The sequence below is a fragment of the Clostridium sp. CS1-1 genome, from assembly GCF_056135525.1.
Genome location: NZ_CM148680.1, coordinates 2595217 through 3517962 on the forward strand (window position 1 = coordinate 2595217; position 922746 = coordinate 3517962).

The 922746-nt window shown below is 31.9% G+C and carries 839 protein-coding genes, 8 tRNA genes, 3 rRNA genes, 11 pseudogenes, 7 riboswitches and 5 other annotated features (2 of these 873 cut by a window edge); of the genes and pseudogenes, 188 read left to right on the forward strand and 673 right to left on the reverse strand.

Annotation, left to right across the window (positions count from 1 at the left end; all coding sequences use genetic code 11):
* The 4 genes and pseudogenes from AC0N0V_RS12270 to AC0N0V_RS12285 form a co-directional block, all read right to left on the reverse strand.
* Positions 1–743, reverse strand: partial view of an SGNH/GDSL hydrolase family protein gene (locus AC0N0V_RS12270; protein ID WP_474458166.1) — the 5' portion only. 493 nt of this gene lie to the left of the window's left edge; the window shows 743 of its 1236 coding nt (coding positions 1–743); its start codon is at positions 741–743; its stop codon lies beyond the left edge, outside the window.
* Positions 744–896: 153 nt separating this feature from the next.
* Entirely contained in the window at positions 897–1829 is a 933-nt protein-coding gene (locus AC0N0V_RS12275; RefSeq protein WP_474458168.1) for a metallophosphoesterase, read from the reverse strand.
* Between the two features lie 602 nt (positions 1830–2431).
* Positions 2432–3484, reverse strand: a complete 1053-nt coding sequence (corA, locus tag AC0N0V_RS12280; protein WP_474458170.1) for a magnesium/cobalt transporter CorA — start codon at positions 3482–3484, stop codon at positions 2432–2434.
* 324 nt (positions 3485–3808) lie between these two features.
* Positions 3809–4582 (reverse strand): annotated as a pseudogene (locus tag AC0N0V_RS12285) (class I SAM-dependent methyltransferase); the annotation flags it as partial.
* Positions 4583–4878: 296 nt separating this feature from the next.
* On the opposite strand from AC0N0V_RS12285, the gene AC0N0V_RS12290 reads away from it, so the two are divergent.
* The 4 genes from AC0N0V_RS12290 to AC0N0V_RS12305 all read left to right on the forward strand — a co-directional run bounded on the left by AC0N0V_RS12290 (position 4879) and on the right by AC0N0V_RS12305 (position 9092).
* Positions 4879–6279: a LysM peptidoglycan-binding domain-containing protein gene (locus AC0N0V_RS12290; RefSeq protein WP_474458172.1), complete on the forward strand. Its 1401-nt coding sequence runs from the start codon at positions 4879–4881 to the stop codon at positions 6277–6279.
* Between the two features lie 313 nt (positions 6280–6592).
* On the forward strand, positions 6593–7888 hold the full coding sequence (locus AC0N0V_RS12295; RefSeq protein ID WP_474458173.1) for an IS30 family transposase: 1296 nt from the start codon (positions 6593–6595) through the stop codon (positions 7886–7888).
* A gap of 408 nt (positions 7889–8296) precedes the next feature.
* Positions 8297–8779, forward strand: coding sequence for a DUF2975 domain-containing protein (locus tag AC0N0V_RS12300; RefSeq protein WP_474458175.1), 483 nt, complete (start codon positions 8297–8299; stop codon positions 8777–8779).
* A gap of 94 nt (positions 8780–8873) precedes the next feature.
* Positions 8874–9092 (forward strand): helix-turn-helix domain-containing protein, encoded by a 219-nt coding sequence (locus AC0N0V_RS12305; RefSeq protein WP_474458177.1) that lies wholly within the window; start codon positions 8874–8876, stop codon positions 9090–9092.
* A 98-nt stretch (positions 9093–9190) separates the two neighbouring features.
* Here the strand turns inward: AC0N0V_RS12305 and AC0N0V_RS12310 are convergent.
* A pseudogene (locus AC0N0V_RS12310) lies at positions 9191–9709 on the reverse strand (GxGYxYP domain-containing protein); the annotation flags it as partial.
* A gap of 464 nt (positions 9710–10173) precedes the next feature.
* On the opposite strand from AC0N0V_RS12310, the gene AC0N0V_RS12315 reads away from it, so the two are divergent.
* Positions 10174–10353 (forward strand): H-type small acid-soluble spore protein, encoded by a 180-nt coding sequence (locus AC0N0V_RS12315; RefSeq protein ID WP_474458179.1) that lies wholly within the window; start codon positions 10174–10176, stop codon positions 10351–10353.
* 160 nt (positions 10354–10513) lie between these two features.
* Here AC0N0V_RS12315 and AC0N0V_RS12320 read toward each other — a convergent pair whose 3' ends face one another.
* Entirely contained in the window at positions 10514–11584 is a 1071-nt protein-coding gene (locus AC0N0V_RS12320; protein WP_474458181.1) for a GerMN domain-containing protein, read from the reverse strand.
* A 229-nt stretch (positions 11585–11813) separates the two neighbouring features.
* On the opposite strand from AC0N0V_RS12320, the gene AC0N0V_RS12325 reads away from it, so the two are divergent.
* Positions 11814–13181: an MATE family efflux transporter gene (locus tag AC0N0V_RS12325; protein WP_474458182.1), complete on the forward strand. Its 1368-nt coding sequence runs from the start codon at positions 11814–11816 to the stop codon at positions 13179–13181.
* 84 nt (positions 13182–13265) lie between these two features.
* Here AC0N0V_RS12325 and AC0N0V_RS12330 read toward each other — a convergent pair whose 3' ends face one another.
* The 3 genes from AC0N0V_RS12330 to AC0N0V_RS12340 form a co-directional block, all read right to left on the reverse strand.
* Positions 13266–13763 carry an ATP-binding protein gene (locus AC0N0V_RS12330; RefSeq protein WP_474458184.1) on the reverse strand — a complete coding sequence of 166 codons (498 nt, stop codon included), beginning with the start codon at positions 13761–13763 and terminating at the stop codon, positions 13266–13268.
* A gap of 337 nt (positions 13764–14100) precedes the next feature.
* Positions 14101–14628: a DUF5662 family protein gene (locus tag AC0N0V_RS12335; RefSeq protein ID WP_474464522.1), complete on the reverse strand. Its 528-nt coding sequence runs from the start codon at positions 14626–14628 to the stop codon at positions 14101–14103.
* A 42-nt stretch (positions 14629–14670) separates the two neighbouring features.
* Complete coding sequence (locus AC0N0V_RS12340; RefSeq protein WP_474458185.1) at positions 14671–14796, reverse strand: hypothetical protein; 126 nt, start codon at positions 14794–14796, stop codon at positions 14671–14673.
* Positions 14797–15066: 270 nt separating this feature from the next.
* Here AC0N0V_RS12340 and AC0N0V_RS12345 point away from each other — a divergent pair, with 270 nt between their 5' ends.
* Positions 15067–15342, forward strand: a complete 276-nt coding sequence (locus AC0N0V_RS12345; RefSeq protein ID WP_474458186.1) for a hypothetical protein — start codon at positions 15067–15069, stop codon at positions 15340–15342.
* A 147-nt stretch (positions 15343–15489) separates the two neighbouring features.
* On the opposite strand, the gene AC0N0V_RS12350 is transcribed toward AC0N0V_RS12345, so the two are convergent.
* Both AC0N0V_RS12350 and AC0N0V_RS12355 read right to left on the reverse strand, forming a co-directional pair.
* Complete coding sequence (locus AC0N0V_RS12350; protein WP_474458188.1) at positions 15490–15945, reverse strand: FMN-binding protein; 456 nt, start codon at positions 15943–15945, stop codon at positions 15490–15492.
* 81 nt (positions 15946–16026) lie between these two features.
* A complete protein-coding gene (locus AC0N0V_RS12355) occupies positions 16027–16398 on the reverse strand; it encodes a pyridoxamine 5'-phosphate oxidase family protein (protein WP_474458189.1) in 372 nt (123 codons plus the stop codon).
* Positions 16399–16682: 284 nt separating this feature from the next.
* Between AC0N0V_RS12355 and pdxR (AC0N0V_RS12360) the strand changes: the two genes are divergently transcribed.
* Positions 16683–18095: a MocR-like pyridoxine biosynthesis transcription factor PdxR gene (pdxR, locus tag AC0N0V_RS12360; RefSeq protein WP_474458191.1), complete on the forward strand. Its 1413-nt coding sequence runs from the start codon at positions 16683–16685 to the stop codon at positions 18093–18095.
* Between the two features lie 263 nt (positions 18096–18358).
* Here pdxR (AC0N0V_RS12360) and AC0N0V_RS12365 read toward each other — a convergent pair whose 3' ends face one another.
* From AC0N0V_RS12365 to eutH, 16 genes are all read right to left on the reverse strand, one after another.
* Positions 18359–18925 carry a nitroreductase family protein gene (locus tag AC0N0V_RS12365; protein ID WP_474458192.1) on the reverse strand — a complete coding sequence of 189 codons (567 nt, stop codon included), beginning with the start codon at positions 18923–18925 and terminating at the stop codon, positions 18359–18361.
* Positions 18926–18945: 20 nt separating this feature from the next.
* Positions 18946–21183, reverse strand: a complete 2238-nt coding sequence (locus AC0N0V_RS12370; protein WP_474458193.1) for an ATP-binding cassette domain-containing protein — start codon at positions 21181–21183, stop codon at positions 18946–18948.
* Positions 21184–21560: 377 nt separating this feature from the next.
* Positions 21561–22229, reverse strand: a complete 669-nt coding sequence (locus tag AC0N0V_RS12375; RefSeq protein WP_474458195.1) for an HAD family hydrolase — start codon at positions 22227–22229, stop codon at positions 21561–21563.
* Between the two features lie 207 nt (positions 22230–22436).
* Positions 22437–23024 (reverse strand): acyl carrier protein phosphodiesterase, encoded by a 588-nt coding sequence (locus AC0N0V_RS12380; RefSeq protein ID WP_474458196.1) that lies wholly within the window; start codon positions 23022–23024, stop codon positions 22437–22439.
* A 226-nt stretch (positions 23025–23250) separates the two neighbouring features.
* Entirely contained in the window at positions 23251–23619 is a 369-nt protein-coding gene (locus AC0N0V_RS12385; protein WP_474458198.1) for a DUF3221 domain-containing protein, read from the reverse strand.
* 134 nt (positions 23620–23753) lie between these two features.
* Positions 23754–24170, reverse strand: coding sequence for a glycosyl-4,4'-diaponeurosporenoate acyltransferase CrtO family protein (locus AC0N0V_RS12390; protein ID WP_474458199.1), 417 nt, complete (start codon positions 24168–24170; stop codon positions 23754–23756).
* Between the two features lie 72 nt (positions 24171–24242).
* A complete protein-coding gene (locus AC0N0V_RS12395) occupies positions 24243–24482 on the reverse strand; it encodes a hypothetical protein (protein ID WP_474458201.1) in 240 nt (79 codons plus the stop codon).
* Between the two features lie 451 nt (positions 24483–24933).
* Positions 24934–25155 (reverse strand): DUF6485 family protein, encoded by a 222-nt coding sequence (locus tag AC0N0V_RS12400; RefSeq protein WP_474458202.1) that lies wholly within the window; start codon positions 25153–25155, stop codon positions 24934–24936.
* Positions 25156–25270: 115 nt separating this feature from the next.
* A complete protein-coding gene (locus tag AC0N0V_RS12405; RefSeq protein WP_474458204.1) occupies positions 25271–26659 on the reverse strand; it encodes a Na+/H+ antiporter NhaC family protein in 1389 nt (462 codons plus the stop codon).
* A gap of 42 nt (positions 26660–26701) precedes the next feature.
* On the reverse strand, positions 26702–27313 hold the full coding sequence (locus tag AC0N0V_RS12410) for a TetR/AcrR family transcriptional regulator (RefSeq protein ID WP_474458206.1): 612 nt from the start codon (positions 27311–27313) through the stop codon (positions 26702–26704).
* A 201-nt stretch (positions 27314–27514) separates the two neighbouring features.
* A complete protein-coding gene (locus tag AC0N0V_RS12415) occupies positions 27515–27916 on the reverse strand; it encodes a (2Fe-2S)-binding protein (protein WP_474458208.1) in 402 nt (133 codons plus the stop codon).
* Between the two features lie 88 nt (positions 27917–28004).
* A complete protein-coding gene (locus AC0N0V_RS12420; RefSeq protein WP_474458209.1) occupies positions 28005–28193 on the reverse strand; it encodes a DUF1858 domain-containing protein in 189 nt (62 codons plus the stop codon).
* A 50-nt stretch (positions 28194–28243) separates the two neighbouring features.
* Positions 28244–28675: a hypothetical protein gene (locus AC0N0V_RS12425; RefSeq protein WP_474458211.1), complete on the reverse strand. Its 432-nt coding sequence runs from the start codon at positions 28673–28675 to the stop codon at positions 28244–28246.
* An 84-nt stretch (positions 28676–28759) separates the two neighbouring features.
* A complete protein-coding gene (locus AC0N0V_RS12430) occupies positions 28760–29206 on the reverse strand; it encodes a MarR family winged helix-turn-helix transcriptional regulator (RefSeq protein WP_474458212.1) in 447 nt (148 codons plus the stop codon).
* A 291-nt stretch (positions 29207–29497) separates the two neighbouring features.
* Positions 29498–30712 carry an NAD(P)/FAD-dependent oxidoreductase gene (locus tag AC0N0V_RS12435; protein WP_474458213.1) on the reverse strand — a complete coding sequence of 405 codons (1215 nt, stop codon included), beginning with the start codon at positions 30710–30712 and terminating at the stop codon, positions 29498–29500.
* Positions 30713–30964: 252 nt separating this feature from the next.
* Entirely contained in the window at positions 30965–32068 is a 1104-nt protein-coding gene (eutH, locus tag AC0N0V_RS12440; protein ID WP_474458214.1) for an ethanolamine utilization protein EutH, read from the reverse strand.
* Between the two features lie 490 nt (positions 32069–32558).
* On the opposite strand from eutH, the gene AC0N0V_RS12445 reads away from it, so the two are divergent.
* The 3 genes from AC0N0V_RS12445 to AC0N0V_RS12455 all read left to right on the forward strand — a co-directional run bounded on the left by AC0N0V_RS12445 (position 32559) and on the right by AC0N0V_RS12455 (position 34743).
* On the forward strand, positions 32559–33176 hold the full coding sequence (locus AC0N0V_RS12445) for a HutD family protein (RefSeq protein ID WP_474458215.1): 618 nt from the start codon (positions 32559–32561) through the stop codon (positions 33174–33176).
* Positions 33177–33601: 425 nt separating this feature from the next.
* Entirely contained in the window at positions 33602–34162 is a 561-nt protein-coding gene (locus AC0N0V_RS12450) for a DUF3841 domain-containing protein (RefSeq protein WP_474458216.1), read from the forward strand.
* On the forward strand, positions 34138–34743 hold the full coding sequence (locus AC0N0V_RS12455; protein ID WP_474458217.1) for a DUF3841 domain-containing protein: 606 nt from the start codon (positions 34138–34140) through the stop codon (positions 34741–34743). Before AC0N0V_RS12450 ends, AC0N0V_RS12455 begins: the two co-directional genes overlap by 25 nt.
* Positions 34744–35085: 342 nt before the next feature.
* Here the strand turns inward: AC0N0V_RS12455 and AC0N0V_RS12460 are convergent, their stop codons facing one another.
* The 5 genes from AC0N0V_RS12460 to AC0N0V_RS12480 all read right to left on the reverse strand — a co-directional run bounded on the left by AC0N0V_RS12460 (position 35086) and on the right by AC0N0V_RS12480 (position 38171).
* A complete protein-coding gene (locus AC0N0V_RS12460; RefSeq protein ID WP_474458219.1) occupies positions 35086–35343 on the reverse strand; it encodes a hypothetical protein in 258 nt (85 codons plus the stop codon).
* A 76-nt stretch (positions 35344–35419) separates the two neighbouring features.
* Complete coding sequence (locus AC0N0V_RS12465; RefSeq protein ID WP_474458221.1) at positions 35420–35950, reverse strand: NUDIX hydrolase; 531 nt, start codon at positions 35948–35950, stop codon at positions 35420–35422.
* A gap of 269 nt (positions 35951–36219) precedes the next feature.
* Positions 36220–37023 carry a lipid II flippase Amj family protein gene (locus tag AC0N0V_RS12470; protein WP_474458223.1) on the reverse strand — a complete coding sequence of 268 codons (804 nt, stop codon included), beginning with the start codon at positions 37021–37023 and terminating at the stop codon, positions 36220–36222.
* Between the two features lie 132 nt (positions 37024–37155).
* Complete coding sequence (locus tag AC0N0V_RS12475; protein ID WP_474458224.1) at positions 37156–37848, reverse strand: permease prefix domain 1-containing protein; 693 nt, start codon at positions 37846–37848, stop codon at positions 37156–37158.
* Positions 37836–38171, reverse strand: a complete 336-nt coding sequence (locus AC0N0V_RS12480; RefSeq protein ID WP_474458226.1) for a PadR family transcriptional regulator — start codon at positions 38169–38171, stop codon at positions 37836–37838. Before AC0N0V_RS12480 ends, AC0N0V_RS12475 begins: the two co-directional genes overlap by 13 nt.
* Positions 38172–38252: 81 nt before the next feature.
* On the opposite strand from AC0N0V_RS12480, the gene AC0N0V_RS12485 reads away from it, so the two are divergent.
* On the forward strand, positions 38253–38612 hold the full coding sequence (locus AC0N0V_RS12485; protein ID WP_474464523.1) for a multicopper oxidase domain-containing protein: 360 nt from the start codon (positions 38253–38255) through the stop codon (positions 38610–38612).
* 41 nt (positions 38613–38653) lie between these two features.
* Here AC0N0V_RS12485 and AC0N0V_RS12490 read toward each other — a convergent pair whose 3' ends face one another.
* Positions 38654–39376: a YetF domain-containing protein gene (locus AC0N0V_RS12490; RefSeq protein ID WP_474458228.1), complete on the reverse strand. Its 723-nt coding sequence runs from the start codon at positions 39374–39376 to the stop codon at positions 38654–38656.
* Between the two features lie 417 nt (positions 39377–39793).
* Between AC0N0V_RS12490 and AC0N0V_RS12495 the strand changes: the two genes are divergently transcribed.
* On the forward strand, positions 39794–41110 hold the full coding sequence (locus tag AC0N0V_RS12495; RefSeq protein WP_474458229.1) for a pyridoxal phosphate-dependent aminotransferase: 1317 nt from the start codon (positions 39794–39796) through the stop codon (positions 41108–41110).
* A 217-nt stretch (positions 41111–41327) separates the two neighbouring features.
* On the opposite strand, the gene AC0N0V_RS12500 is transcribed toward AC0N0V_RS12495, so the two are convergent.
* Positions 41328–42296, reverse strand: a complete 969-nt coding sequence (locus tag AC0N0V_RS12500; protein WP_474458230.1) for a beta-ketoacyl-ACP synthase III — start codon at positions 42294–42296, stop codon at positions 41328–41330.
* A 645-nt stretch (positions 42297–42941) separates the two neighbouring features.
* Between AC0N0V_RS12500 and AC0N0V_RS12505 the strand changes: the two genes are divergently transcribed.
* The gene (locus AC0N0V_RS12505; RefSeq protein WP_474458232.1) at positions 42942–43100 is read left to right on the forward strand and encodes a hypothetical protein; all 159 of its coding nucleotides are present in this window, start codon (positions 42942–42944) and stop codon (positions 43098–43100) included.
* 119 nt (positions 43101–43219) lie between these two features.
* Positions 43220–44284 (forward strand): 16S rRNA (cytosine(1402)-N(4))-methyltransferase RsmH, encoded by a 1065-nt coding sequence (gene rsmH, locus AC0N0V_RS12510; protein ID WP_474458234.1) that lies wholly within the window; start codon positions 43220–43222, stop codon positions 44282–44284.
* 600 nt (positions 44285–44884) lie between these two features.
* Here the strand turns inward: rsmH and AC0N0V_RS12515 are convergent.
* The 3 genes from AC0N0V_RS12515 to AC0N0V_RS12525 all read right to left on the reverse strand — a co-directional run bounded on the left by AC0N0V_RS12515 (position 44885) and on the right by AC0N0V_RS12525 (position 50498).
* Positions 44885–46459 carry a DEAD/DEAH box helicase gene (locus tag AC0N0V_RS12515; protein WP_474458236.1) on the reverse strand — a complete coding sequence of 525 codons (1575 nt, stop codon included), beginning with the start codon at positions 46457–46459 and terminating at the stop codon, positions 44885–44887.
* Positions 46460–46612: 153 nt separating this feature from the next.
* Positions 46613–46804 (reverse strand): cold-shock protein, encoded by a 192-nt coding sequence (locus tag AC0N0V_RS12520; protein ID WP_474458238.1) that lies wholly within the window; start codon positions 46802–46804, stop codon positions 46613–46615.
* A gap of 694 nt (positions 46805–47498) precedes the next feature.
* A complete protein-coding gene (locus AC0N0V_RS12525; RefSeq protein WP_474458240.1) occupies positions 47499–50498 on the reverse strand; it encodes a helicase C-terminal domain-containing protein in 3000 nt (999 codons plus the stop codon).
* A 533-nt stretch (positions 50499–51031) separates the two neighbouring features.
* Between AC0N0V_RS12525 and AC0N0V_RS12530 the strand changes: the two genes are divergently transcribed.
* Together AC0N0V_RS12530 and AC0N0V_RS12535 are read left to right on the forward strand one after the other, a co-directional pair.
* Positions 51032–51523: a hypothetical protein gene (locus tag AC0N0V_RS12530; RefSeq protein WP_474458242.1), complete on the forward strand. Its 492-nt coding sequence runs from the start codon at positions 51032–51034 to the stop codon at positions 51521–51523.
* Positions 51524–51789: 266 nt separating this feature from the next.
* Complete coding sequence (locus tag AC0N0V_RS12535; protein WP_474458243.1) at positions 51790–53472, forward strand: alpha-keto acid decarboxylase family protein; 1683 nt, start codon at positions 51790–51792, stop codon at positions 53470–53472.
* A 283-nt stretch (positions 53473–53755) separates the two neighbouring features.
* Here AC0N0V_RS12535 and AC0N0V_RS12540 read toward each other — a convergent pair whose 3' ends face one another.
* The 9 genes from AC0N0V_RS12540 to helD all read right to left on the reverse strand — a co-directional run bounded on the left by AC0N0V_RS12540 (position 53756) and on the right by helD (position 67062).
* A complete protein-coding gene (locus AC0N0V_RS12540; protein WP_474458244.1) occupies positions 53756–54718 on the reverse strand; it encodes a tRNA dihydrouridine synthase in 963 nt (320 codons plus the stop codon).
* Between the two features lie 451 nt (positions 54719–55169).
* The gene (locus AC0N0V_RS12545) at positions 55170–55511 is read right to left on the reverse strand and encodes a PqqD family protein (protein ID WP_474458246.1); all 342 of its coding nucleotides are present in this window, start codon (positions 55509–55511) and stop codon (positions 55170–55172) included.
* Positions 55501–57420, reverse strand: a complete 1920-nt coding sequence (locus AC0N0V_RS12550) for an OPT family oligopeptide transporter (protein WP_474458248.1) — start codon at positions 57418–57420, stop codon at positions 55501–55503. Before AC0N0V_RS12550 ends, AC0N0V_RS12545 begins: the two co-directional genes overlap by 11 nt.
* Positions 57421–57617: 197 nt before the next feature.
* Positions 57618–59033, reverse strand: coding sequence for a glycoside hydrolase family 18 protein (locus AC0N0V_RS12555; protein ID WP_474458249.1), 1416 nt, complete (start codon positions 59031–59033; stop codon positions 57618–57620).
* Between the two features lie 146 nt (positions 59034–59179).
* Positions 59180–61288, reverse strand: a complete 2109-nt coding sequence (locus AC0N0V_RS12560; protein ID WP_474458251.1) for an AAA family ATPase — start codon at positions 61286–61288, stop codon at positions 59180–59182.
* Positions 61289–61395: 107 nt separating this feature from the next.
* Entirely contained in the window at positions 61396–62754 is a 1359-nt protein-coding gene (locus AC0N0V_RS12565; RefSeq protein WP_474458252.1) for a DUF6179 domain-containing protein, read from the reverse strand.
* A complete protein-coding gene (locus tag AC0N0V_RS12570; protein WP_474458254.1) occupies positions 62754–63257 on the reverse strand; it encodes a DUF6323 family protein in 504 nt (167 codons plus the stop codon). The genes AC0N0V_RS12565 and AC0N0V_RS12570 overlap by 1 nt, the downstream gene beginning before the upstream one ends.
* A gap of 249 nt (positions 63258–63506) precedes the next feature.
* Positions 63507–64496 (reverse strand): phosphotransferase, encoded by a 990-nt coding sequence (locus AC0N0V_RS12575; RefSeq protein ID WP_474458255.1) that lies wholly within the window; start codon positions 64494–64496, stop codon positions 63507–63509.
* Positions 64497–64797: 301 nt separating this feature from the next.
* Positions 64798–67062 carry an RNA polymerase recycling motor HelD gene (gene helD, locus AC0N0V_RS12580; protein WP_474458256.1) on the reverse strand — a complete coding sequence of 755 codons (2265 nt, stop codon included), beginning with the start codon at positions 67060–67062 and terminating at the stop codon, positions 64798–64800.
* Between the two features lie 435 nt (positions 67063–67497).
* On the opposite strand from helD, the gene AC0N0V_RS12585 reads away from it, so the two are divergent.
* The 4 genes from AC0N0V_RS12585 to AC0N0V_RS12600 all read left to right on the forward strand — a co-directional run bounded on the left by AC0N0V_RS12585 (position 67498) and on the right by AC0N0V_RS12600 (position 71136).
* Entirely contained in the window at positions 67498–68118 is a 621-nt protein-coding gene (locus AC0N0V_RS12585) for a hypothetical protein (protein ID WP_474458258.1), read from the forward strand.
* A gap of 49 nt (positions 68119–68167) precedes the next feature.
* Positions 68168–68908 carry a PHP domain-containing protein gene (locus AC0N0V_RS12590; protein ID WP_474458259.1) on the forward strand — a complete coding sequence of 247 codons (741 nt, stop codon included), beginning with the start codon at positions 68168–68170 and terminating at the stop codon, positions 68906–68908.
* Positions 68909–68930: 22 nt separating this feature from the next.
* Positions 68931–69776 (forward strand): metallophosphoesterase family protein, encoded by an 846-nt coding sequence (locus AC0N0V_RS12595; RefSeq protein ID WP_474458261.1) that lies wholly within the window; start codon positions 68931–68933, stop codon positions 69774–69776.
* Positions 69777–69909: 133 nt separating this feature from the next.
* On the forward strand, positions 69910–71136 hold the full coding sequence (locus AC0N0V_RS12600; protein WP_474464472.1) for an IS256 family transposase: 1227 nt from the start codon (positions 69910–69912) through the stop codon (positions 71134–71136).
* Positions 71137–71477: 341 nt separating this feature from the next.
* On the opposite strand, the gene AC0N0V_RS12605 is transcribed toward AC0N0V_RS12600, so the two are convergent.
* The 3 genes from AC0N0V_RS12605 to pdxR (AC0N0V_RS12615) all read right to left on the reverse strand — a co-directional run bounded on the left by AC0N0V_RS12605 (position 71478) and on the right by pdxR (AC0N0V_RS12615) (position 75112).
* The gene (locus AC0N0V_RS12605; RefSeq protein ID WP_474458262.1) at positions 71478–72950 is read right to left on the reverse strand and encodes an MDR family MFS transporter; all 1473 of its coding nucleotides are present in this window, start codon (positions 72948–72950) and stop codon (positions 71478–71480) included.
* A gap of 11 nt (positions 72951–72961) precedes the next feature.
* Positions 72962–73384: a MarR family winged helix-turn-helix transcriptional regulator gene (locus AC0N0V_RS12610; RefSeq protein WP_474458263.1), complete on the reverse strand. Its 423-nt coding sequence runs from the start codon at positions 73382–73384 to the stop codon at positions 72962–72964.
* 321 nt (positions 73385–73705) lie between these two features.
* Positions 73706–75112, reverse strand: a complete 1407-nt coding sequence (pdxR, locus tag AC0N0V_RS12615) for a MocR-like pyridoxine biosynthesis transcription factor PdxR (RefSeq protein WP_474458265.1) — start codon at positions 75110–75112, stop codon at positions 73706–73708.
* Between the two features lie 102 nt (positions 75113–75214).
* Here pdxR (AC0N0V_RS12615) and AC0N0V_RS12620 point away from each other — a divergent pair, with 102 nt between their 5' ends.
* Positions 75215–75628 carry a CGGC domain-containing protein gene (locus AC0N0V_RS12620; RefSeq protein WP_474458266.1) on the forward strand — a complete coding sequence of 138 codons (414 nt, stop codon included), beginning with the start codon at positions 75215–75217 and terminating at the stop codon, positions 75626–75628.
* A gap of 1037 nt (positions 75629–76665) precedes the next feature.
* Here the strand turns inward: AC0N0V_RS12620 and AC0N0V_RS12625 are convergent.
* The 7 genes and pseudogenes from AC0N0V_RS12625 to AC0N0V_RS12655 form a co-directional block, all read right to left on the reverse strand.
* Positions 76666–78084, reverse strand: coding sequence for a glycoside hydrolase family 1 protein (locus AC0N0V_RS12625; RefSeq protein ID WP_474458267.1), 1419 nt, complete (start codon positions 78082–78084; stop codon positions 76666–76668).
* A 76-nt stretch (positions 78085–78160) separates the two neighbouring features.
* Complete coding sequence (locus AC0N0V_RS12630; protein ID WP_474458269.1) at positions 78161–78787, reverse strand: class I SAM-dependent methyltransferase; 627 nt, start codon at positions 78785–78787, stop codon at positions 78161–78163.
* A 172-nt stretch (positions 78788–78959) separates the two neighbouring features.
* The gene (locus tag AC0N0V_RS12635; protein WP_474458271.1) at positions 78960–79376 is read right to left on the reverse strand and encodes an RrF2 family transcriptional regulator; all 417 of its coding nucleotides are present in this window, start codon (positions 79374–79376) and stop codon (positions 78960–78962) included.
* A gap of 209 nt (positions 79377–79585) precedes the next feature.
* Entirely contained in the window at positions 79586–80755 is a 1170-nt protein-coding gene (locus AC0N0V_RS12640; protein WP_474458272.1) for an iron-containing alcohol dehydrogenase, read from the reverse strand.
* Positions 80756–81025: 270 nt separating this feature from the next.
* A pseudogene (locus tag AC0N0V_RS12645) lies at positions 81026–81319 on the reverse strand (recombinase RecA); the annotation flags it as partial.
* Positions 81303–81698, reverse strand: coding sequence for a CarD family transcriptional regulator (locus AC0N0V_RS12650; RefSeq protein WP_474464525.1), 396 nt, complete (start codon positions 81696–81698; stop codon positions 81303–81305). The gene AC0N0V_RS12650 and the pseudogene AC0N0V_RS12645, both read right to left, overlap by 17 nt.
* A 186-nt stretch (positions 81699–81884) precedes the next feature.
* Complete coding sequence (locus AC0N0V_RS12655) at positions 81885–82130, reverse strand: hypothetical protein (RefSeq protein ID WP_474458273.1); 246 nt, start codon at positions 82128–82130, stop codon at positions 81885–81887.
* A gap of 438 nt (positions 82131–82568) precedes the next feature.
* Here AC0N0V_RS12655 and AC0N0V_RS12660 point away from each other — a divergent pair, with 438 nt between their 5' ends.
* Complete coding sequence (locus AC0N0V_RS12660; protein WP_474458275.1) at positions 82569–83831, forward strand: hypothetical protein; 1263 nt, start codon at positions 82569–82571, stop codon at positions 83829–83831.
* 49 nt (positions 83832–83880) lie between these two features.
* Positions 83881–84360, forward strand: a complete 480-nt coding sequence (locus tag AC0N0V_RS12665) for a CBO0543 family protein (protein WP_474458277.1) — start codon at positions 83881–83883, stop codon at positions 84358–84360.
* Between the two features lie 392 nt (positions 84361–84752).
* Here the strand turns inward: AC0N0V_RS12665 and AC0N0V_RS12670 are convergent, their stop codons facing one another.
* From AC0N0V_RS12670 to AC0N0V_RS12700, 7 genes are all read right to left on the reverse strand, one after another.
* Positions 84753–86231 (reverse strand): Lsa family ABC-F type ribosomal protection protein, encoded by a 1479-nt coding sequence (locus tag AC0N0V_RS12670; protein ID WP_474458278.1) that lies wholly within the window; start codon positions 86229–86231, stop codon positions 84753–84755.
* Between the two features lie 570 nt (positions 86232–86801).
* The gene (locus AC0N0V_RS12675) at positions 86802–87089 is read right to left on the reverse strand and encodes a YciI family protein (RefSeq protein WP_474458279.1); all 288 of its coding nucleotides are present in this window, start codon (positions 87087–87089) and stop codon (positions 86802–86804) included.
* A 292-nt stretch (positions 87090–87381) separates the two neighbouring features.
* The gene (locus AC0N0V_RS12680) at positions 87382–87828 is read right to left on the reverse strand and encodes a DUF3795 domain-containing protein (protein ID WP_474458280.1); all 447 of its coding nucleotides are present in this window, start codon (positions 87826–87828) and stop codon (positions 87382–87384) included.
* A gap of 94 nt (positions 87829–87922) precedes the next feature.
* Positions 87923–88708, reverse strand: a complete 786-nt coding sequence (locus AC0N0V_RS12685; protein ID WP_474458281.1) for an RNA polymerase sigma factor — start codon at positions 88706–88708, stop codon at positions 87923–87925.
* 531 nt (positions 88709–89239) lie between these two features.
* On the reverse strand, positions 89240–89782 hold the full coding sequence (locus AC0N0V_RS12690) for a GNAT family N-acetyltransferase (RefSeq protein WP_474458283.1): 543 nt from the start codon (positions 89780–89782) through the stop codon (positions 89240–89242).
* 776 nt (positions 89783–90558) lie between these two features.
* Positions 90559–91530: an HD domain-containing protein gene (locus AC0N0V_RS12695; protein WP_474458285.1), complete on the reverse strand. Its 972-nt coding sequence runs from the start codon at positions 91528–91530 to the stop codon at positions 90559–90561.
* Positions 91531–91928: 398 nt separating this feature from the next.
* A complete protein-coding gene (locus tag AC0N0V_RS12700; RefSeq protein ID WP_474458287.1) occupies positions 91929–92741 on the reverse strand; it encodes an alpha/beta fold hydrolase in 813 nt (270 codons plus the stop codon).
* A gap of 329 nt (positions 92742–93070) precedes the next feature.
* Here AC0N0V_RS12700 and AC0N0V_RS12705 point away from each other — a divergent pair, with 329 nt between their 5' ends.
* Together AC0N0V_RS12705 and AC0N0V_RS12710 are read left to right on the forward strand one after the other, a co-directional pair.
* Entirely contained in the window at positions 93071–94414 is a 1344-nt protein-coding gene (locus AC0N0V_RS12705) for a putative DNA modification/repair radical SAM protein (protein WP_474458288.1), read from the forward strand.
* Between the two features lie 13 nt (positions 94415–94427).
* A complete protein-coding gene (locus tag AC0N0V_RS12710; RefSeq protein WP_474458290.1) occupies positions 94428–95168 on the forward strand; it encodes a TIGR03915 family putative DNA repair protein in 741 nt (246 codons plus the stop codon).
* A gap of 106 nt (positions 95169–95274) precedes the next feature.
* Here AC0N0V_RS12710 and AC0N0V_RS12715 read toward each other — a convergent pair whose 3' ends face one another.
* The 4 genes from AC0N0V_RS12715 to AC0N0V_RS12730 all read right to left on the reverse strand — a co-directional run bounded on the left by AC0N0V_RS12715 (position 95275) and on the right by AC0N0V_RS12730 (position 98004).
* On the reverse strand, positions 95275–95724 hold the full coding sequence (locus AC0N0V_RS12715; RefSeq protein WP_474458292.1) for an NUDIX hydrolase: 450 nt from the start codon (positions 95722–95724) through the stop codon (positions 95275–95277).
* Between the two features lie 263 nt (positions 95725–95987).
* On the reverse strand, positions 95988–96437 hold the full coding sequence (locus AC0N0V_RS12720; protein ID WP_474458294.1) for a helix-turn-helix domain-containing protein: 450 nt from the start codon (positions 96435–96437) through the stop codon (positions 95988–95990).
* 366 nt (positions 96438–96803) lie between these two features.
* Positions 96804–97232 (reverse strand): OsmC family protein, encoded by a 429-nt coding sequence (locus AC0N0V_RS12725; RefSeq protein ID WP_474458296.1) that lies wholly within the window; start codon positions 97230–97232, stop codon positions 96804–96806.
* Positions 97233–97623: 391 nt separating this feature from the next.
* A complete protein-coding gene (locus AC0N0V_RS12730; RefSeq protein WP_474458297.1) occupies positions 97624–98004 on the reverse strand; it encodes a winged helix-turn-helix transcriptional regulator in 381 nt (126 codons plus the stop codon).
* Positions 98005–98184: 180 nt separating this feature from the next.
* Here AC0N0V_RS12730 and AC0N0V_RS12735 point away from each other — a divergent pair, with 180 nt between their 5' ends.
* Positions 98185–98475, forward strand: coding sequence for a hypothetical protein (locus AC0N0V_RS12735; RefSeq protein ID WP_474458299.1), 291 nt, complete (start codon positions 98185–98187; stop codon positions 98473–98475).
* Between the two features lie 179 nt (positions 98476–98654).
* On the opposite strand, the gene AC0N0V_RS12740 is transcribed toward AC0N0V_RS12735, so the two are convergent.
* The 5 genes from AC0N0V_RS12740 to AC0N0V_RS12760 form a co-directional block, all read right to left on the reverse strand.
* A complete protein-coding gene (locus AC0N0V_RS12740) occupies positions 98655–99119 on the reverse strand; it encodes an aminoacyl-tRNA deacylase (RefSeq protein WP_474458301.1) in 465 nt (154 codons plus the stop codon).
* Between the two features lie 880 nt (positions 99120–99999).
* Positions 100000–100200, reverse strand: coding sequence for a hypothetical protein (locus tag AC0N0V_RS12745; protein WP_474458303.1), 201 nt, complete (start codon positions 100198–100200; stop codon positions 100000–100002).
* Positions 100201–100215: 15 nt separating this feature from the next.
* Positions 100216–100476: a hypothetical protein gene (locus AC0N0V_RS12750; protein WP_474458305.1), complete on the reverse strand. Its 261-nt coding sequence runs from the start codon at positions 100474–100476 to the stop codon at positions 100216–100218.
* A gap of 183 nt (positions 100477–100659) precedes the next feature.
* The gene (locus tag AC0N0V_RS12755; protein WP_474458307.1) at positions 100660–101070 is read right to left on the reverse strand and encodes a peptide deformylase; all 411 of its coding nucleotides are present in this window, start codon (positions 101068–101070) and stop codon (positions 100660–100662) included.
* Between the two features lie 271 nt (positions 101071–101341).
* Complete coding sequence (locus AC0N0V_RS12760; RefSeq protein WP_474458309.1) at positions 101342–101512, reverse strand: hypothetical protein; 171 nt, start codon at positions 101510–101512, stop codon at positions 101342–101344.
* 500 nt (positions 101513–102012) lie between these two features.
* On the opposite strand from AC0N0V_RS12760, the gene AC0N0V_RS12765 reads away from it, so the two are divergent.
* A complete protein-coding gene (locus tag AC0N0V_RS12765) occupies positions 102013–102390 on the forward strand; it encodes a VOC family protein (protein WP_474458310.1) in 378 nt (125 codons plus the stop codon).
* A gap of 407 nt (positions 102391–102797) precedes the next feature.
* Here AC0N0V_RS12765 and AC0N0V_RS12770 read toward each other — a convergent pair whose 3' ends face one another.
* From AC0N0V_RS12770 to AC0N0V_RS12780, 3 genes are all read right to left on the reverse strand, one after another.
* A complete protein-coding gene (locus AC0N0V_RS12770; RefSeq protein ID WP_474458312.1) occupies positions 102798–102923 on the reverse strand; it encodes a hypothetical protein in 126 nt (41 codons plus the stop codon).
* Between the two features lie 148 nt (positions 102924–103071).
* On the reverse strand, positions 103072–103806 hold the full coding sequence (locus AC0N0V_RS12775; protein WP_474458314.1) for a hypothetical protein: 735 nt from the start codon (positions 103804–103806) through the stop codon (positions 103072–103074).
* Positions 103807–103911: 105 nt separating this feature from the next.
* Positions 103912–104040 carry a MarR family transcriptional regulator gene (locus tag AC0N0V_RS12780; protein WP_474458316.1) on the reverse strand — a complete coding sequence of 43 codons (129 nt, stop codon included), beginning with the start codon at positions 104038–104040 and terminating at the stop codon, positions 103912–103914.
* 247 nt (positions 104041–104287) lie between these two features.
* Here AC0N0V_RS12780 and AC0N0V_RS12785 point away from each other — a divergent pair, with 247 nt between their 5' ends.
* Positions 104288–104812 carry a VanZ family protein gene (locus AC0N0V_RS12785; protein WP_474464526.1) on the forward strand — a complete coding sequence of 175 codons (525 nt, stop codon included), beginning with the start codon at positions 104288–104290 and terminating at the stop codon, positions 104810–104812.
* A gap of 324 nt (positions 104813–105136) precedes the next feature.
* On the opposite strand, the gene AC0N0V_RS12790 is transcribed toward AC0N0V_RS12785, so the two are convergent.
* Positions 105137–106522, reverse strand: a complete 1386-nt coding sequence (locus AC0N0V_RS12790) for a tryptophanase (RefSeq protein WP_474458317.1) — start codon at positions 106520–106522, stop codon at positions 105137–105139.
* Positions 106523–106779: 257 nt separating this feature from the next.
* Here AC0N0V_RS12790 and AC0N0V_RS12795 point away from each other — a divergent pair, with 257 nt between their 5' ends.
* Positions 106780–107445, forward strand: a complete 666-nt coding sequence (locus AC0N0V_RS12795) for a helix-turn-helix transcriptional regulator (RefSeq protein ID WP_474458319.1) — start codon at positions 106780–106782, stop codon at positions 107443–107445.
* Positions 107446–107647: 202 nt separating this feature from the next.
* Here the strand turns inward: AC0N0V_RS12795 and AC0N0V_RS12800 are convergent, their stop codons facing one another.
* From AC0N0V_RS12800 to AC0N0V_RS12810, 3 genes are all read right to left on the reverse strand, one after another.
* Entirely contained in the window at positions 107648–108085 is a 438-nt protein-coding gene (locus AC0N0V_RS12800) for a GatB/YqeY domain-containing protein (protein ID WP_474458321.1), read from the reverse strand.
* Positions 108086–108178: 93 nt separating this feature from the next.
* A complete protein-coding gene (locus AC0N0V_RS12805; protein WP_474458323.1) occupies positions 108179–108781 on the reverse strand; it encodes a hypothetical protein in 603 nt (200 codons plus the stop codon).
* Positions 108782–109029: 248 nt separating this feature from the next.
* Positions 109030–110199 (reverse strand): SH3 domain-containing protein, encoded by a 1170-nt coding sequence (locus AC0N0V_RS12810; protein ID WP_474458324.1) that lies wholly within the window; start codon positions 110197–110199, stop codon positions 109030–109032.
* A 231-nt stretch (positions 110200–110430) separates the two neighbouring features.
* On the opposite strand from AC0N0V_RS12810, the gene AC0N0V_RS12815 reads away from it, so the two are divergent.
* Positions 110431–111336 (forward strand): metallophosphoesterase family protein, encoded by a 906-nt coding sequence (locus AC0N0V_RS12815; RefSeq protein WP_474458325.1) that lies wholly within the window; start codon positions 110431–110433, stop codon positions 111334–111336.
* 141 nt (positions 111337–111477) lie between these two features.
* Positions 111478–112820 (forward strand): IS3 family transposase gene (locus tag AC0N0V_RS12820; RefSeq protein WP_474464388.1). Its coding sequence is split into 2 segments (ribosomal slippage): positions 111478–111885 and positions 111888–112820, totalling 1341 coding nucleotides; the frame shifts between segments, so codons are not numbered across the junction.
* A gap of 90 nt (positions 112821–112910) precedes the next feature.
* Here the strand turns inward: AC0N0V_RS12820 and AC0N0V_RS12825 are convergent.
* Together AC0N0V_RS12825 and AC0N0V_RS12830 are read right to left on the reverse strand one after the other, a co-directional pair.
* A complete protein-coding gene (locus AC0N0V_RS12825; RefSeq protein ID WP_474458326.1) occupies positions 112911–114191 on the reverse strand; it encodes a VanW family protein in 1281 nt (426 codons plus the stop codon).
* Positions 114192–114437: 246 nt separating this feature from the next.
* Positions 114438–115229 (reverse strand): glycyl-radical enzyme activating protein, encoded by a 792-nt coding sequence (locus tag AC0N0V_RS12830; RefSeq protein ID WP_474458328.1) that lies wholly within the window; start codon positions 115227–115229, stop codon positions 114438–114440.
* 96 nt (positions 115230–115325) lie between these two features.
* Between AC0N0V_RS12830 and AC0N0V_RS12835 the strand changes: the two genes are divergently transcribed.
* Complete coding sequence (locus AC0N0V_RS12835) at positions 115326–115991, forward strand: cysteine hydrolase family protein (RefSeq protein ID WP_474458329.1); 666 nt, start codon at positions 115326–115328, stop codon at positions 115989–115991.
* Positions 115992–116021: 30 nt separating this feature from the next.
* On the opposite strand, the gene AC0N0V_RS12840 is transcribed toward AC0N0V_RS12835, so the two are convergent.
* Positions 116022–116357, reverse strand: coding sequence for a winged helix-turn-helix transcriptional regulator (locus tag AC0N0V_RS12840; RefSeq protein ID WP_474458331.1), 336 nt, complete (start codon positions 116355–116357; stop codon positions 116022–116024).
* A 191-nt stretch (positions 116358–116548) separates the two neighbouring features.
* Between AC0N0V_RS12840 and AC0N0V_RS12845 the strand changes: the two genes are divergently transcribed.
* Entirely contained in the window at positions 116549–117079 is a 531-nt protein-coding gene (locus tag AC0N0V_RS12845) for a GNAT family N-acetyltransferase (RefSeq protein ID WP_474458333.1), read from the forward strand.
* Positions 117080–117421: 342 nt separating this feature from the next.
* On the opposite strand, the gene AC0N0V_RS12850 is transcribed toward AC0N0V_RS12845, so the two are convergent.
* The 4 genes from AC0N0V_RS12850 to AC0N0V_RS12865 all read right to left on the reverse strand — a co-directional run bounded on the left by AC0N0V_RS12850 (position 117422) and on the right by AC0N0V_RS12865 (position 123872).
* Positions 117422–119149, reverse strand: coding sequence for a hypothetical protein (locus AC0N0V_RS12850; RefSeq protein WP_474458334.1), 1728 nt, complete (start codon positions 119147–119149; stop codon positions 117422–117424).
* 146 nt (positions 119150–119295) lie between these two features.
* Positions 119296–120552 (reverse strand): MFS transporter, encoded by a 1257-nt coding sequence (locus AC0N0V_RS12855; protein ID WP_474458336.1) that lies wholly within the window; start codon positions 120550–120552, stop codon positions 119296–119298.
* Between the two features lie 84 nt (positions 120553–120636).
* Positions 120637–123261, reverse strand: coding sequence for a phosphoenolpyruvate synthase (gene ppsA / locus AC0N0V_RS12860; protein ID WP_474458337.1), 2625 nt, complete (start codon positions 123259–123261; stop codon positions 120637–120639).
* Positions 123258–123872 (reverse strand): TetR/AcrR family transcriptional regulator, encoded by a 615-nt coding sequence (locus tag AC0N0V_RS12865; protein ID WP_474458338.1) that lies wholly within the window; start codon positions 123870–123872, stop codon positions 123258–123260. Before AC0N0V_RS12865 ends, ppsA begins: the two co-directional genes overlap by 4 nt.
* A 342-nt stretch (positions 123873–124214) precedes the next feature.
* Here AC0N0V_RS12865 and AC0N0V_RS12870 point away from each other — a divergent pair, with 342 nt between their 5' ends.
* Positions 124215–125210 carry a DUF3231 family protein gene (locus AC0N0V_RS12870; RefSeq protein ID WP_474458339.1) on the forward strand — a complete coding sequence of 332 codons (996 nt, stop codon included), beginning with the start codon at positions 124215–124217 and terminating at the stop codon, positions 125208–125210.
* 309 nt (positions 125211–125519) lie between these two features.
* Here AC0N0V_RS12870 and AC0N0V_RS12875 read toward each other — a convergent pair whose 3' ends face one another.
* From AC0N0V_RS12875 to rpsF, 11 genes are all read right to left on the reverse strand, one after another.
* Positions 125520–127772 (reverse strand): ABC transporter permease, encoded by a 2253-nt coding sequence (locus tag AC0N0V_RS12875; protein ID WP_474458341.1) that lies wholly within the window; start codon positions 127770–127772, stop codon positions 125520–125522.
* Complete coding sequence (locus AC0N0V_RS12880; protein ID WP_474458343.1) at positions 127766–128464, reverse strand: ABC transporter ATP-binding protein; 699 nt, start codon at positions 128462–128464, stop codon at positions 127766–127768. The genes AC0N0V_RS12875 and AC0N0V_RS12880 overlap by 7 nt, the downstream gene beginning before the upstream one ends.
* A 16-nt stretch (positions 128465–128480) precedes the next feature.
* The gene (locus AC0N0V_RS12885; RefSeq protein ID WP_474458345.1) at positions 128481–129152 is read right to left on the reverse strand and encodes a TetR/AcrR family transcriptional regulator; all 672 of its coding nucleotides are present in this window, start codon (positions 129150–129152) and stop codon (positions 128481–128483) included.
* Between the two features lie 582 nt (positions 129153–129734).
* Positions 129735–130484: an ABC transporter permease gene (locus tag AC0N0V_RS12890; protein WP_474458346.1), complete on the reverse strand. Its 750-nt coding sequence runs from the start codon at positions 130482–130484 to the stop codon at positions 129735–129737.
* Complete coding sequence (locus AC0N0V_RS12895) at positions 130477–131397, reverse strand: ATP-binding cassette domain-containing protein (protein WP_474458347.1); 921 nt, start codon at positions 131395–131397, stop codon at positions 130477–130479. Before AC0N0V_RS12895 ends, AC0N0V_RS12890 begins: the two co-directional genes overlap by 8 nt.
* A gap of 246 nt (positions 131398–131643) precedes the next feature.
* Entirely contained in the window at positions 131644–132573 is a 930-nt protein-coding gene (locus tag AC0N0V_RS12900; RefSeq protein WP_474458348.1) for a sensor histidine kinase, read from the reverse strand.
* Positions 132570–133268: a response regulator transcription factor gene (locus AC0N0V_RS12905; RefSeq protein WP_474458350.1), complete on the reverse strand. Its 699-nt coding sequence runs from the start codon at positions 133266–133268 to the stop codon at positions 132570–132572. The genes AC0N0V_RS12900 and AC0N0V_RS12905 overlap by 4 nt, the downstream gene beginning before the upstream one ends.
* A gap of 245 nt (positions 133269–133513) precedes the next feature.
* Positions 133514–135217 carry a methyl-accepting chemotaxis protein gene (locus AC0N0V_RS12910; protein WP_474458352.1) on the reverse strand — a complete coding sequence of 568 codons (1704 nt, stop codon included), beginning with the start codon at positions 135215–135217 and terminating at the stop codon, positions 133514–133516.
* A gap of 104 nt (positions 135218–135321) precedes the next feature.
* Positions 135322–135404, reverse strand: a riboswitch (cyclic di-GMP riboswitch).
* A 242-nt stretch (positions 135405–135646) separates the two neighbouring features.
* The gene (gene rpsR / locus AC0N0V_RS12915; protein ID WP_474458354.1) at positions 135647–135901 is read right to left on the reverse strand and encodes a 30S ribosomal protein S18; all 255 of its coding nucleotides are present in this window, start codon (positions 135899–135901) and stop codon (positions 135647–135649) included.
* 20 nt (positions 135902–135921) lie between these two features.
* Positions 135922–136356, reverse strand: a complete 435-nt coding sequence (locus AC0N0V_RS12920; RefSeq protein WP_474458355.1) for a single-stranded DNA-binding protein — start codon at positions 136354–136356, stop codon at positions 135922–135924.
* Positions 136357–136368: 12 nt separating this feature from the next.
* Positions 136369–136656, reverse strand: coding sequence for a 30S ribosomal protein S6 (gene rpsF / locus AC0N0V_RS12925; protein ID WP_474458357.1), 288 nt, complete (start codon positions 136654–136656; stop codon positions 136369–136371).
* Between the two features lie 308 nt (positions 136657–136964).
* Between rpsF and AC0N0V_RS12930 the strand changes: the two genes are divergently transcribed.
* Complete coding sequence (locus tag AC0N0V_RS12930; RefSeq protein ID WP_474458358.1) at positions 136965–137198, forward strand: hypothetical protein; 234 nt, start codon at positions 136965–136967, stop codon at positions 137196–137198.
* 196 nt (positions 137199–137394) lie between these two features.
* On the opposite strand, the gene AC0N0V_RS12935 is transcribed toward AC0N0V_RS12930, so the two are convergent.
* Positions 137395–138465: a DUF3810 domain-containing protein gene (locus AC0N0V_RS12935; protein ID WP_474458360.1), complete on the reverse strand. Its 1071-nt coding sequence runs from the start codon at positions 138463–138465 to the stop codon at positions 137395–137397.
* A 420-nt stretch (positions 138466–138885) separates the two neighbouring features.
* On the opposite strand from AC0N0V_RS12935, the gene AC0N0V_RS12940 reads away from it, so the two are divergent.
* Positions 138886–140274: an amino acid permease gene (locus AC0N0V_RS12940; RefSeq protein WP_474458362.1), complete on the forward strand. Its 1389-nt coding sequence runs from the start codon at positions 138886–138888 to the stop codon at positions 140272–140274.
* A gap of 201 nt (positions 140275–140475) precedes the next feature.
* Positions 140476–141702 (forward strand): IS256 family transposase, encoded by a 1227-nt coding sequence (locus AC0N0V_RS12945; protein WP_474464472.1) that lies wholly within the window; start codon positions 140476–140478, stop codon positions 141700–141702.
* A 234-nt stretch (positions 141703–141936) separates the two neighbouring features.
* On the opposite strand, the gene AC0N0V_RS12950 is transcribed toward AC0N0V_RS12945, so the two are convergent.
* From AC0N0V_RS12950 to dusA, 8 genes are all read right to left on the reverse strand, one after another.
* Positions 141937–144192, reverse strand: coding sequence for an MASE3 domain-containing protein (locus tag AC0N0V_RS12950; RefSeq protein ID WP_474458364.1), 2256 nt, complete (start codon positions 144190–144192; stop codon positions 141937–141939).
* A 331-nt stretch (positions 144193–144523) separates the two neighbouring features.
* Complete coding sequence (locus AC0N0V_RS12955) at positions 144524–145813, reverse strand: peptidoglycan-binding domain-containing protein (RefSeq protein WP_474458365.1); 1290 nt, start codon at positions 145811–145813, stop codon at positions 144524–144526.
* Positions 145814–145990: 177 nt separating this feature from the next.
* Positions 145991–146662 (reverse strand): response regulator, encoded by a 672-nt coding sequence (locus AC0N0V_RS12960; RefSeq protein WP_474458367.1) that lies wholly within the window; start codon positions 146660–146662, stop codon positions 145991–145993.
* Positions 146643–147827 (reverse strand): sensor histidine kinase, encoded by a 1185-nt coding sequence (locus tag AC0N0V_RS12965; RefSeq protein WP_474458368.1) that lies wholly within the window; start codon positions 147825–147827, stop codon positions 146643–146645. The genes AC0N0V_RS12960 and AC0N0V_RS12965 overlap by 20 nt, the downstream gene beginning before the upstream one ends.
* Positions 147828–148525: 698 nt before the next feature.
* Positions 148526–148675, reverse strand: a complete 150-nt coding sequence (locus AC0N0V_RS12970) for a hypothetical protein (protein ID WP_474458369.1) — start codon at positions 148673–148675, stop codon at positions 148526–148528.
* Positions 148676–149159: 484 nt separating this feature from the next.
* Positions 149160–150452 (reverse strand): hydroxylamine reductase, encoded by a 1293-nt coding sequence (hcp, locus tag AC0N0V_RS12975; RefSeq protein WP_474464528.1) that lies wholly within the window; start codon positions 150450–150452, stop codon positions 149160–149162.
* 482 nt (positions 150453–150934) lie between these two features.
* A complete protein-coding gene (locus tag AC0N0V_RS12980) occupies positions 150935–151564 on the reverse strand; it encodes an HAD family hydrolase (protein ID WP_474458371.1) in 630 nt (209 codons plus the stop codon).
* Positions 151565–151753: 189 nt separating this feature from the next.
* A complete protein-coding gene (dusA, locus tag AC0N0V_RS12985; RefSeq protein ID WP_474458372.1) occupies positions 151754–152794 on the reverse strand; it encodes a tRNA dihydrouridine(20/20a) synthase DusA in 1041 nt (346 codons plus the stop codon).
* A gap of 423 nt (positions 152795–153217) precedes the next feature.
* On the opposite strand from dusA, the gene AC0N0V_RS12990 reads away from it, so the two are divergent.
* Together AC0N0V_RS12990 and AC0N0V_RS12995 are read left to right on the forward strand one after the other, a co-directional pair.
* Entirely contained in the window at positions 153218–154417 is a 1200-nt protein-coding gene (locus tag AC0N0V_RS12990; protein ID WP_474458374.1) for a 5-bromo-4-chloroindolyl phosphate hydrolysis family protein, read from the forward strand.
* Positions 154418–154446: 29 nt separating this feature from the next.
* On the forward strand, positions 154447–155592 hold the full coding sequence (locus tag AC0N0V_RS12995; RefSeq protein ID WP_474458375.1) for a toxic anion resistance protein: 1146 nt from the start codon (positions 154447–154449) through the stop codon (positions 155590–155592).
* Positions 155593–156136: 544 nt separating this feature from the next.
* Positions 156137–156396, reverse strand: a binding site (T-box leader).
* Between the two features lie 210 nt (positions 156397–156606).
* Here AC0N0V_RS12995 and tyrS read toward each other — a convergent pair.
* The 5 genes from tyrS to AC0N0V_RS13020 form a co-directional block, all read right to left on the reverse strand.
* The gene (gene tyrS, locus AC0N0V_RS13000) at positions 156607–157812 is read right to left on the reverse strand and encodes a tyrosine--tRNA ligase (RefSeq protein ID WP_474458376.1); all 1206 of its coding nucleotides are present in this window, start codon (positions 157810–157812) and stop codon (positions 156607–156609) included.
* Between the two features lie 70 nt (positions 157813–157882).
* Positions 157883–158154: a binding site (T-box leader), on the reverse strand.
* A gap of 186 nt (positions 158155–158340) precedes the next feature.
* Positions 158341–160038 carry a methyl-accepting chemotaxis protein gene (locus AC0N0V_RS13005; protein WP_474458377.1) on the reverse strand — a complete coding sequence of 566 codons (1698 nt, stop codon included), beginning with the start codon at positions 160036–160038 and terminating at the stop codon, positions 158341–158343.
* A gap of 368 nt (positions 160039–160406) precedes the next feature.
* On the reverse strand, positions 160407–160853 hold the full coding sequence (locus AC0N0V_RS13010) for a GNAT family N-acetyltransferase (protein WP_474458378.1): 447 nt from the start codon (positions 160851–160853) through the stop codon (positions 160407–160409).
* A gap of 481 nt (positions 160854–161334) precedes the next feature.
* Positions 161335–162117 (reverse strand): glutamate racemase, encoded by a 783-nt coding sequence (gene murI / locus AC0N0V_RS13015; RefSeq protein ID WP_474458379.1) that lies wholly within the window; start codon positions 162115–162117, stop codon positions 161335–161337.
* 540 nt (positions 162118–162657) lie between these two features.
* Positions 162658–164133, reverse strand: coding sequence for a protein adenylyltransferase SelO (locus AC0N0V_RS13020; RefSeq protein WP_474464530.1), 1476 nt, complete (start codon positions 164131–164133; stop codon positions 162658–162660).
* A gap of 462 nt (positions 164134–164595) precedes the next feature.
* On the opposite strand from AC0N0V_RS13020, the gene AC0N0V_RS13025 reads away from it, so the two are divergent.
* Positions 164596–166152 carry an FAD-dependent oxidoreductase gene (locus AC0N0V_RS13025; RefSeq protein ID WP_474458381.1) on the forward strand — a complete coding sequence of 519 codons (1557 nt, stop codon included), beginning with the start codon at positions 164596–164598 and terminating at the stop codon, positions 166150–166152.
* A gap of 193 nt (positions 166153–166345) precedes the next feature.
* Here AC0N0V_RS13025 and AC0N0V_RS13030 read toward each other — a convergent pair whose 3' ends face one another.
* Positions 166346–166624, reverse strand: coding sequence for a YmaF family protein (locus AC0N0V_RS13030; RefSeq protein WP_474458382.1), 279 nt, complete (start codon positions 166622–166624; stop codon positions 166346–166348).
* A gap of 248 nt (positions 166625–166872) precedes the next feature.
* On the opposite strand from AC0N0V_RS13030, the gene AC0N0V_RS13035 reads away from it, so the two are divergent.
* Both AC0N0V_RS13035 and AC0N0V_RS13040 read left to right on the forward strand, forming a co-directional pair.
* The gene (locus AC0N0V_RS13035) at positions 166873–167679 is read left to right on the forward strand and encodes a DUF2935 domain-containing protein (RefSeq protein WP_474458383.1); all 807 of its coding nucleotides are present in this window, start codon (positions 166873–166875) and stop codon (positions 167677–167679) included.
* A gap of 413 nt (positions 167680–168092) precedes the next feature.
* Complete coding sequence (locus AC0N0V_RS13040) at positions 168093–169010, forward strand: DUF2935 domain-containing protein (RefSeq protein ID WP_474458385.1); 918 nt, start codon at positions 168093–168095, stop codon at positions 169008–169010.
* Positions 169011–169278: 268 nt separating this feature from the next.
* Here AC0N0V_RS13040 and AC0N0V_RS13045 read toward each other — a convergent pair whose 3' ends face one another.
* Positions 169279–170310, reverse strand: a complete 1032-nt coding sequence (locus AC0N0V_RS13045) for an epoxyqueuosine reductase (RefSeq protein ID WP_474458387.1) — start codon at positions 170308–170310, stop codon at positions 169279–169281.
* Between the two features lie 124 nt (positions 170311–170434).
* On the opposite strand from AC0N0V_RS13045, the gene AC0N0V_RS13050 reads away from it, so the two are divergent.
* Positions 170435–171325 (forward strand): LysR family transcriptional regulator, encoded by an 891-nt coding sequence (locus tag AC0N0V_RS13050; protein WP_474458388.1) that lies wholly within the window; start codon positions 170435–170437, stop codon positions 171323–171325.
* 143 nt (positions 171326–171468) lie between these two features.
* Here the strand turns inward: AC0N0V_RS13050 and AC0N0V_RS13055 are convergent, their stop codons facing one another.
* From AC0N0V_RS13055 to AC0N0V_RS13115, 13 genes are all read right to left on the reverse strand, one after another.
* On the reverse strand, positions 171469–171825 hold the full coding sequence (locus AC0N0V_RS13055; RefSeq protein WP_474458390.1) for a hypothetical protein: 357 nt from the start codon (positions 171823–171825) through the stop codon (positions 171469–171471).
* A gap of 323 nt (positions 171826–172148) precedes the next feature.
* Entirely contained in the window at positions 172149–172607 is a 459-nt protein-coding gene (locus AC0N0V_RS13060; protein WP_474458391.1) for a MarR family winged helix-turn-helix transcriptional regulator, read from the reverse strand.
* A gap of 412 nt (positions 172608–173019) precedes the next feature.
* Positions 173020–175263: a formate C-acetyltransferase gene (gene pflB, locus AC0N0V_RS13065; protein WP_474458393.1), complete on the reverse strand. Its 2244-nt coding sequence runs from the start codon at positions 175261–175263 to the stop codon at positions 173020–173022.
* Between the two features lie 116 nt (positions 175264–175379).
* Positions 175380–175461: riboswitch (ZMP/ZTP riboswitch) on the reverse strand.
* A gap of 275 nt (positions 175462–175736) precedes the next feature.
* Complete coding sequence (locus tag AC0N0V_RS13070; RefSeq protein ID WP_474458395.1) at positions 175737–176819, reverse strand: GerMN domain-containing protein; 1083 nt, start codon at positions 176817–176819, stop codon at positions 175737–175739.
* 37 nt (positions 176820–176856) lie between these two features.
* Positions 176857–177249: a hypothetical protein gene (locus AC0N0V_RS13075; RefSeq protein ID WP_474458397.1), complete on the reverse strand. Its 393-nt coding sequence runs from the start codon at positions 177247–177249 to the stop codon at positions 176857–176859.
* A gap of 251 nt (positions 177250–177500) precedes the next feature.
* Entirely contained in the window at positions 177501–178202 is a 702-nt protein-coding gene (locus AC0N0V_RS13080) for a LysE family translocator (RefSeq protein ID WP_474458398.1), read from the reverse strand.
* A 295-nt stretch (positions 178203–178497) separates the two neighbouring features.
* Positions 178498–180138, reverse strand: a complete 1641-nt coding sequence (abc-f, locus tag AC0N0V_RS13085; RefSeq protein ID WP_474458399.1) for a ribosomal protection-like ABC-F family protein — start codon at positions 180136–180138, stop codon at positions 178498–178500.
* Between the two features lie 559 nt (positions 180139–180697).
* Positions 180698–181273 carry a GNAT family N-acetyltransferase gene (locus AC0N0V_RS13090; RefSeq protein WP_474458401.1) on the reverse strand — a complete coding sequence of 192 codons (576 nt, stop codon included), beginning with the start codon at positions 181271–181273 and terminating at the stop codon, positions 180698–180700.
* A gap of 17 nt (positions 181274–181290) precedes the next feature.
* Complete coding sequence (locus tag AC0N0V_RS13095; RefSeq protein ID WP_474464532.1) at positions 181291–181440, reverse strand: VOC family protein; 150 nt, start codon at positions 181438–181440, stop codon at positions 181291–181293.
* A 9-nt stretch (positions 181441–181449) separates the two neighbouring features.
* Positions 181450–181953: a PaaI family thioesterase gene (locus AC0N0V_RS13100; protein WP_474458403.1), complete on the reverse strand. Its 504-nt coding sequence runs from the start codon at positions 181951–181953 to the stop codon at positions 181450–181452.
* Between the two features lie 78 nt (positions 181954–182031).
* Complete coding sequence (locus AC0N0V_RS13105; protein ID WP_474458405.1) at positions 182032–183195, reverse strand: class I SAM-dependent methyltransferase; 1164 nt, start codon at positions 183193–183195, stop codon at positions 182032–182034.
* 412 nt (positions 183196–183607) lie between these two features.
* Positions 183608–184960, reverse strand: a complete 1353-nt coding sequence (locus AC0N0V_RS13110; RefSeq protein ID WP_474458407.1) for an aspartate aminotransferase family protein — start codon at positions 184958–184960, stop codon at positions 183608–183610.
* A 385-nt stretch (positions 184961–185345) separates the two neighbouring features.
* The gene (locus tag AC0N0V_RS13115; protein WP_474458409.1) at positions 185346–185897 is read right to left on the reverse strand and encodes a helix-turn-helix domain-containing protein; all 552 of its coding nucleotides are present in this window, start codon (positions 185895–185897) and stop codon (positions 185346–185348) included.
* A gap of 462 nt (positions 185898–186359) precedes the next feature.
* Between AC0N0V_RS13115 and AC0N0V_RS13120 the strand changes: the two genes are divergently transcribed.
* Positions 186360–187250, forward strand: coding sequence for a sulfite exporter TauE/SafE family protein (locus tag AC0N0V_RS13120; protein ID WP_474458411.1), 891 nt, complete (start codon positions 186360–186362; stop codon positions 187248–187250).
* Positions 187251–187551: 301 nt separating this feature from the next.
* On the opposite strand, the gene AC0N0V_RS13125 is transcribed toward AC0N0V_RS13120, so the two are convergent.
* The 8 genes from AC0N0V_RS13125 to AC0N0V_RS13160 all read right to left on the reverse strand — a co-directional run bounded on the left by AC0N0V_RS13125 (position 187552) and on the right by AC0N0V_RS13160 (position 197336).
* Positions 187552–189720, reverse strand: coding sequence for a sensor histidine kinase (locus AC0N0V_RS13125; protein WP_474458412.1), 2169 nt, complete (start codon positions 189718–189720; stop codon positions 187552–187554).
* Positions 189695–190399, reverse strand: coding sequence for a response regulator transcription factor (locus AC0N0V_RS13130; RefSeq protein ID WP_474458414.1), 705 nt, complete (start codon positions 190397–190399; stop codon positions 189695–189697). The genes AC0N0V_RS13125 and AC0N0V_RS13130 overlap by 26 nt, the downstream gene beginning before the upstream one ends.
* A 354-nt stretch (positions 190400–190753) precedes the next feature.
* Positions 190754–191644, reverse strand: a complete 891-nt coding sequence (locus AC0N0V_RS13135; protein WP_474458415.1) for a methyltransferase domain-containing protein — start codon at positions 191642–191644, stop codon at positions 190754–190756.
* A 548-nt stretch (positions 191645–192192) separates the two neighbouring features.
* Complete coding sequence (locus AC0N0V_RS13140) at positions 192193–193500, reverse strand: sensor histidine kinase (protein WP_474458417.1); 1308 nt, start codon at positions 193498–193500, stop codon at positions 192193–192195.
* Positions 193490–194176, reverse strand: coding sequence for a response regulator transcription factor (locus AC0N0V_RS13145; RefSeq protein WP_474458419.1), 687 nt, complete (start codon positions 194174–194176; stop codon positions 193490–193492). Before AC0N0V_RS13145 ends, AC0N0V_RS13140 begins: the two co-directional genes overlap by 11 nt.
* A gap of 130 nt (positions 194177–194306) precedes the next feature.
* Complete coding sequence (locus AC0N0V_RS13150) at positions 194307–194999, reverse strand: sialidase family protein (protein WP_474458421.1); 693 nt, start codon at positions 194997–194999, stop codon at positions 194307–194309.
* 152 nt (positions 195000–195151) lie between these two features.
* A complete protein-coding gene (locus tag AC0N0V_RS13155) occupies positions 195152–196378 on the reverse strand; it encodes an MFS transporter (protein ID WP_474458423.1) in 1227 nt (408 codons plus the stop codon).
* Positions 196379–196766: 388 nt separating this feature from the next.
* A complete protein-coding gene (locus AC0N0V_RS13160; protein ID WP_474458425.1) occupies positions 196767–197336 on the reverse strand; it encodes a phosphatase PAP2 family protein in 570 nt (189 codons plus the stop codon).
* A gap of 535 nt (positions 197337–197871) precedes the next feature.
* Here AC0N0V_RS13160 and AC0N0V_RS13165 point away from each other — a divergent pair.
* Positions 197872–198330 carry a staygreen family protein gene (locus AC0N0V_RS13165; protein WP_474458426.1) on the forward strand — a complete coding sequence of 153 codons (459 nt, stop codon included), beginning with the start codon at positions 197872–197874 and terminating at the stop codon, positions 198328–198330.
* Between the two features lie 95 nt (positions 198331–198425).
* Here the strand turns inward: AC0N0V_RS13165 and AC0N0V_RS13170 are convergent, their stop codons facing one another.
* The 7 genes from AC0N0V_RS13170 to AC0N0V_RS13200 form a co-directional block, all read right to left on the reverse strand.
* On the reverse strand, positions 198426–199229 hold the full coding sequence (locus tag AC0N0V_RS13170) for a pseudouridine synthase (protein WP_474458428.1): 804 nt from the start codon (positions 199227–199229) through the stop codon (positions 198426–198428).
* A gap of 332 nt (positions 199230–199561) precedes the next feature.
* Positions 199562–200698 (reverse strand): phosphomevalonate kinase, encoded by a 1137-nt coding sequence (locus AC0N0V_RS13175; protein ID WP_474458429.1) that lies wholly within the window; start codon positions 200696–200698, stop codon positions 199562–199564.
* A gap of 40 nt (positions 200699–200738) precedes the next feature.
* Positions 200739–202097, reverse strand: coding sequence for a tripartite tricarboxylate transporter permease (locus tag AC0N0V_RS13180; protein ID WP_474458431.1), 1359 nt, complete (start codon positions 202095–202097; stop codon positions 200739–200741).
* Position 202098: 1 nt separating this feature from the next.
* The gene (locus AC0N0V_RS13185) at positions 202099–202371 is read right to left on the reverse strand and encodes a hypothetical protein (protein ID WP_474458432.1); all 273 of its coding nucleotides are present in this window, start codon (positions 202369–202371) and stop codon (positions 202099–202101) included.
* An 87-nt stretch (positions 202372–202458) separates the two neighbouring features.
* Positions 202459–203433 carry a diphosphomevalonate decarboxylase gene (mvaD, locus tag AC0N0V_RS13190; protein ID WP_474458433.1) on the reverse strand — a complete coding sequence of 325 codons (975 nt, stop codon included), beginning with the start codon at positions 203431–203433 and terminating at the stop codon, positions 202459–202461.
* Positions 203434–203448: 15 nt separating this feature from the next.
* Complete coding sequence (gene mvk, locus AC0N0V_RS13195) at positions 203449–204414, reverse strand: mevalonate kinase (RefSeq protein WP_474458434.1); 966 nt, start codon at positions 204412–204414, stop codon at positions 203449–203451.
* A 199-nt stretch (positions 204415–204613) separates the two neighbouring features.
* Positions 204614–204949 (reverse strand): winged helix-turn-helix transcriptional regulator, encoded by a 336-nt coding sequence (locus AC0N0V_RS13200; protein WP_474458436.1) that lies wholly within the window; start codon positions 204947–204949, stop codon positions 204614–204616.
* A 227-nt stretch (positions 204950–205176) separates the two neighbouring features.
* Here AC0N0V_RS13200 and AC0N0V_RS13205 point away from each other — a divergent pair, with 227 nt between their 5' ends.
* Both AC0N0V_RS13205 and AC0N0V_RS13210 read left to right on the forward strand, forming a co-directional pair.
* Positions 205177–205485, forward strand: a complete 309-nt coding sequence (locus AC0N0V_RS13205; RefSeq protein WP_474458437.1) for a cupin domain-containing protein — start codon at positions 205177–205179, stop codon at positions 205483–205485.
* A 105-nt stretch (positions 205486–205590) separates the two neighbouring features.
* Positions 205591–205998 carry a hypothetical protein gene (locus AC0N0V_RS13210; protein WP_474458439.1) on the forward strand — a complete coding sequence of 136 codons (408 nt, stop codon included), beginning with the start codon at positions 205591–205593 and terminating at the stop codon, positions 205996–205998.
* 209 nt (positions 205999–206207) lie between these two features.
* On the opposite strand, the gene AC0N0V_RS13215 is transcribed toward AC0N0V_RS13210, so the two are convergent.
* The 8 genes from AC0N0V_RS13215 to AC0N0V_RS13250 all read right to left on the reverse strand — a co-directional run bounded on the left by AC0N0V_RS13215 (position 206208) and on the right by AC0N0V_RS13250 (position 217211).
* Positions 206208–206966 carry a YoaP domain-containing protein gene (locus tag AC0N0V_RS13215; RefSeq protein ID WP_474458441.1) on the reverse strand — a complete coding sequence of 253 codons (759 nt, stop codon included), beginning with the start codon at positions 206964–206966 and terminating at the stop codon, positions 206208–206210.
* Positions 206967–207196: 230 nt separating this feature from the next.
* Positions 207197–207547 carry a DUF2200 domain-containing protein gene (locus AC0N0V_RS13220; RefSeq protein WP_474458443.1) on the reverse strand — a complete coding sequence of 117 codons (351 nt, stop codon included), beginning with the start codon at positions 207545–207547 and terminating at the stop codon, positions 207197–207199.
* Positions 207548–207913: 366 nt separating this feature from the next.
* Entirely contained in the window at positions 207914–212257 is a 4344-nt protein-coding gene (gene polC, locus AC0N0V_RS13225) for a DNA polymerase III subunit alpha (protein WP_474458444.1), read from the reverse strand.
* Between the two features lie 28 nt (positions 212258–212285).
* A complete protein-coding gene (locus AC0N0V_RS13230; RefSeq protein WP_474458446.1) occupies positions 212286–212669 on the reverse strand; it encodes a hypothetical protein in 384 nt (127 codons plus the stop codon).
* 166 nt (positions 212670–212835) lie between these two features.
* A complete protein-coding gene (locus AC0N0V_RS13235) occupies positions 212836–213888 on the reverse strand; it encodes an S-methyl-5-thioribose-1-phosphate isomerase (RefSeq protein ID WP_474458447.1) in 1053 nt (350 codons plus the stop codon).
* A 65-nt stretch (positions 213889–213953) separates the two neighbouring features.
* Positions 213954–215156, reverse strand: a complete 1203-nt coding sequence (gene mtnK, locus AC0N0V_RS13240) for an S-methyl-5-thioribose kinase (protein WP_474458448.1) — start codon at positions 215154–215156, stop codon at positions 213954–213956.
* Between the two features lies 1 nt (position 215157).
* On the reverse strand, positions 215158–216501 hold the full coding sequence (locus AC0N0V_RS13245) for a Na+/H+ antiporter NhaC family protein (protein ID WP_474458449.1): 1344 nt from the start codon (positions 216499–216501) through the stop codon (positions 215158–215160).
* A gap of 119 nt (positions 216502–216620) precedes the next feature.
* Positions 216621–217211 carry a class II aldolase/adducin family protein gene (locus AC0N0V_RS13250; RefSeq protein WP_474458451.1) on the reverse strand — a complete coding sequence of 197 codons (591 nt, stop codon included), beginning with the start codon at positions 217209–217211 and terminating at the stop codon, positions 216621–216623.
* A gap of 467 nt (positions 217212–217678) precedes the next feature.
* On the opposite strand from AC0N0V_RS13250, the gene AC0N0V_RS13255 reads away from it, so the two are divergent.
* Positions 217679–218449, forward strand: coding sequence for a DeoR/GlpR family DNA-binding transcription regulator (locus AC0N0V_RS13255; RefSeq protein ID WP_474458453.1), 771 nt, complete (start codon positions 217679–217681; stop codon positions 218447–218449).
* Between the two features lie 52 nt (positions 218450–218501).
* Positions 218502–219674 (forward strand): iron-containing alcohol dehydrogenase, encoded by a 1173-nt coding sequence (locus tag AC0N0V_RS13260; protein WP_474458455.1) that lies wholly within the window; start codon positions 218502–218504, stop codon positions 219672–219674.
* A gap of 327 nt (positions 219675–220001) precedes the next feature.
* On the opposite strand, the gene AC0N0V_RS13265 is transcribed toward AC0N0V_RS13260, so the two are convergent.
* The 6 genes from AC0N0V_RS13265 to AC0N0V_RS13290 form a co-directional block, all read right to left on the reverse strand.
* Positions 220002–220442 (reverse strand): SRPBCC family protein, encoded by a 441-nt coding sequence (locus AC0N0V_RS13265; protein ID WP_474458457.1) that lies wholly within the window; start codon positions 220440–220442, stop codon positions 220002–220004.
* Positions 220443–220899: 457 nt separating this feature from the next.
* Positions 220900–224508 (reverse strand): SIR2 family NAD-dependent protein deacylase, encoded by a 3609-nt coding sequence (locus AC0N0V_RS13270; RefSeq protein ID WP_474458459.1) that lies wholly within the window; start codon positions 224506–224508, stop codon positions 220900–220902.
* 406 nt (positions 224509–224914) lie between these two features.
* The gene (locus AC0N0V_RS13275; RefSeq protein WP_474458460.1) at positions 224915–225802 is read right to left on the reverse strand and encodes a 3'-5' exonuclease; all 888 of its coding nucleotides are present in this window, start codon (positions 225800–225802) and stop codon (positions 224915–224917) included.
* 368 nt (positions 225803–226170) lie between these two features.
* Complete coding sequence (locus tag AC0N0V_RS13280; RefSeq protein WP_474458461.1) at positions 226171–226749, reverse strand: dihydrofolate reductase family protein; 579 nt, start codon at positions 226747–226749, stop codon at positions 226171–226173.
* A 353-nt stretch (positions 226750–227102) separates the two neighbouring features.
* The gene (locus AC0N0V_RS13285) at positions 227103–227444 is read right to left on the reverse strand and encodes a zinc ribbon domain-containing protein YjdM (RefSeq protein ID WP_474458462.1); all 342 of its coding nucleotides are present in this window, start codon (positions 227442–227444) and stop codon (positions 227103–227105) included.
* Between the two features lie 309 nt (positions 227445–227753).
* A complete protein-coding gene (locus tag AC0N0V_RS13290; protein ID WP_474458464.1) occupies positions 227754–230021 on the reverse strand; it encodes an ATP-binding cassette domain-containing protein in 2268 nt (755 codons plus the stop codon).
* 273 nt (positions 230022–230294) lie between these two features.
* On the opposite strand from AC0N0V_RS13290, the gene AC0N0V_RS13295 reads away from it, so the two are divergent.
* A complete protein-coding gene (locus AC0N0V_RS13295; protein WP_474458466.1) occupies positions 230295–231227 on the forward strand; it encodes a helix-turn-helix transcriptional regulator in 933 nt (310 codons plus the stop codon).
* Between the two features lie 5 nt (positions 231228–231232).
* On the opposite strand, the pseudogene AC0N0V_RS13300 reads toward AC0N0V_RS13295, so the two are convergent.
* Positions 231233–231519, reverse strand: a pseudogene (locus AC0N0V_RS13300) (undecaprenyl-diphosphate phosphatase); the annotation flags it as partial.
* Between the two features lie 168 nt (positions 231520–231687).
* On the opposite strand from AC0N0V_RS13300, the gene AC0N0V_RS13305 reads away from it, so the two are divergent.
* Positions 231688–232560: an AraC family transcriptional regulator gene (locus tag AC0N0V_RS13305; RefSeq protein ID WP_474458468.1), complete on the forward strand. Its 873-nt coding sequence runs from the start codon at positions 231688–231690 to the stop codon at positions 232558–232560.
* A gap of 75 nt (positions 232561–232635) precedes the next feature.
* Here AC0N0V_RS13305 and AC0N0V_RS13310 read toward each other — a convergent pair whose 3' ends face one another.
* On the reverse strand, positions 232636–232791 hold the full coding sequence (locus AC0N0V_RS13310; protein WP_474458469.1) for a hypothetical protein: 156 nt from the start codon (positions 232789–232791) through the stop codon (positions 232636–232638).
* Between the two features lie 198 nt (positions 232792–232989).
* Here AC0N0V_RS13310 and AC0N0V_RS13315 point away from each other — a divergent pair, with 198 nt between their 5' ends.
* Positions 232990–234312 carry a glycosyl hydrolase family 18 protein gene (locus AC0N0V_RS13315; protein WP_474458470.1) on the forward strand — a complete coding sequence of 441 codons (1323 nt, stop codon included), beginning with the start codon at positions 232990–232992 and terminating at the stop codon, positions 234310–234312.
* 157 nt (positions 234313–234469) lie between these two features.
* Here AC0N0V_RS13315 and AC0N0V_RS13320 read toward each other — a convergent pair whose 3' ends face one another.
* Positions 234470–236452, reverse strand: a complete 1983-nt coding sequence (locus tag AC0N0V_RS13320) for a YgiQ family radical SAM protein (protein ID WP_474458472.1) — start codon at positions 236450–236452, stop codon at positions 234470–234472.
* A gap of 333 nt (positions 236453–236785) precedes the next feature.
* On the opposite strand from AC0N0V_RS13320, the gene AC0N0V_RS13325 reads away from it, so the two are divergent.
* Positions 236786–237514 (forward strand): EAL domain-containing protein, encoded by a 729-nt coding sequence (locus AC0N0V_RS13325; RefSeq protein WP_474458473.1) that lies wholly within the window; start codon positions 236786–236788, stop codon positions 237512–237514.
* A gap of 40 nt (positions 237515–237554) precedes the next feature.
* On the opposite strand, the gene AC0N0V_RS13330 is transcribed toward AC0N0V_RS13325, so the two are convergent.
* The gene (locus AC0N0V_RS13330; RefSeq protein WP_474458475.1) at positions 237555–238670 is read right to left on the reverse strand and encodes a M20/M25/M40 family metallo-hydrolase; all 1116 of its coding nucleotides are present in this window, start codon (positions 238668–238670) and stop codon (positions 237555–237557) included.
* A gap of 176 nt (positions 238671–238846) precedes the next feature.
* Positions 238847–239380 (reverse strand): phosphotransferase-like protein, encoded by a 534-nt coding sequence (locus AC0N0V_RS13335; protein ID WP_474458477.1) that lies wholly within the window; start codon positions 239378–239380, stop codon positions 238847–238849.
* A gap of 237 nt (positions 239381–239617) precedes the next feature.
* Between AC0N0V_RS13335 and AC0N0V_RS13340 the strand changes: the two genes are divergently transcribed.
* Complete coding sequence (locus AC0N0V_RS13340) at positions 239618–241303, forward strand: flavin monoamine oxidase family protein (RefSeq protein ID WP_474458479.1); 1686 nt, start codon at positions 239618–239620, stop codon at positions 241301–241303.
* A gap of 347 nt (positions 241304–241650) precedes the next feature.
* Here AC0N0V_RS13340 and AC0N0V_RS13345 read toward each other — a convergent pair whose 3' ends face one another.
* Complete coding sequence (locus AC0N0V_RS13345; protein WP_474458481.1) at positions 241651–242817, reverse strand: iron-containing alcohol dehydrogenase; 1167 nt, start codon at positions 242815–242817, stop codon at positions 241651–241653.
* 333 nt (positions 242818–243150) lie between these two features.
* On the opposite strand from AC0N0V_RS13345, the gene AC0N0V_RS13350 reads away from it, so the two are divergent.
* The 3 genes from AC0N0V_RS13350 to AC0N0V_RS13360 all read left to right on the forward strand — a co-directional run bounded on the left by AC0N0V_RS13350 (position 243151) and on the right by AC0N0V_RS13360 (position 245035).
* Positions 243151–243576, forward strand: coding sequence for a MarR family winged helix-turn-helix transcriptional regulator (locus AC0N0V_RS13350; RefSeq protein ID WP_474458483.1), 426 nt, complete (start codon positions 243151–243153; stop codon positions 243574–243576).
* A 92-nt stretch (positions 243577–243668) separates the two neighbouring features.
* Complete coding sequence (locus AC0N0V_RS13355; RefSeq protein WP_474458485.1) at positions 243669–244409, forward strand: DUF169 domain-containing protein; 741 nt, start codon at positions 243669–243671, stop codon at positions 244407–244409.
* Between the two features lie 245 nt (positions 244410–244654).
* The gene (locus AC0N0V_RS13360) at positions 244655–245035 is read left to right on the forward strand and encodes a L,D-transpeptidase (RefSeq protein WP_474458487.1); all 381 of its coding nucleotides are present in this window, start codon (positions 244655–244657) and stop codon (positions 245033–245035) included.
* Between the two features lie 105 nt (positions 245036–245140).
* On the opposite strand, the gene AC0N0V_RS13365 is transcribed toward AC0N0V_RS13360, so the two are convergent.
* Positions 245141–245470: a tRNA-binding protein gene (locus tag AC0N0V_RS13365; RefSeq protein WP_474458489.1), complete on the reverse strand. Its 330-nt coding sequence runs from the start codon at positions 245468–245470 to the stop codon at positions 245141–245143.
* Between the two features lie 429 nt (positions 245471–245899).
* Between AC0N0V_RS13365 and AC0N0V_RS13370 the strand changes: the two genes are divergently transcribed.
* Positions 245900–247009 (forward strand): DEAD/DEAH box helicase, encoded by a 1110-nt coding sequence (locus AC0N0V_RS13370; RefSeq protein WP_474458491.1) that lies wholly within the window; start codon positions 245900–245902, stop codon positions 247007–247009.
* 125 nt (positions 247010–247134) lie between these two features.
* On the opposite strand, the gene AC0N0V_RS13375 is transcribed toward AC0N0V_RS13370, so the two are convergent.
* A complete protein-coding gene (locus AC0N0V_RS13375) occupies positions 247135–247269 on the reverse strand; it encodes a hypothetical protein (RefSeq protein ID WP_474458493.1) in 135 nt (44 codons plus the stop codon).
* A gap of 328 nt (positions 247270–247597) precedes the next feature.
* Here AC0N0V_RS13375 and guaC point away from each other — a divergent pair, with 328 nt between their 5' ends.
* Positions 247598–248581 (forward strand): GMP reductase, encoded by a 984-nt coding sequence (guaC, locus tag AC0N0V_RS13380; RefSeq protein WP_474458495.1) that lies wholly within the window; start codon positions 247598–247600, stop codon positions 248579–248581.
* A 289-nt stretch (positions 248582–248870) separates the two neighbouring features.
* On the opposite strand, the gene AC0N0V_RS13385 is transcribed toward guaC, so the two are convergent.
* The 12 genes from AC0N0V_RS13385 to sstT all read right to left on the reverse strand — a co-directional run bounded on the left by AC0N0V_RS13385 (position 248871) and on the right by sstT (position 264796).
* A complete protein-coding gene (locus AC0N0V_RS13385) occupies positions 248871–250298 on the reverse strand; it encodes a collagen-like domain-containing protein (RefSeq protein ID WP_474458497.1) in 1428 nt (475 codons plus the stop codon).
* 742 nt (positions 250299–251040) lie between these two features.
* Complete coding sequence (locus tag AC0N0V_RS13390) at positions 251041–251601, reverse strand: hypothetical protein (RefSeq protein WP_474458499.1); 561 nt, start codon at positions 251599–251601, stop codon at positions 251041–251043.
* Between the two features lie 4 nt (positions 251602–251605).
* On the reverse strand, positions 251606–252427 hold the full coding sequence (locus tag AC0N0V_RS13395) for a hypothetical protein (RefSeq protein ID WP_474458501.1): 822 nt from the start codon (positions 252425–252427) through the stop codon (positions 251606–251608).
* 152 nt (positions 252428–252579) lie between these two features.
* Complete coding sequence (locus tag AC0N0V_RS13400) at positions 252580–253737, reverse strand: M20 family metallopeptidase (protein WP_474458503.1); 1158 nt, start codon at positions 253735–253737, stop codon at positions 252580–252582.
* A 34-nt stretch (positions 253738–253771) separates the two neighbouring features.
* Positions 253772–255004 carry an allantoate amidohydrolase gene (locus AC0N0V_RS13405; protein WP_474458504.1) on the reverse strand — a complete coding sequence of 411 codons (1233 nt, stop codon included), beginning with the start codon at positions 255002–255004 and terminating at the stop codon, positions 253772–253774.
* Positions 255005–255126: 122 nt separating this feature from the next.
* Positions 255127–256311 carry a hypothetical protein gene (locus AC0N0V_RS13410; protein WP_474458506.1) on the reverse strand — a complete coding sequence of 395 codons (1185 nt, stop codon included), beginning with the start codon at positions 256309–256311 and terminating at the stop codon, positions 255127–255129.
* 874 nt (positions 256312–257185) lie between these two features.
* Positions 257186–258295, reverse strand: a complete 1110-nt coding sequence (locus AC0N0V_RS13415) for a ribose-phosphate pyrophosphokinase (protein ID WP_474458508.1) — start codon at positions 258293–258295, stop codon at positions 257186–257188.
* Between the two features lie 257 nt (positions 258296–258552).
* Positions 258553–259239, reverse strand: coding sequence for a Crp/Fnr family transcriptional regulator (locus AC0N0V_RS13420; protein WP_474458510.1), 687 nt, complete (start codon positions 259237–259239; stop codon positions 258553–258555).
* 114 nt (positions 259240–259353) lie between these two features.
* Complete coding sequence (gene hpdA / locus AC0N0V_RS13425) at positions 259354–260292, reverse strand: 4-hydroxyphenylacetate decarboxylase activase (protein WP_474458512.1); 939 nt, start codon at positions 260290–260292, stop codon at positions 259354–259356.
* A gap of 4 nt (positions 260293–260296) precedes the next feature.
* Positions 260297–260563 (reverse strand): 4-hydroxyphenylacetate decarboxylase small subunit, encoded by a 267-nt coding sequence (gene hpdC / locus AC0N0V_RS13430; protein ID WP_474458513.1) that lies wholly within the window; start codon positions 260561–260563, stop codon positions 260297–260299.
* A gap of 4 nt (positions 260564–260567) precedes the next feature.
* Positions 260568–263279: a 4-hydroxyphenylacetate decarboxylase large subunit gene (hpdB, locus tag AC0N0V_RS13435; RefSeq protein ID WP_474458515.1), complete on the reverse strand. Its 2712-nt coding sequence runs from the start codon at positions 263277–263279 to the stop codon at positions 260568–260570.
* Positions 263280–263557: 278 nt separating this feature from the next.
* Positions 263558–264796, reverse strand: a complete 1239-nt coding sequence (sstT, locus tag AC0N0V_RS13440) for a serine/threonine transporter SstT (RefSeq protein WP_474458517.1) — start codon at positions 264794–264796, stop codon at positions 263558–263560.
* A 710-nt stretch (positions 264797–265506) separates the two neighbouring features.
* Between sstT and AC0N0V_RS13445 the strand changes: the two genes are divergently transcribed.
* A complete protein-coding gene (locus AC0N0V_RS13445; RefSeq protein WP_474458519.1) occupies positions 265507–267207 on the forward strand; it encodes a methyl-accepting chemotaxis protein in 1701 nt (566 codons plus the stop codon).
* A 76-nt stretch (positions 267208–267283) separates the two neighbouring features.
* Here AC0N0V_RS13445 and AC0N0V_RS13450 read toward each other — a convergent pair whose 3' ends face one another.
* Positions 267284–267754 (reverse strand): hypothetical protein, encoded by a 471-nt coding sequence (locus AC0N0V_RS13450; protein WP_474458521.1) that lies wholly within the window; start codon positions 267752–267754, stop codon positions 267284–267286.
* A gap of 784 nt (positions 267755–268538) precedes the next feature.
* Between AC0N0V_RS13450 and AC0N0V_RS13455 the strand changes: the two genes are divergently transcribed.
* On the forward strand, positions 268539–269972 hold the full coding sequence (locus AC0N0V_RS13455) for a pyridoxal phosphate-dependent decarboxylase family protein (protein WP_474458523.1): 1434 nt from the start codon (positions 268539–268541) through the stop codon (positions 269970–269972).
* 117 nt (positions 269973–270089) lie between these two features.
* Here AC0N0V_RS13455 and AC0N0V_RS13460 read toward each other — a convergent pair whose 3' ends face one another.
* From AC0N0V_RS13460 to AC0N0V_RS13480, 5 genes are all read right to left on the reverse strand, one after another.
* Entirely contained in the window at positions 270090–270452 is a 363-nt protein-coding gene (locus AC0N0V_RS13460; RefSeq protein WP_474458525.1) for a VOC family protein, read from the reverse strand.
* 15 nt (positions 270453–270467) lie between these two features.
* Entirely contained in the window at positions 270468–270797 is a 330-nt protein-coding gene (locus AC0N0V_RS13465) for an MGMT family protein (protein WP_474458527.1), read from the reverse strand.
* A 146-nt stretch (positions 270798–270943) separates the two neighbouring features.
* Positions 270944–271273 (reverse strand): hypothetical protein, encoded by a 330-nt coding sequence (locus AC0N0V_RS13470; RefSeq protein ID WP_474458529.1) that lies wholly within the window; start codon positions 271271–271273, stop codon positions 270944–270946.
* A gap of 621 nt (positions 271274–271894) precedes the next feature.
* Positions 271895–272077: a hypothetical protein gene (locus AC0N0V_RS13475; RefSeq protein ID WP_474458531.1), complete on the reverse strand. Its 183-nt coding sequence runs from the start codon at positions 272075–272077 to the stop codon at positions 271895–271897.
* Positions 272078–272224: 147 nt separating this feature from the next.
* Positions 272225–272944: a VCBS repeat-containing protein gene (locus AC0N0V_RS13480; RefSeq protein ID WP_474464534.1), complete on the reverse strand. Its 720-nt coding sequence runs from the start codon at positions 272942–272944 to the stop codon at positions 272225–272227.
* A gap of 202 nt (positions 272945–273146) precedes the next feature.
* Between AC0N0V_RS13480 and AC0N0V_RS13485 the strand changes: the two genes are divergently transcribed.
* Positions 273147–274457, forward strand: a complete 1311-nt coding sequence (locus AC0N0V_RS13485) for a PLL family lectin (protein ID WP_474458533.1) — start codon at positions 273147–273149, stop codon at positions 274455–274457.
* A 165-nt stretch (positions 274458–274622) separates the two neighbouring features.
* On the forward strand, positions 274623–276416 hold the full coding sequence (locus AC0N0V_RS13490) for a stage V sporulation protein D (protein ID WP_474458535.1): 1794 nt from the start codon (positions 274623–274625) through the stop codon (positions 276414–276416).
* 102 nt (positions 276417–276518) lie between these two features.
* On the opposite strand, the gene AC0N0V_RS13495 is transcribed toward AC0N0V_RS13490, so the two are convergent.
* From AC0N0V_RS13495 to murQ, 4 genes are all read right to left on the reverse strand, one after another.
* Positions 276519–277367, reverse strand: a complete 849-nt coding sequence (locus tag AC0N0V_RS13495; RefSeq protein WP_474458536.1) for a MurR/RpiR family transcriptional regulator — start codon at positions 277365–277367, stop codon at positions 276519–276521.
* A 101-nt stretch (positions 277368–277468) separates the two neighbouring features.
* Positions 277469–278545, reverse strand: coding sequence for a DUF871 domain-containing protein (locus AC0N0V_RS13500; protein ID WP_474458537.1), 1077 nt, complete (start codon positions 278543–278545; stop codon positions 277469–277471).
* Between the two features lie 226 nt (positions 278546–278771).
* Positions 278772–280118: a PTS transporter subunit EIIC gene (locus AC0N0V_RS13505; RefSeq protein ID WP_474458538.1), complete on the reverse strand. Its 1347-nt coding sequence runs from the start codon at positions 280116–280118 to the stop codon at positions 278772–278774.
* Positions 280119–281042, reverse strand: coding sequence for an N-acetylmuramic acid 6-phosphate etherase (gene murQ, locus AC0N0V_RS13510; protein ID WP_474458539.1), 924 nt, complete (start codon positions 281040–281042; stop codon positions 280119–280121).
* Positions 281043–281542: 500 nt separating this feature from the next.
* Here murQ and AC0N0V_RS13515 point away from each other — a divergent pair, with 500 nt between their 5' ends.
* A complete protein-coding gene (locus tag AC0N0V_RS13515; RefSeq protein WP_474458540.1) occupies positions 281543–281998 on the forward strand; it encodes a CBS domain-containing protein in 456 nt (151 codons plus the stop codon).
* An 80-nt stretch (positions 281999–282078) separates the two neighbouring features.
* On the opposite strand, the gene AC0N0V_RS13520 is transcribed toward AC0N0V_RS13515, so the two are convergent.
* From AC0N0V_RS13520 to AC0N0V_RS13545, 6 genes are all read right to left on the reverse strand, one after another.
* Positions 282079–282675 (reverse strand): hypothetical protein, encoded by a 597-nt coding sequence (locus tag AC0N0V_RS13520; protein WP_474458541.1) that lies wholly within the window; start codon positions 282673–282675, stop codon positions 282079–282081.
* A 358-nt stretch (positions 282676–283033) separates the two neighbouring features.
* A complete protein-coding gene (ppnP, locus tag AC0N0V_RS13525; protein ID WP_474458542.1) occupies positions 283034–283315 on the reverse strand; it encodes a pyrimidine/purine nucleoside phosphorylase in 282 nt (93 codons plus the stop codon).
* 39 nt (positions 283316–283354) lie between these two features.
* Positions 283355–284161, reverse strand: a complete 807-nt coding sequence (gene proC / locus AC0N0V_RS13530; RefSeq protein WP_474458543.1) for a pyrroline-5-carboxylate reductase — start codon at positions 284159–284161, stop codon at positions 283355–283357.
* Positions 284162–284177: 16 nt separating this feature from the next.
* The gene (hypD, locus tag AC0N0V_RS13535) at positions 284178–286553 is read right to left on the reverse strand and encodes a trans-4-hydroxy-L-proline dehydratase (protein WP_474458544.1); all 2376 of its coding nucleotides are present in this window, start codon (positions 286551–286553) and stop codon (positions 284178–284180) included.
* 6 nt (positions 286554–286559) lie between these two features.
* The gene (locus AC0N0V_RS13540; RefSeq protein WP_474458545.1) at positions 286560–287462 is read right to left on the reverse strand and encodes a trans-4-hydroxy-L-proline dehydratase activase; all 903 of its coding nucleotides are present in this window, start codon (positions 287460–287462) and stop codon (positions 286560–286562) included.
* A 162-nt stretch (positions 287463–287624) separates the two neighbouring features.
* Positions 287625–288206 (reverse strand): helix-turn-helix domain-containing protein, encoded by a 582-nt coding sequence (locus tag AC0N0V_RS13545; protein WP_474458546.1) that lies wholly within the window; start codon positions 288204–288206, stop codon positions 287625–287627.
* Between the two features lie 538 nt (positions 288207–288744).
* On the opposite strand from AC0N0V_RS13545, the gene AC0N0V_RS13550 reads away from it, so the two are divergent.
* Complete coding sequence (locus AC0N0V_RS13550; protein ID WP_474458547.1) at positions 288745–288939, forward strand: YwbE family protein; 195 nt, start codon at positions 288745–288747, stop codon at positions 288937–288939.
* A 100-nt stretch (positions 288940–289039) separates the two neighbouring features.
* Here the strand turns inward: AC0N0V_RS13550 and splB are convergent, their stop codons facing one another.
* The 10 genes from splB to AC0N0V_RS13600 all read right to left on the reverse strand — a co-directional run bounded on the left by splB (position 289040) and on the right by AC0N0V_RS13600 (position 301769).
* Positions 289040–290062 carry a spore photoproduct lyase gene (gene splB, locus AC0N0V_RS13555; protein WP_474458548.1) on the reverse strand — a complete coding sequence of 341 codons (1023 nt, stop codon included), beginning with the start codon at positions 290060–290062 and terminating at the stop codon, positions 289040–289042.
* A gap of 205 nt (positions 290063–290267) precedes the next feature.
* Positions 290268–290879 carry a YitT family protein gene (locus AC0N0V_RS13560; RefSeq protein WP_474458549.1) on the reverse strand — a complete coding sequence of 204 codons (612 nt, stop codon included), beginning with the start codon at positions 290877–290879 and terminating at the stop codon, positions 290268–290270.
* A 42-nt stretch (positions 290880–290921) separates the two neighbouring features.
* Positions 290922–292907: a sigma-54-dependent Fis family transcriptional regulator gene (locus AC0N0V_RS13565; protein ID WP_474458550.1), complete on the reverse strand. Its 1986-nt coding sequence runs from the start codon at positions 292905–292907 to the stop codon at positions 290922–290924.
* Positions 292908–293073: 166 nt separating this feature from the next.
* Complete coding sequence (locus tag AC0N0V_RS13570) at positions 293074–294147, reverse strand: 2,3-butanediol dehydrogenase (RefSeq protein ID WP_474458551.1); 1074 nt, start codon at positions 294145–294147, stop codon at positions 293074–293076.
* Between the two features lie 318 nt (positions 294148–294465).
* Positions 294466–296088 carry a nitrite/sulfite reductase gene (locus AC0N0V_RS13575; RefSeq protein WP_474458552.1) on the reverse strand — a complete coding sequence of 541 codons (1623 nt, stop codon included), beginning with the start codon at positions 296086–296088 and terminating at the stop codon, positions 294466–294468.
* 380 nt (positions 296089–296468) lie between these two features.
* The gene (locus tag AC0N0V_RS13580; protein ID WP_474458553.1) at positions 296469–297401 is read right to left on the reverse strand and encodes an ATP-grasp domain-containing protein; all 933 of its coding nucleotides are present in this window, start codon (positions 297399–297401) and stop codon (positions 296469–296471) included.
* 133 nt (positions 297402–297534) lie between these two features.
* Positions 297535–298869 (reverse strand): dicarboxylate/amino acid:cation symporter, encoded by a 1335-nt coding sequence (locus AC0N0V_RS13585; RefSeq protein ID WP_474458554.1) that lies wholly within the window; start codon positions 298867–298869, stop codon positions 297535–297537.
* Between the two features lie 208 nt (positions 298870–299077).
* Positions 299078–299317, reverse strand: a binding site (T-box leader).
* A 217-nt stretch (positions 299318–299534) separates the two neighbouring features.
* On the reverse strand, positions 299535–299963 hold the full coding sequence (locus AC0N0V_RS13590; RefSeq protein ID WP_474458555.1) for an N-acetyltransferase: 429 nt from the start codon (positions 299961–299963) through the stop codon (positions 299535–299537).
* A gap of 49 nt (positions 299964–300012) precedes the next feature.
* Positions 300013–300279: a CD3324 family protein gene (locus AC0N0V_RS13595; RefSeq protein WP_474458556.1), complete on the reverse strand. Its 267-nt coding sequence runs from the start codon at positions 300277–300279 to the stop codon at positions 300013–300015.
* 461 nt (positions 300280–300740) lie between these two features.
* Positions 300741–301769, reverse strand: a complete 1029-nt coding sequence (locus tag AC0N0V_RS13600; RefSeq protein ID WP_474458557.1) for a threonine aldolase family protein — start codon at positions 301767–301769, stop codon at positions 300741–300743.
* Between the two features lie 592 nt (positions 301770–302361).
* Here AC0N0V_RS13600 and AC0N0V_RS13605 point away from each other — a divergent pair.
* The 3 genes from AC0N0V_RS13605 (at position 302362) to AC0N0V_RS13615 (ending at position 305412) form a co-directional block, all read left to right on the forward strand.
* Positions 302362–303015 carry a hypothetical protein gene (locus tag AC0N0V_RS13605; RefSeq protein ID WP_474458558.1) on the forward strand — a complete coding sequence of 218 codons (654 nt, stop codon included), beginning with the start codon at positions 302362–302364 and terminating at the stop codon, positions 303013–303015.
* A 357-nt stretch (positions 303016–303372) separates the two neighbouring features.
* A complete protein-coding gene (locus tag AC0N0V_RS13610; RefSeq protein ID WP_474458559.1) occupies positions 303373–304554 on the forward strand; it encodes a sensor histidine kinase in 1182 nt (393 codons plus the stop codon).
* A 171-nt stretch (positions 304555–304725) separates the two neighbouring features.
* Positions 304726–305412: a response regulator transcription factor gene (locus AC0N0V_RS13615; protein ID WP_474458560.1), complete on the forward strand. Its 687-nt coding sequence runs from the start codon at positions 304726–304728 to the stop codon at positions 305410–305412.
* 215 nt (positions 305413–305627) lie between these two features.
* Here AC0N0V_RS13615 and modA read toward each other — a convergent pair whose 3' ends face one another.
* Positions 305628–306446, reverse strand: coding sequence for a molybdate ABC transporter substrate-binding protein (gene modA / locus AC0N0V_RS13620; RefSeq protein ID WP_474458561.1), 819 nt, complete (start codon positions 306444–306446; stop codon positions 305628–305630).
* A gap of 486 nt (positions 306447–306932) precedes the next feature.
* On the opposite strand from modA, the gene AC0N0V_RS13625 reads away from it, so the two are divergent.
* Complete coding sequence (locus tag AC0N0V_RS13625; protein ID WP_474458562.1) at positions 306933–307904, forward strand: substrate-binding domain-containing protein; 972 nt, start codon at positions 306933–306935, stop codon at positions 307902–307904.
* A 61-nt stretch (positions 307905–307965) separates the two neighbouring features.
* Here AC0N0V_RS13625 and AC0N0V_RS13630 read toward each other — a convergent pair whose 3' ends face one another.
* The 12 genes from AC0N0V_RS13630 to AC0N0V_RS13685 form a co-directional block, all read right to left on the reverse strand.
* Positions 307966–309837, reverse strand: a complete 1872-nt coding sequence (locus AC0N0V_RS13630; RefSeq protein ID WP_474458563.1) for a sigma-54-dependent Fis family transcriptional regulator — start codon at positions 309835–309837, stop codon at positions 307966–307968.
* A 13-nt stretch (positions 309838–309850) separates the two neighbouring features.
* Positions 309851–310444, reverse strand: coding sequence for an alpha-ribazole phosphatase (gene cobC / locus AC0N0V_RS13635; protein WP_474458564.1), 594 nt, complete (start codon positions 310442–310444; stop codon positions 309851–309853).
* The gene (locus AC0N0V_RS13640; RefSeq protein WP_474458565.1) at positions 310437–311537 is read right to left on the reverse strand and encodes a DVU_1551 family NTP transferase; all 1101 of its coding nucleotides are present in this window, start codon (positions 311535–311537) and stop codon (positions 310437–310439) included. Before AC0N0V_RS13640 ends, cobC begins: the two co-directional genes overlap by 8 nt.
* Positions 311537–312583 carry an XdhC family aldehyde oxidoreductase maturation factor gene (locus tag AC0N0V_RS13645; protein ID WP_474458566.1) on the reverse strand — a complete coding sequence of 349 codons (1047 nt, stop codon included), beginning with the start codon at positions 312581–312583 and terminating at the stop codon, positions 311537–311539. Before AC0N0V_RS13645 ends, AC0N0V_RS13640 begins: the two co-directional genes overlap by 1 nt.
* Positions 312584–312603: 20 nt before the next feature.
* The gene (locus tag AC0N0V_RS13650) at positions 312604–313899 is read right to left on the reverse strand and encodes a DVU_1553 family AMP-dependent CoA ligase (RefSeq protein WP_474458567.1); all 1296 of its coding nucleotides are present in this window, start codon (positions 313897–313899) and stop codon (positions 312604–312606) included.
* A gap of 167 nt (positions 313900–314066) precedes the next feature.
* The gene (trsS, locus tag AC0N0V_RS13655; RefSeq protein WP_474458568.1) at positions 314067–315416 is read right to left on the reverse strand and encodes a radical SAM (seleno)protein TrsS; all 1350 of its coding nucleotides are present in this window, start codon (positions 315414–315416) and stop codon (positions 314067–314069) included.
* Between the two features lie 2 nt (positions 315417–315418).
* Entirely contained in the window at positions 315419–315871 is a 453-nt protein-coding gene (locus tag AC0N0V_RS13660; protein WP_474458569.1) for a DVU_1555 family C-GCAxxG-C-C protein, read from the reverse strand.
* Positions 315864–316598 carry a DVU_1556 family methyltransferase gene (gene trsM, locus AC0N0V_RS13665; RefSeq protein ID WP_474458570.1) on the reverse strand — a complete coding sequence of 245 codons (735 nt, stop codon included), beginning with the start codon at positions 316596–316598 and terminating at the stop codon, positions 315864–315866. The genes AC0N0V_RS13660 and trsM overlap by 8 nt, the downstream gene beginning before the upstream one ends.
* Position 316599: 1 nt before the next feature.
* Positions 316600–316806 (reverse strand): DVU_1557 family redox protein, encoded by a 207-nt coding sequence (locus AC0N0V_RS13670; RefSeq protein WP_474458571.1) that lies wholly within the window; start codon positions 316804–316806, stop codon positions 316600–316602.
* A gap of 2 nt (positions 316807–316808) precedes the next feature.
* Entirely contained in the window at positions 316809–319085 is a 2277-nt protein-coding gene (locus tag AC0N0V_RS13675; RefSeq protein WP_474458572.1) for a pyridine nucleotide-disulfide oxidoreductase/dicluster-binding protein, read from the reverse strand.
* A 247-nt stretch (positions 319086–319332) separates the two neighbouring features.
* Positions 319333–322062, reverse strand: coding sequence for a molybdopterin-dependent aldehyde oxidoreductase (locus tag AC0N0V_RS13680; protein WP_474458573.1), 2730 nt, complete (start codon positions 322060–322062; stop codon positions 319333–319335).
* Between the two features lie 39 nt (positions 322063–322101).
* Positions 322102–323133, reverse strand: a complete 1032-nt coding sequence (locus tag AC0N0V_RS13685; RefSeq protein ID WP_474458574.1) for a molybdopterin-binding protein — start codon at positions 323131–323133, stop codon at positions 322102–322104.
* A 597-nt stretch (positions 323134–323730) separates the two neighbouring features.
* On the opposite strand from AC0N0V_RS13685, the gene AC0N0V_RS13690 reads away from it, so the two are divergent.
* Positions 323731–324600, forward strand: a complete 870-nt coding sequence (locus AC0N0V_RS13690) for an SDR family oxidoreductase (protein ID WP_474458575.1) — start codon at positions 323731–323733, stop codon at positions 324598–324600.
* A 257-nt stretch (positions 324601–324857) separates the two neighbouring features.
* Here AC0N0V_RS13690 and AC0N0V_RS13695 read toward each other — a convergent pair whose 3' ends face one another.
* The gene (locus tag AC0N0V_RS13695; protein ID WP_474458576.1) at positions 324858–325700 is read right to left on the reverse strand and encodes an MBL fold metallo-hydrolase; all 843 of its coding nucleotides are present in this window, start codon (positions 325698–325700) and stop codon (positions 324858–324860) included.
* A gap of 267 nt (positions 325701–325967) precedes the next feature.
* Here AC0N0V_RS13695 and AC0N0V_RS13700 point away from each other — a divergent pair, with 267 nt between their 5' ends.
* The 4 genes from AC0N0V_RS13700 to AC0N0V_RS13715 all read left to right on the forward strand — a co-directional run bounded on the left by AC0N0V_RS13700 (position 325968) and on the right by AC0N0V_RS13715 (position 329042).
* The gene (locus AC0N0V_RS13700) at positions 325968–326726 is read left to right on the forward strand and encodes a DeoR/GlpR family DNA-binding transcription regulator (protein WP_474458577.1); all 759 of its coding nucleotides are present in this window, start codon (positions 325968–325970) and stop codon (positions 326724–326726) included.
* 12 nt (positions 326727–326738) lie between these two features.
* Positions 326739–327623, forward strand: a complete 885-nt coding sequence (locus AC0N0V_RS13705; protein WP_474458578.1) for a Cof-type HAD-IIB family hydrolase — start codon at positions 326739–326741, stop codon at positions 327621–327623.
* 229 nt (positions 327624–327852) lie between these two features.
* Entirely contained in the window at positions 327853–328611 is a 759-nt protein-coding gene (locus AC0N0V_RS13710) for a threonine/serine exporter family protein (protein WP_474458579.1), read from the forward strand.
* Positions 328608–329042, forward strand: a complete 435-nt coding sequence (locus AC0N0V_RS13715) for a threonine/serine exporter family protein (RefSeq protein ID WP_474458581.1) — start codon at positions 328608–328610, stop codon at positions 329040–329042. Before AC0N0V_RS13710 ends, AC0N0V_RS13715 begins: the two co-directional genes overlap by 4 nt.
* A gap of 67 nt (positions 329043–329109) precedes the next feature.
* Here the strand turns inward: AC0N0V_RS13715 and AC0N0V_RS13720 are convergent, their stop codons facing one another.
* From AC0N0V_RS13720 to AC0N0V_RS13790, 15 genes are all read right to left on the reverse strand, one after another.
* A complete protein-coding gene (locus AC0N0V_RS13720) occupies positions 329110–329517 on the reverse strand; it encodes a ribosomal maturation YjgA family protein (RefSeq protein WP_474458582.1) in 408 nt (135 codons plus the stop codon).
* A 223-nt stretch (positions 329518–329740) separates the two neighbouring features.
* Entirely contained in the window at positions 329741–331816 is a 2076-nt protein-coding gene (locus AC0N0V_RS13725) for an MASE3 domain-containing sensor histidine kinase (protein WP_474458583.1), read from the reverse strand.
* A 420-nt stretch (positions 331817–332236) separates the two neighbouring features.
* The gene (locus tag AC0N0V_RS13730; RefSeq protein WP_474458584.1) at positions 332237–332872 is read right to left on the reverse strand and encodes a thiamine phosphate synthase; all 636 of its coding nucleotides are present in this window, start codon (positions 332870–332872) and stop codon (positions 332237–332239) included.
* A gap of 213 nt (positions 332873–333085) precedes the next feature.
* On the reverse strand, positions 333086–334201 hold the full coding sequence (thiH, locus tag AC0N0V_RS13735) for a 2-iminoacetate synthase ThiH (RefSeq protein ID WP_474458585.1): 1116 nt from the start codon (positions 334199–334201) through the stop codon (positions 333086–333088).
* Positions 334202–334213: 12 nt separating this feature from the next.
* A complete protein-coding gene (locus AC0N0V_RS13740; protein WP_474458586.1) occupies positions 334214–334978 on the reverse strand; it encodes a thiazole synthase in 765 nt (254 codons plus the stop codon).
* A gap of 119 nt (positions 334979–335097) precedes the next feature.
* A complete protein-coding gene (thiF, locus tag AC0N0V_RS13745) occupies positions 335098–335898 on the reverse strand; it encodes a sulfur carrier protein ThiS adenylyltransferase ThiF (RefSeq protein WP_474458587.1) in 801 nt (266 codons plus the stop codon).
* Position 335899: 1 nt separating this feature from the next.
* Positions 335900–336094, reverse strand: coding sequence for a sulfur carrier protein ThiS (gene thiS / locus AC0N0V_RS13750; RefSeq protein WP_474458588.1), 195 nt, complete (start codon positions 336092–336094; stop codon positions 335900–335902).
* 188 nt (positions 336095–336282) lie between these two features.
* Positions 336283–336391: riboswitch (TPP riboswitch) on the reverse strand.
* Positions 336392–336623: 232 nt separating this feature from the next.
* Positions 336624–338078, reverse strand: a complete 1455-nt coding sequence (gene gcvPB, locus AC0N0V_RS13755) for an aminomethyl-transferring glycine dehydrogenase subunit GcvPB (protein ID WP_474458589.1) — start codon at positions 338076–338078, stop codon at positions 336624–336626.
* Positions 338078–339421 (reverse strand): aminomethyl-transferring glycine dehydrogenase subunit GcvPA, encoded by a 1344-nt coding sequence (gene gcvPA, locus AC0N0V_RS13760; RefSeq protein WP_474458590.1) that lies wholly within the window; start codon positions 339419–339421, stop codon positions 338078–338080. The genes gcvPB and gcvPA overlap by 1 nt, the downstream gene beginning before the upstream one ends.
* Before the next feature lies 1 nt (position 339422).
* Positions 339423–339806 (reverse strand): glycine cleavage system protein GcvH, encoded by a 384-nt coding sequence (gene gcvH / locus AC0N0V_RS13765; protein ID WP_474458591.1) that lies wholly within the window; start codon positions 339804–339806, stop codon positions 339423–339425.
* Between the two features lie 18 nt (positions 339807–339824).
* Complete coding sequence (gene gcvT, locus AC0N0V_RS13770) at positions 339825–340931, reverse strand: glycine cleavage system aminomethyltransferase GcvT (protein WP_474458592.1); 1107 nt, start codon at positions 340929–340931, stop codon at positions 339825–339827.
* Positions 340932–341268: 337 nt separating this feature from the next.
* Positions 341269–341367, reverse strand: a riboswitch (glycine riboswitch).
* A gap of 597 nt (positions 341368–341964) precedes the next feature.
* On the reverse strand, positions 341965–344337 hold the full coding sequence (gene lon / locus AC0N0V_RS13775; protein ID WP_474458593.1) for an endopeptidase La: 2373 nt from the start codon (positions 344335–344337) through the stop codon (positions 341965–341967).
* A 115-nt stretch (positions 344338–344452) separates the two neighbouring features.
* Positions 344453–345016 (reverse strand): TetR/AcrR family transcriptional regulator, encoded by a 564-nt coding sequence (locus tag AC0N0V_RS13780; protein WP_474458594.1) that lies wholly within the window; start codon positions 345014–345016, stop codon positions 344453–344455.
* 60 nt (positions 345017–345076) lie between these two features.
* On the reverse strand, positions 345077–345949 hold the full coding sequence (locus AC0N0V_RS13785; RefSeq protein WP_474458595.1) for a RecT family recombinase: 873 nt from the start codon (positions 345947–345949) through the stop codon (positions 345077–345079).
* 448 nt (positions 345950–346397) lie between these two features.
* Positions 346398–347846, reverse strand: a complete 1449-nt coding sequence (locus tag AC0N0V_RS13790; protein ID WP_474458596.1) for an amino acid permease — start codon at positions 347844–347846, stop codon at positions 346398–346400.
* Between the two features lie 362 nt (positions 347847–348208).
* Here AC0N0V_RS13790 and AC0N0V_RS13795 point away from each other — a divergent pair, with 362 nt between their 5' ends.
* From AC0N0V_RS13795 to cydC, 4 genes are all read left to right on the forward strand, one after another.
* Complete coding sequence (locus tag AC0N0V_RS13795; RefSeq protein WP_474458597.1) at positions 348209–349342, forward strand: SLC13 family permease; 1134 nt, start codon at positions 348209–348211, stop codon at positions 349340–349342.
* 142 nt (positions 349343–349484) lie between these two features.
* The gene (locus tag AC0N0V_RS13800) at positions 349485–349649 is read left to right on the forward strand and encodes a cytochrome ubiquinol oxidase subunit I (protein WP_474458598.1); all 165 of its coding nucleotides are present in this window, start codon (positions 349485–349487) and stop codon (positions 349647–349649) included.
* Positions 349650–349770: 121 nt separating this feature from the next.
* Positions 349771–351492, forward strand: coding sequence for a thiol reductant ABC exporter subunit CydD (gene cydD / locus AC0N0V_RS13805; RefSeq protein WP_474458599.1), 1722 nt, complete (start codon positions 349771–349773; stop codon positions 351490–351492).
* On the forward strand, positions 351489–353234 hold the full coding sequence (cydC, locus tag AC0N0V_RS13810; protein ID WP_474458600.1) for a thiol reductant ABC exporter subunit CydC: 1746 nt from the start codon (positions 351489–351491) through the stop codon (positions 353232–353234). Before cydD ends, cydC begins: the two co-directional genes overlap by 4 nt.
* A 149-nt stretch (positions 353235–353383) precedes the next feature.
* Here cydC and AC0N0V_RS13815 read toward each other — a convergent pair whose 3' ends face one another.
* From AC0N0V_RS13815 to AC0N0V_RS13845, 7 genes are all read right to left on the reverse strand, one after another.
* A complete protein-coding gene (locus tag AC0N0V_RS13815) occupies positions 353384–354247 on the reverse strand; it encodes a methionyl aminopeptidase (protein WP_474458601.1) in 864 nt (287 codons plus the stop codon).
* 320 nt (positions 354248–354567) lie between these two features.
* Positions 354568–355521, reverse strand: coding sequence for a 4Fe-4S dicluster domain-containing protein (locus AC0N0V_RS13820; RefSeq protein WP_474458602.1), 954 nt, complete (start codon positions 355519–355521; stop codon positions 354568–354570).
* Positions 355522–355585: 64 nt separating this feature from the next.
* The gene (locus AC0N0V_RS13825; RefSeq protein ID WP_474458603.1) at positions 355586–357127 is read right to left on the reverse strand and encodes an HAL/PAL/TAL family ammonia-lyase; all 1542 of its coding nucleotides are present in this window, start codon (positions 357125–357127) and stop codon (positions 355586–355588) included.
* 22 nt (positions 357128–357149) lie between these two features.
* Positions 357150–357692 carry a hypothetical protein gene (locus AC0N0V_RS13830; RefSeq protein WP_474458604.1) on the reverse strand — a complete coding sequence of 181 codons (543 nt, stop codon included), beginning with the start codon at positions 357690–357692 and terminating at the stop codon, positions 357150–357152.
* Between the two features lie 22 nt (positions 357693–357714).
* Positions 357715–357963 (reverse strand): hypothetical protein, encoded by a 249-nt coding sequence (locus tag AC0N0V_RS13835; protein WP_474458605.1) that lies wholly within the window; start codon positions 357961–357963, stop codon positions 357715–357717.
* Positions 357963–359366 carry a sodium:solute symporter family protein gene (locus AC0N0V_RS13840; protein ID WP_474458606.1) on the reverse strand — a complete coding sequence of 468 codons (1404 nt, stop codon included), beginning with the start codon at positions 359364–359366 and terminating at the stop codon, positions 357963–357965. The genes AC0N0V_RS13835 and AC0N0V_RS13840 overlap by 1 nt, the downstream gene beginning before the upstream one ends.
* 432 nt (positions 359367–359798) lie before the next feature.
* Positions 359799–361442 (reverse strand): sigma-54 interaction domain-containing protein, encoded by a 1644-nt coding sequence (locus AC0N0V_RS13845; RefSeq protein WP_474458607.1) that lies wholly within the window; start codon positions 361440–361442, stop codon positions 359799–359801.
* Between the two features lie 194 nt (positions 361443–361636).
* Here AC0N0V_RS13845 and AC0N0V_RS13850 point away from each other — a divergent pair, with 194 nt between their 5' ends.
* Positions 361637–361972, forward strand: coding sequence for a hypothetical protein (locus AC0N0V_RS13850; protein WP_474458608.1), 336 nt, complete (start codon positions 361637–361639; stop codon positions 361970–361972).
* Between the two features lie 382 nt (positions 361973–362354).
* Here AC0N0V_RS13850 and AC0N0V_RS13855 read toward each other — a convergent pair whose 3' ends face one another.
* The 9 genes from AC0N0V_RS13855 to AC0N0V_RS13895 form a co-directional block, all read right to left on the reverse strand.
* On the reverse strand, positions 362355–362990 hold the full coding sequence (locus AC0N0V_RS13855) for a flavodoxin family protein (protein ID WP_474458609.1): 636 nt from the start codon (positions 362988–362990) through the stop codon (positions 362355–362357).
* A gap of 367 nt (positions 362991–363357) precedes the next feature.
* The gene (locus AC0N0V_RS13860) at positions 363358–364314 is read right to left on the reverse strand and encodes an aromatic acid exporter family protein (RefSeq protein WP_474458610.1); all 957 of its coding nucleotides are present in this window, start codon (positions 364312–364314) and stop codon (positions 363358–363360) included.
* Positions 364315–364525: 211 nt separating this feature from the next.
* Positions 364526–364705: a DUF1540 domain-containing protein gene (locus AC0N0V_RS13865; protein WP_474458611.1), complete on the reverse strand. Its 180-nt coding sequence runs from the start codon at positions 364703–364705 to the stop codon at positions 364526–364528.
* A 116-nt stretch (positions 364706–364821) separates the two neighbouring features.
* Entirely contained in the window at positions 364822–365055 is a 234-nt protein-coding gene (locus tag AC0N0V_RS13870; protein WP_474458612.1) for a TIGR04540 family protein, read from the reverse strand.
* A 79-nt stretch (positions 365056–365134) separates the two neighbouring features.
* Positions 365135–366544: a glycosyltransferase family 2 protein gene (locus AC0N0V_RS13875; RefSeq protein ID WP_474458613.1), complete on the reverse strand. Its 1410-nt coding sequence runs from the start codon at positions 366542–366544 to the stop codon at positions 365135–365137.
* A complete protein-coding gene (locus AC0N0V_RS13880; protein WP_474458614.1) occupies positions 366529–367701 on the reverse strand; it encodes a HEAT repeat domain-containing protein in 1173 nt (390 codons plus the stop codon). Before AC0N0V_RS13880 ends, AC0N0V_RS13875 begins: the two co-directional genes overlap by 16 nt.
* 119 nt (positions 367702–367820) lie before the next feature.
* Positions 367821–369959: a family 2 glycosyl transferase gene (locus tag AC0N0V_RS13885; RefSeq protein ID WP_474458615.1), complete on the reverse strand. Its 2139-nt coding sequence runs from the start codon at positions 369957–369959 to the stop codon at positions 367821–367823.
* Positions 369960–370127: 168 nt separating this feature from the next.
* The gene (gene clcA / locus AC0N0V_RS13890; RefSeq protein ID WP_474458616.1) at positions 370128–371717 is read right to left on the reverse strand and encodes a H(+)/Cl(-) exchange transporter ClcA; all 1590 of its coding nucleotides are present in this window, start codon (positions 371715–371717) and stop codon (positions 370128–370130) included.
* 188 nt (positions 371718–371905) lie between these two features.
* On the reverse strand, positions 371906–372730 hold the full coding sequence (locus tag AC0N0V_RS13895; protein WP_474458617.1) for a Cof-type HAD-IIB family hydrolase: 825 nt from the start codon (positions 372728–372730) through the stop codon (positions 371906–371908).
* Positions 372731–372905: 175 nt separating this feature from the next.
* Here AC0N0V_RS13895 and AC0N0V_RS13900 point away from each other — a divergent pair, with 175 nt between their 5' ends.
* On the forward strand, positions 372906–374987 hold the full coding sequence (locus tag AC0N0V_RS13900) for a methyl-accepting chemotaxis protein (RefSeq protein ID WP_474458618.1): 2082 nt from the start codon (positions 372906–372908) through the stop codon (positions 374985–374987).
* 50 nt (positions 374988–375037) lie between these two features.
* Here the strand turns inward: AC0N0V_RS13900 and AC0N0V_RS13905 are convergent, their stop codons facing one another.
* From AC0N0V_RS13905 to AC0N0V_RS13930, 6 genes are all read right to left on the reverse strand, one after another.
* Positions 375038–375268 (reverse strand): hypothetical protein, encoded by a 231-nt coding sequence (locus tag AC0N0V_RS13905; RefSeq protein ID WP_474458619.1) that lies wholly within the window; start codon positions 375266–375268, stop codon positions 375038–375040.
* A gap of 25 nt (positions 375269–375293) precedes the next feature.
* On the reverse strand, positions 375294–376625 hold the full coding sequence (locus AC0N0V_RS13910; protein ID WP_474458620.1) for a metallophosphoesterase: 1332 nt from the start codon (positions 376623–376625) through the stop codon (positions 375294–375296).
* Positions 376626–376842: 217 nt separating this feature from the next.
* Positions 376843–377070, reverse strand: a complete 228-nt coding sequence (locus tag AC0N0V_RS13915; RefSeq protein WP_474458622.1) for a hypothetical protein — start codon at positions 377068–377070, stop codon at positions 376843–376845.
* 295 nt (positions 377071–377365) lie between these two features.
* Positions 377366–377439 (reverse strand) — tRNA-Gly (locus AC0N0V_RS13920).
* A gap of 45 nt (positions 377440–377484) precedes the next feature.
* Positions 377485–377559 (reverse strand) — tRNA-Gly (locus AC0N0V_RS13925).
* Between the two features lie 211 nt (positions 377560–377770).
* Positions 377771–379021, reverse strand: a complete 1251-nt coding sequence (locus tag AC0N0V_RS13930; RefSeq protein WP_474458623.1) for an APC family permease — start codon at positions 379019–379021, stop codon at positions 377771–377773.
* A 137-nt stretch (positions 379022–379158) separates the two neighbouring features.
* Between AC0N0V_RS13930 and pdxR (AC0N0V_RS13935) the strand changes: the two genes are divergently transcribed.
* Positions 379159–380580: a MocR-like pyridoxine biosynthesis transcription factor PdxR gene (gene pdxR, locus AC0N0V_RS13935; protein WP_474458624.1), complete on the forward strand. Its 1422-nt coding sequence runs from the start codon at positions 379159–379161 to the stop codon at positions 380578–380580.
* Positions 380581–380802: 222 nt separating this feature from the next.
* Here pdxR (AC0N0V_RS13935) and AC0N0V_RS13940 read toward each other — a convergent pair whose 3' ends face one another.
* Together AC0N0V_RS13940 and AC0N0V_RS13945 are read right to left on the reverse strand one after the other, a co-directional pair.
* Entirely contained in the window at positions 380803–381567 is a 765-nt protein-coding gene (locus tag AC0N0V_RS13940; protein WP_474458625.1) for an SDR family NAD(P)-dependent oxidoreductase, read from the reverse strand.
* A gap of 45 nt (positions 381568–381612) precedes the next feature.
* Positions 381613–382725, reverse strand: a complete 1113-nt coding sequence (locus tag AC0N0V_RS13945; protein WP_474458626.1) for an HD-GYP domain-containing protein — start codon at positions 382723–382725, stop codon at positions 381613–381615.
* Between the two features lie 439 nt (positions 382726–383164).
* Here AC0N0V_RS13945 and AC0N0V_RS13950 point away from each other — a divergent pair, with 439 nt between their 5' ends.
* Both AC0N0V_RS13950 and AC0N0V_RS13955 read left to right on the forward strand, forming a co-directional pair.
* Positions 383165–384478 carry an aminotransferase class V-fold PLP-dependent enzyme gene (locus AC0N0V_RS13950; RefSeq protein ID WP_474458627.1) on the forward strand — a complete coding sequence of 438 codons (1314 nt, stop codon included), beginning with the start codon at positions 383165–383167 and terminating at the stop codon, positions 384476–384478.
* 311 nt (positions 384479–384789) lie between these two features.
* The gene (locus AC0N0V_RS13955) at positions 384790–385566 is read left to right on the forward strand and encodes an alpha/beta hydrolase (RefSeq protein WP_474458628.1); all 777 of its coding nucleotides are present in this window, start codon (positions 384790–384792) and stop codon (positions 385564–385566) included.
* 143 nt (positions 385567–385709) lie between these two features.
* Here AC0N0V_RS13955 and AC0N0V_RS13960 read toward each other — a convergent pair whose 3' ends face one another.
* Positions 385710–387071: a metallophosphoesterase gene (locus AC0N0V_RS13960; protein WP_474458629.1), complete on the reverse strand. Its 1362-nt coding sequence runs from the start codon at positions 387069–387071 to the stop codon at positions 385710–385712.
* Positions 387072–387492: 421 nt separating this feature from the next.
* On the opposite strand from AC0N0V_RS13960, the gene AC0N0V_RS13965 reads away from it, so the two are divergent.
* On the forward strand, positions 387493–389229 hold the full coding sequence (locus AC0N0V_RS13965) for an ABC transporter ATP-binding protein (protein ID WP_474458630.1): 1737 nt from the start codon (positions 387493–387495) through the stop codon (positions 389227–389229).
* Complete coding sequence (locus tag AC0N0V_RS13970) at positions 389229–391016, forward strand: ABC transporter ATP-binding protein (RefSeq protein WP_474458631.1); 1788 nt, start codon at positions 389229–389231, stop codon at positions 391014–391016. Before AC0N0V_RS13965 ends, AC0N0V_RS13970 begins: the two co-directional genes overlap by 1 nt.
* 43 nt (positions 391017–391059) lie before the next feature.
* On the opposite strand, the gene AC0N0V_RS13975 is transcribed toward AC0N0V_RS13970, so the two are convergent.
* From AC0N0V_RS13975 to AC0N0V_RS14055, 17 genes are all read right to left on the reverse strand, one after another.
* Complete coding sequence (locus AC0N0V_RS13975) at positions 391060–392439, reverse strand: diguanylate cyclase (protein ID WP_474458632.1); 1380 nt, start codon at positions 392437–392439, stop codon at positions 391060–391062.
* A gap of 50 nt (positions 392440–392489) precedes the next feature.
* On the reverse strand, positions 392490–393521 hold the full coding sequence (gene cheB / locus AC0N0V_RS13980) for a chemotaxis-specific protein-glutamate methyltransferase CheB (RefSeq protein ID WP_474458633.1): 1032 nt from the start codon (positions 393519–393521) through the stop codon (positions 392490–392492).
* A gap of 24 nt (positions 393522–393545) precedes the next feature.
* Positions 393546–395741, reverse strand: coding sequence for a hybrid sensor histidine kinase/response regulator (locus AC0N0V_RS13985; RefSeq protein WP_474458634.1), 2196 nt, complete (start codon positions 395739–395741; stop codon positions 393546–393548).
* Between the two features lie 17 nt (positions 395742–395758).
* A complete protein-coding gene (locus AC0N0V_RS13990) occupies positions 395759–397807 on the reverse strand; it encodes a methyl-accepting chemotaxis protein (RefSeq protein ID WP_474458635.1) in 2049 nt (682 codons plus the stop codon).
* A 26-nt stretch (positions 397808–397833) separates the two neighbouring features.
* Positions 397834–398319, reverse strand: coding sequence for a chemotaxis protein CheW (locus AC0N0V_RS13995; protein WP_474458637.1), 486 nt, complete (start codon positions 398317–398319; stop codon positions 397834–397836).
* A complete protein-coding gene (locus AC0N0V_RS14000) occupies positions 398309–399754 on the reverse strand; it encodes a CheR family methyltransferase (protein ID WP_474458638.1) in 1446 nt (481 codons plus the stop codon). Before AC0N0V_RS14000 ends, AC0N0V_RS13995 begins: the two co-directional genes overlap by 11 nt.
* Positions 399755–400564: 810 nt before the next feature.
* Positions 400565–401209 (reverse strand): peroxiredoxin, encoded by a 645-nt coding sequence (locus tag AC0N0V_RS14005; RefSeq protein WP_474458639.1) that lies wholly within the window; start codon positions 401207–401209, stop codon positions 400565–400567.
* Between the two features lie 234 nt (positions 401210–401443).
* Positions 401444–403546, reverse strand: coding sequence for a methyl-accepting chemotaxis protein (locus AC0N0V_RS14010; RefSeq protein ID WP_474458640.1), 2103 nt, complete (start codon positions 403544–403546; stop codon positions 401444–401446).
* Between the two features lie 347 nt (positions 403547–403893).
* Positions 403894–404091, reverse strand: coding sequence for a hypothetical protein (locus tag AC0N0V_RS14015; RefSeq protein ID WP_474458641.1), 198 nt, complete (start codon positions 404089–404091; stop codon positions 403894–403896).
* Positions 404092–404670: 579 nt separating this feature from the next.
* Complete coding sequence (locus AC0N0V_RS14020; RefSeq protein ID WP_474458642.1) at positions 404671–405291, reverse strand: lysostaphin resistance A-like protein; 621 nt, start codon at positions 405289–405291, stop codon at positions 404671–404673.
* Positions 405292–405314: 23 nt separating this feature from the next.
* On the reverse strand, positions 405315–406226 hold the full coding sequence (gene menA / locus AC0N0V_RS14025; protein ID WP_474458643.1) for a 1,4-dihydroxy-2-naphthoate octaprenyltransferase: 912 nt from the start codon (positions 406224–406226) through the stop codon (positions 405315–405317).
* Between the two features lie 35 nt (positions 406227–406261).
* Positions 406262–407365 (reverse strand): hypothetical protein, encoded by a 1104-nt coding sequence (locus AC0N0V_RS14030; RefSeq protein ID WP_474458645.1) that lies wholly within the window; start codon positions 407363–407365, stop codon positions 406262–406264.
* Between the two features lie 23 nt (positions 407366–407388).
* The gene (gene narI / locus AC0N0V_RS14035; protein ID WP_474458647.1) at positions 407389–408069 is read right to left on the reverse strand and encodes a respiratory nitrate reductase subunit gamma; all 681 of its coding nucleotides are present in this window, start codon (positions 408067–408069) and stop codon (positions 407389–407391) included.
* Complete coding sequence (narJ, locus tag AC0N0V_RS14040; RefSeq protein ID WP_474458648.1) at positions 408066–408647, reverse strand: nitrate reductase molybdenum cofactor assembly chaperone; 582 nt, start codon at positions 408645–408647, stop codon at positions 408066–408068. Before narJ ends, narI begins: the two co-directional genes overlap by 4 nt.
* Before the next feature lie 14 nt (positions 408648–408661).
* Positions 408662–410128 (reverse strand): nitrate reductase subunit beta, encoded by a 1467-nt coding sequence (narH, locus tag AC0N0V_RS14045; protein WP_474458649.1) that lies wholly within the window; start codon positions 410126–410128, stop codon positions 408662–408664.
* Positions 410118–413807, reverse strand: a complete 3690-nt coding sequence (locus AC0N0V_RS14050; RefSeq protein WP_474458650.1) for a nitrate reductase subunit alpha — start codon at positions 413805–413807, stop codon at positions 410118–410120. The genes narH and AC0N0V_RS14050 overlap by 11 nt, the downstream gene beginning before the upstream one ends.
* A 349-nt stretch (positions 413808–414156) precedes the next feature.
* Positions 414157–415104, reverse strand: a complete 948-nt coding sequence (locus AC0N0V_RS14055) for a polyprenyl synthetase family protein (RefSeq protein ID WP_474458652.1) — start codon at positions 415102–415104, stop codon at positions 414157–414159.
* A 301-nt stretch (positions 415105–415405) separates the two neighbouring features.
* Here AC0N0V_RS14055 and AC0N0V_RS14060 point away from each other — a divergent pair, with 301 nt between their 5' ends.
* The gene (locus AC0N0V_RS14060; RefSeq protein ID WP_474458653.1) at positions 415406–416551 is read left to right on the forward strand and encodes an NAD(P)/FAD-dependent oxidoreductase; all 1146 of its coding nucleotides are present in this window, start codon (positions 415406–415408) and stop codon (positions 416549–416551) included.
* A gap of 97 nt (positions 416552–416648) precedes the next feature.
* On the opposite strand, the gene AC0N0V_RS14065 is transcribed toward AC0N0V_RS14060, so the two are convergent.
* Together AC0N0V_RS14065 and AC0N0V_RS14070 are read right to left on the reverse strand one after the other, a co-directional pair.
* The gene (locus AC0N0V_RS14065) at positions 416649–416894 is read right to left on the reverse strand and encodes a DUF3243 family protein (protein ID WP_474458654.1); all 246 of its coding nucleotides are present in this window, start codon (positions 416892–416894) and stop codon (positions 416649–416651) included.
* 144 nt (positions 416895–417038) lie between these two features.
* Entirely contained in the window at positions 417039–417329 is a 291-nt protein-coding gene (locus AC0N0V_RS14070; RefSeq protein WP_474458655.1) for a hypothetical protein, read from the reverse strand.
* Between the two features lie 343 nt (positions 417330–417672).
* Between AC0N0V_RS14070 and AC0N0V_RS14075 the strand changes: the two genes are divergently transcribed.
* Together AC0N0V_RS14075 and AC0N0V_RS14080 are read left to right on the forward strand one after the other, a co-directional pair.
* Complete coding sequence (locus AC0N0V_RS14075) at positions 417673–418233, forward strand: nitroreductase family protein (RefSeq protein ID WP_474458656.1); 561 nt, start codon at positions 417673–417675, stop codon at positions 418231–418233.
* 122 nt (positions 418234–418355) lie between these two features.
* Positions 418356–418721: a hypothetical protein gene (locus AC0N0V_RS14080; protein ID WP_474458657.1), complete on the forward strand. Its 366-nt coding sequence runs from the start codon at positions 418356–418358 to the stop codon at positions 418719–418721.
* A 120-nt stretch (positions 418722–418841) separates the two neighbouring features.
* Here AC0N0V_RS14080 and AC0N0V_RS14085 read toward each other — a convergent pair whose 3' ends face one another.
* The 3 genes from AC0N0V_RS14085 to AC0N0V_RS14095 all read right to left on the reverse strand — a co-directional run bounded on the left by AC0N0V_RS14085 (position 418842) and on the right by AC0N0V_RS14095 (position 422216).
* The gene (locus AC0N0V_RS14085) at positions 418842–419783 is read right to left on the reverse strand and encodes an EamA family transporter (protein WP_474458658.1); all 942 of its coding nucleotides are present in this window, start codon (positions 419781–419783) and stop codon (positions 418842–418844) included.
* A 95-nt stretch (positions 419784–419878) separates the two neighbouring features.
* Positions 419879–420226: an arsenate reductase family protein gene (locus AC0N0V_RS14090; protein WP_474458659.1), complete on the reverse strand. Its 348-nt coding sequence runs from the start codon at positions 420224–420226 to the stop codon at positions 419879–419881.
* A gap of 37 nt (positions 420227–420263) precedes the next feature.
* Positions 420264–422216, reverse strand: a complete 1953-nt coding sequence (locus AC0N0V_RS14095) for a GTP-binding protein (protein WP_474458660.1) — start codon at positions 422214–422216, stop codon at positions 420264–420266.
* Positions 422217–422599: 383 nt separating this feature from the next.
* On the opposite strand from AC0N0V_RS14095, the gene AC0N0V_RS14100 reads away from it, so the two are divergent.
* Complete coding sequence (locus AC0N0V_RS14100; RefSeq protein WP_474458661.1) at positions 422600–423601, forward strand: YhdH/YhfP family quinone oxidoreductase; 1002 nt, start codon at positions 422600–422602, stop codon at positions 423599–423601.
* A 474-nt stretch (positions 423602–424075) separates the two neighbouring features.
* A complete protein-coding gene (locus AC0N0V_RS14105; protein ID WP_474458662.1) occupies positions 424076–425290 on the forward strand; it encodes an MFS transporter in 1215 nt (404 codons plus the stop codon).
* An 87-nt stretch (positions 425291–425377) separates the two neighbouring features.
* On the opposite strand, the gene AC0N0V_RS14110 is transcribed toward AC0N0V_RS14105, so the two are convergent.
* Positions 425378–426253, reverse strand: coding sequence for a DUF1002 domain-containing protein (locus AC0N0V_RS14110; RefSeq protein WP_474458663.1), 876 nt, complete (start codon positions 426251–426253; stop codon positions 425378–425380).
* A gap of 264 nt (positions 426254–426517) precedes the next feature.
* On the opposite strand from AC0N0V_RS14110, the gene AC0N0V_RS14115 reads away from it, so the two are divergent.
* Entirely contained in the window at positions 426518–427501 is a 984-nt protein-coding gene (locus AC0N0V_RS14115) for a 3D domain-containing protein (RefSeq protein ID WP_474458664.1), read from the forward strand.
* Positions 427502–427567: 66 nt separating this feature from the next.
* Here AC0N0V_RS14115 and fliY read toward each other — a convergent pair whose 3' ends face one another.
* The 14 genes from fliY to AC0N0V_RS14185 all read right to left on the reverse strand — a co-directional run bounded on the left by fliY (position 427568) and on the right by AC0N0V_RS14185 (position 438274).
* A complete protein-coding gene (gene fliY, locus AC0N0V_RS14120; protein ID WP_474458665.1) occupies positions 427568–428716 on the reverse strand; it encodes a flagellar motor switch phosphatase FliY in 1149 nt (382 codons plus the stop codon).
* Positions 428717–428718: 2 nt separating this feature from the next.
* Positions 428719–429669 (reverse strand): flagellar motor switch protein FliM, encoded by a 951-nt coding sequence (locus tag AC0N0V_RS14125; protein WP_474458666.1) that lies wholly within the window; start codon positions 429667–429669, stop codon positions 428719–428721.
* 163 nt (positions 429670–429832) lie between these two features.
* A complete protein-coding gene (locus AC0N0V_RS14130; protein ID WP_474458667.1) occupies positions 429833–430249 on the reverse strand; it encodes a hypothetical protein in 417 nt (138 codons plus the stop codon).
* A gap of 277 nt (positions 430250–430526) precedes the next feature.
* On the reverse strand, positions 430527–430754 hold the full coding sequence (locus tag AC0N0V_RS14135; protein WP_474458668.1) for a thioredoxin family protein: 228 nt from the start codon (positions 430752–430754) through the stop codon (positions 430527–430529).
* A gap of 19 nt (positions 430755–430773) precedes the next feature.
* Entirely contained in the window at positions 430774–431790 is a 1017-nt protein-coding gene (locus tag AC0N0V_RS14140) for a permease (protein WP_474458669.1), read from the reverse strand.
* Positions 431791–431882: 92 nt separating this feature from the next.
* Positions 431883–432224 (reverse strand): ArsR/SmtB family transcription factor, encoded by a 342-nt coding sequence (locus tag AC0N0V_RS14145; protein WP_474458670.1) that lies wholly within the window; start codon positions 432222–432224, stop codon positions 431883–431885.
* A 168-nt stretch (positions 432225–432392) separates the two neighbouring features.
* Complete coding sequence (locus AC0N0V_RS14150; protein WP_474458671.1) at positions 432393–432518, reverse strand: hypothetical protein; 126 nt, start codon at positions 432516–432518, stop codon at positions 432393–432395.
* 10 nt (positions 432519–432528) lie between these two features.
* Positions 432529–432939, reverse strand: a complete 411-nt coding sequence (locus AC0N0V_RS14155; protein ID WP_474458672.1) for an arsenate reductase ArsC — start codon at positions 432937–432939, stop codon at positions 432529–432531.
* Positions 432940–432972: 33 nt separating this feature from the next.
* A complete protein-coding gene (locus tag AC0N0V_RS14160) occupies positions 432973–433344 on the reverse strand; it encodes an ArsR/SmtB family transcription factor (RefSeq protein ID WP_474458673.1) in 372 nt (123 codons plus the stop codon).
* 160 nt (positions 433345–433504) lie between these two features.
* A complete protein-coding gene (locus AC0N0V_RS14165; RefSeq protein ID WP_474458674.1) occupies positions 433505–434005 on the reverse strand; it encodes an arsinothricin resistance N-acetyltransferase ArsN1 family A in 501 nt (166 codons plus the stop codon).
* Positions 434006–434008: 3 nt separating this feature from the next.
* Entirely contained in the window at positions 434009–434824 is an 816-nt protein-coding gene (gene arsM, locus AC0N0V_RS14170; RefSeq protein WP_474458675.1) for an arsenite methyltransferase, read from the reverse strand.
* A gap of 17 nt (positions 434825–434841) precedes the next feature.
* The gene (locus AC0N0V_RS14175; RefSeq protein WP_474458676.1) at positions 434842–435282 is read right to left on the reverse strand and encodes a MarR family winged helix-turn-helix transcriptional regulator; all 441 of its coding nucleotides are present in this window, start codon (positions 435280–435282) and stop codon (positions 434842–434844) included.
* Between the two features lie 460 nt (positions 435283–435742).
* A complete protein-coding gene (locus tag AC0N0V_RS14180; RefSeq protein WP_474458677.1) occupies positions 435743–437251 on the reverse strand; it encodes a DUF1846 domain-containing protein in 1509 nt (502 codons plus the stop codon).
* A 567-nt stretch (positions 437252–437818) separates the two neighbouring features.
* The gene (locus AC0N0V_RS14185) at positions 437819–438274 is read right to left on the reverse strand and encodes a peptidylprolyl isomerase (RefSeq protein ID WP_474464535.1); all 456 of its coding nucleotides are present in this window, start codon (positions 438272–438274) and stop codon (positions 437819–437821) included.
* Between the two features lie 538 nt (positions 438275–438812).
* Here AC0N0V_RS14185 and AC0N0V_RS14190 point away from each other — a divergent pair.
* Positions 438813–439709 carry a chemotaxis protein gene (locus AC0N0V_RS14190; RefSeq protein ID WP_474464536.1) on the forward strand — a complete coding sequence of 299 codons (897 nt, stop codon included), beginning with the start codon at positions 438813–438815 and terminating at the stop codon, positions 439707–439709.
* Between the two features lie 925 nt (positions 439710–440634).
* Here the strand turns inward: AC0N0V_RS14190 and AC0N0V_RS14195 are convergent.
* The 12 genes and pseudogenes from AC0N0V_RS14195 to AC0N0V_RS14250 all read right to left on the reverse strand — a co-directional run bounded on the left by AC0N0V_RS14195 (position 440635) and on the right by AC0N0V_RS14250 (position 448852).
* Positions 440635–441174 carry a hypothetical protein gene (locus tag AC0N0V_RS14195; RefSeq protein WP_474458678.1) on the reverse strand — a complete coding sequence of 180 codons (540 nt, stop codon included), beginning with the start codon at positions 441172–441174 and terminating at the stop codon, positions 440635–440637.
* Positions 441175–441379: 205 nt separating this feature from the next.
* Positions 441380–441551: pseudogene (locus tag AC0N0V_RS14200) on the reverse strand (IS91 family transposase); the annotation flags it as partial.
* Positions 441552–441585: 34 nt separating this feature from the next.
* A complete protein-coding gene (locus AC0N0V_RS14205; RefSeq protein ID WP_474458679.1) occupies positions 441586–442134 on the reverse strand; it encodes a nucleotidyltransferase in 549 nt (182 codons plus the stop codon).
* Positions 442135–443078: 944 nt separating this feature from the next.
* The gene (locus AC0N0V_RS14210) at positions 443079–443474 is read right to left on the reverse strand and encodes a hypothetical protein (protein WP_474458680.1); all 396 of its coding nucleotides are present in this window, start codon (positions 443472–443474) and stop codon (positions 443079–443081) included.
* A 63-nt stretch (positions 443475–443537) separates the two neighbouring features.
* On the reverse strand, positions 443538–443717 hold the full coding sequence (locus AC0N0V_RS14215; protein ID WP_474458681.1) for a DUF4083 family protein: 180 nt from the start codon (positions 443715–443717) through the stop codon (positions 443538–443540).
* Positions 443718–443961: 244 nt separating this feature from the next.
* Positions 443962–444417: a hypothetical protein gene (locus tag AC0N0V_RS14220; protein ID WP_474458682.1), complete on the reverse strand. Its 456-nt coding sequence runs from the start codon at positions 444415–444417 to the stop codon at positions 443962–443964.
* A gap of 96 nt (positions 444418–444513) precedes the next feature.
* Positions 444514–444657 carry a DUF5412 family protein gene (locus AC0N0V_RS14225; protein ID WP_474464538.1) on the reverse strand — a complete coding sequence of 48 codons (144 nt, stop codon included), beginning with the start codon at positions 444655–444657 and terminating at the stop codon, positions 444514–444516.
* A 24-nt stretch (positions 444658–444681) separates the two neighbouring features.
* Positions 444682–445086 carry a hypothetical protein gene (locus AC0N0V_RS14230; RefSeq protein WP_474458683.1) on the reverse strand — a complete coding sequence of 135 codons (405 nt, stop codon included), beginning with the start codon at positions 445084–445086 and terminating at the stop codon, positions 444682–444684.
* Positions 445087–445368: 282 nt separating this feature from the next.
* A complete protein-coding gene (locus AC0N0V_RS14235; RefSeq protein ID WP_474458684.1) occupies positions 445369–445626 on the reverse strand; it encodes a hypothetical protein in 258 nt (85 codons plus the stop codon).
* Positions 445627–446233: 607 nt separating this feature from the next.
* Positions 446234–446620 carry a VOC family protein gene (locus AC0N0V_RS14240; protein ID WP_474458685.1) on the reverse strand — a complete coding sequence of 129 codons (387 nt, stop codon included), beginning with the start codon at positions 446618–446620 and terminating at the stop codon, positions 446234–446236.
* Between the two features lie 291 nt (positions 446621–446911).
* Positions 446912–447619 carry a purine-nucleoside phosphorylase gene (gene deoD / locus AC0N0V_RS14245; RefSeq protein WP_474458686.1) on the reverse strand — a complete coding sequence of 236 codons (708 nt, stop codon included), beginning with the start codon at positions 447617–447619 and terminating at the stop codon, positions 446912–446914.
* A 21-nt stretch (positions 447620–447640) separates the two neighbouring features.
* Entirely contained in the window at positions 447641–448852 is a 1212-nt protein-coding gene (locus AC0N0V_RS14250) for an MFS transporter (protein WP_474458688.1), read from the reverse strand.
* A gap of 219 nt (positions 448853–449071) precedes the next feature.
* Between AC0N0V_RS14250 and AC0N0V_RS14255 the strand changes: the two genes are divergently transcribed.
* The 3 genes from AC0N0V_RS14255 (at position 449072) to AC0N0V_RS14265 (ending at position 453055) form a co-directional block, all read left to right on the forward strand.
* The gene (locus AC0N0V_RS14255) at positions 449072–450751 is read left to right on the forward strand and encodes a LytS/YhcK type 5TM receptor domain-containing protein (protein ID WP_474458689.1); all 1680 of its coding nucleotides are present in this window, start codon (positions 449072–449074) and stop codon (positions 450749–450751) included.
* A 12-nt stretch (positions 450752–450763) separates the two neighbouring features.
* Positions 450764–451471 (forward strand): LytR/AlgR family response regulator transcription factor, encoded by a 708-nt coding sequence (locus AC0N0V_RS14260; RefSeq protein ID WP_474458690.1) that lies wholly within the window; start codon positions 450764–450766, stop codon positions 451469–451471.
* Between the two features lie 135 nt (positions 451472–451606).
* Positions 451607–453055 carry a carbon starvation CstA family protein gene (locus AC0N0V_RS14265; protein WP_474458692.1) on the forward strand — a complete coding sequence of 483 codons (1449 nt, stop codon included), beginning with the start codon at positions 451607–451609 and terminating at the stop codon, positions 453053–453055.
* 159 nt (positions 453056–453214) lie between these two features.
* On the opposite strand, the gene AC0N0V_RS14270 is transcribed toward AC0N0V_RS14265, so the two are convergent.
* From AC0N0V_RS14270 to AC0N0V_RS14290, 5 genes are all read right to left on the reverse strand, one after another.
* Positions 453215–454417 (reverse strand): aconitase family protein, encoded by a 1203-nt coding sequence (locus AC0N0V_RS14270; RefSeq protein ID WP_474458694.1) that lies wholly within the window; start codon positions 454415–454417, stop codon positions 453215–453217.
* A gap of 61 nt (positions 454418–454478) precedes the next feature.
* Complete coding sequence (locus tag AC0N0V_RS14275; protein WP_474458695.1) at positions 454479–455873, reverse strand: GntP family permease; 1395 nt, start codon at positions 455871–455873, stop codon at positions 454479–454481.
* Positions 455874–455917: 44 nt separating this feature from the next.
* Positions 455918–457072, reverse strand: a complete 1155-nt coding sequence (locus tag AC0N0V_RS14280) for a pyridoxal-phosphate-dependent aminotransferase family protein (protein WP_474458697.1) — start codon at positions 457070–457072, stop codon at positions 455918–455920.
* A 13-nt stretch (positions 457073–457085) separates the two neighbouring features.
* A complete protein-coding gene (locus AC0N0V_RS14285) occupies positions 457086–458126 on the reverse strand; it encodes a threonine aldolase family protein (RefSeq protein ID WP_474458698.1) in 1041 nt (346 codons plus the stop codon).
* Positions 458127–458320: 194 nt separating this feature from the next.
* Positions 458321–460273, reverse strand: coding sequence for a sigma 54-interacting transcriptional regulator (locus AC0N0V_RS14290; protein ID WP_474458700.1), 1953 nt, complete (start codon positions 460271–460273; stop codon positions 458321–458323).
* Between the two features lie 181 nt (positions 460274–460454).
* Between AC0N0V_RS14290 and AC0N0V_RS14295 the strand changes: the two genes are divergently transcribed.
* Both AC0N0V_RS14295 and AC0N0V_RS14300 read left to right on the forward strand, forming a co-directional pair.
* Positions 460455–461468 carry a DUF3231 family protein gene (locus AC0N0V_RS14295; protein WP_474458702.1) on the forward strand — a complete coding sequence of 338 codons (1014 nt, stop codon included), beginning with the start codon at positions 460455–460457 and terminating at the stop codon, positions 461466–461468.
* A gap of 160 nt (positions 461469–461628) precedes the next feature.
* Positions 461629–462483: a CAP domain-containing protein gene (locus tag AC0N0V_RS14300; RefSeq protein ID WP_474458704.1), complete on the forward strand. Its 855-nt coding sequence runs from the start codon at positions 461629–461631 to the stop codon at positions 462481–462483.
* Positions 462484–462590: 107 nt separating this feature from the next.
* Here the strand turns inward: AC0N0V_RS14300 and AC0N0V_RS14305 are convergent, their stop codons facing one another.
* The 11 genes from AC0N0V_RS14305 to AC0N0V_RS14355 form a co-directional block, all read right to left on the reverse strand.
* Complete coding sequence (locus AC0N0V_RS14305) at positions 462591–463259, reverse strand: DUF1638 domain-containing protein (RefSeq protein ID WP_474458705.1); 669 nt, start codon at positions 463257–463259, stop codon at positions 462591–462593.
* A 21-nt stretch (positions 463260–463280) separates the two neighbouring features.
* Positions 463281–464441: an MFS transporter gene (locus AC0N0V_RS14310; RefSeq protein WP_474458706.1), complete on the reverse strand. Its 1161-nt coding sequence runs from the start codon at positions 464439–464441 to the stop codon at positions 463281–463283.
* A 138-nt stretch (positions 464442–464579) separates the two neighbouring features.
* Positions 464580–466448, reverse strand: coding sequence for an ASKHA domain-containing protein (locus AC0N0V_RS14315; RefSeq protein ID WP_474458707.1), 1869 nt, complete (start codon positions 466446–466448; stop codon positions 464580–464582).
* A gap of 37 nt (positions 466449–466485) precedes the next feature.
* Positions 466486–467184 (reverse strand): GntR family transcriptional regulator, encoded by a 699-nt coding sequence (locus AC0N0V_RS14320; RefSeq protein ID WP_474458708.1) that lies wholly within the window; start codon positions 467182–467184, stop codon positions 466486–466488.
* Positions 467162–467857: a cobalamin B12-binding domain-containing protein gene (locus AC0N0V_RS14325; RefSeq protein ID WP_474458709.1), complete on the reverse strand. Its 696-nt coding sequence runs from the start codon at positions 467855–467857 to the stop codon at positions 467162–467164. The genes AC0N0V_RS14320 and AC0N0V_RS14325 overlap by 23 nt, the downstream gene beginning before the upstream one ends.
* A 101-nt stretch (positions 467858–467958) precedes the next feature.
* On the reverse strand, positions 467959–468102 hold the full coding sequence (locus AC0N0V_RS14330) for a hypothetical protein (protein WP_474458710.1): 144 nt from the start codon (positions 468100–468102) through the stop codon (positions 467959–467961).
* Positions 468103–468116: 14 nt separating this feature from the next.
* Positions 468117–469274: a uroporphyrinogen decarboxylase gene (locus AC0N0V_RS14335; protein WP_474458711.1), complete on the reverse strand. Its 1158-nt coding sequence runs from the start codon at positions 469272–469274 to the stop codon at positions 468117–468119.
* Position 469275: 1 nt separating this feature from the next.
* Complete coding sequence (locus tag AC0N0V_RS14340; protein ID WP_474458713.1) at positions 469276–469914, reverse strand: cobalamin B12-binding domain-containing protein; 639 nt, start codon at positions 469912–469914, stop codon at positions 469276–469278.
* Positions 469915–470048: 134 nt separating this feature from the next.
* Positions 470049–470867, reverse strand: coding sequence for a methyltetrahydrofolate cobalamin methyltransferase (locus AC0N0V_RS14345; RefSeq protein WP_474458714.1), 819 nt, complete (start codon positions 470865–470867; stop codon positions 470049–470051).
* Positions 470868–471203: 336 nt separating this feature from the next.
* Positions 471204–471941, reverse strand: a complete 738-nt coding sequence (locus tag AC0N0V_RS14350; RefSeq protein ID WP_474458715.1) for an AIR synthase related protein — start codon at positions 471939–471941, stop codon at positions 471204–471206.
* A gap of 3 nt (positions 471942–471944) precedes the next feature.
* Complete coding sequence (locus AC0N0V_RS14355) at positions 471945–472445, reverse strand: ECF transporter S component (protein ID WP_474458716.1); 501 nt, start codon at positions 472443–472445, stop codon at positions 471945–471947.
* Between the two features lie 581 nt (positions 472446–473026).
* Between AC0N0V_RS14355 and AC0N0V_RS14360 the strand changes: the two genes are divergently transcribed.
* The gene (locus AC0N0V_RS14360) at positions 473027–473893 is read left to right on the forward strand and encodes a hypothetical protein (protein WP_474458717.1); all 867 of its coding nucleotides are present in this window, start codon (positions 473027–473029) and stop codon (positions 473891–473893) included.
* A gap of 127 nt (positions 473894–474020) precedes the next feature.
* Here the strand turns inward: AC0N0V_RS14360 and AC0N0V_RS14365 are convergent, their stop codons facing one another.
* The 5 genes from AC0N0V_RS14365 to AC0N0V_RS14385 all read right to left on the reverse strand — a co-directional run bounded on the left by AC0N0V_RS14365 (position 474021) and on the right by AC0N0V_RS14385 (position 478032).
* Positions 474021–474752: a VanW family protein gene (locus AC0N0V_RS14365; RefSeq protein WP_474458718.1), complete on the reverse strand. Its 732-nt coding sequence runs from the start codon at positions 474750–474752 to the stop codon at positions 474021–474023.
* An 85-nt stretch (positions 474753–474837) separates the two neighbouring features.
* Complete coding sequence (locus AC0N0V_RS14370; RefSeq protein ID WP_474458719.1) at positions 474838–475467, reverse strand: hypothetical protein; 630 nt, start codon at positions 475465–475467, stop codon at positions 474838–474840.
* 125 nt (positions 475468–475592) lie between these two features.
* Positions 475593–476300, reverse strand: a complete 708-nt coding sequence (locus AC0N0V_RS14375) for a lysophospholipid acyltransferase family protein (protein WP_474458720.1) — start codon at positions 476298–476300, stop codon at positions 475593–475595.
* Positions 476301–476561: 261 nt separating this feature from the next.
* The gene (locus AC0N0V_RS14380; RefSeq protein ID WP_474458721.1) at positions 476562–477446 is read right to left on the reverse strand and encodes a diacylglycerol/lipid kinase family protein; all 885 of its coding nucleotides are present in this window, start codon (positions 477444–477446) and stop codon (positions 476562–476564) included.
* 109 nt (positions 477447–477555) lie between these two features.
* Entirely contained in the window at positions 477556–478032 is a 477-nt protein-coding gene (locus tag AC0N0V_RS14385; protein ID WP_474458722.1) for a hypothetical protein, read from the reverse strand.
* Positions 478033–478093: 61 nt separating this feature from the next.
* On the opposite strand from AC0N0V_RS14385, the gene AC0N0V_RS14390 reads away from it, so the two are divergent.
* Complete coding sequence (locus AC0N0V_RS14390) at positions 478094–478390, forward strand: hypothetical protein (RefSeq protein ID WP_474458723.1); 297 nt, start codon at positions 478094–478096, stop codon at positions 478388–478390.
* Positions 478391–478448: 58 nt separating this feature from the next.
* Here the strand turns inward: AC0N0V_RS14390 and AC0N0V_RS14395 are convergent, their stop codons facing one another.
* The gene (locus tag AC0N0V_RS14395; RefSeq protein WP_474458724.1) at positions 478449–479021 is read right to left on the reverse strand and encodes an indolepyruvate oxidoreductase subunit beta; all 573 of its coding nucleotides are present in this window, start codon (positions 479019–479021) and stop codon (positions 478449–478451) included.
* The gene (locus AC0N0V_RS14400; RefSeq protein ID WP_474458725.1) at positions 479011–480837 is read right to left on the reverse strand and encodes a thiamine pyrophosphate-dependent enzyme; all 1827 of its coding nucleotides are present in this window, start codon (positions 480835–480837) and stop codon (positions 479011–479013) included. Before AC0N0V_RS14400 ends, AC0N0V_RS14395 begins: the two co-directional genes overlap by 11 nt.
* 325 nt (positions 480838–481162) lie before the next feature.
* Between AC0N0V_RS14400 and AC0N0V_RS14405 the strand changes: the two genes are divergently transcribed.
* Both AC0N0V_RS14405 and AC0N0V_RS14410 read left to right on the forward strand, forming a co-directional pair.
* A complete protein-coding gene (locus AC0N0V_RS14405; protein WP_474458726.1) occupies positions 481163–482398 on the forward strand; it encodes an MFS transporter in 1236 nt (411 codons plus the stop codon).
* Between the two features lie 150 nt (positions 482399–482548).
* Positions 482549–484348 carry a M3 family oligoendopeptidase gene (locus AC0N0V_RS14410; RefSeq protein ID WP_474458727.1) on the forward strand — a complete coding sequence of 600 codons (1800 nt, stop codon included), beginning with the start codon at positions 482549–482551 and terminating at the stop codon, positions 484346–484348.
* Positions 484349–484486: 138 nt separating this feature from the next.
* Here AC0N0V_RS14410 and AC0N0V_RS14415 read toward each other — a convergent pair whose 3' ends face one another.
* The 3 genes from AC0N0V_RS14415 to AC0N0V_RS14425 form a co-directional block, all read right to left on the reverse strand.
* The gene (locus tag AC0N0V_RS14415) at positions 484487–485005 is read right to left on the reverse strand and encodes a CBO0543 family protein (protein ID WP_474458728.1); all 519 of its coding nucleotides are present in this window, start codon (positions 485003–485005) and stop codon (positions 484487–484489) included.
* A 147-nt stretch (positions 485006–485152) separates the two neighbouring features.
* Positions 485153–485626 carry a PIN domain-containing protein gene (locus tag AC0N0V_RS14420; protein ID WP_474458730.1) on the reverse strand — a complete coding sequence of 158 codons (474 nt, stop codon included), beginning with the start codon at positions 485624–485626 and terminating at the stop codon, positions 485153–485155.
* 53 nt (positions 485627–485679) lie between these two features.
* Positions 485680–486465, reverse strand: coding sequence for a DUF2278 family protein (locus tag AC0N0V_RS14425; protein WP_474458732.1), 786 nt, complete (start codon positions 486463–486465; stop codon positions 485680–485682).
* 377 nt (positions 486466–486842) lie between these two features.
* On the opposite strand from AC0N0V_RS14425, the gene AC0N0V_RS14430 reads away from it, so the two are divergent.
* Positions 486843–488030 carry an anaerobic nitric oxide reductase flavorubredoxin gene (locus tag AC0N0V_RS14430; protein WP_474458734.1) on the forward strand — a complete coding sequence of 396 codons (1188 nt, stop codon included), beginning with the start codon at positions 486843–486845 and terminating at the stop codon, positions 488028–488030.
* Between the two features lie 235 nt (positions 488031–488265).
* On the opposite strand, the gene AC0N0V_RS14435 is transcribed toward AC0N0V_RS14430, so the two are convergent.
* The 6 genes from AC0N0V_RS14435 to AC0N0V_RS14460 form a co-directional block, all read right to left on the reverse strand.
* Positions 488266–489270, reverse strand: coding sequence for a WG repeat-containing protein (locus AC0N0V_RS14435; protein ID WP_474458735.1), 1005 nt, complete (start codon positions 489268–489270; stop codon positions 488266–488268).
* Between the two features lie 90 nt (positions 489271–489360).
* A complete protein-coding gene (locus AC0N0V_RS14440; RefSeq protein WP_474458737.1) occupies positions 489361–489513 on the reverse strand; it encodes a hypothetical protein in 153 nt (50 codons plus the stop codon).
* Positions 489514–489718: 205 nt separating this feature from the next.
* On the reverse strand, positions 489719–489886 hold the full coding sequence (locus AC0N0V_RS14445) for a zinc-ribbon domain-containing protein (RefSeq protein WP_474458738.1): 168 nt from the start codon (positions 489884–489886) through the stop codon (positions 489719–489721).
* A gap of 271 nt (positions 489887–490157) precedes the next feature.
* Positions 490158–491678, reverse strand: a complete 1521-nt coding sequence (locus tag AC0N0V_RS14450; RefSeq protein WP_474458740.1) for a CoA-acylating methylmalonate-semialdehyde dehydrogenase — start codon at positions 491676–491678, stop codon at positions 490158–490160.
* A gap of 40 nt (positions 491679–491718) precedes the next feature.
* Entirely contained in the window at positions 491719–492987 is a 1269-nt protein-coding gene (locus AC0N0V_RS14455) for a PucR family transcriptional regulator (protein ID WP_474458742.1), read from the reverse strand.
* Positions 492988–493070: 83 nt separating this feature from the next.
* Entirely contained in the window at positions 493071–494414 is a 1344-nt protein-coding gene (locus AC0N0V_RS14460; RefSeq protein ID WP_474458743.1) for an aminotransferase class III-fold pyridoxal phosphate-dependent enzyme, read from the reverse strand.
* A gap of 544 nt (positions 494415–494958) precedes the next feature.
* Between AC0N0V_RS14460 and AC0N0V_RS14465 the strand changes: the two genes are divergently transcribed.
* A complete protein-coding gene (locus AC0N0V_RS14465; protein WP_474458745.1) occupies positions 494959–495591 on the forward strand; it encodes a hypothetical protein in 633 nt (210 codons plus the stop codon).
* Positions 495592–495769: 178 nt separating this feature from the next.
* On the opposite strand, the gene AC0N0V_RS14470 is transcribed toward AC0N0V_RS14465, so the two are convergent.
* From AC0N0V_RS14470 to AC0N0V_RS14485, 4 genes and pseudogenes are all read right to left on the reverse strand, one after another.
* Positions 495770–496387, reverse strand: coding sequence for a lysozyme inhibitor LprI family protein (locus AC0N0V_RS14470; RefSeq protein ID WP_474458746.1), 618 nt, complete (start codon positions 496385–496387; stop codon positions 495770–495772).
* A gap of 401 nt (positions 496388–496788) precedes the next feature.
* Positions 496789–497652 (reverse strand): annotated as a pseudogene (locus tag AC0N0V_RS14475) (IS91 family transposase); the annotation flags it as partial.
* Positions 497653–497656: 4 nt separating this feature from the next.
* The gene (locus tag AC0N0V_RS14480; protein WP_474458748.1) at positions 497657–497929 is read right to left on the reverse strand and encodes a tyrosine-type recombinase/integrase; all 273 of its coding nucleotides are present in this window, start codon (positions 497927–497929) and stop codon (positions 497657–497659) included.
* Between the two features lie 86 nt (positions 497930–498015).
* The gene (locus AC0N0V_RS14485; RefSeq protein WP_474464541.1) at positions 498016–498138 is read right to left on the reverse strand and encodes a tyrosine-type recombinase/integrase; all 123 of its coding nucleotides are present in this window, start codon (positions 498136–498138) and stop codon (positions 498016–498018) included.
* Positions 498139–498784: 646 nt separating this feature from the next.
* Positions 498785–498868, forward strand: a riboswitch (cyclic di-GMP riboswitch).
* Between the two features lie 65 nt (positions 498869–498933).
* On the opposite strand from AC0N0V_RS14485, the gene AC0N0V_RS14490 reads away from it, so the two are divergent.
* Both AC0N0V_RS14490 and AC0N0V_RS14495 read left to right on the forward strand, forming a co-directional pair.
* Positions 498934–499191, forward strand: a complete 258-nt coding sequence (locus AC0N0V_RS14490) for a hypothetical protein (protein ID WP_474458750.1) — start codon at positions 498934–498936, stop codon at positions 499189–499191.
* Between the two features lie 306 nt (positions 499192–499497).
* A complete protein-coding gene (locus AC0N0V_RS14495; RefSeq protein ID WP_474458751.1) occupies positions 499498–499680 on the forward strand; it encodes a hypothetical protein in 183 nt (60 codons plus the stop codon).
* Positions 499681–499737: 57 nt separating this feature from the next.
* Here AC0N0V_RS14495 and AC0N0V_RS14500 read toward each other — a convergent pair whose 3' ends face one another.
* A complete protein-coding gene (locus AC0N0V_RS14500; RefSeq protein WP_474458753.1) occupies positions 499738–500103 on the reverse strand; it encodes a winged helix-turn-helix transcriptional regulator in 366 nt (121 codons plus the stop codon).
* A gap of 173 nt (positions 500104–500276) precedes the next feature.
* Between AC0N0V_RS14500 and AC0N0V_RS14505 the strand changes: the two genes are divergently transcribed.
* The 3 genes from AC0N0V_RS14505 to AC0N0V_RS14515 all read left to right on the forward strand — a co-directional run bounded on the left by AC0N0V_RS14505 (position 500277) and on the right by AC0N0V_RS14515 (position 503156).
* Positions 500277–500924: a flavodoxin family protein gene (locus tag AC0N0V_RS14505; protein WP_474458754.1), complete on the forward strand. Its 648-nt coding sequence runs from the start codon at positions 500277–500279 to the stop codon at positions 500922–500924.
* Positions 500925–501345: 421 nt separating this feature from the next.
* Entirely contained in the window at positions 501346–502860 is a 1515-nt protein-coding gene (locus tag AC0N0V_RS14510; protein WP_474458755.1) for an alpha/beta hydrolase family protein, read from the forward strand.
* Positions 502861–502922: 62 nt separating this feature from the next.
* Positions 502923–503156, forward strand: a complete 234-nt coding sequence (locus AC0N0V_RS14515; protein WP_474458757.1) for a hypothetical protein — start codon at positions 502923–502925, stop codon at positions 503154–503156.
* A gap of 131 nt (positions 503157–503287) precedes the next feature.
* Here AC0N0V_RS14515 and AC0N0V_RS14520 read toward each other — a convergent pair whose 3' ends face one another.
* The 7 genes from AC0N0V_RS14520 to AC0N0V_RS14550 form a co-directional block, all read right to left on the reverse strand.
* Positions 503288–504169 (reverse strand): cysteine ABC transporter substrate-binding protein, encoded by an 882-nt coding sequence (locus tag AC0N0V_RS14520; protein WP_474458758.1) that lies wholly within the window; start codon positions 504167–504169, stop codon positions 503288–503290.
* Positions 504170–504197: 28 nt separating this feature from the next.
* Entirely contained in the window at positions 504198–504947 is a 750-nt protein-coding gene (locus tag AC0N0V_RS14525; protein WP_474464542.1) for an amino acid ABC transporter ATP-binding protein, read from the reverse strand.
* Between the two features lie 12 nt (positions 504948–504959).
* Positions 504960–505640 carry an amino acid ABC transporter permease gene (locus AC0N0V_RS14530; protein ID WP_474458759.1) on the reverse strand — a complete coding sequence of 227 codons (681 nt, stop codon included), beginning with the start codon at positions 505638–505640 and terminating at the stop codon, positions 504960–504962.
* Complete coding sequence (locus AC0N0V_RS14535; protein WP_474464543.1) at positions 505621–506286, reverse strand: amino acid ABC transporter permease; 666 nt, start codon at positions 506284–506286, stop codon at positions 505621–505623. Before AC0N0V_RS14535 ends, AC0N0V_RS14530 begins: the two co-directional genes overlap by 20 nt.
* 508 nt (positions 506287–506794) lie before the next feature.
* Complete coding sequence (locus tag AC0N0V_RS14540) at positions 506795–507271, reverse strand: hypothetical protein (protein ID WP_474458760.1); 477 nt, start codon at positions 507269–507271, stop codon at positions 506795–506797.
* A 117-nt stretch (positions 507272–507388) separates the two neighbouring features.
* A tRNA-Gln gene (locus AC0N0V_RS14545) sits at positions 507389–507463 on the reverse strand.
* Between the two features lie 7 nt (positions 507464–507470).
* A tRNA-Glu gene (locus AC0N0V_RS14550) sits at positions 507471–507545 on the reverse strand.
* Positions 507546–507920: 375 nt separating this feature from the next.
* On the opposite strand from AC0N0V_RS14550, the gene AC0N0V_RS14555 reads away from it, so the two are divergent.
* A complete protein-coding gene (locus AC0N0V_RS14555; RefSeq protein WP_474458762.1) occupies positions 507921–508469 on the forward strand; it encodes a helix-turn-helix domain-containing protein in 549 nt (182 codons plus the stop codon).
* A gap of 15 nt (positions 508470–508484) precedes the next feature.
* The gene (locus AC0N0V_RS14560; RefSeq protein WP_474458763.1) at positions 508485–509138 is read left to right on the forward strand and encodes a YczE/YyaS/YitT family protein; all 654 of its coding nucleotides are present in this window, start codon (positions 508485–508487) and stop codon (positions 509136–509138) included.
* Between the two features lie 59 nt (positions 509139–509197).
* On the opposite strand, the gene AC0N0V_RS14565 is transcribed toward AC0N0V_RS14560, so the two are convergent.
* From AC0N0V_RS14565 to AC0N0V_RS14575, 3 genes are all read right to left on the reverse strand, one after another.
* Positions 509198–509386: a hypothetical protein gene (locus AC0N0V_RS14565; RefSeq protein WP_474458764.1), complete on the reverse strand. Its 189-nt coding sequence runs from the start codon at positions 509384–509386 to the stop codon at positions 509198–509200.
* Positions 509387–509553: 167 nt separating this feature from the next.
* Positions 509554–510303 carry a hypothetical protein gene (locus AC0N0V_RS14570; protein ID WP_474458765.1) on the reverse strand — a complete coding sequence of 250 codons (750 nt, stop codon included), beginning with the start codon at positions 510301–510303 and terminating at the stop codon, positions 509554–509556.
* Positions 510304–510989: 686 nt separating this feature from the next.
* Positions 510990–511604: a hypothetical protein gene (locus AC0N0V_RS14575; protein ID WP_474458766.1), complete on the reverse strand. Its 615-nt coding sequence runs from the start codon at positions 511602–511604 to the stop codon at positions 510990–510992.
* A 610-nt stretch (positions 511605–512214) separates the two neighbouring features.
* Between AC0N0V_RS14575 and AC0N0V_RS14580 the strand changes: the two genes are divergently transcribed.
* The gene (locus tag AC0N0V_RS14580) at positions 512215–514674 is read left to right on the forward strand and encodes a DUF5050 domain-containing protein (RefSeq protein ID WP_474458767.1); all 2460 of its coding nucleotides are present in this window, start codon (positions 512215–512217) and stop codon (positions 514672–514674) included.
* A gap of 65 nt (positions 514675–514739) precedes the next feature.
* On the opposite strand, the gene AC0N0V_RS14585 is transcribed toward AC0N0V_RS14580, so the two are convergent.
* The 9 genes from AC0N0V_RS14585 to AC0N0V_RS14625 all read right to left on the reverse strand — a co-directional run bounded on the left by AC0N0V_RS14585 (position 514740) and on the right by AC0N0V_RS14625 (position 522852).
* Positions 514740–514904 (reverse strand): YvrJ family protein, encoded by a 165-nt coding sequence (locus AC0N0V_RS14585; protein WP_474464545.1) that lies wholly within the window; start codon positions 514902–514904, stop codon positions 514740–514742.
* A 104-nt stretch (positions 514905–515008) separates the two neighbouring features.
* Positions 515009–515653, reverse strand: coding sequence for an ATP-binding protein (locus AC0N0V_RS14590; protein ID WP_474458768.1), 645 nt, complete (start codon positions 515651–515653; stop codon positions 515009–515011).
* Positions 515654–515708: 55 nt separating this feature from the next.
* Positions 515709–516710 (reverse strand): electron transfer flavoprotein subunit alpha/FixB family protein, encoded by a 1002-nt coding sequence (locus AC0N0V_RS14595; RefSeq protein ID WP_474458769.1) that lies wholly within the window; start codon positions 516708–516710, stop codon positions 515709–515711.
* Positions 516711–516728: 18 nt separating this feature from the next.
* A complete protein-coding gene (locus AC0N0V_RS14600) occupies positions 516729–517517 on the reverse strand; it encodes an electron transfer flavoprotein subunit beta (RefSeq protein WP_474458770.1) in 789 nt (262 codons plus the stop codon).
* A gap of 12 nt (positions 517518–517529) precedes the next feature.
* Positions 517530–518666, reverse strand: a complete 1137-nt coding sequence (locus tag AC0N0V_RS14605) for an acyl-CoA dehydrogenase (protein ID WP_474458772.1) — start codon at positions 518664–518666, stop codon at positions 517530–517532.
* A gap of 98 nt (positions 518667–518764) precedes the next feature.
* Positions 518765–519160 carry a hotdog fold domain-containing protein gene (locus AC0N0V_RS14610; RefSeq protein ID WP_474458773.1) on the reverse strand — a complete coding sequence of 132 codons (396 nt, stop codon included), beginning with the start codon at positions 519158–519160 and terminating at the stop codon, positions 518765–518767.
* A gap of 33 nt (positions 519161–519193) precedes the next feature.
* Complete coding sequence (locus AC0N0V_RS14615; protein ID WP_474458774.1) at positions 519194–519640, reverse strand: hotdog fold domain-containing protein; 447 nt, start codon at positions 519638–519640, stop codon at positions 519194–519196.
* A gap of 74 nt (positions 519641–519714) precedes the next feature.
* Positions 519715–520905: a CaiB/BaiF CoA transferase family protein gene (locus AC0N0V_RS14620; protein WP_474458775.1), complete on the reverse strand. Its 1191-nt coding sequence runs from the start codon at positions 520903–520905 to the stop codon at positions 519715–519717.
* A 417-nt stretch (positions 520906–521322) separates the two neighbouring features.
* A complete protein-coding gene (locus AC0N0V_RS14625; protein WP_474458776.1) occupies positions 521323–522852 on the reverse strand; it encodes an NCS1 family nucleobase:cation symporter-1 in 1530 nt (509 codons plus the stop codon).
* Positions 522853–523896: 1044 nt separating this feature from the next.
* On the opposite strand from AC0N0V_RS14625, the gene AC0N0V_RS14630 reads away from it, so the two are divergent.
* Entirely contained in the window at positions 523897–524352 is a 456-nt protein-coding gene (locus AC0N0V_RS14630) for a DMT family transporter (protein WP_474458777.1), read from the forward strand.
* Between the two features lie 295 nt (positions 524353–524647).
* On the opposite strand, the gene AC0N0V_RS14635 is transcribed toward AC0N0V_RS14630, so the two are convergent.
* The 4 genes from AC0N0V_RS14635 to AC0N0V_RS14650 form a co-directional block, all read right to left on the reverse strand.
* On the reverse strand, positions 524648–525859 hold the full coding sequence (locus AC0N0V_RS14635) for an ABC transporter permease (RefSeq protein ID WP_474458778.1): 1212 nt from the start codon (positions 525857–525859) through the stop codon (positions 524648–524650).
* A 27-nt stretch (positions 525860–525886) separates the two neighbouring features.
* Complete coding sequence (locus AC0N0V_RS14640) at positions 525887–526585, reverse strand: ABC transporter ATP-binding protein (RefSeq protein WP_474458779.1); 699 nt, start codon at positions 526583–526585, stop codon at positions 525887–525889.
* 12 nt (positions 526586–526597) lie between these two features.
* Positions 526598–527749, reverse strand: a complete 1152-nt coding sequence (locus AC0N0V_RS14645) for an efflux RND transporter periplasmic adaptor subunit (protein WP_474458780.1) — start codon at positions 527747–527749, stop codon at positions 526598–526600.
* A gap of 431 nt (positions 527750–528180) precedes the next feature.
* Positions 528181–528675, reverse strand: coding sequence for a hypothetical protein (locus AC0N0V_RS14650; RefSeq protein WP_474458781.1), 495 nt, complete (start codon positions 528673–528675; stop codon positions 528181–528183).
* A gap of 233 nt (positions 528676–528908) precedes the next feature.
* Between AC0N0V_RS14650 and AC0N0V_RS14655 the strand changes: the two genes are divergently transcribed.
* A complete protein-coding gene (locus tag AC0N0V_RS14655; protein ID WP_474458782.1) occupies positions 528909–529586 on the forward strand; it encodes a PHP-associated domain-containing protein in 678 nt (225 codons plus the stop codon).
* Between the two features lie 300 nt (positions 529587–529886).
* On the opposite strand, the gene AC0N0V_RS14660 is transcribed toward AC0N0V_RS14655, so the two are convergent.
* The 6 genes and pseudogenes from AC0N0V_RS14660 to AC0N0V_RS14685 form a co-directional block, all read right to left on the reverse strand.
* Positions 529887–531230, reverse strand: coding sequence for a glycosyltransferase family 4 protein (locus tag AC0N0V_RS14660; protein WP_474458783.1), 1344 nt, complete (start codon positions 531228–531230; stop codon positions 529887–529889).
* A 417-nt stretch (positions 531231–531647) separates the two neighbouring features.
* Positions 531648–531728 (reverse strand): annotated as a pseudogene (locus tag AC0N0V_RS14665) (hypothetical protein); the annotation flags it as partial.
* A 215-nt stretch (positions 531729–531943) separates the two neighbouring features.
* Positions 531944–532531: a cyclodeaminase/cyclohydrolase family protein gene (locus AC0N0V_RS14670; protein ID WP_474458784.1), complete on the reverse strand. Its 588-nt coding sequence runs from the start codon at positions 532529–532531 to the stop codon at positions 531944–531946.
* A 210-nt stretch (positions 532532–532741) separates the two neighbouring features.
* The gene (locus AC0N0V_RS14675) at positions 532742–533074 is read right to left on the reverse strand and encodes a hypothetical protein (protein WP_474458785.1); all 333 of its coding nucleotides are present in this window, start codon (positions 533072–533074) and stop codon (positions 532742–532744) included.
* A gap of 490 nt (positions 533075–533564) precedes the next feature.
* Entirely contained in the window at positions 533565–534161 is a 597-nt protein-coding gene (locus tag AC0N0V_RS14680) for an isochorismatase family protein (protein WP_474458786.1), read from the reverse strand.
* A gap of 28 nt (positions 534162–534189) precedes the next feature.
* The gene (locus AC0N0V_RS14685; RefSeq protein WP_474458787.1) at positions 534190–535392 is read right to left on the reverse strand and encodes a multidrug efflux MFS transporter; all 1203 of its coding nucleotides are present in this window, start codon (positions 535390–535392) and stop codon (positions 534190–534192) included.
* Between the two features lie 684 nt (positions 535393–536076).
* On the opposite strand from AC0N0V_RS14685, the gene AC0N0V_RS14690 reads away from it, so the two are divergent.
* Both AC0N0V_RS14690 and AC0N0V_RS14695 read left to right on the forward strand, forming a co-directional pair.
* Positions 536077–536406, forward strand: a complete 330-nt coding sequence (locus AC0N0V_RS14690; RefSeq protein ID WP_474458788.1) for a PadR family transcriptional regulator — start codon at positions 536077–536079, stop codon at positions 536404–536406.
* A gap of 76 nt (positions 536407–536482) precedes the next feature.
* Positions 536483–537175 (forward strand): permease prefix domain 1-containing protein, encoded by a 693-nt coding sequence (locus AC0N0V_RS14695; RefSeq protein ID WP_474464546.1) that lies wholly within the window; start codon positions 536483–536485, stop codon positions 537173–537175.
* A gap of 543 nt (positions 537176–537718) precedes the next feature.
* Here AC0N0V_RS14695 and AC0N0V_RS14700 read toward each other — a convergent pair.
* The 22 genes from AC0N0V_RS14700 to buk form a co-directional block, all read right to left on the reverse strand.
* On the reverse strand, positions 537719–537859 hold the full coding sequence (locus AC0N0V_RS14700; protein ID WP_474458789.1) for a hypothetical protein: 141 nt from the start codon (positions 537857–537859) through the stop codon (positions 537719–537721).
* A 132-nt stretch (positions 537860–537991) separates the two neighbouring features.
* The gene (locus tag AC0N0V_RS14705; RefSeq protein WP_474458790.1) at positions 537992–538900 is read right to left on the reverse strand and encodes an Mph(B) family macrolide 2'-phosphotransferase; all 909 of its coding nucleotides are present in this window, start codon (positions 538898–538900) and stop codon (positions 537992–537994) included.
* A 114-nt stretch (positions 538901–539014) separates the two neighbouring features.
* Positions 539015–539614 (reverse strand): TetR/AcrR family transcriptional regulator, encoded by a 600-nt coding sequence (locus AC0N0V_RS14710; protein WP_474458791.1) that lies wholly within the window; start codon positions 539612–539614, stop codon positions 539015–539017.
* Between the two features lie 360 nt (positions 539615–539974).
* Complete coding sequence (locus tag AC0N0V_RS14715; protein WP_474458792.1) at positions 539975–541963, reverse strand: ABC transporter ATP-binding protein; 1989 nt, start codon at positions 541961–541963, stop codon at positions 539975–539977.
* 13 nt (positions 541964–541976) lie between these two features.
* On the reverse strand, positions 541977–543710 hold the full coding sequence (locus tag AC0N0V_RS14720) for an ABC transporter ATP-binding protein (protein WP_474458793.1): 1734 nt from the start codon (positions 543708–543710) through the stop codon (positions 541977–541979).
* Positions 543711–543727: 17 nt separating this feature from the next.
* Positions 543728–544180 (reverse strand): MarR family winged helix-turn-helix transcriptional regulator, encoded by a 453-nt coding sequence (locus AC0N0V_RS14725; RefSeq protein WP_474458794.1) that lies wholly within the window; start codon positions 544178–544180, stop codon positions 543728–543730.
* A gap of 392 nt (positions 544181–544572) precedes the next feature.
* Complete coding sequence (locus AC0N0V_RS14730; RefSeq protein WP_474458795.1) at positions 544573–545004, reverse strand: MarR family winged helix-turn-helix transcriptional regulator; 432 nt, start codon at positions 545002–545004, stop codon at positions 544573–544575.
* Positions 545005–545141: 137 nt separating this feature from the next.
* Complete coding sequence (locus tag AC0N0V_RS14735; protein ID WP_474458796.1) at positions 545142–545687, reverse strand: glutathione peroxidase; 546 nt, start codon at positions 545685–545687, stop codon at positions 545142–545144.
* A 467-nt stretch (positions 545688–546154) separates the two neighbouring features.
* The gene (gene carB / locus AC0N0V_RS14740) at positions 546155–549361 is read right to left on the reverse strand and encodes a carbamoyl-phosphate synthase large subunit (protein WP_474458797.1); all 3207 of its coding nucleotides are present in this window, start codon (positions 549359–549361) and stop codon (positions 546155–546157) included.
* A 35-nt stretch (positions 549362–549396) separates the two neighbouring features.
* A complete protein-coding gene (locus tag AC0N0V_RS14745; protein WP_474458798.1) occupies positions 549397–550446 on the reverse strand; it encodes a carbamoyl phosphate synthase small subunit in 1050 nt (349 codons plus the stop codon).
* A gap of 421 nt (positions 550447–550867) precedes the next feature.
* Entirely contained in the window at positions 550868–552640 is a 1773-nt protein-coding gene (locus tag AC0N0V_RS14750) for a sensor histidine kinase (RefSeq protein WP_474458799.1), read from the reverse strand.
* Between the two features lie 122 nt (positions 552641–552762).
* A complete protein-coding gene (gene yjfF, locus AC0N0V_RS14755; protein WP_474458800.1) occupies positions 552763–553767 on the reverse strand; it encodes a galactofuranose ABC transporter, permease protein YjfF in 1005 nt (334 codons plus the stop codon).
* Positions 553751–554791 (reverse strand): ABC transporter permease, encoded by a 1041-nt coding sequence (locus tag AC0N0V_RS14760; protein WP_474458801.1) that lies wholly within the window; start codon positions 554789–554791, stop codon positions 553751–553753. Before AC0N0V_RS14760 ends, yjfF begins: the two co-directional genes overlap by 17 nt.
* Positions 554784–556313, reverse strand: coding sequence for a sugar ABC transporter ATP-binding protein (locus tag AC0N0V_RS14765; protein ID WP_474458802.1), 1530 nt, complete (start codon positions 556311–556313; stop codon positions 554784–554786). Before AC0N0V_RS14765 ends, AC0N0V_RS14760 begins: the two co-directional genes overlap by 8 nt.
* A gap of 208 nt (positions 556314–556521) precedes the next feature.
* A complete protein-coding gene (locus tag AC0N0V_RS14770; protein WP_474458803.1) occupies positions 556522–557535 on the reverse strand; it encodes an ABC transporter substrate-binding protein in 1014 nt (337 codons plus the stop codon).
* Positions 557536–557688: 153 nt separating this feature from the next.
* Entirely contained in the window at positions 557689–559548 is a 1860-nt protein-coding gene (locus tag AC0N0V_RS14775; protein WP_474458804.1) for a substrate-binding domain-containing protein, read from the reverse strand.
* A 45-nt stretch (positions 559549–559593) separates the two neighbouring features.
* Positions 559594–560808: a response regulator transcription factor gene (locus AC0N0V_RS14780; protein WP_474458805.1), complete on the reverse strand. Its 1215-nt coding sequence runs from the start codon at positions 560806–560808 to the stop codon at positions 559594–559596.
* Positions 560809–560928: 120 nt separating this feature from the next.
* A complete protein-coding gene (locus AC0N0V_RS14785; protein WP_474458806.1) occupies positions 560929–561504 on the reverse strand; it encodes an indolepyruvate oxidoreductase subunit beta in 576 nt (191 codons plus the stop codon).
* Between the two features lie 2 nt (positions 561505–561506).
* Positions 561507–563291, reverse strand: a complete 1785-nt coding sequence (gene iorA / locus AC0N0V_RS14790) for an indolepyruvate ferredoxin oxidoreductase subunit alpha (protein WP_474458807.1) — start codon at positions 563289–563291, stop codon at positions 561507–561509.
* 408 nt (positions 563292–563699) lie between these two features.
* Complete coding sequence (locus AC0N0V_RS14795; protein WP_474458808.1) at positions 563700–564386, reverse strand: hypothetical protein; 687 nt, start codon at positions 564384–564386, stop codon at positions 563700–563702.
* Between the two features lie 78 nt (positions 564387–564464).
* Positions 564465–565568, reverse strand: coding sequence for a histidinol-phosphate transaminase (gene hisC / locus AC0N0V_RS14800; RefSeq protein ID WP_474458809.1), 1104 nt, complete (start codon positions 565566–565568; stop codon positions 564465–564467).
* A 70-nt stretch (positions 565569–565638) separates the two neighbouring features.
* The gene (gene buk / locus AC0N0V_RS14805; RefSeq protein WP_474458810.1) at positions 565639–566700 is read right to left on the reverse strand and encodes a butyrate kinase; all 1062 of its coding nucleotides are present in this window, start codon (positions 566698–566700) and stop codon (positions 565639–565641) included.
* A gap of 502 nt (positions 566701–567202) precedes the next feature.
* On the opposite strand from buk, the gene AC0N0V_RS14810 reads away from it, so the two are divergent.
* Positions 567203–567970 (forward strand): 3'-5' exonuclease, encoded by a 768-nt coding sequence (locus AC0N0V_RS14810; protein ID WP_474458811.1) that lies wholly within the window; start codon positions 567203–567205, stop codon positions 567968–567970.
* Between the two features lie 37 nt (positions 567971–568007).
* Here the strand turns inward: AC0N0V_RS14810 and AC0N0V_RS14815 are convergent, their stop codons facing one another.
* From AC0N0V_RS14815 to AC0N0V_RS14840, 6 genes are all read right to left on the reverse strand, one after another.
* A complete protein-coding gene (locus tag AC0N0V_RS14815; protein ID WP_474458812.1) occupies positions 568008–570104 on the reverse strand; it encodes a sigma-54 interaction domain-containing protein in 2097 nt (698 codons plus the stop codon).
* Positions 570105–570544: 440 nt separating this feature from the next.
* Entirely contained in the window at positions 570545–572257 is a 1713-nt protein-coding gene (locus AC0N0V_RS14820) for a bifunctional diguanylate cyclase/phosphohydrolase (RefSeq protein WP_474458813.1), read from the reverse strand.
* Positions 572258–572320: 63 nt separating this feature from the next.
* Entirely contained in the window at positions 572321–572467 is a 147-nt protein-coding gene (locus AC0N0V_RS14825) for a cyclic lactone autoinducer peptide (protein ID WP_474458814.1), read from the reverse strand.
* Entirely contained in the window at positions 572467–573132 is a 666-nt protein-coding gene (locus AC0N0V_RS14830) for an accessory gene regulator ArgB-like protein (RefSeq protein WP_474458815.1), read from the reverse strand. The genes AC0N0V_RS14825 and AC0N0V_RS14830 overlap by 1 nt, the downstream gene beginning before the upstream one ends.
* The gene (locus tag AC0N0V_RS14835; protein WP_474458816.1) at positions 573104–573595 is read right to left on the reverse strand and encodes a hypothetical protein; all 492 of its coding nucleotides are present in this window, start codon (positions 573593–573595) and stop codon (positions 573104–573106) included. The genes AC0N0V_RS14830 and AC0N0V_RS14835 overlap by 29 nt, the downstream gene beginning before the upstream one ends.
* Before the next feature lie 276 nt (positions 573596–573871).
* Entirely contained in the window at positions 573872–574390 is a 519-nt protein-coding gene (locus tag AC0N0V_RS14840) for a nitroreductase family protein (RefSeq protein WP_474458817.1), read from the reverse strand.
* Between the two features lie 374 nt (positions 574391–574764).
* Between AC0N0V_RS14840 and AC0N0V_RS14845 the strand changes: the two genes are divergently transcribed.
* The 5 genes from AC0N0V_RS14845 to AC0N0V_RS14865 all read left to right on the forward strand — a co-directional run bounded on the left by AC0N0V_RS14845 (position 574765) and on the right by AC0N0V_RS14865 (position 578339).
* Positions 574765–575412 carry a hypothetical protein gene (locus AC0N0V_RS14845; RefSeq protein ID WP_474458818.1) on the forward strand — a complete coding sequence of 216 codons (648 nt, stop codon included), beginning with the start codon at positions 574765–574767 and terminating at the stop codon, positions 575410–575412.
* Between the two features lie 319 nt (positions 575413–575731).
* Entirely contained in the window at positions 575732–575962 is a 231-nt protein-coding gene (locus tag AC0N0V_RS14850) for a glutaredoxin family protein (RefSeq protein WP_474458819.1), read from the forward strand.
* A gap of 167 nt (positions 575963–576129) precedes the next feature.
* On the forward strand, positions 576130–576720 hold the full coding sequence (locus AC0N0V_RS14855) for a protein kinase (protein ID WP_474458820.1): 591 nt from the start codon (positions 576130–576132) through the stop codon (positions 576718–576720).
* A 15-nt stretch (positions 576721–576735) separates the two neighbouring features.
* Positions 576736–577725, forward strand: a complete 990-nt coding sequence (locus AC0N0V_RS14860; protein ID WP_474458821.1) for a TRM11 family SAM-dependent methyltransferase — start codon at positions 576736–576738, stop codon at positions 577723–577725.
* Positions 577726–577742: 17 nt separating this feature from the next.
* Complete coding sequence (locus tag AC0N0V_RS14865; RefSeq protein WP_474458822.1) at positions 577743–578339, forward strand: 3'-5' exonuclease; 597 nt, start codon at positions 577743–577745, stop codon at positions 578337–578339.
* 249 nt (positions 578340–578588) lie between these two features.
* On the opposite strand, the gene AC0N0V_RS14870 is transcribed toward AC0N0V_RS14865, so the two are convergent.
* The 25 genes from AC0N0V_RS14870 to AC0N0V_RS14990 form a co-directional block, all read right to left on the reverse strand.
* Positions 578589–579482: an aldose 1-epimerase family protein gene (locus AC0N0V_RS14870; RefSeq protein WP_474458823.1), complete on the reverse strand. Its 894-nt coding sequence runs from the start codon at positions 579480–579482 to the stop codon at positions 578589–578591.
* 50 nt (positions 579483–579532) lie between these two features.
* Positions 579533–583723, reverse strand: a complete 4191-nt coding sequence (locus tag AC0N0V_RS14875) for a DUF445 family protein (RefSeq protein WP_474458824.1) — start codon at positions 583721–583723, stop codon at positions 579533–579535.
* Positions 583724–583843: 120 nt separating this feature from the next.
* Positions 583844–584605, reverse strand: coding sequence for a SagB/ThcOx family dehydrogenase (locus tag AC0N0V_RS14880; protein WP_474458825.1), 762 nt, complete (start codon positions 584603–584605; stop codon positions 583844–583846).
* A gap of 198 nt (positions 584606–584803) precedes the next feature.
* A complete protein-coding gene (locus tag AC0N0V_RS14885) occupies positions 584804–585928 on the reverse strand; it encodes a Ger(x)C family spore germination protein (protein ID WP_474458826.1) in 1125 nt (374 codons plus the stop codon).
* Positions 585925–587013: a GerAB/ArcD/ProY family transporter gene (locus AC0N0V_RS14890; protein ID WP_474458827.1), complete on the reverse strand. Its 1089-nt coding sequence runs from the start codon at positions 587011–587013 to the stop codon at positions 585925–585927. The genes AC0N0V_RS14885 and AC0N0V_RS14890 overlap by 4 nt, the downstream gene beginning before the upstream one ends.
* Entirely contained in the window at positions 587000–588484 is a 1485-nt protein-coding gene (locus AC0N0V_RS14895) for a spore germination protein (RefSeq protein ID WP_474458828.1), read from the reverse strand. Before AC0N0V_RS14895 ends, AC0N0V_RS14890 begins: the two co-directional genes overlap by 14 nt.
* Positions 588485–588739: 255 nt before the next feature.
* Positions 588740–589105 carry a carboxymuconolactone decarboxylase family protein gene (locus AC0N0V_RS14900; protein WP_474458829.1) on the reverse strand — a complete coding sequence of 122 codons (366 nt, stop codon included), beginning with the start codon at positions 589103–589105 and terminating at the stop codon, positions 588740–588742.
* Positions 589106–589109: 4 nt separating this feature from the next.
* Positions 589110–590729 (reverse strand): thiamine pyrophosphate-binding protein, encoded by a 1620-nt coding sequence (locus AC0N0V_RS14905; protein WP_474458830.1) that lies wholly within the window; start codon positions 590727–590729, stop codon positions 589110–589112.
* 23 nt (positions 590730–590752) lie between these two features.
* Complete coding sequence (locus tag AC0N0V_RS14910; RefSeq protein ID WP_474458831.1) at positions 590753–593011, reverse strand: EAL domain-containing protein; 2259 nt, start codon at positions 593009–593011, stop codon at positions 590753–590755.
* Positions 593012–593431: 420 nt separating this feature from the next.
* Positions 593432–594640 carry a hypothetical protein gene (locus AC0N0V_RS14915; protein ID WP_474458832.1) on the reverse strand — a complete coding sequence of 403 codons (1209 nt, stop codon included), beginning with the start codon at positions 594638–594640 and terminating at the stop codon, positions 593432–593434.
* Between the two features lie 71 nt (positions 594641–594711).
* Positions 594712–595926, reverse strand: a complete 1215-nt coding sequence (locus AC0N0V_RS14920; RefSeq protein ID WP_474458833.1) for an MDR family MFS transporter — start codon at positions 595924–595926, stop codon at positions 594712–594714.
* Between the two features lie 439 nt (positions 595927–596365).
* A complete protein-coding gene (locus AC0N0V_RS14925; RefSeq protein ID WP_474458834.1) occupies positions 596366–597505 on the reverse strand; it encodes an ABC transporter permease subunit in 1140 nt (379 codons plus the stop codon).
* Positions 597480–598514: an ABC transporter permease subunit gene (locus AC0N0V_RS14930; RefSeq protein WP_474458835.1), complete on the reverse strand. Its 1035-nt coding sequence runs from the start codon at positions 598512–598514 to the stop codon at positions 597480–597482. The genes AC0N0V_RS14925 and AC0N0V_RS14930 overlap by 26 nt, the downstream gene beginning before the upstream one ends.
* Positions 598511–600133, reverse strand: coding sequence for a sugar ABC transporter ATP-binding protein (locus tag AC0N0V_RS14935; protein ID WP_474458836.1), 1623 nt, complete (start codon positions 600131–600133; stop codon positions 598511–598513). Before AC0N0V_RS14935 ends, AC0N0V_RS14930 begins: the two co-directional genes overlap by 4 nt.
* A 138-nt stretch (positions 600134–600271) precedes the next feature.
* On the reverse strand, positions 600272–601501 hold the full coding sequence (locus tag AC0N0V_RS14940) for a DUF3798 domain-containing protein (RefSeq protein ID WP_474458837.1): 1230 nt from the start codon (positions 601499–601501) through the stop codon (positions 600272–600274).
* A 469-nt stretch (positions 601502–601970) separates the two neighbouring features.
* Positions 601971–603824 carry a sensor histidine kinase gene (locus AC0N0V_RS14945; RefSeq protein ID WP_474458838.1) on the reverse strand — a complete coding sequence of 618 codons (1854 nt, stop codon included), beginning with the start codon at positions 603822–603824 and terminating at the stop codon, positions 601971–601973.
* A gap of 428 nt (positions 603825–604252) precedes the next feature.
* On the reverse strand, positions 604253–605101 hold the full coding sequence (locus tag AC0N0V_RS14950; protein ID WP_474458839.1) for an undecaprenyl-diphosphate phosphatase: 849 nt from the start codon (positions 605099–605101) through the stop codon (positions 604253–604255).
* 73 nt (positions 605102–605174) lie between these two features.
* Positions 605175–605774 (reverse strand): DedA family protein, encoded by a 600-nt coding sequence (locus tag AC0N0V_RS14955; RefSeq protein WP_474458840.1) that lies wholly within the window; start codon positions 605772–605774, stop codon positions 605175–605177.
* Positions 605775–605827: 53 nt separating this feature from the next.
* A complete protein-coding gene (locus AC0N0V_RS14960) occupies positions 605828–607780 on the reverse strand; it encodes an ABC transporter permease (RefSeq protein ID WP_474458841.1) in 1953 nt (650 codons plus the stop codon).
* The gene (locus AC0N0V_RS14965) at positions 607767–608579 is read right to left on the reverse strand and encodes an ABC transporter ATP-binding protein (protein WP_474458842.1); all 813 of its coding nucleotides are present in this window, start codon (positions 608577–608579) and stop codon (positions 607767–607769) included. Before AC0N0V_RS14965 ends, AC0N0V_RS14960 begins: the two co-directional genes overlap by 14 nt.
* A 114-nt stretch (positions 608580–608693) precedes the next feature.
* Positions 608694–609749 carry a sensor histidine kinase gene (locus AC0N0V_RS14970; RefSeq protein WP_474458843.1) on the reverse strand — a complete coding sequence of 352 codons (1056 nt, stop codon included), beginning with the start codon at positions 609747–609749 and terminating at the stop codon, positions 608694–608696.
* Between the two features lie 25 nt (positions 609750–609774).
* Positions 609775–610464, reverse strand: coding sequence for a response regulator transcription factor (locus AC0N0V_RS14975; protein WP_474458844.1), 690 nt, complete (start codon positions 610462–610464; stop codon positions 609775–609777).
* Between the two features lie 232 nt (positions 610465–610696).
* On the reverse strand, positions 610697–612394 hold the full coding sequence (locus AC0N0V_RS14980) for a methyl-accepting chemotaxis protein (protein WP_474458845.1): 1698 nt from the start codon (positions 612392–612394) through the stop codon (positions 610697–610699).
* A gap of 238 nt (positions 612395–612632) precedes the next feature.
* Positions 612633–613151: a GNAT family N-acetyltransferase gene (locus AC0N0V_RS14985; RefSeq protein ID WP_474458846.1), complete on the reverse strand. Its 519-nt coding sequence runs from the start codon at positions 613149–613151 to the stop codon at positions 612633–612635.
* Between the two features lie 85 nt (positions 613152–613236).
* Positions 613237–614211 carry a polysaccharide deacetylase family protein gene (locus tag AC0N0V_RS14990; RefSeq protein WP_474458847.1) on the reverse strand — a complete coding sequence of 325 codons (975 nt, stop codon included), beginning with the start codon at positions 614209–614211 and terminating at the stop codon, positions 613237–613239.
* Positions 614212–614639: 428 nt separating this feature from the next.
* Between AC0N0V_RS14990 and AC0N0V_RS14995 the strand changes: the two genes are divergently transcribed.
* The gene (locus AC0N0V_RS14995) at positions 614640–615332 is read left to right on the forward strand and encodes a hypothetical protein (protein ID WP_474458848.1); all 693 of its coding nucleotides are present in this window, start codon (positions 614640–614642) and stop codon (positions 615330–615332) included.
* 149 nt (positions 615333–615481) lie between these two features.
* On the opposite strand, the gene AC0N0V_RS15000 is transcribed toward AC0N0V_RS14995, so the two are convergent.
* Positions 615482–615961: a UPF0158 family protein gene (locus AC0N0V_RS15000; protein WP_474458849.1), complete on the reverse strand. Its 480-nt coding sequence runs from the start codon at positions 615959–615961 to the stop codon at positions 615482–615484.
* Positions 615962–616305: 344 nt separating this feature from the next.
* On the opposite strand from AC0N0V_RS15000, the gene AC0N0V_RS15005 reads away from it, so the two are divergent.
* The 5 genes from AC0N0V_RS15005 (at position 616306) to aspD (ending at position 622272) form a co-directional block, all read left to right on the forward strand.
* A complete protein-coding gene (locus AC0N0V_RS15005) occupies positions 616306–616791 on the forward strand; it encodes a MarR family winged helix-turn-helix transcriptional regulator (RefSeq protein WP_474458850.1) in 486 nt (161 codons plus the stop codon).
* 28 nt (positions 616792–616819) lie between these two features.
* The gene (locus tag AC0N0V_RS15010) at positions 616820–617878 is read left to right on the forward strand and encodes an HlyD family secretion protein (RefSeq protein WP_474458851.1); all 1059 of its coding nucleotides are present in this window, start codon (positions 616820–616822) and stop codon (positions 617876–617878) included.
* A 14-nt stretch (positions 617879–617892) separates the two neighbouring features.
* Positions 617893–619071, forward strand: coding sequence for an ABC transporter permease (locus AC0N0V_RS15015; protein ID WP_474458852.1), 1179 nt, complete (start codon positions 617893–617895; stop codon positions 619069–619071).
* Positions 619068–620327: an ABC transporter permease gene (locus tag AC0N0V_RS15020; RefSeq protein ID WP_474458853.1), complete on the forward strand. Its 1260-nt coding sequence runs from the start codon at positions 619068–619070 to the stop codon at positions 620325–620327. Before AC0N0V_RS15015 ends, AC0N0V_RS15020 begins: the two co-directional genes overlap by 4 nt.
* A 313-nt stretch (positions 620328–620640) precedes the next feature.
* A complete protein-coding gene (gene aspD / locus AC0N0V_RS15025) occupies positions 620641–622272 on the forward strand; it encodes an aspartate 4-decarboxylase (protein ID WP_474458854.1) in 1632 nt (543 codons plus the stop codon).
* 97 nt (positions 622273–622369) lie between these two features.
* Here aspD and AC0N0V_RS15030 read toward each other — a convergent pair whose 3' ends face one another.
* The 3 genes from AC0N0V_RS15030 to AC0N0V_RS15040 all read right to left on the reverse strand — a co-directional run bounded on the left by AC0N0V_RS15030 (position 622370) and on the right by AC0N0V_RS15040 (position 626785).
* Positions 622370–623908, reverse strand: a complete 1539-nt coding sequence (locus AC0N0V_RS15030; protein ID WP_474458855.1) for a glycine betaine uptake BCCT transporter — start codon at positions 623906–623908, stop codon at positions 622370–622372.
* 222 nt (positions 623909–624130) lie between these two features.
* Positions 624131–625444, reverse strand: coding sequence for a betaine reductase selenoprotein B (gene grdH, locus AC0N0V_RS15035; RefSeq protein ID WP_474458856.1), 1314 nt, complete (start codon positions 625442–625444; stop codon positions 624131–624133).
* 15 nt (positions 625445–625459) lie between these two features.
* Entirely contained in the window at positions 625460–626785 is a 1326-nt protein-coding gene (locus AC0N0V_RS15040) for a glycine/sarcosine/betaine reductase component B subunit (RefSeq protein WP_474458857.1), read from the reverse strand.
* A gap of 385 nt (positions 626786–627170) precedes the next feature.
* Here AC0N0V_RS15040 and AC0N0V_RS15045 point away from each other — a divergent pair, with 385 nt between their 5' ends.
* Complete coding sequence (locus AC0N0V_RS15045) at positions 627171–627824, forward strand: TetR/AcrR family transcriptional regulator (RefSeq protein ID WP_474458858.1); 654 nt, start codon at positions 627171–627173, stop codon at positions 627822–627824.
* Between the two features lie 157 nt (positions 627825–627981).
* Here AC0N0V_RS15045 and AC0N0V_RS15050 read toward each other — a convergent pair whose 3' ends face one another.
* The 4 genes from AC0N0V_RS15050 to AC0N0V_RS15065 form a co-directional block, all read right to left on the reverse strand.
* A complete protein-coding gene (locus AC0N0V_RS15050; RefSeq protein WP_474458859.1) occupies positions 627982–628638 on the reverse strand; it encodes a TetR/AcrR family transcriptional regulator in 657 nt (218 codons plus the stop codon).
* Between the two features lie 131 nt (positions 628639–628769).
* On the reverse strand, positions 628770–630005 hold the full coding sequence (locus tag AC0N0V_RS15055) for an efflux RND transporter periplasmic adaptor subunit (RefSeq protein ID WP_474458860.1): 1236 nt from the start codon (positions 630003–630005) through the stop codon (positions 628770–628772).
* Positions 630006–630177: 172 nt separating this feature from the next.
* Positions 630178–632541, reverse strand: a complete 2364-nt coding sequence (locus tag AC0N0V_RS15060; RefSeq protein ID WP_474458861.1) for an FtsX-like permease family protein — start codon at positions 632539–632541, stop codon at positions 630178–630180.
* Positions 632541–633248, reverse strand: coding sequence for an ABC transporter ATP-binding protein (locus AC0N0V_RS15065; RefSeq protein ID WP_474458862.1), 708 nt, complete (start codon positions 633246–633248; stop codon positions 632541–632543). The genes AC0N0V_RS15060 and AC0N0V_RS15065 overlap by 1 nt, the downstream gene beginning before the upstream one ends.
* A 187-nt stretch (positions 633249–633435) precedes the next feature.
* Between AC0N0V_RS15065 and AC0N0V_RS15070 the strand changes: the two genes are divergently transcribed.
* On the forward strand, positions 633436–634005 hold the full coding sequence (locus tag AC0N0V_RS15070; RefSeq protein WP_474458863.1) for a flavin reductase family protein: 570 nt from the start codon (positions 633436–633438) through the stop codon (positions 634003–634005).
* 167 nt (positions 634006–634172) lie between these two features.
* Here AC0N0V_RS15070 and AC0N0V_RS15075 read toward each other — a convergent pair whose 3' ends face one another.
* The 7 genes from AC0N0V_RS15075 to yeiL all read right to left on the reverse strand — a co-directional run bounded on the left by AC0N0V_RS15075 (position 634173) and on the right by yeiL (position 643839).
* On the reverse strand, positions 634173–635552 hold the full coding sequence (locus AC0N0V_RS15075) for an aldehyde dehydrogenase (protein WP_474464547.1): 1380 nt from the start codon (positions 635550–635552) through the stop codon (positions 634173–634175).
* Between the two features lie 37 nt (positions 635553–635589).
* On the reverse strand, positions 635590–635835 hold the full coding sequence (locus AC0N0V_RS15080; protein WP_474458864.1) for a hypothetical protein: 246 nt from the start codon (positions 635833–635835) through the stop codon (positions 635590–635592).
* Between the two features lie 147 nt (positions 635836–635982).
* Positions 635983–637248 (reverse strand): DEAD/DEAH box helicase, encoded by a 1266-nt coding sequence (locus AC0N0V_RS15085; RefSeq protein WP_474458865.1) that lies wholly within the window; start codon positions 637246–637248, stop codon positions 635983–635985.
* 134 nt (positions 637249–637382) lie between these two features.
* The gene (locus tag AC0N0V_RS15090) at positions 637383–640628 is read right to left on the reverse strand and encodes a DEAD/DEAH box helicase (RefSeq protein ID WP_474464550.1); all 3246 of its coding nucleotides are present in this window, start codon (positions 640626–640628) and stop codon (positions 637383–637385) included.
* Positions 640629–640860: 232 nt separating this feature from the next.
* A complete protein-coding gene (locus tag AC0N0V_RS15095; RefSeq protein WP_474458866.1) occupies positions 640861–642210 on the reverse strand; it encodes an MFS transporter in 1350 nt (449 codons plus the stop codon).
* Positions 642143–642907: a peroxide stress protein YaaA gene (yaaA, locus tag AC0N0V_RS15100; RefSeq protein WP_474458867.1), complete on the reverse strand. Its 765-nt coding sequence runs from the start codon at positions 642905–642907 to the stop codon at positions 642143–642145. The genes AC0N0V_RS15095 and yaaA overlap by 68 nt, the downstream gene beginning before the upstream one ends.
* Before the next feature lie 236 nt (positions 642908–643143).
* Positions 643144–643839: a transcriptional regulator YeiL gene (yeiL, locus tag AC0N0V_RS15105; protein WP_474458868.1), complete on the reverse strand. Its 696-nt coding sequence runs from the start codon at positions 643837–643839 to the stop codon at positions 643144–643146.
* A gap of 647 nt (positions 643840–644486) precedes the next feature.
* Here yeiL and AC0N0V_RS15110 point away from each other — a divergent pair.
* Both AC0N0V_RS15110 and AC0N0V_RS15115 read left to right on the forward strand, forming a co-directional pair.
* Complete coding sequence (locus AC0N0V_RS15110; RefSeq protein ID WP_474458869.1) at positions 644487–644909, forward strand: DMT family transporter; 423 nt, start codon at positions 644487–644489, stop codon at positions 644907–644909.
* Between the two features lie 13 nt (positions 644910–644922).
* A complete protein-coding gene (locus AC0N0V_RS15115; RefSeq protein ID WP_474458870.1) occupies positions 644923–645381 on the forward strand; it encodes a DMT family transporter in 459 nt (152 codons plus the stop codon).
* A gap of 101 nt (positions 645382–645482) precedes the next feature.
* Here the strand turns inward: AC0N0V_RS15115 and AC0N0V_RS15120 are convergent, their stop codons facing one another.
* On the reverse strand, positions 645483–646100 hold the full coding sequence (locus tag AC0N0V_RS15120; RefSeq protein WP_474458871.1) for a HutD/Ves family protein: 618 nt from the start codon (positions 646098–646100) through the stop codon (positions 645483–645485).
* Positions 646101–646526: 426 nt separating this feature from the next.
* Here AC0N0V_RS15120 and hutG point away from each other — a divergent pair, with 426 nt between their 5' ends.
* Positions 646527–647546, forward strand: a complete 1020-nt coding sequence (gene hutG, locus AC0N0V_RS15125) for a formimidoylglutamase (protein WP_474458872.1) — start codon at positions 646527–646529, stop codon at positions 647544–647546.
* A gap of 46 nt (positions 647547–647592) precedes the next feature.
* On the opposite strand, the gene AC0N0V_RS15130 is transcribed toward hutG, so the two are convergent.
* The 11 genes from AC0N0V_RS15130 to AC0N0V_RS15180 form a co-directional block, all read right to left on the reverse strand.
* Positions 647593–648816 carry an NAD(P)/FAD-dependent oxidoreductase gene (locus AC0N0V_RS15130; RefSeq protein ID WP_474458873.1) on the reverse strand — a complete coding sequence of 408 codons (1224 nt, stop codon included), beginning with the start codon at positions 648814–648816 and terminating at the stop codon, positions 647593–647595.
* A complete protein-coding gene (locus tag AC0N0V_RS15135; protein ID WP_474458874.1) occupies positions 648816–649229 on the reverse strand; it encodes a 4Fe-4S dicluster domain-containing protein in 414 nt (137 codons plus the stop codon). The genes AC0N0V_RS15130 and AC0N0V_RS15135 overlap by 1 nt, the downstream gene beginning before the upstream one ends.
* A 21-nt stretch (positions 649230–649250) precedes the next feature.
* Positions 649251–651323 carry a molybdopterin oxidoreductase family protein gene (locus AC0N0V_RS15140; protein ID WP_474458875.1) on the reverse strand — a complete coding sequence of 691 codons (2073 nt, stop codon included), beginning with the start codon at positions 651321–651323 and terminating at the stop codon, positions 649251–649253.
* 151 nt (positions 651324–651474) lie between these two features.
* On the reverse strand, positions 651475–652590 hold the full coding sequence (locus AC0N0V_RS15145) for an SLAC1 family transporter (RefSeq protein WP_474458876.1): 1116 nt from the start codon (positions 652588–652590) through the stop codon (positions 651475–651477).
* A 611-nt stretch (positions 652591–653201) separates the two neighbouring features.
* The gene (gene hutH, locus AC0N0V_RS15150; RefSeq protein ID WP_474458877.1) at positions 653202–654725 is read right to left on the reverse strand and encodes a histidine ammonia-lyase; all 1524 of its coding nucleotides are present in this window, start codon (positions 654723–654725) and stop codon (positions 653202–653204) included.
* Between the two features lie 28 nt (positions 654726–654753).
* Positions 654754–655392, reverse strand: coding sequence for a cyclodeaminase/cyclohydrolase family protein (locus tag AC0N0V_RS15155; protein WP_474458878.1), 639 nt, complete (start codon positions 655390–655392; stop codon positions 654754–654756).
* Between the two features lie 2 nt (positions 655393–655394).
* Positions 655395–656645, reverse strand: a complete 1251-nt coding sequence (gene hutI, locus AC0N0V_RS15160; protein WP_474458879.1) for an imidazolonepropionase — start codon at positions 656643–656645, stop codon at positions 655395–655397.
* A gap of 294 nt (positions 656646–656939) precedes the next feature.
* Complete coding sequence (locus tag AC0N0V_RS15165) at positions 656940–658964, reverse strand: urocanate hydratase (protein WP_474458880.1); 2025 nt, start codon at positions 658962–658964, stop codon at positions 656940–656942.
* Positions 658965–659088: 124 nt separating this feature from the next.
* Positions 659089–659985 carry a glutamate formimidoyltransferase gene (ftcD, locus tag AC0N0V_RS15170; protein WP_474458881.1) on the reverse strand — a complete coding sequence of 299 codons (897 nt, stop codon included), beginning with the start codon at positions 659983–659985 and terminating at the stop codon, positions 659089–659091.
* Between the two features lie 276 nt (positions 659986–660261).
* Positions 660262–661752 carry an amino acid permease gene (locus AC0N0V_RS15175; RefSeq protein ID WP_474458882.1) on the reverse strand — a complete coding sequence of 497 codons (1491 nt, stop codon included), beginning with the start codon at positions 661750–661752 and terminating at the stop codon, positions 660262–660264.
* A gap of 633 nt (positions 661753–662385) precedes the next feature.
* The gene (locus tag AC0N0V_RS15180) at positions 662386–665427 is read right to left on the reverse strand and encodes an AAA family ATPase (protein WP_474458883.1); all 3042 of its coding nucleotides are present in this window, start codon (positions 665425–665427) and stop codon (positions 662386–662388) included.
* Between the two features lie 299 nt (positions 665428–665726).
* On the opposite strand from AC0N0V_RS15180, the gene AC0N0V_RS15185 reads away from it, so the two are divergent.
* Complete coding sequence (locus AC0N0V_RS15185; RefSeq protein ID WP_474458884.1) at positions 665727–666317, forward strand: hypothetical protein; 591 nt, start codon at positions 665727–665729, stop codon at positions 666315–666317.
* A 197-nt stretch (positions 666318–666514) separates the two neighbouring features.
* Here AC0N0V_RS15185 and AC0N0V_RS15190 read toward each other — a convergent pair whose 3' ends face one another.
* From AC0N0V_RS15190 to ilvD, 9 genes are all read right to left on the reverse strand, one after another.
* The gene (locus AC0N0V_RS15190) at positions 666515–667561 is read right to left on the reverse strand and encodes an alpha/beta hydrolase (RefSeq protein ID WP_474458885.1); all 1047 of its coding nucleotides are present in this window, start codon (positions 667559–667561) and stop codon (positions 666515–666517) included.
* Between the two features lie 314 nt (positions 667562–667875).
* A complete protein-coding gene (def, locus tag AC0N0V_RS15195; protein WP_474458886.1) occupies positions 667876–668328 on the reverse strand; it encodes a peptide deformylase in 453 nt (150 codons plus the stop codon).
* A complete protein-coding gene (locus AC0N0V_RS15200; RefSeq protein WP_474458887.1) occupies positions 668329–668565 on the reverse strand; it encodes a helix-turn-helix transcriptional regulator in 237 nt (78 codons plus the stop codon).
* 170 nt (positions 668566–668735) lie between these two features.
* Complete coding sequence (locus tag AC0N0V_RS15205) at positions 668736–669506, reverse strand: YoaK family protein (protein WP_474458888.1); 771 nt, start codon at positions 669504–669506, stop codon at positions 668736–668738.
* A 314-nt stretch (positions 669507–669820) separates the two neighbouring features.
* Entirely contained in the window at positions 669821–670963 is a 1143-nt protein-coding gene (locus AC0N0V_RS15210; protein WP_474458889.1) for a tetratricopeptide repeat protein, read from the reverse strand.
* 617 nt (positions 670964–671580) lie between these two features.
* Positions 671581–673281, reverse strand: coding sequence for a methyl-accepting chemotaxis protein (locus AC0N0V_RS15215; protein WP_474458890.1), 1701 nt, complete (start codon positions 673279–673281; stop codon positions 671581–671583).
* 288 nt (positions 673282–673569) lie between these two features.
* Complete coding sequence (locus tag AC0N0V_RS15220; RefSeq protein WP_474458891.1) at positions 673570–675276, reverse strand: PocR ligand-binding domain-containing protein; 1707 nt, start codon at positions 675274–675276, stop codon at positions 673570–673572.
* A gap of 156 nt (positions 675277–675432) precedes the next feature.
* On the reverse strand, positions 675433–676404 hold the full coding sequence (locus tag AC0N0V_RS15225) for a bile acid:sodium symporter family protein (RefSeq protein ID WP_474458892.1): 972 nt from the start codon (positions 676402–676404) through the stop codon (positions 675433–675435).
* Positions 676405–676616: 212 nt separating this feature from the next.
* Positions 676617–678275, reverse strand: coding sequence for a dihydroxy-acid dehydratase (gene ilvD / locus AC0N0V_RS15230; RefSeq protein ID WP_474458893.1), 1659 nt, complete (start codon positions 678273–678275; stop codon positions 676617–676619).
* A gap of 302 nt (positions 678276–678577) precedes the next feature.
* Between ilvD and AC0N0V_RS15235 the strand changes: the two genes are divergently transcribed.
* Positions 678578–680317, forward strand: coding sequence for a DUF4153 domain-containing protein (locus AC0N0V_RS15235; protein WP_474458894.1), 1740 nt, complete (start codon positions 678578–678580; stop codon positions 680315–680317).
* A gap of 211 nt (positions 680318–680528) precedes the next feature.
* Here AC0N0V_RS15235 and AC0N0V_RS15240 read toward each other — a convergent pair whose 3' ends face one another.
* The 6 genes from AC0N0V_RS15240 to AC0N0V_RS15265 form a co-directional block, all read right to left on the reverse strand.
* A complete protein-coding gene (locus tag AC0N0V_RS15240) occupies positions 680529–681239 on the reverse strand; it encodes an ABC transporter ATP-binding protein (protein ID WP_474464552.1) in 711 nt (236 codons plus the stop codon).
* Positions 681240–681421: 182 nt separating this feature from the next.
* On the reverse strand, positions 681422–682444 hold the full coding sequence (locus AC0N0V_RS15245; RefSeq protein WP_474458895.1) for an ABC transporter substrate-binding protein: 1023 nt from the start codon (positions 682442–682444) through the stop codon (positions 681422–681424).
* 22 nt (positions 682445–682466) lie between these two features.
* Complete coding sequence (locus AC0N0V_RS15250; RefSeq protein WP_474458896.1) at positions 682467–683240, reverse strand: ABC transporter permease; 774 nt, start codon at positions 683238–683240, stop codon at positions 682467–682469.
* A 187-nt stretch (positions 683241–683427) separates the two neighbouring features.
* Positions 683428–683535: riboswitch (TPP riboswitch) on the reverse strand.
* Positions 683536–683768: 233 nt separating this feature from the next.
* Entirely contained in the window at positions 683769–684278 is a 510-nt protein-coding gene (locus AC0N0V_RS15255) for a gamma carbonic anhydrase family protein (protein WP_474458897.1), read from the reverse strand.
* A gap of 134 nt (positions 684279–684412) precedes the next feature.
* The gene (locus tag AC0N0V_RS15260; protein ID WP_474458898.1) at positions 684413–685192 is read right to left on the reverse strand and encodes a TatD family hydrolase; all 780 of its coding nucleotides are present in this window, start codon (positions 685190–685192) and stop codon (positions 684413–684415) included.
* Positions 685193–685256: 64 nt separating this feature from the next.
* Positions 685257–686054, reverse strand: coding sequence for a 4Fe-4S binding protein (locus tag AC0N0V_RS15265; RefSeq protein ID WP_474458899.1), 798 nt, complete (start codon positions 686052–686054; stop codon positions 685257–685259).
* 369 nt (positions 686055–686423) lie between these two features.
* Between AC0N0V_RS15265 and AC0N0V_RS15270 the strand changes: the two genes are divergently transcribed.
* Positions 686424–686558, forward strand: coding sequence for a hypothetical protein (locus AC0N0V_RS15270; RefSeq protein WP_474458900.1), 135 nt, complete (start codon positions 686424–686426; stop codon positions 686556–686558).
* Positions 686559–686785: 227 nt separating this feature from the next.
* A complete protein-coding gene (locus AC0N0V_RS15275; RefSeq protein ID WP_474458901.1) occupies positions 686786–687316 on the forward strand; it encodes a hypothetical protein in 531 nt (176 codons plus the stop codon).
* 615 nt (positions 687317–687931) lie between these two features.
* On the opposite strand, the gene cydB is transcribed toward AC0N0V_RS15275, so the two are convergent.
* From cydB to AC0N0V_RS15290, 3 genes are all read right to left on the reverse strand, one after another.
* Positions 687932–688936, reverse strand: a complete 1005-nt coding sequence (gene cydB / locus AC0N0V_RS15280) for a cytochrome d ubiquinol oxidase subunit II (RefSeq protein WP_474458902.1) — start codon at positions 688934–688936, stop codon at positions 687932–687934.
* A complete protein-coding gene (locus tag AC0N0V_RS15285; RefSeq protein ID WP_474458903.1) occupies positions 688927–690318 on the reverse strand; it encodes a cytochrome ubiquinol oxidase subunit I in 1392 nt (463 codons plus the stop codon). The genes cydB and AC0N0V_RS15285 overlap by 10 nt, the downstream gene beginning before the upstream one ends.
* 74 nt (positions 690319–690392) lie before the next feature.
* Positions 690393–691271 carry a UbiA family prenyltransferase gene (locus AC0N0V_RS15290; protein ID WP_474458904.1) on the reverse strand — a complete coding sequence of 293 codons (879 nt, stop codon included), beginning with the start codon at positions 691269–691271 and terminating at the stop codon, positions 690393–690395.
* A 213-nt stretch (positions 691272–691484) separates the two neighbouring features.
* Between AC0N0V_RS15290 and AC0N0V_RS15295 the strand changes: the two genes are divergently transcribed.
* Both AC0N0V_RS15295 and AC0N0V_RS15300 read left to right on the forward strand, forming a co-directional pair.
* Positions 691485–692435: a polyprenyl synthetase family protein gene (locus tag AC0N0V_RS15295; protein WP_474458905.1), complete on the forward strand. Its 951-nt coding sequence runs from the start codon at positions 691485–691487 to the stop codon at positions 692433–692435.
* 499 nt (positions 692436–692934) lie between these two features.
* Positions 692935–693978 (forward strand): cell wall-binding repeat-containing protein, encoded by a 1044-nt coding sequence (locus AC0N0V_RS15300; RefSeq protein WP_474458906.1) that lies wholly within the window; start codon positions 692935–692937, stop codon positions 693976–693978.
* Positions 693979–694145: 167 nt separating this feature from the next.
* On the opposite strand, the gene AC0N0V_RS15305 is transcribed toward AC0N0V_RS15300, so the two are convergent.
* From AC0N0V_RS15305 to AC0N0V_RS15320, 4 genes are all read right to left on the reverse strand, one after another.
* Positions 694146–694307 (reverse strand): hypothetical protein, encoded by a 162-nt coding sequence (locus AC0N0V_RS15305; RefSeq protein ID WP_474458907.1) that lies wholly within the window; start codon positions 694305–694307, stop codon positions 694146–694148.
* Positions 694308–694705: 398 nt separating this feature from the next.
* Positions 694706–695698: a hypothetical protein gene (locus AC0N0V_RS15310; RefSeq protein ID WP_474458908.1), complete on the reverse strand. Its 993-nt coding sequence runs from the start codon at positions 695696–695698 to the stop codon at positions 694706–694708.
* A 373-nt stretch (positions 695699–696071) separates the two neighbouring features.
* Positions 696072–696722: an Ntn hydrolase family protein gene (locus AC0N0V_RS15315; protein WP_474458909.1), complete on the reverse strand. Its 651-nt coding sequence runs from the start codon at positions 696720–696722 to the stop codon at positions 696072–696074.
* Positions 696723–697105: 383 nt separating this feature from the next.
* Positions 697106–697669 carry a flavodoxin family protein gene (locus AC0N0V_RS15320; RefSeq protein ID WP_474458911.1) on the reverse strand — a complete coding sequence of 188 codons (564 nt, stop codon included), beginning with the start codon at positions 697667–697669 and terminating at the stop codon, positions 697106–697108.
* 196 nt (positions 697670–697865) lie between these two features.
* Here AC0N0V_RS15320 and AC0N0V_RS15325 point away from each other — a divergent pair, with 196 nt between their 5' ends.
* Positions 697866–698237 carry a winged helix-turn-helix transcriptional regulator gene (locus AC0N0V_RS15325; protein WP_474458913.1) on the forward strand — a complete coding sequence of 124 codons (372 nt, stop codon included), beginning with the start codon at positions 697866–697868 and terminating at the stop codon, positions 698235–698237.
* 916 nt (positions 698238–699153) lie between these two features.
* Here AC0N0V_RS15325 and AC0N0V_RS15330 read toward each other — a convergent pair.
* Positions 699154–699459 (reverse strand): hypothetical protein, encoded by a 306-nt coding sequence (locus tag AC0N0V_RS15330; protein ID WP_474458915.1) that lies wholly within the window; start codon positions 699457–699459, stop codon positions 699154–699156.
* 298 nt (positions 699460–699757) lie between these two features.
* On the opposite strand from AC0N0V_RS15330, the gene AC0N0V_RS15335 reads away from it, so the two are divergent.
* Positions 699758–700306, forward strand: coding sequence for an MORN repeat-containing protein (locus AC0N0V_RS15335; RefSeq protein ID WP_474458916.1), 549 nt, complete (start codon positions 699758–699760; stop codon positions 700304–700306).
* Positions 700307–700543: 237 nt separating this feature from the next.
* Positions 700544–701770, forward strand: coding sequence for an IS256 family transposase (locus AC0N0V_RS15340; protein ID WP_474464472.1), 1227 nt, complete (start codon positions 700544–700546; stop codon positions 701768–701770).
* Positions 701771–702004: 234 nt separating this feature from the next.
* Here AC0N0V_RS15340 and mglC read toward each other — a convergent pair whose 3' ends face one another.
* The 4 genes from mglC to AC0N0V_RS15360 all read right to left on the reverse strand — a co-directional run bounded on the left by mglC (position 702005) and on the right by AC0N0V_RS15360 (position 708533).
* A complete protein-coding gene (gene mglC / locus AC0N0V_RS15345) occupies positions 702005–703009 on the reverse strand; it encodes a galactose/methyl galactoside ABC transporter permease MglC (RefSeq protein WP_474458917.1) in 1005 nt (334 codons plus the stop codon).
* Between the two features lie 16 nt (positions 703010–703025).
* On the reverse strand, positions 703026–704522 hold the full coding sequence (locus AC0N0V_RS15350) for a sugar ABC transporter ATP-binding protein (RefSeq protein WP_474464554.1): 1497 nt from the start codon (positions 704520–704522) through the stop codon (positions 703026–703028).
* Between the two features lie 194 nt (positions 704523–704716).
* On the reverse strand, positions 704717–705754 hold the full coding sequence (locus AC0N0V_RS15355) for a galactose ABC transporter substrate-binding protein (protein ID WP_474458919.1): 1038 nt from the start codon (positions 705752–705754) through the stop codon (positions 704717–704719).
* 304 nt (positions 705755–706058) lie between these two features.
* A complete protein-coding gene (locus AC0N0V_RS15360; protein ID WP_474458920.1) occupies positions 706059–708533 on the reverse strand; it encodes a WG repeat-containing protein in 2475 nt (824 codons plus the stop codon).
* 203 nt (positions 708534–708736) lie between these two features.
* Between AC0N0V_RS15360 and AC0N0V_RS15365 the strand changes: the two genes are divergently transcribed.
* Positions 708737–709273, forward strand: a complete 537-nt coding sequence (locus AC0N0V_RS15365) for a nitroreductase family protein (RefSeq protein WP_474458922.1) — start codon at positions 708737–708739, stop codon at positions 709271–709273.
* 204 nt (positions 709274–709477) lie between these two features.
* On the opposite strand, the gene AC0N0V_RS15370 is transcribed toward AC0N0V_RS15365, so the two are convergent.
* The 6 genes from AC0N0V_RS15370 to AC0N0V_RS15395 all read right to left on the reverse strand — a co-directional run bounded on the left by AC0N0V_RS15370 (position 709478) and on the right by AC0N0V_RS15395 (position 714988).
* On the reverse strand, positions 709478–710560 hold the full coding sequence (locus AC0N0V_RS15370) for a S1C family serine protease (RefSeq protein WP_474458924.1): 1083 nt from the start codon (positions 710558–710560) through the stop codon (positions 709478–709480).
* A gap of 252 nt (positions 710561–710812) precedes the next feature.
* Positions 710813–711103: a spore coat protein gene (locus tag AC0N0V_RS15375; protein WP_474458926.1), complete on the reverse strand. Its 291-nt coding sequence runs from the start codon at positions 711101–711103 to the stop codon at positions 710813–710815.
* A gap of 1 nt (position 711104) precedes the next feature.
* Positions 711105–711317: a hypothetical protein gene (locus tag AC0N0V_RS15380; protein WP_474458928.1), complete on the reverse strand. Its 213-nt coding sequence runs from the start codon at positions 711315–711317 to the stop codon at positions 711105–711107.
* A gap of 211 nt (positions 711318–711528) precedes the next feature.
* Positions 711529–712194 carry an Ntn hydrolase family protein gene (locus tag AC0N0V_RS15385; protein ID WP_474458930.1) on the reverse strand — a complete coding sequence of 222 codons (666 nt, stop codon included), beginning with the start codon at positions 712192–712194 and terminating at the stop codon, positions 711529–711531.
* Positions 712195–712365: 171 nt separating this feature from the next.
* Positions 712366–713715, reverse strand: a complete 1350-nt coding sequence (locus AC0N0V_RS15390) for a CCA tRNA nucleotidyltransferase (RefSeq protein ID WP_474458932.1) — start codon at positions 713713–713715, stop codon at positions 712366–712368.
* A 157-nt stretch (positions 713716–713872) separates the two neighbouring features.
* The gene (locus AC0N0V_RS15395; protein WP_474458934.1) at positions 713873–714988 is read right to left on the reverse strand and encodes an aminopeptidase; all 1116 of its coding nucleotides are present in this window, start codon (positions 714986–714988) and stop codon (positions 713873–713875) included.
* Between the two features lie 322 nt (positions 714989–715310).
* Here AC0N0V_RS15395 and AC0N0V_RS15400 point away from each other — a divergent pair, with 322 nt between their 5' ends.
* On the forward strand, positions 715311–716471 hold the full coding sequence (locus tag AC0N0V_RS15400) for a transglutaminase domain-containing protein (RefSeq protein ID WP_474458936.1): 1161 nt from the start codon (positions 715311–715313) through the stop codon (positions 716469–716471).
* 126 nt (positions 716472–716597) lie between these two features.
* Positions 716598–717215, forward strand: coding sequence for a SafA/ExsA family spore coat assembly protein (safA, locus tag AC0N0V_RS15405; protein ID WP_474458938.1), 618 nt, complete (start codon positions 716598–716600; stop codon positions 717213–717215).
* Positions 717216–717238: 23 nt separating this feature from the next.
* On the opposite strand, the gene AC0N0V_RS15410 is transcribed toward safA, so the two are convergent.
* From AC0N0V_RS15410 to AC0N0V_RS15425, 4 genes are all read right to left on the reverse strand, one after another.
* Positions 717239–718510: an L-cysteine desulfidase family protein gene (locus tag AC0N0V_RS15410; protein ID WP_474458940.1), complete on the reverse strand. Its 1272-nt coding sequence runs from the start codon at positions 718508–718510 to the stop codon at positions 717239–717241.
* Positions 718511–718918: 408 nt separating this feature from the next.
* The gene (locus tag AC0N0V_RS15415) at positions 718919–720685 is read right to left on the reverse strand and encodes a sigma-54-dependent Fis family transcriptional regulator (protein ID WP_474458942.1); all 1767 of its coding nucleotides are present in this window, start codon (positions 720683–720685) and stop codon (positions 718919–718921) included.
* A gap of 85 nt (positions 720686–720770) precedes the next feature.
* A complete protein-coding gene (locus AC0N0V_RS15420) occupies positions 720771–721109 on the reverse strand; it encodes a hypothetical protein (protein ID WP_474458944.1) in 339 nt (112 codons plus the stop codon).
* 49 nt (positions 721110–721158) lie between these two features.
* The gene (locus AC0N0V_RS15425; RefSeq protein WP_474458946.1) at positions 721159–721791 is read right to left on the reverse strand and encodes a winged helix-turn-helix domain-containing protein; all 633 of its coding nucleotides are present in this window, start codon (positions 721789–721791) and stop codon (positions 721159–721161) included.
* Between the two features lie 549 nt (positions 721792–722340).
* Here AC0N0V_RS15425 and AC0N0V_RS15430 point away from each other — a divergent pair.
* Together AC0N0V_RS15430 and AC0N0V_RS15435 are read left to right on the forward strand one after the other, a co-directional pair.
* Positions 722341–722469 carry a hypothetical protein gene (locus AC0N0V_RS15430; RefSeq protein ID WP_474458948.1) on the forward strand — a complete coding sequence of 43 codons (129 nt, stop codon included), beginning with the start codon at positions 722341–722343 and terminating at the stop codon, positions 722467–722469.
* 97 nt (positions 722470–722566) lie between these two features.
* Positions 722567–722815: a hypothetical protein gene (locus tag AC0N0V_RS15435; protein WP_474458949.1), complete on the forward strand. Its 249-nt coding sequence runs from the start codon at positions 722567–722569 to the stop codon at positions 722813–722815.
* Between the two features lie 696 nt (positions 722816–723511).
* Here AC0N0V_RS15435 and AC0N0V_RS15440 read toward each other — a convergent pair.
* The 6 genes from AC0N0V_RS15440 to hgcA all read right to left on the reverse strand — a co-directional run bounded on the left by AC0N0V_RS15440 (position 723512) and on the right by hgcA (position 728859).
* Positions 723512–724315: an ABC transporter substrate-binding protein gene (locus tag AC0N0V_RS15440; protein WP_474458951.1), complete on the reverse strand. Its 804-nt coding sequence runs from the start codon at positions 724313–724315 to the stop codon at positions 723512–723514.
* 62 nt (positions 724316–724377) lie between these two features.
* Positions 724378–725184 carry an ABC transporter substrate-binding protein gene (locus tag AC0N0V_RS15445; protein ID WP_474458953.1) on the reverse strand — a complete coding sequence of 269 codons (807 nt, stop codon included), beginning with the start codon at positions 725182–725184 and terminating at the stop codon, positions 724378–724380.
* 567 nt (positions 725185–725751) lie between these two features.
* A complete protein-coding gene (locus AC0N0V_RS15450; protein ID WP_474458955.1) occupies positions 725752–726015 on the reverse strand; it encodes a hypothetical protein in 264 nt (87 codons plus the stop codon).
* A gap of 163 nt (positions 726016–726178) precedes the next feature.
* A complete protein-coding gene (locus AC0N0V_RS15455) occupies positions 726179–727399 on the reverse strand; it encodes a metallophosphoesterase (RefSeq protein ID WP_474458957.1) in 1221 nt (406 codons plus the stop codon).
* Positions 727400–727508: 109 nt separating this feature from the next.
* The gene (hgcB, locus tag AC0N0V_RS15460) at positions 727509–727724 is read right to left on the reverse strand and encodes a mercury methylation ferredoxin HgcB (protein ID WP_474458959.1); all 216 of its coding nucleotides are present in this window, start codon (positions 727722–727724) and stop codon (positions 727509–727511) included.
* 31 nt (positions 727725–727755) lie between these two features.
* Entirely contained in the window at positions 727756–728859 is a 1104-nt protein-coding gene (hgcA, locus tag AC0N0V_RS15465; protein ID WP_474458961.1) for a mercury methylation corrinoid protein HgcA, read from the reverse strand.
* Positions 728860–729185: 326 nt separating this feature from the next.
* On the opposite strand from hgcA, the gene AC0N0V_RS15470 reads away from it, so the two are divergent.
* Positions 729186–729872 (forward strand): DUF554 domain-containing protein, encoded by a 687-nt coding sequence (locus tag AC0N0V_RS15470; protein ID WP_474458963.1) that lies wholly within the window; start codon positions 729186–729188, stop codon positions 729870–729872.
* A gap of 264 nt (positions 729873–730136) precedes the next feature.
* On the opposite strand, the gene AC0N0V_RS15475 is transcribed toward AC0N0V_RS15470, so the two are convergent.
* From AC0N0V_RS15475 to AC0N0V_RS15485, 3 genes are all read right to left on the reverse strand, one after another.
* Positions 730137–730802, reverse strand: a complete 666-nt coding sequence (locus AC0N0V_RS15475; RefSeq protein ID WP_474458965.1) for a glycine zipper family protein — start codon at positions 730800–730802, stop codon at positions 730137–730139.
* A gap of 276 nt (positions 730803–731078) precedes the next feature.
* On the reverse strand, positions 731079–731879 hold the full coding sequence (locus AC0N0V_RS15480) for a TIGR00266 family protein (protein ID WP_474458967.1): 801 nt from the start codon (positions 731877–731879) through the stop codon (positions 731079–731081).
* A complete protein-coding gene (locus tag AC0N0V_RS15485; RefSeq protein ID WP_474458969.1) occupies positions 731879–732049 on the reverse strand; it encodes a hypothetical protein in 171 nt (56 codons plus the stop codon). Before AC0N0V_RS15485 ends, AC0N0V_RS15480 begins: the two co-directional genes overlap by 1 nt.
* 713 nt (positions 732050–732762) lie before the next feature.
* On the opposite strand from AC0N0V_RS15485, the gene AC0N0V_RS15490 reads away from it, so the two are divergent.
* Entirely contained in the window at positions 732763–733608 is an 846-nt protein-coding gene (locus AC0N0V_RS15490; protein ID WP_474458971.1) for a DegV family protein, read from the forward strand.
* Between the two features lie 96 nt (positions 733609–733704).
* Here the strand turns inward: AC0N0V_RS15490 and AC0N0V_RS15495 are convergent, their stop codons facing one another.
* Positions 733705–734955, reverse strand: a complete 1251-nt coding sequence (locus AC0N0V_RS15495; RefSeq protein WP_474458973.1) for an Nramp family divalent metal transporter — start codon at positions 734953–734955, stop codon at positions 733705–733707.
* Between the two features lie 400 nt (positions 734956–735355).
* On the opposite strand from AC0N0V_RS15495, the gene AC0N0V_RS15500 reads away from it, so the two are divergent.
* Positions 735356–736372, forward strand: a complete 1017-nt coding sequence (locus AC0N0V_RS15500; RefSeq protein WP_474458975.1) for an AI-2E family transporter — start codon at positions 735356–735358, stop codon at positions 736370–736372.
* A gap of 103 nt (positions 736373–736475) precedes the next feature.
* On the opposite strand, the gene AC0N0V_RS15505 is transcribed toward AC0N0V_RS15500, so the two are convergent.
* The 3 genes from AC0N0V_RS15505 to AC0N0V_RS15515 all read right to left on the reverse strand — a co-directional run bounded on the left by AC0N0V_RS15505 (position 736476) and on the right by AC0N0V_RS15515 (position 738834).
* Positions 736476–737525, reverse strand: coding sequence for an HD-GYP domain-containing protein (locus AC0N0V_RS15505; RefSeq protein ID WP_474458977.1), 1050 nt, complete (start codon positions 737523–737525; stop codon positions 736476–736478).
* A gap of 192 nt (positions 737526–737717) precedes the next feature.
* Complete coding sequence (gene moaC, locus AC0N0V_RS15510; protein WP_474458979.1) at positions 737718–738212, reverse strand: cyclic pyranopterin monophosphate synthase MoaC; 495 nt, start codon at positions 738210–738212, stop codon at positions 737718–737720.
* Positions 738213–738342: 130 nt separating this feature from the next.
* Positions 738343–738834 (reverse strand): MogA/MoaB family molybdenum cofactor biosynthesis protein, encoded by a 492-nt coding sequence (locus tag AC0N0V_RS15515; protein WP_474458981.1) that lies wholly within the window; start codon positions 738832–738834, stop codon positions 738343–738345.
* A 333-nt stretch (positions 738835–739167) separates the two neighbouring features.
* Here AC0N0V_RS15515 and AC0N0V_RS15520 point away from each other — a divergent pair, with 333 nt between their 5' ends.
* Positions 739168–740085: an aldo/keto reductase gene (locus AC0N0V_RS15520; RefSeq protein ID WP_474458983.1), complete on the forward strand. Its 918-nt coding sequence runs from the start codon at positions 739168–739170 to the stop codon at positions 740083–740085.
* A gap of 360 nt (positions 740086–740445) precedes the next feature.
* On the opposite strand, the gene AC0N0V_RS15525 is transcribed toward AC0N0V_RS15520, so the two are convergent.
* The 7 genes from AC0N0V_RS15525 to AC0N0V_RS15555 form a co-directional block, all read right to left on the reverse strand.
* On the reverse strand, positions 740446–742839 hold the full coding sequence (locus AC0N0V_RS15525; protein ID WP_474458985.1) for a hypothetical protein: 2394 nt from the start codon (positions 742837–742839) through the stop codon (positions 740446–740448).
* On the reverse strand, positions 742830–743114 hold the full coding sequence (locus tag AC0N0V_RS15530; RefSeq protein WP_474458987.1) for a hypothetical protein: 285 nt from the start codon (positions 743112–743114) through the stop codon (positions 742830–742832). The genes AC0N0V_RS15525 and AC0N0V_RS15530 overlap by 10 nt, the downstream gene beginning before the upstream one ends.
* Positions 743115–743125: 11 nt before the next feature.
* On the reverse strand, positions 743126–743476 hold the full coding sequence (locus AC0N0V_RS15535) for a hypothetical protein (protein ID WP_474458989.1): 351 nt from the start codon (positions 743474–743476) through the stop codon (positions 743126–743128).
* Between the two features lie 345 nt (positions 743477–743821).
* The gene (locus AC0N0V_RS15540) at positions 743822–744019 is read right to left on the reverse strand and encodes a hypothetical protein (RefSeq protein WP_474458990.1); all 198 of its coding nucleotides are present in this window, start codon (positions 744017–744019) and stop codon (positions 743822–743824) included.
* Positions 744020–744130: 111 nt separating this feature from the next.
* Positions 744131–744280: a hypothetical protein gene (locus AC0N0V_RS15545; protein WP_474458992.1), complete on the reverse strand. Its 150-nt coding sequence runs from the start codon at positions 744278–744280 to the stop codon at positions 744131–744133.
* A 116-nt stretch (positions 744281–744396) separates the two neighbouring features.
* Complete coding sequence (locus AC0N0V_RS15550; protein ID WP_474458994.1) at positions 744397–744600, reverse strand: helix-turn-helix transcriptional regulator; 204 nt, start codon at positions 744598–744600, stop codon at positions 744397–744399.
* 125 nt (positions 744601–744725) lie between these two features.
* Positions 744726–745511, reverse strand: a complete 786-nt coding sequence (locus tag AC0N0V_RS15555; RefSeq protein ID WP_474458996.1) for a hypothetical protein — start codon at positions 745509–745511, stop codon at positions 744726–744728.
* Positions 745512–745661: 150 nt separating this feature from the next.
* On the opposite strand from AC0N0V_RS15555, the gene AC0N0V_RS15560 reads away from it, so the two are divergent.
* The 3 genes from AC0N0V_RS15560 (at position 745662) to AC0N0V_RS15570 (ending at position 746192) form a co-directional block, all read left to right on the forward strand.
* Positions 745662–745820 (forward strand): hypothetical protein, encoded by a 159-nt coding sequence (locus AC0N0V_RS15560; RefSeq protein ID WP_474458998.1) that lies wholly within the window; start codon positions 745662–745664, stop codon positions 745818–745820.
* A 15-nt stretch (positions 745821–745835) separates the two neighbouring features.
* On the forward strand, positions 745836–745970 hold the full coding sequence (locus tag AC0N0V_RS15565; protein ID WP_474459000.1) for a hypothetical protein: 135 nt from the start codon (positions 745836–745838) through the stop codon (positions 745968–745970).
* 96 nt (positions 745971–746066) lie between these two features.
* On the forward strand, positions 746067–746192 hold the full coding sequence (locus tag AC0N0V_RS15570; protein ID WP_474459002.1) for a hypothetical protein: 126 nt from the start codon (positions 746067–746069) through the stop codon (positions 746190–746192).
* 690 nt (positions 746193–746882) lie between these two features.
* On the opposite strand, the gene AC0N0V_RS15575 is transcribed toward AC0N0V_RS15570, so the two are convergent.
* From AC0N0V_RS15575 to AC0N0V_RS15920, 70 genes and pseudogenes are all read right to left on the reverse strand, one after another.
* Complete coding sequence (locus tag AC0N0V_RS15575) at positions 746883–747764, reverse strand: hypothetical protein (protein WP_474459004.1); 882 nt, start codon at positions 747762–747764, stop codon at positions 746883–746885.
* Between the two features lie 256 nt (positions 747765–748020).
* Positions 748021–748176, reverse strand: a complete 156-nt coding sequence (locus tag AC0N0V_RS15580) for a phage holin (RefSeq protein WP_474459006.1) — start codon at positions 748174–748176, stop codon at positions 748021–748023.
* 52 nt (positions 748177–748228) lie between these two features.
* Positions 748229–748894 carry an N-acetylmuramoyl-L-alanine amidase gene (locus AC0N0V_RS15585; protein WP_474459008.1) on the reverse strand — a complete coding sequence of 222 codons (666 nt, stop codon included), beginning with the start codon at positions 748892–748894 and terminating at the stop codon, positions 748229–748231.
* 3 nt (positions 748895–748897) lie between these two features.
* The gene (locus AC0N0V_RS15590) at positions 748898–749314 is read right to left on the reverse strand and encodes a phage holin family protein (RefSeq protein WP_474459010.1); all 417 of its coding nucleotides are present in this window, start codon (positions 749312–749314) and stop codon (positions 748898–748900) included.
* 91 nt (positions 749315–749405) lie between these two features.
* Complete coding sequence (locus tag AC0N0V_RS15595) at positions 749406–749555, reverse strand: hypothetical protein (protein ID WP_474459012.1); 150 nt, start codon at positions 749553–749555, stop codon at positions 749406–749408.
* A gap of 3 nt (positions 749556–749558) precedes the next feature.
* Positions 749559–749849 carry a hypothetical protein gene (locus tag AC0N0V_RS15600; RefSeq protein ID WP_474459014.1) on the reverse strand — a complete coding sequence of 97 codons (291 nt, stop codon included), beginning with the start codon at positions 749847–749849 and terminating at the stop codon, positions 749559–749561.
* Between the two features lie 18 nt (positions 749850–749867).
* Complete coding sequence (locus tag AC0N0V_RS15605) at positions 749868–751025, reverse strand: SBBP repeat-containing protein (protein ID WP_474459016.1); 1158 nt, start codon at positions 751023–751025, stop codon at positions 749868–749870.
* A 12-nt stretch (positions 751026–751037) separates the two neighbouring features.
* Entirely contained in the window at positions 751038–752369 is a 1332-nt protein-coding gene (locus AC0N0V_RS15610; RefSeq protein WP_474459017.1) for a phage tail protein, read from the reverse strand.
* On the reverse strand, positions 752369–753025 hold the full coding sequence (locus AC0N0V_RS15615) for a phage tail protein I (protein WP_474459019.1): 657 nt from the start codon (positions 753023–753025) through the stop codon (positions 752369–752371). The genes AC0N0V_RS15610 and AC0N0V_RS15615 overlap by 1 nt, the downstream gene beginning before the upstream one ends.
* Positions 753025–754203: a baseplate assembly protein gene (locus AC0N0V_RS15620; RefSeq protein ID WP_474459021.1), complete on the reverse strand. Its 1179-nt coding sequence runs from the start codon at positions 754201–754203 to the stop codon at positions 753025–753027. Before AC0N0V_RS15620 ends, AC0N0V_RS15615 begins: the two co-directional genes overlap by 1 nt.
* On the reverse strand, positions 754200–754505 hold the full coding sequence (locus AC0N0V_RS15625; RefSeq protein WP_474459023.1) for a hypothetical protein: 306 nt from the start codon (positions 754503–754505) through the stop codon (positions 754200–754202). The genes AC0N0V_RS15620 and AC0N0V_RS15625 overlap by 4 nt, the downstream gene beginning before the upstream one ends.
* 10 nt (positions 754506–754515) lie before the next feature.
* Complete coding sequence (locus AC0N0V_RS15630) at positions 754516–755022, reverse strand: phage tail protein (RefSeq protein ID WP_474459024.1); 507 nt, start codon at positions 755020–755022, stop codon at positions 754516–754518.
* Entirely contained in the window at positions 755013–755234 is a 222-nt protein-coding gene (locus AC0N0V_RS15635) for a hypothetical protein (protein ID WP_474459026.1), read from the reverse strand. The genes AC0N0V_RS15630 and AC0N0V_RS15635 overlap by 10 nt, the downstream gene beginning before the upstream one ends.
* Complete coding sequence (locus tag AC0N0V_RS15640; RefSeq protein ID WP_474459028.1) at positions 755234–756148, reverse strand: phage late control D family protein; 915 nt, start codon at positions 756146–756148, stop codon at positions 755234–755236. Before AC0N0V_RS15640 ends, AC0N0V_RS15635 begins: the two co-directional genes overlap by 1 nt.
* 4 nt (positions 756149–756152) lie before the next feature.
* Positions 756153–756365 carry a tail protein X gene (locus AC0N0V_RS15645; protein WP_474459030.1) on the reverse strand — a complete coding sequence of 71 codons (213 nt, stop codon included), beginning with the start codon at positions 756363–756365 and terminating at the stop codon, positions 756153–756155.
* Entirely contained in the window at positions 756358–758397 is a 2040-nt protein-coding gene (locus tag AC0N0V_RS15650) for a phage tail tape measure protein (protein ID WP_474459032.1), read from the reverse strand. The genes AC0N0V_RS15645 and AC0N0V_RS15650 overlap by 8 nt, the downstream gene beginning before the upstream one ends.
* 126 nt (positions 758398–758523) lie before the next feature.
* Entirely contained in the window at positions 758524–758862 is a 339-nt protein-coding gene (locus tag AC0N0V_RS15655) for a hypothetical protein (RefSeq protein ID WP_474459034.1), read from the reverse strand.
* A gap of 32 nt (positions 758863–758894) precedes the next feature.
* Positions 758895–759401, reverse strand: coding sequence for a phage major tail tube protein (locus AC0N0V_RS15660; protein ID WP_474459036.1), 507 nt, complete (start codon positions 759399–759401; stop codon positions 758895–758897).
* On the reverse strand, positions 759398–760849 hold the full coding sequence (locus AC0N0V_RS15665; protein WP_474459038.1) for a phage tail sheath protein: 1452 nt from the start codon (positions 760847–760849) through the stop codon (positions 759398–759400). Before AC0N0V_RS15665 ends, AC0N0V_RS15660 begins: the two co-directional genes overlap by 4 nt.
* A 15-nt stretch (positions 760850–760864) precedes the next feature.
* Entirely contained in the window at positions 760865–761389 is a 525-nt protein-coding gene (locus AC0N0V_RS15670) for a hypothetical protein (RefSeq protein ID WP_474459040.1), read from the reverse strand.
* Entirely contained in the window at positions 761389–762009 is a 621-nt protein-coding gene (locus tag AC0N0V_RS15675; RefSeq protein ID WP_474459042.1) for a phage tail protein, read from the reverse strand. The genes AC0N0V_RS15670 and AC0N0V_RS15675 overlap by 1 nt, the downstream gene beginning before the upstream one ends.
* A 1-nt stretch (position 762010) precedes the next feature.
* Positions 762011–762325 carry a hypothetical protein gene (locus AC0N0V_RS15680; RefSeq protein ID WP_474459044.1) on the reverse strand — a complete coding sequence of 105 codons (315 nt, stop codon included), beginning with the start codon at positions 762323–762325 and terminating at the stop codon, positions 762011–762013.
* A complete protein-coding gene (locus tag AC0N0V_RS15685; RefSeq protein ID WP_474459046.1) occupies positions 762326–762619 on the reverse strand; it encodes a hypothetical protein in 294 nt (97 codons plus the stop codon).
* 19 nt (positions 762620–762638) lie between these two features.
* The gene (locus AC0N0V_RS15690; RefSeq protein ID WP_474459048.1) at positions 762639–763682 is read right to left on the reverse strand and encodes a major capsid protein; all 1044 of its coding nucleotides are present in this window, start codon (positions 763680–763682) and stop codon (positions 762639–762641) included.
* Positions 763683–763700: 18 nt separating this feature from the next.
* Positions 763701–764078 carry a head decoration protein gene (locus tag AC0N0V_RS15695; RefSeq protein ID WP_474459050.1) on the reverse strand — a complete coding sequence of 126 codons (378 nt, stop codon included), beginning with the start codon at positions 764076–764078 and terminating at the stop codon, positions 763701–763703.
* Positions 764078–765289 (reverse strand): head maturation protease, ClpP-related, encoded by a 1212-nt coding sequence (locus AC0N0V_RS15700; protein ID WP_474459052.1) that lies wholly within the window; start codon positions 765287–765289, stop codon positions 764078–764080. The genes AC0N0V_RS15695 and AC0N0V_RS15700 overlap by 1 nt, the downstream gene beginning before the upstream one ends.
* Positions 765282–766922 carry a phage portal protein gene (locus tag AC0N0V_RS15705; protein WP_474459054.1) on the reverse strand — a complete coding sequence of 547 codons (1641 nt, stop codon included), beginning with the start codon at positions 766920–766922 and terminating at the stop codon, positions 765282–765284. The genes AC0N0V_RS15700 and AC0N0V_RS15705 overlap by 8 nt, the downstream gene beginning before the upstream one ends.
* Positions 766923–766937: 15 nt before the next feature.
* A complete protein-coding gene (locus tag AC0N0V_RS15710; RefSeq protein ID WP_474459056.1) occupies positions 766938–767174 on the reverse strand; it encodes a DUF6148 family protein in 237 nt (78 codons plus the stop codon).
* A gap of 13 nt (positions 767175–767187) precedes the next feature.
* Entirely contained in the window at positions 767188–769056 is a 1869-nt protein-coding gene (locus tag AC0N0V_RS15715; RefSeq protein ID WP_474459058.1) for a phage terminase large subunit family protein, read from the reverse strand.
* A complete protein-coding gene (locus AC0N0V_RS15720) occupies positions 769037–769579 on the reverse strand; it encodes a hypothetical protein (protein ID WP_474459060.1) in 543 nt (180 codons plus the stop codon). The genes AC0N0V_RS15715 and AC0N0V_RS15720 overlap by 20 nt, the downstream gene beginning before the upstream one ends.
* A 299-nt stretch (positions 769580–769878) precedes the next feature.
* A complete protein-coding gene (locus AC0N0V_RS15725; protein WP_474459062.1) occupies positions 769879–770028 on the reverse strand; it encodes a hypothetical protein in 150 nt (49 codons plus the stop codon).
* Positions 770029–770106: 78 nt separating this feature from the next.
* On the reverse strand, positions 770107–770559 hold the full coding sequence (locus AC0N0V_RS15730; RefSeq protein WP_474459064.1) for a hypothetical protein: 453 nt from the start codon (positions 770557–770559) through the stop codon (positions 770107–770109).
* A 66-nt stretch (positions 770560–770625) separates the two neighbouring features.
* Positions 770626–770796: a hypothetical protein gene (locus AC0N0V_RS15735; protein ID WP_474459066.1), complete on the reverse strand. Its 171-nt coding sequence runs from the start codon at positions 770794–770796 to the stop codon at positions 770626–770628.
* The gene (locus AC0N0V_RS15740) at positions 770793–771140 is read right to left on the reverse strand and encodes a hypothetical protein (protein ID WP_474459068.1); all 348 of its coding nucleotides are present in this window, start codon (positions 771138–771140) and stop codon (positions 770793–770795) included. Before AC0N0V_RS15740 ends, AC0N0V_RS15735 begins: the two co-directional genes overlap by 4 nt.
* 69 nt (positions 771141–771209) lie before the next feature.
* Positions 771210–771297 (reverse strand) — tRNA-Ser (locus AC0N0V_RS15745).
* A 141-nt stretch (positions 771298–771438) separates the two neighbouring features.
* Entirely contained in the window at positions 771439–771951 is a 513-nt protein-coding gene (locus AC0N0V_RS15750; protein WP_474459070.1) for a hypothetical protein, read from the reverse strand.
* A gap of 20 nt (positions 771952–771971) precedes the next feature.
* The gene (locus AC0N0V_RS15755) at positions 771972–772115 is read right to left on the reverse strand and encodes a hypothetical protein (RefSeq protein ID WP_474459072.1); all 144 of its coding nucleotides are present in this window, start codon (positions 772113–772115) and stop codon (positions 771972–771974) included.
* Positions 772116–772117: 2 nt separating this feature from the next.
* Positions 772118–772255, reverse strand: a complete 138-nt coding sequence (locus AC0N0V_RS15760) for a hypothetical protein (RefSeq protein ID WP_474459074.1) — start codon at positions 772253–772255, stop codon at positions 772118–772120.
* Positions 772249–772389, reverse strand: coding sequence for a hypothetical protein (locus tag AC0N0V_RS15765; protein WP_474459076.1), 141 nt, complete (start codon positions 772387–772389; stop codon positions 772249–772251). Before AC0N0V_RS15765 ends, AC0N0V_RS15760 begins: the two co-directional genes overlap by 7 nt.
* Before the next feature lie 85 nt (positions 772390–772474).
* Positions 772475–772687 (reverse strand): hypothetical protein, encoded by a 213-nt coding sequence (locus AC0N0V_RS15770; protein WP_474459078.1) that lies wholly within the window; start codon positions 772685–772687, stop codon positions 772475–772477.
* A 36-nt stretch (positions 772688–772723) separates the two neighbouring features.
* Entirely contained in the window at positions 772724–773350 is a 627-nt protein-coding gene (locus AC0N0V_RS15775) for an HNH endonuclease signature motif containing protein (protein WP_474459080.1), read from the reverse strand.
* A 1-nt stretch (position 773351) separates the two neighbouring features.
* Positions 773352–773588, reverse strand: a complete 237-nt coding sequence (locus AC0N0V_RS15780; protein WP_474459082.1) for a hypothetical protein — start codon at positions 773586–773588, stop codon at positions 773352–773354.
* 27 nt (positions 773589–773615) lie between these two features.
* The gene (locus tag AC0N0V_RS15785) at positions 773616–773960 is read right to left on the reverse strand and encodes a hypothetical protein (RefSeq protein WP_474459084.1); all 345 of its coding nucleotides are present in this window, start codon (positions 773958–773960) and stop codon (positions 773616–773618) included.
* Positions 773961–774046: 86 nt separating this feature from the next.
* The gene (locus AC0N0V_RS15790) at positions 774047–774802 is read right to left on the reverse strand and encodes a hypothetical protein (protein ID WP_474459086.1); all 756 of its coding nucleotides are present in this window, start codon (positions 774800–774802) and stop codon (positions 774047–774049) included.
* Entirely contained in the window at positions 774775–775275 is a 501-nt protein-coding gene (locus tag AC0N0V_RS15795; protein ID WP_474459088.1) for a Holliday junction resolvase RecU, read from the reverse strand. Before AC0N0V_RS15795 ends, AC0N0V_RS15790 begins: the two co-directional genes overlap by 28 nt.
* The gene (locus AC0N0V_RS15800) at positions 775275–775577 is read right to left on the reverse strand and encodes a hypothetical protein (RefSeq protein ID WP_474459090.1); all 303 of its coding nucleotides are present in this window, start codon (positions 775575–775577) and stop codon (positions 775275–775277) included. Before AC0N0V_RS15800 ends, AC0N0V_RS15795 begins: the two co-directional genes overlap by 1 nt.
* A 184-nt stretch (positions 775578–775761) precedes the next feature.
* Positions 775762–776277, reverse strand: coding sequence for a dUTP diphosphatase (locus tag AC0N0V_RS15805; protein WP_474459092.1), 516 nt, complete (start codon positions 776275–776277; stop codon positions 775762–775764).
* 116 nt (positions 776278–776393) lie between these two features.
* Positions 776394–776858, reverse strand: coding sequence for a hypothetical protein (locus AC0N0V_RS15810; RefSeq protein ID WP_474459094.1), 465 nt, complete (start codon positions 776856–776858; stop codon positions 776394–776396).
* A complete protein-coding gene (locus tag AC0N0V_RS15815; RefSeq protein WP_474459096.1) occupies positions 776833–777003 on the reverse strand; it encodes a hypothetical protein in 171 nt (56 codons plus the stop codon). Before AC0N0V_RS15815 ends, AC0N0V_RS15810 begins: the two co-directional genes overlap by 26 nt.
* Positions 777004–777014: 11 nt before the next feature.
* Complete coding sequence (locus tag AC0N0V_RS15820; protein WP_474459098.1) at positions 777015–777212, reverse strand: hypothetical protein; 198 nt, start codon at positions 777210–777212, stop codon at positions 777015–777017.
* Positions 777213–777248: 36 nt separating this feature from the next.
* Positions 777249–778244 (reverse strand): annotated as a pseudogene (gene xerA, locus AC0N0V_RS15825) (site-specific tyrosine recombinase/integron integrase).
* Positions 778245–778387: 143 nt separating this feature from the next.
* Positions 778388–778618: a hypothetical protein gene (locus AC0N0V_RS15830; RefSeq protein WP_474459100.1), complete on the reverse strand. Its 231-nt coding sequence runs from the start codon at positions 778616–778618 to the stop codon at positions 778388–778390.
* 37 nt (positions 778619–778655) lie between these two features.
* On the reverse strand, positions 778656–778808 hold the full coding sequence (locus AC0N0V_RS15835; RefSeq protein WP_474459102.1) for a hypothetical protein: 153 nt from the start codon (positions 778806–778808) through the stop codon (positions 778656–778658).
* Positions 778809–778864: 56 nt separating this feature from the next.
* Positions 778865–779068 (reverse strand): hypothetical protein, encoded by a 204-nt coding sequence (locus AC0N0V_RS15840; RefSeq protein WP_474459104.1) that lies wholly within the window; start codon positions 779066–779068, stop codon positions 778865–778867.
* Positions 779065–779319: a hypothetical protein gene (locus tag AC0N0V_RS15845; protein ID WP_474459106.1), complete on the reverse strand. Its 255-nt coding sequence runs from the start codon at positions 779317–779319 to the stop codon at positions 779065–779067. Before AC0N0V_RS15845 ends, AC0N0V_RS15840 begins: the two co-directional genes overlap by 4 nt.
* A 10-nt stretch (positions 779320–779329) precedes the next feature.
* On the reverse strand, positions 779330–779542 hold the full coding sequence (locus tag AC0N0V_RS15850; protein ID WP_474459108.1) for a hypothetical protein: 213 nt from the start codon (positions 779540–779542) through the stop codon (positions 779330–779332).
* Positions 779543–779608: 66 nt separating this feature from the next.
* On the reverse strand, positions 779609–780352 hold the full coding sequence (locus tag AC0N0V_RS15855) for a hypothetical protein (protein WP_474459110.1): 744 nt from the start codon (positions 780350–780352) through the stop codon (positions 779609–779611).
* Between the two features lie 34 nt (positions 780353–780386).
* Positions 780387–780662, reverse strand: coding sequence for a hypothetical protein (locus tag AC0N0V_RS15860; protein ID WP_474459112.1), 276 nt, complete (start codon positions 780660–780662; stop codon positions 780387–780389).
* A gap of 2 nt (positions 780663–780664) precedes the next feature.
* Positions 780665–781465 carry an ATP-binding protein gene (locus AC0N0V_RS15865; RefSeq protein WP_474459114.1) on the reverse strand — a complete coding sequence of 267 codons (801 nt, stop codon included), beginning with the start codon at positions 781463–781465 and terminating at the stop codon, positions 780665–780667.
* Positions 781434–782306 carry a phage replisome organizer N-terminal domain-containing protein gene (locus AC0N0V_RS15870; protein WP_474459116.1) on the reverse strand — a complete coding sequence of 291 codons (873 nt, stop codon included), beginning with the start codon at positions 782304–782306 and terminating at the stop codon, positions 781434–781436. The genes AC0N0V_RS15865 and AC0N0V_RS15870 overlap by 32 nt, the downstream gene beginning before the upstream one ends.
* Before the next feature lie 35 nt (positions 782307–782341).
* Positions 782342–782626 carry a LysM peptidoglycan-binding domain-containing protein gene (locus AC0N0V_RS15875; protein WP_474459118.1) on the reverse strand — a complete coding sequence of 95 codons (285 nt, stop codon included), beginning with the start codon at positions 782624–782626 and terminating at the stop codon, positions 782342–782344.
* Between the two features lie 117 nt (positions 782627–782743).
* Positions 782744–782899 (reverse strand): hypothetical protein, encoded by a 156-nt coding sequence (locus AC0N0V_RS15880; protein ID WP_474459120.1) that lies wholly within the window; start codon positions 782897–782899, stop codon positions 782744–782746.
* A 2-nt stretch (positions 782900–782901) separates the two neighbouring features.
* Positions 782902–783651: a hypothetical protein gene (locus AC0N0V_RS15885; protein ID WP_474459122.1), complete on the reverse strand. Its 750-nt coding sequence runs from the start codon at positions 783649–783651 to the stop codon at positions 782902–782904.
* Between the two features lie 11 nt (positions 783652–783662).
* Entirely contained in the window at positions 783663–783851 is a 189-nt protein-coding gene (locus AC0N0V_RS15890; RefSeq protein ID WP_474459124.1) for a hypothetical protein, read from the reverse strand.
* 12 nt (positions 783852–783863) lie between these two features.
* Positions 783864–784382: a host-nuclease inhibitor Gam family protein gene (locus AC0N0V_RS15895; RefSeq protein WP_474459126.1), complete on the reverse strand. Its 519-nt coding sequence runs from the start codon at positions 784380–784382 to the stop codon at positions 783864–783866.
* A gap of 12 nt (positions 784383–784394) precedes the next feature.
* Positions 784395–784523 (reverse strand): hypothetical protein, encoded by a 129-nt coding sequence (locus AC0N0V_RS15900; protein ID WP_474459128.1) that lies wholly within the window; start codon positions 784521–784523, stop codon positions 784395–784397.
* A 130-nt stretch (positions 784524–784653) separates the two neighbouring features.
* Positions 784654–785100, reverse strand: a complete 447-nt coding sequence (locus AC0N0V_RS15905) for a DUF5348 domain-containing protein (protein ID WP_474459130.1) — start codon at positions 785098–785100, stop codon at positions 784654–784656.
* A gap of 15 nt (positions 785101–785115) precedes the next feature.
* Positions 785116–785238, reverse strand: a complete 123-nt coding sequence (locus AC0N0V_RS15910; protein ID WP_474459132.1) for a hypothetical protein — start codon at positions 785236–785238, stop codon at positions 785116–785118.
* 12 nt (positions 785239–785250) lie between these two features.
* Positions 785251–786066, reverse strand: a complete 816-nt coding sequence (locus AC0N0V_RS15915) for an ORF6N domain-containing protein (RefSeq protein WP_474464556.1) — start codon at positions 786064–786066, stop codon at positions 785251–785253.
* Between the two features lie 226 nt (positions 786067–786292).
* On the reverse strand, positions 786293–786505 hold the full coding sequence (locus AC0N0V_RS15920; protein WP_474459134.1) for a helix-turn-helix transcriptional regulator: 213 nt from the start codon (positions 786503–786505) through the stop codon (positions 786293–786295).
* 200 nt (positions 786506–786705) lie between these two features.
* Here AC0N0V_RS15920 and AC0N0V_RS15925 point away from each other — a divergent pair, with 200 nt between their 5' ends.
* Positions 786706–787170: a helix-turn-helix domain-containing protein gene (locus AC0N0V_RS15925; protein ID WP_474459136.1), complete on the forward strand. Its 465-nt coding sequence runs from the start codon at positions 786706–786708 to the stop codon at positions 787168–787170.
* A 12-nt stretch (positions 787171–787182) separates the two neighbouring features.
* Here the strand turns inward: AC0N0V_RS15925 and AC0N0V_RS15930 are convergent, their stop codons facing one another.
* Positions 787183–787317: a hypothetical protein gene (locus AC0N0V_RS15930; protein WP_474459138.1), complete on the reverse strand. Its 135-nt coding sequence runs from the start codon at positions 787315–787317 to the stop codon at positions 787183–787185.
* A 993-nt stretch (positions 787318–788310) separates the two neighbouring features.
* Between AC0N0V_RS15930 and AC0N0V_RS15935 the strand changes: the two genes are divergently transcribed.
* Genes AC0N0V_RS15935 through AC0N0V_RS15945 form a run of 3 tightly spaced genes read left to right on the forward strand, consistent with a single transcriptional unit; the run spans position 788311 to position 790454 of the window.
* Positions 788311–788643 (forward strand): helix-turn-helix domain-containing protein, encoded by a 333-nt coding sequence (locus AC0N0V_RS15935; RefSeq protein ID WP_474459140.1) that lies wholly within the window; start codon positions 788311–788313, stop codon positions 788641–788643.
* Entirely contained in the window at positions 788621–790189 is a 1569-nt protein-coding gene (locus AC0N0V_RS15940; RefSeq protein WP_474459142.1) for a recombinase family protein, read from the forward strand. Before AC0N0V_RS15935 ends, AC0N0V_RS15940 begins: the two co-directional genes overlap by 23 nt.
* A gap of 19 nt (positions 790190–790208) precedes the next feature.
* On the forward strand, positions 790209–790454 hold the full coding sequence (locus AC0N0V_RS15945; protein ID WP_474464557.1) for a 4Fe-4S dicluster domain-containing protein: 246 nt from the start codon (positions 790209–790211) through the stop codon (positions 790452–790454).
* 121 nt (positions 790455–790575) lie between these two features.
* On the opposite strand, the gene AC0N0V_RS15950 is transcribed toward AC0N0V_RS15945, so the two are convergent.
* Positions 790576–790857: a hypothetical protein gene (locus AC0N0V_RS15950; protein WP_474459144.1), complete on the reverse strand. Its 282-nt coding sequence runs from the start codon at positions 790855–790857 to the stop codon at positions 790576–790578.
* A 518-nt stretch (positions 790858–791375) separates the two neighbouring features.
* Complete coding sequence (mntR, locus tag AC0N0V_RS15955; RefSeq protein WP_474459146.1) at positions 791376–791858, reverse strand: transcriptional regulator MntR; 483 nt, start codon at positions 791856–791858, stop codon at positions 791376–791378.
* A gap of 215 nt (positions 791859–792073) precedes the next feature.
* Between mntR and AC0N0V_RS15960 the strand changes: the two genes are divergently transcribed.
* Positions 792074–793351, forward strand: a complete 1278-nt coding sequence (locus AC0N0V_RS15960) for an Nramp family divalent metal transporter (RefSeq protein WP_474459148.1) — start codon at positions 792074–792076, stop codon at positions 793349–793351.
* Between the two features lie 70 nt (positions 793352–793421).
* On the opposite strand, the gene AC0N0V_RS15965 is transcribed toward AC0N0V_RS15960, so the two are convergent.
* Entirely contained in the window at positions 793422–794021 is a 600-nt protein-coding gene (locus AC0N0V_RS15965) for an FMN-dependent NADH-azoreductase (protein ID WP_474459150.1), read from the reverse strand.
* A gap of 331 nt (positions 794022–794352) precedes the next feature.
* On the opposite strand from AC0N0V_RS15965, the gene AC0N0V_RS15970 reads away from it, so the two are divergent.
* Together AC0N0V_RS15970 and AC0N0V_RS15975 are read left to right on the forward strand one after the other, a co-directional pair.
* Positions 794353–795225, forward strand: coding sequence for a fumarylacetoacetate hydrolase family protein (locus tag AC0N0V_RS15970; protein WP_474459152.1), 873 nt, complete (start codon positions 794353–794355; stop codon positions 795223–795225).
* A gap of 125 nt (positions 795226–795350) precedes the next feature.
* Positions 795351–796202: a methyl-accepting chemotaxis protein gene (locus tag AC0N0V_RS15975; RefSeq protein ID WP_474459154.1), complete on the forward strand. Its 852-nt coding sequence runs from the start codon at positions 795351–795353 to the stop codon at positions 796200–796202.
* 136 nt (positions 796203–796338) lie between these two features.
* Here the strand turns inward: AC0N0V_RS15975 and AC0N0V_RS15980 are convergent, their stop codons facing one another.
* Positions 796339–797463, reverse strand: a complete 1125-nt coding sequence (locus AC0N0V_RS15980; protein WP_474459156.1) for a DUF5667 domain-containing protein — start codon at positions 797461–797463, stop codon at positions 796339–796341.
* 337 nt (positions 797464–797800) lie between these two features.
* Between AC0N0V_RS15980 and sigI the strand changes: the two genes are divergently transcribed.
* Together sigI and AC0N0V_RS15990 are read left to right on the forward strand one after the other, a co-directional pair.
* Positions 797801–798484 (forward strand): RNA polymerase sigma-I factor, encoded by a 684-nt coding sequence (sigI, locus tag AC0N0V_RS15985; RefSeq protein ID WP_474459158.1) that lies wholly within the window; start codon positions 797801–797803, stop codon positions 798482–798484.
* Positions 798477–799448, forward strand: a complete 972-nt coding sequence (locus tag AC0N0V_RS15990; RefSeq protein ID WP_474459160.1) for an anti-sigma-I factor RsgI family protein — start codon at positions 798477–798479, stop codon at positions 799446–799448. The genes sigI and AC0N0V_RS15990 overlap by 8 nt, the downstream gene beginning before the upstream one ends.
* 69 nt (positions 799449–799517) lie before the next feature.
* On the opposite strand, the gene AC0N0V_RS15995 is transcribed toward AC0N0V_RS15990, so the two are convergent.
* The gene (locus AC0N0V_RS15995; RefSeq protein WP_474459162.1) at positions 799518–800144 is read right to left on the reverse strand and encodes a hypothetical protein; all 627 of its coding nucleotides are present in this window, start codon (positions 800142–800144) and stop codon (positions 799518–799520) included.
* Positions 800145–800323: 179 nt separating this feature from the next.
* On the opposite strand from AC0N0V_RS15995, the gene AC0N0V_RS16000 reads away from it, so the two are divergent.
* On the forward strand, positions 800324–800605 hold the full coding sequence (locus tag AC0N0V_RS16000) for a DUF503 domain-containing protein (protein WP_474459164.1): 282 nt from the start codon (positions 800324–800326) through the stop codon (positions 800603–800605).
* Between the two features lie 222 nt (positions 800606–800827).
* Positions 800828–802170 (forward strand): IS3 family transposase gene (locus AC0N0V_RS16005; protein WP_474464388.1). Its coding sequence is split into 2 segments (ribosomal slippage): positions 800828–801235 and positions 801238–802170, totalling 1341 coding nucleotides; the frame shifts between segments, so codons are not numbered across the junction.
* Between the two features lie 222 nt (positions 802171–802392).
* On the opposite strand, the gene AC0N0V_RS16010 is transcribed toward AC0N0V_RS16005, so the two are convergent.
* The 4 genes from AC0N0V_RS16010 to AC0N0V_RS16025 all read right to left on the reverse strand — a co-directional run bounded on the left by AC0N0V_RS16010 (position 802393) and on the right by AC0N0V_RS16025 (position 805505).
* Complete coding sequence (locus tag AC0N0V_RS16010) at positions 802393–802686, reverse strand: hypothetical protein (protein ID WP_474459166.1); 294 nt, start codon at positions 802684–802686, stop codon at positions 802393–802395.
* Between the two features lie 125 nt (positions 802687–802811).
* Entirely contained in the window at positions 802812–803537 is a 726-nt protein-coding gene (nagB, locus tag AC0N0V_RS16015; protein WP_474459168.1) for a glucosamine-6-phosphate deaminase, read from the reverse strand.
* A gap of 24 nt (positions 803538–803561) precedes the next feature.
* Positions 803562–804731 (reverse strand): N-acetylglucosamine-6-phosphate deacetylase, encoded by a 1170-nt coding sequence (nagA, locus tag AC0N0V_RS16020; RefSeq protein ID WP_474459170.1) that lies wholly within the window; start codon positions 804729–804731, stop codon positions 803562–803564.
* 42 nt (positions 804732–804773) lie between these two features.
* A complete protein-coding gene (locus AC0N0V_RS16025) occupies positions 804774–805505 on the reverse strand; it encodes a GntR family transcriptional regulator (RefSeq protein WP_474459172.1) in 732 nt (243 codons plus the stop codon).
* A 275-nt stretch (positions 805506–805780) separates the two neighbouring features.
* On the opposite strand from AC0N0V_RS16025, the gene glcT reads away from it, so the two are divergent.
* Positions 805781–806632, forward strand: a complete 852-nt coding sequence (glcT, locus tag AC0N0V_RS16030; protein WP_474459174.1) for a glucose PTS transporter transcription antiterminator GlcT — start codon at positions 805781–805783, stop codon at positions 806630–806632.
* Positions 806633–807017: 385 nt separating this feature from the next.
* On the opposite strand, the gene AC0N0V_RS16035 is transcribed toward glcT, so the two are convergent.
* Positions 807018–807497 (reverse strand): PTS sugar transporter subunit IIA, encoded by a 480-nt coding sequence (locus AC0N0V_RS16035; protein WP_474459176.1) that lies wholly within the window; start codon positions 807495–807497, stop codon positions 807018–807020.
* A 763-nt stretch (positions 807498–808260) separates the two neighbouring features.
* Here AC0N0V_RS16035 and nagE point away from each other — a divergent pair.
* Entirely contained in the window at positions 808261–809685 is a 1425-nt protein-coding gene (gene nagE, locus AC0N0V_RS16040; protein WP_474459178.1) for an N-acetylglucosamine-specific PTS transporter subunit IIBC, read from the forward strand.
* Between the two features lie 230 nt (positions 809686–809915).
* Here nagE and AC0N0V_RS16045 read toward each other — a convergent pair.
* The 27 genes from AC0N0V_RS16045 to AC0N0V_RS16175 all read right to left on the reverse strand — a co-directional run bounded on the left by AC0N0V_RS16045 (position 809916) and on the right by AC0N0V_RS16175 (position 834886).
* Positions 809916–809992: transfer RNA gene (locus AC0N0V_RS16045), tRNA-Ile, on the reverse strand.
* Positions 809993–809998: 6 nt separating this feature from the next.
* Positions 809999–810115 (reverse strand): 5S ribosomal RNA (rrf, locus tag AC0N0V_RS16050).
* A 179-nt stretch (positions 810116–810294) separates the two neighbouring features.
* Positions 810295–813198, reverse strand: a 23S ribosomal RNA gene (locus tag AC0N0V_RS16055).
* A 266-nt stretch (positions 813199–813464) separates the two neighbouring features.
* A tRNA-Ile gene (locus AC0N0V_RS16060) sits at positions 813465–813541 on the reverse strand.
* 5 nt (positions 813542–813546) lie between these two features.
* Positions 813547–813622: transfer RNA gene (locus AC0N0V_RS16065), tRNA-Ala, on the reverse strand.
* Positions 813623–813785: 163 nt separating this feature from the next.
* Positions 813786–815292 (reverse strand): 16S ribosomal RNA (locus AC0N0V_RS16070).
* The 16S, 23S and 5S rRNA genes sit together here with 3 tRNA genes alongside, the layout of an rRNA operon.
* Before the next feature lie 537 nt (positions 815293–815829).
* Positions 815830–816501: a DUF421 domain-containing protein gene (locus tag AC0N0V_RS16075; protein WP_474459180.1), complete on the reverse strand. Its 672-nt coding sequence runs from the start codon at positions 816499–816501 to the stop codon at positions 815830–815832.
* Positions 816502–816518: 17 nt separating this feature from the next.
* Positions 816519–816890 carry a DUF4363 family protein gene (locus AC0N0V_RS16080; RefSeq protein ID WP_474459182.1) on the reverse strand — a complete coding sequence of 124 codons (372 nt, stop codon included), beginning with the start codon at positions 816888–816890 and terminating at the stop codon, positions 816519–816521.
* A gap of 285 nt (positions 816891–817175) precedes the next feature.
* A complete protein-coding gene (locus tag AC0N0V_RS16085; protein WP_474459184.1) occupies positions 817176–819452 on the reverse strand; it encodes a type IA DNA topoisomerase in 2277 nt (758 codons plus the stop codon).
* Between the two features lie 225 nt (positions 819453–819677).
* Entirely contained in the window at positions 819678–820043 is a 366-nt protein-coding gene (locus AC0N0V_RS16090) for a DUF4363 family protein (RefSeq protein WP_474459186.1), read from the reverse strand.
* Between the two features lie 191 nt (positions 820044–820234).
* Positions 820235–820936: a DUF421 domain-containing protein gene (locus tag AC0N0V_RS16095; protein ID WP_474459188.1), complete on the reverse strand. Its 702-nt coding sequence runs from the start codon at positions 820934–820936 to the stop codon at positions 820235–820237.
* A gap of 176 nt (positions 820937–821112) precedes the next feature.
* Positions 821113–821316 carry a DUF1657 domain-containing protein gene (locus tag AC0N0V_RS16100; protein ID WP_474459190.1) on the reverse strand — a complete coding sequence of 68 codons (204 nt, stop codon included), beginning with the start codon at positions 821314–821316 and terminating at the stop codon, positions 821113–821115.
* Between the two features lie 34 nt (positions 821317–821350).
* Complete coding sequence (locus AC0N0V_RS16105) at positions 821351–821557, reverse strand: DUF1657 domain-containing protein (RefSeq protein WP_474459192.1); 207 nt, start codon at positions 821555–821557, stop codon at positions 821351–821353.
* Between the two features lie 89 nt (positions 821558–821646).
* Complete coding sequence (gene spoVAE, locus AC0N0V_RS16110) at positions 821647–822000, reverse strand: stage V sporulation protein AE (protein WP_474459194.1); 354 nt, start codon at positions 821998–822000, stop codon at positions 821647–821649.
* Between the two features lie 19 nt (positions 822001–822019).
* Positions 822020–823021, reverse strand: a complete 1002-nt coding sequence (gene spoVAD / locus AC0N0V_RS16115; protein WP_474459196.1) for a stage V sporulation protein AD — start codon at positions 823019–823021, stop codon at positions 822020–822022.
* On the reverse strand, positions 823022–823501 hold the full coding sequence (gene spoVAC / locus AC0N0V_RS16120) for a stage V sporulation protein AC (protein WP_474459198.1): 480 nt from the start codon (positions 823499–823501) through the stop codon (positions 823022–823024).
* A gap of 105 nt (positions 823502–823606) precedes the next feature.
* Positions 823607–824467 (reverse strand): DUF421 domain-containing protein, encoded by an 861-nt coding sequence (locus tag AC0N0V_RS16125; protein ID WP_474459200.1) that lies wholly within the window; start codon positions 824465–824467, stop codon positions 823607–823609.
* Between the two features lie 12 nt (positions 824468–824479).
* Positions 824480–824686 (reverse strand): DUF1657 domain-containing protein, encoded by a 207-nt coding sequence (locus AC0N0V_RS16130; protein WP_474459202.1) that lies wholly within the window; start codon positions 824684–824686, stop codon positions 824480–824482.
* 214 nt (positions 824687–824900) lie between these two features.
* Entirely contained in the window at positions 824901–826307 is a 1407-nt protein-coding gene (locus AC0N0V_RS16135) for an FAD-binding oxidoreductase (protein ID WP_474459204.1), read from the reverse strand.
* Between the two features lie 144 nt (positions 826308–826451).
* On the reverse strand, positions 826452–827651 hold the full coding sequence (locus tag AC0N0V_RS16140) for an electron transfer flavoprotein subunit alpha/FixB family protein (RefSeq protein WP_474459206.1): 1200 nt from the start codon (positions 827649–827651) through the stop codon (positions 826452–826454).
* A gap of 252 nt (positions 827652–827903) precedes the next feature.
* Positions 827904–828692 carry an electron transfer flavoprotein subunit beta/FixA family protein gene (locus AC0N0V_RS16145; RefSeq protein ID WP_474459208.1) on the reverse strand — a complete coding sequence of 263 codons (789 nt, stop codon included), beginning with the start codon at positions 828690–828692 and terminating at the stop codon, positions 827904–827906.
* A 144-nt stretch (positions 828693–828836) separates the two neighbouring features.
* Positions 828837–830111, reverse strand: coding sequence for a nickel-dependent lactate racemase (gene larA / locus AC0N0V_RS16150; RefSeq protein ID WP_474459210.1), 1275 nt, complete (start codon positions 830109–830111; stop codon positions 828837–828839).
* 32 nt (positions 830112–830143) lie between these two features.
* A complete protein-coding gene (locus AC0N0V_RS16155; protein ID WP_474459212.1) occupies positions 830144–831652 on the reverse strand; it encodes an L-lactate permease in 1509 nt (502 codons plus the stop codon).
* Positions 831653–831944: 292 nt separating this feature from the next.
* A complete protein-coding gene (locus AC0N0V_RS16160; protein ID WP_474459214.1) occupies positions 831945–832271 on the reverse strand; it encodes a hypothetical protein in 327 nt (108 codons plus the stop codon).
* A 252-nt stretch (positions 832272–832523) separates the two neighbouring features.
* Positions 832524–833216: a FadR/GntR family transcriptional regulator gene (locus AC0N0V_RS16165; protein ID WP_474459216.1), complete on the reverse strand. Its 693-nt coding sequence runs from the start codon at positions 833214–833216 to the stop codon at positions 832524–832526.
* A gap of 140 nt (positions 833217–833356) precedes the next feature.
* The gene (locus AC0N0V_RS16170) at positions 833357–834046 is read right to left on the reverse strand and encodes a ribonuclease H-like domain-containing protein (protein WP_474459218.1); all 690 of its coding nucleotides are present in this window, start codon (positions 834044–834046) and stop codon (positions 833357–833359) included.
* Between the two features lie 114 nt (positions 834047–834160).
* Complete coding sequence (locus AC0N0V_RS16175; RefSeq protein ID WP_474459220.1) at positions 834161–834886, reverse strand: HAD-IB family hydrolase; 726 nt, start codon at positions 834884–834886, stop codon at positions 834161–834163.
* Between the two features lie 398 nt (positions 834887–835284).
* Here AC0N0V_RS16175 and AC0N0V_RS16180 point away from each other — a divergent pair, with 398 nt between their 5' ends.
* From AC0N0V_RS16180 to AC0N0V_RS16190, 3 genes are all read left to right on the forward strand, one after another.
* The gene (locus AC0N0V_RS16180) at positions 835285–835509 is read left to right on the forward strand and encodes a FeoA family protein (protein ID WP_474459222.1); all 225 of its coding nucleotides are present in this window, start codon (positions 835285–835287) and stop codon (positions 835507–835509) included.
* Between the two features lie 114 nt (positions 835510–835623).
* Complete coding sequence (gene feoB / locus AC0N0V_RS16185) at positions 835624–837384, forward strand: ferrous iron transport protein B (RefSeq protein WP_474459224.1); 1761 nt, start codon at positions 835624–835626, stop codon at positions 837382–837384.
* Between the two features lie 19 nt (positions 837385–837403).
* Entirely contained in the window at positions 837404–837547 is a 144-nt protein-coding gene (locus tag AC0N0V_RS16190) for a FeoB-associated Cys-rich membrane protein (protein ID WP_474459226.1), read from the forward strand.
* Positions 837548–837604: 57 nt separating this feature from the next.
* On the opposite strand, the gene AC0N0V_RS16195 is transcribed toward AC0N0V_RS16190, so the two are convergent.
* The 6 genes from AC0N0V_RS16195 to AC0N0V_RS16220 form a co-directional block, all read right to left on the reverse strand.
* Complete coding sequence (locus AC0N0V_RS16195; RefSeq protein ID WP_474459228.1) at positions 837605–838402, reverse strand: ribonuclease H-like domain-containing protein; 798 nt, start codon at positions 838400–838402, stop codon at positions 837605–837607.
* A 303-nt stretch (positions 838403–838705) separates the two neighbouring features.
* Positions 838706–840397, reverse strand: a complete 1692-nt coding sequence (gene argS / locus AC0N0V_RS16200) for an arginine--tRNA ligase (protein ID WP_474459230.1) — start codon at positions 840395–840397, stop codon at positions 838706–838708.
* A 122-nt stretch (positions 840398–840519) separates the two neighbouring features.
* Positions 840520–840765, reverse strand: a binding site (T-box leader).
* 67 nt (positions 840766–840832) lie between these two features.
* Complete coding sequence (locus tag AC0N0V_RS16205; protein ID WP_474459232.1) at positions 840833–842857, reverse strand: methyl-accepting chemotaxis protein; 2025 nt, start codon at positions 842855–842857, stop codon at positions 840833–840835.
* 357 nt (positions 842858–843214) lie between these two features.
* Positions 843215–843670, reverse strand: a complete 456-nt coding sequence (locus AC0N0V_RS16210) for a hydrogenase maturation protease (RefSeq protein WP_474459234.1) — start codon at positions 843668–843670, stop codon at positions 843215–843217.
* 1 nt (position 843671) lies between these two features.
* Positions 843672–845057, reverse strand: coding sequence for a nickel-dependent hydrogenase large subunit (locus AC0N0V_RS16215; protein ID WP_474459236.1), 1386 nt, complete (start codon positions 845055–845057; stop codon positions 843672–843674).
* 17 nt (positions 845058–845074) lie between these two features.
* A complete protein-coding gene (locus AC0N0V_RS16220) occupies positions 845075–845947 on the reverse strand; it encodes a hydrogenase small subunit (RefSeq protein ID WP_474459238.1) in 873 nt (290 codons plus the stop codon).
* Between the two features lie 328 nt (positions 845948–846275).
* Between AC0N0V_RS16220 and AC0N0V_RS16225 the strand changes: the two genes are divergently transcribed.
* Positions 846276–846791, forward strand: coding sequence for an FMN-binding protein (locus AC0N0V_RS16225; protein WP_474459240.1), 516 nt, complete (start codon positions 846276–846278; stop codon positions 846789–846791).
* 169 nt (positions 846792–846960) lie between these two features.
* Here AC0N0V_RS16225 and AC0N0V_RS16230 read toward each other — a convergent pair whose 3' ends face one another.
* A complete protein-coding gene (locus AC0N0V_RS16230) occupies positions 846961–847749 on the reverse strand; it encodes an FMN-binding protein (RefSeq protein WP_474459242.1) in 789 nt (262 codons plus the stop codon).
* Positions 847750–847975: 226 nt separating this feature from the next.
* Here AC0N0V_RS16230 and AC0N0V_RS16235 point away from each other — a divergent pair, with 226 nt between their 5' ends.
* The gene (locus tag AC0N0V_RS16235; protein ID WP_474459244.1) at positions 847976–848761 is read left to right on the forward strand and encodes a Cof-type HAD-IIB family hydrolase; all 786 of its coding nucleotides are present in this window, start codon (positions 847976–847978) and stop codon (positions 848759–848761) included.
* A 151-nt stretch (positions 848762–848912) separates the two neighbouring features.
* Here AC0N0V_RS16235 and AC0N0V_RS16240 read toward each other — a convergent pair whose 3' ends face one another.
* From AC0N0V_RS16240 to AC0N0V_RS16300, 13 genes are all read right to left on the reverse strand, one after another.
* Positions 848913–849704, reverse strand: coding sequence for a methyl-accepting chemotaxis protein (locus AC0N0V_RS16240; protein ID WP_474459246.1), 792 nt, complete (start codon positions 849702–849704; stop codon positions 848913–848915).
* A gap of 235 nt (positions 849705–849939) precedes the next feature.
* Entirely contained in the window at positions 849940–850572 is a 633-nt protein-coding gene (locus AC0N0V_RS16245) for a cyclase family protein (RefSeq protein ID WP_474459248.1), read from the reverse strand.
* A gap of 26 nt (positions 850573–850598) precedes the next feature.
* Complete coding sequence (zwf, locus tag AC0N0V_RS16250; RefSeq protein WP_474459250.1) at positions 850599–852113, reverse strand: glucose-6-phosphate dehydrogenase; 1515 nt, start codon at positions 852111–852113, stop codon at positions 850599–850601.
* A gap of 37 nt (positions 852114–852150) precedes the next feature.
* Positions 852151–853047, reverse strand: a complete 897-nt coding sequence (gene gnd, locus AC0N0V_RS16255) for a phosphogluconate dehydrogenase (NAD(+)-dependent, decarboxylating) (protein WP_474459252.1) — start codon at positions 853045–853047, stop codon at positions 852151–852153.
* 380 nt (positions 853048–853427) lie between these two features.
* Complete coding sequence (locus tag AC0N0V_RS16260) at positions 853428–854108, reverse strand: deoxynucleoside kinase (RefSeq protein WP_474459254.1); 681 nt, start codon at positions 854106–854108, stop codon at positions 853428–853430.
* A gap of 210 nt (positions 854109–854318) precedes the next feature.
* Positions 854319–854474 carry a hypothetical protein gene (locus AC0N0V_RS16265; protein ID WP_474459256.1) on the reverse strand — a complete coding sequence of 52 codons (156 nt, stop codon included), beginning with the start codon at positions 854472–854474 and terminating at the stop codon, positions 854319–854321.
* 165 nt (positions 854475–854639) lie between these two features.
* The gene (locus AC0N0V_RS16270; protein WP_474459258.1) at positions 854640–856304 is read right to left on the reverse strand and encodes a putative ABC transporter permease subunit; all 1665 of its coding nucleotides are present in this window, start codon (positions 856302–856304) and stop codon (positions 854640–854642) included.
* Positions 856297–857022, reverse strand: coding sequence for an ABC transporter ATP-binding protein (locus tag AC0N0V_RS16275; protein ID WP_474459260.1), 726 nt, complete (start codon positions 857020–857022; stop codon positions 856297–856299). Before AC0N0V_RS16275 ends, AC0N0V_RS16270 begins: the two co-directional genes overlap by 8 nt.
* A 220-nt stretch (positions 857023–857242) precedes the next feature.
* Positions 857243–859684 (reverse strand): VIT and vWA domain-containing protein, encoded by a 2442-nt coding sequence (locus AC0N0V_RS16280; RefSeq protein WP_474459262.1) that lies wholly within the window; start codon positions 859682–859684, stop codon positions 857243–857245.
* A 137-nt stretch (positions 859685–859821) separates the two neighbouring features.
* Complete coding sequence (locus tag AC0N0V_RS16285; protein WP_474459264.1) at positions 859822–860418, reverse strand: superoxide dismutase; 597 nt, start codon at positions 860416–860418, stop codon at positions 859822–859824.
* Between the two features lie 82 nt (positions 860419–860500).
* A complete protein-coding gene (locus AC0N0V_RS16290) occupies positions 860501–861190 on the reverse strand; it encodes a DUF3786 domain-containing protein (RefSeq protein WP_474459266.1) in 690 nt (229 codons plus the stop codon).
* 309 nt (positions 861191–861499) lie between these two features.
* Complete coding sequence (locus tag AC0N0V_RS16295; RefSeq protein WP_474464558.1) at positions 861500–862588, reverse strand: amidase domain-containing protein; 1089 nt, start codon at positions 862586–862588, stop codon at positions 861500–861502.
* A 184-nt stretch (positions 862589–862772) separates the two neighbouring features.
* On the reverse strand, positions 862773–863507 hold the full coding sequence (locus tag AC0N0V_RS16300; protein WP_474459268.1) for a polysaccharide deacetylase family protein: 735 nt from the start codon (positions 863505–863507) through the stop codon (positions 862773–862775).
* Positions 863508–864025: 518 nt separating this feature from the next.
* Between AC0N0V_RS16300 and AC0N0V_RS16305 the strand changes: the two genes are divergently transcribed.
* Positions 864026–864883: a polysaccharide deacetylase family protein gene (locus AC0N0V_RS16305; RefSeq protein WP_474459270.1), complete on the forward strand. Its 858-nt coding sequence runs from the start codon at positions 864026–864028 to the stop codon at positions 864881–864883.
* Between the two features lie 68 nt (positions 864884–864951).
* Here the strand turns inward: AC0N0V_RS16305 and AC0N0V_RS16310 are convergent, their stop codons facing one another.
* The 3 genes from AC0N0V_RS16310 to recQ all read right to left on the reverse strand — a co-directional run bounded on the left by AC0N0V_RS16310 (position 864952) and on the right by recQ (position 870118).
* Entirely contained in the window at positions 864952–865761 is an 810-nt protein-coding gene (locus AC0N0V_RS16310; protein WP_474459272.1) for a DUF166 domain-containing protein, read from the reverse strand.
* 192 nt (positions 865762–865953) lie between these two features.
* On the reverse strand, positions 865954–867300 hold the full coding sequence (locus AC0N0V_RS16315) for an MATE family efflux transporter (protein ID WP_474459274.1): 1347 nt from the start codon (positions 867298–867300) through the stop codon (positions 865954–865956).
* 655 nt (positions 867301–867955) lie between these two features.
* Complete coding sequence (gene recQ / locus AC0N0V_RS16320; RefSeq protein ID WP_474459276.1) at positions 867956–870118, reverse strand: DNA helicase RecQ; 2163 nt, start codon at positions 870116–870118, stop codon at positions 867956–867958.
* A gap of 215 nt (positions 870119–870333) precedes the next feature.
* Between recQ and AC0N0V_RS16325 the strand changes: the two genes are divergently transcribed.
* A complete protein-coding gene (locus AC0N0V_RS16325; protein WP_474459278.1) occupies positions 870334–870822 on the forward strand; it encodes a hypothetical protein in 489 nt (162 codons plus the stop codon).
* Between the two features lie 75 nt (positions 870823–870897).
* Here the strand turns inward: AC0N0V_RS16325 and AC0N0V_RS16330 are convergent.
* Positions 870898–871083 (reverse strand): annotated as a pseudogene (locus AC0N0V_RS16330) (glutaredoxin domain-containing protein); the annotation flags it as partial.
* Positions 871084–871350: 267 nt separating this feature from the next.
* Positions 871351–871410, forward strand: a riboswitch (Fluoride riboswitch).
* Positions 871411–871489: 79 nt separating this feature from the next.
* Between AC0N0V_RS16330 and crcB (AC0N0V_RS16335) the strand changes: the two are divergent.
* From crcB (AC0N0V_RS16335) to AC0N0V_RS16350, 4 genes and pseudogenes are all read left to right on the forward strand, one after another.
* The gene (gene crcB, locus AC0N0V_RS16335; RefSeq protein ID WP_474459280.1) at positions 871490–871921 is read left to right on the forward strand and encodes a fluoride efflux transporter CrcB; all 432 of its coding nucleotides are present in this window, start codon (positions 871490–871492) and stop codon (positions 871919–871921) included.
* A gap of 132 nt (positions 871922–872053) precedes the next feature.
* Positions 872054–872416 (forward strand): fluoride efflux transporter CrcB, encoded by a 363-nt coding sequence (gene crcB / locus AC0N0V_RS16340; RefSeq protein ID WP_474459281.1) that lies wholly within the window; start codon positions 872054–872056, stop codon positions 872414–872416.
* 301 nt (positions 872417–872717) lie between these two features.
* Positions 872718–873593: a cation diffusion facilitator family transporter gene (locus AC0N0V_RS16345; RefSeq protein ID WP_474459283.1), complete on the forward strand. Its 876-nt coding sequence runs from the start codon at positions 872718–872720 to the stop codon at positions 873591–873593.
* Between the two features lie 118 nt (positions 873594–873711).
* A pseudogene (locus AC0N0V_RS16350) lies at positions 873712–873798 on the forward strand (DUF1259 domain-containing protein); the annotation flags it as partial.
* 71 nt (positions 873799–873869) lie between these two features.
* On the opposite strand, the gene mnmA reads toward AC0N0V_RS16350, so the two are convergent.
* The 3 genes from mnmA to AC0N0V_RS16365 all read right to left on the reverse strand — a co-directional run bounded on the left by mnmA (position 873870) and on the right by AC0N0V_RS16365 (position 877096).
* Positions 873870–874946 carry a tRNA 2-thiouridine(34) synthase MnmA gene (mnmA, locus tag AC0N0V_RS16355; protein ID WP_474459285.1) on the reverse strand — a complete coding sequence of 359 codons (1077 nt, stop codon included), beginning with the start codon at positions 874944–874946 and terminating at the stop codon, positions 873870–873872.
* A gap of 62 nt (positions 874947–875008) precedes the next feature.
* A complete protein-coding gene (gene nifS / locus AC0N0V_RS16360) occupies positions 875009–876163 on the reverse strand; it encodes a cysteine desulfurase NifS (RefSeq protein ID WP_474459287.1) in 1155 nt (384 codons plus the stop codon).
* A 309-nt stretch (positions 876164–876472) separates the two neighbouring features.
* Positions 876473–877096, reverse strand: coding sequence for an MtnX-like HAD-IB family phosphatase (locus AC0N0V_RS16365; protein WP_474459289.1), 624 nt, complete (start codon positions 877094–877096; stop codon positions 876473–876475).
* Positions 877097–877718: 622 nt separating this feature from the next.
* On the opposite strand from AC0N0V_RS16365, the gene AC0N0V_RS16370 reads away from it, so the two are divergent.
* From AC0N0V_RS16370 to AC0N0V_RS16385, 4 genes are all read left to right on the forward strand, one after another.
* A complete protein-coding gene (locus AC0N0V_RS16370) occupies positions 877719–878138 on the forward strand; it encodes a HutP family protein (RefSeq protein ID WP_474459291.1) in 420 nt (139 codons plus the stop codon).
* A 373-nt stretch (positions 878139–878511) separates the two neighbouring features.
* On the forward strand, positions 878512–879522 hold the full coding sequence (locus AC0N0V_RS16375) for an ABC transporter substrate-binding protein (protein WP_474459293.1): 1011 nt from the start codon (positions 878512–878514) through the stop codon (positions 879520–879522).
* Positions 879522–880433 carry an ABC transporter permease gene (locus AC0N0V_RS16380; RefSeq protein ID WP_474459295.1) on the forward strand — a complete coding sequence of 304 codons (912 nt, stop codon included), beginning with the start codon at positions 879522–879524 and terminating at the stop codon, positions 880431–880433. The genes AC0N0V_RS16375 and AC0N0V_RS16380 overlap by 1 nt, the downstream gene beginning before the upstream one ends.
* Positions 880399–881193 carry an ABC transporter ATP-binding protein gene (locus AC0N0V_RS16385; protein WP_474459297.1) on the forward strand — a complete coding sequence of 265 codons (795 nt, stop codon included), beginning with the start codon at positions 880399–880401 and terminating at the stop codon, positions 881191–881193. The genes AC0N0V_RS16380 and AC0N0V_RS16385 overlap by 35 nt, the downstream gene beginning before the upstream one ends.
* Before the next feature lie 160 nt (positions 881194–881353).
* Here AC0N0V_RS16385 and AC0N0V_RS16390 read toward each other — a convergent pair whose 3' ends face one another.
* Together AC0N0V_RS16390 and dapB are read right to left on the reverse strand one after the other, a co-directional pair.
* Positions 881354–881785, reverse strand: coding sequence for a hypothetical protein (locus AC0N0V_RS16390; protein WP_474459299.1), 432 nt, complete (start codon positions 881783–881785; stop codon positions 881354–881356).
* A 482-nt stretch (positions 881786–882267) separates the two neighbouring features.
* Positions 882268–883065, reverse strand: a complete 798-nt coding sequence (gene dapB, locus AC0N0V_RS16395) for a 4-hydroxy-tetrahydrodipicolinate reductase (RefSeq protein WP_474459301.1) — start codon at positions 883063–883065, stop codon at positions 882268–882270.
* Between the two features lie 297 nt (positions 883066–883362).
* On the opposite strand from dapB, the gene AC0N0V_RS16400 reads away from it, so the two are divergent.
* The 3 genes from AC0N0V_RS16400 to AC0N0V_RS16410 all read left to right on the forward strand — a co-directional run bounded on the left by AC0N0V_RS16400 (position 883363) and on the right by AC0N0V_RS16410 (position 886541).
* Positions 883363–884367, forward strand: a complete 1005-nt coding sequence (locus AC0N0V_RS16400) for a CsxC family protein (RefSeq protein ID WP_474459303.1) — start codon at positions 883363–883365, stop codon at positions 884365–884367.
* A gap of 115 nt (positions 884368–884482) precedes the next feature.
* Positions 884483–885094, forward strand: coding sequence for a DUF3298 and DUF4163 domain-containing protein (locus AC0N0V_RS16405; protein ID WP_474459305.1), 612 nt, complete (start codon positions 884483–884485; stop codon positions 885092–885094).
* A gap of 52 nt (positions 885095–885146) precedes the next feature.
* The gene (locus AC0N0V_RS16410; RefSeq protein ID WP_474459307.1) at positions 885147–886541 is read left to right on the forward strand and encodes a CsxC family protein; all 1395 of its coding nucleotides are present in this window, start codon (positions 885147–885149) and stop codon (positions 886539–886541) included.
* A 123-nt stretch (positions 886542–886664) separates the two neighbouring features.
* Here AC0N0V_RS16410 and ilvB read toward each other — a convergent pair whose 3' ends face one another.
* From ilvB to cooS, 6 genes are all read right to left on the reverse strand, one after another.
* Positions 886665–888335: a biosynthetic-type acetolactate synthase large subunit gene (gene ilvB / locus AC0N0V_RS16415; RefSeq protein WP_474459309.1), complete on the reverse strand. Its 1671-nt coding sequence runs from the start codon at positions 888333–888335 to the stop codon at positions 886665–886667.
* A 235-nt stretch (positions 888336–888570) separates the two neighbouring features.
* Complete coding sequence (ilvC, locus tag AC0N0V_RS16420) at positions 888571–889572, reverse strand: ketol-acid reductoisomerase (protein WP_474459311.1); 1002 nt, start codon at positions 889570–889572, stop codon at positions 888571–888573.
* A 261-nt stretch (positions 889573–889833) separates the two neighbouring features.
* A complete protein-coding gene (locus tag AC0N0V_RS16425; RefSeq protein ID WP_474459313.1) occupies positions 889834–890052 on the reverse strand; it encodes a hypothetical protein in 219 nt (72 codons plus the stop codon).
* A 214-nt stretch (positions 890053–890266) separates the two neighbouring features.
* Entirely contained in the window at positions 890267–891460 is a 1194-nt protein-coding gene (locus tag AC0N0V_RS16430) for an aminotransferase-like domain-containing protein (protein WP_474459315.1), read from the reverse strand.
* 132 nt (positions 891461–891592) lie between these two features.
* Positions 891593–891793: a binding site (T-box leader), on the reverse strand.
* Positions 891794–892392: 599 nt separating this feature from the next.
* On the reverse strand, positions 892393–894489 hold the full coding sequence (locus tag AC0N0V_RS16435) for a methyl-accepting chemotaxis protein (protein ID WP_474459318.1): 2097 nt from the start codon (positions 894487–894489) through the stop codon (positions 892393–892395).
* Positions 894490–894860: 371 nt separating this feature from the next.
* Positions 894861–896777: an anaerobic carbon-monoxide dehydrogenase catalytic subunit gene (gene cooS, locus AC0N0V_RS16440; protein WP_474459320.1), complete on the reverse strand. Its 1917-nt coding sequence runs from the start codon at positions 896775–896777 to the stop codon at positions 894861–894863.
* Between the two features lie 425 nt (positions 896778–897202).
* Between cooS and spoVB the strand changes: the two genes are divergently transcribed.
* On the forward strand, positions 897203–898708 hold the full coding sequence (gene spoVB / locus AC0N0V_RS16445; protein ID WP_474459322.1) for a stage V sporulation protein B: 1506 nt from the start codon (positions 897203–897205) through the stop codon (positions 898706–898708).
* A 375-nt stretch (positions 898709–899083) separates the two neighbouring features.
* On the opposite strand, the gene AC0N0V_RS16450 is transcribed toward spoVB, so the two are convergent.
* On the reverse strand, positions 899084–900136 hold the full coding sequence (locus AC0N0V_RS16450; protein ID WP_474459324.1) for a uroporphyrinogen decarboxylase family protein: 1053 nt from the start codon (positions 900134–900136) through the stop codon (positions 899084–899086).
* A 410-nt stretch (positions 900137–900546) separates the two neighbouring features.
* On the opposite strand from AC0N0V_RS16450, the gene AC0N0V_RS16455 reads away from it, so the two are divergent.
* Positions 900547–901437 (forward strand): TSUP family transporter, encoded by an 891-nt coding sequence (locus tag AC0N0V_RS16455; RefSeq protein WP_474459326.1) that lies wholly within the window; start codon positions 900547–900549, stop codon positions 901435–901437.
* Between the two features lie 65 nt (positions 901438–901502).
* Here the strand turns inward: AC0N0V_RS16455 and AC0N0V_RS16460 are convergent, their stop codons facing one another.
* The 19 genes and pseudogenes from AC0N0V_RS16460 to AC0N0V_RS16550 all read right to left on the reverse strand — a co-directional run bounded on the left by AC0N0V_RS16460 (position 901503) and on the right by AC0N0V_RS16550 (position 918156).
* On the reverse strand, positions 901503–902144 hold the full coding sequence (locus AC0N0V_RS16460; protein WP_474459328.1) for a YczE/YyaS/YitT family protein: 642 nt from the start codon (positions 902142–902144) through the stop codon (positions 901503–901505).
* 11 nt (positions 902145–902155) lie between these two features.
* Positions 902156–902563, reverse strand: coding sequence for a MarR family winged helix-turn-helix transcriptional regulator (locus AC0N0V_RS16465; RefSeq protein ID WP_474459331.1), 408 nt, complete (start codon positions 902561–902563; stop codon positions 902156–902158).
* 254 nt (positions 902564–902817) lie between these two features.
* The gene (locus tag AC0N0V_RS16470; RefSeq protein ID WP_474459333.1) at positions 902818–904821 is read right to left on the reverse strand and encodes a molybdopterin-dependent oxidoreductase; all 2004 of its coding nucleotides are present in this window, start codon (positions 904819–904821) and stop codon (positions 902818–902820) included.
* 781 nt (positions 904822–905602) lie between these two features.
* The gene (locus tag AC0N0V_RS16475) at positions 905603–905737 is read right to left on the reverse strand and encodes an alpha/beta fold hydrolase (protein ID WP_474459335.1); all 135 of its coding nucleotides are present in this window, start codon (positions 905735–905737) and stop codon (positions 905603–905605) included.
* A gap of 29 nt (positions 905738–905766) precedes the next feature.
* The gene (locus AC0N0V_RS16480) at positions 905767–906846 is read right to left on the reverse strand and encodes an alpha/beta fold hydrolase (RefSeq protein WP_474459337.1); all 1080 of its coding nucleotides are present in this window, start codon (positions 906844–906846) and stop codon (positions 905767–905769) included.
* Between the two features lie 53 nt (positions 906847–906899).
* Positions 906900–907211, reverse strand: coding sequence for a CoA transferase (locus AC0N0V_RS16485; protein ID WP_474459339.1), 312 nt, complete (start codon positions 907209–907211; stop codon positions 906900–906902).
* Between the two features lie 946 nt (positions 907212–908157).
* Positions 908158–908349, reverse strand: coding sequence for a hypothetical protein (locus AC0N0V_RS16490; protein ID WP_474459341.1), 192 nt, complete (start codon positions 908347–908349; stop codon positions 908158–908160).
* A 76-nt stretch (positions 908350–908425) separates the two neighbouring features.
* Positions 908426–909502, reverse strand: a complete 1077-nt coding sequence (locus tag AC0N0V_RS16495) for a uroporphyrinogen decarboxylase family protein (protein WP_474459343.1) — start codon at positions 909500–909502, stop codon at positions 908426–908428.
* Between the two features lie 51 nt (positions 909503–909553).
* Positions 909554–910213, reverse strand: coding sequence for a corrinoid protein (locus tag AC0N0V_RS16500; RefSeq protein WP_474459345.1), 660 nt, complete (start codon positions 910211–910213; stop codon positions 909554–909556).
* 45 nt (positions 910214–910258) lie between these two features.
* Positions 910259–911131: a uroporphyrinogen decarboxylase family protein gene (locus AC0N0V_RS16505; RefSeq protein WP_474459347.1), complete on the reverse strand. Its 873-nt coding sequence runs from the start codon at positions 911129–911131 to the stop codon at positions 910259–910261.
* Between the two features lie 21 nt (positions 911132–911152).
* Positions 911153–911341, reverse strand: coding sequence for a 2Fe-2S iron-sulfur cluster-binding protein (locus tag AC0N0V_RS16510; RefSeq protein ID WP_474464560.1), 189 nt, complete (start codon positions 911339–911341; stop codon positions 911153–911155).
* An 87-nt stretch (positions 911342–911428) separates the two neighbouring features.
* A pseudogene (locus AC0N0V_RS16515) lies at positions 911429–912557 on the reverse strand (double-cubane-cluster-containing anaerobic reductase).
* Between the two features lie 591 nt (positions 912558–913148).
* Positions 913149–913907: an ABC transporter permease gene (locus AC0N0V_RS16520; protein WP_474459349.1), complete on the reverse strand. Its 759-nt coding sequence runs from the start codon at positions 913905–913907 to the stop codon at positions 913149–913151.
* Between the two features lie 114 nt (positions 913908–914021).
* Positions 914022–915104, reverse strand: a complete 1083-nt coding sequence (locus AC0N0V_RS16525) for an ABC transporter substrate-binding protein (RefSeq protein ID WP_474459351.1) — start codon at positions 915102–915104, stop codon at positions 914022–914024.
* An 18-nt stretch (positions 915105–915122) separates the two neighbouring features.
* Positions 915123–915923, reverse strand: a complete 801-nt coding sequence (locus AC0N0V_RS16530) for an ABC transporter ATP-binding protein (protein ID WP_474459353.1) — start codon at positions 915921–915923, stop codon at positions 915123–915125.
* A 457-nt stretch (positions 915924–916380) separates the two neighbouring features.
* The gene (locus AC0N0V_RS16535) at positions 916381–916728 is read right to left on the reverse strand and encodes a hypothetical protein (RefSeq protein ID WP_474459355.1); all 348 of its coding nucleotides are present in this window, start codon (positions 916726–916728) and stop codon (positions 916381–916383) included.
* A gap of 21 nt (positions 916729–916749) precedes the next feature.
* Positions 916750–917148 (reverse strand): hypothetical protein, encoded by a 399-nt coding sequence (locus AC0N0V_RS16540; RefSeq protein ID WP_474459357.1) that lies wholly within the window; start codon positions 917146–917148, stop codon positions 916750–916752.
* A 214-nt stretch (positions 917149–917362) separates the two neighbouring features.
* Entirely contained in the window at positions 917363–917557 is a 195-nt protein-coding gene (locus AC0N0V_RS16545) for a hypothetical protein (RefSeq protein ID WP_474459359.1), read from the reverse strand.
* A 194-nt stretch (positions 917558–917751) separates the two neighbouring features.
* Positions 917752–918156 (reverse strand): pyridoxamine 5'-phosphate oxidase family protein, encoded by a 405-nt coding sequence (locus AC0N0V_RS16550; protein WP_474459361.1) that lies wholly within the window; start codon positions 918154–918156, stop codon positions 917752–917754.
* A gap of 375 nt (positions 918157–918531) precedes the next feature.
* Here AC0N0V_RS16550 and AC0N0V_RS16555 point away from each other — a divergent pair, with 375 nt between their 5' ends.
* Complete coding sequence (locus AC0N0V_RS16555; RefSeq protein ID WP_474459364.1) at positions 918532–920796, forward strand: hypothetical protein; 2265 nt, start codon at positions 918532–918534, stop codon at positions 920794–920796.
* Between the two features lie 728 nt (positions 920797–921524).
* Here AC0N0V_RS16555 and AC0N0V_RS16560 read toward each other — a convergent pair.
* The 3 genes from AC0N0V_RS16560 to AC0N0V_RS16570 all read right to left on the reverse strand — a co-directional run.
* The gene (locus AC0N0V_RS16560; RefSeq protein ID WP_474459366.1) at positions 921525–921746 is read right to left on the reverse strand and encodes a YdbC family protein; all 222 of its coding nucleotides are present in this window, start codon (positions 921744–921746) and stop codon (positions 921525–921527) included.
* A complete protein-coding gene (locus AC0N0V_RS16565; RefSeq protein ID WP_474459368.1) occupies positions 921727–921882 on the reverse strand; it encodes a hypothetical protein in 156 nt (51 codons plus the stop codon). Before AC0N0V_RS16565 ends, AC0N0V_RS16560 begins: the two co-directional genes overlap by 20 nt.
* Before the next feature lie 226 nt (positions 921883–922108).
* Positions 922109–922746, reverse strand: partial view of a hypothetical protein gene (locus tag AC0N0V_RS16570; RefSeq protein WP_474459370.1) — the 3' portion only. 385 nt of this gene lie beyond the right edge of the window; 638 of the gene's 1023 nt are visible here — the last part of the coding sequence; the start codon falls outside the window, past its right edge; its stop codon occupies positions 922109–922111.

Here is a 922746-nt window from a genome sequence, read left to right on the forward strand (position 1 = left end):
AAAATTCTGTTGCCACCAATTGCTTCTCTGATTACAGATAGATTTTTTATGTTAGCCTCATTCAATCTTTTAGCAAGATGGTCTGGCCATGAAAAAGTAGTTATTGAATCTCCAAAAGCAATAATTGATCCGTTTTTTTCAGAAGTGGTTACTTCTATTGATGTGAAAAAGGGAGATACTTTTGGAACTCCATTTGTACCTATAGGTTTAAAATCTTTTTTCGTATCAACAGATTCTACGAAATTTCCCTTCTGTGAAAAATAAGATTCTACACCTCCACAAGCACCAGTTATGTTTTTAGTTTCATTTGGTAGATAGATGCTTACAGCTATCTTATCTAACTCTTTTATATCAAACTCAAAAGGATCACTCCATACAACAGCCCCTGTTTCAATTGCTATATTCGATTTACCATTAAAAGTAAGTAACCTTTTTGAACTGTTATTTATAATCCCCTCTGAATTGACTACAGCAAAACTGGCAGCACCAATGTTCAAGGCTTCAGTTCCAAGTTCATTAGAAACTTTTATTCGCTCCTTTGAGCCTCCGAAGGTTGATGTTACAATTGTACGTATAGTTTGATCTTTATAGTTCAACTTAAATAGTGTGAAATCTGTCGCACTTCCATTCCACACACTAATCCAATGTGTTTCTGTAACAGTCTTATTGCAGCCAGTGGAAAAGCTTATAATCACAAAAATAAGGAATATTAAAAAGATTGATGCTCCTGATTTTTTATTCATTTTACTCCCCTAACATTTATGTTTTATTAAGTACTACCAGTATTTATATATTACGCCTTTCTATGTCAAATTACATACTTTTACAAAAACAATGCTATTCTTTTATAGTTATCATAAAATTTATAAAAGTCATCTGTGTATTCTGAAACTCTGTTAAGGAGTATGACGATTCACTAGGTTTCTTAAATCAAATGTTTCGATTGGTTCTGGCCCTCTTAATATTTTTCTTTTTATATGAAGATCACCAGGTGGATTATATCTGATCCTCCATTCAACCAACATTATTTTTCCATCTACTATTTCAATACCTTGTATTCCACTTGCTCGAACGCATGATCCGTCATTGAAGTAAGGCAATTCATTGACTTTAGGAAAATGCGGTCTATGCGTATGTCCACAGATAATCATAATTTTGTTTGTTTTAATCCAACCACTATAAATACGTTCAATTTTATGAATCTTTTCAGCACTTTTTACAGGGCTTGCAGGATTTATAAACCCTATTGAATGAAGATACCTCCAGAAATACCTTACTGTAAGCATATTGAAGCGCCATAATTTGTCATTCATTCTATCTCCTTGATGACCATGAACAGTTAGTATTTCCTGTCCTGTATTTTTATGTTTAAACACTACTGCCTCATGTATCGTAATCCCAGGGAATAATTCTATTTCTTCTTGGTTATAATCATCGTAGAATCTATAATAATTCTTTTCTACAAAATCTCTATTTTTTAAGCATATATTGTGATTGCCATATAACATAATCAATCTATCGGAATCAAAGAACTTTTTTAATTGATCATACACCTCATCATGTGCTAGTCTTAACTCTTTAAAATTAGAGTGTTCCCAAAGTTCATCTCCATCTCCAACCTCCACATAAGTATATCCATTATTAAAATAGAATTCTAATGCAAATAAAAAGATATTTTGATTTTTTGCAAATTCATCAGATGGTGTACTATCTCCTCTATGACAGTCACTGAAAAATATAAATTTAGAGTTATTATCAAAGTATTCAATTTTGGCATTATTGTAAGCTTCCGTTAATCTCTTTTCTGCTAACTTCTTTTCTGAAATCATAGCACACCTCTTTAGACCTAAAAATTAACTTTCGTATTATATAGTTAATCTACCCTTTTAAATAAGAATATATTTAAAGTAATATTTTAAAATTATGTAGTAATTTACAGTCGCCTATCTCCGGAGTCAAAATGAATCTTTTTATATTTCAATGGTATTGTCAATTATTGCAGCGGTGGAATCATTTTTACGGGGTAAGAAGTTTGTACCTATTCATTATAGATAAATCAACTGCATACTTGACTTATACATAGGGATATATTAGTGATTCTGAAGCACATTTAAATACTTTTTCATGAGTCTTAGCGAAGGATTTGAGAAAAGTTTAGAAGATTTGATTGTCTGAGCGTAAGCGAGTTATCAAATCTTCTTAGCTTTTCTCGAATTCGAGCTTTAGACGAATTAAAAGTATTTATGGTGCTGAAGAATTGCTAATATATCCCGGGGTGTAAGTCTAGCTTTGTGTTGATTTATCTATAGTTGAATGAATTGCGATATACGCAAAGTTAAAGAGTTAAGGACTGCCTTAACTCTTTTTACAAATTATATGTGAAATTTACCCCCTGGAGTCTTGAAAATATTAGCTTTGGAGCTAATAAAAATCACCACCACTTTTTCTTTTTAAAGTAAGTAAGCATTAAGGCTGCGATGGAAATCATGATTACCCATAATACTGGATACATCCATGGCCAATTATATTCTGGCATGCTTTTGAGATTCATTCCGTATAAACCAACAATAAATGATAACGGAATAAAAACAGTAGATATAATTGTTAAAACCTTCATTACTTCATTCATTTTGTTACTTACACTAGAAAGATACGTGTCGAGCATACTAGACAGTATATCTCTTAAAGTTTCAGTTGTATCCATTACTTGAATTACATGGTCATATAAATCCCTTATGTATATATTGATAGATTCTTTAATCAATGGTGTTTCACTTCGTGTTAATTGATTGACTACCTCCCGCAAGGGCCATACAGATTTATGCAGATATAACATTTGTCTTTTCAATTTATGAATGGTTTTCAATGTATCCTTGGAAGGATTTGATACTAACTCATCTTCTGTATCCTCGATCTTTTCACTTAATTCTTCTAGTACAACAAAGTAATTATCCACAATTGCATCAAGTAAAGTATAAATCAAGTAGTCTGAACCCATTTTTCTGAAGCGTCCTACTCCTTTTCTAATTCTTTCACGTATTGTATCATATATTTTTGATTTTCTTTCACTAAAGGTGAGTACATAGTTTTCACCCAGTATTAAACTTTCTTGTTCAATGATAAACTTGCCTAATTTATTATCAAAGAATAACATTTTTGCAACGATATAAGTATATCTATCATAATTCTCTAGCTTTGGACGCTGTTCAGTATTTAGAATATCTTCCATTACCAAGGAGTGAATATCAAAATGTCTTCCAATCTTTTCAATTGTGTTGATATCATGAATACCTTCTACGTTAATCCAATATATAGCAGACTTTTCTAAGCGCAGCTTACTTATATCATTTAAATCAATTGCTTTTTCCTCAAAGCAATCTTCAGTATAATTAACCAATCTTATGTGAACTGTTTCACTCTTTTTTTCTCCAATATGTACTAGACTTCCTGGAGGCAATCCAGATTTTATTGAACGTTTTTTCATTAATATCCTCTCCAAAACATTTTTCCTTAATGTAATTCAAATGAAAAGTTTAAATTACATAATAATCTTTTATTATAGAATATTACACAATTTATTACTAGACAGTATTTTACAATTATCTATAATAATATAATATTAGGATAGATGAGTTATACTGCTATTGTAGTTGATGCCTGTAAGTTTTGAAAAGTTATGAATAAAAAAATCACATAAGTTTCTACGCCCATGTGATTTATTATTACTTTGTTATTTTTATAGTTTTTAATCAAGTAATTCCGCTTCTTTAGGCTCAATTGCTGTCTCTGCCCCATCGTCTTTACTTGATTCCTTTCTTAAAATGTCTAATGTATGTCCACTTGCTCCGAGCAAATCCGGTCTTTCACAGGTGGAAAAATGATACTTAAGAAAAATTTCAAATGTATCTTCATCCATATCATTTATAACTTGTCTCATATAATTAGCTGGTCCATCCGCTGCAATTATTTTTATCCTCTGCAGTTCTGCCTCCTCATTTAATTTATTAATATCTTCAATTCTTACATAATCATATAAATCCTTTGGTTCCGATATAACATGAAAATCATCAGTAAGTTTCCCATTATCAATACACTCACGAATATTATTTTCCTTAAAGCCATAGGTTAATATACTATATTCATTCATACAATATGCTATTAAGATAACACCGCCAGGCTTGGTTACCCTTTTTGCCTCTTGAAGCACTTTTACTTTATCCTCAAATGTATATAAATGATACATTGGTCCAAACACCAAGGTCATGTCAAAAGTGTTTTCTGAAAATCTTGATAAATCTAATGCCGTTCCCTGATATGCTTTTACTGTGCTTCCTTTTGACTTTAAAATACCTAGATTGTGCTTCACAAGTTCAACTGCCGTAACATCATATCCTTCATTTGCTAATTCTACAGAATATCTGCCTGTCCCTGCACCAACATCTAAGATTTTTGCGTTCTTATTATTTTCTAAATACTTATGAATATACTTCATAGAAGTGAGATATTCAACTTGTCCATATTTTCTTGTTAATCTTTTATCCTCACAAAACTTATTATAGTATTTCTCCAATTCCATTGTCATATTTTTATCTTCCTCTTCTGTTATATTTTAAAAATTATTGAATACTAAAAGCTTTCTTTGTACAGTCCAACAGTATTATACCATATACTTCGGTTAAAATCTAAGGCAAGTGTTCGCTTCGTTCCCATTATTTAAGGGATTTTTATAGGAAGTATAGAATTAGTAAGAACTTCTATAATATTGCTAACAAAAATCAGATATACCAAAATTGTATTAATAGAATTTTTTTAAATTCACCAATTTTTGTAAAAGCCCATATCATAATATATGAATATTAATTATTTGGAGAGAAATATATGCAAATATTTTATACAGTTCGCTTAGGCGACACGCTTTATAATATAGCTAGGCGCTGGAATATCCCCTTGATTTCTCTTATAAACGCAAATAACCTTACAGTCCCATATACTATTTATATAGGCCAGCAGTTATCAATGCCTCCGGGTGTAACTACTTATGTTGTAAAACCTGGCGACTCCCTATTCCTTATATCCCAAATATATGGTTTGCCTATGAGTATAATATCACAGGCAAATGGCATTGACCCACCATATATCCTGATACCAGGTCAAGTTTTAATTATTCCTCAAGGAGTACCTTATTACATTGTGCGACCTGGGGATACCCTATATAATATTGCTGCAAGATATAATGTTACTCTAAAGGGGCAACCAAGGTATGACCTTATTTTAAATGCAAACCCGGGACTTACAACTTTCTTAATGCCAGGAATGACAATTGCTATTCCCTATCCACCTCCTGGAGGCACAGGAAGTTTAGCTGTAATATTAAACGACGAGCTTCAATCCTATTTGGGACTTTATGAACCTAATACTGGAAAGCTCAGTACTTTGCCAGTAAGTGAAGCAGGCCAAATGTCCCGCATATTTTGGTCTCCTGACCAAAATAAGATTGCTTATGTAGGAGATACAGGCATTATTTCTATCATAGACGTTATAACAATGAGAGTTTCAAAAATTGATCAGATTCCTGTACCAGGATTTATTGATTGGTCACCAGATAGTAAAAGAGTTGTTTATTCTAAAGACAGTGATATCAAAATATATAGTGTTTTAGATAATACTGAACAAACTATAAATCGTCAAGGAACCTCCTATGTTCAATGGTTGCCAAATGGTACTGAATTTTTATATGAAGCAAAGGATGAATCAAATATAAGTCAGCTTTACAAAAACAATATAAATGGAACCAATGAGAGAAAAATCACAAATAATACAGAAGGAAATTACAACCATGTAAGACTATCTCCAGATGGCAAGTTTGTTTTATATACCACACCTGGTGCTAGCATATCGGAAATTTATACAATAGAACTTGCCACAGGGAATGTATACAAAATACCTGGAGGCCCTGAAGCAAAAAACTACAATCCAACCTGGTCTCCAGACTCTACTAAAATAGCTTATAGTTCAACTCAATTTACAAATGGAAAATACTATTCATTAATCAGATTTTCTGGAGCAAAAGGTGAAGATGATTCTACCATTGCCATTTCCAGCTGTTATTCTACACCATTAACCTGGTCTCCTGACAGTAGAAAAGTTGTCTACTTGTCAGTTTGCAGAGAAGAATACTCTCCTGTTGAAGTTTGGAGCATAGATATAACAAAGCGGGTTCCTATCAATGTGTTAAGTGGATTTGGCTTCTACAGCCTTGATTGGTCACCTGTAAGATAATAATACTGTTACTGGGGTTGATTAACCATTTTCTTTCACTGTCTAAAGAGTTAAAAATTGTTAATCGCCCCCTTATTTTCTTAGTGAATTAAATCCTTTGGGTAGCTTTTACTTCTATTATTTTTTCCTTAATTGTAAATCGAAATGCGACTCTTCCGATACCAATTAGGTTGTATTAATAATAATAAATATTTATCCGCTAGGTGGTTGCATCTTAGCTTACAAAAGATTGGTTAATTACCAGTCTTTTTGTTTGCTAATTAGTTTTGGTTTATATATCCTATGATTGTTGACGGCAGAACAGAGGATATATATGTCTAAATTTTTTACTTATGAAGAAAGACTTGAATTGCAAAAATACTTAAAAGAGAGTCTTTCCTTTAAAGAAATTAGCCGCAGGCTGGGAAAAAATCCAACCACCATTTCCAGAGAAGTCCGAAAGTATAGTTCCCAAATTGCTACAGGTTACTCTGGATTTCCATTCAATGCTTGTAAGAATCGCATTAACTGTAGAAATAAAAACGTCTGTGGTAAAGAATGCACCAGAAAATCGGCTATCTACTGTAAGCTTTGTACTTCTTGTAATTCAAACTGTCTAGAATTTATTGAAGAAGTTTGCACTGCCAGTTTCAGAGTTCCTTATGTTTGTAACGGTTGTGGAAGCATTTGTAAATGTACACTTTTAAAAAATCTGTATGATGCAGAGCATGCCCACATCAAGGCACATGAATCTATATCACAATCACGAAGTGGCTTGTGTATATCTGAAGATGAAATCGCCAGATTGAATAAGATTATTTCGCCACTTGTTCAAAATGGCCAGTCTGTAAATCAGATTTACATTAATCATCAGGACGAACTTATGTGTAGTGAAAAGACGATTTATAATTACATCGATGCGTGTCTTTTTGATGTTAGGAACATTGATCTTCCAAGAAAAGTCAAGTTCCGTGAGCGTTATAAGAAGCCTGAATTCAAAGTAGATAAAGGCTGTCGCATTGGTCGAAATTATGAAGCTTTTTGTGCGTTTATTGAAAAGACCCCTGATACTGCAGTGGTACAAATGGATTCTGTGATTGGTAGCAAAGGTGGTAAATGCCTCTTGACCATTCACTTCGTGGATTGTAGTTTAATGTTGGCATTCTTAAGAGATGCAAACACCTCAAAGTCTGTAACTGACATTTTTGATCAGCTTGATAAAGGACTGACAAAAGACACTTTCAGTAGACTTTTTCCTGTTATCCTCACGGATAATGGGAGTGAGTTCTCAAATCCTAAAGCAATAGAATATCGGGAATCTGCACCATTTTGTCGTACTAATATATTTTACTGTGATGCAGGTAGCCCTTATCAAAAAGGAGCTATTGAAGTAAATCATGAACTAATACGAAGAGTACTTCCGAAAGGAACAAGTTTTAATAACCTTACCCAGGAAGATATCAACCTAATGATGAATCATATTAATTCATACAAAAGAAAAAAGCTGAATAATCGCAGTCCATACGAAACATTCAGCTTTTATCACGGAGAAGAGGTTTTGCATAAACTTGGATGCGCACCGGTTGCCGCCAGTGACATCATGTTAAAGTCTACTCTTCTAAAAAAATAATAAAAATACGTGCCGCCAACCACTAATCTATCAAGAAATTAAGGGGTGGATTTTCCGATTACAAAAAAATCGAGAGGGAGTCGATCTCCATTTAGCATGCTTATTTTTAATATAATACTTCAATAAATGTGAAAAACCAAACTGCATTTTGATTACAAAAGTTGCATCTCGTTTACAAAACATGCATTTCGAATACAAAAGTGGCGTTTCGTTTACAAATATTTACCTGTCAGTTACAAAGATTGCTTTTCAATTTACAAAGTGGCATCTTGTGTTACTATTGAGTTCTAAAATTAAAAGCATATAATAATAACAATAATAATATAAGGAGAAACGATATAAATTTATTGTAATACGATAAATAATATGTTAAAATCATTTTATCATCAAATTAGTGAGGTGCTTTAAATGAATGTTAAACAAGGTTCAACCACTTTCTTAAAGGTAATTATTTTTCTGATTGGAATTGCGGTACTTGCTTTGTGTATCTTTTGGTTACCTGTGATAGCCATTAATGATGCAAAAACACATCCAGGTGACTACTCGCTATATCCCTTTTTAGGATATGCGTATGGATGCTGTATTGCGTTTTCTGTTGCATTGTATCAAGTATTTAAACTATTAACCTATATCGAAAGAAATAATGCTCCCTCAGAGTTATCACTTAAATCTTTGAATGTTATAAAGAAATGTGGTTTAACAATCATCATCTTCTTCGTGTTAGGGATAGTAACCTTAAAGGTAATTGCTAAAGTCACAGGGGATGATCCAGCGGGTCCTATAGCATTAAGTCTAATAGGTATTTTAGCAACAAGTATCATCACAGTTATTGTGGACGTGCTTGAAAAACTATTAAAAAATCTTCTAGATACAAAACCAGAAAATAATTAACGTTTTGATAAAATTCAATTAGTGAGGTTCTTTTTATGAAACAAGTTACGACACACTTTTTAAAGCTAGCTGTTATTTTTATAGGAATCCTGATATGTCAATTATTATTAATATTGATGTGATGTTAGCAAAACGAAAAATGAGCGTAACGGAGCTTTCGGAGAGGGTTGGAATTACTATGGCGAATCTTTTCATTCTGAAAAATAGGAAAGCAAAAGCGGTTCGTTTTTCAACATTAGAAGCGATATGTAATACTTTGGATTGTCAGCCAGGTGATATTTTGGAGTACAAAAGCGACGAAGACACTCAATAAAAACAGACAACAAATTTATTTAACTCGCGGGAGTGGATAGGGAATTTAAGGGATAGCCATTAAGCTGTCCCTTCTTTACGTTTATTGATGTTAAAATCCTAGTGCTTAACATTATCCTTTATCAATTTCATAAAGATTTCAGGAGTAACTACTCTTACTTTAGGGTTTTGTTCTAACTTTCTTACAACTTCTTCTACATTACTAACACTTTTACTCCAAACATGAACATAAACAAAGGTATAAGCCTCGGGATTAGTAACATCTGTTTGTCCTGAGCTCACTCTATCATTAATTCTCTTTACTAATTCATCTTCATTTTGAATGCCGCTCCAAAGCAAATCTCTACAGGAAACTAAAGGTTTATTATTAGACCATAAAATTTTCCCATGATAGTTATCGTGCCTGTGGTAGTCAAGATAAAATAATCCTTGGATATTTGATTTTTCAGTAAACTTATCCCAAAGGTCAATATTATTAAAAGCTGAATCGTCTATAATTGCTGCATACTTTTCCTGCGCTTTTTCCATATAATCATTTAATGTATTAATATATGTGTTTAATTTATTACCGTTAAATTTACTTGGATACATATATCCATTTCCGGAAGGTGACACAATTTAAATTTAGGTCCTTTTTATCTTCTAGGACTTTTAAATTTGTAGTCTTTCGGAAGTTTTTGGGTAGTATGTCGTTGTAATTTATCGCATCTAATACAAGATTTACAGTGCTACCACTAGAATCTTCAGCTAGAACACCGTTATTTAATCCTAGTAAAGATGAGATAACGGTTAGTATCAGTGTTAACAAAATAGACCGTACTATTTTCGGTTTTTTATGCAATTTAATCCCTTCTTCCCTATAAAGTAATAATTAAGTTTTCTTAATTTAGTATAAGGTAACAAAATTATTTCTATACGGATTAACTTTCAGGTATTATTTTTAAGAAGCAATATACCAGATTAATATAATCAATTATCTTCATATAAGGCTCCACGTCTTTAAGTTTTATGTAATAAAGAATATTTCATTAATTTAATGTAAAAGATATACTTGATAAAAAACATTAAAGGAGATTGTTAATATGAATATAGAACGCGCAAATGAAATCGTTTCATCACCAGATATGGCTAATGTAACTTATGATGGAGCACCAATTTACCTCCAAAGCGTAAACGAAGACAAAAAAATGGCTTATGTATATCCTCTTAACCAACCTTATAAACTACAAGAGGTGCCTTTAGATTCTCTAGTAGAATACTAAAAAATAAGGCAATTATTTTTTTGCAAAAATAATTGCCTTATTTTAATCCTTAAGCATGCTCTTCCTAGTTTAGATTCATAACCTTAAAAATAACATCACTATCATTGGAAGGACTTACTTCATTAAATAATGTTTCATCCTGAATTTAAAGCTATCTAAATTAATTCAACGGTACTACATTTTCATAATTCACCTTAAATGCTTCTCCATCCTTCTTTATTATATGACCTGAAGCATAAGGCTTCCCATCAATTGTAATACACACTTTATCTACGTTATAATAGTTTCCTAAGGTGTCCGTAACAGAAGTTAGAATTGCCAGTTCTTTATAAGTGCCTCCATTCGTTTCAGAAGCAAATTCTTTTGAGAAATCAACATAAACCTTACTTTCAGCCTCATTTAAATAGAGCTCATTTATCTTGCTATTTGCAGTCATTAAAGGTGATGTAGATGAATTTGGAGCTTTCTTAAAGTTTTCTTCAAAAAACGCTTTCGTTTCATTATTAGTTTTAAAGTTTAGAGCTATTTTCTTTTCTCCGATTTTTCCATTTTGAGCAATAGGATAATAGAACTTAACAGTCTGTGTAACAGTTAAATCTTTATCCAATTTCTCTAAAGTAGTTGTAACAACTAATCCGCTCGATTGAAAAACAGTTTGTATTAGTCCAACTCCTAATCCATAATAATCTCTTGTAGTGGAGTCTTTTCCTTTTGTAGTGACTTCTATGGATTTAAACTTTCCTGCTGGAGTAGTTATAAGAACTCCAACATCTGTTATAGTTCTTTTGCTTCCATCAGCTAAAGTCCATGTGTTCCCTTTTACAATTGGCTCTTTAATTAAAATATCATTTATATTTGACTTTTCCTTTGTCAAGTCGTCTCTATAGTAAAATTCTCCCCTTGAGTATAGAGTTTTTAGCTCTCCATTTTTATTTTCAATTACCTGCCCTACTGTGGTTCCTCCAGTTATAATTCGCAACTGAATTTTGTTATCCCTTATATAATCAACATATACATCCTTTGATGCATATTCGTTTCCCGATCCAGCATATTTCATTCTGATGTTTTCCTTCATTGGAAAAAAATCATTTATTGTATATTGTTTTGATTCACTTACTGTTTTATTTTGGGTATCTACAGCTTTTGATTCTGTTGCTTGATTCGACGATTTATTGCATGCTGTTAATGTAGCTATAAATAAAGATACCATGATTACTATAAGCTTTTTCATAACATCACCTCACATAACATTTTATATATTATATAATATGTTATGTTTTTAGTAAACCATCTACACTATACTCTGAACTCCGGCCCCCATATACAGCCAATCTTTGACTAAATATAATTTCAAGCATATAATTACTATGTAAAGAAGACAATTCCACATAACTTAATTCCTACGGCAATTAATGTTCGTAAGGTGGATACGTAAAAAATATATAGAAAGAGGATACGTAATGGAAACCGTAAATATAATACCAGACAAAAAAATAATTAATAAACATGTTTTATCATTTATATTTCCTATCACTATAGATAGTGTCTTACAATTGTCTGCTTCACTAATTACAATGGCGATGATAGGCAGGATTGATGTAATTTCAATCAGCACTATAGGTATCAGTACAAGAGTTACCCAGATGGTTTGGGCTTTATTCAGAGGCCTTGGGACTGGGACAACTGTCTTTGTATCACAAAGTCTGGGAGCTGATAACATGGTAAAGCTTAAGAAGGTAATACATCAGTCCGTGATTTCTTCAATACTACTTTCAATATTTATAGCAATAATAATGTACTTCAATGCTGAGACTATTTTGTCAGCTTTTCATCCAGATAGTACACTTCTGATAAAAGCTTCAGATTATATAAGGATTGTTGCTGTGGGTATTCCTTTTATGTCTGTGATGCAGGTAATAGGCGGAGCATTCCAAGGTATTCGTAAACCTACAGTCTCCATGAATATGACACTATTTATGAATCTGGTAAATATTATAGCAGGATATGTGTTGATTTTTGGGAAGTTTGGATTTACACCTATGGGGCTAAAGGGAGCTGCTTATGCAACAGTTTTATCGCAGGTACTTGCATCACTTTTAGGATTTGTACTTCTTTTAAAAAAAGATGGAATACTTGTGGATTATTTAAATATAAACTTCTTTAAAATCAATATATCTCAGGTAAAAGAGCTTTACCGAGTAGGTCTGCCATCTTCTATGGAATTTGTTTTTTGGCAGCTTGCTACCGTAATTCTGACAAGATTCATGCTGACCTATGGAAACACTGCCTTTGCTGCATATCAGCTAGGTGTTCAGGCAGAAGCCATATCATATACACCAGCTGCAGGCTTTGGGATTGCAGCAACAGCATTTGTTGGGCAAGCTTTAGGGTCAGGAAACGCGGAACTTGCAAAGATATACCATAAGCAGATATTGAAAGGCTCCATCCTGATTACACTGCCTGCAGTATTTATACTTTTATTCTTGCCAAGGAATCTAATGTCGCTTCTTACGAATAATATGGACGTAATTAAACTTGGAGCTATCTATCTTATTTTAATGGGATTAATTGAAATTCCACAGAACATAACAGGAGTGATAACTGGATCAATGAAGGGGGCAGGCTATACAAAAATCCCAATGATTATTGCAGGAAGTGGACTTTGGGGAGTTAGAATACCTCTTGCTTTTTTGGTTGCTTATGTATTTAAATTATCTATTACAGCAATTTGGTCAGTAATGAGTATAGAAGTAGCATTGAGATTTGTCTTGTCCTTTATAATATACAAAAAAAGAAATATCTATAGCAATAATATAATATTGGAATAGATCTGTGATTAAACAGAAAGATTAGAAATAAAACTAAGAACAAAGTCTCAATTAGTACGGTTATGCACTATTGAGGCTTTATTTTTAGTTATATATATCTGAAAACTCCATTTCAACTTTGCTTTTATCTTTATGTTTAATACAATAGTCAACTGAGCTATCCGCTAGCTCTCTAACAGGCAACTGTATTATAAACTCACTTCCATGTCCAAAGGTGCTTTCTACTTTAACTGTACCACCATGCAATTCCACTAAGGATTTTACAAGTGATAATCCGATACCACTCCCCTCATGGTTTCTTGAAATAGATTTGTCCACTTGTCTAAATCTATCAAATATTTTTAATTCTTTATTGATAGCTTCAAGTTCTTTTGTCTTTATACGTACAAGCTTTTTTAAACTTCTATTCCAATAAAATATTGTAAAAACTGCTATAATTACGAAGCACAGAGCACAGCTAATAATTCGTATGTATCTATTTAAGGTAAATTTACTTTCTTGTATGGTTTCTCCATACCACTTACTATATATTTTGTCATATTCACCATTCATTTTTATGTCTTTAAGACCCCTATTTAGCAATTCAATTACCTCTTTATTTTCCTTTAAAGCTGCTGAAGCATAAATATATAGTTACACAAACCAATACTTTCGACAGCAATAATAGGTTCTGTATTGTAAATTTCGCAAAAAATATCTTTATGTAATTATATCACAATTATAATGTCGAAGTTAATCAAACTATGCAGTAAACAAATATTCAATACTGAACTATACTCTGAATCTCCGGCTTCCACTTAAGTCTCGTAGTTCTAACCTCACCAGTCCTATTCTTTGCTACAATACACTCCATAATCCCCTTACGCTCACTGTCCTTATGATAATATTCATCAACGTACTTATTTAAATCTATATATTACTACTTTAGAACTTCGTTTTTAATAAAATGTAAAGTGGCCTCTTCCCCTTCGTCTGCCAGTTTATTCAAAAGCAGCTTCAGCAGTTCTTCCGATTCTCTGTGCATAATACAATAATCCCTTCCCCTATTGTAATAATCGAGAGCATCCCTATCCGTATACTTTTCTTTTCTATAATTCTTTGAAGCACTCATTCTATCTACAAACATTTCCACCACATATTTAGTTGGCATTTTCATTCCAATTAATCCTTCAGTAGGCTTTAGGCTAAAATCAATCCAATATTCAAAGTGATGTTTGTTTCTTCCTTTATGGTGAAGCCATGCTTCAGAATATCCTTGTTCTATCTTTTGTACTGCATTAGGGCTAATATTCCCTTTATAGTATTTTATCCCTGCAGAAAACTCTGTCCATGAATATTTTGATAAATCATGGAGTAATCCTTGCTTGTACAGTCCAACTTTAAAACAATATTTCATAACTAACATTTTATGGTTTGTAATTGTTTTAAAATGATTAACCCCATTCATAATCTTTTTACTGTCCATTAATTTATCCCTTCTTTTTCTAAATTACTCAATCACTTCATAATTTGAGTTAATATAATTGGATTTATCCCTTATAAGCTTTTTGATTCCAGTATTTTTACTATGCTTAATTCCATCTAGACTACCTGTTACAGTTGTAGCTGCATACATTTCTCACCTTTCCTATAAAACTACAATAAAGCATACTACTCGAATATTACAATATGGAATATCATGGTATAATCATTTTTAGATGAAACCAATTGATGCTTACACAGTATATAATAAGGAATACTACTAATAATATCATCGTTTTTTCTATCTTCTGGTCTGAGACCCTTTGTTTTATGAATCGTAACAAATTGTTAACATCTGTTAGCTTACATTCTGCTATAGTGCTATAATAACATTATAGCTAACGTAAAGTGAGGAGATATAATCATGAATAAAACAATTATTGAATTGGAACTATTATATTCTGATACTAAAAAAGACCCTTTGCTAAGAAAAAAATTGCTCGAAACCCGTTGTGCAGTTGATCCTTTGGATGCCTTTTGTAAAATAGCTTGCGATTCGGGACATCCTATAACTGTTGGTGAACTTTTAGCAGTTGGACAAGAATTTAGCGATAATCAATGCAAAAGCACAAACGGCGGAAATCCCTACCCATATGACACATTTGAAGACACATACGAAACATTTCTAGTTTCCTTATAAATTCCACATTTAATTTTATAACATAATAAAAAAAATCACACAAGGTCTAAACCTCATGTGATTTTTTATTTTAAGCGGTTTTAATGTAATTAGCTAAGTATCATCCTCTCTTACATTAGATGGCGGTCGATGATTCAAGTAAATCAATTATTTAGCTTTAGCCAGAGCATCAGCAACTGCTGCCTTCCATCCTTTTGAGCTTTCGGTAGCACCACTTATAACATCTACATCTGCAGATTGTTTGTCAACCATTGCTTTTGCTAGATCCAACCTATATTGTTTTAGATTTGGATGTCCCCACTTGGTCCCATCCCATTCATTATAATTAACTTCCTTTTGCTTATTTTCCAATCTTTTTAGTTCGATATTTTGAATTTTACTATCCTTAATCGTTACTACGGCTTCTTCATAGCCACCTTTTGTACTTTTATGCTTCACATCGTATTCCCCATCCTTATAGCTTCCTTGCTTTCCTGTATTACTATTAGGGGTATTATTTGCAGTATTAGATGGAGTATTATTAGAAGTGTCATTTTTTGCACTGCATCCAGTAAACGTAAGAATAAATCCAATAACTAAAATATAAGTATTTAACTTTTTCATCGGTATCACACTCCTTCCCATATCTAGTGTAAATTCCTATACAACGATTGATTTTACTTATTCTATAAATTCAACTAAATTTTATAGTGTTTGCTTAGCGGAAATAATTGTTATTTCTAATACTCTGCTTAAAAAAGAAAATTTTCCTTTCATCATATCGTATTCTGAACCTGATTCAAGAAATCTAGCAGTTCCTTCTATTAAGAAACCTGCGCCTAATCCTCTAAATCCCATAACTTCATTACTTCCAACAGTCATCTTAATTTTATTATTTTCTTCTATATTGTTTTGTGTTTTACGCATACCAGCTGCTGGTATTAATAACCTACCATCTTCTGTTACATTAATATATGAATTCCATGTATTAACTACATGTGCTTCATTAGAGCTGCAAGTTGCTATGGCAGCTACTCCATACTTAGAAATAACCTCAAGTAATTTTTCATTTAACATATCTACTTCTCCTCTCAATTTCCATTAAGTTATTTATATAGTTCCTATTAATAGAACTTATATTCACCGATTTCCCTTCTTTTTTCTGACAGCCTACTTACATATGATCCTTCAGTTACATTACTAAAGCCTCTTTTTGAAATAATATCTTTTTGATTCTTTAAAAAGCTTTTAAATGCCCTCCTTGACTAACAAACAATGCAATTATACAATTAAAGTGTAATGCTTAAAAGAGCCAATTTTTTAAAAAATATAGGATACACTTTTAAAGTGAGGTTTTAAATATGATAACAATAAATGATGATTTAAGCACACCGATATATTTACAAATTTACCAGCAGTTAAAAGAACAAATAATTTCAGGACAGCTCCAAGAAGGTAATAAACTCCTCTCAACACGAGCGCTTTCAAGCACATTGAATGTAAGTAGAAATACTGTTGAAAAAGCATATCTACAGCTGTATTCGGAAGGGTATGTTACTAGTAAGATGGGAAGTGGTTTCATTGTACAAAAATTTGATGTTTTCTTATTTCCAGAAATAAAAAAAACTGATTCTGGAAGAATTGAAAAAGATCTTAGCATCGTAACAAATGAAAATTTTAATTATAAATACGATTTTAAATATGGAGGTTTAAGTTCAGGTGATTTTCCGATAAAACTTTGGAAGAAACTCTCTAACAAATGTTTAACTGCCCTTGGTTCCGAAGGCTTGACCTCATTTCAAGGTCGAAAGAGCGAATTAGACTTACAGATTGAAATAATGAAATATTTGAATAAGGCAAGAGGAGTTATTTGTAAACCCGAACAAATTATTATTTCTTCAGGTCTGGAATATTGCCTAAATATGTTATGCCAATTATTTAGAGAGGATTTTAATAAAATAGCAATAGAAGATCCTGGATATATTATAGCGAGAAATAATTTTATAAATAATGGGTATAAAGTTGTTCCAATTACTGTAGAGGAAGACGGTATAAATATTGAAGAATTGGAGAATAGTTCCGCAAAAATGGCTTATGTAACTCCCTCACATCAGTTTCCAACAGGCTCTGTACTTCCAATAGGTAAAAGATTAAAACTTCTGGATTGGGCTAAAAGAAGAAATGGAATAATAGTTGAAGATGATTATGATAGCGAACTGCGATATAATTCAAAGCCCATTCCTTCTATCCAAAGTATTGATAAGGACGGCTTAGTGGTTTATATAGGTACCTTTTCAAAATCATTATCACCTGTACTTAGAGTAAATTATATGGTGCTCCCTGAAGCCTTTCTTGAAAAATTCAATAAACTTTTCAATGGAACTCCAGTTTCAGTTTCAATAATTGAACAAAAAATAATTCAACAGTTTATGTATTTAGGACATTGGGAGACTCATTTAAGAAAATTATGCATTGCTCACAAAAAAAAGCATGATTTATTGATTCATACTATACAGGAAGTACTGGGGGATAAAGTTATAATTCATGGTAAAAATGCCGGATTGCATATTTTATTAGAGGTTAAAAATGGACTAAGTGAACAGGATTTAATAAAAATGGCTGAAGGATACAGTGTTTTCGTTTACCCAGTATCCCCATTTCGGATAAAAATAGATAAATGCTCTAATAATATGATTATGTTCGGCTATGGAGGAATGGCTGAGTGTGATATTGTTGATGGTATTAAGTTGCTCAAAAAAGCATGGTTCGAGTAACTTCCTGATACATTTTAATACCATAAGTTTCTATATGTTAAATTTATATCTTTATCCCAGTATAAAGAATATCTATATTATTTTAGAAGGACTAAATGAAAATCGGTTTTCTCATTTTAAAATACCGCATTATTCAGTAATGAATTTGCGGTATTCTTTTGCTCCTTTATATACAATATCTTGCAGTATTATACCACAATACTCCGTTTATTATAGACAGAAAAGAAAGAACTTTGAAGCGATATAAGTTCTCTGTAACAAAGTTATCTAATATATGTAACGAGGTTTGGCTTTCTGTCAGGCAAATAAATAGATGCATTCTTTTTATATCCAATTACAGCCGAATAATAAGGCTTATAACCCTCAGGTATTTTTAGTTCTTTTCGTAATTCATCGCCTTGCGCTGAATAAAATCCAAATAAGACGAAGTGAATCCAACATGACCCAAGTCCTATAGATTCTGCAGCAAGCAGCATGTTCTGTGTAGCAGATGCACAATCCGCTTCAAGAGGCATAGGAGCATGCTCATTCCCAGAGACTATAATAAGTGTTGGTGCATTATAAAAACAATTGAATTTTTCATCATTCCCTAGTTCTTTTATTCCTGGAATATTCATTTGCTTCACTGCTTCCTTAGCTGCAAGGTTAAGTCTATCTAGAAGTTCCTTGTTTTGAACTACCGTAAAATGCCAAGCCTGATCCCCGGCGTTAGGTGCGTACATACCAGCTTCCAGTACAGTTTGCAACTCTTCCTCCTTGATTTGCTCATTCTTAAAACTTCTTGTGCTCCTGCGCTGTTTAATAATATTTAGGGTTTCATTAATAATCATAAAAGTATCCCTCCAATTGTTTATAAGTATTTTGCAGTAATAGACTCCTTGCAGTTTCGGAGGTTACCAGGTGTTCCTTCAAAAATAATCTGTCCGCCTCTGCTGCCGCCTTCAACTCCTACATCGATAATCCAATCAGCATTACGAATTACATCAAGGTTGTGTTCTATGACAATAACTGTGTTGCCCTTGTCAACAAGACGATCAATAATGGTCAAAATGCTGGTAATATCGGACATATGCAAACCAGTTGTAGGTTCATCCATTATATAGATATTTCCCTTTTTACTTAATTCCTTGGCAAGCTTTAAGCGTTGACATTCTCCACCGGAAAGGGTGTCTAACGGCTGTCCCAGCGTCATATAATGCAGACCGACATCGACTAAGTGCTTTAGCTTGTTTTTGATTTCTTTTTGTATAAAAAAATCAACAGCTTCTGCGATTGTCATTTCAAGCACTTCAACAATGGACCTGCCATTATACTTATACTCCAAAACCTCATGCTTAAACCGTTTGCCTCCGCATTCCTCACAGATGGTTTCAACTGAATCCATAAAGGAAAGATCTGTTTCTATATAACCTCGCCCTTTACAGGCCTCACACGCACCCTCCGAATTATAACTAAACAATCCAGCGCTTACCTTGTTTTCATCAGCAAATAATTTACGTATTTTATCCATTATTCCAGTGAAGGTCGCTGGATTTGAACGTAAATTTGCGCTGACTGCGGACTGGTCGATAATGATGGCATCTTTATATTCCTTCGCAAAAACACCATTAACAAGGGTAGACTTGCCTGATCCTGCAACTCCTGTAACAACAGTGAATATACCTTTGGGTATTCTTAAACTGACATTTTTCAAATTGTGTAAACTACTCTTTTTCGTTTCATAGAAGTCACTGCTAATCCTTGCCTTACTCTTAATCGGCAGGCTCCTCCCAATGTATTCTCCTGTAAGTGTCTTGGCTTTCAGAAGGTCGCTATAGCTGCCCTCAAACGTGATCCTACCTCCGTTTGTGCCTGCCTTAGGCCCAACATCAACAACGTAATCGGCAACCTTTATGACATCCGGGTCATGCTCAACTACAATCACCGTATTGCCTTTATCACGTAACTTTATCAGCAGTTCGTTAAGTCTGTGCACATCTCTTGGATGTAATCCGATACTTGGCTCATCAAAGATATACATAGCATCCGTCAAGCTGCTTGTAAGGTGTTTGACCATTTTAACACGTTGCGATTCGCCGCCGGATAATGTAGACGTTTCCCTGTCCAGGCTGACATAATCTAGTCCTATATGAATTAAATCATTTAATCGCTCAGTTAGATTCTTGATAATCGGTTTTACGTTCTGATCATCAATTCTTCGTATTAATTCCAGAAGCTCATCCACCTGCATAGCCGTAAAATCCGCAATGGAATATCCCATGATTTTCGACGATAAAATACTTTCGTTATAACGTCTGCCTCCACAATCATCGCACTGCTTTTCGGTTGTAAAGGTCGCGATTTTCTTCTGTGACGCCTCCGATTTTTCATACTCGGTTTTAATGTTCTGTCTTATAAATCGCTCAACAAGACCTAAATAGGTGGTGTTAATTCCTTCCATGACGGCCGATTTGATTTTTTCCGGTTTATGATAAACAAGCTTGTCGTATTCCTCTTTTGAATAATCCTTAATCTTCTTATCACAATCAAAAAAACCTGTTTCGGCATACATTTTCCACATCCATGTGCCAGGTTTAAAGCCCGGCAACAAAATCGCTCCATCGTTTAACGACTTTTCTTTATCCAGGGCCTTGTCAAGATCAAGCGTAACAATTCTGCCGATACCTTCACAAGTCTTGCACATTCCATTTGGATCATTAAACGAAAAATAAGAGGAGGGACCTATATGTGGATGCCCGATTCTTGAAAACAGCAGTCTGAGTAATGGATTAATATCCGTTATTGTACCGAGAGTTGAACGTGAGTTGCCGCCTATCCTCTTTTGATCAACAATAATCGCTAATGATAGGTTTTCAATTGCATCAACATCCGGATGGCCATACTTAGGTAAATAAATTTGAATAAATTTGCTAAAGGTTTCATTCAATTGCCTGCCAGCTTCCTGGGCGATCGTATCAAATACAATCGATGACTTACCTGACCCTGATACTCCAGTAAAAATTGTTATTTTCTTTTTTGGAATCTTCAAACTGATGTTCTTTAAGTTATTCGCACGTGCACCTACTATTTCGATATAATCATGTTTCATATCTGTTCTCCTTATGTAGAATATTTTCAAAATTTAACAAGCTCATGATTAAGTAAAGACTTGGTGCTAGGAAACATTGCCGGTGGAAGTACTTTCTAAATAGGGCTGTGTTAGTTCGATAGCGAGTTTCCATGCCGACTCTACGTTTAATTACCAGATTTGAAAAACAAAACCTATTTTCAATGACTAAGTATTTACTTTTATTAGATTTTACATTTATTTAAGTTTTAATACCTACTAAACAAAGGACTTTTATTAATTATACTTTGTATATCTTAAGGAAGAAATATCAAATAGAAATACTGTCTAGAGTTCATGCAAATAACATCGTTAAATGGGTTAAAAATAAACCAAATGAAAAAACTTGCCTTGTAATGCTAGTTATCTTCCTTACACAATTTTAGCAGTTCTTTTATCCCATCTATAGCTAAATAATAGTTTTCAACACTGCCAAAACCATACTTAGCATACACAAAAGGAACTCCGGCAAATACCGTTGCTTCATAATCCCCCTGAGTATCCCCAACATATATTGCATCCTCTAAATTGTTTCTTTCTATAACAAGCTTAATATTTTCTCCCTTACTCTTACTGGTATCTCCAAAGCATTCATAGTCTGTAATATAATTTTCTACCCCTGTCTTTTTCATAAATAATTCAATATAACCAGACTGACAATTGCTAATAATAAACAAACGACATTTCTCAGAAAGTTTTATAAGAGTTTCTTTTACATCTGGGTACAGTAGATTGTCAGTATTTTCGCTCAAGTCATCATGTTCATACTTACAGCATAGCTGCATTAACAGTTCTCTTTTGCTCTCATTGGCATCAAAGAATAAATTATCTGCTATTACATCCATAGGCTTTCCAAACTCTTTTTTAAGTACAGAGGATGTTATGATTGCTTCTGTTCCACCAACTTCCAAAATTGCTTTGTTCCAAGATTTAGCTACTACTTCAGTAGTATCCCATAAGGTACCGTCAACATCAAATATTATATTCTTCATTGTAAAAAACCTACTTCCTATTTTAAATTTATCCATAGTCTACACAATAAAAACCTTCTCTAATTTTATTTGTTGTGTAATTTTACATGTGTATCCTCGTCTACTAATCACTATTAAAACACTCCAAAATTTTAACATAAACATACTTAATTTAGCAAACAGGCTTATTTAGTTATTGCTATATATTTAATTTATGTCAGGAGGTTTTCATCAAGTTTATCAGAAAAATGGCTAGCCTTCCCTTTAGTGAATACTTTTAAGCTTATTTGCACACTCAATTGCAATTGGAAAAAAGTTTTTAAAATCACTTTCCAAGCTTTTATAATTGTGGATCAACTCATCAATTGGATTCAATAAAGGATGCTTTGATTTAGAAAATCTCAAAGAAATCCTATCTAATGGTTTTTTAATACCATCTATATCTTTATAAGAAAGAAGCCAGTTTTCTTCTATCATATAAGGCATCCTTCTTACTAATTTATCTGGTAAGCAATAGGAAAATCTATTTAGTAAATTATAAAAGTTATCAGCATACTCTTCTAAGGATATGCTGGAATACTCAGACCAATTCTTAGCTAAAAAGTGATCATAAAACATATCAATTAATACGCCTGAAAAGCGCCTGTTCAAGCTTGAAATTCTTTTTTTGCTTTCTAGAAAAACCGAATTTGAGTCAGTAAAGCTATCAAGTTTTCTATGCATGAAAATACCATTTCTTATAGAATCCTTATAGTTATTTTCCAAGGATTTATTTACAAAATCACCTAGAAAGTTACCGAGTATACTTTCATCATTATTGTCTGCAAGGTATATATGAGCTAAATAATTCATTTTTTAATTCCTTCCTTCCTAGGCATTTCCTAGTATGTGGACTGTTAACACATCAGCGATTGCAGGTTACAATAAGTATTTTACTATAAAGTTACGATTTTTATAATTATGCTGTATTTAAAAACAGTATTGAATCCTGATATAACAAAGAGACTGTACTTTTTAGTACAGCCTTAGTTACGTAATATAAATCTATTGAAATTACGAAATTAAGTAAAGTGAGTAATTATTTCTTTTCAACTATAAATACAGTCCCTTTTACCTGGCTTGGTGCTGATTCCATTACTGGACCTCTCCAGTAAACCTTGACATTTGACCCTTGCTCAAACTGCATTTTTAGAAGTTCGTTTATCTTGGGTACACTGTAAACTGTACCTTGATATTGCTTAGACTTCTCGCTTAATATTGATATTATTTCATCTTTCGTCTTGCCTTCTGCTTCAGAGTCTTCTAAAGGTATTACCAAAACATATGAGCCATTGTTCACTGAAGAAACATAACCTTCACTTTTGTTTAAGGTTAAAAACCAAATAGTTGCCAACATTAAGATTAAGGCTAATAACACTAATAGTGCATATGTTTTATAGTGCTTCATTATTAACAACTCCTTTAGGATCTTGTTATATAAGTTTTAATTCGAAGTAAATTACAGTTCCATCACAACTTAATAATGTCATGAACTAAACTCATATTTCATTAAAACCGAATATAAATGCTGAAATCTTCAATTTATACCTTAACTTTGTTCAAGATTTTCTTTATTCTAATTCGATTATATCTTTGCAAAAAAATAGGATAAATATTTGTTATTATATTTACTATTGTAAAAAACAATAAAAATACAACATCAAAAACACTATTTATTAGAACACCTATTCTGACCATATAGACCAACATAACTACGGCTATAATTACATGGGATTTCTCGCTTTTTCTGGACATTTGCTCATATTTTTTTAATGAATCTATTGAGTATTCTTTTAGGAAATAGTTTTTAAAGGGCGTTTCACTTTTTCTATATTTGGCTATGTGCAATAATGCTTTTCTAAAACTCTTTACACCTAAATATTCATATATTCTTCCACTTTGTTCAAAGTGTTTGATTTCATAGTAATTTTCATTAAATACCTTATCCAATATTTTCAATATCCAACCCTCACATTAAACTAATCTATTACACATTTGATTACAATCTAAACTTCTGTGGCAATATTTTACCTATGCATACTTATCTGTTTCTTTAACGATTGTTTTAACAGAAGAATTTTCAACAATTGGCTTTCTCAAGTATTGCCCAGTCCTTGTATCCAATACAACTATATTTTTTTCATCAATTTTAATCATTTGGTATGTTCCATTTTCATTATTTTCACTAGCACTTATTATATATCTTCCAAGTATAATACTTGCACATACTATAAAAATTCCTATTATTAATGCTGATATTATTATATACATATCTAGTAATCCTCCCCCTAAAATTTCATCATAGTCTATTCTACAAATTTACGCTTATGATTAATATGTGATTTTTTACAGCTTCCGTTTAGCTTATACAAAATTATAACATATATTACATATTGTTACTTACGTAATTTTTACAAAGATATAAATGCATTTATTTTAACACTATATTATTCGCTTTCTAAAGATCATACTTGATGTTCTCATTTCCATTAATCACGCTTAGCTTTATAGTCATGTTAAGCGATTATTATATTTTTTATAATTAATACATATATTTGAAATGCGACGCAAAAACACCACATAATTCAACTCTGAATAATGCGGTATCTCTACAAATTGTTTGTTTTTTCAGTTGTTATGTTAAATAAGAAAATTATGAATTAATTTTTATGCAGGATTAATTATTTCAATCTTATAAACTGAAATTTTACTTTGTCCCAAATCATTTCATTTTTTCCTGGCCTCTTAATATTAGTTTTGCAAAATCTTCAAATGAATCCCCTTCTCTTGATTCTGCACCATCTACTAAATTAAAAAAACAATTCGGCATTTCTTTTAGTCTTAGATTTTTGTTGATGCAAGGCGCACATCCCTTATCATGCTTCGTAGGATGTAATGGACAATCTATATTTCTACATGTGCAAAACTTTCCTAAATTACTCATCTTCTTCCTCCATAAATTCTGATTTATTCTGTTAAGTAATTATGTTTACTATTACATATTTTATTGCAATTGTTCTTGCTGATTCTTTATTTTTATATAACGTAAGATAACCCATTTATATTTTGACTTGTATTTTCTTTGGCTGTTTTCTACTTTGGAACTTATAGAGATAGGCAAAGATAAATGTAATTATAGGCGACAGGTAGCATAACACAGTATATGGTGCATATGCTACAGTTGGAATTCCCGTTGTTGAAAAAATAAATAAGGAATTCACGTTCCATGGAATAAGTGGTGCAACAATTGTTCCAGTATCTGATATAGTTCTTGCTAAAGTAGTATTTTTAATTCCTAATTCTTTATATTTAGCACTTAAAAGTTTTCCAGGTATTATTATACCAACACTTTGGTCACTTATAGTTGTCAATATACCACTTATCAATCCTGTTTTGAAGATAAGCTCTTCCTTTGATTTAACTCCTAGTGTTATCCTTTTAACTATGGGTACTATAAGACCTGTTTCCTGAAATATACTACTTAGACTGATTGCACCTGCTATAATAAGTAATATTGATATCATAGATACAATGCCGCCACTAACCAATACTGTATTTAATTCAACAGAGTTTGTATTTATTTTATAACCATTAAATATTGCAACAATGATATAATTAAAGCTTGACTTCTGAAAACCAATAGAAACAATAATTCCTCCAATTAATGCTAAAGATACTGCTTTTAACATTCTCACTCCTAAAAATGACATGATTATGATGCTTAAAGGTAAAAATAATAATAATGGTGAAATAACAAAGTTTCTATTAATAGCTGAAACAAAGTTATCTATATTAGAATTTGAGAGAATTACACTATATTTTTTCCCAATAAAATAATATGTTAACCCTGATACAAAATAAGCTGGAAATAGCGTTTTTAACATGGACATTAGGGCTTCTTTATAACTTATTTTTACAGTTTCAAGTGTAAGATTAAAAAGACTAGATATTGGTGAACTTTTATCTGCTATAAAAGCTCCTGAAACTATGGCTCCTAAAAGGATATAATTAGGTAATCCAAATATCTTTGCTAATCCTAATAATGCAATTCCAACGCTACTTATAGTTCCAAATGCTGTACCCATAAATATTGAAACTATGGAAGTAAGAACAAAAGCAGCAAATAAAAAATTCGTGTTCTGCATATATTTTAGACCATAGTATAGTATAGTTGGCACGACTCCTGAAGACATCCATATAGAAATCATAGCCCCAATTAATATCATTAAGATAAACAGAGATTTGCATTCATAAAGACCCTTTTTTACCATATTTAAAAGTTCAATTCTAGAAAATCCACTTTTCATAAGTAAACATGAAGCGATAACTATACTTACAAGAAAACCGTAAAATAAAAATATTTTTAATATGACACAACTAATAATTAAGATAAGTGTAGGTATTAAAATAATATAAGCATATTTTTCGGAAATTTTACTTTCTTTCACATATATCCCCCCATAGCTATTAACAAATCAAATTTTTAAGACTTAGATTTTTAAAAATCCAGTCCAGTATATTTCCCAGGATGCTTCAAATTTTAGATTAAATCTCTCTATTCCCCCGTAAATCAGTGCAACTAATAACCCATCTAACATGGTCGTAAAGGCAAGTGTTGCATTGTTGGCTTTTACTGAGAGACCCGTTTCATTTAAAAATAACTTATTTAATAATTCTTCAAGTTCTAAGAAATATAAGTATAAGTTTTTAATAACTTCCTCTTTAAGATGGAGGGGTGGCATATAAGCCATACGTAGCATAAACTTAATATTATTTTCTTCATTTTGCATGTATCGGTTTTTTAATTTAAAAATAAAACTTTTTAAGTAGTCTTCTAAGTTAGAATTTTTCTCGGCAAAAAAGGTGTGTAAGAATTCCGTTTCTTCGCTAATAACTTGATTCATAACTGCAAGAAACAGTTCATCCTTATTTTTAAAATGAGAATAAATGGATTGCTTTTTTATGCCAACTGCCTGAGCAATATCGGAAAGGGATGTTCCTTCATACCCTTTCTCAGCAAAATTTAGCAAAGCGACATCTCTAATTTGAGTGATAGTCATAAAATCATCTCCCTTACGAACGTTCGTAAGTATATGATACACTAAATATTGGAAAAAGTAAAGTTTTTAGCACTTTTATTTCCTTAATATTACCCTCTTAAAATAAAAAACCACATACATAAAGATATATTTTTCTCTACATAAGTGGTCTTATTATATGATAGAAATTAATCTATTAAAAATAGCTCAACGGTATCTATTCATATGCTTATTTTCAATTTAATCTATATACCCTTTAAAGCATTATTCTGCTAATAACTGAGCAACTAATGCCTTATTACTTTCTACACAATTACCACAACCAGTACCAACCTTAGTAACTGCCTGAACCTCTTCAAATGACTTTGCTCCATTTTTAATAGCATTCACTATATCTTGCACAGTAACTTTAAAACATCCACATACTACTTGGTTTTCATCGATTTTCTTATTCAATAGTAACTCATCAACTAATATTTTGTTACTTCCTACGCATTTACCACAACCAGTACCTACCTTTGTAACAGCTTGTACTTCTTTAAATGACTTAGCACCACTGTTGACAGCATTTTTTAAATCTTGTTCAGTAACATTATAGCATCCACAAACTACCTTACTTTCCTCACTTCTATTTTTTGTAAACATTGAAATTATTGATTTTAGCATTTTTTATTCCTCCATTAGTTTTTATGTTTTTATATTTGCTATATGTGATATTTTTAAAGACTTATAATCTTTATTAGACCTTAACTTTTTAGATATTATTTAGACTTTGAAGTAAATTCTCTATATCTATTCCATGAACCGCAGCTGCTTGTTCTATGCTTTCATTTTGAGATGCAGGGCATCCAATACATCCCATGCCAAAACCCATAAGTATCTGTATTGCTTCTGGTCCTATCTTTACAATATCCTTTATCAGTGTTTCTTTTTCAATTATCATACATTTATCTCCTTATCTAATTAATTTATATATATTAAGTTAACTGAAAACTAACCTATGCTCATATATTCCTGTTTTATTAGTTCTGCTAATTCAGGTGCTTGTTTTGATACACTCATTAAATATAGAAGTACATTTCCTGGGTAAAAAATCCTACCTCTTAGCTGAGTATACTCCAACGCCCTCCTAATCAAGGATATGACGCAATCTTCACTATGGTTTTCATTACACTCTTTGCATAACTTACATATGCTTGCTATTCCACTAGCAATTATTTTCTTATCATAATATTTTAAATCAGTCTTTGGAATTAAACTTTCCCCATCAGCGATTGAATATGTAAAATTATCTTTGATATTGTCAACAACATATTTAGCAAATCCAATATTGCACTTTCTATAATTACATTGGTCTAATCCGTTGCAATGGCAGTCTTCACAGATTTCATTAATATTATTTTTAAGATTATCTAAATAATCCATTTTAATCTCCTTTCCCTCTAAATACTACTAATTAGTTTATAACTAATTAGTAGTATTTGTTTAAAAAATAAGGTGTACCATACTTTATACACCTGATAACTTCTTTAATAAACTTATTAACTCGTTCTTTTCCTCAGTAGTTAAAACACTAAAGATTTCATTTATATTTTCCAAGTGCTTGGGAAAAATATTGCTCACAAGTTCTCTTCCCTTTTCTGTAATGCTAATTAGGTTAACTCGTCTATCTTTTGGGTCTGTACATCTTCTTACAAGACCTTCCTTAGCGAGGTTATCTATAACTACGGTCATATTACCTCCTGTGGCCAAAATCTTCTCAAGTATTTCACAGATTCTTAAATCACCTTTATGGTATAAGATTTCAAGTACAGCAAACTGAGAAACTGTTAAACCTCCTTCTTTAATCGTCCTATGTTCCCTTTTATGAACACTCTGGGTGCTTCTGCTCAATGCTATTAACAACTTTAAATTTAAATCACTCAACTCACCATAATGTATTTTCTCATTACTCATATATAAAATATATTACTAATTAGTAATATTGTCAAGTATTTTATTACATTTGATATTTATAATGAAATGAAAATCCACACAAAATACATACACTTGAGTAAAAGTATTTTGCATGAATTTTACTTTCAAATCTTCCTTGACATAAATCATTACAGTTACAATATATGGAGCGTCATCAAATACTTTAATTCTGTTTTTATATCTTATAAAAAACTATAATAAATCTTTATGTTAATATAATAATTTACTTACTTTTATTAAGTTAACCTGTTAGAATAGTAAATTGTGATCTCATGAGTCAAATCTACCTACTTTAAAAAGATGTAGATCTTCATGGACTTCTCCTAAATATAATTTACTGAGCATCATCCCACCTAGTACAGCAAATAAAATACCATTTGCCCCATATCCTAAGCAGTACCATAACTTAGAATTATTCGGATCTTTCCCTAGGAAACCTAAGTTATCTTGAGTAGATGCAAAAGCCCCACAATATCTATACTCTATCTCCATATTTAGATTTGGAAATAAATTTTTCAGTCTTTGCTCTAACTTACCATAATTTTTATTACATAATTCTTCGTTAAATATATCTGGTAGAAAATTTATATCCTCTCCACCAATTATTATTCTATTATCACTAGTTGTTCTTAAGTAATTGTAAGGGTCTTCATTGTCTCTAACAATTACCCCTTTGTATATATCTTCTATATTATTTATTGGCCTAGTTGAAACATTAAAGGTAGTAGTTTTGGTTCCGAAGGCTCTTTTAGTAAAAAGACCTGTGTTATATCCAGTAGCCACAATAATAATTTTACCTTTAACTTTATGTCCATATGTAGTTTCTACAGTAACCCCATTTTCACTATACTTAACGTCTACAACTTCTGTATTTTCGTATACTCTCGATCCTTTTTCACAGCTTACCTTAAGCAAAGCATGAGTAAATCTATAAGGATCAAATTGAGCTCCTCCACCTTTGCTTAATACACCAGCCTTTACATCAAAAGAAAATGGATTATTGTCTTTATTAATAAATTCTACGGTTAATCCATTTTCCTTTCTAAACTTATACTCTTCTTCAATTTCCTTTTTTTCTATATCTTTAGCTGTATATAGAAAACTATCTACTCTTTTAAAATCACAGGTATTTCCATATTCATTTATAAACTCTTCAATTTCATCTAATGCCTTTATTCCGAGTTCATATGACCTTAAAATATTGCCCATGGATGTATATGACTTTAACTCCATGGCATTGCTATCAAGCTCATATTGAAGAAGTGAAGTTGTTATGCTAGTACTCCCATGAGCTATTCTTGACTTCTCTAAAATAACATTATTAATATTATTTTTAGTAAAATAATACCCTAAAATTGCTCCAGTTACTCCCCCTCCTACTATTATCACATCTGTATCTATATCCTCTGCTAAATACTCATACTGTTTAGTTAATTTATTAATTCTCGTAAAAATACAATCTCCTTGTACATACTGTATATTCATAATAATTACCTACTTTCTTATATCTCTGCCTTAATTTAATGCCTTCCATATTGATTTCTCCAATAGCCCATGGCATGGCAATTATATGTTTTTACAATTATTATTTGCTGAAGCTTATAGAGTATACACTAATAAAGATATACCCTCTAGATAATTCTAATAGTAATGACATTATGTTTTGTATAAGATAAGAAATAATAAAAGGAACCTGAGAACTTTTTCTCATACAAAGTTCTCAGGTTCCTACAAATTTTAAGCTACAGCTTTTGAAGTTTCAACATTATTATTTACTTCACGGTTATATATCCATAGAGCCACAGGTATACTACATATGCCCCCTATAAGTTTAGACAAAATAAATCCTTTTACCATTTGTGGAGCCACACCTGATACGAAGCCAAACTGCCCTCCAAACATAAATGCACCACTTACTCCATAAGCAGTACAGATAACTTTACCTTTTGGATCCATATCTTTGAATGTACAAAACACTAATAAATTACTTGCCAAATTGCCGAACAATCCTGTTACAGATACTCCGTTAATGCCTATTTTTTTACCAAGCTTATCAAAATAATTTTTAAAAACATAGTTTATAGCGGCAAGCATAGGATATGACCCACCTAAAACTAATGCCATTTTACCGATAAGATTAAGTCCTTCCGAAAAAGGAAGTAATCCAGAAAGAGTTTTTATATGAAATATAACCTCTATTCCTTGAAGAATTAATCCTATAACACTAATAGATATTATTGACTTCCCAAAAGCATTAAATACTTTCATTAAAGTATCTGGAACTCTTAAAAGTGCGGTACCAATAAGAAGTGAAAATAACATTACTGGAAAATTGCTCCATAGTAATTCTTTATAATTTAATCCCTGGCATACTCCCCCAACTATACAGGCTATAGGGATAGTTACCATACCGGCCATAATTCCCATAGAAAAATATTTTTCATCTTTTTTAGGAATCATCCCCATACCAAGCGGTATCGTAAAGCTTACAGTAGTACCTAAACTTGATGCTAAAATAATCCCTGAGAATAATCCAATATTACTATTTAAAGCTAAATCTCTTGCTACCTGATATCCGCCCATTTCTGTAGTCAATAAAGACCCTGCAAATATAGAAGGGTCAAAGTGAAGCATATTAAATATAGGAATAACGGCTGCACCTAACACTTTTGAAATCATTGGAGCTAGAGAATAAATTCCTATCATACTAAGGGCTAACACTCCCATTGACTTTACCCCTTCTTCAAATTTTTCTCCAAGCTTAAACTTATTTCCAAAAACATAATCAATTCCACTAATCACAAAAAAACTACCTATTATGTATAATATTATGTTACTCATTTTTTCCTCTACTCTTCCACATTAAAAATATTTTATCTGTTTGTCCTTTTTATAATCTTAAGTTCACAAACCCCACTTAGCCTAAATTTACCATAGGTTCAGTCTCACTATAATATTAAGTCAGGTTTTTGTCAATAAATTATGAGATATTTGGTATATTGTATTTTGGCGCAAATCTAGGGAATGTGTTATTTAAAGCCAATAATCCAAGTATATGACCTTTTCACTGTCATATTGCACATCATGTTTCCAACAACTTTACCGATGAAGCTGGTGGCATGTTCACCACTTTAGTTTACAAATCATAAAAAGCTCCAAAAAGATAGACAATTAAATTAGAGTTCTCTTAGAGACGCCAAAAGAACTAGACACAAGATCAGGTAAATTTTATGAATCTAATATCTCGAACGCTCGTTAACTTAATTGATTATATATATATCTTTTAATATAATGAACATAAAAGATATATAAGAAGAGGTGCAATTAATATATGAAATATAATGTAGAATTACTAAGGCAAGAAAATTATAAGCCAACATTTTGGTCTGGAGGCATGGCTACAGAATTGACAACATATCCGTTAAACTCTGATTATGCCAGTAAAAACTTTTTATGGAGGCTCGGAGTTGCTAAAATCGATATACCAGAATCTACTTTTAGCAGTCTACCAAAAGTTTCCCGTAAATTTATGGTTATAGAAGGAAAAATAACACTTGACCATGAAAGTAAATACAAGAAACAACTTAACGCCTTTGAGCAAGACGAATTTATGGGCGATTGGAAAACTAAAACTTATGGTAAAGCTTCTGTTTTTAATTTAATGACAAGGGAAAATTATAATGGTGAATTACTTCATCTTAATATCAGTCCTAGCAAACAGCTTAAATTCGAATATAAAACTCCATTATATAAAGATTTAGCGGCAATTTGTTTTTACACTGTAAATGGTGGGTTTAACTCTACTATTAATGATAGAGTTTTTGAAACCGTAAAAAATGATTTAGTTTTAATTAACTGTGTGGATTCAAGCCATACTCATGAGTTTATGCTTTCTAACAATACTTCAGAAATTACTAATATAATAGTAAGCATAATTTATCGTAATTAGCTTATCTAGCTCTAAATTACCTTTACATACCCCCCATCTTTTTATTCTATTTTGTTGGTTTTATCACTTACAATAATAAAACAGTCTATTAATTTAACATTTACCAATCATGGTTACTTTTAAAGCGCGATTGATAATTTAAATGAATTATGCTAATATTTAGGTAAATACCATTATTCAAACAACTTGCTTATCACTTGAAATATGATATACAATACTGAAATTTTAAATTAGGAAATTTCATGTCAATTCAAGGACATCGTTTTTTGTGATAAGCCAATCCATAAATAAGCAATCCCAACCGTTAATAAAAAAACAAACTTTAGATCTTTTGGTAGTGGAAATGTTGCGGTTAACTCAGCAATGGTCGCAGGAAAAAGGCCTCAAAAACTACCGACCAAATGTTAGAGTAAGAAGGAGGATCAATGAATAATAAAATAAGAGTATGGACTAGACAAGATGAAAATATTCTTCATGTATTAGAAAAGGACGGAAGATATATAGTAAAAAAAGAATATATTGAACAAAAAATGGAGGATTGTTCTAGATTTTATCTTGACATATACTCATGGTATACGGGAAAAGCTAAAGATATAGTAGTCAAACCCCCAGACGTACAGTATCCAATTTGGGTTTCATTAAGCAGTGATTATATGCTCCAGCAGGTTCCAGGTACTGTTATACTTGAACTTTTGGTTGACAAGGATTCGGTAATAATAGTAGATTCTGAAAAGTGGGATAGAATAGTTAATTACTGGTATGTACCTTTAACTAAAAAGGATGAAGAAGATTATGATAAAAAACTTAAGAACTATGGAATAACCAACAGCTCTAATGTATACTTAAGTAACTTTTATCCTCATCTAAAAAAAGAAGTAATTAAAAGTTGGGACAGGCTTTTTGATAATTCATATTCTTTATCAAGTTTATACCAAGGAACTATTTGGGAGGTGAAAAAGGAATGGGTACAGAAGGTGGTAAGGTAAGGCTTTACACATCACAAAGCACTGAGGTAGTTAACCTTTTGAAGAAACAAAATGTATGCTATGTAAGAAGAGAATACATTGTAAAAAAGTATCAAGGGGTTTCCGGTATATTTTTGGAGGCATACAATTGGTATATAAGTAGAGCACGGAATATTGTAAAAATACCTGAACATGCTGAGTATCCATTTTGGACATTTACTAAAGCAGATTATGCTGGGTTGTATCCGGGCAGCTACCTGCTTACTATTGAGGTACCTATTGAGGAAGTGATTTTTTTCAAAGTTGAAGATTGGAACAAAGTTTTAAATCTGAAATATTTGGATGTGGATAAAGAAGATGAAAAAAATCATAATGATATGTTAGCTAAACAGAATATTTCTATCGAGTCTGATATATTTACCAAGCCTTTTTATCCATATTTGAAATCAAAAGTGAAAAAAAGCTGGGATAACTTATTTAAATATGATGAGTTAATAAAATCAGGAGCTATGCAGAAATCAGATTTGCAAGCAGGTCTATGGGAACTTAGAAAAGAGTGGATTATTGATATTAAAGGAGATAATGAAGATATTTGTATATAGCCAATTGAAATTTAGCAGGTGGCAAAGTTAATTTTGCCGCCCGTTTGCCATTCATGTATAAGTTTTAAAAAACCGGTCAAGGTAGATCCACCCCTCTCAAACCGGCTTCAGTAGAGCTTTACTAATCATCATAACTATTAAAGGAAACATTCCAAAACATGTAAAAGAATTTACTGTAATGAAGTAAATCCTTTTTAAATGCTTATATATAAAAAATCTATGATATTTATTATAAGTTTCATCCTTGCTAACTGTATTTCCTTAATATAAATTAAGTCGTTTTAATTTACTATTATTTAGATATCGTAGATTTATGTTTGATAAACCTTATACGAATACTATTTACTTATTAATAAAATATCCAGTAAGAGAAGTAAGTAACCATATTAGTAAAACACACCACTCTATAATAGTCATTTTTTTGTCTTTTCCTTTAATATTTTTTTCTTTATTGCGATTAATGATATTAACAAGTAGTATCACGAAAAGGCCACCTCTCAATGCATCAATGGGCAATATATTAATCAAAACTAAAATATTAATAAAACTAGAAATTAAATATAGACTTAAATATGTATAACTCAATTTATTAGCATTCATAGTAACCACTCCCCATAAAACTATACTCAATTAAATTCGCAACTAATAACCACTACGTCTCTTAATAAATTTCTACTTACTTTGTCTTTTCTCTAACATATTTCTTTAAAGCATTAATATGCATAGGGTAAAATATACTTTCATCCTTTTCTAATAACATTTTTAAATCTTGCACTGAAATCCATCTAATATTCACTGATTCATCAGACTGCTTTAACAATTCACCTTTTGCCTTGCAAATAAACGTCTGCAACATAATAGAATAAACACCACTTAAATTTTGTGAAGAATAAAATGGATTAAAACTTACAACCGTATACCCATTACATTTACATGTCACAGTTTCTTTTTCTCCTTGTATTTCAGTTAACTCTAATCCTGTTTCTTCCCACACCTCTCTACGTAAACCATCAAAAATATTTTCATATTCTCTTATTTTCCCCGCAGGAATTTCAATAAGCCCATCTTCTTCAGCATCATTTGCTTTACATCTTTCTTGAATTAAAATATAATTAACACCTTCATTTACTTTCTCTATTATTGCACCAGCCGCTGGTCTAGCAAATATTTCTGTCACACTACCCACATCCTTTTCTATTTTTATCATTTATTAACTTCGCAACAACTTACTATTTTAACTCAACCAACGGTAACTATATCATATTTATCTAGTATTGTATGGTTATTTCTGTAACAAAAGTAAAATATCTTACATTTTTAACACTGTATTATTCAATTTTCAAAGAACATCGTTCGTATTTTAATTTTCAATGGTTCTGTCGCCTTATTTTCAAATCAAGTCATAAACTCTGTGTAAGATTGAAAATATTTTCCATGCTATAATTTAGATTTAACTACACAAATTCATATGCTCCTTTAAAGTAGCTTTGCAATAATTACTATTAGGTTTGAAGCAGGAATTAATATTAACTGTGCTAATATGCTCCCTATAATCAATCCACCGACGATAAAAATTATACAGCGATTAAATTCTAATTCTGTGCACTCTCCTCTTATTACATCATCTGTTATCATAGATAAATAAGGATCAATAAATATAACCATAAATATCGTTGAAATGCTATTAATTACTGCTGATAAAGTGCTGCATGTAGTTCTTAAATTTGGACTTAGGCATCCGGCATACAACGCAGATAAGATGCTTACACTTGATATAGAAAATGCAATCATATTAAGTAAAATTACTTTCCTAGGGGTTTTGCGAAAATTTCTTAGTTCAGACAAGTTTTCTTTTTTAGGAATTGAAATACTATTCTTAAATTGCTCAATCCCTGATTTTGAGAATGCATGCACTATTAGTTTAGGCAAAGATCGATAAACACTGAATGATATAACTAATCTAGTGAATACTTTTATAAAAGTTGGCATTAAAATTGCGCCTGTTATCGTAGCTAGTGTAATAGAAAAAAGTATCCATCTAAAAATATAGAGTAAATTATTAGATTGTCCTGTATTTATACCATTTTCAATAGTTTTTGCTAGTAGTGGCGATTGAATGGTATTAGCTGTTCTTTGTATCAATATAAAAACGTTAAATACAGCAAAAGACACCGCAATTCTGCCAGTTCTTACCCCTACAACTCTTGCACAATAGGCCAGTGTTCCTATTATATAAATAATAAAAGTTAAAATAAAAACCAAGTATATCTGAACTGTCATTTTTCTTACCACCTTATATATTCATTAGTTTCATATTTAAATTATTATAATTTTATTATCAACCTATAATAATGTCACGATGCAGACTTATCTATTTGTTTCTTATATCAAACAGATGAGTCTGCATCCTATTTAATTTCTTGATCTTTTAAACGATAGTAACATAAAGATTAAGCATAATGTTATTGACCAAATAGTAATGAATATATTTCTGTCAATCTGTATTTTATACATACCAGCTTCTTGTTGTATAATATTATTTAATGAAAAAGAATCTATTACATTAAATCCTAAAGAATTCATAATACTTAATATTAAGATGATGAACACCAATAATATTCTTTTAGAAATAAATAAATAGTTAAAAGTAGATTGAATTTTTAATAGCAACTCATACTTTGGTGTAAATAAAAAATATAAAAGTATTATTGAAATAATTACACTTATTATCAATCTTAAATATGGAACTCTGTTAATATAAGATGCATTTATACTATATATATAGTTTGTAAAAAATAAAGAACAAGTAAGTATTAATTGTTGAATAAAATAAATCAATATATATCCAGCAAGAAGCCACGCTACTCTTTTGAGATATATTGATTTTGTATTTATTTTGGTGAACTCACTACTAAGCAGTTCTACCGAGCCAAGTCTGCTAGTGGCAATATAAAAAGCTTCTTCTTCAGTTAAATCTTTCTCCTTTAAAATATCTATTTCCTCCAACAAATGACTTTCCAATTCCTCAATATCAGAATTTGTAAAGGAATTACTATTAGATAGTTTTTGTTTCCAAATTTCTATTGAACCTTTTAGTTGGAACATAAAGAATACCCCCAAATACTATTTAAAGTAGAATTAACTATTTTCCATTGTGATTTTTCAATTTCCAAAGCTTCTAAACCTAGCGCTGTTATTCTGTAATATTTTCTTTTTCTTCCATCGACAACCTTCCATTCACTCTCAACCAATCCACCCTCACATAACTTTTTTAATACAGGGTAAAGCGTACCATCTTTCCATATGATATTACTATCTGAAAGTTCCTGGATATTCTTTATAATTTCATAGCCGTAACTTTCTTTTTTAGATAATAATGAAAGTATAAGTGGTCTTGAGGATGCAGCTATTAAATCTTTAGAAATCAAAATAATACCTCCTTACATAGAACTTCTATGTAAGCATTATACATCGATGTTCTATGTATATCAAGTAAAATATGTAAATTTATACAATACAGACAAGGTGGATGGGTAAACATAAGAGTAGAAAATAAATTAGATAAGCCTACTACCTTACACGTACATGGTCTTTCAAAGCCGAATTCACAAGGCGAAGCACCCGATATATATCCAAGTACTCCTAAGATTACGTCAGGTGAAAGTTTCACTTACAAATTTTTAGCATGGCAGGAGAGAACTTTCTTCTACCATGCTACGATAGAACAGCAAGCAGCACAGGGACTTATAGGTGCTTTTGTAGTTTTGCCAAAAGAGAACAGTATTGTAGATAAGCGGATTCCGTATAAATACTATGTGTTATTATTGCAACGATGGGAAATACCTCAACTAGAGTCAGGAAAGGTTTGATAGAAACCCAAGTAAGACTAGTATATTAATCTGTTTCATTCCTACTCAATACCATATTTACCATGAGGTTCACTGTTATTTTTAGATTTTTTTGAGATATGTAACTTTTTCGTGTTATCTAAACCTGCATAAAATACCTCAGAAGCATCTTTGATATTTTGGCTATTAAGCTGTGTAGTAAGCCAATTCATATCTAATCCTACACTAGTTAGGTTTTCCTCCATTACAATTCCATCTATTATTATATCTCTTGTGAGACCTGAACTTGTTGTTTGAATATTCATATCCTTAGGTGTAAGCGGTTGTTTATCTGCTTTTGGCAACACAGATACTTCTCCATCTGTTTCCATTATTGCAAACTCCACATCAGCCAAGTTAAAAGTATTCTTTTCTCTTAACTTCATCATTAATTCATTAATTGTTAATTTTATATTCTTCATATTTTCCTCTACAATAATTCCATTTTCAACTAAAGTAACTGGTTCAGAGTTTATTAACTTTCTTAGTCTAAAGCTTTTAACGTGTAAATATCCTGATGTTACTGTTAGGATAGATAAGGTTACAAATGCTGTTGTAGCAGATATTGATGTAAACTGTTGCCCCACAACTGCATTTGCAACTATTGAACCCATTGATACTCCCATAATAAAATCAAAAAACGTCATTTGAGAAATAAGTTTCCTGCCCATAACTCTAGTCAAAAACAATGCTAAAATATAGACTAAAATACCTCTCATTAATGTGTCTAATAGAGCCTTTTCCATATATGTAATTCCTCCTTAAATCTTTTTAATAATCCACTTAAATGCCTTTATAGTTATTATCACCTACTATAAAGTTAATTATATTAAAAAATTCACTATTACATATATGCTAAAGTAATAACTAAACCAATGGATACTTTTTTAATTTTTATCATATAAATATTTGTAATACTCTATTTCTATAGTCCCCCTTAATACAGTTTTGTGGAAAGAGATATTTACTGTTTTCCGAAAATTAACTTACTCCTATTAGATAATATATCATCAGAAAATAACTTTTTTGTTAAAGTTAATAAAAAAAAGTGAAATTAACACCAATTGATGTTAAAATGATATTGGGGAACGAAAGTTATAGTGTAGCACATAAGTTAATGTGCTGAGAAAATCAAAAATACTTTATGAAAAGGGGTTTTAATAATGAATAAACCAATATTATCAGCTCACTTCGAATCAAGGATACCATCCGATGTTCGATTGGCACAAATGAAATATGAGGAGCGTGAAGTTAAGCCTGAAGCAGTAATCAATGTAGGTATCGGTAATGTTTCTCTTCCTACAAACCCTGCTATGCAGAAAAGAATGTTTGAACTTGGCGCACCTGAAAGCCCATTTGCAAAGGGTGTTGTAAGATATTCAACTACTGCTGGTTTTGAAGAGTGCCAAGATGCATTTAAGAACATCCTTAAGTGTGAAGGCTTTGATACAAGCAAATTGTTCGTTCAGGTAACTGACGGAGGATCTACTGCTATGGAATTGCTATTAATTGGTGTTTGTGGTGCTGCAGCAACTGGCGACAAGCCACTTATGGTAATCGACCCAGCCTACACTAATTATATTTCTTTTGCAGAAAGAATCGCACGTAAAATAGTTACAGTACAACGTAATTTAGGCGAGACCGGCACATTCAGTCTTCCAGAACTTGATAAAATTGAAGAGTCAATTAAAGCACATAATCCTGGAGCACTTCTTGTAATACCTTATGACAATCCTACAGGACAGTACTATGATTATGAAACACTTAAGCAACTAGCTGGATTGTGCGTGAAGTACAATATGTGGATGGTAAGTGATGAGGCTTATAGAGAGCTCTACTATGAAGAAGGCGGCGAACTTGTGAGCATCTGGGGAATCACTGATGCAGATGTACCTGGAATCGAAGGCAGAAGAATCAGTATCGAAACTGCATCAAAGGTATGGAATGCTTGTGGTTTAAGAATCGGTGCATTAATCACAGATAATGCTGAATTCAACAATCGTTCTATAGCAGAATATACTGCAAACCTTTGTGCAAACGTAATCGGTCAATATATATTCGGTGCATTAGCACATGAAAGCAAGGAACAAATTGCTGACTGGTGCCAGAATATTAGAGAATACTACAAAAAACAAATAATGACAGTATATAACGGTCTTAAAGAGCAGGAGCCTAAGTTAATCGTTTCCAGTCCTGCTGCATCAATTTACTCAGTAATTGATGTTAGAAATGTAGTAAAGCCTGGCTTTGATGCAATTGACTTTGTTCTATACTGTGCAGGTAAAGGATCCGTTAACATAGATGGAGTTGAAACTACACTTCTTGTAGCACCTATGAAGGGATTCTATAATGTTAAACAAGGTGAGCAAAATCCAGGAAGCACACAATTCCGTATTTCCTTTGTAGAAACTCCTGAAAAACTAGCAAAGGTTCCTGAGTTATTTGTTAAACTTTTAAGACAGTTTGAAGAGCAAAGATAGGAAACAGAACATATAGTTCCAATTTCAATCATGACCGCCGGTTATCCGGCGGTTTGTTTTTCCCCTGTTAGAATATGAAATTTCTTTTCACATTAGAAGAAGACGGCGTATTTTAAGGAACTGTGCCTTAAAATATGCCGTCTCTTTTATGATTGTTCAAATATCGTGGATTTACGATTAGTGAAACATTTAAAAGAAAACTTACGAATCTTTAACATTACCACTCAAGCAGAATAGCACCTGAAGAAAGTCCACCACCAAAAGCCACAAACAAAATCAAATCGCCTCGGTTAATAAGATTGTTTCTAACCATTTCATCAAGTGCAATTGGGATACTTGCTGATGTGGTATTACCGATTTTTTCTATATTAAGAAAGAATTTATTTATATCTATTTCCATAGTTTTAGCAGCCGAATCTATAATTCTTTTATTTGCCTGATGTGGCACAATAAACTTTATATCGTCCAATGAAATGTTAGCCTTTTGGGTCACAATTTCAACTGCATCAGTCAATGCTCTTACAGCAAAACGCATTACATTTTGACCTTTCATTTTAACTTTTGTATTCTCTTTTTGTTCATTATTATAAAAAGGTGTTTTATCCAATACATTCTTGCAGGATAAAGCCTCATCCTTATCTATTATATTATTGAGATAAGATGAAATTATTCCTCTTTTTTCAGTGTTTGATAGAACTACAGCACCTGCACCATCTCCAAAAACTACACAGGTAGACCTATCACTCCAATCTAATATCTGGCTGTTAACATCAGAACCAACAACTATTGCATTTTTATATCCACAATTTTTCATCATACTCTCAGCAATAGTTACTGCATATACGAAACCTGAACAATTACCATTCATATCAAATGCAACAGCACTTTCAATTTCTAATTCTTTTTGAATATTTGCAGCTACCATAGGTACAGAAGTATCTGGAGTAACAGTTGCACACACTATTAAATCAATATCGTTAGGTTCTAATCCACTATTTTTCAATGCAAGCTTTGCGGCTTTTGCTCCCATATAAGTAGTTGTTTCATATGTAGCTATATGCCTATTCTTAATTCCAGAACGAGATGCTATCCATTCGTCACTAGTATCCAAAAATTCAGTCATATCATCATTAGATACTATTAATTCTGGCAAATAACTACCTGTTGATATAATTTGTATTGACATATTCCGCTCCTTCCAGTTTAGATATATTCACGCCTTATCTAAACATTCATATAAATAATAACATTGCATAAACTCAATCTACTGTGCCGTTTTCTTAAAAAGTTCAATATTACACCATACAATTACAATGGTTTTAGGCAGGTTAAAATAAACAGACCTTCAAATTTGCAAAATCACATTTAATATTACCAGTATCATTATAATTGTTTCATAAACAGAATTCTTGGCATTAGATAAATTTTATTATATAATTATTCTTTTGTACTTAATGCATTTTATTCATTGATTTTAATTATCAACTGATTACTTTTATCAATTGTCTTATAGTTTTATAATACTCTTCTTCTCCTAAAAACACAAAACTGAAAACGTTTTATATTATGAACAATTGATTAATAATTAGTTAATGATGTGTGAACTTTGTGTAGATGTATTTGAACTGTTTACGAAAATATATAAATAACTTATGTATTTTCTGAATATATTAATCCTTTATCATTCAGAAAAGTATTTTCCTCAGCTAACCTTGGAAAGAGCCATAAGGTGTCTATTTACGCAGTCTATACAGTCTCATAATTATTTAAATGTCAGTATTAATACCAGTAGGTTCCGTTTCAGTGAAACAAGAAATTTGTGATAAGACCTATGGCAAACTTAAAAATGCTAAGGAAATATAAAATCTTATGTGGGTTTACAGCCAACAATTCTGCAGTGCTGAAATTTGAATCATCTCTAATTGTAAAAGAAGAAGATATAGATTACTTTATAGAAGTCTTAAACAAAGAAGATACTTTTGAATATTAAATAGACATTTAACCAGAAAATTAGACTCTAAATTGTTGGTATTGCTTCAATAAACTGCATCTGCTATTATATAATTTGTAACAAAAGTACAAAATATATTATAAAAACGAGGTAAGAAAATGAGCGCAGATAACACATTGGATGAGAAAGAGCCTAAACATCAGAGACGTACTCGATATAAAGGCACTCACCCTAAGAATTTCAAAGAAAAATACAAGGAACTGCAGCCTGAGAAATATTCTGATGATGTAGCAAAGATTATTCAGAAGGGCTGCACTCCTGCCGGTATGCATATTTCAATTTGCGTTAAAGAAATATTGGAATTTCTACAAATCACACCGGGCCAAACCGGTTTAGATGCAACACTAGGTTATGGCGGCCATACTTTAGAGATGCTTAAATGTTTAGATTCAAAGGGGCACTTGTATGCAATTGATGTAGATCCCATTGAATTACCACGCACTAAAGAACGTTTAGAACGTTTGGGTTATGGCTCCGAAGTTTTAGAGATTAAGCAATTGAATTTTTCCCAAATAGATCAAATCACTTCTGAATCAGAGTCATTTAATTTTGTATTGGCGGATTTGGGGGTTTCTTCCATGCAAATAGACAATCCTGAAAGAGGGTTTACATTTAAGGCTGAAGGGCCATTGGATTTAAGGCTTAATCCAAAAACGGGTACCTCTGCAGCAGATCTTTTAAAAGAAATGACATTATTCGAAATAGAAGATATGCTCATTGAGAATGCTGACGAGCCTCATTCTGCACCAATCGCTCGCGCCATTCTTTCCAGCATAAAAAAAGGTATTGATATATCCACAACAAAGCAGCTCCGAAATATCATCAAAGATGCTCTGAAATATGTGCCAAAAGTCAAAGAGGATGACATTAAAAAATCCTGTCAGCGAACCTTTCAAGCGCTGCGAATTAATGTCAATAAGGAGTTCGAAGTGTTAGATGAATTTTTAGAAAAACTTCCGAATGTTTTAGCGACCGGTGGGCGCGTTGCCATACTTACATTTCACTCAGGAGAAGACCGCCGCGTTAAAAAATCTTTTCAACACTTTTTCCGTGAAGGCGTTTACTCAGATATAGCACGTGAGCCAATTCGTCCATCAGCTGGAGAATGTCGTGCCAATAGTCGTGCAAGTTGTGCTAAATTGCGTTGGGCAATCAAAGCATAAGGTGTAATTGACCTTACTACATCTGTCTGAAAATCCCAATAAAAAATTGAATTTCGCAAGTACGGAATCCAGTTTTTTATTGGGATTTTTCATATCAATTGATGACCTTCTATCCTACATTTTAATTGAAAGAAAAGCCCTTTTATCTGAATCACTAGTTGAGGTAAAATATGTTTCAATAGGTTGTCTAATCTTTTCAATCATAGTTTTTCTCCTTTATATAACTTTTTTATTTTATTTCTCCCATATTGTGTACGTGGAATATTTTTAATAGTAACAGGTATAACCTGACCACACTACGTCATGTTTTATTCTCCTCTATTCAAAAATGAAAATATTGTTTAGAGGAAATGGTGAGAAGAATAACGCATACTTTCATTAGAAAATCACATAATATTATTAAGTTATGTGATTTATACTTTATATGTTACGAAATTTGAAAAGGACTGCACATAAGCAATCCTTTATGTCGGTTTATCTTACATTATTGACACTTTTGGCTATAGCATCAAGTATGTTTTATGTGAAATTTATTCTCTACTTAACCAATCTTCAGTCCATTTCAGTGAAGGTATATAGATAATAAAACTCTTGCTTAGGTTATCCCTTTGATTTTGTTGAAATTTCAATATTTAACCTTCTTCCAGCGAACCTCTTTCCACTGCAATGCTTTATTATAGATTCTGCTGCTGCCTCTGTTACATTTACAAAAGAAAATTTTTCAAGAATATCAATATCTCCAACATCTTCTTTGTTTACACTAGCAGTTTCATTAAAGAATTCCACTAACATCTTTGGATTAATTTTATCCATGCGTCCTACAGTTAAAAATAATCTCTTATTTTCTGACGCTGAACCTATTGCATTTTCAGTGTAGTCATAGCTCACCTCTTTACTGTATAGCATATGCATTAAAGCGGCTGCTACTTCCACAAGGCTAAACTCCTCATCAAGCTCTGTAGCCAGTGGAATAAATCTCTTATAGCTATCCTCCTCCAAGGTTTCTTTTATCCTCGATAACATATTTTTATACTTGGAAACAAATATTTCATCTACTGTTGGAATCTCTCTTCTTCTTATTTTACTCTTCGTGGCCTTTTCAATATGTTTAAGAGATGTATATTCCCTTGCAGTAACCAGTGTGTAGGCAACACCTTCCTTATTTGCTCTACCAGTTCTACCAATTCTATGAACATAAGATTCTACATCCTGAGGTAAATCGTAATTTATTACATGAGTTACATTTTCAACATCTATGCCTCTTGCAGCTACATCAGTAGCTATCAGAAACTCCGTAGCTCCCTCTTTAAACCTTCTCAAGGCATTTATTCTCTGGTTTTGGTTCATGTCACCATGCATTCCTTCAGCACCATAGCCTCTACTCTGTAAGCCTTCCACCAGCTCATCCACGCCTCTCTTAGTCTTGCAAAAGATAATAGCGGAGGAAGGTTCCTCTACATCGAGTATCCTGCAAAGTGATTCAAATCTCTCCCTGCTTTTAACTTCATAATAGTACTGGTCCACTGAGGATACCGTCATTGTACCTTTTGAAATAGCTATATGTTTCGCTTCGGGTTTCATATATCTTTTAGCAAGCTTTTTGATCTCTTCAGGCATTGTGGCTGAAAACAACATTGTCTGCCTGTCTTTGTTAGAATTTTTTATTATTTCTTCTATATCATCAATAAAACCCATGTTAAGCATTTCGTCCGCTTCATCCAATACAAGGAATCGAATAGCGCTTAAATCTAAGACCTTTCTTCTAATTAAGTCAAGCACTCTTCCTGGAGTACCTACCACTATATCTATGCCTCTACGCAAAGCAGAAATCTGCCTTTCAATAGGTTGCCCGCCATATACAGGAATTAGTTTAACTTTTGTAAATTTAGCTATACGATTGAGTTCGTCATTTACCTGAATAGCAAGTTCTCTTGTAGGAGTTAGTATGATACTATTTATCTTCCCCTCTGACCTGTCAAACATGCTCAAGATTGGCGCTGCAAATGCCAATGTCTTTCCAGTTCCAGTTTGCGCCTGCCCGATTACATCGTGCCCTTCTAAGAGAATCGGTATTACCTCAGCTTGAATCTTTGAGGGTTCCTCAAATCCCATTACATCTAAAGCTTTAAGAATATTCTCGTCAAGACCTAATTCGCTAAATCCTTTACTTTCCATAGTAACCCTTCTTTCTGTTTTTCTTTTTAGTATTTGTAATTTTAAAAATTTAATAAATTAATTTAACAAAAAACCACCTTGATAAAGGTGGTAAAATTAGTGATTATATATTTTGGTTATTATATACTATAAAACTATATCTCAAAGATATGTTTAAAGTTTTTCAACATTGGTTGCCTGAGGGCCTTTTGCACCTGTTTCAACATCAAATTGAACCTTATCTCCTTCTTGAAGGCTAAATCCACGAAGTGCTGAAGAATGAACAAAAACGTCTTTTTCTCCCTCAGTTTCAATAAAGCCGAATCCCTTTTCTGTGTTGAAAAATTTTACTGTACCTGTTTTCATAATTATCCTCCTTAGAAAAACACTATTTTTTTGATATATGAGATTTATATCACCTATATTTTTGTTTGAGATTATCAAGTAGAGCGCTATTATCAAAAACAAGTAATTTTTTTGTTTTTCTGCTCATCTTTGTCTCACTCATTATTTAGTATCTCTATTACTTCATCAAATAATGCACTTTAAAATTCATAATTTATATGAAAAGGCATACTTTATTTATTAGCATTAACTCACTTTTGCACATTTAATTAACCAAGATAGCCTAAATAGCACATCAATACTACACCAAAACATAAAACAATTACATAACAGCCAAAATAAAGAAATTTACTATTGTTTTTCTGTGACTTACATATTCAACTGGCTTTTTTGCCACAAAAGAATAAATAATACGCGAAACGAAGTAAGAGGAGTCTTTATCTTTCCAGAATCCTCTTCAAATTAAATATAAATATGCGTACTAAAAAACGGATAATACAATTTGCAACTTTATTATTGAAAACATTTGAAACATGTATTAGTTGGGTGTTGATTTTTGTATAAAGGTCTGCACAGAAACATTGATAAATATAATGGCGACACTTAGCAGTCCAAGAACTCCTACCAGTAAAGCAAAGAACCCAAAGCTGCCTCTTCTTAGTACAAATAAACTACGTGGAAACTTCCTTAGTATCATCAAAAATAATCGTCGTCTCTAAATAATATCCTTAAAATACTGGGTTATTTTTGTTCTATTTACTGCACCTAATTTTACTGATTCACCATTAATATAAATATTTACTCCGTTAACTAAATAGATATTTACATCATACTTCAGATTTCTTTTACTATACTCTAGAGACATAAATTCGTTTATAAACTCTTGAACTCTTTCAAGGTTTATATTCTTCTTGCACCTCTTTTCCTCTGAAATGGCTTTCTTTAAGGAATGTTTAACTTCTTTCATTATTTTATAAAGATTTATTTGTTTCCATCTTGTTACCCTCAGCTTTAAATCTCTAAAGATTTCATTCCCTTCTTTTCTAATAATAGGAACTCCATGAAGCTGATTTTCAAGTTTTTTTACTGTGGCGTTGTTACTATCAAATTTGCTCATAATAAATAGAGAACCATAGTCATACTCAGTTCTTATAATTCTTCCGTAAATTTGCTTTAAATCTATAGATACTATTGGGAAATTCACTTTTGCATAGGCCTGCCAATAGTTTTTTCCTCTTTCAATTTGATTTTCTATTAAAGACTTATAAAAGGGCTCCTTACTATTCACATTTGGTACTTTATCTAAAATCACTGTGGTCATGATATCCCCCGGAATATCTATCCCTTCAAAATATCCCTTTGACCCTAGTAGAATATATCTTTCATCTCTAGATTTCAATTTTTCTATATCCTTTTTCCCATCTACCACAGTTACGCCTAAAGTTTTCAAATTTTCTGAGGCCTCTTCTTTAAAAGCCTCAAGTCTTTTTCTACTGGTGAAAAGAATAATAACATTACCATCAACCTCAGATAAAAGTTCTATAACAAACTTCTTCATTTCTTCTGAAAATGTGCCGACATCATTAGGATCAATATTCTCTATAGCATAGACTGCACTCTTACCTTTATAGTCAAACACAGGTTTTATAGGGGGAACTTCTACTATCTCTTTATTCTGTGACTTTACAATATTTATTCCTAAGGTGTTTTTTAAACTATTGTATCCATTATCCGAACTTAAAGTCGCAGATACAAAAAGGCAGCTCTTAGCACCATTTAGAACTTTTTCGTAAAAAGCACCTGATACATCTAAAGGGATACTTGATATCTTCCACCACTTAAAGAATTTGTCTACTTCAAAGTAAAAACAATAGCCTTCCTCACTTTGAAGCACTACATCCTCTATGAGTCTATTATAGCTATTTATACCTTCCACTTTTTCTATTAATATTTTAAGACGTTTATCCTTTTCAAGAGTAGATATCGCCTTTAAAACAGATACGGCTTTCTCTAAATTTACATTTAAACTACTTAGATTCTCCTTAAGATATTCCAAATATCTTATTATACTTGCTATCTTAGGATTGTCTTTATTTAAATGCTCCTTGATATTGTAATCTTTGCTTATACCACTAGTAGAAATATAGTTTTCAAAGGCGGCTTTAATATTGTAAACCTGACGTACACACTGCTCTATCCATGATTCTATCTCGCTTAAAGGCAAAGCGTCCTTTTTAGTTCTTTTTGATAAATAATATAAGTATCCGCTTTTTTCTGTGCTATTATATATCTCTTTTAGATATCTTTCAAATTCATAAGAAACTAGAGAACTTTCAAAAGCATCATAGGCCTCCTGAGTGAGATTATGTGCTTCGTCTACCACAATATTTTCAAGAGGAAGGATACCTTTGTAGGGCCACTTTAATAATAAGGAATGATTTACAACAATAAGCTGAGACTCCTTTAAGGACTCCACCCTTGCTGCATAATAACACCGGTCCTTATACTTACAAACACCCACATCGCAAAGCTCTGAGTCGCAATTACACTCATTTATTAAGGAGTTTAAGTTTAATCTTTCTATTATGATAGGGTTTATTTCTTCTACCTCTCCAATTCCCTTTTCACTTATTAGTCTTTTCAAATAAACATAGCCAATAAGAGTTTTCATATCCTTTGGATATTCTATATCTCCAAATCTATCCAAACAGAGATAATTACTTTTCCCTTTTATCAAGGTATAGCTTACATCCCTCTTTAAATTTAAAGCTTCTAAAAGATTAGGAATATCCTTCTCTACCAACTGATTTTGCAGCCCTTTTGTGTTAGTAGATATAATAACTTTTTCTTCTTTAAGATATGTATATATTGAAGCTGGAAGCAAATAAGCCATGCTTTTTCCGAGGCCAGTTGGTGCTTCCATTATTGTAATTTTTCCTTCTTCTAGCCCTTCTCGTATAAATTTTGACGCATCTTTCTGCTGTGGTCTTAAGCTGTATCCTTTTCCATTTCTTCTCCAAATCTCTCCCTTTTCAAAAAGTTTTTCATAATCTTTCAGTGCAAAAACAGGATATGGTTCAGTGACTTTCTTTTCGAGTTCAGAAGGTTTATTTTCTATGAAGCCTTTTACATGCTCCATATTTACCTTTGTAAGATACTTATACCAACACCATACTTCAAGTTCTGTAAGGCTCATTGGTAGTGAATACCCATTTTCATAAAAAAAGCTGCTGATTGCATAATTAAGCATCATGATTATATCTTCTGCATAACTAAGGACTCTACTGTTTTCTTCCTTATAATTATGAATAAACTTCTTTAATAAATATTGGAGATTGAAGTCCGTAAGCTCTGGAAAAAGTATGGCCAGAAGCTCTATTGAATCCAAAAATTCATTGTCTACCTTAAGAAAATTCTCTTCAAAGACTTCATTATGATAAACTAACGGAAGGTCCTCTACAAAAAGTAATAATTTTTTTATAGCATCTTTTAACTGTGGTGCTCTATCTAGTTCTTTTTGAGTAATTCCTCTTAATAGTTCAGAAACACTTAATGCTACTAATTTATTTGGATTAACTAAAGTACTAAACTTTGTAACAACCTTATCTTTTATCTTGACAGCACATATCTTTATAATTTTATGGCTTTTATCATTAGCACCATTGGTTTCTATATCTAAAAATATTACGTTATTTAATATACTGTATGGTTTCATATCTTATCTTTAGCGAGAGAGTGTATAGCAAGTACCAAACTCTCATTAAAACTCACTTCCTTTCTTTTTATACTACTTTATGTGTATAACATATTAATAACTTTGTTGATAATTCGTCATATAAGACTTTCTAATTGTTTTTTAGTTTTACTCTACATAGTAATTTTAACTCTTAATTTGAATTTGTACCTATCTTACTGTTATGGCTTTGTAAAATATTAATATTCAGTTACCGTAGGTTTACGATTGATTAGTAAAATAAGAATATTACGGTTTAACTAACTATACATTATTCTTGGCAGTAAAAACTCATATAATCATCCTCTTGTTGTTAATTTTATATGTTCATGTTGTATATAAGGAACTTAATCTATCTTTAAATAGCTATATTTGTGCGTAGACTGGATATAATGCTTATTTTATACTATCCATAATTATCAGTAACATTTCAATAACTTAATCATATAATGCTATTAGTTTAGTAGGTCTGTACACCTATTAAATTAATAACAAAAGTTTAAGGAGATGTTGTTATGCCTAGAAATAAGCATACTCACCATAATAAGCAAACAACTCATACAACTGATAACACCACTAATAATACAACCCATACTACTAATAATATCACACGTAATCAAGAAGTTTTCGAAGAATTTGTATTTGATGAAGTTAGAGTAGCAAATATAACTCTCAGTAAAGTAAGAGAAACAAATTTGGCAGATCTTAAAATACGCGTTGATGCTGATGACTTTGTATTATTAACTGCAACTGTAGGCTGGAAACCAAATGCTGAAGATGTAACTGTTATATTTAGAATTCGCAGAGATGGAACTGAAATAGTTAGCACAAGAGACAGTGCTGAACAAGAGGACCCTCAAATACAAACTTTCAGAACCACAAGTTTTTCTTGGGTAGATAAACCAGGTTCAGGAAAGCATCACTATGTTTTAACTGCACAAGTTATTACAGGAGCTGCAACAGTTGTAGGACCAATAGTATTAACTGCAACTGAAATTGAAGGATAATATCTGATAAACATGGTATTCCCTACCTATTAGTTAGGGAATACCTACTATAGTTATTTCATTGAAACTAAAGAATTGATTTCCCATGTTCATCACAACATGAAGAGAATCAGTTGAACTACTTTCCACAGAATTAAGACTTATTCAAGCACTTTATCGTATAACTCAATGATTCTGGTAATAATAAATTAAGGTTCAAATTTATATTGACAGAATTATTGTGCAAAAGGCTAAAGAAACTATTTTAAAACTACGGAGGATAAAAAATGGCTGAGAATAGTAAAAATTCATCTAATTTAAAGCAGACTATTGGTTATTATTTATTTGATTATCTAAACAAGGAAGGCATTACAGAAATTTTTGGAGTTCCAGGCGATTATAACTTTTCACTTCTAGATATTCTTGAAAAGTATGAAGGTACAAATTTCATTAATTGTCATAATGAATTAAATGCTGGATACGCAGCTGATGCCTACGCAAGAGTTAAGGGAATAAGTGCCTTAATAACTACTTTTGGAGTAGGTGAATTAAGTGCTTGTAATGCTATTGCAGGCTCCTACGCAGAAAATGTGCCTGTTATTCATATAGTTGGAGGCCCCAAAACAAGGGATCAGCAAGAACATAAACAAATGCACCACACCTTATTAGATGGTGACTTTGATGTTTTTAGAAAAGTTTATGAACACTTGACTGAATACACAGCAACAATAACTCCTGAAAATGCAGCTTTTGAGATTAAGGCAGCTATTCAAAAAGCAAAGGAAACAAAAAAACCTGTATACCTGCTTATAGCAACTGATGTTGCCAATCAACCTATAATCAATAGAGATGTTAACCCTATGACTAAGCAGACAAATCAAAATTCCTTACAGGCCGCAATACAACATATAGGTACGGTAATAAACCAAGCACAAAGACCGGTTCTTATTTCTGGCATTAACGTATCAAGATATAACCTTCAGACTCAAGTTCAGCAGTTAGTAGATAAACTGAACCTGCCTGTGGCCACTATGCTGATGGGCAAAGGTTCATTTGATGAGAGTCATAAGAACTTTATTGGACTATATGCTGGAGATCTTGGAAGCAAAGAAGTTCAGAACATAGTTGAAGCTTCTGACTGTATTTTAGCTGTTGGTACTATGTGGTCGGACTACAATACTGGTTCCTTTACTGCAAAGTTAAATCCTTTAAATATTATAGAGATTCATTCTGATCATGTGAAGGTAGGTATGGCAGTATATGAAAATATATTAATACAAGATATGCTAAATGAACTTTTGACAAGGATTAATAAAAAAACAGACTATGTTAGAGCTGCAGCTTCACCTTATAATGATGACAATATATCATTAGATGAGGATGTTTCCTCAAAATATTATTATCCACGCTTTCAAAAAATGCTTAAAGAAAATGACATACTCATTGCAGATACTGGTACTCTTGAGTTTGGAATATCACAATTGAAACTACCAAAAGGCGCAACATATATAACTCAGGGTGGTTGGGGCAGTATAGGTTACGGAACCCCTGCAGCCTTTGGTGCCTGTTTAGCAGCAAAAAACAGACGTGTAATCCTGTTTGTGGGAGATGGCTCTAATCAAATGACTGTTCAAGAGTTTAGCTCTATGCTGAATAATAATTGTAAACCTATTATATTTTTGGTTAACAACAAAGAATACACCATCGAAAAATATCTTAATGTAGCTGAAAAAAACACTCATTATAATGATTTACCTTCCTGGGACTACTCAAAGCTAATAGAAGCCTTTGGAGGAGACTCATATACAGCAAAGGTTTATACAAATGGAGAACTTGACGAAGCAATTAAGCAGGCAGAAACTCAGTGTAATGAAAGATTGTGCTTAATTGAAATATTTGCTCCTAAAATGGATGCTCCACCTATGATTCATAAGATGACAAAGATGCTTGAAATTCAAAAAACATCATAAATAGAGTAGTGCGATAGAGTTGAACATTTCCCTATCGCACTTTTATTCTTTGATCCTTATTATTTTATTTAGTTAATCTCTTATCATAGTTTAAAGGATAATAAAATAAAAAAACCGTATTTCTTCAATACAGCCATATGTGTTCCTGGGTTGCATTATCTAGTAATTATAATTTTGGTACAATTTAGCGACTTTCTCAATTGAGTTAATGTTTTAATATCGCTAAATTGTAAAGAATTCTGTCAAAAGATGCACGCCGATTAAAAATTGAATGCTTTATTTGTCATATAGTCTTTGGATTTTCCTCAGTTCCTAAAATGTCCTGTTCCCTGAATAAACTTGAAACTGCAGCATCGTAATCGTATAATCTTTCTGATTTTCTAATTTTTTTTGCATATTTTTCATTATTAGAAAACATCGGAAGCATATAAAACCATAATTCCTTCATTTTAAATAAGACATTCCTATCTCCAAAAAGTATTTTTTTATAATCTTCATAAATTTTATCATGAAAGTCTTTTAGTAATTTTTTTTCGAGTTTACTATTATTTTCAATATCACTAATCATTCCAGGATTGGCTAATAACCCCCTGCCAATCATCAAAGTTTCTACACTACTGAAATCATTCGTAAACTCCTTGTAATCTTTGACTGTAAAAATATCACCATTATAGCAAACAGGATTCTTACTTAATGTCAAGGCGTCCTTAAAAACCTTGAGATTAGGCTTATTTTTATAAAAGTCTTTTTGAATCCTAGGATGAATGATAAGTTCTTCCATAGGATATTTGTTAAATATTTCAATCAAATTATAAAATTCTTCTGGTTGTTCTTTTCCTATTCTAGTTTTTACTGAAATTTTTGTTGTTGCTTGAGAAAAGATTTCCTCTAAAAACATATCAAGTTCTTCTGTTTTTGAAAGAAATCCAGATCCCCTATTTTTTGAAACTACAGTTCCAGAAGGACATCCCAAGTTTAGATTAATATGATTATATCCAAATTGCTTTATTTTCTTTGAAGTATGTATAAAATCTTTTGCATTATTGGTTAGCAATTGTGGAATCAAGACTAGACCTTGGTTGTTTTCAGGTAAAATATCATTTAATTCTCGTGTCTTAAAACTATTGCTTTGATTTGCTACAATAAAAGGTGAAAAGTATTTGTCTATTTTTTTGAAAAAGGCATTATGGGCATTTCTATAAATGTAACCAGTCAACCCTTCCATAGGTGCGAAATAAAAATTCATATATTTAAAAGCTCCTTTATTCAAGTAGTGTTATTTACCCATTATAATAAAGATTACTTACAAGTTCAAGCTTAAGGGCTTGCGTATTCTATATCTTCAGTACAATAGTATTTTAGGAAAAATCCAAAATTTTTTTCATATAGATATCAAAATTAGAAAGTAGACTTATTCGGAGAGAAATAATACCAATTTGAGGATAGATTTAAATATTTTTTAGTAGTCTTAGCGAAGGATTTATGAAAAACTTAGAATCTTAGATTGTCTGAGCGTTAGCGAGTTATCGAAGATTCTTAGTTTTTCGTAAATCCTGAGCTTTAGACTTCTTAAAAATATTTAACGTACCGAAAATTGGTATTATGTCTCGGAGGATAAGTCTACTTTCGGTGTTGCTTATCTATATAGATAAACAAGATGGCACCTATGATGCAGTGCCATCTTTTGTATTAGAAATTTATTTTTCTATGTAATGACAATTAACGTTGATATGGTTTAAGAATAACAATAATCTTTCATAAAGTGGGCGAGCCTTATCACCATACTTTGCTTCTAGATTTTCTCCAATATCTTTTACAGTTTTCTTGCCATCAATTTGTAAAAACACATAACTTCCATATTCATCTAGAGAAGTTTTTTTATATTCTGGAATCTTGAATTTAAGCTTTCTAAAGAACTTTTGGATCTTATGATCTTGTTTTTCAAGTATAGTTACAGTGTTACTCTTATCTACTTCATACTCTAAATTATCGGAGATTTTGAATATTATATTTAAAACCTCTTCGTTATTATTCGGCATTTTTCACTTTACCGTTCATTATAGGTATTGCAGTAGCTACAAATAAAGCTACTAATATTACAAATGCCATTCCATTAGAAGCAGTAAATCCACTTGGCTCAATACCTTTTATAACACCAGATACTTGAAGTATTATCCCAATAAGTCCTATTATAGAACCACCCGCAACAAGACCTGAAGATAAACTTATACCATTAGATACTTTAACTTCTTTTTCTTGTTCAGATTGAGAAGTTTTTTCTATAAACAAACGAACTAGTGCACCTATTAATATTATAGAAGTTGTAGCTATTGGTAAGTAGAAGCCTATAGCAATCGTCATTATAGGAAGATTTAATAAGAACAAAACAAATCCCATAACAACACCAACAATTATCATCCCCCAAGGTAAACTACCTGACATTATACCAGCAGTTAATGTTGACATTAAGTTAGCTTGAGGTAGCGCAAATGGAACATTGTCACCAGTCATTGCAAGCTGGTTAGAAAGTACTAATATAGTACCAACAACTATTATAACACCAACTACACTGGCTATAGCAAAATATTTTTGCATTTCATTCTTATTACCACCTATTATAAAAGTAACTTTTTGTGATTGACAATAACCACCAGCAATAGATATAGCAGTAACTATAAATGTACCAAATAAAAGTAATGATTTATTGTTTTCTTGATTTATCCATCCCATTACAACAAATAATAATGTTACAAGAACTAAAGAAGCTATAGTCATACCAGATACAGGAAGGTTTGAAGTTCCTATAGTACCAGTTAATCTACCAGAAACTATAACGAATAGTAATGATAAGAATAATGATAAAATAGAAGCAGCTATTGCCATTAATATATTACCACCAGATATCAAGAAACCTGCTATAAAACCTATTATTATACCACCTAATAATATTAAGCTTCCACCAGATGAACTATTCTCACTATTTGAAGACTTAGCACTAAGAGTTTCTTTTATAGAAGATATTATAGTAGGTATAAGCTTTATAGCACCTATTAAACCACCAGAAAGCATCATACCAGCGCCTATATATTTTACATAACTACCAGCTATATGTTTAACTTGCATAGCATTTATGGCAACACTAGGATTGTTCCATACAACTGAACCTTCTTTTCCAAGAGCAGAGAAGTAACCTATTAGAGGCAAAATAGCAAAGTTTGATAATATAGAACCAGCAAACATAGTTAAAGAAACGTCTAAACCAACTATGAATCCTATACCTAATAATAAAGGATTAACTTCAACTTCAAACTTCCACTTGTAGAAGGTTTCGTTCACGTAGCTTATAACGTTGTTAGCTACATTTAAAAACGAACTAGTTATAACAGTTATAATACCTCCTATTCCGAACCCAATTACCATGTACTTCATTGATTCCCCAGCACCTTCTGAAGCAACAAGTGTTTCAGATATGGCCATTGACTCAGGGTACATTAACTTACCATGTTCTTCAACTATTAAGTAATTGTAAACAATAGAAGCTATTCCTATACCGAATAGTACTCCACCTATACCAACTGCAAAACCTTCTAAGAATGAAACTTGAGAACCTATTAAAAGAACTGCTGGTAAAACGAATATTATACCACTTGCAACAGATTCTCCACCACTTGCCATTCCTTGAACTAAGTTTTTGCCAAGGATACCTTTTTGTTTAGCAAATGCAGCTATGAAGCCAGAACCTATTATAGAACCTGGTATACCAGCGGCAACTGTAAGCCCTGACTTCATACCTGAATAGGCAGTAGATGCTGCAAACAAAACAGCTAAAATAATACCAATTATTAATACAGCACCGTTTCCACCAGATCTAGAGCCACTGGAAATGTACGGAACATAGTCTTTTCCAGCTACACCACCATATGCATCTTTAGATAACTTTTTATCCATAAGTCATGCCTCCTTTATTCTTTATATATATATTGTTCTATTTTACAGGTATAATTATTACATAATTATTGTTAAAAAGGATCCTTTAAATAGTAATGAAAACCAGACAGCACAACTGCAAAGAAAAAAAGAGAGGACATCCTCTCTTTTTTATTTGCATTGGAAATTAACTAGCAAGCTTTAACCTTGATTTACTTTTACACTAGCTCTCTAATTGTGAAGTTATCTTCAAGTAATGCCCAATTTTGAGGAAATGGAAAACCTAAAGCCCAATAACTAATACCTCTTAAATTATAATCTTTAACAGTATCAAATTTTGCTTGAGCGCTTCGAGCATCTTCAAACCAAACCTCATGCATTCTTTCTTGCTCATCTTTATAGCGATAAAACGGAGTCTGACTTACTATATCATATTGTATAACAGCACCATATCTTAATGCTCGCTTTATGGCTTCTTGCATACTAAAGGTTTGAGCTTCTTGACCTTGAACATGAGGTAGTAGCCAATCTCTAGCATATAATTGAAAACCGAAAAAGATCTTTTCTCTTGGAATAACGGAAACAGCATAGTCAAGGACACGTTTGATTTCATTTAATGGGGAAATTGGCTGTGGTGGTCCCATTCGATATCCCCATTCATAGGTCATTAAAACAACAAAATCAAGAATTCTTCCATGAGCTTTATAATCATGTGCTGTATATAGTAAACCTTGTTGACTTTCACCTATTTTGGGCGCTAAGGCACTTGAAACAAAGAAGCCTTGCTCATGCAGACGATCCACAGCCCGTTGAAGGAATTGATTATAAAGTTCACGATCGTCTGGAAGTACATTCTCAAAGTCAATATTTATACCTTTATAGCCTTTCTCCTTCATTATACTGATAATATTTGTAAGTAGGCGCTGCTGAATTTCGGTATTTGATAAAACTACATGTGCAAGATTATGTCCAAGTTCCGTTGATGTAAAATTAGCAATAGCCATCACTGGAACTACATTGTAAGGCTTTGAAGCAGTAATAGCTGAGATATCCTCTATAGACTGAAGACTACCATCCTCCCTAATTCTATATGCAAAGGGGCTTATATAAGTTAAATATTTACCCTCTCTCGCTAAAATTGAAGTCGGCGATTCACCTGTAGGATAGATATATCCATTTACCTCCATGTTAGGTCTGCGCTTTCGAGGAATAACTAATATAGTACCAGGAATAACCAAACTTGGATTGACAATATCATTTACCTTTATTAAGGATTGAAGTGAAACATTATATTTTTGTGCAATTTGGTAAAGAGATTCTCCTAATTTAACTGTGTGCCTTGGAGCTCTAATATATAATGTAAGTCCAGGATAAATATTATTAGGATTTACAATAGAATTATCGTTAATGATAGCTTGAATGGTAGTTCCATAATCTTGTGCAATTTCCCATAAGTATTCTCCAGCTCTTACTTTATGAATAGCAACTTCTGTTGGAATAACTAATGATTGGCCAATAATTAGTTCATTTTGATCTAGCAATTCATTTGCAACTACTATCTTATTTATTGGCACACGATAATAATTTGAAATTTGCCATAGTGATTCTCCTGCTTTAACTACATGAATAAGCATAAAAAACCTCCAAATTTTTGCTTTATTATATAATTTATTCTTGGGATTTATGGACATGACAGATATATTGAAAGTTTTTGCTAGTTATTAAAAAATTCGCCATGGTTATTTGTAACTCAGGAGTAGAAATTAATACAATTATAGAATCACTTACTTTTAAATCCTATCAATTTATTTTTTTCCTTAGAATTATTAATTTTATTAAGTATATCTATATCCTCATGCAAAGCATCTATATCTTTTAATTTTATGGTAAGTAGATTTTCCTTTGAGAAGTTATTCTCTTCACATATTCGCATAGAATGTTTTACCTTTAGTCTCTCAGCAACATTCCTAGCAACTCTTCCATTAGAAAAATTTTTCCCGGCATTACTGCGAATCTTTAAGAATAGTTCATATATCTTATCATATACGCCGGTCTCTACCACATAGTCCTTTCCAAGAAGCTTGAAGAATATTTCAGTCAATTCTTTTCCATCGTAATCTTCAAATTCAATTTTATAAGGGACTCTTTCCATTAGTCCTGGGTTCATGTTCATGAAAGTTTCCATCTCCTTAGGATAACCAGCCATTATAACTATAAACTTATCTCGATTATCTTCCATTTCCTTTACTAAGGTTGACACCACCTCATGACCAAAATCCACTTTATCCTCTCCACCATAAATGCTATAAGCTTCATCTATAAAAAGAATTGAACCTAAAGCCTCTTTTACCTTTTCTCTAACTTTAGGTGCAGTCTGTCCTACAAATTTTCCTATCAGTCCCTCACGACTTACCTCATGTACTTCACCTTTCTCAAGTATGCCTATTTCCTTAAATATTCTCCCAAGAATTCTTGCTACCGTTGTCTTTCCTGTGCCCGGATTTCCTAAAAAGAACATATGGTAGCAGCTATTTTCCTCTATTACTCCTATTTCTCTTAATTTCCTTTTTACCCGTGTATCTGCTACTATTTCTTTTATTCTTTTCTTAACCTCGTGAAGTCCCACTATTTCATTTAATTCAACCCACATATCTTTTTTTATTACATCATTAGCATCTTCCACTACCTTAAAATCTTCTGCAGTTAAAATATCATAAGTCTCGTTCATATTCATCTCATCCAGCCTGAATAATTTTTCTACCCAGACCTCATCAATTATCTTCTGGATAGTTCTTATATTTGAAAAACTCCCTCTTTCCTTTTCAATATCAATCCTTCTTTGAAAATACTCCTTCGCCTGTATAGATAGCTGAAAACCTTGTATATCTAGAAGCCTGTCTGCAATTTCAAATAATTCTTTATTTGTATATGGTTTAAAATTTATATGATGACAGTTTACTTTGCTTTTTATTTTTTCTAAAAGAAGCCTTAACTTTAATTCGTCTCTACAACTGTTTATAAATACAAATAATACCTTGCCTCTGTACTCCCATAATATATCTCTAAATTTATTGAAATAAGCTTCTACATCATTAAAATCTAAGTTTACATGAATTGCTACTATTCCACAGTCTTTCACTCCTTTAAGATTTGCATTTTTAATTTCTTCATTTGTTCCGAATCCCTTGTATTCTATAACACTAGAGGAATTTATAATACCTAGTTTATTAAGATATTCTGCCATAAGCTTTAATATGGAGGTTATGCCCATTCCTTGATCAATAGTAAAAACATAATGATAAGGAAACATAACTTTTGTATTGATCTCCTTTTTTATTCTCTTGCTGTAATCAGCAAACCTAGCAATAGTTTTCATTTCATTTTTAAACTCATCTAAGCCTACAATGTTATTAAAAATTGAAAAAGCTTCATTAAGATTAAAGGTACTATTTTTATCTCCATTATAGGAGCTTCTTTCGGAATCCAGAAACTTATTGTAATCCTCAATGTTTAATAAAGGGCTTTTTATGTCACTTATCTCCTTTAACATATCTAAGCAAACTTCTCTTTCTATTCTAGTAATCATAAAGGTCTTTACCATTTTCTCTAGTTCTACATTCTCATTTATTTCAAACCATTCAAATCTATTATCACATAATAGTTCCTTAAACCTGTTTATAATTATTGTATTATCAGTATTCTTATTTACCCTTATAAAGCAGCTCAGTTTATTATTGTCAATATCATATGGAAATACACTGTTCTCACCCTTTTCTAAATTAAATATATGGGCACAATCTCCTATTTCGTTAACGTAATCATCTAGTTTAAAGTGACGAGCTACTGGTAACAAAGAAAACTCTAAAACCACCTCATAATATAGATACACTAACTAATACCCCCATCCACAAATTGCTTGGATTGTCAATTTCATAAACAGTTTACTATATATAAAGTATATTAGTTAATGCACCTAATTATTTGTGCATACCTTATTTATAACTCAATACCTCGAGATATACTAATTATCTCTTCTTTTTTTATGTCATCCAACCCCTCTAGATATATCTTAAGTTTTTCATGCCATTCTTTCTCACTCTCAGTACCATAATCACTTTCCCAAACCTCATCATTTGAAATACTCTTAATCAATAATGCTAGTTCAAAATCATCCAGAGCCTTGAAAACATCAAAAAACTCGTTACCAAATATACAATCAGCACTTAATACATCAACTAAATCCTTCAAGCTATGAAATTCTTCTCTAATAATTTCTATTTTCTCTTTAGCATTACTACAATCCCTAATTTCCTCAGTTATACTCCTAAACATGCTATTATCAACACTCTCGCCATCAACATATTTAATGATATTATTCTCTGACTTGGCTAAAGTAATAAATGTATTTTCCAAGGTATTAGTTTCAATGTTTCTTCTTATTTCTGGCGCAATCTTTAGGACTGTTTTATTTATATATTCAATAAAGTTTTTATCCTCAATAAAAAGCTCCTGACAGAGCTTTTCTACAGATTTCAAAAATAACGCCTCAAGCTCCATTTGAGATAAGTTTTCCATAATGCTTTTAAGATATGCCCTATCTCCATTAGTTATATCTAATGATATTCCCCTCTTTCCTATTAAAAGATTCCCTAAGTAGTTAGTGAGAATAAACTGAAATATATTTATTAGCATCTGATTGCAGTTCTTATTAAAGCTTTTTAATAAAGCTTCGATTTCTGCATTGTCAAAGTATGAACAAAATTTATTTTCAAGGACTAATTTATTTAAATAATTCTCTATATATTCAATTCCTACCTGATTCAGTTCATCAATAGCAAGTGGATAATCTATAGGCGCTGGAGTTTCATGGCTTGCAAACCTGACATCATAATCTTTTAAAAATGATGTAATTGCATAATCAATTGTATCTATATAAGCATAGTTTTCTGTTGCTAATCTGGTTTCTTTTACAATCTCAAGTAATCTCTGACATTCACCTATTTTCGATCTTAATATTTTTTCACCTTCTGCAAATAAATACTTTAGCTCTTTCTCTTTAATTAAATTTATATTTTCCTTTATGGTTGACTGGTTCTTTAAAAATAGTCCTATTGTATAATAAATAGATAACATAATTTGTTCTGCAATTTCTACCCTAACCGAAAAACTTTTATTCTTCGTATAGTAACCCACTGTTTCTGTTAGTATATTTACCATTTGTAGCTGAATACTCTCAATATCCCTCACATTTAATAAGTTATTAGAATGAAGCACCTGCAATAGAGATTGAAAGTAGAACTCCTTACTCAATAAATTCTTAAAGGTACCTTCTTTATTAATAATAAAATTATCCATTATTCTTCATCTCCATTCTCATCACTCTCTTCGTCACTATCTATGCATTCATCCATATTTAACAAATCAATCACTCCATATTTTACATTATGCGATACTTTATCTAAGTATTTATATCTAAGGAGATCCAAATCCCCTTGACATTTATTATTAAAATACTCTTTCATAAAATCAATTAATTCATCATCACTTATCTCTTCCATTGTTTCATTTTTGTAATAATAAAAAGTTTCTATAAGATCATTTATAGTTTCAGCATAGTTATATTGTGAAATATAAGGCGAATCACAAAAGTTTGAGATAATGTGTGTTATTATCCCTCCACCAAATTCAACTCTACCATTATTGCTTAAAGCTTCAGTCCTTGTTTCCATAATTGTTTTTATATCTTTCTCAGAAAGTTTTAAGCCATATTCTAAAGTTAGTTCATTAATCTGCTGAATTTCTGTAATAACTTGTTTAAGTATTATAGAATCTGGAATAGACACAATAATTTTTTTCATAAACTCCCCCCTATTTTTAAAAAACAATTGACTTTTTGAGTTATATATGATATAATTAAATGTAATGCATTATATTTAGATGTATAATTTTATCATTTTCTTTGTTTTAAGTCAATGATATTTCTCACATTCATAAAAAGTTGAACAAAAACCCTCGATATTGCTATCGAGGGTTTTATTGATGGAAATAAGTTATACCAATAACGACGCTTGAATTCCTCAAAATATTCAATTGATTTATTTCTAACTTCAGCTCATGTGATAATCAGAAATAATACTCAATGAATCTTCAAATCGTTTTGTCCTTACATTTTGCAAAAGTTGTTCCATATGAGCCCAAGCGTACTGTAGCTTTGCTTCATCGGCTGCCAAGCTGATTTCACCTGCCCACATACGGTCATGAAGTTCTCTGAAATCTGCTTTTTTTATATTTGGATCAATAGGTTTGCCTTTAGAGGCCAACAACATGAAAATTGCTATATAGAACATGTGAAGCATTTGACGCATTAGAAAAAATCGGGCATGCCTGTATTCATCAGCTGGTTCTCCGAAATAACTTTGAAGAAAACCTTCTTCTTCTTCGTCACTCATTACCACAAAATTTGCGACAACAGCTAGATCCACATATCGGTCATTTAAAAAAGATGCCTCCCAATCCACAAACCAAGCTCGCTCCCCGTCAAAAAGAATATTTTCAGGCTTAAGATCGTTGTGACACGAAACCCAATCCTCATCATTATGAGGATAAATAGCAGCAACACGTCTGTACTGCTTAAATAGTTCTTCCATCATACTCTCCGGAAGGATTTTAGCATCCTGAAATTTCCTAACAAAACCATCCATAGTATCTTGGTAATTCGAAGACTTAGGAAAAGGCGGAAGTGAATGCAAATGGCGAAGTAGCTCAGCCAGCTTAGTTCTTGCCTCACTCACCGGAAACTGTCGAGCTGCCACAAAATCTGTAATGGAAATTCTATCTTCTATGCTCATGTACCATACACTAGGAGCAAGTCCCGCATCAGCAGCGGTCTTCATGTTTGCAAACTGGTTCGTTGGATCACCCATTGCATCGGTACGAGTTATGATACGAAGCAAGTATGGCTTTCCCTTCACAACTATACACAAAACAATGGCAGATGAGAGTCCATCAGTCATTTCCCTGATATCCTCTAATTCGCTCACTCCAAAAGTTTCCTGTAAGGCATTTTTAACCGCATTTAATTTTGTTTCTGGAATCATATAATATCCTCCTTAATTATAGGCAAGCTACTTGACACACTGATGCCTGTGAAGCACCTTATATTTAACTTAAAATAGCTTAGTGTACCCTATTTATTTTTAGCAGTATTGCCAATTACTTTTTATCCGATGACTACCCGCTCTAATACTCCCTCGCACGGTGTGAAAGCGACTATCACCAAATCGGAGATTTGGGATATCTGCTTTTCTACAAGAGGGAGTAAAGAGCGGCTACGTCCCTGGATAACGATTTCTAAGCATCAGGTGGAGTTAAAACTCCATCTGATGCCAAGAACTCTGTTTATTTTGCATAACTAAATTTAACAGTTCCCTCCAGCAATGGTGTGCTATTGCCAGAATAGTATACACATAAAACATGAAGCGCTCTAGTACAGGCAGTATAAAACAGAAGTCTTTCCTCCTCACAACTGTAATTTTCATCTCCTGCATTATAAATAAGCACCACATCAAATTCTAATCCTTTAGCAAGATAGGCTGGGATCACCAAGGTATCACTTACATATTCATCATTATCCTTCATTATGGCTTTAACGGTCACCTTATCTTCTAAGAAACTATATACCTCTTTTGCTTCTTTTACAGTCCTTGTTATGATACCAATGGATTTGTAGCCTTTCTCCTTATATACTTTTATATCCTCAAGAAGTTTCCGTTTTATAGCTTCTTCATCTGAAAAGCCAAGGATTAAAGGCTCATCTCCACTTCTTTCTACACATTCAAAGTCAATCTCCTTATTAAGCAACCTTCCTGAAAACTTAGCAATTTCTATTGTTGATCTGTAGCTTTTAGTTAAATTTATTATGCAGGTATTATCTTTCGGGAATATACGAGAGATATTATTATAATCCCCTACATTCATAAATAGATTGATAGATTGATTCAAATCACCTAGTATGGTCATATCAGCCTGGTTAAAAAGCTGATAAAAAATTTCATACTGCAGCGGTGAATAGTCCTGTGCTTCATCAATAATAACATATTTAATTTCTGAGGTTTTTGGAAGGTCTCCCAGCGCGCCTTTTAGATATAAAAGTATCGGCTGATCCTCATAATTAAGTATTTTAGCCTTTAAATTTTCTAAAGTATATCTTTTAATTTCATCAATTTTCTTCTCATTGTATTGATCATTTGAACTACCCAAGAAAGACTCCAAGTTTTCAAAGAGCTTTTTATAAATATTCACCAAGTCAAAATCTGTCATTCTATTGATTTCATAATAAACATCTTTCAGTTCATCCTTTACCATAATTGTACTTCGTTCCATAATTTCTGATTTATCCATATAAGAGTCTAAACTCTTGAGTTTATCTGACACTTCTTTTATGTGATTTTTTTCATAAGGCTCTAAAAGGAATAAAATTCTCTCTCTTATCTTTTGAAGTCTCCTTTTGAGCGGAAGGTGTGCATAATCTTTAAAAAACAGTTCTTCTAAATCCTTTGAGGAGATTATTAAACTCCCTCTAAAAATGATATCCATAAAACTTCTATTCGTTTTCTCTAGGAAAGCCACATATAGCTTTAATATATCTATAAATTCCATGGAAGATTTAAATTTTATGTTTCTGATTCTTGTTTGATAAGTAGCCTCCTTTCTTGAGCCAAGTATATATTCCATCATTTCGTTGTAGTTTTCCTTCTTAAACTCATCTCCTAAGGCCTTATGCATATATTCCTTAAACGTAGTCTGGTACATATTATCTTCTCCGAGCTCAGGTAATACATTAGAAATATAATCATTAAAAACATCATTCGGAGAGAACACTACTATATTTTCAGGAGTTATTTTATCTCTGTGCTTATACAAGAGATAAGCGATTCTGTGAAGGGCAACAGAAGTTTTTCCACTTCCAGCAGGACCTTGAACAATTAAATTTTTATACTCCTCATTACGAATCGCTTTATTCTGCTCTCTTTGAATAGTTGTTATTATCGTCTTCATCTTGCTATCGGTACTTTTACTCAACATATCCTGCAGCACTTCATCATCTATCTTAAGATTACTGTCAAACATGTACTCAATTTTACCATTATTAATCTTGTACTGTCTTTTAAGTTTAAGTTTTCCATTTACCATTCCTTCAGGACATTTATAATTGGCTTCTCCAATTTCGTAATCGTAAAACATGCTAGAAATAGGCGCCCTCCAGTCATATACGAGAAAATCAAAATTATCATTAATAAGATTGGAGATTCCTATATAACACTTCTGAGCTTTCTCCTCTCCCTTTTCAATAAAATCCATCCTTGCAAAATAGGGAGATAAAAGCATTCTTTCATATTTTTCCTCAAGCTTTCTTGTAAATTCATGTCCTCTCTTTTGTATTTTCATAGTATTCATAAATTCCATGAACTCTGCAATCTGATCCAACCCGTTTGTTACGGACACGGAGCCTACGTCCTCCCAAAGCTGCTTTTGTGTTTCAAGAGCATCCTTTCTAAACTTTTCCTTGAAATTATGCTTTTCATCAAACTGCTTTTGAGCCTCTTTAAGCACCTCTACAAGCCATTCATTTTCAAATTTCCATTCAAGATTATTATTGTTCATGATATCTCCTCCTTATTAAAATAATTTAGTAAGATTATTTCTAAAACCAGTTGACATTGCTTTTTTAAAGGTGTATAATATAATTAGGGAGTTATAAATTGTTCAATGTTAAAAATGACATCGAACCTATTTTATCTCTTTTATTTCGTTATGTCAATACTAAAGACATTTATCGTTGGACAAATGTCTTTTTTTGATATCCTCCCTTAAATTAATTATCATACCTATACTTTTTTCCTGTTGGTATAGATTTATCTCACAAAGAGCTTTATTTTTTAACCACTTCTGTCTTAAACTTTTTATCTTACATTTCAATCAAGTGACCAGGATTTATATTTTCTTTAGACATCTATATTAGAATCTGAAAATTCCTACTTCCCTAAAAGCAAAATAAACAATTAAGCCGTAAGTTTGTCCTGAGCTTTTCTTTTTTAAATGACTAGAACAAAAATATACTCTCCCGAATATACTAAAATTGTGATTATTTTTAAACAGGTGAGTAATATTAAGCTTAGTAAGGATATAAATGTAAAAAATTTAGAGTTTGTAGGCAAAGGTACCCAAGGCAAGGTATACAGAATAGACTCCAAAAAGTGCATAAAAATTTTTAAAAGTAAGAAAGTGTGTAAAGATGAACTAATTACTTTATTAATGGCTAAAGCAGATAAGCATTTCCCTATGCTTTACCAATTTGGTGCAGACTATATCATAAGAGAATATGTTGATGGTATTGAATTAAATAAATACCTATCAAAGCAAAAACTTACGCCTCAAATCTCAAAAAAACTTATAGAACTGTATGATACCATGAATAAGCTTGGTTATTTGAGGCTAGATTCAGCAATATTTCATATCTTTGTAATGCCAACCGGTGAACTTAAGCTTATAGATACTTCAAAAGCAATGATAAAAAAATCTAAAATTCCAAATTTGATTATTAGCGGTCTAGAGGAGCTTGGATACAAAGATGATTTTTTTTACTTTGTAAAAAATGATAGGCCAGAATTATACAATCAATGGATAAATTACTCCAGGAAAAAATATAAAAAGAAATAGTGAACTCCTAATTTGTTTTAAACTTGCAAAGAGTAAAGGAGTTGGTAATATGCTTATGAGAGGTGATCTTCATATTCATTCAACAGCATCTGATGGCTATCTTAGTCCACGACAGATTATAGAACTCGCAAAAAGTCGCGGCATAGATACTATTGCTATTTCTGATCACAATTCAATTGATGGGATAGCTGAAGCCTCTGAAGCAGGCAAACAGCATGGTGTTTCGGTAATTCCTGCAGTTGAGCTATCCACGAGTTTTAACGGCGAAAGTATTCATATTTTAGGATACTTTAGAAATAGACAATTTGATAGTGTTGATTTTAGACAAATCCTAAAATTAGTAAAAAACCATAGAGCTCAAAAATTTAGAGAAATGTTTTGGCAATACAGGAAACGTCGAAACTCTAATAATTATTTATCTAGTTCTGAAGGAATTTACCTCCTAAAATCATTTGAAGCTGCAGTGGTGCTAGCCCATCCTGTTCGTATATCTAAGAAAAATCTTCCCAGTCTTTTAAATATGCCTTTTGATGGTATAGAAGCAAAATACTGTCGCAGTAATAATTATAATACAAAATATTTTACCAACATAGCAACCAAAGGATTTTCTTTTTATACAGCAGGCTCAGACTTCCATACAAATAAAGTTGGAGAGAATAAACATTCACTTATTGGAGAACCATGCCTTAACTCAACTGAACTACAAAGATTTCTTAAAAATTCTAGAGCATTAATCTTAGGAGCAAGTGTCAATCGCAGTATTTTATATAATTACATCAACTATTTATAGTTGTCTTGGTGGTGGTATAAACATGAGATTTGTAATCTTAAGCGACTCTAAGGGAAAAGAAAATGGTATTAATGAAAAAGTACTAATAAAGCTTTTGGAGAAAACTTGTAAACTTCAGCCTAAGCCTGATCTTATTGTATTATGCGGAGATAACGTCGCAGGCAGCAGCGAGGAAGTGGTATTAGCTTACCAACTTGACAATCTAAGAAGCTTAATAGAGAAATATCATTACGGAAAGCCTTTAATTCCTGTAGTAGGTAATCATGAAGTTAATAACACTCCCGAAGATGATAGATATGAAAGAATCTTCAGCAGGATATATGATGATATGCTTCCTGATACGTGTCTTAATGGTTATAACAGGACCGTATTTTATACAGACTACAAAGATACCAGATTTATAGTACTTAACGCCTTTCATTTTGGGGAAAAAAACAAAATTGTAAATAAACAGCTTTCATGGTTTGAAAAAATAGCTTCTGCAAAAATAAAAAATAAAATTGTTTTTGTTCACTCTCCTGCTTTTCCAACAGGAGCCCATTTGGGGCATTGCCTAGACTTATATCCCGATGATAGAGATGCTTTCTGGAAAATTGTTCAGAAATGCAATATAGATATAGTCTTCTCGGGTCACGAACATAATTATTCGAGACGAAAGATAGAGTATGAAAAAGATATCTATCAAGTTATTACAGGCGGCAGTGGAGAAAAACTTAAAGATAAGTTTAAAGATAAAAAAGGAGTAATAATATCCCCTATAGCCAAATTTCATTTCGTCATGGTTGATGTGGATTCAGATGGTATTAAAGTTTCTGTTATTAGTTCTAAAGGGAAACTTCTAGATAAATTCGAAATAGAGAAATTCTAAACAAAAATCCTATCCACTAAAGGGAGCATACATAGATTTGTGTAAATCAAATCTATGTATGCTTTTTTTATGTATGTATAGCTGGTATTTATGGGAATAATAACCACAATGATTTATGAAGGGAGAAAAAGAAATGAAACAATTACAAATACCAGATATAGATTTAAATAAAGAACTAAATAAATGTAAGAGTATGGAGGATTTAGTTGGAAAGAATGGGCTAATGCAACGGTTATTTGGCAACATAATTCAGCAATTCTTAGAGGCTGAGATGGAAGAACATCTCGGTAGAGAGAAGTATGAGAGAGAGAACAATGATAATAAGAACTACAGAAATGGCTATAGTAAGAAGAATATTAGAACCAGCTTCGGAGAAGTTGATGTAAGTGTGCCAAGAGACCGAAAATCAGAATTTGAGCCTAGGATTGTGAAGAAATATGAAACAGTTTGTAATGAGCTTGATAAAAAGGTTATAGGTCTATATGCAAGAGGCATGTCTGTGGACGATATTAAATCAGAAATTGATGAACTTTATGGAGTTGATATATCTCCTACGATGATTTCAAAAATAACAGATAAGGTTATCGAAACGGCTATCGCCTGGCAAAATAGGTCGTTAGACCTTGTATACCCTATAGTTTATATGGATGCTATTCATTTTAAGGTTAAAGAAGAACATAGGATTGTAAGTAAGGCTGCATACATTTGTATGGCTTTAGATACTAAGGGTTATAAGGATATACTTGGTATTTGGATTGGAGAACAGGAAGGAGCTAAGTTCTGGTTATCAGTTTGTAACGACCTTAAAAATAGAGGGGTAAGGGATATACTAATTGCCTGTATGGATGGTCTTAAAGGTTTGCCTGATGCTATAAAAGCTGTGTTCCCTAATGTAAGTATACAAAACTGCATAATACACCAGATTAGAAATTCTATAAGATATGTAGCTTCAAAGGACAGTAAGGCTTTTATGAAGGATTTAAAATCTGTATATCAAGCAACAAGTGAGCAAATAGCTCTAAATTCCCTTCAAACTTTGGAAGACACTTGGGGAGAAAAGTATTCAATAGTTATACAGTCTTGGAAGAATAACTGGGAGAACTTATCTACATATTTTGCTTTTCCACCAGAGATTAGAAGAATAATATATACTACAAATGCTTTAGAGGGATTCAACAGGCAGCTAAGAAAATTTACTAAGATTAGAACATCATTCCCTACGGATGATTCATTGATGAAAGCTCTATATTTAGCTACAGAGCAGATTATGAGAAAATGGACTTCGCCGAGTCAGAACTGGTTCTTAACATTAGCTCAACTTAGTATAATGTTTGAAGATAGGCTTGAACAATATATCTAAAAAGCTACGCTTGTACTTTTTTGAATAAAAGAGAATAATAATGAAAAAATTACAAACAATACTAACAGATAAAAGCTATACTACGACATTATCTAGTATTACCACAAAAAGTAAAAATTACTACAGGAATTTTTTCCTATAGTAATTTCCAATTAAGTTAGACCTCATCTATATAATTTTACACAAACCTATGAACGTTCTCCCACTAAACTATAAATTTTATAGTTTACAACTTATTATGTTGTATTAAAGGGAACTCCTAACCTTTAATAATTAGGAAGTTCCCTTTGACTCGTAGTAAGAATATGCAAATATTTATAAGACAAGGTAAAAATATTTGTCTACACCTCATTTTTTATAAGCATTGAATTATGTTTATGCTCTTTAGTTTCTCTTTTAAGAAAAAAACTAATTGGTAGTGTAATTAAAATAATAATAAAACTTATAAAATACACATCATTTACAGCCATTACAAATCCTTTGCTTTCAGTTAACACAGTAGGTAATTTATTATTTGAAGCTGCAACTAGTTCATTAGCATGATTTATAGCGCGAGATGTTAGTATAGACGTAAATACACCCATGGATAAAGAAGATATCGCCCTACTTGTCCAATTATTTATTGAAGAGCCATGTCCAGACATTATTTTAGGGAGAACTGCCATTCCACAATAAGTAACAGGCAGTGTACTAAAAGACATTCCAATATTACGAACTATCATCCAAATTATAATATAACTATGAGGTGTATAAATGGTTAAATGCGCCATTTTCCATGAACCAACTGCCATAAATAAAATACCAATCATTATTAATATACTTGGGTCTATATGTTTATATAACTTACCTACAACAGGCATTAATAATGCCATAACAAGAGTCGCTGGTAATAAAATAATTCCTGTATTTAATACCGAAATATGTTGAATATTTTGTAGGAAAAGCGGAGTCAAAAGAATACCTGCATATGTGATAATCATAATACTACAATATACTATAATGCTTAAAGAATACTTTTGATATTTAAACACACGAATATTAAGAATCGGTAAGTCTATGCTTAGTTCTCTCCAAATAAATAACCCTAAAGCCACAAATCCCACAATAATCAAACTTATTATTTTCCATGAGCTCCAACCCAAGTTCGCACCCTCACTAAAAGCGATTAACAAAAACAAACTACCTATTAAAACAAATAAAAACCCCGAAAAATCAAAATATTTCGGACTATCAAATTTGAAATATGGCATAGATTTAGCACCTAATATAAAAATAATAAGTCCAATTGGAATATTTATTAAAAATATAGATTGCCAATTAAAGTACTGAATTAAAAATCCACTTAAGGTCGGTCCAACAGCAGGAGCAAGCATTGTTGCAGTACTCCAAATACTTATTGCAGTTACCTGATCTTCTTTTGGAATAACTTGATAAATTATAGCCATAGTAGCAGGCATAACAAATCCACAAAATACCCCCTGTAAAATACGAAAGGTTATCAATGAAATTATATTCCACGATAATGCACATAGAATTGATGACAAAGTAAATCCAACAATTGAAACTAAGTATACACGTTTATAACTAAACCTTTCCCCCAAACATGCAGACAATGGAGTTACTGTTCCCATAGATAATAAATATCCTGTAAGTGTCCACTTCGCCATATCTAAACTTGTATTAAAATTCTTCATAAAAAATGGAATTGCTAAATTTATAGTACTGCTACTTAGCATCACTATAAATGCCCCAAGAAAAACTGTTGCCATCATTAATTTGAATGAAACTTTTTGTTCACTTTTAATATTATCCATCTTTTAATTCCTTATAGTAAACCTTTCATTAATTTTTGTAGCAACCCACTTAACATAGAATTTTCTTCCTCACTAAGTACAGAGGTTATTTTCGTTCTTACCTCAAGGACAATTGGTAACAATTTTTCTACTAGTTCACGCCCATTACTTGTAAGCGTTATTAAAAATTCTCTTCTATCATTTGGTGATTTTTCTCTTTTTACAAATTCTCTTTTTTCAAGAATATCCAAGCTTCTTGTTAAAGCTGCTCTATCTTTAAAACATTTCTTAGCTAACTCCTTTTGATTAATCCTTTCATTATTATAAAGTTCAATTAAAATAGACCACTGCTCAGCAGTAATATCATAATCATGTAATTCCTTTTGTAAAATATTTCTAAGAATTATATTTGACTGATGTATTAATACGTTTAGCGGCTTTTCAAAATTATCCATCGTAAAACATCCTTTCGTATATGGTATATTAATAGTCTACATCTAATTAATTGATACGTCAACTATTTCCCTTTATACTATTGATATATCAACTAACTGTTTAAAATTAATATTAAGTGCAATTTATTCAATAGCTTTAAAGCTTTATAAATCTAAGATGTTAAATCAAACGTAAGTAAACACCACAAAACTCACTTTGAATAATGTGGTGTTCTAAATTAATTATTTATTTTCTCTAAATTTGTTATTTGTTAATTTGATCTATAACACTATGCTCCGTTAATTCAGAAAGTTTTTCAATCCGTTCATTTTTACCATTTATTAAATAAACCATGCCTTTTCCAATACCTGAATACCTTCTTCAATCTGCAATGGCGTTAAACCACCAAAGCCCAGTAGAATCATGGGAAATTCACTGGTTACAGATTCATTATAACAAATTGAGGTTGGATAGATTTTTATTTTCATATCGTGGGCAGATTGAATCAATTCTTCCTCTGTCATTCCATTTTTAACTTTCAACAAAATATGCAGTCCAGAATTCGCCCCTATTACTTCAATTTTTTCTTTCATATGTTTATCAATTGCGGCAAGTAATATTTCACGCTTTTTACGATATAATGTCCTCATCTTATTTATGTGGCTTGACAGATATCCTTCTTTCATAAATCTATAGAGTGTATCTTGATGAAGTCGGGATACTGTCTGCTTATATGTTTCAAAATATTTTTCATATTCCTTAGCTAATTTTGGCGGTAAAACTAGATAACTCATTCTAATCGAAGGGATTAAAGATTTTGAAAATGTCCCCATATAAATAACCTTGCCATTTCTATCTAACCCTTGTAAAGAAGGAATTGGCTTTCCCTCATATCTAAATTCACTATCATAGTCATCTTCAATTATATAACCATCTCTTTCTTCACTCCATTTTAATAACTCCAATCTTCGAGAAACGGGCATAATCATTCCACAGGGAAACTGGTGAGAAGGTGTAACATAGACAACCCTAGCAGAACTTTTTCTTAAATCTTCTACACAAATACCATCTTCATCTATAGAAATATGTCGGACATCCACTCCTTGGTCTGTAAAAACATTTCTTGCTTTATTATATCCGGGATTTTCAATTGCGTACGTGTAGTCTTTACCTAGTAGCATACATAATAATATCATTAGATATTGCATACCTGCTCCGATAATAACTTGTTCCGGAACACATCTCACGCTTCTTGATTCAAAAAGATATTTAGATATCTCTTTACGTAGACATTCCTCTCCTTGAGATTCACCTACTAATAAGAGATCACCTTGTTCTGAATATAAGCATTGGGTTGTCAATTTCCTCCATATACGGTATGGAAAATAGTCCAAATCAACATTCCCAGAACTAAAGTTAATTAAGTATTTAAAGTCATCCTTTAATTTTACATTTTCACCTGGCTCATTAGTAGATGGTAGACTACATAATATGCTATCTTCTAGTCTTGTTACAAATATCCCTACACGAGGTTTACTTTCTACATATCCTTCTGCACATAATTGTTCATAAGCAGTTTGAATAGTATTCTGGCTAATTCCTAGATAACTTGCTAATTTTCTTTTTGATGGCAATTTCGTTTGTGGTTTAATTGTCCCAATTTGTATTTCATGTTTGATATATTCGTATAATTGCATATAAAGCGGAGTGTTTTTTGAGTAATCCCAAATAGGCATAATTTCAATCATTCTTTATATCCTCCAATAACTGATACCATAAAATATATTAAAACTGATACTTTTGATGATACCATATCAGAATTATAATTTAAATATAAGGAGGGGGAATTTATGGATACTAAATACGTTATTATCATTCAATGCGATATTGCACATAGAAGGTGCAGTGGATTTGCATGTACAAATGCTTTTTATAATAAGGATGAGGTTTTTAAAGATTATGATGATACTACAAGATATATTTCTTTTACTTGTGGTGGATGCTGCGGAAAAGGAGTTGCTTCCAAACTAGAACACTTTTTCAAGAAAGCGCGTAAAAATAATAACATTACCAAAGATGAGGTGGCAGTTCATTTATCATCTTGTATGGTAACAGATAATCACCATTATGATAGATGTCCTCATGTAGATTATATAAAGAGCATAGTCACAAAGAAAGGTTATAAAAATATGATTGAGGGATCTTATATAAGTAATACTGCAAAGAGGAAAAGAGAAGAAGGAATATACAATTGCTATGAGTAAAATGAGTTTTTAAAGACTCAACTTGCTACATTGTAATATATAAATTTCTTATGGTTCGGCTTAACCCAAGTTTTGGAGGCTGTTATAAGGTTAGATTTATAGTGTTTCATCAGCCCTCACTTCGAGGACAGAATCTAATACTAAATCACATTTAAAAGCTCCAATTATTTTTAATGTTTTCTTTTAGAAAACTGTAAAAATAATTGAGAGCTTTTAAGTGCTTTAGTATAAGATTCTGTAAACTCTCGTTCGAAGCTGATTCCACACCATAAACCTAACCTTATAACAGTTGTAAATTATAGTTTTAAACCTAACCTTTTTTGTTGCATAATCATAAAAACTCATCTTAAAGGTATGCTAATGCCTCATACCGACAGGCTTAGTAAACATATTTTTAGAGATTAGACTAATATGATAAAATATAACAAAATAATTATCCGAAGGACTCTAATACAATCTTGTTTACAGATTTAGTTAAAACTTACGAATAGTAATTTTTTAATTATAGAGACTGATTTAATATTTTAGATTTTCAAGTAAAATCCACCTAATAAGTGCTCATTCTATAAAATAATTATAGTTAATATTTTAGTCCTAACGGACAATATTTTTTAAATTTATTGAACTGTTCTAAATTATAAAAGAATACTTCTCAAAATCTACGACATCAGGCATTGCCATGCCTTTAAGATGGCTAAAATAACAATTACATTATTAAAGAGGTTAGAGTAATAGTCTAAATTTTTATATGTTTGAAGGTTAGGTTTACAGTGTGGAATCGGCTTTGAGCAAAAGATTACAGAATCTTATACTAATGAACTTAAAAACCCTCAATTATTTTCACAGTTTTCTGTAAGAAAACATTGAAAATAATTGGGGTTTTTAAATGTGAATTAGTATTAGATTCTGTTCTTGAAGCGAAGGCTGATGAAACACTGTAAGCCTAATCTTCAAACAGTTCCCAAACTTAGATTAAGTCACAACATCCCTACATTGTAACTCTTCGGAAGAAACTAATGTGGCTTTGGGAAAATACACTAACCTTCCACTAGGCTTTTTCCATTTGTTGAAATTACTTCTTTATACCAGTAAAAGCTCTTCTTCTTATATCTTTCTAAAGTCCCGCTCCCATCATCATTGCGGTCTACATATATGAAACCATAACGCTTTTTAAGTTCTGAAGTTGACATACTAACAAGATCAATACATCCCCATGTAGTATATCCCATTACCTCTACACCATCTTCTATTGCTTCAGCTACCTGAACTAAATGGTCATTTAGATATTTAATTCTATAATCATCAATTACTGTTTTATTTCCATTTTCATCTGTTACTAATTCATCAACAGCACCTAAACCATTTTCCACAATGAATAAAGGTTTTTGATATCTATCATATAATAAGTTTAAGATGTATCGTAGTCCTTCTGGATCTATTTGCCATCCCCAATCAGACGCTCTTAGATGTGGATTTGGAACTCCACCAATAAGATTCCCTGATCCCTTTATGTTCTTTTCTGGATCTGCAGTTGCACAAGCACTCATATAGTAACTAAAGGAAATAAAATCTACTGTATTTTTCAATATTTCTTTATCACCAGGCTCCATTTTAATTTCTATGTCATTTTCTTTAAAAAATCTATTCATATATTTTGGATATTCTCCCCTTGCATGAATATCTGCAAAAAAGAGATTTTGCCTATCTTGTTCCATAGCTTTAAGTACATCACTCGGCTTCGATGTTAATGGATAATTTGGTACGCCAAGAATCATACATCCAATTTTAAAATCTGAATTTATTTCATGACCAACTTTTACTGCGAGTGAACTTGCCACTAACTCATGATGCATAGCTTGATATAAGTCTTGTTTACTTAAGTCTTCCTTTGGTGTCCATACTCCAGCGCTTGTATAAGGAAAATGTGTTGCTGAGTTTATTTCGTTAAAAGTTAACCAATATTTCACTTTACCTTTATATCTTGTAAATATTGTTCTTACATAGTTTTCAAAAAATCCTATGAGCTTTCTATTTACCCATCCATTATAATTTTTAGCAAGTGCTAGTGGAGTCTCATAGTGTGAAATTGTAATAAGTGGCTCAATTCCGTATTTTGAACATTCATCAAATAAGTCATCATAAAATTGTAATCCCTTCTCATTTGGCTCTACATCATCGCCATTTGGGAATATTCTAGACCATGCAATAGAGGTTCTAAATGTTTTAAAACCCATCTCAGCAAATAATTTAATATCTTCTTTATACTTGTGATAAAAATCAATACCAATCAATTTCATATTATCTTCTGTTGGTTCCTCTGTAACTGGCCCCATGATACCTCTTGGTGCTATATCCTGTGTTGATAACCCTTTACCATCTTCATTGTATGCTCCTTCACATTGGTTAGCTGCTACTGCACCTCCCCATAAAAAACCTTCTGGAAAATTCCTTGCCATTTTACTTCCTCCTTTTAAAGATGAACTAATTACTTTGTAAATCTAATTAGTTCATCTTTATTTATTTCCTAACTTATCATTCTTTTTTACATTTTACAATTATAAAGTTCAACGGAGGTTTATTTTCTACATTTTTACTCGGCTCATCAATTTCTGAAATTTCTATTAGTCCATATTTTCCAAATTCTTGTTTTACTGAATCAGAATCATAAAAAAACATTTTTACGCCTTCTATTCTCTCGAATCGATCTTTACCCAGTTGTTTCCCCTTTCCAAACATTGGGGTCTTTTTTGAAACAGCTGTAAAAATCATATATCCATTTGGCTTTAGCTGACTATAGCAATCTCTAATTAATTTTTCTCTTTCATGTTCATCCAATAAATGAATAAGCGCAAAGCAAAATATACCGTCATAAAGTTTGTTATCAAAAGGCATCTCAGTTACTGAACCATGATGGATTCTAATATCAAGTCCGTTTTGTCTTGCCAAATCGATGGCTGTTTTTGATATCTCAATACCTGTTACATTAATTCCATTGTCTAAAAAAATCTTCGCATTTCTACCGTATCCGATACCCGGGATTAATATGTCCTTAACTTTCTTCTCAAGGAAAAAGTCCTTTGCCAAGATTGCTGAGTCTGTAGGTTCATGCCCCCACATCATTTGTTTTTCTATAAAACTTTCTTCCCAAAATTCTGTCATATACCTCTCTCCTTTGTGTTTTATTTTAATATGATATTGTGCTGATAACACCTATAGTTACTTTATCTGTAGATATCTGTTTTTATACCCTTCTAACATATATATTGCAGGCATTTAATATCTGTAATTAAAATATAAAAAATCGCATAATGTGACTGAGTAGGTAAAAAAATTATTCTTTACCTATTTCATTAGTCATTCTATTTTGCACTAGTTCATAGATCTTTTTATTCTGCAGATACGTCTCCATTACACTTTCTGCTTCTTCCATTACTTTGAGAATACGACACTCGCCTTCCTCCTCATGTAATTCACAATTAAATAATGATCCAGTTCCTTCAGTTGCCTTAATAACATCCATAAATGAAATATCCTCTTTCTTTTTACGCAAAACATAACCACCATTCGCACCAGGAGTTGACTGAATTAAGTCAGCCTTTACTAACTGCGTTAAAATCTTTGAAAGATAGGTAGCAGATATATTAAAGTGCCTTGCTAGTGTTTGTAAACTTAAATTATCAGTCTTACCATGTGAAATCATATACGCAACGGTATGTAATGCATAATTTGTCGCTTTAGTATATTTCAAAGTATCTCCTCCTTAAAAGGTATTACAGACTCTATTTGTCTATAATTATACGGATAACAATTACTTTTGTCAATCTTTTCAAAAGATAAGATAGTGGAATCACACATTATCATTTTGATTTTACTCCACGTCAAGAGTTTTTTTAAAAATTTCTGGCGACGCATTTTTTCGAATACACCGCCAGATTTTATAGTTTAATAAATTAATTTTTACTTATAGGATGCTTTGTAAATTGCTACACAATCTTCTATGCTCAGTTCACATCTGTCAGCTAAGAACAACCCAACCATTGCATCCTTTGCATTATATGCAAACGTTTCAAATTCCTCAGGCTTAATTCCATAATCGGACATCTTTAAATCTGCAACGTTGCATTCTTCCTGTAATTTTGAAAGCATTGCAATGAAATCCATAGGTTCCTTCGCGTCCTCCATACCCATTGCTTTCGCCACACGTATAAAACGTTCATCACAAACATGTTTATTAATGAAATGAGTAAAATATGCCTTACTAAGCATAATCAAACCTGCTCCGTGAGGTAAATTCTGATGATATGCAGACATGGCATGTTCCAATGAATGCTGACTAGATAATGTACCAACACACATTACTACACCGGACAAATTATTACCAAAAGCAACTCTTTCTCTTGCCTCCATATCGTTTCCGTCTTTTACTGCTCCTGCAAGATATCGACTGATATTTTCAATTGCAGTGATGGCATACATATCACTCATTAAATTCACTTTGTTATTGATATACCCTTCCATACTGTGTGATAAAGCGTCCCATCCTTGGAAAGCTGTGAACTTAGGAGGTACTGACTTCATAAGTTCCGGATCTACAATAGCTAAAACGGGGAAAAACGCAGGGTCTTTAATGCCGATTTTTTCGTGTGTCTCTTCATTTGTTATAACTGCACCCATGTCTGTTTCAGAACCTGTCCCTGCCGTTGTTGTAATTGCTACTATAGGAAGCGGTTTGTTCTCAATTGTTTTTCTTTTTCCGGTTCCTGACTGAACATAGTCCCATAAATCTCCCGAATTTGTTGCCATCATTGCAATTGCTTTTGATGCATCCATAGGGCTTCCACCACCTAGTGCCACGATAAAATCACAACCATTTTCACGGGCAAATTCACCACCTAGCATAACTGTTGATTTCAATGGGTTAGGCTCTACTTTATCGAATACAACTGTTTCAACACCTGCAAGTTTTAGCTGTTCTTCCACTCTAGCAAGATAACCGTTTTCCCTAGTAGATCTTCCATTAGAAATCACAATCATTGCCTTTTTACCTGGCATAGCCTGATCTTTTAGATTGCTTAACTGACCTGCTCCAAATAAAGTCCTTGTTGGTATATACATATTAAAGCTCATATTTAATCCTCCAATTTCTGAAATTTACTGTCTCTGAAGCAATTATACTCCTTCGACTCAACTCCAAGTCAATTATTTTTTTATAGTGCTTTTAACTTTAACTGCTCTCTTATTCGAAAAGATGATCTGTGTCTAATTAATAAATTACTATTGTTCATATATCGTATATTTAGGATTAATAAATCCCATAAGAAATATATGATGCTTCTATTACATAAAGCACTATAAAGTTTTAGGAATCTAAAAATATAATAAAATATTTTGGTACGTTTACATACTTTCATCCATAACTGAATGCTTTATTAATGGTAGATTATATTTTTCCCTAATTAGATTTTCTATTTCATGAGCCAGGTCAGGATTATTTTTCAAATACAACTTAGAATTTTCTCTATCCTGGCCTAGTCTTACATCTCTATATGAAAACCATGCTCCACTTTTTTCAACTAATTCTTCATTAACTGCTATATCTATTAAGTTACCTTCCACTGAAATACCTTCATTGTACATTATATCGAATTCTGCTTGTTTAAAAGGCGGCGCAACCTTATTTTTTGTTAACTCTTTCATGAAATTTTCGTCCATCCTTTTCCACTTTAATCTTTTCCTTCATCAAAGTATTAACTATCATAGCAATTTCTTTACGATTTCCTTTTTTTACAGTATTAGAATATATTTGAGTTCGTTGACTCTCCATTTCTATCCAAGCAATACCTGGCAGATTAAAAGATTCTAGAATTTCTTCTGCATCCTCCCTACTTACAAGTTCTAACATTATCACCTTATCATTATCCACAGGAGTACTTATACTTAATCTGCAATCCCCCACTGGATGTAAACTATAATACTGTTTTGTAATACCCAAATATGTCTTTTCGCATATATCATCTATACGACGAATCCCCTGTGCTGAATATATTATTAAATCTCCAACATTAAACATTTCACTTGCTCCTTCACTATGAATTTTCAACGTAATTGACTAAATTTATATTATTTCGGATATGATCCTAATATATAACGCAATTATTTAGTAAACGTTTACATATGTTCTTTCATAAATTTATATATAACATCCCTTAAAAGAATATTAATCTTATATTTTATTTTTAAATTTCTTAAGAAGCTGTTATTCCCTCCACGGCATATAACCACCATAATACTTTTGGGCAATATGACTTTGTATTGATCTTCCAAGACTGGCTAAACGCTGATATGCGCACTGAAGTGAATTAAATTCTTCTTTGTATGTTCGTTTAAAAGTACACTCTTTCCCCTGACACTTATAAACAGTTAGTCTTGTGCACCTTCCAGTTTCAGATAGTGCAATGCAATCAGGAAACCTAGACAAATCCGATAGTCTATGTATCGACATATTCCCCCCTTTCTAGCAAACAAAAATATAGGAGTACTTTTAGTATTTTAGCACATAAAAACTGGTTGATGTAAGTAAAACTTTTTAGATATAACATACTTTTTTGCAATATTATAATGTTTATGAGTGTAGTATTATTTAATTTTGCTATTTAGCATCATAAATTTAATTATCTATAAACATTTACCCTGTAACTGTTTATGTAGAAGATATGGACGATATTCTTTGATGATTTAATAATGTGGTATTAAAAATTAAAGGTCTTTTACACTTATTATAAAATTCAATAGTTTGAAACTATAGAATCAATGTATAGTTAACATTAGTTAAAACAAAACAGTAAGATATTTCTTAACTAAAATCTTCCTCCGAAGGCTTTGGTTTAATAATTGAAAACATGTCAATAATCTAAGAGAATATATAATTAGAGGAGCTAAAATGAGCAGTTTAAAATATGGTGAATCTTTTGCAAGAAGGGGCGTAGCCTATCTTAGTTTATTGGGAACAACCCAACTACATTTACGGAATCCACTTGTGGTTGCTGCTTGGTCAGTGGCATTTCCGGGCATGGGACATTTGTTATTATCAAAGTATTTACGAGGATTCCTTTTGTTTATATGGGAAGTAATTGTAAATTATAATGCACATATTAATTTGTTGATTCTTTACTCTTTTATAGGAGATTTTGAAAGGGCTAAGCAAGTTGTAGATATTAAGTGGATGTCTTTCTATATACCTGCATACTTATTCTCCATTTGGGATAGTTATAGGACAACAATTGATTTAAACCATGCATATATGTTGGCTGCTAGAGAAGATGCAGAAATTAAGCCTTTTAAAATAAATGCAATAGAAATAAATTATTTAGATAAAAGAAATCCATGGATTTCAACAATTTGGTCATTGTTGATTCCGGGTGCAGGTCAACTATATATTCATAGGCTTATTACAGCATTCTTTCTTGTTACTTGGTGGATAATTCTATGTTTAAATGCTAATTTCCTTCCAGCAATGCATTATACTTTTTTAGGAGATTTTCAACAATCAAAATCTACCTTAAATATGCAGTGGCTTTTAAATGTCCCGTCAGTGTACTTTTTCGCTATGTATGATGCTTATGCAAATACAGTTGAAAATAACAAACTATTTGATTGGGAGCAGTCAAAGTTTTTAGAAAGAGACTACCAAAATCCAAACTTTGTAATACCATTAAAAAAGAACATACGAGGTGATAATATGTACATTATTTCTACCTTTGAGCATTCAATATATTTAGAGTTAGCCATTACAGCAATTCAGATGAAAGGAGTTAAGAAAGAGAATATTATGGCTGTTTCTATGGATAAAAAAGGTGAACAAAGAGTGCTATTTGATTCTATTCATAGCTCTGACGGACTAAGTTTGTTTGATTTACCTGCTATTCTTGCTGTTATAGGCGGAATATTTGGAGGAATATATGGTTTCGTCTTAAAATGGGGGCCTTTACTATGGGGGCTAATTGCTATATCTATAGGTTTTGCTTTGGGTCTAATTATTAAGTTAATCATAACTAAAAGGTATAGTGATAGACAAAATGATAGAAGGGGAACAGAGGTAGTTATCATAATACAGTGTATAGAGAGTCAGTTGGAGATGGTCAAGGATATCCTCTGGTCTCACAAGGCTCTTGGTGTTAGAAAATTAGATGTAGATAATTCTTAATTTGGCTATGAATTTATTATGAAATATGAATAATCAAAAGGAGGCTGTTTTGAACAAGGAGTATGCAATCTATATTATTGAGGGGATTTTAATAACTATATTATTATTTCGATTCATTCCTAGAGATGAAATTCGTGAAGCACATGTGGCTTATTTATTTAAACTAATAATAACATGTTCAGTAGGTTTAGCAGTTGTAGAATATAGACTCATTGAATACCCTGTTAGATTTTTCCCATATGCAACTAAAGCAAGTTTTTTATTTGAGTTCTTTTTATATCCTGCTATTTGTTCCATATTTGTAATTAATTATCCTGAAAAGAAAAGTGTTCCTGCTAAATTTATGTACTACTTTTATTACTGTACTATTCTAACAATTATTGAGGTAATTGAAGAAAGATACACTGATATTCTTACATATATACATTGGAGTTGGTTTATAACTTGGATTACTTTCTTTATTACATTCTATCTAGCACAAAAATATAATCAGTGGTTTTTCAAAAAAGTCAAGATAGTCAGTGAATAATATTCTAAATCTTTTAAAATATAAAAATTGCTATTGCTTCATTTGCTACTGTAAGTAATGAAGGTTCGAAAACTTTAAATTATAAGATTATACTATTAGAAAGGTAATGCAAATTAAATAAACTAGAGGGCCATATAATTACGGCTCCCTAGTCTATATTGAATTTTAATACTCCTAAGGGTTATACATAGATTACTTGTCTAACTTTAAAACCCTTTAATTTTGTATTAATATGAGAAGTATAATATTGTACCAATAAGCTTTTGCTCTTTATAATATCTTTCTTGCTATTATATTTTGGAGAACGCGTATATAAAAACTTAATCATTCTTTATCCGACTTTGCCAGCATTTCTTTATATAAATCATATGTGTTTTTAATTATAATTTTCATTACAATTTTATCGTTTTTGTTGCGACATTCTCACAAAATGCAGAATCATGCTCAACAAATAAAATTGTCGGTTGATATTCAAGTAACAGTTTCTCAATCTGCATACGAGAAATAACATCAATAAAATTCAATGGTTCATCCCAAATATACAAATGTGCCTTTTCACACAAACTTCTTGCAATCAATACCTTTTTCTTCTGTCCTCCGCTAAAATCCTCCATATTCTTTTCAAACTGCTCTCTTGAAAAATCAAGCTTTCTAAGAATAGATTTAAATAAACTTTCATCAATACAGTATTTATATGCATATTCAGATAAACTGCCATATAAATCTGATGTATCCTGCGAAACGTACGAAATTCTTAACTGATTATTTTTTATCACTATTCCGCTATGAGTAATATCTTCTCCGCAAATCAATTTTAATATACTTGATTTTCCACTACCATTCTTTCCTTGGATAGCAATTCTTTCACCCTGCTTTACGGTAAAGCTTACTCCTTCACAAGCAATTCTATCATCATAACAAATTGAAACATCTGTTAGTTCCACAAGCTTATTATCATGAAAAGAAAGTGGCGCTATTTTTAATCTTTCATTAGATTCAATATTTTTAAGAAGTTTTGATTTTTCTTCAATCATATTTTGTTGTCTGGATTCTATATTTTTAGCTCGCTTCATCATTTTTGCCGCTTTGTGTCCAACATAGCCTTTATCTAATTTACTTCCAGAATTAGTAGTTCCATACTTGCTGCTTTCCACACTATCTGACCATGCAGATGTACGTTTTGCTGAACTTGAAAGTCGGTTGATATCCTTTTTCAATTTTTCATTTTCTGCTAGTTCAAAACCATCTTGTAATTCTTTGTTTCTCCACCATGAAGAAAAATTTCCTTTCTGTATTTCAATATTAGTTTTATTAATAGCCAATATATGATCGACACAATTGTCCAAAAAATACCTATCATGTGAAATCAGAATAAATCCTTTCTTTTTCGCCAAGTAATTACTAAGTTTTTTTCTAGCTTCAGCATCCAAATGATTTGTAGGCTCATCAATAAGTAAGAATGAGTTCTCCTTCAAAAACATAGCAGCGAGCAATGCTTTGGTCTGCTCTCCTTTTGATAGTGACTGAAACTGTCTGTATAAAACATCATCGTCTATATCCAACAAGGATAATTCTTTCATTATTTCCCAATCCATTGAATTCGGACTGATTTCCCTTATGATATCTATTGTGAAATTTTCTTGTTCCTGCACTTCATAAGGAAAATATTCAAAAGTTACATTGGCTGATATACTTCCAGTATATTCGTATTTGCCTAATAGAAGATTCAAAAAGGTAGTTTTTCCCCTTCCATTTCTTCCGGTAAAACCCAATTTCCAATCAGTATCAATTTGAAAGCTTACATTTTCAAAAATAGTATCATAACTGCCTTCATAAGCGAAGGTCAGATTTGTAACATTTATCAAAGACATATTTTTGTCCTCCTTTGTAATTAAATTAATAGTACAAATAACAAAGTCGGAACATTAGGCGACCTGGTATTACTTCATATAAATCTCGCCTACAGTGTCCGGCCCTATATGAAGATCATCATGTGTTAGCATAGTGTCTTTAGTATCCATAATATTATTCATCCTCCTAATTCTAATTATTTATAAAAAAATAAGAGCTGCAAGAAATTATTATTCTTACAGCTCGTAAATATACGCAGTTAAGCTAATCATCATAGCGTAACACAAGTGTATACATTAAGAGAAAAAAGAACAACTTTCTTGCATAAGTACAACAAAACAAACAGAACACATCTGCTTATCTTTTTATCATATTGTACTTTAAAAATTAGCAAGAAAATTTAATCATCTTTTCACCTCAAATCTCAAATTATTTTCATTGTACTATTATGAGTCTAAAAAGTCAATGGCGAGAGAGTTAAGAAAGTTACTTTTTTTGACTCTAGTACAAACTCCTTATTTTTCAAAATCACACAATGAATTTCCATACTAAAACTTATTTTTGCAACATAAACGAAATAAGTAATACATCTAATTGTTATCTGATAATATAAGTAAATCCCATTCATATAACTCAACTCTATAAAGACCTCTTTCAATTATCGGATCTTTTTGAGCAATTATTTTTGCCTCCTCTAAATCTTTAGCCTTAAATATAATCATCCCGCCTTTAGTATTAGCGAATCCACCTCCAACAAAATATCTTTCAGCAGCAACTCCTTTTAGATACTCCACGTGGTCTTGAAAATCTTTTGGTGTAGGCTCTAATTCATTATTTTTATAATCAATTCTTACAAATACCTTATCACCTTTTTTCATATTATTTACTCCTCCTTTTTCTCATCGCCCATGCTAAACTTTGTGCAAGTCCAATAATATATGATTTTCCTTTTTCATCTTTTATAATATCTCCATTATGCACTCCAACCCAATGTTCCAATATCCAAAACTAGATATAAGCATCTCATTTACAAGATAAAAATCAATTAAGCAATTTATAGTTGTTAACTGCCCATTTTCTCCTTAAATGGCATTTGGACCTTCCAGCTTTTTTGACAATAGCTGGTTATTGTTATAAGAAACCTACACCAATTGACAATTTTATGCAAATCTAATACCTTGGCTCCCCTTTCTGATCAATATAGAAGTTATCAACACCGCTATTTTTCATGGCATCATTATTCTTCTGCCACAGCTTAGAAATAGCTTCATTGTATGTTGTGGGGTTACAAGGGTATTTTGTACATTCAAAACAAAAGTTTACCTTTTCTTCTTTATGGCATGTATTTATACTGCATTGGCATTTAGTCTTATGACTAGAACGACATCCTGAACAGCTGCCCTTTGAAAAATGATTTAAAATAGATAAAAATTGCTCGTAGTAATTAAATATAGGCTTAAAGTCTTTTATTTTTTTAGCCATATATTCAAAGTTTTCTAAGTTCTCATTAAGCTCTTTGCTTAACAGTACTATTTTGCTATTCTTATAACTTGCACACCTTGAGCAGTCATTTCCACAAGGAGCTAACTCCTTTACAGCTTGTTGGTAGTTATTCATTACACTTCCTCCTCTAATAAAACAAAAATATTTTCTTTCACTTATATAGATGCAACAAAAAGAGGAGAGTCACGTTTTCAACAAAAAACTCAAATTATTTTTTATCAATATACATTTCATTTATTATATTAGTAACTTCTTCATACCATTCCTCAGAAGGTTTTCTATCCGGCATATTTTTATATAAGAAGTTTATTTTCCTCCGCACTTCACTGTTAAAAGTATAATTTGATTCTGTATAATCTAGCTTTGTGATCAATTTATGTTTATGAGAGTTCTTTTGTAAATTATCTCTTGTTTTAGAGAACTCAATCCAAGCTTTACAGCAGCAAGGATTATTTAAATCTAAAAGACTACAGTGGTTACTAAAGAATGAATCTAAATTTAGGTGAGCTCGATAAAGAAGTCCCTTAGTTGCACTTTTGGATATACCAATTATTTCTGAAACTTCGTCCAAGGACAATCCAAACATGTCTATTAATGAAAATGCCATCCGTTGATGTAATGTGAGTCGCCTTACCATTGCTAGAAAACAGCCATTTTGTAGATCGCGAATACACTCCTCTACAATAACCTCATCTTCGGGTTTTGGAGGATTGTCAACATATAAGCTGGCTTCTCTTTCGAGAAGATTAATATCCTCAACAAGTAGTTCACTATAACCATTATTCTTCCTTTGTTTCATTAGAAAATTATTAAAGCATATTTTTCTCAACCAAGCCTTAATTGCCTGGGGGTTCTCTAAGGTTTCGTTCTTTCTCCATGCATTAATAAATGTTTCTTGTGTTAAATCCTCTGCAAGAGATGGATCACACGCTAATTTTAAAGCATAGTTGAAAATATAGTTTCCATATGTATTTATTATAAATTCGATATCCATAAATTCACTTCATTTCTTTTTTGTCAATTAATTCAGGAGTAATTAATTCTCTAGAATTAGTGCTTCCTGATTCTAAAGCAGGACTAAACTTAAGTAAACCTAGTTTGGTCCTATTCAAAAGATATAGCAACTAGTTAAAATTAATTTTCTGACATGTTTACAAGGATCTAAATCAAATACTTTTATAACCTATTTAGATTATGGTACAATAAATACATTTTATCTACATTAAATATCTACATTCTATGATTATTTGCATCAATCATTTCCTCTATTTTATGTAAACATAATATTTGAATTGCGTCGTAAAAACACTGTAAAATTCTAATTTGAATAATACAGTGCTTTTATAAATTGTTTGTTTTTTCACTTTTTACGTTAAATTAGAATATTCCCAAGTAACTACAATAATTATTCTTAATAATACCTATAACTTGAAAACTACACAATACTCTTTAATTTTTTAATAAAATCAAGTTGTGTTTCATTTTAGTATTGCAAAGCCTCAACATATAAACAAACTTACATTTCTTATTTAGCTTGAATTTTGCCAAAAAGTAATGAATCATAATATTTATCTTCTATAAAATAGTGGTCTTTTAATCTTCCCTCTAACTTATACCCGTTCTTTTCTAATATACGAGCAGAGCCAATATTGGCATCCGTTACACTAGCATGGAGTTTGTGAAGGTTAAGTGATTCAAATGCGAAATCACTTACCAAAGCAAGACTCTCTGATCCATACCCCTTGCCCCAGTGGTCTTTATGAAAAACATAGCCAACTTCAGCTTGATTGGCTTGTTTGTCAAAATTGAAAATCATAACTGTCCCTATAACTTCTTGAGTTGATTTTAAAGCAACAGAAGCGTATAAATGAGTACCTGCTAACTCACGGTTTATCATTAATTCAACGAACTCAGTAGTTTCATTTAAGGTCTTCATTAAGTTCCATCCAATAAAACGTTTAACGTCCTTATCTGACGCATAATCATGTATAGCTTGAGCATCACTTGTACTTAGTGCTTTAAAATAGATATTTTTACCTTCCAATGAATGAAATAAATCTTTGTCCATTTTTTACTCTCCTCTAACTATTAATTTCTATTGTCATATGATTACGAAACAATTTGAGTTCTGAAGATTATTTTACGTATCTAAAAGAAACTTAATACAATATTAATTTCTACAATTTCAGTACAACAATATGTTCATACCTTTCACTTGACAAGTGGAAATTTATCCACTCCTTGTTTACTTAACAAATTTGTGAACTTAATATAAACAGTTCTTCTAAATAGGAAAACAACTTCTCTCATTGAGATACTGATAGTTTTCAAATATCTCAAAACAAGGAGTTGACATTTATGACAATGCCAACTTGAAATCGTATACATTGATTAATTATAGTATATCTTTAATAATATGTCAATTTTCAACATTCATTTAAACATAACCTTATAATAATAGGTTCTATTTAAGAATAGTGTTGATATTATAAAATTGCTGAAGGAAACTCTAGGATTCCTTTTAACGTAAAAATTTATAGTTTCGGCTTAAATTATAACACATATTGCATATTATTACTTATATGCTGTTTACAAAAATATAAGTGTCTTTATTTTAATACCGTCTACGATAAAGGAACAAGTGCTTTTTTAATCACCACACTATTTCATTTTCAAAAAACATCTATATATTTGGATTTAAAGATTGATACATATAATAATTAAGAATAGGCTCTGTCATATTTTAATAGTAGAGTCTTACTATTTTTGAATTGCGAACTAAAAAATACCGTATATTCTTTTGAATAATACGGTATTTTAAATATATACTGCTTAATAATAATTTTATCCTATTTTAATAAATACACCTTCCTCAGACTTTTTTAATGCCTTCTCATTTAATATTTTCACAACACTTGACTTTTCTGAAGTTTTATAGCGTTTCCCACCAATATTTATAGTTGGGTCAATTAGCCTTATCTTATTTTTTTGAAATATGTCATATTTATCTTTATTTTCTATTAATCTTACTTGACTATTTATTGATTCAATTAAGTTTATTACTTCTTCTGAACTAGAATTCCTTAGTAAACTATATACGTACCCATCTTCTTTTAATAAATCTTCTAAAGTAATTTCATGTAATTTAATTGCTATTTCTAATGCTTTAGATAATCTATCATAAGCATATACATTCAATGGGTTCATAAAAAATCCTATAACCTCTTTATAATATACATCTACAAACCATTCAGAAATTTCCACAGAATTAACTACTATCTCTCCTTCAACTACAGATAAATTACTTAAAAATGTCTTAATTTCATCTTTTGATATAAACCCATAATGATACATATCTCTTAATGTATAATCTATTCTATCTGCACATAATTTAGGTGCTCTCTTTTCAAGTATTGTCCACTTAGACTCATTTAAAAGTATATCCTTATAATCATATCCATTAGTTGATAGTATTTTAGGGATATTAGAAGATTGAATAATTTCATCATATATTTTTTCATGATAATCTTCATTACTATTTTTAAAAACAAAGTCAATAACGTGTGAAAATGCAGTGTGAGAAATATCATGTAATAAACCTGCTATCTGTTCCTCAATACTCCCCCCCATTATTCTTATAAACAACATTGTACCAATAGAATGTTCATATCTAGTAACATTCCATTCAGAATTAATCAAATAACTTGCTCCACCCTGATGAATCCCTTTTAATCGTTGTACCTCTTTTATTTTTATAAGTTCTTCTAAAATTGTTTCAACCTCAAACTCACCATAGATACTATCTGTAATTTTCATAATTTCTCCTCCGTATTTTATTACAACTATATTATGGTTTTTATAAACAACTCCTAATTATCTACTAATTTAATAAATAGATAATTATACATTAATATAAATATAAACTAAAAGTACTATAATTTACATATATATTGTAAATACCGTACTATTCAATTTTCAAAGATCAATTTTTCTTAGTTAGTTCGCAATATGCTCAATATTAGACTCTATTATATTTTTATAGCAGAGCCTTATTGCTTTTTAAGTGCGACGCAAAATACCGTAAAATTCACACATCCGAATAATACGGTATTTTGCTTATATAGTTCAATTGATTTATTAATTGGCATCTCTTTACAAGTTATAAATATTTTTAAGTTCTACTACCATAGATAAATAAGAAGCTACAAAAAACTTTATTCCTCTATAAATTTAGTCAATTCTTCGTTGAATTTATCTTTTTGATCATAGAACACTCCATGGCCACTAAATTCAAATGGTACAAGCGTGGAATTTTTAATGCCTTGTCTTTGTGCTTCAGCTAATGGGAAAAGACAGACTTTGTCATGGATTCCATGAAGAATTAAAGTTGGAACGTTTATTTTTCCAAGATCATAAAATAGTACTTCATTTAACCAAGTTTTTGCAATTTCTGCAGTAGCCCAACCTGCTGCCTTAAGTCCCAATTGAAAAAACCAATCTGAGAATGGCTCAGTTATATGCTGGAAGAAAAACATTTCTCCAAAGTTCCTCAACATATTTGGCCGGTCATTGTATGTTCCTTCAATGATTTCATTTATAGCTTCTCTTTTTTGTCCATAAGGAAAATATGGAAGCTGGACAAGGCTTGGCGCAGCAGCAGCAAAAAGAGCAAGTTTAGATACCCCATATCCATTATGTCTCACCATGTATCTAATAGCAATCGCTCCTCCTGTGGAGTGCCCCGCTAAGGTAATATTTTTTAATTTAAGTGCTTCAATTACGCATCTCACATCGTCCGATAATCGATTGTAATCATAACCACTCCAAGGTTTATCTGAATTCCCGAATCCTCTGGTATCTATTCCAATGCATCTGTATCCCATCTTTGGAAGCTTGTCAAATTGATATTCAAACAAATTGTGATCTCCTGGCCAACCGTGTAAGAACAAGATTGTTTTCTTGCCTTCTGGATTAAGATCCTCTACATAAATTTTTACATTGGGCTCTACTCCAATATAATATCCCACACGAATACCTCCATTAATAAAATTTCACCATTAATAGAGTATTCACCTACACATAAATACGTGCATTGCTTTTCAGTTTTTTTATACCATATTTTTAATTGTTGCATCGTAAAATTATCATAGTATAATGTGTATTTTCTTTTCTGAGTTATATTATATACTGCAAATCCGTATTAATTTAATATATAATTCGTTCGTCGAAATGTAAGTTATTGTCTTCTTCATTTATATATCATCATTGTAAATCTAATTTTTACCACAGAACACTTGTTCTTTTGAAGGTAATGAGTTATACTTAATTTATAAAAATACAAAGATTGGTGATAAAAATGGAAATAAAAGAAAAACTAAGAATTTTAGCTGGTGCAGCTAAATATGATGTATCTTGTTCATCTTCCGGCTCAAACAGAAGTTCAAAACAAGGAAACATTGGTTCAGTTGCTCCAAGTGGTATATGTCACAGCTTTACTCCAGACGGAAGATGTATATCCCTACTTAAAATACTTTTAACAAATTATTGCATATATGATTGTTCATACTGTATTAATAGGAGATCTAATGATATCGAGAGGGCTTCTTTTACTGCTGATGAAGTTGTTAATATAACTATGAATTTTTATCGACGTAATTACATAGAAGGTTTATTCTTAAGCTCTTCAATTATTAAAAGTGCTAATTTCACCATGGAACTCCTTACAACAGTTGTTCACAAATTAAGAAATGAACATAATTTTAGGGGTTATATTCATCTAAAAGCAATCCCGGGAGCTGATGAAGGACTTATAAAAAAAGCTGGTTCCCTTGTAGATAGAATGAGTGTAAATATAGAACTACCTTCATCAAAATCTCTTAAATTATTAGCACCTGAAAAAAATAAACATGATGTTTTAAAGCCTATGGGTGATATTAAAAATAATATTATTATAAACAAATATGAACGTAAGAAATATAAAAATTCACCTATATTTGTACCCGGTGGCCAAAGTACTCAGCTTATTGTTGGAGCTACAAAAGAAAGTGATTTAAACATCCTAAACCTAACAGAAAGCTTATATAACAAATTTGAGTTAAGAAGAGTTTATTACTCAGCATATGTTCCTGTTAATAGTGGTACGAATCTTCCTGAAGTTAAAAATCCGCCTACTCTTAGAGAGCATAGATTATATCAAGGCGATTGGTTATTAAGAGTTTATGGCTTTAAAGCAGATGAATTACTAAATGAAAAGAATCCTAATTTTGATATTAACTTTGATCCTAAAACAACATATGCTTTAAATAATATTCATCTATTTCCTGTTGAAATAAATAGAGCTCCCTATAACACTCTTATAAGAATCCCTGGCATTGGAATACGTAGTGCACAAAAAATAGTAAGTTCACGTAGAATTAATTTGTTGAACTTTTTTGATCTAAAAAAGCTTGGTGTTGTTATGAAAAGAGCTCAATATTTTATTACTTGTAAAGGTAAATATTATGGAGCAGTAGCCTTCGATGATATGCGTATTAGAAACGCTCTTACTCCCAAATTTAACTTAAATTCAATAGATCAAAATGCTGAGCAATTAAGCTTTTTTGATAATAAAACAAGTAATCTAGGCATTGCTAAAGAGTCCTTAAACGACAAATTGCTTTTATTAAATGATAAATCTACTTCAATTACAGGTGAACTCTAAGGAGGATTTTATTTTGAAAGAATACATATACGATAATACTTTTGAAGGCTTACTTACTGCTATTTTTTATACTTATAGCTGCAAAGGAGATTGTATTATAACGAAGTCTAGAGATTATGTTGCCTCATTTATTAATGAAGTTTCAAACATTTCAACAGAGTACGATAAATTTGATAGAGTTTATAAAAGCATTGTAGAAAAGCTTAATGAAGAAGTTTTAACAAATGTCTACTATTTATATCTTAGTGACATCCCAGATTCTGATTCTCTTGCTTTGAAATATCTTAAACTTTGCTATAAATATGGTGCAAATATTAATTTAGCTAAGAATAATGATATTATAATTTTAGTTGATAAATATGCTAGAAAAGTTACTAATGAAGCTCACAGATTAACTGGTTTTGTAAGGTTTAAAGAAGTGGCACCATTAACTTTTTATGCATCTATAGAACCTGATCATAATATTTTACCTTTAATACTCGATCATTTTACTGTAAGATTTTCTGATCAAAACTTTGTAATTCATGATTTAAAAAGGGAGCTTGCAATTGTATATAACAAAGAATCCGCTATTATAACTGAATTTAAAAAAGAAGATTCCAAAGTTCTTACCAACTCCGTCGGAGATAATGAATTCGAAGTCCTTTGGAAAACTTTTTATACCTCTGTTAATATAAAAGAACGTAAGAACCATAGATTGCGTAATCGTCATATGCCTAAGAGATATTGGACTCATCTCACAGAACTTTCATAATTATTTTATATTCAAAGACATACTATTATATGTGATATTATATCTTACCGGCGTTAGATATAATATCACATCATAGGCTTCCATTTTGACCTTCTCTCTATAGTTATCAACTATTATAATATTTATCAAGCATTATTCTATGACTATCGGGTATATCTTCAGGTAATTCTTCATAATCAAAAAATTTCAATTCCTTAGTTTCTAAGTTATCTATCTGCAATACACCACTGTAACTTTTAGTAAAATATCCAACAGTTATAAAGTATGCTTTATCACCATTTGGGAACTCTATATAACACTTTTTTCCTGATGTAGTTCCTAGTAAGTTTAATTTGCTAATATTTAATCCAGTCTCTTCCCTCGCTTCTCTAATAGCAGCTTCCTCAAGAGATTCCCCTAATTCCGTAATTCCCCCAACTAATCCCCATTTATACGGAAATGTTCCCCTCCTCTGAAGTAAAACTTGATTATTTTTATTTATTATTAATACATTTACGCCTGTTAGGTTTATTTCATCATGACCGACTCTATCACGTATGTATTTCACATAATCCATTTTCTAGGTTCTGCCTCCTTTTATGTGTTCTAATCCAACTGTTTGTTATAGAAATATTGCCTCGTAAAATATAACTCAATATAAAAGCCATAACTATTTTCAATGCTTAGTATTAGGAAGAAATTATATAAATATTATATTGGAATTGCGAACAAAAACACCCCAAAATTCAAATTTGAATAATGTGGTGTTCAGAAAATGTTTTGTTTTTCACTTATTATACTGAATTGTAACATTACGAATAGCTAAGGGTTCTGTCTAGTTTACTTGGTTTTCTTTTTTGACATTTTAAACTTTTGATAAAGAATATCTTTCAAAACCAAAACAGCATCTTCATCATTAAAATTAAATTCCTTTTTACAATCATCATACAACTTAAATATCTGCTCACAATAAGAATTTATTCCTTGTATACCGTTGTAGGATGCTAAAATCGGGTACTTTTTACTCCATGCACTAGTCCAATCAATTTCATCAACTATCATTTCGATACTTGTAACATCACCACTAAGATGAGGGCTTTCACTAATAAGATAATCATAACTTACATTATACAATTCACTCAATGGTTTTACTTTAGCTAGTTCTGGAATTGTTTGACCAGTTTCCCACTTACTAACTGCCTGTCTAGATACGCCTAATTTATCAGCAACCTCTTCTTGTGATAAACCTGCTTTTTTACGTAAATCAAATAATTTTTCACCTAATGTCATATTAATCACCAACCTTTTCTTCTTTAAAATTACCTAGCAAAAACAGTATACTTGAAATAAAAACTGCTTTCTACCAAGTAAGGATGGAAATTTGTCAACTAAACTTAACATCTTAATGCATATAAGTTTATGGTAATAGTCTTTACTTAATAGTTAACTATCTTTTTAACTCATATATTTGAGCTACCGCCATAAGTGGGCATCCTGTCCAGAATAATTAATATTATATAAAGAGCTTTTAATATGAAGTTCACTCTCAATATTAGATGTGTCTAGCATTTTTGGGGCACTTTATTTCTGCTCTTGATGCTAAACAATATAAGAAAAAAAGAATTACTCTTTATTAAGATAGTATTCTTTCTATTCTTATCGATATGTTATCTTGTATTCACTGCTAATATCAACATTATTTTTTACCATGTTCCAAATAGGACATAGAGATTCCTCCGACAGTTTTAAAGCCCTTTCAATATCCTTAGACTGTACATCCTTTGATGCGAGTTCAAAGCTTAATTGTATACTTTTAAAGTATGTCGGATAAGTTTCTCTTCTTTCACCTGAAGCAATTACTTTTAATTCAGATACATCCTTGTTCATCTTCCTAAGCAATAAAGCCAAGGTCATTCCACTGCAAGTTGCCAGACTTACAAGAAACAGCTCAAGTGGAGTATACCCCTCTCCATCACCTATAGGATGCACATAATCTATAATTATCTCATGATTATCACGTGATCCCCCTGAAAATTTTACCTTGTCATTTATCAAATCTGCTGTTACTGTTAAATTGTTGCTCATAATAAATCCTCCTAAAATTCAGTTAATATCATTTGAAAATGTTTCATAATTCGAATATTAAGTATCTTTAGATATTTAAAGCAGTTCATTGTTTGCAGTTATGTATAGCATTTCGAAATCAAATTGGAGTTTACACAGACAATTATACACTCTCCCTTTTTTGTCTATTATAGCTATCTACTACTCTACCCAACTAATGGTAATTATATCATAATTGCCAAAATAAAGGGTAAACACACTGCCAATAAATTGAAAAAACTCTACTTCTTAACACCATATTATTCAATTCTCAAAGAACATTGTTCGTATTTTCGATTTTAATAGTTGCGTCACATTATAATCATGTTAATCGGTTATTATATTTTTTAAATAGCTAGTACATCTATTTGTTTTATTCATTGTTATAATCACATTTCTGGCATTGAGCCATTATATGTTCACTTTCATTTTTATGATAAGCTCCAGACCACTTACAAATACTTTGCAAAATAGGCACAACGGATTTACCTTTATCCGTTAATGAATACTCTACTTTAGGCGGAATTTCATTATATTGTTCCCGCCTTACTATGCTATCTGAAATTAAATTTTTCAAAGTTGTCGCTAATACCGCATCTGTTATATCAGTCATTTCCTTACGAATTTCACTATAACGCAAGATATGCTTTTCAGCCAGCACACATATAATGCGTGAATTCCACTTGCCACCGAATATATCCAATCCGTATTCTAAAGGGCACCTAATTTCTTTTTCTAATTTCGGTTTATACATCTGCCATTCCCCCAATACTTTTGATATACAAATTATAACCTATTGCTATTAATTTACAAGTTGCTATGGAATTTATTAGTTACTCATAAATTTGCTTATATCTTTAACTCACGTAGTTTTTTCAATATACTTTGATTATGCAATAAGCAACTATAACAATATTTAAGGAGGAATTTTACTGTGGAAGTAAAAGCTTATCTTGAAATCACAATGAAAATCAGCGACGCAAACAGAGCCGCTGCAGCAAAGGTTTATTCGGATTACCGCACTCCATTTTTGAGTAGCGTATCCGGTGCACTTACTAAAAATCTTTTAATCCGCGATGATGATGTTCAAGTACTTCACGGATTCGACAATGTAGATCATGCAAAATCATATTTAGATAGTGAGTTATTCAAAAACGATGTTTTTGTAGGACTTAAACCATTGTGGGATGATGCCCCTGATGTGAAGATATACGGTGTGGTATAATATTAAATTATGCATTAAAAGCCGTACAACTAACAGATTGTACGGTTTTTGCATATTTCAATTTTGTCTACTTATTCAGTGATAACTTGTCATTTGTCTACAGGTTATATAAATAATCTTTGCTCGAAGTTATTTACAATTGTAATTTGATTATTATGAAAATTATCTCATGATATTAATTATTTTCTTATTCTAACTATTTTGCCTTTGTTTAGCTGCTGTAATACTTTTGTTGAAATTTTTGTTAACGAATAAGGTGAGCCGCCACCAGTATAAACAAGTTCATTTTCCATAACTTTTGGATCAATTAAAAATATCGCTTCATAGCCAAATGAGGGTACTCCGCCACATATGTATCCAGTTTTATCGAGTACTTCTTCAGGAGTTGCAATTTGGGGAATTTCTATATTTAATGCTTTTGCTACCCTTGATGTACTTACCCTATCTTTCCCTCTAACAACAGCAACAATAAGATTACCATCGTTATCCATTAGACATATGCTTTTTACAATATCTTCTGGAGATACATTAGCGGCAGATGCGGCCTCTTCTACAGTGTGGCAGGCATTCTTATAAACATATTGTTCTGCATCTATTTTGCTCTCCATCATATACTTTTTCAGTTTTTCTTCAAACTCCTTCAATTTTATCACTCCATTTCGATTTTAAATAGATTTACAGAGATATTTCGGAATATATTACAATACTAATTCAAATCTTAACTAAATACAACCACATTTACCATAACTCTTTATAAATGTATAAAAAATACAATATTTTTAAACACTGTATTATTTAATTTTCAAAGATACTTGTTCGTATTTTTTATTTCAATAGTTACGTCGTAAAATAAGAAAGTTGCGAACTATTTACTTAATAATTTTGTTAATTGTCATATTATAAATATAAAACAAAAAAACACTACCCATTACCACTAAACTAACCGTTATAAGTATTTTTTGCTTATCGCTCAAATCAGTTCCATTACCTAGTATTTTTCTATTTATAAAAGAAATAAGTGGTATAATTATTAAAATAAAATAGGTAGCATTATAGGTATATAAATATATAATTAATAATAGAGTAATCAAATAAAGTAATATTGCAGATATTACTCGGTTTTTATAAATTATTGATTTCATAATATTAGCCCCCTTATTAAATTTACAATATATCACAATTTCAACCTAAATATATATAAATAATATGACATTTGTAATATTATTACACATCAATTTGCAATAAAGGAATAAGTTATTCTTTTTTCAAACATCACATTATTCTATTTTCTAAGAACATCTGTATATTTAGATTCATAGATTAACGCATATAATTTTCAAGAGTAGACTCTACCATATCTTCATAGTAGAGTTTTACTATATTTGTAATGCGACGTAAAAACACTGTAAAATTCTAACTTGAATAATACAGTGTTTTAATAAATCATTCGTCTTTTCAGTTGTTACGTTAAATAAGAACATTGTTAATTTAATCTGCTCGATAAATTGGAATTTGTCTTTAAATTTATGCAAAAATTTCAGAATTTCTTTTTGTTATTGCTTCAATATTATTATTTCTATACGTGTCGCTAGACTTTCTAACTGGAAATAAGTTTCCTTCCAGTGTAATCACACCGTAGTTATTATCAACAAAACTATTTCTTAATTTAAAAAAATCACAAAAATTCTTAAAATCCAATCTTATTTTACCAGTAACATACTTCATCCCCAATACGTCTATCTATTCAGCATCAAAATCAATAAAGTAATTTCTCTCTGATGTATGTATCGTGAGGGTTGCTAAATTAATATTGTCATCTAAAATATCCACTCTGTATTCGAACATGATATCATCATTTTGCTTCTTCATGAATAAGTAACTTCCTTCTTCTTGATCCTCGGCCTCATCACTTATTTCAGCGTAGATTTCTTTGCCACTGACTTCTCCAGGATATCCTGACTTTCTTATCTTTTCCTCTATTGCTTTAAAAAACTTTTCCATTTTTTCACTCTCTTTCTTTTTTTTAATACCTATTTCTCTTCAAATAAAGTATATACTATGTTTCTAAATAACAGTATCCCTAATCATTATTAATTAATAATCAGAGGAAAATCTCACTTATCAAACTCACATGGTTCTCAATGACCTCTAGGCTAATAATTACTTCATATTTTAATTATTCAATTAGATTATTATACCTTCAAAGTGATCCATTTCATGTTGAATTATTTGTGCAATAAATCCAGTAAATACTTGCTTTTGCTTCTTAAAATTTCTATCAAGATACTCCACTTCTATCTTTTCATATCTCTTTGTTTTTCTAAAGCCACTTAAAGATAAACAACTCTCTTCAGTTTCATAAATCTTTTCTTTATTTAATACAACTGGATTTATCATAGGCACAATAAGGTTGCCTACAGTAAATACTAATATACGCTTTTTTACTCCAATCATATTACCAGCCAATCCAACACAATTCCCAAAGTTTGCTCTTAATGTATCTATTAAATCATCAATTACTACTATATCATTTTTAGTTGCATCTTCTGATTTTTGTCCTAAAAACAGTATATCTTTTATAATTGGTTTTATCATAATTTATACCTCTTTTTCAGTTATATTTTTTATAAATCATACTATATCATATATAAAATTAGCACATCTAGCCCAACACCCAGTTTGCACATCAATGACACTGATCGAGTTGCGTTTTTGGGATTTCTTACAAATTATTTGTGATGATACATTGCACTGTAAGAAATATATGTTTAACTCAATGACAAATTACTATTTATCTGACTCGTAATATCTCACAATTGTTCAACAATAGATTACCACTGTAACACTGTTTAAGAAATTTACATGACTACAGTTTATTATTTGTCTTTTCATTTATGTAAATATCAAATGCCTTAATACCTTTTTTAGCAAATTTAACAAATAGGACAAACCCATAAATGTAGCTACCTAATATACCTATAATAATTATTAGATTGACTAAACTGAATATACTAAATATAGCCATTCCATTTTCCATAATTCCCTCCTAATACAATGAAAATATTTTATAGTTCCGTCATAACTAATTACTATTTTAACTTAACTAATGTTAATTATATCATATCTAAACAGTCTTATATGGTTATCTTTGTAACAAAAGTAAAATCTCTTACCTTCTTAACACTGTATTATTCAATTTTCAAAGATCATCATTCGTATTTTCATTTTTAATGCTTCTGTCGCACTTTTCTCAAAAGTAGACTCTATCATATTTTCATAGTACAGTCTTACTATTTTTGTTATCCATACTTTAATGCATAAATATAGCCTAAATTTATAACTCCAACGTTGTTGATATATAAACAATAAGAAGCTTTTAATAGAAAATTTTTGTTCCAAAGTATGGAATCAAGTGGTAATATTGTATAGTAAGGCTAATTCAACTTAGTCGTAAACTAGATGGTGATGATAATAGTCTTCCCGAAGAAATAAAGAACCTTGGTATCATTTATAAAACATGAAAGAGAGGATAATGGAATGTTAGGATTAAAAACAGTTGTTTTAGAATGCAAAGATATCTTTCAATTACTGGATTTTTATAGCCAGCTGTTAAAATGGCCAGTTGTATACAGGGAAGATACCTTTGTACGAATTCAGTCAAAAGATACAGGTATGTGTATAGCCTTTCAATATGACGAGGATTATATTCCACCGGTATGGCCTTCGCAAGTTGGAAAACAACAAATGATGAGCCATTTGGATTTTGGAGTAGCAGATAAAAATGAATTGGAAGCAGCGACTAAAAAAGCAATACAATTAGGGGCCAAAGTTACAGATGAGCAATATGGTGATGGCGAATGGATTACTTTGATTGATCCGGCGGGTCATCCTTTCTGTTTTGTGCTTTGGGACTAATATAATTCCAGCTTGTTGAGGAGATTATAAGCGTATAACGTACAGCATTTTACATTTCCTATTATTTTTATACTGTACAATATTCTTATAAAGCGAACTTCTTTAGTTCTATACTGGATACTAGTATCCATTTTTAGCTACATAGGTAAACTATATAGTATCATATAGTTTACCTCTTAAAATCATTAGTTGTTCCTTCAAAAACTTTGTGTTAGTACAATATTGTAGACACAAAAAGCCAAACACTTTGTAATAAAGAAAAGATAAGGAAGTGTTACAATGGTAAGACTTGAGGAAGAAAATGAAATACTGAAAAAAGCTATGGGCATATTCGCAAGGAAGTAACATCAGTATTTGAATTTATCACAGCCAACAAATAGTCTTGTACTTCACAGTGATTTAGGCTGTCAATATACAAGCTCCGCTTTTAAAGAATATATAGAAAGTACTAATTTAATCACTCTCTCCTTTACTTCTAAGGGATGACCATATGATACTGCTTGTATATTATCTTCATCATCTCTTACACACACAAGTTTGCTAACATAATAAGCCCTGCTTTAACTTGAGGTTTTATTGATACTATATCCTCTTCATTTTTTGAAATAAGAACTACACCAGAATTTCCTGCTTCGTATGAATAACCATATAATGCTTAGTAGTATCTCGATAACTACACAATTACATTAATACTACAAGACGAGTTACTATAGGAACAAATTCATCCTTGTCCCACTCCAAAATGGATTCCACATAACCTAATGTATCTGAATTATAAATTCCTATAATCCTTTGAGATGCTAAGAGTTTAAAAACATCAGACCCCTCCAAACTTAAAGGAGAAAGATTAGAAAGAGATAGCACCCCCGCTACTGTAGGTTCCTTAAGTGTTCCGTTAGGATTATAAACTTCATTAAGATATTCTTTATCCCTTATTCTAGTAAGGTCTATTACTCCTTTTAAGTTACTATTTTCTGATTTTATGCTTACCTTATAATGATCCTCATAAACAGCATCATATACATTTTCGTCATTAAATTTATCATAGTCAAAAATAAGCTTTGCCACATTATTTTTAAATGAATAGATGTAATTAAAGTAAATTTCTTTATTACCCTGTAAAGCTATAGATAATAAAACATCCGGTATTTCACTTTCTTCATTGAATCTTCCAATAAATAGTTTAGGGTCAAACCCTTCATCTTTTTTTGGTTTAACTTTTATATTTAGTCCTGTCTTTTCATTTTTTATAGTGAGAGTTATATCTTCAATAAACCCACTTTCTCCGTAGGGCTTTTTCCCTGTAATTATTAAAGTCTCAGCTAACCCATCCCCATTTACGTCTGCAAACTTTTTATCAATAACATAGGCTTTATTTATATTTTGTTCCAACCCTTGTGGTACTCTAAAGAACATACCCATACCCCTTTCATTTATTAATACAATATTATTCTATTAATAGGGAAATACTAATTATTCTTACCTTGCTTTATTTTCAATTGAATTTTTTCATAGTTATCTTTAGAAGTCCGCACGTTTATCCTTGACATCAGGTACTTTAATCAAATAACCATCAAGTTCTAAATCATGAATGATGTTTGTTAGCTGTTGTTTTGCTATATCTAAACCGGCACTAATTTCTTCGTTCATTATCAATACCTCTTTATCTAATATAGTAAATATATATTTACCTATTTCGTATTGTATCGTATTCTTTTCTATTTAATTATAACGATATAATCTATTTTTCTTAATACTTATTCGTTTCATTACATTTGTAGATACTAAAAAGTTAGTTTATAATATAGATAGACAATAGTATATAAGTGCGAACTGAAGATTATTTATAAACTAAACGTCAGAGAATAAGTAGGATGAAATGAAAAATGGAGGTATTATGTATAAACGAGATAGAATTAAAACAGTCTTTTTATATGGTGTTTTCATTTGTTACATACTTTTGTTAATTAAAATATTGTTCTTATCAAGAGTTTCGCATTTGGAGCATAGGTCAATTAATCTCATTCCTTTTTATAGTATAAAGGGATATATATTTAGCAACTCTGCCACTATAAAAAAATTCGCTTTTGGTAATGTGGTTGGCAATATAGTTATCTTTATTCCCCTTGGTGCATATGTGTCATTATTCAAAAATGATAAAAGAGTAATAGCCAATCTGCTATCTATATTCATAGTGAGTTTGTTTGTTGAAATCGTTCAGGGGCTTTTGGGCATTGGGGCATCAGACATTGATGATATAATTCTAAATTGTTTGGGTGGATTGATTGGTATTTTAGGGTATAAGTTTTTATTGTTTATATTACGAGATGAGAAAAAAGTACATACTTCAATCACAATACTATCTGCTATCGGATTACCTGGTATATTATATTATTTATTCATGGTGAGAATGAGATTCTAAATATCTTTATTGTATATTCAATAAGATACCCTACACAAAAGGAACGTAAAAATCAAGTATAATCTACAGCAAACTTAATGAACAATATTCTTATATTGTTCAGCAATGACGAATTAAATAAAAAAACCTATGCTAAAACTAAAGTTAAAGCATAGGTTTTTTGTTATAAATTTTCTTGTAAAAATAACTACAATTGTTTGTTTTGCACCCTTAAAGTAAACCTGTTAGAAATTTGAAGGGGCTTTTTATTTTTATATCCTTAAGGTAATCGTTGTTACCCTACTATCATAACTTCCTTCAACGGAAAGCTTGTAACTATTCTTTTTATTTATCAATTGGTGCAAGGCTTGCTTGGAAATGACGTAGTACTGGTGGTTCCCAAGTGATCTTGTAGCCTTTAACACTGCTTGCTCTTTCTTTAATAGCTATCAAAGCATCAGCCATTACATCAATGTGAGCTTGTGTGTATACACGTCTTGGAATTGCAAGTCTTGTAAATTCAAACTCCGCTTGTAATTGCTCTCCTGTATCTGGATCATTTCCTAGCATATAAGATCCTATATCACAAGTACGAATTCCAGCTTCTTTATAGAGTTCAATAGCAAGTGCTTGTGCTGGGAATTCATTGTAAGGGATATGTGGGAACATAGCCTTAGCATCAACAAATACACCGTGACCGCCAACTGGTGATTGGTAAGCAATTCCTGCCTCATCCAAACGTCCTGCTAGATATTCCATTTGACCAATACGATATCTTAAATAATTTTCATCTAACCCTTCGTAAAGACCAATTGCAAGCGCCTCAAGGTCACGTCCTGAAAGACCACCATAAGTAACAAATCCCTCAAAACAGATTGTACGACCTTTAACTTCTTGATATAAATTACCATCGTCTTTAATACCTAGTAATCCTCCCATATTTACAATAGTGTCTTTCTTAGCACTCATTGTAAACATGTCAGCATAACTAAACATCTCTTTAATGATTTCCTTAATAGATTTATTTTCATAACCAGCTTCACGTTGTTTTACAAAGTAAGCATTCTCTGCATAACGAGCTGCATCGATACATAATTTAATACCATACTTCTTACAAATATTAGCTGTTTCTCTAACATTTTCAACAGATACAGGTTGTCCACCTGCTGAGTTATTAGTAACTGTCATAATAACAAGACCAATTTTTTCTGCTCCATACTCATTAATAGTCTTTTCAAGCTTTTCAATGTCCATATTACCCTTAAATGGAGCTCTTAATGAAGGATCTCCAGCTTCTGCAACTACACAGTCAATAGCTCTTGCACCTGCCAATTCAACATGTGCTCTTGTAGTGTCAAAATGCATGTTGGATATAGAATACTTTCCTTCTCCCATAAGTAAACCAAAAAGAACCTTCTCTGCTGCACGGCCTTGATGAACCGGTTGTATATACTGGTAACCAAAAATGTCTTGTGCTGCCTCTACAAGTTTAAAGTAGCTATTTGCACCTGCGTAAGCTTCGTCTCCCCTCATAACACCAGCCCATTGTTCTTGGCTCATAGCGTTTGTCCCACTATCTGTTAAAAGATCTATGTAACAATCTTCACCTCTAAGGTTAAATAGATTGTATTTTGCTTCTGCTATTTTTTGTTCTCTTTCCTCAGGAGTTAACATCTTAATAGTTTCAACCATCTTAATTCTAAAAGGTTCTGGAATGTACTTAATAGCCATAATAAACCCTCCTATATTCTCACTATTTTTTATTTTCTGACTCTTTAAGAAAATATTATCATTTTTCAAATTATTTGTCAACGATTTTAATAAATTTTTCTCATTTTGCATTAATTTAACTCCATTTAACCTATTTTTGAGAATATTTTATCAGTCAACCCTGATAAAATGTTATCATCAGGATGATATAATTGCATTATAAAGAATTTTATTGTATATTTATATAATGAAATAGGAAAATTCTTCTGGAGGTTACTATGAGTGATAAACGTCTTGCTCCTTATATAAATTTAATCGAATTTCTAGGTAAAGTGTTAGGACCTGACTATGAAATTGTTCTTCAAGATCCAAAACAAAAAGAACACGCTATTATAGCAATAGTAAATGGCCACATAAGTGGTAGAAGTGTCGGCGGTCCGCTTACAGACTTGAGTTTAAAACAAATTGCAAATAAGGAGTACGAATACACTGATTATAGTGTCAATTACAACGGACTTTCTAAGGATAACAAAATTATGAGATCATCTACCTTTTTCATTAAAGATAACAAGGAATTGATAGGTATACTATGTATTAATTTTGACAGCAGTAGATATCTAGATTTAAGCAAACAAATTTTATATCTTTGTCATCCAAACCATTTAGTAGATGAAAACTATAATTTTAGTCCAACAAACCACTTACTTGATATATCTGAAAACCTTACAGGCTCCATCCCTGAGTTGATTGACGCCATTCTTGAAAATTCATTTTTAAGTAAAAATATAGCTCTTGACCGTTTAAATAGAGAGGAAAAATTACATATTGTTGATATACTTAATAAAAAAGGTGTGTTTCTCATGAAAGGGGCTGTAAGTCAAGTAGCAGAACAATTACATTGCTCCGAAGCAAGTATATATCGTTATCTAAATACACTAAAGTAAGAAAACACTATGTTTAGTATTAACGCTAAACGTGTAAGTTATCAATCACAATTATAAACAGAGTTCTTGGCATCAGATGGAGCTTTAGAGCAGGTAGTCATCGAATAAAGGGAAAATGCGTTGGTTTAAGAAGCTCATTCTTATCTACCAACGCATTTTTATACTAGGAACCACTTCACTTATCGTCTAACTGACAATTATACTAGCCTAGTAAATTTTTTACCATAGGATTAATTTTTGATCTGTCAAATTTACCACTAACCTTAGGCATAATTTCTTTCATTATTTTGCCCATATCTGCTGCTGTATAACTTCCATTAGCTATAATTTCCTTTAACATAGCCTCTACTTCAGCTTCATCTAATTGTTTTGGAAGATATGGAGTTAAGACTTCAAGAGCAAAATTTCCTTCTGCTATTTTTTCTTCGTTGTTTGATTGTCTAGCATATTCCAATGTCTCTTTTATTTGCTTTATGTTCTTTTCTATTATCTTTATAACCCCTTCATCAGAAATATCTTCTCTTTCATTAACTTCAAATCCCTTAATATCAGCATTTATTAATCTTAAAACACTTACCCTTGCCTTATCCCTTGCCTTCATTGCTGCTATTTCATCTTTTTTTATCAATTCTTTTAACATAATCTTTAGTTAGTAAACTTTGCGTACTAACTAGTCACCTCTTTTCTCTAGAATATTTTACATATTTAAATTATACTATTATTTCAAATAAAATCAAAATTCATTTTTGTTTTTTTGCTTTTTACTTATAAATTCATATGTGAAGTTGACATTGGATTTCAAAATACGGTGTATTTCTTGGATTTCATTGTTAATATCCTTAGATTTAAAAAAGAGCATACTTATGGCTTCCCATAAGAAAATCCATCCCCCTATATTTACTCCTTCTAAGATTGTATTAAATAATATACTTCTATTAAATTTAGTTTCTAAATCAAAGCCTATGGTAAGCAGCAGGATTGATATTAGTACATATATAACTGTATCTATATGAGAAGACTTTAAATCAGATTTCTTATAATTGAGTTTCTTTAAGCAGTACCTTCGCAAAGCAGAAATTACTAATTCTTCCTTTAATTTATCCTTCTCTTCTCCTGTAATATGAAAACTTATATCTATATCGCATTTACGTGGAGTATTAGTAAAGCAGTCTTGTAAATACAATTGTATGTTCTTATTAATGCTTCTTTCATTTAAAGGAGAGTTATCCAATTTATCAAAAATATCATTATATTTTTGTACCTTAAGATTAACTATATAATGCAGTGTACTTTTGTTAATATCATTTACTCTATTTAAATAATTTTCCACTCTCATTATTATAACAACTTCCTCTAATTTAAAATTAAAATATCTCTATATCTTATATGATAGTAACTCCTTTTTTATGTTCATGTGACTTTAAGACAAAATGAATATTTTATTCAATTCTTAAATAAATCAACGATCAAAAGATTAAAGGGATACTTAATCTAAATAATTTTTCAGAGAAATAAAAAAATCACATAAGGTTTAATCCCATGTGATTTCTTAAAGTCCTCGCCAGTCTTTCTTTATAGGTCATTTTATTGAATAAAGCTTAAATATTTCGCACTAGACCATCCTTGAACTCCATTAATGCTAACTTTATACCAACTTCCATCTGCTGTTTGGTCTAATTTTTGTGCATATTGTCCTTGTGCTAATACTCCAACTATTTGTGCTGTACTAGATGGGCTAATTCTTATGTTTAACTGATATACATTGCTCACAGTAACAAATTGTCCTGATGGAACTGCCCCAAACAATATTCCAGACATCCAACCAGTTTGACCATTATAACTTACTTTATACCATCCATTTGAAAAGTCCACTAAGTTAAGGATAGTTCCTTTAGGAACAGTAGTTAGAATAGCAGAATTTGTTGTAGGATTAGCTCTTAAGTTTCCATAGCTTGTTACATTTGATAGCTGTGCATAGCCTCCTATCTTAAATTGTGGAGTTATTGTAGGTGGTACTGAAGGAGTTATAGAATCATCCACAACATTTATATACCTAGCAGGTATATATCCTCTATTTATAGTATTCATACTTATGAAATATCTCTTAGTCCCTTGAATTCCACCATAAGTCTGATCTGTAGTTGCTTCATAGGTAAATGCACCTTGAACTCCGTTTAGTGTTCCCCATTTATCAAAAATGGCCACATGATCACCAGGTCTGTCAAGAATGTCCATATGTTTAATATCGCTTAAATTTATAGGTACAAAATATTTATTTAGTAAAGAGCTAGTTGACTGTTTATAATCCTGAATATTATACGCAGCTTGTACAAAACCTGAACAATCTAATCCTGCTGTTCCTTGTACATAACCAAATCCAGCTGAAGAATTGACATTCCCTGTGAAAGCACCTTTATTTACAGCCTCTAAGAAGCTTGTCCACGGTGCGTTGTAGGAATGAGAATCTATTCCATCAAATCCACCCCAGTCATAAGGTATTCCAGTCACTTGTGCGGTCGTTACTCCTTGAAACTGTTTGGGTTGTGTAACATAAGTACTATTTTTTGAATCTACAATACCATTCTTGTCTGAGTTATAAGTCCACATTAAATCTATCATACTTTGAGCCCGCTGTTCAACTTGACTTCTTGTTATAGTAGTAACAGTACCAGCTTTTGCTTTTTGAGTTGGTGCTGCCAATATAGCTACAACTGCGAGTAGAGAAACAATACCTCTTATACAATTCCTTTTCAATATTATCCACCTCTCTTTGAATGATTTATTTTTGCAAACGTTACTGTAGTGTAATTATAATAGGAAAAACTGGTACAAGCAATCATCAAATAGTGGTAATACATGTTATTAATCTCTTTAAATTAATCCAAAAAACAAGAGAATCAATTAACGTAAAATTTTATAATCCCGTATCCACTCAATCATGCTTCTCATATAATGTACTATCTTAATAGAGGAGGTTAATTAACGGTGCTTCCACTTAATTTCGATATAAATGGAAACTTTAAAATTGTTCAATTTACAGATTTGCACGAAGGTCCAAATATTGATAAAACTATAGACCTTATGAACAGAATCTTAGAATATGAGAAACCTAATTTAGTGGTACTTACTGGTGATATCATTGATGGTAAGTGTAAAACAGTGGATGATATAAAAAAGACTATAGCTTATGTAGCTGGACCTATGGAATCAAGGTGCATTCCCTGGGCTATATTATTTGGTAATCATGACGATGAACATGGAATCATGACTAAAGAAGAAATGATGAAGTTCTATATGACTTTTAAATACAACATTAGTGAGATTGGTTATAAAACCTTTGATAGAATAGGTAACTATACTCTCCTCGTGAACAGTTCAAAAGATGGTGTACCAGCATTTAATATTTATATGCTAGATTCTGGAAAATACTTTCTTCCTTTAATTAGTACATTTAATTGGATAAAATGTACTCAAATTTACTGGTATAAGAAAACTGCATTAGATTTAAAACGAAGATATAATAAAATTATACCTTCACTTATGTTTTTTCACATACCACTTCCAGAGTTTAGGAAGGCCTGGAGTAGTAGTTTAATAAATGGACAAAGGAATGAAATAGAATGTTGCCCTAAAATAAATACGGGCCTTTTCAATATTATTGTTAAAACTGGTGATGTAAAAGGAGTGTTCACTGGGCATGATCATTTAAATAACTACTATGCTGTTCTTAATGGAATTGGAGTTGGTTATGGTGGTTGCACAGGATATGGCGGCTATGGAGGTGATAACCTCAAGCGAGGCGCAAGAGTATTTCTTATTAATGAATCAGCTCCAACTGATTTTAAAACATGGTTAATACTAGAAGGAGGTAAAGAATTAAACACCTTTTAGATATAATATGTTTACTTTCGCTATCGTACAGAAGGATAAACTGTACCCTGTAAGATAGACACAGAAAAGAGGCTGTGCTATCTTACAGGGTATTTTTGTATTTAACAATTTAGTATAATGAAGAAAAAAGGGGAGAGTTCTATGGGCAAGTCAAGAAACAGAGACTTCATACAAGCTGAAATAGATATTTTGTCCAAAAATATGCATGTTAAAAATGTTACTCCAAAACAAATTACGTATACAGATGCCTTTAAAGAATTATTTATCGCTGAACATAATGAGGGGATGCTTCCTAGAGATATTTTTATAGAGAATGGATTTGATCCTGAGATGATAGGACAAAATCGAATCGATCGTTGTAGTGTAAGATGGCGTTCAAAAGCAAATCGCCCCGAAGGGGTTAGAGACATACGAAAAGGTAACTCTGGAACAACCAGAGGTTTAGAAGGCGAAATAAGTATTGAAGAGGAGTTAACGCGTTTAAAACAACAAAATCAATATCTAAAGCAAGAAAATTCATTTCTGCGGGAACTACGAAGATTGGAAAGGCAGGTGATGCCCAATTCAAAATTAAACCAGATGAAAAGTACAAAATAATTAGAAGATTGTCAGAAAAAAGTAAATGTTGTCTTGACATAAAATATATGTGCGAAATGGCTGGTGTCTCACGGTCGGGCTATTATTCATGGTTGCAAAGAGAAGATCACCGAATCAAAAAGGAAGAGCAAGACAGGAATGACTTTGAGCTTATTTTAAATGCGTTTCAGTTCAAAAACAGAAATAAAGGTGCAAGAAGCATAAAAATGTTCTTATTCAGGAAACTTGGTATCAATATGAATCTTAAAAAAATTCGTAGGCTAATGGCTAAGTATGGGGTACGTTGCCCTATAAGGAAACCTAATCCATATAAAAAGATTGGTAAAGCTATAAAAAGCCACGCTGTAGGGAATAAAGTAAATAGAGAGTTTTGTGTGGGTAAGCCTGGTAAAGTTCTACTGACAGATATAACTTACATATACTATGGTTCTGGAAAATGCGCATATCTATCAACTGTCAAAGATGGATGCACACGTCAAATACCATCTTATGTATTAAGTGAATCGCTTGAACTTCCTATTGCAACAGATACGATTAATTTTCTGATGGATAATAAAGCATACGTTATATCAAAAGATGCTTACTTGCATTCAGATCAAGGTATCCATTATACAAGCAGAAAGTTTCAAAACTTGATAAAGTCAAAAGGATTTATACAATCTATGTCAAGAAAAGGAAATTGTTGGGACAATGCTCCTCAAGAATCATTTTATGGTCATATGAAAGATGAGCTCAATCTTAGTCAATGTGAAACCTTTGAACAACTTAAATCAGAGATTGATGAATACATAGAGTATTACAATAATGAACGTTACCAGTGGGATCTTATGAAAATGACTCCCAATGAATACTATAGTTATTTGACTACAGGTATTATACCATATTAAAAATTTCACCTAGAAATTAATTTCTAGGTGAACAGCCTGTTTTATTGTGTACTTGACAAAGGGTACAGTTTACCCCTTTTTATATAGAACTTATCCCTCATTTTGTTCAATTTTATCTGTATAAAGCAAATCTTTAGAAACTAGCAGTCCCTCTTCATATGTAACCTTAAATACATTCACCTTATCTCCATCTATTTCATTTACAACGTCATATTGTCTATTAGTAAGACTTGAATTGGAATAAATATTAAAAGTAATATTTTTATTTTCAATTACAGACTCAATATATATAGGAAAAGTCAGTGTATTTTTGAACTTATAATCAAGAAGCCCATATGCAACCGTTGCATCCAGCCCAAGCCCTACATATGTAGATGGAATTGAATGATGTATTCTTTCAGTAGACGGTATATTTGCTCTCAGGACAGCATTATAAAGCGTAGTAGATACCTGACATATTCCCCCTCCAATATCATCAGTAAATTTATTATCAATAATTACTTTAGCAGTTTTATATCCTCTTTCAACAGACCTTTCCCCCACCACGTCATTAAAACTAAATTCATCGCCTGGCATAATTATTTTACCATTTATTGCATTAGCAGCTATGTCTATATTAGTTGAACGATTATCATTAGAGGCTTGAAAATTAGTAGTGAAGCTAGATATCATAGAATTTATACCTTTTAAATCCTCTGCTTTAATCTTTGGTGCAACTTCATTTAATTCAACCTTAATAACCAAGTCCTTTTCTTCTTCTATATTAGTTATCTTCTTTCTTATATCTTGTCTTAACTTTTCAACATCAACCATATATCCAAATTTTTCTTTATTTATTATAAATTCATTGGATATTCCCTTTGACAAGGAGGCATTAACAGCCGTTATGTTATTTTCTTTTTCTATATTCTTTATAATAGAATCCAAAGAATCATAGTTATATGTATGGTTTAATTGAAAAACCTTCCTGTTGGGAAATTTTATAGAAATATACTTTGTTAATATATTTCCTTGTCTACCGCTATCAAATGCTTTATCAATAGCTTCACTATAATCATATTGCATACTAAGTTTAGATGTATCTATGATATATTTTCTATCATTAACTTCTATAATAAATTCTTTTTCTTTAATTATATTATTATGTTCTTCAATAATAGCTTTCTGAGCTTCTTCTTTAGTTTTTCCTCCTACATTTACATCTTCTATCCATAACCCTGGATATAGTCTTGAATTATATTTTGATACAGTTGAGTACATTGTAATACCTTGAACACATATCATTGACCCTATTACCACAACAGCTATATATATTGACCTTAGTGAGGATTTTTTCTGTTTTAGGGCTTGTACCTCTAAATTTGAGCTCATACCTCTCCTCCTTTTACCAAAAATTCATTATGATATATGAATAATAATAAACCTTTTGGTACTATTTTACAATACTTGGGCAATCAATTTTATAATCTTCCCTCTCATTAATTATCAATTTAGAACCTTTAAACATTTATCACAAAAAGTAAAAGTGTATTGACCTATTCTTTCAATACACTTTCCTATTTGCCTTAACGTTAAGATGTAATTTTTTTATTCTCATAGTTAAAATACATCTAAAATTCACTTATAGCTGACTACCCGAACGCCTTCACTTTCAACTATTTTGCATAATTCTCTTATGTATTCCTTTGATTGAGTTCTAAACTGTCTTGATGGCTTTTCTATGCCCAAGGCTTCATATTTACTATCCCCAAATGAATGATATGGTAGCAGTTCTAATTTAGGTATATCTATATTATCTTTAACAAATTTAGCTGTTTTTCTTATATTATCTATATCAGAATTTACCTCCTCAATTACTGGTATACGAACTACCACAGGTACCTTCAACTCATTAAGTCTTGATATATTTTTTAATATCTTTTCATTGCTAATTCCGGTGTAAAATCTGTGTTTGCTATCATCTATATGTTTTATGTCTATAAATATTAAGTTCATTTTTTTTAATATGTCTTTTACATCCTCAAAGTCAAAGTAACCAGATGTTTCAATAGCTAGATCTATGGCTTGATCGTAAAGTTTATATACAAGTTCTCTCAGGACATCTACTTGCAGGGTTGCCTCCCCTCCAGAAAAGGTAACACCGCCGCCTGAGTACCTATAAAATATTTTTTGCTTTTCGATCATTTTTAATATTTCTTCGCTACTATAATTATAAATTAAACTTTTCCTGCTCTTTGTCGGGCATGCCTCTACACAAATCCCACAGCCTTTGCACACTTCTTGTTGTCGCTTAGTATTCAAATTTATATTTACTCCATGTGGACATATCTGGGCACACCTTCCACATTTTATACATGTTTTTTCGTAATGCGTAACCTTGTTAGAACTTGTATAAAGTTCTTGAATCATACAATGATAACACCCATTTGATTTCAGATTTGAAGTACCCTTCTTCTATCAGTTGCATAATATATAAAGGTATATAAACATCTTAGGAGGATTAATGTGATATATTTTTGTCCTATACATGGTAAATCCTTTGAATGCTTTAGTGATGATGCTCTTAATTATAATGCATACTGCCCTTTTGGGAACATACGAGCAGGGGAAACAGATCAAACAATCATCGATGAATGGAATACCATCTCCGCTCCTCCCTCACCTAAATTGAAATCAGTAGCAATTGATTCTAAAACCAGCGCGCTTTTAATATTAGATATAGAGACTTTAATATGTAAAAGTCCTCGCTGTATAGCTTCTATCCCCAATATTAGCAATCTATTGACTAAAGCCCGTAAAAATAACATGCTGGTCGTCTATAGTCTTATACCTTTAGGAAATCCTTCTGATATCGCTAGACAGGTAGCTCCTTTACCAGGTGATCCTATTGTGAAATCAAGCGTAGATAAGTTCTATAAAACCAATTTAGATGAAATATTACAAAGAAAAGGTATTAAAACCGTTGTAGTTACTGGTTACGCTGCCAATGGTGCAGTCCTTCACACAGCTACTGCCTCAGCTTTTCGCGGTTACAATGTTATTGTTCCCGTTGATTGCATGTCTGCTGATAATCCTTATGCTGAACAATACACAGCATGGCATATGCTTAATAGTCCTGGAACTAGAAATCGTGCAACCCTAACGAAGGTGGATTTAATTAACTTTCAATAAGAATAAATAGCCACCAGCTAACGCTAGTGGTTATTTATTTTTCATCTGCTTACCCCATTTTGCTAATGATTCCAGTGCTGGTATCAAGTCTTTACCTGCCTCACTCAATGAATATTCTACTCTTGGTGGAATCTCCATAAACTGCTTACGATTAACAAGTCCATAGGCTTCCATTTCTTTTAAGGATTGGGATAGCATCATATTTGTTATTCCATCGACTTTTCTTTTTAATTCGTTATAACGCAAAGTATTGTTTTGTCTCAAAGCCCATATAATAGGAAGTCGCCATTTCCCTCCAATTAAATCTAGGGCATAGGTTAATGGACAAGTTCTTATATCCTTATTTTCAGTATCTTTACCATTCATTGAATAACTCCTTTAATCAGTTTTTACTTACTTAGTCATTAAATACTGCATACTTGTACTTAATTTGTTATGTATTATAATTATAACATAATTAATCAATTGGTTTAATATTAGTGGGATTATAATTACTCTTTATAGATAGAAATTCCGGGATTTATTTATAAAATGGTAAATAAAAAGGAGTGAAATACATGAATATAAGATACGAGATTATACCTAATGAAAAACTTGAATACTGTAGAAATCTATGCAATGAGCTAATGGCATTTCAAAAGTCAAAAGCAGAAATTAAACCGGAATTATTTGACAACATGAATTTTGATACACGAATGATTCCCTCTATGAATAGTGCAATATACAATTACATTGTAGTTGTTAAAGACGATGATAAAATAGTTGGTTATGTATATTCTAACATCTCCCTCAAAGAAACATACGCAAATGACTTTGCCACTTTTTTTGATCTTTCTTCCGTCAGTGGCAATAATGTTGGCTGTTTATCTCAGTTTTATATTAAAGAAGAGTATAGAAAAAAAGGGATTGGTTCCGTACTTTTTGATATGTCAATGAACTGGTTAAATCAATTTGATGATGTTGAGGATTATTTTATCTTTGTTTCAAATGGCAATAATGACGCTTTGGAGTTTTACAAGCGAAAAGGGTTTCTTTTTAGTCATAAAATATTGGAAGGTTTTATAACTGTTTTACGAAATAAATTGTAGTTAAAACAATTAGTTATCTATCCTTATTTTGAGCTTTCTACTATGTCTTTCAATGGTTAGTTGATTAGACTCCAATGTAAAGCTGCATTGTATTCTCGTTAAGATAGACTAAGAACAATTAAATTGCAAGATAGTAAGAAACTGCAGCAAATCTTAAGATTTACTACAGTTTCTTATAACTCAATTTCTAGAGATCACACCATAAACTATTCATTCGAGTATTCATTCTTTCTTCAGTCAAGTCTCCATTTTCCAGTGATGAACGAAAAAATATGGATGATAAATTTTCAAGTTTTATATTTGTCTAATACTCAATAATCTAAATTGTATTTCTGTAAATCACTACTGAAGTTTTAATGTAAATCCTGTTACCGGAATAATTCTTTGATTCTCAATGCTTACATATTCGAGATTTATACTATCTCCATCTCTTGCAAGTACTATGTCTGTATTTATATTTTTATCAACCATGAATATATTATTTGGTTCACTATCTATCTTTAAGTAGAATACTGTTTTACCACTTTCTACAATTTGATTAATTCTTATTATCTTACCATCCTTTATAACCTTTTTTAGTTGAGCATCATTTTTTACCTTTGCATCAGAATTTTGATTTATTGACCCATCTACAATGGCCTTTTTAAATGCTTCAAGCAAATCTGCCTTATTATCTGCAAGAACTGAATATTTACTTTGTGCTGTGACAAGGCCAAGTTTTACAAAGGAACCGTCAGTTTTATTAACTATAGGTACAATCCACGTATCTATTCCATAAAGATTATATAATATTGGTTGTGATGTTGCCCAGTTTGATTTATTAGCTCCTAAAAGTTTCTCAACAGAATTCATTGCACCTTCTCCGTTTAGAAATCCTGGTGTTTTATAATAAGTCATTTCACCAGTTCTTGTGTTCATTAAGGTATATCCAGTCATAGTAGTAGATGTGCTTGAAGTATTAGTATGGTCTGTGAAGAAATAAAAATTCCCATTATCACCTACAACACCAACAACTTGATTCGATTCTAGTTCTAATCCCTTCAAGTTAACACTGGAAGCCCACTCAGTTGGTATATGGACACCCTTTTGCCCAATTTTTGAATTAATTAAACCATTTTGGTATCTTCCAAAGTAATTATTATAAGTTTCTGCTACCTGTGAGGTATAAACCTGATCAACCCAAGCTGGAACTTTATCCTTTGAAAAAGCTTCTACTTTTCCATTCTTAGCATCATAAAGAAGAACTCCATCCACTGTGATTCCATTTCTTCCATACTTATAGTGACCATAGGTGCCTACATAATATGCATTTAAATTATCATCTAATTCTACATTAGCATTTAATAGTATTTTATCCGGTGCATATTCTCTAAGCTTTCTATAAATATTATGATTTAATACTAAGGATTCTCCATATTTATAGGGAGCATTCAGTATCTTAGCATCTTCTAATCTTTCAGCTGAAACGTAAACAACACCAGGTAATTCTTTATTTAAGAAAGCTTTTAAACCTCCCTCTATATCTATAGGGGCTACATAGTATGCACCCTTTTCTGTTTTTGTAATCGTAACCTGTCCTATCTTATAAAGGCTTGGATTTGGCAAAGAACCTATTAGTGTTTGCATTTGATAATAGGCTGTTTCTGGCGGTATAATTATAATGTTTTCTGTGTCAATTTTAGGCGATTGTTTATCGCTTTCCTTTACATTAGTCATTGTATATAAATTTTTTGTTCCTCCACTTATATAAGGAATTGTAGAATATACCATACTAACTACTAAAATAATTAGAAATACACCATTGAATTTATTTATTACGAGACCTTTGCCTTCTCGCAAACTTCTCTTATTCATTACGCCTGCAGAATTAAATATTAATTGAAATATTGCAATCCACTTTAAGTTTGCTATCGTAAATGATATACTCCTGTCCATATTTCTAATATAAAATACTACAAATGCATAAACAAAACCTATTAAATATCTTGCTATTTGCTCACCCTTAGAGCACTTCTTAAAATTATAATTCAAGAATAATATTGGAAATAAGAAATACCATAAAATAGACATATTTTCCTCCCCTAACTTATAATGCGATATCAAATACCTCTTAATGCAATTTATTATACACTTTTCTTTTTAATAATTCAATAGTTTTAAGATGTAAAAATATCACCACATGTTTAAGTGTTCTTTTAAGAAAAATACATCTTTTATTAAAGTTCATGATTCTTCAATATTGGGACTAGAAACACCACTAAAGCTAACACCATTAACAAAGCAGCTGTCATTACCGTCCATTGCACAGTAGCCCTATTAAGAATGATTCCATAGACCAAAGCACCTAAGGGCATGCCACCCTTTGTAATCATTCCAACAATAGAAAACATTCGAGACATGTATTCGTTTGGGGTTGCTTTTTGTATAAAGGTCTGCACAGGAACGTTTATGAACATAATAGCGACACTTAACAGTCCAAGAACTCCAGCCAGTAATCCAAAGTACAAAATACTTCCTCTTCCTAATACAAACAAACTACGTGGAAACAATAGGAGTGAAAACACCAGCATTGTAAACATTAGCAAACTGCTGCCACTTACAAGTGATTTTGTCATCTCCTTCTCTTTACTAAATAGCAGATTTACCAAAATGCTTCCTAGCAGCGCTCCTAATATAATTATCATCTGTAGATAACCGTATTGTGTGTCGGAATATTCTAACTGGGTTCTAAAAAACAAAGGTAATATAACTGAAAATATTGGCTGGATAACGGCGTATATTACCAGAAAAAAGACACATAGTTTAAGGATTACTCGGTTAGCGAGAATGAATTTAATGCCATCAGAGAAATCTGCTCTAAATCCTGGCATACTAGTGTCTGACTTTCGTTTTGCGTGCTTGTACCTGATTAGTAGCGAGCTGCCCGCCGACATCAAAAATGAGATTCCATTGATAAAGAATACCGCTGTAATTCCCACTTTTGCATATAATGTTGCACCGATTACTGGACCTAATAGGCCACCTAGGATTCTAAGCGTTGCAAGATTAGAGTTAGCCTTGGTTAGTTCATCCTCAGCTACCAATTGAGGCAGCATTCCTTTAGTAGCTGGATCAAATAAGCCATACAGCAAAGATACTACTACCTGCATCGATAGCAGCAAAGTCAGGCTCATCCTGCCCGAATATGCACTAAAGGCCAAACTCATTATTGCCGCTGCACTTGCTAAGTCAGTTGCAACTGTGATCATCTTTCGATTAAGCCTGTCTGCAAATACTCCAGCAAAGGGGTAGATTAGGAGAGCTGGCACTAAACATAGGAAAGAGAACAACCCGATAGTAGCTGAGGACCCTCCCGAATCGATAATGTATAAGGGCATAATCACCATTTGAATTCCAGTTCCCGTATCAGATATCATCCTTCCAAACATAAGCAATATAAAATTCATATTCAAAGCTTTCTTATCCCTTTTCATAGCCTATTGCCTCCAGTCTTTTTAACATTATAGAGCGACTCGGTTGAGTCGCTCTTTTATAATTGTATATTTCAAACTTGTCCATTACAGGATTTCAACGTATCCTTCTTTTCCATTGATCCTTATTCTCTGTCCATCTTTAATCAATTTTGTAGCATTCTCAACACTTACTACTGCAGGCAGACCATATTCTCTTGCAACAACGGCTCCATGGGTCATCATCCCTCCTACTTCAGTAACCAAACCTTTAATTGATACAAAGAGCGGAGTCCAACTAGGATCAGTAAATGTTGTAACTAAGATATCTCCTTCTTCTATATTCGCATCCTCCATTTTCAAAACAATCCTTGCACGTCCTTCAACAACACCTGATGAAACCGGTACTCCTGCTAATGCGCCCTCAGGTATCTTATCAGTATTGTACTCACCAGTTATAATCTCTCCCTCAGATGTTATCACTCGAGGTGGTGTAAGCTTTTCGAAGACTTCATAGTCTTCTTTTCTCTTAGTTATGATATTGTAATCTAATCGATTTGTCTTAACTACATTTCTAAGTTCATCAAAAGTTAGATAGTAAATATCCTCTCTATCACGTATTGTGCCTTTCTGAACCAAGACATCAGCTTCTCTCATAAATGCCTGTTTTATGATCCAGTCAAACCATATTAAAATATACTTATTAAATTCACGATAACCAGCATAGTTACGTAAAACACTAATCGCTTTCTTTGCCTTCTTGGCTTTTCTTTTTCCACCTGACAATTTCTCAAGACGACTGAGGATTTCTTGCTCCTTCTCTCTTGCATCCTTAAGTCCCTGCTTAAATTTTACACTGTGTGCATTTGGCCCAAAAGCTTTTATATTGCTTAGAATTGCTGGAACAAGTATGGTTGGATTTTCATTCCATCTTGTCCTAGTTATATCAATTTCTGCTGAACAACGCATACCATACTTCTTAAGAAATGCTTTAATTGAATCAATAACAGCTAATCCTCCTTCTATCTTAGCCAAATCATCAAAAAAAGTTTCTTCCTTTGGATTCTGAAAATATTCAACTATTTTCGGATACTGCCTTACCACATCTGCAACATCTAGAAGTTCAAGTCCCATTTCTGATGTGACATTATTAGATACAGATTGAGCAAGGGTATCTGCTACATTCTTTTCACCTAGCCATTTCTCAATATTTTTATTTATCCAGTAAGAGGCATAGGCTCCCGCAAAAACCACTCCATAGCTATCAAAAATAGAATTCTTGATTTGCGTCATACTCTTTAGAATAAAATCAAACAACTCATCTCCCGAAACTTTAGTACTACTTTGCTCCAATTCAAGTAGTAGAGCCTTATTGTCATTCATCAGACTTTCAACTATGGCTGGGTCATTTGCCCTATAGTCCTTTATGGTAAGCTTTAACCATTTCAACAACAATGATTTTGGCACCATGTCTTTCTTTCCTCTATGCAGAGTTTTGATAAAATCCTTTCGTTTCGCCAGATTAATAAGCGCATTCTTCATTAGAACATCCACCGTATCGAGACCTTTGATAAAAGTCTTCCTGCCAAGCGGTGAAGAAAGTTCACGAGATGCATCTATATACAGCCTTCCACCCATCTCACTCATTGTAGAGCTAACCATCTGTTTGAATAAAGTCTGAAAGAATGACATTCCTAGTGGTTTCATAGCTTCAGTCATCATCTGTCTGTGTCCAAAGGAGATATACACATGATTCTTCCCATCCTTAGTTTCTGGTGGTATAGGATATAATGTAGTAATAGGTCTGCTCTGAACAATATAGAAGTTATCTTCATAAAGGCACCATTCTATGTCTTGTGGACAGCCAAAGTAGGCCTCGATCTTTCTTCCCATGTTCGTTAGCTGTATAATTTTCTCATCCAAAAGGGTCTGCGTATTCTGTTTTGTAGCCTCAATCTCCTTTTCCTCTGTACCACCCTTCTCTAGTGCATAGATGGCTAGTTTTTTAGTTGATATCTTTTTGTCTAGTATCCTGCCTTCTCTAACCTTATAAATATCTGGATTCACTAAACCAGATACAAGTGCTTCACCAAGACCAAAGCTTGCATCGATGGATGCAACCTTTCTATTAGAGGTAATAGGATCTGCAGTAAACATTATTCCTGAAGCTTGTGGGAAAACCATCTTTTGTATTACCACGGATAAATAGACCTTACGATGGTCAAAGTTATTCTGTATACGGTAAATTACTGCTCTGTCTGTATAGAGTGATGCCCAGCACCTTCTGATATGCTTCAGAATCTCATCCTTTCCCATAATGTTCAAATAGGTATCCTGTTGTCCTGCAAAGGAAGCCAGCGGCAAATCCTCTGCTGTAGCACTTGAACGTACGGCATAGGCATTTTTTTCACCAAGCTTTGAAACATATTTTGTTACTTCTTCTACAATATCCTTTGAAATTGATATTCCTTCGATAACATCTCGAATCCTTTTGCTGAGTTCTCCAACTTTTTCTCTATCATCTACCTTTAAAAAAGATAATTGATCAATCAATGAATTGAATGCTGGATTATTCTCGACAATCTTTTTATATGCTTCAGTAGTTATGCAAAAGCCATCTGGAACACGTATCCCCTCAATTTTAGACAGTTCCCCAAGGTTAGCACCTTTACCGCCTACTATTGGAAGTTTTGATTTATCAATCTCTTGAAAGCCTAGTACATATAAACTCATACATATTCCTCCTTATAAAAATTGTTTCTAAGTAAATTTATGCATTCCTCAAATTCTTTAAGAAAAACTTCATAATCAATTTCTGTCTTATCAGATACTTGATTTATATACCCATCAGTGAGCCAAACAAGCATTTTCATAACGAGCTTTGGGTCAACGCCTTCCTTAAATCTTGAATAGTCCGTACCATCAAAGGCAATTTTATTTCTAAAACCTTCACCCTTGGCTAAAATGGATTCTTTGTCTTTTTTTACCTCTTCATCCGTTTCAAAATATGCACTTGTCAAAAAGGATGGGATTGCAGGGTGTTTTTTCATAATCGCGAGCTCAATATTAGATGAAAGCTTAATTCTTTCAAAGAAATCAGTGACTGTATAATCAAACTTTTCCTCAACTTCCTTCATAATAATATTGCCGCATAACTCAATTAAATAAAAATACAAGGCTTTTTTTGTACCAAAGTAATGAAAGACCATTGCTTTCGAAATTCCAGCAGCAACAGCGATGTCATTTACTGAGGTTTTTTTATATCCATTTGTACCAAAAGATTTAAGTGCAGCGTCTATAATTGTCTTTTGTTTATCTTCAGGTAAATTTAAAAATTTCTCCATAGAACTCACCTCTTTAAGTTTATAAACCGAATCGGTTTATGTTGATATAATTATATTACTATAAACCGATTCGGTCAATATCGTTTTGAAAAATAATTTTTGTTTTTTAGTTTAAATATATTGCACGAGTAAGGCTTTATAAAATTTAGGCCAACGCTAATATCCTCCCCCTACCTTAATAAAAAATCCCCCAAACATTAATTTGGAGGAATTAAAATACACTTTAACTTTCGATCAAAATCCTTTCAATACCTATTAATAATCATAGTATCTATCAAAGTAGTAAATACTATGAATGAAGTATAACAGTCTATTTACTGTAGATATAAAGGAGGAATATAATTGTATTCTGAAAATAACAAACTAACTTCTGCTGAAATTAGTCATCTATGGAACAGCTATGTTTTCGACTCGCTAATATATCATCTGATTTCATACTTTTTAAGCAACATAGAAGATAAAGAGATTAAGGAATATCTAGACTACAGCCATTGCTCAATTAAGCAACACCTAGACGAGTATAGTACGATTTTTAAAAATGAAGAGCTGCCAGTTCCAAGAGGTACAATAGCAGAAGATGTAAACACTAATACCCCAAGATTGTTTTCTGATAAGTTTTATATTTTATATGGTGAGGAAATGGCAAAGTTTGCTTTAAGTAATTTTGCTTTAGCGTATACTGAATCTAGTCGTGATGATATTAGAAATTTATTTAATAAACGTCTTAATGAACTTGTGAAAGTCCATCAACAAGTAATTGATATTCTGATTTCTAAAGGTATTTATTCAAAGCCACCGTATATTAATGTTCCAAATCATGTGGAATTTATTGAAGATAAACATTTCTTTGCAGGCGTATTTGGAGAGATAAGAAATTTATCTTCACTTGAGGTTAAACAGCTTTTCAATAATACAATAAGCAATACTCTTGGAAAAGCACTTATGATGGGATTTAGTCAGGTCTCAAAATCAAAGGAAATTCAAGAATATTTTTTAAGAGGAAAAAAAATTTCAGATGGATATATAAAATTATTTTCTGAAAAGTTACTTAATGACGGTATTAATCCTCCTTGTTCACTTGAGTCAGAGATATTACCTTTTTCAGGTTCGGAACCACCACTATCTGAACGACTCATGCTTAACCATACTGTGTTTCTAAATGCTTTTGGTATAGCTAATTACGGTTTGTCCTTAGCGCAAAGTCAGAGACATGATTTATCCACTATGTATGCAAAAATTATAGTAGAAGTAGGCCTTTATACCGACGATGGAGCCGATTTACTAATCAAAAATAAATGGCTTGAACAACCACCCTTAAACTTACACAGGAAAAAGTAAACTGAAATGTAATAGCAATAGCAATCTGTTATTGCTATTCGTCTTTTAATAATCTTTTTTAAATTAGTAAACATTAAATTACAGTTTCCACATGTAAGACAAAAACACTGCAAAATTCATATTTGAATAATACAGTATTTTTATGAATTTTTCAGTTGTGCCGTTAAATGAGAGAAATATGAATTAACTACAATCGCCTTTTATATCATAATCTCTAGCATTACACATTGTATATAAAAGTTATAGTTCAATGTTTGAGGCCGCAATATTATGGCTGCAGCCTCAAAGAGTGAAGATATAAATATTTTTCTATTCCGTTCCTGCTTTTAATGCTTCGCTCAGGGAAACTGCATTGAGCTTTTTCTTGCAAAGCAACTTCGAAAACTCAAAGGAGAGCATTACAACAACAAATCCAACTCCAATGTAAATCGGATCGATCATAACAGGCATTGAAAAAGTAGCGCTGTTTTCAAGTGCTTTCAACAATCCTCCCACTGCTGCAAAACTGAGCAGTATTCCAATGATATACCCAATCGCGACGACAATCATTGAGCTGTTAAGAATCAAGGAATTCACTTCCTTCTTCCTATATCCGAAAATCTTCATCAGCGAAATAGTGCTCTTGTTTTCTTCAATGATCATAGAGGTTACAATATAGATTATAATCAATCCGATTATAAACGCTAACACCGAAATGAAACCAACCAGTGCCGCCAAAGGCGCCATACTACTCTTTATCGCAGCGATCTTATCTTCTATCGACAATGCGTAATGCTGCTCGTTTTCCGGAATATCCAGCGGTTCATTACTGAAAAGCTCGTTATAGCTTCCTTGTGGCATCCCAAACTTCTCGTTATACTCCGCGAGCGGCATAAAGATAGACATGTTATATGAATCTGCGATGCTGCCAACCTTCAGCGAAAATTCCTGATAGTCCGATTTTCTGACGATGTTTATCCTGTCTCCCTGCTTTACCTTCAGTTTATCGGCAATTGGCTTCGTTATAATGACCTGATCCATACTCAATCTGGTTCCGGATTCATCTACAACTGTTGATATTTTAGAATCCGGCAGAACCCCAGCGACGTGAAAAACTTTATTATCATCGCCCTCCAGCAGAAACTTCGATACCGCGAAAGGTTCGGAGCCCGCTGGAGCTGGCTCTGTGCGTAGACTTTCAAACACATATTCGTACTGGTAATTTTGTGCGTTTTTTAGTTCAGTTGTAAGAAAATAATTCATACCACTTTTAAGAAAAAAACCGAAGAGCAGAAGCAATGTCGCTGTGGCGCAGCCAGCCAGCAGCAAAGTAAGCCGGGACAGACTTCGGAGTTGTTCCCTTATTTTGAACTTTGTAGAGAATTTGAGTTTTTCAAGTTTGAACATACGTTCTAGAAAATTGACCTTACTCTTCTCTTTATTCCCTTTCATCAGATCAACTGGCGAATGTTTAAGCTCTTGACCTATGACAAACAAGCTACTTAATCCAAGGAATAAAACCGGAAGGAAAAGGCTTATGATTATTACGGTCAAGCTATAGTCGATTCCAGTCATCGGTATTTCGAATAGCTGAAAATAAACTAACAGCATTGGACGTACAGTAAATAGTCCTAAGATCGTTCCAATGACACCTCCGATTAGGGCAATCACAAGCGGGAATTTCAAATAATGGCGATAGATTTCCCTTCTTCTATACCCTAACGCATACAATGCGCCGACAATCACTGATTCGCGCTTAATTATCCGCCCAATGACGTTGCTGAGTAAAATAGCGGTTAACAATAAAACCGCAGTAGGCATTACCCTTCCCATAAGACTGGCAGAGTCAAACTTCGCAGCGGCACCACTAACCCTAATATTAACACCTATATCTGTCCATTGCAGGATACCAATACCGTGTTTCTTAAGCAATTCTATGAATTTTGTAGACTGAGCGCGAGGGCTATCTTCAGGATGGTTAAATTTTACCGCATAGAAATTACTTCCTTTACCGAGCGCAGTGAAATCCCCACGGCTTATGACTGCAATGCCGAAGTTCTTCGGCGAATACATGAGGTCTGTTTCCGATTTCAGTGGATAAATATAATTCGGTATCGCCATAAAGCCGGTAACCCTAAACTTCTTATTAAGTATCGTCAGTACATCACCAATTTTAACTTTTTGTGCAGTGGCAAAAGTCGGGTTCAGCAGTATATCTCCGCTGCCGCTTAACTCTTTACCCTCAAAGAGGGCGGGAATATTGATCTTATCATTCTTGGTGAAGATGCGCAGCGTTACCCCTTCTGAAAGCACATGATCGAAAGTACTACCTTCTTCTATTACTGCGTCTGCAGCAAGCTCAAGCTCCTGTAAATTGTCAATGCTTTTGTCTGTTGTAAAAGAGGCATCTTCCTGCACATATCCTCTTTCATATTCATTCATAAGACGTTTTAAATTGTTACTTACCATAAGCAAGTTTACAAATAGAAAGCAGCTGAAAATAATCAGTAGAATGGAGCCGATATACTGTGCTTTGTTTTCGAGCAAAACACGTTTGATTCTATTGTTAATCACCATTACCATTCAATCCTTTCCGCCGAAATAGTTCTCTCATTCACCAATTCTTCTACGATTTCACCGCTGCGTACCTTGAACACCCTGTTCGCCATAGCGGCAATGGCGGCATTGTGGGTTATCATCAAAATGGTTGTCCCATATTTTCTGTTTACCTGCTGCAGAAGCTCCAGGATGCTGCGTGACGTATGAAAATCGAGTGCACCAGTCGGCTCGTCGCAAAGTAACAGCTTCGGATTTTTAACGATAGCTCTGGCGATAGACACCCGTTGCTGCTCACCACCGGAAAGCTCCCTTGGAAAGCGGTGTTTTTTATCCCTCATTCCTACCGCCGATAAAACTTCATCAGTATTCAGAGGTGATTTGCTTATGTTGGAAACAACTTCAATGTTTTCCCCAACTGTAAGGTTTGGAACCAGGTTATAGAATTGGAACACAAAACCGATGTCACCACGTCTGTAATCCGTCAGTTTATCGTCACTCAAATTGTTTATCTCAACCCCGTCAACGGAGACTTTGCCACTATCGCCGCGGTCAATACCGCCGAGGATATTCATCAGTGTAGATTTCCCCGAGCCTGATGGCCCGAGGATGACACCAATTTCTCCCTTATTAAGTTTCATTTCGATTCCCTTCAAAACTTCAGTTTTAACTACGCCTGATGAGTAGCTTTTCTTTAAGTTTATAACATCAATAAACATATTCATTTTCCTCCCTTCATTGATACAGGATTTTACGAAGAGTTTGCATATACTCTTCAATTTCTTTTGCCATTTCATCATAATGTGCCTTGTATGCCTCGATGTCATCGCCATATCGAAACAGGCTGTCCGTGAGGCCATTTGCCGTCCATAAAATGATGTTTTTCGCCTTTTCACTGTCAATGCCTTCCTTGAATAGCGTTTTGTCATTATTTGATCTTTGGTAGATTTGCTGCATACCCATATGGGACGAATTCAGCAAATCTCCCGGCATCCCTTCTGGAAAAACTTCTTTAATTGAAGAATATGCTTTCACTATAAACCCAAATACAAGCGGGTATTGAAAGTAAAGATCCGCCTTCAGTTTTGCTACAATCCTGAGATTTTCAAGAAAGTCATATTTTTCTGAAATAACATTTTCAAACTCACTAATACAAATGTCCAAGGCATATTTTATGAGAAACAGGAAAAGTCCCCTTTTAGACCCAAAGTAATGAAATATCAGTCCTTTTGATATTCCCGCTTCTTTCACAATGACATCCGTATTCGCTGCCATATAACCTTTTGAAAATTCCTTCAGTGCCGCATCTATAATACGCTGGCGTTTTTCTTCTTCCATTGCCATAAGCTTGTGTTCCTTAATATCATACTCTTTGACAAACTCGGAATCATCAACCTTTCTTGCCAATTTTATCACCTCATTTATAAAACTCCATTGACTACAAGTCAATCTATAAATATAGTATAGCACTCATTGACTTAAAGTCAATGAGTATGTGTAAATTTTTTTAAGTTTAATATAATCTGTATTATATTTTTTCTCTGTTGGAACATATCTATTCAGTGTCCCCATCAAAAGATAGCCATTGTTATAAGCTTCGTTAGTGAACAATATATTACTAACATCCAAATATCATAGATTTATGATTAGTAGACCATATAAAAATATGGTGAGAGTATCGTAAAATCTAAATATGGTCTTTTGCTATTAATTTCATAGAATTATAATTTGAATATTAAACAAAATAATAAGGTGATATTAAGAATAAATTCTTATTTTAGGAGGTAACAATTACTATGAGTGAAAAAAAAGATCCTTCTGTTTCAAGCCAGCAAGAGAAGGAAAAGAAGGCTAATAATTCTGGAGTTAAACATAATAAAAAAACACATAAAAAAGACTGATATTAAGACTAAATTTTAAAAACTAAATGTAATATTTTTAAAGAGCTTGGTATTGATAACTAACACCAAGCTCTTTTTCTTTTTTTAGTTAAGCTATATCTGCCTTTTTATAATATAATACACATAAAGCTATTCCTACTGCAAAAGTAATTACCCCTGCTAAAATACTTACTTGTGGAATAATAACCATACTAGCAGTTATTGGTTCTGTACTATTGTATTTATCAAGGGGTACCACTGGAATCATAGTTAAAGTTGATGGTATAACAAAGAAATATTCGTTGTCTAAATTAAATGCAACTACGTCTAATATCCAAAGAGAAACACCATATATAATTGGGACTATTAAATTTCTACTTAAAGATGCGATAAGTACAGTAATAGGTACTAGAGCTGATTGAAACATTATTATATAGAAATTTACTTTTAAGTAAGTGAAAATTATATTATTAGTTAAGTTTTCATGAGGTACAGTTAACCCTAAAACTATAGTTAAACAAAACTTAAATATATAAACTGCAGCTATAATAATTATAGTTACAATAATTTTACTCATAAATATTTTAGTTCTAGTTGTAGGATATGAGTACAACTCTCTGGCCGTATTATCTGTAAATTCTCTTGAAACTAAAGATGCTGCTACAACTACAAATACAAGAATAAAAGTAAAAGATGAGCTTATCTGCTCTCTAAACATATATTTATTCCAGTTTAGAATAATTCCATTATTTTCTTGAACCAAAAACAGTAACGGAAAGATAGCACATACTCCAAGCAATGTTGGAAAAAACCTTAGTCTTTTAATCTTTAAAAATTCACAATATATCATATTAAGCATTTTTAACCCCTCCAGTAAGTTTTACAAAATAATCTTCAAGAGTATCCACCTTAACATTTAATTCTTCTACATCAACATTATTATTTATTAAAACCTTTGATATTTCAGACGTCTTATCTAATTTTTCATAGACCCTTATAATATTTCCTTCCGATATTTTATAATCAAATATACCCAACTCTTTTTCTAAAATAACAGCTGCCTTTTTATCATCCTTTACTCTTATATTTACATAATGCCTATTTCTCTTTTGCATTTCTGAATACTCTATTTCTTCCAGCAGTTCACCTCTATGGATTATTCCAATCTTTGTTGCTAGCTGTTGAATTTCTCCTAATATATGACTAGATATAAGAATAGTTATCTCTCTCTTTTTACATAGATCAATTAATGTTTCTCTAATGGATTTTATCCCCAGAGGATCTAGTCCATTTGTTGGTTCATCTAATATAATAAACTCTGGTTTGTGAAGTATAGCTCTAGCGAGTCCTAATCGCTGCTTCATTCCTAGTGAAAACTTCTTTATGGTTTTCTTTTTTATTTCCTTTAGATCTAATCCAACAATATCTAAAGCCTCTTTTATATATTCCTTATTTTCTATACCCATCATTCTTCTGTGTATCTCTAAATTTTCTTCTGCTGTAAGATTAGGATAAAACCCAGGTGTTTCTATTATAGCTCCAATCTTCCCATAAATATCTCTTGGAAAATGGCTTTCACCGAACAACTCAAACTCTCCCTTTGAAGAATTTATAAGTCTCATTACCATTTTTAAAGTAGTAGTTTTTCCTGCTCCATTTTCACCCAAAAATCCGTATATTTCACCTTTATTTATCGTCATATTTAAGTTATCTACAACATTAATATTTTTATAGGTTTTAGTTAAATTATAAGTTTTTAATATATGCTCCACGTCTTCGTTACCTCCAAATTAAATTTTAATAAGCAAAAGGACTATACTCTTAATATAAAGCATAATCCTTACAATCCATTTACTGATTTCTTACAAATTTCTTAAATACAACTAAGCAAATCCGCCTCAAATCCAAACCTAGACTTATCCCCCCGGAATATATTATTAACTTTCTTAGATGCCGAGCCTTACAGATAACTAAAGATTATTAATAGATGGGAAGATATGCCCATATTAATACTGATCTTAAGTCACTACTTTATTGGTTTTATCTATAGGCAGCGAAAAAGAAAAGGTCGTCTTTTGGTACGGTATACTAGTTACTTCAATTTCACCATTTTGTTTTTCTACTAGTTTCTTAACTATAGTAAGTCCTATTCCACTGCCTTGTAATTTTCTATTTCTTGATTTTTCAGCAGTATATAATCTTTCAAAAACATAGTTAATATCCTCTTTAGGTATTCCCTTACCTTTATCCCAAACATTAATATACACCTTATCCTTATATTGCTTCACATCAATCCCTATAATCTTGCCATCTAAACCATACTTTAAGCTATTAGAAACCAAATTATTTAAAATCCTATTTATTGCTTTTTCATCTCCTAAAGCGTAGATATCTTTATCTGGAATATTAAATACAGGCTCTATACCATGCTGAATGAAATCACTGTAAAATAAGATTACATTTTGTCTTATTATCTCTGACAGGTTAACTCTTTTAATTTCTAGCTTTGAATCATTGGATTCAATCTTAGATAACTGAAAAAACTCTTCCATTAAATCTTTTAAATTATTACCTTTTTTCTCTATGATTTCTATATATTCTTTTTTCTCCCCTTCATTTATATTGCGATCTTTAATGAATTCTACATATCCCAGTAACGAAGTTAAAGGAGTTCTTAAATCATGTGAAATATTAGAAATCATCTTTTTTCTATCTTCTTCATAATTTTTATTTAAATTTAATACCTTTTGAAATTCATCAATAAGCATATTTAAATTAATAACCAATTTACTAACAGCCTTATTATGGTTCTGTAATCTAACTCTTTGATTAAAATTTCCTAACACAATTTCACTTATAATTTCTGATATATTAAAAAGCTTTCTGTTTTGATTAATTATAATCCCAATAAGAAATACTATTATTACAATTAAAGGAATATATATCATTTTCCATCACCTAACTTATATCCAATACCCCAAACTGTTAATATATACTTAGGTTCATTAGGGTTATCTTCTATTTTGCTCCTAAGTCTTCTTATATGAACCATTACGGTGTTATCATCTCCTATATACTCTTCTCCCCATACGCTATTAAAAATCTGAACCTTCGTAAAAACTTTATTTGGATTTTCAAAAAACAGCTTCAATATCTCCATTTCCTTAGCTGTAAGATTAATCTCTTGCTCGCCCTTTGTAACTACATATTTTTCTAAATTAAAGCTTATATTTCCTTGTACTATAATGTTTTCCTTCTTCTTTTCAGTATCAAAATACATACATCTTCTTAGCTGAGCTTTTACTCTAGCTATCAATTCAGCCACTGAAAAAGGTTTAGTCATATAATCATCTGCACCAAGCCCTAAACCTATGATTTTGTCTGTTTCCTCTCCTTTTGCTGATAGTATGAGTATAGGTACGGTACTCTTTTCTCTTATCCTTCTCATAACCTCTATACCATCAACATAAGGAAGCATTATATCCAATAATACAATATTGAACTTATTACTTTCGAATTCCTCTAATGCCTTTTTACCATCAAAAACTGAGGTAACTTCATACCCATCTCTTATCAAAGCTTTAGATATTAAACTATTAATTTCTTCATCATCTTCAACTACTAAAATTTTTATATTTTCCACAGTTATCACCTCTATGTAATTATACCATATTTGACAATTTTTAATAATATTTTACTTTTCTTTCTTGAATAAAGGAGTTAACTAAGTGCAAAGCCAAAAGCCTGAATCCAGCTTAGGATACAGGCTCATATAATATATTGTCTATTATTTTTCATTAAATTTATAGTTTCCCATCCATACAATCAGCTATGTTTATGCTTTAGCTTCTATATCTGATAAAACCTTTGGTAGCGCTACATTACACTCTACTTATCTTCATAAATTTGAAATCTATCTATATATTTTACCATTCGCTCTGTTATATCAGTTAACTGCTCAGCTGAACTTGCTATTTGTTGCGAAGAAGCACTTATCTCTTGAGAAGAGGCTGATATTTCTTCTACAGAATATAAAATATTCCCTGATGCAGAAGATATGTCTTTAGTATCTTCAATTATCTTTTGCTTTTCTTCATTAATGACAATTATGTTATTGTGTATATCACTAATTTTAGGAAAAATTCCTTCTATATAGCTTATAACTGTCTTAAGACTATCTGTAGACCTACCAAGCTTTATCATCTGATTATTAAGCTTATCGTTCATATCATCTGATGTCTCAGTAATCAAATCCCCCTCACGTAAGACAACTTCTATCAAAGAAGTTATGTTCTGTGCTGAGTTCTTTGATTGTTCTGCTAGTTTCCTTATTTCTTCTGCAACCACTGAGAATCCCTTTCCTTTTTCTCCAGCACTTGCAGCCTCAATAGCCGCGTTTAGAGCAAGTAACTCCGTTTGATCTGCAATACCATTTATGATATTGGTTATTTTACTGATTTCGTTTAAGTGTATACTAAAGCCTTTTATTTTATCTCTTACATCATCAAAAGATATATTTACATCTTTAATTGATTCTTCAAAATTGACTAAGTCCTTATCACTTTCCTGTGCTTTATTATTTATAATCTCAACCTCAGAATTTAACCTCTCAGCCAATGATGAAATTTGATTAACTTTCCCTCCGAAGTTATCTAATATATTACTTATAACTGACATTTGTTCCGACTGTACACTTAAGTTTCTTGCACCATCTTCAATGGATTCAGCAACCGATTCGGAACCAACTGCTAGTTCTTCTGATATTGCTGATAGATTTTCTGTCTGCCGACTTACTCTATTTGAGGTTACCCCTATATCTTCAATAATTTTTTTAATATCCATCCTAACTTTATCAATATATAGAGCGATATCCTCAATTTCGTCTCCACATTTAACACTTATTGGAGCTGTTAAGTCCCCTTTAGACATTCTATCAAGTCCATGTTTAATTTTACCTACATTTAATGATATTTTCTTTGATAAGTGAAAACTCATTAAGGCAGTTAAGATGGATATAATAAAAGCTGTAGCTATAAGACTTACATACATAATCTTTTTGGTATATGTATGTAGATGTACATCTATATCTGCTCCTACAATAGCTATAATCTCATCTGAAGAGTTTTTTATAGGTGCATATCCAGATATAAGTACACCATCTCTATCTTCTACAGGGTTTTTTGAATAAGTTATTTTTCCTCCAAATGCCTCAGACATTTCTTTTTCTAAATCGTACTTTTCTCCAATATCGTCACTTTCCTTTATATTTGCATCCACTAAAGTGTAAGCACTGTCATCTTCTCCCTTTCCTAAAATATACAAAAATTTTACATCTGTATCATTTTTATACGTCATGAGAGAATCCTTTATTTCTTTATATTCCTTACTGTCCATAGACTTACTTTTTATAACCTTGTCTACCTTATCACCATCAATAGAACTCACTGCTTTACTAGCACAGCTTGCCACATTTTCTTGTATCTTTAAAAATACATGCCTAAAGATAAATAAATTAGTTGTAAACAGTATAATCATTGAAATAACAAATATTAACCCTACTCTTTTTAGTATTTTAAAGCCTAACTTTCCCATAAACCTTATATGATGCAGGTAACTACATCAATATTCCCCCCTTCGAATATATAGTATTAAAAAAGGCCTGAATTTTAACAGACATTATTATGACGTCTGTGCAATAAATACAGGCCGGTTGCACCATTAACTCAAAGCTTTCAAGGTACCCATTTACAGAAAGCTCTTCATCGTTTCCATATAATTTAATTTTAAGTAATATAAACCATAAACATATTACCATATAAGGCTTTAATTTTCAACAATTTTTGTGATTTTCAAGCATACTATCACATTATGTAATATCATTAGTTCTGCTTCTATCATAGCTCTTACTGAAACCCTTTATTTTAAATATCTACCATCATATTTCTCATGGAAAAAAGTTTTAAATTCATGCTAAATAAAAAAAGCCGAAGAATATCCAACGTATATTCTTCAGCTTTTGCTTTACTCAGTTGTAAATGGTAATAATGCTATGTTTCTTGCTCTCTTTATAGCATCAGTAACTGATCTTTGATGCTTAGCGCAAGTACCGGAAATTCTTCTTGGAAGAATCTTTCCTCTTTCAGTAACATATTTTCTTAGTTTATTTATATCTTTGTAATCTATAAATTCAACTTTATCCATGCAAAAAGCACAAACTTTTTTTCTTGCTCTTCTCATTTTAGCTGAATTTCTTCTTCCGCCTTCTCTATCTGCCATGCTTATCCCTCCTTACCTCTCTAGAATGGGATATCTCCATCATCTACTGGAGTTATATCCTGTCCATATGATGTTTCTTCATTACCAAATCTTCCAGAATGATTGTCATTGAATGATGGTGCTGCAGACTTATTCTCACTTCCCCATTCAAGGAACTGAACTTCTTCTGCAATAACCTCAGTGACATATCTTTTGCTACCGTCTTTGGCATCATAACTTCTTGTTTGAATTCTACCGCTAATACCTATAAGTTTTCCTTTACTCATATAGTTTGCTGTAGATTCAGCCTGTTTTCCCCATACTACTATAGGAATAAAGTCGGCTTCTTTTTGTCCGTCTTTAGAAAATTTTCTATCAACGGCAATTGTAAAGGTGGCAACAGCTGTACCAGACCCTGGAGTAAATTTTAACTCTGGATCCTTGGTTAATCTTCCAATTAGAACAACTTTATTCAATTAAAACACCACCTAATTTTCATTCTTAACTATTATGTGTCTTACAACAGCATCTGATATTCTGAAAACTCTGTCTAACTCTTTTGGTAATTCAGGGTTAGCAGTAAAGTTTACTAGAGTGTAATATCCTTCGTTAACTTTGTTTATTTCATAAGCAAGTTTTCTCTTACCCCAAAAATCAACGTTTTCGATTACTCCTCCACCATTTTCTATTACGCCCTTAAATTTTTCAACGCTAGCTTTAAAAGCTTCTTCGTCTAATGAAGGGTGTAATATGAATATAGTTTCATACTTTCTCATTAGATTTCACCTCCTCCCCTTGGACTGACGGCTGTGATTTTTCACAGCAGGGACTACAATTCTGTATTTTATCACGAATTAAGTGAAAAAACAACATATTTTTTCTAAATCTAGTCCGTATTAACATAAAATAAATTTTTCAAGTGATTTTATACTAAAATCGGCGGTCAAGAGAAATATTACTATATATTTTTATATTTCATTAAATAAAATGCTTGATTATACTAACAATAATTATAGGAACTAAGAATTGTTCATAGAAGAATTTGATGCACAATTATAAAAATTAAACTTGGGAGGTGATTTTTATGGATTTAAGTACTATTAAAAAAGTTGAAGATTTAACTATTATGAGCGATGTAAATAGGCGTTTAGAACAAGGCTGGCTACTTATAGGTACATATGCTAATAATTATGACCATTTTTCTTATCCAAGCGAAAATACTTTTCACTATGTACTTGGTCTTCCTGACGGAACTGAATATTTAGAAACTCCTCTAGATACTAACTATGATGATCCGGATAAACTGACTACTTTATAATATCAAACTAAGAATGATCCTATAACATTAAGTATTGACTCAAGATACTGCAAAGCAGATTTTGTCAGCATCCCGAAAACAAATTGTTAACGATTTGTTTTTGTTCTTGTAAATATTTTCATAAAGATCTTTCTATTAAAGATTTTTAATTGTAAATAAAAAGGTCCACTAGCATTGAATTTGCTAATAGACCTTTTTACTTTCTATATTCAGCTAGCAGTAAATCAACCATTTTTCCATAACTCTCTACTCCCTCTTCTTCACCATTAGATTTCAAATAACTATTGTTAACATTATTAGCAGACTCTTGAACCTTACCTTCATACCGGGACCAAAAATTATCATTATATACAAGATCTCGTTTTACTCCCTTGGAATATTTTTCGGTCAATTGCTTATATTCTTCTATATTCTTTTCAGCCAAGGCATTCATAGAATTAATAAGTGCAAGTATTAATCCTGAATATTGAAAGTCCACATCTGGATGCATTGTACAGGCTAAATAAGCAATATAATTAGCTTCATCTTCCCTGGCAAAACCTCTTTGATGCGCCATTTCATGGGCTGCGGTAAACGCAATATCAAAATCTGGTATGTTAGTATTAACATTAGGCTCCCCTGTATAAGGCATATAAATGCCTGTAATTCCTGTATAACTCATTTTTTTAGATAGTAATATTGGTTTTGGCGGCCCGTATTTACCACTTAGCTCTGGATAAATCGCAGAAGCTTTTTCATATCCTTTGATGGCACGCTGTAGAGTATCTCTATATCCACCAGGAATTGTCATTACTCCTTGAGAATTTTCTTTTACTTTTTCTCTTAAAATATTAGTTCTTTTTATAAGACTATCACATAAATTATAAAGTTCTTTTTCTGAGGACTTCTGTATCTTAAGTCCTGCTATTTTATCAAAGGGTAATCTATTATAGTTAAAACCCCATAATAGCATAAATAGAACATATAAGGATGCTAAATACAATGTAACGTTTATCGATTGCTCAAAAAAACCACCTTTTTTAATTTTAATAATAAGTGTTATTAAGAGCATCAGCAAAACAATTAGGAGAAAAAACACTAAAAATTCAGCTACAGAAAATGGAAAAATACTTGTAATAAAACTTAGTGATTGTCTTGTTACCTTATTGAGAGAATTAGAATAATACTTTTCAATAATCTCTGGATGCCCTCTAACCATAGTATTAAACACTATAGTTAGATAGGCAAATATTATTATAATGATTTTTACTTTCCCTTTATTCTTCATAATTTAAAACCTCATAAACTGTTACAAATTTAAAAACACAATTACAATGTACCATATATATTATAATTATGTTTCTTGCAATCTAACTTTATTCTACTTTATTTGCGTAACAGTCATTATACTATTCTCCAACCTCACATAATTCATGTGAATTTCTATTTATTATTAAGTGACTATTAACATTTTAATAAAATATCATTAAAAATAATATTTGAATTATTAAATAATTAACAGATATTTAATTAGTTGTATTTTTATGGAAATGATAGTATAATCTTTATATAAGTTAGAATTTTCTTGAATTTGAATTATGATTTCAGGAGGTGTTGCAAAACCTTAAAAACATCTTGAAATTGAGCAGCATAAGACTATTCTATTAAAAGACGTAAAGTAAAATCAAATTTATTAAGGGGGGTTAAAATGAGCGATAATAATGGTACTCCGAAACATGAAGAGCTCGAGCGTGGTCTTGAGGAAAGACATATTCAGTTAATTGCTATTGGAGGAACAATCGGCGTAGGCTTATTCTTAGGATCAGCAACAGCTATTAAAATGGCTGGTCCAGGTTTACTTTTATCTTATGCACTTGGTGGTATTGTAATATTTTTTATTATGCGTGCTTTAGGCGAGGTTGCCGTTGAAGAACCTGTTGCAGGTTCATTTAGTGCTTATGCCAATAAGTACATCAGTCCTTTCTTTGGGTATTTGACTGGATGGTCCTACTGGCTTATGTGGGTTACTATTTGTATGGCAGAAATAACAGCTATTGGTGTTTACGTTCACTTCTGGGTGCCAACATTCCCTGCATGGTTGTCTGCCTTGATAGCAATTGGTGCAATGACTATAGTAAACATGATTGCTGTTAAACTATATGGTGAATTTGAATTCTGGTTTGCAATTATTAAGGTTGTTACTATAATAGTTATGATTATAGTAGGTATACTTTTAATCGTTTTCGGAATTGGTAATGGAGGCAAACCAATAGGTATTTCAAATCTTTGGACTAATGGTGGATTCCTTCCATTTGGCTTAGGAGGAGCTGCTAAGGCTCTAGTAATGGTTACATTTGCATTCTTAGGTGTTGAACTTATTGGTATAACAGCAGGTGAAGCAAAGAATCCTGATAAAGTTATTCCATCAGCTATAAATAAGGTTTTCTATAGAATCTTAATATTCTATTTAGGAGCATTATTTGTAGTTATGTCACTTTATCCATGGAATCAATTAGGAACAATAGGAAGTCCGTTTGTTATGACATTCAGCAGATTAGGTATAGTGGCAGCAGCTGGTATTATAAATTTCGTTGTGCTAACAGCAGCAGCATCTTCATGTAACTCTGGAATATATACTTCAAGCCGTATGCTCTACAATCTATCTTTACAAGGGGTAGCACCAAAATCTTTCTCTAAGATTAGTAAATCAGGGGTTCCTTTTAATGCCCTCTGGACCTCATCAGCTTGCATGTTAGTGGGAGTTGCTCTTAACTTCTTGCTTCCAGCAAAAGCATTTGGTATTGTTACTAGCGTTTCAACAGCTATAGGAATATTCGCATGGGCTGTTATAATATTTGTTCAGATGAAATATAGAAAAATCATTGGTGTTGAAAGAGTAAAGAAACTAAAATTCCCTATGCCATTTTATCCATATGGAAACTATATATGTCTAGCATTTATACTATTCGTTGTTATAGTAATGTGCTCATCTATTGATAATTTGATATGCTTGATAGTTGGAGTAGTATGGCTAGCTTTACTAACTATAGCATACTTTGCGTTTGGTTTAAAAAATAAAATTAAATCCCTTGATTAATTAAATTTTGAAAAAGGATATTTTCTAGCATGAAGAGAGCCCCGTTAAGTAGAAACAGTGTAGAATACTGTTATAAAATCTACTTAGCGGGGAGCATACATAGATTTGTGTAAATCAAATCTATGTATGCTTTTTTTATGTATGTATAGCTGGTATTTATGGGAATAATAACCACAATGGTTTATGAAGGGAGAAAAAGAAATGAAACAATTACAAATACCAGATATAGATTTAAATAAAGAACTAAATAAATGTAAGAGTATGGAGGATTTAGTTGGAAAGAATGGGCTAATGCAACGGTTATTTGGCAACATAATTCAGCAATTCTTAGAGGCTGAGATGGAAGAACATCTCGGTAGAGAGAAGTATGAGAGAGAGAACAATGATAATAAGAACTACAGAAATGGCTATAGTAAGAAGAATATTAGAACCAGCTTCGGAGAAGTTGATGTAAGTGTGCCAAGAGACCGAAAATCAGAATTTGAGCCTAGGATTGTGAAGAAATATGAAACAGTTTGTAATGAGCTTGATAAAAAGGTTATAGGTCTATATGCAAGAGGCATGTCTGTGGACGATATTAAATCAGAAATTGATGAACTTTATGGAGTTGATATATCTCCTACGATGATTTCAAAAATAACAGATAAGGTTATCGAAACGGCTATCGCCTGGCAAAATAGGTCGTTAGACCTTGTATACCCTATAGTTTATATGGATGCTATTCATTTTAAGGTTAAAGAAGAACATAGGATTGTAAGTAAGGCTGCATACATTTGTATGGCTTTAGATACTAAGGGTTATAAGGATATACTTGGTATTTGGATTGGAGAACAGGAAGGAGCTAAGTTCTGGTTATCAGTTTGTAACGACCTTAAAAATAGAGGGGTAAGGGATATACTAATTGCCTGTATGGATGGTCTTAAAGGTTTGCCTGATGCTATAAAAGCTGTGTTCCCTAATGTAAGTATACAAAACTGCATAATACACCAGATTAGAAATTCTATAAGATATGTAGCTTCAAAGGACAGTAAGGCTTTTATGAAGGATTTAAAATCTGTATATCAAGCAACAAGTGAGCAAATAGCTCTAAATTCCCTTCAAACTTTGGAAGACACTTGGGGAGAAAAGTATTCAATAGTTATACAGTCTTGGAAGAATAACTGGGAGAACTTATCTACATATTTTGCTTTTCCACCAGAGATTAGAAGAATAATATATACTACAAATGCTTTAGAGGGATTCAACAGGCAGCTAAGAAAATTTACTAAGATTAGAACATCATTCCCTACGGATGATTCATTGATGAAAGCTCTATATTTAGCTACAGAGCAGATTATGAGAAAATGGACTTCGCCGAGTCAGAACTGGTTCTTAACATTAGCTCAACTTAGTATAATGTTTGAAGATAGGCTTGAACAATATATCTAAAAAGCTACGCTTGTACTTTTTTGAATAAAAGAGAATAATAATGAAAAAATTACAAACAATACTAACAGATAAAAGCTATACTACGACATTATCTAGTATTACCACAAAAAGTAAAAATTACTACAGGAATTTTTTCCTATAGTAATTTCCAATTAAGTTAGACCTCATCTATATAATTTTACACAAACCTATGAACGTTCTCACTTAGCGGGGCGATTTTTATTTCATCCTCTACTATACTACTTCCTCTAATCCATCATCTTCGAGGCAAGGTAAAATCAATGCAAAGGTTGTACCTACACCTACCTCACTTGTCACTTCTATTCTACCATTATGTTCTTTAATTATATTGTAGCATACGCTAAGTCCTAGGCCAGTGCCGTTACTTTTAGTTGTAAAAAATGGTGTCCCAATTTTCTTTAAATCTTCATTAGATATACCTTTTCCATTGTCGCTTATCTTGATAAACATTTCATTATAGGCCTCATTGTAACCTGTTTCTATATCAAGCTTCCCATCTACCTTTTGACACATAGCATCTACTGCATTTTTACAGATGTTCAATATAACCTGTTTTAATTGTCCTTCATCACACAATAAATATCGCTCTTCTTTTGATAACCTTACATTTACATTTACGCCTTTTACAAGAGAGGTTGTTTCCACCATACTCTTAACAGATTGGAATATATCAATCATAGAAACTTCAATTAGTTCTGTTTTCCGCGGCTTTGAGAGAAATAAAAATTCACTTATTATCTTATTAATTTCATCAACCTCATCGTTGATTTTTACTGCATGCCTTTGTACATCTTCATTACAGTCAAGTAAGTTTATTAACTGACAGCGACCTTTTATAGTGGTGAGATAATTTCTTGTTTCGTGGACTATAGCTGCTCCCATCTGACCTAAGAGTGCTAGTTTTTCCTGCTGCATCAGTTTTTCCTGCTGTTTCTTAAGTTCTGTTGCATCATTACTTACGCTTATTCCACCAATTATCTCCCCATAAACATTTTTAATAGAAGATATATAAATCATAAGCTCTTTTTTATTTCCTTTAGGAGTAGTTAATGATGCCTCAAAAAATTGGTTATCCTTGTTGCCGCTTAGAGCCAAATCTGGAAGCTCTTTGGCCTCAAAATCAATTAAGTTATTCAGTTCGTCTACATTCATTCCTATAACAGTTTCCTTGTCCATTTCAAAAACTTCAGCAAGTGCATTATTGCATAAAACTACCTTCCTATTCGTATCTATCATAAGTACGCAATTGCTTACAGCATTAAATATAGTCTCCGTTTGAATATGGAGATTTTGGAGCTCTTGTTCCTCTTTTGCCTCTCTCATTATTGAAAAAACGCTATCTCTTATTTTCCATGTATTTATGAATAATTTTTTATACTCTCCATTTGTCATTTTATAAGTTCTGATATTACTGATAACCTTTCCTTCGCTCTCTAGAGCTAAATCAGAAAGAACACGCTCTTCTTTCTCAACCCGAGGAAATTTCTCTAACATATCCAAAGTTGTTAGCCCTATCAGCTCATCTCTGCTACAACTAAAAAGCTCCTCAAATTTTTTGTTTACGTATTCTACTCTAGTATTTAAATCATACTTAAATACTGCCATCGGCAGAGTATCTAATACATCATTTAGAGTTTCACTTAGAGAATCTAGCCTTTTATGTTCAATTTCCAATCTCTCATAAGGATAGATTACGGTACTTATGTAGATACCCTTTAGAAGAAAAACGTATGAAATAATCTTTAATACATGTCCTATTGTCCATGACATTGAATAAACTGAACTATACAAAGTGAAGCACAGCTCTGAAGATATGCTAAGCAGTATAGAAATAAAAATATATTTATAATTTATTATTCCTTTGTCATTTACCTTATTCTTTAACTTGCATAAGCCTATAAGGTAAATAAAAATAATTAAATACTCTAGAGCTACTTTTGTCGGAGTAACTCCTTGCTCATTCAACAATACTGGCAAATAATCATGATAGGTCTTACTAAGATATGATATGCCAAAAGTAACTGTTAGAATAATAAGCAGACTTATCACCTTGCCTAATTTTAGTTTTGTTGTTCGTATCGAAATATACAATACTACAGCCTCAAATAATCTTCCTAATATCCAATATATTGTTGATAAGTCAAAATGTGTACCATAAGATATATCTAATTTCAGAAAATAAAAGGTGTGAAGTATATCAAATATTCCAACTGTCAGATATCCAAGGCCTAATATACAGTTGCTTGGCACGTTACGGTTATAAGTAAGCCAAACAGCTATAAATATCGATAACGCTGTAAATACACATATTAGCTCTAAAACCGTATGGTAAACTTCTAGATATTTAATCCAACTATTATGAAAAACTTGAGCGAAAATAACAGATAGAACTAGAACTGATATATACTTGATTAATAAGATTTTGATTTGTTGTTTTGAATCATCACTATAACTTTTATATGTATACACTATTAATTCCTCCTATGTAAATCCTCTTCCTCAAATTTCATATTATCATATATATTTCCATATGGCAATTTCTTGTTAGAGCGTGCTAACAATAGCAATCTAGCGTTTTTATTTAAGGATAATTCCTATCTAGAATATTGCATTTGTAAAACTTATGAGCAAAAATCTATCTCAAAAACCCTAACCAAATTGCAACAAAAGACCTGACTTAGCAGTTATACTGAGACAAGTCTTTTGTTGCATTTTAAATAAATTTAAAAATGACCTAAACCATGATATAGTCAATTTATTTTTCATGATATGGTAAAATTAACCTTTTTGACGTTGATTTTTAAAATACTTTTATAGCTGTTTTATGCGGTATTCCACTTAAAAATTTAGCACTTTCATCTAAAACTCTTAAGCCATATCCTGATTCTTTTTCAGCAGAATAGAAAACATTTAAACCATCGATTTGAGTAAAGTTTCTCATTTCCACCTCATTAAACTTTGCTTTTTTACCTTGAAGTCCAGATTTGTATTCTCCTTTAGTAACTTTTCCCGAAAGAATATCAAAACACTTAATCTCTTTCCATTCGTCATTTATTTCTTGATAAACTCTACCTATGTGATCTGAAGAACTTATTAATACGTAATAATCAGTATCAGATTTAAATTCTGCTGTTTCATCAATCTTTACTTTGTCATCTTTACATAGTCTATTTGCTAAATTTATATCGGCCTTACCACTTATAGATAAATTATTTTCTTTTTGAAATTGTTTTATCGCTGATATAGTATCATAGCTATTTAAATTTCCATCTACTTTTAGGTTATAACCTAAAGAGATAAGTTTTTTTTGAATATCTAAAGGTATTGGACTAAATCCATTATTATCATCTACAGAAGCAGAATAATTGTTATTAACATAATTCAGCAAAGCTTCAGCAGTTCTAGGCCCAAAAACTCCGTCAGCACCTACCCCTACCTTTTTTTGTACACTTTTAATAGCATTTTCTGTACTCTTTCCATATATACCATCTTCAGCAATTTCAGCTCCAAAATATAGATTTAAGGTCTCTTGAATATTTTTAACAATAGCCCCTTTTTCATTTAACTTAATATTTACTTTAGAAAAATCATTATAATTATATGTAGTTGGTTTAGTTACTTTAGTAGTTTTTTCTTGCTGTGCATCCACAGTTTTTTTCCCTAAAGTTATTTTAGATTCTATATTTTTTTGAATACCCACAGATACTAGACTAAATTTACTATTATCTTTTAATGAAGCATTATTAACATAATCTAGTAAAGCTTTAGCTGTCTTTGGTCCAAAAACCCCATCAGCACTTATACCTAACTTTTTTTGTACACTCTTAACGGCATCTTCTGTATGCTTTCCATATATCCCGTCTTCGGAAAGTCCAGCTCCAAAGTATAAATTTAAAGCTCCCTGTATGTTTTTAACAATGACTCCTTTTCCATTTAACTTAATGGTTACTTTAGAATAATCATTATAGTTGTATGTATCTGGTTTAGATATCTTACTATCTATTACTTGCTGTGCATGTACAGTTTTGCCTCCTAAAGCTACTCCAGTTACTATAGATGCTGCTACTAATAATTTTTTTGTGCTCTTCATAAGTTGCTCCTCCTTAAAACGCATTACTCATAATATTTTTTCCGTTCGACAATTTTATCATATTATCTGTTGATTTTATTATATCCTTGTCTACTGTTAGTTTTGCAGATTGCAAAGGTCACATTTCATAAGTAAAAAAGTCACAAAAAAATAGGGACTAAAGTCCCTTAAGATTGATTATCTATATTCATTTATGTAATATTCTTCAATATTATTTTGTATTGCAAGAATTGTCGCCTGAACTCGATCACTTACATTTATCTTTTTAAAAAGATTCGTAGCATAGTTTTTAACTGTTTTTTCAGAAAGATATAGTTGTTGTCCAATTTCTTTATTACTAAGTCCTTTGGAGATTTTAATAAGCACTTCAACTTCTCTTTTTGAGAGATTATCTAAAACACTTAGCGTCTTCTCTTCTTTAATTTTTATATGTGAAAAAAGAATGGAAACTAATGATTTATCAATATATTTTTCACCATTATACACTAATCGGATTGCATTTACAATCTCTGTTCCTGCAGAATCCTTAAGCATATACCCATCTGCTCCAATTTCTATTGCTGTATTAATAGTCTTTCTATCATTTTCAACAGTTAGCATTATGACTTTAGTATTAACTCCCTGATCCCTTATATTTTTAAGAGCCTGAATACCATTCATTATGGGCATATTGCAATCTAAAAGAACAATATCTATCTGATGCTCCGTTAAAAGCTTCAGAGCCTCTTCCCCATTTTTCGCATCAAAAGCAATAACCATATCATCTTCAAAGCCTATAATTCTCTTTAAACCCTGCCTTATTATATCATGATCATCAGCAATTAATATTTTAATTACCATTTTTTTCATTCTTTATCACCTCTCGATTGATTGGAAGCTTAATGGTATAGGTGGTGCCTGTCCCCTCTGCAGATCTAATTTGAACTTCACCCTGAAGCTGATTCACTCTATCTAAAATGCTAATAAGTCCATAGGAAGATCCCTGTGTTTTTACTGTCTTTAAAGTTTCCTCTACATTAAATCCAATACCATCATCAGTTATTATTAATATTAGATATTTTGTACCGTAATCTAGCTTTACTTTTACATGCTTTGCTTTAGAGTGCTTTCTAATGTTGTTGAATATTTCCTGAATAATTCTATATACTGCAATCTGAATAATGTGTTCTATTTCTGTAGTGATAGGCTTTAATTCTAATTTTATATCAATACCTAATTCTTGAGAAATAGCATTTACAATTTGGTAAATAGTTTCACTTAACCCCAAATCATCTAAAGACATTGGTCTTAAATCAAATATAATACTTCTTACTTCCCTTAAAGCTACCTTCGCACTTTCCTTTAAATCTGCCAATTCCTTAAGTCCTTCTTGCAAATTCCTTTGAATGACCATATTACAAATATCAACCTTCATAATTACATTGGCCATATGCTGGGCAGGTCCATCATGAACATCCCTTGCAATTCTCTTTCTTTCATTTTCTTGAGCCTCTAAAACCTTTATCCCAATAAACATTTCTGAATTTTTATCTGCTCCCTCTAATACAGAAAAAATATCTCCCTCCAAACAACCAAGAGCGATACTTATTTGATTAATTATGTTTTCACCGCTCTTAATATTCGTCATTATATCTTTAAGAGCTCTTTCCAAACTATCTCTTCGTTCTCTTAATGATTTTTCTTCATTTTGCTTTGTAAGAAACTTAACTCTTATATTTGACGCTTTTTCATAGGCCTCCTTAATATCACTTTCAGTAAATTTCAAAAAATTTGCAGAGACCTCAACCAGTCTTCTTCTGCAAGCCTTATCTTGCTTTTCTAGTTCATCAACCTCATAAATAATCCTAGTAACATCATTTATAACTTCACCTAATTCAAGCATCAAGTTTTCCTGGTTCCTTCTTATATTATCCACAATATCAAGTATTTGTCCTCTGCTTGAACTTATCTTTTCTATTACATTCTTAATTATTTTATTGATTTCATTAACAGCCAAGTCCATATTGCTAATCATGCCTCCATCTTAATCAAAAATAAAACTTAAACTCAAAAAAATTTTAGATAAAAATCACTAGATTTATAATATACGAAATATTCTCAATTACATCATTCAATATTACTTTTATAATTAAGCATATAACAAAAATTAATATATTCATACTTTACCTACTAATGCTGCATCAAAAAACAAATACTTGTTGACACCAGAAAGAATTAAATACTGAAAAAGTATCTTTTGGTTAAATAAATTTTGATGAGAGATCTACAAAAGGAGGTTCTTTATATTTTACCAATAATTATAATAAAGTATTTTTTAATAAATTGACAAGTATAATTTCTGGAAATGTACTAAATAAAACTATAAGGAAATATAATTCCGACTTAATATAGTCCATTCCCCAGAGTATAAGCTAAGACCACTCGTATAACAAGTATTAGTTGCACAATAAGAAGAAGGTAATTTTATTTACCTTCTCAATTCATAGAATATTTTTTCTTTTAGTATGACAATTCCATACCATTCACGCAATTAAAAGATTTCAAGACCTGTCAGAACCGACTTTAAGAGCATTTAGAGAAATTATTCCATTCATTCGCTAAAAATATTATAACTTACTTTAAGGGCAATATACAATCATTTATGCTATATTATTTTTACTAAAGAAAATATATATATCACTTATTTCCGGTGAAAAATAGCTCAAATGAGCCCTATTTCGCACTAATTATTTCATGCACCGATTTTAATACATCAGAAAAGGATAAATCTTTTTCTTCTTTTTTATGTTTCTTTTTATGCTGTTGATTTAGATTTTTATTTATTTGTACTTGTGTTATTTTTGCTATTTTACCTATCCCCATAGTTATCGCTCCCCCGATTTAACCATTTTTACATATTATACCATATATGTAAAAATAATTAAATCGTTGAATGATTTGCAAATAAACAAGCACCTGGAATTAACCAAGTGCTCTTCACGCCATATGAAAATTTATCCGATGACTACCCGCTCTAATACTCCCTCTTATCAAAGAGGGAGTAAAGTGCGGCTACGTCCCTGGATTGGTTCAACTAAGAATCAGGTGGGGTTAAAACCCCATCTGATTCAAGTTTCACTTTATATAACAATCAAGGATAGTTTAATAGGAAGAAAGTCCATCTATCATAAGTCTATAATATTTAAACATAATAGTCGGATTACGCCGTAAAAACACTATGCTTGGTTACTTTGTTTTTTAATAATATAGCTATCTAACTAATTAAATGGCAAACATCTTAAATCAATCTAAGCCAAGAATAAAAAATTATTCTTGGCTCTTTATCATTTGTAAATATAGTAAACTATTAACCCATAAATTTAGCAAGGTCAGCCTTAGCATCTCCGCTTATTAACTGAAGGTTAAAGTTATCTTGTAACACTTTTAGTACCCCAGGAGTTATAAACTTAGGTGCACTTGGTCCTACATGGATATTTTTAACTCCAAGGCTAAATAATCCAAGAAGGATAGCAACAGCTTTTTGCTCAAACCATGATAATATTATGCTTAATGGTAAGTCATTTACTGTACATCCAAAAGCTTCTGCTAAAGCTAAAGCAATTTTAACTGCTGAACCTGAGTTATTACATTGTCCAAGGTCAATATATCTTGGAATGTCTGTTCCAGGTACTGTTCCATAATCAACATCATTAAATCTGAACTTTCCGCAAGATGTTGTTAATAGTACTGCTTCCTTAGGAAGTGCTAAAGCTAAATCTCTGTAATAATCTCTTCCTTTTGTTGGAGCATCACAACCAGCTATAACAAAGAATCTCTTTATCTTGCCAGCCTTAACTGCTTCTATTATTTCTGGTGCTATGCTTAATACTGTATTATGGTGGAAACCTGTTGTAACAGTCTTATCTGAATCTTTATTAACAACTTCTAGTGATAATGCTTTTTCAATGATTGGACTAAAGTCATCATTAACTATCTTTGCAACTCCTTGAAGTCCTGCCGTTCCATAAGTCCAGAATCTGTCTCCATAAGTTCCTGTAGTTATTGGCATTAAGCAGTTTGTTGTTCCAAGTATTGCTCCTGGGAACTCTTCAAATAACTTTCTTTGGTCATACCATGCTTTACCTACGTTACCTTTTAAATGAGAGTATTTCTTAAGTTCTGGGTATCCGTGAGCTGGAATCATTTCTGAGTGAGTATATATGTTAATTCCTTTGCCTTCTGTTTGCTTTAATAGTTCTTCTAAAGCATAAAGATTGTGTCCTGTTACTAATATGCAGTGACCTTCTATTTTATCTTGGGATATTGTAACTGGAGTTGGAACACCTAGTTTTGCTGTATGTGCTCTATCAAGCACGTCCATTATTTTAACTGCAGCACTACCAACTTTTAAAGCCATTCCTACGTTTTCTTCTAAACTAAAGTTTGAGTTTGTAAGTGTTGTATATAATGCTTCATGTGTAATTTGGTTTACTTCTTCATCGTAAACTCCAAGCTCTCTTGCATGAGTTGCATAAGCAGCTACACCTTTAAGACCAAGTATCATTATATCTTGTAAGCTTGCTATATCAGGATTTTTACCACATACTCCAAATTTAGTACAACCTGTAACTGGAGTTTGCTCACATTGGTAACAAAACATTGGATTCGGCTCAACTTTCTTTACTTCTTTAACATCATTATTTGACATATATTTGTCCCCCTTAATTAATTTTTACTTATTTAATTATGATTTTATTTACTTTTAGTATTGTTACAATCTCACAATATTGTTTAGTTGTTCCTTCTCTTATTACTGTTTTCATATATAATATACCACATTATCCAAATTAACTCTGTAACATATGTTACAGATATTATCATTTATATGAAATAACCCATCTTTTCTAAAAAATAAAAGAGCATCCCATATTGGATTAGCTCTTTTAATGTTAGCAATGGACTACATACTTTCATACAACGTTACAATCAAATTATAAACCATAAAAAATATTAACAATGAGCACCTTCCGGAACTGAATTTTTCGGACGTTTATTTATCCGATGACTACCCGCTCTAATACTCCTGTTCTTTAAACAGTACGTTTCGAGCGGCTACGTCCCTGGATTGATTCAAGTTTCACTTTATAATCCTAACACCTTTAAAAGATCTTTTGGTTCATTTAAGTTATAATCCGCTTCAATTCCTGTAGTATCTGCTGCTCCCCATACCGCTAAAGCAAAATCCATTCCTGCGCCTCTGGTTGCTTTATAATCTGCTATAGTGTCACCAATATACAATGAATGCTTTGGCTCCATATTTAATATCTTAATAGCTTTTAGTAATGGTTCTGGATGTGGCTTATGATTTTCTGTATCCTCTGCTAAAACAACACTTTTCATATAATTTTGTAGACCTGTTTTAAAGAAATCTATTTCATACTGTTTTTTCATTTTCGAACTAGATATACCACAAAGTATTCCATTTTTATCTAAAGTTTCAATAACTTCATTGAAACCTTCGTATAACTTTGCTCCCTCTTCATATTCATTAACATATTTTACCCACTTAGCATAAGATGCTTCAATATCTTTAAATCCTAGTATCTCTAATGTTTTTTTACCTGTATAAGCTCTATACTTTAATAAATCATTGTATGAAATATCTTGTCCTAATTCCTCTTTAATTAGCTTTTGTAGTGGTATCACATTCATTTTTTCTGTATCTAAAATAGTTCCATCTAAATCAAAGATTATACATTTATATTTCTTCATTCTACTCCCTTTACTCCCCTAGAATTTTATTACCTTGTATCATAAAATCACGATTCAAGTATCTTTCCCGTTCAATCATCCTAAACTTTTACCTCAAACTTTCATAAGTTCACGACAAAAGCATAACAAATATTAGTTCTTAATTCAACATTTAAATAGCATTATATTATTCAAAATTTCAACCTTCAGCTATAGCTTTTCATCTAGAATCTCCTGTGGCAACATCTTTAATGCTTCACTTAATATTTGAATACCGCTTTTCTCTTTTACATATGGCGGCGTAATAAGCTGCTTCCAAATCCTGCTGCCTCTTTTCTCATAAAATAGACCTAATATATGTCTGAGCAGCACATTTGTAGGAGTACCCTTTCTTTCTTCATCCTCAACATATGGAATAAAGTTTTCTATAATTTCTCTTCTTGTAATTTTATTTTCTGTTTTATTTGGAAAGTATTTATCAACCTTTGTTAGAAAAAATGGATTTTCATATGATGCCCGTCCAATCATAACTCCATTTACATACTGTAAATGCTTTTCTATATCTTCCTCTGTTTTAATTCCTCCATTGATTATAATATTCAGGTTAGGAAATCCTTTTTTTAGCTTATAAACTTCTTCATATCTTAATGGTGGTACCTCTCTGTTTTCTTTTGGACTTAATCCTTCTAGGATAGCGATTCTCGCGTGTACTACGAAGTTTTCTACTCCTGCTTGTGAAACTATTTTTATAAAGTTTTCCATATCCTCGTATTTATCAAGGAGAGTTCGACTAAAGGAACTTGGAAGCACATTGTTCCCTTCAATCCCTATTCTATTTTTCACAGTAACAGGCTTCTTCGTAGCTTTCTTCATTGCCAAAACCATTTCGGCAACTAGTTCTGGATATGCCATCAGTACTGCTCCCATCTCATTTCCGGCTACCCTGTCAGAAGGACATCCAACATTTAAATTTATCTCATCGTAATCCCAATCTTCTGCTATTTTAACCGCCTCATAAATTTCATTTGGGTTGCAGCCGGCAATTTGAAGTGCTACTGGCTTTTCATAAGGACTAAAATCTAAAAGTCTTTTTCTATCTCCATTGATTAAACCATAAGTTGTTATCATCTCTGTATAAAGTAGAGATTCCTTAGTTATGATTCTACAAAAGTATCTAAAATGTCTATCAGTTCTGTCCACCATCGGAGCAATACTTACCGTAAAATTATGTGTTTGTTTAGAGCCATCCATTTTCCCACTCCTGTCAATATATTATTGGTTAACTTTTAACTACTACTCTACTCTCAATTTAAAATACATGTCTTTGTATCCTCTTACTTAAAATTCTTTTCAGGAAATTTTCTCAGTTAAATATATTTTATCTAAAAATATATGATGTTATTCAATCAACCTCTTAACATAGGAAATAGTAAATTCGTTGTATATATTATTTAGAATCCTTATCCTTGAAAATATTAAAAACAATCGATAATTAGCATATTTATAGAGCTAATGATTCTAGTTCCATTAGAAAAAATGTGCCTAGAAGGTGTGCTATCAAGTGTAATTAGGAATTTGTTGCAAATTGTAATTTGCACAGGAATGATATATAATAGAGCCAAAATGTTATTACAATTATACTGATTTATAAGAAAATAATTTGGAGGCATGGGTATGGGAAAAATGGATTTTTCAGATTTAGAAGACCAAATTAGAGATACATTAAAAAATACGTTCAACGTTATAGATTTTGCTAAATTAAAAGGTGATATTAATGATAAGGCTAATGACACCTTAAATGAAATAAAAACAAATTTAAAGAATAAATCACAGCATTTTAATGAAAATTTAACAAATAAAACATACAAGCGAATTAGAACTGTTACTAGTATAGCTCCAAAAGATGAAAATAAAGTACAAATGTATATTTCTCAAAAACCAGTTGGGCGAATATCAGGAATACTTTATATGACATTAGGGTTTATAAGTGGAGGAGTATTCGGTGCTCTGTTAATTGCATACTCAATATTCACTTCTTTTTTAAGTGTATTTTCAACGGCTAATTACATTACTTTGGGACTTTTGTTTTCTTTCTTTATATCAAGCATAGCTTTTGCTTTAAAAGGTGTGAATTTAAGAAAAAGGGTAAAGCGTTTTAATCAGTACGTAAAGATTCTTGATAGCAAGTACTATTGTTCCATAGAAGAATTAACTTCTTCTATTAGAAAGAAGAAAAAGTTCATTGTTAAAGATTTAAATAAAATGATTGATTTAGGAATGTTTCCCCAAGCACGTTTTGATGATAAAAAAACCTACTTTATGTTAAATAATGAAGTTTATCAGAATTATTTAGATTCACAAAAGGCCTTTAAGTATCGCAATGAGGCTGAATTAAAAATACAAGTGGAAATAAATGAAGACCTAGATAATCCAGAAAAAAAAGAATTAAGATATGTAATTGAATTGGGGAAAAGCTATATTGAACAGATAAAAAGTGCAAGTGATTCTATTAACAGAGAGGAAATTTCAACGAAATTATATAGACTCCAAAACATTGTAGACCAAATATTTAAATATCTAGAAAATAACCCTCAAAAGTTGCCTGAGGTTAATAAATTTACTAACCATTATCTTCCTATAACTTTAAAATTGGTAAATGCATATAAAGACCTCAATGATCAGCCAGTTCAGGGTGTTAACATAAAAAATGCAAAAAATGAAATCGAAAAAACTATAGATATAATTAATTTTGCTTTTGAGAAGTTAATAGATGATTTATTTGGAGAAGTTGCTTTGGATATTTCTACAGATATCTCTGTGCTTGAAACACTGTTTAAGCAAGAAGGGTTGACTAAAAATGATTTTAAAAAGTAGTATAGAGACCAACAAAGGGGGAATTGAGAATGAATAATGAATTTAAAGATGATATTAATGTGACACCAAGTCTATCCTTTGAGCCTTTTCAGGATGAGACTCCTATGGCTCCTGTAGTTGAGGAAAAGAAACAAGCAGAAGTTCTTGATGATAGTTATTTAACAGAAGATGAAAAGAAAATTGTAGACGAATTTGTAAACAAAATTGATATTACTAACTCCAATTCAATTCTACAATATGGAGTAGGTGCTCAGAAGAAAATTGCAGATTTCTCTGAAAATGCTTTAAATAATGTAAAGACTAAGGACTTAGGGGAAATAGGCGAAATGCTTACTAATGTAGTAGGTGAACTAAAGAATTTTGATGCCGCAGATGAGAAAAAAGGTTTTCTAGGTCTTTTTAAGAAAAGCACTCAAAAAATTACTCATATGAAAGCAAAATACGATAAGGTTGAAGGAAACATAAGTAAAATTTGTGCTGCCCTAGAAAAGCACCAGATACAACTTTTAAAAGATACTGCTATGCTTGATAAAATGTATGAAATAAATAAGGTATATTTTAAAGAGCTATCCATGTATATTTTAGCTGGAAGAAAGAAGCTTTCAAAGTTAGAGAAAGAGGAACTTCCTGCCTTAGTAGAAAGAGCAAAAGCTAGTGGGTTACCCGAGGATGCCCAGGCAACTAATGATTTTGTATCCCTTTGTAACCGCTTTGAGAAAAAGATTCATGATTTGGAGCTAACTAGAATGATTTCTCTTCAAATGGCTCCTCAAATTCGCTTAGTTCAAAATAATGATTCTTTAATGTCTGAGAAAATACAGTCAACCATTGTAAACACTATTCCACTTTGGAAAAGTCAAATTGTGCTAGCTCTTGGAGTTGCTCATTCTAACAATGCAGCTAAGGTTCAAAATGAGGTAACAAATATGACAAATGAGCTTCTACGTAAGAATGCAGAAACCCTTAAAATGTCAACTATAGAAACAGCTAAAGAGTCCGAACGAGGAATCGTTGATATTGATACTCTTCGCCAAACAAACGAATCGTTAATTTCAACTCTTGATGAAGTGCTTCGTATACAAACAGAAGGACGTCAAAAACGTAAAGAAGCCGAAATAGAATTACAAAACATTGAAGAACAATTAAAAAACAAACTATTAAAGCTTAGGCAATAACAAAATAGCTTATACTAAAAGTCCCTTCAGTTTCTATTGTACTGAAGGGACTTTTAAAGTGTGAAAGGCCAGATAATACTCACCAGCGCATTTGCGTTATTTAACCTCCGCCTAGATCAAAAATTTATGCACGTATTCCGAACTCGCCAGTTGAAACACTACTTTTTATTTTACTGCACAACTACTATGCCAAAAATAATAATATATTTCGCTTATTCAATAAAATCAAAAAGCTATTGTACTTTATTGCATTGAAAATTATACTTTTTCATAATTTTTTTCCTAAATACCCTCTTCTAAATCTGTCTTAACTAGTCTATCTATAAAATTTAAATTTTCTTTATCATTACACATATTTCTACCTCCTAAAGTTAATTTTTTATTAGTTGATTGTATAGTGCGCTGATAAATCTGAAGAGGTATAAACTCTTTTAAGCGAAAAAGCTTACTTGCCCCATCTAATCACATCCTTTAAATTCTTATAGGAAATTTCATTATATTTTGTTCATATAATAAAAAACTCCCGCCCCTAAGACTTAATAGTCTTAAGGACGAGAGTTAACCTTCGTGGTGCCACCTTAATTCATCAATATGTTGCCATATTAATCTTTTCGAGTACGGTATTATCATATATACTTATACTCTAGTTCTGTAACGTGAACATACGTCATAATATCACTTTCAAATAAAGATCCATATGAAGCTCCGAGGCTTGTTTCAACAAATTATTCTTTACTCCTTTTCAGCTGCCGGAGCTCTCTTTAAAAGAATCTATTTATTTACTCTTCTCGTCATTGCAATTTTTTATATTATTTTATATTTTACGAAAAAATGCTTATTTAGTCAACATATCTTAAATCTCTTTTATTTTTTGTCATTACTTATTTGTTTGATTTAATAAGCAAAACATGATATTTTTTATCTTTCCACACTGAAGTACTTGATGTTATTATGAGTTATGATCAAAACAGTGTCTATAACACACTAATCTAATTCTATGCTAAGATATCTATACTAACATTCAATTGATACTCTAAAAAACCTTCTTTTTCCTACTTGAACTATATCCTTATCACTTAAAATCAGATTATTAAAGTCTACAACTTTATCTCCATTTATTTTTACGCCGCCTTGTGCTACAAGTCTCTTGACCTCACTTTTTGAAGTTTCTGGACTAAACTTAGTAATAACATTAACTATATTTTCCTCTGGCATTATTTTTATATTTGGTATATCTTCTGGGATTTCATTGTTTTGAAATAAACTTTTAAAGTGTGTTTCTGCTGCCAATGCTTCTTTTTCACTGTGGTATAAGGTAACAACCTCCTTGGCAAGTCTCATTTTTATATCTCTCGGATTAACTTGATCCTTTTCAATCTTCTCTTTTATTTCATCAATTTTATCAGGATGTATATCTGTTGCTAGCTCAAAATACTTTATTATTAGGTTATCTGGTATCTGCATAATCTTTGTGTACATATTATTAGGACTTTCTTCAATACCAACATAATTTCCTAAGCTTTTGCTCATCTTTTCCTTACCATCTATTCCTTCCAGTAAAGGCATAAATATAGCTATTTGTCTTTCTTGTCCGTACTCTTCTTGAAGAGTTCTTCCCATTAAAAGATTAAATCTTTGGTCTGTTCCACCAAATTCAATATCTGCTTTAATAGAAATTGAATCGTAAGCTTGCATTAAAGGGTAGAAAAACTCATGTATTCCAATGCTCAACTGATTTTTAAATCTATTCTTAAAGTCTTCTCTTTCTAGCATTCTTGCTACTGTATACTTTGAAGCTAATTCAATTACATCTTTAAAATTCAACTTTGCTAGCCATTCGCTATTGAACCTTAAATCTGTTTTATCTCTATCCAGTATTTTAAATATCTGTTTTTCATAGGTTTTAGCATTCTCAAGAACCTCTTCTCTTGTTAACTGTTTCCGTGCTTTTGATTTCCCTGTAGGGTCGCCTATCATTCCAGTAAAATCTCCTATTATTATTACAACCTTGTGCCCTAAATCTTGTAGTTGTTTAATTTTTCTTAATACTACCGCATGACCAATGTGTATGTCTGGCGCACTTGGGTCAAGCCCCAGCTTAACTATTAAAGGCTTATTTTCCTTTTGGCATTTTACTAATTTTCCCTCTAATTCTTTTAAATTAATTATTTCAGCAGAGCCTTTTTTTATTATTTTTATTTGATTTTCTACACTTATCATTTTAATTCCTCCTATACTATATAGTTATTTATTTTTTTGTAAAATAAAAAAACTCTCATCCTTATAAACATATAAGGACGAGAGTAATATTCGTGGTACCACCTTAATTTATCAGCATCTCACAATGCTAACCTTTTCAAGTACAATGCCTTAACTAGACATGATACTCTATCATTTTAACGGTCGAAAGGACCCGCCTACAGCCTACTACTTTCAAATTGCGAAAGATTTGGTGTGGTGCTCAGAGATGTATTCGGAACACTCTTCTTTACTCCCTCTCAGCTAACAGGAGTTCTCTGTAAAAGATAAAGATATCTTACTCTTTCTCTTCAAAGCATTTAGAAATTTCAAGTTTTAAATAATACTATCATATATGTATTAATATTTCAATAGATTGATTATTCTTTTTTATTTCAAGTAATTTTGCTACTTTTATAATAATCTTTATATTATACCCATGAAATAGATATTTTAGTATACATATAAAATTCTAAAGAGTGCTTATCTTTTAGATAAGCACTCTAAATTCTATACTTTAAACTTTCTAACCATATTGCTTAAATTTTTTACTAGCTCTGCCTGTTCTCTAGAAGCTTCAGCTACTTTATCCATGCTTAATGCAGTTTCATTTATGTTATTTAATATTTCATCAGAACTTGCTGCTGTTTCTTCAGCTGTTGCAGAAACATTTTGTATGGCATTATTTACTTCTTCTATAGTTTCAAGTACAAATTTTGAAGAGCCTGATATTTGTTTTGTTATATTATTTATAAAGGCAGAATCCTTTTCATACTGTATGCCTGTTTCCACTAAGAGTTCATAATCTAATTTCACCTGATTATTTATAAATTCCAATACTTTTTCAGCACTATTTGAGAGATTTGAGAAAGCATCCTCAACTCCGGTTACGACTTCTTGTATTTTCGATGCCGTAGTAGAAGATTGTTCCGCAAGCTTTCTTACTTCATCTGCAACAACAGCAAATCCTTTTCCCTGTTCGCCAGCTCTTGCAGCTTCTATTGCAGCATTTAGTGATAATAAATTTGTTTGGGATGCAATATTTGCTATAGCTTGTGACATATCTCTAATTTCAGTAACAACTTTGCCGGCCTCAATAGCTTGTTTAATATCTAATAAATTATCATCATTTACATTATTCGCAACAATAATAGCACTTTCCCCTTTGTTTTTTACGGCAATTGCTCTCTCTTGAATCTCTACTGCAGATTCGGTACCATCATTTGCTCTATTAGTAAGATTGTTCGTATTTAATTCAATTTCTTGAGAAGATGCATTAATCTCTTCTATAGTAGCACTTAAATCTTCTGAAGCTTTTGCTACTTGCTCTGCAGACTCATATATGTTTTTCATTTTAACAGAGATTTCTTCGCTAGTATACATTAAGTGTTGTGATGAATTTACAACTTTATCTGTTGTATTTGTTACTTCTTTGATTAGAGTTTGTAAATTCTCTACCATTTTATTATAAGCACCTGCTATTTGTCCTATTTCATCTTTGCTATCTATATTTAACCTTAACGTTAAGTCACCTTCATTACTAGCAAGTTCTTCGAGCTTGTCAGAAACCTTTGATAATCCAAAAATCTTTTTGGACATTACAACAAACACACACAGTATAAAGGTAGTAAGAATTATAATTAAAGCATTAGTAAAAATCATAGCAATATTTAGAGTTTTTTTAGCTTGCTCAGTTTCATTTTGTGCCCTAGTATTCATTTTGTTTTGGAATTCATTTATAGGGTCTGCGATGATTTTTTTGTTAGAATCATAATTATTATCAAACATTAATACCCTCGCCTTTTGTAAGTCCCCAGCAGTTACTGCCTTCATAGCAGCATCTTCTGTTGCAATTAAGGCGTCTGAGTTGTGCTTTGCTTTTTCTATTAAGTCCAATTCCTCCTTTGGCGCATTTAATTCTTTTAATCTTTGAATAACTTTATCACGAGTTTTAGTTTCATTAACCTCTTTCCAGTAATTATCATAGTGTTCCTTTTCACCAAACTGAACATATCTTCTTGCCTCATTTGTTAAATAATCTGATGCATTTGCTAAATCAATTCCTAACTGTTTAAATTCTTCCTGCCTTGATACAGCCTCACGTTCCCTTTTAAAATAAATATTTAAATAGTAAACACTGCTTCCTACTAAAACTGATAATACTAAAAAAATTGCCGCAGATAACTTCAAAAATTTTGATATTTTCACTTCGATTCCCCCCTAGTAAAATTTAGAAATAGCCTACCATGATTTGCTTCTACAAATTTCCTCCTTTTCATTTTATTTAATTTTCGTTGGATTATCTTTAAAATTTATATGTTTTTTATTTTATTATTATATAATTTAAAAAATTTCTAAATCTCAGAAAGATAAACGTCCTCTAAATACATATTTATTTTAATTAAGAATAGAATTTATCATATTTTTAGGGTAGAGTCTTATTGTTTTTAAATTGAGACGTAAAAATACCGTAAAATCCATTTCTGAATAATACGGCATTCTAAGTAATCATTCGTTTTTTATTATTGTAACGTTGAATAAGAAAGCTGTGGCCTAACTATAACCATGCATTATAATTACTTTTCTAGTATATTTTCATATTTCATTAAATAATATGGTACACTTTCTCTAACTTCTTCCTCGATTGTCCACCCTTGAGATAAATAAAAATGTAAAGCATTTACATTCATCTTTACACACTTCAAAGTTAGCGGTAACCCCACTTCTTTTGCAGATTGATTTATCAATGCTTTGCCTACTCCACACCTTTTAAAATTTGATGAAACAAATAAATTGTGAATAAATTTACCTTCTTCCCAAATTGAAACAAACCCAGCAATGTCATCATTTATTTTTGCTGTTAATATTAATTCCCCTTCTGTACTACTATCAAAATCATCTGATTTTATACTGTCTTGCTCTACCCAATTAAAAGTTTCTTGCCTTGTATTTAAAAAAATCTTACGCAACTCATCATATTCTTCTTTTTGAGCCTTTTGTATAGAAACATTATTTTTATTCAATGCCTATTCTCCCTTCATGATATAAACCAATTCATAATAAAATATACTTTAAATTTAACTATATGGGAATTGTACCATCCTTTGCACACCTTCTTCAAGCATTTTAAGTGATAAGAAAATCATGAATTGTAATACTTTATATAATTGTTATATAAAACGGAAAAATTATCCAACAACAGGTTGCGTTTTAAAATATATAAATACTAATATAATTAATATAGCTACTATAGGGAGAAGATAAAAAAGCAACATTTTATTGTTATTCATTTTAAATACTCCTTTAAATAATAATTACTATAATTGTATCATAATACCATACGCTTATTAAAGTATTGCTAATCTACGATTATTTAACCTTGTAAGAATATTGTGACGTTGATTTGAAATAAGACGTAAAAGCACCGTAAAATTCTATGCTGAATAATACGGTGCTTGAAATAACTGTTTAGTTTTTATTGTTGAGCCGCTTAATAAGAATGTTTTATACATTAATTTCATCTAATCTTTCAAATAACTTACTGTAGTTATCTAATTTTACTTTATCCTCAACCCTGAATCCTGAATTGTAGAAAATAATATTACCATTACCTTCATTTAATGATTTCATTTCTTCCAAAGTTCTTTTTAGATTTTTTACAGTACCAATGTTTCCGTCGATTATATTAACATGTGATGGAAGTAATTTTCTAAACATATCTTTATAGTAAGAAAAATGAGTACACCCTAAAACAATAGTTTCATAATTATCTAAATCATATTTAAATAATTGTTCTTTAAGATAAGGCAATACTATTTCTTCATTAAACTCAAGTCTTTCCGAAAATTGGACTAATCCTGGAAGGGGTAATAAGTCAACAACATGTTCGTTATCTAATTTAGCAATAAGATTCTGCAGTTTTTCTTCCTTCACAGTCAAAGCTGTAGCAGTTACCAGAACCCGTTTATTTATATCCTTGTTTTTCTCAATAGCAGGTTTTACGGCAGGCTCCATACCAATGATTGGAATACTGTATTTAGCCCTTAACTCTTCGATTGCTACGCTTGTAGCAGTATTACACGCAATAACTATCGCCTTGACTCCCTGTTGAATAATAAACTCTACAGCATTAAAAATATACTTTTTAACTTCATCTTTCGGTTTGGGTCCATATGGAACATTTAATGTATCTGCGTAATATATATAATCCTCATTAGGTAACATTTTTAATGCATCATGTAATACAGTAATGCCTCCGATGCCAGAGTCAAAAAAACCTATTTGCATTTCTATTCCTCCAAAAAATAAAGTCCATATGTAAATTTAACATACATGCAGTCTAATTATATCATGAAATTCAAGTTGCGTCATTACCATACAACTTCATTAAGCATAGCTATTTAACACTATATTATTCAATTCTTAAAGAGCATTGTTTATATCTTCAAGTTCAATAGTCAGTTCGTATTTTGACTATAATCCGTCTTATCTTTATGCGATAGAAGCCCTCCCTATTAATATCGGCCAAATAAAAAAGATAACAAAGCCTTATTATAAACAGAGTTCTTGGCATCAGATGGAGTTTTAACTCCACCTGATGCTTAGAAATCGTTATCCAGGGACGTAGCCGCTCTTTACTCCATCTTGTAGAAAAGCAGATATCCCAAATCTCCGATTTGGTGATAGTCGCTTTCACACCGTGCGAGGGAGTATTAGAGCGGGTAGTCATCGGATAAAGTTTTACTATCTTTTTTATTTATAGCATCCCTACTTTTTTCTTGTTAGTAACGAACATCACTCGTTCGTTACCAACATATTGCTTCTGCTCTAGGTACCGCAAAAGGTTCGGTAAGGACGCTCTGATTTTGCAGGTAGTGTGGAATAGTCAGCCTGTTCAGGAGAGTGTGCGTAAGGACATGTAAGGACATTAAGAAGTTTCTCCATCACGCTGTAGTCTCTATGTTTCACCGCGGCATCTAGTGCCTCTTCTACACGGTGGTTGCGAGGAATTACTGCTGGATTACTGCTTTGCATCAATCTATGAGAGGCATCTTTTGATTCCTGCTGCCTGTCTAGCCTCGCCTGCCACTGCTCATGCCACTGAGTAAATTCCACAGTATCAAATAGCAACATATCTTCTGCATTTTCAAAAGTTAATGCACGGAAGGTATTGGTATAGTCTGCATCATACTTATGCATCATGCTGAGGAGATCTTCAAAAAGAGATTCATCATGTGGCTCTTCGTTAAAGATTCCCAGTTTTGCTCTCATTCCCGCCATCCAACTTCTATGATATAACTCAGTAAAATCCGAAATCGCATCCTGAGCAAGTATAACAGCCTGTTCCTGGTTGTCATGTAGTAGCGGTAGTAGAGTCTCAGCAAATCTCGCTAGATTCCACGCGGCAATATGAGGTTGATTGCCATAAGCATAGCGGCCACGAGTGTCAATAGAACTAAACACCGTTGCTGGATCATAGGCATCCATGAAAGCGCAAGGGCCATAATCAATAGTTTCTCCACTCAAGGTCATGTTGTCAGTGTTCATCACCCCATGAATAAAGCCAATCAGCTGCCATTTGGCAATCAGTTCAGCCTGACGCTTGATCACTTCCTTAAGCAATAAAAGGTATCGATTCTCATCAGCTTTAACCTCTGGAAAATGTCTTTGCAATGTATAATCCGCAAGAGCCTGAAGTTCCTCCACAGTTCCCCATTTTGAAGCATATTGAAAGGTACCAACGCGTAGATGACTAGCAGCCACACGGGTAAGAATTGCACCAGGTTGTTCTGTTTCTCGAATTATTGACTCTCCAGTTTCCACTACTGCTAAACTGCGGGTGGTAGGAATACCAAGACCATGCATTGCTTCGCTGATGATATATTCACGCAGCATCGGTCCAAGTGCCGCTCGACCATCACCTCCACGGGAGTATGGAGTTCTACCTGAACCCTTAAGTTGAATATCAACCCTCTCACCTGAGGGCGTGATTTGCTCCCCAAGTAGCACAGCCCTGCCGTCACCTAACATGGTAAAATGCCCAAATTGGTGTCCTGCATAAGCTTGAGCAAGAGGCGAAGCGCCTTCTGGAATCTCGTTGCCAGAAAGGATCACTGCGCCATCATTACCTTGCAGCACCTGGACGTCCAACCCTAATGCTGTTGCGAGCGGATAATTGAGAATGATTAACTTCGGTAACCGTACAGGGGTTGGATTCTGAGTAGTGAAAAATAATTTCGGTAGACGAGCATAACTGTTATCTAAATTCCATCCTGTTTCTATTATTCCTTTTCTCTCTGTCATCGTATCTCCTTTTCTTCTTCTATATTTTTGTATCATAGCTTTTTCTTTTACATAAACAGATTTCTTAGTGTCTTTGACACTTAGAAATCGTTATCCAGAGACGTAGCCGCTATTTACTTTATATATCAACACAATGCAACCCCTTTTAGTTTCTGCTGCTAATAGTTTATTATACCTTCTCCACTTCAAATAAAATATGACGTAAAAATACCGTAAAGTTCTTTTCGAGATAATACAGAATCTTCCATACCTCATTGTATAATTTTGATATTTCTTAATGTAAACATAAGCACATAAAAAATTATTTGCCTCTATAGTAATTAATTTATATTACCATTATTGCAAAACAAATGAATTAATAGTTTGTATTCACATATTTTTTTTATATTTACAAATCATAAATATAGAAGTAACTAAAATTAGTATATTTTAAAAATTGTTCTAAGAAAGGTGAGTTTGAGTATGAAAAACAATAGTTTGGATGTTTTCGCTAGTAATCATGAACCATACTGGATTGCTTCTGTGAATAAAACAGATTATCCAACTCTAACTGAGGATATTAATGTGGATGTAGCTATAATAGGAGGAGGTTTAGTTGGACTTACTTCTGCATTATTTTTAAAAAGAAAAGGTTTAAAAGTAGCTATACTTGAATCTAATAAGATTGCACATGGTACAACTGGCCATACTACAGCAAAAATAACTTCACAGCATAATTTAATTTATAATAAAATAAAAAACAAGATGGGAGAAGAAAAAGCAAGACAATATGCAGACGCAAATGAGACTGCAATTCAAACAATTGCAAATTTGATAAAGGAGAAAAATATAGACTGTGATTTTTCCTGGCAATCTGCTTATGTTTATACTCAGTCTGATGAATATATCGAACAAATTGAAAATGAGGTAAAAGCTGCTTCTAGTTTGGGGATAAAAGCATCCTATTTAGATAATATACCTCTTCCTTTCAAAATAAAGGCTGCTGTACGTTTTGAAAATCAAGCACAATTTCATCCTTTGAAGTACATACTTGAACTTGCTAAAGAAATACCAGGTGATGGAAGCCATATTTTTGAACATACAAAGATTGTTGATGTTCAGGATAATGAGAATTGTGTAGTAGTGAGCAATGATGGAAAAAAGGTTACAGCATCTAAAGTTATTGTTGCTTCCCATTTCCCTTGCTATGATGGATTAGGAATGTATTTTGCAAGGATGTATGCTGAGAAATCATATGTGTTAGGGATTAAGGCTAGTGAAACATATCCAGGAGGGATGTATATAACCGCTGAAGACCCAGGTCGCTCACTTCGTTCTCAAAAGTATAATGATGGTGAAATTATACTAGTAGGTGGAGAACACCATAAGACTGGAGATGAGAAACATACTAACATTCATTACGAAAACTTAGGCAATTTTGCAAAAGAAACCTTTAATGTAGAAAAGCCATTATTCAGGTGGTCAACACAAGATTGTATGACTATAGATAGTATTCCTTATGTTGGCCATCTTACATCAAAAACCTCTAATGTGTTTGTAGCAACAGGCTTTGGTAAATGGGGAATGACCAATAGTACAGCATCAGCAATGATTCTAACAGATTTAATAACTAAGGGAGAAAGTCCATGGGCAGCAGTATATGACCCTTCTAGATTTGATTTAAGTTCAATACCTAAATTAGTATCAACTAATGTAGATGTTGCAGTAAAACTTGTGGGAGGAAAAATCACGCCAGTACCTGACGATGTGAAAATTGAAAATGGAGAAGCTAAGGTAATTAGCGTTGATGGAGAGAGAGTAGGTGCTTATCGTGACGAATGTGGAAAGCTGCATATAGTCGATATTACTTGTACTCACTTAGGTTGTGAATTAGTATGGAATGAAGCAGAGAAAACTTGGGACTGTCCTTGTCATGGTTCAAGATTTAATTATGATGGTGACAATGTTGAAGGGCCTGCATTTAATAAGCTAAATTGTCAAGGTGAAGGACCAAATAAAAAAGATCCAAATATATTTTAGTAACAAGGTCTTATGTAAAATCGATGAAAGTTAAGATTTTAAAACGCTTACCACAAGATCTATAGTAGATTATATAAAGCCAACAATTAATAAAAAGTTAAATCAGTAGCAGGATAAAGTTTTTTAGAGAATCTAACGGATTTCAGTTTGACTGAAAAACCCCCAAGAGCTGGGGGTTTTCTTATATTCCGTATTAATGGCTTACACTTGTAGCACTATTCATAAAATGATAATGTTCTTGAGCGATATGCGTTATTCCATAAATATAGTGAATGTGTCCTCCAGGAACGTGATAGTCACGGCTTGTCTGAATAGCATAATAGTGCATATGTCCATCTCGATAAGTTGTATATCCTACAATATAATGCACATGAGGTACTCCAGTTGGGGATAACGAAGTTTGTCCTCTATAGTTGTGACTATGGTTATCGTTTATAGATGTATTTCCTAAGTAATAATGACTATGGCACATTTACATACTCCTTAAACAAATATTACATTTCTATAATATGACGGTTATTATTTAGATGTTACATTCATTAGAATAAAAAACAGAAGACACTTATAAAGATAGATTAAATCCATTGATTTTAATATTGATTTAATTATTTATTCTTAGAGTTGAATTTAAATGTTGTATTTTAATCTAAGATGTTGTAACAAATATGTGAATACCCTCATATAATAAATGGTGTGTATTATTTTTTATGGGGTGTATAGATGAATAACTTTATTCCAGAGTCTTTAGATTTAAACAGATATTGGTTAAGAATTATGAAAGAACATGCTATTTTTATTCAAGCAGGGTTGCCTTGTGGAAGACCTGATTTAATTCAAGAAGCGGCATTCTTCCAAAAGCAATATGATAGTCTACTTACTCTAGCTAAACAAATGACGAATCCAGCAGAACAGGAAGTTATGTTGTTAAATAATCAAGCTTACGCTCTAACACTAAAGTATATTAAATATAAAACTAAAATTTTAGAATATAATCTTCTATGTAAAATGCCACTTCAAAATTTATATGCATTATTAATTGACCATATAAGAAGAGAGGCAATTTTATTTACACAAGAATTGCAAAGAGTACAATTCGGTACAGTCCAAGTACCAGGTTATAGAATTATGAGTGAGCAGATGTTCTGGACAAGAATAATGGCTGATCATTCTAAGTTTATAGTTAACTTACTTGATCCATCCGAAAGAAGATTAGAAAAGCAAGCTAGAGAATTTAGTGATTTATTTGATGATTTAAAACAGCAGGCAATTGACCTTGAAGGCATGATTTCACCTTCCTATATGATTATTCCTACTATTGAAAGATTCACTGAAGAAGTAACAGAAGCAACGGAAAAATTGAGAGACTTTAAGCGAACTGGTAGAGAGTTAGCTGGTGAATGTAAAATGTTGAGCGAAATACCAGAATTATTAGCAGATCACGTCATGAGGGAAGCAGAACATTTCCTTAAACTTTTAAGTGACCATAAAGAGTTACTAGGAAAAAGCAAAAAGAAAGGTAAATGTTAGTAAAAACAATGTAAGTTAATATAAAATCCACACAAGTCTATGGATGTTAAAGCCTTTGTATTTTACAGAGGCTTTTATTGTTATTTAACTTACTTGCTTCAGCTAAATCTCTAGAAAATAAGAGCAAGCATCATTAATGGCAAAGTAATACTTACACTGTTCTCCATAACAATGTGGCTGTTAGGTACAATACTTTTAAATTAATAGAAAAGTCATTATAGTAACAAGTTCTAATAAAAAATGAGTAAAAGTACTCTAATTATCCTAAGTATAAATGTCAATATCTTCATTAAGTAATTAGTATTATTAAAAGCTTATCACAAGTGAAAATAATGTACATATAATATTAACACACAACAACTATTGATAAAGATATACAAAAAAGCTTTATGCTATAAGGAGAGATGAAGTATATGTTATCTACAAAAGAATTCATTAGACAATCCCTTGAATTAAATCTATTTTTCATGAGGATAATGAAAGAGCATGCTTTTTTCCTAGAAGCAGGATTTACACCAAAGAATTCCGACTTAGCACAAAAAGGGGACAACTTTAAAGAACTTTTCACTAAACTCTTAGAAGAAACAATTTCTCTTTCAGATGGAGTAATTAGCCCTATGGTAAAGCAATCTGGAGAGCTTGTAACTAAGTTTACCTTACCTGCTGAAAAGGCTACAGTCTTCTACACCGGAATACCAATTGATACTGATGTTACAAAGGCTGAAGCAGATATTGTTCCTGGCTGTGACAATAATTTTTCAAAAGGACTTGAATTATCTGTAAGAGATTTAAATGAGATGACCTTGAAAGCAATTGAAAAAATTATTGACTATAAATCTAGCATTTTAAGGGATGTACTAAAATGTAATATTTTCACCTTCAATTATCCACTTTTGATAGATCATGTAAGGAGAGAGGCCATATTTTACCACAAATTATTGTCCAGACTACAAAAGAGAATTGAGGTAGATATCGTTCGTGAAGCAGTAGAGCAGCAACAATTCTGGAATAGAATTATGGCGGAGCACGCAAAATTTATAAGAGGACTCTTAGATCCAACTGAAGAAGATTTAATTAAAACCGCGCATATGTTTGGAAAAGAGTTTGATATATTAACAGCTGTTGCCATAGAATTAAATGATTCCATTTCTGATATTACTGAGGAAGACCTTGAAGCAACAAAAGATATAAGGAACTTTAAAGCAGAGGCTACAGCTGGCCTACTAAATTGTGATATAAGGTCAATTATTGTCCCTTTATTAGGAGACCATACCTTAAGAGAAGCAAATCACTACCTCAGGTTGTTAAAAATTTTCAATAAAAAGTTATAGTCTTGAGGTCATGATTCATTAAACCGAATCATGACCTTTGAGCATAAAATATAGGTAAGTTATATCTATATTTGAAGAAATTATTTAAAATTTTAATTCTTGATTATACATATATTGTTCGTATTGCGAATTAACCTTAGAGTAACTTCATCATTCTCTTCTTTGATTTAAATTTTTCTTTATTTTTCATTGACAAAATTATTTAGTTCAAAAATATCATGCACCATGTCTTTTTCATTGCAGTTTTAATTGATTGTAAAGAACCTATTTATCGTAGATTCAGTTTTTGAATTGCCCATTGAGCCATTTCTCTTACTTTGACATTACTATCGTTACAAGCATACAAAATATATTCTTTATACTCCTCCTTATAGTTATTTACCATTGCGTTAATGGCATTAGTCTTCCATTTCCAAACATCATTTTTTCCTATGTACCAAAACTTAGGTTGTATTATATTCTCTAAAAATGTATAGTCCATTTTTATGATTTTTTCTAGCGAAATATATTGACTTAATTCAGATAAACCAGGAAATTCTTCTATAGCATTCCAAGCTCCTTTGTTCATAGGACAAACATCTTGACAAACGTCACATCCATAAACCCAATCTCCAATTTGTTCTCTAAATTTTTCATTAGGCATATCTCTGCCTGTAAATGTGGTCATGCAGGATACACAAGCCATAGGACTCATAGTATACGGCTGTGATAAGGAAGTTGATGGACAGGCTTTTATACATAGATTGCACTTTTCAGAGCAAGCCCTAACTTTAGGTATTTCTATAGCTTCTAATTCCTTATCAATCAGCCATGCCTCTAAATATATCCATGAGCCATCTTCCGTGTAAAAAAAATTATTTTTACGAATTATTCCGAGTCCAGCTTTCAATGCCGCCCATCGCATTGCTGTAAATCCAAACTTTCGTTCAGTTTCTGCTCTAAGTCCCATGTCTTTCATGTATCTTTCAAACTTTAAACTATCTTGAAAATCTTTTGATTGTTCATCTACTCTGCTATCTACTAAATAATATTTAGCTATTACACCTTTTAAATGTTCTGGAATATGATATTTTCCATATTTTCTTACGCATATAACAATGGATTTCGCCCATGGGTGTGTGTCTTGTATATGTGTAAAACGATAAAGGCTTTGGTAAAAGCCCTTGGCTTCTGGGATTCTTTCAATTCGTTCATTAAGCCTCTCTTCATAATCATTCATATCAGATATTTTAATAATACCGCACTTTTCATAACCCATATCAAGTGCTGCACTCTTTATTTGGTCTGCTAATAAATTCATTCTTATGCACCCCTTCCATGAATTTATACTATCAAACAACTATACATTTGTAAAATTGATATATTCGAATTGACAATTCGATTTTACAAATATATTATCTAATATAGAGATTGGAGTGAAATAAATGGATATTAGACACTTTAAAACATTTAAAACTATTATAGAAGAAGGTAACTTTTCAAACGCAGCAATAAAATTGGGGTACACTCAGTCTACTGTTACATCTCAAATTCAGCAATTAGAGCAAGAGCTCTCAATCAAACTATTTGAAAAAATAGGTCGTAATATGGTGTTAACGACTTTAGGAAAAGAATTGATACCTCATGCAAATGAATTACTTGAAACGATAAAAAAAATAGAGAGTATTGGTAAATATGGTGATAAGATTACAGGAGAATTGAAAATTGCAGTTGCAGAATCATTGATGTCTTATAAATTACAAGATGTGTTAAGCTTATTTAAGGAAAAAGCTCCTAATGTAAAGCTTTCTATCATTTCACTCAACTGTTTTGCTATAAGAAACATCTTACTGATGGGTGAAGTAGACATTGGTTTAATGTACGATGTTGGAATTCAAAATGACAATTTGACTACTGTTCAATTAGCAGATTTTAATTTAGCTTTAGTATGTTCACCTTCATTTCAACATGATAAATTGGACCTTCACAAGCCAAACCAACAAATAAATACAAGTCTTATCATTAATGAAGTTGAATCTATTTATAGAAAGATACTGGAAAATTACTTTCATGATAACAATATAACATTGAATAACACAATTGAACTTTGGAGTATTGAGGCCATAAAAAAATGTGTTGCAAGCAACTTAGGAATTTCTTTTCTGCCTCGTTTTACAGTAAAAGAGGAACTTGAAAATGGTAAGTTAAAAGAACTTAGTGTAGGCTGCTCTGAGACTAAAATCACAGCAATATACGCTTATCATAAGAACAAATGGATTAGCCCTGCGATGTCGTTGTTTATGCAATTAGTGAGAGAAAACTTTAATATTAATTAAACTGATTTGCCACTTGAATGATGAAGCTATTCTAATTACTTCTATATTTAACAAAAGAGCAAACCTTAGCTTTTATTTAAGGTTTACTCTTTTATTAAACATACTATTTACAGCCAACTACAAGCCTTTGAGTTGACTGAAGCTTACTCATTGATTTTGCGAAAATGAACATAAACATCAGGGCATCCCGATACCGGAATCCAATAAGTGCTGACCTCTAATCCGCCAAACTCTTTCTTCATACTCATAGCTTGTTGGGTCTGTAAAGCCTTATTTGCTAAACAACCTCTATGAATCTCAGGTGACATCATTGACACGCACTTTTTTCCAACTAGTTCTTCAGTAATTATCCCCTTAATCTCTTCTGCATTTTTGCAAGCTTCATTCACTGCTAATATCTCTCTTGTCTTATGAATTAGCATAGCTGGTTCAGGGAACTTACTCCACATAAGGTGAAAAGCCTCAATAATTTTTGAATCTACCATTAATTTTGAATCCATAATATTAACCCCTCTCTCGTTTGTTTTAAAAATTAAAAATTATTTTGTATACCAGCCTAATCACATTTATTTATTGAGCTAGTATTTATTTAATTATATATTAATTAGTTGCTATTAGCAACCTTTTTTTGTGCAACATTATTCGCATATAAACCTATAACGGAAGTATCCTTTATAAACTACCACTAAAAATAGTCTTAATAATAAATTAAAGATTCGATTATTTTTCCAAATAGTCGAATCTTTATAGTATAGTTTCAATTTTAAGTAATACCTATAATTATAGTACTCTTGAATTATAAAATTATTGTTTCTCTAAATTACTAATCATCTTCCGTATTTAAATTTTTAAATATTTCTTTTAATGTCTTGATAGTTATTTCTAAATCTTCAGCATCAATGTTCTGTGCAGATATATCCATAAGCTTTAATACGGTAGGAATTATTTTATACTTTAGCTCCATTCCTTTCTCTGTAAGAAAAACCCTGTAATTTCTACGATCTACCTCATCGGTTCTCTTTTCAATCAAATCTTTCTTTATAAGCCTTTCCAATAAACGGGTAACTGTAGTTTTGTCCTTTAATGTTTTGTCATTAATGACCGATTGGAAAAGGCCATCTTCTTCCCACAATCGGTTCAATATTGCAAATTCTTCAGGTGTTATGTCATAACCTTCCTTTTTAAAAAGATACGCTAACTTTTTTCTCAAAACAAGAGATGCACGATTTATAACAAAACCTAAAAGATCCTCAATTTGAAAACTTTTAATCTCTCTTTCCATGTATAACCACCTTTATCTTTTTGACATTATTAATAATATTCTTCTTTTTTTGAAACACAACGTAAAATTCAGATTTGTATAGTATAGTGCTATAGCAAACTATTCATTTTTCAATTGTGACTTTGAATAAAAACTCTGCATATTATACATATACACTGAATCTAAATATTATAATATATTCAATCCGTAGTTTCTTCAAGTACCATTTTATTTTAAAACTTCCTTATACTTTTCCGTTCCCCTATTGCCATTATTATATCCACATTAATCCTTCTAAAATATGATTATACCTATAATTTTTATTTGACGCATAATCTTACAATACTAAGTTACCCATTGATAATTATAACATGTCTTTCAAGCTAGCTAATTAAGATTACTATTGAACCTTATTTAACTTTATTGTTATTACTTACATTGCTCCATGGAATGTTCTATTTATAACTTCTCTTTGTTGTTCCTTAGTTAATCTGTTGAAGTGAACAGCGTATCCAGAAACTCTTATTGTTAAAGTTGGATATTTCTCTGGATGCTCCATAGCATCTTCTAATGTTTCTCTTCTAAGTACATTTACATTTAGGTGGAAAGCTGCTTGTCCAAAATATCCATCCATCATATTTACAAGATTATTTACTCTGCTTTCTTCATCTTTTCCAAGGGCATCTGGTATTATAGAGAATGTGTTAGAAACTCCATCTTGACAATATTCTCTGTATGGTATTTTAGCTACTGAGTTTAATGATGCAAGTGCTCCATTTTCATCTCTTCCATGCATTGGGTTTGCTCCTGGCGCAAAAGCTTCTCCTGCTTTTCTTCCATCTGGAGTTGAACCTGTTTTCTTACCATATACTACGTTAGATGTTATAGTAAGAACTGAAAGTGAATGTTCTGCATCTCTATAAGTTTTGTGCTTTTTAAGCTCAGTTGAGAATTTCTTTGTTATTTCTACAGCTATATCGTCAACTCTATCATCGTCATTACCAAACTTAGGGAATTCTCCTTCTATTTTAAAATCAACAGCTATTCCCTGTTCATTTCTTATAGGTGTAACCTTAGCAAATTTTATAGCGCTTAGTGAGTCTGCAGCAACTGATAATCCTGCTATACCAAAAGCCATAAATCTTTTAATGCTTGTATCGTGAAGAGCCATTTGTCCTGCTTCATAAGCATATTTGTCATGCATGTAGTGAATTGTATTCATTGTATCAACATATAACTCTGCCACATACTCCATAACCTTATTGTAGTTTTTCCTTACCTTATCAAAATCTAAAACTTCGTCAGTGATTCTCTCTATTCCAGGTACAACCTCAATTAAACTTCCATCTTTAGCCTTCTTCTTTTCGTCAATTCCGCCATTTATAGCGTAAAGTAACGACTTAGCAATATTTGCTCTTGCTCCGAAGAACTGCATTCTCTTACCAACTTCCATAGCAGATACACAGCAAGCTATAGCATAGTCATCCCCGTATATTGGTCTCATTATATCATCATTTTCATACTGTATAGCATCTGTCTTTATAGACATTTCAGCACAGTATTTTTTAAAGTTCTCAGGTAATTTTTCTGACCAAAGTACTGTCATGTTTGGTTCTGGAGCTGGTGTTAAGTTACTTAATGTGTGTAGGAATCTGAAAGCTGTTTTAGTAACAAGCGGTTTTCCGTTTACCCCTACTCCTCCAATTGATTCTGTTATCCAGTTTGGATCCCCTGCAAATAAGTCATTATATTCAGGAGTTCTTAAGTGTCTTACCATTCTTAACTTTATAACAAATTGGTCGATTATTTCCTGAGCCTGCCCTTCTTTTACAAGTCCACTTTGTAAGTCCCTTTCTATAAATATATCTAAGAAAGTAGTATTTCTTCCAAGCGACATTGCAGCTCCGTTATTTTCTTTAACTGCTGCTAAATATCCAAAGTATAGGAATTGTACCGCTTCTTTGGCATTTTCTGCTGGTTGTGATATATCAATGCCATAGGAAGCAGCCATTTGTTTTAATTCTCCCATGGCGCAGATTTGCATGCTCACTTCTTCTCTAAGTCTTATAGTCTCCTCTGAAGATCCTTTTAGTTCTTTTAAGTCTTTTTTCTTTTGGGCAATTAAAAAGTCCATTCCATAAAGAGCTATCCTTCTGTAGTCACCTATTATTCTTCCTCTTCCATAAGCATCAGGAAGTCCTGTAAGTAATCCTACTGTTCTTGCTTTTCTTGTTTCTTCTGTGTAGGCATCGAAAACTCCCTCGTTGTGAGTTTTTCTATATATCTTAAAGTTCTTGTTTATATCTTCATTCATTTCATATCCATAAGCTTCAAGAGATTGCTCTACCATTCTCATTCCACCATATGGATTCATTATTCTTTTTAATGGGGCGTCTGTTTGGAAACCAACAATAACTTCATTTTCGCTATCTAAATATCCTGGTCCAAAATTGTTTATCCCAGAAAATTTGTTAGTTTCAACATCAATTATTCCTTTTTTAATTTCTTCTATTATAAGAGCTTCTGCTTTGTCCCATATCTTCTTAGTTTTTTCTGTAGAAGCTGCTAAAAAACTTTTATCTCCTTCATATATTATGTAGTTCTTCTGAATAAAGTCTCTTACATCAATTGTTTCTGTCCACTTTCCTGTTTGAAATCCTTGCCATTGTTTTTTCATAAAAAATGCCTCCTTAAGATTTAGTAAACTTAGTTCTTGTCATAAAATAGAGTTTTAACCCTATCTGATTCTTAGAACCTGTTATCCAGGAGGTACAAAAAATACAATACCGCCTGGACATTTGCCCAGGCGGTCGGCATTTTATATAAGTCACACTCCCTGTGGTATACTCCACTTCCGCCAGTTATGTGACCATTTAGTCTAATTAATAAAGAATACATTTTAATATTATACAATAATTCAAAAAATGTCAATTGATATCTTAATGACCTTTATAGTAAACCATTAATGTAAGGTACGCTATTTATTATACGAATTTATAATCTTCCTGCAATAGAAGATTTTTAATTAATCAAATTCTTAGACTATCCTTCAAATATAACTTTGTCTCCATCTCTTAGAAATATTTGAACATGAAAACCCCCATGAGAGTTTCAGAGGGATAATTATTTTTATTAAATTTTAAGTTTAATCTATTTAATCTCAATTGCATCCTCATACTTTACTTTAATAGATTCACCTTTTTTCATGATTATATGACCAGATTGATAAGGCTTATTATCTACTGTCAAAATGACCTTTTGTGAATTATAGTATTTACCAAAAGTATTTGCAATACTTTTAAGAATCATTTGTTCATATCCAGATCCACTATTCATATCATTTAAAAATGAACTATTTAAATCTATATAAACCGTGTTATCTTTATTTAAATATAAGCTGTTAATTTTTGTATTTTTAGAAAATACTTTTCCTAAATTATTATTTACTAAATCTTTGTAGGATGCCTCTAAAACTTGTTTTGTTATATCATTAGTTTTAAAACTTATATCTTTATTTTTATAATAAGTTTTACCATTATTAATATTAGGATAGAAAAAACTGATTCTTTGTACTAGTGAAGCATTTTCCTCAATCTTACTTAGCGAAGACGTTACTTCAAATTTTCCAGAGATAAATACTGATTTTACTAAACCAACATTTCTTGCATAGTAATCAATTGTTTTATCTTTCGGACCTTTAGTTTCGACTTCGATAGCTTTATAGCTCCCTGTTGGAGTTGCTATATCAACTGAAGTAGCAGTTATTGTTCTTACTCTTGAATCATTAAGAGTCCAAGTTGTACCTTTTACTAGTGGTTCCATTAAAAGAATTTCTTCTTCATCTCCCTTTACCCCTAAAAGGTTTTCTCTATAATATGCTTCCTCCCTTGATAACAATCTTGTTGCTTTACCATCCTTCAATTCAATAACCTTAGCTAGTACTGTACCGCCGTTGTCCACTCTTTGTTGGACTTTATTTTCTGATGTATAGTCTACATACACATTATATGACGCATATTCGTTTCCCTTGCCCTCATAAGTATATCTTGCATTATCCTTAATCGGAAAATAATCCTTAACTTTTAATACTTGAGATGTAGGCGTCTTACTTTCGCTATCAATATTATTGCTATTGCTTCCACTACTTGTATTATTATTTTTATTTGAGCTTGCACAAGCAGAAATTAAAACAAGTGGTAAAATTACACTAATTAATACAAAGACTTTTTTCATTTTTAACCTCACCTTTACAATATACTCTGTTTTTTGTCTAGCTTTTCTTGACAAATTCTTCTTTGCACCTCGGGCAAGTAATCCTAATCCTCCCCTTTCCTCTTGGCACACGAAGTTTTAATTTACAGTTTGGACACCTGTAAAAACGATGCGTTTTTATAGACTTTACTTGATTAACCTCTTGCCTTAATTTACTTATAATCGGCATCCACCATTTTAAAAATATCATATTTTCTTTCTGTCGCTTTGTAATATTGCGAGATAATACTCGAAATAAACCTAATCCAATTACAATATAAGCGATAATGCGTAGTCCCCAAGCCCCTGTGATTGAAGCTAACAAAGATATTACAACATAAGCTATTAGTAACGCCAAAGACAACTGGTCTGTGCCATATCTCCCAAGCATAAATTCTCTTAGCCAATTCATCCTTTTTCACCTTCTATTATTTTTTCTTTTTGTTATAACTTATCAATTTCTTTCTCAATATAATTGTTTTGTCTCTATAAATAATGAGTATTTTCTTAAACTTGTATGATTTATTATAGTCATAAAAGATTATTTTATCAATATCTCCTTTAAGCAATATCAGCCAATACTCTTTAATAAAAGTTAAGAGGAATGTCATTTGACATTCCTGCCTTTTCTTTCTTACTTCAAACCCTATTATTAAATTTCCTTTAAAATTTATGTAAATTATGAGGCTTAAAGTGAAGTATTATTTCAAAAAGCTTTGAATGTAAATAAGAAGGTCTAATGTATTTTTTATAGTTACCTATACTTATTATAAAAACTATACCTGAGAAAACTATTATAGAACCCATAACTTTATTTATACCAGAAACCTTTTTAGGATTTAAATAATTATTAAATCTCTTTGCACATAAAACAAGTACAATCCACCAAGATAAACTCCCACAAAATACACCGATTATCAAAACGGTTCTTGCAACTAATCCATGACCAATATTTTTAGAACCATAGCTAGCAAACACAAAAAGAAATGAAAATATCGTTGCTGGATTTGCTAATGCAATTATAAATGTGGTTAGAAAAGATTTAATAAGATTTTTCCCACTGGAAGTCTCCATATTATTTTCTTTTTTAGATAAAATAATATGAATACCAAATCCTAATAATATTATACCGCCAAACAAGCGAAGGTAATGCTGATATCTAGCAAGAAAACTGGTAATAAAGGTTAACCCGAAGGCAGCAATCCCTGCATAGATAGAATCTGCTGTACAGGAGCCTAATCCTGACATAAATCCAAATAGGGCTCCATTTGTAATTGTGATGTTCAAACATAAAGCACCAATCGGGCCCAATGGCATGCCCGTTATTAATCCAATAATGATTCCTTTAAAAAAGATATGTAGCATTACATTCACTCCTTACTGGACTGGACTAAGCATTAATTTTAAAAAGCCGAATGTTCAAAATTAATGTTGTCGTTACTGTATATTATGCCTCTTCCTCTTCAAACTATAGCTTTACACCTATTTTATTTACATTGTTTTAGCTTAAATTCTGTTTTATTTAATACAATTAGTATATAAATGCAATAAAACTCTTGAAAAAGCTACCTACTATCTAAGGTGTAGTATATATACTCCATGTCTCAGTAACTGACTCATCTAGTTGATGATTATATTTCAATATAATCATCAACTTAAACTATTTTCTTAGCTCTTTTAACTCTCCAAGCGCCTCTTTATACTCCTTATCTAGTTTCTCTCTATCATCTTTTTTACTTGGCATAGATAACCTTCCTATAAGCTCAGAAATCCTATTTTCAAGTATTAAGATTCTCTTTTCCTTTTCTTCCTTAGAAACATCAAATCTCTTAGTTTTCTTTTCAATAAATTCCTCATAGGTCCCATGAAAGGAAACAAGTTTCTTGTTCTCTATTGAAATTATGTGATCTGCTATGGAACTTACAAATCTCCTATCATGAGAAACAAATAATACAGTTCTTGAGTAATCCTTCAAGGCTTCTTCTAAAGCTTCCATAGAATGTATATCTAAGTAGTTTGTGGGCTCATCTAATATAAGTAGGTTTATATCCTGTAAGAATATTTTTGCAAAGGAAGCTTTTACTCGTTCCCCTCCGCTAAGCACTTCTACCTTTTTATAGATATCCTCTCTTTTAAATAGAAGTCTCGCCAAGAGTATCCTTGCAAAGGTTTCATCATAAATGGATTCCTTCATAATATTTTCAATTATGCTGAGATCCTCATGTAATATATTAAGAGACTGGCTAAAGTATCCTATTTTAGCCCCTTGAGATATTTTAAGGGAGAGGTCGCCTTTCATCACCATATTTACCAATGTACTCTTTCCGCTGCCATTAGATCCAATCAGTGCAGTTTTAGATCCATTGTATATGTCAAACTCTGCATCCTTAAAAATGACTTTTTCCCCAAAGGTTTTGTTTATATTTCTTCCGCTTATGAGGATTTTGCTGTGAAGCCTATCTGTACTTAAAGCATCTAATTTTATCTTATCAACGTCTTTTGGCCTTTCCTTAATCTCTAAATGATCTAATCTAGACTGCATGTTCTTCGCAGCTCTATCCAAGTTTGCCTTAGCCTTCTGGTTTCCCATCTTATGAAGCCTTGCTTCAGAATTTCCCATTCTTGACGGAGCCTTTTTCATAGACTTTACCTTTTCCTTTGTTTCCACCATGGCAGTTTCCAGCCTTTTCTTTTCCTTTTCATATTTCTCATATTCAAACTGAGCCCTTTCACGCTCAATTTCCTTCTGATTCTTATAAGCGGTGTAATTGCCTGTATAAAACTTTATTTTTCCTTTATCAATCTCTAGAATTTTATTACAAAGCATATCAAGAAACTCCCTATCATGAGATACTATCACCAACGCACCATCATAAGCTTTAAACTTCTCTTCAAGAAGCTTTACAGCATCTATGTCAAGATTCGAGGTAGGCTCATCTGCAAATATAATTTGACTTTCGACCTCTAAGCTTTGAGCAAGTTTGAATTTAGTTTTTTCTCCTCCGCTCATATAATCCTTCCAGCTGTCTAATATTCCAAGTTTACTAGCAAGCTCCTTATTAATCTCTTCTCGTTCTGAAGGCTCAAGCTGAGATATATAACTAATGGATCCATAGCTTTTAACGAAGCCTTCCTCAGGGTCTAACTTTCCACACAGCATATTCATCAAAGTAGTCTTACCCATACCGTTGAGACCTACTACTCCTATACGGTCTTCAGAATAAATTTTTAGATTCTCTATATCTAGTATTAATCTATCACAATAGTATTTTTTAATATTTGCACATTCAATTAATAGCATAAAAAAACCCCTCCTTATTAACTCGGAGAGGATAGTAGTTTTTCTTATATAAAAGTAATAAACTGTCTTGTTCTTTATTAAATGTTTAGTTTTTTATATATAGGCAGATTTCTAAACCCATAGCTTAGAATATAGTCCTAGCCAAATATAAAAAAAGTAATCAATGTTTAGCATAAAGCCACTATTTAAAACAAGAAAAAGCCTTCAGTTTAAACTAAAATACCATCCACTCACAAGTTTTTTAAAAAATGTATAAGCAATAAACCTTCTTAGAGAAGATTTTTAACTAATACTATTACATTTTATAAACCTTTTAAAAGTGGATTACATCTTCACGTTTAAATACCTTGCCCTTTCTTTATAAAACGAAAACTTTTCGCTTTAAGTGTTGTTTATTTTTTACCATTATTTTAACTTATTTTTATAATACTTGCAACTAGTTTGTAACTACTTCTCTTTTAATTTAGTAATCATCTGCATATATTCTGATACAGTAAAAATTCTCCCTAGTATTGACCTTGACATAAAACCTGATTTTATAGAGTTAAAACATACCTTTTTACAAAACTATCTCATACAGCTTAAACCAAACCAGTCCTGGAACATTTAAACCTAAATCAACAGTTTCAATATATTTATATCCACACTTCTCATACAATGAGATAGCAGGCGTATTATGAATTGAAACATCCAAACGAATCGTTTTTATTCCTTGTGTAATACTATATTTCTTTGCAAAATCCATTAATTTTTTCCCAACACCATTCTTCATATACTTTGGATGGACAACAAGTGTATGTATTACGATTATATCTTTATAGTCTGCTTCTATTCCCCAAGTTACTAGGTTATATGCATTTTCTGGTTCATGATTTAGTATTATAGAACCTGCTATTTCATCATTTATTTTTAATAAAAATAGATTATTATTTCGAATCCCAGTAACTGCGGTTTCCCTAATTGGATATATCCCTTTTATCCAACCTGGATAGTTTACACTTAGTTCTAAATAATCATTTAAATCATCATATAAATTTTCTAACTCATCTATATCGTTTGTTGTTCCTTTTTCTATAATATAATCATGTCTTTCTGACTTTTTCACTGTTTTATCAAACATTTGAAGTCTATCCATTAGTACATTCCTTCCTATTAATCTTTCTCAAGACTCAATTGCCATGAAACACCATATTTATCTGTAACCCAAGCATACTTTTCACTAAATGGATAAGATGCTAATGGCATTAAGATACCTCCATCTTCAGATAATTTCTCAAAAACTTGATTAATTTCCTCAATGATATGCTTAAATTATATATCTATGACCTCCGGTTCATTATCAGACAATACTACTTTCCACTCCTCATTTATAAAATCATGACCAGTAATTTTATCTACCGGCACTTTCATGTATTTTCCATATGCACTTACTGCAATGTCCCCATTGCTTAATATAATTTCCCCAGTACCTTCAAAAATTCTGCTTGTATTTTTTGTAATTCTTCCAACAACCTTTAATTCTTCATTTAATGGTACAGGCTTTCTATATTTTAAATCTAATCCAATAGTTACCCCCCACATATTTTCATCTTCAATCATAATGGCTCTACCAATTGTTTCATCTAGTATAGATGATGCTATTCCTCCATGAAGTCTACCAGGATAACTCTGATGTTCTTCAAGTGATTTAAATATTGCTACAAGCTCTCCACTTTCTAATTCATAAAAAGATGCTTTCAAACCTAGTTTATTATCCAGTCCGCAAACTATACAATTTTTGCTATTGTGCTGCTTTTTTATAACCCTATATTTCAATCTATACCTTCCCCTCTGATATTATTTTAAAACTCTTTTAAATCAAATAATCAATTAATAATAGTCATTTACAATTTTTCAAATCAAGTTATCTTCCTTTAATAAGTTAAATAGTGTTGGATTAAAATTGAATTGTTTAATTAAATCATTAACTTCACCTAAAGCTTTTTCTCTCTTATCCTTAGATACATTACCTTTGGATGCTCTAATTAATATATTTTTAGGCGAATGGGCTATATCTATAAATTCTAAAAGTTGAGTTTTATAACCTACGCATTCTAATAAATTAGCTCTAACAGCATCTGTCATAAGTGCGGCAACTCTTTCTTGTACTATTCCATACTTTGTTAGTATAGATAGTGATTCGGCTTTCATTTGGTCATTAAACTCATGCTGACAGCAAGGAACAGAGAAAATCATTTTACTATTCCATTTTATTGCGTTATATAAAGCATAATCAGTTGCTGTATCACAGGCATGTAGTGTAATTACCATATCAACCTTATTGTTATACTTAAATCCATTTATATCACCAATTTCGAAGTGTAAATTTTCATAGTTATATTTTTTAGCTATCTCATTACAATTCTTAATAACATCCTCTTTAAGATCTAATCCTATCATTTTTACATTGATTTTTTTGATTTCAACAAAGTAATAGTATACTATAAAAGTTAAATAGGATTTCCCACATCCAAAGTCTAAAATTGTAAGCTCCTTAAAATCATTTTTCTTAACTTCATCATCTATAATTTCTATAAACCTATTTATTTGCTTATATTTATCATATTTTGAGTTAACTACTTTACCCTCTTTTGTAAAAACCCCTAAATCTATAAGAGGTTCTATAATCATCCCCTCTTTTAAAATATAATTCTTTTCTTTATTATGACTTTTATTTACGACTTTTGTATTGTCACTTTTCTTTTTACCTAAAAAAACTTTCCCCTTTTTAGATATTTTCAAATCAAATGTATGTACACTAGACCAAGCAGAAAGCTGCTTATAGTTCTCATATAAGTACTCTATTAACTTCTCTTCTAATATGTCTACATCAATATTTTCATGAAAGACTTGTTTGTCGGTGTATTTTTCTATTTGATAATATTGTTTACCCTTATTCTCTTTTAAAATAAATAGTATCTTATTGTATTTAACATCTTTATTCATTTTACTACTAATAACTATTTTTATAATTTCTTCTTCTACTATTTCATTAACTGCTTTTTTTAAATTATCCATATCTTATACTCACCTTATTATTTATTTTGTTTATAAATTGGGCCTAATTTTATATAGTTTTTACAACACTATTTACAACTTATAATCTTCATATTTTTTTATATTATTACTTTTTATGTTAATTGAGTAATAAATATATAGACTTATTATAACATAATGAATTTATATATTTAAGTCTATATATTTGCTATAAAGTTTCTATTATTGTAATACTGTTCGTTGTATCGGTTGTATCGTAGACTTTTTCTAAGCTATGTATCAAGAAAGTAGCTATAAAGTTGTATATTTTGAAGGAGAATGGTCAACTAAAAATCCTGATGAATATATTACTGAAATTCAGGTACCCGTTGATAAAATTTAACTAATTGTGTAGTAAAATAAAGATGCTAGGTGTAACCCCTAGCATCTTTGCCTACCAACCCTTGGCTACCTTAAGCACTTCGTCTGGAATCTCCCCTCTTAGGTATTCCACTATTGAAGTCTCAATAATATCAAGTGCTTTATCAATTTGCTCTTTAGTTATTACCAGTGGCGGTTGGACACGTAATACATTATTTGCAAAAAAGGTAAGTAGTACACCCTTTTCCCAACATCTATAACAGATTTTTGCCGCAGCTTCTTGTGCTCTCTCTTTTGTATCCTTATTATGAACTAGGTCAACACCTATGTTCAATCCAATACCTCTAACATCTCCAATTAATTCATACTTATCCTTCATATTATTAAAACGTTCTTTTGTATACTCACCTAAACTTTTAGAATGATCTAAAAGCTTTTCTTCTTTTATTATCTTAATTGTGGCAAGAGCAGCTTTGCAGCATATAGGGTTTGCCATAGTTGTAAATGCATGTGCAGGAGGTCCTAGTGATTCCATAATCTCCGCTTTTGCGACAATTGCGCTCATCGGCATACCGGATGCTATTGATTTTCCCATAACTATTATATCTGGTTCAACTCCGAAGTTTTCTATGCCAAACCATTTGCCTGTTCTTCCAAACCCCTGCTGAACCTCGTCAACAGCAAATAAAATTCCATTTTTCTTACACAAATCATATAACTTTTTAATATACTTTTGTGGAGGTACAATAAGTCCCCCATCACCTTGTATAGGCTCCATTATTACTGCAGCTACTTCATCTGGGGGTAAATAACTTTTAAATTTATCTTCTAAATCCTTAAGACATTCTAAGTTGCAATTCTCTTCCTTTTTCATAAATTTACAGCGATAACAATGAGGATAGTCTATATGATATATATCTGGAACTAAAGGTCCAATTTTCCTGCGCATATTTAGACTTATAGCGGAAAGCGAAATGGAACCATAAGTGGAACCGTGGTAAGCACCTACAAATGAAATTATTTTACTTCTTCCTGTATAAGCTCTGGCCAATTTAATCATTCCGTCATTGGAATCAGATCCTGTAAGACCAAATATTACTTTCTTTTTAAAATCTCCTGGTGTGATTTCTGTTAGCTCCTTTGCCAATTTAACTAAAGGTTCATGATATGTGTAAACTGGTGTGTAGTGAATAACTTCTTTTGCCTGCTCTATAATTGCATCTACAACCTTAGGGTGTGAATGTCCCACATTAGCTACTGCTGCGCTAGATAGCATATCTATATATTCATTTCCATCAGCATCCTCAATTATTGCCCCTCTTCCACATTTTACAACCAGTGGATAATAAGGTACTCTGCAAGCAGTTCCAACAAATTCAGCATCTTGCTCAACAATGGCTTCACAACATTTTACATTTACAGCCAATACACTCCCCTCCCCAGATAATTATTTATTAATTTCTTAAGTATTTATTAATTTATTTCTTATTAACTATTCTATTACAGATCTAAAACAATTTCAATCGTTTTTTAATTATTTATTAAAAAATTAAGTTATACTTATTAAACATGGAACAAATCATCTTTTGGGATACCTTTTTTTGCATTACACCTGCTTACAAATTAACTCTTATTATACTTTACATTAACCTGAAAACCCTTTATTTCCAATACCAAATAGCATTTTCTTTGTGCAAAAAAAGTTTTATGTTCCTATTAAATAGAAAAACCGTATTCTTTTGTAAAGAATACGGTTTAGACCTGCTACAAATAACTCCGCAAGCCAACTTTAATTGGCACATCGAGTTAATTTAATATATTGGTGGACATATACTGCTTATACCAATGACCTTTTCAGAAGTTGGATTATAAAACCTATGAGGTATATTTTCTTGTATATAAATGCTATCTCCTTTATTTAAAATATACTTCTCTTCTGCTAGATATAGCTCAATAGTACCTTCAATGACAAATATACACTCATCTGCTGGATGTATCATTAACTCCTCATTGCTCCAGCTGCAAGGATCCAATTGAAAGTATATAATCTCCATTTTAGAATTCACTTCTTTATCTGAAGCCATAGGAGTAACAAATTCGTATACAATACTTGAATTAGGAAGTTCAAGTTTTTTTCTCTTATCTGCTTGAATAAGCACATTCTGCTTCCTCTCATCAGTTAAAAACGTATAAATGGGTACTTCTAACTCAACAGAAATTTTTCTTAATGATGAAATAGACGGATCAATAATATTTCGCTCAATTTGCGAAAGATAACTAGCTGTTAACTCCGTTTTATCAGCTAGTTCATTTAATGTTAACCCTTTCTCTTGTCTTATCTCTCTAATTTTAGGTCCTAGCAAAAGTCATCCCTCCTTACTTCTATAAAAATTTTATATGTTTCTAAGTTACGTTAATTAAATCTCTACCTAGAGCATCACATAAAAATATTATCATGTATTAAACTATCTTAGTTATTATTTTATATTATTTTTCTATAATGTCAATTTTCTAACTTAATCTTCTGTATAGAGTTACCATAGTGAAAGTTAACTTTCTCCCTGTACATATACCTTCAAATAAATCTCACTTTTACTTCATTAAGAAAATTTCACATATATGATATAGCACTAATTAAAATATTAAGTTAGTAAAATCATATGTACTGAACCGTATTACAAAATTTTTTAAAAAATTTACCGTAGAGTAATAATTGCAATTTTGTAAATTCAAATTATATTGAAAAAAAAGAAAATTTATTGTAAAATAAAATCATCACAAATAGAAAACACACGAAAAAAGTAGAAAATTAAAAGGAGGGAAATATGTTAAAAATAATACTATCATTTATGGTTTTAAGCGCCATCTGGTATTCTCTTTTGCTCACAAAAGATTATATTAAAAAGAAAAAAGCTGGTACTTTAGAAGAAGGAAGCTTTATAAAACTTGGACTTATTGGTATGTTAGCTAATTTTTTTGATACTTTAGGAATAGGAAGCTTTGCCATAGAAACTTCTTTATTTAAAAATTTTAAAATAATAGAAGATAAAAAGCTTCCAGGAACTCTGAATGTGGCTAATACTATACCTACTATTGTAGAAGCACTTATATTTATGACAGTTATAAAGGTAGATCCCGTAACACTTTTTAGTATGTTAACATCCGCAGTTCTGGGTGCCGTTATAGGTGCTAAAATTGTTTCTAAATTTGATGAAAAAACTATTCAAGTTTCTATGGGCTTAGCTCTCTTAGCAGTGGCTGCCCTTATGACTGCAGGCCAATTAAAACTTTTCCCTGTAGGGGGAAATGAAGCTGGTCTTACAGGAATAAAGTTAATAATTGGACTTGCTGGTAACTTCCTATTTGGTGCACTTATGACAATAGGTATAGGGCTTTATGCCCCTTGTATGGCTTTAATCTTTGCACTAGGAATGGGTCCTCAGGTGGCCTTCCCTATAATGATGGGATCTTGTGCATTACTAATGCCTTTTTCATCTTATCAATTCATAAAAAGTGGAGCGTATTCAACAAAAGCTTCAGTGGCTATAGCTATTTTAGGTTCTATAGGAGTGTTAATAGCTGCATATGTTGTAAAATCATTACCTTTAAATATTTTAAAATGGGTAGTTGTGTGCGTAATAGTATATACATCCTTTATTATGTTTAAATCATCAAAAGCTAATAACAAAAAACAGTCTGATGTTTATACCGCTTAAAACTGCATACACTCTAAAAACTTACTTAAATCTAGTATTAATTATGGATAAAAACTTCTTCTGAAGATAGAAGTTTCTCAGGTATAACGAAAACATTTATATTTTATAGTCAATATAGATATAAACCCTTGAATACAAAAAAGAAAATAACTAGTCAAGGATGTCAGTCCATTTTGTATAAACCACAGAAGTAAGTTCCGTTGATAATTGTTCTATCAAAGGGCTCTACTGACATGGTGTAACTCAAGATGAACTACCATACTTACTAGTTATTTTTTGAATATGTCTTATGTTGTCCTAATTACATATTAGTTTTTACAAAAGTAATAATAACTTTAAATAAATCTCCATCAACACTTATATTTAGTTGTCCACCTTGTAATTCCACAAAACTTTTAGCAATAGCTAGCCCCAATCCTGAACCATCTGTATTACGTGCCTTATCTCCTCTTACGAATCTTTCCATGATTTCATTAACATTAAAATCTATTTCAGCAGCAGCCATGTTTTTTAATGTTATTTCAACCGTTTCTTTTTTAGAAGCAATATCTATATACACTCTAGAACCGGTCATTGCATATTTCGTTATATTGATTATGAGATTTTCAAACACTCTAAACATTCGCTGACTATCTAAAGGCAGAATTACCTTTTCTTCTGGATAACTTGTTTTTACAACTAATGAAGACTTTAATATTTTGTCATCTAATTCTAATAAGGTTTGTTTCATCAAAGACACTACATCCACGTTAACAACATTTAAATTTATATTTCCACTTGTAGCCTTGCTAACCTCAAATAAATCTTCAATTAACTCCTGTAACCTTTGTGATTTTCTATCCAAGGTATTTAAATATTCCTTACGTTTTTCCTCTGAAAGGTTTTCATTCTTTAATAAGTCTACATAAGTTATTATAGATGTTAACGGAGTTTTTAAATCATGAGATACATTAGAAATAAGCTCTGTTTTCATTCTTTGACTTTTCACTTCTTCGTGAACAGCCTTTTTAAAGCCCTTTTGTATGCTTTCAAGTTCTTTCTTAAAAGCACTAAACATACCTAAATCTCCTTCAATGGATATATCCAAATTACCTTCTGCTATTTTACTTGTGGCTTCAAGAAGCTTATTATACTTATTTCTTATATCAGTATAATGCTTTCTTATTATCACAAATAATATTACAGTGTAGATAATTGCTGCTATTATTCCCAAAAACCATATACAGCTAATTACAGATAGTATTATTAAATTTATTCCCAATAATATTATAAGTTTCTTTGTATTATTCTCCTTTAAATCTATATCTAGAGAGTATTTATATAACTTTTTATAACCTCTCCATGTACCCCTTAAAACTTTATATATCAATGAATTGTCCTTGATATATTGTTTAATTCCAATTTTAAAAGCATGCTTTAATATAACGATTCCAATAAATATTACCCCAAAACATACAAACCAATAAAGCACATTTATTATATCTGTCAATACATTATCAACTAACGGACTTAAACCTATTTGAGAAACCCTAACTAGATTGTACATTATTGAATGGGTTATTATAGAAGCATACGTCCCCAGTATTGATATTAGTATCATAAAAATTACAACACCAATTAATTCTATAGGTATTCTTGTAATTTTTTTCAAACATATTAGCTCTTTTGAAATTTTATATGGAATTATAAGAGCAACGACAAATATAAGAGCAAGGGCTATAATTAAATAGGGCCTAGACGCTTTTCTATAGGAATTAATTTCTTTACTATTTTTATAAGATACTATCTTATCGCTATAGTTTAAATTCTTTTGGACAGCATATACATAGGTCATGTTCTTGATAGGCCTCATTTGCAAATCATTTATAGTTCTTGTATCAACATTTTTGAGTTCCTGTGTTACAACAGACATATCTGCACCATAAAGTTTTTTAATTGCGATTTTTCCAGATTCATCATAATCAATTACTATATAGAAACTATATTTTTTATTGAAAGTTTCAATCATATTGCTATCAACATTATCATTTAGCAGAAGGTTTATATCTTCCTGACTTCTTTTTTCTACTAAATTAGTATCCTTTTTTATAGCATAATATTCTAAGTTTTTTAAGTCATTATCTAAATCTCTGTAATAGTTATATATATTATTATTAAAGTTCTTCCTATAATGCCCAAAATTATCCTCAACACTGTCATCATATTTCTTTTCTGTATCTAAAATAACATCTGAGGGTAAAATTTCCTTGTTTTCTTTGTTTTTTATAATATCAAAATATATACCATAATTACTATTTTTTATATCGAATAAAAAATCCCCTTCTTCAAAGATATTAGTTTGATATTTTTTTGCTTGCTCCTTTATAGAAGGATATGTAGAATACATTCCTAATGAAGCAAGTATAATTATTGTTAAAATAATTGCATTTATAATATATTTAGTACTATTGCTTTTCAATTTTGTATCCAACTCCCCACACCACCTTTAGATATTTTGGATTTTTAGGATTTATCTCTATCTTCTCTCTTATATTTCTTACATGTACCATAATTGTGTCTGTGCTTACTGCTTGTTCATTCCATACTCTCTCATATATTTCTTCTGCTGAAAAAACTCTTCCTGGACTTTTCATAAGTAGTGTAAGAATCTTAAACTCACAAGGGGTTGTCTTTACTAAATTGCCATCTATAGTTACTTCCTTTGTCTCTAGATTAAGCTCTAAGCCACCTATTACAAAACTATTATCTTCTTTACCACTTCCTTTAAGCATATTTAAAAACTTGTTATATCGCCTTAACTGAGAATTTACTCTTGCCAAAAGTTCAAGAGGTCTAAAAGGTTTTGTTACATAATCATCCGCTCCAATATTTAGCCCCATTATCTTATCAACCTCTTCAGATTTTGCAGATAATATTATTACTGGAAAATCATAACTTTCCCTAAGCTTCATTGTAAAGTTTATACCATCCATCTTAGGCATCATAACATCTACAATTGCTAGATGTATTTCCTCCTTTTCTACTATTTCTAAACCTTCCAGTCCATTATAGCCAATAAAAACCTTATACCCCTGGTTTACTAGGAAGGCTTCTATTGCAATTGCTATATCTGGCTCATCTTCTACCACTAAAATATTATATATATTCATCCGTACATACCTCTTTCTTTTACATTTTCTAAATTATATAATATCATAGTTATTTTTATTTTACATTGTCTCCTTTCCTTTCTATACATTTATGATACTTTTAATTTTTAAAGATAACCTTGTGATAATTCTAAAGATTTTCTAAAGATTAGCCTAAAAGTCTTAATTATTCTTCAATACTAAATAAACAGGAACTTAAAGTTCCTGCTATAATGTCAAATTCCATAGCTAGCTCCCTGCTCAAGCTTGCTATAAATTAATATTTTTTAATATTTAGTAACACTCAATTATGAAATATTAAATTTAAAAAGCATTCTTACTAATACTCCTTTTATATTTCATTAAATAGTGCTGCTATCTTTTCTTTCCCACAAGTATGGTTAAATCCAAAGATATATACGAAATATTTTTTTCTAATATATAATTTAGCTTTTCGATACTTCTTCCCCATGTTAATGGTGTCATCTTAATAAAATGCGGTAAAAGTTCCTCATTAACAGTAAACTTATAGTTGATATTTTGAATATCAACAACATCTAGCCTTTGTCCAAAATAATTAATTACCCTGCTATTAGAATAGTTACACGTATCCATATCATCATAGATTGTCTCACGTAATTCCTTAAGATACTGTGTTCCTGGAACCACTTTTATAACAATTCCTTTGTCATTTAATATTCTATCAAATTCTCCATAATTAGCTGGAGAAAGTATATTTAAAATAACGTCAAAACTCCTATTTCGAAAAGGCAGTCTTGCCAAATCTGCTACACACCAAATAATATCAGTATTGTTACTTGAAGCTATGTTAATGCTATCTTTTGAAATATCTACTCCAATAAAAGTATCCATCGAATTTTCTTTAATCTTTTTAAAAATATCGCAAATATGTGATCCTTCACCACATCCTGCATCTAAAATGGTCCTCTTTTTTTTTGGACTCGAATTTTCATATTCATCAATTATTTTCGTCAACGCTTCAATTAATGGATCATAGAAACCAGCTGTACAAATCTTATGTCTTGCTTCAAATAATTCTTTAGAATATACAGGAGCATTGCTTGATGTTAATAAATTTATGTAACCTTTCTTAGCCAAATCAAAGCAGTGCCTAGAATTACAAGTTAGACTATTAAAGTCATTTATATACATTGTCCCACTACATACAGGACACTTGAAAAGCCTCTGATTTTTCTTTATCAATTCTCTAGCCATATCTTTTTTCTTAATACTTTTTATATACATATTCTTAAATTCACCTCATCTAATAATCTGATGTGAACTCTTGAAAATGATCATTCTCAATTAACAAAAAAAGGCTGCAAATGAACATAATTCACCTGCAACCCTGTATACTCTTATAAAATATAGGCTACCAAAAACTGCATTAAGGCAGTCTACGCTTAATGTCTATAATAAGATACGCATTAAAAGTATATGAATGTTCATTGCAAGAATCCTCAAATAAGGTATAACTAATAAACCTAAGCTACTAGGTTTTTTTACCTTATCTTATATTTAGTTATTTAAATTAAACTAAATTACGGAATCTTATAAAGAATATTCCTACTCTTAACACCCTTAACACCTCACCTATTTTTATTTCGACTAATTATATCATAAATTTTATTAGTTATCAACAGCCCTGAAGTAAAGAAACCTTGCTTTTGTATGGTTCATACCTATCTACTCTCAGTAGCTCTAATTAATAAATTTAGTATCATTAGATGTATTATTCATAAAACACACCTACACTTACGTTTTCGCAACCGACGTTTTAGTTGATACATTCATTATAGTCCTAGTGTAAAAGTAAATGTCGTGAACTTATCTTCCACACTTTTGACATGTATCTCGCCTCCCAACCCATCAATAATAGTTTTTGCAATTGATAACCCTAAACCATAGCTGCCTTCTTCATTCGTTCTTGATGGATCTGCTCTAAAAAATCTATCAAAAACTTTGTGCAGATCTTGTTTCGCTATTCCTTTTCCACTATTTTTTATAGAATATATAACTTGACGTTTTGATTTTACTAGTGATATATTAATCTGTCCATTTTCATTTGTATATTTAATGGCGTTATCGAGTAAAATCGCAATAACCTGCTTAACTCTCTCCGGATCGCTTTTAACGATTATATCAGGATCTATTGAACGAGAGAGTTTAATACCTTTTTCAAGCATTACGGTTTCCATCGACAATATAACCTCATTGATAACGTCACTAATATTAAATGACGTTTTCTGTGTATCTAAATTTACACCCTCTATCTTCGCCAAAGTCAAAAGATCATTTATAAGTTTTGTCATTCTATCAGTTCCGATTCTTATATAGTCAAGCCATTTTAATTGACTTTTGATGGTTTCCTCCTGATTTGCCAAAAGCGCGTCATAATTAGCATTAATAATTGAAAGTGGTGTTTTTAATTCATGGGATGCATCAGCCACAAATTGTTTTTGCTTTTCCCATGCTTCTGCTAATGGTTTAATTGCCCGGTTGGCAAAGTAAAGGCTGACAATAAAAATAACCATAAGCGTAATTAATCCCACAAAGAGTAATGTAATAAACAGCTCAAAAAGTGTTTTATTGAATTCTGTGACATCTAAAAATACAATATTAAACCTATTTTCATCAGAAGTGAATTGCTCTCCGTTTTCTTGAACAACATGCATGCTGATTTTATTAATATTATATCTCCACTGTTTGCCATCCAAGGTGATTATGGAATTGTTTTTTTCATTCCTCCAAGCAGTCTCTGCCGCTGTACGATAAGTTTCGTCAGGCATATCGACAAAAGAGTCAATTTTTAAAATCTTGCCATTTGCGTCTACCTCAATATTAAATGAAGGAGGACCATCCGAGGAAAACCTTTGGGTGTTGTACATAGTTTTTCCTTTTTCCTTATCGTCAGGCGAATCTCCCTCTATTTTTATTTGCATTTCAGATCGTATGTTCAATTTATTTTGAATCTCCGTATGTGTGTTGCTATAAGTAATGAAATAAATGATAGCAAATGCAGCAATCATCACCATCGAAGTAATTGACATATTAAGAATGAGAAATCTATTCCGCAGCTTTGTAAACATTTTATTCTCCATCCCTTGCCGTTCTTAATACATATCCCACACCCCGTATTGTTCGAATGGAAACGTCAGATTCCAGTTGAGTTAATTTTTTTCGCAAAAGAGATACATGTATTTCTACACGATTATCTTCGGCATCGGTATCATAACCCCATAGTTTTTCAATAATAATTTCTTTTGAAATAATCATTTTATTTCTTTTTATCAGCAATTCTAATACTTGAGATTCTTTTAGAGTTAATGTTACCTCTTTATTTCCACAGGCAAGATGCAGTATAAGGGGATTAAGCTCAATATCTCCATATTTAAGTACGCCATCCTTTATCAGCTCCGTTTTTCTACGTCCCAATGCACGCAAACGAGCTAAAAGCTCGTCGGTGTGGAATGGTTTTGCTAAATAATCATCAGCACCACTGTCAAGACCACGTACCTTATCCCCTGTTTCACCTCTTGCCGTTAACAAAATAACGGGAGCTTCAATTCCTTTTCTACGCAATTCTTTGAGTATACTTATACCGTCCATTTTGGGAAGCATGATATCAAGAATTATTATATCGTAAATGCCAGAAAGCCCACAGTCCAACCCATCTTCACCATTATGCTCTAAATCAACGCTATAGTGATTCTTTTTAAGTACTTGAGCAACAGCTTCAGCCATATACTTCTCATCTTCTACCATTAAAATTCTCATTTCTTACCTCCTTGTCTGCAAATTCAAGCTAACAAAACAAGATATCTCCACCACATAGGAGCTAATTTCAGCTCCTATGCCATGGATGTTTTTCTTATTGACTCTGAGCAGATTTGTAGTTTTATGCCAACTAATTCCCTATTGTTACGCTGTCCTCTGCACCAGCAGGGGCCTTTTCGCTCCAAGTCTTGCCACCGTCTGTAGAGTAGCTTCTAACTCCGTTTTCCATTTTGCTAAGCATACCTTTTCCTTCACCATCTTTAGACGGAATACCGTTTATCATGCTGATTTTGCCATCTTGGCCTATTGTTACACCATCAGGAACCTTTTCGCTCCAGGTCTTTCCACCGTCTGTGGAATAACTTCTAACTCCGTTTATCTCTTTGACCAATAAACCTTTCTTGTCACCATCTTTAGCTTCAATATCGTTTATTATAATTCCTTTTCCATTATTATCTATTTTTACACCATCAGGAACCTTTTCACTCCAAGTTTTACCACCGTCTGTGGAGTAGCTTCTAACGCCATTTTCATCTTTAAACTGTATGTCTTTCATGCCACCAGCTTCGTTTTGTATAACTATTTTTCCACCTTTTATTTTTTCACCTAGTATTGCCTCATTAGGAGCAACTTTGCTCCAGGCCCTCCCCCCATCCGTGGATGAGCTTGTAACACCGTTTTCCATTTTAAGCTTAAAAGGGTTTGTAGAGTTTGCTGCAAAAACCGTTCCAGCACTTATTGTTGCTACAACCGTCCCACAAAGAATAGCTACACCCCCTCTCTTTTTTGTTGCGTTCATTATTGATAAGATTTTACTTTTCATATTCATAATACCTCCGAAAAAATTTTTATAAGCAGCTGTCTTACAATTAATATAATAACCCTTATACCTTTAGCGAACCTTTAATAAAAATTTAATTGGAGAGATTTCTATCAAATGAACGATATAATTTTCTTATTTACTGCCTTTAAGAACTATTTTTCAGACTTTAAATCTGATTTACCAGCCTCAACTAACGCTTTATCACCTATTAAGAAAAAGCCTTGAACGAACATCATAATTCCGGTTATAATAAGCAGCCATTCTATTTTTATTATGTCGGACAGTGGTCCAAATATAAGCATTCCCATTGGCATCATAACACTTGATATCATAGCAAGAACGCCAAATACTCTCCCAAGAAAATCCCCCTCTACCTTCTCCTGCAATAATACTGTAGATGGTGTATTAAAGATTGGCATAGCAACTCCAATTAAAATCATGAAAATTAGATATACCCAAAATATGGGGATAACTCCAAGTGCAAAGGTACTTATGCCAATAATAAGGCTTGACATTGTCATTGTATGAATCTTATTTTTAAAACCACCCCAGTAAGCCATGATTATACCACCTACCATCATTCCGGCAGAAAAAGTAATCTCGATTGCTGTAAGACGCCAAACATCGTTTCCAAATGTACGTGAAACTTGCAGTGGCGTTAAAAATGCAGCAGGTGACACAAGGACAAAGAAAAATGCGCAAAAGATAAAGAACTTTTTAACATATTCATGATTTTTAATATAATTAACCCCCTCAACCATATCACCAAAGTAACTAGTTGACTGCTTTTCCAAGGCCTTTGCATGAACTGGAACATGTAAAAACAAAAGTAATGTCAATACTCCTATAGCCGCTGTAACAACATCTATAAAAAATATTGTTTCTATTGGAGCCATAGTTAAAAGTGCACCACTAAGCATAGGCGATACAAGCATAACAAGTGATTGTATGCTACCATTTGTTGCATTAACCTTTGTAAGTTTATCTTCTGGTACAATTTGCGGGATAAAAGCTCCTACAGCCGGAATTTGAATTCCTGAACCCAGTGCACGTATAGCTGAAATCGCAAATAGAAGCCATGTGTATTTATGCCCAGTAAGAAATAGTATCGCTAAAACAAGAGTCGCTGCTGCAATCATAGAATCTGATAACATAATCAGTATCTTTCGATTATAGCGGTCAGCCCAAACTCCTGCAAAAGGAGAAATAAAAAATGCAGGTAGAAAACCGCAAATGATTGATATAGTCATCATTATACCAGATTGCGTTTTTAACGTAATATACCAGGTAATTGCATACTGGACCAACGATGATCCAAAGAGAGATATTGTTTGGCTGGTCAAAAATAATATTGTATCTCTTTTCCAATTTCTATTCATATTTGTCATATACACTCCTACTATTATTTATTTGGTAAATATACTTGTAAAATTGTTTGCTCTATTATATTCATTTGTAAATCACAGGCCATATACTAATTGTTTCCATATATATTATCCCCCCTTTTGACTTTATTAAGATTATTTTTATCCATTATCAAAAGAAATACTATATAGAGCTAGTACTGGTGCTATCAATAATGAAAGTCCATGCTATACCAATACTTATAGAAATAAAAAAAGCTGAAAATGAACATAGGTCCACTTACAGCCTCATAATTATATAGCCTAAATATAAACATGAAATATGGAATTTTAATCTATATAATTTATTGTTAAGATATATAAATTAAATTCTTATATCATATCTATAAATGTAGCAAAAATGCTAAACATAAATTAAATGCTTATAAGCAAAATTCAAATGACCTATGATTTCACTGTGAAATATATTTATCACCAATCTGGAACACAAAAGTCCTAAAATAATTCCTATAACTACATCCGTTGGATAATGTACATTTAAATAAATTCTAGAAAAAGCAATTAATGAAGCTAAAATTACCACCAAAATACTTAGTTGATTATCCATCATAATAAGTATACCTGCTGCGGCAAATGAAGATGCAGTATGGCCTGATGGAAAAGAATATGTTATAGGCTTAGATATTAGCAGTTTATTTTCTTTCATATTATCAAAGGGTCTTGTCCTCTTTATTAGGTGTTTTATTAACCCTTCGCCAATAATTGTAGTTACAATTAGGGAAGTAATTATCATATAGCCTTCAACTCTATAATTCTTACTATTCATCAAACATATTGAAATAATCACCCAAACTATACCTCCATTGCCCATGGCAGTAATCAGCGGCATTATTTTATCAAGTATTGCATATCGAAACTTTTTATTTATTAGATTCAGCATCTTCACATCTATATTTTGTAAATAATTTATCATATAAAATCACTTCCCCTCTAGGTCTTTATTTATTATATCATTACATTCAATATGTTGTCTTTAAACGAATTTCAGGCAAATTTATCCTTACCACATTTTTTTATATATTTCTGAAACCTTTTAGTTGATATATTCATTATGCAATATAAAGTTTAAGAATAAATTAGAAATAGCTTAAGTTTTTCTTAATTTTATTCTACCTTTAGCTATATAATAAAAATAATATATTAGCAAGCTTCTCTTTCTTGATCATATAATGATATAGGTAAGCAATGTACCAACCAGATATAACTATATAATCACAAGCACCTTATTTCAATTATACATATATGACTGAAAAACAGCATAAGGTATGGTTTGAGGATGCACGATCAATTCAAGTGAAATTTAACCTTTTAAAGACGCTAAGTCTGCAATGCGTAAGTTATTGGAAATTATAATTTTTTCCCCACAAAACTAACTGTTAATAGATAACATAGTAGCTATTTCCAACATATAATGATTATGTTAGAAATAATATGCAGGAGCGAATTAAATGAGTAGATTAAACCCTGAAAAGCTTTCAGTGGAATTTAGAGAAGGAGTCACTACTACAGAGCCTATTATTCCCAGACGCTATACACTTACTCATTCTGATATAACAGCAGAGCTTTTTTTAACTATTGGATTAAGATATGCCTATGACAAAGTTAATGCCATGAGAGATGAAGTACTTGGTGAATGGATAAAAAAAGGAGAACGCTATCTTTATTACGTGTATTTATATGTAGATGGTCAATTTGGACCAGTAGCAACCTCCATACGAAACTACGTGTTTAGACGTGAATTACCACTTGCCTTGGAGGCAATCAGATATGGTGATAGAGAATTTTTTACTGTACATCCTAAGTTAAATAATTCTTCAATAATAGTTTTCTTCATGTCAACTAATCCTCAATTTAATAAAATAGAAAACTGGGGCACTTTTTCAGACTATGATATTAGAAGTTCCTAATAGAGTTCCCCAAATAAATACCTTTCGTAAAGACAGATTTTAGCTCTGGAAATGAAAAAGAGGATATCCTTTTAATATCCTCTTTATTTCATAAATTAAGACTTATTTAATTGTTGATACTCTCCTAATAACTTTTCAATTTCCACTTCTGTTAAGAATCGATACTGACCTTTTTCCAATGATTCATCTAGTGTTAATCCTCCAATGGAAACTCTCTTTAAATACACCACATAACAGCCTACTGCCTTTAACATACGCTTCACTTGGTGCTTGCGTCCCTCTGAAATAGTAAGATATCCAGAAACAACGGGCTGATCATAACGGTTTGAATCTATATTATATAAATTTTCAATATCCATTTCATGTTTAAGCTCTTTATATATTCCACATTTTTGCACTTCTATTTTTGCAGGCTTCGTTAATATTTCACCTTTTCCGATGTAAACACCTTCCTCTAATTGCTTCCTATCTTTCTCCTCTAAAGAACCCAAAGCCCAAAAGAAATAAGTTTTTTCAACGTGTTTTTGTGGGCACATTAATTGATGTTCAAATTCACCATCATTGGTAAGCAACAATAATCCTTCTGTATCTTTATCTAATCTTCCAACATGAAATACTCCATCCATGTTAACATCAGTAAAAAAGTCAAATACTGTTTTATTAACTATATCCTTTCTTGCAGTAATAAAGCCAGCAGGTTTATTAAGCATATAATATACTTTTTCAGTATAAGTGATTACTTTGCCAAGGTATTCAATAACATCAGAGCTTTCGTTAATTTCTATTGCAGGTTTTGTTATTACGTCTCCATTTACCTTCACCATACCTTCTTTGATATAAGTTCTAACATCTTTCCTCTTTCCAATGTCTGATTGTGCTAAAAATTTGTCTAATCTCATATTTTACTACTTCTCTTTCCTAAAAAATCATTTTATGCCCCTCTTACTAAATAAGACATAAATTTTAGTTCATGATCGCAATAGCTATCCTTATAATTTTAATAATATAACACTATAAATAAAAGTACTAATTTAAATGTTTTTTCAGCGCATTTATCCGATGACTACCCGCTCTAATACTCCCTCGCACGGTGTGAAAGCGACTATCACCAAATCGGAGATTTGGGATATCTGCTTTTCTACAAGAGGGAGTAAAGAGCGGCTACGTCCCTGAATAATGATTTCTAAGCATCAGGTGGAGTTTTAACTCCATCTGATGCCAAGAACTCTGTTTATCTATTACAATATGATGTTATCCATGTTGTATTCTGAATAGAAACACCTGTTTTCGACACACTTAAATTTAAAGGACTAATACCGGCCACCTTCCATGCTTTACACAACTCTTGCATTTGAGCGCCACTCTCTACAAAAGCTATACCACAATCCCCGCCACCTGCTCCTGATGATTTACCGCTTCCAAACTTTTCAGCAATAGAACATAAAGTTTTTAGTTCTTCTGTTTCAATATCAATACCTGCATCTTCACCTAGCTTCTGGAGCACTCTACGATTTTGTGCAAGACTATTAATGGCTTCTGTACAATCCTTTATCTCAAAGCTATGAATTAATCGAGCTACTGAAACGGAGCTTTTACTTAGAAACTCATTATAGGCTTCTAAATTGCGGTCACGAAAATTATGGATACTATTAATCATAGGTGCTGTTGCTGCTGCTTCTTTTGTCCAACCCACAGCCAATTGAAGCAAGATTGGCGGCGTTAACGGCCTAATAGATAAATTTGTCCACGATTCCTCTACCATTTCTATTAGTTTTTTCTCTTGCTCTAATTCATTCAATACCCATTTTGCGCTAAAAGCAGAGTACTCAAGCCATCCTCCATAAACAGCAGCGGCAATATCAGCACCTGAACCACTTTTCTGTGTTTTTACATGAGCAATGGCTGAAAGTTTAAAAATTTGATCAAGTTCAAGAGCTTCTTTTTCTTCGCTATACAAGCGTAATATAGTAGAAATAACTGCAACTACAATAGCTGCACTAGAGCCGAGTCCATATTTTTTACCTGTTGAAGGATCGTCAAGTTCACTTTCAATCCGTAATTGAAATGGGCGAAGTATCACCGATTTTTCTTGTAAAAATTGGTTCACTGCAGAGATCGAATTTTGAATAAAGTTTAATCGTGAATCCGATACACTGAATTCCACTCTTTCATCACTTATTTTCCATGTAATATCTTCTAATCCTAACTGGGGAATGGATAGCTGATTTTTCCCAGATGGTTTGATATAAGCTGTTACATAACGGTTTACGGCCGTTACCACGGCTTTCTGATTCGGTTCGAGTACAGCATACTCTCCAGCAATCATAAGCTTCCCTGGTACTTTTATACAATAGCCTGAATAAGTCATGGTTATTCCTCCTTTATCCTAAACTTATAGGGTACTTTCGCTATGAACCTGCTAATGTTTTAATAATCCATGGTGCCGAGTATAGAACCATAAATTGAACACCGTAATTAACTCCCAAGCGATATAACATTCCCGCTACAATCCCTATTAAAATAACACCAGCAATATTAATAAAACCGCCATCCATAAAGGCAAGCAATAGGACCAAACTAAAAAACACACCTAACATTGCCTCATGCGGTATTCTTTTAAATACAAAAGCACAAATTTGCTGTGAATACTTTACAGTAACAAAATAAGTAATAGCTGACGCTACCACTGCTCCAATAAGAGTTGCCCAAACAAAATCCGAACTAGATAATAAGTGATGCATATTATGCTTTAATGTATAGACTGGTGGAGCATTAAATAACGGATTTCCTGGTCCAAGAGCTACAGGAGATAACGGAATACCTAAGGCGATAAGAGGAATCAATATTCCGGAAATATAGGTTGCCTGAGCTAATGCTTCCATACAGGAAACTGCAAGAGAGGCTTTTTCCACCCTGTCTTTTATCCGGCTAGCAAACAGTTCTCCAAAAAAGGTAGTAAGCCCCACAGGGCTCAAAAGAAAAGTAACTGAACCAATGAGAGAAGCTATAGCACTATAGCCAATTTCTTTTTTCGTTAAAATCTTAAAGGGATTGGGGAACTTTTTAATTTCCTGCTCCTTTTTTAAGTAAATAGTCTTTTTATCAAATCGTTCTAGACTATCTCTTTTATCTTTATTGAGCAACTCAAACAAAGTCAAAATCACAGGCCCTATAGTAATTCCCAAGAAAAAAGAAATAAACACATTAGTTCCCTTTGGTACCGTTCCAATGCCCCAATAAAGGTAGCGAAGACCTTGAATCAATAAGGCTAATGGCAGTATTGAGGCAAGGGCCACCCATCTTTTTTTACTCATGAGCGCTAATAATATGGCTCCAATAAAAAATATCGGATCTCCATACTGTTTAATAATAGTGGCGAAAGGAATTATAGCGCGGGCTAAAAATAGACTCACAGGTATGGATACAAAAGTACCAATAATAGCCCCTGAAGCAATTTTACGGATACTAGTATCTGTTAAGCCAAATTTTTTGAGTACCATGGCATGTTCTACCATTGGAGTTGACATGACACCAGCAGGGATTCCTGCTATAGAAACAGGAACCGCATCAATTAATTTACATGCCACAATAGCTGAAATAAAGAAAGAAAGGATCACAGCCGGGTGTGCTCCTGATAATACAAGTACCAATGTGATGGGCGCAATGGTTGCAGTTTCATCTGCACCTGGAGCGGCACCAATAATGGTGTACATAACAGCTGCAATAACAGCAGCAAAAACCATTTGTAAAATCAAAGCAATATTCATGTTAATCCTCCTGATCCGTTTCTATAAATATTCTTTTAGGTTTGATAAAAATAGTACAAATCACAAAACCAATAATTGCGCCAGATAAACCAAAAAATAATGGCTTAGGAGGCTCTTTAGGTGCAAGAAAATATCCGCCAAGTGTAGCTATGCTGCAGATAATAAGTGCTATAACTAAATCTTTAATACTAACGAGATCCTCCCATACCTCAATATTCTGTTTTGAGGCCTCACTTTCAGGTAATTCTTTGATTTCTGTGTGTATGTTATTCATTACCTCAACTCCTATTATTTAAATTGTCTTCATCTATATCAAACAATACTTCTTGTCTTACAATCATTAAACCTTTGTTTATGAGCTTTAAAGATAGTTGATCCCTGAACCTGGATGACAAGTTAAAATATTTTGCACAGCAGGCAGCGTTAACAGAGATTCATACACTTTTTTTTCGTCTTTGGGTAGACAAAGCACCTTCACATTTGGGCCAGCATCTATGGTAAAAAAAACTGGGATACCAGATAACCTGAGGTTTTGAATGTGATGCATTACATCCATCGTTCCACTTTGCCAATACATAATCGGAGGCTCAGCCCCAAGCATGGTGGCATGCATCTTCAGTGAATTTGCTTCCACTACTCTCCCTAACATTTCAAAGTCTCGGGACTTTATGGCCTCCTTCGCCGTTTCAAAATCCTTTTGGACAGTATGAATCCATCCAGGATAAAAAGGCGAAGTCTCAACCGTACGCTTCATACCTTCCCTACTGGATACCTTCTTTTGCTTAGATGCTACTAAAACTGATAGAATGCTAATATTCCACTCCTGTTCAGATAAAATCTGATTTGCAACAGAATCTTTTCCATCTGACTGTTCACCTTTTTGCCATTCCACGTACCCACCATAAACGGAACGGCATGCAGAGCCTGAACCTTGACGGGCTAATATGGACAATTCCTTTTGATTTAACTCCAAACAGAGCGCCCTTGATGCTGCTGCTGCTAATGCCGCGAAGCCTGAAGCAGAAGAAGCAAATCCAGCTGCTGTAGGTACTTTATTTTCAGAGGTAACTACTGCATATAAGTTGCTGCCAGCCAATTTCCTTATGCGATCAAGAAACTGTGAAACCTTATTAAACTCAGCATCACTAGCTGAGTTGTCATTCAACAAAAAAATATCATTAACGAGGTTCTTGCTAAATTCAACGGTTGTTATTGTGTAAAACCGATCAAGCGTAATAGATAAACTACTATTCATAGGCAAAAATAAAGTCTCGTCACGTTTCCCCCAATATTTAATCAATGCAATATTAGTATTTGCTTTTGCTGTAGCTTTCATTTGTTTATCCTCCTTTTACTCCTTTGAAACATAGAGAGTATCTCTTTCGCTTGAAAAATACCAGCTTTTAAAGGCACCTGATTTCATTAATTCATTTGAGATTATTTTGGCGTGCTCCAAACTGCTAGCAAGCGCCATCATGCACCCTCCTAAGCCTCCGCCTGTCAGTTTTGCTCCTAATGCACCTATATTTCTTGCAGTTTCAATCAATCTATTGAGACCATCATCACTGACACCAAGAGTCATAAGTTCCTCCTGATTACAGTCAAGTAATTTTCCAAGCAAATTCATATTTCCATCTAGAAGAGCGCCTTTGGCCTCACCTACAATTTTTTCTATTTGATCCAAGGATTTTTTCATTTTTACCGGCTTCAAAAGATATCTCTTTCTCACATTTTCCACTGCTGTGTGTGTATCACCGATTCGTCCAGTATCCGCAACAACGATGTATAGCGGTTTAACTGCCTTAAGAGGCACTGCCTCTTTTCCCTTTTGAAACCAGATTGGACATTCATTTGATACCGCAGCCATATCAATTCCGCTTGGTTTTCCATGAGCATAGGTTTCAGCAATTTGAACAAGGTAAAATAATTCCTTTTGTGAAAGCTTCTGTCCATAGAAGGAAAATAAACTTCTTACAATGGCAATTGCAATTGCAGCACTAGAGCCTAATCCACGACCTAATGGTATTAATGAATCAACTCTAATACGTATACCGTCAAAAGATTGCTTTAAATAGTGTAATGTTCCTTTGATGCATGCCGAGATTCCTCTCATTTTCACTGGCATACTGTCAATAGGTCCGGTATAAATAGCAGATTCAAATATAATGACTCCAAATGACTCCTCAATCATAGCCCTTACCTTCAGCGGGAAAGGAATCGCAATAGCAGGCTTCCCATGAACAACAGCATGTTCGCCAACTAAAATCAATTTACTATGTGCATCGCTGACAGCTATTTTAGTAGAAACTGTATTCATATAAATCCATCCTTCATTATTAACTTATAAAGTATAAAATAAGCCCATTTTCTTATGAGCTTATTTTATTCGAAATTAATATTTATTGATAATAATAATCCATTAATAGCAAATTGTCAAATAACACTTGTTTTTAGCATATTTTATTTTTTCTATATTGTCTTCTCATTTTATATTATAAAAATATAAATACTCCAATTTAATCTTTATAAAGGTGTTTATTAGCTTTTATATAATCTCCCCCCCAAATATTCATAGAATCTAAAACTGGCTTTAAACTCTTTCCTAGTTCTGAAAGAGAATATTCAACCTTTGGTGGAACTTCAGGGTATACCTTTCTAATAATCAATCCATCAGCTTCCATTTGTCGAAGCTGTTGCGTTAACATTTTTTGACTTATTCCATTAATTCCATTCTCAAGTTCATTAAATCTTTGTGTTCCATCGTCATGTAAATTTCTTAAAATAAGAACTTTCCACTTGTGACCAATAAGTTTAACAGTCTCTTCAATTGGACATAACTTACCACATGTCATTTGCATTCTCTCCCATCATATATAAATTTAAAACTTACTGTTTAGTTAGTGTAATACGAAATAGTGCCTTCTTGTAAAAAGTTAATATGGATTATATTATAATACTGTAAATCAGGAAAACATAGGAGGAAATTTTTTATGAAAAAATAAAATATATTTTGCTATAAACAATAATAACTTTAATAATCAATTTGGATATGCATTTTAAATTTAGGAGATGAATAATTATGAAAATATTAAATGTTAATGATTTTACAGAAAAAACTAAAAGAAAAGCATTATTTACAGAAGGTACAATGGACGCAGGTATTTTATTCTATGAACCTGGTGAAACAATGACTCCTCATAAACATTCAAATTTAGATGAAATATTCTATGTAATTAGTGGCGAAGGAATAATAACTGTAGATGGCAAAGATATTTCAATTAAAGAGAATGATGTAATCCTATCTCCAAATGAAGAAAGCCACGGATTTACAAACAATGGAGATAAAAAATTAGTTATTCTACAAGTAAAAAACACTATTGTAAAATAACTACAACATCTATAAACATTAGAATAAAAGGGTCAGAGGCTTTTATTCTAATGTTTACTATATCAAAGTATATAAGAAAGGATGTATTATATGTACTATATATCCATGATAATCACAATTTTAGCAACTGTAGTATATAATATCAGCCAAAAATCTATTAATCAATCAATAAATCCGTTTATATCCATGTTAATCACATATATTACCGCAATAATATTCTCGGTATTGGCATTAATTATATTACCAATAGATCGCAATATTATAAATTCTTTAAAACAATTAAATTGGGCAAGCTATCTATTAGGACTATCTGCATTAGGGCTAGAAATAGGATATCTATATATCTATAGAAGCGGATGGAATATAGCCATTGCTCCTCTTTTTGTAAGTATAATTTCAACAATCGTGTTAATTGTGGTAGGTATTTTTATTTATAAAACTAAAATATCCTTTATTAATGGATTAGGAATATGCTTAAGCATAGTTGGTTTGATCTTAATGAATAAGAAATAATTAGAACTTGTTGGATATTAACATTAATTATTTTGAAAGCAAATAAAAAGATGCCCCATCCTTGCAAGATTAGCATCTTTTGTGAAAATTAATTTAATCTAATAGCCCTAAAACAAAGTAAATATTCTTAGGATTGCTTAGTGTTAGCTCACTAAGCTTTTCTTATTTATATGAGACTGAACTTTTATAAAATTCAAATCTGTTTTAAGTTATAAATTATTTTCATCAAGAAATTTAATAAATTTCTTTTCAGTAAAAATATCATTCGTTATAAAGTTACCATTGAAAAAAAAACTATATGTTGTAAATGGTGATGAGGCATTCTGGGCTTGTTCTTTACTTGTATACTTTTCTATTTTTAAATCTATCCCTCTACTCTCTGCTATTCCTTTTACTATATAAACGTATTTTTCAGTATATGGACATTGATTACTATAGTATAAATTTAATCCCTTTTCTATTATTCTGCCTTCTTTAGCACATGGTTTAATTGTAGGTATTATCTCATCTTCCTTAAATGGAAGATATAAGAGTTCATAATATGGATTTGCTGTATCTGCTATCTTAAATCCTTTATATTTTAGATATTTACCATCACTTAAATATGGCATTTTATTTTCAGATGATAGAATAACTAGTCCTCTTTTACCTTGTTCCTTACTATCTCTAATGCATTCATCTAGCAGAACATTTGAAATACCTTTTCCTTTATATTGTCCCGATACCCAAAAACAATTAATAACCATATAACCATCTGCATCAAATGGATACCAAGCATTTTCCGCTGGTATATATTCAATAAAAACTTTACCTCTAACATTTAACTTTTTAAAAGATAGTCCATCTCTTAATTGTTCTTTCATCCACTCTTTCTTAGACTTTACACAATTTTCACCTTTCTTATCAGAAATCACACAACATATGTGCTCTTTATCAATGTTATCTTCAGTTATATTAACAATTTCCATAATACACCTCCTTACCACTTTTATTATATCAGTTTAAATATGACACCACTATGCCTTATTTATATTCGTTACTATACCTATGATAAGGTGCCTAATCTAGAAAAAATCACCTTACACTTAATAATATCAATACTTTCCAAAAAAACCTTTATTTATGGTATGGCTCAACAAAAAAACACCGATTCTTTTATATCTTACATATGGAATCAGTGTTTCTTCGTTTTTAATCATTATTTCCTCAAAATCTTATCCATCGCTTTTCCCTTTGCTAACTCATCGATTAGCTTATCCAAATAGCGAATTTCCTGCATAGTTGCTTCTTCAATGTCTTCCACTCGGACACCACAGACAACCCCTTTAATCAAAGTCCGTAAAGGATTAAGCTTAGGAGCTTCCACAAAGAAAGTCTCAAAATCTATCTGGTTTTCCAGTTGCGCTTCTAGCCCTTCCTGGCTATATCCTGTCAACCATCGAATGATTTCATCGACTTCTGTTTTCGTACGTCCTTTTTTCTCCGCCTTCATAACATAAAGGGGATAGACACTTACTACGCTCATTGTATAAATATTATGTTTGGTCATGATATATCCTCGCTTATGTAATTTTCTTTATTATATCACAAAAATAGTCGGTTCAAACGAAGGTTCAGTTTATTTTTTATTATCGATAATCAACTTATTCTTTTTTATTTGATTTTTTAAATTACACACTTTTCATCAATTCAATAACAGTTTTATTTATACTTAGTCTAGATACTCTAACCATATATATTTTTAATATATCCTTTCTTTTTAGCTATTTTAAATATAAAGCTTTCTTAAATATACACAAACTAAAATAATCTATAGCAGCATTTACATCGAAAATAGAGCCCCAGGAGACTCCTGGGGCTACTTGCATATTACCGCTACATAAAAGTAGTTTGCTTTAGTTAAATATGTGCTTCTTCAGATTACATCAAAAAAGCACATTTGATCACTTTCAGGAAGACCTTTTAAACATCCAAACTTTTTAAGTGAATCTATAGAAGAATTACCAATCTTAGCACGTTTCTTTAAATCTTCTATGGAGCTAATAGGCTTTTCTTCTTGGACTGCATTATATATACCTTCTGCTGCCACATTTCCCATACCAGATATACTGTTTATAGGCGGCCTTATACCATCCTCCTCTATCTGGAACTTAGTAGCATGAGACTTGTATAAATCAATTGGTAGGAATTTAATGTCTCTCTCGTACATTTCTAAAACTAATTCTAAGTCATCATACATATCCTTATCCTTAGGTCCAGCTTGATTTCCCATCATTTCAATTTCCTTCATCTTTTCTTTAACCTTTTCCTTGCCGAATATCATAAATTCTGCATCAAAGGCCTTTGCTCTGATAGTAAAGTATGCTGTGTAATAGGCTTTAGGTATGTGAACCTTAAACCAGGCTATTCTAAAGGCCATCATTACGTAGGCAGCAGCATGGGCCTTAGGGAACATGTATTTTATCTTTTTACAGGAGCCTATATACCACTCTGGCACTTCGTGCTCCCTCATTAAAGCTTCATATTCCGGAAACTTTGGGTCTTTTAATGCCTTTCCCTTACGCACAAGCTCCATTATCTTAAATGCTGAATTTGGAGGCAAACCCTGTTTGATAAGATACACCATAATATCATCTCTGGTACATACTGCTTCACTTATGCTGGTAACTATTTTTTGATCGATTAAATCCTTGGCATTTCCAAGCCACACGTCGGTACCGTGGGAAAGTCCTGATATACATATTAAATCCATAAAGGTTTTGGGCATTGTATCTAAAAGCATTCCTCTTACAAACTTAGTACCAAACTCAGGAATACCAAAGGTTCCTACCTTGGAATTTATCTGATCTGGTGTTACACAAAGGGCTTCTGTGGATGAAAATATAGACATAGTAGCCTTATCATCCATAGGTATAGTTTGAGGATCCACTCCTGTCAAATCCTGCAACATTCTTATAACTGTCGGATCGTCGTGGCCCAGTATATCTAGCTTCAAAAGATTCTGATCAATAGAGTGATAATCAAAATGTGTTGTTATAATATCTGAATTTGGATCATCAGCTGGATGCTGTACAGGGCAAAATTCAAAAATTTCTCTTCCCTTAGGAACTACTATGATTCCACCAGGGTGCTGACCAGATGTTCTTTTTATACCTGTACATCCCTTTGATATTCTGATGATTTCTGCCTTATTTACTGTAATGTTTTTTTCCTCGAAATATTTTTTAACGTATCCAAAGGCTGTTTTTTCTGCTATGGTACCTATAGTTCCAGCCTTAAAGGTTGTGCCCTTTCCAAAGATGACTTCTGTATATTTGTGGGCCTTTGCCTGATACTCTCCTGAGAAGTTTAAGTCTATATCTGGCTCCTTATCACCATTGAATCCCAAGAAGGTTTCGAAAGGAATATCTATACCGTCCTTAGCTAAGTTTTCTCCACAAACAGGGCAAACCTTATCAGGTAAGTCAAAACCTAGTTTTATACCGTAATCCGCAAAGTCCGAATACTTGCAACTAGGACACCTATAATGAGGCGGCAAAGCATTTACTTCCGTTATACCAGTCATATATGCAACAACAGAAGAACCAACAGATCCTCTTGAACCTACCAAATATCCATCCTCATTTGATTTCCATACTAGCTTTTGAGCTATAATGTACATCACGGAGAAACCATTTTTTATAATAGAATCAAGCTCTCTGTCAAGTCTAGACTGAATGATTTCAGGAAGCGGATCTCCATATAACTCATGTGCCTTCTCAAATGTAATATCCTTAATAGTCTGCTCACAGCCATCTATATGTGGTGTGGCTTTTTCCGGTGAAATAGGACTAATTCGTTCACACATATCCGCTATCATATTGGTGTTTGTTACTACCACCTCATAAGCCTTTTCCTCTCCTAAATAAGAAAATTCCTTAAGCATTTCCTCGGTAGTTCTTAAATATAATGGAGCTTGCTGATCTGCATCCTTAAAGCCCTGCCCTGCTTCTAGTATACGTCTATATATCTCATCCTCAGGGTCCATAAAATGAACATCTCCTGCAGCTACTACTGGCTTACCAAGCTTCGCTCCAAGGTGCACAATTTTTTTGTTAATTTCCTTTAGATATTCTCTATTTGGTACCTGCTCTTGCCTTACCAAATATTCATTGTTTCCTAAAGGCTGAATTTCTAAATAATCGTATTCCTCTGCTATTGCTTCAATTTCCTCTTCGGATTTACCTAAGAGAATTGACTGATACAGCTCACCTTCACTACAAGCACTACCAATAATCAAACCCTCTGAGTATTTTTTAAACATGCTCTTCAATATACGAGGCTTTTTATAAAAATAATCTAAACTTGAGAAAGATACTAATCTATATAAATTCTTTAACCCTACATAATCCTTTGCCAATATTGTTGCATGGAAGGTTCTAAGCTTTTTATACGCTTCCTTCTTAGCCACCTCGTCAGAACCGTATATATCTATATCTTCAAGGGTTTTTGCGCCTCTTTCTACAAGCTTTTCAAGCATTATCTTAAACACCTTAACGGTAGTATCAACGTCATCTAAGGCTCTGTGTGCAACTTCCACCTTTATTCCAAGGTTTTTAGCAATTCTTCCTAGTTTATAGGTTTTAAAATCTGGGAATACTTCTTGTGCCAAGGTCAAGGTATCCACATATGTAAAATCAAAATCATAACCTAAAACTTTGGCATTATGCTTTAAGAAGTTTATATCAAATGCAGCATTATGGGCAACCAAAACACTTCCCTCAATAAACTCTAGCATTTTAGGAAATACCTTATCAATAGTTTCTGCATCTCTTACCATATCGTCCGTTATATTGGTAACCTCAATAACTTTTGCTGGAATAGGCTTTTCAGGATTAACAAAACAACTAAACTTATCTAATACCTTTCCATCTTTAACCTTCATGATTCCTATTTCAGTAATTTTTTCAGTTACTGGTGAGAACCCTGTGGTTTCCAAATCCAGCACACAGTAAGTAGTATCAATACTCTGTCCCTTAGGATTTGTTACAGAAGGCTTTTTATCTGGTGCTAAGTAAGCCTCCACTCCATATATAACCTTCATATCAGAGTTATCTCTTCCTAGGAGTTTATGGGCCTCAGGAAATGCCTGCACCACGCCATGGTCCGTTATGGCAATAGATTTCATGCCCCAGCTCATAGCTCTCTTAATTAAATCAGTGGCGCTAGTCATAGCATCCATCTGACTCATTTGCGTATGCATGTGAAGCTCTACCCTCTTCACCTCTGCCTTATCCTGCCTCTTAATCTTCCTCATACCCTCTGTTTCTACTATGGTATTAGCAATCATCTCAACTTCTCCGGAGAAATTGCTATAGCCTGCATTTCCCACAAGTCTTACACCCTTAGCCTTTTTAAGTTTAGACAATACCTCACCGTCTTCACCAGGCTTTAAGAAGGACTTACAGGTCAAGGAACTTGAACCGTCATATAAATCAAAGGAAACTAATGTTTTTCCGCTTCTTAATTCCTTTGCTTCTATATTGGATATTTCACCCTCTAAAGCTATCCTTCCCTCATCTGGTGTAATATCAGTAATTTTAATTACAGACTCCTTAATTTTAGAGTTTCTACCTAATATCAGGAATGGATCTACTTTTTTTCCATCAAGCTCTGCTTTTATTTCTTGTTTATTTTCTACAGTTTCCTTGAACGGTTTAGGAGTATTATTGCTTGGTACAGTCTTAATTTCTCTCTGTGCAAGCACCATTTCCTCTTCAAGTTTATCCTGCATCTTCATTAGATCTTCACTGCTTACATTATCGATAAAATTTATTTTATATGCTGTGCCATAAAAGTTTTTTATAGCTTCATAGACTTTTCTATCATAATCCATAGACTTTAAAAAACCTGATACTGGAATATCAAAATTAAAATCTATGTTGTTTTCAGAAACTTCATATTTACTATTGTTTAGTACTGCTTTTAAGGCTGGATACTTAACTGCAAGCGTAAATATAATATTTTTTAGTTCTTCTTCTATTGGTTTTTTATTCGTCCCTTCAGCATACTTTACAGTAATCTTAGAATCTCTTAATGCAAATCTTTCTCTTATAAACTTATTGAGACCTTCAAATTCTCCTATTTCAATATATTTATCCGAGCTGATTTTCATTTCTAGGGTTTTAGTTTTTTTACTTAAGACTACCGCTTCGACGACTGCGGTAGTTATATTCCCTCTTGCTTCATAATCACTAAAAATTTCATTTATCTTTTTCATGTTGCTCTTAACCATCTCCCTAAAATTTTTAGTACTTATCTATTATATAAGATAAACTCATACTTTGCCATATAGAAAAAGAGGCATAGAAGCACTTCTTAATGAAAAGTGCCTCTATGCCTCCTTTATATTTCTTATATATAATATTTATACTGTTTTTAGCATTTATTTCTTTTAACTTAAAAGTTCTTTCGCACACAGCCCTGCTAAAGGTTTCTTTAATAGACCCTTGGTCTACATATATTAAAATAGGCTCTAATGGCATGATTTTTTCAGCTAAACTATTGATATAACTCATAGTAATCTCTTTTGGAGAGTTATTTCTGATCATAGTCACTGTTACCGGATTTTGAATAAAACAACATTCAAATACAACAACTTTATTTGATAAAACCCCAGTTTTGATTATCATATTCTAAACTCCCTAACAAAGCCAACTTTAGCAAACATTCTACGTCCCCCTGAAAATTTCCCAAGTAACTTACAACCGAGGTTTCTTGAAAAAACTGCTGACAAAATATGTTTGTCAGCAGCCTGAAATACAAAATATATTTACCAAAACTTCATTCTTATATATCCTAATAAAACTTTTGAGTCTTAGTTTCAAAGTATCTTTTTAAATCATAACTTGAAAAGATTCCTTTATCTGTTACAATACCACTGATTAAGTTAGGTGGTGTAATGTCAAACGATGGATAAATCCCCTTAACTCCATCTAATGTGTTTTTCGTACCACCATAGAATAGTACTTCTTTAGGATCTCTTTCTTCTATAACAATATCAGAGCCTTTTTCTTTATCTTCATCTGGTATTCCTGTTACGAAATAAGGTATTCCGAAGTGTTTTGCTAAAATAGCAATTTGGAGGGTTCCAATTTTATTTGCAATATGGCCATCCTTAACTATGGTATCTGCAGCAGAGGTAAATAGGTCTATATTTTTATTCTGCATGGTATATGCGACCATATTATCGGTTATAACTGTTGTATCAAACCCCATTTCGCTACAACAACTGGCAGTTAATCTAGCTCCCTGTAAATAAGGTCTCGTCTCTGCACAATAGATTTTTATTTGATTATTACGTTTTCTTGCCGCCCTCAGCATCATTCCTATGATTGTTTCTCCAAAACACTGAGTCATGATACTTCCATTCATAGGGAACATATCAGCAAGATATTCCCCTACCTTCTCCATGATAGAATAACGTCTATTTAAAGACTTTATGGTTGCATTAAAAATACCCTCTGAGGCATCTTTGCCTTCTGATAAAGCCCTCTTAGCAGTTTCTAAACAGCTTTTTGTTATAATGCTCATGCGATTTGCTGTGGTAGGTCTGGCATGAGAAATATCATATGCTGCTCTCTCAAGAAACTCTAACTGTACTGCTTCACTTTTTCCTCTTGCTTCAAAGGCTGCAAGTGCCATACCCATACCAGCAGCGGTATAGGGACCGGCACTCTGAGTCACCATATCCTTAATTGCCTTTGCTACCTCTTTATAGGTATTACAAACAACAAATTTAATTTCTCTTGGGTAAATTCTTCTATCTAAAATACTTACCCTACCATTTTCATACCAAGCTACATTTTCGTAATGCAGCATAAAAGCTAAGTCTTGATCCATTCTTTCCATTTTATATCACCTTTTTATCTTTCAAGACAACTATAAGGCTGCCTTGAAATTTTTTATTTATATTCTTAAGACAGTATCAATTTAAATTCCTCGGTTATATCGCTTCCTTTAGTAAACCTGTATCTATTCATTATTAAATTAATACCCATTTTAATTAAAGCTCTCTCTAAAGGAATTCTTTGCTCTAAATTTTTTACACTAGTTACCTCAAGGACTTTAGAATCTCCTACAACTCGTCTAATTATTTCTGTACCAGCATAGCCAAAAGAATCAGCTAATACTTCACTTAAATAGTGACCTTTAAAATAGGAGTTATATAAATTAAAACTAACTAGAGCATCATACCTTTCCGAAACCCTTTTCGTGAAGAGATCAACTGTATCCTTTATTGCCTCTTCAATCCAGCATAAAAATTCTGAATTGCTACGTTCAGTGTAGTATTTATTAGCCCATGCAAAGAATAAGTTACCTATTACATTTCCCACATCATATCCCATTGGTCCATAAAAGGCAAACTCTGGGTCAATTATTTTAATTCCTTTTTCATTGGCAAAAATAGAACCTGAATGAAGATCTCCATGAATGAGTGCTTGGGCATGGTTCATAAACCCATCTCTTAAAATACCAACCTCAGCCTTTAGCTTTTCATTATTATATAAGTTGCTTTCAGCGAAGCTCTCGTTTTCCTTTAGAATTATATTCCTATTTTTATAGTTATAATAAGGTTCTGTGAATACTAAATCTTCAGTAATATCACAAAGCTCCTTATTTGTAAATCTAATTACTCTTTCCTTTTTGTCTGCTCTATCAATTACTAAATCCGTAGTTGGAAGTAATGTGTCTGCTAAAAAAGTAGATATATTATCAGCCAAATGATGAAAGGTTTTCCCGATTAAGAGTTCCGTTCTTAAATTTTTATAGTCTGATATATCCTCCATGGAAAGAGCGCACATAGTTTCGTCATAGTAATAAATTTCAGGTACAAAAGAATGAGCTAAAGTTCCTTCTATTTTTAAAATCTCAGCTTCAATTCTATTACGATTAATATCTAAGGGCCTTCCAGAAGATCTTAAAAGCTTATCAGCTTGTTTTATGATTAATGACCTACCAGTTTTAGGATTCCAAATCTTAAATACATAGTTGATATTCCCATCTCCGATTTCTATAGCTTCTAGCTCTTCTTCAGGTTTGAAATAACGTGTTACCTCTTTAGAATAAATTTTTGCTTCCTCTGCATTCATTAAAAAATGTTCAGAATATCTACTCATATTACTTTCCTTCACCTTCTTCTACCTCTGCCATTTTTCTTGGTTGAAATTTAGGCCATCCAATTAATATGAAGAAAGTTCCAAATACAAACATAAGCATACAATACCATACATAAGGCATAATAGACATTGGGGATATCTTTGCAAGTCCAGCTGCAACTAACATTTGACCTGCGTAAGGAAGTAGTCCGTTAAAGGCAGATGAGAATAAGTCAAGAATACTTGCTACCCTTTCTCTTGCTATTCCAAATTTATCAGCTATGTCTCTTGCAATAGGACCAGTGGCAATTATAGAAATTGTATTGTTTGTAGTAGCAATATCCATTAAGCTTACCAAAGCTGCAATACTTAGCTCTCCCCCACGTGCTGTTTTGGTTTTTTTCGTTAACTTTTCAAGCAACCAATCAATTCCACCTAGGTAATTCATTAAACCTACCATACCTCCTACAAGGATTGCAATGATAGACATATCCTCCATCCATGTCATACCTGTATGGATAATGCCAAAAGATTGTACTAAACTAAAGTCTCCGTGAATAATTCCTATAAGCATACCTGAAACAACACCTAAAGTCATAACAAACATAACGTTCATGCCAGCTAATGAAAGTATAATAACTAAAACATATGGAATAACGTTTACAATATTATAGTTATGTGCAGCTGCTAAATTAAGAGCTGGTGCATGCTGCATAGACAAAATAATTAAATTAATCACAACGGCAGGCAAAACCATAAGTATATTAGCTTTGAACTTAGCTCTCATAGGTACATCCTGTGTACGTGTTGCAGCTATAGTAGTATCAGAAATAAATGAAAGATTATCGCCAAACATTGCTCCACCTATAACTATACCGCATACTAAAGGTAACCCAAATCCAGTTTTATGTGCAATATCAACAGCTATAGGAGTTAATGCTGCTACAGTTCCCATAGATGTTCCCATAGCAAAACTTAATATACAACCTATTATAAATAATCCTGGTAAAATCATATTGGTAGGTAATATTGTAAGTCCAATATTTGTTACAGATTCTACCGCATGCATAGAATTTGCCACACCATAAAAGGCTCCCGCTAATATAAAGATAAGCACCATTAAAATAAGTGTTTGTTCACCACCACCATCACAATACATATTAACTCTTTCATCAAAAGTTGTTGGTTTTTTTTCTCCAGGTTTTCTTAAAGCTAATCCAATACCTGAAGCAATTAAAATTGCTACCATAAGAGGCATGTTATCAAAGTTCCTTGTGAAAACTCCTGTGCTCATGTAAATAACTAAGAAAGCAATAAGCGGTATTAGTCCTAAAAAGTTACCTTTTCCCTTTGAATCATTATTCATAATCTAAATCTCCTTTTTATAAAATTATTGTATTCCTTTAACAATTATTAAAGATTTATAAATAACATCGGGTTACCAAAGGTTATGTTTTAAAACTTCTCTTTATTAAATATTAAGCATTACTCAAGTATTATTGGATTACCTGAAGTTTTTGCATAGTAGTATATTTTTGCTGCATCCTCTACATAGGTACTTGCGGTATAGGCTTCTTCCATATTTTTGCCACAACTAATAGTACCATGATTTGCTAAAAGACATGAATTAGATTTTTCTAAGTAAGGAATTATAGATTCTCCTAATTCGAGAGAACCTGCAGGTTTAAATGGCGCTACCTTAATTTCTCCACCTAAGAAAGGTTTCATTTCAATTAGAATTAGAGGAATATCTTGCCTGTTCACTGCGAAACATGTGGCAAAAGGCGAATGTGTATGAACAATTGCATTAATATTAGGGTATTTTTTATAAACCTCTAAATGCATTCTCCATTCTGATGATGGCTTTTGACCTATCTTTTTAGGTATACCGTTTATATCAATTTCCACAATATCATCCTCTGTCATTAAACTATAAGAAAGTCCGCTTGGTGTAATTAAGAAATCTTCATTATTCCCATTAAACTTCCTCATACTTATATTGCCACTTGTTCCAGCTACCAACTTTTCCTCATATAACCTTTTGGCAGCATTCAATACAATTTCCGTTTCTCTCATAACCAACCCCCCCTTTATACATATATATTACAAACACCACAATATATTCCACATCCGTTCAAAAGTCAACAGATTTGTGAGGGATTTTTTTTGTTTTTTAACGAATATGTTGATTTGTTTTTATTTATGTTATATAATATTGTTGTATTCTTTTACAATTATGTAATTTATTAACACACAAGATTTGAGTTAATTTTGAGGTCTTATAAAAAACAGTTTAGTTTTACATTTAAAAATCCTATTCAAATTTCCACTTCATTAATTTCAATACAAATGTTTTAGAATTATTTTTAATTTCATTTTAGGCCTTAAAATCTTATGGTTAGCGCAAACGCATTTCGAATACTTACTCATAAACTTTAAGTTATTTATTTTCAATAGTAAAACATTATACTACGATTAATCTATGAATTACAGTGTTCTAAAATGTGCCAATTTACAACATTACTATAAAGGAGAAGATACCTATGCTCAAAATTGATAGACATAATAAAATTGAAGAGGAGCTTAGATCTAAAGGCAGTGTCTTAATATCTCAACTGGGTGAAAAATTATGTGTTAGTGAAGAAACTATACGTCGTGATTTAAAGGAAATGGAGCAAGCAAACAAACTCTGCCGAATCCATGGAGGCGCATACTTACCTGAGACTTATACTAAAGGAATTCCTATACAACTTCGTGAAATTTATTTTGTGAAGGAAAAAGAACTTATGGCAAGTCACGTTATTAAATTTTATATAAAAGAAAAAGACTTTATAATGTTAGATTCCAGTAGTACCTGTTTAACACTTGCTAAAGAATTATTGTCAACTAATATGAGTCTTACAATTATAACAAATTCATTAAGGATTTGTAATCTATGTAATGACACACCTTCAAATATTAAATTGATATGTCCTGGTGGAACGCTAAACGCAAGAAACAGTTCCTTCGTGGGCTACAAAACTCTCGATACATTACGATCTTTTATTGCGGATAAAAGCTTTATTAGCTGTCCTTCTATTGACATTAATCATGGTCTTGTAGATAACAATGACGATGAGGGAATGGTCAGATCTTGTATGTTAAAGCAGTCTCGTGAGCATTTTTTAATTGTTGACCATACAAAGTTTTCAGAATCTACAAATGTTATATTTGCTAATTTAAGCAGTGTAGATGTTATAGTTACTGATAAAAACCTTACACCTGAATGGGAAAGAAAATGCTTAGATTTGAATATTAGAGTAGATTACATTTAACATTGGGTATTTGTCACCATAGTTTTACAATCCTAATTATAGGAGGTTTATTATGATAAATTTTAAATATTACAATCCCGCAAAAGTTATATTTGGCGATGGTGCGGAAAATGAAATCGAGAATCTTTTGAAAGAGTATAAAGTCAACTCATTACTTTTAGTTTATGGTAGTGGTTCTATAAAAAAGCTAGGAATACGGGATACTGTATATTCAACCTGTCAAAAATTAAATATTGCTTTTTATGAAGGCGGAAATGTAGTTCCTAATCCTAAAATAGAGCTTGTTCGGGATTTGATATCCCTAGGAAGATCCAAGGGAATAGACTTTATATTAGCTGTAGGTGGTGGAAGCTCAATCGATACTGCCAAAGCTGTATCAATTGGAATTCCTTATGAAGGAGATGTATGGGATTTTTTTGATGGAACAAGTGCTATAGAAAAAGCATTGCCAGTAGGTGTTATTACTACCCTTCCTGCCAGTGGGTCTGAAACCTCAAACTGTTCAATTATTTCTAATGGTGTTTTAAAAGTTGGAGTGGAAAGTGATTTAATCATTCCTAAATTTGCTATTATGAATCCAAGATTCACCTTGGGGCTACCTCAATATCGAACATCATGTGGACTGGCAGATATTCTCTCACATTTACTGGAGCGATATTTTACAAATACAGAAAATGTAGATACAACTGACTTCTTACTAGAAGGCGCTATGAAAGCTTTAATTTTAAATGCTCACCGTCTTATGGAAGATCCAAATAACTATGACACACGTGCTGAAGTTCAGTGGTTAGCATCGATTGCTCATAACAATCTCCTTGATACAGGAAGAGTTAGCGATTGGGGCTCTCATAGGATAGAACATGAACTAAGTGGGCAATATGGAATCACTCATGGTGAAGGTATGGCTGTTGTTCTAGTTGCCTGGACTCGCTATATGGCTTCAGCAGATCATAAGCCAAAAAAACTGGCTCAACTTGCTAACCGCTTGTTTAATATAGATTATCACGACTATACAGAAGAGAAAATGGCCTTAATACTATCTGATAAATTGAAGGAATTTTTCCAATCTCTTAATTTAAAGACAAGTCTTACAGGGTTAAACATTACAAATGAACATTTTGAAGAAATGGCTCTTAGAGCTACTCAGGACAATACATGCACTGTAGGTCACTATTTACCGTTAGACAAGGATAGAATTGTAGATATACTATGTTTGGCTCAGTAGTTACGTAGGTGACAAAAATTAACGATATATACTTGTTAAAGTTTTCTAAACTTGCAAACTCCAGTAGTAAGCATTACTACTGGAGTTTGCTTCTACCTCTCTCTCAACCGAACAGCGGGTGGTTTATTGTTTAATCTGCTGAGCGACATCAGCAGGCTAAAACTTATAATCAACTGCCCATTATTAGCCTACTGGGCAGTTGTACTAGTCCTTTCTAACCCTAAATTCACACTTAAACGATGCGGTGTTCCAGTAAATTATTCAGCTTTTACAGTTAAGTCGTTAAATCCTAACGTTGCGAATCAACATAATAAGAATGTGCAATAATTAGTTATAAATATTATCTTCAACTGTTTGTTTTAATCCTTTGAGAATAATGTCCCAGTTTTCACAAGTTCGATTAAATATTTCTTCTGTTTTAATATTGTCTTGAGTAACTAAAAGTAAAGTATCTTCACCTTTTTTCGTTAATTCATAAGTTATGTTTGCATAATTTTCTGGTTTATCTTCCAAACCAGAGAAAGGAGACCAAAAAGCATATTGGAAAACTTTATTTGTTATTAGTTTTGAAATTAATCCCTTGTCCTCATAGATATTCCCTTCCCACTCTCCTCTAAAAATTATAGGACTTCCGATTTTCCATTCAGAAATTGCTTCAGTACCAAATAAATATTGTTTTATCAATTCAGGATTTATCAAGGCGTTCCAAACTTTAGATGCATCAGCATTAATTTCAATTTCTTTCTTTACAACCAATTCTTTATTCATAAGTAATTACTCCTTTAATTATTTTTATTTAAATCTTTTGACTTGTCGCAACTTTAGTGTCCCTACTTTTATTACTTCCTATTTATGTACAATAAATTACAATTCCGTATTAACTTAGTATATTTATTTAAGCATAAATATTAATAAATATAAAGCCTGTGTCATAAGTCAACACAGACTACTGCTATATTAATTATGGAAATATTATGCTTATGTTGTCTATACCGACTACCCATTATTAGCCTAATGGGTAGTTGGATAACTAAAAAATCGATATAATAAATATTCCACAAACCGGAAACTACTTCCCTCCCCTAGAGGTCTTAGGAGATGATTGAAAATCATCTCCTTTCTAAAACCCCCATTATTATTTGCTTTTGCTGAGCTCAAAATAAATATATTCATAATTTCAAAGCAACTATATCTTGTCCATTTTTATCTTTAAATAATCAAGTACCTACTTACCTACCCCTTTCCAAGCATTCCTAACTTCATTGAGTGGCGAACTTTTAAACCTATTTACTAAGGAAGCTATTTCATCAGGAACAAGTATTTTATTATTGATTAAGGCTTTATAGTATTTTTTAGTCAGGTTTGATAGATTAAACATCGCATCAAGGTAATTTTTGTTTATTTCTTTTATAACAATTTCATAAATATCTAAACATTCTTTTAAGGATTGAGTAATCACACTTCCAAACTCATCCGTTAAGAATATTTTTCTATCTATTATTTGCGGTAGATGTAGTAAGATAGAGCTACTGTTCCTTATATCCATATATTTCAAGGCAGTGAAAAGTCCTTTTAATTCATCTACAATTCTTATATCATTATCAATTAATTCTCTGTATACCAAAACAATATCCAATGCGGTAAAAGCTTGCAGGACCTCCTCCGCTGATCCAGATAAGATTTGTCTTATAATCAATTCATAAATACTATTTTTTCTTTTAAGCCTTAAACTTTCAATTATCTCAATACTTAAAATGGTAGTCTGCGTCTCTGCAAATAGCATTTTAATTTTACCTACCCATTCTTGTTCAATCTCATTATAGCAATTTGAGATGGTAGCCTGTGTTATTAGCATAGCTACTAAATCACTTAACCGTAAAAATCTTTTTTTAGCTTCTTCCCCAGTTCCAAATATGTCAAATCCGAACTCAAAAAGCTTCTTTTCATTATCTAAGTAATCATAAATGTAAGCTAAAATTGAATTAACTAACTCTTCATTCCAAGTAATTTTAGAGTGATCCCTTTTCGCGAAATCAGAAACGATGTATACACAATTCATATAAGAGCGTATAAGCCCATCTACATTTGCAAACCCATGTATTGTACCTCCCTCAACACATCTTGGGAAGTTAGGTTTCTTTAAAAAGTTGACGTATAACTCTTCAAAACATATGGTAGCTTCATGAGGCAAAGTCTCCCATAAAACTATCGAATAAATTTTTGACTTTGGAAAACCATACTCATCAACTTGCCCCCAAAGCGCTTTTGAAACAGACTCATGGTATCCTGAAAGTCCTTTGTACTCATTCAACAAAACAATTTTTGATATACCATTGTCTCGAGTATCTATATTGGGATTAGATATTTCTTGTATGGCTTTGAGCACCAGTTCTTCTGGAACTTCGGTTTCTATGATATCCGCACTTATGTCATGAAAATAGTTAGTAATAGGAATATTAAAACTCGGCAATTCAAAAATTTTCACTAATGATTTCTTTAATATTTCTGAATTAAAGCAATATGACAAGCGAGCCAAGATACCGCGCATATCACTATTGTATACATTGTCAATTTTCGGTACTTTCTGAAAATTCCTTTCTAATAGCATTAATATTCTTTCATCATCTAAAGCAATACAAACTCTTGATAAAACTTCATAAATAATTTTCTGCGTTACGATCTTTTTAACCCGACTATAATTCTCATGTTGTTGAAAAGACTCAAGTAATACTATTAGCTGGTCAAATAACTTCTCAGCCCACTCCATGCTTGAAGTTACAATCATTTCCCTAGAAAAAAATCTATTTATAATTTCGTCATCATTTGTTCTTATAATGTATGCCCATTTCCATAACGGGTTCTTGCTGGTAGGAATTATTTCTTTAGCCGCTTTAGCTATAACCTCTCTATGATCGCTATATTGTGGTGGTAAACACAAATTGTCCTGTAATAATAGGTATCTAAAGGAATCTTCTGTTACATTCATTATTTCCTTTGGTGTAGTTCCATAACTATATGTATATGAATTTGGGTTAAAGGAACTCTGCTCTTTTTCTCTTTTATTTTCTGCCAAAAGCAAATTATTGCTTAGTGATGATTTTACATCATTGAATATCTTTCTTATATTATATTTATTATCGATAAAATTCTGATCTGAAAAATCATCTAAATTATTATATATATTTAGGGATCTAGAGCAAATATTCATGTAGCTAATTAACAAAGCAGTTTTATCTTCAGAGTATGACTTCTGTGCTAGCGAAGCTGAACCCCTTTTAAGCAAATCAAGTGCATTGTCATTCTCTCCAATTTGACTCATGATACAAGCTTTCTTAATTTGAACCTCATAAGAAATGCTCTCATCGATTTTTTTAACATAATTTAATGCCTCAGAATAGTCAAACTGTGAAATACTAAACTTACATTTTTCAATATAATAGTCAGCCTTCTGTTGAGCATCCATAAATGGCAGCTTTGATTCAATATCCTTTATTATTTTGATATGTTCTTGGTTCTCCCCATCTATACGATACATCTCTGCAAGATACATCATCATTTCAAACCATAAAGATCGGTAATTACTATACTTACTATTCTGAATTAATGTTTCGTACGAAAACTCCTCAACAAGTTCTTGAATCTTTCTTGCTTGATAATCATATAGTGGCATATACAATTTCCTAAGTAAAAACACAAAGTTGCCCATTAATATAAATTTATTGATATCATTTTTTTCCTGAGATAAATCCCTAAATTGATTGCTCAACTCTTTACTAAAACCTTTTAATTCTGTAAAAGGCAAAATCAAATATTTTGAAGCTTCTAATTTTGCCTCGTTTGTATACCTAATTAAAGTATCATAATATTTTTCATCAATTTTATCAGACAAAGATCTATATCTATATGGCATTCTTTGAAATATGCTCTTCTCATTCTTCCCGTAAGAATTTAATTTATTGAAAAACTTTTCAAGTGCGTCATAGTGGCGATTAGAAGACTTTTCATCAATTAAATATTCTAGATTCACCACTGAAATGTTCTGACTTTCAAGCAGCTTCTTTTCAGATTCACTCATATCACTAAATACTCCACATAAATAAATCTGTGGACAGCTTTCTCCCATATTATCTCTTAACCATCCAAGCCAGTTAAGAAAGTTTGGATCATCACCTGAAAAACCAATAAGGCAAAGCTGCGTTTCAAGCATGGATTGCTGAACAGTATTAACAAATGGAGCATATTTTATCGGATAAGTTCTATAATCTTCTTCACAAATTATGTACGGTTTTGCATTTGGTATGCTCCCATGCAATTTGGTGATTCTTGGATGCGTACTGCCAGGTAAATCATTCTGGCTTAATAAAATCTTATAATTCTTACGTACAGAAATATTATTAATCGCTCTTTCAAGCAGAGTATCATAGTTCGTAGTGAAAACATCATTCCAATTTAATTCTAATAACTTAAAATGTAAATCTCCAGGGATGAATTTCCCATCATCGATGTTCTCTTCAATAAATCGATCTAATTTATTTCTTCCAAAAACGACTTTAAACTCTTCTGCTAATTTTAAAACATTTTTCCCAGTTGTTTTTTTAATCATGTTTTTATCCCATTTAGCAATGTCATCTCCTTTTTCTGGGAAGAGATATAATGCCTCATACATTTTTCTAGCCAACTCTTCCCAACTTGGTGAGAATGAGTTTTCTGATAAGCTAACGGCATTTTTGGAGAAACCCGCTCCAACCATAACTGAAGCAGATCCGTACTGATTTGGATCATGTAATCTTTTAGCAATATCGTTAATATATGAATTCACTAATTCTGCACTCATCAATTCCACCTCACTTAAACCTACTTGAGGGTTACCTCTTAAGATATTTTTGTAAAGATATTTGTAAGTTATAATATCTTTAGTCCAGAGTTTATCATAAATAGAAAAAATGGGCTATCATTCTTTACAGAGTTTGTAGTGTTTATACCTCCCTTAAAAATTCCAGCTCATTTCACAGCTATATTTAAATCCTACCACACTGTTGCTTTTCAAATAGTCTTCAACAGAACTTCTTCTAGTAGCAAACTAAGTCGCAATATCATTCAGTAAAACCCCCACAGAAGAAGGCTTCTAGCAATTGATTTCATAACTTTACCTATTAAACAGCTTAAGTAAACACTACCTTTAAACTTCCCATTATAGACATAATCTACTCTTCATTACATACCCAAACTACTCCTCGCATTTACCTCACAAATAATCCTCTTATCCTAGAAAACAATCCACCTCTGCGTTCCTCTCTTGTTACAGCTACTAGCTCTCTTATCTCCTCACTAGTTGCCACATTCATATTTATCTTTGCTTTTATCAAATCATCTACAATAGCATTATCCACACTATAAGTGACCTTTAACACATCTCTAGCTCTAGTCATTCCAGCATAAAGAAGCTTCTTAGACTCCTCTATATTGTCTAGCAATCTATCATTAATACCACAAATAAACACATGCTTAAAGTCTAACCCCTTTATACTATGAATTGTAGAAATGCCCACAGTGCCAGTATCTAACTTAAACTTAGTTGTAGTGTTAGCTCTCTTACTAATAACAAAATAAGGTATATCTTTACTATTAAAAACTTCTTGTATAGTATTTAAATAATTTATATCCTTATAATTACTGTGAACATAAGCTACACAAATATCACCATAATCCACACCCAATTGTTTTAACTGTATAACATCCATTACAATTTTACTTATCTCTTCATTAAAATTCTCACAGTATATTAAATCAGGTTGTACACCTTCTCTTAAACTATTATCTGGTGTAATTATAAAGTTATTGTTTTCTTCATTTGTACCTTCTTTTAATGAACCATTAGATAAGAAAATGTGCGCAAAGTCTAGTATCTGTTTTGTATTTCTGTAGTTTTCACCCATTATTGCTGTTCTACCCGCTGCTTTTATTCTTACAACTTTAAGGGTATATTTTCTATTATATAAGTTATCATTAGATAGCTTTACTTCTCTATAATCATTTGGTAGGTTATATTTTAATATTCTAAATAACCTTTTTTCTCCTGAAGTAGCACTATCTAAAGAGTTTATGTCTTCTGGAATCATAACTGCCATGGTATCACCTCTTGAATTTGTTATAATGTCTTTAAAAACATTAATTGCTAAATTATGATTATTAAACCAACTATTCCCTATATTGTACCACATAAAGTGAAAAATTTGTATATTTATCTATATATCGGAATATAATGTAACACTTCTCAGTAGAATTACTAATTTAGGGATAGAAAACTTTCATAATTCTGATGAAGAAAAAGCCAGAATTTAAACCTCTCCTAAATAATACAAAGTCCCGGAACAGGCTGCTTGTTTGCAGCTTGCTCCGAGACCATTTAGTCTTATTTACTTTATTCACTCTTGAAATTGTTCTAGAATACATATATTATGATCCAAAATTCCCCTTTAAATATCGATACTTCTTACTATTTTACTATGTTCACCTTTTGTTGCTGATAACATAATTGAACAACACCTGAAGAAAATCTTTTAATATTAACAAGTTTAAGTCCTATTCTCTCCTTTATATCAACGAACAAAGGCTTACCCGCTCCCAAAACAACAGGGTGAATAGATAACCTATATTCATCAACAAGCCCTAAACTTATAAAATCTTTTATAATACTTGCTCCGCCATATAGCCATATATTCTTACCCTGCTCTTTTTTTATTTTTCTTACTTCTTCCTCTAAATTCTTATTTATTAGTATGGCATTTCCATCAACCTCAGTTATAGTTTTTGAAAAAACATATTTCCTCTTGCTATGTACTAGTTTCCATATTTCTTTTTCAGTATCAGAAACCTCGTCTTGTGGAATATATTGTCCCCATAGATCATAGCTTTTTCGTCCATACAAAATAGTATCAATATCATTTAAGAAATCACTAAAGCCCATATCTGGGTCCATGATACACCAATCAACTTCTCCATTTGCCCCCTCAATATATCCGTCCAAACTCACCGCCAAATCTAAAATTATTCTTCTTGATTCATTATTAAACATATTAATTTCCTCCTCCAAAATATTTCATTATAGTCCTAACTATAGGTTAAAGTAAAAGTTCACTCTACAACTTCATCTACATTTAAGGATTCCCTGTAATCCCTTGATATAAACTTTTTTCTCTATGCTAGCAACCTACTGCTGTTTTATAGCTTGACTTCATTTAGTAAATGAATCTTGTTTTTCATTCTTAAAAAATAGAAAAATACTGTAATCACTTTTTATTTTAATGTCAATAATATTTGCTTAGCCCTCTAGGAATACCTTCTTAGTTCATCAGCAAACATATCTATATATTTTTAAAATTCCATACTAAATAAAAAACTAGGCCCAGAGCCTAGTTTTATATGTATTTATATCTTCTTAACAAATTCAGATTTTAAGCTCATAGCTCCAAAACCATCAATTTTACAATCAATATCATGATCTCCATCAACCAAACGTATATTTTTTACTTTTGTACCCATTTTTACGACTGATGAACTTCCTTTTACTTTAAGGTCTTTGATTACTGTTACGGAGTCACCATCATTTAAGATATTTCCATTTGCATCTTTTATAACCTTTTTATCTTCATTATTTTCAGTTTCTGATTCTAAAGTCCACTCATGAGCACATTCTGGGCAAACAAAAAGACCTCTATCTTCGTAAGTGTATTCTGAATTACATTTTGGGCAATTTGGCAAATTAAGCATAATTTCATTTCCTCCATTTGTTATTGTTAATTCTAAAATATAAGAATTATTTTCAATTTCTCGTTACAATTTCGTAATAGTAATAATTACGAAATTAAAAATTTTAAAAAACTCATATGTAGTTATTTATACAATTATATACTATCATAATCTTCTTATATTGACAAATTCCCCTTCAATATAGCATTAAATACCTTTTAAATCCCAGCTTTAAAGAAAATTTAAAAGTGTGTGTTGAGTCTAATAATGATGTTATCTAAAAACAATAGTATTTCCTTTTAAATTTGCTATAATTGTTTCTTTACATTTTTATAATATATACTCTTTTAAGTACTTTCCGGTAATAGAAGAATTATGGTTAACCAAATCCTTAGGCTGCCCTTCAAATATAACCTTGCCTCCCTCTTGCCCTGCTCCTGGGCCTAGATCTATAATCCAATCGGCTTGGCTCATTATGTCAAGATTGTGTTCTATTATAATTAATGTGCTCCCTTGGTTAACAATGTAATCCATGATTTTTATAAGCTGTGATATATCAGACATATGCAATCCTGTAGTAGGTTCGTCTAATACATATATATTTCCTTGCTTTTCTAATTCTGCTGCAAGCTTAATCCTTTGAAGTTCTCCACCAGATAGTGTATCTAATGGCTGACCAAGGGTGATGTAATCTATCCCTACCTCCTTTAACCTTCTTAATGTAGGTAATATCTCATTTTCAGTGAAAAATTCTATAGCCTCATCGACTGTCATTTGAAGAACTTCACTAATATTCTTTTTTCGTAATTTAAACTGCAGTACTTCTTTAGTAAACCTGTGTCCCTGACATGCTTCACAAACACTTGAAATTGTATCCATAAAAGCTAGATCAGTGTATGTTATTCCTAATCCCTTACATTCCGGACAAGCTCCTTTTGAGTTAAAACTAAAAAGAGATGCTTCCACATGATTCTCTTTTGCGAATAGCTTTCTAATAAAATCAAAAATCCCAGTAAAAGTAGCAATATTAGAACGTTTAGAACCTTGAATTGCTCCTTGATCTATAAAAATTGTTTCAGGATAACACTTAGAAAACACTTGATTTATAAGTGTGCTTTTTCCTGAACCAGCTACCCCTGTTACTACTGTCATAACACCCATTGGAATATCAACAGAAACATCCTTCAAATTATGTAGGGAAGCATGCTTTACAGATAGCCATCCTTTAGGCTCCCTCGTATTTTCCTTCAACTTAGCATTATGACTTAAAAACTTTCCTGTTAATGTATCTGCTTTCAGTAACCCATTTACCTCTCCTTCATATACAACATTGCCTCCCTTTGTTCCTGCTCTTGGGCCAATATCAATCACATGGTCTGCAATTTTAATTACATCTGCATCATGTTCCACAATTAGAACAGTATTCCCTTTATCTCTTAATAACTTCAAAAGTTTATTAATTCTATTTACATCATGAGGGTGAAGTCCAATGCTTGGTTCATCAAAAATATAGGTAATATCGGTTAAACTACTTCCTAGTTGGCGAACCATTTTAATTCTTTGGGATTCACCGCCAGAAAGAGTTGCTGTTTCTCTATCAAGGCTTAAATATCCTAATCCAATGGAATTTAGATGCTCTAACCGATGGATAATAGCCTCTACCATTGTATAAGAGGAAGGATCTTTGATATTCCTAATAAAATTAATAAGATCACTAACTTGCATCTTTGTGCAATCTGCAATATTTTTACCATTTATTTTACATCCCAGTACTTTTTGATTAAGTCTGCCACCTTTGCATAATTGGCAACTATCTCTTGTAACCACATAGTCAATCGCCTCTTTATATAATTTCGCATCCCTCGATTCTTTACCCAAAAAAGTACGTTCAATTCTTGGTACAATACCCTCATACTTTGAAGTAGGTGGCCAACCATCAGTAGGATTGGAAGGCTTAAAACCTGTTTTGTAAAGAAGTGTATCCAATTCATCTCCCGTATAATCTCTCAGTTTTTTGTCATTGTCAAACATCCCTGTACAAACATAGCGCTTCCATCGTACCTCCCCTGGTCTAAAAGTTGGAAACTGAATCGCACCTTCATTTAAAGATTTATTTTTATCAAGCAGTCGCTCAGTATTGATTATATCAACCTTTCCTAGCCCTTCACATTTAGAACACATTCCCGAAGGGTTATTGAACGAAAAGACATCAGAGTATCCTACAAAAGGCTTACCGATACGTGAAAACAATAAACGCAGCAATGAATAAATGTCAGTAATAGTTCCCACAGTTGATCTTGCATTCCCACCAATTCTCTTTTGACTAATAATAATTGCTACTGAAAGATTCTCAATAGAATCTACGTCAGGATGTCCGTAATGTGGAAGACGATGTCGGATAAAACTTGAATAAGTTTCGTTCAATTGCCGTTGAGACTCAGCTGCAATTGTATCAAATACAAGAGATGACTTTCCAGAGCCTGAAACACCTGTAAACACAGTAATTTGCTTCTTTGGAATCTTTACATCAATACTCTTTAAGTTCTTTTCTCTGGCTCCAATAACATGTATGCTATTCTCATATTTTTCTTCTCTCATAGTAATCTCCTTTTACTAGATGTGGTCTTGTGCCTATTAACACTATTAAATGAAGCTCTAGACTTTATTATTCTATAAACCACAAGTGCCTTCGTTAACATTTATAATACTCTTATTTTAGTTAACATTTTAATGTAATAAGTATATATACTTTGAGTATCTATCATAAATACTGTATACTAAAAACATGACAGTTTTTGTCTGTTTTATTGAAATTATTTTTTTATTTGTTCTACATTATAAAAACAGTTCCTGTTGTAAAGGAGAATTTATATGTCAAAAGCTAAAAGAATATTTGATTTAATTATGTATGTAAATGCAAAAAGGAACTTCACTGCACAGGATGTTGCATATGAATTTGACATCTCTGTTAGAACCGCACATAGATATTTAATGGAACTAAGTGAATTAGGAGTTCCTATATATACCGAGCAAGGCAGAAATGGTGGGTACCGTACACTAGAAAACAGAGTTCTTCCTCCAATTATATTTGATGAGAACGAAGCACTGGCAATTTTCTTCGCTTTCCAATCACTAAAGTACTATGAATCACTGCCATTTGATACAGATATTGATTCAGCCTCTAGAAAATTGTATACTAGTCTTCCTGACGATGCTAAAAAGAAAATAAGTCGTTTAGAGTCACTTATATGTTTTTGGAATCCAAAACAAACTATTAGCTCTCCATTTTTAAAAGATATAGTTGAAGCATCCATGAAAAATAATATATTAATAATTAAATATCTGTCAAAATCACAAAATAAAAAAAGAGAAGTTAAGCCAATAGGGGTTTATGCACATGATGGACTTTGGTATATGCCTGCTTTAGATCTTGAAAAGAATAAGGTTTTATTATTTAGAGTGGATAGAATATTATCCTTAGAAATTTCCGAAAGAACTCTAGAGTTACCAATGAAGCTAACAGATTGGTTTGATAGCTACACAGTTAAAACACCTGTAAGATTGTACGTTAAGTTAACAAGAGAAGGAATACGGCAGTGTCAAAGCAAACCGTGGTTAGAGCCTTACATTGTTACTACTGATAATGAAAATGGGTATATCGATACTATAATTGATAAAGATCAAATAGAATATATTTCAAACTATTTTGTTCAGCTAGGCACCTGTGCAAAAGTTATTGAACCACAAGACATAGTCGACAATATAAGAAATCAAGCCTATAGCTTAATAAATCATTATCTATAGTGAAAAGATACCACAAAGGCAACAATCATACCTATCAATAGGTTAATGAATTCGGTGCCTGTAAAACTAAATCCAAACTTCAAAAGCTTTAAGGCACTTGATTCAAACATTACAGGAATGGCAAGAAGAAATGTAAACTCTGCCGCTGCAGTTCGGGACACACCTATTAAAATACTCCTATCATTAGTGTGGTTTTATAGGATATTTCTGAAATACTATTTATCTTTGGTAGTTTGTTTTTATTATAGTTTTCAATTAAAATAAGGAGAATCCAATACCATAGAAGAAGTAACAAGTGTCCCCAAAAGGCTTATTACAAGCATCTTAAACCGCTTTAGTTTAAAAAGTTCACAATATAGAACATCAACTAGAATAAGTTAACCCTACACAATTGTGCACGGAATGTCGGATAGGTACATTCAATTTCTGTTATTCTATTGATGAAAGGGAGGTCATATAAATGGATTTGCTTAAAAGGATGAATGAAGCATTAAACTATATTGAAGAAAATCTTACTAATGATATTGACTTGAAGGAAGTAGCAAGACTGGCTTTTTGCTCAGAATATCATTTTAAAAGAATGTTTTCTTTTCTTGCAGGTGTTACTCTTTCAGAGTATATCCGACGTAGACGTCTTACTGTTGCAGCATTTGAACTTAATAACAATAACATGAGGATAATCGATATTGCAGTTAAATATGGATACAGCTCAGCGGACTCTTTTACAAGAGCTTTCCAAAGTTTACACGGCATAACACCGTCAGAAGCTAGAACTAATGGTCAATCACTAAAAGCCTATCCACGAATGACCTTTCAGTTATCAATTAAAGGAGGAACTGAAATGAACTATAGAATTGAAGAAAAAGATGCTTTTCGAATTATTGGTATTATGAAAAGGGTTCCCATAATTTTTCATGGGGTTAATCCAGAAATTGCTTCTATGTATGAGAACTTAAATATGGAGACAATAAATGAACTTAAAAAACTTTCTAATGTGGAGCCTACAGGACTGCTTCAAGTATCCACCAATTTTTCTGAAGGCCGAATGAAGGAAAAAGGAGAGCTTGATTTTTATATAGGTGTGGCAACAACTGAGGAGTGTCCAAACAACATGGTACAGCTTGAGGTTCCTACCTTAACATGGGCTGTATTTGAAGCAATCGGACCATTTCCTGATACGCTACAGGATGTCTGGGGACGCATCTATTCCGAGTGGTTTCCATCCTCAAACTATGAACTAGCAGAAGGTCCAGAGATACTGTGGAACCAGAATAAAGATATAACCTCGCCAACTTTTAAAAGCGAAATATGGATACCGGTTTTGAGAAAGTAATACTAATTAATAAGATAAGCAGCAAGCTCACATCAATAGTAATGATGTGAGCTTGCTAAATCTCTTAGAGCTCTATTATCCTTTAGTATTAGTATTTTCCGTCTTCGAAACAAGTTCTTGAAGCATATTTACCGCTTCCTTTGTTTTATCCTTGTCTAGAGAAACTAATGTAACTATCTTATCACTTCTCTCCTTGTAGCCCTTTCTTTGGTTTGATACTAAAGCCCTCAATTATTGTCACAGTCTTTTTCTCATTAATGCAGTACTCTTCGTTCTTAGCAAATAAGACTTGATTCAAGCAAAAAATGGCGCGAATTAATATAGAAATAACTTTATTCAGTTTTGCTACCTTTACATACCATACATTACTAATCAATTATTTTTCTTCCCTACCGATATATAAGTAAGATATTTCAAGGGAGGGATAGAATGAAAAAGTATAAAGTTTTTTTATCACTATTGTTATCTTTATTTGTTTTTGTTTTGAGCACTAATATAGTTTTAGCTAAACCAAGAACTACAAGGACTAGCCCAACTGCACCTACAGGGTTGGCGGCTACTAATATAACTTCCACAGACGTGACACTAAACTGGTCCTCTGTCTCAGGAGCTTCAGGTTATAAAGTATACAGAGCTAATACTTTTGACTCAAATTATACTCTAATTGCTACAATATCAACTACGTCTTATAAGAATACAGGTTTAACTTCTAATACGAGCTATTGGTATTTTGTTAGAGCTTATAATTCTTACGGTACTTCGCAAGACTCAACCCACATAAAAATTACAACACCTCAGATTGTTTCATCATCTAAGATTGTACTTGGATATGCAACCTATTATTACTCAGGAGATAGCTCCTCCTATAATTCGATGACGACTAATTCTTCATTGATTAATGAAATTGCAACAGATACCTATACTACAGATAGTCTAGGCAATATCACTGGGTTAGTTCCTACTAATCAGCTGAATTACGCCAATAGTAATGGTATAAAAACCCTTGCCATGATTACAAATAATTTCGATGGGAATATTGCAAAAACATTGTTAGAAAGCTCAACAAATAGACAGTCTTTAATAAACAATACTTTATCTGCTTTAAAGTTAAATGGCTATAAGGGTGTGAATATAGACCTTGAGGGAATTTTTTATTACGATAGAAGCTATTTTACAACCTTTATCACTGAGCTCTATAATACTCTTCATCCTCAAGGCTTTACAGTAACCATATCTGCCCCAGCAAAAACAAGTGATTCGCCTACAGATGGTTGGAGTGGTGCTTATGATTATGCTAAGCTTGCAAATTATTCTGATCAGATAATATTAATGGCGTATGATGAACACTACCCTGGCGGTACAGCTGGACCTATTGCTTCCATAGGCTGGGTAGAAAATGTTATAAAATATGCTATTACTGTTATTCCAAAGGAAAAGTTACTTCTTGGAACTGCTGCATATGGATATGACTGGTCATCTTTAGGGACAAAGGCCTATGGTATTTCAAGTATATACAACCTAGCATCAACACACGGCAGTACAATAATGTGGGATTCAGTATCCCAAAGTCCATATTTTACTTATACAGATTCCTCAGGTATATACCATACAGTATGGTTTGAAAATAGTACAAGCGTTGGTTATAAATTAGATTTAGTAAATAATTATAACCTCTCTGGCATAGGTATTTGGAGACTTGGTCTTGAGAATTCTGATTATTGGACAACTATTAAGAACAAATTTAATAAATAAATTGAAATTAATTTAGCATACAAAAGCATATCTGTTCTTTTGTATGCTAAATATACTTCACTCTTATTTCCAACTCCATGTCACTTAACTTACAAATAAAAAGGACTATCCTACAATTTAATAAGACAATCCTTTAATATTAAACATCATGTTTAAATTATTTTCTTTTTCCTTTATTCCTATTATCTTTTCTACTTACAGTCTTACCACTAATTATGTTTTTTTCCTTCATCTTGCCTTGTTTAACTGTAGGTTTGTCTTTACCTTTACCTTGCTTAACTGCAGAGTTATCTTTTCCTCTTAACTTACCTTTTCCACTGTTATGCTCTGTCTTGTTTCTTTTTTCCCTTGGCTTTATCAGACACTTTGGTCCAAATCCAATAAGATCTTCTCTACCAGCTTGTACCAAAGCGGAATATACTAAATCGTATTTCATTGGATCCCTATATTGAAGTAATGCCCTTTGCATAGCTTTTTCATTTTTAGTTTTTGGAATATATACTTCTTGCATAGTGAAAGGATCAAAACCAGTATAAAACATTGTGGTTGATAGTGTCCCAGGGGTCGGATAAAAATCTTGTACCTGTTCTGGCTGATAATGAATATCCCTTAGGTATTCTGCTAGCTCTATAGCCTCTTTTAATGTACTTCCTGGGTGGCTGGACATTAAATAAGGTATTATATATTGTTTTTTCCCTACCCTCTCAGTTATTCTATAAAATTTCTCCATGAAATTATCATAGGTTTTTCCAGCTGGTTTTCCCATAAACTTCAAAACTTTATGTGCAACATGTTCTGGTGCTACTTTTAGTTGCCCGCTAACATGATGTTTAATAAGTTCTTTTAAAAATGTATCATTCTTGTCCGCCATAATATAATCATATCTTAGTCCTGAACGTACAAAAACCTTTTTAACATCCGGTAATTCTCTTACCTTTTCCAGTAGTCTTAAATATTCCATATGATCTACATCTAAGTTTTTGCAGGGACTTGGATGTAAGCACTGTCTATTTTTACAAGCACCAACTTTAAGTTGTTTTTTACATGCAGGATATCTAAAATTAGCCGTAGGTCCCCCTACATCATGGATATATCCTTTATAATCTTTAAATTTCGTGATTTCTTTTGCTTCTTCTAATATTGAATCTTCACTTCTACTTTGTACAATTCTTCCTTGATGGAATGTTATTGCACAAAAGGAACAGCTTCCAAAACATCCTCTTGAACTTACTATACTAAACTTAACCTCTTCTATAGCAGGTATTCCGCCTAACTTTTCATAAATAGGATGGTAATTCTTTTGATAAGGTAAGGAATACACCTTATCTAATTCCTCTCTAGTTAGAGGCAATTCTGGTCTATTTTGTACAAGGTACTTATTTGTATGCTTTTGTACTATAGTATTTCCTCTAATAGGATCTTGCTCCTCATACTGTATTCTAAAAGCCTCAGAATATTTATTTTTATCTCTGCATACTTCTTTGTAAGATGGAATTTCAATATAATCACTTACTTCTTCTATGTTGTCCACAACATAACATGTCCCAGGTATATGTCTAATACTCTGTACATCTACTCCGCTTTTCATGTTGTCCGCAACCTCAACAATTTGTTTTTCACTCATTCCATAAATTAATAAATCCGCTCCACTATCGATTAACATAGATTTTCTTACCTTGTCACTCCAATAATCATAATGTGCAAACCTTCTTAAACTTGCTTCTATTCCTCCAATCACAATAGCAACATTTTTATATGCTTCTCTTATTCTATTGCAATAAACAATTGTCGCCCTATCAGGTCTTAATCCCATCTGTGCTCCTGGAGAATAGAAATCTTTATCTCTAAGCTTTTTACTTACTGTATAATGGTTAACCATAGAATCCATATTACCTGCATTTACTAAGAATCCTAATCTAGGTACACCTAGTTTTTTAAAATCTTCTGTATCTTTCCAATTAGGCTGCGCTATTATCCCTACTTTATATCCTGCATTTTCAAGGACTCTAGATATAATCGCAGTTCCAAAACTATGATGATCTACATATGCATCTCCTGTAACCAGAATAAAATCTAACTGTTCCCAACCTCTATCCATCATATCTTGCTTACAAATTGGCAAATATTTGTTATCGTTCATATTTCCACCTTCTTTTGCATCTACTATAATTAAAATGTTAAATTCTTATCCAAGCTACAATTATAACATTTTTTACGACATAATTCTTCACAAATCTTATATTCCAATTACTTACAGATACTATTTTTTATATTTTTTTATATAATGAAAATAATAAAACATAACTTTTCTATTGAAGTGCAAAATTAAATAAAAAAATGAATTAGATTAAACTCCGTTACATTATTTGACATATTAAACCAATATATGTTATAATCATCATGTCAAAATTTACTATAAGCTAAACTTTTATTTATTAGCTAAATAACAAGCTTACGTAGCATAGAGGGAGAAGTGATTGTTGTGTCATTCTTTTTAGAGCAGGGAATTAACATATCTAATCTTACATGTTGGTACCAACCTATATACCAGTTGAGCACTATGCAAATATTTGGATTCGAAGCATTGGTACGTAGTAAGTTTCACCGCAACTTTAATGCCTTAGAACTCTTTCACCAGGCACAAATGCAAAGACATCTTACAGTACTTGATTATCAATTGATATTGAAAGCACAACAGTTATTTAAGTATGAAAATACCTCCTCCTTATTTATAAATATTTTCCCGTCAACTTTATTAGATAAAAGATTCATCTCGTGGTGGCATGAATTTTCAGGGATTGTCCCATCTGTTGTTTTGGAGCTATCTGAAGAGGAACCTATACACGATTGGAAAGCATTAAAGTCTGTAATAAATGTACTAAAAGAAAATGGAGTAAAGATTGCAATTGATGATATGGGAGAGGGGTATCCATTTTTAGAACGCTGGTTAGAATTAAAACCTGATTATATTAAATTAGATCGCTGTTATATGTTTGATTTAGTTAAAAATTCAACGAAACAGAAATCATTAAAAAACATTGTAAAAATGATTGATACACAAGCAGAAATTATTGTTGAAGGAATTGAGCAAATTGAATGCCTTGAAATAGTAAAAGAAACAGGGGTACAATATGCCCAAGGCTATGCCCTTGGAAGGCCTGCTCCGATAGATACTTTTTTAATGTTAAATAAATACAAATAACCACTTAGCCTAAATAATAGACTAAGTGGTTATTTTCATGCTAAGCTTCTTTTACTATTTCAACTACCATTCTAGCTGAATTTATTAAATCTTCTATAGCTATGTATTCTTCTAAAGTATGAGCTTTTTTCATACCTATTCCCAAATTAACAGCTTTTATGCCATTAGCATTTAAAACGTTAGTATCGCTTCCACCACCTGTAGAAGTAACTTCTGCTTCTACACCCATATTAGCAAATACTCTCTTTGCCATATTAACTATTTCATCATTTTCATCTACATTGAAAGCACCATACATTCTTTCAGTTTCTATTTCTATTTCTGCACCAAATTCAACAGCAGCTTGTTTGAATGTATCAACCATATGCTTAGTTTGAGCGTCAAGCTTTGAGTTATCTAAACTTCTAGCTTCTGCTAATATTTCTAGCTCTGGCATAACTATGTTAGTAGCAACGCCGCCCTTTACAGTACCTATATTTGCTGTAGTTTCTTCGTCTATTCTTAATAATTTCATGTTTTCTATAGCTCTAGATGCAACCATTATTGCACTTATACCATCTTCTGGAACTAATCCAGCATGAGCTGGTTTCCCAATTATTTTAACAGTTATTTTATCTTGAGCTGGAGCCTTAACTATTATCTGTCCTGGAGCTCCACCACTATCTAATACAAATGCGAAATCTGCATTTATCTTAGAGTAGTCTAGGTATTTCGCACCAAATAGTCCTCCCTCTTCCCAAATTGAGAACACTATTTGTATATCTCCATGTTTTATGTTATTTTCTTTTATTATTCTTACAGCCTCTAGTATAGCAGATATTCCACCTTTATCATCGGAACCTAATACTGTAGTTCCATCACTTTTTATTATGCCATTTGCTTCATCTATGATAGGCTTTATACCTTCTCCTGGACTAACTGTATCCATGTGAGAACTAAATAATATAGTTTTACCTGGTCTATTTCCTTTTAATGTTGCTATAACATTACCAGTTTCACCGCCAGATTTAATTCCTGCATCGTCTACACATACATCAAATCCTAACTCTTCTAGCTTGTTTACTAAAACTTTAGCTACAGCGCCTTCTTTAGAGCTTGGACTATCTATTTGTATCAATTCTATAAACTCATCTATTAATCTTTGTCTATTTACCATTGTGTGCACCTCCTAAATAAATCGTTTTCTTATGTACAAACCCTATTATATCACTTTTTACCAAAATGTAAATTTATTTAGTGAAATTTTTACATCAACTATCGATAAAACTGCTAACTTCATTTCCAATTTTCAGAAAACGACAACCTATTTCTTTTATCTCCTAGATTCGTCGTTTACCAAATTTTAGCTTCACTATCAGCTCTTCTTAAGATTTCATTAACAGTTTCTTCTGATGACATTTTAGATGTATCTAGCCACAATCCTAGCTTTGGTGTTGTTTCCATAAAAGCATTATATAAATTTTCTACTGTAAAACCAACGTATCCCTTTTTACCTCTCGTTGCTTCTCGCTGCTCAATAGTTTTTATGTCTGGACAAAGCACAATAACATATACCGGGTAATCCTTTAAGAGTTCAGTAAAGTAAGAAAGTTTTTCTCCTAAATAGTTATCCTGGACAACAACATTGAATCCGTTCTCAAAATATTCTTTTACTGCATTTGCAGTAATATTATATCTCATATCAAGCTGTTTTAAAGCTTCCTCACTTGGCTTTTCACACATCTCTTCCCTACCAGTTATAATCATTTTTCTAAAAATGTCACCTCGAATATGAACACTTTTTTCAAGGTTAGTTGCCAAGAGTTCAGCAACAGTAGATTTTCCCGCCGCCATAACACCTGTAATTACATATATTGCTCTTTTCATAATAAACCTCCATATTTTCTAATATAAATACTCTTATACTTAGTTGTATACTAGCATTATAACTTATTTTTTATCATAACCAAAAGATATTCTTCCTATAAACTAGCTGAGGTTGAATTCTGATGTTGAAGCATGATGAGTTGTTGAATATGGCGGGTAAATACACTGTAAGTCATATAATGGAATCTTTCGAATATACATCCTATAGAATATATATTTTATAGGAGTATTAGTCTTATGGAAATGAATACTGTCAGTGTACAACCTTCTAATCCATCTAATAAGGAACGATATACACTATTAAAAAATGCTTTAAGAAAATCTGGTAGATTACAGGACTTTTATAATATATTAAAATTTTTAAGTCCTCCCCCTGATATTTTAAATTTCGCAGTTCCTGGTGAATTTAAGGAAATCAAAGTAGGCATTATTGGTGGAGGTCTGGCAGGTATGTCGGCAGCCTTCGAACTTAGAAAGCTTGGTTGTGACATAACAATATTTGATGCATTGGAAAATAGAATAGGCGGAAGAGTCTATACCTATTATTTTGATGAGAACAAAAAATATTATGCAGAGCTTGGTCCTATGCGAGTTCCAATATCACACGAAACTACCTGGCATTATATCAATACCTTTCATCTTGGAACGATACCATTTATTCAAAATAATCCTAATACATTTATATACGTCAATGATACAAGAGTAAGGAATAACCCTAAGAGTATTCAAGAAGGAATTTACCCGAAATATAGTTTAACATCAAGGGAAAGAAATACAACTTGGGATCAGCTTTATGATTATGCAGTAAATTTTAATATGAATATGATACATCCTCAAATAAGAAGTGAGTTTTTAAGAATACTCCCAAGATATAATATGAACTATAATAAACTAATGAGTATAAGCATCAGACAAAACTTTGAAATGTTAGGTCTTAGTGCTGATGCCATAAATATGCTAGCAAGTGTCGATGGGCTTATAGGATCAGTTTTAGATGTTTCTTACGATGAATTGTTACGTGATAGTTATCCTGAAACTTTTTCGTACCTCTATAGTATAGCTGGCGGTAATGTAAATCTTCCACTTTCATTCTATAAATCTTTAACATCTAAATTCCCTAAGGAGTATATCTATATAACTGAAAGTGATTTGGGAAGAATTGCATGGAACAGTGGGAATTGGGTAACAGGTATTTATAAAGATGATAATAAGAAAAAGATTACTCTAAAATATAAAAGTAAAAATAATCCTCAAGGTGATTTAGAAACATTTGATTATGTAATTTGCACTATTCCTTTTTCAACATTATCAACTATGGACATTAATCCCGTGTTTAGTAACAGAAAGATGCAAGCAATAAGGGAATTAAATTATGTAAATGGTCAAAAAACCCTACTATTATGTAATAGACGATTCTGGGAAAGCGACACGGATTATGGAAGGATTAATGGCGGTGTATCAAATACTGATTTAGCAATAACGAATATAATATATCCTTCAGACCATAGATTAACTAGAGCAAATTCTTATAATCCTGGTGTTTTAGTTGGGTCCTATAATTTAAATAAATATGCTACCTATTTAGGAAATATGAAATCAGAAGACCGAATAGAATTGGTTAAAAGACAAATTGAAAAAGTACATGGACTTCCTGAGAAATATTTAGACTCCATAGTAACTGCATCAAAATCTATTAATTGGGATAGTGAGCCATGGTTTAGAGGAGCTGTATCATATTTCACACCAGAACAAAAAAGAATTTTTTCATATGAAATTTTAAGCCCAGAGTATAACAATAGGATATTTTTTGCTGGGGAACATACTTCTTCAACTCATGCCTGGATGCAAGGTGCTCTGTACAGTGGAAAATTAGCTGCTAATGATTTAACTTATTATGCTAAACTTGAAAAAAGCAGATTTTAAAACTTGTTGCTAATATTTTAGTTGAGTAGTTTTACTTATTGCATTAGCAAAAATTGTATAAACCTCACTCATTAGCAGCCGGTAAACCAACTAACCTGATACCCTACATCAAAATTAAGAAAGTTACTATAAGAAAATATTTCCGTAGTAACTTTTGTCTAATTTATCATGTTGTCTAAAATTGTTGGCATGTTTGAAATTAATATTGATTTAAGATAAAGACAAGTTGGTCCAGATGAAAATTGATGTTCGAGTTAACTCCGAGCCAAATATTTGCATAATTCTTTTACTTTAAAATAACGCACCTACTTTTAATGCAAGTACGTTACAAATAATATACTAAGCTTTTATAGACACATCTTAAAGATATTTTCAATATCCTGTTGATTTAAAGGCTTGAATCCAGGTAGAACTCTACCGCCGCAAGCTTTCTTAGCCATTATGCTGAAGTTAGTATCATCAATACCTATTTCTCTGAAAGTACTCTTTAAACCAAGTGTGTTGAAGAAGAAGTCAGACAGCATCTCAATGCTTTTCTTAGAAGCAGCTATTGGTTCCATATCCTTATCAATACCAAATACATTACATCCAAACTGATAGAATTTTGATACTGTTGTTTCATCCAGTGTATATTCCATCCAACGCGGTGTCAAAATTGCAAGTCCTAGCCCGTGGGTAATATCATAATATGCTGATAACTCATGTTCCATTGGATGGCAGCTCCACGCCTGCCTCTTACCTCCATTAATAAATCCATTAATTGCCCAGGAAGACGTCCACATGAGATTTGCACGAGCTTCATAGTTATCTGGTTCTTTCATTGCAATAGGAGTATATTTGATGACAGTTTTCATAAAAGCTTCCGCCGCAGAATCTAACATATACAAATCCTGACTCATGTTAAAATATACTTCTATGATATGTGACATTATATCTGCTGCACCACATGCAGTCTGATAACTACTTACTGTATAAGTATTTGTTGGGTCAAGGAAAGATACTTTTGGAAGCAGCATAGGATGCATATAACCAATTTTATCTTTTGTGTCTAGATTACTGATAACACCACCTGCATCCATTTCTGACCCAGTAGCAGACAGTGTCAAAACTGTAATGATAGGCAGACAATTGGTAACAGAAGTTTTTCCTGTAAGAATATCCCATACATCTCCATCATAGAAGGCTCCTGCCCCAATGAACTTTGTAGCATCTATTGTCGAACCCCCACCTACAGCCAGCAGTACATCGATTTTCTCTTTCTTACAGATTTCTGCACCTTTATTAACAGATGTAATACGAGGATTTGGTTCAATACCGGAAAGTTCGAACAGCTCAAGTCCTGCATTTTTTATTTCAGCTACAACTTTGTCATATAATCCAATTTTCTTAATGGAACCTCCACCATAGGTGAGCAATACGCGCTTACCGTATTTCTTTAGTTCCCCTCCAAGGTTTCCAAGCTGGTTTTCACCAAAATATACTTTAACAGGAATGTCATAAATAAATTTATTCATATAAGTATCTCCTCTCTTACTTCAAACAATTAAAATCTTACACAAAATTTTTCAGAAAAAATTATACTATCATTTAACAAAATCATTTTTATCATTTACATTTTCCAAAACAATAATACAACTTGAAGTTAACTTTAAGTCAATACTTATTTTAAAAATAATATTATACAATTTGATTTTTTTAAAATAGATGGTCTTTGATTGAATGATGCATTAAAGTATAACTAACTTATTTGACGAGTTTCGATGAAAGTTAAATCCAACACACATATTGATTGATAGTTCTTATAGGTGTACAATATAGTTGTCGTGACAACCAAGGTGGTGATATAGATGGAATTTAATTTAGATGATTCATTGGGATTTATTCTAAATAGGACGAATACAAAATTCAAAAATGAATTGTTTCAACGATTCAAGGAATATGACGTTACGCCAGAGCAATGGTCTGTACTTAACTGCTTATGGGTGAAAGAAGGTGTTACTCCTAAAGAGTTGGCAGATATCATCTACAAAGATAAACCAAATACTAATCGTATTCTTGAAAAGTTACAAATTAAAGAACTGATTGTTCGAAAGCCTCATCCCGTAGATAAAAGAGCTTTTCAAATCTTTTTGACTAATCGTGGCTGGGCATTAAGAGATGAATTAATTCCTAAAGTTGAGCAATTACTAGATGAGGTAACAAAAGGAATAGAAAAGCATAAAGTCGTAGAAATGAAAAAACTGTTAAATCAAATGTATGATAATCTTAAATAGTTTTTTATCATTTTGGTTGCCAGGACAACTAAAATGATAAATCTATATAAGTTATTTATAACATTATAGTTAAAGAAAGTGAGGGAAATAGTATGGAAAGTTCTTTAGTTAAAAGTTTAGGTTTGAATTATGAACCAGTAGCTGCTTTGCTTAGCAATGAAAAGCCTGAAAGAGCACTTCAAGGGAAAGAAGGTCAGCGGAGCTGCACTATTCCATTATTTATTGCTGCAGCAAAAGGAAAAACATCAGTTTTTGAACGCAAAACTGTAACATGTAGTGGTGGCAAAGCTGGATTTGGGTTTGGACAATTTCCTAATTATCCAAATGGAATTGAATATTTTTTGACAGTTGGTAAAGAAGGTAAATTTGAAGGGGAAGGATATATGAAAAATCCAGAACTAGGTGATGACTTTGTTAAGTGTTTACCAATAACTGATATTCCATATGAATATGTCATATTTAAGCCTTTGTCACAAGTTGATATTACTAAAGAAAAACCTGAAATAATTATGTTTTATGTTAATACAGATCAATTATCAGCACTTACAGTACTTGCAAACTATTATAGACCAGGCTATGAAAATGTAATAATACCGTTTGCCTCAGGATGTCAGTCTGTTTTCCTTCTTCCCTACGATGAAGCTAAGAAGGAAAACCCAAGAGCAGTAGTAGGGTTGATTGATGTTACAGTGCGTCCTATGGTAGAACCTGATATGCTGTCATTTTCTGTTCCTTACAAGATGTTTCTGGACATGGAGGAAAATGTAGATGGAAGTTTCTTGGAGAAGCATTTATGGCATAGAGTAGTGGCGAGAATGGAAAAGAGTAAATAAGGCATAGCTTTTAAAAAATATAATTATACTGTTATTTTTATAATTATGATCCTGTAAGTACTGTTCAATCCTACATTTTGAAATTGCCGAATACACTTAAATGCTTTAAATTGTAACTGATAGACAGCTTAAGTTCCTTCATCTTTAATGAAATAAACCTAAATATTTAAATGATTATGATTACATTCACCTAATTCTAAAACAATTAATATTATAATGTATATTAATTATTTTTGGAGGTTTCCATGTGTTATTGTCCTTATGTAAATGAATTATTTTCTCGTTCACCTCGTGCTGCGTATAGCATTAAAATCAACAGATCTTCTCTTAGACTTACTTTATATAAGAATGGAAAATTATATAAGACTTATCCGGTGGCAGTCGGTAAAGGCTCTACACCTACTCCTAAAGGGGTATTTAGAATAATAAATAAACAGATTAATCCTGGCGGACCCTATGGAGCAAGGTGGATGGGGTTAAGCTCACCAGGCGTTGGAATACACGGTACTAATAATCCTCACTCTATAGGGGGACCTGTTTCACATGGATGTATTAGAATGTTTAACAAAGATGTAATTGAAGTATTTAATTTAGTTCCAGTAGGTACTGTTGTGACTATTGTTTAATACACTAATAAACAATTAAAGCCTTTTAATTAATACTTAAAAAGGTACAGACGATTACTTTCTGTACCTTTTGATAAATTGTGACACTAATACAGAATTTATGCATTAACCTAATTTATCACCTTTTTTAACAGTCTGTTCAGGTTGAATTAATACTACCCCCTGTGAAGCATAAATTCCTAGTACTAATACCTCGGACTTAAAATCCGCAATTTGTCTTGGTGGAAAGTTTACCACGCCTAAAACTTGCTTGCCAATAAGTTCTTCTTTTTTGTAACAATCAGTAATTTGTGCACTCGATTTTTTTATGCCTATTTCATCACCAAAATCAACCCACAATTTGTAAGCAGGTTTTTTCGCTTTTTCAAAAAACTCAACTTCAGTAATTTCTCCAACCCTAATATCTAGTTTCATAAAATCTTCAAAAATTGCCATAACAACATCCTCCTATATAGCATTTAAACTTACATTTTTTACCACTTTATCTTAACTAATAAAAAAAATTATAACACTTATTTTGTATTACTCAACCAACATTTTACATTATATCAAAACAAATCAAATAATAAAACATTTCTAGAGTTGTATCCTCATATTTTTAGTAACAAAAAACCTCTGAGTTCATAACAAAAATTTGAGATTTCCATTTGCTCTTTCAACTTTTAAAACTCATAATTCAAAAATTCAACTCTATATTAATCAATAAACTATATTAATATTTACTTCTCTGATATATAATACTACTGTTAATAGCTTCTGCAAATCGCTGTATTGTAATATTATTAGTACTCATTATAATAAAATGATGTCATCGATTTACTTAGTTAAACAAAAATATAAATTAACAACGAAAGGTTTGAAAAAATGGATTTTTATGAATTAGGAATAAACGAAGATATAATAAAGATATTAAAGCACACAGGTATTACTAAACCAACAGCAATTCAACAAGATAGTATCAGACATATTAAAGAAGGAAGAGATGTTATAGCGGAGGCTCAAACCGGTACGGGAAAAACGCTTGCTTTTTTAATTCCTATTTTTGAGAATATATCACCTAAAATCAATGCAATTCAAGCATTGATTATAACTCCTACAAGAGAACTAGCTATTCAAATAACTGAACAGGCTATGAAACTTAATGAGGCTAAAGAGATAAATATATTAGCAGCATATGGCGGCAAAGATATAGGTTCTCAGCTAAAAAAGCTAAAAGGAAATATTCATCTAATTATTGCAACTCCAGGCAGACTTTTAGATCATCTTGATAGAAAAACAGTAGATCTTAGCAAATTAAAAACCTTAGTACTAGATGAAGCTGATCAAATGTTATTAATGGGATTTAAAAATGATGTTGAAGCTATTATAAAAGAAACCAGTAAAAAACGTCAGACATTATGTTTTTCTGCAACTATGAATTCTGAAGTTAAAAAATTAGCATATAGATATATGAATGATCCTTTAATAGTTACTGTAAAAAAAGAGGAAGTTACACTTAGCAGTATTAAACAGCATGTTGTTGAAACTACGGACAGAAGAAAACAACATGCCTTATGTAGCGTTTTGGATCAGGATAGACCATTTATGGCTATGATATTTTGCAGAACAAAAAGAAGAGTAGATGATCTTGAGATGGCACTACATAAGCGTGGATATAATTGCGAAAAACTGCATAGTGATATAATCCAGTCAAAACGTGAAAGAATAATGAAATCCTTTAGAAATGCAGATATTCAATATTTAATAGCTACAGATGTGGCCGCTAGAGGGTTAGATATAAGTGGAGTCAGCCATATATACAATTATGATATTCCTGAAAGTGTGGAGTCATATATACATCGCATTGGCAGAACAGGAAGAGCTGGAGAAACTGGCTATACTTGTCTATTTATAGATCCAAAAGATAAAGGTGGCTTACAAGAAATAGAGAGATCTATAAAGCTTAAGATACCTAGAAGAGAATTAGACATATAGGATTTATCAGGTGTAAGCTCATTTTCAAGTAGTTGCAGTAATAAAATTAATCTGTTAATTATCAGTACTTAAATTAAAGCCAATCTCTCTTAAAATTAGAGATTGGCTTTAATTATTTTTTATTCTTATTTTCCTCTACTATTACCTCTTATTGCTTTTTTAGGTGCTGGTGCAGCAGTCTTGTTGTTGCCCTTAGAGGATTCCTGACTATTAGCAAATTTACTGTTATTTGACTGAAAAGCTGGTTTATTTTTAGCCATAATTTATCTCTCCTTATTGCTAGAAAATATTTCTTCTTGTAAAACATTATATAATTTTCTAGATGCATATACAAGAAATTTGTTAAGTTATAATTGGTATTTGAACAACGTCAAACTAATTATAGCATTTTTATCAAATGATGCTGATAATTATGTCAATCTCAACTCTTCTTCCTTCACAAACACTCTAGAGCTATAAAAAATATCATTCCCATATTTAATAAATACTAAAAAACTTTGACATACTAATAAAGACTATATACATTGTCAAATATACGAAAGTCTTTATTTAATTAAATTTTAATATTTATGTTTAGAGGTGTAACCTATGGAAAATGTGTTTGATTATGAAGATATTCAATTGGTCCCAGCAAAATGTGTGGTACGCAGTCGATCTGAATGTGATACATCTGTAACCTTAGGTGGGCATACATTCAAGTTGCCTGTGGTACCAGCAAATATGCAGACTATTATTGACGAAAAGATTTCAATTTACTTAGCAAAAAACGGATACTTCTATATTATGCATCGTTTTGAACCAGAGAAGCGACTATCTTTTATTAAAGATATGAAATCACGTGGATTATTCGCATCTATTAGTGTTGGAGTCAAAGATGAAGAATACAGATTCATTGATCAATTATCTGATGAACATCTCTCCCCTGAATATATCACCATTGATATCGCACATGGTCATTCTAATGCAGTGATAGAGATGATTCAGTATATTAAGAAACATTTACCTCATAGCTTTGTTATTGCAGGGAATGTTGGAACCCCGGAAGCAGTGAGAGAACTAGAATATGCTGGTGCAGATGCGACAAAAGTAGGCATTGGTCCAGGAAAGGTTTGTATCACTAAAATTAAAACTGGATTTGGAACTGGCGGTTGGCAATTAGCCGCACTACGTTGGTGTGCAAAGGCTGCAAGTAAGCCAATAATTGCAGACGGAGGCATTCGTACACATGGAGATATAGCTAAATCAATTAGATTTGGTGCATCTATGGTTATGATAGGTTCATTATTTGCTGGACACGAAGAGTCTCCTGGAGAAACAATTGAGAAGGACGGAAAACTCTATAAAGAATACTTTGGCTCGGCTTCTGAATTTCAAAAAGGTGAAAAGAAAAATGTGGAAGGCAAAAAAATGTTTGTGGAGCACAAAGGTTCTTTACAAGATACCTTGATTGAAATGGAGCAAGATCTTCAATCCTCCATTTCATATGCAGGAGGAACTAAGTTAGATGCGATTCGTAATGTAAATTACGTGGTCGTTAAAAACTCAATATTTAACGGCGATAGAGTATATTAAATGTTTTAAATAATTTTTCACTAGATAAGCGAGATACTTCAGTATTTGCTCATCTTTAATTTTTAAACTTTCTATATAAGTCTATTAGATTTTATACTGATGAACGCATGAACGCAAAAAATAGCTAAAGATTTCATTCCTTATTACCAAGCTAATTCATTCATAACTCAATACCATTGTAATAGCTGTCTGAAACTTTATCCTGCATGCAGGAAGACTTAAAACTTTTGGCAGTATACATAAGAATAAGATGGAGTTGAAACTCCATCTTATTCAAGTCTTATTTCGTCTAATTTCTTTCTACTATAATTTCTTGTATGCTGCAAGTAGAGACTACTGTGCATTTTCCTAGTACAGCTATTCCGTAGGCAACATCTGTCACCCTATCTGGGCCTAAAAGATTCCCGCCTGCTACTATACTTACTCTTTCTTTGCATTGAATCATAGATTTTAATATTCTCCTCATTTCAGATTCACATTCAGCCTCACAACCTTCTGGCAATGGTGATGGAGATGGAAGGAAGCATATTTTAAGTGATCCATTAGAGTTAAAGAAGGATTTATCAGTAAGAGTTATTGATACTATTTTGCAAATGTTAATTATATGCGTTTCAACTCCTGAACAATCTTTTAGCAATAATATACCGGTACTTGAAAGTTTAGTTGGTATTCCTGTTACAGAACCTTTATCCCCATAGTTAAGTAATATAGTTGTCCCTGGTAATTTATCAATTATCTGCCTTAGTACATATCTCATCTGATCAGTGCATGCGCATTGAACCGCACTCCCTGGTTGTCCCTGTGGTCCTTGCTCGCCTTTAGGTCCTCTTGGTCCTGGACAGCCTTGCTCCCCTTGTGGCCCTCTAGGTCCCGGACAGCCTCGCTCTCCTTGTGGTCCTCTCGGTCCAGGACAACCTTGTGGTCCTCTAGGTCCTGGGCAGCCTGCCTCACCTTTTGGTCCTCTTGGTCCTGGGCATCCTTGTGGTCCCCTTGGTCCTGGGCATCCTTGTTCTCCCTTTGGTCCTCTTGGTCCAGGACAACCTTGCTCTCCCTTAGGTCCTCTTGGTCCTGGACAGCCTTGCTCTCCTTGCTCACCTTTTGGTCCCCTTGGTCCTGGGCATCCTTGCTCTCCTTGTTCTCCTTTTGGTCCTCTTTCGCCAGTATCTCCCTTTGGCCCTCTATCTCCTTTTGGCCCTCTATCTCCAGCATTTCCTTGTGGTCCTTGTGGCCCTGCTGGTCCTGTTGGCCCTATTGCTCCTGGTTCTCCTTGCGGTCCTCGTGGTCCCCGTTCTCCCTGTGGTCCTCGTGGTCCTCGTTCTCCTTGAGGCCCTGTTGCTCCTACTGCTCCTGGTTCCCCTTGTGGTCCTTGCGGTCCTGTTGGTCCTATTGCTCCTGGCTCTCCTTGTGGCCCTGTCGGACCCGTTGGTCCTATTGCTCCTGGTTCTCCCTGTGGTCCTTGTGGTCCTTGCGGTCCTCTAGGTCCAGGTTTACCGCAAATTGTTACACACTTAGGACAGCACTCATCTTTTGATTCATCATGACATTTTGATTCATCGCGGCATTTTGCAATTTCCATGCAATGCTCGTCAATATTTAATCCTTCTACTGCCTGTTTAACTGTCTCATCAAATTCCAATTCACGTGTCTCAATATCTCCACTTTCTGGTTTCTCAACAAATGCACGGCTACTTTTAGAGTGATGCGACTTTCTTGCCATATATTTATTTCCTGATACTAAAAATATATACAAACGTATAAATTTTAGATTGTTCACTTAGTTCGCTACTACTAAGCAGTTCTCTTATGAACTTCTTATACTTTCATATAAGCACAGACTATATCATCATCCAAAAAGGATGCTCCCCATTTCCCTTATCAATAGCTTATAAGGTACGAGATTACTCTCTAGTCGTTGAAGTTTACCCTTTTCGGGTCTTACCTGCTGATTACCCATTATTTTTGGCACTTAGGATTTAACCTTATGCGATCTAACTAATTTTTTCTACTTTCGTCACCTTCACGCCTGATTTTATTTCATATCTACGTTGTGGTTTAGCTAGCTTTAGGGACTCCCAGCAATTAAAGGAGTTTTGGATGACTTTGTATTCACCACTCTACACTCTTTACGAATGTAGGGAGCTTTATTTATTAAATAGAACATATTTTCATATGTTCTATACAACCATTTAGTTGCTCCTTTTATGGTAATTTATTCACATAGCATATTAAAATCAGTCAAATAAAAATTATTACGATAAACTTACTTAATTTAAGAAATTCCTCCTTAATATTATGATATGGAAATTTATTAAAATTGCGACAAAGTTCCAGTAAAATGACAAAATGAAATTCATATCAAATTCCATCATTTATATAAAACAATTAAAATTATTTATTCTACGAAACTAAAGATGAACAAGTTACTTTAGTACTTGCTCACCTTTAATTTGGGAAAATGCTTATGATTCCAACTGAACTTTTGACTTTTTAAATAAAAATATAATCGATATTTCAGCCATTGCATTAATAAATGCAAGAATTATCACAATACTTTTAAGTTGTAGAGTCAGGTTTAGAGAAAAGGGTATATAAAATACATAAACAGTAGATGCTGCTAGAAAAGCTATCCAGCGATTTTTAGCACTATCTTTTAATTCCGACAGTCCCCTCTGTAAACCCAATAGATATATCCCTTTACATAACACATATATTAAATAAATATTTATGATATAAACTACTGAGTCTAATGCCATCAACCAAAGATTTGGTGTCATAAACTGTCCTGGTAACAAATTATTATTATTGAAATGAACCATATCTTTTACAGTAAGAATAGTTAATATTATTGAAGGTATCTTGCCTTTCTCGTAGATCTCGTGCTGTAGCTTAAGTTGATCTAAAGCTGAGTAAATTAACATATATCCTATAAAATTAGGCAAAATGTTGATTAGTCCAAGATTTATATCAAAAGTTATAAATATCATAGCCAAAAATAATTTATTATAGCTTGAAGCATACATTCTCCTACCTCCTATCTATTCTAAGTGATTGAACATCATATTCACCTGGAGATTGAATCCAATAATTCATAATGCATAGATTGTTGCCCTTCGTTCCCTCTGCATCTTCTGTAAGAATTTCTATAGGAAAGTTATATGCGTTATTCCTTCTAATATCATCTTTTTTAAATTTGAATGCATAACTAACTTTTAAATTGTCACCATTTTTCAATTCTAATGGAAATTTAATATCCTTTAATGGTTTTTCGTTAATTCTTATTGATATAGCATCTTCAACAATATTGAAAAGTTTTATATTTAAACCTGTAACTTTTGTATCCTTAATAGCTTTAAGCATATAAAAGCCAGTATCTATGCTCAAAGTACCACCCTCACCAATCAAATTAGATTCATTTGAATTATTAGCATAAAGATATATCTTACCTATATCTTCACTAATAACTTTTCCATTGGTAAAAGTAACTGTAGCCTTTGTAATAATTTTATTTTTAAGATTATCAGGAACTTTATTTTCATTTCCGTCATGAAGGTCTATAGATATACATTTAAGTTTATAATAGCGGTTGTCACTATTTATATTGTTATCAGTTAAGATTGCATATTCTTGTCCCATTTCTGGAAATATAATACTTTCAACCTGTTCCTGTGAATTAATATTTTGAATATAATAAAGGCGAATAACACTCATTCTACTTTCAACCTCATAATAGTGCCTAACAAATATTGGCTCTTTAAGGGCATGCTTCTCATAGAAAAAAACATTTCCCGCCCACGAAAATATCAAAAGTACTAATCCAATAGTTATAAATTTTTTGTTTAAATTCATATTTAATTCCTCTCAATAATTAATTCTCCTATCTAATATTATGTATTATATTTTTATAGAAGTAAATGATAGCTATTAAAGTAAAATTTCGTAAAAATAAAGAACTATAAGCAAATCTTCCTAATTAAGACTCGCTTATAGTTCTTTATTTATTATTCATTTAAAAAATCTTGTGCATATTGCGCATACAGTGCAGAACCAATTTCAAGAGAGTCCTCATCAACAGTATATTTAGGATGATGTTGAGGATAGCATGCACCTTTAGCTTCATTCCTAGTACCTAATAATGCTAATATACCTGGCACCCTGTTTATATATTCTGAAAAATCTTCTCCACCTGTAATTTTTTCAATTACTATAGTCTTTGCACCAATTTTCTCTACAGATTTTTCTGCTCTCTTTGAACTTTTTCCATCATTAATTACAACAGCTGTTCCTAAACCATATTCTAATTCAGCTTCCGCCCTAAAAGTTGCTGCGGTATCCTGTGCAATTCTTTTAAGAATCGCAGGGAAATTATCTCTTATTTCAGGATTAAAACATCTAGTTGTTCCTTCCAAAACACCTTCACTAGCAATAACATTAAATCTCGTACCAGCATTAATAGACCCTATGCTTACAACTGCGGAGTCAAGTGGGTTTAATTCTCTGCTTACCACAGACTGTAAATTCATAACAATTGCAGAAGAAGCCACAGCAGCATCAACACCTTGATGAGGAGCTGAACCATGCCCACCTTTTCCTTTAACTTTAATTGTGAAAAAGTCTGCCGAGGCCATTAACGGACCCTCTTGTACGCATACAGAACCATATTGGATATTACTCCATATATGCATTCCGAATACTCCCCCTACACCATCAAGTACTCCAGCCTCTATCATTTTTTTAGCTCCTTCGGCAACTTCTTCAGCAGGTTGAAATACTAATCTTACTGTACCATTAAGTTCGTCCTTAATATCATTTAATATCATGGCAGCACCTAAAAGCATTGATATATGACAATCATGCCCACAAGCATGCATAAAACCTTCATTTTGAGATTTAAACTCACACTCATTCAATTCTGTAACGGATAATCCATCTATATCAGCTCTTAACAGAACTGTCTTCCCTGATTTCTTACCCCTAATATCTGCAACAACTCCCGTTTCTCCAACAATTTCACAAGGTACACCAATCTTATCTAACTCTTCTTTGATCTTTTCACTTGTCTTAAATTCGTTTAAGCTAGCTTCAGGATATCTGTGAAACTCTCTTCTTAAGTCAATAACATATTCTTTATATTTTTTAGCTAATTCTTTTATCCCCATTTTTTATGTCCCCCTAATAATATTTTTTACATGTTTACTTACAAAGATTTAAAATCTCGTGATATGCTAATTCAATACCTTTTTGAAGATCCTCATAATCTGTCCATTCTTCAGGACAATGACTTCTTCCATCTCTACTAGGTACAAAAATTAATCCAACCTTTGCAATGGATGCAATAATCATGGCATCATGACCTGCTCCACTAATCATAGTTTTCTTCTTAAACCCTAGTTCATCACAAATTCTTGTGAAATCTTCAACTATTCGTTCATCCAATTTAACTGGTGGCACATCAAGTTTTTGTATAATTTCTAAACTGCAATTTGCCTTAGCAGTGGTTTGTTTTAATAAAGCAACAATTTTATTGTGTACCTGTTTTTTACACTCTTCTTTTTTAGATCTTATATCAACAGTAAATGTAACCTCACTAGGCACAATATTTGCGGCTCCTGGTTTTAAATTTAAAATACCAATAGTGGCTACTGTGCCTTCGCCTGCTTCAATTGCAAATTCACTTACTTTTCCAATGACAGGTGCAGCGGCATCAAGCGCATTAGCTCTCATATTCATAGGCGTTGTGCCAGCATGGTCTGGTCTTCCTTTTATTATTACTTCTATTTCTTCTATCCCAACGATATGATCCACTATTCCAATATCAATATTGCTTTTTTCTAAAACTGGTCCCTGTTCAATATGAAGTTCTATAAATGCTCTTATATTTTCTCTTTTTCTTTCAGCTTTGTGTATTTCATCTGGATCAAATCCGAAGCTCTTCATTGCTTCTGCAATAGATATACCCTCTTTATCTTTAAATTCACCTAAAGATTCACGAGTTACCCTTCCTGTCATAGCCCTGCTGCCAAATAATCCACCACCGAATCTTCCGCCTTCTTCTTCGATCATTGCGATAAATTCAACAGAGTATTTAGGTTTAACATTATTCTCTTTAAAAGCTCTAGCAATCTCAAGGGCCATAGCAATTCCTGCAGGTCCATCAAAGTTACCACCATTTTTTACTGAGTCATAATGGGATCCAAGCATGACAACTGGCCCCTCCTCAATTTCACCCTGCAGTCTTCCAAAGATTGTTCCCGCTGCATCTTCATAGACCTTAAGTCCTGCCTCTTTCATCTCATTCTTTATGTAATTCCTAGCATCCCTATCTTCTTTAGTGAATGAAAACCTAGTAAGTCCTTTATCAGGTGATGAATTGAATTTTGATAATTGTTCAATATCATTTTTAATTCTTAGAAGCTTAGTTTTCATATTTTTCTTCCTCCTAATAAGTAATTTAAGACTATATTATAGTGATACAAATATTAAGCATTACTATAATACAGTCCAAATAGATGTATTGAATTTATCTTTACATATATTCCTAAGAAAGATTATAGTAATTTCACGAAGAATCCAGCTATAATAACTGATGCTATCGTAACTGTAGTAAATCCAGATACAAGCATTTTAGGAAGCATATCCCCAATTACATGTTCCTTTTCATCGTCAGTCTCGCATACCGATTTAATTGCTTCGTGAGTCAAAATATAATCAGCAGGAAAACCATATAATGCCGTTAAAGTTGAGGCAAATGCCATTTCTTTTGAGAAGCCTAATAGCTTTCCTAAAATTAGAGCCATAATATACATACCTATTACGCCTAAAATTATGATTCCAAATAAAGGCACCACTATTTGCTTTAACATTGCTGGAGTAGCTTGTGAAAGATTAGCAAAAATATATCCCATAAGAACTGTCATAAGGAATCCAAAGGCATTAGCCTTGTTTAAAGCTTTTTCCTCTAAAAATCCAATTTCACAGAAAATAACACCTAAAATTAAACAAATAACAAACTCATTAATATGTGTAATTGAACCCAGTTTTGAAGCAATCCATCCTACAAATCCTAATTTCAAAAGTATTATATATGGAGTTTGATATTGCTCTGGAAGCGGTGGTATAAGTTTTTTTCTTGGTGCTTCAGCTGCTGAAGCAGTTTCAGTTTTTGCTAATTTTGTATCCTTACCACCATTCTTATATAATCCAAGTACACGCCTTGCCTCTTTCTTAAGACAAAATGCTGAAATTGGATATCCAACGAATCCCTGCATTACATACATACATGTAGCAAGAACAGCAAGAGTAGGTAATCCTTTGTCTGCAGCACCCTTTGCCATCAATATGGATGCTACAACTCCTCCTGTAAGTGGTGGAGTCGCAACAACAACAGTCTGCCATCCAAACAATACCTTACCAGTAGTCATTGTCATAATACATATGCCTATAATTCCTCCAAATGAAATTATAACGGATCTCCACTGCCCTAATAATTCTTTAAGATTCATTAACGTTCCCATATGAACTAATAGTAAATACATGGAAATAGGAACTAATGGTGCTGCAAAGGACCCCTTAGCAATTAAGTCCTTAGGCATGAAAGTCCAAAACCCTATTAGAAATAAAACTGCTGACACGAAAACAGATGGAACAAAAGCCTTAGTTTTCGTAGAAACAAATTCTCCTGCCGCTAAAACGATTAATATAATCGTAAATGCTGCGATAACACTTAAAGTCATAGATACTCCCCCCTTTAAAACTAAAAACTTTTAAAGTGTATTTTTATTTAAAGCGTTGTCTATACTGCTATTTTTTATAGACAGCGAATTAAAACAAATTAAATATTATAATACAAAAATTATAAAAATCCCCTTATTGAGATAACAGCACTTGCTACAATAATGTAAACATTTTCTAATTGCAAAAATTTATATACAAGGCTATTTTACGAATTCTAAAATTATTTTATTAAAAATTATTAATATATCATTAGTTAATGTATTATTTTTTCAATTTAATACTCAATTTCATTATTTTGTAAATTATAACAACTAATTTCTAGAGTGTCAATGCGACAATTATTCAAAATTCGACTTTTGTTTTTCAGGGAACAAAAAATAAATTCTTTCCTAAAATTTTAGGAAAGAATTTTATGCATCTACTTATTAAGTTTGAATCTTATATCTCAATATAGAAGTGATTTTTTTACTAGTAGTATTTAAAAAGTAATAACTTTAAATACGGTTCACCTTTGAATACACTACCTCTTTGTAAGAAAGTCATGTATAAATATGTTTTAATTACTGTAATTACTTATCTCATTTTAATATTAAAAAATCTGAATGAATTTATTTCAATTTAAAATATATAAACCTATAAAATGCATAAGTTTTTTTTATTTCTTTATTAACTTATTTCTTTCGTTTTAAATATATTTATAATTTTAATATATCAATGATTAATTTAATGAATCTAATTAGCTTTTTTAATCAATAATATAAAAACTAAAAGTCCCTCCAGCTTATATTTACACTGAAGGGACTAACCTAAGAATCAAAAATTTATATTTACTATTTTGTTATTCGCTTATTATACTAATTTGCCTTTATTTTTCTACTTTTTATTTAATAATTCCTCAATAACTCCAGTAGCATCTAAATATGATGAAATGGATTTATTATAATTTAATTTATTTAGAACCATTGCAATAAAGAATGACATATCAACTTCTCTAAACCATTCAGCTTCTTTTACCTGCTGAGAAATATAAGTAAGATTTGTTGAATAAACTCTTTTTATAATACCTTCTTTATAGAACTTCTCAAATTTCTCTATTCCTTCAGTAAAGAATGCAAAAGTAGCTGCTACATAAACATTTTTCACATTGCGTTTCTTGAGTTCTAAGGCAATATCAAATACAGATTCTCCTGAAGCTATCATATCATCGACAATTAAAACATTGCAGCCTTCTACATCTCTTCCCATATATTCATGCTCTACAATAGGATTTTTACCATTTACAACTCTTGAGTGATCTCTTCTTTTATAAAATAATCCCACATCAACACCCAATACACTTGAATAGTAAATTGCTCTATCCATTGCACCAGTGTCAGGGCTTATAACTATCATATTATTTTTATTTATTTTTAAATCTTTCTCATTTGTAATAAATGATTTTACGATATCATAAGTAGGATATAAATTCTCAAAAGAAGTCAACGTAATAGCATTTTGAACATTAGGGTCATGGGCATCAAAGGTTATTATCTCATGTACTCCTAATCTTTCTAATTCCTGTAATGCCATCGCACAATCAAGAGATTCTCTACCTTTTCTTCTATGTTGTCTTGATGCATATAATAAAGGCATAATTACAGTGATTCTCTCTGCTTTTCCTCTAATCGCAGAAATCGTTCTCTTAATATCTTGAAAATGCTCATCTGGCCCCATATGATTCATAAAACCAAACATCTTATATTGGATACTATAATTACCAACATCACAAAGAATGTAAACATCTTTTCCTCTAATGGATTCATCTAATTTAACTTTTCCTTCACCATTAGAGAACCTTATGTCTTCAGTCTTAATTATGTATGACTTTTCTTCGTCTCTTTTAGCCCTAATATGATAATTTACTTTCTCTCCAAGCTCTCTACAGCTTTCTAATGCTATTATACCTAATTCACCATTAACTAATGTACTTTTAATATTCTCCATTTCAATCCTCTTTCCTCATAATGCTCGTATTATCCTGTTATATTATAAGTTATTGTGACAATACTTGTCTATAGTAACCTTATATCTTATTAGTACTATCTAAAGACGTTAACAATTTATTAACATTAATAAAGTTCTAAACATCATATGGAATTTTAACTGCACCTGACGCTTACGTAGCCGCCCTAATACTTCTCCTTATGGAACTATTAGAGCGGCTGTCATCAGATAAGTTGTTTTGTTATCTCCTAAAGTTTCTATTTATTTAATAATTTATTAAACTTAAAGTCATCACTATCTTTCTCGTTGAATTCTCTGACATAATTAGAAACATCTAAAAGGCGTTCTCTATCTAAAATAATAATTGTATTTCCATCCTTCCTTATGTAACTCATATGAACGAACTTATTTACAATGTTATATAAACTTTTTCTACTAACAGATAAAGTCTTGCAAAGACTATACATACTTTTAAATTTAAATATATCTTTTTCACAATTCTCTAAAATGTAAAAAGCAAATATTTCTTCCAATTTGAATAGATCCTTCATCATAAGCTTTTTATACATATAATATATTCTCTTGCTAGTCTTAAATAGGAATATTTTTAGAAACTCTGAATTCTTTTGTAGCTTTTTAAAAGTATTCTTGTCTATCTTTAATAGGGAAGCATTACTTGTAGCAGTTATATCACAAAATAAATTTTGATCATACATATAGCTAATTTTACCAACAAATTCATTTTCAGAAAGCTCATCTACTAAAAAACTTCTACCGTATTTAGTTATAAATTCCACTTTAACTTTTCCGTCCAATATAAAAAAAATCTCTTCAAGATTTTCATTGGAACGAGTTATGTATTGTCCCTTTTTATAGTTTACAATAGATATTTCATTTAAATAATCTTTTACATAGTCATACATAAAGGTATTCTCTAGCTCCATAACCAATCATCCTTTGTAAAAAAATATACACTTAATATTATAAAGGAAAAACTAGTAATTCCAATAGTAGAATTACTAGTTTTATAAAATTTATACTAAGTAGATTACAATCGTCTAGAATAAAGTATCATGTCCGATATAACAAACTATATTATTCTCTAGAAACAAATTTTGAAGTTCCTCTAACCTATAATCACTAATATCTCCATCAGCTGCATACTCATACTCTTGACCAAGCTGTGTCCATTTTGATTCTCCAAGTCTATGAAAAGGAAGAATGTTTATTTCAACTAGCTCATTAGAATGCATGAAATTTATTAACTGCAATATATTTCCATCATCATCATTGAACCCACATATTACTGGCATTCTTAAGACAAGGCGGCCAGCCCAATTAGATTTTGAAAGTAAAGATATATTCTTGTTAATTATATCATTATGAACTCCTGTCTTTTCTCTATGTTTTTCCCTATCCATGTGCTTAACATCGATAAATGCAAAATCTATATATTTCATTACATTAAGAAATATCTCCTCATTAGTGTATGCAGTTGTTTCTATAGCTGTATGGATGTCCTTCTCCTTACACATTTTAAGTATTGTAAGTAAAAAATCACTTTGACCAAATGGCTCTCCACCGCTAAAGGTGACTCCACCATTACTTCTCCAATTATTTGAGTCTCTTATTAATATATTCATTAATTCATCAACATTATATTCTTTAGCACAAACCTTTAAGGCACTTTTATAACAAGCTTTAGAACACTCAAAAGTAGTACAGGACTTACATACATTAAAGTTTAGTATTGGTTTATTCTCTTTATCAAAGCTTAGACCACCTTTACCACAGGAATCCTTGCATGTTGTGCAGCCTTTTGTATATTTACAAGATAGCTCACTAAACATGATATGTGGTTTCTTGCTCCAACTTTCAGGATTTGCACACCATTTACAGCTAAGAGGACATCCGCTCATAAATACAGTAGTTCTACAACCTGGACCGTCATGAACTGAAAAACTCTGTATGTCAAATATCATTCCTTTAGTATCCACAACGTTACCCCTCAATTTTAAATCCATGAGCATCACAAGTTATTGCATTAAGGCTACCATAAACCCAATCTTCTTTAGATAAACCTTTGCATACTCCTATGCCTTTTTCGTCAGCATTATGGAAGTGCTCACAATTATTACATTTAGGAGCTAATTCCAACTTGCCGCACACCTCAGTATCTATATTAATTAGTTTTTTAGTTAACCTACATATTCCTTTAGTTGCATCTATACTGGAAAAATTTAAACAATCATTATGCTTTAATGCCATATTATTACACTCCTTCATGTTCAGTTCTAGATATTACTTCGTCTTGGATAGGTTTTCCAAGCTCACACCAATACTGTGTAAATCCAGCTACACGAACTAATAAATCTCTATACTCATCTGGTGATTTTTGTGCAGTTTTTAATATATTGGAATCTATAATATTGTACTGTACATGAGTACCACCTCTTCTCATGTACGTCCTAGTTAAATCCAATAGCTTTCTTGTACCTTGTATACCTTTTAACGCAACTGGATGAATTTTAAGATTCATCTGAGAGTTTTGTGATGTAGTATGATCCCAAATATTAGCTGATTCAAATAATGCATACAAACCATTCTTATCTGTTCCTGGGTATGCAGATACTGAACCATCAGAATAAGTAGTTCCACCTAATCTTCCATCTAGTGTTGCTAAAGTAGCTGCTCCTTGTGGTCCATGAGTTGAAACAGATATTTGACAAGGATACATCTTTTTTCCATATAAGGATTCAGCTTTGCTGCATGCCACTGCGAGCCACTCCTCATACTCTTTTAAAATACTATCAACATAAATATCGTTATTTCCGTATTTAGGTGATTTTAGACAATCCCCGTATATCTCGTCATACTTATAAGTTCCATCAATCTTTACCTGTTCTGCTAATGAATAATTGCCAATCTCAGATGCCTGTTTATAACCAAAGTTATTTAAAATACCATCTACCATTTCTTCAAGAGTATACTTATTGCTATCATATACTAAACTCTTTAGGGCCGCTAGAGAGTTTATCATTGTGATAGTGCCGCAAGTCTCTACGTTAAAAGTCCCATTGTATCTATAACCCATATTTCCTATATGCTGCCCCTTATCTAAAGAGTCTGGTTTAAGAAATGAGTTTATTACAGCCATATTTTGCTTTCTCCAAATATCATGTTCGATGTTGTTGGTTTTAGCGAGAATTTGTATTGTATCTTCATAATAATGTTTAAAGGTTTCAACCAATTCATCAAAATTCTCAAGTTTCTTATTATGAGGCGGATAAACTTGCATTCCAGTTCTATGGTCTTTTCCGTTAGTTAAAACTAGTTCAAGAATTTTCGGATTGGCTAAAAAGTGAACACCAACACTAGTAGGTTGACCAGCACCTCCTGGAATTTCATAATTCTTACCGTTTAGTGTTAATGTTTTGAAGCAGCAAGGAGATATTTCTAAGCAGCCTCCTATTGAAACTGCCCTAGCTTCTTCTATAGTCATTCCTTCAGAACCATATTGGTTTATCATGAAGTCCATTGCATTTCTATTATTAACCCATGCAGGGTAACCAGTTCCAGTTTTGCAACACTCAGTAGCTTTTATTAAGAACTCTTCCGGAAGTTTTTCATCATACATTACTGTTAAGGTCGGTTGGGGAGTTCGACAGGTCATTCCTGCTTCTAATATTATAAGTTCTAATTCATTTGCTGCAGATTGATTTTGCCTTGTTAATCCGCCTAGAGATAAGTTATTAAAGGTGTTGCCTGATAATACTCCACCATTAACTCCTGCCGAAGCAAAAACATCTATACAAGTTATTTTTATTCTATAAAGTTCCATAAGCTCAAGCGTTTCTTCCTTTGTTAACCTACCACTTGCTATATCCTGTTCATACCAAGGATATAATACTTGTCCAAGTTTTCCTATAGATAGTCCAGATATAACATCTTCATTTAATACAGCAATATGTAAGGCATATGACAACTGGAGTGCCTCTCTAAAACTGCGTGGTTGATTATGAGCTATAGACTCTAGACATTCAGCTATATCGTTATACTCCTTTTTTTCTTGTTCATTAAATGCTGTCTTCTCTAAAAATCTTGCATGTTTAGCATAGTTGAGAATCCACTGCTGAAGCCCTTCTATAGTAATAATAACAGCTTCGTAAAAATAAAGTCTGTCCATACCTATTAAACCATCACCATCTGCATTTCCAGCAACCTTATCTCTACATTCTTTTGCTATTTCCTTAAGCTTATCAAAACCGTACTGTAATGGATAGTAATAATTAATTACTTCTCTACCCTGTGGTATTGTATAGCCTGAGTCAAACATACATACTAAACTTCTCATTATTCTTTCTTTAGTATCGTACTCAGGTACCATTTTTTCATATCTAAGGCTTACATCTTCTACAGATTTACCAACCCATTCATTTGCAACCTTTAAAAGAGCAGGAATTTCTTCTTTTCTCATGCCAAACTTACCAGCAATAGAAACTACTTCTCCAAAGCTCTTGGTTACGTTTCCACCGCCTTGTCCAACATGACTTAATTCGTCTGCTGCACTCCCAACTGATTTAGAAGCTTCTTTTGAAATCTCATCTCCTTGTGCAACGAAGAAACTTTCACTAAGCCATGGCATTGGGAATGATCCTCTGTAATGACGGGTTTTCTGCATAACTAACTTTTCACCAGGTATAATATTGGGAGTAACACGAGAAAAGGCTTCTCTTAAAGCTTTGGCTCTTCTTACTACTGTGACTTCTCCATCCAGTTCCTTCCACTTCCTGTTATACCAATATGGGAACTCCATATCTGCAGTAGCTAGAGTATTATAAAAAACATCTCTTAATGCATTAGCCCTAGGAGTTGGTTCTTTCTCTAAATTGTTTTGCTTTACATATCCATTTGAATATTTATTTATATCTATTCCTTTTGCTGATAAAATCTCTTTCATTTTATCTTCTATCAATTTATCCATATATTTGCCCCCTTTAATCATTGTCTATGGATAATATACTATAAATTTACAATAGGAAGATAGTGTAAATTACACTAAAATAAGCTTTTATCATCAATCTTTATAGTTTAAATTTAGATGTATTTGTTCACATCCTATATGATGCCAAGAACTCTATTTATATAATTCAAAAGAGAAAGCCCTCTATCGCAGACCATAAACCGCGAATAGAGGACTTTAATAGATGTAATAACAACATCATCATTTAGCTCTATACTTATTAATAATGATTTTTCTTTTTATGCTACCGAATCGATATTGATTTCTTTTCCTTCTTTACGCCACTTAGCAAATTCAGCTGTTGCTGTAAAAAGTGCGTCTGTAGATGAGTTAAGTGCTGTTTCACAAGAGTCTTGTAAAACACCTACGATAAATCCTACACCAACTACCTGCATAGCAACGTCATTTGGGATACCGAACAAGCTACATGCTAGCGGAATAAGTAGTAATGAACCACCAGCAACCCCTGAAGCACCGCAAGCAGCTACAGCAGACAGAACGCTTAGGATTATTGCCGTTGGTATATCTACTTGAATACCAAGAGTGTTAACTGCTGCTAAAGTCAGAACAGAAATAGTAACAGCTGCACCAGCCATATTAATCGTAGCGCCTAGTGGAATAGATACAGAATAAGTATCCTTATCTAAACCTAGTTTTTCACATAAGCTCATATTTACAGGAATGTTTGCAGCTGAGCTACGTGTAAAGAATGCTGTAATTCCACTTTCCTTTAAGCACTTAAACACAAGTGGGTATGGGTTTTGACGAATATTTAAATACACAATAATTGGATTAAGAACAACAGCTACAAATAACATACAACCAAGTAAAACTGCAAGTAATTTTCCATAGCTAAGTAATGATCCTAGTCCGTTTGTAGCAATAGCATCAAATACAAGACCCATGATTCCTAATGGTGCAAAGTTTATAACCCATCTAACCATTTGGGATACTGCATCTGAAAAATTAGAAATCATAGTTTTTGTGGAATCAGCTGCATTTTTTAAAGCAAATCCAAGAACTACTGCCCAAGATAGTATACCAATATAATTGGCACTATAAAGTGCTTTTATTGGATTGTCCACAACGTTCATCAATAATGCTTTAAGAACCTCTGCAACTCCTCCAGGAGGCGTCACGTCCTTAGCTCCGGATGCAAGTGTTAAGCTTACTGGGAATATAAAACTTGCAACAACGGCTATAAATCCAGCTAGAAATGTTCCTAAAAGATAAAGGACTATAATTGATTTCATATTGGTTTGATGACCACTCTTGTGTTGTGATATTGCCCCCATTACCAAAAAGAAAACTAATATAGGTGCAATCGCTTTCAAAGCTCCCACAAATAAAGAACCTAAAATGATAACTGGTTTTGCTTGTTGTGGAACCGTTACTGCCAATATAATACCAATGATTAAACCTATAATTATTCTTTTTACTAGGCTCATTTGATTCCATTTATTCATTAGATTTTTCATGATTTTTTCCTCCTTAATTAATAATATAAAAATAATACAACGTAGAGCCACTTTAGGTATGCTATTATTGGACTGTTTGTCCCTAACAGCATCCCGTATTAGAAGTATATCACATTTTTCGTCTAATGTGAATCAAAAAATTAATTTTTCTGAATTCAGGTTATTGATTTAATAATTATTTGTAGTCAAAATTGCCAAAATTAAGATGTAAATGCTTTCATTTCTTCTCTTTTGAAATTAACGAAAGATTCATAATTTAAAACTATATGTATGTCTTTCATAGAAATAATAAAATGATCTAAACTTTGCTTACACGTTGCAAATACACAAAATTCTTAAGTTCATTATTCATTTTCAATTCTCTTCTCTTAGTTTCTGAACACTTTAATAACTGGAAATTGTAAGTCGATGCGCTCATTTATAATATAGTAAAATGTTCATATTTTGTTAATATTTTATTCATAATTTAATAAACTTACAACTAATATTGCAGAATAGAAAAGGGACTGTCTCAACTTTTTAGCATAACTCAAATCTCTCCTTTAATATTTAAGTTCAATTTCTTGATTAAAATTTTAAAATAAGCTAGTAACTTTATACTCAACAATACTGTATATATTGAATAATATAAAAAGGGTGATTTTATTATCACATTATTTAATGTAAAATCTAACAATCGTTATTTTAAATCTAACATGGGGGGATTATTTATGCTGAAAAAACTCAATAATATTAAAATAGTTACTTCTGTAATTATAATGTCAATTGTTGCAATAACCTTTACTTCAATGATAGGCATATTGGGATATTCAGGCATTGATAAGGTAAATGATTACATCGGAATTATGTATCACCAAAGGGTGCAACCTCTTGGTATTAGTTCTGGTATAAGAGGAGAATTTGCTACTATGCGGATTGAATCCCATAAAGAAATTCTCAAGTATAATCCAACACATAATGATGCAATTACTAAGCATAATGAAAATATTCAAAAATATTTAGATCAATATACTAAGTTAAAGTTAGATACTGCCGAGTCGAAATTCTTAAATGAATTTACCACTAATTACGAGACTTATCTTCAATCTTGGAATAAGATAAATATAATATTAAGCAGCGGAGGTAAAATGTCTGGTGCTGATTATGAAAAAATGTCCGATGCAGCCTCTAAGTGTGAAAATGCACTTTTCAATCTAAAGACCTATAATATAGAAAAATCAAAAGAATTAGATTCTCAAAGTGATGCTATCCATTTAAAAACAATAAAATTATTTATAATACTTCTTTCTCTAGCCATTATTGTTTTTATAATAATTTCTTGTACTGTAATCAAAATAACTAAAGACTCAGTAAAAGATATGAATAATAGTTTGAAAACCTTATCAACTGGAGATTTCACAATAAACTTAGAAACAAAAAACAAAAATGAATTTGGAGTAATGAAAAACACACTGGCACAAATGATTAAGCAAGTATCTACGATTATTAGATCTGTCAAAGAAAACTCAGGTATTATCAATGTAAATGCTGAAAATTTATCCTCAGTAGCTGATGAAATGTCTGCTTCATCCGAGAATATAACTAATGCTATACAGGAGGTAGCTCAAGGTAATACTTCTCAAAGTGAAGATTTAATGAACATTACTATCATATTAAATGAATTTGGGAATCGAATTAATGATATAGCTGCTTCAATACAAAATATTGAGTTAGGTTCTAAAAAAATTAATACTATGACTGAGGATAGCAATAATGATATGGAAACCTTAATGCTATCTTTTAATGAAGCTAGCAATTCTTTTAAGGACTTGTTTGATAAAGTAAATAATCTAGGTGAAAATATGAACAAAATAAATGAAATAACTAATCTAATTAATGGTATCGCTAATCAAACTAACCTTTTAGCTTTAAATGCATCTATAGAGGCTGCTAGAGCTGGAGAACATGGTCGTGGATTTGCTGTAGTAGCAGAGGAAATTAGAAAGTTAGCTGAGGAATGCAAGACGTCTTCCGAAAACATTTACACATTGATTAGCAATACCCAATATAACAAAAATGTAATGATAGATACTGCTCATAATATGGAAAATGAGTTAACTAAGCAAGTTAGTGTAGTTGCTAAAACAATAAGCTCCTTTAAGGATATGCTTGCTGAATTAAATGATATTAATCCTAAAATTGAAGCCGTTAACTTATCCGTAATAAATATAACTGAACAAAAATCATCTATCTTACAAAAGGTTGAGGAAACTTCTGCTGTATCAGAAGAAATATCAGCTTCGTCAGAAGAAATTGTAGCATCCTCACAGGAAATGTATGCTTCCACTGAGGAAGTAGCATCCACTTCTCTGAGCTTAGCTAGTATGACTAAGAAAATGCTTGAACAGGTTAATAAGTTTAAGTTATCTTGATGATATCTATTACAAAAATATTAGACTCTAAAGAGATTTTTCTTTGGAGTTTAATATTTTTGTAGTAACCCTCCAATTAGTTAGATTTTAACAGTAGTTCTATGTCACTAATATGTTTTTGATCTTCTTTTATAATTTCTGATAGTATTTCGTAATTTCTTGTGTCTATATCTTGTTGTGAAGTAACAAATAGCCCCCTAATCCTGAGAACTAATGCTAGATTTTCTTTTTCAAACATTAATGAAAATTCCAACAGCTCTTTAATATTACTTATATTCTTTCTTGTCTGAATCCTTGAAAATTCATACACTAGTTTAGCCGCTTTATCATAAACTGCAAAGTTAACATCAATATCTCTATACACAGACACTCTCTTCTTCAAATCTTCATATGCTCTTATATGTCTAATCTCTTGATTTGAGAAAACTTTACATACAATTTTTATTTTTTCTTCCCATCCAGGATTTTGCGCCATTTTCATATATAATTGATAACCTTCCTTTTCGATTGCAATTAGCTTATCAATTAAATCAATAATAGTATACATAATCTCCTCTCCCATACTTTTTACAGTTTATACTTAATTAATCCAAAGACTTTATTAAAATTATTTTAAAAACTATGTTTATATCTTTATAATTTTATCCTTAGCATATAATTTACTTGAAATCCACATCCAAAGTATAACATACAAAATAGAAAAATACAGGGAATCTAACCTCTCACCTGCCCAAGGAGTCACAAATTTAAGTGTTACCAATTTACAAAAGAGTAAAGGTTCCTTAAATTGATCATCATAAATAGGAATTCTCCAAAGAGTTCTTATTATAAGTTCAGAAACTAAGTAAACATAAATTGGATTACTCCCCAAAAACATGAAAGGTTTAAGTAAGCTTTCTTTCTTGTGAATATCACAAATTAAATATAGTACAGCTAAAATTAAAGCTGCAACTGCAGCAGTTATAAGAACGAATGTAATAACTTCTAAGTCATAACTACCAGATTACGCTTAATAAACTACTTTTGTTTATATTTTACTATATAAATAGCAAAATTTATAATATTGACTGTTATGCACCATATAAATATATAATATGTTATAAATACTATAACATACCATAACAATTTTTGTGAATAAAGTAAACCCAAACATCTAATAGTTGCTATTGCGGAGGTATCGTAATTAGTATATAGTAGTTGTTAATATTATCCCTTAAAAATAACGATGGCTTAATAGAAAGAGCTTATAAAATACGAACTGAACTAATAAAATAAATCATATACAAATAGCACCCGTTAACTTTAACATAGTGTGAGAGGAGAATATTATTATGGACAAATATTTAAAAAGTGATTTAAACAACATTGATACTCTATTAGAAAAAGTAAAAATTAATGCTTGTGATTTTCTGAAACATATTGAGAACATCCCAACCTTTCCATTGAATTCAAATGATCATAGCACTTCTCAATTGAATAAAGATGGATTAGGAGGAGAAAAAGCTTTAGAAGAATTTATGCAGAGGTTTTATAATGGAATAGTTTCCAGTGCAGGATCTAAATACTTTGGTTTTGTAACAGGTGGGTCAACTCCTGCAGCCTTGATAGGAGATTGGTTGGTTAGTGCATTTGATCAAAATGCTACTGTAAGAGATAACTCTAGCGCTGCAAAGATTGAGGAAGAAGCTATTAATTTATTAAAACAACTCTTTAATTTACCGCAAATTTATTCAGGAGCTTTCGTAACTGGTGCTACTATGGCTAATTTTGTAGGCTTAGCAATTGGAAGACAGTGGGTAGCTAATGAACTAGGTTTTGATATAGCTAAAAATGGTATTTATGGTCTACCACCAATAAAAGTTATAAGTTCTACTCCTCATTCAAGTATTTTAAAAGCTTTATCTATGCTAGGTATGGGAAGAGATAACATGCACTATATATCATCTATTGATGGAAGAGAATCTATAGATGTTGCTGCATTAGAGGCTTACTTGAAACAAATGCATGGTATGCCATGCATTGTGGTAGCAAATGCAGGCACTGTAAACACTGTTGATTTTGACAACTTAAAACAAATTGGAGAATTAAAGAAAGAATATAACTTCTTTCTTCATATAGATGCGGCTTTTGGAGGTTTTGCTGCCTGCTCTCCAATATATAAAAAATTTATGGAAGGAATAGATACTGCAGATTCTATTACGATAGACGCACACAAATGGCTTAATGTCCCTTATGATAGTGCAATGCAGTTTACTAGACATTCTAAGCTTCAGCTTCAAGTTTTTCAAAATAATGCGATTTATTTAGGGGAGCTTTCAGAAAACCCTGATTTTGTTCATTTAACTCCAGAAAACTCCAGAAGACTAAGAGCTCTTCCAGCATGGTTCACCTTAAAAGCTTACGGAAAAAATGGATACCAAGAAATAGTTGAAAGAAATTGTAGTTTAGCAAGATTATTAAGTTCAAAAATTGAAGAATCTAAAAACTTCAAATTATTATCTGATACAAGACTAAACGTAGTTTGTTTTACTGTAAACTTAGGTGAAAATGACACTACATTAGAACAAGTTCAGAAGTTCTTGAAGATTGTCAATGAAGATGGCAGAGCATTCTTTACCCAAACTATGTACAAAGGAATACCTGGAATAAGAGCAGCTATTAGTAACTGGAGAACAGAAGAAGAGGATATTGAAACTGCATGGGAAGTATTAAATCAAGCTTTTGAAAATATGGTCACCCATTATAATACTAAACAAAGACCCTAGTACAATTCCTACAAACTCATTTATATGTGCATATTGTAGGTAGCTTACACTAATATTTAACAAGCTCACTTTACTTGCTAGCACCACATAGGTCTAGTTAATAAAGTGAGCTTGCCGTTAAATATTCTCTACAAACTGAATTTTTAATCCATTTGGATCTAGCACATAGAAAAACTTAGTATGGGGATTAGGCTGAAATGGTCCACTATGGATATCTATGCCTTTTTCTTTAACAAAATCCATCATTTCGTCTACTGAATTCACTTCGAATCCAAGTGAAATATCATGACCGAAGCTTACTTCTTCTAGCGCTTCATTGCATATCAGTTCAACTTTTGTTTCTCCATCGCCCAAAAATGCAATTTCTACTCCTGGGCCTGCGTTGAATCTTCTATTTATGTTAAGCCCAACTGTCTCCTCGTAAAACTTTAGAGATTCCTCTAAGTTCTTAACCATTAATGTACTCCAACAAAATTTCATAATTTAATTCCTCCCTTAATTATCTTTATTACTTAATGTTCCACTCCACAAATGTTTTTCCATATCTATACATCCATTTTTATTAAAAGTAATTCCTTCTGAAATTAACATGGCTCTTTGAAGCTCCGGTGAACCAAAAACATAATCAGGTGCCATCTCACCAAATCTGTTAACTACCCTGTGACAGGGTATGCTGAGATATTTTGGTACTGATCTCATAGCCCATCCTACTACTCTAGCACTTCTTGGCTTACCTAATAAAATAGCTATTTGCCCATAAGTAGCAACCTTCCCCTCTGGTATCTGGGAAACTATTTTGTAGACTTCTGAGAAAAAATCCTTCAATAGTATTTTACTCCTCTCACGCAACGCATAAATTATTCTATATCTTTAATATATATATTTACCTTTTCATTAAAAGTATTGTTATACTATACTTATTTGCAAAATATTTAGCGCTATTATAGCTATACTCTCCTCTTTGGGTATTTTTACTTTTTTCTTAAAATCTCTAAGTGATTTATGTATTTCCACATAAGAAAGTCCTTTAAAGACTTTCTTTTATTTCTAATCTCTTCAAGCTCCCAATCGGAAGTGCTATTTAATATATACTGCTCAAAACCTGAAGCATCTTGTTCATTAGTATTATTATTTTTAATCCATTCATACCCATTAGTTGCTACCACTATTAGTAGTGGATCTATCGATTTTTCTTTAAGTACTTTTTTAATTTCATTAATATTCATTTTAACACTCTCTTTTCTCTCCAATACCGATATATTTACTAATTCTTGCTTTTTTCCTACTCTCTTATAGTACATACCTGATAATATCCTCTTTGTGTTAAGATCCTTCACTTTTTAAAAGTGTACTAACTGTTTTATAAGCTTTTTACTAAAATTGTACTAAGAATTTATATCTATATCTTTATAATCCTATCTTTAAAATATAATTTTCTTGAAATCCACATGCAAAGAAATTATTTTTATCTTTGCATTTAATTTATATCTAGTAAATAATGATTGGTAGATCAATTTTTATTTATATTTTATCATATAAATTACAACATTTGTATAAATTATATAACCCATATAAAGGTAATACGTTCATAATCTTAAATAACTCTAATATAAAAGTATATTCTTAAAATAATAATATCTAATAAAAACTGATAATCAAAACATTAATCATAGCAATTATAATTTTTTAACCCTTTTTATTTCTTTGTTACTGATTACTTCTGAGGTTTATATTCATTTATCTATAAACCTTAGAAGTTAACTTTACTTTCTTATATATTGTTTTGTAAACCCAAAAGCATTTATTATCAACAACGTACTAGTGATAAAAACACATATCGAATACCAATATTCAAATTTGCTTATGCACAAAAAAGGTATCGCCATTTTCTACACTGACGACACCTTCTTATAATATTTTCCCTATTTAATTTCTATTTTATCTACAATGACATTAATGCTTTGTTTTACAAAATCGATTGCTTGCATAACACTCTGTCCCTTATGTTTAACTTCCCTATCACTTTTTTTTGCAATTGCTTTAAATGGGTAATCCTTTTCATTGTTCTCAATAACCGTTATTTCATAACCTCTATATTGTTCCATAAGACATACCCCCTTTTTATCACATATTATATCACATTCTTAATAATTTGAATATTCATTATTATCTTATTGTATACTTTTCTATGAGAAATTATTCTTGTCATTAACATTCATTAGATATCTAATTTCTTAGTTTACTTTTTATCTTTATGATCCAAAAATCGCTACATACTGATTATCCAGAACAAACATATTATTCTTCCATTTTAAAGTGTTTAAAACATATCCTAAAGAGTCTGCGTTATATCTTCCAGCTATTTTTTGATAGGCTAATAACTCATAGACATTATTTGAATCAAAATCCACAGGATACAAGCCGCTTAAAGGATTAACAAATCCATCAATTGGACTTTTCAATTTACCATTCTCGTCATATATTTCATTCAAATACTCAGCGTCCTTATTTGATATATCTATAATATATCTACTATTATTTTTAAGACTGACAACTTCAACCTTATAGTTGTCCTTATAAGCGACCTGGTATTTGTATTGCTCATTGTACACATTAAAATCAAATAGTAATTTTGCCACATTATTTATAAAGTTATAGATGTAGTGGTACATTATTCCACCACTTCCTCCTGAGTCAATGCTTATTAAGATATCAGCTACACCATCTCCAGTAAAGTCTCCCAAAAACAGTCTAGGGTTATAGCCAGCATTTTCACTCAGTGGCACAACGGTAACCCTACCCGTTCTTCCATCCTGTATTACAAGGGTAATATTCTGAGTAAATGGACTATCTTGTGTTTTTATTCCGGTTAAATACACATTATCAGGGATTCTATCACCATTTACATCTCCATGTACAAAAGAAATAATATTTGGATATACCATATCAGCTCTAAAATAACAATTACGCATAACCGCTCCTTTTCCCATAATACTTTTATTTAATATCTTATGATTTGAGCAAACACCTTGATACAAGTTTTAGAATTAAAAACGGTTAAAGATTCTTAGCCATCTCTATTATTATTTTAATTGTTGTAACATTTTTTAGCTTTAATCATAAAATGAAATTGACGGGTTTTGGAACTAAATCAAAAATTCAAGGAGGTTTCTAATGTATAATAATCAACTTTTTTACTGTCCCTTTTGTATGTCTAGAACTATTTGCCCTTTCTTTGATGAACAAATGAGAAGATTTGATGACTACTATGATTACAATAAATTTGAAGACTTAGACCTTCCTTACGATGGATATTACTTAGATGATGACAGAGCACCTGAGCAGGAAACAAATAGAATACTAAGATTACTTAATGACCAGCAACCTCAACTTTTTAGGGAATTTCAGAGATACGGAGTAAACAGGGGTCAAACAAATAATTATTTTAGAGCAGCTATTTCCTATACTTTAGACAATTCCTCAAAATATACAGGAAATATAAATCAAAAAACAAATTCTATTTATGATGACTTTAGAAGAGCTAATGGCAGAATTTTCTCCTCCCTTCAATCTTCAGGTGTACCTAACAATGTAGTTAGCCGCGTCTTTAAAGATGTAATTGAGTTTACTCTTAGAAATATGGCTGCTCCACCAACTCCAGCACCTGTGCCAGATGGCAGATGGAGTCAATGGGAAGATCTTGGCGGAGTTTTAACTTCTGCTCCTGGGGTTTCTTCTTGGGCACCAAACAGACTTGACACCTTTGCAGCAGGCAGTGATAATGCTCTGTATCATAAGTACTGGAACGGTTCTCGTTGGAGTGATTGGGAAAACCTTGGTGGAACTTTAACATCTGCCCCTGCCGCTGTTTCCTGGGGACCAAACAGAATTGATGTTTTTGGTAGAGGTACTAATAATGCTATGTATCATAAATACTGGAACGGCTCCCGATGGAGTGATTGGGAAGATCTTGGTGGCAGCTTAACATCTGCTCCTGCTGCTTCATCCTGGGCACCAAATAGAATTGATACCTTTGTTCGAGGAACTGATAATGCCCTCTATCATAAATACTGGAATGGCTCTCGCTGGAGTGATTGGGAAAACCTTGGCGGTAATCTCACCTCTTCCCCTGCTGCTGTCTCTTGGGGCAATAATAGAATCGATGTATTTGCTCGCGGCCAAGGTAATCGATTATATCACAAATGGTGGGACGGAGCTCGTTGGAGTAATTGGGAAGATCTTGGCGGTAATATAACCTCAGCACCTGCAGTATCATCTAGAGCTGCTAACAGGCTCGAGGTATTTGCGAGAGGTCAAAACAATCAGTTAATTACTAAGTCATGGAACGGCTCACGCTGGAGCGACTGGAGAAATCTTGGAGGAACACTTACCTCAGACCCTTCTGCAGTATCCTGGGGTTCTAACAGAACTGATGTATTCGTAAAAGGCACAAACAATGCATTATGGCATATTTGGAGAGATTAGTTAATTAGAAAAAAGCACTCTTCCTTAAAGGATTAGTGCTTTTTCTAATTAAACAAACATAATGTTAATAATTCATTCACTTAAAATTTTATTTATTCTTTTAATAATTATGTTTTATAATAGATTTATAGAATTACATAATAGTTGCAAAAGGAGATAATCACTGTGAAACAAAAGAAAACTATCAATAGGTCAAATTTCCCCAAAAGACTCAGAACAATACTCATAATATTTGCAATTACATTTGTTGCAGTAGTAACCAGAATTTCCTATATTATGATTGTTAAATCCCCTAATTATAAAGCTCAAGCTTTAAACCAATGGACAAATGATATTGAGATTCCAGCAAAGAGAGGTAGAATTCTAGATCGTAATGGGATGGAACTTGCAGTAAGCATAGATTCTTATAGGATTGATCTTGACATGATTACGCTTAGACAAACCTTAATAGATAAAAAAATGACACTAGCTCAACTTTCCGAGAAATTATCACCTATATTAAATTTGTCAACTGAAAAAATATCTAGTGTTTTAAATAGAATTTCACCTGACGGAATGCCAATAAAATATGCCACTCTGATTAGAGGTATAGATAAACCACAGGTAGATAAAGTCAAGGAACTAAATCTTAGAGGAATTATTGTGTCCTCTGATTCAAAACGATATTATCCCAATAATGCCTTCTTATCTGCTGTTCTTGGGCATATAAATTCGGATGGCAATGGAGTTTCTGGGGTAGAACTGAGTTATAATAAGGAACTGTCTGGAACACCCGGAAGCGCCATCTATGAAGCAGATAATAAAAATTCACAACTTCCTTTTAATGCTTCTGAGTATACTCCGCCAGTTAACGGAAAGGACTTAATTTTAACCATTGATGAAAATATCCAATTGATAGCTGAAAAAGCAGCAAAAAAAGCTTTAGTTAATAATAAGGCCAAGTCAGTCACTATAACAGTAATGGATCCTAAGACTGGAGAAGTATTAGCTATGGTAAGTAAGCCTGATTTTGATCCAAACAACCCAAATAAAAATGCAAGTGGAAATACTAAATCTATAGAAAGTCAGTGGCAAAACACTGCAGTACAAAATACCTTTGAACCTGGTTCTATTTTTAAAATAATTACTGCCTATGCTGCAATGAAAGAAAAGACTGTAAATGAAAATGATACATTTATAGATAACGGCAGCCTAAAAGTAGATGGACATACAATTTACTGTTGGGAAAAGAATGGTCACGGTACAGAAAGCTTTGTTGATATAATTAAAAATTCATGTAACGTAGGTTTTATGGAGGTTGGTGCTAAGCTAGGCAAACAAAAACTCAGCGAATACATAACCCTCCTTGGATTTGGTCAGAAAACAGGTATTGATTTGCCTGGCGAGGCCTCCGGAATAGTAAAGACTCCTAACAAGATTAATAATGTTGATTTAGCTACTCTTTCTTTTGGTCAAGGACTTTCAGTTACATCAGTTCAATATTTAGCTGCATTTAACGCTATAGCAAATGGTGGCACTTGGATAAGGCCTCACGTAATGAAACAGATAGGTCATGCTGATGATAATAATAAAGTCATTATTGATAAGGAATTTGATAACTTGGGTAAAAAAGAAATAGTAGACAGCGCCACTGCTAGTACTTTAAGGGGTTATTTAGAGCAAGTGGTAAGTAAGGGAGTTGGAAATAAAGCTTTTATTGATGGATACCACATCGCAGGAAAAACTGGAACAGCTCAAAAGGCAAATCCAAAGGGTGGTGGATATGAAGTTGATAAATATTTCTCATCCTTTGTAGGTATGGCTCCTGCGAATGACCCTAAGATTACACTGCTAGTTTCAATAGATGAACCTGATCCATCCAATTACTACGGTGGACAAGTATCTGCGCCAATAGCTAAGGATCTTTTTAACGATATCTTTAGTTACATGATGATGAAAGGACAACTAACATTACAGTAAACTTTCACTAAAAAATAAACGTAAGGTACTATATAATCTCCTAACTTTTATTGGAAAGTCAGGAGATTATATATTTACTTTACGTCCATACGTATATATGTTTTACTTCAATTTTTGTTCCTCTACCATCTTATTTGTAGCCTTCAAATATTCTTCAACCTTATTAAAATTTTTCCTTGCCACACCTATAAATAAAATATCAATAAGTGTTAACTGAGCAATTCTTGAGGAAATAGCTCCTACTCTTAAATCCTTCTCTATATTTGGAACATGTAGTTTAATGTCTGCAATCTCTGAAATTGGATTACTACCATACTTAGTTATAGAAATACATTTTGCTCCTCTTTCCTTAGCTTTTGAAAGAGAATTATATACTTCTTTTGTTTTTCCTCTATAGGATATAGCTATCGCTAAATCTTTAGGATCTATATGAGCTGCAGAAGATAACTGCAAGTGACTATCTAGATACATTTGAACATTTTTATTTATTCTCATAAGCTTGTATTGCAAATCCATAGCAACTAAAGCAGAAACCCCTACCCCAAACAGGTATATGGTTTTGGCTTTTATAATAGATTCAATGGCATCTTCTACCTGATTTTCATCTAGTAGCTCTAGTGTTTCATCAATAGTTTTTATATTTTTCTTACCTATTTTTAAAATTACGTCCTTTACTGAGTCATGAGTATCTATATATTCATACTCCTCATCAAAATTTTTATCTTCTGTATGTTCTTTAGCTAACTCTATTTTTAATTCTTGGAATCCATCAAATCCAAGTTTTTTAGAAAATCTTACTACGCTTGCTCCACTAGTATCTGTTAGACTTCCAAGCTCTGAAGCTGATAGCTTATATATTTCTATCGGATTACTAAGTATATACTCCGCAATCTTTTTCTCTGAGGAAGTATATTGTTCAAAATTTTGCTTTATTTTAAGAAAACAACTCATTTCTATTCCCCTTTTCAAATAACTCTGAAACTAGTCTTCAATGCAAGTATATAACATACATACTCTTCTGTACAGTTAACTAAAGATACCCTCAGATATCTTTATATAAATTTAAAACTAAATCTAGTGTCATCATCTATATAATCTAATATAAATAGTTCTTCTTCAACTATCCTTGCAATAATATTCACCCTGTTGTCCTGTGGCAAGTCTTTTTTGCAAATCTGTAATTCACCCATATATCTTAAGTAATCTTCGTTATCTAAGGTCACATATCCTTTTTTTCTCTCAATATTATTAAAAGGTTTTACTACTTCTCTTTCAATGTAAAGTCTGCTTTCTGTAGCTCTTATTACATCTTCGGCTCCGTCACTTCTGTTTGTGTAGTATTCCCTTTGTAAAAGTTTCTTTTCAAACTCCCTGTTACAAAAGCTCCTTATTTTAAGTTCTATGATATGTTCATTTATTGAGCCAACAGTTTCTAATTCTTCTACTGTTGGTATACTATCTCCAAAGAATACATTATCAATGCCTAGCGCATATAAGTGCTTAGTACTAATCTCAGGATTCATAAATCTATGAGATTCTAGTGTAGGAAGTCCTTCATGTATTGGTCCTCTTTTATTTACTAGTGAAGAAATAAATGCTGATACTTTTATGTTATATCTACTCATTATCTCATTCTTCTTTAAAAAGCTTTTTATTGATAACCCTGTATTTAGTCTTGGATAGTAATTATGGCAAGCTTGTAAGTTATTAAAATCCGGGTTAAACTTTTCAAATTCCTTAAAAAACTTCTCTGTAACAGTACTTCCATTTATCTCAATTGTTAGTCCGAAGATATTATTAGTAAATTCAGCAATTTCTTCTGGAGTAAAACCAAAATCTATTCTAAGTACATCAATCCCAAGTTCTTTTATGGATTTTAAGTCACTTAATGATAAATTTAAAAACTCAAAACCTTTTGGTGAGATATCTGCGACTACAATCATCTTTAGTTTCTTTGCAGTGTCTATTATCGTTTTAAATTCTTGTATTACCTTATTATAATCCGCTTCTGGTATATGCAGAGATGTAAATATTCTATCAAAACCATTTTTATGGGCAGATTTTATATATTGTATATTTTCTTCTAATGAATAATTAAGACCTAAAAATACTGAAATACCCTTTCCCATTGTTACCACCTCTTTACCTATTTAATATTAAATTCATATTTCTACTATATATAAACAAAGTTCTTATCATAAGATAGGGTTTTGCCTCCACCTAAATACTCAATAATCAGATGAACCAGAATTATGTGTCCTAAACCTTTACTCAGTACAAAGTCTTCACACTATAATTATAAAGTATTAAAAGTCTTCCCTTTAATACCTAGGAAGACTTTTAATCTCTGTCTATTTATTCTGTTACATCTTCAAAACCTAATACTAATGTTGCCACAAAGCCTGCCGCATAGGAAACCAATACCCCAATTATAAATAACAATGGTTTATTAGTAATTGCTGCTAGAGGAAGACCTGATAGACCCATGCTTGTAGAAGCTACCTTAAGCATAGCCTGAGTTGCTCCTCCAAAAGCTCCTCCTATACATGCTGCTATAAAAGGTTTACCTAATGGTAATGTTACACCATATATAAGCGGCTCTCCAACTCCCATTATACCTATTGGTAGTGCTGATATTATTGTTCTCTTTAATCTTTTATTCTTTGTTTTTATATAAATTGCTACTGCTGCACCAACCTGACCTGCTCCTGCCATTGCTAGTATAGGTAGTAACGGATTTATACCTGTAGTCTTAAGTAAGTCTACATGTATAGGAGTTAAACCTTGGTGCAGTCCTGTCATAACTAGTGGTAAGAAGGCTCCTCCTAATATGAAACCTGTGAATGCTCCTCCACCTGCAATTGCAGCTTTTGTAGCCCCTCCTATAGAATCTGAAATTAACCCACCAGCTGGTTGAAGTGCAAATATAGCTATCATAGTTGAAACTAGTATTACTATTAATGGAGTTAAGAATAAATCCAATGCTTCTGGAATAATCTTTCTAACTTTTTTCTCAAGCCAGCTTGAGAAAGCTACTACTAATAGTACTGCGATAATTCCACCTCTACCTGGCATAAGAGCTTTACCATCTAACATAACCTTTGCTAGATCTGGATGAGAAATAATTGCAGCCATTACACCACCAAGCATTGGTGCTCCACCGAATTCTTTAGCTGCATTAACACCAACAAATAAGTTTAATCCATAATACACTGCATTACCAGCTATCTTTAATATTCCACCCATAGTAGTACTGCCAAATTGAGGGTTATATTTTAAAACGATATTTAATATAGCAGTTACAAGTCCACATGCAATAAAAGCAGGAATTAAAGGAATAAATATATTTGATAACTTCTTTAAAAATAATTTAAATGGAGTAGCGTTTTTTTCTTTTATTTCTTCTTTTCTAGTTTGAGCTTCATCTATTTCTCCTATTTTTATACCTGCTAATTCGCCAAACTCATATGCTACTTTATTTACTCTTCCTGGGCCTAGTATTACCTGAACTTGTCCTCCTTGTTCTACCACGCCCATTACGCCTTCTACTTTCTTAATGTCATTTAAATCAAATTTACTTTTATCAACTATGTTTAGTCTTAAACGAGTCATACAGTGTGCAACTCCAGATAAATTCTCTCTGCCTCCAACTATATCATATATTTGTTTAGCTATATCCTTTGGAGTTATTTTTTCTGCCATTTAAATCTCCTCCTTCTCTTTAATAATTTCTAACGCTTTTGAAATGTATCCTTTATTCTCAGCTAATATTCTTTTTGCTTCATCTATTGATAGATTTGACTTAATTATAAATATTGAAAGTTTAACATTATAATCTGTGCTTTCTAATATTGGTTCTACTTCTTCTCTTGAAGCCCCTGTAGCCTGAATTACTATTCTTTTAGCTCTTTCAACTAACTTTTCATTGGTTGATTGTACGTCCACCATTAGATTTCTATATACCTTACCAATTTTAATCATAGATCCAGTAGTTAACATATTTAGTACCATCTTCTGTGCTGTTCCAGCTTTCATTCTTGTGGAACCAGTAACAACTTCGGGACCAACAACAGGCGCAATAGAAATGTGAGCTATTTTAGATATCTCTGATTCTGGATTACATGTAACTGCTACAGTAACTGCACCTAACTCTTTAGCATAATTTAGTCCACCTATAACATACGGCGTTCTCCCACTAGCTGCTATTCCTACAAGCACATCATTCTTATTAAAATTAATACCTTCTAAATCGTATACACTTAGTGTAGTACTATCTTCAGCACCCTCTACAGCTCTGAATATTGCCTCTTTTCCTCCTGCAATAATACCTTTAACCATATTTTCATCCACTCCGTAGGTTGGAGGGCATTCAGATGCGTCTAGTATTCCCAGTCTTCCGCTAGTCCCTGCACCGATATATACAAGTCTTCCACCCTTTTCAAAAGCTGCAGCTATTACATCTACAGCTTTTGCTATATTGCTAAGCTCTTTTTCAACAGCTAATGCAACATTTTTATCCTCTTCATTTATCATCTTTACCATTTCCAGAGTGGAAACCTGATCTATATTAGTTGTGTTAGCGTTTACTCCTTCTGTGACAAGATTGTCTAGATTAATAATTTTCAATATTATCACTCCTATTTAATAATTTTAAACCTTATCATTTGTTATGACACTTGAATCGTTTCTTAATTAAGATTAATTCTTTGATATATTTATATTATATATGACTCGTAATAATATTTCAATATCTATTTTACTTTTTGAAATATTATTTCACGACCATATTTGTTTACTTATGGAATATGACCGCTTCCTTCTCCTATTTCTTTTAATAACCGAAAAAAGAGTTAAATACAGCGAATTTACTTCGTTATATTACACTCTTTTTTATACTCGATAATTGCTGAACATTATTTTTTAATAAATTCTAAGCCTATTAAGTTAGAGAATTACCTCTTCTATTAATTTATCTAGCGTTATAATTTGTGACATTATTATGGTAAGTTGTATAATAAAATTATATAATTGTATTATACAACTTGTTAAAGAATAAATAAAAATAAACTGATAACTTTCCATAAAATTAATTTGTTTTTAAATTCATATATGAAAGGAGAATAATTATGAAAGCTCATGAAATAATGATTACTGAGGTGTATACAGTAAAGGAAAGCGATACGGTACGTGCTGTTATTAAAAAATTTATTGAGCATCGTATTAGTGGACTTCCTGTGGTAAATGACAAAAACAAAATAGTTGCTTATATAAGTGACGGAGATATTATGCGATATATCGGCAAACATGAGAACTTAGTAGCTGATTTTTTTTATTACGTTGTTGCTATACAAGGTGATGATGGAGACTTTGAGGATAGAGTACAAAGAATTCTAGACTTGAATATTCTTGCCATTGCTCAAAAAAAGGTTCTTAAGGTTTCAAAGGATGAGGATATTGAGGATATCGCTGCTCTTTTAGCTAAGAGACATATAAAAAAGCTACCAGTTGAAAATAATGGTATATTAGTTGGAATCATTAGTCGTGGAGATGTTATCAGACATTCCTTTAAATCCATACTTTAATTCCTTTACTAAGTTGAGCTCATTATTCTTTAATAAACAGAATTCTAAGCTTTAGGTGGAGTTTTAACTCCATCTGAAGCTTAGAATTCGTTTAACTGTTTATTTTTTATTATAAAATCTAATCCATTATATTCAACTTCTACTTTTTTAACTAATTCCTCAATACTATTTCCAAAGTCATTTTCAATAACAACATCAGCCATATCTATTACTTCACTAGCTGATTCTTTAATAATCTTATTTTCTATATTCTTAAGCATCATAAAACTGCCTGGAACAACGACAGTTCTAAGACTATTGGATTCGCAAATAACTAGTGTACCTTCCGGAACTTGTTCCATAAAAAGCTTTATTGCATCATAAAGATGAGTCTTTAAGCATTTAAGCCAGTACACTTTTTCAGCCCCTGCTGTAAGTAATAATGAAGTATCTTTATTTCTATTTTTATTATTTTCTTCTAACAACTCAAAGTTTTCTTTTATATTAGTACAGGCCCCGCAACCTTGTCCACCTCTTTGACATTTTCCATCCTTCTCTTTAATTGTTGTAATTTTTAATGCAATAACTGGAAACTTATTTTTATATTTTTTAATTAGTTCTATAGCAAGTGTGGTTTTGCCGCTATTACGCCCTGTTGAGCCAATCATAATCATTTGTTGAATATTTAATAATTTCATTTAATTTACGTCCTTTCTATACTTACAATTCTGCTATGCTAAGCTGTTATCCTTCTAAATTAAAATCCTTTTACCTATAGATATCTGTCGTAAAATTCATCTTATTAATCTTATTCTACTATCATCTAATCTAAATTTAAATAGAAAACTATGATTAAATCATAGTTATGATGAAAAAATAGACAAAACCTGATTGTTAAGATTGATGAGTTTCCTTTCAATCTTGACAATCAGGTTTTACTATGAATCCTTGTAACATTCCTTTAGCATATGCAAAGAGTAAAGCGACTTCAATACGTCCTACCCCATTAATTTTTCAGGAATGCTCGCCCTTGTATAATCTATGAAATTTCTAATCTTATTTATATAAGCAAAGATATGCTGTTTCTTCTTTAACCCTTACTCCAAACTTATTATTTGCCTCCACAATAAATGTTTCATTTTGTTTAAACTCTTTCCATTCGTCGCTTTCCGGAAGCTTTATTAACATCATTCCACTTGTTACAGTCATAATTTCTTTACTTGATGTTCCAAACTCATAATCCCCAACTGCCATTACCCCTATTGTTGCAGGGCCATCTGCTGTTGTAAAGCTAATTGATTTTACTTTTCCTTCAAAATATTCATTTGTTTTAAACATACCGTTTTCCTCCTGATAGACTTTTCAGTTATTTTATCACTATTTAGACATTTCCTTAGACTTTTTAGTACAGCTTCTCATAGCTGAAATGACTGCGTTTCTTAATCCTTTTTCCTCAAGAATTGCAACCGCCTCTATTGTTGTTCCTCCTGGAGAGCAAACCATATCTTTAAGTGCTCCTGGGTGCATTTCAGTTTCTAGTACCATTTTAGCAGAGCCAAGTACAGCTTGAGCTGCAAACTTATATGCCTGATTTCTTGGCATACCATCTAGTACAGCTGCATCTGCCATAGCTTCGATAAACATGTACACATAAGCTGGAGATGAACCACTAACCGCAGTCACAACATCCATTAATTTTTCACTTACTATTTCTGATTTCCCAAAACTATTAAAAATACTTGTTATTTCTTCCATTTCTTCTTTAGTTACTACTTCATTTGGGCATAATGCCGACATCCCTTCTCCTACAAGAGCCGGTGTATTAGGCATTACTCTAACTACCTTTAGCTTTCTTCCAAACATCTCTTCAGTGTTATCGATAGATTTTCCCGCTGCGATTGTTACTATAACCACATTCTCTTTAACTTTATCCCTTATTTCTTTAATAACTATTGGATATAAATTAGGTTTTATTGATAGAACTAAAATATCACTGTCTCCAGCCACCTCAATACTGTTTGTAGTTGTTTTTACACCATATTTTTCTGCAGCTTCACTTAAACTCTTTTCATTTAAGTCCGACACCATAATACTACTTGAAGAAACTAGATTTGCTTTAACTATTCCTCCAATCATCGCCTGCCCCATATTGCCGCATCCTATAAATCCTATTATCTTATTCATAATCCTTCTCCTTTACTTAACAGCATCCACAATCAAAAGACTGCTCTGTTCTATCTATTATTTCCTGTTGTAATACTTTATCAAGATTATTGAAGTAGTCACTGTATCCGGCAACACGTACAATTAAGTCTCTGTACTCGTCAGGATTCTTTTGAGCTTCTATAAGAGTTTCCCTGCTTATAACATTAAACTGAATATGGTGACCATCCATCGTAAAATATGCTCTTACTAAACTTGCCATATTATTCAATCCCTCTTCTCCTTGTACAACAGAAGGATCGAATTTTTGATTTAATAGCGTTCCGCCAGTTCTTAGATGATCCATTTTAGCTGCTGATTTAACTACAGCTGTAGGTCCTTTTACATCTGCACCCTTTTCTGGTGAAATACCTTCTGAAACTGGTACATGTGCCTTTCTTCCGTTTGCACTTGCTCCCATAACTGCTCCAAAGTATACATGGCATGTAGTTGGAAGCATATCTATTCTATGAACTCCACCTCTTCCATTTTTTCTGCCATTCACTTCATTGTAATATGCATCAAATACCTGTCTCATTATTTCATCAGCATAATCATCGTCATTACCATATTTAGGAGTTTTATTTTTCACTAAATTCAAAACATCTTCATGGCCTTCAAAATTACATTTTAACGCTTCCATCAATTCATCCATAGCTATATTTTTTTTATCAAATACTTGATATTTAATAGCAGTCAAGCAATCAGTAATTGTTCCAATACCAACTCCTTGGATATAACTAGTATTATATCTAGCACCACCTGCATTGTAGTCTTTTCCTTTAGAAATACAGTCACTGGTTACTACTGAAAGAAATGGTACAGGCATCAGGGTTGCATATAATCTTTCAATTACTCTGTTTCCTTGTACTTTTATATCAACAAAGTGCTTCAGTTGCTTCTTGAAAGCTTCTAATATTTCTTCATAACTTTCAAACTTAGTAACATCCCCTGTTTCAATACCCAATTTTTTACCAGTCATTATGTCTATCCCATTATTTAATGTTATCTCCAATATCTTTGGTAAATTAAAATATCCTGTAAGAATATATGCTTCTTTACCAAAAGCCCCTGCTTCAACACAGCCACTAGTTCCACCACATCTTGCATCCTCTATTGATTTACCGGCTCTAACTAGTTCTTGAATGACAGCGTCAGCATTAAACATAGATGGTTGACCCCAGCCTTCTCTTGATACTTCACAAGCTCTTTTTACAAATTTTTGTGGGCTCTTCTTACTTATTTGAACGTTTGAACTTGGTTGTAGTAATCTCATTTCGTCTATTACGTCAAGTAGAAGATAACTTACTTCATTAACTCCATCTAAACCATCTACTTTTACTCCACCAACATTAATATTTGCAAAATCCGTATAGGTTCCGCTTTCCTTTAATGTTATTCCAACCTTTGGTGGTGCTGGCTGATTATTAAACTTAACCCAGAAGCACTGTAATAGTTCTTCAGCTTGTTCTCTTGTTAATGTTCCTTCTTCTTCTTCATTTTTATAAAATGGGTATAGGTGCTGATCTAGTCTTCCTGGATTATAAGCATCCCATGGATTTAGTTCGGATATTACGCATAAATGAACAAACCAATACATTTGAAGAGCTTCTCTAAATGTTCTTGGAGCATTAGCCGGAACATGAGCACACACTTTCGCAATTTCTAAAAGTTCCGACTTTCTTACTAGATCTTCCTCTTTTTCAGCTAATTCCGTTGCATATTCTGAGTAACGTTCTCCTAAAATCATTACTGCATCACAAGCAATACTCATAGACTCTAGCTGATTTTTCTTGTCCAATGCTTCATCATCTTCATAGAAATTAAGTTTTGCAATGGCATTTTCGATATCTTTCTTAAAATCTAAAAAACCTTTTCTATATATCTTGTCATCACCAGTAGTATGTCCAGGGCCCCTTTGCTCCATAAACTCTGTGAATATCCCTGCAGAATAGCATTCTCTCCACTCTTCAGTCATACTTTTCAAAATTCTATGTCTCATTGATCTTTTTTCCCAAAACGGAATTATAACTTCCTCTTGTATCTTTTTAGCTTCTTCATTTACTTTAAAAGATATATTTTCACGTCTATCCATTATGTCAAAATCTTCAATAGTGTGGCAGCATAGTTCTGGATATGTTGGAGTTGCCGCTGGTTCTTCTCCTCTTTCTCCTACTATTAACTCTCCATCATTAATACAGAGTTTTTTGTTTGCCATTAATTCCTTTAAAACTAGTGCTCTAAGTACTGGGATTGAAACCTTTCCTTCATACTTTTTATAAACCTCATCCTCAATTTGTGCCCTTTCCATAGAAATACGAGGAATGGCATTTAGACTCTGTTCTCTTAACTTTCTTACTCTTTCAGTCATCATGATTGATTACCCCCCTATTTTAACTTTTATTCCAAACTCTTTCAATTTACTTGACATTTTTTCCATCTTTTCATCAAGCGGCTTTTCTTTACCTGATAGTTTATATTCCATGTTAAGCCTTCTGTATTTATCCATACCCATTTTATGATAAGGTAATAGGTTAACCTGTAATATATTTAACTTTGAAAAAAGTTCTATAGCTTTATCAATATGCTCATCATCATCATTTATACCTGCAATAATTGGCATTCTAATAAATATATTGCATCCTTTATTTGAAAGCTTCTTTAAGTTTTCTATTATCAAATCGTTTTCAGTATTTATATATTTTATATGCTTTTCATTATCCATCAGCTTGATATCAAATAAGAATAAGTCTACTTTGTCAGCTATCTTTTCAAATTTATCCCAAGAAGCATATCCACTTGTATCCACAGCCGTATGAATTCCCCTATCTTTACATTTCCTTAAAACTTCATCTAAAAAGTCTGCATGAATTAGAGGTTCTCCTCCTGAAAATGTAACTCCTCCATTAGACTCATCATAAAACACTTCATCTTTTATTATTTCTTTCATAAGTTCCTGTACCGTCATGTCTTTTCCTACGTATTCTCTAGCATTATTTGGACAAAAATCAGTACATTTACCACAAAGCACACACTTGCTTTCGTCTACAATTGGATACTCCCCTTCGAACTTTATAGCATTTTGCGGACATCTTTTAGCACAAACTCCACAGTTTGTACATCTTTCTTCAAAGAACATAACCTCATGCTTTAAACCTTGACTTTCTGGATTATGGCACCACCAGCATCTTAGTGGGCATCCTTTAAAGAAAACTGTTGTACGAATACCAGGTCCATCATGTACAGAATACTTTTGAATATTTATAACAGTTCCTAAAGTCATTTAATTATCCCCCTATTAAAATTTATTAATTAGAAATCTTTTTTGTTAAAAAAATAACTAACTTCCCTAAAATATATAAGGTACAAGTATAATACCTTATATATGATTAAATCTCCTATTTCCTAAAATAATAAAACCAATACTGAAAAATTTACAAAGCTTCTATTCTGTTTTTGTTTCACCCTTTTCCTTAAAAATACAAGGAGTATGTACTGTTAATATCTTAACGGTTTTATTTGTATAATTCGCCCAATTATGGACAATATTAGAGTTATAATGCGCACTATCCCCTGGATATAATTCCTGTTGCTCATTATTTATAAACAATGTAAGTATTCCCTCTAAAACATAGACGAATTCTTCACCCTCATGAGGATATGGCGCAACATCTTCCTTACTGTTAGTTGGAAGTATTTCAATTAACCTTGGTAAAAGACTTTTATCTCCAACGTCATTAGTTAAATGGTAATGTATGAATTGATTGCTGTATACTTGAAATACCTCTTTTTCATAGCTACGAAGTATAACTTTTTTATTACATTTAGGACCATCAAGAAAATAAGATAAGTTAACTTCTAAAGCTTCAGCAATATTACTAAGAGAATCAATGGCTACAGTTGTTAATCCTCTTTCTAATTGGGATAGAAATCCAATAGACAAATTTGTTTTAGCACTCAAATCCTTTAATGTTAAATCTTTATTAGACCTTAATTCTTTTATTTTTCTTCCTACATCTTCTGTCATAGCTATTCCTTCTTTCCTACTTTAATGTTATGAATTTATTATATCATAACTATCAAAACTAAAAGAGGAATTACTTTATATAACAATTTCACTACTGTGAAATAATTTTTATTATTAAGTATTTTAGTAATAGTATTGTAGTTCTATACATATATAATATGTATAATTCACATGACATATTTCTATGTTTTTTACCATCGCTTACATAATATGTTTGCAATCTAGTAAGTATCTTAGTTTTATTATAATATATTCTTTCAAGAAAGTCTATATTATTTTCACCTTTATGAAAATAATTTCACATTCGAAAAACACTCAGCCAAGTGTTTCATTATTTTTCAGTAACATACCATATTTATTTCTTGCACATAAAAACATTCTATACTTTTCAAAGTATTTCTATAGTCCCTTCAAATTTAATAAATTTCACTTAAATTAAAAATAGTGTTATAATCTACCCATAACAAAACATAAATACAAAGTTGATAACTTCAATCTAAGATAAGATGTTTTATAAACACAAGAAGGAGATAAAAATATGAATGGACAAAAAAGAGAAGATATTTATGCTGGAAGGGTTGTTGACATAGTTCTTAAGAAGGATCAACCTACTGGGAAGCTAACAAGAGGAATCGTAAAAGATATACTAACAAATTCTAAATTTCACCCTAGAGGAATTAAGGTGAGACTAGAGGATGGTAATATCGGTAGAGTTCAATCCATAATACAATAGGTTTGGTTTCTATTTTACCTTGAAAACACTTAGTGAACCAATGCTTATTTGTAAGCATTGGTTCATATTTTTAGAGTTATTATATATAATCACACTAAGATTATATTATATATTTTATTTCATTATTTTCGAATATTGATTCTATCTCATTTTTAAAAAACTCTTTCATCTCCTGTAGTTGCTCTTTTGTATATACGAACTTGCCATATCCAAATTGTCCATATTTATACTTTCTTTCTTCATCATTCATCGGTAATGTAGTATCTGGAAATACCTCTAGTATTATATTCTTTGCTCTAGTTGTATACCTATGGGATATTATCTCAAACATTATAGGATACCCTAAATCACTTGGTAACTGCTTACGCAGCTCTAATAGTAACTCTCTATAATTATCCTTCCAGTTGTCATATAGAAAAACTGGTGCTATTATGAATCCAACTGGATATCCCGCTTTGGCAACTTTCACAGAAGCCTCTATTCTTTTAGACGCAGCTGCAGTTCTATTTTCGTACTCCTTAATTACTTTATCTGTGTTCAGTGTAAATCTTATTTCCGTATGCCCATTGTGCTTTGCGTCGAGTAATGTATCTACGTCGCTATACTTAGTGACAAATCTAAATCTTCCTTTTTCACTTTCTCCAAAGTATTCAATTGTCCTTTTTAAAGCATTAGTATAAGGCTCAATTGGTACAGGATCTGATGTAGCAGAACCCTCAAATATTGTTCCCTCAGGTAATCTTTCCTCTATATATTTTTGTGCTTGCTCTAAAACATCCTCTAAATTAGCGTTAATTTTTATATAAGGTTTATCCCCTAAGTTTGTATTTAGATAACAATACTGGCATTGTCCTATGCATCCTGATACTATCGGCAATTGATAGTGGGCTGATGGTTTGCAGGACTGAAACTTCCCAACTTTCTTCACTCCAACAACCAATGTCTTCTTACCTTCTCGATAAAAGTTATATAGATCTCCACCAGGAATATTTTCTTTAATCTTCCTAGATGTTACCTTTATTATCTCTATATCAGAGTTATCTTTAAATTTATCGTATATATTTTTACCTATTTCATAGTCTAAAGAGCCCTTTTCAAATATTATTCTTTTAGGAATAAACATATCTTTTCTTCAGAGTTTTCTCAAACCCTACTCCTTTCTTTTCAATAGTATTATTTATACTTTCCACGATTTTTATAATATTATGTATATAAAAAATAAGGTACTATTTCTACGCACCTTATTTACCAATAGGATATAGTTTTGATTGCTGAATTCACTGCACCCATTATTATCTTGAGGAAAGCAAACAATAAATTCTATTTAACTAATGCACTATCTTTTTCAGCAAAAGTGAATTTAGTGTAAACTTAAGTCCATTTTTAAATAATATCTTTAATATACTTGAGTATAAGATAGTAAAAGCTATTCCTTTAGCTATTGATTCATATCCAAATGCTAAAAACCCAAAAAGCAATACTATTATATTTATAATTCTTAATGCTGAAGCTATGTTTATCTTAGGATTTTTCTTATTAATTATTAAAGCTATAACGTCAAATCCTACAGTAGATGCATTTGAAGATACACATAGGTAATATCCTAATGCCACTAAAACACCCGAAATAATTATTGTTAACACTATATTTATATTAATTGTAAATTTCAATGAATAAAATAAGTTAAAAAACGATATGTAACATATACTGCTCAGTATAGACTTAACAAAATACTCTTTTCCTAGGAATACAAGGCAACTGATTAGTAATACAATTGTAAGTATGTTAGCTACTGATGTTACACTTGTTCCAATTAAAGAATGAACTATTAATGCAGAGCTTGTCACACCTCCATTTATAATTTCTTTTGGCACAGTAAAAAAAGCATAAGAAAATGTTATTAATATATTGCCTAAAATTATTTTTATTATATCTTTCATAATACACCTTCTTTATAATTTATTTTTTTTATAGATATTCTATCATAGATTCATTTCGTTTACTAATTTATCAATAGGATTACCATTGTTTTCAAACCTTTTAATATTGTATTTCTTAATTTTTCTATACAAAGTAGATCTTCCAATATTTAAAAGCTGCGAGGCTCTAACCATGTTTCCATCACATTTCAATATAGCTTCTTCTATGGTTTGTTTCTCTAATATTTGCATAGGTATAATACTTACGTCTTCACTTTTATTTCCTTGTAACTTAGTTTCTTCCACTACATTTTCCTCTACACAGTATACAGAAATCATGTCACCATCACTTAAATAATAATCTCTCTCTACTACATTTCTGAGTTCTCTTACATTTCCCGGCCAATCATACTGCTTTAATTTATCTATATAAAACTTTTTTACTCTTTTATTACACTGCAAACTTTTATAATTAAGATTATTTACAAAATAGTCTACTAAAATGTCTATATCTTCTTTTCTTTGTCTTAATGGTACAGTCTTTATACTTATGACACTTAGTCTGTAATAAAGATCTTCTCTAAAATTTTTCTTTTTTATTTCTTCTTTTAAACTTCTGTTAGTTGCCCCTATTACCCTTACATTTAGCTGTTTTTCATAAGTTCCCCCTACTCTTGTGATTTTACCGTTATCTAGTACTCTTAATAACTTTGATTGTAAATCTAAAGGCAATTCTCCAAACTCATCTAGAAATATGGTCCCCCCATCTGCCAATTCAAATTTCCCTGTTTGTCCTTCTTTTGATGCCCCCGTAAAAGCACCTCTTTCATATCCAAAAAGTTCACTTTCAACTAATTCTCTAGGTATAGATGCACAGTTTACAGCTACAAAAGGTTCTGACGCTCTATTACTATAATTATGTATTGATTGTGCAAGTAACTCTTTTCCAGTACCACTTTCACCTTCTATTAATATATTGCACTCAGTTTTAGCCGCCTTTTTGGCCATTCTAATCATTTCACTCATCTTCTCATTTACAGTTATCATATCATCAAATCTATAAGTAGCTTTGTAACCTATTACTTTATTTACTAATTTACGAACATTGGAATCTTCCATAAAAGTTATGACTACTCCCACTACCTTTTCATTAACTTTCATTGGTACTGCATTTATGCTGCATTTAACCCTATTATTATTTATATTAAAATCACATTCTAAGTTATTATAACCCTTACATCTTCCGTTCATTATGTCTTTAAAGTTGACATTTTTTAATATTTTTTCAATATTGAGACTTGATATGTCTTTACTGCTTATGGAGAGAATTTCCTCTGCCCTGTGATTTATTCTTTTTATCTTTAAATTTTTATCTAAAGCAATCATACCTTCAAAAATGGAGTTAAATGTTGTGCTCATAAGATTGTATGACACAGTTAACGCTAGATGTTTTTCTATAGATTGTGCTGCAGAGGTCACAATAGCCAATGTGTGTGAATGTGCATTATAGTCGTTTCCAGACATATTTATACACCCTATTATATTTCCATCTTCATCATGTATAGGCGCTGCGGAACATGTCCATGAGTGTTGATTTATTCCAAAATGCTCTGCTCCTATGGTTTGTATAGGTTTATTCAAATATAGAGCCGTCCCTATAGCATTAGTTCCTACTGCTTCTTCAGTCCATAATTTTCCCTTCACAAAATTTAGTTCTTCAGCTTTTCTCATTACATTTTGATCCCCAATTACTTGAATAATATATCCATTTCTATCTGCCAAAATTATAGCAAAATCAGAGCCTTCTACAATATTATATATGCCTTTCATTACAGGCATTGCCACCGAAATTAACTCTGCATTCTCCTCAATTCTAGTTTCTACCGAGATTTTCTGATTATTACTTCCCCTGCCATTCATATGGTCTACTCCATAAGCTCTACACCTTCTCCAAGATTCCGCTATTTCAGTCCTTACAGCGTCACTTACATATCCAGCATTAATAAATTTTTCCCACGCATTATGTATAAATCTTAAGTAATCTTCCATAATAGCACCTCATTAAAGTAGTTTGTCAATTGACATTTTATATTCCTTCTAGTCTGTATTAACTTAACGTATATAATAAGACTAACTACATTATATAAAATTTTCATAATTTAAATAAGCTATTAATACAAAATTAATGCATTAATAGCTCATTTTAAACCATTTGTTATAAAAGTGATTTATCAGGAGTCACAAGTATTTTTACATGCTGTTTCTTTTCTTCTCCAGTTAAAGCACCAAAACCTTCTTCTACTATATCCTCCAAAACTACTTTTTTTGTAATATACCCTTCTGCCTTTATTCTTCCATTATTCATTAATGCTATAGTTGCTGGAAACTCATGTCTGTATGCCAAAGTTCCTACAATTTTCTTTTCAGTAAATACTAAAGTATTTGGATTAAAGCTTATGTTATTTTCCCATATGCTAGTTATAACAATTGTTCCTTCAAACTTTAAGCTATCAAGACCTATATCAAAACCTATTTTGGCTCCAGTAGTTTCAAAAGATACATCTACTCCAATTCCCCCTGTAAGTTTCTTAACTTCTTCAACTATATTAACCTCATTAGGGTCAAGAACCACATCTGCCCCTGCTCTCTTTGCATATTCTTGTCTTATGGATTTCCTTTGTAAAACCACTATTAATCTCGCTCCAGCCGCTTTTAAACATTCTATTGTTGCCAGCCCTATTGGTCCGGACCCTAATACTAAAGCTGTATCTCCTGCATTAAAGTTTGCTATTCTTAATGAATGAAGCGCTACTGCCATTGGTTCTACTAATGCTGCTTGTTCATAGGACATTTCATCTGGAATTTTATGAACAAATTCTTCTGGAAAAACAGTATACTCTGCGAGTCCACCACCACTTCCGCAAAGTCCATGGAAGCCTAAGGATGAGCAAAGATTATACTTTCCTTCCATACAAGCTGGACATTTTCCACAAGCTACTATAGGTTCAACAATTACTCTATCTCCAACACTAAACTTTGTTACACCCTCACCTACTTCTGTTATTTCCCCTGAAAACTCATGCCCTAAAACTACTGGTGCTTCTGTGCCGCTTAATGGATGAGGTTGTCCAACCGGAATAAAAATAGGACCTCCTAAATATTCATGTAAATCTGAACCACATATTCCACACCATTTAACTTTAATTTTTACTGAACCCCCTACTACCTTTGGTTCCTTGATTTCTTCAACTCTTACATCTTTTCTACCATACCATAATGCTGCTTTCATAATAATCCTCCTAAGTTTAATTTTTAACATAATTGTTAAGTAATTAACATTATATATAGCAACTATTATACCAACATTTTAACTCCTCTAAATTTAAGCCTTTTTTTAAAAAATGTGCCACTATGATACAGATAACTATGTATCATAGTGGCACACCAATCTTTATATTCCCATTTTGATACACGCAATTCTCAATCTAGTTAATCTTATTATCTTCATAGTTGTCTACACCTTAAATCATACATAAACCTATGCAAAAAAACATGAGTTATTTTCACATAAGTCTCATGTTTTTTGTCTTTATAAACTTAAAATTATTTATTTGTTAGATAAAAATTTGATATCTGACTCAAAATCATAATATAATTGTGCATCACTATCTATAGTCTCAAATCTTTTAATTAAGACTTCTATTTTTGCCCATTCCACTTCTATAAATTTATCAAAACTCTCATGCTTAGTTTCATAGGCTAAAATAGCTAAATTATATAGAAAATCAGGAACTTTTTTAGTAGGAATGTCTCCCTTAACTTCGCCAAATTTTGTTTTATTAGCCTCTATTACTCCACCGAAAGAAACTCTAAACGCAGGAACCATACCTTCATCAGTTCTAACAGCTTTTCCTGAAAAACCTATTTTACCAATCTGATGCTGCCCACAGGAATTATGACACCCTGAAATGAATACTCTTGGCAGTATCCTCTTTACGTCCCCTGAAACCTCCGAAAATCTATTACTTATTGCACTAGAAAGTCCCTTTGAATTACATAGCCCACATCCACAAACTGTTGCTCCTACACAAGTAACAGTGTTTTCTATTGGTAGCGGTGATGTAAAACCAGATATAATATCTAATAGAGCATCTATATCTCGGCCTTTAATGTCTCTTATATAAAAACCTTGTGTGTTTGTAAGTCTTATGGAAGCTTCATATCTTAAGTTTCTTATGTAATTTAAAATTTCATTTAAATCCTCGGTCGAAATATATCCATTTTGAGTGTGAATAAATGTTGAATAATATCCCTTTTGCTTTTGTTCCGTAACTAATAAGCTAGAAAAACTAGGTTCACCAACTTCAATTTCATATTTCTTATCTTCTTCATCCACAAATAAATCTAAATTTACTTCCGTTTTAACCTTTTCTAAGTGGTACTTAAATACCTCTTTGAACTTATCTTCGCCAAGTCTATATACTATATATCTTATTCTTGCTTTATTTCTATTTTGTCTATCTCCTTCAGCCTCAAAAAGCTCTTTCATAGCTTGAACATAATAAAGTACATCCTTTTCCTCTATAAAGCCTTCAAGCTTTAAAGCAGTACTAGGAGATCCACCCAATCCACCGGCACCGTAAACCTCAAAGCCTTTTTTACCATCTTCTATCTTTGCCACAAATCCTAAATCTGCTATTGTTGCATAGGCAGTATCTAAATTGTTATTGGAAAAGGCTATTTTATATTTTCTTGGAAGTTTACGTGTAGAAGGATCATTTAGTAAATGCTCTGATGTCTTAATTGCATAAACAGTAACATCAAAAACTTCATTTTTATCTACACCAGAAAGAGGAGAACAAGCTACATTTCTTGCTGAATTCCCCCCTGCACCTATAGTATTTATGCCCAGTTCTAAAACTTCATCCATAATTTTAGCCGTGCTTTCAAGTTCTACTCCTTGAAATTGAATATCTTGCCTTGTTGTAAAATGTATTTCTCCATTTGAATACTTGTCCGCAATTTTGCTTACAGCTTCAAACTGGTCTAATGTAATTAAACCAGCAGGAATTTTTATTCTAGTCATGTACTTCTCTACTCTACGCTCTAAATAAACACCCTTAATAGCTCTTATTCCCTTTATATCAGGATCAACATCGCCATTCTTATAGTCATTTATTTTTTTCTTGTAGAAACTAATTTCTTCTTCAATTTTTTCTTTAATATCCATTAATTTCCCCCCTATTCATAATTAATTTACTATAGATACCTTTTTAAGTCAAATACTCCAACTAGTTATCTATATATAGATAAACCAATACAAAGCTAGACTTCCCCCCCCGGGATATATCAGTAATTCTTCTGTGTAAATCAAGTTATGTATTCGCTTATCTATGTAGATATCAAAAATAGAAAGTTGACTTATCCTGAGAGACATAATACCAATTTGAAGGTACATTTAAATATTTTTTCATTAATCCTGAGCTTTAGACTACTTAAAAATATTTAACGTACTGAAAATTGGTATTATGTCTCGTAGAATAAATCAACTTTCGGTGATGTTTCTCTATAAACTATATGTAACAATAAAATTGAGATTTAACCCCAACTTTACTTATTCAATTTTGTAAGCTCTTCTCCAAGATATTTTGCAATAGTGGCCATTCCGGATATTCCAGCCACTTCTTCTGCATCTGAATTATAGTTAGTGTTAGTATTTACATCATATGTGAATATTGTTCCTTCCTCGTCCTTTATAAACTCAATACCAGAAATATGAATTCTGTTATCTTCAAGGAAGCTGGCATACTTTTCTAATATTGGGTCTTCAAATCCTTTAACAATAGTGAACTTAGACTTTTTTTCTTCTCCAACTGGACAGAACGCATCTCCAATTTGGCAAGCATCTGCAGGACATAACTGGAAACCTTCTGAAGTATCAACTTGCACTGCATATATAAATTTTCCACCAATAAACTCACAGCGAGTGATATGTGTAGTTGGCGCTTTAATATATTCTTGAATTAATGTTATTCCATCGATAGGTTCTTCAAATCTATCACTATACACATATGACTTCAATGCATCTATACTTTGAAATAGTTGAACTCCTAGTCCCTTGCCAGCACGATTGTGCTTTGTGATGAATGGTCCATCAAACTTTTCAGCTGCTTCAATAATCTCTTCCTTGCCTACAACGGCTATTGTACGAGGAGTACGCACACCATGTGCATTAAGTGAAGCATACTGAGCTACCTTGTTTACCTCTAGTTGTAGGGCTCTACTTGTATTTATTACTCTACGCCCATGACCTTCTAGCCATGCAAGTACTGCTGATGTGTATTCTGGCGCATAGCGATGTCCTCTTGTGTGAGAAGATGCACTCATACGGTTATAGAATACCCCTTCTGGAGGTGCTTGAGATAAATCAAGAACTCCCTTGTCAATAAACCAATCTTCATATGGAAGACCTAGTGCTTCTAGTTCTTTTATTAATGGTGCTGTCCATTCACTATTTTCATGAATGATGTAAATCTTTTTCATTTGTTCTATTCCTCCTTAGTTTTAAAAAAATTAATTATAAGTTATTTTAATCTTACAATATATATCTTACCAAAATAAATACTATTAATATAGCATCTTGTTAAAGTTGTATATCACTAAAGTTTTTTTGTTCTTATACTATCCTTAGACTTGATTCTTTTGCACCTGTATCATCTATGTCATTATTGAAAGCATCTCTATCAAATTCCTTTTCCATACTTCCTACTAAGAATGTTGTTACTGCACAACCAGTTACATTTGTCATTGTTCTAACCATATCTATTACCACATCAATACCAAGTACCATTGCTAAGCCCTCAACTGGAAGTCCTAAATTTGTTAGAACTACAGTTGCCGCTATAGTAGCTGCACCTGGAACTCCAGCTATTCCAATTGATCCTATGACATTTGTTATAATTAATAATAAATATTGAGTAAACGTAAGCTCTATATTAAATATTCTAGCGACAAATATCGCTACAAGCGCAGGATAAATACCACCACCAGCATTCATTCCAACATTGGTACCTATAGGAGCCACAAAGCTTGCAATCTTATCAGATATCTTTGCCTTCTCTGTCAAAACTCTCAAAGTCACAGGTAAAGTACCATAACTACTTTGAGTTGTAAACGCAACAACTTGTGCAGGAAAAATCTTTTTAAAGAATCTAATCGGATTAACCTTAGCAACAAATGTAAGTAAGCTTCCATAAATTACTATTATATGTATAGCACAAGCAATGTACATTGCAACAATAACCTTAGCAAGCGGAATTAATGTTGCCGCTCCATTTTTCGCAGCTACTGCTGACATAAGACTGAACACTCCATAAGGAGCTAATTCAATTATCATCTTTGTTATTACAAACATCAGCTTTGCAAAAGAGCTAAGTAAGTCCTTTACAGGCTTAACAATCTTCGGATTTATTTCATTTTCAATGATTATAGCCACCGCAATAAATAAAGCAAATATAATTACAGGAATAACCTTTCCTTCTGCCATTGAAGCCACTGGATTAGAAGGAATCATATCTAACAAAATTTTACTAAAAGCAGGAACCTGTGTAGCCTTAAAGCTTGCAGACTTTGCAAAATGAACACCAACTCCAAGCTTCATCATATCACCAACTAAAATACCTACTATAGTTGCAATTCCGGTAGTTCCCAAAAGTAAACTGAAGGTTTTAACACCTATTTTCTTAAGCTGTTCCATATTTTTCAGTGATATGATACTTGAAATTAAAGTAGTCATTACAAGAGGTATTACAATCATTTTAATTAAAGAAATAAAAGCCTGACCAACTGGTTCAATTATGAGTATATCCTTCTTAAATATTATTCCAGCTACTATACCAAGAAGCATAGCAGTCAACACTCTTATGCCGAAATTCACCTTCTTCTTTTTAAGTCCAAATAACAGTGCAAATAATACTATTGATACTAATAAACTAATATAAGTTAAGTTCATATTAATCCTCCTAAATAAGTTATTAAATTTGAAAAATTAATAATGATTGCATGATAAATCACTGAGTGTTATGAATAAACTACTAAATTGTAATCTTATTCTAATAAGCACATCATCAAGGTGATTATAAATTTCAACTTTCAGTTTAATATTTACCTAACTTGGCCAAGCTGCAAATAAAACAAAAAACCTTCTACCCCTGAATTTCTTCAGAGGCAGAAGGTATACTTCCGCGGTTCCACTCTAATTAGACATCAAAAATATGTCCATCTCATTTGGCACTAACATACCATATCTCTATAACGGGAGAACCCGTAAAAGCCTACTAAACTTCGGTTTTAAGCTCACAGGGGCACTTCGACTATACTCTTACATAAAGCTCTCTCAACCAATGGAGCCTTTCTCTGTCTGATTTGTACAACCTACTTTTCCTGATCCCAGCATTTAATCCTACAATTCATATTAATTTAATCGGAATTTATGTTTTAATTATAATTGCAATTTCTCGAAATTGCAATAGCTTTTTTATTCATTTTTAAAAATTTATATTGCGAGATTTTAATGCTAAAAAATGTATCTTAGATATTGTTTGAAATGCAAATTGATAGCCTAACACCTAATAATATATAGTTATTTATTGTATATTAACGTTTTTTACAATACTACTACAATTCACATCCCATAATTAACTCTTTTTCATTTGTATCTTCATCTATTTTTTCTTCATATAAAACAAAGCCTGTACTTTTATAGAACTCTACTGCATTTTTATTATTTTTATATACGGCTAAACTCAATTTGGTATATCTTCTTTTTACAAAATCAATTAATTTGCTACCAATTCCTTTCCCCTGACTAGAAACGTCTACGAATAACGCTCCTATAAAATCATCATTTAAAATACTTATAAACCCTTTTATATTATTATTCTCTTCATAAACAAATGTATTAGACATTGGAATATACACATCTTTGACCTCATCATATTTTCCAAGCCAATATTCCTTGCCTATAAAACTGTGCGCCTCTAAAGTAGCATATTTCCATATCTCCATAACTCTATTTATATCATTTGTTTCTAGTTCTCTAATCATAACCTTTTCACCCTTCTTAAATGTATACTGTTTTCTGAGTAATCAACTTTTATTTATTATTTTTAGTAATTATCTTTTTAATTGTATATTCTGAGAGAAAGAATTTTCCAGATAGAACCTTTATATTATTTCCTTTATTATACAGTGAAATAATTTCCTTATTCCTATTATCTATCAAACTCCTAGTTCCACTTTTACACCCCCAGGATATTCTTTTCTTTACCTTTGGAATGTATATGATTTCTCCCTCTACATATTTTTGTATCTCTTTCAACAATTCTTCTGGTAAAACCTCAGCTCCATTTACATATCGCACTACTTTATCCTCCAAAATTAAAGAATCACTAAGACTCCTTAAAGAGGATTATTACACTTTAGTAATGTAAAAGTTCCCCCTCTAAAGAGCAGCCATTACAGCATTAAAGTGTTGTCTATTTAACATAATTTCACCTCCATCTATCTGTCATCAAATTCATCTTGTTAACCTAATTCTACTATGATATAGATTAAATTTAAATAGAAAGAATAATTATAATAAATCTCTACTTATATAGTCCTTTATAGTCCTTCATATTATTGAATTTACTTATCTTTTATTATTGTTGTGAACATAAAAATTGCTGTTTTCCTTTCTATGAAACTCAATTCTAAAATATATAAAACTAGATTTTTCACACTTGTACATCTATAACAAAAGTCAAATAATAACCTAACCAATAATTAAAAGGGTAGATGAGCAACTCTCATCTACCCTTTTTAAGACTAGCAAATATAACACTAAAGCTCAGTGCTTTTTAGTTTTTCAATAAAACATAGAACCTCTTCTTCTTTTGTAGTCCAGGAAGTTACAAGTCGAATAGCAGAATTATTCTCATCAATTTTTTCCCAGACAATAAATAAATAATTCTCTTGAAGTTTTTCAATTATTTTATTTGGTAATATTGGAAAAATCTGATTAGAAGGTGAGTGTGTTAAAAACTTATAACCAGCTTCATTTATTCCATTTTTCAATAAAGTAGCCATAGTATTAGCGTGTCTTGCCAAATCAAAGTACAAATCATCTTTAAAAAGCTCAAAAAACTGTATTCCAAGGAGTCTACCTTTTGCAAGAAGTCCTCCTTTTTGTTTAATATGGAACCTAAAGTCCTCCTTAAGTGATGCTGTACATATTACAAGGGCCTCTCCCATTAAAGCACCATTTTTAGTTCCACCTATATAGAAAGCATCTACCAAATTTCCTAAGTCAGAAAGTTCCATATCATTTTCTTCTGAGCAAAGTGCAGATCCTAGCCTTGCACCATCAACGTATAAATATAATTTATTTTCCTTACAAAACTTACTCAACTGTTGTAATTCACTCTTGGTATAGATAGATCCAATTTCTGTAGGATTAGAGATATATACCATTTTAGGCTTAACCATATGCTCATCAGTATGTGCTTCTAAAGCAGGTTTTATATCTTCTGGACGTAGTTTTCCATCACTTACTTCTATAGATATAACTTTATGTCCAGTAGCTTCAATAGCTCCAGTTTCATGTACTAATATATGTCCTGTGTTAGCTGCAATAGCTGCTTCATGAGGTCTTAAAAAAGCGGAAATGGCAGTTAGATTTACTTGTGTTCCCCCTACAAAAAGGTGTATATCAACATCATTACGCTTTATTTTTTGTTTTAAAAGTTCAATAGCTTTTTTTGTATAGCTGTCCTCTCCGTATCCTTCTGTTTGTTCTAGGTTTGATTCAACCAAAGCGTTTAAAATCCTTTGGTGTGCTCCTTCGCTATAGTCATTTTTGAAACTATACATTTGTATTAATCCTCCCTTATATTTTTAATTTATTTTTATAATTTATAAAATAAATATAAAGAATATCTTAAACTCTTAAGATATTCTTCAACCTTATTTCTCATAGATTGATCCCAAAATTCTCATCTTACTTATTTAATTCATACTAAAATCTATGAAAAACAATTACTATTACGTTTATTAGTTATTCTACATTAACAACAGAATTCCTCTACTTTTCCATATATTCATCCATGGCAAAATTGTATTTTTCGCTTATGTTCCTTATACAGCAGACCTATTAATCTTAACTTTTGCTTTGATTACATCTATAATTAAAAAGCTACAATTCTTTCTATTCAATAACTTAAAAAAAGTCTTCAGTAAGTTATAGTAAATTATCACGTATAATTTCAATTAAAACAACTGTAAACACAGAAAAAAAGAGGTACATACTTATCTTTCTAAAGGTTTTTAAACTTATTTTATAATTCTTTATAAAATTTTTAAAATTACTTTAAAAGATTTTTAACTTCAGTATTTATAATGAACTCATATCAAACAAGGACGCAAAATCATTGTATCCTTGTAAAAATATTAGGAGGTCATATTAATGAACACTATTAAACTTTTATATGATGTATTTAAAACTATGAAGGAAAAAGAATCTTTTAATGTAATCGCTAAAGTAGAAGCAGTAAAAGGTGAGTTAAAGGTACTCTCATTCTCTAATGAATTTATTACTAATACAGTTACCGGTGAAACAAAGGCTAAAATAAGCAGTGAGGTTGATTGCGATGGAAAGAAGATAAAACATGAGAGCAACACCGAGTTTAATATAAAAGACTGCAAGCATCATAAATTCCATCACCATGCACATGGTATGGGCAATCACAAATCTGGTATATGTTGTGAGCACGGAGGTATAAAAGCTAAGCTTTCAAAAATCACCTTTGTCCTCAATGTCCTAAATAACCTAAAAGTTGAAGAAACGGATGGAGTATCAGTTTTATCTCTTGATTTAAAAGACATAATAAAAGAAATCAAGGAGCAGCATAAAAATTTATCTGAACATCACGCTAACTCATTTAATCAAAATATAGCTGAACATCACAAACATTGCATTTTTATAAAAGAATTGCTCTGCTCTGAAAATAGTGATGCTGTGCTGAATATATATATTAATAAAAATAATGAAGTAGAAAAATTAGAAGTTACTGCCAAGGGAGAAAATAGTCTGAATGCCTTAGTAAACTTCACTTGGTAAGATTGTAGATAACCAAATCCAAAGCTAGACCTACACTTCGGGATATATTAGTAATTTTTCTGCACTATAAATACTTTTTAATGAGTCTAAAGCTCGGCTAAAAGAAAAATCTAAGAACTTCGACAAACTCGCTTGTCGCTCAGACAGTGTCGAAGTTCTAAGCTTTTTCTTCTAGCTGAGCTAAGACTCATAGAAAAAGTATTTAAATGTGCTTCAAAATTACTAATATATCCCTCTGCGTAAGTCAAACTTCTAATTAGTTTATCTATATGTGTAAATTAAAACATCTATCCCCATATTTTAAGTCCAAAGATATTGTGGTAATATTAGTGTAATTAAACTTTAAAGGTGATATATATGAAGATTTGGAAAAAGAACAAGATTAAATCCTATAGACAGTGGCGTGAGCAACATCATAGGTTTCATGAAATGCATGATAAGAATCATGAGCATTTACATAAAATGCACAAAATACACCAAAAGCATAGAAATGAATTTTACTTATGCCACAAATATTTGGTGTGGCTTCGCCCTGCGGCCTTTTTTATCAATATATTTATAATCTACCTTATTTTTAGGGTAGTGGGAATTAAGGCTATAACTTTATTTTTTGCAGCAATATTTACTGCTAAAGAAATTATACATTTATATATATATTGGCGATTAGAAAAAAGAGTTATGAAGCCTATTGACAGTTTGAAAATCGGAGTTGAGCAAATTGCTAAAGGAAATTATGAAGTTAGAATTGAAAAGAAGGTTTACAATGAAATTGGAATTTTAATAGATGAATTCAATGAAATGGCAGAGAAATTACAACAAGGTGAAAAGTTAAAAAATGAATATGAAGAGAATCGAAAGACCCTTATAGCAAATATATCTCATGATTTAAAAACTCCCATTACCTCAATAAATGGATATATAGAAGCCATACTGGATGGAGTCGCTACTTCACCTGCTATAATAAACAACTACCTTAAAACAATTCATAATAACACAGACTATATTAATAGACTCATTGATGATTTATTTTTATTTTCAAAACTAGATATGGAAAAACTAGATTTTAAGTTTGAAAAAACAAAGATAAACCCTTTTATGGGCGACATGATGGAAGAATTTAAGTTTATTTTAGGGGAAAAAAATATTAGTTTTTATTTTATTAATAAAATCGAAAATGAATTAAATGTAAATATAGATGGAAAACGAATATATCAAACTATACGAAACATCATAGGAAACGCAGTTAAATATTGTAATCAAGAAAATCTATCTATTTCTGTTGAATTGAGTTATGAGAAAGATTATATAAAAATTGACATCAGTGACAATGGTCCGGGCATATCAGCAGATAAACTTCCCTATGTATTTGATAGATTTTATCGTATAGATACTGAGAGAACAAAGGACTTAATGAGTACAGGACTTGGCCTCGCAATCGCTAAAGAACTAGTAGAAGCCCATGGTGGAAAAATCTATGTTTCGAGTGTTTTAACAAAAGGAAGCACTTTCAGCATAGAGCTTCCAATAGTAAATCAATGATTTATCCCATATATTAGGTTTCCCAAAAGAGACTTTATCATATACATCACAAGAGCGCTGAAATTCCAACATATAAAATAATTTATATATTAATTTTTGAGTGTAGAACTCTATATGATTTAAGATAACTTATAATGTTCGACATCATGTTATAGAGAAGGAGTTGTTTTTATGAAACAGGTTTTGATAATTGAAGATGATAGCAATATTGCAGAGCTCGAGAGAGATTATCTTCAATTAAACGGATATAAAGTTGATATAGAGCAAGATGGATTATCAGGTTTTAAAAAAGCTTTGCTTGGTATTTATGATGTAGTTGTAGTAGACCTAATGCTCCCAAGTAAAGACGGATATGAAATAGTAAGAGAAGTTAGAGATAAGTTTGAAATTCCTATTATAATTGTATCAGCTAAAAATGAAGATATAGACAAAATAAGAGGTTTAGGTTTTGGTGCAGACGACTATTTAACTAAACCATTTAGTCCCGCAGAATTAGTTGCAAGGATAAAATCACACATCATTAGGTATGAACGTCTTTCAGGTAAAAAAGCTATTATAGATGTTATTAGCCATAAGGCTATGGAAATTAGAACGGATTCCCATAAGGTATTCGTCAATGGTAAAGAAGTTATACTTACAACAAAAGAGTATGAGTTATTACTTTTTCTAGCATCAAATCCTAATATGGTTTTTACTAAAGACCAGATATTTAATACTATTTGGGGAGAAGACTATTACGGAGATACTGCTACCGTAGCAGTACACGTACAAAAGCTTAGGAAAAAGATAGAAAAAGACTCTGGAAACCCCGAATATATTGAAACTATATGGGGTACAGGATATAGGTTTAATTCTTAATTTTCTAAATTTTAATTTTTTATATCATAATAAAAAACAGGAAAAGGATCAGTACCGCGAATTTACTACGCCATACTGATCTCTTTAATTTTCTCCCTCGAATCATACATGAACATCATTAGCACCATCATTTACTAGTGAAATATAAAATCCTACGCTTCTCCCCCATTCAAATTACATAAACCTACAATCCATTTATCGCCAAAAATTCAACCTTATTCAGCAACTTTAAATCCGTATTTTTCAAATACTACCTTAGCTTTATCTCCTGACATAAACTCAGCAAATTCTGTTGCCGCTCCAATATTCTTACTTTCCTTAACTACTCCAACGGGATATACCACAGGCTTATGCGACTCTTGCGGTGCAGTGGCTACGACTCTGACCTTATCAGAAGTTTTTGCATCAGTTGCATAAACAATTCCCGCATCTACATTTCCTGTTTGCACCCATGTTAAAACTTCTTTTACATCTTTACCTAAAATAGCTTTTGGTTGCACCTTATCTGCTATTTTAAAATATGTTAAAACCTCTTCTGAATACTGTCCTACTGGCACGCTTTTTGACTCACCTAGTGCTATCTTTTTAACATTCTCGCTTGCTAAGTCATTAAAATTCTTAATATCTATTGAATCTTTAGGTGCTATTAATACCACATCATTGTTCAAAAGATTTTTCACTGTATTATCTAGCATAAGACCTTTCTCTTTTAACTCGTCCATTTGTTTTGTGGCTGCAGGCATAAATATATCTGTTGGAGCCCCTTGTTCAATCTGATGTTGAAGTGTTCCTGATGCTCCAAAATTATATGCAATACTAACATTAGGTCTCTCTTTGGCATATAAGCCTTTTATTTCCTCTATTGCATCTTTTAAACTTGCAGCAGCAGATATAGTTAGAGTTATAGTTTTTTCACTTTTACTCTTATCAGATGTTTGTCCATTTGAACTTTGTTTTGTGTTTCCACAACTTACTGATATAAGCATAGTACAAAAGATCAAAGTAGAAAATAATATTTTTGTAATTTTTCTCATAAGAATACCTCCAAATAAATTTTAAAAACATTGAAATCTTTCTACACCTCTCGCAATATAACATTACAAAACATAACTCAATATCAATCTTATTCACGTTTTGTAATGTTATGTTATCCTTTATTATACTTATAAAGTCTTACCAAATCAAGTAGATCTTAGAAATTTATTATATACGTATCATGTATTTATCTAACTGAACAATGCTATATTATTTTTTCTACTTGATTATATCAGGATATCTAAAAGTATATTTTTAGTTCTTATAAATAAATTTTTACGAATAATGTTATGTTATTTTCATTATTAATAAATCAAGTTGTCTTTTAAAAAATTTGTAATATAATTATAATATAATTACTGCTTTTTCAATTTACGGTTACTTATTTCTCAGTAGCATTAAATATTTCTTTAAATGCATGGCACATATTCATATTTTATAAAACCTTTTACCTTACTATATCAACCAAAAGAAGGAGAACAATAATGTTAGAAGACAAATCTTTTACACCACAGGAAGTAGCAGATATACTAAAAATTACAAAAAATACTGTATACGAATTAATAAAACGTGGAGATTTAAATGGATATAAAGTTGGAAAAAAAATAAGAGTTGATTTTAATGATGTTGAAGAATACAAGAATAAAACTAAAAACAGAAAAACAAATGAAGCTAACATCAAAGAAAAAAGCATTTTCCCCTCTTCAAATTCATACGCTTTTCCCTTTGAAGATTCGCAAGTAAGTTCAAATCATGATTTTGTAATTTGTGGTCAAGATGTACTTCTTGATATTTTATCTCGTTATTTAGAGGTTAGTTCTCAAGGAATACACGTCTTGCGTTCATATGGTGGGAGCTTTAATGCCTTGCTTGGCCTTTATCACGGAAAAGTGCAAATAGCCACTTCTCATCTATGGGATGGTGATTCAGATCAATATAATATACCTTACGTGCGAAGATTGCTACCTGGAATTCCGTCTGTAATAATTCATTTAGCTTGTCGTATGCAAGGTTTTTATGTACTAAAAGGCAATCCAAAGGACATTAAAGGCTGGGAAGATTTGAAAAGATCTGATATCACTATAGTTAATAGGGAAAAAGGAAGTGGTACAAGAGTTCTTCTTGATGAGCAATTGCGCCGTATTGGAGTTCAAGGTTATACAATAAATGGTTACAATCGAGAATGTCTTTCTCATCTAACCGTAGCAAGCACCGTTGCCCGTGGTGAAGCAGACCTTGGGCTCGGGAATGAGAAAAATGGTCAACAGGTTCAAGGAGTTGATTTTATTCCACTACAAAAAGAGAGATATGAATTAGTTGTAAAAAAGGAGGATATTAACAAACCTCTCTTTAAAGCAATCATTAATATCTTACGTTCTGAGGAGTTTAAAATGGAACTATTAGGAATAGGTGGATATGATCTTAATGAAACTGGGAAAATAGTAGCTGAATTGTAACAGAAGTTTAACCCAAAAACTTGGCTTTTTCAAGTGTGATTCAAGTCTTTGGGTTGAGTTTTTAAGTATGTATTTCATATTTCTTAATCTTGCTATACAACGTATTTCTCCTTATTCCTAAAGCTTCCGCTGAGTGGGATATATTTCCTTTAAATCTTCTTAGCACTTTAATTAAATGCTCCCTTTCAGCATACTCTAATCTTAAATATTCCTTGTTAATGTTTACAGGAATTTTATCCTCACATTTTTCTTCGCCAAAGTAACCTTCTGGCACAGATTCTGTATTTATAATAAGCTCAACAATATTTTCAAGCTCTCTTATATTGCCAGGCCAATTGTAGTTCATCATTTTTTTTAGGTACTCTTCTGGTATGACTAAATCTTTTTTATTGAGTCTCTTAGCTATCACGCATAGAAAATGCTTTGTTAAAAGAGGTATATCCCCTTTTCTTTCTCTCAATGGTGGCAGATAAATAGGCAATACATTAAGTCTGTAATACAAATCTTTCCTAAACCTACCAAGTTCTACTTCTTTCTTTAAATCTTTATTGGTGGCTGCCATAATTCTTACATCTACTGATATACATTTTGAACCACCTACTTTTGTTATTATTCCTTCTTGTACAACTCTTAAAAGTTTTGTTTGCATATCAAGAGGCATTTCCCCAATTTCGTCTAGCATTATAGTTCCTCCATTAGCTAATTCGAACTTTCCAATATTCCCCCCTTTTTTTGCTCCTGTAAAGGCTCCTTCTTCATATCCGAAAAGTTCTGATTCCATAAGTTCTTTTGGAATAGCACCACAGTTTAACGCTATAAAAGGGCCATCTGATCTATTGCTGTAATTATGAATTGACTGTGCGAACAGTTCTTTTCCTGTACCGCTTTCTCCCATAATAAGGATAGTTGACTTACTATCTGAAATTCTTTTTGCATACTCGATTACTTTCATAAAATTTTCATCTTGTCCAATTATTTTATCAAAAGTATAGTACGCCTGACCGTTATTCTTTTTCTTTGCATTTTTTATCTCTTCAAATACATATACTATATCAACATCATCTTTTCCAAAATTATATACAGGACTTGCAGTTAAGTGACACCGAAACTTATTTCTCAGTGCTAAAACATTAACCCCTTGAGAAATGCTTCTTCCTAGATATATATCACTTTTTATCTTATTCCAATCTTCTATAAGCTCTTTCATTCCATTTTTTTTGAGTTCCTCACTAGTTCTACTAAACATATTTATTGCTTTTTCATTACAAATTTCTATCTTTCCGTTTATATCAGATGTTATTATAGCAATTGGGATTGAATCAAATACTGTTTTTTTATGTTTTCTATTCATATCTTTCATTGCATGATACTCTTTTACTTTCAGCATTTCCTCTATCGTATTTGAAGCTGCAATAACCATACCTAATGTGTGAGGATGCACACATTCAATATATCCAGTGAGATTCAGTACTCCCATGAGTTTTCCTTTACTATCTTGTATTGGTGCCGCAGAACAAGTCCATTTATGATATGCATTAATATAATGCTCATTTCCTGAAACTTGTATTGGTGAGTTCGCTTTTATAACCATACTCATTGCATTAGTCCCTATACTTTCTTCATTCATGAAAGCTCCTGGAACCATTCTCATAGAAAATGCATTTGAGAGTATTTCTTCATCTCCTATAGCATTTAGTATACACCCTTCTTCATCTGTAAGCAGTGCAAAAAAGTTTGATCCTCTTACAAAATTAATTAGTTTTTCCATATATGGTGCTGCTGTTAATATTAAATTTCTGTTAAGTGTAAATCTTTTTTGTAGCTCCGTATCTTGTATAAATTTATTACTAAAAATTTGATTTGGTTTTATACCAATATTTTTACACCTTTCATGAGATAGTTCTATATCAGATTCACAAGTAACTTTTGTCATAATATCAGTCCCCTTACATTATAACTTTCCAATTCCATCTTTCATATTCATCATCCCAGAAAATTTCATTGATACAACCATAATCTTGAATAATTTTAAATGCATCACTAATTGGAATTGATAAAATATTACTTAATATAGCCCTATTTACCCCTGCATGAGTAACTATAAGTACATTTCCTATACTATTTTTCAAAATCGCCTTAAAAGCAGGAATAACTCTCTTCTTTAGCTGCTGAAAACTTTCTCCACCAGGTGTTACAAAAGTGTCTATATTTTCTCCTCTATCCTTGAATTGTTCTGGAAAAAAACTTTTTATATAGCTAAAGGTTTTTCCTTCCCACTGACCTAAATTTATCTCTATAAGTTCTTTCATTAAAATTATCTCTACATTTCTATTTTCCAAAATTATATCTGAAGTTTGAATACATCTTCTTAAAGGACTTACATATACTTTTTCAATATCTATCTTCGAAAAAAGACTTTTAAGTTTTTGGGCTTGTACAATTCCCTCTTCACTCAACACTAAATCTGTAACCCCCACATAACGCTTTTCTTCACCTATATCTATTTTACCATGTCTTACCAAATAAATCTTTCTATTCATAATAAAATTTCTTTCCTATTATATTTTCTATTTTCTCCATTATCTTTTTTGCTTCACTAAATCTCTGTTTAATTTTGCTTGAAGCTTCAAAATCTTCATTTAATAAACGACTAGAAAATCTACTTTCAAGAGATACAAACTTATCCTCTTTTACAAGTTTATCTGCTAAGAATAATATTTCATTTTCAGTAATATTTCCATTTTCATCTACTTTTATATCCATGTGGGTAGATATTATGTTGCCTATATACTCATACCCAAGATTTATCAATATTTCTTCTCCTATTCTTGCATGGTTTTTTGACCTTCTAGCTATATCATGGAGTAATGCCGCAGCCTCTGTTACATTTTCATCAAAATCATATCCATTTTTATTTAATTGTTTTAAAATCTCCAAAGCCATGTGTGAGACTTTAGCGCAATGCTTTACTACATTATCAGGCACATCATATCCATTTAAAATACAATAACATTCTTCCCGATTTGGTGCCTTATGATTAAAATATTCAAGTAACCTTACATAATCTTCCTTAGAATCCATATCCATTACTGTACCCTTATCAAATACAGGAACATTTATAGAGTCTTCTGTAAACCTATTAAGTACATTTTTTAGCCCACCCTCTTCATGACAGTTCATTATAATATCTTTATATTTACAATCTATAAGAGGTGGATGCCCATTCTTATTATTAAAGCTTGGATATATAATACCTTTAGTCCCTTGTAAATATTTATCTTTTAAAATTCCTATGGTATGTTTTTTAACAAGTGGAATATCTACTGGAAGCATAAAGAATGCATTAACATCATCTTCTATAACCTCCAAGGCTTTTATTACTGAGGAATACATACCCTGAGAAAAATTCTTATTTTCAATACATCTAACTCCTGAGCCTTTTAGCACTTCTATTATTTCCTCTCCCCTATGTCCAACTACAGCTATGATATTATTGATTCCTGAAAACTTAAAAGTGTTAACTGCAGTTTCAATTGCAGTATATTCTCCAAATTTTAAAAGTGGTTTAAAATCTCCCATTCTTGAAGAATATCCTGCTGACAATATTATAGCAGCAAAGTTATCTTTCTTCATTATTGGAGTGATCTCCTAACTTTAATAAGCTCTGCCGCAATACTTACTGCTATTTCTTCAGGAGTTTGAGCAGATATTGGAAGCCCTATTGGACAACATACTCTTTCAGTATCTTTTATACTATATCCTTCATTTAAAAGGCAGTTATAAACAAAGTCTCTTTTTGTCTTACTTCCTATCATGCCTATATACTTTGCATCAGTTTTAAGCATTTGAGCTAATACTTCTTTGTCAAAAGAATGACCTCTTGTAACTATTATAATAAAACTCCTATAATCTACATCTATATAATCAAATAATGTATCAAAAGAAGGAATTACTTTTACCTCGTCAGCAGTCTTAAATCTTTCTCTATTTGCAAACTCTTCTCTATCATCTAAAACTACTGTCTTAAAGTCCAACATTTTAGTTAAATCTGCAATTTTTTGTGATACATGTCCAGCACCTAATATATATACTGTTTCATAGCTAAAGATAGGTTCTATCAAATATTCCTCTGTCTCTTTAGTCATCTTCTGGAAAATAATAGTTTTAAAATCTTCTCTTATTTTTCTAAGTATATACTGAACTCTATCATTCTCTTGCCCAAAAAAATCTGTTTCTGTACATATCCATTTATCGATTCCTCTTACAGCCTTTCCTTCCTCAGGTATCCTTGTTATAAGCGTAAAATTGATGCCTTTTCTCTTAAGCGCTAATGCCTTTTCATATATCTCTATCATTTCATTGTCACTATGATCCATATATTCTAAAAGTAATTTAACATCTCCTCCGCATGCTGCTCCTAATGCCGAGGCTCCTTCGTTAGTCAAAGAAAACTTTCTAGTTATAGCATTGCCATTTTCAAAGACCTTTGAAGATAACTTAATAGCCATGGCTTCAAATATCCCTCCACCTATAGTTCCTATAATTGAAAAATCCTTTTTAATTATCATCTTTGTCCCTTGCTCCCTAGGAGCAGAACCTGATTTGTCTAGAATTGTAGCCAATATAAAGTTTTCCTTTTTATTCAAAAGTTCACAAATCATTTCATACATATCATTCATAATTAAACCTTCTTTCAATATTAATATATTTTTCTCTTTATCATACTATTTTTTATCTCTATAGTTTCTCTTGAATAATCTAGCGTAATTTGTATAGCATCCTTATTTAATCCTTCCTTCACAGACGATATATTCCTAATGCTGTCCATTATTTTCTGTGATGAACTATAAAACTTATCTTCATCTAATGTAATTAATTCTATGAAGATTTTGTTTTTATCTTTTACATAAACTTTATAATTTACAACTTCTGTAAAGCACAAGATGGCTTCATCTAAATCTCTCATATAAATAGCTATATTTTTATCAACTATAATTGCATTCTCTATTCTTCCAAGAACCCTTTTCATTGTTTTCAAAAAAGTGCCACAAGTACAAGACTCCGAACTAAAGCAAGCTATATCTCCAGTTTTATACCTTATTAAAGGCATCCCTTCTCTCGTGAGAGTTGTAAACACCACTTCTCCGTATTCCCCGGTTTTTACCCTTTTACCTGTAATTGAATCTATTATCTCAAAATACAAATCTGCTTCTCTCATATGGTAACCATTTAATGCTTCACACTCTACTCCTCCTCCATACCCCATTTCTGTCATGCCATAATGGGTAAAAACTTTACACTGAAATTTATTCGTAATTTCTCTTATTAAAGTTTCTGGCACATAATCTGTACTTAAAAGAATTTTTTCTATATTATCTTTAAATACTCCACTTTCAGCTCTACTCAAGTGAAGCAATTGTATAGGGATTCCAACAATACAATTTACGCCTTTTTCCTTTATTAAATTTGCAGTATTCCTTGTATTTACAAGTACTCCTTCTACATAACATTCTATATCTACTTCTTTTAAAGCCTTTTTAAGCAGATCTCCGATAGTTCCATATGATTCTCCCGGTAAAAGCACCAAAACTTTATCACCTTTATCTACTAAACAACTCATACCATGCTTAAAAAAGTCAATTGTAAGCCGCAAATCCTTCTCTGTAAAAAATATTCTTTTTTCCTCACCGCTTGTACCTGAACTTCTTAAGGTTACTATCCTAGCAATCTCGCTTTGAGGAACACATAAAAAACTAGGTGGATTATCTCTTATATCATGAGGCAAAGTAAAAGGAATATTTCCAAACTCTTCAAAAGAATTTATAGTACTTTCGTGAATATTCTTTAAGTGTTCCTTATAAAACTTACTATGTTTTTTAGCATAAGCTATTACTTCTTTTATTTTATTCAGTTGATATTGTTCTAACTCTTTTCTATCTCCTTGCTCTATAAAAGTTTTATCTATTATCCATTTTTCAATAGGTGTTAATTTCATTTTAATTTCCATCCCATGTAGAATAAATTTGCTTAAGCAGAATTATACTAGTTGCTAGTGCTAAAGCTTAAAACGTTGATACAAGAAAGTTAACTATAAGACTAATCGCTTCCATAAATGGTATTAGTTCAATTACTAGCAATTTGATATTAAACTATAACTTTGTTTTAATAGTTTCTATAAATATAGTTACCCTGTACATCTGTAATATTATATAGGCAAAAGGGTATAAGTTTTCCCTCAGGACTCACCACATGAATACAACAATCCCTAACTCTTTCTAAATCTATATTCCATACATCCTGAAAAGCCATCGCAGATATGCTAAAAGAATAGTTTTTTATACTATATAATATTTCATCCCAACTCATTGCTTTTTTAGAGTTTAATTTACCATTAAAGCTATCTAATTTTCTAGCTGACCAGTTTCTTGAAACAAATTCTTTTGATTTTTTAGCTCCTTCTTCTGCTTTCTCAGATTGTCCACAGCAGCTACTTGATTTGTTTGTAATATTTATAATCTCATCTTTGCTTTTATATATATAATTACCATGAAAAGAACATAAAGCATTTTCACATCCAGGAGGCTTCATACTGCTTGTTTTAAATTTACCATTTGTTTGCTCTTGTATGTTATCCATTATTTCTGGAAGTGTAATTCTATGTTCATCCTTTGGAATGCTAGGTATCCTTCCGAAATAACTTACAGGTTGAAAATGTACTCCTCTTACCGTATCTATATTATCTAATGCAAAATCTATTATTTTTCCTATATTATCTGAATTCACTCCAGGTACTACAGTTGGAACTAGCACCACACCTATACCATATTTACTGCAATTTTCTACTGCTTTTATTTTTAATTCTAGTAGCTCTCTCCCTCTCAATTTTTTATATATGGAGTCCTCCATACCATCAAACTGTAAAAAGATTGAATCTAAACCTGCTTCTTTAAGTTTTCTAACATATTCTTGGTCCTGTGCTATACGTATTCCATTAGTATTTACTTGTATAAATTTAAATCCTAGCTTTTTTCCGAGCTGTATTATTTGCGGTAAGTCATTCCTCACTGTAGGTTCGCCTCCAGAGAGTTGAATATTGCATCTACCAGAATATTTTAAAACTGTTTCATATAGAAACTTTATTTTCTCCACAGAAGGGTCTTCTTCTTTATTACTATAGGAATCAGCAAAACAAAAGCTACATCTTAAATTGCATCTTTGAGTAACTTCTATTAGCGCCGTACAGGTATTCTGTCTATGCTCACTACAAAGGCCACAATCAAAAGGACATCCATCTTGAACTAATGTATTAGGGCTTTCTATATAGGCTCTTTCCTTATTTCTAATCCAACCTTCTATAGGAGTACTTCCACTCCATAAAATAGTCTTAAAGCATCCGTGCTCCGGGCAATGCTTTTCCATATATACTTTGTTATCTTCTAAAATTTTTTCTGCGTTAATTTTCTTTAAGCAATGGGGACATAGACTTTCAGTTTTTGAAATTACCTTCCTCATAATTAATCTCTATCTCCAAATTCATATCCATATTGATATAATATTTCTTGTATCTTTTCATAACTCTTTTGTAATATGTCCCCACATTTTACTGGATAGGTTATGTTTCCTGTATCATCGCTTATACTTTGAATTCCTATTATATCTCCACACTCTGTGCTTTCAAATTCCTCCTCGAACCAAGTCATGTATTCTTTCATCATTGCATTATAGTTTTCTTTATAAAGCTCTCTTGCTTCTCCTTTACCAGCATAAAGTCCTATAATTGCTATTCCTCCTGTAAGTACTCCACAGGTTTTTTTAGTATAACCTATACCAGCACATAATCCATTTACAGCTCTAATTAAATCTATATTTTCCTTTTCCTCATCTTCTAAAGCCAATTTCAGCATTATCTGAGTACAGCAAAAACCTACTGCCGCTAATTTATATATGCGAAAAGCCGTATCATTCACAGTATTTATCCCCTTTCCTAGCTATCATAATAAAATATCCAGGTTTACAATTTCTTAGCATACTCTCAAACTTATATCCATCTACACTACATTCTGTAGCCTCATTCCAAAACCTCCCCATTGTTCCATAGGAAAATATGGTTTTAACTAAGAGTTCCTTAAGCAAATTGGTACAATCCTCTTGAAGAATTATTTTGAAACCTTGTTTTTCTAATCTTTCTGTTAGCAAATTTAAGTCATGTAATCCTCTCACACAGCTATTAAATGAAAATTGGTTAAGTTCATTTATATAACTCGGATTTTTAGCATACACATCCGTAATAACAAACCATCCATTGTTTTTTAATAATCTAAATACTTCACTTATAGTACTGTCTAAGTCACTCATGAGGGATAAAGTACATTCTGCAAATATCCCATGGAAACTTTCATCTTCAAGTGTTATTTTCTCTCCTATTCCCAAAATAAAATTAGCATAACTATATTTTTCTCTTGCAATGTCAATTAATTTTTGGGAAGGATCTATTCCAACGGCTTTAATGCCATATTTTTCATATAAGTGATTAACAGTAGCACCCATTCCACAGCCTAAGTCTAGTATGGAATCTTCTGCAGAAAAATTGCAGAACTGCACTCCTTTGTCCGTTAAGCTAAAACCTCCTGGCCTTAAGGTTTGTCCCATTACTTTTTTCATATTTTCATTTTCATATGCATTACAGCACTTCACACTATTTATCCTCCAGCCCCTTTTCTACCTCAAGCATTTTCCCTAGAGCTAGCTCTTCCTCTATAATCACGATATTACAGTTCGGGCACTGCATGAGCTCTACCTCAAAATTTCCACCTAAATAACGAACCTTAACCTGACGAAGTTCTAATTCTTTTTTGCACTTATCACATATCCATGGAGTATTCTGTTCCTTATTAATATTCATAGTTATTCCTCCATAACTTCCATTCTGTGACTATAAACACTAGCAACCAATATTCCTTCCTTTTTTTCAATATACTTTACCCAATAAGTTACATTGTTAATTCTAAGTCTTGCCAAATAACTTGAGTCTAAGGGATTAAAAAATCTTTCTTTATTCTTTTGAGCATTGTTAATTACCTTTTCAATATCTTCCATAAGAATTAATCTATCTTCCATTTGTTTTTGCACTTCTTCTGATATTAATAAATTCAAATCCGAATCTTCTTTTAAATTCTTTACTTGTTCCTCATGCCAAAGTTCTTTTAATAATTTAAGTTTCAATTGACTTCTATTTTTATGCCTTTCCGATAAAGTAGGTCCTTCTCTTAAAGCAGCTTTTTCTAAATCATTTCCAAATATCAAATCTAAAATATGAAAAGTTCTCTTTCCTTCTCCTACAAATAAATCTCTGCACATTGAACAGTAAACTAAGAAATCCTCATTACTTTCACTTATCCTATCCTTTACAAATTCCTTAGCCTGATCTTTATTAGCAAAATATACTAATCCTCCATAGCCACAGCACTTTGTTTTTTCCCTTGAAAATTCAAGTTCTTTTATTTCATATCCTAGTTCACTTGCTATTTCTCTCACACTGTCGTGAATTTTTTCATTATATCTTGTGGCACAAGCATCGTGCACATTTAAAATAGGATTTTTATTTTTTTCATTATTTTCAGGAACACCATATTTTCTTATCATTTCCCATAATGAGACAAAGCTTATATTTGGTAAATATTTTTCAAAGATACTGCAACAGCTCGAACAAGCTAAAATAAAAGTTGGTTTACCCATACTAGCCCACATATTTTCAATATATTCCTTGTTCTTATGCATCAAATCCTGTCTTCCTGACCAGTCAGCAGGAGCACCACAACATCCTAACATTAGCCCTACACCAGTATTTATTTTTGAAATTAGATATTTGTATGCTTCTTCAACATATTCTGGATAGGAAGCAGCCAATTGACATCCTGGATAAAACATATATTCTACCTTTTCGTACCCTGGCTGAGTCCTAACCATAGAAAAGTGATCACTATTACTAAATTCCATATCTTTCAGTGCAAAATCATGAGCGGATACAGGCATTTTCTCTCTCTCTACCATGCTTTTACGAGTTTCTTCTATTATATCTTTCATATTTAAGTTTGAAGGACAAACTTCTTCACAAAGCCCACAAAGAGTACAAGAATTAATCATTTTATTTGCATAACGATCTCCAAGCACTATTGTTTCATTATGATTTATTTGTCTTATATATTGTTTTGGAGTAACATTATATTTTCTCAAATGAGCACAAGACTTTACACATTTTAAACATTGACACTTTAAACACCTACTAGCTTCTTCTATTGCTTCTTTGTCACTATATACTAAAGATGTCTTCTTCACTTGATCTAGTATTTCTACATCTTCTAGTTCAAGTTTTAAGGTAGTTTCATAAACCCCTTCATTTTCCCTTGCTGCAGTAATTGAAATCTTTTGAACATATCTATCAATAGATATGGCAGCTCTTTTTCCTGAGCTTACAGATAGTATAACTGATTCATCTTTATTTATAATTTTTCCACCTGCAAATAAAGAAGTGTCTTCTACTTGAAAGGTTTCAGTATTTATTTTTAAAATTTCTTCCCAAGTACCTGTTCCTAGATAAACTGCATCATAACTGCTTAATATCTTTTCTAAATCCTTTACATCTACCTTTTTGTTTAAGTTTATTTGTACTTTCCCTTTATTAAGTATCTGTAATTCTTCTTCTATAACTTCTTTAGAAAGTTGCTCTCCTTGAAAACTCCATAGCCTTCCACCTATTTTTTTACTTTTTTCATATATAGTAACACTATATCCCTTTTTATCTAATTCAAAAGCTGTTGTAATACCACTTATGCCTGCACCTATCACTGCAACTCTTTTACCATTTCTAGGTATAGGAATGTTTTTTTTATTAGAAGAAAAACCTAATTTCAGAACAGCTCTCTCAAGTTCATGTATGTTTACTGCTCCACCAGCTCTCCTTCTTATACATACATTCTCACAAGGATGGTCACATATACTACTTATTATCCTTGTGAAAGGAACTTTTTTAGCCATCACTTTATAAGCTTTTTTAAAATCTCCCTTTTCTATTTCCTCCATGAAGGTCTTTACGTCCATGTGTACAGGGCAAGCTGCTATACAAGCTGAAGGTTCATCTGTAATACATAAATTCTGTTTATTTAATAACTTATTTAAATCCATAAAACTCCTCCCTGTTTAAATAAAAAAGAAGGAATCAGAAAGTTTAAACGGCTAATATACATTTATCCGATGACTACCCGCTCTAATACTCCCACTTCTTTAAGTGGGGGTAAAGAGCGGCTATGTCCCTGGATTCGTTCAACTAAGAATCAGGTGGGGTTGAAACCCCATCTGATTCAAGTGTCACTTCATATCAATTGGATGTTTTGTATTATTTTGATCTGATTCCTTCAAAGGGGCAATTTAATTAGTTCTGTATTTCTTTAAGCCCAGCTAAAATCTTTTCTGGAAGTGCTGGTAGTTTAGTTATACGTACTCCACAAGCGTTATAAATTGCATTAACTATAGCTGCATGAGGTGCTGAAAGAGGCATTTCTCCTGCACCAGAAGCACCATATGGGCCATATGGTCTTGGAGTCTCTACATAAATTATTTCTATATTATCAGGCGCATCCTTAATTTGAGGTATACCACAACCTGTAAGTGTAGTGTGTTTCTTTAAATCTTCAAAGTCTTCACTCAATGCTAATCCTATACCTTGAACTAATCCTCCATATATTTGACCGTCTACTACTAATTTATTTACAATAGTTCCCACATCTGCAATTATAGTAAGTTTCTCTACTTTAGTCTTCCCACTTGCAGTATCAACTTCTACCTCTACCATTAATACTCCATACATATAACATGGGAATGGATTACCTTGACCATTAGTTACATCACAAGCTGTACAAGGTGCTGTCCATTTTCCATCAACCTTTACTGGTATATTTTCAGCTACCATTTCATCATAAGTTCTGTAAGATCCATCAGCTTTTCTCATAGCAGCTAATAAATTTTCACAAGCAACTCTTGTAGCATTTCCTGTTAATACATTAGAACGGCTTCCACCAGCAGGACCACTGTTTGGTGTCTTTTCCATGTCGTTCATAACTAGTTTTATATCTTCAAGCTTAACTCCTAATGGTCTTAAAGTTTCATAAGCAATACTTAAAGTACCCATATCAGCTCCTTGTCCATGATCTTCCCAAGAGTTACCTATTGTAACTCCAGTTGGAGTTAATTCTGCCCATGCTTCTGAAGAATCTGCCCCATCAAGACCTGAACCATAAAGTAGCAATGAAACTCCAACACCATATTTCTTATCTCCGCCATCTTTGTTCTTATCTTGAACATTTTTCTTTGCTTCTTTATATAATGGACGTAGCTTATCTATCATTTCAGGTAAACAAATTACATCTGGAGCATAACCAGTTGGCATTGTAGATCCTTCTCTATATACATTTATATATCTAAGTTCAAGTGGATCTATTGCTATCTTTTCTGCTAATTCATCCATTAGAACTTCTGATGCAAATAAGCTTTGTGGTGAACCATATCCTCTGAAGGCAGAACCCCAAGCATGGTTTGTACATACTGTTCTTCCTTCTCCTCTTATATTTGGTATGTGATATCCTGCGCCTATAAATTGTGTACCTCTCATAGTAAGAAGGTCACCAAACTCTGAATATGGCCCATGGTCTACTGACCAATCACTTTCCATTGCAACAAGCTTTCCATCCTTATCTGCACCAAACTTAACGTTCATGAAGAAAGGCGATCTCTTTCCAGTATAAGTTATTTGTTGATACATATTAAATTCGAGATACACAGGTTTCTTTGTAACTAATGCAGCTACTCCAAGTAAAGCTTCTATGGTAGGGCTGAATTTGTATCCAAAAGTACCTCCTGCAGGATTTTGAACTATAAGAACATCTTTTGCAGGCATTCCTATACCATCCGCTATCATGAGTGCATGGAAATGTAATGCTACACTCTTTGAATGAATAATTAATTTTCCATTTTCATTAAAATATGCAAATCCTACATCTGGTTCTAGTGGTAAATGTGGTTGTCTTCCTACATAAAAATCATCTTCAACTACATAATCTAACTTATCCATTAAAGGTTTAGTATCCTCACCTTTAACTAGATTTGTTTCAAAATAAATATTTGGAGTTCCTGGATGGATTTCTATAGCGTCTTCAGCCATTGCTGCTGGTGCACTCATGTATGCTGGAAGTTCTTCTAATTCAACTTTAACCTTTGCCGCTGCAGCTTCTGCTTGTGATGGATTATCTGCTAGTACCATAGCTATAGCATCGCCGAATTGGAAAACCTTTTTATCATTTAATATAGGTCTCTCTAATCCATCACCTTTATTTGTAGGGAATGCCAATCCATTTATTCTATTAGTTCCAGGAACATCCTTATATGTTATAACTTTATAAACTCCAGGCATCTTCTCTGCTTCTGATGTGTCTATTGATAATATATTAGCATGTGAAACCTTTGCCTGTACTAATTTAATGTGTAAAGTATCTTCAGGAAGTTTTAATCCTAAATCTGCTCCGAAATCCCAAGTTCCAGTTACCTTCGCAACTGCTGATGGACGAATAACTTTTGAACCTAAAATACTTGCTCCTTCAGGTAACTTATACCATATATCTTCTTTCTTTATCTCTCCTCTCATAAGTCTTGCCGCATCCATAACTGCATCTACTAATGGCTTATAACCTGTACATCTACATACATTTCTATTTTTTTGGAACCAATCTCTTACTTCTTCTCTAGTTGGATTTACATTTGAGTCAAGCAAAGCTTTAGCAGAAACTATAAATCCTGGAGAACAAAATCCACATTGTGCAGCACCATGAATCATCCATGTAAGCTGTATTGGATGAAGGTTATTCTTATCACCTATACCTTCAATAGTGATTATCTCTGCTTCATCTGGAACTCTCTTCATTTTGAAAATGCACGCCTTTACAACTTTTCCGTTCATAATAACTGAACAAGCTCCACATTCTCCTTTGCCACAACCTACTTTTGTACCTGTAAGAAGCATCTGCTTTCTTAAAACATCAGCTAATGTTACTTCAGGATCTATAACAATAGTCCTGCTAATACCGTTTACAATTAAAGTCTTCTTTAACATTAAATATCCCCCTTAAAGCCAAATTGTTATATTTAAAATTTAATATAACCCACCTTTACCAAAACTGCAGTTTGGATATCTACAGTTTTCACAACTTGTACACAATCCCCCGTGCCCAAGCTTCACTATATCTGCCTTACTTACTACTTCTCCAGCTACAAGTCTTGGAACTACTAAATCAAAAATAGTTCTTTTGCTATACATAACGCACCCTGGCAAACCTAAAACTGGTATATCACCTATATATGAAAGTAAAAACATAGCTCCCGGTAGTGTCGGAGCACCATATGAAATAATATCTGCTCCAGACTTTCTTATTCCTGTTGGAGTCACATCATCTGGATCAACAGACATTCCCCCTGTAACTGTAACTATATCTACTCCCTCATCTATAAGCATTTTTATAGATTCTGCAATCATATCAGCATCATCTCTTGAAAACATTTGTTTTACTACGCTACATCCTAACTCTTTAAACTTTTTATCAATAACTGGACCGAATTTATCTTTAATTCTTTTATAGAAAATTTCATTTCCTGTGGTTACAATACCTACTTTTAACTTTCTTAAAGGCACTACTTCTATAATAGGTGAGTTCTCTCTACATATATCTTCTACTACCTGTATTCTTTCTTCATTTATAACTAACGGTATTATCCTAGTTCCAGCAATTTTAGTGTTTTCACTTATAAACTGATTCGTATGGAGAGTAGCAAACATAATTTCATCAATACTATTTATTTTCTCTAATGCTTTAAAATTCACTTTTAGTAATCCAGTATACTCTGAAGTTAGGTTGACTTTCCCTTCCGATGGTTCGGAGAAAACTATCCCCTTCCCTGCTGCAGCTTTAGCCATCCTTATAGCAGCTTCATTTTCATGTAAATATCCTTTGTTAAACTCCATAATATAAATATGTTCTTTTCCCATACTTAAAAGCCTAGATATATCTTCACTTTGTATAATATGTCCTTTCTTAAAAGCAACACCTTTAGACTTCCCTGGAATGATTTCGGTCATATCGTGTGCCAATACCATTCCAACTGCATCTTCTACACGTAATAGTTCCATTTTTTATCATCCTCTCATGTATCTTAAATTTTCTAAATAAACAGAGTTCTTGGCATCGGATGGAGTTTTAACTCCACCTGATGCTTAGAAATCGTTATTCAGGGACGTAGCCGCTCTTTACTCCCACCTTGGAGAAAAGCAGATATCCCAAATCTCTGATTTGGTGATAGTCGCTTTCACAGAGTGCGAGGGAGTATTAGAGCGGGTAGTCATCGGATAAATATACCTGGTAAATAATCTCCGGTAATTCTATCAGGTTTTTATCAGCAGTGGGTCATTAGACTTCCCTTACTTGATAACTACGTCCTGTGCCAATTTAATTTTAATTATATATATTATTTAAATAGCAATAAATATACCAATAGTTAAAATATGGAATTAAGTGCATTCCTTTTTTCACCCCAATTTTTTGTTCATTTTTTACACAAATACTTCTAAAATTCCTGTTCAATTTTTGAGCATTGTTTCATTTTCGAACATAACTTTTTCAAAAACACTTTACAGTATAAATAAATATAATAACTGTAGACACTTTTTAGAAAAACTGCTAGTATAGTAGAAAAAATAGTATACTAGCAACAAAGGAAGGATATAGATATGGACACGATATTAATTACTGGAGCAGATGGTTTTTTTGCTTCTAGATTTATTCAATATTACAAGGATAAATATAATATAATTGCACTTAATCGTAGCGCACTAGATATATCAGATGAAGAAAAAACTATAATAAAAATAATGGAAATTAAACCTACATACCTAATTCATGCAGCTGCAATATCTGATACTGGTACCTGTGAGAGAGACCCTGAACTATCATATAATGTAAATGTTAAGGGCTCAGTTAATATAGCAAAAGGATGTGCTGAATCAAAAACAAAACTTCTATATTTAAGTTCTGATCAAGTTTATAACGGCAATATTGAGGCTGGTCCTTACGGAGAAGATATTATGGCTATGCCCAATACTGTGTATGGCAACCATAAAATTGAAGCAGAAAATTCTATTTGTAAAATAGTAGAGGATGCTGTTATTCTTAGACTTACTTGGCTTTTTAGCCTACCTGAAAGACATAAAAAAATAAATCCTAATATAGTTTGGAATGTAGTTAAATCCGCATTAAAGGCTCAATGCTTAACACTTCCTACGAATGAATACAGAGGAATAACCTATGTGTACGACTTGGTAGAAAACTTCAATAAAATTTTACTTTTACCCAGCGGAATATATAATGTAGGTAGTGAAAATAACTTAAGTACATATGAGACAGGACGAGTAGTTCTTGAAAAAATGGGGTTAGGCCACAGAATTGAAGAACTCCTAGTAAGAGATGAAGAAAGATACTCGAAACGTAGTAGAGATTTAAGAATATGTAATAGTAAGCTTGCAAATTATGATATATATTTCTCAAGCAACGAAGAATCTATTAGTAAATGCCTAAATGATTTCTTATATAAGATAATATAAGTCTAGAAATGAAGATTTAATTAATCTCTATTAATTATCGGTTTCAATTTTCTTTTGAAATTAAAAATTCTTAAAATATATTGTTAACCGAAAAGGTCGTGCTTATTAAAACAGCACGACCTTTTAAAAACTCTTATTAACGAATAAAAGGAACTACTTGCTAACTAAGTGCATCTTCCAACCATTGAGGATTCATCTTTAAAATATCAGTTGGTAAATTATTTATTGAAAAATAACGTAATTCAAGAGTTTCAGGCTTAGATATAGATTTCAGTTCCCGTTCTTATATATTGAATTCTATCTCCCAGGAGACCTTTTAATTTATGATAAGCTTTCTCTCCAGTGCAATGCCCTGTGTATACATTCTCTATCTTTTCCTTAATAATTTTACTAGCAACTAAATCAATCTCGTCTTGCGATGCAGTAAATATGTCTAGTGCTGGTATCTTAGTTAAATGAAATCCACCTATAAGAGATTTTATTTTTTCATATGTGAAAGAGTCTCTAACTGCTTCTATCATATTAGAAGTTCCGTTATGAGAACACCCTGTAAAAATAGATATATCATTGTTCTCTTTAATAACCATAATTAATTCATGTCTAAAGTCATCCTTAACTATTTTGTTCTCTTCTTTTGAAAATAAATATTTATTACCCTCAGGAGTTTTATGATTTCTCTGTATTTTCGTGATGATAAAGATATCCTCCATTATTTCAGTAAAGCTTTCAATGTATTCTATTCTGCTTGAATACTTTCTAAACACCTCCTCTTGAATTCCAATACTCTTCTTAAAAAGTATATTCCCTGAATAATATTCTCCATAAACTTTCTTTTTCATGAACACTTTTGCCTTATCGTTTATTTTTAAAAAAGGTAAAAGTCCGCCTCCATGGTCAGAATGCCCATGTGAAAGTACTACAGCATCTACTTCTTCTAAATTTATCCCTAGTTTCTGTGCATTAATAATAAAATTATCAGTTTTTCCAGTATCAAATAGTATGCGTTTATCACCTTTTTCTATATGTATAGATAAGCCGTGTTCATCAATCAAGCCCTCCACTTGACCCTTTGTATTCTCTATAAGTACATTTACTCTCATATTTTTCCCCCTACATAATTTTACCTTATTTGATTTAATCATATTACAATACTTAACCAAATACAAATACTATACTTTTAATGTTATAAATCTTAGTATTTTATTAAGTGATTTAAGTTAGATTTTGAAGTTATACCTTTATATATTTTTCATAATAACATTGTGAATGACTTATACTTACTTACAAATACTTATAAACTATTGACAAACCACTTAAACTTCATTAGAATTGACTTATAAGGCACTATTGTTTTAGAGGTGATTGACATGTATCAGGAAGAGAGAATGCAGCTAATATTAGATTATTTAAACAAAAACAAAAGAATAAGCGTAGACGAAATATGTAAGTTATATGACGTTTCAAGGGATACTGCTCGTAGAGATCTGGTTAGCTTAGAAAAACAGGGTGCTATTATTAGAACTCATGGTGGTGCAATACTTCCATTACCAAATGAAGAGGTAAAAAGCTACTCTGAAAGACTGTTATTCGACGTGGAAGAAAAGCATAAAATTGCTAGGTTGAGTGCTTCTCTTATAAAAGAAAGAGATACTGTGATTTTGGATACTTCAACAACAGTTCAAGCATGTGCAGAGCTATTAGAAGACATGGAGTGTAATATAGTCACAAACTCAATAAATGTAGCAGATATACTTTCTAAAAAATCTAAGGTCAAGACCTTTTTGCTTGGTGGAAGATTAAATAATGAACATAGATATTTATGCGGAACCACAACCGTTAGTATGCTATCATATTATTTTGCCGATAAAGCAATCTTAGGTGCATTAGCCATATCTTCCTATGGGGTTACCGTTGCCGATGATGAAGATGCTGCAGTTATGCGAAAGATGATAGAGCAGTCAAAGGAATCTATAGTTTTAGCAGATCATACAAAATTTAATAGAACTGCAACCTTTAAAGTATGCAATCTTTCACAGATAGATTTAATAATTACTGATAGGTATCCAGATAAAGAATTCATGGAAATTTTAAATAAAAACAATGTAAATTTAATAGTAACTGAATAATGCGAGGTGTATATGATGAAGCTAATTGCCACAGATTTAGATGGAACCCTTTTAAACTCAAGTCATGAAGTGAGCAAAGAAAATGCAGAGGCTTTGAGATTAGCTAAGCAAAAAGGAATAGAGATATCAATTGCAACAGGAAGAACCTACTCTGATGCTGTTCATATATGTAAAAAAGCTAATATTAACGCTCATATAATTTCAAACAATGGTTCCTTAGTATTCTCTAAGGAAGGCGAAAAATTAAAATCATGGACTATAGATAAAGATAACATTGAGTATGTGTTTAATTGGCTTAATGAAAATCAATATTTCTATGAGATATCTACAGGTACAAATCTATTTTTACCCTATACCGGTCAAGAACTATTAAAAAGAGACTTCAATATAGCAAAAGTTAATAATCCATCTTTAAGGGATGACATTATCAATAATTTGATAAGTTTAATATATTCTCAAGAAGGTATTAAACTTGTAAAGTGTAAAGACGATATTCTAAAATCAAATTTGGATTTTTGCAGCATAACCGCGGTTTCATTTGATAAAGATAAGCTTAACTTTGGTAGAGATCATTATGGGAAATTCAAAGAGTTATCTATGGTGATTTCAAATGAATATAATTTTGAGTTAGTTAATAAGGAAGCTTCCAAAGGTAATTCTCTAGAACATCTAAGTACTTATCTAGGAATTTCCTTGAACGATGTCGCAGCATTTGGTGATAACTATAACGATATATCTATGTTTAAAAAGGCTGGTATAAGTGTTGCCATGGGAAATGCTGATGATGCCATTAAAAAAATATGTAAACATGTCACTGTACCTAATAATTCTAACGGTGTAGCATATTTTATTAATAAGCTTATAGCTAAATTAAAGATTGAATCCACTCCGGCGTAACCATTTTGGGCGTAACGGTAGGATCCTATAAAACAGGAGCTGAATAATTATCTTATTCAGCTCCTTATATATTTGGGTTTAATTTTTGTTTTTTGACAAAACTTAAATACGTCTATTATAATTCACTCAATAAAATATAAATATTATAATAAGCTAATAGAAATTCTCATAGAAAATGATATAATAGTACTGGTTATGAATAATCTAACAAAAAATAAAGGAGTATGCTATGGAAGCAAAACAAGTTTTAGATATCACTCTTTCTGCAGGGCAAATGCTTTTAAGTAATGGCGCTGAAGCTTATAGGGTTGAAGAAACAATCGAAAGAATATGCAATTCCTATAATTTAGAATGCGAATGTATGGTAACCGCTAAAGGTGTCTTCATATCTCTTCTAGATGGAAATGATGAAAAGATAACTTCGCTAAAAAAAATTAGAACAAGACGAGTGGATTTATATAGAATAGAACTTATTAATTCCTTTTCTAGGAGCCTTCAGCATAAATCTATTTCCTATGAGGAGGCTAAACAGGTATTAAACGATATAGAAAAAGCACCATATTTTAGCTTTCCAGTAAGACTTTTTGCTGCAAGCATGACTTCATTTATTTATTCATTATTCTTTAATGGGACAACCTATGATTCAATTGTCTCAGCAATTGTAAGTATGGGTATATATTTTATGCTTGAGAAAATATCTCGTGTTGGATTCTTCCAATTTTTTGAGTTCTTTCTTTCAGGTTTTATTATAGGTGGTGTGAGTATAGTTGCTCAAAAGATTTTTCCCTTTGTAAGTAAAGGAAATGTAATAACTGGTGCAATAATGATATTATTACCAGGAGTGGCTCTTACTAACGGTGTTAAAGACATTATATACGGTGATTTTGAGTCAGGTATGGCTAAATTTGGGGAAGCAATGCTCATTATAATTGCGGTAGGAGTAGGGATTGGTGCAGCATTAGCTATCGGAGTAGGTGTGAAATTATGATGAAACAAACAATATTAGCATTTTTCGGAAGCATATTTCCCGTTATCCTTTTTAACATCGATAGGAAAAAGATAATATGGACTGGGTTTTGTGGAGCTATTGGTTGGGCAACATATCTCGTAGTATATAAATACACGATTAATCCAGTTTCTGCATCTTTCGCTGGATCATTTATTGTAGGTGTATATAGTGAATTGATGGCAAGAAAACTTAAAACCCCTGCAGTACAGTTTTCAATACCAGGAATATTTCCTCTTGTACCTGGTATGACAGCATATAATACCATAAACTACATAGTAGAACAAGACTATTCTGCTGCATATTCAAAAGGTGTACAGACAATAGCTGTAGCAGGAGCAATTGCATTTGGAATAATGCTTTCGTCAACAACCTTCCGTTTTATTTCAAAGTTAATTAAATCAAATAATTAGAACAATCTGCCCGTACTTTTATTAAACGTGCTTTTATTAAAAGCACGGTTTTTTTATGAAAATTTTCTTATTTTGATCCCCTACCTTTTAAAATTAATTCATATAAAAATTCAAGAGTTGCTCCTATCCCAATTCCTATAGAGTAGGCTAATAAATCACTCCACAAAAATCCATATCCTAATACCAATCCACCAAGAGTTGTCTTTCTAATGTTATCTATCCAGTTATCATGATATAATTGACTTAACTCGATAAGATAACAAAATGATGCTCCTATCAAAACTACTATCTTTGTTTTCATTGCCCTGAAAATAAAACCAGAACCAATGAAAATCATTAACCCCCATAGAGAATCTCCTAAATATATATCTAAAAAATCTGGTATAACATTCCCCATCTTTCTTGAATATAATCCTAAAATTATTACAATTAGTATCAAAGCCGCATATAATAGTCTATTACGTTTATAAATCATTCTTAAACCTCACATCAATTGAATTTTCAGGAATAAATGAAGTAATAATCAATATTCTTTAGTAACAGAGTGCGTAAGAGTATTAGTTCGAGTAGTCATCGAATAAATTTAAGCGTAGGAAACACCATCTAGGATGCGCCCTGTCTAAAAATTGATATTGATTAAACATAACTTATTTAATTACTTAACCTCAATAGTATCACATGGTATTCTAATTAGTAAATTAAAAATATATATCTGAAAATTCTATGTCCGTCTGATCTATCCTACTTTGATCTGCAGCAATTTCAAGAAATGCATCATCAATATCTAATACTTTAACCGGAAACTCCATCTTAAACTCACTGCCCTCTCCGTATTTACTATTTACGGTAATTTTTCCTCCATGCATATCAACAAGAGCTTTTACAATGGAAAGGCCAATTCCACTTCCTTCATGATTTCTTGTTAATGATTTATCTACTTGCCTGAATCTGTCAAATATAACGTCGAGTTTATGCTTAGGTATCCCGATTCCCGTGTCTCTAACAGATATATTGATACTTCCTCCTCTATCTTCTATTAACACTAGTATTTCATCCCCTGGATTCGTAGACTTAACTGCATTTGAAAGAAGGTTAAGTATAATTCTTTCCATCTTTTCTGCATCACAAGCCATTATCTTTTCCTCTACATCTGTATCGAATATTAATTTTACCTCCTTAGCTTCTACATATTGAGCAACAGACGTAGTTATTTCTTCAATAACATTTACAATATTGCAGTTATTAAGTCTTGGTTTTAAGAATCCTGAGTCCATCTTCATACTATCTAGTAAGTTACCAACTAATCTAATTAGTCTATAACAATTTTGTTTTACTATCTTTATATGCCTCTCTAGTTTTTCTCTGGTGTTTTTTGATGTATCTTTAATACCATATTGTTCTATAAGTTGTACAGTTGCATGTATAACATTTATAGGGGTTCTAAATTCATGGGACATATTTGCAAAAAACTCTCTTTTTAACTTATCATATTCCACCGCTTCATTTAATAGTCTACGTTCAGTTATATCTCTAGCAACACTAATAACAACATTTCTTCCTTCTTTTATTGAACAAGCACTTGTAATTTCAACATCTACAGTTTGTCCATTAGACTTGACAAATTTTTCTTCAACAATCGGAACAGTGCTGGACTCCTCCTTTAATTTATCTAATCTTTCATAGAGTAAATTATGATAATCCTTATGTATAAAATCAGATAGCATTTTGCCTTCAATGTCACTAGAATTTGCTACTTCTAAAAGTTTTTTCGCCTCATCATTTGCAAATGTTATTTTTCCATCTATATGAACTAGTACAGCATCAGGCAGAGTGTCTACAAGAGTCCTATATCTTTTTTCACTTATTTCCAACTCATTCTCAGCGATTTTACGTTCTCTTATTTCTATTTTTAGCTTTTCGTTGGATTCTTCCAATTGCTGAGCTTTTAGCTTCAATTCATGATTTGCTTGACTTAATTGATAAAACAAAAGGTTATAGGGATGTCTAAGGCTTGTGGCACTGACTGCTTTATACATTAGATAAAAAGATACCGCATACAGGATATGACTAATCATGTTAGATATACCAAATACATCTGAATATAGTGTAAAAAGTATTTCTGAAATAGTCATTATGCCTAAGGAAAATGTCATACAAATGTATACATTCTTATGAAACATTTTATTGTTTTTTACTAAAACAACGATTGAAGCCATTGAAATAATAGCAATAATGTATTCGCTTAGCTTTTTAAATAAAGTTAACCCAATTCCCTCTACATAACATATAGGAAATATCCTCCATAAAAATATTGACAATAACAAAAATATGGATACTATCAAATAAATTAGAATTGTAATTTTTTCTTTCAACCTTTTTTGAATGAAAGTGAATGATATGAACAAAGATGCACTTTCTATAAATCTTGTAACTATCCAAAGTTGAGTAGCTAGGTTTGCTGTATCTCCATAAAATATTCCCAGTCCCTTATATGCCAAGGTATGAAGTAAATTAAAGAAACCAGAAAATACAAATGAAATACCTAAAAAAGTGAAATAGCCACTATTTGATATCCTATACGTATTTATAGCAACTATTGATATGATAAAGGAAGATATCACACTAGCTAGTTCAATAAGCGTATGAAATAATAAATAATTTTTAAATCCTAAATATGTTACAATCATCACTAGAATAATTGCTAAGATTGCCTTCATAATAACTTCTGGATTAATTAATCTCTTACCTCTCCCCATTGTTTTAGTGTCCATCATAATCAACCCCGCCCCTCTTTATAAAATACCGATAAAGCTTAATTTATGCTTATATCCTAGTCCCAATAGTAAAGTTATTGTGGGAAAAAATATCAAGTATTATTAATTAAACAAATTTGATTTTAAGATTATTTGTTTAAAGACTTAGATATAAATAATATTTGAAAGATATGTATTTCATGAGACATTTACGTTAAATATATACATATAATTACTTACTATTAAGTAATTATTTTACTTTTTTCATATTATAACATCAATGTTTATTTTTTTCAAATTTATCGTAAGTCATTATTTTCTATAAAACGACTTATTCTGTTGGTAATTATTTAAGCAAGAGAGCTTAGCTCTCTTGCTTAAATTTAAATCTACATTCTTTAAACTATTGTAAAATAATACATTTAATATAAAATCCATTTATCATTCTATTTTCATAGCTAATGACATAATCGCTATACCAAATGCTCCTACTGTTAAAACCCCTTTAGAGTTCTCAGAATTTATTCCTCCAATCGCTATGGTAGGTATTTTAACACTTTTACAAATCCCTTGAACAAATTCTATTCCTCTTCCTTTTAATCCTGGTTTACAATCCGTTTCAAACACGTTCCCAGCTATTAAATAATTAGCTCCTAGCTTTTCTGCTTCAATTGCCTCTTCAATACCATGAACTGAAACCCCAATTATAAAATCAGCTGTTTTACTGTAATCTAATGAGCTCTCAAAGCTCTCCTTACTTTGTTGAAATTTTAGCCTTTCCTTCAGTACCATATTTTTAAAATTCTCAAATCCTGTATGAAAGCCATAAGCGCCTATTTCTCTTGCTACAAGCATATTACCATTAATAATTAGTGGAATATTAAACTTATCTGTTATCTTCTTTATTCTATATGCCATTTCTTTAAGTTCATCATAAGATAAATCCTTTTCTCTTAAAAATATCCCGCTAGCACCTTTTATAGCACATTTTTCTATTACATCATAAATTGTGCCCTTTGTTATCAGTTGTCTATTTGTAACAATATAGGTTTTATCTTTACCTTCAAATTCAAACATATCCTATATATTTCCCCTTCTATTATAAACATAACAGTCCTTCTTATTGCTTTTAATTCAAGCATGCTCAATAAACAGAGTTCTTGGCATCAGATGGAGTTTTAACTCCACCTGGTGCTTAGAAATCGTTATCCAGAGACGTAGCCGCTCTAATACTCCACCTTTGAGAAGGTGGAGTATTAGAGCGGGTAGTCGTCGGATAAATTTTCTTCCTTATATCTCTGGCTTTAGTGGACCCCAATCTTTTAAAACTGGGTTATATCCTTTTTTCATTATTGCTTGTCTAATTTCTTCAACACTTCTATCATCAGCAATATCAAATTGTTCTTGCCCTTTATCTTCAGCAGAATGCCCGCCTATTTCAGTTGAAACTCCCGCAGACATTTTTGTAGCGCATATTGGAATAAAATTATCTCTAAATTCCGCTCCTTCTCTAGTAGTGATATTAATTCCAACTCTTTGTAGAAATATTTTATAGGCTAATGCGACTTGTACTATATTTTTATCGCTTACCTCGTAAATATCTACAAAACTTCCCGCATGAGGCCTTATTCTCGGAATGCCCATAGAAATCTCCACCGAAGGATACTCATTCTCTATATATGCTGCATGTATACCTGAAAAAAATGCTTCACTTCTCCATTTGTAAAGTCCAAGTAATGCACTTATACCTAGTGAATGGACTTTTGCTCTGCAAGCTCTTTCTGGTGTCTCTAATCTATATCGATAATTTTTTTTAGGTCCGCTGAGATGAACTTTGTCATATACTTCTTCATTGTATGTTTCTTGATAAATTGTAAGGCTATCCACTCCAGCCTCTATAAGCTCTGCATATTCATTTTCTTCTAAAGGATATATCTCAATGCATATTGATGTAAAATACTTCTTTAGTATTTTTATACATTCCTTTATATACGATATAGGAGAATGGTACCCAGACTCTCCAGTTAAGACTATTATATGCTTAAGACCTGTTGCAGCTATAGCCTGTGCTTCTTTTTCTACTTCCTCGAAGGTAAGTTTTTTTCTATCAATTTTATTTTTAACATTGTATCCGCAGTAAGTACATTCATTCTCACAATAGTTTGCAAGGTATATTGGAGTATAAAGAACTATACTTTTCCCAAAATTTCTAACAGTAATATCCCTAGCTTTTTGTGCCATAGCTTCTAAATATTTTTCAGCTTTTGGAGATAATAATGCCAAGAAGTCCTCCTCATTTATTCTATCCTTTGCTAAAGCCATTTCAATTTGATTTTCTGTTATATTTTCAAAGTAATTATCAAAATTAAAAGTATCATATTCTTTTATCTTATTATAAAAACTCATTTATTCCACTTCCTATCTTAAAAATCCAGTAAGAGGTGATGATGCTTCAGCATATTGTCTTTGCACTCCTAATTTTGAGAAATAAGCCTTTCTACCAGCTTGTACAGCCAAAGAAAATGCCTCTGCCATAAGTATTGGATCTCCTGCTGTAGCTATTGCTGTATTAACAAGCACTGCATCAGCTCCCATTTCCATAGCCTCTGCTGCCTCAGATGGCTTACCTATACCTGCATCTACTACTATTGGTAACTTTATCTCATCAATTAGAATTCTTGTCATTTCCTTAGTTCTTATTCCTCTATTTGTGCCAATTGGAGAGCCTAAAGGCATAACCGCTGCTGCACCAGCATCTACTAACCTTCTTGCATCCATTAAATCTGGGTTCATGTATGGAAGAACTACAAATCCTTCCTTAGCTAAAACTTCTGTTGCCTTTATAGTCTCTAAGTTATCTGGCAGAAGATATTTGTTATCAGATATTACCTCGATTTTTACCCAATTACCACAGCCAGCTGCTCTTCCCAATCTTGCAATTCTTATAGCTTCCTCTGCATTTCTAGCACCTGAAGTGTTTGGAAGTAAAGTAACATTCTTATCTATAAAATTTAATATGTTATCATCCTTAGAATTTAAATCAACTCTTCTTAACGCCACGGTAATAACCTGTGATCTGGAACTCTCCAAAACCTTTGGTATTAATTCATTAGTTGAATACTTTCCTGTCCCCACAAATAATCTACTATTTAACTCTGTACCACCTATTATTAATTTATCCATTATTAAACCCTCCGTAATATTTTATATAATACTTCCAACTCATTAAAAAATGACTTCTTTAGCCCTTTCATAATTCCTAATGTATTTCTATTGAACTTTGCGTATGAATTCTTTACATCTTATTCTTCTCCTAGTATTATTCTCAAAACTGCATTTGCTTGATGATTCGCTGCAATGGCAACTCTAGGCGCCATTAGTCCACAGCCTGGCTTGGCCTCATTTTCTCCATCACCAATTAGATAAAAATTATCTTTTATTTTTCTTGTAACAATTGAATTACTTGGGAAATATCCTGCCATTCCTGAAGCTGATACAATTTTTTTATCTTCCATTTTACTTAGAACTTCATTAACCAACACTGCTTTACATATTGGATTATCAAAGGCCTCAACTACTATGTCTACATCTTTAAAAATGTTATGTATATTAGTCTCATCTAAAAACACATCTCTCTTTTCAACTTTTACAAATGGATTACAATCTTTTATTAATTGTTCAAGAGCATCTGTCTTTTTCATTCCCAAGTGCTTTATAAAATACTGCTGCCTATTTAAATTACTTGGCTCTACAACATCAAAATCTACCAAAAGTAACCTCCCTATTCCAATTCTCGCTAATGAAATTGCTACGTTTGATCCAAGTCCACCTAGACCAGCTATACCAACACTACATTTTTTTATTTTTTCATGTACATAGGGTGTGTGCCTCGATAAAAGCATAGCCTCCATGTCTTCTTCCTCTGGTATCTCACCTCTTTTTATAAAAACCAAGTTATCGTTTTCCTTTAATTGGCAATCTTCTTTTATAATAAAACCGTTATATATAACTATATCAGCATCCTTTTTTATAATATTCTTTAACTCAAGGGCAGTGATACCTTTTTCCACCTCTTGTTTTCTTTCGTTTATATAGATATTCATTTTAGCCGCCTCCAACAAATCTGATTATCTCAACTTTTGATTCAGTTCTTAGTTTTTTGGTAGAAAATTCATCCTTATCAATTATTTTTAAATCCGCTTCAACTACTACTTTTTGTATGTCGAGTTCTAACTTCTCGAGCATTTCACGAACTGTGATTCCATCCTCAAAATTCATATTTTCTCCGTTTATAATCATATTATGTTCCTCCTCTCTAAAACCAAAATAAAAAGGGAAGCATTAAAATGCTTCCCTCATATCCTAACAGGATATATCCTTATATAGTTTAATAAATAGATAGTTTAATAAATAATTATACATCTAAGTAGTTTTTATGCATTCAAATGCTTCTAAATACAATTACTCTAAATATATAACGTGATAATAGACTATCTGACTTCTTTCCCTACGTTGGCATTATCCAAATCAGGTTATGAGGGTAAGGAATAACATTCCACTCTCAGCCTATTATTACAGGCTCCCCTAAATCATTAAATTGTTATTGGCTTTAATTTGAATTTACCACAAACTAATACTAAAGTCAACTAACACAGTTCATAGAAAAAGTGGACTATTTTTACATCTTCATAAAATCTACATACACTTAAGTTAAAATATAATTATTTTACGCACTTTATTCTGTTTTCCTTCACTCTAAAATATTTATGAGTTTTAAGATTTTAGCACTGCTATCTAATCCGATAATGATACATTCCCTTTTATCTTGCTATTTACTCCATTTAAGAATTGGAGTTCTTGCTGCTTTAACTTCATCCAATCTCTTTACAATAGTATTATTAGGAGCTGACTTAACTAGTTCAGGATCATTACCTGCCTCCTCAGCAATTTTAATCATGACATTGACGAACTCGTCAAGTGTCTCAAGTGCCTCTGTTTCAGTTGGCTCTATCATAAGCGCCTCATGCACAATTAGTGGAAAATAAATTGTTGGAGGATGATATCCATAATCAAGCAATCTCTTTGCTACATCTAAAGTTGTTACATGATTTTCTTCACCTTTTAGACCACCTAGTACAAACTCATGTTTGCAAATATCATCTATAGGTAAATTGTAATACTCTTTTAGTTTTACTCTTAGGTAGTTCGCATTTAATACCGCCGTTTCACTTGCCTTTTTTAACCCTTCTGCACCCATAGTTAATATATATGTGAATGCTCTAACCATAACTCCGAAGTTACCGTAAAAGCTTTTCACTTTTCCTATGGAATAAGGTCTATCATAATCTAAATAATATACTTCTCTATTCTTTGATATCACTGGCTTTGGTAAAAATTCTACTAAATCTTTTTTAACACCTATAGGTCCACTTCCTGGCCCTCCGCCGCCATGTGGAGTGGAAAATGTTTTGTGTAAATTTAAATGGCATACATCAAAGCCCATATCTCCCGGCCTTGTTTTGCCCATAATAGCATTCATATTAGCTCCATCATAATAGAGCAATCCTCCTACTTCATGAACAAGTTTTGCTATTTCTATAATATTTTTTTCAAATAGCCCTAATGTACTAGGGTTAGTCAACATTAATCCAGCTATTTCATCATTTAGAACAGCTTTTAAACTCTCTATATCTACTGCTCCAGTGGTTTCTGACTTTACTTCTATAACTTCAAAACCTGCTACTGATGCAGATGCAGGATTTGTACCATGAGCTGAATCAGGAACTATAATTTTTTTTCTTTTAAAGTCTCCTCTTTTTTCATGATATGCCTTAATAATCATAAGACCTGATAACTCCCCATGAGCTCCTGCGGCTGGTTGAAGAGATACACTTTCAAACCCAGCTATCTCTCCAAGTTTTTCACCAAGCTCATACATTAGTTTTAAAGCACCTTGTACAGTATCCTCTGGTTGATATGGATGAAGTCCTGTAAACTTAGGTATAGCTGCCATATCTTCATTGATTTTAGGATTATATTTCATTGTACAAGATCCAAGTGGATAAAATCCTGTATCGACGCCATAGTTTTTATTTGAAATAGCTGTAAAATGCCTTACCACATCTACTTCACTAACCTCAGGTAGCCCTAGCTCCTTTTTAGTTAATAACTCCTCTGGAATTAATTTTTCTATAGATGTTACAGGTACGTCACAGCTTGGGAGGGTATATGCTATTCTTCCATCTTTAGAAACTTCAAAAATAAGCTTGTTATAGTCTTTCATTATTTAATCCCCTCCAATATAGCTACTAATTTATCAATTTCATCTCTTGTCCTCTTTTCAGTAACACAAAGAAGCATCGATTTTGCGTACAGAGGGTATTCTTTATCCATCTCATATCCACCAAGTATTTTATTTTCTGAGAGTACCTTATTTACATATTGAACTTCACTTTCTGAAGAAATTACAAATTCCTTAAAGAACGGCTTATTAAATAGCGGCTTATACTTTCCACTCTTCGTTATCTGATCAAAAGCATAATGAGATTTTTGTATGCACTGTTCAGCAACTTCCTTTATTCCCTTCTTTCCTAGAGTTGTCAAGTATATTAATGCAGTTAGAGCATTAAGCGCCTGATTTGAACAAATATTCGAAGAAGCTTTTTCTCTTCTTATGTGTTGCTCTCTTGCTTGTAAAGTTAAAACAAATGCTCTCTTTCCTTCTTTATCTGTAGTTTCCCCAACAATTCTACCAGGTATTTTTCTAAGATGTTTTTTAGTTGTAGCAAGGAATCCTAAGTAAGGTCCTCCATAATTTAAATTATTTCCAAGAGATTGGCCATCACCTATAGCTATATCTGCTCCGCATTCTCCTGGATTTTTTAATATTCCCAGTGAAATAGGATCACAAGATACAATTAATAATGATTTGTTTTGATGAACGAGTTTTTCTATTTCTGATAACTCTTCAACTACTCCAAAGAAATTTGGTGTTTGAACTATAAAAGCTGCCACATCCTTATTTAATTCAGCTTTAAGTTTTTCTATATGGGTAGCTCCATCTAATTCATCAATTTCTATCACATTTTGATTTTTAAACCTACAATAAGTTTTTAAAACCTTTCTTGTTTCTGGATGAACACCCTTAGAAATAATAACACTCTTTCTTTTTGTTGCATCAACAGCCATTTGTACTGCTTCCACACAAGCTGTTGCTCCATCATACATTGAAGCATTAGCTGCATCCATTCCAGTAAGATTAGATATCATGGTTTGATACTCAAATATTGCCTGTAGTGTTCCTTGACTTATCTCTGCTTGATAAGGAGTATAAGCTGTATAGAACTCTGACCTTGATACCAAATGTTTAATTATTGAAGGTATATAATGGTCATAAGCTCCAGCACCTAGGAAGCAAACTAACTCCTCACAACTTTTATTTGAATTAGCTAGTTTATTAATATAAGATTGAACTTCAAGTTCTGACATACTATTATTTATATTTAATCTTCTATTTAAACGAACTTCCTTAGGGATATCTTCAAACAAATCATCTATCCCATTAACCCCTATGGTCTTTAGCATTAATTCTTGATCCTCTATTGTTAATGGTATATAGGTCTGCATACTATTCCTCCTTACCACATATTTTTTTATATTGTTCAGCATTTAATAATGTTTCAAGTTCTGACTTATCAGTAAGTTCAACAGCTATCATCCAATTTTTATAAGCATCTTCATTAACCGACTCTGGATCATCTATTAGCTCCTCATTTATTCGAAGTACCTTACCACTAACTGGAATATTTAAATCTGAAGCTGCTTTCACTGACTCAACAACGCCAAAAGAATCTTCTTTAGAAAACTCTGAGTCCACCTCTGGCAACTCAACAAAAACTATATCTCCTAAAGAGTGTTGTGCAAAGTCAGTAATACCTATATAAACTTCATCTCCTTCAACTTTTACCCATTCATGATCTTCACTATAAAATAATCCTTCCAAAACCTTCATCTTAAAATCCCCCTTAAATTATTTATTATAATTTTTCTTATAAAACTTTTTACTAACTACTACGGCTTCATTCATCTTATTTCTAACTTTTATGAAAATTGTAGTTCCTAATTCAGAATAATTAGAGTCAACCAATGCAAGTCCTATATTCTTTTTCACAGATGGTGAAAAATAACCAGTAGTAACCAGCCCTATTCCCTCATCACCAGCAAAGACCTCATACCCGTGTCTAGGAATACCTCTATCCTTCATTTCAAATCCAACTATTTTTCTCTTTAAGCCTTCCTTCTTTTGTTTCACAAGTACATCTTTGCCTATAAAATCTTCATTATCTAACTTAACAAAGAAACCTAATCCTGCTTCAAGTGGAGTTATTGTATCTGATAATTCATTTCCATATAGAGGCAAATTAACTTCAAATCTTAATGTATCTCTACATCCTAATCCTACAGGTTTTAACCCATCTTCTTTTCCAGTTTCCAATATTTTGTCCCATAGACTAACTACATCATCTGAATCCATATAAAGTTCAAAGCCATCTTCCCCAGTATATCCTGTTCTGGAAACTAAACACCTTTTCCCATCTATTAAAACATCTCTCTTACAAAAGAAGAATTTAATATCTTTTAAATTTGTATCAGTAAGCCTTTGAAGTATTTCTTCTGCCTTTGGTCCTTGAATTGCAAGCTGAGCCACCGAATATGATATATTATTCAATTTAACATTATAGTTACCCTTATTACTTAGCATCCACTCGAAATCCTTTTCAATGTTCCCAGCATTTATTACTAGATAAACATGTTTTTCATTAAACCTATAAACTAATAAGTCATCAACAATTCCTCCATCTGGATAACACATAGGTGTATACAAGACTTGATTATCTACCAAAGATTTTACGTCATTAGTTACTAATTTTTGAGTGAAAGCAATTGCGTCTTCTCCAATTATTTCTACCTCTCCCATATGAGAAACATCGAATAATCCAGCCTTCATTCGTACGGTTTCATGTTCTTGTATTATTCCTTCAAATTGCACAGGAAGTGCCCATCCAGCAAAGTCTATTATTTTTCCTTCGTATTTTTCATATGAATTAATTAATGGGGTTTTTTTTAAGTGTTCCATATTCGAAAACCTCCTAATATTTTTTTACATAACAAAAAGAGGACCATGAAGGTAAAATTTAACTTACCCCACATGTCCTCTGTAATATTACCTGAGAGTCTCGATATAAACAGAGTTCTTGGCATCAGATGGAGTTTTAACTCCACCTTATACTTAGAAATCGTTATCCAGTGACATAGCCGCTCTTTATTCCCTCTTTGAAGAAAATCAAAGAACCCAAATCTCCGATTTGATGTGAATCGCTTTCACAGAGTTTGAGGGAGTATTAGAGCAGGTAATCATCGGAAAATATATCTTGCACCGTCGGTTCTGTAATTAAACAGTCTCTCCAGAGTTTTGTCCTATAACGCTAGGTTTACCTGAAAGTTTCTAATACAGTCGTGGAACTATATCATTGCTCCTTCGGTTAACAAATGTTATCTCACGCTATAATCATCCAAACCATTTTATTTTAACTATACTTCTATTATATTTATCTATTAATTTGTTTACAAGGCTAGTTAGAAGATTAACACTTACTTTCCATTATATTACTTTTTATTTATCTAAATGATATTTATATAATATTAACTTGATATATATGGTAATTAATCCTTATGTTCATTAACATATTTTTACTAATTTGTTTAATAAATATCAAACTTATGTAAACCATTATTGGTCTTATTACAAGGACAGATTACTACAGAGTACATACGAATAGTAGTGAATTTGCACTCTCAACGAAAGAATATGATCTACTAGCTTTCATTCTTCACTTTCCCAAATATATTTTTATATCTTCATAAAATCTACATACACTTAAGTTAAAATATAATAATACATAGTTTAAGGAGGTGATTTTAATGATAGGTTTAACTCTAGCTCAATGCATTCAAGCATGTGGACTAACTGGCCAAGCATTAGCAGATTGTATATCAATGATGTTAGGCATGAGATAGGTTTCTTCCAATGAACAAAGAAGGGGTTGTCTCAAAACTTGATTTAAAATCTAACTTTGAAACAACCTCTTCTTAGATAAATATTATTATATTTAATTTGAATCAAAGGATTCTTCAATAGCTACCTTTGGGCTTAACGCATGTTCTAATCTAGGTAAAGATATTCCTAAGGTTTCTTTAAGAACATCTTCTATTGTTTCGACCGCTATAATATCTAATTCCTTTTTCACTTCTTCAGGCACATCTTTAAGATCTACCACATTATCTTTTGGAATTAACACTTTCTTTATACCTGCTCTTTCAGCAGCCAATAATTTTTCTTTCAGTCCACCAATTGCTAGCACAATCCCTCTTAAAGTTATCTCTCCAGTCATAGCAATCTTTGAATCAACTTTTATACCTGTGGCAAGAGAAGCAAGTGCAGTAAATAGGGTAACTCCAGCAGAAGGCCCGTCCTTTGGAACCGCACCGGTCGGTACGTGAATGTGCAAGTCTCTTTCCTTAAAGTTAAAACTATTCACTGGTAATCTTGATTTTAATAAACTTAATGAAATTCTAGCAGATTCTTTCATTACATCTCCTAGCTTACCAGTTAAGATTACTTGTCCATTTCCTGGCATATCTGTAGCTTCGATAAATAATATTTCTCCCCCAACTGGTGTCCAAGCAAGCCCAGTTACAACCCCTGTTGGATTATCGAGTTGTGCCTTATCATGTCTTGAAACCTGTTTGCCGAGTAAATCCTCTAATACATTGTCTGTAACTTTAAACGGTAATTCTACTTTATTAGATACAATTTTCTCTGTGGCTACTCTTGCAATGGTAGCTAATTGCTTTTTCAGACCTCTAACCCCTGCTTCTAAAGTATAATTACTAATAACTTTCTTTAAGGCTTCATCTTCTATTTGCAATTGTTCCTCTGTTAAACCATGATCTTCTAGAACTGAAGGCATTAAATGATTCTTTCCAATATGGAATTTCTCACTAGTTGTATAACTAGATATTTGTATAACCTCCATTCTATCTAAAAGAGGACCAGGTATATTATGAAGAGAGTTAGCTGTAGCAATAAAGAATACCTCTGATAAGTCATAAGGAACATTTAAATAATGATCTGTAAAGCTATCATTTTGTTCTGGATCAAGAACCTCTAATAGTGCACTTGCTGGATCACCATTGTAGCCACTCATTAGCTTATCTACTTCATCTAGAACCATAACTGGATTTTTTTCTCCAGCTTTCTTGATGCCTTGAATGATCCTTCCTGGCATTGCTCCTACATAAGTTTTACGATGACCTCTAATTTCAGCTTCATCTCGAACACCGCCTAAACTTAAACGTACATATTTTCTATGAAGAGCTTCAGCGATACTTTTTCCTAAGCTTGTTTTTCCTGTTCCTGGAGGCCCAACAAGTAATAAGATAGACCCTTTTTTTCCTTTTTTAAGCTTCATAACAGCTAAATGTTGTAATATTCTCTCTTTTACTTTTTCTAAGCCATAATGCTCGTTATCAAGTATTCGTCTTGCTTCTAATATGTCGATATCCTTTGTTTCTCCCGGTTTCCAAGGGAGCTGTATTAGTAATTCTAAATAATTACGTATAACATTATAGTCAGAACTATTAGGGTTTTGATTTTCTAGTTTACTTAATTCCTCTAAAGCAACTTTTTTAATATCCTCTGGCATCTCAGCCTCTTCAATTTTTCTTAGATAGTCTTTTTCATTCTTAGAATCTTTATCTTCATTTAGTTCTTCCTGAATAGCCTTTAACTGTTCTCTTAATACAGATTCTCTATGATTTTTATTTGCTTTTTCTGAAAGTCTTTCTGCTATCTCAAATTGGAACTTAAGAGATTCTTTTTGTTTTAAAAGATACTCCATAAATTTGAAGCTTCTTTCTTTCACGGATTGAATTTTAATTAATTCATATTTTTCATCACTGGATAGGGGCATAAATTGCGCTAGATATCCCATTAACTTATTTAAATCTTTTATATCCTCAATTGATTTTATAAAGGCTTCTGAACCCTTGAAATGTTCACTCATTTCATAGGTAATTTTCTTTATTTGTCCAATAATTTCTTTTATATTCTCTTCTGTTAAATCAATAAAGTCTGATGCTATCTCATACTCGCCATTGATAAAGTCACTTTGAATTTCAATATTCTTAACCTCAACACGTTCTAGCATTTTAATTTTAATTTTATACCCTGTTTCTATTTTTTCTATATGATTAACTTTAAAAAGAACTCCTATTTTATAAAAATCTTCTTTTTTTAATCCGTTTCGATTAAAATTTTGATTTAATGGTAGGGCAATACTTATCTCATCTTCTCTACCTAAATATTGTAGTTCCCTTTCACTAAAATGATTAAGCTTAAGAGTATGATCCATATTAGGCAATAAAATAGCATCTGAAATAGGAACTATCAACCCTAACTTATTTTTTTCACTTTTTGTCATGTTTTTTCACTCCTTATATCATCAATTAAACGAATGCTCATTTAATTATTTGTTGATTAATTGCGAGGCTTTATGGTATTTTCTTTTTCAAGATAAGCCTCGCTTTTATAGACTATTATACAAGTAATGCATCTTGCATAATTGTAATTATTTCTTCAAGCATACTTGATTTTTCTTCTTCTCCAATACAGTGATTGGTAGCTATTAATTTTATTGGTGAGAAGAGTATAGCAACCAAGTTATTACTATTAATATCCTTAATAACTTTATTTTTTTTCATTTCATCTAATAATTTATTTAAAATTTCACTGCTTTTCTTTCTTTCACAGCGATTGGCTAAAGCAGGACAATTAGAAAACTGATCCACAAATCTAAATATCTCTTCATGTTCTCGTATATAGTTGTAGTAACTTCGAATAAGTTTCTCGATAAGTTCTTTCCCATTGATTCCTTGACAAACTTTATTGAGTAAATGATTAGAGATTTCTTCGGAATATTCCTGGTAAATTTCCTGTAACATAATCTCTTTATTTTCATAGTAAATATAAACAGTAGCTGGTGAAACTCTCGCTTCTTTAGCTATCTTTGAAATGGAAGTACCGTGAAAACCCTCTTCTAGTGTTAATTTAATTACTGCTTCTTTTATATTTTTTTGTTTTTCATCGTCTTTTTTTCTCATTTACTCACCCCTAGTGAATTCTATAATAAACGTTCATTCACTTATTGTCAAGAAATTTTTTTATTTAACTAAGGTTTCCTCTTCTAGTTTGTTAACCATTTTCTTATATTCCTGTGTAAACTCTGCTGGCTTAACTTCTAAATCTTCAACTGGTTGTTTTTCATATCTAGAAAGTAATTCTATTAATGCATCTGCTTGTTCGTGAGTAAGCTTACTTAATGGAATTCCTATCTCCTTCATTGTGTATTGCTTTAACTCATCTACTTCAATACCTTTAGATTTTGCTAACTCCCATATATCAGATTTTTGTTCTTTTCTCATTATGTGAGTTTTAGAAGCCTCTTCTTTTTGTTTCCTATCTATTACTGAATCTATTGTTTCATCTCCTATTTCTTCTTTTGTTACTAGTCCATTTATTCCAAATGCTCTTTTTAATACAAATACCTCCGCAACTTTTTGTATCATAGCAGATGGATACTTTCTCCAAATATTATTGTTTTGATTATACTCACCAAAATCTACATAACTTATGAATGGCTTCTTTCCCTTTCTATCGCATCTAGCCCAAGCTCCCATAATTCTTCCTCTTTTACTCCCAAATCTATGAGTAATTCTATACTCTGCTGCATCGATTTCAAATACATCTCCCTCATGTACTACAAAGGATATTAAGCCTTCGAATTCGGGACTTGTTTGCGCATATTTTAAATATCCATCTCTAGAGGTCATTATATTAGTCTGATTACCATATTTAGTGAACCATATCTCTCGTTTAAAGGGATCTAAATTATACTGTTTGCTAAGATATAGGAAAATATTTAGCTCATCTTCAGTTGCTCCTTTGGCTACTGTATTTTTAATTAATTCGATTTGCTTACTGTCATAGGTAAATGTATTGTTGTACATTGGTATTTCAACAGTTTTATTTTCCATTATACAATCCCTCCTTATCCATATTTTTTATAACATATTAAATGAAATTATTAAATTCTGATGCACTTTATTTCTATAAACTAATTTTAAATCTTTATTCTTCTTTTTCTAATCTTTTACAATAATTGTATTTTCACATTACCGCTTTTGCCTAAAATGTTGGGCTTAAATTTTATTTCTATCTTTCTATTTTTCCCTGCTATAATTTTTTATATCCAATACGAAACATAGCAATAAATTCATGTTTTTTCACTAATAGAGAATAACTAATTTAATTTTTGTAGTTTTCTATTCTTGCCCTCCTTTTAAAAAATTTCAAAGTAATTTATAATTTTGTAATAATCTGTTTCTTAAGTATAATAAAACTCCTTAGCTAAAGTTTTAATTCTCTTTAACTAAGGAGCTGTTTTTATTAATTGATTAATCGCTCTAAATCCATATACTCTTTTTATATTGCTTTACTTTCAGTTTCTTCTTTATTTGTTCTCTTTGCTATCATTGGTAATATTAATCCTAATCCTAATAATACAATTGGAGTTAACACATTAAGTGTTATTTGGAAATACCATTCTCCTGAGTAAGTTTTAACTCCCTTAGGGAACATACCCATTATACAAGCGAAGGCTGTAAATACAAAACACCATAATCCAGCCAAGTATCCAAATGTCTTGTTTTTAGTGAACTGATAAGTAGCTTCGAACTTACCTGCTACAGCTTTCTTTAATGCCATGTAAGCAAAGAATACCCATAAGTATCTTAATGGCATTACTACTGCATTTAATCTTAATAACCAGTTAAATAGAGATGTCATATCACCTATTCCTAGTGCAGGCACTATTATAAGTGTTCCAACTAATACCGCTGTTAGTTTGTACCCATTAACTGGTGTACCATTTTCGTTAACTTTTGTTAATGACTTTGGTATAAACTTGTTATCAACATCAGCTAATAAAACTTTTATTGGCGCATCTATTGAGAATGCTAAAGCTGATATTTGAGCTAAAGTGTTTGCAATTGCATATATTATTAAGAATAAGTTTCCTACTCCATAGTATTGTCCTAATTTCTGGAATGAATAGTATGCACCATTCATCATTAAGTCCTTTGGAATATTATTTGGATCAAACATCATTCCCATTGCAAATGAACCAAGTAGTGCTGTTACGGCAACCATTACTGCAAGGGCTATCATTCCCTTAGGGAAGTCCTTTGAAGGATTTTTCATATTGTTTACATATGGTGATATCTTTTCGGCTCCACCAACTGCAAATACTAATATTGCTAAAGTCGTTAAATAATCAAAGTTAAAGTCTGGCATTAATGACTTCATACTAAAATCAATGCTATATGTTTGAGCAGTAGTTATAGCTGGCGCTGCTATAGCTAGTATTACATAAAGAATTGACATAACAAACATTGATGTACCTGCTATGGTACCAATTCTCTTTATTGAGTTTACACCCTTTGATGATATCCATAAGAATACTAAAAAAACAATTAAACACATTGACTGTAAAATCATTGGGTTCATGTTTTTTACGAAAGTTCCATTTTGTTTTGCAGCCCATCCTAAAGCTATTAGTACGGCCTGAGGCTTTTGAGCTAAGTAAGGAACGTGAACTACCCAGTATGTCCAACCAGCTAAAAAAGCTAATTTAGTACCAGATGTTGTTCTGATCCATGAACTTACTCCACCTTTACTTTCTTTGAAAGTTGAACCCATTTCTCCTACCATTAATGCATATGGTACGAAGTACAATGCGAACATTAATATCCATGAAACAACTACCTTCATACCTTGGCTTGCAAAACCATTTACGACGTTTCCGAAGCCCCAAACACTTACAAAAGCCATTAAAGCAAGGTTGTTCCAACTTAATTTCTTGTTATTCTCCATTTTGTTTCCCTCCTCGGTTGAAATCTTTTACAAATAAAAAATAAATAACTTAATTATTTCATTTTTTATATAATAGCATGGATTTATTCACTTTACAATGACATTTTTAGGCCACTTTCACATAAACTATTAATTTCCCAATCGTTTTCCACTAAATATAGTGAAGATTATTTATCCGATGACTACCCACTCTAATCCCCCCCGCACACTCTGTAAAAGTGATTCACATTCAATAATAAAATAGAGCTGTATAAAAATGAATCGTTACTTTAAATGTTGTAAATAGCTTTTTACTTTTATATAATAGGGAAGGGGTTTTTACATTCATACATATAATTAAAATAACGGAGATGATACTCGCTATGGAAATTTTAAGCAACCAACTTGGTTACATACAGCTATTAATGGAAAAGTTAAAAAAAGAAAAAGTATTTATTATATCATTTTCTCTTGCAGTTTTTTCTTCTTTTTTCCTTACACCTAAAGTATCTTATATAAATTTTAAAGTTCTAGTGCTGCTCTTTAATCTAATGATAATAGTTTCGGCATTCGAGGAATTAAAAGTTATGGATAAGCTTGCACTAGAAATACTTACCAAATGCAAGGATACAAGAATGGTTTCAATGGTATTTATAATAATAACTTTTTTTACTTCTATGCTCGTTACTAATGATGTAGCACTAATTACTTTTGTTCCTCTTGCTATTCTTACTTTTAAAAAGGCAAAAAAAGATTCTATGAAAACAATTATACTTCAGACTTTAGCTGCAAATATCGGCAGCAGCTTAACCCCTATGGGAAATCCACAAAATTTATTTTTATTTACTCACTATAATTTGAGCGGAGTTCAGTTTTTCTCTGTAACCATCCCTTTTGTAGTGCTTGGGCTGCTTTGGCTTTACTTTTTAAATAGAATGGTTCTTAAAGAAGAACTTCAGCTTTCATTACATACCGTGAAAGTAACGGACAGAAAAAAAGTTAGAGTATATTTACTTTTATTTGCTTTTGTAGTACTTTCAGTATTTGGGTTTATAGACTACAAATATACATTTCTAGCTGTGATACTAAGTGTATTATTTATAGACAAGTATCTCATAAAATCAGTTGATTACTTTTTATTAGCTACATTTGTTTGTTTTTTTATATTCATTGGAAACATCTCAAACATAGAATTCATACAATCATATATGCAGAATTTTTTACAAAAATCAGAAAGAGTTTATTTTTCTTCTATAATACTAAGCCAGATAGTAAGTAATGTGCCCTGCTCTATACTAGTATCAAGCTTTACGAATAATTGGAGAGAAGTTCTTCTTGGAGTGAATATTGGAGGTATGGGAACATTAATCGCTTCACTTGCAAGTCTTATTTCTTATAAAATATATGCTAATGAAAATGAAGAAAAGAGCAAAGTTTATATAAACAAGTTTAATCTATATAATTTTTTAAGCTTATTTATATTTACACTTATAAACTACATATACATTAAATTTTAATGAAAAAGTATGAAATCAAAATTAAAATGATTTCATACTTTTTTATTTCAGCACTGTATAATGTACTATGCAATTTTCTATTTAAGCCTGTAATTCAAATAACTCTATCAAAATTTTGTTTTGAAGTGGTGAAATTTTCGAAATGAACTGGTCTAATTACTCAAGGCTTGTAGGGGACCTCTTTGAAGTTCTGTTAGCGCTTGAGGCTTTACTTGCCTTCTTCCTATCTAAACTTGAACTTTTTGAAACAGTTGAAGATTTCTACTTCTACAAATGGCATATTTTACACTTTCCACGATTATACTAGAAATGTCAAAATTTATTTAAAGATTCAAATAAGAGTCATTTAAGGCTCTAAACCCTACTAAAGTTAAGCTTTACTTCAAATGGTAGAATGCTTGTTATGCTTGAAAAGGAGTCTGCGTAAAATGATTAATAAAAAACTTCTAAAAGAAGCCAAAATTAATAGCTTGTATATTCCTAAAACTATAGTAAATCCAGTGTTAAACTCAATATTTGCCATATTAAACGCATATTTTTTAGCTCTGATAGTTAGTGGAATATTTATTAATAAACAAAACCTAAGTGAATTAAAAATATATCTAGTTCTTTTGCTGCTAAATGGAGCTTTAAGATCAATTTGGAACTTTATTATAGAAAACTCTATTAAAAAGTTATCTGAGGAAATAAAAGAAAATATAATAAGAAACTTCTTTAATATTATATTATCCTCTAACCCTTACAAAGTTAAAGAACAAAAAAGTGCAGAACTTATTAACATACTCACTGAAGGGGATGAAATGCTTACGCCTTATTTCACCCAATACATACCACAATTTTTTTCAGCAGTTCTAACACCTGTAATAATATGTGCTTTTGTTTTTTTTTATGATAGTATCTCAGCATTGATAATGCTTATAACCTATCCTTTAATTCCACTTTTTATGACTTTGATTGGATATAAGTCTAAAGAGATCAATGAACAGCAGTGGAAAAAGTTAATCATTTTAAGCTCTCATTTTTTAGATATGCTTCAAGGAATGAGAACTTTAAAGATTTTTCACAGAAGTAAAATTCAAGAAGAAAAAGTTTATAAGGTAAGTGAAAGTTACAGAAAATCAACGATGAGTGTTTTAAAGATATCTTTTCTATCTGCCATGGTACTAGAAACAGCTGCTACTATAAGTACTGCGGTTGTTGCTGTTAATCTTGGCTTAAGACTTGTTTACAATAAAATTGATTTTCTAACAGCCTTTCTTATTTTGGTAATTACACCAGATTTTTATTTACCACTTCGTCAATTAGGGGTAAAATTTCATGCCTCTCTTAACGGTGAGGTTACAATGGACAAAATATCTTCTATAGAAGAAATACTTAAAACGGATAACTCAATATCACAGGGATCTTCTCGCAGTAAGATTATTTCAAAAATAAAAGTTGATAAACTAAATTTTTTCCATGGAGAAAACGAAACCTTAAATGATATAAGCTTTGAAATAGATCTACACCAGAAGATAGCACTAGTAGGTGAAAGCGGCAGTGGAAAGAGTACACTTATAAATATATTAAGCGGTTTTTTAATGCCTGATCGTAACTCTGTCTTTATAAATGGTATGGATATTAATAACATTGATAAAAGTTACTACGTACAAAAATTAGCTATAGTGCCTCAATTTCCTCATATTTTTAATATGAGCATTGAAGACAATATTTTACTAGGAAATTCAATCGAAAAGGAAGAGTTTTTAGATATATGTAAGTTAACAAAGATAAGTGATTTCGCAGAAAAATTTAAACAAAAATATAAAACTATCATCGGAGATGGTGAAGCTGTTGATATAAGCGGTGGCGAAAGACAAAGAATAGCCTTTGCAAGAGCTCTTGTAAAAAATGCTGAAATAATTATATTAGATGAGCCGACCTCCGCATTAGATCCTGAAACCGAATATATAATATCACATATAATTAATAATAATTTAGATAATAAAATAGTCATAATTGCTGCTCATAGATTAAACACTATCAGAGCAGCCGATAAAATTATAGTTCTAGATAATGGTTCCATTATTGAAAGTGGAGCTCATGAAAATTTGCTTCAAAATAAAGGAAAGTATTATAATATGATAAAAACTATGGAGATGGAACTATGAAAGTGATTAAGTTAATGAATAATTTGATGAAAATGCATATTCCTCTTATCCTACTCTCATTATTTCTGGCACTGCTGACTATTTTAAGCAATATCGGAATGTCCTCTGCTTCATCAGTTTTAATATCAAGAGCTGCACTTCATCCAGAAGTTTTAGATTTAATGGTTTTAATAACAGCAGTAAGATTTTTTGGTATATCAAGAGGAGTATTTAGATATTTAGAAAGGATTATTTCACACAATACTACTTTTAAAATCCTAAGCAGTCTTAGAAGATGGTTTTTTAAATACTTTAACGAAAATTATTCAGAAAATAACAAACAATTCAAAACTGGCACAATATACTCAAGACTTGTTAATGATGTAGATTCTCTAAAGGAATTCTTCCTAAGAGTTATCTATCCACTAACTACAGCTGTTTTAACAGGAGTAATAACATCTATATTTTTAGTTTTTTTTAGTAAAACAGTTTCATTAATTTATACTATATTTTATGCATTCTCCGGATTCATACTGCCTGTTGTATTATTTAGATTTAATAATAGTATTATAAAAAAAGAGAATACCATTAAAAATGAAATCAATCTAATGCTTATAGACATATTAAATGGTATTCTAGAAGTTTCAATCTACTCTTTGAAAGGTGCTTTCTCTAATAAATATAATCTGCTCAAGCAAAATTTAATTGAGGTTCAAAAAAAGAAACGTCTTATCGCCAGCTTAGGAGACAATCTTTATTCATTTTCTTTAATATTATTAACAACATTTACTCTAGTGGAAAGTGCGTCATTAGTATTAACCGATAAATTAGATGGAATATACTATGCAATGCTTCCTCTTGCAATTATGGCTTCTTTTGAAGCACTTACTCCAATGCCAAATATACTTTATAAGTTAAATGAATCTACTGCTGCATCCAAAAACATTTTCTCATTGATGCCTCAAACTACATCAGGTACACTAGCTAATAAAGAAACTATCTGTGGAAGCAACCTTTCAGTGGAAAGCTTAAGCGTAGTTGAATCAGATACAAAAAACTATATATTAAAAGATATTTCCTTGGAACTGCCACAAGGGAAGAAGCTTGCGATAGTTGGAATAAGCGGCTCAGGAAAAAGCACACTATTAAAAGTTCTACTTGGCTTTATGGGCTACAGTAAAGGCGACATAAAGTTAGGTGGCGTATCCTACTCTAATTTAGATTTAGATGAAATAAGAAAGCAATATGTATATGTAGAACAAAATCCCTATATTTTCAATACTACAATAAAGGAAAATCTCCTTATAGCAAACCCACAGGCAAGTGAAGCATCGATTAATGATGCCTTAAATAGTGCTCAAATTTTCAACTTTGTCCAGAACCTTTCTGAAGGAATTAATACTTTACTTGGGCAGTTTGGTTCTAAAGTTTCTGGTGGAGAAAAACAAAGACTTGCCATAGCTAGAGCATTACTAAAAAACAGCTCCATTCTACTTTTTGATGAACCTACAGCCTCTTTAGATGTACTAGTTGAGAAAAAAATTATCGATGTGCTACATAGTTCAATAAAGAATAAGAGCTGTTTATGGGTAACCCACAGATTAGTAGGTATGGACAAAATGGATGAAATAATTGTTCTCGATAAAGGAGTTATAGTAGAAAGAGGCGTTCATTATGAACTTATTGAAAAAAAAGGGCTTTATTATAAGCTTTGGAGTGCACAAAAATATAGTATTAGAACTGCCTATCCTAATGATTATTGATCCATTAGGATAGGCAGTTCCTGTATAATAATATAAGTCTTACTTTATTTGAGATTTAAGTTCTTTCTCAGGTAATTTATCTATCTAAGTGATGTATTTTTTAATTTGAACTTATTATAACTCTCACATGTATATAAAGTTACAACACATTAAACTAATATTTCCACTCCACTTTCTGTAACAACTACTGTATGCTCCCATTGAGCCGAAAGTAAGCCATCCTTAGTAACAACTGTCCAATCATCATCGAGTGTGACGCATTTATAACTTCCTTCATTTACCATAGGTTCTATGGTAAATACCATTCCCGGTAATAAAAGTACACCCTTACCAGTCTTGGCAAAATGATCTACATGAGGTTCTTCATGAAACTTTAAACCTACTCCATGTCCACCTAAATCTCTTACTACTGAATAACCTAATTTATTACAATAGTTTTCTATAGCTATTCCTACTTCATTAAGATCACCATAGGGCTTAACAGCATTAATTCCTATATACAAGGCTTCCTTAGCTGCTTCAACCAGTTTCACTGCATTTTCACTAGCTTCACCAACTACAAACATTCTACTTGCATCAGAATAGTAACCATCTAATATAGTACTTACATCTACATTAATGATATCGCCATCTTTTAATGCCCTATCCTCGGGTATGCCGTGACATATAACATTATTTATAGAAGTACACACACTTTTAGGGAAACCGAAATAATTTAATGGAGCAGCTGTTCCCCCACTTTTAATAGTGCATTCACTAACCCACTTATCTATCTCATCAGTAGTTACCCCTGGCTTAATTCGCTTTCCTACACTGTCTAAGATCTCATTAGTAATTCTTCCACTTTTTCTTATACCTTCAATCTGTTCAGGTGTTTTTATTATATTAAGGGGAGGAATCGTAAACCCCTGTTGTTCATAAACATATAGCTTATCATCTTCTTCCATATGACACTTTTTGTACTTTTTGCCACTACCACACCAACATAAATCATTTCTACTTGGTCTCTTCATAAATGCATCTCCAATCAAATATTTAGTCTTATATATAATACTACCACTGTATAATTTTTGTTAACTAAAATCTCAAGTTTATCCCATTACGCTCAACTTTAACTTATCTTTTATTTTAATTAATGTCTTTACAATCGATAATATTCTATATATATTATGATAAAATTATATTAAACTTACAGGAACAATGTCAAATGTCAGCATAAATCTATGCTGACATAACGTTTTATCTTTTTATTTTATAAATGTACTACAATGCCAATTTAATATTCTGGTTGCTTCCTTACTCACTCTTGATTAGCTAATTGTATATAACAAAACTATTTGTTATATACAATTGCCCCTTTCGGGCAATTTTCTGCGCAAATAGTACATCCATAGCATTTTTCTTTATCAAATCTCATCTTTTTATCTTCCGCTCTATAAAACGCTCCGAAGTTGCACATTTTCTCACACTTTCCACAGTGAATACAATTTTCCTCATTCCAATTAAGTTCATAATTTGACTTAGGCCATATCTTCTTTGAACCAAGCATTTTTGAAGCCCTAAATGGATAACAACAGCACCCATCACAGTTACATATAGCATCCTCTTCCGCTGTATGCATCAAACCACTTTTATCAGCTTTCTTTAAAACTTCTTTAGCGTCTTCCTTAGATATCTTTTCGCCTAAGCCCCTATCAGCTGGTGTATTAATATTACATCCAAATTGAATACATACATTTTTAGGCTTATCACAATTTAACGCAATTGACTTACAATTACAAGGCTGTAGGTATATTTCTCTTTCTACGTTGTCAATCAACTCTTCAGCTTCTTTTAGATTTATTAGATTGCTATTGTGTAGTGGTATATTTTCTCCATGGATTTTTTTCTCAATAGCCTCTCTATAATAGTCTATATATGTGTCGAAACACCATTTGTCTAATTCTTTTCTTTCATCCTCTGGAATCACTTTCCACATCTCTAACTCATATTGAGCAAAATAAGTTAACCTTGTATAGAAGTCTGCTATTGAGAAGTAAACCTCTTCACCTTTTTTAACTTTTTTAATAATAGCTCTTTTATAACAATTTATTAAGAAAGCTTCTTCACCAACATTAAAGTTTTCTTTGATTAAGTTTTTTAACTCTTCATCACTAAATTCTTTTTTATCCATAAGGTCAATTAATTTGATTTCACTTTCCTTTAACATTAGCATTGCCTGGTCATAGAACTGTTCTGGTACCTGATAACATTTCATGGCTCTCAAATAGCTTTTTTCAGATATCATTACTACCTCCTTTTTTAAACTGACAATAAAAACCTCCGAAAAATAATATTCGGAGGTTTTTAAATTAGAATTCTAACTCTCCAATTATTCCTTCTACTGAATTTAATATATGTCCTTCATGAATTATCTCATATATATATTGAATAAATGGATATAAGTATTGATCACTTTCTAGTTTTGGTACAGATTTCCTGACTAAATCATATACTAACTTTGTTGCTGGTGACGGACTTAATGGTTTTAATAAATCCATTGCTTGAGATGCGTTTAAAAACTCAATTGCTAATATATTCTCTAAAAGCTTAACTGTTTGATATGCCTTCCTAGAAGAATTGTATCCCATCCCTACATAGTCCTCCTGATTTGCACAGGTAGGGGTATTATCTATTGTTGAAGGCGTTGCTAGCATACGCATTTCTCCTAAAAGTCCTGCCGCTGTATACTGTGGAATCATAAACCCATTATTAAGACCTGAATCCTCAATCAAAAATGCTGGTAACTCACTTACGTGATGATTAACAAGCCTATCTATTCTTCTCTCGGACATCTTTGCAATAGTTGTCATTGCAATGCAAGCAGAATCTGCTTCTATTCCTATATAAGAGCTGTCTGCATTGCATCCCATAAGCGCTATACCATCCTCATTCTCAGGGTAAATAATTGGATTATCGCAGCAAGAGTTCAGCTCAATAGCTATTGTTTTAGCTGCATCCTTAAGAGTCTTCTTAGCTGCACCATGAAGTTGTGGTATACACCTTATTGAAAGTGCATCCTGCAACCTATAGTCTATATATTTGTTTGCAATCTCACTATTTTCAAGAATTCTTAAAACATTTCTTGCAGTCATTGCTTGCTCTTCATGAGGTCTCACTGACTGCAACCTTGCATCAAATGCCCTAACAGTACCTTTTAACACCTCTAAGCTCATTGCACCAACAATATCTGCAGTTTTTGCTGCCTTTATTGCGTCATATATCGCTAATGCTGTTAAAGCTGTAACAGAAGTTGTACCTGAAACCAAAGCTAGACCTTCCTTACAACCTAATTCAATCGGCTTTAGTCCTGCTTCTTTTAATGCTTCTTTTCCATTTAATAATATTCCTTTAAACCATGCCTTTCCTTCGCCTAAAAGAACCAAGCTGATGTGCGCCTCCACAGCTAAATACCCTACTGAACCATGACTAGGTGCAAATGGTGTAATCTCGTTGTTTAAAATATTTGCGATGCTTTCTAATGTGTTCAACTGCACACCGGAAAATCCTTGCCCCATGTTCTGAAGCATCATTAATAGAATTCCTCTTACAACCTCTTTCTCTAACGGTTCGCCTAATGAGCACGCATGTGATCTTAGAATATTCTTTTGGAGTGTAATTGCATCTTTAGGAGAAATGATTTTATTACAATTTTCTCCAAACCCTGTGGTCAAACCATAAATAATTCTCTTTTCGTTTAAAAACTTCTCTACCAATCCTCTTGATCTGCTTACTTTTTCGCAATAGGATGGTGAAAAATATACTTTTGCACCGTATCTCGAAACTGCAATAAACTCCTCTAGTGTAGTATGCTGCTCTCCTAGCATAACTTCACTTATCTTTCTTGGATCCAACCTTCCTCACCTCACCTTCTAACTACCTATCCCTATGGGAGCCGCAACCATCCGCAGCTATTGGAAGATACCTGACTTTCTTACCTTCAATCACATCGCCATAAAATGCAATCCAATAAGGCCTAAAAATACTCTCTATTTTTAACACTTTAAGTTCCGGTATCCCACCAACATGTCTATGCATTACTTTAGTGGCTATTTTTCTTCCTTGGTTACTAAGATACTGATTATCCTTATCTGACAACTGAATATCCATATCATCTACATTTTTTATAGTAATAATATCTGGCATACTTTCTACCCATGAGACTGAGCCAGTTGTCCCATCTGCAAGCATTGTAATTCTCTGCTTCTTTATGCCATTTTTGCGAAAAAGTAACCTTTCAATAAGTGTTGGATGGTGAATAGCTTCAAAAGTAATTAGCTTAAACTCAATAAAATATCTTTTAACTTGAGATACACTTTTACCAGCAAACACTGTTCTCCAAAGCACCCCACCTTTAGCTTCAGCTATTTTTTCCGCTTCCGATTTATCAATTTTAATAGGAAATGACTTGATATCCATTAACTTCTTCTCCTTACCAATCTTATTTTTGTTGATTGATATCTGTACTCTTATCTTTTGGCTTTGAAAATTTAAAGATAATAGATAAATAATTAATAAATATTAATGTTACTACAATCATAATCCCATATGGTATCAATTGTCCTACAATAAAGTCGTTATGGGAGGAAATTGCATAGTATATAATACCTACAACTACAAAATACAGCGCTACTAAAAAACCATCAAGTCCAATCCACGATATATCCAAGTTATTTTTCGATTTTGACATTATAACGCCTCCCTCACATCTTCTTTTTCAACTGATTTTCCTATTTGATTCCCTATAATCCATGCTATAAGAGACAACGGAAGAGCTGCAATCAATGGTTCTAACTCAAAAGCTTTAAACGGAAACACCTTGAAATATGCAAAAGCACCAGCACCAATTATTAAACCTAAATAGCCACCCATCGGAGTTTTTTTACCCTTCCAAATAAGCGCACCAACAATTGGAACAAAGCCTGCTGCCATCCAAATGCTGCCGACAAATATGAAAGCATCCTGAGCTGTTGGAAATTTAAATGCAATCATAAGCCCAGCAATTGAAACGAGAACAATACCAACTCTTGTCAGCAAAACTAATTGTTTCTGACTTACATTTCCTTTAATTCGTCCATATATATCATTTGCAAGAGTTGCAGCAGCCGATAGATAATATCCATCTAAAGCAGAAATAATTGATCCTGCAAGACCTATAATAAAGAGTGCTCTTATACCAACTGGCAAACTTGTTAAAACTAACTTAATATATCCTTCGCCTGGTGCAATATCTGGATACTTTGCCTTAACTATAAGTCCAGTTAAAGTAAGCACTATATCGAAACATATCCAAAGTACAAAACAAGATAGCATAGCTCTTCTTCCTGATTTAGGTGAATCTGCTGCAGAAAATCTTTGATAGAATGTAGGATCCGCATAAACACCAAATGCTAGAACGCAGAGCATCAATGCCTTCATCGGTGTCAAACCACCTATTGGGTCCATTAATTCCGGTGTTTTAGACAATGCATGTTGAAGGCCTTCCCATCCACCGATATTTGACCATTGACCTGGAAGTACCATAGTTAGTCCAAAGCACATACACCAGAATAATACCATGTCTGTAACAGCTACTCCCATAAGTCCACCAAGTACTGCAACTATAATAACTAAAATAATCAATATTGTCCCTGCAGAAAAATTGCTTATTCCCCAAGCTGCCTTACCAATAAAGCCCATAGCAGTTATTTGACCAATTTGTGTACAATAAACTAGCATTAAAACTGCCCCTAGAATAGCTACCCCTTTACCATACACACTATCTAGTAAATCTGGAACAGTAATACCTGTTCTTACATGAATTTTAGGACCTACCCATAGAGCTAATGGCATACGTCCCGCATGAGCTGTTACACACCAAATAACCCACACAGATAATCCATATAAAGCTGCATATTCAACTGTCCCCACTGTTCCAACTCCACCATACCATGTAGCTACCAGTGCACCTACAGTTAGGGACCAAGGTAGACTTCTATTTCCAAGATAAAAGCTTTCCATATCCTTAACAGCCCTTGAAAAATAAGCTCCAACAGCAACTATAAAAATAGAAAAAAGAATTATAATTACATTATCAATACCGGATAATAACATCTATTAACCCCCTCTTTCACTAATTTAAGGAATTCAAATAGTTAATCATTTATGTCATAATTTAAAGCTTTAAATGTCAAATAAAATCTTCTACTGTAAAATCTCCATTCCCTAAGTAAACTTTCTTGATTTCTTTAGGATCTCTTATTAAAATTTCATAATCAGTATCAAGCACAGTATTATCAATCCCCCTCATTATCCAAATATAAAGCTAACCATAATTTTTTCCTACTTATTTAAAGTCATATATTATAGATATAAAGCAATAATTATACCAAATATAAATAGTGTTTATATTTCTCTTATTAAAAATTTTATCTATTGAAATTACAATGACCTACTTAAATTAACTAATCTTATTGATAATCTTTCATTTATATTCATAACCTTAAAAGCAAAGTCATTTTGCATTAACGCAAAATGACTTTGCTTTTATAAATCATATTTTTTTATCCTATATTGTAAGCTTTGCCTTTTTATTCCTAGCTTATCTGCTGCTTTTGTTATATTATTTTTATATCTCTTAAGTGTATTCTTAATTACCTCTTTTTCGTACCGACCCATTATTTCCTCTAAAGTTGTTAACTGCAAAATGTCTTTGCGATTTGCATCTAAATTTTTACTTAGATATTTAGGTAAATGCTGAATATCTATAACATCGCCGTTCATAGTATTAAAAGCATACTCAATACTATGAACAAGCTCCCTTATGTTTCCAGGCCAGTCATATCCTTTAAATTTATTAATAACTTCTGATGATACTTTTTGTACTTTCTTTGAATAATGACGAGATAACTTTTCAATGAAATATCGAGTTAATAAGTCAATGTCTTCTATTCTATCTCTTAAGGCAGGAATGTTAATTGTTACTGTACTTATTCTGTAATATAAATCATTTCTCATTTTATTATTTTTAATTAAAGATAGTGGTTCCTCATTCGTAGATGATATAATCCTAACGTTACAATCTATGTCCTTTACTCCTCCTACTCTCCTAATTTTTTTCTCCTGTAATACACGCAACAGCTTGGATTGCATCTGGATACTCATAGAGTTAATTTCATCTAAAAATAAAGTTCCTCCTTCTGCCTGCTCAAATAATCCCATTTTGTCAGAACTTCCTGTAAAAGAGCCTCTTTCCGTTCCAAATAGTATGCCTTCAATTAAACTTTCAGGAATAGCTGCACAATTTACTGCAATAAATCCTTTACATTTTCTCCTGCTAGCAGAGTGAATACTTTGAGCAAATAACTCCTTACCAGTGCCAGTCTCACCATAAATCAGTACAGAACAATCTCTGTCAGCTATGTTACGAGATAAATTAATTGCTTCCAGAAAATTATCATCCTCGCCAATTAAGTCATCAAAATTATAATATTTTAAACTGTAAAAGTTTTTTCTCTTGTGATTATCTTCATTATAATTGCTTTCAAATATAAATTTCTCGAAAGTTTTTATCCTCCGATTATATTGTTCAAAAACTGATGAATCTTGCACCATAACAACACTCCCAACCAAATTTTCATCAACAAATAATGGATATCCTGAGTTGATTGTTGTAATTAGTTCACCGTTTTTATTTTTAAAGTTATCACATCTATTAACTACCGATGCTTTATTTTTAATTGTGTTCAAAGTTGTACTGTATTCCTCTTTTAACTCATATATGTCAAGCAAATGTTTTCCAATAATATTCTCTCTGCTCATTTTTTCGATTTTCTCATTATATTTATTGCAAAATAAAAGATAGCCATTTTTGTCATACACTTGAATTCCTTCAGAAACACAATCTAATACTTCCTCATATATTCCACTATTGTCTGAGTACTCAGTCATATAGAGAATATAACCTGTCCCCATTATATTTTCTGTTTTAGTGTATCTAAACATAACCCCTCTCCAGCTTACTAATCCCTTGTTCTTGTGTAAGTCAATATCGAAAAGACTTCCTATCTCTTTACCAATATACTCATTCCAAACACTTACTTTATCGTTATTACTACTAAAATTCCACTGTTCAACGTGTTTCACAATGTTATTATTATCTAAAAAACATATAATATCACAAGATATCATGAAAAAGCCCCCTACTGCTTTTATTATAAATATACTATTAACTTAATATTTTACCACAAAATGTAAATATATCAATGATATATAAACTTAATTACTAAAATATATAATATTTTCGTTATTACTACTTTAAATATTGATTAATTTTAGTTTTTTTGGATATACTTAGAAAGGTGTTTAAGAAAGGAGGCTTGCAAATGGAACATAATACACATAGCAATCACGAACATAAACATAGTATCGCTTGTGGGCATACTAAAATTCAACATGGTGATCATATTGATTATGTACATAATGGTCATCTTCATCATATACATAATAATCACTGGGATGAGTGCAGCATTCCTATTGATGAAGTAAACCCAAATGTTGAAAATCACACTAACTGCGGTTGTGATCATGGTGCTGACTGTGGTCATGAAATGGTACAGCATGGTGACCATATGGATTATCTAGTAAATGGAAGACTTCATCATGCTCATGGCGATCATTGCGACGACCATGGTCCAGTGGAAATTGTTATGGTAGGATAACATTCGTTTTTATCTAGTATTAGATTAACACCTACTAAACTTTAGATTTCATTAGGGTGTAACGGAGTTGTATTTACCAATTATTTAAAATCATTTGTAAATATAACTCCTTCTCTATTTAATCACTGACTCAATTGATGCTCTTTTTTCAGATATCTTTATAATATTTAACAACAATTTATTTATTAGTATAAGCTGTCACTATATACCCTAAGGCTTGATTATTATGCTCTCCATTATAGTACCTCTTAATTATAACTTATATATGATTTATAAAAAAAGGCATAGCAAAATACGCTATACCTCCTTTTATAAACCTTATATATATTTATAGACACTTCTTAATATAAGTGCTTTTCAATACTTATTTATAACTAAATAACTAACGAATAAAATTCGTGAATACTTTTTTCTCTTTTCCAGGTTCCTCCACATCACACTTGCCATTCTCTGCAAGTTTGAGTAACCAAGCCATATTTTTACCTAAGGTTCTCATTATTTGAACCCCTTCCGCATCTTGTAAAACTTCTCCCGGCGCTGCACCATGTATAACGTTCCAATAGCTTGATGTAGGCATAAGCATCTCAGAATAATTGATGTAGTTATTCAACTGTTCAAATGTAGTAACACCACCAGAACGTCTCACAGCTACTACAGAAGCTCCAACCTTATGTCTTAGCATACTGTTATTAGAACTTGATACATAAAAAGCTCTATCTAAGAATGATTTCATTGTACCTCCTATCGCTGAATAATGAACAGGAGAACCTAGTATTATTCCATCTGCTTCTTTCATCTTCTGAATCCATTCATTTACAGAATCTCCTGGCAAAACACACTTTTCATTTTGATTTCTGCCACATCCTCCACAAGCCATACACCCTCTTATGACTTGATTGCCTACATGTATGATTTCTACTTCTATTGATTCTTTCTCTAATTCCTCTGCAACTAATTTTATTGCATGATAAGTATTTCCTTCCTTTTTAGGACTTCCATTAAAAGCAACAACCTTCATTTTTACTCCTCCACTCCCTAAATAACTTTATTGGTTTTATTTTAATCAACTAATAACCAATCTTAGTATATTTCAATTCTAAGGAGCTATCAAGTACGCACTTTTTTGTAAGTTAAGTCACTTTAAAGTAAGTATTCAATATAAACCATTTATTAAACGAATCAGCCCATAATCTAAAATAAACCTTCAAGTGCTAAAATGTTTATGATTCTCCTTGCAGATAGTATGTTTTACTCTTTAATTGGGACTCCTAATTATTATGTATCATATCTATATTTTATTTGTATACTGTTCTTTCATACTCTGACCAAAATGTATTTCTTTGCCTATCGACAGATCTTTTCAGATATTAAAATGTTTTCTCCTTTTATTTATCATTTATTATAAATTCATATTTAATTGTTAAAAACTGCTCCATATCGTTTAAAAACTGAAATAGCATGGCTCTATTTTCGAATTCCTCTCGAGTGGAAGGCAATGACATTTGTTTAAAATCCCCCCTTAAAGAATTTAATTTTCCCAAAAGCTGTTCTGCCGTATTCTCTTCATGTAACGAGTTTGCAATTTGTTCTGTGAAATTAGCTATCATAGTCGTCTGCTCATAAGTCATAAAAAACCGTTGAAAGTGTTGTCTCATCCTCTTAATTGACTCAAACTGACGTATTCTCATCTCCATATATTTGACATAATAGCTAACGTCTAAAAGAAAGTAATTATTCAAATTATTATACGCTCTATTCCTACCTGTATGTAACCTTTCTTCAAGTTCTTTGAATAATACTTCTCCTTTTACTAAATCATAATTATTCCTCAAAGCCTTTGACATATGTATAAGAATTTCTCTCATCTTTTCTTCTATGTATAGTTGATCCTGTTTAATTAAACTTTCCATACTTGGCATATATATGTTTAAGAAAAGAGCAACTCCAATTCCTACAATCATTAGTCCTAATTCATTCCTAATCCAAAATATATCCGAAGATTTTTGGACTAGTAAATGGGTTACAATTACAGAGCTGACCACTATGCCTTGGTCTAAATCAAATCTTACGGTTAGTGGAATAAAGATCAGGAGAAATACACCAAATGCTATGGCATTATAACCTAGTATTCTAAAAATAACTGAAGATATAAATAATGCCAAAATACAAGCCCCTATTCTCTGCGCTGATATTTTAACAGACTGTTTCTTAGTGTTTTGAATGCTTAAAATAGTAATAACACCTGCTGATACAGAGTACTCTAGTCCTATTTCTTTTGCTATAATCATTGCTATTGAGGCACCAATGCCCGTTTTTAGTGTTCTATATCCAATTAATTTCATAAAAACTCCCTTTTGCAGTATTCCTATTTCTAGGTAAAACATTTTATAATAAGTTATTTTTGTCCTTAAACTTTAAGAACCTATTACTTATCTACTGTGTTATACTTCAAAGCTATATAACAACAACTATATATCATATTAATGTTACAATAAAAAAACAAAGCCCGCTAGACAAAATTGTTTATTTCTAGCGGACTTTGTTATAAACTTATTAGTGTGCTTGTGATTCTGGAATGAATGTTGCACAATCTGTATCTTGTGTGTTACTTGCATTTCTTGGTTGAACTTCTATCATTGATGCTGAGCAATGATCGCCAGACATATAATAGTGACAACTATTAACAACACATTTAATTCCTTGGTTAGGATGATTCATTTTTTCTGGTAACATATTTTCCTACCTCCAGTATAAAAGTATTTACTACAGATATTATTGTCTTCAGAATTTAATCTTTTATACCCGAAGATAATTTGGTAACACTTTCCAATCACCAGTAAACCTATAAGTTACTTCATTGTTTCTGATATCTTATTTATAATCTCTACCCTATCAGTACCTAATACAGCAGCTAATTTTGTTGGCATAAATCCATTTTTATAAACCATGTCTCCATTGGCATTTATTATAGCTGTGACCGTCTTCTCTAACTCTTCATATCCTATTAGACCCTCAAAATAGGTGTCAACTAAATCTCTCAATTTACTAGCTAATTCCTTTGGGTTTCTATAACTTGCTCTCATTTTAATATACTCCTATGTTATTTAAATTATTTTTTGTAAATATAAGATATTATACTGTATTTGTCTAGGTATTGCAATCCTAGCTGTCAAAACGTTCTCTTTTTATTTTTCCCCAACTATTTTTAAACTTATTAAATCTTAAAATTGCATCTATTCTGAAGAATGTTGTCATTTGCCTATACCCAAAGTTTTCTAATATACCATACCATGAAAGTCTAAATAACTGCCTAGTAGATGGATATTTGCTAAAAGTATATTCTTCTAATAAAATAGCACCTATAGATAATATTATCCCGTAAAGTGTTGATGAAACTAAAAATAGTATAAAATATCTAACGTTTAGAAGCCCAAATGCATAAGATAAAGGAATAAAAATATATCCTAAAACTTCAATAATTGGACCAAACATTTCAAATACCCAAAAATATGGAGCTCCAAGCATACCTATTATACCGTATTTAGGATTTAATAATAATTTTTTATGTCTAAATAAGCTATCCATAAGACCGATTTGCCATCTTCTCCTTTGTCCTCTTAAATCTCTAAATTTCTCAGGTGCTTGCGTCCAGCAAACAGGGTCTGGTATAAACTTAACCCTATATTTCAACTTATTCTTTCTTAAATATTCATGCATCCTAACTACTAATTCCATATCTTCTCCAATGGTGTTGCTTGCATATCCTCCTACTTCCACAACAACATCCTTTTTAAATGCTCCAAAAGCCCCCGAAATAATTAATAAACATCCTAGTGAATCCCACCCCATTCTTCCATTAAGAAAAGCTCTTAGATACTCAACTACCTGAAACATTGCCAGTTTATTGTGAGGAAGTCCAACCTTTTCTATTTTTCCATTTTTGATTTCACTGCCATTAACAATTCTAACAATTCCACCAACAGCAACTGTTAGTTTATCCTCAATAAAAGGCATAATTACTCTTACTAAGGAGTCACTCTCAAGTATCGAGTCAGCATCTATAGAGGTGAACACTGGATATCTTGATACATTTATACCAACATTAAGTGCATCTGCTTTGCCACCGTTCTCCTTATCAATTAAAGTCAGCTTTGGAATATCAAGATTCCTATATATTCCTCTAATCTTATTTGTTTTTATTAAATATCTGACTGGTTGATCTATTTCTTTTAAATTAAAGGCGTCAATAATTCTATTTAAAGTATCATCTTTAGAACCATCATTAATAACGATAATCTCAAATAAAGGATAATTTAAAGATAGTAAGGATTTTATATTACCAACTATAGTATTTTGCTCATTATAAGCAGGTACTAATACTGAAATTGGTATCATGTTGCTCGATCCAATATATTTTCTATAACTGGAATAATCCATTTTTTTAATATAATCATATAAACTGAAGGCAGATAAAATTAATAATATAAAATATATAGAATTAATACAAAGCACATAATAAAGCATTACATTGTTAAAAGCTATTACAATTTGTTTAATTAATGCTCCATGCATACATCTGCCTCCTCTCTTTTCTGTCTCTTATATTCATTAATTCTTATAACCAACATTCTTTTATTAAAGTCATTGGAGGTCTCATATAAATGTAGAATGTTTTTAGGGAGATTTTCTATTGCAGAGATAATTATATCCTTAGCAAATCTATCCTCCCCTCTGAAAACATAGGAAACTATCTCCATTCCTTCTTTATGATTTAATATGGTTGTAGCCGTATTATATCTAACATGCCATTGTTGGTCTGATAATGCCTTTGCAAGGGGATGTAAAATTTTTTTATCATCAAAATTACTAAGGATTCTTGCTGTTACTGCTCTTACTTCCCACTCCTGATCTTCCAATAGCTTAATCATCTCATCCAAATATCTTTTATCGCCAATACTACCTATTGCCTTAATGGCTGCGATTTTCATTTCTTTATTTTCACTTGATAGATGTTTTGATATTTCATAGCTTAATGAAACATCCTTTTGGTTTCCAGCTGATTTAATAAATACGGAAGCAATAAAATAGTTATTAGAGTTTATCATAGCTCTATAAATCTTATTTTTATCTCCCTCAAAGCTATCCACTATTTCTATTAAACTTCTCTCACTAAGAATTACCGCTGAATCAATATTTTGGAATGCTTCAATGAAAGAGTTTTCTTCTCCTATCTTTGCAAGTGCTAAAAGAATATTATACTTTACATCACTGTTAGTGGTGCTTATTTCGTTTAGCAGTGGCTTAACTGCTTCCTTACTTCTATACTCACCTAGTCTTTTAGCAGCTAATGCTTTCTTAAAATTATTTTTATCTTTTAAATTACTTATTTCATATTTTACAATTCCGATATATTCACATAGTTCTACGAGTTTGGAGAAAAATTCCCCCTTAATATTCTCCAAGTAATGAAATAGCCTTTCCTCTACTATTTCTCTTTTATACTTATTCTTGCAAATTTTTTTTATATTATTTAGTGTAGAAAGGGGGATACTTTCTCCATTTATAATTTGATTAATGTTATAGTTAATATAAGGTACTAATTTTTCAGAGTATCTTTTTATTCTTTTATTTTTACGAATTTCTGTAATTTTTTCGTATAGTATATAAATATACAAGAAAAATATTACTAAGGAAAAAAACGTTATTGAGAAATAAGCATACTCTTCCATAATTACCTCCTACTCGAAACATATCTGATATTCCCTCAGTATAAGCCTTCATAGTCTAGCTTTCTATTTAACCTTAAACTCTTCTTCTTATTTTGAAGCCGATGTTAAATATGTTTTGTTCAGTTAGTTCCTATAGACTTGAACGCCTTTTTTAAAATATCATAGGATGGTTTTAATCTTTCGTGATAAGTGGGAACTTCCCATTCCTTCCAATTATAAAATTCCATATTGCTGTTAGCAGTAGTAACATCGTTTTTAATTAGTATTCCTCCTACATAAAGTCCTTTAATCTTAAAAGAATCTATTTTACCTTTTTCATAAAAATCACTTATAATCATTTTTTCTGAAGGATCCATAACATTTAAAAGTTGCCATGGTATTCTAATTTCTATTTTTTCCTTGTTTATTGCATAATCCGTTAATGAATTATAATCCTTATGATCAGGATTGCCATCTCCTAATACTAATTTTCCTGTTTCAAATTTTTCTAAAGGAAGTAATTTTTTATCTTGTGGCAAATATAATTCCTTGTTTAAACATAAGTATATAGGGTTAAAATTTCCATTATTCTTTTTTTCTAAAGCTTCATTTCTACCCATTATTTTTAGCTGGTTTGCATAGATATAGTAAAAAATATCATAATAGGAATCTACAACTATCTTTGAACCAGATTTTTTGTCTATTGAAATTACCATATCTGCTGGTCTTTTAAATTCTACATTATAATCATTATATTTCAAATTCCCGGAATTTGGTGTTATATCGATAGGAACAATTAATTTATCTTTTTCAAAATCAAATCCTTTTATATCTCCCATAATATAAAGATATTTTTCGTCACTTTTAACATATAGTTTCATGTTATCTGTCTCTGTTAAAGGCTTTTCATTCTTCCATTCAGAAACATCTCCATCTACATAACATACGCTTTTATCTTTTCCAGGATCAAAAGCTAGAATACCAAATTCTTGCTCATTAGTTTGAGGATTAGACCAATAAGGTCTTTTATCTGGTAGATCTAAATCCATTGTATTCCAAGTCCTTTTAAACCATTCATCCTGCCAGGTAAAAACTAGACCACCAGCATAACCTTCCTCGTAGATATCCTGTAACATAGCTGCATTCATTTCACCTTGACTTCTCTCGTCTACATTTCCTTGATTATATCCCATATAAATATTTTTGTGTGCTATACCTCTTGCTGCTGGTATTCCAAATTCTGCCACCAAAACTGGTACTGTGTGCTCTTTTATTAAGTCCTTTAAGTAAGCCTTGTAGGTATTAATTTTTCCACTCTTATCCTTATATGAAGCATACTCATGTTGATAATTCATAAAGTCAGGATAGTACGGATATATATGATAAGATGCGAAGAGTCCAGGTTTGAAGGAACCTTTTTTCTTTATATGCTCCGTGTTTACTTCGACCATATCTTCTTCTTTTAAGGGTTCATTTTGATGTTTTAATAGATCTGTAGTTGGCCAATTTGTAAAGCTTAATGGTCTCTGCATCCCATATTTTTCAGTTTCATACTCTATCGCATAGTCTCCCACTTCACTTAAAAATACTTCAAAAGGCGAAGCATTTTCAGTATATAAATATTTACCATTAAAACCATTTACCCTAGCATTAATCTTATTTGTGTTGTCTACAAGATTTGGATCCCATTCTATTCCTAAAATCCAACCCATTACATAAGGTGATATGTCCTTTGTATAAACACCACTAGCATGACCTTTTTTGAAAGGAAGTTTTGCATTTCCATGTATTATATCAGTTAGTGTCTTTATATCTTCTTTAAACGCATCCTTGATTATGGCGTTATAAGCATCTTTATACTTAGATATATCTTCCTCATTGACCCATACACCTTGAAAAATATATATAGGTTTCAATGATTTTTGGTTGTATTCATATAAAGCATCATAGAACTCTGGTTTAAGTATTGTATATACTCTTATTGAGTCTGCATTCATTTTTCCAATTTCCTTAAACCATCTCAAATAGTCGTCTTTTGTTATAGCTAATTCTCCAGGGAATGCACCTGGTTTGGCCGCTCCTATATTTAATCCTTTAACAAACGATTTTTCCCACTTTCCATATCTATATATATAGAATGACTTGTTGTCAACCTTAGAAATGTAAGATATTCCATCGTTTTTATATGCTGATATTTTATTTCTAACTAAAAATAAAAACTTATAACTTAAAAATCCCGATAAAATAATAATTGTGCAGAGTACTACAAATTTTTTCAACGCCTGTCCACTCTCCCTGACTTCTATCAAAAATAATCTTTATCTTAGCTTATGCAACAATAACTAAAAGTAAACATTTAATCTTAGAAGAATAAAAAATAGATTTCTCTTTTTCAAATATATTATTTATAATAACAAAAATTATAGAACTTGTGCACAATTTTGTCACTAAAAGTTGTCTATAACACATTTTTCTCCTGCTATAGATAATATTCCTCTTATTTCTCCAACATTTTCTTCATTAGTCAATACAATCAAATAATCACCTGCATAAATAGCAGTATTACCTTTAGGTATAATTTCTTTTTCCCCTCGTTTTATAGCCACTAACAGACATTCTTTGGGCCACACAAATTGCTTTACCTTCTTTCCTTCAAGGCAACTCCCATGATGAATTATAATTTCTAAAAGCTCTTTGGCATGGCATCCACCTTCTTCCACCTTATCATTACTTCGTTTTAAAATTCTTTCCAATAAAGCCTCGTATATAGGCTTTGATCCCAATATATCTGCTACAATGTAAGCACTAATACATACTACAGTTAGGGATAGTAGGTGAGTAAAGGAACCTGTCATTTCAGTTATTAAAATACTGCCTGTAATTGGTGCTCTAACAATAGCAGTAAAGTATCCTGCCATCCCAAGTATAATGAAGTTATTTATATAATTAGGATTAAACTGCAGTACAGAAACCATAGTTCTTCCATATATTGCTCCTATTAAAGCCCCAAGGACTAACAATGGAAAGAATATTCCTCCTGGTGCACCACAACCGAAACTTAACATTGAAAATATAAATTTTACTAGTAATAAAACAAGTAAAAACTTGATTGCTATGGGTTCATTAATTATAGAATTAACTAACTCATGCCCACCACCTAATACCTGCGGTAGGATTAATCCTAATACCCCTGCTAAAGCAAAGGGAATCATTGGCCTAAATTGTACTTTTAACCACTTTTGCTTTATATACAAATCCTGAGTCGCTAGTATTGTATGGTTGTAAAATGCCCCAAGAATCCCCAGTAATACACCTAATATAATTAAGAATGCGTAGTACTTTAAAGGAATTGGTGACATATTTCTGAATTGAAACACTGGTTTTAATCCGAAAAATTCCTTTGATACAAAATCCGCTGTAACAGAAGCTGAAGTTGCCGAAATCAATACTAATGGAGAGAAATTTTTATGTACCTCCTCTAAAGCGAAAATAACTCCTGCTAATGGAGCATTAAAAGCAGCAGCTAGCCCCGCACTAGCACCACTAGTGATAAGGTACTTTTCTTCAATCTTTATCCTTTTAAATATTTTACTAACTCCTTGTCCAACAGAAGCTCCTAGCTGTATAGAAGGACCTTCTCTTCCAAGAGATAAGCCAGCACCAATAGCTATAACTCCACCAATAAATTTTTTAATAATTACTTTCCACCAAGTTGCACTAAGCCGACCTAATAAAATGCCTTCTACCTGAGGAATTCCACTTCCACTAATCATAGGTTCATTTTTAATCATAGTTCCTACAATGTAAGCTCCAGCTAGTAATATAATAATCCAAAAAGGTATAAACCAATTATTATGTACTTGGAATTGATATATTTTTTTAGCTAGTTCTTCTACACATTGCAGTGCTAACCTGTAAAATACAACTAGAAGTCCAGCTAATGCCCCAACTATAATTCCCTCTAGCACTAGTTTAAATCGAAAGTTTCGCCAGTGATTTAACGTGTTGTACGTATTATGTCTATTTTTTTCATCCATTGACCTTCACCTCTGCTATACATATTAAACATAACATTTATTATAATGCTGTAAATAGTTTTAATCAACTTTAAGACAGCTGGAATAGAAACACTCCCCATTCCAGCTGCCAGTATTATTAACTTTAATATAGATTGATAATATATTATTAAACCGTCAATTAACAAGTGATTCTTTTTTCTCTTATATTAAATGAGTATTAAATTATTAATAGCATAGGCTATACCTGACTCATCATTAGACTTAGTTATATACTTTGCTAGTGATTTAGCTTCTTCAACTCCATTTTCCATTGCTATTGGCAACCCTGCATATTTAAGCATCTCTAAATCATTATAGTTATCCCCAAATGCAATTACTTCACTTAAATCTATATCTAGCCTCTCAGATAGAAGTTTTAATGCATTTCCTTTGGTAATATCAGAAGCCATAATATCTAAGAGTCCACTTGCAGAGCTAACTACTGTAAGATTTTCAAATTCAGAAAAATAATTCTCATATGGCTCAACTTCTTCATGTCCATTACAGACAAACAGAATCTTTAAGACATCTATTTTGTCAATCCTGTCGATTACTTCATTATCAACATATTTAATAGGTATTTGAAGTTCTTCCGAGAATGACTTGTTAAGTTTTTCATATCTTCTTGCAATAGGATTGTCTTCAGTACTATATACCCTATCTACGGTATAAATTAAAAATTTAATATTACTTTCTCTACAATAACTTACAATTTCCCTTACTCTATTTTTATCAATTACCTTTGAATAGATTATTTCTCCTGTTGATATGTTTCTAATTAGTCCTCCATTACAAGATATCACATGCCCTTTTAAGCCTAACTGTTTTATAAAGTTCTTTACCATAAGATCAACTCTTCCAGAAGCAATAACTACTTCTACACCCTTTTCCTGAAGGTTTTTTAATGCAGTTTCGTTTTCTTTTGATATTATACCATCTGAATTTAACAAAGTTCCATCCATGTCGCACAAACAAAGCTTATATTTGATCATATGTATCTCTCCTTTTCATATTTCTATTATGTTTATTATTTTAAGTTTTATAATACATTATAATTAGCTTTATTGTCCAACACATAGCATTAATAATGTATTTATTTGTAAAAGTATAGTATAATTGTGTTATTATTAACAAGGATATTATTTATATTTTAAGGAGGACAAGTAGATGAAATCTATTAAATATCAATTGATTTTTGTAGCAGTTTTATTAGTACTGGTTCCGGTTATAATTACTAACACTGTGTATTCATATTATTTTTCTAACAATATTAAGGCATATATAATAGACAGTAACAAAAAACTCACTTCAACAATAGCTCAAGGTGTTAAAGATTTCATTGATAAATCATACACTCTAACAGAGCAAATCTCTGAAGACAAGACAACCATTGACTTCAATCCAGAGAATCAAAATCAGATGCTAAAAAAATGCGTATCCAATAATCCTTATTTTGATTTACTTTACATACAAAGGGCAGATGGAAATCAAACCGCTCGTTCATCAGGTGAACTCGGTAATAGAGCTAACAGATGGTGGTTCGCACAAATGATGAGTGATAAAAAATCCTTTGTCAGTAATTCTTACTATTCTGTAAGCGGTAATACTGCAGTAACATCCATATTTCACCCTATTTTAGATAACAATTCTAATATAGTAGGAATATTTGGTGCTGATCTTAAATTAGACTCACTTCAAAAGCTTGTAGAGAAATATGGTAATGGAAATGATAACTACGCATTTGTCATTGATAGTGAAGGTGTCGTTATTGCTCACCCAGATAAAACTCAAGTCTCAGAGTTATATAACTACAAAACTCTGAAGAAAACAGTTCTAGTTAAAGATGCAGCAGGTAACGCAGTTAATGACGAAAAAGGAAACCAAAAAACTCAGCTAGAAGATATAAAAATTCCGGTAAAGCTTAAAGATATTACTGAAAAAGCACTTAAAGGTGAATCAGGAGTTGCTGAATATACAGATAATAATAATGTAGATATTCTAAGTGCTTACACCCCAATAACTCTTCCTGGTCAGTCACAAAGTTGGGCTGTAATAACAATACAAAATAAAGCCACGTCGATGGCAGTAATAAAAACCACCCAAATAAGAAATATAGGTATTGCCTCATTAATATTACTATTAGTTGGTATTTTTATATACATCCTAGCTGGTACCTTTACAAAACCTATATTAAATTTAATGAATTTAATGAAAAAAGCTTCAGATGGAGATCTAATAGTACAAGCTAATTGCAATAGTAAAAATGAAGTTGGGAGTTTAAGCAACAACTTTAACCTTATGATTGCTGAAATACGTGGACTTATTTCAAGCATCCATGAGGCAGCAGGCCTTGTAGCTAATTCATCTCTCTCTCTAGTTAGCACAACCACAGAAACAGCAAAATGTATAGAGCAAATATCAAACAATATTTCAGAGGTTGCAATAAGTGCTGAGAATCAGGCTTCAAGTGTTTTAATTGGACTTGAAACAACCACAAAATTATCAAGAGAAATTTCTATAATGACAGCCTATATGAATGAAGGAAAAATTTCTGCAAATACTGTATATGCTGTTAGCAGTAAAGGTGTTGAAGTTATTCACTCCTTAGAAAATGTAACTGATGAAAATAACAAGCTTATTAGTCGCGTGGCGGAGATTATTAACGCCCTAGATGAAAAAGCCAATACAATAGGAAACATAGCAGATACCATAACCTCAATTTCCGAACAAACAAATCTTCTTGCACTAAATGCTGCTATAGAAGCGGCACGAGCTGGAGAATCTGGAAAAGGATTTGCGGTGGTTGCAGATGAGGTCAGAAAACTATCCGAAGGAACTGCTATTTCAAGCAGTAATGTAAAAGAGCTTATCGACACAGTTCAAAAAGATATAAGAATTGCCAAAAATACTATACAAAGTGCTGAACAGATAGTTACTAAGCATGATGATGCTGTAAGATATACTAGGGATAAATTCAACGAGATATCCTCTAATATTCAAGATGTTGTGAATAAAATCAATACAACCTCTCAAAGTCTTGATAGTGTTATTATCAGTAGGGATCAACTTTTATCGGTGATTGATACAGTATCAAAAGCTTCAAACGATATGGCTATGTCTTCTCAGCAAGTTTCCGCTATAACAGAGGAACAGAATGCCTCTGTTGAGGAAATAAGCAGTCTCGCTGAGGAACTTAATAATATGGCTGGAAAGCTTGAATCATCAATAAAAACATTTAAAATAGAATAAAAAGATATATTAATAAGGAGTCGACTCTAGTCAACTCCTTATTAATATATTTAATTTCTTCTTTTTATGTTTTTTTGGTTTTTTGTATTCTTTTGATTTTTTGTGTTCTTTTGGTTTATTATGTTCTTTATGTTTACATATGTGCTAAAACACACAGCTATCATGGCTATAAGATTAATTATAATTCCAAAGGTGCTCAATTTACCACCTGCTGAAATAAATCCATAAACTATAAAAGCCGCAACTACAATGTTGATTAGTATTGAAACTTTATCCTTCATGAAACTTCCTCCTAACTTTAATCTATTATTTTAAAATTTTACTACTCGGAATATGTATCTTATTATTCTCCTCACCATTAGCATTAGACAACCTAATTACATTACTCTGTTGAGGGGCTTCTTCATAAGACATCCATAATTTAAAACCTTTAGAATTTTTAATTTCATCTGTTCCTATTTTCTGTTCACCATCATAATATCTTAAATATAATGTTCTATAAGTATCACCCATTAACTTAAGTTCATCAACCGTATAAAAGTCCGTAATTGCTAATCTGGAAACTATTCTTGAGTATAACCTATCTCCGTAAAATTTTCTAGAATGTTCTTTAAAATTATTGAGATTTTTATCTACTACTCCTATTTCCTTGGACCAATTCTCTACATCAACACTAGCTGTATTATAATCGAAACCCTTCTCTTTTGAATACTTAAGGATACCATATTTTTGTGGATACACACCAATGCAGCCTGTTGCGATGTCATTAATAGTTTTTTCATTACTTTTGTATGATTTTATGTCCTGTAGATGAATATGTCCTGTTAAAGCTAAGTTTATTCCACATTGCTCAAACAACTGAATAACCTCTTTATTGTTGTTTAATGTGTAGCCTTGCTTTACTGTATCGCTATGATCTAATAAGTTGTGGTGCATTACTGGTATAAGCTGCACCCCCTTCGATTTTGCAAGATCGCTACATTGTTTTATCCAATCAAGGGTTTCAGGTGGAATTCTACCATCTATTTGCGGAACACCTCTGATTATATTATTGTTATATTGAGCAGTATCAAGCATTAATAGCCATACATCCTCTGAAGGTGCGGCAAGATAGCTTAAGGTAGTTTTGTCCCTTGAGATTGCTCCTTTATAACCAAAGTCTTGATAAATTTCACTAAAATCTTTCTCGCTTATGTAATCAACTTTATACTGCTTATCGCCTTCAAACCGCCTTGCATATGGGTTAAGTATATCATGATTTCCTGGAATAACATAAACAGAAGTACCTGTCTTTTCAATTTCCTTTAGTAATTTTGCAAATTCTAAGTGACTTTCTTTCTCACCATTGCTAGTTAAATCTCCACTAATAATAAGAACATTCGGTTTTTTCTTCTTAATATCACTGGCAAAAGCTTTCATTATTTCATCAATGTAGTTTAACTCTTTTCCATCACCATTGTTAACAAATTTTTGAAACGCCTCCCCATTATCTGTTAATTTTTTTGCCAAGTAGTGAGTATCAGTTGCTACAAAAAAGGTAATTTCTTTTCCTGAACTAATTTTAGATTCTTTTGTGTCATTACATCCTGTTAGATAAAATGCAAAAGCTATAAACATAATTACTACAATTTTTTTCATATATAACCTCACAATCTTGTCCTATCTCAATCTAATTTAAAATGCAACATTGAACTAATGCAGAAATACATATCTTTTTGGCGGCCTAGAATCATTTGACTAAGTTACCACTTAATGCCTAAATTTATATAAATTACAAAAGAGAAGGTATGCTACCTTCTCTTACTACTATGCCTCATAACCTTTTTAACATTTCAAATTATGTAAGATGAAATACCTATTTAATCCACTTTCTAAGTTCGTTTAAATCAGGTTCTTCATCAAAAATTAGTTTTTCTCCGTTGTTAATTGATATAAATGGTATTCCAACTCTTCCCATCTTTTTGATTTCATCGAATTCAGATCTATTATCTCTGAACTTTAGATACATCTTCAAGGCAAGCATGCTTTCAGTAATATCTACAAAAGCAAACTTAATATTATTTTCAGAAAGAAACTCTTTCATAGGTTGACAATCTGGTCAATACTTACTGCCAAAAACAATTATTTTTTCCATAATCATATTCCTCCATTAGCTTAAATAAAAATTTAAATACTTCAAGATGTTTAACTATTACTTTTACTTATACATCTTTATTACATTATAAATTATATTTATATATTATTCCATGTAAATATTTAGTTAACAGATATACTTTTACACATATCATTGTAAATATTTAGTTAACAGATATACTTTTACACATATCATTCTAAAAAGCCGTGCTAGTTACAAACCAGCACGACTTATAATTACGTTATGGAGCGGGTGAAGGGAATCGAACCCTCGTAACTAGCTTGGGAAGCTAGCACTCTGCCATTGAGTTACACCCGCAAATATAAGTTTTATTATTTTTTATAAATTATTTCAAAACATATCTGGAGCGGAAGACGTGATTCGAACCCGCGACGTTCACCTTGGCAAGGTGACACTCTACCACTGAGCCACTCCCGCCTACAATCAATATTTTACCAATTTGAACAAAATATAGTTTAACATTGCATTTCATCTGATTAAAATATGTAGCTAAAGCTTTGATTTTTCATTAAATTCTCTAGCTTTTACACAAAGACACGCTTGGATGAGTGTGTGAAGAAAAAGAACTCTAGCAACCTATAATAATTTGCTAGAGCTCTAAATAGGAATTAAACTGTATCATCTTGTACTAAAACTTTTTTCTACTAATAATCTTGCTACCTATAACACAGATACTGATTATTAATGGATATAGCATTGCCCACCCTGCAAAAATAAATATAATAATTGTCGCGATTAAGGATATAATGCTAATTATAAATTTTTTCTTATCATCTCTTAGAAGTACCACTCCCGCTGCACACCCAGCTAAATATGTGAGTATAAATGTTGCATTAGGAAGTTGTATTAAATTAGTAAAAGATATAACTTTTAAAGAGTACAATACAATTACTAAAGTAAAGCATAAACTTAGAAAAAGAAGTCCACCTACTGGTGTATTGTACTTTTTTGAAACATATCCAAGAGCCTTAGGTGCTTCCCCACTTTTGGATAAAGAAAAAGCCAACCTCGATGCAGCCCCAACATAAGCTATTACCGTAGCAGTACATATTAGTAAGCTTGTAATACCCACTATTATAGCTCCAGAAGAGCCGAAAATTCTGCGTATTACAATAACTAAGGGTGCTTGCGAACCTTCTCCATAACTGTTAGTTCCTACAGTGGCTAATGCAGTCATAAAATAAAGAATTCCCACAATAATTGCAGATATTATTGTAGCCCTTATAACATCCTTTTCTGGGTTAACAAACTCTTCAGATAAATGTGATACAGCTTCCCAACCAATAAAACACCAAAATAGAATTGTTGATGCCCTTCCTACACTTGTAATTCCGTTTGGCATAAAAGGAACAAAATTTGCTATCTTTATGTTGGGGATAGATCCAATTACGGCTAGAACAAGCACCAGTATAATACTAATCACAACAGCTAGCTGAACACCTCCAGCAACATCCATACCAATAGCATTAATAATTAGTGCGATTACAAGCATAATTACAGCAATAATAATCGTCCAATTTTCGCTTAAGCCAAGCGCTAAACTCAAATAACCAGCACCAGTTATAGATGCTATAGGCGCTCCGATTGGTACAGACATTAGAAAAAACCATCCTATAATTGCCCCAATTCTATCACCAAAGGCTTTAGTTACAAAGTATGATACTCCTCCTGAGCTAGGGTACTTTCGTGATAGAAAACCCATACAAAGTGCAAGTGGAAGTACTAAAATCATCATACCTCCCCAGGCTATGATAGATGCTGGCCCTGCAATATCTGCGGCAAGTCCAGGGATTATTAGTATACCAGAACCTAATACTGCTCCAATATAAAGTGCTACTGCCTGAGGCAGCTTAATGGTCGCTTTAAAATTATTACTCATATTAAAACCTCTTTTCATTGTTAATTAAATTTCTTCATTTCAGATTAAACTTCTGATATAATAAATTATATTCACGAACTGTTATTGCTGAAAGTGACAAATCTATTAATATTTATGAGGTCAGTTTGGAGGTAAAAATGCTAGAATTAAATCCAATGTTACAAAAAGACTCAGAATTACCTATGTATTGTCAATTATATAGATATATAAGAGAAGAAATAAAATCCGGTCAGATATCATTTGGTACTCGTCTTCCTTCTATACGACAACTCTCACAAAATTTAATGATAAGTAAAAATACCGTAGAAAGCGCTTATGAGCAACTAATGGATGAAGGTTATATTGAGAGCAGGCCTAGAAGTGGTTTATATGTAGTTGAAATCGAAAAAGGGTTCAGTTATGAAAAGACTACTCCTATTAATACAAATAAAGAAGTACAATCTGAACTACAGCTTAAATATGAATATGATTTCGATCCTAACTTTGTAGATTTAGAAAATTTTCCATTTTCGGTATGGAAAAGGCTTATTGGTGAATGCTTAAACCCTGATAGAGTTGATTTATTTAAATATGATGACACTAGAGGAAATGTAAAACTTAGTAAAGAAATTTCTAAGTACTTACGTCATAGTAGAGGTGTGTACTGTAGCGAAGAACAAATAGTTATTGGATCCACTAATCAACATCTTGTAAGCATCTTGTGCCAGTTGGTTGGTTTGAAAAAAATTAAAGTTGCCATAGAAGATCCTGGCTGCATTGAGATGAAGTCAATATTTAAAAATCTTGGCTTTGATGTAGTAGGAATTCCAGTAGAAAAGGATGGAATCAGCATAGAGAAGCTAAAGGCTACCGGGGCGAAAATTGTATATATTACTCCATCTAAACAATTCCCATGTGGAGTGATTATGCCTATTAACAAAAGATTAAAGCTACTTAAATGGGCTGAAGATGAGAATGCCCTAATAATTGAGGGTGATTATGATGGTGAGTTCAGATATCACGGTAAACCAATTCCAGCTCTACAAGGCTTATCAAACTCCGATAATGTAATTTATCTCAGCACATTTTCAAAATATCTTCTACCTTCTATATGTATTAGCTATATGGTACTTCCAGAAAAATTACTAAATATGTATAACCAAGAATACCATTTTTACGAACAATCTGTTTCAAGACTTAATCAGCAAATACTCCAGCAGTTTATGGAAAGAGGACATTGGGAAAGCCATATAAGAAAAATGAGAAACATATACAGCAAAAAGCATACTATACTTGTTGATTCAATAAATCGTTATATGGATAATCGTATAAATATTGTTGGAAGAGATGCTGGATTACACATTCTTATTGAAGTTAATAATGGAATGAGTGAACAGTTGATTATCGATTCTGCTGCTGATCTCGGAGTTAAAGTCTACCCTTATTCAACCTATTTATATAATACAGATAACTATCTAATTCCTAGAATAATACTTGGTTTTGGCGGCCTAAATGGAAACTCTATTGTATCTGGAATTAAATTATTGAGTGAGGCGTGGTCGTTGTCAATCAACAATTAGACTAAAATTTTCAATTTTGAGCAAGCCACTTTTACTGGATGCAATTAGTATAAGGTCACAATTCTTGAATAAATTATAAATATGATAAAACCCTTGAAAAATCAAGGGTTTTATCATATTTCCTATAAATTATCAGCCATCGGTATTATTATTTACTAGTTTTGTGTTTTTATAAAGTAATCTTCTTTATTTCTCAAATACCCGACTTTATTTGTTATATACTTACTTTTTGTAAACTACTCCCCCAGTTGCTTGGTGAGTTGCAGTTACTGTTACTTCACATATTTGGACATGTTCTGGTACAGAAGCAGCATACAACACAATATCTGCAATATCTTCTGCTGTTAAAGGTTTAATTCCTTGATAAACTTTAGCAGCTTTGTCCTCATCCCCATGGAATCTAACTACACTAAAGTTTGTCTCTACCATACCTGGTTGTATATTAGTTACTCTTATAGGAGTATGAGCTATATCCATTCTTAGTCCATCACTTATAAATTTGACCGCGGCTTTACTCGCACAGTAAACCGCTCCACCTGGATATGCATGAATACCAGCTACTGATCCTAAATTTATAACCTGACCTTTTTGATTTTCTACCATTGTTGGCACTACTTTTCTAGTTAAATACAAAAGCCCTTTTATATTTGTATCTATCATTATATCAAAGTCATCTAGGTCCCCTTCTTGTACTTTATCAAATCCTAAAGCAAGTCCAGCATTGTTTACTAATACATCAATATTTCTTAATTCTTTTGGTATACTATTGAAAACTTCATCTACAGCTTTTCTATCTCTTACATCTAGTTCATATGTATAAACGTTTACACCATATTCTCTTTCTAATTCATTTTTTAAAGAACCTAGCTTTTCCATGTTTCTTGCACAAAGTAAAAGTGTAGCACCTTCCTTTGCAAATTTTTTTGCTATAGCTTCACCTATACCGCTACTAGCTCCACTTATAAATACAATTTTATTCTTAATCATAAATACACCTCATTTTTATTTTATATTTAAAATAGTATACTATTTTTATACAATTTCATACTGTGGACCATTTATAACTATCTCCAACTCATTTCTAAGGTCTCTATATAAATTTTCACCTTTTTCATTTTTTTTATTAATAATTTTAACTTTAGGTCTTAGCGTAAAATTTGGATATACCTCTTCAACTACCGCAATTTCTCCATTACTTAGTTTAACTATAGTTCCTTCAGGATAAGGAACTATGGACTTACTAAAAGCTTTAACCACCTCATAATCAAACTGTGTTTGTCCATTTGCCATAATATATTCTACTGCATCATTTGGACTCATAGCCTTTCTGTATGGACGATCTGACGTTAGGGCATCATACACATCTGCAACAGCCACTATCTTTGCTAATTCATTTATTTCATTAGTTTTTCTCTTTTCTGGATATCCTTTTCCATCTTCTCTCTCGTGGTGTTCAAGGGCTATAATTCTAGAACTTGCTGATACATCAACACTACCTTTTAAGAAATCATATCCCATTTCTGTATGTTTCTTCACAATGTTATTTTCCTCTTCTGTTAACTTATCACTTTTCTGCAATATCTCAATCGGTATAAGTGCCTTGCCAATATCATGAACCAATGCTCCTAAGCATAAATCGTATAATTTTTTCTTATCTAACTCTAATTGTATTCCTAGTACTAATGATAGAACAGCTACATTAACACTATGTTGATAAGTATAGCTATCCATACTTTTTATATCTACAATGTTTATTAAAACATTTTTTCTACCCAGGAGTTCTTCAGTAATCTCTTTTCCAAGTTCTCTAATAGATTGGAAATAGTTTTGTTTTTCAACTATAAGCTTTTTATCCTGAGTACTATTCTTTCCTGCATTCAAGTTAAACTTTTCAAAGCTATAAAAGGTCTCCTTTATAGTTTTAATTGCCTTCTGCCTTAATTCTGGTTTTATTATATCTTCTACTTCTTTTTCACTATACTGATCGTTTATATACATACAAAACATTCCAAGTAATTTTACTCTTTTAATGTAGTTTTCTGTGAGTTTTACACCTTCTCTTAGTAAAACCATTCCTCGATCATCATAAATAGTTTTGGCCAAAAAGCTACCTTCTTTAACATATTGTATTGGAACAAGTCTCATATGTTTCCCCCCCCTAACTTAAATGACTATTTCATCTTTCTTTTACAGAAATTCTTACAATAGTTATCGCCAACTTTTTCCACAAATAATATTATTTAAATTGCTCTTAATGAATACTTATCGTTGTAAAACAATATATCACTATTTTACACCATTAATTGTAATTTGTAACTAATATTCAATTTGCAGTTCAAATAATTTATCCGATGACTACCCGCTCTAATACTCCCTGTTCTTTAAACAGTACGTTTCGATCGGCTACGTCCCTGGATTGATTCAAGTTTCACTTTATCAAATAATAGGAAGTGAAATATTTATCTTGTTTAGTTCATTATAGGTTGGATTCAAAGATTATTAACATTAAAAAAGCTATAGACTTGAATAACTTATCACTTACTTTATTTATACTGCATATTAATACTATAAGGAGTGATTTACCATGCATCATAATAAAAATAAATTTAATTATAGAAATATGGTTGCTGGCATAAATACAAAGATTCCAATTAAAAATGGAAAGTTAGTTACTGCAATAAATTTTGATAATGCAGCTACTACTCCACCATTAAAATATGTTTTAGAAGAGGTATTAAGTTTTTCAAATTACTATTCTTCTATTCATAGGGGGACAGGTTTTAAATCTATCTTTTCATCTGAACTTTATGAGGATTCCAGAAGAATTATATGCGATTTTGTTCATTGTGATTATCATAAAAACACAGTGATTTATGTAAAGAATGCCACTGAGGCAATAAATAAGTTATCCTATTCTATTTCAAGCATATATAAAAATTGTGTAATTTTATCTACAAGAATGGAACACCATTCTAATGATTTACCTTGGAGAAACAAATTTAAAGTTGATTATATAGATGTAGATGAACTAGGAAAACTAAAAATTGAAGAGTTAAAAGGCATGCTAGAAAAGTATAATGGCAAGGTTAAACTTGTGTGTGTAACAGGTGCTTCTAATGTTACTGGATATAAAAACCCTATATATGAAATAGCCAAAATCTGCCATAACTATGATGCTAAGATACTAGTAGATGGCGCTCAGCTTGTGCCACACTTTCCAATTTATATGGAGTCCTCAAATAAAGAAGAATGTATTGATTTTCTTGCATTTTCATCTCACAAAATGTATGCACCTTTTGGGACTGGAGTTCTTATAGGACCTAAAGAAACCTTTATAGTTTCAGAACCAGACTATGTTGGTGGTGGTACTATAGATCTTGTAACAGATGACTATGTAACTTGGGCAAATCCACCAGATAAAAATGAAGCAGGTACCCCTAATATAATGGGTGTAATTGCATTAACTACTGCAATCAAAACTCTCCTACGTTTAGGAATGAAAAATATAGATAAACATGAAATGGATATTTATAATTATGCTTTAGCTGAACTAAAAAAAATTCCTGATATTAATATTTATTGTGATAGTTCTCATGATTGCAATAAAGTTGCTATATTACCATTTAATATAGAAGGCATTTACCATGAAGATACAGCTAGACTTTTATCTGAAATGTCTGGAATCGCAGTAAGAAGTGGCTGTTTTTGTGCACATCCGTATATTAGAAGACTACTTGGAATTTCACTTGAGGAAATGGAATATTACCAGAAAAATTTAGATTCTAGACGTCCTGGAATGGTCAGACTTAGTTTTAGTTTTTACAACACCTATAAAGAAGTTGATATACTAGTTAAAACACTAAAGAAGATTATAGAAAACAAATCTAATATCTTATAATAGATATAATCTAGGAAAATGTTAAAAATAGAAGTTATGGAAATTTTAACAATAAGGGTATACAGTCTTTATTAAATAATTGATTGTATACCTCTCTTCTATTACAATCGATTATGAATATAAACAGAACTCTTGATGTTTTTGACACTTAGCATTTCTTATCCAGAGACGTAGCCGTTCTTTACCCCTAGTGGGATTAGATCAGATAGTCATCGGATAAATATAAAAATCATATTGATGATTATACTAAGTAAGATAATATAATATAACTAAAAGTTTACTATAATACGATTCTATCTGGAGGTGCTTTAATGCAAAAGGCAGTTGAAATTCAAAGTAATGGTTTAACTTTAAGAGGTATGTTACATATTCCAGAAGGGATTACAGAAAAAATCCCTATGGTTTGCATTTTTCATGGCTTTACAGGAAATAAAATGGAGCCTCATTTTATTTTTGTAAAATTATCAAGAATGCTTGAGTCTAAAGGTATTGCAAGTGTTCGCTTCGATTTTTCTGGTAGTGGTGAAAGTGATGGGGATTTTATCAACATGACTATTTCTAAAGAACTAGAGGATGCAAAAGCTATTCTTAACTATGCTAAATCCCTTGATTTTGTTGATACAAATAAAATAGGAGCTGTAGGACTTAGCATGGGTGGGGCTGTTGCAAGTATGCTTGCTGGCGATTGCAGTGATGATATTCAAACTCTTTGTTTATGGGCTCCTGCCGGAAATATGGGAGAGCTAGTTACCCATGGCAGAACTGAAGATGATCTTAAAGAAATGCGTAAAGTTGGTTTTTGGGATGCCGGTGGTTTATTAGTTGGAACAGAATTTCTAGATGATGTACTAAGTTTGAATATTTTCGATAAAGCCTCTACCTACGATAAAAATGTGCTATTGTTACATGGTTCACTTGATCGCACTGTTCCTTCTAGTACTTCTGAAAGATATCTTGAAATTTATGGAGAAAAATCTGTACTACACATAGTTGAATGTGCTGATCATACCTTTAACCGTAAAGCTTGGGAAGATGAAATATTAGACTATACATTAGGTTTCTTAGAAGGAGAACTTATCACTAAATAAATCATTATTTAAAAAGGTGTAGATAAATTATTCATATCTCTTTTAAAAAATGCTAATAAAATATGCTGCTGTATTTTTCTAAAACTAGAGCTTAGAATACTCCTTTAAAGCCAATGTTTAGCACCTAACATTGGCTTTAAATTTCACTTAATTTCAATCTGCAGTTTATTGTCTTCCATATTATTATCTTTTAGCAAGCTATTAATATAACTCTTATAAAAATTTGAAGGACATTTACTCCACAATTTAAATCCTATAGAATTTTGTATCTCCTTTACATCGTTACTGTCCATTCCTTGAAAGGTTCTTTCATTTAATATAGTCATCGTTTCAGCCATAAGTTGTTTTTCTTCATCAGTATAGTTTTCAAAGTTCTTTAAGATATTCATTGCTCTAGTATAAGATTTATCATTAAAATATTTCCTTGAATATTTTCTAAAGTTGTTAAGATTAGGCTTCTCTGTGCCTACTTCTTTTGACCAGCTTTCTACATCCACTGTAGCTGAACTATATTGATATTTCTTTTCATGAGGTAAATATTTAAGTATACCATATTTTTGTGGATATACGCTTAATGAGCCTGTTACCACATCATATATCGTACTATCTGTTAAAGCAATCTTACTATCACTAGCTATATCCTGAAAGTGTATATGCCCACTAAGTACTAGGTTTAATCCATATTCCCTGAATTTCTCTAAAGCTTGCTTGTTATTATTTAATGTATATCCTTGATTTAAAGTTTCACTGTGGTCTATTAGATTATGATGCATTACTGTGATTATTTTAGCATTATTCTTCTTTGCGAGCTTACTGCACTCCCTTATCCACTCATAGGTTTCTGAACTAATTCTACCTGAATGCTCTGGAGACGTTCTTTTTTTATTATCACGATATTGATTCGCATCTAGCATAAGTAGCCATGTATATTTTGTAGGTGTTACTAAATAGCTTAAAGTATCCCTATCCTTGGAAATTGCTTCGTTGTATCCATAGTCTTTATATATTTCAGAGAACTCTTTATCATTTATTGAATCTACACTATACTTCTTATCTTCTTTAAAGCCACTTGCCCAAGGATTTAAAATATCATGGTTTCCTGGGATTACATATACAGCTGTGCCTAGACTCTCTATTTGTTTTAATTTTTGGGCAAAGGCTAAATGACTTTCCTTTTCTCCATTATGTGTTAAATCACCGCTTATAATAAGAAATTCTGGCTTATTATACCTAATTTGATTTATAAATGCATCTGTTATTTCCTCTATATAATTTAACTGTTTTGCATCTGCCTTTTTTAAGTATTCACTGAAAGCTTCCCCATAATCATTTACTTTTGGTGATAAATAATGAATATCAGTAGCTATAAAAAAGGTAGCTTCGTTATTACTATGATTAGCTGGTAATTCTTTAAAATCAATTCCCTCTACAAATTCTTCTCTAAATATAAAGCACAATAAAAACACTATAACTAAAATCTTAAGCAAGTTTCTTTTATTTTTCATAATTTCACCTACCTGTAACAAACTTTTTTTGCTTTTCTACCTATTATACTTAGAAAAGCAATTCTATCTCTTATTAATAATAATTATTATATTCTTATTATATTTATTCGATAAATATTTGCTATTAATATTTTTTATCAGACAACTTAAAATTATTCCTTTTTCTTAACCTAAGCAATTCAAAATGTAATAATCCATTCTGTAGAAATAATATATTTGCTTTTGAATACTACCCAAAAAGTAACTTATTGACTTTGGTTATAAAAAACTGTATTCTTAGATGGAGTTAAGCTTTGAGGCCATATTGCATATATTTATATAATAGTATTTCTACATTATTAATTGCTACTTCAGAATCATGGTGTCCCCATGATTTTTTAATTGTAAAAATAACTTGTTTTCGGAAAGGAGAAACCTTAGAATGAAAAGAATTTTTAAATATGTTTTAAAATATAAAACCTTTATTATAATTCCTACTATAGCAATGCTTCTGGCAATATTTCTTGATATGTTTAATCCATACCTACAAAAATTAATAACTGACAGAGTATTCATAGAAGGTGAAAATAACCTGTTATGGCCTATACTCTTTGGCTTTATTGGAATTACGATTTGTAGAGCTGTACTTGGTTATGCTAAAGAATATCTTTTCGATGTACTGTCAGTAAAAATTAGTATAGATCTAAAGAAAGACTTATTCGATCACATTCAAAGTCTTCCTTTTAATTACTTCGACAACATGAATACGGGAGAGCTTATGTCAAGAATTGGTGAGGATGTAGATAATATTTGGAGAAGTATATCTTTTGCAGTAAGATTATTTATCGAAAATCTCCTTTACTTCATAATTACCTCATCAATATTATTTTTCTTAAATTGGAAGCTTACTCTCGTATGTCTAATAAGTATGCCCCCTATAGCTTATTTAGCTTTAAAGTTTGAAAAAAAGATAGGAGAATCCTATGGTAAATTAAGCGATCAGGGTGTACTTTTAAACACAGCAGCTCAGGAAAATATAGCTGGAGTTAGACTGGTTAAAGCCTTCGCCAGGGAAAAGCATGAGATATTAAAGTTCCTAAAACTTAATAAAGAAAACTTTAACTTAAGTATGGAACAAAATAAAATAATGGCAACCTATTTTCCTCCTATCGATTTTTTCACTAATATATCTATGGTATTTCTAGTAGTGCTTGGTGGAACGTTTGTAATGAAAAATACTATGTCAATAGGTACTCTAGTGGCGTTTAGCGGGTATATATGGATGCTAATTTGGCCTATGAGAATGCTTGGCTGGCTTACAAATTTAATATCACAGGCTAGTGCCTCTACTAAAAAAATAATGAATATTTTTAATATAGAACCAGAAATTAAGGATAGTGAAAATTCATATAATCTTTCTAAGATAAATGGAGATATAGATTTTAAGAATGTATCTTTTAAATATAAAGATGAATATGTGTTAAGAGATGTAAATTTGAAGGTTGAGGCAGGAAGCACTGTTGCTATTATGGGAACGACCGGCTCTGGTAAATCTTCTATTATAAATCTTATTGGAAGATACTATGATGTAACTGAAGGTGCTGTGTATGTTGATGGCTATGATGTTAAAGAAGTTAGCCTTAAAGATTTAAGAAGTAAAATGTCCATAGTTCCTCAAGATACCTTCCTGTTCTCTGCTAGTATTGAGGAAAACATACGCTTCGGTAAAGAAGATGCTACTTTGGACCAAATAAAAGAAGCCTGTGAGCTAGCCTGTGCCAATGAATTTATCCAGGAATTAGATGATAAATACGATACAGTAATTGGCGAACGTGGTGTAGGTCTATCAGGCGGTCAAAAACAAAGGCTTTCTATTGCAAGAGCACTTATAAGGGAGGCAAGTATTCTAATTCTTGATGATGCTACTTCTGCTCTAGATATGGAAACGGAATATAGACTTCTTAAAAACTTGAACGAAAAACATAAACAAGCTACCACCTTTATAATAGCTCATAGAATCTCGGCAGTTAAAAATGCAGATCAAATAATCTATATTGAAAATGGTAGTGTTTTGGAAAATGGTACTCATGAAGAGCTTCTTTCAAAGAAAGGCAAATACTACGAAGTATACTGCGAACAATTTAAAGATTTTGATAACCTAAATGAGGAGGTGGTATAATGGCTAGAAATACCGTTAAACAGGATGAAGATATAAAGGTGCTATCTAACTCTGAAGTTATAAAAAGATTATTTAGCTATCTAAAATCCTATAAGTTAAAGGTATTTATCGTTTTGCTACTTCTAATATTTGTAATGGTAGTAGAACTTATGAATCCTTACTTATTAAAAGTGGCCATAGATAAAAATGTTAAAAATAACGATTTAAATGGTCTTTTAATGATTGGAGTATTTATGATAGTCCTAAACCTTCTATCAATGCTTGCTTCAAGACTACGAACCATAAAAATGGCTTCTGTTACTAATGATATACTTTTAAATATAAGACATGAGCTTTATACCCACATACAGAAGTTATCTTTTTCCTTTTTCGATAATAGACCTGTAGGTAAGATACTTGCGAGAGTTATTGGTGATGTCAACTCTCTTCAAGATTTGTTTAATAATAGTGTAACTAACTTTATCCCGCAACTCTTAACCATTATCTGTGTTGGGTTTATGATGTTTTATTTAAATGCTCAATTAGCTCTAGCTTCTGTGATTTTACTGCCTATACTTGGTGCCATAATGTTTGCTGTACAGGCATTTTCAGCAAAAAGGTGGCAAAATTTCAGAAGAAAACGCTCTAATTTTAATGCCTATACTCACGAAGATTTTTCAGGTATAAAAGTAGTTCAAGCTTTTGCTAACGAAAATAAAACCTCTAATACATTTAAGGATCTAGTTAAAGATATGATGAACGCCTTTCTAAGTGCGTTAAGACTTAATGACCTATTTTGGCCTTTAGTAGATACCTCTTGGGGTTTTGGTGTGGTTATACTTTACTGGTATAGTGCAAAACTAATTGGTGCTGGTAATGTAACCATGGGTACTATCATTGCCTTTACCCTTTATATTGGTATGTTTTGGAGACCAATTCTCGAAATAAGTAATTTTTACAATACCTTAGTAATGAATTTTTCAGCTGCTGAAAGAATATTCGAAGTCATGGATATCAAGCCAGATATTGTAAATATAAATAATTCAGTCAAAATGCCTAAAATTAAAGGACAAGTAGAATTTAAGAACATTACTTTTGGCTATGAGGATGGCACTGTAGTCTTAGATAATGTAAACTTTAAGGTTAACCCTGGTGAAACAGTGGCACTAGTTGGTGCAACAGGTTCTGGAAAAACAACTATTGTCAACCTTATTAGTCGTTTCTATGACACTCAAAAAGGAGAAGTTTTAATAGATGGAAAAAATGTCAAAAAGGTGGAGCTTGAGTCTTTAAGAAGTCAAATGGGCATAATGCTTCAGGACACCTTCCTCTTCTCCACAACTATTAAAGAAAATATAAGATACGGTAGACTTGACGCTACTGACGAGGAAGTCATCGCTGCTGCTAAAGCTGTCAGCGCTCATGATTTTATAATGAGTCTTGAAAAAGGTTATGACACAGAAGTTAATGAAAGAGGCTCAAGACTATCCGTTGGACAAAGACAACTTATATCCTTTGCAAGGGCACTACTTGCAAACCCTAGAATATTAATACTTGATGAAGCAACTTCAAATATTGATACTCAAACTGAGAAACTTGTACAGAATGGTATTCAAAAATTACTTCATGGAAGGACTTCTTTCGTTATAGCTCACAGACTTTCAACCATTAGGGATTCCAGCAAAATAATGGTAGTTAATGACGGTAATATAGTTGAAACAGGAACACATGACGAACTTATTAATTTAAAAGGACATTATTATAGTTTGTATATATCCCAATACAAGTTTCTTAGCGAAGGAGCTTAATAATATGATTTTGAGGAGGTGATACTTGATCACCTCCTCTATATTAATAAATATAATTTCCTTTTTTTCTTCTATCTCTCTTAGTTTCATACATTAACTTGTCTGCTTTTGCCATTAATTCGTTAACACTTACTGGACTTTCGGGATCAAAATATGCCGCACCTACACTCATTGAAATGTTAAAACTATACTCTTTTCTATCATTAAATTCCTTTTGCTTTTCTAACAGACTTTCTATAAATTTATAGGAGTCATGCTCACTTACATTCATGGCTAAAACGGCAAATTCGTCACCGCCTATCCTTGCAACAACGTCATTTTCACCAAAAGTAGACTTTAAAATATTTGAGACACTAACAATTGCATTATCTCCTTCGTTATGTGATAACGTATCGTTAATAAACTTCATTCCATCAATATCAATGAAAAATAACAATACACCTCTCTTGTTACGTTTAGCAACCCGAATTTTATGCTCCACTAAACTAAAAAAACCTCTTCTGTTGTATAATGTTGTAAGTTCATCTGTAACAGATTGTATTTTTAATTTTTCACGAAGACGTACTCTTTCAGTAATATCTCTAATAGATAAAAGATAAGCTTCCCTACCTTCCCAATCTGTTTCTGTGATACACATTTCTCCAATAATCTGATGGCCATTTACATGATTTATTGTAACTTCCTTTATACACTTTTGAACTCTATCAAAATCTAATAATTCATATATTAGGTCCTCATTATTTTTACCGAACAACTCAATTGTAGCAGGGTTAAGATAAAGTATTTTTTTATCGTGATTAACTACAACTAATGCATCTGTATTACTTTCAAGCACTGCTCTATAATTTTTTTCAAGTTTCTCTATTTTTTCAAAAGCTTTTTTCAATTCATTATTTGCATCTTCAAGTTCTCTAGTTTTTTGTACAGCATTTTCAAAGGTAGAAAGAAGAAGATCAATTATTTGCATTCTTTCTGAGTTTATAAAGTGCTTTTCACCTGCAAAATACACCTCTATACCTATTTCACTAATCTTATTTTTTCTTAATTCTATGTTAATAAGCATATGCTGAATACGTGAAAGGAGAAAACTTTCATTATATGGCTTTGTTATAAAGTTATCTGCTTTAACTTTAAGTCCTCTTATAACATCACCTGGGTCTGAAAGTGATGTAAGCAAAATTACTGGTATGTGACTTAATTTATCATTTTCTTTGATTTTTTCGCATAATTGATAGCCATCCATTTCAGGCATCATTATATCTGTCACTACTAAATCTGGCATAAATTTACTAATGTAGGCTAATGCTTCTACTCCGTTATTTGCAATCGTTACTTTGTAATCTCTTTTTTCAAGAATAAACTTAAGTTGTTCAGCTTGTGTTAAGCTATCTTCAACAACTAAAATCTGTATTTCTTTGTTCATTTAAATATATATCCTCCTTATGGGTCAATAGCAAATCTCTATGCTTAATTCTATATCTCTTCGAATAGCTCTGCAATTTTTTCAGGTGAAAGTATGTATGTAACTGCACCTAGTTTTACAGCTTCACCAGGCATACCATAAATTGCAGAAGTCTCCCTATTTTGTGCTACAGTAATAGCTCCTTTATCTCTTAGCAGTTTCAACTCTTTAGCACCGTCTTTTCCCATTCCAGTAAGAAGAATTCCTATAGAATTCTTGCCATAATAATCAGCAACAGATCTAAATAGATATGAAACTGCAGGCCTTAATCCATTTTCTTTTTCGGCCTCGTTTAAAAAAATTCTTTCATTTTTTCTAATCTCCATATGATATCCATCAGGTGCAAAATAAATGTTCCCCGGTAATGCCTTTTCTCCATTTGAAGCTATGTGTATGGGGTACTGCGTGGTCCCAGAAAGCCAATTTATAAGTCCATCTATAAATCCAGGAGTTATATGCTGGACAACAAGTATAGGTATTTTAATATTTGGAGGAAGATTAGAAAATATAGTTTGCAGTACAGGTGGGCCACCTGTAGATACTCCTATAGCTGCTATTTTTATATCTCTCGAAACATTACTCAAGTTATCCCGACTTCCTAACTTTGATTTAATGTTTTTGAAGCCCGCTTTCCGTTTTATAACTTTTATCTCTGACATCAATTTTATCATGTTAATAATGTCTTCCGATATTTTATTAAAATCATTATGGTATAACTCCACTGGTTTTTGTATAACAGTAACAGCACCAGCCTCAATAGCCTGAAAAGTTTTATCTACATCCTTAGAGTCAAATGATGATGTTACCATAATGATAGGCACTGGATTTATCTCCATTATTCGTCTAGTTGTTTCGAATCCATCCATTTCGGGCATATTTATATCCATAGTTATAATATCAGGCTTATTATTTTCCATAAATTTAATTGCTTTTTCCCCACTATCCACTATACCAATGACTTTAATATCAGCATTAGAATTTAGTATAGATTTCATTAATTCTTGAATAGTAGGAGAATCATCAACTACAAGCACTTTAATCATTTTCTACACTCCCACTTAAAGCTTTTAAATTAATCTCTTTATAATGTCCAATAAGTTACTTTGTCGAAAATCACTTTTTACAATATATGCACTGGCTCCAACGTCTATACCCTTCTCCTTATCCTCTCGAGATTCGAGAGAAGTTACAAGTATAACTGGTAATTCAGAAATTTCATTATCATTTCTTATCTTTTCAGTTAACTCAAACCCATCAATAAAAGGCATTTCAACATCTGTTATCACAAGATCGAATTTTTCTGACTTAAGCATGTTCCACCCTTCAAGACCATCAACTGCTGTTTTTACCGAATATCCTTGGCTTTCTAGTATATTTTTCAAAAGTGTTCTTGATGTGATTGAATCCTCTACCACAACAATAGATTTTTTCTGAGTACTATCCTTTTGGGTATTAATAAAGTTTTCCGACTTATTTCCTAGCTTAAGTGATGATTTTATTAAATCTTGAACATCTAATATAGGTACAACGTCTCCTGAACCCAGAATTGTCGCTCCTGCAATATTTCTAACTCGTTTTAATTGTTTATTAAATCTCTTTACTAGTACCTCCTGCTCTATTATTATTTCATCAACGCTGAAAGCAATTTTTCTATCCATATCATTAACAACTATTATTGAAATAAAACTATTATCATTGTATTCCTTTCCTTTTTCTACTATTTCCAATATATCTTTAAGCTCTACAATAGGAATAATTTTGTCATCTAGTAATATAGTAGCCCTATTTTCAACAATTTCTATTTCATCTATTTTAATTCGAGCAACATTTTCAACTTTCCCTGTTGGTACCACAAAAACTTGTTCTCCAGTTTTTACAATTATCCCTCTATTAGTTGAAATAGTTATTGGAAGTACTATAGTAAATTCTGTTCCTTTTTTTTCTTCAGATTTCACACTTATGGTACCTTCAAGTTTTTTTATTTTTTCACTTACAATAGCAAGTCCTAATCCTCTACCAGATATATCCGTAATTATATCACTAGTAGAAATTCCTGATTTGAAAATAAGCATCTGTGCATTTTCATTATCAATGCTATTTAGTTCACTCTCTGCTAAGAGCTTACTTTTGTATGCTTTTTCTTTTACTTTATTAATATCTATTCCCGCTCCATCATCTGAAATTTGCATTTTAACCCTGTCACTACTTATTTGCGTGATATCCAATTTTATTGTTCCTTTAGAGTTTTTTCCGAGTCTTTCTCTTTCTTCTCTCCTTTCGATACCGTGGTCAATACAATTTCTGATTATATGCATAAGTGGGTCCTTAATTTCCTCAAGGATACGTCTGTCAATTTCTATTTCCAATCCATTACTCATAAATTCAATTTCCTTATCAATCTGCTTAGATAAATCCCTAACCATTTTGGGAAACATTTCTGTTATGGATGAAAACGGAAGAAGCATCATGTCTTTTATATCCTCTATAAAGGTATCTGTCATAGTTTCTATAGTTTTAGCATCATTTTCAACTAATTTTAGCAACTGATCTATGTTCTTCTCTAATATCTCAATGTAGTTAATTGCATTTTCTTTCTTCCATGAATGTATTAATGCCTGAATTGCCCTAACTTCCTTAGCTCTTTCATTTGCTGATAATTTTGCATAGAGCATTTCTTCTCCTTGAAGAAGCAAAGAGTCTAGCTTGGCTTTAGAAACCCTGACGATTTCCGATGTATTATGTTCGTGTACTCTTATTATCTTATCCTCTTGACTCTCTAATTCTTTAGGCTTTATGTCTATTGTACTTAACTTATTAGTCTTTATATCAATAGTACTTAGCTTAGTTGAAACTTCATTTATTAAATTGCCAGATTCTACTTTTGCTAGTTGTTCCATAATAGTTGAGATATCCTTAGTTTCACCTTCTGATAAATAAAGGTTATCTTCTATAACATTGACAGCTTCATTAAACACATCAAACATCTCGAAACTTAAAGTCAATTCTTCCTTTTTTATACTTGAAAATATATTTTCAAGTACATGACAGAGAGTTTCAATTTCCCTTATGCTTACTGCTCTAGCTGCACCTTTTAAACTGTGAAACTCCCTATGAATAGTTTCAACAAGTGACTTCTTGTTATCTTCGTTTGTCTCTTTCTCTAAATCCACCAACGATAAGGAAATTGTTTTTAAATGCTCATGGGCTTCTATCTTGAAGGTGGAACGAAGTTTTTTTAAAAACTCAGCATCATTTGTATTCATTCCAATTCCCTCTTTTCCTAAATCTTGTATTTCTCAGTTAACTGTTTCAGTCTATACCCCATTTCTTGAAGACTACGGGTTGCATCTTCTAGTTGCCTCATACTGTCTACATTTTGAATGCTTGCCTGATTTATCCCTTCCATAGCCATTGCCACTTGATCCATACCCACTAATTGCTGCTGACTAGATGCTTCTATTTGTAAAGCTGCTTGTGCTGATATTGTTATATTTTCCGTAAGCTTTTGTATAGCATAACCTGCTTCAGAAGCCTGTTTTATACCTGTATCAACAAGTTTTATTCCCTTCTCTGTAGTCATAACTGCCGTATTTGCAGCTTTTTGTACATCCTTTAATATATTTCTAACTTGCTTTGTCCCCTGCTTTGATTGTTCAGCTAAATTTCTAATTTCCTGAGCAACTATTGAAAATCCCTTACCATGTTCTCCAGCCTTAGCAGCTTCTATTGAAGCATTTACAGCAAGAATATTGGATTGTTCAGAAATATTATCCACACTTTCTATAAGATCGCTAATGTTTTGACTTTGTTCATTTAAAGCTATGATGCTTTCTGCAATTGCCTGCATCTGACTATTAATAATATTCATTCCTTCTAAAGTCTCTTCAGTTGCTTTGTTTCCTGATTTTGATATCTCAAGCGAATACTTTGCACTATTCGAAACATTTTTTGTTTTTTCACTTGATAAATACACAGTTTGTTTAACTTCCTCCACTGTTGCAGTAGTCTCACTAACTGCAGAAGAAGTTTCCGCTGCCCCTGAAGTAACTTGGGTAAGTGAGACAGTAATTTCACTTACGGAAGACGCCAGTACACTTGCTACATTAATAATTTCTTTTGTTTGCCCTTTAAGGTGTTCTAACATATCGCCAAGGGCTATCATCAAGGTTCCTATTTCGTCTGAACGCTTTTCTTTTGGTAATTCAACTGTCAAATCACCTTGAGCTATCATATGAGCAACTTTAGACATTCTTATCATCGGTTTTACAATACTTGAAGCCATAATGAACGAACAAATCGTTATTATGGTTACCAAAATTAATAAAACAAGTACAACAAAACCTTTTAGTTTATCTGCTTGTTGAAACGCCTGAGATTGATCTACCTTAACAAGTATTCCCCATTTTAAATTCCCAAAATTTAATGGAGTATATGAAACAATAGATTGAATCCCATGATAATCTATGTAGCTACTTACATCTGTTTTACCAAGCGTTACTTCATCTGTTCCTTTAGTTCTTATTTCTCTTAAAAGTATATCAGACTTTGCTTCTTTCACTTTTTCATCTGCATTGTCACTCCAAAATCTAGTAGTATTCCTAACTTTATAATCAGGCCCTATTAAAACTATCTCTCCACTTTTACCAAGATTTAATGTTTCCCACTTATTATTATCAGACACAATCTCATTTAACTTATTTGTCCCCATTTTAAAAACAAGAACTCCAACCTTTTCATCACCTTTAAAAATCGGTGCAGCTATAGCCGCAATAGGCTTATTTTTAGACGGACCGTAAAGTTGATAATCTGTAATTATCGTAAAGTTTTTATCATTACTATCTTTAGCATCTATAAATGCCTTTGCAACATTTGTATTTTTATAAGGTCCAGTTAAAAGGTTTGTCCCAAAATCCTCTTCTTTAGAAGCTGAATACAAAACATTGCCGGTTTTAGAATCTACGAGCAATATATCTCCATTTTCTAATTTATTGATAAAATTGGCAAATGTAGGATTATATTTATTATATACCTCATTATAAGCACTACTTTGAATGTCCGATGACTGTTTAAATTCTACCATAGCATCTATAATCATTGGTTCTTGTGCCATATATGAAATTCTATTTAGCCCTGAGTTAAAGTACTCTTCTATATCTTTTTTCTTTGAGTCTCTTACGAAAGTTAATTGATTCATAGAATCCTGTTCTAAAAACTTCCTTGAATCATAAAAGCTTATTCCTCCAATAATAGCTGTAGGTATAATAGAAAATATTAGTAAGCATAAAATTAGTTTTGATCTTATTCCTTTAATAAAACTTAATCTTTTCATATTTATACGGCCTCTTTTCTAACTATTTAAATTACTTGTTCATTAATAATAATTTTTTCATCCATTAATATATTTTTTATATCTAAGATAATGCTTCTTTCTCTTGTTATTCCTATAAAATAATTAGTCTTAAAATTTGTTATAGTTAAAATTTCTTTTTGTATTTGCAATAAGGAAATCTTATTGTATCCTAAAATGCTATCTACTGCTATTCCAATTTCTATATCATCTACCTTTATAACAATAACCTTTTTTACAGTTTTTACATTTACTTTTTTTACATCGAAGCCTAAAAAATTTCTAATATCAATCACAGATATTATTTTTCCTCTAAAATTCATTATACCTATAATAAAAGAAGGTGTACAAGGAAGCATAGTAACACTTTTTGGCGAATATACCTCATTAACATATATAACCTCTATTGCATATTTTTCACTTGAACTATCATTATTGAGTTCAAATTCAAGAATTTCAACAGTTTCAACTTTTTCTTCAGTATTATATTCCATATGAATCTCCCCTATAAGTTATATTTTCAATGATTTGTCTTAATGCACCTACCGTTATTTGTTCTGAATAAGGAACTAGCTCCTCTTCGTTAAAATCGTTAAGTAATTCAGAAGCATTTTCAAAATTTTTAAATGCTTGCTTATGTTTTCCCTGTTTTAAATTTAAATTTCCAAGATCAAAATAAGCCATAATAAATCCTGAATCCAAGAAAGTTGCTTTCTTTAGGGATGTAATAGCTTCATCAATATCTCCTTGTTCTTGCTGAATGCTTGAAAGAAGATAATAATAAACAGGATTTACTTTGTCACCATCTATAGCTTTGTTACACCATTTGAGTGCTTCTTCAAGCTTCCCCTCATCAGCAAATGAACGGGACAGACCTTCGAACTCTTTTATATCTAATTTATGCTCTCCGATTAGTTTCTGTTTAGTATTTATATTTGCGTTTTCAAGTTCTGGTTTTAAGGTAGTTTTTATAGTAATCTTATCATCAACAATCGAACTGCCATAATTTGTTGTAATTTTAATAGGCACAAAGAAGCTTTTAAATTTGTTATCTTTTTCTACTTTTTTAAATGAATTCATCTGCTTATTATTTTTGTTATACAAAAACGTATTATCAATATTAACAGGTGTAAATGAAGTACCATTCAAAATCAAACTTTCTGAAGGTGCTGCCACCAGCCATCCTCCCTTTGTAACAATTTTATAAAAACGACTAACAATTTCATTTGCTTGGTTTCTGCTAAAATACATGAGAACATTTCTACAGAATATAATATCGACGTTATTCATAACTTCATTATCTACCACATAATAATCTTCAGCTAAATTTAAAGTGTGAAGTTTTACAAGCTCTATTACATCATCATTAAGCCTATATTGTGCATCATTAATTTTTTTAAAATATTTATTTTTAATATTAGTATCCACTCCTCTAAAAGACCACTCACCATATACTGCTTTTCTAGCTTTAGCAATAGAATTCTGATTTATATCAGTGGCGATAACCTTAATATCCCAGCTCTTATAATCAGAAACAAGTTCTTTAATTAAGATAGCTATTGAATATGCCTCCTCACCTGTAGAACAACCTGCACTCCAAATTTTTAAACTTTTACTAGAATATTTTCTACTATTAATTATATCAGGCAATATTTTTCGTCTCATTATTTGAAACAGTTTCTCATCTCTAAAAAAATAAGTTTCTCCAATAGTAAGATAAGTCACCAAGATCCTAAGATCTTGCTCTTGCAATTTATTCGAAAGTAGTAATTTAATATATTCTCCAACATCGATACCCTTTTGCTTTGAAGAATTAGATAATCCTCTCATAAGATCTTTAAATCTTTCTTCTTTAAAATACAATCCAAACTTAGCTTCTATAAAGTTACCTGTCTGTTCAAGAATATCCTTAGAAATATTATTATTCATTTTAACCCTCTACTAATATCAAGATTCAAACTAAATCTGTTTATCCGATGACTACCCGCTCTAATACTCCCATCCTCTCCAAGATGGGAGTAAAGAGCGGCTACGTCCCTGGATTCGTTCAACTAAGAATCAGGTGGGGTTAAAACCCCATCTGATTCAAGTTTCACTTTATTTAATTCCATACAAATATTTTTCTGTCCCTATATAATTGTCACCTTTTACCTGACTAACTTGGAGTAAGTCTCCCACGCACAGTGTGAAAGCGATTCACACAAAATCAAAGATTTTGGTTCTCTGCTTCTTTTAAGTGGGAGTCCAACTCCAAGTGAGCCATGCATTCGCAGCTCTAAAATTCAGATGGGGTAAAAGAATCCCCATCTAAATTAAGATCTTGCTTCAGTAGTTGTCGTGAAATAAAGGCTAATTCTAAATCCAAATTTATAAAACATAACTTCCAGTTTATTATATAATAACACTATCACATTAGTATTATATCTTACACATAAATTTATAGGAATATAATTCAAAACAAAATAGATATAATTATTAATTTAAAACTATTTTAAATTAACAGTTTATTTTTAATAAATATAAAAAATTACAGATAAATTTGTACTAATACAAATTTATCTGCAACTATATATTACAAGCAATCATTAACTTAATTACATATAAATCTTACATAATTATTTAAAAATGTTCTCTATTATTTTTCTCACCCTAATATTCTTCAAAATTCAAGTTAACTATTTTACTTCATACAGCAATTGCTTCTTCTTTGACAAATTAAGTTTCTTTATAGAGTAAAACCTAGTATTTACCAATATAGTCCCACCCTGTTTCTATTCCGTTATTACCAGGTTCCCATCCACTTTGTGCCCCCAAATTAGTTTTTTTACAATATTGAAGTCCTTCTAGAAGTCTTAATACTTCATTAATATTTCTACCAACAGAATCCGGATAGACTGAAAAACTATTTATAATGCCTTCTGTATCTATGATAAATGTAGCTCTATATGCATATCCATACTTTTCATTTAGTACCCCATATTTTTTACATATTTCTAGATTTCTATCAGATATCAAAGGGTAATTCACTTTCTTAGCCGAAGGAGATGTTTCCATGAAAATTTTATGAGAAAGCATGCTATCAGTGCTTATGGCCAAAATCTCACAGTTTAAACTTACGAATTTATCATGTTGATTGGCAACTGCCGCAAGTTCCGTTGGTCATACAAACGAGAAATCTGATCCATAAAAAAATAGAACTACCCATTTGCCTTTATAATCAGATAATGATACTTTCTCTTCCTTATTATTGACTATGCCATCTAATGTAAAATTAGGGGCAATATCATCCAAATTAAAATAATCGCCAAACTTACCCCACGCAGGATGAAATGGATTTAAATATTCATTCTCAGATCCTACTGGTATTGAATAGAAGTTCTCCATAATAATCCACCTCTCTAGAACTTAATAATAACTTATATTTTTCCTATTACATATTAATAATTCCTATTTTCCTTTGTAGTTATTCGTACTAAATATATTTCTTTCATAATTAATCATAATTAATAAGATATAAAAAATAAGCAAATATCAAACTATGAATAAGCTGATATTTGCTTTCCTAAACACCAATTCGTATTTTTAACAAAGATTATTAATATTGAAAAATTGAAAACTTTAAGTTACTTTAAATTCCTTTACCATTGCCTCTAATTTTGCTACTATTACCTTCAGTTCATCCGCAATTACTGATACACGTTTAATTGTTGCTGTTTGAGTTTCTAGTGATGCTGATACCTCTTCTGTTGCAGAAGCTGACTCTTCTATAATTGATGATATTTCCTCAATTGAAGTAACCACACCATTTTTATTTTTGTCTACTTTGGAGATGCTTTCAATTAACTGGTTAATGTGTAAAAAGGTATTTTTAACTGAATCATCAATTAACTTAATGCAGTTACTAGTATTTTTTAATGCATTATTAGATTCATCAATAATCATATTAGAATTATCAATCTTATTCTTTACATTACTAATATCAATCTGAAGTGCATCTATAATTAGTTCTATCTCCTTTGTCGAACTCGTTGTCTGATTAGAAAGTTTTCTTATTTCTTCGGCAACAACAGAAAAGCCTCTTCCATGTTCACCTGCTCTTGCAGCTTCAATTGCAGCATTCAATGCTAATAAATTAGTTTGGTCTGCAATGTATTTAATAGCATTAATAATCTTACCAATAGAGTTTGATTTTCCTAATAATAAATCTATATTTAAGGTTAATTCCTTAGAAACTTTATTATTTAGTTCAAATTTATTTTGCAATATCTCAATAGAGCTGCCAACCTCTTTACTTACCTCATTTGCTTTATTTACATTCTCTTTTACTAGGCTAGTACTATTTGCAATGATATTAATTTCATCAGCTAAATTTAGAAGTTTTTCCAATCCTCCTTGAGTTACCATTGCTTGTTCTGAAGCCCCAACCGCTAACTCTTCTGTTGCTCTTAACACACCATCTATAGAATGAGACACTTCTCCTGTTACCTTTACTAAATCCTCAGCATGTTCTGATGTATTTATAGCATCCTGCTGTATACCTAATACCATATCTCTCAATCGCTCTCTCATCTCATGTACAGCCTTTGCCATAGTTCCTGTTTCATCTTCTTGTTTAAATAAGTTTCTATAACTCTCATCATATGATAAATCCAAGTTTGATGTTTTATCTATAAGTTTGGTAACTTTCGTGATTGGATTAGCAATTACTTTTGAAATTATTAATGCAATTCCAATTGCTATAATAATACTTACTGTAACTAACCCCAATGCTAATACTATTAGACTATTTGTTTTTTCTAATATTTCACTCCTAGGAGCAACAATTGCCACTATATTACCATTGGCTACATGAGCATATGACAGCACTTTACTTTCTTCATTTTCTTTGTACTCAAATATTCCTGATTGATTGTTTTTCATAGAATTTACTGCATCTTTTAAAGAATCATTTACTATTTTAGATAGGTTATCTCCTTGTTTCAAATTGGGATGAGTCAATATATTGTAGTCCTTATCAAGCAACGTTGCGTATCCAGTTCTATACATCTTTGTTTCACTTATTGTCTTTTTAAAATAATTAAAGTCTATATCCATTCCTGCAACTCCAATTAAAACTTGATCCTTATAAACTGGAACTACATATGAAATCATGAAAATTTTCAAATCTGGATCTACATATGGTTCAAGCCATTCTGCCTTCCCCGATTTTGCAGGCTTATAGTACCATTTTAAATCCTTATTTTCAGGACTAAACTCTTCTAATTCCCCTAAAGGCTGTTGCTCAAAGGTCTTATTATTTTGCTTATCTGCATACCAAGCACCGTATACTCCACCTGTAAGTTCAGGGTTTACATAAAAATATACGCTCATATCACCTTGGGTCGTTTCACCAAATTTCTTAACAACGCTTTGTATACTGCTTTGATAGTCCTTTATATAGCTTGGACTTTCTTTGATTTTAGCTAAATCAATGTCGGCCGACATTGTAGTGGCCAAATTCTGGACTGTACTCTGTACATTTAAGATAGTCGAATTAAACTTTTCCGCCTTGTTCTCAGTTGATAATAATAGTTCTCTTTTAGAATCTTCTTCCACTATCTTCCTACTGTTAATTATAATTGATCCTCCTACAATAAGAGATATTAAAACACAGCATAAAAAAATAGCAACTGTTATTTTAAAACCAATTCCTTTTCTACCTCTTGCCTTATTTTTCATCATAATTCCACTCCTGCAATTTGTTGTATAGTTCATTATATTAATAAATTGTTAAAAGTTACTTAATTTATGCATTTACCTAATTCAACATATTAAATTATATTTAGACTAAAGTAAATATTATTCTTGTCTATTTTTGATAATTATTTTTAATTTCATTAATATTTTTATAATTATTTATATTTGATGTGTAACTTATATTTTTAAAGAAACGTGGATAAATAAAAAGGTTTCAAGGAAGCTAGTTTTCCTTGAAACCTTTTTATCCAAAACTCATAATATTAAAACCACTTAGATTTGCCATAAGATAAAGTAATAGTTTACCTAGAACTTTTTACTGTCTCATTGCTTTATTTATTACCTAAAAGCGAAGCTAATAAATTCCCTCTTCCAATTAACTTTCCATTCTTGTCTGTAGTAACATTTATTTTAGGATTGTACTTTCCGACTAGCCTTCCGTTTGCATCTCTTAATACATACTCTCCGTTAACTTCCTTTATTTTTCCAAGTAGACGTCCATGTTTGTCCCTTAGATCTTCAGTAGACATACTAGCACCTCCATAAATTAAAGTTGCCTTATTTATCCGATGACTAACCGCTCTAATACTCCCTGTTCTTTAATCAGTACGTTTCGAGCGGCTGCGTCCCTGGATTGGTTCAACTAAGAATCAGGTGGGGTTAAAACCCCATCTGATTCAAGTTTCACTTTATATAATAATATATTTTATTGCTTACTAGTTATGCTACTTTTCACTAATTTTACTACTCTTTATCCGATGACTACCCGCTCTAATACTCCCTCGCACTCTGTGAAAGCGATTGGCACCAAATCAGAGATTTTGACTCTCTGCTTTTCTACAAGAGTACGTTTCGAGCGGCTACGTCCCTGGATAACGATTTCTAAGCATCAGGTGGAGTTAAAACTCCATCTGATGCCAAGAACTCTGTTTATAATAAGTAAAACCTTTCACTTTAACCACGCTCATTAAGATATAATATACTAAGCTACTAAGCTGCAATTTAGTTAGTACACTAAATGGAGTATTCAGAGAAATTTTAAATTAAATATTTTTTATGCAATATATATTTTTTTTAGAAGACTCATAATGTGAAGTAAAACTTATTTTTTATACTAATGGCAGTAACACAAATATAGTTAAATCCCAAATAGAGTGAGATATTATTGCAGGAACAAGACTTTTTTCTACTTTATAAATCCATCCCCAGTAAATCCCACAGACTAAAGCAGCAATAATTAACATAAGATTCCCAGTTAATATATGTACCGCTGCATACAATGTACTAGCTACAACATAACCTTTATTCTCTCCAAATTTTTCTGAAAATGTCTTTTGTATAAAACCTCTCCAATAAATCTCTTCACCTGGCCCAATGATAAAGAATAGTAACAATCCGATAAGTTTAATACTCCCTTGAGATTTATTACTATAAACAGATAATACTTGAGAATCCTTAAAAGGTATTACATAATCAGATAAAATATTACCTATATAAAATATTGCATATAAAGCTATTGCTGATAGAATACCTATTACTATGTGTCTAATGCTTACTCTTCCAATATTCAATGTATCTTTTCTTATAATTACAGCCATCAATATTAAAATAAGAATTGACAAACTCATTTCTATCCAGAAATTTATAGGTTTTATTACAAACATTGCATACCATAGAATTGATGCAATTAATACTGTAATTAAAGAATATTTGTAGTAATTATTACTCAATTTTTTTCCTCCCAGCGGACTTCTTAACTGTGAATAAAGCTAATAATTATTGAAATAATAAGCAAGCCTCCAAACTGAGCTTGCAGTTTAGCTGTGTCTTGATCAAGAACCTTTATATTTGAATTTAATTCATCTGACCCATATAACTTTTTTATATTTTTATAGGAAATGGGAATAGTAATTAAAACTATAAGGCTTAACAGTGGAACAATTTTATAAATGCTCATAATAAATATTGATAAATAAGCTAAAATTAAGAAATAATAATAAAGCTTTTTTGCAGCATCTTTTCCAATTACTATAGATAAGGTTTTTATACCTGCTTTACTATCATGGTAAATATCCCTAATATCATTAGCGTGTAATATAGCAGAGGTTAATAGCCCTATAGGGATAGATACTAAAAACGCCTGAATACTGATTCTTCCCGTTTGAACATAATAGGATCCTATAACTGGAAGCGGTCCAAATAGCAAAAAAATTAGTGGAATCCCCAAGCCCTTATATTTTAACTTAAAGGGCCTTGCAGTATAAAAGTATCCACCTAATGCTCCTATAATCTCTAAAAATAATATTACTAAACCTTTTTCATAAGATAAAAATAAACCTACTAAAGAGCCAATTAGTAATAAAATAACTCCTACTGAAAACACTTGGCCTGATGTCAATAAATTTTCAAGTATTACTCCACTAGACCCAAAGGAGTCCTTTGTATCTACTTTATTTATGAAGTCCTCGCTATCATTAACTAAATTAGCACCGGAATGTATTAATATTATTGCAACTAATGACAAAATAAAATATTGGAAATAAAATTGCCCTTCTCCGATTGCCATAACCCCTCCTAGAATTACAGGAATAATGGACGCAGAATATGAAAATGGTCTTACAGCCCTAATCCAGATTTTCAACTTTTCTTTTACCAAACTATTCACCTTCTTTGAAAATTCTTTTATAAATAGACAATATGTTATCTATAATTGTCTTTCCCTTGGGCTTTTATTCTAGTTATTACTTCATGCCTCAAAAACAGTAACCCCTCAGCTGTTATCACACAAACCACTACCCACAGCCCATACTGTAAAATAAGCCTATGAATACTGATAAGAAAATCACTTGGAAGCCTTGAATTTGTTAAATTAAATTTCATTGTAAAGGTATATAACATGCCGAATGTAAACACTCTAGACCATTGAGTTACATCATAGATTACTAATCCATCTACAAATCCATATTTATTAATTCGCTTCCATGCTCTATATAATTCAATAATTTCCACTATTACAAACCAAATCAACACCCAAATCCAGATTCCAAGAGTTATATAAAAGTTTATAGCACCTGAAACTGCACTTGCAAGACCAGTTATAGACATAGCTCCATGAAGTATACAATTGGTGTTTTGCCAATCATCTTCAACACACCATGCCTCATCAAATAGATATCTCTTTATAATCAAAATAAAAGCTATAACATAAAAAATGATACCTAATGATATAAGGATTTGACTGACTATAACAGGAAATCTACTGCCAAATACTGAACTTCCAAATACAACTATAGACTGTGTGCTAACTGTAGATAACAAAAGAACACCATGCACTTTATTATACAAATGGTTATTAAATATTCTCTTATAACCCTTTATGAAAATACTTAGATAGTATAGCCATAAAATTGTATTAACAAAAAATAAAAATCGAGCAAAGGTTGTAAGCCATGGCAACCTTTGATATATAGCAATGCCGCAGACTGAGGTTCCTGCTACCCATGTTCCAATTGCAAAACTTTTAATAGGATTTTTTAAATGTCTATCATTAAAAGTTTTTTGAAAAACTGAATTTAAAAGGGAGGCCCCAATGAATATCCACAGCAAAAATAGCATCATTGCAGCAATCTCGCCGCCTTTGCTTTCTATAAAATGAATATTTTTCATTGGGCCATTGATGACTATTCCACATGCCATTACTATTGCCCCTGCAGCCGTATCAGAAGGTGATTTAGTTAAAAACAGTATCTTGATAACAACAAATATACAAAATAATAAGATAAATAGAATTATAGGATTTAGCATCACAAGCCTCCCAAAAGATTGTTTCAAACTCTCTTGCGGTACACAATATAACTACGAGTAAGATAGGTTATTGGTTGACTGAGTATGTGTACCATTCTAGTAAATGGCATAATTGCAAAAAAGGTAAAGGCCGAAATTACGTGGATTTTAAATACCAATGGCACCTGGGCCATTAAAGAAGCATCTGGTGTAAAGGTGAAAAGTCCTCTGAACCACGGTCCAATAGTTGTTCTATAATCAAAGTCAGAATGGGCCTGGGCATTAAAAATCGTTGCTGCCATCCCTAGTATTACAACCAAAAATAAAATCACTACTGAAACTATATCACTGGTGCTGCTTGTTATTCTGATTCTCTTAATTAGTAAACGACGATATAAAAGGATTATTAGTCCTATTGTTACTGCTATTCCAGCTGGCCCTCCTGCCGCAACAGCCATAAGATGGTATACTTCATCAGGCACAAGAAGCATTCTATAGAGCCCAAGTGGCACTAAAATTCCTGCTACATGACCGAAAAATGCAAATATAATCCCTATATGAAATAGTAAGCTTCCCCATTTTAGTAAACTCTTTTCAAGCAGCTCACTGGATTTTGAGGACCATCCTCGTTGGTCTGTATTATATCGTAAAACTAATCCAAGGATAAACACTGCAATTACAATGTAAGGATATATTACCCATAGAAACTGATCCATAAAGGTCATATAATTACACCTCCTACTGAGACATAATCAATCTGCTTATCTAACTTATGAAGAATCGCTGAGTCATCCTTTGCATCCATAACAACCAGTAATATAGATTTTAGAATATATAAGTATGGATTGTTTTCTTTAGATAAATTATTAAAAATTTCTTCTATAGCAGTTCTGTAATTTTCCAGCATATCTTTTCTCTGAGTAGCAGCTGTAAATTCCAACACCACTGGTAAAAAATCTGGAAGTTCACTAGTTTCCATCATAAATCCAGCTTCTTCATATTTTCGCTTTAACTTAAGCAGTGCTAACCCTCGCTCCTGCTTTTCCTCTAAAGAGTAATATGTTAAATAAAGGTTTGTTTTCTTTGATAAATCAAAAGTTTCTACATATAGTTCTGCTAAATCCAGTTTATTAGTCTGCTTAACACATTTTAGAAACTCCAAAATGTGTTCAACATAACTTTCATCTTTCATTTCTAATGCCTCTGCTTCAATCTCCTCAAGTAATTCATACCAGTCATCATCTGGATATTGCAATAAAAAAGAAGCTATTAAAAAAATCTTTCGTTCATTTTCCTTATTCATACTCATTCCTCCTATCAAATATCCAGACTAGGTCCCGGGTTATTTATAAGATCTAGGCCACAGCTTCCTTGTTCATGAAATAGGTTTTCTGAATTCTCTCTATGAGCTGCTGGTATAACAAATCTATCTCTATATTTAGCAATAGCAAGCAGTCTATATAATTCCTCTGCGGATTCTTTTGTTAAACCATTTTCAGCAAGCAGTGCTTCATCAGTATCTTTCCCAAGATTTACTGCTCTCATATGGTATCTCATAGCAGCTATCTTTTTAAGCACATTTCGTATAATTTCAGTATCTCCTGATGAAAGCAAATTAGCTAAGTACTGAATTGGAATACGCATATCTTCAATAGCAGTAAAAATGCCTTGATCGCTGGAAGCTCCTTTGCTTTCAAGTACACTTACAATCGGACTAAGAGGTGGTATATACCATACCATTGGTAGCGTCCTATATTCTGCATGTGGCGGAAGTGCTATTTTCCACTTTACAGCCAAGCTATATATAGGAGATATCTGCGCAGCTTCAATCCAATGATCAGGTATGCCATCTTTCTTTGCCTGATTAATTACATCCTCATTCTTTGGGTCAAGAATAACATCAAGATGAGCACCATAGACCTTACTATTATGTTCAGCTGATGCAGCTTCTTTTACACGATCTGCATCATACAGTATTAATCCTATATATCTTATACGCCCAACACAGCTTTCAGAACATATGGTAGGTAACCCTGCTTCTATCCTTGGGAAACAAAATATACATTTATCAGCCTTATAAGAATTCCAGTTGTAATAAGTCTTTTTATACGGGCAACCAGATACACAAAGTCTCCATCCGCGGCATATATCTTGATCTACCACGACTATACCATCTTCATTCCTTTTATATATTGCCCCAGAAGGGCAGGATGCGACACAAGATGGATTAAGACAATGCTCACAAATTCTTGGTAGATACATCATAAATACTTTTTTAAATTCACTAAGTACAGCTTCATCTACCCCTTCCATATTATAATCTGCTTTTCCAGTGTCATAGACTCCTGCCAGGTCATCCTCCCAGTTGGGTCCCCATTTAATCTCCATGTGCTCACCACTTACTGCAGACACAGGACGCGCAACAGGCTGATATTTTTTTTCTGGACTATCAACGAGCTTTTTATACTCATAGCTCCATGGCTCATAGTAATCGTCAATGGTAGGAAGATTAGGATTATAAAAGGTTTTACCAAGTATACCCAGACGCTGTCCCGCCCTTAGATTAAGCTTTCCATTTGTAAGTCTCCAGCCACCTTTATGCTTATCTTGATTTTCCCATTCTTTAGGATAACCTATACCTGGCTTTGTTTCTACATTGTTCCACCACATATGCTCTGCACCTTGACGATTGGTCCACACATTTTTACAAGTAACACTACATGTATGACATCCAATACATTTGTCAAGGTTCATAATCATGGCCATTTGTGCCTTAATCTTCATACCAATCAACCTCCAATAACTTCCTTATAACAACGCTCAAATCCCTCTGACAACCAGTAGTTCCATAATAGTTAAAATCATAACTTAATTGGCCATAACCACCAATCATATGAGTTGGTTTCATATAGATACGAGTAGGGCTATTGTGTGTACCACCACGAGTATCTGTCATCGGTGTTCCCGGTACATTAATTGTTCTATCTTGAGCATGATGCATGAAAACATTTCCTCTTGGTATTCTATGGCTAACAACTGCTCTTGCAACAACTACTCCGTGTCTATTGAAACATTCAATCCAGTCATTATCTTTTATATCGCCTTCTTTAGCATCATCAATATTTATCCATATTGTTGGTCCACCCCTGAATAAGGTTAACATGTGAGGAGTATCAAAATATGTTGTATGAATCGACCATTTATTATGAGGCGTTAAATAATTCACTGTAATTTCTTTGCCACGACTCTTAGGTCGAGTACCTGTGGTTCCAAAAGGGCTATGCTTTAGTGGAGGTTTAAAAATCGCTAGCCCCTCTCCAAACTCTAGCATCATTTCATGATCCAAATAGAAATGCTGCCTTCCGGTAAGAGTATGCCACGGTATCCTCTTTTCAACATTGGTAGTAAACGCGGAATATCTTCTTCCTCCTTTTTCGGAGCCAGTAAATATCGGAGAAGTGATTACTGTTTTTGGCCGTGCAGTTACTTCCTCAAATGTAAACCTTTCTTCAGCACGTTCTATGGCATATTCTTTTAGTTCAAGTGATGTTCTTTTCTCAACATCCTCCCATCCCCTTACAGCAAGAGTTCCATTTGTTGTTGAAGAAAGCATAAGGATAACCTCTGAAGTATTTCTATCAGTGCTAATGTCAGGGCATCCTTTCGCAACGCCTTCCTTATTAATGGTTCCAAGCATATTCTTTAGTTTCTCATATTCATCCGCAACTTGAATACTAACACCTTTAGTTGTAATTGGTTTTTCCTTAAGTATTGGCCCAAGAGAAATCATTTTATCATAAATGGTAGAGTAATCCCTCTTAACCACTTGAATCCTAGGCATATTCTTACCAGGCATTGGGTTAGCGTTTCCTTTACTCCAATCGCTTACTTGGCCAAAAGGCTGAGCCATCTCATCTGCTGAATCATGAGATAACGGAGTAGCATATACATCCGTTACAGGTCCGCTAAACTGTGTTTCTGCCATTTGCGAGAAAACTTTAGCTAGCTCTCTAAAGAATTCCCAGTCTGATTGCGACTCCCACTGTGGTGGAACAGCTGGATTGAATGTGTGAATAAAAGGATGCATATCAGTACTACTAAGATCTGACTTCTCATACCAGGTTGCTGCAGGAAAGATTACGTCAGAATAAAGACCAGTACCAGACATCCTAAAATCAATATCTACTAAAAGGTCTAATTTTCCTTCAACAGCATGTTCACGCCACTTCACTTCTTCAGGATGCACACTATCTATATCCTCATCCATAAGCCCACTGTCAGCACCTAAAAGATATTTGAGGAAATACTCATGTCCTTTTCCTGAACTTGACAGTAGATTTGCTCTCCAGACAAACATGACTCTTGGAAAATTCCTTTCGTCACCTGGATCTTCAATACAGAATTTTAAGGTCTTACTTTTTAATTGCTGAGCTATGTAATTTGCTACGTCTTCGTTTGATTTTGCACCGGATTTTACAGCTTCATCATATAATTCCAAAGAATTTTTATCAAACTGTGGATAGGAAGGCAGCCAACCTAACCTTGCAGCCATAACATTATAGTCAGCTGAATGTTTGTATCTAGCTTTTTCTACAGTCGGTGAGATAGTTTCATCCATATTCATTCCTTCGTAACGCCACTGCTCGGTTGCAAAATAATAAAAGGATGTGGCATTCTGCAATTTAGGAGGCACAGTCCAATCCTTGGCAAAGGCTACCGTACCCCAACCATCTAATGGACGTAGCTTTTCTTGCCCTACATAATGTGCCCATCCGCCACCATTAACTCCTTCGCATCCAGTTAACATTACAAGATTAATAATTGCTCTATAGATAGTATCTGAATTATACCAGTGATTAATTCCTGCTCCCATAATAATCATGGATCTGCCTTTAGAATCTATCGCATTTTGTGCAAATTCCCGAGCAATCTGTATAACAAGATTTCTATCCACTCCGGTAATTGACTCTTGCCATGCAGGTGTGTATGGCTCCTGATTGTTATAATCCCCTGAAGCTTTATTTGTTTGTGCATGACTTAATCCATAGTGGGCAAGAGTTAGATCATATACTGTAGTTAAAATAAATGTTTCATTACCGTTACTAAATCTTTTAATAGGTACTGGACGTCTGAAAACCCTCTTTCCTTCTTCTCCAAAGTATGGAAATTCCACTTCAACAATATCATCATGAACTCCAAAAATACTAAGCCTTGGATCTATGTTACTGTCATTTTCTGAATCCTTGAGATTTACATTCCATTTACCGCCTTCCTCCCATCTAAATCCTAAACTTCCATTAGGAATAGAAAAGTTTTGAGAATTATCATCATATACTACTGTTTTCCATTCTGCATTACTTACTATTCTTCCAATATCATTTGCCCTTAGAAATCTATCTGCAACATATGTATTTTTGCTTTGCTTAAGTATAATTAAAAATGGTAAGTCACTATATGACTTTACGTAATTCTCGAAATACTCCGTCTTATTGTCAATGTAAAATTCTTTTAAAATTACATGCCCCATTGCCATTGCTAATGCACCATCGGTTCCCGGTTTCGCCTGCAGCCAGTTATCCGCAAACTTTACATATTCCGCATAATCCGGACTTACTGACACTACTTTTGTACCTCTATAACGAACCTCGGTCATAAAATGAGCGTCTGGTGTCCTTGTTAACGGAAGGTTCGAGCCCCATATCATTAAATAACTAGAATTGTACCAATCGCTGCTTTCAGGCACATCTGTCTGATCTCCCCAAATTTGTGGTGAAGCTGGCGGTAAGTCTGCATACCAATCATAAAAACTCATAAGTGGTGAACCTATCAAAGATAGAAAACGACTGCCTGCAGCGTAACTTACCATTGACATAGCTGGTATGGGAGAAACTCCAACGATCCTATCGGGACCATACTTTTTTATTGAATATAACATTGAAGCTGAGGTTAGAGTAAGAGCTTCTTCGCGAGAAACTCGCACAAACCCGCCTTTTCCTCTAGCCGCCTTATACATTTTCGACTTTTCGGGATTTTCAACAATTTGCGCCCATGCCGCTACAGGATCCTGTGTGCTTTTCAAAGCTTCCTTCCACATTTCAAGTAGTGTCTTACGTATATAAGGGTATTTAACTCTCATTGGGCTGTATATGTACCATGAAAAACATGCACCTCTTGGACATCCTCTTGGCTCAAATTCTGGCATATCAGGACCTGTAGAAGGGTAATCCGTCCTTTGAACTTCCCATGTTACTATTCCATCCTTCACATACACATCCCAACTGCAGGAACCAGTACAGTTAACTCCATGTGTAGAGCGAACTATCTTATCATGTTGCCATCTTTTTCGGTAAATGTTTTCTTGTTCCCTAGAGTATGGGGAAATTTCACTCCAATCTTCTGAATGGTGTTCTCTTTTGGAAAAATATTTTAATCTGTCTAACAAAGGCGTTTTCCTTTTACTCATTTTTTCCTCCTTTATCTTCTAAAAATTAACTTAGAATATAGTTCGTTACAGCTATTCTTTGTTTAAAGTGTAATTTTTATTATGCTATAAGAATTTTAGTTATAGTTTTCCATATGTTTGTTAGAATATACTAATTAACTTAAGCATATTAATTTGTATATTTATAATAAAGAACATCCCTCGAAATTTACAATGATAAAAGTTTTTTAACTAGTATCTTTGTAATTATATTCAATATAATAAAAACACTATTAGTTTATTAAAATTCAATAAACTAATAGTGTTTAATCTTATGAAATCTATTAACAAAGTCTTATTTTCTAAAAAACTTAAAATATATAGCATTAAACTAATAATTTCTAGATAACATTCTTTCTACTATTAGTTTTAGATTTGCCTTTTCACCTACATTTGGAAGCTCCTCTATCAATTTTAGTGCCTTGTTAGTATATTTTTCTGCAACTTCCTTTGACTTTTTTACTCCTTCTGAATCTCTAAGCAAATTGATAGCTTTATCAGTATTATTTTCTCTAATAAGCTTTAATAACTCTTGGTTTCCTTTTTTCAATTCATATATTATTGGCATATTGTAAACTCCCTGTTTAATATCGTTTCCTGATGGCTTTCCAAGCAACTCAGTAGTTGAAGTTATATCAAGTAAATCATCTAACAGTTGAAATGCCATGCCTGCATTGTATCCGATATCTTTGAGTTTTTTTACAATATGTATGTCTGCCATGCTTTCATAAGCCCCAATAGATAAGCTAAGCGAAAACATTGAAGCACATTTACCATTTATTTTTCTTAAATAATCTCTAATTGTACAATCACAAGAGTAAAGAGAGAAATATTGATAAATTTCTGATCTACATATAAATTTAATTGTTTCAGACACTTCAGTTATACTATGTGATGAACAGTTTTTTGAAAATAACACATAAGCTTGTGAAAAAAGATAGTCTCCTGCAAATAACCCAGATTTTGTATTATACATTTTATGTATTGTTTCTTTACCTCTTCTTAAATCTGTATCATCAACTATGTCGTCATGAACAAGAGTTGCAAGATGAAGCAGTTCCACAGCAGCAGCAACTCCTTTAAGTCTCTGCCTTTCTATTTTTCCAAAGCTTCCTCCTATTAGAACAAAAATTGATCTAATGAATTTTCCTTCCTCTGCTGGCAATTTACTCATAAGGTTCATAACTTTACTATTATTATCCTTCAAATTTTTTCTTATAATTTTTTTTATGTCTAATATATCTTCTTCATAGTTACGAATAAACTTATTATATTCCAATGTGACTTATCTCCTTCCTCATATACTGCCTTTATTATTATAATGATTGTCAATTTACAGAACATTATAACATATATATAGAATTGTACATACAAAATTAATTTAAATTTATTTAATTTAAATTAATTTTGTAACATATTATTTACAATAATTTGTATGACATTAATTCAATAAATTTCTTGTAAAAAATTTAAGTATAATAGAAGCTATAACTGAAAAACCTATAAATAAAGATATTTTTTCAGTTATTATTAATATATTTTATTCTTAATTTACAAAAATCGTAATGGGAGGTTTTATTATGAAAGTGTTTATAGTTGGTGGTGGGTTTGCTGGTCTAGGAGCAGCTAATAGTCTTGCAAAAGAACTTTCTGGTTCTAACGAAATCTATTTAATAGATAAAAATAAATACACAACGATGCTTCCTAATTTACCAGAAGTTTGTAGTGATAGACTCAAAAGTGAAGATATAACAGGAGATATTGAAAAACTAATACCATCCTCTGTTAAGTTTATAAACGAAGAAATATCAGAGATAAACTTTGACGAAAAAATTATTAAGACAAATAGAGAATCCTATAGTTATGATTACTTAGTTTTTGGTTCTGGATCTGTAACAAATTTTTATGGTTTTAATCAAAACTTAGACAAGGTGAGTGTTTTAGATTCATTAGAAGCAGCACAGGATATTAATGTCAAATTTAAAGAATATCTAGATAAAACTAATTCTCCTACTTTAGTTATATCTGGAGCGGGTTTTACAGGAATCGAACTTGGTTGTAATTTATATGATTTAAGTAAAAGAAGTGGGAAAAGCTTAAAGGTCATTTTTGTGGAACTCGGAAAAAGAATACTACCGATGCTTTCTGAAAAGTCACATAAACATGTTCTAGAAGTGTTCGACAAACTAGGTTTTAAGTTATATACTGATAATAAAATTGTAGCTTTTGATGGAAATAATGTGACTTTAAAGGATGATGAAGTTATAAAAGACGTATTTTTCAGCTGGTGCAGTGGAGTAAAATCTTCTTTGAATCCTATCGGAAACTATGAATCTCTTCCAGATGGAAGAATTATAGTAAATGAGTTTTTATCGATCCCAGCATATCCTGAAGTTTATGCGGTTGGTGATTCTGCTGCAATTAAAGATAAAGATACTAGATATCTTAGAAGAGCAGTTAACTTTGCACATACCTCTGGAAAACATGCTGGTAGTAACATTGCTGCTGCAATAAATAATGGTAAACAAAAGCCTTTTGAACCGGTTGATATGGGATGGATAATACCAATTTATATTTCCAGTATCGGAGAGGTTATGGGAAAAGAAATAACAGGCCGTAAAGGAATAGCTATGCATTATGCAATATGCGGTGTAAAAAATTATAGTGTTAAAAATGCAGTTACTGAATTTAATGCTGCTGTCAAATATGCTTTTGCAAAACCATAGTAATTTTAGTTATATAATGAAAAGGGAATGTTTCATAATGCACATCTACACATTATGAAACATCCCTTTTTCATTTCATATTAGAAGATATTTTCTTCTAGGTATCTGAAATTCTTATAATAAGGTTGGCTATTGTATCTTTTTCTTTAGTATCTGCAACTTCCCACATTTCTTTTAATAACCTTTCTTGGTCATTTCTAGGTTCTACATTGTTAGCTAAGTACGTTCCTACTTTCTCTGCCACCTTTGTAATGGCCTTGTCAGACATACCCACAGATTCTCCAAGGTTTATTGCACCCGCAAGTGTTTCTTTCCATTCATCCCAATTACTCAAATTTGGCATTACTTTTACCTCCTTAAAAACAATTTCATTTCTATTCTCCCTTATTACAATAATAGTATGTGTAAATATTCTAAAAAAATATCAACTTAGTATCTTCTATTTAACTTTTAGTAAAAGTACTAATTTCATCAAATGCTATATAAGTCAGAATCCCGCTTTCTCAATTGACCTATCATATTTCTCAATCTTACTTTCAAAGTATTTCCTAACTTCGTTAACAGATACCAATATCTCTTTTTCCTTTATCTCCAAGTATGCGCAGGCAATAATAAATTCCTTTTCTTCTCTATTTGGCTTTTTTCCCTTTTCCAAGACAAACTTAATGTAACTTTCCCTAAGTAAGGTAGAAATCCATATCTGCTCTTTTTGCTTCAATTGATACCATTTCTTGTTAACCTGATGCAATTCCTCTATTCCATTCTTATAATCTATCATTAGTTTATTTCATCCTTTCTTTATAACTTAGTTTACTAATAGAATTTATCTAATCTTTGTAGACATAAGTCCTGATAATCAAACACGTAATTCTATCGCACAAAAAAATAAGCTCTTCTTTAATTGCACTTAAATATTATAACAAAAATTCTTCCTAAACTAACTATAATAATACTGCATAAATAATGTCTTTGATTATAAAAATACTAATTATACATAGCCTGAGAATATAGGGTATAGTTTCTAAAAGGTGCGTACTTGTAAAAAGGAATTCATTACTATAACATTTTATTAGAACATTATCAGAGCAAAGTTTTTAAAATTTTACGAGGAGGAACTATCAATGAATGAAACAATTAAAACTATCTTAGAAAGAAGAAGTATACGTTCTTATAGACAAGAACAAATTAAAGATGAGGAACTACAACAAATACTTAAGGCTGGCCAGTTTGCTCCAAGTGCTATGAACCAACAATCTTGGCACATTACTGCAGTACAAAATAAGGAAATCATAAAAAAAATAAATGAAGCATGCAAAAATATCTTTCTTAACTCAGGTAATAAAGCCTTTGAAGAAAGAGCGAAGAATCCAAACTTTAATTTATTCTACAACGCTCCTACTTTAATCTTAGTATCTGGTTTAGATAAAAATATTACTCCACAAATCGATTGTGCTTTAGCTTTAGAAAATATGTTTTTAGCTGGAGCATCAATAGGTATCGGTTCTTGCTGGATTCACGGCGTGACTTCCTTATCTAGCAGTGAAGAAGGTAAGTCTCTATTACAAGAATTAGCCATACCGGAAGGATATTCTATTATAGGCTCTGGTGTATTTGGCTACAGTGCAGTAGAGACTCCAAAGCCAGCTCCAAGAAAAGAAAATTCAATAAATATTGTAAAATAAGATTTACTTTATTAATAGGAGGATACTATTGTAGCCTCCTTTCTTAAATTCTGAAACCAATAGTTATCATTTCTCAGCTAATTGAATATATTAATTTGAAGATAGATACTGGAGGTTTAACTGTGAGTAAGTATTATTTTACTAGTTATAAGAATAAAAAAATTCTTGTTCTTAACTTTTCAAGCTTATCCGGAAAATCAATACTGAAGCTTTTAAGTGAATCAAAGTCTTTTATCTGTAAGCAACCTGAAAATTCAATGCTTTGCTTAATAAATATAACAAATATGAAATATAACTCAGATACCTTGAATGCTTTTAAAAAATACGTTGAAGATAACGAAAAATATGTATTTGCAAGTGCAATATATGGAGCATCTTTCCTACAAGCTATGGCGATAAAAACTTTTTCGAAATCTAATTCAATGCTTCTTAAAATATACGAAACTGAACATGAAGCTTTGGATTGGTTAGCTTCATTACAATTATAAACTTATAAATAAAAAGCTAATGCTACTTCTTAGTTAGCATTAGCTTTTTACATCTTATTAAATTGAAAAAGTTTATCTATATTCAATTCACATAAAATCTAAATCTAAATATATTTCATCTTATTGTTCTAAAGCAGAATCAGTTGTGATATCAGTTTCTACTTTAGCTGGCTTAGATGTTTGTACTAGGAATACTCCTACTAATATGACTATTGTTGATATTAAAATATTTATAGAAACCGGTTCCTTTAAAATTAATGCTCCTAAAAACACTGCTACAACAGGGTTAACATAAGCATAAGTACTTGCTTTAGATGCTGGCCATTTTTGTAATATATAAATATAGCAGCTGTAACCTACTATTGAGCCAAATACAACCAAATATAATAGCGCTCCAATTCCACTGCTTGTTAAATGTATCTTAGGTATTTCTCCAATTAAAGCTCCTATAACAGAAAGCCATATACCTCCTGATAACATTTGAATTCCTATATGAGTCACAACTGATCCCGTAGCCTTAAAGCTTTTTGAATAGATAGATCCACTAGACCACAATATTGCACTTAGCATTACAAAAATTATTCCTTTTGCACTAGTCGCCTCTGTGTTTGAATTTGATAACACAAGCAGTCCAACTCCTATAAATCCCATTAAAATGCCTATCCATCCTTTGAAGTTCATTGATTTACTTCTAAGGAAAAATGTCTCTATAATAGCTGTATAAAGAGGGCTGGTAGCTACAATTAGGGAAGTCATACCAGAACTTACCCATTTTTCTCCCCAAACTACTAATCCATTTCCACCCAATAAAAGAAACATCCCTACAATTGCTATTCGTTTTATATCAATTACCTTTTCAGGAAATTTTAATCCTTTTAGCCTAGCAAAAATCAACATAATTGATCCTGCAATTAAAAATCTTACCCCTGCAAAAATTGTAGGCGGAAGTTCACTTACACCTATTCGAATTGCTAGGTAAGTGGAACCCCAAAAAATACATACTGCTAAATATGCTAAAATAACTTTTTTCTGTTCTCTATCTTTAACTATATCCAATACCATTCATCCCCTTCCCTCTATTAATTATAATACTAATTTATAATTATTCAACTATTATAATTTAATAAAGTTGAGTGATAAAGTATTAACAATGATTCTTACTCTGCACTCTCCCATTCCTTCCATATATCTGGCTCATAACCAACAGTAGCTAGCTTTACATTACGAACTATTGGTGTTCTAAAAAGCTTAGGATTTTTTAAGAGCAGCTCTTCTTTCACACTACTGGTTCTAATATGTTCTAAATTTAATGTTTTGTATTCTTTTGCCTTAGTATTAATCAAATTAGCCAAACCTACTGCATTTTTAACACTTTCAAATTCACCCTTACTTAGCCCTTTTTCATTTAAATCTATAAGTTGGTATTTTATTTTTCTTTCCTTAAAATATCTTTCAGCTTTTTTTGTATCAAAGCATTTTTTTGTTCCAAATATTTGAATATTCATCTTTGTATCTCTCCTAAATCTAATCTTATTTAAATTATTAAAGGCAATGCATTTCACTCTCTGCTTTATCCCAAGGTACTGTGTAAGCCTGACCTTTTGAGCAAAAAATAGATGTAGATGTGTATTCCGGGTCAGCATTCTTATTATAATTAATTCTATCAACAACTTCTTTCTCATTATGGCAACGTTCATATCCACTAAAAACTAAACTTATAGCACTTTTTCCGCCTGTAAAAGATGCTAAATTCATACTGTAGTTCATAAAAGTAGCTACTGGTACTTTTCCCGTTAATATAGCCTTGTCACCTACAATTCTAGGTGAATCGAAATTTCCATGGGCTTTTTCTAAATCTGATAAAACCCTTCCCATGTGCTCTAATTCTACTTTGATTTTGAATTGGTAATAAGGTTCTAGTAAAACATTTTTTGCTTTCTCTAGCCCTTGTCTTAATGCTCTAAGAGTAGCTTCTCTAAAATCCCCTCCAGAGGTGTGCTTATTATGAGCCCTGCCTGTCAATAATGTTATTTTCAAGTCCGTTAGTGGTGAACCTATAAGTAATCCATGATGCTCCTTTTCAAAAATATGATGTCTAATTAAATTTTGATTACCTACTGTTAAATCATCTGTATGACAAAGATTTTCAAAAATTATTTCGCTGTTTCTGCTACCCGGCTCTAATTTAAGATGAACTTCTGCATAATGCCCCAAAGGTTCAAAATGACCGCATCCAATAACTACTGAATCAATGGTTTCTTTGTAAAGAATCTCAGGAGTTCCAAAGGTAACAGTAAAATTAAATCTTTCCTTTACCAGTTCCTCTAGTACCTGTAATTGTATAACTCCCATAAGGCTAATATGAAGTTCTTGCAAATTCTCCTCCCAAGTCACATTTAATGAAGGATCTTCCGCCTCTAGTATTTTGAAACATTTTAAAACTTCCTTTACGTTTAATAAAGAGTCGAATATTACTTTAGATTTTAAGGTTGGCACCATTTCATAAACTGACTTCTCTTCTAAAGTACCTAAACCTTCACCTGCAGCTGCCCTAGATAACCCTGTCACTGCAAAAATTTCGCCTGCTTTTATCTCATCTTCAGTCTTAAATTTACTTCCATTATAAATCCTTATTCCAGTTATTTTTTGACGAATCTTTTGATCTCCTATTCCATAACATAGCTCATCTCGCACCCTTAACTTGCCACTTAAAGCCTTTATATAAGTTACTCGCGTACCATTATCGTCATGACGAATTTTATAAACCCTACCTGAAAAATCTTCTTCAGCAGAATAATTGGTAAAGGTTAATCTATCTAATTTCTCTAGAAAGCTTGTTATACCAATGTCCTGAAGAGCGGAACCACTACAACATGGGAAAACTTTATTTTCTTTAATCATAGTCTTCATAGTATTTAATAATTTGCTTAGTTCTAAAGAATCCTCCATATATTTTTCAAGAAGTTCTTCATCTCTTTCAACGATAAATTCTATTAACTCTTCCTTTATATAATCATCACAAAGAGAATTTGTAATATCATAAACATTCTCTGTTAAATTCGTGCGAATTTCCTCTAATACCTTTTCAGTGTCTGCACCAACTCTATCAGTCTTATTAATAAAGAAAAAGGTTGGTATCTCATATTTCCTAAGTAATTGCCACACTGTTTCAGTATGACCTTCCACTCCTTCTACTGCACTAATTATTACAATGGCATAGTCCATAACTTGTATAGCTCTTTCCATTTCGGAGGAAAAGTCTACGTGTCCTGGAGTGTCTATTAAAAAATAATTCGAATCCTTATACTTCATGAATCCCTGTCCTGAAAATACGGTAATTCCTCTTTCTTTCTCTATATCATGACTATCCAGAAAAGCATTCTTATAATCCACTCTCCCTCTTTGTCTAATACTTTTTGTATGATAAAGCAGTTGTTCTGAAAATGTGGTTTTACCTGCATCTACATGTGCCAATATTCCTATAGTTTTATTCATTTTGTCACCTCTGTATTTTGATATACACAATTATATCAAAATATTTGTTTGTAATTCTACATTTTATATATGATGATTATAGATTTTAAACCTAAAATGTTAAAACTTCCATGTTTGGGTAAACTTACACTTTAAGATTATGACTTAATGTGTTTATTTGTTAAAAAATTATTTACTTGAAAATATGTTGAACTAATATATACTTATTATTAATACAACATATCTCTGCATCGGAGAAGTGAATAATAAATTAGAATTGTTTATTACAAATCACTTCTACATCATTACAATTAGTATTAGATTGGGTATTCTTATAATAAGAGTTGCCTTTATTATTAAAATAAAAATGTATATTTGTTTCATACACGGAAGGAGATAAAATTATGGATAATAAATTTTTTAAAGCAATGGTAGTTAGTCAAACTGAAGAAAACAAATTTACTAGAGAACTTACAGAAAGAAATATCAATGACTTACCTGATGGTGACGTATTAATCAATGTAAAATACTCATCTCTAAATTATAAAGATGCTTTATCTGCAACTGGAAATAAAGGAGTTACAAGGAACTATCCCCATACACCAGGCATTGATGCTGCTGGAATAGTTGCCCAAAGTAACAGTAAAGAATTTAACGCTTGCGATGAAGTTATTGTTACAGGCTACGATTTAGGAATGAACACTTCTGGAGGCTATGGTGAATATATTCGTGTTCCTTCTGAATGGGTAGTAAAGTGTCCATCAAATCTTACATTAAAAGAAAGCATGATATATGGTACTGCTGGTTTTACTGCAGCACTTTCAGTTTTTAAATTAATAAACTCTGGCGTAAAAAAAGAAGATGGGGATATTCTAGTTACTGGAGCTACAGGTGGTGTAGGAAGCTTTGCTGTAGGCATTTTAGCAAAAGAAGGCTATAATGTTGTAGCCGCTACTGGTAAGCCTGAAGAAAAGGATTTTCTACTAAACCTTGGCGCAAATAGTTTTATACATAGGGATGAAATAAATGACCAATCCGGAAGACCTCTTAGTAAAGGAAGATGGGCTGGTGTAGTTGATACTGTTGGCGGCAATATTTTAGCAACAGCAATTAAGACTACAAATTATGGTGGTGCTGTAACCTGCTGTGGTAATGTTGCTTCCCATGAGCTATCTACTTCTGTATTCCCATTTATATTAAGAGGTGTAAGTCTTCTAGGTATTGACTCTGTTCAATGTCCTATGGATCTTAGGTTAAAGATATGGGATAAAATCTCAAATGAATGGAAACTAGATAACCTAGACTCTTTAGCAAAAGAATGTTCTTTAAGTGAATTAAATGATAAGATAGCTTTAATCTTAAAGGGACAAATAAAAGGTAGAACTGTTGTGAATTTAAACTTATAGTTAATCAACACCGAAAGTTGACTTATCCTCCGAAACATAATACCAATTTTCGGTACGTTAAATATTTTTAAGTAGTCTAAAGCTCAGGATTTATGAAAACCTAAGAATCTTCGATAACTCGTTACACTCAGACAATCTAAGATTCTAAGTTCTTCATAAATCCTTCACTAAGACTACTAAATGAATATTTAAATGTACCCTCAAATTGGTATTATGTCTCTCCGAATAAGTCAACTTTCTAGTTTAGTTATCTATATAGGGTTCCATGACCCATACCGTTAACTAAATCATTGAAATTATCAAACATTAGATTAGGTTTATATTTTGTAATCCTATATATTCTCACTTTTTTGAAGAAATTCAAATTATATTTATTATTTTAACTTAATTAGAGTAATTAACTAGTTTGACATAAATAACCTACAGGTATAGTATGAAATTATATTTATTATGCTAGACTTGGAGTGATACATTATGAGTTATATTGAAAAAGGGACAATTGAATTTCGCAATACTTGTATTGCTTTATTTGCCGGTGGTTTTAATACCTTCGCCACCTTATATTGTACACAACCACTATTACCATACTTATCCAGTGAATTTCATATATCTCCAACCGTAGCCAGTCTGTCACTATCTGTGACAACTACTACTTTGGCATTTAGCATGCTACTTTTTGGGTCATTATCAGAAGTTTGGGGAAGAAAACCCATTATGTGTTTTTCTCTTTTCGCCGCATCTGCATTATCCATATTAGCTGCATTCTCTTCAAATTTTTATTATCTTTTAATCTTTCGAGTGTTTCAAGGCTTTGTTTTAGCAGGACTTTCAGCTATTGCTATGGCCTATATTAGTGAAGAAGTAGACCCGAGCAGCTTAGGAATGGTAATGGGTTTATACATTAGTGGAAACTCTATTGGAGGAATGAGTGGACGTATTGTTATTGGTATAATTACCGATTTCTTTAATTGGCGAATATCTCTTGGTGCTATAGGGTTTTTAGGTGGACTAGCTAGTATTTTATTCTGGCTTAAACTACCTCCGTCCAAGCACTTTAAGCCTCGCTCATTAGAAACAAGAAAGCTATTAAACTCAATGATAAGCCATTTAAAAAATCGCAATTTACTTTGCATTTATGGTATTGGATTTCTAATTATGGGCAGCTTTGTTTCATTATATAATTATATAGGATATCAATTAATAATCCCTCCCTATTCACTTAGTCAAACAGTGGTTAGCTTTATTTTTGTAATCTATATTGTTGGAACCTTCAGTTCTACTTGGATGGGTCGTTTAGCTGACAAATACGATCAACAGAAAGTGCTCTGGATTTCCATTTTTATAATGCTTCTCGGTATATTGGTAACCTTAGTAGTTAACTTATGGATAAAAATTTTAGGAATTGCTCTCTTAACCTTTGGTTTCTTTGGAGCTCATTCTATCGCCAGTAGTTGGATAGGAAGACTCGCTAAACACGATAAAGCTCAGGCTGCTTCTCTTTATCTATTATTCTATTATATAGGTTCTAGTATTGGCGGAACCTCTGGTGGAAGCTTCTGGAGCCTATATGGATGGAGTGGCGTGGTGAGCATGATTTCATGCTTTTTAGTATTGGCATTTTTACTTTCAATTCCTCTCTCATCAATTTCATCTAGTATTAAAAAAGTTACAAATTACATCGAAGAATAATAGAGCTCTATAAACAGATTTCTAAGTATATAATAAAATTTAAAGGCTGGTGGTAACTTATTCCTACCACCAGCCTAAATAATGAAATTAGCTAGCAAATATCTTTGCAAAAAATGTACTAACGGCCTCTATTATTTTATCTATGGCACTCTTAGCCTGATCACTCTTAATTACTGATTTCAGCTCACTTGCAACATCATTTAGTTGACCCTTTAATTGATTGAAATCCAAATTCAAGCTGCTTATCTTTTTCATTACATCGATTATTTTATTAATATCTTCTTGACTTAAATTATAATTATAATTATTAACTACATTAATTACTATGTTTTTTATTTCTTCATCAGTATTAGGTTTCTCTTTTACAACTTCTTTTTTGACTTCATTTATTAACCCTGCTGCTTCATCTTGTCCAATTTTTTCACCTAACTTTCCGGTAACAACTAGTTCTTCATTTGCAGCTTTCTTTTTATCTTCATCAATTTTTTTACCAGCACTGCTGTTTTCAAAACCTTTTAATATTCCAGTAAGGGCTGCTGTACCAGATACATTAAAAGGAGCCGATACTTTTACATTAGCATTCTTTATACCTGCAGTAATTAAAGCATTTTTTATCATGCTTTCGCTAACCCAATATATATTATGTACGGATACATTTAATCCACCTTTATCAGTAGGTTCTACATAAGCGCAAGATATGGATTTCGTTCCAATCTCCTTTGTAGAAGCTGCTCCAGATAAATACTTAGTTTCTTCAGCTATGTTCACTTCCAGTACATTAGCTTCTTGCTTAGCAACCCCAAAATATTTAAGCATGTCTTCTTTTTGCTTGTTTGTTAAATCTGCTCCTAAAGTTACAACTTTAAAGGCATCAGCATAAACTTTTTTAGTTGGAATAGTTATTACCGTTGATATAACAAAAACTAGAATTAATAATTTACTTATGATTTTCTTAACTTTCATATCCTAACTCTCCTTGTTTAAAATTTCAGATACTATTCTTACTCATAGAAATACGGGTTAATAATTACATCTTACTATTCAATTCCTTCCATCTAATAATTATAATACTAATTAATAATTATTCAACTATTTAAATTTAATCTATTGTATTTCTATATTTATTGGAAACTTGTGTTTTTGTATACTTTGATGGTATAATGAGGAATAATAATATGTTTAAAAACATAAACATAACTTGATAACTATAATAAGGAGGTAGGCAAATTGAATAATAAATCATTATCAGTTATCATGGCATTGGTGCTGACCGTAATTATAAACGGAACTACGCTTGCTGCACCAAACAATAGTTCATCTGACTCATTAAAGCAAACTCAAAATGAGAAGAAAGAACTACAATCAAAAGTTGAGAAGTTAGACAAGCAGATTGATGAGGTATTAAAAAAGATTGATAGCAATAAAAAAGATATGAATAAAATTGCACAGGACATCAAAGACACAGAGGATAAATTAAAAGCTGCAGAAAATAATTCGAGAGCTAGAGAGGATTTATTTAAAAAAAGAGTACGAGCTATGTACATAAATGGCCCAGATAGCTATCTTCAGGTACTTTTAGCATCAAATAACTTAAATGATTTTATATCAAGAGCAGATATGGTTTCTAAGGTAGTTGGATTTGATAATAAGATCATTTCTGAACTTAGAGAAAAAAAAGAAGCTATAGCTAATGAGCAGAAAGCCCTTAGTGAAAAAAATAATAAGCTTGAGGCTTTAAAGGTAAGTAATGAAAGTGTTTTATCAAAGTTAAGCAAAGACATAAAGGAACAAAAGACACTTCTAAGTAAAGCTACTGAAAAAGAAAAACAGTTGCAAGCAATTGAAGCTGCAAAGGTTTCTAAGCAATTCGCTTCTAATGATACCAAAAAGAGCGGTACTTTATCCCGTGGTACTTCTAAGTCTATTTCATATTCTCAAACACTTAGCATGCAAGCAACAGCATATACTGGAAATGGCCTTACAGCTTCTGGTTATGCAACTAATAGAGATGCTGATGGCTATAGTACTATAGCTGTAGATCCTAGAGTTATTCCATTAGGGTCTAGAGTTTATGTAGAGGGCTATGGATATGCTATTGCCTCAGATACCGGTGGGGCTATTAAGGGAAATATAATTGATGTATTTTTCCAATCAGATTCAGAAGCACGAAATTGGGGAAGAAGGTCTGTTACAGTTTATATACTTAATTAAATAGACAATGTTACAGGTTATCACTTTTCTAAGCAACTATTTTTTAAAAGTGGTAACCTGTATTTTTTAAATATTACTATTGTTTACATCTAGAATGTTTATAGCCATATTACCGTTAACTACAACTACCTCACCATAAGCTATTACCTTACCATTAACCTGTAACTCTACTGGTTGACCAGCTACCTGATTTAACTCCAATAAAGTTCCATTTTTAAAATTCATGATTTCTTTCACACTTCTTTGAGTTTCTCCTAATACAATTTGTATATTCAAAGGCACATCAAATATAGAACTAGTACTTTTCGATATATTGTCAAAATTACTAAATTGCTGATATTCAACCTTTTGAATCGTGTTATTCGAAGGTTGATTACTATAAGAGTAGTTACTATTAGCGCTTTCCGGGTTACTTTTATGTTCTACTTCATTTATTCCCATAGCCTGCTCTTTTATCTTTTCTACGGTATCTTGTTTATTCTCAATTATAATACCATCGACATTATCAACACTTTCTAATTCATTATTAGTTGTTTCTGTTCCCATCATTATGGATATTATCTTCTTCACTGTTTCTAATGAAAGAACCTGCATTATAACACTATCTAATAAATTTTCTATATTTAACTTAAAAGCTACTTCAACAACAGCGTCTTCTTCCTCAATATCCTCCGACATATTAGAAGTCATAGAATCCCAAATTTTCGATTTTGGAGGAGAAATATCTACCTTTCTTGAAAACATAGTTGCCATTGCTGTGGCCGCTGAACCAATCATTTGATTCATAGCTTCAGAAACTGCGCTTTCCTCAATCTCTGATAATGTATCTGAATTGATCTCTCCTGTTCCGCCCATCATAAGGTTAGCAACTATTGCAGCATCTCTTACCCTCATGATTAAAATATTTTTTCCTGATATTCCTGTTGTATACTTTATTTCTAAAGCAATGTTCGGAATTTCAAAGCTCTCTCTCATTTTCTTTAATGTAGTAACAGAAATAACTGGTGTAGTTATATTTACCCTTTTACCTATCATATCTGACAATGCTGTAGAAGCAGATCCCATGGATATATTTCCTACTTCTCCTAAAATGTCCTTTTCAATGTCTGTTAAATCAATACTATTTTGTTCGCTCATATTTTCATTAATTTGATCATCGATAACATTGCCCGAAATTAAAGCATTAATTTCCTCTTGAGAAAGTCCACCACTCATACTTACACATCCTTATCTATACAATTTACGATTTTAACTGCCTTATGGTTATTTATCAATCCTATTTCACCATTAAAGCAATATTTTCCCTCAACTAATATATTTGCTTTATTCTCATATTTTTTATTAGTGTCTAGAATTGTTCCTTTTTGTAAATTTAAAATTTCTTCTAATGACAACTGTAAGTTACCCAAAACTATCTTTATATTTAAGCTTGTACTATTTAAATTATTATACAATTTATCCTTTGGAATTGCATGTGTCATTTCTAGTTTCCCAGAATATTTTTCAATGCTTGAGTACGGAATACATATATTAAAGAAAGTATTTACGTCTCCAATTGTTATAGAAAATGACACCAAAGCAACATGATCACTACTGTCGAATAATTTTATGTTAGCTGGATTGACTTCTAAGTCTTTAACCTCAGATTTTACTTTTAAAACTTTACACCATGCTTCTTCTAGATATTTTATGAAATCTCTAGTTATTTTTATATATATCTTTTTATCCTCTTCCGAAAATTCCGTTAAGCTTAGTTTCTTATTTCCATATGTACCCAAAAAAACATTAGAGACTTGAACTATCAAACTAGGACTCGTTTCAAACAATAAGTATCCATCTAATGGATTTAACCTAAAAACTGTTAATACAGTAGAGTATGGAATGGAGCGCATAAACTCCTCATATCGTATTTCTTGTATAGATTCTAAAGAAACTCTTATATTTAAATTCTTAAACATTCTCGAGGATATAACATTTGCATATTGCTGATGAACATATTCTAAAATTTCTATATCTTTTTCAGCAAATTTAAAACTATCTGAAAGAACTATATTAGGAGTCTCACTTTCTCTATCAGAACCTCCCTCACTACCTTCTTCAATTATCTCACCAGCTGCCAATGCTGCTAATAACGCATCTATTTCGCTTTGGGATAAAACATCTGACATATTAAACCCCCATTTCACTATTTTACTTCTACCCAAGGTTTGTTAATTAATAATATTATAACAGAAATGCCATAATATTGTTTAAAAATTTAAATAAAAAATTTAAAAAGGTGTCTAAAAAGTAATTTTTTAGACACCTTTTTTCTAAAGGATTAAGTACCTACTACTCTACTTGAGTAACAAGTCTTTTCATTATATCTCTTAATTTTGGCTCTCCAACTTCTTCATGTGCAATTGCTATAACAAGTTTTATATCATTATCTGATTTATCCCACTTATAAGCTCTAACATCAAGAATAGCTTCTTCTGGTATATATTCATCGATATCAGTTCCTACTTCTTCTGCTAGTGTAAGGTATTCATCAAACAAATCATCTTCCGTTAACTCGTTTATATTATATCCTTCATCTTCCATTATTTCATTCAAAGTAGAAATCTCCACACTTACATTAAAGGCTAAAATATCATCTCTTTTTGTTCCTTTGCTCATATCTTTTACTACTTTAAACTCTGTATTCGTTTCAATTGTTTCTTTCATATCTTTACTATCTACAATTTTATCACCAAAAGCTACATACATTTTCCCAACTCCTTCAAATAAAACAACACTTCTTTCTTATTATAACATAATTTTCATGTTTTAGTCATGAAAAGTGCGATCTAAGCAGTAAATAACAACTTAAGAGGAGAGTGCGACTTAATTGTAAGTTTAGAACGCTGTTTGAAGATTAAGCTTACTGTATTTCATCAGCCTTTGCTTCAAGAACAGAATCTAATACATTTAATATTAGTTACTTCATCATAAAAGGCTAAGACAAAGAACATTTATGCCTTCATCTCAGCCTCATAATAATCTTTTATAGATATTTTTTTATTTCATCTGATGATGGTACTCTTCCCATTACCTTTACTTTTTCATCCACTACAAGTGCAGGAGTTTTCATTACTCCATACTTCATGATGTCCTTAATATTTTCTACCTTCTCAATAATAGCATCAATTCCTAGTTCAGCCACAGCCCTTCTAGTGTTCTCTTCCAATTGATGACATTTAGCACATCCTGTTCCTAATACTTTAATAATCATTTAATAAACCTCCCCAAAATTAAATAATAAAATATGAAAATGCATTAAATAGATAGCCAATTATTATTATCCCAATGGATACTATAGAAACGAATATAGTTAATAATTTAGGTTTAACAACCTTGCTAAGCATTATAATTGATGGTAGTGAAAGGGCTGTTACAGCCATCATAAAGGACAAAACTGTACCTATTCCTACTCCTTTACCAAATAATGCTTCTGCTATTGGAAGCGTTCCAAATATATCAGCATACATGGGTATTCCTATTGCTGTAGCCATTAAAACTGCAAAAGAATTATTTCTTCCAATAACATTCTGTACAACAGATTGAGGTATCCAGTTATGAATTGCAGCACCTATACCAACTCCTATTAATACATATAACCAAACTCTTTTTATAATATCTCTTACCTGTTCTTTGGAGTAAGAAACTCTCTCCTCACGGGTCATCTCAATAACTTCTGCATCCACATTTTCTATTTCACGAACATATCCTTCTACATAACTTTCTAAACATAACTTATCAATAATAGTTCCCCCTATTACTGCTAATATAAGACCTACCACAACATATGCTATGGCAATCTTAGCTCCAAAGAATGACATTAAAATTAATAATGATGCTATATCTACTAAAGGAGAAGATATTAAAAATGAGAAAGTTATTCCAAGTGGTAACCCTGCTGATGTAAAACCAATGAATATTGGAATGCTTGAACAACTACAGAATGGTGTAATGGTACCAAGTAATGCTCCTAATATATTCCCCTTGATACCTTTTATATTCCCAAGTATCTTTTTTGTCCTTTCAGGAGGAAAGTAACTTTGAATATAAGAAATGATGAAAATCAGTATAGATAGCAGTATAAAAATCTTTATAGTATCATATATAAAGAAGTGTATACTTCCACCTAATCTTTCTTTAATAGATAACCCAAATACTTTTTCAACTAATAAACGTACTAATTCTGATAACCATGTCATTTTTAATATTTGGTCATTAAGAAAGCTAAATATGCCAGTTATTAAACTCATTTTATTCACCCACCCAAACCCATAATTATAAAAAATTCAATATCTGTTAATATAAATCTATCTTTACAATTAAACTTGATGCTTTAAAGTAACTAGCGTTTACATGTCTTTAGAAACCCTTCTGCAGTATCAATGCCTTCAACGTCTTTCTTCAATGTGTCATATTCCTCAATATTGTCTACAATATTCTTTATGATTCCTTCAAATAGTTTGTTATCAAAATTTAAGTAATAGTATATAAACTGTTCTTTTCTTTCGTCCTTTACAAGTCCTACGTCTCTAAGTTTTGCTAGATGTTTTGAAATCTTAGGTTGTGTTTCCCCCATTATCCCACACATTTGACAAACACATAACTTCTTATGATATAAAAGCACTAAGATTCTTATTCTAGTTTCATCCGAAATCATTTTAAAAAAATCAGTTAACTTATACATTGTATTTCACTTCCTTAATTATAAAAGTAATCTCTATATACTTATATACCTATATGGGTATATAAGTATATATTTATAATATTCCTATTACATATATTTGTCAACTACTATTATAAAATTTATAAAAAATAAAAGGCCAGTGTAAACTGACCTTTTTATGTATCTATTTTAATTATTCACTTTCTTCATTTCTTTAATAGGTAAAGTATTTTTTCCTCCATAACCCATGGCAATGGAAATCCATAGTGTAAAGTAACGGTCAATCCATAATAACCTTGATGGTTGACCACTCATAAAAAGCCTCCTAATAATCTATTTCGCTATTTTTAATTCTTATTGCCAAGTCTTTTACTTTTTCTTCAATAGACTTTGCCGTTTTAATAAACTCCTCATCACTTTTGCCAGATGGGTCCTCTAGTCCCCAATCTTCCTCATGTTTTGAAGGTAAAAATGGACAAACTACATTACAGCCCATTTTTACAACTATATCTACCTCTGGTATATTATCAAGCAATTTAGATCTCTGTGTCTCATTCATATCGACATCATATAAGTCCTTAATTATTCTTACTGCATCCTGATTTATTTGAGCTCTTAACTCAGTTCCTGCTGAATAAGATTCAAAAATATCGGAAGCAAACATCTTTCCTAGTGCCTCTGCCATTTGAGATCTACAAGAGTTGTGAACACATATAAACGCTACTTTTGGTTTCATAAAAATCATCCTCCGTAAAATTTCTATTTAAAATTAATTATTAAAACAAACTTTGCCTTCTTTTAAATCTTCACATCCTAGATTACTGCTCTTATATTTCTTTAACCTCTCGTAATCTATACTACATTGTTTTAATTTAATAGCCTGTTCTTCTATTATCTCTTTCAAAAAAGAAAATTCCTTAATTGTATCCTCATTTATCTTGTAGTATACATATTTAGCTACCTTGTAATAATTAAGTATTTTTACACTTGTTAACTTATTTAAGTGTCTTGATGCATTTGATTGGTTTATATCAAGTAAAGCCTCTATTTCACAAACACATAAATCCCCATCTTTTAATATATTTAGAATTCTCATACGTGTCTCATCTGCTAGTGACTTCATCACTTGTATTAAATCCAAAGCATTTCCCCCTCTATATTATCATATTCGAATATAATCATATGATATATTATGATGTTATATTTTACAACCTATTTTCTGTAACTTAACGTAAGTTTTACATTGAAATAAGCAATTAAAGAATATATATTTTACTATATCCTTTAATTGCTTATTAAACTTATAAAAGCTTCTCCATGATAGTGATATTAATAAACTTACCCTCAAGTATTCCTTGATCCATATAGGTCCCGACTTCTCTAAATCCAGTAGACCTATATACCTTCTTGCCTACCTCGTTAGATTCAAAAGTACTTAAAATCAATTTATGGAAATCTTGTTCTTTAGCAACTTCAATTAAATAATTTAGTATTTGCTTACCTAACCCTTTTCCCCTCATATTTCTCTCTACATAGATTGAAATATCGCCAACACCACTATAACAGCATCTTGAATTAAATACATTTATAGACGCCCATCCTCTAATTATACCTTGACTATCTTCAATTACCACAACCTTATATCTCTCACCTCTTGTAGTAAACCACTCTTTCATTTCATTTATATCTCTTAGCCTAGTTTCTAAAGTAGCAATCCTATCCTCAATACCTTGATTATAAATATTAGTAATCAATAATATATCTCCAACTTTTGCTTCTCTTGTAATATAATTCATCTCCATCACCTACTTATATGCTTTCACATGTGCTCCTGCAAAAGCACCATCAAGTAAGTCAGTATCGATTTGGCTAAATACGTCACCTAAGTTTTTTTGCTTTATTAATTCTTCAATAATTTCTTTTGTATATAAATTTACTGGAGTAATTTCTACATTTTTAAACCCAACCTTTTTGAGTATATCTTCATAAACCTTTAAATCTAATGTTCCAGCAATACATCCTGCCCACATTTCAGCACTACGCTTGATATCTTCAGGAACATCCTTTAATTGAACTACATCTGCTATAGCAAGCCTACCGTTAGCTTTCAAAACCCTATAAGCTTCTCTTAAGGCAATCTCTTTATCTTCACATAGATTAATTACACAATTTGAAGTTATAACATCTATAGTTTCATCATTAAGTGGAATATCTTCTATATATCCTTTAATAAACTCCACATTAGTAACTCCCATCTTTTCTTTATTGCTGTTAGCCAAATCAAGCATTTCATCAGTCATATCAAGTCCATAAATTTTACCTTCTGGACCTACGTACTTTGATGATATAAATGCATCTATTCCTCCACCACTTCCTAAGTCTAATACTGTCTCACCTTTCTTAAATGCTGCTAAGACTAATGGATTAGCACATCCTAAAGAAGCATTTACAGCATCTTCTGGTAAACCTTCTAAATACTCTTTTGTATAAATATTTGAGCTACTAGTAATGTCTCCACAACAGGAAGTCCCACAACCACAGGGTGCTTTAGAATTACTACTTACTTTTTTTGCTACACCACCATAATAAGCCTTAACCTTACTTTTAATATTTTCTTCCATACTAAAAACTCCTTTCATTAACAACATTTATTTTGTTTTGCTGCATCTATAATCAATTGTAGACTCTCAAGAACTTGTTCCCTTTTATTCTCAGGTATTGATGATAAAATCTTTTGGTAATATTGCTCCATACTGTCTTCAATACTTCTAAATACTTTCATTCCTTCATCAGTTAACTTAATTGATACATACCTTCTATCTTCAGGATGTAATTCTCTAACTGCCAAGTCTGCTCCCACTAAGTTATTAATTGTCCTACTCATTGTGCTTTTATCTAGCGAAAGTAACTCAGCAAGTTCATTTAATGATATTTCATTTGCTCTTCCTATCTCCACAATGGCATGACATTGAGATACTGTTGTTCCACAACAGGTAGCTTCACTTTTCTCAAGTATTCCAAGATTTCTAACAAGAATTCTAATTAACTCTCTTAAATAATGGCTTTCTTTTGTATTCATTTTATCACCTCACATCAATTGTAATATAAAACTGTTGCAATTTGCAACAGTTTTATGTGTAAACATTTTAATACTATCTTTCATAAACGTTTATACATTATAAGTGTAAATAGTGATGTTAGCATTAAAAGAATTTACATCATATTCTTTGATAGGAAATTTAACTCAAAAACTTATTCTTAAAATCTAAAATTTAGAACTGTTTTAAGGTTAGGTTATAGTGTGGGGTCAGCTTCGACTGAAAGATTGCATCATCTTATGTTAACAAATTTAGAGACTCCAACTTTTTCCACAGTTTTCTACAAGAAAACATTGAAAAAAATTGGAGTCTTCAAAAATGAATTATTATTAGCTGATGTTCTTGAAAGGAAAACTAAGTGATAAACTTACGATTAAGTCACACTTTTTTGCAATGTTGCTGCTTTCACAAAGTTCCTTCGAACCCCTGAGTATACTTGTTTTAGTTTTCGTAATAAAGACTTTCTGATGGATATTCAGGATCGCAAGTTATATCCACACCAAGCTTTCTTAGAGTCTGCTCATCATTTGTACCTAAAATTGTAGTTGAGTGCGCTTGACAACTCTTAAGCATTGAAAGTTTCTCCATTGCCACTTGTGCCATTGGGTTTGTAGCAGCACATATACTAAGCGCTATTAATACCTCTTCACAATTTAAAGATGCATTCTTGCTTGCTAACGTTTTTGATTTTAAGCTTATAATTGGTTCAAGTATTACTGGAGATATTAAATGAATATCATCAGCTATGTTTGCAAAATGCTTAATAGCATTTAAAATTGCAGCAGCTGTTGCATCTAATGTTTCTGAACTTTTACCTGTTAATATTGTTCCGTCATTTAATTCTATTGCCACTGCTGGACAAACTTCATTGCTATCTGAAACTTCCTTTAGCTTAGCTGAACGCTCTCTTGCAGGAATGACAACTTTTCTATCTTCCGGTTTTAAATTCAGTTCTTCCATGATAAGTTTTGATCTTTGGAAGGTTTCTTTGTCTACATAACCCTTTTTGTATTCACATCCAGTTTTGAAATATCTTCTTATTATTTCTTGCTTTGATGCCTCTTTAATAATCTCATCATCAACGATACCGTATCCTACTCTATTTACTCCCATATCTGTTGGAGATTTATATACAGATTCTTCTCCTGTTATCTTCTCTATAATTCTTTTAAGTACAGGGAAAGTTTCAATATCACGATTGTAGTTTACAGTTATTTTGTCATAAGCATCAAAGTGGAAGGAGTCAATCATATTTACATCTTTGAGATCAACTGTTGCCGCTTCATAGGCTATGTTTAGAGGATGTTTTAAAGGAACGTTCCATACTGGGAAGGTTTCAAATTTAGAATATCCTGCTGCCTTTCCTCTTCTGTATTCGTGGTATAGCTGGCTAAGACAGGTTGCTAGCTTTCCACTTCCTGGTCCTGGCGCAGTTACAACAACTATAGGTTTTGTTGTTTCAATATATGGATTTTTTCCATATCCTTCATCACTTACGATTGTATCTACATCTGTAGGATATCCTTCTGTTGCTCTGTGAGTATATACCTTAATACCTCTACGCTCAAGCTTATTCTTAAAAACAGTTACAGCAGGTTGTCCATCATATCTTGTAATTACAACACTATTTACATCAAGCTCATAGGATCTTAAGTCATCAATTAGTCTTAAAACATCCATATCATAGGTAATACCGAAATCACCTCTGATTTTATTTCTTTCGATATCTCCTGCATAAACACAAATGACAACTTCAACTTTTTCTTTTAGCTTATGTAGTAATTTAATTTTCGCATTTTCATCAAATCCTGGTAAAACTCTTTTTGCATGAAGATCAAATAAAAGCTTACCACCAAATTCTAAATATAACTTGTCATAGTTGTTAACTCTTTCTAAAATATACTTTGATTGTTCCTCTAAATACTTCTTATGATCGAATCCTGTCTTCATTCTTTACCCCTCACTCTACAAAATTATTATTTTATCCAAATTTAACACACAGAAAGACACCGATAAGTCTGTCTAACTATCGGTAAGGAGTGGATATAACTCCTGCTTGCAAAATTGCACTTTATCATTAACATATTTTAGCAAATACTAACATTAAACTTTGTTTTACAACTTCATATTATCACATAATTTTAATAAAAAGTAAATATTATTATACTGTACTTTATTAATCTCTTAAAGTTTTATAAATTGACATTAACGTGAATGTATTAAATAAAAAAAGGAGATCATATTGTGTTGTATAGACCTAGAGATCAAAAATGAGACTTGAAATGACTTTAGTATTTTTTAAAGCTGTTTATAAAAAACTATAGGAAAGAGCGACTTAATGGACAAATAAATTTAAACTAAGTGGCTGTCCTCAAATAATTTTCAGGACAGCCACTTAATATTTTTCTTATTACTGAACTTTAGATATATGAAAATCATTTCTAATGCAGAAGAATTGAAGCTATATCATTCCTGTGATTTAATTTTAAAACTTGAAATTTTACAATTGTAGTTATGTTACTTTATCTCTACTGTTACCTTTTTCATCCTTTGAGGTTGCAGCGGATTATCTCTCTTGTCTCTTTCAACGCTTACAATCTTATCTGCCTCTTCAATTCCCTCAGTTACCTTTCCAAAAGCTGCATACTCTCCATCAAGATGAGGACTATCTTTTACCATAATAAAAAATTGTGAACTCGCTGAATTAGGATCCTGAGTTCTTGCCATTGAAAGAACTCCTCTTGTATGTTTTAGTTCGTTATTAAAACCATTGCTTTTAAATTCCCCAGGTATAGTACTTGCCCCTTCTCCAGAACCATTTCCAGCTCCTCCTTGTATCATAAACCCTGGAATTACCCTATGAAATATTAAACCATTATAAAAACCCTTTTGTACCAAACCTACGAAGTTATCTACTGTCCTAGGTGCAACATCAGGATATAATTCTGCCTTCATTACTCCACCGTCTTCCATTTCAATAGTAACAATAGGCTTTTTACCACTGTATTTACTTTTATAATCTGAATCTCCAGATGTATTTTTATTATTACTTAGATTTTTTGAGCATCCAGCCGCTGATAACATTATCGCTAGCATAATAAAAAATATTAATTTTTTCTTCAAGTTAACCATTCTCATGTTTAACTACCTCCTAAGTATTTTTTAGTTTACCATATAAGTATGTTATCAGAACATATTGTCATATTCAACATATATTAACATGCAACAAACAATATTAATCGAAGGCTTATCTTCCAAATTCATAATATTTAACGAATATTAACATGCAGCTCTCTTTTATATCATACTGCTACTATAATATCCTTATAATTCTCTGAGCAGTCTATTGACATTAAACAAGTATAAATGAAAATTTTGAAACAAAGACTAAAGAATAATGCAGAAAAATACGATAACTTTAAATATAATATATAGAAAGATAAAAATAATTTCTACACGATAACACTTATTATTTATTACATAACAAATATACTAAGAAGAGGTGGTTAAAATAGAATCAAATATATTATTAGAAAGTGGAACAGGAGAAGTAGAAATACTTGAATTCGTAGTTAATAACAAGCATTATGGGATAAACGTGGTAAAAGTTAAAGAAGTTCTAGAAACAGATAACTTAACACAGATTCCTCAATCACACCCTGCTATAGCTGGCCTTGTCCTATATAGAGATGAAATAATAGCTCTTGTAAACTTAAAATATGTTTTAGATGGACATTCTGAAGTATCCAAGAAAAACACTATAATACTATGTGAATTTAATAAATCTAAGGTTGCTTTTAATATTGATAGTATGGTGGGAATCCATAGAATAGGTTGGGATAAAATAAGTAAACCAGATGCTTTATATTCTAACACTTTAGTTATTGGGAACATAATGCTCAATAATAAGATAATATTCCTACTAGATTTTGAAAAAATAGTTACTGATATAAATCCTAAAGTAGGTATAAGCGAAGAAAGAATTCAAGGTATTAAATATAAAGATAGATCTCACATTAAACTCCTACTAGCCGATGATTCTTTTCTTATAAGAAGTTTGCTAAAGGATACTTTAACAAAGGCTGGCTTCACCAACTTGAAATTTGTTGATGATGGGGAACAAGCCCTTAATTATTTATATAACTTAGCAGAAGAAAAGAAGGATAATTTCATTGATGATGTGCACATACTCATCACAGATATAGAGATGCCTAGGATGGATGGTCTTACATTAACCCGAAAAATTAAGGAGCATAAGATTCTAAAGAAACTTCCAGTAATTGTTTTCTCTTCACTAATAACTGATGGCTTGGCTCACAAGGGAAAATCTGTTGGAGCAGATGCTCAAATGAGTAAGCCAGAAATCGGAAACTTAGTGAATTTAATTGATAGTTTTACTGAGTCATAATACAATTGATGTTTTAAGATAGATTTAAGCGGAAGTTATGTGACTTCCGCTTAAATCTATTATTAAGGTATTTTAATTTAGGGGTTGCCTTTCCTTCTAGATATACTCTGGCAGTTTTTATATTTTAAAGGAAACTCCTTTTCTATTCCTCAAAGAAGTAAGCGATTCACACAAAATCAAAGATTTTGGTTCCCTGCTTAAGATTTATGCTATCCCTAATATTTGTTTCCTTTTTACTATCCAAGAATCAAGATTTTCACCTACCTTTCTTTTTAATATTGGTTAAAATGCCTTCATATAAGAAAGTTACGATTTATTTCTTTTAAATATGAATGGAGCAAAATTTATATAGACAGAACCCAAAAATGCACCTACTATAATACTTATATAGTTATGCTGACCATATTTATCATTCAACAACTGTTTCATATATTCAAGCGAAAATATAAAGAAAACAAGTATTAAAATCAAAATAGCTTTAGTATATTTGTACTTTCGAGGTTTATCAAATAATTTATTATGAAAACCTGTCTTTTTAATTATCCAATCAAAGATACTGTAAAAAACAGAGAAGATTATAAAAAACGTAAGAAATTTCATTTTTTCCTCCAAATATATTTCTAAATTTTCATATGCTTTTCTATAAGTCGTTTTACTCTACAAATGTTTAGTTAATTGACACACTTAAGTAACCACCATGAATGTAATTTACTCAAATTCCAAGAACTAAAACTAATCCAAAATATATTATTGTAAGTACCAAACTAACTTTACTAATGGCTGTACATCATAATATGCTTTATCAGTGTCTTTGTACTGATTAATAACTTGGATAACTCCTAATACTAGCAGTATCAAAATAATTGATACAACCACTAAAAAAAGGCTACATTAAACTATAGATCTATTAATATAAAACCCTTTATCAATATTCTACCACCTTATCCCAACCACCTTGAATTTGTTCCAGTATTTCTTGAGTATCATCACTTTTTATTACCTTAACCTGTACATCTTTTATATCACTGATGTCATACCAAAATCTTTTGTTATCTCCAACTCCAATGATTTTTGCTGATTCTTCACCTGCATATACTTCAGAAATAAATTTGTCATCAATTATCCCTGAATAAATATAGGGGGCACGATTCATAGAAGACCACTTATCAGGTGAGTTCCATCTTGCACCTCTTGTTTGTCTCCAGTTCCAATCATTATTCTCTTTTTCAAAATATGCTATAAATATGGTTTCTTCTTGATTATTTTCTTTAAAAATTGCTATAGCATCATTTTCATGAACAACATTCATGTCCTTATGAATGAGGGAATAAGAATAATTCTTTGCTCCTTCGTGCATTTTATTCATGGATGCATGAAAGAAATCTTCAAATGTCTGTTCCTTTGAACAACCAACTAAAAGTATTATACAAATAAAAAATGAGTATAAGATTTGCTTTTTTATCATTCTACCTCCTTTTATTTTGTATATCACTGATTTATGATTATTGAATATTTTTTTATCGTCACACATAGAAGCTTATGAATTAATCTGGCTACCTTTTAATTTAATTGATACTAGTATATTTTTATCCAAAAGCTAACAATACAATCTATTTTAGTATATAGCATCCCCTTCCCATCATCAAACGCTTATTCACTTTTGTTTATCTTTATATCGGCAAAGGACTTCGAGGCATTGTTTTTCCTAGCTTTATTAAATTTTTCTTCTCACACTTCTTACACTTCTTACACTTACCTATTTTAATTCCAGTTAACTTAAAAAAACAGCTCCATTGATGATAGATTCTCAAACTTTTTAAGCTTAACTCTAAAGGTTTCAATAATACTAACATAATTACCGCAGTCTTTAAGAATATTATGAACTTAATATGTTCTCAATTTTTCTTCTTACCTCCACTGGTAAACATCCTTCTAATGCTCTCTTCAATAGCATAGTTTTTTTAATTCCGTTTGATAAAAGATATTTTTCTATCATATCTACTTTAAGTTGTCTATTAGGAATTAATTGATAAATAACATACCAATCCTCTAAAGAAGTAAAAGGAATGCCTACTCTATTAATTTCTTTAAATTCTGAAATGGAGTCGTGGTCAAAGATATATTCAAATACTCCACTGTTATGACTAATTGCAAGTCCTGCCATTATATCAACATCAATATTACCTATTATATACTCATAGAAGTATTTTGTTGAGTATGTTACAGTCTTTTCCCATTTCTTCTTTTCTCCAATACTTTTAAGAATTTTATCTGCTCTTTCAATATCCTTAATATCTACAAAAATATCTATATCATTAGGTTTATCTATAAATCCAAACTGATTTAACAGTATAGAACCACCAACTGCCCATGCAATATTGGAGTTATTAAGTTTTTCTCCTATATAACTTAAAGTATTAAACATTTTATACACCTCTTATTCCTCATATTTTACTGTTATTTACAAGCCTTATAAAAAAACATCCAGCTCATTTTGATTATATAAAAAATATTAAACTCTCAATTAATAATATATCCCACTCAATCTTAGCAAATGAATCCTTAATTATAAATGATGTAACTATAAATGCAACACATTTCATAAAAATGAAAATACTAATCAAAAGATGATTATAAAAATGTTTTTTATTAAAACCTATTGATGATAACCTTCCAAAAATTTGAATCATCAAACTGTTAATGGTATAATATAGTATATATAATCACATATAAGATTTTATAAGTGTTATGAATAACCAAAATAGGAGTGATTAATTTGAACGAAAAGAAATATAGATTCTTAGGAAAGTTTTGAGTTTTCTATGTCTACCTTTTGCCTTTATTTTTGCTATTGTTGTAGCACTTTTTTCAGGAGATACTGTAGTAATTTCTGAGTTGCTTCTATCTGGCTGGAAGAAGTTTAGAAAATTCTAATAATCTAAAAATATAGTTACCTTAATTCTACATAAAACTTTCATATTGTTCATTACATTTTCTTGTCATAATCTACATTTAATTTCTCAACTATAATATAAGTACATACAATAATAACGCCACATAGACCCATTAAACCAGTGTAAGTAAACATATGATATTATAAATTTATCCCCCATAAAAATAAATTGTCCAATGATTTGCATTATAAATATATTGAAAATATAAAAGATAATCATTGCTGTAATTCCTTTAATCAATTTACTCATATCTTAATAACATCTCTTTTCCCTTTATGTTATCAAACTTACCAATCAAATTGCCTTGTAACTTTCGTATCTATATTTATTACTTCATTACTAAACTAAACCGAGCTATTTCTTTAACATCCTACCACTTTCTCTTTAATGATACTTTAGAACTATGCCTTATTTTTTAATTACCATTATTTATATTATCATTTTCCATATTTTCTTTTAATTGATTATATTTATTCTGGTTGTCACTCCAAGAAATAGAGCGTGCTAATCCCATGATAGGACCCATTGACAAATAAAAAAACATTGTCATACCTTGTGGTTTGTATAATATACTAACTATACCCAATATGCCCGTCATAATAGTCATAAGAATAATATTCTTAATAATATACTTTAATATGCCTTTTTCTTGTGTTCTTCTCCAAGAATTAATGAAACTTTCATAATCTCGATAAAATATCCTTGAAATCTTATTTGGCTTTATTATATTCTTTTTAATCAGGAGCTGGAATGTTAGACTTGTACCTAAACCTAACAAAAGAACAATAAACCATATATCCTCTATTGCCATATTAATTCTTCCTCCTTAATAGTTGTATAGATAAATGTTTCGTCTAAATTTACTATTGCTTACCTACTTACTATCCTCTTTCTTATCTAAGAGTTCTATTATTTTATCTAGTTTTTGCTCTATGTTACTGTTAACCCTTGATTTATTAGTAAATGATTTAACTAACTTTACAACTACAATTTCAATTAAAAAAGCGAAATTAATAATTGTAGCAAGTAGGCTGCCCATTTCTAGTTTGTCCATAAATATCCCCTAATCTCTCATTTAAATGCATTTTATCATAATTTAAACTAATATGTAAATTATATCATATCCTTTCATACTGTCATATATCTACACCCACGACTTACCTTATATTGATTCAGTGTCATCATAGATTATGCCTATCTATGGACAGTTTAAAATCCTATCCTACAATATAATCGTTTTTTACTGCAAAATAAAAAATCCCCATTACAGAGGACTTTACATAAAGTGGAACCATTAATTATTGTGGTGTATATCCTGCAAACTGCTCGCCCAATATATCCTTCAAAGCAGACATAATTTTTTTGTCTTCTCCAACATATTGAACAATTATACTTCCCTTTTTATAAAAGTGAGGAAACGAAATCCAACTTACCTTTACTGATTCAGAACCATTATCATAACCACACCCACCACTATCAATATGAATTGCTTCATTTTCCATCCTTTTATCGTTACTAAATACATAAATATCTATTGCCTTATCATCAATTATCATTCTCTTTCTTGTAGTTGGAAGAAAGTCTTGTTGTACATCTTTAATTTCAAAGTTATATCCCTTATTCTTCATGGCATCTTGAAATTTCTCAACACTAAAGGTATTTTGAGAATTGTGTTCTCTACCACAACTTACAAGTACGGTAATCATAAATAATGCTGTTATACATACTATGATACGATTTTCTAATTTCTTCATAATTGATTCTCCTTCCATTTTGTATATCGCTGATTTACGATTAATGAATACTTTAAGAAGATTCTTTACCAAGTCTTTAAAAAACAAGGATAATATTTATTTTCTTCTGTAATCATAAATTTCATTTTTCACATTTAGTTCTACACCGTTTATCTTTATAATCTCATCACTTAACCATTCCATTTCAGCTTTTTCACAGCGATATTGCCAATAAATATTTAAGACCTGATCTAAGAAGATTAAGTATTAATAAGCAAACTTTTATTATATCTTTTCTTGAACTTGCATAATAATTAATCCATTTTTATCTTTGGAGTTAATATTTACTTTAACCTTTCCGTTATAACCTCTTTCAAAATAGCTAATGAGTGTATTTTTTTGTACATATCCTCTTTTGTCCTTGTAATAAATAATCATACTATTTTCGCTAAAATTTTCTTTTGGATTTATATTAAATTTATATGTTTTACCTGCCTCAACTTCTGGTAACTTTATATCTTTAACTATCCCTTTATATGTTATTATTAATCCATTTATGTTTACATCTGTATTATTTTTTATTTCAATATCAAATCCATCATGCTTGTTTCCATATACCTTATAGCTTAAAAATCCTGAAACTATAAGTAATAACACCATACTTACAATAAAAACATTTCTTTTGCCCAAAATTTTCACACTCCTTCCTGACTGATTGTGAAAGATTTAGATAAATAAAAACTTGTAATTTCTTACAAATTAATAAAAAAACTACTTCTGTCAATATGCAAATATCCCCTATGAACTACATTGATGTGATCCCTTTCATTAATAAGTATAGTCCTATTGAATAAATTCCCATTATAGCTGATATTACAGGTACTATAGTAAATTTACTTTCTCTATATTTATAAAAATGTAAACTAAATATAGTTATTATTAAAAGAATCACAATTACCCAATGATTAAAATCTAAAATTTACCTTTTTTATATAAATGCTTGTTTATATATCTTCTTACTAATATTCCCAAAAGAAAAGGTGATACTGTATTTGAGAGCATAACCTCAAAACCGACATTCCTAAATACTACTGATTTTGAACCAACAACAAAGAATACAACTGCAAGTATGAATATATTTAAATCATAATTTTCACTTGACTGTTTCAGCACTAACTTACCAAATATAAAACCTATAAATAAAAATATCAGTCCAGTTACATATTCCATTTATTCTTTCCCTCCGTAATTTACCTCATTTGAAGTTATAATCATAATTAACATCCTCTCACTTTCTCTTTAATGATACTTAAAAATAATATATACTCGTTTTACAACCACAAGAATATTTGCTACTGAAACAAAAATCATAAGATACCCTGCCTTATTCCTTTCTGCCATCACCTGCCCCTAATACCTAATAATCCTAATATAAAGCTTAATAATATTTCCTGAATAATTGAAAGTATATTATTATAAGTTATATAAACCAAAACTCCAAGTATAACAATAAAGAATCCAAACAAGGGTATTCCTATTAAATATATCTTTGATTTTTTATTTTAAAATCCATATTTATTTCCTCATTTCTAATACAATATTAAAGTAAAAGGGATAAGTATAAATTCTTATCCCGTCTATTCTGCAACAATATATTCACTTTTAAAATTCAAATTTATTTCTTAATAAGCCCTTCAAGTTCACCAACTTTTAGTCGCCAAGATTTATTCTGATGTATTGAATAAAATAAAAATATTTATTAAAAGAAAATAAAAAAAGCAAATTATATTCTTAAATATAGTATTGAGGTTAGCATACAATAAAAGAAAGTTGTGACCTAAATAATCTCGGCAAAAATTTCATGCATATTGCCGTCTGGGTCTGCGAATAATGCAGTTCTTTGGTTCCAAGGCATATCCTGTGGCTCGTGAATAGGAGTTGCTCCCATTGCAATTAACTGTTCAAATGATTTATCAACATCATTTGGATTTTCACATGGGAAAGCTAGTTCAAAAGACTGACCAACTGCTTTTTTGCTATATTCATTGCTATATCCTTCCATAACATTTCTCAAACAAATAGCAAATCTTACTCCATTATTTTCAAATTCAACATAATTGTCAATGTCATTTTTAATTCTAAATCCAAGAACTTGATTATAAAAATTTCTCATTCTGTCTATTTCATCTGTCCAAATTGTAATAAGGTTAATTTCTGGTTTCATTATAGGTTCCCCTTTCTTAATTTCCTGTTTGTAGTTCGTGATAATTTACCAACACGAGCCAACCTTATAATAATCTGTACTTATATATGTATATTAATTGTACCATAAATTAACATAGCCTGTGGTAACTTATTCAGATTTTCAAAGGAAAAGCTGGCATAAAAATAGAGCCGAGATTTTGGTCTCAGCTCTAATTTTTTGTTTGATTTTTAGTTTGTGGATAATTCCGGCCCCTTTGGAGATTCCGTCAGGGTTTAGCAGGAATCATCAAGATTTAGTGAGTGAATACACTTATAGTGAATGTATAGTATCAAGTGCAACTTCCATCATATTTGTGAAAGTCAATTGTCTTTCCTCAGCTGTTGTAAGTTCACCGGTTACAAGATGATCACTTACAGTAAGTATAGTAAGTGCGTCCACACCATACTTGGCAGCTGTTGTATATAGCCCAGCAGCCTCCATTTCAACTGCTAAGCATCCAAACTTAGCCCACTTCTTCCAATCATCTGGATTATCGTGATAGAACGTATCCGAACTAAATATATTACCAACCTTTGGATCGTATCCTTTTTCAACTGCTAAATCATAAGCTTTCTTTAATAGTTTAAAACTTGCTGTAGGAGCAAAGTCTCTTCCTTCGAATCTTATTTTGTTGATGTTAGAGTCTGTTGAAGCTGCCATTCCAATAACTATATCTCTAACTTTAACAGATTCTTGGAAAGAACCACAAGTTCCAACTCTAATAAGATTTTTAACGCCATAGCTTTGAATCAATTCATTAACATAAATTGATATTGATGGAATTCCCATTCCAGTTCCTTGTACTGAAACTCTTTTTCCCTTATATGTTCCAGTAAATCCATACATTCCTCTTACTTCGTTATAGCATATAACATCTTCAAGGAAATTTTCAGCTATAAACTTAGCTCTTAAAGGGTCTCCTGGTAGTAGTATACTTTCAGCTATTTGATTTTCTTTTGCATTAATGTGAATACTCATTTTAATTTCCTCCAACTAATCTTATTTTTTTAAATCTTTACTTTTCCAAAATAATAAATCTGCCCTTTGCAGAATATATACAACTAAAAATATTGCTGCAGCTAATATGACGTTGCTAAAATATAAAATATAAAATATTTCTGAGTAACTATGTCCCGATATTTTATAACTTTCTATAAATCTTCCCCAGGTAAAGGATAGAACAAATCCTGATGCAAACCTTACAGAAGTATATAATGACATTTTCTGAGATACGTTTGTTACTACAGCTTTAGCTAAATAAATATTTAAAGTTGTAAATGACACCCCCACAAAAAAGGCTAGTATTACTAAACTTACCATTGATATTATAAACGATATTTGCATTGCAAGCAAAGCCAAACTTGTTAAAAATACAGCTATTATAACATTTCTTACCTCTACAAAAGATAATTTCCTAAGAATTATCACAGGTGAAAGGCTTCCAGCAGCTATCATAATTTGCTCAAAGGATATTAAAATTCCTGTTTTATTAGCAGCAGAAAAGGACTCCATGTAATAAGCTAAAAATACCTGGGAAGATGCAAATATCATTTGTGTTATGAATATCATAAATAATAAGCTTACGTAGGCCTTTTTACTTTCCTTTGCTTCCCTTACTTCCATATCACCGCCATCTTTTTCAATAGGCACTTCATTAATTTTCAATGCAACAAATGCCCATATAACTATACCCAACATGATAGGTATAATTAAGAATTTTTGAGGTGAATTCAAAAAATATCCAGCTAGAATTGCCGCAACTAATCCTCCTATAGCCGCGCCGGTTTCAATAAGACTTGATCCCAGCTTACTATCTTTCTCTTCTTTCATAACTGCATTATTCATAGAAAGCAAAATAGGAAAGAAGGTTGCTTCTCCTACTCCTTCAATAAATCTACCTGCAGCAAATAAGTTGTAATTTAGTATTCTAATAGAAAATATCTCTACTAATATGCCAATAATCCATATTAGCAATGAGACTAATAAAAATCTTTTGTGCCCCAGTTTTTTTATTATGCTTCCTACCAATGGAGAAAATAGTATCATTGTTAAATACCCTATATTAGGAAGCCAAGAAATCTTCGAAATACTTACTCCAAAGATTTCTTGAAGGTTTGGAAACATAGGTAAAAACATTACCACTCCAAACACAACCAAAAAAGATACAAAAAATTCTACTATAAAAAAGTTAATTTTATTATATGATTTCATAAAATCCTCCAAGAGTCTTAAACTCATTTGTTCCACTTTATTATCTTTTCTATAAATTACTTCTATAATTCATATTTAAAAATAATAAATAAATTATCTAAAACAATCAACTTATTTTATCCGACATTTTTTTCAATATTACAAAATCCCCTTATTTTCTTTTAAAAAATGATATACTAAATCATAATAACTTTAATACAATCCTTTGAGGTGAAAATTGTGATAAATTTAATTCAAAACTTAATTAATAATCTAGGATATATAATTTTACTTGCCTTTATAGTCTCTAGGTCCAGTAGTTTTAGAAGTATAATTCAAAGTGACAAATTTAAAAAAACTAACATAATAACCTTATCCATTATATTCGGTGGATTTGGTATTTTAGGGACCTATACAGGTATGGATTTAAATGGAGCCATTGTTAATAGCAGAATAATTGGCATAATGGCTGGAGGGATTTTATGTGGCCCTCTTGTAGGAATCGGCTCTGGATTAATCTCTGGCTTTCATAGATTTTTTATCGATACAGCAGGAATAACATCTATTCCTTGTTCTATAAATGCAGTTTTATCCGGCTTAATATCAGCTTACATTTTTAAAAAATGTAAGAAAGAAAATAGGTGGATTTATGGATTGTTTGGTGGAGTTATCGCAGAAACTTTAGAGATGATTTTAATTCTGCTTATTACTAAACCTTTTTCTTCTGCTCTTTTAATTGTTGAAAAAATATATATACCTATGGCCTTTATAAATGCAATAGGAGTCTCAATTTTAATTTCTTTAATTCAAAATCTTTTTGATGAAAAAGAAGAAATAGAGGCAATGCAGGCAAAAATCACTTTAGAAATTGCTAATAAAACCCTGCCTTACTTTAGAGATATTAATGATGAATCTTTGGATAAAGTATGCACAATAATAAAGGATTATATTGGTGCGGATGCAGTATCAATTACAAATACAGAACACATATTATCTCATATTGGACTTGGTTCAGATCACCACATAAAAGGTGAAAATATTTTAACAGAAGCTACTAAAGAGGTTATGCGATTTGGTAATATTTTATGTTTAAATAATTCGGAGAAAATACAATGCACTTCCTCTAGTTGCCCCTTTGAATCAGCAATAATATCGCCTATAAAAGATGGAAACTTAATTATTGGAACTTTAAAAATTTACTATGTAAAAAAAGATTCCATATCTTTTAAAAACAAAAACTTAGCTGAGGGACTTTCTAATATAATATCTACACAATTAGAGATTAGTAAGATAAACAAGTTAAAAGAGATGGCAAGTAAATCTGAGTTAAAAGCTCTTCAATCTCAAATTAATCCTCACTTTTTATTTAATGCATTGAATACAATCGTCTCTTTTGTAAGAACTAACCCTAATAGGGCTAGAGAGTTAATAATTGATTTATCTACTTACTTAAGACATAATCTTGAAAACACCGAGAGTCTTGTAACTCTCAAAGATGAAATTAAGCAAGTGAAAGCATATGTGGATATTGAAAAAGCTAGATTTGGAGATAAGCTAAATATTGTATATAATATTGATGAAAATATAAACATAATGATTCCTAGTCTTATAATTCAGCCAATAGTAGAAAATGCTATAAAACATGGAATACTAGAGGGTAGCGGTAGTGGTACTGTAGAACTTAAAGTAGAAAAGTTAAGTGATGATATGGTAAAAATAATTATAGAAGATAATGGTATAGGTATATCGATTGATATTATAGAAAAAATATATAAGGGAAATTTCAAGAAAAATAAAATTGGTCTTCTAAATGTTCATAATAGACTAAAACATATTTATGGCGAAGGTATAAACATTGAGAGACTATCAAAGGGTACTAGAATGAGCTTTTTAATTCATTCTTTAGAGAACCAGTCTTAGAGGAGTGATAAAATGAATTGTATAATTGTAGATGATGAATATCCAGCAATAGAAGAATTAAAATATTTTATAGAACAATATAGCAGTATACAAATATCAAAGAACTTTACTGATTCTATGGAGGCATTGAAATACTTAGAGAAGAACACGCCTGATATTATATTTTTAGACATTAATATGCCTAAATTAGATGGGATAACCTTAAGTAGAATAATTAAAAATTTTGAAATTAAGCCTAAAATTATATTCAGTACAGCATACAAAGAACATGCTGTGGATGCCTTTGAAATTAAAGCCTTCGACTATATATTAAAGCCTTACTCAGAAGAACGTATGATAGATGCTTTAAAGAGACTAGAGGAAGAAGAGTCAATTAAAGTTAAACCGTTGAATACTAAAGTCGCTTTAAAGAAAGAGAATAAAATTGTTGTAATAGATATAAGTGATATCCTTTACTGTGAGGCTCGTGAAAGAGAAACCTTAGTATATACTAATACAGATTGTTACACTACAGGCTACAGCATATCACAATTTTTTGAAAAACTTTCCCATAATAACTTCTTCAAAAGTCATAGATCATATATTGTTAACTTAAATAAAATATCAGAAATAATGCCTTGGTTTAATAATACATACATGATAAGGTTTGAAGAATTGAGTGCAGAAGTACCTGTAAGTAGAAATAAAGTAAGTGAATTTAAACACTTATTAGGAATGTAACTGCATTTCATGTATTGTAAATGTTTTTTCATGTATTGTAAATGTTTTTTCATGAAAAAATTGATTAAATTCCTAAATATTAATTATATAATCTAGTTGTAATATTTAATAATTAATATTTTAGGAGGGTTACTAATGACAACGTTTTTATTATCAATCGTACTTTTAATCGCAGGATATTTTGTATATGGTAAATTTGTTGAAAAAACTTTTGGTGCAGACGACAGTATTAAAACTCCTGCAATAAGACTTGAAGATGGTGTCGACTTTGTTCCAATGCCTGGCTGGAAAATATTTCTAATACAATTCTTAAATATAGCTGGACTAGGACCTATATTTGGTGCTGTTGCCGGTGCTTTATGGGGACCTGTAGCATTTTTATGGATTGTATTTGGATCTATTTTTGCAGGCGGAGTTCACGATTATTTTTCAGGAATGCTTTCAGTTAGACATGATGGTACAAGCGTATCTGAAATAGTTGGTCATTACCTTGGTAATGGATTTAAACAATTTATGAGAGTCTTCTCTGTAGTACTCTTGGTTCTAGTTGGTGTTGTATTCGTATCAGGCCCAGCTGTAATATTGGCTGACCTATTCAATACTAAAAATGTTACAATGTTTGTCTATGTTATATTTGCATACTATTTACTTGCTACTCTTGTTCCAATCGATAAATTAATAGGAAAAATTTATCCTATATTTGGATTTGCCTTATTTGTAATGGCTGCAGGTGTTGCAGGTGCTATGGTAATAAATGGAGCTCCTATCCCTAATCTTACTTTAGCAAACCTTCATCCTGAGCCATCTAAATACCCTACCTACCCACTAATATTTATAACTATAGCATGTGGTGCTATCTCCGGTTTCCACGCTACTCAATCACCACTAATGGCTAGATGCTGTACGAGCGAATCTCAAGGAAGAAAAATATTCTACGGTTCTATGATAGCAGAAGGTATAGTTGCTCTTATTTGGGCAGCGGCAGCTATGAGTTTCTTTGGTGGCATAAACGAATTATCTGCAGCATTAGCAGCACATGACAATAACGCTGCTTGGATAGTTAATACAGTATGTAATACTTGGCTTGGAAAAGTAGGTGGTGCCCTTGCTATATTAGGTGTTGTTGCTTGCCCTATAACTTCTGGTGATACAGCATTTAGAAGTGCGAGACTTAACATAGCAGATATGTTTAACTACAAACAAGGACCTATGAAAAATAGATTTGTAATAACTATTCCACTATTTGTTGTTGGTTATATCTTAACTCAAGTTCCTTTTGATATAATTTGGAGATATTTTGGATGGGCTAATCAAACTCTTGCAACAATATTACTATGGGCTTCAGCAATGTTCTTAGCTATGTATAAGAAAAACTTCTGGATAGCTGCAATACCAGCGGCTTTCATGACTTCAGTATGTGTTTCTTATATATTAATGGATAAAATCGGATTTGGATTGTCACCAACAGTTTCAAATATTGCTGCTGCTATAGCTTTTGTAGCTTCACTAGTATTATTCTTGTATGTTGCTAAGAAAAAGTCTAATAACAATAATGCTGAACGTAATGCTAATAAAGCAGCTTAGATATTAGAATTATTATCAATAATTTGTATAAAACCTATAAGATAAAAAAACTGCAATCAAATTACTTTGCCTGCAGTTTTTTATTTTATATAACGACTATTCATTATAACACCAGATGGAAGATAGTCTCAAAGTTTACTTCTTACAAAAGATTGCAATCTATTTGCATATTCTGCCTTCAATAGCAGACCTACAAGCTACCTTTGGAGATGCTAAGTATATTTTTGCTCCTTCAGCTCCCATTCTTCCCTCTGTATTTCTAGCTGTAGTAGTGACTATAGTATCATCTTTTCCTAGCACACCCATATGTGCTCCTGAGCACGCTCCACAACTAGGGTTTACTATAATTCCTCCGCCATTTCTTATAATTTCGCTATATCCTAGTTTATCCATATCATTAGCAACTTTTCTTGAAGCAGGACAAACTATTAGTGTAACATTCTTATGAACATTATTCCCATCTAATATCATCGCAATATCCTTCATATCATCTATTCTTCCATTTGTACATCCACCTATAAAAACCTGAGAAATCGTAATATTATCGATTTCTTTTACAGACTTGACGTTCTCTGGTGATCCTGGTAATGCAACTAATTCTTCTACTTCATCAGAGTTTAAGATAAATTTACTGTGAATTCCATTCTCCTCTTGCTCATAAGAACTAAAGTACACAGTTTTAACACCAACCTCTCCCATCATATTAGAAATTGTCATTTTTTGACTCTTTGTTAAACTATTAAGAGATTCTCCTGTGAATATAACTCCCTTACCTTTTAATTTCTTACTTCCTAACTTACCTATTATGAATAATGCAATATCTTTTCCACCAATTTTTATTTTTCCATTTTCATCACGTTTAAAATCACCCACAAAATCAACATTTACTATATCAGGTATAATAAAAGAATATTTTCCCGTTGCTAAAACCTTGATCATTTCCTCTGGAGTAATTGAAAAAGGTAGTGCTCCTAAAGCTGCTGATGTACAAATATGTCCATCAACACCTACTACAACCTTATCCTTAATTTCTTCTCCAAATCTTTCTGCAACTACTTGATGAAGTACGCCTTCCCCTTGAGAATATAGGTTTACTTCGTTATCGTTGCAGAATTTTTTTATTGTTAAAAATTTTTCTCTTGCATCAGCACTTGGAGATGGAAAAAAATGATCTATTGTTACATTTAATTTATTTCCATAGCTTAACTTACTAAGTCCCTCTAATTTATTTGCTTCCTTAATTATTTTAGGCATAGAACCATCGTGAGCTAATGCTAAATCTACGCCTACGGCTATTTCTTTACCACACTCAATATTATCCAAACTAGTTAATTGAGATAGTAGTTTGTATATGTCATTCATTCTCTATTCTCCTTTCCTTATGAAGTTTAAAGGGGTGATAGTCTCACCCCATAAATAAACTTTAAATAACCCCAACTGCCCAAAGAAGCCACGTAGCTACAAATGATACAAGTCCTCCGACTAATGTACATCCACCATAAGAAACAAGAGCATTTTTTAGATTCATTTTAGATAATGAAGTAACTACCCAGAAGTAACTACTGTTTACATATTTAATAATTACTGAACCAGATGCACCGGCAAGCATAGCAGCTTCTGGAGATAACCCTAATTGTCCAAGCATCGGAGCTACTAAGGAACCTGCTGTGATACAACCTACAGTTGTTGATCCAGTTATCATATTTCCGATAACGCCAATTATAAATGGTAGTAATATTGGAGACATACCTGTTGAAGCAACCCAACCTGTAATTGCTCCTACTGCAGGAGTTCCTTTTAAAATCTCACTTAAAGATCCACCTAATCCAGTTACAACTAAGATCATTGCTGATGTTCTTAAGCCTTCTTCTACCCATTTATTCTTAGCTTCTTCCTTATGCTTTTTGTCCGTAATATTCATATATGATAAAAGCACACCTACAGCTATAGCAACTACTGGCCAACCTAGGAAAGAAAAGATTGGTTGTAAAAAACTGTCTTTTGGTGCTGCCATTGCAACAACACTTTGTGCTGCAATTAAGGCTACCGGAACCACAATAGGTGCATAAGATCTTAATGCTGATGGTGGTTTAACTCCTGTTTCCACTGATGTCTTAACACCTGCTTCTAATGTTGCTGAAACCTCATCGTCTAAGAATGTATTACCTAAAAACTCTTTTGAAGGAGGTGATACTATTCTTGGTCCAACAACAAATTGTCCCCAAGCCCAAGATGCAATTGATCCAGCAAAACACACAACACTACCCCAAATAATTACCTTACCTACATCTGCATGAACTAATGCTGCTGCAGCTAAAGGTCCTGGAGTCGGAGGCACAATTGCGTGAGTTAACTGAAGTGCGCCAACCAAACCTGTAGCCATAGTTGCCATTGAAACATCCATTACTGCTGCTGCAGAGTGTACTAATGGATTCAAGATAACATATGCTATATCTGAGAAAACTGCTATACCAAGAACGAAACCTGATAGTGTCAAGGCTAGAGGCATTCTTTTCTTACCTACTGCTTTAACCATTGTTCTAGTTATAGTTTGTATTGCACCGGTATACTTTAGCGCTTCTGCCATTATAGAACCTAATACTATAACTACAGCAATACTTTGTAGTGTCTTACCAAAACCTGTTTCAAAAGCACTAATAAACTTAGCCATATTTACCCCTGGTAGAAGTGCAAAGGCTACTATTGGTAACAACATGGCAAAGAAAACATGCCATTTAAATTTAGCAATAAAAAGCATTAAGAAAATGATTATTGCTAAAAATCCTAAAAGTGTTAACGTAACATTATTAAGAATCATTATTAATCCCCCTTAAAATATTATCTTTTTCGCCCTATATTTAATTATCTAAGAAAAGTTTCAGCCACTGCTTTTGCAGCTGTTCCAAGCTCCACCTTATAACCTAATTCAAATAATGCCATTTCTATAGCTCCCATAACTGCATAAATATCTAACTCATGAACAGATCCGAGATGTCCTATTCTAAAAATCTTTCCTTGTAGACTTTGAAGGCCTCCACCTATAACTACACTATATTTTTCAAGTAGCATATTAGCTAGATCCTTATACTTAATTCCTTCTGGCATAGTGATAGCTGTTACTGTGTCAGAAGCATATTCTTCCTCTGAAAATAAAGTTAATCCCATAGCTTTTACAGAATTACGTACAGCAGCAGCCATTTTATTATGCCTACTCCAAACGTTTTCAACGCCTTCTTCTTCAATAATATCTAATGCCTCTTTTAATCCAAATAGTAATGTTGTAGCTGGTGTATATGGGAATTGCTTTCCATTCATTTTGTCTTTTACTGATTTATAATCCCAATACCATTTTGGTAATTTTGATTCTTCTACTAACTTCCAAGCTCTTTCACTTACAGCTACTATACTCATTCCTGGAGGTAACATTAGACCTTTTTGTGAAGCAGTTACTGCTACATCTATTCCCCATTCATCTGTTTCAAATGGTACACAAGCAAATGAACTAACCGCATCAACAATTAAAACTGCTGGATGTCCACTTTGTTTCATCATTTTACCTACACTTCCGATATCGTTTATAATTCCAGAAGTTGTTTCATTTTGAGGTAAACATACAGCTTTTATTTTTTTATCAGTATCATTTTTCAGAATTTCTTCAATTTCAAAAGCTCTAACGGCCTGTCCCCATTCTTTTTGAATTTTGATTACATCTACGCCATAGTTAGTTGCAATTCCTGCCACTCTTTCACTAAATACCCCCTGACATACTGTAACGATTGTATCTCCCGGTGAAAGAAGGTTGACTATAGCAGATTCTAAGGCTCCGCTTCCAGAACTTGGGAACATCAGAATATCATTATTTGTTCTAAATAATTTTTTTAAACCATCAACGCAATCTGTAACTAACTGTTCAAACTCAGGCCCTCTGTGATTAATTAATGGTTTTGAAAGACTCCTTAATATACGATCAGGTATATTAGTTGGTCCTGGAATTTGCAAAAATTGTCTTCTCTCCATATCATTCTCTCCTTTATAAATTAGCTAGAATTTCTTCAACTACTTGAACAACCAGTTGAAGATGATGTTCTTCAATGCCATAATGTGTAACCATTCTAAAAGATGTTTTAGAAATTCTTTTAGCCTTAATTCCTTTTTCCATAAGCTTATCTAAGAAACTATCAATTGTAATTGGTAGTTCTTCCACAGATCCTGTAATGATATTAGTATGTATTCTTGTTATATCCACTCTCAACCCTGGAATCTTTGATAAACTTTTCCCTAAAATTTGAGCGTGTTTATGATCAACTTCAAGTTGTGGCATCATACTATTCAATGCTACAATTCCTGGTGCTGCCAAAAATCCTGCTTGTCTATAGCCTCCACCAATTCTTTGTTTCATCCATCTTGCTTTTTCGATAACGTCTTTATTACCAGCTAGAATAGCTCCAAATGGTGCGCTAAGACCTTTTGTTAATGCAAACATTACAGTATCTGCACCTTTTACAAGTTCCCTTGCAGGAGTATTAGAAGCCACCGCTGCATTAAAAATTCTTGCACCATCAAGGTGAACTTTTACGTTGTTCTTTTTTGCTAGCTCACAAACCGCATTGATGTTTTCTAATGGAACAACAAAGCCCGCATTAAGATTATTTGTATTTTCAATGCAAATTAAAGATGTCTTTGCTCTTTGTATTCCTTTTTCTTGGATTAATTCCTCCATTTTATTGATATCATAAATACCATTAGGAACTTGAATAGGCCTTGTTTGTACTTGAGATAGTGCTGCGAGAGCTCCAACTTCTAAATTATAAATGTGAGATGTATCTCCTATAATTACTTCTTCTCCACGGTTGGTTAATGTCATAACTGCAATTTGATTTCCCATAGTTCCAGAAGTAACAAATAGTGCGTCTTCTTTTCCTAATATATCTGCTGACATTTCTTCTAACTCTCTTACCGTTGGATCTTCTCCCATGATATCATCTCCAACCACAGCCTTGTACATAGCCTCTCTCATTTGTTCTGTAGGTTGTGTCACCGTGTCAGAACGTAAATCAATAAATTCTGTCATTTTATCACCATCCTCTTTCAACTACTAATTCCAAAAGATAACGTTATCATTAAGATACTACAAGTAATTAATTTTTTCACAATATTATATAAAGCAAAAGCCGTGCCAAAACGTGACCCAGCTTTTTTCAAGGAGTTTATTTCTATGTTGCAAATATTGGAACCTTTTTGTTTATTTTTCGAAACACTTTTGTTTCATCGTGAAACATCTAAATTATACTTTTTCATCTTTCTCCACAGTGTAGTTCTAGACATCCCTAATTCTTTTGCTGCAAGGTTAATAATCCCCTTATTTTCTTTTAAGACCCATTGAATAATTTCTTCTTCTGAATTCTTCAAGTTTTGAAATTTGTGAGCTTCCTGCTGATTATTTATGTAATTCGTATTAATTATCCTTTGAGCATTATTTAAATTCGTATTAGTTTCATTTTCTATATTATCTACTGTAAGCAATTTATCCTTTATATCATCTAACTCAATATACGTCTTTTTTGAAATAACCATTAATCTCTCAACAAAATTCCTAAGCTCCCTAACATTACCAGGCCAGTCATAAGTTTTTACATATGCAATAGAATCTGAGCTTAAAGTAATTTTGGATTTATACAATCTTGGACCATAATAATCTATGAAGCTATTTATGAAACATGGTATATCTTCCTTTTTTTCTCTCAATGGAAGTAATTCTATTTTCAATATATTAAGTCTGTAATATAAATCTTCCCTAAACCCTTTTTCTTTAACAAGATTATAAAGATTCTTATTTGTAGCTGCAATAACTCTTACATCAATTGGAATAATTTTATTATCACCAATTCTCATAACTTGCTTTTCTTGTAATACCCTTAATAGTCTTCCTTGCAATAAAGGGTTCATTTCTGATATTTCATCTAAAAAAATAGTACCTCCATGAGCCAATTCAAATAGTCCACGTTTTCCTTTCCTATCCGCACCAGTAAATGCACCTGGAGCATATCCAAATAATTCAGATTCCAGTAGATTTTCTGGAAGTGCCGCACAGTTAACTGCCACAAAAGGCCCATTAGCCTTATTACTATGGTTGTGAATACTCTGAGCCATAACTTCTTTGCCAGTTCCAGTTTCTCCCTCAATTAAAACTGTTGAATTTACTTTTGCATATTCCTTTGCAATTCTTATGATTTCCTCTGATTTTTTGCTACATCCAATAATCTCACTGAATGTATATTTAGCATAATGTCCAGATGAAGTAATTTCTCTTCTTATCTTTTCCTCCATTTGTTGAATCTTGTCTACATCTTGTAACATTGCCACAGCATCAACAATTTCGCTATTAATTTTTATAGGTATTTTAGAAATCATTAATTTTTTGTCTTGTATTTTTTTTATAACTTCCGTTTCTTCAATACCACTATGCAATGTATCTAAAAGTTCAATCTGTGGAAGAACATTATTTATGTGTCTTCCTATAACTTCTGCACGTTTAACAGTTAACAATTTTTCAGCTGCATGATTAAATATATTTATAAAACCTTCATTGTCTATAGATATAATGCCATCATTAGAATTTTCTACTATAGTTCTAAATCTTTCACCTCTTTTATTTTCCTCGCGAGTAGCAACGGCTATTCTTCTTGCTTCTTGTATGGCACTAATAATAGCTTCTTTCCCAGTTTTTATAACTATAGGTTGTACACCGTGTTTTGGTCCATAGCGAGCAATAATTCCTCCGCCTACTACAACCTTAATGCCGTTTTGTGAAATTTCCAGCATTTTTTCATCTACTTCTTTTTCATTTGTTACTTGATATATTTGTAGTCTTCTTTCTGCAATTTCCACGAAGCTTTCACTTGCTGGAAGCATATTATTAAAGGCTATTATAGCAATGTTTCTATCTATTTTTTCAGCCTCCTTAAAAGCATTAAATATATCTATCGGTGTAACTGGAATAGGTACTGTAGGTATTTTTATTCCACTACTCTTTAACAAAAGCTGAGTACCGCCTCTTGCAATGATAACATCATAGCCTTCCGCTTGATATTCCTTTGCTAAGGTAAGACCTTTTCCCATAGAACCTTCTATAATATGTATTTCTTCCCTAAATCCTTCTGCTGCTAATTTAGCTACTTTAACCAGATCCTTTGGTATTATTATTGCAATCTTTATCATGAACTTCCCCCTAATTATATTGTAACTAAATTATATATTCTAACTTGTTTCCATATATCCTCCATTTGTCAAAGTAAAACATATTTCAAAAACCTTGCTTAATATTTATAAATATTTTTATAAAATAAGAATATAATAATCTTATTGATTACATGAACTAATGGTATAGGGAGGAAAATTTATGGACTTTGAACAAAGCATAAAAGATAATAGGCTAACTTCATCGGAAATATCTCAGCTTTGGATTACTTATATTAGTAATTCTATGAGTAAATGCGTGCTTTCATATTTTGCTAAAACAGCAGAAGATTCAGATGTTCTTTCTGTTGTAAAATATGGACTAGAACTATCCAATAATCATATATCAGATGTTGAGGATATACTTAACAAATCAAGCTTTCCAATTCCTAAGGGCTTTACAGAAAGAGATGTAAACCTAAACGCAAAAAAGTTATTTTCAGATATTTTCATGTTACGTTATATGAAATATTTAATAGAACTTGGATTAATTAATTATGGCATGTCACTAACTTTTTGTCCCAAAATGAATGTTCGTGAGTTTTTTACCTCTGCTATAGATACTACAGCAAAACTTTCTAACATGCTTGATGACACCTTGCTAGAAAAAGGTTTATATGTACATTCTCCATATATTCCTGTACCAGATGAAGTAGATTTTATTCACAGGAAAAACTTTTTAAGAGGCTTCTTGCCAGACAAAAGACCATTAAATTCTTCAGAAATAGCAAACATTTTTCATGATATTAAAGTAGTATCTCTAGCAAGAGCTTTAAAGCTTGCTTTTAGTCAAGTTTCAAAATCTGAAGAGGTTAGAAATTTCTTAGCAAAAGGATTAAGATTATCTAAAGATCATATAGAAACACTTAGCCCTCTCTTAAGAGAAAGTGATTTACCAATACCTATGACTTTAGAATCAGAAATATTTGATTCTATAGAAGCCCCTTTTTCCGATAAACTTATAACCTTCCATATAGCTTCGCTAATGGGATATAAAACTGTAATATATGGTATCTCTATGGCAAGCAGCATGAGATCTGATATCTACGCAACTTATGCTAATCTTGCTGTAGAGGTTGGTGCATATGCAAAAGACGGTATGGACATAATGATAAAAAATGGATGGCTTGAAAAAAATCCTGAAGCTCCTGACAGGAAGGAACTTGCAAGGCTCTAAAATTTATATACATCTATTAAGTCTCAAAATAATACGTAAAGCTAACGCTTATCTATAACTTTATGTTTATTATAGATAAGCTTTAACTTTATCTAATAAAATTTAAAATAATACTAATACTAATAACGTTCCTTTAAAATAAGTTCAAGGAGGGCTACTAATGAAAAGTAAACTGTTAGTTTTAACTTTATCTCTATTATCAATTTTTTCAGCTGGATGTACAAAACAGCAACAATCACGGATACAACAAGATAAACAACAACTGCAACAGAGAGCGCAGTATGGAAAACAACAAGTTACTGGTGGAGTAGAATCTTCAATTTCTAAAGCTGGAGATATCGAAAGGGTAAAAATTGCTGCTGACAATGCTAATATAAGAACTGGCTGTTCTGCTGATACTCCTACGATTCAGTCAGCAAATAAGGATGCCGCATTTGATGTAGTAGGTCAAGTTCCTGACTGGTTTGCAGTAAAAACCTCTGATGGTAAAACTGGTTTTGTTCCAAAATCCCAAGCTAAGCCAGTAGTAGTTGATGATAAAAGACCAACCACAACTCCTGAAGCAGCTGGAACAACTCCACAGGCACAAACAGCACCAAAAACACCAACTGCTCAAACTAATTCTAGTTCACTATCAGCTACAGAGCAGCAAATGGTAAAACTAGTAAATGATGCTCGTGCTCAAAATAACTTAAAGCCTTTACAGGTAGATATACAATTAAGCAATGTTGCTAGAATTAAATCACAGGATATGATAGATAATAATTACTTTAGTCATAACTCTCCAAAATACGGAAGTCCATTTGATATGCTGAAATCCTTTGGAATTAAGTATATTCAAGCTGGAGAAAATATCGCAGGTAATCAAAATGTTCAAAATGCTTTTAATTCCCTAATGAATTCTCCTGGTCACAGAAAGAATATGTTAAGTCCAGACTTTACTCATATAGGCATTGGAATTAAAAGTGGCGGGCCTTATGGTAATATGTTCACTCAGCAATTTATATCTAAATAAGAATCGAAATAGAAAGAGAGCCTATCTCAAAATGCATACACATGTATTTCGAGAAGTCTCTCTTTCTTTAATATGTCTTAAATTATAAACTTATTTCACAAAACGTTTTACTTCACACCGTTTCCATAAATATGTCTCATTTCAACGGTTTCTCCAGGGCCCACTTTTATAAATTCATCATCCCATGGTCCTGTTAAAAGTTTCTTAATATAGTCAAGAGTTCCTGTAATAACTTCATGTTTTAATTTTAAGCCATTTGCTATCTTCTGAGTTTTCTCCAAATAATCTTCTAATTTATAAGCACCAGTTTTTATAACTCCTAGCCTCTTATAATGTTGAAGCATTGTCTTGTATATTCTATCAGCTCTAACTTTCCCATAACGGTTTACAGCATCTTGGTATTCTGACCATATATTCCTTTCTCCATCTAACCAACCTTTTGTAAGAAAATAAGTTCCCATCTCGTTTGATATCTTACTACGTTTTTCACTAGAACCTAAAATTAATGTAATACAGTCATCCACTCGTGGAATCATCATGCTAAAACTGGGAGGAGTAAGCCCTATTATAGAGTTTCCACAGCAACCAAAGGCTAAAATAACTCTATCAACACCAGAAATTTGATTTAATTCCTCTTGAATACGCTTTTTTAACAAATCAGGATACAGATGAAGTCCTGATTCTATCCATTGCACAGGATAGCTACATCCTGTTTCACGCATTGCCATATTTAATTCATCAGAAATAGTACGGCAAGCTACTATCAGAGTTTTCATTTAGTAACCTCCTTTTTTAATTTAGACCTCCACATTTTTAATAGCATTTCTCGATTGAAAAGTTGTTAAAAGCAATATTATTCCTGCAGCTAAAATTCCTACCCCAGATAGTAAAAATGTAAACCTACCAGATTCATTGCCGAAAACTTTTCCTACAAATGTAAAAGCAATCGGTGATAAAAATTGACCTAAGCTCATCCCTACAGTCGCTATGGCGATTGCATATGTGGTGGAGGTTTTCGGAGCAACAACTGATACCTTAGTTAATATAATTGGCATGGTAGTTCCAAATCCTATACCAATCATAAGAGATACTATCAAAATTAAACTAAACTGTAGTGAATAGCTTAATATTAAGAACCCAATACCTGTCAAACTAACACTAAATACAATTGCAAACTCCTTAAGTACTTTGCAAAACCTTCCAAATATTATTCCTGCTACTAACCCTCCTACAGTCATCATGGTAAGTGTTATTCCTGCTGATGCAGAGTTCCCTAATCCTTCACTAGTTATTACTATTGCTATATTTGTAAAGAAGGAGAAAACAAACAACGAATATACTAATGCCAGAAAAGATAATCCATATACAGAGAAATTTAAGGATGAATTTTCTGCTTCAATATTTTTTATATTCTCTGGATCTGAAAGTTTGAAAAATACTAACAAAAATATCCCTACACCAATTAAATATACATAAAAAGTGTACTTCCAGCTTATTACACTTAAAAATCCAGCAATAAGCGTTGTAATGACTGCCCCTGAATTTACCACAGCACTCTGAAGGCCCATCATAATGACTCTCTCTTCACCATTATAAAAGTCTGCAATTAATCCTGATGACAAGGTTATTATAAACCCCATACCAGCGCCGAATATAGATCTGAAAATCAAAATTACACTTAGATCATTTGAAAAACTAGGCCCTATACCTCCGATTAAGTATAGTACAAGACCAAATAAAAGAAGCTTTTTTTTACTTACTAAACCAGATAACTTGCCACATAATAAGGTAAAAGGGATAATTAAAAGTGATGGTAATGAAACTATATACTTAATAGTGTTAGAACTTGAGTCTGAAAAAACTTTACTTATATCTGCTAGTGCAGGTGACACAGCTGTTACAGTGAGAGATAATAAGGATATAGACAAAACCGTTGCCTTTAAAACCATTTTATTCATAATTTCTCACTCCGTTATTTATTCATCTTACTAAGATTTTAACAAGCAAAGTAAAAACCAAATGAAATTCATATCTATTATAATTTATCCGTCCCACTACTAAACGATTTAAACCTCTGCTGTATTTGGACTGATAGCTTATCGAAAGTATGTGGATCTAGCAAAAATTGAAGAAAACTTAGGATAAGTGGCCAATTCAACATGTTCTACGCTACTAGCAATATCTGCAGCACGTTTGCACTTATTAGTAGAAAGAACTGCCATCTTAGCCCCTGTTCCTGCTGCATTTCCAATTGTTTTTATTTTATTTCTTAATTCCTTAGGGATGATACCAATGGTGCATGCACTCTGAGGATCAAGGTAGTTACCAAAAGCACCTGCAAGTAATACTTCTTTTATGTCACTTGTTTCAATACCATACTTGTTAATTAAAATTTTTATTCCTGCAGACATCGCTCCTTTTGCAAGCTGAAGCTCCCTAATATCCTTTTGGGTTACTAAAATTGGTCTACTATGATCAGTTTCAGACTCATCTGCTAGTAAAAATGCTTCTACCCCTTCATACTGTACAATATTACTTTTTAACTTCTTCGCTAAAGTGTTTGTTGTGTTTTCAGGTGACAAAAATCGTCCTCTCTCATCAATTATCCCCGTATTAATTAATCCTGCTACTATATCCAGAAGTCCAGACCCGCAAATTCCTCGAGGTCTTCCTCCTCCAATCACGGTGTATTCAAGCGTTTCACCAAAGGTAACATGATCAATCGCACCAAAAGCCCCTCTCATACCGCTGCTTACCTCTACACCTTCAAAAGCAGGTCCCGCAGCAGAGGAGCAGGCTAGCAACCTATCCTTGCAACCTAATACAATTTCACCATTTGTGCCTATATCAATCATAAGTTTGATATTTTCACACCTATCCATTTCCGCAGCTAAAATTGCTGCAGTTGTGTCAGCTCCTACAAACCCTGCAATATTAGGCAGGATTAATACCTTGCCAATTTCATTAATTTTGATACCAAAGTTTGATGCACTTAACATTACAGGCTCACTTATTGTCGCTGTATAAGGTGCTTGTGAAATATAACGAGGATTTAACCCTAGAAAAAGATGGTGCATACAGGTGTTACCTGCAATAGTAATCATGTAAATATCATTAATCTTTATTCTCGACTTATTAGCAACTTCTTCAATAAGATTGTTTATAGCATTAGTAACTAAAACATGAAGAAGTTCTAAGTTTTCCTCTTTTTGCTTTGCATAGTTTATCCTAGTGATAACATCAGCCCCGTATTTTGTCTGTGGGTTAAGCATAGAAACAACAGCCAATTCTTTTCCTGTGTTAAGGTCAATAAGATAACCTACTATAGTAGTAGTCCCTATATCAAAAGCCATACCAATCAGCGTTTTGCTCGTATCTTTCTCTTCAACCCCCAAAATTTCCTTGCCATATGTGACAGCAGTGACCTTATGGTCACTTTTTCTTAACCTTTCCGATAGTCCTCTTAAAACATTAAACTGTGTATCATAAGCTGTGATATTCTCATATTGTCCCTCAAACAAACTTATTACAAATCGTTTCCAATCAGATTTATGATTTTCAAGAGATGGTATTTCAACCTCTACGTATTTTTTAAAAATATGTGGTTCTATGTCAAATGAACTTTCTTCTGATACAGATAAAATTTTATGCTTAGCTGAACTTACATTAAGAAGTTCTATTATAATATCGCCATACACTTCTGTAAAACAAGCTAAATGGATTCCTTCAGTTCTTTCTTTTTCGCTGAGAAATTCTAGCTCATCATCATAAGATCTAAAGTCTCCATTTAAAATCCGAACCTTGCACTTGCCACAATTCTTTACTCCACCACAAGGAAAGTCAAAGTTAACTCCAGACAATCTCATTGCTTTTGTTATAGAAGTTCCCTCTTCAACTTCTATTTCCTCTCCTGTTGGCAGAAAAACTATTTTATACTTATCCAGGACACTTACCCCCTTCCCCATTAAACTTCTCCTCCAAATGCCCATAAGTAAAATCTGTTTATTTGCTTATCCCCTGTAGTTTAATATAATCTCCTCTAAAATAAGTTATTCCCAGTCCCATAGGCTTATCCTTAATATCATAAAACTTTTGTTCTACAACAAATAAAGCAAGTTCATCATTCATATTTAGTAACTCTTTTGTTTTTTCCTCTGGAACTTTTGCATACATAATTAGTTCTTTTTTCAAAGCATAAATAGGTGTACTCTTAGATATCATTTCAGGAAATGTAGCTTGTTCAATTTCGTTTTCCACTATAGGTATTCCTTTTTGATACATAAGATATTTGATATCGTAGGCCATAGCTTCTCCGTCAGTATAGAATAATCTACGAATTATTATAACTTTTTTATTCTTACTAATCTGTAGACTACTAGCTAGTTTATCATCTGGTACATTTACATCTACAGATAATAGCTTTGTACTATCTACATTGTTTATTAAATTGTTCATTTCATCATAAAAAATAGTGTATTTATTACATTGAGGTTTTTTTACAAAGTATCCTTTACCTGGAATTGAATATATATACTCTTCGCTTGCCAAAATAGCAAGTCCCTTTCTTACTGTCATTCTACTAGTATTATACTCGTTACATAAAGCTGTTTCAGATGGCAGGTCATCCCCTGGTTTTAGTTCCCCGTTATTAATTTTATCTCTTATATCCTCTACTATTTCAACATATACTGGATTCTTCATCGCTAGGTGCTCCCTGTCCATTTATGCTATTCATCCAATCCAAACACACTCTGACCCCAACGGAGGCATCATTTGCAAAACCATCTGCTCCAATATACTTACATGTATCTACATTAACGTGACTAGCTCCAATAATAACCTTCACCTTATTTCTTATCCCTAAATGAACGAACAAGTCTACTACAGCCTTCATTTCTTCTATAGTATTAGTAAGTGGACCACTTAATCCCACAATATTCGGTTTCTTTTCCAATACTTCTTTCATGAATAATTCTTTTGGAACGTCTACGCCTAAATCGAATACTTCAAATCCATTTGCCTCTAACATATTTTTAAAAATATCCTTTCCTATATCATGAATGTCGCCCTTTACCGTTCCTAAAATTACTTTTGCAACCTTTTTATTACGATTCTTCTGAAAATGCTCTTCCATTTTTTCTAATGTTAATACTTCCTTAAATATAAGTCCCGCTAAAATTAAATCTGCAATGAAATAGTCCTTTTGTTCATAGAGTTTTCCTACTCTTTCCATGCCATCGTTAATTAGTTCTAACAAAGAAAATGGTTCCATTCCCATCTCTAATGCCTGCTTAGATAATTCTAAAACATTTTCTTCATCTAATTGTTCTACATATTTAGGTATTAACTCCTTAAGCTTAACTAACTTATTCATCTCTTCCTCCGTTTAACCTAGTTATGAAAACAAAGCTGCAATTTTCATTTTTTATAAAATTGCAGCTCTGATTTTAATTGTGTATCATATCTAACTTGATTTTACATTAATAAATTCATAATAAATTGAAACATCATTTCTTCATATTGCTGCATCTTAGGAGCCATTGCCTTCTCAAGCTTCTCATCAATTTCTGGATGTTCAGCTTTATACTCTTCCCATGTCTTATAGTAATTTGTATCCATTCTAAAACCTCCCTCTAATATTTACTGTTCTCAGCTACATACTCTAGTACAGCTTGTATATTTTCAACATTAATACTATCCTCAGTTATTATGGACTTGTCAAACCCAAACATATATTTACCACCTGGTGCAAGTATCTCTATTAGCTCTTTTGCTTTATCTATGCATTCCTGTTTGGTTCCAGTTTTTAATATTGAAATTGGATAGAATCCAGTAAGAACATGTTTTTTGCCTAGTTTTTCTTTCATCAGCTTTGGATCTCCATATTCGAACCACATTCTTGTATTTTCAGGAAGTTCATACAAGTAATCTACATAACGTGTCCAATCATGTTCTACAAATAGGCAGCATGGCTGACCAGCAGCTGCTAAATCATCAACTAATTTTTTAAAGGATGGCCAATATAATTTTTCAAAATCCTTATTTCTAATATAAGGTGCCATGTGAAGTGGTATAAATGTAGCTCCATACTTTGTTGGTGTATGAGCTGGCATTCCAGTTTTCAGCATAATAGGAGTAACTGCTTCAGCAGCCGCTGCTACCTTATCTGGACATCTTCTTATGTCTCCAGTAATGCCTTTGAATCCTCTTAACTGATCTGCTACAAAGTCAAATGGTGCTTCAGTAAATCCATCAAAACCACCTATAGGAGAATATCCGTGTTTATTAATTAATTTTCCATACAATGCTTGCCCATTTGAAAATTCATCGCAAAAAGCTTTAAATGCTTTCGCAAGTATCAAGGATTTTTGTATTGGATTTGTATTCAATTCTGAATAAATTCTAGGAATTATTTTCTCTAAAATACAATTATATGGTGATTTAATAAATTCGTCATACTCCTCAACCTCTAAACCATTAATCTCTGGGTGCTGTAGAAATCCACTTGAACTCATTACAAAGTTTTTAGCACCTAATATTTTATAATATGATGGAAATCTAAACGCCATTACTGGAAGTACATCAGAAATAAAATCTTGACATGTCTTTTCATATATTTCCTCTAGCATTGAGGTATTCCACTGCGCCTCTGCTAAATCCTTTTTAGCATGTTGTATACAGAATTCAATTGGAAAGTTCACATTAATCGGTACTCTCTTTGGAATTTTTCCATCATATACATCAGTAAATAACTGTTTTCTCTCTTGCTGTAAAGCCATCACATCACTCATATTAACTCACCCATCCTTGACAAATTTTTACGCCTTCTGCTGCATTAGTTGTAAATGCATCTGCTCTAACGTGCTCACAAGCCTCTTTTGTTACAGGATTTCCACCAATAATTATTTTCACATTATCTCTTACTCCTGCAGTCTTTAATTCTTCTATTATATTCTTCATTGAATCAATAGCAAGCGTAAGTACTCCACTCATACCAACGATTTGTGGATTAACCTCTTTTATTTTCTCAATGAATGAAGCTGCTGATTGGTCTATACCGATATCATATACATCAAAGCCTGCAGCTTCTGACATGCTCTTAAATATATTTTTGCCTATGTCATGTAAATCTCCTTGAACTGTTCCAAGTACTATGGTTCCTACCTTAGCTGAGCTTCCTGATCCTATAACAGGTTTAAGAACATCAATAGCACTTTTTAGTAATTCTCCAGCAAAAATTAAATCTCCTACAAAATATTCTCCTTTGTCAAATAAATCTCCTACGAGAGCCATGCCTTGCTGACAAGCATTCACTACTTTTTGTGCTTCTTCTTCAGAAGGGCTTGTCTCTACAAATTCATTCAACATCTCTAATACTGCATCCTCATCAAGATCCCCAACAGCTTGTGTTAATACTTTCAAATCCATCATTTTTCATAATCCCCCTTAATATATAATACGTGTAATTTTTTCTTTCAATTAAAGCAAGAGCTATACAAAAATCTCCCTAACAGGAGAACCCTTACCTAATTATTATTAGCCACCTATTATTTGAACTTTTCTATCTAAGCACCTGAAACTTCCTTTAATGGTCCGATTTTATTCTTTCTATATGCATTAGAATATTTTCTACAGTGCCTATCTTTTCCGAGTAGTGCCTCTGTTGCAAGAAGTGCCGCCATCAAATCTCTGTTACATGGGTCCATAATTGCCGAATCCATACCTGCATAAGCAGCAAGCGTTAAGAAGTTTTGATTTACAACTTTTCTTAGTGGCATACCAAAAGAAATATTACTTAAACCTGAAGTTACCTTTATTGTAGGATACATATCTTTTATTGTTTTTAGTGTTTCTGTAAAATTAATCAAAGATGAGTTATCTGCTGAAAGTGCCATTACAAGTGGATCTATGTGGATTCGATCAGGTGTTATATCATATTTTTCCGCTTTCTCTACTAGAATTTTTGTAATATCTATTCTTGTTTGAACATCACTAGGAATTCCCTTACTATCACAAGTTAATGCGATTACTTGCCATTCTGTACCTTTAATTAGCGGATAAATAACCTCACACTTGTCCCCTTCTTCAGATACAGAATTGATTATTCCAGTCTTTTTTGCATATTTCATAGCAGCTTCAATAATTTTTGGGTTTGGACTATCTATGCAAAGAGGCTTGTTTGTCACATCTTGTACAATATCCATTAACCATTTCAATGTTTCTACCTCAAGCTCTGGTGCAGTGCTTGCACATACATCTATATAATCTGCTCCACAGTCTGTTTGCTTAATTGCAAGGTTTCTAATGAATTCTTCATCCTTACCTTCTATTGCTTTTTTTACACTAGGAATAGTTCCATTGATCTTTTCCCCAATAATAATCAATTAAAATCCCCCTCTAACTTTAAACATGCAAATTACCTGTATATACAAGTATTGTAATCAATTTCTATAAATTAATTATATACCTTATTTTTCCATTTTGTCAATATAATAATAAGTTAATTTAGAATATTTAAAATATTTAAAATATTTAATATTTTTCCTTGTAAGGGCATATAATAAGTATTTGAAAACATTAAATTAGTGGTCTAACTCGCCAAGTGCTCATATTACTTATATTATGATCGAACTATGATATTTTGACATAAAAAAGAACCCTAATTACTTAATGAAATTAGAGTTCTTTTTTATGACGAAATTTTATTGTACTTTTGTACCTTATTCTAACACACCTATTATATTTACATTTCCAAATAGCTTTACCTTTTCAAGTATTTCTCTACTCAATAACACTATAGCACAAGTTGCAGTTCCTGCGGATTTGGTAATATCTATACCTATTTTTTCTTCTAGTACTAAATTTAAATCATAGCATTTAGATATTGCTTGAGCTTCATATAGTATTCCTTTTGATCCGACTGGAATAATTTCATATACCCCCTCTAAGGCTAATAATTCCTTAATAGTTGTATAACTTATAATATCCTTATCGAAGTCTAAATTTATTTCGTCTCCAACCTTTGGTATGCCAATACATACTAATATAGAACCTTTTTCTGCCTTTTTTATTCTTAAGTCTTTTTTATCTATAATGCCAATAACGGTAACTCCTAATGCAGTCGAAGATGTAGGAAAATTTTCTTCAGTGCTTCCAGTAAGGATGACATCTTCAATATTTGCTTCTTTTAATTCCTCTTTTATTCCTCTTAGAATTTCACTCCCTGTATTCTCCATTTCATTGCAAACTGCATCAACTATTGTCACAATTTCTGCACCAGAACACATTACTTCAAGAATCCCTACCCTAGCAGTTAGCTTTCCTACATAATAGGGTGGCACTTTAAATACATCATTTTCTTTTAAACCAATTCCCCCGCAACTATCACAGGCTATTACCATTGTTTTATTTTCGCTTAAACTTATTAATGTCAAATCTCTATATTTTTGTTTCTCCATGAATTATGCTCCCTGTCTTATAACTAGTCTTCTTATAAGAATCTTATATACAAAAACTCCAAATATTACATTAATAGCAGCAACACCGGTAAGTGCTGGTAACATAGCTATAATCCCCGTTTTACCTATAACCGGCATAAGCAATGGAGATACCATTAATAGTGATATTGGCCCATTTAATAAAACCGCAGTTACGATTGCAAAAACCGAACCTAAACTTTTACCTGAAAATTTATTATGTACAAAACCAAATGCTGCCATAGTTAATGCCATATCCACCATTACTATAAGATGAACTGGTAAACTTAAAGGAAATCCAGATAGTAATGCAGTTAAAAAGTGTCCTGCCGCTCCTATTAAAGCCCCATACAATGGTCCAAGCATAAGAGTTCCTATAAATCCTGGCATAGAATCAAATGCAATTGACCCCATAATTTTAATATTCGCCCCTATAAAGCTTAAAGCTATAAACAAGGCAGTTAGCGTTAATTTCTTAGTTTTCATTGTTTGTCCTCCTTTAACAACGCTTTGTTTTTAAGCTTTAAAGTCCTTTAAAGCCTAGCGTATTTATAAGGCTCTAACCTAGAAACTTACCTTATACACCGTATTTACATTGTAATATAAACAGATTTCTAAGCATAACATAACTTTTGAGGTTGGAACCCTATGGTTATAATTGTATTATAATTTTATATTATAGATTTTTCAATTGAAAATCTATATTTAATTGCCATACAAGAAAGTTTGTCATTTTTTTCACTAATAATTATTTAGTATTATGGAAATAATGTATCTTAAAGAAAAAACATCAGTAATTTTTATGTTTATTTATTTTGAATAAATATAATTCATAATTACTATATTTTCGGATAATAGCAACTGAATTATCAATGTCTAAACTTCATTAAATGTTGAAAAAAGTAAAATGATTTTTTGTGATATTCTAAAATTTATTTGAAGTTTAGTAGTTTTCCTCAGCAGAGTATGTTAAAATAGTAACAAATACATTGTTAAATATGAAACAATCCCAAGTAATATTTAACTTATTCGGATTATTACTTAATTATGTGAGGTGTGTGTTTAATATGAGGGAATCTAAAACTTTACCAAAGGAAACAATTTCTGTAGATGTTCAACCTGGCGATTTCTTATTAGTTATAAGCAAAAGAAATAAACTATCTGCTAACAGCAAAATTACTTTTGATGGCATAAATATTATAGACATTGCAACAAAATACTCTAAAAGGGTAAATAAGACATTTATGTCTTTGATAAAGTCTTACCTAACTTCTTTAAATCCAATAAGAACTGTTGGAAAGCAATGCAGCGAAATTATTTCTGACTATACCGGGTTGTCTATTGAAGAATCAGAGGCTAGATTCAAAGATGCCCTAAATAAGCTTTCTTGTTCTAACATTGAATTTATGATAAGGAGCCTCCCATTTAAATTAGAAGTCTGCGAAAAGCAGAAAATTATGTTTGCATTAGCATTCTTAGTTAAACCAAGGCTTATAATATTAGATAATACAATTTTCAACTTAGAATCAACCGTAAAATCTTATATATTAAAAGAGCTAAAAAAATTAAAAGATGAGAGTAATACGAGTTTGGTGCTTATTTCAAAGAAACTTGATATTACAAATGGATATATTGATAAAATTGCTATTATGTATAAAGGAACTGTAATTGAATATGGAAAAAAAGATTTAATTGTAAAAGATCCTATTCATCCATTTACGAGAACTCTTCTCTCTCCTAAAGACAGTTTGAACTTTAGAGAAATACCCTCAAAAATCTTAAATTATTCTGATTATATGGAAGGCATTAACACTCTACCTAGAACTGGATGTTCTTTTTGTTTAAAATGTAAAAAAGCTTCTTACGACTGTATCTTCATGCCACCTAAAATTAAAAGTGTAGGCGGCGAAAGACAAGTTATCTGTGCAGATTAAAATATTACTACACGGACCAAACCTTGAACTAGATACTGAAAATATTGTGCAGGCTCCGTGGATAGGTATTTTCTAGCTTTAAAAAAGTGCCACCTTATATAAGGTGACACTTTTACCTTTTCAAGCTTCACTTTACTTTTAAAATTGAAACACTTACTTTTCCATTTCGTATACTTGTTACAAATTTAATTGGATAGCTTTTATTGTTCTTAAATTTAAGATCCTTATCTCCATAATTCACAGCTGCATCCTGTCCTCTAGGAACATAGTAAACCTCACCACTATGAGAGTGTCTTTCTATAATTGCCAATCCTGATTGTGCAGCAGCATTGTATAGTGTACTGCTCAGCTGACATATACCTCCACCTACACCTTCACTTTTCTGCCCATTCACTAAAATTCTAGATGTTTTATATCCAGTATCGATATCACGTTTTCCTACTACAGTATTAAAAGAAAAAACTTCTCCAGGACCAAGTACATATCCATTTATCTTTTTAGATGCGGTAATTATATTATCCACTCTATCTTTATCACCATCTAAGATATTTGTACTAAAACCTGCCAATACGGAATCATCTACAGTTTGCTTCTTAACAGGAGCTCTCTTTGGAGCTGGTTTAGGTTCGGGCTTAGGTTCAGGCTTAGGTGCTGGTTTTTGTGGAGGCTCCTGTTTAGGAGCAGTTGGTTCACTTTTTGCTTGCTGCTTAGTATCTATACTTTGGCTAGTATTCGAATTGTTATTTTTGTTACTTACATCTTCCTGCTGAATAGGAGATTTAGTTGATTTACAAGCAGCTAATACAAATATAGTGAAAATTAAGCTTGAAAGTATTATATTAAATTTATTCTTGCGCATCTAACATCACCTCTTAAAGATAATATTTGCTCTTTTATTTAATATAATACTTAATCTTAAATAATAAAAATATTTTAATTATTTACTACATAACATCAAAGTCTTTTTGTATATCAGTTATTCTCCATTTATTATTTTCTTTGCCCACAGTTAAAGTAGCGTTCCACGTATATACCTCAGGAGCAGATGTTACTGCTTTAAAAACTATTTTATACTGCCATGTTGTTTCATCTAAATTTTCTTTTGTTATTTCATAATTTTCAACCCAAGGGCTTGAGAATCCAGTTACCCAAGTGCCTCTTTTTTCAGCTAATACCTTAAACTTTTCTTTTAATGATCTATCAAGTACTACGTATTGAAATACTCCGTTTCTATCTTTAATTCCTTCTGCCCAAAGCTCAGCAACCTTATCTGGTGTTTCTGGTGCATAAAACTCTGCAAATTCTTCAAATAATTTAACCCTACCTTGAAGAGACACCTTTTCTGTATCATATAATGTAACTTTATTTATACTCTTATCATAAATTACATTAAATTTAAGATCTCTTTTTAAGGCATCTTCAGAAATCTGTACTTTGCTATCTTTTATTGTATATTCACCGTTATTAACAACTTCTTTATCCTCAATAAATACGTGTAATGGGTCCTTTGCATATACAAAGCCAAAGGTAAAGGATAACATAAAACCAATAAGTACTAGCATTATTTTCTTCATTTGAGCACATCCTTAAAAATAATAGTTATCTTATTTGTATTTTGCCTCAAAGTTCAAAATTTAATAACATTTATATCCACTTATTTTTATAAATAATAAAGATGGCAGCTATTGCTACCATCTTTCTATTTTAATCCACTCTCGATTACATTATGCAAAATTTCACCTAAGTTTTTTTTCTCTATTTCAGATAATGACTCTATGTATATAGGCTTATGAAATGTCATACTAACCGAATTGCCTCTTACTTTATCTCCTACTTCTAACACTCTATACGTACCATCAATAGTTATAGGCACAACTGGAACATTAGCTTTAAGCGCCATTTTCATACTACCTTTCTTAAATTCCCCCATCTCTGATTTTAGGCTTCTTGTTCCCTCTGGAAAAATAATCATTGAGTATCCTTTTTTTAGGTTCTCTACACCTGTATTAATAGCCTTCATTCCTTCTCTAATATTCTCTCTATCAATATATACACCGTGGATTTCTTTTAACCACCTTCCAAGTAAAGGTATTTTCTTTATCTCTTTTTTTGCAACAAATCCAGTTGTTTTATCTATGTATGCAAGTAAAAGGAAAGCATCGAAAATTGCTTGATGGTTGGAAACAAAGAGACAAGGCCCTTCCGGTACATTTTCTTTTCCTTTTACTATAGTTTTTGTTTTAGATTTTTTCAAAACATGTTTTGACATATTCTGCATCTTTTTATAAGCATACTTATCAGCAAGCTCTAGTGAATTTCTTTTTAAGAAAAACAATTTAATTTTACCAGATACAGTGATCCATAGAAGATAAATTGCAAAATATCCATACCAAAATAATTTATTCATATACTATCTTTAGTAAGAGAAAGCTCTTTATGATGATTAAATCAATCTAATTACTTAACATAACTAAGTTAATTAGCTAAACAGAATTCTTGGCTTCAGGTGGAGTTTTAACTCCATCTGAAGCTTAGAAGTCGTTATCCAGGGACGTAGCCGCTCGAAACGTACACCTTGGAAAGGGGGCGTATTAGAGCGGGTAGTCATCGGATAAATATCTCTCTCACTAAATATTCACCTCTTTTCTTAATTAATTTAACTTATTTTTTATGACTTTGGAATAATAAATTTTACTCCTCGTGGAACTAATTCAAAGTTTATATTTTTTCTTCTTAATATCTCTCCATCTAAATTTAAATTGGTTTCTTCTTTTGAAATTATTTTCACTTTCTTTCCTTTATAAAAACAAACCTCTTTAATTTCATTAACTCTTCCTTTTATGAGCTTTGGAAATAACATTAACATCTTAAATTTACTTAACTTATTAATAACACAAATATCAAGCAAGCCATCTTTTAAATCCGCATATGGCGCTATTTTAATTCCACCACCATAGTATTTACCATTTGCAAAGGCTAATAAAGTACTTTTTATATTAATCTTTACGTCATCAATTATTATTTCCACATCATTACAATTATACTTAAATATTGTTATAATCGCACTTATTATATAAGCCATTTCCCCTGAAATAAATGGATAGCTTTTTATATTCTTTGCATTACTAACAACTTCAGCATCAATGCCTACAGAACCGATATTTATAAAATACCTATTATCTACTTTTACTAAATCTATATCTTCTATTTTACCATTTATCGTATCTCCTAATATACTGTTAGATATGTTTTTTTTGTAAATACTTTTAATAAAATCATTTCCACTGCCATTTGGTATGACCCCAAGACAACTTTCAGTGTTAACCATGCCATTTAAAACTTCATTTAGTGTTCCATCTCCGCCGACTGCATAAACCCTATAATTTTCTTTACTAACATAACTTCTAACTAGCTCAGTAGCATGTCCTGTTTTTTTCGTTATTTCTATAATATAATCTTCGTCAATTTCCTTAAATATTTCCTTAATCTTAGGTATTATATCTAAGGCTTCCCCTTTTCCTGCCTTCGGATTAATAACAAATAGATGTTTCACATTTGTACCTCTTTCATTATATACTGCAGCATTCGTTTTTACTAATATACTTTTATCCTCTTAATATAAATGATAAGCTTATCAAGAACAATTACTGTAAAATCTTTAGCTACTCCTCTAAATTACTTTTCAAAATTCTCAATTGAATTTTTATAAAGTGTATATCCTTTCTTATAACTATTGCACTATAAGAATATTTTTCTATTATGCATTTTATTGCATCATAATATTTCTTTTCAAAAGTGTATAATCTAGTACCGCTTTTATTTGTAAGTGAATATAATCCACCAAAATCCTTTATTATTAAGTTATCCCACTCGTTTATTTGAAAGTTATTATTAGGTATATTAAACAATATACCTCTTGACTTTACTATTTGTAATAATGAATTATATGTTTCATTATTACTTTCCTCTTCTTGTATAAGTTTTTCCTTCAGGCTTGAAAGTTTATCAAGTTTTCCTAATTCATTTTCTAATTTAGCTTGTAAGTTTCTGATTTTGTTATCTAAATTCAAGATCTGCTTTTGCTTAAATTGCCTATATATTTCCACAAGCCTTGATACTACTTCTTTATTTTGACTCATTTTTTTCTCCTTGAATTCGTAATTATATTTAGTATAGAATAACAATATGGAGGATGTCAAAATGAATAAATTTTATACATTAATACAAAACTATTTAACAAAAATAAAAAATTTAACTAAATCTATTATAAGACATTCTGAGGTTTTATTTCAACGTAAGAAAAAAATAGACAATACTTATATTTCAATAAAACAAAGCAAAATAAGAGAAATTAATAATTTACAAACTCAATTAAAGGAAGTGCAACTTAGAAATTCTGCACTAGATAAAGAAGTGTTAGAAATAAAAGTTTCCATAGATAAAAAAATAAATCTTATAGAAAATCTTCAAGATTTAATCACCAAAAGATTAGACTAATTAATAGCTTTTAAAAGGCGTGGAGTTTTATTATAACCCCACGCCTTTCAGCCCTCTCTTAATTTACTAAATTATATCCAAACTTAAAAGCATTAAGATTCATATCTATTGCTTTTTTAGGCACATTATCGGCTATTGTACTTTGCCAAGTTTCTGTTTTAATATCTAAAAACTTAGCTAATATCCCTAATAAAAGAACATTTGATATTTGTTTTTTGCCTAACTTAATAGCCTCATCAAAAGCGTTAACAGCAATAACTTTGTATTTTTCATTTAAGCTTTCAATTTCTTCTTCTGGATAGGGAACCTTTTCCTGTTGTACAGGAGTTGGGTAAAATCTTTTTGTATTCATAATTATTATTCCGTCTTTTTTAAGCACTGAACTCCATCTCAATGCTTCAATCGGTTCTGTAGCTATAACAATATCCCCTTCTCCTGCAGGAATATTAGGTGAGTAAATTTTGTCACCAATTCTAACATTTCCCCAAACCATTCCACCTCTTTGGGATAATCCAACTACATCATTACTCTTTATGTCATATCCATCTTTCATGGCAGCCTGCGATACAATTCTTGTCATAAGAACTAACCCTTGACCACCTACTCCACCAAACATAATATTAGTTATCAATCTTCTCATCCTCCCTATGAATCTTTTCTGATTGCTTAATTGCATTTACAGGACAAACTTGTGCACAGACACTACACCCTACACACATATCCTTATCGATTGACGATTTAAGCTTATCGAATCCCTCATAAGGTATCATCCTAAGAGGAGGACAATTAGTTCTTATACATGATCTACAGCTTATACATATTGAAGGGTCTACATAAAAATGTGGCTTTTCCATATTATATTTTAATGCGCAAGGACCATTTACCACTATGATAGATAAACCGTTATACTCTATTTCTTCTTTAAAGATTTTTTGAGCTGCCTTATAATCATACTGATTAATTTCCCTTACTCTATCAAAACCTATTGCTTCTATTAAGCTTTTAATTTCAACCTTCATGTCATCTCTTTGATTATAAAGCCCGGAACTTGCATTTGGCTGTCCTCCAGTCATTGCAGTAGTCCTGTTATCAAGTACAACAATTGTAATGTTCTCTTCCTCATTTTTTTGGTGCAATAAGTTAATTATTCCCGGTATACCTGAGTGAAAGAAGGTTCCATCACCAATAACTGATACTAAAGGCTCTGATGAATCTCTCATAGAAAAAGCTTTTCTCATCCCCTTTATAATTCCAAGACTAGCCCCCATACTAATTATAGTATTAGACTGTTCAAATGGTGGTAACGCTGCTAAAGAGTAGCAACCGATATCCCCAATTACAATTTTAGCCTTAGACTTTTTTAATATATCAAAGGTTGGTCTATGAGGACATCCAGTACAAAATAAAGGTGGTCGAGATACAGTATCAACAAATCTCTCTGAAGGTATTTTTTTATCACTTAATACACCAGCCTTTAATAAGCCGTCTTCAATGTTGTGCAAGTCAAGTTCGCCAGTAAAATCAAAGTATTTTTTCCCTTCACATTGAATTCCCTTTAATTTTAACTCATTTTCAATAAAAGGCAGCATCTCCTCAAGCACTATAACCTTCTTAAATCTATCTGTAATCTCCTTTGCTTTTTTCTCCGAAATCGGATAAATTAAACCTAACTTCCATATACTAACATCTGGATTTAATTCTTTTAAATTATTATACATTATGCTTGAAGTTATGACTAAAGTGTCTGTATTTGCCTTTATTTCAAGCTTATTTAAATCAGTGTCATATGCATATTGTTCTAGTTTTTCTAATCTCTCACGCATAAAGAATTGTGCTCTTCGTGAACCTGGAGGAATCATACAATATCTATCTTTATCTTTTATAACTCCTTTTGGCTCTACTTCTTTTCTCTCCTCAACAGTTACAACGCTTCTACTATGGCATAGCCTGCTAGTTATACGAAGCATCATAGGTATAGAGAACTGCTCACTTAATTCGAAGGCTTTCTTTGCAAAATCCTTTGCTTCCTGACTATCAGAAGGGTCTAGTATTCCCATATTAGCAAATTTTCCGTAAACCCTATTGTCTTGCTCATTTTGTGAACTTGCAAGCCCTGGGTCATCTCCACTTACTAACAGAAATCCTCCCAAAATTGGAGTTTCAGTAAAGGTCATAAGTGGGTCTGCTGCAATATTTACTCCCACGTGTTTCATAGCAGCCATAGACCTTACTCCCGCAAAAGATCCTCCTATCGCAACTTCTACCGCAACCTTTTCATTGGTTGAAAACTCAGCATAAACTTCTTTGTATTCCTTTGTTTTTTCAATAATTTCAACGGTAGGTGAGCCTGGATAACTAGCTGCTATCTTTCCCCCAGCTTCGTAGAAGCCTCTCGAAATCGCCTCATTGCCGGTTAATACCCTCTTTGTATCTAACTTACTTTCCATCTTGTTTCTCCTTCCATTGCATAGTCCCTTAATTAAACAAAAATAATAATCCAATAATATTGTTTACTAAAATATTCTATGTAATACCATCTCAAAAAAGTATCATCATAAAAATTTTAGAACAACTGTGTTTATCCGATGACTACCCGCTCTAATACCTACACTTTTCTTAAAGTGTAGGCAAAGAGCGGGTACGCCCCTGGATAACGATTTCTAAGTGTCGAAGACACTAAGAACTCTGTTTATCAATAAAAATACTAAATTGATTTGTATTTTCTTATGTTATATACTTAAATATGTCAATAAGAAAGGAGTTAAAATTATTATGGATTTAGAAAAAGAAGTCAAAAGCTCTGAAATAGTTAGTGAATCAGTTTTCAAAAGAAAACTTTTAAAATTACAAAATGATTTTAAAATTGATAGAGACTTTACATTATTTCTTGTAGTAGGTATTTTCTCTGGAATAGCTAGTGGTATTAACTCAACAGTATTCAATAATTTTTTGAGTGATGTGTACAAGTTATCAGCTTCAGCACGAGGTATTGTAGAATTTCCTCGTGAGCTTCCTGGCGCACTTATTATGATAGTATTAGCCTTGCTTTCATTTCTTGGCGATATAAAAATGGCTATAACAGGAATGCTCCTTGCATCATTAGGAATGATTGGACTCGGAATGCTATCCCCTACCTTTACGAGCATGCTTGTTTGGATGATGTTCTTAAGTCTGGGTACTCATATTTTCATGCCTTTATCTGCTGGTATAGGAATGTCCTTATCAGAAAAAGAAAGTTATGGGGCCCGTCTTGGAAGATATAATGCATATAATTTACTTGCAACCATTCTTGGCTATTCGATAATATGGCTTGGTTTTAAATATTTGGGGCTTACTTATAAGTCAGCATTTGTTATAGCTGCGGTATCATATATTTGTGCTGCTTTCTTTCTTGGACTTATGAAATCTCAAAAACCCAAAGTTAAGAAGGTAAAATTTGTACTTAGAAAAAAATATTCTCTTTACTATATTCTTTGCGTAGTCAACGGAGCAAGAAAGCAGATTTTCTTGACCTTTGCACCATGGGTTCTTATTCAAGTATATCATCTTGATCCTCCAACCTTCGCTATACTTGGCTTTATAGTTTCGAGTGTAAGCATACTTACACGTACTATTGTTGGTAATGCTATTGACATAAAAGGTGAACGATTTGTTCTTTCCTTAGAGGCAATAATTTTAATAGTGATTTGTCTTGGTTATGCCTTTGCAGCTGATTTTGCTTCAGCTGGCGTTGCTGCTATCATTATATCAGCATGCTATATAATTGATAACTCTATGAGTGTAGTGGAGATGGCAAGATCGACTTATATAAAGAAAATAGCCCTTGACCCAGAGGATGTCGTTCCTACTTTATCTGCTGGAACTAGCTTTGATCATGTTATTGCAATGTCTGTTCCCTTCTTCGGCGGTATACTTTGGTCAACAATGGGGTATAAATACGTGTTCCTCGTTGCAGCATTTATTGCTTTTATTAACCTGTTCTTGACTATGAGGATAAAAATAAATTAATGTAATTTCTATAATCAAAGCTACTGTTGTATTCTAATACAAGTCAGCTTTGATTTATTTTTAATTAATACAATATTTCTCTTTTTCCTGAATATGTATCCTATAACTGTGTTATTATTAATAATAAAAACACTATAGGAGGCAAATTCTATGAGTTTAAACTGGACTTTAAGAGAACTTTATGAATCATTTGAAAGTGATGACTTTAAAAAAGATATATCCAAATGTGATAATTATATTGAAAACTTCAATGAATGGGTAAAAGCTTCTACTAAGAACCATGATGATACCTTATCAAAACTTGAAGAATATATAAAAAAGGAAAGCTATCAACAATCATTATTTGGCAAACTTTTTGCCTTTTGTCAATTAACTTTAAGCGTTGAGACAAATAACAACCTAGCACTTAAAAATCTTGAAATTTTAGAAGAAAAGTCAGCATCTCTTGCAGAATCAGATGCAAAAATAAAGAAATGGATTGGTCAGATTGATGATTTAGATAATTTTATAGATCAATCGGATTTGCTTAAAGAACACTCTTTTTATTTAAGCGAAATAAAAGAACATAGTAAATACGTTTTGGGAGATAAAGAAGAAGCCGTAATTGCTAAAATGAAAAATACTGGATCAAATTCTTGGGCAAAACTAAGGGATTTGCTAACATCGTCTTTAAAAGTATATATAGAACTTAATGGAGAGAAAAAGCAACTTCCACTAACTGTTATAAGAAATATGGCATATGAAAAAGATACTGAGTTAAGAAAAAAAGCATATATTGTAGAGATAGATTCCTATGAAAAAATTGAAGATGCAGTAGCTGCATGTTTAAATGGTATTAAGGGCGAGGTTATTACTACTTCGAAGCTTAGAGGTTATAATTCTCCACTAGAAGAAGCATTAATTAATTCTAGAATGAGTGAGCAAACCTTGGAAGCTATGATTTCTGCTATGAAGGAAAGTTTTCCGAGCTTTAGAAAGTACTTTAAAAGAAAGGGTGAATTACTGCAAAAAAATGAAGGACTCCCTTTCTATGATATTTTTGCTCCAGTTGGTAAGACTGATATGGATTTTCCTTACGAAAAAGGTAAGAAATTTGTTTACGATAACTTCAAAACCTTCAGTGATAAATTAGCAGAGTATGCAAAAAAAGCTTTTGATAAGAACTGGATTGATGTAAAGCCTAGGGAATGTAAGGTTGGGGGGGCTTTTTGTCACAATATTCATCCTATAGGTGAAAGTAGATTTATGCTTAACTATGGCGATAAATTTGATGATGTAATCACTCTTGCACATGAGCTTGGACATGGGTATCATGGAGAATGTTTAAATGACGAACATATACTAAACAGTGACTATCCAATGCCTATTGCAGAAACTGCATCAACCTTCTGCGAAACCATAGTAAAAAAAGCTGCAGTTAAAAATGCGTCAAAAGAAGAAGCCTTTACAATTCTTGAAAGTGAGATAAGCGACTATGCCCAAATAATTGTAGATATCTATAGTAGATTTTACTTTGAAAGTGAAGTGTTTAAAAATAGGGAACTTAGTTCCTTGTCAGCTTCTGAATTAAATGAAATTATGATATCTGCCCAAAAAGAAGCTTATGGAGATGGCCTTGATGAAAAATACCTTCATCCTTATATGTGGATATGTAAACCTCATTACTACGATGCAGATTATAATTTCTATAACTTTCCTTATGCCTTTGGATTATTGTTCGCCAAGGGATTATATGCCGAATATTTGAAGAGAGGAAAGGATTTTGCAGAGGACTATGATAAACTCCTGAGCTTTACAGGTAAAATGAGCCTAGCTAGCGTAGCTAAACTTATGAATATAGATATAAATAACATAAACTTTTGGAGAAGTTCGCTAAAGATTATAGAAGCTGATATTGATAAGTTCATGGAGTTGAGCAAGAGTTATTTACCCAATGACTACCCGCTCTAATTCTCCCTACTAGTTACATCACTGTCTAAAATGTGCCAGTTAATAGAAATAGCAGATAGCTCGTTAAGCTAGCTATCTGCTATTTTTACATAGTTCAGAAGCTCTCACCCTAGTGTCATGATTATAGTTTTAAGTCTTTTATCTTCTTATTATCAAAGGAATATTGAAAGAAGACGTTACAAAGAAAAGAAATGCAAATGCAATAATCCATGCTAAAATAGGATTTTTATGATGAAGCATTAATAATGGGAATTGAACAAAATTATGTAACAATGACCACCGTAAATTCCAACCGTTATAGTTTCTTTGCATTCCTAGCGATGTAGTAATCAATTCTATTATCATATAAATAATTATCCAGAATAGGATATAAATAATCTGATTATATAACTTTTTAGGCCAGTTAGATAAGTACAATAAGGTAGTAGAAAAAAATATGGTAAATATAACAAATAACTCATTAATAGGACCGACTAAAAAATCAGTTTCAAATCTCCATAGGAGAGTATCGGCAAATACCACATTGTAAATTAAATCTCCAAAGCCAAAAAATAACATGGTAGGATAGTATCTTCTCCAATTCTTTACATCCCCCCATTTGTATGCAATTGTTATCCATGTTAAAGCCATCACGAGGCGTATTACTGTAAATTTCATTTTAGAATCTCCAAAACCTTCTGTTTTATTTTTTAGAAAATATGCTTTTATAATCAATATTCTTTCCAAAAGAATATTAATAAATTCACAGTATAGATTTTAGTCAGAACATAACATTCCTATAGCATTTATCTAACTAAGAATAGTTCAATTAGTTTTTAACCTTTCTATTTCCTCTATAAATTCATCAAAGGTTAATATCCTCTCACTCCCTAAAAAAATTTTTGCACTCTCGTACATTCTCTTATCCTCTGTTACTAGCACATAGTCTTTATTGTTTTCGCAAATGCGGATGAGATTATAATCATTCACAGAAATCTTATTACCATTTACAAAATACATATTCTTTTCATATTTAATACTACCATTCTCTATAATATACTCTTTACTTTTTAAGTCATCCTCATCAATAATATATCTTAGCAATCTCATAAATCTGTCTGAAAGTATAGACGTTCCCTTCAAATTTCTATATTCTTTTCTGGACAATTCACCAGCTATGTCCTTGGCAATTTTAAAATCTATTCCTTCTGTATTTTCTATAATTTCAAGTAGTTTAGGATATCTATTCCATATTGCAATCACTATATTTGAGTCTAACAAGTACTCCCTATTAGCCATTTCTTACCTCTCCTTATATAATCTCTTGTCGAAAAAAAGTAATTTGCTTAAAATTACTTTCTTCCACTTACTGATTGTTCTTGAAACTTAAGAAAAATGGCAGTCCAGCTATCTTCTTTATCATATTTATAGTTAATAAGTACCGCTCCGTCTTGATATCTACCATTTTCTTTGTTAAATTTGTTTCCCTTTATATTTCCTTGATTCATATGAATATCATGAATTCCTTTTGGCCCATACTTTTTAAGAAGTTCAAACTTTTCTTCCCTAGACTCATCTCCCCTGCAGTCGTTTGGATACAAATCTCCCAAAATGTATATATCTGCCTCTTCTTCCTTAGCTTTAAAAATATACTTGTGTATTTTTTCATTTAAATCACTAGTACTAGAAACCTCTTTAAAATCATTTATATTAAATAGGTTACTCTCAATATAATCCAAAACTACCTTACTCTTTAAATTACTTTCTTCTTCATAGTTTAGTACTTCTATTCCATAATTCAATTCTTCTAGTAACTTTAATGAAAATTCTTTCTCACTATCGGTCTTAAAATTCTCCAGAATTAGGTACTCTAGTTTTGTACTTTTTCTTCCTTCATGTGATCTCACGTTGATTTGAACTTCTACATCTCCATTATTTAAATTAATACCTTCCTCACCAATGAATAATTTATTAACTTTTATTTTAAAATGATAATGAAATACTCCTCCTAGCTTCTCATGTTTACAACGGATATTTCCTTCTAATATTTGACTACCTTCGTTTTTAGGAAGCTCGCTGCCAATGCTTGTTATGGTGCTTCCTTTCGCCTTGCAAACAACATATATTGGAATAGCCATCTTTTTCACCCCCAACTATAATACTAATCTTAATCTGCAATACTAATCTTAATCTGCGTGTTAGATTTGCATATAAAAATAAACTGTATTTAAATTTCATATAATTTATTTTTAACTCTGTAATAAAAGCTACTAAGTCCATAATAATTATTATTTGTATCTTCTAAAAACATTATTAGTCTAATAAGTTAATAATATGAAAATAGATATTATTAGTAGCTACTTATTGGATAAATCTATAATATTTTGTCGATTTTTTCTTATAATATAAATGCTACCTTTTGCAAACAATATAATAAACAAGACTAAATTAAACATAACCTAATAAAAATTTTAATGTGAATTTTTAAATTATATTAATTTATGGAGGGAATAAAATGAGTTTCAAAATTAACGATAAAGTTACTTGGGTAGGAAAAATAGATTGGGAACTTCGAACCTTTCACGGCGAAGAATATTCTACACATAGGGGTACGTCATATAATTCATACTTAATCAGAGATGAAAAAACAGTCTTAATGGACACCGTATGGGTACCTTTTTCAAAGGAATTTGTTGCAAATCTGAAGAATGAAATAGACCTTAAGAAAATAGATTATATAATAATGAATCACGCAGAACCAGACCACAGTGGCGCATTAATTGATCTTATGAAAGAAATACCTGACACACCGATATATTGCACAAAAAATGGCGCTAACATAATAAAAGGACACTGCCATAAGGATTGGAACTTTGTAACTGTCAAAACTGGCGACACTCTAGATATTGGCAAAAACAAGTTAACTTTTGTAGAAGCAAGAATGCTTCATTGGCCAGATACTATGTTTACATATTATAATGGTGAAAATATATTATTTAGTAATGATGCCTTCGGTCAGCATTATGCTTCAGAATTAATGTACAATGATAAAGTAGATTCTGCTGAACTTATGCAAGAGGCACTAAAATATTATGCTAATATTTTAACTCCTTATAGTACATTTGTTATAAAGAAGATCGAAGAAGTGTTAGGTTTTAATTTACCTGTAGATATGATTTGCACAAGTCATGGAATTATCTGGAGAGATAACCCTACCCAAATAATAAACAAGTACATGGAGTGGGCACAAAATTATAAGGAGAATCAGATTACTCTGATCTATGATAGTATGTGGAACAGCACCAGAAGAATGGCTGAAGCAATTGCGGAGGGAATTAAATCAGTAGATAATAACGTTAACGTTAAAATATTTAATTCTGCAAAGTCTGATAAAAATGACATCATCACAGAAGTATTTAAATCAAAAGCAATCCTTGTAGGTTCTTGCACTATTAATAATGGTATCCTTTCATCCACAGCAGCTATATTAGAAATGATGAGAGGACTTAAGTTTAAAGAGAAGAAGGCAGCTGCTTTTGGAAGCTATGGTTGGGGTGGCGAAAGTGTCAAGATGATTACAGAGGAGCTAAAGAAAGGCGGCTTTGAAATATTGAATGATGGGATAAGAGAACAATGGAGACCTGGTGAAGACGGTCTAAATAGATGCCGAGAATTTGGAAAAGAAATTATAAGTAAACTTTAATAACTTACAAGTAAAACCTTCAATCTAGAAACCTTGTTAAAGATTGCTTTTAACAAGGTTTCTAGATTGAAGGTCTTTGGTTGAGTAAATAAAAGTAAAAACCACAATTTGTAGGCTTATATTTCTTAGTAAATTCATTTTTCACTCCAACATTCAAAAATAAGTTGTTTTATATACTGTATATATTGGATATTTTATATTCATTACTAATATAGACTACTATTTAATTCAAACCTTAAAAAATATATTCTCCACTCTTGTTAATATATCTAATTTTGCCACTTTGGATAACCTTTGCAACTCCATCGACGAAGCTTGATACCTCATTAAAACTTGGCTCTATGATAAAGTCACAGGACCTGTCAACATAGCCCCATTTTCCATCAATCTCTACTGATATTAAACCTTCACTAATTGAATCTACATTGTCAAACTTCATTGGAATTATTTCTTGACCTTCATTATTAATAAATCCATACTTATCTCCAATAGATACAGCTGCATATCCATCACAAAAATTATCTGCCCAATCATATTTTGGTTCTATTATCATTTCTCCTGTCATGTCTATAAAGCCATACTTATTATTTTTCAGTTCAACAGCTGCTAAACCTTCTGAAAAATCGTTAGCTACATAATATTTAGGCTCTATAACTACATTTCCTTTTTCATTAATATATCCATATTTACTACCTATTCTAACCGCTGCTAATCCTTCTGAAAACTCATTTGCGTAGTCATATTTAGGTTCAATAACAAAATCACCTTTTTTATTTATATAGCCTAATTTTCCTCCTAATTGAACTAATGCTAAATCACGAGTAAAATTAGAAGCATCTAAAAATTGAGGTTCTATTACCATATTTCCTGATATATCTACGTATCCCCACTTATAACCTAACTGCACTGCCGCTAGGCCTTCTGAAAAATCGTTAGCCTCACTATATCTAGGCTCTATTACTAAAACACCTTTATCGTTAACATATCCCTTTTTCCCTTTTAGCTCAACAGTAGCTAAGCCTTCACTAAAATTATAAACGTCATTGTATTCAGGATTAACAACCATGTTCCCTTCTTTGTCTATAAATCCAAAGAAATCCTCAATGCCTACAATGGCTAGATTACCATTAAATTCCTCAGCATAGTCAAATTTAAGTTCGATACAAATTTGACCCTCCTTATCAATGTAACCATATTTACTACCTTTATTTATTGGATAAAGTTTTTTTTGAATATCCATCTTAAATAATCTTCCTTTCTTTTTAGTAATTTATCCGATGACTACCTGCTCTTTAATAATAAACAATATTATATGATTATACTTTATATTTTAATCGAACAATCCACCAGTTTTATTATTTCTTACTGCTTTTTTAGTCTTACCTATATTTTTTTCTGGTCTTAAAGCAGACCCCTGCTTTGAACCTTTTTTCTTCTTTTCCTCAATCAATTTTTTCATCATTTCAATATTTTTATCAGACATCTTTAATCTCCTTACTATACATAAATTAGTTTAACCTGACTTACTCCAAGTAAGCCATGCATTCGCAGCTCTAAAATTCAGATATGGTAAGAGAATCCCTATCTGAATTAAGATCTTGCTTCAATAGTGCATCATTAAATATTATTCCACAAAGTAAAACAACCTATAAGAATAAATTCCTATAGGTTGACTATTACAAACAATATTATCTTCTGAATCCTCTGTCATTGTTTTGTTGCTTTTTAGCTCTTCTACAATCAGCACATCTTTGTGGCTCATTTTCGAAACCTTTTTCTTTATAGAAAGCTTGCTCGCCCTCAGTGAATACAAATTCGTTTTGACAATCTTTACATACTAAAGTTTTATCTGCCATTTTAAACATTTCTCCTTTTTATTTATATATTAAGACTTAAAACAGATTTACTTTATACACCTAAAAAGGGAATGTTTTAATCCTATTAAATCTTTATCGTGTGGTTTATTAAACTCACAACGTATATAATCATAACACACATATAAAATTAAAGCAACACATTTTTCCGAATATTATTAAATATATCTTCAAATATCTTAAATTTCAAATACCCTGATGAATTCACTAAGGTATTTACATATTTTTATCCGATGACTATATAATTTAAAAACTATTTTCCACCTAATGAGCCGTCCCAAGAATCTACCTTAGTATTCTTTTTCTCTTCATCATCAAACCATCTTGTAGTTACAGCCTTTGTTTCTGTATAGAATCTAAATCCGTCCTTACCTAAACAGTGTAAATCTCCAATAAAGGAATTTTTATGGCCTGTGAATGGGAACATTGTTACAGGAACTGGAATTCCTACATTTACTCCAACCATACCGCCATCAGTTCTTCTAGCAAACTCACGAGCATAATGTCCACTTTGTGTGAATATAACAGAACCATTGGCAAATTTATTTTTGTTCATAAGTGTAATTCCTTCTTCAAAATCCTTTACTCTCTTTATGCATAAAACTGGCCCAAATATTTCATTATCTCCTACTGACATTTCAGGAGTTATATGGTCAAGTATTGTAGGTGCAAGATAGAATCCATTCTCATATCCTTCTACACTAACACCACGTCCATCTAGTACTACTGTTGCTCCTTCTTCTATACCTTTTTCAATCCAACCTGTTACAAATTGACTATGTCCAGCTGTTACAACTGGGCCAAGCTGTGAGTCTTTTTCATATGCAGGACCTACTTTAAGTTCTGAAGCATACTGTTTAATAAGTTCTACTAACTTGTCTGCTATGCTTTCTTGAACTACTAAAGTTGAAAGCGCCATGCATCTTTCACCTGCACATCCAAAGGAAGAGTTTATGATTCCACGAGCTGTTCTCTCTAAAGCTGCGTCCTCAAGTACTAGGCCATGATTCTTAGCTTCACATAATGCTTGCACTCTCTTTCCATTAGCTGCTGCAGTAGAGTATATGTGTAAGCCAACAGATGTTGATCCAACGAATGTTATACCCTTTATTTCAGGATGCTTTAAGAAAATCTCAGCTTCATTTCTGCTGCAAGTAACTACGTTGATAACTCCGTCTGGAAGACCAGCTTCTGTCCAAAGTTCTGCACATCTAAGAGCAGTCATAGGTGTCATTGATGATGCTTTTATAACCATTGTATTACCTGTTGCTACACATATAGGTGCCATCCACCCCATTGGCACCATTCCTGGGAAGTTGAAAGGAGCTATTCCTGCAAAAACTCCTAATGGTTCACGATATAAAACAGTGTCATATCCAGTAGATGTATCCATGAGTGATTCTCCCATCATAAAACTAGGAGCACCACAAGCATGCTCAACGCACTCTACAATCTTTAATATATCTCCTCTAGATTCTTCCCATACCTTTCCATGCTCAGTTGCTACCATACGAACAAGTTCCTCTTCATGCTGTAAAACAAGTTCGCGGAATTTATATAAAACCTGTACTCTTTTCATTACAGGAGTCTTTGACCATCCAATATAAGCATCACTAGCTGCCTTTATAGCAAAGTTAACATCTTCTTCAGTACAACATGGAGCCTGTGCAATAACTTCTCCTACACTTGGATTAAATACATCCATATACTTGCCAGTTCTTGACTCTTGATATCTTCCATTAGCATAAAATCCTAATTTTTTTACTTCTTTCATTGTTATACCCCCTTAAAACTTTCCCAATAAATTTTATATATCATTTCTTATCTTCACTTCTAAAGTCATTAATCTGCTTTACTAAATAACCTAAATAAAACTCTAATCTTAATGTTGTATCTGTCAAATCTCGCTTTATGATTTCCTGTATTTTGTTAATTTTGTACATCAAAGTATTTCTATGCATATAAAGCTTTTGTGATGTCTGAATATAATTACCATTTTCTTTAAGAAAAACATGAAATATTCTTGTATAATCAGTATTATTTTGTGAATCATATCTTTCTAATCTTCCTACTGTATCATCATAATACTCTTTTAGAAGATTTATGTTTTCGATTTCAGTGAGCAATTTATATGCGCCTATGTTAGAATAAAATATAGTTTCATCTGAACGACCCTCAGCTTTTAACACCTTTAAAGCCTTCTCAGCTTCAATATAACTTCTTTTTATTTCACTAAACTCTGCATAGGAGTTTCCGATACCAATACTTATGCTAATATCGCTAAAAGTATGTTTAACACTTTCTCTTATGATCTGTGCTAGCATTGCTAAATCTGTAAACTTGTCCTTTTCATTAATTTGAAGTAAGACTACAGAATCATTTTGTAGAAAGCTTATAGGCTGGAATCGTGAATCCCAAATAGCACTGTTTACTGTTCTCAAGAAATTATCCTTAATATAAACTATACCTTGTTCATCTTTAATATTTTTAAAAGATAAATACTCTTCAAATTTATCTATTGTTACTGTTATTATTCTAAAAGAGTTAAAATAATTATATCCATAAGATGAAATTCTTTTGGTGAAATCTTCATAGGTTATTTTGTTAAAAAATATAATATTTCTTAACAAGTCTTGGTAAGAACTTTCTTCCATTTGTCTTTTCACTATATCACCACAAATTATTCTCGTTATTTCAGCCAAGTTTGTTTTCCAAGGAACTTCAAACACTGGAAAACTCTTTTCATCTGCCAGTTTTCTTATTTCCTCAGGAACCTCTGAGAGATACTTTCCAACATTTACGATGAGTCCAGCTGCTTTCTTTTCTATAATTCCGTTTAGTAGTTCAATAAAACTAGAGTTGTCCTTAAATACTCCAATACCAGTAATTAATATTAATTCATCATTCTGTACGTATTGCACAATGTCTGGAGTTTCCACATGATGAATCCACTTTACTATCTTAGAAACTCCCTTACTTCCCCCTACTAGTTTTAAATCTTTCAATTCTGGTAAGCTTATTAATTGGTCAATTCTAACGCCCATAATCGAACCTCTCTCTTCAAAATGTATTTCAATTTCCATTTATTACATTCTAGTATATTCTAAAAGCTCTGTCACTAGAATTGCAGATAATTTCAATTATGGGCGCTTATAAATATAATCTATTATTCTACATAAGTGTCAGCAATAGACAAAGCTTTGTCGATTGCTACAAATGCTTCTTTCATTTCTTCTTCGTTTATTATACAAGGTGGTACAATGAACATGTAGTTCCATCTTAGATACATATACATACCATCATCTAATAGTGATTTCTTCACTTTGTCCATTACTTCTCCATTGCCATTCCATGGAACAATAGGTTCTCTAGTTTCACGATCTTTTACTAGTTCTATACATCCAAATAAGCCTATATTTCTAACATCACCTACGGATTTATGCTTATCTTTCATCTCTTTAATAAAGCCTGCTAGTAGTTCTCCCTGTGCCTTAGCATTCTCTATTATCTTCTCATCCTTATATGCATTTATTGTTGCTACAGCAGCTGCACAAGCTAATGGATGTCCACTATATGTCAATCCACAGAAAAGATTTTTATCGTAGATTGCTTCAGTAACTTTATCAGATATACCTACTGCTCCTAAAGGAACATACCCTGAGTTTATTCCTTTTGCCATAGTCATTATATCTGGAAGAACACCAAAATTATCGATACCAAACCATTCTCCTGTTCTTCCGAATCCAGCCATAACCTCGTCAGCTATTAGAAGTATATTATATTTATCACAAACTGCTCTTAATTGAGTATAATATTCTGCTGGTGGAATAAATATACCATTAGAACCTGTTACAGATTCAATAATAATTGCTGCTACTGTGTCAGGATTTTCATACATAATAGTTTCTTCAATGTGTTTTACACATTCCATATTACATTTTCCACACTCTTTACCAAAGGTACATCTGTAGCAATATGGGTCATAAACCTTTACAACTCCTGGCATACCTGGTTCAACTGGTGGTCTTCTAGGATCTCCAGTAAGTGCAATTGCACCATAAGTTGATCCATGATATGAACGATAGCGTGAAATAATCTTCCACTTTCCAGTAGCTAGTCTAGCGATTTTAATTGCATTTTCGTTTGCATCGGCTCCACCATTTGTGAAGAAGAAATGGCTTATACCTTCAGGAGTTACTTCACTAAGTAATTTTGCAAGTGAGCTACGAGCTTCATTAGCAAAGCCTGGTGCTGCAAAGCAAAGTTTTTCAGCTTGTTCTTGTATAGCTTTTACAACCTTAGGATGTTGATGTCCAATATTTTGGTTTACAAGTTGTGAAGCCATATCTAGATATTTTTTCCCATTACCATCCCAAAAATAACATCCTTTTGCTTCGTTAACAACCATAGGATTAAGCTTGGACTGCACTGACCATGAATGAATCATATGATCCCTATCATTTTTATAAACTTCATCCACATTAACTTTTTTACAATCACTAACACTCATTATTTCCACCCCACTTTTATATATAGAAAATAAGTTTTAAAATCTTCAATTTGAGATTTTATAAATCACTTGCTTGCATAATTATAGTATCATTTACTTTAATTGGTGTATATGTATAAAGTGAACAACTTTTTTGTGCTTTTTACCAAATATTTAATTTTGTTAAACAAAACAAAATAAATTCAGGAATGGCAATCGCATATTGCGATATTTTTAACATATTTACTTTCAATGTAAATAATCTCTATGCCTAAGCCATAACTCTTTCTATTCTTTTAAAGTTCATAAAACAGGATTAATTATACTTATTATTGTATATAACTTGATAAAATCCTAACAAGTAGCATATACACAAAAAGTATTATGCTATATATATTTATATATACACATTTATATTTTAGCTATAGTTCTAATATCTTGCATTCTAGCAGCTCATCTTAATTCAACAAATTTTTATCAATAATTTACCAAAACTATCCTTGTATGTTATTATATTTATGCCAAGAATAATTTTGATTCATAGAGAGTAGGAGATGAACCCAAATTGAAAAAACATTTTAAAGGTTTAATTTTAATAGTTTTTTATTTAATTCTTATGATTAGCGTTGGGTGTAGCAGTTTAAAAGCAAACAGTAATAAAAATATCGATATTACGTCTAAAAAAGAGCTAAATGAAGTAATATCAAGTTATATTAGCGATTACTATTCTCGTATATTTACAAACGCTGATAAAACCTTTGAGGCACATAAAGTATATACAATTGAAGAGAAAGATGGACTAATAAATGTCTATATTTACACTTTATTTGAAGGATATGCATTCGCGAATGGAAAATTTGGACTTTCATGTGGCGGCTCAAGTCCAGCACTCATTGTGTTAAAAAAAGATAATGGCAAATTTACTGTTGTTAAATTTGAACAACCTAAGGATGGATCTGAATACGGGCCATCTATGAAAAAAATGTTTCCACGTAAATATGTAGAGGAAGCTATGAGTGATTCAGGCCATGATTTGGGGTTGCAGGAGCAAATAAATTTAAAGGCTAAAGCATGGTTAAAAGAACAAAGAAGAAGTGAAACACTTATAGGTGTTGATGACAATTTTAAAATCCAACTTTCATCAGTCTATGCTGTAATTGAAACGATAAATACTTATTCAATAAGAGAAGAGAAATAACGTTGAAATATTACTGGTGTGGTGTAATTATTTTTAAAGTGTTTAGTCACAGTTGTAAAATTATATTATTTAAATATCATAGATCTATGATATTCAAATAATATAAGAAGAATGTGTCTTAACTATAGCTGTAAATTTACTGATTTGAATATCCTTTGATAACATTTATTATCTATTTTCAATCTGTCATATACTCATTTACTAATTCGTAGCATCTTTCCTTTGTGGATTTATACAAAGATACATAACCTGCAACAAATTCGAAGGTCCCACCTTTATATTTAGACTCCTCCTTATTAGCCTCTGCCTCTTTTTGCTCTATCCATTTAATTTGCTTAGTTTTTAAATCCTTCATTATCTCTGGAGATAATTCTTCTTTTAGTAAGGCATAAATCTCATTTAATGCCTTATCATACATATCATAGGATTTTCCGTAATAATTTTTCATAGCATTTGTTACTCCAGCATCCGAATCTTTCTTTTGTGGTAAGGCATCAAGTTCTTTTTGGATGTTATCTAATCTTTCTAGAAACTCTTTTCTTCTTCCCCCTATTTTTGTTGCTGTATTTGTTTTATTATCTTCATAGATATTTTCATTTTCTTTTGTATCGTCTTTTAAAGCTGATGAATCTGTTTTATGTGTATTATCAATTTCGTCCAGACTATCTTTTACTTGCTGACTTTGGTTTGTTTCACCTACAGAATTTTGATTTTTTTTACTGTCTTTTGTACATGCTACCAATGTAATTATTGATAATGCTATGACTATAAGAAGTACAATGTTTTTATTTTTCACTATTTTCTCCTTTTAATCTTATTTGTAGTTATGACTTATCATAAATAGTAATTCAAAAGCATAGAGTTTCTATTCTGCAATGCTTCTTATTTTATGTCGCTACTACATAAAATGAGTTGGCTTGATTGCGATGTTGAGGGTAAAAAATTAGCATATACTTAAACACTTACAAGTAGTTTAGACTTGGTTTATGCTTAAATATATACATCTCAATATCGCAATCAATTATTAGAACGGAATCACTAAAAGCGGCGAAGCCTTCTATGGATATTCAAAAATTCACTATAAGTTCTAAAACATTAAATTTGTTGATACTAGTATACTTGTATTCAAAAAAATTAGCAATATAACCTGCTTTAGTATATAGCATCCCCCTCCCCATAATTAAGTGCTTATTCACTTTTCGCTTTATTTTTATCTTTATAATCTCTCCACTTAAATATGACCTTTTCATTATCAACTTTAATAATTCTATTATTAGAAATAGCAACTCTGTGAGTATATCTACCTAAATACTGTAATACGTATTCTGCACTACTAAATGGAGCTTTACTATAAACAATCCATTCTTTTTTATATAAACTGTCTTTAAATGCGTAAAATATATCTTTAAACTGCAATTCCTTAATCTTCGTAGGAAATTTAAGTTTATCTCTCTTATAAAGCTCGTTTAAATAAAATAGATATTTCCCTCTAAACATTCGTGAAAGTACTTTTACTGGGCTAAAAAATTTTTTCTTTGACTTTATCCACCTGCTATTATCAAGGCTCAAACCGCCACCAGGAACTATGCAATGTATGTGGGGATGATACATTAAATTTTGCCACCACGTATGCAGAATAGTTGTAAAGCCTATATTTGCGTTTAAATACTTTTTAGCTTTCGCTAATTCCAGTAAGGTCTCTGAAACAGCTGTAAATAAAATAGAGTTCATTTCTTTTTGGTTAAACAATGTTAAAGAGTTTAATTGTTCTGGTATAGTAAAAACAATATGAAAGTAGTGAGTTGGTAATAATGTCTTACTCCTTTTATAAATCCACATTTCCTTGGCGAAAGTCTGACATTTTGGACAATGTCGATTTCTACAAGAGTTATATGAAATTTTAGTTTCTCCACACTCATCACATTCGTATACATGACCTCCAAGTGCAGCAGTCCTGCAATACTTAATTGAATACAATGCTTTTAGAATATTAGATGGTAATTTCCTCGACTTAATATAGGAATCTCCATGCAACTCAATAACATTTTGGAGTGAATTCATAAATTTAGTCCAGCGTATCTAAAGGACTTGTCATTTTTAACGTTTGATAATCCCTTACATGCAAATATATTGAAGTTGTTTTCATATTTGAATGTCCAAGTAATGCTTGAATAGTTACCAAATCGACACCACTATTCATTAGATGATTTGCAAAAGAATGCCTTAAAGTATGCGGCGAAGCCGTCTTATTTATTCCAGCCTTTAATAATGCTTTATCCATAGAATGTTCTATACAACGATTGCTTAGTGGTTTCTTTGTTTTTCCACATATAAGCAAATTATCCTCCAGGGGATAATCTTTCCATCCAAACTTCTTCTAATATACTCTTAGTAATTCTAAGTTTTTTGAGATAACAGAGTGTATCATTCTTTGTTACGCTTACCGTTCCTAACTCTAATCTTCATTTCAGCACTTATAATATCTGATATTCTTAGATTTATAACCTCGCTAACGCGTAAGCCTCCTGAATAAATAGTTGATAATATCTTGCTCGCCTAAGAGCTCTGGTGGTTGATTATAAAATTCAGAGAAACTTTTCATAGTCAATACCATATCTTAAATGGTATTCTGGCTACGCCCCCGAATTTCTAGGTCCTTAACCATTTTGTCAATTTTTTTATACATTTTACACTCCTTCAAAAGGTGTGTAAAATGTGAGAAGCGAAGCTTCCTTGAGGAAGAAACTTAGCTCCTTATTTTTTCCACATAAGTATTAGTTTAATCAGTAGCAAGCTATCGCTTTTAGCGATTTAGTTCTATTTTTGAAATGCGACGTAAAAACACTTTTCACTCCTACTTTGAATGATACAATGTTCAGGTAAATTATTCATTTCTTCAGTTATTACGTTAAATAAGAATATTGTGGTCCAGTACAAATATTGGTAATATCTTATGATGCGATTCATCCTAACAAGTGTCAACAGACATTTTCATTCTAATGTTCTTCCACCCGTAGGTAAAGTTGTAATAATATAATTAAATATTCGTTTATTAGTATGATATACTAGCTAAATATACACTTTAATTGCTACCTTGTTTTTACACTTTATTTCTATTAGCATTTTTGTCGCAAAAACACATTCATCTAATTACGTACATAATGTATAATTGTGGTTATGAACATATTGTTTCCATATCAGGGGAAGCTATGATATATAATCTAAAATTGGACACTTTGATTATATGGAGCTAGTAGTGTAACCGGCCCTCTTAGTAAAAATTATCTAGGAGGAAAGATTTAAATTAAAAAAATTCATGTCAAACTTTTAGGAACTGTTATTATGACTGCTACACTTCTTACTAACGTAGGTCCCACTGTTTCGGCAGCATCAAAATCTACTCAGGATGTAACAACAGGAAGAACCCAACAAGATGTTAAAACTGGAACTATTACTTGCAATTCAGTAAGTATACCGCGTTATGCTAATAGTGTTAATCTTAGTAGAACAGTGGTTATTGATGGTTCAAAATCTGTATCAAAGATTATTACCATTAATGGTGTTGACTATACTGTGACTTATGATGTGTCAGTTAACTAGCAAAAACTAATGTACTAAAAGGTTCATTCTACAAAGTATGAGTCTTTTTTTAGTTGCATATACACTTATAAAGTCTGTCCATCGTAAATTTTCAATATATAAATATAGTATTTGAAAGACGACGTAACTATTGAAATTCAAAATACGAGCAATGTTCTTTGAGAAGTGAATACTACGATGTTAAAAAGTAGAATTACTTCATATTTATTAAAAAGCAATAATCTTTTATCATGCAAGTTATGATATAATTACCATTAATAAAATGGAAATGGTAAAATATCGAGGCGTAAGCAAGGAGGATTACATATGAAGAAAGGTGATAAGTTATTCGTTAGAGTTGATTATAAAAATCCAGATTTAAATTCTACTTCTAAAGATTTTGAGGAACATGTTCAATATTTAAATACAATTGCTGACGACAGATACTTTATTGGTGGAGGGTTTAATAATGCTAAAGGTGGTATGATAGCATTAAAGCAAAGGGTATAAATGAAGCAATTTTTCTATATCTTTGAATAACGCCATTATGTTTATATTTATCAATTATTAATCATTTTTAAAATTTAAGTTTTCATCACGAATCTTTATCTGATCGTCTGCCCACTCTTTAAAAGCCTTTAAAGATGGGATAAGCTTTTTCCCATTTTCAGTTAAAGAATACTCTACACGAGGTGGCATTTCTAAATATTGAACCCGATTAATTATTTTATAGTATTCTAATTCTTGCAAGCAATTAGTCAGAGACATATTAGTAATACCATCTAGTTCTCTCTTTAATTCATTAAAACGCACTATATTTTTTTTCATTAGCACACATAATATAGGTAATTTCCATTTACCTCCAATTATTTGTAGTGAATATAGTACAGAGGAGTTTGTATACTCAGCAATGTTCTTCTTTTCATTTTTCATAATAAATAGGCTCCTTTAGTCAATAAAAATATACCTAATCAAAATAAATTGCGTACTATTATTATTTTGATTTAGTAATATAATTATATCATAGAGAATGAACATAAAGTAAAAATTAAAATAACCAATAGTATAGAAATTATACTTGTGATTAGAAAAGGAAGGGAAAACTAATGAAAGTTATTGCGATTAACGGTAGCCCACGAAAAAATTGGAATACAGCAACTTTGTTAAATAAGACTCTTGAGGGAGCATCTTCACAAGGAGCAGAAATTGAATTGATAAATCTTTATGACTTGAAATACAGGGGATGTATCAGTTGCTTTGCCTGTAAAAGAAAAGATGGTCAGCATGGTAAATGTGCGATGAAAGATGATTTAACAAATATTCTTGAAAAACTTGAAACAGCAGATGCCATTATTTTCGGTTCTCCTATTTATTACATGAACATAACAGCTGGAATGACTGCTCTTTTAGAGCGTCTTTTATATTCACATAGTATCTATAGTTCGGAAATACCAACGGTTTACCCTAAAAAAATCCAGACAGGGTTTATTTATACTATGAATGCAACAGAAAAATATATTGAGGAGTCTGGATATAAACTAAGTTTAAAGCCACATCAGGATTTCATTGCAAGAATATTAGGAAAGCCCGTGGAATTATTGTACAGTTACGATACCTACCAATTTTCTAATTATAAGGAATATGAATCCTCCATTTTTTCAGAAGAGGCTAAGGCAAAACAAAAATCAGAACAATTTCCTGTTGATTGTCAAAAAGCCTTTGATATGGGGGTAAGGTTTGCCACGAATGCCTAACGAGTTGCGAAAGAAGTTGCAATATGATGAAACTATAAATCAGCAGGCTTAGGTCTTTATCTTTCTAAAAGCTAGCGAGAAAGATTGGTCATGATATAGAAATTGAATTAAGATATGGCGAGTACACGAAAGTTACAATCATCTTTTCTAAGCATTTAGATTACTTCGAATTTGTAAGACAGTGAAAACATATGTAAAAAACTAGGTTTTTAAAGTGGCTCTGCCACTTTTTTGTTTTGTGACAAAAATGTAAGTTATGGTTATAGTTTTGTAAGCTAAGAAAATGGATTAAAAGAGCTTAATCTTATACAATAAGACTGTAAATTAATTATTTTATTCTCTAAGGGAACAGGCTAAATTTACACTATTTTGCAACACCATTACAGTATAAGATATTATATGAGGAATACAGGAGGTTCTAATGAGGACATTTGAAATAATGCTAATTTTGGTAAACTTACTATCCATATTTCTAAGCTTTAGAAAGAGGTCAAAATCAGTTAGGTTGGGGGAGGCAGGGTTAAATCTATTACTATTCTTAATTCATGGCATATTTGAGGGCTTTCGATATCAGATGATTTTTTCCTACATCTTTGTTATTATTTTTGTGAGCTATACTTTAGCAAAAATAAAGTATAATTTTTTTCAAGTTAAAACTCCAAAGGCGATAAAGTTTATAGTAAGAAGCTTATCTGTTATATTTCTTATGGTTACATTTTTATTGTCCTATGCCCTTCCTATATTTAAGCTTCCAAAGCCAACAGGAAGCTATGATGTAGGAATTAATTACTTGCGTTTAGTTGATGAAAGTCGAATTGATCCTTTCCTAGATAAATCAACTAAAAAGAGAGAGCTGATGATTAAAGTTTATTATCCTGCAAAGAATGATGATTCAAAACCACTTGATGGGTACTTTCACAATTCATCTGAGCTTTTGAAAGCCTTTGCTGCAGGCTATCATATGCCTGAATTTATATTTAGCCATCTGCACTTAGTAAATACCAACTCAAAAGAAAATTTACAGGTATCAGATAAAAATCAAAGCTATCCAGTGGTTCTATTTTCCCATGGAGCAGGTACAACAATGGAAGTTCAAACTTCACAGTGCGAAGATTTAGCAAGCCAAGGGTATATTGTAGTGGCTATAGACCATACCTATGTATCTTGGGCAACTCTTTTTCCAGATAGAGTTGTTTCAGCCCAAGAGGCTACAACAGATTTTAAAACAGCAGATCCTGCAGAGATAATTACTCAAATTATGGCTGATGATTCTAAGTTTGTTATTGATAGTCTAACCAAAATGAACGAAGGTAAAATTAATTCTAATTTTAAGGGAAAGCTAAATCTCGATAAAGTAGGTACCATTGGTCATTCTGTTGGTGGCGCAGTAGCATATAACTTGGCAATTAATGATAGCAGAATTAAGGCTGCAATTGACTTGGATGGAATTGTTTTTGTTACTCCTAAAGATAAGTTTAAAGGTATGGCACCCTTTTTAATGATGGCTAACGATAAATATCATATTCAAGGAATCCAAAATAGAGAACCCTTAACAAAAAATTTTGAAGACATGACGGAAGAGGAACAAAAAGTAATGATTTCAATGTATGGCAGCAAGGAAGCTTACAAAGAGGCTTACAAAAAAGCGTCTCAAAACATCATAGGGCTTGCTGAAGTTCTTAAGTTGTCTGGAAATTTATTCACTATTGAAGGCAGTGACCATATGAAGTTCACAGACATAGGCTTTTTCATAGGTGTCAGGCAGTTAAGAGAATTAATGGGCATAGGTGGAAAGACTGCTCCGGAAAGATGTTTAGAAATCACTAAATCAGTAACGGCAACGTTTTTTGATAAGCATTTGAAAAATGATGCAAACGATTCGTTAGAATCCATGGTTACTAAGTATCCGGAATTGAAACAAGTTAATTTAAAATAAGTTTACTGGACCTGTTTTAAATCATACAGTTTATTTCATATAAAATTAAGGAGGGTCAATAAATGAACCAAGGACAAGAAAAATTTTTAGGCTATATTTTAGAAAGAGTACAGGAAGATAAGGTTGAAGAAGCAAGAGCATTGCTAGCAGAAAACTTTAAGAAACAAGCAGAAGGTGCATTTACACAGGAGGATGCTTTACAATTTATGCCTAAAATGATTTCCTTATTAAAACCTGAGAAGGTAAGTGAAGTACAGGAAATTATGAAACAATTTGCTCAAAATATGAGACACTAATAGATAGCAGGCTTGTAATTAATATAAGCCTGCTATTTTCTATTGTGAAGATAGCTGTAACTTTAGTTTTACACTCCAAAGTAAGACCACTAGGATGAATATGACTTGTTTAATATATAAAATCACCTTAATTATTTTAATTTTCCACCTTCAATTACAATATCCTCTTTGCTAGCTTCTCCATATGTGTCTTTTAATGTCTCATCATAAGCTTTGTGTACAAAGTTTTCTTTACCAAGAGTTTCAAGCTCAGTATTTATCCAGTTAAGAAGCTCTTTGTTTCCTTTAGCAACGGCAGGTGCTATTGTATCTTCTCCTCCGAATTTTGGTACGCCAACACTAAATCCAGGATTCTTTTGTGCCCATGCAAGTACTTCTGTGTTATCATTAGCTATAGCGTCTCCGCGCTTGTCTTTTAATGCTTCGAATATTTCTGAGTATTGATCATACTTCACTAATTGTACATCTGGCATATTTTTTGTAAGGTAAGTTTCTGCAGTTGTTCCTTTTGCAACTATTATCTTTTTACCTTTTAATTGGTCAACTGAAGTGATTTTAGCGTTGTCTGACGATACAACTCCAAGTGAAACCTTCATGTAAGGATTTGCAAAATCAACTTTTTCTTTTCTTTCATCTGTAACTGTAAAATTAGCCATTATTATATCAACCTTTTTTGATTGTAAATATGCAACTCTACTTGCTGCATCAACTAATACAAATTCAACCTTAGATTCATCGCCTAATAGGTCCTTTGCAAATCTTTTAGCGATATAAACATCAAAACCTTGGCTTTTTCCATTTGAATCTACAAAACCAAATGGTGGCTTATCACTAAATACACCAATTTTGATAGTTCCTCTTTTCTTTATTTCATCAATAGAACTTCCTGATGCTTGAGTAGTTTCTTTTTTACCTTCTGTTGAAGCTGTTTTTGAAGATCCACAGCCTACTAATCCTCCTACTATTAATGTTGTAGCAACTAATGCTGTTAAGATTTTTTTTACACTTTTCATTAAATATCTTCCTTTCTTTATATAAAACTTAATATTGAAATACATTTAAAAATTGCTTAGCTCGTTCTGTTTTTGGATTTGTAAAAAATTCATCTGGGCTGGATATTTCACATACCTCACCCTCATTAATAAATACTATTTTATCAGCAACAGCCTGTGCAAAATTCATTTCATGAGTTACAATTATCATAGTCATGCCCTGCTTTGCAAGATCTAGCATAACTTCTAGAACCTCTCTTACCATTTCCGGGTCAAGTGATGCTGTTACTTCATCGAATAGCATTATCTCAGGATTCATACATAGGGCCCTTACTATAGCTATTCTTTGCTTCTGTCCTCCAGAAAGTTCGCGAGGATAGGAATCCTTTCGATTAAGTAATCCTACTTTATCCAATAGTTTTTCTGCCTGACTCATTATCTCATCTTTAGATCTTTTTTGAACCTTTGTTGGCCCTAAAAGTATATTCTCTATAACTGTCATGTGCGGGAACAGATCATAACTTTGAAATACCATTCCTATTTTCTGACGAATTTCCTGCCAGTTAACATTTTTGTCTGTAAGGCTTGTACCATTAAACTCTATGCTACCTCCTTGAATAGTTTCAAGACCATTAAGGCATCTAAGCAAGGTGCTCTTTCCGCATCCTGAAGGCCCGAGTACAACCACAACCTCGCCCTTATGTATATCAAGGTCTATGCCTTTTAATATCTCTTTCTGTGCATATTCTTTATGTAAGTTTTTTATTTGGAGTAATACTTCGTTATTTTCCATGTGAATTACAATACCTCCTTAATATTTCCAGCTAGCCTCTAATTTCTTTGACAATCTTGATAAAGGATAACAGATAATAAAGTATAGTATAAATATAAGACCATAAACCCAGAAGGATGCTGTAGGTACCTGTAGTCGTGAAAGCTCTATAATCTGTTGACCTATCTTTACTACATCTATAACTCCTATTAAAACTACTAAAGATGTGGTTTTAACCATTCTTGTTGCTAAATTTATTGCACCAGGAATCATTCTTCTTATAGCTTGGGGTATAAGAATATATCTATAAAGCTGCCAGGAGTTAAGTCCAATAGCCTTTCCTGATTCAATCTGATGTTTTGGCAAGGATTCTAATGCTCCTCTTACTATGTCTCCCATTTCTGCAGCACCCCAAAGGCTAAAAACAATGATAGAAGCTACCTCTCCACTTAACTGTATGTTTAATGCAGTAGTCGCACCAAAATATACAATAAACAACCAAACAAGAACAGGTATTATTCTAAATAGTTCAAGATATAAACGACTGATAAAAGCTATAATTTTTGATTTTGATGTTCTAATAACTCCAAATATTATCCCTAGTAAAGTTCCTATAACAATGGAGATAAAGGCAATTCCAATTGTCACTAATAAACCATCAAATAATAACCGTTGAATATTCATTCCATCAAATATCACTTTAATGCCCAAATTCTGCATAACGCACCTTCCTTTCTACCCATGTAAGAAAGAGTGATAAAGGTAAAATTACAATTAGATATGCAACTACCAACATTAGTAATGATTCAAAAGTTTGATAATACATTCCTATTAAATCTTTTGTTACATTCATAAGATCTAAAATTGATATTGCACCTAAAATCGAAGTTTCTTTTAATAAAAATATACAATTTGCACTTATTGATGGTATACTCACTGAAAATGCCTGTGGTAATATTACGTATCTAGCAAGTTGAAGTTTAGAAAGTCCAAGGCTAAGACCTGACTCAATTTGTATTTTGCCCACAGCTTCGATACCACTTCTAAAGGCTTCGGACATATAACTTCCGCCTAAGAAGGATAGTCCAATTATTGCACAGGTATTTTCACTCATTCTTATACCTAGCTTAGTAAAACCATAATATAGAAAGAATAATTGAATAAGTAATGGAGTATTACGTGAAAGCTCTATATATGCTTGCACTACGGATTGCAGACCTTTTATTTTATAGTATTGTATTATGCTGCATATGAGTCCAAGTATTATAGAAACTACTATACCCCAAAATGCTAGTTTTAGTGTAAGTATAGCAGCTTTCTGATACAAGGGAACATTTTCAACAATAAATTGCCAATTTAGATTCATAAGCTTAACTACCTCTTTCTTTACTAGTAATTTAGAAAACAAAAAACTCCTGCCTCTATTACAGAGGCAGAAGTATACTTCTACGGTTCCACTCTGTTTATTATGTGTAAAAATTTATTTAAACACATAAAAACTCATTATTTCGGTACAATCATACCACAACGCTTTAACGGGCGTACCCGCTGAAGTCTACTTAACTTCGATCCAGTACTCAAGGATGCACTTCAGTTACCATCTACCCAAAATCCCTCACACCCTTGGGGATTTCTCTCTTAGAGTTTCTTATAACCTACTCTTCCTATCATTGTAATTCCTAGTAATTTAATTTGATTTATAGGTATATTATAATCGCGCAGTATATTATTGTCAACTCTTTTTCCATATTTTTTATTTGTTTATCTATATAATTCACTGGTAGTTGACTTATCTCTATCAGCTAAGGTATAGAAAATATAATTTTCAGTCACAACCAAAGAAGATTACGAACAAACTTTATCTAAAAATTGTACTATTGCAATACTTTCTTCTCTGATAACACTCTTTGACGTTCCGCCTCCAAATAAAGACAAAGTTCCTTAAAGTCCTTTAGCCAATGTATCTTAGCCAGTTCTCTTAAATCGATAACTATGCCAGTATTCTTCTGTTCAATAAATTCCATGTCAAAAAGTTCACTTTCAACAAAGCCCTTTTTACAATCATGGATGCAGGGAATATATTCATCCCAGTGCTTTTCGAAATATTTCACCTTGGCAAAACAGAGCCTGTTAATATGAAAAATCATGCCCAAAGGGCTGGATTTTACTGCAAATCTGTGGCTGAAATATTCTTGAACAGGATACTTTTCCTGATGCCTTTCCCAATAAAACCTGTCATTTAAATGAAGATTAAATTTATCCAGGACTCTGCATTTTTCTTCTCCCAGTCTTCCCCTCAAGGATTTCTCTCTGTCCTCCAGACTTATAGCCTTCAACGCCTCGTAGTACACAGCCTATCCCCCCATATCGCTCAAAGCAAAAAATTATTTCTTTTTATTTTTCAATATAAAAATACTCTACAAAACCTTGAATTTTATAGAGTATTTATAATCCTTTGTTTTATTAAATGGCTGGGGTGGAAGGATTCGAACCTCCGAATGCCAGAGTCAGAGTCTGGAGCCTTACCACTTGGCCACACCCCAATAAAATTGGTGACTCCTAGGGGAATCGAACCCCTGTTACCACCGTGAGAGGGTGGTGTCTTGACCGCTTGACCAAGGAGCCATAAATTATTTGGTATACTTTACTTTTTTATATTAACAAATATTTTTGTAGTCGTCTAATCGTTTTTTCTAATCATTTTATGAGTGTCTATTTGAAATATTAATAGTTGTAATTACAAAATCAAATACCTGTTACTCATAATACACCTTTTCCATAATTCTTGTATTATGATATTTAATTATGGTACAGCTTACCGTAACATCAGCAAATGCGAAATATTTTTCCTCCCTATTTCTCATCATGAGATTATTGCTTGAATACGTTGCAGTAAATTGATATGTATTTACAATTTCAAACACCTTGACAAATTATCCATAACATGGTAACTTATACACTATAGAGTAATTAATTCACTATAGTGTATAGGAGGTTTACATGATTTCAGCAAATGAAACTATAAGTAGAAATATTAAAAGAATTCGGCAAGAAAGAAATCTTACATTGGATGATTTAGCTGTGTTAACTGGTGTTAGTAAGAGTATGCTAAGTGAAATTGAACGTTGCACAAAAAGTCCCACAATATCTGTGCTTGAAAAAATATGTAATGGAATTAATGTTCCACTGGCTCAACTTACGTATATTGAAACGCCTCAAGTATCAATTACCACAAATGATACAGTTAAACACTATTCAGCATGGGATGGATTTGAATTATTTGTTTTGTTTGAATTTGACCCTGATAAAAAGTTTGAAATATTTCGTCATGTAATTGCTCCAAATTCTGAACGTTCATCCGAGTACCATGAATCAGGTATAAGAGAGTATATTATTTGCACAAAGGGCGTTTTTAGCGTACAAGTTGGAGACAAAACATTTCATTTACAAGAAGGTGAGGCAATACAATTTCTTGCTAATTGCAGCCATAAATATTTGAACTCAACAGACAAAGATGTAAACATTATTATGATTCTATACCATGAATAAAAGGGGGATTCTGTTATGAATAACTATGTTAAAAGAGTAATCAAGTTGATATTTGGACTGTTTTTATATTCACTGGGCTCTTTTTTAACCATACAGGCTAACATTGGCTTAGCCCCTTGGGAAGCATTCAGCATGGGTGGATCCTATCTGACTCACCTCTCCTATGGCAATATTGTTGTCATTACTGGCTTAATTATCATTATTATTGATTTTGCACTGAAAGAAAAAATTGGGTTTGGTACAATTCTCAATGCTATACTGATAGGAAAGTTTGTTGATTTGATTCAATTTACCAATATTATTCCCAAAATGTCCAATCTTGGACTTGGCTTACTAATGCTCCTTTTGGGGCAAGTTGTTATCTGCATTGGAAGCTATTTTTATATTGGTTCATCTCTCGGGTGTGGCCCCCGTGATGCACTCATGGTTGCACTTGGAAAGCGTATGTTAAAACTACCTATAGGGGCAGTACGAGGTTTGCTAGAAGGTACTGTTCTTATTATTGGCTGGCTACTAGGTGCAAAGGTCGGCATAGGCACAGCAATATATGTATTCGGAATAGGATTTATTCTGCAGTTTACATTTAAATTACTACACTTTGATGTGAAAAATATCGAGCATGAGAGTATATCTGATACAATTAAAGTTGTTAATGTCATCAAAGCATAAATAGTTGTCTCTCATCATTTTACTAATGTCTAAATATCGTGAATTTAAAATTTATAAACTTAATCAAATAAATCACATAGAGTTCTTTTTAACTTTGTAACTTCCCTTAAAACAGTGCTTCCATTCTCACCTAGCCTATGCGTACTTAATATGGTAATTTCATAAGGGGCTACTGTAGGAGATACTGATAAATATTCTTTGTAGTAGCCATCAACTGCATTTTGTAAGATTGGCAATAGTATATTCATAGACGCAACTTTTTTCTTGAATTATTAGTCGTAGTATAAGGCTCTAACAATACAAACTCTACATTTAATTTTATGATTTAGCTTATAATATCTTAAAGGTTGTATTAACCGCAAAATTCAAGATTAATACAACCTTTAAGAATATTTCGTTCTTTAAAATAACTATCTTAAGAAACGTAGTAAATAGTATATCTATCACCAAGTTCCTTTTGTACCTTCTCTAATAACTCCATACCATTTTTGTTGTGATTCTGTGAAATTTCATAGATATGTTCCCGTTCATCAAGTACTGTTTTAGAATAATCATTAACCCAATTCATTAGTTCATGCTTTAATTCTTCTGATAAAAGAATATCGTTCAAATTAAGATTACAACCACATTTCTCACACCAAATTGGATCTGTATAAAAATCTGCTTCGAGTATTAAATTATAAGTTTCTTCCTTACAAAGGCACTTCACAAAACTCATACTTTTATTTTTGGTGTCCCACTTTAAGTTTTTACCCCAATCTTTCCACTCATCTTTTAATTTACTAATAAGCCATCCTCCACCAAATGTAATACTTTCTTCATGAGACTTATATATTATCCAGTTCATAGTGTCATCAAACCAAAATCCTTCATTATACATAAAATAATCATCACTTTGCCATAAGCTATAATTTAAAATATTATCTATCTCATATGTTAATCCATGCTCCCTAAATTCATATAACTTGACTACACCATTTTCTTTTAAAATTGATTTTATTAAACTTATTTTTGTTTCCTTATTAATATAATCTGAATCAAAAGAAATAACATCATCCCTTCTACATTTTTCAAGTGGATACCAATACTGTTTTTTTATGTCCCATGTAGATTTTAGTTTTTCTAGGATATCCTTTTTCGTTATATTATTTAACGTGTTTTTCATCGTATTACTCCCTCTTTTTCCTAGTTATAAATCAAGATTCTGTAGCTATCACAAAAATTAAATATTACAATAGCTACACTTAATCCTTGAAGTACGACATAAAAATACCATAAAATTCAGATTTTGAATAATACGGTTCTCCAGTAAATTGTTCGGTTTTATAGTTGTAACGTTAAATAAGAAAAATATGTATTTAAAAATTCTACTTATTAAGTAAAGTTAATTACTTATCTTCGTGAAAATATTCATATGCATACTGTTCTATTTCACCATTTGTTCCGTAGTTAGACCAAGATTCTCTACCTTTAACCCAACTTCGGTATCTTCTGCATTGCTAAAATATAGTTTCATCATATTATTCTTCTATTTTATTTGATTTGTCTAATAGTTCATCCACATATTCTTTTTCTGATAGTACATATTCAGGGAAATGATGACTACCGGACCATAACTGACCAATATAAAGAGTCATTAACAATATGATTGTTTTGATATCATTATGGTCAACTAAATTTGCCTTTATTAAGATTTCCTCTGAATTATAGTATTCTATCTTATCAATATTCTTACAGTAGAATAATTTATTAAATTCACATTATCACCTCATGTAATGGTAGTTCATAATCTTTTACCACTATGACACTGTTTAAGAATATTGTGCATTAATTTTATTCGTTTATTATTTTTTAACCTATCTGTTGTAACTTATTCATCCACCAATCTTTATCAAAATATAAATGTCTAACTGGAACTATAACGATATATTCACTGTTCACTTCTATAATCTGAGATGTGCCTGTATATACTAAATCTATATATAAATTAAATGGTTTAACTTTCCTTTGCACTATGTTTTCAAACTCATTAATATATTTATGGATTCTTTCATTACCAAATCCTTCAAGATATGAAAGTGCATTTTTGCCTCCACCAACCATTTCCCACCATTCTATAAAAGGTTGCCATGAATTTTTACAGTATTCTCTTAATTCATAATATGGAAATTCAGAGAAACTAGGTGGATTGAACATATTATTCGTTAAATCAAACTCTTGTTTTAAAATAACTTTTTTACCCCTATCATTAATCATAGAATTAAACCATTCATTCCATTGTTCTTTTAGTAAAGATAATGATTCAGTTAATTTATTAATCTCACATTTAGGAGGCCAAAGTTTATTATTACTTACTTCATCAACATCATCTATCAATCCATATAAACAACCGGTAAAAAGAGCAAAATTTAACGACAAATCACTCGATTCTACTATTCTCCAAGATTCAGTTCTTTCTGTACACATACTAATTCTCCTTAACTACTTTAATTCGTCATAAATTACGATTCTCAATTATTTACTGGTAATTATATCATGATTTTCAAACTAATTCATTAAGTCTAATTAAACACCATATTATTCAATTCTCAAAGAGCATTGCTCCTATTTCCAATTTCAATAGTTATGTCGCATCATAATCATGATGAGTGGATATATGTAATGTCTTAGTATCCATCTAACACCAAACTCTACCTGATTTAACTCAATAGACTGGAACTAGATTTTTAACATTCATATTAAAAGCAAATACTGGATTATTTTCCTTGTCTTTTATTATGATACGTTCTTTAAATTTATTTGAACTAATACTGTACTCCAAATCTATATTAGGATAAACATTAGAGAATTTAATGGTAGGTGAGATATTTTTTAAGGTTTGCTTCTTACATTTTCAGCTTCAAGATATTTTCGGGGCTTAAGAGATATCAACTTTGCAAACACACTTTATGCTATACATATTTATTGCTATGTAAGTTAAAATAAAATAAAACAGAAGACATTTTAAGTGTAAGTAATAAATTAAATAATCAACTTGTCTGAAGAGCGTCACTTTATAGAAAAGGAGGCCCTAAAAATGAAAAAGTTAAAAATTTTATCTCTGTTATATTCGGTACTGTTGATTTCTTTTCTTATTCCCAATAAAGCAATAGCAGCTTCCCCTACAGTAAATAGGTTGTATGGACAAAATCGATATGAAACAAACTTATCCATACTTAAAAATGGCTGGTCTAATGCTGAAAATGTAGTAATAGCTAACGGTGAAAATTATCCTGATGCACTTTGTGCTGCTCCTTTAGCAAAGGCTAAAAATGCTCCTATAATTCTTACCTCTAAAGATGGACTTACAAGTTCAGTTATTAGTGAACTATCTAGGCTTAAAACTAAAAACGCCTATATAATTGGAGGAACTGGGGTAATCTCTAGTGAAGTGGAAAATCAGCTAAAAGACTTAGGGATAAACTCAGTTAGATTTGCAGGTTCCAACAGATATGAAACCTCAGTAAGAATTGCAGAGCAGATTGGTACAGAAAATGGAATAGTAGTAGCTTCAGGTGAAAACTTCCCTGATGCTCTAAGCATTGCACCTATAGCAGCACAAAAAGGTATGCCTATTTTGCTTTCTTCTAAAGCATCACTACCAAGTGAAGTTAGTTCATATTTACAAGGCAAAGATATACCTGTTTCCTATGTAGTAGGAGGACTTGGAGCAATTAGTTCTGATATTAAATCCTCACTAAAAAATCCAATACGTTTGAGTGGTATGAATAGATATGAAACTAATATAAAAGTAATTAGCCAATTTGAAGATTCCTTAAACTTTGAGTCCCTATATTTGGCTTCTGCTCAAAACTTTCCAGATGCTCTTTCTGGTAGTGCACTTGCTGCTAATTCAAATTCTCCTATTGTACTTATAGATAATAGTGTTTCGGAGGCTTCTTCTGACTACCTGAAAGATGTTAACTCTAAAACTTTAAACATACTTGGCGGTACTGGAGGAATAAATGGAAATACTGAAACTTCTTTGAGGGATATGGTGAAATTTCTAAAAATCACTACTGTAGACGATATATCTGATTTAGCTTTTGTAGGAGAAGATTATCACTTTCCATCTACTGCACTTGCAACCTTTGAGGACTCCTCTACTAAACTTGTACCTATAAAATGGAATTCAAGTACTGTTGATACTTCTAAGCCTTCAAACTATACCTTTGAAGGTACTGTAGCTGGATATGATAAAAAAATACAATTGACATTAAAAGTTATAGAAGAAACGGGGAAAATTAACGGGAATCTAGGAACCGGTGGTAAGTTCGCTTATTACAAAAATAATCTGTACTTTGCAAACATAGAAGATAACGACAAAATTTACAGAATTGAAAGCTCCTCTAACAAAATGGCTAAAATAAATGATGATAGCGCAGCCTACATTAATATTGTAAAAGATCATATTTACTATATCAATTTTGGCAAAGTATATAAAATGAACCTTGATGGCTCTGAAAAAATAAAATTAATCGATGATGCTAGTGGAGATTTCGTAGTAGATGGAGACTGGATATACTATAGCTACAAGGATCCTACTACTTCTGCTTTTTATAAAATTAATACTGATGGCACAAACAAAACAAAACTAAGTGATAATGAAGCGTCATATATAAACATTGTTTCCGATTATATTTACTATTGTAATAAATCTGATGGTAATTCAATTTACAAAATAAAATTAGATGGAAGTGAAAGAACAAAAATCAGCAGTGATAACTCATACTCTATTAATGTTGTAGATGGTTGGATATATTATTTGGCAGCTGAAGGTGTTGCTAACCAAAATGGTCAACAAATTAAAATTTATAAAATTAGAACTGATGGCACAGAGAGAACAAAAGTCTCTGAAGATTGGGGAAACAGTTTGAATGTTTATGGAGAGTGGATATATTATAGTAACCGTTCTAATGGAGATAAGTTGTATAAAATACGCAAAGACGGCACTAATAAGACATTACTTGCAGACAACAGAACTTCAGGAATTAATATAATTGGTTACTGGATTTTCTATGATTGCCTAGATTATAACAGCACTCGTTTTGCAATAAGACTTGATGGAAGTTCAAATATGCGATTCGGAATACCAGTTATATATGAAAATGAATCAAACAATAACCTATCTTCAGCAAATGACCTTAATCCAGCTGTAGGCTTTGGTGATTCAAAACAAATTGTTGGGCATCTTAAAGGTAGTGATGTAGATTACTTTAAAGCTACAACTCCTATACTTAGTAAACCTTATTATCTACATGTAGTTTTCACCTCACCTAATATAGGAAGTAATTCTACAATAACCTTTATGGATGAACATGGAGATACAATTTATAGTGTTCAAACTTCCTATAATGGAACTGCTTCTTTTTCAATTGATTTACCTACAGATTCGCCTATACAAAGAACATACTACATTAAGGTTTCTTCACCTAATGGATCATTGATAGAAAATGGCGATTATAGTATATTGACATGGTATGAATATCATTCTTAAACTCTAAAGTAGCCATAACTAACTGTTGTGGCTACTCTTTTTTCAGTGCTACAGTCTTTTCTAAGTTACCTATTCTCCCGCAGCATATCTTTAATTATACCTGAAAGCTCGTTTATACTCAAAGTCAGTGCTTCTAGCTTATTTTCAAATCTAACAAGTAGGTATATGGACACCGCTATGGGAAATCCTAAATTACCTATTGTTGTTAAAAGGTTTGTATTCACTTTCATCGCCATCCTTATCAATTATGAAGAATTTTTACTACAGAAACTCCCTTTAAGTAATATATATGGGCCCATAGATAGAGTAGGCAGTAATTATTAAAAACTAATATCTAACTCATCCTATAATTATTCTCCTTCCCCTCAATCTCCACAATAAAATCCTTGCACATCTCAATAATCCTGCTCCCTACCCCTTCATCAAAATGCAGAAGTCTTTCCGTTGTAAACTCCGAAGAAATAATCATAGGCAGGTTATTCATATACCTATAATTTACTATCTCAAACACAATATTTAGGTCACTCTCATTAATCTTCCCCTTAAATAAATCATCAATAATAAGTACCTCCGCAAGCCTGTACCTTCTTATAGAGCTTGCATAAAACTCTTCATCTAAAATATTCTGCTTTAATCTTAAAATCTCATCTCTGTAAGACATATAAACTACACAGATTCCTTTAGCTAGTAGATTTAATCCTATCGCAAAACTTAAGTGAGACTTTCCTGAACCTACTTGTCCTAAAAATGCGATACTGTTTTTCCTTGTTCCTCTTATATCCTTAAAACTCTTAAAATACCCCCTAGCTGACTCTTTAGCTTTTTCTGTTACGTTGTTATAAACCTTATAATTACCAAAGGTAAGCCTATTTTTCTCTTTTTCTAAGCCTGAGTTTTTCCATAGAACAGAGGCTTTGTCCACCTCCTTACACTTACAGAAAACTATTATGTCTTGATATATGAATATTTTCCTTATCAAAAGCAAAAGACCTAACAGAACTTATTCCATTAGATCTTATTACAAAATACTATTTTTAATCTTCTCTCTCCAAAGCCTCTATTAGATTTGGTATAACCTCGTACAAGTCCCCGACAATTCCATAGTGGGCAATCTTAAAAATAGGTGCATCCTTATCCTTATTTATAGCCACTATACAGTCTGCTGAATTCATACCAGCTAAGTGCTGAATAGCTCCCGATATACCACAAGCTATGTACAGCTTTGGTCTAACAGTTCTTCCTGTTTGTCCTACTTGATGGCTTTGGTCAATCCAACCAGCATCAACAGCACCACGGGAAGAACCGACTTCACCCTTTAGGGCATCTGCAAGCTTTTGAATAAGCTCAAATCCTTCTTTATTTCCTAAGCCTCTTCCACCAGATACTATAACTTCAGCATCTTCTAGTGAAACCTGCTTTTTGTTTTTCTTTATAATCTCTATTATTTCTGTATTCCTGTCCTTTTCTCTTAACTCAAAAGCTATTTTTTCAATTTTTCCGCTTCTATTTGAATCAAATTTTGCTTTTTCCATTACCCCTGGTCTTACAGTTGACATCTGTGGTCTATGAGATGTGCAAACTATTGTTGCCATTATGTTTCCGCCAAAGGCTGGTCTTGTCATCAAAAGATTTTTATCTTCTTCACTTATGTCTAAGCTTGTGCAATCTGCTGTTAATCCAGTTTTTATTCTTCCTGCAAGTCTTGGTGCTAAATCTCTGCCAATAGAAGTTGCTCCTATTAAAACTATTTCAGGTTTTCTTTCTTCAATCAATCTAGTTATTGTTCTTGTGTAAACTTCAGTGGTGTATACTTCTAAAAATTTGTCTTCTACAGAAAGTACACTATCTGCTCCATGCTGCACTAATTCCTTTGATAATGAATCTAATTTATCTCCTAATAAAACTGCTGTAAGCTCTACATTTAATTTGTCTGCTAGCTTTCTTCCTTCTCCAAGTAATTCAAAGGAAACATTTAATATTTTTCCTTCTCTTTGTTCAGCAAATACCCATACGCCTTTATAATCCTTTATATCCATAACTCTATCCTCCTTCTGTTACTTTAGTCCAATTTCTTTGATTTTTCCTGCAAGTACACATGAAGCCTCTTCTACATTTCCTGTAATAATCTCTCCTTTAAACTGGACAGAAGGAGTAAAGGACTTTTTCACATTAGTTGGAGAACCTTTTAGTCCTATGCTGCTTTTATCTACTTCTATATCATTTATGTTCCATACTGTGATTTTCTTCTCTCTAAATGCACTATATATTCCCTTAATAGAAGGATATCTAGGAACATTTAATTCCTTAATAGCAGTTAAAACCACAGGCATCTTTGATTTTATAACGTAGTAGCCATCTTCAATTGCTCTTTTTGCTATTACCGAGCTATCTTTTATTTCTAATTCGCTTACATAAGTAATTTGAGGCAAATCTAAGTGTTCCGCAATTTCTGGTCCAACCTGTGCAGTATCACCATCTATCGCTTGCCTACCACAGAATATTATGTCATAATTACCTATTTTCTTTAAAGCAGAAGCCAGTATTACAGAAGTTCCCCAGGTGTCAGACCCACCAAACTGCCTGTCACTAAGCAAAATTGCCTCGTCTGCTCCCATAGATAAAGCTTCTCTTAAGGCAATTTCCGCTTGCGGTGGGCCCATGCTTAATACCGTTACAGTAACATCTTCATATTTATCCTTGATTTTTAAAGCTTCTTCTAGAGCATTTTTATCATCAGGATTTATTATGCTGGGAACTCCTTCTCTTATAAGTGTTCCCTTTACTGGGTCTATTCTTACCTCGTTAGTATCTGGAACCTGTTTTATACAAACTATAATATTCATATCTCTCACCTCTTATCCTAATATACTTCTTGAAATAACCATCTTTTGCACTTCTGAGGTGCCTTCATATATCTCAGTTATTTTTGCATCTCTCATCATTCTCTCCATTGGATAGTCCTTCATATACCCATAGCCACCATGAAGCTGTACTGCTTCTGTTGTAACGTACATCGCAGTTTCTGAGGCAAATAGTTTAGCCATAGCAGCATCCTTACCCATTGGTTTACCTTCATCTAATTTTTCTGCTGCATTATATACTAAGAGTCTAGCAGCATTTACTCTTGTCTCCATATCTGCAAGCTTCCATTGAAGTCCCTGAAATACAGCTAAAGGTTTTCCAAACTGCTCTCTTTGTCTTAAGTATGTTACAGTTTCATCTATAGCTCCTTGTGCAATACCTACTGCCTGTGCAGCCATAGCAACTCTTCCTCCGTCTAAAGCCTGCATAGCAATTTTAAAGCCTTGTCCTTCTTTTCCTACAAGATTTTCCTTTGGAATAACACAGTCTTTAAATATTAATTCTGAAGTATCAGAAGCTCTTATTCCCATTTTGTCTTCTTTCTTTCCAATAGAGAACCCTTCAAAGCCTCTTTCAACTATAAAGGCACTTATTCCTTTATTACCCTTTGATTTATCAGTCATTGCAAGAACAATGTATATGCCAGCTTCTCCACCATTTGTTATGAAGCATTTTTGCCCATTTAAAATATAGTTGTCTCCTTTTAGAACGGCCTTACTATTTTGGCTAGCTGAGTCTGTACCAGCATTAGGTTCAGTTAACGCGAAAGCTCCTATTTGCTTTCCTTCTAATAATGGTCTCAAATATTTTCCCTTTTGCTCTTCGTTTCCATATTTCATTAAAATCCAGCCAGGTATATTATGAACAGCTAAAATTGCGGCAGTTGAAGCACATTTTTTTGCTATTTCCTCTATACACATAGCAAACACATATTCATTTTGTCCTGCTCCACCGTATTCTACAGGAAAAGGCATACCTAGCATATTTAATTCAGCCATTTTCTTTAAATTTTCTCTTGGAAATTTTGCCGTCTCATCTATTTCAGCTGCAATTGGTGCAATTTCATTCTTAGTAAATTCTTTAACTGTTTTTAATATCATTTCTTGTTCTTGCGTTAAATTGAACCCCATTTACTTCCCTCCTTAAAATCAATTGGACAGTCGACAATTGTCCACTGTCCAGTATATTATTCTGAAATATTAACTTTTAGAACTACTTCTTCTCTACCTTACTTTGTAGACTCATAAGTGGCTATAAACTCTGTACACAAAATTGGTTTTTCTAAAACATCTATAGCACTTGGTTGCTCAAAAATCTGTGGATCGTATGCTACTTTGAAAGTTCTGCATTGAATCTTTCTTTTATTTCCTTCGACTCCGATAAGTCTACCTACTAATTCAAGATAGTCTCCTGCAAAAATAGAATTATACAATCTTATATTATCAAAGCCTATACATTTTCCTTCATTGCCATCATTCATAATCATTATTCTTGTAGCAACATCTCCCATTAAAGTTATTGAACGGGAACCGTTTACTACACCACCACCATAAAAAACATCCTTTGTTGACATTCTTAAACGCATTCTAGTTTCACAATCTCTTTCTGGTTTTTCAAAAGCCATTATTATTTCCCCCAATCATCTTTAATTAAATTATTATTCTACTTCTGCCCATGGATCTTCTACTATACCATCTGGTTGAGCTCCCCTTTGAAGGTTTTTCTTAACTACAAGTATTGAATAACCTTCTCCGCATAATACTGGCGGGTCCAAAACATCAACTTCATTTTCCGCTGCATCTGGTTTTCCATTACGCTTTGCTTGTGTAGCAATCTTATATGTTTCAAGCTTGCAAGTACGAGAGGTATTTCCTACCTTAACCATAGTTGCCTTAAAATCAACCTGATCCCCAACATAAAGTTCGTGATAAAACTTAACATCATGATATCCTAAACATAAGGATTCATCCCCATCATTTAAAATCATAAGCTCAGTTTCAGCATCTCCCCAAATGTCTAACTGTCTTCCTACTGGTACTACATCTCCAAGATTATTTGCATCTGCTGGTGTCATTTTGTAACTTAATATTGACTCCTGTCTCATATAAACTTACCTCCTAAAATTTTATCGATTTATCGCACTAAAGTTTTTGCTTATAATTAGACCTTCATAGACTTTTAAATTACATAATCCTCCTTCATACGCTGTAAATCCTCTTTACTTATTCCAAGTCTTCCATACACTTCCTCATTATGTTGTCCAAGTAACGGTGCTGGTGTATCTATTGTAGCTGGAGTTCTTGAAAGCTTAACCGGTGTTCCTTGGAAATACATTTCACCTATAGTTGGATGATTCATACGAACCATCATTTCTCTAGCTTGAATTTGAGGATGATTAATAGCTTCATTCATATCCAAAACTGGTCCACATGGTATCCCCGCATTATCAAACATATCTTCTAATTCCTTCTTTGTTTTATCCTTAGCCCATGCAGCAATAATATTTTTTAATTCTGGATCATAATTCTTACATCTTAAGTCATTAGTTAAGAATTTTTCATGATCTATTAAATCAGGTCTTCCTATTACATTACAGAACTTAGACCATAGCTTATCATTACCAACCCCTACGGCTACATAACCATCTTCAACTTTATAAACATCAAAAGGAGCTATAGACGGATCTATATTTCCTTGTCTTTGTGGAACTTCACCTGTCATTGTATTTATTACAATAGCATTTTCTAAAATAGAGAATATTGTATCTAACATTGCTACATCTACAGTTTGTCCCATTCCTGTTCTTTCTCTATTGAAAAGAGCCATTAAAACACCTACACATAAATATATACCAGTAACGTTATCAGCTACAGATGGGCCAACCTTCACTGGAGGAGCATCAGGAAACCCTGTTAAGTTAACCATACCTCCCATAGATTGAGCTACTATGTCATAGCAAGGTCTATTGTATATAGGTCCATATTGACCAAATCCTGACCCTGAAGCTAATATTATCTTAGGATTAATTTCTCTTAAGTTATCATAGTCAATACCTAACTTTTTCATGACACCTGGCCTATAGTTTTCTACTACTACATCTGCATCTTTTACCATCTCTAAAAATATTTTTTTACCTTCTTCAGTTTTTAAATTTAGGGTGACTCCTTTTTTGTTTCTATTCAAGAAAGCATAGAAACCGCTTTCTCCGCTTTTGGGGTCAATTGGTCCCCATGTTCTACATTGATCTCCTGCTGGACTCTCAATTTTAATTACTTCTGCCCCATTGTCTGCTAAAAGAGTAGTACAAAATGGTCCATTGTACGCGTGTGTTAAATCAAGCACTTTTACCCCTTCTAAAGCTTTTCCCATTAAATCATCCCCTATTCTTTATTAATTTTCTGGATTTAAATAATTTTTATGTTCTTTTTTAGTAAAAAAGAACATAACTTGTGCAAATATTAACAAATATCTGCACTTAATTAACAATATGCTATAAGTATTTCCCCCAAATACTGTTATAGCAAATTGAGTGCCAATACATTTAGTTCTTTTAACAGCTGATTTTATTTACTATGATGTGAACTTTTTATCTATATTGTGAAGTTTATTTCACAAAAATAATGAAAAAATTTTCACTTAGGTCAATATATACTATATACTCGTTATAACTATTAGTAGAAAATGAACGTAATGGGTTCTTTAATTCATTATTATCAGAACTATAGCTAAAAGGTAGCATAAAAAGTATACTAACCTTTATGCTACCTTAAAGTTTACATATTAAACTTAAGCATCTTCCTCAACATTTGTCATATCAACCTCTGTAATCTCCCCATTTTCTTCAGGTGAAAGTAAAGAATCTTTATCGCTTTTCATCATATAAGTATAAATAATCATTCCTAGTATAAATCCTACAATCCATCCACCATCAGCTACTAGGCTTAAGCTTGGTATAAATTTTCCTAGTATAGGGATTATCGCTGCTAATATCCATGCATATATTGCTTTTGGATTTAATCCATTTTTGTACCAGTATCTTCCGCTGCCTGCAGCAAATAAAGATTTTACATCTACTAGCTTTTTACGGTGAATATAATAATCAGCAATGTATATACCTGCTAGTGGCCCTAAAAGTATTCCATAAGTTCCAAGCCATCCAAATATATAAGCTGATGCACTGGATAGGAGTTTCCAAGGCATAATTGCTACACCTACTGCGCCAGTAATAATAGTTGCTTTCTTAAATGATATCTTTTGAGGATTAAGGTTAGAAATATCATTTGATGTTGCCACAGCATTAGCTGCTACGTTAGTATTTGTAGTTGCTATCATTATACCTAAACAACCTATAATTGCTGCTATGGGACTGTCCATTCTAGTGATAACTTGAACAGGATCCCAAATAAATTCTCCATAGAGCACCCTAGTTGCACCTGTAACAAATACCCCTACGAAAGAAAATGCAACCATTGTTAAAGGTAATCCAAATAACTGTCCCCTAAACTGATCTTTTTGACTTCTTGCAAATCTACTAAAGTCAGGTATATTAAGCGCTAGCGTTGCCCAGAATGCTATATTGGCAGTTAAGCTCTTTAAAAATACTACCCAAAATGAAGTTGGCTTATTAGCCACAGGCATATTTAATATATCTGAAACACCTTTCCCCATTGCAGCTACAGAAGTATAAGCCCAAAACATAAGTGCTAAGGATACTGTTACAAGTATTGGAACAGTCCATGCCTGCATAAATTTTATTGTTTCTGGTCCTCTGTACACAATAGCAACATTTAAAATCCAAAATAAGAAGAATGATACCCAAACTCCGCTGTGCCAGTTGCCCCAAGCTGGAATTAGTGTAGATAAAATTGTATTTATTGCCTCTCCTCCAAGCCAACATTGGATTCCGAACCAGCCTGCACCTACTATAGCCCTTGCCATAGCTGCAATGTTTGAACCCCATACACCAAAAGATAATCTAGCAAATACAGGATATGGTATTCCATATTTTGTTCCTGCATGTGAATTAAGCTGCATCGGTATTAGAACTATTAAATTTCCAAGGGCAATATTTATAAGTGCTTGCCACCACGTAAGTCCTCCAGCCATTATCCCAGCTGCCATCATATATGTCGGTATGCAAAGACACATACTTACCCAAAGTGCTGTAATATTATAAGTACTCCAAGTTCTTTGTTTAATCTTTGTAGCTGCTAAATCATCATTATAGTATCTACTAGTCCTTACGCTATCCACAGCTGCATCTGTCATCTCATAAAGCCCATTGACTTCTCTTTGAGTTTTTATCGTTTTAGACATATATACACTCTCCCTGAAAATTTTTATTAAATTTATTTAAGCAGTTCAAGTACGTCTTTTTATTGATCTCCAACTTAAATCATCATATTTTGTATATATTAATCTTTACTTTATCCGATGACTACCCGCTCTAATACTCCCTGTTCTTTAAACAGTACGTTTCGAGCGGCTACGTCCCTGGATTGGTTCAACTAATAATCAGGTGGAGTTAAAATCCCATCTGATTCAAGTTTCACTTTATGTGCTTCTTTTCTTCGATAGAGTGTACTTCAAAGTTAATTTTGCGGCTTCGTAACTGGTCTTAACTTATTGTTAAATTAATACTTAATGTTACTTCTACCAAACCTGCAATATCTAAAACGTCACGAATTTTATTCTGTCTAAAAATCATTACAAATTTTATTTATAATTCAATAGGTTTGTTTTATTAATCTATCTTTTAAACACTTATGACCTGAGCATTCCCGTACTATAAATAGAGTTCTTGTTTTTTGTTATTGAAGAAATTTTAAGCCTGTAGCTACAAATTGTAATTATCATTTTAAATGATTTTTCAATGGATATATCAAGCATTCTATCCGTCGAAGATATGGACATAATATGACATTGATTTGTAATCTCTCATTAGATTTAATTGTAACGTTTTCATTTCTGTAAGCACTTCGCTACTATTAATGTGTTAAGAGTAGAACATCTTTATTTTTCTTTTTATTTCACCACCTTTTTACTTAAAGATTAACTATAGTAATAATTAGTCTATTTTTGATTGCATAGTCGGATCTTTGGCAATCCCTCCTTAATCATATTTTATAATACTTTTTTAATACAAGTATTACATTGATATATTTTATTATCATATAAAACAAAAAATAACTGACTGATAAAATTTATTTTATCGTCAGCTGATACAAAAATAACTAATTATGTATAACTTTTCTTAGGGCTTTTCTTCTTCTTTCACCCACTTATTACAAATTTAATCAAAATATGTTATACTCAAATTATTAGAACTATTTATCACAATTCAAAATAAGAGGTGCAAAAATGAAAACAATTTTCTACTTATTATCATTAATTTCGGGATTTTGTATAGCAACTCAGGTGGCAGTTAACGGAAAACTTCGGTCTAATATTGGTGACCCTACTTTAACTTCGTTCATTAGTTTTACAATAGGGGCTATTGGACTTGCCGTTGCTTACTTTATTTCTGTCTCCCTCGGTGGACAAGCAAAACCTACTTGGGAGAATTTTAAAAGTGCAAGCTGGTGGATGTGGACTGGTGGATTATTCGGAGCATTTTATGTGTTTACAACTATACTAGCACCACCCAAGATAGGTTTTGCAAATATGATTAGCTTAGTTATAGGCGGTCAATTACTACTTACTGTAATTTTTGATCATTTTGGAGCATTTGGTATAGCATTACATCAAATAACTCCATTAAGAGCAGTTGGTGTTGTACTATTAGTAATAGGTGTCTATATTATTCAAACTCATTAATATAGATAAATAAATCCAAAGTTAGACTTATCCGCCAGGATATATTGTCAGTTCTTCGGCACTATAAATACTTTTTTATGATTCTAAAGCTCGAATTTGAGAAAAGCCAAGAAGATTTGCTAACTCGCTTACGCTCAGACAATCAAATCTTCTAAGCTTTTCTCAAATTCTACGCTAAGAATCGTTAAAAAAGTATTTAAATGTGCTTTCATAACCGACAATATATCCTTCTGAATAAGTCTAACTTTTAATTGGTTTATCTATGTATCCCGGTATGTAAGTCTATAACTCTATTTTATTCATATCTTAAAGCATCTATAGGGTCAAGCTCTGCTGCCTTTTTAGCTGGATATATTCCAAAAAATATTCCCACTGCCGATGAAAATAGTATAACTCCTAGTATCACAGTTGGAGACACTATTGGTGTTATACCTGCAAAACTTCCAATAAAATATGATCCCATAATACCTATAATCATTCCTATTATACCACCTATGAGAGAGATAATTACCGATTCCGTTAAGAACTGCATAAGTATGTTTCTGGTTGTGGCTCCTATTGCTTTTCTTATACCTATCTCCCTAGTTCTCTCTGTTACAGAAACAAGCATTATATTCATAACACCAATACCACCTACCATTAAGGATATTGCAGCTACAGCTCCAATAAAAGCTGTAAAAATTCCTAATACCTTATTGATTTGATCAAGCTGCTTAAGGAGACTTTCTGCACTATATATTTCCCTACCAGCATTGTTATGCCTGTTCTCTAAGATATTTATTGCTCCAGTTCCAGCATTCTCACTATCTTCTTTTGAAACAGCAACTACAACTATAGAGTCAATAAGATTTTCACTTGGGTATAACTCTTGAACAAATGTCGCCGGGGCCGATATCATTGCAGGAATGTTTTCATCTGCTCCCCCTCCAAACATACCCATCTGACTTTTTGATACACCAACAACAGTAGCTTTCTTAGGAAAAATTTTAGCACCTAGGTTAACACTTTTTCCAGTAGAATCTTCATAACCAAATAGCGCTTTCGAAGTAATATTATCTATCACTATCAATGCCTTTCCCTCTAAATATTCCGCATCATTGAAGTATCTACCATATAACAGTTCTGTATTGCCTATATTTACATACTCATCATTAACTCCTGTTATAAATGCTCTTTTTGACTTAACATCTGAACTTACAACCCCTTGCTTTTGCAAAGTAGGTGAAACATATTTTACTGTAGGAATTCGCTCTTTAATCTGTTTCACATCATTTAAAGTTATATAATCACTTTTATCTGCCTTTTGAGGATTTACTTTGATATTTACAGATGCTGCACCAATTTTTTCGAATTCGCCTGTAATAGCACTTTGACCTCCTTGCCCCAAGGAAACTATTGCAATAACAGAACTTATCCCTATAATAATTCCAAGCATTGTGAGAAAAGATCTCATTTTATTTGCTTTTACACTTTCAACTGCTATTTTAAAATTTTCTTTAATATTCATATTTATGCTACCTTTTCTCCTTCCCTTCTATGCTTCTATTATTAGTCTGTTTTTCACTTCTTCATCACTAACTATTGCTCCATCTTTAAATCTTACTATTCTTTTAGTGTATTTTGCCACATCCGGTTCGTGTGTAACCATTATTATAGTAGAACCTTCATTATTTAAATCTTCAAAAATTTTGAGTATTTCTAAAGTAGATTTAGTATCTAAATTTCCAGTAGGTTCATCTGCCATGATAACCGCAGGATTATTGACTATCGCTCTTGCTATAGCAACCCTCTGCTTCTGCCCACCGGAGATCTCATTAGGTTTATGTTTTACCCTTTCAATCAAACCAACTTTTTCAAGGGCTCTCATAGATTTTTCTTTTCTTTCTTTTTCTGAAATACCGGCATAAATCATAGGTAATTCTACATTTTCTAGAATTGTCATACGCGGAAGTAGGTTAAATGCTTGAAAAACAAATCCTATCTCTTTATTTCTTATTTTTGCAAGTTCTTCGTCCTTTAAATTAGTTATATCCTTGTTATTTAATACATAACTTCCTTCATCCATTTTATCTAAACATCCTAAAATATTCATAAAGGTTGATTTTCCTGAACCTGAAGGACCCATTATAGAAGTATACTCACCTTTTTTAATCTTAAGACTGACAGCTTTTAAGGCTTTAAAATTTATTTCCCCTGTTTTATATGTTTTAACTATATCCTTTACTTCAAGCATAAATATATCTCCTTAAGCAGATTCTTTAACTTTAGTTCCACTGACAACTACACTAGTAGGATTTAAAATGACTTTTTCCCCTTCTTTAAGTCCCTCGGTAATTTCTGCTTCGGTATCTGACTTAATTCCTGTTTTTATATTTCTTTGCTGTGCAACCCCTCCATTGTTTATAAATACATAGTTATTTCCATACTTGTCACTTTTTACAGCCTCCACTGGTGCCTTTAATACATTCCCCTTATCAGCTATAAGTATGTCAACGTCCACATCAAAATCAACCTTTAAATTTGAAGGTTGATCTAATATATCTATATACGCCTCAAGAGTAGTCTCTCCTCCAGCTGGAGATAAAGCCTTAGAAGCAGCCGGATTTAAAAACGAAATTTTTCCTTTATATGATTTACCCCCACTTTTTATGACAGCTTCCTGTCCTAAGCTTACTTTTTCTGCATCGTATTTTCCTAGTGCTACTACTGCCTTTAGTCTACTTAAATCCTGTACTGTAACTAAAGGTTGAGCTAAATTTGGTACTGCGCCCTCAACTGCATTTAGAGCTGTCACTACCCCATCAAGTTGAGATACAATACCATTTTTAACACTATTTAATTTTGAATTAGCAGCATCTAAATTAGACTTAGCTAATGAAACAGAGTTATCTGCTTGTTGCAGTTTTACATCAGAAATAGGTTGAATTGAACTTTTTTGCTGCTGCAGTGAAGGAAGTCCTGCCTTTGTATTTTGATTAGCGCTGCCTTCTGCCTCTTCAATTTTTTTATCTAGATCACTAATCTTTGAGTTTATAGAATCTCTTTGATTTACTAAATCTTTTTTCTGTAAAATAGCATTATCATATTGAAGCTGTGCTTGCTTTACTTGCGTATTTAAATCTGTCAAATCATAGCCAATTAAATTTTGTCCATTTGAAACAGTATCTCCTACCTTAATGTTTACTTTGTCTATCTTTAATTGAGTGCCAAAATAATCTTTTGCATTTTTAGATTTTATAATTGCTGTGGTAGAAAGATATGATTTAATGTCTCCTTTTTTGATAACTGCTGTTTTCACTAGCTTCACTTCACTCTTCCTTTTGCTATATATTCCCACGGAAATAATTGAACCTAGTATGACTATAAATGTTGTTATTGTTATTATCCTTTTCTTCATTCACTTCTCTCCTTATTATGATGTAAGCAGTTTCAAATTTCTTCTAATGTAACAGACAATGATTCCTTCGCTGAAAGTTAGAGAATTATAATTTTTATTTTACCCGATGACTACCCGCTCTAATACTCTCTGTTCTTTAAACAGTACGTTTCGAGCGGCTACGTCTCTGAATTGGTTTAACTAAGAATCAGGTGGGGTTAAAATCCCATCTGATTCAAGTTTCACTTTACTCATTTACACCTTTAATATTGTTAGTATTTATAAGTTTTATATACATAAAACTTAATTCAGTTGCATAACAAAGTTCATTTTAGCTCATGACCTTCCTCTATCCTATTTATCCGATGACTACAACTCTAGTACTCCATATTCTTTAAATAGTACGTTTCGAGCGGCTACGTCCCTGGATTGATTCAAGTTTCACTTTATTGCTACCACTTAAACAGAACATAATAAGCGGCATCACCCAGATAACTTGTGCACCCATAGTCGATTAACACATTTTCATTTTCATAAATTCCCCAGGAGCTTGTTGCTACTATATCTTCATAATCAAGCATAAAGTCTGCTGCTAATTTGTTTAAATCTTCATAGGAACTTTTTTCTGGACGTATGGTATTTAAATCTACATTTTTGCTTTTATGATATTTTGAAAGAGGAATAGCCCTTGGCATTATAATTTTATCCGGTTGAAAAAAAACTATTGGACATAAGTATTTTTCTAGATCTTCACTAGCATGGTTATAAACATAATTCTCGATTCTGTTTTGATATATTCCGTCTTCACCTTTTGCTATTTTGACTACATAATTTTCATTTATAGCGTATACCTTTCTACTTAAACCTTCTCCTAGAAATTTATACTTTTTTGCAATTTGTTTCTTGTTTAATGAGAGTATATACTTAAAGAGAGCCTCATCGCTCATACTATCAAATCTCCTTATAATAATCCTATAATTAGAATATTATGAGGTTATCAGATTTGTTCATGCTCAAATATAACTCCCCAAAACTTTCCACCAAATTTCTCTTTAATTTGAATAATAAATAATTTTAATAGCCATATGGATGTGTATAATTTTTTGTTATAATTCAACAAATTATATTGTAAAATGATATTATATAACTAGACTGTCACTTTTATAACTTGGAGGATATTATGATTATTGATACTCATATTCATGAAAGTAAATACTCACTTGATAGCGAAATATCTCTACAAGATATTGTAAGAAGAGGTAAAGAAATTGGACTAAATGGTGTTTGCATAACCGACCATGAGAGTAACGAAATTATGGAAGAAGCTCATGCTTTATCTAAATCTACTGGTTTTTTAATATTAGTTGGAGCTGAAATTTTAACTTTTGAAGGGGACATACTGGTATTTGGGCTAAAAGATTTGCCTAAAGATATGATGCATGCTAAAGATTTATTAGAATTAGTTCATAAAAATAAGGGAGTTGCTATGTGCGCTCATCCTTATAGAAATAATAATAGAGGTATGGGAGATTATATAAGAGAAGCAAAACGTCTAGGTTTATGTGGAGTAGAAGCTTTCAATGGAAGTACTGAACCACACCAAAACTTATATGCTTACGCTTTAGCTACAGAATTAAACCTTCCTTGTATAGGCTCTAGTGATGCTCATGTTATAGAGAATATCGGTAAATATGCTTCAGTCGTTCCTGATAGCATAAGAGATGAAAAAGATTTTATACAGGTTATAAAAGAAGGAACTGTCTGTCCTGCAATGTATAAGGATGGAGAGTTTAAGCATATAGATATGTACAGTAATGCTATTAATAGTTTTAAAAATAGATTATATAAAGTAGTGTAGATTATAAAACAAGAAAAATATATATGCAACTATAGATAAACCAAGTCGGAGCTAGACTTATACGTCGGGATATATTAGCAATTCTTCTGCACTATAAATACTTTTAACTCGTCTAAAGCTCAGATATAAGGAAAAGCCAAGAACTTCGATAAACTCGCTAACGCTCAGACATATTGAAGTTCTAAGCTTTCCCTTATATCTGAGCTAAGACTCGTAAAAAAGTATTTAAATGTGCTTCAGAATCACTAATACATCCCTATGTATAAGTCTAAGATGAAATTGGTTTATCTATATTACAAGCTAAAACAATTTTTCTATATCCTCAAAGGCACTTTTCCAAGATTTTTTGCTAATAGCACTTTTAAGTTCTTCAGTTATGACTAACTTATTTTCTATTTGTCTATTTACAGCCAAACTTAAATTTCTTTCAAACTCTAGGACATCCTCTTCTAACGGAGTATCCACATCTTTTAACCTTGGTAAAGATACATATTGTATAATTCCGCTATTATTTATGACACCACCCATCCATTCTTTTACCCCAGGCAAATCTGTTACAACAACCTTTAATCCACAAGCCATTGCTTCTATTAGCACTAGTGGTAATCCTTCATAAAGAGATGGCAGTACTAATATGTCACATTCTCTAAATAACTGCCCTAGTTCTTTTTGAGGTATACATCCTAAAATATTAATTTTAAAATCACAGTTATTACTTTCGCACACTTGTATTATATTTTCTGCTTCAGCTCCTGCTCCTGAACCTACTAGGTAAAGTTCAATAGCTTTGTGATACTTATCTAATAACTTTATAGAATTAATTAAATTAGGGACACCCTTAGAATAACTTAACTTTCCGGCATAAACTACTTTTACTTTATTATATATTTCTACGTGTTTACTTTTATCAAAGATATCCTTGTCTTTATCTACATTTTTAGTTCTATCATAAAGTGAAACTTGTTTTTCCTCATTCTTATTATTTGAGTATTTATTTTGATCCATGTAAAAAATATCAGGATTAAAACCTGTTCCAGCGACTGTTACTTTCTTCTCATTTATGCCATATTGATTAATCACCAAAGTTTTCTCTTCGCTTTGAGAAGCAATAACAATATCTAGATTCTTGCAATTATCTATTACATATTTAATTATGTCATTTGAAAACTTGCTATCTATCTTTTTAAAAGTCTCTAATTGCCTTAAATCAGTACCATGACAAAAAGCTATTATTTTTCTATTTGGATACATTTCCTTGACCATAGAGGTTAATATCCATGTATGATGACATATAATTATATTAGGCTCAAACTCTTCGACTGCTTTAGCTATAATTAAGGAAAACTCCTTTTTCCACTTTTCAAGCATATCTTCAGATAGGTCTCTATATCTTGTACTTTCATAAGGCATTACATCGCTCATTCCCAATACAGGAAAAGGTAACTCTTTTGTTTCAAACATAATTGGATAGAATTTAACTTCCTTCTTTACATCAAAATAAGTTTTTTCATCTTTTACGGATACTCCTGCAACTACAGCTTGATCATAGCCTTTTTTATCTGCTTCCTTAACAAGTGCTTGCAGATATATTCCACTTCCTGTTTTATCAGGTTTTTGTGCTATTATGTTTAGTATTTTTTTCATATAAACTCCCCGTTGAATCCATTATTACTTTTTATAATTTACTAATCAATTTCCACAGTAAACTAAGCCTTTATCACAATATCACCTCACTTCATTCCTTGATTTTCAATGATATTGCCTCTCAGAATAAATAACTGAATATAGCCTATCACATTTGTTGTCTGTCGGCAAGTGTTATCCATCTCCCACCTATAGAAAATCAGATATCCAAAATCTATGATTTGGTGATTGCAGACCTAACCATAGCATCATTCTTAAAGTCAATGGCAGAAAATGAATCATGAAAAATGTATACGTCGTCACTTTTGAGCAATGTTCTCGCGATGCAAAGTCTTTGCTTCTGCCCACCGTAGAAATTACTGCAGTCTTAGTATAATCTTCATTAGTGGCAAGATATTTCTCATAATTCTCTTCTTCCTTACCAAAGGCCCGAATAACCTTTACTCCAGTAAGCCCTTCTCTGAAAAAGAGATTCAGTTTATCAAGCAGTTCCTGCATTTTCTCGTAAAGATGATTTGCAAATTTATCACACTCATTTTTTGAAAAGCTAAGCACCCTCCTATATATATATCACTTCTAAGCCCACCAGCAAAACTAAAGGCAATCTTAGCAGATACATACGGATTCAAAACCTGTCCTATAAGCCCCAGCAAAGTAAGTCTTAATTTTTGTTAAAGGCTTACTTTAAAATTAATACATAATAAATATGTTATTTATTGCATTTCCAATTCGGCCTCTAATTCATCAATTTTTCTTGAAATATAAGTTTTAAAGTCCTGATCATGGACAAAGACAAGATTTGATTTTATAAGAAAAATTGATGAACGGACTGCAGATTCTGCCAGAATATAAGCTTGCTTTACATCCGATGCTGAAGTTTTACAACCATGTTTATCGACAAGCTTTATAATACAAATTAACTCTACAATATTATTAGCCATACTTAGAGGCACCTCTATGGCTATTTTAAAACTATTTTGCAATTCCTTTTGTTGAATTTCTTTTTCAACTTCTGTATCTGCCTGCATTAAATAAGAATCTATTACCTTCTTAAAAGCTTTTGTATCTTTATCAATGTCATTAAGAAAAATCTCTCTATAGGAAGAACATTCCTGAGCTATTTCTTTCATTTTAGCTGAAATACTCTGATATTCAGGTTTTCTTGAGGTAAGGTTAGCAGCCATTTCAGTTAATGCTGCTGCAGATGCTGCGCTCAAGGCGGCTATACTTCCTGCAGCTGGAGTTAATGGTTTGGAAGCTATATTCTCTAAGAAAGAATTAATTGATTTATCACTTAGCATTTAATCGCCTCCCTTTTATAAGCTAATATTAAGAAGCCGTTATATTTTATAAAGTTAGTATACCCATTGCATCAAATTATAAATTAAGCTTTTCCACTTATTTATGTAATCCCTTATATAAGGAGCATATTAATTAAAAAAATCACTAATGTGACTTTCATTAGTAATTTTTTTGCGCATCTATTTATAATTATTTTCAATTACGGAATCTTAATGCCCTATTAATCCATATAGTAAAAGCTTATAAAGTTCATCGAATTTTGTTTTATAATCACTTGTTAACTCTATAGACATATGAATTCTTTCTATTGTCTCAATATATTTCATAATCATCTGCGTTGAAATAGAAGAGTCAATAGCTCCTTCTTCTTTGCCAGATTCAATAAACTCCCGAAGAATTTCCAATCTAACTTGATTTATATTTTCATTGTATAACTCTACTAACGTTTTATCACTTAACGCTTGTGCTGAAAAATATTCACCTATATAAATTGGTGGGAACCACATGAAAATATTAATGTTTGGACGAGGCGTAATTGCCATAGAATATAGCTGGGCATTAGAAAAGCCGGAAACACAGTAGAATTCTATGTTCGTCCGGGAAGAGCTGTCCAGTATGGTCCTTCAGTAAATCTTGAGATACGGGATGGTCGAAAAAGCTTTAAGGGAACTCTAATAAAAGAAAATTGGCCAATCGCAATGCGTGAAGATCTAAGTGCTATTTTGCTTTTAAATCTTCCTGCATGGCTACTGGGATCTGTAATACATATACTTCTTAGTAATAATAGCCTACCACGCTTTCTTATGGAGCAATTGGAAGTCAGTGGACATTCTTCTTACGAATTGACAAACCTTTACCCTCAAGATGTACTAGCTGACGCTCGAAGACTGGGTGTTTCACTGCCTCGTCTTACAGCTTTAGAACCGGCATTTAAAAAGAAATAATACGAATATATCCGATGACTATTCGCTCTAATACTCCTCTGTTACAAAAGGGAGTATTGGAGCGAGTACATCTGGATTCATTCCATTTTTATCTCAACGACAAAACTACTTCTTCGCTCGTTCTAAGCTTGCCTATCTTTAGGAAGATATTTTTACAAACATAATTATGCTCTTCTTTTGTCGCTGCAGTCATTGCGTCCTCTGCAAAAATTTGATGATACCCATGTTGATAAGCTTCTCTTGCAGTAGTATCTACACCAATGCTTGTAGAAATACCACATAGTACAATAGTATCAATCCCTCTACGCCTTAATTGCAAGTCAAGATCAGTACCATAAAATGCTCCCCATTGTCTTTTGGTAACAATATGAGCATTCTTACTATTGGCTATTTCAGGCACAAGATTATCCCATCCTTCTGGAAATTGCATTCCATTAACTTTTAAATCTGTATTTGGTTTAAGTGTGTCTTTTCCATCTACAGATGAAACTCTTACGAGAACCACAAAAGCTCCCTTCTCATTAAACGCATTAATTAGTTTACCTGCATTTTCAATAACCTCTGAAACACTATGAGGTGAAACCTCTCTGTTTCTATTTGCTATTCCATTTTGTAAGTCTATAACTACTAGTGCGCTTCTTCCTGCCTTGATAAATTGATTTTCATTTAAATTTAAATCTTCCATTTTCTATCTCCTCTCTAATTATTTTATTTTATAATAATTGTTCGCTTAAACTAAGTTTTCTATATGCGTTAAAATAAACCCATACTGCATTTATAAGTAACAATGCACTTGTAATGAAAAATACATATCTCATTCCCAAATATCCTGCTATCTGTCCCCCTAAAACTGCACCCCCAAATACTCCTAAATATCCTGCGGACATGCTAAAACCAAATACCCTGCCTGTAAGAGATGATGGTGTGATTTTTTTTAACATGATATTAACGGATGGATTAAGCCCTGCAGCTGCTAGTCCTAATAAAAAGCGAAGCCCCATTAGCTGCCAAGTATTTTGTACAAAAGCTTGTGGTATAAAAATAATTCCTGCACCTATAAGGCATACCAATATGACTTTATGAGCACCTATTTTATCTGAAAGTTTTCCAAGTCTTGGGGCAGCAATTACATTTGCCAGACCTGAAGCAGAAAATGTTAGTCCAGCTAGAAGTGCAACATGGCTGCTATCATTAGATAACTGCTTAACATATACTGTTACAACTGGTTCAACAGAATACAATGCCACAGTTAAGATAAAAAAGGTTACAAACATTGAAACAGTCAAACTCTTTTCTGGAACAACATTCCATACTTCCTTTATACTAAGAGCCTTTTTATCTTCACGAGTGAATGATTCCTTTACGAATAAAGCAGTTGTGATAAATGAAATGAAAAGTAATGTTCCTGTTATAAAAAATACGCTTTGCAAACCCAGTATTTCATCTATAAAACCACCAATTGTTGGTCCAAAGAGTGATCCTGCAATACTGGCTGTTGAAAGTGTACCTAAAGCATATCCTGCGTTTTCCTTATCTGTTTGTGTTGCAATCAATGCAATGCAGGCTGTGTTATAACCTGTAATTATACCTTGAAGCAGTCTTAAACCTATGAGTACATATACATTTGGTGCAAATCCCATGCAGCCTATAGTTATAGCCATACCAAGGCTTGCCCTAAGTATCATTGGCTTTCTGCCATATTTATCAGCAGCACTTCCCCAAATTGGCGAAAAAATAGCTGAAAGTATATAAGTGATACCAAAGGCTATTCCTGAAAGTTTTGTAATTGAAGCTGCATCTTTAACTCCAAGATGTTGTATATAGAGAGGTAATACCGGGGCAATTTGACTCATTCCTATACTGGCTACAAATATTCCAAACCAACAAACTATTAAATTTCTCTTCCACATTTTCATAAATAAACTCCTTTCTTTTATACAACTTAACAACTATATAAAAATGTTTGGTATTGATATCTTGTAAGTGGAACCCCTCAATACATAATTAATGCATAATAAAAGTGTTAATAGCTAATATAGCAATACGTCTATTTATTATTTATTAATATTAATTACGATATTTGTTATCTTCAATTTAATTATAAACTACGTACTATAGTTTGTAAACTACAATATGTAGTTTGATAGATATGCTCTATATTGTTAAACTATTCTTATAGGGGTGACTCCAACATTTCCGACTTATCTATACTATGTCAAGAAAAAGTGACTTGAATAGTAAGTTTTCACGTCGTTTGTTGTAAACAATGATAACCCTTTGGCAAAAATATTCTTACGATGTTTGTAGATAAGTGATACTATTATATGGTAAGGTTAACTCGGATTTGTAATTTAAGACGTAACAGTAAAAATAAATATTTATCTACGAGCCACAATATTCAGAAATTAGTATTGTGGAATTTTTAGTTACCAATGATTAGTAATTTAAAAGTTTAAAGCTATTTCATATGTTGACTTTATACAAAAAATTACAATTAGGTATTTACATATATAGATAATCTATATATAATAATATTAACAGGTATATAGATCGTCTATATATAAAATTCTTATTATAGATTTATGAAAGAGGTGATTAAAATGGCAGTTGAAAATAATTTATATTCTGGTGATATGACTATGCTTATTTTAAAATTATTACAAAAAAAAGACATGTATGGATACGAAATGAGTGAAACTTTAAAAAATAACTCAAACAACATGTTTGAATTTAAGGCAGGGACATTATATCCTTTACTACACACTCTAGTAAAAAAACAATATTTAAATTGCTACGAAAATGAAGTTAATGGAAAAACTCGCAAATATTATAGCCTAACATTACAAGGAAAAAAATTATTACAAGATAAAACCTCTATATGGAAGAAGTATGTTGATACCATGGCAGCTGTGCTAGAACTTGAGGTGTAGTAATATGAAAGCAGATGAATATTTACGAATTTTAACAAAACATATCTCTAACAGGAAAATAAGAAATGAGATTTACATGGAAATGAAAAATCACATTATGGACCAAAAAGAAGCGTATATTGAAATGGGATATAGTGATGATGATGCAGAAAGAGTTGCGGTTGAAAACATGGGAGAACCTAAAGCTACAGGTAAGATGTTAGATACTGTACACCCTAAAACTATTGATTGGATTCAAATTATTGCATTGATTATAGTGACTTTAGCATTACAATTAGGAAAAAAAATATTAGAATTAAATGGTACAGATTTTTTATCTATAGCACCAATAGATATTTTAAGAATCCTAGGTATATTTTTATCAGTGTCTGCTATAATATGGACTGGCGTTGAAAAATATTTGGATTTCCCCTTCTTTTATGGTAGAAGCCAACATGGAGGTTCAAATTCTAATGGAGTATTTATATGTTCATTAGGAATCGTAATGATGTCACACTCCCTTTTACAAACTATAGTCTTAGTATGCATTTTAGCTTTAATAATTAGTTTTGAACGTTATATCATTGAAACCAAAAGAATAGAAAAAGAGCAAAAATTCCTTGGGATTCAAGGAACAGCTTCTGAGGACTTTAATTATAAGGGTACAGGATTGTTTAATAATACTATAATAACAGTCTATTCACAGCATGAATCAATAAAAAAAGGAGAGCCACTTCTCATAGACCATATAGATGGATTCAATATTATTGTTAGAAAAGTAGAAACATAACAATAAGATATAGTCAGTATACAAAGAATATTTAATTTATATATTTAAAAGTAAAGCTTTTTATCATTAAGTTTCCAATACAATTACAAATGAATTGACTGTTTATTGTAAAATTGCAATAGATACGCAATTTTCTTTTTTTTGCGAGTCAAATTATTTAGATGTAATAAAATTAACTCGCATATATACCACTATGCTTGCTGTTGGTTTTAAAATTTAACAAAACAGCCACAACAGTCTTATAATTATTAAAATAATAGTGTAAATATTAAAGCATAAAAAGTGAATCTCCAAATGTTGTAGGAAGTACACTTCAGCAATACTCTTAAAACAATGGGACTTATAACGCATATTTCGCTGAATACTAAACATTTCAGCGAAAATTTTACATTTTGATTTTTATATGGAATAGCAATGTAAACTATAAATACTATTCCATATAAGATATGTAAGTTATTCCTGAAGCTATACTAACGCTAACGTTAAAATTAGTTATGCGGAATATGAGTTATAACGTTTTATAAGAGTATTTAGAACTAAACCTTAATTCTGTTTATCGACTTTACTTTCTATATTTCCTTTTAATTGGTTGTATCTATTTTGGTTTTCACTCCAGTAAATAAAAGTTAACATTAATCCCGCGATAACACCTATTGCCAAAAGAACAATACCCCATATATTCACTATTCATCTCCCCTTTTATAGTGGCTACTTGTAAAACTTTTAGACCATTAGGCTTCAGAGTTTTTCGAGGTATATCAAAAATAATTTTTCTCACATAATATCGAATACATATTAATAACTATATCACACCACTTACAAACCTTGCACTTCCAACGCTTTCTTCGCCATCTGAACATATTCCTCAACACCAGATACCATTGCAAACTCAGCAATTGAAACCGGATACGCAGCGACCAGTTCAATAATATGCTCTTTCATCTTAGGCCAGTAATATCCACCAGCTTCTTTATAGGCAAGAATCAAAGCTTCTAGTCCTTCTTCTCCAAAAGCCTTATAGTGGAAAACAAAGTCATTCGAAATATCTGTAACCTTAGCTTCAGTCCAGTCGATTAATCCAGTCACGTTAGCCTCTTTATCAATCATAGTATGTCCGGCATGTACATCTCCATGAATCAGTCCAGTTTTCTTAGGCCACATTTCATCATCATTAATCCATGCCTGCCATCTGTTCAATAGTTTCTCACCTACACCAAACTTTGCTTTTACATCATCCATACGCTGCTTCATTGTCATTTTTACTTCTTCTGGTGTTTGCACTACTATGCCAAGTTCAGCAGCTTTATCACTAGGTATGCTATGAAGCTCTGCTAACACTCTACCAAGAGACTTGTGAAATGATTCTGGAACATTGTTAATATCTATCTCCCAGACATAGTTTCCTATATTATGATCTATAGTTCCTGCTGGCACACCATCTAACTTCTTGTATGCTATTAGCTCATCTGTGTAAATGATCCAGTTTGTTGCCTGAAAAGATTTAGCATACTTATTTATCAAATTTAATGCTTGTTTTTCTACCTTTGTTCTTGGCATCACATCTTCCCGTCTAGGTAATCTAAGAACCCAATCAATTCCACTTTCATCTTGCGCAAATACAACTTGAAAATCAAGTCCGGATTCATTAAACTGCATTGTTTCTTCCTTTAAAATAAGATTATGTTTTTTAGTTATTTCTATAATTTGTTTAATGTCTTTACTCATTAAAATCACTCCTGTCTGCAACTTGTATAAATCAATTATGAACTTGCTGCATGCTTTGATATTGCATTAATAATTTCATCCCAATCATTTGATAATATCATTAACTAGACCAAATTAAGGCCGAGCAATTTGATTAGCAACAGCTTCGAATAATAACTCTCTAATCCTTTCATAATTATATTGCTGTAAATCTCCCTTTTGAGAACCTATTAATAAAGCTGATCTTAAAACTCCAGCTATAACACCTGGGTCTTCATCGATAATCTCCTTAGAGTCTTGTCGTGACTTTATAAACTCCATAAGAGGGATGATGCTTCTTAGATTCTCTGAGCCAATATACTCTGGATTTAGCTTTCTAGATACAAGTTTGTACTCCTCAAGGTCGTAAACCAGCCTTTGAGTTAAAATCTTAGATTCTAGTTCCAAAGTCATCTTATTTAAGTACATCTTTATAGCTGAACGTATATCCTCAACAGCTATAACCCTTGGCCAAACCTGCTTTTCAATTTGCTCCCCTTCATGCGCTAACAATTCCATATATAGCATTTCTTTTGACTCAAAAAATACATAAAAAGTACTCTTCGCAATGCCAACTGATGAAGTAATATCCTCAAGCGAAGTACTCTTAAATCCTTTATCTATAAAAAAACGATAGGAGACTTCAAGCAATTCTTTTCTAATATTTTCTTTTTCTATTTCAGTGAATTTAGCCATAGTCTAAGTTGCCTCCTAGATTAATAAAAATATAAAATTAAAAAAACAAAATATTTATTTGTTTTTTATTATATCATATGGTCATTTTGGAATCAAGTACCTTTAGTTTAGCAACTATATACGGATGATGCATAAATCGCAGGAACCACTGCAAAAACGAAACTTAACCAAAGAAAAAACTATTAAGTTTGCTATCACTCAAATAATATAAAAGGTCGCAAACAGATAACCTTTGCTATGTTGACATATAACTCAAAAGCCTTGATATTACGTATAGTATAATATCAAGGCTCTTAAGTTATATATCGACATTAATTATTTTTTGCAAAAGTATTTATAATTCACAGTTGTGTTATTATATTACATCGCTTCTTCTCTGTTACCACCAGTAAACTGACTGTTGTAAAGATCTGCATAAAAGCCACCTTTAGCTAGAAGTTCATTATGATTGCCCTGTTCGATTACCTTTCCATTGTTCATTACTAATATTAAATCTGCATCTCTGATTGTAGATAATCTATGAGCAATAACAAAACTTGTTCTTCCCTCCATAAGATTATTCATAGCCTTTTGTATCTGAGCTTCAGTTCTTGTGTCAACACTGCTTGTTGCCTCATCAAGAATTAGTATTGATGGATCTGCAAGTATCGCACGAGCAATAGTTAAAAGCTGCTTTTGACCTTGGGAAATATTAGTTGCCTCTTCATCAAGTACAGTATCATAGCCTTGGGGTAAAGTTCTAATAAAGTGGTCAGCATGAGCTGCCTTTGCTGCTCTAGCAACCTCTTCAAAGGAAGCATTCTTTCTACCATAAGCTATATTATCCTTTATAGAACCATTAAATAGCCAAGTATCTTGAAGCACCATACCAAACATAGTTCGAAGCTCTCCACGTTTGAAGTCTCTTATGTCCACTCCATCTATACTTATCTTTCCATCGTTTATCTCATAGAAGCGCATAAGTAAGTTTATTAGTGTAGTTTTACCTGCTCCTGTTGGTCCTACAATTGCGATTGTTTGGCCTTGTTTTACATCTATATTCATATCATCAATAAGGGTAACAGTTTCCTTATATCCAAACTTAACATGCTCAAATTTAACTTCTCCCTTTAGCGGAGCTATTACTTTGTTATTATCCTTTTCCCTTATTTCACTAGTAGCAAAATCAATAACCTTAGCATCTTCTTTATCTTTTATCTCTTCTGTTTCATCTAGTAATTCAAAAACACGCTCAGCTGCTGCAACAGTAGATTGAAGAATATTAGCTATATTTGCGGTTTGCACTATTGGCTGACCAAATTGTCTTGCATATTGTATAAATGCTTGAATATCTCCTACTTCAATTCTGTTTTTAGTTACAAAAATACCTCCAACTACACATACAAGTACATAACCTATGTTATTTACAAAATTCATAAGAGGCATTATTATCCCTGAAACAAACTGTGCTTTCCAACCAACATTATAAAGTCTCTCGTTTATTTCATTAAATTCTTTTATTGATCTTTCCTCATGCCCAAAAACCTTGATAATTCTGTGTCCAGTAAACATCTCTTCTACATGACCATTTAACTGACCAATAGTTTTCTGCTGCTCTACAAAGAACTTTTGAGATTTTTTAGCTATACCTGTTGTTATAAGTATAGAAACTGGAAGTGTCACTATTGTCACAAGGGTAAGCCATGGACTTATAGTAAGCATCATAACTATAACACCAACAATTGTAACTACAGATGTAATAAGCTGAGTTAAACTCTGCTGAAGTGTTGTAGATATAGTATCTATATCATTAGTAACACGGCTTAATATTTCTCCATGAGTACGTGAATCAAAATACTTTAAAGGTAGTCTTGTAAGTTTATCATTTAAATCGTTACGCATGTTGTAAACAGTTTTCTGTGCAACTCCTGCCATAATATATTGTTGTGCATAACTGAAAGCTGCACTTATTACATAAAGTAATATTAAATAAAGTATTATGTTTCCTATATATCCAAAGTCAACAGAAGGAACACCTTGTTGCTGCAGCTGTGCAAGTATTCCAGGATTCGCCCCTTTCTTAACTGCCTCAGCTGCGCCACTTAGCTTTTGATAGTACATATATTTAGCCATAAGACCTTCAAATAATTTTGTTGTTGCCTTTCCCATAATTTTAGGACTTACAATGCTAAATACTGTACTTAAAATTGCAGTAAGTAAAACTGCTATTAGCTTAAACTTCTGTGGCTCTAAATATTTCATAAGCCTTCTCATTGTGCCTTTAAAGTCTTTTGCTTTTTCTACAGGCCTACCTAAAGCCATTCCAGAACCTGGTCCTCTGTCTGGTTTATTGTTCTTATTATTAGCCATATAAATCCCTCCTCTATTGCTTATTTAACTCTTCTTCTGAAAGCTGTGAAGCTACAATTTCTCTATATACATCAGAAGAATTTAAAAGTTCCTTATGAGTTCCGATTCCTGCAATTTCCCCTTCGTCTAGAACTATAATTCTATCTGCATCCATAACTGTACTCACTCTTTGAGCAACGAGTATCATAGTTGAATCCTTAATTTCATCTTTAAGAGCTGTTCTTAATTTAGCATCAGTTTTAAAATCTAATGCAGAAAAACTATCATCAAAGATATATATTTCAGGCTTTCTTATTAATGAACGGGCAATTGAAAGACGTTGTTTTTGCCCACCAGATACATTATTACCACCTTGTGCAATAACTGCATCATAACCTTCCTTCATATTAGAAATAAACTCTGCTGCTTGCGCTACTTCCGCTGCGTGCTTAATTTCTTCATCAGTAGCATCTTCTTTACCATATCTAATATTTTCTGCAATTGTACCAGTAAATAACACAGCCTTTTGAGGTACAAATCCAATTTTAGATCTTAAATTATCTTGTGACATTTCCCTAATATCCACACCATCAACTAATATACCTCCACCTTGAATGTCATAAAAACGTGGAATTAAATTTACAAGGGTAGATTTACCAGAACCAGTACCACCAATGATAGCTGTTACCTCCCCTGGTTTCGCACTAAAGGAAATATCTTTAATAGCTGGTTCTTCTGCTCCAGGATAGCTGAAAGTTACATTTTTAAACTCCACATATCCTCTTTCACTATTCGCTGCCTTAGGATTTTCAGGATCATTAATTTCAGACTCCATATCAAGTACCTCATTAATTCTTACCGCTGAAGCTTCTGCACGAGGTATTAAAACAAACATCATAGAAACCATGACTAATGAGAACATAATCTGCATTGCATATTGAATAAAGGCCATCATAGAACCTACTTCCATGCTTCCAGTATCAATAAGCTTACCTCCAAACCAAACAATTCCTACAGTTGTTAAATTCATTATAAGCATCATAGCTGGCATCATTAATGCCATTATCTTATTAACCTTTATAGCTGTACTTGTTAAATCGTAATTCGCATCGGTAAAACGCTCTTTTTCATCCTCATTACGATTAAAAGCACGAATTACTCTAATACCTGTAAGATTTTCACGTACAACCTGATTTAATTTATCTAGCTTTACTTGCATTGCTTTAAATAAAGGCACTCCTCTAGATGCAATTATACCAATAACCGCAATAAGAAGCGGAATAACAACCACAAGTATCAGTGATAGCTCCTTATTCTTTGATACTGCCATGATAATACCGCCTATACACATCATCGGTGCGCTTATCATCATACGCAATATCATTATTGTAACTTGTTGAACCTGCATAATATCATTTGTAGTTCTTGTAATAAGGGAAGACGTACCTATTTTGTTAAACTCATTTAAAGAATAACTCTCTGCCCTTGAAAAAACTTCACCTCTTAAATCCCTTCCGAACTTTGTTGCAGTTTTAGAAGATAGTAAACTTGCTAATATGGTACATATAGCACTTCCACCAGCTACTAAAAGCATAAATCCACCAATTTTTATAATGTAATTTGTATCTCCCTTAACTATCCCCTTATCTACTATATCTGACATCAAAGTTGGCAGATATAGCTCTGCAAGAGCTTGGAAAAACAATAAAAATAATATAGCAACTATTGTAGCTGCATAAGGTTTTAAGTACCTAAATAACTTAATCATAAACTTTCATCTCCAATCTATATATCCACATCTCCATCATTTGCTTCCATAAGATTATTGCGTATCTGCATTAGCAGTCTACGAAGCAATATCTTCTCCTCTTCTGTGAAATTGTTAAAGCATTCTGTGTCCATAACTTTCATCGCTTTTTTAACTTCTTCAAAAACTGCTCTCCCTTTCTCAGTTATATATATCCTAGATACTCTTTGATCTTCAGGATCTTGTTTTTTTTCCACAAGCTCTGCTTTCTCCATCCTGCTTACCATTACTGTAATAGTAGCAGGCTTTATGTCAAGTATGCTTGCAAGCTCCTTCTGACTTTGACCATCCTTCCTGCTTAAAGCAAACAACAGTGGAGGTTGTCCATGGTAAATTCCAACTTTGCTAAGTAACTTAAGAGAACGCCTGTAATGAAGACCTACCACTTGAGTAAAAACTTTGTAAAGTGGATCATCATTAGAAAATCTCATTTTTTTCACCTCCATAATGCTTAGTCGACTAACTGTATATTATATTACCATTATGATATCTAATAGTCAATATACTTAATTTCTTTTTATGCAATACTCAAGTATAGTAAGGATTCATGAGCATTTTATACAATTAAATGTTTACAACATTACTTTTACAAGTCCTTTAGCAAAAGTAATCATTAGTTAGTTGACTAATATATCTTATGTGTTAAAAATAGTATTTACATTTTAAATAAATTTTAGTTATTATAAAAATTTATTTAAATAAAAATAAGGTCAGATGCACCTAAATGTTATGCAGTCTGACCTTATATATACTTTCCCCTTATTAACAGAGCTTTTGGTGTCCTTGGCACTTAGAACTCGTTATCCAGATACGTAGTCGCTCTTTACCTATCTATATTGGACAATAACTGTCTTAGTTTATCTTTTAGTCCAACAGCTTCCTCTAGAGAGAGCCCCGTACTACAAAAAACCTGTTTAGGAACTTCTAATGCTTTTTCTTTCATCTCAATGCCACTCTCAGTTAGTCTTATATATACGTTTCGCTCATCTTCTTTATCTCTTACTCTTTCTACTATATTCATATTCTCAAGCTTTTTAAGTAAAGGTGTTAAAGTACCTGAATCTAGATAGAGCTTAGCACCAAGTTCTTTAACAGTAACATTGTCCTGTTCCCAAAGAGATAGAAGAGTTATATACTGTGTATAGGTTATACCTAACTTATCAAGAGCTGGCTTATAAAGCCTTATCACTTCTCGTGAACAGGCATACAATGCAAAACATAGTTGATTATCTAACTTTAACATATCATATTTCATATTTTTTACACCCTTTGATTTCTTGACTTACTCAACACAAAATAGGATTAGGCTTCCTGCTTCTTTGCTATCTTACTCTAACATCTCTACAGGTTTAATTCTGACAATCCTATCATATTACAATACAAGAAATAAATCTATAGTAATTTTTCGATATCCTCTACCATATCTAATGGTTCAACTGGTGATTCAAATCTACTTACAATATTGCCTTCACGATCCACTAAGAACTTAGTAAAATTCCACTTAATAGAGTCCCCTATTAAATACTCAGGAAATTTTTCCTTTAGAACAGAATATAGCATTTTTCCATTAATTGAATTCTCATCGAATCCTTTAAAAGAAGCTTTTTCAGTTAAATATTTAAACAATGGATGTGCATTTGTTCCTCTTACATCTACTTTTTCAAACATTGGAAAAGATACTCCATAATTTATTTCACAAAAGTTTTTTACTTCTTTATTGTTTCCAGGTTCTTGTTCTCCAAATTGATTGCATGGAAAACCTAATATTTCAAGACCTTGATCTTTGTATTTACTATATAACTTTTCTAAATCCTTGTATTGAGGTGTAAAACCGCATTTACTTGCTGTATTAGCTATTATTAAAACTTTTCCTTTGTAATCTTGAAGAGATACTTCCTCTCCATCAATTGTTTTTAACTTAAAATCATATATACTCATCTATAACACTCCTTTAAATATCTAGTGTACTATTTACACACTTATTGATTTTCTAATTAGTCTCTTTTGTTATTCCAAATACGTTCATAGTATTCTCTTTTAAAAACGACTCTCTAGATAGATTGTATAAAATTAAATTTTATACAATCTATCTAGTAATTATTATTATACTCCATTTCTAATACATGTCAACATATTTATAATTTCAACCTGACTACTTACACCTCTCACCATAAACAGAGTTTTAATACATTAATATTTAATTATTAGAAGCCTTTTCCATCGGCATTTACATAAGAATTATTTTTATAGCAACTTTGTTAAGTTATACGGTTACAAAATAACACACCTTACCTAAATATGGCAGACTTGTTCTTATGATAAAGAGATTCTCAAAATTAGAGTCACATTACTATATAAAATAATGGAGAACTCTAAAACCTTAGAATTCTCCATTATCCAAATATTTAATTAGCTAAATCAAAAACCTCTAAATCCTCTTCTTTAAATTCTGCAAATTTAACATCTACTATAGCTTTAAGCGTATCTAAAGCTGTCACTACTGCTATATTTCTTTCAACTGCGGCTCTTCTTATAATAAATCCATCTCTCTTTGAGTCATTCCCCTTAGTCGGGGTATTAACAACTAGGTCTACTTCGCCATTCTTAATTATATCTATTATATTAGGATGATCTTCTTTAAGTTTTCTCACTTCTTTAACTTCTATATCTGCATTTCTCAATAACTCTGCTGTTTTAGAGGTTGCTGCAAATTTAAATCCTAGCATATGAAGTCTTTTTGCTATAGGTAAAAACTCTTCCTTATCATGGTCATTTATAGTAGCTAATATAGTACCGCTTTCCTTACGAACGAACATATTTGCTCCTACAAATCCCTTATATAAAGCCTCTTCTAAAGTTTTTCCTACTCCTAAAACCTCTCCTGTAGACCTCATTTCTGGTCCTAAACAAATCTCTACCTTTGGTAGCTTTTGTGTTGAAAAAACAGGAACTTTTACTGATATCAATTCTGGCTCCTTATAAACATCTGTACCATACCCTAAGTCTATTAGCTTTTCTCCAACCATTACTCTCGTTGCAAGTTCTACAATAGGAACCCCGCTTACTTTACTTATATATGGAACAGTTCTTGATGCTCTTGGATTTACTTCTATTATATACAGCTGTCCTTCAAATTCTATAAACTGTATATTTATCATACCCTTTATCCCAATCGCTAGGGCAAGTTTTTTAGTATATTCCAGTATCTTATCTTTTATATCGATACCTACATTTTGACTTGGATACATAGTTATGCTGTCGCCTGAATGTACTCCCGCTCTTTCCAAGTGCTCCATAATTCCCGGTATCAATACATTTTCACCATCTGAGATAGCATCTACTTCTATTTCTCTTCCCATCAAATATTTATCCACTAGTATTGGATTTTTACAATCTTTTTCAAAGGCATTTGATAAATAGTATATAAGTTCCTTTTCGTTATAGGTTATCTCCATACCCTGTCCTCCAAGTACATAGGAAGGTCTTACAAGTACTGGAAAACCAAGCTTTCTAGCTTCTTCTAACCCCTGTTCTACATTCCAAATTCCCTTGCCCTTTGGTCTTGCTATTTGTAATCCTTCTAGCAATTCATCAAACTTTTCTCTATCCTCCGCAAGATCTATCTGATCTGCAGTAGTTCCAAGAGTCAGTATATTCTTTTCTTTTAAGAAACTGGCAAGCTTTATAGCTGTTTGCCCTCCAAACTGGAGAATTACACCATAAGGATTTTCTTTTTCTATAATATTTAATACATCTTCCTCTGTAAGAGGTTCAAAATACAACTTATCTGATATGTTAAAGTCAGTACTTACAGTTTCAGGATTATTATTTATTATTATTGTCTCTATTCCTAATTTCTTAAGAGCCATAACACAATGTACTGAAGCATAGTCAAACTCTATTCCCTGACCTATTCTTATTGGTCCAGAACCAATAACTATAACTTTCTTTCTATTCGAAACCTCCACCTCATCGTAAGCATCATATGTGGAATAGTAATATGGAGATAAGGCTTCAAATTCTCCTCCACAGGTATCAACCATCTTATAAACTGGATTTATACTCCATATATTTCTAAGTGCATATACATCCTCTGGACATACTCTTAGCATATCTGCTATGCCCTTATCTGAGAAGCCTTTTTTCTTTAGTTTATGCAGCCATTCTTTATCTAAATCATCTATTTTACTAAGTCTCAATCTTTGCTCTTCTTCCACTATCCATTTAAACTTATCTATAAAGAACTTATCTATTCCCGTAATTTCAGAGACTTTATCTATCCTATAGTCTCTTCTAAGCATTTCGGCCAGTGCAAATATTCTCTCATCGTCTGGTGACATAACTCTTTCTTTTAATTCTGATATGCTTAGCTCTCTAAACTTTTTATGCTCTAAAGAGTATTTTCCTATCTCCAAGGATCTTATTCCCTTCAAAAGAGCTGCCTCAAAGTTGCTTCCTATTGCCATTATTTCTCCTGTTGCCATCATCTTTGTTCCAAGTGATCTATCAGCTCCTTGGAACTTGTCAAAAGGCCATTTTGGAATTTTAACAACTACATAATCCAAGGAAGGCTCAAAGCAAGCATAAGTTTTCTGTGTTACCGCATTTTTAATCTCATCCAAACCATATCCTAGCGCTATCTTTGCCGCTACCTTAGCTATTGGATAACCTGTTGCCTTTGATGCCAGCGCTGAGGAACGGCTAACTCTTGGATTTATTTCTATAACAGCATACTCAAAGGAATGTGGATTTAATGCAAGCTGTACATTACAGCCTCCCTCTATTCCTACAGCATTTATTATATCTATGGAAGCGCTTCTTAACATTTGATATTCCTTATCAGATAAGGTTTGACTTGGTGCTACTACAATGCTGTCTCCAGTGTGAATGCCTACTGGATCTATATTTTCCATGTTACAAACAGTAATGCAATTTCCAAAACTATCTCTCATAACTTCATATTCGATTTCTTTCCATCCCTTAACACTTTTCTCAAGAAGTACTTGCCCTATTGTACTTAATTGAAGTCCTGACTCTAGTATATCTGCTAATTGTTCCTCATTATCGGCTATTCCACCACCAGTTCCTCCTAAGGTATAGGCTGGTCTAACTATAACCGGATAGCCTACCTTATTTGCAAAACTCATACCGCTTTCCATATCTGTTATTATTTCACTTTGTATAACTGGCTGACCTATTTTGTTCATCATATCTCTAAAAAGCTCTCTGTCTTCACCTTTTTTTATAGACTCAATTGATGTACCAATTACATCTACATCATATTTTTGAAGTATACCTTTATCATAAAGCTCTACTGCTAAATTTAATCCTGTTTGTCCTCCCATTCCCGCAAGAAGACTATCTGGTTTTTCCTTTTCTATAACTTTTTCTACAAATTCTATTGTTAATGGTTCTAAATATATCTTGTCTGCTACTTCCTTATCTGTCATTATTGTAGCTGGATTACTGTTTATAAGCACAACTTCTATGCCCTCTTCCTTTAAGGCTTGACAGGCTTGTGTTCCTGAATAATCAAATTCTGCAGCTTGACCTATAATTATTGGACCGGAACCTATAACTAAAACTTTCTTTATTTCTCTATTTAATGGCATATTTGTTACCTCCTAAAATGCATATTTTGTAATTTTTACTCTGCATATTCCATAAATCTATCAAATATATAATCGCTATCTTTTGGACCTGGACATGCTTCTGGATGAAACTGAACTGAAAATATTGGCAAGTTCTTATGCTTCATTCCCTCTATTGTTCCATCATTAACACTAAGATGAGTTATTTCCATGTCCTCTGGAAGCTCACTTACATAGTACCCATGATTTTGGGAAGTAATATATACTCTGTTTTCTTTTAAGTCCTTTACAGGGTGGTTTCCACCTCTATGCCCAAATTTAAGTTTTGCTGTTTTTCCACCTAATGTTAATGCTAAAAGTTGATGCCCTAAACATATTCCTACAATTGGCTTCTTGCCTATAAGGCTCTTAATATTTTCTATAACATTAGTTAAATCTTCTGGATCCCCCGGACCATTAGATAAGAAAATTAAATCTGGATTTACATTCAATATATCCTCTGATTTAGCATCTGCCGGAAAAACCGTTACCTTACATTTTCTATTTAAAAAAGATCTTACTATATTTTGTTTTGTTCCAAAGTCTACTATCGCAACATGCTTTCCGCTACCCTCTATTGCATATCTTTCTTTAGTAGTAACCTTCTCCACAGCTTCCTTATTTGAAAATCCTTCTAACTTACTTTTTGCCTCTTCCAATGAAATATCCTCTAAAGTAATTATTCCTTTCATAGTTCCACTAGTTCTTAAAATTTTAGTTAAAGCTCTAGTGTCTATTCCTTCTAAACCTATAATTTTATTTTGTTTCAAATAATCCTCTAACTCTAATTCAGATCTAAAATTGCTTGAAGTATTGCACTTTTCTCTGACTATGAATCCTTTAACCTTTGGTGATTTTGATTCCATATCCTCTAGATTTATTCCGTAATTACCTATAAGGGGATATGTCATTGTAACAATTTGCCCATAATAAGAAGGGTCTGTAAGAATTTCCTGATACCCTGTCATTCCAGTGTTGAATACAACCTCCCCAACACTATCCTTTAGGTAACCAAATGCATTACCTTGAAATGTTATTCCGTTTTCTAATATAAGTTTTGCTTTCATAAATAGACCTCCTCCAATTTAGTAAGTAAAAATACACTTCATGAAGGATTAAGATGCAGTTTAAAAGAAAAGAGCAGTAAGAAGATTACTTTAAAAGATAATCTCCCTACTACTCTCTATATAAGTTCTTTTTGAATTCATTAATTTATTTTTTTGCACAACAAAAAACATTACCATTTCATACCTCTTTCTGGCCTCACAGGACCAATTTAAAGTGTATTTTTTTACTTATTTTCAATTATAGTTCTAGATTTTGAATATGTCAAGCTTGTAAGTTTCATTTTTTCACTTTATCCGATGACTATCCGCTCTAATACTCCCTGTTCTTTAAACAGTACGTTTCGAGCGGCTACGTCCCTGGATTGGTTCAACTAAGAATAAGGTGTGGTTAAACCCCCATATGATTCAAGTTTCACTTTATCTATGCTATAGGATGATATATATTAACGACAGTACCCTCACCATAGACACTACTATAGAAAAGTCCAAATTCATCACCATAAGTCAATCTTATTCTTTCATTTACATTGAAAATACCATAACCAATTTTATTGTTAACAGAGGTTCTTTCTCTTAAAGCTTTATTAATTTTTAAAAGCTTGTCTTCTTTTATTCCTATACCATTATCTACTACCTTAAGGTGGATTTTATCATCTTCTAGAAATCCTGTAATAATAATTTTTCCTTCCCCTCTTTTTTCTTTTATACCATGATAAATTGCATTTTCTACTAAGGGTTGAAGTATTAACTTGATTACACTATATTCAAAAATGTTCTCGTCTATTTTTATTTCGTAATTAAGTTTATCTTCATATCTTATCTTTTGAATCATAAGATAGCTTTCAATATGTCTTATTTCCTCTCTTAACCTTATATTCTCCTCTCCATTATTTAATCCAATCCTTAAAAGATTTGTTAAGTTACTAACAATTTTAACAATATCCTTTGCCTCATGTTCCTTTGCCATCCATTGAATTGTATCCAAAGTATTATAAAGAAAATGTGGTTTTATTTGTGCTTGTAAAATATTAATTTCTGCTTTTCTTTTATTTTTTTCTTCTATTTGAACTAATTTTATTAGACCTTTAATTTCTCTTATCATGTTATTAAAGGAATTGCCAAGCTCACCTATTTCATCATTATATTTACTATTAAAATGAATATCTAGATCTCCCTCTTCAGTTTTTTTCATCAGCCTTCTTAATTTTGTAATAGGATTAACTATAGATCTTGTAAAAAATATAGCCAATATTCCTGCAAGCACCAATGTAAATATTGCAATTATAAAGGAATAATACTTTACATATGTTATAACTTTCAAGCTCTCATCAAGAGGAAATACTCCTATGGTTTTCCACCCTGTATATGAAGACTCTTTATCCATTATCTCATAGTCCTTACTATTAAGATTTTTAATAACAATTTTATTTTTCATATCATCTAGCCACTCATCTTTAATTCTGTAAACTACTGGGTTAACTGGAGCATAAACGATTTCATTATTTGAATCTACAATATATACAAATCCCGTTTTACCCGGTTTAACATTTTCAATTACACTTTTAATGATATTTAATTTCATATCTATAAGAATTACTCCAACACACTTTCCACTTTTATTTTCTATTACTGCCTTTGACATAGCTACCACATCATCAGCACTATATTGAAAAATATTATAAATATTTCGACCAACAGGTTTACTAAAAAGTTGTACTTTATCAGGATTTTTAACAGCTTGTAAATACCACCTTTCATTTACAAGTGCTTCCCTTGAAGTTCTAGTCATAACATCGCTAACATACATATCATTTTGGTTAATCACCATTATTCCAGCTATTTCAGGATGAATACTTGAAAAACCCATTATAGCTTTATAAGCATTCTCTTCTATATTTTGGGCATCAGCATTTTTATTTATATTACCGTAATTTAAAAACTCTGAAATCCTTGGCTCTTGAGATAGGTAGTTAACTATATTTTCTGTATCCTTAATATAAAAATCAATATTACTACTAATTTGACTAATCATCTGCTTTGTACTACTATTTTGTTCACTGTTTATTGAATTTCGATATATAAGGTTTCCAAGCGTGGTAATTGTAATGATTGGTAATAAGATAACTAAAAGAAAATAAGATATTAATCTACTTCCTATACTGCTATTTAAAAAATAATGCATAAACCTCTTCAATTATACCACTCCTCCAGTCACCTCTTATGTATTATCATATTATTTGAAATGTTACATTATACTAATTCAAAGAAGGAAGTGATTTAGTACCACTCCCTTGCTAGTATAAACTTTTACTTTAATTAACTTATAACAATTTTTTTCTTCTCGCTTCTTAAAACTATAACTCGCTGTAATGCAATAAAAGTAAATAGAAGCATGCCTATTGCGATTTTTGTCCACCAGGAATTAAGCGTTCCCTGAAACATAATTAAACTTTGAATTACACCAGTAGTAAGTACTCCAAACATAGGTCCTATAGCAGATCCAAAGCCACCTGTTAAAAGTACTCCTCCAATTACACAAGCTGCTATTGCATCCATTTCTGTACCATTACAAGAAAGCCCATAGCCTGACAATGTGTATATTGTATATAAAAGTCCACCTAGTGCAGAACAAAAACCTGAAAGTGTATAAACAAGTATTTTAGTTCTTCCTACAGGCAGTCCCATAAGCATTGCTGAATTTTCACTACCACCAATTGCATAAACTATTCTTCCAAATCTAGTATACTTTAATATATATATACCTAAACCCACAGTCAATAAAGCAATTATTACATTAATTGAAATAAAAGTGTCTGAACCAATTGGTATCTTAAAACCTGAAATCTTCGAAAATGTAGGATCATTAATTACAATATTGTCTATACTTACAAGAAAACATGACCCTCTAGCAAAAAACATACCTGCTAGTGTTACGATCCATGGATGAATTTTAAATTTCTGTACCAAGTATCCTTGAATTGCACCAAAAACAATTCCTACCAGTAAAACTATAATTATTACTAAAAATGGATTAAATCCCTTTCTTAATAAATCCGCTGCAATTACACCTACAAACGCTACCATGGCCCCAACTGATAGGTCAATGCCACCTGTGAGTATAGCAAAAGTTTGTCCAACAGCTAAGACTATCAAATAAGCATTATCAATAAAAAGATTAGAAAACACTTGAAGGGTAAAGAAAGAATCAAAAGATACAGAACCAACTGCAAATAATACTATAAACAATGATATTGTAGCTAAAATAGGTATATTAGCTTCACTCAATCTAAATTTACCAAACTTATCACTCTCTTGCTCCATAAACTTCCTCCTCCTTTACTTTAGATTTTCTATTAACAATAAACAATTTTCTAAATTCCTCAGATTGTAATAAGCATACGATAATAACAACAATAGCTTTAACAACTAGTATAACTTCTGGTGGTATTCCCATACTATATATTGTTGTTGTTAAACTTTGTATAAATAACGCTCCAACTACTGTACCACCTAAATAAAACCTTCCCCCTGCCATGGATGTTCCACCTATAACTGTTGCTAGAATTGCATCTAACTCCAGCCAAAGTCCTGCATTGTTTGCGTCTGCACTTTTTATATTTGAGCATATAATTAAACCAGCAAGGCCAGCAAGTAAACCACAAATAACATAAAGTGAAAAGATAATCTTTTTAGAATTTATACCTGCAAATCTGCTAGCGTTATTATTAACACCTATTGCTTCAGTAAACAAGCCTAATGCGGTCTTTCTCATTAGCAGATACATGATTACTATAATTGCTATAGCTATATACACTGCAAAAGGAATGAATATATAACCTGTGCCTATAAAAGAAAAAGTCTTATTGTTTAAAGTCAATATTTGGCCACCAGTTATTAACTGAGCTATACCTCTGCCTACTATATATAAAATCAAAGTACCTACCATTGGCTGAACACCAATATATGCAACAAGCATACCATTCCAAATACCACAAATTATTCCTACAACTAATCCTGCAATTATAGCTAAGAACACATTACCAGTTTTAATTACAATTGTTGCTGAAACAGCAGCACTTATAGCAATTATTGAACCTACCGAAATATCAATCCCTTGTGTTGCAATAACTATGGTCATTCCTAAAGCAATAAGTATAAGTGGAACAACACGATTTAGTATATCAATTAAACTTCCAAACAAATGTCCGTCTTTAACTTCTACCGTCATAAAACCAGGCCTTGTAAGAAGATTAAATAAAAGAATCCCAATTAAACACATTAAAGGCCAAAATATTTTGGAATGATAAAGTTTTACAAATGGATTATTGGATTTCCCTTCATTCACACCTCTTACCTCCTTCTGCAATTGTCTCCATAATTATAGATTCATTTATATAATCACCTAACAATTCTCCAATAATCTTCCTATCTCTTAATACAAGTACTCTGTCACAACAGCTTACTATTTCAGGAAGTTCAGATGAGATAAATAAAATTGTCATTCCCCCTTCAGCTAATTCTAATATAAGCTTTCGAATTTCACTCTTTGCTCCTACATCAATTCCTCTTGTAGGTTCATCAAGAATTAAAAGCTGTGGATTTGTAGCAAGCCATCTTGCAAGAATAACCTTTTGTTGATTACCTCCACTAAGATTATCAATTCTTTGCTCCATACTTGGTGTTTTAATCTTTAATAATTCTATATATTTCTGTGTAATTTCCTGTTGTTTTTTCATTGGCAAATAATTTAATATTCCCATTCTTGATTGCAATGCTAATACAACATTTTCTCTAATAGTCAATTGCCCAACTATTCCTTCTATCTTTCTATCTTCTGGGCAAAACCCAAAACCCTCTTCAATTGCTTTCTTAGGATAAATATAAGAATATTTTTTCCCACCAATGATGAGTGTACCACTATCTGACTTATCTATTCCAAATATTAATTTTGCACCTTCCGTTCTTCCTGAACCTAAAAGACCAGCAAAACCCAAAACTTCACCCTTTTTTATATCTATATCAAAAGGCTCAATTGTGCCCAATTTTCCAAGTTTACGTGCCTCAACTAAATTTTCTCCACTAACTTCTCTTTTTTTCTTGTTTTCTATAGTATTAATTATTTGAGTTTCTGAGGTCTCTTTTCCAATCATCTTTGAAACTAATTCTATACGTGATAGCTTATCTGCATCATATGTTCCAATCAATTCGCCATTTCTTAGTACTGTTAATCTATCTGAAATTTGATAAACTTGATTTAAGAAGTGAGTGACAAATATTATTGACATTCCTTCTAACTTTAATTTTCTCATAACCTTAAATAGTTCTTCTACTTCTTTTGCATCTAAACTTGAGGTAGGTTCATCTAATATGAGAATTCCCCTTGAGATATCAACTGCGCGAGCAATTGCAACCATTTGCTGTATTGCAACAGAATAAGAGGACAGCAGTTTCTTAACATCTATCTTTAGATTTAGTCTGTCTTCTAATAACTTTGTAGCATTTTTATTCATTTTATTCCAATCAATACTGCCTCTTTTCATTGGTTCACGACCAATGTAAATATTCTCAGCTACCGTAAGATTTGAACATAAGTTTACTTCCTGATAAACTGTACTTATTCCATGCCGTTGGGCATCCTGTGTTGAAGCAATTCTAATTTGATTTCCATTTAAAATTATATTTCCTTCATCTATTTGATAAACACCTGTAAGTACCTTAATCAAAGTTGACTTACCAGCACCATTTTCACCCATAAGCGTGTGAACTTCTCCTTTTCTAAGCTGAAAATCCACATTAGAAAGAGCCTTAACACCTGGGAAGGACTTAGATATGCCTTTCATTTCTAAAACTACATTACTTTCATCCATAAGAAGTTCTCTCCTTTATTAGTAATTTTTATACCATTACTAAGCTAAGTATAACTCCCTTTATAGTATAAGAGCCGAATACAGGATGAGTATTCAAGCTCTTATAAAAAAGGGAAGACTTATGAAAATTATATTTATTATTTATATATTCATATCAAAAGTATAATGAACATATAAACAACAGCTGGACAAATTAATAGATTGTCGGTTAATATTTACGGTTTGGTAATGCTTTTATAGCATCCTCTCCAGCAAATACACCTTCATTGGATTTGATCCATTTTTCCAAGGTTTTTCCTGCTTTTAAATCCTTTGCTGCTTGTAATAATTGTGGTCCTAATTGTGGGTTACATTCAACTGTACAATTAGATTTTCCATCAGCTATTGCTTGGAATGCATCCTTAATGCCATCAACAGATACTATAACTATATCTTTTCCTGGTTTCAAACCAAATTCTTCTATTGCTTGAATTGCTCCCATTGCCATATCGTCATTGTGAGCATATAAAGCTTGTATGTTTTTACCATCTGACTTTAAGAAAGCTTCCATAACTTCTTTTCCCTTAGCACGGGTAAAATCGCCACTTTGTGATTTTATTATCTTATAACCTGAAAAGTCTTTTATTCCTTCTGCAAAACCTTTTTGACGATCAGTAGCAGCACTTGCTCCAACAGTTCCTTGAAGCTCAACTATGTTAACTTTGGCATCTTTTCCAAATTTATCAGTAATGAATTTAGCTGCACTTTTACCTTCTTGTATGAAATCAGAACCTATAAATGTAGCATATAAAGAGTCATCAGTAACCTTTACTTGTCTATCAAGTAATACAACTGGAATCTTAGCATCCTTTGCTTCTTTTAAAACAGTATCCCAACCTGATTCAACAACTGGAGCAAGAGCTATAACATCAACCTTCTGAGCTATAAAAGATCTTATAGCTTTAATTTGATTTTCTTGCTTTCCTTGTGCATCAGAAAATTTTAATTCTACATTTGGATCTTGATTAGGAATATCCTTAACAGAGTTTGTTTCTGCAGTTCTCCAACCGCTTTCTGCACCAATTTGAGAAAAACCTATCACTAATTTCTTATTAGTAGTTTCCGTTGCTGCTGGTTTATCCTTATTCTGATCTGTAGAAGTCGCTTTGCTTCCACAACCTGTAAACATTGCCATTGTTAGAACTGTAGCTGTTATAATTGCAGCTATTTTTTTAAACTTCATTTTTAGAATCCCCCTATACCTTAAAATCGTTTACAGTAATATTGTATAATCTTTTCCTTTTTTTGTATTTATAATAATCAGTAATATTTTATACTTTTCTAAACAAAAATATCTCTCCTTATAAAGAGAGATAAACAGACTTCATATCTTACCTCAATATTCCCTACTTAAAATTTCTTTGTAAGTAACATTTTTAGTGAAAAGTTCCTCAGAATGTATTATTCTAAGTGGAACCTCTTCCTGATTTAATATCTGTGATGCTATTTTAACCATCTGAGGACCAATAAGCGGATTACATTCAACAGTACAATACAGTTCTTCCTTTTTTACTGCAAAAAGTGCTTTACGTGTACCATCAATACTCAAAACTATAATATCCTTCCCAGGAACTAATCCATATTGTTTTATAGCCTCTATAGCACCAAGTGCCATATCATCATTTTGTGCGTAAACAACATTTATTTTACTACCACTCTTGCTAAGGAAGTCTTCCATGGCTTTTTTCCCACCTTCATAGCTAAATTCTCCTGTGACTGATTCTATGACTTCACATTGTTTAAATTGTTCAATCATTTCTCTAAATCCTTTTTCTCTGTCAATAGTTGGCGTTGCATCAGAATTTCCTTTAATCTGCAAAATATTTAATTGCTTGTCTTTAAAATTGTCTAAAAGCATCTTTGCCACTATTCTGCCCTCTTCATAAAAATCAGAACAAATACTACTTACCCAAAATGAATCATCTGAATCAACCGCTCTATCACTTACAATTACAGGAATACCAGCTTCCTTTGCCTCCTTAAGCACATCTTCCCATCCTGACTTAACAAAAGGTGAGAAACAAATAACATCTACTTTTCTTTTTATTAATTCACGTATTGATCTTTTCTCATCTTCCTGTGTAGTTCCACTCTCTAAAAATATCAAATCCATGCCTGCTTCCTTAGCTGCGTTTTTAATAGACTGAGCATTTGCATCTCTCCACTTGCCTTCAAACTTTAACTCAGCATATCCTAAAACAATCTTTTTTTGATCTGTCGGCTTTTTAGATTTATTATTTAAGTATTCATCAATATTACTCTTCGTAATTCTATCACTTCTTAGCATTATCTTTTTAGGTATTCCTCTTTTTTTATTTAGAATATCTACTGCGTAATCTACTGCCTGTTTCCCTCCTGTGGGACATGTAAAAGTACCATTAAGAATTCCCTTAGAAACCAAATCTAATCCACCATTTTCTCCTGTTATACCATCTACTCCTATTATTTTAATATCCTTAATACCTAAGTCATATGCAGCTTTATACGCTCCGAAAGCCATATAATCATTATGTGCGAAAATAACATCGATATCTTTACTTTCCTTCAATATTTCTTTCACTTTATCCTCTGCTTCGTCTCTACGCCATTCACTTGTAACGGTTCTATACGTATCAATGTTACCATATTTCTTCAAAACATCTCTAAACCCTTTACTTCTTTCTATTACAGGGTTAGAATTTAACAATCCTTGAACCTCTACAATTTTCCCTTTCTTACCTTCTAGTAAATCTAGTGCTAATTTTCCTGCTTGCTTTCCTATAGATTCATTATCCGGCCCAATATACAATGTATAATCAGAACCTTTTGCAGCTCTATCTAATACAATAACGGGTATTGACTTATAAACCTCACTTACTTCAGGTGTTAGCTTATCCGAATCATTCATTGATACGATCAATAAATCTATGCCGCTATTTACTAAGTCATCAATATCTCTTTTCTGCTTATCAGTATCTCCTCCTGCATCTCTATATACAATCTTTATGTTTTTATATTTCTTTTCTTCAATTTGTATTTCTTCGTTCATTAGGATTCTCCAAGGCTCTGTTAGATTTGCCTGAGACATACCAATAACAAATTGCACACCATCAGGTTTTTGCTTCACACTTATTTTTATAATAAAGGATATTGTTATAATAATTACAGCAGAAATTATTGCTAAACAAATAAATTTTTTTTTCCTATCTTGAAACAACTATTTTCTACCTCCTCATTAATGTAACAAATCAATACTTGTAAACTATAAGTAATTACTTAAATTTTCTCTGTATTCTGTTGGTGAAAACCCCATTACTTTCTTAAAAGCTTTGCAAAAATAATGTTGATTACTATATCCAACTAATTCCGCTACCTGGTAAATCTTCACGGTTGGATCTCCCATGATAATCATAGCTCTATTAATCCTTACGCTTGTAAGGTAGTCACTAAATGACACTCCTATCTGCTGTTTTAATAACTTACTTAAATAAGATGGGCTTACACTAAATTTTTCTGAAACGTCTTCTAACTTTAATTCATTCAGAAAGTAATTTGAATCAATATATTTCTGCGCTAAAAGTACGATAGGCTTGTATTGAATTTTATTTTTTATCTCTTTAATAATGAGTTTATATACCTCAGCTATTTTTTCTATACCTCCAAGTACCTTTTTCTGCTCCACTATCACTGTATAACTAAGGAAAACATATATTCTTTCTTCTATTATATTACCTAAATTTAACCACTCTAAGTCATTATCTACATTTGTAATTATTACAATATTATCCTCTTCATCAATGTAAATTAGTTTTGTTTCATACTGATTTAAAACCTCATAAGCTATATCTTTTATATGCATATTAAGACTTTTTTTATCCAAGCCTTTCACTGATACACCTGGTCCCAGTTTTTCAACCAACCTTATTACAGTTAGTCCAATATTCTTATGAAAAGTAATATTAAAAAAGCTAAGCTCACTTGACAATTGTCCATATGTCATCTTATCATTTAACCACTTTTCCAAAAACTTTTGTTTTAAAGCATCTAAATTATCACCTAACTGCTTGCTAGTCCAATTTAAATAATTATTTTGCTCTCTCCGTTTATTTAAATCTTCTACTGCTTTTAAGATTACTTCTTCTAAGCTTTCGTTATCTACTGGTTTTAAAATATAATCAAAAACTTTAAGTTTAAGAGCTCTTTGTGCATAAGCAAACTCATTGTACCCACTAATTATAATTATTATAGGATTGTTCTGAGCAGAGCTTATTTTCTCTATAAAATCTAGACCATTTAAGAAAGGCATACAAATATCCGTTAAAATAATGTCCGGTTTTTCTTTCTGAGCTATATTTAGTGCTATCTCTCCATCTTCTGCTTCCCCTACAATTTCAATATTCATGCTATTCCAATCAAATAAATTGATTAATCCTCTTCTAATCTTAGGTTCATCATCAGCAATAAGTATTTTCCACATACAACTCAGCTCCTTATACAGCATAATAATTCATGTAAACTTCATCCATTGATATATATGAAAATTTAATATAAAAAGAACTGATATGTACCACATGATACACATCAGTTCTTTTATTTTCTACAGTGCCATTCCCTTTTGAATAGCAGCTACATTCATATCAACAAATTTTTCCTTTACGCTTTCACTTACAGCCTTAACCCAATCTACATTTTCAACTCCTAATGCCTTTAGAAGCCCACCTAACATAACTATATTTTGAGCCTTAATATTTCCAAGTGCTAAGGCCTCTCCAGCTGCATTAATAACAGTTACATTTTTAAATGATTCCTTTATCTTATCTATTACATTCTCTGGATATTTTTCTTTTCCTGAAAGTACAGTTGCTGATGGAATTGCGTAATCATTGACAACTATCTTTCCATCTGGCTTTAAGTATTCTATCCATCTTAAAGCTTCTATTCTTTCAAAAGCTACAATTAAGTCTGCTTGACCTTTCCCTATTATTGGGGAGTAAACCTTTTTACCATATCTAACCTGCGTAGTAACGCTTCCACCTCTTTGAGCCATTCCATGAACTTCAGACATTTTAACGTCATATCCTGCATCTATCAATCCACTTGAAAGTATTTTTGAAGCTAATATAATACCTTGTCCTCCAACTCCTACTAAAAGAACATTTTTAACATCGCTCATTACTACTCACCTACCCTTTCTATTGCATCGAATGGACATATTTGTGCACATACTGAACATCCAACACAAGACGTTTGATCTATGCTTGAGTATGTCTTCATAGATATAGCTGGACATCCACACTTAGTACACATCTTACACTTTTTACACTTATTTTCATTTACAGCATAAGTTTTAGGACTTAAATCAAACTGCTTTTTATCTTCTTCACTAAACTTTTTAAGCACACATGGCCATTTAGTTATAATAACTGAAGGCTCTATAGATTTTAATGCTTCACTTACAGCCTCATCTGTTTCTTTTAAATTTAATGGATTCACAACTTTTAGGTTTTTAACTCCAATAGCCTTACAAATACTTTCTATGTCTATTACTTCAGCCTTTTCTCCCATTAATGTATAACCAGTTCCTGGATTCTCTTGGTGGCCTGTCATTCCTGTTATTCTATTATCTAGTATTACTGTAACTGAGTTTCCTTTGTTATAAACTACATCTATTAAGCTTGCAAGTCCTGAGTGGAAGAAGGTTGAGTCTCCAAGTACGCTTACTACCTTCTTGTCCTCTCCCTTTATATTGAAAACCTTTTGTGCTCCATGTCCAGCACTTACAGACGCTCCCATACAAATACAAGTATCCATTGCATTTAATGGCTCTGCAGCTCCTAATGTATAGCAGCCAATATCTCCTGTAATCATTATGTTTTTCTTCTTTGATAGTGTATAGAATAATCCTCTATGTGGGCATCCAGCACATAATGTAGGCGGTCTTGAAATAACCTCATCTTTTAAAGCTTCAACAGAACTTGCTACCTCTGTTTTTGCTTCATCACAGCCTAAAAGTGAATTTGAAACTATATCTGGATTCAGCTCTCCCATGTTGGATATCTTATCTTTCCCTATACAAGCTATTCCCCTTGCTTTAATTTGGTCTTCTATATATGGTTCAAGTTCCTCAATTACATATAAAGTTTCTACTTCTTTTGCAAAAGCTTCTATCTTAGCAAATGGAAGTGGGTGAGTATATCCAAGCTTTAAGTAAGAAACAGTATCTCCAAATACTTCTTTAGCATATTGATAAGATATACCAGAAGTTATAACACCTATTTTCTTGTCATTCCACTCGATTCTATTTAGATGCGTACTGTTACTATATTCCTCTAGTGCCTTTAATCTTTCTTCAACAACTACATGAAGTTTTTTAGCATGAGCTGGAGTCGCAATAAATTTCTGTACATTCTTTATATATGGCTTTATTTCAAAGTTCTCTCTTTCTCCAAGTTCTACAATGCTCTTTGAATGGCATACTCTGGTAGAAACTCTAAAAAGTACTGGTGTATCAAACTTTTCTGATATTTCTAGGGCCTCTTTTACGAAATCCTTAGCTTCTTGGCTATCGCTTGGCTCTACCATAGCTATTTTACCAAACTTAGCAAAAAATCTATTATCCTGTTCATTTTGTGAAGAGTGCATTCCTGGATCATCTGCTGATACTAATATGAATCCTCCATTTACCCCTTCATATGCATAAGTCATAAGTGGATCTGCTGCAACGTTTACACCAACATGCTTCATAGCAGATAACGCCCTTCCTCCTGCAATAGACGCTCCTATTGCTACTTCTATTGCCACCTTTTCATTTGGAGCCCATTCAGAGTATATCTCTTTATATTCTGATATATTCTCTAATATTTCTGTTGATGGTGTTCCTGGATAAGCTGCTGCTACAGTTCCTCCTGCCTCGTAAAATCCTCTAGCAATAGCCTCATTACCTGTCATAAGCTTTTTCATTTATATTCCTCCTTCATTCTTGAGCAGTATTTTATGTTTACATTTAAATTCATACTTTTTATTACTTTATAGACAAATCAATTTCATTTTAGACTTATACAGAAGAATTACAAATATATCCCGGAGTGTAAGTCTAACCTTGAATCTGCTTATCTATACAGATAACCAAATAAGAAAGTTGACTTATTCGGAGAGACATAATACCAATTTGAGGATAGATTTAAATATTTTTTATTAGTCTTAGCGAAGGATTTATGAAAGACTTAGAATCTTAGATTGTCTGAGCGTCAGCGAGTTATCGAAGATTCTTAGTTTTTCGTAAATCCTGAGCTTTAGACTTCTTAAAAGTATTTGACCTACTGAAAATTGGTATTATGTCTCAGAGGATAAGTCGACTTTCGTCATTGCTTATCTATATGCTTTTGCAGCTACATCTTTCAATTTAGTTTTTTGTGGTTTCTTTTTTGCAAATGCTAATATTAATCCTAGTGCCATAGACAACGCTGCTGCAACTAATACTCTATATTCAGGTGGCACTAAAAAGGTTATTGTATGTGCTGGTATCCAAAATATTGGAATTGTTTTCAATATAACAAAAGAAACAAAGCCGTCCCATTGAACCTTTCTAACTACATCGATAGCGGTTATTTTCTTATTACTTCCTTCATATTTTAAATCTAAATATGTGTCAGTAATTCTGTGGAATGCCATCATAGTTGGAGCAAACGTCATGTTCATTATTGAACTAACGAAAAATGCAAAAGCAAACTTTGAGCCTTTACCTGGAAGCATCCCTTTAGCTATAGCAGCATTTACACCTGAACCAAAAATATCAAATACCAGAACAATGACCATTCCTAAGAATCCCCAAATCAACACTCTATAGAAAACTCCTTTTGGAATATTCCATTCTCCTGATACAATTCTTATAGCTAAGAGTTCTCCCATTGTTGCTAGTATTCCAAATTTAACAAACCCGCCTAAGTAGGGATGCCCCGTTGTAAATTGCATAAATGCAGCGTGCGTTACTGGCACAACCAATATTGCTATTAGCATCAGTAAAACTAAAGTCCACATAATATCTCCTTTTTTCACTGACAACCCTCCTTATAAACAGAATTCTTGACTTCAGATGGAGTTTTAACTCCACCTGATGCTTGGAAATCTTGTATCCTATTTCATCTCACTTAATACTTCATCTAGTCTTTTTATAAATTTTTCAGTTTGTCCGATTGTTCCTGTACTTACTCTAAGCCAGTTATCCCAGCCCCATAGGTATCCTGGTCTGATTATTATTCCCTTCTTAAGTAAAGCATTGAATACTATTCTTGAATCTTCATTCACATTAACAAAAACAAAGTTAGCATTTGATCTTATATATTCAAAATTATTATCTTCGAAATACTTCTCCATCATATCTAATGATTCATAATTTAATTTGACAGTCTTGTCTATATGCTCTTGATCCTCTAAAGCTGCAACAGCTGCTACTTGCGCAAGTCTATTTACACTGAAGGTTAACTTTATTTTATTAATTGCAGCTGAAATTTCTTTTGAAGTTAGTAGATATCCTACTCTAACTGCTGCTATTCCCGATACTTTAGAGAAGGTTCTTAGAATAATAGTGTTAGGTCTGTTTCTTAATATTTCTAAGCTTTCTGGATAATCTGGATTCTTTATAGCATAATCATAGTAGGCTTCGTCTAAGACTATAACAATATCTTGAGGTGCATTTTTTATTAAATAATCAATATCCTCTTTTGGCATTATGTTTCCTGTTGGGTTATTAGGATTACATACAAATATCATTTTTGTATTATCATTTATCCTTTGAATAAAGGCTTCAAAGTCATGTTTATAATTTTTTAGAGGAATCTTTACTGCCACACCACCCATAAAGCACACTTCAGTCGAATATTTATCAAAGCTTGGGTCAGCCATTATTGCTTCGTCTCCAGGGTTTATAAATACTTCTGCAATCATTTTCAAAAGTTCTTCCCCACCATTACCTACAACTATATTTTCAGTAGATAAGTTGTACTTTTTCGCTAATTTCTCTTTTAAAACAGTTACATTAGCTTCAGGATACAGATGTATATTTTCTACTTCCTTTCTAATGGCTTCCATTGCTTTTGGTGATGGCCCTATTGGATTTTCATTAGAAGCTAGTTTTTCAATTTCCTCTATCCCAAGTTCTCTCTTCAATTCCTCAATTGGTTTACCAGGAACATATGGTTTAACTGTAGCAACTTCATTTTTAAACAATGCTTTTTGCATAAAATTTCCCCCTTTTATTAAACAGTTAACAACTCATAAACAAGATTAATCCCTATTTGAAAATTTAACTCTATCCTAAATTGTATTCATGCGGCTGTTCTTCACCTTTAATAACTCTAAGAGCTCCAAAAGCAAGAGCCTCCAATTCATTTTCTCCTGGTACAATTTCTACAGGAGCTATAAATTTAACTCGTTTCTTTATCCACTCTGTCATTATTTTTGAGTAAGCGATTCCTCCTGTAATTATAACTGCATCCACTTCTCCTTCTACTACAGTTGCAAGTTCACCTATACTTTTTCCTACTTGGTATGCCATAGCTTCATATACTAGTCTTGCATTTTCATCTCCGTTTTCTATTCTTTTTTCCACTTCTAGGGCACTATTTGTTCCTAAGTACGATACTAGTCCCCCTTGTCCCCTAAGTTTCTTCTTTATTGTATTTTTCTCCTCTATGTAACACATCTCCATTAGTGCTCTACAAGGAACTCTTCCTGATCTTTCAGGTGAGAATGGTCCTTCATCATCTGAAACAATATCTACCATCTTCCCTTTCTTATGAACACTTATAGATATTCCTCCGCCTAAGTGAGCAATTACAAAATTACACTCCTCATAAGCTTTATGTAGTTTTCCTGCAACTTTTATAGCAACAGCTCTCATATTTAGTGCATGCGAGAAACTTTCTCTTTTTATATCAGCTATACCTGATATTCTTGCTATATCTTCTAATTCATCTACAGCCACGGAGTCATATATAAAAGCTGGTATATTTAATGGGCTTGCTATTGCATTTGCAATTATTCCCCCTAAATTAGAGGCATGCTCCGACAACGGCCTATTAGCTAATCTTTCTATCATTGCTTCATTTACTCTATAAGCCCCTGATTTTACTGGTGGTAGCATTCCCCCTCTTCCCACAACTGCTGATAACTCTTTGACATCAAAATTCATTTCTTGTAAAAAATCCATTATAGCCTTATGTCTCATTTCATATTGGTCAGTAATATTTTTGTATTTTGCTATTTCTTCATTGGAATGTTCAATATTTTTCTTAAACAATTCCTTAGCTTCTTCATATACAGCAATCTTAGTAGAAGTGGAACCAGGATTAATGGCTAGTACTTTATGCATCACTCATCCCCCAATACATTTCATTTTTTTGAAAATTATATTCAATTTTATTTTTAGCAAATTTTGTGCCAAGAACAAAATTTTACCTGTATCTCTTTACTACCTTACTCTATTATCTAATAAAATTATATCTTCAAATTTACTAATTATAGAGCAATGGCCCTTTATATCTCTCTTAATTAAGTCTCTTTAAAGTAAAATTTCAATAAATCCCCCCAACTTATCTCCTGTTTAAATCATATAAGTATGATTTTGTAGGTTAAATGGTACTAATGCTATGTACCATTTAACCCATTTATCCGATGACTACCCGCTCTAATACTCCCTCTTCTCAAAGAGGGAGTAAAGAGCGGCTACGTCCCTGGATTGGTTCAACTAAGAATCAGGTGTGGTTAAAACCCCATCTGATTCAAGTTTCACTTTATTAATTTTACTTCTGTTTATATTTTCATAGAATTAGTGGTATACTAAATAATAATTATTATAAATTGAGGATATAAATATGAATTACATAGTATTTGATTTAGAATTCAACCAAGGTTATGATTTTAAAAAAGAAGACAAAAGCGTATCTAATCCTAAATGCCCTTTTGAAATAATTCAGATTGGTGCGATAAAGCTTGATGAAAATTTAAAATTCATCTCAACTTTTGATAGATTAGTAAAACCTGAAATATATACAGAAATTAATCCTTTTGTAAAGCAAATTACTGGTATAACAATAGAATCCCTAATCACAAAAGACTCCTTTAAAATTGTATTTGATGAATTCATACAGTTTATCAGTGGAGATAAGAGTATTCTATGTGTATGGGGAGCGGCAGATATTAAAGAGTTATTTAGAAATGTAAGCTATCATTCTTTAGATACCTCTTTAATACCTAAAGAATATATTAATGTTCAACGTTATGCATCGAAATATCTTAATTATCTTAAGGGTACTAACGTTGGACTAAGTGTTGCAGTGGAATTATTTGGTGTTCCTATAAAAAATGAATTTCATAATGCACTTAATGATGCTTATTACACAGCAGAAGTTTTCAATAGAATTTTTAATAGAAAAATTAAAACTGAAATATATAATTTTGAAAAAGAAAATAATAGAAATAGGCAGAGTAATAATAAGAAGCAAATCGATATCGATAAGCTATTTAAGCAATTTGAAAAGATGTATAATAGGGAAATGACTGAGGAAGAAAAGTCAATAATTAAACTTGCTTATATGATGGGAAAAACGAATCAATTTCAAAATACTAAAGAGGATACTTAATTTTATTAAATATCCTCTTTAATATTTTTATTTTGACTTAATATCTATGTTCACTATAACTCTCTTCTAAATATTTAATTATTTTAATACCAAGTTCTGTAATAACAGTTCCCCCTCTCCCTGGAAAAACCTTTACAATAGAAAGTTTTTCAAGATTAAGTAATATAGCTCTTATCTCCTGCTCACTTAAAAATATATCCTTCTCTAGTGCTATTTTATTTAGTGTTCTTCTACCAATTCTACTTTTATTAACATAACACTTTCTTAATTCTTCCAAAATAAATATGTATTTTTCTACTTTGTCCTTAGCCATTTGCAAAAGGTCATCTAAAGTTTTCTTTTCGTGCATAGTTAACATCTTACCATAAAAATCTTCCGAATCATGTGTATCTTCCTCATCATCAAAAGGTATATCTGATACATCTACTTCTTTTAGACCTAAGTTAGCAAAATACTCAACATAGTTTTTAAGTTCCCTAATATTTCCTTTCCAACTATGCTTTACCAATGCATCTCTAGCAGCAGTTGTTAATTCAAAATCGCAATCAAATTTTTCTTTTAGCCTATCAATTAATAACAATACATCTTCCTTGCGGACTCTTAGTGGTGGTAATTTTAACGGTAGTACCTTTAATCTATAGTATAAGTCTTCTCTAAATTCACCATTCTTAACCATTTCCTTTAAGTTTCTATTAGTTGCAACAATTACCCTTATGTCTACTTTAATTATTCTATCTCCACCTACTCTCATAACTTCTCTCTCTTGAAGTACCCTCAAAAATCTCATTTGTAGATTTAAAGGCATTTCTCCAATTTCATCAAGAAATAGGGTTCCATTATGAGCCAGTTCAAAAAGCCCTACTTTGCCACCTTTTCTCGCCCCTGTAAAAGCTCCCTCTTCATATCCAAATAATTCACTTTCTAGTAAACTCTCTGGCAGTGCACCACAATTCACTGCTACAAATTGATATTTTTTTCTTTTAGAGTTATTGTGTATCGCCTGCGCAAATAGTTCTTTTCCAGTTCCACTCTCACCAGTTATTAGAATAGAAGAATCCGACTTTGCCATTCTTTTTGCAATATCCTTACATTTATTTATTTCTTCACTTTCTCCTAATATATCTGAAAAACTATATCTAGCTATATGCCCCTTACCAATAAGTTGCTCCCTTAGTTTATGCTGTTTTCTTTCTATATCACTAAACTTTTTTACAATAGCAACTGCACCGTATAACTTGCTAGAATGAATTATGGGATCAACTGATACTACTACATCATAGCCATTTACCTTTATTAATTTTTCTTTTACTGGTTCCAAGTTCTTAAGAACATGTTGAAAAGGAATGTATGGAAGAATATGCTGACTCTGTTTACCTATAATTTCGTATTTTTTATACCCTAGAATGTTTTCTGACCCCTCGCTATATGTAGAAATCTTTCCTTCCCCATTGACGCCTATTATACCATCATCTAAAACCTGCAGTAAAATATCCAATTCACTTTCAAATCGATTTGTCTGTCCAATTATTTTAGATAATCCAAAATTTGTAGTTACAATCTCCTTGTAACTTTTTCTAATATTCTGTCTTTGAAGAATATTAATTAGGCCAAGTTTTGCTCCGATATCCATTATAGTACTTATATCCAGAAGACTATTTCCAATACCTATAATTTCACTAGATAGATTACTTTCGTACCTTACCTCTTCTAAAACTATTAAACTTCTTCCTTTTATATGAACATAAGAATCTGTAGAGGCTGGTGTTAACTCTACATGCCTTGCTCCAAGTTGGTATATTACAGAAACCATTTGAGCAGCCATTTCTTCGCTTTTATCTAATAAGACAGCTTCTGTACCTTCCTGGATACTCATTATTTTTTCTAATCCCTCTTTAGAAATTGTTCTATTTACAATAATTATCTCACACTTTTTTTCTATGTAAGGTTTAAGCATTTTAAATGCATTATAGGATGGAATTAATACTAAATCTGCTTTTATTCCCTTCTTAATGTCTCCATCACCTATGCAAAACTTGTCCACTAAAATATTATCTGAAAATAAACTAGTAATTTGTTTCTGATAGGCATCTATAGTTGATTGGCTATAACTTATAATAGCTAATCTCTTCCTCATTTATTTCACCTTCTTTAAAAGCATAACTATAAGAGAATTATATCACATATTTCATTATAATAATTACTACCATATATGTATTCTCACTCCATATTAAAGTAAAAAATTATTTAATAAATCCTTATAATATTTATCCGATGACTACCCGCTCTAATACTTCCTGTTTTTTAAACAGTACGTTTCGAGCGGTTACGTCCCTGGATTAGTTCAACTAAGAATCAGGTGGGGTTAAAACCCCGTCTGATTCAAGTTTCACTTTATCTGTGAGTTTACTAACAAATTAAATTAAAATAAAAAGCAAGGATTTTTCTATGATAAAAATCACTTGCTAGATTTAACCTCAGATAGTAAATCCTTTGGTATGCTATTCTTCACATACTTAGAAATACATTTTGGTATTTCTATTTTACTTTTTAAAATTACATAGGTGATTTTAGACCTTACTTTCTACTAAACAGCGTGAGGTTGTCAAATTTCTCTTTATTTTCTTGAACAACTTCTATAAACATTTCTGCAATATTCGGATCAAATTGAGTACCTATGCATTTTCTAATCTCTACTATAGCATCATCATAGCTTTTTCTAGGGCTATATGGTCTATTAGAAGTCATTGCATCAAAACTATCTACTACAGTTAATACTCTTGAAAGATATGGAATCTCCTTACCTTGTAATTGCGATGGATATCCTTTTCCATCATATCTCTCATGATGATATAAAATCAGTGGAATTACTTGTTTTAATGATTCTACAGGTTTTATAAGATCAACTCCATTAACCGGATGTTGCTTCAATATCTCCCATTCTTCATTAGTTAAGCGCATTTTCTTATTAAGTATTTCTTTAGAAATATTTATTTTTCCTATATCATGTAAATATGCTCCATATTTTAATATTTTCTTTTGTTCAAGGTTAAGATTTAATTTATTTGCTAACAGTTTAGCAAACATTACAACTCTTTCAACATGCCCATAGGTATATCTATCCTTTGTATTTATCACACTGATTAATGTTTTTATCGAAGTAATTAAATCTATATGTTCTTCTTCAATGTCCTTTTTTAATTCTTCTAAGATAGAATAATAAGTTTCTACTCTGTTTTTATTAAAAAATTTAGCCCTATATAATGCATCATCAGCACTATTTATCAACTCTATTTCATTTTTCGCTTTACTCGGAAAAGTAGATATACCTAATGATATGGTAATTCTTCCATTTGGTTGATTTTCTTCTCCTTCAAACTTCCACTTTTCTACCTCTGATCTAAGTCTCTCGGCTACATGAATTGAATCACTTTCCTCAGTGTTTGGTAATATAACTACAAATTCTTCTCCGCCATATCTAGCAACTACATCTCCGTTTCTTGTATTACTCTTTAATATGTAGGCTATTTTTCTTAAGATTTCATCACCTTTCTGATGCCCATTAAGATCATTATAATGTTTAAAATAATCAATATCAGTTAATATTAACGAAACAGGAGATTTTAACTCTTCAGCCTCATTAACTGCTCTTTTTAAGGCATCCTGAAAAAATCTATGATTATAAACCTGTGTTAATCCATCAATGTTTGCTAAATTAGCTAAGTTCTCAGTATACTCATTTTCTATCTTAACGTAGTATCCTAACAGCCAAGATGTTAGAACGAAAACCCCACATAAAATAAGATCATTTTCGAAATAACGATTAATAACTTGGTCTCTTGCATAAATCAGATCTATCGTTAATACTATTATCGATGATATAGAGGCTACTATAATTCCATGTCTTATTTTTGATTGAATGGTTGATGTTATTATAATAAACAAAAACAATAATTTGTATTGACTTTCGTGAGCTCCAGACAAAACAACTAAAACTGTAAATATTAAAATAAATATAAAATCCTCAATTACTTGTACAACTCTCATGTTCTTTAGCTTAGCTCTTTGCATTGAGAAAGTTATCCACATAACATAAATTAATACCAATACACACACTGACATTCCTATTGGAAATACATTAAAAAACTCATCATTCTGATTTTTATAGAACTTCTTATTACTAAAAAAGAAATTAAAAACTATAATCCCACAAAACAATAGCGAAGCTAATTTTACAACTGATATAATCTCATATACTCTTCTTTGTCTGCTACTTATTATTTCATTCATATTTAAACACCTTTTATATGTTTCTCATAAGTAAATATAAAGGTCGAAAAATCGACCTTTATGTTACTCTTCTCTTAGACACTTTGGTTCTTCAGGTTGATAAAATCCCCATGTACATGCAGAAGCTGAAGTTGAAAGCGCAAAGAATGTACATAATGACGCTGCTAATACCATAATTCCCTTTAGTGCTTGAATTTTAAAGTTTTTCATTATTTCCCCTCCAATATCTTTGTGATTTTTTCAAAAAAAGCATCTATATTTAATAACACTAGATACCCTTTCGGTGTAAGTGTTAACACCTGCCATAGAACACCTAAACAAATGCACATAGCAATTGATAGATAGTACTCAATTCTTAAAATAAAATAACTAGCTAACAATGTTACAAATAAAATAATAAACACGTTAAGTGTAAACATCGCCTTTTTTTTCATACGTTGTCTAGTTTCTTCTTTAACTATAGGTTTTTCTAGGCTATCAACTGGTGCATATTTATAAATAGTGTAATATGCAAACAGAAAAATAACTACTCCCATAAAAATAATCCACCTGAGGTAGTTGAAATCATAAGTATCTTTTACAAACAATGCTAGTCCAACTGATACAATTGCTCCTATCAGTGCACAGCGATTAGGAGAACTAGAATGAGCCCCTCCCGAATATTTCCTTAATATACTAATGATAAAAGAAATAATTATAGCTTTTAATGGAACATTGAATATTATGCCCAATAACATAACCATAAAAATGCACCATATCGTTTGAATAAAATTAAAAGCTCCATAAGCAATTATCTCTTCCTGATCCTTATTTAATTTTAATGTAGTAGAAACCTTAAATGCCAAATTATTTGATATCTTCTCTATTAAAAACATTCACAGCAACCTTTCGTAAATGTAAATTTCTATACCATATTAAAAATATGATTAAACCAAATAATAGTAATGATGGAATTCCATATACAACTTTTAAAAAAGCATTTTTAAACATAGGTTCAATATTAATTTTTAATATGTTTGTTAGAACAAAAACGTTAAGCCACTCACAAATAAAGAGTAGGGTTGCCGAAGTTAATCCAGCAGATATAGCTTTAATAGTGTCGATTTTATTTAAAAAACCAGTTATTAAAACGTAAATTATAAGGAGTATTACTGTATGTACTCCAAAGTGAATTGGAAGCATTCTTACTAGATAAGTTGCCATTGCTAGCAATATACTAGATATACAAAAATCTTTTTTATTAATATTCTTAGATGAAAAGGCATATCCTGCTAAAATAAGCATAAATGCTTCAGGAATAAGCCTTAAAAAGAATTCTAATACTGATAAATTTAACATGATTTACCTCGCATAATATATGTCTAATTATTTCAATCTTATCCAATTATATCACTAATTTTTCATAAGGTGAACATATAAATGTAAAAATGACATATATATTCCATTAAATCTATACTAAAACATCGAATTTTATAATAACTAATATTTTAATGTAAAATATTTTTCATGTTTCAAATCTCATTGACGCATATTTCAAAATACCAATAAAACCTTAGTTAACATACTGAAGGGAGAATACTACATTTTAGAATTCTCCCTCTATAAAGTGATATATTAATATGTTTCATAGAAAACAATGTCATCTAACGGCTTTCTAGCTTTATCATGTCTATCTGATGATGCGGCCTCTCCTACCGCATATCCTATTGCTAATATGTTAATAGGCTCTATATTATCTGGTAAGTTAAATTCCTTTTTTATAACTGCAGGATCAAAATAGCATATCCACACAGTCCCAAGATCTAATTCTGTCGCCTGAAGCATCATGTGGTCAGTAACAATACTTACATCTATATCTGATATATCTTTTTTATCAAAAGGTCTTTTCCAGGCTGCATCATGATCTACACATACTATTATTGCCAGAGGAGCACCGTACACATTAGCTCCCTTATTAAGTTTCTCTAGCCCTTCTTTTTCTTTAATCACAATAAGCCTCTGTGGTTGGGTATTGGCTCCTGTAGGAGCAATTCTACCTGCCTCAAGTATTTTCATTAGTTTTTCCTCTTCTACCTTTTTTGTTTCATACTTGCGTACCGAATAACGTCTTTTTGCTAATTCTAAAAAATCCATGTTTCTTCTCCCTCTCTTTATTTCTTTTCCTGAAAACTAAAGCGTAATAGAATTTTATTTACAATTATATCATAAATTCACCATCTTTCCAGTGCATTCCTTAATCTCTATAACTTATCCCTTTCTTATCCTTATATATGAGATATCAAGTGATTCTTAGGTTCAGATGGAGGTGTTAGCAATGGTAGCGATCGGATAAAACTTAAATTTAGATGCTATTGAAACATCGTCTTGTTCCAGTTTTACTTTGCAAACTAGTTTTTATACATTAAATTAAATTAGCAAACATATAATAATTTCATGGAATATGGTTATGTTTTGATAACCTTGTCCATAATAATAAAGTGAAGTTACTAGCAGAAAGGATGTTAACATTGAAAACAGATGTAAAAAAAGTGATTATAACTCTGATTACTCTATGGCTTTATCTAATTAATATAAACTACGTACATATTTATAAAAACATCATAGAAACATATAACGCCAATTTTATAACATCAAAAAAACTAATAATCGATAAAAAACAAGCAGCAAATTCTAAAACTAAAGACGAAATTAAAAAAGATGGCGTAGCACCAATTAAACAGGATTCAGCACCTAATACTAAATCTGCTGAAATTCAAAAAACTAATATGACTCAAAATAAAGATCAATCACTCCCGAATAAAGATTTGCAAGAAAAACAACTATCGCGAGGAGGTAGCCTAAATACTGAAATTGATCTTACACTAACCTTTTACTCCAGTCTTCCTGAGGAAAATGGAGGGTTTAACGGCATAAATTGTATTGGCCAAAAGTTGACGCCTGGAACAGTTGCAAACAATGTGTTACCACTTGGAACAAAGATTCATACTAATGAATTTGGTGTTCTAACTGTTGCAGATAAAGGTGGTAATAATTTTAATACAATTCATAGGCTAGATGTTTTTATTCCTAAAAAGAGTGGCGAAAGTAATAGTGATTATAAAAAAAGAGTTAACAAAATGGGAATAGTGAAAATAAAGGGTTCTATTCTTAACTAACATATTGTATCCTAATCTAAATATATCAGTTATACATAATAACTTATTATAGATCATATAACTAAAATGAATAATATTGTTTCTGTAATCAAATAATATTATATATAGCAAAACTAAGAGTTATATAGACTTTTGACATCATCCAATTCTTAGTTTAATGTGTACACTAGCTTTATTACGCCTATTCAAAATAACAACTAATAATAATTATTTACAAATAATAAAGTTGGTGTTATAATATTAATCATAGGAATTATTTACCGATAATTTCATGGTAAATAACATATAAATATAATAAAACTGGAGGTATTTTATTATTATGAAAAAAGTTGATATATATACAAGTAATACATGTGGATATTGTCATGCTGCAATGGACTATTTTAATGAAAATAATGTTGAATTTAGTGAGCACAATATTTCAGAAAATACTGAAGCTAGAAAAGAGCTTATGAAAAAAGGATATAGATCTGTTCCTCTTATCGTAATAGACGGAGAAGAAATACTAGGATTTGATAAAGAAAAAGTTTCCTCATTGTTAGGAATATAGTTATATAATTCTAAATGAGTGTTCCACTAAGCAATGCTTACGTATATAATTACGTAGGCATTTATTATTTTAAGTATCAATACGACAACATATATCATATTATATAGGATACATGAAATTTTAATGATTATTTCATATTCTTAAAACAATTCTTGAAAGGAGTTATTATGGATAAAAAGATATATGAGCAATATATCAAAAATTTTGATGTGAATCTACTAGATTGTAAGCTCCTGGGTAAAGGTCATAACGGTGTTGTTTATTTATTGCCTGATGGTAAAGTAATTAAAATTTGTTTTGAGGTTGAGAGCTGCAAAAAAGAATATTTCATTCTTAACAAAATAAATAACAATAAATACTTCCCTCGAGTTTATGGTATGTCAGGAAACTATATGATAAGAGACTATGTTGATGGTATAATATTAAGAGACTATGTAAAGTGCTATGGTTTAAGCAGAGATTTAGCAATAAAGATTATACATTTATTAGAAGAATTTAAAAAACTAAAGTTTTTAAAAGAAGATATAAGATGTAAGGATATTTTAATTCAACCAGATGGTTCCTTAATGGTAATAGATCCCAAAAAATTTTATTCAAAAAAGAGAGACTTTCCTAGACACTTGACTAAAGGTCTGTATAAGCTTGGTGTACTGGAATTCTTCCTCTCAGTAGTTAAAGAGGAGAGACCAAAACTTTATAAACAGTGGAACATAAAGTTAAGTCAGTATATAAATGAATTAGAAGAAGAACGTAGTTAGAGAGGGAGCGTATGTATGTTACAATTGACACCTATAAATATAAATAGCATTATGAGACCAAAAACTAATAAAAATGGTAAAATTAAACCCTATTTCTATATAATCAACTACTCTAAGGATGAAAAAAACCTATGTACCTTGGAAATGAAGTGTCTTTTTAATAAAGTACCAAAGACAAAACACTTTTTTTCTTTTCACTATGTGAAACCATCAAGAAGCCCTTTTATAAAACAATGTATATCTATAATATATACAGGTAGTACGCTAAATGATATACTTCATAAAATCACAGCTGATAACTTATCCTACGAAAATTTCAAGGTTTCCTATATCAATTATGAGAACGAAAACCTTGGTCATGATGAAAGACGTAAAGTTGAGTATTCGGTTGGAATGAAGATAAATGGAGAAGCAGAGATGAATAATCCTGAGGTCTTGCTAGGTATAACAAAATTACAAGATAAATGGATATTTGGCGAGTATGAAGTTAATGAGCTACCCTCTGATTTTCATAATAAAAAACCATTCTCATACTCAAATGCATTAGGAGTGCGTGTTGCAAGGTCAATTATAAATATTGCTGTATCTAATAATTTAAAATATAATATTATAGATCCTTGTTGTGGAATCGGAACAGTTGTTTTAGAAGGACTTTATCAAGGAGTTGACATTAGGGGTTATGAGATAAACCCAATGATTGCAGCAAATGCTAAAAAAAATCTTCAATATTTCGGTTACGAAAATGCTATAACTACTGGTGACATGCATACTATAGAAGATAAATTTGATGTATCCATTGTAGATATACCTTATGGTTTATTTTCGCCTACAACTCTTAAAGAACAAGTTGATATTATAAGAACTGCTCGCAGAATATCTGATAAAATGGTTATCATTACTTTTGAGGATATGGATGCTCATATTACGCAGTCTGGATTTCGTATTGTTGATCGATGTGATGTTTCTAAGGGAAAATTCAAAAGATACATAACTATATGTAAGTAAAGGAGTTTATAGTTTTTATGAAAAAAATTTTTTTAGATACAGAAACCACCGGTATTGAGCCAGGTGAAGTGATACAGCTTACTTACTGTGTCTGTGATACAAATTCAGATGGAGTTGAAAAAGTTTGTTTTTCAAAAAACTTCTTTTTTGCTGTTGAATATGTTGAACCTTCTGCCCAATCAGTACACGGTTTTGATGTGAAGAAATTGAGGATTTTGTCTAATGGACAAACTTTTAGAGATGTTGCAAAAGAGATTGCTACAGATTTAAAAGATGGAATTTTCATTGCTCATAATGTAAGTTTCGATAAAAAGTTTCTTATCGCCGAATTTGGTAGGTTAAGTGGAGTTAACTGGGCTCCATCCGAGTATTTTTGCACCATGGAATACTTTAAACCTATCGTGGGAGCAAAAACCAAAACTGGCAGACCTAAGTATCCTAGACTAGAGGAAACAATGGATTTCCTTCAAATAGATAAAAGCGTTGTACTTCAAGGAGCTAAAAGACTTTTTGGCTGCGAAGATGTAGACTTTCATGATGCTAGATACGATGTGGCAGGGCTGGTTTCTTGCTATTATAAAGCGCAAAAGCTAGGATATAAATTAGATATATAATTCTAATTTGAAGATTATTAATAATTAAGTCACTATTTCAAACAAACTATTGAATACCCTTAGTTTGTTTAAAGTAGTGGCTTAATTATTATATATTGTTGTTTCTAATCATCCAGTATTTATCCGATGACTACCCGCTTTAATACTCCCTGTTCTTTAAACAGTACGTTTCGAGCGGCTACGTCCCTGGATTGGTTCAACTAAGAATCAGGTGCGGTTAAAACCTCATCTGATTCAAGTTTCACTTTATTATTCTACTGAAATACTATATTTACAATTAAATTCTTCTTTCACCTTTAACTTTAGTACACCATCTTTTTCTATGAACTCACCTTCAAAATCTTCGAAATCAGCATGACCAAACCAAGGTTCTATACATACAAATGGTGCTCCTTCCGCTTTTGACCAAAGTCCAAGACATGGAAATCCCGAAAAGTTTACCGTTACACTTTTAGAGTTTTTAGTATTCTTAAGTGCAATCCTTTGTGACTTAAGATTGTTAAATACTAAGGCATCATTTTGAAATAAACTATTAGTTAAATGTATTTTATTTGTGTTGTTTAAAAAAGATTTCACTTCTCTTTTTAGTAGACCATCACTAGTAATAGGTATAATCCCTGTTGTTTCATTATTATCAAATTCAAAATAATAATCCTCAAAGTTTATTTCTAATGAATTAGCGTTCCCACTTTCTAAAGGACAATTAAATCCTGGATGAGCACCTATAGAAAAATATATATCTCTTGTGTCAACATTTTTTACAATATAACTTATATCAAGAGTATTACCTTTGAGACAATATTGTATATCCAACTCAAATTTGTACGGATACATATTTAATGTTTTCTCACTCCATGACAATCTTAATAAAACTTTTTCTTTACTGCTTTCAATAATACTGAAATCTAAATCCCTAGCAAATCCATGCTGATTTAAACTATATGTTTTATCATCAATTTTATATTTGTTATTTTTCACTTTACCTACAATTGGAAATAAAACTGGAGCGTGTCTTCCCCAAAACTTGGGATTACCATTCCATATATATTCTGTATTATCCTCTTTAGTCTTTATACTTGTTATCTCTGCACCATTTCTGTTCAAACTAACCATTAAAAATTCATTTTCCAATACTATATTCATGTCAAACATCCTCTCGCCTTAAATTTAACACTATAAGTTATATAAATAAATTAACTCTTCATATTATTCTTAGTTTCTGAACCTATATATAATGCAGCTGTTATGATTCCTATAATCCAGTGAATTCCGAAAACCGCTCCTCCAAAACCGTATATTTTTAATCTATCAAAATATTTCTTTGCGAAGGAATTAAATAATTCCTCTATCTCCTTTGGCTCCATATCATTTATTTGCTCTTCAGTAATATCTCTAAAATCAATATTTTTAAGTATACTTGAGAAGTTATCACCTACAGACTCTACAACTGAAGTAATAATTATCTCTACAATAGCTTCTTTGGTAGAAACATCTAAAATACTAAAATTTCTTTTCGCAATATCTTCAACTACATACCTAACTAGTTCCCTACCTTCATCATTTATATCTTTATTCTCCATAATTTTATCCAATAAAAGTAGTATACAATTATTCAATTCATCAACATTTACTAATTCGCCAATGTTTTTCCTTTTAACATCTTCATTAATCAGATTTTCTATATAATTATTTAAATTTACCCTAATAGCGTTGCTATTATAAAGCTTTAAGCTTAAATTTTGGGACATATCTACTATATAATCTTTTTCTATTCCTTTTGAAATAGTTCTAACTTCCTTTGACAGAATTAGAGTTTTAAAAATCCTATTTATTAGCTCCATATATTCTAGAGCAATGCTTTCTTTTTTTATCTCAATATTGTCTACTAAAGCTTTCTCTACAAAACTTAATTCATCTTTGAATCTATCTGCCAAATCCTCAAACTTATTAATAGATAAATGATGTAGATATTCTTCTATTCCAAAGTTTGCTAAATAGTTAATAGCACTATCTGCAACTTTTTCTACACTATCATTTAATACTTTGCTATTACTATCATCCTTAATAAGTATATCCATAAGCTCTAAAACTTCATTACGTTCAAGTCTAATATCCAATTCTCCAATATTACTCTCAAAAATTTCATTGTGAACGAAGTTTTCTAACAATTGGTTAAGTTCTTCCTTTTTAGTTCCTATAAAATCAGGGAATTTATAGTTAACTAGATTATGAACGATATCTGATATTATCTGATCCCCACCTAACATATTATAACCCATTATTTCGAAGAAGCCTAAACTCTCCTTTGTAGTAGTTATGGCTACTTCCGCTATAGCTCTCTGGTTATTAGATAATCCTTTTACAATAGACTTTACAGCATTATCTGTTATGTAGCTAAAGTTATTCTTTACTATTTTTACAAAAAAGCCGCCAAGCAGTTGATCTACTTTCTTATCAGGAGTTAGTTCCTTGGCAATCATATCCTCTAACATTGACAGGACCTTGTCTCTAGTATCTTCAGAGGTAACTTTGCTTATTATTATCTTACTTATAGCTTCTTTCCACTTTGTAAGTTTCGAAGGGCTAAGTACTTTATTAACAGTACTATTTGATAACTTATTATAATAATTACCTAATAATAAAATTAGTTTGTTTTTACTCTCTTCATCCTGTATATCAATGCTATCTATTATAGCTTTCATTTTGTTTCCGACTTGCTTTTCTATAGATAATAAATATTCATTTGGAATAGCTTCTGTTATTTTATTATTAGATCTTAAGAATTCATCTATCTTATTTCCTATACCTTCATCTGATGATTTAATTTTATTTAACATCATTTCTTCTGTTTTATCCTTAATTTCAGAAAAGTTCATATTGCAAAGATCAAATTTACTTAGTTCGTGTACTAAAGCATCTGAGATATTATGTTTATTATGAGCAATTAAATGTCTACTATAATTATGAGCCTTTCCACTAATGGTATCTAAATGTTTAGATAAAAAATCTCCTATAATCTTATATTCATCCTTTAAGATTATTTCATGAAGCTTATTGTATATATTGGATTTATTTTTATTAAATAATTCCTCTATACTACTTCTCTTTAACAATTCCTCTCCAACAAAAGAACTCATGGACTTTGCAAACTTAGGTTTCCTACTTATTATCACGCCTGGGGTAAATGGGATTTTAATTCCAAGTAGTTTTTTTTCTTTGTATGGTTTGAAAAGCATCGCTATTGCCTGCACGTTTGTAATCCATCCCACTATTCCATATACTATAACGCTTATTATTGTTGCCGTAACAATATTATACTGTGCAGTTGATTTGTTGAAAAAGTACATACCTATACCAGCAATAGCTCCAAGTAATGCACCAATTATCGTAATTGGTTTCATTTCCTTTCCCATGAATCCTTCAACCATATCTTGAAGTTCTTCATCCTTTAAGTTTCTTAGATTACTAGAAACTGCTTTTTTTATATTTCCCTTTAGAATAGTATCTAAATTATTTTTCAATAAAACTTTAGTAGACTTTGTTACATTCTCACTCAAATTTTCTATATTATTTATTTTATCATAGACATTTTTAAGCTCAATATTTTTAGAACTTCTTAGCAGTTTATCCGTTTTACTTAATAGAATGTTTTTAAATTTATCAAATAAATTTTTTCTAAGATTATCATCCATAACATTGCTCAAAGTCAATGAATCCATAGAATTATTCAGTTCTCCACATATCAAAGTTCTTATAGTATTCTCATTATTTTTTACCCTATCAATTATTATACTCTTAATATAACTGGTGCCTTTAGATAATTCTTCCTTTCTTATTAAATTCTCTAAACTTAAAGTATTAATATTTTTTAAACTTTGCGTAAGTTCCTTGGTCACTATGCTAGTCATATTTTCTGTATAAATAAATTGATTTTTTATTACATTGATCATTATTTCTTTTATATGACTCTCAAACAGTTCAGGTAAGTTTATAGTTGCAATATCCTTTATCTTCTTATTTAAAAATTCATTAAAATAATCACTTGGAAGGTTATCCGCAAACTTAATAAGATTTTCAGTTATGTACCCAGCAAGGGTTTCTCCACTAACTATATTGTTGTTCTGTAGTATTCTAAATATAGTGGATATCTTTTCTTCTTTGAGATACTCAATAATTATAACTGATACATCCTTGCTGATTGAGTCTAGGTCAGCATTATTATCTAAGTAATCAGTTATCTTTGATACTATCTCAAATTTTTCTGCTGCACCATCTAAAAATTTACCCTTAATTGCTTTTAAAGCATTTCTCTTAAAGTCGTCATCTATTGAATGAATTGTATCTTCTATAGCATCTTCTACTAAGCGTTCTATGTCACCTTTATTACCTTCTATCCATATTATTAATTCTTTAACTAAATATTGAAGCTTATCTTTGAAAAATTCCTCTACATTCTCTTTTAAACTACTTGAAAATAAACTTAAAACGGGTTTATCACACTCATTTAAGATGTTTAATAATTCTTCACTTAAATTACTTATAAGCGCTTTGCCATCACTAGATTGTAAGAACTCCTTAGTTTTATCTTTTAAATCTTCCCATAAACTTACACTCTCATTAAGATGCACAAAATCAACAATTTTCTTCTCTAATAACTCTTGTTCTAGTACTTTTAATATCTTATTTATTTCTAATGCTTCAAAAGTGCTCTCCAAAACTTTATCTATATCAGCATTAAAGCTACTCTTCAAATCTATATGAAAATCTTTTATTTCTTCTTCAAAACTTTTACTTATATTTTCTATAAGTCTATTTCCAAAAAATCCACCAAAAGTTAAAGAATGATTTTCATTATAGAAATCAGCTATAGTTTTTTCTACAAAATCATTATTATTTAATGTATCTAAAACACAGGTAACTAATTGTCCACTTAAATGCTGTGCTTGTTTCTCACTTACTATATCTCTTAAAAAAATATTCTTAGAAGTGCTTTCAAATACAACAAGCAGCTTATCATTAACAAGACCCTTTACATATTCATCCATTCTATTTATTGTTTTATCAAAACCTTCAAGTTCACCTAAGGACTTGTTAGATACATTTTCGTAAATATGTATGTTTAGTAAATCCTCTACCATTTTTTTAATACTGTCTTTAAATGACTCCTTAGATAAGTCGTTACTTAAAGTTTCAGGATTTATTATTTCCCTTTCTACTAAGTCACTTACGTTATGAATAAATTCTTCTCTAGTTTTTACAATTATTCCGCCAACCTTGAGATTACCTATTCCGTATTCTCGAAAAATCATTTTAATAGCAATTGCATTTGTTATATATCCTGTTATTGAACCAGTCAATATTTCTTTTATTAAATCAAACTGCATATAGTCCTCCTTGTAGTAATTAATCTAAAATTCAGCAAAAAAAGCCTCACCTTAGTATGAGGTGAGTTCTTATATTATAAGAGTATTCTATTTATTAATCATTGTCAATTCATTTCAGCCCTATTTTTTCTTTTTTCCAACGGCAGCAAGATATACAATAAACTCTTCATTTCCATCTAACCCTAGTACTTCATCAATCATCTTTTGATCATATATCCCTATGGCACAAGTTCCTGAATTGATAGACTCGCTAGATAAATAAAGATTTTGGCATACATGTCCAATATCTATCAGAATCTTTTTATGAGCCGTTGTATCAAATTTCCATTCAGATCTATAAGGAGTTGTACTCCATGCAAATATTACCGAAGCCTTTTTAGCAAAGTTTGCTACGAAGGGCTGATCTAGTGTAATCTCATCAACTTTATTGTTTATTCCTTCTAACTCAAACATGACTAACAACTTATGTTCTATTGGAAGATACCTGTACACGCCTTTTTTTATTCCTTCTACATTAAGTATAAATAGATAAGTTTCAAAAGTATGTGTTGCACCACTACAAGGTACTGTTCTAAGAGTAAGTCCAGCATTATTCACGCTAGTAATTCCTTGAGTAGCCCACAGCAAATATGATAATTCTTCGATGCTAAGTGCTTCCTCACTGTATAGTCTTGTACTTCTTCTTTGTTTTATGCACTGATAAATATTTTGATTTTTAGCAATGTCCTCATTTACTTTTGGAAGTTCAATTGTTTTACAATTACTGTCGTAAGGTTTAATATTTATTGGCTCAGAAACGCCTTTCATTTTATCAGTCTTTATGTTTTTGAATTCATTAAAATTAGACTTTAGAAATGCTCTTTCTTTTTCATATCTTATCATAATTGATACTCTCCTTTATTATTACTATCTATAGCATATATCAATTATAATAAAGATATCTGTAACCTATGTTACAAACTTTTATCTTGTATAAGAAAAATTCACATTATAATTCTTTTAAGTCCTCCTAAAAGATTTTACTTTAAAGAAGCTTAAAGAGAGCTAAATGTGATTTTATCTCTAGATAAATTTGTTGCATTATTTAAGTATCCCAAACTTATTAATGTCTATAGATGTAACCACCTCAAACACAACACCTTTGTATACTTCTTCCCATTTATTCTGCTGCCAAAAAGAATTATATTTAGCTCTAACCATATCGCCAATACCTATTGGATCAGCTCCTACTTGCTGAGTATATTTCAATAATTTCATACATTCATTTTCTAATTCCTTAGCCATTGATTTCTCGTACTTTTCTTGAACTTCTTTCTTATCTATATGATCGTATTCACGTTCTTCATAGTCACCTTTAAATTTAAGAGATATTTCTACTACTGGTGTATCGTCCTCAAGCCTTACACTTATTTTCTTTTTTGGTTTATGTAATAGCACTGCAGCACCATTCTTCCCTGATCTATCATTTTCAGGAGGACCAACTGATTTGAAGATATATTCTGTGTAATCCATCTCTCCTTTTATTGCAAGTAACAATGACGTTTGGCTTTGATTGATTTTTCCTACATACTTGTCACCTGAAAATAATGCTGTACCATTAACTTTTACTCCCTTTCCATTTTCACTTTCTATTGCAACTATAGGCGTTATAGGATCTATTCCTGGTGCGAAGGCATTAACTGTAAAATCATATACTGTTGTTTTAGGGCACATAGAAAACTTAGAATTGTTTTCAATTAATTGGTTTAGATAAAAGGATGGTCGTGGCTTATCTTTTAACTTTTGTGAGAAATCCATTAAAGCTTTAGGACTATCTTCGCTAATAACCACATAAGCAATGGCTGGGTTTGCAGGATCACGCTCAAATATCTCCAAGATATTTCTAATACCTTTTTCTGCAAGAGAGTTTGATATAATTATTTGTTGTACTTTTCCACCCTCTAGATCCTTAGCAGATATGGTTCTAGAACTTCTTCTAAATTCTCTAATAAGTCCCACATTATCATATACAAACTCTACCTGCTCACTTTTCTTTTGATCCGTTACAGGAGATGTATATGTCACTAACAATTGTTTATCTTCGGAGGCCTCAACTCCCACCTGCAGAATAAATCCAATTTGTTCATAGATTTTCTGATCCCAACATCCTGTAAGTAGTAAAGGTATAATCATAGTTATTCCAATAAGTTTCCAAATCACCCTCATTTTACAACCACACCTCTCTTATTAACAAAAGAAAAAACAAATGAAATAATAAGGTAGCAAATTACTCCTATCCCAAGTATTCCAACTATGTTACTAAGTTTATATACTTGAATTAAATCTTTTGGTATTCTACTTATTAAATTAATGACTATAGTAAAAATAATGATAGGGATTTTTTTATCATTAAATTTAAAAACAAAATCTAAAAAATGATATGCAGAAAAATAGTAAGCCCTTATAGCACTTCCCATTACAGGGAACCAAATCATTATAAACAATAAATCTGCTCTCTCAAATATCGGTAACTTTATGGAAGTTGTAACATGAAATAAAGGAAAACTAACCACCTTAAGTTTTTCTTCTCCAGTTAGTATTGTTACCATAAAAACTATTAAAGTAAAAAACGTAGTAGTGAAGACATTAGCAAGAACAGCATATCTCGTAGCCATTTTCTTATCAGTTATATATGGATACATAATGGTTGTAAGTTCAAAACCGATATAAGAAAAGCCAGTTAAAAACATACCCTTTGCGATTGCTGAAACCCCTGCTGATCCTATAGGCATTATAAATGTCAATCTTGAATGTTTATATATTGATAGAAAGAATATTATCGTAACGGTATAGGGAAAAAATAACATACTAGCAAACCTTGTTAGCACTTTTAATCCACTATATGATATATATATCGTAGGAATTAGTACTATGGCAGAAATAGCCAATGGTGGTGTAAGTTTTAACACTGTAATTCTAACAATTTCTATGAAAAGCCTAATTACAATACCAGTAGTGAAGCATAAATACATCAATAAGCCTAAATTTAATACCATTCCTAATATTTTTCCGTATAATAGTATGTTAATTTGAAGTATTGATTTATTTGAGTATCTTTTTAGAAGGCTCATTATAACATATATTGCTATAATGGCTAAAATGCCAGTAAGCAGAACTGATATCCATCCATCATGCCCTACAGATTCCGCTAATACTGAAGGTAATGAAATAATACCAAATCCTATTTGTGATGAAATGACAAAGCTCATTAATTGTTTTGAAGTTATAGCATTTTTATTATTGCCCATCATTTTTTCCCCTCTTTTTATCAATAGGTTTAGCTTGGTCTGGTCTTTTCCTTAAATACTTAATTGGCATTCTAACAAACACATCTTTGAGGTCCTTACCCCTAAAAGGAACAATAGGTGAAAAATATGGCTGGCCTAAAGATTCCAGCTTTATTAAATGTGCCGTTAACAAAACAGCTCCTATTAATATTCCTATTATTCCGTAAATTGAGGAGGCAACCATTACTACAAACCTATAAAACCTTATAGCCAATCCCATATCGTATATAGGTGTAACATATGAAGCAATTGCAGTTATGGCCACTATAATGATCATAAGTACACTAACTATACCTGCTTGAACTGCCGCTTGCCCTATTATTATACCTCCAATTACACCTATAGATGCTCCTATATAGGTAGGAAGTCTTATAGAAGCCTCTCTAAGAAGTTCAATAGTAATCTCCATTATTATTGCTTCTATATATGGTGGAAATGGCACCCTTTCTCTGGATTCCGCTAAGGGTATTAATAGCCTAAGTGGGACCATATAATAATGAAAAGATGTAAGTGCTATATATAAAGCGGGAAAAAATAAAGCTATAACCATAGCAAGCTCTCTTAACACACCTAAAAACGTTCCAAATATCCAATTAGTATTGTAATCATCTGGAGCTTGTAAAAATGAAAATAACGAGACTGGTGCAGTTAAAGTTACAGGAGTACCATCTAAAAGCACTACGAATCTACCTTCCAAAAGCATTGCCATAGCCTTGTCTGGCCTTTCTGTAGACAAAAACTGTGGAAATGGGGAGTTAGGGTGATCCGCTATAAGTTGCTCTATATATCCGATCCCAATCATTCCATCAAAATCGATGCTCTTAATTCTATTATATAATTCATTTAAAATATCTGGATTAGCGATTCCTTCTATATAAGCAATTGCAACAGTTTGGTTAGTTGCTTCTCCTAATTTTAACATTTTAAATTTCAAATTATTACTTTTTATTTTTCTTCTTAATATTGCTATATTAGTGTTGAGTGTTTCGACAAAGCCTTCATGAGAGCCCTTTACATTTTTTTCCGTTTCTGGTTCTTCAATTGCTCTTCTTTCAAATTTTCTTAATATGCCTGATGTGGCAAATTTCATACCATCAAAGATAAAGATAACTTCACCAGTTAACACTTTGCTAACTATAGAGTTAACATCGTAATAAAACGCTATATTTGAAATTGGAATAGAGTGCATATAAGCCTCATCAAGCAGTTGTTCCTGAGTCATAGAGAGTATAGGATTCATAAAATCTCTCTGCATCAGATCTGGATTTACTAGATTTTCTATAAAGATAAAGTATCCTTCTGCTCCATTCCCTAAGTATACCTTTCTTCTAATAACATCTGGACAATCTGTAAAACTCTGTTCTATAGTTTTCGTAACCTCACAGTATGGAGGTATTGTTGTTTTTAAATATTGCTGATCATTACAATTATCCATAATTTTTAACACCTCTATACTTAATTGTAAAATACGTCTATATATACTAATATCTATTCCCCATAGCATATTAATTTATTTATTAATTGAAACATCTCTAATCATAAGACATATGAAATTTTATAGTAAATATTAATTTTCAGTTATGGAAATCTAACCATAGGATATATATGGGTTGTTTTGTCAATTTTAAAAAATGCCCGTTAATAAAACTAAGCCAGAATTTTATTCAATAAAATTCTGGCTTAGTTTTACTTATTTGTCTTTTAAAATTTCGCCTGCAATAACTAAAGCACTACATGCCTTAGGAAATCCTACATAAGCTGCACATTGCAAAATAATCTCTAGTATTTCTTCTGACTTTAATCCAACCTTAAGTGCTGCTTTTATATGAAAATCTAATTGTTCAAATGCACCTTGAGTTATAAGTGAAGTTATTGTTACAACTTCTCTCATTTTCAAATCTAAATTTGGCCTTGAGTATATTTGACCAAATCCAAAAGCAATCATTTTTTCTTGAAAATCAGGAAATATATCTCCTAAAAATTTTATAATCTGCTCTCCATCTTTGTCGGCCATCTCTTTTAATACATCAATTCCTTTTTCATAATCATTACTCATTTTCTTATCCCCTTTTCATGGTTGGAGGTATTTCACTTGGGTCAACCATAACTTCTATTATTATTGTTTCGTTATGTAATTTTGAAATTTCTAGAGCTTCCTTCAACTCAAGTCGATTACAGCATCTAAATGATTTTACACCAATAGCCTCACCAAACTTTTTAATATTTAATGGTACATTATAAGTAGTTCCTACTGACTTTCCTAAATGGTGTTGCATACCTTTGTCAACCATATCTAGTCTTCCATTATTTAATATAATAAAAGTAACTGGAATATTATAATTTGCTGCTGTAGATATTTCAGTACCATGCATAAAAGTACATCCATCACCTGTTAGACATATAATTCTAGAATCGTAACTTGCCAATTGTGCCCCTATAGAATAACCTATAGCATGACCCATTGCTCCAAAGACATCATCAAAGAAAAATGTGCCAGGTTTTCTGATATTGAAATATTTTATTGCATAAAACGTATGGCTTCCATCATCACCGAATACAATAGAATCATCTGAAAGTTCTTGTCTTATAGTCTCCATGGTTGAAATAGCTGAAATATACCCTTTATTATTTGTTTCACCATATTTTTCTTCTAATAAATCAAATTCCTTTTTCACTTTTTCCGTAACTTTATTCAATAATGATTGTAAATTCATTTTAATATCACCAACAATGGATAAAGTTGGAACTAATAATGATTTTCCTATAAATGTTGTATCATAATCCAAGTGAATAACTTCTTCTGGATAATTTTCTGTAGATATATCAACTAAGGACATGTCCGACAATTTACTACCAATTACAATCATTAGATCTATGTCTTTCTTTATATACTCACTTGCTCTCTCTGTACCGCCTAATCCCAATGCTCCAAGAGATAGTGGATGATTTTCAATAAAAGTACCTTTTCCACTTGGCGTAGTCATAACTGGTATATTCCATAACTCCGCCAAAGTCTTAACCTCTTCATAAGCTAAACTTGAATGAACACCCTTACCAGCTAAAATAACAGGCTTCTTAGCATTACTAAGCTTATTAATAAATTTATCTAAACTAGGAGATATTAATTGAGGCATGTTATTAGGAAAATCAAGTTCAAACTCCTCTATCTGTTCGTTTAATACATCAAATGGAATAGATAAATGTACTGGACCTTTAACTCCAGAATAAGCTTTTTCCAATGCATGTTGCAAATATCTTTGAAACTGACCAGCTCTTTCAACTCTAGCACTAAATTTAGTAACTGGTTCAAACATTTTAACCAAATCAGTTCCAAAAATCGTGGAATCCTGTCCCAATGCTTTTCCAGCATCATTTATAGATTGTTGTCCTGTTATAAATAATACTGGTATGTGAGAGGCCTTTGCCTGGCCTGCTGAAGTTAATAAGTTTGTTCCTCCAGGACCAGAAGTTCCAATAGCTACACCTAAATTTTTACTCATTAATGAATAGCCCGTTGCAGCATACCCACTACCACTTTCATGTTTATTTAAAATAAAACTTATATCCTGTTTATCTAATTCCATAATTAAAGGCACAATCGGCTTTCCAGGTATACCAAAAACGTGGTTTATGCCCCACTTTCTAAAGTTTGACGCTAAAATCGATGCTATACTTTTCATTGCTATTTATCCCCTTGCGATAACTAATATTTTTCTACAAATTCTTTTTGTAAATTATAAAATTCCTTTTCAAAAATGTCTGGAGGTATCGGTTTACTAAAGTAGTATCCTTGTACATATTCACAGTTGCGTAATTGCAAAAATCTTAACTGTTCCTTATCTTCAACGCCTTCAGCTATAACTTCTAATCCCATGCTATGTGCCATAGAAATTATTGTATGAACTATATTGGCATCATTTTCATCGTTCATAATATCTTTTACGAATGACCTATCAATTTTCAAATAATTAATAAAGAATTTTTTCAAGTAATTTAATGAACTATATCCAGTTCCAAAATCATCAATACTAATTCTAACCCCTAAATCATTTAATTCTTTTAATGTTTTTATTGCATGATTAACTTCCATTGTCATACTCTCAGTTATTTCTAGTTCTAAATATTTTGGATCAATCCCTGTGTTAGACAAAGCTTCCTTAACAACTTGAGTTAAGTCATCTTTTATAAATTGTTGTGTTGATAAATTCACACTTACTTTTATCAGTGGTAAATTAACATTCTGCCACTTTCTTACCTGAGAACAAGCTTCATTTAATACCCACTCACCTATTTTACAAATTAGCCCTGTTTCTTCTGCTACTGGAATAAACTTATCCGGAAAAATCATTCCTTTTTCTTTATGCTCCCATCTAATCAAGGCCTCAACACCTGTTATTTTGCCACTTTTTATATCAACTTGAGGTTGATAATGCAAAATAAACTCTTTATTCTCTAATGCTTTTTCAATCTCCATTTTTAAAGTTAACTTATCTTTATATGATTCCTCTAGTATCGGGTCATAAATTACATATCCATTTCTTCCATTAGATTTTGCTTTGTACATGGCGTTATCAGCATAAATTAAGCAGTCTTCAAAATTCGCTGGATTCTCCTGGTAAAGCACAATACCCACGCTTGGTGTTATGTGTAATTGATGGTTGTCAATTATAATTGGTATATTAAAAGCATTTATGATTTTTTCTGCTAGCTCTGTTGCCTGATCTTTATTGTTAACATTAAAACACAGTAGTATAAATTCATCCCCACCTACGCGGAAGACATAATCACCTTTATTTAAACACTTCTTCAATATGTTTGCAGCTTCTTTTATTAATAAATCGCCTTTCGAATGTCCAAATGTATCATTAATCATTTTAAGTTTGTCTAAATCTAAAAATACAAGTGACATATTATTGGATTCACAAATTTTATCTTCAATATATTGGGTTAACAGTTCTTTAAAATATCTTCTATTTGGTAGTCCAGTTAGCTCATCGTGATGTGCTAAATAATTATATTTCTCTTCTGCTAAATATCTTTCTGTAATGTCTCTAAACTGGCCAAAAGCCCCTATCATATTTGAATTTTCATCATGGATAGGCTGCACATCCACAAGACAAACATACTCCTCATCATTGTTATTCTTAAACTTTACTTCTACATTTTCATATTGTTTTTTATCAATTAAAACGCCTTTGAAAAAATGACCTGTTCTTGAAGAGTCATAAATACTTCTTCCTATAATGTCCTCTTTTTTATAACCAGATATATTTTCTGCTAATTCATTATAATCTATCACTTCTCCATTTGTATCTGTAATGATAATTGCATTTCTATTTTTACTTAACATAATTTGATTCATTATATTAAGTTTATGATTTTGTTTTCTAAGTAGTAACTCACGTTCTACTGCGTCAACTACAGTAGATAATGTCATTAAGAAAAATGGATTATGTAGAGCTACTGGAGTCATAATACATATACTTCCTAAAATATCATTAACATCAGTATAATGAAATGGTACTCCGTAACAAGCACTATCATGTAAAAATGTATGAAAATGATTAGTCCCTATCAATTGTATTGGATGATTTTGTTTTAAAGTTAAACTAATAACGTTTGTACCCACATCATCTTCACTAAATCTAAATCCAGGTTTTATACCTAACTGAGTCATAGTAGCTTTTATTGTTTCATCTCCAAGTGTATCCAAAAGATAACCATTTTCTTCTGATATGCTAACTAATATAGGAGTACCTTCAAATGACTTTATAATTTTTTCACTAAAAAATCTTGCTACTTCTAAAATCTCTCCATAGGCTTCTCTTTTTTCGGCCAACTCTATTTCTGACATAATATCTTTTGGCATTCTAGGTTCGTTAGGGTCCATTCCTAACTTCATGCATCTTTTCTTTGATTCTATAATATAATTTGCTTCTTGTTCATAGCCTTGGTGTAACATAAATTACATTCCTCCCGAAAAACAAAAGCAGCTGAACTTAATTGCCACGATGGTGTACCATATTACATTCATTTGCATAATATTTTATAAACAACTTATCACGAACTATTCTTTAGTCTTCATTCAAGTCTGCTTATTTATCTAATTTTGTCGATTTTTATGTTAATTTTATATTTACTGAAATTGTAGCATACATTTCTTTCAAGTACAATACGTGCATAGCACCATAATTCCTATGATTCTTGTATTTCCAATATGAAAAGACTATATTTTTTCGTGAACTTTAATTCTAATTTTAATTTTATCAAACAATAATTGGAGTCCATTTCTATTAATTCTGATGCAATATCCTAAAACAAGTCAAATAAATAAGACCTCTAAGGTAGTTACCACCTTAGAGGTCTTACTCATAATTTTTACCTATACCCTTAAACTAATTGGCCTTAAAATAACAAAGGAATTTTCTACTTTTTCAGCCTTCCAATTAAGTATCATACATGAATCTAACTTCGGATTATACATGTTAACAGCCTCATCCTTAAGAAACATCTTTAGATTATAAGCTGCATATATAAAAGCCGCCTTCTTCTTATTTACATCAGCATACTTCCTCATATTAATTAATCCAGAAGCTACACCAGCTAAGTAAAAGGAAGGGTTATATAAACTATTACGACTATCTGAAACCACTAGTTTAACGTTTTCTCTAAGCTTAGGCATAAGTTGTCTTAAAAGGCTCATACCTCTTCCTTGCGGGATATCCACTTCTGTTATACCCTCACTTAGGCTTTCACATACTCGGCTCCATAACTCTCTACTACATTCATTATCAATTTGCAAATAATCTCCTAGCGTAATCGATTCAAGATATCTTAAATCATGAAAAACATTGCAATCGTCAATCAAATCACAAAAATCAATTATAATAGGTTTATTTTCAGTTATAATAATATTATCTCCTTGAAAGTCACCATGAGCATGCGCTGTTAGACATATAACATTTAAATCATTCCAAACATTTTCATTATTAAAATAGTAATATGGGTTCGGTAGCATTGTATCTGTCCCATCTAAAGATATCCACTTTGTAAACTTGTCCACACCTATATTTTCAAAAGCTTGTACATATTTACTGTCCATATATCTGTATGAAAGTTCATTTTTAACTATATTCATAGGTGATAAATACTTCTTAGTATGTTCCTTATTCCAACTAAACAAAAACTTTGTCATCTTTGATATTATGCTATCCTTAAGTTCATCTTCATTAACAACCTTGTCTAAGAATGTTTCGCTTTTATAAATATCATCTCCTGCTAAATCATATAGGTTTGCATAAATAACATAATCTTTTTCAATTCTAATTTCATAATTAGCTATAAGCTTGGCTATAAACTTATGCATATTATTTTTTGCAGCTAATTCATATGCCTTGTAAAACACTTCTGCTTCATTACTGCTAGTTACTTTCAAAATCCCAACTCTATTATCATCACCGTATTCAACCATGTATACTCCTGCACCTGATCTTCCACCATTAAACTTCTTTAGTATCTCAACAGGAGCAATCTTATCCCTAACTTCTATGCTTAATTTATTAATTTTATCAAGTATTTCTACAACATTCATTGCTAAACCACCCTATAAATAATAATAGATTTATAATAATTATATTATAATTATGAGCAATAAACAAATGATTAAATGTTAACTTTTTTACATAAGTACATATAAAGCATTACCATTGATAAAGCAGCAATACAAGACATTACGAAAGTTAACGGCCACACAGAAGAAATCCCCTTCAAGTCTACATACTTCCCTATAAGCGATGTTCCAAGAGCCGCTCCTGTAGCATAACTCAAGCCTCCAACGGCGCTAAATCTTGCTCTATAATTTGCAGGGCTGTTATTTGCTACATATACTCCAAAGTTTGTGGCAGTTAATATTTCTCCAATCGTCCATAGTATGGTTGATAATATAAGCAAAGGAAGAGAATTTACAATTCCAATCATACCAAAACCAATAGCATATAGTACTCCCGCTATTATCATATTAGGTAAAGGATGAAGTTTCCGTGTGAAACTTGTAATAAGTACAGTCAGAAAGATAACTGTAAAAGCATTTACACTCATGAGAAAACCAAACTTCTCTGCCCCACTTCCCACGAAAATACTATCTAACATTAAAGGTAGAGAAAATCTATGCTGAGTGTATACGAGACTATATACGATATTGATTATGAGAAAAATTAAAATTTGTGGGCGCCTAAAGAGAACTTGAAAAATATTACCTTCTTCAGCTTTTTCTTTTGAAGCAGCAGCTTCTATTACGTTAGATGGCTTACTTTCATCTATATAAACGATGACTAGAGCTACTGCAATAAGAGAGGTTAATGCATCACCTATAAAAAGCATAAAAAGAAAATTATTAAATAAGAATCCTGCTACAATAGGCCCAATAGATGCTCCTAAATTTATACCCAAATATTGAAGCGAATAACCAGCCTGTCTTTTCTCTGGAGGCAACACATCCGCTATTATTGCACTTAAAGCTGGCCTAACAGCCTCATTAAAAAAGGTTGAAATTAGAAGAAAAATAACAATAATATGTGAGTTTGTTACAAATGCACAAGGTATTAATGCCAAAGCTACCGCTGTCTGAGCTATAATATATGTCTTTTTTCTCCCAATTTGATCAGCGAGCTTTCCACCTACTATAGATCCTGGTATAGCAAGAATAGATCCAATCATAATAATTATTCCTGCAATGTGAAAGGACATACCTAACTTCTTTATCAATAACAGTGTCATAAAGGGAAGTACAAAATCACCAAATCTATTTACTACCTGTACTAAAAACAATATGTACACACTTCTTGGTAACCCTCGAAAAATATTAAATCTTTTAAACATCACTTGTTACTCCTTATAAACATATTATGTAGATACTTCTAATTATAAAATATTTTAGATGATGTTACCAGATAATCTCACTTTCAATATTAGCTCTTATCTTTTTCTATAGATAAGCGAACCCAAAGTTAGACTTATTCGCCAGGATAAGTCTACTTTCTAATTTGTTTATCTATGTAAGGTTCCAACTTAGAAAATTGTCTTAAACTAAGTATTTATATGGTAATATCTGATAATGCATTTAACTGTTTTGTATGACTGTTAGTGAAGTGTTTTAGAAAATCTTAGAACCTTCGATTGTCTGAGCGAAGCGAGTTTATCGAAGGTTCTTAGGTTTTTTAAAGCACGAACTTACAGTCATTAAAAACAGTTAACAGCACAGAAGGTATTACCATATAAATACGACGTCTAAGGCAAGTATTCAGGTTTGAACCCTATATTACTTTGCTGTATTTCCACTATTTCCTGCTCTGAGATAAGCTCTATCCATTTCCTTATCCTTTTGTCTCTTCCATGCATGAAGCACCAATGCCAAAGTAACAACACCATAAGATACGAACATTCTAAAATATTCCCCTATCATAGCTTGACCTGTTAGATTTTTACCTGCCATTGGCATAACTATAAACATTAGATGGAATAAAGCTGTACCAATAATTGCATTTGGTATGGAAGCTTTACTTACTGTTGCACCGCCTACAAGTAATGCAGCTGCTGCAAATAATGCTGCTTGGTCTGCTCCATTATAAGTATTTAATGTACCTATATTCTGTAGGTATATAACCTGACCATAACAAGCAAGCACAGTAGAAATTATGATTGATTGTATACGAGTTTTTTCCACCTTTATACCTGCTGTTTCAGATACTGACATATCTTGACCTACAGCTCTCATATCCTGCCCAAGTTTAGTTTTTCTAAACCATACTGTAAATACACATATAAAAGCAATTATTAAGAAGGTCCCTATCGGTAAAGTTACTCCTGCTATATTAACCTTAAGTAAGTTATCGAATCCACCTGAAGCATCTAAGTTAATAGCGTTTCTAATCCCATAACCTCTTGAAAGTAGCAGTGTAGGGCTCTTAATCCTTATTATAGATCCGCATAAGTATAGGAGGAAAAATTGATATATTCCTGCTATAAAAAGTCCCAGCATCATGGAAGTAATCATTTCACGTCCTTTTGCTCTATTTAAAACGGCACCACCGAAATATCCTAAAACTATTGCTATAGGAGTTCCTATTATCATAGCTAGTACAAGCCCTCCTGCTCCTGTAATACCCCAGTCTGTTATAAATATAAGGCCTATCTGTCCTGCCATAGCGCCTAAAACCATTCCGAAGTTGATACCCATACCAGCCATTACAGGTAATAGAAGTGCCAATACAAGAAATGCATTTCTTGAAAGACGTGTTATTATCTCTCTAACCAGGTATATACCTGAAAAATCTGAAATAGGTATCGCTACCGCACTTATTAATAGAAACATAATCGGAACAGCGCTACTAGTCAAAAACTTTTTCATCGATTGATTATTAAGCTTCATCTTTCTACCTCGCTTTCCTAGTAAGGGCATATACTATCATCCCGTTTGATACTATAATTCTTATAATTTCAGAAACATCTATACTAATTGCACTATTTATTACTGAAGGTGTCATTGTTAGTATTCCCTGAAACAATATTGTTCCTATAATAACATTACCAATAGTTGCTTTGTTTACAGAAGCTCCACCAAGCAGTATAGCTGCAACAGATGGAAATACAAAGGATAATGGCGCATTATACATTTGTATAAAACCAAAGCTCTGATGATACACTATGATTCCTATAGCCGCAAGTACAGTTGAAAGAATAACAGATACTGTTCTCATTTTATCAACATCTATTCCTGCAGCTCTTGCAAACTCAGGATTAGAACCAACTGCAGTTACTGCTGTGCCTAGCTTAGTTCTAAAAAATGCCCATACTAAAAAACTCATAAAAGCAAAGAACAATAACATTCCAGTTGGAATTATGAAGTTATCTGTTATTTTTATTTGTAAGAAACTACTAATCTGATGAAACCAATACTCCTGAACACTTATGGTTACACGAAGCCCTTCTCCTTTAAAACCTTGTACACTTGCGGGATTTCTAAAAGGAAGTATTAGCCACAATATATTCATAAAAAAGACAAAGGAATAACCTACGTACGTAGCAATAATCATTTCGTCACCCTTTACCTTGTTCAAAAGCTTAGCATATCCGTATCCAAAAACTATTGCTATTACGATGGCAATTCCAAAAGCTACAAGTATTCCAGCCATGCCTGCGAGATTAAACTCTAAGCTCATTACCGCACCGCATAGTCCTGCAACTATCCCTACAGGTATACCAAAATTAAGTCCGCATCCCGATTGTATCATAGGAACCATAGCTAGAACCAGAACGGCATTCATTCCAAAACGAACTATAACATCATTGAATGACATGTCTTCTTTAACTCCAAAAAACGGAGCTGCAACAAATAATAGTACTAAAAATAGGCCTATAATAATACGTGGCCATCCAAAATTCTTTATAAAGCCCTTAATCTCATTCACTGCTTTTCACCTTCTTCGATCAAATGGTCCAATCCTGACATAAGCAATCCAAACTCAGCGGCTTCTGCACTAGGAGATAAAATTCCAGACACCCTACCTTCACTTATAATGGCTATTCTATTGCATATAGACTTTAGTTCTTCAAGCTCTGATGAAACCATTATAATTGTCGTATTATTTTCAGCATTATATCGTCTTAAGGAATCAAGTACAAGTTTTTTAGCACCAACATCTATACCTCTCGTAGGTTCAGATACGAATAAAAGGCTTGGCTCAAGTGCAAAAGCTTTAGCAAGGCATACTTTCTGTTGATTACCTCCTGAAAGCTGTTTTGTACGCTGTTTCTCGCTTGTACATTTTATTTCTAAAGACTTAATGTAGCTTTGTGCACATTCTTTCATCGCCTTGTCATCACGCCATTTAACTAATCCTCCAAAAAGTTTCTTAAGAAACTTTTCATGTACCTGCATTGCATCAAAAGCTATATTCCAATCTATAGGTTCATCCAGTAGAAGACCTACACCTCTTCGATCCTCTGATACAAACGCTAAACCACTTTTTAGGGCTCTAAAAGTTGAATTTAATTGAAGCGGCTTGCCATTAAATACAACTTCTCCATCTGCAGGAAATAGACCAAGTATACCATTAGGTATCCCAAGCTTTCCTTGTCCAGCCAAACCACCTATTCCGAAAATTTCACCTCTTTTAACGCTAAAAGATACATCCCTTACCGTTTCTCCTGGCATATCGACCCAAAGCTTTTTTACTTCGAGGATAACATCCTTATTAACATTGCTGACATCCACTATATCCTTACGTTCAATTTTCTTATTATCAACATCTCTTCCTACCATCCATTCAGCAATCTGCCTTACACTTATTCCTTCAACAGGTTTTTCAACTACAACTACACCATCCCTTAATACTACAAGTTTGTCGCAAGCTGATGTTATCTCATGTAATCTATGTGAAATAAATATAATAGAAACACCTATCTCTGCAAGTCTTCTCATAGATTTTAAAAGTATTTCTGCTTCAGATTCTGTTAAAACCGCTGTCGGTTCATCAAGGATAAGCAATTTAACCTTTTCTCTGTCAATTTCACGTGCAATTTCTATAAACTGCTTATGTCCTACTGGCATCTCTGAAACTAGTGTATTAGGATCAAGATTAACACCCAAAGTTTCAATTGCCTTTTGAGCACTTTTTTTCATTTCACCTATATCAAGGGTCTCAAGCTTCTTGCCAAATATTCTCGATATCACATTGGATTTAGTTTTTTCCATGTTCAATAATATATTTTCTGTGGTAGTAAAACCAGGTATAAGAGAAAACTCCTGGTGCACCATTCCAATTCCTGCATTTAATGCTTGTATAGGATTTTTGAAACTTACTTTCTCGCCATCTAAATAAATTTGTCCTTCATATCCTCCAGTTTCTACAATAACAGACATACCAAAAAGAATTTTCATAAGCGTGGATTTTCCCGCACCATTTTCACCGACTAGTGCTAATATTTCACCCTTTTTAAGTGAAAAATTAATATCTTTCAATACCCTATTACCTTCAAATTGCTTGCCTACGCCTTCAACTTTTAATAATATATTTTCGTTTAACAATTAGTTCACCTCTTATCATACAAAGCGTTATGTTAACTGAGTATAGATAAACAACTTAGATACCTAACTTAATATTAATGATAAGTCCAGTACCTAAGTTGATTACATATAGCTTGATTATTCTTTATATTGTGCTTACTATTTCATTGTCTTGTATTTATCTGGAACTACTTCTTTTGTCTGACCTAAATAACCTTTACCAAATACATATGTGTCTTGATATAGCATAACGTGATTTTTCTTTTCGGTTCCAGTTGCTCTATCAACATAATATGAACCATTCCATTGTGCTCCTGGAGTAGATTTTTCATAGCAGGCCATTAAATCCTTAAAGGAATCTTTCTGTGCCTTTCCTTCAACTACTCTCTTTGCAAACTCTGCAAGTGCTTCTGTAGAAGCATAGTTGTAAGAGTAAGCCCATGTTCCCATTCTTCCGCTGCCACCTTTATCAATTACAGTTTGCTCAACTTTTTTAAGTATTGCAGGCCAATTTCCAGCTTCAGCTTTAAGGTCTATTCCGAATGCTCCTGGATATCCCATTATTGGAGATGGAAGGTCTGGTTCTACGAATATTGCACCTAGTTCAGCAACTTTCTTTAAAAGAGGCTCTGTCTGTGCATCGTTTGTACAGAAGAACGCTGTATCTTTTCCATATTTTTGAACCCATGATGGCATTTTCTCAAGTATGAACTGTTGTGCACCTGGAACCCCGACGTCGCTCATTGGGTCTGGAGCTGTTTCAAAAGCAAATTTTAATCCTAAATCTTTACAAGCTTGTTCCATTATAGTTTTTCTTGCAGATAAAAGTTCAATACTCATGTGTCTTGGGAATGAAATATGAACAAATGTCTTTGCTCCCATCTTCTTTGCTGCAAGGATCATTAAATAGCCACGGTTTATATTGTCTGCATTTACTACCAAGTCTGAAGCAGCTTCTACCATATTAGTGTCTTCCTGCGGTTCTCCTGCAAATAGAAGTATATCAGGTCTCTTTTCTCTTATTTTCTTAAATGCTGCAACTGTACCTGGAACTGATTGGTTAACAATAATTGCTTTCATATTAGGATCATCTGCAAGTCCTGCAATCTGCGCTATTGTTGTTTCTTGTTCTTGCATGAAGTTATCAGGATACGTAACGTGTTTTACTATTCCGCCTTTATCTACATCTCCATACTCTTTAATAAATGCTTCAGCACCTCTCAATTCATCTTCTGATTGTGATACTGTACCTGTTACAATACCAATGTGGAACTTATTTTTTCCATCGCTGCCTGTTGTGGAATTAGAACTTGTGTTACTTGAACCTCCGCATCCAACTAGGCCTAACGCCATTGTTGCTGAAATAATCAATGCCAGTATTTTTTTCAATGCATTCCCCTCCCAAAATATCTTTTTTATATTAGTTTGAAAAGCAAGACTTTTCACTACTAACTACTTGTGCTATTCCCTTGATACTAACTCCATTATATTTATATTTTAGTATAAATAATATATTCCACAATTATCTAAATAATTGTCCATTATGAAACTAATTCTATCCGATGACTACCCGCTCTAATACTCCCTGGACTGGTTCAACTAAGAATCAGGTGGGGTTAAAATTCCATCTGATTCAAGTTCCACTTTATTTTAGAAAAACCTTTCTGGAAAAAGATATGAACATTAATACTTCAGTATATATCACTATTAAATGTAGTTAATTATATTGTGATAATTGAAAGCTAAAAGACCATGAGTGCAGCCTTCCACTGCATTCATGGTCTTTTAAATACTGATATCACTACTTAAGTTTATTTATTAAATTCTAAAATTTCATTTAAATAATTTTTATCCGTCATTAAGTGTATATGTCAGAAAACTCAATTTGCAATTTTTCTTTGTATCTTGATTTATAAACTTCTTTATTATTTACATTACTTTCTATATCTTCATCATTTAATCTCTTAACAGGAAAAGTTACAATAAACTCGCTGCCCTTGCCTAGTTCACTCTTAGCACATATGGTTCCTCCTTGCATTTCAACAAGTGATTTGACAAGAGCGAGCCCTATTCCGCTTCCTTCCTTAGCTCTAGTTGTAGACTTATCGATTTGAGCAAACCTTTCAAAAATAAACCCTAACTTATCTTCTGGTATACCGATTCCAGTATCTCTTATAGATACTTCTATAAGATCTCCTTTGTCGTAAATATTAATAAATATACTTCCATTTATATTGGTAAATTTCACCGCATTAGATAAAAGATTTAGTATAATCCTTTCGATTTTTTCCTCATCGAAGGTAGTTATTTTCTCTTCTACCTCTGTATCAAAAATTATATTTATACCATTTGATTTTACAAAATCAGCAACAGATTGTACTAGTTCTTCAATTACGTATATTATATTACCACTAGTTAAATGGAGGTTTAAGTAATTTCCATCTAATTTTGTAGTATCTATTAAGTTATTAATTAATCTAAGAAGTCTCAATGAATTTTGATTCATTATATTAAAATAATATTTTATTCTTTCATCGCCTAATTTTTTTGATTCATCCAAGGATTTTAATAACTGTATTGTACTACTAATAACATTAAGAGGAGTTCTAAGTTCATGAGAAATATTGGCAAAAAACTCTGTTATAAGGAAATTAAATTCTCTAGTTTCATTTAATAGTTTTAAATTCTTTTCTACGTCATCCTTTAATATTTCTAACTGTTTTTCTCGAGTTATGTCAAGTAAAAAAGTCAGTACGGACGCTCTCCCATTATAGGTGAAAACTGAAGATGTGTTACGTACTTCAATCGAATTACCTTGACAATCTACTACAGTCTCTTCATTTATAACCTTTGAAAATTTACTATTGATTATATTTAAATACCTCTCCTCAAGGGATATTATACTGTTTTCGGAGTAATGTTTATAAAATGACTCCTGATTTAATTGTATTGGATTTTTATACCCTAGTAATCTTGCTGCACTTTCGTTAGCATATATAATTATTCCCTCTTGATGTATAATAATAGCGTTCATTGAATTTTCAAATAACATGTCGTAACATATTTCATTTTTTAATAATGATGATTCTATGTTTTGTCTTTGATTATTCTGCTCTTCTAGTTCACTATTTAATAATTGAAGTTGATTTTCCTTTTTTCTATTTGTTTCATTCTCCAAATCTACATAATATCCAAGGATAAATGCTACAAAAACAAATATAAAAGCTACAATTAGATCTTTCTCAAACAATTCATTAACTCCGTTAATTACAGGTGCGTAAACAAGATCAATACCTAATATAATAATGTCTGAAAAAATAGATGTTACAATTCCATAATATAGACCATACTCGATAACTGATAGTATAATTATCAGTAAAAATATAAATTTAAATTCAGTTTGATAAGTGCGAGATAGATACATTGGTAAAGAAACAATAATAACTAAAAAAAGTAATTCAATTAAACGTAAAGCTTTAAACTTCTTAAACTTAACTGTTGTCTTTATATTTGTTACTAACCAAATTATATAAATTAAGGCTGTTACGTATACTGGAATCATAAGAGAGTTAATAAACTCTCTATTTTTATCTATACTATAATTAGGTATACCTTGATATATTATTATACTCACAAGTAGTACTATTCCAATTTTACCAATAGAAACCATGTCACTTATCTTATCCTCTTTCATGTTACTAATTATTCTCATTGTTTATAAAGCCCCCATTTAACAAAAGTTATAGCTTTGCATGTTTTTCAACTAAGTAAAATCTTTCTCACCTTAAATTTATAAGTATCTATAGATTTTTTGTACTCATCTAATTTGTTGTAATATATTCTACTATTCTATATTAATGACAAATTCCCTTCTTTTTTAGCTTTTTTACTAAATTCATCCCCTGCATATACTGAACTCCATAGTATAACTTAGTTGGTATAACTCCAGATGATAGCTAGATAGGTATTGTAGCACCAATTACTAGTATTAAAATAAATAATTCCCTACATTCAAAAAGTCCACTTTTTATCATACTCTTATCACATGTTTTGTCTAAAAGCTTTTATTTTCTAATATATGAAAAAGGAAGTTCAAGTATTATAGTAGATGCACTATAATACTTGAACTTCCTTTTCTATTTAATGAAATATCCCTAAAAATCCGGCAATCAATACTACAATTGCAAATATCATTCTGTATACTGTAAATATCTTCATAGATTTTCTTTGTAAATAAGAAATAAACTTATTAATTACTACCAAAGCTACTAAAAATGAAACTAAGAATCCAACAACTAGAGAAGTTAGTTCAACTGAAGTAAGACTAGCTATTCCTCCAATTTTTAATATCTTTAAAAAGCTCATTCCCACCATAACCGGAATTGCTAGAAAGAAAGAGAATTCAGCAGCTACAACGGTAGAGAGTCCTGATACCCATCCGCCTATAATAGTAGAAGCAGAACGGGACATTCCTGGAATTATAGCTAAACACTGAAATAAACCAATTATCAAAGCTTGTTTCACAGTGACATTTATCTCTTTGCTGTATGAAGTGTTGTTCCTAAATTTATTTTCGGCATATATCATCCATATACCACCTAAAAATAAAGTTATAGCCACGGTTATAGGGGTAAATAAATATTTGTCTGCTAAATCATCTAATAAAACCCCACAAACCCCACCAGGAATGCAGGCAATAAATATCATAAGCCAAAATTTAAACCCTGATTTTTCATAGCCAACTTTGTTTGGAAAGAAATTCAAAAGAGTTTCTTTTATTTTTTTCCAGTATAATATAACTACAGCTAAAATAGCTCCTAATTGTATTACATATGTATACATTTCAACATAATTAGGATTTGTGCCTTTAAAGCCCATTAAGTTTTCAAAAATAATCATATGTCCGGTGGATGAAACTGGCAGAAACTCTGTTATCCCTTCCACTATTCCAAGTATTATAGATTTTATTACTAAAAATATTGTATCCATTTAATCACCTCTTATTAATTTTATGAAGGATATTTTCAATGTTTTTTTCTCGTCTACTTTCATAGTATATATTTTAAGCTTTCAATCTTAATTCCTTTCTTCTTTTTGAAGTCCATAGCACAATAAAAACAATAGCAGACAATGCCAAAATAGCGTATGTGATATTAGAGTATACGTCCATAAAGCCTAAAATTTCTTCCCATGATTCTCCAAGGACAGCTCCAGCCCAAACCAGCAGGATATTCCAAATTAGTGTTCCTGCTAATGTTAGCGGCAAGAAGATCCTAAATTTCATATTAGACATGCCAGCTGGAATTGAAATTAAACTACGGATTAAAGGAATCATTCTACAGAAAAAAACAGTTAAGTATCCATAACGGTTAAACCAAGAGTTGGCTTTATAAATATCTTCAACTTTTAATCGCAATATATATCCCCATCTAACTATTATTCTTTCTAATCTTTTAATATTAAGCAATCGTCCTATTCCATAAAGTATAACAGCACCAGCAACAGATCCAGCCGTTGCAAATACCACAACCCCTAAAATAGTCATTTCTGTTCGTGTGGTCATAAATCCTCCAAAAGTAAGAATGACTTCTGAAGGAATCGGTGGAAAAACATTTTCTAGTGCTATTAAAAAAAACGTACCAAGGTACCCAAAGTTCTCCATTAGTTGCGTAATCCAGTTTTGCATATTATATTCCTCTCACTTTCTTAAGTTTGTTATTTTACCCAGACATTTATTTGCTTATTATAAATAGTCCTTGCAAGTATAAAGTATATTAACTGAAGTCCAAGATAAATTAATGATATAACAGTAAAATATCCTGACAAGTTATCTCTTAGCAAGTTACTCAATGATTTTATTGCAAATATTGAATGGCTTAATGCCACTACAAAAGGCACTAGAAACATGATGGCACATTGAGTACTTACTACTCTTCTTATTTCATCATTGGATACTCCCATTTTCTTTAAGGATTTAAATTCATGTCTGTCATTTTGTATCTCATTATAAATCTTAAAATACAATATACTACTAGTTGAGATAAAGAACACTATAGATATAAAAGTTCCAATAAATAACGAGAATGACATACTTCTTATAATAGGTAGATATTTTACTACACTATCAGAAAAAGAGTTTTCACTGTTATTTGGAAACATTATTTTTATTTGATCTACTGCCTCAAAAGGATTCATCCAATCCTTTATGTTATATCCATAGTAAACTAATTTTTTATCATCTGGAACTTTTGTAAGAACTTTATTAAAAACTTCATCAGGCACTATAGCAGTATTGGTGTTCTTATTGTCGTCATTTATTATTCCCCCGCTTAGTTCATCCCTTATCTTAAACTTTAATTCTTCGCTACTAGTAACTAAAGTCAAATACTCTTTGTCATCAATAAAATATTTACCTCCCATTCTACCCTCAAGATTGTAAGTGTGTATTAAAACTTCTCCCTTTTGAAGATTTACCCTTTCTTTTCCAAATTGAGAAGCCATTAAGTTATAATCTGAATTAGACATAATATAAAAATCCTTTTTATTATTGGTTACATTCGAGATTTCACTTTCTTTATTTGTAGCTTCTATTAGTACAATCTTATTCTTATATTGAAGCTCATGGCCATAAGCTTTTACTGTTCTTTCTACTTTTTCTGGTGATATTACACTATCTGAGTTTAATCCTCTTTCAATTATATTAAAGTCCTGTGGGAAATTCTGCTCTATACTCCCTAATATACTTTTTTGTATAGAATATACACTTACAGAAGCTGTTAATGTAACAGCACTAAGAATAGATGCTATAAATAAAATTTTAGCATTGTCCTTTAACTTATATATAATCTGAGATAAAGTTATAATATTAATCCCTTTGTAATAAACTCCTTTATTCCTCTTAAGTCTACTAGTGAAAAATACGCTAAACTGAGAATATAGAAGATAAGTTCCAAAGACAACCAAAGCCAAAATAGGAAACATAGTTAATACTATGGCTATACTAGAATATACAGCCAAAATATATCCTGCACCAATAAACACTATGGAAAGTATAGCTTTAAATTTCGAAAACTCTGATACTGGTTTAGGTATTCTATCTCCCTTTAATAGCTCTACTATATTGTTATTTTTTATTTTATAGCTAACTATGAAGCTAATTCCCTGAAACAGTATAACAAAGACTATTAGCGTTATCAGAAAAGCTTTCATAGAAACTACGAATGGAATCTCTACATTTAAAGCTAAAATAATAGTTACAATCATAAAAAATAGCTTTGAAAAAATTATTCCTAAGAAAAGTCCTGTAACTATGGCTGCAATAGATACAATAATACTTTCAATCATTACATACCTTCTTATTTGTCCCTTTGTTAAACCAAACATTGAAAGAAGCCCAAATTCCTTTTCTCTTGACTTTAGAAAGCTTGAAATAGAATACGTTGCAAATACTATAGTAAATAGAATTATTACAATCTCACATAAAAACATAGTTTTTGATGCCATAGCTCCCAGGCTCCCCATAATATCTACGCTTTTAACTTGCGGATTATAAATAAAATTTGCAAAAATAAAAAATACCATTACCACCAAGGCATTGCTTAAATAGTACATTACATATTTATTTAAGTTTCCTTTAATATTTTTAAATGCAATATTACTTAAGGTCATTATAGTTTCCTCCTATATTCCTAGCCTGCGCAGAATAACTATTAGTTGTTCCTCCTCCTAGCATTGAAAGTGAATCCATAATTTCCTTAAAGAAAACCTGACGTTTACCTCCATTAACTATTTCTAAAAAATATCTTCCATCCTTAATCATAATAATCCTCTGACAAAAGCTTGCTGCAAAAGGATCATGAGTGACCATCATGATAGTAGCTTTCTTTTGTTCATTCAAACTCTTTAGAGCTTCCATTACGTCTTGTGAAGTCTTAGAATCAAGATTTCCTGTAGGCTCATCAGCTAAAATTATAGAGGGATTATGAATTAAGGCCCTAGCGCAAGCAGCTCTTTGTTGCTGTCCACCAGATATCTCGTAAGGTCTTTTTAGGAGAATCTCCTTTATATTTAAAACCTCTGCAATATCCTGTAACTTTTTTTCTATTTCCTTTACTCCTACCTTATCTAAAACCAATGGAAGTATTATATTTTCTTCTATGGATAAAGAGTCTAGAAGGTTGAAATCTTGGAATATAAATCCTAGTTCCTTTCTTCTAAACAAAGCAGCTTTTTTTTCACTAAGTTTAGCTGGATTCGTTTCATTTATTAATAATTCACCAGTGGATGGTGTATCGATTGTTGCTAAGATATTTAGAAGCGTAGTTTTTCCACTGCCTGAAGGTCCCATTACTCCTACAAACTCTCCATCTTCTATATTAATACTGAATTTATCAAGAGCTTTAACTTGCATTCCACCTCTTTTATCCCCATATATTTTTGTTATATTTTTAGCTTCTAATACTGGCATAATTATCATTCCTCTCTAAGGTTTATTATCTATAAATACATTATAAAAAAAATAGAGAAATCAATGTATCGATTTCTCTTACAAATAACATTTCAATCTTACAATGTTGAAAGATTAAAATCTAAATATATTTCTTTCCTTATGGAATACTATAGAAAATTTAGCCCACTGTCCCTCCTCGGACTCTACTACCAATTCATGTCCAAGATTATCACATATTCTTTTAGATAAGTACATTCCCATACCAGTAGATTCCGAAGTTTTTCTACCATTATTGCCTGTAAAGAAGGCTTGAAACACTCTTCCTAAATCCTCTTTAGGTATACCAATTCCTTCATCAGTAATAGATAACACTACTTTTAACTTCTCATCTTTAATCTCAAAAACTATATACTTATTCTCTTTTTTAACTTCTTTAGAATACTTTATTGCATTAATAAAAATTTGATTTATTACAAAGTAAATCCACTTTTTATCTGTTTCTACCGTTATGTTCTTTTCATCTATAATTTTAGGGAAAATAAAATTACGAATTAATGACTTTTTATTATCATTAATCACCTTTCGTACAACTGCTGCTATATCTAAACTTTCCACCTTAAAATCCAAGTTAAATTCATTAAGTCTTGCATGATTGAGCATTATTTCAATTCCATTAGATATCCTTTCATTTTCTTCGCCTATACTGTTAAACAATTCTTTATGTTCCTCTTTTTTTTGTTCTTGTAATATAAGATTAATAACAGATACAGGGGTCTTCATTTGATGAACCCATTGATTTATAAAATATATGTATTCTCTATGCTTTTCTTCATATTCAGATATTTTTTCACTGTTATTTTTATAAATTTTTGACAAAAGTTCAATATAAACTCTCTGGTCACTAGTTCTAGCATAATCAGCATTTAACAAGTAATCAAAAGTATTATTTGTTTCAAGCATGTTATAGAGCTTCTTATAAAAGTAATTGTTTCTATAGTACTCATATATCAGAAAAACTATGTAAATCGTTAGAGATATTAATACTGCATATAGTATGTTTTCCATTGATGGATATGTTTTAAAATTTATAACAAGGGTCAAATACATGATTATAATAGTGAAAGAGATTCCTAAAAAATATGATATTGTATAAGCTATTTTATCTTTTAAAAAGTCTTTTAGCTTCAATTAAATCACCTGCTTATATCTTTCATTAGTTACTCCAATTACTTACTATCCTATATCCCTGACCTCTTTTCGTTTCAATAACATCATTGATTTCTAGATCTTCAAGCCTTTTCCTAAGTCGTGTAATATTAACCGAAAGAGTATTGTCATCAACAAAATCTATATCATTCCAAAGAACTTCAAGTAAGGTTTCCCGTGACACAATCTTATTAACATTCTTTAGAAGCGTGTGTAATAATTGAAATTCCTTTTTGCTAAGCTCTATCTTTTTTTTATTGAACTCTACAATATTTTGATTTATATGTAAAAATAACCCTCTCACTTCATAAACTTCACTGCTTTCAGCATAGCTTCCATAAGCTCTTCTAATAACGCCTTTTATCTTTGCAAGTAACAAGTCATAAGAAAAAGGCTTTGTTATGTAATCATCTCCACCATTTTCTATTGCCATAACTTGATCCATATCTGAATCCCTTGCAGAAATAAAAATTATAGGAACGTTTGATACGGTTCTTATATCTCTACACCAATAGAAGCCATCGTAAAATGGAAGATTAATATCCAAAAGTACAAGGTTTGGGTTATTCTTTATAAACTCTCCCTTTATATTTGAAAAATCTTCTACAACATAGACTTTGTATCCATAGCATTCAAGTGTTTTTTTAATAAGTTCATTTATTTTTTTATCATCTTCTATTATCATTATACTGTACATATTAACTCCATTATAATTAAGTAATAATTATTTTTTATATAATATTATTTGAATAATACTATTGCAACTTTCTACTTTCAAATATTGTTAACAAGATTATATCCTATAAGTAAACTGGTTACAATATAGCTAGCCAACAAAATAAACTGTTAATATCAGCTTACCACTGTAATTCAACTTAACATAAAAGCTGTATGACATCAATCATACAGCCTTAATTGGAATCATATAATTATATCTTAAACTTATTAATGTCATTATTCATTCCTTTAGTTAAAGTATTAAGCGAATGTGCTGCATCAGCTACTTGTTGTGAAGCCGCATTCATTTCTTCAGTGGAAGCAGTAATTTCCTCTGTTGAAGCAGATACTTCCTCTGCTACACAGGATGAGCTTTGCATTCTTTGTAAAATAACATCCTTATCATTATTAATATTAGATGCTGAAGAGTTGATAACTTGTATTTTAGGAATAACCTTTTCTACTGCATCTATAATCTTTTTAAAGGATTCTATGGATGTATTTATAACAGTAACCTGACCATTTAATTCCCCGCTCATAACATCTGCACTTTTCAACATATCACTAGATTCTTGTGATATGCTAGATATAAGATTAGTTATGTTTTTAGAGGAAACTTTTGACTCTTCCGCAAGCTTTCTAATTTCTTCAGCAACTACAGAAAATCCCCTTCCTGACTCCCCAGCTCTTGCTGCCTCTATAGCAGCATTTAGAGCAAGCAGGTTTGTTTGTTCCGCAATACCATTTATAACATTTGTTATTTGATTTATCTGAATGATATTTTGACCCATATGTGAGATTTTTACAGCGAAATCCTTAAAAGAATTATTTATTCTAGTTACTGATTCTACAAGACTTTGTAAATCTTCGTGATTTTCGTTTGCCATAGAATTTATATCTTTAGAGTTAGAATTGATATCTTCTATGGATTTAACCATAGTTTCAAGCTCTGAACTAAATTTATTCAATACATTTGTAATCTCTGACAAATCGTTAGATTGAGATGTTACTCCAACAGAAGCCTGCTGTATTGCCGCGGCAACATTATCCGATGAACCCGCCATCTCTTCTGATACAGCTGACAAGGAAATAGATCTTTCTTCAATGGTTTGAGATTTTTCACGAATACTTTTTATTAGTGATGAAATACTTTCAATTGTTTTAGACAAGGAATCCTTAATAATTCCAAATTCGCTTTTTGAGTCACCTTCTATCTTCTCAGTGAAGTCTCCTGTTGAAATCTTTGTTAGGTAATCAATTATTTCTTTTGATGAGCGTCTGATAAATAAAATTACTAAAGCTGAAATTAGTAAAAATGTTATTATTACAGCTATGTTCATAGTAATAAAAGCTCTTTTACTACTATCATAAATTTTATCATTTTCTGTATCAGTTTTTCCCGCCCAATCAACATTATAATCTTTTAATCCTTTAAGCGTGCCCTCAATTGATTCACCTATATTATCAATTTTTTTCATGTCCTCATCAGAAATTTTTTCACCTTTAGCTAATGAGGGTTCGACCTTCTTCCACAAATTCATATAATTAACATAGTCTTTTTGAAACTTATCAAGACCTTCCTTATCAGCTGGATCTAATTTAGTAGATAAATAGCTTTTTAATGACTCGTGTATTTTATCGTCTAGTTCATTAATTTTTGCATCATAATCCTTGCTGTAAATAGTATTTGATTTAGAAACATATAGTCTTATATTTAAAAAATCTGCTCTCAGTGATCCTATATAGGATATTGGCATAGTTATATTGTGATACATGTCCATTGTGTTATCGTTAACTTTTTTCATATCGAAATACCCTAGAGAACCTATTGCTGATGAAAAAATAATGGCTAAGATTGACATTGACATTATTATTGTGGATATCTTTAGTTTTCTTAAAATTTTATTCACTGAATCCTCCCTCCCTTTATAAGCATTTAAAAGCATTACAAATATTTATTATACTAATCTAGTTTATCGTGACTAAAAGATAAATCTTTATTAATAATAGTACTTAACTTTGAAAAAATAATTTTTTCATGGACAATGCTTCCACGCTCATTTGTTAATCTTAATACTATGGATTTATTATACAACTTAAGTATAAACTTTCTCTAAATTGATTCTAAAATAATACTAAATTTTTATTCTAATAATCAAAATTTTCATATTCGGCTTTCAACATAGAGAATATACGCATTGATTTATACACGTTATTAATCTTTTTGCATTCTCTTAAAATCCCTTCTTGAATAAAACCTTCTGATTTATAAAGTTCAATTGCCCTCGAATTATAATCAAAAACATCTAGCCAAAGTCTGTGACATCCTAGTTTCTCAAAACAAAGCCTTTTTATTAGGCTTATACTTTTCCTTCCATAGCCTTTTCCCTTTTCATTTATAACAATTCTCGTTAACTCCATGGTTTCATGTTCGCTGTTTATTCCATCAAGCAGAATATACCCGACTATCTCTTTACAATCTTTTTTCCTTATAGAAATATGCATCCAATTTTCAGAATCGATAACCTCTATATGCTTCTTTTTACTCCAATTATATACAAATTTCGAGTTTTCTCTATCACTTTCCATTTTAATAATCTTGTCCAGATCCTCAGCTTGAGTTAGACAAAATATTAAATCCTGTGATTGTGTTACTATGTTTTCCAAACATCATCCCCCCAATAGAACAATAAATTTTCGTGCACAGCCTTTAAAGTTTTCCTTTGTCTCGTATACATCGTCAATCCTCTTATCATGACAAAGTACCAAATTCATATCCTTGGTCTTTTAAATACTCTATTATTTGAGGCAAAGCCTTAGCTGTTTCTTCCTTACCATAAGTATCATGTATTAGTATAACTACTTTTTCTTTTGTTCCTACACTTTTTTTCACTTCATTTAACAGTTCTGATGCATTTTTCATCTTACCTTCTGAATCAAAATTGTAAGCATTCCAATCTATACTGTGCATATCCTTTTCTTTTAGCTTTGCATTAAACTCCTCCAAATTAGGATCTTTATAATGCTCCCTTGACATATAACCCCCTGGCATTCTTAACACTCGTGAATTAAAATCTTGCCCAACAACATTTTTAATTGCAGTGTTAGTCTCATCAATTTCTTCCATAAAATATTCTATATTGATTTTATTTCCTGGGTACAAATTTCTTAAATTATGAGAATAAGTATGATTGGCCAATGCATGTCCCTCGTCAAAAGTTCTCTTTACCAATTCTTTACTACTTTCACTGGAATTTATGTTTTGTCCAACTAAACAAAAAGTAGCTTTTATATTATACTTTTTTAATACGTCTAATATTCTAGGCGTCACAGTTATAGATGGCCCATCATCAAAAGTAAGAAATGCTATTTTTTTCCCATCATTCTCTACCTTGTTGTCTAATATATCTTTTACCTTTTTTACATCATAAGTATATTTTTGTCCTTCACTATTTACATTATGTAGTTTACCTTTTGAGTTATTTTCCGCTACCTTTTCTTTTGTCTCCTTTACAACCGTTATTTCTTTGATATTATTAGTTGGAACTTCTTTACTAGTTGTTATTACTCTACTAGCCGCTATTCCTTTGTTAGCTTGTACCATTTTATCATTATAATATTCATAACCTTTATATGATAAAGTTAACACTCCAATTAAGGACACTAAAATTAAACTCTTTCTTATATTTTTAACTCGTTTATTTTTTCTTCTGTTTTTTCTTTTCATTATTTATCTCCCTTCTTCTGCTCAAAAGATCATCTTTTAAAATTTAAACTTGAAATTTATAGTAAATAACTTAAAAGAAAACCTTCCCTAATTTTATCTTAGTTAGGCAGAAGTATTTCACTAACAATACAAAAGCTTTATCTAATCCTCATAATTAAGGCAAACTAAGCATGACAATCTTTTATAATTCTATTTTAAAGAGAGTATCTCTATTTTACATAAACAAAGTATAAACTTTGTATAAACTTTGTACAAAATGACATTCTTTACATATAATAAATCCTCTCAAATCTTATCTTATTTAATCACGGAAGTTTTTAGTAATAATAAATTTTACATTCTCGTGAATATTTCTTCATATATATGATATAATGAGAAATGCTGGCAAAAATATTATATATTTTGTCATAAGGTAATAAAAGAAAGAGGTGCTCGTTATAAAAAGTAAATACGAAACAAAAGCTAACGAATATGAAATAAAAGGAACTGTTGCTTACCTAAAATTAAGCAAAAAAGATGGCACGACCATTGATACTAAAATAGATGCTGAGGATTTAAAAACTGTATTAGATAAAGGAACTTGGTTTGCCGAATGGAATAAGGATTTTAATAGCTATTTAGTTCAAACTCTAAGTTTCTCTTCGATAAACGGAAAAAAACTTAAAGAAAAGCAAACTTTGCATTCATTTATTCTTGGTACCCACACTAAAACTCCTATTAGACATCTAAATGGAGATACTTTAGATAACAGAAAATGTAACATAGAAATATATGACCAAAATGCAGCAATCAATGATTATGAAAAAATCGATTCGGATAGTATTTATATCATACTTAGAGATAAATATGGTAGAAGAAAAGAAAGAACTCTAGTTGATAAAGAAGATTTAGATAGAGTGATAAACAGTGGCTATTCTTGGGTATACTATATAAGTCAAGGAGAACATTATGCTGTAGCTAATACTCAGAATGGTAGAGTCTATTTGCAAGGCTTTATTATGAATACTCCTGAAGATATGGTTACAAAACATATAAGCCACAACACTTTAGATAATAGAAAAGCTAATTTAGAAAATGTAGCTATTGTTGACGAATCTGAAGAATTAGAACAGAATAGTTAGCTTGCTTTATCAGCAATAAGAAGCTGTCCCCAAATGCATATCTATGCATTTTGAGACAGCTTCTTGTTTAAAATCGTAAGGTTCAAATAGCAAACTTTCAATATACTCAGACTTTCTAACTATAAACTTAGAATCAAAAGTTGATGTAATTACTCTAATTCAATTCCCATCTCACTTAACCAATTAATAACATATTCTTTTGCTTTTTCTTCTTCATAATCTTGCCACTTATCAAGCTCTTCAGCATTTTTAAAAATTACATTTTTAAAACTTATCATTGGCTGATTCTTATTTAAGGCATATAAAAGCCTACCTTTTAAATCATCAGAACACACTTTATTTCTTGCATAATCAACCATAGAATCATAAAAATATGAATCATCAATATTAGGTATTAAGATGTATCTTCCTTCTATGTCTTCTTTGATGGCATATGCATCTTCTAATAGTCCCTTTTGCCAGTCATCTAAATCATCTTCTTTTATGTCACCTTGAATAACGCTATTTATTTCATAGGGAATATTGATAATATCCCCTGTATGTGTATCCAAATACTCTTTCCCTAAGTCATCCTCATTAAATGAAAATGACTGCACCAATAAATCTAAATCAATATTTAATTTCTTCATAGTTTATATTTATTCTCCCTAATTTAATTTATTATTGTTTTTACTTTCCATCATCGAAATTATATTTATTATACCTCAAATAACATAAATATTTTTAAGTTAATCCATTATTATTTATTATATACCACCTATGAGTAAAATTAAACATTATCTGTGCATGCTTCATAAATATTACAATTTGTCCTAAATAATCTTGACAATTAATTCAATGGCGATATAATAGTTAATATATTAATTATTTACATATTAACTATTAAGAATTAATGTAAATATCTAAACAAAAACTTCGCTTAAATGAAGTGCTGCCAATTAATAAATGCTTTAGACGAGGAGATATTTGATTTATGAATAATGACAATAATTATCCAGATAACATTAATCTTGATGAAGTAAATTCATTAAGGCTATTAAATTTAATCTGCAATACAGCAGATACAATAGAAAAAATAATTTCAAAATTTTATAAAAACTTTAAACTATCAAAAACACAATTTGAAGCTCTGTACTTAATCTACTTAAGCGGAGAAGAAGGTATTACTCTATCTACTCTTGGTGAAAAAATGAATGTTACAAGACCTAATATAACTTCATTAGCAGATAGGATGGTATCTGGAGGATTAATAAAGAGAATTACAAATGAAAATGATAGAAGAAGTATAAAAGCTGTAATTACAGAAAGAGGAACTGAACTTATTAGCATTGTTCTACCAAGAAATCAGATATTTGGTCAAACTATGTTAAACTTTATCTCACAAAACGAAAAGGAACATTTTTGTGAATTACTTATAAAAATCCAACAAGAGTTAACTGAGAATTATTTAAAAGATTAAAATATTGTATTAAAAGGGGGGGCTTTTTATGAAACGTAATCATATTGTATTTCTATCAACTCTAATAGTAACAACAAGTCTTTTATCAGGATGTAATACTTCTTCCGAAATACGAACTTTAACTGGTGATAAATTAATAAATCAAAATACTGATCATCTAGTTGTCCAATCAAATATAGAAATGAAAGATGTAAACATAAACTCCAAAATTGCTGGAAAAATAAAAGAAATAAAGGTTAAAGAAGGCGATAACGTTAAATCCGGACAAGTTTTAGTTACTATAGATAATAATTCATTACTTGCAAAACACTCTCAAACGCAAGCCCAAATCGAGGCTATAACAGGACAACTTAAGGCAGCGCAAGCAGCAAAGCAAGCTGCACTTGCTCAACTTCAGAAAGCACAAAATGGAACGAGAGCCGAAGAGCTTGCTCAGGCGAAAGCGGCTTACGAACTTGCTCAAACCACTTATGACAGAGTAAAATCCCTATATGACAAAGGCTTTGCTTCAAAAGCTGATTTAGATAATGTTTCAACACAATTCGAAATTACAAAAGAAAAATATGATCTCGCTAAAAATGGTGCAAGGCCAGAGGATATAGCCGCGGCTCAGGCACAGGTTGCTCAAGCTGATTCAACAATACAAGCTATACAAGGACAAATTAAGCAAGCTGAAGGTGGACTAAATGAAGTACAAACTTATATCGATGACACTACAATTGTAGCGCCAGCTGATGGAATAATAACTACTCTAAATGTAGAAGCTGGTGAACTTGTATCAACAGGAATGCCGCTTTTAACAATAACAGATACAGCAGCACCATGGATAGAATGCAACGTGAAGGAAACAGATATTTCAAAAATAAAATTAAATGAAGTTGTTTCAGTAAAACTTTCTGCTTATCCAAAAGAGCAATTTAGAGGTAAAGTAGTTAGAATAAATAAAAAGCCAGATTTTGCAGTTAAAAGAGCAACAAATGATAATGGGCAATTTGATGTGTTATCTTATGGGGTTAAGGTTGAGTTAACTGACATGAATAAAACTCTTAATGCAGGTATGACAACTTTTGTTGATTTTGGAAAGTAAAGTGAGATGCTAATATGAAAGAAAAAGTATTAAAATTAATTTATATAAAAACAAAGATTAAAAATATATTAGCTCCCTTTTTATTTGTTTTCATAATTCCCGTTATCTGCAGCTTTATTTTGGGATACCAAATGAATGCTCGTCAAATTCGACATATACCTACTGCAATTGTAGATCATGATAACTCACCCCTTAGTCAAACATTAGTTAATGAAATAAAAACAAATGAAGTTTTTAATATAACAAACTATAGTGAAAATGATTATGATATTAAAAATCTAATAGATAATGAAAAAGTGTATTTAGGAATTATAATTCCTAAATCCTTTTCAAAAGATTTGCTTGAGGGAAAAGCTCCTAAAGTACTTATATTTTATGATGGGTCACAGATGTCTGTTACTAGCGCTGCTAAATCTCAGATGTCTGAAATTCTACTTACCCTTAAAACCGCATATTTAAAGCAACTAATGGAAGGTAAGCTTGGAATAATGCCTGAAGTATCTCTAAACAATGTTTTACCAATGTATTTTAGCTATAGGCTTATAGGTAATCCAACTAAAAATTATATTAACTTTATGATTCCTGGAATGTTGATTAGTATGATTCAAATAGGTCTTGTAATTCTTGGGGTAGAACTAGTTAAAGAAGTTGAGCAGAGTTATTTTTGGTTATGGATTAAAGGAATTATAGGTGGATTACTTGGTTCAATTTCTATGTTAATAACTTTAGGAATTCAGTTTAAGTTCTTCCAAGTTCCTTTTAGGGGTACCATTCAAGGTGGAATCATTCTAACACTTCTTTTTTGTATTGGTATGGTAAACTTAGGTATTCTAGCTAGGCTAATTAGAAAGGAAAAACTATCTTCTGTAAGATGGATAACAATAATAGTTTCTCCTACAACTATACTTGGTGGTTTCACCTTTCCTTTAATTGCAATGCCAAAATTCTTTCAAGACTTAGGTGAATTTATACCTTTTGTGCATTACGGAGAACCAATTAGGGACCTGTGCCTCAATGATATAGACTTAAAATATATTACTCCTGATATAAATTGGCTATCTAAATTTTTAATTTATTTATGGATGCTTTCTTTAGTTGTTTTTATACTACGAAAATATGGTCATAAAATTTATAGTTATATTAAAGCACCTAAAGAAAATAAAGAAAAATCCGAAGAGGTGATGCAAGTATGAAATTCTTAAAATCTATTTTACGTAAGCAAAAAAATATTTTTTCACTTGTAATAACGCCTATTTTGGTAACAATCCTCTTCTGTTTTGCTTTTAGTAAGATTTACGTAGAACAGATTCCTTTTGGTATTGCAGATTTTGATAATTCGTCAATTTCACGATCAATTATAAGAGAATTTAAAAATCATCCAGGTCTAAAAGTTAACTACTACGCTGATTCACAAACAGAACTAGAAGAAGCTATAAAAAGAAAAAAAGTCAGAGCTGCTTTGATTATTCCAAAAAATTTTAACAAGGATGTAATTGAACTAAAATCTCCTAAGACTATAGCATTAATAGATGAATCAAATATGGTAATTGGAAATAATGCATTGGCATACTGTAGTTCAATATTAAATACTTTAAATGGAAAAATTCAGCTAACTGTTCTTCAGGCAAACAATATGCTGCCTTATGTTGCTCAACAGTCAATTAGTGCTTTATCCTTTACAGAACGTATATTGTACGATCCTCAGTTAAGTTATATGAAATATTTGATTTATGGGCTTTTAGCTCTTTTGATTCAACAATTCTATTTAACAACTTTAGTGCCTATTTTAATAGAAGAGAAACACGAACTCACACAAATGAAGATGAGATCTAAAGAAGGCTCAAAAAAAATACTTATTCTCTCTCTAAGAATTTTAATGCTTATGTTTTTTGCATACTTAGGTGCTAGCAGCAGTTTGTACTTTGCTGGAAAATACTTTTATCTTCCACTTAAAGGAAACATACTAGAGTATTCTGCTTTGATGTGGGTTTTCATTATAGATATTACAGCTATAGCTTTTATTCTTGCTTTTATTTTCAATAACGTTGTGCATTTTATAGAATTTGTCATGTTTCTAACTGTTCCTGCATTACTTACAGCAGGATATACCTGGCCTCAATATATGATGCCAAAAAGTTTGGCACAAGCTGTCAAAATTCTTTGGCCTTTTATATATATATCCGAACCTTTAAGAACCATAAATTTAAAAGGTTCTGGTTGGAGTTATATACTTCCTTACTTAAAAGGTGGTATTTACTATGCTTTGTTTTGGTTACCTATAGGAATCGGATTATATACTCTTAAGATTATTTTGAAAAAATGGATTAATAGAAAATTATTAATTCAACCGGAAACTTTTGCAGGCACCAATACCTCAAGCACCAAAGAACCCTCTATAAAAGGATCATCTGTAATTGAGAAACAAGAGGAAGTAAAACTTAACTCTTAATTACAGGCAATTATATAAAAATATAAAAATTATGTTTGTACAAAATTAAAATAATTTTCTTCTTAAACCTAATAAAGAGAGTAGTGAAGGACTAATAAAATATTACCCTTGCTACTCTCTTTTACTATTTATTCTCTAAGCAAACTTAATACAAGTTGTTCTAATTTTACGCAAATATTATAAATAGAACATCTAATAAGTAATGTATATCAGAAGAATACTTTTCTGCAAATATGTATAATATAAATTCATAACTTATAAAAGAATTCCTAATGATTAATATAAACCTAAAAACTAAAGGGGGTTAAAAATAATGGATACTCACAACATCCAACGTGAAGAAATAGAGAGAATTTATGGTAAAATCAGTCCATTCGAGCTTAAAAATAAGTTAATTAACTTAGCAGAAGGACCTAAGGAGAAAAGTGCCCACGCTTTATTAGATGCAGGAAGAGGTAACCCAAATTGGACAGCGGCAACACCTCGTGAAGCCTTTTTTGCCTTTGGCCAGTTTGCTGTTGAAGAAACTCGCAGAGTATGGAATGAAAAGGACTTAGCTGGAATGCCTAAAAAAGAAGGTATTGCAGAACGTTTTGGAATTTATGTAAAAAAGCATCTTAATGAACCAGGAATTGAACTTCTTAAAAATATAATTGAGTATGGGATAACAGAAAAAGGCTTTGATCCAGATACTTGGGTACATGAACTAGCAGATGGCATTATAGGAGATAACTACCCCGTTCCAGATCGTATGCTCATACATATCGAAAAGATTGTACATGATTATCTTGTTCGAGAAATGTGCTACAATAAACCACCTGTAGGCAAGTTTCACTTATATGCGGTAGAAGGTGCTACTGCTGCAATGTGTTACATCTTTGATTCCCTTATTGCCAATGAATTATTGCAAAAGGGAGATAAAATTGCACTAATGACTCCAATTTTTACCCCTTATCTTGAAATTCCTTTACTGCCTCGTTACAACCTTGATGTAATTAAAATTAGAGCTACAGAAGAAACAGAAGATGGAACCCATACTTGGCAATATCCTGAATCTGAATTAGAAAAGCTTTGCGATCCAACTATTAAAGCTTTATTCATAGTTAATCCTAGCAACCCACCTTCTGTAGCTATGAAACCAGAATCAGTTGATAGATTAACCGAAATAGTTAAGAAACATAATCCTAACCTAATGATTATTTCTGATGATGTTTATGGCACCTTTGTTCCTAATTTCCGTTCCATAGTTGCAGATTTGCCTTATAACTCAATAGGAGTCTACTCTTTTTCAAAGTATTTTGGCGTAACTGGTTGGAGACTTGGAACAATTGCACTTTATGAAAAAAATATATTTGATAAATTAATAAGTGAATTACCTCATGATAAAAAAGAGGAGGTAACTAGACGCTATGAAGCGCTATCCACAAGCCCCGATGATATACCATTTATAGATAGAATTGTTGCTGATAGTCGTCAAGTAGCACTTAACCATACAGCAGGTCTTTCTACACCACAACAAGTACAAATGGCATTTTTCTCAGCCTTTGCTTTACTTGATAAGGAAAATAAATATAAGCAGTTAACTATTGATATTTGTCGTCGTCGTCAAAGACTCTTGTTTGATGGCCTTGGATTAGATTTACGAAAAGATCCTTATGATGCGGCTTATTATACAGAGTTTGATTTACTAGAGTGGGCTTGTCACTATTACGGAGAAGATTTTGCAAATTATCTTCAAACGAATCATAAGCCTTTTGACGTGCTTTATCGCTTAGCAGAGGAGTCTTCTATTGTACTATTAAGTGGTGGTGGATTCTTTGGGCCTGAATGGTCCATAAGAATATCTCTAGCAAACTTGAATGATGAGGCTTATTCAAGAATAGGTAAAGCACTGCATAAAATACTTGAAGATCTTGTGCAAAACTGGAAAAAGTCAAAAATATAAATAGATGAAATAAAAGGGGTGTTGCACTATGATTTTTCATTCATTATTCAACAGCCCCTTTTATCACTTTACTATTTTATAAATGAGAACTTTCAGATTATAAACTCGTTTCTAATTCACTATTTTTAGATACTGTTATTTCTTCTTTAACTTCTTCTTCCCGAAGAGCCTTGTATATGCTGTAGCACATGACGAGCATAATCAGCATGAATGGAAAGGCAGCAGCAATAGAAGCCGTCTGAAGTGTCTTTATCGCAGCAGTACCTCCTACTAGAATAATCATTATAGTGACAGCCCCTTGGACAACTCCCCAAAACCCGCACAGTTTTTTACTTGGATTCAGGTCTCCTCCCGATGTCAGCATGCTCAGTACATACGTCGCTGAGTTAGCAGCTCCTGCAAAGGACGTGATGATCAGGATAAGCGCTAGCGGAGCAGTGATGAAATAGAGCGGTAGATGCTGCAACGTTGCAAATAAAGCAGTCGAAACATCGGTTTTAACCGCTGCCTGAATGGCACCCTGTGACAATGCATCTAGATTAAACGCAGCTCCCCCATAGATTGCAATCCATATGAGGCAGAAACCAGAAGGCAGGAAGACTGATGCAAGTATGAATTCGCGAATAGTACGGCCTCTAGAAACACGTGCTATGAACTGACCTACAAATGCTGCCCACGCAATATACCAAGCTCTGTAGAATATCGGCCAGGCTTTAGTCCATTCAACATTGCCCATCCACAGACTCTGTCCCATAAAGTTTTGCAAATAATCACCAAGCGTGTGAGTAAACATATTTAGTATAAATACCATTCCACCAAACAAGAAAATAAATACCATAAATCCAATTGAAAGCCATACCTTTACGTCAGCAACAGCCTGCATCGCCTTATGCAGTCCGGATACGGTTGCAAGCGTAAATATCGCTGTCATGATTGCGATAATAATAGCAGTCATACCAGGTGTCGCTTTAATTCCCCAGATATATTGTACTCCTGTGGCAATCTGACCAGCCCCCAGCCCCAAGCTAGTTGCTACGCCAAACATCGTCGCAAATACCGCTATTACATCGATGGCTTTACCGATAGGTCCGCGAATGTGATCACCAAGGATCGGATAAAAAGCGGAGCTGATTAAGCATGGAAGGCCTTTTCGATACTGGAAATAAGCCAGGGCTAAACCGCAAACAGCGTAAATAATCCATACATGAATACCAAAATCATTAAATACAATCCTCATGGCATCATGCATAGCTTGCTCAGTTCCTGGTTGCCCCACAGGCGGTGCCATATAATGAGTCATCGGTTCAGCAATGGACCAGAAAACCATTCCGATACCCATTCCCCCTCCAAATAGCATAGTAAACCACTGGAAATTTGTAAATTCCGGTTTTTCATCATCCGCCCCTAGCTTGATCCTACCAAAGCGGCTGAGAGCAATAACAAATATAACTATTGTAAAGACAAATACTGATACAAGATATAGCCAACCAAAATTAGTAGTTAAAAATGATAACACGCCATTGGCTACTTTAGCCATTTGAGAAGGCAGAATTATACTAAATGCTACAAATACCAGAGCTATACCTGCAGAAACATACAGAACCGAGCGGTCTTTTGTTTTTTGTTCATTTGACATAATTAATTTTCCCCCTTCGCAAAACAAATCTAAATAGGCCTCATCCATCTGGGCAAGGCCTATTTAGTTATATGAAACTCCTTCTCCTTTCGTCGAATGAGTAAGCGATTCGCACAAAATCATAGATTTTGGCTCTCTGCTTATATGAAACTCCTTCTCCTTTCGTCGAATGAGTAAGCGATTCGCACAAAATCACAGATTTTGACTCTCTGCTTAATTGATTTAGATTCTAACTTTAAAAACAGTTTGCTCTTGAATGTCAGTTGCAAGAGAATCTAAAGCCACCCCAACTCTATGATATCTTAACTTCCATTGTGCTTCTTTAGAATCTGCAGGATTTCCTAATGGATAAGGGATAGAAATTGTAGGTACTATTCTATTTGAACCTACTGTTGTTGCTACTGGGATTAGATTACACATTTGAACAACTGGGAAACCAGCTCTTTCGATTTCCTTTACCATTGTTGCACCGCAACGTGTACAAGTTCCTCAGGTGGAAGTTAGTACAACTGCATCTACATTTGCTTCTTTTAGATGTACAATAATCTCCCTTGCCATTCTAGCAGCCTCACCTTGAGTAGTTCCAGTTCCAACTGTAGAATAGAAATACTCATGAAGCTTACCTATTTTACCTTCTTTTTCATACGTTTTTAAGGCATCTAATGGAACTATTACATTAGGATCTGCATCTGCTGCTGCAGGGTCAAATCCAGCATGTATTGTCTTAAAAACTCCTCCCATTAATTTGTCTAATTGTGATATATCATATTTACCCCATCTTGTTGCTGAAGCAGATTGAATTCTATCAGGGTTGTCCACAGGAACTATACCACCAGATGTTACACAAGCTATAGTTGCTTTACTTAAATCTTTAATAGCTGGCGCTATTGGTACTCTATCCATTTTAGGGATAGGTAATTCAGTTTCAAATTTCTCGCCATTTAATTTCTTTATCACCATTTCTACTACTCTATCAGCAGCTGATTTTCTTGATTCAAGCCAAACTTGATGTCTTTTCCCTCTTCCGTAATATCCTTCCTCTTCTGCTGCCAACAGCTCTTCTCCAGCTAATATTTTATTACCGAAGTTAGCCATAGCCTTTATATCATTTTTCATTCTTCCAGCGTTGTTTCCACCTTTAAATATATATACATCTTTTTTAAACATTTCAACACCCGGGTTTTCAATATGCATAGAGGATATAACTGGTACGTTAAACTTCTCTTTTACAGCCTTACATATAACTCCACAGGCATTTCCATATCTTCCAGCCTGGAAGGCAGGTCCTGCGAAGAATATATCAAACTCTTTCCCCTCTAAAAAAACTAATATTTTTTCTACTGCCTCTTTTTCACTAGAACCCATGAAGTTATCACCACAAACTATTGTATGGGTAACCTCTGCACCATCAAGTTGTTTATTTAATTCGATAGCAGGTCCAACTAAACCCTCTCTTATTTCTGGAGAAAAGTCTGCTTTGTCCTCTCCACCAATTTGTCCGAAGAATTGATTTATATATAAAATTGCTTTTTTCATCTAATCTGCACCTCCTTAAAACTCTTTCATTGTTTTTGGTGACCATCCACAGATCTGATCTCCGCAAAACATTGCATTATTTTCCATAATAATTGAACCATCTTCTCTTACTGAAGACCCTAATATTTCATCGTTTGCCCATCCACCAGACAAACCATCTCTAGCTAATGACTGCAGTTCTCCTATAACAGTTTCCATTGGAGATAGCTCAATTAATTCTGAAACGTTTCCAGTTGATACAATAGCATCTGCTTTTATATCTAAGGATACTAAAGGCTGAGATTCACCATCTCTTCCTGTGCATTCATTAGTGATACCACAAGTTTTAACTCCAGCCTCTTCCAATGCAACTATACAAGCTATAAAGTCTGCATCAGGATTTCCATATCCTTCTTCTGCAACAATAGCTCCATCTGCACCTAAAGATTTTGCCATTTGAGCAACAAACAAAGCTGCACGTTTCTTCTGCTCTAAGGCTACATTAAGGTTAGACATAATTACTCCTAAGAAGTTTAAAGTCTTTCCATGCTCAGCATATAACTTTTTAATAGTTGGATTATTCTGAAAGTCATAAGTAGACCACTTTGAGGAACAAGGCATAAAGCTTCCAGAAATCATTGCTCCATCTAAAACCTCATTTGGATGCATAAAAGTTGGTACCATATGATTTGCATCCCATCCATATACCAAATCGTTATATCCCATTTCTTCCATCTGGGATTGAGGCTGCATTACAAATACAACAGATGGTAAATCTTGAACTTCTTTTGATCTCTTTGTAACTGGTTCTAACTCAAAGGTCTCAATATCCTCTGGCTCCAAATTCTTAACACAATTTCCTATAAACTCAGCAAGCTTATGTCCTGCCCATCTTAATGCTTTATTTTTCTTTTGCTGTTCATGTTTTTCAAAATCTTCATCTGTATCTCCTATAAGTACTATATTCTTTAACTGAGAATAGTAACTATACTTTGCACCTTCTCCACTCATATCTATTAATCCATCTTGGAATCCACCCCAATGCTTGCCCACTACTAGGATACTGCAATCCTTTAGTGCATGAGTTCTTCCTTCACCTACTGGAACAACATCCCCAGTTACCCCTGGGAATAAAGTGTTACCGTTTACTTTTACTCTTGGCTCAATTGCCTCCTTTACAGGTACTAAACGAACCTTATCTCCTGGTTTTACAATTAATAAATCTGCTTCTGTAATATGTTCATCTTCCAAAACAAAATCTAGCGCTTCCTTCTTGTTTATTGTTAAAATTCCATTTTCATAGCGAGTCTTCTCTCCAAAAACGATATCTTTTACATGAAAGTTTCCAATTTCCAATTTCACTTATATTCCACCTCTCTCGTTTTAATGATGATAATGATACTATAATTTATTCTTATACCAAAATTTTCAAGTATCACTCGTTATAATAATATCACAATTTAGAATAGTTTGTAAACGAGGTTAATTTATAATCGCGATTGTTTTGTTATAAAAATATCAAATATCCTCTATTTGAAATACATATATTACTAAATGTTTTAATTTAACATATCTTAATTCTTTACATCATATATTTAGCAAGGAATTGTCCTAAGTAATAGCAAACGATATATTATGAATTGCGGTAAACTAAAGTTAAAGATTAAAAGATTATACTAATGTTTTAATCTTTTGGTTACTGTGATATAATAATGAAATATCTTAGAAGTAAGTTGGTGAATAAAGTTTGAATAAAAAGATAATAAAAAAACAAAGGAATATGAGTTATTTTATAGATGCGGCAAGTAAAATTATGGATGAAGAAGGAATTGAATTTGTTACAATAAGGAAAGTTGCAGATTTAGCTGGATATAATAGCGCAACCTTATATAATTATTTTGAAGACTTAGACGAGCTTATTTTATATGCCTCTATCAAGCATCTAAAAGAGTATACTCTTGCTCTTAAAAATTATACAAAAAATGCTAATAATAACTTAGATAAATATTATAAAATTTGGGAATGTTTTTGTACATATTCATTTTCAAATCCTAAAGTGTACAATATAATTTTTTTCAGCAAGCATAGCAACTCCATCGATAATGTAATTGAAGAATATTATTCAATATTCCCGGAAGAACTTGGTGAACAATCAGTAGACTTATTACCTATGCTCCTAAAGAGCAACATATATGATAGAAATTTAGCACTGCTAATTAATCTTTCTAATGATGGGCACTTAAGAAAGAATGATTTGGTAGATATAAACGAAATGACGCTTTTATTATATCATGGAATGCTTTGTAAAATACTAAACAAACAGGTTGACCACACTCCTTTAGAAGCTACAGCTATCGTAATTAAATATTTAAAAAAGATAGTAGATTCATATAATATCTAAAAAAAATTATAGGAGCTGAATTTCCTATCAGCTCCCTGTTTCTATGATTCTCATCAGTATTTCTTTTTTCTATTCTTTAAATATAAAGCACAAAATTACTTGCATGGACTTTTTGCATTATTGTGCTTTGCGTTGTATAAATTATATAAATCTTTATCTACACAGATGTTTTTTTCTCTTCTGTAGCATCATATATCCCAAATTTTAAAATATTCATGTATTCGTTAAACTCTGCCATGATATTATCTAAATTATTAAAAATTTCATCTATAGAGGTATCTTTACATTTTTTAAGATACTTATTAGAAACACCATCCATACACAACATAATCAATTCTATTGCTTTTTTAGTATCAATTCCATTTTTGAATTTTGAAGTATCTATATCTCCAAAAAACTGAGGCATGTATTTTTCATAGTAAGCATTATATTTTTCCGTAAGTTCTTGCTTCAATGACTCTGGCATATGTGAAATAGCTGAAAATACCAATCTGCTCACTAGCGGTTCTTCATGGTTTATCTTAGCTTTTCTTATACTAGCCCATACGAATCTTTCGAAAATATCCTTTGGCTGTGTCTCCCTCATTGAATAATATTTATCTATTAAGTGACTTAAACAATAGTCAAATACATACAGAAATAAGTTTTTCTTACTCCCAAAGTAATGAAACAATATCCCCTTGGAAACTTCTGCTTTTTTCACGATAGAATTAGTAGATGCCTTGTCATATCCATTCAATGCAAATTCTTCAATGCAAGCATCTAATATTCTTTTTTTCTTTTCCTCTGGTAAATTCTCAAATGTATCAATCAATTATAATCTCTCCTATACATTTTCTATAACTAACTGAAACTTCTTCTGTAGCTTTAATATAAATCTTTGGAAATTTCAATTTACTAAATAACTACCCTAAGTAATACTCCACCCGATGCCAAGAATTCTGTTTATTTAGAGTTAACTTTCATCCCCTCTTTTATGTTATTATCAGGTTTTACTAGGATTTTTTCACCTGATTTAAGTCCTTCTACTACTTCAATTGTTTTTTCACTTTCAATACCTTTCTTAATCTGCCTTATAACAGCTTTTCCATTGTCAACTACAAACACAGAAGAACTTCCTTTATAATCAAATACAGCTGTATCAGGTATCACTAAAGTATCTTTCTTAGTCTCAGTTATAATCTTAATATCTAAATCGTAACCAGGCTTTAATAAACCTAAATTATCACTTATTTCAATAGTTACAGGTACCCTTTTTTGGTTAACTCCTAAAGACGAAGTTATATTTTTTGCTTCTGGTGCTATTTTTACAATCTTCCCTTTTATAGTTGAATTTCCTAAAGGCTTTCCACTAACTTCAACCTCATCACCTATTTTAACCTTATTTATATCATCAGACAATATGTTTGTCATTAATTCTAAACTTTTGGTATCTCCTATTAAAAATGCTGCTGTTCCAGCTGTTCCTGTAGAATTTTCATCTAATAACTTTTCTAGAATAACTCCATCTACTGGTGTTATAACTTGTTGTTTTTCTATATCTCTCATTATAGTATCCCTAAGTATTACTGCTTGTTTAACTGCGGCTATATATCCACTCTTTACATAATCAGGAGTTCCCTCCTTAATATCCTCTAATTGTAAGTTTGCTGATTTTAGTGCAGCTTCGGCAGTTTTAAATGCATCTTCAGCATTATTTAATTCCTGCTTACTTATACTGCCTGATTCATAAAGTGCCTTTGCATTACTAAGGTTTCTAACTGCAGCCTCATAGGCAACTTTAGCTCCATCTACAGCAGATTGTGCAATTTCTATTTTATTTACGCTATTTGAGATATCAGTGCCTTGCAGCTGGGCCTTTGCAGCCTCAAGCTTTGCATCTGAATCCTTAAGCTTAAGCTCTAAGTCACCTTTATCCATTGTTAATAATATATCTCCTTTTTTTACCGAATCTCCTTCTTTGAATTTTATTTCCATTATCCTTCCAGAACCCTCAATATAGGCAGTCTGTTTTTTATTGCTTTCAACAGTAGCAGTATCTTCAATGTACTGTTTAATCTCACCTTTTGCTACAGCAGTAGTTTCGATAACCTGTCCCTTCTGAAGTTTTACATATGCGAGTGCACTTACTGTACATACAACTATTGAGGCAACTGTCCAAAATAATTTTTTTCTTTTCATATAACACCCATCTCCTATAAAAATATTCTATTTCACTTTCAAAGTAGGCTTAAAGCACAATTATCATAAACAGAGTTCTTAGTGTCTTTGACACTTAGAAATCGTTATCCAGGGACATAGCCGCTTTTTGCTGCCACTCAGATAATAACAGGATAGTCACTTTATAGATTAATTACTCCTTGTTCTTTAAAACTTCTATCATATCTATAGATTTGATCTTTTTCATTAAAATAAGGTTTGTGAAGATAGTAAAAGTAAGTGTAAGAATTATTGTGATGATATATGTTTTAAACTCCACTACATATGGAAAACTGTAAGAGTCCGTACTACTAGCCGCCATCATATAGCCTCCAAGCCACCTTCCTAAAGGTAATCCTACAATTATTCCGAATGTGGTAATTACATAGTTTTCATTAAAGATTAATTTTTTAATTTCATTATTTTTAAATCCTAATACTTTAAGGGTTGCTAGTTCTCTCTGCCTTTCAAAAATATTAATAGTAGCAACATTATATATGACAGCAATAAGAAGTACTGCTGCAAGTATAATCAAAACTCCGATGGAAGATTTTGTTGCCCCCATATTTTTCAAAAGAGCATTAAGAGAATCTGTTTTTGATTCCACAGAATTTACTACAGCCATATCCTTTAACCTGTCTTTAACCTCTTTTTCAGAGGCGCTACTATCTAATTTAATTACAGCGGAAGTTGCAATCATCCCTTCACCTAGCACACTGTTTAAGCTATTTATAGAAGTATAGGTGCTTAGACCTAAATATTGAACTACAATACCCTTAACAGCAACTTCTTTCTTCTCTTTTCCAGGAAAGAAAAATCTTATACTTACAGTATCATTTGTTTTTACTCCTAATGTATTTGCAAGCTTCTCAGATATAAGTATTCCACTAGATGGTAGGTTTATGGCTTTACCATCCTTATCTTCAACTTTATACATCTGTGGTTCCTTAATGAGTGCTGTAAATCCCACATCTTTACTTCGCCAGCCATTTGATATCTCAACACCGGTTTCAAACACGGGCTCTAACGCTGTAACATGAGGCATACTTTTAATCTCGTTTAGCTCTTCCATATTGACTAACTTTGAAAAGGTTACTTTTACATCATAGTTTTGGATGTCTCCATACTGCTGTTTTATCATAAAGTTAATAGAGTCTTGCATACTTAAAGCTACCAAAAGTATAGCAGAGGAAAATATAATTCCTAAGGATGTTAAAAGCGCTCTCCTCTTATATCTAAATAAGTTCCTTAGTATTATTTTCGATAGATGACTGATATTGTTCCATATTATTTGACTTCTTTCAATTATTGTTTTCTTCCCATTTTCCGGTGCCTTCTCTCTCATAGCTTCGCTAGGCATAATTTTAAAGATAACTTTGCAAGAATGGTATCCTGCAAACAAACAGAAAAACAATGTAAGTAGTGAAGCCGGAAAAACAAGCTCCCCATAAATTTTTGCACCTTCAAGAGGTAAGTTAAAATACTGGTTAATAAGCTTAGTAAAGCCAACGCCCATGTAAGTTCCTAGAATGGACCCCATTAAGCTGCCTATAAGTGCAATGAATGCTGAGTAGCTCATGTAGTATGTGAGAACCTGCACATTAGTAAATCCTAGAGCTTTCAATACTCCTATTTGTATCCTTTGATTTTCAACCATTCTCCCCATCATTATATAGATGATAACCGAAGCTACCATAAAAAATATAATGGGAAATGAGCTGCCCATAGATTGCAGCTTTTTTATTTCCTCATTTATCATCATAGTGCTTGTCTGCTGTTCCCTATCAATAGCACTCTTTATACCATAATTCTTTAAAACCTTTTTTATATCATTTTTTACATTTTCTATATCACTTCCATTAGTAAGCTGAATAGAAATATTATTTACAGAACCTTTAAAATCAAAAATTGCCTCTCCAAAGGATTGCTTAATATATATAATCCCGAACTTTTTATTATCCGGCATTAACTCACTTGAGTCCTTTAAGGTATATACAAATTCAGGGCTTTTGACCGAACCTACAACTTTTAGCTTAACTTTATTTCCGTTTATAATTGGATAAATATAGTCTCCTAACTTTAAGTCATTTGCCTTGAAAAAATCCTGATCTACCAGACACTGATTACTATCTCCCTCTGAGAAATATCTACCCGATTTTATTACTATATCATTTACTATATCTTTTTTTTCATCAGGAAGAGTTATAAATCTCAAGGTGGCATTTTCACCAGAAATACTCATACTAGCATCTTTAATTATCCTTGCTGTAGCCGATTTTACGTAAGGCAGTTCCTTTACCTTTTCTATTGCTCCTAAAGGTGCCTTATAAAGATCCACCCAAATATCTGCCAATCTGTATTCATTGAAGTATTTGACACTCGAATTAGAAAGGTTTCTAAACATAGAATTTATGCCTGTATAAAAAGTAACTCCTAAAATAACAATAATCAAAATAGAAACAAATTGCCCTTTTGACCTCTTTAAATCTCTAAATAAGTTTCTGAATAAAATATTCATTACCATTCAATCCTTTCAGGTGACTCAGGATTATCGTTAATAGTCATAGCCTCTACCGCTCCACTTCTTACTCTAATTACCCTATCAGCCATGGCTGCAATTGCTGCATTATGTGTAATAACAACTATTGTTTTGTTCATTTTTTTATTAATATCATAAAGTAGCTTTAAAACTAATTTTCCTGTATTATAATCTAAAGCCCCTGTAGGTTCATCACATAAAAGTAGTAGTGGATTTTTAACTAGAGCTCTTGCTATAGCAACTCTTTGCTGCTCTCCTCCAGAAAGCTGTGCTGGAAAGTTTCCTGCTCTTTCACTTAGTCCTACATCACTAATAATACCCTTAGAATTTAATGGATCATCACTAAGTCCTGTAACCAACTCTACATTCTCTAATGCTGTGAGATTAGGCATGAGATTGTAAAACTGAAATACAAATCCTATATTTTTTCGTCTATAAATAGTAAGTTCATTATCCGAATATCTTGTTATGTCCTTACCATCAATGAAAACTTCTCCTGAAGTAGGTCTATCCATTCCGCCAATCATATTTAATACTGTACTTTTTCCAGAACCACTTGGACCAAGAACTACGACGAACTCACCTTTTAGAATCTCAAAATTCATCCCATCTGAAGCCTTTACTTTTATCTCTCCCATGGTATATTCTTTTATAACATCTTTTACTATTACAATAGGATTTTTCATTTAAAATCACCCCATATTAGATTCTATTGACCATAGGGTCAACTTGATATTATTATGCTCTTTCTTGACCATGTAGTCAATAGAAAAATAAACTTTTTTAAAGTTAATAATAAAACTAAGTGTATCGTGACATGGATCACAGTATTATATTTTGGTAAATATTATAATTGTACAAGAGGTGATTTTTTTGGAAAAAATAAGAGTCGATTTTAAGAAAATGTATTATGGTTTTCCTGTAATACTTATAAGCTTTTATGATGAAAACGGCAATCCTAATGTTACAACGCTTTCATCCTCTTTCACATTAACAGATATGGTGTGTCTTGGATTTGGAAGTAAAAGTTATGCCGTAAATGAAATAAAAAAAGTAAAAGACTTTGTTATTAATATACCTGATAGATCTATCATGAAGGAATTAGATCTTTGCGGTTCTTTATCTGGTAGTAAATACGATAAGTTTAATCTGTCTGGATTGACAGCTGTTAAATCGGATGTTGTCAATGCTCCTTTAATTTCAGAATGTCCAGTTTCTATAGAGTGCAGCCTAACTGATGTTATTGAAAGAGATTATTATAAAGGTATTACTAATATACTAGCATCTATCAAAGGCAGATGCATTTCCAAGGATTTATTAGACGAAGAAAATCATTTAATACACTCTGATTTAGACCCAGTTCTATATGTAGGAGATAATAAACTAAAAGTTTACAGATATACAGAAAAGAAGAAATCAGATGCGTCTGGCTCATTTATTTAAAAGTTAAATCTTTAAATTTACTCATATAAATACCCACTTGGCAAGATAAGAAATAATTTAACCACAAAGTATTGTAACATAACTTTGTGGTTAAATTATTTTAAAACATTTCCATTAATATTTAAATAAAATAATTCTACTCAAAGCAGAGATTTTTCTAATTTAAATTACTTCATAAACCTCTTTAACAAACCTACCTTATCCTTAGTATATGGCGGGTAAATAAATTTTAAATTAAATTTTGTACTCTTCTTTAACACACTCTTCATATGCGAAAAGGTTTCAAAGCTTTTTTGTCCATGATAAGATCCAAGTCCAGCAGTACCAACGCCTCCAAAAGGTAAAAACGGACTGGCAAGATGAGTCATTGTATCATTAATACATCCACCACCATAGGAAACGTTATCTATAACCTTCTGCTCTACCTTTCTATTCTCAGTAAATAAATATAAGGCTAAAGGCTTCGGTCTACTGTTTATCTTGCTTATAATTCTATCTAAATTATCATAATCAATAATAGGAAGTATTGGTCCAAAAATCTCATCCTCCATGATTTTGTCTTCCCAAGTTATGTTATTCATTATTGTAGGCTCAATATAAAGACTTTCCTTATCATAATTCCCACCAAATACAACCTTATCTTTATCTATTAGTTGAATTAATCGATTTATTTGTCTTTCATTCACGATTCTTCCATAATCCTTGCTGTCTTTAGGATTTTCTCCATAAAAGCTTTTTATCTTCTCTATCATCTTGTTTATTAGTTTCTTTTTAACTACCCTATGTACAAGAATATAATCAGGAGCAACACAAGTCTGACCTACATTCATAAACTTCCCCCAAACTATTCTTTGAGCTGCAATTTCTATATTTGCACTCTCATCAACAATACAGGGGCTTTTTCCACCTAGTTCAAGGGTAATAGGTACTAGATTTTTAGCTGCAGCTTCCATAACTATTTTCCCAACGTTTACGCTTCCAGTAAAAAATATATAATCAAAAGGTGAATTGATTAATGCAGCTGTAGTCTCTTTTCCTCCTTGTACAACTCTTATATATCTTTCATCAAAGGTTTCCTTAATTATTTTATCTACCACCTTTGCAACATTGGAAGTAAATTCAGATGGTTTTAATACCACACAGTTTCCTGCTGAAATGGCTCCCACAAGAGGCTCAATTATCAACTGAAACGGGTAGTTAAAAGGCCCCACTATTAATACACTCCCGTAAGGTTCTGCATATATATAGCTTTTGGAACCTAAATGTACCATAGGTGTCTTTACCTTTTTAACTGCTGTCCATTTTTTCAGATTTTTTATAAAGTATCCTATGCTATCGTATAGATATCCTATCTCAGTAGCATAAGCTTCAAATTCTGACTTATGAAGATCTTCATGTAATGCTGTCATTATAAGCTTTTCATTGTTTTGAATTGCTTTCTTAAGCCTTTGAAGCTGCTTTATTCTAAAGGTTACTTTTTTTGTTTCTCCTGTGTAAAAATATTCTTTTTGCTGCTCTATGATATTTGTTATATCTTGTTCTTCTATATTAAATATAATAACCCCTCCTGTGTCATCTTTTCTCCTAAAAGCTTTGAAGCTTACTAAAACTTAGTAAAGTCATGACTAAATTTTTATCTTTATTTTCCAAACTCTTAGGATCAAAAATACAATTAAGTTCATATATACCTCTTTCACTTGGAATTATATGTGCATTTATAATAATGTTATCAAATAGTTGAGCATTTATACGTTCTTTAATAATTTCTGGACAATCTAAAACTATAATATCTCCATTTATGCTAGATGCCACGATTAAGTCAAATTCCATTATACATTCACCTCTAATACATATCTTCGCTATATTCTATACATTCTATTTGTTTTGTATTACTTTTGTTTAGTTCTCTTAATATGAAAAAGGAACTACTCATAATGTATATCTATCCATTATGAACTAGCCCCTTTAATCATATATCTAATTTTTCTTTTTAAAACTATTGCTTTTTACTGCAGTTTTTCTCCTATTTGAGTAACCAGTATTCTTGGTTTTTTTAGCAGAAATATTCCTTGGAGTCTCCTTCTTCACCGCTGGTGTTTCAGAGCTCATTGGATATGGATTCTCCTTAATTATTGGTATTGTTTTTCTTATAAGTTTTTGAATATCTGCAAGTTGTTCACTGCTTTCCTCATCACAGAAGGTAAGTGCAACACCTTTAAGTCCTGCTCTTCCAGTACGTCCAATCCTATGAACATAGGTTTCTGGTACATCAGGTAAATCATAATTAATTACATGAGATAATTCATCTACATCAATACCTCTTGCTGCTATATCGGTTGCTACTAAAACCCTTATTTTACCTTCCTTAAAGTTATTTAAGGCAAGTTGTCTTGCGTTTTGTGACTTGTTTCCGTGAATAGCTTGAGCCTCTATGCCTGATTTGTCAAGATACTTTGTAATCATATTTGCTCCATGCTTTGTTCGTGAAAACACCAATACAGAAACAATATCTTTATTTTTTAGTAAATCAACAAGCAGAGATTTTTTATTCTTTTTCTCAACAAGGTATACTCCTTGCTTGACAGTATCAGTGGTAGATGAAACAGGTGTCACTTCTACTCTTATTGGATCTATAAGAATAGAATTTACTAGTTTTGAAATTTCTAGTGGCATAGTTGCAGAAAACAGCATAGTTTGCCTAACCTTAGGCACCTGTGCTATTATTCTTTTCACATCATGTACCATTCCCATGTCAAGCATACGGTCTGCTTCATCAAGTACAAAATACTTTACATGCTGTAAATTAATTTGCTTCTGCTGCACTAAATCTAAAAGCCTTCCTGGAGTTGCAATTAAAATATCCACTCCAGACTTTAGAGCTCTTACCTGAGGGTGTTGTGACACTCCTCCGAAAATCACTGTATTTGTAAGACCTATGTATTTTCCATAGGCCGTGAAACTCTCTCCTATTTGAATAGCTAATTCTCTAGTTGGAGCCAATACTAATGCTCTAATAGGTTGTGGTCCTCTCTCTGTGCTCTTTCTCTCATTAAAAAGATTTTGCAATATAGGAATAGCAAAAGCTGCTGTTTTTCCAGTACCTGTCTGAGCACATCCAAGAAAGTCCTTTCCTTCTAGTATAGGCGAGATAGCCTTTTGTTGTATTGGTGTAGGTTTTGTATACCCTTCAGTTTTTAAAGCCTTCTGAATAGGCTCAATTAAATTTAAATTTTCAAATAACATGAATTCTCCTTTGAATGTATTCGTCTTAAGTTAAAATCTTGCTTCAAATGTCCTTAAGCTTTTTAATTATACCATATTAACTTCATTATTGCTGATTTTAATATGTTTTGAATTTAGTTCAATTTGTCAGCGACCTACATCTCAAATAATCCCAACAATTCCTCATCAGTTAGAGCTGCAAAGCCTTCACCACCAGATAACTCATCTCCCATAAGCTCTGATATAAGTTTTTTCTTCTGTTCTTGAAGTAAGATAATCTTTTCCTCAATAGTGCCCTTTGCAATAATCTTGATAACCTCTACCACATTCTTTTGCCCAATCCTATGTGCTCTATCTGTTGCCTGTTCTTCGACTGCTGGATTCCACCATGGATCAAAATGTATTACTACATCTGCAGAAGTTAAGTTAAGTCCCGTCCCTCCAGCCTTTAAACTAATTAAAAACACAGAGTTTTCCCCTTCATTAAAATCTTTTACCATATTCATTCTCTTTTCAGAGGGTACAGATCCATCCAAATAACTATAGGATATACCTTCTCCACTAATTCTTTTTCCAATATTTTTAAGAACGGAAGTGAATTGTGAGAAAATAAGTATTCTATGTCCTTCTTCTATACTTTTACTAAGCAGTTCCACAATTGCTTCTATTTTTCCACTACCCCCAGTATAATCCTTCATCAATACTGACGGATCTAGACATAGTTGCCTTAATTTTGTTATGTATGAAAGTATTTCTATTTTACTATTTTTAAATTCATCATCCTTTACCTTCTTTTCGATAAGCTCAAGTGCATGCTTTGCATAGGTTCCATAAATCTTCCTTTGTTCATCCTCTAAAGTTACAACTAAAGTTTTTTCTATCTTGTCTGGTAGCTCTTTTATAACGTCCTTCTTTCTTCTTCTAAGTATAAAAGGCTTTATAAGCTTATTTAACTCCTCTAAAACTACAGGCTCTTCTCTAAGCTTTTTATGGTATCTTACACTAAATCTCTTTTCATCATATAAATATCCTGGCATCACAAAATCAAATATAGACCATAATTCCATAAGAGAGTTTTCTATTGGTGTACCTGATAGGGCAAATCTTCTCTTAGCCTTAATTTCTTTAACTGATGTTGCATTTTGAGAATGTGGATTTTTTATATACTGAGCTTCATCTAGTATACAATAATCGAATTCTATCTCATTATAGATTTCTAAATCTCTCTTAAGAAGATTATAAGTTGTTATAATGACATCATAGTTTTCTATATTCTTAACAATCTCTTCTCTTTCTTCCTTAACACCATTAACCGCAGCAACTAATATTGTAGGTGCGAACTTCTGGAATTCGCTTATCCAATTATATACTAACGAAGTAGGTGCTACTATCAATGTTTTACTGCCTTTATTTGATAATATGAATGTAATAGTCTGAAGAGTTTTACCAAGGCCCATTTCATCTCCCAAGATTCCACCAAAACCTAAATAGTCTAAAGTTTTAAACCAATTATAGCCTGTTTTCTGATATTCTCTTAGATTAGCCTCTAGATCTTCTGGTTCTTTAAACTTTTGTTTTTCTATATTCTTAAATTTTTCTTTTATTTCCTTTAATTCTTTTTTTCCTTTTATATATCTAATACCATTATCATCCATATAATTATCTAAAAAAACACCTTTACTTTTAGATATTTCAATATGATTTTCTTCTATATCCTTAGAGGTAACTACATCCAACATCTTTAGAAATTTCTTAAGCTCTAGTTCCTCTAAATCAAGATACTCCCCACTTTTTAATTTATAATACTTAACATTATCTCTAAATGCCCTCAATATATCTGCAGTCTCCTGTGGTGGTATGTCTCCTATCTTAAAATCCATCTCGAAGTAATCATACCTACCTGACTTGATATCTCCCTTAATACCCTTAGTGCCAATAGACTTTATCCCCTTAAAACTTTCTGAATAATACACTTCACCAAGTTCTTGAAGCTTTCCCACTTCACTTTTAAAGAAGCTAAATATATAGTCGTCTCCCATTAGTAAATAGAACTTATCATTTATCTGTTCGAATCCTAAAGCTCTTAATTCTCCAATGACATGACTTTCCTTTTTAGAGTCTCTATATATAATTTTTTCTTTATAATCTTCAAAGATATTAAATTCAAGATTTTCATATCTTACCTTTACGGTTAGCGTAATATCCCTATTTTCTTTATCAAAATAAAAACTAAACTGACAATCACCTATTACAATCCTATTCTTAATAGACTTAGATAAAGTAACGTTAGATGATAGATTTCCAAGATTTGGTATTAACCTCCTTAATACAGTCTCTTCCTCTGCATTTGAAATTGTTACAACCTTTGCTTCATTAAAAACCTGTAAGTAAGGACTTATCTTATAACAAAAATCATAATCCGGAAGATATATAGTTGAACCGTATAAAAAAACGTCATTTTTAGAACCTAATGCTGTAGGCATTCCCCCTGGCGATTTAAGAACATAGCTATCCTTTATGGTTTTCAAATCAAAATCAACAGGTGGAGTTTGAAACAAAATTTCAGTTTCCACCGGCCTATAAAAAAATCCTTCATTCAAATAAACTCTATGATTTTTTATAATGCTAATAAACTCCCTTACTAAATTTTTAGGGATATTTATATATTTTCCATCTACCACTCTATCGTTACTTCCGTTTAAATACTTGTATTTTCCTTCCATCTCCTTTAAAGTCTCAATAAAATCAATAAGCCTTTTATCCTTTGTACTTAACCTTTGATTTTTGGTATGGAAAGTAAAATTTTTTCCATAGTTTATAGGAATGTTGTTATAGTAACCTGTTAAAAACTGATTAATATCCTTTAATATATAAAGATTACTGGAACTTACAGAGTTAAGCCCTATTTTAAACTCAGCCTTTAGTGCATCTGTCCATTGATTTTTATTTATATAAACCTCTATCTTAAGTTCTTCCTTCTCTTTTTCGTCTCCTAGAAGCATAGATAAAAGATTACTTTTACCTCTAAAAATAATTTCTTCTTTTATATCTTCAATCTTTAAAAGAGGATGACTAGCTAAATCCTCTAGAGATTTGTAAAAAGTCGCAACCAGATGCTTACAGCAGTAATTTCTCTTCTTAAATTCATTACTTTCATAGTCTAAGCAAGTACAGAAAGTAGAAAAAATACTTTTCTTCTCTGCGTCCATTTCAATTTTTGTGTTATATTCATTAAAAAGATTTTCAGAAATCACATTACCATTTATAGATATTAAACTGTCTTCACTAGTAATATTGATAGAGGAAACTAAATCATTATTAACAACTCTTTGACCTTTCGCATGGTTTTTACCGCTAGTTTCTTCATTAAATATTTGCAACAACATATCTTCTTTCACTATATCTTCTCCCTAGCAATTTAATTTTTTCAATCTTTTAATTATATCACAAAGTGAAATTTAATTCTGGCTTGATTTACTAATAAAATACGAATGATACTATCTTAAATAATAAAATAAAACCTGAGAACAAATAATCAAAGGATTAATAAATTCAAGTTATTTACAAATAAGCTCAAGTAGATCAACAGTTTTATTCATCCACTTGAGCTTTTTATTTTACATAAAGTTTACCTCAGTTAACTCTTTTAACTCTAGTATCACTGCCCCCTTCCAACACCTCTCTTAACTTTCTAAGGAAATATCCCGATGCTATAGGTGCAAGACCTATAAATACTAGGTAAAATTTTAATATCGAAGAATTCTTAAAGGCAGTTAATAATGTAATTAGTATTAATAAACTTATAACTCTCCCACTGTTAAGCATCAAATCCTTATTAATCATATACTCTATTCTCATGTTCTCTTCATGTGCCCTATTTATAACATTAAAGGTAGAAGAGGATAATTGTATTGTGAAAAATGGTAAAAAAAATGTATCCATCACAATATATGAAAGTAGTGTACTTTGTGATATTTTCACTACTAATCCACAAACAGCTAGAAATGATCCCGCAGTTCCAATAATTATAGAAAGTCTTCTACGGGACGGTTTAATTATTTTCTGCACCAGCATGTATGATGTAGAAGATATCAGTGATGCTATTAAGGTAAACTTCCCTAGTGAAAGCTCACTATTAGTAGTTTCGATAATTAATATATTTACTAAAAACATAATTATCACATCTCTAAAACCCCAGAAAAATGTAGATTTTCTTATGATTCTCCACTCCTCACAATTGCTTGAAAATGCTCTTTTAAAATCAATTATAGTTGAACTATTTTCACATTTTAAAATTATACTAATTAGAATTAAAAGTAAGAATACAACTAAAGTCATAGAGAAAACCACTCTATACCCACTTATCCCACTAAATCTACTTATTATGTATGCAGAAGTCATCGGTGCGATAGCTGAAGAAATACCTCCAAAGCTTCCATTCAGTCCATTGAAGGTATCTCTGTTATTCATATTAGTAAAATCAAAGCATAATGTGTTAAAAGCAAGCCAATAGAAACCTGTTGCCATTCCATGTACAACTCCAAGTAAACATATATAGCCAATTCCTTTATTACTTACAGCTATTATTAATACATAAAATAACGAATATATTAACAGTCCGATTCTTAATGGCCATATTCCATTTTTCTTTTTTGCAAGTATTCCTGCTATGATAAAGGTTATTGGGACAAATGTATAATTAACTAAATTATAAATTGCTATTATAGTGAAACTACTAGTTTCTCTCCAAAAAAATACATTTACAAATATTCCAGATAGACCTATCCCAAAGGAAAATAGAACACTTATAGTAAGTAGTATTTTAGCACTTTTGCACATAATTTCCTCCTGTTCAATATAGATATTCCTTTCTATTATGTGCATTATGCTCCATCCTATCATAGATATATTAAATTTATCTGACAAAAATCCATTCTTTTTCTGTAGATAAATCTTCATTAAAGGCATATCCTTCTTCTTCAAATTCTTTCAACCTCTGAACATCCTCAATATCGTTTTCTACAATATATCTAGCCATTAATCCTCTTGCTCTTTTCGCATAAATAGTTACGACCTTATATCCGCTATATTTATGCTCTTTAAAAGTTATATTTAGAATTCTGCCATTAAGCATTTTCTGATCAATAGCAGAAAAATATTCTTTAGAAGCTAGATTAATTATAGTTCTATCTGAATGATTTTTAAGTTCTTCATTGAAGTAATTTGTAATCTTATCCTTCCAAAAGCAATATAGGTCTTTCCCATTTGAATTTTTTAATTTGATACCCATTTCCAATCTATAAGGTTGAATTATATCTAAAGGTCTTAGCACACCATACAATCCTGAGAGAATTCTTAAATGCTTCTGTGCAAATTTTAGTTGCTCTTCCTTAAATCCTTCCGCTCTTAATCCTTGATATACCGTTCCCGAAAATGTTAAAACTGCCTGTTTAGCATTCTTTAGATTGGATTTATTATGAAAACTTATATTTCTTTTAAAATTCAACTCTGCAAGTTCCTCACTAATTTTCATCAAGCTCATAAGCTCTGGTGGTGTATACTGTTGAAGTTCCTTAATTAATTCTAAAGCCTCTTGTTCATATATTGGTTCTGTATAAATTTTTGTTGCAGTTTTTTTCTTAAAATTTAGTGTTTTTGCTGGTGATAATATTATAAACATTATTTTACTCCTTCTATAATAAGTTTCAATAACTACTCTACAGCTATTTTAATGACTATTCCTAGATTAAAATATCCGTAATACTAGATTAAAATATCCGTAATAAATGTATCGGAATTTCTTTAATCCACCTTATACATATCACAATATTACTTATTTTATAATTTACTAAGTTAGTGCACTCATATATCCATATTTTAATTTATGCTGTACTTATATTTAATTTTGAAATACTTTTACTCATATAATTCTTCTGCAAGTCTTTTTAATATATCCGTGTCTAATATTTCATAGTAATGCTCATCTTTTTTAATAGCATTCCTCTTACAAAGTGTATTTAAAGTTCTTAATAAATGCCTGTAGCTTGTACCTAGCAGTTCAGAAATCTCTGCAAAATTACCTTCAAAAATGATATGCTTCTTTTCTTCGCTCTCATCACAAAAGGTAGTAGCTAGTATATAACTAGCTAACCTATTCTCTAATGGATATAGTAGATTTATAGAGCTATACTTACTAAGCCTAGTAAGCTTTTCTCCTAAACACTCACATACAAATCTTAAGAATTTAGAATCATCAAGCACAAGATTCCTGATTTTTTCTAGTGGTATCCCTATACAGTAAGTCTCATCTATAGCTTGAACATTTGAATTAGCATTTTCAAGATGCATAAATTCAACATCCCCCAGTATCTTGAAAGGTCTATAAAAACATAATAATAGTGACTTTCCATTACTTAATGATGTATAAACTTTAGCCTTACCCTCAACAAAGAAAAATAGGTAATCAAGCTTCTCATCTGCCTTACATATATGTTCATTCTTATTAAAAAGAAAGAGTTCCATATGGGGCTTCATATCTATACTAAATATTTCATTTATATTATATTTTGAAATGTAATGATTTAATCTTTCCTTGTCTAATATTTTCTCCAATTATGCATTTCCCCTTATTACTTGTTTAATAAAATTAGCTTTACCTTAAATTATCGATAAACCAAGTCAGAGCTAGGTTTACACGCCGGGGTATATTAGCAATTCCTCTGCACTATAAATACTAATATATCTCTATGTATAAGTCTAAGATGAAATTGGTTTATCTATACAGATAACCAAATAAGAAAGTTGACTTATTCGGAGAGACATAATACCAATTTGAGGATAGATTTAAATATTTTTTAGTAGTCTTAGCGAAGGATTTATGAAAGACTTAGAATCTTAGATTGTCTGAGCGTCAGCGAGTTATCGAAGATTCTTAGTTTTTCGTAAATCCTGAGCTTTAGATTTCTTAAAAGTATTTGACCTACTGAAAATTGGTATTATGTCTCGGAGGATAAGTCGACTTTCGGCATTGCTTATCTATATAAATGACTAAGTAATTTTATTATACCACAGATTAATATGACATATGTCATACTCATAATAAGTGTATTTATGTTAACTTTATATTAGACATTTTATCTAATAACCTATCTGCTCAAAAGCTGTATCCTGAGTATTTATGTCATTAGATTTATCATTTAGAAATCAGATAAGGTTTTAACCTCATCTGAGTTAAGTTTAAATTTATATGGAGGTAGTATATGTATAAATTATTTTCTGGATTGATTGGAGTTTTAATTACAGTTATGCTTGCTATTAATGGAATATTATCTAAGAGTATAGGTAATTATTCATCAACTGTAATAATACATTTAGTAGGACTTGTAGGTATAGTTTTTCTTTTAATTATTAGCAAGGTGAAAATCAAACTGCATAAAGGTATTCCCATATATCTTTATAGTGCTGGAGCAATCGGAGTTTTTACAGTGTTATTTAGTAATATAAGCTTTAATTATCTCGGAGCATCTTTAACATTAACTTTAGGATTATTAGGTCAATCCTTTGCTTCAATAGTCATAGATCATTATGGACTGCTAGGAATGAAAGTTACTAAATTTAAAAAAGAAAAATTTTTAGGATTTGTCATAATAACTATAGGCATAGTTATTATGACAGTATATTAAAGGAGGATTATTTATGTTGATAGCTATAGTAATATCAATTGCTGCTGGTGTTTCAATTGTAGTAGCAAGAATTGTAAATTCAAATTTATCAGATAGAATTGGTTTGTTAGAAGGAACATTTTTTAATTACGTTGTAGGCCTATTCTTCTCATCTATTTTTTTACTGTTAAGCGGTGAACTTTTGAAAATGTCACCTTGGATTTTAAAATCAGCGCCTATTTGGACTTATTTAGGTGGTATAGTGGGTGTTGTAGTCGTGGCTTCCTCAAATTTTGTTACACCCAAAATATCAGCCTTCTACTTAACATTAATAATTTTTATTGGACAACTCTTTTCAGGAGTAGTAATTGACTATTTTACTATAGGTCAAGTTTCATCCGGTAAATTTGTTGGCGGCTTACTAGTACTCTTAGGGCTAACCTATAACCTATTCATTGATAAACAGAGTTCTTGGCATCAGATGGAGTTTTAACTCCAACTGATGCTTAGAAATCGTTATCCAGGGACGTAGCCGCTCTAATACTCCCCCTTAGATAAGGGGGAGTATTAGAGCCGTCAGTCGCTGGATAGATTTTAATAACAAACTGTTGCTCTTATAATCTTTGCTTCTTTATCTCCCATACTATTTATGCTGAGTTCACAGCCATCTTCGTTTCCTAACCTTGTAACATAAATTAAATCCCCTTCATTAACCTCAAATTCTTTATCTCCTGTACTTACTTTGACAATGCCTTCTACTACATAAAAAACATCTGTAACCATCTTTGACTCTCCATAACTCCCATCTAATAGTATCTTAGCACTATATGCATCATTAAGAGCTAGAGCCTGTACCTTTCCAGTGCAATCTTTATTCATCATCAAATTAAAATCTGTTACCCTACCAAAGCTTTTAGTTTCCCAATCCCCCATAAAACTGTCCTGTTGAAATGGATTTAATACCACCTTATGATGCCCTTTATGCTCAAGTGTTAGCTTTCCATCTATAATCATAATAATTCTTGAGATGTTCGGTAGATATGTAAATATTGATTCCTCTACTTCAACCTTTGCAGAACTAATCCTCCACTTGAAATTCCTGTCACTATACTTTGCGTCCTTTGGATATATTAAAAGTTCTGTAGTAGTTCCCCCTGACCACTCACTTATACTAAACTCCTCTTTTCTTATTACATTAATCATAGTCTCCATAAAACCCACTCCTTAATATCATTAAACTTTTTTTCAATAGCATAAAATTCATATAGATACACAAATTAGAAAGTAGACTTATTTGAAGAGACATAATACCAATTTGAGGATAGATTTAAATGTTTTTTTAGTAGTCTTAGCGAAGGATTTATGAAAGACTTAGAATCTTAGATTGTCTGAGTGCAGCGAGTTTTCGAAGATTCTTAGTTTTTCATAAATCCTGAGCTTTAGACTACCTAAAAACATTTAACGTGCCGAAAATTGGTATTATGTCTCGGAGGATAAGTCTACTTTCGGTGTTTCTTATATATATTATACTGCCTTCCATACAGTTTGTGGAGATTTAACATATAAATTCCAAACTGTATTTGATATAATCATAATAAAGCTCTTAATATTATTTGAAGAAAAAACAAGGGGGATAAAATGTTAGAAACAAACTATAAACCTATAAGCAAATCGTTTTGGCAAGGAAGAATTGATAGTGAAAGTAACTTTGATGCTTTTAGATGGCATCAATGGATTAAAAGTATTGATTTAAGAGAAAATAACTTGCTTCCCTTCACAGGAAAGCTAGGATTCGCTCTCATTGGTTTTTGTTGTGATGAAGGTGTTAAAAGAAATAAAGGTAGAGCTGGAGCCGCTAATGGTCCTGAGAGCATTAGAAGAGAATTAGCTAACCTTCCATGTACTTTTACACAAGATGTAAAACTTTTTGATGCAGGAAACATATTTTGTGAAAATATAACCTTAGAAGAAAGTCAGCGCCTACTTTCTGAAGCAGTTTCAAAAATTTTAAGCTTAAATCTTTTCCCAATAGTTTTAGGTGGTGGGCATGAGACCGCTTTTGGAAACTATAATGGTATATTAAATCATTTATCTAAGGATACTGACACCCCAAGCATTGGTATAATAAACTTCGATGCCCATTTAGACATTAGACCTTATCCTAATGGTGGGAATTCAGGAACAATGTTTAGACAGATATCCGATATTTGCAAAGAACGTAATCTAAAATACTCTTATTTATGCATAGGAGCACAAAAACATAGCAACACTGTAGATTTATTTAAAACTGCTGATAGACTTGGAGCAGAGTATGTTTTTGCGAAAGATATTATGAATAATGATGGCTGGAGCATACTAGAAAATTTAGATAGTTTCATCAGACTACAAGATCATATTTATGTAACCATATGCTCTGATGTATTTATCTCTTCCTTCGCACCTGGCGTAAGTGCACCTCAACCTTTAGGACTAGATCCTGAAAAAGTATTAAATCTTCTTAAATATATTCTAAAATCCAAAAAAACTATAAGCTTTGATATAGCTGAGGTTTCACCAAGGTTCGACCAGGATAATAATACTTCAAATTTAGCTGCTGTAATAATCTTTTCAGTAATTAATACTATATGTCAAATTCATAACTTAGCTGTTTTAATATAGAATAAGCCCCATCCCATATAAAAGTCTATGGGATGGGGCTTGTTTTCTAATAAGTATACTCGAAGTTTTCTTTTACATTAAAGAAATCTGAATAATCTATCTCAAATATTGGCTTTTTAACCTTTGACATATCTATTTTTTCTCTAATTAATTGAGTTAGCACTCCTGCATAGGATAAATCTCCTTGAATTATAGCTCCATATATTTGTCCCTCTTTATGTATTATTTTCTTATAGTTTTTACCACTTATTTCAATCTCTTCACTATAAGTTTCATCTGGAGCTGATATAGTTCCAAGTGACATTGTAGCTAGACCTAGGAAATTCATTGTGTTTTTACTTCCGAAAAAGTCAGTCATTAGGACATCATTTCCTACCATATTATTAGCCGCTATAATTCCTTCTTTAACTGCTGTTGGCCAAATTGGATTTCTTCCAGTTACATCTCCTGAACCATAAACGTCTTTAACATTTGTTTGTCCTCTTTCATCAATGATAAGTCCAAATCTATCAGTTTCTACTCCGCTTTCATTTAAGAAAGCAACATTTGATCTAACACCAGTAGCTACAATCACTAACTCACAAGGTATTTTTTCTCCAGTGTTTATTAATAATTCAACCGGATTGCCTTTATCATCAATTATAAGCTTTTCTGCTTTAACACCAAACTTTAGGTTTACTCCCTTTTCCCTAAACAAATCTTCGTATTGATTAGCCGCATATTTATCTAACTGAAGTCCTAAAATCCTATCGTTCATTTCCACTAAGCTAATGTTTAAACCATAATCTATAAGTCCAGAGATTGCGTCAATTCCTATAAGTCCTGCACCTAGCACAACTACATTTCTTATATTCTTTGCAATTTCTTTTATCTTTACTGCATCTTCTAAGTTTCTTAGTCCAAATACATTATTTGCTTCTCTTAAATTTTCAATCGGAGGTATAAAAGAACTGGCTCCACTTGCAATAAGTACCTTATCATATTTTAAACTTTCACCATTAGAAAGTTCTAAGATATGCTTATCTGCCTCTAATTTGGTTACTTCTACTCCTTTTATCCACTTTATATTATACTTTTCAAAATAGTCTTTTTCTGTGAAATTTAGTGCCTCCACATCTCTGTGGTTACTAATGTAATGATGCAATATACATCTTGAATACACATATTCATCTTTTGATACCAATATTATTTCTGCATCCTTATCAAGTTCTCTTAAGGCTTTTGCTCCATTCATACCTGAAGCTGATGCACCTATTACAACATAAACCATTAGCTTTCCACCTCCCCTAAAGTAATAGCAGCCATTGGACATTTTTCTACACACTGAGGGCTTCCACTTTCTGTATCTTTACACATGTCACACTTCATAATTTCTGTATGTGTTCGACTATCAGCCTTTAGTACTCCATATGGACACGCCATTATACACATAAAGCAGCTTGCGCAACGAGATTTATCATATTCAACAAATCCAGTTTCAGGATTTTTTTTCATTGCACCAGACATACAAGTATATGCGCATTCTGGTCTGTCACAATGTCTACAAAATATAGGAGCAGGTTTTCCGTCACTGCTTAGAACTATTCTACTTCGATTATCTACAGATTCATGGGAAACAATACAAGCAGTAGTACAGGTAAGACATCCTATACATTTACTTCTATCTATTTTTATTCTTTTCATAGTAATCCCCCCCTAAGTTTTTTAAATCTTTTCAATGTTAACTGATACGCACTTATATGAAGGTTCTTTAGCGTAAGTGTCAAATATAGATGGTGTTAAGGAATTTGTTTCAACATAATGCATTGGTGCATAGAATTGTTCCTTATCTACGCTATCACTTAATCTAACTGTGAACTTACTCTTATGACCATTTACAGATGAAATCATTACTTGTTCATTTTCTTCTATTCCTAATTCTTTTGCTAGTTTTGGATTTATAATGATATAGGCATCTTTTAAAGAAACCTTTTCCACAAGTTCAATTTCTCTAGTTCTTGTCTGAGTGTGCCATTGACCAACAGTTCCTCTTCCTGTGTTTAATATGTATGGGAATTCTTTTGTCTTGGTGTTTGTGTTCTCAGCCACGTCCTCATATACAAATCTTACTTTTTTACTCTCTGTAAAGTACTTGTTATCTTCAAGTAGTCTTCTTTGATTTTCTTCTAGCTTGTCTCCTTCTTTGAATGGCCACTGAATTCCCTTAGAGTTTACTAGCATTTCATATTCCACTCCAGTAATATCACATGGCATACCTTTACTAAATCTCTTTATTAATTCAAAAGCATGTCTTGGTGTTTTCCACTTCTCTAAGTAATCCCCCATTCCTAAGGCTTTACCTATTCCAAGGAATATCTCGTAATCACTTAATTCTCCCTCAGCTTTTTGAAGTACAGGAGTTACTGCGGATAAACGTCTTTCTGTATTAATTAAAAATCCTTCTTTTTTTATTGCTGGTACGGAAGGTAAAAATAAATCACTTAACTCTGAAGTATCAGTATCTTCATATAAGTCTTGAACAACAAGAAACTCTAGATTTTTAGCTGCTTTTTCAAATTCCTTATTATTTGTCCATGAGTGTCTTGGATTTGTTGCAATTACCCAAAGAGCCTTAATCTCTCCACTATTTACTCTATCTATTATTTCATTGTATGGTATTGTTGGTTTTGTTGGCAGCATTTCTTCGTTAATACCTAATATATCACTAACTGCATCTCTATGAGCTTTATTGTTATAGTCTCTTCCACCATATAATGCTGTAGTGTTGCTATACATTCTTGATCCCATAGCATTACATTGTCCAGTTAATGAGTTTGCTCCTGTTCCTTCTCTGCCTATGTTTCCAGTCATAATCGCAAGGTTTATTATCGCTTGAGCAGTTCTAACCGCTTGATAGCCTTGATTTACTCCCATAGTCCACCAGAAAGAAACTTTCTCGCCCTTATGGATTATTTCAGCAAGCTCTAGTACTCTTTCACTAGAAATTCCAGTTTCCTTTTCTACATTTTCTAATGTATACTTTTTAACATGCTCCTTAAATCCGTCAAAATCTTCAGTATAATTTTCTATATACTCTTTAGCAATCCAATCCTTTTGAATTAGTACATTTGCTAAAGTATATAAAAGTACTAAATCTGATTTTGGCTTAAGATTTACCCATAAATCAGCATTAACTGCTGTTTCTGATTTTCTTGGATCTATTACTATTATTTTCGCACTCTTATTCTTTCTAACACGTCCCCATGCAACAGGGTGTGCCACTACTGGATTTGCCCCAATAAATATTAAAGTATCTGAAACTTCTAAATCATTTAAAGTGTATGGTGGTGCATCAAAACCAAAACTTTGCTTGTAAGCTACGACAGAAGTACTCATACAAAGTCTTGTATTTCCATCTCCGTTAATCCCCATGTAGGTTCTGCCTACAAAACCTAGCAGTGCCATTTCCTCTGTAGTTATTTGACCAGTACTTATAAATGCCACACTTTCTTTTCCATACTTTTCTTGAATAGATTTCATCTTTGAATCAAAGGTTTGAAAAGCATTATCCCATGAAACTTCTACTTTGTTACCACTTTCATCTCTTAATAGAGGTAATCTGCTTCCTTTATACTTAGTACGTTGTTTGCCCAAATTTAGTCCTTTTATACAGCAAAAACCGTCATTAACAGGATAGCCCTTTGTAGGTACCACTTTGATTATTTCAGTATTCTCAACGTGAAAATCAAGATTACACGCTAATGCACAATAATTACAAGTCGATTGTTTTACTTCCATTTACTTTAACATCTCCATTCTTCTAAGCTAACTATTATTAAATATTTTAATTGTTATTTGATAATCAAGGTAAAGCATACTATTTTGCCTCACTCCATGATTTTTATCACATTTTCACTTCAAAGGTCTTACATTTAATTGTAATTAATACTTAACTTGCCTTATTATCTTGATAAATTTTGTTATTACTTTTCATCCTGTTAGTCACTTCATTTTTAAAAAATAGCAATCCTTCAATCGCTACAACACAAACTACAACTAAAAGACCATATTCTAGAATAAACTTCTGAATTCTAATAAACATACTGTTTGGAATGCTTAAAAGTGAAAGATTAAACTTCATTGTAAATGTATATAGCATCCCAAAGGTAAAGACTCTAGACCATTGAGTTACATCATATGCAGCTATACCTTGCATAAAACCATATTTTTTAACTCTTCTACAAGCTCTGCGTACTTCTATAATTTCTACTATTACAAACCATGTTAGCACCCAAAGCCAAACCGCAAGTATAATACTTGGCTTTATAGCACCTGAAACTGCACTTGCTAGACCTGTTATAGACATAGCTCCATGTAGTATGCAATTTGTATTCTGCCAATCCTCTTCAATAGTCCAAGAAGTATCAAATAAATATCTTTTAACAATTAATATAAAAGCGACTGCGTAAAGGACACAACCTAGTGATATCATGATTTGACTAGCCAAGGCTGGGAATGCACTTCCAAACACTGTACTTCCAAGCACCACTAAGGACTGAGTGCTGACAGTGGACAATAAAAGAACACCATGTAGTTTATTACATAGGCCATTTTTAAAAATTTTTATATAACTTTTTAGACAAATACCTATATAAAATATCCATAGAATCAGGTTAGCAAAAAATAAAAATCGTGCAAAAGCAGCTAATTGTGGTATCCTTTGATAGATAGCAATTCCACAAACAGAAGTTCCTGCTATCCATGTACCAATTGCAAAACTTTTAATTGGATTTTTTAGATGTCTGTCAGAGAATTTTTTTTGAAATACTGAATTTAAAATTGATGCACCAATAAATATCCATAGTAACAATAACATTATTGCAGCAACTTCACTTCCCTTACTTTCAATAAAGTGAATGTTTTTCATTGGGCCATTGATGAATATTCCACAAGCCATTACGATTGCACCTGCTGCTGTATCAGAAGGTGAGCTCGTAAAAAACGTTTTCTTTATTATAAGAAAACTAAAAAATAAAAAAATAATCATAACTCCTACCTTTAACATTTAAATCCTCCAAAAACTAATACAAAATTTCCTACAATATTTACTTTTTTATAAAATAATATTAATTATCTTTAATAGTCAAACTATACCATGTTATGGGATTTTATTCCGTGACTTTTATCACATTTTTTATTTTTCGAAGATTTTTAAGTCAAAAATTTGTCTTCCTCTGAGGTACAAGGTGATGATTTCAAATCATCACCTTGTGTTTACTATTTTTTTAAATCATGGTTGCTCTTACGGTTAAGGAAAATTGTTACTTAAACCATGAGGACTTATATTCGTCTATCTCCAAGCACAAAAATAGGATACAATTCAATGTATCCTATACCTTCATATTAATTTCCTAATAGTAAAGTTACCCTCCTATGCATATGATATCATATTTTCATAGTGGACGGTTTTCAGCGCACTCCAGGAGCTTCTTGTCTATACAATGTAGTCTTTTTATGCTTTGACATTGAATCTCTCCTAAAATCAGTATTACTATATTAGGCTATGGTTCTTTAAGAAAGATTGTTGCTCTGAAGTCTATAAAATCATTTATACTTTTAAAAAACTTGAATCAAGTAAGGCCTAGCCTCACCCAATTCAAGTTTCTCTCCATAATTCTAAATTTCTATTTTCACTTTTTCTTCTACTGATTTTAAAAGCTCGCCATTTATTAGAAGTTCTTCACACTTATCTAGCTCTTTATACATAACTTTATCTTCTTCAATAAAACTCACCTTTTTTCTTATTGCCTTATAAGCTTCGCTAGTCCCTTTACCTAGTGTAAGCCCGTCTCTAAAATCTATTGCCTGACAAGCAGCCATAAGTTCTGTTGCAACTACCCTTGTGGCATTATTTAATATATCAAGACTCTTTCTTGCAGCGATAGTACCCATACTCACATGGTCCTCTTGATTAGCTGAGGATGGAATAGAGTCTACCGATGCTGGATGTGCTAGTACTTTATTTTCTGAAACTAAAGAAGCCGCTGCGTATTGAGTGATCATAAAGCCTGAATTAAGCCCACCATTCTTTACTAAGAAAGGAGGTAGGTCGTTTAACTGATAGTTTATCAATCTCTCCAGTCTTCTTTCTGAAACATTTGCTAGTTCAGCCACAGCGATCCCTAGGAAATCAAAGCTCAACGCTACTGGTTGTCCATGGAAATTTCCACCAGAAATTACATCTCCATTTTCAAATACGATAGGGTTGTCTGTTACAGAATTCATCTCTATTTCTATCTTCTCTTTAACATAGTTTATTGCATCCTTACTAGCTCCATGAATTTGTGGAACACATCTTAAAGTATAAGCATCTTGTGTTCTTATCTCACCTTGATTTGTTACAAAAGAACTGCCTTCTACTAAGTTAAGCATATTTTTAGCCGTATCAATTTGCCCCTTGTGAGGTCTTACCTGATGAACTCTTGGATCGAAAGCAGTTCTTATTCCTCTTAGAGCTTCTAAAGTCATTGCTGCTGCAATATCACTAAGTTTTAAAAGATTCATACTTCTATATAAGGATACTGCCCCTACTGCAGTCATTACTTGAGTTCCGTTTATTAAAGCTAGTCCTTCCTTAGCTACAAGCTGTACTAGAGGTATTCCTGCTTTTTCCATAGCCTCTTTTCCAGACATCATAATCCCTTCAAACTCTGCTTCTCCTTCACCGATCATAGGCAATACCATATGTGAAAGAGGTGCTAGGTCACCAGAAGCTCCTAAAGAACCTTTTTCTGGTATTGCAGGATGTACCCCTTTATTAATCATATCAATAAGTGTTTCTAAAGTACTCAATCTAATTCCCGAATATCCTTTAGACAAGTTATTAGCTCTTAAAAGCATTATTGCTCTTGATATTTCTTTAGGAAAGTTATCTCCTGTGCCACAGGAATGAGATATTATTAGATTTCTTTGAAGAGTTTTGCACTGTTCACCAGATATAGTAACATCTGAAAACTTTCCAAAGCCTGTAGTTATACCATATACTATCTTATCATTATCCACTATGTTATCTACAATCTCTCTTGCCTTTTTAACTTTCTCCTTAGCTTCTTCTGTAAGGCATACTTTATAACCGTTAAAGGCAACATTAACCAAATCTTCTACGGTAAGACTATTTCCCGTTAAGTTAACAATATTCATAATTTCTCCCCCTCGATATATGTATATTCTATATCAATTTATCTTCTATAATCCCCATAATCTCTTCTTTGAACTTTTTACTTTCTTTTAGCAATTCATTGCATCTTTCCCTTAATGCCTTTTTGCGTTCTTCATCCTTCATTCCTATGATATTTATCTTTACATTCAGCACAGCTCCCTCTATAGCTGTTTGTACTAGGGAAGCAGCAACCCCAGCATCAGATACTGCATTTTTATTTCCGTATTCCACTGCAGTATAAATGTAATCATAAAGTTTATACGCTTTTTCAGCTACTTCTAACGGAATCTCTAAGGCTTCCTTGTTTCCTTGATTTATTTTTTCTTTTCTCGCCTTAATTTCTTCCTCTGTATTTTTAGGCATTCTGAAAGCTTCCATTAAAGATAAAAATGCATCTGTATCTCTTTCCATCAAACCTAGAAATTCTTCTTTGTATAATTCTACTTTCTTTAAGGACTCGTCAATATTTTCTCTAAGCTTATCCTCATACTCCATATATTCTTTTTTTCCTACAGTTAGGTTGAATACCATGCTAGCTAATGCACTAGCTAGGGAAGCAGAAAGAGCAGCAATACTCCCTCCGCCTGGTGCTGGAGATTTGGAACCAAGTTCATCAACGAAATCTTTTAAAGTTAAATGTTGTAACATTATTATATAATTCTCCCTTCTTTAACTACCATTTCACCATTCTTAATTACCATATCTATAGCATTTACCCCAAAATGATAAAGTAAATAATTTAGATTTTTTGCATTAAATATAGCTATATCTGCTTTTTTACCTTTTTCAATACTTCCTATTTCTTTTTCTCTGCTAATTGCACAAGCAGCATTTATAGTCATTGCATTTATTATTTCTTCAGGAAGCATCTTAAGTCCAAAGCATGCAAAAGTCATTGTACTTTGTAATGATTCTGTTGGAGAAGTACCTGGATTACAGTCTGTTGACAAAGCAACAGGAACCCCTTCTTCTATCATTTTTCTTGCTCTTGCAAACTTGTTGAGCATTAAATAGAATGAAGTAGTTGGTAAGAGTACCGCAACAACATTATTCTCTGCCATAGCCTTTATACCTTCATCTGAAGCTGCTACTAAATGTTCTGCAGATGTAGCCTTCATCTCCCCTGCTAATTCTGCAGCACCTACAGATTCAATTTCATCGGCATGAATTTTTAGCTTAAAACCAAGCTTAAGAGCTTCTCTAAAGATTCTTCTAGTTTCTTCTACAGTAAACACTCCTTCCTCACAGAAGGAATCAACAAACTCTGCTAAGTTATGCTCCTTAATATAAGGCATTACCTTTTCAATCATAAAATTTATATATCCATCCCTATTACCCTTAAATTCCGTAGGTATAGCATGGGCACCAAGATAAGTTGAAACTATATCTATAGGATGTTTTTCATTTAAGCTCTTATTAACTTCTAATATTTTTACTTCATTTTCAAAATCTAAGGCATATCCAGATTTACTTTCTATAGTAGTAGTCCCATGAGAAAGCATTAAGTCCAATCTTTTCTTAGTTTGCTCTTCTAATTCTTCCATAGAGGCTTCTCTTGTATTTCTTACAGAACTTAATATACCGCCTCCGGCATTAAGTATATCTATATACTTAACCTTTTGAAGCTTTAATGGCAATTCAAACTCTCTTGAACCTGCATACACAACATGAGTATGACTATCTATAAGCCCTGGAGTCACAGTTTTGCCTTGTCCATCAATCACTACTTCATGTTCATTTAAATACTTTTTGTATCCCTCGCCGCTACCAACTTCTTCTATAATGTTATCCTTTATAACGATATATCCATTTTCTAATATCCCTGCATCTTTCATATCCTCTTTTGCCTTAGGATAACTACCAGCACAGGTTACTAAACAACCTATATTTTTAATTATCATTTAACTACCTCCATAATGAATAAAAACGATTATTATTAGATAAATCAATTAGAAGTCTGACTTATACAGAGGGATATATTAATAATTCTGAAGCACATTTAAATACTTTTTTATGAGTCTTAGCGAAGGAGTTGAGAAAAGCTTAGAACTTTTAATTGTCTGAGCGTAAGCGAGTTATTAAAAGTTCTTGGCTTTTCTCAACTCCGAGCTTTAGACAAATTAAAAAGTATTTATAGTGCAGAAGAATTATTAATATATCCTGGGGTGTAAATCTAGCTTCAAATTTGTTTATCTTTATTCAAAATACTTAGAAACTGACTTTTTAACTAGCTCCTCATCTGCTAAATAAGGTATTGTTACGTGATCTGTACCTTTATTAGACTTGTTAAATTCAATTACTGTTTCTATTGAGTGTTCATTTCTTGCCCAAGAACGTCTTGAAACTCCACCCATTACATCCCAAGTCATTGCAGATTTAATTATTTCATCTATTCTATAGCTTCCATCTAGAACTAATCCAAAGCCTCCGTTTATAGATTTTCCTATACCAACACCACCACCGTTATGAAGAGCTATTAGACTCATTCCTCTAGCTGCATTTCCTGCATAGCATTGAACAGCCATATCTGCCATTACATTACTTCCGTCTTTAATATTAGATGTTTCCCTAAATGGAGAATCTGTTCCACTAACATCATGATGGTCACGTCCTAGCATTATAGGTCCAACCTCGCCTTTTCTAACCATCTCATTAAACTTAAGTGCTATATTAACTCTTCCTATAGCATCTTGATATAATATCCTTGCCTGGGTTCCAACTACCATATTATTCTTTTCTGCATCTTTTATCCAGTTGTAGTTATCCCTATCTTGATATCTTCTATTTGCATCTATGGAATCCATAGCAGCTTTATCTGTTTTAATTAAATCTTCTCTTTTTCCACTTAAGCATACCCATCTAAATGGTCCATAACCATAGTCAAATAACTGAGGCCCCATTATATCTTCCACGTATGAAGGAAAAATAAATCCATCCTTTTCATCAATTCCATTTTTAGATATTTCTTTAACACCAGCATCGTATATTGCTTTCATAAAAGAGTTACCGTAATCGAAGAAGTAAGTTCCTCTTTCTACTAGAATTTTTATCACTTCAAAATGACGTCTAAGTGTCTTATCTATTAATTTTCTAAAGGTTTCTCTATCTTCTGCAAGAAGTCTTGTTCTTTCTTCAAAAGTAATTCCGCTTGGACAATATCCACCTTCATATACATTATGACATGAAGTCTGATCTGATAATAAATCTATCTTTATATTATTGTTAACTGCATACTCAAGTAAATCTACTATATTTCCATGATAACCAATAGATATAGGCTCTTTTTTACTTACGTACTCTTTAGCAATTTCAAATACTTCTTCTAAGTTAGCTGAAATTTTATTAACCCAACCTTGATCAAATCTTGTTTTAATTCTTGATTCATCTACTTCTGCGATTATACCTACACCTCTTGCTATTTCCATAGCTTTTGGTTGAGCTCCACTCATTCCACCAAGCCCAGAGCTTACAAAAATATATCCACTTAAATCGCCATCATTAGGAATACCAAGCTTCATTCTTCCAGCATTTAGTAGTGTATTGAATGTACCATGAACTATTCCTTGAGGCCCTATATACATCCATCCTCCTGCTGTCATCTGTCCGTAATTTGCTACTCCCATCTCTTCAGCTATTTCCCAATCTTTTAGATTGTCAAACATACCAATCATCAATGCATTAGTTATTATAACTCTAGGTGCATTCGGATTAGACTTAAATAATCCAAGTGGATGACCTGATTCAATTACTAGGGTTTGATCTTGAGTCATAACTTCTAAATATTTCTTTATAAGTCTATACTGCATCCAGTTCTGACACACACTTCCTGTTTCACCATATGTAACTAACTCATAAGGATATAGTGCTACTTCAAAATCCAAATTGTTGTCTATCATAACTTGAAAAGCTTTACCTTCTACGCACTTTCCTTCATATTCATCTATAGGTTTTCCATATATTCTTCCTTCTGGTCGGAATCTATATCCATATATTCTCCCTTTAGTAGTAAGTTCCTCTAAAAACTCTGGAATTAACTCTTCGTGATATTTAGCTGGAATATATCTTAAGGCATTTTTTAATGCAATTTCTGTTTGCGCTTTAGTTAAATTAAATCCTCTATTTGGTGCCCTTCTTATTCCCTCAACGAAACTTGGCATGTCAGGTAATATTTCATCTAATTTTATTGTCATAGCCTCTCTAATATCTATATTATTAATCATCTCATATCCCCCTCATACTTTTTAATGATATATAAGATTATCTATAAACTTGCTTAATGTTCTAAAGAATTGTTAGATTGCTAGGCTGAGTAAGTTAAACTTCTGTTTTACACCCTTTGTGCTTTTACTCGCTTAATCTTGATTCTAATACTTGGTTCACATCAAAGTTCTCGATTTGTAGATAATATTCTGCACAGTCTATTAAAGCTTTCATTGGAACTAATCCGATAACTTCTGCACCTATTACTGGAACTCCATATCTTTTTGCTTCCATTTTAACCATCTCCTGTGCAGTGTAAATAGCTGTTTTCTCATAATTTACAAGGTTTATAGAAACTTGAGCTATGTTTCTTTCAGTTAACATTACTCCTACTGCTTTAGCGTATCTTAATCCGCCACCAATATGTCTTATTTTTTTAGCTATAGTACTTGCTATTTCTAAGTTATCTGTGCCTAAATTTACATTATAAGCAATTAGGGGAAATCTTGCCCCTATAACAGTAGCTCCACTTTTTACATTCATTTCACATGGTCCAAAATCAGGTTTCCATTCTGGTTGTTTTATTTTTTCAAAGAATCCCTCATACTGTCCTTTACGAACATTAGCCAAATTTTGTCTTTCTGGTGATGAAGCAGCATCTTCATATAAATAAACAGGTATGTTTAATTCCTCTCCAACTTTTTTACCTAGTTCCTTTGCCATTTGCACACATTCTTCTGTAGTTATATCCTTTATTGGAATAAATGGAACTACATCTGTAGCACCCATTCTTGGATGTGCTCCTTGATGATTACTCATATCTATAAGTTCAGAAGCTCTTTTAATAAGCTTATAAGCCGCTTCTTTTACCTCTTTTGGTGAGCCTATCATAGTTACAACTGTTCTGTTATGGTCTTTATCTGATGAATAATCAAGAAGCTTTACACCTTCAGTTCTTCTAACTTCATCAATAATACTTTCTATTATTTCTTTATTTCTTCCTTCACTAAAATTTGGAACACATTCTACTAACTTTGCCATATGTAAATCCCCCTTAACTAATTTTTGTTTAATTTAATTATATACTGCATACATCTTTAGAGCGTCTATAACGCCATACTTTTTAAAATTTTCTTTTAAATCTGATAATTTTCGTAGATGTAAAATAGACTAACATAGTAACTAATAGCTTTTAAAAATGCTTTAAATAGTATGTAATAATAAAACTCTTTAAAAAATTACAGTATACTGCAATTCCTTAAAGAGTTTTATTTCACACATTTAATTTGTTTCTTAGTTTTTTAAATATAATTATTATTATCCAACATTTTTATGCTCTTTATGTTCAAAGTCGCATTCCATGAGAGGGACTATCTTTGTTTTATTTATCTTTTTGTATCCAAGATAGATGAGAATAAATATAGGAATAACTCCATAGTTAGTTAAAAAGTCAAACCAGCTGAATTGTTCAGCCTGAAACACCCATATATTAGCACCAAATATAACAGCAACGGAAAGTATCATTGCGAATATAGGTCCAAATGGATACCACAAAGCTTTATATTTTAGATCTTCCATATTTCTACCTTGAGCAATATAAGCTTTTCTAAATCTATAGTGACAAAGTGCTATACCTAACCATGAGAAGAAAGTTGTAATTCCAGATAAATTATAAAGTATGTAGTATATTTTTCCGTCACCAATAAGAGATGCAAAGAATGCCGTTGAGGAAACAACTGCTGTAAGGATAAGTGCATTTACTGGAACTCCTCTTTTATTTATTTTCGCAAATAATTTTGGTGCTTTTCCCTCCTTAGCCATAGCATATATCATACGAGATCCTGCATAAAGTCCAGAGTTACCACAAGAAAGAACAGAAGTTAGTATAACTGCATTCATTACAGATGCTGCTGCTGCAATACCACATCTTTGAAACACAATTGTGAAAGGACTGAATGCTACATCTGCTACACCATTCTTCAATAGATTGGGATCTGTAAAAGGAATAATAAATCCAATAACAGTAATTGACCCTATATAAAATATAAGTATTCTCCAAAAAACTGTATTAATAGCTTTCGGTACATCCTTTTGAGGGTTTTCGGATTCACCAGCAGCAAGTCCAACAACTTCTGTACCTGCAAAGGAAAATCCTGCCGTTAAGAATCCAGTTAGTATTGCTATTCCACCACCTACAAATGGTGCAGTATGGCCTTTTCCATCATTAAGTACCCAGTTATTAAATCCAGTTGGATGGCCCCCCATGATTCCAACTATTACAAGTACACCGACAATGAGAAATATAAAAATCGTTAAAACTTTTATACTGGCAAACCAGTATTCCCCTTCACCATATGCTCTCGCAGACATGAGATTCAAGCTGAATAGAATAGCTAGAAATCCTATGCTCCAAAGTGTAGTATGGGTATTAGGTAACCAGAACTTAACAATAAGTCCACCTGCTACTAGCTCTGCTGCAAGCGTAATAGCCCAGTTAAACCAATAGTTCCAGCCTAGTGCAACACCAAGCGCAGGGTCAACAAACCTTGACGCATAGGTTTCAAAAGAACCAGAGCTTGGTATCATTGTAGCCATTTCTCCAAGGGATGTCATTAAGAAATATACAACCATTCCCATGATGCCATATGCTACAAGAGCACCACCCGGACCTGCTGAGCTGATTGCATTACCACTGGCAAAGAATAGTCCTGTTCCTATTGCCCCTCCTATAGCAATCATGTTCATATGCCTTGGTTTTAGACTTCGGTGTAATTCGCCTTGACTTTTCGTTTCCAGGTTTACATTCATAAAAATTCCCCCTTTTTTATTTCCAGTGAATTATATATTATCTTATATAGACAATACTTTCACAAAACCATGATAAACAGAGTTCTTGGCATCAGATGGAGTTTTAACTCCACCTGATGCTTAGAAATCGTTATCCAGAGACGTAGCCGCTCTTTACTCCCATCTTGGAGAAAAGCAGATATCCCAAATCTCTGATTTGGTGATAGTCGCTTTCACAGAGTGCGAGGGAGTATTAGAGCAGGTAGTCATCGGATAAAGTGAAACTTAGTTTAGAAAGGCTTTCTAACCCGCTTAAAACTTAATTAAGCAAATCAGGTCCTCATGTAGTTAACTATTTTGAATTCAAGAGATTTTGATTACCTATTCGATAAACTTGAAGAAAATTCTTTTTGCACTCAGAAGGTGTGGTAAAAACTATTTTTATCTTAAAAGTCATTAATTTAATCTTATAAATTTTAAAATAAAGATAAAAATTTTTGTTTCATTGTTTATTTTTTAACTAGCTAGTTTCCTTAATTATATACTATAAACATCTTTAAAACGTCTACAGAATAAAAAATTTTTCAAATTTTCTCTAAAGTTCAAAAATTTCTATAGACGTAAAATGAATCAGTGAGTTTCCTCACTGATTTACTAACTTATTAATTTACTTAAAATATTAATTTGATATTCTTCTCCTGCCTCCTTTAAATACCTTATCCCCATTTTTAGGTATTTATCAAAGCTCTCGCTTAAGTTCTTCTCAAATACTTTTTTTAAACTAATGTTATCTCTCATATTAAGCTTTATTTCAGTTTTTACTCTATAGACGATTCCTATTTCCTTTGGATTTTTCAAAGCTGTGGAATTTATATCTGCATTTTTTAAATACCTTAATCCTTCTGCAAAGTTTCCCTCTTTTATTAAAATTAGTGCCATAAAAGCTTCTGCTACAGATCTTCCCCAGGTAAAATCAAACTGCTTATAATTATTTAAAGCCTTTTCAAAGTAACCCTTTGCCATACTTAGGTCATTAATATAAAATGCTGTTTCGCCAGCATTAGTATAAAATAAAGCAAGACTTGTCCATGCATTTTTTTCTTCACATATCTCAATGGCCTTATTATAGTACTGCAATGCCTCTAAAAATCTTTCAGTTTTCTTTCTTATATCTCCTATATAATTGTAACAGGCAGCTATGCTTAAAGCATATTGATTAGATGTATTTTTTGTACTACTTAATGTACGAATGCATTCCTCAAATAATGCTTCTGCTTCCTCATTCTCTCCAATCATCTTTTTATGCAAAGCTTTAAATCTTAATAAGATTCCTATTTCTTTTTTATAATTATACCCCTCAGCTGTATGTAATCCGTTATTTATGTACATTATCATTTCATCAATTTTATTTGTCTGAATACAATAAAAAATCATTTGCTTATAACCTTCAATAACATATTCATTGCAATCAACTTCACTAGCTTTAACAATCATATCTTGAATATTTTTTATACCCTCTTCATATTCACCTTTCCTTATTAGATATCTTCCTTTTATGTGAAGTACACATATCTCAAATCTCAGAACCTCTATTGTATTTCCTTCTTCCTGTTTTACTTTATCTAAAAGACTCTCAATTTCTATTATGCTTTGTATAGTCTTAGTTTCACTAAAATATAATTTATCACAATATTTATCATCAAAATAAATTACTGGAAATAATTCATGACTAAAATTAAGATAGGTATTTAGACTCTTAATTCTATATTTAAGAATAGCCATATAATTATTCGCATTTTCAAAATGATATATTAACTTGTAATATATATTAATATCTCCAATATTATTTTTAAGTGTTCTTTCAAGAAGCTCTCCTACTCTATTATGTAGTATCTTTTTTTTAGCCTGTGATAAACTCATGTATTGAAATTCTCTCAACTTTTGGTGAGTAAACTTGAAACATATGTCATTCTTAATGATCGTTTCTTTTAAAATAAACTTATCTTCAAGTCTTTCTATTATATCCATTATTTCAAGTTCATCTTTCTGCATTAATTCTTTTAAAATAAACATAGGTACCTCATCATGAAATAATGATGCAATTTCAGTTATCTTCTTCTCCTCTTCAGATATGTCCATAAATCGACTTTTCAAAACATCCTTCATATGAGATGTCATTATATTAACATTGTTTTTAGATTTTATAATATTCAGATACTCTGTAATAAAGAATGTGTTTCCTTCTGTTTCTGTATATATTTTATTTAACATTTCTTTAGATAGTTTATGACCTTTAAGTCCTTGATTAATAAAACTTTCTACTTCCGAAGTGCTGAACCTTAATAGTTCTGTAATTTGAATTTTGTCATATTTTCTTGTAGAAGCAAAAAATCTATCTATGTATGGATTGAATTCATTTCTGCAAGTCAGTAAGAACATAACATTATTCTGCTCACAATGCAAAATACAACTTGTAAGTAGTGACATACTAACAGGGTCCATCCACTGTATATCTTCAAAAACTATTAGTATTTTTTTATTGGTTGATATTCTTTTAAGCATATCTGTTATTATGTTTCCTATAACATCATATTTAAGTATATCTATAGTCCCCTCTGCTTTCTCATTTTCAGAATGGTTGTCATTATCAGCTTCAGGTACCAACCCACTTATTACGTTTTCCAGAATACCAGGGACTTTAATTTTATCCCTATGTATAATTCCTGCTAAATTTGAAATAATATTTCTCCATGGCTTTAACTCATATTCATTTTCAAACTGATAACAATTTGTCTCAAAAACATGAACCTTTTCTTTATCTATTTGCTCAAGAAACTTATTTTTAAGACTTGTTTTTCCTATACCCATTTCACCCTTTATTAGTATAGATTTCGTATCTTTATTATTGATAAAATTATGATAATTACTTTTCATAATTCTTAATTCATTAAGTCTTCCATAAAAATAATATTCACTCTTTTCTGTTTCATGTCTTTCATTTATCAAATCTAATACTTCTTTAAAAACCTTTCTCGTTTTAACATCTGGAGCAATAGATAGTTCCTTATTTAAAATTTCAGTGAGTTCATTATAAACTTTAATTGCATTATTAAACCTTCCCTGATTCTTATAGCATAGAATTAATTGCCTATAGGCTTCTTCATTAAACTCATCAGCTTTTATCAATAACTTACAGTATTGTTCTACCTTTTCATAATTCTTATTGCTACTTTGAAGTAATATCTGCTCGTAAAGCCTTTTTAAATATATTCCTTCTAGTTCCCCTCTAATTTCAAGAATCCACTGCTCAAAGTTCTCAGCATCCTTTAAAATACATCCCTTTAAAAATTCTCCTGTATATATGCTTATTTCATCTTTATTATTGATAAAAATATCAACATCTGTTTCAATTTTTATACTAGAACTTAGCGCGATTGTTGACTTATTAAGAAAGCTTAGAACTCCTTCTTCAGCAAAAGACTTTTTTAATTTATATATTGCATTTCTTAAATTTTTCCTTGCAATATTCTCCTCCATATCTGGCCATAAAAGTGCTGATAATTCTTCTCTTGTAGCCTGTTTTTTAACTACTATATAACAAAATAAAGCTTGTACCTTGTTATAAGGAAATAAAATATTTTTTCCGTTCAAGGTCGTAATAAAGTTGCCTAGTAATTTTACGTGGATACAATTCATATTGACACCTCTTTAAGTCTACAGACCTTTATTTTTAGTAACTATAATTATTTTAGTATATTTTTGCCAAATTTTCAAACTTAATAAAATATTTAAACTTATATGGCTTAATAACCATTATAAAAACAAACTAAATACAAATTTCATAAATTTTCAGTTCATTTCAATATAAATTAGCGATCTTATTTAATTATTTTATAATTAAAAGAAAAATCACATTTTTTCTTGTTAATATTTAATCATTTATGTTATAATTTAAACAGGTAAAAATTAAATTACATATTTAGGGGGATTTAGCTATGAAAATAAAAGCGTTATTATTAACAGTAGCAGTAGCAGCTACAATTTTTACAGGATGCGCTCAAAAAGAACAACCAAAACAAGAAACTAAGCAAGAAACTAAGACTGAAACAAAACAAGAGAAGAAAACAGATGTTGTTACAACAGCTTCAGTAGTTGACAACGTAGATGCTCTACAAAAAGGATTAAGCAAAGATGGTAAGTGGATTGTTGCAACAACAAAAGACTTAACTACAGACAAAGAAATAGTTGTTGATGGCGAATTCAAGAATGGTAAGAAAGATGCAAGCGGAAAAGAAACTTACCAACGTAAGCTAGGTCTTTACACTCAAGATGCTAACAAAAAAGTTACTGCACGTTTTAACTTAACAGCTCCAAAAATTACTTTCAACAGCCCATACGGAAGTATTGAACATGGAAATTATAAAGGTGACCTTTATATAGCTGGTAAGAACTTTAAATTAGTAAATGCAAAAATTGATGGAAACATTTACTTCTTAAATGAAGAAGCTCAAAAGACATTTACAATAGCTGATAAAGCTGATGACGAAAAAACAGTTATAACTGGAAAACAAGAATTAAAGAAATAGTTTATAGTTTAAAATAAGAAAAAGCAGTTAATTGATATTTGTATCAATTAACTGCTTTTTCTTTTACTACAGTATTCAATCATTAATTTTAAATTTCAATTTCTTTTTAACTCATACATTCTATATCATACGAGATTCTTTATTTAGAGAGAATTTATTAATGAACAAAAATATAGTTGTTTCAACGAATTATAAAATCAAGATTTATCCTTCTGAAACTCTTTTTGAAGATATGAAGAAATTTCGTTTAAAGCTTTATCCCCTTCCTTTGAAATCCGATCCATTTCAACGAATCCATGTGTACTACCTTTATATCTAGTAACAACTATCTCATCACCCGCCTCCTTCAACTTTTCAGCATAGGCTTCTCCCTCATCTCGCAATGGATCAATTTCAGCTATTATCATAAGTGCATGTGGTAATCCCTTAAAATCTTTAGCTAACAAAGGAGATGCATAAGGGTTTTTTCTATCTTCTTTCTTCGGTACATATAGCGATATATATTTCTCCATATCCTCTCTTGAAATATTAAAATTATTTGACAAATAGGACCAAGATTCACTATTTAATTGAAATATGTTTGTAGAAGGATATATTAGTACCTGACAAGTTATGTGGGGTCCATTTTTATCCCGTGTCATCTGAGAAACTGCAGCTGCAAGATTACCACCAGCACTATCTCCTGCAACCGCTATATGTCTTGCATCTCCATTAATACTTTCAGCATTTTTATAAACCCACTGAACCACATTATACACATCATTTATTCCAGCTGGAAAAGGATTTTCCGGTGCAAGACGATAACCAACTGATACTACTATTGCTTTTGTATTTTTTGAAAGCTTCCTGCAAATATTATCACAGGTATCTAGATTTCCTGAAATCCAAAAACCGCCATGCGAATAAACAATTATAGGAAGCCTACTACCGCCTTCAGGCGTATATATACGTATAGGTACCTTAGTTGAAGATATATCTATAGTAACATTTTTTATATTAGAAAAAGGTATAGGTTTAGCGCTCCATATAGTAGAATCTTTATTTAAGATTTCACGTATTTCATTTATTTGTTTTCCTTTAATTGAACTAGGATTAAAGTACTTTTTAACCTTCAACATTACAGCGACCTTCATATTAAGTTTACCATAACTCGTTGTAGTTAAGCTTTTAACAAGTAAGAACGCTCCAGTAATAAAGGCCAGGACTATGACTACAAATATCCAAATACCTTTCTTATTTTTCATTTAATTAACCTCCATATTACGCTGAATTTAATAACTGAAAAAATAAATCTTTTTATGTATTTTATACCTATGCTGTTTTATTATACTTAAATCTACCATAATAACAATCTCTGAATATGGAAAATACTCCCCTTTCTACTTACAGATTTTTATTTTAAATCTGTAAGTAGAAAGGGGAGCATATCAACTCCTAAATAATACGGTGTTTTAAATAATTGTTAGGTTTTCATATTTGGGTCGTTAAATAAGAAAATTGTTCACTACCTACAACTATTTGATATTCTTATCAAGCTCAATAACAATATTAAATAGTATTACTTTATATATTCGGTAACCAAATCAGTAAAAAGGATACCTTCTAAATGATCTATTTCGTGACAGAAACATTTTGCTAAATCTCCTGTATCTGTTAATATAATTTCCTTGCCATTTTCATTTAGAGCCTGTACTGTTACTTTTGCAGGTCTTATTAACTTTCCCCACTTATTCGGAATGCTTAAGCATCCTTCTATAACTTCTTGAGTTCCTTCTTGATTAATTATCTTTGGATTAACTAACTTTATAAGACCTTGTCCCATATCTATTACGACCAATCGTTTTAATATACCTACTTGTGGAGCTGCTAATCCTCCACCATTTTCAGTATTATACATAGTATCTGCCATATCGTTTAGTATTTGTCTTATTTTATCATCTACTACTTCGACCACTTTGCTCTTTTTTCTCAATATTTGATCATCAGAAAATCTGATTTGTCTTAATGCCATTTAAACTATACCTCTACTTTTCTGTGCTCTTGATTTTCTTTCACTTTCTTCAAAAATAAAAACTTCCTCTATTGTACTATGGAATACTTTAGCAATATCATAAGCCAACCATATAGACGGTTCAAACTTTTCAGTTTCAATAGAGTTAATTGCCTGTCTTGATACCCCTACCAATTCTCCTAATTGTTCCTGGGTTAGTCCGAGAGATTCACGAAACTCTTTTAATTTATTTTTCATTAATTATCACTCCTGCAATGTTAACCTTACATTGCCAATATAGCACTGTTTTATTTTTATGTCAAGTTGACCTTACACACCCTATAGCAGAAAGCTTATCTTAATGTAAATAAACTTCGCAATAAATTACTAGTATTTTAACCCTTAATACAACTTATTTTATATACTTCCTATACTTTTCCCAATATTTTTTTTGATGAATTTGTTCTGTGCTCATCTATATTAAATAATATTAGAGAACAAATTAATATAAAAACTGCACTCCATATTGCCTTTACACCAATATCCAAAGTTAACAGCGCTCCTATAAGTCCTCCTATAAAAAATGAAATTAGTATAGTTATATATCTTATGGCTCTTATGGCTGCTGTAGTATTCTTTTCCATAACAGCTATATAAGCAGCTTCTAATGCTGTTCTTAAATTTCCAGTAGACATGGTTGTACTATAAGCAGAATCAACTAATTTTCTAAAGGATGATATCTGTATTGAAGATACGAATGAAATAGTTACTGTAACAATTTCATCTGGTATAGTACTAGGAGTAAACCCAATGACAAAGAGTACTATGGCTTCTAGCACTAATATTGCTCTTGACCAATCTGGTATAAAAAATGGTGAATTCCTTTTTATAGTTTCAACAACAATTACCCCTAATATAAAAGCTAAAATTGGAGCAAAATTAACAAGAACTTGTCTCCAATTTTCCCTTGAGGCTTCTATTGCCATAAGTACTATATTACCTGTTTGTGCATTTGCAAAAACTCCACCTCTGCCTACAAAGGTATAGGCGTCTAAAATTCCACCAACCATTGCAAGTAATATTCCTAAATGGACAGATTCAGAAACTTTATTATATGTATATACTTCTTTAAATACTTCTTTATTCTTAGTAAGCAAAATCAAAATATCACCTTCCAATAACAACGTATAGTATTTCATTAGCAACTATCTTATATTTTAATCTGCTAAAATAATAAATACAAACACTGTATTTCTATATTATTAGTCAATATTTTCTATAGTTTACTATAATTCAATAAAATATCTAACTAATTCTTTGTAATTAAAAAATTTATACTTTATTTAACTTATATACATAGTAAAAACCCCCTTATATGGGAGTTCTTTTACTTAGATATTCAAGACAATGGGAAGAATATATCTACCTCTATTTACTTCTTAATCATTTTGTTGCTTTAAAGCACACATAAGCAGTATTAAAATTATAAGTAGCTATTTTAATGAAAATTAGTTTATTGATTTAACTTGCTTTTTAGTTCAGCGATTGTGCTTTCAGAATAACCGGCATACTCAGAGTTTGGATAACTATTCCTAACTTTCTCAAACCAGACAATAGCATTTTTACTATCATTAGTTTCCTTATAACAATTCCCTAGCTGATAAAGGACCCAAGGCGCAATTTCTAATTCCGGTGCTATTTCTTGAACCTTCAGAAGTTTTGGTAATGCCTCTTGGTACTTTTTTTGCTTATACAAACTGTTCCCCTGCCTATATATATCCCATACAGCATTCGTCTTTATATCATTCCACAGTTTATCAAACCTTGATTTTTCAGTATCATTAAGTGCCAAGTTCTTCAATAGCATCAAGTTATCCACTGCTTTCTCATAATTGCCATCCTGATAAGATTTCTCAGCATCATTAAGTTTCAAAATAATATTGTTTCTATTTTTGTAAGTATCCAACTCTAATTTTGTATTCTCTAGATCCTTCTGGAGTTTCTTATATTGCTCATCAATTTTAGTATACTTTTTATTCATTGTTTCTTGTTGTTCAAGTTCCTTGCTTTTTTTCACATTCGAGTCCTCAATCTTATTACCCATAGTTTTAATATTTAAACGATTCCAATAAACAAATCCCAGACTGCCTACACTTACTATTAACACTAAAAATAAGAAAGCAAACCTTTTAGGAAAAGCACCATTCCTTTTTATTCTATTATTAAATTTAGGTAATTTAATAATAGTGTTCCTCTTGACATTATTGCCTTGATTTGAACTAAAAGCTCTAATGGCATCAATTGCTTTTAATGCAGTCCTTTCAACATCTAATTCTTTTAAATAATCATTTGCTAGCATACTATACATATTGTATTTTGCTAGTTTTTTAAAAACTTTCTCTGCCCTATCAAGATCCTTCTTATAAGCATAACATAGCCCTAAGAACTTAATTGCTTCACAAAAATCTGGATTAAGAGATAACGATTTTTTCAGATCGGTTATAGCCAAATCTGCACAATTCATTTTTAGATTTACAATAGATTTGTTATACAGAGCTATAGATTTACGAACATTATCTGAAATGTTGTGTTCATTAAATTCTGAAGCACTAATGCTTATGAGATTTATTTTTTTTATTTCGTCGGTAAAGTTCATTAACTCAGTCCCACCTTTATTAAAATTAATTTCTTTTTCACATAAATTCATTCAGCTATATAAATTATCTTTATGTGACTTTGATGTGATAAATATTTTTAAAATCATAATTTGCCATAAGATAACAAAAGTATATCTCATTACTATACATTACAAATAAATCTAAAGTTACCTAAATTAATTATACATTTTTAGACATTTTATTACAATACTTTGCACGATATTATAATAATTATTGTCATTTAATCTAACTAATGAATCTAACTTATTTAATTCAACTATAAATTGAATATTAGTTACCCCTTTCGAAGGTTACAAAATTAATGAGACTTCCAGTTCTATTCTTATTAGCAAATCTGTATTTAACAAATTTATCGACTGAGTTACTATAAGTGTTCTTTAAATGTTTAATCCAATTATAATATTTACAACGGTTAATAGTTTTCAGTTTAGTAAAATCAGTATAAAAGTTTAAATATATAAATATTCTAAAACATAAAACTTAGGAGTTTATATCTTCTTCACCATGTTAGTTCAAGATATAAACTCCTAAGTTTACTATAAATATATTTTTTCGCTTATAAGAACTTTTCACCTATATTAGCTTGTCCTTACAATTAATTTTCTATACAAATATCTGCCATAATTACACCAATAATATTTCCACTTGAATCCTTAAAAGGTTCTGATATTGTAATACAATAATTAAAAGTTGTATTAGAAATATATGGTTGAGTAGAATATTCTTCTCCTTCAAGAGCTTTTTTAAAGTAAGGCCTATAGGAAAAATCATTACCTATATTATTATTAACATTTGCTGATATCATTGTACCTTGTTTATTAATAATTGATACTAGTTCAAATTGTGTATATATTTTAGCCTTTTCTATTAGAAAACTTGAAGCCTTATCAATACTTATATCCTGCTTGTTCATATCTACATTTAAGCCTTTAAGTATTTGAAGCCCCTCATTTATCAGTCTCTTTTCTTTTTCACCGATACTAATATTTTTGATAAAGGCTTTTAATTTTTTATCTATATCATCTGCTATATTATTCATTTTTCCAACAAGCCTATTCATTTCTTGCATTGAACCAAGCTGTTCTTCACAAGCTGCAGAAACCTCTTCAGAGAAAGCTCCGGATTCCTGTGTTGTGTGAGCTATTTTTTCAACAAGTTCTGTTACATTTGAGGTCATTCCCATCATCCCTAACGCTAGCTCGTTTATTTGATTTACAGCAGTAAAGGTAGACTGTGTAGATTCTACAATCTTAGAGAACGAATTTTTTGATTCATCGGCATATTTTATATCTTTTTCTATTTCCATTACCTGATTACTTGTTTCTGTAGTAATTTCTCCAATTGTTAATGTAATATTTTCAATTAGTTTTTTTATCTTACCTGCAGAATCAGAGGATTGCTCCGAAAGCTTCCTAACTTCATCTGCTACAACAGAAAATCCCTTTCCATGTTCACCTGCACGAGCCGCTTCTATCGCTGCATTAAGGGCTAGCAAATTTGTCCTTTCACTAATTTCAGTTACGACATTTGTAATATCTTTAATTTTATCAGCTTCCATTTGAAGCTGATTAACACTTGTGGCAAGGCGAGTGGTTATATCACCAGTGCTTTTCATATTCTGAATCAGGGTGTTGAAAAGTTCACTGTTAATCTTTACAGTTTCTGTCATCTCCTTTGCCACTATCTTAGTTTTTTGTGCTTGCTGCATAATAATATTGCTATTTGTAGCCATTTTTTTAACACTTTCTTCTGAAAGAATAGCTGCTTCCGACTGTTCGCTTGCCCCCTCTGCAATCGAATGTACTGAATGTGCTATTTCATTAGAAGCATTTTCCGTATTCAACGAGTTATCTTTGATTACCATTGCAAGTTCTCTGTTTTTATCTGATATTTCACCAACTTCACATAAAACCCTCTTAGTATTATTAATAATTTTGTTAACATCCAACGCGATTACCTTTAAAATTCCTTCTTCTTTGACTCTTATGGCAAGTTCACCGTTTGCAATAATTGCAAGTCTTTTTTTAAATTCATCAATATTGGCAAATACACTATTAGCATATATTATCAACATTATCAACAATAAACTTGTACAAACCAAAGAAGTTACAAATATGGTTAACATAATCGTTGGTCTAATTCCTGCCAATACTTCACTAATTTTTTCCGCATAATTAAGTTGATTGACAACTGCTTTTTTTAATAATAAGCTTATTACATAAGAAATTATTGCATTTGATACAAATAAGATAATAAAAAATGTAAACGTAAAAGATGTTATTATTCTTTTTTTCATTAGTCCTCCCCCATTTTCTAATTTGATAAATTTTTCTGTTGTAAATTCATAAAGCTTTATCTCGTATTTAGTTGAATATTAACGTTAAAAATCCTAATATAAATATAACACAAATTGGCATATTACTTGCAAAAATATTTCACTAAAATGTTATATTATTTTGTAATTAATCGATTTATCTTTAGAATACTGGTATTTGCTTTATATTATGCAAATTATAATTGACTCTTAAAAGGGGCAAATGTTAGTAAATTAATCCTATTGTTATCTTTATAGTTCTGTAGATTCTTACTTTCTATGACTTCTTAACCTCACTCTATACTCATTTGGAGTACAATTTTCTAACTTCTTAAATATACTTCCAAAGTAACTTAGCTGACTATAGCCAACTGTCTTGCTAATATCTGATATCTTCATCTCTGTTTCTTCTAAATATTTTTTCGCATTATCTATCCTTAATTTATTTATATAATCTTTTAAAGATATACCATTCTTTTCATTAAAAATCGTACTTAAATAATTAGGACTTATAAAAAATACATCTGCCAAGTAAGTTAAGTTTATGTTTTGATGAAAGTTATTTTCTATATATAAGTTTATTTTATCTATTAATTCATATTTACCACTTAATAATGTAGCACTTAATATATTTATACTTTCTTTACAAAAATCATTAAGAACTTCTTGAAAATCATTGTAATGGTTACATTTGTTAACTTTATCTTTATATTTGCACCTCATATTTAAAAATAATTCTCTATCTTTGATTTCTTCATAAACCACTCTACTTAATACTACTATCAGTTCTTCCAAAACCTCTTTAGTTTCTTCAGCTAAGATACTTTTCTGTCTATAAGCATCTATAATTTCTGTGATTATATGATTACAGGAGTTTTCATCAAATTTATAAATTGCATGCTTTAACCTATTCTCATATTCTAGAGGGTATTCTAGGCTTTCCTTATGAAAAGAAGGTTTGCTTCTAAAACTATAATTTTGGAACCCATACGATACCTCTGACTTCAACAATCTTATATTCGCTTGTTTCAATGCATCTTCCAAATACAATTTTTCCTTCCTATTTTTAAGCAACTCATTATCTCTTAGATTTAATTCCTTTTCTACCAAATTATTTTCAATAATCTGAGAGATCATCTTAGACACTATACTTAAGCATTCCTCTAAAGCATAAAGTCTACTTTTAGGAATAAGAGGTATATCGTTATAGGCCGCTAGCAATTCTTCTTTATCTATAGACTTACCTCTTAATCTATTTAACATAGCGTTTTCTAAATTAGAAGATTTACTTATAAGAAAATGTCCTCCCTTTATGTAACCTAAAACTTGATTATTAACCATTATAGGAATCATTATAGTTATTATATTATTACAGCACACAAAAGCCTTACCCAATTCCTTTAATGCACCTTCGTATTTTCTCTCTTTTTCTATACAAACGTTATTTTTTTTACACAAAGTGCAAAACTTATTTGAGTTAATTGGCTCTGTAATATACTTATTATTATCAGTTATAACAACTGATAGCTGCAAAAGTCTTGAAACTTCCCTCTGTATATTTTCCAGAACCTCTTTTTCAATGACATCTAATATATGTTTGCCATTTACGATAGGTATATTTTGATGCAATTCCATTAGCTTGGAAGGAGTATATGTTATTAAAAAAATTAAGTCCTCCTCTCCAGTATTAATCACTTCGTGTTCAGAATAAGGTGGAGAATGGATAAGCATTCCTTTACTTATCATTACTTCTTCTCCGTTCACAATGTGTATACCTTGTCCATTAAGTACATACAATATTTGCTCTTCTCCAAAATGAATATGACTATGTTGAGTTTGTCTCGGAAAAAACTTTACTAGTCCTGCACTTAATCTTTCAGTTAGTAGATTAGTTGGCTCATGTAGCCAAACTACCTCTCCCCAATCAAATTTTTGTACATCATATTTTTCTTTATTATAATTAAAGTCATCTATCATAGTTATCACCACCCCTGCTTTATGTTAATACAAAATTTAAAATATAACTACATTATATAATATCAATTTTTAGTTTCCAATATAAAAGTCCCTACTATAATTTATAACGAAATATAGTAGAGACCTTCAATTATTGATACTGGTATTTTAAGAATGTTATTTCAAGTTGTTTTGTGAATTTATATTAAATATCTTTTTCTCCTTAGGATCTCTATTGGACCAAAAGGTTGCAAGCGTAGGTCCAGATATATTATGCCACACACTGAATATCGCTGCTGGTATAGCAGCTGCTGGCGAGAAGAAACTCATAGCAAGTGACACTCCTAATGCTGAGTTCTGCATTCCTACTTCAAGAGAAACAGACCTTCTTTTAGCTTCCTCCATACCAAGGCCTTTTCCTGCTAAATATCCAAACAAGAATCCAAATAAATTATGAAGAATCACTACCCCAATAGCAAGAGAAGCTGTAGCTAGTAGCTTTTTAGAATTTGCACCTACAACACCACCGACAATTAAGACTATTGCTATAGTTGAAATAAGCGGAAGTGCCTTTGTTGCCTTTTGAGCCTTTTGACCAAATACTCCATTTACAACTACACCTAAAAGTATTGGTAAAATAACTATTTTCGCAATTTCTATTAGTAATTTGATCACTGGTATTGAAACCCACTTACCAGCTAAAAGAAGTATCAAAAATGGCATAAGTAAAGGTGCAATCAAAGTTGAAACGGCACCTATCGAAACTGAAAGCGCTAAATCACCCTTTCCAAGGTATGTCATTACATTTGATGCAGTACCACTTGGACAACAACCTACAAGAATAACTCCTACAGCTAGTTCTTTAGGAAGGTTAAATACTAGGCATAATATGTAAGCTACCGATGGCATTATTACATAATGTGCCACTACACCTATTAAAACATCCTTTGGCCTTGTAAATACTTCTTTAAAATCATCCTTTTTTAAAGTCATACCCATACCAAACATTATAATTCCTAAAAGCAATGAAACCTTTGGTACAACCCATAAAAAAGTGCTCGGTTTAAGAAGCCCTATAATCGCAGCTAATATAACTAAAGCTGCAAAATACTTCCCGATTAATTTACCAACCTTTTCTATGAAATCCATAATAACTCCCCCTCTTTACCCGGTAGCTAATTGCCATTAATCCGCTTACTTTTTTTAAACACTAAACAGTATTAGTATCATTGATACCTTAATATCATTCATCATCTGCACTTATTTAGTTATCGCCACTAATATCCCCAATTTCACTAGCGTCGATATAACTAAAGTCTACTCTGTAAGAACCTACGAAATAATCTTACTTAAGTTTTATCTTATCTTAAAACTGCTCCCGTATTAGCTGATGTAACTAACTTTGCATATCTTCCTAAATACCCCTTTGTAATCTTAGGTTCTGGTTTAACATAATTTTCTTTACGCTTAGAAAGTTCTTCATCACTAACCTTTAGTTCTAATTTCTTATTTGGTATGTCTATAGCTATGATATCTCCTTCCTCCACAAGTCCTATAGTTCCACCATCCATAGCCTCTGGAGATATGTGTCCTATAGCTGCTCCTCTAGTAGCTCCTGAAAATCTACCATCAGTTAAAAGAGCTACATCTTTATCTAAACCCATACCTGCTATTGCTGAAGTTGGAGATAGCATTTCTCTCATCCCAGGGCCACCCTTTGGACCTTCATATCTTATTACAACTACGTCACCTTTTACTATTTTCCCTCCAAATATTGCCTCAACTGCTTCTTCTTCTGAGTTGAAAACTCTTGCAGGGCCTTCATGCTTAAGCATTTCCTTTGCAACAGCTGATTCCTTTACAACTGCTCCATCTATAGCAATATTTCCTCTTAGTATGGCAAGTCCACCCTTATTGCTGTAAGGCTGTTCTATAGAATGAATTACATTATTATCACGTATTATTTTCTCTTTTAGGTTCTCTCCCATTGTTTTCCCAGTTACAGTTAAAACATTTTCATATATAAGCCCTTGTTTTGATAACTCATTCATCATTGCTGGAATTCCGCCTGCAAGATCTAAATCTTCCATGTGATGTTTTCCACTAGGACTTAATTTTGTTAAACAAGGAGTTTTCGAGCTTATTTCATCAAACAATTTCAAATCAAGTTCAATTCCAGCTTCATGAGCAATTGCTGGTAAATGCAGTACTGTATTTGTTGAACCTGCCATAGCCATGTCCACAGTTATAGCATTTTTAAAGGCATCTAAAGTTAATATATCTAAAGGTTTCAAATTATTCTTTAATAATTCCATAACCTTCATACCAGCATATTTAGCTAGTTGTTTTCTTTCCCCTGAATGTGCAGCTGCTGTCCCATTATAAGGCAAGCCCATACCTAAAACTTCAGTTAAACAATTCATACTATTTGCAGTAAATAAACCTGAACATGAACCGCATCCTGGGCAAGCTTTTTCGGCTATATTTTCAAGTTCTTCATTTGTAATTTTACCATCGTTATAGGTTCCAACACTCTCTATAACAGTTGTGAAATCTGCATCACAGCCGTTATACTTTCCTGCTTTCATTGGCCCCCCACTTACAACTACTGATGGTATATTTAGTCTTGCTGCTGCCATAAGCATTCCTGGTACGATCTTATCACAATTTGGAATCAAAACTAAACCATCGAACCCATGAGCCATAGCCATAGCTTCTATGGAATCAGCTATAAGTTCTCTGCTTGCTAAAGAGTATTTCATACCTATATGTCCCATAGCAATACCATCGCATACTCCTATAGCGGGAAACTCCATTGGTGTACCTCCTGCTATTCTTACACCTACTTTTGCAGCTTCAGCAATTTCATCCAAATGAAGATGTCCTGCTATTACTTCATTTTGCGCGTTAACAATACCAATAAGTGGCCTTTCTATCTCTTCTTTTGTAAACCCCATTCCGTACATTAATGCTCTTGTTGGTGCTCCTTTTGCTCCGCCTTTTACGGTATCACTTCTCATAACTAATCCCCCTTAAATATGTGCTTTATACAATTTATTATTACTATTGTAACTTTTCTGAATATTAATAAGTTACATAGAAATTATTATTTTTTTATGGTATTAATAATATTAAAATATTACGATTTTTTATTAATAATTTACTAATTTGTAAAAATAACTATAGTAACCAATGCATCACCTTAATAAAAAGACCTATTTATGAATATATTTTTTACTTATTAGTTTTTAATATAAATAGCATTTTATGTAGTATAATAAAATAACAACATTTATTATAAATTTTAGGAGGGGGTATTATTATGAAACTTGTAATAGAACTTAAAAGTATATTATCAGGCCTCTACAGAAGTTTCAAAAGGTTTCCAGCCACTATTTTTCTTTCGGCTTCTCTTTGTACAGTTTTGATAGCTATATCAGAAATATCTCCGAGGACCGATACTTTTAAAAAATTAGCCATGGTACTTGCTATCGGTATACCGCTCTCTCTTTGTACAAAACTTTTTTTAGAGAAAAAGGGTGAACATACCAAATCAAAAACTGCAGTCGCTTATATTTTAAATATTTTTCTTTTGATTCTTTATTATTTTTTCTTTCTTAAGAATCTTAAGATGGTGGAAATTACAATGTATATTGGGCTAACTATTTCTCTATACTTGGCCTTTGTTTATACTCCTTACTTATTGAAGAGAGAAAAATTCGAAAGATATGTTATCTCTTTATTAGCAAGCTTTTTTATAACATTCATATATTCTGTAGTACTATACCTAGGACTTTCTGCAATACTTTTTACTATAGATACTCTTCTTGGCATAAATATTGATGGAAAAGTCTATTATTATACTTGGCTTATTGTAGCTTTTATCTTTGCAGTATCCTACTTCCTTTCTCAAATACCATTAAGAGAAGAAGAACAGCACTCAAAACTTTATCCAAAGCTTTTAAAAATATTGTTTCTGTATATTGTAATGCCTCTTTTATCTGTATACACTGCAATTCTTTATATATACTTTGGTAAAATAATTTTAACAAGGGTGTGGCCTATTAATATAGTTACAAACTTAGTTCTTTGGTATTCACTTATCACTGTAGCGGTGTTCTTCTTTATAACACCTATAAAAGAAGAAAATAAATGGGCAAATAGTTTTTTAATATTTTTTCCTAAAATAATTCTACCTATTTTAGTAATGATGTTCATGTCAATTGGAATAAGAATAGAGGCCTATGGAGTAACAGAAAAAAGATATTTTGTAGTTATACTTGCCACTTGGATATTTGCAGTAATGTTGTATTATTCTTTTGCTAGAAACTTAAGAAATATATTGCTTCCTCTTTCTTTATCTATAATAGTCTTAATTTCTGTGTTTGGACCACTCAGCAGCTTTGCAGTTTCAAAGCTCAGCCAAAATAATAGATTAGATAAGATTCTAACTAAAAATAATATGTATAAGGATAACAAAATACAACCTTCTACAAATGTTTCTACAGAAGACAAGGTCGAGATAAGCAGTATACTCACTTACTTCAATAGTAACCATAGTCTTAAAGAAGTCAAAAACTTACCAGAAAATTTTAAAATTGAGGATATGAATAAGGTATTCGGATTCTCATTAGAAAGTAGAAATGATAATTTTTCTAATGGATATTTCTATTTTAGAAGAGAGATAGGTGACACTATTGACATAAAAGGATACGATTATCTAATCGATAACAATAGCATAATGCAGGGTACTAAGAATATGAATGATAAACTAGATGTGTACTATAACTCCAGCTCGGCTACTTTAGAAATAAAGATTAATGCAAAAGAAGTATATAGTAAAAATCTTAACTCCTTTATAAAAAATATTAGTGATAAATATAAATTTCAATCCAGTACTGGTAAAGATATTATACCATCAGAGGAAATGACATTAGTTGATGAAAACGAAAAAGTGAAAGTGAAATTTGTGTTCTTAAGTATATCAGGACAAAGTAACCACTCCTCACAAGACATTGATTCTAAAGGACTTGAGTTTTATATACTCATTAAAATTAAATAGTTTTTAATCTTACTATCTGTAATTAACCTATTATTTATTGGTAAATTGCTTAAATGAAAAAGCATTGATATTCAAAGTTGAAATTGTAATTGAAGTCATTTTTACACAATCTTTTTATCAATTTATTGCAAAAACATCACTCTGGTAACCCATAGTGATGTTTTTACTTTGTTTTTATTCGATGACTACCCGCTCTAATACATCTAAAATCCTACATTAAATTCAATATTTGCTTCTTTATTTCAACAAACTTATCGGAAGTTATAATGTCCTTAGTTCTATCTTTAGGTAAGTCTACAACCACCTCACCTTTTATAAAAGCTGGTTTATCTGATAAAATGTATATTTTATCAGAAAGATAAATAGCTTCTTCTATATCATGAGTTATAAATAATATAGTACTTTTTAAATCTTTAATAACATTTAAAAGCCAGTTTTGCATCTTACTTCTCGTAATGGCATCTAAAGCACCGAAAGGTTCATCCAAAAGCATAATATTGCTTGAAGTCATATAAGTCCTCAAGAATGCTGCTCTTTGTCTCATACCACCAGATAGCTGAAAAGGATACTTAAATTCATATCCTTTTAATCCATATGGTTCAAAGTATTGTAAGACCTCTTTTCTTCCCTCCACTTTATTTTTACCTTTAATATAAAGTGGAAGTGCTACATTGTCTATTACTTTCTTCCAAGGAAGAAGAAGATCCTTTTGATGCATATAACTTATTTCTCCTGATACCTTTGCTTCTCCAGAGTCCGCTTTTAATATTCCTGATATTACATTCAAGATAGTACTTTTACCACTTCCGCTTGGTCCAAGAAGAGTTACAAACTCCCCTTCCTTCACTTCAAAGCTTATATCCTTAAGTATTGTATCGCCATCAAAAGTTTTAGATACATTTTTAAGTACAAGTTTTCCCATATTATTGTTATTCAAAACAATCTATCTCCCTTTACTAAATGCATTTTCATTTATTCTACTGCTATCACATTATGTTCATTAGTTATATTAATGAAAAATTAGGTGAGTTTACCCACCCACCTAATCCAAGTCCAATTTCATATAATTAGATTATCTATAATATTTATTCTACTCTTTTAAAATTATTTAGATGGAAGAAAATCATTAGTAAATGCATCTTCCGCTTTCATATCCTTATTAATCAAATTCTTACTGCGAAGGAATTTTGTGTAGTTATCCCAAACGGTAGCCTTCATTTCTCCCCATCTTGCAGCATCTTCTTTATATTTATTCTTTAAGTATTTTTGACTTTCTAGTGCTAGATTTTTATCTATCTCTGGAGCATTCTTAACTAAGATATCAGCTGCTTCCTCTGGTTTATCCATAGCAAATTCATAACCCTTTGTTGTAGCCTTTAGAAACTTTTTAGCTAAATCAGGTTTATTTTTTAAAGTATCTTCATTAGCTATCAATATAGGAGTATAGTAATCTAAATCTGGGTTTAACTTTCTTAATTCTATGTAATCAATTGGTATGTTTTTAAGCTTTGCATCAATTCCTGTCCATCCTTCATATATCCAAGCAAAATCAATATTGCCTTTTGTTGCTGCGAAGAAGTCCTGCTCACCCATATTTACTATTTTAAGCTTACCAAAGTCGGCACCCTCTTTTTTCATAATTGCTTCTAACACAGCATTCTCAGAAGGTGATCCGAAGCCACCATAAGTCTTTCCTTCAAAATCTTTTACAGTCTTTATATTTTTATTTTTAGGAGCTGCAAAGCCCGAAGTATTGTGTTGGATTATAGCTGCTATTGCTTTTATCGGAAGAGGAGTATCTGATGTTCTAGCATAAGTTAAGTCTTCTTGGTAACTTACTCCAAAATCTCCCTTTCCAGCTGCTATCAGATTTCCAACTGCTCCTTCAGAAGGTTGAATTATTTCCACATCCAAACCTTCCTCTTTGTAATACCCCTTATCTTTAGCTACATATAAGCCCGTATGATTAGTATTAGGCGTCCAGTCAAGTATCACCTTTACTTTAGTTAGTTCTTTCTTATCTGCAGTACTATTTTGTGGGGCTTTATTCGCTGAAGAACATCCCGCAAAAATAGAAGCAGTCAATAAACATGATGTTATGATTGTTAGGATTCTTTTTCCTTTCATAATAAAACTTACCTCCATAAAATTATTTTCTTTCTTTAACTTTTCTCTGCCACGGCATAAAAATATATTGAAGTACATACATAAATCCGAATAATGCTAAACTTAGTATTATTATTACAATTATAGCCGCAAATATTTTATCTAAAGCATACGCATTCTTCGCTCTTACCATAAAAATTCCTAAACCTTTTTCTCCACCAAGCCACTCGCCTACTACTGCCCCCATTATACTATAAGTAGCAGCAATCCTAAGTCCAGAAAAAAATGAACTTAATGCACTAGGGAATTTGACGTAAACAAATTTCTGGAGTCTGGTAGCCTTCATTATATCCATAAGGCTAAGCATATCTGTATCGACAGATTCTAGTCCATCTACAAGGCTAATAACTACAGGGAAAAAACACATCATAATAACAACTATAACTTTTGGAGTCATTCCAAAACCAAACCAAATAATAAATATTGGTGCTAAGGCTATGGTTGGTATGGTTTGGGAAACAACGAGTATTGGATACAAACAACTTTTTATTATTTTTATGCTATCCATTAGTACGGAAAGTATAACTGCAAAAACTACGGAAAGTAAGAAACCTAAGAGAGCTTCCTGCAAAGTTGCATAAATATGAGGTTTCAAATTAGGCATTACCTCAAAGAGAGTAATTAATATATCCTTTGGCGAGGGAAGTATGTACTTTGGTATTCCACCTTTGTCCACCACTATCTGCCATATGAATATGAGTACCAACTGAAAAATAGCAGATATAGTTCTATTTATTAATTTATTATTAGCTTTCATTCTTTACACATCCTATAATATCTTTAGAAAAATAGTTTTATGTTTACTTTGTTATTCGCCATTAGCTACTACTATATTAAATACAATCATTGTTATAAAGATGTTACTAATTACATATTCAAAGCTCGTTATCACTCAAATACACAAAACCCTTCTCCAATTGCGGAAAAGGGTTAAAATAGCAAAATTAAACTTTAACTATATTCCCTCCGTTGGCATTATCCAATTCAGGTTATAAGGGTCGAAACCTATAGCTTCCTCTCAGACAATACTATTGCCTCCCCCAGTTTGTTTATTATAATAAGACCTTTTAACATTAATAAGTATATCATTTTATAAATAAATATGTCAAACCTTTCGGGTGTTAGGCCATCCTCCTTAACTTTACGTTAACACTGACAATTCTAATAAAATGATTACTCAGTCTAATAGTTTTTATTTATCTGATGGCTACCCGCTCTAATACTCCCTCGCACTCTATGAAAGAAATTTGCACCAAATCGGATATTTGGGTTTTCTGCTTGCACTTTATTTGCTATTTTTATACTCTTTAGATTCGTCTAAATAAAATTTTGCAGACTCTCTGATATGCTCTCTCTCTTTTTCAGTTAATTCACGAATAACTTTTGCTGGAGATCCCATGCATAGAACTCCTGAAGGTATCTTTTTTCCAGCAGTTACAAGACTTCCTGCACCTACTATTGTTTCTTCTCCTACCTCTGCACCATTTAAAATAATAGATCCCATACCTATTAAGCAATTATCTCCAATTTTGCATCCATGTATAATTGCATTATGTCCAACAGTAACATATTCGCCTATTTCTACAGTATTCTCCTCACCTACATGTACTGTGCAATTATCTTGAATATTAGATCCTTTTCCTATATGTATAGAATTACAATCTCCTCTAAGTACAGCACCAAACCATATACTACTTTCCTCTTCTAAGATTACTTTTCCTATAATTTCCGCACTTTCTGCTACAAAGCCATTATCGTGTATTTTAGGTAAATAGTCCTTATAATTACGTATCATTTAAGTCACTCCTTAAAATAGTTATTTCTTAAAGTTATTTATTCTATTAAATTATACCAAATTTTATCGCAAAAGAAAGTATTAACAGTGTGCGTTTTATGTCAGCTTTTGATTGACAAATTTATATTTAACATTTATCTATCTTTCCAGTTACTCTCTAAATCTATTAACATTTTTGAACCAACTAAATTTATAAAGTTACTGTACATCTGTTCTTCTAATTCTTTAAAAGTAATCTTATGCATTTTGCATAAACTTGTCATTATCTGTTTAGTTAGAGTTGGCATCCCCATACTTCTGCTTAGCCATTCCTCTCCACCTGGGCCGTCAGTCTCTACAAATATTCTATTTAGGGGTATAAGTTTTGCTATCTCCCTTATAGTATCCGAATAGTGGAGTTCAGAACTTATTGTAAAATAATACTCTCTCTCCATCATTTTGAGTAAAATATCTTTGGGTCCTGAATACCAATGAACTATTACTCTATTTAGGGAGTATTTATCTAGCAAATTTAAAACTTCCTCCTCAGCGCCTTTGGTGTGAATATTTATAACCTTATCTAGCCTTTTAGCTTCACTTAGAAAAAATTCAAATACCTTCCTTTGTGCTTCAAAGCTTTCTTTATCTTCTACCCAGAAAAAGTCAAGTCCTATCTCACCTATTATTTTTGTTTCCTCTATATAAGGTATGAGTTCTTGAAGATCCTTCTCATAACCTTTAGCTTTCCAAGGATGTATTCCAAAAGTAGAAATTATGTACGGACTCATATTGGATATTTGTTTATTTTTCATATATGACTCTACATCCATAGCATTTGCTATGCTTAGTATTTTATTTTTATTTATTTCTTTTATTGCTCTCCTTAAATCTTTTTCACTATAGTGATCCAAATGAGTGTGTGCATCTATAATCATTTTTACCTCTCCCATAATCTTTGATTTTTTAATTAACAAAATAGCACTGGTGAAGTCACCAGTGCTATTTTGTTATTGTAGAATTTCTCGTAATCGGAATTCTTGCTTCACAAGGAACTGCTGTTTGACACTTTCCACAACCATAACGCGGCGCAAAGCGCTTTTTAGTTACATTTGTTAAAAATTCATCACAAGGTTCATGTTTTTTCCCATTTTCATCTATCGCTTTTACAGGACATCTATGAATACAAGCACCGCAGTTACTGCAATAATCATATAAACCACTGTACTTTCTTTCAGTAGGTTCAAAAGCCATATTTACAATTACACTTCCTATTCTTCCCGCGGAACCCTTTTCTGTTATTAAGGATTTACTTAAGCCGAAGGTACCAATTCCTGCTATATAAGCCGTGTGTCTCTCCGACCAATTACTCTTGAAATCTTTGGAAACAAATCTAGTGTCTAATGCAGGAGCTAAAGCTTCTCCTCCTAAGTCTTTTATTACTTGTACTAAAAACTTTCGAAGTTCGTTATTTACCTTTTCTCCCTCAACTCTACCATATAGCCACTCTAAAGCAGGTAAATCTTTTGTTATACGGTTTGCCTTTCTTACATCCTCGGTAAAAGGAAGAAAATAAGATATAACCGCCTTTGCCTCTGGCATCCACTCTATAGGCGTCATATAATCTACCCCTATAACCTCTTCTTCCTTTAACTTTAAAAATAATGGATCCTCTGTAGTTGCAATGCCTATTAAAGGTGTATCGAAAATTTTTAATCCCTTTAACTCTTCCACTTTATTGTAAGGTGTGTTTTCTATAAACTCTGCTGTGAGTTTAATAATATCATTTATACTTTCCACTGATATCCCCCCAAATTATTTACTTAAACCGCAATATACAAAAAACTTTTATTGTAAAGCGAAACTTCAATACATATAGTTATCAAAAAAGCTTTTTATAAATGCTAATTAAAATAGCTGTCATTTTAATTTTATTATATTTTTAAATTGTTTTACAAGGAAAAATAAGTAAAATCTTCACTTCTACTTTCTATATTATTTAATTTTTGAAAATATATCAATAACCATTTTACTCAGGAATAAACTAAGGATCAAAATTTTTAATAGAAGAATGTAAAAAACACCAGACATATTGAAAAATAATCTGCAAACACTATAGATGTAATTGTTGAATGCTTACAACTCTTATATATGAAAGGAGATAACAATATGAGAAAAAGAAAAATGACTGAAAATATAAAAATCAATAAAGCTCTTGCTTATAGAGAAGAAACCGCTACTTTTGATGCATTAAACGAAGCTAGCGGAAAAACTGATAAAACTGTTAGTCGCAAAAATAAGTAAAGCATTAAAGCTTCCAAGGGCCCTGATTGGTAATATATACAACCTTGGAGGCCTAAACTTATAAATAAATTCAAAAACTTTGTTAATTTGTGATTATTATGATATACTAATATAATAAATAGGAATTACGTACCACCTTCATAAAGGTGGTTTTTTATCTTATAGAACTTTAACTGCATACCAACGACCATAGAAGAAAATAATATAATAAAAAGGAGAATTTTATAGTGAAAAAAAATTATAAAATGAAAAAAACAATATCAATGAAGATGTTTATTACTGAATTTGGAGAAAATTTCTCTGATCACATGAAAGAAAAGTTGTTAGAACTTGAAATTGGATGTGTTCTAACAAGAAAAGAAGACAGCTATAGACTAGATCTCAAACATGTAGAACATAAGCAATATGACTGTCCTTCTGAGGATAACTCAGCTACCACTCAAAAGGAATATGCATATGGACAATTTTTAGTTATTGATAACGTATTGTATTTTACAGACAAATGTAATGAAACCAACCAAGTGATGAAGGCTCCGATTATTAATACTATATTTGATTCTTTAAGTGGTGAAGGTATGATTGCTGACGAAGAAGGAAGTGCAAAAATATTAAATGACAACAATATAGATTATGTTATAGATACAATATTATCAGTATTCCCTGAGGTATCACAAGCACATCTAGATATCGTAAAAGATATGACATCACGCTCTGAAACTAAAGTACTTAATGCTCTTTATAGCAAAACCTATAATTAACCTGTTATAGATGCCTATCTATAACGGGCTTCTATATTTTATGCTTACATAGAAAATGTTAAAATTAAACATAAATACCAATAAGAATATATTGTGTTATTTAAAGTAATGGATTATAATTAGATAGTTAAGTCGAAATAAGTTTTTATAGAACAATTGCAAGGTACAATTTGCAAGATTACAATTGTTTCAAAATATTAGAGTTATATAGAATTAGAATATCAACGAATCTTCTAACCTTCAATTCTTAGAACCTTCAATTTACATCTTCTAGTTTAATCCCTAACTTTTTAATTTTATTTAATTATTGTACTAAATGCTTTCTTATTAGCATATACTACCTTGTTGCTTAGTTTCTATGAGAATTAGTAGGAGGTACTTTAATGAAAACTGAAGAAATATTTATAATTACTCAAGATGTTATTGAAGAATGTTTATCTGAATGTTTAGAAGCGTAATATCTATAATAAGATGCCAATACCTTTGAAGTATTGGCATCTTTTATTATGCTTAGAAAATAACATCTAAAGTCTCCCATTATCTTTATCTAAAATTTTTTAGACAAAGGTTTTCATTCTCTACTTGCCTTATGTTTATCATAATTAAGTATTCTTCTTAATACTCTAACTCATCTGCTTTTACTCTCTTCCTAAATATCCAATAAGTCCAAATCTGATAAGCTAACACGATGGGCACTAAAACCAAAGCTATTTTTGACATGAGTGATAACGTGTATGGGCTAGATACTGCATTATAAATTGTAAGACTATACTCTGGCTTTATACTAGAGACCATAACCCTCGGAAACATACCTAAAAATAATGATCCAACTCCAAGCGCTATTACAAATCCATTTGTTATCATTGCAATTGTTGTATTCCCCTTTTTCACCATAATAAAGGTTACAATTAGAAGAAGTAAAGCAGCTATCGCAGCCCCTAGTGCGAATTTACTATTATACAAGTCAGTTTTAATGAAACTTTCTATGATTAATACTATAGAAGCAATTACCGAATATAAACCAAATTTTTCGGCTATCTTCAACGCTCTCTCCACTAATATCCCTTCAGTTCTTAGTGATAAAAAAACTGCACCATGAAAGATAAATATAAAAAGTGTTGTAATACCTGCTGTTAATGTATATAGAGAAATTAGATCAATGAAGCTACCAATATAATTTAAAGCATTATCAATCGGAACACCTTTAATTAAATTTGCTAATGCAACTCCCCATAATATAGCTAAAACTAGACTACTTCCTGATATAACTCTATCCCAAGTTTTCCTCCAAACTTTATTTTCATGCTTGCTTCTAAATTCAAAGGCAACTCCTCTAAGTATAAGGGCAATAAGTACCAATAAGAGAGCAAGGTAAAAACCACTAAACATAGTAGCATACCAGATTGGAAATGCAGCAAAGATTGCTCCTCCAGCGGTTATAAGCCAAACTTCATTTCCATCCCAAAATGGTCCTATACTATTTATAATAATTCTTCTTTCATCATCTGTTTTACCTAAAAATATTAGAAGTATCCCTACTCCAAAATCAAAGCCCTCAAGAAAGAAAAAACCTATAAATAAAACAGCTACTAACAAAAACCATATAATAGCTAAATCCATAATGATCCCTCCTTATCCGCTTTTAAGCCTGAAATTGAAGTTCTATTTCCCATAGGAGGTTTTTTTGCGAATTTAAACATTAGGCATAAATCTATAATGATTAAAACTGAATATACAGCTACAAATGCTAACAATGATGTTAAAACATAACCACTTGATACTGTAGGTGACACTGCCTGTTCAAGCTTTAATAATCCAAATACTATCCAAGGTGTACGACTTACCTCCGTTAAAATCCATCCAGTGCTATTTGCAATATATGGCAATGCAATCGCGACTACTAAAACTTTAAGAAGTTTTTTCTTTTCATATATATTTTTTCTTATATAGTAATATAAGCTTGCTATTGATAGGAGCAACATAAGCATTCCAGCACCAACCATTAATCTAAAAGTATAAAAGGATATTGTTACAGGTGGAATATAATTCCCTGGTCCATATTGTTTTTCATATCTTGCTTGTATATCATTTAACCCTTCTACTTTACCTGAAAAACTATTGTAACTCATAAAGCTCAAGAGCTTCGGTATTGCTATTTCAAAAGTATTTTTTCTATTCTGTTCATCAATCACGGCTACTACCCCTAAAGGCGCAGGGTCCTTATTTTCCCATATTGCTTCTGCTGCTGCCATTTTCATCGGCAAATGCTTAACAAGGTATTTTCCTTGAGCATCTCCCATTCCTGCTACTAGTAGAGTTGAAATTAATGACGCAATTATTCCTATCTTTAATGATGCTTTAACCCATTCATCTTTGTTATTATTCACCACATGGTAAGCAGAAATTCCCAATATAAAAAACGCTCCTGTTGCCAGTGATGCAAAAATGGTATGTGGAAACTGAACCCAAAGGTGAGGATTTTCAATAACTTCCATAAAGCTTGCCATCTCAGCTCTCCCATTTCTTATAACGTAACCCACTGGTTCATGCATAAACGAATTGGCGGTCAGAATCCAAAAGGCCGAAATAGTAGTTGCTAGTGCTACAATCCATATTGAAAGGAGATGTATTCTTTTGGAGACCTTTTCCCATCCAAAAATCCATATTCCAAGAAAAGTAGATTCTAAGAAAAAAGCAAATAATGCTTCGATAGCTAGGGGTACACCGAAAATATCTCCCACATATTTGGAATAATTTGACCAATTCATTCCAAATTGAAATTCTTGAACAAGCCCCGTTACAACCCCCATGGCGAAGTTTATAAGAAATAATTTTCCCCAAAACTTAGTCATTTGCTTATACTTTTTATCTCCTGTTTTGACATATAAAGATTCCATTACCGCAATAAAAAAGGACAACCCAATTGTTAATGGTACGAAAAAGAAGTGATAAATTGTTGTCACAGCAAATTGCCATCTTGCTAAAGTCAGAACTTCTGCCATTATTGACCTCCTATTTATTATTAATAAAGAATTTCTATTAATAAATATATGCAATCATTTTAAAAAGTTGCATGCTATTTTAAAGCTAATATTATTAAAAATTCTAATCCAAAAACTAAATATATCTTTGCTGTTGTAGGTACAAGAAGTTTTCTTTCATACTTAACATATTTTTTTATTTTTAACAATAAAGGAGTTGTTGTTAGGACTATAACAGAGTATACAGGCAGAAGCCTAAATAAGATTAGTACTATCGTATTAACATATGCAAATAATATTAATATGAAATACAATCCTTTGCCATTTTTATAGCCAATTCGTACAGTGAGAGTTTTCACTTCCTTTTTTTCATCATCTTCATAATCTCTTAATTCATTACCTAATAGAATTGCAGGAATAAATAATCCCAAAGTAAAAGAATATAGTATTGGTACTATGGAAAAGCCACCTGAAAAAACAAAAAAGCTTGCATAAATCATAAGTGGTCCCATCATTATAAAAGACATTATCACTCCTAACCCATACTTCTTATATTCAAAAGGCTTTCCATCATAAGCATATGCTGCAAATATACCAACAACCTGTATAAGCAAAAGTTGCTTTCCTGCATAATAACTTAAATATAAGCCAATAAAGGCTGTAATTATAAAAAATACTATACCTACTTTAAAATTAACTATTTCTTCTTTACTTCTCTTGTAGCCTAAAAAATTAAACTGTCTCCTATTTTGAAGTTCTTCTCCCACCTCTTCATCAAAATAATTGTTCATTAGATTCATTCCGCTTTGAAGGAGCAAACCGGCTATTGTTACTAACAATATCCTTAAAATGTCAAATGATAAGTTTTTTATAATATATCCTTGCTTATTTGCAACTATTATTCCAAGAGTAGTTGATATTAAAGTAACAATTAGTGTGGCAGGCCTACAAGCTTTAATAACGTTCTTAAGCATAGAAAAACCTCCATAAACATATTCTTTTAGGGCTCTAATCAATTTAATTATTACATTTAAAAACACGTTCTATATCTATTAAAAAATAAATAAAATAATTACAGATACTAAATATTAATTGCTAAAAACTATAAATTTATAACAGTTACTTGCTTGAATGAACCTTTGGTTTTAGCTTTTTATTTTAAATTTAGCAAGAAAAGAGGGCAAACTATGCTAAACGAAAAAATATTTATTGAAAACCTTAATAAAGACTTGTTAGAAGTGAGAAAGATAATTAAGTCTACCTTAAAAACTAATAATACTAAAGTTGACATACTTTTCAACGATTTAGCTACTGATGAGGGAAAGCTAATCAGAGGGATTTTCACCTTAATAAGTGGAGGTTTTGGTAAACTAGAAAGAGAAAGACTACTTAAAATTTCTGCTGGTATAGAGCTTTTACATTTAGCTACTTTGGTACATGATGACATCATCGATTCGGCTACTATCAGAAGAAAAAAAGAAACAATTCATAGTAAATATGGTGTGAAAGCAGGATTGTTTACAGGTGATTATCTATTTTCTGAAGCATATATTTTATTTTCTAAAAATTGTTCTCCTAAAAGCATAATAGATGTATCTGAAACTATAAAATTTATCTGTAGTGGAGAAATAAGTCAGTTTTTTTCTCTTTATTCTTTTAACTCAACTATTAAAGACTATTTAAAAAGAATTAACGGTAAATGTGCCTCCCTATTTTCTCTCAGCTTATCCATTGGAGCCTATGAAGGTTGTGCAGAGGCTCATGTAATACATAGGTTAAAAAAAATAGGCTATTACACAGGTATGGCATTTCAATTAATAGACGACTTGCTCGATTTAACATCTTCAGATGCAATTTTGGGCAAGCCTACAGGTAATGACATGAAAGAAGGGATATACAACCTGCCTATTATATATGAATTAAAAAAAGGTAATGAAAAGCTCAAGAGATGTTTAGTAGAAAGCAACTTAACTGAAGCTATTAGCATTTTAAAAGAGTCGGAAGGAGTAATGAAATCTAGAGAACTGGCTCGAAAATATACCAATAAATCTCTTAATCTTATTCAAGAACTGCCAAATACTGATGAAAAGCAAATTTTAAAAGCATTTGTAGAAAAGATGTTATTAAGAAGTTATTGATGAATAGCACTATATAATTAAATTTTTGCTGTATTTGATACTAAAGGGAGAGTGTGACTTTAACCGTGAGTTTAGAACACTGTTTGAAGAGTAGGCTTACAGTGTTTCATGAGCCTTCGATTCAAGAAAATGATAATGATTCTTTTAGCAAAGATTTATTAATTTGCAGAAACAATGTTAAAAAAGATAACATTCAATGAATATATGAATGCGCTCAAAACAATATTCCTATGGAAACTATTTTTAAAACATTGAAAATTGCATAGAGCATAGTGCAAATATGCACTGTGAAAATTTGCATTTTAGTTTTTTCATTAATAGTTTACAAAAGAGAAATTAGAGCCATTTATCACATTGAACATTTATCTAAGTAATAGAAGGATAGGAAAAATATCCTTCTTTCTTTAATTTATAAAAGCACTATAAAACAAACTGGATTATCACTAAATATATCTTCTAGCCATATAATATCTATAGATAAATTTCTAGGAGGAAAATAATGAACATGAACTCATACAGGTGTCCACTTACATTAAATACTACAAGAATATGCAGTAATAATCCTGTAGACACTGCTGTAGAAGTGTCTAAAATTGGTTTTGCTAACATGAAACCTAACGCTGTTATATTAATAAATAAAGATGAAGTTTTCGATGGAATAGCAGCAACTCCCTTAATTCATTTTCCGATTAATGCTTCTCTTTTATTTACTGATGGCAATACGTTAAACCAAGAAACATTAAGCGAAATTAGAAGATTATCTCCTAAAGGTTATAAAGGAATACATATAATTTTAGTTGGTAATATTTCAAGGAATATATCCTTAACCCTAAACCACTATGGCTTTAAAACATATCATGTAATAGGACGAAACCATTTTGAAACTGCTTGTAGGATACCTAGTATAAGAAAAGAGTTTAAAAATATCCTTATAGTCTCTGGTGAAGACTACTCTGAGGGTATTATGGCTGCTTACTGGTCTGCACATCATGGAGATCCTATTTTGTATGTACAGAGGCACTGCATTCCTTACTGCACACTAGAATCTATTATGAAGATGCATGATATAAATATTTATATTATAGGATCAACTAAAACCATATCAGAAGATGTTGAAAGAGCCTTATGTCAACTAGAAAACGTTAAGCACTTAGATAGAATTGATGGAGATACACCTTATGATATAGCAGTTAATTTTGCTAAATATAAAGATTTTAAAACTGAATTTGGTTGGGGAAGGAATTATAGAGAAGGACATGCATTTACATTCGGAGCATTAGATCATCCAATGGACATTATAGCTGGAGTATTATTTGCTCATATGGGCAAACACACACCTCTTGTTTTAACCAGAAATAAAACGGTACCATCTGTAGTTGAAGAATATATTAAATCAGTAAAACCTATGCCTCCAAAAGACATACCTCTCCCTCCATTTATGCACGGCTTTATTCTTGGTGATGCATCCCATATTACCTATCCTACGCAAGTAATGATTGAAAAAACGCTTTCTATTGACCATGAAATGATGAATATGGATTAGGGATATCTAAAAATAAGATACATTAGTGATTTATATGATTTTACATGAAAATCTTGCAGTAATAATTTAACTCCGGATATCTCCGGGGTTAAATTTGGTAGAGTAAACATCTCCTTAATGTATTTTTATCATATCATTCTACTTTGATATGAATGGTATATACAGCGTTATATCCATACCATACCATTTCCTGTCCATGCAATACCGGATATTTCGTGAGTTTTTGTATCTAACATAGAATAACTTTGTGTCTGTTTAATAATTGAATTAACTTTAATAGTAGTTACTGGTGTATAACCTTTATCATCATATTTATTAGGATAATACACGTAATCAATAGTTTGAAAAGGTCCCTCAAACTTATAATCAATTACTTGTATTTCCTTCAGCCATTCGACTTGCCTTAATTCGCCTTTAAAGAATAAAACATCATAAGTCCTATTATTTTAAGAGCATTACTGAGGTACACCTCCAAATGTTATCAATATACAGCATTGGGAGATGTACTTTTTATGTTTTAATACTTATACTGTTATTTTAATAATTATAAGTCTATGTTGGCTGCGTATTTATACATTCTTAATTTGCCGAATACACAAAAAGGAGTGTAGATAGATTTGAATTTACACAAATCTATCTACACTCCCCATTCGAGGTATATTCTAACTTGAATACAAAAGGTTTATTTTTAACATAATCACAAATATGGCAGCTAGTTTTAAATTATCTAAATGCTTTCTTGATATTTACGCCCAAATATCTTTTTTAATTTACTTAACAAACCTTTATTTCTTAATTCCTCCAACTCTTTCTCTAATTTTTCTTTTTCTGATTTCACTTCCTCCAAGGCCTCTATATTTTTTGTTAGGGTATCAATCTTTTTATCTTTTTCTAATATTCCTAGTTCTAAATTATTTATAAGGTCTTTCTTCTCTTTCTCCAGTGTATTTACTCTGCCTTGGAGGATCTCTTTCTCGGATTCTATTTCCAATATCTGTTCTATTGTTAACTTAGTACTTGATAGTTCATTATCTTTAATTGCAATCTCCGACATTAAGGCTTGTATTTTAACATCTTTTTCAGTTTTGAGTTTCTCCAGCTCTTCATTCCTTCCAATAACATTTTGTTCTAAATAAAGTAGTTTATTATTTAGGTTTAACATAAGAGCTTCTTTGCTGGCTATAATTTTTTCGAAGTTAGCTATTGTTTGTTTAAATGTTTCCTCTCGATCCTTTAATAGTACGTTCTTAACGCTTAACTCTTCTTTGTATTCGGTTTTTACGTTTTCTAATTGGGTCTTAAAATACTCTACTTCTTGTCCGAGTTTTTCATTCTCTCTTTTTAATAGTTCAATTTCCGCAGGTGTTGTTTCTGGCTTTACATCATTTTTTACATTTACATTTACAATATCTTCTAAGGTTTCTTTTAATGCCACCTTAGTGTTTTCCTCCAAAATTTCATTATTGCTTACACAGTAATTTACATTTACATCTTCAGTAGTTGTAAGAGCCACTTCATTATAGCCGTTTATTATTTCTTTTAGTCTCAAATAATCATGTTCCAGTATGAGTCTAGACTTGCCTTTTCGTGGAGTCTGTATATTATTTTCCGCAACGAGCTTATCTAAGGTCGGCCGACTAATCCCTAGATTTGTTGCAACTTGGTTTTTGGGATGCCCCTTTGTTATCTTATTTTTAAAATTTACATGCATAGTATCCATATTCCCTCTCCTTACATTACCCAATTTTTATTCTTTAGTTTATAAAACCATACTTTACATGTAAATATTCTGTAAATAAATGTAAATTCCTTCAAAACTTTTATAGAATTTAAAGGAAATTTATTGAAAATAAATAAATATGATGATAACAACCTTAAAAACATAGGTTTTTCAGAAGTAGATATCTGTTTCAACAAGTTATTAATATATTAGCTATCACTTTCACCTCTATAAAAGAGTTGTCTATAACAAAGATTGCAATATTTATTGGAGAAAATACATGGATAAAACTTGTTATATATTAACTATGTGGTTATATGGTGTTTAAATGGTCAAAAGAAGATTTTTGTTGAGAAATAATGGGATAAAAAAATTATAGGGTAGCAGCTTCTTGATTTTTAACCTTATGAAAGTAACTTTTAGTGCTATTTAATACAAGATAATCAATTGGACGGCCAACATCTGTACATGCGGACATTTCAATCTTATACAAATCTTCAATATAATTTATGGCTCCCCGAATATCTAAAGTATTAAAATCTGACAAGTGCTTAACAACATAGTCTATTGTGGTATTAGAGCACCAAGCAAGTATATTATATTTCAGTGTATTATCCATGTTAACATTTTTCCTGGTAAGTATTAAGCTTGATTCAGAAGTGTATTCTAAGTCAAATACAAAAGGTTCATTTTCATCATAACCACAAATGTGATAGCTTGTCTCAAGTTTTGGATAATTCTCTTCTAAAAAACATTTTAATCCTAAAGCAACGTTAAATTGAGATTTAGGAGAAAACTTATCGGATTTGACGTAATCATTAAGTATTTGAATAATAGATTTGCCATCCCATCCGGCATAACCTATTGAAGAAATACCAGTTCTGCTTTCACTAATGTAGAATAATTTTTGTATAGATTCACGTCCTAGTTCTTTCTTTTCGATATAATTATTAACTGCAATCTTTAAACTATCTGCAGCCATTACAATCCCTTGTTTAGTATAAATTGTTGCTAAGCAAGTCATTTAAAATTCATCCTTTCACATATATCTAGTGTACATTCCTATACACTGATTGATTTTATTCATTTTACACATAGACTACATATAGTCAATGTAATCTATAACGTACTCATCTGTGCATAACTTGTTGTTAATTCGTCATTTAAGAAGATTAAGTAGCTATCACAAAAACTAAATATTACGATAGCTACATTTAATTAATGAATTGCGACGCAAAAACGCCGCAGAATTCAATTTTGAATTCTGCGGTGTTTAGGTAAATTGTTCATTTTTTCAGTTGTTACGTTCAATATGAAGATTGTGTTTTAACCACGTAGATGTCTATTACAGTTACAGTTCAATACACTCCACCATTATGATTATTTGGCAGATGGTGTGCTAGGAATCTATCTAACTAAATTTTCCCCATCCTTAAATGCTCTTAAAGATAACTCCTCTAACACTGTTAAATCAGGATTAGTAGTTCCGCAAAAGTGAATACTGTCCTCTAATTTCCAACCATATGCGTTGAAAATATTAGTAATATATTTAATGCCCTCTGTACTTATTTCAGGATTTGAATTAGCTTGAGTAAATATTGTTACTACCTTTTTGCCAGGATGTCTTGGTGTAATGGTGTGTCGTCCATCATGATCAATCAATGAAAATGTACGGTCTACCCAAACTTTTGCTTGACCTGTAATTTGATAATAGTAGATTGGAGAACCAAATACAATAGCATCTGCTTCACTAATAGCCTTATACATTGGCTGAAGATAATCATTAATAGCACAACCATCATGGCTGCGGCAATAGAAGCAGCTTTGACATCCACGAATCCCAGCATCGTTTAAATTAAATTCCATAATCTCAGCACCTTTAGATTCAGCACCTTTTGCCACTTGTTCTAATAATTTCGAAGTATATCCATTCTTTCTTGGACTAGCATTAAAAATAACTACTTTTGACACTTAATATCTCTCCTTCTAAATACAAGTATTTCCTGAATTGAATTAATTATCTACTTACCTATGTTTGTCCCCTTTTATATAATATTTACTCAAATAAAAGTACTTGGTATAATTATTATACTTAAATAAATTTATATTAACAAGAACGCAGAATTTTGTGATTAGGTACTATTTTTCGTACCGAGGAGGAATAGATATGGCTAGCAAAGAAGAATTAGAACAATATTTAAATTTAATAAGAGAATCAGATTTTGACCAAGAATGCCCTATAAAAAGTGTACTGGAAACAATCGGAGGCAAATGGAAACTACACATATTAGGGCAGTTACTAAGAAAGGAAGTGATGCGTTTTAATGAATTAAAAAGAGACATATCAGGAATAACAAATACAATGCTATCAAATTCATTACGTGAACTTGAGAATGATGAATTAATTACTAGAAATCAATATAATGAAATGCCTGTAAGAGTAGAATACGCTTTAACTGATAGAGGAAAAAGTCTGTTGCCATTACTTTATGAATTAACTATTTGGTGGGATGATTATATAAAATATCAAGAAATTTAAAAATAATACATTAAAATTCGACGTTTACCTATTAAGTTAACCGTATCATAAACGGTGATTAGTTTTTAATTTAGTCCTATAGATTGTTTGGGAAATTGAGTAGTTTTTGATTCGAGGCATAATTCAGACTTGAAATCAAACTGTTCTCTTTCTAATCTCAACTTCCGAATCCAACTCTATTCATAATGTTCACCAACTACAATGAAATAAGAACAGGCTATACTTTGGAATCAATATCCATCATATGGTCTGTTTTTACACGTATCTCGGTTGTCCCCGGTTACGTCACAATTTAAACATATTGTTTAAATATCATAGTTCTATGATTAATGAATATGAATTTACAATGTTAACACATTTAAGATCATAAAAAAGGAATTATATCTTATTTATGTTTTGTTAAATATAAAACATAATTTGTGATTTCAGTTTATTATCAAATTCTTCATCTATAAATTAGATAAATTCATATTCATAAAATCTCATTTAAAAGATACGTAATATTGTATTGAATCCTACGGACGTTATTTATTAAGCTTACCATATAGGTCTATTTTATAAAAAAGATACTTTTTAAAGCCTGTGGCATGAGGCATTACTATACCTTTAGGATAGGCATTTTACAGTATATAATAAAAAAATTTAGGGTGAAAACTAAAATTTACAACTGTTATAAGGTTAGACTTATGGTGTGGAATCAGCTTCGAACGAGAGTCTACAGAATCTTATACAGAAGCACTTGAAAGCTCTCAATTATTTTTACAGTTTTCTAAAAGAAAACATTAAAAAAAATTGGAGCTTTTAAAGGTGCTTTTGTATTAGATTCTGTTCTCGAAGTGAGGGCTGATGAAACACCATAAACCTAATCTTATAACATGACGTAACTTACGATTTAGTCGCCCTTTTTTGCAATGGCCTACTTTATGGATTTTTTTGCTATTCCCTCATATAGATACTCTAAGTACTCTGTATCTACACCTTCCTTTTTTAACATATCTATTCTAGCTTTAGCTTTATCTAAACCCTCTCTAGCCTCATCAAAATCCTTTTGTTTGATACTACTGCTCGCATACTCTAATAGATAATCTACTTTTAGAACTACTTCTGCTAGATCTTCTCTATCTTCATTTACTAGTTTTACTAGTAAAGAATATATTTTAGGAGATGTTTTTGCCTTATTAATATTTAATAAATCGTTATTTCTAGTGTTTTTCTTTGCCATTTCTTATTCTCCCTTATCTTCTATAGATTATATTTAGTATGAAAAATTATTATACAATATTATAAAATTATATTCCATATTATGATATAATTCTATAGTTACTATATTACAATGTTCAAGCGGAATTTAAAGCTGTGGCACATAAGATACTTATTAATCTATTAAACTACTTCTGAACTTACTCTGTGTTATACCTAAAAAAAGGGTTATACTATTAGTAGTTACATAACTAATAAATCTATTATTAAATAATATTATTAATAAAAATCCATTACATATACAAAGGAGAGAATTTAAAATGAAAAATATAAAGCTAGACAATAAGGATTTGAACAAAATAAAAATTGTCAATGTTAAGCCAACAGTAAAAGAACATATCCATGGTGGAACTTACACTGGAGATAGAGTAGACGGCAGAATGGAAGGCGAAGGTACTTATCTTTATAAGGACGGTAGCAAATATGTAGGACAATGGCATAACAATAGGATGCATGGTCAAGGTACTCTTACTTGGGTATCCGGTGAAAAGTACATTGGCGAATGGCAAAATGATGAAAAACATGGATATGGCGTATACACTTGGCCTGATGGAGAAAAATATGCTGGTCAATGGGAAAATGGTGAAAAGAATGGGGAAGGCATTTATACTTGGTCTGACGGAGATACTTATGTAGGTGGATGGAAAGATGACCTACGACATGGTGAAGGTGTTCATATTTGGTCAGATGGTGAAAAATACATTGGTCAATGGAAAGATGATAATAGAGAAGGAAAAGGTATGTACTTATGTGCTAATGGCGAGATTCTTATGGGAGAATTTAAGGATAATAAGCTTATTACAGACTAATATTTATTAACTTTTGTTAACTACGACTAATCTAAAAGAATAGTGGCTTCTTACAGAAATACTGAAAACCTAGGTTCAAAACACTAGGCTTGGTAACAAACCCCGTACAATAATGTACGGGGCTAGGGAGCATACATAGATTTGTGTAAATCAAATCTATGTATGCTTTTTTTATGTATGTATAGCTGGTATTTATGGGAATAATAACCACAATGATTTATGAAGGGAGAAAAAGAAATGAAACAATTACAAATACCAGATATAGATTTAAATAAAGAACTAAATAAATGTAAGAGTATGGAGGATTTAGTTGGAAAGAATGGGCTAATGCAACGGTTATTTGGCAACATAATTCAGCAATTCTTAGAGGCTGAGATGGAAGAACATCTCGGTAGAGAGAAGTATGAGAGAGAGAACAATGATAATAAGAACTACAGAAATGGCTATAGTAAGAAGAATATTAGAACCAGCTTCGGAGAAGTTGATGTAAGTGTGCCAAGAGACCGAAAATCAGAATTTGAGCCTAGGATTGTGAAGAAATATGAAACAGTTTGTAATGAGCTTGATAAAAAGGTTATAGGTCTATATGCAAGAGGCATGTCTGTGGACGATATTAAATCAGAAATTGATGAACTTTATGGAGTTGATATATCTCCTACGATGATTTCAAAAATAACAGATAAGGTTATCGAAACGGCTATCGCCTGGCAAAATAGGTCGTTAGACCTTGTATACCCTATAGTTTATATGGATGCTATTCATTTTAAGGTTAAAGAAGAACATAGGATTGTAAGTAAGGCTGCATACATTTGTATGGCTTTAGATACTAAGGGTTATAAGGATATACTTGGTATTTGGATTGGAGAACAGGAAGGAGCTAAGTTCTGGTTATCAGTTTGTAACGACCTTAAAAATAGAGGGGTAAGGGATATACTAATTGCCTGTATGGATGGTCTTAAAGGTTTGCCTGATGCTATAAAAGCTGTGTTCCCTAATGTAAGTATACAAAACTGCATAATACACCAGATTAGAAATTCTATAAGATATGTAGCTTCAAAGGACAGTAAGGCTTTTATGAAGGATTTAAAATCTGTATATCAAGCAACAAGTGAGCAAATAGCTCTAAATTCCCTTCAAACTTTGGAAGACACTTGGGGAGAAAAGTATTCAATAGTTATACAGTCTTGGAAGAATAACTGGGAGAACTTATCTACATATTTTGCTTTTCCACCAGAGATTAGAAGAATAATATATACTACAAATGCTTTAGAGGGATTCAACAGGCAGCTAAGAAAATTTACTAAGATTAGAACATCATTCCCTACGGATGATTCATTGATGAAAGCTCTATATTTAGCTACAGAGCAGATTATGAGAAAATGGACTTCGCCGAGTCAGAACTGGTTCTTAACATTAGCTCAACTTAGTATAATGTTTGAAGATAGGCTTGAACAATATATCTAAAAAGCTACGCTTGTACTTTTTTGAATAAAAGAGAATAATAATGAAAAAATTACAAACAATACTAACAGATAAAAGCTATACTACGACATTATCTAGTATTACCACAAAAAGTAAAAATTACTACAGGAATTTTTTCCTATAGTAATTTCCAATTAAGTTAGACCTCATCTATATAATTTTACACAAACCTATGAACGTTCTCCGGGGCTAACTTTTATTCGATGACTACCATATCTATTTTTTAGAAATATACTTTCTAATATCAAAGGCTACTGCAGAAACAATTATTAAACCTTTTATAATAAGTTGCCAGTATGGGTTAACTCCTATAAAGGTAAGACCATAGTTAATTACGCTAAATATAAGTACACCGACTACTACCCCTGGAACAGTACCAACGCCCCCTGATACTGACCATCCTCCAACAACACAAGCCGCTATTGCATCTAACTCGTACATATTACCGTAATTATTTGTTGCTCCTCCAGTTCTTGCAGCTTCAAGAACACCTGCAATTCCATAGAGTGTACCAGCAATTGCATATAAATATAGTATGCTCCTTTGAACATTAATTCCAGAAACTATAGCAGCATCTTTGTTTCCACCTATAGCATATATACTCTTGCCTAATACAGTTTTGTTTAAAACTACCCATATTATTAGGATTATTATTATAGCAATAATTACTATGTAGGGAATGCCGAATATTGATCCTGTCCCTAGTTCTGAAAAATCTTTTCTTAAACCTCCTATAGGTTGCGAATTATTAGGAGGTAAATTAAAGTAAATAGAGTTTGCTCCATAAACGATAACCATTGTACCTAATGTTGCTATAAACGCTGGCACATTAAATTTTGATACAATAATGCCGTTTATAACGCCAGCCGCAAGTCCTATAAAAACGGCAACTAAAATTGGTATTATTAATGATAACTGAGGTAAATCCGGAAAAAACCTTCTTGCATAATCCGGTGATTGAAGCATTGAAGCAGAGATAACTGCTGAGAAACCTACTACACGACCAGCAGAAAGGTCGGCACCACCAGTTAATATTATGAATGCGGCTCCAAGTGCAATAATGACTCTTGTAGAACTTTGAATCAATATATCACGAAGGCAGTTTATAGATAAAAAACGTGGATCTTTAATGGCAATACATATTACAAGTACTACCAGAACTATATAAATTGCATTCTGTGTAATAAAGTTCTTTATACCTTTTTGATTTGAAATAGCCATTTATAAGCCCCCCTTATTATACCATGTACTTGCTGGCAAGACGCATTACTTCCTCTTCTGTTGCACTATTTCCATCAATTATTCCGGAAAGTCTCCCTTCACACATAACCATTATTCTATCAGACATTCCTAAAAGTTCTGGCATTTCAGAAGATATCATTATGATACTTTTACCTTGCTTTGCTAGTTCCACAATAATAGAATATATTTCATACTTTGCACCTACATCAATACCACGAGTAGGCTCATCGAGAATCAATATCTCTGGTTCTGTAAGAAGCCATCTTGATAATAGCACCTTTTGTTGATTTCCACCGGATAAGTCTTTAATTAAAGTTTTTGCAGAAGGAGTTTTAGTTTTCAGCATATTAATTCCCTTTTCTGTATCTTCTCTCCTCTTCTTATCATCAAGGAGTCCAATTCCATTTTTGTAAGTTTCTATATTTGCAATTACGGTATTTTCAAGAACGGATAGTATTGGAAATATACCTGTTGCCCGTCGTTCCTCAGTTAATAGTGCTATTTTATATTTTTTAGCATCAATTGGTGACCTAATATTGATTTCTTTATCATCAATAAAGATTTTTCCTGACTCAACTGTTCTAAGTCCAAAAAGTGCTTCTAGAAGTTCTGTTCGCTGGGCACCAACCAATCCCCCTACTCCAAGTATTTCTCCCTTTCTCACTTCAAAGGAGACATTTTTAAAGGATTTTGGAAATGGTGATGTTAGTCCTTCAACTCTTAATACTACTTCTCCAGCTTCGTTATCTCTATCTGGAAATCTATTTGTAAGATCACGTCCTACCATCTTAGAAATTATTAAATCTGTAGTTAATTCTTCAGCATCCCATGTACCAATTTTTTTTCCATCTCTCATTATAGTTACTTCATCGGATATCTGAAGTATTTCCTCCATCTTATGGGATATATATATAATTGCAACTCCTTTTTCTTTTAAATCTCTTATAATTTTAAATAGATGCTCTACTTCATTTTCAGTCAAAGAGGAAGTAGGCTCGTCCATAATTATAACTTTTGCATTATATGAAATTGCTTTAGCTATCTCCATTTGTTGCACTATGGAAACTGATAAACTTCCAACTATAGTATCTGGATTAACATCTATATCTAAGCCTTTAAATAGCTCCTCAGTGTCCTTATACATTTTCTTTTCATCAATCAACTTAAAAAAACCGTAATTCTTCAATGGAAATCTTCCTAGCCACATGTTTTCCATAGCATTTCGAAATTTAACTGGATGAAGCTCCTGATGAATCATTGCAATACCCTTATCAAGAGCATCTTTAGAGCTATTCATAATCACCTTTTCCCCATTTAACAGTATCTCACCTGAATCTTGTTTATATATACCAAAAAGACATTTCATAAGTGTGGACTTACCAGCACCATTTTCTCCCATAAGCGCATGTACAGTACCTGCACGCACCTTTAAAGTTACATTATCTAATGCTTTTACGCCTGGAAACTCTTTTGAAATATTATTCATTTCCATTAGGTACTTCTCTTCATTCACCTTGTTCACCTCCTATATATCTTCATCAGATGGCTATCTTTTCGGATTTCAACCCCCACCTGAAGCTTCGTTAAAATAATTTGAATCTTATAGTTAGAAAACAAGGAGTCAATGAAAAAGTACATTACTCCTTGTTTTCTTTTCAGAATATTTTTAGTTATAATACTAAATGCTTATTTAGCTTCATTCATATTTTCTTTAGTTATTGGTTTGTAGTTTATCCATATATATTTTCCATCAGTTATATCATAGCCAACGTTTTCCTTACTTGGAGTTTCTCCCTTTGCAAGGACTTCTGAAACCTTAAATGTAGCAATACCTTGATTTTTAGCATCGTTTAATACTGTTCCAAGCATTGTTCCATCTTGGATTGCTTGTAATCCTGGCGCGGTTGCATCAACACCAACTACTGGAACATACTTATCCCCTTTAAAATATCCACCAGCTTTTAGAGCTTCAATTGCTCCAAGGGCCATATCATCGTTGTTAGCAAACACTGCTTCTATCTTATCTCCATTTGAAGCTAAGAATGCAGCCATTTTTTCTTGTCCTTTTACACGATCCCACATAGCAGTATCTTCAGCAAGTTTTTGTACCTTTAATCCTGAATCTTCTACAGCCTTAATTGAATATTTTGTACGAAGTTCAGCATCTTGGTGACCCGGTTCACCTTTTAACATTACATACTGAATAACTCCATCCTTGTTCTTATCTGCTTCTGGATGAGCCTTCCAATACTTAGTTATAAGTTCCCCTTGCATTGTTCCTGATTGTTCAGCCTTCGCACCAACATAATAAACTTTGTCCCATTTCTTCATATCTTCTGGTAGAGGTTCACGGTTAAAGAATACAACTGGTATGTTCGCTTTCTGTGCTTTATCGATAATTACACCTGCTGCTGTACGATCAACAGGGTTAATTTCTAAGCTTTTTACCTTTTTAGTTATAAAAAGATCTACTTTATCATTTTGGGTGGCTTGTGAATTTTGGCTATCTACTATTTCTACATTAGCTTTATCCTTTGCAGCATCAGAAATGGCATTACGAACTCCTGTCATAAATGTGTCGTCAAATTTATAAATTGCACAACCTATAGCTGCTTTTTCATTTTTAGTTTCTGCCGGTTTTGAAGCCTGCTCAGTTGATCCGCATCCTGTAAAACCTGCTGCTAATGCCGCTGCTAAAATCACCATTGAAATTACCTTTTTCATTAAAAGTACCCCCTAAGTATTTTAAAATTTATATCATGATCTATAGTTATCTACTAAAAAGCTAGTAAAAATAATATAGATCAATAATACTTCCCCTTAGACACCCTAATACATATATAGAACGTTTGCAAATATTATGTAAATTTAATAAGACGAAACATTTATCTCACACTATACTTTATTTTATTTCTTAAAGATTTATTACTATTATTTTAATATTTAAAAATTTATTTTCCATCTAGATTATAAACAGAATATAAAAACTTCCTCTAGAAAATCCTAGAGGAAGCTTTTATTCCTATCTTTAATTAAATGATTTCCAGAAATCACTGTTAACATCAATAATATTCATTATGTCTTTAAAAGGTATTTTGAATGTTGGGGTTCCTGCTGCATAAGGAGCAATTTCATAAACGTCAAAGTAAATATATAGTGCATCATCTTTTACGTAGAAATGCTGATTTTCTTTAATTCCTTTATAGCTATCAATCCATACATACTCATACTGTTTATCATTCTTTATTTGATATTCTATAATATCACTTAATACTTTAATGTAATTACTATTCCTTTTAAATAAATCCTTGAGTTCATAAAATCTTCCTGTTATTAAATCTACATTGGCATAAATCCTAGATGGCATTCCATGAGCTGCACCAAAGTAATACTGATATCCTAATAACTCTAAAACTAATAAATTTTTTCTGAAAAATTCGATAGAGAAATCACCTGCATAGCTATAATCAAGCTGAACATTACTCTCTATAGGTTTAACTGCAGACATTTCCTTTAACTGATTATTTGCCTTCGATTGAGCTTGCTTATTTTTCATGCCTTCTATTTGCGGGTAATATACTAAATAATCTTTATTCGGCTTATATTTTTCGTCCTTTACACTATACTGATTATTTAAAGGAATAATAGTATTTTGTTTAAATATTACTTTTCCAGCCTTATTAAGATAGTATAGTCTCTGATCAATATCTGCTCTGATTAAATCTCCTTCGAAAGATAAAGTTCCTATTCCACTTACCTTAGGAAGATTCTTTGATATCATTCCTGTTCTATCAATAAAAAATGTATATTTATTATCATATACTGATGCAAAACCATTATCATAGTTTGAAACACCGTAGTAAATAAAATCTGTGAGAAATTTACCATTAGTGTCTGCAATTGCATATTTTGAACCAATACGAGGATTTTCTTTGCTAATTGCTATTCCAACGGCAACTCTATCCTCTCCTAATAAATTTACATCATTATATTCGGGTTTTATTATAAGCTTTCCACTTTTATCTATCAAACCATACATATTACCATAGTCCTCAGAAACGTTAACTACAGACCTTCCATGATTAAAAGGTTGTGTTCCTGTATATTTAGGCGGTATAACTATCTTTCCGTTTTCATCTATAAATCCAAATTTACCATTCTCCTCTTGTTTAAATGTTAAAAGGCCCTCTCCAAGGTTTCCTACAAAAGCATAATTATAGTTTTCTAATATTTGCCCGTTAACATTAATAAGTGCATACTCTCTTTCATTTAACTTAATAATAGCTCTTCCTTCTTTAAAGTCACTTGCATCTTTATATTTAAAAGGTATGACCTCATTGCCCTGTTTTCCTAGATATCCGTATACCCACTCTCCCTGTAAACCAGTCTTTGCTGCTAACGCCCTACCTTCATTATAGCCTCCTACAAAAGTATACGAAGTTTTTGTAAGTTCATTCCCTTTTTCGTCAATTACCTTAAAACCACTATTATCTACAACTGCTGCTCTTCCTTCCGAAAACTGATTAATAGTCTCATACCTTGGCCTTACAACATATTTTCCACTTTCATCTATAATTCCATAGAGATTATTCTCTTGTACTATTGCTAGTCCGTTATCTTGAAAGCTATAAGCATTACTATACATAGGTTTAATTACAAAATCACCATTATTATTTATAAATCCCCACTTTATACCATTACTTGTTCGAATAGATGCTGGATGTAGTTTTATTACCCTATTTTGTAGCTTATCTAATATTTCTTTCTCTAGATTAATTAAATCCTGCTGAGAAGGATACTCATAATTAAATTTCATAACTAACTTCATTGCCATATGAACAGCTCTTAAAGCTTTCTCTGGCATTTCAACCTTTAACAGTGCATCCGCAAGGTGATACCAGTAAAAAGCTGCATCTGGCATCTCCTTAACCTTCTGCTCATAGTATAGGACTACATTTTTAAAATAATAAGAATATGAATCTAGTGCTGGTAAAAATCTTCCATTAACCCATCTAAGCACTTCAATATTATATGCCTCTCCTGTATCATGCTTCCATAATGCTATTTCTGCTTTTCCTTCTTTTCTTCCCATTTTCTGTACTTCAATTTCACTATATGTCATATCCCCTTTAACTATGTTTTTCACACCTTTATTAGTCCATTCAAAAATACTTAGATTAGACCAAATTCCGCCTATTTGCCATCCTATTATTAAATTATTAATTTTTTCATCTACAATATTAGCAGCATTCAGATAGTTTATATCATATCCTTTACCTTTAATATTAGTAGCAACACTCCATATAGTTCCGTATTTTTTTATTATTACAGCATAACATTCACCCATCAATTTGTAGGCTGCAGTTACTTCCAATTCTCCATCTCTATCTATATCAGCTACAAGTATTGCTGGTCTTTTATAGGGCTTTTCTAGTTCTAAGAGTTTTGCCATTGGAGGTATATATTTACTCACAAAATCAGTTAAACAAGTTTCACAGTACATATCAAAACTTCTCCATTTTATTACTCCTAAGTATATTATATGAATAAGTTTCTATTCTGTGCTTGATTTTAAAAAGCCTAAGGATATGTTAATGCCCTTAAAATTCTGTGTAATTTTCATTCTATTAATCTTAAAATGATATAGTATTAATTTTATTATTGTGGTAATATTTACAAAGAAATTATTTTCTGGAGGTGTTAAAGTTGTTAGAATTACTAAAAAAGAGAAGAAGTATCAGAAAGTATACTAATAAGAAACTGGATAAAACTTTAGTCCTAAAATTAATCCAAGGTGCTCTGTTGTCCCCTTCATCAAGAGGATTAAAACCTTGGGAATTTGTTATAGTGGAAGATAACCTACTACTTGAAAAACTTTCACTTTCAAAGCCTGGTGCAGGTTTTCTAAAAAATGCACAACTTGGCATAGTAGTACTTGGAAATCCCTCACAAAGCGATGTATGGATAGAAGATACATCCATTGCAACGACTGTGATTCATCTTTTATCTGAGGCTCTTGGGCTTGGTTCCTGCTGGATTCAAATAAGAGAAAGAAAGCATAGCGAGGAAATAAGTTCTGAAGATTATGTTAAGCAGATATTAAATATTCCTTCAGATATAAGAGTTTTATCTATTGTGTCAATTGGCCACCCTGATGAGACTAAGTTACCGCACAGAGAAGAAGAATTAAGCTACGAAAAAGTATATTCAAATAGCTACGGTACTAACTACAATATAAAATAATCATTATAATTTCTTTTGTGAATATTATTTAAGACCTATTCCATTTTTTTAAATAGAGAGTGATGTTAAACGATAAGTATCTCTTTTATTCATTATAAAAACTTAACGATTTTTTCATAATGTTATATATTAATCTACTGAAAAATATCCTGATGAAGCTCATATAAGTTCATCAGGATATTAATTATATTATATTACTTCTCTCTACTTCCATTTGTCCAAAGTAAGTTTTACATCTTTCTCTCTTCCCTGAGCATCTTTTACTCTAAGTTTAACATTGTTGCCTGCCCCAGCTGCATAAACTGCTTCTTTTAACTGACAAGCAGTGTTTATAGGCTTGTCATCAATTGCCAAGATAGTATCCCCCTTCCTTATTCCAGCTTTGTAAGCACATCCATCATCCTTACAATCATAAACATATACTCCTTTATTGACTACAAAACCGTAAGCTTTAGAAAGTTCCTTATCTAATCCTTGAAAACCCATTGTAGGAGTTGCAAAGCTACCATTATTAGTTACTTTTGTAATAACAGGCTTTGCAATATTAATAGGTACAGCGAATCCCATTCCTTCTGCTGTAAATACTTTAACTGTGTTTACACCTACCACCTCTCCATTAACATTAATTAAAGGGCCTCCACTGTTTCCTGGATTTATAGAAGCATCTGTTTGAATTAATCCCTCCATAAAATTCCCACCCTGTACCTCGATTGTTCTGTTCATGGCACTAATAATTCCTGCTGTTACTGTTCTTTGAAATGTCAATCCAAGGGGATTTCCAATAGCAATTGCTTGCTCTCCTATCTTTATTCCCTGTGAATTCCCAAGAGTAGCCACAGGCAAGTTATTTGCATCTATTTTAACAATTGCAAGATCGTGCACTGGATCCGCCCAAGCTGTTTTCCCACTTAATTCTCTTCCATCGTATAAAGATACAATAATATTTTCTATGTTTTTTCCTGCCACATGATTATTAGTTAAAATATATCCATTAGGATCTACAATTACGCCTGATCCCACTCCTTGTTCTTGCCTTCCCTCTGCACTAGTTATAGTTGCAGTAATCCCAACTACAGATGGAATTACTTTTCCTGCTGCTTCTGATACATTCGTGGTATTTCCAATTGCTATACCTCCCTGTTTTAAATTTGATATTTGACCTTGAATTTGTGAATTTCTCGAAGATAAGTTTCCACATCCTGCAACTGTTAACAATAAACTTGACAATATTATGCTTGTATAAAGATACTTAGGCCTAAATGTCTCTTTTATATTCTTTATGTACATGTTCTGCCCCTCTACTTTCCTTAAGTGTTTTCTAATGATATTTGTACAAGTTAAATTTCAGTATTTCTTAATATATCCATAAAACTTAATCGAATTATAATTTATTTTCTCGCAACTCATATAATTTTATCCTATAAACTAACTTTATATTTTCTTTAGATTTGTTTATGGGAATAAATAAAAAAGATATCTGTTTATATAACATAAACGCGATATCTTTTATAAAGCTTATAGATACTTAATTTATTTTAACTAAACTAAGCCCTTTGACTTGTCATAAGCTTCGGTTAGCTGTTGTACAGGTGAATTATAAGGTTTTTCCCAACCACGATTTACTGTAAGTTCTACAAGAGCTGTATGCCCTGCAATTACTTGATTTAAACTCGCTCCATACATTGCTCTTAATTCTGGAGTAGCACTTAACATAGTAGCATTAAGATATGCATCTGCCGCAGCTTTTGCAGAACCCATCATGCTATCAGCTATAACCTCATCATTCATGTCCATGCCATTTTTTATCATTGTTCCTACAAAATTTGCCATATTATTGCACCTCCCCAGTTATTTCACTCTCGTTAATAAATTGCTGCATTCCTTTTATTCTACCTTCCATTGCTAAAACACCAGCTTCAGCTTGTTTTTTTAATTCATCATCAGTTATTAGATTTTGCATAGCTTTTGCAAGTACCAAGCCATCTTTCTCCATTGTTAACAATCCTGTTAAAGATAATATTTCACCTTCAGAAAGTTTTCTCATACTAGTTACCTCCAATTTAATAATATTCGATTACTATTATATTTTGAGCTTTAAGGTAATTATTAAACATGGAATTTTAATCCACACTATTTCAAACAACCTTAAATAAAATAAACATATTCACTAGTAAATAAATGAATATGTTTTAGGCAAAATATTAATATTTAATTGTATTTTAAAAACAAAGCCATAACATAAGTAGTGATATTACCTAAAATAAATTAAAAGGTATTCTTTGGGATAAAAGCTTGTGTCTACCACCTTTGTGTTTTATCCATCTAGCTTTATCTTTCTTAATTAATAGTATATCAACTGGACCTCCGATATAATTGTCTAGAAGAGAAGCTTCTCTTATCCACTGTTCACTTAAATCTATTGCACTCTTAATTCCTAGACTTTTAACTTTTTCCTCGTCAAATTCTTTAAAGATATCATCTATAAATTCAGCGGCACCTTCTGCATAAGCACTAGCAATAAAGTAACCTGTTACTTTTTCCGTCTCTATGCCATCAAAAGTACTTATATTATAAACAGTAGGTATACTGCTTTCATAACCAGCTATATAAATATGATTCTTAAAATTTAGCGAATCTAACTGATCATAATACTCCAGAAAATGATTATATATTTTATCTAGTCCGTACTTTTCACGATTGTATATATTTTCAATATAATCAACAATATCTGTTCTTAAGTCTCTTGTATAAATACTATTAGATTTAATAGTATTCCCAGTAAATCCAATTCCTATATTTTGATAAGTCAAAAATAGCTTTCTAGAATCGTCTATATATCTATTTTTATCTTCATATGTCAGCCTACTATCTGCTGCCATAACGATACCATCATGAGTTGTAATGGTAATTACAATTGACATATCTATCTCCTCTGTAAGCTTGCTATACTAAGTTATATTAAGAAGAATTTATTTTTATAACAGTTTTATGGTACAACAATTAATTATCATACAAAAATCTTAGAGCTTTAATAAACATTTTAACTACATATACTACATTAAACATTTATCAATTTTACAAATTATAAGCTATTAAATATTTTTAGCAATTTCTATAAGTCTTTCCTTTTTATTAAACTCAGGATTTTCAAGTATAATCTCAAGCAAACTATTTAGGGTTTCACCTATTTGTTTACCTTGCTTTATACCTAAATTCATTAAATCTCGTCCATTTATATCTAAATCTTTTATGCTTAACGGCTGTCCTTCATTCAATATAGCTAAACACTTATTTCTTAAATTTAAAACCTTACTTGTATCATGAAATTCCTTGGCGCATCCCTTAATATCTGCTATTTGTAACTGGAATAAATCCTCTAAATTTTGAACACCTACTCTATTGATAAATTTTTTTACATTAGAAGATTTCATGTTGTCAAACTTGCTCATATGCTCATAGACCAATATGGAGACCTTTTCTATTGTTTTATTATCAAACTTTAGTCGTTTTAATACACTTTTGCATATATCAGCACTTGCCTTATTATGTCCATAAAAATGTCCTTGTTTATCTTCTCCTATTGTAAAACATTGTGGTTTTCCTATATCATGAAGAAGCGCCGCAAGTCTTATTTCTAGTTTTGCTAGAGTATTATCTATCACCACTAATATATGATTAAATATATCCTTATCATGATGTATATTATTTTGTTCAAAATCTATACAAGGCATTAGTTCTGGTAAAATATATTTTAGTAAATTACTTTCTTTTAAAGATGCTATTCCGTAACTAGGCTTATCTGAAATTAAAATTTTACATAATTCCTCTCTTATACGTTCCTGACTTATATTTTTTATTAGATGTGCATTTTTTCTAATACTTAAAAATAAGTCATCCTTATCTAATACAAACCCCAATTGCGCGGAAAATCTTACAGCCCTTAGCATTCTTAATGCGTCTTCATTAAATCTATCCTCAGCATTGCCAACGGTTTTAATAATCTTATTATTCAAATCTTCAATTCCATTGAAATAATCCACTAATCCATTCTCATCATTATAAGCCATAGCATTGACAGTAAAATCTCTTCGAGATAAGTCCTCTTTCAGTGAAGTTGTAAATCTTACATAATCAGGGTGTCTATTATCTGAGTACTCTCCTTCTATTCTGTAAGTTGTTACTTCATATCCAATATTATTTAAGAGAATTGTTACTGTTCCATGCTTTAATCCTGTTTCTATTACCCTGAATCCTTTATCTTTGAATATTTTCATAGTTTGTTCTGGCAAAGCATTTGTAGTTATATCCCAATCCTTTGGTTGCTTTTTTAAAATTCTATCCCTTACACATCCACCTACAACATAGCTTTCGTAGCCTTTACTTCCCAAAATATCTATTATATTTTTTACATCTTTTGGAATAACAATTTTAATTTTATCCACTTACTATTTCTCCTTTGGTTTCTCTAAAGTTCTGGAACTCTATGTTTACTTACTATATAGTTTATTTCATATACTACTATTTTGTATCTATTATATCTTTTCCATATAAAAACTGGAGTAAAAATTCATTAATTTTCACTCCAACCTTACTACTTTATTATTTCAATTTATCAGGATTCAATCCTTTCAATTCATCAACTACAAATATACCATCTTTTCTTATAAGAACATCATCAAAGTAAATTTCCCCTCCACCGTATTCAGGTCTTTGAATATAAACTAAATCCCAGTGTACTGATGATTTGTTCCCGTTAAAGCAATCATCGTAGGATGCACCTGGAGTAAAGTGAATTGAGCCTGCTATCTTTTCATCAAATAAAGTATCTTTCATTGGTTTCAATATGTATGGATTAACTCCTATAGCAAATTCACCTACATATCTTGCACCTTCATCTGTATCAAAGACTTTATTTATTCTTTCTGTATCATTTGCTGTAGCCTTAATTATCTTACCATCTTTAAACTCTAATCTTATATTTTCATAGGTAAATCCATTATAAACTGCTGGTGTATTATATGTAATGTATCCATTTACAGAATCCTTAACTGGTGCTGTATAAACCTCTCCATCTGGAATATTCAATCTTCCATCGCACTTTATAGCATTAAGCCCTTTGATAGAAAATCTTAGGTCTGTTCCTTCACCTTTTATATAAACTTTATCTGTTTTATTTAATAATTCTACTAATGAATCCATAGCTTTTGACATTTTACTATAATCTAAGTTGCAAACATTGAAATAAAAATCTTCAAAAGCTTCTGTACTACTTCCTGCAGCTTGAGCCATAGCTTCAGTTGGATATCTTAAAACTACCCATTTAGTCTTAGGCACTCTTATTTTTCCATGTACAGGCTCCCAAAAATTTTTCATAACCATTGACATATTTTCCCCCGGTACATCTGAGGTTTCTGTTAAATTGCTTGGAACCCTAAGTCCTATATAAGCATCCATATCTAGCATTCTAGCCGCTTCATATTTAGACATCATTTCTAGCTGTTCTGTTGTGGAATTCATATATAGCTCTCTATCTACTTGTGGTAATTTATTTGTTGCAAAAGGGATTCCCCCTGCTAAATATGTTTGTTTTATAAGTTCGAGAGTTAAAGGATTTGGTTCTCCAATTGTCTCTATTAAAACCTTTTCTCCTTTTTGAATATTACAAGAGTAATTAATTAAATTCTTCGCAAGCATTACTATTCTTTGATCTTTCATATTTGCTACCTCCATTTTCCCTTTAATTGAAAGTTAATACTTAACTGTCATATATGTTATTAAAATGTAACTTTACACATATTATAATATAAAATATTTATTTTATCAAAATATGTCTAAATTAACAGTAAATATTTACATTACTGTTTTGGTATCACTTTTTATTATGTACACTTTAATCTAATTTACACAAAGAACCATACCTGCATTTATATTCTCATTGTACTTACCATAAATATATGTTACTTATAGGGTAGTACTTATTTATGAAGTGAAACTTAAATCAGATGAAATATAGTTTTTATACTCAAAGGAGATAACTATGCTTAAAAAAAGATATTTAAAAATCCTTGCATCAATTTTTTTGCTTTTATTATTTACTCTTGGTATATCCAGTTATTCTCAGAAGACAAATGCAGTTTGGTACAAGCTTGCAGGTAGTAAAGTTCTTAGTGAAGATTTGAAAATAGTTACTAATAAAGATCAATATCGTGCTGCTATAAAAAAGGCTATGCTTAATTATGAAAGCTCGTTAACCCTTATAATATTGAATTATGATGAGAATATTTATAGTCTAGATGTAGTTAGGGAAATTGTAGAAGAAACCCCTCAGTTAATAGGAGTTTCTGAAGGGTCTTCTGCAACAGTAGTAGCCTCAATTCCTGCAAAATTAACAATTGAATTTAAGTATAATGATACTAAAGAAAATTTAATGAATAAAGAAAAACTTGTACAACAAAAAGTTGATGAACTTGTTAAAAAGCTAATAAAATCAGAAATGAAAGATTACGAGAAAGAAGTAGTCTTGCATGATTTTGTCGTAAATAATGCTAGCTATGATAAAAGGCTATTTACAGGAAATATGCCTAAAGAATCTTATACAGCCTATGGTTTACTGGTTAATAATACAGGAGTATGTCAAGGCTATGCAGAATTGATGGACAGGCTTTTAAAAGCTGCTGGTATTGAATCAAGAATAGTAATTGGTGAAGCTAAAGACGAAACTGGGTGGATTAGTCACGCTTGGAATATAGTTAAAATTGATGGCCAGTATTACCACTTAGATCCTACTTGGGATGATCCTATATCAGAAAATGGTTCTAACGAGTCAAGATATTCTTATTTTAATATTACCGATGCACAAATAGAAAAAAATCATAGATGGAAAAAAAATAGTTATCCTCAATGTACTAGTACTAACTACAACGTTAACAACTTAAATCTAACAGAAAAAGATAAAAACGGGAATAACATAAAAATGGTAAAAAACTATAATGAATTCTATAGTTCTATAAAGGATGCAGTTAAATATGGTAAATCAGAGATAACTACTAAAATATTAAATTATGATGCAAGTATTTATAATGAGGAAAGAACTGTAAATAAAATATATGATGAACTATGGAAAAATGGAACCTACAGTTGGAGCCGCTATACTGATGAGATTACCGGTGCAGAATATATAACTATATACTTCGAATAATACTCAAATAATATCATGTTTATTTGTAATAAATTGTTTTTTTTAATTGAATATTGCACTTATTACACTATATACTTAACATAAAACCGATGCTACCTCCACACAATATTGACTGAGGTGATTACATTGAATAAAAAAACTATATTAGCTAGTACTTTTTTAAGTTTGATGTTAATTGGTAGTAAGGTTCATGCGCAATCTACAACTTATACTGTAGTTCCTGGTGATAGTATGTGGAAAATTGCCGTAAAATATGAAGTAGGCTTAAGTGAAATTATTGCTGCAAACCCTCAAATTAGCAATGCAGCTATGATTTATCCTGGACAAAAAATAAATATACCAAATATTGATGTAAAAACAATAGAAAGCAGAGTAATTGATTTAGTTAATGTTCAGAGATCAGCAGCAGGTCTACAGCCAGTGAAAGCAAATTGGCAGCTTGCAAGGGTTGCTAGATATAAATCTCAAGATATGATAAATAAAGGATATTTTTCTCATACTTCTCCAACTTATGGTTCTCCTTTTAACATGATGGAATCATTCGGTATAAAATTTTCATCTGCAGGTGAAAACATAGCTATGGGACAAAGAACTCCTGAAGAAGTTATGAACGGCTGGATGAACTCTCCTGGTCATAGGGCTAATATTCTAAGTCCGTCTTATACAGAGCTCGGCGTAGGTCTTGCAAAAGATGCTCAGGGAAGATGTTATTGGACTCAGATGTTTATAAAACCATTATATTAGGGTTAAAATTAGGGTGTAAGTTTTTACTTACACCCTTGCATCATAACATCTAAAATTATATCATCAGTATTTGACATACCTTCATTAGATATTCTACCTAAATTTTGTATAGTCTTCTCCACTGATTTATCTAATATTCCATCTTGTGATGGAATAAATATATTTTTATTAGCCATTTTTGCCGCATCTACCGCTGCATTTACTGATATAGCTAATTTATATGAACATCCAATTTTTGCTCCGTCGCATATCATTCCACTTATTCCTGCTATCATATTTTTAATTGCTCCACCTATTTGCTCTAAGTTCCCACCTAAAAGATAAGATAACCCACTACTTGCACCAACACCAGCAGCTACTCCGCAACCACAAACTGGAGATAATGCACCAGTATAACTTTTTATATATATAGTAACCAAATGACTTAATGTTACACTCCTAACTATTTTCTCTTCACTTATCTTCAAACCTTCACCAATAATAGCTATCGGCAGTACTGCAACCAAACCATGATTACCACTACCAGCACTACTCATAACAGGTAGAGGATGTCCTGACATTCTAGCTTCTGACGCCGCTGTTGTTATTGCTTTTGCGTACTGTTCTATATCCCCTTTTTCATCTTTAAGCATACTTCCAAGACCAATACCTAAATTATATTTAATATCTTCATCAGCAATTCTCTTATTCATTATTATACCTTCCTTAATGAACTCGATTTCATCATAATCCACAGTATCAACAAACTCCTTTAAGTCTGCAACTGTAAATTCCTTAATTCTATCTCTTAAAGAAGGTTTCGATACCTCTTCTTTTTCCTCAGTCGAAGATATGCACTGCCCGTTTTTCTCAAGTAAAACTATATTTAGATGAGTTTTTTTAATCAATACTCTTGATGTATTATTCTTCCCTGTAGCTAATACTTCAATATACAGCCCTAATGCATCTCTTTTTAATTCTAAATTAATAACATTTTTATCTATTATTTTTAAGGCATCTTCAAGACTAGTATTAGTAACTTCTCTTAGGACCTCAAGCTTATATTGTGATTTTCCAACAACTAATGCTAAAGCTGCTGCAACTACGATTCCTTTCTCATTTGTTCCTGGTATACCAACTTCTTTACCATTCTTTAAAATATTACGATCTACATTAATATTTAAACGTTCAACTTCCTCACCTAATAATTCTTTAGCTTTTGCTACAGCATATGCAACAGCCGTTGGTTCTGTACAGCCAAGAGCTGGAACTACCTGATCTTTTAAAATACTTATTAATAATTCATTATTTTTCATAGCTCGTACCTCCTAATACTTATATGTAATTATTAATAAGCAATTATCGTGCCAAAAGTTATTAATGTTACTTTCATTTCACCTAATTTCCATTAATGTTTTATTAATAAAACATTAAATATTGTATTACTAAAGATTTAACCACCATTATCCAAATTTTAGCCAAAATCTTATCCATTAATAAACATATCTATCCTGTATAATCCAAATATTTTTTGATTATATAGGATAGATATATTTATATTTTTTAACTATATACTATTTTTTCTCAAAAATGATATAAAATTTAAAATTGGTAAATTCACTTTAACTATAAAACTAATATTTTTATTTTACATACCTATCTAGTCCTTGTATCTGTACACCCTTAGCTTTATTTAGCAATTTCTCAAAAATGATAATAAATTATTATTTTTGAGAAATTTCTTCCTCAAGCTTACGATATAATGTTGCAGTACTTATTTTCAATTTTTTTGCTATTATTTTCTTAGCATCAGTATGGGAACCATAATGCTCTATTAGCTCATTTATAATTTGCTTTTCATATTGTGCAACCATCTCTTTTAAACTTTTATCTTCGCTAAACTCTTCCTTTTCATTGGTTATTCTTTTATTTATTGTATTTAAAGTAATGTAATTTTCTCTTTCAAAGTTAATTGCATATTCTATTAAGTTTTGTAATTCACGAACATTACCTGGCCAAGAATATCTTAACAGTGCCTCTTTAGCATGAATTGTGAAGCCTTTAATATCTTTTTCATATATAGTATTATATCTATTTAAAAAGTAAGTTGAGAGTTCTAATATATCGTACCCTCTTTCTTTTAGTGAAGGAATATTAATAGGTATAACATTCAGCCTATAAAATAAATCTTCCCTAAATTCTCCTCGCTCTACCATCTTATATAAGTTCTTATTAGTAGCAGCAACAATTCTCGGGCTAATCTTTATACTATTTACTCCGCCTACTCTCACAATTTCTTTTTCTTCTAGCACTCTTAATAACTTGACCTGCATATGTATAGGTAAATCACCTATTTCATCTAAAAAAATAGTACCGTCCTTTGCAATCTCAAACTTTCCTATTTTTCCGTTACTGCTAGCTCCTGTAAATGCTCCTTTCTCGTAACCAAACAACTCGCTTTCTACTAAGCTTTCAGGTATGGCACCACAATTTATAGGCATAAAAACTTCGTTTTTTCTACCACTTTCGGAGTGTATGGCTCTAGCAAAAAGTTCTTTGCCAGTACCACTCTCCCCTAAAAGTAGTACTGAAACATTTTGTTTTGCTATCTGTTTAACTTGCTCCTTAACCTGAGTAAATACAATACTATTACCTATTATGTTATCAAATGAAAACATAGACTGTTTCTCACTAATTTTAAATACAGATCTTTGTAATTTGTTAAAATCTTTAAATGTTATTACCGCTCCTGAAATTTCTTTGTTAAAATTTATAGGTTTTATAGACAAAAGAAAATCATTTCTTGAATTTTCTATATTTATTGTTACTTGTTCTTCTTCCATGGAGTAATTAGTCTTTAAAAATCTATTAACGAGCTTATCTGGAAGTAGCTCTCTAACACTTTTTCCTACTATATCAAAATTTTTAAGTTTAAATTTCTCCTTAATGGATTTATTTAGACTCATAATTTTATTATCTTTATCAATAATAATTAAGCCTTCGTTAACTGAATCAATTACAGTTAAAAGTTCTTTAGATTTATACTCAAGTTTATGATTAATGTTCTTTTCCCTAATTCTTGAAGAAATTAGTTCACTCATTCTCTTGTCGAAGTCTTTATAACTATCCTGTTTTTTCAAAAACATCTCTTTTTGACTTTCGTCAAAAATAATCATTCCAATAACACCTTCAACATTTTCATCTATAACAATAGGAAAACATAACTCCGCCTTCTCATTACAATGTTCTTTGGCATCACATATTATACATTCATCACAATCTCTAGGGTTTGCAATAAAATAGGGCGCCCCGGTTTTTACGCACCTCTCAAACACAGAATTCCTTGGACCATAAAATCCAATCTTATCTTTAAACATTCCAGTGCCAGCTATTCTAAGCAGAGTCTTATCTAAAATAGTTATATCAATTCCAACTACTGCATTTATCGTCTCAGCAATACCTTGAAGCTCATCCTTTATCTGATGTATCATAGGATTAATGCACCTCGCCTTACAATTACTTAGTTACTTACAGTATATCATTTATTTGTTTTAAAGATAAGAAAAAAGCATAGTTTCAACTACACCTTAAAGGGAGAGTGCGACTTAACTCTAAGTTTGGGAAACTGTTTGAAGAGTAGGTTCGCAGTGTTTCATCAGCCCTCGCTTCAAGAACAGAATCTAATACTAACTCACCTTTAAAAGCTCCAATATTTTTCACTCTTAGCTTTTCTTTGTTATCAAAGAAAAAACTCTGCATTTCAAAACTTATATGAAACTTAGCATTATCCATGAATATTACTACTTTTTTACCCTTATTAGTTTCTAAAAGATATTCTATATGAGTTTTTACTTCTTTTGAAGTTATAGAGTGTTCGGAAGAATATAAGTCATTAACAGTATGAAAATTACCCAAAATTGAAGTAGAGCCTATAATATTAACGCCATCATGAGAAGCATTTTTTTCAAGAACAGGGGGGATTCCCGACAGGGCTCCAAAACAGACGGTTGTCCGATTCAACACTAACTTTAGTTTCATCTAAAGCATAGACAACTACCTCAGATGAAGACTCTAAGGTATCTATTGTTTCTAAAGTTTTTTTAAAAGCCTCCTGTTCATCTTTGTTGGCTTTTGTAGGTCTTGGTTGAGTTCTTTTATAAGATAGTCTATTTGCAATAAGAGTTACTCTTATTGTTTCGCCTGATACTTTTATTCCATATGTTTTTTCAATATATAGAGATAAAAGTTCGCAAGACCAATTATGGCATGTGAATTCAAAATCTGCAGGTGACTTATTTGTAGTCACATAAATAAGATCATCAACCATCTCTGGTTCTAATTTACTTTCAGAACCACCACGGTTATCTTTTATGGATTCTATGCCATGAGCATTCCATTCTTTAATATGCTTAACAATGGAAGTTTTGCTTAACTTGGTAGCCTCAGTAATGTCAGTATTCGACTGTCCGAAATATCGCATTGTTATTACAGTCAGTACTAATCTTGAATACTTGCTATTAATACTATTTTTTAGTTCAACTAAATCTTCAATTTTATATCCATGTAATGTTTCTATTCCGAATGACTTTCTTCCCATAATTAAAACTCCTCTCTCCGTACATTTAGTTTTTGGAGAAGAATTTTAATTATTCGGTATAAGTTAATTTTTCATCGTTGAACCTTATATAGATACCCAAACTCCTTAATTAATTTATATTATAATTACTATCACTATAGATAACTATTATTCTAAGCATTATACAATTATTTCTTACTACTTAGCTATTAAATTTCAACTAACTTTGGAAAAAACCACAAAAGTATCATACATAAGTGGAAATGTAAGTAATTATTGCATGAAAGGGAAAAAAGTGAGCATAAAAGAATCTGTATAAAAATATTCTTTTCATGCTCATTTTTTTCCTTTTCATGCCTTTAGAGTTGAATTTACTTTTTTATCATATAAAATAGAAGTTGTAAAGATTACTTAATCTTGAATTCAAGAAAATAATTTTATAAGTATAAATGTAGCTATATTATATACTTAAGTAATTATTCATCTTTCCTATAAGCATAGTTGAATAGTTACTATGTACTATGACATGTCCAAAGACTGGCGGATATTCAAATTAGTTGGAGGTATATTATGAAAAGTAAGAGTTTATTTACAAGCTTGTCACTAGCTTTGATGCTATTAATAGGTGTCCGTGCCATACATTCAAATTTAGCACAACAGGCATCTAGTGTTCCAGAAACCAATGCACTAGGAAGCTAAACTATAAACAAAGATAAGGCTGGCACAAATGCTACAATAATGCTAGGGGAGGGGTGATGTTAAACTGGAGTATATAAAGAAGATAACACCTATAGCTGTGCTTATAACCTGTATTATAATTGCTTTTGTAGCATACAAGATGCTGTCGTATCAAAAAAGTGATAATCTACTTAATGTAGTTGCAAGTGTTAGAGATACAACTGGAGGCACTTGCATAAAAACCAATGTCACCAATGATGGAGATATATGGATTTATGATACTCTTAGTGGAGATATCTATTTTATTGAAAATCCAAAGAAAACTGGTGGAGAACTAAAAGTACTAACAAAATCTTTAAGACATTAATAAACTCCCCTAGTGAAAAACCCGAATTGTTTATATGAATAATTCGGGTTAAGTTTTTTTGTAAAAGACAATTTTCATATTCACTAAATTAATAATTTTTTTGTATCGTAGTTTTTTACTGCTCTATCACAACTAATTATAATATTCACATGTTTAACAACATTATCAAGTTATATATTCTAAGCATAATACTGAAGTTAATATTTCATAATTATAAATTTCTGTATTTATTATACATTGAGTGAATTTATAATACTAAATTTTTACTAACAATGTATACTTTGTTTATATTAGAGCGCTAACGGGCAATTATTGTGTAATATCTTATAATTAACCTAAACTGAAAAAAAGGTACTTTTCTAAGACTTCGTCATAAGACATTAGCATACCTGTAGGATGGAGAATTTATAAACACGTAATAAAAAGGTTAGAACTAAAATAAAAATTTACAACTGTTGTAAGGTTAGATTTATGGTGTGGAGTAAGCTTCGAGTGAGAGGTTACAGAATCTTATACTGACGAGTTTAAAGACTCACAATTTTTTTCACAGTTTTCTACAAGAAAACATTGAAAAAAATTGGAGCCTTTAAAAACGAGTTAGTATTAGATTCTGTCCTCGAAACGAGGGCTTACGAAACACTATGAATCTAACCTTATAACAGCACTTTAAACTTAGATTTAAGTCGCCATATATTGCTATTTATAGATATCGTATCCAAACCATTTTACTGAAAGTTTAGAAAGAGTTCCATCAGCTTTTAATTCATTTAATGCTTTGTCAAGTGCACCTTTAAGCTCTTTATCTTCTTTTCTCAACCCAATGCCTTGTGGCTCTTTAGTTAACTTTTCATTTAACACTTTATATCCGCCACCATCTTTTTTAATGTAGTAACCCCCAACTTGACCGTCAACAACTAATGCATCAATTCTTCCAATGGTTAAGTCATGGAAAGCTTCTGTTATTTTGTCATATCTTTTAACCTCTTTAGTTCCATCTAGTTTTATTGCTGCTTGCTCACCGGTTGAACCAAGCTGGCATCCTATAATTTTACCTTTCATGTCCTCTTTGCTATTTATTTTATCATTGTCTTTTTTCGTAACCATTATTTGTCCACCGTCAATATAAGGACCAGCAAATTCAATTTCCTTTTTTCTTTCATCAGTTATACTAAGTGCAGCAATTATTGTATCGAACTTACCTGATTTAAGAGCTAAAAGTATTCCATTAAAATCTGTAGTTACAAACTCTGCCTTTACTCCAAGTTTTTTTGCCAATTCATTCGAAAAATCAATATCAAAACCAACTAGATTGTTTTTCTCATCTCTGTATTCCATTGGTGGATAAGAGTCATCAAGTCCTATTGTTAACTTTCCTGAATCTTTAATCTTCTGAAGTGTGCTTACCTTCTGAGTGCTATTTGTCTCGGCTGATTTTCCACATCCTGCAAATAATGATACTGTTACTACCACTGTCAATATTAACGCTGAAATTTTTTTCATAATATATGCCCCCTTGATCTTAAAATATAATTTTTAAATTTAAAATAAACTCATTAGCTATACTATTTTTTATAAATGTCATATCCAAACCACTTTAAGGAAAGTTTAGAAAGTGTCCCATCTGCTTTTAGTTCATCTAAAGCTTTCTGAATAGCTTCTTTTAGCTCTTTATCCTCTTTTTTAAGACCTATTCCTTCTGGCTCTTTAGTAAGTTTTTCATCTAATATTTTAAATGCGTCTCCGTCTTTTTTGTTGTAGTATCCTCCAACTTGTCCATCAACAATGACTGCTTCTATTCTACCTATTTGTAAATCATGAAATGCTTCCGTAGCCTTATCGTATTTCTTAACTTCCTTTGTTCCTTCAATCTTCGCTGCTGCTTGCTCCCCTGTAGACCCAAGTTGAGCACCTATTACCTTTCCCTTTAAATCCACTGACGATTTTATTTCATTGTTAGTTTTATTAACTGCAATTATTTGTCCACCTTCTATATAAGGTCCCGCAAAATCAATTTCTTTTTTCCTTTCTTCAGTCATACTAAGAGACGATAAAATAATATCAAACTTGCTAGATTTTAAGGCTAAAAGTATCCCATTCCAATCAGTAGGAATATATTCAACTTTTACTCCTAGTTTTTTTCCTATCTCTTCACCAAGGTCTATGTCAAATCCTAATAGGTTGTTTTTTTCATCTCTAAATTCCATTGGGGGATAAGAATCATCTATACCTACTGTTATTTTCCCTGCACTTTTAACTCTTTGCAGTGAATCTATTTTTTGTACACTTGTACTTGTACTTGAACTGCCACATCCAGAAAATAAAGTAATCGTCATTGCCATAGTTAAAATGGTTACTAGAAATCTGTTCATATTTTTTCCCCCTCATCCTTAATCTATTTATAATTATACATTTTATATAATAATTATTCAAGTATTTTTACGAAATTTATTTTTTGTTCTATTTATTTTTATGCAATTGTTTATATGTCATTTTATATGATTAATATATAATATATATACTTTATGATATAGTTAGAAAGTAAATGTTTGCAGAAATAAATTATAATTATACAACAATTCATTCTATCAGCTTTATCAATATCTCATTTTAATTCTGCATAAAGTTTAGTCCTACGCAATTGTTTCCAGTTGTAAAACAAAACTTACACTTAAACTAAAACATAGTCTTTTAAATTGATTTAACATTTAAAAGACTATGTTTTAAAAAACAAAAAAACTAGCGATAAACCACTAGTTGCTTTTTATCCGATGACTACCCGTTCTAATACCCCAAGAGGTAAAGAGCAGCTACGTCCCCAAATAAAAAGTTCTAAGTGTCAAAGGCACTTAGAACTCTGTTTATATTAATGCTGTATAATCAATCATTCTTCTATCATTTAATAATCATAAAAACTTTATGTAAAACATATTCATTTTCTATATTCCTTTTGGGATAACTCCAACATTATAATTCATTGATAAATTCTTTAACAAAGTGCTATCCTTTGTCACTTGTTTTACTTCTTCTAAATTTTTGGCAGTGAAAACTACGGTACCACCTTTTCTATTATATACCCCTCCACCAATTAAGTATTTTGAGGCTTTAACTTCACCATTATTTACTCTAGTTCTTCCAACTGATGTTTCATCTTTTTCCGAATCTCTATAATTTATTCTAATAAAAATGTTATATTCATCCACTTGTTAATACCCCCGTTCATTTGTTTGGGTAAATTGTATATTTCAATTATACCGAACACTTGTTCAAGTGTCAACTATTATTTATTACCCTTTGATTCTATGTTTATTCCTATAAAAATAAAAATATGCATAGAATATCGTATTCTACGCATATTTTTATTTTTTAATATGAAAATTCCCTATCTACTCCTGCACCATATCGATAGGCATGTATCTTCTTTTCTTTTATATCTATAACAAAGGTATCAAATGCATTTTCTGATTTTGTATTAATTTGTCTTTCTGGAACAGTTGACTTGTTAACTTGGATTGGTACTGAGTTAAGTGTTGTAATAAAGTTAACTCCATTAATTTTTCTATCTGTATCTCTGTGTACATGACCACTTATAAAAGCTATGACTTCCATAGGCCCCTGACTTTTATAATCAACTTTTACATTATGTGCAAAGTCTCCCGTATTCTGCAGTGAAGTATACTTTCCACCCATTTTAAAGCTTTCTATTATCTTCATTACAACATCTCCATTTACTATGGACCTATTATAATTAATATCTCTTACAAAGGATACATGGCTAAAGAAGATAACCTTCCATTCCTTCTTATCCCTCTTATCAGAAAAGTTAAGGGCATCATTAGCAATCCAATTTAATTGATTATTCGAAATACCGTATTGATTTATTCCATTGTATTTTAATGTTCCATCTTCCTTATAAATAATAGGAATGTCATTGGTATTTAGTATAATAACTCTTATTTTTTTATTCTCGAAGTCCTTGTAATAATACATACCCTGAGGGTTATCCCTATCTCTTTTGATATCCTTTTCGTACTTTCTCACAGTTAAATTATACATTTCATCTGGAAATATCACATTTTCAGCAGTTTTTGGTGTATTTCTTACATTATAATAACTATTATCATCATGGTTTCCCTTTATAAAAAATATGGAGCTCCTTTTATTAGATAACAGGTAATTTGTTGCTTTTTCTATGCTATTAATAGATTTCTCCTTTGGTGAATAGCCATCAATTATATCCCCGCCATGCACAATAAATTGAGGCTTTATAAGATCTGACAACTCCTTAACCTCCTCAAAATGTTTCAATGCAGTAATTCTATAAGGAGATTCCTGGTCAAAATGAGTATCAGTAATAAATTGAAAAGTTATAGTATTAAGGTTTTGACCTTTTAAAATTCTTTCAGAGATTATCTTCAATTCATTTCGTGCATAAGTTGGTAATTTTACTTTTCTAATATTAGTCTCATCTTTAGAAATATACTGACTATTTATAGTTTTTATATACCTTTCACCTATTATTAACAAACCACTTAAAATAATTACTGCGATAATTATATAAACCTTTATCTTTTTATATTTTTCCATATATACTCTCCGTTATATTAAAACTTTACAACCTTTAAAAAGATAACTTTAACTAACATCCACATGTAGGTTCACTGCCAGTGATCCACCCTTTTATAATAGCACTTGCTCATCCTACTCCTGATTTAACTTCAATTGCAGAAACAGGACAGTTCTTCGCACAAGCACCACATTCCATGCAGCTTTCCTTATCATTAATACAAGCTTTTTTTCCCATAATGCCGAAAACCTCATGTGGACAAACTAACGTACAATATCCACATCCTATACATCTTTCCTCATTAAATTTTAAATTTATTACATTTTTCAAGTACTTGTGTTTCATGTTAGCTACCACCTTTCTCTTTAGAGAAAATTTATATAAATTCAAACACTTTATACACAATCATAAGTATAATTGCTGAAAATCCAACTAGCCCACCAAATATAATCGTATACACTGTTTCCTTTCTAGTCCCAGATAATGATGTATATGTGCTAGAACCTGTGAATTGAAGCGATATATATGCCGTTATAAAGATAATTAAGAATGTATTTGCAACTAAAACTAATATGCTATCAGGATACAAAAATATATAGCTATATTTCAAACAAAAATACGCCCATATTGCACCTAACATTCCTCCTTTAAGAGAGAATGACCTGAAAGGAATATATGGAAGCATAACAGGCATCAAAAATGCTCCTAAAAATAAAGCTCCTAAATAGGGTAAGAAGTTGAAAAATGTATTTTTTATAGAAGTAAGAAACTGAAATCCTGCCGGACTTACCAAATTAAAAGCTAATAGAATTATAAAAATAGGTATAATATATCTGGAACTCGGTATGATTTCCATGGGAGTTAATATTAATCTATCTTTAAAATCAAAATTTATCTTTCTCATTTCCTTCTTGACTTGTAGATTGTTATTCAAAAATGCTGGTATATCCTCTGCTTTAATTGGTCCATAAATGACTTTAAATCCTGCCTTTGCAACTATGTGAGCTGAAACTCCTACTGCACCTAACTGAGGAAGTATTATATTGTTATGGGATATTATATTTTTTAATCTTACTATGTTTATTCTTTTTAAGAGCTCATAAGTACCAAATGTTCCCTTGCCAGCTGCACACCATACATTTATTCCTTTTGTATCTAAAACAATAATCCAGAGATTATGCCCCGTAAGTTCTTTTCTAAGCGCATCGAAACTTAGCTTGTAATTTGCAGTGACCAAAACCGGAGACTTATCATCGGGATTCCCTACTGCATATATTCCTGACGAAACTCTATATTCATATCTTTTAATCCCCCATCTTACTTTATATCCCCCTATTTTGTCTGCAGTTGAAATTGTTGTTTTCACTCTTCTAATTTTTCCAACAGATGTATTTACAAATCCATCTACAAAACTAGGGATAATATCATCATCATATAAACTGGTAGTTTCATTATTTATTAATTCTACCTTGCCATTCAACTTTTTCTCCGCCTTTCAAAAGTAATTGCTTAAAATGTTTAAAATAATAAATTTAAGATTCATTTATAAATTTGTCAATTATACATTTTTATTATAGCAACAATTTGTACTACTGTAAGCATCATTTTTAAATACAAAGCAGATATAAAAAACCTCCATCTACTCTTATAAATAATACACTAAGGTTTGACAATCGAAACAGGTTAAAGATTTTACTTGTCAATTTCACTTAAAATTCTATTATGAAACTCTCTACTTTTTTGATAGAATATTATTATATAAATGCCTTGGCTTATGATCAAATATTTATACAGGAGGTTACTTAAATGTTAGGAACTATAATAAACTTTACTGCTATAATAGCAGGAAGTTTAATAGGCATGTTGCTTAAAAATGGGGTGCCTGAAAAAATTAGTGCTACTATTATGCAAGGACTTGGTCTTTGCGTAGTATTTATAGGAGTTTCCGGTGCTGTAAAAGGCTCTAATATTCTTTTAATTATCATATCTATAGTAGTAGGTGGCTTAATCGGCGAATTAATTGATTTGGACAACTTATTACAAAAACTTGGTGACAAGATTGAAAGTAAATTTAAAGGAAAGGGCGTAAAGGTTTCCGAAGGCTTTGTGACTTCTAGTTTACTCTTTTGCGTAGGTTCTATGGCTATAGTTGGAGCTCTTCAAAGTGGTCTTGAAGGAAATCATAAAATACTATATGCAAAATCTATGCTAGATGGCGTTAGTTCAATAATTTTTGCTTCTTCACTTGGTATTGGAGTAATGCTATCATCTATTTCAGTTTTAATCTATCAAGGTGCTATAACAATTGCAGCATCATTACTAAAAGGAGTCTTAGTTCAATCTGTTATTGTAGATATGACAGCTGTTGGGAGCATTCTAATCATGGGATTAGGTTTCAATATTTTAAATATGACTAAGATAAAAGCAGCTAATTTATTACCAGCTGTTTTCATACCAATTATTTATCAAATTATATTAAATATTATAAATTAAACTTTTTAATATAATTAAACCCAATAAGTATTTTGTACCTATACATATAGGCAGATTTAATCAGACATTGCTTTGTCTACTTAAATCTGCCTATGTAAACATTTATCCGATAACTACCCGACCTAATACCCCCACCTTAAGAAAAGTGATTCACACAAAATCAAAGATTTTGATTCTCTATTTGCACGTTGTGAAAGCGTTGGTAAAGGGCGGACACGTTCTTGAATAACGATTTCTAAGTATCAAAGACACTAAGAACTCTGTTTAATAATCTAACTCTTGAGATAAATCATTAAATTTACTTATGTAGTCTAAAAACATGCCCTCTACTAAAGCCTTTCTTTCATGAATTAGGTTATTAAGGTAGTCTTTATTTAATCGTCTGTTAATTTTTCTATCTTTTATAACTACTTTTTGAAAATTATTGTTATTTTTTCCCAAAGTAATTTCATATATAGAATACCCTGCCAGCGCTCCAATGAGTCCCATAATCATAGCATCTAATATTCCTCGTTTAATTATTGCTCCACAAGCAATGCCTGCCAAAATCCCAAGCGTGACAATAATACTTTTAGCATGTTTATTTTCTCTTATCTCATTTTCATCTAAAGCAATCATCTCTTCTTTAATGTAAACTTCTTCTTCATTTATAATTAAAGATGATATTTCTATATCTCTAACTCTATCTTGTAATTCAACAGCCTTTTTAATCGCTTCGCTTCCATGAGTTTTATTCATAAGTTCTTCTTTAATATGGCTTATAGCATTAAATTTAAGTATCTTTTTATAATCCATTAAGTTCGTATATTCTTCATCGAGCAGCTCGTTTATTTCTTTTATGTTACTACATTCTTTTAGTCCTTCTATTAACTCATTATATAACTTATCTGTAAAATTATATAATTCGCTTTTAATACTAGTAAAATTCATATTCCCCCCAAACCCTTTCTACGAAATATAATATATAATTGTCTATAGTTATATATAGCTAAGTTTACCATAAAATATCTATCAATACATCCATTTTTGTTCCATTGATATAAATATTTTAACGATTCTGCTCTCAGTTACTGTTTTAGAATTTACTTAATCCTTATTTTAAATGTAATTCACATTTATGCAATACAAAAATCAGGCCGCTTAACAATAACCTGTAAAGCGGCTCAACACAAAATAAGTTCAAGTTTAAAATGATATAATTATATTCTAGTTATCTCCATCTAAAAGGTTGCCAAACATACCTAGCACGCTGCCTTCTCCCTTACTTGCACCCATTCCACCAGGTGCTGATGCAAATATTTTTCCAGCTAATCTGCTAAAAGGTAATGACTGAATCCAAACCGTTCCAGGTCCAGTTACAGTGGCGAAGAAGGCACCTTCTCCTCCAAAAAACATATTTTTAACTCCACCTACATATTGAATATCATAGTCTACATTCTTAGTCATTGCTACAAGACATCCTGTATCCACTTTTAAGACTTCTCCTGGTATTAACTCTTTCTTTAATATGGCTCCACAAGCATGTATAAACGCCATTCCATCTCCTTCTAGTTTTTCAAGTATAAATCCTTCTCCACCAAAAAAGCCTACACTTAGCTTTTTCCTAAAATCAATACCTACAGAAACCCCTCTAGCTGCACATAAAAAAGCATCTTTTTGACAAATTAGCTTTCCCCCAAGCTCACTTAAATCCATAGGAAGTATTTTTCCCGGATATGGTGCAGCAAAAGTCGCCTGACCTTTACCATATCCTGCATTTGTAAAGGCAGTCATAAATAAACTTTCCCCTGTGAGCATTCTTTTCCCAGCTCCAAAAAGCTTATTCATTATTCCTCCGCCATTGCTTCCCTGAGATCCATCTCCAAATATTGTTTCCATTTGGATATTTGTTGTCATTGTCATCATTGCACCAGCTTCTGCCACTACTGTCTCATTTGGATCTAGTTCTATTTCTACGAACTGTATGTCATCTCCGTAAATCTTATAATCTATCATATGAGAATTCATTATATCATTTCCTTTCTTAACATAAACTTCTTAATCAAAAGTATATCATATTTATAATTTGCATATTCAGATTGATGAATTAAATTTATGTTAATTTTATAAACAATTAAAAATCCAACAACTAAATTAAGCTTTTTAGATATAAACAGAGTTCTAAGTGTATTTGACACTTAGAACTCGTTATCCAGAGACATAGCCGCTCTTTACCCCCACTTTCACAGAGTACGTGGAGGTATTAGAGCGGGTAATCATCGGATAAACTAAAAAAGATAGGTGTGGCCAACACCTATCTTTCCCTGCAGGGAATGCAAAAGAACCTAAAATCATTGCCACTACAACCCGTATAAATCACTCATATTAATTTGGATTTCCCGGACCAAATTAATATTCTACAACTCATACAGATCTTTGCTCGACTACCCAACATATCAAAGAAGCAATCTAACCCTGATTCTAATATAACGCCTCTATATTTTAATGTTACAACCCTAATAACATTAGAACATTAACAACACCCTGAGCAATCTTAGCTCGACCATTAAAGCTACTTCTGTCATTCAAATTTTTCAAGCAACCGTAATAATCTTCTCGCCAGCACATATAAAACCCTTAAGAATCCCATATATACTTTTGTTCGAATGGTTAAAAGCCCTAAGCGGACCTCGAATCACTCTTCGCTTAACAATTTCAAATCCCTCTACATAGCTTATGTTAACCACTTTATAATTTTATATTCATTTTTTTAAAATTTTGAATTATCTTTTCTTTAAAAATTCTAATAATTAGTATAAGGATATATCGTGTATATCAATATTGATATATATCAGTATTGATAATAATACATTATATGATATATAATGTACTTGTAGATAGGAGGTATATAATGGTTAAAATTGCACTAGTTACAGATAGTACATCTGATTTAGACAAAGAAACGATCAATAAATATGATATAAAGGTACTTCCTCTGAGAATTGTATATAAAGACAGAGAATATATAGATAGAGTAAATATAACACCAATGGAAGTTTACAATAGTTTAGATAAGGAAATTCCTCACACTTCTTTACCATCTATGCAAGATATTGAAACCTTATTTTTAAGTTTGGAAAAAGAAGGGTATACGCATGTTATTTGTGTTTCAATTTCTTCCGGTTTATCTGGTACCTATAATACGTTAAAACTTGTAAGTGAAAATCACCCTAAACTTACAATAGAAGTTTTTGACTCTAAAGCTCTTACACTAGGCGCTGGAGCTATTATAATAAAATGTGCTGAACTTTTAGATGAAGGAAAAACTTATGAACAAGTGGTTGAGCTTCTTCCAAAAATAAAGGAAAATATATCAGTTTTTTACGTAGTAGATACATTAAAGTACCTTATTAAAGGTGGCAGAATTGGAAAAGTTTCAGGTACAGTAGGTGAACTTTTAAATATAAAGCCCATTATATCTATAGATTCTGATGGTGTATATTATACCCATTCAAAAGTTAGAGGAAAGAAAAAAGCAGTTAATAAATTAGTTGAAATAACTGAAGAGATTATATCAGCCACTAGAAGCAGAATATGGGTGATGCATGGCGCAGCAGAAGAAGAGGCTAAAAAGGTTTTAGAAGGCTTTAAAAATAATCCAAATATTACTTATCTAGGATTTGGCGATATAAGTCCTGTTGCTGGAGTTCATACTGGGCCTGGACTTCTGGGAATTGTTACAATGAAAGAATTATAAGCTTAGTCAAAATAACTAAGGGTCAGATAAACAGATTTCTAAGTGTCAAAGATACTAATAGCTCTGTTTATCTGACCTTTAATTATTTTTATTAGGCTACATTGTCGTTAATAAAAGTATATTCAACGAAATTACTATAGCAGCAATTATCCAAAGCACTATTTTTGAACGAGTGCTGTTTGCATACTTTCCCATAACCTTTTTGGAAGATGTCAAATGTATTTGAAGAATTATAGTTAAAGGCAGTTGCATACTTAAAAGCATTTGAGATATAACAAGACCTTTAAATGGATCACTAATGAAAAACACAATAATTAGTGCCGTTAAAATGGTAATAAGTACTCCCATTCCCGTATGTCTATCATGTATGTCATAGGGCTCCTTATACATTCCTGCAAATATGCTTCCTCCTGCCATTCCTGCTGTTATGCTTGAGGAAATACCTGAGAAAAGTAGTGCTAAGGCAAATATTATTGAAGCAGCATTGCCAAGTATAGGAGTAAGCATTGACTGAGCTTGACTTAACTCAGTTACACTTACCTTGCTTGAAAAAAATGTAGCAGCAGCTACTAATATCATTGCACTATTTATAGCCCACCCAATTATCATTGATAGTAGTGTATCAACAAATTCATATTTAAGCTGATGTTTTATAACCTCTTCATTTTCCAAATTCCACTGTCTGCTTTGTATTATTTCTGAGTGTAAGTATAAATTATGAGGCATAACAACTGCACCAAGTACACTCATTATTATAGGTATTGACCCGCCAGGAAAAGAAGGTGTAACCCATCCAACTGCTGCACTTTTCCAATCTATATTTACCATGGCTAACTCAATTATAAAAGATAATCCAATTAATGATACAAAACCTATAATCCATTTTTCTAATTTTTTATAAGAATTTGTAAAAATCATAAATATCACTAAAAAAACTACTAATAATGCTCCTAGTTTTAACGGAATTTTAAATAACATATTAAGTGCAATGGCTCCTCCTAGAACCTCCGCTAAGGCTGTTGATATCGCAGCTAACGTAGCCGTCCATAATAAAAATTTAGAAAGTACTGGATGTAAAAATATTGAAGTAGATTCTGATAAACAGTATCCAGTTGTAATTCCTAAATGAGCAGCATTATGTTGCAGCACAATAAGCATTAAGGTTGATAGCGTAACCATCCATAGAAGCTTATATCCATAGTCAGATCCTGCGGCAATATTTGAAGCCCAGTTACCAGGATCGATAAATCCCACAGTTACGAGAAATCCTGGACCTATATATTTAAAAAAATCTAAAGCCATAAACTCTTGCTTTTTCTTATGCTGAAAAAATTTTTTTATAATCATTGTTTTCACCTCCGAAAATTCAGACTATATAATATAATATTATATTATATGTTTGCCATAATTATTTTAAGAAATATCAAATATTATATAAAATTCTTAAACAAAAATCAAGATTAAATAATAAATTTTATTACTTAACTTTATCCTAAAGATATAAATTTCTTACTAGTAACAACTATAAAATCAATTAAAAATCTCTATATAATAATTATATAATTTATTTAATAATGAAATATGTAATATAACATCTTTAAATGTTGTTAATAAATTTTAAATTCTTATTTTATAAATAATTTTTCCCAAATAATACTTGAAAATTTATATGATTAGTTCTTATAATAAGGTATATGATGTATAATTATAGCAAAATTTTATAGCTAAAATCTTAAGGAGAAGTTTTATGAGTTTTTTTAAAGAGTTTTTTTTAAAAGAGTCCACCAAAAGAGTATTATTTTTTATTGTAATAATATTATGTTTTTATGTATTTAGATCATTAATTGACTTGTTCTTACTTACATTTTTATTTACTTATCTTATGAATAGCCTTCAGCACTTAATAGTAAGGCAACTAAAGAAGATTACTCCTGTTAAAGAAAAGCTTATTACAATGGTTTTATATACTCTTTTATTTACCTCCATTGTATTATTAATAGTTAAATATATACCTGTATTTATAGTCCAGAGCAAGTTTATAATAAATCAGATTGCAGATTTTGATTTTAGTACAGATTCGGATGCAGATATAATTCAAAGGTATATAATGAGCATGTTTGATCAAATAGATCTGCAAAGCTATTTAAAATCAGGACTTAATTTTACTCTTCAATTGGCCACAAATATAGGCAAATGGAGCATAAACGCTTTTATTGCCATTATGTTAAGCTTATTTTTTATGTTAGAGAAGAAAAAAATTATATCCTTCTTAGAAAAATTTAAAACTAGTAAGATATCTGGAGTATATACATACTTTTCATATTTTGGGAACAACTTTTTAAATTCATTTGGAAAGGTTATACAAGCACAAATTGTAATTGCATTTGTAAATACTATTATATCTATTATTATGCTATATATTCTTAAATTCCCTCAGTTAATTACATTAGGATTCATGATATTTATATTTAGCCTAGTACCTGTGGCCGGAGTTATAGTTTCTCTTATTCCACTTACATTGATTGCCTTTAAAATAGGTGGTTTAACTAAAGTTATTTATGTTCTGATAATGATAGCTATAATACATGCTTTTGAAAGTTATGTTTTAAACCCAAAACTTATGTCTGCTAAAACTGAGCTCCCTATTTTTTTTACTTTTGTAATACTAATAGCTTCGGAACACTTTATGGGAATATGGGGATTGCTTATAGGAATTCCTCTAGTTATGTTTATATTAGATTTGCTTGATGTTAAGCTTCACTGATAAAACAAATAAGGCTTCAGGTCAAATTTTACCTGAAGCCTTTCTCATTTCAAATACTTTTGAAATTATATGATTATATTATATTAAAACTTATGCTATTAAATCATTTCTTATCTTCAACTGCTATAATAGTAATATTCTTTAAATTACTATCGTAAGTTAAATCATATATTTTATTATTTTCCACATTTCTTACTTTTGGACGAATTGAACATTCTTCGTTATTCTCAATTACTATAACCTGTTCTCCATTACTTAATCTTAGGATTGATCCTAATGGATATGGCGCTACTCTTTTAAGGAATATTTTAACCAGTTTTGGATCAAAAATTTGACCATTATTCGCCATAATATATTCAATTGCATCTGAGGGTATATAAGCTTTTCTATTTACCTTTTCTGTTGTTAAGTTGTCATACACATTGCAAATGCTTATTATTCTCCCAAACTGTGATATATCCTCACCCTTTTTGCCATCAGGATATCCTTTCCCATCAAAACGTTCATGATGCTGTAAAATTCCTACGTATGTTGTTACTGGTACATTATAATACTGTTTTATATACCTATATCCCATTTCTGTATGACTTTCTACCAAAGCCCTTTCTTCACCAGTAAGCTCTTCTGTTTTGGTTAAAATGGCCTTTGATATAAAAACCTTTCCAATATCATGAAGTAGAGCTGATGCCGTAAGCTTCTCCATTTTTGTCTTATCTAGATTTAGTGCAATACCAAGTACAGTAGATAAAACAGCTACATTTACAGAATGACTATAAATACAATCATCAAATGTTTTAATATCTATCATATTTACCATTACATTTTTATTAGCTAAAATCTCTAGGATGATGCTTTTAGCTAGGTATTCAACGGCAGCAACTGTTTTATTAATATTACTATGATTATTATATATTTCTTTCATAGATTTTATAGCATGAATTCTTAACTCGTCAGAAATAACATTTTTTATTTGTATATCATGAGATATTGTATCCTCGATATATACTCCATTAACTCCTACCTTTACTAAACCTTTAATATATTCATCTGTTAATAATACATCTTTTGCTAGCAATACTACTCCATCACTAGAATAAATATTTTTGCCAATCTTCATCCCTTCATGTAAACAAAAGGTTGGAACATATCTCACATTCCTTCTCCCCTTCCACTAATTAAAAATGCTAATATTATATATTATCGTCATCTTGTTAGTTATCTTTATTCAAATTAAAATTTAAGTCTAATAATAAAAGAAAAAAACACATCGCTGAGTCTCCTATATTTAGATACAATAAAAAAAGAAGTATGAAGATTAGGTCCTTCTTCTTACCTCTCTTTTAAATTAAATTTCTATTCTATTATCTGTATTTCTCTGAAAATCTCCTGACTTCCCACCGCTCTTTTTTACAAGCATTATATTTGAAATAATCATTTCTTTATCTACAGCTTTGCACATATCATAAATTGTAAGGGCAGCTAGGGAAACTGCTGTAAGTGCTTCCATCTCCACTCCTGTTTTTCCAACTACTTTTGTTTTCGCCTCTATATCAATTTTAGCATTTTCAAAATCAAGTTTGAAATTAACATCACATCCTGAAATTCCAATAGGATGGCACATAGGAATAATATTTGGTGTACTTTTAGCTCCCATTATTCCTCCAACCTGTGCTACAGAAAGAACATCTCCTTTTTTTATTCCTCCATCCTTTATTTTTTGTAGTGTTTCTAATTTCATATGTATGGCTCCTACCGCAATTGCCTCTCTTATTGTATTCTCTTTTTCACTTACATCGACCATTTTCGCTCTTCCTTGTTCATTTATATGAGTAAATTCCATTCATTATTCCTCCTGTCAAATATGTTAATACTATTTACCCGATGCCTACCCGCTCTAATATCCCATCTGATTCAAGTTTCATTTTATCATTTATCTCATCTCTATATTTATAGTATTAACATTACTAACCTTACTTTGTTGCACACTCGGATGCCTTTCCTATCAATATATCTATACCATGCGGTAGTGCCGAAAGTATTACTCTCAAATTTTCTACTGCTCCTTTTGGACTACCTGGCAAATTCACAATCAAGGTTTCATTTCTTATTCCAGCAATAGCTCTTGAAAGCATAGCCTTAGGAGTTATTTTTAACGATTCACTTCTCATAACCTCTCCGATTCCTGGAACATACTTTTCTATTACTTTCATTGTTGCTTCAGGTGTTACATCTCTTTTAGAGAAGCCGGTTCCACCATTTGTCAAAACTAGATCTACATTTAACTCATCAGCAAGGTGTATAAGCTCTTTAGCAATAACATCTAATTCATCTGGTATAATTTTATAATAATCTATGCTATAGATTTCTGGATTTAACTCATTTCTTAAAGCAGGACCTGTCCCATCTTCTCTTTCACCTCTAGAACCTTTATCACTAATTGTTAAAATCGCTGTTCTTATCATTGTTATCCCTCACCTCTAAATATAATTAGCACATAATTACATATTTTTACAACATCATATACCTATAATAATCTTATTTTAAAGTTTTTGCAACAACATAATTTATACAAGTATCTTGATTAATGTCACAGTTTATCCGATAACTACATAATTATAACACTCTTATATTCTTACATTAATATTCCACAATATTATTATAATGTTATACTATGATGAAATATAGGTTTAAACTGAAGTTATAAACTCTGATTATATTATAGAGTAAAATTAGAAATAGTGCTATAATTTTTACTTGAAGTACTATCCAAATAAATCTTACTGGGGGGGATTTTTATGCAATATAGAAAATTCGGAAATTCTGATTTCAAGACATCTGCATTAGGCTTTGGCTGTATGAGATTACCCGTATTAGAAGGAGATAACTCAAAAATAGATGAAAATGAATCTATTAAACTTATAAGGCATGCTATAGATAATGGTCTAACCTATGTAGATACAGCCTATCCCTATCATAGTGGTAACAGTGAAATAATTGTTGGAAGGGCTCTACAAGATGGCTATAGAGAAAAAATACAGCTTGCTACTAAAATGCCAGTTTGGCTAATAGAGAAATATGAAGACTTTGATATGTATTTAAACGAACAACTTTCAAAACTTCAAACTAACTATGTTGATTTTTACCTTCTTCACGCTTTAGATAGATCACGCATAGATAAAATGGAGAAATTAGGTGTTTTTGATTTTTTAGAAAAGGCAGTAAAAGATGGAAGGATAAAGCATGTTGGTTTTTCCTTCCATGATAAACTAGATACATTTAAGCATATTGTAAATTTATATTCTTGGGACTTTTGTCAAATACAGTATAATTACTTAGATGAAGCTTATCAGGCTGGAAAAGAAGGACTTGAGTATGCTGCTTCCAAAGGCTTAGCTGTAGTTATAATGGAGCCTTTAAGGGGAGGAACCTTAGCAAAGACTCCACCAAAGGAAATACAAGAACTTTTTAAAACTGGAGATAAAAACAGAAGTTCAGTTGACTGGGCATTAAGTTGGATTTGGAATCATCCTGAAGTTTCCGTAGTACTAAGTGGAATGAATTCTATTGAACAAATAGAGGAAAATATGAAAATTGCAGAAAAGGTATTTCCTAATTCCTTCACAGAAAAAGAAATAGAAATTATGAATAAAGTAAAGATCAAATTCAAAGAATTAATGAAGATCGGATGTACAAGCTGTGGTGTACAAGCTTAAATCCTTTCATTAAAATATTAAACGTATTAGTTAACCGTACTGGAGCTCATAAGCTCCTTTATTTATACTTAACAAAAGTATCTCCAAATATTATTATATATCTATTTTTGTAGATTTATCTGTCTTTTTCTTTTCAGCATTCGTTTTAGCCTTTCGTCTTAATCCTCTTAAACATTCTACTGATTTTTTGTATTACCTGTTAGTTTTGAAGAACTATTGAAAAATGTGTCCAAGTTGTTTTTAAGTGAATATAATTTGTTTATATGAGTAATTTCAAGGATTTTTTACACTTGTTATAGGACAAGTAGTGTGTAAAGTCGAACGTGTGGACATACCTTCCGCGGTCAAATGGCGGTCATTTTAAACTTTCGGAAGGTCTGTAATAAATCTAGCATACTGATTACCATAGTTAATAACATTTAAGCTAGTATGAGGCTTTAGATTTAGTCCCTCCTCTACTGTAAATGGTGATATTTCCTCTTTTAGTAGTTCTAAATTCTCCTTCTCTGTACCTGCTATCATTACATAACTAACACCAGATGATTTTAGAGCTATTAATAATTCTCTCATTTGTTTTAGGTAGTGGCAGGTCATGATTAATCCTAACCTATGTCTCCTAAATTCTGTAACATGGTTACTAAGAAATCTAGCTGTGGTAGGTACTTGATGGACCTCATCAAAAATCACGTTACATAGTCTCGCATCTTTATTATTCTGCCTCATTTGCACCATTAACCAAATCCTACTAATATAGAAAGTAGTTAGTATGTCCCTTACCATTATACTTGGAAATAGATACTGGGGAATTTCTATAAATATACTTTTACCATCTTCAATATATTTGGTTAGGTTCTGATCCTCATCTATATCTGCTTTTAGCATAGCTTTTAAATAAGGGTTTTTCTGTAGTAAAGTTATTCTATTTAATATACCAATTACTAAATCTTCTCTGGTACCTATTATCTTATCCTTGCTATCTCTTTTGTGAAGTTCATTTAAGTCAAAGAATATATCATCATCCTCATCAAAGCATTTTGAATATTTAGCATATCTTATAGCTTCATTCCTTTTGTCCCATCTTCTTAATATTTCAAATACATCTGATATCTTGGCCATAGGCTTAATAAATGTTACCATACAGGCACTATGCAGATATCTTAGCATAGGTGCTGTTAGCTCCCCTGTGCTGGCATCTGTTACAGCATTTATTAGATATTCTACCTGTTCTGATAACAAATTAGCTAACCTTACTCTATCCCATGTATCCATATCCTCTGTAATTAATCTAGTAACCTCATTATATGCTAATGCAGGAATATACTCTTTTTCCCCTAATCTTATTACTACTTTTTCCCCATCTGGTATAACCTCTGCTACCTCTCTTGCAGTTTCACATGCCTCTATAAAATCAATTACTATATTAGAGTACCCGGCTTTATGACAATCCTTAACTGTTCTTTTTAACGCTGTTGTTTTACCTGCGTTTTGTGGACCTACAAATAATTTAGCAAGTGCCATAACATTTATGTTTTGGCACCATGTAGTCAACAACCGTTGACCCTTTAAACCTGAAAAACCTATTCTTACAGGACCGCTCATTAATTCTTTAGGTATATCTACCTCTCTAGTATCTATGTTTTGTATCTTATATTCATTTTGCAAGTCTCTTTGTGGTAATTGAATTAATTTAGCTACTTCTCTATCGCTCATTACACATTTATTACTTGTAGATACATCAAATTTCATAACCTGTTTAAATACTATTTCCTGTTCACTTTTACTTAAAGGGTGCATTACTAACTCGTTGTCTAATGATATATCCTTATAGCTATTAGCAACCGAAATCATATTCAACTTTGATCTATTTAAATCGTTACTCTCAGACAATATAGTTATTTTAACTTTAAAGGCTTCAGAACTCATTTTATAGGTTGTTGGTGGTTGCAATCCTGTAAATTTCAAATCCTCTTTAATTCTTTCTAAGCTATCTAACTTCAGTTCAAATTTAGGAATTTCTTCTTCCTTTTTATCTGGTATTACTATTCCAAATACACTTTCAAACAGTAGTATCTTATACTCAATAAATAACTGAAGCGCAGACTCTGCACTTGAGAAGCCTAACTTCATTAGCTTTTCCTTTGTACTCATCTCATTGTTTCTCACTTTACCTTTTTGATACATTTTAAATTCGTCTTTGGCAACACTTATCCAGTTAGTTCTTCTAGTAGGCTCCACTGCTATATTCACTCTGATTTGTTCATCATCTTTTAGCATTCTCAATATCCCCATCATATTTGTTAGAGGGAATAAATCCTTTTTACTTGTAGATAAACTTTTAAAGCTATAATCTTTTAATACAACCTCACACAGTTCTGTTTTCTCTTCTTCAAATTTAAGAATACTAGAGGATGATGTTTTGCTTATCTCTGATTTATTCCAGGCAGTTTTCATTTTCCCCTCTATTAATTCAGTGTAATTATCATTTACAGTTAAGTAAAAATTAGCTTGATTTTTCTTAAATACTATATCAAAATAAGCCTGTCGTGGAGTGGTATAGCTCCCCTTTAATATCTTCGTCCTTTGTCTTGGGGTCAAATACATAGAAGATAGAGAATGAGCTATTATGTCATTATTTGAATTATCTATAGAGTAATCTGGTATGATCTTATATGTTACCATGTCCTCAGGTACTATATTTATAAAAGGTAACAGGGATTTTTCACCCTGTTTAACCCTACTACTTACTAATTGCATCCACTTAACACCATCCTTGCTATTGTATATATAATTATTGATAGACTAGTTACTTTTGTACCTAACTTTCTATTTCCAAACATCATTATAAATACCCCAACTATAGCCACTGCTACAAATAAATCATCATACTGCAGGACAATATACACAACACCTTTTATGACCTTTAATAAAACTATACTCACACCATTTAATGCTTTGTCTATCGCTGCATCACACACCTTATTCACTTTATCAGCTATCATTCCGTCTAATTTACTAATCCAATTTACCATTACCCTACCCCCTAAAAATGTATCCCCCTTATAATTTTAAAGATATACGGTATCCACTGAATTCCTATGAATCCACCTATAGCCCCTTTTATTGTTTTCATTCCCTCATTCTCCTCACCGGCCATAATCTTCATGAATCCTTTCACCATAAAGCCATATGCTACAGGCTCAGCAAGATCTTTAAGTACATCTATTAATGGTTGCAAGCTATCTGTAACTGAGCCAGCGTGGACTATTCCGCCATTTAGTCCTTCTATAATAACGAAAGCGACTGTTCCTGTTTTAATTAGTGCCTCAGTTACATCTATGTCAAAACTCTCCACTTTGCCATTAGCCTTTACTCTAAACCCAACTATTTGCATAAATAACCCCCCTAATCATTTTTATAACTATCTAATATTTTCTTTATTTGCTTGTGGCTTAATATTAAACCGATTAAAATTCCAAGGGATAACTTTGTAAAGAAACTCATTTTTACCCTCCAAATATTAATAATTTGTTAACTTATCTTTAAAAGTAGCAACTTTTCTAAGGTACCCGCATAAGCTGTAGTAAAGCGTTACTTACAGCGACTTAGTATAACTATACCCTGTGTATAAAACCATAGATTATGGGCAAAATACTACTATAAACATATGAGGAGTTGGTAATATGCCATGGATTATAGCAGGTGTAATTTTATATATATGGTCACAATCTTAACCAGCTTAAAAGTGCTGGTTTTCTTTTTTTCTATATCTTTCATCAAATCCAACTAGTCTCATAAGTTCTGAGCCTTCCTTTGTTATCATTCTCCAGCGTTCATGTTTTCCGCACTCATTTATAAACTCTGTTAGCTCTGCAGTAGTCCAACCTATAAAATCACCGTCATAAACATTAATTATTTCACCTTTACAATGCTTCATCTATAATTCCCCCTAATTTTAAATTAGCATTTTGTCCTTACCAAACGGTGTAGCTCCAGGAAGAGCTCTGACTAGTTTGAATTGCTTATATTACAGAAGTGATTTCTAGGTTTAATTTTCTTTTTTGCTTTTCTCTATATATTCTAGGTAATACTCTATTGCATCTTTTATAAAATCTGATTTTTCTTCCATGTTATTCACCGTTGTATATAGTTTCATATCTCTTGATGTTTGTTTGAAACTTACTGTTATTCTTATCAACCCTTTCAACTCCTTTTCGTTCTCTTTAATAATAATATATGCAGCACTTGTGTAAATGTTTCCTATTTTGAACTAAAATATTTTATTTTGAACTATGCAGAAAAAATAAGAGGACATTATTCCCCTAGGTAAATAATGTCCTCCATCTTTATATTCAATTTTAAACTAATTTTATATAAAACTTCTAATGTTGGTTGCTCTTTATTATTTTCGTATTTATTATATTGTACACGTCTTATTTCTAGGAATTCCGCAAAATCTTTTTGTGTTTTATATCCTCTCTGAAGCCTTATCTCCAATAGTCTATTCTTCACCCCCATGTAAACCACCTCTATCTTTAGTTTATGTATATATTCTATAGAGTGTTTATAATTTCCTTTTTAATACAAAGAAAAAAGCCTCAAAAGGCTTAATTCTATAAATATCGGATTACTTATTTATCTTTTTAATTTTGAGGAGCTAAATCAACTTGATTTAATGACATTATTTCAACTATATCTCCATTTTCTAAGTTTATAGTTACCTGTTTTACCCCTTCATTACCTAAAATTTCATTTACTTTAGGCATTCCGCTTTTACTATAAACTATAAAATTTCCTGCCCCATTTGCTGGAGTTGCTACGTATCTTCCGCTACCAATATCTTCTCCTACAACCCATCTACCGCTATAAAATGATGCTGCTTTATGTTCCTTAGTAAATGCTGTTGTAACAGGCTCAAAATGAGTTTTATTTATACCTGCCAATTGTACTTGTTCATCTTTTACAAGCTTAACTCTTACTTTTGAAACACCCATATCATTTGCGCTTCCCAAAATTTCATTTACATTTAAATCTTGTTGTTTCGCGTTTTGAATTATAAAATTACCTTGGCCCTCTACTGGAGTGACATCATATAACCCTTCCTCTACATCTTTACCAACTGTAAATGTACCCGCCCCTAAATCTGTTGCTTTACCTTGCACTTGCCTTTGTTTAACTTCTGATTTAGCTGTATCTGTATTAGCTGAAGTTTTTGCACTTGAAGCACTATCATTTTTACTATTAGTAGACTGATCCTTGCCTCCACTCATAGCTGAACCAATACCACCTATAATAACTAATCCAAGAATTATAGTTATTATTTTATGTTTCATAAAAAAGTTTCTCTGATCTTTTCCACAATGAATACACTTATTTACTCCTTTTGCAATCTCTCTACCACACGCTTTACAATTTGTCATTTTATTCATTTAGTTTATCCCCCTAGGTATATAAATTTCAAATCCATTATACCAAACTTATGCACATTTTGTAAATACATGTAAAATGAGTACAACATATCCACAATTGTATAACTTATGAATAGCATGTCTATACTGTAAATAAGGAAGGTGATGATTTTGGAAGAAACTTTTGAAATACCTGTAAAGATAAAGATTACAAGTGAAAATAAAACTATGATAAAGAATTTAATTAAGGGTTTGGAAGCCGCTAATGCAATAGATGAAAATACTGCTAACCTTGTCATTGTTTCTGCTGAATGTATGGACTTAATTTAAAAGGAGTGATGGTCCTTGGAATTAGATATAATAAAAGTAATGTGTTACGGGTTTGGAAGTGCAATTATAATGTTATTTATATACATGACAGTACTGGCCGGGTTTTTTGTAAAGCATATAGTTGATGAGAATAAGGAAGAGAGTTTTTAATAATAGGTGCTAATTAATTTTAGTGTCTATTATTTTTATGTATCTAAGTTAATGGTACAATCTATATAGTAATTATATTAGAATTAAGTAGGTGGAATGATGAAAAACTGTAAAGAATGTATCTATGAAAAATGTTTAATGCGTACTGATAAAGAGTTTGGAATTTGTCCGGTGGAAGTTGCGAAAAGAAATTATGAGAAATTAAGAGAAGGTGCTAAATGATATTGTAACAAGGTGAAGGCCTGCATCAATTTGATACAAGCTTTTTGCTATAATAAAATTCTATTAAAAGTAAGGGATTTATAGCTTATGCATTTTTAGAGTTATTATACTATGTACTTATTAATGTGATTATATTTTACTTATGTGGTTATAGTCTGTTATGTATCTTGTGAGATACTTCCTTTACAAAACCTATATATAGCCTTCATTTATGGGGGAGATTGCTTTACTCGGACTAGAGAGGCTAGTATTAAATTGCTAGGCCCTATCTAGTTGCTCCCTGTATAGTGCTCATAAATAAATCTGTTCAATACCTAGCTTATTTTTACTATTTTATCTGAATTTAATCATGAATTGTCTTAAGTTAAGCAATTCAATTTTTCCTAAGTAGTTTTATTTGCTTTTTTATTAAATCTAATACAAGCGACATATTTATACAAAATAACTTATTGATTTTGGAATAAAATTCCATAAAGTGTTGACATTGTCATATATTCATGTTACTATAAGTTTAATAAAGTATCTGATGTTTTGAAGGGGGTTGTAAACAATGTGGGCACCATTCTGTGATGTTTATTCACCAAATGCTGAAGAAAATAATGAAAATGTTTCTAATAAAGAGAACGAGGTTAAATGTGAAGAATAATAAATAGAATCACCTATGATAGATTGAGTCATAGGTGATTTCTTTTACCTTCGTATACAGTCTTTTCTATATGTAGTCTCTCTTTTCGCTCTATCTTCTTTTGCCTGTTGCTCAACCTGTCTTTCCGACCACTTATTAAATAAATCAATTATATTAGTATAATATTGATCCTTTCCACTAAGGTTATTTTCGGCTATTTTAAAATACAGGAGTTTAATAGTTGATAAAAAAGTCTGATGTAGAGATTGATAAACTGTTTTCTCGTCAGCTATTCCACTATTAAAATTCATACAAAAATACTCCAATATATTTAAGGTATCCCATATGATTGAATTAAATTCAACCATATGCTTGTCTTTTAGCTGTGACTCTATATTATCCTTATCGAATATAATTTTTGCAAGCTCCCGCATGCTACTCATTTTTTTGTCTGTTTCATCCACTGCTATTTCTTCATATGCCGTTGAATTACCAAAAAATGTATTGCTAACATCTAATATCAAGTTGTATATATTTTCTTTGCTAAAAAATTCATTAGCCTTTTGTGGATTTATTATCTCTCCAGATTCTTTAAATATTGATATATCAATATTATTAATCTTTTCTTTTATTTTTTTTAATTTATCTTTTCCTAATAAATCCTCAAGCTCTTGAATATCAAAATACTTTAAATCAGTATATTTAATACCACTTATTAAATCTTCTATACCGCATTTTTTAAATACAATCGATATATACATTGCTTTACTTAGTATATTCTCATGATAAAATCTCGATAGTTCTATCGCTTTTTCTGTTTCAGCCTTATCATTCTTTACATTGTAATCCTTTTTAAACATAGCCGCCTGATACGCTACGAATATAAAAGACCCTATCCCTGCTATTTTATAGGCATTATCAATTAGATTATTGTAGTTTAAATTCATATTTCTTATTCCCCCTAAATATGCAACATTTAAACATTTTGAATCCGTCATAAAAACTTAATTATCCATATTTAATAATTTATTCATTTTTATTTTATCATAAAACCTCATACTTTGTCCATTTACAAACGAATTATTCAAAATATCTGCTTACTGTTATATATAATAGGCTTTTATTTATTTTTATTTTATAAACTTTACAAATTTTAAATTTTTACAATGTAGAAACTCCCTAGTAGTTAACCTAGGAATAAAATTACTGATCTGATAGTCCAGGAGTACTAGGGTCAATTATAATTCCTAGCATAGTAAGTAACCCTAATATCATATTCACCGTTTGGTCGTAGTCATCTGGTACAGTAAATAGATTAAATGTCTTTCCCATGAGCGCTACAAATGCAGCTACAGCCAACCAAAACGCTTTATTTTACAGTCTTTTTTTAATATCCATATAATCATCTCCTCTATTTTAATATATCTGCATTTACAACATATGCTGTAGTACCTTGTGTTTTAAGTTTATTAGCAAAATTGTCTGCATCTTGCTTATTAGAGAATGCTCCAGTAATAACTCTATAGGATTTACTTTCTACTACTGCAGCTGGAGTTTGTACTGCTTGAACTGTTATTCCAGCAACAATAGCATTAGCCATGCTTTCTGCATTAAAGCCCGCCATATCTGAAGAACTATCTACAAAACATTGCTCTACAAGTAAGGCTGGCATATTAGTATTTTGTAACACATATAAACGCCCACCATCTCTCCCTTGTACCTTAACACCTCTGTTTGTATACCCTAAAGCTGCTATATTATTTACTATTCTAGTTCCTATATCTCTGCTTCTTTCCGAACCAATCCATACCTCTGTACCATGTCCACCACCAGCATTTGCATGAATTGAAACATATAAGTCAGCCCCCCAATAATTAGCTTTATTAACCCTCTGTGCAAGTGAATCAACTACACTATTACAACTTATTGGTGTTACATTTAATACTTCATGTCCTAAAGCTGGAAGCTTTGATATAACTCTTTTACCTGTGTTCATATTCATGCTATTTTCATTTCCTACATCTACAGCTCCACTGTCTGGTGGACAATTATGTCCAATATCTATTGCTATTTTCATAGTTTATTCCCCCTTTACCTCTTTTTTATTTCCTTCTTTTAATTGCATTAGCATGTCCTTTAATTTATCTGGCACTGGTAATCCTAGAGCAGTACTATTCTCTATTATAGATATACCCTCATTTGCTATATAAAAATAACATATTAATGTACGAAATACCCATGTGCCAGTATTAGAGAGCCTGTCTAAGCTAACTGCAACTATAAGAACTACAAAGATAACTGCTTTTCTTGCTAATCCTTTGAAACCTACATCTGAACTTAATTCTTTGTTTACAGCACCTCTTAAGAGTCCTGTTATATAGTCCAAAATCATAAAAGATATTAGAACTGCCAGAGCTGTGTCCCAAGCTCCAAATAGCCATGTCAAATAAGTTCCCATTCCTGCTATTACTGTATTAAACATTTCTTTTTTATCCATTACCATACCTCCATAATGTAAATTAAAAAGAGAGCCGTAAGCTCCCTTTATTTAGTATATTTAGTTTTTGCGATAACCTCGCTATAGTTTTCTATTGTGAAGCAATTGCAGTTAATATTTCTGTCTTTTCTGCCTCAGTGAGTTTAATATATTCTTGAATTATATCTTCTGCTGTTCTATTTTCTTGAGTCATTCTTGCTTTTATTGCATTAACAAATATTGTTTTCTTCCAAGTTGGCATACTTTACACCCCCGTCATATTAGCCATTGCTATTTCTAAAGATGATACTCTATCTTGTAATTCATCTTTTTGTAAATCAAAATATTCATACCATATTTCTTTTGTCTTGGGGTTAATATATCTATAATAACCTTTATCTACTGGAACTATTGGTTCAGTAGGTTCGTTATCTATAAGTATATTTTGTGCAATGATGTCTTCACTTACCCCATTTACTTCATCATAAGGAAAGTTATGTGTGCCTATTACTCTTGCCTTTTCTTCTGTTTCTTTTTTTATATACAATAAAATCATTTCAACACGCTCCCTTTTCTAATTAATAATTTTAAAAGTGCTTACCCCATATAGCTTCCTCACCGTTTTACCTGTAGTATAGCCGTACGCCACATATACGTTACTGTTATTATCTACATTTACACCTTTTGCGTTACCTACCTCAGTATTGCTCCATATCTCTACACCTACAGTATCTAATTTTCTAACAGTTTTGCTATTAGCACCACCACTATATGTTACATAACTATTCCCATTACTATCTACAGCTATGCCCGTCGCGTTAACGATTTCGCTATTACTCCAAATTTCTATACCAGTTGTAGCATTTAATTTCCTAACGATTTTTCCACTTGTAGCTTTATACGCTACATATACACCACCTAAGTTATCCACATCTATAGCACATGTGCCATAAACATCGCCATTACTCCAAATTTCAATGCCATTAGTACCATTTAATTTTCTTACATATTTTGCAGAACCACCTTGATAACTATGTGCTACATACACATCTCCATTACTGTCTACAGCTATACCTTGCACATTATAACCGGAACTATCGCTATTACCCCAAATTTCAACGCCTGTAGTACCATTTAATTTTACGACTGTCTTGCCACTTGTAGTATTGTAACCCACCAGTACATTTCCGTCTTTATCAATAGCTATGGCGGAAGCATGGTCACCAATTGTATTACTCCAAATTTCAATACCAGTATTTCCATTTAGTTTTCTAACTGTTTTTAAAGTAGCTGATAAATTATAAGCCACATATACATCTCCGTTGTTGTCTACAGCTACAGCGAAAGCCTGTTGTGTATCCGAATTACTCCAAATTTCTACACCTGTGGCACTGAATTTCCTAACTGTTTTCCCACTTGCATTAGCATAAGTTGCGTATACATTGCCTAATTTGTCTACAGCTATACCCTGAGCCACCCCTATATCGCTATTACTCCACACTTCAGTGCCTTTTGAAGTGACTAACGATATATTATTATCATTAATATTGTCATTTATTTTATATTTAAGATTCGATATTGCAATAGCTAAATCTGTACCACTGGTGTTATTATTTACATTTCCACCTCTGCTATTAATAGCATTTATTATATCAGCTTTTGCATTTATACCTTCCATGTTTTGGAGTGATGTTATTATATCACTTAATTTTGCTGTACTATCTAAAGACATTTAATCACCTCCCTATTCCATAGCTATCCATGTATAATTAGCACTTGATACTTGTGGGGTAAATGAAAAGCCGTCACTTGTAAATCCATAGAATGTATTAGATGTTGTTAAATGTGATACTGCATTTAATGAATATCCGAAGCCTAGTGTTGTGACTGGATTATAACTAAAGTTATTATACATAATAACCGTATCTGAATTTGAAGCAGCACCATCTATTCTATATATAGCAACAACGCTAGGTGTAAATGGTATTCCTGTTACAGTATATTTTGTGGATGCAGTTGGGTTAGAAATATTTCCAGTTTTTATTTTTTTTACACTTGCACTTGATATAGCATTTATAACATCTATCCATGCACTAGCACTTGTTAAATTACTTCCTGTTTTAGTATTTAAAGCATTAGCAATATTAGTTTTAATTGTAGATTGATTTGTATCTGCATTATTTACTATATCTATTAATGCTTGTTTTTGTGTAGCTGATATTCCTCTATTCCGTAAGGTAAAAAAAGTCGCATCAGCTACCACCTCCACAAACCCTTTTTCTAATTGAGTAATTGCAGTGCCGCCAATATCTTGCAAAGGTTTTGAAGTTGTACCTCCATCTGTAGATATTGTTATAGCTCCACCTGTTAAATCAGCATCTAATTTGAAAAATAATCTATTGGTATTCGAAAGTTTGTTTATCCTAATTTGTGTACCCACTATATTAGGTACTTGATACATATAATCAGCCAAATGTTCATCTATCGTATTATTTAGATTTTCTAATGTAGTTCCATCATCTGTCTTTATATCAGATGCCTTTAATGTTATATTTCCTGTTTTACCATTCACACTTTTAACAGGTATACTTATACTGCTTATCTGATTCTGTAAAGTTGTTATGTCTTTCTTGGTAGCTAGTACAACCGATGGATCTATTTTTAAGGTTATAGATGCAGTATTAGAGACTTCTAAAATCATTTTTATATATAAATCTTTTGCACTTCCATCTGCTAATACTGGCTTGTATGTTTCCGGGTATTTTCCTATTGCTATCATGTTTCCGGTATCATCGTATACCGCTGCTTCTCTAATCATAAATCCTCCATCAGATGAAGGTATAACTACCTCTATCACTATCCAGTTAGGATTATCAGCATCTACATATATGGAACTGATATTGCCACTCCAAACCTGATTTTTTAATGCAGTTGCACTTGCTACAGGATTATAATAAGCTCCGCCCCCATCACCCACCTTAAATTGTGTTAGATTTAGTTTTGTTCCAAGGGCATAGGAATTTGCTATTTTAGCTTGGCCTACTGTTGTTAATATAGTATAAAAGCTTTCTGCCATTAGCTCGCCTCCTTTGGATATATAATTGTTGTTTCAACAAATCTATTACTAGACCCTAAATTTATTTTTCCTGTACTTATAGTTTCTGTAGGACTCCATGGATAAACTGTAATTTCTTCACCAGAATTCATACATCCACCAAAAAATAGTGTTCCATTTGTTGTTAAGAAAATATTTATTACTTCAAGCCAACTACGTTTATTTTTGTAGGCATTAATTAGTTGTTCTAATAACACATAGTCAGCTTCACTAGCTCCTCTATTGGTAGCTTCAACATTAACTTTAAAATAATAAGGATTGCCTCCATATTCAAACCACTCTGTAACCCAGGTACGTCCAAATACAACTTTTGAAGCTTCTTCTACTGCTGATGGAGTACCTTTTATTCTATGCCATCTTAAAGAGTTTTTAACTACTTGCCTTTTGATATTTAAATCTAAGGATGAGTTGTAAAAATCAACATGCATTTGATATGCTAATTCATCTATTGCAGCATCATCTAACTCATTTATCCTAGAATAAATCAACACACATTTTGCTTCTGAACCTAACTGCTGAAACTTTGGTGTAAGTGAAGTACATATAGCTTTAGTAGTTGGGTCTTGCTTCATCTCAGTAGTTTGCAACGCTAATAAATCTACATTCTGCAAATTCATTACTCTAAACCTCCATAAGTTACTGTAATCGTCCCAACTTTAGCTACTTCTGTTTCATCTAATGTTATGTTTGCTGGTGAATTAAGTTCAATTCTTCTTACTACTGTATAAGATTTTCCACCTGTCGTTGTATATGATGCTGAATTTTGAATCATATACTTCAGTTCATCTTGCTTTATTGATCTACCAAGTTTTAATTGCATCCAATTTATATAATCTCTTATAGCTCCAGTGCTACAATCTAAATTATCTCCTTCAATAGCCCTTCTATAGGTTAGTTCTTCAGAAGAATGTTCCTGGTCTAGATAGTAAGTAAGATTTATATCATAATTAACTATAGTAGGTGCTGCTACTTGTACATTATCAGTAAGTGGTCTTCTATCCTTTTGACTACATTGAGCAAGTACTTTGTCTAGTATATCTTGTGTAGGCAATACACCATTTTCCATTAATACTACTATTTTTACAACTCCCGGTGATGGTGATGTAGTTGAAACATCGGAGATATTTGCATTAGCTGATTTTGCAAAATATTGATATGCTCCCTCTGGTCCTGCTGTTGAAGTTGCTTCTGGTGCTTCTCTTATTCTTTCTCTATATCCACTCCATACATTTACTCCATCGTCATCTGCCTCTTCATCTGCACCCCCAGTACTAGTATCAATATTCACAACACTTGTAACATATGGAATAGGGTCTACTAGTGTTTTTATTTGTCCTGCTACAAAACTATTATATTTTTCTCCTGCCTCTGTAGCATAAGCTAAAACATCGATATATAGAGAACCTGCCGGAATCACGGCATCTTTAGAACATGCAAAATAAAAAGTACCATCTGGCGTTCCTCTTGTGCCTGATGGTACTGGTACATCTTGACTCTGTACAGCTGACAAAGTAAATCTAAAAGTTGTATGCGCCTTTGTTGCTGCAAGCCTAGGAGTATTCCACCACTCGCCTAATGCATCCAACTGATCTCCTTTAGCATATCTGAGTAAATTTTGCTTTGCAGTTTCATTTATATCATTTTTTAATCCTACTACAACCTGTGTTTCCTGTTCTAAGAAGATACGTCTTTCATCCCCAGGGTACAAGGTTTCTCCAAGGGTTGTTTCAAAACCATTTATCAATTCTGTATTTATTTTTTGTGCATCTACTTCAACAAAACTTATATCACTCATATATCCACCACCACCTTGAATTGCATATTGCCATTATCATCAATTCCAATAGGCTGTACCTCTGTAACTTCTGCCCTTGGTTCATATTCTCCAACTACCCTAAAGACTTCAGAAACATAAAGTGCTGATAATACATCTTTAGGCTTATCTAATATTTCTGGATTAATACCTTTTTTACGACTGTAAGCAACTTCATACATCCATGTACTTATAAGATTAATTACATTTTGTAATATTCTTTCATCACCTTTTGCTGCCCAATTAAGATTAACGGGATTTGAAGTATCAATTGTATATTGCATGTTATCACCTCTAGTCTTCTATTAAAGACTCATACTCTGAATCTGAAAATGCTTCAATGCTCTTACCTTTAGCTTTACTTCCTGAAGACTTACTCTTTGTAGTCTTCTCTTTCTTAGCACCAGGCCTTACATATTCCTCAAATTTAAGACCTAATTCCATAGATAATATGTTGCCTGTATTATCAAAATTAGTGTTGTTATCAGATACTCCTACAAGTAACCAATTATACTGACTTAGTGGTCTCCCTCCAAGTATAAATGGATATGCTATACCAGCACTCAATATTGTTTTCCAATCCTCCCATTCATTACGAGGGTTAACACCAAAAGCTATATCTAATTTTATTTTAAAACTCATATCATCTAATCCAGTGCCTTTATTATATGTTGAAGGCTTAGTTCCTTCTGCATCTTGCTTTTCTGTTTCTAGTGTTGAATTATATTGAAAATCATCAAAAGTATATATTCTGTCTGAAGTAACTTGAAATACTTTAGATGCAAATGTTGCTATTGCCATATCTCATCACCTTCTCTATATTTAGCTATTATTAATCCATCGCTGCTGTTATCTGAAAAGAAAGCTACAACAACATTATCCCCAACCTCTAAACCTCCTACGTGTGTAGCTAATTTAAGAAACGCAGATACTCTATTATCTCTCTCTTTAAATGTAACACGTGCTCTTATTGGCTCAATTTTTATGTCTGATACAATTCCTCTTAAAAGCATTAATACCCCTCCAAAGGTCTTCTACATCTTATAAAAGTTTTACCATCTATAAACCTATGAACTACCTGTTCACAAAAATATTTACCATCAGCAAGTCCTACACCATTTATATTAATATTGCTAGTTGCAGCAAGTGTGGTATCTAATTTTATTGTAAATTTACCTGTATTCTCATATTTATTTTTTAGCCTGAGTAAGTTTTTAGAATATCTATCTCCCTCAGCCTGTGATCCTAAATAGATATCATTATATTTCAACATTGCGCCGCTTGGACCATTACCCGACTTGAATATGGAAGTAGTATTATTACTAGTTATCTTACAAGCGCTATAAATACCCGTGGCTTTGCTTATGAATTTATAATATCCATCGAATTGGCTTATATCTATTGTCTTTACCGAAGTCAATTTTTCCATGTAGACTTCACTATATATATTTACTGTGTTGCTGGTAATCTTCAATAAATACCCCTCAAGTAAGCATCTCCATAGTAGAAAACTAAAGTCTGCTTGCTCGTATTGGTCAACTCTATCATATAGAAAATTTTCTACCCCATAAGTTTGAAATTTAAAGCCATATCTTGTAGTTAATTGAGTTGCAAATTCTAAGAATCTTACTGCCTCCCAAGGTTGAGTATGCTGCTCCTTAGCCTGTTGAGGAATAGGAAGGGCACGTATAATAAACATGCCCCTTTGTTGTTCCAATTCATCCACATACATGATTCCGCTTTTAAATCCATCTTGGATAACTTGCACTTTGTGGTTTTTCTCTGGCTTCCATTTGCTCCATAGCTTCTTAGGATCATCAAACCATATTTCTAAACTATCAAGCTCAGCTCCAGCATTATCTGTTAAATCTGCTTTGTGAATTTCAACATCCTTACTAATATCTACACCCTCATAAATCAAATACATAGAATCACCTCTTCCAAGGTGGCAAAACAACTGCTGCTTGCCTACTTATTATAGGTATTTTTAGATTGACTCCTGAGTCAAATGTTAGTATATCTGCATATTGAGGATTGGCCTGAATAATTATAGTAGACATAAATTCACTTTCATAAGCTCTTAATGCAAGCATATCAAATGTATCGCCTTGAGTTGTTGTATAATCTATATAACTATTAGCCATATTCCACCCTCTCCTTACCACTTAAGAATGTTTCCACTACTTCCTCTATAGCATTTTTTACTGCTTCCTTAATTCTTGAATCTATATCCTCTTTGCTACTTTTAGCCTCGTTAATTATTACATTAACATTTACATCAGGCATTTTAAAATTCTGTTGAGATTGAATCATCTGTGAGCCATTAATTTCTGAAAGACTGCCAGGGGTATATGTGTTTGTGTGTTCTTTGTTTAATGATGAAAGGCTTCCTGGTTTATATCCTTTATTTTGCACTCCAAGTATTTGAGCTGTCCTTCTAAGAAGTTCAAAACTTCTTGGGCTTCTATTTAGTGGAATAGCCATTTCTGGACCAGCTTCACCAAATATCGCAGGCTTTGTTGCAATACCTCCAAGTGCTTTTTTCTCCATAAGGGCTGTTGCTTTGTCTCTATCGGTTTTAGGATATGATGCTGATTGCTCAGAAAGAGTAGGTAACTTAAGTCCTGTTAACTTATTGAATTTCTCAACAAGTGAATCTATTTTTTTTACACACCAGTTAACACCCTCATCGAATACATTTCTGATAGCTGTCCATGTTTTTGATAAGCTAGCAGATACTGTGTCCCAATTTTTATATAAGGCAACGCCTGCAGTAATTGCAAGTCCTACTAATGTTATAATGACTCCAATTTGATTAGCTTTCATAGCATCATTGAAGACCAGTTGCGCTACAGTGGCTAACTTCATTCCATTTTGAAGATTAAACAACACTAGTCGACCATAAGTCCATGCCTTAGATAACGACTCTATTATTAAGCCAGCTTTCTCAGCTATAGCTAATCTTATTAAGTTACCCTCATATACTGCAACTGCTCCTGCGATACCCAGCACTATTGGTTCTATCAGCGACCAATGATCATTTATAAAATTATATAAATCAGTTGCACCTTTAGTTAGATCTGTTATAGTCCCGGTAACAGCTGGTACTCCTGTTTTAAATAGCCACTCTATTGTTGGTTCCGCGGTTTCAAAACCTCGACTTAATTTATCTCCAAGGTCTAGTGCAGCGCTTCCTAAGTTGTTAAGCAAGGGCTGATTGTCTTGTATAGTTTTAGATATACTTTTAAATACCCTGGAACCAACAGAATAAATCCGCATAAAGGGCGCAGTAACTTTGCTAGAAACTGAATTCAGCTTTCCAGATGAGATGCTTTTAATAAAATTATTTGTAACCTGAGCTACCTTTGTTAATGCTGGTAGTGCTTTAGTCATAACCTTTGCACTTAATTGCTCAAAATTTACCTTTAAAAGTCTAACTTGGTTAGCGAAACTTGCTTGAGTTCTTGCAAAATCTCCTTGTGCATCTTTAGATACATGCATTAAGTAACTATACCTTAAGGCAGTTTGCCCTGCTTGATCCATGTGTTGGTACGACTGTTTTAGTCCTTTACTTAACGCATATGCCTCTAAATTGGCTACACTCATGTTAATTCCAATTTGCTTTAGTGGTTCTGTCTCTCCAGATATCCCGGCCCGAATTTTTTCAAAAGCCTCTTCTGGATTTAGATTATGAAAACTAGCAAAATCACCTGCTAACCCTGTAAGTTTTTCAGACATTGTTACTAATCTATCTCCAGTAACTCCACTGCTTTTCATCATAGCCCCGAGTGTACCATTGAACTGCTTAGCCTGTAACTCAGATAGCCCAAAAGAATCTGTAGCCTTTTGTGACCACTCATTTATTTTGCTTGCACTCTGACCAAATGTAACATCAACAACGTTTTGCACTTCTGTTAAATTCGATGCAAGTTTTACGCCATTTTTTCCCGCTTCCATCATACCATAAGCTAATTTTGTTACTCCTGAGTATGCTAAGTTTCCTACAAATACACCTTTTGCTATAGTTCCAACTTTGCTCAGAGATGATGTTGACTTTTTAGTGTCTTGAGCAACCTTCTGACTCATTTTGGAAGCTTTCATCATAGCTGACTGGAGAGAAGGATCTACTTTACCAGCTAAGGTAATTAAGGCTCGTAATTCTTTACTACTTGCCATGTCCCCTCCCTCCCTCTTTTTCTAGCTTTTTACTTAAATCGCAAAGGTCGTTGTAGTATTCAATAAATTCACCTACTGGCATCCTCATATAAGGCGTATATGCCGTTTTGGTGAATAATCCTATCTCTATTGCTGCTCGTCTGAAGTCTCTTCTTCTCCATCCTCCGCAGCTAGTATAAAATTTCTTGCTAACTTTTTTGCTTTTACAGCATCAGTTCCAGAAAGTCTCATGTAATCAGATATATCATTTGAAGAATTAGCCTTTACTGCTGCTGCCGCAAATAAATAAGAGTGCCAAGTATAATTAAATTCCTCCATTTGTACTGATATTTGTTGTTTTTGCAGCATCCTTTTTTCAGCTGCACCCATATCATCTGGAGTTAAAGTTTCAAAGTCATAAGTAACTTCTTTTACTTCCTCACCATTTATTTTTATAGGGTTTTTTAATTTTAATATTTCTGCCATTTCTCTTTCCTCCTCAAATTAAAAGACAGCCCTTAATTAAGAGCTGCCCTGATTTTTTCCATATAATCTACTCCATTTACTTTGTAAATGAAGTTTACCTTATCTATTAACAATATTTCTTCTCCAGCAATTACAATTCTATAACGAAGTACCTCATATTCTATTGAGCCGTCCATTGTTCCATTAATCTCTACTTTTCCAGGATCATTTTTCTTAAATACTCCTGTTACAAAAATTTTTGTGCCCTCAGGAATCATTTCACCATTGTCTGTCTTAGTATCTTTTACAAATCTAAGTTCTATATTATGGACTCCTGGTGCTGCACAACTTAAGTTAGTTTTATTCATTGACCTCATACTTGCACTAAAGGTCATGGCATTTAACTGAGCACTGGAAGGCATATCTAATGTACCAAGTATTCCAGCGCCTTTAACTTCTGTAGTTCCATTTTCAATACTAGGAAGCTGGCAAGAAACCGTATCTTCTACCTCTGTTCCATTATCAAAGTATTTATGTGCTACTATTGCGCCACTTATCATGCTTGCTCACCTCCAAATAGTGCATCTATCCCTTTTGTAGTATACATTAATTTGGCATTGATAGATTTTCCTGGTGGTGTTGTAGTTGTGGCGATATCAAAATCAAAATCTCCCTCTACAATGTCACTTACAGGATTGCTTGTTTCATTAAATTGTACTTTTCCATATAGCAAAGCTCCACGACTAATAAAACCATCAAGTCGCTCTTGATAGTCGTTGAGTATTGTATCTATTCTCGACCTATTCATTGGTTTATCTACTTGCATTCCATACCTCTGTTGAAAATCATTCAGCATGTAGTATAGCATTCTAACATTACAATCGAATTTGTCTCTTGGGTCCATGTCTTTACCATCTTCATATTCACCTGTATGTGGTCCCCAAAGTACCCATCTTCCACCCCAATATGTTGCAGTTTTAATACCTTTAGAGTTTAAATCATTCGCTTGAAGCTGATCAAATTCTATTGTCTTTCCATCAGCTAGACATAACCCTGTAATATCTATTGGTTTGTTTGATGGTGTTTCATATGGAATGTTATCATTTGCAAAATCTACTTGCTGCATTGTAACTGTCGTTAACGTAGACAAGTGAAATTTTCTATCTACATTCTTAGCCATTGGCCAACATGGAGTTTCACCGGCTCCAATATATGCTTTTTCAGATTTCCATGTTTTTGCCTTTTCTATAGTATCTGCATTAGTGTCTGCAACTAAATTACTGTTTACCCAAGCATACCAATGTCCATTTATTTTTTGTTGTGCTGCTTTAAGAGCTGCATCAACTTCTTGCATGTGACTCCACCCTGGAGCATCTAGAATTGTAGGTACCGCATTATACCTTTGATATACTAAGTCAACAACAGATATACCTGTTCTAACTCCTGAAGTATCTACACCTCCGATTACTTCAGCTTTAGTTACTTTCGTTAAGTCAACCTCATTATATTTAATTGCTATTTCTCCAGTTAAATCTCCTGCTAAGTCTTTTACTAAAACTTTTGAACCATCTGCAGTATATGCAACTGAAAAATCAGTTCCTAGTACTTTATCGGTAATACTTATAGTCTTTAAAATAACTTTGTCACTGTTTATATAGTATTGTTTATTAGTGAATGTAGCTGTATCTGTCTTTTCTGCACTCTTCATAGTATCTGGATCAAGCACATTTACAAGAATTATAGGACCAATTGCTTGTATTTGATTCTTAAAATGTGCATATATAGGTTCACATAAATCGAAGTCTTTCCAGTTGCTATCATTGTAACCTACTTTAGTTACTGCATCTGGATAAGTCTGTACTAAAATAGGCTTATTTACCTTTCCACTGTAATCTAATAACTGATGCACTGGCGCAATTCCAAAATACACTGGAAGAGTACTTATACCTTTTGCCGCCACTAAGTCCTGTGTAGGCATTAAATCACCATAGGCTCCATGTCTGTACATTAAAACACCTCTCTATTATAAATATTGTTCATATACACTAGGAATATATTTTCCTGGCTCTGTTCTTGCTCTAAAAGTAATCCACCCATACCAGTAAGGATGAGGTGGATCTTGATACATACCCCATTTCAAGGGAAGCTCAACCGTTGTTTTTTCTTCTATAATTCTTCTAGTCCTCAGTTCATGTTTAACTTTCTCTATAAAATTCAATAAATCTCTATAACCCTCAAAGTTAGGAGTTATGTTTCCTGCCTCATCTTTATAGCCTGGATTCCATACAACAAATGTTAGCCTTATGTTTAGTCCTGCATCTATTCCATTGTCCTCACCATCATCGTGTCCAACAATTATACAAGGCATAACAACAGCTAAACCTTCTGGAATCATCCCATTAGGAGGAATCCAACCAATATGGACTGCAGGATTTACTAAGTTATAGTCTAAAACATTTTTATCATTAGGCTTTTTGAGTTTTACTTGAGATGTTACATTCTCTTGGAGAAATTTTTGTAATGCTTCTAATAAAATAATATCAGTCATTACTTACCACCTATCCTATTGCTCATCGAAGTCATTTGCCTTATAATTTCATGTTCAAGTCTTTCTTCAAACTTTTGGGCCACAGCATCTTGAATTTGTGAGCCAACATTTTCATTTGTTATCATCTGTGGAATTGATAATGTTCTTATTGGTGCAATAGGCAGTCTCGATTTACCAAGTCTTTTAAATACATTATAAGGTGTTTTATCTTCAGACTTTGCACCAGTTGTAGCCACAAAACCTACCTTAGATAATACTTTTCCTTTTGATTTTTTGATAGTAACCATAACTGCATTTTGAAAAACACTCTTTCCACCTCTTTTTGGTGTTTTAGGCGTATATGGAAAGTGGGCAAAACTTAATGTGTGTCCTACCGATGTTATACTAGCTGACAAATCAGTTTTTGATGGTTTCTTTATTCCGCCTTTAAATGTTTCTTTAACTTCAGAGGATTTTACAGCATAAGCCTTTGTTACGAACTGAGCTGCCTTGGTTATCGCATGATCTATGGTTCTATTTATTGCTAATCGAGTGGCTTCCCCCACTTCTTTCTCAAATCCTTTAAGCTCCATACATAATCTATCAATTTGTTTTGTATCAACAGATATATTATTCGCCACTCTACTCACCTCGATTTTGATGAAGTATTATTTCATACATTCCATTGTCTTCTCTAGCACTAAAAACATACATCATACGCCCATCAAATATCTGCTGTGCATTCTCCTCTGGTAGTTCCCCAAAATCTAAAGCGTTAACAAAGTATAGTACCTCGCCAACGCTTATTCCATCAAACTCTTTTTTTGAACGTTCTATTAATCTATCATTATCTATGATAGCCTTTAATGTACGATTACCTATTTGGTGATACTCTGCAAACTCATCATCATTGAAAAAAGTTTCGAGGTCTTTTTCAACAAAATCTTTGAATACCAATTATTTCACCTTGCTTGTTTTAATGTATTCGTCAGGATTAAGAACCAAGCTATTAGGATCTATTGTCTCAGTTTCACTATTTTCATTTTTTGAAGCTATATCCTCAACATTTTTTTTAACTTCTTCGGTACTATCCTCAACGTTTTCCACTTCTGAGCCTTTAACTGCATATTCCACAATTCCATCAGCAACAAGAATGGACTCTTCTTCCTTAGAGAGTCCATCTATAATATCACCAACTTCATAAGCTTTTTTCCCATCAAACACTTTATTTTTCGTAACTCTAACGGTCATTTCGTTCACCTATCCTTTCTTAATAAACAACAGCAACATACCAGTCATCAACATCTTCTGGAACTGGTAATGGTCTAGAAGTAATTTTTATCATCTTGACTTCATTTTCTTCATCAGCCCATTGTTTTGGAACTCTTTCACCTTCATAAGTATAAAACTCACCTTTTTCCATCTGAGTAACAGCTCCATAGATTCTCTTTGCCATACCTGGTCTTCCAAGTATTAGAGTTTTAGTTGGCATCATTGGCTGCTCAACACCAGCATCATCTACATACCACTCATCATAAGTATATAAATCAAGGCCTAAAGATACAATTCTACCTATGAATGTTACCGCCTCATTTACAATTGTAGGTGTAATATCTCCAACTTTAATTTTATTTTTATCGAACATAGCCTGTACATTTGCATCACCTATAAATAAGTCTGCTACATCAGAAGCCATTATGCACACTGTCGGTGCTTTACCTGTCTTTTTAATAACCGAGAGTCTCCATCTCTTAAGGTCTGCAAGTTTATTTGATGTCGCTTGATCCCACTTAGCAGTGCTAATTAATGTTTCTTTGTTAGTAAAATTGTAATCAACTTCTTGGTCTATAGTATTGCTGTCTTTATCATCAACAAATCCTTTCATAACGCACTTACCATTTATAATAATCTCACGGCACATCCATTCTTCTCTTCTTGAAATTGTTTCATCAAGTTCAGAAAGGTCTGTTCCAAGAAGTGCAGCTGCTCTTTCCTCTGGAGTTCTTGTACTATAAACATTCTCTCCCATAGCTCTAGTTGAGATGTCATCTTTAGTTAAAACTCTCTGTGGAGCTATCTTAGGGGGAGTATAGCTTCTAGTAGTAAAGCCCTGTCTATCCATTGTAATCCCGCCAACTCTAGGTGCAACAAATGGGGCCATTTTTCTTTTACCTTTTCTAAAATCAACATCTATAGCCTCTGTTGGGTATGTTTCTACCCTGTTAAAAAATGTATCCATGAAAAATGTATTAACTGGTAGCATCTTATCAACAGCTGCCATCATAGTTCTAGTTGAATAAATATTAAATGCCATTATCAATCAATCCTCCTCTTAATATGCAATGTTATCTTTAAGTAATATTCCGTAAATTCTAAGGTTGTCCTCATGGTCTGCAACAGTATTTCCTGCTGCAAATATTAATGCATCTCGATTAAATTGCCCAGATTGATAGCATTGCGCAACTACATCACCTGTAGTTGTATCTATTGTATCTGCTAGAATAAATTTCGCAATTTGTGAACCATCAACTGAAGCCTTTGCAACAAGTTTTCCTTTCCCTCCAGTAGTTATAATTCCCAAGACGCTTCCTCTGGCTAGCACACCCTGACCCGTTAGGACTGTTACAGCTTTCAAACTCATATCTACTTCACTACCAGCAATTAAGTTATCTGGTGTTGATGTTCCTATTACATTGTAATTCTCTTGCATTATTTACCCCTCCTTCTATTTGCCCCAGCTGAAATCATATCTATGGCTTTATTTTCTGTTGCTATCTTTTCTTCTTCCTTTTGAGCTTCTAATGGAGCTGCTTCAATTTCTTTAGTTCCGGATGCTGCAGCATCATCCTTAAGATTTTCTAAATATACTTTTCCTTTTCCATCGTCAGCCTGCATTGCTTGAAAAGCCAAGTCCTTTGCATCAATCGGCTCTTCGAACTTTGCTTTGTTAACTAAAGCTGGATCAATCCTATTAGCTATTTTTTCTATGTCTTGTATCCTACTCCTTTCATTTTTTATAGCTTCTGCCACTGCTTCATCTACTGCAGTTTTTTCAACTTGATTTACAAGGTCCGGATAATTTTTCTTAAGGTCTTCTACATTTTTAATTTCCATTTCTTCTGTTACCTCCTGCTTACTTTCTGTTTGATTTGTTTTGGGTAGATTATTTTCAAGAATATTACTTACTAGTCCTTCTAGCTGTTTGTCACTCTTGAAAATATTTAAAATTTTATCCAAAAAAGAAAATGAATTAGATTCATTAGTATCCAATTCATTCTTTATATTTGGTCTAGTCTTAATATTTGATAAGTCATGACTTAAGCCATTAACAATCAAAATATTTCCGTTCAATACAGGTTTTTGATTTTGAGTCTTCGAATCAGATTCAAGTTTATCAGCAAAACCTTCCCTAACAGCATCTTCTCCTGTCATCCATGTCTCTTCATCCATCAGTTTGGATATTACTGCCTTGTCTTTCCCAGTCTTTTCTGCATATGCATTTACAATTCCATCTTTAATAACACTTAACACTCCAACCATTTTTGAAAAATCCTTTGCTTCACCACTTGCGGAAGCTGCTGGGTTGTGAATCATTATATAATCCGAAGGATGAACTATTATTTCATCAGCACCTGTCGCAATTACAGAAGCTGCTGATGCTGCTAACCCTTCAATTCTTGCGGTAACATATGCCTTATGATCCTTAAGCATTGCTCTTATAGCATGGCCAGTGAAAACATCACCACCACCTGAATTAATTTTTACAGTTAAATTTGAAATATCTCCAAGATTTTTTAAAGATTGAGCGAATTTTTTTGAAGAAACTGAGTCACCAAACCAAGACTCACCGATATCTCCGTATATTGTCAGTTCTCCTTCAGAATTTGATATGTTTTTAAAATTCCAAAACTGTTTATTCATTGTTATTACCTCCTTTCGGGTCTGATTGTATTACTTGTACTGGCAGTTGAGCTTCACTCAATAATTGATTTTCTCTCTTTATTTGAATGATGTTTTCATCCCAGTTACCACCAGTAAGTTCGATTGTTTCTTTCTCTCTAGTTGAATATCCCTCTGCAACTCTTAAATTAGCTGCAGTAACCTCTTTTACTGGGTCAATTTGTCCTGGTGCAGGACCATTCCAATTTGCTTTGCACCATGCTTTTTTAACAGATGGGTCATTAAAGTATCCTGGTGCTTTAATTCTTCCAAGTGCTACTGCCTCTGATAAAAACAATTCATAAACAGGTTGGCAAAAATCATTTGCAAACCATGTTCTTCTCATTTTAAAAGCTTTCCAGGCTTCAAGTAACGCCGCTCTACTAGCTGAATATGAAGCAGTAAATGATTTAATAAGCAATTCAATTGGTATTTCAAGTGCCGCCCCTATATGTTTTGACATTGCTGTTACAAATGGATCAAACCCAGAGGATGGTCTTGTTGGATCCCCAAAAACAACATCTTCATTTGGCCCTAATACATTAATTGTTCCAGCTCCCAACTCGTAAGAATTTGCATCAGTCTCAATTTGTTCCTCTGCAGGTATTATACTTGCAATTGGCATCTCATTTTTAGGAGTTTCCACTTTTATAAATGCAGTAAAAAAAGACTGCACTACTGCAGCCATCAATTCGGCTTCTGTATATCTTGTTATCTGTTTCAGTGTTTCTATAACAGGTGCTAAATAAGGAACTCCTCTATACTGTTCACACCTTTCAGATTCCATTAAGTGTAAGATATTCGGTTCTCCAGTTAGTGCTCCATAAGCCTCAACACGTTGCCACTTTTTCGTTTCGCTTTGCATATTACTATTTGGGTATTTATTGCAAATATAATAAGCAACCACAGCACCATCACTGTCAATTTCAACGCCATTATAAATACGGTTACCGTTTGAAGCTTTTGAAGCTGTTTGTTGAGCATCAATTGGCATGGTCGTATTAGGATTACATACTCTATCACCCTCAATTAAATGCAACCTTAAAGAATAAGGCATCCAAGCTGTCGGTTCAACGCGCTTAATAATCGAAAATCCATCCCCATTGACTAACCATGACATTAATGCCAACTGTTGAATTTCATAAAAATTATTTAATCTTTGGGTATCACACCATATCGATTCAGACCAAAGTTCAAATTCTCTTTCGGTATCTTTTTCCCATTTCTCGGCCTGTTCTTTTGTAATCCCTAAAAATTCATAGTCGATTTTGCATTTTAACTTTAATCCTGAACCAACTACATTAGTTCTTTGAGTTTTTATTGCAGATGTAGCTATCGGCGCTGACATATATAGACTTCTTGACCTTTGTCTTAACAAATCAAGATTAAAGTCAATATCTTCTTGAGGACTCTTACTACTTGAATCCCATCCTTTTAAAGATTTTTTTCTTCTGCTGGCACCACTCTCTGAGTACCCTGAGTTAGAAAATGTTCTCATGATACTAGATTGAGCTCTTGCAATTTCTATTTGTGCCTTTGCCTGTTCTATTCTTGCTTGAGCTTCCATTTGCCTGGCTTTTGATTCTGCGCTAATTGCTCTTTGTTTCGAATTCAAGTACTTCCCTCCTTCCTATAAATCTCTTGGAGTAATCCTATATGCCCTTCTACGTCCTTTTCCTTCAGACATTGATGTAAGCTCCTCAACTTGTTTCTCTAAGTTATCGATTTGGGTCCTAACCCACGCTAGATTTGCCCTTGTAAGAGATCTAGTTCCAATACTATATGATTGGCCCGATAGTATAGCTAATTCAGCATCATAATAAGCCGAAAGCCTTTCTTTCGCCTTTAATAATCTTTCATTGTTCATTACCTCACCCACTTTAATAAGTATCACTTCTCTTAATCACACCTCGACGCTTTTGAGGTTTTGCTACGTTTATTGGTTTTTTATCACTTATAACAATTTCACTAAATCTTTTTTCCAACTCTTCATAATTAGGTTTAAGAATTTCTTTAGCTGCTAGTGCATAATTTCTAGTATCTAGTGCTTCATTTCTTCCACCATCACTTATTTTTTTCCACACATAGCGTTTTACACCTTTAACCACTTGAAGCTCTTGCTTTTCAGAAAGAAGGCAGTGAAAATAGTTTTTATTATATCCTTTATTTTCATTTGAGGGAAAATGACAAAAACGTGGACCCTCATCTTTAACTTTAAGAGCTGACATTATAGTGGTTTTACCATCATCAACACCAAGAAGCACTAAAAGTGTATGTCCTTTTGTATTCCTTGTAAGCTTATCTATCAACGGTATACCAGCTCCACCACGGCCCTTTACTGCAAATATTCTTCTATGTTCATTTTTCTTGCAATATTCATAAACCTTTGATGTAAAATGTCCTCCTGAATCAATGAAAGTACAGTATATTTTAAGCCCTAATCCATTCTCAAATTTATAGATTTTATTAAGTTTATCATCTAGCATTTTCCATGTACTATCATCGTCCGGTTTTCCTATAATTACACCATACTCAATCCCCCAGGATTCATCTTCCTTACCCCATCCGACAACTTCATATTCAAGTCTATCGTCCTGAGTATCAACTCCGCAGGTAAGCAATAGAACTCCTTCTGGTAAGTCTGCTGTATACTCTTCTCTTCTACTAAGGAAATGTTCTTCATCCTCATTAGTCAATTTTTCTTTGTAAGGAAGACCAAATAAAGTATTTTCTACAACTTTTAGCTTTTCAGGGTCTTTTTTAGCTTGAAGTTTTTCTTGGATTATTGCTTCCCAAGTATAAAATGGAGAATAAAAAGCGTTCAGATGAAAGCTTCTAGTACCTCTAATATGGGGAGCTTCTGCAATCCATTCTCCGGGTTGCCTTTTCCAAGTCTGCTCTGTATTAATACAGCCACAGTTTGGACATGTAAATGTAATTTCTGATACTTCAACAACTTCAGGTGCAATCCATTTGTGTTTAAATTTCATCCCATAGTAGTTTAAGAACACATAGTCTCCACAATCAGGGCATTTCAAGCAATACTTCTCCCTAGTACCTTTATTGTATTCATCTTCAATTCTAGAAGCCCCCTGAACAGTAGGAGTTGAAACGTAAATTTTTTTACGATTCCAATACGTAATGGATCTCTTTTCTGCTAAAGCAATTGGATCTCCTTCAGTACCGGCACTTACAGGGAAACGGTCAATTTCATCACATAACAAAACTCTCATTGGTCTGGATGCTAAGTCACTTGGAGAATTTGCACCAACAACAACTATTAATCCACCAGGGAATTTTTTATGCAGTGTACTGTTCTCTCCATCTCTTGCTTTAGGATCAGCAACCCTTTCAGCAAGCTCTGGAGTATCTCTTATCATTGGTGCAAGTCTATCTTTAGACCAATCCTTCGCTATTGGGTCTTTGTTAGGTACAACTACCATAATAGTTGATGGATCTTGATGTATGTAATAACCAGCAATATTCAATTCAATTGCAGTTTTACCAAGCTGAGCACTCCACATCATTATAACTTTTTCAATTTCTGGGTCATTTACTGCATCCATAACTTCGCGCTGATATGCTGCTCTTTCTGTTCTCCATCTTCCAGGCTCTGCAGAGTCTTCAGCTGAGAGTATTCGATATTGATCTGCCCACTGACTTATGGTTAACCTTGGTGGAGGAGCCCAGGCTTTGTTGATTTTTTCAAAAAGCTTAAGAGTGTTCTTCCTACTCATTTTCCTCTTCACTTTCGTCCACCAATACAGATTTATTACTAAATAGCTCAGGATTATAATTTGCAAGCTCCTCAAGCGTCTCCTCAACAGCTTTTTGTAATATACTCTGTATTCTTGGAATATCTGTATACCCAATAACCATAGGGGCTGCCTTTGCTGGAATACCAAGAAGCTTGGTCTTTGCATTAGTAATCATATCGACCATTACATTCTCAACATCTTGTGCTCTATGCAGTTCACCTTTCATTACTTTAAACTGAAGATCTGCCTTTTCTCTTTTAACTTTTTCATGTAAAGCTCGTTCATTTTCATAGTCAACTTTTGCACCTTGCTTATTAGAATCCACTTCCGTTTTTTGACGTAAATAATTACAATATTGCTGTATTGTTTTTACAAGCTCATACTTGCCTCTTGACTTAGAATTTATTACACCTTCTTGAACTAGTTGACGTACTCTCCTATCTGTAATTCCAAGGATTGTTGCAAGTGTAATACTATTTACAATTGTAATATCTAAATCTTGATTCTTCGGCATATACAACCACCCTCTTCATAACATTTTTATAATTTAAAATAGGAAGGAAGTGCCCTATATTTTTTCGGTCACACTAGATGAAATCCGGGGTTCGCAAGCACCGTAGCATCCTTTAAACCCTTGGAAGAACCTACTCCTTCAATTCGACATTTATTGACATAACTATACAATTGACACACTACATTGATGATACATTATCTCTTCTCAACTACTTGTTTATCTTTCTTTTTATCTAATAAACCTTTAAGTGTTACTAGCATCTTGTATCCCTTTGTCATACCAATACTTATCTGTTGCACTTACTTCTCCTCCACAGTTAGTACACCTATATCTTTTATCAAACTTCTTATCTGTGTTGCATCTATAGAGAAGTCATGTCTGCTGCAACTATCTAATTTCTTATGGTTTTCTTTTATTTGAATCATTAATTCGTTTGGATCTATCTTCAACTTATCACCTCACTTGCTGCTAATTACTTTGTTTATTTTTGAAATGAGAAAAGAGCCCATGTGAGCTCTTTATTATTCTTATTCGTATTTTTTTATAATGTCTTCCTCTTTGTTTACTTCATCCATTAACTCTTTAATAATATCATCCTGGAGCGTATTGCAACATAGTAGCCCATTGATAGCATCCTCAAAGTCACCATATTCTAAATACTTGTTTAACCATATTTTCTCTACATTTTCTGTATTATACATACTTATCTTGCAAACAAATTTGCTTTCAATATCGTATACATAGAGATTGTTTTCATTTTTGTCATAACCTAATATTGGACCTCTAGTAGATAAGTATTTATATTTTGGATGTCTGAAATAGTATCGCTTACTATTTAAAAATTCTACAACTTCGCTCAATTTTTCTAAGTGTGTTCTAAATAGTTTAACTTTTCTTTCATTGATTTTATTTATAGTTGTTGTAAGTTCATTGATTTGGATTTGCTTTTCTTGTAGCTTATTTTTAACATCTTCGTTCATATTTGCGCCACCTCCCTTCCACATAATAACTTCTGTGTTAAAAGGAGGATTCCTTCTTTTGTCGAATTATATTCCTAACCATAATTGAATTAATACTATTGCTAACCCACCAATTAGTAGTAATGCTATTGCTGATTTATACTTGCTTTTAATAAATAAAAGTGAGGATAAAGTAAGTATAGTTAAATCAGCTCGACTCATGCTTTTCACAAACCAATATACTAATATGTTTTTCACCTTACTCTCCTTATAGCTCTACCTACTCTTTTGTAACTATCATGCTGCATCATCTTTTTAAAATCTACACATTCACTATCTTCTTTAAATTGCTTTAATTCTTCTATATATTTTTTATCTGAACTTATCCTTAATAAACTTTCTACTAACTTTGGATTTCTAGGAAGTTCTTTTCTGATAGCCAAATCTATAAGTAATCTTCCTTTTTCAATAGAATTGATATGTGTATGTGCTTCCTTGAAAGGTTTATTTATGTTTATTACTAAATAATCTTTGCCTACTGGAATTATTACATATTCATCTTTCTTATAGAGTTGATTCACTATCTTCACTTCCTTTTTCAAAATAAAAAAGCACCAGTATTTCTACCAGTGCTTATTTTATAATAAGGGATATTATAAGGTTGGGGACTATGGCGGAAGGTACAGGACTTGAACCTGTATAACCTATAAGGTTAAAGGATTAGCAATCCTTCGTGGCTACCAATTTCACCAACCCTCCATATTTAAAGGGGATTTTACTCCCCTAACTGTGCCACCAGTTTGTAGTCCCTGGTATGTAGTACAGTCTTTAATCCAATATTTTCATACTATCATTTTAACATGTTCAATATATCATTAAAACATCATCTTTTTATCATGCTTATATCAAATCTAATTTCATACCATCTATTCCAAATAAATTTATACTTAGTTCATTTATCATTTCATTTATCCACCTTCTAGCAGTTATTACACTGCAATTTAACTCCTCTGATACTTTTTCATATGTCATTTCCTCCATATAGAACATTTTTAAAGCTTCATATTTCTCTGGTGAACATAATTTATACTGCTTATTCTTAAGCGCTCCCATGGCCATATCAATATGAGCTATCATAATTAATGTTTTTGTCTTACTCTTCTTTATAGACAGAATATATAGTTCATCTCTCTCAACATCACCTAAATCTATAAGATCATTCTCTAGTTTAGTTACATCACTTATTGCATTTCTCACATGGCTTTTTAAATCATTATAGTGGTTTAATAACAACCTGGTATTATGAAACACTTTCTTCTTTTGCTCCTGTCTTTTCTCTTTATCATATTCTTTTATAGCTTCCTTTGTAGCCTTGCTTATCATTTCATCTATGTTTATATTATTACTCTTCATTATTGCTCGTCCCTCCTATTTTATTGTCCAAATTTCTTATTTAACCTACCCGCCTTTATATCTTCATATTCTTTCTCTGCTTCTTTGATATACTTCTCTAATTCAGGATTTTTCTCTATAGCTTTTTTAATTTCTTCAGCTGCATTTATCTTTCTGAATGGCATAATTACCTCCTAATTTTTATTCTCTCTGGATTTTCTAAGGTTTCATTTTCCTCTTTTGCCACCTTGCATAAAGCTAGTGTTATTACTGGAGTTATTATTATAAGAGTTATAAGCGTAACCATAAGTATTGTACCTAACATATCTCTTCCTCCATTCTCTCCACATAAATGTGATTTGGATATATTTCTATGTAAGCTCTCCCTACATATTTTTTCATTAGCTGAAGTCGTTCCTTAAAACTGCTATAGAAAATAACTTCAACAATTGTTAGCATCTTACTTTACCTCCCCAAGTTTCATTTGATTGTCGTTTGAGAATAGGATTTTAGTTCTATCCTCAAACTATAGTTGGATTATGACCTAACTTAAATATCTTTTAAACACATCATTGCCATCCTTAGCCACTTCAATTTGCCCATCTTTAATATAATGCTTTATTTGTTTATCTGTAAAATAATGTCCATCAACCGTTAACTTATCATGTTCCCATATAACAAATCTTTCAAAATCACAATCATATTGAACATCATATAAAACACCATCTTTATCTTTTATTTGAGTTAATCCGTTCATAATTTTATCCCCCCTTACATGTCGCATAATTTTCAATTACTTCACCTTAGACTTTCTTTCACTTATTTTTGAATATAAATCTACTATAATAATTCCAGTCCTTGTTAAATCAGCATCTTTTTGTATTAGCCTATATTGGTTTAATTTCAGTAGCTGTTTTCTAGATACAAGAATAAGATTATTAATATCTAAATTCTGTGGATTTCCATCACCAAATATGACAGCATGTCCTTCAGGAATTTGCCCGTTACTTTTTTCCCAAACCACCTGATGTTTTAATCTCCATTTGTTAGGTTCTTCAACCTTTACTTCTACATATCCATCTACGCTTATTCTCTCACTTCCCACTGGCCTATGGTTTTCTGGAGTATTCCCTTTCTTGAACCAAGTCTTTTCGCAACCTTTTGCACATATCCCCTTTTTATCTTTATTGAAAGGAATATGACCTTTATTAAATTGTCCTGTAAATCCTGTATTAATTTTGTATCTACCTATAGCTCCTTTAATCTGATTCATTGTGAGTTCTAAGTTAAACTTTTTATTCATAAGCTTTTGGATTTCCCTATAATGATGTCCTGGTGTTATTTCTTTTAAGTACTCCTTTTCTTCATCAGTCCATATATGAAGAACTGTATTCTTACTCCCTTTTTGCCTACCATTCATATTATTTACCTTCTAGCATAGTAGGTATTTCTGTATTTTCTCTACCCAATGTATCTGCCTGTATTTTTTTAGCTTGTAATACCAACGACCCATTTGCAATTATTTTTGATGCAACCTCATTCACTGCTTTTGCTCTATTTATTTCTTCAATAAGTGCTTCACCCTTTAAATCTTCGTCATTGAGTCTCTCTAACTGCATGAATAAATGGTTATTTAAGTCACCTAAAGTATTTTTCATAAATACTTACTCCTTCCTATATTCTCATTAAGTATTTTTTAACTCCGTTCTTAACCATGTGAGTAAACTTCTAAGTGTCTCAACTTCTAATCTTAAATTCTCCATAGCACTTATAGCAGTATAATAAGCACTTTCAGCTATGTCTCTTTGTAATCTTAATTCTGCTATTTTTTCATCGCCTCTTACTACGTCATGAATTAATGTTGCTGGAAACTTTTCAGCTTTAAGTTGTAATATCCTTCTAGCTTTAGCTATGCTATAGTTTTTCTTTGTTTGTGCTTTTTTTAACGCCAGTGTCTTTTGTTCTATATTCCCTTTAGTTAGTGCTAACTGTGCTACATTTAATTTTTCAATAATTTCTCCTGGTGACATTGCTACCTCCTATTTTGCACGTACAAGCTACTCTTAAATTCAAACAGCTTGTACGATACCTAGTATTTCTATTTATTTTTGCAATATTAAGCTTTCATCATTTCAAATACTTGCTTAATCTCATTTGCAAATTCATCTACTTGTCCTATATTTTCAAAGCATATTATGCTTCCCATTTCAGTTAACTCTACCCCATGCTCACAAGCTCTATATGTCCCATTTTCTCCTTTTAGAGTCATAGTAAGTACTTTTAACTTACCTGTATTAGTAATCTTTTCTGATGTTGAAACTTCCTCTGCTTTTTTAACTTCTTTCATCTCTTTTTCCTCCTCATGAAATATATATTCTATTGCTTCATTAACCTCTGGATCTTCTTCTTTCCTACTTTCTCTAACTTCCTGATATGCATTTACAACCATCGCCTTTGACATGTTAGGAAACTTGTATAATACAGCTTCTATAATATCCTTCCTACTCGCTCCAGCATCAATTGATGCATTTATTTCTTGTACTACTCCATCTTCTATTTTCTTCTTAGTCATTTCTATATTCCCACTCCTTTTTAGTTCCTGATCTAGTTTTACTGACTTTGTAAGTTCTTCTTTCGTGAAGTTTTCAGCAAGTTCGAAAATACTATCTATCTGATTACTACTTAATCCATGTTCATATAAAGATGCTGCAATCACCCTAAAGTAATTAACTTTTGCTATTTGCACCTTTTCATTTGACCTACCTTCAACTATTTGATCAATTACCTTTCTTTGATTAGGAGTAAACTTATTTATAATTTTTGTTGCATTTTGAACTTCTCTTGTTACAGCTCTATTCTCTGTTCTTGACACTCCTTCTCTCCTCCCAAAAACTTGTTTAAATCATATCTAAATCTTGTTCTTTTCCTCTCCCCAGGTATTTCAATTCCATTTTCAATGCACCACTGCACAGGTATTGATTTTCTTTCGGTTTCTTCTATAAACTTAGCTACATCTCTAGCCGACATTACATATGTTTTCTGTAAATCCCTAAAATTGAATATAAATCTAGGCCTTATATTGGGGTGGTTTATATTAGATAACTCTTTTAACTGATTCTGTCTTATGCAGCTTATAGGAATACTTACACCCTTGTGACTCTTAAGTTCTAAGATGAATAATTTATCTCTAGCCATTACCATAAAATCCGATATATTGCTTGGTGTAAATCTTGTATTTTCTCCACCTTGCCACGTCCCAGCACTATCTCTTAATCTATAAACCCAGCACCAATCTGGAATACTTTTCTTAAAGTCCTGTTCAAATGATTTTCCGGCATTTATCATTAGTAAAGTTTTCCTCCCATCTTTTCTCTAACTTCATCTTCTTTAAATCCCATACTGAAATACTTATCCTGAAGTTGCCTTTTTAGCTTTATATCAAGTTCATGACCATTCTTCCCATGAACGCCCGCATTTCCCTTATGGTGATTCCAACACAAATCTATGCAACTATCTATGGTTTCATATTTGTTTCTCTTGCCTTTCCCTTTTATAATGTGATGTACTTCGACCAGATAGTTTGATTGGCATAATTCACAAAATCCACCAGAACGTTTTTTTACTCCTTCATATACAGCTTTTTTCAATTGTCCCTCTTTCTGGACAAGTAGCAGTACTTTTACTACTTGTCCAATGTATTATAAAATTAATACTCTAGTACACTACTCTTGCAAAATTGCTTTAGAGCTATTTTAAGCCTATTCAATTTCATAAAATCTATTTGTGTTAGTAAGGCTTTTTCTTTCAATCCTGATATATATACGCTTAAATTTAATAGCCATCTACCTGTCTTTTATAGTTCACTTCATGTTTCTTTAAAAAAGCCTGCTCTACTTCTTCTGCTGCATGATCTAAAATAAAGTTTATTGCACATATACTAACAAATACTGCTTGCCACTCATCTTCCACTGCTGCTTCAAAGATTAAATTAAATACAGTATCAAGTTTTGGTGTAACTGCTCCATCTTCTATAAATTTCTTGTATTCTTCAAAACAAGCTGTTATAGATTCATCTAAATCATACTTACCTGTACCAAAATTCATAAGACTTAAACAGAAATGTATGCAATCTGCAGATTCATCAAGTATCCTTTCTTTACTTTCAGGTCCTTTATTACTCCAGTATTTAAAACACCTGGTTGCATTGGCTAATTCTGCAACTTCCACTAATAGCGCAAGCTTTCTACTCTCTAGCCACTTAGTATCGTATGGATCTCCTAGATTCTTTTTCTTAGCGATATATAAATCTAACTCCTTTTGCTTGTCCAACAATTCTCTAATATTCATTTACTTATTCCCCTTTCTTTTTTCCAATTCTGTTTTGGCCCATTCATTATGCTTCATGGACTGCTTAACTTTACCCTGTCTAGCAAACCTTACTTCTGCTTCAAGGTAGTTTATAATCATATAATCACAGCCTTTCCGGTAAAGAAATCCTCATACTTAAAACACTCAATATAATTATCTAGCTTCAATGCTATAAAGCTTCTATTCTTTTGCACTATCTTCCCATCTAGGACTTTATCTGGCACGCTTGGACCATCTGTTTTTACTGCAAGTTTAAGAGAATTTTTATCTCTTAATTCATGTCTAATATGTTCTAGTTCTAGTGTTTTCTTTCTAGCTTCAATTTCTAATATAGTTTCAGGACCAGGTCCATACTCAACTATTTGCTTTGATACTTGTGTCCTTACATAGTTTCCTGAACTCACTTCTTTTTTATTTATTAATTCCAGCTTCTTTCCTAGTCTTGAAATTGTTTCTTTGCTAACACCTATAATCTCTGCCATTTCCTTATTGCTCATGTCTTCCCAGTTGTTTATTATAAAGTGCTTATCTTCTTCAGTTACTGTTTTTCCTCTTCCCATAGATATCCCTCCCAAACCACTCTTCAAGCTGAATATTACTAATTTTAAAATCTTGTCCAACCTTTATAATTGATTCTTGAACTGTAATATGGCTATTTGAAAAATACGTTTCCACTACCTCATTTAAAAATTCCGTTCTAGTCACTAATATCTCCCCTAACAATTAAATTCAGCCTTTATAGCATCTTCATACTGTCTTTGTAAGCCTGTTGGATGCCTACACTCATCAAACATAGCATCAAGTCTTTTCTCTGCTTCTAAAAAGCTTATTTCTGCATTTATAGCTAGTGATGCTATAGTTCTTACCCTTTGATTCTCAGATTCTTGAAGTATTTTTAAAGTTTCCTTTGTCATTTTCCATATCCCCCATTTTTAAATTCTCAAATTTATTTAAGAGATTCTCTTGTAAGCGTGTTTTACATTTTCGTCACTTAATTGAGCATAAATTAAAGTAGTTTGTGGAGTTTCATGGCCCATTAAGTGTTGCAGTACAGTTATATCCATACCAGAGTTGAGGCTGTGTGTAGCAAATGTATGCCTCATTAAATGTGGAAAAATTGATTTATCAAATCCGGCCCTCATTGCTATGTTCTTAATTTCTCTCTAAATACTTCTTCCACCCATTCTGGCAAAAGGGAATTTACTAGCAGTAAACAATGCAGGACTATCTCCTTTTTTACCTTTTAAATAGTTTTGTAAAAGAATTTTAGTCTTTACATTAAAATATACTTTTCGCTCCTTGTTACCTTTTCCAATTACGTTCAAACTCATTTCATGCCAATCGATATCGCTTATATTGATGTTTACAAGTTCCGACAATCTGGTTCCAGATGATACAAGGAACTCTATCAATGCTTTTTCACGATTAGTTTTAGATGCTTGTCTTAACAATTCAGTTTCTTCGTCATTAAGAGCATTTCTTAATCTCTTAGGTTCCTTTGTCTGTTTAAGCTTTGCTGCTGGATTTTTAGGTATATATTCCTCGTTAAATAGCCAACTAAAGAAGCTCTTTAAGATAGATATTTGTCCATTTACACTGGTAGCTTTCATATTCTTACACCTTGCAGCTAAATACATCCTTAGATCCATAGTTGTTATCGCAGCTAACGGCTTAATTAAATGAGTTGCAAATATTAATAGCTGATAATTATAGTTTTGCAATGTTCTTGGACTTAATCCATCTAGCTTCTTGGTTGCAAGATATATCTGTAACTTCTCCTCTATGTCACTAGTTACCAAAGATGTCTCAGTTGTTGCAATATCGTACTTATACAATACTTCTTCTATTACAGTTCTAGCTTTAATTTGGTCCATATTAGGAAACTCTAAAGATAACTTCCCTACTAGCTTTATTACTACTTCATCTTTACTACTTGCACTATACATAATAATCCTCCTTATATTGCTACACTGAGACAACTATGTTATAATACAAGTGTCTCAGTTGAGATTTTAGAGAGCTGCTAGGTTGTCCAGACGTACAGCTCTCTATTTTATTTTTTATATGACCTACCTTAGATAACAGTATTCTACTGATTATTACCTCTTATAAATTCCAAGAATGTTTTACGAGCTTGCCTAGCTGCTCTTTGTATTTTCTCTAATATACCTGACTCCTTAATTTTAGTTGCCTGTTCTATCATCTTGTCCACCTGATCTATGTTATAATTTCTCATTATATGCTTTTGACCGTAGTAACTTACTCCTAAACTACCAAGTTTCTTCATACGTTTAACCTTTTCCCTTTGGTACTTATTCATATGTCTACCTCGCTTTATATTTTTCTTGTGTTGTGAACTAACCATGTATAAACTCACAACTCTTTCCCAAGACTTTGCATATCATTTTCATATTTTCTTTTACTATTTTAGCCATTCCCCTATCTTCACCTACTATTTTTTCGACTCTTATTAATTTTTTACAAAATGGACAGTAATGTTTAACTATCATAAAATATTCCTTTCACATAATATTCAAATTGCATAACAATTCTTAATTAGTAATTATTATACATTGTCTTTACAGTCCCTACACTTATTCCATGTTTCATAGTTTTTATATAAAGACATTATTAATATAGTTCCAACTATTGAATCAACTTTGTTTGGATTTACATGACCTAATATAGCAAGTTCTAAGCCTTCCCATCCAAAAACCACTACTGTCGATATCCCTAAATATCTTAAAATAAAATCTACAGCCTTTTTCATATATCCTCCCCATCATTGGTATTTTCAATATATTCCTCTTCACTTATAGGAATTATATATTGCTCATCAGCACCCATTTGGTATGCTAGTATCTTTCTAAAAGCCTCATGTTGATCTGTTTTTTCTTTATCTGTTAGTTCTCTTTTAACATCTGCTGATATTCTTGAATAAACCTCACATGGTTCATTGGTTTCGTAATCTATTCCCATTTCTAGTTCTTTTTCAAACCTAAAACAATATGCTACTTTCATTTCAATCCTCCTAACCAACCTTTTCTATTCTCTTACCAAGTACCTGAGCTAACATAAATTCATCAAAGCTCTTTCCCTTGGATGCTCTAGTTAACTCCTCATGGACATAATTTAAAGCAGCTTCTATGAGATCTGTTGCAGTCTTATCACTTATAGATTGAAGTTCTGCAATTTTATCTATGGTACTTTGATTTAATCTATAATTTTTCAATATCTTAGCCACTTCAATTCCTCCCTTTGATTTACTTTGTAAAGACAATGCAAAGACACAATATTCCCAAAGTCTGTACTAACTAAACGATGCTTCTGGTTCCTTTTCTGGAGTAACTTCATCATTTTCATAATCTGTATCAAGCTCAATTTTTGTAAAGTTTTGAGATAGTTTCATTAAGAGTATTTCAAATTTACTTAAACGTCTTAAAGAATTTATTTCGTGTGAAGTTCTGTAACTTATATCCCAATTCTTTTCCTTACGCTCTTTCCATCTGCTTAGTCCAATTTCAAAATTCATTTCCTTATCATGCTCACATTCAAATACAAGTTTTGCACCTTCGAAAGAGCTCCAGCTTCTTCCTTCTTCATATTCAACTTCCATTGATACGTCAACAGGTTCGTAACTAACACCATCATCATAATTTACTTTCAAATCATCAGTATCAACATTTTCAGCAACAAATTTAGTCCATATATCAAATAGTTCTGAAGCTTTTATAACTTCTTTTTCTTCTAGAATCATCAACTCTTTAAAGTTTTCAAGCAGCTTTTTATTCTCTAATGATGAATTTTTTAAAACTTCTACTAAAACAGAATCTAGTTTTGTGATGTATTTCGAGTAATCATAAGATTCAAGATGAGGTACCATAACAGATTTTATTTTTTCTTCAATAACCTTTTTAACATCTCCACTCCAACTAAACATGTCTTTAATTGATGTAGCAATACATTCTTCAAGTTTTGCTGCTATAACCTTTTCTATAATCCCTTTTTCTAATTCTTTTGATATACAATCCTTTATACTATTTTCTAAGTTCATTATTTTTTACCCCTCTCAATTTTTATTTGCAAAATTACAACTTCATCTCTTCTAACAGATATAGAATAAACTCATTAGCTTCGATATCATCTGCCGGAATGTAATTTTTTATCCTTTCTACAATTTTTTCTAGGTGTCTGTCACTCTCAAATGTTACTTGTTCTCTAAAATTCTCACATGCTTCTTCTAATTCTTTTACTCTCAATTCAGCAGCTCTTGCCTGTTTCATAAAGAATATTGCTTCTTTTTTAAGCCCTTCATTCTCTTGCTGCAGACTATTTATTTCAGCTATCGTTATTCCTTCTACCATGTTTATTCCCCCCTTAATAATTCACTCAGTAACCTGGTTTTTTCTTTAGCCTTATCAACTCTTATGCTCTTTCCATCATTTCTAACTGGAGTACACATCTCAATCAACCTGTCATAAGTTCTTTCATGGTACTTTTCTTTAAGCTCCTCCAGTGGGAAATTAGTTGTAACTATAAGTGGTAATCCATTTCTATATCTGCTATCCAAAATGTTATATATCTTTGTTTTGGTCCAATCAGTATCCTGCTCTGTTCCGAGGTCATCTATTATCAATAAATCAGCATTAGAAAGGCTTCTAAGGATTGTTTCCTCTCCTTCCTTACCCCAAGTATTAAATGTCTGCTTAATTCTGTCTAAGAGCCCATTTATGCTTATACATATTACTGGAATTAAGTTATTTAGGAGCTCATTTGCTATACAGCTGCTTACATACGTTTTTCCATTCCCCGCATCTCCATAAATTAGAAGTCCTATACCTTCTTTTTTCATCTTTCCAAAGCTAGCAGCATACTTAGTTCCGATATTGAATATCTTCTCTGAACCTCTTTTATGGTCCCAATTTTCAAATCTACACTCTTTAAACTTGCTATCCATAAGAGAATTTTTAATAATTTGATTTAGTCTTAATTGTTTTTCTTTATTTTCTTCTTCTATCTCTTTTGCTTTAATGTCTTCTTTCTTGCATGAACACATTACAGGCCCTTTAATATATCTATTGAACCCTGGGAGGTAAGTAACTCTTTCTATTGGTTCACCACACTTTTCACAGGTTCTACAGTCCGATTCCCTGCTCTCTAAGTTCATCTCCAGCACTTGGTTTATTGTCTCCACCCTTCTTTACCCCTTTCTTTTTAGCATTTATGTTAGTCCATAAGGTCAATATTACTGGCTTACAATAATTAAATGAGCTTATCTTTTCTCCTTCAAATCTTGGTTTATATTTTTTAAAAGCTGAGTCTATACCTGCTTTAATTACATCGGCAGGTATCTTGTTACTTAACAATTCCCTTACAGCTTCAAATTCATTAGGTTTAAAATTAACTGACATAGTTCCAGCTTTAGAGCAATAATAATCTATGATATTTTCTATATAAAGAAGATAATTATCTTTTTCTATTTCTTCTTCTTTATCTTCTTCTATATAAGAAGGAGTCACAGGGACATCACGCATACCGTCACAGTGACTGTCACGTGACATATTAAACTTTTCACTTTTGAAAGAACATATCTCGTCTTTAGCTGGTGCTAACAATAGTTTTTCCTTTTCTCTTTGCTTTCGTTTTCTAAGCTTAGCCTGTTCTCTTTCTTTAATTTTTTCCAACCCCTCAGCATTTTGATGATCTGACCATCCTGTAATTAAAATTGTTTCTTCTTTTACAGTGATCATATTAAATTTGATAAATATATCTAATGCCATCCTCACCGTGTTTAATTCCATGTCGAACTCATTTGCAAGCATTTCTGGATTGTAAGGTAATGTTTCAGTGAAAAAGATATATCCTTGAGAATTACTTTTACCTGCAAGAGTTAGAAGCATAACCCAGAATAAAACCATATCGTTACCACCAGGCATCTTTCTTATTTGCTTAATTTTTTTGTTATCAAACATATCTGTGTTTAGTTTTATCCAAGTTACCTCTGCCATATAAACAGTCTCACCTTCCTTTGTTCTTGTATCCTTTATTTCTCTATAGGCACTAAAAGCTTTTGTCCTGGCTCTATATGCTCATGTAAATTATTCAAAATTTGTATTTCTACAATGTAGTTGCTTAGCTTCATATACTTAGGCTTGTATTTCTCTGCTATAGTTGAAATCGAATCACCTGGTTGAACTGTATAACTCAAAGTCTTTTTAACTTGTTGTCTAGAAATGGAATAAGATTCTACTTTGCTGGATATACTAATAACAGCAATAAGTGTAGTTATAGTTGCGAATAATAAAATACGTATACGTTTTTTATTCATAATTTGACAACCCCCATCTATTTTGATATTATGGGGACAGGCACTTGCCGTCCAAAGTTCGTGCCTATCCGAAAACTTTAACGTTTTTGACTAAGAGTCCTTTCATGAGGGCTCTTTTTAGCATGGTTGAGTAACACTTCTCAATGTTTCTTCTTCCAATTGCCTTTGCTCATCAAGCCAATCTAAGTACTCATCTAAATCTTTTCTAGTGACTATCTCACCAAAGAACTCCATCATTAAGTCCTTTTCTTCTTGTAATAACTCTTCTTTCATGACTACACTTCTTCAAATGGTGTGTCTTGATATGTTACTCCACTAACCTCAGCCATTGCTTTTACTCTTTCCTTAGCTATTTCATCACAGATTTTTTCATAGTCTACTTTCTTTATTTCTTCACTCTTTTTATATCCATGCTTTTCAATAATCTGCTTGCACAAATCTGCATTTGCTCCACTTACTGCATATAATCTTTTAGCCTGAGCTCCGCTTATAGTTGCTGTACTATCAAATGCTACTTTTGAAGTTTGTGAAGGTTTTTCTCCGTTAAGGTCCATATCTTCAATGTCTTGAGTAAATACATCAGATAGGCTTGCTACTAGTAATGTTGCATCAACTAATGCTCTTTTCTTTGCCATTTTTAATATTGTGTTATCCATTGTGAAAGGATCTTGTTTAGTATACTTTTTTTCCTTAGTATTGCAAGCTCCTAAACCTTCTGTTATAAGAACTGTGTCTTTATAAAGCTTACATCTCACTTGATATTGGAAGAATCCTTTTTCAAAGTCTCTTGTGCTATCTACTACATCAAATTCACTTCTTAAACCCATAAGCATCAATATTTTTTCAGCACCTGGTTTTAATAGTGTAGGTTTATTGGTGCCAGGAACCACCCCAAAATCGTGATTTTGATGTAAAGTTTTTTGAATAACTCCTTGAAATTGGCTAATCTTTTGCATTGTACTTTGTACTTGCTGTAACTCCATCCCCTCTATTATTGTTAGTGAATTACTTATTTGATTTTCCATTGTTCTTCCTCCTAAAATAAAACTTTCATAACTGTCGCTTTCTTAAAAATGCAACCTGTTTTTTCTGCTTTTTCTATATCTTTATTAGCTTGTTCTCTAGTAGTTCTTATTGCTCCAAACTTAAAATCTTGAGTAAGGTAAGCTATCCCACCATGAGCCTTAACAGGCTCCTCATATCCTTCAAATAGCACCTGGAACATATCATTTACCCCCTAGAATTTGATTTCAAAAATCTCCCCTACTTCTTTAACTGTCAAACCTTCTAACTCTCCTAGCACTTCACCAGTTTTTTTATTGATAACCTTATCTCCATTTAGGTCCAGAACCTTTTTAAGTCCCGCCCAATCTACATCTTTTTTAGTCTTTATGTAGTCTTGAGCACTATTCTCTGCATATTTGATAAGTTTATCTCTATCGGCAACATCTATCTTTACAGTAGGTTTCTTTATAACTAACTCACCAGAAACTAACTTATACTTCTTCTGTGTCTTAGTTTCCTTAAATTCCACTCCTAAACTGTAAGCTCTTAGTTGGTCTATTAATATCTGTTCTTGGTTTCCTAAGGCATTGAGCTTAAGTTTTAGCTGCTGAGTGATATTCTCTATCCTTGCATTTGCTACCATCTCGAGTCTGTTGGCTTCTGCTCTTATATCTCTTATCTGTTCTAACGCTTCATCTGCCTGCACATCATCAACTATCTTCATGATTTCAAAGTGTACTGTATTTTCCATGTTTCATTCCTCCTAAAAATTTAACCAAACTATTAAAGGGTTCTTATTATCTATAGTGTAGCTTCCAGGTCTAAAAGCCTTTAACTGGATGTCTCTTTCTCTAATTGTTTCAAATCTCATTTTAGTTTTTTTGCTTGCCATTTTTATTTCCTCCAGTTCTACTTTTTTATATTCAGCATAGAATATACTAGTAAGTGTTTGTGTTTTTAGTCTGTTGAAAAATTTTTTATAAGGCTTTAGAAGCCCTATTTTATCCCGTGTTATATATTTACTAATCTCTAGTTCTTACCCTCATACCATCATGTAAAGCCGGTTTACCTGGGCCGTAAAAGTAATATCCCTTACCACTTGTGTACTCCACTCTTCCAGCACACCAACCTTCATCAATACCCGCTTCAGTATCTTCTTGTAAGTAAACTTCTAGACTGCTACCGCAACTTAAAGGATAAAAAGTGCAGCCTCGATTATATTCAACCTCAAACTTACCACTTGAAATTTTCCTCAAGAAACCTTCTTTTGCTGGCTTTGAGAAATGCTCCATAGCCCATTTTGCATCATTTAATTTCTCAGCAGCTGTATAAAGTGCATGCCTTATTGCCTCTTCTTCCATAGTTTCACTATCTGAGCAACTTGGTAAACTATCTAATGCACTATCGAGCTTTGATGCTAAGCTACTTATCTCATATAGGTGCTTTGTGTATAATTTATCTCTTATCATTTACTAAACCTCCAACTATTTACTTAATTCCCTGTTCTTCAATATTTGTGCTATAGCTCTAGCTAGATTCTTTTCAGCCTGAGGTATAGCTTCCGGATTAACTATTCTTACTTTAATTTCAGGTTGTTTTTTCTTCACCTAACAAACCTCCTACGCGACTTTATACTTAATAGCCATTTCTTTAACTATCGCAGTATAAATTTCTATAAGCTTTTTATCTTCGCTTATAACATCTAAGAAATTTAGATTATCAATTTTTGTTTTGGTCGCACCTTCCAAAGCAAGTCTGCCTCTCATATTTTTAAGCCTAATTTTCAAATCACATGAGGCACGTTCTTTTAATGCTTGATATGATTCTTCTTTTGGTGTTTTATAATCATTTAGTTTAAAACATATTTTCTTCATCAATGAGTTGATCTCAACTCTCCAATTATCAGAAGGTTTAAATTCTACCACCTCTCTTATGTTTTGAATATCCTCCTTAACAGATGCTGTTTCTTGTTTTGTTAAAGCTATTTCAGTTTCAAGTCTTTTTTGTTCGATCTCCTGTTTGGCCATACTATCGAATATTTGTTTAAATGCTTGTAGCTCTGGACTAAGCTGAGCTATATTTTGTGTTACATCCTTTACCCTAAAGTAATTCCTAACTAACTCTCTTTGTACTTTCCAAGCTAAATCGTCGTTCAATGATTTTATTAGCATTAAGTAACCACTTTCTGTTATAAGAGTTAAGCCTCTGTTCGGTATTTCTAAAGTACGATTTTCATACTTTTCAAAATCTGAAGGTTTAACCATAAAATAATCTACACTTTCTATGAAATGTACTTTGTTATCTGAAAAATTTCTTTTAGCAGTTCCTTCCACCCTTTCATGTAACATATCAATATCTTTAAAAGTTACAACTCTTTGACTATTAAATTCTTTTACCTGTAATTCTTGATTGTTAATTTTTACTAAGTCATTCATATTCCCATCTCCCTGTTTTTTACTTACTACTTCTTTAGTTAAACCTGCTTCTTTTATAACCATCAAGCTATTCTTTGTATTCATTCCCATTATGATTAAAAGTAGTTGGTATAAAAAGTTTTGAAACTTCAACCTCCGAATTTTCGGCAGTTAAACTTCTTATCATGTTGATTACTTCTCCATCCTCCATTTACCATGTTTAATTCTCAGTTTGCTGCACAAACTACTAGACAGTAACTTTTAAGTTGACTTCTTTGTCAAAAAAAATGTTGTACGGGGCCTCTAGTATACTAGTCAGTTTTTTAGCTTCAGCTATAGTGAATAAATCAGGGTTATTTTCTTTAGTATTATAATTTGCAATACCCATTCCCATTAGTTTAGCAGTTTCCTCTTGACTAACACCTTTTATCATCCTTAATGCTTTAATTACATTTGACATACATTCGCCTCCTTTGTCACTTTGTAGTTGACTTGTTATGATTTTATTATAGTAACTTTTAAGTTGACTGTCAATAGTATTTTTATCATTTTTTATAGAAATATTACAAAAAATAATAAAAAGTATATTTAAAAGCGACAATGTTTTATTTAGTCAACCTTTGAGTTATAATATATTATGGATAAAATTGGAGGTAAGATATGGAGAATGTAACTGGTTTAAGGATTAAAGAATGTAGAAATGATTTAAAGTTAACTCAGACTCAATTAGGGGATATGGTGCATGTAACAAAGCAATCTGTTAGTAAGTGGGAAAAAGGTACAAACATACCAGAACCACCAATTTTAAAACAGCTTGCATCTTTATTTGAATGCTCTGTAGATTATTTACTCGGTAAAACAGATGTAAAGAACAACATTAATCTAAATGATATGGATTTATTTGCAGGTAACGGCAAAACGAAGGAATTATTCGATAAATTTATTAAAACATTTGCCAAAAGCAATTTATCTGAAAATGACTTAAATGCTATAAATGATTTTAGTATAATCATGGAAGATAAACTTAAAGAAGCTAATTTATATGATGAGAATATGACTTATGATGAGAAAGTTGATTTAGCAAACAAAGTACTTGATATTTTAAAAATAATTCAAAAGAAATAAAAACAGGATAACTTAATTAAAAGTACCCTGTTTTTTTTCTGATTTTATAACTAATCTCATTACTTCTATTACCTTTTGTTCTAAATTCCCCTCAATAACTAAGCCTTCTTCCTCTATCATTTCTGCGAGTATATCAGAAAATTTCATTATTTCCCCTCCTGCTTGTCCCCTAAATTATTTTCATTGTATTAATAATACCACTTTTACCTTAAATATACAAGAACTCACGTTCGTGACAATAGTCAATTAACTTTACTCTTTTAAGTATTTATTGCCTATGGTAAATTCTTTTATTTAAGTTTCTCCTTATAAACAAAGAATTTAAATTATATATTTATATCAGTCGGATGTATTTTTTTCATTGCTTAATAGAATTTTATTGACTATCTTCAACAATCCCCCTCTACTTTTTTACTAATCTTAGATAATATTTAAATTTATAATACTTGCCTATTAAATACTGACAAGGTAGTCCACCTATAATCTATTAATTTTATGTAAATACTCAATAACTTGAATTCCATATTTAATATATTTTCACCTCCAACAAATAAAAAAGATTCAAGATTTTAATACTTCGCTAAAACATAATTATTTATTAATACCACAAAGAGACTATACTCATAGAAGCATAAAACATTGCCTTTTGTGTCGTTAATCAATAATTTAGTTTTTAGCAAAATATGTATTAATTAAAATCTTGAATCTTTAAATATGTATTTATTTTACTCTTAAATTTATTTTACTCTTAAATTTACATCATCCAAAAATTTATATATCTACTATGATTTATAAAATATGGATTGGTTAAATCACATTTTTGATTATACCATATCAGCTCCAAAAAACAAGTTTATTTTTCATAATACGGTATATTATGTAATAAATTTTACATTTTCATGTATATTGTATTATATATTTTATAAATACAAATTAACAAGTGCTTAGATTCAAGTTATATTTCTATAAATTCATCCCATTCAAAGTAAAAGACTCATGAACAGATATTAAATTTATTTTGTATACACATTATAAACCTAAAAGTATATCTCTATCAGCGATACTTTTGACAATATTTGCACACCATTTTACAATAATACCTATAATAAACTATATACGCCCATATTTGGAAATATGATTATGATGACTTTTAATATTTATATAATATATATTAAATTTAGGTTAACTAATCAAGAAAGGAATGTTATGAACCCTAAACTAAGCATTAAGGCATGGCGTGTAATGCGAAAAATGTCGCAAAAAACTTTAGCAAAAAATTTAAACATATCACAGGGATACATCTCAGAACTTGAAAAAAATGAAAAAAGCCCTACTATACGTATGCTCTATAGAATTGCTGAGGAATTAAAAGTTTGCCCTAGACTACTTATAAGCTGTATTATAGAGTGTAGAGAATGTACTTATGATAAAGAATATTTAGAAGGTGGTAATGATGAAAGCAGCAATATATAGTAGAAAATCTAAATTCACAGGTAAAGGTGAATCTATTGAAAATCAAGCTCAGATGTGTAGAGAGTATAGTGAAAAATTTTTAGAAATTAATGAGTTTCTTATTTACGAGGATGAAGGCTTTTCAGGAAAAAATACTGATAGACCAGAATTTAAAAGAATGATGGCTGATGCTAAGATGAAAAAATTTGATGTACTTATTTGCTATAGATTAGATAGGGTGAGTAGAAATATAGCTGATTTTTCTATTCTTATAGAGGATTTACAAAAGTATGGAATAAGTTTTGTATCTATCAAGGAGCAATTCGATACTAGTTCTCCTATGGGGCGTGCTATGATGAATATAGCAGCAGTATTTGCACAGTTAGAACGTGAGACTATAGCTGAAAGAGTTAGAGATAACATGATGGAGTTAGCTAAAACTGGACGTTGGCTTGGTGGAGCTGTCCCTTATGGCTTTAAAGTAGAAAAAGTAATTGAACATGAAAAAGAAACTACTTATCTAAAACCCGTAGAAGATGAGCTTTTAATAGTCAAAGAAATGTTTGAAAAGTTTTGTCAGTTTGGGTCTTTAAGAAAAGTTTGGTTATGGTTATTAGATAACAACATTGGTAATAAAAAATGGTCAAAGTCTAGTGTTCATTTCATCCTCAAGTCTCCATGTTATGTAAAAAGTTCGATAGAATTGCTAAACTACCTCGAGAAACAAGGAATAACAGTTATAGGAGAACCCAATGAAGGTGGAATTTTAACATATGGTAGAAGACCAAATATCGCTAATAGAAAAATAGCATCCAAAGAAAACTGGATATGTTGTGTCTCTAAGCATAAAGGAATTATAGAACCTGATTTTTGGATACAAGTACAGGAAAAAATAAAACAAAATGATAAGTACCCACGTTTCGAATCATCACAAAATTCATTCTTAACTGGATTGTTGCGTTGTGATAAATGCGAAGCACCGCTTATCGTTAACTATAACGTTTCTCGCTCGGATAAAAATATTAGGTATTACTTTTATACCTGTAGTAAGAAAAAAGAGCTAACTACCAAGTATTGTAATAATGGCAATATAACTCTTGAAAAAATGCATAATGATGTTGTTGAATATTTATATAACTTAAGTGCAAATAAAGAAGCTCTAAAAAAAGCCATAAGCCACGAAGAACTAAAACCCAATAATAAAGTCAAGGACCTTAATAAAACAAAAAAAGCTATATCTAAAAACGATACAGCTATTTTAAATCTAACAAAGCAACTAGGTCAAGTTGTCCCAGAAGCCGCTGGATATATTATAGCAGAAATTAACAGGCTAAGTAAAGAAAATGCAAGCCTAAAAGAAAAAGTACAGAATCTTGAAGAAGAAACACAAACTGAAAATATTACACAAGCAAATTTTGAATTGTTCTATGAACAGATAAAGAGTTTTGGTAAAAACTTTAAGTTATGCAAGACTGTAGAAGAAAAAAGAAGATTGATAAGAAGCATAGTAAAAGAGATTCGCTGGAATTCTGATACTGGATTTGTAGATATCGAGTTATTGCAGTAAAAAAAGGACAAGCGAAAGGATTTATAATTGTACAGCATGCGAGTACTGTATGCCATGCCCTGTTGGTGTAAATATTCCGAAGAACTTCGCACTATACAATCAATCTTTTATGTACAATGATTTAGACGGCTGCCAAAAAAAATATAGAGTTATGCCTGAGCAGGCTAAATCTTCTTCTTGTGTATCTTGTGGGAAATGCGAAAAGGTATGTCCTCAACACCTACCGATTAGAGAACTACTTAAAGAGGTGACTACAACTTTATAGAATATTGTAATTTTATTCAGATTGGACAAGCTACTTTAAGGCAAGGACTATATTAGACCTGACCTTTAAGTAGCTTGTCAACTTATTATTAAACTTGCCACTTGCTAGGTGATAACTTATTTTACTTCCTTATATCTTCATAATCTACATCCACAACATTTTTATCTTTTAAATCGAAATAGCTTTCCTCATCATAAACACTTGCCTGAGAGTGTGCTTCTTGTTTATTATTAATCTTTCTATTCTTCCATGTTTTAAGGTATCTATAACTTTTAAAGCCAGCCCATCCTACTATTGCAGCCACTACGAGTAATGGTATAATTCTGATGAATATAAGTACAGCTAATATAGCTACTATCGTCTTAAAAACCCCTGATAAATTCCTATTTATAAACTCCATCATTCAAACTCCTCTTTCTTAAAAATATATCTTTTGATAATAAAATTTTGTCTTAATCGAAGCTTTTTTACAAATAATTTTATATATTGATTATAACATATAATCAATTAAAGTTAAATAGTATTCAGTATCACTTTACAAAGTATTAATAATTATAACTTTTCTTTATCCAATTAATACCCGCTCTAATACTTCATCTGATGCTTAGAAATCTGTTTACTCCTTATTAGCTAAAATATTATATAAAACTTCAACATTTTCATCTACATGATTAAACTAAAAATAAGCTAAAATAAAGCACATAGTCTATTCTATGTGCTTTACTTCAGCTTATTTTTTCTTTGTATTTTTAGTTCCTTTTGCTTTCTTATCATTCTTTTTGGTAGAACCACTTTTACTCTTACCTTTATCTCCCATGGTGTATCCCCTCCCTAAAATTGGATTTGGTTAATTTTATGAATAGAAATCTATCATTATAACAAAGATATTATTACAAATGATTACTATAATAGTGTAAGAACTTACACTATATTATGTTTTCTTTTGTTTTTCCTAAAAATATCAAAATCGCTAATTATTTTTGGATGTTCTTGTATAAAACTAATAAAATCCTCAAGGTATTCTACAGTCTCATTACTTATTGTATGCTCCACTTTTTCTGTTTGTTCCAATACACCATCGGATATTCCGAGAACCTTGAAAAAACCTTCAATAATATTATGTCTCTTTAGCAGATATTTTCCCATATTTTTTCCGTTTTCAGTAAGAAGTATAATCCCATACTTTTCATAGTTTACAAATTTTAATTCTGCTAACTTTTGTATCATCTTTGTTGCAGATGGCGGCTGTACATTTAGAGCTTTTGCTAAATCATGAATACGAGTGAATCCTATCTGTTCAGATAATCTATAGGTCATTTCTAGATAATCTTCCATTGAAGCTGTTAAAGTATCACACTCTTTTTTCATATATTCACTAAAGGTAAAGAAATCTTCATCTGCCATACTATCATCTACCTTTCACTAAAATTATTAATATCGTTAATTGGGTATACCTATCAATAATTTATATGAACTATATGTAAAAAATAGAACTTCTTAATCACTCTTTTTAATCTTTTCTCATATCATAAACTATAAAAGTTAGTACAGGCTAAGATTGTTTTATAGTCTTAATTTTTTTAAGAGTAACTAAATATATTTTTGAGGAGGAACTTGTCATGTACCCAAATCCAGAACTAGAAGAACTTACCTTAAGTAAACAAAACTTCAATTTAAATATACTAAGTAAATTGAAAAACATTTCTAAGTACTTAGGTCCAGCATTTATTGTTAGTGTGGCATATGTAGACCCTGGCAACTTCGCTACTAATATAGCTGGAGGATCAGTATTTAACTACAACTTAATCTGGGTAATACTATGGAGCAATTTGATGGCTATTTTTTTACAAACACTTTCTGCTAAACTTGGCATTGCCACTGGTTTTAATCTATCTCAAATGTGCGGTAAAATATTTTCAGTGCAAGTTAATTGGTTTTTATGGATAATTTCTTGTATAACTGCTATGGCTACAACACTAGCTGAATTCTTGGGTGCTTCTTTAGGTTTATACTTATTATTTAGAATACCTCTTTTCTATGCAGGAATAATTACAATTGTATTGACATTTGCCATAATAAATTTACAGAAATACGGACAAAGAGTTGTAGAAATAGTAATTACTATTTTAATATCAATAATTTGTGCTGCTTATGCCTTTGAAGTTTTTTTAGCCAAACCAGAATGGACTTCTGTAGCTATTCATACTCTAGTTCCAAGTCTTCCTAATGGTGATGCTTTATTGATAGCAGCAGGTATGCTTGGTGCAACTGTTATGCCTCACGTAATATATCTTCATTCTGCATTGGTACAGTCTAGAAATGGGTACACTACAAAAAAGGAAAGAGAAACTCATTTCAAGATGGAAAAGATAGATATAATTATTGCTATGAATATAGCATTTTTAATAAATTCAGCTATGCTTATAGTATCCGCTGCTGTTTTCTTTAGCCAAGGAATTGCCGTAGATTCAATAGAACAAGCTCATAGATCATTACAGCCTCTTCTCGGCAATCTTTCAAGTGGAGCTTTTGGTATTGCACTTTTAGCCTCTGGCTTATCCTCCTCTGCAGTAGGTGCTATGGCTGGAGAAAGCCTTATGGATGGGTTTGTTAACTTAAAATTAAATATCAGCTTAAAAAGAATAATTACTATGGCACCTGGTATGATTATTATAGTATTAGGAGTAAATCCTATGAAGGCTCTTATACTAAGCCAAGTTATCCTAAGCTTTGCACTTCCTGCTGCTGTTATTCCGCTTATGATTATAAGTAGCAAGAAAGAAATTATGGGTGATTTAGTGAACAAACCTATCACTAAAGTAATAGGTTGGATAATTACCTCAATTATTATAACCTTGAATGCGGTACTCCTTTTTCTTACACTTAGTGGTAGATGATAATACCTATAAATAAATCCTCTAATTCTAATAACTAGAGGATTTATTTATTTTATTATTATTCAAGTTCCTAAAATCGTTTTGCTAATTCTCTTGCCTCTTCATTGCTCTTACTCCTTACTTTTTCTAATTCCTCTCCCTGTAAAACATTAGCAAGTTCTAACTTTAAAGTACTAACATCACTTACTCCCATAAATCCTAAGATAGTTCTAATATATCTATCCCCCATTTCGAACTGAGCACCAGCTCCTTCGCTATAGTCTCCTCCTCTAGTTGTAATATGCACTGCCTTTCTTTTTCTATCCGCTAATAAACCTACTGGACCATTCTCTGTATATTTAAAAGTCACTCCAACATAAGTTACATAATCAAAGTATGATTTTAATATTGAGGGTATGCTCAGATTCCACATAGGTGCAGCTATTACATATTTATCAACACTTGCAAAGGTGTTTGCATGTTTTAACATTTCATTATCTTTTCCTGAAAACATATCATTAAGCATATTACTATCTAATGGCTTTATACTTTCCTTATATAGATCTAATGTTACAATTTCATCTTGAGGATTATTCTTCTTATATTCCTCTAAAAATTCATTGGCAAGCCTAAAAGTATTAGATTGCTCATCTGGCTTTGGATTTGCTTTGATGTAAAGTATTTTACTCATAAATTAGCCCCTTTCAGTTGTTTATAATATATTTTAATCACTTTCACTAAATATTTTTTCACAATTACTTTTACTTATGCTAATATACTAAATTTATTATATTAGACTTTTAACCAATTTACCTTTATTCTCACTTATATGCCAAAGATCTTACTATTTAGGCGCGAAAAACCAATATCAACCTTATTATATAAGTAAAAATATTAGAATTAGTTCCTTTACTGCATAAATAACCTTGAAACTTTTCATCTCACCTTTAGGATAAATATGCTATAATTGTTATAATAAAAGTGTTTAGAAAAAATTTTACAATAATAAAGGTGGGGATTCTATGCGTTTTGTTACATTTAATTTTGAAGGAGCAGAAAAAATAGGGCTAGTTTCTAAGGATGAAAAATCAATCATTTGTCTTAGTGACATTTTCCCAGGGTATTCTATGATTGATCTTTTGATTAACTTCGACTGTGTAGCAGAAGATAAAATAAAGAACTTCCAAAATGAAAAAAATATTATTCCTTTGAGTGAAGTAGTTCTACAGTCACCTATCCCAAATCCTCCTAGAGGAATCATTTGTCTAGGGAAAAACTACAAAGATCATATCAAAGAGGTTGCAAAAGCAATAGACCTAGAAGATAAAATTCCTGAGTTTCCTATATATTTCTCTAAACTTGTAGATAGATGCGTAGGCCATAATGGAATTATTCCATCTCATAAAGATTTAACTAATAAGCTTGACTACGAAGTTGAACTTGCTATTATCATAGGAAAAGAGGGCAAAAATATTCCTAAGGGTAAAGTAGCGGATTATATATTTGGATATACTATTTTAAATGATGTATCCGTAAGAGATTCCCAATGGAAACATGTTCAATGGTATAGAGGGAAAAGTTTCGATGGTACATGCCCTATGGGACCTTGGATAGTTACTAAGGATGAATTAAAGTTTCCAATTGAGCTAGATATTAAGTCCTATGTTAATGGTGAATTAAGGCAAGCTTCAAATACAAAAGAATTTATATTTGATATACCATACATAATAAGTGAGTTCTCAAAGGGTATAACTCTAAAGCCTGGAGATATAATTGCTACAGGAACTCCTGCTGGAGTAGGTATGGGATTTACCCCTCCAAGATACTTGAATCCTGGTGATCAAGTTGAATGTTACATTGAAAATATAGGCTCTTTGAAAAATTCAGTTTTATAGACAACATCATATTGGAAGAAGATATTTATATATTTTAGCATGAAGAATGAATGAGCAACAAGATGAGTAGTTTTATCACTACAAACCTTATTCTCTATGATTAATTTATATGAGGAGGATAGACTATGTTTAAAACAAATGATAATAGGAAAGACTATGGTAATGAATTTTTAAATGCTTATAGTACATTATTTCCATACTTCCAGTACCTTATTAGTGAAGATATTCTCCTATCAGTAGCCGATACAGAAAAGTATTTGGAGCTTTACGGAAATGAAAAGTTTAAATTAAATGTGAAGGCTGGAGACGCTATTAGTAAGAGCGGTGGAGATTATGAGGCCATGAAAACTAAAAATGTAGTTGTAAAAAGAATATCTAAGGATGTATTTGGAATGGAGATTCAATCTATATCAATTCCTGCCTTTAACGACGCCGGTAAGGTTATTGGCTGTGTTTCTCTTTGCAAAAATCTAAATAGACAATTTGAAGTATCAAATTTATCAAAATCATTATCTTCAGCTTTGCAGCTAATTAGTCAAAACACCAACATATTAGCTGAGGATGTAAGAACTATAGCTGAGGCTAATGCTAAAATAACAAAAAATATATTAGAAACTAATGAAGAAGTTCAAAACACAGATGAAATATTAAACTTTGTAAGAAATGTTGCAAACCAGACAAATCTTCTAGGTCTAAATGCTTCCATTGAAGCAGCACGGGCTGGAGATATGGGTAGAGGTTTTAACGTTGTGGCAAAGGAAATAAGGAAACTTTCTACTTCTAGCTCCGAATCTATAAAAAAAATAGATGGGGTTTTAAAGAAAATCCAAGGTTCTGTGTCTAACATATCTGGAAATATTGATGAAATCAATGATACCTTCAATAAACAAGCAGCATCATTCGAAGAAATAAATGCTTTAATTCAAGAGTTATCTTCTAATGCTGAAGTTTTAGAAAACATGGCAAATTATTATTAAATGCTATTGCAATTTAGTTTGTGTAGCCTATCTTAGGTATGCAAACCCTATATTATTTTCCTGTAAAACCTAAATTAAGAAAAGGCAATCGCTACTATAAACCTCTAATCTAATTGCCTTTTCTTTAATATAACATTTAATCTTCTTTGTTATCATGTTCCTTTTTATTCTCTTTTATCTTTTCCTTTACCTTCTCTTTGATATCTTCCTTCTTTTCTTCTTTTATCTTTTCAGTTTCTTGCTTTTTCACTTCTTTTTCTTGTTCTACTTCACTTTGGTTTTCTACTGAACTTACCTTGTTTTTAACTGTTTGATTATTTGAGGAGCTTTTACTATTATTTATTGTATTAGTATTTGTAGAATTTGAACTTTTTTCATTACCTGAACTCTTCTTTCCATCTTTACTTTTTTCGACTGCTTTTATGGCTTCTTTAGCTTCTTCTTTAGTTATATTTCCTGATTTAACTTCTTCTTTTAATACTTTCTTCAATCGACCTACTTCGCCTTTCATTACAGCCTTCTTTTCAGCTAGTGCTTGCTCAAATGTTTGCTTTTGTTTAGCTAGAGCTTCTTCTTTTTGTTTTAAAGCTTCTTCAGCAACTTTTATTGCTTCCTGATCTCCAGCTTTTTTAGCTTCTTCTAATTTTTTTTCTGCTTCCTTAACATCTTTCTTATTTTGAATCAGCGTTTGCCTCTCCTTAGCAACTGCAATTATCGCATCTTTTTTTGCAGTTTGCATCTCAATAACTTTAACTATAGTTGCTTTTGCATTTTCAGGCAGCTTATTTTGTATGTTCTGTAAAACTTCTATAGACTTCTTATGTCTATCAATTATTTTTTGTTCTACAGCTTTTAATTCGTCCAGTTTTTTTGAATCTTCTACGTTATCGTTAACAGTTTTTTCTAACTCTTCTGATTCCTTATCTATTGACTCTTGAACTGTGTCAACTGCTTCATTCATTTTATTATTATATTCATTTAAAGTTCCAGTAGATAAGTCGGTTTTTCCCTCTTCAGCCATTACTTCACTTTCTCCTAGTCTTTCATCGGCAACACTTACCAAAACCTCTGCTTTATCTTTCCCTATTGAGATGTTTACTTTAATATTATCTATAGCCTTATCTATAGGATATAGAATTGCGTTATCTGGAGTTATACCAGCCTGATCCTTTAAAGTAGTGCTAACCTCATCCGCAAAAACTCTTCCACTAAGATTTAGCGATACAGTTAATGCTGTAATAAATAATACTAACTTCTTCATATAAGTCCCTCCTAAGTTTTCTCAAGTTATTTTCATAAGTATTTACGTGACAGCTTTCCTAATTTAGGGGGTATCATTATTTTTTTAAATAGTATCAAATTTAAATAAATTTTATATTCATAGTATCGAAATATAATATATATTATGAAATAAAATTTTGTGAGTGTTTGAACCTATAGTATTTATTCTTGCTGATGGGTAACTCAGCAGAATAAATCTCCTCTTAAAAATTTATCTTAATTTTCCAGTTGAATTTTAATGTTTTTTACAATAAACTTCTATGAAGATACCCCTTTAAATTAAACCTGTTATTCGTATTTATAAATGAGGTGGTCAAATGAACCTGAAAGGACAATTTATTGATAGCAAAGAAGATTTTATAGAAAATAATAAAAAATTCATATATAATATTACATCAAATATTTGTAAGAGAACCCTACACTGGGAAAATGATGATGAATTAAGTATAGGATTAATCGCGTTTAATAATGCTTGTGATACTTATGTTCAAGACAAAGGTAATTTTTTTAGTTATGCAAAAGTTTTAATTAAAAATGCTCTTATAGATTACTTTAGAAAAAGTTCTGGTAGCCCTTTTGTAACCTTCAACTCAGAAGATGAGAGCATAGACTACATTGACAATAAAAATTCTTTAAATAATTATGAACTTGAACAGGAGAACAAAAGAAGAAGTGATGAGATATTAGCTTTTTCTAAAGAGTTACAAAGTTACAAACTATCTTTCGAGGATCTAGTGGAATCTTCACCAAGCCATAAAGACACCAAAGATAAATTATTAAATTTATCTTTAACTTGTTCAAATGAGGACTCAATATTACAGTATATATATAGTTCTAAAAAACTTCCTGTAAAGGAAATATGTATTCTCACCGGTGCAAATAGAAAATTCATAGAGAAGTGGAGAAGATATATCTTAACACTAATTTTAATTTTTTCAAACAAGGAGTATATTTATTTAAGGTCATATTTAAATATAAAAGTAGGTGTAAATAATGAATAGTAAAACAGGTATTGTAATGAAAATGGAAGAAAACATAGCCTATATAATGACTGCTACTGGTGAATTTGCAAAAATAAAGATAGACAAACGTAAGCCTCTTCCCTCTATAGGGTCAGAGTATTGTGGCTTAGTATCAACAAATACCTTTATGAAGAATGGCATATTAAAGTATGCTGCTGCAGCTTGTTTAGCGTTCGCTGTACTTTTAAGTGGCGGTGGAGCGTATTCCTATTATAAACCAGTATCAACGGTTACAGTAAGTATAAATCCTGCGATTGAACTTAAATCCAATATGTGGAATAAGGTTATAGATGTGAAGCCTTTAAACCCAGACGGTAAAAAGATTCTGCAGGAAATATCCCTAAAAAATGAATTAGTAGATGATGCTTTGGTATCTATTCTAAATCAAGCTAAAAAAGACAATTTTATTAATGAGAATTACAAAGAGATGAATAAAACTATTAGTGTCAATATATCTGGTAAAGAAATTAAGCTTTCTTCCTTTGAAAGTGAAATTAAAAAGAATACTTTAAATGTAAAGGTAGATATAAATGGATCTACTATTCTAAATAGTTCTTCTGAAAAAAATAAAAATGGCTTTACTAATAATAAAGATGAAAATAATGAGTTAAATAACAAATCTAATTCACAAGATACAAAGGATGCAATAAATAATAGTAAAAAACCAACAGATAACTCTATTCCATCAAAAGGTAACGGAAACAGCACTCATAACAACGATACTAATAATATCAATAATAAACAAAATAATAATATAAACACTGCTCCTTCAAACAGTTCAAAAACTAAGAATTCCGATGATAAAAATTCATCTAAAAATGATGACTCAACAAAACATGATAAAGGCTCTAAGGACAAAGATAATGAGAATGACAGGCCAAACAACTCAGATAATAAATATCATGATTCACAAAAAACAGATAAAGAAAAAAAGGATAAATAATGAGAAAGAATATAGGCTAGTTTAACTAAGTCTATATTCTTTCTTTTATAAACAACCTATATAAGACTTTTAATCTTTATTACAAATATCATCTAATTTTTTCAAAACATATCTATACCCTTCCTTAATGATACTGTTATCATATAAACTTTCATATGAAACTTCCTCTATATTTACATTCAATATCTTTTCCACATTATCACCATAGAGCTTTTTTAAGAACATACTGCAGTCCACTTTTATTAGTTCTTGACTTTTATTATCAAAGTAATTTAAATTATTCGTATCTTTATTAAGCTTCTCTATAAGTCCATAAAGTTGATATATATAACTTAATTCTTTTAACATAAATTCATTTTTTAGATAAGCTACTCCGCTAGAATACTCTCTATCCATTGGAACAGGAAATACATCTACTTCTTCTTTATTCTTGAAACATCTTAGAATCCTTATACTGTTAAACAAAGCAGTGCATATGTCTAATCTTATAATATTAGCATATTCCCTACTTCTCCTTATTCTAATATTCTCTGCATACTTTCTATTATCTTCCACAATCTTATTTTGAACCTCAATAGTTTTATCAGTGGACTTTTTTGTTATAATCCAGCTAAATATTCCTCCAAGCATCGCACCAAGTAAGATAGAAACCGAAGATATTAATGTTGCTGGTAAATCTGTAAAAAGCCTAAGCATAACCGCACCTGCCTTAGAATAAATATTAAATAATATTTTATAGATAACAAATAACTAACCTTTGAAATATTTTTATTTAAAAGTTAGTTATCTCTAAACTCTGATTTTATATTTTCCTATAAGAAGTATTTTATACTTGATCATATTTGCATATAATAAGGTTAAAGGAAGTGATAGTTTTGATTATAGGTACAGCAAAAATTCATTTATTTGCAAATTGGGTACACTCTTTGAAAGAAAAGAGAATGATTGTAAAAAGTATTAATGATAAGGTTAAACATAAATTTAATGTATCTATTGCTGAAATTGAAGATCAGGATTTGCATCAATCAATTGTTATAGGAATTGCATGTGTTAGCACAGATAAAAGACATGCAGATAGCATGATTCAGAATGTAATAAACTTCATTGAAGATAATACAGATGCTGTTCTAGAAGATATCGAAACAGAAGTATTTTAAAAGCTTCACTCGATTTGAAATTTTAAAAAACCATAATATTAAAAGTTACTTACCCTACAAGTTATTGTTGAAATCCTTGATAAATTTAATAAATAACATATTTATGTTAATAAGGGGTAAACTGTACCCTGTAAGATAGACACAGAAAAGAGGCTGTGCTATCTTACAGGGTATTTTTGTATTTAACAATTTAGTATAATGAAGAAAAAAGGGGAGAGTTCTATGGGCAAGTCAAGAAACAGAGACTTCATACAAGCTGAAATAGATATTTTGTCCAAAAATATGCATGTTAAAAATGTTACTCCAAAACAAATTACGTATACAGATGCCTTTAAAGAATTATTTATCGCTGAACATAATGAGGGGATGCTTCCTAGAGATATTTTTATAGAGAATGGATTTGATCCTGAGATGATAGGACAAAATCGAATCGATCGTTGTAGTGTAAGATGGCGTTCAAAAGCAAATCGCCCCGAAGGGGTTAGAGACATACGAAAAGGTAACTCTGGAACAACCAGAGGTTTAGAAGGCGAAATAAGTATTGAAGAGGAGTTAACGCGTTTAAAACAACAAAATCAATATCTAAAGCAAGAAAATTCATTTCTGCGGGAACTACGAAGATTGGAAAGGCAGGTGATGCCCAATTCAAAATTAAACCAGATGAAAAGTACAAAATAATTAGAAGATTGTCAGAAAAAAGTAAATGTTGTCTTGACATAAAATATATGTGCGAAATGGCTGGTGTCTCACGGTCGGGCTATTATTCATGGTTGCAAAGAGAAGATCACCGAATCAAAAAGGAAGAGCAAGACAGGAATGACTTTGAGCTTATTTTAAATGCGTTTCAGTTCAAAAACAGAAATAAAGGTGCAAGAAGCATAAAAATGTTCTTATTCAGGAAACTTGGTATCAATATGAATCTTAAAAAAATTCGTAGGCTAATGGCTAAGTATGGGGTACGTTGCCCTATAAGGAAACCTAATCCATATAAAAAGATTGGTAAAGCTATAAAAAGCCACGCTGTAGGGAATAAAGTAAATAGAGAGTTTTGTGTGGGTAAGCCTGGTAAAGTTCTACTGACAGATATAACTTACATATACTATGGTTCTGGAAAATGCGCATATCTATCAACTGTCAAAGATGGATGCACACGTCAAATACCATCTTATGTATTAAGTGAATCGCTTGAACTTCCTATTGCAACAGATACGATTAATTTTCTGATGGATAATAAAGCATACGTTATATCAAAAGATGCTTACTTGCATTCAGATCAAGGTATCCATTATACAAGCAGAAAGTTTCAAAACTTGATAAAGTCAAAAGGATTTATACAATCTATGTCAAGAAAAGGAAATTGTTGGGACAATGCTCCTCAAGAATCATTTTATGGTCATATGAAAGATGAGCTCAATCTTAGTCAATGTGAAACCTTTGAACAACTTAAATCAGAGATTGATGAATACATAGAGTATTACAATAATGAACGTTACCAGTGGGATCTTATGAAAATGACTCCCAATGAATACTATAGTTATTTGACTACAGGTATTATACCATATTAAAAATTTCACCTAGAAATTAATTTCTAGGTGAACAGCCTGTTTTATTGTGTACTTGACAAAGGGTACAGTTTACCCTTTTCCATTATATAACCGAAATTATATATTTATTTACTAAAGACGCTATATTAAACTACCGTTTTTAGGTAAAATTGAGGCCGTTTCAAAATTACTTTCATATTTTATGTATTTTGAGACAGCCTCTTATTCTTATCCCCTACAATACTATAAATTTTTGTTTTTATTATAGATATTATTTACATTAGATAAAAGATCATGCATAAAATTTGCACCCCTCGATATGAGTAGTCCTGTAAGCACCATGCCAACATATGGTATATGCATTGGTAATCCCACTGCATTCATAAAGTCTATATTAGCCCCAATGGCTACCAGCTCTCCAAAAGCTACAGCCCCTACTCTGTCATGGCTAAACTTTCCATTTTGCCAAAACATTTTTGTAGTTTCCCATAAAGACTCAACTATTAAAGCAGCTATAATATACTGTAAAAGATCCATTTATACCTCAAGTTTAAATTACTAATATCAACAATATATATGCTGATTTCTAAATATCTATGAATATAAATAAAAAACCTACACTTAGAATAATGTAGGTTTTAAGTGGAATTTAACGTGAAATTTTATAGTTTGCTTGCTGCTTCTCTGTCAACTATTATGGTAACATCCTTATGAAGCTGTAAAACTGATGCTGGGAGTTCTGGGGAAATCTTTCCATTTATAGTTTTAGCAATTGCTTCTGCTTTTGATACTCCACTCGCTAATAAAACTATTTTTTTTGAATGCATTATTGTCTTTACTCCCATGCTTATAGCTTTTGTAGGGACTTCCTCTATCGAAGAAAAAAATCTTGAATTAGACTCAATAGTTTTTTCATCGAGGTTCACGAGATGTGTTCCTGCTTCAAAATTAATATCTGGCTCATTGAATCCAATATGCCCATTTACACCTATTCCAAGCACCTGAATATCTATTCCACCAGTCTTCTCTATTCTTTTATCATAATTTACACACTCTTCATCTATGTTTTCAGTCATTCCGTTTGGTATATTTATATTTTCTTCTTCAACATTTACATGGTTAAATAAATTTTTCATCATAAAATAAAAATAACTTTGTTCATTCTTTTTATCAATTCCATAGTATTCATCTAAATTAAAGGTTTTAACTTCAGAAAAATCAATTTCCTTTTTATTATACATTTCTACTAATTCTTTATACATACCTATTGGTGTATCTCCTGTAGCTAATCCTAACACACTATTAGGCTTTAAAATTATTTGACTTGCCATCATTGCTGCCGCTTTTTTACTCATTTCCTCATAATTATCTACAACTATTATTCTCATTTTTGTAACCCTCCCATATTAACTTTAACTATATGCTTTAGTAAAAACTGTTTTTCCTTCAACAATAGTTTGTTTTACATCAAAGTTCTCATCAAATATTACTATATCCGCATCTTTACCAATTTCAATACTTCCTTTTATATCATCAAGATGTATATCTTTAGCAGGATTTATAGAAGCTAAGGCTACTGCTTCATATAACTTAAGGTTAGTATTATCCAATATATTTTTTATTGCCTTATTTAGAGTCAATATGCTTCCAGCTAATGTCCCATCTTCTAATCTTGCAGAATTACCATTAACTACAACCTTTTGCCCTCCTAGTTCTGATATCCCTTCCTTCATACAACCAGCTCTCATAGAATCTGTTATCAATATAACTTTATTTTTCCCTTTTACGTTAACCACAGTTTGAAAGATCCCCTTATGCACATGTATCTTGTCGGCTATTATTTCACAGTTAATATTACTATTGAGAACAGCACCAACAACTCCTGGCTTTCTATGGTTTAATGGTGTCATTGCATTAAAAAGATGTGTAGCACGACTAATTCCATTTTCTATAGACTGTATTGCCTCCTCGTAAGTTGCATCTGAATGACCTATCGATAAAACAATATTGGTTTTTTCTTTTATAGTTTTAATAAAACTAAAATTATGATCTCTCTCGGGTGCTAAAGTTATAACTTTTATTACATCTTCGTATCCCTGTATGAAATCATAATCTGGATCAATTATATGGTCTTCTTTTTGTGCCCCTTTATACTTTTTGTTTATGAATGGTCCTTCCATGTGTGCACCTAGTACTTTAGCTCCATCTAAGCTTAATTTCATTCCTTCTCTAACGGTATCCAATGCTTGATGAACTTTATCTGTACTCATAGTCATAGTAGTTGGCAGAAATCCCGTAACCCCGTTTTGCGATATGATCTTACTTATTACTTTTAAATCTTCTATATCCCCGTCCATTACATCTTTCCCACCAGAACCATGAATATGCAAGTCTATAAAGCCAGGTGATATATAGTTTCCCTTAGCATCAATTATTTTAAATTCACCATATTTATCATTCTTAATTCTTTCATCAAAATTATTCTTACTAATAATTTCTTCGATCTTGTTGTTAAATAAAATTACTGTATCTTCTAATATAGTATCTGTTTTAATAACTTTCCCATTAATAATTGCTTTCATCTTTTCACATCCCTTATTAACAACTTAAGACCAGTCATGAACTTAAGTCAAAATTATTTCAAATTTGTATCTATCTGTTAGGTAAATAGACTTTGTATATTCAACAGGAACTTCATTTTCCATATAAGCAACTCTCATAAACATAAGAGCTAAAGCTTTATTTTGCTGTTCTAAAAGTTCGCTTTCATATTCATTTAAAGCAATAGGTTCGATGGTTTGCTTAGCTTTTGTCAGATTGTATTCGTATTTTTCCTTAAAAACTTTATACAATGATTTTCCTTCTATTGAATCTCTTGTCATGTCAGAGAATAAGTGATATGGTATGGATACAACTTCCAAGGCGAATGGCTTATTTTCACATATTCGCAATCTAGTTATTTCTATAATCATATCTTTTTCTTCTGGCATATTAAGTATACTTTTACTTTGCTTAGTAGCTTTTTTAATTTCAAATGATAAAATCTTCGTATTTACTTCTAAGCCTCTTTCCCTCATTTCTTCAGTTAACCCTTTAAATTTTGTTAACTGATGCTTTTCTTTTGGTTCTGCAATAAAAGTTCCTTTTCCCTGTTCTCTATATAAAATTCCATCGCTTACCAAAGACATTATTGCTTTATTGACAGTCATTCTACTAACACCTTGAATTTCACATAACTCTCTTTCTGTAGGAATCATATCTCCTGGTTTTAACTCTTCATTCTCAATCATTTCCTCTATTATCTGCTTTATCTGATAATGTAGTGGCAGTGGATTATCCTTTGAAACTATTCTCAAGGCAATATTTCCTCCCTCTAGTAAAATCTTTAACTTCTCTATTTACAGCTATCATTAATATATAAATTTTCATTTATTTCTTTATGGTAATATTCTAGTACATATGTTATTATAACATTATATTGTTATGTTGTATATACCAATGAGAAAAATATGAGAATTCTTCTGTCCTATCAAAAGATATTTCTTCTAAATGTATATTAGCCCTTTAAAAATATCATCAAAATATATTATAATTGTTGTTAATTCAAATTTTACTTTGGAGGTACTTAATTATGAATAATTCACCAAACAATGATTGTAAAGTTATAAAGGTTTTTAATAATAATGTTCTCTTTGTTCATGAAAATGAAAAAGAGAAAATACTTTTTGGAAAAGGTATAGGCTTTGGAAAACGTCCTGGTGATACAATTTCACCTTCTATCAAAGTTGATAAAATCTTTACAATAGATAATAAAAATAATAGTCTTACATTTAATGAATTAGTGTCAAATACAGATAGCAATCTTATTGGTTTATGTGAAGAGGTAATTTGTATGGTATCTAATGAGTTAAAGGAAGAACTTAATGAAAAAATTCATATTTCATTAACAGATCATATTGCATTTACCCTTAAAAGACTTAAAGCAAATGATGAAATCCTTAATCCATTCTTAGTTGAAACAGAAACATTGTATAAAAGAGAATTTGAAATTGCTCGTAAGGCCGTAAAGATGCTTGAAGAAAGATTAGGAATTCCATTTCCCGATGGAGAAATAGGATTCATTACCTTACATATTCACTCTGCTAGAAATCAAGGTAAGCTGTCAAATACACTTAAATATACTTTCCTTTCAAGTACAATAATAGAATATATAGAGGATGATTTAAATATCGAAATAGATAAACAATCTTTAGATTATGCTCGTTTTATTACTCACATTCGCTTTGCAATAGAAAGAATCCTTAATAATACTCCGATAAAAAATGAATTACTAGAGGTAATAAAGAAAGAGTATCCTGATTCTTACACACTTGCTAAAAAAGTAGTTAAAATTATTGAAAAAGAACTTCATTTAAATATTATAGAGGATGAAGTTGCTTATATTGCAATGCATATACAGAGATTCAAAAGTTCTGTCTCCTAAGCTGTTCATCTATATTGCTTGGTCTAAGATAAGTCTTAATCAACATATTATTTTCAATATTGCATCTACTAGTTACATAATATTGCTAAAGATAGCTTTATAAGTTTTACTGTTAACTCAATAGCAAGACTTATAAAGCTATTTTTTATCTAAGGATATATTCGCTCTGATGCCTCTTTGTACTCTGTGAAAGCGATTCGCACCAAATCGGAGATTTGGTGCGAATCGCTTTCACAGAGTAGGTGGTGATGAGGGGATACTTTATTGGATAACGAGTTTTAAGCATCAGGCGAAGTTAAAATTCCACCTGATGCTTAGAGCTCTGTTTATATTATGATATTTTTCACTTATCCTAAAACGTTAACCTCAGTATAGGATACTCATTTTATTTTGTTTTATAAGTAACAACTGTTTCTTTACCTGCTTCAACCTCTATGTTAGTATTGCATTTTATTTCTTTAAGGTTATCTGGGTTAGTTATTAGTACTGGAGTAACTAGTGAATATCCTTTATCCTTTATAAGATTAACATTTATTCTTATCACTGGCTCCCCAGCCTTAACTTTGCTTCCTTCTTGTATTAATCTTTCAAATCCCTCTCCACTTAGCTCAACAGTATCAATTCCTATATGAACCAATATTTCTATTCCATTATCTAATACCATGCCGAAAGCATGATTAGTTTTAAATATCATAGATACGACACCATCAGCAGGTGCTACTATAATATCACCAGTAGAGTCAATTCCAACTCCATCACCAGCCATTTTTTGTGAAAATACTGGGTCTGGTACCTCCGATAAGTTTATAGATCTTCCTGAAACTGGAGCAACTAATTTAAATTCTTTTTTTAAAAAACCGAACATTACTTAAACGCCTCCTATGACTTGTGTTTATTTGATATTAATTAGTGATTGCTTCTGTAAAGGATAAATTACTAAGTACAAGTTTTATGTGAATTTAATCAACTTTTTATTATTAGCTTATCCTATGTAAGCGCAAAAAAAGCACAAGTTAAAAACTTATGCCTGATTCAACAGTTACACGTTTCGCTTTTAGTATATATCTTAATAAATTTGTTGTCAATATTATTATCATCTGTAATTTTATTAAAATATTATTGACAAAAGTATTAAAGATTGTATAATAAAATTAAATAAATAATCACGTGGACGTTTTCTCAGCGTGTAACCATTAGTTTGGGCAAAAGCTGAAAAGGATATTATCCTTTTCAGCTTTTTTGTTTATTATTATTTAGTTGATTTTACATACACCAATGTTCGTACAAGCTAAACTATTCAAAATTGGTATATACAACATAATAATATAATGATATGCCGACGTCTATGTTGTAAGTTTTCACTCATTGGCACAACTTGTAATTCATATCAAACTTATAGTTTAGTATTACTATGTTGCTAGTTGTAAATTTATACATCAGTAATTTATGTATTTATTGCATATAGTAACTTTAAACCTTTTCAAATTTCATAAGCCTTCACAAGAAGTAGAACTTCTTTGAAGATAGATTTCGGTTTATATAATCTAATGAGCGTACGGCATCAGATTAAGAAAACCTTACTTTAATGGATTTATAAATAATTATAATTTACTAGGAGGTATTTTAGAATGTCAGAAAACGGTAAAGTTTTAGGAAGCTTACAAAAGCTTGGTAAGGCAATAATGACTCCTGTAGCAGCAATGCCTGCAGCAGCGTTATTATTAAGATTAGGCCAGCCAGATGTTTGGGCATGGACAGGTAGTCTTAAAGCTGGTATCCCATGGATGGCTGCAGCTGGTGGAGCAATATTTGATAATTTAGCACTTATTTTTGCAATTGGTATTGCTGTTGGTCTTGCAGAAGAGAATAATGGTATTGCTGGGCTAGCAGCAGCTGTAGGATATTTTGTATTAACTAAAGTTGCAGTAACATTCAATAAAGATATTAATATGGGAGTTTTAGCTGGTATTGCTGTTGGTGTCATTGCTGGTTATCTGTACAATAAGTACAAATCGGTAAAAGTTCCTGATTTCTTGGGATTCTTTGGTGGAAAACGTTTTGTTCCGATTATTACTTCTCTGTATACTTTAATTCTTGGTGTTGCCGCAGGATATATTTGGCCTTTAATTCAAAATGGAATAAATGCATTTGGTAATTCCGTTGCTGGAGCTGGTGCTATTGGTGCTTTTGTTTTCGGTTTCCTTAACAGATTGCTAATTCCTGTGGGATTACACCATGTTCTTAATTCATTATTTTGGTTCCAGTTTGGTACATTTCAAAATGCAGCAGGAAAAGTTGTTACTGGTGACTTAAATAGATTCTTTGCCCTTGATCCAAGTGCAGGAACTTATATGACAGGTTTCTTCCCAGTTATGATGTTTGGTCTTCCAGCAGCATGTTTAGCTATGATAACTATGGCTAAAAAGGAAAACAAAAAAGCTGTTACTGGTATGTTGCTTGGATTAGCATTTACATCATTTTTAACTGGTATTACTGAACCAATAGAATTTACATTTATGTTCCTATCCCCAGTATTATATGCTGTCCACGCTTTACTTACTGGTATATCACTCGCTTTAACATCTGCACTTGGTATTAAGGATGGGTTTGGTTTCTCTGCAGGTCTAATAGATTACTTACTAAATTTAGGTATAGCAACTAAACCTTTCTTACTATTATTAATAGGTTTAATTTATGGAGCAATCTACTACTTCGTATTCATTTTCTTTATAAAAGCATTTAATATACCAACACCTGGAAGAATGGACGAAGAAGGATCTTCTAGTTTATCTAGTGTAGGGAATTCAGAACTTGAAACTAGAGCAAGGAATATACTTGCAGCTATAGGCGGTAAGGAAAATATAGAAGCAATCGATGCCTGTGTTACTAGAATAAGATTGACAGTTAAAGACGGTGGTAAAATAGATGAGACTACTCTTAAAAAATTAGGCGCTTCTGGCGTTATGAAAATGGGTAGCAAAAACTATCAAGTAGTAGTTGGAACTATTGCTGATCTAATTGTTACTCATATTAAGTCAATTATGAAAAATTAATTTACTTTCATAAAGAATGTTTTCAATATAAAAGGTTAGGCTAGAGTGTAGAAAATGGCAGATGTCCATCCTTACACTATCCTAACCTTTTATATATTCAATAAAATACCTTTATAAAGCTACAATAATAATTAAAATTTTATTTGTTACACGTGTGCAAATATGGACTTATATAAAAAAATAGAAACACCTAAGTTTAAATAAAGTATTAAACTTAGGTGTTTCTATTTTGGTGGACCTTCAGGGACTCGAACCCCGGACCAACCGGTTATGAGCCGGTTGCTCTAACCAACTGAGCTAAAGATCCATGTTAACCTAGCAGCGACCTACTCTTCCACACAGTCTCCCGTGCAGTACCATCGGCACTGTGAAGCTTAACCATCGTGTTCGGAATGGGAACGGGTGTAACCTTCACGTCATAACCACTAGATTCGCAAAAATTGCTATAAGCTTCGCATTTCTGCGTCAAATCCTTCGCTGCGGTGCTCATTTACTGAAGTAAACTCTGCTCCTCGCTCAAGCTTTTCCTTGAACTGCTCGCTTCTATCAATTTTTATTGTTACTTTTTGTTTGAAAGAACTATTCTCTCAAAATTGCACAGTGATATATTAGGTCAAGCCCTCGACCTATTAGTATCAGTCAGCTGAACATGTTACCATGCTTACACCTCTGACCTATCAACCTTGTGTTCTTCAAGGGGTCTTACTAGCTTACGCTATGGGAAATCTTATCTTGAGGTGGGCTTCACGCTTAGATGCTTTCAGCGTTTATCCCGTCCCGACATAGCTACCCAGCTGTGCTCCTGGCGGAACAACTGGTGCACCAGAGGTCAGTCCATCCCGGTCCTCTCGTACTAAGGACAGCTCCTCTCAAATTTCCTACGCCCGCGACGGATAGGGACCGAACTGTCTCACGACGTTCTGAACCCAGCTCGCGTGCCGCTTTAATGGGCGAACAGCCCAACCCTTGGGACCTACTTCAGCCCCAGGATGCGACGAGCCGACATCGAGGTGCCAAACCTCCCCGTCGATGTGGACTCTTGGGGGAGATCAGCCTGTTATCCCCGAGGTAGCTTTTATCCGTTGAGCGATGGCCCTCCCACGAGGTACCACCGGATCACTAAGCCCGACTTTCGTCCCTGCTCCACTTGTTTGTGTCGCAGTCAGGCTCCCTTCTGCCTTTGCACTCTACGAACGATTTCCAACCGTTCTGAGGGAACCTTTGGGCGCCTCCGTTACTTTTTAGGAGGCGACCGCCCCAGTCAAACTGCCCACCTAACAATGTCCCGTGACCAGATTCATGGCCGCCGGTTAGAATCCCAGTACTGTCAGGGTGGTATCCCAAGGACGACTCCACAAAGGCTGACGCCTCTGCTTCGCAGTCTCCCACCTATCCTGTACAGACAATACCGAGACTCAATGCTAAGCTACAGTAAAGCTCTACGGGGTCTTTCCGTCCAATCGCGGGTAGCGAGCATCTTCACTCGCAATACAATTTCGCCGGATTTGTTGTCGAGACAGTGCCCAAGTCATTACGCCATTCGTGCGGGTCGGAACTTACCCGACAAGGAATTTCGCTACCTTAGGACCGTTATAGTTACGGCCGCCGTTTACTGGGGCTTAAGTTCACACCTTCGCATGAAGCTAAGTGTTCCCCTTAACCTTCCAGCACCGGGCAGGCGTCAGCCCCTATACATCAGCTTTCGCTTTAGCAGAGACCTGTGTTTTTGCTAAACAGTTGCTTGGGCCTATTCTCTGCGACCACCTTGCGGTGGCACCCCTTCTCCCGAAGTTACGGGGTCAATTTGCCGAGTTCCTTGACAACAATTCTTCCGCTGGTCTTAGGATTCTCTCCTCACCTACCTGTGTCGGTTTGCGGTACGGGCACCAGTTCACTCCATAGAGACTTTTCTTGGCAGCGTGGAATCAGATACTTCGCCCAAAAGGGCTCTCCGTAACACCTCAGCATTAACTAGACGGATTTGCCTATCTAGTCTGCCTAAGTGCTTAGACGCACATCCAATAGTGCGCACATCTTATCCTCCTGCGTCATCCCATTTGTAATAACGCAAACTGGTGGTATCGGAATATCAACCGATTGTCCATCACCTACGCCTTTCGGCCTCGGCTTAGGTCCCGACTAACCCTGAGCGGACGAGCCTTCCTCAGGAAACCTTAGGTTTTCGACCAATAAGATTCTCACTTATTTCTCGCTACTTATGCCAGCATACTCACTCCTGTACAGTCCACCGCTCCTTACGGTACGACTTCAACCCATACAGGAAGCTCCTCTACCACTGATACTTACGTATCAATCCATAGCTTCGGTGGTAAGTTTTAGCCCCGAACATCTTCGGCGCAGGATCTCTCGACTAGTGAGCTATTACGCACTCTTTAAATGAGTGGCTGCTTCTAAGCCAACATCCTAGTTGTCTTAGAAATCCCACATCCTTTTCCACTTAACTTACACTTTGGGACCTTAGCTGATGGTCTGGGCTGTTTCCCTTTTGACCACGGATCTTATCATTCGTAGTCTGACTGCTTTGATTCAAGTATATGGCATTCGGAGTTTGATAGGGTTCAGTAACTGTTGTCAGCCCCTAGCCCATTCAGTGCTCTACCTCCACTACTCATTCAAAACGCTAGCCCTAAAGCTATTTCGAGGAGAACCAGCTATCTCCGAGTTCGATTGGAATTTCTCCGCTATCCACAGCTCATCCCATGGTTTTTCAACACCAATGTGGTTCGGTCCTCCACGGAATTTTACTTCCGCTTCAACCTGTCCATGGATAGGTCACCCGGTTTCGGGTCTACGACATGCAACTTTTTGCCCTATTCAGACTCGGTTTCCCTTCGGCTACGTATCTTAAATACTTAACCTTGCTACACATCGTAACTCGCTGGCTCGTTCTACAAAAAGCACGTCGTTGCAGGTAAAACTGCTTCGACTGATTGTGGACACACGGTTTCAGGTTCTATTTCACTCCCCTTCCGGGGTTCTTTTCACCTTTCCCTCACGGTACTACTTCACTATCGGTCACCAGTTAGTATTTAGCCTTGGGAGGTGGTCCTCCCTGCTTCCCACAAGGTTTCACGTGTCTCGTGGTACTCTGGATTAGACCTAGGAGCTTCCATTTTCATTTACAGGGCTGTTACCTTCTATGGCGGAGCCTTCCAGCTCTCTTCAATTAATTCCAGCTCTCACTTGCGGTCTATCCACAACCCCAGGAACAAGTTCCTGGTTTGGGCTCTTTCCCTTTCGCTCGCCGCTACTTAGGAAATCGATTTTTCTTTCTCTTCCTCCGGGTACTTAGATGTTTCAGTTCCCCGGGTCTACCTCTATAAACCTATGAATTCAGTTTACAGTACATAGCGTTAGCTATGTGGGTTGCCCCATTCGGAAATCTCCGGATCGCAGGCTATTTGCGCCTACCCGAAGCTTATCGCAGCTTATCGCGTCCTTCATCGGCTACTGGTGCCAAGGCATTCACCATGCGCCCTTTGTAGCTTGACCTATTGACCGAAAATTGCTATTAACTTCGCGCTTCTTCGTCAGGTCACTCGTTGCGGTACTCATTTACCAGTTAGTAAACTCCGTTCCTCACTCGCGTCCTTCCTCGAATCGCTCGCTACTATCAATTTTCTAGTTTTAGTTATAATCTACAAAGGTTTACTATTTTATAATTTCTTATAAATAGTTTATACCTTTAGCTTTACTTCTTATGTTAAATAACTTTCATTATTTAACGCTTATCACTGTGCAATTTTCAAAGAACAATGTGGTGGGCTTAAATGGACTCGAACCATCGACCTCACGCTTATCAGGCGTGCGCTCTAACCAGCTGAGCTATAAGCCCATATATGGTGGAGATAAAGGGATTCGAACCCTTGACCCCCTGCGTGCAAGGCAGGTGCTCTCCCAGCTGAGCTATACCCCCATATATAAATTAACAGTCAACAATTGATATGAATAACTATCCATATCAAATTAACAACACTTAATTTTCGAAAGACCTATTTATGATCCCTCAAAATTAAACAGAGTGTAAACCAGAATTCCAATGTAACTAAAAACCTAAGTTCTTAGTTATTATTCCTTAGAAAGGAGGTGATCCAGCCGCAGGTTCTCCTACGGCTACCTTGTTACGACTTCACCCCAATCACTGACCCCACCTTCGGCCGCTGGCTCCTTACGGTTACCTCACGGACTTCGGGTGTTGCCAGCTCTCATGGTGTGACGGGCGGTGTGTACAAGGCCCGGGAACGTATTCACCGCGACATTCTGATTCGCGATTACTAGCAACTCCAGCTTCATGTAGGCGAGTTTCAGCCTACAATCCGAACTGGGATGAGTTTTTTAGTTTGGCTCCCCCTCGCGGGTTTGCATCTAATTGTACTCACCATTGTAGCACGTGTGTAGCCCTGGACATAAGGGGCATGATGATTTGACGTCATCCCCACCTTCCTCCCGGTTAACCCGGGCAGTCTCACTAGAGTGCTCAACTTAATGGTAGCAACTAATGATAAGGGTTGCGCTCGTTGCAGGACTTAACCTAACATCTCACGACACGAGCTGACGACAACCATGCACCACCTGTCTCCCTGCCCCGAAGGGCTTCCTCCATTACGAGTAATTCAGGGGATGTCAAGTCCAGGTAAGGTTCTTCGCGTTGCTTCGAATTAAACCACATGCTCCGCTGCTTGTGCGGGCCCCCGTCAATTCCTTTGAGTTTTAATCTTGCGATCGTACTTCCCAGGCGGAGTACTTATTGTGTTAACTGCGGCACAGAAGGTTGGACCCTCCTACACCTAGTACTCATCGTTTACGGCGTGGACTACCAGGGTATCTAATCCTGTTTGCTACCCACGCTTTCATGCCTCAGCGTCAGTTATGGTCCAGAGAATCGCCTTCGCCACTGGTGTTCTTCCTAATCTCTACGCATTTCACCGCTACACTAGGAATTCCATTCTCCTCTCCCACACTCTAGATATCCAGTTTGAAATGCAGCTCCCAAGTTAAGCCCGGGAATTTCACATCTCACTTAAATATCCGCCTACGCATCCTTTACGCCCAGTAAATCCGGACAACGCTTGCCACCTACGTATTACCGCGGCTGCTGGCACGTAGTTAGCCGTGGCTTCCTCCTTGGGTACCGTCATTATCGTCCCCAAAGACAGAGCTTTACAACCCGAAGGCCTTCATCACTCACGCGGCGTTGCTGCATCAGGCTTTCGCCCATTGTGCAATATTCCCCACTGCTGCCTCCCGTAGGAGTCTGGACCGTATCTCAGTTCCAATGTGGCCGATCACCCTCTCAGGTCGGCTACGCATCGTCGCCTTGGTGAGCCTTTACCTCACCAACTAGCTAATGCGCCGCGGGTCCATCTCAAAGCGGATTACTCCTTTAATTAGTTCTTCATGCGAAGAACTAATGTTATGCGGTATTAATCTCCCTTTCGGGAGGCTATCCCCCTCTTTGAGGTAGGTTACCCACGTGTTACTCACCCGTCCGCCGCTAATCCACCCCGAAGGGTTTCATCGCTCGACTTGCATGTGTTAGGCACGCCGCCAGCGTTCGTCCTGAGCCAGGATCAAACTCTCAATTTAAAAGTTTGCTTGCTCATTACTGCTTTGTTACTTTAAAAGTAACTCAAAGAATTGCTGGTTTATTTAAAAACAAGTTTTAACTTATCTTTCACTCTGTTTAATTTTCAAGGATCATTTTTCTTATTTTGATTACTTTTACATCTTATCATTTTCATTGGAATCAGTCAAGAACTTTGTGAATATTTTTTATTTTCTAGCTTCTTATACAGCTTTAAATAATATCACCAGTATAGATTCATCTCATCGACTTTTTTATTGTCAATTTTTAATCATAATCTTATACTTTAAGTTCATTTAGTTGCACATATCTGACAACGAATGTTATTCTATCATCTTTATTAGCACCGTTGTATTCTCATACTTCCCTTAATCTTTAATTATAACGCTTGTACTTAATTATTCTCTTGATTTCTTACCTTTAATCATATGGACACGCCTGACTTAGTTTATATCAGTCAATTGGTTTATAGAATGCTCCTCTAATGTATAAAACCTAGTTTAGTCATAAAAATTTTATTTATGTCTATATTAAACAACCTATTTCTTATGAACATTTAACTGCCATAAAGAATCTATTTCTGCTAGTGCCACTTGTTCTTCGTAATTTTGTATACCCTGTTTCTTTAGTTCCTTTATCAACCATTTCTTATTACGTTTAATATGATTTAAGTTGCTTTCAATAATACCGCCATCCATGATTAAGGGTACAGTTAAGCCTCCTACTGGCGACTTAATTTTTAAGTCTTTCAACTGTACTGGTCTATTTTGCTCCTTAGGAAACACTGATATAGTACCTTGTGGTTCAATAATAGCAGTTTGAATATCTGAGAACTTATCATAACCTTTTTCTCTAACAAGCCCCTCCAACTGATTTAAGCTTAGACTTAGACTACTCAAAGCTTTCATATCAATTTTTCCGTTTTCAATAACTATAGTAGGTGTATGTTCCATAATATGTGTGAGCTTATTTATTATCGCCAAACGAGAAGTTAAAATCATTAATAATACCAAAAGCCCTGATCCAAAAACTGATTTTACTACCACTTTATCCACCAAAGGTTCAGCGGCAACATTAGCTAGTATCATTATACCAGCAACCTCATAAGCTGCCATTTCTGAAATAGCCTTCTTTGTTAAGATTCTAGAACATAAATATGTAAAAAAATAGACTAACAAAACTCTAGTAGCATAAGCTAAAACATCTATCATTGTCTAACTCCTTTCTTTTATGGTCCTGAAAATGCCTTCATTACAAAATCCAACGATTCTCTTAAAGCACCAACATACTCAACAGCAGAATCTTGGTTGTGTTTCACTGTTGATTCTAACTGACCTAATGTATTTTCAAATGTAGTATATATTTCAGTAGCATTATTCATTTGAATAAATACTCTATTCTTGTTATAAATTTTTTTTAAGATATTCATTTCTTGATTCGCTTGCTTCCAATCTTTACTCTGTACACTATTTTCTATCTTATTTAGTTGCGAATCTATTGCTTTTAATGGAAGAGCTACACTAAATATAATCCACATAAAAACAAATGATATCATCCACACTACTGCCACTTTATATCTCATGTTATCATTACTAAACACTCTTACCACCCCTTACATGAATATTATTCCACAATGCTAGAAAAGTATTAAAATATCTTTATCCGATGACTACCCGCTCTAATACTCCCTCGCACTCTGTGAAAGTGATTCACACAAAATCAAAGATTTTGGTTCTCTACTTTTCTCCAGGAGGAAGTGAAGAGCGGGTACGTCCCTGGATAAAGATTTCTAAGCATCAGGTGGAGTTAAAACTCCATCTGATGCTTAGAAATCTGTTTATAAAAAAATAAATCCAGTTACCCCATAAGCAACTGGATTATAATATTATTTCTCAAATTCAAATTGTATTTTTTCATCTTTTAAAACAAGTCTTGCATTAAACTCTGTTCCTTTTTTTGACTTAAATCCTCTTATAATGTCAGTTTTACCAACTTCTATTATTTTTTTAATCTGTGCTATTGAAATTTTCTTGCCACAAATCTCACTCACAAAAAACTTACATCCGCTTTCCCAATTTGTGCATCCATATCCTTTTTTATTTTTCACAATTTGACCTTTACTGCATATTGGGCAAATACCCAATATATCCTCACTTATCTTTTCAGATATTGTAATGTTTTTACTTTTTATTAAGCTCGCGAATAGACTTTCTCCGTTAACAACTTTATTATTATTTAATACCTTATAAATATTGTTCTTCGTGTAACTCTCAAGTTTATTCATAAAAATGTCTGGTGTTATCTCTTTTTCATAAACCATTTTAAGTCCTTTTTCCCAGCTAGCTGTTAATGTTGGATTAAGTAAAGTAGGTATTGAGGCTTTTATAACCTCATATATCATTTCTCCTTTAGTAGTTGGTGTTATTATTTGTGTTTTTTTATTGGAGCTAATGTATTCTATTTTTTCGAGCTTCTTAAGTATTTCTGCTCTAGTGGCAGAGGTTCCTATTCCCGCACCTTTGATTTGCTCTCTCAACTCTTCATCCTCAATGAGTTTACCTGCATTCTCCATAGCAATTATAATTGAACCACTGCTATATCTTTTAGGAGGAGTAGTTTCACCATTTTTTATCATTAAGTTATTTAAATCTACAATCTGTCCTTTTCTTAATTTATTTAAAAATTCCATATTCTTATTTTCTTTTATGTCTTTTTCTGAATTTAATACATCAAGATATCCTCTTTCTATGCAGACCTTATCTGAGGTAAAAAAGCTTTCATTTCCTATTTTAGTAACAACCTCAATTTTACTGTACTTCGCTGGCGGATAGAATATAGCAAGAAAACGTCTAACAACCAAATTATATATTTTTTTTTCGAGATCACTAAGTTTCTCATAGCTTTGAAGACCTTCACCTGTTGGTATAATGGCATAGTGATCTGTTATTTTGCTGTCATCTACGTATTTTGTTTTTTCCAAATTCTTAAACCAATTGTTAGTAAGTATAGTTTCAGCAATGAAGCTTACCCCAATATCTCCCTTATAGAAGGTTAGCTTTTTTACGTTTTTATTTATTTCCTTTGCCACTGCTTTTGACAAAACTCTCGCATCTGTTCTAGGATATGTAAGCATCTTTTTTTCATATAATGACTGAACTTTGCTTAGAGTCTCTTCTGGACTAATCTTAAATTTTTTAGAACATTCATTTTGTAATTCTGCTAAATTGAATAAAAGCGGTGCTTTTTTTACTTCCTTATTCTTACTTACTTTATCTATAAATACTTTACTACTTTGTGAAACCTGTTTGAGTTTTTCTAAAATCTTTTCCGATTCTTCCCTAGTTTTAAAACCACTTTCATTATAAAGGTAGTGGGACTGAAAATACTCTGAACCCTCTACCGCTTTCCATTCCCCGTCATATACTAGTTCTAACTTAGAATTTTCTTTATATCCTGCATTAAACTCTGCTATTATTTTATAAAAAGGAGTTTTTATAAAATCTCTAATTTCTCTTTCCCTTTCAACAATCATTCCAAGTACACAGCTCATAACTCTACCTACTGCAACTACAACTTTATCTTCACCTATAAAACTAGATATAGTTTTACTATATATTAAAGTTAAAAGTCTTGAAAAATTAATTCCAACTAAATAATCTTCTTTAGCTCGCAAGTAAGCGGAATGTGCTAAGGAGTCATATTCAGATAAATCTTTTGCTTCACTAATTCCTCTTCTTATCTCCTCTTCTGTCTGTGAATCAATCCAAACTCTTTTTTTTTCTTTACCGTCTACTCCCACTATTTGATCTACTAGTCTATAAATATACTCGCCTTCTCTTCCTGAGTCTGTACAAACATAAATTCTGTCTATATCATCTCTTCTAAGCAAGTTAGAAACAATATTAAACTGCTTTGCTACACTAGGTATAACCTCATATTTATATTCTTTAGGTAAAAATGGCAATGTACTTAAAGACCATCTTTTTAAATTTTCATCATAAGCTTCAGGGTAGCTCATTGTAACTAAATGTCCAACACACCAAGTGAAAATCGCCTTATCCGACTCTATATATCCGTTAGACTTAGTTCCTTTTACATTTAATAGCTTTACAAACTCCATAGCTACAGATGGTTTTTCTGTAATAAATAACCACTTACCCATTTATAAACCTCACAATCTGAAAACTTATTTCTTGTCATTAGTAACTTTATTTAAAATAAATAGAGATATTGGCATACTTCTTTTAGAATTCCAATATCTCATAGTTCTATTATATCAAATATATTTATATTGCACAAACCTACAAAATGGTAACGTAAATAATAAAATGTATTGTCATTTATGAACTTATTTATTTCACTTAAATTAAATATGTAAAAATGGTAACTACCTAGTAAGCTCAATCCAATTTTCATACATTTCACTCAGTTCTACAAATGCAGCTGATTTATCTTTTCCCATAATTATACCTTTAAGCCTAGCTATATTTAGGCTTATGTTATACATTTCATCTCTTTCTACACTAAACTGAATTCTAGGCATTATTTTTTTCCAAGCATCTGATAATTTTCTTGTATCTTCTTCAGCCTTATCCCAGTTTTCTCCTTTAATATCTTCTGTTATCACTTTTACATACATTACTACATCCTCGGTTACGTTTCTTGGTTTTTTGAAATAATTTCCACTTGTCATAATAAAAACAAATATCATTAAAACAATAACAGGTATTCCATAATATAATACCTTCTTCATACATTCAACTCCCTACATAATTAAAATAATAAAAATACATAACTCCATTTAGCATACTATTTTTATTCCAGTATACATTAAATATAATTACTTTACTCTATTCAAATTTTAATACTACTCCTCTTAAACGACTTCTTTGATTTTAACCATTCTTCTTTTCAAATATGGCTTCATTATCATTAAATAATAAACTATTTTTGTTTGCGAGTATCTTTATACCTATCTATATACAATTGTCCTGCTGTATTAATACTAGCTATAAAAACTTCTGATGGAGTTTTTATATTATTTTTCTTCAACTCATTAACTAACCACTGCTTATTCTTTTGTATAGATTTCAAGTTTTCTTCAATTATCATACCATCATATATTAGTTGAATACTCATACCACTGCCATCATTTGTAGGTAGATTCATATCTTTTGGTGTAACAGGTTGGTACTCTGGTTTCTTTAAAACTGATAATTGTCCATCTTTCTCCAAAATTGCAAAATCAACTTCTCCTAAGTCAAATGCGCCTTTTTCTCTAAGTTGCTCTAATAAATCGGATAACCTGTACCTTTTATTTTTCATAGCTTCTTCCATAACTTGACCATTAGCTACAACTATGGTAGGTTTATCATCAAGATATACTGACGCTTTTTTTGATTTTATTGATATCCATTGAATAACATAACAAATTACTGTCCAAGTAAAAAGTCCAACCCAATGTGCCCAAGCTGTTGAAGTTAAATCCGTAGTCAAGGAAGAAGCCGTTGAGCCGATAGTTATTCCAAGCACATAATCAAAAAAGGTAAGTTGACTAACCTGTTGTTTACCAAGTACACGGGCAAATATTAGTAAGGTGAAAAAACCAATTATTCCTCTTACAAAAACAATTAAACTTTCATGCAAATTAATCACTCCAATATTCTATATAAATCTAGTTATAATGTTATTTAAACGTTTAATGATATGTTTTATTCAGCAATTTAGATATTTAACTATCTCAAACTACTACCTATATATATCAATCTTATTTGAATATATAAAAAGCCGAAAGTTTTTCCTTTCAGCTTTTTATAGAATTATTATTGTTTATATTGTGGTTCTTGCTCCTCAATATATTGTTGTCTGCCTTTTAAAGTACTAAGTGCACTTTCAAGTGTTTTTGCTATACTCTTATAATCTTGCTTTGCCTGCTCATCTTCAGTTTGCAAAGCGAATGTTTTCATTGTTGCTACTGCACTTTCTATTCCTACTACTGCTTGTTGCATTTGTGTTCCTACTGTCATTTATTTCACTCTTCCTCTCAAATTTTATTTAGAATTATTGTTGTTTATATTGCGGCTCTTGTTGTTCTAAATACTTCTGTCTGCCTTTTAAAGTATCTAATGCATTATCAAGTTGGTTTGCTATATTTTGATAATCCTGTTTTGCCTGCTTATCTTCAGTTTGTAGCGCAAATGTTTGCATTGTAGCAGCAGCACTTTGAATTCCCGCTATTGCTTGTTGCATTTGTGTTCCTACTGTCATTTATTTCACCTCCCCTCAAAGTAACGATTATTATATTTTAAACATAGATAGTTCTTTATTATAAACAGAGTTCTTGGTGTCTTTGGTATTTAACCCTTAGGTTTAAATATCAACGCTCCTAAAAATCCAAATATTATTGCAGCACAAATACCCGCACTGGTAACCTCAAAGGTTCCAGTAAGCACTCCAATAAGCCCATCTCTTTCAGCTTCCATCATAGCTCCTTTTACTAATGCATTTCCAAAGCTACTTATTGGCAAAGAAGCTCCTGCTCCAGCAAACTTTATCAAAGGTTCATATAATCCAAAACCTCCAAGTATTGCTCCTACAACAACGAGAGTACTGGTTGTATGTGCTGGAGTAAGCTTAAGCACATCCATCATTAACTGTCCGATTACACATATACCACCACCTATAATGAATGCCCAAATAAATTTTTCCATAATGTTCAACACCTCATTTCTACATTTCGATGGATACTGCATGGGCAACACAGGGGATACTTTCCTTTTGTTGAAAAGACAACGGAGATAATAGTGCACCTGTTGCAATTACTAGAATTCTTTTCAATTCTCCTTTTTTCATTCGATTTACGAAATGTCCATAAGTAGTTATAGCAGCACAGGCACATCCACTTGCTCCAGCAAAAACAGGCTGATCTTTTTTATACATTAAAATACCACAGTCCGTTAGAATATTTTCTGGAATCTTTAATCCATGCTGCTCAAGCAAATCACCCGCTATTTCGTGTCCTATACTACCTAAGTCTCCAGTAGCAATTAAATCATAATAGGTCGGATCAATATTTAAATCCCTAAAGTGTGCCTCAATTGTATCTACCGCTGCTGGTGCCATTGCTACTCCCATATTAAATGGGTCAGAAATCCCCATATCAATTACCTTACCTATGGTAGCAGAGGTTATCTTCGGACCATTTCCTTGTTTAGCTATAACCCCTACTCCAGATCCTGTTACAGTCCATTGAGCTGTAGGAGGCTTTTGCCCACCATACTCAGTAGGATACCTAAATTGTTTTTCTACAGCCGCATTGTGACTTGCAGTACCAGTTACCACGTATTCTGCGGCGCCACTATCTACTAATTGTGATGCTATTGCTAATCCTTCCATAGAGCTAGAACAGGCACCAAATATACCAAGGTAAGGTATTGCTAAAGTTCGTGCAGCAAAACTACTCGTAATTATCTGATTCATTAAATCTCCACTTATTAGAAAATTTATATCCTCTTTTTTTAAACTACCTTTTTTGATTGCTATTTCGCAGGCCTCTTCAAGCAACTTTTTTTCTGCTTTTTCAAAGCTATCCTGTCCTAGCCATATGTCATCATGAAGTATGTCAAAGTCTTCTGCCAAGTTTCCTTTAGCTTCAAAGGGCCCTCCAATTGCAGCAGAGGATATAATAACAGGTTTTGAATTAAAAATCCACGATTGATGTCCTTTAATCATTTACATCCCGCCTAACCATTTGATAGTAATTTTAATGATAGCAACTATAAAAGCTGAAAAAACTCCGAAAACTATTACCGAACCTGCAAGCTTAAACATATTTCCACCAACGCCAAGTACATAACCTTCACTTTTATGCTCAATTGCAGTTGATGCAATTGAGTTAGCAAATCCCGTAACTGGAATAGCGGTACCTGCCCCTGCCCACTGAGCAATATGGTCAAATACACCAAAGCCTGTAAGTAAAACCGCTATTATAATTACAACTGCTGTAGTATGATTTGATGCATGAGCTTCACTAAAGTGAAAATACTTTACAAATATGTATTGTATAGCCTGCCCAATGGTACATATAATTCCACCAGAAACAAATGCCCTGATACAATTACGGAACACAGCTCTCTGAGGCTCTCTTTCCTTAGCAAAACTTTGATACTGCTGCTGTGTCGGAGTTAATTTTTTATTTTTTTTACTAGACATTTTTAAATCACTGTTGACCGAAGCTCAATAAAATCTATAATAATTTAGTTAATTATTAGTTCGTCAACTTACTCCCTTCCAATTTATTTACCTTTGCTATCTATCTTAACGCAGTAAATATGGTTCTAATTTTTCCATTACTTTTTTTAACCTATTCGCATCGTTAATATACATAGCTTTAGCTTTTGTATTTTGAGTTTCCAGTGCATATCCCATAAGATCTGCGTAACTTTTCTCAATACTAGCATATAATAGTTCCCTAACATTAGTTTGTGGAAGTTGTATAACATCATCAAAGAGATCTACATATAACTCACCATTTGAGTTAACCTGACCTATAAATACATTATCCAAGGTTACACCCATATTTTCTAATTGGGCATTAAGCCACCCTTGATTTAAACCTAAATTGGCTAATGATTCATTAATTACATTTCCATCTAAAATAACTGTTTGAGGAGCTGCTTGAGGAGAAACTTTTATTCCTAAGTCTTGTGGGGTAATTGGTTTTTTATCTGATTTTAAAACTACGTTTAAATCACCAGTTGACTCCATCACAGCAAATTCTACATCAGCTAAATTAAATACACTTCTAGAACGTAACTCTCTTAGCAAATCTTCACCAGTAAATCTTGAACTCTTTAAATTCTCTTCCATTACTTTGCCTTCTTTTATAACAATAGTTTCTTTTCCATTTATTAAATCATATAAAAATTTACTTTTCATGGATGCATAATCTACAGCTATAGGAAGAAAAATCCACACAGCTAGAGCTATGATTCCAAACACCCAGTTTGATATTAAATTTAATGATATTAATGATACTAAAATTGCAACTACTGTATAATTAATGTAATTAAAAGGTGTCATTTTACCTTGACGCTTTCGCCCTAAAACCTTAACTAAAATTAAGGTCAAGACAAATAAGCCTATAGACCTTAACAACACTATCATCCAAGTCTTCATATTTTCCTCCAATTAATTACTTTTATATTGTGGTTCTTGAAGTTCTATGTTCTTTAGTCTTCTTTCCAAATCTTGAACAACTTCGTCAGTTACCTTAAGCGCATCCTTATAAGCTAATTTAGCTTTTCTGTTTTGAGTCTGGATAGAATACATTCTTAAAGTACTTTGAGCACTCTTTAGGTTAACCAGCGTTTGCTTTACATTAGCTGCTACAGTCAAAACACTCTACCTCCTCTATATAGGTTTTAATTCCTATATCTATTTTTACGTTTATTTTCAATATTATTCGCAAAATCTTTATTAGCCTTATTATTTATTAGTATTTTTGCAAACACAAAAATCAAGGGAGGTATGCACATCATTAAATTACATATCTCCCTTGATTTATAGAATTGTTTTTTGCAATATATTTTCCTATAATTAAATGTTATTTCTATTGACAAACCTTTCCTGGGTTCAATATATTTTTAGGGTCAAAGGCTAGTTTAATACCTTTCATAAGATCCATATATTCATCACCGAGCTGTTCAAGCAAATATGGCTTCTTAGCATATCCTATTCCATGTTCTCCCGATACCTGTCCGCTTAACTCAACAGATCTTTTATACATACAATCAAATACCTCACTAAGCTTCTTTTCCCATTCTTTCTGTTCTAAATCATCCCTTAACACATAAACGTGTAGGTTTCCATCACCCGCATGTCCAAAACTTCTTATTCTTACATTGAACTCTTTTTGTAACTCATTTGTGTACCTAACAAACTCTGCTACTCTATTTCTTGGAACTACAACGTCACATTCATCCATCTCTGTTGTTGTAGCTTTTACTGCCTCAAGGAATGCACCTCTTGCTGACCAAACTGCTTCTTTTCTTTCATCGGTATCAGTAATATACACGTCAAGCGCACCTTCTTCTAAGCAAATATTGGCAACTTTTTCATAATCCTTCTCTATGTCTTCTTTACTATTACCATCAAATGTTAAAAGTAAATATGCATCTGATGAGTTATCTGGGAATTTCTTTCCTAAGAACTCTTCTGCAGCAAGTATTACTTCTCTTTGCATAAACTCAACTGCTGTTGGTATTGATTTTGATTTTATAATTTTTGGAACAGTATTTATTGCCATATCTAGGTTAGGGAATGGAATAAGTAAGCTAATTGCTTTCTTTGGCAGCGGAAGTAACTTAAGCACAGCTTTTGTGATTATTCCTAAAGTTCCTTCTGAACCACAGATCAAGTCTTTTATACTATAACCTGAACTATTTTTAACTACTTTTCCACCAACTTCTATTACTTTTCCTGTTGGAAGTACAACAGTTAAACCTCTAACATAATCTCTTGTAACTCCATATTTAACAGCTCTCATTCCACCAGCATTTGTGTTTATATTTCCACCTATAGTTGCTGATTTTTCACCTGGATCTGGTGGGTAAAATAGGTCATGCTCCTCTACAAACTTTCCTATTTCCATGAGAAGAACTCCTGGTTCTAATGTTAACATTAGATTTTCTTCATCTAATTCAAGAATTCTATTCATCTTAGTTAAGTTTATCATTATTCCACCATGAATAGGCACAGAAGCTCCAACTAGTCCAGTTCCTGAACCTCTCGCAACTACAGGAATATTATTTTCATAAGCATATGTCATTATTCTTGAAACTTCTTCCGTACTCAATACTTCAACCATAGCTTCTGGCATTCTGCTTACTCCACCTAATTCATCATGGCTGAAATCCTCATTTATATTCTCTCCAACATATACTCTGTCTTCCCCTAATACACTCACTAAAAATTCTATATCTTTTCCCTCTACCTTTTTATACTCATTATTGCACATATTCCTTACCTCCGGACTTTTATTTTGATATTCCCATCTAAGCTTTCCAAGAAATCTGATATCTAAAAATATACAGTTGACACTTGATATCTCATTTATAAATATTATCTTATCTATAACTGTCAACTGTACTTTATGAATTCGTTAAGCTATTCCGTTACCCTCTTTAATATTATTTATTAACTTTGGAACAATTTCATAAATATCTCCTACTATTCCATAGTGAGCTACATTAAATATTGAAGCTTTAGGATCCTTGTTTATTGCAATTATACAATCTGAGCCATTCATTCCTGCCACGAACTGTACTGAACCTGATACTCCACAAGTTATAATTAATTTTGGTTTTACTGTTCTTCCGCTTAACCCTATTTGACGTTTTGCATCTCCCCAACCCGCTTCTATAATCGGTCTAGTAACTGCCACCTGTCCGCCAAGTAAACTTGCAAGTTCTCTTATCATTTCTAAATCTTTTTCTGATTTTATTCCTCTTCCTGCAACTACTATTACTTCAGCATCTGATATACCAACTTCCGCTTCTTTCTTGGTTACTTTTAATACATTTATATTTGAACGAAGCTTTGTAGTATCAATCTCACACAATGTTATTTTACCCGATTCTTCTATAGTTCTCTCTGGCGAATTCATTACCTTGTATCTCACTGTTGCAAGCTGTGGTCTATTGTTTGGGTTTAGTATCTGTGCCATTATGTTTCCACCGAATGCAGGCCTAATCTGTACTAAATCAGTATTTTCTTTCATATCAAGCACTGTACAATCAGCTGTAAGACCAGTTTTAAATCTTGCTGCTACTCTCGGAGCTAGTGACCTTCCTACTGTTGTTGCTCCAACTAGTAATGTTGATGGTTTCACTTTATTAATAAAATCTTCCATTGCTGCTGTATATGGCTCTATTCTAAAGTCCTTTAGCTCTTCATAATCGTATATAAACACTTCATCTACACCATAATGTAGTAGTTCTTTAGCCTTCTCCTTAATATCGTGTCCTACAAATACAGCATAAACTGGATGATTTATTTTTTCGGCTAACTCTCTTCCCTTTCCTATAAGCTCATAAGTTACAGGATGTATATCACCTTCAACATGATCTACATACACTGCTATGCCTTTCCATAAGCTCTTATCTATAGAAACTTGTTCATCTTCAATGAACTCCATTACGCCTGTCGGTCCTTTTTTTACACAAAGCTTGCACATTTTGCAAGCTGCATTTATTTCTATTTTTCCATCTTTCTCTTCCATAGCTGAAAATGGACACACATTAATTAATTCTTCTATAATTGAAGGAGTTAATTTCTCCTGATTCACTAATAATCTTCCCACTCTTCATTCCTCCACTTCATTTACTTCTTAATTCATTATTTCTATAACAATGTTTTATTCAACATAAATCTAATAATCAATTTTATTTTTTAACTCGAAAAGAAAAACACACTTGACCTTTTATTAATTCTCAATCTCTAATTATATAAACAGAGTTCTTAGTGTCTTTGCCACTTAGAAATCGTTACTTGGGAATGCAGCCGCTCGAAACGTATCCCTTAAAAAAGAGGTAAGTATTGGAGTGGGCAGTCATCAGATAAACTTAAGCTCTTTAAGCTTAGCTGTTATCTTATCCCCTAATTCTTCACCAGTCCCGTTCCATAGTTCTTTGTCTGTATTTACTTCCGGTGGGAATATTCTTTCAACCTGTGTTGGTGACCCATTTAGCCCATATCTCTTTTCATTTTGATCTTCAAAATCTTTAAGACCTAACACCTTTATTTCTCTATTCTTTGTCTCTAGCTTCTTTCTGTATGATGGAAGTCTTGGTTGAAAAATATCCTTTTCTACAGTTAAAAGACAAGGGAATTTTATCTCTGCCACCTCTATTGTATTTGGCATATCCATTTCAACTATTATTGACTCTTGCTTTACATCTTCTATCTTTAAAACGTTTGATATGTGCGGTATTCCTAAATATTCTGCCATTTCAGGACCAACCTGTGCTGTATCACCATCTGTTGTCTGTTTTCCACACAGTATTAAGTCTATATTTCCCATCTTTTTTACACCTTGAGAAAGCGTATAGGATGTAGCAATTACGTCTGCACCTGCAAATTTCCTGTCTGAAAGAAGTACTCCTTCATCTGCTCCCATCATATATGCTTCTTTAATCACTTCTGCCGCTTGTGGCGGCCCCATACTAATTATTTTTACTGTACCGCCCTTTTCCTCTCTTATTCTTAATGCTGTTTCTAGGGCATATAAATCATATGGATTCATCTTTGAATCTACTCCGTCTCTTTTTAACACACCTGTTACTGGATCTACCTCAACCTTTGTAGTTCCTGGTACTTGTTTTATACATACTAATATATCCATATTTATACCTCCAAAATTTGAAAATAGTTTATATAATTAAATTTACTTTTACTAATTTATTAGTTAGGTGATTTTCAAGTTATTTATGTTGGCATATTCGATAGTTAACAACACCGAGAATATATCGACATAAATAACTAGCTCTTACCTAACTATAACTGACACCCCATCAGGAATAACTGCAACCTTAGCACTCTCTCCTTTTAATTCATAAGCTCTATTTAGAGCCTCCTCAAAGCTAAAAGCATGTTCCATGTGCATGTTTTTTATCATCTGTGGATCGCACATATCTGTGACCAGTATTACTGTATATTTATCAAGCATTCTAGCTAGTATCTGAAACTCCCATTGATCTGGCACAGTTTCATTTCTTGGAACCTTAGCTATTCTCTCTAGAAGTTCTTTAGGTGACTTTGCATTAGCTAAGTTATCGTAGAAAGATTGTCCCCCATGACCATCATTGCAAGCCGACACCATAATTATTACTCCACCCTCATTACAGGTAGCTTCAGCAGCCGTCATTCCTTTTACTGATTGATAAATATTCTGATCTAAAGGGTAACCACCATTAGTTGAAACAACTATATCTGCATCTACTTTATCTATTTTTGATAGTTCTAACACAAATTTACAACCTTCTTCATGAGCATGCTCACTATGTCCTGCAACTGCCTTAATAATTCTTTTTTCACTATCGATTACTACATTTAATATAAAGGCTAATCTTGATTTCTCTGCTGCATAAATCATGTCCTTGTGTATTGGATTATTTTTTAATATTCCTGTTCTGGCGTATGGACTCGCTATAAACTCTGAGCAATGGTTTGCCATAACGGTTTTTGCTGATGCAACTCCTGGTAATATGCTTTTTCTCCCACCAGAGAAACCAGCAAAAAAGTGCGCTTCTATAAATCCTTCAGCGATTAACAGCTCCGTTTCCATTGCTAGCTTATTTAATATAAGCTCTCCACCTGAAGGAAGTATTCCAACCTTCATCATACTATTATCATCTTGTGAATCATGCATTACTATTTGTTCATTCTTAACAATTTCCTCACCAAACTTATTTATTAACTCTTCTTTAGTTGATGCTCTATGAAATCCTGTTGCTATAAGAATTTTTATATCTATATTAGGATTTACTTCTCTTATTCTTTTCAAGAGTATAGGCATTGTTATTTTGCTTGGAACTGGTCTTGTATGGTCACTAGTAATAATGACCATATTGCTCTTCCCCTTAACTAATCCTTCAAGTGTTTCACTACCTATTGGATTATCTAATGCTTGTTCAACAAGTTCTTGCTGAGTTAAAGTTGTTCTATATTCTGATGCCTTTGATTCCAATACTCCAACTAAATTTTTATCATCAACTTCTATTTGAAGCATTTGCCTATGATATGGTATTTTTATTTTTCCCATCTAAATTCCCCCCTGTGATTAAGTTTTATTCCTTAGAATCCAAACATTGGTCCCATAAAGTAAGCCATGATCCCCAAAACGATTACATATACTATACAGAATTTTAGCGTTGCATTTAATATCCTTCCTTCTGCTCCAGCAAGCCCTGTAGCTGCTGTAGCAACTGCAATACTTTGTGGCGATATCATCTTGCCTGCTGTAGCACCACCTGTGTTTGCTGCTGCAAGCCAGTAAGAATTTAGCCCTAGTGATTTAGCTGCTTCTACTTGAAGTGGTCCAAATAATATATTGGCAGAAGTATCACTACCTGTAACAAAGGTTCCGAGAGCGCCTATGATTGGCGATATTAGAGGATATGCATGTCCAGTTACTGCAACTAAAACAACAGCTATTGATTTGATCATTCCACTATAACTCATAACTTTAGCAAGTGCTACTATGGAAACTATTGTAATAGCTGACTTAGTCATTTGCTTTGCAGTTTTGCCGAAAACTGACAATATTTCTCCAAATCGAGCTCCTTGAATTAATCCTCCTATAAAACCTGCTATTATAATTAAGGAACCTGGGTTATTGATCCAAACAAATGTATAAGGATGGAAGATTGGAATTGTAGTACTTACTTTTGATAAACTCTTGCTTATTCCTGGGAATAGTGAACTTGTAAATAATATAATTATAAATACCAATATAAATGGAATCCATGCCATAAATGCTTTATTAAACGGTATTTTTTCCACATCTTTTGCTGCTTTATCTTTATGGAATATCTTAGCCCAAGCTATTGTAGCTGCTAAACAAACTACTGAACCAAGTATGGCTGGTAGCTCTGCCCCCATATATTTAGCTGCCAAAACTTCTGGTATTGCAAAAGATAAACCTGATATTAACGCTATCCCAAAAACTCCTTTAATTGCTTTAGGGCTCTTTCCTGTAAGCATAACAAGAATTATTGGTACAAGAACAATTAGAATTGATAGCTGTATTCCTACTGCATAACTTAGCGTATTGGGATTTAAGTTTGTAAGTTTAGCTAGCGTAGAAACTGGAAGCCCTATCGCCCCAAAAGCTGTCGGTGTTGTATTAGCTATTAAACAAATAATTGCCGCGAACACTGGATCAAATCCTAGAGCTGCCATTATACTGGCAGGAATTGCAACCGCAGTACCAAAACCTGCAATTGCTTCAAGAAATCCACCAAAGCCCCATGCTAATATTAAAACTAGTATTCTCTGGTCTGTTGTAATACCAGTCATCATGGTTTTAATTAAATCCATACTTTTTGTATGAATAGATAAATTGTAAATAAATACTGCTGCTACTATAACAATCATAATTGGCCATAGTGCATTTGCTGCCCCTTCCAGCCCAGCTCTCAAAGCGCTTACCATCGGCATTTTCCACACTACAATGGATAAAATTAATGTTATTAATAAAGTAATTGGAGTTGCCTTATGCCCTGGCGTTTTTAGCACACCAAGTGAAATCATAAGCCATACTATTGGTATTAATGCAAGGAAAAAGAGTAGATATATATTCATATTAGCCCCCCTTTTAGATAGTGTGGTATGACCACTACCTGTTGATTTCATCTTATCATAACTTTTTTAATCTTTCTACGATAGTTATTTTCTTAACATCAAGGTTAAATTTTTCACTTTTTACATACTCTTTGTTATAATAACGTTTACAATTAGTTTTTTATAAATAAAAAAAATTCTCATTTTTTATAGAAACAATTGAAAGTTTTAAATAGAGTTATTTCATTAACAAGTTCTGAGAAATAATAAAGACCAGAGTGCTTTTTATTTTCTACTCTGGTCTTTTATTATATTAAACTGCCATATTTGATTTATTAAAATTTATCATTATTCCACCATAAACAGGCGCTGAGTATTCCACCGATTGATTCGTTATTTCTCTTACAACAACTTTAATGTTTTGTTCTTTCGCATAAGCCATAACGATTGAGGTTTCTTCTTCGTTTAATGCTTCAACCATAACCTCAGGCATTATACTTACTCCTTCTAGTCCATTCTCACCTAAATACTTTCGTATTTCATCCATTACATATACCCTATTCAATCCCAATAGCTTCATTAAAAACTCTAAATCCTTTCTGTCAACTTTTTTACATTCCTTCCTGCAGTTGAATAGCATGTTATCTCCCCCTGAAATAAAAATCCTTATTTAATCGTTTTCATGAATATAGTAAATATTCAATAGAATTCATCACATTTAGCAAACTAATTCTATTCTAAAAATCGGTACAACGACCAACAATTCTATATTATCACACAATTTCATAAATTTCTACTATTACAACTGCAAATATAGTTATAATATACTTATAATATAATAAAATACCAATCAGCGTATAAGTTTACACTGATTGGTATCTTTCATAAGTAGTTACTTCATCATATACTCATTTGCGAAATCTAAGTGTCTTCTCATTGCTTCAGCTGCTTTTTTGGAGTTATGATTTTTTAGTGCATCATAAATATCTTCATGTTGCTTTGCAAGACCTTCTAAGTTTCTTTCGTCTATTAATATTTTTTTTCTAGCGTCTTTAATAAAGGAATCTATTAGTGAAGAGATTGCATTTAATATGTTAACTATTATAAAGTTTCTTGACGCTTGGGCTATCTCGTAATGAAACTTTTTATCAATCTTAACGTTATCATCTTCATTATTAGAATTCTTAAAAGCTTTTATTAATATCTCGAGGCTTTCAAGTTCTTTATCTGTTATTTTTTGCGCAGCTATGGATGCAGTTTCTACCTCAATAACTTTTCTCACCTCAATGATCTCTTCTGGGTTACTATCTTGAAGCATAAACATTATTGATAAAGGTTCAAATAGACCATTTTCAAAATTCTGGCTGATGTAGTTACCTTCCCCATGTCTACACTCTATTAGCCCTATAATTTGGAGTGCTCTTAGAGCTTCTCTAATAGAGGTTCTACTTACCTGAAGATGTTCTACAAGTTCCCTTTCTGATGGCAGTTTATCTCCTTTTTTGAGAGTACCATTTACTATCATATCTTTAATCTGATTTATGACTTGTTCATAAACCTTTGTATTTTTAATCGGACTAAACATCGAATCAAACTCCTTAAATATTTTGTACATTTGATATTATATACATAATAATACATTATTAAAATGATAAGGGCAATTATAAATTAAAAAAATGCTAAAATTCAGGTATTTAAGGCCTTTTCCTAAATCTTAGCACTTTTTTATTCTTCTTTTTTTGACAGTAGATCTTCTGATACTTCATTATTATTTACTACAGCATTCCAATTTACATATATATGAAAAAGACTTACTACATCTTGTTCATTATATAAAAGTATCTTTTCTTTCTTATCAGTTGGCATCCTTTTAATATAATCATCATCTTTGATAATTTTGCTGAAGGTTTTCGCAAGATTTGAGCCACTTATAACTTCACTGTCTCTCAAAATATGGAACTGTTTTTCAAGCGTTTTAAGTCCTATTGGGGCATGTTTTTCTAATTCATATTGCTTCTGAATATCAATATGCTGAAAGTACTTTTCTATATCATATTGTACCTTATATTTTTCAAAAAGATAATTAATCACTGTAAAATCATTATTCCCTGAAAATGTAATTATATATTTTTTACCATAATGAATAGACATTTTTCTAAAATAATCTTTTGCTAATTTTAGTATACTTTTTATGTCATTTTTATTCTCAATCATATACTGAGTAACCTGCAATTTATTCTCTTTTTCATCAAAATAACAGCATCCAAAAACCCCTATGCATATGGGCTTCTTGTATATATAATGTTCTAGGTCAAAAAATAGAGCATCTTTAAATATATTACTATTTTCCTCTATTATAAGCGAATTTTGGTATAATACTGTATCTACATTTATGCTTTTATGTCTTTCAATCACTCTACCACTCTTTTCTAATTAATCATGTAAAACATAGCGATATGCTATTACTATATCATTTATATTATACATGTACTAATTTTATAGTCAAGAGAACTGTAATTAATTACCAAATTAAAAATTATTAATACATTCTGGTTTTAAATTATATACAACATCTTTCCTTTCCACAATAATCTCAATTCTTTTTCTAAGCTCTTCATGACTAAGAACTTTGTGCAAGATTTCCTTTGTAGGATTAACGCAAATGGGGTATTTAACCATTTCAAACATAGTAAAATCTCCTGCTGTGTCACCATATGCATAACTTTCATTTAAGTCTATATCATATCTTCTAACTAATTCATTTATTGCCTTTCTTTTGCTATCACTATCCCACATTGGTATTACATCACCTGTATACATCTCATTCTTATCCATTTGGTATATGGCACCTCTATAATCATCAAACCCATACTTAAACGACATTTCCCTTACGAGTTCTATAGGGCTTCCTGATACAGTGATTATCTTATGACCCTTTTCCTTATGCCACTTTATTCTATCTCTAGTATAAGTATATACTCTATCACCCTTTTGTGATATTACATTTCTTGCGATAAATTCTATCTGAGATTTATGAAGACCTTTTATCGCTTCAATGTATATGTCAGCCATTTTTAAAAGATAGTTATCGTAATTTCCTTGCCTTTTATCCCATTTATCATACTCTGGTTTTACTTCTTTATACCACCTATCGGATGGAATCACTTCATATTTAACAAGTTTTTTAAAGACCTCTGCAATTAATCCTTCTCTATATAAAGTACCGTCTATATCAAAAAAAGCTGCTGTTATCATTTTTCTCCTCCTTACGCTTAATAATATTTTTATTACATTATATACTTTTTAACATATAATTGACATACATTATTGCCCTTTGTTGAATATATATAATTATCTAATTTACAAGTCTTTAATAAAAATATAAAATTACATCTGAAGTTTGCTTATTTTAAATATAATATATGCAAAATCACTTTAAATGTTACGGTGAATAATAAACCTTTTTTGTATCTTCAACCTTTCATATATAATAGATATTATTAAAAAATAACTAATTATAATTCATGTGATAATCACTATTACATAATAATATCCATTGGTTTATTTTGTCAAGAATATTATTGACACCTTGTAGTAACCGTGTTATTATTAAATTAATAAATGATAATGATTTTCATTACGAGGTGGTAAAAATGAGTATTTGTGATTTAAAACCAGGTCAAAAAGCTTTAATAGAAAATATTACAGGAGATGAAAAATTAGCCAAAAGACTTTTAGCATTAGGTTGTATAGAAGGTACTGAAGTATCTGTAAAAACTTCTGCTCCTTTCGGTGATCCATTAATTATAAACTTGAGAGGATTTAATTTAGCTATTCGTAAGAAAGATGCAAAAAACATATTTGTTAACTTTAGCTAAATCTAACTCATTATATCCTTTGAGGTTATTTAATTAAATTATAAAATATGAGCTTTATTGCCGAATTGTATATTGGCAATGCTAACGAAAATAAACATATACAGGAGGAATAATATGATAACAGCAGCTTTGCTTGGCAATCCAAATGTAGGTAAGACTTCTCTTTTTAACCTTTTAACCGGATCTAATCAATATGTAGGTAATTGGGCTGGAGTTACTGTAGAGAAAAAAGAAGGTTTTATTGATAATTCAATTAAGATTATAGACCTACCTGGAATTTATGCTATGGATACATATTCTAATGAGGAGAAGGTGTCTAAAGAATTTTTACTTAGTGGTGAACCAGACGTTATAGTAAATATTGTAGATGCTTCTAACTTAGAAAGAAACCTATATCTTACAACACAACTTAAAGAATTTAATAAACCCATAATTTTAGTCTTAAATATGATTGATGTAGCTGAGTCTAAGGGAATAAAAATAGATTATTCTATATTATCAGAAGAATTAAATGTTAAGGTAATTCCTATTGTAGCTTCCAAAGGAAAAGGTATTCAAGAACTTAAACAACTCCTTGCTGGTGGCAATTTTTTAAATTCTTCAATTGATAACAGTTATCATTTTCAAAGCGAGAAAGAAAGTTATAACTACATCAGCAGTATCTTAAATAGATGTTTGACATATAATAAAACAAATAGTGTTTCAACTACTGAAAAAATTGATAAGATACTGCTTAACAAGTTTTTAGCATATCCAATCTTTATTGCAATGTTAGTACTTATTTTTAAATTTACTTTTAGTTGGGTTGGACAACCTTTGGCAGATTTATTTAGCGACACGGTGGATGGTATTTTAGTTCCTTACTTACAAAATATGTTATCAAGTACAAGTCCTTGGTTTAGCTCTTTAATAATTGATGGTATCGTTGGTGGAGTTGGATCTGTTATAGTTTTTCTTCCTGTTATACTTGCTCTATTTTTAGGAATATCCTTCCTAGAAGATAGTGGATATATGGCAAGAGCTGCTCTTATGATGGATAGAGTGATGAGAAAAATGGGACTCTCAGGAAAAGCATTTATTCCACTTATTATAAGCTTCGGATGTTCTGTACCAGGAATAATGTCTGCAAGAACCTTGGAAAGTGAAAGGGACAGAAAACTCACAGCACTTTTAGCACCACTTATGTCCTGTAACGCAAGACTTCCTGTTTATGCAGCTTTTGTAGCAGCCTTCTTCCCCAAACACGCTGCTACTGTTATACTGTCTTTATACGCTGTAGGGATTGGAACCGCATTTATTATAGGTATTTTCTTTAAAAGCACTATATTTAAGAAAGATGAAGAGCCATTTATTATAGAGCTTCCAGAATATAAATTACCTGAGTTTAGAAACCTTATATCTCATACTTGGGATAAAGGTAAGGATTTTTTAAGGAAAGCGGGAACCTTAATATTTTCAGTATCTGTTGTAGTTTGGTTTTTATCTAACTTTAATTTTTCAGGTATGACAGAGATCAATAACAGCATACTATCAGATATAGGTAGATTTATCAGTCCAATTTTCGCACCTTTAGGCTTCGGCGACTGGGAAAGCTCAGTTTCATTACTTACTGGTCTTATGGCTAAAGAAGTAGTACTTGGTACAATGGGGGTTATCTACGGGGGAGACTTATCAACAACCCTGTTAAGCCATTTTACGCCACTTTCAGCTTACGCCTTCTTAATTTTTGTACTTTTGTATACACCTTGTATTTCTGCAGTTGCTGCAATGAAAAAGGAATACGGAAGAAATATGGCTATATTTTCTGTAGTTTATCAGTTCTCTCTCGCTTGGATTGTATCCTTTATAGTATTTAGAATCGGTTCTCTATTTTAGTACTTTCGGAGGTGATTAAATGTCAATTGAAATTATAGTAACCTCAATTATAGTAGTCTCAGCAGCTTACATTTTATATAAAAACGTAAAGAAAAAAGCTACAGGTGGCTGTGATTGCGGATCTTGCTCAAGCCATTGCCCACATTATAAGAAACCACATTAAATTTAATAAAATATTGTGTAAATAAATATAGCAATAGTTATTAACAGCAGAATTCTGTTAATAACTATTGCTAATTATATTGGCTATTTCTTCCGAATCATTGCAACCTTTTAATAAATAATCTATTACTCTAGAAGCCGCTCTTTTTGATATCCTGTCTAATTCTGTGTCCAATGATATCTTATTCTTAGCTAATAAGCTATTTAAATATTTTAGTTGTTTCTCTGTAATCCTATCTTCTCTTATTAGTTTATCATTTTTCTCAACATTATAAATATATTCATGTATCTTCGGCAAGTTTAAAACATCTTCATAATTGTGCAACATTATAGTATTCTTCAAAGCTTCCTCAGACGTTACCAAGAATTCTTTATACATATCTACACTAATTCCACCATCAATTTGATCTTCTCTTTGTATACCAATATGCCTTTCAACACTTTTAAGATTACATCTTTCCATACCTAATTGCTTATAATACGGTCTTATTAATCTATACAGATCTATGTGGAGTTGTGGTGCTTCGAAACATATACCATGCTTTTCCATTCGTCTTCTTATAAAAGGTTCATCAAAAGCAATCCCATTATAAGAACACCATTTACTAGTTCCATTTAAATCTTTCACAAGTTTATACAGTATATCTTTTTCGTCCTCTAAACATTCTGCAAAATATTGCTTTATAGAAAAAATTTCATCAGTAATAAATTTTCCAAGTGATATTAATATTATACTATCTTCTCCCTTATCAAAACCTGTAGTCTCAATATCAAAATATGCAACATCAAGCATTTCATAATCATTAAAAATGCTATTATTTATATTTAAGGAGTCATTATATTCCTTAATAAACATTAACCCATCCTCCAAATCATTGTTCATAAAAACTATAAAAATATATTGTCAAATAACTACTCAACTTAAACTTAGTTATCAAGCTTGTTCATATTATTTATCCGATGACTACCCGCTCTAATACTTCCTCCTCCTAAAGAGGAAGTAAAGAGCGGCTACGTCCCTGGATTGGTTCAACTAAGAATCAGGTTGGGTTAAAACCCCATCTGATTCAAGTTTCACTTTATTATATAATAATAACTTAAATTTGCAAATATACAAAAGGCAATGAATATGCTTCACTGCCTTTTGCGATTATATATCCTACATCTTTTCTACAATTTCTAATCCAATAAGCTTTAACCCATTCTTTAACACCTGACAAACTGCCTCTACAAGCTTTAATCTTGCTTTCTTTATTTCTTCATTTTCTGCATTAATTATACTGCATGCATTGTAGAATTTATTAAACCCTTTAGCTACTTCTATTATATATCTTGTTACTATAAAAGGTTCTAGTCTCTCTATAGAATTTAATATAGCTTTGTTAAAGCCTTCAAGAGACTTTACAAGCTCAAACTCTTCTTTAGAACTTAATTTACTATAGTCTACTTCTCCACTAACCGCTTCCGCTCTTCTGAGTATGCTCTTTCCTCTTGCATAACTGTACTGTACGTATGGACCAGTTTCACCATCGAAACTTAGTATTTCACTCCAGTCAAACACTATATCCTTTTCCTTACTATTCTTTAAATAAGTAAATACAACTGCACCTATACCTACCTTTTTAGCAACCTCTTCCTTATTTTCAAGGCTAGGATTTTTTTCATTTATTATTTGTAATGTCTTTTCAACGGACTCTCTTAGTAAGTCTTCAAGTAGTACTACGTCGCCTTTTCTTGTAGATAGTTTTTTATCTGCAAATCTTACAAGCCCATAAGCAACATGATTACACAAATCAGCCCAGTCATTACCCATAAGCTTCAATGTAGTAAATATTTGCTTAAAGTGAAGTGATTGCCCCACTCCAACTACATATATGCTCTTATCAAAATCATAAGTTTTCTTTCTATAAATTGCTGCTGCTAAGTCACGTGTAGCGTATATTGTAGCTCCATCAGCTTTTTTTACAATACATGGAGGCATATTATATTCATCAAGCATTACAACTTTAGCACCATTACTTTCAACCAATAATCCCTTGCTGTCTATTTCTTCTATTACAGCATCCATTTTATCGGAGTAAAAACTTTCTCCAGCATAAGAATCAAATTCAACTCCAAGCATACCATAAACTCTTTCAAACTCTTTTAGGCTTAGATCTTTAAATCTTTGCCACAACTTTACTTCTTCTTCTGAACCGTCTTCTAATTTCTTAAAATACATCCTGCCTTCATCATTTAAAGTTGGGTCTTTCTCCGCTTCATCGTGGAATTTAACATAAATTCTTAACAATTCATTAATAGGCTCTCTTTCTAGAGCTTCTTCATCACACCATCTTTTATATGCTGATATAAGCTTTCCAAACTGAGTTCCCCAATCTCCAAGATGATTTATTCTAACACAATTGTATCCCTGTGAATTTAACATTTCATATAAGGCTCTACCTATAGCGGTGCCAAATAAGTGTCCTACATGAAAAGGCTTTGCAATGTTAACTGATGAATACTCAACACATATATTTTTACCCTCTCCTATACATGATGATCCGTAAGTATCTCCTTCAGTTAATATTTTCTCTACTGTAGTTTTTATAAAATCTGTTTTATCTACAAAAAAGTTTAGATATGGTCCTAAATTTTCAACTCTTTCAAAACCTTCTTTATTAATTTTATCTTTCAACTCTTCTGCTATCATATTTGGTGCTTTTCTTAATGTCTTAGAAAGCTGAAAACAAGGGAAGGCATAATCTCCCATTTCAGGCTTTGGTGGTATCTCAATAAGCTTTTCTAAAGTATCAAGCTCTAATTCTACATTTTCTTTTATTCTTTCTGCAACTAGTTTTTTATAATCCACTTAAAATCCCTCCATTTAGCAATTGATAGTACGATTAATCTGTTTACTTGCTAATTATTTATATAATATTTAATATATATCTGTACCAATCTATATAATAAAAAACCCCGTCATCTGCATAATACAGAGACGGGGTTATATCCGCGGTACCACTCTTTTTGACATGGCTTAATGCCAAGTCCACCTTAAAACTTTAACGCAGTTAACGTCCAACTTGTAGTTTAACAAAATAATTATCAAACCTTTTTCGCAGGCTTCTCAGAGACTCTCTTCTCTTTTAAACTCCTTACAGGCTTCCACCATCCCTGCTCGCTGAAAACTGATTTTCTAAGTCTTTTAAAAAATACTCTTCTCTTCAATGAATTCAATATAAAATTTACATCTAATTATATTATTACTTTTTACCCTTTGTCAACATTTTATTCATTTAAATAACTATAATTTAAACTTTTTGACACTATCTTCAAGCTCAGAGGCCATCTCCGAAAGTAACTGCACACTCTCTGTAACTTCAAGAAGTGCAGCAGATTGTTCTTCCGTTGATGCTGCCACTTGCTCTGTACTTGCTGCTGTGTTTGTAGATATAGACTGAATTGCCTCTATATGCTCATCCATATTATCTATATCAGATTTTGAATTAATAATCATTGCATTTACTCTATCCAAGTTTGTTCTTGTAACATCAAAAGACTTCAAGATTTCATTTAGAGATTTTCCAACCATCGTTACAATAACTTGTCCTTTTTCTGATTCTTTATTTCCCTCTTCAATTGAGTAAAGTGCCTTGTTAGTCTTTTGTTGAGTATCGTTAATCAATTCTTTAATATTATTTGAAAATCTCATTGATTCTTCTGCGAGCTTTCTTACTTCTTCCGCTACTACTACAAATCCTTTTCCAGCTTCTCCAGCTCTAGCGGCTTCAATAGAGGCATTAAGAGCAAGTAGATTTGTTTGGTCCGCTATGCCGTCCATTATTTCAGCAATGTTTCCTATTTCTTTTGATGTTTTCTGTAATTCTGTAATGATCTCTGATGAATAGTTTACACTACTTTTTATTATTTCCATTTGTTTAACCATATCTTGCATTTTTTCTCTACCATCAGATGCAAGTTTACTTGTACTCTCTGAGAATTCAACAACTGTAGTAACTTGATCCTTGATCTCAGCTATGTTATTAACTACACTTTTCATCGCACCTGAAATTTCGTCAGTGGCCATTACCTGTCTCTCTGCTCCATTTGCCATTTCTTGTGTTGATCCTGAAATTTCTTCTGAAACTGCTGCTGCCTGCTGTGCTGAGGCTAAAAGTGCTCTAGAGGAAGATGTTAGTCTTTGTGACATCCCATTTATGTTTGTTGTCATATTTCTTAGATTTTCAATCATATTATTAAAACTTATACCAAGTCTTCCTATTTCATCTCTATTTTTAACTTTTATATTGTTTGTAAGATCTCCCTCTGCTATACGTTCTGCCGTTTCCATTAGGTTTTTTAAAGGGTTTAAATTAGAATTTATAACAAGCCTTAATATATATCCACCGATTATAAACGCAATTAATGATACAATTAAAAAACTCATCATAATACTTGTTAACGCGGCTCTTTCATTTTTCATTGATAGACCAATATCTGCTGCTCCAATAATTTTTCCATTTTCCTTTAAAGGAATTATTACGTCGTAGACCTCTTGTCCTTTATAATTGTATAAAGAAGAATATAGCTTTCCTTGCTGAACCGCTGTTTTACTTCCTATATCAGTTAAGTCTATTCCTATTCTACTCTTATCACTATGTGCAACGGCTTTTAAGTTCGTATCTATCTTTAATGCGTAAACAACATTTTCCTTTTTACCAAGCCTATCTACCAAGCTTTGATCACTAACAGCTTGACTTAACTTTGCTACTTCATTTGCAATTATACCTATTTGCACTGCGCCCCCATTTTTTAGCGCTACAGCTCCATATTTATAAAAGTTTTTATCAGCATTATTGCTACTTTGTCTTAATTGTTCTACAACCTCTGACTCTTTTCCTTGGATAACTGGTTGTATACCATGATCATCAGGGTATTTATAATTGATATTTTCAGGTAAACTTGAGTTAACTACAACACCTGATGGACTAACAATATTTATTTCCTGAACACCTATCTCTTTAGCAATTTGTGATAAATATTCATTTGAAACTGCAGGATTTTGCCCAATTAAGCGAGCTGTTGAAGTAATCTTGTCTCCAAGTAAACTATCTATATGTTTCACTATATTACTATTAGTCTGTATTTCCTCACCAATTTCCTCCACTAGACTTATCCCATCTTGCTGCACCTGACTTTGAAACTTTTTATTTATTATATTAAATGATACTACAGCTAAAACTATTGTGGATATTAATAAAACTAAAATTGCACTAAAAGTTATTTTAAACCTCAAAGATTCATCTTTTTGTTTGTGATTATTTCCCAACGAAATTCCCCCTATTTGTAAAATTTTTATAAATATTCGTTAACATTAATTAAATTTTACATTAAAAATCTTGTAACTTCAAGGGATATTTCATCGTTAAATGTCATCTCTATAATATCCCAAAATATATGGGCTTTATTAGTAATTAAATGTAATTAATTTCATTTTTTTCTATCAAAATATAATTATTATATATCTATAAACGAAATTTTGAGAATAACCCTAATTATATATTGCTTCATTTCCACGTGGGAACCAATCTACAGGATTATAAGTATTTTGCGATAAATATGGGGATTTCTCCTTAAATAAAAAAAGAATAACGCCAAGCAATAATAAATCCTGGCGTTTCTTATCTTATTTCTTAGTGGTTGGTACTAGACTTAAAATTTTATTCAATACACTTAAAGAAATTTCTTGTAATAATAATTCTAAACCTTTACTAATATTAAAATCATAAGCTATGTTATCTATTTCAATACCAATAACATACCCCTCCATATCTTTATGATAGGTGTAAATTAAGTCTAATAAGCTACATGAATGTTGAGTATATCCATTTTTATAATATCTATATTCTTCTAAGGGGAGTAAAGTAACAGTACCTACTTTTTTTCCTAGCATTGCTGCATCTATAATAAAAATAAGGTCTCTATCCTCTATGACTGAAATACAATATTGGAAGTCCGTCTCTCCTATAAAGGTCTCTATACCGTGAGCATTCAAAGATTTTTCTATTTTTTCAACAACTCTAATTCCTATACCATCATCTCCCATTAGAATATTGCCTATAGCAATTACCTTTACTCTCATATCAATCCCTCTTTACGACATGAGTTGCACAAGATATGCATGGGTCAAAGGAACGTGTTATTCTACCAAGTTCAGGGGTGTTTTCCGTACTTTCTAATTTCGTTCCAATAAGTGCTTTTTCTGCGGGACCATGAACTCCTTTTTCATCCATTGGTGATAGATTCCAGCCTGTAGGTGTAATAATATCATAGTATTTAATAACTTTATTTTCAATTTGTATCCAGTGTCCTAAGCATCCTCTTATAGTATCTGTAAGTCCCACTCCAAAAGCATTGCTCGGTATATCATGAACTCTTTGACCGCTTTTCTTTAACTCAACTTTTTTTGATATATTCTCCATTATTCTAATAATCTTTTGAGTTTCAATAACCCTTGCCAAGTTTCTATCCATACATGAGTTGCCTCTGGTATATTCTCCTGTTAGCATGAGCCTAGCAAGCGGTCCGCCTTCCATAGGCAATCCTCTATACCTAGGTGATTTTATAAAGGTATAAGCTTCTGGTTTTTTAATATCTACACTTTCCACTTCTTCTACACTAGGCTTTTCAATAGTATTATCACTGACATACCAAGCATACCTAAGGCTTTCAGTAATATTATTAATATCTAACTGCTGTCTTTTTCCATCTATTATTACCCCTGGGTTTACATATTGTATTTCAGGGTCCTTATAGTAATTAAAAAGTCCATAGCTCATATAGTTCCCATAAGAGTTTCCCTTTTCGAAATAGTCCTTGTAATACTTAGCAATAGTATTCATATCCTCGATCATATTCGTTTCTATAAAGTTTTTTATTTCAGCTATTATCGATTTTACTTTTTCTAGTTTATAGGAATCTATATTTACCGTTACTCCACCTAGGAAAATACCGTGATTGTGAGGTGCTTTTCCACCTAATGTAGCTAAACCTTCATGAGCTAATCTACTACATACTACATTTTTGTTATAGCTTTCATTAATCCTTTTAGTAAGGTCTTCTGGTAATCTATAATCATTATATTGTTGTGGCGAAATTGGGTTTATATTTGGAAGCTTAACATAGTCAGGTATTGTAAAAAAATAGAATTGCCTTAAATGATTTTGTAAGAATTCAAAGCCGTGTATCAAATCCCTAATATATAAATCATTTAAATCTACAGTTATCTTTAGAGCATTTTCAAGGGCTAGTGAAGAAGCCATTGCATGAGATGTTGAGCATATACCACATATTCTTTCAGTAAAATATATTGCGTCTAGAGGGTGTCTTCCTTTTAACATTTTTTCAAAGCCCCTAAATAATAAACCACTGGTTTTTGCATTTGTTACTATATTATCTTCCACCTCAGTACTTATATCTAAAAATCCGCTAATTCTAGTAACAGGATCGATTCTTATGGTTCTTTTCATACAACTCTCCTTTAATATTAATACCTAACAAAGGGTTCCATACCATCTGGAAAATGACCTTGAGCACAACCGATACAAGTGGTGTTATCTCCTATTGGCCAATTCACATAGCCATTCCACTTTCTTCTTGGACAATCTGTTCTCGTAACAGGACCTCTACATCCGAGCTTAAACATACACTCCTCATCACCAAATTTTTTTGCAAATAACTGCTTGTCAAAATACCCTCTTCTTGTACAGGTGTCATGTATAGTTACACCATAAAACAAAAGTGGCTTTCCTTCTTCATCAAGCTCTGGCACACCAAATCCAACTAAGTGGGCCAAGGTCCCAATTACCCAATCAGGGTGGCTAGGGCATCCAGGAACTCTTATAACTTCTCTATCTAAAACCTCTTTTACGCTTTTACTTTCTGATGGATTAGGTCTTGCAGCAGAAATTCCACCATAAGAAGCACAAGTTCCTACTGAAATAACGTACTTTGCCTTTTCTCCAGCCATTTTTACTGCCTCTAGGGCTGTTATAGGTTTTCCTTTATAATTTGCTATTATATTGTAAAATCCGTTATCCTTAGTAGAAATAGCTCCATCCACTAAGAGAACAAATTCTGTATCTAGGGTTTCAAGAAACTGTCCAAAAGCTTTTTCTCCTTCTGTACTCATTAAAGTATTATTGAATTTTAAGTCTATAAGTTCTGTTAAAATGTATAGTAATCCTGGATTTTCGCCATTTATAAAAGATATTATATTTCCTGAGCATCCCGTTGCTTCAAGCCATATAGCATTTATTTTCTTAGCATCCCTCTTATTTAAAAGCTCCAAAGCTTCATCAGTAAGCCATTTAGCGGTAGATTCCTTATCATGATTAAGTGGACATTTACCTATATTCACAAAGCATCCCCCCCCTATTCTAATTCTTCAATCTTTGCAATCTTGGTAGTCATCCATATATTGCTCCTGAGAGCTACTTCACTTTAAACTATATACTTGATACCTTCAAATTAGAACATAATTTCTTACATATCGTCCACATCTGATAAATTTATTTTGTACAATAAACTGTAGTAGATTTATAAAGTTAAAATTGTGAATTTTAATTATCCATGTCTCTTTGCTTTTAATCCAATGTAATCTAATACAGTTGACGAATTATTATCAAGTTTGTATAATATAACTGTAAATTAAACCATTTTATGTTAATTATAGGAGGTGGGGACTTATGTTAAAGATTAGGCTACTTTCGGCAATAATTGGCTTAACATTGATTTCAGGAACCTTATCAGCATGTAGCTCCAATCAACAGGCTGCGAAGCCAACTAGTAGTGAACCTCAAACAACTAAGCAAGCAGATACTTCTGGAAAACTTACTGATGGTACTTATAAAGTAGAGTACGATAATTTTGACAGTCATGATTATAAGGGGCAACTGGAGCTTACTGTAAGCGGGGGCAAAATTACTGCGGTTAAGTATGATGAAGTAAAAAAAGATGGAACACTAAAATCTCAAGATGCCCAATACAAAACTCAAATGGAGAAAACCTCCAAAACTTACCCAGAGAAGGCATATGGCGAACTTAAGCAACAACTTATTACAAAGCAGACTGCAGATCTTGATGTAGTAACTGGTGCTACAGCTTCATCAAATAACTTTAAAGGATTAGTTAAATATGCCATAGATGAAATGGCTAAAAAGGGTGTGACTACTCCAGCTAAAATACCTGCTGCAAAGCAATAGGTAATATAGAAGTATACCTCTATGTGATTTATAGAGGTGTATTTTTTATTTCAATGCCTCACAGCATGTTTTTTGATCAAAAAAATTTTAGTTTACTACTAAAAACAAAAGTACCCTAGCGTGTAATTACATACTAAGATACATTATAAATAAATTTCTCTAAAGACTACTATTTTGTAGGAACAGTAACTTCAACACGATTTTCATAAGCTTTTTTGATCGCACCTATAAAATCACCATGTGCATCCTTAAGGCTCATGGTTGCTCCTGATGTTACGTCTGCAAGCTGCTTTTTCTCTTGATCAGTAAGCTTAGAATACTTTTCCTTATCTTTGTCATTTTTCGAATCAGCCTTTAACGGACGTCCATTAACGTCAGAAGTATTTTTAGCAAACCATTGTTCAATTTCAGCTATGGTTTTTCCCTTAAAGAATTTTTGATAGAAATCAGCCTGTTTATGCCAATCATTATTATAGTTCATACCATACTTATCACCACGTTCGCGCTTTGTTTTCCAACCGTTAACTTCTGCAGCAATACTTTCATTAGTATTATTAGAAACACTAGATACATTTCCACTAGCATGATCAGTTACATTATAACCTTGTGTTCCAGGCCATCCAGAAAAATGCGGCATACTTTCGCCATCATAATTAGGTGTACTCACTTCCAATGAGTCGAAGTAAACATTAATAATTTTACCATCCTTATCAAATATGGCATTAGCAGTTAAATAAGTAAAGGTGTAAACCTGTACGTCTTTCTTATCCTTTCCTGGCCCAACACGGAAGGTTGGAATCTGTCCTAATCCTTGGTATACCTTCATCTCTGTACCTTGTGCTTGCTGAGTTGTTTGGTTTGTTGCCTGTGAATTCTGCTGACTTGAACTACATCCAGCTAAAGCACCTGAAAGCATTGTCAGTCCTAAAACAGCAGTTATTATTTTAACTTTTAACATAAGTTCCCACCCCCAATACTTTTTGTATCTTTTACATAACAATTATATTATATAATTTCAAGAATAATCGGTCAACCAACTTATTCCATTTTTTCAGTTAATACCCATGTTAGCCACGAATAGAAATCATTTAGTATATTTACTTTTAGTAATTAGAACATAGATTTTTTAATAATTTCATAATATAATGATACAGTAATTACTAAAGAGAGGATGAACTTCATTTATGATAAAACTTATTGCAAGCGATATGGATGGCACATTATTAAACGAACATGATAAGCTAAGCAAAGAAATATTTGATATAATAATTAAGCTTAAAGAAAAAGGAATATTGTTTGTTGCTGCCAGCGGTAGACAATATTATAATCTTCTAGATAAGTTTTCTAAAGTTAAAAATGATGTAATATTTGCAGCAGAAAACGGAAGCTATGTTGTTTATGAAGGCGAGGAATTGTACTCAAATATATTAAGTGAAAAGTCAGTTAAAGAATTTATTGAACTAGGTAGAAAAACTGAAGGTTGCGAGATAGTACTATGCGGTAAGAAATCTGCATATATTGAAAAGGATTATAAAGAATTTATTCATCAAGTTGAAAGATATTACTTAAAGTGTGAAATAGTAGATGACTTAAATGATGTTAAAGATGATATTTTAAAATTTACTTTATGTGATTTTAAAGGTTCTGCTGAAAATTCAAATCATGTATTTGTACCAGCTTATGGTGGTAAATTTAAGGTTACTGTATCTGGCAAGTACTGGTTAGATATTATTAATAATGATGTAGATAAAGGCATTGCAATTAAATATTTACAAGAAAAATTTAATATAAAGCCTGAAGAAACGATGGTATTTGGAGATTATTTCAATGATGTAGAAATGCTCAATTCAGCATATTATAGTTATGCAATGGAAAATGCCCCTGAAGAAGTGAAAAAACATGCTAGATTTGTTGCTAAGAAAAATACAGAAAATGGTGTGATAGATGTCATAAAGAGAGAAGTCCTTTAACACTACAAATGCAAATAATAAAATAAAAACCTCAACTTAGTTACTTATAAAGTATCTAAGTTGAGGTCTTTTATTAATCTTTAACATTTTATGTATAATAAAGTCCTATCACTCTTTATTGATAAATAGGTTTATATGACTTTAAATAATACTAGCCTGTTTCCGTTACTAATTTGTCTACAGCTTTGTTAACTCCTTCAGAAGCCTTCACCTGTGATTCAGAAAGATTATTTAATCTGTTTGTCTGTTCCTTAATATTCTTAATTTCCTCAGATAACTGATTTAGCATTTTGCTAATCTCCATGCTAAAAGATCTATTGCTTTCCGCAAGTTTCTGAATTTCTGATGATACTACAGAAAAACCTTTACCATATTCTCCAGCACGTGCAGCCTGAATCGCAGCGTTAAGTCCTAGTATTTTAGTATGCTTGGTCATTTTATCTACATATTTAACTATTTCATCAGTTTTCTTTATATAATCTGCTGAATTTTGAGTTGAGGCATTTAAACTATCACTGACACCATGAATATTTTCCACGCTAACTGTTATTTCTTTTAACTGATCCTGAATTACAGTAGAAGTATCACATATTATATTCATGCTGTTATTAAGTCTTTTAAGACTCTCAATATCATTTTTAACTAAAGTTATTATAAGTAATGCTGCCTTTGAATCCAGTATTGTGCACTTCTCACTAAACTTTTCAAGCAACAGGTTAGAAACATTTTTACTCCCAGTAACTTCAATTATAATATCAGTGCTACTACTATTTATATCATCTATTGACTTACTACATTGAACTCCTAATTGCCGAGCTAGCTTTACCCCTGGTGCCTCAGTATCTCTATCTATAACCATACTTATTTTTATATCTTTAATATTACTGAACGACCGAATAATGTTATATCCTCCTTGACCAGCTCCAACTATGACTATGTTCATAAAATTCCCCCTATTATATATACTCTCAACCTAACAATCTTTAAACCTAACTTACCATCACAAGCTAATTGTATAGCAATTTTTTCAACAATTCAATATTACAGATACAAGTATTATTAAAATTCATATAGAATTTTTTATTCAATTTAATAAAAAATCAAAACTCCTCCACACCTAATTATGGAAGAGTTTTGTTTTTATCCCAAACTTTTTATTTGTGAAATATTATAATTTTCTACTTAACATCATTAATTTCAATTAACACTGCTCTTGTTGGTGCAGCTTCTGCATTATCTATCTTAAGTGGAGGTGCACAGAGCACATATTCTCCTGCTTTAATATCTTTAAGTCTCAATCCCTCTATTATGGTAATTCCAGACTTCATTAGAATCTTGTGTGTTTCATGCTCAGGCTGGCTTCTCTCGATTCCCAGCCCATCAGTTCCAACACCCTTTATTCCCTTTTCCTTTAGATATTCTGCTGCACTTTTTTCTAAATATACAAAATCAAAATCAAATTCCTCAATATAGGAATTTCTAGTTTTAAATATTATAAAATCTCCTTTTTGTACACTCTTATTTTCTAAATCCTCCCTTATAATTTCCTCTTTAACATCAGTTAAATCAATAACCTTACACTTCGTTATCACCGTATTTAAATCAAGGCTTTCAATTGTGCTCCCATCTTCAATCATATGAAGAGGTGCATCAACGTGAGTTCCTGTATGCATATCCATTGAAATTCTAGATTCGTAAGCACTGCTATTAGAAAAATCCTGCATCACCTTTAAATTTGGTCTTTTCTCTTCTCTATTCTTATAAACCATCATATCATGATGTATATTCATCGAAATATCATAAATTTTCATACTTACTCCTTTACTTCTTAAAACTTCTATTTTCTAGCACAAAAGCTATTAGACTCTACATTCCACCACTTTCTATTATCTCTTGATAATAATAAGTCTGCTTCCTCAGGTCCACTACTTCCAGCTGCATAATTAGGAAAATTGACTTTTTCATTTTTCCACGCTTCTAAAATACTATCAACAAACCTCCAAGAATATTCCACTTCATCCCATCTTGTAAATAGTGTAGAATCTCCTTTCATAACATCAAATAATAGTCTCTCATAGGCTTCAGGAGTATTGCTCTCAAATTCACAATTCTGACAAAAATCCATTTGGAAAGGAAGAATATTATTCCTTGAACCCGGCTCTTTACCATTGAACTGAAATACCACACCCTCCATAGGGTTAACTTTTATTGTTAGCAGGTTAGGTTGTAAATCATCATTTTCTTTGAAATATAGGATATTAGGTAACTCCTTGAACTGCACAGTTATTTCAGTAGACTTTCTGTCAAATCTTTTGCCACTTCTTATATAAAAAGGAACTCCAGCCCACCTAAAGTTTTCCACATGCATTTTTAAAGACACAAATGTTTCAACATTTGACTCTGGTGACACATTAGATTCACTCCTATATCCAGACACTTCTTTGTTATTAATCTTCCCTACTCCATATTGTCCTCTTACTACATTTTCCTTAATATATTTTGGCGTTAGGCTTTCAAGTGATTGCAGAACTTTTACCTTTTCATCTCTAATATGTTCAGTTTGAAGACTTGGCGGTGGTTCCATTGCTGTTAGGGTTAGAAGTTGAAGTAAGTGATTTTGAATCATATCTCTAAGTGCTCCTGAATTCTCATAATACCCCCCTCTATTTTCAACTCCTACAGTCTCAATGGCAGATATTTGAACATTATCTATATACTTATTATTCCATATAGGTTCAAATATAGAGTTAGCAAATCTTATAATCATTATATTTTGTATCATCTCTTTACCAAGATAATGATCTATTCTATAAGTATTTTGCTCTGTAAATACATCAGTTATCTTTTTATTTAAGTATTCAGCTGATTTCAAATCCCTGCCAAAAGGTTTTTCGATAACCACTCTTTGCCATCCTACTTTATTTTCCGCTAAACCATAGGTACTTAGTTTATCTACAATAATTTCAAAATACTCTGGTGCTACAGCAAGATAATGCATTCTATTTCCTTGCGTATTATATTCTTTGTCCAGAGTTTTTAGAAATTCATTTAGCTTTATATATCCTTCGCTATCATCAAAATTAAATTTATTATAATATATCCTATTTTTAAGAGCATTCCAAATTTCATTGTCAAACTTAAAGCGCGAAAACTTTTGTATAGATTCATGTATTTGATTTCTATACTCATCATGAGATAAATCTCGCCTTCCGATAGCCACAACTGCAAAATTTTCTGGTAACATTTTTTCATTTAAAAGATTATAAATTGCAGGCATTAACTTTCTGTGTGTAAGATCTCCAGTGCCTCCAAATATAGTCATAATACAAGATAAATCTTTACTTAGCTCCAATTAAAATCACCATCTTCCCAAAAATATAACGTCATCTCTACTTTTTAGCAACCGCATGACCACCAAATTCATTTCTAAGAGCTGCAACAACTTTTCCTGTAAAAGTATCTTCTTGTTCTGAACGATATCTCATAAATAAGGATTCTGTAATTACCGGTGCTGGAACTTTAAGATCTAACGCCTCTTGAACTGTCCATAGACCTTCCCCAGAAGAATACATGACTCCTTTAATAGCATCGAGATTTGGATCTTTACTAAAGGCACTTTCCATAAGCTCCATTAACCATCCTCGAATAACGGAACCATTATTCCAAACCCTAGCAACTTCTTTATAATCTAAATCAAACTGACTTTTTTCCAATATCTCGAATCCTTCACCCATAGCCTGCATCATACCATATTCAACACCATTGTGAACCATTTTAACAAAGTGTCCAGAACCATTCTTTCCCGTATGCAAATATCCATTTTCAATACTTATATCTTTAATTAATTGTTCTAAATGTTTAAAAACCTCATCTTCCGCCCCAATCATTGTGCAAGCACCATTTCTAGCACCTTCAATTCCTCCGCTAGTTCCTACATCTGCAAAATCTATTTCTTTTTGTTTTAACTCCTTATATCTCCTAAGTGTATCTTTGTAGTTCGAGTTTCCACCATCTATTATTATGTCATTCTTATTTAGCAATGGTACAAGCTGCTCTATCATATCATCCACTATCTTACCGGCAGGCACCATAAGCCAAATTGTTTTTCTACCGCCTAATTTGTTAATAAGTTCCTCTATACTATAGGCTCCAGTAATGCCTTCTTTTTCTGCTTCTTTTACTTTTTCTGCTGTTCTATTAAAAGCTACTACCTTATGTCCTTTATCTCTCATATTTAGCGCAAGGTTAAACCCCATTCTACCTAAACCAATTAAACCTATTTCCATAATTTTCGTCCTCCATAATGATTATTTAAGATACTACAATATAATGTATATTTTAAGATTAAATTCATAAGAATATACTTTTATATTTCTCACTTATAGTTACATGTATACTAGTTCACCTAATAAAATTACATAATTTATTTTCTAATACTTTGATTATTAATTTTTAGATTATTATACCATATTTTGTTGTTAATTCAATAATAATTTTCTATTAATTATTTTAATTGAATAATTATTGATATTTATTAAGTTGAGCTTAAACCTCTAGAATTTAGTATATGCCTATCCTAGAAATTTGTTAAAAGTTTTAAATTTATATTAAATAAAAAAAGAACATAGAGTATCTCTTACCCTTATGTTCTAAACGCAATCACTAATTATATTTCAGTATCTAATTCATTAAGCTTATTTCTAATTAGAGAAATAATATACTCTCTATCATTCTCATTATGTACATAGTCAAGATTGTCCACATTTATTACAAGTAGTGGCGATAGATTGTATTCACTAAAATAATCTTCATATTCCTTATTTAGCTTCTCCCAATATTCTCTTTCTACCACTTGTTCGTAGTCTCTTCCCCTTAGCTTGATTTTTTTAATAATATTATCTGTACTGCACTTAAGGTATATCATAAGTTTTGGTGCTTGAACATGCTCAAGCATATTAGCTAAAAGCTCCTTATATAAAGCATATTCCTCAAGTTCCATTTCCCCGCTATCAGCAAGCAGCTTGGCAAATATTACATCTCCATATATGCTTCTATCCATAACAGTTCCATTAATCTTAGCTGCCTCCTTAAGCATTGCAAATCTCTTGTTTAAAAAGAATATTTGCAGTGGAAAAGAGTAACGTTTCCTATTATGATAAAACTTATCTAATAGAGGGTTGTCTGTCACAGGTTCTAAAAATGGAGTGTAGTTAAACTCCTCCTCTATTATATTCATAAGACTTGTTTTCCCTGCCGCAACACAACCATCTATTATCATTGAATTCATTATTTCTTCTTCCTTCCCAGTCTTTTTTAATAGTTCAAAAAATTCCCTGTATTCATTCATCTTTATTCCTCCCGGTAGTTCAAATCCTAATTGCAATACAACTATAAACTTTTTTCTTACGTGGTCATTTCATTATATATTAAATATTATTAATAAATAAGGTCTTTATATAAAATACAAAAAATTCTTTAATTCTTTAAATTTGAAATATAAAATATCTTCACGAAAATAAATCCTCCAATACTTAACTGGAGGATTTACTAATAATCTTTAGGTGCACTCTAACTCTACTCTATATTTATTTATAGTTTCATTGCTTAAACTTCCAAGTTCTCTAAACTCAATTTCTATCATCATAATTACGTCACTTGGAAGCTTTTCGTTATTTAATTTAAAAATAATTGACTTTGTTTTTAAAATAAGCATATAATCAATCCTTATTAAATTTAAATTTTATAAATCATTCAACTAATTAATTTTATTTATAATTTATATATAATATGACTTCTAAGTTAAAAATTAATTTAACTTGTAGAATTTTTATAACATTATTTGCATTGTTTCCCACTATAAATATCAGGATATTTTTTTCTACCCTTGAACCCTCTCAAATATTCCTGCTCCCTTAGTAATCATAAACTTATAGAGTAAAAAATCTAAGATTATAAATACCACACAAAGAACAATTCCCACAGTTAATGCATAAGACTTGAATCTTATAACCAGAAACCCAATTGCTCCAGCACCAATTATTCCAATTATTAAATTTATAACTACATTAAAATTCTGTTTTACTGCTTTAACTTCATTATCCCAATTTAACTTTGGGAAGTTCAAATCAATTAGAAGCCCAATTAAAGATACAAATATTATACTTGGTAAAGAAACAAACAATACTATTAAATTTAAATAAATTGACGTTCTTATGATTATAGCCGCTGTTAAAATTATCACTAATACAGATGCAGTACTTATGATTATTCCTGATAATAGCTTTGCAGTAAGTTGACTTCCATAGCTTACTGGAATATATTTGCTTATAAATATACTTTGACCTTCTCTTGATATAGCTGTAGACGTTATGGCATTGCTAGAGCCTAAGAAAAATCCTACTGCTAGAGATAACCCTAAGCTTATACTTATTACACTTGGGTCAGCAAGAAAAGCAGATGCTTTTCCTATATTGTTGCATAATTCAGGTTGAGTAAAAATTGGTATAAGCATAAATATAGGCCATAAAAAATTCATCAAAATGCAATTCATAAAATAGATGGGAGTTCGAAATAAAATTTTTAACTCTTTAATTGTTAACGCTTGGATTGAATGTCTCTTTACAACCAACTTATTTAATTCCTTATCTGTAAGCTCCTTTCTTTTTGAAGAGGTTTCAGAGATTCCAACTACTCCCCTAAAATATAATTTTTCGCCTAAGTTTAAAAATACAAAGACTACAACCAAAGTAATTCCTATAAATAAAAGCACATTTGTAAACCCTTGAAAACTTCCACTAAAAATTAGTCCCTTGGCTGCTATTGATGCCCCTGGAAACATTCTATTTGAAGTTTGTATTAATGAGTTATTTCCTTCTGTCATCATTTTAAGTATCTCTTCAGGATTACTTGAGGAAATCTGTAACTTCTGTATGAGTATATTAATTCCTACTGCAAAAAACATACTAGCAATTCCGCCTAGTATCTTTAGTTTATCTTTGTATTTCCCTACATTTGTAAAGCTCATAAATATCATATTTATTAAAGATGCTACTGTTAACGGTATTATAGGTAATATAAGAAATAGTATTAATGAGTAAATGTAATATAGTAATCCTGAGCCACTTTTCACACCATAAACAATTAATAGTGGAAGTAGTAGAACAAGTTCTGTTAAAAACTCATAAAATAGTGCTACTGTAAATTTTGCTCCTAAAATCTCCGATGGCTTAAATGGTAACGGGAGAAGTATCTCTATATCCTTAGCAAAATATAGTACATTTAAGGAATAGAAAATACCAAAAAAGAATATAAATACGCTTACGAAGGATATTCCTACTGCAAGAATTAGTCCCTGCTGATTTATTCTAAGTAGAAGATCATAGGAACCTTCGATGAAATTAATGATCAGAAATACAGTTGGTGCAAAGGCAGCTGCTAAAACAGCCCACATAATTATATTCTTCATTCTCTTCTTCTTATCTGCATTTAAGGAACCACTACCATTTTTTAATAGCACCTTTGTTAAAGCTATATAATTACGCATTTTCAGTCATCTCCAAGAATATATTTTCTAAGGACTTATCATCCCTAAATTGTTCTTTTAATTCTTCAAAGGTTCCACAAAATAATATCTTTCCCCTATTTATAATAGCAAATTTATCGCATATTTTTTCTGCTACCTCTAATACATGTGTGGAGAAAAACACCGTATTTCCAGCATTCACATGCTCTCTCATCATTTCCTTTAAAATATAAGCAGATTTTGGATCCAACCCTGTCATAGGCTCATCTAGTATCCATACCGATGGATTATGAACAAGTGCCCCCATTATAATAATCTTTTGCCTCATGCCATGGGAATAACTTTGAATTTGATCTCCTAAAGCTTTTGTCATTTCAAATCTTTCTGCCAAATTCTTTATTCTCTCTGTTCTTTTCTCACTTTCTACATCATATATATCTGACATAAAGTTTAAATATTCTATGCCTTTAAGTCTTAAAAACATATCCGGGCTATCTGGCACAAATCCAAACTGTTTCTTAGCTTTTATTCCATTTTCCTTTATATTTACTCCATTTATACATATACTACCACTATCCGAATTTATGATTCCTGTGATCATTTTTATAGTGGTTGTTTTTCCTGCACCATTAGGTCCTAAAAATCCAAATATGACTCCATCAGGAATATTTAGGTTTATATTATCTACTGCATTTGTCTTACCATTATAACTTTTGTTTACATTTCTTAACTCTATCATTTTAAATCCTCCAAAAATAAACTCATATTATATTAGTTCATCCTACAAATACTCACTCTAATACTCCCTCTTTGGAAAATATGGAGTAAAGAGTAGATAATAATAGGATAAATCTTGTTTATTATATTTGTTATATATAATATATAACAAATATAATAAACATTCAAGATTTTTTAAAATAAAAGTTCAGGATTAATATAACCCTGAACTCTTATAGATGTTATAGATCCTTTAAAGCCTTTAGTACTGCTAGTTTTGCCATACTGTAGATAGAATTATTTTCTTTTGTTATTACTATATTTTCATTAATACTCTTTCCATCTTCACTAACATTGAATAGTGAAATTACATTTTTCTTAAAGGTGAAATCTGTTAAATTCTGTAATGTGTGTCTTGCACCGATTGAATCATTTAATACTATCTGCAAATAATTTATAGTTTGCTTTGCTTTTTCCATGTTTTTGTCTTTTAGTATTTTCTTTTCCATAGCTCTATCTAAGGCTAAAGCTGTCATTTTAACAATCCTATCACTTATTTTGGTATTCCCACTTACAATTTTGTTATATATAAACTCCACAGACTTGTTCAACTGATTAAAGTATATATCTGTATCCTCGTCGCCTATACCAAAGGCAAGAAGTACCATAGCAGTAGTTTCAAGTTTATCTTCAGTATTGCTATCCTCGTAGTCAACAAAGGCACCATCTGCAAGTTGATTTTTTGCAATTATCCTTAAAAGCTTTTCGCTTGGATACATTCTATCTAAATACATATTATGATCTGTTATATTTTTAGAATCTTCTTCCTCTGTTTCTCCGCCATAAGATTTATATAAAAACCCTAAATGATCGTTATCTTTAAAATCTTCCATATCTATCTCATCCGCTAGAGTACTTTCCTGTACCTTTATAGGGATTATGTCTCTAAGCTCTATACCCATTACCGGTTCATATCTTAACTCCATAAATATAAATGTAGTTTCAGGACTTATAATTCCATGATTTTTAGATAGTTCAACTACTTTTCTTCTCATGGACTCTCTTACTTCTCCACGCTCAGCTAACATGTTTAACTCTATAGATTTTATTCTCTTTCTTGCCCATACCTTTTTTAGAAGATTAGCATTCTCCTCTGTATTAAAGTTATCTAAATTTATTTTCTTTATATATTCCTTACCGTCAACTATTCCACTTATGGTTATCTCTCCACTTACTTCTCCAATTACCTCTGCAAATATTGAAAAAGGTTCTCTATCATACATATAATCAATGGTTCTTGGATAAGTGCTTTCGACCTTTAAAGTTCCCCAATCAATTTTAATATCATCAACCTCAGGATTTTGAATTCTTGTAAATTGTTTAAGCACCACATCTTCGATTCTTTTTCCCTTGTTTATGAACTCCGCTTTACCAAAGCTCTCATGTGCAAGCTTATTCAAGAAATAATTATTAGTAGAAGAATCTATTCCAAAGGTAAATATTCTGTTATCTCCTATATTTTTTGCAACATAAGACAATATTTCCTCTTCTTCTTCCACTTGATCATCAGTGAAAATTAGAATAGTATTATGTCCTCCTTCATTTTCAAGACTATATTTGATAGCCTCAAAAATGTCCGCATCTTCCTCTGTTTCAAGGCTATCTATCCATGCAGAAGCTTTTCTTAAATTATCTGCATTAAATTCAGCCATACCTTCATCTACAAAATATCTTAGTTTATCTCCCATAGCAATAATATCAAATGTATCTCCCTCTGAAAGATTTCTAATACAAAGCTGTAGAGCATTTTTCGCCTGTTCAAGCTTACTTCCCTTCATTGTTTCAGAGATATCTATAAGAAAAACAAAGCTTTCACTTACATCTTCTTCAAGCTGATCTAGTCTTGGAACCATTCTAAGATAAACTATTCCTTTTTCTTGCTCTCCTTCTTTATACTCATAAATCATTCCATCAGCTTCAAGAGGGTTTTGTTCCTTCATAAAGAGTATGAAATCTCTGTCCATTGAATCATAATCCTCTTGAAGGTTAATTCTTGCTATTGTATCGCCCTGTCTATCAACATTTATCTTATGATAAGGTGATTTAAATTCTAGACTACAGAGGGATTCTACTAGGATATTGGTCTTAAATTCAAATTCTGTTTCATTATTATCTTTCATAAATTTTCTCATTATAGTATTTTTAACGTTATCTATTATTGAATCCTCTTCTATTCTCTTTGGTTCAAAAACTGCTGGTATTTGAAGTTTAAAAGTATTATCTTTATATTCTAATTCATCTATGTAGGATAGCCTAATTTTTACTATTTCTCCAGATATAATTTTTCCTATACTAATTTTGAATACATTGGGCTTAAATTCCTCCAAAAGGAATGCACTTTCATCTCTATTTTTTACATTTTCATAAATCTTAATTGCTTTGGCTTTTTCCTCTACAATTGCCTTCAGAGTCCTTCCCCCTATTTCTGCTTCAAAACCAGATATTATTGCTGTTTTAGGTATTGGAAATATATACTCTGCCTCAATATCATCTTCACCTTTGTTTTCATAATTTTGGTTAATAGTTATTTCTGCGTAACTTCCACACACATTACCACTTATACCAATTCTTTTTAAAATCATACCTTCAGCGTTACCTTTAAGTTCTTTTATACCATATACCATTTGAAAAACCACCTTTTATTTCCATTTGTTTAATTATACCAAACTTTTGCTATATATAGTATTAACATAAATTGAATATTTAATTTATTTTTCATAAAAAAACCTCCATGCTTAACATAGAGGTTTTTATTAAATAACTATTTTTTTGCTTTTGCAAATCTGTCGTTTACTGTATTCCAGTTTACGATATTCCACCAAGCATCAACAAAAGCAGCTCTCTTATTTTGATATTTCAAATAATAAGCATGCTCCCAAACATCTAGTATTAGTAAAGGTTTAACACCCCATTGAGTTAAGTTTTGGTGTTTTTCTGCTTGAAGAATTTCAAGCTTATCAAACATGCAGTTCCAGCAAAGTATAGTCCAACCAGAACCTTCTACAGCCACTGCTGCAGCAGAAAATTGCTTTTTAAAAGCTTCGTAACTTCCAAAATCTTTGTTAATTTGATTAGCTATTTCTCCCGTTGCGTCTCCACCTGCGTTTGGTGCCATATTTTCCCAAAATAAAGTATGTAAAATATGTCCTGATCCATGGAAAGCTAATTCTCTTTCCCAATGTTTAATTAATCCAAAGTCACCATTTTTTCTTGCATCTTCTAGTTTCGCTTCTGCATTATTTAATCCGTCTACATAAGATTTATGGTGCATATCGTGATGAAGCCTTACTGTTTGCTCATCATAATGTGGTTCCAACGCATTGTAATCATAAGGAAGTGGGGGTAAAGTATGTGCCATGTTTATTCACCTCGTAATATATTATAATTGTTTTTAACATTTATATTATAGTAATAAAGGTTTCGTTTTATACAAATAATTTTCAATTTATCTCATATCCATCTTTAGTTTTCTTCTGATACAATCCTATCCAATTAGGAATCTTACCTTTATTCGCCAGCATTTCAATGCTCACATCTCCAACTACAGCAAGGTCTTCAGCATTAAAATAATACTCTATATTTTTGTCGAAAAGTATGTTTGCTGAGGCATCCATTTCATCATCTCCTTGCCAAACCACAAAAGTGATATAGACGTTGTTGATAAATTCAAACTTACAGGCTCCATCTCCCATTTTAATCACTTGCCCACCTACTGAAGCTGTTCCTTCTTCCATTCTTTTTATATCGTTTCCAAATCTACGAGCGAGCTTTAGTATAGTTCTATTATAAAAATTGCTATAGTACACTAAACCACCTGGGATTTCTTTATAGGTTATGTCCTTGTTAAAAGGCGGCACTGCCTTTGAGTTTACAAGGTATCTTAATACTAATGTTCTTATAGTATAAGCCTTTATTTCTTCATCTGTCTCTAAATCATAAATTTCTCCTAATGGGTGTCTAACAGCATATTCTCTTCCCATCATTTTAATTTTAAAGAAACTTTCTTTAATCTCATATGGAATTGTAGATTGATGTGATATGTCAATTGGGCTAGTTTGAGAAAATATGTTCTGAATGTACTCGAAAGGAACTCTGCCTTGCCTATCATCCTTTATTTTTTCATTGTTCATAATAACCCCCCTATTACTTTTCCAATATATAACTATTTTATTACAGATATACAAAATAAAATAGTCTTTAAAAGTAAATAAAATTACTTTATCATAATTTTTTTGAAATGCTGTTAGTCCAAAGGATTGTCTTATTATTTAATTTGGGACATTAGACACTCTTGTAGATGTAAATAACAAAGCTCCTCCAATCACTTATGTTTCTAAAAGCTTCAAGACCAAGTTGCAGAATGCAACTTGGTCTTTTAAATAAATTTTATTTGTTATTAATGAATAGACTAAGTCATACATATAAATGGCTACACTCTTTTATCCATTTATATGTATGAGAAAAAATCTAATTTTAGCATCACCCCAGCCTAAATCCCAAGGTACATGATATCTGTCTGTAGTATGGGAGTTTACTAGCGGATAGCCATGAGAATCAAAGCCTGTCACTATTGCAAAGTGGTCTATATTCCCTCTGCCTTTCTCATAAGCAACCAAGTCCCCAAGTTGCAGTTTTTGAGTTACCCCATTAGGAAAACTTTCTGAAGGTTTAGTCAGCTCCTTAAAGGTACCAATACTAATTACGCTCCCTCTTCCGCTTCTTACCAAATAATTCTTTAAACCATCTGCATTAGCCCAAGCGTTGCTACCAGGTGTCCAAGCACCACCAATAGGCATACCTCCTCCTTCTTTATCTCCTAATACCTGAGATGCATAATTAGTACAATCTCCTCCTATACCGTTGTAATCATTATACTTTTTATTATATTTAAAATTATTGCCGCTTCCCCAAGCAGCTCCACAGTATTTATCAGCATAAGCAACAGCCTTTTCTCTATCATAAAAACGTTTGCTATAACTTCCTGTTTGGTAAGCTTTATTTATATTATTAATAAGATCTAACATTGTTTGAAAGTTATGAAAAACGCTAGAATAACTGTGCAAGGCATCCTCAAAGCAGTCAGTATACCAATCATTATAAATAACCCACTTTTCATTCTTTTTAATTAAACTTGTAGTATGTCTTATTCCAACTCCAAAAGAATTAATTGGAGAATTATCATCGTTATTATAAACATACTCAAACTTGTATGATTCTTCTAAAGCTATTTTTACTATATCACCTTTAGGATAAATCTTCTTTATCCTTACCATGGATTCTATTTTACCAAATGTTATATTTCTTTGACGTGACCAATCATTAAGATATTTTACACGTTTAATCTCATGTTCTAATGCCCATCGGCCGTATTTTTGCGAAGTATCAAAAAGTGTTTTTAAAGATGATACATCACCAGAGACAAGAGCTGCCGAACGCTCATTATATATTCTTTCAACTTCCGTCTTTAATTCATTCTGGTCAAAAGATTGAGAATAATTAGAAGCATAGACATTACAGTTTAAACCTATAAACTCAAATAAAAAAATAAATACGAATAACAGTAACTTTTTTATAGAAGTAAAAGATGTATGCAGCTTTCATTCCTCCTTTATAAACCTTATATATGCAATTCTTTTTTAGTATAACCATAATAACCATATGTAAATGCAAAAAGACTACAGATAAATTTTTACAATTTATATATTGATAGATTTACTTTAAAGGGTGCCAGTAAAATTCCGGCGTATCATTTGTTATAGTTCTAAATTCATAACCTAAATTTTTATAGTAATTTATTATTTGTGGCAGCGCTAAAAGAGTATTTCTATTAGAATTATTATTGTGCATAAGAAAAACTATATAGGATATTCCATTGCTTGTAACAATTGCTTCCTTAACAAATGCCTCAGGCGGAGCACTTGGCCTCACCCCATCAGAAATCGAAGCATTCCAATCAAAAACCTTAAAGTGATGAGTATGTAGCTTTTTTAAAAAAGTATTATTTAAGTGATTATTGCTTCCATATGGAAATCTTATTATATTGGGTTGAATTCCAATCACTTTCCTTATTGCCTCTGAAGTCTTCATCATCTCATTAATAAATGCATCCTCGTTAGCATAAATTTGTTTGTAATCATGACTATAGGTGTGTAAGCCTATACTGTGACCTTCTTTGTACATTCTCCTAATTATGGCTTCTCTACCTTCAATTCTGTTGCCAATAACAAAAAATGTGGCCTTAACTTTTTGTTCCTTTAATACATTTAGAATGTCACTTGTTACGTTAGAACTGGGGCCGTCATCAAAGGTTAAATATATTATTTTCTTACTGCTTGCTATGAACGCGGGCTTTAGGTATTGTTCATCAATATTATTATCCTTAGTTATTATAGGAACTCCTAATAAAAATACAATCAAAAAAATCAGAATATTTCTTATGTACTTCAATTCTATTACCTACCTTTTCATAAAGTGAAACTTGAATCAGATGGGGTTTTGACCCCACCTGATTCTTAGTTGAACCAATCCAGGGACGTAGCCGCTCGAAACGTACTGTTTCAGGTATCAATAGAAACATCACAATAAGGCTTAAATGATCAATAAACATTTTTTCTCTCATTTTCAATCTTACATATACTTTTCCTAGTTATACTTTGAGTTATACAAGTTAATTTTAGTTATGAAACAATCCTAAAATTGATAATAAACTTATCGCAAAGGTTATTGTTAACAGCATTTTTAGCCTACTAATTAAACATTAGTGATACTAAATCAGTATGAATGATGCATAATATAATTTTTATTCTTATATAAATAGAAAAGGTATTTTGATAGCAAAGATTGAAGCTATACTATAAAAAGGCATGGATTTCTTAAAAAGGGAATAAGTAGTAACAAAAAATTAATACAATTTTCCAGGAAAAGTTGTATAATTATGTTGAGAAGAATGTGGAGGATGGTGAAACATGGAGAAATATGAAAATAGAATTAGAAAAAATAAAAGGAGAAAACGAAGAAATGCTGTTCTTACAGCTATATTTTTGATAACTATATTTTCACTAGGTTTTTTTATAGAGAAAAAAAGGGAACATAAAAAAAATGTTGTTGTAAGTACAACTAATAACACTTCAAAGAAGCAAGATAAAACTAGTGTTGATGACAAAATGAATAAAAGAGAAGGTATTGTAAGTGGAAATGCTAAAAGTGATACAAGTTCTTTTGACCCATATAAACCAGATGGAAAAAAAATTGCATATTTAACTTTTGATGATGGGCCTTCTCCAAATAATACACCAAGAGTGCTTGATATACTGAAAAACAATAATATAAAAGCAACATTCTTTCTTATTGGTAAATCTGCTGAACAGAATAGTGAGTTAGTCAGAAGGGAAAAAACTGAAGGTCATGCTATAGGTAATCATACTTATTCTCATAATATGAAATATATTTATTCAAGTCCTTCCACCTTTGTCAGTGATGTAGATAAAGGAGATAAAGCAATTAAATCTATAGTCGGAGATGATTATAATTTAAAACTTATAAGATTTCCAGGAGGGTCTTTTGGGCCAAAATTAGCACCTTTTAGGGAAGCAGCAGTGAAGGCTGGATACCACTATGTAGATTGGAATGACTTAACTGGTGATGCGGAACATAATAACGTGCCCGTAAGTGGTTTACTTAACGAGCTAAGAAAATATACTACACAGGACCATGTAGTAATTCTAATGCATGATGCACCAGCAAAAGCTACAACAGTACAAGCTCTCCCTCAGGTAATAGATTATTTAAAATCCAAAGGATATAGTTTTGACACATTAAAATAAGAATGTGCAGTAGGAAGATGTAATTCTTCAACTGCACTTTTAATTTTTAAATAATAATTAGATTATATCTAATCCACCCTAACGATTTCTGCATTCTCAAGCGCACTGTAGTGAGTATATCCACCTATATGAAGTGGCGTATCTCCAAGTTCTGGATCCACCTTCATACCTCCAAGACAAGGATAACTATGCCAAAACTTAGCAACAGATTTCTTAGCTTCTTCTCCAATTTTTGTGCCTATGAGATGTTTAGCAATATTATATCCGTTTCCACAAGGAGCGGATACCATGACTTTCGCATCTACAATAATATCATTCTTATTTACGAAAAGCTTAAACTTTGGTTTTCCCAATTTAAATTCATCAATAAACTTATTAATCAAGTTGAACTTACCGTGGCTTAAAGTACAAAATGGCTTAGGAAAAGCATACTGAAGTCCATATTTATTGCACTCTTCTATGACCATTTCCCTTGTCCACTTTGTTACCCAATCATAGCTTTCAGATGGAACTAATATAGCTTTTCCACCACTTTCTTTTATTAGTCTTGGTAGTTCTACTAGAATATCCTGGTGAACTCCTATGATAATGGCTAGATCATGTTCTGCAAATTTATCTGGAAGATATTTTAAAGGTTCATCTTCAAATAGTTGATAAAAATCTGGGAGATATACTATTTGTGAAATATTGTCCTTAAAATTTAACTTATATTTGCCTCTACACCAGACGCATCCTTTCCCACAAAGTGTGCACACATCTTTTGTATTTTTTAAATGAGGTATAAATTTTGTGTTAGCAAATCTAGTATCTGTTTTTATATAAAACTCATTCTCTGGTAACATATCGCTTTTCTCAGAGCAAATTATTAGCAGTCTCATTATTCATCCCCCCATATAAGCGCTGATAACTCATTATAAGATATTAAAATGCTTTATCAAAACTTTCATATTTCTTATTATTTACTTTTATTATACTAAAATTACCTAAATAATTCTGTAGCATATGTTACCATATATGTTATTTTATTGATTAGATATTTAATTTTTTTAATTTAATATTCATATAATTCTTTATCTGACAAACCTTTTTTCCTTAATCTTCTTCTCAAAATAGATAAACATCAATATTGCATCAATTCCCCATTGGAGTACTGTGACCCACCATACATAGATAACTGAAAGCTTCAGAATATAAATAAAGTAAAATATTAATGGCAATCTTATTAGCCAACTAGTAGCTAAGGAAATAAAAAACGGACTTTTAGTATCTCCAGCTCCTTTTAATGCACCAGCAAACACGGAAGACATGGCTATACTTGGTTGTTCAAAAGCACCAATAAAAAGACATAAAGATGCTATATATATTACTTTCCTTTCTTCGTCTCCAACAAATAAATCCACCAAAAAACTAGGCATCAATAGAAAAAATATAGCACAGACAGACATCATTGCCACTGCTCCAAATGCACAAGCATATGTATAATCTCTTGCTTTTTTATAATTCTTCTCTCCTATCTTCATTCCAACTAAAGTTGTAACCGCAACTCCAAATCCCATACCAGGCATAAATGAGATAGACTCAACTGTATTAGCAATTTGATTAGCAGCAAAAGCAACAGTACCTGATCTCATTATGATAAAAGTACAAAGTAATCGACTTACACTAAAAGCCGCATCTTCCATAGTTGAAGGAATAGAAAGCATAAATAATTTTTTAACCTTTTCTAGATTCATTGTTAAAATATACCTTAATCTTACTTTAACTTTAGATTTAAAAATTAAATACAATAATATAAAAATAAAACCGGCTAATTGTGCAATTACTGAGGCTATTGCAGATCCTACAACTCCTAGTTCAGGTGCTATGAATCCAAATATTAATAGATAATCTAAACTTAATTTGACCACTGCTACTATAAGCGATACCTTAAAAGGTGTATATGTATTTCCATAACTTCTTAATATAGAACTAATTACATTTATCATCATGTTGAAAAATATTGCTATAATTGTAATTCTCATAAAAATATCGCTTAAGGCTAATATACCTTTCCTAGCACCGGCAAAAAATAATATTTGTTTACTAAACACAAATAGCAAATAGCATATAATTATTGATAGCCATATTCCTGTAAAAAAACCTATAGAAGCATACTGCTCAGCAGCATCCTTATCTCTTGCTCCTATACTTCTTGATACATAGGAAGCAATTCCAACGCATAGACCTACTCCTATAAAAATATTAACACAAGCATATAAAATTTCAGTGCTCAAACCTACAATACTTAGAGCCTTATTCCCACCATAATTTCCAATCATCATTGTATCTAGCATAGACATTAAGGTATACACTGTTGCTTCTCCCACCGCAGGAAGTGAAATATCAAAAACTTCTTTAACTATATTTTTGTTTACCATACCTACTCCGCCTTATATACTTTAATTTTTATTTATGATTTATAAACTGAGTTCTAAGCATCAGATGGAGTTTTAACTCCATCTGATGCTTAGAACTCGTTATCCAGGGACGTAGCCGCTCGCAACGTACTCTTTAGAGAAAAGCAGAGAGCCCAAATCTCCGATTTGGCGCGAATCGCTTTCACAGAGTGCGATGGAGTATTAGAGCGGGTAGTCATCGGATAAATCATCTTACTTTTAAATATATTAGGCTTTTAAAGCTTTTAATATAGATTTTACATTCTAAATTTCCCTAAAAAAATCAGGTACTTCATTTCTTCTAAAGTACCTGATAAATTATTTTCATAAAGTACGTGGTATAGGTTAATCTTTCAGTTAAGAATCCTATATAGGGTTTCTAACTGATAATTTAACTTATACATAGGAATGTATTAGTAATTCTGAAGCACATTTAAATACTTTTTTACGAGTCTTAGCTCGGATATAAGGAAAAGCTTAGAACTTCGATATGTCTGAGCGTTAGCGAGTTTATCGAAGTTCTTGGCTTTTCCTTATATTTGAGCTTTAGACGAGTTAAAAGTATTTATAGTGCAGAAGAATTGCTAATACATCCCGGCGTATAAGTCTAGCTCTGACTTGGTTTATCTATAGCAACTTACATATTCCCTTTAACCCTACAAAGCACTGCCTTTATAGAAGTATAGCTAACTTCCTCTGGCAATTCTTCTTTTATAGGCCTTAGTTTCTCTGCTCCTACCTTCTCAATAGCTTCTAAAATAAGCTTTTCTTGCCCTTCAGGGATTAATGAATCTAAATTTACATTCATTCCCTCTAATGCACATCTCATTATATGATCTTCTATAGTAGTAAATTTCATATTTCTTTCTTCTGCTATTTCCTTTAATGACTTACCTTCGTTATACATACTTAAGGTTAAAACATGGCTCGGTATATCGTTTTTTGTATTACTTTTGTCTATTGCCGCTTCCTTTTGCGATTTGTTTTCCTTGCTAGTATCAGTTTTGCCCTTCATTCCCTCAATACCATGCTCTGTAGTATAATCTACAATAACCTTTAAAAATTCTTCTCCATACTTTTTAAGCTTAGATTCACCTATTCCTTTAATGCTTAACAAAGCATTTTCATCCACTGGATAGTACTCACTCATTTCACGAAGAGTACTGTCTGCAAAGATTATGTATGGCGGAACCATTTCTCGCTCTGAAATACTCTTTCTTACTGCTTTTAGTATTGCAAACAGAGAGTTATCCTCTTCAACCTTAACTTTCCTCTTTTGAATTCTTTGTGATACTCTTTCTTCTCCCTTAAGTACTGATACAGCTCTCTCCTTTAATCTAACCACAGGAAATTGCCCCTCTGAAAGAAATAAATAATTATCTGCTATTAATACATTTATTAAGTCTTTTACTTCTTTCAAAGTATAGCCCTTCATGATGCCATAAGTTGACAGCTTGTCAAATTCTAGCTCAATCACTTTTTTATCCTTAGAACCTTTAAGTACCTGTGCGACTATACCTGTACCAAATCTCTGCTTTACTCTAGCTACACATGAAAATATCATCTGTGCTTCTGTAGTTATATCAGTAAGCTCTGTTTCATCTTTACAATTACTGCAGTTATCACATGTTTCTTCTGCATTTTCATCTCCAAAATATTCTAAAATATACTTCCTTAAACACTTTGTAGTATGGCAATAATCTACCATATCTTGAAGTCTTCTATATTCATTAGCTCTTCTATCCTCTGCAAATATACTTTGTTCAATTAAGAACTTTTGAAGCATTATGTCTTGCGCACCAAATAACAAAACACACTCACTAGGCTCACCGTCCCTGCCTGCACGACCTGCTTCTTGATAATAGGCTTCCATATTTTTAGGAATATTATAGTGAATTACATATCGTACATTGGATTTGTCTATCCCCATACCAAAAGCATTAGTTGCCACTATTATGTTCACGTTATCGTATAAGAAATCTTCTTGAGCCTTTGTTCTCGCAGCATCACCTAAACCAGCATGATACTTACTTACAGCATATCCCTTATTGGATAAAAGTTCATGAATGCTGTCCACTTCTTTTCTAGTAGCCGCATATACAATTCCTACATCTTTTTTGTTATCCTCTATATACTTGAGTAAATAATCTTTTTTATTTTCTCCCCTTATTACTGAAAAGAAGAGATTCTGTCTGTCGAAGCCAGTAGCGAATAAGTTAGGTTTTTTTAGTTCTAAAAGTCTCACTACATCTTTTTTGACTTCTTCTGTAGCCGTAGCTGTGAAGGCTGCAACAATTGGTCTTGGTGAAAGACTTCTTACTAAAGGTGCAATAGCTCTATAGCTTGTTCTAAAATCATGACCCCATTGAGAAACACAGTGGGATTCATCTACTGCTACCATAGAAACTGGCATGGTTCTTAATAGCTGACAAAAGCTTTCGGATTCTAGTCTCTCAGGTGCAACATATAATAATTTTGTGTATCCACTTATTGCCATAAGTATTCTTTCTTGAACTTCATTCTGGTCTAGAGTGCTATTTATAAAGGCAGCCTTTATTCCTATACTGTTTAAAGAGTCTACCTGATCTTTCATAAGTGAAATTAAGGGTGAAACTACAATTGTTATTCCTGGTAGTAATAGAGCTGGTATCTGATAACATATAGATTTACCTGCTCCCGTTGGCATTATTCCAAAGGTATCGTTACCTAACATTATACTTTCAATAACTTTTTCCTGACCTTTTCTAAAACTATCATATCCGTAATATCTCTTTAGTAGGCCTTTTGCATTTTCAAGCATTTAAAAAACTTACCTCCTACACGTATGTATTATCTATTAATTATAACATCAAATTGCTTTTTCAATCATAAATTTAGAATTTAATTTTTTTTTGTTTTTATGTTATAATATTTGTAGAAAAATTCTAGATTTGTTTCATTATAGTTTTCATTCCATCACTGGGATAAAATACGATAATTATTAGTATAATACTAATAATTATAGGAGGTGGTATTATGAAGTTCAATTTTAAAAACCTTGCTGCAGCTCTTTTAGTCTCTGCCTTAATACCTATAGGCTCGATCTACATTAATTCCTTGCCTGATTCCATGAGTTTACCTAATGATCTACAGAATCAGCATTATATTAGTCAAATAAAGGCTAGTGAAAATATAATACTAAAAAATAAAAATGATATTGAAGAACTTATTCTAGAAATTAAAAGTAAGCATAATGAACTTTCTATGGCAATAAGTTCCGTAGAAGATGATACTGATATTATAAAGATACATAGAGACAATATTATAGAAGAAGAAAAAAACGCTAAAGAACTTCTAGAAAAAATTGATAACTTAAAAGTAAAAATGAAGGATGATATGAAGAGTAAAAATTACACTGCATTACTAAAAGATATGAGCACTTTAATTTCTGCACAACAAAATAGTCATAATTTATTAAAAAAACTCAATCTTGATTTAGATAAGACATTAAGCGCACTTCAGTAGAATATAAACAAAGCATCAAATGAATTAGAACTTCATTTGATGCTTTGTTTATATTATCCGAATTCAAACTTTTTATTATAATCCAAGAAGATCATCTATTTTATCTTGATCAAAACCTATAACGATATTCCCATTAATATCAATAACAGGTACTCCTCTTTGGCCAGACTTCTGAACCATTTCCATGGCTGCTTCCATATCTTGAGATACATCAACCTCAGAAAAATCAACATCATTCTCTTTTAGGTAATCCTTTACCTTATAGCACCAAGGTCAAGTTTTTGTTGTATAAACTTTTACACTCATTTGAACTTCCTCCATTCAACTTATTTTCCTTATTATAATTTACTATATTATAATATTTTATAATAGATGATAAGTTAATTATTATAAAATATAGTAGTTAACCTATCTAAGTTTCAAGATATTAATGGAATAAAAAAGTAGTTAGTGACTACTTAATGAAGTACTTTAAGATAGCATTTTTATACATTCTCTGCTTGTTTATTCTAGTATTTATATAGTATAATTAAAGTCGGTGATGGAGCTCACCTTTAACCGCGTAAAGCTAATGGCTCCTACTTTAATGACTTCATTAAAGTAGGGCTTTTTTTGTTAACTTAATGAACTTAAACTTAACATATAAAATCATAAGGAGAGTTGATATATGAGAAAATACATTTATATAGGTGCTGGAGGGTTTTTAGGTGCTATTATAAGATTTTGGATTAAAACTATGCCAATTCATAATTATAAAGAACTTATACCTATTAACACACTTTTTATTAACGTAACTGGAAGCTTCCTTCTAGCATTAATAACTACACTAGCTTTAGAAGTATTGAAAGTGGATGAAAATATAAGACTTGGTATAGGTACTGGTTTTTTAGGAGCCTACACTACTTTCTCTACCATGTGCAAGGAGGCTACAGAGTTACTCAATAAAGGATATTATTTTTCTTCCCTATCCTATATAACAAACTCTATAATACTAGGTCTTGTAGCAGCTTACTTTGGGGTTGTTGTCGCTAGAGAAGTCCTTCAAAAACTTATTAAGAAGTATATTAATGAAGATGATAGCAACTTAAGTAAAATATAAATTGGCAGCTAAAAATGATGATTTAATTTTTATTCGTCTAGGTTTTTAATTATTTTATTGTAAGTAAAAGTCTGAATATGAGAATGTATAATATATTTAACATTCAATAGAAAAATAAAAAGGAGTGTAACTATGGAATTTTTATTAGTTGGTGTTGGGGGGATATTTGGAAGTATAACTAGATTCTCACTAGGTAGGCTTATTTCTAGTCGTTTTAAGTCTTCCTTTCCACTTGGAACTTTTTTTATTAATATAACTGGAGCAATCTTACTTGGAATATTAATCCGCATAGGAACTAGTAGAAACTTATATCTGATTTTCGGTGACGGTTTTCTAGGTGCTTATACAACCTTTTCTACTTTTATGTATGAGGGATTTAATCTTTTTCAAGACAAAGTTAAGCTAAATGCATTTATTTACATATTAGGATCAGTAATACTGGGAACATTAGGATATGAATTAGGTTTAAAAATAGGACCTTTTCTACAGTTATAAACTTTAACGTTTATTGACTTTATTATTTATTCAGTATTCATTATTAATACCATAATAACCTTCTACATTCTTGTGACTAATAAAAGATGGAGGCTAAATAAGAAAATGAACTTTAACCTCCACCTATTTAAATTCAAAATCACATTGATTATGTATTCTCAATTGATAATACACATCTGTTAAATTCGCTTTGAAATTATTACTATATCAACATTTCACACTAAAATTACAGTATCCATTTTTTCATTTGAACATATACTATGTATTAAGTTAGGTAATCATTATATTAGGAGGCCCCTTTATGAACAAACAAAATGCGGCACTACTATCAATAGCATCAAACTCAGTACTTATTCTTTTTAAACTCATAGCTGGATTATTAATAGGTTCAATTAGTGTGATCTCAGAAGCAATACACTCTTCTATCGATTTACTAGCAAGCTTTATAGCTTTCTTCTCAATAAAGAAGGCTTCAGAAGCGGCTGATGATGAACATCCTTTTGGACATGGCAAATATGAAAATATTTCGGGATTCGTTGAGGCAATATTAATATTTTTAGCAGCAGCTTTTATTATTTTAGAAGCAGTAAAAAAGATTATTTACGGTTCAAATATAGAACGTGTAGGTCCTGGATTAATAGTTATGTTTATTTCATCTATTATTAATCTTATTATATCCTCAAAGTTGTTTAAGATTGCAAAAAAAGAAAACTCAATTGCTTTAGAGGCTGATGCACTTCATCTCTTAACTGATGTAGTCACAACTTTTGGAGTATTCTTAGGACTTTTGATTGTAAAGTTTACAGGTTTAACTATAGTAGACCCTGTAACAGCTCTATTAGTAGCTTTATTAATAATTAAAACCTCTATAGAATTAACTAGAAAATCAATGAAAGACTTAGTAGATAGCAGGCTTCCAGATGAAGATATCGATAAAATTATTAAGGTTATTAAATTGCATAGTGAAGTTAAGGGATATCATAGACTAAGGACGCGAAATTGTGGTTCAAAGAAAGAAGTAGATATTCATTTGGCAATAGATGAAAATTATTCTTTTGTTCAAGCTCATAACTTATGTACTAAAGTTGAGGAAGAAATAAGAGGTGTTTTTCCTAATTCTTATATACTCATACATGCAGAACCTGCTCGCAGCGTTAACACTGGTAATTCTAATTAATATTAACTATACACCTTTTCAGACAATCCTCATAATATAGTATCGACAGCAGACCTTCATATTACATAGAAAATCAAGTTTGATTTTCTATAAAAATAATGTGGGGGAATAACTATGGGTAATTGCAATTCACAACCATTGGTTATTTGATAAACCTTTAAATTTTGCAAGAAAAGTAGCTGATGCTCTTCGTGTTTTAAGATAATAAATATGGCTACACATTCTAGGCATTGAAGCCTAAAGTGTGTAGCCTGTTTCTTCTATCTCGCTTTTTACCTATAATATTTCGTCAATAATGCCGCCACCAACGAGTAAGTCCTTATCATAAAATACTACTGACTGCCCCTTTGTTATAGCACGTTGTTTTTGCTCAAATTCAACTTTAACCTTACCACCTTCAAGAGGACTTATCCATGCTTTCGCAGGTTTTGCTGAATATCTAACCTTTGCTTCTACTTCCATAGTATTTTCCAACTTATCAAAAGCAATGAAGTTTATATCCTTGGCAACAAGTTCAGTCTTAAATATATCATCTTCACTCCCAAGAACAATTGTGTTGGTTAATGGGTTAATATCTGTTACAAACACTGGTTTTCCAAGCGCTATACCTAGTCCTTTTCTTTGACCGATAGTATAGTAAACTATTCCTTTATGCTTTCCGAGTAAATTTCCATGTTTATCTACAAACAAACCTTCCTTTACCTTATTTGGAACTTGTTTTTTTATATACGATCCATGGTCGTTATCTGGAATAAAACAAATCTCTTCACTATCTTTTTTATTATGAACTATAAGTCCTATTTCCTTGGCAATTTCTCTTATCCTATCTTTTTTATACTCACCACAAGGCATTAGAGTATGTGCCAATTGATACTGGGTTAAATTATATAAGGCATAGGTTTGATCTTTTCTATCATCTTCAGATTTTCTGAGTAAATACCTATCATACTGCTTTTCTATAGTTGCGTAGTGACCAGTAGCGACATAGTCAGCTCCTAAATCAATAGCCTTTTTTAATAAGGCGTCAAATTTAATAAATTTATTACATGCTACACATGGATTTGGAGTTCTTCCTTCCATATATTCATCGATAAAATAATCTATAACATTTCTCTTAAATACATCCTTAAAGTTCATAACATAAAACGGTATATCTAGCTTATAAGCTACCATTCTAGCATCTTCTACTGCGCTTAATGAACAACATCCGCCTTCGTTTGCTTCATACTCCTCATCTTCTTGCCATACCTGCATAGTTACACCTATGACATCATATCCTTGTTCCTTCAAAAGATATGCAGCAACAGAACTATCTACTCCACCGCTCATACCAACTACAACTTTCTTATTCATGTTTATCACCCTTCTTTGGGGTAAGACCCCATTACATAATTCTAAAATTCAAGCTTCATATACTATCCTATGTTAGTCTTTCTTAAACTCTCCACAAGACTTGGTATAATTTGAAGCAAATACTCTACTTCATCCTCAGTAGTTCCAGATCCTAGCGTAAGTCTCAATGCACTCTTAGACATTTCCTCTGATAACCCTAGAGCACTAAGGACATGTGAAGGTTCTAATGCACCTGCTGAACATGCACTACCACTTGAAGCACATACACCCATACCATCAAGCCTCATAAGTAATATGTCTCCTTCTACACCTTCAAAGCTTATATTGACATTACCAGGCAGTCTCTTTTCGCCAGCTGCGCCATTGAGCTTAGTTCCCGATATCTTTGTAAGTCCATCTATTAATTTATCTCTCAAGGCACTTAATCTCTTAGACTCGCTTTCCATATTTTGTACTGATAGTTCTACCGCCTTACCCATTCCAACAATTCCTGCTACATTCTCTGTGCCAGCCCTTCTTGCTCTTTCTTGGGCACCACCATGGATTAAATTATGTATTTTAACACCCTTTTTTATATAGAGCGCGCCCATTCCTTTAGGTCCGTAAAACTTATGTGACGCCATAGAAAGTAGATCTATGCTCATTTCATTGACATCTATAGAGATATTTCCTACCGCTTGCACTGCATCTGTATGAAATATAATTCCTTTTACTCTACAAAGTTCACCAATTTCCTTAATAGGTTGAATAGTACCTATTTCATTGTTAGCAAACATTATAGATACTAGTATCGTTTTATCATTAATAGCATTTTTTAAGTCTTCAATTCTAATAAGTCCAAATTCATCTACAGGTAAATAAGTTACTTCAAATCCTTGTTCTTCTAAATACTCACAAGTATGAAGTATTGCATGATGTTCTATGCTTGTTGTTATTATGTGGTTTCCCTTATCCTTATTTGCAAAAGCTACTCCCTTAATCGCCCAGTTATCTGCTTCTGACCCGCCTGCTGTAAAGAAAATTTCTTCCCGTCTGCTATTAATAGCACTTGCTATTCTTTGCCTTGCCGTATCCACTGCTGCTTTTGTTTTTCTGGATATATGATAAATTGATGATGGATTTCCAAAATACTGTGTAAGATATGGATTCATCTCTTCTATAACCTCTGGCTTTATATAAGTTGTAGCAGCATAATCCATATAAATTTCTCTTTTCATTTTCATTTCACCTCGTAACTTTATATAGAAGTTTATAATTAATTCAGAGTAATTCACTACGATATTAATATTCTATTTTTTAAAACAAATTTTGTCAACATATTTAGACTTTATAAAAGTATCTTATTTTCTTTATATTATTGACTCTATTTATAAATTTTAGGACACAAATTAAATTATATTATTAGTTGACTATAATCTCTAAATAATAACCAATTCTTTTTGTAAATAACTTATTCTAAACTACCGAATAAATAAAATAAGCCTACAAAATATGCAGGCTTATAATCTAAATTAGTATATCATCAACTAAATATGCTTTAAAACATCATAAAAAGTATCAAAACTATGATGAGGTATTTTTTGTTCTTCACAATATTGCTTTAAAAACGATTTTGCAAATATAACATCAGCATGTATACATGCACATCTATCAGAATAACCGTCACCAATATAATAGACCTCATAATCCTCACTTTTTAAATCTTCAACTATCTTTTTCTTGCAGTTCCCACATAAATTGCAGTCTTTATCTTTGTTTAGAAATGATAATTTCCAACCATTATCATATACTGCACTATTGCATAAAACTTTTAAGTTGCTAAACCCATTTTTATTTAATATTTCGTTTATATATATGTCATACCCATCAGAAGCTATTACTATTTTATAAGAATTTTCATCTATTACGTCGACTAATTCTTTAAATCCTGGGTTTATCTGAAATCCTCTTGCAAAATTTTTTATAAATTCCTCATCTTGCTTAATTAAATCCCATTGCTTCTGACCGCATTCAGAAGTGCCTATTTTCTTACTTAGCCAAAGCTTACCTATTTCCTCCCAACCATCTCCTGCAAACCCTTTTATTATAGAAAATCCTACATCTTCTATTGTTATAGTACCATCAAAATCAACAACAAATGCTTTCTTCAAATTTAATTACCCCCAAGTATAATAAATAATAAGTATAGTTCCGAAATTTTTTCCCGTTATGAACCTAACTCTATTCAAATTATTCGCTTTTTCAAACAATTGTAATTTTCACTCCAGCAAATTTCCCCTCTTATCAGTCAACATTAAAGCCTTATCAACTCTTATACTAGATTATGACGAAACTATTCCTTAGTTAATTTAAGTTTCGTATTCTAATCAAAATAAGATAAAAAAAGACAAACTTTAACATATATCAATTATACAAAATCACAGTAAACATGTCTACCGAACATTAAAGTAAAATATAAGCTTTACATAATTTACTATATCATTATATTATGTTATAGTTTTATTAAACTAAACTAAGTTGTAATTTCAAAAGCCTACAACATAATATTTATCCGATGACTCCCCACTCTGATGCCCTCGCGCACTCTGTGAATAGTTGATGGAAAAAGCGGCTACGTCCCTGCATAACGATTTCTAAGTGTTAAAGACATTAAGAGCTCTGTTAATAGGCATCAGGTAGAGTTAAAACTCCATCTGATGCCAAGGACTCTGTTTATGTCAATCAATATTATAGCCATAAAATAAAGGATATAAATATTTAAGGAGGAAAAAAATGGAACATAAAAGCACAGATATCGCCAAAGCATCAGTTAAAATGGCAATATCTACAAGAAATAGTGAAGAAAAACTTATTGCTGCCTTCAAGGAAAAAGAAATACTTGCCACAGCAGTGGATATAGGTGGTGATTTTACATATTCTACTACCAAAATTATAGAAAGAGCTCTTGTTGCTTCAAAGAGAGGTGGGCTCATAAAAGATTGTCATGTTCACGACGGTGCTGTAGCTGGTGCCACTAAAGAAGCCCTTGCCCAAATAATGGCTAAAGCCAATGGGTTGAATGTAGGTGGAAAAGTAGGTATAGCAAGGTCTGGCGAGCATATCAGTGTATGTATTTTTTTAAGTATTGGTTTACTTCATTTAAATGAAGTTGTAATAGGGCTTGCTCATCGCTCTATACCCGATATCTATTAATTGAATAATATAATCTCCTAATTATTTCGGTAAGAATAATAACCTTCAATATAAAAAATTTTACCAAAAATAGTAAGTATATTGACTTTAATATTATTATGATTTATGATTATTTTCAATAGTAAGCCTTGAATTTTTAGTAAGGACTAATAAATAGTATATATTTATTAATTTAACATAATTTTTAAATATTAAAATATAATACTTCATAAAAGTGTAGCATGGTAGAATTGGTGGAATTAGGATATTGTTTATTAAAGCTACCTTTATATCTTAAAGGGGCTTTTATTTTGTTTGATAACTATGATTTAGATGGAGTATGATGCATCTAATCTAGTTTCAATTATAATTAAATATTTAGGAGGATGGTAGTATGGTAGCAAAAAAATTATTCTCAATTCTTTTTAGCACTTTATTTTTAAGTGCATCTATTTTTAGTGGATGTGCATCCACAGGAGCTAGTAGTAATAACAGCTCCAAAAAAGTCATAAACATAGGGATAAGTCAACTTGTGGAACACCCAGCTCTTGATGCATCTCGCGCAGGATTTTTAGATGGGTTAAGTTCTAAAGGCTTTAAAGATGGTGAAAAAATTAAAGTTGATTATCAAAATGCTCAAGGAGACATCCCAACTACTCAAACTATTGCTAGCAATTTTGTTTCAGGTAAAAAGGATTTAGTACTTGCTATTGCGACCCCTGCTGCTCAAGCAGCTTACAATAGCACTAAGGATATACCTATCTTAATTACCGCTATAACTGATCCTGTTAAGGCGGGATTAGTAAAATCTCTAGATAAACCAGGAACTAATGTTACCGGTACAAGCGATGCAACACCTATTGATAGGCAATTTACGTTAATGAATGAGCTAATACCTAACGTTAAAAAAGTAGGTATATTATACAACACAAATGAAGCAAATTCTGACGTTAACGTAAAAAGAGCAAAAGAACAAGCATCAAAAATGAATTTAGAATTGATAACTGTGGGCATTACTAGTTCAAACGACATTTCACAAGCATTAACCACTTTAATTCCTAAAATTGACGCTTTATACGTTCCAACTGACAACCTTATAGCATCATCAATGGCTTTAGTAAGCTCAAAATGTATGGAGAAAAAAGTGCCAATTATCGGTTCTGAAGATGGTCATGTATCCGCTGGTGCTCTTGCTACAGAAGGTATTGATTACTATAAAGCTGGCTTTGAAACTGGAATTATGGCTGCAGATATATTAAATGGTAAAAAACCTGCAGATATTCCTGTTCAAATATCAAAGCAAACAAATGTGTTTATTAATGAAACTACTGCAAAAAAATTAAATATCACTATACCTGAGACCATTAAATCAAAGGCAAAATTAGTTACAGGTGGTGATAAATAATGGAAGGCTTCATTATAAGTACCCTTGAACAGGGGTTTATATTTGCTATAATGGCTATTGGAGTTTATATAACCTATAAAATACTAGACTTCCCCGATTTATCCGTAGATGGAACCTTTGCTTTAGGCGCAGCAGTAACTGCCACTACATTATTAAAAGGCTTTAATCCCATTTGCTCATTGGTTTTATCTTTCATAGCTGGTCTGCTAGCAGGTGGATTTACTGGTATACTTCATGTAAAACTTAAAATAACAAATTTACTTTCTGGTATATTGGTTATGATAGGTCTTTATTCTATAAATCTAAGAATAATGGGAAAGTCTAATGTGCCACTATTCTCACAAAATACTATTTTTTCAAGCAAAGTTTCCCCAGTATTTGTAGCTGCTCTATTTGTACTTTTAGTAAAAATAAGTTTAGACCTATTCTTAAAGACTAAACTGGGATTCATACTGAAAGCTACAGGAGATAACCCTCAAATGGTAACCTCACTAGGTGTAGATACAGGAAAAATTAAAATTACTGGATTAATGCTTTCAAACGCTTTTGTGGCATTAGCTGGCTCTATTATGGCCCAATACCAAAGGTTCTCTGATGCAGGTATGGGCACTGGAATAATAGTAATGGGTCTTGCCTCTGTTATTCTAGGTGAATGCCTATTCAAAAAAACTTCTATTATTGTTGGAACTACTGCAGCTATACTAGGATCAATAGTATACAAAGCTAGCGTTGGTCTTGCATTAAACCTAGGCTTCCCTCCTACTGATTTAAAGCTTATTACTTGTTTAATAGTTATAGCCGCATTATCGTTAAACGGTAAAAAAATTAATCTAAAATTTAGAAGAAAAGAAAGTTTTAATACAGGAGGTGTGGGAATTGCTACAAATAAAGAATCTGCAAAAAGTTTTTAATAAAAATACTGTAAATGAAAATGCTGCTTTTAAGGATTTTTCTCTTAATATAGATAAGGGTGATTTTGTTACTATAATAGGAAGCAATGGTGCAGGGAAATCTACACTATTAAATTTAATATCCGGTTCCCTTCCTTTAGATGAAGGTTCAATAACTTTAGAAGAAACTGAGATTGCTAGGTTACCTGAATTTAGAAGGACTAAGTTTATTGGTAGGGTATTCCAAAGTCCATCTTTAGGCACCTCCCCATCTATGACAATCCTGGAGAATTTGTCAATGGCATATAATAAAGGAAATAGATTTGGTTTAACCTCTGGTATCAGAAAAAAAGACTTAAGCTTTTTTAAAGAATCTATATCAGAACTCTCTATAGGTATTGAAAACAACTTAAATACTAAGGTAGGATTGTTATCTGGAGGTCAGAGGCAAGCACTTTCCCTAATTATATCTACAATATCAAATCCTAAGCTCCTCTTACTAGATGAACATACTGCAGCGTTGGATCCAAAGACTTCCGAAAACATAATAGATCTAACGGTAAAAACAGTATCTAGACAGAATATAACTACATTAATGGTAACTCATAATTTAAATCACGCTATAAGTACTGGTAACAGGTTAATAATGCTGCACCACGGAAAGGTCATCCTTGATATTCGGGGAGAAGAGAAAAAAGCCTTGACTATACCAAAGCTTTTAGATTTATTTAAGCATGGGAATTCCAAAGATTTTATAAGTGATAGATTGGTCCTTTCATAAGAAATTCTAAAATTAATGTCTTCTTATAGTTATTTTTCATACGATTTCTACCATGAAAATCAACTTATATGTAGGGATATGCTGCCAAAACTTAAAACTATTTAAAATTTGGCAACATATCCCGTAGTATAAGTTACTTTCCACTTAGAGTCTCTATATTTTAGTCCTCTAAAAGTTCCTTAATATCCTTATAAATGTAGCTATCGGAAATACCACCATAGTATCTTATAATACCGTCAACTACCGTAATAGGAGGTTCGAATCCTCTGTCTATTATTTCTTTTACCTTAGTAAACTTCTCTTCCTCCAGAGCATTATTATCTAAATCTATAAATTGGAGTTCTGTGTTATCTTTAATATCACTTAAACTAATAAACCTTTCTAAATCACAATAAGCTTGCCATACTGTTTTTTTATTCTTAGAACCACAACTTGAATGTCCATTACCTAAATTACTTCCACATCCTCCACAAGATTTTTTCTTGTTTCCGCAATCGCTAGAACACCCCTCCTTCTTTTTACTGCAGCCACAACCGCTTTCTAGAACCTTATCATTTACTCCATATATTTCAACAACAATTTTTTTACTCATATTATTAATTTCCTTCCATTATTGATATGCTATATATTATAACACTAAATATAATAGATACCGAAACCTCAAACTAGACTTATACAAAGGTATATATACCGGTGAGTAAGTCTAAGTTGAAACTTAGTTATCTGTATAGATAAGCCGATTAGAAGTTCGACTTATACAGAGGGATATATTAGTGATTCTTAAGCACATTTAAATACTTTTTTGTGAGTCTTAGCGAGGTTACAAGGAAAAGCTTAGAACCTCCATATGTCTGAGCAACAGCGAGTTTACGCCGAATTGCTAAGCAATTCAAGTGCAGGCTAGCATCCTCTAAACTAAGTAAATGTAACAAGAATATTTATTGGATGCTAGCAGCTGCGCGAAGTTCTTGGCTTTTCATTGTAGCCAAGCTTTAGACGAATTAAAAAGTATTTATAGTGCAGAAGAATTGCTAATATATCCCGGAGTGTAAGTCTAGCTTTGTGTTGGTTCATCTATAATCCTAGAACATCCTTTACAGTATAAAATCCTGGACCTTTACCCTCTAAAAACAACGCTGCCTTACAAGCTCCATTAGCAAAGCATTCCCAATTATGTGCATGGTGAGTAATTTCAAGTCGTTCACCCATTAGCCCAAACATGACAGTATGACTGCTAGATATATCTCCAGCTCTCAATGAATGATATCCTATAGATCCCTCTTTTCTTATTCCCTCTCCTTCTCTACCATATACAGCAACATCCTTAAGTTTTTCTCCTAATGCTTCTGCTATTACCGTACCCATTTCCTTAGAAGTACCACTTGGGGCATCTTTTTTATGTCTATCATGCATTTCAATTATCTCTATATCTGACATATTACCTATAGCCTCAGTAGCGATTCTTAAAAGCTTATACATCAAATTTACCACCATAGATGTATTGGCAGCAAATACTACTGGAATATGCCTTGAAATTTCTAAAATTCTATTATATTGTTCTTCAGAAAACCCTGTAGTACCGCATACTACAGCCTTCTTTTTGCTAAGAGCAGTTTCCATAGCCTTCATTGAGCAATCAGGTGTGGTATAGTCTATTAGAACATCACAATTGTCTATAATATCATCTAGAGAGTCCACAACCATAGCCCCAGTTTCCACACCTATACCTGCTACTACTCCGACATCTTTCCCAATATAATCTCTTCCTTTTGGCGCAACTGCACCAACAATTTTAAGTTGTTCAAGTTCCACAGATAATTTTACAATTAGTTTTCCCATTTTACCTTTTGGGCCCATGATTACAATATTCATTTGGTTCACCTCATTTTGATTTACTTTAGGGACTTTCAAAGAAATAATTTCTTTTCAGATGCCTTACCAAATTATATCACAAATTTCCTATTACTATAATAAATTATATAAATGCAGAGAATTATCATGCCAAATTTACAAATAAAAGTCAACAGTGTGAGTGTAAAATAATTTAATTTTGATTGAAAATATTTTATCAGCAGTGGCATATTCTACAAAAGAGCATATTATAAACTAGGATATGAAATATTCAAAACTACTTCATATTCACAAACGGATTAAAAGGAGGATACTAATATGTCTAGAGACCTTAAGTGCAGCGACAATTATATTGGAGATATTTCTGATAGAATTAGCAATACTACAACAACCAATAATTGCTACCCTGAAGACACTTTAGGAGATTGCGAAGCAAGAGTTATAAAATCTCAAACAGAATCCTGCTGTGGAAATGTTCCTGTAGTTCCTACAATTATTGCTCCAGGTGCTTTCATAGGAAAAATTCCTGTAGTATTAGGTGAGGCTAGAGTTACAATTCCTATTATGGCTACTATAAGACTAGAAAAAAGAGCTTTTGAAATTAAAAGAATAAAGAAAAATGTTTATGTAACCCAGTGTCATCTTATCCCACCAACTATGGGTCCATGTGGAGACTTACCTACTAGTGGAACGCTTTTTATTGAAGGTTTCGTTAGAAAAAATATTGAGTATGCTACTAGAGAGTGTGAAAGCACTGGAGTTGTAAGTGGAAGAATAAGACACACTACAGTTGAAGTTCCTTTTAGATGCACAACTACAGTTACATTCTTGCAAAAACCAGTATTAAGAGGACCTATCTTTACTCCAAATATTCCAGCAACAGAAATAGGAATATATGAAGATAAACTTAGAAGCTGCGATCCTTGCAGAGAGCCAATACTAGGACAAGATCCTTGTCAACAATGCTTTACTAGTACTGAATTCTTTAATGAACCAGTATTCTGCGAATTAATAAGTGCAACCTTTAATGAATGTGACATTCACGTAAATCCAAGAACATTCGCTGATAATCCTACTGAACAAACATTCCGCAAAATTACTGAAAAGATGCTTTTAACTTTAACTATAAAGGTATTACAAAAACAACAAGTTGGAATAACTGCATTAGGAAATTTTGTTAAATGTGACCATGATCACAGAGATTGTAATAGAACAACTGATAAGACTAATAGATGTGACAGATCTGATAGATCAGACAGGTCTGACAAATGCAATAGATCCGACAACTCTGATAGGGATAGTTGCAGAAATCAAAGATCATAATCTAATTCAATCAAAATTCGATATTACAAATTTTAACAAAAGCTATCTGATTTGAAATATCAGGCCCAAAGCTTGTTAAAAGAAGTTTTGGGTCTGCTTTTAGGAGGCATACCAATTGGAACATACAAGTACAATTAAAATTAAAAAAGAAAGAATAGATGAGGAACATACAGATATTACTTATCCTAAGCTAGAATTTGAAGATGAAAAAATTGCAGAAAAAATAAATAAATCTATATTGGAATTGGTACTGCAATTTATAAAAGTTGAAAGTTTATATCTGAAAAATACAGACTTCATTTATGGAGATTATGAAATAACCTATAACAAAAATAATCTATTGAGTTTAACAATTGAATTTTGTTCATATAAAGATGAAGATGATACATCCTTTACTACACAAAAGTCTTTAACCATTGATATCGTCACTGGTTCAGTATATGACTTCAAAGATTTATTTGCTGAGAGGAGTGATTATGAGACTATAATTAATAACATTGTTTTAGAGAGTATACGGGATAATAGTGTTCCAATAATTGAGGAATTTGGAAACATGAATAAGTACAGAGATTTTTATATAACTAGTGATTATTTAGTGATTTATTATAACTTAAACAGAAACTCCCCATATGCCTCTTACTATTATTTTCCTCACTTTAAAATTCCTTATTATATTATAAAGGATATTATAAATCCTCAAGGCCCTTTAACTGCATTTACAAAATAAATTCACTTATAAAGTTAAAATAATTATCTATTTATTGAAGGAGGATAGAACTATGAGTAAAAAGCGTTATTCTACAAGGCAAAGCAAGAGAAAACATACAAAAGATGAGATTGGAAATATAATTAAAGATGAACGTATAAAGGATCTATTCAATAAAATTATAGAAAAGCACTATTCTGATAAGTATAGTGATAAAAAATCCGAAAGGCATTCAGACGAAAAATCTGATAAGTATTCTAAGAAGTTCTATGAAGAGGAGTATAGTGATAACAAATCTGGAAAATACTCTGAAGAAAAATCAGATAAATATTCTAAGGAGTTCTATGAAGAAGAGTACAGTGATAAAAAATCCGAAGAATACTCTGAAGAAAAGAGCAAAAAGCATAAAAAGCATAGAAAGCATAGAAAAGAAAAAGAATTTACCACCACTTATAGCCATAAGGATAAAAAAGGAAAATATTCAGAACGTCATGGTAAAAAAGATAATGAAGAAAATTCTTCAAAACATGAAGTTATTGAAGTAGAAGAGTTCCTTGAAGAAACTTTTGAAAAACGAGTAGAAGAAGATTGTACTGAGAACAAGCATGAATGTCACCATGAACATCATAGTTGTGAAGAACATTATGAATATGATGACTGTGACAAAGATTGCACTACCTCTAATGATTGTAACGATTGGACAGATGAAGATTACTCCTGTGAAGATCAATCCTGCGAAGATATAACAGTTGAGTGTTGTGAAGCAGAGGTTGATTCAGAAACACTATCACTTTGTCCAAACACTGAATTACCTGTAAAAGGTACAGCACAAAGAGTTGTAATAAAGACACCAGTGGTACTTGCTGAACCAAGAATAAATATTTCTCTTATATCTTCTCTCAAGCTTGAAGATCCAGCACTAGAAATTAAACGTATTAGAAAAAATGTTTACCTAACTCAATGTAAGCTCATTCCAAACTCCGGTGATGGCAATCCAGACTATGGAGTAATCTTTATTGAAGGATTTATTAGAAAAAATATTGAATATGCAACTGCTGAATGTAAGGGGGAAGGTGTTGTAAGTGGTAAAATAAAGCATACTACTGTTAAAGTACCTTTTAGATGCACAACTAGAGTTAAATTTACAACTAGACCTATTTTTACTAATAACACCCCTCAAAATGAAGTAGAGATAGTTCAAAATTCTATAAACTTCTGCGATCCTTGTGGCGAGAGCATAATGGGAATTAACCCATGTGAACAAAATTCTAGATTTATTGAATTCTTTAACGAAAAAGTTTTCTGTGAATTAGTGGATACAGAAATTCTTGAATCTGATATTCTACAAAAACCAGCTGACAGCTGCTGTAATTCACCTATTGATCGAACATTCCATAGTATAACTGAAAAAGTAGTATTAAATATTACAATTAAACTTTTACAAAACCAACAAGTATTAATTAACTAGTACTAAGAGGTCAGCGAGCGTGCTGGCCTTTTAATACTTTTATCTGATAAACACCCGATCTAAAACTTCTACTTTCGTAGGGTACGCTAGAGTTAAAACTCTGTACGATACCTAAAAATCTGTTTATCCTATACTCTCAGTTATAGAGGCTCCAGGCGGCACTATGGGAAATACCTTTTCATCACTATTAATATCACATTCTACAATGACAGGTTCATTTAAAGCTAATGCAGCTTTTAAAGCTGACTCTATCTCCTCTTTATTACTTATCTTTATTGTTTGGATGCCATAAGCCATTCCTAACTTGATAAAATCTACATCCTGCCCTAGTTTTGTATGTGAAAATCTACCTTGGTAAAATAAATCCTGCCATTGATGAACCATTCCGAGGGTATGGTTATTGAGAATCAGTTGTACAATAGGTATCTTATATCGTGCTACTGTTGCTAGTTCTGTAGAATTCATTTTAAAACTTCCATCACCTGCTATATTTATAACCTTCTTATTTGGATTTCCAAGTGATGCCCCCATGGCAGCTCCAAGTCCAAACCCCATAGTCCCTAATCCACCAGAAGTTATAAGTGATCGCGGCTTTGAAAATTTGAAATATTGTGCTGTCCAGATTTGATTTTGACCTACTTCTGTAGTAATAATACAATCACCCTTAGTCAATTCTTGTAGTTTTTCTATAATATCCTTAGGATTTAAAGAATATTTCTTAAACTTAGTTGAAGTGTCGTTACTTTTCCAACTTTCAATCTGCTGCATCCACAATCTATTATCTTTTTTATCCACTTTGCTAACTAAAGCTGCAAGAACTTTTTTTGCATCTCCAGCTACTGACACGGTAACATCTACATTTTTCCCAAACTCTTTAGGGTCTATATCAATATGAATTAATTTAGCATTAGGTGCAAAGGATTTAATATTGCTAGTAACACGATCACTAAAACGAGCTCCAACTGCAATAAGTAAATCACTCTTATTTACCGCATTATTGGAGCAACGCGTTCCGTGCATTCCAACCATTCCCATATAATATTTATGGTTTCCTGGAAAAACTCCCATTCCCATAAGTGAACAAGTAACCGGCGAATTTATTTTTTCTGCAAAATCCTTTAATTCTTGATGTCCTCCAGAAGTTGTCACTCCACCTCCAGCATAAATTACAGGTTTATTACTTCTATTTATGAGCTCTATAGCCTCATCTAAACTTTTTTCATCCCATGTTGCGCAATCATTTTCTTCATCCGCTGCAGTTTCTTCAATATTTATATAATCGAAGTCAACTATCGCTTCTTGTATATCTTTCGGTATGTCTATCACTACTGGTCCTGGTCTTCCTGATTTTGTAATTATAAAAGCCTCTCTTACTATATCAGCAAGACGCTTTGGATCAGTTACTATACAATTGTTTTTGGTTATAGATTTAGTTATCTCTACAAAGTCCACTTCTTGAAAAGAATCTTTTTTTAGTAGACCTCGAGAAACCTGTCCCGTAATAACTATTAGTGGAACAGAGTCTCTATATGCTGTTGCAATACCTGTAACCGTATTTGTAGCACCTGGTCCAGAAGTTGCTATTACAACTCCAACTTTACCAGTAGATCTTGCATAACCATCAGCTGCATGAGTAGCTCCCTGTTCATGCGCCGTTAATATATGAGTTATTTCCTTCATACTATAAAGGGCATCATAAATGGGCAATACTGCTCCTCCTGGATATCCAAATATTGTATCTATGTCCTGTTCTTTTAAACATTGTAATAATACCTGTGCACCTTTTAATTTCATAATGATACCCCCTAATCTCTTATATAGATAATACACTAATATTGTAGTACACCATTAATGAAATTAATCCTTAACACTTAATATAGAAACAAAACATATATTGCACTTCGTTTATAATCATTGTTATGAAACTTTGTGATTAATTTTATGAAGGGTGAAAACAATCTTAATGTAAATCAATGAATTGTACTTTAGGAATTGAAAATTTTTGATAAGATATTTTAAAATTTTTTTATTATTTACTATCAATCCAAGGCATCATAGCTCTTAACTCTTTTCCTACCGTTTCTATTTTATGGTTTCTTTCATTTCTTCTTTTTGAGTTAAAGTACGGTCTATTAGTACTATTCTCTAATATCCAATTTCTAGCAAAGGTACCATCCTGTATTTCACATAGAACCTTCTTCATTTCTTTCCTTGTATCTTCAGTTATAATTCTTTTCCCTACGCTATAATCACCATATTCTGCAGTATCACTTATGGAATATCTCATGTAACTAAGTCCGCCTTGAACCATAAGATCTACTATAAGTTTCATCTCATGTAAGCACTCAAAATATGCATTTTCCGGTGCGTAACCAGCATCCACTAAAGTTTCAAAACCTGCTTTAATAAGTTCTGATATTCCTCCACAAAGTACGACTTGCTCACCAAATAGGTCTGTTTCAGTTTCATCTTTAAAGGTAGTCTTAAGTACTCCTGCTCTAGTTCCACCTATTCCTTTTGAGTATGCTAAAGCATAGTCTATAGCTTTTCCACTATAATCCTGATGTACAGCACATAAACATGGTACGCCTTTTCCTTCTGCATATTCTCTTCTAACTATATGCCCCGGTCCCTTTGGAGCTACCATTATAACATCTACATTTTCTTTAGGAACTATTTGATTGAAATGGATGTTAAAACCATGAGCAAACATCAACACTTTTCCATCTGTTAAATTTGGCTCTATGCTTTCCTCGTATAACTTACTTTGCTTTTCATCTGGAACAAGAACCATTACAAAATCAGCAGCCTTCACTGCCTCTCCTGCTTCCATTACTTGAAATTCTGCTTCCTCTGCAGCATTCCATGACTTACTTCCCTTATAGAGACCGACGACTACCTCTACTCCACTCTCTCTTAAGTTTAAGGCATGAGCATGTCCCTGGCTTCCAAAACCTAGTACCGCAACCTTTTTTCCCCGTAATAACTTTAAATCTCCATGATTATCATAGTAAACTCTTAATTTTTCCATTTTTAATTCCCCCCCGTTTTTTTGTTATGTTATTGTATTTTTGTGATTTTTGATATATTAGAACTTTACACTTAGTTTATTACTCTAAATTAGTTGACAATGGACAATTAACAGTTAAGGAAATTTTTCCTCCTTAATTGTCAATTGTCAACTAATCAAAGTTCACTATCAATTGTCAACTAATAAAGTTTTATATTTTTAGTTTTGATTCTTCTAAATCGATAGTATAATTATGACTCATTGTAGGAATAAATATGATTACTATTTGCAACAATCATTACAAATATACTCTCCATCAACCATCTCTATATGATTGTCATGTCTTTTGTCATAAACAGATTCACAATTTGAACAAGCAACGTTGTATTCCTTACTGCATTCTGGACAATAAACTGTATCCTCACATGAGTTATAACTCTTTTCTCTCACTTTACCACAGCTCTCACATACTCCAACTTTTATACTATTTAAAAAAGGCATAAAATCATCTCCTTCATTATATTTGAAAATAATACATTTTTTTACATCAAGACTTATAACTAGCCGTTACTAATATTCTTATTCTATAACTTAAGCTAAGCATTGGTGATATTCTAAGTTATTTCAGATAGAACAAGCTTCATCTTCTGCACTTTTCAATAATTTAAAAGTTTATGTGTATTTTATTCTAGAAGAATCAAAACGTAATTTACCTTTATAAACTTTTTAAAACCTGACCAAGTCTTTTTACACCTTCTACAATCTGTTCATCTTTCATACTTGAAAAGTTAAGTCTAAAATTATTTCTATATCCACCATTGGGATAAAAGGCTATTCCTGGTACAAATCCAACTCTATATTCCATCGCTTTTTCTAAAACTTTAGCTGCATCTTGCTCTTCTGGGAGTGTTACCCATATAAACAATCCTCCCGCTGGACTCGTAAAAGAGCAGTTTTCTGGAAACTCTTTTTTTAAGGTTTCTAGCATTAGATCCCTTCTTCTTTTATATACTATCTTAATTTTATTTACATTTTCTTTTATATCAAACTTTTGCATATATAGTGCAGTTTCTTTCTGTGACATTGTATTTGTTTGAAGATCAACAGACTGTTTAACTTCAATATATTTTTCTATGGTTTCCTTATCAGCACAAACCCAACCAATTCTTAATCCTGGACAAAATATTTTAGAGAAAGTCCCATGATAGATAACACGTTCGTTTTTGTCAAAGCTTTTTATTGCTGGAAGTCTCTCACCTTCAAATAATAGATTTCCGTATGGATTATCCTCTAGTATTACTACATCGTATTTTTCAGCAAGTTCAACCATTTTCTTTCTTCTATCTACTATTAGTGTTATTCCAGTTGGATTTTGAAAATCTGGTACTGTATAAATAAACTTAGTATTAGGGTTATTTTTAAGTGCTTCTTCTAAATCCTCCATAACCATTCCATGCTCATCCATCGCAACCTCAACAAATTTGGGGCCATATGGTTGGAAAGCTGTTATTGCCCCTAAATAACTTGGACTTTCACATATAACTACATCTCCTTCATCCAAAAATAACCTACCTGAAAACTCTAAAGCCTGTTGGGAGCCACAAGTTATTACTAGGTTATCCGCTATAGTATCGACTCCTGCTTCTTTCATAATTTGACTAGCGATAATTTCTCTTAGTTCTTTTATACCTTGTGTCGAGCTATATTGTAGAGCCTTCATTCCATCTCTCTCTAAAACTTCTTTAGTTACCTGCTTCATTTCTTCAATTGGAAAGAGTTCACCATCTGGCAATCCCCCTGCAAAGGATATTACTTCTGGCATTTCTGTGAGTTTCATAATAAGCCTTATAATTTTATCACTTTCCTTTGCTCCCCCAAGATTCATTCTATTAGCATATTTATTTTTCATCTTAAACAGCCCCTTTTATTTTTGAGTTAACATAGCTTTAAAAATCACAATAAACTTTTGCTTTTCTAAGCTTAGATATAGCTACATACTTAAATTTTTCTAAAAAAGATTATAAAAAAACAAACTCCTGCCTGCTGGGGCGAGAAGTTTGTTCGCGGTACCACCCAAATATTGTACTCAATTAAGATAACGGCTTTTACCGGCACAGCTTACTATATAATTCAGCCTGCAACTTCAGGGTGATTTTCAATAGTTTCTAGTCTGTGAGATTTCACCACTCCTCACTCTCTTTAAGACCTTTCACTATTTACTCTTCCCTATCATAGTTTTTATATATTTATACATTATATTATTCTCTCAATGTGATATTTATTCAAGTTATTGCAATTAAATTCAAGTATTGTTATTAATTTACACTCTTTTTTTTATACTGTCAATACCTATTTTAAATTTTTTTAGTAATATTTAAATTTGTTTTATCGATTAGTTTTACACCATCAAACATAACCAAACAAATTATCTTTAATCTGTCTAATTTCATTTTACCAATTTTACTTTACACAAAGATTAGGTAAAATTAGGTATGTGACGATAATAAATCCTTTCATTTCATTTGTCAATATATTTTTCCTTCTTAAAACATTATTATTTATTTATAAGTTTCTTATAACATTAAACTTTTTTATAAAAAGCTCTTGTTTTGGTATTTTAATATATGATATTAAGCCATTTTATTAAATATTACTATTTTAAATTACAAAAAAACCATTAAACGTTTACAATTAGTTGCATCAGCGAAAAAATCTTTATATTTCATTTTTGATATCTTTTAATTTATTACTTTCAGTTTTCTATAAATATAGTTCAATCAAAAAAAATATTCCTGTCTAGATTTACTAGGTCAGGAATATTAAAAATCTCTTAAAGCTATTTTAGATTCTAAATTTATTTATTATATTTTCAAGCTTATCTGCGATATTTTTCAAGTCATAAGCAGTTTCCGATATGCCTTCTACTGTTGCAGCTTGGTCTTCTATAATTGATGATACCTCCTCAGTTGTTGCAACTGACTGCTGGGTAATTGCTGATATTTCCTCAATAGATTCGACAACTGCTTTTTTATTATGATTTATTATATCAATACTCTCAATTAAACCATCAATTTCAATAAAAGTATTTTCCATAGCTTCACCTATTATTTTAAAAGAATTGCTAGTATTTACTAAAGCTAAATCTGACTCTTTTACAATTATATTGGCATTATCTATTTTTTCTTTAGCTTTATTTATATCTTGCTGTATTTCATTGACTATTACTTCAATTTCTTTTGTAGACATTGCTGTCTGCTCTGAAAGTTTTCTAATTTCTTTAGCTACTATAGTAAATCCTTTGCCCTGCTCTCCCGCCCTTGCAGCCTCAATTGCGGCATTTAAAGCAAGTAAATTTGTTTGAGCTGAAATCTGCTTTATTGTATTAACTATAGTGCTAATCAAATCAGATTTATCTGTAAGAATATTAATGTTATCTGAAACTTCCTTTGTAATGTTAGTGTTATTTTTAAACTGTTGCTGAAGATTTTGAACTGAATCCAGACTCTGTACAGTTACCTTATTAGTCTCATTGACAAAACCTTTTACAGAACCAGAACTCTCTACAACCTTCTCTATCTCATCAGTAAGCATAATTAATTTTTGTAAACCTTGTTGTGCTGAATCAGCTTGTTTTATTGAACCATTTGCTAATTCTTCAACAGTGGCTGAAATTTCATTTATCGATTTTGAGTTTTCAGTAGTACTTATGGCTAAGTTATCTGCATATTTTAGTGTTTGATCTGAGCTTTTTGCTAATTCTTCAACCATTCCTCTTAATAACGTTCTCATATCTCCTACAGATCTTACCATTTGTCCTATTTCATCTTCATATTTTAATAATACATCATATTTACTATCATCTGCTAGTTCAAGCTTTGCAGTTTTATCTACAAGTTTAGTTATTTTTACTATTGGATTTGATATTCGTCTCCCAATAAATAAAGCAATTATTATAGAAAAAGCTATTCCCCCGATTAATACTGCTAATGATAACAAAACTAAATATCGTGTTTTAGCAAGCACTTCTTTTTGTGGAACATTGATCATCAGTATATCCCCATTAGACAGATGAGAGTATGCCATAATGTTATTTGTGCTCTTATACTTATAGCTTATTATTCCAGAATTATTTTTTGTCATTTCATCGGTCAAAAACTTTAAATTTCCTCCATCCACCTTTATTAAATTCTCTTCTTGCCTTAATGTAGGGTGTACTAATACGTCAAAACTATCATCAAACAATGCCGCATAGCCTGTATCATATATTTTTGTCTCGCTAACTACTTTTTTGAAGTAATTAAAGTCTATATCCATTCCCACTACACCAACTAATGTATCTCCTTTATACATCGGAACTGCATAAGATATCACAGTAACCTTAAGCACATCATCTACATAAGGTTTTAACCACACCGCTTTATGAGCCTTTATTGGTTCATAATACCATTTCATATTTTTATTTTCAGGTTTAAAATCCTCTATATTGCCTAAAAGTTGCGCTTCAAACTCCCCGCCATTTTTCCCCTTAGAATACCATGCACCATTTACTTGACCGGTTAACTGCGGATTAAAGTAAAAGTATGCGCCCATAACACCCTTAGCATTTTCTGCAAATTTTTTAACAATTCCTTTTAAATTCCCTTCATAACTTTTTATATAGTCCGAGTCATTCTTCACTTTTTCCAATTCAATATTAGAATTTATAGTCGTAGCTAGCCCTTCCACAGAACTTTCAGCTTGAAGGATAGTTTTATCAAATTGATATGCCTTACTTTCAGCTGTTACCGTTAACTTCTCTTTTGCTTCATTTATTACTAATCTACTGCTGTTAATAATATTTATACTTCCCACCAGTAATGCTGTTATAGTAGAGCAAGTGACAATAGCAATAACAATCTTTGTACTTATCCTACTTTTAAATAATTTTCTTTTCCCCATAATATCCCCCTTAAACAAACAGGAAATGTATTAAAAAACGAATTAATTCTTGCAATTTAAAAACTAGGTTGACATCGTAATCGACTTTAAGACCTGTTTTTCTCCATAAATCCCACATATAATTCAGATTGAATTTTATAGTTAGAATATTTATTCTAACTATACATACTTGTTTATTATAAGGTTTGCATATACATATATCAATACCCATTTTATAAAAATAATTCCATAATATTGAACAGTTTACTACCATGGTCATTTTATTCCTTTGATATATAAAAAGAGAACTATCAATATTTTTTATCAATATTAATAGTTCCTTATTTTTAATTATGAAAACCTAATATCATATCTCAAACTTGTGACAACAACTAACTCAAACCTAATCCTTTTCTCTTTTCATTTATATGAGCTTCTATATTATTAGCAACCTCAACAGGGTCATCACCTAGAGCTACTTTTCCTCCTGTTAAGCCTTCAACATCTTCAGTAAGAAGTTTAACAAGATTTGGAGCTCCAGTCATAAAAGGAGTTGGAGATAGGTGTGTGTATGCTCCATAAGCTACAGCAAATACTCCATCTATAGTAGCTTTTTGTTCCATCCATTCTGGTGCAGTTACAGCTATTGGTAACTGTGGAACATCTACATCTAAGTGATCTGCAAGTGCAGTAACTAGCATAGATATTCTACCTGTATCTGTACAGGTTCCGAAACTTAATACTGGAGGGATTTTTAATAGCTTACAAACCTCTTTTAATCCGTCTCCTGCCATATCTGCTGCTTCTAAACTGCATAATCCAGCTACCTCAAGTGCGTGATTTCCGCAACCTCCGCTTACTACCAATATATTTTTCTTTATTAGTTGTTTTGTAAGGTTAACTGTATTCCAATCCTGTGGACCATTTCTTAAAGTAGAGCAGTTAGCTAGTGCTACTACCCCTTTAATTTTCCCTGCAGCAATTACATCCACTAATGGATCTAACTTATTTCCTAGTGCTCCAAGTACTGCTTCTGTAGAAAATCCAGCAATTGCTTTTTGTGTTATTTTTGGAACCATAGGCTCAATTTTTCTATCTTTACGTTTCTTAAAGTTTTCTATTCCAAAGTTTATAAGCGCATCTACCATTTCATCTACTTTATCAGGATGATATGGAATTTTATGTTGAAGTCCTGGTATGTCTATAATAGTACTTATTGCAACTAAAGTTACCTGATATTTCTCGGCATAATGATCTATAGCTGGTGGAGAACAGTTTTCCTCCATAGCCATAACATCTACTGTACCAGTAGCAAGTAATGGTTCTATAGCTAACCAATTACCCATTAATCCTACAAAGACATCATCAACATCAAATCTTTGAAGTAATTCTTGACCAGTTTCTATTGATCCAACAACACGAAGTCCTTTTGCTCCCGCAGCCTTTGCTTTTTCTTGAATTTCAGCCATTCTTGCTTTTTCTATCATTGCAGCTCCTGCCCAAGGCTGATGACCGTTAAATACTATATTGACATAATCTGGATCCATAATACCTAAATCCACATTTACTTCATGAGGCATTGGTGTTCCAAATAAAATATCTTGAGTCATTTCAAGTCCAATTTGTGCATTATATATAGTAGCTAAGCCTAATTTTAATGCTTTTGCTGCTAAGGATACATAATTTCCATCGACATTTGTTAAACAGCTTGCTACACAGTTTTGTTCCTCATGCATAGCACCTGCTGGGTATATATTTAGATCTTTCCAGACTTGCTTTCTCTTCTTTGGTGCGAATGCTTCAACCATAAGGTTTTTATCTTCTGAATCAATTTTCATTTGTGCCTCTAGTAAATCTGCTAGTTGAATAGCCATCTGATTTACATCTTGATTTGTGTTTATACCTAGTTTTTCACACATCCATCTAAGTTTATTTTCATCTTTGATTTTAAATGGAGTTTTTCCTTCTCCAGTTGCCTTTAATGTTCTAAATGCTTCATAAGCATGGTGGCTATATGTACCTGCTCCCATAATGTTTTTAAGCAAGAAGTTTCTCATTGCCATTGCATCTGGCCCTATTCCACATACGCCCTTATCTTGACCAGTTTTTTCACTAATTCTGCAAGGACCTTGAGAACATAGTTGACAGCTCATTCCTTGAAGACAGAATTTACATCTAATTTTTTCTTGTAGTACCCATCTGTCAAATACGTTTGACATACCGTCTTCCCTAATTCTCTTCACCATTTCCTCTACCGAATCATGATAACTAATACGTCCTTCGGTTTTTTCTAATATTGTTTCACTCATGTGCTTACCCCTCCAATAATTACATTTTCAGAATAAGTTTTCTCTAAGTTATTTAAAAATATACTATGAATATTTTTAACTTATAGATATTCAGCTTCAAAATCTTAAGTTTACTATGAATTCAAAACTAGACTTTAAGTTAGGTTAAGGTTCCTACTAAAACTTAATAATGATACTATATAGCCATAATACTGATTTAAATATATATACTAATAATGTAAATAAATCTATTAAGATATAAAGAATATAATAAAAGGTTTGTACATAGTTATTAATATTAGCAAAATCAACTTAGTTATATTGTGTCAATATAGCTTCCATTTGCGGAGTAATAAATTAGGCAATGTAACCTTGGTACAAAGATAAATAACTTAACTGTTTTTAATCAACATGTGAACAAAAATCTAATACATAGGAGTTTTTATATGAGAAGAGATAGGTTTTTAAAGAATACAATTATGTTAATTAGTTCTAATTTAATCACTGGTGTTTTTGGATTTATATTTTCTGTAATTCTATCCAGAGAATTGGGTGCTGAAGGTATGGGCCTTTATGGTCTAGTTATGCCAATATATGACTTATTTATATGTCTTATTTCTGGTGGAATGGTTACAGCTATTTCAACAGTAGCTGCCGTTTATTTTGCAAAAGATGATTTCAGAAATCTTAATAGGTCTATAGATATTTCCCTATTATTCGATTCTGTATGGTCACTAATAATAGTATGCTTTCTTTTTGTTAACGCTTCTTTTGTAAGTAGTTACGTAATAAAAGATCCAAGAACTGTACATGCTATACAAGTTATGTGCCCTGCAATGGTTTTTATTGCACTTTCTTCAATTTTAAAAGGTTATTTTTACGGTACCTCAAACATTAAAATTCCTGCTTTTATAGACATATCAGAAAAACTTCTTAGAACAGTGTTTATTATAGGAATTATAACTCTATTCTCTATAAAAGGTGTTGAAGGCACTGTAACTGCAGCCTATATAACCTTAGCTATAGGTGAATTATCAAGTTTTATTCTACTTTATATTTACTTCAAGATAAAGCAAAGAAGTTATAGATTTGTGTTCTCCGTTCCTGAGGACAAGTTTCAACTTCTATTTAATATTTTGATTATATCTTTTCCTCTTTGTTTAAATGGATTTCTATCTACTGCCTTATCAACTGTATCAGCTTTAATGATACCAAGAAGATTAGTAAGCTCAGGAATTGAATACAGTATGGCTTTATCCATGATAGGAAAGTTTAAAGGTATGTCCTTGAGTATAATTTTTTTTCCAATGATTATAGTTAGCTCAATTTCCACAGTACTTATACCTGACCTTTCGGAAAAAGTAAGTAAAAAGAATTACTGGGAAGTAGAGAATAGAATACTTCAAGTTATTAAAATAGCTTTTTTACTTGGAATTACTACAATGATAATTTGCATCATTATTCCGGATTCTTTAGGCCAATTATTCTATAAAAGAGATGACTTGGGTTCTTATATTAGATTTGCTTCTTTAGCAGCTCCTATTACTTTTATTTCCGCTACTACCTTTGGTATACTAAACGGACTTGGCAAGCAAAGTGTTATTTTAAGAAACTCTGTTATTGCTTCTATATTGGAACTTATTCTTTTATATATACTTACGGGAATCTCTTGGATAAATATTTATGGATATGGAATAACCCTAATTATAACTTCTCTTACTTTGCTTATTTTAAATATGTACGAAATTAGGAAACAGTTTAATTTGAATATTACTTTTTATGAAATAATAATATATATTCTTTTGAGTATTCTTCTATATTTTATACTAGCTATACTAAACAATTTAATGCCTTCATCTCTATTTATTTTCAAGAATTTAGTAATAGTAGGGTTGGGTTTTTTCTTATCTTTTATTTTTACAGTGTTTGTAGCAAGGAATAGTTTTAGTTAAACCAATGAAGTCCCCACACCGAAAGTTAACTTGGTTTTCTATGTAAGATTAAAAATTAAAAATTCATTATACAGATTCTCTCAGACTATTGCGATAACTAAGTTTTAAGATTGGAACCCTATGTAGATAAACTATCTTCATTCTTAACTTATACATAGGGGTATATTGGTAATTACGAAGCACATTTAAATACTTTTTTACGAGTCTTAGCTCAGATATAAGGAAAAGCTTAGAACTTCGATATGTCTGAGCGTTAGCGAGTTTATCGAAGTTCTTGGCTTTTCCTTATATCTGAGCTTTAGACGAGTTAAAAGTATTTATAGTGCTTGAGAATTGCTAATATATCCCGACGTATAAATCTAGCTCCGACTTGGCTTATCTATACTCATAAGCTCCGTAGCTTCTTGCTACATCCATCATAGCATCTACATATTCAAATGGAGTTTTATTCGATACATCACAACTTGTAGCTAGTATATATCCTCCTTTATAATCTTTCATTAAATCAATGTACCTTTTACATGTATCATGAATCTTTTCCACAGGTCCGTATAACATCTCTTCTGTAGTATCAACATTTCCGACTATAGCAGCTCTTCCGTCCACTATATCTTTAACTAATTTTAAATCCACTTTATCTATGCTTAATGTATTGGCACCTGTTTGAACCATTAATTCAAGTAATTTTTCTGTTTTGCCGCATATATGAAGTGCCGCTGTTCTATCAAATCCATGTATAAAATCGACTAATTCTTTTATATATGGAAAAGCAAATTTCTCGAACATTTTTGCACTAATTAAACTACCAGAAGCTACAGGGTCTGCAATCGCTCCTACCTCAGCTCCCAGTGCAATTATAGTTTTTATATGATTTTTAGCACTATCTGTTGCCATTCTGAGTAAAATATGGCATAACTCAGGGTCTGCATACATATCTCTTGCAAAAGCTTCAACCCCTCTTAGGGTTGCCGCAGTAGTAAGCGGACCTGATACGGAAATTGATATAGGAACCTCATGTCCTATCTCTCTATTCACTATTTCGAAAGCTTTATAGAAAACCCATAGATTTCCATCATTTTCAGCGTCTACTATTTTAACTTTATTTAAATCTTCTCTTGATTTAACTAGTGGATCATCACAGCTAGCTACATCATCCTCTGGATACTCAAGCTTAGCCCCCATTGCCTCTGCAAGTACTGAACAGTTTGTACAAAGACCAACAGAATCATACTTAAACCTTTTGTATGCAGCAATTTGTGACTCTGCCATTACTTCTGGATTTAGCTGAAATTCTTTTATTGTTTTTCCGATTAAATAAGCTGCACTACTTGCTACCATTGGTAAGCACACTATTCTATCTACAGGTTTGCCTTCGGAGAGTGCCTTTGCTCTTTCTCTAGGTGTTAATATATCTTCTCTTATGTTCATATTCTTCTTTCCCCCACTAATTTCACTTTGTTTTCACCTATATTAAGTTATCGAATAACTAAAATTAAGGACTTTGGATGTTCTATACTATGTAAAAATAGCAATTCAAAAACCTATATATAAATTACTTACATTTTTAAATTGTAGTTACATTAAGAGATTAAAACAACAGTTATAAGTAAATCAAATATATGTACTGCATAAATATTTGTATTTCATATACTTCAGCAAATGATGTTATCAAATTATAATAAGAATCTTTTTATTCATTTTTCTGAATGATGTATAATTTTTCCTAATATCAACTTGATTATACATTTTAAATTCCAATAATTGTTGTAAAGGTTTAATATCTCCTATAAAATAACGTTGTTAACAAAATAACAAAATGCTTGAGAGGATGAATATGTATGCTAAAAATTTTATTAGGAATCACATTAATTATCGGTATTATTTTTGCAGTATCACTTACAAAAGACTATTTAAAAAAATCTAAAGAAGGAACTCTTGAAGATGGAAACTTTTTCATTTCAGGAATCGTTGGGATGATTGCAAACTTCTTCGACACTTTAGGTATAGGTAGTTTCGCTATTGAAACATCTCTATTTAAAAACTTAAAGCTTGTAGATGATAAAAAAATTCCTGGCACTCTTAATGTAGGAGCTACAATTCCTACTATTGTGGAGGCACTTATCTTCTTGACAGTTGTAGAAGTTGAACCAGTTACACTTATATGCATGATTCTTGCAGCTATTGCTGGTGCTTTAGTTGGTGCCGGAATTATATCAAAACTTAACGAAAAAGCTGTACAAGCATCAATGGGTATCGCTTTAATCGCTATAGCATTTTTAATGGTTGCAGGTCTATTAAACCTTTTCCCAGTTGGTGGTAATGCTATTGGGCTTACAGGAGGTAAACTTATAATAGGTATGATAGGAAACTTTATCTTTGGCGGTCTTAATACTTTAGGAATAGGACTTTATGCACCATGTATGGCATTGGTATTTGCACTTGGACTAGACCCTAAGGTTGCTTTCCCTATAATGATGGGATCTGGAGCTTTATTGCTACCATTTGCATCTTTTAAGTTTATAAAGGCAGAAGCTCACTCTACTAAAACTTCTACTGCTATTAATATTTGTGGTCCTATAGGCGTTTTAATCGCTGCTTATCTTGTTAAAACTTTGCCACTTAATGTTTTGAAATGGCTAGTAGTAGCCGTAGTATTATATACATCATTCATTATGTTTAAATCTTTTATGTCAAAGAAAGAAACTAAAGAGCTTAAACAAACGGCTTAAATAAAAACAATCACTATCAATACTATTGAATTTCAATAAGTTTTGATAGTGATTATTTTTCATCTTTACACCCTTGCTAATTGGCTCGTCCAAAACTTAAGTGAAACTTGCATAATGGGTCCAATTAAAAACACTGTAATAAATGTTCCAAGTGCAACAGGCCCGCCTATTGACCAACCAATTGCTAATGCTGTTATCTCAAGTAAAGTTCTAGACAACCTAACAGAAATAGAAAACTTTTTAGATAAAAACAAGGTCATACCATCTCTTGGACCAGCTCCTATCTTAGATGCAACATACATTCCTGAGCCAATCCCCATTAGTATAGTACCTGCTACCAATAATGCACCACGTTGTATTAATCCGGTAAAAGAAGGTATAAAGCCTAAAATAGTATTTACGAAAAAACCAACTAACAATATATTTAACATACTGGTTATAGCTGGTCTTTGCTTTTCAAAATAAGCTGTCATCAAAACCATTATAACCCCTACTATTTGAATCCATCTACCTATTGATAAATTAATCAACTTATTTAAACCAATGTGCAATACATCCCAGGTTGGAACACCTAAATTTGCTCTAATAACGGTTGAAACTCCTAATGCTAAAATAAATATTCCTAATAAGAATAATATTAATCTTAAAATTAAAGTAAAATTACTTCCTACCTTGCTATATGTTAGTTCATAATTCTTTTCTGCCACATCTATCACTCCTAGTCTAAATTTTTTATCATCTTATCTAAAACCTTGCTAAAAATCTCGAGCTCATCTTTATCAATATCATTTATAGCATCCACTTCTATATCACTAGCAACTTTATACCATTTCTCAAACATATTTAAAGCCTTTTCTGTTAGTTTTATGTGTTTTTCTCGTTTATCCTCTCCCTCTTCACGAACTATTAGCCCGTTTTTTTCCATTCTACTTAATGTTCTAGTAACCGTTGGCGCTTCTACGCTAAGATATTGACTTAGTCCAATTTGCGTACACTTCTTTTTTTCATATAAATATAATACAATCCCCCACTGTGAACTATGTAAGCCAAAGGGAGCAATTTTCTCATTTAATCTTTTAGTATAACTTCTAGCTAATTGATTTATCTTGTGCCCGTACAATTTCAATTTTAATTCCCTCCAAAATGCTTACCTAAGCAATAATTACCTAGGTAAGCATATCACAAAAATAATAATAATGATGTTTTCAGAACATTTTAACTTTAGTTTTATAGGTTCTCACCTCATATTTAGAATTAGTATTTGGGTGAATTTACAACAAATTAGCATATCTGCTTTCAAAAGAATTCTTGAATTTTACTTAAGAATCTAATTTTTTCTTAAAATATAAGGAGATGACTAAAAAGCCATCTCCTTATATTTTAGCTAACTGCTGCTCTCACATTTACCTTCACATCATAAAAAGTGCTTCCATTTGCCTTATCAGTAAGACGCTGTGAAGTCAGAGTATTTACTGAACGTTTACCAGTGGCATTGTCAATCCACCATACTCCTTCAGTAACAACAATTCCAGGTGGAACTTTATCTGTAATTTTAAGCTTGAAAGTTACCTCACCACGGTCATTGTAAGCAATAACCTCCTGCTCATCTTTTAAATTTGTTTTAGCAACATCCTCTGGATTCATCTGTAAAAACATTCTATTGGTTTGTGTTAACTCCTCTCTTTCATTAAAGGAAGAATTCAACAATCGTACATCAGGTGCACTTATAAGCCAAAAATCTGCGTTATCTCCATGTGGTTTATTATACTTTGGTAAAGAATCCTCTTCCTTTGGATTTAAAATCTCAATTTTCCCTGAAGGAGTATTAAACTGAGTTTTGTAAGCTTCAGGTAGCTCTAGTTCTATTGGTTTTCCTTCATTTAATACATCAATCTGATCATTTCTAATCCATGAAGATGGGTTAGATAAAATACTATTTATTAAATCATCTGCAGTCTGATTAAAGAAAGGTTTATTTATCCCCATTGCTTTTGCTAGTAGAGAAAATACCTCCCAATTGGATTTCGCTTCGCCTACTGGTGGAACTACTGCATAAGCCCTCTGCATGACATAGTTCCCATAACTTCTATAAATATCACTATGCTCAAGCGAAGTTGTAGCAGGTAAAACTATATCTGCATATTTTGCAGTGTCAGTGATAAAGCGCTCATGAACCACCGTGAAAAGGTCTTCTCTTTTAAGTCCTTCTAACACTCTGCTCTGATCAGGAGCTACTGCTGCAGGATTAGAATGATACACATATAAACTCATTATAGGTGAGCTTTTCACCTCATTTAACGTATTTCCAAGCTCAACCATATTTATTATTCTTGTAGGCTTTTCCTGAAAATCCTCATGAGTTACAAAAGATGAACTAAATGCTTTTCCTGTAGATGTACCAGTTAATAGCCCCCCACCCTGTTTATCCCACGCTCCAACCAAGGCAGGTAAACAAGTAATTGTTCGTACAGTCATTGCTCCATTTCCATAACGGGATAGCCCACTTCCTAATCTTATAAACGGACCCTTAGCCTTAGCGTATTGTCTAGCCATATCCTCAATTACTTCTGCTGGAACCCCTGTTATCTCGCTTACTACGTCTGGAGAGTATTCTGGAAGTACCTCTTCTTTAAGTTCCTCATAACCTTGTACATATCTATTGATGAACTCAATGTCAGCTAGATTTTCTCTTTCTATTACATTCATCATTCCTAGTGCTAAAGCCCCGTCAGTACCTGGACGAACTGTAATAACTTTGTCAGCAATTTTAGCTGTGCTATTCTCATACGTATCAATTGCCCATACCTTTGCACCCTGTTTTTTAGCTACATTTATATCATGCAGAATATGTATATTAGTTGCCGTTGCATGAATTCCCCACAGGATAATAAGATCACTTTTATGAATTTCATCAGTATGAGGTGCCATTGTTTCTCCCATTACGGATTCAAAGCCATATCCTTTGGCAGGAGAGCAAATAGTACGATCAAGCCTAGAAGCACCTAGACTATAGAAAAACGGATGACCTGAATTACGCTGAACAATCCCCATTGTCCCAGCATAGGAATATGGCAGAATAGCTTCTGCTCCATGCTTTTTAATAATCTCATTCCATTTTGTTTTAATATATTTAATTGCATTTTCCCAGGAAATAGGCTCGAATTCACCGCTTCCCTTAGGACCAATTCTTTTCAAAGGTGTTAGAATTCTTTTTGATGAATGAACTGTTTTTTCATAATGAGCCATTTTGGGACAAAGTGTTCCCCTGGTGAAAGTATGATTTGGGTCCCCTTGAACCTTTACAGCTTTTCCATCCTCTACAGAAATAAGTAAACCACAAGTATCAGGACAGTCAAAAGGACAAACGGAGCGTAAAATTTCCATAAAATATTCCCCCTCTAAATATTAGGTGATACCCACCTTATAAGTATTGTTTAACATTATATTTCGTATTTTTTGACATTAATCTAAACAAAAAATTCTTTTCCTCAATGTCACCACATTTTGCATTTTTATATGTCTATTATACTTTTAGTAGCGAAATAATTCAAAGGTATATCTAGTATGTATTTTTAAAATTTGCATTCCATAATTTACATATAAATACTCTGTATTTTATTAAGAAAACTGCACATATTAATAGTATAGGGAACATGACGGTTGAGCGAAGAGCTGTATATGCTACTTAAAGTGGTATATACAGTTCGACCAAAGATTATACTGTGGTCATTAAAAGTGGCTGTTTTATGGTCAGAGGGAAGATTTTATAGATTGAGGAAAAGTTTTATTATAGTCGATGTAAAATTTATTATATTAAGATTCCAACTTATTTTATAGAGTCGAGTTAAGATCATTCAGGGTGTTGATGGATTTAGTCCTGTTGATCCTATACAGCCGTGAGGTTGTATAGGGTCGAGTAAATATGTTGAATGGTTGAGGAAACCATGATTATGAGTTGTGATTTATTTTATTATAGTCGAAAGATTATAATAGGATGATAAGCTATTTATAATTGTGCAACTTAGATCGTTATATTCTTTACACTTAGACTTGGAATCTAGGAATAAATTTCATTTTAAGGGGAAAGGAAGCAGAATCATTATAGTGTGTTTACTATAATAATTGCGCTTCCTTTTTCATTTAATATTATATCTAAAAATATTATTTAGGAACATGATGACTCCTCAACTCTTCTTAGCCATTCAATAACTAAACAATTAGATATTTCATCCTGTTCTATCTGCAAATTATGCCCCGCTCTGTCCAATACAGCAAAAGTTGCTCTTGGAAAACTTTCCAAGATGCTCCATCCATCCTTATAACCTCCCTCTAAATCTTGTCTACATCAAAGGAAAATCCATATCCATTCTTCAATATATTCCTTAAAAATTTAATATCTGCTTTTTTAATTCCAGACAGTACCTCATCACTATATCTTTCGTAAGTCTCCTGGTTTTGGACTACTAAAGCTGAATTAAAATATTCTGCATCACTTTGAGGCAGTTTAGATAATAGCTCATTGTCCTTTACTAAAACAAATTTAGGGGGAGTATTACGTTTTTTTCTATCTGCTATTATACAAGGGCATAGTAATAAAAGACCATCTACTCTACTAGCTATTTTAGAAACTACTCCTCTTGAAAGATAACCGCCATAAGACTGACCAGCAAGCAAAAAATTCTCATTAGGAATTATTTTTTGGATAAATTCAATCAAAATATCAAGAATTACATCTGCACAAGTAATCCATTCTGCACTTTCCGATTTTCCCATACCTCTAGTGTCATGTAGATGAAGGCTTATTTTATCTTTATCTATATACTTTGCTATTTCTTTCAAAACCTTTTTAGTGTGATCTGGTGTTGATAAACCACCTGAACCTGCAAGACAAACCATGTCAACTCCTAATTTAAGAGCTTGTTCACATATTTTGATTACATTACCAACGTCTATTGGATCACTAAAAGGACTTCCAAAAACGCAAGCTAAAACCAATCTAACTTTGATGCTATGATCTTCACTTAAAATCCCTTGTAATTCATTGAAAGATTCTTCTATTGTTCTTTTTACATTTCTCTTATTATGTTCTTCACTTGCTGACATAACATAATTTACTACGTCTACCCCTGTAGCTGCTGCTCTTTCTGCTCCCTTTTTATTTGGGATTAAAGCTATTAGTGTTAAATCTTCTGGAGCTACCTTTTTAACCTCTTCTACTACTTGAACAGCATCTGAAAACTGAGGCACAAACTTAGGATGTACCAAAGATGTAATCTCTATTTCTTTTACACCAGTAGAAATTATTCTCTTAATCATATCTATTTTGAGATTAGTATCAACAAACTCCATGTTTTGCCATTCGTCTCTTGGACAAACCTCTGTTATGTTTACTTTTGATGGAAAAGCCATCTTCCTACCCCTTAAAAATTACCTTTTGTTTAAATTTTTAATTAATTTTAATATTAGTTAATTACTCCCTTAGCTCTATATTCCTCAATCTTCTCTTTAGAAAATCCTAATTGTTCAAAAACTTCATTGTTATCTTCACCTAACTCTGGAGCAAACTTTTTATATTGAACTGGATATTCACTCATTTTAATCGGATTATCTAAAACAGTTACTTCACCTAATTCAGGATGAGGAACCTTAACGAACATTTCTCTAACTTCACTAATATTTTTATCTTCATATACACCTTTAACATCGTATATTGGACCTGCAAGGAAATCTGTGAAATCTAATACTTTAATCCCTTCTAATAATTGTTTACTCATTTTTAACACCTCATCTATTATTTTAAAAATTATAAGTTGCAATAATATTGTTTTAAATAAATTGAATCTTCAATTGTCACCTATAAAATTAAATATTTAATTTAGTATCTTGATTACAACTTATATATCAATTACTCTTGCTTATATATTCAGTAAGTATCGTGCCAAAGTTACCTATAAATTTTCTTACTATTAATATTATTGATATTTCTGAAAAGTATTTTGGACTAAAAATATCAATAATAATTGATATATAAAGGGTTAAACATTTACATTAAGCATATTCACAAAATAGCATAGTTACTGTAAAGCCTTGTATATATGGCTTTTACACCCCTTTACTACTACTTAGTCTATCTATATAAATAATTTACTTTCTACAATCTTCCTTGCTATAAAAGCTATGTAGTTTTTTCAATAAATCAAAGTAATAATCTTTAAGAAAGTATTATCTGTCTTTACAAAAACACTTTCTCCAATATCAGATTAATATTTGCTCTTTAATCATTCCTAAAACGTAAACTTGAGTTAACGCATGTAAGCATTTAATATATTAAATACTTTTTCTATGTTTTTAATGTCAGTCACTTTTAATATTCTTATACAAAAATAAGTGTAAAGTTATAGTCTAAGAGATATGCTTTTGAAAATATTTGAGTATAAATAGAGTGTATACTTGCAGTAAAGGGCGACTTAACCGTAAGTTACGGCATGTTATAATGTTAGGTTTATGATGTTTCATCAGCCCTCACTTCGAGGACAGAATCTTATGCTAACAAATTTAAAGACTCTTAACTTTTTTCACAGTTTTCTGTAAGAAAACATTTAAAAAAGTTAAGAGTCTTTAAACCTGCTAATGAAATGAGTTGGCGTTAGATTCTGTTGCCAAAGTTAAGGCTGTCGTAATACTATAAGCCTGCTTTTCTAACAGCGCGTTATCTTAGACTTAAGTCGCAACATCCTTTTTATATCTCTTTGCAACTTCAACCATCTTATTTATATTTTTAAATGGAGTTCTAGTTCCTATACCACAAGCTGGTAAAAGTATATTAACCCCAGAATTTAAACATTTAGTTGCTAAATTTCCAGGATCTCGTGGAGAACTATTTTCAAGTGCGAAAATACTCACATTTCCCATAATAGCCTAGTGCAAGCCTCAGTCTCTCTTTAGGCGTTAATATAGAAACCACCTTCCTCTATATTTTAATATATTATTATAAAAGCATTCTCTGCAGTTTTTCAGGGTCTACTGGATAGCCTATTTCTCTTACTGTATCCATCATAATTTGTATGTTTTCTAAAGGAGTTTCTACAGGAAGACTACAGCCTGACATAATAGTGAAACCTTTTGGACTGTCGTATCCTTCAAGTACACAGTTAACAACCGCATCTGTTACCTCTTTATAAGTTCCTGCATACATAACGTTGGAAGGATCTACATTTCCAAGCACTCTCACCTTCGTCCCTATAGTTTCCTTACATTCCTTAAGACTAACAACATTATCCATGCTAAAACCTGCAACTCCTATAGATGCCATATCTCCTATATCAGTCCAGATCTTTTTAGTCTTTCCACAGATATGGAGAACTGTACTTTTTCCTCTTGAATTTATGAATTCCACTAATCTTCTTAAATAAGGGAGACAATATATTCTAAAGTGCTTAGGACTTATTATAGTACAAGAAGCTAGTGGTTCTGAAATAGTTGGAGTTAACCCTAAATCTATAACTACCTTAGCGTATTCCATACAGGTTTGAAGGGAAATTTCACATAGTTTGTGTATAGCCTCTGGATTACTGAAGAATAATTTTGTCATTTTCTCTATGCCTATAAGAAAAAAAGCATTTGAGAATGGACCTACTATTCCAGAAGAACAAGGAACTTCATCACCTATTCCATCTTTTAAATATTTCATGGCTTCTACAAATACTGGAAGCCTTCCATCCTTAAATGGATCTGCTACCTTTAGCTTATCTATATCTTCAATGCTATCTATTGCAGGCTTTAATAAATCTGCAGTGTTATCCTCTGGCAAAACAAGCTCTGCCCCCATAGCTTCTGCCCAAACATATAAATCTGTAAAAACTCTTACTCCATCCATTCCATATCTTCTATAAGCTGAAATTTGGGCATCAGCTATAATTTTACCATTTTTATTAAAATCTGAAATCTTACAACCATGAATACGTGCTACTCCATTTGCTATATTAGGATTGCAAGGTAATCTATCTACGGTTTGTCCTTTACTTAAAGCAATAGCTCTTTCTAATGGAGTCATTTGATCCTTCATTTTCTACTCCCCCTAACTGAAAATAATACTCTTATAATTATCTTAATCGCTTTAACCGTTTATTTGGTTCACTAATGCCTTTGCATATTTAGATGCTTTAGAAGCATCTGTAGTATAAGCATCTGCTCCTATTTTATCTGCAAAGCTTTGTGATATAGGGCCTCCCCCAATCATAACCTTTATTTTGTCTCTTAAATTTTCTTCTTCTAAAATCTTTATAACTTCTGCCATACCATTCATTGTTGTTGTCATAAGGGTAGATAGCCCAATTATACTTGCGCCAACCTCTTTTGCTTTGTTTACAAATTCTTTTGGTGGTACATCCCTACCAAGGTCTATTACCTCAAAGCCTTCAGTTTCCATCATTATCTTAACTAAGTTTTTCCCTATATCATGAGTATCACCTTCGACTACACCCATTATTATTTTATGTCTATTTTCAGTATCTTTTTTCTCTAAATACGGCTTTAAAACATTGATTCCAGAGTACATAACATCAGAACACATTAAAAGCTCAGGAATATAATATTCCTCCTCTTCATATAGCTTTCCAGCTCTATTCATTCCATCAGCCAGTCCTTTATCAATTGCTTCATAAGCACTAATACCATTTTCTATACAGCCTTTAGAAATCTCAACAGTCTTATCTTCCTCCATATCAACTACAGCATTTGATAACTCTTTAAGTAGGTTTTCTTTTAAATCACTCATTTATATCTTCCTTTCTATTCCACTTTATGAATATTTTTTGTTCTACTATAGTTCTATTCTCCAAATAACTGGTTTTCTCATTTTTAAAGGTGACCTTTTTATACAATAATGACCTATAATCTTTACATCTTTTCTCTCAGTTATTACTTTTTCTAAGGCTTCTCCATAGGTAATATCATTTTCTACTTCGATAGCTGTAGACTTTATGAACCCACCTTTATTCATTGAAACCGATGTTACACCACAAAGGTGCAAAATTGAATTTCCAAGCTTATTCTCTACTTTTTTAATTACTTCACAGCTATATCTACCACTATAATCCTTGTACATCTTATGACCTAAAACATCATAGGCACCCGAAGAGTCCCCATAAGATATTATTTTCGCTCCTCTTTTTATTCCTTCTTCGATGTATTTGACTATACTGTCACATATAATCCCCATAAATTTCTCTACCGCTTCCTTGTCCTTTCTTACGGCTTTATAGAATAAGAGAGGCTCAATAAGAGAAGACATTATAGTAAAAGGTCCTTGAATACTTAAAACTACAGTTTCTTTATCCTTGCTTAATTTCTCTACAGACTTTAATACCTCATTTATTCTTCCTTCAGTTAAATTTATTAAATTTAGATTTTTTAAATCCTCAATACTATTAAAAGCATATTTCCCAACTCTTGGACCTGTTTTTTCATCGCCCATCTTTATGTCTGCCCCTAAAGCTTCTGCTTCTACTGTTAGACAATAAGGAAGCAAAATTAGTTTATCATTATGATATTTCTTTAAAGCCTTAGCTAAAGACATCATTTGCCCACTGAGTAAGTGTGCTTCTGGAAAGGTAACTCCTGTTTCTTTTATAATATCCTCAGGTATTTCTTCTAGATTGTCTGATATACATTTAAAGTTAATTTCGTACTCCATCTAAATCACCTCCTAACAACTTTATAATTCATTTCCCTTTACTCTTGCTATACATGCCAGTCTTATATTTTCTTCACTGATGTGCTTCTCCTCTTCTCCTGTCTTAGGATATAACTCCCTAAAAGCTATCACTTTACATTTGCCGCATATCCCCACACAATTACAAGGAGTTTCTAGCGTAAGTCCTGCCTGCCTTTTGAAGTGTACGATATAGAATAAATTTTTATCATTAACTCTATGTTGTACGTTTTACTTATAACTAAAGAAGGTCTTATGTTAACTTTCAGTATTGTATTTCTACACCATCTCTATAAAAGCAGAAATTCTGGTATTTATTTGTCCAACATCTGTTTGTGAATAGTCTGTTTCTATACTCATATATGGAATATTCTTTTTATCATTCACAAATCTCTTAATGCTAAAAGTCTCCACAGCATAGGTATGGCAAGCTTGTAAAATAACATCTACTACCCCATCTACCTTACAATCATCAATTAACTCAGAAAGAAGGTTTATTCTGTTATCATTTGGACTCATACAGGAACAGCCGATATTCAAATACTTTTCAGTAATTGCATCTATTGGATCAATAGTTTCATCTACTAATTTACTAATCTCTTTAATCCCTGTACAGTTTTCATAACAAACAACTACTCCTCCGTTTTCTTTAATAACTTTATTATTTTTTCTGTAGCTTCACCCATAGGACATCCAGTTATTAATATTCTCTTTGCATTAGGTGAAACTTTTCTTATTCCATCTCCATATTCATCTTTAGATTTATCTATTAATTGGCCAAGTTCATCTATTCCTTCATCCTTGTCCCATTTAAAGGAAGCTCCATTTAATACTTTTAGCATCTCCAGTCCTGTTATTGGTGGTGGACACATTTTTCCTAACTCATAAAACTCCCTTAGTGCCACTCTCTCTCTATTTCTTAGCTTAATAGATTGTTTCAATTTTTCCTCTGTTATCTCTACATTAAACTCTTTCTCCAGTTTTTTTCTTAATTTTACTATTTCGTTTCTCCATACTCTATACGCATCTTCCCCTTTGTAGGTCTGTGGAAGTTGCATAACATGTACTTCTTTTATCTCACCCAAATATTCGTACATCTTTTTCTTTCCATCGCAAGTGGTTTCCCCTACAATCATGTCGGAAAAGTAAAAGTAAGGACACTTATCTGTAAGAGCAAATCCATAGCTGGACTTTATTAATGGACATAAGTTTCTTGGAAGATGCTTTTCTGCATCTTCTATTGTTTCATCACTTTTTGCACATAGCGAAACTACTACTGCTCCTGATGCATTTATAACCTCCCAAGGGGTAAAGGTACAAAAGTACCTACAACTTTCTTTCCTTTGTCTTTTAAGTTCTTAATAGATATAAATCCTTGTTTTCTTGCTTCACTAAAATCCTCAAACATTTCAGGTAATTTATTCGTTAACAACACAACTCCTATCTCAATTTAACATTATATTTATGGTAGAATTTATTCTACAGATAAATTCTACCATAAACTTGTTTGAAACTTTATTTGTGTTATTTATAGTTCTGTTGCTTTCTATTATAAAAATAAATTCTGTTCTCAATAGCTATTAAACTTTACAAAATGCTAGTCTTAACCTAAGAGATATTTCTTAGTTATGCTTATAATACATTTTTATTTTTACTTTAACTATTAGCAAACGATGTTTGGAAAAATATTAAATCAATTGGAATGGTTGGATGACAGCGAATTATTGGAGATAAAGAAAAACTTGAATTTGAAGAAACTTAAATGTGCTTTAGATAAAAGTTACTTAGATAAAGCTATTTTTAACCCTCTACGACGTAAAGAATAGAAGAATGAACGATACTCTTAGGATAAGTGGAGAATTAATTTCCAAAATATTTAAATAAGTATACAGTTATAGAATTTATCTTACTTATTTTTAAAATGCATCTTTATATTAGAACAAATTACAATATAAAGATGCATTTGCCCTGCTATAATTGTTTTCTAAACAATTTATTCTTAATTATTTATAGTCCAACTCAAAATTCTACATTTTATCACATCAAACAGGTACATTATCCCAACTAATACAATAGAGATAAAGAGGAATCCAACACCTACAAGATCAAATCGTGCGAAGTCAGAGTAATATTGAACAAAATACCCCATACCTGAGGTCGCTCCAAACATTTCTGCCACCGTAAGCATTACAAAAGAAAATTTAAGTGCAACTGCACAACCTGGGAGTATTGTAGGGAAAGCTGCAGGAAGTATAACCTTGAATAATCTTTCTATACCAGTTATTTCCAAAGTAGATGCATTTTCCAAGTATCTTTTATCGATTGTCATAGTTGCATTAACAGTTGTACCTAATATGGGCCAAAATGCTCCTAAAAAAATAACGAATATAGACGCTCCCCTAAATGTAGGAAAAATATGAATTGCATAAGGGGTTAAAAGAGTGGCCGGAATAGCACTAAATGCGTTAATATATGGGTTAATATTTTTTCGCAACAACTTTTTTAATCCGATAAATACACCTAAACTTATTCCTAAAATTAATGCCATAATATATGAAGGGATAAGTAGCCCTAAAGAACTTATTAGCCCTTTTATTAATTGGTTTAAATGTGAAAAAAACTCTGGCAAAACTTTACTAAGTCCATGAAACAAAAATGGATCTAATATTTTAAAACCATCAGTTCCAATCTCGTATAATACTAATATTCCTATAAAAATCAGAATCATTCCCAATCTATCTTTTATAAATTTTCTCATGCTAATTTTCTCCTATTTTTTCAATTATTTAGAGCTTTAATAGTTCATGTAAAAGATAAGCTTGGTATGCAGCTGCATACCAAGCTTATCACAGCTAATTATACAATATAAAACTTATAGATTATTTTTATTAAAAATCTCTAATTTTTTCTTAAAAAACTCACTGTTTGGATATTTTTTAATCAAAGACTCTAAAGCTGCTTTATAATTAGAAGTATCTATATGATCTTCAACTTTAACTTTAGGATCAGTTATATATCCAAAGGACTGCATCTTCTGCCACATTTTTATTATACTGTTTTTATAAGGATCTGTATCATATTTAATGTGCGGACTAAGTAAAAAGCTTTTTGCTGTTTCAGTAGACATATCTAAATTTTTAGTGGTCAATTCAACAACTCGGTTCATTCCGTCATCTTTTTGCATCGCTTCTTCAGCTCTCAAATATGCACGAAGTAATTTTTGTATTGCTTCAGGATTTTCTTTAAGCCAGCTTGTTTTTGCAATCATACGGCAACAAGAGTGATTCGGCCAAAGCTCATCTGGCCACATAACAACTTTCATTCCTGCTTTAGCAATTTGAAGCTCAAACCCTGTAGACACTGAACCAAAATCTGCTTGACCAGTTCGTACTGCTTCCATAACATCTGTATTCTTTTTCATTTCAATAAAAGTAACATCTTTTTTCAAATCGAAGCCTGCGTCATATAAAATCCCCTTAAGAACAATGTCAGGAGTACCGCCTCTCATAATAGCAATCTTCTTACCACGGAAATCTTCTACGCTTTTATATACCGTATTAGGATTTGCAAAAACAGGAGTTGCACCAATAATCATATAGCCACCGAACATAGTGAAATCTTGACCGTTTGCAATCTGAATCAAAGGACCACCTGTACCATAGGTTGAAATAACATCTACCTGACCTGAACTTAAAGCTTGAAAAGCATCTGTAGCGGAATTGATATAATTAAGCTCAACATCAATACCTTCTTCTTTTAAATAACCCTTGTCCTCAGCAAGGTATTGAAACACCTGGCCAGAAGTTGCCTGTGCCGCTAATTTAATCTTAGCAGTGGTTTCAGTTTTTGTTTTAGAACTAGTTGTTGTACTTGTGCTACTAGACTTTGATGAGCAAGCTGTCAGAGACAATAATGCTATCATTAAAAGCGAGATAGTTTTTACAACTTTTTTCATTTTCATACCTCTTTCATATTATATTACTTGTTTCATATTACTTGTTTTTGTTTGAATCTCATTATGAATAACTTTTATTAGATTATTACGTAACTGCATAGCCTGGGGATTATCGTATATGGTCTTTCTATCTAGCTTTTCTGCATTATTAAATGAATGCCTGTAAATGATTTTACCTGGTGATTTACCCAACACGAAAATATCCGTTGCCAAAAGTAACGCCTCATCCACATCATGAGTAACAAAAAAAACAGTCTTTCGTTTTGCGTTCTCTTCCTTCCACAACTTCAGAACCAAATCCTGGAGTTTTGCTCTTGTTACCGCATCCAATGCACCAAAAGGCTCGTCCATCAAAAGAATTGGAGGATCGATACTAAAGGCCCTGGCGATTGCACAACGTTGTTTCATACCACCAGAAAGTTCTTTAGGAAGCTTATTAAAGTTTGATTTATCTAGTTCTACATCCTTCATCCTTCTAAGTGCCTCAGCTTTTCGTTCCTCTGAGCTCATATTTTTAAATTTCTGTTTAAGTGCTATTGTAATATTTTCACCTACACTCATCCAAGGGAAAAGACCGTAGTCTTGAAATACCACGCCTCTCTGAAGTCCCGCTTTTGAAACTGGTTCATTGTCCACAAGAATTTCTCCAAAAGTTGGTTTTTCCAAACCTGCAAGCAAACGGAGGAATGTACTTTTTCCGCAACCTGATTGACCAAGTAAGCAAACAAAAGATCCAGATTTGATTTCCATATTGATACCGCCTAATATCAATTCGTTACCATAAGAAAAACTCAAATCTTTTACAGATACATCTAGCATAAGTTTCCTCCTTTTTTTATTATTATTTATGTAATATTTTTCATACATAGCTTAAATAAGTATTTACATAAAAAGACAATTTTATTGTAGTTATGTTAAAATTCACACAACTGATTTTAACATAACTACAATAAAATTGTCTAATTCATAATATTTATACAAAATCTTTGTATTATTTACTTTTCCAATAGATGATATTATTACATATACCTACATAACCATCCAAAATAATTCGATAGATTTGCAAAATATCCTTTCCCTCACGGTACTTCTTCACTTTGGGTCACCATTTAGCATTTAGCCTTGGAAAGTGATTCTCCCTGCTTCCCACAAGGTTTCACATGTCTCGTGGTACTCTTGATCAGATTTAGAAGTTTCCGTTCTTACTTACAGGCTGTTATCTTCTATGGTGGAGTTAAAACTCCATTTGGTGCCAATAACTCTGTTTATAAAGCACTCAACTTTCGCAGGACAAAAAAAACAACTTCTCCTTGATATAACAAGGCAAGGCAGCAATAAAACTATCTATTATTGAGTCAAAAACGTCCTTTGAAAGAAGAAGTTTTTCATTTAGTACGTTTTTTAAAATATCTATAATGAGATTTATTACTTCATAAAATTGGATATCTTGAAGTTCATCACAACATTGATAAAAAAATCCACCAATAGTTCTGACATCATTATTCTTACGACTTTCTAAAGTAAGTATAATGTACCCGGTAAAAACTATAGAAGTATGTGAAACCATGGAATCATATGAACGCCCCTGAAACTCTTTAGCGAGTTTTAGAAAGGACTTGTTCATTTTAAAGAAAATCTCTATATTTCAACATTTTCCGTAAATTCTTATTGTTTCGTTGTCATCTAAGGATATATTGGTAGAAATTAAAGCAAGCCATTTTCTACTTCTGTTTCTGTCCCTTACAAACACAATTTTTGCTTTTACCTCATTACCATCTTTGTCAGAGCCAATACCTACAATAACAGAAGAAAGAACTTTAGCCTTACCACGCTTTTTTCTTAAAGTAGTGTAAAGTTCTCTAAGATTCAACAACTTACCATTGTAATTGTAGTAAACCCTTAGCATTGCTTTAACCATGGCAATAGTATTGAGTTTGATTTCTAAAATTTGTATAAGAGTTTTTGGGTATGTAAACCAGATGTCAAAAAGAACATAAGATGCAGGGATGGCAAATTTTGAAGCCTGTTTGAGTAAACTAAGCATAACTTCAGGCGACTTTAAAACAACCTCCTTACGGAGTTTAGAACCATTGGTTCTTTTATCAATACGTTAACTCTATCTTGCGAAGTAAGTGGTACAATAACATTTTTAATTATTGATGAGGAAAGTAAAAACAAAGACTTTCTCCAATTAAAGTTTGGACAATTAAGGAATCTATATACAGTATCCTTTGAAAACTGATTATTTTTACCAGACTCTAAGTTTCTAAATAGGTTTTTCCAGTAAAAACAAGCATGAAAATATATTGAAATATTTTGATACAGGAAAAACCCTTTTCTTTAGAAAAATTGCATTGTTTAAGTATAGATCCAATTTTGTTGTCTTTAAAAAATCTATTTATAGTAAAATTAAATTGTTTATCAGTAGTATCATTTGATATAATAGTATTCATAAGAAACATTCCTTTCTTTGGTGTGGTGTTTTTAGCAATTCTATTATACCAAAAGGAATGTTTCTTTGCTTTATATGTTTATTCTGAAGGCTTCCGCCTTAATTTTTATGTGCGAAAGTTGAGTTATTAAAAAATAAAACTATTATGATTTAAAGAAATACTAATCATAATAGTTTATTTTCATCTTATATATTTTAGAATTTTATTACCTCAAAAGGCTCATATCCCTTACTAACCTTAATTTCTCCGCTCTCAATATAGAAAATCTCTAACACTGGATTAGAACCATTTTTGTACATACCCCTAACACCCTCAGAAAGCTTATTAAAATATTCTTCTTTCTTACTAGGATCAGTTACAAAAACTGCTTTTCCTGAAATTCTTACGTTATATTCACCGCTAATTCCCGCAAAGCCTACCTGAGAATTCGCCTGCATTTCCTTATAGACATTTTTATTGTTTGCTGTACAGAAAAAGAACTTATTTTCTTCAACAAATTGGTATTGCCAACCTCTAACCTCTAATAATTCACCATTTGTTGTAGCAAAGTAACCTATTGTTCCATCTGCTAGAACTTTTTTAAATTCTTCAATTGTCATTTTACATCCCTCCAAAATTAAATATTCCAAAAAACCTTTGAACTGTATATATTATCTTCATGACAGTAATTTTTAATCATAATCTTTGCTCTAATTACAGTGTATTTACAATCTAATGTAACCCTTCTACCTCTTTATAAATCAATATCTTACACTAATTAAATATTAATATTACAAAAATATATACTTTATAACAAAAACATACTCTTTGCTAAATTTTAAATACTACCCTACCTATTCCTAAAAAGTTGTAATACTGTAATGTTTACAATTTATTAACAACTTTCTTTTGCACTATTGGTTCTATTTTGCATATATACTGTTTGTAAGGTAAACCGAAAGCTAACGGAGAGTGATATTACCATGATAAACAATATGAAAAAAGTATCTAAACATTATTACAGAAATGTGGATGGCATTGTGCTTTACAAGATTGAAAATAACGAATGGCTTCAAGATGGAGTCCTAAAGAAAAATTTCCAATGTTACAGTAAAGACAAATCAGGAGAATGGATTAATAATTTTAAAAACATAGAACCAGTGCTTTACATGCTCCCTTCTGTGATAAAAGGGATAAAAAATAATGAAACTATTATATATGTGGAGGATGAAACCTCTGTAGATGCAATACAGAATCTAGGCTTTACAGCTACTACAACCTTTGGCGGTCTTAGAAGCTTTGTTAACTACAGTAAACAATATAGTGAACAAATAAAAAAAGCTGAGGTAATAATCCTTCCCTGTAATAGTTCTTACAGCAAAGAATACTCTAAAGCTGTATATAAAAATTTTAAAAATTTCTGCAAAAGTGTGGGAATTATAGAGCTGCCTGATCTCCATGAAAATCTAAGTATTTCAGATTGGATTAATAAAGGTGCAACAAGAAAACAACTTGAACTCCTTTTATCGAAATCACATGTTGGCTCTAAAAATAAAAATTATTGCTCTCCTATTTACATAGAAGATGGATGCTACTGTAAGAACTATAAAGGACAACAAATTTCTATTACAAACTTTATAATAAAACCTAAACATATAGTTACATCTCCTGGCATGGAGCTTATAAAATGTGAACTAAAAACAAGTTTTAGTAATTCTATTATAGAGAGAACTTTTAACCCACAGGATTTTAACGATATTTTGTCCTTTAAAAAAGCTTTAAATAGCTTTTCACTGGTTTTTAATAGTTCAAACGCTGATTTACAGCACATAAAAGCTAAAATTTCTTCTGAAACAACTGAAATTATAAGTGGACTATCTTATCAAGGCTTTCACAAAATAGATAATCAATGGTTTTTTGTTGATGAAGATAAAGCTGTGAGTGATAGCTTATATCTTAACTCCTCTGCAATTGTCCTTGAAAGCTATAGAGAAGCTCATGGTGATTTATTAGAATTCCCTTGTATTACAAAAGAAGAACTGAGGGCTATAGCACCTTCTCTCTTTAACTTTAACAATTTATCTGTAACTTCTACTCTAATTCCATACATCTGTGGTTTATTTTTAAAAGGTAAGCTTGAACATGTAGGAATAAAATATAATCATCTTTTAATTGAGGGACAAAGCGGTAGTGGAAAAAGTCAAACTCTAGAGAATGTATTGTCTTCTATACTGGGATATGAGGGAAATATTTTAGATGCTAGTACTTGTACTGAATTTGCACTTACTAAGCTGTCAAGCAGCAGTAACTTACTTCCATTAATAATTGATGAGTATAAGCCTAAAAAAATCGGAACGGAAAAGGTAGGTACAATTTCAAATATAATGAGAAATTCTTATGACAGACATAAAACCATAAAAGGTTCTCAAACCCTTGGTAAGAATGCTGAATTTGTTCCCCGTTCCTCCGTAATTCTCTGCGGTGAAATGGGAATAACAGAAACTGCTAATATTGAAAGAAGTCTAAAAATATTTTTATCTACCTCTAACCTAAATAAAAATACTAAGGAAAACTTTATAAATCTTAAAGAAAACAGCTTATTACTATCAAAACTTGGAAAAAGTCTATTAATGGGAGGATTAAAAATGAGTGAAAAAATTTTAAAAAACACCTATGATATGCTATATGAAAAATTTTCCGGAGATAACATACATAATGAAAGAATAAAGGGCTCAATAGCAAATGGTTTATTAGGACTAGCTCTTCTATTAAATGTATTTATAAGCTTAGGCTTGGATTTTAAAGAAGCTACAGGCTATTCCACTGAAGATATAGAAAAAGCCTTAAAAAATTCCGTTATAAAAGAGCTTTTGGAGGATAACACGAAAAGCAAAAGTGTGGTAGATATTACTCTTGAAACCTTAAGCAGGATGGCTGCAAACGGCGAACTTAATCGAGGTTATGATTACGATTGTGTAAAAACTCTTGAAGGAACCAAGTCTCTTAGATTAAATTATACCGTGTTCTATGATAGGTTTTTAAAGTACTGTAAAGATCATAATTTGGATATGGAGGTTTTAGGTCTAGGAAGCTTTAAGAAACAGTTAAGTAAGATGAATTACTGTGAGTCCTATAATAAGCCTACCTGTTTTTATGTGGCAAATACTTATAACGGTGCTAAGAAAACTTTTAGAGCTGCACTTTTGAATGTAGACAAGCTAAAAGAAAATAATGTAGATGTGGATTTTATGGTGGAGTAGATATTAAACTTCCTCTTATTAAATTTATTCGTTATAACCATTAGATAAAAATCGCTTATTCCAAAAATTACATACTTTTTTGTTGTATTTTATCAAAGAAATTGCACATATTAATATCGTAAGGAACATGACGGTTGAGCGAAGAGCTGTATATGCTACTTAAAGTGGTATATACAGTTCGACCAAAGATTATACTGTGGTCATTAAAAGTGGCTGTTTTATAGTCAGAGGGAAGATTTTATAGATTGAGGAAAAGTTTTATTATAGTCGATATTGTATTTATTATATTAAGATTCCAACTTATTTTATAAAGTCGAGTTAAGATCATTCAGGGTGTTGATGGGTTTAGTCCTTTTGATTCTATACAGCCGTGAGGTTGTATAGGGTCGAGTAGATATGTTGAATGGTTGAGGAAACCATGATTATGAGTTGTGATTTGTTTTATTATAGTCGAAAGATTATAATAGGATGATAAGCTATTTATAATTGTGCAACTTAGATCGTTATATTCTTTGCACTTAGACTTGGGATCTAGGAATAGATTTCATTTTAAGGGGAATGGAAGCAGAATCATTCTAGCATTTTACTACAATGATTGCGCTTCCTTTTTCATTTATAAAAATATAGCCCCATTTTCTATTTTTTTAATTTCTTTTAATCAATGGTAGAGTAGATTAAATGGCTCCTCTGGTTATCTTTACCTGTTATAATCAGAGGAAATATAAAATTTATAACTCTATGTTGTTTAGAATATTCTTAAGCTCTTTTAACTCCTCTACAGCCAATGTAACTCCCTTCCCCATCTTCTTATGTTCTGAATCCCAATCTCTAATATCATATTTGGGCTCTTTATCATTCCAGCTTATTAAGTTTAATTCTTTCTTCCATCCCCTAGATGACTCTGAAAGAATTCCTGTAGTTTCTTTAATCTCAAATTTTATATCTGCCATAATTTCTCTCCCTTTCGCTACATTTAGATGCAAGCTGCCCTACTAATAGTTTCTCAAGCTCAGCTTCACTTTGATATCCCAATGTCAGCTCGCCATTTTGACAATCATCTTTAAAGTGAAATTTCTCTATACTCATTTTAATTCATTACACTAGATACTTCAATATAATATCCCTGACAATGACTATATATGTTTTATAAATACTTAAATATGTATCAAACTATGAAAGCCCTCAAGTGTATGCCTTACACTGAGGGCTTCAATCAAATAAATTAGTAAATCTTTATATAGATAACCAAACTAAATAAGAAAATTAAGACCTAGACTTATATTTCGGGATGTAAGTCTAGCTTTGCACTGATTTATCTATACCCAGGCTTCTGCTCCATCATCCCCATTGAGTTCATCATCGGATACATAGAAGGATGATACATTCCCATACTATTCGCCATATGACATGGTTGTTTTGTCATTGGGCATGGCATCATTGGGTATTGCATCATAGGTTTCATCACTGGTTGCTGCATCATCATAGGTTGCTGCTGTACTGGCTGAATTACTGGTTGTATATTTAACTGCATTTTTGCAGGTTCCATTATCGGTTGTATTTTTAATTGCAATTTTATTGGCTCCATTAGTATTGATCCCATTTTAGGCTGTATATTCAGTTCCATATTTTGTGGTTCCATTTTAGGCTGCAAATTGAATTCCATGCTTTGAGGATACATCTTAGGCTGTATATTTAATTCCATGCTTTGTGGTTCCATTTTGGGCTGTATATTTAACCCCATACTTTCTGGTTCCATTTTTGGTTGAATATTTAGTCCCATGCTTTGTGGTTCCATCTTTGGCTGTATATTTAAATTCATACTTTGCGGTTCCATTTTTGGTTGAATATTTAGTCCCATGCTTTCTGGTTCCATTTTGGGTTGTATATTTAATCCCACATTTTGGGGCTCCATCTTTGGTTGTATATTTAGTCCCATACTTTGAGGCTCCA

Coding starts and splice junctions, on each gene's coding strand:
- AC0N0V_RS12275 (WP_474458168.1), bottom strand. CDS start 1,829: ATGATTTCAGAAAAGAAGTTAGCAGAAAAGAGATTAACGGAAGCTTAC.
- corA (WP_474458170.1), bottom strand. CDS start 3,484: ATGAAAAAACGTTCAATAAAATCTGGATTGCCTCCAGGAAGTCTAGTA.
- AC0N0V_RS12290 (WP_474458172.1), top strand. CDS start 4,879: ATGCAAATATTTTATACAGTTCGCTTAGGCGACACGCTTTATAATATA.
- AC0N0V_RS12295 (WP_474458173.1), top strand. CDS start 6,593: ATGTCTAAATTTTTTACTTATGAAGAAAGACTTGAATTGCAAAAATAC.
- AC0N0V_RS12300 (WP_474458175.1), top strand. CDS start 8,297: ATGAATGTTAAACAAGGTTCAACCACTTTCTTAAAGGTAATTATTTTT.
- AC0N0V_RS12305 (WP_474458177.1), top strand. CDS start 8,874: ATGTCAATTATTATTAATATTGATGTGATGTTAGCAAAACGAAAAATG.
- AC0N0V_RS12315 (WP_474458179.1), top strand. CDS start 10,174: ATGAATATAGAACGCGCAAATGAAATCGTTTCATCACCAGATATGGCT.
- AC0N0V_RS12320 (WP_474458181.1), bottom strand. CDS start 11,584: ATGAAAAAGCTTATAGTAATCATGGTATCTTTATTTATAGCTACATTA.
- AC0N0V_RS12325 (WP_474458182.1), top strand. CDS start 11,814: ATGGAAACCGTAAATATAATACCAGACAAAAAAATAATTAATAAACAT.
- AC0N0V_RS12335 (WP_474464522.1), bottom strand. CDS start 14,628: ATGAATGGGGTTAATCATTTTAAAACAATTACAAACCATAAAATGTTA.
- AC0N0V_RS12340 (WP_474458185.1), bottom strand. CDS start 14,796: ATGTATGCAGCTACAACTGTAACAGGTAGTCTAGATGGAATTAAGCAT.
- AC0N0V_RS12345 (WP_474458186.1), top strand. CDS start 15,067: ATGAATAAAACAATTATTGAATTGGAACTATTATATTCTGATACTAAA.
- AC0N0V_RS12350 (WP_474458188.1), bottom strand. CDS start 15,945: ATGAAAAAGTTAAATACTTATATTTTAGTTATTGGATTTATTCTTACG.
- AC0N0V_RS12355 (WP_474458189.1), bottom strand. CDS start 16,398: ATGTTAAATGAAAAATTACTTGAGGTTATTTCTAAGTATGGAGTAGCT.
- pdxR (WP_474458191.1), top strand. CDS start 16,683: ATGATAACAATAAATGATGATTTAAGCACACCGATATATTTACAAATT.
- AC0N0V_RS12365 (WP_474458192.1), bottom strand. CDS start 18,925: ATGATTATTAATGAAACCCTAAATATTATTAAACAGCGCAGGAGCACA.
- AC0N0V_RS12370 (WP_474458193.1), bottom strand. CDS start 21,183: ATGAAACATGATTATATCGAAATAGTAGGTGCACGTGCGAATAACTTA.
- AC0N0V_RS12375 (WP_474458195.1), bottom strand. CDS start 22,229: ATGGATAAATTTAAAATAGGAAGTAGGTTTTTTACAATGAAGAATATA.
- AC0N0V_RS12380 (WP_474458196.1), bottom strand. CDS start 23,024: ATGAATTATTTAGCTCATATATACCTTGCAGACAATAATGATGAAAGT.
- AC0N0V_RS12385 (WP_474458198.1), bottom strand. CDS start 23,619: ATGAAGCACTATAAAACATATGCACTATTAGTGTTATTAGCCTTAATC.
- AC0N0V_RS12395 (WP_474458201.1), bottom strand. CDS start 24,482: ATGTATATAATAATATCAGCATTAATAATAGGAATTTTTATAGTATGT.
- AC0N0V_RS12400 (WP_474458202.1), bottom strand. CDS start 25,155: ATGAGTAATTTAGGAAAGTTTTGCACATGTAGAAATATAGATTGTCCA.
- AC0N0V_RS12415 (WP_474458208.1), bottom strand. CDS start 27,916: ATGCTAAAATCAATAATTTCAATGTTTACAAAAAATAGAAGTGAGGAA.
- AC0N0V_RS12420 (WP_474458209.1), bottom strand. CDS start 28,193: ATGATAATTGAAAAAGAAACACTGATAAAGGATATTGTAAAGATAGGA.
- AC0N0V_RS12425 (WP_474458211.1), bottom strand. CDS start 28,675: ATGGATTATTTAGATAATCTTAAAAATAATATTAATGAAATCTGTGAA.
- AC0N0V_RS12430 (WP_474458212.1), bottom strand. CDS start 29,206: ATGAGTAATGAGAAAATACATTATGGTGAGTTGAGTGATTTAAATTTA.
- AC0N0V_RS12435 (WP_474458213.1), bottom strand. CDS start 30,712: ATGAATATACAGTATGTACAAGGAGATTGTATTTTTACGAGAATTAAT.
- eutH (WP_474458214.1), bottom strand. CDS start 32,068: ATGAGTAACATAATATTATACATAATAGGTAGTTTTTTTGTGATTAGT.
- AC0N0V_RS12445 (WP_474458215.1), top strand. CDS start 32,559: ATGAAATATAATGTAGAATTACTAAGGCAAGAAAATTATAAGCCAACA.
- AC0N0V_RS12450 (WP_474458216.1), top strand. CDS start 33,602: ATGAATAATAAAATAAGAGTATGGACTAGACAAGATGAAAATATTCTT.
- AC0N0V_RS12455 (WP_474458217.1), top strand. CDS start 34,138: ATGGGTACAGAAGGTGGTAAGGTAAGGCTTTACACATCACAAAGCACT.
- AC0N0V_RS12460 (WP_474458219.1), bottom strand. CDS start 35,343: ATGAATGCTAATAAATTGAGTTATACATATTTAAGTCTATATTTAATT.
- AC0N0V_RS12465 (WP_474458221.1), bottom strand. CDS start 35,950: ATGATAAAAATAGAAAAGGATGTGGGTAGTGTGACAGAAATATTTGCT.
- AC0N0V_RS12470 (WP_474458223.1), bottom strand. CDS start 37,023: ATGACAGTTCAGATATACTTGGTTTTTATTTTAACTTTTATTATTTAT.
- AC0N0V_RS12475 (WP_474458224.1), bottom strand. CDS start 37,848: ATGTTCCAACTAAAAGGTTCAATAGAAATTTGGAAACAAAAACTATCT.
- AC0N0V_RS12490 (WP_474458228.1), bottom strand. CDS start 39,376: ATGGAAAAGGCTCTATTAGACACATTAATGAGAGGTATTTTAGTCTAT.
- AC0N0V_RS12495 (WP_474458229.1), top strand. CDS start 39,794: ATGAATAAACCAATATTATCAGCTCACTTCGAATCAAGGATACCATCC.
- AC0N0V_RS12500 (WP_474458230.1), bottom strand. CDS start 42,296: ATGTCAATACAAATTATATCAACAGGTAGTTATTTGCCAGAATTAATA.
- AC0N0V_RS12505 (WP_474458232.1), top strand. CDS start 42,942: ATGGCAAACTTAAAAATGCTAAGGAAATATAAAATCTTATGTGGGTTT.
- rsmH (WP_474458234.1), top strand. CDS start 43,220: ATGAGCGCAGATAACACATTGGATGAGAAAGAGCCTAAACATCAGAGA.
- AC0N0V_RS12515 (WP_474458236.1), bottom strand. CDS start 46,459: ATGGAAAGTAAAGGATTTAGCGAATTAGGTCTTGACGAGAATATTCTT.
- AC0N0V_RS12520 (WP_474458238.1), bottom strand. CDS start 46,804: ATGAAAACAGGTACAGTAAAATTTTTCAACACAGAAAAGGGATTCGGC.
- AC0N0V_RS12525 (WP_474458240.1), bottom strand. CDS start 50,498: ATGAAACCATACAGTATATTAAATAACGTAATATTTTTAGATATAGAA.
- AC0N0V_RS12530 (WP_474458242.1), top strand. CDS start 51,032: ATGCCTAGAAATAAGCATACTCACCATAATAAGCAAACAACTCATACA.
- AC0N0V_RS12535 (WP_474458243.1), top strand. CDS start 51,790: ATGGCTGAGAATAGTAAAAATTCATCTAATTTAAAGCAGACTATTGGT.
- AC0N0V_RS12540 (WP_474458244.1), bottom strand. CDS start 54,718: ATGAATTTTTATTTCGCACCTATGGAAGGGTTGACTGGTTACATTTAT.
- AC0N0V_RS12545 (WP_474458246.1), bottom strand. CDS start 55,511: ATGCCGAATAATAACGAAGAGGTTTTAAATATAATATTCAAAATCTCC.
- AC0N0V_RS12550 (WP_474458248.1), bottom strand. CDS start 57,420: ATGGATAAAAAGTTATCTAAAGATGCATATGGTGGTGTAGCTGGAAAA.
- AC0N0V_RS12555 (WP_474458249.1), bottom strand. CDS start 59,033: ATGCTTATTCATGTAGTTAAAGCAGGAGAATCACTATGGCAAATTTCA.
- AC0N0V_RS12565 (WP_474458252.1), bottom strand. CDS start 62,754: ATGGATAATTTTATTATTAATAAAGAAGGTACCTTTAAGAATTTATTG.
- AC0N0V_RS12570 (WP_474458254.1), bottom strand. CDS start 63,257: ATGAAAAAAATTATTGTGTCTATTCCAGATTCTATAATACTTAAACAA.
- AC0N0V_RS12575 (WP_474458255.1), bottom strand. CDS start 64,496: ATGATTCCAGAAACAAAATTAAATGCGGTTAAAAATGCCTTACAGGAA.
- helD (WP_474458256.1), bottom strand. CDS start 67,062: ATGAACAATAATAATCTTGAATGGAAATTTGAAAATGAATGGCTTGTA.
- AC0N0V_RS12585 (WP_474458258.1), top strand. CDS start 67,498: ATGACTAGAACAAAAATATACTCTCCCGAATATACTAAAATTGTGATT.
- AC0N0V_RS12590 (WP_474458259.1), top strand. CDS start 68,168: ATGCTTATGAGAGGTGATCTTCATATTCATTCAACAGCATCTGATGGC.
- AC0N0V_RS12595 (WP_474458261.1), top strand. CDS start 68,931: ATGAGATTTGTAATCTTAAGCGACTCTAAGGGAAAAGAAAATGGTATT.
- AC0N0V_RS12600 (WP_474464472.1), top strand. CDS start 69,910: ATGAAACAATTACAAATACCAGATATAGATTTAAATAAAGAACTAAAT.
- AC0N0V_RS12605 (WP_474458262.1), bottom strand. CDS start 72,950: ATGGATAATATTAAAAGTGAACAAAAAGTTTCATTCAAATTAATGATG.
- AC0N0V_RS12610 (WP_474458263.1), bottom strand. CDS start 73,384: ATGGATAATTTTGAAAAGCCGCTAAACGTATTAATACATCAGTCAAAT.
- pdxR (WP_474458265.1), bottom strand. CDS start 75,112: ATGATTGAAATTATGCCTATTTGGGATTACTCAAAAAACACTCCGCTT.
- AC0N0V_RS12620 (WP_474458266.1), top strand. CDS start 75,215: ATGGATACTAAATACGTTATTATCATTCAATGCGATATTGCACATAGA.
- AC0N0V_RS12625 (WP_474458267.1), bottom strand. CDS start 78,084: ATGGCAAGGAATTTTCCAGAAGGTTTTTTATGGGGAGGTGCAGTAGCA.
- AC0N0V_RS12630 (WP_474458269.1), bottom strand. CDS start 78,787: ATGACAGAATTTTGGGAAGAAAGTTTTATAGAAAAACAAATGATGTGG.
- AC0N0V_RS12640 (WP_474458272.1), bottom strand. CDS start 80,755: ATGAGCTTTAATATGTATATACCAACAAGGACTTTATTTGGAGCAGGT.
- AC0N0V_RS12650 (WP_474464525.1), bottom strand. CDS start 81,698: ATGTTTAATGTTGGAGATTTAATAATATATTCAGCACAGGGGATTCGT.
- AC0N0V_RS12655 (WP_474458273.1), bottom strand. CDS start 82,130: ATGTCGATACATAGACTATCGGATTTGTCTAGGTTTCCTGATTGCATT.
- AC0N0V_RS12660 (WP_474458275.1), top strand. CDS start 82,569: ATGAGCAGTTTAAAATATGGTGAATCTTTTGCAAGAAGGGGCGTAGCC.
- AC0N0V_RS12670 (WP_474458278.1), bottom strand. CDS start 86,231: ATGTCTTTGATAAATGTTACAAATCTGACCTTCGCTTATGAAGGCAGT.
- AC0N0V_RS12675 (WP_474458279.1), bottom strand. CDS start 87,089: ATGAAAAAAGGTGATAAGGTATTTGTAAGAATTGATTATAAAAATAAT.
- AC0N0V_RS12680 (WP_474458280.1), bottom strand. CDS start 87,828: ATGAATAACTACCAACAAGCTGTAAAGGAGTTAGCTCCTTGTGGAAAT.
- AC0N0V_RS12685 (WP_474458281.1), bottom strand. CDS start 88,708: ATGGATATCGAATTTATAATAAATACATATGGAAACTATATTTTCAAC.
- AC0N0V_RS12690 (WP_474458283.1), bottom strand. CDS start 89,782: ATGGACAAAGATTTATTTCATTCATTGGAAGGTAAAAATATCTATTTT.
- AC0N0V_RS12695 (WP_474458285.1), bottom strand. CDS start 91,530: ATGAAAATTACAGATAGTATCTATGGTGAGTTTGAGGTTGAAACAATT.
- AC0N0V_RS12705 (WP_474458288.1), top strand. CDS start 93,071: ATGGAAATAAAAGAAAAACTAAGAATTTTAGCTGGTGCAGCTAAATAT.
- AC0N0V_RS12715 (WP_474458292.1), bottom strand. CDS start 95,724: ATGGATTATGTGAAATACATACGTGATAGAGTCGGTCATGATGAAATA.
- AC0N0V_RS12720 (WP_474458294.1), bottom strand. CDS start 96,437: ATGACATTAGGTGAAAAATTATTTGATTTACGTAAAAAAGCAGGTTTA.
- AC0N0V_RS12725 (WP_474458296.1), bottom strand. CDS start 97,232: ATGAGCAACAATTTAACAGTAACAGCAGATTTGATAAATGACAAGGTA.
- AC0N0V_RS12730 (WP_474458297.1), bottom strand. CDS start 98,004: ATGTATAAACCGAAATTAGAAAAAGAAATTAGGTGCCCTTTAGAATAC.
- AC0N0V_RS12745 (WP_474458303.1), bottom strand. CDS start 100,200: ATGAAGTATGTTACTGGTAAAATAAGATTGGATTTTAAGAATTTTTGT.
- AC0N0V_RS12750 (WP_474458305.1), bottom strand. CDS start 100,476: ATGGAAAAGTTTTTTAAAGCAATAGAGGAAAAGATAAGAAAGTCAGGA.
- AC0N0V_RS12755 (WP_474458307.1), bottom strand. CDS start 101,070: ATGATAAAACCAATTATAAAAGATATACTGTTTTTAGGACAAAAATCA.
- AC0N0V_RS12760 (WP_474458309.1), bottom strand. CDS start 101,512: ATGGAAAATGGAATGGCTATATTTAGTATATTCAGTTTAGTCAATCTA.
- AC0N0V_RS12765 (WP_474458310.1), top strand. CDS start 102,013: ATGTTAGGATTAAAAACAGTTGTTTTAGAATGCAAAGATATCTTTCAA.
- AC0N0V_RS12775 (WP_474458314.1), bottom strand. CDS start 103,806: ATGTTCTTTAGAGTACCACAAGGGTTGGAACAAAATATAAATAAAGCC.
- AC0N0V_RS12780 (WP_474458316.1), bottom strand. CDS start 104,040: ATGAACGAAGAAATTAGTGCCGGTTTAGATATAGCAAAACAACAGCTA.
- AC0N0V_RS12785 (WP_474464526.1), top strand. CDS start 104,288: ATGTATAAACGAGATAGAATTAAAACAGTCTTTTTATATGGTGTTTTC.
- AC0N0V_RS12790 (WP_474458317.1), bottom strand. CDS start 106,522: ATGGCTATTAAGTACATTCCAGAACCTTTTAGAATTAAGATGGTTGAA.
- AC0N0V_RS12795 (WP_474458319.1), top strand. CDS start 106,780: ATGAGTGATAAACGTCTTGCTCCTTATATAAATTTAATCGAATTTCTA.
- AC0N0V_RS12800 (WP_474458321.1), bottom strand. CDS start 108,085: ATGTTAAAAGAATTGATAAAAAAAGATGAAATAGCAGCAATGAAGGCA.
- AC0N0V_RS12805 (WP_474458323.1), bottom strand. CDS start 108,781: ATGAGAGTGGAAAATTATTTAAATAGAGTAAATGATATTAACAAAAGT.
- AC0N0V_RS12825 (WP_474458326.1), bottom strand. CDS start 114,191: ATGAGCTCAAATTTAGAGGTACAAGCCCTAAAACAGAAAAAATCCTCA.
- AC0N0V_RS12830 (WP_474458328.1), bottom strand. CDS start 115,229: ATGATTCAAGAACTTTATACAAGTTCTAACAAGGTTACGCATTACGAA.
- AC0N0V_RS12840 (WP_474458331.1), bottom strand. CDS start 116,357: ATGAATGGTAAAGATACTGAAAATAAGGATATAAGAACTTGTCCATTA.
- AC0N0V_RS12845 (WP_474458333.1), top strand. CDS start 116,549: ATGAATATAAGATACGAGATTATACCTAATGAAAAACTTGAATACTGT.
- AC0N0V_RS12850 (WP_474458334.1), bottom strand. CDS start 119,149: ATGTCTATTTTATGGTATTTCTTATTTCCAATATTATTCTTGAATTAT.
- AC0N0V_RS12855 (WP_474458336.1), bottom strand. CDS start 120,552: ATGAAAAGGGATAAGAAAGCTTTGAATATGAATTTTATATTGCTTATG.
- ppsA (WP_474458337.1), bottom strand. CDS start 123,261: ATGAGTTTATATGTACTAGGCTTTCAAGAGATTGATAAATCAAAACTT.
- AC0N0V_RS12865 (WP_474458338.1), bottom strand. CDS start 123,872: ATGGAGAAATTTTTAAATTTACCTGAAGATAAACAAAAGACAATTATA.
- AC0N0V_RS12875 (WP_474458341.1), bottom strand. CDS start 127,772: ATGGTAATGGTGATTAACAATAGAATCAAACGTGTTTTGCTCGAAAAC.
- AC0N0V_RS12880 (WP_474458343.1), bottom strand. CDS start 128,464: ATGTTTATTGATGTTATAAACTTAAAGAAAAGCTACTCATCAGGCGTA.
- AC0N0V_RS12890 (WP_474458346.1), bottom strand. CDS start 130,484: ATGCTTAATATGATATATTGTGAATTTTTAAAGATTAAAAGACTAAGG.
- AC0N0V_RS12900 (WP_474458348.1), bottom strand. CDS start 132,573: ATGATATATATTCCTTTAATTGTAATAATAGTATTTCTTATTGGGATT.
- AC0N0V_RS12910 (WP_474458352.1), bottom strand. CDS start 135,217: ATGGGAAAGTTAGGCTTTAAAATACTAAAAAGAGTAGGGTTAATATTT.
- rpsR (WP_474458354.1), bottom strand. CDS start 135,901: ATGGCAGATAGAGAAGGCGGAAGAAGAAATTCAGCTAAAATGAGAAGA.
- rpsF (WP_474458357.1), bottom strand. CDS start 136,656: ATGAGAAAGTATGAAACTATATTCATATTACACCCTTCATTAGACGAA.
- AC0N0V_RS12930 (WP_474458358.1), top strand. CDS start 136,965: ATGGATTTAAGTACTATTAAAAAAGTTGAAGATTTAACTATTATGAGC.
- AC0N0V_RS12935 (WP_474458360.1), bottom strand. CDS start 138,465: ATGAAGAATAAAGGGAAAGTAAAAATCATTATAATAATATTTGCCTAT.
- AC0N0V_RS12940 (WP_474458362.1), top strand. CDS start 138,886: ATGAGCGATAATAATGGTACTCCGAAACATGAAGAGCTCGAGCGTGGT.
- AC0N0V_RS12945 (WP_474464472.1), top strand. CDS start 140,476: ATGAAACAATTACAAATACCAGATATAGATTTAAATAAAGAACTAAAT.
- AC0N0V_RS12955 (WP_474458365.1), bottom strand. CDS start 145,813: ATGAAGAGCACAAAAAAATTATTAGTAGCAGCATCTATAGTAACTGGA.
- AC0N0V_RS12960 (WP_474458367.1), bottom strand. CDS start 146,662: ATGAAAAAAATGGTAATTAAAATATTAATTGCTGATGATCATGATATA.
- AC0N0V_RS12965 (WP_474458368.1), bottom strand. CDS start 147,827: ATGATTAGCAATATGGACTTGGCTGTTAATGAAATCAATAAAATAATT.
- AC0N0V_RS12970 (WP_474458369.1), bottom strand. CDS start 148,675: ATGGGGATAGGTAAAATAGCAAAAATAACACAAGTACAAATAAATAAA.
- hcp (WP_474464528.1), bottom strand. CDS start 150,452: ATGTTTTGTTACCAATGTGAGCAAACTCCAGTTACAGGTTGTACTAAA.
- AC0N0V_RS12980 (WP_474458371.1), bottom strand. CDS start 151,564: ATGAAGAAATATAAATGTATAATCTTTGATTTAGATGGAACTATTTTA.
- dusA (WP_474458372.1), bottom strand. CDS start 152,794: ATGGATGGCTCTAAACAAACACATAATTTTACGGTAAGTATTGCTCCG.
- AC0N0V_RS12990 (WP_474458374.1), top strand. CDS start 153,218: ATGGGAAAAATGGATTTTTCAGATTTAGAAGACCAAATTAGAGATACA.
- AC0N0V_RS12995 (WP_474458375.1), top strand. CDS start 154,447: ATGAATAATGAATTTAAAGATGATATTAATGTGACACCAAGTCTATCC.
- tyrS (WP_474458376.1), bottom strand. CDS start 157,812: ATGATAAGTGTAGAAAATCAAATAAAAATAATAAAAAAAGGCTCTGCT.
- murI (WP_474458379.1), bottom strand. CDS start 162,117: ATGCAAATAGGTTTTTTTGACTCTGGCATCGGAGGCATTACTGTATTA.
- AC0N0V_RS13020 (WP_474464530.1), bottom strand. CDS start 164,133: ATGACAGAGAGAAAAGGAATAATAGAAACAGGATGGAATTTAGATAAC.
- AC0N0V_RS13025 (WP_474458381.1), top strand. CDS start 164,596: ATGAAAAACAATAGTTTGGATGTTTTCGCTAGTAATCATGAACCATAC.
- AC0N0V_RS13030 (WP_474458382.1), bottom strand. CDS start 166,624: ATGTGCCATAGTCATTATTACTTAGGAAATACATCTATAAACGATAAC.
- AC0N0V_RS13035 (WP_474458383.1), top strand. CDS start 166,873: ATGAATAACTTTATTCCAGAGTCTTTAGATTTAAACAGATATTGGTTA.
- AC0N0V_RS13040 (WP_474458385.1), top strand. CDS start 168,093: ATGTTATCTACAAAAGAATTCATTAGACAATCCCTTGAATTAAATCTA.
- AC0N0V_RS13045 (WP_474458387.1), bottom strand. CDS start 170,310: ATGAATTTATTAGCAGACCAAATAAAGAGTGCAGCACTTGATATGGGT.
- AC0N0V_RS13050 (WP_474458388.1), top strand. CDS start 170,435: ATGGATATTAGACACTTTAAAACATTTAAAACTATTATAGAAGAAGGT.
- AC0N0V_RS13055 (WP_474458390.1), bottom strand. CDS start 171,825: ATGGATTCAAAATTAATGGTAGATTCAAAAATTATTGAGGCTTTTCAC.
- AC0N0V_RS13060 (WP_474458391.1), bottom strand. CDS start 172,607: ATGGAAAGAGAGATTAAAAGTTTTCAAATTGAGGATCTTTTAGGTTTT.
- pflB (WP_474458393.1), bottom strand. CDS start 175,263: ATGAAAAAACAATGGCAAGGATTTCAAACAGGAAAGTGGACAGAAACA.
- AC0N0V_RS13070 (WP_474458395.1), bottom strand. CDS start 176,819: ATGAAAAAAGTCTTTGTATTAATTAGTGTAATTTTACCACTTGTTTTA.
- AC0N0V_RS13075 (WP_474458397.1), bottom strand. CDS start 177,249: ATGAATTGGCTAAGAGAATTTATGCTTGGGAGATATGGCACAGACCAG.
- AC0N0V_RS13080 (WP_474458398.1), bottom strand. CDS start 178,202: ATGCTACATATCTTTTTTAAAGGAATCATTATTGGATTAATAACGGGC.
- abc-f (WP_474458399.1), bottom strand. CDS start 180,138: ATGCTATTAATTGAATGTGCAAATATTAAAAAATACTATTGTGATAGA.
- AC0N0V_RS13090 (WP_474458401.1), bottom strand. CDS start 181,273: ATGGATAGACTTCAAATGTTTGATAAAACAGTGAAAAAGTCAGAAAGA.
- AC0N0V_RS13105 (WP_474458405.1), bottom strand. CDS start 183,195: ATGGATAATTTAAAAAAAGCAGTTAATGAAATAGTAGAAGAAGAAATT.
- AC0N0V_RS13120 (WP_474458411.1), top strand. CDS start 186,360: ATGTTAAAAATAATACTATCATTTATGGTTTTAAGCGCCATCTGGTAT.
- AC0N0V_RS13130 (WP_474458414.1), bottom strand. CDS start 190,399: ATGAATATATATAATATTTTAGTGGTAGAAGATGAGCCAGATATAGCA.
- AC0N0V_RS13135 (WP_474458415.1), bottom strand. CDS start 191,644: ATGTATATAAAAAGTATTAAGAAAAAAGATATGGCTAGAGAATTGATA.
- AC0N0V_RS13140 (WP_474458417.1), bottom strand. CDS start 193,500: ATGGAGAATAAAATGTTTACAAAGCTGCGGAATAGATTTCTCATTCTT.
- AC0N0V_RS13145 (WP_474458419.1), bottom strand. CDS start 194,176: ATGAGAATTTTAATGGTAGAAGATGAGAAGTATATGGCTGAAGCTGTT.
- AC0N0V_RS13150 (WP_474458421.1), bottom strand. CDS start 194,999: ATGAAAAGTAAAATCTTATCAATAATGAACGCAACAAAAAAGAGAGGG.
- AC0N0V_RS13155 (WP_474458423.1), bottom strand. CDS start 196,378: ATGAATAGAAATTGGAAAAGAGATACAATATTATTTTTGACCAGCCAA.
- AC0N0V_RS13160 (WP_474458425.1), bottom strand. CDS start 197,336: ATGATAAATTATTTACAAAATATAGATGTGAAGATGCTGAATCTAATA.
- AC0N0V_RS13165 (WP_474458426.1), top strand. CDS start 197,872: ATGAGTAGATTAAACCCTGAAAAGCTTTCAGTGGAATTTAGAGAAGGA.
- AC0N0V_RS13170 (WP_474458428.1), bottom strand. CDS start 199,229: ATGAGATTAGACAAATTTTTAGCACAATCAGACATTGGAAAGAGGAAA.
- AC0N0V_RS13175 (WP_474458429.1), bottom strand. CDS start 200,698: ATGACTTATTCAGGCTATTGTATAAAAGTACCAGGGAAGCTTATGATT.
- AC0N0V_RS13180 (WP_474458431.1), bottom strand. CDS start 202,097: ATGAATATTGCTTTGATTTTACAAATGGTTTTTGCTGCTGTTATTGCA.
- AC0N0V_RS13185 (WP_474458432.1), bottom strand. CDS start 202,371: ATGAATAACATACACACAGAAATCAAAGAATTACCTGAAAGTGAGGCC.
- mvaD (WP_474458433.1), bottom strand. CDS start 203,433: ATGAAAGCTACAGCAAAAGCAAATACTAATATTGCATTGATTAAATAT.
- mvk (WP_474458434.1), bottom strand. CDS start 204,414: ATGAATACAGTTTCTACTAAAATAGCTGTCAGCGATGCACATAGTAAA.
- AC0N0V_RS13200 (WP_474458436.1), bottom strand. CDS start 204,949: ATGACATGTGGTAAGTTATGTCCAATTGAAGAGACTGTTAAACTTATT.
- AC0N0V_RS13205 (WP_474458437.1), top strand. CDS start 205,177: ATGAAAATATTAAATGTTAATGATTTTACAGAAAAAACTAAAAGAAAA.
- AC0N0V_RS13210 (WP_474458439.1), top strand. CDS start 205,591: ATGATAATCACAATTTTAGCAACTGTAGTATATAATATCAGCCAAAAA.
- AC0N0V_RS13215 (WP_474458441.1), bottom strand. CDS start 206,966: ATGGAAATTGTTAATATAACTGAAGATAACATTGATAAAGAGCACATA.
- AC0N0V_RS13220 (WP_474458443.1), bottom strand. CDS start 207,547: ATGACCAAACATAATATTTATACAATGAGCGTAGTAAGTGTCTATCCC.
- polC (WP_474458444.1), bottom strand. CDS start 212,257: ATGAAAAAGATAAATGAAATTTTTAGTGATTATGAAGCAAGAGGGAAT.
- AC0N0V_RS13230 (WP_474458446.1), bottom strand. CDS start 212,669: ATGATAATCAAAACTGGGGTTTTATCAAATAAAGTTGTTGTATTTGAA.
- AC0N0V_RS13235 (WP_474458447.1), bottom strand. CDS start 213,888: ATGGAAAGAATGGATCAAGACTTAGCTTTTATGCTGCATTACGAAAAT.
- mtnK (WP_474458448.1), bottom strand. CDS start 215,156: ATGAGTAGATATTCTGAACATTTTTTAATGAATGCAGAGGAAGCAAAA.
- AC0N0V_RS13245 (WP_474458449.1), bottom strand. CDS start 216,501: ATGAATAATGATTCAAAGGGAAAAGGTAACTTTTTAGGACTAATACCG.
- AC0N0V_RS13250 (WP_474458451.1), bottom strand. CDS start 217,211: ATGAGAGAAACGGAAATTGTATTGAATGCTGCCAAAAGGTTATATGAG.
- AC0N0V_RS13255 (WP_474458453.1), top strand. CDS start 217,679: ATGCTCAAAATTGATAGACATAATAAAATTGAAGAGGAGCTTAGATCT.
- AC0N0V_RS13260 (WP_474458455.1), top strand. CDS start 218,502: ATGATAAATTTTAAATATTACAATCCCGCAAAAGTTATATTTGGCGAT.
- AC0N0V_RS13265 (WP_474458457.1), bottom strand. CDS start 220,442: ATGAATAAAGAATTGGTTGTAAAGAAAGAAATTGAAATTAATGCTGAT.
- AC0N0V_RS13270 (WP_474458459.1), bottom strand. CDS start 224,508: ATGAGTGCAGAATTAGTGAATTCATATATTAACGATATTGCTAAAAGA.
- AC0N0V_RS13275 (WP_474458460.1), bottom strand. CDS start 225,802: ATGGCAGTTATGATTCCAGAAGACATAAACTCTTTAGATAGTGCTACT.
- AC0N0V_RS13280 (WP_474458461.1), bottom strand. CDS start 226,749: ATGTTTAATAATGAATCAAGAAGAATAATTTTAGATTTGGCGGTGAGT.
- AC0N0V_RS13285 (WP_474458462.1), bottom strand. CDS start 227,444: ATGCTTAATTTGCCAAATTGCCCAAAATGTAATTCAGAATACACTTAC.
- AC0N0V_RS13290 (WP_474458464.1), bottom strand. CDS start 230,021: ATGAGAGAAGAAAAATATGAGAATAGCATACATGTTATTGGAGCCAGA.
- AC0N0V_RS13295 (WP_474458466.1), top strand. CDS start 230,295: ATGTCAAAAGCTAAAAGAATATTTGATTTAATTATGTATGTAAATGCA.
- AC0N0V_RS13305 (WP_474458468.1), top strand. CDS start 231,688: ATGGATTTGCTTAAAAGGATGAATGAAGCATTAAACTATATTGAAGAA.
- AC0N0V_RS13315 (WP_474458470.1), top strand. CDS start 232,990: ATGAAAAAGTATAAAGTTTTTTTATCACTATTGTTATCTTTATTTGTT.
- AC0N0V_RS13320 (WP_474458472.1), bottom strand. CDS start 236,452: ATGAACGATAACAAATATTTGCCAATTTGTAAGCAAGATATGATGGAT.
- AC0N0V_RS13330 (WP_474458475.1), bottom strand. CDS start 238,670: ATGGTAAATAGACAAAGATTAATAGATGAGTTTATAGAATTGATACAA.
- AC0N0V_RS13335 (WP_474458477.1), bottom strand. CDS start 239,380: ATGAAAAGAGCAATATATGTAATTACAGGTGTTATGGCGGCGGGAAAA.
- AC0N0V_RS13340 (WP_474458479.1), top strand. CDS start 239,618: ATGGAAATGAATACTGTCAGTGTACAACCTTCTAATCCATCTAATAAG.
- AC0N0V_RS13345 (WP_474458481.1), bottom strand. CDS start 242,817: ATGAATAAATTTATTTATGACATTCCTGTTAAAGTATATTTTGGTGAA.
- AC0N0V_RS13350 (WP_474458483.1), top strand. CDS start 243,151: ATGGAATTTAATTTAGATGATTCATTGGGATTTATTCTAAATAGGACG.
- AC0N0V_RS13355 (WP_474458485.1), top strand. CDS start 243,669: ATGGAAAGTTCTTTAGTTAAAAGTTTAGGTTTGAATTATGAACCAGTA.
- AC0N0V_RS13360 (WP_474458487.1), top strand. CDS start 244,655: ATGTGTTATTGTCCTTATGTAAATGAATTATTTTCTCGTTCACCTCGT.
- AC0N0V_RS13365 (WP_474458489.1), bottom strand. CDS start 245,470: ATGGCAATTTTTGAAGATTTTATGAAACTAGATATTAGGGTTGGAGAA.
- AC0N0V_RS13370 (WP_474458491.1), top strand. CDS start 245,900: ATGGATTTTTATGAATTAGGAATAAACGAAGATATAATAAAGATATTA.
- AC0N0V_RS13375 (WP_474458493.1), bottom strand. CDS start 247,269: ATGGCTAAAAATAAACCAGCTTTTCAGTCAAATAACAGTAAATTTGCT.
- guaC (WP_474458495.1), top strand. CDS start 247,598: ATGGAAAATGTGTTTGATTATGAAGATATTCAATTGGTCCCAGCAAAA.
- AC0N0V_RS13385 (WP_474458497.1), bottom strand. CDS start 250,298: ATGGCAAGAAAGTCGCATCACTCTAAAAGTAGCCGTGCATTTGTTGAG.
- AC0N0V_RS13390 (WP_474458499.1), bottom strand. CDS start 251,601: ATGTATGCTTCAAGCTATAATAAATTATTTTTGGCTATGATATTTATA.
- AC0N0V_RS13395 (WP_474458501.1), bottom strand. CDS start 252,427: ATGAATTTAAACAAAAAATTTATAACTATTGGATTAGTACTTTTGATA.
- AC0N0V_RS13400 (WP_474458503.1), bottom strand. CDS start 253,737: ATGGGGATAAAAGAATTAGCTAAAAAATATAAAGAATATGTTATTGAC.
- AC0N0V_RS13405 (WP_474458504.1), bottom strand. CDS start 255,004: ATGAAAACTAAGCTTCTAAGAATTAAAAATGATATTGAACAATTATCA.
- AC0N0V_RS13410 (WP_474458506.1), bottom strand. CDS start 256,311: ATGACTTTAAGTGTTATCGCAGCATTTACGATTATATTAATCGTTTTA.
- AC0N0V_RS13415 (WP_474458508.1), bottom strand. CDS start 258,295: ATGGAGAATATTAAAAGTACATTAGTTAATGGTGAATTAGGTATAATA.
- AC0N0V_RS13420 (WP_474458510.1), bottom strand. CDS start 259,239: ATGGAGCTAGAGAATACCTTTATGTATGACTATGTAAAAGATTATTTA.
- hpdC (WP_474458513.1), bottom strand. CDS start 260,563: ATGGCATTAAAGCATAATGATTGTTTAAATTTTTCCAGTATAGATGCA.
- hpdB (WP_474458515.1), bottom strand. CDS start 263,279: ATGGATAAATTGATAGAAGATAAAATGAAAGAGATTTTATCAGCAAAA.
- sstT (WP_474458517.1), bottom strand. CDS start 264,796: ATGAAAAATCTAATGAATAAATGGAATCAAATGAGCCTAGTAAAAAGA.
- AC0N0V_RS13445 (WP_474458519.1), top strand. CDS start 265,507: ATGCTGAAAAAACTCAATAATATTAAAATAGTTACTTCTGTAATTATA.
- AC0N0V_RS13450 (WP_474458521.1), bottom strand. CDS start 267,754: ATGTATACTATTATTGATTTAATTGATAAGCTAATTGCAATCGAAAAG.
- AC0N0V_RS13455 (WP_474458523.1), top strand. CDS start 268,539: ATGGACAAATATTTAAAAAGTGATTTAAACAACATTGATACTCTATTA.
- AC0N0V_RS13460 (WP_474458525.1), bottom strand. CDS start 270,452: ATGAAATTTTGTTGGAGTACATTAATGGTTAAGAACTTAGAGGAATCT.
- AC0N0V_RS13470 (WP_474458529.1), bottom strand. CDS start 271,273: ATGTACTATAAGAGAGTAGGAAAAAAGCAAGAATTAGTAAATATATCG.
- AC0N0V_RS13475 (WP_474458531.1), bottom strand. CDS start 272,077: ATGGAACAATATAGAGGTTATGAAATAACGGTTATTGAGAACAATGAA.
- AC0N0V_RS13480 (WP_474464534.1), bottom strand. CDS start 272,944: ATGCGTAATTGTTATTTTAGAGCTGATATGGTATATCCAAATATTATT.
- AC0N0V_RS13485 (WP_474458533.1), top strand. CDS start 273,147: ATGTATAATAATCAACTTTTTTACTGTCCCTTTTGTATGTCTAGAACT.
- AC0N0V_RS13495 (WP_474458536.1), bottom strand. CDS start 277,367: ATGAGTTGTTTTCTTAAAATAAAGCAAAATTTTGAACAATATACTTCC.
- AC0N0V_RS13500 (WP_474458537.1), bottom strand. CDS start 278,545: ATGGGAAAGGGTATTTCAGTATTTTTAGGTCTTAATTATTCATTAGAA.
- AC0N0V_RS13505 (WP_474458538.1), bottom strand. CDS start 280,118: ATGGCAGAAAAAATAACTCCAAAGGATATAGCTAAACAAATATATGAT.
- AC0N0V_RS13515 (WP_474458540.1), top strand. CDS start 281,543: ATGAAAGCTCATGAAATAATGATTACTGAGGTGTATACAGTAAAGGAA.
- AC0N0V_RS13520 (WP_474458541.1), bottom strand. CDS start 282,675: ATGAAATTATTAAATATTCAACAAATGATTATGATTGGCTCAACAGGG.
- ppnP (WP_474458542.1), bottom strand. CDS start 283,315: ATGTTTAAAACAAATGAATATTTTGAAGGAAAAGTAAAATCAATTAGC.
- proC (WP_474458543.1), bottom strand. CDS start 284,161: ATGAATAAGATAATAGGATTTATAGGATGCGGCAATATGGGGCAGGCG.
- hypD (WP_474458544.1), bottom strand. CDS start 286,553: ATGATGACTGAAAGAGTAAGAAAGTTAAGAGAACAGAGTCTAAATGCC.
- AC0N0V_RS13540 (WP_474458545.1), bottom strand. CDS start 287,462: ATGACTTTAGGAACTGTTATAAATATTCAAAAGTATTCTGTACATGAT.
- AC0N0V_RS13545 (WP_474458546.1), bottom strand. CDS start 288,206: ATGACAGAAGATGTAGGAAGAAAAATAAAAGAATTAAGGTCTAATAAA.
- AC0N0V_RS13550 (WP_474458547.1), top strand. CDS start 288,745: ATGAATGGACAAAAAAGAGAAGATATTTATGCTGGAAGGGTTGTTGAC.
- splB (WP_474458548.1), bottom strand. CDS start 290,062: ATGTTTATTCCTAAAAGAATAATATTTGAAAAGGGCTCTTTAGACTAT.
- AC0N0V_RS13560 (WP_474458549.1), bottom strand. CDS start 290,879: ATGAAAGATATAATAAAAATAATTTTAGGCAATATATTAATAACATTT.
- AC0N0V_RS13565 (WP_474458550.1), bottom strand. CDS start 292,907: ATGGAAGATTACTTAAGATTTATACATAATGCGTGGGAAAAATTTATT.
- AC0N0V_RS13570 (WP_474458551.1), bottom strand. CDS start 294,147: ATGAAAGCAGCATTATGGTATGGTAGAAAAGATGTAAGAGTTGAAGAA.
- AC0N0V_RS13575 (WP_474458552.1), bottom strand. CDS start 296,088: ATGGATATTAAAGAAAAAATTGAAGAAGAAATTAGTTTCTACAAGAAA.
- AC0N0V_RS13580 (WP_474458553.1), bottom strand. CDS start 297,401: ATGAAAAAGATTTACATCATTCATGAAAATAGTGAATGGACAGCACCA.
- AC0N0V_RS13585 (WP_474458554.1), bottom strand. CDS start 298,869: ATGAACTTAACTTATATTAGTTTATTAGTATCAATAGTATTATTTGCA.
- AC0N0V_RS13590 (WP_474458555.1), bottom strand. CDS start 299,963: ATGATTAGAGAACTAGAAACAAATGATATAAATAGAGTTATGGAGATA.
- AC0N0V_RS13600 (WP_474458557.1), bottom strand. CDS start 301,769: ATGTATAGTTTCAAAAATGACTATAGCGAAGGAGCACACCAAAGGATT.
- AC0N0V_RS13605 (WP_474458558.1), top strand. CDS start 302,362: ATGAACACTATTAAACTTTTATATGATGTATTTAAAACTATGAAGGAA.
- AC0N0V_RS13610 (WP_474458559.1), top strand. CDS start 303,373: ATGAAGATTTGGAAAAAGAACAAGATTAAATCCTATAGACAGTGGCGT.
- AC0N0V_RS13615 (WP_474458560.1), top strand. CDS start 304,726: ATGAAACAGGTTTTGATAATTGAAGATGATAGCAATATTGCAGAGCTC.
- modA (WP_474458561.1), bottom strand. CDS start 306,446: ATGAGAAAAATTACAAAAATATTATTTTCTACTTTGATCTTTTGTACT.
- AC0N0V_RS13625 (WP_474458562.1), top strand. CDS start 306,933: ATGTTAGAAGACAAATCTTTTACACCACAGGAAGTAGCAGATATACTA.
- AC0N0V_RS13630 (WP_474458563.1), bottom strand. CDS start 309,837: ATGACAAAAGTTACTTGTGAATCTGATATAGAACTATCTCATGAAAGG.
- cobC (WP_474458564.1), bottom strand. CDS start 310,444: ATGAATAGAAAGATTTATTTGGTAAGACATGGTAAAATAGATATAGGT.
- AC0N0V_RS13640 (WP_474458565.1), bottom strand. CDS start 311,537: ATGAAGAAAGATAACTTTGCTGCTATAATATTGTCAGCAGGATATTCT.
- AC0N0V_RS13645 (WP_474458566.1), bottom strand. CDS start 312,583: ATGAATGATATGTATGAAATGATTTGTGAACTTTTGAATAAAAAGGAA.
- AC0N0V_RS13650 (WP_474458567.1), bottom strand. CDS start 313,899: ATGAAATTAACACCTATTGAAAAATGGATAATAGATAAAACTTTTATA.
- trsS (WP_474458568.1), bottom strand. CDS start 315,416: ATGAGGAAGGTAATTTCAAAAACTGAAAGTCTATGTCCCCATTGCTTA.
- AC0N0V_RS13670 (WP_474458571.1), bottom strand. CDS start 316,806: ATGAATATTAATAAGGAACAGAATACTCCATGGATATGTGATAAGTGC.
- AC0N0V_RS13675 (WP_474458572.1), bottom strand. CDS start 319,085: ATGGATTTAAATAAGTTATTAAATAAACAGAATTTATGTATTACAGAT.
- AC0N0V_RS13680 (WP_474458573.1), bottom strand. CDS start 322,062: ATGTTAAAGAAGACTTTAATTGTAAACGGTATTAGCAGGACTATTGTT.
- AC0N0V_RS13685 (WP_474458574.1), bottom strand. CDS start 323,133: ATGGAACTATTACGTGTAGAAGATGCAGTTGGAATGGTATTGGCACAC.
- AC0N0V_RS13690 (WP_474458575.1), top strand. CDS start 323,731: ATGGACACGATATTAATTACTGGAGCAGATGGTTTTTTTGCTTCTAGA.
- AC0N0V_RS13695 (WP_474458576.1), bottom strand. CDS start 325,700: ATGAGAGTAAATGTACTTATAGAGAATACAAAGGGTCAAGTGGAGGGC.
- AC0N0V_RS13700 (WP_474458577.1), top strand. CDS start 325,968: ATGTATCAGGAAGAGAGAATGCAGCTAATATTAGATTATTTAAACAAA.
- AC0N0V_RS13705 (WP_474458578.1), top strand. CDS start 326,739: ATGATGAAGCTAATTGCCACAGATTTAGATGGAACCCTTTTAAACTCA.
- AC0N0V_RS13710 (WP_474458579.1), top strand. CDS start 327,853: ATGGAAGCAAAACAAGTTTTAGATATCACTCTTTCTGCAGGGCAAATG.
- AC0N0V_RS13715 (WP_474458581.1), top strand. CDS start 328,608: ATGATGAAACAAACAATATTAGCATTTTTCGGAAGCATATTTCCCGTT.
- AC0N0V_RS13720 (WP_474458582.1), bottom strand. CDS start 329,517: ATGATTTATAAACGTAATAGACTATTATATGCGGCTTTGATACTAATT.
- AC0N0V_RS13725 (WP_474458583.1), bottom strand. CDS start 331,816: ATGATGGACACTAAAACAATGGGGAGAGGTAAGAGATTAATTAATCCA.
- AC0N0V_RS13730 (WP_474458584.1), bottom strand. CDS start 332,872: ATGTTTGAATTTGAAGGTAAAGATAAAACCTATATTGTTACAAATAGA.
- thiH (WP_474458585.1), bottom strand. CDS start 334,201: ATGAGTTTTTATAATAAGATAAAAGAATATGATACTTTTAATTTTGAT.
- AC0N0V_RS13740 (WP_474458586.1), bottom strand. CDS start 334,978: ATGGATAAATTAATAATAGGTGGTACAGAGTTAAATAGTAGATTATTT.
- thiF (WP_474458587.1), bottom strand. CDS start 335,898: ATGAATATCTATATAAACGAAAGAAAACAAGAGGTGGAAAAAGGTATC.
- thiS (WP_474458588.1), bottom strand. CDS start 336,094: ATGATTATAAACGGAGAAAATATGAATTTTGAGGATGGAATCACAGTT.
- gcvPB (WP_474458589.1), bottom strand. CDS start 338,078: ATGAAAGACTATAACAAGCTTATTTTTGAAGTTTCTAAAGATGGAAGA.
- gcvPA (WP_474458590.1), bottom strand. CDS start 339,421: ATGCAGACCTATATACCATTAACAATAGAGGATCAAGAATTAATGCTA.
- gcvH (WP_474458591.1), bottom strand. CDS start 339,806: ATGAAGGTTTTGGAAGGATTATTTTATAGTGAAGATCATGAATGGGTA.
- gcvT (WP_474458592.1), bottom strand. CDS start 340,931: ATGGAACACTTAAAAAAAACCCCATTAATTAATTCATATGAAAAATAC.
- lon (WP_474458593.1), bottom strand. CDS start 344,337: ATGACAAAAAGTGAAAAAAATAAGTTAGGGTTGATAGTTCCTATTTCA.
- AC0N0V_RS13780 (WP_474458594.1), bottom strand. CDS start 345,016: ATGAGAAAAAAAGACGATGAAAAACAAAAAAATATAAAAGAAGCAGTA.
- AC0N0V_RS13785 (WP_474458595.1), bottom strand. CDS start 345,949: ATGGAAAATAAAACTGTTGAAATACCAATGTACAACAATACATTTACC.
- AC0N0V_RS13790 (WP_474458596.1), bottom strand. CDS start 347,846: ATGGAGAATAACAAGAAATTAAGTTGGAACAACCTTGCTTTAATGGCT.
- AC0N0V_RS13795 (WP_474458597.1), top strand. CDS start 348,209: ATGGAAATTTTAAGCAACCAACTTGGTTACATACAGCTATTAATGGAA.
- AC0N0V_RS13800 (WP_474458598.1), top strand. CDS start 349,485: ATGAACTGGTCTAATTACTCAAGGCTTGTAGGGGACCTCTTTGAAGTT.
- cydD (WP_474458599.1), top strand. CDS start 349,771: ATGATTAATAAAAAACTTCTAAAAGAAGCCAAAATTAATAGCTTGTAT.
- cydC (WP_474458600.1), top strand. CDS start 351,489: ATGAAAGTGATTAAGTTAATGAATAATTTGATGAAAATGCATATTCCT.
- AC0N0V_RS13815 (WP_474458601.1), bottom strand. CDS start 354,247: ATGAAGAGACCAAGTAGAAATGATTTATGTTGGTGTGGTAGTGGCAAA.
- AC0N0V_RS13820 (WP_474458602.1), bottom strand. CDS start 355,521: ATGATATCTGAAAAAAGCTATTTGAGAGCCATGAAATGTTATCAGGTA.
- AC0N0V_RS13830 (WP_474458604.1), bottom strand. CDS start 357,692: ATGGATATCAAGTCATTTCCTATTAAAATTGATAAATCGGAAGCGGAA.
- AC0N0V_RS13835 (WP_474458605.1), bottom strand. CDS start 357,963: ATGTCAAAATCGAAAAATAACTTGGATATATCGTGGATTGGACTTGAT.
- AC0N0V_RS13840 (WP_474458606.1), bottom strand. CDS start 359,366: ATGTTATTATCCGGTATTGATAATGTAATTATAATTCTTTTTTCTATT.
- AC0N0V_RS13845 (WP_474458607.1), bottom strand. CDS start 361,442: ATGATATCTTGTGATATTATATGTTTTTTAGATAATAATAACATTGTG.
- AC0N0V_RS13850 (WP_474458608.1), top strand. CDS start 361,637: ATGGAACATAATACACATAGCAATCACGAACATAAACATAGTATCGCT.
- AC0N0V_RS13855 (WP_474458609.1), bottom strand. CDS start 362,990: ATGAAGGTTGTTGCTTTTAATGGAAGTCCTAAAAAGGAAGGAAATACT.
- AC0N0V_RS13860 (WP_474458610.1), bottom strand. CDS start 364,314: ATGAAATTAATTGGATATAGAACACTAAAAACGGGCATTGGTGCCTCA.
- AC0N0V_RS13865 (WP_474458611.1), bottom strand. CDS start 364,705: ATGTTACCAGAAAAAATGAATCATCCTAACCAAGGAATTAAATGTGTT.
- AC0N0V_RS13870 (WP_474458612.1), bottom strand. CDS start 365,055: ATGAGAGCAAGTTATAGAAACCCAAAGGAATTAGCTAGTAAATTGAGA.
- AC0N0V_RS13875 (WP_474458613.1), bottom strand. CDS start 366,544: ATGCATGGAGCATTAATTAAACAAATTGTAATAGCTTTTAACAATGTA.
- AC0N0V_RS13880 (WP_474458614.1), bottom strand. CDS start 367,701: ATGGAAGAGTATGCTTATTTCTCAATAACGTTTTTTTCCTTAGTAATA.
- clcA (WP_474458616.1), bottom strand. CDS start 371,717: ATGGATGAAAAAAATAGACATAATACGTACAACACGTTAAATCACTGG.
- AC0N0V_RS13895 (WP_474458617.1), bottom strand. CDS start 372,730: ATGATCAAATATAAGCTTTGTTTGTGCGACATGGATGGAACTTTGTTA.
- AC0N0V_RS13900 (WP_474458618.1), top strand. CDS start 372,906: ATGAAATCTATTAAATATCAATTGATTTTTGTAGCAGTTTTATTAGTA.
- AC0N0V_RS13905 (WP_474458619.1), bottom strand. CDS start 375,268: ATGAAGGATAAAGTTTCAATACTAATCAACATTGTAGTTGCGGCTTTT.
- AC0N0V_RS13910 (WP_474458620.1), bottom strand. CDS start 376,625: ATGAAAAAAATTGTAGTAATTATGTTTATAGCTTTTGCATTTTATCTA.
- AC0N0V_RS13915 (WP_474458622.1), bottom strand. CDS start 377,070: ATGAAAGAGTTTCTTTCTGAAAATAATATTAAGTTTGCTTTTGTAGAT.
- AC0N0V_RS13930 (WP_474458623.1), bottom strand. CDS start 379,021: ATGAGTAATAATTTTAAAGCGACCATTAAGCTGCCTCAGGCAGTAGCA.
- pdxR (WP_474458624.1), top strand. CDS start 379,159: ATGCTAGAATTAAATCCAATGTTACAAAAAGACTCAGAATTACCTATG.
- AC0N0V_RS13940 (WP_474458625.1), bottom strand. CDS start 381,567: ATGATTAAGAATAAAATTGTATTTATAAGTGGAGCTAGTAGCGGTATA.
- AC0N0V_RS13945 (WP_474458626.1), bottom strand. CDS start 382,725: ATGAGACTTGTTCCAATACAATATGTTAAAGAAGGTAGCTTTTTGGCC.
- AC0N0V_RS13950 (WP_474458627.1), top strand. CDS start 383,165: ATGCATCATAATAAAAATAAATTTAATTATAGAAATATGGTTGCTGGC.
- AC0N0V_RS13955 (WP_474458628.1), top strand. CDS start 384,790: ATGCAAAAGGCAGTTGAAATTCAAAGTAATGGTTTAACTTTAAGAGGT.
- AC0N0V_RS13960 (WP_474458629.1), bottom strand. CDS start 387,071: ATGAAAAATAAAAGAAACTTGCTTAAGATTTTAGTTATAGTGTTTTTA.
- AC0N0V_RS13965 (WP_474458630.1), top strand. CDS start 387,493: ATGAAAAGAATTTTTAAATATGTTTTAAAATATAAAACCTTTATTATA.
- AC0N0V_RS13970 (WP_474458631.1), top strand. CDS start 389,229: ATGGCTAGAAATACCGTTAAACAGGATGAAGATATAAAGGTGCTATCT.
- AC0N0V_RS13975 (WP_474458632.1), bottom strand. CDS start 392,439: ATGAACAAAGAAATACAGATTTTAGTTGTTGAAGATAGCTTAACACAA.
- cheB (WP_474458633.1), bottom strand. CDS start 393,521: ATGATTAAAGTGCTTGTAGTTGATGATTCTCCTACTATTCAAGAATTA.
- AC0N0V_RS13985 (WP_474458634.1), bottom strand. CDS start 395,741: ATGAATACAAATGATGCTGAGTTTTTAAAAAAACTTCGTTCCACCTTC.
- AC0N0V_RS13990 (WP_474458635.1), bottom strand. CDS start 397,807: ATGAAAAGATTAAGTTTTATTAAAGGAATAAGATCAAAACTAATTTTA.
- AC0N0V_RS13995 (WP_474458637.1), bottom strand. CDS start 398,319: ATGGAATATAATACTGAAGAAAAAGTTGAAACTGTTGAAATTCTTGAA.
- AC0N0V_RS14000 (WP_474458638.1), bottom strand. CDS start 399,754: ATGAATAATAATATTTCTAAGGATATTCTTGAACAGACAGGTAACTTT.
- AC0N0V_RS14010 (WP_474458640.1), bottom strand. CDS start 403,546: ATGATGAAAAATAAGGCAAGAGGTAGAAAAGGAATTGGTTTTAAAATA.
- AC0N0V_RS14015 (WP_474458641.1), bottom strand. CDS start 404,091: ATGTCTACTGAAGATCTAAGGGACAAACATGGACGTCTACTTGGAAAA.
- AC0N0V_RS14030 (WP_474458645.1), bottom strand. CDS start 407,365: ATGCTAAATCCTATAATTCTATTTATCTTATTATTTTGTATATTTGTT.
- narI (WP_474458647.1), bottom strand. CDS start 408,069: ATGACCTTTATGGATCAGTTTCTATGGGTAATATATCCTTACATTGTA.
- narJ (WP_474458648.1), bottom strand. CDS start 408,647: ATGAATAAGGAAAATGAACGAAAGATTTTTTTAATAGCTTCTTTTTTA.
- narH (WP_474458649.1), bottom strand. CDS start 410,128: ATGAAGATTAAGGCACAAATGGCCATGATTATGAACCTTGACAAATGT.
- AC0N0V_RS14050 (WP_474458650.1), bottom strand. CDS start 413,807: ATGAGTAAAAGGAAAACGCCTTTGTTAGACAGATTAAAATATTTTTCC.
- AC0N0V_RS14060 (WP_474458653.1), top strand. CDS start 415,406: ATGAAAGTGTTTATAGTTGGTGGTGGGTTTGCTGGTCTAGGAGCAGCT.
- AC0N0V_RS14065 (WP_474458654.1), bottom strand. CDS start 416,894: ATGCCAAATTTGAGTAATTGGGATGAATGGAAAGAAACACTTGCGGGT.
- AC0N0V_RS14070 (WP_474458655.1), bottom strand. CDS start 417,329: ATGATAGATTATAAGAATGGAATAGAGGAATTGCATCAGGTTAACAAG.
- AC0N0V_RS14075 (WP_474458656.1), top strand. CDS start 417,673: ATGAATGAAACAATTAAAACTATCTTAGAAAGAAGAAGTATACGTTCT.
- AC0N0V_RS14085 (WP_474458658.1), bottom strand. CDS start 419,783: ATGGTATTGGATATAGTTAAAGATAGAGAACAGAAAAAAGTTATTTTA.
- AC0N0V_RS14090 (WP_474458659.1), bottom strand. CDS start 420,226: ATGAATATTCAAATATTTGGAACAAAAAAATGCTTTGATACAAAAAAA.
- AC0N0V_RS14095 (WP_474458660.1), bottom strand. CDS start 422,216: ATGAATAAAACTATAGGAATATTGGCACATGTAGATGCAGGTAAAACC.
- AC0N0V_RS14100 (WP_474458661.1), top strand. CDS start 422,600: ATGGATAATAAATTTTTTAAAGCAATGGTAGTTAGTCAAACTGAAGAA.
- AC0N0V_RS14105 (WP_474458662.1), top strand. CDS start 424,076: ATGAGTTATATTGAAAAAGGGACAATTGAATTTCGCAATACTTGTATT.
- AC0N0V_RS14110 (WP_474458663.1), bottom strand. CDS start 426,253: ATGAAAGTTAAGAAAATCATAAGTAAATTATTAATTCTAGTTTTTGTT.
- fliY (WP_474458665.1), bottom strand. CDS start 428,716: ATGAGTGGTGGACTTTCTCAAGAGGAAATTAATGCTTTAATTTCGGGC.
- AC0N0V_RS14125 (WP_474458666.1), bottom strand. CDS start 429,669: ATGTCAGATGTTTTATCCCAAAGCGAAATAGATGCGTTATTAGCAGCA.
- AC0N0V_RS14130 (WP_474458667.1), bottom strand. CDS start 430,249: ATGTATGTAGCTTTTGGTGATAAAATTGTAGATAGTAAAGATATGAAA.
- AC0N0V_RS14135 (WP_474458668.1), bottom strand. CDS start 430,754: ATGATTATTAAAGTATTAGGAACAGGATGTGCTAAATGTCATCAATTG.
- AC0N0V_RS14140 (WP_474458669.1), bottom strand. CDS start 431,790: ATGAGTTTAATAACTGGCATATTTAGCTTTCTTAATGACCAAATATTA.
- AC0N0V_RS14145 (WP_474458670.1), bottom strand. CDS start 432,224: ATGTATAAGTTAACTGATTTTTTTAAAATGATTTCGGATGAAACTAGA.
- AC0N0V_RS14150 (WP_474458671.1), bottom strand. CDS start 432,518: ATGAGTGGTCAACCATCAAGGTTATTATGGATTGACCGTTACTTTACA.
- AC0N0V_RS14155 (WP_474458672.1), bottom strand. CDS start 432,939: ATGAAACCAAAAGTAGCGTTTATATGTGTTCACAACTCTTGTAGATCT.
- AC0N0V_RS14165 (WP_474458674.1), bottom strand. CDS start 434,005: ATGGAGATGAATTATATTACAAGAGAAGCAAAAGTTGGAGATATATTA.
- arsM (WP_474458675.1), bottom strand. CDS start 434,824: ATGGAAGAAAATATTAAAAGTAAGGTTAAGGCTTATTATGGTGGTGTA.
- AC0N0V_RS14175 (WP_474458676.1), bottom strand. CDS start 435,282: ATGAATACAAAAGAAAGCCATTATTTAAGAGAGTTAATTAGAATTCTT.
- AC0N0V_RS14180 (WP_474458677.1), bottom strand. CDS start 437,251: ATGAAGACAGGATTCGATCATAAGAAGTATTTAGAGGAACAATCAAAG.
- AC0N0V_RS14185 (WP_474464535.1), bottom strand. CDS start 438,274: ATGGAAGACGGTGGAGTAATGAAGGCAGAATTATATCCTGATGTTGCA.
- AC0N0V_RS14195 (WP_474458678.1), bottom strand. CDS start 441,174: ATGATAAAAAAGCAAATCTTATACTCATTTTTTATTTGTATAATACTT.
- AC0N0V_RS14205 (WP_474458679.1), bottom strand. CDS start 442,134: ATGTTTAATACTTTAAGTTATATAGGAGAAAAACTTAATAACTCCAAT.
- AC0N0V_RS14210 (WP_474458680.1), bottom strand. CDS start 443,474: ATGGCAATAGAGGATATATGGTTTATTGTTCTTTTGTTAGGTTTAGGT.
- AC0N0V_RS14215 (WP_474458681.1), bottom strand. CDS start 443,717: ATGGACAAACTAGAAATGGGCAGCCTACTTGCTACAATTATTAATTTC.
- AC0N0V_RS14220 (WP_474458682.1), bottom strand. CDS start 444,417: ATGAAGAAATTAGAAAATCGTATCATAGTATGTATAACAGCATTATTT.
- AC0N0V_RS14235 (WP_474458684.1), bottom strand. CDS start 445,626: ATGGAATATGTAACTGGACTGATATTTTTATTTATAGGTTTTATATTT.
- AC0N0V_RS14240 (WP_474458685.1), bottom strand. CDS start 446,620: ATGAAACCAGAAATTAACCTTATTACAATTTGGACAGATGAAATAGAC.
- deoD (WP_474458686.1), bottom strand. CDS start 447,619: ATGAGTATTCACATTAATGCAAAAGAAAATCAAATAGCTGAAAGTATA.
- AC0N0V_RS14250 (WP_474458688.1), bottom strand. CDS start 448,852: ATGAAATCATATAATAAAATTAACTTTTTTATAGTAGAATTTTTTGTA.
- AC0N0V_RS14260 (WP_474458690.1), top strand. CDS start 450,764: ATGAATTGTATAATTGTAGATGATGAATATCCAGCAATAGAAGAATTA.
- AC0N0V_RS14265 (WP_474458692.1), top strand. CDS start 451,607: ATGACAACGTTTTTATTATCAATCGTACTTTTAATCGCAGGATATTTT.
- AC0N0V_RS14270 (WP_474458694.1), bottom strand. CDS start 454,417: ATGAATGACATATACAAACTACTATCTCAATTAACTAGTTTGGATAAT.
- AC0N0V_RS14275 (WP_474458695.1), bottom strand. CDS start 455,873: ATGATTCTTAATAATGTTACGTTAACACTTTTAGGATTTTTAGCAATA.
- AC0N0V_RS14280 (WP_474458697.1), bottom strand. CDS start 457,072: ATGGAGAGAAGACAATTTTTGCAAATTCCAGGACCAACTAATATACCT.
- AC0N0V_RS14285 (WP_474458698.1), bottom strand. CDS start 458,126: ATGACAGAATTTATTGATTTACGTTCTGACACGGTGACACAACCTACA.
- AC0N0V_RS14290 (WP_474458700.1), bottom strand. CDS start 460,273: ATGATAAAGATTGCAATAATAATACCAAAGGATCTGGTTAAAGTAGCT.
- AC0N0V_RS14295 (WP_474458702.1), top strand. CDS start 460,455: ATGGACTTTGAACAAAGCATAAAAGATAATAGGCTAACTTCATCGGAA.
- AC0N0V_RS14300 (WP_474458704.1), top strand. CDS start 461,629: ATGAAAAGTAAACTGTTAGTTTTAACTTTATCTCTATTATCAATTTTT.
- AC0N0V_RS14305 (WP_474458705.1), bottom strand. CDS start 463,259: ATGAAAACTCTGATAGTAGCTTGCCGTACTATTTCTGATGAATTAAAT.
- AC0N0V_RS14310 (WP_474458706.1), bottom strand. CDS start 464,441: ATGAATAAAATGGTTTTAAAGGCAACGGTTTTGTCTATATCCTTATTA.
- AC0N0V_RS14315 (WP_474458707.1), bottom strand. CDS start 466,448: ATGGGGAAGGGGGTAAGTGTCCTGGATAAGTATAAAATAGTTTTTCTG.
- AC0N0V_RS14320 (WP_474458708.1), bottom strand. CDS start 467,184: ATGAAGAATCCAGTATATGTTGAAATAGTAGAGGATATAAGAGATAAA.
- AC0N0V_RS14325 (WP_474458709.1), bottom strand. CDS start 467,857: ATGAATAAGTTAGTTAAGCTTAAGGAGTTAATACCTAAATATGTAGAA.
- AC0N0V_RS14330 (WP_474458710.1), bottom strand. CDS start 468,102: ATGGATACAAATTACTATAAGACATGGGAAGAGTATAAAGCTGAACAT.
- AC0N0V_RS14335 (WP_474458711.1), bottom strand. CDS start 469,274: ATGAGTGATGTGATGGCTTTACAGCAAGAGAGAAAACAGTTATTTACT.
- AC0N0V_RS14340 (WP_474458713.1), bottom strand. CDS start 469,914: ATGATGGATTTGAAAGTATTAACACAAGCTGTTGGGGATCTTGATGAG.
- AC0N0V_RS14350 (WP_474458715.1), bottom strand. CDS start 471,941: ATGGAGAAACAAAAATATAGAGATTTGACATTAATAAGTTTAAGCGAA.
- AC0N0V_RS14355 (WP_474458716.1), bottom strand. CDS start 472,445: ATGAAAACTAAGAAATTAACGCTAACTGCCTTGTTTATAGCTTTAAGC.
- AC0N0V_RS14360 (WP_474458717.1), top strand. CDS start 473,027: ATGAGGGAATCTAAAACTTTACCAAAGGAAACAATTTCTGTAGATGTT.
- AC0N0V_RS14365 (WP_474458718.1), bottom strand. CDS start 474,752: ATGCGCAAGAATAAATTTAATATAATACTTTCAAGCTTAATTTTCACT.
- AC0N0V_RS14370 (WP_474458719.1), bottom strand. CDS start 475,467: ATGAAGAAAATAATGCTAGTACTTATTGGTTTTATGTTATCCTTTACC.
- AC0N0V_RS14375 (WP_474458720.1), bottom strand. CDS start 476,300: ATGAATAAATTATTTTGGTATGGATATTTTGCAATTTATCTTCTATGG.
- AC0N0V_RS14385 (WP_474458722.1), bottom strand. CDS start 478,032: ATGAGTCAAAATAAAGAAGTAGTATCAAGGCTTGTGGAAATATATAGG.
- AC0N0V_RS14390 (WP_474458723.1), top strand. CDS start 478,094: ATGAATAAATTTTATACATTAATACAAAACTATTTAACAAAAATAAAA.
- AC0N0V_RS14400 (WP_474458725.1), bottom strand. CDS start 480,837: ATGGAAAGTAAGTTAGATACAAAGAGGGTATTAACCGGCAATGAGGCG.
- AC0N0V_RS14405 (WP_474458726.1), top strand. CDS start 481,163: ATGGATTTAGAAAAAGAAGTCAAAAGCTCTGAAATAGTTAGTGAATCA.
- AC0N0V_RS14410 (WP_474458727.1), top strand. CDS start 482,549: ATGAGTTTAAACTGGACTTTAAGAGAACTTTATGAATCATTTGAAAGT.
- AC0N0V_RS14415 (WP_474458728.1), bottom strand. CDS start 485,005: ATGAAATTTACAGTAATACGCCTCGTGATGGCTTTAACATGGATAACA.
- AC0N0V_RS14420 (WP_474458730.1), bottom strand. CDS start 485,626: ATGGCTAATAGGGAGTACTTGTTAGACTCAAATATAGTGATTGCAATA.
- AC0N0V_RS14425 (WP_474458732.1), bottom strand. CDS start 486,465: ATGGCTATTCCAATATATGTTGTTTGCAAGGCGAAAGGAAGCACCATA.
- AC0N0V_RS14430 (WP_474458734.1), top strand. CDS start 486,843: ATGAGTTTCAAAATTAACGATAAAGTTACTTGGGTAGGAAAAATAGAT.
- AC0N0V_RS14435 (WP_474458735.1), bottom strand. CDS start 489,270: ATGGATATTCAAAAAAAACTTTATCCAATAAATAAAGGTAGTAAATAT.
- AC0N0V_RS14440 (WP_474458737.1), bottom strand. CDS start 489,513: ATGTCTGATAAAAATATTGAAATGATGAAAAAATTGATTGAGGAAAAG.
- AC0N0V_RS14445 (WP_474458738.1), bottom strand. CDS start 489,886: ATGGCAGATAAAACTTTAGTATGTAAAGATTGTCAAAACGAATTTGTA.
- AC0N0V_RS14450 (WP_474458740.1), bottom strand. CDS start 491,678: ATGAAAGAAGTAAAAAAATTAGGATTTTATGCTAATGGAAGATATCAA.
- AC0N0V_RS14455 (WP_474458742.1), bottom strand. CDS start 492,987: ATGGAAATTGAAATACATTTTGAAGAGAGAGGTTCGATTATGGGCGTT.
- AC0N0V_RS14460 (WP_474458743.1), bottom strand. CDS start 494,414: ATGAGTGTTAGTGATTGTAAAAAAGTTAATGTGGATGAAGTTTATAAA.
- AC0N0V_RS14490 (WP_474458750.1), top strand. CDS start 498,934: ATGACTGCTACACTTCTTACTAACGTAGGTCCCACTGTTTCGGCAGCA.
- AC0N0V_RS14495 (WP_474458751.1), top strand. CDS start 499,498: ATGAAGAAAGGTGATAAGTTATTCGTTAGAGTTGATTATAAAAATCCA.
- AC0N0V_RS14500 (WP_474458753.1), bottom strand. CDS start 500,103: ATGAAAAATGAAAAGAAGAACATTGCTGAGTATACAAACTCCTCTGTA.
- AC0N0V_RS14505 (WP_474458754.1), top strand. CDS start 500,277: ATGAAAGTTATTGCGATTAACGGTAGCCCACGAAAAAATTGGAATACA.
- AC0N0V_RS14510 (WP_474458755.1), top strand. CDS start 501,346: ATGAGGACATTTGAAATAATGCTAATTTTGGTAAACTTACTATCCATA.
- AC0N0V_RS14515 (WP_474458757.1), top strand. CDS start 502,923: ATGAACCAAGGACAAGAAAAATTTTTAGGCTATATTTTAGAAAGAGTA.
- AC0N0V_RS14520 (WP_474458758.1), bottom strand. CDS start 504,169: ATGAAAAGTGTAAAAAAAATCTTAACAGCATTAGTTGCTACAACATTA.
- AC0N0V_RS14530 (WP_474458759.1), bottom strand. CDS start 505,640: ATGCAGAATTTGGGCATTAAAGTGATATTTGATGGAATGAATATTCAA.
- AC0N0V_RS14535 (WP_474464543.1), bottom strand. CDS start 506,286: ATGAATCTAAATTGGCAATTTATTGTTGAAAATGTTCCCTTGTATCAG.
- AC0N0V_RS14555 (WP_474458762.1), top strand. CDS start 507,921: ATGATTTCAGCAAATGAAACTATAAGTAGAAATATTAAAAGAATTCGG.
- AC0N0V_RS14560 (WP_474458763.1), top strand. CDS start 508,485: ATGAATAACTATGTTAAAAGAGTAATCAAGTTGATATTTGGACTGTTT.
- AC0N0V_RS14565 (WP_474458764.1), bottom strand. CDS start 509,386: ATGAATATACTATTGCCAATCTTACAAAATGCAGTTGATGGCTACTAC.
- AC0N0V_RS14570 (WP_474458765.1), bottom strand. CDS start 510,303: ATGAAAAACACGTTAAATAATATAACGAAAAAGGATATCCTAGAAAAA.
- AC0N0V_RS14575 (WP_474458766.1), bottom strand. CDS start 511,604: ATGTGTACAGAAAGAACTGAATCTTGGAGAATAGTAGAATCGAGTGAT.
- AC0N0V_RS14580 (WP_474458767.1), top strand. CDS start 512,215: ATGAAAAAGTTAAAAATTTTATCTCTGTTATATTCGGTACTGTTGATT.
- AC0N0V_RS14585 (WP_474464545.1), bottom strand. CDS start 514,904: ATGAAAGTGAATACAAACCTTTTAACAACAATAGGTAATTTAGGATTT.
- AC0N0V_RS14595 (WP_474458769.1), bottom strand. CDS start 516,710: ATGGATATAAAGGATTATAAAGGCGTATGGGTATTTGCTGAACAAAGA.
- AC0N0V_RS14600 (WP_474458770.1), bottom strand. CDS start 517,517: ATGAATATTATAGTTTGTATAAAACAGGTTCCAGATACTAACGAGGTA.
- AC0N0V_RS14605 (WP_474458772.1), bottom strand. CDS start 518,666: ATGGGGTTCAATTTAACGCAAGAACAAGAAATGATATTAAAAACAGTT.
- AC0N0V_RS14610 (WP_474458773.1), bottom strand. CDS start 519,160: ATGGCTTTTGAAAAACCAGAAAGAGATTGTGAAACTAGAATGCGTTTA.
- AC0N0V_RS14615 (WP_474458774.1), bottom strand. CDS start 519,640: ATGAGACAGGAGTCAATATTAAGTTACAAAATGACACCAGCAGATGCA.
- AC0N0V_RS14620 (WP_474458775.1), bottom strand. CDS start 520,905: ATGGGAAAAGCTTTAGAAGGGGTAAAAGTGCTTGATTTAACACACGCG.
- AC0N0V_RS14625 (WP_474458776.1), bottom strand. CDS start 522,852: ATGTCTAAAACGATAAAAACTCAAAGAGAAGTCAATGGGCTTTATGAG.
- AC0N0V_RS14630 (WP_474458777.1), top strand. CDS start 523,897: ATGAAAACAATTTTCTACTTATTATCATTAATTTCGGGATTTTGTATA.
- AC0N0V_RS14635 (WP_474458778.1), bottom strand. CDS start 525,859: ATGAATATTAAAGAAAATTTTAAAATAGCAGTTGAAAGTGTAAAAGCA.
- AC0N0V_RS14640 (WP_474458779.1), bottom strand. CDS start 526,585: ATGCTTGAAGTAAAGGATATAGTTAAAACATATAAAACAGGGGAAATA.
- AC0N0V_RS14645 (WP_474458780.1), bottom strand. CDS start 527,749: ATGAAGAAAAGGATAATAACAATAACAACATTTATAGTCATACTAGGT.
- AC0N0V_RS14650 (WP_474458781.1), bottom strand. CDS start 528,675: ATGAGCGATGAGGCTCTCTTTAAGTATATACTCTCATTAAACAAGAAA.
- AC0N0V_RS14655 (WP_474458782.1), top strand. CDS start 528,909: ATGATTATTGATACTCATATTCATGAAAGTAAATACTCACTTGATAGC.
- AC0N0V_RS14660 (WP_474458783.1), bottom strand. CDS start 531,230: ATGAAAAAAATACTAAACATAATAGCACAAAAACCTGATAAAACAGGA.
- AC0N0V_RS14670 (WP_474458784.1), bottom strand. CDS start 532,531: ATGCTAAGTGATAAATCAATTAATTCTTTCTTAGAGAATATAGCTTCC.
- AC0N0V_RS14675 (WP_474458785.1), bottom strand. CDS start 533,074: ATGGCAATTACGCCTCGTCCAAACATTAATATTTTCATGTGGTTCCCA.
- AC0N0V_RS14680 (WP_474458786.1), bottom strand. CDS start 534,161: ATGGAAGATTTAAATTTAAATGAAAATCAATTTATCAAGGCAGGAAGA.
- AC0N0V_RS14685 (WP_474458787.1), bottom strand. CDS start 535,392: ATGAAAATGTGGAAGAGAAATTTAATAGTTTGTTGGTTTGGAATATTT.
- AC0N0V_RS14690 (WP_474458788.1), top strand. CDS start 536,077: ATGGCAGTTGAAAATAATTTATATTCTGGTGATATGACTATGCTTATT.
- AC0N0V_RS14695 (WP_474464546.1), top strand. CDS start 536,483: ATGGAAATGAAAAATCACATTATGGACCAAAAAGAAGCGTATATTGAA.
- AC0N0V_RS14705 (WP_474458790.1), bottom strand. CDS start 538,900: ATGAGTAAAGACATTAAACAAATTATAGAAATAACTAAAAAACATAAT.
- AC0N0V_RS14710 (WP_474458791.1), bottom strand. CDS start 539,614: ATGGCTAAATTCACTGAAATAGAAAAAGAAAATATTAGAAAAGAATTG.
- AC0N0V_RS14715 (WP_474458792.1), bottom strand. CDS start 541,963: ATGGCTAATAATAAGAACAATAAACCAGACAGAGGACCAGGTTCTGGA.
- AC0N0V_RS14720 (WP_474458793.1), bottom strand. CDS start 543,710: ATGATTAAGTTATTTAGGTACTTAAAACCTTATGCAGCTACAATAGTT.
- AC0N0V_RS14725 (WP_474458794.1), bottom strand. CDS start 544,180: ATGAGATTTTCTAATGATGATCCACTTTACAAAGTTTTTACTCAAGTG.
- AC0N0V_RS14730 (WP_474458795.1), bottom strand. CDS start 545,004: ATGAAATATGATATGTTAAAGTTAGATAATCAACTATGTTTTGCATTG.
- AC0N0V_RS14735 (WP_474458796.1), bottom strand. CDS start 545,687: ATGAGTATATATGATTTTAAGTTAAAAACAATTGATGGAGAGGAAGTA.
- carB (WP_474458797.1), bottom strand. CDS start 549,361: ATGCCATTAAATAGAGAAATAAAGAAAGTTTTAGTTATAGGTTCCGGT.
- AC0N0V_RS14745 (WP_474458798.1), bottom strand. CDS start 550,446: ATGAAAGCAAAACTTATATTAGAAAACGGAATAACATTTCAAGGTAAT.
- yjfF (WP_474458800.1), bottom strand. CDS start 553,767: ATGGAGCAAGAGAGTGATAAGTTTGGTAAATTTAGATTGAGTGAAGCT.
- AC0N0V_RS14765 (WP_474458802.1), bottom strand. CDS start 556,313: ATGGATGAAAGTAATGTAGTTTTAGAAATGAAAGGCATATCTAAGTCC.
- AC0N0V_RS14770 (WP_474458803.1), bottom strand. CDS start 557,535: ATGAAGTTTAAAAAAATAGCTGCAATTATAACAGCTACAGTTCTAACA.
- AC0N0V_RS14780 (WP_474458805.1), bottom strand. CDS start 560,808: ATGTGGAAAATACTTATTGCTGATGATGAACCTAAGATTAGAAGAGGA.
- AC0N0V_RS14785 (WP_474458806.1), bottom strand. CDS start 561,504: ATGAGCGATGTTAAAAATGTTCTTTTAGTAGGAGTTGGAGGACAAGGT.
- iorA (WP_474458807.1), bottom strand. CDS start 563,291: ATGAAAAAGCTTATGACAGGTAATGAGGCTATTGCTAGAGGATTTTAC.
- hisC (WP_474458809.1), bottom strand. CDS start 565,568: ATGCAAAAAGCATTGTTTAAAAATGAAGTTGCTACAGTTAAACCATAT.
- buk (WP_474458810.1), bottom strand. CDS start 566,700: ATGCATAAAGTACTAGCCATTAATCCTGGTTCCACTTCTACTAAGATT.
- AC0N0V_RS14810 (WP_474458811.1), top strand. CDS start 567,203: ATGAATTACATAGTATTTGATTTAGAATTCAACCAAGGTTATGATTTT.
- AC0N0V_RS14815 (WP_474458812.1), bottom strand. CDS start 570,104: ATGAGGAAGAGATTAGCTATTATAAGTTATAGCCAATCAACTATAGAT.
- AC0N0V_RS14820 (WP_474458813.1), bottom strand. CDS start 572,257: ATGAATGAAATAATAAGTAGCAGACAAAGAAGAGTATATGAGATTATA.
- AC0N0V_RS14825 (WP_474458814.1), bottom strand. CDS start 572,467: ATGAAAAACTTTAAAATTCAAGCACTAAAGGGAATTATGGTATTAGCA.
- AC0N0V_RS14830 (WP_474458815.1), bottom strand. CDS start 573,132: ATGTTTTTAATAGAGAAGATATCAAATAATTTGGCATTTAAGGTTTCT.
- AC0N0V_RS14835 (WP_474458816.1), bottom strand. CDS start 573,595: ATGTTAAATTTATCAGTATTAGAATTCTTTTTAAGGCTTATTCCTGAA.
- AC0N0V_RS14840 (WP_474458817.1), bottom strand. CDS start 574,390: ATGGATTTTTTAGAATTAGCAAAAAGACGTTATTCGGTACGCAAGTAT.
- AC0N0V_RS14850 (WP_474458819.1), top strand. CDS start 575,732: ATGAAAAAAGTTGATATATATACAAGTAATACATGTGGATATTGTCAT.
- AC0N0V_RS14855 (WP_474458820.1), top strand. CDS start 576,130: ATGGATAAAAAGATATATGAGCAATATATCAAAAATTTTGATGTGAAT.
- AC0N0V_RS14860 (WP_474458821.1), top strand. CDS start 576,736: ATGTTACAATTGACACCTATAAATATAAATAGCATTATGAGACCAAAA.
- AC0N0V_RS14865 (WP_474458822.1), top strand. CDS start 577,743: ATGAAAAAAATTTTTTTAGATACAGAAACCACCGGTATTGAGCCAGGT.
- AC0N0V_RS14870 (WP_474458823.1), bottom strand. CDS start 579,482: ATGAATATAGTATTGGAAAATGAATTTTTAATGGTTAGTTTGAACAGA.
- AC0N0V_RS14875 (WP_474458824.1), bottom strand. CDS start 583,723: ATGCAGTTTGATTTAATAAAAGAAATATTGACTGGTTCAATAACAGGA.
- AC0N0V_RS14880 (WP_474458825.1), bottom strand. CDS start 584,605: ATGATAAGATATGAAAAAGAAAGAGCATTTCTAAAGTCTAATTTTAAT.
- AC0N0V_RS14885 (WP_474458826.1), bottom strand. CDS start 585,928: ATGAGGGTGATTTGGAAACTTATTGGAATAACTATGATTATACCTTTA.
- AC0N0V_RS14890 (WP_474458827.1), bottom strand. CDS start 587,013: ATGATGGGCAATAATAAAAATGCTATAACTTCAAAACAATTAATGAGC.
- AC0N0V_RS14895 (WP_474458828.1), bottom strand. CDS start 588,484: ATGGATAATTGTAATGATCAGCAATATTTAAAAACAACAATACCTCCA.
- AC0N0V_RS14900 (WP_474458829.1), bottom strand. CDS start 589,105: ATGAGTAATGATTATGAAAAAGGAATTGATGTATTAAAAGAGATGGCC.
- AC0N0V_RS14905 (WP_474458830.1), bottom strand. CDS start 590,729: ATGAAAAGTATAGCATCGATTTTAGCGTCAAACTTTAGAAAGTGGGGC.
- AC0N0V_RS14910 (WP_474458831.1), bottom strand. CDS start 593,011: ATGTTACACCAAGGCTATGAACAAGAAGCAAATTATATTATAGAATCA.
- AC0N0V_RS14915 (WP_474458832.1), bottom strand. CDS start 594,640: ATGAATGTTGTAGAAATACTTGATAAAATTAATAAATTAAGCATAGAA.
- AC0N0V_RS14920 (WP_474458833.1), bottom strand. CDS start 595,926: ATGTTTAAAAGATTTAATATTTTTCGAGGGTTACCAAGAAGTGTGTAC.
- AC0N0V_RS14925 (WP_474458834.1), bottom strand. CDS start 597,505: ATGCCCTTACTAGGAAAGCGAGGTAGAAAGATGAAGCTTAATAATCAA.
- AC0N0V_RS14945 (WP_474458838.1), bottom strand. CDS start 603,824: ATGAGAATAATTAGTAACATGAAAGAGGATAAGATAAGTGACATGGTT.
- AC0N0V_RS14950 (WP_474458839.1), bottom strand. CDS start 605,101: ATGGATACAATATTTTTAGTAATAAAATCTATAATACTTGGAATAGTG.
- AC0N0V_RS14955 (WP_474458840.1), bottom strand. CDS start 605,774: ATGGAGAACTTTGGGTACCTTGGTACGTTTTTTTTAATAGCACTAGAA.
- AC0N0V_RS14960 (WP_474458841.1), bottom strand. CDS start 607,780: ATGACCTTAAGTAATATTGCATTTAAAAATATTAAAGGAAACTTAAAT.
- AC0N0V_RS14965 (WP_474458842.1), bottom strand. CDS start 608,579: ATGCCAGTATTAGAAGCTAAAAATATAACAAAAATATATGGGGATAAA.
- AC0N0V_RS14975 (WP_474458844.1), bottom strand. CDS start 610,464: ATGTACAGTATAATGATAATAGAAGATGATAAAAAAATAAATGAACTT.
- AC0N0V_RS14990 (WP_474458847.1), bottom strand. CDS start 614,211: ATGAAAAGAAAAAACAGAAGAAAAAATAAACGAGTTAAAAATATAAGA.
- AC0N0V_RS15000 (WP_474458849.1), bottom strand. CDS start 615,961: ATGAAGAAATTAAATATTGATTTAGATTTATTGGTGCAGTCATTTTCA.
- AC0N0V_RS15005 (WP_474458850.1), top strand. CDS start 616,306: ATGAATAATGACAATAATTATCCAGATAACATTAATCTTGATGAAGTA.
- AC0N0V_RS15010 (WP_474458851.1), top strand. CDS start 616,820: ATGAAACGTAATCATATTGTATTTCTATCAACTCTAATAGTAACAACA.
- AC0N0V_RS15015 (WP_474458852.1), top strand. CDS start 617,893: ATGAAAGAAAAAGTATTAAAATTAATTTATATAAAAACAAAGATTAAA.
- AC0N0V_RS15020 (WP_474458853.1), top strand. CDS start 619,068: ATGAAATTCTTAAAATCTATTTTACGTAAGCAAAAAAATATTTTTTCA.
- aspD (WP_474458854.1), top strand. CDS start 620,641: ATGGATACTCACAACATCCAACGTGAAGAAATAGAGAGAATTTATGGT.
- AC0N0V_RS15030 (WP_474458855.1), bottom strand. CDS start 623,908: ATGTCAAATGAACAAAAAACAAAAGACCGCTCGGTTCTGTATGTTTCT.
- AC0N0V_RS15055 (WP_474458860.1), bottom strand. CDS start 630,005: ATGAAAAGAAAAAAATTATTTTGGACAGTTGCCTCAATAGTTGTATGT.
- AC0N0V_RS15060 (WP_474458861.1), bottom strand. CDS start 632,541: ATGAATATTTTATTCAGAAACTTATTTAGAGATTTAAAGAGGTCAAAA.
- AC0N0V_RS15065 (WP_474458862.1), bottom strand. CDS start 633,248: ATGAAAAATCCTATTGTAATAGTAAAAGATGTTATAAAAGAATATACC.
- AC0N0V_RS15080 (WP_474458864.1), bottom strand. CDS start 635,835: ATGGAATTTGACTTAATCGTGGCATCTAGCATAAATGGAGATATTATA.
- AC0N0V_RS15085 (WP_474458865.1), bottom strand. CDS start 637,248: ATGTTATTTGAAAATTTAAATTTAATTGAGCCTATTCAGAAGGCTTTA.
- yaaA (WP_474458867.1), bottom strand. CDS start 642,907: ATGTTTATAATATTATCACCAGCAAAAACACTAAATTTTAAGAAAAAA.
- AC0N0V_RS15110 (WP_474458869.1), top strand. CDS start 644,487: ATGTATAAATTATTTTCTGGATTGATTGGAGTTTTAATTACAGTTATG.
- AC0N0V_RS15115 (WP_474458870.1), top strand. CDS start 644,923: ATGTTGATAGCTATAGTAATATCAATTGCTGCTGGTGTTTCAATTGTA.
- AC0N0V_RS15120 (WP_474458871.1), bottom strand. CDS start 646,100: ATGGAGACTATGATTAATGTAATAAGAAAAGAGGAGTTTAGTATAAGT.
- hutG (WP_474458872.1), top strand. CDS start 646,527: ATGTTAGAAACAAACTATAAACCTATAAGCAAATCGTTTTGGCAAGGA.
- AC0N0V_RS15130 (WP_474458873.1), bottom strand. CDS start 648,816: ATGGTTTATGTTGTAATAGGTGCATCAGCTTCAGGTATGAATGGAGCA.
- AC0N0V_RS15135 (WP_474458874.1), bottom strand. CDS start 649,229: ATGAAAAGAATAAAAATAGATAGAAGTAAATGTATAGGATGTCTTACC.
- AC0N0V_RS15140 (WP_474458875.1), bottom strand. CDS start 651,323: ATGGAAGTAAAACAATCGACTTGTAATTATTGTGCATTAGCGTGTAAT.
- AC0N0V_RS15145 (WP_474458876.1), bottom strand. CDS start 652,590: ATGTTAAAGGTAGGAGTTATGATTATTTTTTTATTTTTTAGTTTTCTT.
- hutH (WP_474458877.1), bottom strand. CDS start 654,725: ATGAATATTGTTAACTTAACGGGAAATAGTCTTACCGTAGAAGATTTG.
- AC0N0V_RS15155 (WP_474458878.1), bottom strand. CDS start 655,392: ATGTTACAACATTTAACTTTAAAAGATTTCGTTGATGAACTTGGTTCC.
- hutI (WP_474458879.1), bottom strand. CDS start 656,645: ATGATAATTAAAAATATAGGTTGTTTAGTAACCTGTGCTGGTAGTTAT.
- AC0N0V_RS15165 (WP_474458880.1), bottom strand. CDS start 658,964: ATGATTAATAATATAGATATTAGAGAGGCTATGACAATAAAATTAGAT.
- ftcD (WP_474458881.1), bottom strand. CDS start 659,985: ATGGCAAAGTTAGTAGAATGTGTTCCAAATTTTAGTGAAGGAAGAAAT.
- AC0N0V_RS15175 (WP_474458882.1), bottom strand. CDS start 661,752: ATGAATGTAAACCTGGAAACGAAAAGTCAAGGCGAATTACACCGAAGT.
- AC0N0V_RS15180 (WP_474458883.1), bottom strand. CDS start 665,427: ATGAATTGTATCCACGTAAAATTACTAGGCAACTTTATTACGACCTTG.
- AC0N0V_RS15185 (WP_474458884.1), top strand. CDS start 665,727: ATGAAAATAAAAGCGTTATTATTAACAGTAGCAGTAGCAGCTACAATT.
- AC0N0V_RS15190 (WP_474458885.1), bottom strand. CDS start 667,561: ATGAAAAATAAGAAAGGTATTTGGATATTTGTAGTCATAGTCCTGGCC.
- def (WP_474458886.1), bottom strand. CDS start 668,328: ATGGCATTAAGACAAATCAGATTTTCTGATGATCAAATATTGAGAAAA.
- AC0N0V_RS15200 (WP_474458887.1), bottom strand. CDS start 668,565: ATGAAAAATAAATTAAAAGAGTTTCGTGAATCTCTCGGACTAACCCAG.
- AC0N0V_RS15205 (WP_474458888.1), bottom strand. CDS start 669,506: ATGAAATACTATACGTTGTTATTGGAAGGTGATATTTTGATTTTGCTT.
- AC0N0V_RS15210 (WP_474458889.1), bottom strand. CDS start 670,963: ATGAACTTTACCGACGAAATAAAAAAAATAAATCTCATAAGCATTAGT.
- AC0N0V_RS15215 (WP_474458890.1), bottom strand. CDS start 673,281: ATGAAAAAAAGAATAATAACATCTTTTACGTTTACATTTTTTATTATC.
- AC0N0V_RS15220 (WP_474458891.1), bottom strand. CDS start 675,276: ATGATAGATGACTTTAATTATAATAAAGAAAAATATGATGTACAAAAA.
- AC0N0V_RS15225 (WP_474458892.1), bottom strand. CDS start 676,404: ATGGATTTCATAGAAAAGGTTGGTAAATTAATCGGGAAGTATTTTGCA.
- ilvD (WP_474458893.1), bottom strand. CDS start 678,275: ATGAGAAGTGATACCGTAAAAGGCGGAGCAAAAGGAGCACCAACAAGA.
- AC0N0V_RS15235 (WP_474458894.1), top strand. CDS start 678,578: ATGAAACTTGTAATAGAACTTAAAAGTATATTATCAGGCCTCTACAGA.
- AC0N0V_RS15240 (WP_474464552.1), bottom strand. CDS start 681,239: ATGGGAAAACTTGTACTTAAAAATGTATCTAAAACTTTTGATGGCGAT.
- AC0N0V_RS15245 (WP_474458895.1), bottom strand. CDS start 682,444: ATGAAAGGAAAAAGAATCCTAACAATCATAACATCATGTTTATTGACT.
- AC0N0V_RS15250 (WP_474458896.1), bottom strand. CDS start 683,240: ATGAAAGCTAATAATAAATTAATAAATAGAACTATATCTGCTATTTTT.
- AC0N0V_RS15255 (WP_474458897.1), bottom strand. CDS start 684,278: ATGATACGTAATTATAAGGACTATTTACCTAAAATACACGATAATGGC.
- AC0N0V_RS15260 (WP_474458898.1), bottom strand. CDS start 685,192: ATGATTATAGATGCACACACTCATTTGGATCACTATAGTGAAAAAGAT.
- AC0N0V_RS15270 (WP_474458900.1), top strand. CDS start 686,424: ATGAGAAAAAGAAAAATGACTGAAAATATAAAAATCAATAAAGCTCTT.
- cydB (WP_474458902.1), bottom strand. CDS start 688,936: ATGGATTTAGCTATTATATGGTTTTTGTTAGTAGCTGTTTTATTTATA.
- AC0N0V_RS15285 (WP_474458903.1), bottom strand. CDS start 690,318: ATGGCAGAAGTTCTGACTTTAGCAAGATGGCAATTTGCTGTGACAACA.
- AC0N0V_RS15290 (WP_474458904.1), bottom strand. CDS start 691,271: ATGCTTAAGAACGTTATTAAAGCTTGTAGGCCTGCCACACTAATTGTT.
- AC0N0V_RS15295 (WP_474458905.1), top strand. CDS start 691,485: ATGCTAAACGAAAAAATATTTATTGAAAACCTTAATAAAGACTTGTTA.
- AC0N0V_RS15300 (WP_474458906.1), top strand. CDS start 692,935: ATGAACATGAACTCATACAGGTGTCCACTTACATTAAATACTACAAGA.
- AC0N0V_RS15310 (WP_474458908.1), bottom strand. CDS start 695,698: ATGGATACTATGCATGTAAATTTTAAAAATAAGATAACAAAGGGGCAT.
- AC0N0V_RS15315 (WP_474458909.1), bottom strand. CDS start 696,722: ATGACTTGCTTAGCAACAATTTATACTAAACAAGGGATTGTAATGGCT.
- AC0N0V_RS15325 (WP_474458913.1), top strand. CDS start 697,866: ATGGCTAGCAAAGAAGAATTAGAACAATATTTAAATTTAATAAGAGAA.
- AC0N0V_RS15330 (WP_474458915.1), bottom strand. CDS start 699,459: ATGGCAAAGAAAAACACTAGAAATAACGATTTATTAAATATTAATAAG.
- AC0N0V_RS15335 (WP_474458916.1), top strand. CDS start 699,758: ATGAAAAATATAAAGCTAGACAATAAGGATTTGAACAAAATAAAAATT.
- AC0N0V_RS15340 (WP_474464472.1), top strand. CDS start 700,544: ATGAAACAATTACAAATACCAGATATAGATTTAAATAAAGAACTAAAT.
- mglC (WP_474458917.1), bottom strand. CDS start 703,009: ATGGCTATTTCAAATCAAAAAGGTATAAAGAACTTTATTACACAGAAT.
- AC0N0V_RS15350 (WP_474464554.1), bottom strand. CDS start 704,522: ATGGAAATGAATAATATTTCAAAAGAGTTTCCAGGCGTAAAAGCATTA.
- AC0N0V_RS15355 (WP_474458919.1), bottom strand. CDS start 705,754: ATGAAAAAGGTAATTTCAATGGTGATTTTAGCAGCGGCATTAGCAGCA.
- AC0N0V_RS15360 (WP_474458920.1), bottom strand. CDS start 708,533: ATGTACTGTGAAACTTGTTTAACTGATTTTGTGAGTAAATATATACCT.
- AC0N0V_RS15370 (WP_474458924.1), bottom strand. CDS start 710,560: ATGTACATAAAGAATATAAAAGAGACATTTAGGCCTAAGTATCTTTAT.
- AC0N0V_RS15375 (WP_474458926.1), bottom strand. CDS start 711,103: ATGGCAAATTTTGTAGGAACAATGATAAAAAATGGCATGGACATGAAT.
- AC0N0V_RS15380 (WP_474458928.1), bottom strand. CDS start 711,317: ATGAGAAAACTTTCTGAAGGTGAAATATTATCTTTAACAGGATTGTTA.
- AC0N0V_RS15385 (WP_474458930.1), bottom strand. CDS start 712,194: ATGTCAATTGTAATTACCATTACAACTCATGATGGTATCGTTATGGCA.
- AC0N0V_RS15395 (WP_474458934.1), bottom strand. CDS start 714,988: ATGAAAGATCAAAGAATAGTAATGCTTGCGAAGAATTTAATTAATTAC.
- AC0N0V_RS15400 (WP_474458936.1), top strand. CDS start 715,311: ATGCTTAAAAAAAGATATTTAAAAATCCTTGCATCAATTTTTTTGCTT.
- AC0N0V_RS15410 (WP_474458940.1), bottom strand. CDS start 718,510: ATGAAAAATAATGAATTATTAATAAGTATTTTAAAAGATCAGGTAGTT.
- AC0N0V_RS15415 (WP_474458942.1), bottom strand. CDS start 720,685: ATGATACATCAGATAAAGGATGAGCTTCAAGGTATTGCTGAGACGATA.
- AC0N0V_RS15425 (WP_474458946.1), bottom strand. CDS start 721,791: ATGGGAAGAAAGTCATTCGGAATAGAAACATTACATGGATATAAAATT.
- AC0N0V_RS15430 (WP_474458948.1), top strand. CDS start 722,341: ATGAAAAGTAAGAGTTTATTTACAAGCTTGTCACTAGCTTTGATGCTA.
- AC0N0V_RS15440 (WP_474458951.1), bottom strand. CDS start 724,315: ATGAAAAAAATTTCAGCGTTAATATTGACAGTGGTAGTAACAGTATCA.
- AC0N0V_RS15445 (WP_474458953.1), bottom strand. CDS start 725,184: ATGAACAGATTTCTAGTAACCATTTTAACTATGGCAATGACGATTACT.
- AC0N0V_RS15455 (WP_474458957.1), bottom strand. CDS start 727,399: ATGGAAAAATATAAAAAGATAAAGGTTTATATAATTATCGCAGTAATT.
- hgcB (WP_474458959.1), bottom strand. CDS start 727,724: ATGAAACACAAGTACTTGAAAAATGTAATAAATTTAAAATTTAATGAG.
- AC0N0V_RS15470 (WP_474458963.1), top strand. CDS start 729,186: ATGTTAGGAACTATAATAAACTTTACTGCTATAATAGCAGGAAGTTTA.
- AC0N0V_RS15475 (WP_474458965.1), bottom strand. CDS start 730,802: ATGAATTTTACTAGTATTAAAAGCGAATTATATAATTTTACAGATAAG.
- AC0N0V_RS15480 (WP_474458967.1), bottom strand. CDS start 731,879: ATGAATTCTCATATGATAGATTATAAGATTTACGGAGATGACATACAG.
- AC0N0V_RS15490 (WP_474458971.1), top strand. CDS start 732,763: ATGGTTAAAATTGCACTAGTTACAGATAGTACATCTGATTTAGACAAA.
- AC0N0V_RS15495 (WP_474458973.1), bottom strand. CDS start 734,955: ATGATTATAAAAAAATTTTTTCAGCATAAGAAAAAGCAAGAGTTTATG.
- AC0N0V_RS15500 (WP_474458975.1), top strand. CDS start 735,356: ATGAGTTTTTTTAAAGAGTTTTTTTTAAAAGAGTCCACCAAAAGAGTA.
- moaC (WP_474458979.1), bottom strand. CDS start 738,212: ATGGAATTTACTCATATAAATGAACAAGGAAGAGCGAAAATGGTCGAT.
- AC0N0V_RS15515 (WP_474458981.1), bottom strand. CDS start 738,834: ATGATAAGAACAGCGATTTTAACAATTAGTGATAAAGGTTCTAGAGGT.
- AC0N0V_RS15520 (WP_474458983.1), top strand. CDS start 739,168: ATGCAATATAGAAAATTCGGAAATTCTGATTTCAAGACATCTGCATTA.
- AC0N0V_RS15525 (WP_474458985.1), bottom strand. CDS start 742,839: ATGCAATTAGTAAGTAGTAGGGTTAAACAGGGTGAAAAATCCCTGTTA.
- AC0N0V_RS15530 (WP_474458987.1), bottom strand. CDS start 743,114: ATGGTAAATTGGATTAGTAAATTAGACGGAATGATAGCTGATAAAGTG.
- AC0N0V_RS15535 (WP_474458989.1), bottom strand. CDS start 743,476: ATGCAAATAGTTGGGTTTAGAGTAAAGGCTAATGGCAAAGTGGAGAGT.
- AC0N0V_RS15540 (WP_474458990.1), bottom strand. CDS start 744,019: ATGAAGCATTGTAAAGGTGAAATAATTAATGTTTATGACGGTGATTTT.
- AC0N0V_RS15550 (WP_474458994.1), bottom strand. CDS start 744,600: ATGGGGGTGAAGAATAGACTATTGGAGATAAGGCTTCAGAGAGGATAT.
- AC0N0V_RS15555 (WP_474458996.1), bottom strand. CDS start 745,511: ATGAATAAAATGACAAATTGTAAAGCGTGTGGTAGAGAGATTGCAAAA.
- AC0N0V_RS15570 (WP_474459002.1), top strand. CDS start 746,067: ATGATGAAAAACTGTAAAGAATGTATCTATGAAAAATGTTTAATGCGT.
- AC0N0V_RS15575 (WP_474459004.1), bottom strand. CDS start 747,764: ATGAATTTAAACTACAATAATCTAATTGATAATGCCTATAAAATAGCA.
- AC0N0V_RS15585 (WP_474459008.1), bottom strand. CDS start 748,894: ATGAAAATAGCAATAGATATTGGACATAATTGTCCACCAGACAGTGGA.
- AC0N0V_RS15590 (WP_474459010.1), bottom strand. CDS start 749,314: ATGGATAAAAAAGAAATGTTTAATACAGTAATAGCAGGAATGGGAACT.
- AC0N0V_RS15595 (WP_474459012.1), bottom strand. CDS start 749,555: ATGCCAACTTGGAAGAAAACAATATTTGTTAATGCAATAAAAGCAAGA.
- AC0N0V_RS15600 (WP_474459014.1), bottom strand. CDS start 749,849: ATGATTTTATTGTATATAAAAAAAGAAACAGAAGAAAAGGCAAGAGTA.
- AC0N0V_RS15605 (WP_474459016.1), bottom strand. CDS start 751,025: ATGTCTTTAGATAGTACAGCAAAATTAAGTGATATAATAACATCACTC.
- AC0N0V_RS15610 (WP_474459017.1), bottom strand. CDS start 752,369: ATGGCAGAAAGCTTTTATACTATATTAACAACAGTAGGCCAAGCTAAA.
- AC0N0V_RS15615 (WP_474459019.1), bottom strand. CDS start 753,025: ATGAATTTGCAGAATGTAGATTTATTAGCGTTGCAAACTACTGAGATG.
- AC0N0V_RS15620 (WP_474459021.1), bottom strand. CDS start 754,203: ATGAGTGATATAAGTTTTGTTGAAGTAGATGCACAAAAAATAAATACA.
- AC0N0V_RS15625 (WP_474459023.1), bottom strand. CDS start 754,505: ATGCAATATACAATTGATACTTCAAATCCCGTTAATCTTAATTGGGCA.
- AC0N0V_RS15630 (WP_474459024.1), bottom strand. CDS start 755,022: ATGGCAATAGCAACATTTGCATCTAAAGTATTTCAAGTTACTTCAGAC.
- AC0N0V_RS15635 (WP_474459026.1), bottom strand. CDS start 755,234: ATGCTTTTAAGAGGAATTGTATCAGACATAAAAATTGAGCCAATAAGA.
- AC0N0V_RS15640 (WP_474459028.1), bottom strand. CDS start 756,148: ATGTATTTGATTTATGAGGGTGTAGATATTAGTAAGGATGTTGAAATT.
- AC0N0V_RS15645 (WP_474459030.1), bottom strand. CDS start 756,365: ATGGCTAATAGTTATATAGATTATACAACAACTCAAGGCGATACATTT.
- AC0N0V_RS15650 (WP_474459032.1), bottom strand. CDS start 758,397: ATGGCAAGTAGTAAAGAATTACGAGCCTTAATTACCTTAGCTGGTAAA.
- AC0N0V_RS15655 (WP_474459034.1), bottom strand. CDS start 758,862: ATGGCAGAAATATTAAAATTAAAAAACCCTATAAAAATAAATGGTGAG.
- AC0N0V_RS15660 (WP_474459036.1), bottom strand. CDS start 759,401: ATGATAAGTGGCGCAATAGTAGCACATAAATACTTTGATAATGGAACA.
- AC0N0V_RS15665 (WP_474459038.1), bottom strand. CDS start 760,849: ATGTACAGACATGGAGCCTATGGTGATTTAATGCCTACACAGGACTTA.
- AC0N0V_RS15670 (WP_474459040.1), bottom strand. CDS start 761,389: ATGACTGATATTATTTTATTAGAAGCATTACAAAAATTTCTCCAAGAG.
- AC0N0V_RS15685 (WP_474459046.1), bottom strand. CDS start 762,619: ATGACCGTTAGAGTTACGAAAAATAAAGTGTTTGATGGGAAAAAAGCT.
- AC0N0V_RS15690 (WP_474459048.1), bottom strand. CDS start 763,682: ATGGCATTTAATATTTATTCAACTAGAACTATGATGGCAGCTGTTGAT.
- AC0N0V_RS15695 (WP_474459050.1), bottom strand. CDS start 764,078: ATGCAAGAGAATTACAATGTAATAGGAACATCAACACCAGATAACTTA.
- AC0N0V_RS15700 (WP_474459052.1), bottom strand. CDS start 765,289: ATGAATAAACAGTTTTGGAATTTTAAAAACATATCAAATTCTGAAGGA.
- AC0N0V_RS15710 (WP_474459056.1), bottom strand. CDS start 767,174: ATGAACAATGAAAGATTATTAAAGGCGAAAGAAAGGCTTTCGGCTTAT.
- AC0N0V_RS15720 (WP_474459060.1), bottom strand. CDS start 769,579: ATGCCGAAGAATCAAGATTTAGATATTACAATTGTAAATAGTATTACA.
- AC0N0V_RS15730 (WP_474459064.1), bottom strand. CDS start 770,559: ATGAACGAAGATGTTAAAAATAAGCTACAAGAAAAGCAAATCCAAATC.
- AC0N0V_RS15750 (WP_474459070.1), bottom strand. CDS start 771,951: ATGAAGAGTAATAATATAAACATAGATGAAATGATAAGCAAGGCTACA.
- AC0N0V_RS15755 (WP_474459072.1), bottom strand. CDS start 772,115: ATGCCATTCAGAAAGATAAATGCAGCTGAAGAAATTAAAAAAGCTATA.
- AC0N0V_RS15760 (WP_474459074.1), bottom strand. CDS start 772,255: ATGTTAGGTACAATACTTATGGTTACGCTTATAACTCTTATAATAATA.
- AC0N0V_RS15765 (WP_474459076.1), bottom strand. CDS start 772,389: ATGCTAACAATTGTTGAAGTTATTTTCTATAGCAGTTTTAAGGAACGA.
- AC0N0V_RS15770 (WP_474459078.1), bottom strand. CDS start 772,687: ATGAACGGATTAACTCAAATAAAAGATAAAGATGGTGTTTTATATGAT.
- AC0N0V_RS15775 (WP_474459080.1), bottom strand. CDS start 773,350: ATGAATGGTAGGCAAAAAGGGAGTAAGAATACAGTTCTTCATATATGG.
- AC0N0V_RS15780 (WP_474459082.1), bottom strand. CDS start 773,588: ATGAAAAATACTTTAGGTGACTTAAATAACCATTTATTCATGCAGTTA.
- AC0N0V_RS15785 (WP_474459084.1), bottom strand. CDS start 773,960: ATGTCACCAGGAGAAATTATTGAAAAATTAAATGTAGCACAGTTAGCA.
- AC0N0V_RS15795 (WP_474459088.1), bottom strand. CDS start 775,275: ATGATAAATGCCGGAAAATCATTTGAACAGGACTTTAAGAAAAGTATT.
- AC0N0V_RS15805 (WP_474459092.1), bottom strand. CDS start 776,277: ATGAATATTAGAGAATTGTTGGACAAGCAAAAGGAGTTAGATTTATAT.
- AC0N0V_RS15810 (WP_474459094.1), bottom strand. CDS start 776,858: ATGGGAAGAGGAAAAACAGTAACTGAAGAAGATAAGCACTTTATAATA.
- AC0N0V_RS15820 (WP_474459098.1), bottom strand. CDS start 777,212: ATGACAAAGGAAACTTTAAAAATACTTCAAGAATCTGAGAATCAAAGG.
- AC0N0V_RS15830 (WP_474459100.1), bottom strand. CDS start 778,618: ATGAATAAGTACCAAAGGGAAAAGGTTAAACGTATGAAGAAACTTGGT.
- AC0N0V_RS15835 (WP_474459102.1), bottom strand. CDS start 778,808: ATGATAGTTAAACATTACTGTCCATTTTGTAAAAAATTAATAAGAGTC.
- AC0N0V_RS15840 (WP_474459104.1), bottom strand. CDS start 779,068: ATGAAAAAGGCTGTAGATTTTATTTTAAGATATTTAGGGATATCGACA.
- AC0N0V_RS15845 (WP_474459106.1), bottom strand. CDS start 779,319: ATGAAAGTAGCATATTGTTTTAGGTTTGAAAAAGAACTAGAAATGGGA.
- AC0N0V_RS15855 (WP_474459110.1), bottom strand. CDS start 780,352: ATGAACTTAGAAAATAGTATAAAGGATTGTATATCAAAAGAATTAGAA.
- AC0N0V_RS15860 (WP_474459112.1), bottom strand. CDS start 780,662: ATGGTAGAAGGAATAACGATAGCTGAAATAAATAGTCTGCAGCAAGAG.
- AC0N0V_RS15865 (WP_474459114.1), bottom strand. CDS start 781,465: ATGAACTTAGAGAGCAGGGAATCGGACTGTAGAACCTGTGAAAAGTGT.
- AC0N0V_RS15870 (WP_474459116.1), bottom strand. CDS start 782,306: ATGGCAGAGGTAACTTGGATAAAACTAAACACAGATATGTTTGATAAC.
- AC0N0V_RS15875 (WP_474459118.1), bottom strand. CDS start 782,626: ATGAATAAAAAACGTATACGTATTTTATTATTCGCAACTATAACTACA.
- AC0N0V_RS15880 (WP_474459120.1), bottom strand. CDS start 782,899: ATGAAAGAAGAGTTATTACAAGAAGAAAAGGACTTAATGATGGAGTTC.
- AC0N0V_RS15885 (WP_474459122.1), bottom strand. CDS start 783,651: ATGGAAAATCAAATAAGTAATTCACTAACAATAATAGAGGGGATGGAG.
- AC0N0V_RS15890 (WP_474459124.1), bottom strand. CDS start 783,851: ATGTTCCAGGTGCTATTTGAAGGATATGAGGAGCCTGTTAAGGCTCAT.
- AC0N0V_RS15895 (WP_474459126.1), bottom strand. CDS start 784,382: ATGGAAAATACAGTACACTTTGAAATCATGAAGATAGTTGATGATGTG.
- AC0N0V_RS15900 (WP_474459128.1), bottom strand. CDS start 784,523: ATGGCAAGCAAAAAAACTAAAATGAGATTTGAAACAATTAGAGAAAGA.
- AC0N0V_RS15905 (WP_474459130.1), bottom strand. CDS start 785,100: ATGATAAGAGATAAATTATACACAAAGCACCTATATGAGATAAGTAGC.
- AC0N0V_RS15915 (WP_474464556.1), bottom strand. CDS start 786,066: ATGAATGACTTAGTAAAAATTAACAATCAAGAATTACAGGTAAAAGAA.
- AC0N0V_RS15920 (WP_474459134.1), bottom strand. CDS start 786,505: ATGTCAAATGTAATTAAAGCATTAAGGATGATAAAAGGTGTTAGTCAA.
- AC0N0V_RS15925 (WP_474459136.1), top strand. CDS start 786,706: ATGGAGAATGTAACTGGTTTAAGGATTAAAGAATGTAGAAATGATTTA.
- AC0N0V_RS15930 (WP_474459138.1), bottom strand. CDS start 787,317: ATGAAATTTTCTGATATACTCGCAGAAATGATAGAGGAAGAAGGCTTA.
- AC0N0V_RS15935 (WP_474459140.1), top strand. CDS start 788,311: ATGATGACTTTTAATATTTATATAATATATATTAAATTTAGGTTAACT.
- AC0N0V_RS15940 (WP_474459142.1), top strand. CDS start 788,621: ATGATGAAAGCAGCAATATATAGTAGAAAATCTAAATTCACAGGTAAA.
- AC0N0V_RS15950 (WP_474459144.1), bottom strand. CDS start 790,857: ATGATGGAGTTTATAAATAGGAATTTATCAGGGGTTTTTAAGACGATA.
- mntR (WP_474459146.1), bottom strand. CDS start 791,858: ATGGCAGATGAAGATTTCTTTACCTTTAGTGAATATATGAAAAAAGAG.
- AC0N0V_RS15960 (WP_474459148.1), top strand. CDS start 792,074: ATGTACCCAAATCCAGAACTAGAAGAACTTACCTTAAGTAAACAAAAC.
- AC0N0V_RS15965 (WP_474459150.1), bottom strand. CDS start 794,021: ATGAGTAAAATACTTTACATCAAAGCAAATCCAAAGCCAGATGAGCAA.
- AC0N0V_RS15970 (WP_474459152.1), top strand. CDS start 794,353: ATGCGTTTTGTTACATTTAATTTTGAAGGAGCAGAAAAAATAGGGCTA.
- AC0N0V_RS15975 (WP_474459154.1), top strand. CDS start 795,351: ATGTTTAAAACAAATGATAATAGGAAAGACTATGGTAATGAATTTTTA.
- AC0N0V_RS15980 (WP_474459156.1), bottom strand. CDS start 797,463: ATGAAGAAGTTAGTATTATTTATTACAGCATTAACTGTATCGCTAAAT.
- sigI (WP_474459158.1), top strand. CDS start 797,801: ATGAACCTGAAAGGACAATTTATTGATAGCAAAGAAGATTTTATAGAA.
- AC0N0V_RS15990 (WP_474459160.1), top strand. CDS start 798,477: ATGAATAGTAAAACAGGTATTGTAATGAAAATGGAAGAAAACATAGCC.
- AC0N0V_RS15995 (WP_474459162.1), bottom strand. CDS start 800,144: ATGCTTAGGCTTTTTACAGATTTACCAGCAACATTAATATCTTCGGTT.
- AC0N0V_RS16010 (WP_474459166.1), bottom strand. CDS start 802,686: ATGGATCTTTTACAGTATATTATAGCTGCTTTAATAGTTGAGTCTTTA.
- nagB (WP_474459168.1), bottom strand. CDS start 803,537: ATGAGAATAATAGTTGTAGATAATTATGAGGAAATGAGTAAAAAAGCG.
- nagA (WP_474459170.1), bottom strand. CDS start 804,731: ATGAAAGCAATTATTAATGGGAAAGTTATTAAAACAGATACTATATTA.
- glcT (WP_474459174.1), top strand. CDS start 805,781: ATGAATAATTCACCAAACAATGATTGTAAAGTTATAAAGGTTTTTAAT.
- AC0N0V_RS16035 (WP_474459176.1), bottom strand. CDS start 807,497: ATGTTCGGTTTTTTAAAAAAAGAATTTAAATTAGTTGCTCCAGTTTCA.
- nagE (WP_474459178.1), top strand. CDS start 808,261: ATGTCAGAAAACGGTAAAGTTTTAGGAAGCTTACAAAAGCTTGGTAAG.
- AC0N0V_RS16075 (WP_474459180.1), bottom strand. CDS start 816,501: ATGATAGATGTTTTAGCTTATGCTACTAGAGTTTTGTTAGTCTATTTT.
- AC0N0V_RS16085 (WP_474459184.1), bottom strand. CDS start 819,452: ATGGGTAAGTGGTTATTTATTACAGAAAAACCATCTGTAGCTATGGAG.
- AC0N0V_RS16090 (WP_474459186.1), bottom strand. CDS start 820,043: ATGAAGAAGGTATTATATTATGGAATACCTGTTATTGTTTTAATGATA.
- AC0N0V_RS16100 (WP_474459190.1), bottom strand. CDS start 821,316: ATGACAGTAGGAACACAAATGCAACAAGCAGTAGTAGGAATAGAAAGT.
- AC0N0V_RS16105 (WP_474459192.1), bottom strand. CDS start 821,557: ATGACAGTAGGAACACAAATGCAACAAGCAATAGCGGGAATTCAAAGT.
- spoVAE (WP_474459194.1), bottom strand. CDS start 822,000: ATGGAAAAATTTATTTGGGCATTCATTATAGGTGGTGGTATATGTGTA.
- spoVAD (WP_474459196.1), bottom strand. CDS start 823,021: ATGATTAAAGGACATCAATCGTGGATTTTTAATTCAAAACCTGTTATT.
- spoVAC (WP_474459198.1), bottom strand. CDS start 823,501: ATGTCTAGTAAAAAAAATAAAAAATTAACTCCGACACAGCAGCAGTAT.
- AC0N0V_RS16125 (WP_474459200.1), bottom strand. CDS start 824,467: ATGAAGACTTGGATGATAGTGTTGTTAAGGTCTATAGGCTTATTTGTC.
- AC0N0V_RS16135 (WP_474459204.1), bottom strand. CDS start 826,307: ATGTGCAATAATGAGTATAAAAAGGTAGAGGGAAAAGATATAGAATTT.
- AC0N0V_RS16145 (WP_474459208.1), bottom strand. CDS start 828,692: ATGGATATATTAGTATGTATAAAACAAGTACCAGGAACTACAAAGGTT.
- larA (WP_474459210.1), bottom strand. CDS start 830,111: ATGGGAAAAATAAAAATACCATATCATAGGCAAATGCTTCAAATAGAA.
- AC0N0V_RS16155 (WP_474459212.1), bottom strand. CDS start 831,652: ATGAATATATATCTACTCTTTTTCCTTGCATTAATACCAATAGTATGG.
- AC0N0V_RS16160 (WP_474459214.1), bottom strand. CDS start 832,271: ATGCTATTCAACTGCAGGAAGGAATGTAAAAAAGTTGACAGAAAGGAT.
- AC0N0V_RS16165 (WP_474459216.1), bottom strand. CDS start 833,216: ATGTTTAGTCCGATTAAAAATACAAAGGTTTATGAACAAGTCATAAAT.
- AC0N0V_RS16175 (WP_474459220.1), bottom strand. CDS start 834,886: ATGATAACAGCAGCTTTTTTTGATATAGACGGTACTTTATATAGAGAA.
- AC0N0V_RS16180 (WP_474459222.1), top strand. CDS start 835,285: ATGAGTATTTGTGATTTAAAACCAGGTCAAAAAGCTTTAATAGAAAAT.
- feoB (WP_474459224.1), top strand. CDS start 835,624: ATGATAACAGCAGCTTTGCTTGGCAATCCAAATGTAGGTAAGACTTCT.
- AC0N0V_RS16190 (WP_474459226.1), top strand. CDS start 837,404: ATGTCAATTGAAATTATAGTAACCTCAATTATAGTAGTCTCAGCAGCT.
- AC0N0V_RS16195 (WP_474459228.1), bottom strand. CDS start 838,402: ATGTTTATTAAGGAATATAATGACTCCTTAAATATAAATAATAGCATT.
- AC0N0V_RS16210 (WP_474459234.1), bottom strand. CDS start 843,670: ATGAGAGTAAAGGTAATTGCTATAGGCAATATTCTAATGGGAGATGAT.
- AC0N0V_RS16215 (WP_474459236.1), bottom strand. CDS start 845,057: ATGAAAAGAACCATAAGAATCGATCCTGTTACTAGAATTAGCGGATTT.
- AC0N0V_RS16225 (WP_474459240.1), top strand. CDS start 846,276: ATGTTAAAGATTAGGCTACTTTCGGCAATAATTGGCTTAACATTGATT.
- AC0N0V_RS16230 (WP_474459242.1), bottom strand. CDS start 847,749: ATGTTAAAAGTTAAAATAATAACTGCTGTTTTAGGACTGACAATGCTT.
- AC0N0V_RS16235 (WP_474459244.1), top strand. CDS start 847,976: ATGATAAAACTTATTGCAAGCGATATGGATGGCACATTATTAAACGAA.
- AC0N0V_RS16240 (WP_474459246.1), bottom strand. CDS start 849,704: ATGAACATAGTCATAGTTGGAGCTGGTCAAGGAGGATATAACATTATT.
- AC0N0V_RS16245 (WP_474459248.1), bottom strand. CDS start 850,572: ATGAAAATTTATGATATTTCGATGAATATACATCATGATATGATGGTT.
- gnd (WP_474459252.1), bottom strand. CDS start 853,047: ATGGAAATAGGTTTAATTGGTTTAGGTAGAATGGGGTTTAACCTTGCG.
- AC0N0V_RS16260 (WP_474459254.1), bottom strand. CDS start 854,108: ATGAATGAATACAGGGAATTTTTTGAACTATTAAAAAAGACTGGGAAG.
- AC0N0V_RS16265 (WP_474459256.1), bottom strand. CDS start 854,474: ATGCTTATTTTAAAAACAAAGTCAATTATTTTTAAATTAAATAACGAA.
- AC0N0V_RS16270 (WP_474459258.1), bottom strand. CDS start 856,304: ATGCGTAATTATATAGCTTTAACAAAGGTGCTATTAAAAAATGGTAGT.
- AC0N0V_RS16275 (WP_474459260.1), bottom strand. CDS start 857,022: ATGATAGAGTTAAGAAATGTAAACAAAAGTTATAATGGTAAGACAAAT.
- AC0N0V_RS16280 (WP_474459262.1), bottom strand. CDS start 859,684: ATGGTATATGGTATAAAAGAACTTAAAGGTAACGCTGAAGGTATGATT.
- AC0N0V_RS16285 (WP_474459264.1), bottom strand. CDS start 860,418: ATGGCACATACTTTACCCCCACTTCCTTATGATTACAATGCGTTGGAA.
- AC0N0V_RS16290 (WP_474459266.1), bottom strand. CDS start 861,190: ATGAACAATGAAAAAATAAAGGATGATAGGCAAGGCAGAGTTCCTTTC.
- AC0N0V_RS16305 (WP_474459270.1), top strand. CDS start 864,026: ATGGAGAAATATGAAAATAGAATTAGAAAAAATAAAAGGAGAAAACGA.
- AC0N0V_RS16310 (WP_474459272.1), bottom strand. CDS start 865,761: ATGAGACTGCTAATAATTTGCTCTGAGAAAAGCGATATGTTACCAGAG.
- AC0N0V_RS16315 (WP_474459274.1), bottom strand. CDS start 867,300: ATGGTAAACAAAAATATAGTTAAAGAAGTTTTTGATATTTCACTTCCT.
- recQ (WP_474459276.1), bottom strand. CDS start 870,118: ATGCTTGAAAATGCAAAAGGCCTACTAAAGAGATATTACGGATATGAT.
- AC0N0V_RS16325 (WP_474459278.1), top strand. CDS start 870,334: ATGAAGTTCAATTTTAAAAACCTTGCTGCAGCTCTTTTAGTCTCTGCC.
- crcB (WP_474459280.1), top strand. CDS start 871,490: ATGAGAAAATACATTTATATAGGTGCTGGAGGGTTTTTAGGTGCTATT.
- crcB (WP_474459281.1), top strand. CDS start 872,054: ATGGAATTTTTATTAGTTGGTGTTGGGGGGATATTTGGAAGTATAACT.
- AC0N0V_RS16345 (WP_474459283.1), top strand. CDS start 872,718: ATGAACAAACAAAATGCGGCACTACTATCAATAGCATCAAACTCAGTA.
- mnmA (WP_474459285.1), bottom strand. CDS start 874,946: ATGAATAAGAAAGTTGTAGTTGGTATGAGCGGTGGAGTAGATAGTTCT.
- nifS (WP_474459287.1), bottom strand. CDS start 876,163: ATGAAAAGAGAAATTTATATGGATTATGCTGCTACAACTTATATAAAG.
- AC0N0V_RS16370 (WP_474459291.1), top strand. CDS start 877,719: ATGGAACATAAAAGCACAGATATCGCCAAAGCATCAGTTAAAATGGCA.
- AC0N0V_RS16375 (WP_474459293.1), top strand. CDS start 878,512: ATGGTAGCAAAAAAATTATTCTCAATTCTTTTTAGCACTTTATTTTTA.
- AC0N0V_RS16380 (WP_474459295.1), top strand. CDS start 879,522: ATGGAAGGCTTCATTATAAGTACCCTTGAACAGGGGTTTATATTTGCT.
- AC0N0V_RS16390 (WP_474459299.1), bottom strand. CDS start 881,785: ATGAGTAAAAAAATTGTTGTTGAAATATATGGAGTAAATGATAAGGTT.
- dapB (WP_474459301.1), bottom strand. CDS start 883,065: ATGAATATTGTAATCATGGGCCCAAAAGGTAAAATGGGAAAACTAATT.
- AC0N0V_RS16400 (WP_474459303.1), top strand. CDS start 883,363: ATGTCTAGAGACCTTAAGTGCAGCGACAATTATATTGGAGATATTTCT.
- AC0N0V_RS16410 (WP_474459307.1), top strand. CDS start 885,147: ATGAGTAAAAAGCGTTATTCTACAAGGCAAAGCAAGAGAAAACATACA.
- ilvB (WP_474459309.1), bottom strand. CDS start 888,335: ATGAAATTAAAAGGTGCACAGGTATTATTACAATGTTTAAAAGAACAG.
- ilvC (WP_474459311.1), bottom strand. CDS start 889,572: ATGGAAAAATTAAGAGTTTACTATGATAATCATGGAGATTTAAAGTTA.
- AC0N0V_RS16425 (WP_474459313.1), bottom strand. CDS start 890,052: ATGCCTTTTTTAAATAGTATAAAAGTTGGAGTATGTGAGAGCTGTGGT.
- AC0N0V_RS16430 (WP_474459315.1), bottom strand. CDS start 891,460: ATGAAAAATAAATATGCTAATAGAATGAATCTTGGGGGAGCAAAGGAA.
- AC0N0V_RS16435 (WP_474459318.1), bottom strand. CDS start 894,489: ATGGGGAAAAGAAAATTATTTAAAAGTAGGATAAGTACAAAGATTGTT.
- cooS (WP_474459320.1), bottom strand. CDS start 896,777: ATGAGTGAAACAATATTAGAAAAAACCGAAGGACGTATTAGTTATCAT.
- spoVB (WP_474459322.1), top strand. CDS start 897,203: ATGAGAAGAGATAGGTTTTTAAAGAATACAATTATGTTAATTAGTTCT.
- AC0N0V_RS16450 (WP_474459324.1), bottom strand. CDS start 900,136: ATGAACATAAGAGAAGATATATTAACACCTAGAGAAAGAGCAAAGGCA.
- AC0N0V_RS16455 (WP_474459326.1), top strand. CDS start 900,547: ATGCTAAAAATTTTATTAGGAATCACATTAATTATCGGTATTATTTTT.
- AC0N0V_RS16470 (WP_474459333.1), bottom strand. CDS start 904,821: ATGGAAATTTTACGCTCCGTTTGTCCTTTTGACTGTCCTGATACTTGT.
- AC0N0V_RS16480 (WP_474459337.1), bottom strand. CDS start 906,846: ATGGCTTTTCCATCAAAAGTAAACATAACAGAGGTTTGTCCAAGAGAC.
- AC0N0V_RS16485 (WP_474459339.1), bottom strand. CDS start 907,211: ATGAGTAAACAATTATTAGAAGGGATTAAAGTATTAGATTTCACAGAT.
- AC0N0V_RS16490 (WP_474459341.1), bottom strand. CDS start 908,349: ATGGGAAATGTGAGTATTTTCGCACTTGAAAATAGTTCTCCACGAGAT.
- AC0N0V_RS16495 (WP_474459343.1), bottom strand. CDS start 909,502: ATGAAGGATCAAATGACTCCATTAGAAAGAGCTATTGCTTTAAGTAAA.
- AC0N0V_RS16500 (WP_474459345.1), bottom strand. CDS start 910,213: ATGAGTGATTTAAAAGAAAACCTACTTAAAGAGTTATCAAATGCTGTA.
- AC0N0V_RS16505 (WP_474459347.1), bottom strand. CDS start 911,131: ATGGAGTACGAAATTAACTTTAAATGTATATCAGACAATCTAGAAGAA.
- AC0N0V_RS16520 (WP_474459349.1), bottom strand. CDS start 913,907: ATGAGAAAATTTATAAAAGATAGATTGGGAATGATTCTGATTTTTATA.
- AC0N0V_RS16525 (WP_474459351.1), bottom strand. CDS start 915,104: ATGAAAAAAGTTGTAAAAACTATCTCGCTTTTAATGATAGCATTATTG.
- AC0N0V_RS16530 (WP_474459353.1), bottom strand. CDS start 915,923: ATGCTAGATGTATCTGTAAAAGATTTGAGTTTTTCTTATGGTAACGAA.
- AC0N0V_RS16535 (WP_474459355.1), bottom strand. CDS start 916,728: ATGAACAAGTCCTTTCTAAAACTCGCTAAAGAGTTTCAGGGGCGTTCA.
- AC0N0V_RS16540 (WP_474459357.1), bottom strand. CDS start 917,148: ATGCTTAGTTTACTCAAACAGGCTTCAAAATTTGCCATCCCTGCATCT.
- AC0N0V_RS16545 (WP_474459359.1), bottom strand. CDS start 917,557: ATGAATACTATTATATCAAATGATACTACTGATAAACAATTTAATTTT.
- AC0N0V_RS16550 (WP_474459361.1), bottom strand. CDS start 918,156: ATGACAATTGAAGAATTTAAAAAAGTTCTAGCAGATGGAACAATAGGT.
- AC0N0V_RS16555 (WP_474459364.1), top strand. CDS start 918,532: ATGAAAAAAGTATCTAAACATTATTACAGAAATGTGGATGGCATTGTG.
- AC0N0V_RS16560 (WP_474459366.1), bottom strand. CDS start 921,746: ATGGCAGATATAAAATTTGAGATTAAAGAAACTACAGGAATTCTTTCA.
- AC0N0V_RS16565 (WP_474459368.1), bottom strand. CDS start 921,882: ATGAGTATAGAGAAATTTCACTTTAAAGATGATTGTCAAAATGGCGAG.